The organism is Actinomadura luzonensis (genome assembly GCF_022664455.2).
Taxonomy (GTDB): Bacteria; Actinomycetota; Actinomycetes; order Streptosporangiales; family Streptosporangiaceae; genus Nonomuraea; species Nonomuraea luzonensis.
Genome location: NZ_JAKRKC020000002.1, coordinates 1 through 901,918 on the forward strand (window position 1 = coordinate 1; position 901,918 = coordinate 901,918).

General features: G+C 73.6%; 852 protein-coding genes, 1 tRNA gene and 9 pseudogenes (1 of these 862 cut by a window edge). 449 read left to right on the forward strand and 413 right to left on the reverse strand.

Annotated features, from left to right (window positions below; genetic code table 11):
• The 5 genes from MF672_RS30090 to MF672_RS30110 form a co-directional block, all read right to left on the reverse strand.
• A partial coding sequence (locus MF672_RS30090) for an ATP-binding cassette domain-containing protein (RefSeq protein ID WP_302893308.1) occupies positions 1-297 on the reverse strand: 297 nt, incomplete at its 3' end.
• Positions 294-1,244: an ABC transporter ATP-binding protein gene (locus MF672_RS30095; RefSeq protein ID WP_407654783.1), complete on the reverse strand. Its 951-nt coding sequence runs from the start codon at positions 1,242-1,244 to the stop codon at positions 294-296. The genes MF672_RS30095 and MF672_RS30090, both read right to left, overlap by 4 nt.
• Positions 1,234-2,220 carry a branched-chain amino acid ABC transporter permease gene (locus tag MF672_RS30100; RefSeq protein ID WP_242380854.1) on the reverse strand — a complete coding sequence of 329 codons (987 nt, stop codon included), beginning with the start codon at positions 2,218-2,220 and terminating at the stop codon, positions 1,234-1,236. Before MF672_RS30100 ends, MF672_RS30095 begins: the two co-directional genes overlap by 11 nt.
• A gap of 11 nt (positions 2,221-2,231) precedes the next feature.
• The gene (locus MF672_RS30105) at positions 2,232-3,395 is read right to left on the reverse strand and encodes a branched-chain amino acid ABC transporter permease (protein ID WP_242380855.1); all 1,164 of its coding nucleotides are present in this window, start codon (positions 3,393-3,395) and stop codon (positions 2,232-2,234) included.
• 547 nt (positions 3,396-3,942) lie between these two features.
• Positions 3,943-4,314: a PaaI family thioesterase gene (locus MF672_RS30110; RefSeq protein WP_242380871.1), complete on the reverse strand. Its 372-nt coding sequence runs from the start codon at positions 4,312-4,314 to the stop codon at positions 3,943-3,945.
• Between the two features lie 104 nt (positions 4,315-4,418).
• On the opposite strand from MF672_RS30110, the gene polA reads away from it, so the two are divergent.
• From polA to MF672_RS30135, 5 genes are all read left to right on the forward strand, one after another.
• A complete protein-coding gene (gene polA, locus MF672_RS30115) occupies positions 4,419-7,109 on the forward strand; it encodes a DNA polymerase I (protein WP_242380856.1) in 2,691 nt (896 codons plus the stop codon).
• A gap of 157 nt (positions 7,110-7,266) precedes the next feature.
• Positions 7,267-8,373, forward strand: coding sequence for a polysaccharide deacetylase family protein (locus MF672_RS30120; protein ID WP_242380857.1), 1,107 nt, complete (start codon positions 7,267-7,269; stop codon positions 8,371-8,373).
• 192 nt (positions 8,374-8,565) lie between these two features.
• Positions 8,566-10,047, forward strand: coding sequence for a 30S ribosomal protein S1 (rpsA, locus tag MF672_RS30125; RefSeq protein WP_242380858.1), 1,482 nt, complete (start codon positions 8,566-8,568; stop codon positions 10,045-10,047).
• A gap of 156 nt (positions 10,048-10,203) precedes the next feature.
• Complete coding sequence (locus tag MF672_RS30130; RefSeq protein WP_242380859.1) at positions 10,204-11,403, forward strand: epoxide hydrolase family protein; 1,200 nt, start codon at positions 10,204-10,206, stop codon at positions 11,401-11,403.
• Between the two features lie 4 nt (positions 11,404-11,407).
• On the forward strand, positions 11,408-11,887 hold the full coding sequence (locus MF672_RS30135; protein WP_407654804.1) for a GNAT family N-acetyltransferase: 480 nt from the start codon (positions 11,408-11,410) through the stop codon (positions 11,885-11,887).
• Here the strand turns inward: MF672_RS30135 and MF672_RS30140 are convergent.
• A complete protein-coding gene (locus MF672_RS30140) occupies positions 11,775-12,458 on the reverse strand; it encodes a Clp protease N-terminal domain-containing protein (protein ID WP_242380861.1) in 684 nt (227 codons plus the stop codon). The two genes, MF672_RS30135 and MF672_RS30140, sit on opposite strands and share 113 nt — an antisense overlap.
• 48 nt (positions 12,459-12,506) lie before the next feature.
• Here MF672_RS30140 and coaE point away from each other — a divergent pair, with 48 nt between their 5' ends.
• A complete protein-coding gene (coaE, locus tag MF672_RS30145) occupies positions 12,507-13,109 on the forward strand; it encodes a dephospho-CoA kinase (RefSeq protein WP_242380862.1) in 603 nt (200 codons plus the stop codon).
• A 23-nt stretch (positions 13,110-13,132) separates the two neighbouring features.
• On the opposite strand, the gene MF672_RS30150 is transcribed toward coaE, so the two are convergent.
• The 3 genes from MF672_RS30150 to MF672_RS30160 all read right to left on the reverse strand — a co-directional run bounded on the left by MF672_RS30150 (position 13,133) and on the right by MF672_RS30160 (position 15,359).
• Entirely contained in the window at positions 13,133-13,771 is a 639-nt protein-coding gene (locus tag MF672_RS30150; protein ID WP_242380863.1) for a hypothetical protein, read from the reverse strand.
• A gap of 767 nt (positions 13,772-14,538) precedes the next feature.
• On the reverse strand, positions 14,539-15,171 hold the full coding sequence (locus tag MF672_RS30155) for a Rossmann-fold NAD(P)-binding domain-containing protein (protein WP_242380864.1): 633 nt from the start codon (positions 15,169-15,171) through the stop codon (positions 14,539-14,541).
• Positions 15,172-15,176: 5 nt separating this feature from the next.
• The gene (locus tag MF672_RS30160; protein ID WP_242380865.1) at positions 15,177-15,359 is read right to left on the reverse strand and encodes a hypothetical protein; all 183 of its coding nucleotides are present in this window, start codon (positions 15,357-15,359) and stop codon (positions 15,177-15,179) included.
• A gap of 100 nt (positions 15,360-15,459) precedes the next feature.
• Between MF672_RS30160 and MF672_RS30165 the strand changes: the two genes are divergently transcribed.
• A complete protein-coding gene (locus tag MF672_RS30165; RefSeq protein ID WP_242380866.1) occupies positions 15,460-16,038 on the forward strand; it encodes a TetR/AcrR family transcriptional regulator in 579 nt (192 codons plus the stop codon).
• On the opposite strand, the gene MF672_RS52250 is transcribed toward MF672_RS30165, so the two are convergent.
• Positions 16,027-17,661 carry a WD40 repeat domain-containing protein gene (locus MF672_RS52250; RefSeq protein WP_308210649.1) on the reverse strand — a complete coding sequence of 545 codons (1,635 nt, stop codon included), beginning with the start codon at positions 17,659-17,661 and terminating at the stop codon, positions 16,027-16,029. The two genes, MF672_RS30165 and MF672_RS52250, sit on opposite strands and share 12 nt — an antisense overlap.
• Positions 17,662-17,791: 130 nt before the next feature.
• Positions 17,792-22,336, reverse strand: a pseudogene (locus MF672_RS30185) (TIR domain-containing protein); the annotation flags it as partial.
• A gap of 58 nt (positions 22,337-22,394) precedes the next feature.
• On the opposite strand from MF672_RS30185, the gene MF672_RS30190 reads away from it, so the two are divergent.
• Complete coding sequence (locus MF672_RS30190; RefSeq protein WP_242370796.1) at positions 22,395-23,564, forward strand: ArsB/NhaD family transporter; 1,170 nt, start codon at positions 22,395-22,397, stop codon at positions 23,562-23,564.
• 7 nt (positions 23,565-23,571) lie between these two features.
• On the opposite strand, the gene MF672_RS30195 is transcribed toward MF672_RS30190, so the two are convergent.
• The 7 genes from MF672_RS30195 to MF672_RS30225 form a co-directional block, all read right to left on the reverse strand.
• Positions 23,572-23,814 (reverse strand): hypothetical protein, encoded by a 243-nt coding sequence (locus MF672_RS30195; protein WP_242370797.1) that lies wholly within the window; start codon positions 23,812-23,814, stop codon positions 23,572-23,574.
• A 122-nt stretch (positions 23,815-23,936) separates the two neighbouring features.
• On the reverse strand, positions 23,937-24,737 hold the full coding sequence (locus MF672_RS30200) for an inositol monophosphatase family protein (RefSeq protein ID WP_242370798.1): 801 nt from the start codon (positions 24,735-24,737) through the stop codon (positions 23,937-23,939).
• A gap of 10 nt (positions 24,738-24,747) precedes the next feature.
• Positions 24,748-25,362 (reverse strand): hypothetical protein, encoded by a 615-nt coding sequence (locus MF672_RS30205; protein WP_242370799.1) that lies wholly within the window; start codon positions 25,360-25,362, stop codon positions 24,748-24,750.
• Positions 25,359-26,402 carry a hypothetical protein gene (locus MF672_RS30210; protein WP_242370800.1) on the reverse strand — a complete coding sequence of 348 codons (1,044 nt, stop codon included), beginning with the start codon at positions 26,400-26,402 and terminating at the stop codon, positions 25,359-25,361. Before MF672_RS30210 ends, MF672_RS30205 begins: the two co-directional genes overlap by 4 nt.
• 154 nt (positions 26,403-26,556) lie before the next feature.
• Complete coding sequence (locus tag MF672_RS30215) at positions 26,557-27,330, reverse strand: sporulation protein (RefSeq protein ID WP_242370801.1); 774 nt, start codon at positions 27,328-27,330, stop codon at positions 26,557-26,559.
• Positions 27,331-27,346: 16 nt separating this feature from the next.
• Entirely contained in the window at positions 27,347-28,576 is a 1,230-nt protein-coding gene (locus MF672_RS30220; RefSeq protein ID WP_242370802.1) for an SPFH domain-containing protein, read from the reverse strand.
• Entirely contained in the window at positions 28,573-30,213 is a 1,641-nt protein-coding gene (locus MF672_RS30225) for an SPFH domain-containing protein (RefSeq protein ID WP_242370804.1), read from the reverse strand. Before MF672_RS30225 ends, MF672_RS30220 begins: the two co-directional genes overlap by 4 nt.
• Before the next feature lie 140 nt (positions 30,214-30,353).
• Between MF672_RS30225 and MF672_RS30230 the strand changes: the two genes are divergently transcribed.
• The 5 genes from MF672_RS30230 to MF672_RS30250 all read left to right on the forward strand — a co-directional run bounded on the left by MF672_RS30230 (position 30,354) and on the right by MF672_RS30250 (position 35,271).
• Positions 30,354-31,268, forward strand: coding sequence for an ABC transporter ATP-binding protein (locus MF672_RS30230; protein WP_242370805.1), 915 nt, complete (start codon positions 30,354-30,356; stop codon positions 31,266-31,268).
• Positions 31,265-32,119 carry an ABC transporter permease gene (locus tag MF672_RS30235; protein ID WP_242370807.1) on the forward strand — a complete coding sequence of 285 codons (855 nt, stop codon included), beginning with the start codon at positions 31,265-31,267 and terminating at the stop codon, positions 32,117-32,119. The genes MF672_RS30230 and MF672_RS30235 overlap by 4 nt, the downstream gene beginning before the upstream one ends.
• Positions 32,120-32,133: 14 nt before the next feature.
• Positions 32,134-32,367: a helix-turn-helix transcriptional regulator gene (locus MF672_RS30240; RefSeq protein WP_020543761.1), complete on the forward strand. Its 234-nt coding sequence runs from the start codon at positions 32,134-32,136 to the stop codon at positions 32,365-32,367.
• A 38-nt stretch (positions 32,368-32,405) separates the two neighbouring features.
• On the forward strand, positions 32,406-34,517 hold the full coding sequence (gene uvrB, locus MF672_RS30245; protein ID WP_242370808.1) for an excinuclease ABC subunit UvrB: 2,112 nt from the start codon (positions 32,406-32,408) through the stop codon (positions 34,515-34,517).
• An 85-nt stretch (positions 34,518-34,602) separates the two neighbouring features.
• Positions 34,603-35,271, forward strand: a complete 669-nt coding sequence (locus MF672_RS30250; RefSeq protein ID WP_242370809.1) for a PepSY domain-containing protein — start codon at positions 34,603-34,605, stop codon at positions 35,269-35,271.
• A gap of 122 nt (positions 35,272-35,393) precedes the next feature.
• On the opposite strand, the gene MF672_RS30255 is transcribed toward MF672_RS30250, so the two are convergent.
• On the reverse strand, positions 35,394-36,155 hold the full coding sequence (locus MF672_RS30255) for an alpha/beta fold hydrolase (protein ID WP_242370810.1): 762 nt from the start codon (positions 36,153-36,155) through the stop codon (positions 35,394-35,396).
• Positions 36,156-36,213: 58 nt separating this feature from the next.
• Here MF672_RS30255 and MF672_RS30260 point away from each other — a divergent pair, with 58 nt between their 5' ends.
• Positions 36,214-36,783: a PadR family transcriptional regulator gene (locus MF672_RS30260; RefSeq protein ID WP_242370811.1), complete on the forward strand. Its 570-nt coding sequence runs from the start codon at positions 36,214-36,216 to the stop codon at positions 36,781-36,783.
• 41 nt (positions 36,784-36,824) lie between these two features.
• Positions 36,825-37,385 carry a hypothetical protein gene (locus MF672_RS30265; protein ID WP_242370812.1) on the forward strand — a complete coding sequence of 187 codons (561 nt, stop codon included), beginning with the start codon at positions 36,825-36,827 and terminating at the stop codon, positions 37,383-37,385.
• Here MF672_RS30265 and MF672_RS30270 read toward each other — a convergent pair whose 3' ends face one another.
• A complete protein-coding gene (locus MF672_RS30270; protein ID WP_242370813.1) occupies positions 37,386-37,961 on the reverse strand; it encodes a Uma2 family endonuclease in 576 nt (191 codons plus the stop codon).
• Between the two features lie 55 nt (positions 37,962-38,016).
• Complete coding sequence (locus MF672_RS30275; RefSeq protein ID WP_242370815.1) at positions 38,017-38,622, reverse strand: hypothetical protein; 606 nt, start codon at positions 38,620-38,622, stop codon at positions 38,017-38,019.
• A gap of 154 nt (positions 38,623-38,776) precedes the next feature.
• Between MF672_RS30275 and MF672_RS30280 the strand changes: the two genes are divergently transcribed.
• Complete coding sequence (locus MF672_RS30280) at positions 38,777-39,541, forward strand: glucose 1-dehydrogenase (RefSeq protein WP_302893309.1); 765 nt, start codon at positions 38,777-38,779, stop codon at positions 39,539-39,541.
• 3 nt (positions 39,542-39,544) lie between these two features.
• Entirely contained in the window at positions 39,545-40,387 is an 843-nt protein-coding gene (locus MF672_RS30285; RefSeq protein WP_242370816.1) for an alpha/beta fold hydrolase, read from the forward strand.
• A gap of 146 nt (positions 40,388-40,533) precedes the next feature.
• Here MF672_RS30285 and MF672_RS30290 read toward each other — a convergent pair whose 3' ends face one another.
• Both MF672_RS30290 and MF672_RS30295 read right to left on the reverse strand, forming a co-directional pair.
• Entirely contained in the window at positions 40,534-41,139 is a 606-nt protein-coding gene (locus tag MF672_RS30290; RefSeq protein ID WP_242370818.1) for a DUF4126 domain-containing protein, read from the reverse strand.
• 57 nt (positions 41,140-41,196) lie between these two features.
• Positions 41,197-42,120, reverse strand: coding sequence for a choline/ethanolamine kinase family protein (locus tag MF672_RS30295; RefSeq protein WP_242370821.1), 924 nt, complete (start codon positions 42,118-42,120; stop codon positions 41,197-41,199).
• 70 nt (positions 42,121-42,190) lie between these two features.
• Here MF672_RS30295 and MF672_RS51520 point away from each other — a divergent pair, with 70 nt between their 5' ends.
• Entirely contained in the window at positions 42,191-44,551 is a 2,361-nt protein-coding gene (locus tag MF672_RS51520) for a GcvT family protein (protein WP_302893310.1), read from the forward strand.
• A 12-nt stretch (positions 44,552-44,563) separates the two neighbouring features.
• Here the strand turns inward: MF672_RS51520 and MF672_RS30310 are convergent, their stop codons facing one another.
• Both MF672_RS30310 and MF672_RS30315 read right to left on the reverse strand, forming a co-directional pair.
• A complete protein-coding gene (locus tag MF672_RS30310) occupies positions 44,564-45,685 on the reverse strand; it encodes an NAD(P)H-dependent flavin oxidoreductase (RefSeq protein ID WP_242370823.1) in 1,122 nt (373 codons plus the stop codon).
• A gap of 44 nt (positions 45,686-45,729) precedes the next feature.
• A complete protein-coding gene (locus MF672_RS30315) occupies positions 45,730-46,356 on the reverse strand; it encodes an acyltransferase (RefSeq protein ID WP_308210576.1) in 627 nt (208 codons plus the stop codon).
• A 131-nt stretch (positions 46,357-46,487) separates the two neighbouring features.
• Between MF672_RS30315 and pyrG the strand changes: the two genes are divergently transcribed.
• The 10 genes from pyrG (at position 46,488) to MF672_RS30365 (ending at position 57,206) form a co-directional block, all read left to right on the forward strand.
• The gene (gene pyrG / locus MF672_RS30320; protein WP_242370826.1) at positions 46,488-48,152 is read left to right on the forward strand and encodes a CTP synthase; all 1,665 of its coding nucleotides are present in this window, start codon (positions 46,488-46,490) and stop codon (positions 48,150-48,152) included.
• Positions 48,149-48,760, forward strand: a complete 612-nt coding sequence (locus tag MF672_RS30325) for an NUDIX domain-containing protein (protein ID WP_242370828.1) — start codon at positions 48,149-48,151, stop codon at positions 48,758-48,760. Before pyrG ends, MF672_RS30325 begins: the two co-directional genes overlap by 4 nt.
• A gap of 21 nt (positions 48,761-48,781) precedes the next feature.
• Complete coding sequence (locus MF672_RS30330; protein WP_242370830.1) at positions 48,782-49,687, forward strand: site-specific tyrosine recombinase XerD; 906 nt, start codon at positions 48,782-48,784, stop codon at positions 49,685-49,687.
• Positions 49,688-49,810: 123 nt separating this feature from the next.
• Positions 49,811-50,746, forward strand: a complete 936-nt coding sequence (locus tag MF672_RS30335) for a ParA family protein (protein WP_407654805.1) — start codon at positions 49,811-49,813, stop codon at positions 50,744-50,746.
• Positions 50,743-51,564 carry a segregation and condensation protein A gene (locus MF672_RS30340; protein ID WP_242370835.1) on the forward strand — a complete coding sequence of 274 codons (822 nt, stop codon included), beginning with the start codon at positions 50,743-50,745 and terminating at the stop codon, positions 51,562-51,564. The genes MF672_RS30335 and MF672_RS30340 overlap by 4 nt, the downstream gene beginning before the upstream one ends.
• Positions 51,565-51,850: 286 nt before the next feature.
• Positions 51,851-52,384, forward strand: coding sequence for an SMC-Scp complex subunit ScpB (gene scpB / locus MF672_RS30345; RefSeq protein ID WP_242371197.1), 534 nt, complete (start codon positions 51,851-51,853; stop codon positions 52,382-52,384).
• Positions 52,381-54,348 (forward strand): pseudouridine synthase, encoded by a 1,968-nt coding sequence (locus MF672_RS30350; protein ID WP_247815506.1) that lies wholly within the window; start codon positions 52,381-52,383, stop codon positions 54,346-54,348. The genes scpB and MF672_RS30350 overlap by 4 nt, the downstream gene beginning before the upstream one ends.
• Positions 54,349-54,424: 76 nt before the next feature.
• Positions 54,425-54,784 carry a chorismate mutase gene (gene aroH, locus MF672_RS30355; RefSeq protein WP_242370839.1) on the forward strand — a complete coding sequence of 120 codons (360 nt, stop codon included), beginning with the start codon at positions 54,425-54,427 and terminating at the stop codon, positions 54,782-54,784.
• Between the two features lie 94 nt (positions 54,785-54,878).
• The gene (locus tag MF672_RS30360) at positions 54,879-55,967 is read left to right on the forward strand and encodes a prephenate dehydrogenase (protein ID WP_242370840.1); all 1,089 of its coding nucleotides are present in this window, start codon (positions 54,879-54,881) and stop codon (positions 55,965-55,967) included.
• Between the two features lie 75 nt (positions 55,968-56,042).
• A complete protein-coding gene (locus MF672_RS30365) occupies positions 56,043-57,206 on the forward strand; it encodes an NAD(P)/FAD-dependent oxidoreductase (protein WP_242370842.1) in 1,164 nt (387 codons plus the stop codon).
• Positions 57,207-57,338: 132 nt separating this feature from the next.
• Here MF672_RS30365 and MF672_RS30370 read toward each other — a convergent pair whose 3' ends face one another.
• The 4 genes from MF672_RS30370 to MF672_RS30385 are packed head-to-tail and all read right to left on the reverse strand — an operon-like array spanning position 57,339 to position 59,679.
• Entirely contained in the window at positions 57,339-57,533 is a 195-nt protein-coding gene (locus MF672_RS30370) for a DUF2795 domain-containing protein (protein ID WP_242370844.1), read from the reverse strand.
• Positions 57,534-57,553: 20 nt separating this feature from the next.
• The gene (locus tag MF672_RS30375) at positions 57,554-58,450 is read right to left on the reverse strand and encodes a glycosyltransferase family 2 protein (protein ID WP_242370845.1); all 897 of its coding nucleotides are present in this window, start codon (positions 58,448-58,450) and stop codon (positions 57,554-57,556) included.
• Positions 58,443-58,841, reverse strand: a complete 399-nt coding sequence (locus MF672_RS30380; RefSeq protein ID WP_242370847.1) for a hypothetical protein — start codon at positions 58,839-58,841, stop codon at positions 58,443-58,445. Before MF672_RS30380 ends, MF672_RS30375 begins: the two co-directional genes overlap by 8 nt.
• On the reverse strand, positions 58,834-59,679 hold the full coding sequence (locus tag MF672_RS30385; RefSeq protein ID WP_242370849.1) for a glycosyltransferase family 2 protein: 846 nt from the start codon (positions 59,677-59,679) through the stop codon (positions 58,834-58,836). The genes MF672_RS30380 and MF672_RS30385 overlap by 8 nt, the downstream gene beginning before the upstream one ends.
• A gap of 118 nt (positions 59,680-59,797) precedes the next feature.
• Between MF672_RS30385 and MF672_RS30390 the strand changes: the two genes are divergently transcribed.
• From MF672_RS30390 to aspS, 5 genes are all read left to right on the forward strand, one after another.
• Entirely contained in the window at positions 59,798-60,607 is an 810-nt protein-coding gene (locus tag MF672_RS30390) for a TetR/AcrR family transcriptional regulator (protein ID WP_242370851.1), read from the forward strand.
• Entirely contained in the window at positions 60,604-61,983 is a 1,380-nt protein-coding gene (locus tag MF672_RS30395) for a carotenoid oxygenase family protein (RefSeq protein ID WP_242370853.1), read from the forward strand. Before MF672_RS30390 ends, MF672_RS30395 begins: the two co-directional genes overlap by 4 nt.
• Before the next feature lie 52 nt (positions 61,984-62,035).
• Entirely contained in the window at positions 62,036-62,692 is a 657-nt protein-coding gene (gene cmk, locus MF672_RS30400) for a (d)CMP kinase (RefSeq protein ID WP_242370856.1), read from the forward strand.
• 42 nt (positions 62,693-62,734) lie between these two features.
• Positions 62,735-64,126, forward strand: a complete 1,392-nt coding sequence (gene der / locus MF672_RS30405) for a ribosome biogenesis GTPase Der (protein WP_302893311.1) — start codon at positions 62,735-62,737, stop codon at positions 64,124-64,126.
• Between the two features lie 320 nt (positions 64,127-64,446).
• Positions 64,447-65,730, forward strand: a complete 1,284-nt coding sequence (gene aspS, locus MF672_RS30410) for an aspartate--tRNA(Asn) ligase (protein ID WP_242370858.1) — start codon at positions 64,447-64,449, stop codon at positions 65,728-65,730.
• Positions 65,731-65,884: 154 nt separating this feature from the next.
• On the opposite strand, the gene MF672_RS30415 is transcribed toward aspS, so the two are convergent.
• From MF672_RS30415 to MF672_RS30425, 3 genes are all read right to left on the reverse strand, one after another.
• Positions 65,885-67,531 carry an MFS transporter gene (locus tag MF672_RS30415; protein ID WP_407654806.1) on the reverse strand — a complete coding sequence of 549 codons (1,647 nt, stop codon included), beginning with the start codon at positions 67,529-67,531 and terminating at the stop codon, positions 65,885-65,887.
• Positions 67,528-68,178 carry an LppX_LprAFG lipoprotein gene (locus MF672_RS30420; protein ID WP_242370862.1) on the reverse strand — a complete coding sequence of 217 codons (651 nt, stop codon included), beginning with the start codon at positions 68,176-68,178 and terminating at the stop codon, positions 67,528-67,530. Before MF672_RS30420 ends, MF672_RS30415 begins: the two co-directional genes overlap by 4 nt.
• Positions 68,179-68,274: 96 nt before the next feature.
• Positions 68,275-68,733, reverse strand: coding sequence for a MarR family winged helix-turn-helix transcriptional regulator (locus MF672_RS30425; RefSeq protein ID WP_242370863.1), 459 nt, complete (start codon positions 68,731-68,733; stop codon positions 68,275-68,277).
• A gap of 33 nt (positions 68,734-68,766) precedes the next feature.
• Between MF672_RS30425 and MF672_RS30430 the strand changes: the two genes are divergently transcribed.
• On the forward strand, positions 68,767-69,774 hold the full coding sequence (locus tag MF672_RS30430; RefSeq protein ID WP_242370864.1) for a cation diffusion facilitator family transporter: 1,008 nt from the start codon (positions 68,767-68,769) through the stop codon (positions 69,772-69,774).
• On the opposite strand, the gene MF672_RS30435 is transcribed toward MF672_RS30430, so the two are convergent.
• The 11 genes from MF672_RS30435 to MF672_RS30485 all read right to left on the reverse strand — a co-directional run bounded on the left by MF672_RS30435 (position 69,763) and on the right by MF672_RS30485 (position 80,966).
• Positions 69,763-70,362 carry a 4'-phosphopantetheinyl transferase family protein gene (locus tag MF672_RS30435; protein WP_242371202.1) on the reverse strand — a complete coding sequence of 200 codons (600 nt, stop codon included), beginning with the start codon at positions 70,360-70,362 and terminating at the stop codon, positions 69,763-69,765. The genes MF672_RS30430 and MF672_RS30435 overlap by 12 nt on opposite strands.
• Before the next feature lie 17 nt (positions 70,363-70,379).
• Positions 70,380-70,922, reverse strand: coding sequence for a hypothetical protein (locus MF672_RS30440; RefSeq protein ID WP_242370865.1), 543 nt, complete (start codon positions 70,920-70,922; stop codon positions 70,380-70,382).
• A gap of 380 nt (positions 70,923-71,302) precedes the next feature.
• The gene (locus tag MF672_RS30445; protein WP_242370866.1) at positions 71,303-72,649 is read right to left on the reverse strand and encodes an MCE family protein; all 1,347 of its coding nucleotides are present in this window, start codon (positions 72,647-72,649) and stop codon (positions 71,303-71,305) included.
• On the reverse strand, positions 72,646-73,650 hold the full coding sequence (locus tag MF672_RS30450; protein WP_242370867.1) for an MCE family protein: 1,005 nt from the start codon (positions 73,648-73,650) through the stop codon (positions 72,646-72,648). The genes MF672_RS30445 and MF672_RS30450 overlap by 4 nt, the downstream gene beginning before the upstream one ends.
• Complete coding sequence (locus MF672_RS30455) at positions 73,647-74,672, reverse strand: MCE family protein (RefSeq protein WP_242370868.1); 1,026 nt, start codon at positions 74,670-74,672, stop codon at positions 73,647-73,649. The genes MF672_RS30450 and MF672_RS30455 overlap by 4 nt, the downstream gene beginning before the upstream one ends.
• A complete protein-coding gene (locus MF672_RS30460) occupies positions 74,669-75,706 on the reverse strand; it encodes an MCE family protein (RefSeq protein WP_242370870.1) in 1,038 nt (345 codons plus the stop codon). The genes MF672_RS30455 and MF672_RS30460 overlap by 4 nt, the downstream gene beginning before the upstream one ends.
• Positions 75,706-76,761, reverse strand: a complete 1,056-nt coding sequence (locus MF672_RS30465; RefSeq protein ID WP_242370872.1) for an MCE family protein — start codon at positions 76,759-76,761, stop codon at positions 75,706-75,708. Before MF672_RS30465 ends, MF672_RS30460 begins: the two co-directional genes overlap by 1 nt.
• A gap of 1 nt (position 76,762) precedes the next feature.
• Entirely contained in the window at positions 76,763-77,782 is a 1,020-nt protein-coding gene (locus tag MF672_RS30470) for an MCE family protein (protein WP_242370873.1), read from the reverse strand.
• A gap of 4 nt (positions 77,783-77,786) precedes the next feature.
• On the reverse strand, positions 77,787-78,641 hold the full coding sequence (locus MF672_RS30475; RefSeq protein ID WP_242370875.1) for an MlaE family ABC transporter permease: 855 nt from the start codon (positions 78,639-78,641) through the stop codon (positions 77,787-77,789).
• Positions 78,641-79,432: an MlaE family ABC transporter permease gene (locus MF672_RS30480; RefSeq protein ID WP_407654784.1), complete on the reverse strand. Its 792-nt coding sequence runs from the start codon at positions 79,430-79,432 to the stop codon at positions 78,641-78,643. The genes MF672_RS30475 and MF672_RS30480 overlap by 1 nt, the downstream gene beginning before the upstream one ends.
• A gap of 142 nt (positions 79,433-79,574) precedes the next feature.
• Complete coding sequence (locus tag MF672_RS30485; RefSeq protein ID WP_242370877.1) at positions 79,575-80,966, reverse strand: aminopeptidase P family protein; 1,392 nt, start codon at positions 80,964-80,966, stop codon at positions 79,575-79,577.
• Between the two features lie 146 nt (positions 80,967-81,112).
• Between MF672_RS30485 and MF672_RS30490 the strand changes: the two genes are divergently transcribed.
• From MF672_RS30490 to MF672_RS30520, 7 genes are all read left to right on the forward strand, one after another.
• Positions 81,113-81,541, forward strand: a complete 429-nt coding sequence (locus MF672_RS30490; protein WP_242370879.1) for a CBS domain-containing protein — start codon at positions 81,113-81,115, stop codon at positions 81,539-81,541.
• Between the two features lie 25 nt (positions 81,542-81,566).
• The gene (locus MF672_RS30495; RefSeq protein WP_507161383.1) at positions 81,567-82,160 is read left to right on the forward strand and encodes an Rv1352/Rv1906c domain-containing protein; all 594 of its coding nucleotides are present in this window, start codon (positions 81,567-81,569) and stop codon (positions 82,158-82,160) included.
• A gap of 265 nt (positions 82,161-82,425) precedes the next feature.
• A complete protein-coding gene (locus MF672_RS30500; protein WP_242370883.1) occupies positions 82,426-83,352 on the forward strand; it encodes a carbohydrate kinase family protein in 927 nt (308 codons plus the stop codon).
• Entirely contained in the window at positions 83,349-84,653 is a 1,305-nt protein-coding gene (locus MF672_RS30505) for an alpha-glucosidase/alpha-galactosidase (protein WP_242370885.1), read from the forward strand. The genes MF672_RS30500 and MF672_RS30505 overlap by 4 nt, the downstream gene beginning before the upstream one ends.
• On the forward strand, positions 84,650-85,924 hold the full coding sequence (locus MF672_RS30510) for an ABC transporter substrate-binding protein (protein ID WP_242370887.1): 1,275 nt from the start codon (positions 84,650-84,652) through the stop codon (positions 85,922-85,924). The genes MF672_RS30505 and MF672_RS30510 overlap by 4 nt, the downstream gene beginning before the upstream one ends.
• The gene (locus tag MF672_RS30515; protein ID WP_242370889.1) at positions 85,921-86,820 is read left to right on the forward strand and encodes a carbohydrate ABC transporter permease; all 900 of its coding nucleotides are present in this window, start codon (positions 85,921-85,923) and stop codon (positions 86,818-86,820) included. Before MF672_RS30510 ends, MF672_RS30515 begins: the two co-directional genes overlap by 4 nt.
• Complete coding sequence (locus MF672_RS30520; protein WP_242370891.1) at positions 86,817-87,629, forward strand: carbohydrate ABC transporter permease; 813 nt, start codon at positions 86,817-86,819, stop codon at positions 87,627-87,629. Before MF672_RS30515 ends, MF672_RS30520 begins: the two co-directional genes overlap by 4 nt.
• Here MF672_RS30520 and MF672_RS30525 read toward each other — a convergent pair.
• On the reverse strand, positions 87,619-91,773 hold the full coding sequence (locus MF672_RS30525; RefSeq protein ID WP_242370893.1) for a trypsin-like peptidase domain-containing protein: 4,155 nt from the start codon (positions 91,771-91,773) through the stop codon (positions 87,619-87,621). The two genes, MF672_RS30520 and MF672_RS30525, sit on opposite strands and share 11 nt — an antisense overlap.
• Positions 91,770-92,108 carry a CU044_2847 family protein gene (locus tag MF672_RS30530; protein WP_242370895.1) on the reverse strand — a complete coding sequence of 113 codons (339 nt, stop codon included), beginning with the start codon at positions 92,106-92,108 and terminating at the stop codon, positions 91,770-91,772. The genes MF672_RS30525 and MF672_RS30530 overlap by 4 nt, the downstream gene beginning before the upstream one ends.
• Positions 92,109-92,313: 205 nt before the next feature.
• Between MF672_RS30530 and MF672_RS30535 the strand changes: the two genes are divergently transcribed.
• Positions 92,314-93,087 (forward strand): cyclase family protein, encoded by a 774-nt coding sequence (locus MF672_RS30535; RefSeq protein ID WP_242370896.1) that lies wholly within the window; start codon positions 92,314-92,316, stop codon positions 93,085-93,087.
• The gene (locus tag MF672_RS30540) at positions 93,084-94,724 is read left to right on the forward strand and encodes a thiamine pyrophosphate-binding protein (RefSeq protein ID WP_242370897.1); all 1,641 of its coding nucleotides are present in this window, start codon (positions 93,084-93,086) and stop codon (positions 94,722-94,724) included. Before MF672_RS30535 ends, MF672_RS30540 begins: the two co-directional genes overlap by 4 nt.
• An 11-nt stretch (positions 94,725-94,735) precedes the next feature.
• Here MF672_RS30540 and dhaM read toward each other — a convergent pair whose 3' ends face one another.
• Genes dhaM through dhaK form a run of 3 tightly spaced genes read right to left on the reverse strand, consistent with a single transcriptional unit; the run spans position 94,736 to position 96,874 of the window.
• On the reverse strand, positions 94,736-95,158 hold the full coding sequence (gene dhaM / locus MF672_RS30545; RefSeq protein WP_242370898.1) for a dihydroxyacetone kinase phosphoryl donor subunit DhaM: 423 nt from the start codon (positions 95,156-95,158) through the stop codon (positions 94,736-94,738).
• A 40-nt stretch (positions 95,159-95,198) separates the two neighbouring features.
• Entirely contained in the window at positions 95,199-95,894 is a 696-nt protein-coding gene (dhaL, locus tag MF672_RS30550) for a dihydroxyacetone kinase subunit DhaL (RefSeq protein WP_242370899.1), read from the reverse strand.
• Positions 95,894-96,874 (reverse strand): dihydroxyacetone kinase subunit DhaK, encoded by a 981-nt coding sequence (dhaK, locus tag MF672_RS30555; RefSeq protein ID WP_242370900.1) that lies wholly within the window; start codon positions 96,872-96,874, stop codon positions 95,894-95,896. The genes dhaL and dhaK overlap by 1 nt, the downstream gene beginning before the upstream one ends.
• A 45-nt stretch (positions 96,875-96,919) precedes the next feature.
• Here dhaK and MF672_RS30560 point away from each other — a divergent pair, with 45 nt between their 5' ends.
• Complete coding sequence (locus tag MF672_RS30560) at positions 96,920-98,095, forward strand: cytochrome P450 (protein ID WP_242370901.1); 1,176 nt, start codon at positions 96,920-96,922, stop codon at positions 98,093-98,095.
• 21 nt (positions 98,096-98,116) lie between these two features.
• Positions 98,117-98,881 carry a lysophospholipid acyltransferase family protein gene (locus tag MF672_RS30565; protein WP_242370902.1) on the forward strand — a complete coding sequence of 255 codons (765 nt, stop codon included), beginning with the start codon at positions 98,117-98,119 and terminating at the stop codon, positions 98,879-98,881.
• A gap of 220 nt (positions 98,882-99,101) precedes the next feature.
• On the opposite strand, the gene MF672_RS30570 is transcribed toward MF672_RS30565, so the two are convergent.
• On the reverse strand, positions 99,102-99,908 hold the full coding sequence (locus MF672_RS30570; RefSeq protein ID WP_242370903.1) for a serine/threonine-protein kinase: 807 nt from the start codon (positions 99,906-99,908) through the stop codon (positions 99,102-99,104).
• A 56-nt stretch (positions 99,909-99,964) separates the two neighbouring features.
• Complete coding sequence (locus MF672_RS30575) at positions 99,965-101,221, reverse strand: MFS transporter (protein ID WP_242370905.1); 1,257 nt, start codon at positions 101,219-101,221, stop codon at positions 99,965-99,967.
• A gap of 73 nt (positions 101,222-101,294) precedes the next feature.
• Between MF672_RS30575 and MF672_RS30580 the strand changes: the two genes are divergently transcribed.
• On the forward strand, positions 101,295-101,906 hold the full coding sequence (locus MF672_RS30580; RefSeq protein WP_242370907.1) for an ArsR/SmtB family transcription factor: 612 nt from the start codon (positions 101,295-101,297) through the stop codon (positions 101,904-101,906).
• 638 nt (positions 101,907-102,544) lie between these two features.
• On the opposite strand, the gene MF672_RS30585 is transcribed toward MF672_RS30580, so the two are convergent.
• The 4 genes from MF672_RS30585 to MF672_RS30600 all read right to left on the reverse strand — a co-directional run bounded on the left by MF672_RS30585 (position 102,545) and on the right by MF672_RS30600 (position 106,860).
• Complete coding sequence (locus tag MF672_RS30585) at positions 102,545-103,168, reverse strand: DJ-1/PfpI family protein (RefSeq protein WP_242370910.1); 624 nt, start codon at positions 103,166-103,168, stop codon at positions 102,545-102,547.
• Between the two features lie 2 nt (positions 103,169-103,170).
• On the reverse strand, positions 103,171-104,208 hold the full coding sequence (locus tag MF672_RS30590; RefSeq protein WP_242370912.1) for a GlxA family transcriptional regulator: 1,038 nt from the start codon (positions 104,206-104,208) through the stop codon (positions 103,171-103,173).
• Between the two features lie 108 nt (positions 104,209-104,316).
• Complete coding sequence (pruA, locus tag MF672_RS30595) at positions 104,317-105,942, reverse strand: L-glutamate gamma-semialdehyde dehydrogenase (protein WP_242370914.1); 1,626 nt, start codon at positions 105,940-105,942, stop codon at positions 104,317-104,319.
• Positions 105,943-106,860 carry a proline dehydrogenase family protein gene (locus MF672_RS30600; RefSeq protein WP_242370916.1) on the reverse strand — a complete coding sequence of 306 codons (918 nt, stop codon included), beginning with the start codon at positions 106,858-106,860 and terminating at the stop codon, positions 105,943-105,945. It lies immediately after the preceding gene.
• Between the two features lie 77 nt (positions 106,861-106,937).
• On the opposite strand from MF672_RS30600, the gene MF672_RS30605 reads away from it, so the two are divergent.
• Positions 106,938-108,005 carry a PucR family transcriptional regulator gene (locus MF672_RS30605; RefSeq protein ID WP_242370917.1) on the forward strand — a complete coding sequence of 356 codons (1,068 nt, stop codon included), beginning with the start codon at positions 106,938-106,940 and terminating at the stop codon, positions 108,003-108,005.
• On the opposite strand, the gene MF672_RS30610 is transcribed toward MF672_RS30605, so the two are convergent.
• The 3 genes from MF672_RS30610 to MF672_RS51525 all read right to left on the reverse strand — a co-directional run bounded on the left by MF672_RS30610 (position 107,990) and on the right by MF672_RS51525 (position 112,651).
• Positions 107,990-109,474: an AAA family ATPase gene (locus MF672_RS30610; protein WP_242370919.1), complete on the reverse strand. Its 1,485-nt coding sequence runs from the start codon at positions 109,472-109,474 to the stop codon at positions 107,990-107,992. The two genes, MF672_RS30605 and MF672_RS30610, sit on opposite strands and share 16 nt — an antisense overlap.
• An 88-nt stretch (positions 109,475-109,562) precedes the next feature.
• Positions 109,563-110,666 carry a glycosyltransferase gene (locus MF672_RS30615; RefSeq protein ID WP_242370921.1) on the reverse strand — a complete coding sequence of 368 codons (1,104 nt, stop codon included), beginning with the start codon at positions 110,664-110,666 and terminating at the stop codon, positions 109,563-109,565.
• A gap of 152 nt (positions 110,667-110,818) precedes the next feature.
• A complete protein-coding gene (locus MF672_RS51525; protein ID WP_302893312.1) occupies positions 110,819-112,651 on the reverse strand; it encodes a SpoIIE family protein phosphatase in 1,833 nt (610 codons plus the stop codon).
• A 58-nt stretch (positions 112,652-112,709) separates the two neighbouring features.
• On the opposite strand from MF672_RS51525, the gene MF672_RS30635 reads away from it, so the two are divergent.
• Positions 112,710-113,441: a GAF and ANTAR domain-containing protein gene (locus tag MF672_RS30635; protein WP_242370923.1), complete on the forward strand. Its 732-nt coding sequence runs from the start codon at positions 112,710-112,712 to the stop codon at positions 113,439-113,441.
• Between the two features lie 6 nt (positions 113,442-113,447).
• Here the strand turns inward: MF672_RS30635 and MF672_RS30640 are convergent, their stop codons facing one another.
• The gene (locus MF672_RS30640; RefSeq protein WP_242371207.1) at positions 113,448-113,804 is read right to left on the reverse strand and encodes an STAS domain-containing protein; all 357 of its coding nucleotides are present in this window, start codon (positions 113,802-113,804) and stop codon (positions 113,448-113,450) included.
• A gap of 178 nt (positions 113,805-113,982) precedes the next feature.
• Here MF672_RS30640 and MF672_RS30645 point away from each other — a divergent pair, with 178 nt between their 5' ends.
• Together MF672_RS30645 and MF672_RS30650 are read left to right on the forward strand one after the other, a co-directional pair.
• Positions 113,983-114,753, forward strand: coding sequence for a SigB/SigF/SigG family RNA polymerase sigma factor (locus MF672_RS30645; protein ID WP_242370925.1), 771 nt, complete (start codon positions 113,983-113,985; stop codon positions 114,751-114,753).
• 15 nt (positions 114,754-114,768) lie between these two features.
• Positions 114,769-115,179 (forward strand): ATP-binding protein, encoded by a 411-nt coding sequence (locus tag MF672_RS30650; RefSeq protein WP_242370928.1) that lies wholly within the window; start codon positions 114,769-114,771, stop codon positions 115,177-115,179.
• A 130-nt stretch (positions 115,180-115,309) separates the two neighbouring features.
• Here the strand turns inward: MF672_RS30650 and MF672_RS30655 are convergent, their stop codons facing one another.
• The 4 genes from MF672_RS30655 to MF672_RS30670 all read right to left on the reverse strand — a co-directional run bounded on the left by MF672_RS30655 (position 115,310) and on the right by MF672_RS30670 (position 117,456).
• Positions 115,310-115,507 carry a hypothetical protein gene (locus MF672_RS30655; RefSeq protein ID WP_242370930.1) on the reverse strand — a complete coding sequence of 66 codons (198 nt, stop codon included), beginning with the start codon at positions 115,505-115,507 and terminating at the stop codon, positions 115,310-115,312.
• 11 nt (positions 115,508-115,518) lie between these two features.
• Positions 115,519-116,340 carry a hypothetical protein gene (locus MF672_RS30660; protein ID WP_242370932.1) on the reverse strand — a complete coding sequence of 274 codons (822 nt, stop codon included), beginning with the start codon at positions 116,338-116,340 and terminating at the stop codon, positions 115,519-115,521.
• A 6-nt stretch (positions 116,341-116,346) separates the two neighbouring features.
• Positions 116,347-116,895 carry a hypothetical protein gene (locus MF672_RS30665; RefSeq protein WP_242370934.1) on the reverse strand — a complete coding sequence of 183 codons (549 nt, stop codon included), beginning with the start codon at positions 116,893-116,895 and terminating at the stop codon, positions 116,347-116,349.
• A 123-nt stretch (positions 116,896-117,018) separates the two neighbouring features.
• Positions 117,019-117,456: a helix-turn-helix domain-containing protein gene (locus MF672_RS30670; protein WP_242370936.1), complete on the reverse strand. Its 438-nt coding sequence runs from the start codon at positions 117,454-117,456 to the stop codon at positions 117,019-117,021.
• Positions 117,457-117,551: 95 nt separating this feature from the next.
• Here MF672_RS30670 and MF672_RS30675 point away from each other — a divergent pair.
• The 4 genes from MF672_RS30675 to MF672_RS30690 all read left to right on the forward strand — a co-directional run bounded on the left by MF672_RS30675 (position 117,552) and on the right by MF672_RS30690 (position 119,314).
• A tRNA-Pro gene (locus MF672_RS30675) sits at positions 117,552-117,625 on the forward strand.
• 415 nt (positions 117,626-118,040) lie between these two features.
• Positions 118,041-118,403: a type II toxin-antitoxin system RelE/ParE family toxin gene (locus tag MF672_RS30680; RefSeq protein WP_242370938.1), complete on the forward strand. Its 363-nt coding sequence runs from the start codon at positions 118,041-118,043 to the stop codon at positions 118,401-118,403.
• Between the two features lie 30 nt (positions 118,404-118,433).
• Positions 118,434-118,835, forward strand: coding sequence for a helix-turn-helix domain-containing protein (locus MF672_RS30685; RefSeq protein WP_242371208.1), 402 nt, complete (start codon positions 118,434-118,436; stop codon positions 118,833-118,835).
• Positions 118,832-119,314, forward strand: coding sequence for a DUF6941 family protein (locus MF672_RS30690; RefSeq protein ID WP_242370940.1), 483 nt, complete (start codon positions 118,832-118,834; stop codon positions 119,312-119,314). The genes MF672_RS30685 and MF672_RS30690 overlap by 4 nt, the downstream gene beginning before the upstream one ends.
• A gap of 262 nt (positions 119,315-119,576) precedes the next feature.
• Here MF672_RS30690 and MF672_RS30695 read toward each other — a convergent pair whose 3' ends face one another.
• Complete coding sequence (locus MF672_RS30695; RefSeq protein WP_242370941.1) at positions 119,577-120,020, reverse strand: tyrosine-type recombinase/integrase; 444 nt, start codon at positions 120,018-120,020, stop codon at positions 119,577-119,579.
• Positions 120,021-120,731: 711 nt separating this feature from the next.
• Between MF672_RS30695 and MF672_RS30700 the strand changes: the two genes are divergently transcribed.
• Positions 120,732-121,277: a zinc metalloprotease gene (locus tag MF672_RS30700; RefSeq protein ID WP_242370943.1), complete on the forward strand. Its 546-nt coding sequence runs from the start codon at positions 120,732-120,734 to the stop codon at positions 121,275-121,277.
• A 47-nt stretch (positions 121,278-121,324) separates the two neighbouring features.
• Entirely contained in the window at positions 121,325-121,927 is a 603-nt protein-coding gene (locus MF672_RS30705) for a hypothetical protein (protein WP_242370945.1), read from the forward strand.
• A 587-nt stretch (positions 121,928-122,514) separates the two neighbouring features.
• Here the strand turns inward: MF672_RS30705 and MF672_RS30710 are convergent.
• A complete protein-coding gene (locus MF672_RS30710) occupies positions 122,515-123,093 on the reverse strand; it encodes a TetR/AcrR family transcriptional regulator (RefSeq protein WP_242370947.1) in 579 nt (192 codons plus the stop codon).
• Between the two features lie 86 nt (positions 123,094-123,179).
• On the opposite strand from MF672_RS30710, the gene MF672_RS30715 reads away from it, so the two are divergent.
• A complete protein-coding gene (locus tag MF672_RS30715; RefSeq protein ID WP_242370948.1) occupies positions 123,180-124,061 on the forward strand; it encodes an SDR family oxidoreductase in 882 nt (293 codons plus the stop codon).
• A gap of 234 nt (positions 124,062-124,295) precedes the next feature.
• Here MF672_RS30715 and MF672_RS30720 read toward each other — a convergent pair whose 3' ends face one another.
• From MF672_RS30720 to MF672_RS30735, 4 genes are all read right to left on the reverse strand, one after another.
• The gene (locus MF672_RS30720; RefSeq protein ID WP_242370950.1) at positions 124,296-125,078 is read right to left on the reverse strand and encodes an MFS transporter; all 783 of its coding nucleotides are present in this window, start codon (positions 125,076-125,078) and stop codon (positions 124,296-124,298) included.
• A gap of 336 nt (positions 125,079-125,414) precedes the next feature.
• The gene (locus MF672_RS30725) at positions 125,415-125,597 is read right to left on the reverse strand and encodes a hypothetical protein (protein ID WP_242370953.1); all 183 of its coding nucleotides are present in this window, start codon (positions 125,595-125,597) and stop codon (positions 125,415-125,417) included.
• 436 nt (positions 125,598-126,033) lie between these two features.
• Positions 126,034-126,435, reverse strand: coding sequence for a cupin domain-containing protein (locus MF672_RS30730; RefSeq protein ID WP_242370954.1), 402 nt, complete (start codon positions 126,433-126,435; stop codon positions 126,034-126,036).
• Positions 126,432-126,956, reverse strand: a complete 525-nt coding sequence (locus tag MF672_RS30735) for a YbhB/YbcL family Raf kinase inhibitor-like protein (protein WP_242370956.1) — start codon at positions 126,954-126,956, stop codon at positions 126,432-126,434. Before MF672_RS30735 ends, MF672_RS30730 begins: the two co-directional genes overlap by 4 nt.
• 172 nt (positions 126,957-127,128) lie before the next feature.
• Here MF672_RS30735 and MF672_RS30740 point away from each other — a divergent pair, with 172 nt between their 5' ends.
• A complete protein-coding gene (locus tag MF672_RS30740) occupies positions 127,129-127,788 on the forward strand; it encodes a GntR family transcriptional regulator (protein WP_301311244.1) in 660 nt (219 codons plus the stop codon).
• A 70-nt stretch (positions 127,789-127,858) separates the two neighbouring features.
• Here MF672_RS30740 and MF672_RS30745 read toward each other — a convergent pair whose 3' ends face one another.
• Positions 127,859-128,149: an MDR/zinc-dependent alcohol dehydrogenase-like family protein gene (locus MF672_RS30745; RefSeq protein ID WP_242370960.1), complete on the reverse strand. Its 291-nt coding sequence runs from the start codon at positions 128,147-128,149 to the stop codon at positions 127,859-127,861.
• Between the two features lie 66 nt (positions 128,150-128,215).
• Here MF672_RS30745 and MF672_RS30750 point away from each other — a divergent pair, with 66 nt between their 5' ends.
• The 4 genes from MF672_RS30750 to MF672_RS30765 all read left to right on the forward strand — a co-directional run bounded on the left by MF672_RS30750 (position 128,216) and on the right by MF672_RS30765 (position 131,461).
• On the forward strand, positions 128,216-128,407 hold the full coding sequence (locus tag MF672_RS30750) for a hypothetical protein (RefSeq protein ID WP_242370962.1): 192 nt from the start codon (positions 128,216-128,218) through the stop codon (positions 128,405-128,407).
• Between the two features lie 251 nt (positions 128,408-128,658).
• Positions 128,659-130,575 carry an ISL3 family transposase gene (locus MF672_RS30755; RefSeq protein ID WP_242370965.1) on the forward strand — a complete coding sequence of 639 codons (1,917 nt, stop codon included), beginning with the start codon at positions 128,659-128,661 and terminating at the stop codon, positions 130,573-130,575.
• A gap of 4 nt (positions 130,576-130,579) precedes the next feature.
• Positions 130,580-131,065 carry a hypothetical protein gene (locus MF672_RS30760; protein WP_242370967.1) on the forward strand — a complete coding sequence of 162 codons (486 nt, stop codon included), beginning with the start codon at positions 130,580-130,582 and terminating at the stop codon, positions 131,063-131,065.
• A 147-nt stretch (positions 131,066-131,212) separates the two neighbouring features.
• On the forward strand, positions 131,213-131,461 hold the full coding sequence (locus tag MF672_RS30765) for a tyrosine-type recombinase/integrase (RefSeq protein ID WP_242370968.1): 249 nt from the start codon (positions 131,213-131,215) through the stop codon (positions 131,459-131,461).
• Positions 131,462-131,762: 301 nt separating this feature from the next.
• Here the strand turns inward: MF672_RS30765 and MF672_RS30770 are convergent, their stop codons facing one another.
• Both MF672_RS30770 and MF672_RS30775 read right to left on the reverse strand, forming a co-directional pair.
• Entirely contained in the window at positions 131,763-132,929 is a 1,167-nt protein-coding gene (locus tag MF672_RS30770) for a hypothetical protein (protein ID WP_242370970.1), read from the reverse strand.
• A 180-nt stretch (positions 132,930-133,109) separates the two neighbouring features.
• A complete protein-coding gene (locus tag MF672_RS30775) occupies positions 133,110-133,394 on the reverse strand; it encodes a recombinase family protein (RefSeq protein ID WP_242370972.1) in 285 nt (94 codons plus the stop codon).
• A 311-nt stretch (positions 133,395-133,705) separates the two neighbouring features.
• Between MF672_RS30775 and MF672_RS30780 the strand changes: the two genes are divergently transcribed.
• The 3 genes from MF672_RS30780 to MF672_RS30790 all read left to right on the forward strand — a co-directional run bounded on the left by MF672_RS30780 (position 133,706) and on the right by MF672_RS30790 (position 136,510).
• Positions 133,706-135,187 (forward strand): serine hydrolase domain-containing protein, encoded by a 1,482-nt coding sequence (locus MF672_RS30780; protein ID WP_242370975.1) that lies wholly within the window; start codon positions 133,706-133,708, stop codon positions 135,185-135,187.
• A gap of 165 nt (positions 135,188-135,352) precedes the next feature.
• On the forward strand, positions 135,353-135,829 hold the full coding sequence (locus MF672_RS30785; protein ID WP_242370977.1) for a MerR family DNA-binding transcriptional regulator: 477 nt from the start codon (positions 135,353-135,355) through the stop codon (positions 135,827-135,829).
• A gap of 24 nt (positions 135,830-135,853) precedes the next feature.
• Positions 135,854-136,510, forward strand: coding sequence for a hypothetical protein (locus tag MF672_RS30790; protein WP_242370979.1), 657 nt, complete (start codon positions 135,854-135,856; stop codon positions 136,508-136,510).
• Positions 136,511-136,885: 375 nt separating this feature from the next.
• On the opposite strand, the gene MF672_RS30795 is transcribed toward MF672_RS30790, so the two are convergent.
• Complete coding sequence (locus MF672_RS30795) at positions 136,886-137,962, reverse strand: amidohydrolase family protein (RefSeq protein WP_242370982.1); 1,077 nt, start codon at positions 137,960-137,962, stop codon at positions 136,886-136,888.
• 97 nt (positions 137,963-138,059) lie between these two features.
• Between MF672_RS30795 and MF672_RS30800 the strand changes: the two genes are divergently transcribed.
• Genes MF672_RS30800 through MF672_RS30810 form a run of 3 tightly spaced genes read left to right on the forward strand, consistent with a single transcriptional unit; the run spans position 138,060 to position 139,686 of the window.
• Positions 138,060-138,524, forward strand: coding sequence for a MarR family winged helix-turn-helix transcriptional regulator (locus MF672_RS30800; RefSeq protein WP_242371210.1), 465 nt, complete (start codon positions 138,060-138,062; stop codon positions 138,522-138,524).
• Positions 138,521-139,129 carry a hypothetical protein gene (locus MF672_RS30805; protein ID WP_242370984.1) on the forward strand — a complete coding sequence of 203 codons (609 nt, stop codon included), beginning with the start codon at positions 138,521-138,523 and terminating at the stop codon, positions 139,127-139,129. Before MF672_RS30800 ends, MF672_RS30805 begins: the two co-directional genes overlap by 4 nt.
• On the forward strand, positions 139,126-139,686 hold the full coding sequence (locus MF672_RS30810; protein WP_242370985.1) for a hypothetical protein: 561 nt from the start codon (positions 139,126-139,128) through the stop codon (positions 139,684-139,686). The genes MF672_RS30805 and MF672_RS30810 overlap by 4 nt, the downstream gene beginning before the upstream one ends.
• A gap of 283 nt (positions 139,687-139,969) precedes the next feature.
• Here MF672_RS30810 and MF672_RS30815 read toward each other — a convergent pair whose 3' ends face one another.
• Positions 139,970-140,383 (reverse strand): hypothetical protein, encoded by a 414-nt coding sequence (locus MF672_RS30815; RefSeq protein WP_242370986.1) that lies wholly within the window; start codon positions 140,381-140,383, stop codon positions 139,970-139,972.
• 834 nt (positions 140,384-141,217) lie between these two features.
• On the opposite strand from MF672_RS30815, the gene MF672_RS30820 reads away from it, so the two are divergent.
• The 10 genes from MF672_RS30820 to MF672_RS52255 all read left to right on the forward strand — a co-directional run bounded on the left by MF672_RS30820 (position 141,218) and on the right by MF672_RS52255 (position 153,378).
• Positions 141,218-143,797: a LuxR C-terminal-related transcriptional regulator gene (locus MF672_RS30820; RefSeq protein ID WP_242370987.1), complete on the forward strand. Its 2,580-nt coding sequence runs from the start codon at positions 141,218-141,220 to the stop codon at positions 143,795-143,797.
• 199 nt (positions 143,798-143,996) lie between these two features.
• Positions 143,997-144,488, forward strand: a complete 492-nt coding sequence (locus tag MF672_RS30825; RefSeq protein ID WP_242370988.1) for a YflT domain-containing protein — start codon at positions 143,997-143,999, stop codon at positions 144,486-144,488.
• A 33-nt stretch (positions 144,489-144,521) separates the two neighbouring features.
• Positions 144,522-146,417, forward strand: coding sequence for a molecular chaperone DnaK (dnaK, locus tag MF672_RS30830; RefSeq protein WP_242370989.1), 1,896 nt, complete (start codon positions 144,522-144,524; stop codon positions 146,415-146,417).
• Position 146,418: 1 nt separating this feature from the next.
• Positions 146,419-146,955 carry a nucleotide exchange factor GrpE gene (locus MF672_RS30835; RefSeq protein WP_242370990.1) on the forward strand — a complete coding sequence of 179 codons (537 nt, stop codon included), beginning with the start codon at positions 146,419-146,421 and terminating at the stop codon, positions 146,953-146,955.
• Positions 146,955-147,914, forward strand: coding sequence for a DnaJ C-terminal domain-containing protein (locus MF672_RS30840; RefSeq protein ID WP_242370992.1), 960 nt, complete (start codon positions 146,955-146,957; stop codon positions 147,912-147,914). Before MF672_RS30835 ends, MF672_RS30840 begins: the two co-directional genes overlap by 1 nt.
• On the forward strand, positions 147,911-148,204 hold the full coding sequence (locus MF672_RS30845) for a chaperone modulator CbpM (protein ID WP_242370994.1): 294 nt from the start codon (positions 147,911-147,913) through the stop codon (positions 148,202-148,204). Before MF672_RS30840 ends, MF672_RS30845 begins: the two co-directional genes overlap by 4 nt.
• A gap of 24 nt (positions 148,205-148,228) precedes the next feature.
• The gene (gene clpB / locus MF672_RS30850) at positions 148,229-150,832 is read left to right on the forward strand and encodes an ATP-dependent chaperone ClpB (RefSeq protein ID WP_242371212.1); all 2,604 of its coding nucleotides are present in this window, start codon (positions 148,229-148,231) and stop codon (positions 150,830-150,832) included.
• 1 nt (position 150,833) lies between these two features.
• Positions 150,834-151,262 carry a thioredoxin gene (gene trxA / locus MF672_RS30855; RefSeq protein ID WP_242370995.1) on the forward strand — a complete coding sequence of 143 codons (429 nt, stop codon included), beginning with the start codon at positions 150,834-150,836 and terminating at the stop codon, positions 151,260-151,262.
• Complete coding sequence (locus MF672_RS30860; protein WP_242370997.1) at positions 151,259-152,923, forward strand: FAD-dependent oxidoreductase; 1,665 nt, start codon at positions 151,259-151,261, stop codon at positions 152,921-152,923. Before trxA ends, MF672_RS30860 begins: the two co-directional genes overlap by 4 nt.
• Positions 152,924-152,928: 5 nt before the next feature.
• A complete protein-coding gene (locus MF672_RS52255; RefSeq protein ID WP_407654807.1) occupies positions 152,929-153,378 on the forward strand; it encodes a DUF1931 family protein in 450 nt (149 codons plus the stop codon).
• Positions 153,379-154,130: 752 nt separating this feature from the next.
• Here MF672_RS52255 and MF672_RS52260 read toward each other — a convergent pair.
• Positions 154,131-155,009: pseudogene (locus tag MF672_RS52260) on the reverse strand (sensor histidine kinase); the annotation flags it as partial.
• A gap of 332 nt (positions 155,010-155,341) precedes the next feature.
• Here MF672_RS52260 and MF672_RS30870 point away from each other — a divergent pair.
• The gene (locus MF672_RS30870; RefSeq protein ID WP_242371001.1) at positions 155,342-156,208 is read left to right on the forward strand and encodes an SCO6745 family protein; all 867 of its coding nucleotides are present in this window, start codon (positions 155,342-155,344) and stop codon (positions 156,206-156,208) included.
• A gap of 59 nt (positions 156,209-156,267) precedes the next feature.
• On the opposite strand, the gene MF672_RS52520 is transcribed toward MF672_RS30870, so the two are convergent.
• Complete coding sequence (locus MF672_RS52520) at positions 156,268-156,489, reverse strand: hypothetical protein (RefSeq protein ID WP_242371003.1); 222 nt, start codon at positions 156,487-156,489, stop codon at positions 156,268-156,270.
• Positions 156,490-156,700: 211 nt separating this feature from the next.
• Complete coding sequence (locus MF672_RS30880) at positions 156,701-157,927, reverse strand: PP2C family protein-serine/threonine phosphatase (RefSeq protein WP_242371005.1); 1,227 nt, start codon at positions 157,925-157,927, stop codon at positions 156,701-156,703.
• Between the two features lie 376 nt (positions 157,928-158,303).
• On the opposite strand from MF672_RS30880, the gene MF672_RS30885 reads away from it, so the two are divergent.
• Positions 158,304-159,137: an aldo/keto reductase gene (locus tag MF672_RS30885; protein ID WP_242371006.1), complete on the forward strand. Its 834-nt coding sequence runs from the start codon at positions 158,304-158,306 to the stop codon at positions 159,135-159,137.
• A 6-nt stretch (positions 159,138-159,143) separates the two neighbouring features.
• On the opposite strand, the gene MF672_RS30890 is transcribed toward MF672_RS30885, so the two are convergent.
• Both MF672_RS30890 and pdxR (MF672_RS30895) read right to left on the reverse strand, forming a co-directional pair.
• Positions 159,144-159,827, reverse strand: coding sequence for a TMEM175 family protein (locus MF672_RS30890; RefSeq protein WP_242371008.1), 684 nt, complete (start codon positions 159,825-159,827; stop codon positions 159,144-159,146).
• Positions 159,828-160,684: 857 nt separating this feature from the next.
• Entirely contained in the window at positions 160,685-162,109 is a 1,425-nt protein-coding gene (gene pdxR / locus MF672_RS30895; RefSeq protein WP_242371009.1) for a MocR-like pyridoxine biosynthesis transcription factor PdxR, read from the reverse strand.
• A 122-nt stretch (positions 162,110-162,231) separates the two neighbouring features.
• On the opposite strand from pdxR (MF672_RS30895), the gene MF672_RS30900 reads away from it, so the two are divergent.
• Together MF672_RS30900 and MF672_RS30905 are read left to right on the forward strand one after the other, a co-directional pair.
• Positions 162,232-162,618, forward strand: a complete 387-nt coding sequence (locus MF672_RS30900; RefSeq protein WP_242371010.1) for a carboxymuconolactone decarboxylase family protein — start codon at positions 162,232-162,234, stop codon at positions 162,616-162,618.
• A gap of 87 nt (positions 162,619-162,705) precedes the next feature.
• A complete protein-coding gene (locus MF672_RS30905; RefSeq protein WP_242371011.1) occupies positions 162,706-163,899 on the forward strand; it encodes an MFS transporter in 1,194 nt (397 codons plus the stop codon).
• A gap of 263 nt (positions 163,900-164,162) precedes the next feature.
• Here MF672_RS30905 and MF672_RS30910 read toward each other — a convergent pair whose 3' ends face one another.
• Entirely contained in the window at positions 164,163-164,648 is a 486-nt protein-coding gene (locus MF672_RS30910; protein ID WP_302893386.1) for a P-loop nucleotide/nucleoside kinase family protein, read from the reverse strand.
• Positions 164,649-164,969: 321 nt separating this feature from the next.
• Here MF672_RS30910 and MF672_RS30915 point away from each other — a divergent pair, with 321 nt between their 5' ends.
• A complete protein-coding gene (locus tag MF672_RS30915) occupies positions 164,970-170,471 on the forward strand; it encodes a fibronectin type III domain-containing protein (protein WP_242371012.1) in 5,502 nt (1,833 codons plus the stop codon).
• A 165-nt stretch (positions 170,472-170,636) separates the two neighbouring features.
• On the opposite strand, the gene MF672_RS30920 is transcribed toward MF672_RS30915, so the two are convergent.
• Positions 170,637-171,290, reverse strand: a complete 654-nt coding sequence (locus tag MF672_RS30920) for a response regulator (protein WP_242371013.1) — start codon at positions 171,288-171,290, stop codon at positions 170,637-170,639.
• Positions 171,287-172,453 (reverse strand): sensor histidine kinase, encoded by a 1,167-nt coding sequence (locus MF672_RS30925; RefSeq protein WP_242371014.1) that lies wholly within the window; start codon positions 172,451-172,453, stop codon positions 171,287-171,289. Before MF672_RS30925 ends, MF672_RS30920 begins: the two co-directional genes overlap by 4 nt.
• 346 nt (positions 172,454-172,799) lie before the next feature.
• On the opposite strand from MF672_RS30925, the gene MF672_RS30930 reads away from it, so the two are divergent.
• The gene (locus MF672_RS30930; protein WP_242371015.1) at positions 172,800-173,483 is read left to right on the forward strand and encodes an ABC transporter ATP-binding protein; all 684 of its coding nucleotides are present in this window, start codon (positions 172,800-172,802) and stop codon (positions 173,481-173,483) included.
• On the forward strand, positions 173,480-175,894 hold the full coding sequence (locus MF672_RS30935) for an ABC transporter permease (protein WP_242371017.1): 2,415 nt from the start codon (positions 173,480-173,482) through the stop codon (positions 175,892-175,894). Before MF672_RS30930 ends, MF672_RS30935 begins: the two co-directional genes overlap by 4 nt.
• Positions 175,895-176,007: 113 nt before the next feature.
• Here MF672_RS30935 and MF672_RS30940 read toward each other — a convergent pair whose 3' ends face one another.
• Positions 176,008-176,574 carry a CGNR zinc finger domain-containing protein gene (locus MF672_RS30940; RefSeq protein ID WP_242371019.1) on the reverse strand — a complete coding sequence of 189 codons (567 nt, stop codon included), beginning with the start codon at positions 176,572-176,574 and terminating at the stop codon, positions 176,008-176,010.
• A 64-nt stretch (positions 176,575-176,638) separates the two neighbouring features.
• Between MF672_RS30940 and MF672_RS30945 the strand changes: the two genes are divergently transcribed.
• The 5 genes from MF672_RS30945 to MF672_RS30965 are packed head-to-tail and all read left to right on the forward strand — an operon-like array spanning position 176,639 to position 179,910.
• On the forward strand, positions 176,639-177,862 hold the full coding sequence (locus MF672_RS30945) for an MFS transporter (protein ID WP_242371021.1): 1,224 nt from the start codon (positions 176,639-176,641) through the stop codon (positions 177,860-177,862).
• An 8-nt stretch (positions 177,863-177,870) separates the two neighbouring features.
• Positions 177,871-178,038 carry a hypothetical protein gene (locus MF672_RS30950; protein WP_242371023.1) on the forward strand — a complete coding sequence of 56 codons (168 nt, stop codon included), beginning with the start codon at positions 177,871-177,873 and terminating at the stop codon, positions 178,036-178,038.
• 50 nt (positions 178,039-178,088) lie between these two features.
• Positions 178,089-178,391, forward strand: coding sequence for a RidA family protein (locus tag MF672_RS30955; RefSeq protein WP_242371026.1), 303 nt, complete (start codon positions 178,089-178,091; stop codon positions 178,389-178,391).
• Positions 178,388-178,930, forward strand: coding sequence for a 3-hydroxyanthranilate 3,4-dioxygenase (locus tag MF672_RS30960; RefSeq protein WP_242371028.1), 543 nt, complete (start codon positions 178,388-178,390; stop codon positions 178,928-178,930). The genes MF672_RS30955 and MF672_RS30960 overlap by 4 nt, the downstream gene beginning before the upstream one ends.
• Entirely contained in the window at positions 178,927-179,910 is a 984-nt protein-coding gene (locus MF672_RS30965; protein ID WP_242371031.1) for an amidohydrolase family protein, read from the forward strand. Before MF672_RS30960 ends, MF672_RS30965 begins: the two co-directional genes overlap by 4 nt.
• A 44-nt stretch (positions 179,911-179,954) precedes the next feature.
• Here the strand turns inward: MF672_RS30965 and MF672_RS30970 are convergent, their stop codons facing one another.
• Positions 179,955-180,893, reverse strand: a complete 939-nt coding sequence (locus tag MF672_RS30970; RefSeq protein WP_242371033.1) for an SDR family NAD(P)-dependent oxidoreductase — start codon at positions 180,891-180,893, stop codon at positions 179,955-179,957.
• A 102-nt stretch (positions 180,894-180,995) separates the two neighbouring features.
• Here MF672_RS30970 and MF672_RS30975 point away from each other — a divergent pair, with 102 nt between their 5' ends.
• The gene (locus MF672_RS30975; RefSeq protein WP_242371035.1) at positions 180,996-181,841 is read left to right on the forward strand and encodes a helix-turn-helix transcriptional regulator; all 846 of its coding nucleotides are present in this window, start codon (positions 180,996-180,998) and stop codon (positions 181,839-181,841) included.
• A gap of 24 nt (positions 181,842-181,865) precedes the next feature.
• Here MF672_RS30975 and MF672_RS30980 read toward each other — a convergent pair whose 3' ends face one another.
• The gene (locus tag MF672_RS30980) at positions 181,866-182,474 is read right to left on the reverse strand and encodes a TetR/AcrR family transcriptional regulator (RefSeq protein ID WP_242371037.1); all 609 of its coding nucleotides are present in this window, start codon (positions 182,472-182,474) and stop codon (positions 181,866-181,868) included.
• Between the two features lie 53 nt (positions 182,475-182,527).
• Between MF672_RS30980 and MF672_RS30985 the strand changes: the two genes are divergently transcribed.
• A complete protein-coding gene (locus MF672_RS30985; protein WP_242371039.1) occupies positions 182,528-183,172 on the forward strand; it encodes an O-methyltransferase in 645 nt (214 codons plus the stop codon).
• A gap of 185 nt (positions 183,173-183,357) precedes the next feature.
• Here MF672_RS30985 and MF672_RS30990 read toward each other — a convergent pair whose 3' ends face one another.
• Positions 183,358-184,029, reverse strand: a complete 672-nt coding sequence (locus MF672_RS30990) for a response regulator (protein ID WP_242371041.1) — start codon at positions 184,027-184,029, stop codon at positions 183,358-183,360.
• Positions 184,026-185,201, reverse strand: coding sequence for a sensor histidine kinase (locus MF672_RS30995; RefSeq protein WP_242371043.1), 1,176 nt, complete (start codon positions 185,199-185,201; stop codon positions 184,026-184,028). Before MF672_RS30995 ends, MF672_RS30990 begins: the two co-directional genes overlap by 4 nt.
• A gap of 160 nt (positions 185,202-185,361) precedes the next feature.
• Between MF672_RS30995 and MF672_RS31000 the strand changes: the two genes are divergently transcribed.
• Positions 185,362-186,918 (forward strand): alpha/beta hydrolase, encoded by a 1,557-nt coding sequence (locus MF672_RS31000; RefSeq protein WP_242371046.1) that lies wholly within the window; start codon positions 185,362-185,364, stop codon positions 186,916-186,918.
• A 96-nt stretch (positions 186,919-187,014) separates the two neighbouring features.
• Here MF672_RS31000 and MF672_RS31005 read toward each other — a convergent pair whose 3' ends face one another.
• Entirely contained in the window at positions 187,015-187,305 is a 291-nt protein-coding gene (locus MF672_RS31005; RefSeq protein ID WP_242371048.1) for a hypothetical protein, read from the reverse strand.
• Positions 187,306-187,561: 256 nt separating this feature from the next.
• On the opposite strand from MF672_RS31005, the gene MF672_RS31010 reads away from it, so the two are divergent.
• Positions 187,562-187,957, forward strand: a complete 396-nt coding sequence (locus MF672_RS31010; protein ID WP_242371050.1) for a VOC family protein — start codon at positions 187,562-187,564, stop codon at positions 187,955-187,957.
• Between the two features lie 22 nt (positions 187,958-187,979).
• Here the strand turns inward: MF672_RS31010 and MF672_RS31015 are convergent, their stop codons facing one another.
• Complete coding sequence (locus tag MF672_RS31015; protein WP_242371051.1) at positions 187,980-189,551, reverse strand: MFS transporter; 1,572 nt, start codon at positions 189,549-189,551, stop codon at positions 187,980-187,982.
• Positions 189,552-189,605: 54 nt separating this feature from the next.
• Between MF672_RS31015 and soxR the strand changes: the two genes are divergently transcribed.
• From soxR to MF672_RS31030, 3 genes are all read left to right on the forward strand, one after another.
• Positions 189,606-190,094 carry a redox-sensitive transcriptional activator SoxR gene (soxR, locus tag MF672_RS31020; protein ID WP_242371053.1) on the forward strand — a complete coding sequence of 163 codons (489 nt, stop codon included), beginning with the start codon at positions 189,606-189,608 and terminating at the stop codon, positions 190,092-190,094.
• Between the two features lie 308 nt (positions 190,095-190,402).
• Positions 190,403-191,185, forward strand: a complete 783-nt coding sequence (locus MF672_RS31025) for a class I SAM-dependent methyltransferase (protein WP_242371055.1) — start codon at positions 190,403-190,405, stop codon at positions 191,183-191,185.
• A gap of 2 nt (positions 191,186-191,187) precedes the next feature.
• Positions 191,188-192,012 (forward strand): amidohydrolase family protein, encoded by an 825-nt coding sequence (locus MF672_RS31030; protein WP_242371058.1) that lies wholly within the window; start codon positions 191,188-191,190, stop codon positions 192,010-192,012.
• Between the two features lie 122 nt (positions 192,013-192,134).
• Here MF672_RS31030 and MF672_RS31035 read toward each other — a convergent pair whose 3' ends face one another.
• Positions 192,135-193,079 (reverse strand): alpha/beta fold hydrolase, encoded by a 945-nt coding sequence (locus MF672_RS31035; protein ID WP_242371060.1) that lies wholly within the window; start codon positions 193,077-193,079, stop codon positions 192,135-192,137.
• A 176-nt stretch (positions 193,080-193,255) separates the two neighbouring features.
• Here MF672_RS31035 and MF672_RS31040 point away from each other — a divergent pair, with 176 nt between their 5' ends.
• Complete coding sequence (locus MF672_RS31040; protein ID WP_242371062.1) at positions 193,256-195,292, forward strand: catalase; 2,037 nt, start codon at positions 193,256-193,258, stop codon at positions 195,290-195,292.
• A gap of 27 nt (positions 195,293-195,319) precedes the next feature.
• Here MF672_RS31040 and MF672_RS31045 read toward each other — a convergent pair whose 3' ends face one another.
• The 3 genes from MF672_RS31045 to MF672_RS31055 form a co-directional block, all read right to left on the reverse strand.
• Complete coding sequence (locus tag MF672_RS31045) at positions 195,320-195,865, reverse strand: hypothetical protein (protein ID WP_242371063.1); 546 nt, start codon at positions 195,863-195,865, stop codon at positions 195,320-195,322.
• Between the two features lie 183 nt (positions 195,866-196,048).
• On the reverse strand, positions 196,049-196,591 hold the full coding sequence (locus MF672_RS31050) for a hypothetical protein (protein ID WP_242371065.1): 543 nt from the start codon (positions 196,589-196,591) through the stop codon (positions 196,049-196,051).
• Positions 196,592-196,654: 63 nt separating this feature from the next.
• Entirely contained in the window at positions 196,655-197,206 is a 552-nt protein-coding gene (locus MF672_RS31055; protein WP_242371067.1) for a hypothetical protein, read from the reverse strand.
• A 210-nt stretch (positions 197,207-197,416) separates the two neighbouring features.
• Here MF672_RS31055 and MF672_RS31060 point away from each other — a divergent pair, with 210 nt between their 5' ends.
• Complete coding sequence (locus MF672_RS31060) at positions 197,417-197,596, forward strand: hypothetical protein (RefSeq protein ID WP_242371068.1); 180 nt, start codon at positions 197,417-197,419, stop codon at positions 197,594-197,596.
• A gap of 4 nt (positions 197,597-197,600) precedes the next feature.
• Here the strand turns inward: MF672_RS31060 and MF672_RS31065 are convergent, their stop codons facing one another.
• Genes MF672_RS31065 through MF672_RS31075 form a run of 3 tightly spaced genes read right to left on the reverse strand, consistent with a single transcriptional unit; the run spans position 197,601 to position 201,089 of the window.
• Positions 197,601-198,443: an EamA family transporter gene (locus tag MF672_RS31065; protein ID WP_242371070.1), complete on the reverse strand. Its 843-nt coding sequence runs from the start codon at positions 198,441-198,443 to the stop codon at positions 197,601-197,603.
• Positions 198,444-198,451: 8 nt separating this feature from the next.
• Positions 198,452-199,609, reverse strand: a complete 1,158-nt coding sequence (locus MF672_RS31070) for a M24 family metallopeptidase (RefSeq protein WP_242371072.1) — start codon at positions 199,607-199,609, stop codon at positions 198,452-198,454.
• Complete coding sequence (locus MF672_RS31075; protein WP_242371074.1) at positions 199,602-201,089, reverse strand: pyridoxal phosphate-dependent decarboxylase family protein; 1,488 nt, start codon at positions 201,087-201,089, stop codon at positions 199,602-199,604. The genes MF672_RS31070 and MF672_RS31075 overlap by 8 nt, the downstream gene beginning before the upstream one ends.
• 567 nt (positions 201,090-201,656) lie before the next feature.
• Here MF672_RS31075 and MF672_RS31080 point away from each other — a divergent pair.
• Positions 201,657-202,520, forward strand: a complete 864-nt coding sequence (locus MF672_RS31080; protein WP_242371076.1) for an MFS transporter — start codon at positions 201,657-201,659, stop codon at positions 202,518-202,520.
• 217 nt (positions 202,521-202,737) lie between these two features.
• Here the strand turns inward: MF672_RS31080 and MF672_RS31085 are convergent, their stop codons facing one another.
• The gene (locus tag MF672_RS31085) at positions 202,738-203,274 is read right to left on the reverse strand and encodes a hypothetical protein (RefSeq protein WP_242371077.1); all 537 of its coding nucleotides are present in this window, start codon (positions 203,272-203,274) and stop codon (positions 202,738-202,740) included.
• Positions 203,275-203,283: 9 nt separating this feature from the next.
• Here MF672_RS31085 and MF672_RS52455 point away from each other — a divergent pair.
• A pseudogene (locus tag MF672_RS52455) lies at positions 203,284-203,420 on the forward strand (IS982 family transposase); the annotation flags it as partial.
• Positions 203,421-203,450: 30 nt separating this feature from the next.
• Positions 203,451-203,691 (forward strand): annotated as a pseudogene (locus tag MF672_RS52460) (IS982 family transposase); the annotation flags it as partial.
• 16 nt (positions 203,692-203,707) lie between these two features.
• Here MF672_RS52460 and MF672_RS31095 read toward each other — a convergent pair.
• The gene (locus MF672_RS31095) at positions 203,708-204,235 is read right to left on the reverse strand and encodes a hypothetical protein (RefSeq protein ID WP_242371079.1); all 528 of its coding nucleotides are present in this window, start codon (positions 204,233-204,235) and stop codon (positions 203,708-203,710) included.
• A gap of 31 nt (positions 204,236-204,266) precedes the next feature.
• A complete protein-coding gene (locus tag MF672_RS31100) occupies positions 204,267-204,794 on the reverse strand; it encodes a hypothetical protein (RefSeq protein ID WP_242371081.1) in 528 nt (175 codons plus the stop codon).
• A 266-nt stretch (positions 204,795-205,060) separates the two neighbouring features.
• Between MF672_RS31100 and MF672_RS31105 the strand changes: the two genes are divergently transcribed.
• Positions 205,061-206,500, forward strand: a complete 1,440-nt coding sequence (locus tag MF672_RS31105) for an alpha/beta hydrolase (RefSeq protein ID WP_242371083.1) — start codon at positions 205,061-205,063, stop codon at positions 206,498-206,500.
• A 156-nt stretch (positions 206,501-206,656) separates the two neighbouring features.
• On the opposite strand, the gene MF672_RS31110 is transcribed toward MF672_RS31105, so the two are convergent.
• Positions 206,657-207,703, reverse strand: a complete 1,047-nt coding sequence (locus tag MF672_RS31110; RefSeq protein ID WP_242371085.1) for an amidohydrolase family protein — start codon at positions 207,701-207,703, stop codon at positions 206,657-206,659.
• Positions 207,704-207,832: 129 nt separating this feature from the next.
• Here MF672_RS31110 and MF672_RS31115 point away from each other — a divergent pair, with 129 nt between their 5' ends.
• Positions 207,833-208,555 (forward strand): TetR/AcrR family transcriptional regulator, encoded by a 723-nt coding sequence (locus MF672_RS31115; protein WP_242371086.1) that lies wholly within the window; start codon positions 207,833-207,835, stop codon positions 208,553-208,555.
• 211 nt (positions 208,556-208,766) lie between these two features.
• The gene (locus MF672_RS31120; RefSeq protein WP_242371087.1) at positions 208,767-209,294 is read left to right on the forward strand and encodes a ricin-type beta-trefoil lectin domain protein; all 528 of its coding nucleotides are present in this window, start codon (positions 208,767-208,769) and stop codon (positions 209,292-209,294) included.
• Positions 209,295-209,510: 216 nt separating this feature from the next.
• On the opposite strand, the gene MF672_RS31125 is transcribed toward MF672_RS31120, so the two are convergent.
• Complete coding sequence (locus MF672_RS31125) at positions 209,511-210,818, reverse strand: outer membrane protein assembly factor BamB family protein (RefSeq protein ID WP_242371088.1); 1,308 nt, start codon at positions 210,816-210,818, stop codon at positions 209,511-209,513.
• 591 nt (positions 210,819-211,409) lie between these two features.
• On the opposite strand from MF672_RS31125, the gene MF672_RS31130 reads away from it, so the two are divergent.
• From MF672_RS31130 to MF672_RS31145, 4 genes are all read left to right on the forward strand, one after another.
• The gene (locus MF672_RS31130; protein WP_242371089.1) at positions 211,410-211,985 is read left to right on the forward strand and encodes a GNAT family N-acetyltransferase; all 576 of its coding nucleotides are present in this window, start codon (positions 211,410-211,412) and stop codon (positions 211,983-211,985) included.
• Positions 211,985-212,131, forward strand: a complete 147-nt coding sequence (locus tag MF672_RS31135) for a hypothetical protein (RefSeq protein WP_242371090.1) — start codon at positions 211,985-211,987, stop codon at positions 212,129-212,131. Before MF672_RS31130 ends, MF672_RS31135 begins: the two co-directional genes overlap by 1 nt.
• A gap of 124 nt (positions 212,132-212,255) precedes the next feature.
• On the forward strand, positions 212,256-212,546 hold the full coding sequence (locus MF672_RS31140; RefSeq protein WP_242371091.1) for a hypothetical protein: 291 nt from the start codon (positions 212,256-212,258) through the stop codon (positions 212,544-212,546).
• Positions 212,547-212,726: 180 nt separating this feature from the next.
• Positions 212,727-213,953, forward strand: a complete 1,227-nt coding sequence (locus MF672_RS31145; RefSeq protein ID WP_242371092.1) for a PxKF domain-containing protein — start codon at positions 212,727-212,729, stop codon at positions 213,951-213,953.
• Here MF672_RS31145 and MF672_RS31150 read toward each other — a convergent pair.
• Positions 213,904-214,209: a hypothetical protein gene (locus MF672_RS31150; protein ID WP_308210650.1), complete on the reverse strand. Its 306-nt coding sequence runs from the start codon at positions 214,207-214,209 to the stop codon at positions 213,904-213,906. The genes MF672_RS31145 and MF672_RS31150 overlap by 50 nt on opposite strands.
• 47 nt (positions 214,210-214,256) lie before the next feature.
• Between MF672_RS31150 and MF672_RS31155 the strand changes: the two genes are divergently transcribed.
• Positions 214,257-214,424, forward strand: coding sequence for a hypothetical protein (locus tag MF672_RS31155; protein ID WP_242371093.1), 168 nt, complete (start codon positions 214,257-214,259; stop codon positions 214,422-214,424).
• Between the two features lie 665 nt (positions 214,425-215,089).
• Entirely contained in the window at positions 215,090-215,422 is a 333-nt protein-coding gene (locus MF672_RS31160; RefSeq protein WP_242371219.1) for a helix-turn-helix domain-containing protein, read from the forward strand.
• Between the two features lie 106 nt (positions 215,423-215,528).
• Here the strand turns inward: MF672_RS31160 and MF672_RS31165 are convergent, their stop codons facing one another.
• Positions 215,529-215,909, reverse strand: coding sequence for a tautomerase family protein (locus MF672_RS31165; protein WP_242371094.1), 381 nt, complete (start codon positions 215,907-215,909; stop codon positions 215,529-215,531).
• A gap of 63 nt (positions 215,910-215,972) precedes the next feature.
• On the opposite strand from MF672_RS31165, the gene MF672_RS31170 reads away from it, so the two are divergent.
• The 3 genes from MF672_RS31170 to MF672_RS31180 all read left to right on the forward strand — a co-directional run bounded on the left by MF672_RS31170 (position 215,973) and on the right by MF672_RS31180 (position 217,557).
• Positions 215,973-216,461 carry a MarR family winged helix-turn-helix transcriptional regulator gene (locus tag MF672_RS31170; protein ID WP_242371096.1) on the forward strand — a complete coding sequence of 163 codons (489 nt, stop codon included), beginning with the start codon at positions 215,973-215,975 and terminating at the stop codon, positions 216,459-216,461.
• Positions 216,462-216,602: 141 nt separating this feature from the next.
• A complete protein-coding gene (locus tag MF672_RS31175; RefSeq protein ID WP_242371098.1) occupies positions 216,603-217,043 on the forward strand; it encodes a YybH family protein in 441 nt (146 codons plus the stop codon).
• Between the two features lie 34 nt (positions 217,044-217,077).
• The gene (locus MF672_RS31180; protein ID WP_242371100.1) at positions 217,078-217,557 is read left to right on the forward strand and encodes a YceI family protein; all 480 of its coding nucleotides are present in this window, start codon (positions 217,078-217,080) and stop codon (positions 217,555-217,557) included.
• On the opposite strand, the gene MF672_RS31185 is transcribed toward MF672_RS31180, so the two are convergent.
• Positions 217,448-218,344 carry a LysR family transcriptional regulator gene (locus tag MF672_RS31185; RefSeq protein WP_242371221.1) on the reverse strand — a complete coding sequence of 299 codons (897 nt, stop codon included), beginning with the start codon at positions 218,342-218,344 and terminating at the stop codon, positions 217,448-217,450. The genes MF672_RS31180 and MF672_RS31185 overlap by 110 nt on opposite strands.
• A 207-nt stretch (positions 218,345-218,551) precedes the next feature.
• Here MF672_RS31185 and MF672_RS31190 point away from each other — a divergent pair, with 207 nt between their 5' ends.
• A complete protein-coding gene (locus tag MF672_RS31190; protein WP_242371101.1) occupies positions 218,552-220,825 on the forward strand; it encodes a hypothetical protein in 2,274 nt (757 codons plus the stop codon).
• 66 nt (positions 220,826-220,891) lie between these two features.
• Here the strand turns inward: MF672_RS31190 and MF672_RS31195 are convergent, their stop codons facing one another.
• On the reverse strand, positions 220,892-221,734 hold the full coding sequence (locus MF672_RS31195; RefSeq protein ID WP_242371102.1) for an SDR family NAD(P)-dependent oxidoreductase: 843 nt from the start codon (positions 221,732-221,734) through the stop codon (positions 220,892-220,894).
• Positions 221,735-221,833: 99 nt separating this feature from the next.
• Between MF672_RS31195 and MF672_RS31200 the strand changes: the two genes are divergently transcribed.
• The 5 genes from MF672_RS31200 to MF672_RS31220 all read left to right on the forward strand — a co-directional run bounded on the left by MF672_RS31200 (position 221,834) and on the right by MF672_RS31220 (position 227,656).
• Entirely contained in the window at positions 221,834-222,751 is a 918-nt protein-coding gene (locus tag MF672_RS31200; protein WP_242371103.1) for a LysR family transcriptional regulator, read from the forward strand.
• A 175-nt stretch (positions 222,752-222,926) separates the two neighbouring features.
• The gene (locus MF672_RS31205) at positions 222,927-223,736 is read left to right on the forward strand and encodes a helix-turn-helix transcriptional regulator (protein ID WP_242371104.1); all 810 of its coding nucleotides are present in this window, start codon (positions 222,927-222,929) and stop codon (positions 223,734-223,736) included.
• A gap of 26 nt (positions 223,737-223,762) precedes the next feature.
• Positions 223,763-224,515 (forward strand): SDR family oxidoreductase, encoded by a 753-nt coding sequence (locus MF672_RS31210; protein WP_242371105.1) that lies wholly within the window; start codon positions 223,763-223,765, stop codon positions 224,513-224,515.
• 418 nt (positions 224,516-224,933) lie between these two features.
• Complete coding sequence (locus tag MF672_RS31215) at positions 224,934-225,929, forward strand: SDR family NAD(P)-dependent oxidoreductase (RefSeq protein WP_242371106.1); 996 nt, start codon at positions 224,934-224,936, stop codon at positions 225,927-225,929.
• Between the two features lie 104 nt (positions 225,930-226,033).
• Positions 226,034-227,656, forward strand: a complete 1,623-nt coding sequence (locus MF672_RS31220) for a serine/threonine-protein kinase (protein WP_242371107.1) — start codon at positions 226,034-226,036, stop codon at positions 227,654-227,656.
• 4 nt (positions 227,657-227,660) lie between these two features.
• Here the strand turns inward: MF672_RS31220 and MF672_RS31225 are convergent, their stop codons facing one another.
• From MF672_RS31225 to MF672_RS31235, 3 genes are read right to left on the reverse strand one after another with little or no spacing between them, the layout of a single operon-like run.
• Positions 227,661-229,412, reverse strand: coding sequence for an FAD-binding protein (locus MF672_RS31225; RefSeq protein ID WP_242371109.1), 1,752 nt, complete (start codon positions 229,410-229,412; stop codon positions 227,661-227,663).
• Positions 229,409-230,596: an MFS transporter gene (locus MF672_RS31230; protein ID WP_242371111.1), complete on the reverse strand. Its 1,188-nt coding sequence runs from the start codon at positions 230,594-230,596 to the stop codon at positions 229,409-229,411. The genes MF672_RS31225 and MF672_RS31230 overlap by 4 nt, the downstream gene beginning before the upstream one ends.
• Positions 230,597-230,643: 47 nt before the next feature.
• A complete protein-coding gene (locus MF672_RS31235) occupies positions 230,644-231,279 on the reverse strand; it encodes a mycothiol-dependent nitroreductase Rv2466c family protein (RefSeq protein WP_242371112.1) in 636 nt (211 codons plus the stop codon).
• A gap of 121 nt (positions 231,280-231,400) precedes the next feature.
• On the opposite strand from MF672_RS31235, the gene MF672_RS31240 reads away from it, so the two are divergent.
• Positions 231,401-232,279: a LysR family transcriptional regulator gene (locus MF672_RS31240; protein WP_242371114.1), complete on the forward strand. Its 879-nt coding sequence runs from the start codon at positions 231,401-231,403 to the stop codon at positions 232,277-232,279.
• Positions 232,280-232,295: 16 nt separating this feature from the next.
• Here MF672_RS31240 and MF672_RS31245 read toward each other — a convergent pair whose 3' ends face one another.
• Together MF672_RS31245 and MF672_RS31250 are read right to left on the reverse strand one after the other, a co-directional pair.
• The gene (locus tag MF672_RS31245) at positions 232,296-233,276 is read right to left on the reverse strand and encodes an aldo/keto reductase (protein WP_242371116.1); all 981 of its coding nucleotides are present in this window, start codon (positions 233,274-233,276) and stop codon (positions 232,296-232,298) included.
• A 1-nt stretch (position 233,277) separates the two neighbouring features.
• Positions 233,278-234,372: an NAD(P)/FAD-dependent oxidoreductase gene (locus tag MF672_RS31250; RefSeq protein WP_242371118.1), complete on the reverse strand. Its 1,095-nt coding sequence runs from the start codon at positions 234,370-234,372 to the stop codon at positions 233,278-233,280.
• Positions 234,373-234,628: 256 nt separating this feature from the next.
• On the opposite strand from MF672_RS31250, the gene MF672_RS31255 reads away from it, so the two are divergent.
• Together MF672_RS31255 and MF672_RS31260 are read left to right on the forward strand one after the other, a co-directional pair.
• Positions 234,629-235,057, forward strand: a complete 429-nt coding sequence (locus tag MF672_RS31255; protein WP_242371120.1) for a MarR family winged helix-turn-helix transcriptional regulator — start codon at positions 234,629-234,631, stop codon at positions 235,055-235,057.
• Positions 235,047-235,562: a hypothetical protein gene (locus MF672_RS31260; RefSeq protein WP_242371122.1), complete on the forward strand. Its 516-nt coding sequence runs from the start codon at positions 235,047-235,049 to the stop codon at positions 235,560-235,562. The genes MF672_RS31255 and MF672_RS31260 overlap by 11 nt, the downstream gene beginning before the upstream one ends.
• Before the next feature lie 337 nt (positions 235,563-235,899).
• Here MF672_RS31260 and MF672_RS31265 read toward each other — a convergent pair whose 3' ends face one another.
• The 7 genes from MF672_RS31265 to MF672_RS31300 form a co-directional block, all read right to left on the reverse strand.
• Positions 235,900-236,244 (reverse strand): RICIN domain-containing protein, encoded by a 345-nt coding sequence (locus MF672_RS31265; protein WP_242371123.1) that lies wholly within the window; start codon positions 236,242-236,244, stop codon positions 235,900-235,902.
• A gap of 18 nt (positions 236,245-236,262) precedes the next feature.
• Entirely contained in the window at positions 236,263-237,027 is a 765-nt protein-coding gene (locus tag MF672_RS31270) for a cation efflux transmembrane domain-containing protein (RefSeq protein WP_242371125.1), read from the reverse strand.
• A complete protein-coding gene (locus tag MF672_RS31275) occupies positions 237,024-237,485 on the reverse strand; it encodes an ArsR/SmtB family transcription factor (protein ID WP_242371127.1) in 462 nt (153 codons plus the stop codon). Before MF672_RS31275 ends, MF672_RS31270 begins: the two co-directional genes overlap by 4 nt.
• 181 nt (positions 237,486-237,666) lie before the next feature.
• On the reverse strand, positions 237,667-238,674 hold the full coding sequence (locus MF672_RS31280; RefSeq protein WP_302893313.1) for an arsenic resistance protein: 1,008 nt from the start codon (positions 238,672-238,674) through the stop codon (positions 237,667-237,669).
• A gap of 264 nt (positions 238,675-238,938) precedes the next feature.
• Entirely contained in the window at positions 238,939-239,445 is a 507-nt protein-coding gene (locus tag MF672_RS31290) for a MerR family transcriptional regulator (RefSeq protein WP_242371129.1), read from the reverse strand.
• On the reverse strand, positions 239,442-239,690 hold the full coding sequence (locus MF672_RS31295; protein WP_242371131.1) for a rhodanese-like domain-containing protein: 249 nt from the start codon (positions 239,688-239,690) through the stop codon (positions 239,442-239,444). The genes MF672_RS31290 and MF672_RS31295 overlap by 4 nt, the downstream gene beginning before the upstream one ends.
• Positions 239,691-239,739: 49 nt before the next feature.
• A complete protein-coding gene (locus MF672_RS31300) occupies positions 239,740-240,087 on the reverse strand; it encodes a hypothetical protein (RefSeq protein WP_242371133.1) in 348 nt (115 codons plus the stop codon).
• Between the two features lie 373 nt (positions 240,088-240,460).
• Between MF672_RS31300 and MF672_RS31305 the strand changes: the two genes are divergently transcribed.
• Both MF672_RS31305 and MF672_RS31310 read left to right on the forward strand, forming a co-directional pair.
• Positions 240,461-241,021 (forward strand): integrase catalytic domain-containing protein, encoded by a 561-nt coding sequence (locus tag MF672_RS31305; protein ID WP_242371134.1) that lies wholly within the window; start codon positions 240,461-240,463, stop codon positions 241,019-241,021.
• A complete protein-coding gene (locus MF672_RS31310) occupies positions 241,018-241,371 on the forward strand; it encodes an AAA family ATPase (protein ID WP_242371136.1) in 354 nt (117 codons plus the stop codon). Before MF672_RS31305 ends, MF672_RS31310 begins: the two co-directional genes overlap by 4 nt.
• A gap of 214 nt (positions 241,372-241,585) precedes the next feature.
• Here MF672_RS31310 and MF672_RS31315 read toward each other — a convergent pair whose 3' ends face one another.
• Positions 241,586-242,803: a cation:proton antiporter gene (locus MF672_RS31315; RefSeq protein ID WP_242371224.1), complete on the reverse strand. Its 1,218-nt coding sequence runs from the start codon at positions 242,801-242,803 to the stop codon at positions 241,586-241,588.
• A 225-nt stretch (positions 242,804-243,028) separates the two neighbouring features.
• Here MF672_RS31315 and sigK point away from each other — a divergent pair, with 225 nt between their 5' ends.
• From sigK to MF672_RS31340, 4 genes are all read left to right on the forward strand, one after another.
• Positions 243,029-243,625 (forward strand): ECF RNA polymerase sigma factor SigK, encoded by a 597-nt coding sequence (sigK, locus tag MF672_RS31320; RefSeq protein WP_242371138.1) that lies wholly within the window; start codon positions 243,029-243,031, stop codon positions 243,623-243,625.
• Complete coding sequence (locus tag MF672_RS31330; RefSeq protein WP_302893314.1) at positions 243,622-244,389, forward strand: anti-sigma factor; 768 nt, start codon at positions 243,622-243,624, stop codon at positions 244,387-244,389. Before sigK ends, MF672_RS31330 begins: the two co-directional genes overlap by 4 nt.
• Positions 244,390-244,488: 99 nt before the next feature.
• Positions 244,489-246,111, forward strand: coding sequence for a molybdopterin-dependent oxidoreductase (locus MF672_RS31335; RefSeq protein ID WP_242371140.1), 1,623 nt, complete (start codon positions 244,489-244,491; stop codon positions 246,109-246,111).
• A 40-nt stretch (positions 246,112-246,151) separates the two neighbouring features.
• Positions 246,152-246,787 carry a fasciclin domain-containing protein gene (locus tag MF672_RS31340; protein ID WP_242371142.1) on the forward strand — a complete coding sequence of 212 codons (636 nt, stop codon included), beginning with the start codon at positions 246,152-246,154 and terminating at the stop codon, positions 246,785-246,787.
• A 25-nt stretch (positions 246,788-246,812) separates the two neighbouring features.
• Here MF672_RS31340 and MF672_RS31345 read toward each other — a convergent pair whose 3' ends face one another.
• Positions 246,813-247,412 carry a TetR/AcrR family transcriptional regulator gene (locus tag MF672_RS31345; protein ID WP_242371144.1) on the reverse strand — a complete coding sequence of 200 codons (600 nt, stop codon included), beginning with the start codon at positions 247,410-247,412 and terminating at the stop codon, positions 246,813-246,815.
• 126 nt (positions 247,413-247,538) lie between these two features.
• Between MF672_RS31345 and MF672_RS31350 the strand changes: the two genes are divergently transcribed.
• Positions 247,539-248,279, forward strand: a complete 741-nt coding sequence (locus MF672_RS31350) for an SDR family NAD(P)-dependent oxidoreductase (RefSeq protein WP_242371146.1) — start codon at positions 247,539-247,541, stop codon at positions 248,277-248,279.
• Between the two features lie 166 nt (positions 248,280-248,445).
• Entirely contained in the window at positions 248,446-249,195 is a 750-nt protein-coding gene (locus tag MF672_RS31355) for an SDR family oxidoreductase (protein WP_242371147.1), read from the forward strand.
• A 42-nt stretch (positions 249,196-249,237) separates the two neighbouring features.
• Here MF672_RS31355 and MF672_RS31360 read toward each other — a convergent pair whose 3' ends face one another.
• The 7 genes from MF672_RS31360 to MF672_RS31390 all read right to left on the reverse strand — a co-directional run bounded on the left by MF672_RS31360 (position 249,238) and on the right by MF672_RS31390 (position 256,310).
• Positions 249,238-250,221, reverse strand: a complete 984-nt coding sequence (locus MF672_RS31360) for an alpha/beta fold hydrolase (RefSeq protein WP_242371149.1) — start codon at positions 250,219-250,221, stop codon at positions 249,238-249,240.
• Positions 250,222-250,328: 107 nt separating this feature from the next.
• Positions 250,329-251,123: an IclR family transcriptional regulator gene (locus MF672_RS31365; protein ID WP_242371151.1), complete on the reverse strand. Its 795-nt coding sequence runs from the start codon at positions 251,121-251,123 to the stop codon at positions 250,329-250,331.
• A 2-nt stretch (positions 251,124-251,125) separates the two neighbouring features.
• Positions 251,126-252,085, reverse strand: coding sequence for a PDR/VanB family oxidoreductase (locus MF672_RS31370; protein WP_242371153.1), 960 nt, complete (start codon positions 252,083-252,085; stop codon positions 251,126-251,128).
• Positions 252,082-252,345 (reverse strand): hypothetical protein, encoded by a 264-nt coding sequence (locus tag MF672_RS31375; RefSeq protein ID WP_242371155.1) that lies wholly within the window; start codon positions 252,343-252,345, stop codon positions 252,082-252,084. Before MF672_RS31375 ends, MF672_RS31370 begins: the two co-directional genes overlap by 4 nt.
• Positions 252,342-253,391: a Rieske 2Fe-2S domain-containing protein gene (locus tag MF672_RS31380; RefSeq protein ID WP_242371157.1), complete on the reverse strand. Its 1,050-nt coding sequence runs from the start codon at positions 253,389-253,391 to the stop codon at positions 252,342-252,344. The genes MF672_RS31375 and MF672_RS31380 overlap by 4 nt, the downstream gene beginning before the upstream one ends.
• Positions 253,392-253,480: 89 nt before the next feature.
• The gene (locus tag MF672_RS31385) at positions 253,481-254,986 is read right to left on the reverse strand and encodes an acyl-CoA synthetase (RefSeq protein ID WP_242371158.1); all 1,506 of its coding nucleotides are present in this window, start codon (positions 254,984-254,986) and stop codon (positions 253,481-253,483) included.
• Positions 254,987-255,002: 16 nt separating this feature from the next.
• Complete coding sequence (locus tag MF672_RS31390) at positions 255,003-256,310, reverse strand: MFS transporter (RefSeq protein ID WP_242371161.1); 1,308 nt, start codon at positions 256,308-256,310, stop codon at positions 255,003-255,005.
• A 112-nt stretch (positions 256,311-256,422) separates the two neighbouring features.
• On the opposite strand from MF672_RS31390, the gene MF672_RS31395 reads away from it, so the two are divergent.
• Entirely contained in the window at positions 256,423-257,259 is an 837-nt protein-coding gene (locus tag MF672_RS31395; RefSeq protein ID WP_242371166.1) for a PaaX family transcriptional regulator, read from the forward strand.
• A 10-nt stretch (positions 257,260-257,269) separates the two neighbouring features.
• On the opposite strand, the gene MF672_RS31400 is transcribed toward MF672_RS31395, so the two are convergent.
• Positions 257,270-257,737: a MarR family winged helix-turn-helix transcriptional regulator gene (locus tag MF672_RS31400; RefSeq protein WP_242371167.1), complete on the reverse strand. Its 468-nt coding sequence runs from the start codon at positions 257,735-257,737 to the stop codon at positions 257,270-257,272.
• 102 nt (positions 257,738-257,839) lie between these two features.
• Between MF672_RS31400 and MF672_RS31405 the strand changes: the two genes are divergently transcribed.
• Positions 257,840-259,054 carry an amidohydrolase family protein gene (locus MF672_RS31405; RefSeq protein WP_242371168.1) on the forward strand — a complete coding sequence of 405 codons (1,215 nt, stop codon included), beginning with the start codon at positions 257,840-257,842 and terminating at the stop codon, positions 259,052-259,054.
• Between the two features lie 50 nt (positions 259,055-259,104).
• Here the strand turns inward: MF672_RS31405 and MF672_RS31410 are convergent, their stop codons facing one another.
• The gene (locus MF672_RS31410; RefSeq protein ID WP_242371169.1) at positions 259,105-259,887 is read right to left on the reverse strand and encodes a hypothetical protein; all 783 of its coding nucleotides are present in this window, start codon (positions 259,885-259,887) and stop codon (positions 259,105-259,107) included.
• Positions 259,888-260,090: 203 nt separating this feature from the next.
• Between MF672_RS31410 and MF672_RS31415 the strand changes: the two genes are divergently transcribed.
• Positions 260,091-260,906 (forward strand): endonuclease/exonuclease/phosphatase family protein, encoded by an 816-nt coding sequence (locus MF672_RS31415; protein ID WP_242371170.1) that lies wholly within the window; start codon positions 260,091-260,093, stop codon positions 260,904-260,906.
• Positions 260,907-260,919: 13 nt separating this feature from the next.
• Here the strand turns inward: MF672_RS31415 and MF672_RS31420 are convergent, their stop codons facing one another.
• On the reverse strand, positions 260,920-261,612 hold the full coding sequence (locus tag MF672_RS31420; RefSeq protein ID WP_242371171.1) for a hypothetical protein: 693 nt from the start codon (positions 261,610-261,612) through the stop codon (positions 260,920-260,922).
• An 80-nt stretch (positions 261,613-261,692) separates the two neighbouring features.
• Here MF672_RS31420 and MF672_RS31425 point away from each other — a divergent pair, with 80 nt between their 5' ends.
• A complete protein-coding gene (locus MF672_RS31425; RefSeq protein WP_242371172.1) occupies positions 261,693-262,511 on the forward strand; it encodes a GNAT family N-acetyltransferase in 819 nt (272 codons plus the stop codon).
• A 49-nt stretch (positions 262,512-262,560) separates the two neighbouring features.
• Here the strand turns inward: MF672_RS31425 and MF672_RS31430 are convergent, their stop codons facing one another.
• Positions 262,561-263,736: an MFS transporter gene (locus MF672_RS31430; protein WP_242371174.1), complete on the reverse strand. Its 1,176-nt coding sequence runs from the start codon at positions 263,734-263,736 to the stop codon at positions 262,561-262,563.
• 231 nt (positions 263,737-263,967) lie between these two features.
• Positions 263,968-264,381: a VOC family protein gene (locus MF672_RS31435; protein ID WP_242371176.1), complete on the reverse strand. Its 414-nt coding sequence runs from the start codon at positions 264,379-264,381 to the stop codon at positions 263,968-263,970.
• Positions 264,382-264,502: 121 nt separating this feature from the next.
• On the opposite strand from MF672_RS31435, the gene MF672_RS31440 reads away from it, so the two are divergent.
• The gene (locus MF672_RS31440) at positions 264,503-265,375 is read left to right on the forward strand and encodes a sigma-70 family RNA polymerase sigma factor (RefSeq protein WP_242371178.1); all 873 of its coding nucleotides are present in this window, start codon (positions 264,503-264,505) and stop codon (positions 265,373-265,375) included.
• 74 nt (positions 265,376-265,449) lie between these two features.
• Here the strand turns inward: MF672_RS31440 and MF672_RS31445 are convergent, their stop codons facing one another.
• Together MF672_RS31445 and MF672_RS31450 are read right to left on the reverse strand one after the other, a co-directional pair.
• Entirely contained in the window at positions 265,450-265,770 is a 321-nt protein-coding gene (locus MF672_RS31445) for a hypothetical protein (RefSeq protein ID WP_242371179.1), read from the reverse strand.
• A 145-nt stretch (positions 265,771-265,915) separates the two neighbouring features.
• Entirely contained in the window at positions 265,916-267,319 is a 1,404-nt protein-coding gene (locus MF672_RS31450; RefSeq protein WP_242371181.1) for a M1 family metallopeptidase, read from the reverse strand.
• Positions 267,320-267,509: 190 nt separating this feature from the next.
• Between MF672_RS31450 and MF672_RS31455 the strand changes: the two genes are divergently transcribed.
• Entirely contained in the window at positions 267,510-268,517 is a 1,008-nt protein-coding gene (locus MF672_RS31455; RefSeq protein ID WP_242371184.1) for an aldo/keto reductase, read from the forward strand.
• A gap of 17 nt (positions 268,518-268,534) precedes the next feature.
• On the opposite strand, the gene MF672_RS31460 is transcribed toward MF672_RS31455, so the two are convergent.
• The 3 genes from MF672_RS31460 to MF672_RS31470 all read right to left on the reverse strand — a co-directional run bounded on the left by MF672_RS31460 (position 268,535) and on the right by MF672_RS31470 (position 272,005).
• A complete protein-coding gene (locus MF672_RS31460) occupies positions 268,535-269,716 on the reverse strand; it encodes a lactonase family protein (protein ID WP_242371187.1) in 1,182 nt (393 codons plus the stop codon).
• Between the two features lie 113 nt (positions 269,717-269,829).
• Positions 269,830-270,900: a hypothetical protein gene (locus MF672_RS31465; protein WP_242371189.1), complete on the reverse strand. Its 1,071-nt coding sequence runs from the start codon at positions 270,898-270,900 to the stop codon at positions 269,830-269,832.
• A 118-nt stretch (positions 270,901-271,018) separates the two neighbouring features.
• On the reverse strand, positions 271,019-272,005 hold the full coding sequence (locus tag MF672_RS31470) for an aldo/keto reductase (RefSeq protein ID WP_242371191.1): 987 nt from the start codon (positions 272,003-272,005) through the stop codon (positions 271,019-271,021).
• 141 nt (positions 272,006-272,146) lie between these two features.
• On the opposite strand from MF672_RS31470, the gene MF672_RS31475 reads away from it, so the two are divergent.
• The gene (locus MF672_RS31475; protein ID WP_247815507.1) at positions 272,147-274,948 is read left to right on the forward strand and encodes an ATP-binding protein; all 2,802 of its coding nucleotides are present in this window, start codon (positions 272,147-272,149) and stop codon (positions 274,946-274,948) included.
• Between the two features lie 181 nt (positions 274,949-275,129).
• On the opposite strand, the gene MF672_RS31480 is transcribed toward MF672_RS31475, so the two are convergent.
• The 6 genes from MF672_RS31480 to MF672_RS31505 all read right to left on the reverse strand — a co-directional run bounded on the left by MF672_RS31480 (position 275,130) and on the right by MF672_RS31505 (position 282,907).
• Entirely contained in the window at positions 275,130-275,831 is a 702-nt protein-coding gene (locus MF672_RS31480) for an ABC transporter ATP-binding protein (RefSeq protein WP_242381379.1), read from the reverse strand.
• A complete protein-coding gene (locus MF672_RS31485) occupies positions 275,828-277,633 on the reverse strand; it encodes a branched-chain amino acid ABC transporter ATP-binding protein/permease (protein WP_242381378.1) in 1,806 nt (601 codons plus the stop codon). Before MF672_RS31485 ends, MF672_RS31480 begins: the two co-directional genes overlap by 4 nt.
• The gene (locus MF672_RS31490) at positions 277,630-278,499 is read right to left on the reverse strand and encodes a branched-chain amino acid ABC transporter permease (protein ID WP_242381377.1); all 870 of its coding nucleotides are present in this window, start codon (positions 278,497-278,499) and stop codon (positions 277,630-277,632) included. Before MF672_RS31490 ends, MF672_RS31485 begins: the two co-directional genes overlap by 4 nt.
• 1 nt (position 278,500) lies before the next feature.
• Entirely contained in the window at positions 278,501-279,643 is a 1,143-nt protein-coding gene (locus tag MF672_RS31495) for an ABC transporter substrate-binding protein (RefSeq protein WP_242381376.1), read from the reverse strand.
• 103 nt (positions 279,644-279,746) lie between these two features.
• Positions 279,747-281,462 (reverse strand): thiamine pyrophosphate-binding protein, encoded by a 1,716-nt coding sequence (locus MF672_RS31500; RefSeq protein WP_242381375.1) that lies wholly within the window; start codon positions 281,460-281,462, stop codon positions 279,747-279,749.
• Positions 281,459-282,907, reverse strand: coding sequence for an aldehyde dehydrogenase family protein (locus MF672_RS31505; RefSeq protein WP_242381374.1), 1,449 nt, complete (start codon positions 282,905-282,907; stop codon positions 281,459-281,461). Before MF672_RS31505 ends, MF672_RS31500 begins: the two co-directional genes overlap by 4 nt.
• Positions 282,908-283,158: 251 nt before the next feature.
• On the opposite strand from MF672_RS31505, the gene MF672_RS31510 reads away from it, so the two are divergent.
• Genes MF672_RS31510 through MF672_RS31520 form a run of 3 tightly spaced genes read left to right on the forward strand, consistent with a single transcriptional unit; the run spans position 283,159 to position 285,842 of the window.
• Positions 283,159-283,890 carry an IclR family transcriptional regulator gene (locus MF672_RS31510; protein ID WP_242381373.1) on the forward strand — a complete coding sequence of 244 codons (732 nt, stop codon included), beginning with the start codon at positions 283,159-283,161 and terminating at the stop codon, positions 283,888-283,890.
• Positions 283,891-283,905: 15 nt separating this feature from the next.
• A complete protein-coding gene (locus tag MF672_RS31515; protein WP_242381372.1) occupies positions 283,906-285,069 on the forward strand; it encodes a CaiB/BaiF CoA transferase family protein in 1,164 nt (387 codons plus the stop codon).
• Positions 285,066-285,842 (forward strand): citryl-CoA lyase, encoded by a 777-nt coding sequence (locus tag MF672_RS31520; protein ID WP_242381371.1) that lies wholly within the window; start codon positions 285,066-285,068, stop codon positions 285,840-285,842. The genes MF672_RS31515 and MF672_RS31520 overlap by 4 nt, the downstream gene beginning before the upstream one ends.
• A gap of 53 nt (positions 285,843-285,895) precedes the next feature.
• On the opposite strand, the gene MF672_RS31525 is transcribed toward MF672_RS31520, so the two are convergent.
• Complete coding sequence (locus MF672_RS31525) at positions 285,896-288,025, reverse strand: outer membrane protein assembly factor BamB family protein (protein ID WP_242381370.1); 2,130 nt, start codon at positions 288,023-288,025, stop codon at positions 285,896-285,898.
• A gap of 174 nt (positions 288,026-288,199) precedes the next feature.
• Here MF672_RS31525 and MF672_RS31530 point away from each other — a divergent pair, with 174 nt between their 5' ends.
• Positions 288,200-289,141 (forward strand): ThuA domain-containing protein, encoded by a 942-nt coding sequence (locus MF672_RS31530; RefSeq protein WP_242381369.1) that lies wholly within the window; start codon positions 288,200-288,202, stop codon positions 289,139-289,141.
• 74 nt (positions 289,142-289,215) lie between these two features.
• On the opposite strand, the gene MF672_RS31535 is transcribed toward MF672_RS31530, so the two are convergent.
• A complete protein-coding gene (locus tag MF672_RS31535; protein ID WP_242381368.1) occupies positions 289,216-289,815 on the reverse strand; it encodes a response regulator transcription factor in 600 nt (199 codons plus the stop codon).
• Positions 289,816-290,038: 223 nt separating this feature from the next.
• On the opposite strand from MF672_RS31535, the gene MF672_RS31540 reads away from it, so the two are divergent.
• A complete protein-coding gene (locus MF672_RS31540) occupies positions 290,039-290,266 on the forward strand; it encodes a hypothetical protein (protein WP_242381367.1) in 228 nt (75 codons plus the stop codon).
• Between the two features lie 6 nt (positions 290,267-290,272).
• On the opposite strand, the gene MF672_RS31545 is transcribed toward MF672_RS31540, so the two are convergent.
• The 6 genes from MF672_RS31545 to MF672_RS31570 form a co-directional block, all read right to left on the reverse strand.
• On the reverse strand, positions 290,273-293,314 hold the full coding sequence (locus tag MF672_RS31545; RefSeq protein WP_242381366.1) for a TIR domain-containing protein: 3,042 nt from the start codon (positions 293,312-293,314) through the stop codon (positions 290,273-290,275).
• A gap of 155 nt (positions 293,315-293,469) precedes the next feature.
• Positions 293,470-294,012, reverse strand: a complete 543-nt coding sequence (locus MF672_RS31550; RefSeq protein WP_242381365.1) for a hypothetical protein — start codon at positions 294,010-294,012, stop codon at positions 293,470-293,472.
• Positions 294,009-295,271: a tetratricopeptide repeat-containing protein gene (locus tag MF672_RS31555; RefSeq protein ID WP_242381364.1), complete on the reverse strand. Its 1,263-nt coding sequence runs from the start codon at positions 295,269-295,271 to the stop codon at positions 294,009-294,011. The genes MF672_RS31550 and MF672_RS31555 overlap by 4 nt, the downstream gene beginning before the upstream one ends.
• A 121-nt stretch (positions 295,272-295,392) precedes the next feature.
• Positions 295,393-295,875 carry an SLATT domain-containing protein gene (locus tag MF672_RS31560; protein WP_242381363.1) on the reverse strand — a complete coding sequence of 161 codons (483 nt, stop codon included), beginning with the start codon at positions 295,873-295,875 and terminating at the stop codon, positions 295,393-295,395.
• Complete coding sequence (locus MF672_RS31565) at positions 295,872-296,354, reverse strand: DUF4231 domain-containing protein (protein WP_247815508.1); 483 nt, start codon at positions 296,352-296,354, stop codon at positions 295,872-295,874. The genes MF672_RS31560 and MF672_RS31565 overlap by 4 nt, the downstream gene beginning before the upstream one ends.
• A gap of 380 nt (positions 296,355-296,734) precedes the next feature.
• A complete protein-coding gene (locus MF672_RS31570) occupies positions 296,735-298,018 on the reverse strand; it encodes an MATE family efflux transporter (RefSeq protein WP_242381361.1) in 1,284 nt (427 codons plus the stop codon).
• Positions 298,019-298,328: 310 nt separating this feature from the next.
• On the opposite strand from MF672_RS31570, the gene MF672_RS31575 reads away from it, so the two are divergent.
• From MF672_RS31575 to MF672_RS31585, 3 genes are read left to right on the forward strand one after another with little or no spacing between them, the layout of a single operon-like run.
• Positions 298,329-298,742: a hypothetical protein gene (locus tag MF672_RS31575; RefSeq protein WP_242381360.1), complete on the forward strand. Its 414-nt coding sequence runs from the start codon at positions 298,329-298,331 to the stop codon at positions 298,740-298,742.
• Positions 298,739-299,104 (forward strand): hypothetical protein, encoded by a 366-nt coding sequence (locus tag MF672_RS31580; RefSeq protein WP_242381359.1) that lies wholly within the window; start codon positions 298,739-298,741, stop codon positions 299,102-299,104. Before MF672_RS31575 ends, MF672_RS31580 begins: the two co-directional genes overlap by 4 nt.
• Before the next feature lie 10 nt (positions 299,105-299,114).
• Positions 299,115-299,432, forward strand: coding sequence for a hypothetical protein (locus MF672_RS31585; protein WP_242381358.1), 318 nt, complete (start codon positions 299,115-299,117; stop codon positions 299,430-299,432).
• A gap of 72 nt (positions 299,433-299,504) precedes the next feature.
• Here the strand turns inward: MF672_RS31585 and MF672_RS31590 are convergent, their stop codons facing one another.
• The gene (locus MF672_RS31590) at positions 299,505-300,113 is read right to left on the reverse strand and encodes a dihydrofolate reductase family protein (RefSeq protein WP_242381357.1); all 609 of its coding nucleotides are present in this window, start codon (positions 300,111-300,113) and stop codon (positions 299,505-299,507) included.
• Positions 300,114-300,340: 227 nt separating this feature from the next.
• Here MF672_RS31590 and MF672_RS31595 point away from each other — a divergent pair, with 227 nt between their 5' ends.
• Positions 300,341-301,348 carry a carboxymuconolactone decarboxylase family protein gene (locus tag MF672_RS31595; RefSeq protein WP_247815509.1) on the forward strand — a complete coding sequence of 336 codons (1,008 nt, stop codon included), beginning with the start codon at positions 300,341-300,343 and terminating at the stop codon, positions 301,346-301,348.
• A 113-nt stretch (positions 301,349-301,461) separates the two neighbouring features.
• Here MF672_RS31595 and MF672_RS31600 read toward each other — a convergent pair whose 3' ends face one another.
• The 5 genes from MF672_RS31600 to MF672_RS31610 form a co-directional block, all read right to left on the reverse strand.
• Positions 301,462-302,874, reverse strand: coding sequence for an FG-GAP repeat domain-containing protein (locus tag MF672_RS31600; protein WP_242382097.1), 1,413 nt, complete (start codon positions 302,872-302,874; stop codon positions 301,462-301,464).
• Between the two features lie 175 nt (positions 302,875-303,049).
• On the reverse strand, positions 303,050-304,972 hold the full coding sequence (locus MF672_RS31605; RefSeq protein WP_247815510.1) for an alpha/beta hydrolase: 1,923 nt from the start codon (positions 304,970-304,972) through the stop codon (positions 303,050-303,052).
• A complete protein-coding gene (locus tag MF672_RS52525) occupies positions 304,903-305,181 on the reverse strand; it encodes a DUF8805 domain-containing protein (protein ID WP_507161379.1) in 279 nt (92 codons plus the stop codon). The genes MF672_RS31605 and MF672_RS52525 overlap by 70 nt, the downstream gene beginning before the upstream one ends.
• On the reverse strand, positions 305,163-305,297 hold the full coding sequence (locus MF672_RS51530) for a hypothetical protein (protein WP_302893315.1): 135 nt from the start codon (positions 305,295-305,297) through the stop codon (positions 305,163-305,165). Before MF672_RS51530 ends, MF672_RS52525 begins: the two co-directional genes overlap by 19 nt.
• Positions 305,281-305,856 (reverse strand): TetR/AcrR family transcriptional regulator, encoded by a 576-nt coding sequence (locus tag MF672_RS31610; RefSeq protein WP_242382099.1) that lies wholly within the window; start codon positions 305,854-305,856, stop codon positions 305,281-305,283. The genes MF672_RS51530 and MF672_RS31610 overlap by 17 nt, the downstream gene beginning before the upstream one ends.
• Before the next feature lie 110 nt (positions 305,857-305,966).
• Here MF672_RS31610 and acsA point away from each other — a divergent pair, with 110 nt between their 5' ends.
• Positions 305,967-307,706, forward strand: coding sequence for an acetate--CoA ligase (gene acsA, locus MF672_RS31615; protein ID WP_242382100.1), 1,740 nt, complete (start codon positions 305,967-305,969; stop codon positions 307,704-307,706).
• Between the two features lie 24 nt (positions 307,707-307,730).
• Here acsA and MF672_RS31620 read toward each other — a convergent pair whose 3' ends face one another.
• The 4 genes from MF672_RS31620 to pdhA are packed head-to-tail and all read right to left on the reverse strand — an operon-like array spanning position 307,731 to position 311,272.
• On the reverse strand, positions 307,731-307,979 hold the full coding sequence (locus tag MF672_RS31620; RefSeq protein ID WP_242382101.1) for a phosphopantetheine-binding protein: 249 nt from the start codon (positions 307,977-307,979) through the stop codon (positions 307,731-307,733).
• On the reverse strand, positions 307,976-309,352 hold the full coding sequence (locus tag MF672_RS31625; RefSeq protein WP_242382102.1) for a dihydrolipoamide acetyltransferase family protein: 1,377 nt from the start codon (positions 309,350-309,352) through the stop codon (positions 307,976-307,978). The genes MF672_RS31620 and MF672_RS31625 overlap by 4 nt, the downstream gene beginning before the upstream one ends.
• Positions 309,352-310,317 carry an alpha-ketoacid dehydrogenase subunit beta gene (locus tag MF672_RS31630; RefSeq protein ID WP_242382103.1) on the reverse strand — a complete coding sequence of 322 codons (966 nt, stop codon included), beginning with the start codon at positions 310,315-310,317 and terminating at the stop codon, positions 309,352-309,354. Before MF672_RS31630 ends, MF672_RS31625 begins: the two co-directional genes overlap by 1 nt.
• Position 310,318: 1 nt before the next feature.
• Positions 310,319-311,272 carry a pyruvate dehydrogenase (acetyl-transferring) E1 component subunit alpha gene (gene pdhA, locus MF672_RS31635; protein ID WP_242382104.1) on the reverse strand — a complete coding sequence of 318 codons (954 nt, stop codon included), beginning with the start codon at positions 311,270-311,272 and terminating at the stop codon, positions 310,319-310,321.
• Between the two features lie 182 nt (positions 311,273-311,454).
• Between pdhA and MF672_RS31640 the strand changes: the two genes are divergently transcribed.
• Both MF672_RS31640 and MF672_RS31645 read left to right on the forward strand, forming a co-directional pair.
• Positions 311,455-311,979: a hypothetical protein gene (locus MF672_RS31640; protein ID WP_242382105.1), complete on the forward strand. Its 525-nt coding sequence runs from the start codon at positions 311,455-311,457 to the stop codon at positions 311,977-311,979.
• Entirely contained in the window at positions 311,979-312,794 is an 816-nt protein-coding gene (locus MF672_RS31645; protein WP_242382106.1) for a universal stress protein, read from the forward strand. The genes MF672_RS31640 and MF672_RS31645 overlap by 1 nt, the downstream gene beginning before the upstream one ends.
• Before the next feature lie 10 nt (positions 312,795-312,804).
• Here MF672_RS31645 and MF672_RS31650 read toward each other — a convergent pair whose 3' ends face one another.
• From MF672_RS31650 to MF672_RS31700, 11 genes are all read right to left on the reverse strand, one after another.
• Positions 312,805-313,674 carry an AMIN-like domain-containing (lipo)protein gene (locus MF672_RS31650; protein ID WP_242382107.1) on the reverse strand — a complete coding sequence of 290 codons (870 nt, stop codon included), beginning with the start codon at positions 313,672-313,674 and terminating at the stop codon, positions 312,805-312,807.
• A 134-nt stretch (positions 313,675-313,808) separates the two neighbouring features.
• Positions 313,809-315,236, reverse strand: coding sequence for a nitronate monooxygenase (locus MF672_RS31655; RefSeq protein ID WP_242382108.1), 1,428 nt, complete (start codon positions 315,234-315,236; stop codon positions 313,809-313,811).
• A 215-nt stretch (positions 315,237-315,451) separates the two neighbouring features.
• Entirely contained in the window at positions 315,452-316,093 is a 642-nt protein-coding gene (locus tag MF672_RS31660) for a V-type ATP synthase subunit D (RefSeq protein ID WP_242382109.1), read from the reverse strand.
• Complete coding sequence (locus tag MF672_RS31665; RefSeq protein ID WP_242382110.1) at positions 316,090-317,454, reverse strand: V-type ATP synthase subunit B; 1,365 nt, start codon at positions 317,452-317,454, stop codon at positions 316,090-316,092. The genes MF672_RS31660 and MF672_RS31665 overlap by 4 nt, the downstream gene beginning before the upstream one ends.
• Positions 317,451-319,076 (reverse strand): V-type ATP synthase subunit A, encoded by a 1,626-nt coding sequence (locus MF672_RS31670; protein ID WP_242382111.1) that lies wholly within the window; start codon positions 319,074-319,076, stop codon positions 317,451-317,453. The genes MF672_RS31665 and MF672_RS31670 overlap by 4 nt, the downstream gene beginning before the upstream one ends.
• The gene (locus MF672_RS31675; protein ID WP_247815511.1) at positions 319,064-319,591 is read right to left on the reverse strand and encodes a hypothetical protein; all 528 of its coding nucleotides are present in this window, start codon (positions 319,589-319,591) and stop codon (positions 319,064-319,066) included. Before MF672_RS31675 ends, MF672_RS31670 begins: the two co-directional genes overlap by 13 nt.
• A gap of 88 nt (positions 319,592-319,679) precedes the next feature.
• Positions 319,680-320,021, reverse strand: coding sequence for an ATP synthase subunit C (locus MF672_RS31680; protein WP_242378078.1), 342 nt, complete (start codon positions 320,019-320,021; stop codon positions 319,680-319,682).
• Entirely contained in the window at positions 319,949-321,238 is a 1,290-nt protein-coding gene (locus tag MF672_RS31685; RefSeq protein ID WP_242378080.1) for a V-type ATPase 116kDa subunit family protein, read from the reverse strand. Before MF672_RS31685 ends, MF672_RS31680 begins: the two co-directional genes overlap by 73 nt.
• Positions 321,225-322,124, reverse strand: a complete 900-nt coding sequence (locus MF672_RS31690) for a V-type ATPase subunit (RefSeq protein WP_242378082.1) — start codon at positions 322,122-322,124, stop codon at positions 321,225-321,227. The genes MF672_RS31685 and MF672_RS31690 overlap by 14 nt, the downstream gene beginning before the upstream one ends.
• The gene (locus MF672_RS31695; protein ID WP_242378085.1) at positions 322,121-322,552 is read right to left on the reverse strand and encodes a hypothetical protein; all 432 of its coding nucleotides are present in this window, start codon (positions 322,550-322,552) and stop codon (positions 322,121-322,123) included. Before MF672_RS31695 ends, MF672_RS31690 begins: the two co-directional genes overlap by 4 nt.
• 13 nt (positions 322,553-322,565) lie before the next feature.
• Positions 322,566-323,006 carry a universal stress protein gene (locus MF672_RS31700; RefSeq protein WP_242378087.1) on the reverse strand — a complete coding sequence of 147 codons (441 nt, stop codon included), beginning with the start codon at positions 323,004-323,006 and terminating at the stop codon, positions 322,566-322,568.
• Between the two features lie 204 nt (positions 323,007-323,210).
• Between MF672_RS31700 and MF672_RS31705 the strand changes: the two genes are divergently transcribed.
• Positions 323,211-323,999: a slipin family protein gene (locus tag MF672_RS31705; protein WP_242378090.1), complete on the forward strand. Its 789-nt coding sequence runs from the start codon at positions 323,211-323,213 to the stop codon at positions 323,997-323,999.
• A gap of 18 nt (positions 324,000-324,017) precedes the next feature.
• Here MF672_RS31705 and MF672_RS31710 read toward each other — a convergent pair whose 3' ends face one another.
• Positions 324,018-325,886: an amidohydrolase family protein gene (locus MF672_RS31710; RefSeq protein ID WP_242378092.1), complete on the reverse strand. Its 1,869-nt coding sequence runs from the start codon at positions 325,884-325,886 to the stop codon at positions 324,018-324,020.
• Positions 325,887-326,138: 252 nt separating this feature from the next.
• On the opposite strand from MF672_RS31710, the gene MF672_RS31715 reads away from it, so the two are divergent.
• From MF672_RS31715 to MF672_RS31750, 8 genes are all read left to right on the forward strand, one after another.
• Positions 326,139-327,092, forward strand: coding sequence for an ABC transporter ATP-binding protein (locus MF672_RS31715; protein WP_242378094.1), 954 nt, complete (start codon positions 326,139-326,141; stop codon positions 327,090-327,092).
• Positions 327,089-327,901 carry an ABC transporter permease gene (locus MF672_RS31720; RefSeq protein ID WP_242378097.1) on the forward strand — a complete coding sequence of 271 codons (813 nt, stop codon included), beginning with the start codon at positions 327,089-327,091 and terminating at the stop codon, positions 327,899-327,901. The genes MF672_RS31715 and MF672_RS31720 overlap by 4 nt, the downstream gene beginning before the upstream one ends.
• Before the next feature lie 142 nt (positions 327,902-328,043).
• Entirely contained in the window at positions 328,044-329,234 is a 1,191-nt protein-coding gene (locus tag MF672_RS31725) for a sensor histidine kinase (RefSeq protein ID WP_242378099.1), read from the forward strand.
• 5 nt (positions 329,235-329,239) lie between these two features.
• Positions 329,240-329,926 (forward strand): response regulator, encoded by a 687-nt coding sequence (locus MF672_RS31730; protein ID WP_242378101.1) that lies wholly within the window; start codon positions 329,240-329,242, stop codon positions 329,924-329,926.
• A 36-nt stretch (positions 329,927-329,962) separates the two neighbouring features.
• A complete protein-coding gene (locus MF672_RS31735) occupies positions 329,963-331,360 on the forward strand; it encodes a hypothetical protein (protein WP_242378103.1) in 1,398 nt (465 codons plus the stop codon).
• 55 nt (positions 331,361-331,415) lie between these two features.
• The gene (locus MF672_RS31740; RefSeq protein ID WP_242378106.1) at positions 331,416-331,916 is read left to right on the forward strand and encodes a SigE family RNA polymerase sigma factor; all 501 of its coding nucleotides are present in this window, start codon (positions 331,416-331,418) and stop codon (positions 331,914-331,916) included.
• Between the two features lies 1 nt (position 331,917).
• Complete coding sequence (locus MF672_RS31745; RefSeq protein WP_242378108.1) at positions 331,918-332,778, forward strand: hypothetical protein; 861 nt, start codon at positions 331,918-331,920, stop codon at positions 332,776-332,778.
• 4 nt (positions 332,779-332,782) lie between these two features.
• Positions 332,783-332,950, forward strand: coding sequence for a hypothetical protein (locus tag MF672_RS31750; protein ID WP_242378110.1), 168 nt, complete (start codon positions 332,783-332,785; stop codon positions 332,948-332,950).
• A 6-nt stretch (positions 332,951-332,956) separates the two neighbouring features.
• On the opposite strand, the gene MF672_RS31755 is transcribed toward MF672_RS31750, so the two are convergent.
• The 5 genes from MF672_RS31755 to MF672_RS31775 form a co-directional block, all read right to left on the reverse strand.
• Positions 332,957-333,331, reverse strand: coding sequence for an STAS domain-containing protein (locus MF672_RS31755; RefSeq protein ID WP_507161380.1), 375 nt, complete (start codon positions 333,329-333,331; stop codon positions 332,957-332,959).
• Entirely contained in the window at positions 333,258-334,640 is a 1,383-nt protein-coding gene (locus MF672_RS31760) for an ATPase domain-containing protein (RefSeq protein ID WP_242378114.1), read from the reverse strand. Before MF672_RS31760 ends, MF672_RS31755 begins: the two co-directional genes overlap by 74 nt.
• On the reverse strand, positions 334,633-335,424 hold the full coding sequence (locus MF672_RS31765; protein WP_242378116.1) for an ATP-binding protein: 792 nt from the start codon (positions 335,422-335,424) through the stop codon (positions 334,633-334,635). The genes MF672_RS31760 and MF672_RS31765 overlap by 8 nt, the downstream gene beginning before the upstream one ends.
• A gap of 137 nt (positions 335,425-335,561) precedes the next feature.
• On the reverse strand, positions 335,562-336,587 hold the full coding sequence (locus MF672_RS31770; protein ID WP_308210651.1) for a helix-turn-helix transcriptional regulator: 1,026 nt from the start codon (positions 336,585-336,587) through the stop codon (positions 335,562-335,564).
• A 140-nt stretch (positions 336,588-336,727) separates the two neighbouring features.
• The gene (locus tag MF672_RS31775; RefSeq protein WP_247815512.1) at positions 336,728-338,158 is read right to left on the reverse strand and encodes an AAA family ATPase; all 1,431 of its coding nucleotides are present in this window, start codon (positions 338,156-338,158) and stop codon (positions 336,728-336,730) included.
• 248 nt (positions 338,159-338,406) lie between these two features.
• Here MF672_RS31775 and MF672_RS31780 point away from each other — a divergent pair, with 248 nt between their 5' ends.
• On the forward strand, positions 338,407-339,654 hold the full coding sequence (locus MF672_RS31780; RefSeq protein WP_242378121.1) for an RCC1 domain-containing protein: 1,248 nt from the start codon (positions 338,407-338,409) through the stop codon (positions 339,652-339,654).
• A gap of 150 nt (positions 339,655-339,804) precedes the next feature.
• Positions 339,805-340,641, forward strand: a complete 837-nt coding sequence (locus MF672_RS31785) for a calcium-binding protein (RefSeq protein ID WP_242378123.1) — start codon at positions 339,805-339,807, stop codon at positions 340,639-340,641.
• Between the two features lie 106 nt (positions 340,642-340,747).
• Here the strand turns inward: MF672_RS31785 and MF672_RS31790 are convergent, their stop codons facing one another.
• Together MF672_RS31790 and MF672_RS31795 are read right to left on the reverse strand one after the other, a co-directional pair.
• On the reverse strand, positions 340,748-341,050 hold the full coding sequence (locus MF672_RS31790; RefSeq protein WP_242378125.1) for a hypothetical protein: 303 nt from the start codon (positions 341,048-341,050) through the stop codon (positions 340,748-340,750).
• 162 nt (positions 341,051-341,212) lie between these two features.
• The gene (locus tag MF672_RS31795; RefSeq protein WP_302893316.1) at positions 341,213-342,100 is read right to left on the reverse strand and encodes an aldo/keto reductase family oxidoreductase; all 888 of its coding nucleotides are present in this window, start codon (positions 342,098-342,100) and stop codon (positions 341,213-341,215) included.
• Positions 342,101-342,257: 157 nt separating this feature from the next.
• Between MF672_RS31795 and MF672_RS31800 the strand changes: the two genes are divergently transcribed.
• Positions 342,258-343,142, forward strand: a complete 885-nt coding sequence (locus tag MF672_RS31800; protein WP_242378127.1) for a LysR family transcriptional regulator — start codon at positions 342,258-342,260, stop codon at positions 343,140-343,142.
• A gap of 37 nt (positions 343,143-343,179) precedes the next feature.
• Here MF672_RS31800 and MF672_RS31805 read toward each other — a convergent pair whose 3' ends face one another.
• Positions 343,180-344,613: an MFS transporter gene (locus MF672_RS31805; protein WP_242378129.1), complete on the reverse strand. Its 1,434-nt coding sequence runs from the start codon at positions 344,611-344,613 to the stop codon at positions 343,180-343,182.
• Positions 344,614-344,689: 76 nt separating this feature from the next.
• On the opposite strand from MF672_RS31805, the gene MF672_RS31810 reads away from it, so the two are divergent.
• The 5 genes from MF672_RS31810 (at position 344,690) to MF672_RS31830 (ending at position 348,978) form a co-directional block, all read left to right on the forward strand.
• Positions 344,690-345,259: a TetR/AcrR family transcriptional regulator gene (locus tag MF672_RS31810; RefSeq protein WP_242378130.1), complete on the forward strand. Its 570-nt coding sequence runs from the start codon at positions 344,690-344,692 to the stop codon at positions 345,257-345,259.
• A gap of 126 nt (positions 345,260-345,385) precedes the next feature.
• The gene (locus MF672_RS31815) at positions 345,386-346,408 is read left to right on the forward strand and encodes a helix-turn-helix transcriptional regulator (protein ID WP_242378131.1); all 1,023 of its coding nucleotides are present in this window, start codon (positions 345,386-345,388) and stop codon (positions 346,406-346,408) included.
• A 142-nt stretch (positions 346,409-346,550) separates the two neighbouring features.
• Positions 346,551-346,814 carry a hypothetical protein gene (locus tag MF672_RS31820; RefSeq protein ID WP_242378132.1) on the forward strand — a complete coding sequence of 88 codons (264 nt, stop codon included), beginning with the start codon at positions 346,551-346,553 and terminating at the stop codon, positions 346,812-346,814.
• A 225-nt stretch (positions 346,815-347,039) separates the two neighbouring features.
• Positions 347,040-348,260 (forward strand): sensor histidine kinase, encoded by a 1,221-nt coding sequence (locus tag MF672_RS31825; protein ID WP_242378133.1) that lies wholly within the window; start codon positions 347,040-347,042, stop codon positions 348,258-348,260.
• 22 nt (positions 348,261-348,282) lie between these two features.
• Entirely contained in the window at positions 348,283-348,978 is a 696-nt protein-coding gene (locus MF672_RS31830; protein ID WP_242378134.1) for a response regulator, read from the forward strand.
• Positions 348,979-349,006: 28 nt separating this feature from the next.
• On the opposite strand, the gene MF672_RS31835 is transcribed toward MF672_RS31830, so the two are convergent.
• The 5 genes from MF672_RS31835 to MF672_RS31855 all read right to left on the reverse strand — a co-directional run bounded on the left by MF672_RS31835 (position 349,007) and on the right by MF672_RS31855 (position 351,730).
• On the reverse strand, positions 349,007-349,402 hold the full coding sequence (locus MF672_RS31835) for a VOC family protein (RefSeq protein WP_242378135.1): 396 nt from the start codon (positions 349,400-349,402) through the stop codon (positions 349,007-349,009).
• A 68-nt stretch (positions 349,403-349,470) separates the two neighbouring features.
• The gene (locus MF672_RS31840) at positions 349,471-350,259 is read right to left on the reverse strand and encodes a helix-turn-helix domain-containing protein (protein ID WP_242378136.1); all 789 of its coding nucleotides are present in this window, start codon (positions 350,257-350,259) and stop codon (positions 349,471-349,473) included.
• 23 nt (positions 350,260-350,282) lie between these two features.
• Positions 350,283-350,903: a dihydrofolate reductase family protein gene (locus tag MF672_RS31845; RefSeq protein WP_242378138.1), complete on the reverse strand. Its 621-nt coding sequence runs from the start codon at positions 350,901-350,903 to the stop codon at positions 350,283-350,285.
• Positions 350,903-351,379, reverse strand: coding sequence for an SRPBCC family protein (locus MF672_RS31850; protein ID WP_242378139.1), 477 nt, complete (start codon positions 351,377-351,379; stop codon positions 350,903-350,905). The genes MF672_RS31845 and MF672_RS31850 overlap by 1 nt, the downstream gene beginning before the upstream one ends.
• A 3-nt stretch (positions 351,380-351,382) precedes the next feature.
• The gene (locus tag MF672_RS31855) at positions 351,383-351,730 is read right to left on the reverse strand and encodes an ArsR/SmtB family transcription factor (RefSeq protein WP_242378140.1); all 348 of its coding nucleotides are present in this window, start codon (positions 351,728-351,730) and stop codon (positions 351,383-351,385) included.
• Between the two features lie 91 nt (positions 351,731-351,821).
• On the opposite strand from MF672_RS31855, the gene pdxR (MF672_RS31860) reads away from it, so the two are divergent.
• Positions 351,822-353,258, forward strand: a complete 1,437-nt coding sequence (gene pdxR, locus MF672_RS31860) for a MocR-like pyridoxine biosynthesis transcription factor PdxR (protein ID WP_242378146.1) — start codon at positions 351,822-351,824, stop codon at positions 353,256-353,258.
• Positions 353,259-353,267: 9 nt separating this feature from the next.
• Here the strand turns inward: pdxR (MF672_RS31860) and MF672_RS31865 are convergent, their stop codons facing one another.
• The 3 genes from MF672_RS31865 to MF672_RS31875 all read right to left on the reverse strand — a co-directional run bounded on the left by MF672_RS31865 (position 353,268) and on the right by MF672_RS31875 (position 356,589).
• A complete protein-coding gene (locus MF672_RS31865) occupies positions 353,268-354,623 on the reverse strand; it encodes an FAD-binding oxidoreductase (protein WP_242378148.1) in 1,356 nt (451 codons plus the stop codon).
• Between the two features lie 76 nt (positions 354,624-354,699).
• Complete coding sequence (locus MF672_RS31870; RefSeq protein WP_242378150.1) at positions 354,700-355,152, reverse strand: hypothetical protein; 453 nt, start codon at positions 355,150-355,152, stop codon at positions 354,700-354,702.
• Between the two features lie 264 nt (positions 355,153-355,416).
• The gene (locus MF672_RS31875; RefSeq protein WP_242378152.1) at positions 355,417-356,589 is read right to left on the reverse strand and encodes a CaiB/BaiF CoA transferase family protein; all 1,173 of its coding nucleotides are present in this window, start codon (positions 356,587-356,589) and stop codon (positions 355,417-355,419) included.
• Between the two features lie 182 nt (positions 356,590-356,771).
• Between MF672_RS31875 and MF672_RS31880 the strand changes: the two genes are divergently transcribed.
• Positions 356,772-357,452: a FadR/GntR family transcriptional regulator gene (locus MF672_RS31880; RefSeq protein ID WP_242378155.1), complete on the forward strand. Its 681-nt coding sequence runs from the start codon at positions 356,772-356,774 to the stop codon at positions 357,450-357,452.
• Between the two features lie 37 nt (positions 357,453-357,489).
• Here the strand turns inward: MF672_RS31880 and MF672_RS31885 are convergent, their stop codons facing one another.
• Positions 357,490-358,347, reverse strand: a complete 858-nt coding sequence (locus tag MF672_RS31885; protein ID WP_242378157.1) for an SAM-dependent methyltransferase — start codon at positions 358,345-358,347, stop codon at positions 357,490-357,492.
• Positions 358,348-358,608: 261 nt separating this feature from the next.
• Between MF672_RS31885 and MF672_RS31890 the strand changes: the two genes are divergently transcribed.
• The 7 genes from MF672_RS31890 (at position 358,609) to MF672_RS31920 (ending at position 366,670) form a co-directional block, all read left to right on the forward strand.
• Complete coding sequence (locus tag MF672_RS31890; protein ID WP_242378159.1) at positions 358,609-359,931, forward strand: extracellular catalytic domain type 1 short-chain-length polyhydroxyalkanoate depolymerase; 1,323 nt, start codon at positions 358,609-358,611, stop codon at positions 359,929-359,931.
• 192 nt (positions 359,932-360,123) lie between these two features.
• Complete coding sequence (locus tag MF672_RS31895; RefSeq protein ID WP_242378162.1) at positions 360,124-360,876, forward strand: GntR family transcriptional regulator; 753 nt, start codon at positions 360,124-360,126, stop codon at positions 360,874-360,876.
• Positions 360,867-361,094, forward strand: a complete 228-nt coding sequence (locus tag MF672_RS31900) for a 4Fe-4S dicluster domain-containing protein (protein ID WP_242378164.1) — start codon at positions 360,867-360,869, stop codon at positions 361,092-361,094. The genes MF672_RS31895 and MF672_RS31900 overlap by 10 nt, the downstream gene beginning before the upstream one ends.
• An 11-nt stretch (positions 361,095-361,105) precedes the next feature.
• A complete protein-coding gene (locus MF672_RS31905) occupies positions 361,106-362,500 on the forward strand; it encodes an ABC transporter substrate-binding protein (RefSeq protein WP_242378165.1) in 1,395 nt (464 codons plus the stop codon).
• On the forward strand, positions 362,497-363,270 hold the full coding sequence (locus MF672_RS31910) for an ABC transporter permease (protein WP_242378166.1): 774 nt from the start codon (positions 362,497-362,499) through the stop codon (positions 363,268-363,270). Before MF672_RS31905 ends, MF672_RS31910 begins: the two co-directional genes overlap by 4 nt.
• Complete coding sequence (locus tag MF672_RS31915; protein ID WP_242378167.1) at positions 363,267-364,001, forward strand: ABC transporter ATP-binding protein; 735 nt, start codon at positions 363,267-363,269, stop codon at positions 363,999-364,001. The genes MF672_RS31910 and MF672_RS31915 overlap by 4 nt, the downstream gene beginning before the upstream one ends.
• A complete protein-coding gene (locus MF672_RS31920) occupies positions 364,001-366,670 on the forward strand; it encodes a fumarate reductase/succinate dehydrogenase flavoprotein subunit (protein ID WP_247815513.1) in 2,670 nt (889 codons plus the stop codon). Before MF672_RS31915 ends, MF672_RS31920 begins: the two co-directional genes overlap by 1 nt.
• A 79-nt stretch (positions 366,671-366,749) precedes the next feature.
• Here the strand turns inward: MF672_RS31920 and MF672_RS31925 are convergent, their stop codons facing one another.
• Entirely contained in the window at positions 366,750-367,685 is a 936-nt protein-coding gene (locus MF672_RS31925; RefSeq protein ID WP_242375804.1) for a hypothetical protein, read from the reverse strand.
• Positions 367,686-367,792: 107 nt separating this feature from the next.
• On the opposite strand from MF672_RS31925, the gene MF672_RS31930 reads away from it, so the two are divergent.
• From MF672_RS31930 to MF672_RS31945, 4 genes are read left to right on the forward strand one after another with little or no spacing between them, the layout of a single operon-like run.
• On the forward strand, positions 367,793-368,908 hold the full coding sequence (locus MF672_RS31930) for a nucleotidyltransferase family protein (protein WP_242375803.1): 1,116 nt from the start codon (positions 367,793-367,795) through the stop codon (positions 368,906-368,908).
• Positions 368,898-370,190: a hypothetical protein gene (locus MF672_RS31935; RefSeq protein ID WP_242375802.1), complete on the forward strand. Its 1,293-nt coding sequence runs from the start codon at positions 368,898-368,900 to the stop codon at positions 370,188-370,190. Before MF672_RS31930 ends, MF672_RS31935 begins: the two co-directional genes overlap by 11 nt.
• Complete coding sequence (locus MF672_RS31940; RefSeq protein ID WP_242375801.1) at positions 370,187-373,489, forward strand: WD40 repeat domain-containing protein; 3,303 nt, start codon at positions 370,187-370,189, stop codon at positions 373,487-373,489. Before MF672_RS31935 ends, MF672_RS31940 begins: the two co-directional genes overlap by 4 nt.
• 31 nt (positions 373,490-373,520) lie before the next feature.
• Positions 373,521-375,110: a cutinase family protein gene (locus MF672_RS31945; protein ID WP_242375800.1), complete on the forward strand. Its 1,590-nt coding sequence runs from the start codon at positions 373,521-373,523 to the stop codon at positions 375,108-375,110.
• Between the two features lie 63 nt (positions 375,111-375,173).
• On the opposite strand, the gene MF672_RS31950 is transcribed toward MF672_RS31945, so the two are convergent.
• Together MF672_RS31950 and MF672_RS31955 are read right to left on the reverse strand one after the other, a co-directional pair.
• The gene (locus tag MF672_RS31950; RefSeq protein WP_242375799.1) at positions 375,174-376,133 is read right to left on the reverse strand and encodes a quinone oxidoreductase family protein; all 960 of its coding nucleotides are present in this window, start codon (positions 376,131-376,133) and stop codon (positions 375,174-375,176) included.
• Complete coding sequence (locus tag MF672_RS31955; protein WP_242375798.1) at positions 376,130-376,354, reverse strand: hypothetical protein; 225 nt, start codon at positions 376,352-376,354, stop codon at positions 376,130-376,132. Before MF672_RS31955 ends, MF672_RS31950 begins: the two co-directional genes overlap by 4 nt.
• Before the next feature lie 81 nt (positions 376,355-376,435).
• On the opposite strand from MF672_RS31955, the gene MF672_RS31960 reads away from it, so the two are divergent.
• On the forward strand, positions 376,436-377,041 hold the full coding sequence (locus MF672_RS31960) for a TetR/AcrR family transcriptional regulator C-terminal domain-containing protein (protein ID WP_242375797.1): 606 nt from the start codon (positions 376,436-376,438) through the stop codon (positions 377,039-377,041).
• Positions 377,042-377,043: 2 nt separating this feature from the next.
• Here the strand turns inward: MF672_RS31960 and MF672_RS31965 are convergent, their stop codons facing one another.
• Positions 377,044-377,964: an RNA polymerase sigma-70 factor gene (locus tag MF672_RS31965; RefSeq protein WP_242375796.1), complete on the reverse strand. Its 921-nt coding sequence runs from the start codon at positions 377,962-377,964 to the stop codon at positions 377,044-377,046.
• 172 nt (positions 377,965-378,136) lie between these two features.
• On the opposite strand from MF672_RS31965, the gene MF672_RS31970 reads away from it, so the two are divergent.
• The 4 genes from MF672_RS31970 to MF672_RS31985 all read left to right on the forward strand — a co-directional run bounded on the left by MF672_RS31970 (position 378,137) and on the right by MF672_RS31985 (position 385,191).
• Positions 378,137-378,661, forward strand: coding sequence for a carboxymuconolactone decarboxylase family protein (locus tag MF672_RS31970; RefSeq protein ID WP_242375795.1), 525 nt, complete (start codon positions 378,137-378,139; stop codon positions 378,659-378,661).
• 15 nt (positions 378,662-378,676) lie between these two features.
• Positions 378,677-379,432, forward strand: coding sequence for an SDR family oxidoreductase (locus MF672_RS31975; protein WP_242375794.1), 756 nt, complete (start codon positions 378,677-378,679; stop codon positions 379,430-379,432).
• A 176-nt stretch (positions 379,433-379,608) separates the two neighbouring features.
• Positions 379,609-383,115, forward strand: coding sequence for a serine/threonine-protein kinase (locus MF672_RS31980; RefSeq protein ID WP_242375793.1), 3,507 nt, complete (start codon positions 379,609-379,611; stop codon positions 383,113-383,115).
• A gap of 36 nt (positions 383,116-383,151) precedes the next feature.
• Entirely contained in the window at positions 383,152-385,191 is a 2,040-nt protein-coding gene (locus tag MF672_RS31985; protein WP_242375792.1) for a SpoIIE family protein phosphatase, read from the forward strand.
• A 36-nt stretch (positions 385,192-385,227) separates the two neighbouring features.
• Here the strand turns inward: MF672_RS31985 and MF672_RS31990 are convergent, their stop codons facing one another.
• From MF672_RS31990 to MF672_RS32000, 3 genes are read right to left on the reverse strand one after another with little or no spacing between them, the layout of a single operon-like run.
• Entirely contained in the window at positions 385,228-385,878 is a 651-nt protein-coding gene (locus MF672_RS31990) for a TetR/AcrR family transcriptional regulator C-terminal domain-containing protein (protein ID WP_242375791.1), read from the reverse strand.
• Positions 385,875-386,768, reverse strand: a complete 894-nt coding sequence (locus MF672_RS31995) for an alpha/beta fold hydrolase (protein WP_242375790.1) — start codon at positions 386,766-386,768, stop codon at positions 385,875-385,877. Before MF672_RS31995 ends, MF672_RS31990 begins: the two co-directional genes overlap by 4 nt.
• A 48-nt stretch (positions 386,769-386,816) precedes the next feature.
• Complete coding sequence (locus MF672_RS32000) at positions 386,817-387,530, reverse strand: aspartate/glutamate racemase family protein (RefSeq protein ID WP_242375789.1); 714 nt, start codon at positions 387,528-387,530, stop codon at positions 386,817-386,819.
• Between the two features lie 77 nt (positions 387,531-387,607).
• Here MF672_RS32000 and MF672_RS32005 point away from each other — a divergent pair, with 77 nt between their 5' ends.
• Complete coding sequence (locus MF672_RS32005; protein WP_242375788.1) at positions 387,608-388,504, forward strand: LysR family transcriptional regulator; 897 nt, start codon at positions 387,608-387,610, stop codon at positions 388,502-388,504.
• A 52-nt stretch (positions 388,505-388,556) separates the two neighbouring features.
• Here MF672_RS32005 and MF672_RS32010 read toward each other — a convergent pair whose 3' ends face one another.
• Positions 388,557-389,306: a DeoR/GlpR family DNA-binding transcription regulator gene (locus tag MF672_RS32010; RefSeq protein WP_242375787.1), complete on the reverse strand. Its 750-nt coding sequence runs from the start codon at positions 389,304-389,306 to the stop codon at positions 388,557-388,559.
• A 91-nt stretch (positions 389,307-389,397) separates the two neighbouring features.
• On the opposite strand from MF672_RS32010, the gene MF672_RS32015 reads away from it, so the two are divergent.
• The 3 genes from MF672_RS32015 to MF672_RS32025 all read left to right on the forward strand — a co-directional run bounded on the left by MF672_RS32015 (position 389,398) and on the right by MF672_RS32025 (position 391,498).
• The gene (locus tag MF672_RS32015) at positions 389,398-390,069 is read left to right on the forward strand and encodes an NUDIX domain-containing protein (protein ID WP_242375786.1); all 672 of its coding nucleotides are present in this window, start codon (positions 389,398-389,400) and stop codon (positions 390,067-390,069) included.
• A 44-nt stretch (positions 390,070-390,113) separates the two neighbouring features.
• Positions 390,114-390,317 carry a hypothetical protein gene (locus MF672_RS32020; RefSeq protein WP_242375785.1) on the forward strand — a complete coding sequence of 68 codons (204 nt, stop codon included), beginning with the start codon at positions 390,114-390,116 and terminating at the stop codon, positions 390,315-390,317.
• Positions 390,318-390,397: 80 nt separating this feature from the next.
• Entirely contained in the window at positions 390,398-391,498 is a 1,101-nt protein-coding gene (locus MF672_RS32025) for a hypothetical protein (RefSeq protein WP_242375784.1), read from the forward strand.
• A 39-nt stretch (positions 391,499-391,537) separates the two neighbouring features.
• Here the strand turns inward: MF672_RS32025 and MF672_RS32030 are convergent, their stop codons facing one another.
• Entirely contained in the window at positions 391,538-392,176 is a 639-nt protein-coding gene (locus MF672_RS32030; protein ID WP_242375783.1) for a TetR/AcrR family transcriptional regulator, read from the reverse strand.
• Between the two features lie 76 nt (positions 392,177-392,252).
• Here MF672_RS32030 and MF672_RS32035 point away from each other — a divergent pair, with 76 nt between their 5' ends.
• From MF672_RS32035 to MF672_RS32050, 4 genes are all read left to right on the forward strand, one after another.
• Complete coding sequence (locus MF672_RS32035; protein ID WP_242375782.1) at positions 392,253-392,975, forward strand: SDR family NAD(P)-dependent oxidoreductase; 723 nt, start codon at positions 392,253-392,255, stop codon at positions 392,973-392,975.
• A gap of 125 nt (positions 392,976-393,100) precedes the next feature.
• A complete protein-coding gene (locus MF672_RS32040; protein WP_242375781.1) occupies positions 393,101-393,985 on the forward strand; it encodes a polyphosphate polymerase domain-containing protein in 885 nt (294 codons plus the stop codon).
• Positions 393,982-394,668: a DUF4956 domain-containing protein gene (locus MF672_RS32045; protein WP_242375780.1), complete on the forward strand. Its 687-nt coding sequence runs from the start codon at positions 393,982-393,984 to the stop codon at positions 394,666-394,668. Before MF672_RS32040 ends, MF672_RS32045 begins: the two co-directional genes overlap by 4 nt.
• Before the next feature lie 4 nt (positions 394,669-394,672).
• Positions 394,673-396,142: a CotH kinase family protein gene (locus tag MF672_RS32050; protein ID WP_242375779.1), complete on the forward strand. Its 1,470-nt coding sequence runs from the start codon at positions 394,673-394,675 to the stop codon at positions 396,140-396,142.
• Positions 396,143-396,175: 33 nt separating this feature from the next.
• Here MF672_RS32050 and MF672_RS32055 read toward each other — a convergent pair whose 3' ends face one another.
• On the reverse strand, positions 396,176-397,657 hold the full coding sequence (locus MF672_RS32055) for an aldehyde dehydrogenase family protein (RefSeq protein WP_242375778.1): 1,482 nt from the start codon (positions 397,655-397,657) through the stop codon (positions 396,176-396,178).
• Positions 397,658-397,722: 65 nt separating this feature from the next.
• On the opposite strand from MF672_RS32055, the gene MF672_RS32060 reads away from it, so the two are divergent.
• The 3 genes from MF672_RS32060 (at position 397,723) to MF672_RS32070 (ending at position 401,421) form a co-directional block, all read left to right on the forward strand.
• A complete protein-coding gene (locus MF672_RS32060) occupies positions 397,723-398,556 on the forward strand; it encodes an IclR family transcriptional regulator (protein WP_242375777.1) in 834 nt (277 codons plus the stop codon).
• A 148-nt stretch (positions 398,557-398,704) separates the two neighbouring features.
• The gene (locus MF672_RS32065; protein ID WP_242375776.1) at positions 398,705-400,165 is read left to right on the forward strand and encodes an aldehyde dehydrogenase family protein; all 1,461 of its coding nucleotides are present in this window, start codon (positions 398,705-398,707) and stop codon (positions 400,163-400,165) included.
• A gap of 65 nt (positions 400,166-400,230) precedes the next feature.
• Complete coding sequence (locus MF672_RS32070) at positions 400,231-401,421, forward strand: outer membrane protein assembly factor BamB family protein (RefSeq protein WP_242375775.1); 1,191 nt, start codon at positions 400,231-400,233, stop codon at positions 401,419-401,421.
• A 14-nt stretch (positions 401,422-401,435) separates the two neighbouring features.
• On the opposite strand, the gene MF672_RS32075 is transcribed toward MF672_RS32070, so the two are convergent.
• Positions 401,436-402,326, reverse strand: a complete 891-nt coding sequence (locus MF672_RS32075; protein ID WP_242375774.1) for a beta-propeller domain-containing protein — start codon at positions 402,324-402,326, stop codon at positions 401,436-401,438.
• Between the two features lie 133 nt (positions 402,327-402,459).
• Here MF672_RS32075 and MF672_RS32080 point away from each other — a divergent pair, with 133 nt between their 5' ends.
• Positions 402,460-408,312: a VWD domain-containing protein gene (locus tag MF672_RS32080; protein ID WP_242375773.1), complete on the forward strand. Its 5,853-nt coding sequence runs from the start codon at positions 402,460-402,462 to the stop codon at positions 408,310-408,312.
• 69 nt (positions 408,313-408,381) lie between these two features.
• On the opposite strand, the gene MF672_RS32085 is transcribed toward MF672_RS32080, so the two are convergent.
• From MF672_RS32085 to MF672_RS32100, 4 genes are read right to left on the reverse strand one after another with little or no spacing between them, the layout of a single operon-like run.
• Positions 408,382-409,251: a TauD/TfdA dioxygenase family protein gene (locus MF672_RS32085; RefSeq protein ID WP_242375772.1), complete on the reverse strand. Its 870-nt coding sequence runs from the start codon at positions 409,249-409,251 to the stop codon at positions 408,382-408,384.
• 22 nt (positions 409,252-409,273) lie between these two features.
• Entirely contained in the window at positions 409,274-410,053 is a 780-nt protein-coding gene (locus MF672_RS32090; RefSeq protein ID WP_242375771.1) for an ABC transporter ATP-binding protein, read from the reverse strand.
• Positions 410,037-411,068 carry a taurine ABC transporter substrate-binding protein gene (locus tag MF672_RS32095; RefSeq protein WP_242375770.1) on the reverse strand — a complete coding sequence of 344 codons (1,032 nt, stop codon included), beginning with the start codon at positions 411,066-411,068 and terminating at the stop codon, positions 410,037-410,039. Before MF672_RS32095 ends, MF672_RS32090 begins: the two co-directional genes overlap by 17 nt.
• Positions 411,069-411,100: 32 nt before the next feature.
• A complete protein-coding gene (locus tag MF672_RS32100; protein WP_242375769.1) occupies positions 411,101-411,919 on the reverse strand; it encodes an ABC transporter permease in 819 nt (272 codons plus the stop codon).
• A 101-nt stretch (positions 411,920-412,020) separates the two neighbouring features.
• On the opposite strand from MF672_RS32100, the gene MF672_RS32105 reads away from it, so the two are divergent.
• Together MF672_RS32105 and MF672_RS32110 are read left to right on the forward strand one after the other, a co-directional pair.
• Positions 412,021-413,355, forward strand: a complete 1,335-nt coding sequence (locus MF672_RS32105; protein WP_242375768.1) for a lanthionine synthetase LanC family protein — start codon at positions 412,021-412,023, stop codon at positions 413,353-413,355.
• Positions 413,356-413,437: 82 nt separating this feature from the next.
• Positions 413,438-414,658 (forward strand): FAD/NAD(P)-binding protein, encoded by a 1,221-nt coding sequence (locus tag MF672_RS32110; protein ID WP_242375767.1) that lies wholly within the window; start codon positions 413,438-413,440, stop codon positions 414,656-414,658.
• Here the strand turns inward: MF672_RS32110 and MF672_RS32115 are convergent.
• From MF672_RS32115 to metX, 3 genes are read right to left on the reverse strand one after another with little or no spacing between them, the layout of a single operon-like run.
• Positions 414,630-415,115: a CoA-binding protein gene (locus tag MF672_RS32115; RefSeq protein WP_242375766.1), complete on the reverse strand. Its 486-nt coding sequence runs from the start codon at positions 415,113-415,115 to the stop codon at positions 414,630-414,632. The genes MF672_RS32110 and MF672_RS32115 overlap by 29 nt on opposite strands.
• On the reverse strand, positions 415,112-416,434 hold the full coding sequence (locus MF672_RS32120; RefSeq protein WP_242375765.1) for an O-acetylhomoserine aminocarboxypropyltransferase/cysteine synthase family protein: 1,323 nt from the start codon (positions 416,432-416,434) through the stop codon (positions 415,112-415,114). Before MF672_RS32120 ends, MF672_RS32115 begins: the two co-directional genes overlap by 4 nt.
• Positions 416,431-417,639 carry a homoserine O-acetyltransferase MetX gene (gene metX, locus MF672_RS32125; protein WP_242375764.1) on the reverse strand — a complete coding sequence of 403 codons (1,209 nt, stop codon included), beginning with the start codon at positions 417,637-417,639 and terminating at the stop codon, positions 416,431-416,433. Before metX ends, MF672_RS32120 begins: the two co-directional genes overlap by 4 nt.
• A gap of 66 nt (positions 417,640-417,705) precedes the next feature.
• On the opposite strand from metX, the gene MF672_RS32130 reads away from it, so the two are divergent.
• The 3 genes from MF672_RS32130 (at position 417,706) to MF672_RS32140 (ending at position 420,435) form a co-directional block, all read left to right on the forward strand.
• Entirely contained in the window at positions 417,706-418,254 is a 549-nt protein-coding gene (locus tag MF672_RS32130) for an OsmC family protein (RefSeq protein ID WP_242375763.1), read from the forward strand.
• A gap of 47 nt (positions 418,255-418,301) precedes the next feature.
• Positions 418,302-419,522, forward strand: coding sequence for an NAD(P)-binding domain-containing protein (locus tag MF672_RS32135; RefSeq protein ID WP_302893387.1), 1,221 nt, complete (start codon positions 418,302-418,304; stop codon positions 419,520-419,522).
• 148 nt (positions 419,523-419,670) lie between these two features.
• Complete coding sequence (locus MF672_RS32140) at positions 419,671-420,435, forward strand: GNAT family N-acetyltransferase (RefSeq protein ID WP_242375762.1); 765 nt, start codon at positions 419,671-419,673, stop codon at positions 420,433-420,435.
• A gap of 75 nt (positions 420,436-420,510) precedes the next feature.
• Here MF672_RS32140 and MF672_RS32145 read toward each other — a convergent pair whose 3' ends face one another.
• The gene (locus MF672_RS32145) at positions 420,511-421,101 is read right to left on the reverse strand and encodes a 1,2-dihydroxy-3-keto-5-methylthiopentene dioxygenase (protein WP_242375761.1); all 591 of its coding nucleotides are present in this window, start codon (positions 421,099-421,101) and stop codon (positions 420,511-420,513) included.
• A gap of 50 nt (positions 421,102-421,151) precedes the next feature.
• Between MF672_RS32145 and MF672_RS32150 the strand changes: the two genes are divergently transcribed.
• The 9 genes from MF672_RS32150 to MF672_RS32190 are packed head-to-tail and all read left to right on the forward strand — an operon-like array spanning position 421,152 to position 427,962.
• Positions 421,152-422,258 (forward strand): substrate-binding domain-containing protein, encoded by a 1,107-nt coding sequence (locus MF672_RS32150; RefSeq protein ID WP_242375760.1) that lies wholly within the window; start codon positions 421,152-421,154, stop codon positions 422,256-422,258.
• Entirely contained in the window at positions 422,243-423,913 is a 1,671-nt protein-coding gene (locus tag MF672_RS32155; RefSeq protein WP_242375759.1) for an ATP-binding cassette domain-containing protein, read from the forward strand. Before MF672_RS32150 ends, MF672_RS32155 begins: the two co-directional genes overlap by 16 nt.
• Positions 423,910-424,938, forward strand: coding sequence for an ABC transporter permease (locus tag MF672_RS32160; protein WP_242375758.1), 1,029 nt, complete (start codon positions 423,910-423,912; stop codon positions 424,936-424,938). The genes MF672_RS32155 and MF672_RS32160 overlap by 4 nt, the downstream gene beginning before the upstream one ends.
• The gene (mtnK, locus tag MF672_RS32165; protein WP_242375757.1) at positions 424,935-426,116 is read left to right on the forward strand and encodes an S-methyl-5-thioribose kinase; all 1,182 of its coding nucleotides are present in this window, start codon (positions 424,935-424,937) and stop codon (positions 426,114-426,116) included. The genes MF672_RS32160 and mtnK overlap by 4 nt, the downstream gene beginning before the upstream one ends.
• On the forward strand, positions 426,113-426,556 hold the full coding sequence (locus MF672_RS32170) for a hypothetical protein (RefSeq protein WP_242375756.1): 444 nt from the start codon (positions 426,113-426,115) through the stop codon (positions 426,554-426,556). The genes mtnK and MF672_RS32170 overlap by 4 nt, the downstream gene beginning before the upstream one ends.
• 4 nt (positions 426,557-426,560) lie before the next feature.
• On the forward strand, positions 426,561-426,869 hold the full coding sequence (locus MF672_RS32175) for a hypothetical protein (RefSeq protein ID WP_242375755.1): 309 nt from the start codon (positions 426,561-426,563) through the stop codon (positions 426,867-426,869).
• On the forward strand, positions 426,860-427,351 hold the full coding sequence (locus tag MF672_RS32180) for a WXG100-like domain-containing protein (RefSeq protein ID WP_242375754.1): 492 nt from the start codon (positions 426,860-426,862) through the stop codon (positions 427,349-427,351). Before MF672_RS32175 ends, MF672_RS32180 begins: the two co-directional genes overlap by 10 nt.
• Positions 427,344-427,814, forward strand: coding sequence for a hypothetical protein (locus MF672_RS32185; RefSeq protein ID WP_242375753.1), 471 nt, complete (start codon positions 427,344-427,346; stop codon positions 427,812-427,814). The genes MF672_RS32180 and MF672_RS32185 overlap by 8 nt, the downstream gene beginning before the upstream one ends.
• Positions 427,801-427,962 carry a hypothetical protein gene (locus MF672_RS32190; RefSeq protein ID WP_242375752.1) on the forward strand — a complete coding sequence of 54 codons (162 nt, stop codon included), beginning with the start codon at positions 427,801-427,803 and terminating at the stop codon, positions 427,960-427,962. Before MF672_RS32185 ends, MF672_RS32190 begins: the two co-directional genes overlap by 14 nt.
• 20 nt (positions 427,963-427,982) lie before the next feature.
• On the opposite strand, the gene mtnB is transcribed toward MF672_RS32190, so the two are convergent.
• From mtnB to MF672_RS32230, 8 genes are read right to left on the reverse strand one after another with little or no spacing between them, the layout of a single operon-like run.
• Positions 427,983-428,612, reverse strand: coding sequence for a methylthioribulose 1-phosphate dehydratase (mtnB, locus tag MF672_RS32195; protein ID WP_242375751.1), 630 nt, complete (start codon positions 428,610-428,612; stop codon positions 427,983-427,985).
• Positions 428,609-429,274, reverse strand: a complete 666-nt coding sequence (gene mtnC, locus MF672_RS32200; RefSeq protein WP_242375750.1) for an acireductone synthase — start codon at positions 429,272-429,274, stop codon at positions 428,609-428,611. The genes mtnB and mtnC overlap by 4 nt, the downstream gene beginning before the upstream one ends.
• Positions 429,271-430,218, reverse strand: a complete 948-nt coding sequence (locus MF672_RS32205; protein ID WP_242375749.1) for a nucleoside hydrolase — start codon at positions 430,216-430,218, stop codon at positions 429,271-429,273. Before MF672_RS32205 ends, mtnC begins: the two co-directional genes overlap by 4 nt.
• Positions 430,215-431,225 carry a s-methyl-5-thioribose-1-phosphate isomerase gene (locus MF672_RS32210; protein WP_242375748.1) on the reverse strand — a complete coding sequence of 337 codons (1,011 nt, stop codon included), beginning with the start codon at positions 431,223-431,225 and terminating at the stop codon, positions 430,215-430,217. Before MF672_RS32210 ends, MF672_RS32205 begins: the two co-directional genes overlap by 4 nt.
• On the reverse strand, positions 431,222-432,094 hold the full coding sequence (locus MF672_RS32215) for an ABC transporter permease (RefSeq protein ID WP_242375747.1): 873 nt from the start codon (positions 432,092-432,094) through the stop codon (positions 431,222-431,224). The genes MF672_RS32210 and MF672_RS32215 overlap by 4 nt, the downstream gene beginning before the upstream one ends.
• Positions 432,091-433,167: an ABC transporter permease gene (locus tag MF672_RS32220; RefSeq protein WP_247815514.1), complete on the reverse strand. Its 1,077-nt coding sequence runs from the start codon at positions 433,165-433,167 to the stop codon at positions 432,091-432,093. Before MF672_RS32220 ends, MF672_RS32215 begins: the two co-directional genes overlap by 4 nt.
• Positions 433,164-434,789 (reverse strand): ABC transporter ATP-binding protein, encoded by a 1,626-nt coding sequence (locus MF672_RS32225; protein WP_242380278.1) that lies wholly within the window; start codon positions 434,787-434,789, stop codon positions 433,164-433,166. The genes MF672_RS32220 and MF672_RS32225 overlap by 4 nt, the downstream gene beginning before the upstream one ends.
• Positions 434,786-435,817, reverse strand: a complete 1,032-nt coding sequence (locus MF672_RS32230; RefSeq protein WP_242380279.1) for a BMP family ABC transporter substrate-binding protein — start codon at positions 435,815-435,817, stop codon at positions 434,786-434,788. Before MF672_RS32230 ends, MF672_RS32225 begins: the two co-directional genes overlap by 4 nt.
• A gap of 60 nt (positions 435,818-435,877) precedes the next feature.
• Between MF672_RS32230 and MF672_RS32235 the strand changes: the two genes are divergently transcribed.
• Positions 435,878-436,111 carry a hypothetical protein gene (locus MF672_RS32235; RefSeq protein ID WP_242380281.1) on the forward strand — a complete coding sequence of 78 codons (234 nt, stop codon included), beginning with the start codon at positions 435,878-435,880 and terminating at the stop codon, positions 436,109-436,111.
• A gap of 6 nt (positions 436,112-436,117) precedes the next feature.
• On the opposite strand, the gene MF672_RS32240 is transcribed toward MF672_RS32235, so the two are convergent.
• Both MF672_RS32240 and MF672_RS32245 read right to left on the reverse strand, forming a co-directional pair.
• Entirely contained in the window at positions 436,118-437,224 is a 1,107-nt protein-coding gene (locus tag MF672_RS32240; protein WP_242380282.1) for an LLM class flavin-dependent oxidoreductase, read from the reverse strand.
• A 214-nt stretch (positions 437,225-437,438) separates the two neighbouring features.
• A complete protein-coding gene (locus MF672_RS32245) occupies positions 437,439-438,152 on the reverse strand; it encodes an MBL fold metallo-hydrolase (protein ID WP_242380283.1) in 714 nt (237 codons plus the stop codon).
• A 377-nt stretch (positions 438,153-438,529) separates the two neighbouring features.
• Between MF672_RS32245 and MF672_RS32250 the strand changes: the two genes are divergently transcribed.
• Positions 438,530-438,979 (forward strand): ribosome small subunit-dependent GTPase A, encoded by a 450-nt coding sequence (locus MF672_RS32250; protein ID WP_242380284.1) that lies wholly within the window; start codon positions 438,530-438,532, stop codon positions 438,977-438,979.
• 40 nt (positions 438,980-439,019) lie between these two features.
• The gene (locus MF672_RS32255) at positions 439,020-439,532 is read left to right on the forward strand and encodes a GNAT family N-acetyltransferase (RefSeq protein ID WP_242380327.1); all 513 of its coding nucleotides are present in this window, start codon (positions 439,020-439,022) and stop codon (positions 439,530-439,532) included.
• Here the strand turns inward: MF672_RS32255 and adhE are convergent.
• Positions 439,508-442,213 (reverse strand): bifunctional acetaldehyde-CoA/alcohol dehydrogenase, encoded by a 2,706-nt coding sequence (gene adhE, locus MF672_RS32260; RefSeq protein ID WP_242380285.1) that lies wholly within the window; start codon positions 442,211-442,213, stop codon positions 439,508-439,510. The genes MF672_RS32255 and adhE overlap by 25 nt on opposite strands.
• Positions 442,214-442,440: 227 nt before the next feature.
• Here adhE and MF672_RS32265 point away from each other — a divergent pair, with 227 nt between their 5' ends.
• Positions 442,441-444,084 (forward strand): AMP-binding protein, encoded by a 1,644-nt coding sequence (locus MF672_RS32265; protein WP_242380286.1) that lies wholly within the window; start codon positions 442,441-442,443, stop codon positions 444,082-444,084.
• A gap of 27 nt (positions 444,085-444,111) precedes the next feature.
• Here the strand turns inward: MF672_RS32265 and MF672_RS32270 are convergent, their stop codons facing one another.
• The gene (locus MF672_RS32270; protein ID WP_242380288.1) at positions 444,112-444,867 is read right to left on the reverse strand and encodes a class I SAM-dependent methyltransferase; all 756 of its coding nucleotides are present in this window, start codon (positions 444,865-444,867) and stop codon (positions 444,112-444,114) included.
• A 90-nt stretch (positions 444,868-444,957) separates the two neighbouring features.
• Between MF672_RS32270 and MF672_RS32275 the strand changes: the two genes are divergently transcribed.
• On the forward strand, positions 444,958-446,250 hold the full coding sequence (locus MF672_RS32275; protein WP_242380289.1) for an MFS transporter: 1,293 nt from the start codon (positions 444,958-444,960) through the stop codon (positions 446,248-446,250).
• Between the two features lie 122 nt (positions 446,251-446,372).
• Positions 446,373-446,621: pseudogene (locus MF672_RS32280) on the forward strand (hemin transporter); the annotation flags it as partial.
• Positions 446,622-446,668: 47 nt separating this feature from the next.
• On the opposite strand, the gene MF672_RS32285 reads toward MF672_RS32280, so the two are convergent.
• On the reverse strand, positions 446,669-447,682 hold the full coding sequence (locus MF672_RS32285) for a zinc-dependent alcohol dehydrogenase (protein WP_242380290.1): 1,014 nt from the start codon (positions 447,680-447,682) through the stop codon (positions 446,669-446,671).
• Between the two features lie 176 nt (positions 447,683-447,858).
• Between MF672_RS32285 and MF672_RS32290 the strand changes: the two genes are divergently transcribed.
• Together MF672_RS32290 and MF672_RS32295 are read left to right on the forward strand one after the other, a co-directional pair.
• Positions 447,859-449,568, forward strand: a complete 1,710-nt coding sequence (locus MF672_RS32290; protein WP_242380291.1) for an IlvD/Edd family dehydratase — start codon at positions 447,859-447,861, stop codon at positions 449,566-449,568.
• An 11-nt stretch (positions 449,569-449,579) separates the two neighbouring features.
• Positions 449,580-450,257, forward strand: a complete 678-nt coding sequence (locus MF672_RS32295; RefSeq protein WP_242380293.1) for an SDR family NAD(P)-dependent oxidoreductase — start codon at positions 449,580-449,582, stop codon at positions 450,255-450,257.
• Between the two features lie 81 nt (positions 450,258-450,338).
• Here the strand turns inward: MF672_RS32295 and MF672_RS32300 are convergent, their stop codons facing one another.
• Genes MF672_RS32300 through MF672_RS32310 form a run of 3 tightly spaced genes read right to left on the reverse strand, consistent with a single transcriptional unit; the run spans position 450,339 to position 453,333 of the window.
• Complete coding sequence (locus tag MF672_RS32300) at positions 450,339-451,427, reverse strand: LacI family DNA-binding transcriptional regulator (RefSeq protein ID WP_242380295.1); 1,089 nt, start codon at positions 451,425-451,427, stop codon at positions 450,339-450,341.
• A gap of 30 nt (positions 451,428-451,457) precedes the next feature.
• Positions 451,458-452,327: a PfkB family carbohydrate kinase gene (locus tag MF672_RS32305; RefSeq protein ID WP_242380297.1), complete on the reverse strand. Its 870-nt coding sequence runs from the start codon at positions 452,325-452,327 to the stop codon at positions 451,458-451,460.
• A 4-nt stretch (positions 452,328-452,331) separates the two neighbouring features.
• Entirely contained in the window at positions 452,332-453,333 is a 1,002-nt protein-coding gene (locus MF672_RS32310; protein WP_242380299.1) for an SIS domain-containing protein, read from the reverse strand.
• Positions 453,334-453,598: 265 nt separating this feature from the next.
• Between MF672_RS32310 and MF672_RS32315 the strand changes: the two genes are divergently transcribed.
• Genes MF672_RS32315 through MF672_RS32330 form a run of 4 tightly spaced genes read left to right on the forward strand, consistent with a single transcriptional unit; the run spans position 453,599 to position 457,467 of the window.
• Positions 453,599-454,912 (forward strand): ABC transporter substrate-binding protein, encoded by a 1,314-nt coding sequence (locus MF672_RS32315; protein ID WP_242380301.1) that lies wholly within the window; start codon positions 453,599-453,601, stop codon positions 454,910-454,912.
• A 9-nt stretch (positions 454,913-454,921) separates the two neighbouring features.
• Positions 454,922-455,809 carry a carbohydrate ABC transporter permease gene (locus MF672_RS32320; RefSeq protein ID WP_242380303.1) on the forward strand — a complete coding sequence of 296 codons (888 nt, stop codon included), beginning with the start codon at positions 454,922-454,924 and terminating at the stop codon, positions 455,807-455,809.
• Positions 455,803-456,639 carry a carbohydrate ABC transporter permease gene (locus tag MF672_RS32325; protein ID WP_242380305.1) on the forward strand — a complete coding sequence of 279 codons (837 nt, stop codon included), beginning with the start codon at positions 455,803-455,805 and terminating at the stop codon, positions 456,637-456,639. Before MF672_RS32320 ends, MF672_RS32325 begins: the two co-directional genes overlap by 7 nt.
• 9 nt (positions 456,640-456,648) lie before the next feature.
• Positions 456,649-457,467, forward strand: coding sequence for a sugar phosphate isomerase/epimerase family protein (locus MF672_RS32330; protein ID WP_242380307.1), 819 nt, complete (start codon positions 456,649-456,651; stop codon positions 457,465-457,467).
• Here MF672_RS32330 and MF672_RS32335 read toward each other — a convergent pair whose 3' ends face one another.
• Positions 457,468-458,073: a TetR/AcrR family transcriptional regulator gene (locus tag MF672_RS32335; protein WP_242380309.1), complete on the reverse strand. Its 606-nt coding sequence runs from the start codon at positions 458,071-458,073 to the stop codon at positions 457,468-457,470.
• Positions 458,074-458,186: 113 nt separating this feature from the next.
• Here MF672_RS32335 and MF672_RS32340 point away from each other — a divergent pair, with 113 nt between their 5' ends.
• Both MF672_RS32340 and MF672_RS32345 read left to right on the forward strand, forming a co-directional pair.
• Positions 458,187-458,747, forward strand: a complete 561-nt coding sequence (locus MF672_RS32340; protein WP_242380311.1) for a hypothetical protein — start codon at positions 458,187-458,189, stop codon at positions 458,745-458,747.
• A gap of 72 nt (positions 458,748-458,819) precedes the next feature.
• The gene (locus MF672_RS32345; protein ID WP_242380313.1) at positions 458,820-459,692 is read left to right on the forward strand and encodes an alpha/beta fold hydrolase; all 873 of its coding nucleotides are present in this window, start codon (positions 458,820-458,822) and stop codon (positions 459,690-459,692) included.
• Between the two features lie 39 nt (positions 459,693-459,731).
• Here MF672_RS32345 and MF672_RS32350 read toward each other — a convergent pair whose 3' ends face one another.
• The gene (locus tag MF672_RS32350; protein ID WP_242380315.1) at positions 459,732-460,343 is read right to left on the reverse strand and encodes a sulfotransferase family protein; all 612 of its coding nucleotides are present in this window, start codon (positions 460,341-460,343) and stop codon (positions 459,732-459,734) included.
• 61 nt (positions 460,344-460,404) lie between these two features.
• The gene (locus tag MF672_RS32355; RefSeq protein WP_242380317.1) at positions 460,405-461,784 is read right to left on the reverse strand and encodes a DHA2 family efflux MFS transporter permease subunit; all 1,380 of its coding nucleotides are present in this window, start codon (positions 461,782-461,784) and stop codon (positions 460,405-460,407) included.
• Positions 461,785-461,950: 166 nt separating this feature from the next.
• Between MF672_RS32355 and MF672_RS32360 the strand changes: the two genes are divergently transcribed.
• From MF672_RS32360 to MF672_RS32385, 6 genes are all read left to right on the forward strand, one after another.
• Positions 461,951-462,337: a DoxX family protein gene (locus MF672_RS32360; RefSeq protein WP_242380319.1), complete on the forward strand. Its 387-nt coding sequence runs from the start codon at positions 461,951-461,953 to the stop codon at positions 462,335-462,337.
• A gap of 96 nt (positions 462,338-462,433) precedes the next feature.
• Complete coding sequence (locus tag MF672_RS32365; protein WP_242380328.1) at positions 462,434-464,818, forward strand: phosphoketolase family protein; 2,385 nt, start codon at positions 462,434-462,436, stop codon at positions 464,816-464,818.
• Positions 464,819-464,936: 118 nt separating this feature from the next.
• Positions 464,937-465,278 (forward strand): ArsR/SmtB family transcription factor, encoded by a 342-nt coding sequence (locus tag MF672_RS32370; RefSeq protein ID WP_242380321.1) that lies wholly within the window; start codon positions 464,937-464,939, stop codon positions 465,276-465,278.
• Positions 465,279-465,346: 68 nt separating this feature from the next.
• A complete protein-coding gene (locus MF672_RS32375) occupies positions 465,347-466,984 on the forward strand; it encodes a SulP family inorganic anion transporter (RefSeq protein ID WP_242380330.1) in 1,638 nt (545 codons plus the stop codon).
• A 71-nt stretch (positions 466,985-467,055) separates the two neighbouring features.
• A complete protein-coding gene (locus MF672_RS32380) occupies positions 467,056-467,670 on the forward strand; it encodes an RICIN domain-containing protein (protein ID WP_242380323.1) in 615 nt (204 codons plus the stop codon).
• A gap of 21 nt (positions 467,671-467,691) precedes the next feature.
• The gene (locus MF672_RS32385; protein ID WP_247815515.1) at positions 467,692-471,654 is read left to right on the forward strand and encodes an SGNH/GDSL hydrolase family protein; all 3,963 of its coding nucleotides are present in this window, start codon (positions 467,692-467,694) and stop codon (positions 471,652-471,654) included.
• Positions 471,655-471,659: 5 nt separating this feature from the next.
• Here the strand turns inward: MF672_RS32385 and MF672_RS32390 are convergent, their stop codons facing one another.
• The 3 genes from MF672_RS32390 to MF672_RS32400 form a co-directional block, all read right to left on the reverse strand.
• Positions 471,660-473,180: a PKD domain-containing protein gene (locus tag MF672_RS32390; RefSeq protein WP_242383334.1), complete on the reverse strand. Its 1,521-nt coding sequence runs from the start codon at positions 473,178-473,180 to the stop codon at positions 471,660-471,662.
• Positions 473,181-473,301: 121 nt separating this feature from the next.
• Positions 473,302-473,907 (reverse strand): hypothetical protein, encoded by a 606-nt coding sequence (locus MF672_RS32395; protein WP_242383335.1) that lies wholly within the window; start codon positions 473,905-473,907, stop codon positions 473,302-473,304.
• 116 nt (positions 473,908-474,023) lie between these two features.
• Positions 474,024-474,566, reverse strand: a complete 543-nt coding sequence (locus tag MF672_RS32400) for a cysteine hydrolase family protein (RefSeq protein WP_242383336.1) — start codon at positions 474,564-474,566, stop codon at positions 474,024-474,026.
• A gap of 115 nt (positions 474,567-474,681) precedes the next feature.
• Here MF672_RS32400 and ilvA point away from each other — a divergent pair, with 115 nt between their 5' ends.
• From ilvA to MF672_RS32415, 3 genes are all read left to right on the forward strand, one after another.
• Positions 474,682-475,935 carry a threonine ammonia-lyase IlvA gene (ilvA, locus tag MF672_RS32405; protein ID WP_242383337.1) on the forward strand — a complete coding sequence of 418 codons (1,254 nt, stop codon included), beginning with the start codon at positions 474,682-474,684 and terminating at the stop codon, positions 475,933-475,935.
• A gap of 163 nt (positions 475,936-476,098) precedes the next feature.
• On the forward strand, positions 476,099-476,524 hold the full coding sequence (locus tag MF672_RS32410; RefSeq protein ID WP_242383342.1) for a VOC family protein: 426 nt from the start codon (positions 476,099-476,101) through the stop codon (positions 476,522-476,524).
• Between the two features lie 30 nt (positions 476,525-476,554).
• Positions 476,555-477,055 (forward strand): pyridoxamine 5'-phosphate oxidase family protein, encoded by a 501-nt coding sequence (locus MF672_RS32415; RefSeq protein ID WP_242383338.1) that lies wholly within the window; start codon positions 476,555-476,557, stop codon positions 477,053-477,055.
• Between the two features lie 96 nt (positions 477,056-477,151).
• Here MF672_RS32415 and MF672_RS32420 read toward each other — a convergent pair whose 3' ends face one another.
• The gene (locus tag MF672_RS32420) at positions 477,152-477,631 is read right to left on the reverse strand and encodes a DUF6789 family protein (RefSeq protein ID WP_242383339.1); all 480 of its coding nucleotides are present in this window, start codon (positions 477,629-477,631) and stop codon (positions 477,152-477,154) included.
• A 33-nt stretch (positions 477,632-477,664) separates the two neighbouring features.
• Entirely contained in the window at positions 477,665-477,871 is a 207-nt protein-coding gene (locus tag MF672_RS32425) for a hypothetical protein (RefSeq protein WP_242383340.1), read from the reverse strand.
• Positions 477,872-478,055: 184 nt separating this feature from the next.
• On the opposite strand from MF672_RS32425, the gene MF672_RS32430 reads away from it, so the two are divergent.
• Positions 478,056-478,733, forward strand: coding sequence for a YqjF family protein (locus MF672_RS32430; protein ID WP_247815516.1), 678 nt, complete (start codon positions 478,056-478,058; stop codon positions 478,731-478,733).
• 40 nt (positions 478,734-478,773) lie between these two features.
• On the opposite strand, the gene MF672_RS32435 is transcribed toward MF672_RS32430, so the two are convergent.
• The 5 genes from MF672_RS32435 to MF672_RS32455 all read right to left on the reverse strand — a co-directional run bounded on the left by MF672_RS32435 (position 478,774) and on the right by MF672_RS32455 (position 485,873).
• Positions 478,774-480,393: an IS1634 family transposase gene (locus MF672_RS32435; protein ID WP_444861108.1), complete on the reverse strand. Its 1,620-nt coding sequence runs from the start codon at positions 480,391-480,393 to the stop codon at positions 478,774-478,776.
• A 77-nt stretch (positions 480,394-480,470) separates the two neighbouring features.
• Complete coding sequence (locus MF672_RS32440; RefSeq protein ID WP_242380931.1) at positions 480,471-482,708, reverse strand: alpha/beta hydrolase; 2,238 nt, start codon at positions 482,706-482,708, stop codon at positions 480,471-480,473.
• A 120-nt stretch (positions 482,709-482,828) separates the two neighbouring features.
• Positions 482,829-483,656: a carbohydrate ABC transporter permease gene (locus MF672_RS32445; RefSeq protein WP_242380930.1), complete on the reverse strand. Its 828-nt coding sequence runs from the start codon at positions 483,654-483,656 to the stop codon at positions 482,829-482,831.
• On the reverse strand, positions 483,653-484,600 hold the full coding sequence (locus tag MF672_RS32450) for a carbohydrate ABC transporter permease (protein WP_242380929.1): 948 nt from the start codon (positions 484,598-484,600) through the stop codon (positions 483,653-483,655). The genes MF672_RS32445 and MF672_RS32450 overlap by 4 nt, the downstream gene beginning before the upstream one ends.
• Before the next feature lies 1 nt (position 484,601).
• Complete coding sequence (locus tag MF672_RS32455) at positions 484,602-485,873, reverse strand: extracellular solute-binding protein (RefSeq protein WP_242380928.1); 1,272 nt, start codon at positions 485,871-485,873, stop codon at positions 484,602-484,604.
• Between the two features lie 163 nt (positions 485,874-486,036).
• Here MF672_RS32455 and MF672_RS32460 point away from each other — a divergent pair, with 163 nt between their 5' ends.
• The gene (locus MF672_RS32460) at positions 486,037-487,083 is read left to right on the forward strand and encodes a LacI family DNA-binding transcriptional regulator (RefSeq protein WP_242380927.1); all 1,047 of its coding nucleotides are present in this window, start codon (positions 486,037-486,039) and stop codon (positions 487,081-487,083) included.
• Positions 487,084-487,123: 40 nt separating this feature from the next.
• On the opposite strand, the gene MF672_RS32465 is transcribed toward MF672_RS32460, so the two are convergent.
• From MF672_RS32465 to MF672_RS32480, 4 genes are all read right to left on the reverse strand, one after another.
• Positions 487,124-489,466, reverse strand: a complete 2,343-nt coding sequence (locus MF672_RS32465) for a ricin-type beta-trefoil lectin domain protein (RefSeq protein ID WP_242380926.1) — start codon at positions 489,464-489,466, stop codon at positions 487,124-487,126.
• A gap of 43 nt (positions 489,467-489,509) precedes the next feature.
• Entirely contained in the window at positions 489,510-492,359 is a 2,850-nt protein-coding gene (locus MF672_RS32470; RefSeq protein ID WP_242380925.1) for a glycosyl hydrolase family 95 catalytic domain-containing protein, read from the reverse strand.
• Positions 492,360-492,641: 282 nt separating this feature from the next.
• On the reverse strand, positions 492,642-493,028 hold the full coding sequence (locus tag MF672_RS32475; protein ID WP_242380924.1) for a DoxX family protein: 387 nt from the start codon (positions 493,026-493,028) through the stop codon (positions 492,642-492,644).
• A gap of 85 nt (positions 493,029-493,113) precedes the next feature.
• Complete coding sequence (locus MF672_RS32480) at positions 493,114-494,877, reverse strand: peroxidase family protein (RefSeq protein ID WP_242380923.1); 1,764 nt, start codon at positions 494,875-494,877, stop codon at positions 493,114-493,116.
• 95 nt (positions 494,878-494,972) lie between these two features.
• On the opposite strand from MF672_RS32480, the gene MF672_RS32485 reads away from it, so the two are divergent.
• On the forward strand, positions 494,973-496,289 hold the full coding sequence (locus MF672_RS32485; RefSeq protein ID WP_242380922.1) for a cytochrome P450: 1,317 nt from the start codon (positions 494,973-494,975) through the stop codon (positions 496,287-496,289).
• A 125-nt stretch (positions 496,290-496,414) separates the two neighbouring features.
• Entirely contained in the window at positions 496,415-497,440 is a 1,026-nt protein-coding gene (locus MF672_RS32490) for an MDR family NADP-dependent oxidoreductase (protein ID WP_242380921.1), read from the forward strand.
• A 44-nt stretch (positions 497,441-497,484) separates the two neighbouring features.
• Here the strand turns inward: MF672_RS32490 and MF672_RS51535 are convergent, their stop codons facing one another.
• Positions 497,485-497,613, reverse strand: coding sequence for a hypothetical protein (locus MF672_RS51535; protein ID WP_302893317.1), 129 nt, complete (start codon positions 497,611-497,613; stop codon positions 497,485-497,487).
• Between the two features lie 230 nt (positions 497,614-497,843).
• Here MF672_RS51535 and MF672_RS32495 point away from each other — a divergent pair, with 230 nt between their 5' ends.
• The gene (locus MF672_RS32495) at positions 497,844-498,224 is read left to right on the forward strand and encodes a MerR family transcriptional regulator (protein WP_242380920.1); all 381 of its coding nucleotides are present in this window, start codon (positions 497,844-497,846) and stop codon (positions 498,222-498,224) included.
• Between the two features lie 44 nt (positions 498,225-498,268).
• Positions 498,269-499,927 carry a serine hydrolase domain-containing protein gene (locus MF672_RS32500; protein ID WP_242380919.1) on the forward strand — a complete coding sequence of 553 codons (1,659 nt, stop codon included), beginning with the start codon at positions 498,269-498,271 and terminating at the stop codon, positions 499,925-499,927.
• A 30-nt stretch (positions 499,928-499,957) separates the two neighbouring features.
• Here the strand turns inward: MF672_RS32500 and MF672_RS32505 are convergent, their stop codons facing one another.
• From MF672_RS32505 to MF672_RS32520, 4 genes are all read right to left on the reverse strand, one after another.
• Positions 499,958-501,382 carry an oxygenase MpaB family protein gene (locus tag MF672_RS32505; protein WP_242380918.1) on the reverse strand — a complete coding sequence of 475 codons (1,425 nt, stop codon included), beginning with the start codon at positions 501,380-501,382 and terminating at the stop codon, positions 499,958-499,960.
• Positions 501,379-502,104, reverse strand: coding sequence for a polyprenyl diphosphate synthase (gene uppS / locus MF672_RS32510; protein WP_242380917.1), 726 nt, complete (start codon positions 502,102-502,104; stop codon positions 501,379-501,381). The genes MF672_RS32505 and uppS overlap by 4 nt, the downstream gene beginning before the upstream one ends.
• Positions 502,105-502,182: 78 nt before the next feature.
• Positions 502,183-503,106, reverse strand: a complete 924-nt coding sequence (locus MF672_RS32515) for a VOC family protein (RefSeq protein WP_242380916.1) — start codon at positions 503,104-503,106, stop codon at positions 502,183-502,185.
• A gap of 72 nt (positions 503,107-503,178) precedes the next feature.
• A complete protein-coding gene (locus tag MF672_RS32520) occupies positions 503,179-504,327 on the reverse strand; it encodes an isochorismate synthase (RefSeq protein ID WP_242380915.1) in 1,149 nt (382 codons plus the stop codon).
• A gap of 382 nt (positions 504,328-504,709) precedes the next feature.
• Here MF672_RS32520 and MF672_RS32525 point away from each other — a divergent pair, with 382 nt between their 5' ends.
• Both MF672_RS32525 and MF672_RS32530 read left to right on the forward strand, forming a co-directional pair.
• Positions 504,710-504,934 (forward strand): hypothetical protein, encoded by a 225-nt coding sequence (locus tag MF672_RS32525; protein WP_242380914.1) that lies wholly within the window; start codon positions 504,710-504,712, stop codon positions 504,932-504,934.
• A gap of 98 nt (positions 504,935-505,032) precedes the next feature.
• Complete coding sequence (locus MF672_RS32530; RefSeq protein ID WP_242380913.1) at positions 505,033-505,497, forward strand: cupin domain-containing protein; 465 nt, start codon at positions 505,033-505,035, stop codon at positions 505,495-505,497.
• A gap of 27 nt (positions 505,498-505,524) precedes the next feature.
• Here MF672_RS32530 and MF672_RS32535 read toward each other — a convergent pair whose 3' ends face one another.
• Complete coding sequence (locus tag MF672_RS32535; RefSeq protein WP_242380912.1) at positions 505,525-506,412, reverse strand: SDR family NAD(P)-dependent oxidoreductase; 888 nt, start codon at positions 506,410-506,412, stop codon at positions 505,525-505,527.
• Positions 506,413-506,506: 94 nt separating this feature from the next.
• Between MF672_RS32535 and MF672_RS32540 the strand changes: the two genes are divergently transcribed.
• The gene (locus MF672_RS32540; RefSeq protein WP_242380911.1) at positions 506,507-507,115 is read left to right on the forward strand and encodes a TetR/AcrR family transcriptional regulator; all 609 of its coding nucleotides are present in this window, start codon (positions 506,507-506,509) and stop codon (positions 507,113-507,115) included.
• Positions 507,116-507,131: 16 nt separating this feature from the next.
• On the opposite strand, the gene MF672_RS32545 is transcribed toward MF672_RS32540, so the two are convergent.
• The 4 genes and pseudogenes from MF672_RS32545 to MF672_RS32555 form a co-directional block, all read right to left on the reverse strand.
• The gene (locus MF672_RS32545) at positions 507,132-507,497 is read right to left on the reverse strand and encodes a hypothetical protein (RefSeq protein WP_247815517.1); all 366 of its coding nucleotides are present in this window, start codon (positions 507,495-507,497) and stop codon (positions 507,132-507,134) included.
• Positions 507,498-507,523: 26 nt separating this feature from the next.
• Positions 507,524-507,955 (reverse strand): annotated as a pseudogene (locus tag MF672_RS52270) (2-phosphosulfolactate phosphatase); the annotation flags it as partial.
• A 45-nt stretch (positions 507,956-508,000) separates the two neighbouring features.
• Positions 508,001-508,996 (reverse strand): threonine ammonia-lyase, encoded by a 996-nt coding sequence (locus tag MF672_RS32550; protein WP_242380909.1) that lies wholly within the window; start codon positions 508,994-508,996, stop codon positions 508,001-508,003.
• 51 nt (positions 508,997-509,047) lie between these two features.
• On the reverse strand, positions 509,048-510,118 hold the full coding sequence (locus tag MF672_RS32555) for an aldo/keto reductase (protein WP_242380908.1): 1,071 nt from the start codon (positions 510,116-510,118) through the stop codon (positions 509,048-509,050).
• 86 nt (positions 510,119-510,204) lie between these two features.
• On the opposite strand from MF672_RS32555, the gene MF672_RS32560 reads away from it, so the two are divergent.
• The 3 genes from MF672_RS32560 to MF672_RS32570 all read left to right on the forward strand — a co-directional run bounded on the left by MF672_RS32560 (position 510,205) and on the right by MF672_RS32570 (position 512,434).
• Entirely contained in the window at positions 510,205-511,179 is a 975-nt protein-coding gene (locus MF672_RS32560; RefSeq protein ID WP_242380907.1) for an NADP-dependent oxidoreductase, read from the forward strand.
• A gap of 131 nt (positions 511,180-511,310) precedes the next feature.
• Positions 511,311-511,784 carry a cupin domain-containing protein gene (locus MF672_RS32565; RefSeq protein ID WP_242380906.1) on the forward strand — a complete coding sequence of 158 codons (474 nt, stop codon included), beginning with the start codon at positions 511,311-511,313 and terminating at the stop codon, positions 511,782-511,784.
• Positions 511,785-511,843: 59 nt separating this feature from the next.
• Positions 511,844-512,434 carry an HD domain-containing protein gene (locus MF672_RS32570; RefSeq protein WP_242380905.1) on the forward strand — a complete coding sequence of 197 codons (591 nt, stop codon included), beginning with the start codon at positions 511,844-511,846 and terminating at the stop codon, positions 512,432-512,434.
• 82 nt (positions 512,435-512,516) lie between these two features.
• Here MF672_RS32570 and MF672_RS32575 read toward each other — a convergent pair whose 3' ends face one another.
• Positions 512,517-513,296: a coiled-coil domain-containing protein gene (locus tag MF672_RS32575; RefSeq protein ID WP_247815518.1), complete on the reverse strand. Its 780-nt coding sequence runs from the start codon at positions 513,294-513,296 to the stop codon at positions 512,517-512,519.
• A gap of 284 nt (positions 513,297-513,580) precedes the next feature.
• Between MF672_RS32575 and MF672_RS32580 the strand changes: the two genes are divergently transcribed.
• The 6 genes from MF672_RS32580 to MF672_RS32600 all read left to right on the forward strand — a co-directional run bounded on the left by MF672_RS32580 (position 513,581) and on the right by MF672_RS32600 (position 518,829).
• Positions 513,581-515,248: a GMC oxidoreductase gene (locus MF672_RS32580; protein WP_242383079.1), complete on the forward strand. Its 1,668-nt coding sequence runs from the start codon at positions 513,581-513,583 to the stop codon at positions 515,246-515,248.
• The gene (gene iolE, locus MF672_RS32585) at positions 515,245-516,201 is read left to right on the forward strand and encodes a myo-inosose-2 dehydratase (protein ID WP_242383077.1); all 957 of its coding nucleotides are present in this window, start codon (positions 515,245-515,247) and stop codon (positions 516,199-516,201) included. Before MF672_RS32580 ends, iolE begins: the two co-directional genes overlap by 4 nt.
• Positions 516,195-517,220, forward strand: a complete 1,026-nt coding sequence (locus MF672_RS32590; protein WP_242383075.1) for a hypothetical protein — start codon at positions 516,195-516,197, stop codon at positions 517,218-517,220. The genes iolE and MF672_RS32590 overlap by 7 nt, the downstream gene beginning before the upstream one ends.
• 57 nt (positions 517,221-517,277) lie before the next feature.
• Positions 517,278-517,847, forward strand: coding sequence for a sigma-70 family RNA polymerase sigma factor (locus MF672_RS51860; protein ID WP_308210582.1), 570 nt, complete (start codon positions 517,278-517,280; stop codon positions 517,845-517,847).
• Positions 517,844-518,209, forward strand: a complete 366-nt coding sequence (locus MF672_RS51865) for a nuclear transport factor 2 family protein (RefSeq protein ID WP_308210583.1) — start codon at positions 517,844-517,846, stop codon at positions 518,207-518,209. Before MF672_RS51860 ends, MF672_RS51865 begins: the two co-directional genes overlap by 4 nt.
• A gap of 62 nt (positions 518,210-518,271) precedes the next feature.
• Positions 518,272-518,829 carry a dihydrofolate reductase family protein gene (locus tag MF672_RS32600; RefSeq protein ID WP_242383071.1) on the forward strand — a complete coding sequence of 186 codons (558 nt, stop codon included), beginning with the start codon at positions 518,272-518,274 and terminating at the stop codon, positions 518,827-518,829.
• Between the two features lie 24 nt (positions 518,830-518,853).
• Here the strand turns inward: MF672_RS32600 and MF672_RS32605 are convergent, their stop codons facing one another.
• Positions 518,854-519,435, reverse strand: a complete 582-nt coding sequence (locus tag MF672_RS32605; RefSeq protein ID WP_242383069.1) for a TetR/AcrR family transcriptional regulator — start codon at positions 519,433-519,435, stop codon at positions 518,854-518,856.
• Positions 519,436-519,507: 72 nt separating this feature from the next.
• On the opposite strand from MF672_RS32605, the gene MF672_RS32610 reads away from it, so the two are divergent.
• On the forward strand, positions 519,508-520,071 hold the full coding sequence (locus MF672_RS32610; protein WP_247815519.1) for a DoxX family protein: 564 nt from the start codon (positions 519,508-519,510) through the stop codon (positions 520,069-520,071).
• Between the two features lie 286 nt (positions 520,072-520,357).
• Here MF672_RS32610 and MF672_RS32615 read toward each other — a convergent pair whose 3' ends face one another.
• Positions 520,358-521,137 (reverse strand): NAD(P)H-dependent oxidoreductase, encoded by a 780-nt coding sequence (locus MF672_RS32615; protein WP_242383065.1) that lies wholly within the window; start codon positions 521,135-521,137, stop codon positions 520,358-520,360.
• Between the two features lie 141 nt (positions 521,138-521,278).
• On the opposite strand from MF672_RS32615, the gene MF672_RS32620 reads away from it, so the two are divergent.
• Positions 521,279-522,130: a helix-turn-helix transcriptional regulator gene (locus MF672_RS32620; protein ID WP_242383064.1), complete on the forward strand. Its 852-nt coding sequence runs from the start codon at positions 521,279-521,281 to the stop codon at positions 522,128-522,130.
• A 10-nt stretch (positions 522,131-522,140) separates the two neighbouring features.
• Complete coding sequence (locus MF672_RS32625; RefSeq protein WP_242383062.1) at positions 522,141-523,013, forward strand: intradiol ring-cleavage dioxygenase; 873 nt, start codon at positions 522,141-522,143, stop codon at positions 523,011-523,013.
• Positions 523,014-523,111: 98 nt separating this feature from the next.
• Here the strand turns inward: MF672_RS32625 and MF672_RS32630 are convergent, their stop codons facing one another.
• Genes MF672_RS32630 through MF672_RS32640 form a run of 3 tightly spaced genes read right to left on the reverse strand, consistent with a single transcriptional unit; the run spans position 523,112 to position 529,359 of the window.
• Positions 523,112-524,533: a non-reducing end alpha-L-arabinofuranosidase family hydrolase gene (locus tag MF672_RS32630; RefSeq protein ID WP_407654809.1), complete on the reverse strand. Its 1,422-nt coding sequence runs from the start codon at positions 524,531-524,533 to the stop codon at positions 523,112-523,114.
• Positions 524,534-524,581: 48 nt separating this feature from the next.
• Positions 524,582-526,618 (reverse strand): RICIN domain-containing protein, encoded by a 2,037-nt coding sequence (locus MF672_RS32635; RefSeq protein ID WP_242382967.1) that lies wholly within the window; start codon positions 526,616-526,618, stop codon positions 524,582-524,584.
• Positions 526,615-529,359: a beta-L-arabinofuranosidase domain-containing protein gene (locus tag MF672_RS32640; RefSeq protein WP_242382969.1), complete on the reverse strand. Its 2,745-nt coding sequence runs from the start codon at positions 529,357-529,359 to the stop codon at positions 526,615-526,617. Before MF672_RS32640 ends, MF672_RS32635 begins: the two co-directional genes overlap by 4 nt.
• Before the next feature lie 763 nt (positions 529,360-530,122).
• Between MF672_RS32640 and xynC the strand changes: the two genes are divergently transcribed.
• On the forward strand, positions 530,123-531,847 hold the full coding sequence (xynC, locus tag MF672_RS32645; protein WP_302893318.1) for a glucuronoarabinoxylan endo-1,4-beta-xylanase XynC: 1,725 nt from the start codon (positions 530,123-530,125) through the stop codon (positions 531,845-531,847).
• 81 nt (positions 531,848-531,928) lie between these two features.
• Here xynC and MF672_RS32655 read toward each other — a convergent pair whose 3' ends face one another.
• A complete protein-coding gene (locus MF672_RS32655) occupies positions 531,929-533,368 on the reverse strand; it encodes an endo-1,4-beta-xylanase (RefSeq protein WP_242382970.1) in 1,440 nt (479 codons plus the stop codon).
• A 347-nt stretch (positions 533,369-533,715) separates the two neighbouring features.
• Here MF672_RS32655 and MF672_RS32660 point away from each other — a divergent pair, with 347 nt between their 5' ends.
• Genes MF672_RS32660 through MF672_RS32675 form a run of 4 tightly spaced genes read left to right on the forward strand, consistent with a single transcriptional unit; the run spans position 533,716 to position 539,217 of the window.
• On the forward strand, positions 533,716-535,056 hold the full coding sequence (locus MF672_RS32660) for an extracellular catalytic domain type 1 short-chain-length polyhydroxyalkanoate depolymerase (RefSeq protein WP_242382972.1): 1,341 nt from the start codon (positions 533,716-533,718) through the stop codon (positions 535,054-535,056).
• Positions 535,057-535,098: 42 nt separating this feature from the next.
• Positions 535,099-536,238, forward strand: coding sequence for a lectin (locus MF672_RS32665; protein ID WP_247815521.1), 1,140 nt, complete (start codon positions 535,099-535,101; stop codon positions 536,236-536,238).
• Between the two features lie 24 nt (positions 536,239-536,262).
• Positions 536,263-537,840, forward strand: coding sequence for a lectin (locus MF672_RS32670; protein ID WP_247815522.1), 1,578 nt, complete (start codon positions 536,263-536,265; stop codon positions 537,838-537,840).
• Positions 537,841-537,864: 24 nt separating this feature from the next.
• On the forward strand, positions 537,865-539,217 hold the full coding sequence (locus MF672_RS32675; protein ID WP_242383146.1) for a glycoside hydrolase family 43 protein: 1,353 nt from the start codon (positions 537,865-537,867) through the stop codon (positions 539,215-539,217).
• A gap of 80 nt (positions 539,218-539,297) precedes the next feature.
• On the opposite strand, the gene MF672_RS32680 is transcribed toward MF672_RS32675, so the two are convergent.
• The 3 genes from MF672_RS32680 to MF672_RS32690 all read right to left on the reverse strand — a co-directional run bounded on the left by MF672_RS32680 (position 539,298) and on the right by MF672_RS32690 (position 542,844).
• Positions 539,298-540,182, reverse strand: coding sequence for a phosphotransferase enzyme family protein (locus tag MF672_RS32680; RefSeq protein WP_242383143.1), 885 nt, complete (start codon positions 540,180-540,182; stop codon positions 539,298-539,300).
• A gap of 37 nt (positions 540,183-540,219) precedes the next feature.
• Positions 540,220-541,374, reverse strand: a complete 1,155-nt coding sequence (locus MF672_RS32685; protein ID WP_242383140.1) for an NADH:flavin oxidoreductase — start codon at positions 541,372-541,374, stop codon at positions 540,220-540,222.
• 81 nt (positions 541,375-541,455) lie between these two features.
• Positions 541,456-542,844, reverse strand: coding sequence for an aminotransferase-like domain-containing protein (locus tag MF672_RS32690; protein ID WP_242383139.1), 1,389 nt, complete (start codon positions 542,842-542,844; stop codon positions 541,456-541,458).
• Here MF672_RS32690 and MF672_RS32695 point away from each other — a divergent pair.
• The 6 genes and pseudogenes from MF672_RS32695 to MF672_RS32720 all read left to right on the forward strand — a co-directional run bounded on the left by MF672_RS32695 (position 542,843) and on the right by MF672_RS32720 (position 549,402).
• Positions 542,843-544,072, forward strand: a complete 1,230-nt coding sequence (locus MF672_RS32695; RefSeq protein WP_242383137.1) for an aminotransferase class V-fold PLP-dependent enzyme — start codon at positions 542,843-542,845, stop codon at positions 544,070-544,072. The genes MF672_RS32690 and MF672_RS32695 overlap by 2 nt on opposite strands.
• Before the next feature lie 106 nt (positions 544,073-544,178).
• Entirely contained in the window at positions 544,179-544,847 is a 669-nt protein-coding gene (locus MF672_RS32700) for a sulfotransferase family protein (RefSeq protein WP_242383136.1), read from the forward strand.
• Positions 544,848-545,251: 404 nt separating this feature from the next.
• Positions 545,252-546,316 carry a FecCD family ABC transporter permease gene (locus MF672_RS32705; RefSeq protein ID WP_407654785.1) on the forward strand — a complete coding sequence of 355 codons (1,065 nt, stop codon included), beginning with the start codon at positions 545,252-545,254 and terminating at the stop codon, positions 546,314-546,316.
• Complete coding sequence (locus MF672_RS32710; RefSeq protein ID WP_242383132.1) at positions 546,316-547,119, forward strand: ABC transporter ATP-binding protein; 804 nt, start codon at positions 546,316-546,318, stop codon at positions 547,117-547,119. Before MF672_RS32705 ends, MF672_RS32710 begins: the two co-directional genes overlap by 1 nt.
• Complete coding sequence (locus tag MF672_RS32715; RefSeq protein WP_242383130.1) at positions 547,116-548,096, forward strand: ABC transporter substrate-binding protein; 981 nt, start codon at positions 547,116-547,118, stop codon at positions 548,094-548,096. The genes MF672_RS32710 and MF672_RS32715 overlap by 4 nt, the downstream gene beginning before the upstream one ends.
• A pseudogene (locus MF672_RS32720) lies at positions 548,093-549,402 on the forward strand (MFS transporter). Before MF672_RS32715 ends, MF672_RS32720 begins: the two are co-directional and overlap by 4 nt.
• On the opposite strand, the gene MF672_RS32725 reads toward MF672_RS32720, so the two are convergent.
• The gene (locus MF672_RS32725) at positions 549,390-551,315 is read right to left on the reverse strand and encodes an ABC transporter ATP-binding protein/permease (protein WP_242384056.1); all 1,926 of its coding nucleotides are present in this window, start codon (positions 551,313-551,315) and stop codon (positions 549,390-549,392) included. The pseudogene MF672_RS32720 and the gene MF672_RS32725 overlap by 13 nt on opposite strands.
• A gap of 89 nt (positions 551,316-551,404) precedes the next feature.
• Here MF672_RS32725 and MF672_RS32730 point away from each other — a divergent pair, with 89 nt between their 5' ends.
• A complete protein-coding gene (locus MF672_RS32730) occupies positions 551,405-552,253 on the forward strand; it encodes a helix-turn-helix transcriptional regulator (RefSeq protein ID WP_247815523.1) in 849 nt (282 codons plus the stop codon).
• A gap of 71 nt (positions 552,254-552,324) precedes the next feature.
• A complete protein-coding gene (locus MF672_RS32735; RefSeq protein ID WP_242383489.1) occupies positions 552,325-552,639 on the forward strand; it encodes a hypothetical protein in 315 nt (104 codons plus the stop codon).
• A 38-nt stretch (positions 552,640-552,677) separates the two neighbouring features.
• Here MF672_RS32735 and MF672_RS32740 read toward each other — a convergent pair whose 3' ends face one another.
• The 6 genes from MF672_RS32740 to MF672_RS32765 all read right to left on the reverse strand — a co-directional run bounded on the left by MF672_RS32740 (position 552,678) and on the right by MF672_RS32765 (position 559,520).
• Entirely contained in the window at positions 552,678-553,040 is a 363-nt protein-coding gene (locus MF672_RS32740) for a nuclear transport factor 2 family protein (RefSeq protein ID WP_242383488.1), read from the reverse strand.
• Positions 553,041-553,137: 97 nt separating this feature from the next.
• Positions 553,138-554,112, reverse strand: a complete 975-nt coding sequence (locus MF672_RS32745; protein WP_242383487.1) for a C39 family peptidase — start codon at positions 554,110-554,112, stop codon at positions 553,138-553,140.
• Between the two features lie 25 nt (positions 554,113-554,137).
• Entirely contained in the window at positions 554,138-556,624 is a 2,487-nt protein-coding gene (locus MF672_RS32750; protein ID WP_242383486.1) for an NHL repeat-containing protein, read from the reverse strand.
• Between the two features lie 64 nt (positions 556,625-556,688).
• Positions 556,689-557,693 (reverse strand): MBL fold metallo-hydrolase, encoded by a 1,005-nt coding sequence (locus MF672_RS32755; protein ID WP_242383485.1) that lies wholly within the window; start codon positions 557,691-557,693, stop codon positions 556,689-556,691.
• Positions 557,694-557,706: 13 nt separating this feature from the next.
• Positions 557,707-558,294 carry a hypothetical protein gene (locus MF672_RS32760; RefSeq protein ID WP_242383484.1) on the reverse strand — a complete coding sequence of 196 codons (588 nt, stop codon included), beginning with the start codon at positions 558,292-558,294 and terminating at the stop codon, positions 557,707-557,709.
• Positions 558,294-559,520: a M24 family metallopeptidase gene (locus MF672_RS32765; protein ID WP_242383483.1), complete on the reverse strand. Its 1,227-nt coding sequence runs from the start codon at positions 559,518-559,520 to the stop codon at positions 558,294-558,296. The genes MF672_RS32760 and MF672_RS32765 overlap by 1 nt, the downstream gene beginning before the upstream one ends.
• Before the next feature lie 97 nt (positions 559,521-559,617).
• On the opposite strand from MF672_RS32765, the gene MF672_RS32770 reads away from it, so the two are divergent.
• The 6 genes from MF672_RS32770 to MF672_RS32795 all read left to right on the forward strand — a co-directional run bounded on the left by MF672_RS32770 (position 559,618) and on the right by MF672_RS32795 (position 565,615).
• Complete coding sequence (locus MF672_RS32770) at positions 559,618-560,856, forward strand: ATP-binding protein (RefSeq protein ID WP_247815524.1); 1,239 nt, start codon at positions 559,618-559,620, stop codon at positions 560,854-560,856.
• Between the two features lie 20 nt (positions 560,857-560,876).
• The gene (locus MF672_RS32775) at positions 560,877-562,217 is read left to right on the forward strand and encodes a hypothetical protein (RefSeq protein WP_247815525.1); all 1,341 of its coding nucleotides are present in this window, start codon (positions 560,877-560,879) and stop codon (positions 562,215-562,217) included.
• Positions 562,163-562,405 (forward strand): helix-turn-helix domain-containing protein, encoded by a 243-nt coding sequence (locus MF672_RS32780; protein ID WP_247815526.1) that lies wholly within the window; start codon positions 562,163-562,165, stop codon positions 562,403-562,405. Before MF672_RS32775 ends, MF672_RS32780 begins: the two co-directional genes overlap by 55 nt.
• Before the next feature lie 38 nt (positions 562,406-562,443).
• On the forward strand, positions 562,444-563,328 hold the full coding sequence (locus MF672_RS32785; protein ID WP_242383373.1) for a Gfo/Idh/MocA family protein: 885 nt from the start codon (positions 562,444-562,446) through the stop codon (positions 563,326-563,328).
• An 86-nt stretch (positions 563,329-563,414) separates the two neighbouring features.
• Entirely contained in the window at positions 563,415-564,422 is a 1,008-nt protein-coding gene (locus MF672_RS32790) for an NAD-dependent epimerase/dehydratase family protein (RefSeq protein ID WP_242383374.1), read from the forward strand.
• A 170-nt stretch (positions 564,423-564,592) separates the two neighbouring features.
• A complete protein-coding gene (locus MF672_RS32795) occupies positions 564,593-565,615 on the forward strand; it encodes a dihydrodipicolinate synthase family protein (RefSeq protein WP_242383375.1) in 1,023 nt (340 codons plus the stop codon).
• A gap of 64 nt (positions 565,616-565,679) precedes the next feature.
• Here MF672_RS32795 and MF672_RS32800 read toward each other — a convergent pair whose 3' ends face one another.
• Positions 565,680-566,885, reverse strand: coding sequence for a response regulator (locus tag MF672_RS32800; RefSeq protein ID WP_242383376.1), 1,206 nt, complete (start codon positions 566,883-566,885; stop codon positions 565,680-565,682).
• 65 nt (positions 566,886-566,950) lie between these two features.
• Between MF672_RS32800 and MF672_RS32805 the strand changes: the two genes are divergently transcribed.
• The 5 genes from MF672_RS32805 to MF672_RS32825 all read left to right on the forward strand — a co-directional run bounded on the left by MF672_RS32805 (position 566,951) and on the right by MF672_RS32825 (position 572,257).
• A complete protein-coding gene (locus MF672_RS32805; protein WP_242383377.1) occupies positions 566,951-568,093 on the forward strand; it encodes a DegT/DnrJ/EryC1/StrS family aminotransferase in 1,143 nt (380 codons plus the stop codon).
• Between the two features lie 86 nt (positions 568,094-568,179).
• Complete coding sequence (locus tag MF672_RS32810; RefSeq protein WP_242383378.1) at positions 568,180-569,427, forward strand: ABC transporter substrate-binding protein; 1,248 nt, start codon at positions 568,180-568,182, stop codon at positions 569,425-569,427.
• 56 nt (positions 569,428-569,483) lie between these two features.
• Positions 569,484-570,350, forward strand: a complete 867-nt coding sequence (locus MF672_RS32815; RefSeq protein WP_242383379.1) for a carbohydrate ABC transporter permease — start codon at positions 569,484-569,486, stop codon at positions 570,348-570,350.
• On the forward strand, positions 570,347-571,216 hold the full coding sequence (locus tag MF672_RS32820) for a carbohydrate ABC transporter permease (protein WP_242383380.1): 870 nt from the start codon (positions 570,347-570,349) through the stop codon (positions 571,214-571,216). The genes MF672_RS32815 and MF672_RS32820 overlap by 4 nt, the downstream gene beginning before the upstream one ends.
• 69 nt (positions 571,217-571,285) lie before the next feature.
• Positions 571,286-572,257, forward strand: a complete 972-nt coding sequence (locus MF672_RS32825; protein WP_247815527.1) for a dihydrodipicolinate synthase family protein — start codon at positions 571,286-571,288, stop codon at positions 572,255-572,257.
• Between the two features lie 7 nt (positions 572,258-572,264).
• Here the strand turns inward: MF672_RS32825 and MF672_RS32830 are convergent, their stop codons facing one another.
• Genes MF672_RS32830 through MF672_RS32840 form a run of 3 tightly spaced genes read right to left on the reverse strand, consistent with a single transcriptional unit; the run spans position 572,265 to position 575,718 of the window.
• The gene (locus MF672_RS32830) at positions 572,265-574,223 is read right to left on the reverse strand and encodes a ligand-binding sensor domain-containing protein (RefSeq protein ID WP_242378591.1); all 1,959 of its coding nucleotides are present in this window, start codon (positions 574,221-574,223) and stop codon (positions 572,265-572,267) included.
• A 44-nt stretch (positions 574,224-574,267) separates the two neighbouring features.
• Positions 574,268-574,996, reverse strand: coding sequence for an amidohydrolase family protein (locus MF672_RS32835; RefSeq protein WP_242378592.1), 729 nt, complete (start codon positions 574,994-574,996; stop codon positions 574,268-574,270).
• On the reverse strand, positions 574,993-575,718 hold the full coding sequence (locus MF672_RS32840; protein ID WP_242378593.1) for an amidohydrolase family protein: 726 nt from the start codon (positions 575,716-575,718) through the stop codon (positions 574,993-574,995). Before MF672_RS32840 ends, MF672_RS32835 begins: the two co-directional genes overlap by 4 nt.
• An 80-nt stretch (positions 575,719-575,798) precedes the next feature.
• Here MF672_RS32840 and MF672_RS32845 point away from each other — a divergent pair, with 80 nt between their 5' ends.
• Genes MF672_RS32845 through MF672_RS32860 form a run of 4 tightly spaced genes read left to right on the forward strand, consistent with a single transcriptional unit; the run spans position 575,799 to position 580,538 of the window.
• Positions 575,799-577,793 (forward strand): PQQ-binding-like beta-propeller repeat protein, encoded by a 1,995-nt coding sequence (locus tag MF672_RS32845; RefSeq protein ID WP_242378594.1) that lies wholly within the window; start codon positions 575,799-575,801, stop codon positions 577,791-577,793.
• Positions 577,793-578,536 carry an amidohydrolase family protein gene (locus MF672_RS32850; protein ID WP_242378595.1) on the forward strand — a complete coding sequence of 248 codons (744 nt, stop codon included), beginning with the start codon at positions 577,793-577,795 and terminating at the stop codon, positions 578,534-578,536. The genes MF672_RS32845 and MF672_RS32850 overlap by 1 nt, the downstream gene beginning before the upstream one ends.
• The gene (locus tag MF672_RS32855) at positions 578,533-579,273 is read left to right on the forward strand and encodes an amidohydrolase family protein (protein WP_242378596.1); all 741 of its coding nucleotides are present in this window, start codon (positions 578,533-578,535) and stop codon (positions 579,271-579,273) included. The genes MF672_RS32850 and MF672_RS32855 overlap by 4 nt, the downstream gene beginning before the upstream one ends.
• Positions 579,270-580,538, forward strand: a complete 1,269-nt coding sequence (locus MF672_RS32860; protein ID WP_247815528.1) for a DegT/DnrJ/EryC1/StrS family aminotransferase — start codon at positions 579,270-579,272, stop codon at positions 580,536-580,538. Before MF672_RS32855 ends, MF672_RS32860 begins: the two co-directional genes overlap by 4 nt.
• Positions 580,539-580,588: 50 nt before the next feature.
• On the opposite strand, the gene MF672_RS32865 is transcribed toward MF672_RS32860, so the two are convergent.
• From MF672_RS32865 to MF672_RS32875, 3 genes are read right to left on the reverse strand one after another with little or no spacing between them, the layout of a single operon-like run.
• The gene (locus tag MF672_RS32865) at positions 580,589-582,175 is read right to left on the reverse strand and encodes an ABC transporter permease (RefSeq protein WP_242378598.1); all 1,587 of its coding nucleotides are present in this window, start codon (positions 582,173-582,175) and stop codon (positions 580,589-580,591) included.
• On the reverse strand, positions 582,172-583,086 hold the full coding sequence (locus MF672_RS32870) for an ABC transporter ATP-binding protein (RefSeq protein ID WP_242378600.1): 915 nt from the start codon (positions 583,084-583,086) through the stop codon (positions 582,172-582,174). The genes MF672_RS32865 and MF672_RS32870 overlap by 4 nt, the downstream gene beginning before the upstream one ends.
• Complete coding sequence (locus MF672_RS32875; protein ID WP_242378602.1) at positions 583,083-583,742, reverse strand: TetR/AcrR family transcriptional regulator; 660 nt, start codon at positions 583,740-583,742, stop codon at positions 583,083-583,085. Before MF672_RS32875 ends, MF672_RS32870 begins: the two co-directional genes overlap by 4 nt.
• Positions 583,743-584,107: 365 nt before the next feature.
• Here MF672_RS32875 and rph point away from each other — a divergent pair, with 365 nt between their 5' ends.
• Positions 584,108-586,705, forward strand: a complete 2,598-nt coding sequence (gene rph / locus MF672_RS32880; RefSeq protein ID WP_242378604.1) for a rifamycin-inactivating phosphotransferase — start codon at positions 584,108-584,110, stop codon at positions 586,703-586,705.
• A gap of 19 nt (positions 586,706-586,724) precedes the next feature.
• Here the strand turns inward: rph and MF672_RS32885 are convergent, their stop codons facing one another.
• On the reverse strand, positions 586,725-587,048 hold the full coding sequence (locus tag MF672_RS32885) for a hypothetical protein (RefSeq protein ID WP_242378606.1): 324 nt from the start codon (positions 587,046-587,048) through the stop codon (positions 586,725-586,727).
• On the opposite strand from MF672_RS32885, the gene MF672_RS32890 reads away from it, so the two are divergent.
• Positions 587,047-587,772 (forward strand): alpha/beta hydrolase, encoded by a 726-nt coding sequence (locus tag MF672_RS32890; RefSeq protein ID WP_242378607.1) that lies wholly within the window; start codon positions 587,047-587,049, stop codon positions 587,770-587,772. The two genes, MF672_RS32885 and MF672_RS32890, sit on opposite strands and share 2 nt — an antisense overlap.
• Positions 587,773-587,967: 195 nt before the next feature.
• Positions 587,968-588,516, forward strand: coding sequence for a copper chaperone PCu(A)C (locus MF672_RS32895; protein WP_242378608.1), 549 nt, complete (start codon positions 587,968-587,970; stop codon positions 588,514-588,516).
• 50 nt (positions 588,517-588,566) lie between these two features.
• Here the strand turns inward: MF672_RS32895 and MF672_RS32900 are convergent, their stop codons facing one another.
• A complete protein-coding gene (locus MF672_RS32900) occupies positions 588,567-589,358 on the reverse strand; it encodes a CPBP family intramembrane glutamic endopeptidase (RefSeq protein WP_242378609.1) in 792 nt (263 codons plus the stop codon).
• Here MF672_RS32900 and MF672_RS32905 point away from each other — a divergent pair.
• The gene (locus MF672_RS32905; protein ID WP_242378610.1) at positions 589,357-590,208 is read left to right on the forward strand and encodes a TetR/AcrR family transcriptional regulator; all 852 of its coding nucleotides are present in this window, start codon (positions 589,357-589,359) and stop codon (positions 590,206-590,208) included. The two genes, MF672_RS32900 and MF672_RS32905, sit on opposite strands and share 2 nt — an antisense overlap.
• A gap of 28 nt (positions 590,209-590,236) precedes the next feature.
• Here the strand turns inward: MF672_RS32905 and MF672_RS32910 are convergent, their stop codons facing one another.
• Positions 590,237-591,958: a polysaccharide deacetylase family protein gene (locus MF672_RS32910; RefSeq protein ID WP_242378612.1), complete on the reverse strand. Its 1,722-nt coding sequence runs from the start codon at positions 591,956-591,958 to the stop codon at positions 590,237-590,239.
• Between the two features lie 263 nt (positions 591,959-592,221).
• Between MF672_RS32910 and MF672_RS32915 the strand changes: the two genes are divergently transcribed.
• The 5 genes from MF672_RS32915 (at position 592,222) to MF672_RS32935 (ending at position 595,138) form a co-directional block, all read left to right on the forward strand.
• Positions 592,222-592,854 carry a TetR/AcrR family transcriptional regulator gene (locus tag MF672_RS32915; protein WP_242378613.1) on the forward strand — a complete coding sequence of 211 codons (633 nt, stop codon included), beginning with the start codon at positions 592,222-592,224 and terminating at the stop codon, positions 592,852-592,854.
• A gap of 2 nt (positions 592,855-592,856) precedes the next feature.
• On the forward strand, positions 592,857-593,294 hold the full coding sequence (locus tag MF672_RS32920; RefSeq protein WP_242378614.1) for an acyl-CoA thioesterase: 438 nt from the start codon (positions 592,857-592,859) through the stop codon (positions 593,292-593,294).
• Positions 593,288-593,662, forward strand: a complete 375-nt coding sequence (locus MF672_RS32925) for an antibiotic biosynthesis monooxygenase family protein (RefSeq protein ID WP_242378615.1) — start codon at positions 593,288-593,290, stop codon at positions 593,660-593,662. Before MF672_RS32920 ends, MF672_RS32925 begins: the two co-directional genes overlap by 7 nt.
• Before the next feature lie 42 nt (positions 593,663-593,704).
• A complete protein-coding gene (locus MF672_RS32930; RefSeq protein ID WP_242378616.1) occupies positions 593,705-594,877 on the forward strand; it encodes an alpha-hydroxy-acid oxidizing protein in 1,173 nt (390 codons plus the stop codon).
• A 75-nt stretch (positions 594,878-594,952) separates the two neighbouring features.
• A complete protein-coding gene (locus MF672_RS32935) occupies positions 594,953-595,138 on the forward strand; it encodes a hypothetical protein (RefSeq protein ID WP_242378617.1) in 186 nt (61 codons plus the stop codon).
• A gap of 9 nt (positions 595,139-595,147) precedes the next feature.
• Here the strand turns inward: MF672_RS32935 and MF672_RS32940 are convergent, their stop codons facing one another.
• Positions 595,148-595,399, reverse strand: coding sequence for a hypothetical protein (locus MF672_RS32940; RefSeq protein WP_242378618.1), 252 nt, complete (start codon positions 595,397-595,399; stop codon positions 595,148-595,150).
• A 513-nt stretch (positions 595,400-595,912) separates the two neighbouring features.
• On the opposite strand from MF672_RS32940, the gene MF672_RS32945 reads away from it, so the two are divergent.
• The 4 genes from MF672_RS32945 (at position 595,913) to MF672_RS52530 (ending at position 597,563) form a co-directional block, all read left to right on the forward strand.
• The gene (locus MF672_RS32945) at positions 595,913-596,437 is read left to right on the forward strand and encodes an RNA polymerase sigma factor (protein ID WP_242378619.1); all 525 of its coding nucleotides are present in this window, start codon (positions 595,913-595,915) and stop codon (positions 596,435-596,437) included.
• Complete coding sequence (locus MF672_RS32950) at positions 596,434-596,916, forward strand: hypothetical protein (RefSeq protein ID WP_242378620.1); 483 nt, start codon at positions 596,434-596,436, stop codon at positions 596,914-596,916. Before MF672_RS32945 ends, MF672_RS32950 begins: the two co-directional genes overlap by 4 nt.
• A gap of 99 nt (positions 596,917-597,015) precedes the next feature.
• On the forward strand, positions 597,016-597,393 hold the full coding sequence (locus MF672_RS32955; protein ID WP_247815529.1) for an ATP-binding cassette domain-containing protein: 378 nt from the start codon (positions 597,016-597,018) through the stop codon (positions 597,391-597,393).
• Complete coding sequence (locus MF672_RS52530) at positions 597,288-597,563, forward strand: ABC-2 membrane transporter-related protein (RefSeq protein ID WP_507161384.1); 276 nt, start codon at positions 597,288-597,290, stop codon at positions 597,561-597,563. Before MF672_RS32955 ends, MF672_RS52530 begins: the two co-directional genes overlap by 106 nt.
• Before the next feature lie 12 nt (positions 597,564-597,575).
• Here the strand turns inward: MF672_RS52530 and MF672_RS32960 are convergent, their stop codons facing one another.
• Entirely contained in the window at positions 597,576-598,241 is a 666-nt protein-coding gene (locus tag MF672_RS32960; protein ID WP_242378621.1) for a TetR/AcrR family transcriptional regulator, read from the reverse strand.
• A 116-nt stretch (positions 598,242-598,357) separates the two neighbouring features.
• Between MF672_RS32960 and MF672_RS32965 the strand changes: the two genes are divergently transcribed.
• The 4 genes from MF672_RS32965 (at position 598,358) to MF672_RS32980 (ending at position 608,715) form a co-directional block, all read left to right on the forward strand.
• Positions 598,358-598,969: an SRPBCC family protein gene (locus MF672_RS32965; RefSeq protein WP_242378622.1), complete on the forward strand. Its 612-nt coding sequence runs from the start codon at positions 598,358-598,360 to the stop codon at positions 598,967-598,969.
• Positions 598,970-599,079: 110 nt separating this feature from the next.
• Positions 599,080-599,319: a hypothetical protein gene (locus MF672_RS32970; protein WP_242378623.1), complete on the forward strand. Its 240-nt coding sequence runs from the start codon at positions 599,080-599,082 to the stop codon at positions 599,317-599,319.
• A 614-nt stretch (positions 599,320-599,933) separates the two neighbouring features.
• Positions 599,934-608,312, forward strand: coding sequence for a DNRLRE domain-containing protein (locus MF672_RS32975; protein WP_242378624.1), 8,379 nt, complete (start codon positions 599,934-599,936; stop codon positions 608,310-608,312).
• Positions 608,313-608,358: 46 nt separating this feature from the next.
• Positions 608,359-608,715: a hypothetical protein gene (locus MF672_RS32980; protein ID WP_242378625.1), complete on the forward strand. Its 357-nt coding sequence runs from the start codon at positions 608,359-608,361 to the stop codon at positions 608,713-608,715.
• A 311-nt stretch (positions 608,716-609,026) separates the two neighbouring features.
• Here the strand turns inward: MF672_RS32980 and MF672_RS32985 are convergent, their stop codons facing one another.
• The 5 genes from MF672_RS32985 to MF672_RS33005 all read right to left on the reverse strand — a co-directional run bounded on the left by MF672_RS32985 (position 609,027) and on the right by MF672_RS33005 (position 613,609).
• Complete coding sequence (locus tag MF672_RS32985) at positions 609,027-609,482, reverse strand: tRNA-dependent cyclodipeptide synthase (protein WP_242378626.1); 456 nt, start codon at positions 609,480-609,482, stop codon at positions 609,027-609,029.
• A gap of 54 nt (positions 609,483-609,536) precedes the next feature.
• On the reverse strand, positions 609,537-610,394 hold the full coding sequence (locus MF672_RS32990; protein WP_242378628.1) for a hypothetical protein: 858 nt from the start codon (positions 610,392-610,394) through the stop codon (positions 609,537-609,539).
• Positions 610,395-610,536: 142 nt separating this feature from the next.
• Entirely contained in the window at positions 610,537-611,358 is an 822-nt protein-coding gene (locus MF672_RS32995; protein WP_242378630.1) for a carbohydrate ABC transporter permease, read from the reverse strand.
• Complete coding sequence (locus MF672_RS33000; RefSeq protein ID WP_242378632.1) at positions 611,355-612,326, reverse strand: carbohydrate ABC transporter permease; 972 nt, start codon at positions 612,324-612,326, stop codon at positions 611,355-611,357. Before MF672_RS33000 ends, MF672_RS32995 begins: the two co-directional genes overlap by 4 nt.
• Positions 612,323-613,609 carry an ABC transporter substrate-binding protein gene (locus MF672_RS33005; protein WP_242378634.1) on the reverse strand — a complete coding sequence of 429 codons (1,287 nt, stop codon included), beginning with the start codon at positions 613,607-613,609 and terminating at the stop codon, positions 612,323-612,325. Before MF672_RS33005 ends, MF672_RS33000 begins: the two co-directional genes overlap by 4 nt.
• A 229-nt stretch (positions 613,610-613,838) precedes the next feature.
• Here MF672_RS33005 and MF672_RS33010 point away from each other — a divergent pair, with 229 nt between their 5' ends.
• Positions 613,839-614,975 carry a LacI family DNA-binding transcriptional regulator gene (locus MF672_RS33010; protein WP_242378636.1) on the forward strand — a complete coding sequence of 379 codons (1,137 nt, stop codon included), beginning with the start codon at positions 613,839-613,841 and terminating at the stop codon, positions 614,973-614,975.
• The gene (locus MF672_RS33015; protein ID WP_247815530.1) at positions 614,972-616,699 is read left to right on the forward strand and encodes a heparinase II/III domain-containing protein; all 1,728 of its coding nucleotides are present in this window, start codon (positions 614,972-614,974) and stop codon (positions 616,697-616,699) included. Before MF672_RS33010 ends, MF672_RS33015 begins: the two co-directional genes overlap by 4 nt.
• Here MF672_RS33015 and MF672_RS33020 read toward each other — a convergent pair.
• A complete protein-coding gene (locus tag MF672_RS33020; RefSeq protein WP_242382277.1) occupies positions 616,696-618,558 on the reverse strand; it encodes a DUF2264 domain-containing protein in 1,863 nt (620 codons plus the stop codon). The genes MF672_RS33015 and MF672_RS33020 overlap by 4 nt on opposite strands.
• 129 nt (positions 618,559-618,687) lie before the next feature.
• Positions 618,688-619,848: a carboxylate--amine ligase gene (locus MF672_RS33025; protein ID WP_242382276.1), complete on the reverse strand. Its 1,161-nt coding sequence runs from the start codon at positions 619,846-619,848 to the stop codon at positions 618,688-618,690.
• Positions 619,849-620,070: 222 nt separating this feature from the next.
• Here MF672_RS33025 and MF672_RS33030 point away from each other — a divergent pair, with 222 nt between their 5' ends.
• Positions 620,071-620,475, forward strand: coding sequence for a hypothetical protein (locus MF672_RS33030; protein WP_242382275.1), 405 nt, complete (start codon positions 620,071-620,073; stop codon positions 620,473-620,475).
• A 29-nt stretch (positions 620,476-620,504) separates the two neighbouring features.
• Here the strand turns inward: MF672_RS33030 and MF672_RS33035 are convergent, their stop codons facing one another.
• Both MF672_RS33035 and MF672_RS33040 read right to left on the reverse strand, forming a co-directional pair.
• Entirely contained in the window at positions 620,505-621,167 is a 663-nt protein-coding gene (locus MF672_RS33035; RefSeq protein ID WP_242382274.1) for an SGNH/GDSL hydrolase family protein, read from the reverse strand.
• 41 nt (positions 621,168-621,208) lie between these two features.
• Positions 621,209-622,717, reverse strand: a complete 1,509-nt coding sequence (locus MF672_RS33040) for an FAD-dependent monooxygenase (RefSeq protein ID WP_302893319.1) — start codon at positions 622,715-622,717, stop codon at positions 621,209-621,211.
• Between the two features lie 140 nt (positions 622,718-622,857).
• On the opposite strand from MF672_RS33040, the gene MF672_RS33045 reads away from it, so the two are divergent.
• Positions 622,858-626,265, forward strand: coding sequence for an AfsR/SARP family transcriptional regulator (locus MF672_RS33045; protein WP_242382273.1), 3,408 nt, complete (start codon positions 622,858-622,860; stop codon positions 626,263-626,265).
• Here the strand turns inward: MF672_RS33045 and MF672_RS33050 are convergent.
• Both MF672_RS33050 and MF672_RS33055 read right to left on the reverse strand, forming a co-directional pair.
• Positions 626,252-626,815 carry a hypothetical protein gene (locus MF672_RS33050; RefSeq protein ID WP_242382272.1) on the reverse strand — a complete coding sequence of 188 codons (564 nt, stop codon included), beginning with the start codon at positions 626,813-626,815 and terminating at the stop codon, positions 626,252-626,254. The genes MF672_RS33045 and MF672_RS33050 overlap by 14 nt on opposite strands.
• Positions 626,816-626,880: 65 nt before the next feature.
• Entirely contained in the window at positions 626,881-627,879 is a 999-nt protein-coding gene (locus MF672_RS33055; protein ID WP_242382271.1) for a LacI family DNA-binding transcriptional regulator, read from the reverse strand.
• A 155-nt stretch (positions 627,880-628,034) separates the two neighbouring features.
• Between MF672_RS33055 and MF672_RS33060 the strand changes: the two genes are divergently transcribed.
• The gene (locus MF672_RS33060) at positions 628,035-628,379 is read left to right on the forward strand and encodes a VOC family protein (RefSeq protein ID WP_242382270.1); all 345 of its coding nucleotides are present in this window, start codon (positions 628,035-628,037) and stop codon (positions 628,377-628,379) included.
• Between the two features lie 100 nt (positions 628,380-628,479).
• On the opposite strand, the gene MF672_RS33065 is transcribed toward MF672_RS33060, so the two are convergent.
• The gene (locus MF672_RS33065; protein ID WP_242382269.1) at positions 628,480-629,049 is read right to left on the reverse strand and encodes a dihydrofolate reductase family protein; all 570 of its coding nucleotides are present in this window, start codon (positions 629,047-629,049) and stop codon (positions 628,480-628,482) included.
• Between the two features lie 205 nt (positions 629,050-629,254).
• Positions 629,255-630,169, reverse strand: coding sequence for an alpha/beta hydrolase (locus MF672_RS33070; protein WP_242382268.1), 915 nt, complete (start codon positions 630,167-630,169; stop codon positions 629,255-629,257).
• A 93-nt stretch (positions 630,170-630,262) separates the two neighbouring features.
• Between MF672_RS33070 and MF672_RS33075 the strand changes: the two genes are divergently transcribed.
• The 6 genes from MF672_RS33075 (at position 630,263) to MF672_RS33100 (ending at position 635,258) form a co-directional block, all read left to right on the forward strand.
• On the forward strand, positions 630,263-630,718 hold the full coding sequence (locus tag MF672_RS33075; protein WP_242382267.1) for a MarR family winged helix-turn-helix transcriptional regulator: 456 nt from the start codon (positions 630,263-630,265) through the stop codon (positions 630,716-630,718).
• Positions 630,719-630,805: 87 nt separating this feature from the next.
• The gene (locus tag MF672_RS33080) at positions 630,806-630,997 is read left to right on the forward strand and encodes a hypothetical protein (protein WP_242382266.1); all 192 of its coding nucleotides are present in this window, start codon (positions 630,806-630,808) and stop codon (positions 630,995-630,997) included.
• A 3-nt stretch (positions 630,998-631,000) separates the two neighbouring features.
• Positions 631,001-632,149, forward strand: a complete 1,149-nt coding sequence (locus tag MF672_RS33085; protein ID WP_247815531.1) for a sensor histidine kinase — start codon at positions 631,001-631,003, stop codon at positions 632,147-632,149.
• Complete coding sequence (locus MF672_RS33090; protein ID WP_302893320.1) at positions 632,146-632,781, forward strand: response regulator; 636 nt, start codon at positions 632,146-632,148, stop codon at positions 632,779-632,781. The genes MF672_RS33085 and MF672_RS33090 overlap by 4 nt, the downstream gene beginning before the upstream one ends.
• 311 nt (positions 632,782-633,092) lie before the next feature.
• Positions 633,093-634,328: a hypothetical protein gene (locus MF672_RS33095; RefSeq protein WP_242384108.1), complete on the forward strand. Its 1,236-nt coding sequence runs from the start codon at positions 633,093-633,095 to the stop codon at positions 634,326-634,328.
• A gap of 66 nt (positions 634,329-634,394) precedes the next feature.
• Positions 634,395-635,258: an SGNH/GDSL hydrolase family protein gene (locus MF672_RS33100; RefSeq protein ID WP_247815532.1), complete on the forward strand. Its 864-nt coding sequence runs from the start codon at positions 634,395-634,397 to the stop codon at positions 635,256-635,258.
• A 57-nt stretch (positions 635,259-635,315) separates the two neighbouring features.
• On the opposite strand, the gene MF672_RS33105 is transcribed toward MF672_RS33100, so the two are convergent.
• Positions 635,316-636,200 carry a thiamine pyrophosphate-dependent enzyme gene (locus MF672_RS33105; RefSeq protein ID WP_242383614.1) on the reverse strand — a complete coding sequence of 295 codons (885 nt, stop codon included), beginning with the start codon at positions 636,198-636,200 and terminating at the stop codon, positions 635,316-635,318.
• A 101-nt stretch (positions 636,201-636,301) separates the two neighbouring features.
• The gene (locus MF672_RS33110; protein ID WP_242383613.1) at positions 636,302-637,984 is read right to left on the reverse strand and encodes a SulP family inorganic anion transporter; all 1,683 of its coding nucleotides are present in this window, start codon (positions 637,982-637,984) and stop codon (positions 636,302-636,304) included.
• Between the two features lie 182 nt (positions 637,985-638,166).
• Between MF672_RS33110 and MF672_RS33115 the strand changes: the two genes are divergently transcribed.
• Positions 638,167-638,586 carry an Hsp20/alpha crystallin family protein gene (locus MF672_RS33115; protein ID WP_242383612.1) on the forward strand — a complete coding sequence of 140 codons (420 nt, stop codon included), beginning with the start codon at positions 638,167-638,169 and terminating at the stop codon, positions 638,584-638,586.
• Positions 638,587-638,670: 84 nt separating this feature from the next.
• On the opposite strand, the gene MF672_RS33120 is transcribed toward MF672_RS33115, so the two are convergent.
• Positions 638,671-639,672 (reverse strand): BtrH N-terminal domain-containing protein, encoded by a 1,002-nt coding sequence (locus MF672_RS33120; protein WP_242383611.1) that lies wholly within the window; start codon positions 639,670-639,672, stop codon positions 638,671-638,673.
• 181 nt (positions 639,673-639,853) lie between these two features.
• Between MF672_RS33120 and MF672_RS33125 the strand changes: the two genes are divergently transcribed.
• Together MF672_RS33125 and MF672_RS33130 are read left to right on the forward strand one after the other, a co-directional pair.
• The gene (locus tag MF672_RS33125; protein ID WP_242383610.1) at positions 639,854-641,050 is read left to right on the forward strand and encodes a cytochrome P450; all 1,197 of its coding nucleotides are present in this window, start codon (positions 639,854-639,856) and stop codon (positions 641,048-641,050) included.
• A 34-nt stretch (positions 641,051-641,084) separates the two neighbouring features.
• Positions 641,085-641,732, forward strand: a complete 648-nt coding sequence (locus MF672_RS33130) for a TetR/AcrR family transcriptional regulator (RefSeq protein ID WP_242383609.1) — start codon at positions 641,085-641,087, stop codon at positions 641,730-641,732.
• A gap of 2 nt (positions 641,733-641,734) precedes the next feature.
• Here the strand turns inward: MF672_RS33130 and MF672_RS33135 are convergent, their stop codons facing one another.
• Positions 641,735-642,124, reverse strand: a complete 390-nt coding sequence (locus MF672_RS33135; protein ID WP_242383608.1) for a YybH family protein — start codon at positions 642,122-642,124, stop codon at positions 641,735-641,737.
• Between the two features lie 573 nt (positions 642,125-642,697).
• Here MF672_RS33135 and MF672_RS33145 point away from each other — a divergent pair.
• From MF672_RS33145 to MF672_RS33165, 5 genes are all read left to right on the forward strand, one after another.
• Positions 642,698-644,146, forward strand: coding sequence for an AAA family ATPase (locus MF672_RS33145; protein ID WP_302893321.1), 1,449 nt, complete (start codon positions 642,698-642,700; stop codon positions 644,144-644,146).
• Between the two features lie 16 nt (positions 644,147-644,162).
• On the forward strand, positions 644,163-644,669 hold the full coding sequence (locus MF672_RS33150; RefSeq protein WP_242382307.1) for a PadR family transcriptional regulator: 507 nt from the start codon (positions 644,163-644,165) through the stop codon (positions 644,667-644,669).
• Entirely contained in the window at positions 644,666-645,169 is a 504-nt protein-coding gene (locus tag MF672_RS33155; RefSeq protein WP_242382306.1) for an ATP-binding cassette domain-containing protein, read from the forward strand. The genes MF672_RS33150 and MF672_RS33155 overlap by 4 nt, the downstream gene beginning before the upstream one ends.
• Before the next feature lie 54 nt (positions 645,170-645,223).
• Positions 645,224-646,378: an MFS transporter gene (locus tag MF672_RS33160; protein WP_242382305.1), complete on the forward strand. Its 1,155-nt coding sequence runs from the start codon at positions 645,224-645,226 to the stop codon at positions 646,376-646,378.
• Positions 646,379-646,491: 113 nt separating this feature from the next.
• Positions 646,492-646,968, forward strand: coding sequence for a hypothetical protein (locus MF672_RS33165; RefSeq protein WP_242382304.1), 477 nt, complete (start codon positions 646,492-646,494; stop codon positions 646,966-646,968).
• On the opposite strand, the gene MF672_RS33170 is transcribed toward MF672_RS33165, so the two are convergent.
• Positions 646,943-647,446: a hypothetical protein gene (locus tag MF672_RS33170; RefSeq protein WP_242382303.1), complete on the reverse strand. Its 504-nt coding sequence runs from the start codon at positions 647,444-647,446 to the stop codon at positions 646,943-646,945. The genes MF672_RS33165 and MF672_RS33170 overlap by 26 nt on opposite strands.
• Before the next feature lie 219 nt (positions 647,447-647,665).
• Here MF672_RS33170 and MF672_RS33175 point away from each other — a divergent pair, with 219 nt between their 5' ends.
• Positions 647,666-648,472: a class I SAM-dependent methyltransferase gene (locus tag MF672_RS33175; protein WP_242382302.1), complete on the forward strand. Its 807-nt coding sequence runs from the start codon at positions 647,666-647,668 to the stop codon at positions 648,470-648,472.
• 60 nt (positions 648,473-648,532) lie between these two features.
• On the opposite strand, the gene MF672_RS33180 is transcribed toward MF672_RS33175, so the two are convergent.
• Entirely contained in the window at positions 648,533-649,003 is a 471-nt protein-coding gene (locus tag MF672_RS33180) for a MarR family winged helix-turn-helix transcriptional regulator (RefSeq protein WP_242382301.1), read from the reverse strand.
• 88 nt (positions 649,004-649,091) lie between these two features.
• Between MF672_RS33180 and MF672_RS33185 the strand changes: the two genes are divergently transcribed.
• Both MF672_RS33185 and MF672_RS33190 read left to right on the forward strand, forming a co-directional pair.
• A complete protein-coding gene (locus tag MF672_RS33185) occupies positions 649,092-650,567 on the forward strand; it encodes an FAD-binding oxidoreductase (RefSeq protein ID WP_242382300.1) in 1,476 nt (491 codons plus the stop codon).
• A gap of 635 nt (positions 650,568-651,202) precedes the next feature.
• Entirely contained in the window at positions 651,203-651,784 is a 582-nt protein-coding gene (locus tag MF672_RS33190) for a dihydrofolate reductase family protein (RefSeq protein ID WP_242382299.1), read from the forward strand.
• A gap of 89 nt (positions 651,785-651,873) precedes the next feature.
• Here the strand turns inward: MF672_RS33190 and MF672_RS33195 are convergent, their stop codons facing one another.
• The gene (locus MF672_RS33195; RefSeq protein WP_242382298.1) at positions 651,874-652,014 is read right to left on the reverse strand and encodes a hypothetical protein; all 141 of its coding nucleotides are present in this window, start codon (positions 652,012-652,014) and stop codon (positions 651,874-651,876) included.
• Positions 652,015-652,426: 412 nt separating this feature from the next.
• Between MF672_RS33195 and MF672_RS33200 the strand changes: the two genes are divergently transcribed.
• Together MF672_RS33200 and MF672_RS33205 are read left to right on the forward strand one after the other, a co-directional pair.
• On the forward strand, positions 652,427-653,467 hold the full coding sequence (locus tag MF672_RS33200) for a serine hydrolase domain-containing protein (RefSeq protein WP_242382297.1): 1,041 nt from the start codon (positions 652,427-652,429) through the stop codon (positions 653,465-653,467).
• A gap of 106 nt (positions 653,468-653,573) precedes the next feature.
• On the forward strand, positions 653,574-656,057 hold the full coding sequence (locus MF672_RS33205) for a PEP/pyruvate-binding domain-containing protein (protein ID WP_242382296.1): 2,484 nt from the start codon (positions 653,574-653,576) through the stop codon (positions 656,055-656,057).
• A gap of 141 nt (positions 656,058-656,198) precedes the next feature.
• Here MF672_RS33205 and MF672_RS33210 read toward each other — a convergent pair whose 3' ends face one another.
• Complete coding sequence (locus MF672_RS33210; RefSeq protein ID WP_242382295.1) at positions 656,199-656,840, reverse strand: TetR/AcrR family transcriptional regulator; 642 nt, start codon at positions 656,838-656,840, stop codon at positions 656,199-656,201.
• 5 nt (positions 656,841-656,845) lie between these two features.
• Positions 656,846-658,051 carry a cytochrome P450 gene (locus MF672_RS33215; protein ID WP_242382294.1) on the reverse strand — a complete coding sequence of 402 codons (1,206 nt, stop codon included), beginning with the start codon at positions 658,049-658,051 and terminating at the stop codon, positions 656,846-656,848.
• 170 nt (positions 658,052-658,221) lie between these two features.
• On the opposite strand from MF672_RS33215, the gene MF672_RS33220 reads away from it, so the two are divergent.
• Together MF672_RS33220 and MF672_RS33225 are read left to right on the forward strand one after the other, a co-directional pair.
• The gene (locus tag MF672_RS33220; RefSeq protein ID WP_242382293.1) at positions 658,222-659,010 is read left to right on the forward strand and encodes a VOC family protein; all 789 of its coding nucleotides are present in this window, start codon (positions 658,222-658,224) and stop codon (positions 659,008-659,010) included.
• A gap of 94 nt (positions 659,011-659,104) precedes the next feature.
• Positions 659,105-661,168, forward strand: a complete 2,064-nt coding sequence (locus tag MF672_RS33225) for a serine/threonine-protein kinase (RefSeq protein ID WP_247815534.1) — start codon at positions 659,105-659,107, stop codon at positions 661,166-661,168.
• Positions 661,169-661,209: 41 nt separating this feature from the next.
• Here the strand turns inward: MF672_RS33225 and MF672_RS33230 are convergent, their stop codons facing one another.
• Positions 661,210-661,917: an SDR family oxidoreductase gene (locus tag MF672_RS33230; RefSeq protein WP_242383775.1), complete on the reverse strand. Its 708-nt coding sequence runs from the start codon at positions 661,915-661,917 to the stop codon at positions 661,210-661,212.
• 59 nt (positions 661,918-661,976) lie between these two features.
• Here MF672_RS33230 and MF672_RS33235 point away from each other — a divergent pair, with 59 nt between their 5' ends.
• On the forward strand, positions 661,977-662,384 hold the full coding sequence (locus tag MF672_RS33235; protein ID WP_242383774.1) for a MerR family transcriptional regulator: 408 nt from the start codon (positions 661,977-661,979) through the stop codon (positions 662,382-662,384).
• Between the two features lie 58 nt (positions 662,385-662,442).
• On the opposite strand, the gene MF672_RS33240 is transcribed toward MF672_RS33235, so the two are convergent.
• Positions 662,443-663,039, reverse strand: coding sequence for a TetR/AcrR family transcriptional regulator (locus MF672_RS33240; RefSeq protein WP_242383773.1), 597 nt, complete (start codon positions 663,037-663,039; stop codon positions 662,443-662,445).
• A gap of 95 nt (positions 663,040-663,134) precedes the next feature.
• Between MF672_RS33240 and MF672_RS33245 the strand changes: the two genes are divergently transcribed.
• Positions 663,135-664,094 (forward strand): NADP-dependent oxidoreductase, encoded by a 960-nt coding sequence (locus MF672_RS33245; RefSeq protein WP_242383772.1) that lies wholly within the window; start codon positions 663,135-663,137, stop codon positions 664,092-664,094.
• A gap of 51 nt (positions 664,095-664,145) precedes the next feature.
• Here MF672_RS33245 and MF672_RS33250 read toward each other — a convergent pair whose 3' ends face one another.
• Complete coding sequence (locus tag MF672_RS33250; RefSeq protein ID WP_242383771.1) at positions 664,146-664,577, reverse strand: hypothetical protein; 432 nt, start codon at positions 664,575-664,577, stop codon at positions 664,146-664,148.
• A 265-nt stretch (positions 664,578-664,842) separates the two neighbouring features.
• Positions 664,843-666,066, reverse strand: a complete 1,224-nt coding sequence (locus MF672_RS33255) for an extracellular catalytic domain type 1 short-chain-length polyhydroxyalkanoate depolymerase (protein WP_242383770.1) — start codon at positions 666,064-666,066, stop codon at positions 664,843-664,845.
• A 180-nt stretch (positions 666,067-666,246) separates the two neighbouring features.
• On the opposite strand from MF672_RS33255, the gene MF672_RS33260 reads away from it, so the two are divergent.
• From MF672_RS33260 to MF672_RS33330, 15 genes are all read left to right on the forward strand, one after another.
• Positions 666,247-667,404 (forward strand): hypothetical protein, encoded by a 1,158-nt coding sequence (locus tag MF672_RS33260; RefSeq protein ID WP_247815535.1) that lies wholly within the window; start codon positions 666,247-666,249, stop codon positions 667,402-667,404.
• Positions 667,405-667,413: 9 nt separating this feature from the next.
• Positions 667,414-667,641, forward strand: coding sequence for a hypothetical protein (locus MF672_RS33265; RefSeq protein WP_247815536.1), 228 nt, complete (start codon positions 667,414-667,416; stop codon positions 667,639-667,641).
• Between the two features lie 32 nt (positions 667,642-667,673).
• On the forward strand, positions 667,674-668,624 hold the full coding sequence (locus MF672_RS33270) for a sensor histidine kinase (protein WP_247815537.1): 951 nt from the start codon (positions 667,674-667,676) through the stop codon (positions 668,622-668,624).
• On the forward strand, positions 668,621-669,304 hold the full coding sequence (locus MF672_RS33275; protein ID WP_242383326.1) for a response regulator: 684 nt from the start codon (positions 668,621-668,623) through the stop codon (positions 669,302-669,304). Before MF672_RS33270 ends, MF672_RS33275 begins: the two co-directional genes overlap by 4 nt.
• A 51-nt stretch (positions 669,305-669,355) precedes the next feature.
• Positions 669,356-670,606 carry a bifunctional glycosyltransferase family 2/GtrA family protein gene (locus MF672_RS33280; RefSeq protein ID WP_242383327.1) on the forward strand — a complete coding sequence of 417 codons (1,251 nt, stop codon included), beginning with the start codon at positions 669,356-669,358 and terminating at the stop codon, positions 670,604-670,606.
• Between the two features lie 3 nt (positions 670,607-670,609).
• Positions 670,610-672,676: an ArnT family glycosyltransferase gene (locus MF672_RS33285; protein WP_242383328.1), complete on the forward strand. Its 2,067-nt coding sequence runs from the start codon at positions 670,610-670,612 to the stop codon at positions 672,674-672,676.
• Between the two features lie 55 nt (positions 672,677-672,731).
• A complete protein-coding gene (locus MF672_RS33290; protein WP_242383329.1) occupies positions 672,732-673,433 on the forward strand; it encodes a response regulator transcription factor in 702 nt (233 codons plus the stop codon).
• Positions 673,430-674,893, forward strand: a complete 1,464-nt coding sequence (locus MF672_RS33295) for a sensor histidine kinase (RefSeq protein ID WP_242383330.1) — start codon at positions 673,430-673,432, stop codon at positions 674,891-674,893. The genes MF672_RS33290 and MF672_RS33295 overlap by 4 nt, the downstream gene beginning before the upstream one ends.
• Before the next feature lie 158 nt (positions 674,894-675,051).
• Positions 675,052-675,339, forward strand: coding sequence for an acyl carrier protein (locus tag MF672_RS33300; RefSeq protein WP_242383331.1), 288 nt, complete (start codon positions 675,052-675,054; stop codon positions 675,337-675,339).
• Positions 675,336-677,051, forward strand: a complete 1,716-nt coding sequence (locus MF672_RS33305; RefSeq protein WP_242383332.1) for an AMP-binding protein — start codon at positions 675,336-675,338, stop codon at positions 677,049-677,051. Before MF672_RS33300 ends, MF672_RS33305 begins: the two co-directional genes overlap by 4 nt.
• Entirely contained in the window at positions 677,048-678,751 is a 1,704-nt protein-coding gene (locus tag MF672_RS33310; RefSeq protein WP_247815538.1) for an acyl-CoA dehydrogenase family protein, read from the forward strand. The genes MF672_RS33305 and MF672_RS33310 overlap by 4 nt, the downstream gene beginning before the upstream one ends.
• A 12-nt stretch (positions 678,752-678,763) precedes the next feature.
• Entirely contained in the window at positions 678,764-680,320 is a 1,557-nt protein-coding gene (locus MF672_RS33315; RefSeq protein WP_242381621.1) for an acyl-CoA dehydrogenase family protein, read from the forward strand.
• On the forward strand, positions 680,317-681,213 hold the full coding sequence (locus tag MF672_RS33320) for an alpha/beta fold hydrolase (RefSeq protein WP_242381622.1): 897 nt from the start codon (positions 680,317-680,319) through the stop codon (positions 681,211-681,213). The genes MF672_RS33315 and MF672_RS33320 overlap by 4 nt, the downstream gene beginning before the upstream one ends.
• Complete coding sequence (locus MF672_RS33325; RefSeq protein ID WP_242381623.1) at positions 681,210-682,373, forward strand: class I SAM-dependent methyltransferase; 1,164 nt, start codon at positions 681,210-681,212, stop codon at positions 682,371-682,373. The genes MF672_RS33320 and MF672_RS33325 overlap by 4 nt, the downstream gene beginning before the upstream one ends.
• A 91-nt stretch (positions 682,374-682,464) precedes the next feature.
• Complete coding sequence (locus MF672_RS33330) at positions 682,465-684,768, forward strand: polysaccharide lyase 8 family protein (protein WP_242381624.1); 2,304 nt, start codon at positions 682,465-682,467, stop codon at positions 684,766-684,768.
• A gap of 45 nt (positions 684,769-684,813) precedes the next feature.
• Here the strand turns inward: MF672_RS33330 and MF672_RS33335 are convergent, their stop codons facing one another.
• The 9 genes from MF672_RS33335 to MF672_RS33375 all read right to left on the reverse strand — a co-directional run bounded on the left by MF672_RS33335 (position 684,814) and on the right by MF672_RS33375 (position 695,648).
• Complete coding sequence (locus MF672_RS33335) at positions 684,814-686,520, reverse strand: carbohydrate-binding protein (RefSeq protein WP_242381625.1); 1,707 nt, start codon at positions 686,518-686,520, stop codon at positions 684,814-684,816.
• Positions 686,521-686,522: 2 nt separating this feature from the next.
• The gene (locus MF672_RS33340) at positions 686,523-688,475 is read right to left on the reverse strand and encodes a glycoside hydrolase family 127 protein (protein WP_302893322.1); all 1,953 of its coding nucleotides are present in this window, start codon (positions 688,473-688,475) and stop codon (positions 686,523-686,525) included.
• Positions 688,476-688,494: 19 nt separating this feature from the next.
• Positions 688,495-689,301, reverse strand: a complete 807-nt coding sequence (locus MF672_RS33345) for a carbohydrate ABC transporter permease (RefSeq protein WP_242381626.1) — start codon at positions 689,299-689,301, stop codon at positions 688,495-688,497.
• Positions 689,298-690,227: a carbohydrate ABC transporter permease gene (locus tag MF672_RS33350; RefSeq protein WP_242381627.1), complete on the reverse strand. Its 930-nt coding sequence runs from the start codon at positions 690,225-690,227 to the stop codon at positions 689,298-689,300. Before MF672_RS33350 ends, MF672_RS33345 begins: the two co-directional genes overlap by 4 nt.
• A gap of 13 nt (positions 690,228-690,240) precedes the next feature.
• Positions 690,241-691,494 (reverse strand): sugar ABC transporter substrate-binding protein, encoded by a 1,254-nt coding sequence (locus tag MF672_RS33355; protein WP_242381628.1) that lies wholly within the window; start codon positions 691,492-691,494, stop codon positions 690,241-690,243.
• A gap of 65 nt (positions 691,495-691,559) precedes the next feature.
• Positions 691,560-692,582, reverse strand: a complete 1,023-nt coding sequence (locus MF672_RS33360) for a LacI family DNA-binding transcriptional regulator (protein ID WP_242381629.1) — start codon at positions 692,580-692,582, stop codon at positions 691,560-691,562.
• A 275-nt stretch (positions 692,583-692,857) separates the two neighbouring features.
• Positions 692,858-694,750, reverse strand: a complete 1,893-nt coding sequence (locus MF672_RS33365) for a WD40 repeat domain-containing protein (protein WP_242381630.1) — start codon at positions 694,748-694,750, stop codon at positions 692,858-692,860.
• A 2-nt stretch (positions 694,751-694,752) separates the two neighbouring features.
• Positions 694,753-695,112: an effector-associated constant component EACC1 gene (locus MF672_RS33370; RefSeq protein WP_242381631.1), complete on the reverse strand. Its 360-nt coding sequence runs from the start codon at positions 695,110-695,112 to the stop codon at positions 694,753-694,755.
• 146 nt (positions 695,113-695,258) lie between these two features.
• Positions 695,259-695,648 (reverse strand): PPOX class F420-dependent oxidoreductase, encoded by a 390-nt coding sequence (locus MF672_RS33375; protein WP_242381632.1) that lies wholly within the window; start codon positions 695,646-695,648, stop codon positions 695,259-695,261.
• Between the two features lie 277 nt (positions 695,649-695,925).
• Here MF672_RS33375 and MF672_RS33380 point away from each other — a divergent pair, with 277 nt between their 5' ends.
• Positions 695,926-696,534 carry an RICIN domain-containing protein gene (locus tag MF672_RS33380; protein ID WP_242381633.1) on the forward strand — a complete coding sequence of 203 codons (609 nt, stop codon included), beginning with the start codon at positions 695,926-695,928 and terminating at the stop codon, positions 696,532-696,534.
• A gap of 68 nt (positions 696,535-696,602) precedes the next feature.
• Here the strand turns inward: MF672_RS33380 and MF672_RS33385 are convergent, their stop codons facing one another.
• The 8 genes from MF672_RS33385 to MF672_RS33420 form a co-directional block, all read right to left on the reverse strand.
• The gene (locus tag MF672_RS33385; RefSeq protein WP_242381634.1) at positions 696,603-697,175 is read right to left on the reverse strand and encodes an RICIN domain-containing protein; all 573 of its coding nucleotides are present in this window, start codon (positions 697,173-697,175) and stop codon (positions 696,603-696,605) included.
• A gap of 109 nt (positions 697,176-697,284) precedes the next feature.
• Positions 697,285-698,403 carry an alpha/beta hydrolase family protein gene (locus MF672_RS33390; RefSeq protein WP_242381635.1) on the reverse strand — a complete coding sequence of 373 codons (1,119 nt, stop codon included), beginning with the start codon at positions 698,401-698,403 and terminating at the stop codon, positions 697,285-697,287.
• A 17-nt stretch (positions 698,404-698,420) separates the two neighbouring features.
• Positions 698,421-699,086: a DUF3887 domain-containing protein gene (locus tag MF672_RS33395; RefSeq protein ID WP_328517132.1), complete on the reverse strand. Its 666-nt coding sequence runs from the start codon at positions 699,084-699,086 to the stop codon at positions 698,421-698,423.
• Positions 699,087-699,366: 280 nt separating this feature from the next.
• Complete coding sequence (locus MF672_RS33400) at positions 699,367-699,711, reverse strand: VOC family protein (protein WP_242381637.1); 345 nt, start codon at positions 699,709-699,711, stop codon at positions 699,367-699,369.
• Positions 699,712-699,799: 88 nt separating this feature from the next.
• A complete protein-coding gene (locus tag MF672_RS33405; protein WP_242381638.1) occupies positions 699,800-700,273 on the reverse strand; it encodes a hypothetical protein in 474 nt (157 codons plus the stop codon).
• A 16-nt stretch (positions 700,274-700,289) separates the two neighbouring features.
• Positions 700,290-700,769, reverse strand: coding sequence for a hypothetical protein (locus MF672_RS33410; protein WP_242381639.1), 480 nt, complete (start codon positions 700,767-700,769; stop codon positions 700,290-700,292).
• A gap of 119 nt (positions 700,770-700,888) precedes the next feature.
• Positions 700,889-702,283 carry a cytochrome b gene (locus MF672_RS33415; RefSeq protein ID WP_247815539.1) on the reverse strand — a complete coding sequence of 465 codons (1,395 nt, stop codon included), beginning with the start codon at positions 702,281-702,283 and terminating at the stop codon, positions 700,889-700,891.
• 124 nt (positions 702,284-702,407) lie between these two features.
• Entirely contained in the window at positions 702,408-703,178 is a 771-nt protein-coding gene (locus MF672_RS33420) for an alcohol dehydrogenase catalytic domain-containing protein (RefSeq protein ID WP_242382903.1), read from the reverse strand.
• Between the two features lie 145 nt (positions 703,179-703,323).
• Here MF672_RS33420 and MF672_RS33425 point away from each other — a divergent pair, with 145 nt between their 5' ends.
• Positions 703,324-704,592 (forward strand): cryptochrome/photolyase family protein, encoded by a 1,269-nt coding sequence (locus MF672_RS33425; protein ID WP_242382902.1) that lies wholly within the window; start codon positions 703,324-703,326, stop codon positions 704,590-704,592.
• On the opposite strand, the gene MF672_RS33430 is transcribed toward MF672_RS33425, so the two are convergent.
• Positions 704,589-705,605, reverse strand: a complete 1,017-nt coding sequence (locus tag MF672_RS33430; protein ID WP_242382901.1) for an ABC transporter permease — start codon at positions 705,603-705,605, stop codon at positions 704,589-704,591. The genes MF672_RS33425 and MF672_RS33430 overlap by 4 nt on opposite strands.
• A 131-nt stretch (positions 705,606-705,736) precedes the next feature.
• On the opposite strand from MF672_RS33430, the gene MF672_RS33435 reads away from it, so the two are divergent.
• The 3 genes from MF672_RS33435 (at position 705,737) to MF672_RS33440 (ending at position 708,510) form a co-directional block, all read left to right on the forward strand.
• Positions 705,737-707,152, forward strand: coding sequence for a serine/threonine protein kinase (locus MF672_RS33435; RefSeq protein WP_242382899.1), 1,416 nt, complete (start codon positions 705,737-705,739; stop codon positions 707,150-707,152).
• A gap of 96 nt (positions 707,153-707,248) precedes the next feature.
• Positions 707,249-707,665 carry a low temperature requirement protein A gene (locus MF672_RS51140; RefSeq protein WP_254723824.1) on the forward strand — a complete coding sequence of 139 codons (417 nt, stop codon included), beginning with the start codon at positions 707,249-707,251 and terminating at the stop codon, positions 707,663-707,665.
• Positions 707,662-708,510, forward strand: a complete 849-nt coding sequence (locus tag MF672_RS33440) for a low temperature requirement protein A (protein WP_254723825.1) — start codon at positions 707,662-707,664, stop codon at positions 708,508-708,510. The genes MF672_RS51140 and MF672_RS33440 overlap by 4 nt, the downstream gene beginning before the upstream one ends.
• Here MF672_RS33440 and MF672_RS33445 read toward each other — a convergent pair.
• Positions 708,458-709,375 carry an RNA polymerase sigma-70 factor gene (locus tag MF672_RS33445; protein ID WP_242382898.1) on the reverse strand — a complete coding sequence of 306 codons (918 nt, stop codon included), beginning with the start codon at positions 709,373-709,375 and terminating at the stop codon, positions 708,458-708,460. The two genes, MF672_RS33440 and MF672_RS33445, sit on opposite strands and share 53 nt — an antisense overlap.
• 141 nt (positions 709,376-709,516) lie before the next feature.
• Here MF672_RS33445 and MF672_RS33450 point away from each other — a divergent pair, with 141 nt between their 5' ends.
• Together MF672_RS33450 and MF672_RS33455 are read left to right on the forward strand one after the other, a co-directional pair.
• Positions 709,517-710,266, forward strand: a complete 750-nt coding sequence (locus tag MF672_RS33450) for an SDR family oxidoreductase (protein WP_242382897.1) — start codon at positions 709,517-709,519, stop codon at positions 710,264-710,266.
• A 17-nt stretch (positions 710,267-710,283) separates the two neighbouring features.
• On the forward strand, positions 710,284-710,496 hold the full coding sequence (locus MF672_RS33455) for a hypothetical protein (protein WP_242382895.1): 213 nt from the start codon (positions 710,284-710,286) through the stop codon (positions 710,494-710,496).
• A 294-nt stretch (positions 710,497-710,790) separates the two neighbouring features.
• On the opposite strand, the gene MF672_RS33460 is transcribed toward MF672_RS33455, so the two are convergent.
• From MF672_RS33460 to MF672_RS33475, 4 genes are all read right to left on the reverse strand, one after another.
• A complete protein-coding gene (locus MF672_RS33460) occupies positions 710,791-711,678 on the reverse strand; it encodes a hypothetical protein (RefSeq protein ID WP_242382894.1) in 888 nt (295 codons plus the stop codon).
• A gap of 2 nt (positions 711,679-711,680) precedes the next feature.
• Complete coding sequence (locus tag MF672_RS33465) at positions 711,681-714,260, reverse strand: DUF7824 domain-containing protein (protein ID WP_247815540.1); 2,580 nt, start codon at positions 714,258-714,260, stop codon at positions 711,681-711,683.
• A 93-nt stretch (positions 714,261-714,353) separates the two neighbouring features.
• A complete protein-coding gene (locus MF672_RS33470) occupies positions 714,354-714,500 on the reverse strand; it encodes a hypothetical protein (RefSeq protein WP_242382153.1) in 147 nt (48 codons plus the stop codon).
• A 385-nt stretch (positions 714,501-714,885) separates the two neighbouring features.
• On the reverse strand, positions 714,886-715,290 hold the full coding sequence (locus tag MF672_RS33475) for a DeoR/GlpR family DNA-binding transcription regulator (protein WP_308210652.1): 405 nt from the start codon (positions 715,288-715,290) through the stop codon (positions 714,886-714,888).
• Positions 715,291-715,378: 88 nt separating this feature from the next.
• Between MF672_RS33475 and MF672_RS33480 the strand changes: the two genes are divergently transcribed.
• Complete coding sequence (locus tag MF672_RS33480; RefSeq protein ID WP_242382155.1) at positions 715,379-716,338, forward strand: carbohydrate ABC transporter permease; 960 nt, start codon at positions 715,379-715,381, stop codon at positions 716,336-716,338.
• A gap of 12 nt (positions 716,339-716,350) precedes the next feature.
• Positions 716,351-717,232, forward strand: a complete 882-nt coding sequence (locus MF672_RS33485; RefSeq protein WP_242382156.1) for a carbohydrate ABC transporter permease — start codon at positions 716,351-716,353, stop codon at positions 717,230-717,232.
• Positions 717,233-717,265: 33 nt separating this feature from the next.
• Here the strand turns inward: MF672_RS33485 and MF672_RS33490 are convergent, their stop codons facing one another.
• Positions 717,266-718,654, reverse strand: a complete 1,389-nt coding sequence (locus tag MF672_RS33490; RefSeq protein ID WP_242382157.1) for a hypothetical protein — start codon at positions 718,652-718,654, stop codon at positions 717,266-717,268.
• Positions 718,655-718,800: 146 nt separating this feature from the next.
• Between MF672_RS33490 and MF672_RS33495 the strand changes: the two genes are divergently transcribed.
• The 4 genes from MF672_RS33495 (at position 718,801) to MF672_RS33510 (ending at position 723,572) form a co-directional block, all read left to right on the forward strand.
• Complete coding sequence (locus tag MF672_RS33495) at positions 718,801-720,171, forward strand: ABC transporter substrate-binding protein (RefSeq protein ID WP_242382158.1); 1,371 nt, start codon at positions 718,801-718,803, stop codon at positions 720,169-720,171.
• 75 nt (positions 720,172-720,246) lie between these two features.
• Positions 720,247-721,740 carry a glycoside hydrolase family 36 protein gene (locus MF672_RS33500; RefSeq protein ID WP_242382159.1) on the forward strand — a complete coding sequence of 498 codons (1,494 nt, stop codon included), beginning with the start codon at positions 720,247-720,249 and terminating at the stop codon, positions 721,738-721,740.
• A 56-nt stretch (positions 721,741-721,796) separates the two neighbouring features.
• Positions 721,797-722,945, forward strand: a complete 1,149-nt coding sequence (locus MF672_RS33505; RefSeq protein ID WP_242382160.1) for an ROK family transcriptional regulator — start codon at positions 721,797-721,799, stop codon at positions 722,943-722,945.
• Positions 722,946-722,984: 39 nt separating this feature from the next.
• The gene (locus MF672_RS33510) at positions 722,985-723,572 is read left to right on the forward strand and encodes a dienelactone hydrolase family protein (RefSeq protein ID WP_242382161.1); all 588 of its coding nucleotides are present in this window, start codon (positions 722,985-722,987) and stop codon (positions 723,570-723,572) included.
• 7 nt (positions 723,573-723,579) lie between these two features.
• Here MF672_RS33510 and glpK read toward each other — a convergent pair whose 3' ends face one another.
• Both glpK and MF672_RS33520 read right to left on the reverse strand, forming a co-directional pair.
• Positions 723,580-725,088, reverse strand: a complete 1,509-nt coding sequence (gene glpK / locus MF672_RS33515) for a glycerol kinase GlpK (RefSeq protein WP_242382162.1) — start codon at positions 725,086-725,088, stop codon at positions 723,580-723,582.
• A 33-nt stretch (positions 725,089-725,121) separates the two neighbouring features.
• Positions 725,122-725,922 (reverse strand): MIP/aquaporin family protein, encoded by an 801-nt coding sequence (locus MF672_RS33520; RefSeq protein ID WP_302893323.1) that lies wholly within the window; start codon positions 725,920-725,922, stop codon positions 725,122-725,124.
• A gap of 92 nt (positions 725,923-726,014) precedes the next feature.
• Between MF672_RS33520 and MF672_RS33525 the strand changes: the two genes are divergently transcribed.
• Positions 726,015-727,697 carry a glycerol-3-phosphate dehydrogenase/oxidase gene (locus MF672_RS33525; RefSeq protein WP_242382163.1) on the forward strand — a complete coding sequence of 561 codons (1,683 nt, stop codon included), beginning with the start codon at positions 726,015-726,017 and terminating at the stop codon, positions 727,695-727,697.
• 48 nt (positions 727,698-727,745) lie between these two features.
• Here the strand turns inward: MF672_RS33525 and MF672_RS33530 are convergent, their stop codons facing one another.
• The 5 genes and pseudogenes from MF672_RS33530 to MF672_RS51875 form a co-directional block, all read right to left on the reverse strand.
• On the reverse strand, positions 727,746-728,507 hold the full coding sequence (locus MF672_RS33530; protein WP_242382164.1) for an ABC transporter ATP-binding protein: 762 nt from the start codon (positions 728,505-728,507) through the stop codon (positions 727,746-727,748).
• Positions 728,504-729,340 (reverse strand): FecCD family ABC transporter permease, encoded by an 837-nt coding sequence (locus MF672_RS33535; protein ID WP_242382165.1) that lies wholly within the window; start codon positions 729,338-729,340, stop codon positions 728,504-728,506. Before MF672_RS33535 ends, MF672_RS33530 begins: the two co-directional genes overlap by 4 nt.
• Complete coding sequence (locus MF672_RS33540; protein WP_242382166.1) at positions 729,337-730,380, reverse strand: ABC transporter substrate-binding protein; 1,044 nt, start codon at positions 730,378-730,380, stop codon at positions 729,337-729,339. Before MF672_RS33540 ends, MF672_RS33535 begins: the two co-directional genes overlap by 4 nt.
• Positions 730,381-730,475: 95 nt before the next feature.
• Positions 730,476-731,168: a response regulator transcription factor gene (locus MF672_RS33545; RefSeq protein ID WP_242382167.1), complete on the reverse strand. Its 693-nt coding sequence runs from the start codon at positions 731,166-731,168 to the stop codon at positions 730,476-730,478.
• Between the two features lie 501 nt (positions 731,169-731,669).
• A pseudogene (locus MF672_RS51875) lies at positions 731,670-732,383 on the reverse strand (histidine kinase dimerization/phosphoacceptor domain-containing protein); the annotation flags it as partial.
• Positions 732,384-732,547: 164 nt separating this feature from the next.
• On the opposite strand from MF672_RS51875, the gene MF672_RS33555 reads away from it, so the two are divergent.
• Complete coding sequence (locus MF672_RS33555; protein WP_242381232.1) at positions 732,548-733,411, forward strand: carotenoid biosynthesis protein; 864 nt, start codon at positions 732,548-732,550, stop codon at positions 733,409-733,411.
• A gap of 9 nt (positions 733,412-733,420) precedes the next feature.
• Here MF672_RS33555 and MF672_RS33560 read toward each other — a convergent pair whose 3' ends face one another.
• From MF672_RS33560 to MF672_RS33585, 6 genes are all read right to left on the reverse strand, one after another.
• A complete protein-coding gene (locus MF672_RS33560) occupies positions 733,421-734,212 on the reverse strand; it encodes an MEDS domain-containing protein (RefSeq protein WP_242381233.1) in 792 nt (263 codons plus the stop codon).
• Between the two features lie 109 nt (positions 734,213-734,321).
• Entirely contained in the window at positions 734,322-734,615 is a 294-nt protein-coding gene (locus MF672_RS33565) for a hypothetical protein (RefSeq protein ID WP_247815541.1), read from the reverse strand.
• A gap of 68 nt (positions 734,616-734,683) precedes the next feature.
• Positions 734,684-735,337: a hypothetical protein gene (locus MF672_RS33570; protein WP_247815542.1), complete on the reverse strand. Its 654-nt coding sequence runs from the start codon at positions 735,335-735,337 to the stop codon at positions 734,684-734,686.
• A 114-nt stretch (positions 735,338-735,451) separates the two neighbouring features.
• The gene (locus tag MF672_RS33575; protein WP_242381235.1) at positions 735,452-735,628 is read right to left on the reverse strand and encodes a hypothetical protein; all 177 of its coding nucleotides are present in this window, start codon (positions 735,626-735,628) and stop codon (positions 735,452-735,454) included.
• Between the two features lie 182 nt (positions 735,629-735,810).
• On the reverse strand, positions 735,811-737,856 hold the full coding sequence (locus tag MF672_RS33580) for a hypothetical protein (RefSeq protein WP_242381236.1): 2,046 nt from the start codon (positions 737,854-737,856) through the stop codon (positions 735,811-735,813).
• Positions 737,857-738,088: 232 nt separating this feature from the next.
• On the reverse strand, positions 738,089-738,880 hold the full coding sequence (locus tag MF672_RS33585; protein ID WP_242381237.1) for a LacI family DNA-binding transcriptional regulator: 792 nt from the start codon (positions 738,878-738,880) through the stop codon (positions 738,089-738,091).
• Between the two features lie 207 nt (positions 738,881-739,087).
• Between MF672_RS33585 and MF672_RS33590 the strand changes: the two genes are divergently transcribed.
• A complete protein-coding gene (locus MF672_RS33590; protein WP_242381257.1) occupies positions 739,088-740,002 on the forward strand; it encodes a M23 family metallopeptidase in 915 nt (304 codons plus the stop codon).
• Positions 740,003-740,105: 103 nt separating this feature from the next.
• Here MF672_RS33590 and MF672_RS33595 read toward each other — a convergent pair whose 3' ends face one another.
• The gene (locus tag MF672_RS33595) at positions 740,106-741,902 is read right to left on the reverse strand and encodes a DUF2264 domain-containing protein (RefSeq protein ID WP_242381238.1); all 1,797 of its coding nucleotides are present in this window, start codon (positions 741,900-741,902) and stop codon (positions 740,106-740,108) included.
• A gap of 439 nt (positions 741,903-742,341) precedes the next feature.
• On the opposite strand from MF672_RS33595, the gene MF672_RS33600 reads away from it, so the two are divergent.
• The 4 genes from MF672_RS33600 (at position 742,342) to MF672_RS33615 (ending at position 745,543) form a co-directional block, all read left to right on the forward strand.
• On the forward strand, positions 742,342-743,343 hold the full coding sequence (locus MF672_RS33600; RefSeq protein WP_242381239.1) for a hypothetical protein: 1,002 nt from the start codon (positions 742,342-742,344) through the stop codon (positions 743,341-743,343).
• Positions 743,340-744,671, forward strand: a complete 1,332-nt coding sequence (locus MF672_RS33605; protein WP_242381240.1) for a sensor histidine kinase — start codon at positions 743,340-743,342, stop codon at positions 744,669-744,671. Before MF672_RS33600 ends, MF672_RS33605 begins: the two co-directional genes overlap by 4 nt.
• Positions 744,668-745,273, forward strand: a complete 606-nt coding sequence (locus tag MF672_RS33610; protein ID WP_242381241.1) for a response regulator transcription factor — start codon at positions 744,668-744,670, stop codon at positions 745,271-745,273. The genes MF672_RS33605 and MF672_RS33610 overlap by 4 nt, the downstream gene beginning before the upstream one ends.
• Before the next feature lie 117 nt (positions 745,274-745,390).
• Positions 745,391-745,543 carry a hypothetical protein gene (locus MF672_RS33615; protein ID WP_242381242.1) on the forward strand — a complete coding sequence of 51 codons (153 nt, stop codon included), beginning with the start codon at positions 745,391-745,393 and terminating at the stop codon, positions 745,541-745,543.
• 8 nt (positions 745,544-745,551) lie between these two features.
• Here MF672_RS33615 and MF672_RS33620 read toward each other — a convergent pair whose 3' ends face one another.
• Positions 745,552-746,202 (reverse strand): MBL fold metallo-hydrolase, encoded by a 651-nt coding sequence (locus MF672_RS33620; RefSeq protein WP_242381243.1) that lies wholly within the window; start codon positions 746,200-746,202, stop codon positions 745,552-745,554.
• Positions 746,203-746,278: 76 nt separating this feature from the next.
• Between MF672_RS33620 and MF672_RS33625 the strand changes: the two genes are divergently transcribed.
• Positions 746,279-746,704, forward strand: a complete 426-nt coding sequence (locus MF672_RS33625) for a MarR family winged helix-turn-helix transcriptional regulator (protein ID WP_242381244.1) — start codon at positions 746,279-746,281, stop codon at positions 746,702-746,704.
• A gap of 233 nt (positions 746,705-746,937) precedes the next feature.
• Entirely contained in the window at positions 746,938-748,134 is a 1,197-nt protein-coding gene (locus tag MF672_RS33630; protein WP_242381245.1) for a serine hydrolase domain-containing protein, read from the forward strand.
• A gap of 211 nt (positions 748,135-748,345) precedes the next feature.
• Here the strand turns inward: MF672_RS33630 and fxsT are convergent, their stop codons facing one another.
• Positions 748,346-751,090, reverse strand: a complete 2,745-nt coding sequence (gene fxsT, locus MF672_RS33635; protein ID WP_242381246.1) for an FxSxx-COOH system tetratricopeptide repeat protein — start codon at positions 751,088-751,090, stop codon at positions 748,346-748,348.
• Positions 751,091-751,239: 149 nt separating this feature from the next.
• Here fxsT and MF672_RS33640 point away from each other — a divergent pair, with 149 nt between their 5' ends.
• Complete coding sequence (locus MF672_RS33640) at positions 751,240-751,413, forward strand: hypothetical protein (RefSeq protein ID WP_242381247.1); 174 nt, start codon at positions 751,240-751,242, stop codon at positions 751,411-751,413.
• Positions 751,414-751,429: 16 nt separating this feature from the next.
• On the opposite strand, the gene MF672_RS33645 is transcribed toward MF672_RS33640, so the two are convergent.
• Entirely contained in the window at positions 751,430-751,951 is a 522-nt protein-coding gene (locus MF672_RS33645; RefSeq protein ID WP_242381248.1) for a PadR family transcriptional regulator, read from the reverse strand.
• A 55-nt stretch (positions 751,952-752,006) separates the two neighbouring features.
• Between MF672_RS33645 and MF672_RS33650 the strand changes: the two genes are divergently transcribed.
• A complete protein-coding gene (locus tag MF672_RS33650) occupies positions 752,007-752,702 on the forward strand; it encodes a cysteine hydrolase family protein (RefSeq protein ID WP_242381249.1) in 696 nt (231 codons plus the stop codon).
• A gap of 40 nt (positions 752,703-752,742) precedes the next feature.
• Here MF672_RS33650 and MF672_RS33655 read toward each other — a convergent pair whose 3' ends face one another.
• Both MF672_RS33655 and MF672_RS33660 read right to left on the reverse strand, forming a co-directional pair.
• On the reverse strand, positions 752,743-753,882 hold the full coding sequence (locus MF672_RS33655; RefSeq protein ID WP_247815543.1) for an ROK family protein: 1,140 nt from the start codon (positions 753,880-753,882) through the stop codon (positions 752,743-752,745).
• Positions 753,879-754,532 carry an N-acetylmannosamine-6-phosphate 2-epimerase gene (locus MF672_RS33660; RefSeq protein WP_242381251.1) on the reverse strand — a complete coding sequence of 218 codons (654 nt, stop codon included), beginning with the start codon at positions 754,530-754,532 and terminating at the stop codon, positions 753,879-753,881. The genes MF672_RS33655 and MF672_RS33660 overlap by 4 nt, the downstream gene beginning before the upstream one ends.
• Before the next feature lie 160 nt (positions 754,533-754,692).
• Here MF672_RS33660 and MF672_RS33665 point away from each other — a divergent pair, with 160 nt between their 5' ends.
• A complete protein-coding gene (locus tag MF672_RS33665) occupies positions 754,693-755,391 on the forward strand; it encodes a GntR family transcriptional regulator (protein ID WP_242381252.1) in 699 nt (232 codons plus the stop codon).
• 163 nt (positions 755,392-755,554) lie between these two features.
• Here MF672_RS33665 and MF672_RS33670 read toward each other — a convergent pair whose 3' ends face one another.
• Positions 755,555-756,331 carry an LLM class flavin-dependent oxidoreductase gene (locus MF672_RS33670; protein WP_242381253.1) on the reverse strand — a complete coding sequence of 259 codons (777 nt, stop codon included), beginning with the start codon at positions 756,329-756,331 and terminating at the stop codon, positions 755,555-755,557.
• A 32-nt stretch (positions 756,332-756,363) separates the two neighbouring features.
• On the reverse strand, positions 756,364-757,293 hold the full coding sequence (sigJ, locus tag MF672_RS33675; protein WP_242381254.1) for an RNA polymerase sigma factor SigJ: 930 nt from the start codon (positions 757,291-757,293) through the stop codon (positions 756,364-756,366).
• A gap of 145 nt (positions 757,294-757,438) precedes the next feature.
• Here sigJ and MF672_RS33680 point away from each other — a divergent pair, with 145 nt between their 5' ends.
• Entirely contained in the window at positions 757,439-757,831 is a 393-nt protein-coding gene (locus MF672_RS33680; RefSeq protein ID WP_242381255.1) for a hypothetical protein, read from the forward strand.
• A 76-nt stretch (positions 757,832-757,907) separates the two neighbouring features.
• Here the strand turns inward: MF672_RS33680 and MF672_RS33685 are convergent, their stop codons facing one another.
• On the reverse strand, positions 757,908-758,804 hold the full coding sequence (locus tag MF672_RS33685; RefSeq protein WP_247815544.1) for an MEDS domain-containing protein: 897 nt from the start codon (positions 758,802-758,804) through the stop codon (positions 757,908-757,910).
• Positions 758,805-759,002: 198 nt separating this feature from the next.
• Between MF672_RS33685 and MF672_RS33690 the strand changes: the two genes are divergently transcribed.
• Together MF672_RS33690 and MF672_RS33695 are read left to right on the forward strand one after the other, a co-directional pair.
• On the forward strand, positions 759,003-759,416 hold the full coding sequence (locus MF672_RS33690; protein WP_302893324.1) for an ATP-binding protein: 414 nt from the start codon (positions 759,003-759,005) through the stop codon (positions 759,414-759,416).
• A gap of 11 nt (positions 759,417-759,427) precedes the next feature.
• Positions 759,428-759,790 (forward strand): STAS domain-containing protein, encoded by a 363-nt coding sequence (locus tag MF672_RS33695; RefSeq protein ID WP_242382845.1) that lies wholly within the window; start codon positions 759,428-759,430, stop codon positions 759,788-759,790.
• 6 nt (positions 759,791-759,796) lie between these two features.
• Here the strand turns inward: MF672_RS33695 and MF672_RS33700 are convergent, their stop codons facing one another.
• The gene (locus MF672_RS33700; RefSeq protein ID WP_242382844.1) at positions 759,797-760,231 is read right to left on the reverse strand and encodes an SgcJ/EcaC family oxidoreductase; all 435 of its coding nucleotides are present in this window, start codon (positions 760,229-760,231) and stop codon (positions 759,797-759,799) included.
• A gap of 93 nt (positions 760,232-760,324) precedes the next feature.
• Between MF672_RS33700 and MF672_RS33705 the strand changes: the two genes are divergently transcribed.
• On the forward strand, positions 760,325-760,780 hold the full coding sequence (locus tag MF672_RS33705; RefSeq protein ID WP_242382843.1) for a MarR family winged helix-turn-helix transcriptional regulator: 456 nt from the start codon (positions 760,325-760,327) through the stop codon (positions 760,778-760,780).
• Positions 760,781-760,893: 113 nt separating this feature from the next.
• A complete protein-coding gene (locus MF672_RS33710) occupies positions 760,894-761,706 on the forward strand; it encodes an MBL fold metallo-hydrolase (protein ID WP_242382841.1) in 813 nt (270 codons plus the stop codon).
• A 66-nt stretch (positions 761,707-761,772) separates the two neighbouring features.
• Here MF672_RS33710 and MF672_RS33715 read toward each other — a convergent pair whose 3' ends face one another.
• On the reverse strand, positions 761,773-762,504 hold the full coding sequence (locus MF672_RS33715) for an SDR family NAD(P)-dependent oxidoreductase (protein WP_242382840.1): 732 nt from the start codon (positions 762,502-762,504) through the stop codon (positions 761,773-761,775).
• Between the two features lie 55 nt (positions 762,505-762,559).
• Here MF672_RS33715 and MF672_RS33720 point away from each other — a divergent pair, with 55 nt between their 5' ends.
• Positions 762,560-763,099: a MarR family winged helix-turn-helix transcriptional regulator gene (locus MF672_RS33720; protein WP_242382839.1), complete on the forward strand. Its 540-nt coding sequence runs from the start codon at positions 762,560-762,562 to the stop codon at positions 763,097-763,099.
• Here MF672_RS33720 and MF672_RS33725 read toward each other — a convergent pair.
• Positions 763,092-764,618: an alpha-N-arabinofuranosidase gene (locus MF672_RS33725; RefSeq protein WP_242382838.1), complete on the reverse strand. Its 1,527-nt coding sequence runs from the start codon at positions 764,616-764,618 to the stop codon at positions 763,092-763,094. The two genes, MF672_RS33720 and MF672_RS33725, sit on opposite strands and share 8 nt — an antisense overlap.
• 151 nt (positions 764,619-764,769) lie before the next feature.
• Entirely contained in the window at positions 764,770-765,147 is a 378-nt protein-coding gene (locus MF672_RS33730; protein WP_302893325.1) for a winged helix-turn-helix transcriptional regulator, read from the reverse strand.
• Positions 765,148-765,257: 110 nt separating this feature from the next.
• Here MF672_RS33730 and MF672_RS33735 point away from each other — a divergent pair, with 110 nt between their 5' ends.
• Positions 765,258-765,626 carry a DoxX family protein gene (locus MF672_RS33735; protein ID WP_242382836.1) on the forward strand — a complete coding sequence of 123 codons (369 nt, stop codon included), beginning with the start codon at positions 765,258-765,260 and terminating at the stop codon, positions 765,624-765,626.
• A gap of 9 nt (positions 765,627-765,635) precedes the next feature.
• On the opposite strand, the gene MF672_RS33740 is transcribed toward MF672_RS33735, so the two are convergent.
• Positions 765,636-767,450: an MFS transporter gene (locus MF672_RS33740; protein ID WP_308210589.1), complete on the reverse strand. Its 1,815-nt coding sequence runs from the start codon at positions 767,448-767,450 to the stop codon at positions 765,636-765,638.
• A 146-nt stretch (positions 767,451-767,596) separates the two neighbouring features.
• Here MF672_RS33740 and MF672_RS33745 point away from each other — a divergent pair, with 146 nt between their 5' ends.
• From MF672_RS33745 to MF672_RS33780, 8 genes are all read left to right on the forward strand, one after another.
• Positions 767,597-769,687, forward strand: coding sequence for a SpoIIE family protein phosphatase (locus tag MF672_RS33745; protein ID WP_242382835.1), 2,091 nt, complete (start codon positions 767,597-767,599; stop codon positions 769,685-769,687).
• Between the two features lie 377 nt (positions 769,688-770,064).
• Positions 770,065-771,009: an alcohol dehydrogenase catalytic domain-containing protein gene (locus MF672_RS33750; RefSeq protein ID WP_247815545.1), complete on the forward strand. Its 945-nt coding sequence runs from the start codon at positions 770,065-770,067 to the stop codon at positions 771,007-771,009.
• A gap of 2 nt (positions 771,010-771,011) precedes the next feature.
• Positions 771,012-772,307 carry an alpha-galactosidase gene (gene melA, locus MF672_RS33755; RefSeq protein WP_242381757.1) on the forward strand — a complete coding sequence of 432 codons (1,296 nt, stop codon included), beginning with the start codon at positions 771,012-771,014 and terminating at the stop codon, positions 772,305-772,307.
• Positions 772,300-773,352, forward strand: a complete 1,053-nt coding sequence (locus MF672_RS33760) for an amidohydrolase family protein (protein WP_242381756.1) — start codon at positions 772,300-772,302, stop codon at positions 773,350-773,352. The genes melA and MF672_RS33760 overlap by 8 nt, the downstream gene beginning before the upstream one ends.
• Entirely contained in the window at positions 773,349-774,281 is a 933-nt protein-coding gene (locus MF672_RS33765; protein ID WP_247815546.1) for a carbohydrate ABC transporter permease, read from the forward strand. The genes MF672_RS33760 and MF672_RS33765 overlap by 4 nt, the downstream gene beginning before the upstream one ends.
• An 11-nt stretch (positions 774,282-774,292) precedes the next feature.
• Positions 774,293-775,162 (forward strand): carbohydrate ABC transporter permease, encoded by an 870-nt coding sequence (locus tag MF672_RS33770; RefSeq protein WP_242381754.1) that lies wholly within the window; start codon positions 774,293-774,295, stop codon positions 775,160-775,162.
• 13 nt (positions 775,163-775,175) lie between these two features.
• Entirely contained in the window at positions 775,176-776,516 is a 1,341-nt protein-coding gene (locus MF672_RS33775) for an ABC transporter substrate-binding protein (protein ID WP_302893326.1), read from the forward strand.
• A gap of 12 nt (positions 776,517-776,528) precedes the next feature.
• Complete coding sequence (locus tag MF672_RS33780) at positions 776,529-778,751, forward strand: spherulation-specific family 4 protein (protein ID WP_242381753.1); 2,223 nt, start codon at positions 776,529-776,531, stop codon at positions 778,749-778,751.
• A 59-nt stretch (positions 778,752-778,810) separates the two neighbouring features.
• Here the strand turns inward: MF672_RS33780 and MF672_RS33785 are convergent, their stop codons facing one another.
• The 7 genes from MF672_RS33785 to MF672_RS33815 all read right to left on the reverse strand — a co-directional run bounded on the left by MF672_RS33785 (position 778,811) and on the right by MF672_RS33815 (position 786,907).
• Complete coding sequence (locus MF672_RS33785; protein ID WP_242381752.1) at positions 778,811-779,575, reverse strand: SDR family NAD(P)-dependent oxidoreductase; 765 nt, start codon at positions 779,573-779,575, stop codon at positions 778,811-778,813.
• A gap of 18 nt (positions 779,576-779,593) precedes the next feature.
• Positions 779,594-780,676: an alanine racemase gene (locus MF672_RS33790; protein WP_242381751.1), complete on the reverse strand. Its 1,083-nt coding sequence runs from the start codon at positions 780,674-780,676 to the stop codon at positions 779,594-779,596.
• Between the two features lie 94 nt (positions 780,677-780,770).
• Positions 780,771-781,529: an IclR family transcriptional regulator gene (locus MF672_RS33795; RefSeq protein ID WP_242381750.1), complete on the reverse strand. Its 759-nt coding sequence runs from the start codon at positions 781,527-781,529 to the stop codon at positions 780,771-780,773.
• On the reverse strand, positions 781,522-784,362 hold the full coding sequence (locus MF672_RS33800; RefSeq protein ID WP_247815547.1) for an FAD-binding and (Fe-S)-binding domain-containing protein: 2,841 nt from the start codon (positions 784,360-784,362) through the stop codon (positions 781,522-781,524). Before MF672_RS33800 ends, MF672_RS33795 begins: the two co-directional genes overlap by 8 nt.
• Before the next feature lie 39 nt (positions 784,363-784,401).
• Entirely contained in the window at positions 784,402-785,250 is an 849-nt protein-coding gene (locus MF672_RS33805) for a fumarylacetoacetate hydrolase family protein (RefSeq protein ID WP_242381748.1), read from the reverse strand.
• Positions 785,251-785,261: 11 nt separating this feature from the next.
• The gene (locus MF672_RS33810; protein ID WP_242381747.1) at positions 785,262-786,125 is read right to left on the reverse strand and encodes an SMP-30/gluconolactonase/LRE family protein; all 864 of its coding nucleotides are present in this window, start codon (positions 786,123-786,125) and stop codon (positions 785,262-785,264) included.
• On the reverse strand, positions 786,122-786,907 hold the full coding sequence (locus MF672_RS33815) for an IclR family transcriptional regulator (protein WP_242381746.1): 786 nt from the start codon (positions 786,905-786,907) through the stop codon (positions 786,122-786,124). Before MF672_RS33815 ends, MF672_RS33810 begins: the two co-directional genes overlap by 4 nt.
• Positions 786,908-787,023: 116 nt before the next feature.
• Here MF672_RS33815 and MF672_RS33820 point away from each other — a divergent pair, with 116 nt between their 5' ends.
• The 3 genes from MF672_RS33820 to MF672_RS33830 are packed head-to-tail and all read left to right on the forward strand — an operon-like array spanning position 787,024 to position 788,973.
• On the forward strand, positions 787,024-787,404 hold the full coding sequence (locus MF672_RS33820) for an ArsR/SmtB family transcription factor (protein ID WP_242381745.1): 381 nt from the start codon (positions 787,024-787,026) through the stop codon (positions 787,402-787,404).
• The gene (locus MF672_RS33825) at positions 787,404-788,303 is read left to right on the forward strand and encodes a cation diffusion facilitator family transporter (RefSeq protein WP_242381744.1); all 900 of its coding nucleotides are present in this window, start codon (positions 787,404-787,406) and stop codon (positions 788,301-788,303) included. The genes MF672_RS33820 and MF672_RS33825 overlap by 1 nt, the downstream gene beginning before the upstream one ends.
• Before the next feature lie 22 nt (positions 788,304-788,325).
• Entirely contained in the window at positions 788,326-788,973 is a 648-nt protein-coding gene (locus MF672_RS33830) for a TetR/AcrR family transcriptional regulator (protein ID WP_242381743.1), read from the forward strand.
• A 61-nt stretch (positions 788,974-789,034) separates the two neighbouring features.
• Here MF672_RS33830 and MF672_RS33835 read toward each other — a convergent pair whose 3' ends face one another.
• Entirely contained in the window at positions 789,035-790,318 is a 1,284-nt protein-coding gene (locus MF672_RS33835; RefSeq protein WP_242381742.1) for a cytochrome P450, read from the reverse strand.
• Positions 790,319-790,519: 201 nt separating this feature from the next.
• A complete protein-coding gene (locus MF672_RS33840) occupies positions 790,520-791,422 on the reverse strand; it encodes a hypothetical protein (protein ID WP_242381741.1) in 903 nt (300 codons plus the stop codon).
• Positions 791,423-791,536: 114 nt separating this feature from the next.
• On the opposite strand from MF672_RS33840, the gene MF672_RS33845 reads away from it, so the two are divergent.
• From MF672_RS33845 to MF672_RS33855, 3 genes are read left to right on the forward strand one after another with little or no spacing between them, the layout of a single operon-like run.
• Positions 791,537-792,046, forward strand: a complete 510-nt coding sequence (locus tag MF672_RS33845; protein WP_242381740.1) for a SigE family RNA polymerase sigma factor — start codon at positions 791,537-791,539, stop codon at positions 792,044-792,046.
• Positions 792,033-792,269, forward strand: a complete 237-nt coding sequence (locus MF672_RS33850; protein ID WP_247815548.1) for a hypothetical protein — start codon at positions 792,033-792,035, stop codon at positions 792,267-792,269. Before MF672_RS33845 ends, MF672_RS33850 begins: the two co-directional genes overlap by 14 nt.
• The gene (locus MF672_RS33855; protein WP_247815549.1) at positions 792,266-792,808 is read left to right on the forward strand and encodes a hypothetical protein; all 543 of its coding nucleotides are present in this window, start codon (positions 792,266-792,268) and stop codon (positions 792,806-792,808) included. The genes MF672_RS33850 and MF672_RS33855 overlap by 4 nt, the downstream gene beginning before the upstream one ends.
• Here MF672_RS33855 and MF672_RS33860 read toward each other — a convergent pair.
• A complete protein-coding gene (locus tag MF672_RS33860) occupies positions 792,771-793,268 on the reverse strand; it encodes a hypothetical protein (RefSeq protein ID WP_247815550.1) in 498 nt (165 codons plus the stop codon). The two genes, MF672_RS33855 and MF672_RS33860, sit on opposite strands and share 38 nt — an antisense overlap.
• A 147-nt stretch (positions 793,269-793,415) precedes the next feature.
• Here MF672_RS33860 and qcrB point away from each other — a divergent pair, with 147 nt between their 5' ends.
• Positions 793,416-795,038 (forward strand): cytochrome bc1 complex cytochrome b subunit, encoded by a 1,623-nt coding sequence (gene qcrB / locus MF672_RS33865; protein WP_242383698.1) that lies wholly within the window; start codon positions 793,416-793,418, stop codon positions 795,036-795,038.
• Positions 795,039-795,052: 14 nt separating this feature from the next.
• Here qcrB and MF672_RS33870 read toward each other — a convergent pair whose 3' ends face one another.
• Positions 795,053-795,763, reverse strand: a complete 711-nt coding sequence (locus MF672_RS33870; protein WP_242383699.1) for an SDR family oxidoreductase — start codon at positions 795,761-795,763, stop codon at positions 795,053-795,055.
• Between the two features lie 85 nt (positions 795,764-795,848).
• On the opposite strand from MF672_RS33870, the gene MF672_RS33875 reads away from it, so the two are divergent.
• Genes MF672_RS33875 through MF672_RS33885 form a run of 3 tightly spaced genes read left to right on the forward strand, consistent with a single transcriptional unit; the run spans position 795,849 to position 797,541 of the window.
• Positions 795,849-796,277 (forward strand): YbaB/EbfC family nucleoid-associated protein, encoded by a 429-nt coding sequence (locus MF672_RS33875; RefSeq protein WP_242383700.1) that lies wholly within the window; start codon positions 795,849-795,851, stop codon positions 796,275-796,277.
• Positions 796,274-797,179: a WXG100-like domain-containing protein gene (locus tag MF672_RS33880; protein ID WP_242383701.1), complete on the forward strand. Its 906-nt coding sequence runs from the start codon at positions 796,274-796,276 to the stop codon at positions 797,177-797,179. The genes MF672_RS33875 and MF672_RS33880 overlap by 4 nt, the downstream gene beginning before the upstream one ends.
• Positions 797,180-797,181: 2 nt before the next feature.
• Positions 797,182-797,541 carry a hypothetical protein gene (locus MF672_RS33885; RefSeq protein WP_242383702.1) on the forward strand — a complete coding sequence of 120 codons (360 nt, stop codon included), beginning with the start codon at positions 797,182-797,184 and terminating at the stop codon, positions 797,539-797,541.
• Here the strand turns inward: MF672_RS33885 and MF672_RS33890 are convergent.
• Complete coding sequence (locus tag MF672_RS33890) at positions 797,538-797,996, reverse strand: Lrp/AsnC family transcriptional regulator (protein ID WP_242383703.1); 459 nt, start codon at positions 797,994-797,996, stop codon at positions 797,538-797,540. The two genes, MF672_RS33885 and MF672_RS33890, sit on opposite strands and share 4 nt — an antisense overlap.
• Positions 797,997-798,089: 93 nt before the next feature.
• Between MF672_RS33890 and MF672_RS33895 the strand changes: the two genes are divergently transcribed.
• Positions 798,090-798,944: an LLM class flavin-dependent oxidoreductase gene (locus MF672_RS33895; protein WP_242383704.1), complete on the forward strand. Its 855-nt coding sequence runs from the start codon at positions 798,090-798,092 to the stop codon at positions 798,942-798,944.
• The gene (locus MF672_RS33900) at positions 798,941-799,366 is read left to right on the forward strand and encodes a nucleoside deaminase (protein WP_242383705.1); all 426 of its coding nucleotides are present in this window, start codon (positions 798,941-798,943) and stop codon (positions 799,364-799,366) included. Before MF672_RS33895 ends, MF672_RS33900 begins: the two co-directional genes overlap by 4 nt.
• 12 nt (positions 799,367-799,378) lie before the next feature.
• Here MF672_RS33900 and MF672_RS33905 read toward each other — a convergent pair whose 3' ends face one another.
• The 3 genes from MF672_RS33905 to MF672_RS33915 all read right to left on the reverse strand — a co-directional run bounded on the left by MF672_RS33905 (position 799,379) and on the right by MF672_RS33915 (position 803,403).
• The gene (locus MF672_RS33905) at positions 799,379-800,428 is read right to left on the reverse strand and encodes a C45 family autoproteolytic acyltransferase/hydrolase (RefSeq protein ID WP_247815551.1); all 1,050 of its coding nucleotides are present in this window, start codon (positions 800,426-800,428) and stop codon (positions 799,379-799,381) included.
• A 138-nt stretch (positions 800,429-800,566) separates the two neighbouring features.
• A complete protein-coding gene (locus MF672_RS33910) occupies positions 800,567-801,688 on the reverse strand; it encodes a cobalamin B12-binding domain-containing protein (RefSeq protein WP_247815552.1) in 1,122 nt (373 codons plus the stop codon).
• Positions 801,689-801,828: 140 nt separating this feature from the next.
• A complete protein-coding gene (locus MF672_RS33915) occupies positions 801,829-803,403 on the reverse strand; it encodes a PP2C family protein-serine/threonine phosphatase (RefSeq protein WP_242382382.1) in 1,575 nt (524 codons plus the stop codon).
• Between the two features lie 278 nt (positions 803,404-803,681).
• Here MF672_RS33915 and MF672_RS33920 point away from each other — a divergent pair, with 278 nt between their 5' ends.
• Genes MF672_RS33920 through MF672_RS33930 form a run of 3 tightly spaced genes read left to right on the forward strand, consistent with a single transcriptional unit; the run spans position 803,682 to position 805,449 of the window.
• Positions 803,682-803,909 (forward strand): hypothetical protein, encoded by a 228-nt coding sequence (locus MF672_RS33920; protein ID WP_242382383.1) that lies wholly within the window; start codon positions 803,682-803,684, stop codon positions 803,907-803,909.
• A 32-nt stretch (positions 803,910-803,941) separates the two neighbouring features.
• A complete protein-coding gene (locus tag MF672_RS33925) occupies positions 803,942-804,946 on the forward strand; it encodes an EamA family transporter (protein ID WP_242382384.1) in 1,005 nt (334 codons plus the stop codon).
• 5 nt (positions 804,947-804,951) lie between these two features.
• Complete coding sequence (locus tag MF672_RS33930; RefSeq protein ID WP_242382385.1) at positions 804,952-805,449, forward strand: DUF4232 domain-containing protein; 498 nt, start codon at positions 804,952-804,954, stop codon at positions 805,447-805,449.
• 29 nt (positions 805,450-805,478) lie between these two features.
• On the opposite strand, the gene MF672_RS33935 is transcribed toward MF672_RS33930, so the two are convergent.
• Positions 805,479-806,117 carry a TetR/AcrR family transcriptional regulator gene (locus MF672_RS33935; RefSeq protein WP_242382386.1) on the reverse strand — a complete coding sequence of 213 codons (639 nt, stop codon included), beginning with the start codon at positions 806,115-806,117 and terminating at the stop codon, positions 805,479-805,481.
• A 120-nt stretch (positions 806,118-806,237) separates the two neighbouring features.
• Between MF672_RS33935 and MF672_RS33940 the strand changes: the two genes are divergently transcribed.
• The gene (locus MF672_RS33940; protein ID WP_242382387.1) at positions 806,238-807,140 is read left to right on the forward strand and encodes an NmrA family NAD(P)-binding protein; all 903 of its coding nucleotides are present in this window, start codon (positions 806,238-806,240) and stop codon (positions 807,138-807,140) included.
• Between the two features lie 66 nt (positions 807,141-807,206).
• Here the strand turns inward: MF672_RS33940 and MF672_RS33945 are convergent, their stop codons facing one another.
• The gene (locus MF672_RS33945) at positions 807,207-807,698 is read right to left on the reverse strand and encodes a CHAP domain-containing protein (RefSeq protein ID WP_247815553.1); all 492 of its coding nucleotides are present in this window, start codon (positions 807,696-807,698) and stop codon (positions 807,207-807,209) included.
• 479 nt (positions 807,699-808,177) lie between these two features.
• On the opposite strand from MF672_RS33945, the gene MF672_RS33950 reads away from it, so the two are divergent.
• From MF672_RS33950 to MF672_RS33965, 4 genes are read left to right on the forward strand one after another with little or no spacing between them, the layout of a single operon-like run.
• Positions 808,178-809,083, forward strand: a complete 906-nt coding sequence (locus MF672_RS33950) for an ABC transporter ATP-binding protein (RefSeq protein WP_242382389.1) — start codon at positions 808,178-808,180, stop codon at positions 809,081-809,083.
• A complete protein-coding gene (locus MF672_RS33955; protein WP_242382390.1) occupies positions 809,080-809,784 on the forward strand; it encodes an ABC transporter permease in 705 nt (234 codons plus the stop codon). Before MF672_RS33950 ends, MF672_RS33955 begins: the two co-directional genes overlap by 4 nt.
• Complete coding sequence (locus MF672_RS33960; RefSeq protein WP_242382391.1) at positions 809,781-811,001, forward strand: sensor histidine kinase; 1,221 nt, start codon at positions 809,781-809,783, stop codon at positions 810,999-811,001. Before MF672_RS33955 ends, MF672_RS33960 begins: the two co-directional genes overlap by 4 nt.
• A complete protein-coding gene (locus MF672_RS33965; protein ID WP_242382392.1) occupies positions 810,998-811,591 on the forward strand; it encodes a response regulator transcription factor in 594 nt (197 codons plus the stop codon). Before MF672_RS33960 ends, MF672_RS33965 begins: the two co-directional genes overlap by 4 nt.
• Before the next feature lie 22 nt (positions 811,592-811,613).
• Here MF672_RS33965 and MF672_RS33970 read toward each other — a convergent pair whose 3' ends face one another.
• Positions 811,614-811,964: an ArsR/SmtB family transcription factor gene (locus MF672_RS33970; protein ID WP_242382393.1), complete on the reverse strand. Its 351-nt coding sequence runs from the start codon at positions 811,962-811,964 to the stop codon at positions 811,614-811,616.
• Positions 811,965-812,072: 108 nt separating this feature from the next.
• Between MF672_RS33970 and MF672_RS33975 the strand changes: the two genes are divergently transcribed.
• A complete protein-coding gene (locus MF672_RS33975) occupies positions 812,073-813,176 on the forward strand; it encodes an ABC transporter substrate-binding protein (RefSeq protein ID WP_242382394.1) in 1,104 nt (367 codons plus the stop codon).
• Positions 813,177-813,194: 18 nt separating this feature from the next.
• Here the strand turns inward: MF672_RS33975 and MF672_RS33980 are convergent, their stop codons facing one another.
• Both MF672_RS33980 and MF672_RS33985 read right to left on the reverse strand, forming a co-directional pair.
• Positions 813,195-813,704, reverse strand: coding sequence for a MarR family winged helix-turn-helix transcriptional regulator (locus MF672_RS33980; protein WP_242382395.1), 510 nt, complete (start codon positions 813,702-813,704; stop codon positions 813,195-813,197).
• An 83-nt stretch (positions 813,705-813,787) separates the two neighbouring features.
• Positions 813,788-814,429 carry a DUF4142 domain-containing protein gene (locus MF672_RS33985; protein ID WP_247815554.1) on the reverse strand — a complete coding sequence of 214 codons (642 nt, stop codon included), beginning with the start codon at positions 814,427-814,429 and terminating at the stop codon, positions 813,788-813,790.
• A 160-nt stretch (positions 814,430-814,589) separates the two neighbouring features.
• Between MF672_RS33985 and MF672_RS33990 the strand changes: the two genes are divergently transcribed.
• Both MF672_RS33990 and MF672_RS33995 read left to right on the forward strand, forming a co-directional pair.
• A complete protein-coding gene (locus tag MF672_RS33990; RefSeq protein ID WP_308210591.1) occupies positions 814,590-815,045 on the forward strand; it encodes a DUF1622 domain-containing protein in 456 nt (151 codons plus the stop codon).
• A gap of 11 nt (positions 815,046-815,056) precedes the next feature.
• Positions 815,057-815,494 carry a glutaredoxin domain-containing protein gene (locus tag MF672_RS33995; protein WP_242382397.1) on the forward strand — a complete coding sequence of 146 codons (438 nt, stop codon included), beginning with the start codon at positions 815,057-815,059 and terminating at the stop codon, positions 815,492-815,494.
• Positions 815,495-815,614: 120 nt separating this feature from the next.
• On the opposite strand, the gene boxC is transcribed toward MF672_RS33995, so the two are convergent.
• The gene (boxC, locus tag MF672_RS34000) at positions 815,615-817,273 is read right to left on the reverse strand and encodes a 2,3-epoxybenzoyl-CoA dihydrolase (RefSeq protein WP_247815555.1); all 1,659 of its coding nucleotides are present in this window, start codon (positions 817,271-817,273) and stop codon (positions 815,615-815,617) included.
• A 96-nt stretch (positions 817,274-817,369) separates the two neighbouring features.
• Between boxC and MF672_RS34005 the strand changes: the two genes are divergently transcribed.
• On the forward strand, positions 817,370-818,242 hold the full coding sequence (locus tag MF672_RS34005) for a PaaX family transcriptional regulator (protein WP_242382764.1): 873 nt from the start codon (positions 817,370-817,372) through the stop codon (positions 818,240-818,242).
• 22 nt (positions 818,243-818,264) lie between these two features.
• Here the strand turns inward: MF672_RS34005 and boxB are convergent, their stop codons facing one another.
• Both boxB and MF672_RS34015 read right to left on the reverse strand, forming a co-directional pair.
• The gene (boxB, locus tag MF672_RS34010) at positions 818,265-819,743 is read right to left on the reverse strand and encodes a benzoyl-CoA 2,3-epoxidase subunit BoxB (RefSeq protein WP_242382746.1); all 1,479 of its coding nucleotides are present in this window, start codon (positions 819,741-819,743) and stop codon (positions 818,265-818,267) included.
• A gap of 124 nt (positions 819,744-819,867) precedes the next feature.
• The gene (locus MF672_RS34015) at positions 819,868-820,812 is read right to left on the reverse strand and encodes an AraC family transcriptional regulator (RefSeq protein WP_242382748.1); all 945 of its coding nucleotides are present in this window, start codon (positions 820,810-820,812) and stop codon (positions 819,868-819,870) included.
• Positions 820,813-820,894: 82 nt separating this feature from the next.
• Between MF672_RS34015 and MF672_RS34020 the strand changes: the two genes are divergently transcribed.
• From MF672_RS34020 to MF672_RS34030, 3 genes are all read left to right on the forward strand, one after another.
• Positions 820,895-821,602: an SDR family NAD(P)-dependent oxidoreductase gene (locus MF672_RS34020; RefSeq protein WP_242382749.1), complete on the forward strand. Its 708-nt coding sequence runs from the start codon at positions 820,895-820,897 to the stop codon at positions 821,600-821,602.
• A 41-nt stretch (positions 821,603-821,643) separates the two neighbouring features.
• On the forward strand, positions 821,644-822,174 hold the full coding sequence (locus MF672_RS34025) for a GNAT family N-acetyltransferase (protein WP_242382751.1): 531 nt from the start codon (positions 821,644-821,646) through the stop codon (positions 822,172-822,174).
• A gap of 264 nt (positions 822,175-822,438) precedes the next feature.
• On the forward strand, positions 822,439-823,857 hold the full coding sequence (locus MF672_RS34030) for an amidase (protein ID WP_242382753.1): 1,419 nt from the start codon (positions 822,439-822,441) through the stop codon (positions 823,855-823,857).
• A gap of 99 nt (positions 823,858-823,956) precedes the next feature.
• On the opposite strand, the gene MF672_RS34035 is transcribed toward MF672_RS34030, so the two are convergent.
• The 3 genes from MF672_RS34035 to MF672_RS34045 form a co-directional block, all read right to left on the reverse strand.
• Positions 823,957-824,373, reverse strand: coding sequence for a CBS domain-containing protein (locus MF672_RS34035; protein ID WP_242382755.1), 417 nt, complete (start codon positions 824,371-824,373; stop codon positions 823,957-823,959).
• Between the two features lie 107 nt (positions 824,374-824,480).
• On the reverse strand, positions 824,481-826,058 hold the full coding sequence (locus MF672_RS34040) for a methyltransferase (RefSeq protein WP_242382757.1): 1,578 nt from the start codon (positions 826,056-826,058) through the stop codon (positions 824,481-824,483).
• Positions 826,059-826,109: 51 nt separating this feature from the next.
• Complete coding sequence (locus MF672_RS34045) at positions 826,110-826,904, reverse strand: hypothetical protein (protein ID WP_242382758.1); 795 nt, start codon at positions 826,902-826,904, stop codon at positions 826,110-826,112.
• A gap of 346 nt (positions 826,905-827,250) precedes the next feature.
• On the opposite strand from MF672_RS34045, the gene MF672_RS34050 reads away from it, so the two are divergent.
• Both MF672_RS34050 and MF672_RS34055 read left to right on the forward strand, forming a co-directional pair.
• Positions 827,251-827,442: a hypothetical protein gene (locus MF672_RS34050; RefSeq protein ID WP_242382761.1), complete on the forward strand. Its 192-nt coding sequence runs from the start codon at positions 827,251-827,253 to the stop codon at positions 827,440-827,442.
• A gap of 20 nt (positions 827,443-827,462) precedes the next feature.
• Positions 827,463-827,645: a hypothetical protein gene (locus tag MF672_RS34055; protein ID WP_242382762.1), complete on the forward strand. Its 183-nt coding sequence runs from the start codon at positions 827,463-827,465 to the stop codon at positions 827,643-827,645.
• A gap of 14 nt (positions 827,646-827,659) precedes the next feature.
• On the opposite strand, the gene MF672_RS34060 is transcribed toward MF672_RS34055, so the two are convergent.
• From MF672_RS34060 to MF672_RS34075, 4 genes are all read right to left on the reverse strand, one after another.
• Positions 827,660-829,510, reverse strand: coding sequence for an ABC transporter ATP-binding protein (locus MF672_RS34060; protein ID WP_247815556.1), 1,851 nt, complete (start codon positions 829,508-829,510; stop codon positions 827,660-827,662).
• The gene (locus tag MF672_RS34065; RefSeq protein WP_242383224.1) at positions 829,507-832,470 is read right to left on the reverse strand and encodes a type 2 lanthipeptide synthetase LanM family protein; all 2,964 of its coding nucleotides are present in this window, start codon (positions 832,468-832,470) and stop codon (positions 829,507-829,509) included. The genes MF672_RS34060 and MF672_RS34065 overlap by 4 nt, the downstream gene beginning before the upstream one ends.
• Positions 832,471-832,474: 4 nt before the next feature.
• Complete coding sequence (locus MF672_RS34070) at positions 832,475-832,723, reverse strand: DUF6229 family protein (protein WP_242383226.1); 249 nt, start codon at positions 832,721-832,723, stop codon at positions 832,475-832,477.
• Between the two features lie 97 nt (positions 832,724-832,820).
• The gene (locus MF672_RS34075) at positions 832,821-834,473 is read right to left on the reverse strand and encodes a RecQ family ATP-dependent DNA helicase (protein WP_242383228.1); all 1,653 of its coding nucleotides are present in this window, start codon (positions 834,471-834,473) and stop codon (positions 832,821-832,823) included.
• A 167-nt stretch (positions 834,474-834,640) separates the two neighbouring features.
• Here MF672_RS34075 and MF672_RS34080 point away from each other — a divergent pair, with 167 nt between their 5' ends.
• The gene (locus MF672_RS34080; RefSeq protein ID WP_242383230.1) at positions 834,641-835,516 is read left to right on the forward strand and encodes a phenylalanine 4-monooxygenase; all 876 of its coding nucleotides are present in this window, start codon (positions 834,641-834,643) and stop codon (positions 835,514-835,516) included.
• An 85-nt stretch (positions 835,517-835,601) separates the two neighbouring features.
• Here MF672_RS34080 and MF672_RS34085 read toward each other — a convergent pair whose 3' ends face one another.
• Positions 835,602-835,958 carry a peptidase inhibitor family I36 protein gene (locus MF672_RS34085; RefSeq protein WP_242383232.1) on the reverse strand — a complete coding sequence of 119 codons (357 nt, stop codon included), beginning with the start codon at positions 835,956-835,958 and terminating at the stop codon, positions 835,602-835,604.
• A 223-nt stretch (positions 835,959-836,181) separates the two neighbouring features.
• Here MF672_RS34085 and MF672_RS34090 point away from each other — a divergent pair, with 223 nt between their 5' ends.
• The 5 genes from MF672_RS34090 (at position 836,182) to MF672_RS34115 (ending at position 841,266) form a co-directional block, all read left to right on the forward strand.
• Entirely contained in the window at positions 836,182-836,730 is a 549-nt protein-coding gene (locus MF672_RS34090; RefSeq protein WP_242383234.1) for a helix-turn-helix domain-containing protein, read from the forward strand.
• A 109-nt stretch (positions 836,731-836,839) separates the two neighbouring features.
• Positions 836,840-837,238 (forward strand): VOC family protein, encoded by a 399-nt coding sequence (locus MF672_RS34095; RefSeq protein ID WP_242383236.1) that lies wholly within the window; start codon positions 836,840-836,842, stop codon positions 837,236-837,238.
• 61 nt (positions 837,239-837,299) lie between these two features.
• The gene (locus tag MF672_RS51540) at positions 837,300-838,289 is read left to right on the forward strand and encodes a slipin family protein (RefSeq protein ID WP_302893327.1); all 990 of its coding nucleotides are present in this window, start codon (positions 837,300-837,302) and stop codon (positions 838,287-838,289) included.
• Positions 838,290-838,316: 27 nt separating this feature from the next.
• Positions 838,317-839,318 carry a magnesium and cobalt transport protein CorA gene (locus tag MF672_RS34110; RefSeq protein WP_242383239.1) on the forward strand — a complete coding sequence of 334 codons (1,002 nt, stop codon included), beginning with the start codon at positions 838,317-838,319 and terminating at the stop codon, positions 839,316-839,318.
• 253 nt (positions 839,319-839,571) lie between these two features.
• On the forward strand, positions 839,572-841,266 hold the full coding sequence (locus MF672_RS34115) for an RICIN domain-containing protein (protein WP_247815557.1): 1,695 nt from the start codon (positions 839,572-839,574) through the stop codon (positions 841,264-841,266).
• A gap of 409 nt (positions 841,267-841,675) precedes the next feature.
• Here MF672_RS34115 and MF672_RS34120 read toward each other — a convergent pair whose 3' ends face one another.
• On the reverse strand, positions 841,676-842,266 hold the full coding sequence (locus MF672_RS34120; protein WP_242381104.1) for a TetR/AcrR family transcriptional regulator: 591 nt from the start codon (positions 842,264-842,266) through the stop codon (positions 841,676-841,678).
• An 89-nt stretch (positions 842,267-842,355) separates the two neighbouring features.
• Here MF672_RS34120 and MF672_RS34125 point away from each other — a divergent pair, with 89 nt between their 5' ends.
• From MF672_RS34125 to MF672_RS34185, 14 genes are all read left to right on the forward strand, one after another.
• Positions 842,356-843,288 (forward strand): SDR family oxidoreductase, encoded by a 933-nt coding sequence (locus MF672_RS34125; RefSeq protein WP_242381103.1) that lies wholly within the window; start codon positions 842,356-842,358, stop codon positions 843,286-843,288.
• Positions 843,289-843,472: 184 nt separating this feature from the next.
• A complete protein-coding gene (locus MF672_RS34130; protein WP_242381102.1) occupies positions 843,473-845,428 on the forward strand; it encodes a glycoside hydrolase family 127 protein in 1,956 nt (651 codons plus the stop codon).
• A 27-nt stretch (positions 845,429-845,455) separates the two neighbouring features.
• Positions 845,456-847,144, forward strand: coding sequence for an ABC transporter substrate-binding protein (locus MF672_RS34135; protein WP_242381101.1), 1,689 nt, complete (start codon positions 845,456-845,458; stop codon positions 847,142-847,144).
• 7 nt (positions 847,145-847,151) lie between these two features.
• The gene (locus MF672_RS34140) at positions 847,152-848,090 is read left to right on the forward strand and encodes an ABC transporter permease (RefSeq protein ID WP_242381100.1); all 939 of its coding nucleotides are present in this window, start codon (positions 847,152-847,154) and stop codon (positions 848,088-848,090) included.
• Complete coding sequence (locus MF672_RS34145) at positions 848,090-849,079, forward strand: ABC transporter permease (RefSeq protein WP_242381099.1); 990 nt, start codon at positions 848,090-848,092, stop codon at positions 849,077-849,079. The genes MF672_RS34140 and MF672_RS34145 overlap by 1 nt, the downstream gene beginning before the upstream one ends.
• A complete protein-coding gene (locus tag MF672_RS51880) occupies positions 849,076-849,876 on the forward strand; it encodes an ABC transporter ATP-binding protein (RefSeq protein ID WP_308210592.1) in 801 nt (266 codons plus the stop codon). The genes MF672_RS34145 and MF672_RS51880 overlap by 4 nt, the downstream gene beginning before the upstream one ends.
• A complete protein-coding gene (locus tag MF672_RS51885; protein WP_308210593.1) occupies positions 849,873-850,694 on the forward strand; it encodes an ABC transporter ATP-binding protein in 822 nt (273 codons plus the stop codon). Before MF672_RS51880 ends, MF672_RS51885 begins: the two co-directional genes overlap by 4 nt.
• On the forward strand, positions 850,691-851,974 hold the full coding sequence (locus MF672_RS34155) for an alpha/beta fold hydrolase (protein ID WP_242381098.1): 1,284 nt from the start codon (positions 850,691-850,693) through the stop codon (positions 851,972-851,974). The genes MF672_RS51885 and MF672_RS34155 overlap by 4 nt, the downstream gene beginning before the upstream one ends.
• A complete protein-coding gene (locus tag MF672_RS34160; protein WP_242381097.1) occupies positions 851,967-853,286 on the forward strand; it encodes an aminopeptidase P family protein in 1,320 nt (439 codons plus the stop codon). Before MF672_RS34155 ends, MF672_RS34160 begins: the two co-directional genes overlap by 8 nt.
• A gap of 52 nt (positions 853,287-853,338) precedes the next feature.
• The gene (locus tag MF672_RS34165) at positions 853,339-854,244 is read left to right on the forward strand and encodes a dihydrodipicolinate synthase family protein (RefSeq protein ID WP_242381096.1); all 906 of its coding nucleotides are present in this window, start codon (positions 853,339-853,341) and stop codon (positions 854,242-854,244) included.
• Positions 854,245-854,379: 135 nt separating this feature from the next.
• The gene (locus MF672_RS34170) at positions 854,380-855,063 is read left to right on the forward strand and encodes a GntR family transcriptional regulator (protein WP_242381095.1); all 684 of its coding nucleotides are present in this window, start codon (positions 854,380-854,382) and stop codon (positions 855,061-855,063) included.
• Complete coding sequence (locus MF672_RS34175; RefSeq protein WP_242381094.1) at positions 855,060-856,235, forward strand: NAD(P)/FAD-dependent oxidoreductase; 1,176 nt, start codon at positions 855,060-855,062, stop codon at positions 856,233-856,235. The genes MF672_RS34170 and MF672_RS34175 overlap by 4 nt, the downstream gene beginning before the upstream one ends.
• The gene (locus MF672_RS34180) at positions 856,232-856,609 is read left to right on the forward strand and encodes a (2Fe-2S)-binding protein (protein WP_242381093.1); all 378 of its coding nucleotides are present in this window, start codon (positions 856,232-856,234) and stop codon (positions 856,607-856,609) included. The genes MF672_RS34175 and MF672_RS34180 overlap by 4 nt, the downstream gene beginning before the upstream one ends.
• A complete protein-coding gene (locus MF672_RS34185) occupies positions 856,593-858,119 on the forward strand; it encodes an NAD(P)/FAD-dependent oxidoreductase (RefSeq protein WP_242381092.1) in 1,527 nt (508 codons plus the stop codon). Before MF672_RS34180 ends, MF672_RS34185 begins: the two co-directional genes overlap by 17 nt.
• A 68-nt stretch (positions 858,120-858,187) precedes the next feature.
• Here MF672_RS34185 and MF672_RS34190 read toward each other — a convergent pair whose 3' ends face one another.
• The 5 genes from MF672_RS34190 to MF672_RS34210 form a co-directional block, all read right to left on the reverse strand.
• The gene (locus MF672_RS34190; RefSeq protein ID WP_242381091.1) at positions 858,188-859,021 is read right to left on the reverse strand and encodes an SAM-dependent methyltransferase; all 834 of its coding nucleotides are present in this window, start codon (positions 859,019-859,021) and stop codon (positions 858,188-858,190) included.
• A gap of 99 nt (positions 859,022-859,120) precedes the next feature.
• Positions 859,121-859,900, reverse strand: coding sequence for an ATP-binding cassette domain-containing protein (locus MF672_RS34195; protein WP_242381090.1), 780 nt, complete (start codon positions 859,898-859,900; stop codon positions 859,121-859,123).
• A complete protein-coding gene (locus MF672_RS34200) occupies positions 859,897-860,973 on the reverse strand; it encodes an ABC transporter permease (protein WP_242381089.1) in 1,077 nt (358 codons plus the stop codon). The genes MF672_RS34195 and MF672_RS34200 overlap by 4 nt, the downstream gene beginning before the upstream one ends.
• 79 nt (positions 860,974-861,052) lie before the next feature.
• The gene (locus tag MF672_RS34205; protein WP_242381088.1) at positions 861,053-862,216 is read right to left on the reverse strand and encodes a sugar ABC transporter substrate-binding protein; all 1,164 of its coding nucleotides are present in this window, start codon (positions 862,214-862,216) and stop codon (positions 861,053-861,055) included.
• A gap of 28 nt (positions 862,217-862,244) precedes the next feature.
• Positions 862,245-863,447 carry an aldose epimerase family protein gene (locus MF672_RS34210; protein ID WP_242381087.1) on the reverse strand — a complete coding sequence of 401 codons (1,203 nt, stop codon included), beginning with the start codon at positions 863,445-863,447 and terminating at the stop codon, positions 862,245-862,247.
• A gap of 713 nt (positions 863,448-864,160) precedes the next feature.
• Between MF672_RS34210 and MF672_RS34215 the strand changes: the two genes are divergently transcribed.
• Positions 864,161-865,726, forward strand: coding sequence for an alpha-L-arabinofuranosidase B (locus tag MF672_RS34215; protein ID WP_242381086.1), 1,566 nt, complete (start codon positions 864,161-864,163; stop codon positions 865,724-865,726).
• 57 nt (positions 865,727-865,783) lie between these two features.
• On the opposite strand, the gene MF672_RS34220 is transcribed toward MF672_RS34215, so the two are convergent.
• Positions 865,784-866,410: a TetR/AcrR family transcriptional regulator gene (locus tag MF672_RS34220; RefSeq protein WP_242381085.1), complete on the reverse strand. Its 627-nt coding sequence runs from the start codon at positions 866,408-866,410 to the stop codon at positions 865,784-865,786.
• Between the two features lie 171 nt (positions 866,411-866,581).
• Between MF672_RS34220 and MF672_RS34225 the strand changes: the two genes are divergently transcribed.
• Positions 866,582-869,014 (forward strand): acetyl-CoA acetyltransferase, encoded by a 2,433-nt coding sequence (locus tag MF672_RS34225; protein WP_242381084.1) that lies wholly within the window; start codon positions 866,582-866,584, stop codon positions 869,012-869,014.
• Here MF672_RS34225 and MF672_RS34230 read toward each other — a convergent pair.
• Positions 868,968-869,363 (reverse strand): helix-turn-helix domain-containing protein, encoded by a 396-nt coding sequence (locus tag MF672_RS34230; RefSeq protein ID WP_242381083.1) that lies wholly within the window; start codon positions 869,361-869,363, stop codon positions 868,968-868,970. The two genes, MF672_RS34225 and MF672_RS34230, sit on opposite strands and share 47 nt — an antisense overlap.
• A 194-nt stretch (positions 869,364-869,557) precedes the next feature.
• On the opposite strand from MF672_RS34230, the gene MF672_RS34235 reads away from it, so the two are divergent.
• Together MF672_RS34235 and MF672_RS34240 are read left to right on the forward strand one after the other, a co-directional pair.
• Entirely contained in the window at positions 869,558-870,919 is a 1,362-nt protein-coding gene (locus MF672_RS34235) for an FAD-binding oxidoreductase (protein WP_247815558.1), read from the forward strand.
• A gap of 760 nt (positions 870,920-871,679) precedes the next feature.
• Complete coding sequence (locus MF672_RS34240) at positions 871,680-872,792, forward strand: pectate lyase (RefSeq protein WP_247815559.1); 1,113 nt, start codon at positions 871,680-871,682, stop codon at positions 872,790-872,792.
• Positions 872,793-872,872: 80 nt separating this feature from the next.
• Here the strand turns inward: MF672_RS34240 and MF672_RS34245 are convergent, their stop codons facing one another.
• The gene (locus MF672_RS34245; protein WP_247815560.1) at positions 872,873-873,460 is read right to left on the reverse strand and encodes a TetR/AcrR family transcriptional regulator; all 588 of its coding nucleotides are present in this window, start codon (positions 873,458-873,460) and stop codon (positions 872,873-872,875) included.
• An 87-nt stretch (positions 873,461-873,547) separates the two neighbouring features.
• On the opposite strand from MF672_RS34245, the gene MF672_RS34250 reads away from it, so the two are divergent.
• Both MF672_RS34250 and MF672_RS34255 read left to right on the forward strand, forming a co-directional pair.
• Positions 873,548-874,783, forward strand: coding sequence for an MFS transporter (locus MF672_RS34250; RefSeq protein WP_242384017.1), 1,236 nt, complete (start codon positions 873,548-873,550; stop codon positions 874,781-874,783).
• 72 nt (positions 874,784-874,855) lie between these two features.
• A pseudogene (locus tag MF672_RS34255) lies at positions 874,856-875,344 on the forward strand (RNA ligase family protein); the annotation flags it as partial.
• 193 nt (positions 875,345-875,537) lie between these two features.
• Here MF672_RS34255 and MF672_RS34260 read toward each other — a convergent pair.
• Positions 875,538-875,966 carry a hypothetical protein gene (locus tag MF672_RS34260; RefSeq protein WP_247815776.1) on the reverse strand — a complete coding sequence of 143 codons (429 nt, stop codon included), beginning with the start codon at positions 875,964-875,966 and terminating at the stop codon, positions 875,538-875,540.
• On the opposite strand from MF672_RS34260, the gene MF672_RS34265 reads away from it, so the two are divergent.
• The 3 genes from MF672_RS34265 to MF672_RS34275 all read left to right on the forward strand — a co-directional run bounded on the left by MF672_RS34265 (position 875,958) and on the right by MF672_RS34275 (position 881,692).
• Positions 875,958-876,731: an AAA family ATPase gene (locus MF672_RS34265; protein WP_247815764.1), complete on the forward strand. Its 774-nt coding sequence runs from the start codon at positions 875,958-875,960 to the stop codon at positions 876,729-876,731. The two genes, MF672_RS34260 and MF672_RS34265, sit on opposite strands and share 9 nt — an antisense overlap.
• On the forward strand, positions 876,731-879,715 hold the full coding sequence (locus MF672_RS34270; protein WP_242377345.1) for a poly(A) polymerase: 2,985 nt from the start codon (positions 876,731-876,733) through the stop codon (positions 879,713-879,715). The genes MF672_RS34265 and MF672_RS34270 overlap by 1 nt, the downstream gene beginning before the upstream one ends.
• Positions 879,716-879,829: 114 nt before the next feature.
• Positions 879,830-881,692 (forward strand): ABC transporter ATP-binding protein, encoded by a 1,863-nt coding sequence (locus MF672_RS34275; protein WP_242377348.1) that lies wholly within the window; start codon positions 879,830-879,832, stop codon positions 881,690-881,692.
• 11 nt (positions 881,693-881,703) lie between these two features.
• On the opposite strand, the gene MF672_RS34280 is transcribed toward MF672_RS34275, so the two are convergent.
• The 10 genes from MF672_RS34280 to MF672_RS34325 all read right to left on the reverse strand — a co-directional run bounded on the left by MF672_RS34280 (position 881,704) and on the right by MF672_RS34325 (position 888,708).
• Positions 881,704-882,468, reverse strand: a complete 765-nt coding sequence (locus tag MF672_RS34280) for an alpha/beta fold hydrolase (RefSeq protein ID WP_242377350.1) — start codon at positions 882,466-882,468, stop codon at positions 881,704-881,706.
• Positions 882,469-882,544: 76 nt separating this feature from the next.
• Positions 882,545-882,898 carry a hypothetical protein gene (locus tag MF672_RS34285; protein WP_242377352.1) on the reverse strand — a complete coding sequence of 118 codons (354 nt, stop codon included), beginning with the start codon at positions 882,896-882,898 and terminating at the stop codon, positions 882,545-882,547.
• Positions 882,885-883,265: a hypothetical protein gene (locus MF672_RS34290; RefSeq protein WP_242377354.1), complete on the reverse strand. Its 381-nt coding sequence runs from the start codon at positions 883,263-883,265 to the stop codon at positions 882,885-882,887. Before MF672_RS34290 ends, MF672_RS34285 begins: the two co-directional genes overlap by 14 nt.
• Complete coding sequence (locus MF672_RS34295) at positions 883,262-884,491, reverse strand: Nramp family divalent metal transporter (RefSeq protein ID WP_242377356.1); 1,230 nt, start codon at positions 884,489-884,491, stop codon at positions 883,262-883,264. The genes MF672_RS34290 and MF672_RS34295 overlap by 4 nt, the downstream gene beginning before the upstream one ends.
• A complete protein-coding gene (locus tag MF672_RS34300) occupies positions 884,488-884,925 on the reverse strand; it encodes a hypothetical protein (protein WP_242377358.1) in 438 nt (145 codons plus the stop codon). The genes MF672_RS34295 and MF672_RS34300 overlap by 4 nt, the downstream gene beginning before the upstream one ends.
• Positions 884,926-885,078: 153 nt before the next feature.
• Positions 885,079-886,083 carry a TerC/Alx family metal homeostasis membrane protein gene (locus MF672_RS34305; RefSeq protein WP_242377360.1) on the reverse strand — a complete coding sequence of 335 codons (1,005 nt, stop codon included), beginning with the start codon at positions 886,081-886,083 and terminating at the stop codon, positions 885,079-885,081.
• A 169-nt stretch (positions 886,084-886,252) separates the two neighbouring features.
• Positions 886,253-886,705 carry an SPW repeat protein gene (locus MF672_RS34310; RefSeq protein ID WP_242377362.1) on the reverse strand — a complete coding sequence of 151 codons (453 nt, stop codon included), beginning with the start codon at positions 886,703-886,705 and terminating at the stop codon, positions 886,253-886,255.
• A 91-nt stretch (positions 886,706-886,796) separates the two neighbouring features.
• Positions 886,797-887,201, reverse strand: coding sequence for an STAS domain-containing protein (locus MF672_RS34315; protein WP_242377364.1), 405 nt, complete (start codon positions 887,199-887,201; stop codon positions 886,797-886,799).
• Positions 887,198-887,860 carry a DUF1345 domain-containing protein gene (locus MF672_RS34320; RefSeq protein ID WP_247815561.1) on the reverse strand — a complete coding sequence of 221 codons (663 nt, stop codon included), beginning with the start codon at positions 887,858-887,860 and terminating at the stop codon, positions 887,198-887,200. The genes MF672_RS34315 and MF672_RS34320 overlap by 4 nt, the downstream gene beginning before the upstream one ends.
• Positions 887,861-887,919: 59 nt before the next feature.
• On the reverse strand, positions 887,920-888,708 hold the full coding sequence (locus tag MF672_RS34325; protein ID WP_242377438.1) for a hypothetical protein: 789 nt from the start codon (positions 888,706-888,708) through the stop codon (positions 887,920-887,922).
• A 208-nt stretch (positions 888,709-888,916) separates the two neighbouring features.
• Here MF672_RS34325 and MF672_RS34330 point away from each other — a divergent pair, with 208 nt between their 5' ends.
• The gene (locus tag MF672_RS34330; protein WP_242377368.1) at positions 888,917-889,774 is read left to right on the forward strand and encodes a glycerophosphodiester phosphodiesterase; all 858 of its coding nucleotides are present in this window, start codon (positions 888,917-888,919) and stop codon (positions 889,772-889,774) included.
• A gap of 9 nt (positions 889,775-889,783) precedes the next feature.
• Here the strand turns inward: MF672_RS34330 and MF672_RS34335 are convergent, their stop codons facing one another.
• Positions 889,784-890,251, reverse strand: coding sequence for an adenylyltransferase/cytidyltransferase family protein (locus tag MF672_RS34335; RefSeq protein WP_242377370.1), 468 nt, complete (start codon positions 890,249-890,251; stop codon positions 889,784-889,786).
• 309 nt (positions 890,252-890,560) lie between these two features.
• Between MF672_RS34335 and MF672_RS34340 the strand changes: the two genes are divergently transcribed.
• Positions 890,561-890,962, forward strand: a complete 402-nt coding sequence (locus MF672_RS34340) for an ATP-binding protein (RefSeq protein WP_242377372.1) — start codon at positions 890,561-890,563, stop codon at positions 890,960-890,962.
• Positions 890,963-890,968: 6 nt separating this feature from the next.
• On the opposite strand, the gene MF672_RS34345 is transcribed toward MF672_RS34340, so the two are convergent.
• A complete protein-coding gene (locus MF672_RS34345; protein ID WP_242377374.1) occupies positions 890,969-891,313 on the reverse strand; it encodes a winged helix-turn-helix transcriptional regulator in 345 nt (114 codons plus the stop codon).
• A gap of 85 nt (positions 891,314-891,398) precedes the next feature.
• Between MF672_RS34345 and MF672_RS34350 the strand changes: the two genes are divergently transcribed.
• Positions 891,399-891,974, forward strand: coding sequence for an NADPH-dependent FMN reductase (locus MF672_RS34350; protein ID WP_242377376.1), 576 nt, complete (start codon positions 891,399-891,401; stop codon positions 891,972-891,974).
• 27 nt (positions 891,975-892,001) lie between these two features.
• Here MF672_RS34350 and MF672_RS34355 read toward each other — a convergent pair whose 3' ends face one another.
• Positions 892,002-892,973 (reverse strand): helix-turn-helix transcriptional regulator, encoded by a 972-nt coding sequence (locus tag MF672_RS34355; RefSeq protein ID WP_242377379.1) that lies wholly within the window; start codon positions 892,971-892,973, stop codon positions 892,002-892,004.
• 202 nt (positions 892,974-893,175) lie between these two features.
• Between MF672_RS34355 and thrS the strand changes: the two genes are divergently transcribed.
• The 4 genes from thrS to MF672_RS34375 all read left to right on the forward strand — a co-directional run bounded on the left by thrS (position 893,176) and on the right by MF672_RS34375 (position 898,091).
• Positions 893,176-894,366, forward strand: coding sequence for a threonine--tRNA ligase (thrS, locus tag MF672_RS34360; protein ID WP_302893389.1), 1,191 nt, complete (start codon positions 893,176-893,178; stop codon positions 894,364-894,366).
• Positions 894,367-894,490: 124 nt separating this feature from the next.
• Positions 894,491-896,560, forward strand: a complete 2,070-nt coding sequence (locus MF672_RS34365; RefSeq protein ID WP_242377383.1) for a TRAP transporter permease — start codon at positions 894,491-894,493, stop codon at positions 896,558-896,560.
• The gene (locus MF672_RS34370) at positions 896,557-897,522 is read left to right on the forward strand and encodes a TAXI family TRAP transporter solute-binding subunit (protein WP_242377385.1); all 966 of its coding nucleotides are present in this window, start codon (positions 896,557-896,559) and stop codon (positions 897,520-897,522) included. The genes MF672_RS34365 and MF672_RS34370 overlap by 4 nt, the downstream gene beginning before the upstream one ends.
• Positions 897,523-897,593: 71 nt before the next feature.
• A complete protein-coding gene (locus MF672_RS34375) occupies positions 897,594-898,091 on the forward strand; it encodes a DUF1850 domain-containing protein (RefSeq protein WP_242377386.1) in 498 nt (165 codons plus the stop codon).
• Here the strand turns inward: MF672_RS34375 and MF672_RS34380 are convergent.
• Together MF672_RS34380 and MF672_RS34385 are read right to left on the reverse strand one after the other, a co-directional pair.
• A complete protein-coding gene (locus MF672_RS34380) occupies positions 897,986-898,954 on the reverse strand; it encodes a magnesium transporter CorA family protein (RefSeq protein WP_242377388.1) in 969 nt (322 codons plus the stop codon). The genes MF672_RS34375 and MF672_RS34380 overlap by 106 nt on opposite strands.
• A complete protein-coding gene (locus MF672_RS34385; RefSeq protein WP_242377389.1) occupies positions 898,954-899,661 on the reverse strand; it encodes a DUF72 domain-containing protein in 708 nt (235 codons plus the stop codon). The genes MF672_RS34380 and MF672_RS34385 overlap by 1 nt, the downstream gene beginning before the upstream one ends.
• Before the next feature lie 73 nt (positions 899,662-899,734).
• On the opposite strand from MF672_RS34385, the gene MF672_RS34390 reads away from it, so the two are divergent.
• The gene (locus MF672_RS34390) at positions 899,735-901,315 is read left to right on the forward strand and encodes a YibE/F family protein (RefSeq protein ID WP_242377391.1); all 1,581 of its coding nucleotides are present in this window, start codon (positions 899,735-899,737) and stop codon (positions 901,313-901,315) included.
• An 11-nt stretch (positions 901,316-901,326) separates the two neighbouring features.
• Here MF672_RS34390 and MF672_RS34395 read toward each other — a convergent pair whose 3' ends face one another.
• On the reverse strand, positions 901,327-901,918 hold the 3' portion of the coding sequence (locus MF672_RS34395; protein WP_242377394.1) for an NAD(+)/NADH kinase. 266 nt of this gene lie beyond the right edge of the window; the window shows 592 of its 858 coding nt (coding positions 267-858); its start codon lies beyond the right edge, outside the window; it ends in the stop codon at positions 901,327-901,329.

Genomic DNA, 901,918 nt, shown 5'->3' on the forward strand with positions numbered 1-901,918 from the left:
GTGCGCCTTCATGTTCGTGATGTCCTCGCCCTTCAGCAGCACCGTGCCGCTGCGGATGTTGACCAGCCCGAACATGGCCTTCAGCAGCGTCGACTTGCCGGCGCCGTTGGGGCCGATGATGCCGATCAGCTCGCCTTCCTGCACGTACAGGTCGGCGCCGTTGAGGATGTTGACGCCCGGCAGGTAGCCGGCGATCAGCTCGTCGCAGCGCAGGACGGCGCCCTCGGCGCCCTCCACGTGGGCGCCGCGGTCGGTGACCGCCGCCTTCGACTCGGCGGGTTCCGGCACGGCGTTCACTTCTGCGTCTCCTCCTCGATCTCGGACTCCAGCTCCGCCTCGGCCTCGTGGAGCTGGGCCTGCAGCTCGGTGTCCGACAGCGGGGCGTCGTGGTGGGCGCCGAGGTAGGCGTCGATCACCCGCTCGTCCGACATGATCGTCGAGGGCGGGCCCTCGGCGATCACCGCGCCCTGGGCCATGACGATCACCCAGTCGCTGATGTCGCGGACCATGTCCATGTCGTGCTCGACGAACAGCACCGTCATGCCCTGCTCGCGCAGGTCCTTGACGTGGCCGAGCAGCGACTGCGTCAGCGCCGGGTTGACGCCCGCCATGGGCTCGTCCAGCATGACCAGCTCGGGGCCGACCATGAGCGCGCGGGCCATCTCCAGCAGCTTGCGCTGGCCGCCGGACAGCGAGCCGGCGAAGTCGTCGCGCTTGGCGTCCAGCTTGAAGCGGACCAGCAGCTCCTCGGCCCGCTCGGTGATCTCGTCCTCCTGCCCGCGCCAGAAGCCCGGCACGAGGGCGCGCCAGAAGCTCTCGCCCTTCTGCTGCTGGGCGCCGAGGCGCATGTTCTCCATCACGGTCAGGCGGGACAGCGCCTTGGTGAGCTGGAAGGTGCGCACCATGCCGGCCCGGGCCACCTTGTGCGCGGGCACGCCGTTCATCGTGCGCCCGTTGAACGTCCAGTTCCCGGAGTCGGCGGTGTCGAAGCCGGTGAGCTGGTTGAAGAAGGTGGTCTTGCCCGCGCCGTTGGGGCCGATCAGCGCGGTGATGGAGCCGCGCTGGATCTCCACGTGCTCGACCTCGACGGCCGTGAGGCCGCCGAAGCGGCGCACGACGTTGTCGACGACGAGGATCGGGTCCGGCTTGGGCACGCCGGGCTCGCGGGCCATGTCCTTGAACGCCGCCAGGGCCGCGGCCTTGCGGTCGGCGGTCACTGCGGTGTCGATCGTGTCATCGCGCATCGATGGCGATCTCCCTCTTGTCACCGAAGATGCCCTGCGGCCGGACGATCAGCAACAGGATGAAGCCCAGGCCGACCAGGGCGTAGCGGATCGGGCCCACCTGGATGCTGGTCATGAAGGGGATGTAGCCGTGGGCCACCAGCTCGGCCAGCAGGTTGCCGGTGAACACGAACAGGACCCAGAAGATCATCGCGCCGACGACGGGGCCGAAGACGCGGGCCGCGCCGCCGAGGATGACGATGGTGTAGGCGAAGAACGTCATCTCGGTGCCGAACACGTCGGGCTGCACGGCGCCGTTGTAGAGGCCGTAGAAGAAGCCGCCGAAGCAGCCGATGACGCCGCCGAGGACCAGCGACTGCATCTTGTAGGCGAAGACGTTCTTGCCGAGCGCGCGCACGGCGTCCTCGTCCTCGCGGATGGCCTTCAGCACCCGGCCCCACGGGCTCTTCATGAGCAGGTAGACCAGCAGGCAGGCGAGCAGCACGACGATCCAGCCGACGGTCAGCAGCCACAGGGTGCGCTCGTCGAAGAGGATCGGGCCGATGCCGTAGCGGCCGGTCGGGTAGGGGTTCATGGCGTAGAAGTCGCCGTTGAAGCCGCGCCGGCCGTCGGAGCCGCCGAAGACGTCCTTGAACTGCACCGAGCGGAAGACCAGCCGGATGATCTCGGCGGCCGCGATCGTGACGATCGCCAGGTAGTCGGCGCGGAGCTGCAGCGTGGGGATGCCCATGAGCAGCGCCAGCACCACCGCGGCCGCCAGGCCCGCGGCGATGCCGATCCAGAACGGCAGGTTCAGCACGGTGACGGTGACCGCCAGGCCGTAGCCGGCCACGGCCATGAACGCCGCCTGGCCGAAGTTGAGCAGGCCGGTGTAGCCGAAGTGGATGTTGACGCCGATCGCGGCCAGGCCGTAGACGATGGTCTCCCAGCCGATGGCGGCGTGGACGGTGGTGGTGAAAATCGTGAGCCAGTCCATCGTTACCCCCGTCACCCGATCCGCTCGCGCCGGCCGAGGATGCCCTGCGGCCGGAAGAGAAGCACGATGATGAGCACCACCAGCGCGCCGACGGACTTCAGCTCCGGCGGCACCCACAGCGTGGACACCTGGATGAACACGCCCACCACGAGCGAGCCGACCAGGGCGCCGAAGGCCGTGCCGAGCCCGCCGAGCGTGACGCCCGCGAAGATCAGCAGCAGGATGTCCTGGCCCATCGTGAACTTCAGCGACTGCGACAGGCCCAGCATGATGCCGGCCAGGGCGGCGATGGCGCCGCCGACAGTCCAGATGATGCGGATGACGCGGTCGACGTTGATGCCGGAGGAGGCGGCGAGCGCCGGGTTGTCGGCCACGGCGCGCGCGGCCTTGCCGGTGCGGGTCTTCATCAGCGCCAGGCCCACGACGACGAGGACGGCCAGCTCGATGCCCATCGCCCAGAGGTTCTTCGGCGCGGCGCTGATCGGGCCGATCGAGATGCCGGCCTGCGTGTTGTAGTCCGCGAAGGACTCGGTCTGCGGGCCGAAGAAGAACTGGATGAGGTTGCGCAGCAGGATGGCCACGCCGATCGAGATGATCATCATGGCGATGGTGCCGGTGCCGCGCTTGCGGAGCTGGCCCCAGAAGAGGCGGTCCTGGCCGTAGCCGAGGGCGCCCGCGGCCACCACGGCGAGGACCGCCGCGGGGATGAGCTGGATCCCGAAGCCGACGTTGAACGCGTAGGCGAGGACCGCGCCCAGGGTGATCAGCTCGCCGTGGGCGAAGTTGGTCAGGCCGGTCGTGCCGTAGATGAGCGAGAGCCCGAGCGCGCCCAGCGCGATGATGAGGCCGAGGTTCAGGCCCTCGAAGGTGAGCTGCGCGGCCTGGTCGAAGAAGGGGCTCTCCTCACCGCCCTCGCTCTGCTGCTGGTTGTTCGCGGCGCCCTTGGCCTCCAGCGCGAACAGCACGGTGGAGCAGTTGCCCTCGTAGACCGTCGGCGTGCGGACGTTGTTGCCGCCCCGGACCTGGGCGTTCTGCGGAAGCGAGCCGGCGTCCAGGGTCACCTTGTACTTGCCTGGTTTGTCGACCTGGACGTCCCAGGCGCCCTGAGCGTTCGAGGTGACCTCCTTGACGGGTTGTCCGCCCTCGGTGGCCACCGAGATTTTGGCGCCGTTCACTGGCTGGCCTTGGAGTTTGAGTGTCCCCTTCAGTCCCTGGCAGTCGGCGGGGCCCGCGTGTGCGGGTCCGGCCAGCAGGAAGACGAGTCCACCCAGGAAGGCCGTGAACGCGATCACGGCTCTGCGCAATGGTGCTCCCTCAAGTAGGTCAAGGCGGGGTTGTGCCCCTCCATCTCGACACGCGCGCATCGCAGGCACAACTGGGATGCAATGGCGGGAGCTTATTGCGGCTACGCCCGTTTCAGTATCGTTCGTCACCAATTAGTGACATGTTGGTGTCACTCATGTGAGGAACCAACGCGGCAGGTCAGGGGCTAAATGAGGGAAGACGCCTGGCGGCTGCCGGAAACGAGAAGGTAACAATTCCACGCTGTCGGTGGACGAGCCCGCGGGGCCGGCCTTTGGGGCCATGTAGGGCTTCCCCGGCCGTACACGTTATCTACCGGGCCTCCCCCGCGGGCTCGCGTTCGGACCACCGTAGCGACCCGCGGGGGCGGTGCGCAAAGAATCGGACGAAGTGCCTTATGAGCAAAATGAGCAGAATGCGTCAGCGGTCGCGCAGCACGCAGGTGAGGCGGGAGGTGCACACGCGCCGCCCCTCCTCGTCGCTGATCTCGATCTCGTACGTCGCCAGCGTCCGCCCGCCGTGCAGCCGCGTCGCCACGCCCGTGACGTGACCCGAGCGGGCCGAGCGGTGGTGCGTGGCGTTGATCTCGACGCCCAGCGCGATCCGCTCAGGGCCGGCGTGGATGGCCGCCGCCACCGATCCCAGCGTCTCGGCCAGCACCGCGGACGCGCCGCCGTGCAGCAGCCCGTACGGCTGCGTGTTGCCCTCGACCGGCATCCGGCCCACCACGCGGTCGGGCCCGGCCTCAAGGAACTCGATGCCCATCCGGCTCGCCAGCGTGCCGTCGTGCATGCCGCGCAGGACCGGGAGATCCAGCGGATTGGTCTGCGTCAAGGGGACGTCTCCACTCTTCCGAGCTCAGGTTTTCTGTCGCAGGGGCAGACTAGGCTGCGTACGTGCCGAAGAGTGAAGTGACCCCCAGCCGTCCGTGCCTGCTGCTGCTTGACGGGCATTCCCTGGCTTATCGCGCCTTCTACGCGCTCAAGGACGCCAACCTCATGACCACCGACGGTCAGCACACCGAGGCGGTCTACGGGTTCACCTCGATGCTGACCAACGTCCTGCGCGACGAGCAGCCGAGCCACGTGGCGGTGGCCTTCGACCGGTCGGAGCCGACGTTCCGGCACGAGGAGTACGCCGACTACAAGGCCAACCGCAGCGAGACGCCGGAGGACTTCCGCGGCCAGATGCAGCTCATCTACGAGCTGCTCGACACGCTGCGCATCCCGCGCCTGTCCAGGGCGGGCTTCGAGGCCGACGACATCATCGCCACGCTCGCCACCCGGGCCGCCGCCGAGGGCATGAGCGTCCTCATCGTCACCGGCGACCGCGACGCGCTGCAGCTCGTCAACGAGCACATCACGGTCCTGATGACCCGGCGCGGCATCAGCGACATGACCCGCTTCACCCCCGACGCCGTCGAGGAGAAGTACGGCCTCACCCCCGCCCAGTACCCCGACTTCGCGGCCCTGCGCGGCGACCCCAGCGACAACCTCCTCAGCATCCCCGGCGTGGGCGAGAAGACCGCGGCCAAGTGGGTGCGCGAGTTCGGCTCCCTCACCGCGCTGGTCGACCGGGTCGACGAGGTCAAGGGCAAGGTCGGCGACAAGCTGCGCGACCACGTCGCCCAGGTGCTGATGAACCGCCGCCTCACCGAGCTGCTGCGCGACGTCCCGGTCGAGGCCGAGCTCGGCGAGCTGCGGCAGGGCGAGTGGGAGCGCGAGGAGGTCAACAAGCTCTTCGACACCCTGCAGATCCGCGGCGAGCTGCGCGAGCGGGTGTTCAAGGTGCTCGGCACCGGCGAGCGCGAGCCCGACCAGGGCTTCGAGGTCGAGACCGTGATCCTCGGCCCCGGCCGGGTGGCCGGCTGGCTGGAGGCCATGCCCGCGGGCCGGGCCGGCCTCGCGTTCAGGGGCGTCCACGGCAGCGGCACCGGCCGCGTCGACGCCATCGCCGTGGCCTCGCCCGACGGCACCGCGGCCCACCTCGACCCGGTCAAGCTCACCGAGGCCGACGAGGCCGCCCTGCGGGCCTGGCTGGCCGACGAGGCGCGGCCCAAGGCCGTCCACGACGCCAAGGGCCCGATGCTGGCCCTGTGGGCCCAGGGCATGGAGCTGCGCGGCCTGAGCTGCGACACCGCGCTCGCCGCCTACCTCGCGATGCCCGGCCAGCGAACGTTCACCCTCGAAGACCTCGCCCGCCGCTACCTCAACCGCGACCTGCGCGCCGAGGAGGAGCCCGACGGGCAGGCCGCGCTGTTCGGCGACGACGAGGACGCCCCCGCCAAGGACCTCGCGCTGCGCGCCCACGTGGTGCGCGAGCTGGCCGAGGCGCTGGAGGGCTTCCTGGCCGGGCGCGGCGGCACCCAGCTCCTCGACGACGTGGAGCTGCCGCTGCTCACCGTGCTGGCCGAGATGGAGCGGGCCGGCATCGCCGTCGACAGCGAATACCTCGCCGGGCTGGAGGCCGAGTTCGGCGCGGCCGTCAAGCACGCCGTGGAGGAGGCCCACCGCTCGGTCGGCGAGCAGTTCAACCTGGGCTCGCCCAAGCAGCTCCAGGAGATCCTGTTCACCCGGCTCAACCTGCCGAAGACGAAGAAGATCAAGACCGGCTACAGCACCGACGCCGACCAGCTCGCCTGGCTCGCCACCCAGACCGAGCACGAGCTGCCGACGATCATGCTGCGCCACCGCGACCAGCAGAAGCTGCGCACCACGGTCGAGGGCCTGATCAAGGAGATCGCCGACGACGGGCGCATCCACACCACCTTCAACCAGATCATCGCCGCCACCGGCCGGCTCTCCTCCGAAAAGCCCAATCTCCAGAACATCCCGATCCGCACCGCCGAGGGCCGCCGCATCCGGCAGGGCTTCACGGTCGGCGACGGCTACGAGACGCTGCTGACGGCCGACTACAGCCAGATCGAGCTGCGGATCATGGCCCACCTGTCGGGCGACGAGTCGCTGATCGCCGCCTTCGAGTCCGGCCACGACTTCCACCAGGCCACCGCGGCCCGGGTGTTCGACCTGCCGCCCGAGCAGATCGACGGCGAGCTGCGGGCCCGCATCAAGGCCATGAACTACGGCCTGGCCTACGGGCTGTCCGACTTCGGGCTGTCCGGGCAGCTCAACATCCCGGTCGCCGAGGCGCGGGCGCTGAAGGAGGAGTACTTCCAGGAGTTCGGCGGCGTGCGCGACTTCCTGCACGCCATCGTCGCCCAGGCGCGCACCGACGGCTACACCGAGACCATCATGGGCCGCCGCCGCTACCTGCCCGACCTCACCAGCGACAACCGGCAGCGGCGCGAGATGGCCGAGCGCATGGCGCTCAACGCGCCGATCCAGGGCTCGGCGGCCGACATCATCAAGGTCGCCATGCTCCACGTCCACCAGGCGATCCGCGAGGAGGGGCTGGCCTCGCGGATGTTGCTGCAGGTGCACGACGAGCTGGTGTTCGAGGTGGCGCCGGGCGAGCTGGAGGCGCTGCGGCAGCTCGTGTGCGACCAGATGAACGCCGCCTACCACCTGCGGGTCCCCCTGGAGGTCTCGGTGGGCGTCGGCCGCACCTGGGAGGACGCCGGCCACTGACCCGCCCGCCCCGCCTCCCGGCCCTTGGCGCGGGGCGGCTCCAGCCCCGTGTCGAGCCGGCCCTGGGCGGGGTGGTCCCGAGGGGCGGGATGCCCTGTCCGCGGGACGATCTGGACTAGGCTGGAGTAACGGTTTCCCCGAGGGGCACGGGAGTTCTGTGCGGTTACCAGCCTCCAGTACGCGGATCGTCGGCGTCGCGAACGTCGTGGTCATCACCACGGCGATCATCGGGCTCAGCCTCATGCCGTCGCCGCCGGGCCCCCACGCGGGCGCGGCGGCGGCCGTGCGCGTCGCGCAGAGCCCGGCGGCGTCCCCCGGAGCCTCGCCGGCCACCCCGGTCGGGCTGCCGCCGGGGGTGGAGGCGACGCCCGAGTTCGCCCGGCAGGTGCGCGCGAACGAGGCGGGCCTGGTGCCCGTCCTCATGTATCACCGCATCCTGCGCAAACCGGTCGCCTCCATCGACCGTACGCCGGCCGAGCTGCGCAAGGAGCTGGAGCGGCTGGCCCGCGACGGCTACGTGCCCGTGACCGCGGCCGAGTTCGCCACCGGCGAGATCCACGTGCCCGCGGGCCGTTTCCCGGTCGTGCTGACCTTTGACGACGGGCATCCGAGCCACTTCGCCCTGGACGAGGCCGGCAACCCGGCCCCCGACACCGCGGTCGCGATCATCCAGGAGGTGGCCGCCCGTTACCCGTCGTTCCGGCCGACCGCCACGTTCTGGGTCAACAAGGAGCCGTTCGGGCTGCGCGACGAGGCGTCCCAGGCCGCCGCCGTGCGCTGGCTGACCGAGCATGGCTACGAGGTGGCCAACCACACCTGGAGCCACCCCAACCTGCGGGCGCTGCGCAAGGGCAAGGTGCGCGAGCAGATCGGCCGGGTCGAGCGGCTGCTGGAGAAGCTCGGCGCGCCCCCGTCCAGGACCATGGCGCTCCCGTACGGGTCGATGCCGCGCCCGAGGTCCGCCGCCCGGGCCGGATCATGGGAGGGCGCGCGCTATGATTTCGCCGGCGTGTTCCTCGCCGGCGCCGAGCCGTCGCTTTCGCCCTACGCGAAAAAATTCGACAGGGGAGCGATCCAGCGCATCCAGAGCAACGGCAAGAAGGGCGAGTGCCGCAAGTGGTGCTCGCAGTACTGGCTGGAGTGGCTGGACAAGCATCCTGGTGAGCGCTACGTCTCCGACGGGGACCCGGGACGGATCTCCATCCCCCGGGCGCTACGGGGTAATATCGTGGCAAAGCGAGGGCTCCAGGTCATCGCCTACTGACCTCACCCCGGATTGACCCCGTGGCCTTGGTCTCATATGCTGATCGCTGCGCTGTGGGCTCGCGCGCGCCTCAGACGGAGCGGGCTCGCGCTCGGTCACGTCGATGTCGTAATTCCTCGGCTTGATGCGGAAGAGGGCCTGCCGCGCATCCGCCACATCGACATCCTGTCCGCGTTCGGAGCAATTCCACACATGACGTCCAGCACTGAGGCCACCTCGAGCACCCCGCAGGTAGCGGTCAACGACATCGGGTCCGAGGAAGCCTTCCTCGCCGCGATCGACGAGACCATCAAGTACTTCAACGACGGCGACATCGTCGAGGGCACCGTCGTCAAGGTCGATCGAGACGAGGTCCTTCTCGATATCGGCTACAAGACCGAGGGTGTCATCCCCTCGCGCGAGCTTTCGATCAAGCACGATGTCGACCCTGCTGACGTCGTGGAGGTCGGCGAACACGTCGAGGCCCTGGTTCTCCAGAAGGAGGACAAGGAGGGCCGCCTGATCCTGTCCAAGAAGCGCGCCCAGTACGAGCGCGCCTGGGGCACGATCGAGAAGATCAAGGACGAGGACGGCATCGTCACCGGCACCGTCATCGAGGTCGTCAAGGGTGGTCTCATCCTCGACATCGGCCTCCGTGGCTTCCTCCCGGCGTCCCTGGTCGAGATGCGCCGTGTCCGCGACCTGCAGCCGTACGTCGGCCGGGAGCTCGAGGCGAAGATCATCGAGCTCGACAAGAACCGCAACAACGTGGTCCTGTCGCGCCGCGCCTGGCTCGAGCAGACGCAGTCCGAGGTTCGCCAGACGTTCCTCAACACCCTTCAGAAGGGTCAGGTCCGCAAGGGCGTCGTCTCCTCGATCGTCAACTTCGGCGCGTTCGTGGACCTCGGCGGAGTCGACGGCCTGGTCCACGTGTCCGAGCTGTCCTGGAAGCACATCGACCACCCGTCCGAGGTGGTCGAGGTCGGCCAGGAGGTCACGGTCGAGGTCCTCGACGTCGACATGGAGCGCGAGCGCGTCTCCCTGTCGCTCAAGGCCACCCAGGAAGACCCGTGGCAGCAGTTCGCCCGCACCCACCAGATCGGCCAGGTCGTGCCGGGCCGCGTCACCAAGCTGGTGCCGTTCGGCGCGTTCGTCCGGGTCGAGGAGGGCATCGAGGGCCTGGTCCACATCTCCGAGCTGGCCGAGCGCCACGTGGAGATCCCGGAGCAGGTCGTCCAGGTCGGCGACGAGATCTTCGTGAAGATCATCGACATCGACCTCGACCGTCGCCGCATCAGCCTGTCGCTGAAGCAGGCCAACGAGGGCGTGGGCGCCGAGGTCGAGTTCGACCCGACGCTCTACGGCATGGCCGCGACGTACGACGACCAGGGCAACTACATCTACCCCGAGGGCTTCGACCCGGAGACGGGCGAGTGGCTCGAGGGCTTCGACAAGCAGCGTGAGGAGTGGGAGCGGCAGTACGCCGAGGCCCAGCAGCGCTTCGAGGCCCACCGGAAGCAGATCGAGGAGGCCCGCAAGGCCGAGGCCGAGGCCGGCGAGGGCGCTCCGACGTCCTACGGCAGCGAGGCCCCGGCTCAGCAGAGCAGCTCCTCGTCCGCTCCGGCCAGCGGCGCGCTCGCCTCGGACGAGGCGCTCGCGGCGCTGCGCGAGAAGCTCGCGGGCGGCCAGAGCTGAGGCTCTGCTCCTGGAGCAAGGCAGTAGAAGCAAGGCAGTAGAACGGAAGGCCCCGCACGGATCCGTGCGGGGCCTTCCGCCTGTCCTGCGGCTTTTCCGGCCGCCGGCGCGGAACGCGGAACGAATCCTGCCGCATCGCTTCCTAAGGTCATCCGCATGACCGAGACCATCACGCCGTTCCGCATCGACATCCCTCAGGCCGACCTCGACGACCTGCGCGACCGGCTGCGCCGCACCCGCTGGGCCCGTCAGCTCCCCGGCGGCTGGCGGCGCGGCGTCCCCGTGGCCTACCTGCGGGAGCTGGCCACGTACTGGGCCGAGGAGTTCGACTGGCGCGCCCAGGAGGCCAGGCTCAACGCCTTCCCGCAGTTCACCACCACCGTGGACGGGCAGAGCGTGCACTTCCTGCACGTCCGCTCGCCCGAGCCGCACGCCCTGCCGCTGATCGTCACGCACAGCTGGCCGAGCTCGGTCGCCGAGCTGCTCGACGTGCTCGGCCCGCTCACCGACCCGCGCTCCCACGGGCTCGACCCGGGCCTCGCCTTCCATGTCGTCGCGCCCTCCCTGCCCGGCTTCGCCTTCTCACCCTTCCCTGGGCCCGCCACTGAGCCCGCCACTGGGCCCGCCTCTGGGCCCGCCTCCGAAACGGCTGACGAGCGGCCCTGGAGCGTCGAGCGCGTGGCCCGTACCTGGGCCGAGCTGATGCGCCGGCTCGGCCACGACCGCTACGGGGCCCACGGCAACGACGCGGGGGCGCTGGTCACGGCGCGGCTCGCCGCCCTCGACCCCGAGCACGTCACCGGCGCGGTGATCACCTCCGGCCTCGGCATCCCCACCGGCGACCCCGCCGAGCTGGCGGGGGCGAGCGAGGACGAGCTGGCCTGGCTGAAGATGCTGGGCGAGCGCATGGCCGGCGGCAGCGGGTACGGCCCCTACCTGGCCGGCCGGCCGCAGACCCTCGCCCACGGGTTCGCCGACTCGCCGGTGGCGCAGCTGGCGTACCTGGTGGAGCGGTTCAAGGAGTTCGACGGCTGGCCGGAGGACGGGACGCCGGTGGCCGAGCCCGTGGACCGCGACCTGGTGCTGACCAACGCCAGCCTGTACTGGTTCACCGGCACTGGCGGGTCGTCGTCCTGGACGTACTACGACGGCGCCGCCGGGATGCCCGCCGACCAGCGCGCCGTCCCCACCGGAGCCACGCACGGCGGGCCCGCGCTGCTGCGCCGCATCGCCGAGCGCGGCAACGACATCGTGTACTGGGGCGACGGGCAGAGCCCCAGCCACATGGTGGCCATGGCCGCGCCCGAATCGGTGGTGACCGGCGTACGGGAGTTCTTCGGCGTCCTGCTCCGCTAGGGTGCTGTCCGTGACGATCGAGCGGGCGGTGCCGGCGGACGCGGGAGAGATCCTCACCCTTCAGCGGGCGGCCTACGTGAGCGAGGCCCAGCTCTACGGAGACCCCTACATCCCGCCGCTCGTGGAGTCGCTGGAGCAGCTGCGCAAGGTCATCGAGGGCGCCCTCGTGCTCAAGGCGCTCGACGGCGCCCGCATCGTCGGCGCGGTGCGCGGGCAGCTCTCCGGCACCACCTGCCTGGTCGGCCGCCTGGTCGTCGCCCCCGACCGGCAGGGGCAGGGGCTCGGCACGGCGCTGCTGGCCGCGCTGCACGAGCAGGTGCCGGAGGCCACGGCGTTCGACCTGTTCACCGGCCACCTGTCGGCCGGCAACCTCAAGCTCTACCGCCGCCTGGGCTACCGGGAGACCCACCGGGAGCGGATGGACGACCACCTGACGATGGTCCACCTGCGGCGGGAGCCAGATCGATCCCCTCCTCGGCCGTGACCACCGCGCGGCCCATGTCGTCGTCCACCCAGTTCCAGCCCCACCGCCACTCCGAGCCCGCCGGGTGCTCGGCGTTCAGCCGGTCGAGCAGCGGACGCAGCTCGGCGGCCGGCACCACCACCTGGTGGCGGCCGCGCCAGGGCACGTGCGCGGGCGGGTCCAGCGGCGGCGTCGCGACGCCGTGGGCGCGCAGGGCCGCCACGACGCCCGCCGGGTCCACGCCGAACACGTGCAACGTCGTCGCCTCCCGGTCCCAGGCGTCGTAGGCCAGCGCCAGCAGCCAGTGCTCGGGGCCGGGCGCCCGGTGACCGGCGGCCAGCGCCAGGCCCCTGGCGACCCCGTACAGGGTGTGGAAGGCGGGGTTGGCGAAGCCGCCCGCGCCGTGGCCCGGCCGCTCCCCGTGGCGCAGCACCTTGAGCGCCCGCGCCCGGTCCAGCCCCGCCTCGCGCAGGACGCGCGCGGCGAGGGAGTCCTCGGCCAGCAGGGCGAGCACGACGTGCAGCGGGCTCACCCAGTCGTCCCCGGCCGCGGCGGCCTGGTCGTGGGCGGCCCGTACGATCGGGGTCGTCATGCCTACGATGATGGCCCCGTACCCGCCGAACGTGGATAGGCTTTCACGGTGCTGAAGATTGGGCTCACCGGCGGCATCGGCTCCGGCAAGAGCGAGGTGTCCAAGCGGCTGGCGGCACACGGGGCCGTCGTGATCGACGCCGACAAGATCGCCCGTGAGGTCGTCGAGCCCGGCACGGTCGGGCTGGCGCGGGTCGTCGCCGTCTTCGGCGACGAGGTGCTGCGCCCGGACGGGACGCTCGACCGGGAGAAGCTCGGCTCCATCGTCTTCGCCGACAGCGAGAAGCTGGCGGCGCTCAACGGCATCGTGCACCCGCTGGTGGGGGAGCGGGTGGCGGCGCTGCAGGCCGAGGCGCCCGACGACGCGGTCGTCGTGTACGACGTGCCGCTGCTGGCCGAGAACAAGCTCGCCCCCATGTACGACGTGGTCATCGTGGTGGACGCGGCCGACGAGGTGCGCATCCGGCGGCTGGCCGAGTTCCGGGGGATGGCGGAGGCCGACGCCAAGGCCCGCATCGCGGCCCAGGCGAGCCGGGAGGACCGGCTGGCGGTGGCCGACGTCGTCATCCCCAACGAAGGGACGCTGGAGGAGCTGGACGGGCGGGTCAGGGACGTCTGGGACCAGCTCCGGCGTCGCGCCGCCCGCGGCTGACCCACCACCGGCCGGGGCGGGGGTCACTCACCCGACTGGGACGTGCCGCCGCCGGTGGAGCCCTGGCCCGCGACCTGGCCCGGGATCTGCGGCACCGGGGTGAGCGTGGTGGCGCCCGGCGTCGTGGGGGCGGCCGTCGCCTCGCCGCTCCCGACCCCCGCGACCAGCGCCTTCCTCCTGGGACGTACCGGCTGCGGGCGAATGGCGCGCGGGCGGGCGGAGCGGTTGCGCGCGTTGGCCGCCCCCTGCGGCTGCACCGTGCCCGGGGTCGTGGGGATGGGAGTGGCCGACGCCGTCCGAGACGGTGAGCGGGACGCCCCGGAGGTGGCCGCCGGGGACGGCACGGGACCGTTGACCGGGGCGGTGACCGGCGCTGTGGCCGGGGTGCGCGGGGTGGCGGGGGCCTGGGTGGCGGCGGGGCTGCGGCGCATGGCCGCGGCGGGAGGCGTGGGGGGCACGGAGCCCGGGTCCGGGACGGGATCCAGCGTGGTGCGGAACGCGGGAACGCCGATCAGCAGCCCGGCCAGGGCCAGCAGGACCACGCCCGCCGCCAGGGCCGCCGTCCTGGCCGCCCGGGACCGTCCCCCGCCCTCGGGTGCGGCGCCGTCGCCGGCGTCCGGCGTGGACGACCACGGCGACACCCCGGCCGCCCGCTTCGGCATGACCTCCCGCCTGTCACCCTCCGACGAGGCGAGGCCGTCCACGCTCGTGTGGGGTGAGGTGCGGTCGTCCGGGTCCGGGTCCGTGTGGGGTGAGGGGTCGTTCGAGGGCGTTTCGGGGGAGGGAGGGCCCTCCAGGAGCGCCTGGGGTGTGGTGCGGCGCCGGGGGCCTGCGCCGGTCGAGGGGGAAGCGCCCATGCCCGTCTCGGCCGCCTTCCGCCTGTCGGACGGCGAGAAGAGGTCGGCCGGGCCGCCGGATGGTGATGAGACGTGGGCCGGGTGAGCGGACGGACTGGCCGCCGGCGTGGGAAGGCCGCCCGCCGGCGCGGGCAGGCCGCTCGACGGCGTGGGCAGGCCGTCCGACAAGGCGCGGAGGCCGTCCGACGAGGTGGGAAGGCCGTCCGACGAGGTGGGCAGGCCGTCCGAGAGGGCGGGGGAGCCGTCCGAGGGGGTGGGGAGGCTGGCCGTGGGGGTGGGGAGGCCGTCCGATGAGGCGTGGCGATCGTTCGGCGCGGTGGGTGGCGTGGACGGTTCCGGGGTGTGGAAGGCGGCGGTGCGGGGGGCGGTGGCTCGGGAGGCGCGGTCCGCCGGGCCGCGCGGTGCCCGCCGGGCGTCGCGTCCGCCGGTCACGAGCCCAGCCCCCGGCAGGTACCCATGCGTCATCCCTCCGCGATGCTCCGCGCCGCCTCCGAAACGATCTAGCCAAGGATCCTCCCACAGTCCGGTGATCGGGAGCGGCAAACGACGCAAATGGCGCAGGCCCGCACGGGTCACCGCAGGACGTGACGAGTCAGCTCGTACAACCGCCGGGCCGCGTCCGGGTCGAGGGTGGGCAGCGACAGGTCCACCGGGGTGCGGCGGTCGTAGGCGAGCAGCCGCCCCTCCGGCGGGTCCGCCATCAGCTCGACGATCGGCTGCACGGCCTGCTCGACGGGCTGGGCGGCGACCCGGGCCAGGAGCCGGACGACCGCCCTGGCGGGCTGGGCCAGGCTGGCGGTCCCGCTGCGGGTGAAGCCCGGGTGGTGCAGCAGGAAGCGGGTCCGGCCGCCGGGGTGCACGGCCGGGTAGGCGACGCCGAGCAGGTCCGTGGCGCGCCCGCCCTGGAGGATCGCCTTGATGCCGCCGTAGCCGTGGCGCAGCGACAGGTCGTCCCAGTGGACGGCGCCCTTGGTGATGCCGACGCCGCACACGTTCACGATCATCGGCTCGCCGCCCTTCTCCAGCAGGCCGGTCAGGCCGTGGCTGAGCACGAGGCGGCTGACGTAGTAGAGGGCGAAGGTGGCCTCGAAGCCGTCCGGCGTCTCGACGCGGCGCGGGAAGTGCCGCATGGCGGTGAGGATCAGCCCGTCGAGCGCGTCGTGCCGGGCCTCGACCTCCTCGATCACCCGCCGGTTCTCCGCCACCGAGGTCAGGTCGGCCCGGACGAACGCCGCCCGTTCCCCGGCCCCAGCCGGGCCGCCTCGGCGAGGAGGTCGCGTCCTCTGCCGGGGTCGCTGCCGACGACCGTCACCCGGTCGCCGGCCCGCAGGTGGTGCAGCGCCAGCGCCCGTCCCATGCCGGTGGTGCCGCCGGCCACGACGTAGGTCCGCATGCTCGCTCCTCGGTCGAAGTAAAGTCATCGATCGATGACTTGCGTGACCGTAGCACGGCAGGGGCCTAAGATGTCAACGATCGATGACCAGGAGGGGCCGATGGGGAAGAGAGACCGGGAGGCCACGCGGGCCAGGCTGCTGGAGGCCGCGCGGCTGCGCTTCGCCCGCGACGGCTACGACGCCACCAGCGTCCGCGACGTCGCCGCCGACGCCGGCGTGGACGCCACCCTGATCTTCCGCTACTTCGGCTCGAAGAAGGCCCTGTTCGACGAGGTCACCGCCGACCTCCCGGCCGGCCTCCTGGACGGCCCGCAGGAGGAGCTGGTCGCCCGCATGATCGCCGCGGTCGTCTTCCACGACTGGACCCGGTACGGCGGCGAGCACCCCCTGGTCGCCATGCTGCGCTCCTCGGCCCACGAGGACGCCCGCCGCCGCATCCGCGAGGAGGTCTGCGCCACCTACGTCGAGGCCCTCGCGGGTCTGGCCGGCGGCGGCGAGGACGCCGGGCTGCGCGCCGAGCTGCTCAGCGCCTGGCTGGTCGGCATCGGCATCCTGCGCTCGGTCGTCGCCACCCCGGCCCTGGCCGGGGCCACCGCCGCCGACCTGGCCCCGCACGTCGAGAGCGTGGCGACCGCCCTGCTCGGCCGCCCGATGAGCGGCGCCGCCTCAGATGGGTGAGTCGAGCGGCACCTGACGCACCCCCGGCAGGTACGGATCCAGCTCGCCCAGCTCGAACCGCGCCATCCCGAGCACGTGCCAGAACTGCCCGCCCGGCTCCCCGTGCACCTTGTACCGGCCGTCCGGCGCCAGCGCCGCCCACCCCTCGGGCAGCCCGAGCAGCGTCGCCCGCCGCGCGCCGCCCGCCCAGAGGATCACCGCCCCGTCGTCGCCGGCGCTGGCCAGCAGGTCGCCGGCGGGGCTGAAGGCGACCGACCAGACCCGCCTGGCGTGCCCGGCCAGCGCGTGGAGCTGCCGCCCGCGCACGGCGTCCCAGACCCGGACGAGCTTGTCGTCGCCCCCGGTCGCGAGCCGCTCGCCCGAGGCGTCGAAGGCCACGCTCCACCACCGCCCGCCGCCCGCCGTCAGGGTGTGCGCCAGCCGCGGCTGCCAGGGCTGCCCGGGACGCAGCTCCCACACCAGCGCCCGCCCGTCGTTGCCGGCGCTGGCCAGGCGCCGCCCGTCGGGGGAGAAGGCGACGGAGTAGACGCGGTCGGTGTGCCCCTCCAGGGTGGCCACCCGGCCGCCGGAGGCGACGTGCCAGATGCGGACGAGCTTGTCGTCGCAGCCCGTGGCCACGTACGAGCCGTCGGGGCTGAACGCGATCGAGCGCACCCGCCCGCGGTGGTCCAGCAGGTTGGCCGCCAGCCGGCCGGTGGGCCGGTACCAGATGCGCACGCTGTCGTCGTCGTTGGCCGTGGCCAGCAGGTCGCCGCCGGGGCTGAACGCCTCGGCCCACACGTGGTCGGTCTCGGCGTGCAGCTCGCGCTCGTAGTCGCCGGTGACGGCGTTCCAGAAGTGCACGCCGCCGTCGTTGCTGGAGGTGGCCAGGACCGGCCCGGCGGGGGAGAACAGCGCCGAGATGAGCCGGTCGGCGGTGCCGCGGAACTCGCGCAGCCGGCGCCCGGTGCGCGGCTCCCACACCCGCACGACGCCGTCGTTGCCGCTGGTGGCCAGCATGGAGCCGTCGGCGCTGAAGCGCACCGACGAGATGCGCCGCCCGTGGCCGCGCAGCACCCGCTGGCACTTGCCGGTGGCCGGGTCCCACAGCCGTACGGTGCCGTCGTTGCTGCTGGTGGCGAGCTGCTGCCCGTCGGGACGGAACGCGAACGGCCACACCGAGCTGCGGTGCCCGGTCAGCTCCACGCGCGGCCCGCCGCCCACCGGCTGCAGCCGCACCACGCCGCCGGAGTCGCCGGAGGCCAGGACGTGCCCGTCGGGGCTGAAGGTCACCTGGTAGACGGCCGCCGCGTGCGTGGTGTGGGTGCCGAGCGCGTGCCCGGACGGGTCCCACAGCCGCACGCCGCCCGCGGTGTCGCCGCTGGCCAGCAGCGAGCCGTCGGGCGCGAACGCCAGGCAGTAGACGCTGCCCGCGTGCCCGGTGAGGGTGTGCAGGAGCCGCCAGGAGGCGGTGTCCCAGAGCCGGATCGTGCCGGCCTCGTCGCCGGTGGCCAGCAGCCGGCCGTCGGGGCTCGGCACGGCGCGGTACACGCTGCCGCGGTGGCCGTCGAGGGTGCGCCGCACCTGCCCCGTGCCGAGGTCCCAGACCCGCACGGCGCCCGCCGCGTCGCCCGTCACCAGCACCGAACGGCCGAACGCCGTGGTGTAGACGGGCGCCTGGTGCCCGGCCAGCTCGTGGGCGAGGCGGCCGGTCGCGCTCCCACACCCGCACGACGCCGTCGTTGCCGCTGGTGGCCAGCATGGAGCCGTCGGCGCTGAAGCGCACCGACGAGATGCGCCGCCCGTGGCCGCGCAGCACCCGCTGGCACTTGCCGGTGGCCGGGTCCCACAGCCGTACGGTGCCGTCGTTGCTGCTGGTGGCGAGCTGCTGCCCGTCGGGACGGAACGCGAACGGCCACACCGAGCTGCGGTGCCCGGTCAGCTCCACGCGCGGCCCGCCGCCCACCGGCTGCAGCCGCACCACGCCGCCGGAGTCGCCGGAGGCCAGGACGTGCCCGTCGGGGCTGAAGGTCACCTGGTAGACGGCCGCCGCGTGCGTGGTGTGGGTGCCGAGCGCGTGCCCGGACGGGTCCCACAGCCGCACGCCGCCCGCGGTGTCGCCGCTGGCCAGCAGCGAGCCGTCGGGCGCGAACGCCAGGCAGTAGACGCTGCCCGCGTGCCCGGTGAGGGTGTGCAGGAGCCGCCAGGAGGCGGTGTCCCAGAGCCGGATCGTGCCGGCCTCGTCGCCGGTGGCCAGCAGCCGGCCGTCGGGGCTCGGCACGGCGCGGTACACGCTGCCGCGGTGGCCGTCGAGGGTGCGCCGCACCTGCCCCGTGCCGAGGTCCCAGACCCGCACGGCGCCCGCCGCGTCGCCCGTCACCAGCACCGAACGGCCGAACGCCGTGGTGTAGACGGGCGCCTGGTGCCCGGCCAGCTCGTGGGCGAGGCGGCCGGTCGCGCTCTCCCACACCCGCACCACGCCGTCGCCGCCCCCGGCCGCCACCAGCTCGCCGCCGGCGCTGAGGCGCACCGGCCAGACGCCGTCGGGATGGCCGGTCAGGGTGCGCAGCCGCTCGCCGGTGAGCGCGTCCCACAGGATGACGTCGCCGTCGCTCGCGCCGGTGGCCAGCAGGTCGCCGGCGAAGGTGACGGCGTAGACGCGGCCCCGGTGGCCCTGGAGGGTGCGCACGGGGGCGCCGCCCGCGCACAGCAGCACGCCGCCGTCCTCGTTGCCGATGGCGACGGTGGCGCCGTCGGGGCTGTAGGCGATCGGCTCGGGCAGGCGGCTGGTCTGGAAGTGGTAGCCGTACGGGACGCCGATCCCGGCGGGGGCGAACTCCACCTCGACCGGCTGGCCGGGCGCCACGGCCGCGCCGGGCAGCCGCGGCAGCGTGCCGGTGACGTCGATGAGCGCGGCCCGGTGCCAGCGGGCGTCCGTCAGCACCGCGTCGCTGAGGTCGGCGCGCGCCAGCCGCGCCCCCGACAGGTCGGCGCCGGTGAGGTCGGCGCCGGTCAGCACCGCGCCGTCCAGCCGCGCGCCCACCAGCCGGGCCTCGCGCAGCACGGCCCGCGACAGATCGGTGCCGGCCAGCGTCGCCTCCGACAGGTCGGCGCCGGTGAGGTCGACCTCGCGCAGGTCGCGGGCCGAGAGGTCCTCGCCCTTGAGGTTGGCGCCGCGGAGGTCGGCGCGGGCCGGGGTGCGCAGCCGGGCGGAGATCTTGACGGCGTTGGCCCGGGACACGTCGTCGGCGGGCGGGCCGGCCACCCAGGCGCGCAGCGCCCGCACGTCGGCGAGGTCGCACAGGAACTCGACGGTGAGCGCCGACAGCGGCCGGCGGGCCAGCAGGGCGAGGTTGTCCATGGCGAGATGGCGGGCGATCAGCCACTCCATGACCGAGGCGTGGATGAACCCGAACATGCCCTCCTCGGTGCGCACCAGCAGGCTGCCCGAGCCCATCGCGTGCGCCGCGTGCGCGGCCGACAGCTGGCCGCTGGCGAGGTCGGTCAGGGTCTCGCCGACCTCGGTCAGCTCGTCGACGCCGAGCAGCGACTCGCCGGTCTCCCACAGCCGCAGCGCCAGCGCCGTCACCGCCCGCCACAGCTCGTCGGTGGTCAGCGCCTCGGCCGAGCCGGGCACCCGGGCCCGCCGCTCCTCGAAGGCCAGCCAGGAGCCGAGGATCTCCTCGTACAGCAGGGCCGGGCTGATCGTGTGGCGGGCCCCGGCCACGGTGCGCAGCCGGTCGGCGTCGAGGTCGGCGATGAAGGAGAGCATGCGCGGGTTCTGCGCGAGCGCCAGGAGGTCCTTGATCTCCCCCATGAGCGACATGCGGGCGCGCGCCTCGTCGCCGTCGTCGAAGCGGTTGGCGAGGTAGGAGCGGATCTGGTCGTGGGTGAAGTCCTCGACGCCGAGCACCCGCCGCTGCGGCAGCACGCCGACCATCTCGCCGAGCGAGGTGAGCACCTGGCTGTGCGACTTGAAGTGCTGGGTGCGGCTGGCCACCACGATCTTGGCCTTGTCCTCGGCGGCCGCCAGCAGGGTCGCCAGGTGGTCGGCGGCGCGGTCGTAGGTCAGCCGGGTCACCAGCTCGTCGAAGCCGTCGAACAGCAGCACGATGCGCCCCTGCCGCAGCAGGTAGCGGAACGCCTTGAGGTCGATGAACTCCTCGCCGTGCGAGGCCAGGTGGGCGGCCACCAGCGCGTCCACCGAGTGCGCCTTGTCCAGGGCGCGCAGCTCGATGAGGATCGGCGTCAGGTGCGGCAGCTCGGCCGGGATGCGCCGGGCCAGCTCGCGCAGCGCGAACGTCTTGCCGTGGCCGAAGTCGCCCAGCAGCAGCAGGAAACGGCCGTGGTCGGCGGCCAGCAGCCGCATCAGCTCGTCCGTCAGGCCCTGCCTGATCTGGCCGCCGGGGCGGTCCAGCTCGCGGTAGCGCTGCGGGACGTACAGCTCTGGCGGGTAGCGGCGGTCGGTGGTGAGCCTGGCGGTCTGCTCGCTGACGTAGCCGGTCAGGTCGAGCAGGCCCTGGAACTCGGTGAAGCTGCGCAGCCGGACCCCCTGCCGCATGAGGTCGTCGCGGATCCAGCGGGGCGCGGGCGGGCCCTGGCAGACCAGCTCGGCGGGCAGGCCGGCGGCGTGCGCCTGGCGGGCGAAGGCGTCGGCGGCCTCCTCGGTGACCTCGCCGACGTGCGCGCCGATCATCGTCTGCCGGACGAACCCGTCCTCGGGATGGGTGACCACGAGGTGGGCGGCGAACCTGCGGATCCTGGCCCGCTCGTGGCGCGCCTCGCACACCTCGGCGATGCGGTCGAGCAGCAGCTCGACCGGGCTCGGCGCGCGCTCCTCCGGCTTGGGCCGCGGCGGCGGCACGGCGGGGGCGCGGCCGGTGAACGTCGCCTGCGCGCCCTGCCACTTGCCCGCCTCCCGCTCCGGCGCGCCCGCGTCCGGCAGCCACCGGCGCAGCCCGGCGGCGGTGATCTCGATGACCTGGTGCCGGCCCGGGCGCGGCGCGGCGATGCGGCCCGCGCCGCCCGCGCCCTGGCCGCCGTGGAAGAGCAGGTTGATCCGGTGCGCGAGCAGCCGCTCGTACGTCGGCGCGTCCCGCAGCTCGTGCGGCGGATGCCCCATGGCGCCCAGCCGCAGCCACCCGCCCTCCTCGTACGGCCGCAGCCGCTCGGCGAACCAGGCCGCCTGCGCCTCGCCCAGCAGCGCGTACGCGTCGCGCTCCAGATGGCTCATCGCCATCGTCGAGTTGAGCCCCGCCACGACCACCTTCAGGTCGGGCACCTCGAACAGCGTCCACGGCTGCCCGCCGTCGAACACCCGGTCGTCGAGCCCCTGGTAGACCTCGCCGAACAGGCCGGCGAAGTGCCGCCACTTCGGCCAGTACGGCGGCTGCGGGCTCACGTCGTCGGCCTCGCACGTCATGAAGTACGCGCTGGCCGCCGCCTTGGTCACGTCGCGCGGGCCCGGCAGCAGCACCAGCCGGTGCGGCTCCAGCCCGAGCAGCAGCCGCAGGTCGGTGACGAACCGGGTGGCCTGCCCGAACTGCCGCAGGCTGCCCGACTCCGTCAGGTCGCCGCTGACGACCATGAGGTCGGGGCGCGGCATGCCCCGGTCGTACATCGCGGTGAGGTCGGCCCAGATGCGCGCCTGCATGTCCTCCGGCGTGAACGGGTCGCCGGGCTCGGGCAGCGCCCGCCCGAACCGCGGCCCGCCGATGTGCAGCACGCTGACCGACTCGCGCCCCCCGCCGGTGCGCGCCGCGGGCGGGAAGGCGGGCGCGGTGACCGGCGTGCGCCTGGCCCTGGCCCGCTCGGCGGCCGGCGGCGGCAGCGTCGGCACGGGCGGCGGCGCGCCTGCGCCGTCGGGGAAGGCGGGGGCGGACTCCGGCTTGGCCCGGCCCGCCAGCGCCTCGCCGACCCGGCCGAGCAGCAGCGCCCTGGCCTGCCCCGGGTCGGTGACGCCGAGCAGGTCGACCCAGGTGATCGTGGACAGCAGCCCTTCGAGCTGGACGTCCTCCAGCCGGATCGTGACGAGCTTGTTGGAGGGGTTGTCGGGGTCGGCCCGCAGCGCCGCCTGCCACTCCATGCGGCCGTAGCGCGAGGTCAGGTAGTTGCGCGAGAGCACGGCGACGACGAGCTGAGCCTCGCTGACGCCGCGGTCCATGAAGTCGATGAAGTTGGTGCCCGGGACGAAATCCCACGCCTGGATCATCGTCCGGTAGCCCGCGGCCTCCAGCTCCCAGGCGATCCACGTCGCCCACGCGGTGTCGGCGGGGGAGTAGCTGACGAAGATGTCGGTGGGCCTGCGCTCACGTGCCATGCCGCCCAGTATCCCCTGCCTGGTCGGGGTTTTGGAGCACGTGTGCGATCATCGGACGGTGCTGCGTCTCGGTGTGCTCGACTGGATCAGGATCGGGCTGCTCGTGCTCGGCCTGGTCTTCCTGGTGAGCGGGCTCCTGCCGTGGGAGGCCGCGGCCGAGAGCCTGCGCGAGATCTGGCCGCTGCTGATCTTCCTGGTGGCGATCATCGTGCTGGCCGAGCTGACCAAGGAGGCCCAGGTCTTCGACGCGATCGCGGCGCGGATGGCGGTGCTGGGCCGCGGTAACTACGCGGCGCTGTTCCTGCTCTGCACGGTCTTCGCGGCGCTGGTCACGATCTTCCTGAACCTCGACACCACGGCGGTCCTGCTCACCCCCGTCATGCTCGCCCTGGCGCCGAAGGCCCGCATCGCCCCGCTGCCGCTGGCCATGACCACGATCTGGCTGGCCAACACCGCGAGCCTGCTGCTGCCGGTCTCCAACCTCACCAACCTCCTCGCCATGGGCAAGCTCGGCCTCGACGCGCAGGGGTTCGCGGCCCGCATGTGGGCGCCCCAGATCGTCGCCGTCCTGGTGACGATGGCGTTCCTGTGGGTGTTCTTCTGGCGCCGGGGGGAGCGGCGCGACCTGCGCTACAGCCCGCCGGTGCTGGAGCCGGTCGGCGACCGGGCGCTGTTCGCCGCCGCGTCGGCCGGGTGCCTGCTGTTCATCGCGCTGCTGCTGCTCAAGGCGCACGTCGCGGTGGCCGCGGGGGCCGCGGCGGCGCTCGTCGTGGCGGCGTTCCTGCTGCGCGCCCGCGAGCGGCTGACCTGGCGGCTCTTCCCCTGGCAGCTCGTGGTCTTCGTGACGGGGCTGTTCCTGGTGGTGCCGACGCTCAGCCGGCACGGCCTGTCCGACCTGATGTCGTGGATGATCGGCGCCGAGGGCGATCCCTACCGCACCGCGGCCGTCGGCGCGGGCCTGTCCAACGCGATCAACAACCTGCCCGCCTACAAGGCGGTGGAGATCGTCATCCCGGCCGCCGACCAGGACCGCCTGCTGGCGCTGCTGGCCGGCACCAACGTCGGCCCGGTGGTCACGCCGTGGGCGTCGCTCGCCACGCTGCTGTGGTTCGAGTCGTGCCGCCGCCACGACGTGCAGGTGCCGATGCGCCGCTTCCTGCTCACCGGGGCCGGGCTGGCGGCCGTCGGGCTGGTCGCCACCGTGTGGGCCCTGGAGGCGACGATCTGACCGCGGCTCACGCCGCCGCGAGCTGGTAGGCGTCCGCGACCGCGCCGAGCGCCCAGCGCATGCGGCGCACGTACGTCTCGGGGTGGTCGCCGGCCTCCTGCGCCACCAGGGCCGCGCACAGCGCCGGCTCGCCGCCGCAGGCGCACAGCCGCTCGGTGACGGCCTCCCTGACGGCGTACGGCGACAGGTCGTCGCTGGGCTGCAGAGCGGTCGTGAAGAGCACCTGCGCCAGCTCGGTCGTGGTCATCATGTCGGGCTCCTCTTCCCCGTGTTTCCGTCACCCAATAAGACGACGAACGGCAGCGGAACTCATCGACATTCGACACACTTCTTCCGCGTATTTCTCCGCATTGGGGTCACGGGAGATCGAGGTCAGGGGAGGAGCGCGAGCAGCCCCGGGATGGCCCGCGGGTGCGCCGCGACGAAGCTGCGCCGCTCGGCCGGCGCGTCGATGCACGCCTCGAACGGGCCGCCGTCGAGCGCCCTGATGTCGATGCCCGCCTCCCTCGCCAGCAGCGCGCCCGCCGGCAGGTCGACCGCCTCGGCCCGGTAACCGACGATGCCGTCGATGTCGCCCCTGGCCAGCATCGCCCACGACAGCAGCGGCGCCCAGAGCTGCAGGACCCGGCGGGCGGCCAGCTCGATGGCCTGCTTCAGCGCGTTCACCCGGTCGTCGTCCCTGCGCACGCCGTAGCCCTGCGTCCAGGCCAGCAGCGGGCCGTGCGGGCTCGGCGCGTACGGCGGCGCGAGCCGCGCCCCCGTGGAGGCCCTGGCCCCGCGCCCGCGCAGCGCCGACCACGTCTGCCCGGACACCGGGTCGTGCACGACGCCCAGCACCGGCCGCCCGTCCCGGCACAGCGCCACGCCCACCACGAACGCCGGCAGCCCGATCGCGACGTTGTTGGTGCCGTCGAGCGGGTCGACCAGCCACGTCCACTCGCCGCCCGCCGCGCCCACCAGCCCCGACTCCTCGGCGATCACGCTGTGCGAGGGGAAGGCCGTCAGGATGCGCTCCAGCAGCAGCTTCTCCGAGGCCAGGTCCAGATCGGTGACCACGTCGCCGGCCGCGCCCTTGGCCCGGACCCCGACCGCGCCCCGCGTGCCCTCCCTGAGCAGCGCCCCGGCGGCCTCGGCGGCCTCGACGGCGACCGTGCGAGCGTGGTCAAGGTCCATCGGGTACCCCTCAGGTCAGGTGCGCGGTGATCAGGCGGACGGCGAGCGCGGTCTCGCCGGGGCCGAGCGGCTGCCTGGAGACGCGGTGCGGCCCGGCGTCGAGCGGCCCGAGCGACAGGTCGTGGCTGCCCGGCCGGCCCCGGCCGAGCGCGATCGTGGCGGCCTCGCCGCCCTCGGGCACCACGCTGCTGTGGAACCGGCCGGCCGCGAGGGTGTAGGTGTCGCCGGCGCCGAAGACCTCCACCAGGCCGGTGGCGTGCCGCACGGTGCGGCCGGTGGGCGAGATGCGGTCGCCCCCGGCGTCGCTGAGCACCTCGAACACCCGGTGGGTGGCCTCCGCCGCGGCGTCGGCGACCAGCACGTGCACGTTGCGCACCTGGCCGTACAGGACGTGGCTGACGAGGTCCCAGCTGTGGCAGTGGATCTGCGACGTGGTGCTCTCGGCGTGCGCGAGCGAGTCGGACCACAGGTGGACGCAGACGCCCTCGCCGCCCTCGCGCTCCAGCGGCAGGCAGACGAAGCCCAGCGGGTGGCGCACCGCGCTCACCGGCCCGCTCAGCGCCTCCAGGGCCCACTCCCTGGCCCGCCCCGCCAGCACCCTGCGGTGGACGTCGCGGTAGCTCATGAGTACGGGTCCACGGCGCGCAGGGCCTTGCGGGCGATGTCCACCACGTCGCGGCCGTCGTAGGACTTGGGCAGGGCCATCCCGATCTGCTCGAACAACTCCTGCACCTCCTCGATCGTCGGCTCGTCGCTGAGCGGCGCCTTCTTGTACATCTCCAGCGGCACCCGGCGCGCCTGCTCGAAGCTGAGCCGCAGCTCGGTGTCGCAGTTCTCGTAGTAGAAGGTGCCCGCCAGCGCCGTCATCGCCATGTTCGGGTCCTCGACCGTCATGATCAGGCGGGTGCTGGACAGGTCCCAGCGGAAGGTCGTCATCGTGCGCGACAGGCCCACGGCGATGTCGAGCAGGCCGTAGCGCTGGCGGTGCCAGAACGCGGCCAGGATCGTCGCGTACGACTCCTTCCTGACCCGGTCGGTCGTCCACGTCTCGCCGGTGGCGTCGGGCGAGTCGGCCAGCGAGCGGCGGTAGTGGGCGTAGGCCTCGCACACCTCGGCGTCGGTGGGGTCGATCACCTCGACCCGCACGGTGAGGTGGCGCTTGTCGCGGCGCGCCGCGGCCACGCACGCCGGCAGCGTGACGGCCCGCAGGTAGGTGCCGGTGCCGCCCTTGAAGCTCCAGCGGGCGGTGTCCTTGCGGGCCTCGGCGTGCGACTGCGCGATCTCCTGCCGGCTGGCCAGCACCCGGACGAGCTGCAGGGAGTCGAGGGCGCGGCGGGTGCTGTGGGCCAGGGTCTCGATCTGCTCCATGCGGGCCAGGCGCACCGGCAGCTCGGCGAGCGCGCCCGAGGTGATCGTCCGCTCGACCGGGGCCTGGCGCAGCCGGTCGCGCAGCAGCGCGGTGGCCACCAGCGCGAGGATGACCAGCGTCGCGGCGCTGACGAGCTGGTCCTGGATCTCCTGGCCGCGCGGGCGCGGCCCGAAGACGTCGTCGGGCATGATGCCGAGCACGCCCACGACGATGGCCAGGACGAGCGCGATGGCGCCGTCGGCGTTGCGCGCCGCCCACGGGGCGGCCCGCTTCATCGCCCCCACGAACCGTGCCATCGCTCGCCCCGCCGTCCGACGATCAGTCAGTACCCGAGGTCATGGTAACGACCCGGCCAGGCGACCACCAGAGAACGATCACCTGGCGAAAGATGCCGGAACCTTCGCCCCGGGCGGCATCCCGCCCGGGGCGTCCGGGGTGCGTCCGGGGCGGTCAGAACCAGCCGCGGTGGCGGGCCATCTGCTCCAGGCCGTGCTGCAGCGCCTGCTCGGCGGCCTGCGGCGGGCCGTCGTAGTGGACGGTGAAGCGGTTGTAGGCGTCGTGGCTGGAGGTCAGGAAGCCGCCGCGCTTGTCGGCCTCCAGGATGACGTCCATCTGCCGCGGCCCGGCGATGAACGTCAGCTCCAGCTCGTTGAAGTGGCGTCGCCACTGCCCGCCGGCGTAGTACTCGATCTCCTGGAAGAACGGCATCGTGGAGCCGTACAGCGTGCCGCGCTCCAGGTCGGCCTTCTTGAAGTGGAAGCCCATCCGGTCGAGCGCGGCGATGACGTACTCCTGCGCCGGCAGCGGGCTGACGAACAGCGGGTCGAGGTCGCCCTTGTCGAGCGCGCCGGCGAGGGCCAGCTCCGTCTGCACGCCCAGCTTCATCCCGTGCAGCGGGTGGCCGCCGATCGCGCTGATCGGGGTCTCCCACGGCATCGCGATCTCGAACGGCTGCTGGTGCTGCGCCCCGGCGGCGAGCTGGAACGTGCCCGCCACCTGCTGGCGCAGGAAGCTGTAGGTGGTCTTGTACTCGTTGTCGCCGGACTCCACCTCGACCACGGCGGTCAGGTCGATGTAGATGCCCTCGACCTTGTAGTCCGAGTTGCCGCCGCGGAAGTTCACGACGCCGCGCAGGATCTCGCCGGGCCGGACGCCCGTGTTCGTCAACACCGTGTCGACCTCGACGCCCGCGCCGAACGCGGCCATCAGCTTGCGGAACACCATGGGGTTCTTCTCCTGGTTACTGAGCGGTAGGGGTGTGGCCGTTCTGACCCGAGAGGCGGGGGAGCAACTGGGCCAGCAGGAGGGTGGACAGCGCGGAGTCGCCCTGGCCCTGCTGCGTCCGCACGACCAGCGGCTGGGGGGCGTTCTCCGCGAGCCGAGCGCCCACGTCGAGGCGCCTGCGGGCCAGCTCGTACTGCAGCACGGCCCGGTTGTCACGATAGGACTCGGCCAGCCGGCGCAGCGCCTTGGCCTCGTTCTCGGCGGCGGTCAGCTCGGCCCTGCCGCGCGCCTCGATCTCCCACGTCACGCGCTGGGCCTCGGTCTCCTGCTCCTCCAGCATGCGCGCCACGTCCTTGCGCGCCTTGTTGTGGGCGGCCTTGACCTCGACCACGCGGGCGTCGCGGGTCTTCTTCGAGCGTTCGATCTCCATGAGCAGCGTGTCGATGCGGCGCTTGCGGGTCAGCTCCCACTCGCGCTCGTACGCCGACAGCTCCTTGGCCACCTTCTCCCGGGTGGCCAGGTGCTGCTGGTACTGGTCGGGGAGCTGGACGTCGGGGATGTTGGCGCCGGTGATGCGCACGCCGTAGCGGCCGAGCTGCCGGTTGAGCGCGTCCTGCATGTCGCCGACGTCGGAGCCGCGCAGGTCGTAGGCCCGCTCGGTGTTGACCCGGCGGCTGCGCTGGCGGATCGCGTCCTGGACGGCGCTGGACAGCACCAGGTCGAAGTTGCCCGCGCCGATCGTGCGGTGGAAGGCCACCGGGTCCACGATCCGGAACTTCAGGAAGAACTCGATCGACTTCAGCGGCACGTTCTCGGCGGTGGGGCAGGCCACGATGGGCGCCGAGTACGGGATCTCGGTGGAGGTGTCCACGACGGCGTCCACGCGGTCCCACGGCAGCCACAGGTAGTGGCGGCCCGGCGGGAGCGTGCCGGTGATGGCGCCCCAGCGGCTGCGCACGCCGGTGGTGCCCTCCTCGATCTCGATGATCGCCTTGCGCCACATCGTGACCAGCGCCAGCAGCAGGAGCACCAGCGCCGCGAGCGCGGCGAGGATCGTCAGGTCGGTCAGCGCGGCCATGCCGGCGAAGTAGACCGCCAGGAAGACCAGCGTCATCCAGGCGAAGCCCCGCCGGTCCTTCGGGATGACGACGGGCACGAGCTGGCCCTGCTCGCCGCCGCGCAGGAGCTGGCGGATCTCGCTCCAGGACGCCAGCGACTCCTTGATCTTGGAGAACTCGCGGCTCATCGGGCCTCCTCCTTGCCGGGCAGCAGGCGTTCCACCGTGCGCTCCAGGTCCTGGTCGGGCTCGGGCGGCTCGGGCGCCCCGGCGACGTCGGCGGCCGCCTTCTTCAGCAGCGCCGCGATCTCGTCCTCGCGGTCGCGGACGCGGGCGCCGATCTCGGCGAGGCGGGCCCGGATGGCGGCCATGTCCTCGGCGGAGAAGAGCTGCGCGCCCTTGCCGCCCACGAGCTGCTGGGCGAGGGCCAGGAAGTCGATGTCGCTCTGCTCGCCGACCTGCACCACCTGCGGCAGGCGGGTGGCGACGGACTCCAGCTTGGCGAGCAGGTCCTGCTGGAAGCGGTAGTCGAGGATCTCGGGCGCCTCGGCGGCCGACAGCGCCCTGATGTCCAGCGCCTGGGCCTCCAGCAGGGCGGCGTTGGCGTTGGCGGTGGACTCGGCCTCGACCAGGCGCTGCCTGGCCTGCGCCTTGGCCTGGTGGGTGGCGCGCTCCAGCGCCGTGTCCATGCGGGCCTGGTAGCCGGCGATCTCGGCCTGGATGGCGCTCAGCGTCTCCTGGAGGCCGGCCAGCTCCTTGATCAGGTCGCCCTCGTTCTGCTCCTTGCGGAGCTGGAGCTCGTACTCGTAGGTGTAGGCCTCCTTGGCGACGCGGACCATCTCGGGCGCGGCCAGGTCCATGCGGTACTCCTGGCTGGACGGCTCGGCGTGCGTGATGTTGACGTCGGTGAGCCGGACCGCCGGGAGGAACTGCTGGTTCAGGCTCTCCAACATGCCGAGCGTGCTCTCGCCCACCAGGTCGTAGATCTCCTCGGCGCGCTGGGCGTAGATGAGGGAGCGGGTGACCTCGCTGATGGCGTTCTGCAGCTTGGACTGGAAGCCGCTGACCGAGCCGAGCACGAAGATGAACTCCGCCGGGTTCTCGATCCTGAACTGCAGGAACAGGTCCACGCTGGCCTTGACGCCCTGCTGGGTCGGCGCCTCGCGGATGGGGGCGTTGAACGGGTACTCGCGGGTGGTGTTGACGATGTAGCTGACCCGCTTCCACGGATTGAACAGCGTCACCCGGCCCGGGTCGGCGATGTGCACCAGCTTGCCGAACTTGGTGATGAGCGCCTTGCAGCCCTCCGGCACCATCACCACGCTGCGCCGCCACCACAGGAACCCGGCCGCGAGGACCAGCGTCACCCAGTAGTGCGGCCCGAAGAACAGGTCGGTGTTCGGGATGACGTTGCCGAGCGCGCCGATGAGGCCGAGCACCACCAGGACGCCCAGCGGCACCACCACCTTCGCGGTGCTGCCCTTCGGGATCACCACCGGCGAGATGACGTGCATGCCGTTCTCGGCGAAGCTGCGGTTGACGATCTCGCCGGCCTCGTTCAGCGAGGCCGAGCGGGCCTCGATGAGCGTGCCGACGGAGGCGCCGCCGTCGCGCGCGGCGGCGAAGTCGTGCGGGTTCAGCGTGAACCCGGGCGCCTGGCCCTGGCCCCCGAGCTGGCCCCCGAACTGGCCCCCGAGCTGGCCGCCCACCTGCCCGGCGAACTGGCCCGCCGCCTGCCCGACCGCCCCGCGTACGTCACCCCCTTGGGCCACCGCCTGGGCTATGCCCTGACCTGCCTGGATCAGTGCCTCTCTGGGTCGTGACATCGAACCTCTCTTTTCCGCTACCGGCGAATCAGACCGTATCGGGTGCCACTTACTAAACGCTTGCAAAACGTCGCCGCAGATGTGTTGTGGTCTGTAGTAGGTGTGCTATTTATGTAGTAGTCCTACTACTTGGAGGGTCGATGGGGGCGTTAAGGGAGCTCACGTTCCGCCCTGGCGAGGTGGACACGGGGGCCGCGATCGAGGTGCGCGGGCTGCGGATGACGTACGGGACGAAGGAGGTCCTGCGCGGCGTCGACCTCACCGTCCGGCCGGGCGAGGTCGTCGTCCTGCTCGGCCCCAACGGCGCGGGCAAGACCACGACGATCGAGATCCTGGAGGGCTTCCGCGCGCCCTCCGCCGGGCACGTCCGGGTGCTCGGCGCCGAGCCGGTCCGCGGCGACGAGCGCTGGCGGGCCCGGCTCGGCGTGGTGCTGCAGTCGTGGCGCGACCACGGGCGCTGGCCGGTGCGCCGGCTCCTCGCGCACCTGGCCCGCTACTACGAGCCGTACGCCGACCCGGCGCGGCCGCCCTTCGACCCCGACGAGCTGATCGCCGCGGTCGGCCTGGCCGAGCAGGCCGGCCAGCGCGTCAGCCGGCTCTCCGGCGGCCAGCGGCGCCGCCTCGACGTCGCCATCGGCATCGTCGGCCGGCCCGAGGTGCTCTTCCTCGACGAGCCCACCGCCGGCTTCGACCCCAAGGCGCGGCGCGACTTCCACGACCTGGTCCACCGGCTGTCCGACCTCGACGACACCACGATCCTGCTCACCACGCACGACCTCGACGAGGCGGAGAAGCTGGCCGACCGCATCCTCATCCTGGCCGGCGGCCGCATCGTCGCCGACGGCAGCCCCGACCGGCTCACCCGCGCGTTCTCCCGCGAGGCCCAGGTGCGCTGGAGCCGCGACGGCGAGCACTTCGTCCACGCCACCGACGACGCCACCGGCTTCGTGCGCGAGCTGTTCGCGCAGCACGGCACGGCCGTCGGCGACCTGGAGGTGCGCCGCGCCGGCCTGGAGGACGCCTACATGGCCATCGTGCAGCGGGAGGAGTCGTGAACCCCGTCGCGCACGCGGTCCGGCTGGGCGCCGCCCGCGGCTGGATCGAGTTCAAGCAGCACATCGGCAACCCGCAGGAGCTGTGGTTCGACGTCGTCACCACAGCGGCCGTCGTCGTGGTGATCTTCCTCCAGCGCGGCTCCGTCGTGCCCGGCACCACGTTCTCGCTGGCCGCGGCCACGCTGCCGAGCGTGATCGGCATGTCCGTGGCCCTGCACGGCGTCACCGGCGGGGTCGCGGCGCTCGCCGTCGAGCGCGAGGACGGCACCCTGCTGCGGGTCAAGGCCCTGCCGCAGGGCATGGTCGGCTACCTTGTGGCCCGGGTCGTGTCGGTGTCGGCCAACACCGCCGCCGGCGTCCTCGTCATGCTCGTCGCGGGGCTCCTCCTCGTGCCGGGGCTGACCTCGGCCGGGCCGGGCGGATGGCTCGCCGTCGCCTGGACGACCCTGCTCGGGCTGCTGTTCGCGCTGCCGCTCGGCGCGATCGTCGGCTCGCTGGCCACCAGCCCCCAGACCGCCGCCGGGCTGTCCATGCTCACCGTCGGCGGGCTCACCGCCGTCTCCGGCGTCTTCTACCCGATCGCGGCGCTGCCCGCCTGGCTGCAGGGGCTCGCGCAGGTCTTCCCCGTCTACTGGCTCGGCCTCGGCATGCGCTCCGCGCTGCTGCCGGACGCGGCCGCCGCCGCCGAGATCGGCGGCTCCTGGCGCCCCGCGCAGACCACGCTCGTGCTCGCCGCCTGGGCCGTGGCCGCGCTGCTCGCCGCCCCGCCGATCCTGCGCCGCATGGCCAGGCGCGAGTCGGGGTCGATGATGGAGGAGCGCCGCCACCGCGCGATGCAGCGGGTCGGCTGAGAAGATACGCGGTGATGAGCGAGACCGTCTACAACCGCATCGCCCTGCTGCGCGCCGAGCGGAACGTGACCAGGAGGCAGCTCGCCGACGCGCTCGGCGTGCACTACCAGACCGTCGGCTACCTGGAGCGCGGCGAGTACAGCCCCAGCCTCTACCTGGCCCTGAGGATCGCCGGGTACTTCGAGGTGCCGGTGGAGGTGGTGTTCTCGACCACGCCCTTCCCGCGCATCGGCGAGCGCTCCGCCTGACGTCCGTTTCTGTCGGTCGCGCCGCCTACAGTGGCAGCATGCGTCCGGTCACAGATTTGCAGCGGAAGGTGGCGCCCTTCGAGGTCGTCACCGAGATGACTCCCTCCGGCGACCAGCCGACGGCCATCGCCGAGCTGGAGCGCCGCGTCAAGGCCGGGGAGAAGGACAGCGTCCTGCTCGGCGCCACCGGCACCGGCAAGACCGCCACGATCGCCTGGCTGATCGAGCGGCTGCAGCGGCCCACGCTGGTCATGCAGCCCAACAAGACGCTCGCCGCGCAGTTCGCCAACGAGCTGCGCGAGATGCTGCCCAACAACGCCGTCGAGTACTTCGTCTCCTACTACGACTACTACCAGCCCGAGGCGTACGTCCCGCAGAGCGACACCTACATCGAGAAGGACTCCTCGATCAACGACGAGGTCGAGCGGCTGCGCCACTCGGCCACCAACTCGCTGCTCACCCGGCGCGACACCATCGTGGTCGCCTCGGTCTCGTGCATCTACGGCCTCGGCACCCCGCAGGAGTACGTCGACCGCATGGCCCGGCTGCGCGTCGGCATGGACGTCGACCGCGACCAGCTCCTGCGCCGCCTGGTCGACATGCAGTACACGCGCAACGACCTCGCCTTCACCCGCGGCACCTTCCGGGTGCGCGGCGACACCATCGAGATCATCCCGAAGTACGAGGAGCTCGCCGTCCGCATCGAGATGTTCGGCGACGAGATCGAGAAGCTGTCCACGATGCACCCGCTGACCGGCGAGGTCATCACCGAGGACGACGAGCTCTACATCTTCCCCGCCTCCCACTACGTCGCCGGCGAGCAGCGCATGGCCGCCGCCGTCGCGGGCATCGAGGCGGAGCTGGCCGAGCGGCTGTCGGAGCTGGAGCGGCAGGGCAAGCTGCTGGAGGCGCAGCGGCTGCGGATGCGCACGACGTACGACATCGAGATGATGCGCCAGATCGGCACCTGCTCCGGCATCGAGAACTACTCGCGCCACATGGACGGCCGCGCCCCCGGCAGCGCCCCCAACACCCTGCTCGACTACTTCCCCGAAGACTTCCTGCTGGTCCTCGACGAGTCCCACCAGACCGTGCCGCAGATCGGCGCCATGTACGAGGGCGACGCCTCGCGCAAGCGCACCCTGGTCGACCACGGCTTCCGGCTGCCGTCGGCGCTCGACAACCGGCCGCTGAAGTGGGAGGAGTTCCTGGAGCGCATCGGGCAGACGGTCTACCTGTCGGCCACGCCGGGGCCGTACGAGCTGGGGCGGGTCAAGGGCGACGTCGTCGAGCAGGTCATCCGCCCGACCGGCCTGGTCGACCCCGAGATCGTCGTCAAGCCCACCAAGGGGCAGATCGACGACCTGGTCCACGAGATCCGCGAGCGGGCCGAGCGCGACGAGCGCACCCTCGTCACCACGCTCACCAAGAAGATGGCCGAAGACCTCACCGACTACCTCCTGGAGCTCGGCATCCGGGTCCGCTACCTGCACAGCGAGGTCGACACGCTGCGCCGCATCGAGCTGCTGCGCGAGCTGCGCAGCGGCGAGTTCGACGTGCTCGTCGGCATCAACCTGCTGCGCGAGGGCCTCGACCTGCCCGAGGTGTCGCTGGTGGCCATCCTCGACGCCGACAAGGAGGGCTTCCTGCGCTCCGAGACGTCCCTCATCCAGACGATCGGCCGGGCCGCCCGTAACGTGTCCGGACAGGTCCATATGTACGCCGACAAGGTCACCCCGTCCATGGAGCGGGCGATCGACGAGACCAACCGGCGCCGCGCCAAGCAGATCGCCTACAACGAGGCCAACGGCATCGACCCGCAGCCGCTGCGCAAGAAGATCGCCGACATCCTCGACTCGCTGCAGCGCGAGGACGCCGACACCGACAAGCTCCTCGGCGGGGGCGGCCGGCAGCAGTCGCGCGGCAAGGCCCCGGTGCCCGGCTTCGCCGCCAGAGCCGCCGGCCAGCACGCCAAGGCGATCGCCGGCGAGATGCCGCGGGCCCAGATGGAGTCGCTCATCGAGTCGCTGACCGAGCAGATGCACCAGGCGGCGGCCGACCTGCAGTTCGAGGTGGCGGCCCGGCTGCGCGACGAGATCAAGGAGCTCAAGCGGGAGCTCCGCGACATGCGCGAGGCCGGCGTCCACTGACCCCCGTCCACCGCCCCGCCCACGAGCCTGCGGCGGGGCGGCTGCCTGCGGGAATGGAGCCTTCCGGCGCGGGCAGCGGAACGGCATGAACAAGACGCTCACGGGGGTCCTGGCCGGTGCCGCGATGCTGGCCGGTGGTTGCGGCGGGCACGCGGCGCACGAGGCGCACGAGGCGCACGAGGCGCACGGCATGGAACGGCTGGCCGCCCAGCCACCGTCCCCGACGGGAGGCGTCCCTTCGGGGGCTCCCGCCGGCACGTCTCCCGGCACGTCCTCCCCCTCGCCAGGCGTGGGGGCGGGCGACCTGAAGCGGGCCGCCCAGGCCGCGCTCGCCGCCGTGCCCGGCTCCACCCTGGTCTCGATCGAGCTGGAGGAGAACGGCACCCGCTGGGAGGCTCACGTCATCGACCGCGACGGCACCGAGCACCAGATGGACATCTCAGGCAGCAAGATCGTCGCCGGCCCCAGCCTGGAGGACGACGACGCCGAGGACAAGGCCGAGCACCGCAAACTGGCCGACGCGGTGAAGGTCGACTACGCACAGGCACTCGACAAGGTCGCCGCCACCGTCCCGGAGGGCCGCATCACCGAGCTCAACCTGGACACCGAGCACGGCAAGCCCGTCTGGGAGGCCGACGTGGTCGTCCCGAACGGCACCAAGCACGAGGTCGCCGTCGACGCCGTCACCGGCGCCGCGACCACGACCAGCGCCACGAGCGCGGCCTCCAGCCCGAGCCCGGCCACGCCGAGCTGAGCTCGCTTTCGCCGTCGAGAGCTGCCGCCCGCCCCGGGCGGGCAGCGGGCCTCCGGCACCACCGCGCCGGCTGGGCTCGGGCCGCTGCGTCGCGGAGGGGCGTCGCCGGCCGGCGGGTGTGCTCAGGGGAGGAACTCGGCGAGGGTGTGGGCGAAGGCGTCCGGGTTGTCGAGCATGATGTTGTGTCCCGATTCCGGGATGGCCAGGGTCCGGACGCCCGCCGCCCGCAGCCCCTCGAGGTCGCGCGGCGGGTCACCGTCCGGGTACAGGAACGTCCGGGGGACGGGCAGTGACGTGAGCAGGTCGCGCATGGTGGGGTCGGTGCCCCGCGCCAGGCTGACGGCGGTGCGGTGCAGGCCGCGCAGGTCGGCCAGGCGCATGGTGGACCACCAGTGCGGCCCCACGCGGTCGCGCACCTCCTTCCAACCGGACGTGACGAACTCCTCCTCGCCGTAGCTCGCGATGCCGCTGCCGCCCGGCGGCACCGGGAGCGGGGGATAGGGGTCGAGGTTGGCGTCCACGAGGACGAGGCCGGCGACGAGCCCCGGATGGCGGGCGGCCAGGACGATCGCCACGGCCCCGCCCATGCTGTGGGCGATGAGCGACGCCCCGGAGACGCCCGCCTTGCCCAGGGCCTCGGCGAGGGCGTCGGCGTGCGCCTCCAGCGTGTACGGGAACTCGAGCGGCCGGTCGCTGATGCCGAAGCCGAGCAGGTCGATCAGGAGGGAGCGGCGGCGCGCCAGCAGCGGGTGGGCGGCGACCTCCGCGTAGTAGGGGGCCGAGGTGGCCCCGAGGCCGTGGACGTAGACCCGGACCGGGTCCGGCCCGGGCAGCTCGACCCAGCGCATGCGGGCACCGCTGGGGTGGACGATGGCATCGTGCATGACGGTCTCCTCATGTATCGGGGCCAATATACATCGGCTCCGAGGTATGATCGTCGTCATGTTGGAGCTGGCGATACTCGGGTTCCTCAGGGACCAGCCGCTGCACGGCTACGAGCTGCGTAAACGGGTGGCGGCCCTGACGGGACACGTCCGCCCGGTGGCCGACGGCACGCTCTACCCGGCGATCAAGCGCATGGCGGCGGCCGGCTGGGTGACCAGGAAGGACGAGCCGGGCGCCGCCGCCGCGCCCCGCCGCGTCCTCTACCTGACCGAGGACGGGCGGCAGGAGCTGGAGCGGCGGCTGCGCGAGCCGGCCGAGCTGGACCTCAGCGACGAGAACCGGTGGTTCACGCTGCTGGCCTTCCTGCGGCACCTGGACGACCCGTGCGCGCAGGCCGCCGTGCTGCGGAGACGGCTGGCGTTCCTGGAGGAGCCGACCAGCTTCTTCTACGACGGCGAGCGGCCGATGGCGGCCGAGGAGTTCGCGGACCCGTTCCGGCAGGGCCTGCTCGTCATCGCGCACGCCACGAGCCAGGCCGAGCTGGCCTGGCTCCGCGACACGATCGCTGAGCTGGAGCGCCGGCCCGCGCGCCAGACGGGCGGGCGGGGGCTTCACGAGGGCGGATAACCGGGTGCGGCGGGCGCGGGCGGGCTTGTAGCGTGCCGCCCATGCGGCGATGCGGGGCGTGCGAGCACTGGGAGCCCGCCGGGGCGCCCGCCTGCGAGCGGTGCGCCGGCCTGGTGGACGCGATCGTCGAGGAGGGTTGGCGGGCCTACCTGGAGCGCGAGTTCGGCACGCCGGCGCCGCCCGACGAGCGGCTGATCGCCGAGATGGTCGCGGAGGAGCCCGACAAGCACCCGTGGCGGGTCGTGGACGCCGCCTACGACCGGCTCACCTGCCCCGAGTGCGGCGGACGGCTGAGCCGGGGCCCGGCCACCTGCGCCTCCTGCAACCTGGCGGACGGCTTCCGCTACTCCGCCGTCGAGATCGACCGGCCGGGCGTGCCGCCGGGCAACGAGCACGCCCTGCGGGTCAACGTCGCGGTCACGCGCCGGCCGGACGGCGTGTCGGCCCCGGAGGTCCTGCTGCGCCGCCTGTCCCTGCCGGTGCTGCTGGACGGCCTGCTGCCGACCAGGGCTCAGGCCCAGGCCACCAAGGCGGCGGCCAACGACGGCGCGTCGGAGGCCGAGCTGGCGGCGCTGGTGTACGGCGCGTGGGGGCGCGGCTGACTAGTCGGCGGCCTTGCTCAGGTCGAGGTCGATGTCGACGGGGAAGCCTATGTCGATCTGCAGGCGCCTCCGGTGGATGCCGGTCGGGACATAGGCCTTCACTGCGGGTTCGAGCTCGAACGTGTAGACGACGGGCAGTGCGTGCTCCTGCTCGATGCGCCAGAAGTGCTTGATACCCGCATCGGAGTACTTGATGGGCTTGGTGGTCCTGTCGCGCTCTCTGGACTCGTCGGATACGACTTCGACGACCAGGTGGACGTCCTCGGGCTTGAACGAGGTGACCTGAGTGGTGAAGGCCGCTCTCTTCACCACGAGGATGTCCGGCTCGGGGCGTTGGCGGAGCCCGAGCGTAACGGTCATCTCGCGGACCGTCATGAACTCCTGCGGCGGGCGGAGGGACCGCTCGAACAGCCGTAGTGCCAGCATGTGGAAGCCCGTCTGGGGCGACATCATGATGAGTGACCCATCGATCAGCTCGACGTGCGAGGGCGCGCCGGGGGGAAGGTGATCGAGCATGTCGGCGGTCCAGCCGCCGGGTGGGCCGGGGTAGAACCATTCGGGCAGGGCTGTGGTCATCTCCGCCTCCTCCTGATTCTCGCGCGGCGTATTCATGATGTCACAGTCCGTGCTGTCAGGGGTGTTCTCGGCGTTCCTCGAAGGAGCGGCGGTAGAGCTCGTCGATCTCGTCGAGCGGGTCCGGCGGGCGGCGGCGGGCCTCGATCTCCAGGTCCGTGCGCGAGGTCAGGTCGGCGATGCCCGTGGACGTGTGCCGCACCTGGTCGCCGAGGAGGTCGGCGCGGATGCGGGCGCACATGGCGGTCAGCTTGGCCTGGTGCTCGCGCAGCCGCCCCAGCGTGGCGTGGTCGACGTACGGCGACATGCGGCGCTGCTGGGCGTACATGCCGAGCTGGTCGTCGTGCACGCGCGCCTGGGCCTCCAGGTCGGCGAGGAGGCGGGGCAGGTCGCCGAGGCCCCAGCCCTGGCGCTCTGCCTGCTCGACGGCCTGGCGGGTGAGGGCGACCTCGCGGCGCAGGTCGAGCCGGAGGCGTTCGACCTCGGCGGCGTCGCCGGTGCCCATGGCGTTGACGTGCGTGCTCAGCCGGGTGGCCGCCTGCCTGGCCTTGCCGGCGGCCTTGCGGCCCAGCTTGACCAGCAGGTAGACGCCGACGCCCCCGAGCAGCAGGAGGAACGCCAGGATCACCAGCACGACGACCAGGATCTCGCTGATCTCCGTCACCCCCTGTCGGTGTTGATGTCTAGAGGATAGTCGGCCGGGCCGGTGCCAAGGCGCCGCCGAGGGACCCGGCCGCCAAGCAAGCACTTGATCTGGTCCGGGAGTCGTGTTTCAGTGCACAGGGTCAGTGCTGGAACGCGGCGGAAGGGCGGCGGGCGTGCTGGACGGCAAGGTTGTGATCATCACCGGGGGAGCGCGGGGCATGGGCGCGGCGACCGCCCGCCGTTGCGTCGCGGGCGGCGCGCGGGTCGTGCTCACCGACGTGCTGGAGGAGGAGGGCGCCGCCACCGCCAAGGAGCTCGGCGGCCGCTTCCTGGCGCACGACGTCACCGACGAGGAGCAGTGGGCGGCGGTCGTCGCGCGCACGGTGGAGGAGTTCGGCCGGCTGGACGGGCTGGTCAACAACGCCGGCATCGCGACCGCGCAGACCATCGAGCAGCAGTCCCTGGAGGAGTTCGAACGCGTCCTGCGGGTCAACCTGGCGGGCGTCTTCCTCGGGCTGAAGGCCGTGGCCGGGGCCATGCGGGCCGGGGGCGGCGGGGCGATCGTGAACCTGTCGTCGGTGGCGGGGCTGTTCGCACTGCCCGGGACCGGCGGGTACGGCGCCTCCAAGTGGGGCGTGCGCGGGCTGACGAAGATCGCCGCCCTGGAGTTCGGGCGGGACCGGATCCGCGTCAACTCGGTGCATCCCGGGATGATCGTCACCCCGATGACGCTGCCGCTCGGCGCGGTCTCCGGCGACGGCACCTTTCCCCTGGCCCCGGCCGGGCGGTGGGGCGAGCCGGAGGAGGTGGCGGAGGCGATCGCGTTCCTGCTGTCGGACGCGGCGTCGTACGTGACCGGCGCCGAGCTGGCCGTGGACGGCGGCTGGACGGCGGGCGAGTCCGCCCTCCTGGCCCGGGCGCAGGGCGGGGCGGGCTGAGCGATGCCGTACGCCGACGTGACCGACGACGTCCGCCTCTTCTACACCGACGACTTCTCCACCGACGACCACCCGGGCGAGGACGGGCGCCGCCCGCCGCTCCTGCTCGTGCACGGCTGGGGCACCGACTCCCACCAGTGGAGCTGGCACCTCGACGCCCTCACCGCCGCCGGCCACCGCGTCATCGCCCCCGACCTGCGTGGCCACGGCTACTCCTCCGTCCCGGACGCCGGCAACACCCCGCGCGCGATGGCCGCCGACCTGAGGGCGCTGCTCGACCGCCTCGGCGTCGGGCAGGTGGTCGCGGTCGGGCACTCCATGGGCGCCCAGGTGGTCTCCATCCTCGCCGTCGAGCACCCGGAGCGCGTCCGCGCGCTGGTGACCGTGGACCCCGGCTACGGCATGTCCGACGACGTCGCGCGGGGCTTCCCGCAGATGATCGCCGCCCTGCACGGCCCGCGTCCGCACGAGGCCGCCGAGGCCATCGACGAGTGGTGCACGAACGCCGCCACCCCCGCCGTCATCCGCCGCTGGCACAAGCGCCGCCTGTACGGCATGGCCCCGCACGTGCTGGCCGAGGCGTTCGAGGCGCTGTTCACCGGCCCGGACGCCATCGGCGTGCGCCCGGCCAGCGACGCCTACCTGGCGCGCAGGCAGTGCCCGGTGCTGTCGATCTGGTCCGACCCGGGGCGGGCGGCGTGGGAGGCGGGGCTGCTGAAGGACCCCGCGTCCAAGGTCGTGTGCTGGGAGGGCTCCAGCCATCGGCTGCACGAGGAGCGGCACGCCGAGTTCACCCACCTGGTGACGGGCTGGATCAGGCGCCTGCCCGGCGGCCCGGCAGTGTGACGGGCCCGGCGGGGGGCCGGGCCCGTCACCGGTGCGGGCGTGCCAGGGTCGGGGGCCACGTGACGCCCGCACGCTGCGTTCGCTACCGGGAAGGACTGTAGGGGGCGCGCGGCGGGCGGCGGATCAGCCCGCAGGGTGACCCGGGATCATCCCGGCGGCTGACTCCGGGCGGCCCGCCGGCGGGCCCGGAAGCGGCGGACCCGGCGGATCGACCACCAGGCCAGCGCGGCGAACGCCACCAGGGCGACGATCACCAGCACCGGGACGAAGATCGCGATCAGGCTCATGCCGAGCGACCCCGCGTCCTCCACGGTGCTCACGACGGGGGCGCCCACCCCGGCCGTGCCGGCGTTGACGACGGGACGCGCGGCGGCCTTCATCGCGTGCACGGCCAGCGCCACGCCGATGCCGAGCAGCCAGCCGACCCATGGGTGCGCGGTCATCCAGGACGACTTCTCCAGCTGGGCGGCGGCGCTGGTGGCCGAGAAGACCACGCCGCCCGACGCCGGGCGCACCACGGTCTGGAGGGCGTCGTTGACGCTGTCGACGGCGGGCACCTTGTCGAGCACCATCTCGGCCGCCAGCAGCACCGCGATGATGGCGAGCACGCCCCAGTTCGACAGCCAGGCGTAGCCGTCGGGCAGCCGCACGGCGTCGGTCAGGTTCGACAGCACGCCAACGACCAGGAGCGGGATGTAGGCGTTGAGTCCGGCGGCCGTGGACAGGCCCAGGCCGGTCAGTGCGGCGAGCATCCCTCCAGTCTGCCCGGCCCCCCGGCCGGTACGCGCGCTCCCGGCGGCACCCGAGCCTCAATCGTCACGCGCGGCCTCGTCGAGCAGGCCGGCGAGCCCGCGCGAGGTGAACTCCGCGACGGCCCGCTCGTACTTCTCCATGCCCCAGGACCAGAAGTCGAAGGCGATGCGGTCGTTGGCGCCGTCCTGGATGGCGGCCCAGAGCGTCCAGCCGTACTTGGACATGAGGCCGAGCAGCCGGGCGCGGGCGATCTTGTGGCGCAGCCGGCGGCCGTGGTACGCGGTGACCAGCTCCTCCAGGTGGCCGGGCGGCAGGGCGGACTCGCTCCAGATGTTGCCCAGCTCGAAGCAGGGGTCGTTGTTGCCGGCGTACTCGTAGTCGATCAGCCACAGGCGCTCGCCGTCGTCGAGGATGTTGCCCGGCAGCAGGTCGTTGTTGCACGGCACGGTGCCCTCGGCGCGCACCGCCAGACATTTCCGGATCCGTTCCACGTCGGGCAGGAAGTCCAGGTACCGCGCGGGCAGCCGGAACCCCCGCTCCCGCACGATCTCCAGATACCGCCGCTGCACCTCGAACATGTCGAAGTCGCGCACGAAGCGCGGCCCCGCGTGCAGCCGCCGGCACGCCTCCGCCACCCGCGCCAGGTTGGCCGCGTCCAGCAGGTCGGCCTCGGTGAACGCGCGCGCCGGCAGGTACCCGACCACCAGCACCCCCAGCTCCGGCAGGTAGGCGTGCACCGGCGCCCCCACCCCGGCGGCCGCCGCCGCGAGCGAGCTGGCGTGCTCGGCGTCCCGGTCGATGGCCAGCAGCGCGCCGTCGCTCGCCTGCACGCGCACCACGTACGCGCCGCCGGGCACGACGACCTTGTAGTTGCGGTTGGTGAGCCCGCCGGGCAGCTCCTCGACAGTGCGCGGCCCGCCCGCCAGCAAGGGGACGCGATCCAGCAACGCCGACAGCTCGGACCCCTCGGACACGGCCATGGTCGATGCTAGGCCGCCCGCCGCCGGACGGTCTAGATTGCCCGGCCGTCCGGCGGTTAGCCTCCGGATCATGAGCGACTCGGCCCGCATCGTGATCATCGGCGGGGGCGTCGGCGGCGCGTCCGTCGCCTACCACCTCACCCGGCTCGGCGAGCGCGACGTCCTCGTGCTGGAACGCGACGAGCTGACCAGCGGCTCCACCTTCCACTCCGCCGGCCTGGTCGGCCAGCTCCGCGCCGACCCCGCCCTGACCCGCATGAACCAGTACTCCGTCGAGCTCTACCGCACCCTCGACGCCGGCTGGACCGAGTGCGGCGGCCTCCGGCTGGCCTCCAGCCCGGAGCGGCTGGCGGAGATCCGCCGCCAGGCCGGCTGGGCCCGCGCGCACGGGCTGCCGCTGGAGGAGATCTCGGCGGCCGAGGCGGCGGAGCTGTTCCCGCTCATGGACCCGGCGGGCGTGCTCGGCGCGGCGTACCTGCCGACCGACGGCCGGATCGACCCCTCCCAGCTCTGCTACGCCCTGGCCGCCGGCGCCCGCGAGGGCGGCGCGACGATCCGCACCGGCGTCCGCGTCCTCGGCGTCAGGACCGCGCGCGGCCGGGTCGCCGGCGTCGTCACCGACCACGGGGACGTGGACTGCGAGATCGTGGTCAACTGCGGCGGCATGTTCGCCGCCGAGATCGGCCGCATGGCCGGGGTGCGCGTCCCGGTCGTCCCGATGTCGCACCAGTACGTCGTCACCGAAGCCTGCCACGACCACCCGCGCCTGCCCACGCTGCGCGACCCCGACCTGCTCGTCTACTACCGGCAGGAGGTGCGCGGCCTGGTCATGGGCGGCTACGAGCGCACCTGCGCCCCCTGGACGGCCGCCCCGGACGCCTACGACGCGATCCCCGCCGGCTTCAACGGCCGCCTGCTGCCCGAGGACTGGCCGCGCTTCGAGGAGATCTCCGCCAACTCCCGCGTCCGCGTCCCCGCGATGGCCGACGTCGGCATCCGCAAGCTGGTCAACGGGCCCGAGGCGTTCACCCCGGACAACGAGTTCTGCCTGGGCGAGAGCGAGGTCGCCGGGTTCTTCGTGGCCGCCGGGTTCTGCGCGCACGGCATCGCGGGCGCGGGCGGCGTCGGCAAGGTGACGGCCGAGTGGATCGTCGCCGGCGAGCCGCCGATGGACCTGGCGCACATGGACGTGCGCCGCTTCGGCCCCCACTACCGCTCGCCGTCGTACACGCTGAAGCGGGCCGCCGAGAACTACGAGACCTACTACGACATCCGCCACCCCGGCCAGGAGCGGCGCGCCGGCCGCCCGCTGCGCACCTCGCCCGCCTACGCCTGGCACGCCGCCCACGGCGCGGTGTTCGGCGAGAAGGCCGGCTGGGAACGCGTCGACTTCTACGCCGGCAACGCCACCGGCGACGAGCGGGAGCGCCCCCGGGGCTGGGCCGGGCGCGGCTGGTCCTCCGCCGTGGGGGCCGAGCACCGCGCCACCCGCACGGCCGCCGGGCTGTTCGACGAGAGCTCGTTCGCCAAGATCGAGGTCACCGGCCCGGACGCCGCCGAGCTGCTGGAGCACGTGTGCGCCAACCGCGTCGCCCGCGAGGCCGGCGCGGTCACCTACACGCAGGCGCTGAACCGGCGCGGCGGCATCGCGTGCGACTTCACCGTCACCAGGCGCGGCGAGGACGACTTCCTCGTCGTCACCGGCACCGCCTTCGGCGGGCACGACCTCGGCTGGCTGCGCGGGCAGGCCGCGCGCACCGGGGCCACGGCCAGGATCGCCGACGTGACCGGCCAGTACGCCTGCTTCGCCCTGTGGGGCCCGCGCGCCGGCGACGTCCTGGCCGGGCTCACCCCCGGCCCCCTGGACGTGCCGTCCATGACCTCCCGCGAGACCTCCGTCGGGGACGTGCCGGTGCTGGCGCTGGCGGTGTCGTTCGTCGGCGAGCCCGGCTGGGAGCTGTACTGCTCCAGCGAGTACGGCCGCGTCCTGTGGGAGACCCTGTGGCGGGCCGGCCGGCCGCACGGCCTGGTCGCGGGCGGCTACCGGGCCATCGACAGCCTCCGGCTGGAGAAGGGCTACCGGGTGCGGGGCGCCGACGTCGGGCCGGAGACCACCCCGTACGAGGCGGGCCTCGGCTTCTGCGTCAAGCCCGGCAAGGACTTCGTCGGCCGCGACGCCCTGGACCCGGACCCGCCGCGCCGGCTGCGGTGCCTCGTCCTCGCCGACCCGCGCGCCGTGGCGCTCGGCCACGAGCCGGTCCGCCTGGACGGGCGGGTGGCGTCCCGGGTCACCTCCGGCGGCTACGGCTACACGGCCCGCGCCTCCATCGCCTACGCCTACCTGCCGGCCGGGGCGGGCCCCGGGACGCCGGTCGAGGTGGAGGTCGAGGGCGCGTGGGTGCCCGGCACCGTGGTCGAGAGCCCCCTGTGACGCGGGCGGGCCTCACTCCGACAGGCGGGCCAGCCGCTCCACCGCCTCGCCGAACTCGGCGATCATCTCGTAGACCACCTGCCGGGCCGGCTTGACCTGGCCGAGCTGGCCCACGACCTGCCCGACGAAGTAGTTGGCCAGCTCCAGCGCGCCCGGCTCGCCCTTCTCGGCCGCCGCGCCGATGCGCGCCATCGCGCCTTCGGCCAGCAACATCTGCAGCGGCATGCCGAGCGGGCCCGGGCTCTCCTGCGCGGCGTCCCACTCCTGCGTCCAGGCGGACTTGAGCTGGCGGGCCGGCTTGCCGGTGCGCGAGCGGGAGCGGACGGTGTCCAGGGACGAGGCGGCCAGCAGCTTGCGCTTGACCGCCGGCGCCGTCTCGGCCTCCTCCGTGGTCAGCCACACCGAGCCGCACCACACGCCCTGCGCGCCGAGCGCCATCGCCGCGGCCATCTGCCGCCCCGACGCGATGCCGCCCGCGGCCAGCACCGGCACCGGCGCGACCGCGTCCACGACCTGCGGCACCAGCACCATCGTGGAGATCTCGCCGGTGTGGCCGCCCGCCTCGGTGCCCTGCGCGACGATGAGGTCCGCGCCCGCGGCGACCTGCCGCCGCGCGTGCTCGACGGTGCCGACCAGCGCCGCCACCGGCACGCCCGCCTCCCTGGCCTTGGCCACCATCTCCGGCGGGGGCGGGCCGAGGGCGCTGGCGATCAGCCCGATCGGGTGCTTCAGCGCCACGTCCACCAGGCCCGTCGCGCCCGACGCCGTCACGCGGCGGCCGAAGGAGTCGGCGGTCACCGGCATCGGCTGCGCCGCCCCGCTCACCCGGTACTTCGCCATCAGGTGCGTGACGAAGTCGCGGTGCCGCTCGGGGACGGCGTCCATGAGGTGGCCGCCGCCGAGCGCGGCGTCGTCCACCTTGCCCGGCACGAGCACGTCCACCCCGTACGGCCTGCCGCCGACCTGCTCGTCGAGCCAGGTCAGCTCGGTGTCGAGCTGCTCGGGGGAGTACGCGACCGCGCCCAGCACCCCGAACCCGCCCGCGTTCGTGACCGCGGCCACGACGTCCCGGCAGTGGCTGAAGGCGAACAGGGGGAACTCGACGCCCAGACGCTCACAGACAGCGGTCCTCATGGGCAGACGCTAACCGACCGAAGGAAGTTCGGTCCATCCCCTGTTCAGGAGGCCGCCGCGTCCAGCCGCACGGGATCGTGCCAGCCCAGCTCCGGCGTGTACCCGCGCACCCGCCGCGCCGGGACGCCCGCCACCACGCTGTGGTCGGGGAAGGTGCCCCGCACCACCGCGCCGCCCGCCACCACGCACTGCCGGCCGAGCGTCGTGCCCGGCAGGATGATCGCGCCGGTGCCCAGCCACGAGCCCGCGCCGATGGAGACCGGGCTGTTGCGCGGCCACTGCCTGCCGATCGGCACGTCGGGGTCGTCGTAGACGTGGTTCTGGTCGGTGATGTAGACGTACGGCCCGGTGAAGACGTCGTCGCCGACGTCGATCGACTGGTGGGCCACGATGTGCGTGCCCCGGCCGATCGAGCAGCCGCGGCCGATCCGCAGGATGGAGCCGGCGCCGAGGTCGAGGCCCGGGTTCATGCCGCACGACAGTGACACGCGCTCGCCGATCAGGGTGTGGTCGCCGATCTCGATGTACGTCTCGCCGAAGATCGCGCCAGGGGGGAACGCGATGCTCACCCCGTCGCCGAGCCGGCGGAAACGGTAGCCGGCCGGGGTCGCCGGGGTGATCGCGCCGGCGTGGCGGATCGCCGTGTACGCGCGGTGAATCACCGCGTTCACGGCCCGCCGAACTAGTGACATAGCGACCAAAGTTACCGCTAGGTCATGCCGTTCGGGCATGTGAGGGGCGTTGTTTGATATCCTGAGAGCCCGTGGACACTTCGACCACACCTCGAGCCACGGGAGCCCCTTTGCGCAGCGCATCGCAAACCAAGCATCTGTTCGTCACCGGCGGTGTCGCCTCCAGTCTCGGCAAGGGGCTCACGGCCTCCAGCCTCGGTCGCCTGCTCAAGGCACGCGGTCTCCGGGTCACCATGCAGAAGCTCGACCCGTACCTCAACGTGGACCCGGGGACGATGAACCCGTTCCAGCACGGCGAGGTGTTCGTCACCGACGACGGCGCCGAGACCGACCTCGACGTCGGCCACTACGAGCGCTTCCTCGACACCGACCTGCACGGCTCGGCCAACGTGACCACCGGCCAGGTCTACTCCAACGTCATCGCCAAGGAGCGGCGGGGCGAGTACCTCGGCGACACGGTCCAGGTCATCCCGCACATCACCAACGAGATCAAGGACCGCATCCGGGGCATGGCCGGTCCTGAGGTCGACGTGGTCATCACCGAGGTCGGCGGCACCGTGGGCGACATCGAGTCGCTGCCGTTCCTGGAGGCCGTGCGGCAGATCCGGCACGAGGTGGGCCGCGACAACGTCTTCTTCCTGCACGTCTCGCTGCTGCCCTACATCGGGCCCTCCGGCGAGCTGAAGACCAAGCCCACCCAGCACAGCGTGGCCGCGCTGCGCAGCATCGGCATCCAGCCGGACGCCATCGTGCTGCGCTCCGACCGGCCCGTGCAGACGGCGATCAAGCGCAAGATCAGCCTGATGTGCGACGTGGACGAGGACGCCGTGGTCTCCGCCGTAGACGCCTCCTCCATCTACGACATCCCGAAGGTCCTGCACTCCGAGGGCCTCGACGCGTACGTCGTGCGCCGCCTCGGCCTGCCCTTCCGCGACGTCGACTGGAAGGAGTGGGAGGAACTGCTGCGCCGCGTGCACCGGCCGGCCAAGGAGGTCACGATCGCGCTGGTCGGCAAGTACATCGACCTGCCCGACGCGTACCTGTCGGTCACCGAGGCGCTGCGCGCCGGCGGCTTCGCCAACGACGCCCGGGTCAACATCCGCTGGGTCAAGAGCGACGACTGCGAGACCCCCGAGGGCGCCGAGCGCGAGCTCGACGGCGTCGACGGCGTGCTCATCCCCGGCGGGTTCGGCGTGCGCGGCATCGAGGGCAAGATCGGCGCGATCCGGCACGCCAGGGAGAACAAGGTGCCGCTGCTCGGCATCTGCCTCGGCATGCAGGGCATGGTGATCGAGGCCGCCCGCAACCTGGCGGGCATCGCCGACGCCAACTCCACCGAGTTCGACCCCGACACCAAGCACCCGGTCATCTCCACCATGGCCGACCAGGAGGACGTCGTCGCCGGCGAGCGCGACATGGGCGGCACCATGCGGCTCGGCAGCTACACCGCCAAGCTCGCCGAGGGCACGCTGGCCCGGCAGCTCTACGGCGGCAAGGCCAAGGCCGACGAGCGCCACCGGCACCGCTACGAGGTCAACAACGCCTACCGCGAGCAGCTGGAGAACGTCGGCCTGGTCTTCTCCGGCCTGTCGCCCGACGGCCGCCTGGTCGAGTACACCGAGCTGCCGGTGGACGTGCACCCGTTCTTCGTCGGCACGCAGGCGCACCCGGAGTTCCGCTCCCGGCCCACCCGCGCCAACCCGATGTTCAAGGGCCTGATCGGCGCCGCTCTCGCCTACGCCGACAGCCGCGTCGGCGCCAGGGTCGCCCAGTGAACGTCCAGGACACGCCCGAGGCGTGGGACGTCGTCGAGACGAAGGAACGCTTCTCCGGATACGTCATCCGCGTGGTCACCGACACCGTGAAGATGCCCCGCGACGAGGTCGCCGACCGCGACTACGTGGTGCATCCCGGCTCCGTCGCGGTGCTCGCCCTCGACGAGCGCGACCGCGTCCTGATGATCAGGCAGTACCGCCACCCGACCCGGCGGCTCATGTGGGAGCTGCCGGCCGGCATCCGCGACGTCGAAGGCGAATCGCTGGTCGAGGGGGCCGCGCGCGAGCTGGCCGAGGAGGCCGGCTACCGCGCCGCCACCTGGTACACCCTCCTCGACCTGCGCTCCTCGCCGGGCATGACCGACGAGCGCATCCGGGTCTTCCTCGCCCGCGACCTGACGCCGATCCCTGAGGAGGAGAACGGCTTCGTCCACCGGCACGAGGAGGTGGACATGCCGGTCGAATGGGTCCCCCTGCCCGACGCGGTCGAGAAGGCGCTCATGGGAATGATCCACAATTCCCCGGCCGTGGCCGGTATCCTCGCCGCATATGCGGCTTCGGTCGAGGGGTTCGCTTCGTTGCGCCCGGCCGACGCCCCGGAGGCGTGACGTTTCGGGAAGGACCGGTCCGTGGAGGCAGTGCTCTCCAGCTACCTCGCCCATCTGGCGGTGGAGCGGGGCCTGGCCGCCAACACGCTCGCGTCCTACCGCCGTGACCTGCGCCGCTACGTCGAGCACCTGCGGGCGCGCGGCCGTGCCGAGCTCCGCGAGGTGGGGGAGGCCGACGTCCAGGCCTTCCTCGCCGCCCTGCGCGAGGGCGACGGCGAGCATCCCGCGCTCGTCGCCAGCTCGGCCGCGCGCGCGGTCTCGGCCGTGCGCGGGCTGCACCGCTTCGCCCTGCGCGAAGGCGTGACCGCGCACGACCCCGCCCACCAGGTGCGCCCGCCGCGCCAGCTCCGCAAGCTGCCCAAGCCCATCTCGGTGGACGAGGTCGAACGGCTCATCGCCGCCTCCGGCCCCGACGGCGCGCCGCTGACGCTGCGCAACCGGGCCCTGCTGGAGGTCCTGTACGGCACCGGCGCCCGCATCTCCGAGGCCGTCGGCCTGGCCGTGGACGACCTGGAGGACGACCAGGTGCGGCTGCGCGGCAAGGGCGGCCGCACCCGCGTCGTCCCGCTCGGCCGCTACGCCCGGGCCGCCCTCGACGCCTACCTCGTGCGCGCCCGGCCCGGCCTGCTGGCCCACGGGCGCGGCACCCCCGCCGTCTTCCTCAACGCCCGCGGTGGGCGGCTGACCAGGCAGGGAGCCTGGGAAGTGCTCCAGGCCGCCGCCGAACGGGCCGGACTGCACGGGATAAGCCCGCACGTCCTCCGCCACTCGTTCGCGACGCACCTCATCGACGGCGGCGCCGACGTCAGGGTGGTGCAGGAGCTGCTCGGCCACGCCTCGGTGACGACCACCCAGGTCTACACCCTGGTCACCGTCGACAAACTCCGCGAGGTCTACGCCGCGGCGCACCCGCGCGCCCGGACGTGATCTATAGTCTTTTGCGACGTGCGGCCGAGACGGCGTGCCGCCTTGCCGCGTTAAGTGGTGACGCCATAGTGTCCGTCCGGACGGTCCGGTTCGGGACCGTCAGGGAGGTTCGAGCTGGTGACTGTGGAGACCAAGGGTTCGACCCCGGGGACCCCCGACAACCCCTGGGGCGACACCAAGACCAACGCGCCTTCCAACGGCGTCAACCTAGGGCCCACGCAGCGGCCCCGCCCGGTGTTCCCCGAGCCGGTGCCGCCCGCCGTGCACGGCCCGGCGCGCGTGGTCGCGATGGTCAATCAGAAGGGCGGGGTCGGCAAGACCACGACCACCATCAACCTGGGCGCCGCGCTCGTCGAGTACGGCCTCAAGGTGCTGCTGGTCGACTTCGACCCCCAGGGCGCGCTCTCCGTCGGCCTCGGCATCAACCCGCTGCAGCTCGACCTGACCGTCTACAACCTCCTCATGGAACGCGGCGTCACCGCCGAGGAGGTGCTGCTGCAGACCGGCGTCGAGGGCCTCGACCTGCTGCCCAGCAACATCGACCTGTCGGCCGCCGAGGTCCAGCTCGTCACCGAGGTGGCCCGCGAGCAGGTGCTCGGCCGCGTCATCAAGCCGCTGCTGCCGCACTACGACGTCTGCCTCATCGACTGCCAGCCGTCGCTCGGCCTGCTCACCATCAACGCCCTGACCTGCGCGCACGGCGTGATGGTGCCGCTGGAGTGCGAGTTCTTCGCGCTGCGCGGCGTCGCGCTGCTCATGGACACCATCTCCAAGGTCCAGGAGCGCCTCAACGAGGACCTGGAGATCGAGGGCCTGCTCGCCACCATGTACGACGCCCGCACCCTGCACGGCCGCGAGGTGCTGGCCCGCGTGGTCGAGGCGTTCGGCGACAAGGTCTTCCACACCGTCATCAACCGCACGGTGCGCTTCCCCGACGCGACCGTCGCCGGTGAGCCGATCACCACGTTCGACCCGTCGTCGCTGGGCGCCAACGCCTATCGCGAGCTGGCCCGCGAAGTGCTCTCGCGCTGGCCGGCACCTGCCACAATGGCCAGGTGACCACCGACGGGCAGAGCGATCCCCAGGGCTTCCAGGTCCACCTGGACGTCTTCGAAGGGCCCTTCGATCTGCTCCTCGGCCTCATCGCCAAGCACAAGCTCGACATCACCGAGGTCTCGCTCTCCAAGGTCACCGACGAGTTCATCGCCTACATCCGCTCGCGCGGCCCCGAGTGGGACCTCGACCAGACCAGCCACTTCCTGCTGGTCGCCGCCACGCTGCTCGACCTGAAGGCGGCCCGGCTGCTGCCGTCCGGCGAGGTCGAGGACGAGGAGGACCTCGCCCTGCTGGAGGCCAGAGACCTGCTGTTCGCCCGGCTGCTGCAGTACAAGGCGTACAAGGAGGTCGCGAAGATCTTCTCCGGGCTCATGGCGGAGGAGTCGCTGCGCTTCCCCCGTACCGTGCAGCTGGAGCCCCAGTTCGCGAACCTGCTGCCCGAGCTGGTGCTCGGCATCGGGCCCGACCAGCTCGCCAGGATCGCGGCGCGGGCCTTCACGCCCAAGGCGCCGCCCACCGTCAGCATCGGGCACATCTACCAGCCGCTGGCCAGCGTCAAGGAGCAGGCCGCGATCCTCGTCATGCACCTGCGGCGGCTGCGCCGGGCCACCTTCCGCGCGCTCGTGGCCGACTGCTCGGGCACCTTCGAGGTTATCGCCCGCTTCCTCGCCGTGCTGGAGCTGTTCCGGGAGTCGGCGGTGACGTTCGAGCAGATCGAGCCGCTGGGGGAGCTGCACGTCACCTGGACGGGCGCCGACCAGGGCGACGTGGCGGTGGGCGACGACTACGAGGAATCCGCGGAGAAACTACGCAATGACTGACAACGCCGACTCGCCCGTGCCGCCCGCGGAGCCTGACTCCCGGCACCCGCTGCCCGCCTGGATGACCCTCCCCGGCGCCCTGGCCGAGCCCGTGCCTCCGGCGGCGGACGAACCGGCCGCTCCGCCCGCCCCTTCCGGATCCGCCACGCTGGAGTTCGCCCCCGAGCCCGAGCCCGAGCCTGAGTCCGAGCCCGCCCCTGAGCCCGCCTCCGAGGCCGAGCCCGCCTCCGAGCTTGAGCCCACCTCCGAGGCTGAGCCGTCGGGCGGGGACGAGGAGGCGCCGACCCTGCAGGCGGCCCTGGAAGCCGTCCTGCTGGTCGTGGACGAGCCGGTCGCCGAGGTGACCCTGGCCCAGGTGCTGGAGCGCCCCACCCACGAGGTCGCCGCGGCACTGCGCGGGCTCGCCGCGGAATACACTGCCTCCGGGCGGGGTTTCGACTTGAGACAGGTCGCGGGCGGCTGGCGGTTCTACACGCGCGCCGCGTGCGCCCCGCTGGTCGAGCGGTTCGTCCGCGACGGCCAGCAGACGCGGCTGACCCAGGCCGCGCTGGAAACACTCGCGGTCGTGGCCTACCGGCAACCGGTGAGCCGGGCCCGCGTCGCCGCCGTGCGCGGCGTCAACAGCGACGGCGTCATGCGGACGCTCGTCGCCAGGGGGCTGGTCGAGGAGGCCGGCACCGACCCGGAGAGCCAGGCAGTGCTCTACCGGACAAGCTCATACTTCCTTGAACGTCTGGGACTGCGGGACCTGAGCGAGCTCCCCGAGCTCGCGCCCTTCCTCCCCGACGACGTGGAAAACCTCGAGGAGACGACAAAGTGATCAACAGGCGAAGCACCCCGTCCGGTGATGGACGCGGTCGTGGACGCACCGGCGGCTCGGACCGTAGTGCCGGCCGCGGCGGGCGTCCCGCCTTCCGCTCGGACCGCGACGACCGCGGGTCCGGCGGCGGAAACAGCACCTACGGCGGCGGCCGCCCGTACGGCGACCGCGACCGGTCCTACGGCGACCGCGACCGCGGCGGGTACGGCGACCGCGACCGGAGCGGGTACGGGCGCGACTCCGGCAGCCGCCCCTTCCGCCCTTCCAATGACTCCCGCGACTCCCTGCGCGCCGACCGGGGCGGCTCCCGCGCCCGTTACGGCACCCGCGACGGCGACCGCCCGGCCCGTGGCGACCGCTTCGACCGCCCCGCCCGCCCCGACCGCCGCGACGACCGCCGTGACGACCGCCGTGACGACCGGGGCGGGTACCGTTCCGACCGTCGTGACGACCGGGCGGGTTACCGTCCCGAGCGCCGCGACGACCGCGGCGGCTACCGCTCCGACCGCCGCGACGACCGCCGTGACGACCGCCGTGACGACCGGGGCGGGTACCGTTCCGACCGTCGTGACGACCGGGCGGGTTACCGTCCCGAGCGCCGCGACGACCGCGGCGGCTACGGCTCGGACCGCCGCGACGACCGCCGCGACGACCGCGCGAGCTACCGTCCTGAGCGTCGTGACGACCGCGCGGGTTACCGTCCCGATCGTCGTGACGACCGGGCCGGTTACCGTCCCGATCGTCGTGACGACCGGGCCGGTTACCGTCCCGAGCGCCGCGACGACCGCGGCGGTTACCGCTCCGACCGCCGTGACGACCGCGGCGCCTTCCGCTCCGACCGTCGTGACGACCGTCGTGACGACCGTCGTGACGACCGCCGTGACGACCGCGCCGGCTACCGTCCCGAGCGTCGTGACGACCGTGGCGGCTACCGCCCGGACCGTGCCGAGCGCCGCGAGGAGGCCGCCCCCAGGGGGGAGTCCTCGACCCGCTCGCGTTACGGCCGGCGCGACGGCGACGCCCCCCGGGCCGCCGTACGCGCGACGAGCCGCGGCGCCACCAGGCGCGACGACGTCCAGACGATCGGCCGGCCGAGCAGGACGGGCGGCAGGCCCGGCACCGGGAGCAGCGCCCCCGGCAGCCCGCAGCAGGCCCGCATCAAGGCGGCCCGCCAGCCCATCCGCGACCGTGACCTCTACCCCGAGGGCTACACCGACGAGCGCGACACCACCGAGGTCCCGGACGGCGTCCGGCTCCAGAAGGTGCTGGCGCAGGCGGGCGTGGCCAGCCGCAGGGCGTGCGAGGAGATGATCGGCGAGGGCCGTGTCACCGTGAACGGCCAGGTCGTCCGGCGTTTCGGCGCCAAGGTCGACCCGGTCAAGCAGGTCATCCACGTGGACGGCAAGCGCATTCCGACCGCCCCCGACCTGGTCTACTACGCGCTGAACAAGCCCATCGGCGTCGTGTCCACCATGGACGACCCGCAGGGCCGTCCGTGCCTGGCCGACTACGTCCAGGAGCTGGCGCCGAGGCTGTTCCACGTGGGCCGGCTCGACACCGAGACTGAGGGCCTGCTGCTGCTCACCAACGACGGCGAGCTGGCCAACCGCCTCACCCACCCCAGCTACGGCGTGCAGAAGAAGTACTGGGCGAAGGTGCCCGGCCCGATCCCGAAGGACCTGGGACGCCGGCTCAAGCAGGGCATCGAGCTGGAGGACGGCCTCGCCAGGGCCGACAGCTTCACCGTCGTGCAGGAGCACGGCCAGCAGGCGCTGGTCGAGGTCGTCCTGCACGAGGGCCGCAAGCACGTGGTGCGGCGGATGCTGGAGGAGGCCGGGCACCGGGTCATCGACCTGGCCAGGATCGAGTTCGGCCCGGTCAAGCTGGGCCGCACCAAGCCCGGCACGGTCCGCGCGCTGAGCCTCAAAGAGGTCGGCGAGCTGTACGCGGCCGTGAAGCTGTAATCTGTCCGGACGCAGGAGCCCGTGCGTGGTTCGTCCCGCACGGGCTCTCCCGCTCATCGGAAGGGAAGAGAGCCACATGGTGCGGGCGGTCCGCGGGGCGATCCAGGTGGACGCCAACGATCGTGACTCGATCGTCGAGGCCACGACCGAGCTGGTCAGCACGCTCATGGAGCGCAACCGGCTGACCACGGACGACGTGATCAGCGTGTTGTTCACGGCCACGCCCGACCTGACGGCGGAGTTCCCCGCGCTCGCGGCGCGCAAGCTGGGCTTCCACGAGGTGCCGCTGATCTGCTGCACCGAGATCGACGTGCCGGGTGCGCTGCCGCGCGTGGTGCGCCTGATGGCCCACATCGAGACCGACCGTCCCCGCGCGGAGATCCACCACGTCTATCTGCGCGGCGCCGTGGCCCTGCGCCAGGACATCGCGCAGTAAGGGCCGTTCAAGGCTCTCGCGAGCGGACGGCAGGCGCCACCTGCCACACTCATCGGCACCAGCAACCAGCGGCCCGACTCACCAGGACATCGACATGGAACTACGCACCGTGCTCGTCGTCGGCACCGGTCTCATCGGCACCAGTGCGGCGCTGGCGCTGCGCAAGCACGGCGTGCGGGTCCTGCTCGCCGACCGCGAGCCGGGCGCCGTCCGGCTGGCGCGCGAGCTGGGCGCGGGCGAGGAGTGGACGCCGGACGCCCCGCCCGCCGAGGGCGTGGACCTGGCGGTGATCGCGGTGCCCCCGGCGTTCGTGGCGAGCGAGCTGCTGGAGCTGCAGCGGCACGGCGTGGCCCGGTTCTACACGGACGTGGCCAGCGTCAAGGCCGAGCCCATCGACCGGGCCCGGCAGCTCGGCTGCGACCTGGCGTCCTACGTCGCCTCCCACCCGCTGGCCGGGCGGGAGAAGTCCGGCCCCGGCGCGGCCCGCGAGGACCTGTTCCTGGGCCGCCCGTGGGCGCTGTGCCCCACCGAGCAGGCCGACCCCGAGGCGAAGGCCGCCGTGCTGCGGCTGGTCGAGCTGTGCGGGGCCAACCCGGTCGAGGTGGACGCCGTCGAGCACGACCGCGCCGTGGCCGTCGTCTCGCACGCGCCGCACGTCACCGCCTCCGCCGTGGCCGCCCGCCTGGCCGACACCACCGACGTGGCGCTCGGCCTGGCCGGTCAGGGGGTCCGCGACGTCACCAGGATCGCCGGCAGCGACCCCGGCCTGTGGCTGGGCATCCTGTCCGGCAACGCGGCCCCGGTCGCCGAGGTGCTGGAGGCCGTCGCAAGGGACCTCACCGAGGCCGCCGGCGCGCTGCGCGCCCTGGCCGAGGGCGACGGCGCCGCCCTCCAGGACATCACCCAGCTCCTGAAGCGGGGCGTGGCCGGCCACGACCGCATCCCGGGCAAGCACGGCGGGCCCGCCTCCGCGTACGCCGTCGTCCAGGTGGTCATCGGCGACCGTCCCGGCCAGCTCGCGCGGCTGTTCCAGGTGTGCGACGAGGTCGGCGTCAACGTCGAGGACGTCCGGCTGGAGCACGCGCCCGGGCTGCCGCTGGGCATCGCCGAGCTGTCCGTGCAGCCCGACGCCGCGTCCTCGCTGGCCGCCGCGCTGCGCGAGCGGGGCTGGCAGCTTCCCTGACGTCCGCCTGCGGCGGGCGTGTCACGTCCCGGCCCGCTCGATGCGTCCTTGGGTGCGCAACGAGGAGGTAGGACAATGACTGACATTCTCGTCCTGGGCGGCGGTTACACCGGTCTCGCGGCGGCCATCAGGGTCGCGGCCAGGACCCGCCGCTCCGGCGTCAGGGTGACGCTGGTGAACGCCTCGGCCCGGTTCACCGAGCGGCTCCGGCTGCACCAGACGGCGGCCGGCGAGCGGCTGGCCGACCACTCCCTGACGGACGTCCTCGCGGGCAGCGGGGTCACGTTCGCGCAGGGCCGGGTGGCGGGGCTGGACGTCGAGGGGCACGAGGCCCGTCTCGACGACGGGCGGACGCTCCGCTACGACAGGCTGATCTACGCGCTGGGCACCGTCACCGACCTCTCGACGCCGGGCGCGGCCGAGCACGCCTGCACCTTCGACGACCACGGCGGCGCCGTACGGCTGTCGCGGCGACTCGACGAACTGCCGGGAGGCCCTGTGGGGGCCGGCACTGTCGCCGTGGTCGGCAGCGGGCTGACCGGGGTGGAGGCGGCGACCGAGATTGCCGAGGCCCGCCCGCACCTGCGCGTCGTCCTCGTGGGCAAGGGACGGCCCGGCGCGATGATGGGGGAGCGGGCGCGCGCCTACCTGGACGCGGCCCTGGCCCGGCTCGGCGTCGAGGTGCGCTCCGGCGCGGACGTCACCAAGGTCCTGCCCGGCGCGGTCGAGCTGGCCGGCGGCGAGCTGATCGACGCCGACGCCACGCTCTGGACCGCCGGCACCCGTGGCCTGCCGCTGGCGGCCGCGTCGGGCCTGACCGTGGACGAGCGCGGCAGGATCGTCGTGGACGGCGCGCTGCGCTCGCTCTCGCACCCCGACGTCCAGGCCGTGGGCGACGCCGCCGCCGTCCGCCTGCCGTTCGGGGTGCTGCACGGCACCTGCCAGAGCGGCATCCCGACGGCGCTGCACGCCGCCGACGCGCTGGTGTCCGTCCTGCGCGGCCGCGCGCCCAGGGACTTCCGGTTCGGGTACGTGCACCAGCCCGTGAGCCTGGGGCGCGGGGACGCGGTCATCCAGTTCACCCGGCCGGACGACAGCCCGCGCAGGTGGTACCTGACGGGGCGGGCGGCCGTCGCGTACAAGGAGGCGGTGTCGCGGAGCCCGCTGCCGACGTACCGGCTGCTCAAGCGCGGCCTGGTGCCGGTACGGGCGTTCGCGCTCAGCGCCTGGCCCGGCTGAGCCGCGCGTCGTGCATGTGCGGTGCGATGTGTACGGGTGGTGCGGCGTGCGCGGCGGGTGTCGGCGGACCCACCGCGCACGCGGGCCGTCACGCGGCGGCCGCACGGCGGCGCCGGGCGACGGCGGCTTGGATCACCGCTTGGTGACCGCCTGGCTGACGGCGTTGGGGCCGTCGTACTCGCGGTCCGGCATGCTCTCCAGGGCCTTGACGATGTCCTGGTCAGCGCCGTGGTCCTTGGCGGCCTTGACCAGGTCGTCCTTGCTGGCGGGGTAGTCCACGCCGCTCAGGTGCTTCTGAAGCTGGATCGGGTTCGGTGCATTGCTCATGACGGCCTGCTGCCCGTCGTTCAGGAGACGTAACGGCGGGCCCGGGAGGACGCCTGCGCCGCTTCGAGGCTGGCGAGCCGCGCCTCCACGCGGGGCGGGACCCGCCGCCGCTCGGCCAGCACCCAGGGCAGGCCGCGCAGCGCGTCCAGGGCGGCGAGGGCCGAGATCCGGTCGCGCGGCACCGTCCTGGCCAGGTGCGCGGTCCGGCGCAGCGCGGCGCGCACCGGGCGGCGCAGCCAGGTGAACCACAACGTGTTGCGGATGCCGACGCGGCGCCGGTGGTGGGCGTCCCGGTTGCGGGAGGCCTGATGGTGCACGGTCAGCTTCTCCAGGTAGCACAGCTCCCACCCGGCGGTGGCCAGGTCCACGGCCAGCAGCTCCTCCTCGCCGCCGAGCCACAACCAGCTGCTGAAGCCGCCGCACTCCAGGAACGCCTCCCGGCGCAGCACCGACGCGCCGGCCAGGAAACTGCCCAGCGCGGGCCCGGGCAGCCAGGCGGGGCCCGGGACGGGGGAGTCGCGCAGCTCCGCCACGATCGGGTCCTCGCGGGCGCCGGGCTCGGCCAGGATGCGGGCCGTGACGACGGCCAGGCGGGGGTGCGCGTCGAGCACGTCGGCGGCCCGCGCCAGCGAGCCGGGCTCCCACCAGGTGTCGTCGTCGGCGAAGGCCACGTAGGGGGTGCTCAGGCGTGCCACGCCCACGTTGCGGCCCACCGCGCCGAGGTTCTCCCGCAGCGCCACGACCTCCGCCTCCGGGTACGCCGCCGCGACCGCCTCCGCGGTGCCGTCGGTGGAGCCGTTGTCCACGAGGACCACGTGCGGGCGTTCGGGCAGGCTCAGCAGCCGGCCGACGGACTCCAGGGCCTCCTCCCGGCGGTTCCACGTGATCACGACCGCGCCGATGCGCGGGTCAGCCATCGCCCCACCTCCACGTCCCGACGCCGCCGGCCACCGGGCGGGGGCCGGGGGCGTCGGCCCGCCACGCCAGACCGGTCGCGTCGGCCTGCCACGCGGGGCCGTGCGCCTGCCCCTGCCAGGTCGGACCGGTCGCCCGTACCTGCCGCTTCAGACAGGCCGCCGGCCCCCGCCGCCCCGGATCAGCGGCCCGGGCCTGCCGCCCACGACAAGCCCCGCCCGGACGAGGGGTGACCTGCCCGATCCGGGTCTCTCCCGGCAGGGTCGCGGCCCGAGCTGTCCCGTCCGGCGGCACGGCGGCCGGTGCGTCGGCGGCCGGTGCGTCGGCGGCCGGTGCGTCGGCGGGCGGTGCGTCGGCGGGCGGCTCGGGGTGCGGGGTCCGGGGGTCAGCCATCGGTGCGCTCCAGGAGCCGGCGGTCGCGTTCCACGGCGGGCGGGAGGGCGCGCCGGTCGGCCAGGGCACGGGGCAGGCGGGGGACGGCCGTGCGCAACCCCTCCCAGCCGGCGGGCCCCCGCCGCAGAGCGTCGAGCGAGCGGCGGGCCACCACCCGCCACGGCCGCCGCAGCACGGCGGTCAGGACGGCGTTCCGGGCGGCCAGCACCTGCCGCCCCCGCGGGTCCCTGGACGGTGACGGGTGGTGGTGGGCCACGACGTCGTCCACGTACGCCAGCCCCCACCCCCGCGCCGCCAGGTCCACCGCCAGCCGTTCCTCCTCACCGAAGAAGAAGATCACGTCGTCGAACCCCCCTGCCTCAAGGAACGCCTCCCGCCGCACCACGACCCCGCACGCGAGGAACCCGAGCACGCTCGGCCCCGGCAGGTCCGGCTCGACGCCGAGCGGCGAGCGGGACATCATCTCCGAGACCGGGTCCAGCCGCTCCTCCGGCCCCACCAGCACCCGGGCCCCCAGCACGGCCAGCCGGGGGTGGGCGTCGAGGACGTCGGCCGCCCGTTCCAGCGCCCCGGGGGCCCACCAGGAGTCGTCGTCGGCGAAGGCCACGTACGGCGTCTCCGCCAGGCGCACGCCGACGTTGCGCGCGGGCGCGCCCAGGTTCTCGCCCGCCTCCACCACCCGAACGTCCGGGAAGTGCTTGCGGACGAACGGCACGGTCCCGTCGCCGGAGCCGTTGTCGACGAGGATCACCGGACGCGGGTGCAGGGGAAGCGAGCGGGCCAGTGCCCGCAGCCTGTCCTTGCTGGCCACGACGACCGTGACCCGGGGCTCGCTCACATCAGAGCACTTACCGCCCGTGACGTCCTTAGTCCTGATACGGCGGGTTGAAGCGCGGGCGGAGGAGGTGTAGAAAGGTCGGTAACAACGTTACCGACAAGAAACGGCGTTACCCGACATGGCGGCGACCGCGTACCAGCAAGCACAGAGGGAAGGGCAGGACGTCGTGCGGACGGCGATCCTCGACGCCGCCACGCACCTGCTCGTGAGCGAGGGCCCGGGCGCGCTCACCGTACGGCGCATCGCCGGCGAGGTCGGCTGCTCGACCAAGGTCATCTACACGCTGTTCGGCGGCAAGGACGGGCTGACCGAGGCGTTGTGGCTGGAGGGGTTCGCCCGCTTCGAGCGCCGGCTGCGGGAGACCCCGGCGGGCGACGACCCCCTCGCGAACCTGCGCGCCGGCCTCGACGCCTACCGCGACTACGCGCTCACCGAGCCCGACTACTACCGCGTCATGTTCCAGAGCGCGATGCCCGGCTTCCGCCCGGGTCCCGACGCGGTGTCGGCCGCCCGGCGGGCGTTCGGGCTGCTCGTGTCGGCCGTCCAGGCCTGCCTGGAGCCGGGCCTGCTGCGCGGCGGCACCGCCGAGGAGATCGCCGACCTGCTGTGGATGGCCGTCCACGGCGCGGTCAGCCTGGAGATCACCGGCTTCTTCCGGGAGCCCGAGTCCGCCCAGCGCTACCGCGCCCTGTACGCCGCCGTGCTCGCCCCCTACCTGCTGCCCCCCGACCTGCCCGACGACGACGACCCGTACCTGCCCGACGACCCGCTCGGATCCGACGACCCGCTCGGATCCGGCGGCCCGCTCGGATCCGGAGACCCGGCCGCCGGCCGAGGTGGCCGTGCGGCTTCCGGCGGAGCGGCCGGGGCAGGGGGCGGGGTGGGTGGAGGGCCCGCCGAAGAGTCCGAGGAGAGGACCGCACCATGACCACCACCACCCCCTACCGCGGTGGCTTCGCGCCCGTCACCGAGGAGATCACCGCCTTCGACCTGGAGGTGACCGGCCGCATCCCGGCCGGCCTCACCGGCCGTTTCCTGCGCAACGGCCCGAACCCGCTCAGCCTGGACGACCCGGCCGCGACCCACCTGTTCACCGGCGAGGGCATGGTGCACGGCGTCCGGCTGCGCGACGGCCGCGCCGAGTGGTACCGCAACCGGTGGGTCCGCAACGACGAGGTCGCCCGCCGGCTCGGCGAGCCGCCCAGGCCCGGCCCCAAGCACGGCGGCATGGACTTCTCCGCCAACACCCACGTGATCGGGCTGGCCGGCCGCACGTTCGCGACCGTCGAGGCGGGCGCGCTGCCGTACGAGCTGAGCTACGAGCTCGACACGCTCGGCCGCTGCGACTTCGGCGGCGGCCTGCCCGGCGGGTTCACCGCGCACGTCCACACCGATCCGGTCTCGGCCGAGGTGCACGCCGTGGCGTACTTCTTCGGCTGGGACCACCACCAGCACGTCGTCCTCGGCCCGGACGGCACGGTGCGGCAGGTGCGCGACATCCCGATCGCCGACGCGCCGATGCTGCACGACTTCGCCCTCACCGAGCGGTACGTCGTCCTGTACGACCTGCCCGTCACCTTCAGCATGGAGCACGCCGAGAAGGGCGTGACGGTCCCGTACGCGTGGAACGAGGCCCACGGCGCCCGGCTCGGCCTGCTGCCCCGCGCCGGCGGCGAGACGCGCTGGTTCGACGTGGAGCCGTGCTGGGTCTTCCACACGCTCAACGCCTACGACGACGGCGACGAGGTGGTGGTGGACGTGGTCCGCTACCCCAAGCGGTTCGTGGACGCCCGGCTGGACCTGGGCGGCGCGCCCACCCTCGACCGCTGGCGCGTCGACCCGGCCACCGGCAAGGTCTCCTCGCTCAGGCTGGACGACCGCGCCCAGGAGTTCCCGCGCATGGACGAGCGGCGCACCGGCCGCGCCTACCGCTACGGCTACACCGCCGCCGCCCGCGACCTCAACGACGTCGTGGGCCGGGCGGAGAACGAGCTGGAGGACCTGCCCGACCAGGCGTTCGACAACACGCTGATCAAGCACGACCTGCTGCGCGGCACCCAGGAGGCGCGGCAGTTCGGGCGGGAGGCGTACGTCGGCGAGCCGGTCTTCGTCGCGGGGAGCCCCGCCGACCTCGACGGCGCCGAGGACGACGGCTATGTGATGACGTTCGTCAACAACCCGGACAGGGGAGCGGCCGACCTGGTGATCCTCTCGGCGCAGGACTTCACCGGCGAGCCGGTCGCCACCGTGCACCTGCCCGCCCGCGTCCCGCTGGGCTTCCACGGGAGCTGGATCGCCGACTGAGCCGGAGGCGGTAGCCTCTTCACGTTGGAACACACGTGAAGAGGGAGAGGCCGTGACCGGTCTGGTCGTCGCCATGGACGGCCCTTCGGGGTCGGGTAAGTCGAGCGTGTCGCGCGGGGCCGCCCGGGCGCTGGGCCTGCGTTACCTCGACACCGGGGCGATGTACCGGGCGATGACGTGGTGGATGCTCCAGCAGGGCGTCGACCTCGCCGATCCGGCCGCGGTCGCGGCGCGCTGCGGCGAGCCGGGCATCGTCTCCGGCACCGACCCCGACGGCCCCGCCATCCACGTCGACGGCGTGGACGTCGCCGGGCCGATCAGGGAGGCCGAGGTGACCGGCGCGGTCTCCGTCGTGGCCGCCGTTCCCGAGGTGCGGGCGCGGCTGGTCGCGCTCCAGCGGGAGATCATCGGCTCCGGTGACATCGTCGTCGAGGGCCGCGACATCGGCTCGGTCGTCTGGCCGGACGCGCCCGTCAAGATCTACCTGACGGCCAGCCCGGAGGCCCGTGCCCGCCGCCGCTCCGCGGAGCTGGCGGGCACCACGGTGGAGGCGCAGCAGGAGGCGCTGGCCAGGCGTGACACCCTGGACTCAACACGGAAGACGGACCCACTCTCGATGGCGGCTGGCGCCGTCGAGCTCGACACCACCGCGCTGACCCTCGACGAGGTGATCGCGGAGGTGCTGAGGCTGGTCAAGGAGCGCACCTGATGACCGCATCAGGCGCGGTACTCACGCAAAGGACGAAATATCGTGTCAACGGGGGACTGGGTCGAGGCCGAGCTCGACGAGCTTGAGATCACCGAGCACGGCGACAGCACGCCGCTGCCCGTCGTGGCCATCGTAGGACGCCCGAACGTCGGCAAGTCCACGCTGGTCAACCGCATCATCGGCCGCCGCGAGGCGGTCGTCGAGGACGTGCCGGGCGTCACCCGCGACCGCGTCACGTACGAGGCCAACTGGCGCGGCAAGCGCTTCACCGTCGTCGACACCGGCGGCTGGGACCCTGACGCCACCGGCATGGGCCTGCGCATCGCCGAGCAGGCGCAGGTCGCCGTCGAGCTGGCCGACGTGATCGTGTTCGTGGTCGACGCGACCGTCGGCGCGACCGACGCCGACGAGATCGTCGGGGCGGTGCTGCGCCAGTCGGGCAAGCCCGTCGTCCTGGCCGCCAACAAGGTCGACAACCAGCAGCTCGAACTGGAGGCCGCCGCGCTGTGGTCGCTCGGCCTCGGCGAGCCGTACCCGGTCTCGGCCCTGCACGGCCGCTCCAGCGGCGACCTGCTCGACGTGGTGCTCGACGCGCTGCCCGACACGCCGCGCGTCACGTTCGAGACCGAGCGCGGCCCGGCCAGGGTCGCGCTGCTCGGCAAGCCCAACGTCGGCAAGTCCTCGCTGCTCAACAAGCTGGCCGGCGAGGAGCGGGTGCTGGTCGACCCGATGGCGGGCACCACCCGCGACCCCGTCGACGAGCTGGTCGAGCTGGGCGGGCGCACCTGGCGCTTCATCGACACCGCCGGCATCCGCAGGCGCGACCGCGAGCTGCAGGGCGCCGACTTCTACGCCGCCATGCGCACCCGCGCGGCCCTGGAGCGCTCGGAGGTGGCGATCGTGCTCATCGACGCCAGCGAGCCGCTCACCGAGCAGGACCTCCGCATCATCGGCCTGGTCATCGAGTCCGGCCGGGCCATGGTGGTCGCCTTCAACAAGTGGGACCTCGTCGACGAGGACCGCCGCTACTACCTGGAGAAGGAGATCGACCGGCAGCTCGTCCGCACGCCGTGGGCGCTGCGGGTCAACATCTCGGCCAAGACCGGGCGGCACGTCGACCGGCTGGTGCCGGCGCTGGAGAAGGCGCTCGACTCGTGGTCCACGCGGGTGCCGACGGCGCGGCTCAACGCGTTCCTGACCGAGCTGGTGCAGCAGACGCCGCCGCCGGTGCGAGGCGGCAAGCAGCCGAAGATCCTGTTCGCCACGCAGGCGTCCACCGAGCCGCCGAAGTTCGTGCTGTTCACCTCGGGCTGGCTCGAGGACACCTACCGGCGCTTCATCGAGCGGCGCATCCGCGAGGAGTTCGGCTTCGCGGGCTCGCCCATCGAGGTCACCATGAAGATCAGAGAGAAGCGTCCCAAGAAGGACAAGTGACGAACGCGTCCGGGGCCCGCGGGCAATCGCTTTGCCCGCGGGCCGGGCGCGGTCGTAAGATCGGCGGCAACGCGTCGAGGGAGCCGAGTAGCCGCGGACCCGCGCGGGCGCAGAGAGCCGCCGGCAGCTGAGAAGGCGGCCCCGGGCCCCGCGGCGAAGACACTCCTGAGTGCGGGGAGGAAATGCCCCGCCGGCCTGACCCCCGTCATCGGGTCGTCCGAGGCCGCCCTGGCAAGGGGCGGCGAAAGTGCGGTGGCACCGGGAGCTCCCTTCTCCCCCGCACTCCCAAGGGATCACGCACGTCCTGCAGAGGAGCTGTGATGATCTCTCGTGTCCTGTCCGCGGAGCTGTCCGAGCACGCGGGACGACGAGTGACGATCGCCGGCTGGGTCCATCGCCGGCGGCACCTGAAAACCGTTTCCTTCCTGGTGGTACGCGACCGCGCCGGCCTCGCGCAGGTGGTGGCGGGGGAGACACATGACGGGGCCGGGGGCGGCCTGCCGGGGGAGGAGAGCGTGGTGCGGGTCACCGGCACGGTGATCCGGCGGCCGCAGGCGCCCGGGGGCGTCGAGCTGGCCGAGCCGGAGATCGAGGTGCTGGCCGAACCCGGCACGCCGCCCCCGTTCGACCTCTACCGGCCGGTGGTGACGGCCTCGCTGCCGACGGTCCTCGACCACGCGCCGGTCGCGCTGCGGCACCCGCGGCTGCGCGCGGCGCTGGAGATCTCGGCCGCGAGCGTCGCCGGGTTCCGCGCGGCACTCGACCGGCTCGGCTTCACCGAGATCCACACCCCGAAGATCGTCGCCTCGGCCACCGAGTCGGGCGCGAACGTCTTCGGCATCGACTACTTCGGCCGCCCCGCCTACCTCGCCCAGTCGCCGCAGTTCTACAAGCAGGCCATGGTCGGGGTGTTCGAGCGGGTGTACGAGGTCGGACCGGTCTTCCGGGCCGAGCCGCACGACACCGTCCGCCACCTGGCCCAGTACACCAGCCTCGACGCCGAGCTCGGCTTCGTCACCGACCACCGGGACGTCATGGCCGTGCTGCGGGAGGCCGTCGCGGGCATGGTCGAGTCGGTGCGCCACCGGGCCGCGGCCGCCGCCGGCCTGCTCGGGGTCGCGCTGCCCGAGGTGCCGGCCGAGATCCCGGCCGTGCACTTCACCGAGGCGCAGCGGCTCACCTCCTCCTCCGAGCCGGACCTCGCGCCGGCGCAGGAGCGGTGGCTGTCGGAGTGGGCGCTGCGGGAGCACGGGTCGGAGTTCCTGTTCGTCACCGGCTACCCCATGTCCAAGCGGCCGTTCTACACCCACCCCGACCCGGCCAGGCCCGGCAGCTCCAACGGCTTCGACCTGCTGTTCCGGGGGCTGGAGCTGGTGACGGGCGGACAGCGGCTGCACCGGTACGAGGACTACACCTCGGCGCTGGCCGCGCTCGGCGAGCCGATCGGGCCGTACGAGGGGTACCTCCAGGCGTTCCGGTACGGGATGCCGCCGCACGGCGGGTTCGCGCTGGGCCTGGAACGGTGGACCGCCCGGCTGACGGGCGCGGCCAACATCCGCGAGACCACCGCCTTCCCGCGCGACCTCCACCGCCTCTCGCCCTGACCGCGGCCACGGTCCCCGCCCCTCCTCCGTGAGGGAGGGCGCGGGGCCCGCCGGCCGGATGGCGGCGGGGCCGCCAAGGGTCGTCGGGCGGCCGTCCGCCAGGGTGTCGTGCGGTCCGGGGGTGTCGTGCGGTCCGGCCCGCTGCTGCCCGGTGTTAGTGGGCTTCGGCCGCCGGGTCGGGGCTCGGGGCGGCCGGTCGTTCGGGGACGCGGGGCGGGCGGCGCGGCATGAGGAAGGCCGCGGCGGCGCCCGCCAGGCAGACGAACGCCGTGACGAGGAACATCTCGGTGTACTCCACGTGCAGTGCCGCCTGCACCCGCCCCGTGTACTCGGCGAGCTGCCGCTGGTACGTGGCGGCGTCCACGCCGAACGGCAGCGGCGTGTCCAGCTCGGCCGTCAGCGACTGGAACCGGTGGAACCCCCACGCCGACACCGCCGCGATGCCGACCAGCATGCCCATCATCCGGGCCACCACGACCGCCGCCGAGGCCACCCCGTGCTGGGCCGCCCGGCTCGCCCGCAGCACGGCCGACGACACCGGGGCGATCACCACGCCGAGGCCCAGCCCGGCCACCACCAGGGCGGCGTCCACGACCAGGCCCGCCTCGGCCAGCCGCAGCGGCCAGCGGCTCATCAGCCAGTAGCCGGCCGCCGCCACCGCCATGCCCGCCACCGCGACGCGCCGCTCGCCCAGCCGGCGGGCCAGCAGGCCGCCGAGCAGCGCCCCCGCGGTCAGCGCGACGAGGAAGCGGGCCAGCACGAACGCCGCGCCCAGCTCGTCGCGGCCGAGCAGCGTCTGCGCGGTGAACGGCACGAACACCATCGTCACCAGCAGTGCCGCCCCCGCGAGGAAGCTCACCCCGAGCGTCGCCAGCAGCGGCCCCTTGCGGACGCCGGACAGGTCGAGGATGCGGACGGGGGAGCGGATCTCCCACCAGACGAAGACCCCGGCCGCCACGGCGCCCGCCGCGATCAGCGGGGCGCCCCACGGCGGCAGGAACGCCTCGGCCGGGTCGGGGTTGTACAGGCCGACGACGAGCAGCGCCAGCGCCAGCGCCAGCAGGGCGCCGCCGGCGGCGTCCACCCGCCGCGGCACCCCCGAGGACGCCCCCGAGGACGCCCCCGAGGACGGGCCCGAGGACGCCCCCGAGGACGGGCCCGAGGACGCCCCCGAGGACGGGCCCGAGGACGGGCTCGCCGGCGGGCGGCCGGGGACCGTGCGGTGCACGGCCACCGCCGCGAGCGCCGCCAGCGGCACGTTGATCCAGAAGATGGCGTGCCAGCCGCCCAGCTCCACCCCGGCCACCGCGAGCGCCGGGATCTGCGCCAGCAGCCCGCCGTACAGGGGCCCGAGCGCCGACCCCAGCTCCTGCGCCGCCCCCACCGCGCCCAGCGCCACGGGCCGCTCCCGCTCGTCCCACAGGTCGCCGATGAGCGCCATCGTGATCGGCAGCAGCGCCCCGCCCGCGATCCCCTGCACGGTACGCCCGGCCACCACCATCACCTCGCCGGCCGCCAGCGCCGTCAGCACCGAGCCGAGCGCGAACGCCGCCAGGCACGCGTGGATGAGCGGCCGCCGCCCGTACCGGTCGGAGAGCTGCCCGAGCAGCGGCATCGCCGCGATGTAGCCCAGCAGGAACCCGGTGACGATCGGCGTGGCCCGCTCCAGGTGGTTGAGCGGCACCCCGACGTCCCTGGCGATCTCGATGAGGACGGTCACCACCACGTACGCGTCGAGCGCGGCCAGCAGCACCACCGCGCCCCCGGCGCCGAGCGCGACCCGGCGGGCGGCGCCCATCAGCCGGCGGGCGGCGTGATCGTGACCGGCGCGTCGTAGTCGCTGAACGACACCGTCACGGTGCCGCCCTGCAACGGCAGGCTGGCCCGGGTCAGCCTGCCGGTGGCCTGGTCGATCCAGACCTTGCCGTTCACGTCCTGGGTGACGCCGGGCACGATGTCCTTGACCACCGTCGCCGGGAACGTCGTCGCGACCCGGTAGGCGCCGTCCTCGACGCCCTCCACCTTCGGGTTCGTCGCGGAGGACAGCAGCTTCGCGATGCCCTTGGTCGGCTCCAGGATCACCGACGGGTCGTAGAACTGCGCGAGCTGCTGCCGGGTCATCTTCTGGAAGCCGCCCGTCGGGCCCTTGAAGTGCACGGTGTCGCCGACGAGGGCGAAGGTGACCTCCTGCAGGTTGCCCAGGATCGCGATCGTGAGCGTGCCGTCGGCGTTGCCGTCGGCGGTGAGCCGGCCGTCGGCCTTCTGCAGCGGCACGTTGGGCTTGCCCTCGGTGGCGATGGAGAAGGACGCCGACTTGACGGTCTTCATGGCTTCGGCGGCCTTCTTCATCAGGTCGGGGCCGGACGGCAGCTCGGGCCCGCTCCCGCCCGCCGACGAGCAGGCCGACGTGAGCGCGAGAACCACCACGATCAGAAGTCTTCTGAGCATGTGCGGATCGTAGCGACCGGCCGGGAAGGGCGCGCGCCGTCGCGGATATCGGTTGGATGTCGGCGCCGGTTGCGTCCACGGAAGAGCCGGTGGGGCTCAGCGCAGCTTCTTCAGGTGCTCCACGAGCGGCGCGTACGCCGCCTCGATCGCTTCAAGCTGCTCGTCGGTGAGCCGGTCCACGAAGTGCTCGCGCACGCTCGCCACGTGGTACGGCGCCACCCGCTGGATGGTCTCCCAGCCCTCGTCGGTCAGCACCGCGAACGTGCCCCGGCGGTCGTCGCGGCAGTCCTCCCGCTTGACCAGGCCCTTGGCCTCCATGCGGGAGATCTGGTGGGACAGGCGGCTGCGCGACTGGATCGTGGCGTCGGCGAGGTCGCTCATGCGCATGCGGCGGCCCTGGCTCTCCGACAGGTTGACCAGGATCTCGTAGTCGTTCAGCGACAGGGAGTGCTCCTGCAGCTCGCGGTCGAGCCGGTGCATGAGCAGCTTGTGCAGCGCCAGATGCGTGCGCCAGGCACGCTGTTCGGCGGAGGATAGCCAGCGAGGCGCGCTCATGATCCCCAATGTAGCGCACGTAGAGTGAACGACATGTCGGAGAGGTCGCCGGAACGGAACGAGGACAAGTCACAACACATCGGACCCCAGAACGAGCGGCAGCAGAACGGGCAGCAGAACGGCGACAGCCTGAGCACCGTGCTCGTGGCGGGCGCCGCGAACCTCGCCATCGCGCTCGCCAAGCTCGTCGCCGGCCTGCTCAGCGGCTCGGCGGCCATGCTGTCGGAGGCGGCGCACTCGGCCGCCGACACCGTCACCGAGCTGCTGCTGCTGGTCGCGGTGCGGCGCTCCGGGCGGCCCGCGGACCGGCGGCACCCGTTCGGGCACGGCAAGGCCGGGTTCGTGTGGGCGATGATGGCGGCCGTCGCGACGCTCGTCGGCGGCGCGGGCTTCTCCATCACCCACGGCGTGCACGAGATCAGCCACGGCGAGGAGCTGGGCGGCCTCGTCCCGTCCTACGTCGTGCTGGCCGTGTCCTTCGTCATCGAGGCGGCCTCGTTCGCCAAGGCCTACTCGCAGCTCCGCGCCGAGGCCGCCCGCTACCGGGTCAACCCGCTGCGGCTGGTGCGGATCACCTCCGACACCGCGCTCAAGGCCGTCGTGTTCGAGGACGCCGCCGCGCTGGTCGGCCTGCTGATCGCGGCCGGCGGGCTGCTCGGCTCCCAGCTCACCGGCTCCTCCCTGTGGGACGGCCTGGCCTCCGTCGCGATCGGCCTGCTCCTGCTGCTCGTCGCGCTCACCCTCATCCAGTCGAACCTGTCGCTGCTCATCGGCCGGGCCGCGCCGCCCAGCCTGGAGACCGGCATCCGGGCGGTGCTGCTGGCCCAGCCCGAGGTGGAGGACGTCGTCGAGCTGCTGACCATGATGATCGGGCCCGGCGAGGTGCTGGTCGCCGCCAAGATCGACTTCCGGGACGAGGCCAGCGCGGCAGGCGTCGAGATCGCCTGCGACGAGGTGGACCGGCGGCTGCGCGCCCAGTTCCCCGCGGTCAGCCTGGTCTTCCTCGACCCGACCCCGACCCGCCGCACCTCAGCCCAGTAGCGGGATCGGCACCCGGCGGGCGGGGGAGTCGGTGACGACCGCCACCCTGATGTCGGGCGCGGCGGTCCACTCCAGCAGGTGGCGGCCGGACAGGTCGTCGCCGCCGGAGCCGAGCCGGTCCAGCGACAGCTCGCCCCGCTTGATCAGCGCCTCCTTGCGCGTCCAGTGCCGCATCAGCTCGTCGTTGCCGGTGACCAGGGCCCGCTCGCGCGGCGTGAGCACCCGGTCGGCCAGCGCCTCGTCCAGCGGGCCCGGCGGCACGTGCTCGGCGTCCGCGCCGACCCGGCCGGGGCCGGCCGCGGCGCAGACGTACCCGCGGGTGTGGCTGAGACTCACCCCCAGCTCGGGCGCCTGCTCCAGGTACGGCCTGCCGTGGCCCGGGCCGTGCACCTCGCAGACCTGCAGCAGCGTGAGACCGGCCGGGTCCGTGCCGTCGCCGAGCGCGGCGGCGGCGCAGAGCCGGACCAGCAGGTGCGCGGCGACGAACGTGGCCCGGTCCGCCTCGAACCGGAACCGCGCGGCGCGCTCGCGCTCCACCTCCGTGAGCCAGTGTTCGGGCGCGCGCACCTCGTCCGGGTGGCCGCCCATCGCCAAGGGGCCGATCGTCAGTCCTTCTTGCCGGTGTTCTTGTCGGTGTTCTTGCCGGTCGCGTCGTCGAGGGCGTACTGGTCGTCCGAGGCGGCGCCGAGCACGGTGACGTCCCGGACCTTCCAGACGCCCTTCTCCTTCACAAGAGCGATCTTAAGGTGCGAATCGCGTACCGAGCGGATCGCTTCGGCGGAGTTCACCTGCTGGTCGACGACGACGATCGCGTGCGCGGTGGCCTCGTCCACGTCGGACAGGTACACCTCGCGGACCGTGGCCTGGGCGACGGCCTTCAGCTTGACGATGACCTGCGCCATCGCGCCGCCGAACGCCTGGTCGTAGGTGGCCAGGAAGTCGCCGGTGGCCTGGGCGCTCAAGGTGGAGCGGGTGGTCTGGAGGTCGCGGTAGTCGTAGCTGAGCAGGGACTTGCTGAAGGCGCTCGCGGTGCCCGAGACCTCCAGGCGGAGGGCGCGTTCGGTCTCCAGGGCGTTGCGGGCCTCCTCGGCGCGGGTCGCGGCCAGCCACTGCAGGACGGTGGTGGCGGCCAGGGCGGCTATGAGCATGGTGGTGGTGGCGGCCAGGACCCTGGCTCTGAGGACCCGGCTGCGCTTCCCGCCGCCCGACTGCTTCCCGCCGTCGTGGGCTGGCGTCTCTTGGGAGGAGGGGGAGGGGGCGGGCGTCTCTCGGGGGGAGGGGCTCGGCGTTCCTGCGGCGGAGGAGTCGGGCGTTCCTTCGGAAGGTGAGGAGTCGGGCGTTTCTCCGGAGGGGGAGGGCTCGGGCGCTTCTCCGGAGGGGGAGGCGGGCGAGTCTCCGGAGGGGGAGGGCGGCTTCTTGGAGGGTGGGGCCGTCGGCTGGTCGGAGGGGCGGGGCTCGTCCTCCGCTGGGCCTGGGGCGGTGCCGGAGGGGGGTGTGGTGGGGGTGGGGGCGAGGTCTTGTCCGGGGGTCATTCCGACTCCTCACGGCGGCGGGCCGCCCGGCCCGCCGCGGTCCAGCCCACGATGCCACCACTTGCCACTACGGCGAGGAATATCGCGACAATCAGCGGGACGATGTTCGTTGGGGTGCGGGACGCCGGGGCGGCCACCCCGGTGGGGGACGTCCCGGGTCCGGGTTCGCCGTCGCCCGCGGAGGGCGAGGGCGACGCGGAGGTGGTGCCGGACCCGGAATCCGAGGGGTCCGAAGGGTCCGAGGGGCCGGGGGAGGCGGGGTGCCGGTCGCCGGTGTGGCGGACGTCCGGGGCGACCGCCTGCTTGGGGCAGGCCCGGAGCTGCGGCACGCCCGGCGGCCCGATGGGCCCCGCGTACTCCTCCGCCGGCGTGGGCCCGCCCGGCACGCTGAAGATGAACGTCGCCTTCCCGTACACGGTGTCGCCCTGCCGCTCGCTGATGTCGCCGGCGAGGCTGAGCGCCGTCGGCACGATGCTGAGCAGGTGGTGGGTGTTCCGCTCGGTCGCGGCCGAGAACGCCGGCCGGTGCGGCAGCCCCAGCGCGGTCAGCAGGCACGAGAAGCCCGGCCGTGACCGCTTGATGGCCGCGTCGAGCTGCGCGAACACGCCGGGCCCCTGGTCCAGGAAGGCGTTCAGGTCGGTACGCGAGGCCCGCAGCGCCGCCGTCACCGTGGCGAGGTCGCCGATCCCCGAGGCGAGCGCGTCCTTGCGCCCGGCCAGCGTGTGCGTGAGCCGCGTGAGCTGCACCGACAGGTCGTCCAGCAGGTCGGCGTTGTCGGCGAGGGTGCCGGTGAGGGAGTGGGCGTCGTCGATGAGGTTGCGGATCGTGGGCGCCCGCCCGTCGAGCGCGACCGCCAGCTCGTGGGTGATGGTCCTGGCGTCCCGGGGCGGCACCGCGTTGAGGAGCTTGCCGACGCCTTCGAACAGCCGCTTGTAGTCGAGCGGCACCGTCGTCCGCGTCAGCGGGATCGTGTCGCCGGCGGCCAGGGACGGCCCCCGCACGCCGCTCACGGGCGGCGACAGCTCCACGTACGGCTCGCCGACCGCCGACTTGCGCCGCACCTCGGCCGTCACGCCCTTCGGCAGCCGTACCCCCCGGTCGAGGTCCAGGCCGACCACGATGCGGCCGGGCGCGAGCCGCACGTCGCCGATCTTCCCGACCCGCACCCCCAGGTACGCCACGTCGAACCCGCGCACCAGCCCGGGGGAGGAGACGAACTCGGCCGACACCCGGTACGGCCGCTCGACGGCGTCCAGCCGGATGATGGTGCTGAACGCCCAGACCGTCATGACGATGCCCAGCAGCACGAAGAAGCCCAGGTTGAGATAGATGCGGTTCCTCATCGCGGCGGCTCCAGCAGCAGGCGGAAGTCCCCGCGCCGGTCGGCGGCGGGCGGGTCGCCGGCGGGGGCGGGCAGCAGCAGGCCCTTGAGCCAGATGTAGGTGAGCATCTGCCCGTTGACCACGATCGGCGGCGCGTCGATGAACGCCTGGATCTCGGCCACCAGCCGCTTCAGGTCCTCCTTGCCGCGCTGCATGGACGACGAGATCGCCTCCAGCTCGCGCAGCAGCGTGCGCAGCCGGGCCGCGTGGCGCGGGTACACGGTGAGGTTGACCTCCTTGGCGAGCTTCGTCAGCGCGATCACCGCCGTCTTGATGTGGTGCCGGCCGTGCGCGAGCCGCGAGGTGGCGGCGGCGAGCGTGCCGGGCAGCCGGTCCAGCTCGTCGCTGCCCTTGGCGAGGTCGTCGCCCAGCCGGGCGAGCGCGTCGATGGTGGTGCCGAGGTCGGCGCGGGCGGCGGCGTAGGCGTCGGTGACCTCGGCGGTCTGCTTGATGAGCCGGTTGACCTCGTCGCCCTGCCCGGCGAACGCGGTGGAGGCGGCGTCCAGGATGGCGTTGACGTCCTGCGCGCCGAGCGCCTCGATGAGCGGCCCGGCCTTGGCGGTGACCTGCTCGATGTCCGGTTCGACGGAGGTGTCGGCGATGGTGGCGCCGTCGGCCAGGTACGGCCCCGTGGACAGGTCCTTGCCCTTCGGCGGGGTGAGCAGCACGTAGTTCTCGCCCAGCACCGACGTCTTCGCGACCGTGGCCGTGCTGCCCTGCGGCACCCGGTGCGCGGCCTCGATCGACATCGCGACCCGCGCCCGGTAGCCCTGCAGGCTGACGCCGGTCACCGTGCCGACCCGCACGTCCGCGATCTGCACGCTGTGCCCGCTGACCAGGCTCTGCGCGTCGTCGAAGACCGCGTACAGGGTCAGCTCGCCGGTGGTGGCGCCGAGCGTCCGCAGCGAGCAGGACGCGGTCACCGCCAGCGCGAGCAGCGCGGCCAGCAGGCGGGCCCTCATCGCCGCCCCGCCCGGCGCTCGAAGGGGCAGTTGCTGAGCCCGGCGGGCAGGCACGGCACCCGTCCCAGGTTCAGCGCGTCGAACAGCGGCTGCAGCCAGGCCCGGGTCATCGCGTTGAGCACGACCCGGATCTTCAGCACGTGCTGCTTCCTGTCCCAGGAGTCGACGAGCACGTCGGCGAAGTCGGCCGCGCCCTTGACCGCCTGCGCGACGGAGGCGCTGTTGGCCCGCAGCGTCAGCACCAGCTCCGCCAGCGTGCCCGCGGCCTGCGGCAGCCGCGCCGAGTACTGCTCGATGAGCACGTCGCCGCGCCGCACGAAGTCGGCCATGCCGGAGACGAAGCCGCGCAGCCGCCGCCGCTCCTCGGCGAGGATCGCGCTGGCCTCGGAGAAGGAGTCGATGGCGCCGGTCACCTGGCTCTCGCGCTCGTTGAGCCGGGTGGCGATCCTGTTCAGGCCCTTGGCCAGGTCGATGAGCTGCTGGTCCTGCTTGGCCAGGGTGTCGGTCAGCTCGGCGGTGTCGGCGATCGCGTTGTTGATCGTCTTGCCGCGGCCGCGGACGCCGGTGGCCAGGTTCCCGGCCACCTCGCCCAGCTTGTCGGAGTCGAGCGCGTCGGTCAGGCGGGTGAACGCGTCGAGCGCGTCGTCGATCTCCACCGGCAGCTCGGTGCGCTCCAGCGGGATCGTCGTCCCGGCCGCGAGCCGCCGGTCGCCGGGTTTCCACGGCGGGTAGAGCACGACGTTGCGCTCGCCCAGCGTGTTCTGCGGCGCGACCACGGCCCGGACGTCCGCCGGGAGCGGCACGTCGCGGTCCACCAGCAGGCCGACGCGCACGTGGTCGCCCTCGATGCGGATGGTGTCGACGTACCCGGCGTCCAGGCCCATGACCTTGACGCGGGCCTGCTCGTACAGGGAGGGCGCGGCGCTGAAGATCGCGGTCAGCCGGTACGGCCGCGCCCCCAGCACCGAGCACCCGGACGCGAGCAGCGCCCACGCCGCCAGGACCGCCGCCAGCCGCCTCACCGGTCGTCCTTCCTGTCCTTGGCCCGGTCGTCCGCCACCGCCGCCAGCACCTCGGGGTTGATCGGGCCGAGGCCGGTGGCGATGGCCTCCAGCCAGGGGCCCTGCCCGCCCATCGTGGACAGGCCGGTGAAGGTCGGCCCGGCCCACGCCAGCAGCGCGTTGAACTGCTTGTTGCTGCCGCTGAGCCGGGTGGTGATGGCCGCGTTGTCGTCCAGCACCCGTACGAGGGAGCGCTCGTGCTCGGCGATGAGCCGCGTGGTGCTCTGCACGAGGTCGCTGCCGTCGCCGAGCAGGGTGCGCAGCTCGGCCCGCCGTTCGCGCAGCTCCGACAGCATGACCTCGATCGCGTCGATGAGCCGGACGAGCTGCTTGTCCTTCTTCTCCAGGACGTCCATGACCTTGTTGCCGTTGTCCAGCAGCCGCTGGAGCTGCGGCTCGCTCCTGCTGATCGTGTCCGACAGGTCGCCGATGTTGCGCAGCAGCCGGGTGAGCCGGCCGCGCTTGGCCAGGTCCACCTTGTTCAGCTCGCTGAGCAGGTCGTCCACGGCGCGGGTGTCGAGGCGGTTGACCAGCCGGGTGGCGTCGTTGATGGCGTCGTTGACCAGCGTGGGCACGCCGGTCCTGGCGAGGGGGATGCGCCGCTGCGCCTCGGGGAGCTGGTCCAGGTACGGGGCCGCGACGGCGCCGGTGAGCTTGACGTACCGGCCGCCGAGCAGGTTCGACAGGGCGATGTCGGCGCGGGTGGCGCGGCCGAGCCGCACGCCGTCGTCCACCTTCCAGGTGACGATCACCTGGCCGTGCGCGTAGTCGGGGCGGACCTCGGTCACCTTGCCGACCCGCACCCCGGCCACCCGCACGTCGTTGCCGGTGCGGAGCCCGCCGGAGTCGGTGAACACGCCGGAGACGGTGTAGCCGCCCTCCAGCAGCCCGAGGTTGCCGATCAGGAACGTGACGAGGAGGATCACGGCGAGCGTGGCCAGCGACACCAGGCCGACGGCGTGCTTGTTGCGGTCCCTGAACGAGGTGAGCGGCATCAGCGGCCCACCATCAGCTTGCGCAGGTCGTCGGCGCTCTGCACCCGCGTGTTGCGCAGCGGCGGCGGCGTCCGCATCCCGTACGGGCACGGCGAGGGCCCGAGCGCCAGGCACGGCACCGCGGTGATGAAGTAGTGGCCGCGGTCCACCGTCGAGTAGGCCCGCGCGAACAGCGGCTGCAACGTGCTCACCGTCCGGTCGATCTCGCCCACGTGCCGCCGCACGCCGCCGGTCAGGCCCTTCAGGTTCTCCACGAACGCCCCCAGCTCCCCGGCGTTCCTGCCCAGCACCTCGTCGGAGGTGTGGACGGTGGCGGACAGCTGCACCAGCGCGTCGTCCACGAGCCGCCGGTTGTCGGCGAACGCCTCGGTCAGCGTCACGAGGTTGTCCACGAGCTGCTCGATCTGCTTGTCGCGGCGGGCCAGCACGCCGCTGACCGTGGCGTAGTCCTCCAGCAGCCGCTCGATCGTCTGCCGGCGTTCGGCGACGGTGGTGGTGATGGCGTCGACGTTGTCCAGCAGCCGCGGCAGGTTGCGCTCGTTGCCCTTGAGCGCGGTCGCGGCGGCGGTGAGGAGCTGGTTGATCTGGTCGGCGTCGAGGCTGCGGGTGAGCGGGCCGAGGTCGCTGACGAGCTGCCCGATGTCGACGACGGAGGAGGTGCGGGCGATGCGGCCGCCGGGCGGCAGCCGGCCGGGCGCGGTGCCGGGCAGCAGGTAGACCACGCGCTGGCCGATCGCGTTGCGCCAGCGGATCGCGGCCTCGGAGTCGGCCGGCACCCGGACGGCGTCCTGCACCTCCATGGTGACCTCGGCGCGGCCGTCCACGACCCTGATGCCGTCCACCCGGCCGACCGGCGCGCCGGCGATCTTCACCTGGTCGCCCTCGGTGAGGCCGGACACGTCGTCGAAGGTGGCGACGATCCGGTAGCCGCCGCCCCCGCCGACCTTCGCGATCTGCACGCCGATCAGCACGATCAGCGCCACGGTCAGCCCGATGAACAGCACGAAACGGGCGAAGGTCCAGCGGCGGCGCCTGCGCTCGGCGGAGACGGCCATGTCAGCGCCTCCCGTCGGTGGGGCCGCAGGCGCCGACGATCAGCTCGCAGACGTCGGTGGCGACGAACGCCTCCACCTGGAGCTGGTTCCTGCCGTTCGGGCCGGGCGCCTCGATCAGCTCGTTGAGCAGGGCGAGCAGCCGGTTCAGGCCGCGTACGCCGTCGCCGGCCAGGCCGAGCTGGGCGTAGATGAGCGCGGCCACCCGCTCGGCCGAGTGCACCCCGGCCCGCAGGTCCTGGCGGTGCGCGCGCAGGCCGTGCGCGCCGAGGTCGCTGATCGAGGTGACCTCCTCCAGCAGGGCGCGCACCTTGTCCGCGCGGGCCAGCAGGCCGGGGGTGATGACGTTGACGTCGGAGGAGATCGACACCAGCTCGTCGCCCTTGTCGGACAGGGCGGTGCCGAGCGCGGCCGTGTCGCGCAGGAAGCGGCGGGCGCGCTCCCGCTGCCGGTGCGCGACGCCGACGACGGTGCCGGCGTCGCCGATCAGCTCGCGGAGCTGCCCGCCCTCGCCGTCCAGGCCCTGGGCGAGGGTGTGGACGATGACGGTGACCTCGCGCGGGTCGATCGCGTCCAGGCCGCGGTAGGCGTCGCCGAGCGTGTCGGACAGGTCGAGCGGGCCCGAGGTGTCGGTGATGACCGCGCCGGAGGCGAGGAAGGGGCCGGTGCTCTCGCCCGTGCCGGGGACGAGGGAGACGTACTTGGGGCCGAACACCGAGCTCGGCTCGATGGAGGCGGAGGCGGAGGCGGGCACCCGCACGCCGGGCTGGACGTGCATGGTGACCACGGCCCGGCCCCTGGCGTCCAGCGAGACGCCGGTCACGTCGCCGACCGTGATGCCGCGGATCTTGACCGGCGAGTTGGTGTCCAGGCCCTGCCCGGCGCGCGTGAAGACCGCGTCGATCCGCGTCCCGCGCAGCTCGGTGGCCGTGCGCACGACGAAGACCGTCGCCCCGGCCAGGACCGCGAGCGTCGCGAAGGCGATGCCCACGCGGGCGGCGAGAGGGAACTCGAATCGGGCCACCGGCTCACCCCGTCAGCGGTATGTTGCCGCCGCCGCCCCAGAACAGGTACGACAGCAGCAGGTTGAGCAGCACGATCGTGACGATCGACTGCCGGATGGCGCGGCCCGCCGCGACGCCCACCCCCACCGGCCCGCCGGTGGCGTGGAAGCCGTGGTAGCAGTGGATCACGATGACCGCGAAGGCGAACACGCCGACCTTGGCGACGCTGAACAGGATGTCGCTGACCGGCAGGTAGAGGTAGAAGTAGTAGTCGTAGACGCCGGGCGCGAGGCCGAACAGCGCCGTGCACATCAGCCGGGTGGCGAAGAAGCTGGCGAACAGCGCGATCAGGTAGATCGGCATGAGCGCCAGCAGCGCCGCCACCACCCGGGTGCAGATGAGGTAGGTGAAGGCGTTGATGCCCATCACCTCCAGCGCGTCGATCTCCTCCGAGATCCGCATCGCGCCCAGCTCCGCCGTGAACGACGAGCCGACCTGCGCCGCGAGGGCCGTGGCCGCGATGATCGGGGTGATCTCGCGGACGTTGGCGAAGCTGCCGACCAGCCCCATGAACGACTCCGCGCCGATCGCCTGCAACCCCTGGTAGCCCTGCAGGCCCACGGTCGCGCCCACGACGAAGGCCATGGTGAACACCACGAACACCATGCCGCCGCCGATGACGGTCGCGCCGACGCCCACCACGACGTCGCTGACCTGCCGGATGACGACCTTGAAGTACCGCAGCCGCAGGATCACGTCGCGGACGCAGTAGAAGAGCACCTTCCAGACGAACAGCGGCCAGTCGGCCAGCCCGGCGAACCGCTCGGCGAGCTCCCGCCCCCGGTGGGCGAGCCGCAGGCCGGCCGTCCGCGTCACCATCAGAGCGACCTTGGGGGATAGGCGAGGAAGTACACCGCCGAGATCACGTAGTTGAACGTGAACACCAGCATGAACGTCACCACGGTCGCCTGGTTGACCGCCCGCCCCACGCCGACCGGGCTGGTGGCGCAGGTCATGCCCTTGTAGCAGGCCACGGCGGCGGCGATGAAGCCGAAGATCCACGCCTTGAACAGGGTGACGTACAGGTCGGAGGAGACCACCAGCGACAGCGCCCCGTCGAAGTACGCGCCCGGCGTCACGCCCTGCACGACGACGTTGAAGAAGTAGCCGCCGCTCGCGCCCGCCAGGATGACCAGCGGGCACAGGCACACCGCGATCGTGCTGGCCGCCCACATGCGCGGCGTGACCAGGCGGTGGATCGGGTTGACCGACATGACCTCCATGGCCGACAGTTCGTCGCGGATGTGCCGCGCGCCGATGTCGGAGGTCATGGCGCTGCCGCCCGCGCCGGCGATGAGCAGCGCGCTGGCCAGCGGCGCCACCTCGCGGATGAGGCCGACGAACACCGCGCTGCCGGTGGCCGAGCCCGCGCCGAGCTGCCAGGCCAGCTCGCCCACCTGCAGCGCCACGGTCGCGCCCAGCGGCAGCGAGACCAGCAGCACCGGGACGCTGGTCACGCGGGCCAGGAACCAGCACTGGTCGACGAACTCCCACCACCAGCTCTTGACGTCCCAGCTGCGCCGCAGCCCCTCCAGGGCGATGACGAACAGGTCACCGACCTGCCCGAGCATCGACCGGGCCTTGCGTCCGACGAATCCGGACCCGGCCATTGGCCGACCACCTCCGCCCGCCTACGGATCAGTCACCCTACTGACGGGGTGTCCAGTAGTCGACGCTTTCCTCGGAATTTGAGGAAAAGGTATGAGGGGCGGGCCGCGCCTTATCAGGCATGCACGAAACGTGACCGCTTCGTTACAGCAGGGCGCTCATCCAGGACTCGATCTCGTCCGGGTGGCGGGGCAGCCCGGCCGACATCAGCGTGGCCCCGTCCGCGGTGACGACGAGGTCGTCCTCGATGCGGATGCCGAAGCCGCGCAGCTCCTCGGGCAGCGTCAGGTCGTCGGGCTGGAAGTACAGGCCCGGCTCGACGGTCAGCACGTGACCCTCCGCGAGCACGCCGTCCAGGTAGACCTCGGCGCGCGAGCGCGCGCAGTCGTGCACGTCCAGGCCGAGCATGTGGCCGCTGCTGCACAGGGTGTAGCGGCGGTGCAGGCCGGTCTCCATCAGCTCGTCGAGCGAGCCCTTCAGCAGGCCCCAGTCGCGCAGGCCCTCGGTGATGACCCGCATGGCGGCCTGGTGGAAGTCGCGGAAGCGGGCGCCGGGCCGCAGCGTGGCGATGGCCGCGTCCTGGGCCTCGTGCACCAGCTCGTACGCCTGCCGCTGCGCCGGCGTGAACCGGCCGGACAGCGGCAGGGTGCGGGTCACGTCGGCGGTGTAGAGGGTGTCGGCCTCGACGCCCGCGTCCAGCAGCAGCAGGTCGCCGTCGCGCAGCGGGCCGTCGTTGCGGATCCAGTGCAGCACGCAGGCGTGCGCGCCGGCCGCCACGATGCTCTCGTAGCCGGTCGCGTTGCCCTCCAGCCGGGCCCGCAGCCCGAACACGCCCTCCAGGTACCGCTCGCCGCGCGGGTGGGCGAGCGCCCGCGGCAGGGCGCGCACGACGTCCTCGAAGCCGCGCGCGGTCGCGTCCACGGCGAACTGCAGCTCGCCGACCTCCCACTCGTCCTTGACCAGCCGCATCTCCGACAGGAACGTCTCCAGCTCGGCGTCCCCCTCGCCGCGCGGCACGCGGGCGTCGACGGACGGGTCCACGCCGCGCAGCACCCGGGCCGGGCGGTCCAGGTCGAGCGTGCGGATGTGGGCGCACTCGACCTGGTACAGCTCGGCCGCCTCGGCCAGGTCGGGGCGGCGGCCGGCCCAGAACTCGCCGTAGCGGCGGTCGCGGTAGAACTCCTGGCCCTCCTCGCGCGGCGAGCGGGGCCGCAGGTAGAGCACGCTCTCCCCGGACGGCTCGACCACCAGCACGTCGTCGGGCTCGCCCGCGCCCGTCAGGTACGCGTACGCGCTGTGCGGCCGGAAGCGGAAGTCGCAGTCGTTGCTGCGCGCCTTGAGCGTGCCCGCCGGGATCACCAGCCGCTCGCCGGGGAACCGCGCGGCCAGGGCGGCGCGGCGCTTGGCGGCCCAGGGCGCGACCGGCAGCGCCGTCACGTCGGTGCGCCGCGTGTCGGCCCAGCCCGTCCGCATGAACGCGGCCAGCTCGTCGGTGACGGGCAGGTCATGGCTTCCGATGTTCAGCGGCTCGGTCATCTCACTGTGTCCCTGGTCAGGTGATGTTTCGGCATATGAAGTGGAGTACGTCCGGCAAGCAGCCTACGGGACGGGTTGACGGGCTCCCCACCGGCTTGTTTGCCTGGTGCCTACACAGCGGAAGACCGAGGCAGAGGTGGTACCACATGCTCATCGGGACGATCCTGCGCGCCAAGGGCAGCCAAGTGACGACCGTGCCGCCGTCGGCGTCGGTCCGTGAGCTGCTCGCCCGGCTCGCCGAGCACAACATCGGGGCCGTGGTGGTCTCCACCGACGGCGTCGCCATCGAGGGCATCGTCTCCGAGCGCGACGTGGTGCGCCGGCTCAACGACCGCGGCGCGGGCGTGCTGGACGAGCCCGTCTCCGCGATCATGACCACCGACGTGCGCACGGCCGGCCCCGGCGAGAACGTGGACGAGCTGCGGCGCATCATGACCAACGAGCGCTTCCGGCACATGCCGGTCGTCGAGAACGGCCGCCTGGCGGGCATCGTCAGCATCGGCGACGTGGTCAAGAGCGCCATCGAGGAGCTGGAGACGGAGAAGGCGTCGCTCGTGGACTACCTGCACCGTTGACAGGGGTGGGACGCTTGGGTCCGTGATGTACGGGCCGCCGCCTCCTCCCGGATACCCACCCGAATACCCGCGGGCGACCAGCAGCCCGCCGATCATCGTGCTCGTGGCCGGGCTCGCCGCGCTGCTGGGGTTCCTGCTGGGCGTCTTCGTGGGCTACGGCGCCACGGGCACCGACGACGCGACCGGAGCCGACGGCGACCCGGAGCCCCAGCTGACGGTGACCGTCGAGGACACCGGCCCGCCCCCCGACGACCCGCAGGCCACCACCAGCGCCCCCGCCGCGACCCCGCCCTCGGACACCCCGCCCGCTCCGGACGCCACCCCACCGGGGGCCACCGCCCCGGGGGCCACCGCGCCCGGGGCCACACAGCCCGCGGGGATCAACCCCGCCTCCCTCCGCACCCTGGTCGTCGGCAAGGACATCCAGCCCGGCACCTACCGCACCGCCGGCCCGACGGCGGGCTTCTCCATGTGCTTCTGGGCCCGCATGAGGAACGTCTCCGCCGCCCCCGCCGACGTCATCACCTCGGGCATGCCGACCGGCCCCGCGACCGTCACCATCGAGCCCGCGGACAAGGCGTTCGCGACCGGCGGCTGCGCGGAGTGGACCCGGTCATGATTCTTTCGTGCCCCGAAGTCTGGACAAAGGAGCAAGAACGCGCAATTCTATCCGCACACAGGAGGGAGGCACGTCCCAGCGTGCTGGCGTGACGTCCTACGGTTATGGGCCACGCCACTCCGGCGCCCCCCGGCACGGGCGCGACGCGGAGAGTGCGGAACAGCGCGCATCGCCACTTGTCCCGAACAACCACGTTCGCGAGGAGTGTCCGTGCGCCTCACCGCACCCGTACCCCCATCAGCCCTCCCGGCTCGGACGCCCCGTCATGGCGCCTGAGTTCGACCTGCTCGTCGTCGGCGACGCCAACCCCGACGTCGTGCTCTCCGGCGCGCCCCGCCGCCTCGGCTACGGCCAGCGCGAGCAGCTCGTCTCCGGCGGCGACCTCGTCCTCGGCGGCTCCGGCGCGATCACCGCCTGCGGGGCCGCCCGGCTGGGTCTGCGGGTGGCGTTCGCCGGGCGGGTGGGCGACGACGCCGCCGGCCGGTTCGTGCTGGACGCCCTGTCCGCGCGCGGCGTGGACGTCACGCACTGCGTCGCCGGCCCCCGTCCCACGGCCATGACCGTGGTCCTGGCCGACGGCGCGGACCGGGCCATCCTCACCTCGCCCGGCTGCCTGCCCGACCTGACCGCGGCCGACGTGCCGCGCGGCCTGGCCCGGCACGTGCACGTCTCCTCCTACTTCCTGCAGCCGGCGCTCGCGGCCGGGCTGCCGGAGCTGCTGGCGGGGGAGCGGGAGCGGGGCGCGAGCACGTCCCTCGACACCAACGACGACCCCGCCGGCGCCTGGCAGGGCCTCGCCGGGGTGCTGCCCGAGGTGGACGTCTTCCTCCCCAACGCCGCCGAGGCCGTCGCCGTCGCCGCCCGCCTGCCGTCCCGCGCGCCGAACCCCCTGCCCCTGTCGGTCGAGGAGGCCGCGGCCCGGATCGGCGCCCTCGGCCCCGCCGTCGTCGTCAAGGACGGCGCCGCCGGCGCGCTCGCCTGGCGGGACGGCACGCTGACCCGGGTGCCGGCCGTCCCCCTGGAGCCGGTCGACACCGTCGGGGCCGGCGACAGCTTCAACGCGGGCCTGATCGCCGCCCGGCTGCGCGGGCTCGGCCTGCGCGAGTGCCTGCGCGTGGCGGTCGCCTGCGGATCACTGTCGACCCGGGCCGCCGGCGGCACCGCCGCCCAGCCCACCTGGAAGGAGCTATGAAGATCGCCTTCATCGGCGCGGGCAGCGTCGAGTTCACCCAGGGCCTGCTGGCCGACCTGGTCGCCTTCCCCGATCTCGGGGAGTTCGAGGTCGCGCTGCACGACATCCACCCCGAGCGGCTGGAGACCGCCGAGGCCGCCGCCCGCGTCATCGCCGCCGGCCGCCCCGTCAAGATCTCCGCCTGCCCCGACCTGCGCCGCGCGCTGGAGGGCGCCGACTTCGCGATCAACATGATCCAGGTCGGCATGATCGACGCCACCCGCGTCGACTTCGAGCTGCCCGCGCGCCACGGCCTGCGCCAGACCATCGCCGACACCATCGGCGTCGGCGGGATCTTCCGCGCCCTGCGGACGTTCCCCGCCCTCGACCGCATCGGGCACGCCATGGCCGAGCTGTGCCCCGACGCCTGGCTGCTCAACTACACCAACCCCATGGCCATGAACGTCTGGTACCTGGCCGCCGCCACCCCCGTCCGCAACGTGGTGGGCCTGTGCCACTCGATCCACTGGACCGCGCACGACCTGGCCGAGCTGGTCGGGGTGCCGTACGAGGAGGTGTCCTACCTGGCGGCGGGGGTCAACCACCAGTCGTGGATGCTGCGCTTCGAGCACCGCGGCGAGAACCTCTACCCCCGCCTGGACGAGGCCGTCGCCCGCGACCCCGGCCTGGCCCGCCGGGTGCGCGTCGACATGTACCGCAGGCTCGGCTACTACCCGACCGAGACCAGCGAGCACTCCTCCGAGTACGTCCCCTGGTACCTGCACCACGACTCCGAGATCGAGCGCCTGCGCATCCCCGTCGGCGCCTACCTCGGCATCAGCGAGGAGAACGTCCGCCAGTACGAGGCCACCCGCGACGCGCTCCGCGCGGGCCGGCCGATCACCGTGGAGGGCACGATGGAGTACGCCCCGCAGATCATCCACAGCATCGCCACCGGCGCGCCCCGCGTCGTCTACGGCAACCTCCCCAACACCGGCCTGATCACCAACCTGCCGGCCGGCGCCGTCGTCGAGGTGCCGTGCGCCGTGGACGCGCTCGGCGTGCGCCCGATGGCCGTCGGCGACCTGCCCCCGCAGTGCGCGGCGCTCAACCGCGCCTACGTCGGCGTCAACGAGCTGACCGTGCGCGCCGCGACCGAGGGCCGCCGCGACCACGTCAGGCACGCCATGATGGCCGACCCCAACACCGCCGCCACCCTCACCGTCGAGCGGATCGACGCCCTGTGCGAGGACCTGCTCGCCGCCCACGCCGGCCTGCTGCCGGAGTCGCTGCGGGAGTCACCGCGGAAGTCACCGCGATGAGGGCGCGCGCCGGGACGGCGGCGCTCCTGCTCGCCGCCGGGCTGCTCACCGCCTGCGGCGGGGGCGGCGGGGAGGCGGGCGGCCCGGTCGAGATCACCTGGTGGCACGGCCAGGTCGAGAACCAGGCCAAGGTCATCGAGGAGCTGGCCGCCGAGTACAACAAGGCCCATCCGGACGTGCGGATCGTCCCCGCCGTCGGCACCACCAACGTGGACGAGATGCTGCAGAAGGTGCAGGCCGTGCTGGCCGGCGGCAAGGCGCCCGACATCGCCTACATGTACGGCACGTGGTCGCCGGTCCTGGCCAAGACGCCCAAGGTCTACGACCTGACCGCCACGGTCAAGGCGCCCGGCTTCGGCTGGGACGACTTCTGGCCGTCCGAGCGGGCCGTCGCCGAGGTGAACGGCAAGGTCGTCGGCATCCCCGCCGTCGTGGACAACCTGGCCGTCATCTACAACAAGAAGCTGTTCGACGCGGTCGGCCTGTCCTACCCGGACAAGGACTGGACCTGGGACGACTTCCGCGCCGCGGCCAGGAGGCTCACCCGCGACGGCGTGTACGGCACCGCCTACCCCGTCACCGGCACCGAGGACACCGTCTGGCGCTTCTGGCCGCAGCTCTGGCAGCAGGGCGGCGACATCCTCTCCGCCGACGGCAGGAAGTCCGCCTTCAACACCCCGCAGGCGGTGCAGGCGCTCGACCTGTGGAGCGCCATGGCCCGCCAGGACAAGTCGGTCTACCTCGACCAGAACGGCGAGAAGTTCCTGCCCCTGTTCCAGAGCGGCAAGATCGGCATGGTCATCGCGGGCCCGTGGGCGCTGCTCGACATCATCGACCACAAGATCGACTACGGCGTGCAGATCCTGCCCGGCCACAACGGCGACCACCAGACCATCGCCGGGCCGGACAACTGGGTCGTCCTCGACAACGGCGCCCGCCGCGCCCAGGCCGCCGCCGCCTTCCTGACCTGGCTCACCCGCCCCGAGCAGGACGCCCGCTGGACGCTCGGCCTCGGCAACCTGCCGATCCGCAAGGCCACCACCGCGCTGCCCGCCTACCGCGAGTTCACCGAGGACTTCCCCGAGATCGACGTCTTCACCGCCAACCTGGACAACGCCACCAAGGCCAGGCCGCAGCTCCCGGCGTACCCGGAGCTGTCGGAGAAGGTCGGCAACGCCATCGCCCAGGCCCTGGTCGGCGGCACCCCCGCGCAGCAGGTGCTCACCAAGGCCGCCGCCGAGGCCGACAAGGTGCTGGAGCGCTCGCGATGACCGCCGTCGCGGCGGGAGCCGGGGCCCACCGGGCGCGCCGCGCCCGGTGGCTCCCCCAGCTCACCGGATGGGGCTTCGTCCTGCCCGCCACGCTCGTCGTCGTCGGGCTCAGCGTCTTCCCCGCCGTCTGGGCGCTGCTGCTGTCGCTCCAGGACGGCGACCTGCTCACCGGCGGCTCCTACGTCGGCCTGCGCAACTACGCCGACCTGCTGGGCGACGCCGAACTGGCGGCCGCCGCCGGGCACACCCTGCTCTACACCGTGCTGTTCGTGCCCGGCTCGGTCGCGCTCGGGCTGCTCCTGGCCCTCGCGCTCAACCTGCGCATCCGGCTCATCGGCTTCTACCGCACCTGCTTCTTCGTCCCGTACGTCGTCTCGGCCGCGGCCACCGGCATCCTCGCCAACTTCGTCTTCGACCCCGACTTCGGCATCGTCAACGCCGCGCTCAAGACCCTCGGCCTGGCCCCGATGGGCTTCCTCCAGGACCCCGGCCAGGCCATGATCACCCTGGTCGCGATCTCGATCTGGGGCGGCGTCGGCATGCCCGCCGTCGTCTACCTCGCCGCGCTCCAGGACATCCCGCGCGAGCTGGTCGAGGCCGCCCGGGTGGACGGCGGCGCCGGCCGGCACGTGCTGCGCCACGTCGTGCTGCCCCAGCTCAGGCCCGCCACCGTCTTCCTGGTGATCTGGCAGACGATCACCGCGCTGCAACTGTTCGACCTCGTCTACACCACGACCAAGGGCCAGCCGCTCGACTCCACCACGACCGTCGTGTTCTACCTCTACCGGCAGGCGTTCCAGCTCTTCCACTCCGGCTACGGCACCGCCATCGCCTACGTCCTGTTCCTCGCCACCCTCGCGGTGTCGGGCGCCGTCCTGTGGAGGAGCGCGCGATGAGATACCGGCACCTGGCCCACCTCGTCCTCATGCCCGCCGCGCTGCTGTTCGTGGCGCCGCTGGTGTGGATGGTGCTCACCGCGTTCATGCCGGACGCCGACATCAACAGCTACCCGCCGAAGCTCTGGCCCGAGCACCCCACCCTGGACGGCTTCCGGCGCATCTTCGCCGAGGACGACTACCCGCGCTGGCTGGCCAACACCGTGCTCGTCGCCGCCGCGGCCGTGCTCGGCCACGTCGTGCTGTGCTCCCTGGCCGGCTACGGCTTCGCCCGGCTGCGCTTCCGCGGGCGGGCGCTCGCCTTCGGCGCGGTCATGGCCACCATCATGGTGCCCACCCAGGTGCTGATGATCCCGACGTTCCTGCTGTTCAAGAACCTCGGCCTCATCGACACGCTGGGCGCGGCCATCGTCCCGTGGCTGGCCTCCGCGTTCGGCGTGTTCCTCATGCGGCAGTTCTTCCTGTCGCTGCCGCGCGAGCTGGAGGAGGCCGCCACCATCGACGGCTGCTCCCGGGTCGGGGTGTTCGTCCGGGTGGTGCTGCCGCTGGCCCGGCCGGCGCTGGCCACGCTCGTCGTCTTCACGCTGCTCGGCGCCTGGAACGACCTCATCTGGCCGCTGATCGCCATCTCCTCCGAGGACAGCTACACCCTCCAGCTCGGCCTGGCCACCTTCGCCGGGGCCCGGCACACCGAGTGGTCGGCCCTCATGGCCGGCAACGTCGTGGCCGTGCTGCCGCTGGTGGCGGCGTTCGTGCTGGCCCAGCGGCACTTCGTGGCCACGATGAGCTTCAGCGGGCTCAAGGGCTGAGCAGGGCCGGCCGGATCGCCAGGATCCCGGTGTGCAGGCCGACGAGCAGGCGTCCCGTCTGCCACAGGCAGTTCGTCGCGGGCGCGTGCACCGGGACGGTGGTCACGCACGACCGCCTGGCCGGGTCCCAGACCCGGACCGTGTGGTCCTGCCCGGCCGTCGCCAGACGGGGCCGCCCGTCCTGCTGGAAGGCGCACATGGCGTTGACCCGGCCGGTGTGCCCGGTGAGCGTGACCCCGCTCTCGCGGCCGGCCGTGAGGTCCCACACCTGGACCGTGTGGTCGTCGCCGGCCGTGGCCAGGTGCAGCCGGCCCTCCATGGTGAAGGCGCACATCGCGCTCACCCCGCCGGTGTGACCGGTGCGCAGCGTGCGGATCCCCCGGCAGGTCAGCGGGTTCCAGACGATGATGAGCTGGTCGTCGCCCGCGGTGGCCAGGCGCAGCCGGCCGCCCTGCTCGAAGGCGCACATGGTGCGCACGGCGCCGGTGTGCCCGTCGAGCGAAGCGCCGACCTGGTAGCCGAAGACGGGGTCCCAGATCCGCACCGCGCGGTCCTCGCCCGACGTGGCGAGGAGCGGCTGCCCGCCGGAGGTGAAGGCGTACACGCCGCTGGCCCCGCCGGTGCTGCCGGTGCGGATCGTCAGCAGCTCGCCCTCCTCGCGCCCGGTCGCCGCGTCCCACACCCGCACCAGGTGGTCCTCGCCGACGGTGGCCAGGTAGGGCCGCTCCTCGTGGACGAACGCGCACACGGCCCGCGCCTTGTACGACGGGTGCGTGAGCGGCGCGCCGATCTGGTTGCCGCTGAGGGAGTCCCAGACCCGCAGCCGGCGGTCCTCGCCGACCGTGGCCAGGCGCGGCAGCCCGTCCTGGACGAACGCGCTCATCACGCCGGTCCGCCCGCCCAGGCCGGCCGAGGCGCGGTGCACCTGGTAGCCGCTGCCCGGGTCCCAGATCCGCACCGTCCCGTCCTCGCCGGCGCTCGCCAGGCGCGGCAGCCCGCCCTGGCCGAAGGCGCAGACCGCGTGCACCGGGCCGGTGTGGCCGGTGAGCACGCCGCTGAGCTGCCGGCCCACGCTCGCGCCGGCCGCCAGGTGGCCGAGGGACAGGTCCCACGTCTTCACCCGGTGGTCGTCGCCCGCGGCCGCCAGGCGCACGTTCCCGTCCTGCTCGAAGGCGCAGACGGCGAGCACCGGGCCGGTGTGGCCGGTCAGGGGGAGACCGATCTGCCCGCCGCCGGCGGCGTCCCAGACGCGGACGGTCCAGTCGTCGCCCGCGGTCGCCAGGCAGGCGCGGCCGTCGAGGGTGACGGCGCAGACGGCGTTCACCCGCCCGGCGTGGCCGGTCAGGGGCGGCAGGAGCGGCCGGCCGGTGACCGGGTCCCAGACGCGCACGGCGTGGTCCTCGCCCGCGGTCGCCAGGCGGGGCCGGCCCTCGTGGACGAAGGCGCACATGGCGCTCACCCGCCCGGTGCGGACGGCGATCGGCTCGCCGGCCCGGCGGCCGGTGACCGGGTCCCACACCCGGATCGTCTGGTCCGCGCCCGCGGTGGCCAGGCGGGGCCGGCCCTCGTCGGTGAAGGCGCACATCGCACTGACCCGCCCGGTGTGGCCGGCCAGGGGGCCGCCCGCCTGCCCGCCGGTGGCGGGATCCCACAGCCACACCATCCAGTCGCCGCCGGCCGTGGCCAGGACGGGCCGCCCCCCGGCGGTGCACACGCAGATCGCGCCGACCCGTCCCGGATGGTTGACCGGGTGGCCGACCTGGCGGCCGGTCGCCGGGTCGAAGATCCGCACGGTGCGGTCGTCGCCGGTGGTGGCCAGGCGCGGCAGGCCGTCCTGGCCGAAGGCGCACACCGCGTGCACCGCGCCCACGTGGCCGGTGAGCAGGGCCTGGTCCGAGCGCGGCGTGACCGCCGCCCAGCTCGTCCGGTACGGCATGCGGTCGTGCGCCAGCGACGGGTTGTGCCGCAGGGCGAGACCGGCCAGGGCGTCGGTGGCGCCGAACCGGGCGGCCCGCTCGGCCGGGGAGGCCGTGGCGGCGCCCGGCGTTAGCTGGATCAGCCGGACGACCCTGGACAGCACCGGGGACAGCACCGGGGACAGCACCGGCGAGAGCCGGGCCGTGGCGGCGTGCGACAGCACCCGGTGCAGGTCCGCGTGCAGCAGGTACGGCGTCCGGGTCAGCAGGTGCTCCAGCAGCCCGCCCCGGGCCGCGTGGCCGGCCAGCGAGCGGCGCAGGTAGGGATGCAGGTCGCACCAGGAGCCGCGCTCGGCGAGCGCGGCGAACCGTTCGGTGAGCGCGCGCTCGTCGGCCGCCCGCCCTTCCGCGTCCGGCAGCAGGGCGTCGTCGAGCGCCTGGTGGAAGAGCCGGAAGGTGGCGCCGCCGGTCTCCAGCAGGAAGTTGGCCGCCGAGGAGCGGGCGAAGGCGGCCAGGCGGCCCTCGTCCACCTCGACGCCGCTGAGCACGGCGATCGCCGTCCGCCACAGGGCGAGGTCGAAGCCGGGCGCCTCGGCGTAGGCGAGGGCCCGCAGGGCCACGGCGGCGGGGACCGCGCCGACGGCCGCCAGCGGCTCGACGTAGGCCCGCAGCGCGTCACCCACCTCGGCGGGGAAGGCCAGCGTGTCCGGCGCGACCGGCCGCTCGTCCTGCTCGCCGTGCCGCCGCGCCTGCAGCCCCGCGATCAGGAAGTTGCGCTCGGCCTGGCGGGCGACCGCGCGGGCCACCGGCAGGGCCACGGCGTCGTCGGCGTACGGGTTGCCGGGCCGCTCCGCGCCCACGAGCTGCAGGCTGGCCAGCGCGTAGGCGACCAGGTCGTCCAGGGCGAAGTAGGCCGGCCGGTCCAGGTCGACCAGCTCGGCGTCGGGCCCGAACCGGGCCGGCAGGTCCTCGGCGTCGTCGCGCCGCCGGCAGGCGACGACGACCTGGGCGCCCAGCTCGGCGCACTCCTCCAGCAGCGGCAGCACGATCCGCGACGCGACGAGCCGGGCCTCCGCCGGCGAGCTGGCCTCGTCGAGCGCGTCGATGACGAGGTTGAACCGCGACGGCCGGGCGGCGAAACCCGACCGGGCGGCGCGCTGCCGGCGGCGGCGTAACGCGACCCGCAGCGCGGGGACGACGTCCTCCACGCCGGTGGGCAGCGTGGCCGCCGCGGCGCGGGCGATCTCGGTGCCCACCTCCAGGGCGCTCTTGCCCTTGGCGTGCACCGCGCACGACACCGAGCCGATCGAGGCGCGCACCGCGTCGTCGCCGGCGGGCAGGGCGTCGCGGATGCGCTCGTCGGCGGTGGTCACGATGCGGCCCAGCACCGCGGACTTGCCCACCCCGGGCGAACCGGTCACCACCAGCACCCGCTTGTCCGGCACCGGCCGGTCCAGCCAGTCGCGGACGGCGCTCAGCGCGGCCCGGCGGCCCCGGAACCGGTAGCCGCGCTCGCTGTCGTGGGCGACGCCGCGCGCCCGGGGCCGCCAGTGCCGGCCGCTCTCCGGGTCGCTGGCCAGCCGCCAGCCCCACGAGGCCAGCGCGAGCTGCCCCGCCCGCTCCGGCGACCAGGACTCGGCGAGCACGTTCAGCTTGTGCTCGGGCAGCAGCAGGTCCGCCTGGTACGCGGTGACCGCCAGCGCCCGGGAGGCGCCGGTGCAGCCGCTGACGACGGCGACCACGGCCTCGTAGGAGCTGTCCCACACGCCGCCGCCGCTGAAGCCGGGCGCCACGGGATCGGCCTGGTGCGTGGACAGCCGGACGGTCCCGTAGCCCAGCACCTCGTCCACGACGCCGCCGGTCGCGTCGCCCCAGATCTGCGCGTTCGGGAAGCCGAACGCCCACCAGGAGTGGCCCTTGAGGTCGGCGGGGTCGGGACAGGCCAGCCGGGCCGGCCACACGCCCGCGGGCACCTCCTCCTCCAGCTCCAGCAGCGCCACGTCGTGCGGCGCCGGCGCCAGATGGACCCGGGCGACCCGGCAGCGGGCCGCCGACGCGGTGCCGGCCTTCGGGAAGGCCAGCCACAGCGACCCGTCGCCGGCGGCCACGTGCGCGGCGGTCAGCGCCCGCCGCTGGTCGATCACCACCGCCGCGCCCAGCGGCGCGTGGTCGTCCGGGCCGCGGTGGACCGCCGCCACCCAGGAGTCGTCGGGCGGCCCGTCGCTCATGGCTTCCCGAGCGGCGGCGTGCCGGCAGCCGGTGGCGATCCGGGACGCCAGGTGAGCGTGACCTCGAAGTTGCCCTCCGTGGCCGCCTTCGCCACCAGCCAGGTCATCGTGCCGGTCACCTTGATGCCGAACTTGACCTGGATCTCCGCCGGCGCGGCGGCCCGGGCGCGCTCCAGCACCGCCTGCGCGGCCTCGACCGCCGGGCCGATCGCGTCACGGACCCGCCCGACGATCTGCTCGGGCCCGGCCGCGGGCCGGTAGCCGGGCGGCGGCTCGATCTCGAACTGCACCGTCGCTCCGCCGTCGACCTGGTAGGTGACCAGTTGAGAAGTCATGCAGCACCGTTCCCGTCCCACGTGCGCGGCCGCCGGCAGCGCGATCGGGATCGCGCTGGGCGGAGCTTATCCCGGCGCCGGGAAGCGGCACCGGGATATGCGCGAGCGGGTCTGGCCCGGCGCGGCCGGGCGCGGCGGCGCGGCGCTTTTGCGCGGGCGGGGCGGCGCGTAGGAGGATGCGCTCAGCCACATCAAGGAGGATGACATGTCGGTCTTGAGAAGCTTCGTGGACAGCGTACGCAGCGGCGCCATCGAGGTGATCGACCTCACCGCGCCCCTCTCGGCCGACACGCCGATCCTCCGGCTCCCCGAGCCGTTCGCCAACACCATCCCGTTCCGGCTGGAGGAGATCAGCCGCTACGACGACCGCGGCCCCGCCTGGTACTGGAACGACATCCACACCGGCGAGCACACCGGCACCCACTTCGACGCCCCCGTCCACTGGGCCACCGGCCGTGACGGCGAGGACGTCTCCCAGGTGCCCGCCGGCCGCCTGATCGCGCCCGCCGTCGTGCTCGACCTCGCCGCCGAGGCGTCCAAGGACCCCGACTTCCTCCTCCAGATCGACCACGTCAAGGAGTGGGAGCGCGCCAACGGGCCGCTGCCCGAGGGCGGCTGGCTGCTCTACCGCACCGGCTGGGACGCCCGCTCCGGCGACCAGGCCGCCTTCCTCAACGCCGACGACAGCGGCCCGCACACGCCCGGCATCTCCGCCGAGTGCGCCGCCTGGCTCGCCGCCGAGACGCCCGTCATCGGGCTCGGCGTCGAGACCGTCGGCACCGACGCCGGCGCCGCCCACTCCTTCGACCCGCCCTTCCCCTGCCACTCCTTCCTCCTCGGCGCCGGCAAGTACGGCCTGACCCAGCTCCGCAACCTCGACCGCCTGCCGGTGACCGGCGCCGTCGTCGTCGCCCCGCCGCTGCCGATCGTCGGCGGCTCGGGCAGCCCCGTCCGCGTCCTGGCCCTGGTGGAACGGTGATCGTCGCCGAGGCCGTGGGCCACGCCCTCGCCGGGTGCGGCGTGCGCACGGTCTTCGGCGTCGTCGGCAGCGGCAACTTCCACGTCACCAACGCCCTGGTCGCGGGCGGGGCGCGGTTCGTCGCGGCCCGGCACGAGGGCGGCGCGGCCACCATGGCCGACGCCTACGCCCGGATGAGCGGCGAGGTCGGCGTCCTGTCCGTGCACCAGGGGCCGGGCCTCACCAACGCCGTGACCGGGCTCGCCGAGGCCGCCAAGAGCCGCACGCCGCTCGTCGTCCTCGCGGGCGAGGCCGCCGAGCGCCGCTCCAACTTCCACATCGACCAGGACGCGCTGGTGCGGGCCGTGGGCGTGGTGCCGATGCGGGTGACGTCGGGGGAGGAGGCCGGGCAGCGGGCGGTCGAGGCGTACCGGACGGCGGCCACGGAACGCCGCACGGTCCTGCTGAACCTGCCCCTCGACGTGCAGGCCCAGCCCTGCCCCGGCACTGTCGCCGCTGACGCGCGGACCCCGCCCCTCTCCGCCGGGACGGACGAGAGCCTGCCCCTCGCCGCCGAGCTGGACGCGCTGGCGGGCCTGCTCGCCGGGTCGTCGCGGCCGGTGTTCGTCGCCGGCCGGGGCGCCCGCCACGCGCGGCGGGAGCTGGAGGCGCTCGCCGAGCGGACCGGGGCGCTCCTCGCCACCTCGGCCGTCGCCCGCGGCCTGTTCCGGGGCAGCCCGTGGGACCTCGACGTGTCCGGCGGCTTCGCCACGCCGCTGGCCGCCGAGCTGATCACCGGGGCCGACCTCGTCATCGGCTGGGGCTGCGCGCTCACCATGTGGACCACCAGGCACGGCTCGCTCGTCCCCGCCGACGGCCAGGTCGCCCAGGTCGACCTCGATCCCGCCGCCCTCGGCGCGCACATGCCCGTGGACCTGGGCGTCACCGGCGACGTGGCCGCCGTCGCCACCGCCCTGGCCGCCCGCGTCCCGGCCGCCGCCGGCTACCGCACGCCCGGCCTCGCCGGGCGGGTCCGCGCCGAGGGCCGCTGGCGCGACGTCCCGTACGAGGACCGCGGCGCCGGCGGCCGCATCGACCCGCGCACGCTCACCATCGGCCTGGACGACCTCCTGCCCGCCGAGCGGATCCTGGCCGTCGACAGCGGCAACTTCATGGGCTACCCGTCGATGTTCCTCGACGTGCCCGACGAGAACGGGTTCTGCTTCACCCAGGCGTTCCAGTCCATCGGCCTCGGCCTGGCCAGCGCGATCGGCGCCGCCGTGGCCCGGCCCGACCGGCTGCCGGTCGCCGCGCTCGGCGACGGCGGGGCGCTCATGAGCGCCGCCGAGCTGGAGACCGTCGTCCGGCTCGGGCTGCCGATGGTGGTCGTGATCTACGACGACGAGGCGTACGGGGCGGAGGTCCACCACTTCGGGCCGCACGGCCACCCGCTGGACACCGTCACCTTCCCGCCCGCCGACCTGGCCGCCATCGCCCGCGGGCACGGCTTCGCCGCCGTGACCGTCACCCAGGAGGCGGACCTCGCGGGCGTGGCCGACTGGCTCAAGGGGCCGCGCGACCGGCCGCTGCTCGTGCACGCCAAGGTCACGCGGGACCGGGGGGCGTGGTGGCTGGAGGAGGCGTTCAAGGGCCACTAGGCCGCGTCCGGCTAGAGCTTGCGGAAGGTGCGGGCCTCCTCGGCGGCGGCCAGGACGTCCGGCAGCGGCAGGCCGGCGTCCGCCGCGACCGCCGCCGCCACCGCGCCCTCCACGAACGGCACGTCCGCCAGCACGATCCGGCCCGGCTCCGCCAGCAGCCGGGCGGTCAGCACCGAGCTGCCGAGGTCGGGCACGATCAGCACGCCGTCGCCCTGCTCCACGCCGCGCACGGCGGCCTCGATCAGGTCGAGGCTGGTCCCCAGCCCGCCGTCCTCCGTGCCGCCGGCCGCCGCGACCGGCACCTCGGGGCCCGCGATGCCCCGCACCAGCGCCACGACCTCCCGCGCCAGCCCCGCGCTGTGCGACACCAGCACCAGCCCCACCATCACACCACCCCCGCCCCGCCCGGCCCCGTCCTCATGGACGCCCGCCATCGGCCATGCCTTGCCGACTTCTCATGCCTTGCCTGACATTTCATGCCTTGGCCGTCACCGTCGCCAGGGCCGCCATGAACAGGGCCGACGACGCCGCCCCCGGATCCTCGTGCCCGACGCTGCGCTCGCCCAGGTAACTGGCCCGCCCCTTGCGCGCCTGCATCGGGATCGTGCCCTCCGCCCCTTCGGCGGCCGCCCGCGCCGCCAGCTCGAACGCCTCCCGCGCCCCCACTCCGTCCCGCAGCGCCAGCGCCAGCGCCCGTGCGGCCGGGACCAGCGCGTCCACCATGGTCTTGTCCCCGAGGGCGGCCTTGCCGAGCCGTTCCAGCGCCACCACCCCCGCCTCGAACGCCCCCGCGAACCCCGCCAGCGTCACCGGCTCCTCGATCATCCGCCCCATCTGCCGGAACACCGACCCGTACAGCGGCCCCGCCGCGCCGCCCACCTTGCGGATCAGCGTCGCCCCGGCCACCGCGAACACCTGCGCCGCCGACTCCGGAGGCGTCTCGCCGAGCGCCTTGACGACCTCGGTGAGGCCGCGGTCCAGGTTCGTGCCGTGGTCGGCGTCGCCGATCGCGGCGTCCAGCGCGGTCAGCCGGTCCCGGTCGCGCCGCACCAGCCTCGCCGCCTCCTCGAACCACGCCACGAACAGCCCGGCCGCCAGACCGCCCACCGCGCCCTGCCCGCTCTCCGCGCCCGATCCGCTCCCCGCGCTCTCGCCGCTCGTCGTGCCCATCAACGCCCCCAGCGCAGCCCCGGCGTCTCGACCGGCGCGTCCCACAGGCGGGTCAGCGCGTCGTCGAGCCGGCACACCGAGACGGAGAAGCCCTGCATGTCGAGGCTCGTCACGTAGTTCCCGACCAGCGAGCGCGCCACCCGCGCGCCCTTCCCCTCGATGAACGAGGCGACCTCGGCGAACACCACGTACAGCTCCATCAGCGGCGTCCCGCCCATGCCGTTGACCAGGACGAGCAGGTCGCCGCTCAGCGGCAGGTCCCCGTGGACGGCCTCCATCGCGATGCCGGCCAGCTCGCGCGCGGTGCCCATCGGCGCGCGGGCGCGTCCCGGCTCGCCGTGGATGCCGATGCCCAGCTCCACCTGGTCGTCCGGCAGGTCGAAGGTGGGCTTGCCGGCGTGCGGGGTCGTACAGGAGGTCAGCGCGATCCCGAACGAACGGCTGCGCTCGTCCACCTCCCGGGCCACCGCCGCCACCTCGGCCAGCGGCGCGCCCTCCTCGGCCAGCGCGCCCGCGATCTTCTCCACGAACAGGGTCGCGCCCGTGCCGCGCCGCCCGGCCGTGTAGAGGGAGTCCTGGACGGCGACGTCGTCGTCCACCAGCACGCTCGCCACCTCGACGCCCTCGACCAGCTCGGCGGCCATCTCGAAGTTGAGCACGTCGCCGGTGTAGTTCTTCACGATGTGCAGCACGCCCGCGCCGCCGTCCACGGCCTTCGTCGCGTCGATGATCTGGTCGGGCACCGGCGAGGTGAAGACCTCACCCGGGCAGGCCGCGTCCAGCATGCCGTGGCCGACGAACCCCGCGTGCAGCGGCTCGTGCCCGGAGCCGCCGCCCGACACCAGCCCGACCTTGCCGGGCCGCGGCCCCTCCGCGCGGTAGACCACCTGGTCGCGGACCCGCAGCGACGGGTGAGCCGCGGCCATGCCGTTCAGCGCGTCCTCAACGACGGATCCTGCCGTGTTGATGAGCTTCTTCATGGTCACAAAATCTGCCCTTTCTCAGCAGGGCGCAAGCGTCGTAGCGTGGAACGGGTGGATGTCGTCTACAGCCCGTACGATCCGTCGACCAACGACGATCCGTACCCCGTCTACACCCGGTTACGCCGCGAAGCGCCGCTCTACCACAACTCTGAGCTCGGCTTCTACGCCCTGTCCCGGCACGCCGACGTCGCCGCCGCCCTGGTCGACAGCGCCCGCTACTCCAGCGACCACGGCCCCATGATCGACGCCGGCGCCTGGACGCCGCAGGCCCGCGCCTACCTGTCGTTCGTGGCGATGGACCCGCCCGACCACACCCGCATGCGGGGGGTCGTGTCCAGGGCGTTCACGCCGCGCCGCGTCGCCGCCCTCGAACCCATGATCCGTGACATCGCCCGCGCCTACATCGAGGACGGCCTGGCCAAGGGGACGTTCGACTTCGCCGCCGACCTCGCCGCCAAGCTGCCGCTCGACGTGATCAGCGAGCTGATGGGCGTGCCGTCGTCGCGGCGGGTCAAGGTGCGGCGCACCGAGAGCGTCCTGCTCAAGCACGACCTCGCCGCGACCCTCACCGAGGCCGGGCTGCGGGGCCTGCTGATGCTCGGCGACCACTACGCCTCCATCGTCGCGCAACGCCGCGCCGAGCCGCGCGACGACCTCGTCTCCGCGCTCGCCGCCGACGGCGACCTGACCGACGAGGAGATCGTGGCGTTCCTGTTCCTGCTGATCGGCGCGGGCTCGGAGACCACGACCCACCTGCTGTGCGCCGCCTGGTACTGGGCCTGGCGCAACCCCGAGCAGCGCGCGACCGCCTTCGACGGCGGCGTGCCGCAGTGGGTGGAGGAGTCGCTGCGCTACGACACTCCCGCGCACGGCACCGCCCGCCGGCTGACCGAGCCCACCGAGCTGTACGGGACGCTCGTGCCGGCGAACGCCAAGATGTGGCTCCTCGTCGGCTCCGCGAACCGGGACGAAGAGGTCTTCCCGGACCCTGACGTCTACGACCTCGGCCGCGACACCTCCCGCGGCATCAGCTTCGGCGTCGGCCGCCACTTCTGCCTCGGCGCCGCCCTGGCCCGGCTGGAGGGCCGCGTGACGCTGGAGGAGCTCACCAAGGCCGTCGCGCCCGGCTACCACGTCCACGAGGAGGGCATCCGCCGCACCACCCACGGCAACGTCCGGGGCATGGTCAGCCTCCCGACCACCGTCAGACCAGCCTGAATCGACTGCTACCTTCTGCACATGGCTGAGATCGTGTACCCGCCGGTGATCGCCGCCGCGCGGACCTTCTTTCGCGCGCTCGACATCCGCTTCCACCTGGAGGGCACCGAGAACGTGCCGCGGAGCGGCGGAGCGGTGCTGGTGAGCAACCACATCAGCTACCTCGACTTCATCTTCGCCGGATGGGCCGCCCACCCGTCGCGGCGGCTGGTGCGCTTCATGGCCAAGCAGGCCGTCTTCGAGCACCCCGTCTCGGGGCCGCTCATGCGTGGCATGCACCACATCCCGGTCGATCGGGAGGCGGGGGCGGGCTCGTACGCGACCGCGCTGCGCATGCTCAAGGCCGGCGAGGTGGTGGGCGTCTTCGCTGAGGCGACGATCAGCCGCTCGTTCACCGTCAAGGAGATCAAGAACGGCGCCATCCGGATGGCCCAGGCCACGAACGTGCCGGTCATCCCGGTGGCGCTGTGGGGCAGCCAGCGCTTCTGGACCAAGGGCCGGCCCCGCAAGCTGCTCCAGCGGCACATCCCGCTGACCGTGCTGGTGGGGGAGCCCATGCACCCCAAGCGCGGCGAGGACGTCAACAAGCACACGACGGTGCTGCACGAGCGCATCTCGGAGCTGGTGGACCGGGCGCAGCGGACGTACCCGGAGATCCCGCCGGGGGTGTGGTGGCAGCCCGCCCACCTCGGCGGCACCGCTCCGACCCCGGAGGAGGCCGCCGCCCTGGACGCCGCCGAGGCCGCCGCCCGCTCCACGAAGGACCGCCCCGACTCCCCGTCCTGACCCGCCTGCCCCACCGCCGCCCGAGCCGTCCGGCCACAGCCACAGGTACGACGACGCCTGGACGGACGCGCTCGCACCCCCTGGCGACGCCCGGCCCCCCGGCAGCCCGCGTGGGTACGCCGGTGGGTGGCTCTCGCTGTGCCCGCCGACGCTGTGCCCGCCGAGCCCCCGCCATCGTCAGCGTGGGCCCTCGCGCAGGGCTACGAGTCGCGCGAGGGCGTCAGATGGCCGCCTGGTAGGCGCTGGCCCGCATGCCCGCCAGCAACCCCGCCGTCTGCTCGGGCGTGTACCGGCGCACCGGGTCGTGGTGCAGCAGCCCTTCGAGCAGGGGACGCATCACGCCCGCCCGGCGCGGCGGCGGGTAGGGCCCGCTGCGCGCCATGCCGAGGACCGTCGCCGCGTCCTGGCCCGGGTAGGGAGGCTGCCCCTCGACCGCGCTGTAGAGCGTGGCGCCGAAGGACCACATGTCGGCCTCCTTGCTGGCCGGCCCGCCGTGCAGGCGCTCGGGCGCCATGAAGGCGGGCGTGCCGCGCAGCCGCCGCGACGTCGTCATGCGGATGTCGCCCTCGGCCGTGGCGATGCCGAAGTCGGTCAGCACCACCCGGTCGCCGGTCAGCATGACGTTGGCGGGTTTGACGTCGCGATGCAGCACCCCGGCCTGGTGGGCCGTGCGCAGCGCGGCGAGCAGGTGCTGCCCGATGGCCGCGACCGACTGCGCCGGGAGTGTGCCGACCTGCGACAGCAGCTGGTGCAAGGAGAGCCCGTCGAGGTACTCCATCACGATCCAGAGCTTGCCGCCCTCCTCGATGAGGTCGTGAACCGTGACGATGTTGGGATGCGTCAGCCCAGCAGCCATCCTGGCCTCACGCAGCACCCGGCGGCGTACCATCTCGACCTCACCGGCCAAGGTCAGCTCCTTGAGCGCCACCGTACGGTGGAGGAGCTGATCGAACGCACGCCAGACGACTCCCATACCCCCACGACCGGCCTCCTCGTGCAGGAGGTACCGTCCGCCGATCTTCCGCATACCATCCCCTCAGACTCGGGGATAATCATGTCACTTCAGCACAGCCCATAGGGTGCCTAAAGTGATCTGGATATGTCAGAAAGTGCGGCTTGGCTGGTCAAGGGCCGAGAAATTCGATCCGACAAGGCGCGCCGCACCAGTCCGACACCGGCCAAACATACTCCGGTAGCGCCCAGCAGCACGGCGGGAAGCCCGGCGAACTCGGCCGCGACGCCGCCCAGCGCCGCGCCCAGGGGCATGCCGCCCATTCCGACGAGGCGGTATGCCGAATTGACCCGGCCCAGCAGCTCCGGCGGGATGAGCCGCTGCCGGGCCGAGATCACCAGCACGTTGGCGGCCGCCCCGACGAGGCCCCAGAGCACGGCGGTGGGGTAGAGCGCCCACGGCGACGGCACGGCGATCGGCACCACGAGCAGCAGGCTGCTGACCAGCCAGCAGCCGGTCAGCGCGCGGAACTCCCCGAAGATCCCGGCGGCCCGCTCGGCCAGCAGCGACCCGAGCACCGCCCCGCCGGCGAAGGCCGTCATCATCAGGCCGTACCCCTCCGGCCGCAGGCCGATCGCCGACCCGTCGCCCACGGCCCACAGGACGAAGACGGCGAAGTAGGCGGAGTTGGCGAGGTTGAGCAGGCCCGCCGTGATCGCCAGGCTGCGCAGCACCCGGTGCCGGGCCAGGTAGCGCAGCGCCTCGCCGATCTCGCGCCGCAGCGGCCCGCGCGGCTGCCCGTCGCCCACCGGCCGGTAGGTGCCCCGCATGCCGCCCAGCAGCAGCGCCGCGGCGGCGTACAGCAGGGCGGGAACCCCGAAGACGGCCGCGGGCAGCAGGCCGACCAGGAGCCCGGCGACGGGCGCGCCGGCGAACTCGTTGCCGATCATCTGGGCGCTGGAGACCCTGCCGTTGGCCCGGGTGAGCCGGTCGGCGGGCACGGTCATGGGCAGGACGGACTGCGCCGAGGTGTCGGCGAAGACCTCGGCCACCCCGGCGGCCAGCACGGCGGCGAGCAGCACCCACAGGTCGAGCAACCCGTACGCGCCCGCCAGGGCCGCCGCGGCCAGCAGCGCCGCCCGGGCGCCGCCGGCCCAGGCCATGACGCGGCGGCGGTCGGCCCGGTCGGCGACCGCGCCGGCCGGCAGCGCCAGCAGCAGCCAGGGCAGCGTGGCCGCCGCGCCCACCAGGGAGACCAGGGTGGGGGAGCGGGTCATCGACACCGCCAGCAGGGGGGCGCCGATCTTGAGCACGCCGTCGGCGAGGTTGGACAGCGCGGTGGAGGTCAACAGGTAGGCGAAGGATCTCCCGAGGCCGTGGCCCGGCATGGCTAACTCCAAGTAGTGTGAAGGCGTACAAGGAAAAGTGTGCACGTATTTCTTTGCAAAGATAGGCTTGCACGTGACGAAGAGCAAGAGCTTCTCCGCCCGTACGCTTGACGCGAACGCCCTGAAGTCCTTCGCGCACCCGCTGCGGCTGCGCATCTACGAGCTGCTCGACCAGCGCGGCCCGTCCACCGCCACCGGCCTGGCCGCGATCCTCGGGCAGAACACCGGCGCGACCAGCTACCACCTGCGCGAGCTGGCGCGGCACGGCATGATCGAGATCGCGGAGGGGATGGGGCGGGGCAAGGAGAAGTACTGGCGGATCGTGCCGGGCGGCTTCACCTACGGCGACACGCCGCCGGACGCCGAGGCGGCCAGCGCCCTGGAGTTCCTGCTGGACGACCTCGTGCGCCAGCGCGGGGCGGAGCTGGCCAAGTGGCGCGAGGCCGCGACGCGGGCGCCTGCCGAGTGGGTGGCCGCGAGCGGCTTCGGGCGGCGCTCGCTGCGGCTCACCACGCAGGAGACGGCCGAGCTGCGGGACGAGGTGCTGGAGGTGCTGGAGAGGTACCGCTCGATCTCCGACCGCAGGGACGGCGAGGCGGCGGCCGGGCACGAGCTGCCCATGGGGCACGTGGTGATCCACTTCGACGTCCTCCCGCTGGGCGCCGTCCCCGACGAGCCGTCCTGACGCCGGCGAGGCCCAGGGGCGGCGGGCGAGGGGCGCGAAAGAGGCGCACCGGGAGGCCCGTGAGGCCGCATCCTAGGGATTTCCCTAGGTCCCGCCCTGAAGTCAGGGGCCGGGCCGAGCCCATAGTCTCCAACGTCACACCGGCCCTTTTCCGGCACGCACCGCACCGGCGAGGGAGCGCTCATGACACGCGGCGGCAGTGACACGGCGACCGGTCCGTGAACGCGTGGGCGCCGGACACTTCCGGCGTGGTGGAACGCTCCATCCGGTTCGGACGGGGAAGCCCCCGCGCCCGGGGACGGGAAGAGCCGGGCGCGGTGTCGCCGGCTGAGCGGGCATTGCCCGGCGGCGCCGCGCCCTCCCGCCCAGAGCCGCGCCCTCCCAGCCTGAGCCCGCGCCCTGAGAGCCGCGCCCAGCCCGCGCTCTCAGTCAGCCCTCACCCGCCGTCCTCACCCGCCGCCCTCGGCACACCGCCCGCCCAAGCTCCCGGCGGTTACGCGCACAGGGGACGCGCGCCCCTCAGAGCTTCCGGGCCCGCCGGACACGGGGCCGGAAGGGCAGCGCCCTCGTCTCGGGCTGGAGAGACGGGGGCGCTCGCCGCACCTCCCAGCCCGGCCCCGGGTAAGGAGCGGTGGCGGTCAGACGATGAGGTGGAGGGCGCGGTCGGTGAGACCGGGCGGGGCGGTGCGGGGCGAGCCGGCGTCGAACGGCGGCTGCGGGTCGTACTCGATGGCGAGCTGCACCGTCTGCGCCGTCTCCTCGTCCCTGGCCTGGGCTAGCAGCGTCAGCGCCATGTCGATCCCCGCCGACACCCCGGCGGCCGTCACCACCTTGCCCTGGACGACGCTCCGCTCGCTCACCGGCTCGGCCCCGTACTGCCGCAGCAGGTCGAGGACGGCCCAGTGGGTGGTGGCGCGCAGGCCGCCGAGCAGCCCGGCCGCGCCCAGCAGCAGGGAGCCGCTGCACACGGACGTGGTCCAGCTCGTGTGCTCGTGGGCGCGGCGGATCCAGCCGAGCAGGGCCTCGTCGGCGAGGACGTCGAAGGTGCCGATCCCGCCGGGCACGACGACCACGTCGGGTGCGGGCAGGTCGGCGTAGGAGGCGGTGGCGGTGAGGGCGAGGCTGCCCCGGTCGTCGGTGACCGGGCCCGGCTCGGCGGCCACGAACGTGACCGTGCAGCCGGGCGCGAAGGCCAGCACCGTGTACGGCCCGACCGCGTCCAGCGCGGTGAAGCGGGGATAGAGGGGGATGGCCACGTGCATGCTCAACGCTCCTGTTCGGGCAGGGGAAGGGCGGGGACGGGGGCCGCGGAGGGCAGGGCGGCAGGAAGGGCGGAGGGCAGGGCGGCAGGAAGGGTGGAGAAGCGGCGGCGGTGCTCGCCGGGCGCGACCCGCCAGTGCCGCCGGAAGACGCGGTAGAGCGTCTCGGCGGTGCCGAGCCCCGACTCCCTGGCCACCGTCTCCAGCGGCTGGTCCGTGGCCTCCAGGAGGCGCCGGGCGGCGTCGGCGCGGCTGCGCTCGACGTACCGGCCGGGGGAGAGCCCGGTCTGGCGGGTGAAGACGCGCGAGAAGTGCCGCTCGCTCATGCCCGCCCGCGCCGCGAGCGCGGGCACGCTGAGGTCGGCGCGGGGGTGGGCGTCGATGTACGCCTGCAGCTCGCGCAACGGCTCGCTGCGCGGCGTCAGCGCCCGCATGGGCAGGCTGAACTGGCTCTGCCCGCCGGGCCGGTGCAGGTACACCACGAGCCCCCGCGCGACCCGCCCGGCCAGCTCGTGCCCGAGGTCCCTGGCCACCAGCGCCAGCGCCAGGTCCACCCCGGACAGCACCCCGGCCGAGGTCCACACGTCGCCGTCCTCGATGTAGAGCGGGTCGGCGTCCACCTCGACGCAGGGGTAGCGCTCGCGCAGCTCCTGGGCCGCCAGCCAGTGCGTGGTGGCCCGCCGGTGCTTGAGCAGCCCGGCCTCGGCCAGCAGCAGCGCTCCGTTGCACACGGACGCGGTGCGCCGGGCGTCGGCGGCCAGCGCCGCGATGCCGCCGACCAGTCCGGCGTCCGACAGCAGCCCGGGCACCGACAGCCCGCCGGCCACCATGAGGGTGTCGATCGGCTCCCGCACCTCGTCGAGCGCGCCGGCCGCGACCACGACGCCGTTGCCGGCGGGCACGAGCCCCGCGCGCGGTGCCACCGTCTCGACCCGGTAGGAGCCGGGCGCCAGCAGCTCCGCCGTCCCGAACACGTCGGCCGGCCCGGCCAGGTCGAGAAGCTGAAACCCCGGGAAGACGACGACCACGATCCGCCGCTGCATGCCTTCATGCTGGTGGCGCCCCCGGTGAGGCGTCAACGACACGACCCTTGCACATTACGCCAAAGCCCCCGGACGGGCCGGGGGCCGGCGAACGGCGGGCGGTGGCGGTCAGCCCATGTGCGGGTAACGGTGGTCGGTCGGCGGCACGAACAGCTCCTTGATCGTGCGGGCGTTCACCCAGCGGATCAGGTTGAAGATCGAGCCGGCCTTGTCGTTGGTGCCCGAGGCCCGCGCGCCGCCGAACGGCTGCTGCCCCACGACCGCGCCCGTCGGCTTGTCGTTGACGTAGAAGTTGCCCGCCGCGAAGCGCAGCCGCTCGGAGGCGGCGGCGATGGCGTAGCGGTCCTGGGCGATGAGCGAGCCGGTCAGCGCGTACGGCGCCACGCCCTCCATCTGGTCGAGCACCTGGTCGAAGTCGCGGTCCTCGTAGACGTGCACGCCGAGGATCGGCCCGAAGTACTCCTTGACGAAGATCTCGTCCGTCGGGTCGGCGCACTCCAGCACCGTCGGCCGCACGAACCAGCCCACGCTGTCGTCGTAGGAGCCGGTGAGCACGTCGATGTTCGCGGCCTCCCGCGCCCGGTCGATGGCCGCCTTGTGCTTGGCGAAGGCCCGCCCGTCGATGACGGCCCCCATGAACGTGGACAGGTCACCCGTCACGTCGCCGACGGTCAGCGACTCGGCGGTGGCGACGAAGTCGTCGCGCATGCGGTTCCAGACCGAGCGCGGCACGTACGCCCGCGACGCCGCCGAGCACTTCTGCCCCTGGTACTCGAAGGCGCCCCTGATCAGCGCCGTCGACAGCACGGCCGGGTCGGCGGAGGGGTGGGCGAGCACGAAGTCCTTGCCGCCGGTCTCGCCGACCAGGCGCGGGTAGGAGTGGTAGGAGGCGATGTTCTGCCCGACGGTGCCCCAGAGGTGCTGGAACGTCGCGGTCGAGCCGGTGAAGTGGATGCCGGCCAGCGCCGGGTGGGTGAGCGCGGCCTCCGAGACGCCCTGGCCGTTGCCGGTGACCAGGTTGATGACGCCGGGCGGCAGCCCGGCCTCCTCCAGCAGCCGCATCGTGAAGTGCGCGGCGAACTGCTGCGTCGGCGACGGCTTCCACACCACGACGTTGCCCATCAGCGCGGCCGAGGCCGGCAGGTTGCCGGCGATCGCGGTGAAGTTGAACGGCGTGATCGCCAGCACGAACCCCTCGAGCGGCCGGTACTCCATCCGGTTCCACACGCCGGGCGAGGAGATCGGCTGGTCGGCGTACAGCTGGCGGGCGTAGGAGACGTTGAAGCGCAGGAAGTCGATCAGCTCGCAGGCCGAGTCGATCTCCGCCTGCTGCACCGACTTCGACTGGCCGAGCATGGTGGCGGCGTTGAGGGTGGCCCGCCACGGCCCGGCCAGCAGGTCGGCCGCCTTGAGGAAGATCGCCGCCCGCTCGTCGAAGGACAGCGACCGCCAGGCGTGCGCCGCCTGCAGCGCGCTGTCGATCGCGTCCCGCACGTCCTGGGCCGTAGCGTCGTTGGTACGGCCCAGGACGGAGGCATGGTTGTGCGGCTGCACCACGTCGATGGGCGCGCCGCCGCCGAGCCGCTGCTCGCCGCCGATGGTCATGGTCAGGTCGAGCGAGGCGCCGGCCAGCTCCTTGATGCGGTCCTCCAGCGCGGCCCGCTCGGCGCTGCCGGGCGCGTAGCCGAGGATCGGCTCGTTCGCGGGCACCGGGACGTTGCTGATGGCATCCATTTACTTACCCCCAAGGGCGCGAAGGAAGAAGGCGACGTTGGCCGGGCGCTCCGCCAGGCGGCGCATGAAGTAGCCGTACCAGTCGTCGCCGTACGGGACGTAGACGCGGACCGTGTGACCGGCGCCCGCCAGGGACTCCTGCCGGTCGGTCCTGATTCCGTAGAGCATCTGGAACTCGTGGTCGCCGATCGTCCGCCCGTAACGGTCGGCGAGCAGCTCCGTGATCGCGATCAGGCGATCGTCGTGCGTCGCCACCATGGGGTATCCCTTCCCCGCCATGAGGATGCGCAGGCATCGCACGTACGCCTTGTCCACCTCGGCCTTGCCCTGGTGGGCGACCGAGGCGGGCTCGCGGTAGGCGCCCTTGACCAGCCGCACCCGGGAGCCCTCGGCGGCCAGGTCGCGGCAGTCGTCCTCGCTGCGGAACAGGTACGCCTGGATGGCCACGCCCGTCGCCGGGTGGTCCTCGCGGAGCGCGCGCAGGATGGACAGGGTGGAGTCGACCGTGGTGTGGTCCTCCATGTCGAGGGTGACGGTCGAGCCGTTCGCCGCGGCGGCCGCGCAGATCTCGCGGGCGTGCTCCAGCGCCATGCCCTCGTCGAGCCGCTGGCCGACGGCCGACAGCTTCACCGACACCTCGCCGCGCGCGCCCAGCCCGAGCGGCCGCAGCGCCTCCAGCAGCGTGAGGTACGCCTGCGCGGTGGCCTCGGCGGCGCGCTTGTCCAGCGTCTCCTCGCCGAGGTGGTCGATGGTGACGGCCAGGTTGGCGTCCTGGAGGCGCTGCACGGCGGCGCGGGCCTCCTCGACGCTCTCGCCCGCGACGAACCGCTGAACCACCTTGGCGGTGAGCGGGAAGCCTGACACGGAGCGGCGCACGAGGCCACTCCTGGAAGCGGCGAGCAACAGTTGACCGAGCATGCCTCCGAGTCTAGAAACCGCAGCTCAGAGGGGGCCATCGACGGGCGTAACGCCGGGTGTGGCAGGCTGTCGTACACATGTATGACGCCGCCGACCTCCAAGAGACCGTCGACGAGATCGCCGCCCGGCTGGGCGCGTCCGCGACGCTGGAGGACCGCTCGTTCCGCCTGCTGGCCTACGGCGCCCAGCACGGCGACATCGACACGGTCCGCCAGGAGTCCATCCTGCGCCGGCGCGCCACCGGCGAGGTGCGCGACTACTTCGAGCGCTACGGCATCGCCAGGGCCGACGGGCCGGTGCGCATCCCCGCCGACGCCGCGCTGAAGGTGCTGGCCCGGGTGTGCTGGCCGCTGCGGCACGGCGAGGTGACCTACGGCTACCTGTGGCTGCTCGACTCGGGGGCGCTCACCGACGAGCGGCTGGCCTCGGCCGCGCCGCTGGTGGCGCGGGCCGCCGCCGCGCTCGCGCAGGAGGCCAGGAGCCGCAGCGACCTCGGGCGGGGGCTGCTCGCGCTGTTCTCGCCCGACCCGGAGGAACGCGCGGGGGCCGCCATCGAGACGGCCGGGCCGGTCGCGGCCGTCGCCGTGCGCGAGTCGCCGGAGCGGGTGGCCGCCCTGTGGACGCTGCCCCGCGGCGTCCTGGCCCGTCCGGGCTCGCCGGTGGCCCTGCTCGCCCCCGCGCACCTGGCGGCGGAGGTGGCGCAGACCGTGCAGGGCGCGTACGGCACCGCCGCCGGCGTCGGCGCGCCCCGCCCCGACCCGGCCGACGCCTGGCTGAGCTGGCGCGAGGCCCGCCAGGCGCTGCGCATCGCCGAGCACTTCCCGCGCTACGCCCCCGTCGCGCGCTGGGCCGACCTCGGCGTGCACCGCCTGCTGGCCCGGCTCGGCCTGCCCGACCTGCGCGAGCTGGCCGCCGAGGTCGCGGCCCTGGACGCCGAGCTGGCCCACACCGTCGAGGTCTACCTCGACCTCGGCGGCCACGCCCAGAAGACCGCCGCCGAGCTGGGCATCCACCGCCAGACGCTCTACTACCGGCTGGGCAAGGCCGAGCGGCTGACCCGCCGCGACCTGTCCGACGGCGACGACCGCCTGACCGTCCACCTGGGGCTGAAGGCCGCGCGGCTGTGCCGTCAGGAGGCGCCGTAGCCGCCGGGGTCCAGGTCCGCTTCCCCGTCGTTCAGGCGGTCGTCGGTGGGGCGGCCGGCGGGGCGCGGGGCGCCGAGCAGGGCGCGGGTCAGCGCCTGCCGGGCGTGCAGCATCTCCTCCAGCGCCGTCGCCAGGTGCGCCGGCGACGGCCGCTCGGCCCGCTCGTCGGCGGTCAGCGCGGTCAGCACGGCCCTTCGCAGCAGCTCCTTGAAGAACGAGGCCGTCATGCCCTCGGTCCTGGTCACCAGCGGCTCCAGGTCGCCCTCCGGCAGCAGGTCGCCGCCGTACAGGCGCAGCAGCGCGGCCCGGCATCGGGCGTCCGGCCGCGGCACCTCCACGGCCAGGTCCACCCGTCCCGGCCGGTCGGCGAGGGCCTGCTCCAGCACCTCCGCCCGGTTCGTGGTCAGCACGAACGTCACGTCGGCGTCCGCGCCGATGCCGTCCATCGCGTCGAAGAGCGTGAACAGCAGCGGGCTGCCCTCCTCCGAGAAGCGCCGGTCGTGCGCCACCAGGTCGACGTCCTCGACGACCACGACGGCCGGCTGCAGCCGCCTGGCGAGGGCCGCCGCCTCCTCGATGAAACGCATCGCGGTGCCGGCCAGCACCACCACGGTCGCCTCCGGCATGCGGCCCATCAGGTAGCGCACGGTGTGCGTCTTGCCGGTGCCGGGCGGGCCGTGCAGCAGCAGGCCGCGCTTGAGGTGCTGCCCGCGGGCGACCAGCGCCGCGGCGTGCCGGCCGATGCCCACCACGTGCCGCTCGACGGTGTCCAGCACCCCCTCAGGCAGGATCACCTGCTCGGGGTCGAGCGAGGGACGCGGCAGGAACGTCACCAGGCTGTTGCCGCGGTGCTCGGAGACGCCGAAGGTGAGGATCTGGCCGCGCAGCACGTCCTCGCGGCGGGTGAGCCGCTCGACCTCCTCCCTGACGGCGGTGGCGGCGGGGCGGGCGGCGGCGATCACCTCGATCCTGCAGTCCTCCCTGCCGTACATCTCGGCGGGCCCGCGCACCCCCAGCACCACGGGGGAGCCGTCCGGCGCGCTGGTCAGCACCAGCCCGAACGAGACCACCTCCACCGTCTCCTCCGGCCCGGCCGCGACCGTCGCGTAGTCCACCGCGCCCAGCGCGAAGTGCTCGGCGCCGGAGGACAGGATGTCGATGAGGTCGTTGTGCTCGCGGCCCTGGCCCGAGACGCCGAACCAGCCGGTGTCGCCGCGGGCGGCCACGTACGCGTCCACGCCCCGCTGCAGGCTCGCCTGCTCCCAGCTCGGGTAGCCCTGCGTGACGCAGACCAGGTCCCTGAGCGGGCACCCCAGGTGGGCGGTGACGCGCGCGGCCAGCTCGGGCGGCGGCCTGGACTCGTCGACCAGCGTCTGCGCCCGCTGGACCAGCGTCAGCAGCGCACGGGCCAGCGACCGGGCCTCGTCGGCCTCCATGCCGGCCTCCATGCGGGCCTTGTCGGCCTTCATGGGCGCCACCCTCGCACACCGGGCGGCCCGGGGCCAGGAAGCGGACGGCTCCGGCAGGAAGTTCCTGCCGGAGCCGATGAGGTCTACGTCAGGCGCAGGCCGCCTCGTACACGCGGACGAGCTCCTGGCTCACCCGCTCCCACGAGTAGCGCGAGCGCGCCCGGTCGGCGCCCGCGTAGCCGAGCGCGGTGCGCAGCGTCGGGTCCTGCAGCAGCTCGCGGGCCAGCCGCGCGGTGCGGGCGGGCCGGTCCGGCGGCACCAGCAGGCCGGTGACGCCGTCGATGACGGAGTCGAGGTGGGCGCCGACGGCCGAGGCGATGACCGGCACGCCGCAGGCCATGGCCTCCAGGGCCACGATCCCGGTCGTGGCCTCGCGCGGCACCGACACCACGGCGTCCGCGCTGCGCATGAGCTTCGGCACCGCCGCGCGCTTGACCTGGCCCACCAGCGTCACCCGGTCGGCGACGCCGAGCTGATCGGCCAGCACCCGCAGGCGGCGGGCGTCGCGGTCGCCGTCCAGGTCCTCGGGCTCGGGGCCGCCGGCGATGACCAGCTCCACGTCCTGCAGGCCCTGCAGCGCCCGCACGATGGTGTGCGCGCCGCGGTCGGGGGTGAGCGGGCCGAGGTGCAGCAGCCGCTTGCGGGAGCCGCGCGTGGCGACCGGGCCGCGCCGCTGGAAGCGCTCGGTGTCGACGCCGTGGGGGACGATCGCGATGTTGTTGCGCGGCACGCCGAGCCTGATCAGCGCGGACTCCTCGTCGCCGGAGCCGGCGATGACGGCGCGGGCCCGGCGGCCGAGCGCCCGTTCGACGTCCTTGTGCGCGGTGTCCACGGTGTGGAAGGTCTGCGTCACGGGGACCGACAGCCCCTGCGCCCCGGCCACGGCGGCCAGGCCCCAGGTCCAGGAGTGCGCGTGGATCACGTCGGGACGGTCCTGGTTCCACCGCTTCGACAGGTGGTCGCCGAGGTCGTTCAGGTACGGCAGCACGTCGTCGGCGGGCAGGTCCTTCGCCGGTCCCACGTCCAGGTGCTCCACCGTGACGCCCGGGGCCACCCGCGTCTTGGGCTTGCTCTCGGTGTTGTCACGGCGGGAGTAGATGGTGACGTGGTGCTCGCGGCCCAGCTCACGGGCGACGGCGAGAAGGCGGTGGCGCTGGCTACCCCCGGCGGAAGCGACGATCGCGATATTCATGGCACACCTCAGCAGCGTGAAAAAGCGTCAGAAGGTGTGCCTGCGTCTTAGGCACGGAAGGTCTGTGTCCCTGAGAATACCCAGGTTTCCCGCAATCGCAAACCCCCACAGATCAGACACTCCATGAGGCGCCCCGGGTCAGACGCCCCGGGTCAGACGCCTCGGAGGGCGAACACCACGATCTCGTCCCAGACCTGCCCGCCGGAGAACAGGTTGCGGTCCTCCTCCACGGCCTTGACCACCGCGGACGGCGCCTGGCCCGCGCACCGGCCCAGCACGTCGGCCAGCCGCTCCTCGCCGTACGGCTCGCCCCGCTCGTTCCTGGAGGAGATCAGGCCCTCCGAGTAGAGCACCAGCGTCTCCCCGGGCGCCACCGTCAGCGTCTCCTGGCCGGTCTCCGCCTCCGCCGCGATGCCCAGCGGCACCCCGCCGCCGGCCGCGTACCGCACGCCGCCGTCGGGCTGCAGCAGCACCGCCGGATGGTGCCCGGCCGACGACATGCGGATCGTGCGCCCCTTGACGAAGCCCGCCGCGGCCATCACGAACATGCCCGTGCCCTGCGCCACCAGCGCCTCGTTCACCTTGCGCATCACCAGGTCGGGATCGGACTCCCAGACGCTCAGCACGCGCAGGCCGCCGCGCACCATGGCGCTGACCGAGGCCGCCTCCTCGCCCTTGCCCGCCGCGCCGCCGAGCGCGAACCCCCAGCCGCCCGCCACGGGGAAGACGTCGTAGAACTCCGCGCCCACGGACGAGCCCGGATGGTAGACGGCCGCCGCCTCGTAGCCGGGCACGGAGGGCAGGTTGCGCGGCGCCACGCTCGCCGACAGCGCCTCGGCCGCCTGCGAGCGGCTCTGGTAGCTGGTCTGGGCCCGTACGGCGAGGCCGAGCTGCAGCCCCACCTCCTGCAGCACCGCGAGGTCGGCCAGCGAGAACGGCGGCCGGTCGTGCCCGCGCACCAGTGTCAGCGCCCCGTCGCCGTTGCCGATCGGCACGCACACCAGCGAGCCCGCGCCCATCGCGGTCAGCAGCGGGCCGTCGGCGCAGAAGCCCAGCACGCTCTCGTCGTCGACCATCTCGTGCACGACGCCGGTGCGCCGCTCCAGCACCTGCAGCACCACCTGGCTGCCGGCCGGGTCGGCCGCCTCCACCTGGCGCACCAGCCCCGCCACCGGCAGGTTCTTCGGCCCCATCACGATCGAGCGGCGCGGCAGCCCGTCACGCAGGATGTCGGCGATGACCCAGTCGGCCCACTCGGCCGCCAGCAGGCGGGTGGCCCGCGCCACCGCCACCGGGCGCAGCAACGCCTGCTCGTCCAGCAGCAGCTTGCCCATCTTGACCAGCAGGTCCTGCCGCTTGGCCGCGGCGATGAGCAGCGCGCCGTCGGACTGCTCCGGCCGCCGCGTGCCCGGCTCGGGAAGCTGCACCTCGGTCGGCAGCGCCACGGCCGCCACCATCTGCTGCGGCTCGCCCGGCATCGTCAGCCGGGTCAGCGCCACCTGCACGGTGTGGGTGCGTCCCTGGTGCGCCAGCCGGGTCTCGAACGCCGACGGCTGCCCCGTCTGCAGCACCGACGTCAGGTGCGAGCGGAACGCCGCCCGCCGCGACACGTCCACCAGCAGCGGGAACGAGCGGCCCACCAGGTAGCCGTCGGGGCTGCCCAGCATCCGCGAGGTCTCGGGGTTGATCCGCCTGACCACGCCGCCGCCGTCGAGCACGATCACCGGCACCGGGAACGCCCGGAACACCTGCCGCAGCAGCTTCAGCTCACGCTGGGCGCCGTCCTTCCTGCCCGCGGTGCGCTTGGGAGCCTTGCGCAGCTGCTCGCGCGCCTCGGCCAGCAGCTCGACGGCGGTGTCGAGCTCGGCGAGGGAGGCGTCGAGCGTGGGCGCCAGGTCGCTGGGGTAGGCGGTCCTCGCCTCACGCAGTGACGAGACGCGCCCGGCCAGCGCGTCCAGCGCATGTTCGAGGTCCGGCATGGTCATCCTCTGACGCTACGCTACTCGGGATATTGGTTGCCATATGGGGTAGAGCCTTATCGCTATGGAATCGACCGCGCTGATCACCCCTGGCCTGGCCCGCGATCTCGCCGCGCTCGGCCGCCTGGGCGAGGACACTTCGATGGAGAGCGTGCTGCGGGGTCTCACCACGGCCCTCGCGGCCGGCGTGCCGGGCTGCTCGGGAGCCTCCGCCGAGCACTGGCGCGACCAGCGGGTGCTGGTCTCCGGCTCGCACAGCGAGCTCATCATGCTCGTCGAGGGCGAGCGGGAGGTGGGGGAGGGCCCGTCCGTCGAGGCCAGGAAGAGCGGCGCCCGCGCCTCGGTGTCCGACGTGCTCACCGACAGCCGCTGGCCCCGCTACGACGCCCTGGCCACCCGGCTCGGCGTGCGCGCCGCGCTGGCCGTGCCCATCGACGTGGCCCAGGCCCAGCTCGTCGTCTGCCTCTACTCCGTGCGCCCCGGGGCGTTCTCGCCGCAGGGCGCCCACTCCCTCACCGACATGCTCACCGAGCAGCTCGGCGTGGCCATGGCCAACATGTGGGACTTCGAGGAGGTGCGCACCGACGCCGCCCAGCTCCAGGAGGCGCTGGCCGGCCGGTCCCTCATCGACCAGGCCAAGGGCATCATCATGCAGACCAGCGGGGTCAGCTCCGAGGCCGCCTTCGAGGAGCTGCGCCGCATCTCCCAGCACCACCAGGTCAAGGTGGCCGACCTGGCCAGGCTCCTGGTGGAGGAGCACCAGCGCAAGTCGCGCCGCTCACCCGGCGGCTCCTGAGCGGCCTCACCCGATGGCGGCCAGGGCGTCGTCCAGCGTGTCGTAGAGCGGCAGGCGCTGCGCCAGCCCTGTGATCCACATCACCTTCGACTTGGAGTACTCCACTCCCACCAGGGCGAACCTCGACCCGGAGGACAGGCTCGTCTGCCAGTGATGCACGATCAGGCCGAGCGCGCGCGAGTCCATGAACGTCACTCCGGCGAGATCGAGGATCACGTCGGAGCCCGCCATCGACAGGTAATCGGCGAATTGCTCGCGCGTGGTCGCGTCGAGCACGCCGTCGACGCGGATCACGGTGATCCCGTCGACGGTCGACGACGTAAGGCTCAGGGCCGCCGCGGTCCCGTCGCCGTTTTCCGGCATTGTCACGCAGCAACCCTACTGTCACCGCGCGAGGGAGGAATACTTCCGGCGCCATGGGGGACACTGGAGCCGAAGTCCAGCAGCGGGCTTTCGTCTCGAGAGTAGAGCGAGGCGTGCCTCTGCATGGGCTTTTTCTCTTGCACCGCGGAGGCCGCCTGCGTCCATAGAGGAGCAGCGCATGGCTGTGCAGGAATACGTCCTCGAGGAGATGTCAGCAGAAGAGCTCCTGGCCGAGATGGCCCGGGAGGACACCCCCGACAGCCTGAGGGAGCGGCTCCGCGAACGCATCGTGGAGATGCACCGGCCGCTCGCCATGGAGATCGCCCGGCGCTACCGCTACCGGGGCGAGCCTTTGGAGGATCTCCTCCAGGCCGCGTATGTTGGCCTGATGAAGGCCGTCAACGGCTTCGACGCGAGCCTCGGACACGCGTTCAGGGGCTACGCGGTCGTCACCATGACCGGGGAGGTCAAGCGGCACTTCCGCGACCGCACCTGGGCCATCAGGGTGCCGCGCCTGTACCAGGAGCGCCGCTCCGAGCTCAACAGGCTCGTCGCCGACCTCAGCCAGGACCTCGGCAGGTCGCCCACCGTCGCGGAGCTCGCCGCGAAGATGAACATCACCGAGGAGGACGTCCTGCTCACGCTCGACGCCTCCGCCGCCTACAGCACGCTCTCGCTCGACGCGCCGCTCGGCACGGACGACGACGCCGCCTCGCTCGGCGACGTCATCCCCGAGGACGACGACACGTTGAGCACGATGGTCGACAGGGAAGCCGTCAAACCGCTCATCGACGCGCTCCCGTCGCGCGAGAAGCACATCTTGCTGCTACGGTTCTTCGGCAACATGACGCAGGCGGAGATAGCCGCCGAGTTCGGGATCTCGCAGATGCACGTCTCGCGCATCCTCAGGAAAGTGCTGGACCAGCTACGCACCGAGCTGGTGGGTTGAGAAGAAGGACGCCGGGTGAACGAGGACGTCGAGCCTCAGTCGGGCTACACGAGCCCGCCACCCGGCGCGCCCGTGAAAAGGCTGCGGTTCAGGCTGCCTGACCTGCCGCGGGTCCGCCAGTTCGCCGAGGACGGCGCGCGCGACGCCGGCATGCCCGAGGAGTCCATCGGCGACTTCGTCATCGCCGTCAACGAGGTCGCCACCAACGCCGTCACCCACGGCGCCGACCAGGCCGTCCTGCGCACCTGGACGGTCGCCGGCGACCTGGTGGTCGAGGTGCACGACGAGGGGTCGTGGAAGCCGGGGCCGATGCCCGGCGCGGTGGGCGGCATGGGGCTGTGGGTGGCCAGGCTGCTGTCCAGCGACCTGACCCTGCGGGTGGGCAGCGGCGGCAGCACCGTCATCATGCGCTTCCCCGGCAAGTAGCGGCCACCCGGGATCCGCCGTCACAGATCGCTATATGCGGCTAGCTATATGCGGATCGCTATATACGGAACGGCCCCCCGCACGGAGATCGTGCCGGGGACCGTTCTTCGTCGGGCTCGGGCCGGCCTGGTCAGCGCCGGGCACGCCCTCGCCAGTTGCTGTACCCGCCTCGGATGCTGGCCGTGCCGACGCCTGCCTGGTGCAGCGCCAGCAGGCACAGCCCCAGCAGCGCGAAGGTCATGCCGGAGAACCCGCCGGGGATCCTCACGCCGACCAGGTCGAGCAGGAATCCCAGCCCGAATATGATGGCTGCGACTACCGCGAGCATGTCATCTCACCTCATCCCTGATTCTGCGAGCCGTACGCGGCCGTCTGGGAGCCGGTGGTCCCGGGGGCCGAGGAGAGCGCCAGAAGACGCTCCAGGACGTTCCTGTACTCGCGCAGCGCCAGCCGGAGCTGCTCGGTGTCCGGGGACTCGACGTCCTTCCAGCGCTCCCGCAGCGCGGACGTGCGGCTGGTGAGGCTGCTGGTCAGCGACTCCACCACCTCGCCCAGCAGGCCGTCGGCGCGCTGCACGGCGTCACCCGGGTCGTCGACGAAGGCGGCCTGCAGATCGCGCCAGCGCGACTGCACCTCGGCCGGGTCCTGGTCGAACAGGGCGACGTCGGCGGGGGCGGCATGCGCCGGCGCCTCGACCGGCACACCCGCCGCCACGTCGCTGTCGCCGTGGTTGTCGTCGTTGTCGTCGTCGTTGTCGTCGTCGTTGTCGTGCGGATCGCGGTAGGGCGACCTGTCGTCGTCAGCCGTGCCCACCTCGTCCACTGCGTCCGTGGCGCCTGGACGCGGGGGCGGCGACGGCATGGTCGTCTGCTCACTGCGGACGAACTCGTCGTCATCGTCCGCCGCGACCCCGCCCCGCGGCCCGTCATCCACCGCCTGCCGCTCGCCCTCGACCGGGTAGACCCGCTCATCGGCGTCAGCGGCGGGCGGGCGGCCGTGAAGGTCCTGCCGCCTCTCCTCCACGAACCCCTGCTCGTACCCGCGCTCATAGGCTTCGCGCGTGGTGGCGTCGTCGGCCTCACGGGTGGTGATGTCGTCCTCGCCCGGCCCGCCGTCGGCGCGCTGCGACGGCGGCACCCGCAGCTCGTCACTGCCGCTCATGTCTTCTCACCGTCCTCGGGTGGTTTCCTGGAGCAGCTCCTCGAACAGCGCGCGGTAGTGCACCATGGCCTGGCGGAGCTCCTCCGTGGAGGCCTCCTTCCTGGCCGCGCGCCCGCTGATCTCATGGGCGGCCCGGTAGTGGTCGAGCGTCGACGCGTGGCGCACCGACAGGTCGGACAGCCGCTGCTCGAAGTCGTCCGTGGGGTAACCCCGCTCGGCCATGACGGACGTGACCAGCTGGTCGGCCTCCGTCACCGCGAACATCGGGGCGTCCACGAAGCGCTCCTGCACCTCGGTCCACCGGTTCGCGTACGAGTCGCGCGCCTCCGGGGGCAGCGGACGGATGTCGAGCTCCCTCAGCCGCTCCTCGCGGGCGTGCAGCTCCTGCTCGGCCTCGCGCCGGTTGTCGTGCTCGGCGACCACGCGCTCGTACTCAGGGCCGAAACGTTCGCGGAGATGGTTGCGGCGCTTCTGCCGCTGGCTCACGAAATATCCCACGGCGCCGAGCACCACCACCGCGACCACGACGACGGCCACCCACGCAAAGGTGGTCATGATATTCGCCTCCGGTCTCTTTTCTTGAGACCAGCGACTTCCCTCGAACGGGTAGGTAAAACTCGCCCAACCCCACTAAAACCCCCGGATCGACCCCTCCGGCCGCCGCCTCACGCCCCCTTGTCAACCCCCGCCGCGCCCCTCCTCCAGGCCCCGCCGCGCCTCCGCCAGTACCGCCGCGACATGCGACCCGGCCCCCTCCGCCGGAACCTCACTGAACCCCTCGACCGCGTCGTACCGGACATCCAGCCCGGTCGCCACCAGCCGCTCCGCCCACCGCAGCGCCGTGTTGAGCCTCTCGGCCGCCGGCGGCCTGCCCTGCGCCGCCGCCGACAGGTTCCGCAGGTTGGTCGCCGGCCCCGACTGCACGTGCGCCCGCGCCAGCTTCCACGGCAGCGCCCGGCTGTGGTCCATCATCGGCTTGGCCAGCCCCGCGGCCCGCTTGGCCTGCAGCACCCCCGACTCACTGACCCCGAAATGCCCCGCCAACTCCTGCACGCTCATCCCGCGGCCGACCAGCCGCGCCAGCTCCTCCCGATCGATGGCCGGCTTACGCCCCACCTGACCGCCTCCGCTCCCGCCTCACGTGTGCGCGCGCACCTTCGATGTGCGCTAAGGTTATGACGTCCCGCCCCGCAGGGGGCGGCCGACACAACCGGGACGTAGCGCAGCTTGGTAGCGCACTTGACTGGGGGTCAAGGGGTCGCAGGTTCAAATCCTGTCGTCCCGACTGGTTGTAGCAGGTCAGGGCCTTGATTCACTCCGTGAGTCGGGGCCCTTTCTGTTTCCCGTCTCACAATTTCTCACATTCGGTGATCGGTCAGCCGAGCAGTGCGTCGAGCTGTTCCGATGCGACCTTGAGGTGCGTCACATCGGGGTGGATGTAGACCCGCTTGGCGAGTGTTCCGCCGTCCGCGTGCCACACCAACATGACTACGTAAAGTAGCTACTCGTTGACAAATTGTCACCCTAAGTGTGTGACTGCCGAGCTTCAGAGTCGGCGCGACCCCTATCTGAGTCACACTCGTGCGGCAGCGGAACACCTGTTGTGACCATTTCGCAGCTCGCAAGCACGAGCCAAGCTCTGGTAGGTCGGTAGATTCGTAGCTTCCTGCTGGCCACCTGGCGATCTCGGATGGTGCAACGTGGCGGAGACGCCTGATGCTGTGTGGGAGTTCTACTGCACCGAGGCCGGGCGTCGAGTCGTCAGCGAAGAGATACAGGACGTTCTAGGAGACGACCCCCCGAAGAGGGAGCTGGGATCCCTCATGTGGAGGATTCAGCACAACCGCGCCTTGCCTCGCGACACCAGGGCACTCGGACAAGGGCTGTTCGAGGCTCGGCTGACGTACGTCGGTAACGAGTACCGGTTGTACTTCGCGCGCGGTCCAAGGGGTGAGCATCTCCTACTGGGGCTGGCCTTCCACATGAAGGGGAGTCAGGGCGCCCAGAACAGAGTCATTACCCTGGCGCGGGATCGTCTAGCCGACTGGCTGCGCAGAATATAAGGTGAAGCCGATAAGAGGAGGTGGGCTGTGATGGACCCTCACGTTGCAGCACTGCTAGGGATTGACCTGGATGATCCGGAAGTGCAGCGCGAGAACGCCGCCATCGACCGCGACATGCGGTTGATCGAGACACTCGTCAGGATCAGGAAGGAACGCGGGCTCACTCAGGCCGATGTCGCCGAACGGATGGGGCGGAGTCAGCCGGCCGTCTCAGACTTCGAACGGCTTGGCGGCGATCCCCACCTCTCGACTATCCGTCGATACGCGCTCGCCATCGGAGTGGAGGTCGTCCACGCGGTGAGCGTGTCCGATGCCCCGTCCACAACAAGCTCAGTTCCCGTGCAGCTGCGGCTGAAGCCGGCAGGGTTCTCGGGAAGCCGAGGGGCAACGACGGGGACGTTCAGCCTTGACCTGAAGCAGGCGGTACTGTGATCGACGGTTTTCTCGTGCTGGCGGACTCCGCCTCGACAGACAAAGGGTCCGGCAAGGTGCACATGTTGGGCGCTGGATGGTCTCTTACAGGTCCGAAGGTTCCGCCTTCTGCTGTCGCTGGCTTCCTGCGTATCCCATGGGACGAGGTGGGAGACCAGATCAAGTTTCGTCTCCGTCTTCTAACTAGAGATCGCGAAGAAGTTCGGGTTCTCGATGAAACCGGACAGAACCGAGCTCCCCAGTTCGAAGGCATCCTCGCGTTGCAGCAGGTGCAACCAGCAGATGAATTGAGCAGACAGATCCCCCTCAACCTCAGTTTTGCTCTCTCGATACCGCCCTTGCCCCTGCTGGCTGGCCGTGTCTACCAGTGGGCCCTTGATGTTGGGGGCATCGAGGTCGCCACGGTGGACTTTGCGGTTAGACCGGAGAGTCTTGCATCCGACGAATCGCCGGACAATGAGGCCCGTGCGGCAGAGTGAGGCGCTGAGGCTCGCATGCCGTCTCACGCTCGTCTCACAGACTGTCCCGGACGGGGCCGGAATCGGCGGACGCACAAGATTGATCAAGGTCCTGACCTGGACCGGGCGGACGCACCAGACGCGGCGGACGCCGGTTACACCACTGGGGGTCATGGGGTCGCAGGTACAAATCCTGTCGTCCCGACCAGATCGACGCTGGTCGAGCAGGGTGTCACTCTTTCGAGTGGCACCCTTTCGCATTGCCGGGTGACCAACTGAGTGACTACTGGCCGAAGAGGACGTCCATCGCCGCAGTGCCCTGCAGGAGGACGGGCCGGATCTGCTGGCGATAGACCGCTTCGGTGACCGCCGTCCCACTGTGACCGACGAGCCGGGCGATGTCCTCAAGGGGCACGCCTGAGTCGGATAGCAGCGAGACGAAGCTGTGCCGCATCTCTCGGGGCGTCCAGTAGTTCGCCGGCATCCCTGTGCTCTTGACGATGGCCCGGAAAGCGCGACGCACGTTGTGCGCATCGAGCGGCGTGCCGACGAGCGAGGCGAGACGAGCCCGTGATCCTGCCACTTGCCGCCTTCTGCCTGCTTGTCCCTCCGTTGCTGCTCCTTGTGCGCCTTGAGCGCTTCCACGCACCGCTTGGGCAGTGAATCGCCCCGGTTTCGGACCAAGCTGCGCCGCCGGCAGCTTCGCCTCTCCGTTCTCGATCCTCATGATGTCCAGGTACCTGAGGACCGTGGCTGTGAGGTGCTGGTAAGAAACGTGTCATGGGCCCTGAACGAGCGTTGCTTCGGGAGCAACGACCACTTGGACCTGTGCTTCCCGCCGGTCAGTGATGCCAAGACCCCCGGATGCCGGAGGGTAGTGCCCCCCTTCGGCGCCCCCGATCGTGACGGTCAGGCGGCGGGAGGGTCAGCAAGGCGCAGCAGGTGAAGGGCGCCCGCTCGCGGACCAGGCCGGCCGGTGCCGGGATGGCGCCGCAGCACCGGCAGTTTCTTGCGCCGCCCCGCTACCCTGGCGGCCGTCCGTGCCTGATCGGACGGCTCCTGCCGGGGTTTCAGCTTCTCCATCTCGGCGGCGATATCTTCATCATTCTGGCACGTTGGGCGGCGATCTCGCGCAGCTCCGCGAGCACCGCCCTCTCCTCGGGACCGACCTTGGTTCCTCGATGTCCGGGCAGGTTCCGCGCACCTGGGAGGACTGGCCGATATGACGGAGACGATGGTTTACGGAACTCTGCGTTGATCTTGTGCGTAAACTGCGCGTCGAGTAGCGTCGCAGCGTGCAAACGGTTTCCGCTGACGTGAACCGCCCATAGGAAGAACGCCTCGGCGAAACCGCGTCGGCCGCCCGTCCGGGCGCGACCGGTGGCCGCGCAATTCCTCCATCCGTCACGTTGTTCCGCCCTGCCCGAGAAGAATCGAAGTGATCGTGGCATTGTCAGACCTCCGCGCCCGGAACGCGAAAAGAAAAGCCTCGCGGCTGCTGGCCGCGATTCTCGCCGGCATCGTCTGCGTGAGCATCGGCGCGACCCCCGCGTCCGCACACTGGAACGGGACGGGCCAGCTCATCGCCAGCATCGGCATCTACCCCTACAACTACAACGACACGTGGCAGAAGCCGATGAACAAGGCGCTGGCCAACTGGAACGCCACGTCCTCCCCCGCCAACATCTACAAGAACCGGAACTCCGGCTCGACGATCACCGTGAAGTCGTACCGGAACACCTGGTACGGGCACTACACCCGATGCGGCGACAGCTGCCTGTACATCAAGCTGAACAGCCGCACCATCAACCGGGACGCGAGCAATTTCTCCAACTACGTGACCGGCGTCTTCGTGCACGAATTGGGGCATGCGCTGAATCTCGCGCACAACAGCACCACCTCCATCATGAACAGCAGCAGGAATCGCGACACGATGACCAAACCGCAGTCGCATGACGTCTCGGACGTCAACGCCTATTACTGACCGGCCCCGCCCGACGACATTCACGAGGAGAACGGAGGTCGAAGTCGATGAAGGCTCGAATGCGGCGGCTCGGGGTGGCCGCCCTGGCTGTGCTGTTGCTGTCCGCCTGCGCGGCGCAGGAGAAGAACGTCATCTACGCGGCCGACTATCCGGCCTACGACAGCGTGGACGCGCTGTTCGCCGGGGCCAAGCTGGTGATCGAGGGCCGGCTGACCGGGACCAAACGGGTCATGACGGAGGTCGAACCGGTGGACGACGGCACCGAGACCGATCTGCAGCTGAATCCGAACGCCGGGGCCACGCCCGACGCGGAGGCTCCGCCCGCCGGGCCGCCCACGGTCATGACGGTCAGTTCCGTCGAGGTGGTCAAGGTGCGCAAGGGGCTGGCCCGGGTCGGGCAGGTCATCCAGGTGAAGGAGCTCGGCGGCACGCTGGACGGCGTGACGTACGAGGAGGAGGACGCGACGCCGTTGAGGACGGGCGTCACGTACATGCTGTTCCTGGAGACCTATCCCGACTCGCCGGCCTCGCTCCTTAACCCGGAGCAGGCGAAGTACGTCGTCACCTCGGCGGGCACGTATTCGGCGATGCCGGACAACCCGGTCAAGCTTGAGGGCGCCGACGTCCAGCGGTTGTCGATGACGGAGTGAGACCGTGGGGCCCCCGGCCCTGGAGCGGGACGGCGTCAAGGTCGGGGGCGGTCAGGTCGTAGACGCGGCGGGCGTTCCCCGCGCCCACCATGGCCGCCACCCGTGCCGCCCGGCTTCCCCTCCAGGTGAGCCCCCGGCTCACGCGGGGCGGGCGTCGGCCTGGCCGGTCGTCGTGGCGGTCAGGCCTTCGCTTCCACGGCCGCGCGCGACGGGCGCTCACCGCCGGCGGCCCGCCATAGCCGGGCGCCTGGCGCCTGGCTCTTGGTTCCTGTCAGCGGCGGGTGGCGCGCACGACGACGTCGTCCAGAGGGGCCGCGCGGCCGGGCACGATGCGCTGGTGCTCCGCCGCGGTGACGATCTCCCGCTGCGTGCCGTCCGGACGTGCGGTGATCGCGGCGCTGGTGGCCGACGCATCCTCCGGAGGCTGGTGACCCTGCCCATGCCTCTGACCCTGCCCGTGACGCGGCGGCACTGAAGGCGCGGCGGCACGGCACGCTGAGGGCGGGCCGCCGCACTCGTTCACTCGCTCACGCGCCCGCACGCGACGCGCTCGGGCGCTCGATCATGCGCAGGCGGAGCCGGGTCGGTCAGCCCAGTGCCGCCGTTGCCGTGCGCAGCTCGCGCAGGGCGGCCAGTACGTGGTGCGCGAGCCCGCGCCCATCGTCGCGATCGCCCTCGGACCACTGCGCGTAGCCCCGTTTGAAGGCGAGGACCCCCAGCTCGGCCGCCAGCTCCGCCGTAGGGTCGGGGACGCCGCGGGCCAGGAGCGCGGCGGTCATGGCGGCGGCCAGGCCGACGCTCTTGAGCGCGTCGCGTTCCTGCAGCTCGGTGCTGGCCGCGATGGCGGCCCGCAGCCGGGGGCCGAGCTCCCGGTTGGCCGGCCCCATGGTGGCGCTGGCGCGCTCCAGCCCGGCCGCGACCGCCTCGAGGGGGCCGGCGCCTGCGGGCGCCTCGGCGATGCCTTCGGCGAGCAGCCGGCTGAGGGTTTCCTGGCCGGCGACCAGCAGCTCGCGCTTGTCGGAGAAGTGCCGGAAGAAGGTGCTCTTGGTGACGCCGGCGCGTTCGGCGATCTGCGCGACCGTGGTGGCGTCGTAGCCCTGCTCGGTGAACAGGTCGACGGCGGCGATGACGAGTCGCTGGGTCGTCTCGGGTTGCCATCGGGCCATGGCCCCCATCATAGGTGATGGGACAAGTGTCCCGTCGGCTGTGTATGGTGATGGGACAAAGGTCTCATCACTTGAGGAGTTGTCCCATGCACGTCTTCGTCACCGGCGGCACCGGCACCATCGGCTCCGCCGTCGTCGCCGAGCTGCTCGCCCACGGTCACACCGTTTCGGCGCTGGCCCGTTCGGACGACTCAGCGCGAGCCCTCACCGGCGCCGGCGCTCAGGTGCTGCGCGGGCAACTGGCCGACCTCGACGTCCTGCGCGACGGCGCCGCGCGGTCCGACGGCGTGATCAGCCTGGCCTTCGGCAGCGACTACAGCACCGGCGAGGCCCTGGCGCGCTCGATCGCCGAGGAGGGCGCCGCGCTGGCCGCCCTGGGCGAGGCGCTGCTCGGCAGCGGCCGCCCGATCGTCACGGTCTCGGGTACGCCCTGGGTGCCGGGCCGTCCCTCCACCGAGGCCGACCCCGCGCCGACCGACGGGCCGGTGGGCGGCCGCGGCCGCTCAGTGAACGCGCTGCTGGAGCTGGCCTCGCGCGGGGTGCGCGCCACGGCGGTCCGCATGCCGCGCACGGTGCACAACCACGGCAAGGGCGGGTTCGCCGGTCTGCTGACCGACCAGGCGCGCCGCACCGGCGTGGCCGGCTACCCCGGCGACGGCACCCAGCGCTGGCCGGCCGTGCACGCCCTGGACGCGGCGGTCGTGTTCCGGCTGGCACTGGAGTCGGCGCCCGCCGGGACGGTCTGGCACGCCGTGGCCGACGAGGGCGACGCGGTACGCGACATCGCGGCCGTCATCGGGCGGCGGCTCGGGCTGCCGGTCGAGCAGGCGCCGCAGGAGAGCTTCGGCCCGTTCGGCCCGATCTTCGCCATGGACCAGCCGGCCTCCAGCGCCCACACCCGCCAGGCCCTCGGCTGGCGGCCCGCGCACCCCGGCCTCCTGGAGGACCTGGAGAACATCCAGCCCTGAGCAGAGGTGTCCTGCACCGGCGGGCCTCCTGGTGGCCACATGAGGGGCCGTCGCGCCCGGGCGCAGGTGCGGCCGGCTCGGGGGTTTTGCGCCGGCTCTCCCGGGCTTCGCGGGCTGACTCCCGGGCTTCGCGGGTTGGAGCGGGGATCCCGGGCGCAGGACTGCGGTCCTCCGGGTTCGGAGCGGTCGCGCTGAGGTGAGACCCCTGGGCGCAGGGCCGGGATCTTCTCCGGTTCAGAGCGGCTGCGCCGTGGCGTGTGAGCGTCGGGCGACGGCGGGCATCAGGGTGACGGCGAGCACCGCGCACACGACGCCGGTCGCGGCGCACGCCCACCACAACATCCCCGCCTGGAACAGCACGGCGCCGACGGCGGGGCCGGCGAAGCGGGCGATGGCGGTGGTCCAGTCGTACAGCGCCTGGTACGTGCCGTGCGCGCCCTCAGGGGGAGGGCGGCGACCGTGGCCACGTAGTGCCAAAGCCGGGTGGCCACGCCGGTCAGGGCCAGGCCGAGGCCCACCACGGTCATGGAGACGCCGAGGACGGGCAGCTGGGGCAGGCGCGACAGCCAGGAGATGAACAGCGGCTGGAAGACCACCACGATGGCGCCGTTGACGGTGATGAGCAGCCCGTACAGGGAGGGATGAAGCCCGCCGGCGGCCAGGGCCAGGGGCAGGGCGTAGGAGGCCTGGGCGGTACAGGATCAGGCCGAGAAGCAGGAAGGCCAGCGCGGCCATCAGGACCCGGTCGCGGGCCGCGATCGCGTAGCCGTTGCGCGCGGACCTGGCGGCGGCCGCGTCGTGGCCGCGCGGGATGCCGACGGCCACGATGACGGCGAAGGCGAGGCTGGTGGTGACGTCCAGGACGACCAGGAGCCCGGCGACGACGCCGGCGGCGGCGGTGCCGACGTTGACCGCCCAGTGCATGAGCCCGAATGCCTTGGCGCGCAGGTGCGGCGGGGTGGTCTCGGCGACCAGCGCCGAGGCGGCGGGCCGGTAGACGTCGCCGGCCAGCCCCATGGCAGGTGGCGGTGGCGAGCAGGCCGCCGATCAGGGTGGCGCGGCGGCCGAACCGGTCGGCCAGGTAGGGGCTCCGGGACTCTACTGGCGGGTAGCTACGCTGAGGGCGGTGTCGCTATCAGAAGTCGGCTGCGCGGATGGCAGAACTCCCCTGCACGTCAGGCCTGGAGGATGCAGGAGGCTCTGCAGAGGGGGTCCGAGCCGCCTTCGGCGCGCGAGCGCCCGCCCGTCCCGGCCGATGCCGACCTCGAGCACGCCACTGCTCCGGTGAGCATCGCCATTTCGGGGGTCGGCGGGCTTTGTGAGAAGTAGCCGCCGCACAGGTCCTGCGGATCGTCACCTGAAGGGTGCCGACGCGCGGGGCTGGCCCGCGACCTTGGCCCTGGCCGAGCGCTGTTTGTCGTCCGTGCAGGGGCCGTAGCGTTCGGGCTGGCTTACGTCACGCTGCCCCTGGCCGATGCCGCCGAAGCCATGCGACGCAGCGAAACCGGCGATGGTGATCCGCAGGGTGCCGTCCACGATCTGTTCGGCCAGGTCGGCGAGGATGTGAGCGGCGTCGGGCGGGACGCTCGCCGACCGGGGGATGCCCAGGCTTCCGGCCCGGCGGGATCGGCGATGGTGAGGATGCGGTCGGTGGTGCCGCCGCGCAGCGTGATGGAGTCGGGCAGCGCGCCTTGGCCGGCGATGTCGTAGACCGCGTCGATGCCTTGAGGTGCGAGGCTGCGGACGCGGTCGACGAGCCCGTCGCCGTAGGAGACCGGGTTATCTGGGGTGCGTTCGAAGCGCCAGGCATGTGTGGCATGGGCAGCCTTTCCGGGCCCTGGTCGTACTCGGAGCATCGCGCGGTGGCCGTTTCCGTCGGGGCTCCCTGCTCGGCCGGGTGAGCGAAGCTAGGAGCGGGTGCCGTTGGAGGGCGTCGGTCACCAGAAGGTGCGCCTTCGGAGAGCAGGCGCCGTCAGAGGGGGTCGGCGCGGCTCTCCAAACGGCCGCCACATGACGCAGTGATGGTCATGATGGTGCTGGGGATGTCGAGCTGGATCCGGTGCCACCGCCCGCGCGGGACGATGGCGGCGGTGCCGGCCGTCAGTCTGATCTCCTCCTCACCACCCCCTTGCCGTCCCGGCCGTTGTGGACGCAGGTAGAGGCGGATCTTGCCGATGACGCAGGACACGATCTCGTCGGCCTCGGTGTTCACGTGCCAGTGGTCGGCGTGGACGTCGGAGCCGGTCCTGGCGTGGAACGCCTTCAGGTGCCAGCCGTCGCGCCCGGCGTCCGCCGGCCGGGCACCGGCGTGGATCCTGCCGCCCCGGGACAGGTGGATGCCGGACGCGGAGAGCTCGATCGGGGTCACGGTCATGGGGTCTCGGCGGTGGCGGTCAGGACCGCGCGGCCGAGGAGGTGGCCGGTGATGGTGAAGCCGAGGTAGGCGGGCGTGGCAGTGGCCGGGACGCCGATGGTCTCGGTGTCGAGGGCGTGCACCACGACGAAGTAGCGGTGCGGGCCGTGCCCCGCCGGCGGGGCCGCGCCGAGGTAACGGGCCACTCGGGCGTCGTTGGGCAGTTGGTAGGCGCCGTCGGGGAGGCCGGTGCCGGTGTCGTCGCCCGCGCCTTCGGGTAGCTCGGTGACGGTGGCGGGGATGTCGGCCACGGCCCAGTGCCAGAACCCGGAGCCGGTCGGCGCGTCCGGGTCGTACACCGTGACGGCGTAGCTCTTCGTCCCTTCGGGGGCGCCGCTCCACGACAGCTGTGGCGAGATGTCCTTGCCTCCCGGGAGGCTTGCGGACATCTGTTCGGCGGGCCAGGGGGCGCCGTCGGCCAGCGTGGTGCTGGTGAGGGTGAAGGAGGGCACCTGGGGCAGGCGGGCAAAGGGGTTGTTCATGTCTGGTCCTTCGAACAGGTGGTGAGGGTGTCGGCCGATGGGTCGGCAGACGTGGGCAGCGCCATCGGGGGCGCCGTCCACACATCATCGACTGTAACACGAATAATCGATTATTTGGCAGATGGTCTATCCTGAGGGCATGATGCGGACGGCCGACCCCTCGACGAAACAGATGCTCTCCGAGCGTGTTCACACCCGGCTTCAGGAATCGATCATGAGGGGCGAGTACGCTCCGGGTGAGGCGCTCAAGCCGCAGCAACTGGCCCAGCAGCACCAGGTCAGCCTGGCCGTCGTCCGCGAAGCCCTGGTGCGGCTGGTGGGCGAGGGCATCGCGGTGCGGCTGCCCAACCGCGGCTTCGCCGTCCCCGACTTCTCCGACCGGCGGTGGCAACAGATCGCCGAGGCCCGCCGTACGATCGAGCCGGTCATGCTGCGCCTGGCGATCGAGCGCGGCGACCTCGACTGGGAGGCACGGGTGCGCGCGGCCCACCACCGCCTGACCCGCACACCGCCGTACGAGCCGGAGGAAGGCGAGTACTACACCAGCGCGTGGTCGGAGGCACACCGCGTCTTCCACCGGACCCTGCTGGACGGGTGCGGCAACCCCGTGCTGCTGGACACCTTCGACCGGCTATGGACGGCCGGCGAGCTGGCCCGCCGCTGGTCGGCGCAGCGCACACCCGACCGCGACGGCGCCGCGGAACACCGCCGCCTGGAGGAAGCGGCCCTGGCCCGCGACGCCGACACCGCCACCGAGGTACTGACCCAGCACCTGACGCTCACCGTCGCCGCCCTCACATCCGCACCTGATCAGGTCAAGCTGCAGTCGTAACTTTCGACAGGCAGCGAGATCAACGCTGATCGATCGCTCTCCACACGTTCGAATGCCTTCACGCCGGAGCTCACCATGCTGGGCATGCTGAGCTCCACTTGCCTGACGTGCCTGACAGACCTTCACACGGCTGACCAGCCAGGTCGCTTGACAACCCCAGCAGGTAGTCGTGGTTGGCGCTGGAGGCGGTGCCGATGACGGTGGCGCCGTGGACGATGGCCAGCTGGACCGCGACGGTGCCGACCGCGCCCGCCGCGCCGTGGATGAGCAGGGTGTCGGTGTCGCCGACGCGCAGCAGGTCGAGGTCCCGGCGGGCGGTGAAGCCGGCGACGGGCAGCGCGGCGGCGGTGGCCCAGTCCATCGCGGCGGGTTTGACGGCGAAGATGCTGCCGGTGGCGTACTGGGCGTAGGAGCCGGCTGTCCGGCAGTGCTGGGCGGCGCGTTCGCGGTGGTAACCGATGTCGCCGACGTGGCGGTCGGCGCACTCGTCGTGGGTGTGAGCGACGTGTTTGTGGAGCTCGGCGGGTACCGGCCGCTTGCCTATGTCACCAAGCGCTTCTGGACTGCCGGTTCGTCGGAGGTGGGTTTCTTGTTGGGTGATCGCCCGCTTGGCCGTTAAGCGGGTAGGCATTCGTAACCCTGCGGTAGAGATCATGAGCATCCTCACCGAGTTGCACGGTGATCGCTGCGAGCCGGGTATATACGGCCAGGACGGCTTGTGGGCAGCCTTCGATTCTCATGAGAACCGCAGACGGCCCCCTGCGCCAACAGGAGGCCGTCAGTGCTGCGTGAACTGCCCTTCTACCGGAAGAGAGTCCAGCAATGGAGAGGATACCCGGGGCGTCGAAGATCACCCCGATCCTAAAGGGCATGGTTGCCGTGCCCACTGCCCCTCATGACTACCCCTCCGGTGAACCGCGAGGCCCGGCCCGCCCGGTCAGGCGAGGCGGCCATCCGCACCGCTCTGGCTCGGCAAGGTCACTCTCGCCAGCGTGGGGACAGGCGACAGTTCGGGTCGAGTTGGAGGTCCGCCGGTTCATCTGCGATAACCCTGCCTGCTCGGTGGCGACGTTCGCGGAGCAGGTGGGCGGGCTGACTGCCCATCGGCAGCGGCGTGCCGCGGGGCTGCATGGTCTCCTGGAACGCGTCGCGCTGGCGCTGGCCGGACGTGCCGGAGCCCGGCTGGCGGCCGTTGTCGGCGCGGCGATTTCCCGCTGCTCGCTGATCCGGCTGATCAGGGCGTTACCCGACCCCGAGATCGGCCAGGTCGGCGTGCTCGGTGTCGACGACTTCGCCAAGCGGCGTGGCCGTTCCTACGCCACCGTCCTGGTGGACATGGACGGCCACCGGATCATCGACATCCTGCCCGATCGGGAGTCGGTCACCTTCGCCGGCTGGCTGCGTGAGCACCCCGGTGTCCAGGTGATCTGCAGGGATCGGGCCGGCGGCTACGCGACAGGCGCTCGTGAGGGGGCGCCCGACGCCCAGCAGGTCGCTGACAGGTGGCACATGTGGGACGACCTGGGCGAATACGTGAAGAAGATTGTCGGCGCCCATCACGGCTGCGTCACCACGCATTACGCCGCCCTCAAGCAGAACGCCGCCGAGCAGGCGCCCGACCCGGATCAGGTGGCCGAGCAAGCGACGGCTGATCATGCTGAGAGCCGGGCCCGGGTGGTCCGGACCCGGCAGCGTTATGTGCAGGTCCAGGCGCTGAAAGCCGAGGGCAAGCACCTGGCCGCGATCCAGCGGGAGCTGAATCTGGCCCCCGGGACAGTCCGCCGCTACTTTCACGCGAGCAGCGTCGAGGAGGTCGCATCGGCCTTGACGGCAGGCTGGCCGAGCAAGCTCGACGACTACAAGCCCCACCTGCACCAGCGGTGGAACTCCGGCTGCACCAACATCACCCAGCTGCACCGGGAGATCCAGCAGCAAGGGTTTCGCGGTGGCTACTCCACGGTCTACGCCTACCTGGCCCCCTACAAGGGCAAGGCGGCGCCACCGGCCGTTCCCGCTCCGCCCAAGGTCCGCCACATCACCAGCTGGATCCGGCGCCGCCCCGACAACCTCGACGCCGGCGAGCAGCTCAAGCTCAAAGAGGTCCGCGCGGCCTGCTCCCATGCCTGGCTGGGAGCCGTCCGCGCCGACGACCTGCCCCACCTGCACACCTTCGCCAACGGCATCCAACGCGACTACGACGCCGTCCTCGCTGGACTCAGCCTGCCTTACTCCTCCGGCCTGCTTGGCCACCGCTCCCCGCAGTCCACCCAGTTCTACGCCAAGATCACCCCGACCACGCTGACGAAGGGCTACAACGACGCGGGCTACTTCCAACGCAACGTCCGCACCATCGAGGTCCTCATCGACCGGGCCGCAGTCGAGAGCGGAGCCGCGGCCGCCGGCGAGCCGTGGCAGTACTACGACCTGGGACACGGATTCTGCAACTACACCTTCTTCAGAACAGTGCCCGCACCGCATGGCCTGCGCCAAATGCGACTTCTACACCCCCAGGACTCCTCCAAAGCGCTGCTGCTGGAAGCCAAGGACAACCTCTGCAGCGCATGCTCGCCGACGTCCCACTCACCGACTACGAGCGCGCCGCGGTCGACGACGGCCAGGCCGCCCTTGACCAGCTTCTGGAACGTCTCGCCGACATCCCCACGCCGTCCGGCGCGACCCCACGGCAGATCGGTGTTCCGCTCCAGGCGACGCTGCTTCCGATCATCGCTGTCAACCAGAAGCCGACGTAATCAAGCTGCGGCAGGCCCCCGCGACCAGGCAGCATGACGGCATGACGGATCTCCGATGGGACGAGGTCAGGGAATTCTTCGATCCCGACTTGATGGGCGCCTTGCCGGACCTCTTCGTCCCGGACGCCACCGTCGAGGACTGGCAGACCGTCCTGGACTTGGTCAGAACGCGTGGATGGCAGTGGCAGTACTCGCAAGGTGACACGGTGCTGCCGCTGCCCACCGCCGCCGAAGTGCTCGCGCGTCCACCTGAGGCTGAGACGGTCTCGCTGCGAGTCTGGCCTGCTCCGGGCGTGCTCGCGATCTTCCGGCTCATGTCGGAGACTGAGATCGACTTCGATGTCGACCTTCGTGAACTGCAAGGTCAAGAAGGAGTCGACACACTCTGCGACTTCCTGCGGGCGATCGGGAGCGAACTCGGCAAGCCAGTGCTGATGACTCCGGAAGGTGGAAGCCAAGACCCGGTCCTCGGCTTCGATCCCGTTGTCAGCAAGGTCATCCTGCTCGGGGATCCGGCACCCGACTGATCGCGACAGATCGGCATGGCTTGACAAGACAGATTCCACATAAAGATCAAATTCCTGAAGAGGCTCATGTTCGGCCGGGCCAACTACGACCTCCTCAGAAAGATAGCCCTGCTGAACTGATCACTCGACGTGATCGCTCCCCAACAAGTGCGCCAGACCCACCGAGCGCTCAAGGTCACAACCTACGCCGGCCTCGACCTGCACCAGTTGCGCCACAGTGCCGCCACCCACCTCGGCGAGGCCGAAGTCCCGCTGCAGCTCATCACGGGCAAGACCCGGCACAAGAACCCCCGCACCGCCATGCGCTACGTCAAACTCGGCGCCGAGGCCATCGCCAAGGTCACCGAGGTCCTGGCACCCCGTCGCCGTACTCACTGGTCCATCAGGTGCCCGTGAGGCAGGCTGCCATGGCCATGAGCTAGCGAACTCCGTAAACACAGTCCGTGAGCATGATTACTGAGCGCTACTTTGGGGCTGGTTGCACCGACCCGAGTGGGGCCACAACATTGTTGATGTTGCATTGCGGCTTTTGGGCCTTGGGGGCGGCACCTGCAACGGAACCGGACCGTACGGCAAACGCCTTCCCGCAGGTCGGATGGGGGTCAAGTGGGTTCGGTACGGGGGTCGTTGGCGTACGGTCCGGTCCGGTTGCAGCGCGCGTGTGATCGTGGGGCTCCCGGGGTGGGGCCGCTATTGGTCAGGAGCCGCTGCGGCGTTGCCGGCGTGACTGGCGTTTGCGCTGTTGACGCCTCATAGTCGGCTGGGTCGCAGGGGCGGGGCGTTCGGGCCGTTCCGTCCAGGGCCGCCCGCGACTCGTTTCTGCCGGTGCGGCACCTCCTTGAAGGCCGGACGGGTCGTCAGGCCCGTCCACGGCGTCGGCCTTTCCAGGTGAAACGGTCGTCGCTTTCGCTGCCTCTTCTCGGACCGTCCTAGCTTCTTGCCTGTCGGCTGCTTCTCCGCTCACCTCGGCTCGGATCTCCAGAGCGGTGCTGAGATTGGACAGATGCTTATCGCGGTCGGGGTGGCCGGCCGGAACGGCCTGCACCGCTTGCCGATAGACGGCGATGGCCTCGTCAAGGTCAGCCTCCGTCTCGGTTTCGTCGCGCGCGAACCGCATGAGCAACGCTGCACCGAATCGGCTGAGTATCCTCAGCCGCTCGGCAGAGTCTCCGGGAAGGGCTCGCAGCACCTCCCGCCACACCTCGACGATCTCATCGACATCCGAAGCTCCCTCGGCCCGCTTGATCCGCATCTGCAGCGTGTCACCGAGATAGATCAGATATCTGACCCGATCGGGATCATCGGCGGCGGCCGCATCCACTGCCTGCCTGCCGGCGATGATGGCCTCGTCCAGATCGGCCATGTCTCCGGTCGTCCCGAACCGCATCAGGAGTGCGACCCTCAGGTTGGCCAGCACCATTGCCCGCTCGGGGTACTCATCGGAGGTGACGCTCTCAAGTCGTCGCCATGCGTCGACGACTTGATCGACGGGGGGTGCTTTTCGCGCGTTGGCAGACCGCTGCAGCAAATCGACGGCGAGATCAAAGGATATGGGGACGATGTCGGGCAGGATTCCCTTCGGCAGTGGCTTGTCACCCTGGATCAGGCAACGGGCGAATAACTGGATCGCGATATCCCGCTCACCACGGCCCTTCGGGCCGAGCGCGGCGAAGCGGTGCCACATGAACTGCGCCACGATGAAACAGGACTCGACGTCAGGCCATCCGTCCGTCAGGGTGCCGGCGAGGCGGCGGGCGCGTTCGGCCAGCTCCGGATCCCGAACGAGCGAGTAGTCCCGCTCGGCGAGAACACGCTCTACAGCGCCGGCCAGTATGTTGAGCGATTTCTTTCCGAATATGGTCATCGTCCCGCCGGGTCGTGTCCTGGTGCCTCCACGCGCGTAAACCTAGCTGACCGCGACTACGCCCCTGCGCTGCGGGGCACCGCTGTCGTGAGGTGAGCGGATGTTCCCGAAGACTTCCGGATACGGAGATCGCCGTCGCCGGGCACCATCTCACCGGTCGCTCCAGCATCCACAGCGCGATCACGGCCGGGCTGCATCCGTGCCCGTGTGGTTCGCAGGGAGGCCGCGCCGGAAGGACCCGCGGGCGAACCGGTCGAACTCGGCCACGGTGAACACCGACCCGTTCCAGATGGCGGCCAGCGCCTGGTCCAGGCCGGCGCGGTTGCGGCGGGTGGTGCCGGAGAAACCGCGGTCGATGTAGATGCGGTCTTCGGGGACGCCGAGGGTCAGGAGCCGCTCGGTCTGGATCATGAGGTCTTGCTCGTCGGTGGAGCAGCGGGCGTAGCCGACGCGGGCTCCGTTCACGCGCTCCAGCGTTCCGGATAGGGGGCCTTCACCGGACCAGTTCGCGGAACACCTACACGGAACGCCCTGACCTGGGGCGCTCTCCCGGGCGACGGGTGTTCCGGTGGGGGATCGTCTTGCGGAACACCACCGGAACGCGCGAGATGCGACTGCCGCCCGGTGGAGACTGTGTCCTGTTTCCGGAGCTGTCTCAAGTCGCCGAAGTGGCTGTGAGCTAGATCACGGTTGAGGTTGACCTGAGGTCGGGGTGGAAGCTCAGCGCAGCGGGTCGACACCGACCCGGACATAACGGATGCGAAGGACAGGCCACCATGACGATCATCCTTTCCGACCAGGACAAGAGGACTCTGCGGATTGCCGCGTACGGCGCCGTGTCGCTGATGGCCGCCGCCGATGCCGCCGGCAGCCCTCACAAGATCGCCACCAACGGCAGCATCGCGCTGGCCACGGCCACCGGCCTGATTGGGCACGTGCTCGCCGGCTACCCCAAGGGCAAGGACCTGCCCGGCAAGTCCGTGGCCGAGATCGCCGACCGCGTGCTGCCGGCCCTGACCGCGGCCATGAACCTCCTGAAGCAGCAGGATCCCGCCGAGGCCGGCAACTTCCGCCGCGCCGTCCTCGTCGCTGTCGAAACCGCCCAGACGCACCAGGGCCGGCCGAGCCCCGCCGCGGCCGGGCAGGATCGCCCGGAGCTGCAGAAGGCGATCGAGGAGGTGGTCGAGTCCGGTTTCGTCGGGGTGTCGCTGCGCGTGCACGATCAGCGGGGCGAGTGGGCCGGCAGCGCCGGGGCGGCCGAGCTGGGCGGGACCGCCAAGCCGCCGATCAACGGGTATGTCCGCATCGGCAGCAACACCAAGACCTTCACCGCGGCCCTGGTGCTGCGACTGGTGGCCGAGGGCAGGATCGGGCTGGACACCTCGGCGGCGGACTATCTGCCCGAGTTCGGGCTGGACTCGCGGATCACGGTACGGATGCTGTTGCAGCACACCAGCGGGCTGTTCAACTTCAGCGGCGAGGTCTACGACGACGGGACGGTCGTACCGGGGGTCGCCATCCCCTACGGCACCACAGGCAAAGAGTGGGTGAACAACCGGCTCAAGACCTACCGCCCGCAGGAGCTGGTGGAGCTGGCGCTGTCCAAGCCGGCGCGGTTCGAGCCGGGGGCGGGCTGGAGCTACTCCAACACCAACTACGTGCTGGCCAGGCTGCTGATTGAGAAGGTCACCGGCCGCACCTACGCCGAGGAGATGCAGCGGCTGATTCTCGGGCCTCTCAAGCTGTCGCACACCATAGTGCCGGACGCCTCACCGGAGATCCCCGCCCCGCACGCCCACGCCTACTACCGGTACGCCGACGCCGGCGAGCAGAAGACCATCGACATCACCTGCCAGAACCCCTCCTGGATCTCCACCGGCGGTGACATGATCTCGACCACCCAGGACCTGCACACGTTCATCTCCGCGCTGCTGGGCGGCAAGCTTCTCCCCGCCGAGCTGCTGGCCGAGATGTGCACCCCGCGCCCGACCGGCATCCCGAACATGGACTACGGCCTGGGAGTGTTCGTGCTGACCACGGCCGACGGCGGCACCGTCATCTCCCACAATGGCGCCGCAGTGGGCCACGCGGCGCTGATGTACAGCAGCCCCGACGGCTGCAAGACGCTGAGCGCCGCGCTGAACTGCGTGGACGACGCCGACCTGTCCATCGCAGCAGTGTTCCAGCAGGCCCAGCAGAGGCTCCTCAACGAGGTGTTCGGCGGTGGGCAGGCCGATCCCGCTCAGCCGACGGGCTGAGCACCTCTGACCCGCACGCCTCAAGAGGCGCCCTCTTCCGGCCGTGCATCAGGCAGAACGCGAACCGGAGCCACACCGAGCCCGACCAGCTCGGCGAGGCCCGTCCACATGCTCGGCGGTGGTCTGCTCGGTCGCCGAACTCGAGCACAAGGCAGGATTGTGCAGATGAACGGAGTCACGATCGGGCAGGCGGCGGCATTCGTCGGCATCACGGTGAAGACGGTGCGGCACTACCACAAGCTTGGTCTGGTGACGGAGCCGGAGGCTACCGCAGGTACGGATCGGCCGAGTTGCTGCGGCTGGTGCAGGTGCGGACGCTGGCCGCCGCCGGGGTGCCGCTGGCCGCTTGACCAGCGTCTCAACCTGATTACGGCCACCAACCAGAACTCTCGCTGGCTCTTCCCCGGCCGCCGCGGCGGACAGCCCATGACGCCCGACGCCATCGAACGACGCCTTCGCGATCACCAGATCCCCATATTCAGCGACAGGACCGCCGCACTTCGCCAACTCGTCCTCCAGGCGCCGGCTGCGGTGATCGCCCGGATGCTCGGCTACAGCGACGAACAGACCAGCCGCGTCGCGACCGAAGCCGGAAGTCCCTGGAGCCGATACGCCCCAGTCGACGAACACCCCCACGCCTGACCACCGCGACATGGAATGAGCATCATGACGACCCTTCCCGGGCCACGCTCGGCGGCCGAGATTCGCACCTACCTCAAAGACCATCTCAACCAGGCGCTTCGCCGGCCCGGCATGTTCGGAGGCGAGACAGCCCTGCGCCTCCTGTTCGATCACCTGGCCTACGCCGAACACCAAGAGACGAAGTGGGCACAGGCATTGCAGTCCCTGGAAGCGCGGGGCGCCTTCAACTCCCTCGGCGTGACCGGAGCGCTCGCCACCGTCCTGCCCCATCCCTGCGACGACGGCGTCGCCTCGATCTACGCCGAGCTCGCCCACGATGCCGGGTGGCTACAGGCCGACAGAACCCTGACAAGCGAAGATCATGCGTCCCTGCGCCGGAAACTCATCGCTTGGGCTGCTCGCGACCGGACACTCACCGAAGTGCGAGAGGAGTTCGGCCCGCCTTCCGTTCTTCTCGGCGGCACCAACCCCCTATATGGCAAGACACTCGCCTACATGACCGCACAGGCAAGGGAACCGATCATCTTCTTACATCTCTGGAACGGGACCTCCCGGCCAACCGAAACGACCTGGCACCCCATCTACGACGAACCCGTCCTCTTGGCCGTCCGCTCCGGGACAGGAGCGTTCGAGGACACCTTCACGTTCACACCAGAAGGAAGCAGACGCCGCCCGGCCTGATGTCCAGCGGCACCACCCATCCGCTGGCCACTACGCCCCGTGACTTTGACAGCTTCACAGCGCGCGAACACGCGACACTTGATTACGCGAGGTCGCCAGTTCTGGAACCGTGGCTGGCCCGAGTGGTATGACTCGTTCGAGGCGATGGCGCCAGGCTCCCCGCCAGGCCGCGGCGCACAGCCTGCAACCCCATCGCCCTCCTGATCTTTGAGCCGATCAAGCTCCGCTGGTCCACGCGGAGTTCCTCGAACCTGGGCGCGCTGATCTACCCCCACAGCAGGTTGCCCCGGCCGGGGCCGTGGCACTACGTGATCCTCGTGCTGAACTTCCTGTTCTTCGGGTTCTTCTTCGTCAACTTCATCGGGGACCCGCTGGTCACGTTCTGACGCGGACGCCGCGCCGCCACACGCCGGCCAGGTCGCGGGTGGCGGCGATGGCGGCCGTGGGGTCGCCGTCGACCAGGAGGAGGTCGGCGCGGGCGCCCGGGGCGATCCGGCCGCGGTCGCGCAGCCCGAAGTGCCGGGCGGGCAGGGAGGTGGCGGCGGCCAGCGCCTGCGTCTCCGTCAGCCCGGCCTCGACCAGCAGGGCCAGTTCGTCGTGCATGGCCTCGCCGAACGGCACGAGCGCGGGGCCGCCGCCCTCGTTGGCGTCGGTGCCGGCCAGGATCGGCACGCCCGCCTGGTGCAGGGCCCCGACGCTGTCCCGGGCGGCCTCGTACGACAGCCCGTACGTGTCGGCCATGCGCCGCATCATGGTCAGCGTCGGGACCGCCGTGCGCCCCGCGCCGGCCATCGTGCGGGCGAACGCGGGCGTGAGCGGCGTGTCGAGGGGGGCGTGCGTGATCATGTCCACGCCCGCGTCGAGGGCGACCTGGGCGGCGGCGTGCCTCGGGGCGTGCGCCACGGTCAGCAGGCCGCGCCGGGCGGCGGCCGTGACCAGGGCGCGCACGGTCTCCGGGGCGAGCGCGGGCGTGGCCGGGTCCGCCAGGACGATCTTGATGTAGTCGGAGCCCTCCGCGGCGCGGGCGGCGACGAACGCCTCGGCCTCCTCCGGGCCGCTCACCTTGGGCAGCCCCGGCACGTCGGGAGGCCCGCCGGGGACGCTGGCCAGGATGCCGGAGCTGCGCAGGCCGGCCACGTCGTCCCGGCTCGCGGCGGCCTCGCGCAGCGCGGCGAGTTCGGCGAGCGGGTAGGAGAACATGTTCAGGCAGGTCGTCGTGCCCTGGACGAGGGCCTTGCGCAGATGCTCGGCGGTCGCGGCGTGGGTGTGGGCGTCGATCAGGCCGGGCAGCAGGGTGCGCCCGTCGCCAGGCACGATCTCCCAGCCGGGACGCCTGGGGATGCGGGGAGCGACATGGGTGATCTCGGCCCCGTCGATGAGGACGCCGCCCGTGCCGGTGACGCGCTCCCCGTCGAAGATGCGCACGTCCTCGATGAGCGTCTGCTTCGTCATGGTTCTCCTCTAGATAGACAAGCAACTTGTCTTTCTCGGGAACGGTAGACTCCTGAGCCGGAAATGGTCAAGCCACTTGTCCAAAGGGGACGCCGTGATGGCCGAAGAGGCGACCGAGCTGCCGTTGCTGCTGGCCATGGCGTTCCGGGTGCTGTCGACCCGCCTGCGGGAACGGCTCGCCGACGAGGGGCACGACGGGCTGCGCCCGGCGCACGGGTTCGCGCTGGCGTACCTGAGGCGGCGCGGCGGCTCCACGGCCGGGGAGCTGGCGCGGCTGGTCGGGATGACCAAGCAGGCCTCGGCCCAGCTCCTCGCCGAGCTGGAGTCCGGCGGTTATGTCGAACGCCGGCCCAACCCCGATGACCGCCGCAGCCAGATCGTGATGCCGACCGAGCGGGGCGCGGGCGTGGAGCGGCTGTTCTCGGCGTTGTGGCGCGAGGTCGAGGACGACTGGGCCCGCCAGGTGGGGGCGGAGACCCTCGACCACACGCGGCAGGCGCTCCAGGCGCTGGTCCGCGGTTCGGTTCCCCAGGGCCCGGCCCCGGTACGCCCCGACTGGTGAGGACGCTTGCGCGTTGGTCGAAGAATCGTGAGCCCGCCGCCCCCGTCGCCACCCAGGCCGGCGCCGCCGCCGCCGGGCACGCGGCCACCAGCGTCGCCGAGCACCGGGTGCGGCTCTATGAGCTGGTGACGAAGGAGGGCGGCTTCTTCTGCACCGCCGGCGAGACGGAGCAGGCCGCGATCGGTCACCACGGCTGGTCCACCACGCAGACACCGCTGTACTACCTGTCGGCCGCGCCGTTCCCCGGCGGCAAGCCGCTGTTCCGGCTGCGCCGGCCGAAGAAGCAGTCCTCCATCGTGACCGCGTCCGTGGCCGAGCGGGAGCGCCTGGTGGCCTCGGGCGACTTCCGCTACGACGGCATCCTGGGCTACGCGCCCGGCTCGGCCGGTGCGGGCGGCGACGTGAAGGTGTTCCGCCTGTCGAACAACAACAACATCATCCTGATCACCTCTGTGAATCGCTTTCATCCATCCTCGGCACGTGACGGCTTCCGCAGAAGAGTCAGTGCCGGTGCCGGTGCCGGCGCCCGCGGCGAGGTGGCGCCCCTTCTCTGGCTGGCCGGCCCCGTGTCGCGAGCCGATCACCGCCAGGGTGGTACGGCATGACGACGCGGATGCTGGCCGATGCGGTGGCTGCGCTGCCGCAGGTGCTGGAGGCTCTGGGCTGGGAGGGGTGGCGTGTGGTCCAGGCCAGGGCCTTGAGCAGCCGGCGATGGGTGGTTTGTGAACTGGACGAGGCCGAGCACGAGGCCCGGTTGCGCGACCGGCTGCCGCCCGCGGCTGACGCCTTGCTGTTGCGCTGCCTCGCCCACAGTCACCCGGGCTTCCTGTCACGCCCGGCGCCGGTGCGCATCCAAGGTGCGATCGCAGCGCGTAGGACCTGGGTGGCCGCGAGGAACAATCTCGGTGGATTCGTGTCGTTCGGCGAGCGGGTGGCCCTGATGCCGACCGTGGTGGCGCGAGGGTTGCCGGCCGCGGTGGATGCCGCCTGCTACGGCTTCGGCGTGGTGGCGTTGGAAGAACCCGGCCGGTTGGTCCATCCACCTGAACCCGTTCCCGCCCAGGAACGCACGTGGGTGAGACGACTGGTTGAGGAGGTGGTCTATGACGCCGTGCTTCGTCAAGCAGGTCAGTCTCTTCCCGTCGCGCTGGGCGTGGGGTAGGACTTCACCCACGCCTGCAAGTACTTGGGCACCCCCCACGACAGCCGGCGCTGGGCGATCTTCTCCACCGTCATCAGCGCCAGGAGTGGCAGGACGAGCGAGTGCCGCCGGCGCGTCCCAAGGTCCGGGGGAGGGGGAGGCGAAAGGTCGGCCGGATAGAGACGACGCAGCGAAGAGGTGGCGCCCAAGGCCGCCCGGAGCGCGCCGTGGGCGACGGCTCCCAGCCCGGAGACGTCCGTGCTCAGCAGGCCCACCGGAACTGTGGCACGTTCCAGCACGTGTTTCAGACCCGCGACTGTCCGGACAGAGCCCAGGGGATCGCCCGATGCTCCAGCACGAGCGCCACCGGCGTCTCGTGCGAGCAGATCTCATCGACGAGATGGTCCACCCAAGGCGCCAGCAGCCAGTCGCTGTGCAGGGGCAGTACGGCGGTGACGTCGGCGCCCGCTCCTTTGGCTTGGCTGAGCACGCTCTGTAGCGCGGCCTTGTCCTCCTTGCCCACGTATCCGGAGTCGGTCAACACGCTCGCGACGCCCGACGCGCGCTGGGCTTGGAGCCAGGCGCGACTGATCGGCTCCGCGTCGGCCTTCCGGCGGGACTTGCCGCCTGCGTAGCGGCGCCGGTCGATGAGCAGGGGCCCGCAGAGGCGCTCCCGCAAGGACGGATGCAGCGTGGTGGCCTTCTCGCCGGTGAGCACGATTCCGCCGGCGGACGACGGGATGGTTCGGACTCTGCCTGGCTCTGCATCCACGGCCGTGTCCCCAATCCCTAGCCGGATCATCGAAGGAAACATGCCGACGACCTTGACGGCGACCGCCTGCCGAGACGGCGTCAAGGTAAGGACCGCGGCCGATTCGGCCTCTCTGCTTGGGGCCAATGCCGTTCAGATAGATCATTTGGGCCTGGTGGCGCGGGTGGTGGTCAGGAGTTGGACGGTGGGTGGCCCAGCGTGGCGGATGCCTTTGTCGCTTGGGCGTCGTTCGCGGTAGCTGCTGCGTCGGGTGCGTTCGATGGAGCGAGGGTAGGTGCGGTGGCGGCGGTGCAGTAACAGGCGGCGAGCTGCTGCGCGGTCGCGACGGAGCACCGCCCTGACCCGGCGGTACCGTGCGGACCGGCTGTTCCGGCTGGCCGTGGCGGGCCTGAGCCCGCAAGGCTGAGAAGCCTGCTCTCCGAAAGACCGTCCCTCGTCCTGCCTGCTCGATGCGAGCCGTCAGGCGGCGAAGCGGCGGCGGGCGAACTCGAGTGGCCGATGGCCTCCTCCGCCGGCCCACGGCATGGCTCCCTATGGCTGCCAGAGGCCGACGTGACCGCGGCGACGCTGACGTACGACCTGGGGGAGAGCGTTGTCAAGACAGGGAGGTTCCACAGGGACCAACGTGGGACGTTCACCCACCTGGGCCTGGGCGGCCTCGGTGAGGCGGGCGCGAGTCGCATCCTCGGCCGGGCAGTCGTTCCCCGTCAGGAGCGAAAAAAGTTCCCTGGCTTGGGATTTCCCGCTCCCTGTCGTGGCAGGCGCTCCGCTGGAGGAATGATGCGGGGACGCGATCGGGAATGGCGTCACGTCGAGGGCCTGCTGCGGAAGTTGCGGCGAGGTGGCGGCGGGACGCTGCTGGTGGACGGCGAGCCGGGGTCGGGGAAGAGCCTGCTGCTCGCCGAAGCCGTCGCGGAGGCGTCCGGGCGTGGGATCGGGGTCGTGCACGGCAGGGTGGAGGAGCTGGGCGAGCTCGCTCCGTGCGGCATGTTGCTGGAGGCCCTCGGCCTGCGGCCCGAGCCGGGAGGCGGCGACGGCTCCGCCCGCTCCGGTCCGCCGGTCCTGGAGCGGTTGCGGTCGGGTTTCGAGCGGCTGGCCACGGTGCCGGTGCTGGCCGCGTTCGACGACCTGCAACGGGCGGACCCGGCGACGCTGAGGATGGTGCACGTACTGCACGACCTCCTGGCCGGCCGGCCCATCAGCTGGCTGATGTTCCGCTCGACCGCGCCGAACACGTGCCAGGCCGTGTCGCTGTTCGACATCCTGGAGCGGGAGGGGGCCGACAGGGTGACGCTCGCGCCACTGTCACCGGCCGCGGTCGTGGCGCTGACCGAGGACACCCTCGGGAGGGCGTCCGATCCGGCGACGCGGGCGCTGGCGGTGAGGACCGGCGGCAATCCGCTGCTGATCACCGAGCTGTTCGCGGGACTGCGCGACGAAGGGCTGCTGCGGGACGCGGCGCGAGCCGGCGCGCCCGGCCGGCTGCGGATCGTGGTGCGGGGCTGGATCGACACCCTGAGCACGGAGGCCAGGAGCCTGGTGGTGACGATCGCCGTGCTCGGCCGCTCGTTGTCGCTGGAGCACGCCGCGTCGCTGCTCGACACCACGCCGGCCGCGCTGCTCCCGGTCACGGAGGAGGCCACGGCCGCGGGCATCCTGATCGTGACCGAGCACGGCCTGGTCTTCCGTCACGAACTGGTCGCGGACATCGTCGTCGCGGGCACCCCTCCGTCGGTGCGGCAGGCCCTGCTCGACCAGTCCGGCGTTCTCATGGGCTCCGAGAGGGTGGGGCCGGCTCGCGTGCTCACCGGCCCGGCCTCTGTCGCCATTGACGCGGCGATCGCCAGCGGGCGGCTTCACGAGGCCGAGAAGATGGTGCGGAGCGGCCTGGCCCAGCACGGCTCCGTGTACGGCTCGGCGGAGCTCCGCTGCCTGCTGGCGGACACGATGTACCTGACGGGCAGGGGAGACGAGGCGATCCACGAGGCCGAGACGGTGCTGGCGGTCCGGGGTCTGCCTGGTCACGTACGCGAGCGGGCGACCCTGGTCCGGCTGTACGCCACGGCGCTCCTGAGGGACGACGGCACCGCGCGGGCGTACGCGCAGGAGATCATCGACGGGAAGGACCGCTACGGACACGCGGCCAGGAGCGCCGCGCTGGTCGCCCTGGCCACCGCGGAGCGGCACGAGGGCAGGCTCTCCGGCGCGCTTGCCCTGGCGGAGAGCGCCGGCCGGCCGGCCGGGGCCGGCTCTCCGGAGGAACACCGGTACGAGGCCTGCCTGATCGCGGCCGGCGTGCTCGTCGACGTCCACCGGCTGGACGAGGCGCGGGCGATGCTGCGCCAGGCGCGTAAGGACATGTTCGGCCACGGTCATCTGGCCTGGGCCGCGGACGCCTCGGCGCTGGAGGCCCGCCTGGAGCTGCTCGCGGGCCGTTTCGACGAGGCGGTCACCGAGGCGCGGCGCGCCCTGGACCTGGCCGGCGCACTCAACACGCCGCTGTCGGCCGCGGCGGCCTGCGCGGTGCTCGCCGCCGTCGCGCTGCGGCGCGGCGACCTGCGGGGAGCAGCGCATCATCTCGGGGAACAGCCCGGGGGAGCGGCCGAGGCCCGCTTGCGGCACGCCCTGCTGGCCGCGCAGGTCACGGAGGCCCGCGACGGGCCGCGCAGTGCGATGAGCCTGCTCGCCGGCCTGCCCCGCCCGCTGCTGCTCACCCTCGAACCCGCGGCCGGCCCGTGGATGGCCCGGGTCGCCCTGGGCGCGGGCGACCGGGCGGCGGCCGGGTCCGTGGTCGCCGCCGCGGAGGCGCTCGGCGGGGCCAACCAGGAGTTTCCTGCGCTGGGCGCCGCCGCGGCGCATGCCAGGGGCCTGCTCGACAGGGACGGCGACGCCCTCGCCCTGGCCGCCGGGCGGGCCGAGGACGTGTGGGCGCGGGCCTCCGCCGAGGAGGACCTCGGCAAGGTGCTCGCCGGGGCAGGCCGGCGCGTGGAGGCCGCGGAGAGCCTGGAGCGCGCCCTGCACACGTACGACGAGATCGGCTCAGTGAGGGACGCCGCGCGTATCCGCCGGACCTTGCGCGGCATGGGGGTACGCCACCGGCACTGGAGCTACGCCGAACGCCCGGTCTCCGGCTGGGACAGCCTGACCGAGACCGAGCACGCTGTCTCGTTGCTCGCGGCGGACGGCCGGACCAATCCCCAGATCGCCGAACAGATGTTCATCAGCGTGCATACGGTCGCGTTCCACCTGAAACAGGTTTTCCGCAAGCTGAGCATCAGGTCCCGGGTCGAGCTCGCGCGGCTCGCGGCGGAGCGGACACGGGAGGGCTTCGATCCGCCGCGCGGTGGAGGCCACGCCTGAGCCACGGGGCCACGGGGCCACGGGGCCACGGGGCCACGGGGCCATGGGGGCCACGGCGATGACTACCCACTTGGGGGATGTGGCCGCGAAAAGCGTGCGCAAGGCTCGAATGTGGACGTTCGCGACATGTCGAAGGCGCAGGCCACCGAGTCCGCATCGAGGTCTCGAGGGTCTCAGCCCGAGGAGCAGAGGAGGAGCCGTGTCCATCGCGCCGTCTGGCCCCATCATGACCAACCGCGAGCTCATCGGAAGTTACGGCAGCTACGAGGAGGCGCAGAAGGTCGTTGACTACCTGTCCGATCACGGGTTCACCGTGGGCGGGACGCTCATCGTCGGCACCGGCCTGCACTCGCTGGAGCGGGTCATCGCGCGCATGACCCATCTGCGGGCGGCCGCCTGGGGCGCGGCGAGCGGAGCCTGGTTCGGGTTCCTCATCGGCCTGTTCCTGGCGATCTTCACCACCACTGTCGCGGCCGGGCTGCCCCTGCTGTTGTGGGGGCTGCTGTGGGGTGCGGTGGCAGGAGCGGTCTTCGGCCTGATCTCGCACGTGATGCTGCGCGGTCAGCGGGACTTCATCTCAGAAACCGCCCTCGTCGCCGACAAGTACGAGGTCCTCGTCGAGTCGGGGCATGCGGCCAAGGCGCATGAACTGCTCCGAGGGATGACCGGATTCCGAGGAATGACCGGTTAGAGCCAGAAAAGCCAGCACGAGGAGAAGCGAGAAATGGCGAAGGCAGTCGGCATCGATCTCGGTACCACCAACTCGGTGATCGCCGCCACGGTGGACGGCCACCCCACGGTGATACCCAACGCCGAAGGCTCCCGGACGACGCCGTCCGTGGTGGCTTTCACCGATCAGGGCGAACGGCTGGTCGGCCAGCTGGCCCGCCGCCAGGCCATACTCAACCCGAAAGGAACGATCTACTCCGCCAAACGCTTCATCGGCCGCCGCTACGACGAGGTCCGGAGCGAGCAGCACGCCGTCTCCTTCGACGTCGTGGAGGGGCCCCAGGGAGCCGTGCGCTTCCAGGTCGGTGACAAGCAGTACGCGCCGGAGGAGGTCTCGGCGCTCGTCCTGCGCAAGCTGGTCGCGGACGCGGCGAAGTACCTCGGCGAGAAGGTGACCGAGGCGGTCATCACCGTTCCCGCGTACTTCAACGACGCCCAGCGCCAGGCGACCAAGGACGCGGGGCGCATCGCGGGGCTCGAGGTCCTGCGGATCATCAACGAGCCGACGGCGGCGGCGCTCGCGTACGGGCTGGACAAGAAGTCCAATGAGACCGTGCTGGTCTTCGACCTGGGCGGCGGCACCTTCGACGTCAGCATCCTGGACATCGGCGAAGGCGTGGTCGAGGTCCGCGCCACCTCCGGGGACGGGCATCTCGGCGGTGACGACTTCGACCGCCGGATCGTCGACCACCTGGCCGACGAGTTCCAGCGGGACCAGGGCATCGACCTGCGCAACGACCCGCAGGCTCTGCAGCGCCTGTTCGAGGCGGCGGAGAAGGCCAAGGTCGAGCTCTCCGAGGTCACCCAGACCACGATCAGCCTGCCGTTCGTCACGGCGGACGCCTCGGGGCCCAAGCACCTCAACACCACGCTCATGCGGTCCACGTTCGAGCAGATCACGGCCGACCTGGTCGAGCGCTGCGTCACTCCCGTTCAGCAGGCGATGCAGGACGCCAAGCTCAGGCCCGCGGACATCGACGAGGTGATTCTCGTCGGGGGGTCGACCAGGATCCCCGCCGTGCAGAATCTCGTGCGCCGCCTGACCGACGGCAAGGACCCCAACATGACGGTGAACCCGGACGAGGTCGTCGCCATCGGCGCGGCGGTGCAGGCCGGGATCATCAAGGGCGAGGTGCAGGACGTCGTCCTGCTCGACGTCACGCCGCTGTCGCTGGGCGTGGAGACCCTCGGCGGCCTGATGACCAAGGTCATCGAGCGCAACACGACGATCCCGGCGCGCCGTACCGAGGTCTTCAGCACGGCCGAGGACAACCAGAACGCCGTCGACATCGTCATCCTGCAAGGGGAGCGGGAGCGCGCCGCCGACAACCGGGTGCTCGGACGCTTCCGGCTGGAGAACATCCGGCCCGCGCCGCGGGGGGTGCCGCAGATCGAGGTCACCTTCGACATCGACGCCAACGGGATACTCAACGTCTCGGCCCGGGACAAGGACACCGGTGCCGAGCAGCGGATCACCATCAGCGAGAGCGCCAACCTGGACAAGTCGGAGATCGAGCGGATGGTCGCCGACGCCGAGCAGCACCGTACGGAGGACCTCAGGCTCCGCGAGGCCGTCGACGCGCGCAACGAGCTGGACTCGGTCGCCTACCAGGTAGAGCGCCGTCTGGAGGAGCTCGGCGACGCCGTGCCCGTGCACGAGAAGGCGCGTGGGGAGCAGCTCGTCCAGGAGGCCAGGCAGGCGATCAAGGAAGAGGTGCCGGTGGAGCGGCTGCGCGAGCTCAGCGGAGAGCTGCAGCAGGTCTATCACGGGCTCGGGGCCGCCGCGGGCGGCGGGCCGAGCGTGCCGCCGCAGAGCAGGACGGAGAACGCCCCCGGCGGCAGCGACGAGGACGTGATCGACGCCGAGTTCACGACCTCGGAGCCCAAGTGACATGAACGAGCACAGATCCGAGACCCAGGACCAGGCCGGCCCGCCCACCACGCGGAGCGGACAGGCGCCCGCGGAGAACGCCGCGCCCGCGGAGACCGACGCGAAGCTGGCCGAGCTGGAGGACCGGTGGCTGCGGGCGGTCGCGGAGCTGGACAACCTGCGCAAGCGCATCGCACGCGACGCCGAGCGGATCAGGGCCGAGGAGCGGTCCAAGGTGGCGGCCGGGTGGTTGCCCGTCCTGGACAACCTGGAGCTCGCGCTGAGCCACGCGGTCGGTGGCGACGGTGGCGGGGACCCGGTGCTTGAAGGGGTGCGAGCGGTACGGGACCAGGCGGTCACCCTGCTCGGCAAGCTCGGCTATCCCCGTCACGACGAGACCGGCGTGCCCTTCGACCCCGCCCGCCACGAGGCGGTGACGACGGTCGGACGGGAAGACGTCGATCCCGGCACCGTGGTGGAGGTCCTCAGACCCGGCTACGGCGACGGCGAGCGGCAGCTCAGGCCGGCCGTCGTGGCCGTCGCGAAGAAGGTGGAGTGATGGCCGAACGCCGGGACTTCTACGAAGTGCTCGGCGTCGACCGGAACGCCGACGCCGACGAGATCCAGCGGGCCTACCGCAAGCTGGTGCGCGCCTACCACCCCGACGTCAACAAGGATCCCGGCGCCGAGGACAGGTTCAAGGAGATCTCGGAGGCCTACAGCGTGCTCTCCGATCCCGGGACGCGTCGCCGCTACGACGCGTTCGGGCACGATTTCCGCCAGGTGCCGCCCGACGTCGATCCCGCGGACTGGGCCCGCGCGCGCAGCCGCGCGGGGGCGGGTGCGCGGGCCGGCGCGGGGGCCGGTGCCGGGGGCGGCCGGTGGCGCTCGGCCGGCGCCGAGGGCTTCGGCGCGGACGAGGGCATCGACCTGGAGGACCTGCTCGGCGGCATGTTCGGGGGCCGGGGCCGACGGCAGTGGGGGCCGGTGCCCGGCGCCGACCAGGAGGCGGAGCTGACGCTGACGGTGGAGGAGGCGTACCACGGCGGACGCCGCAGCATCACGCTGCCCGGAGGCAGGCGGCTGGACGTCACGATCCCGCCCGGTGTCACGAACGGGCAGCGGATCAGGCTCGCGGGCCAGGGCGGGCACGGCAGTGAGGGAGCCCAGCCGGGCGACCTCCACCTGATCGTGCGGATCGCCGACCATCCCCGCTACCGCGTGGAGGGCCGCGACATCTACGCGCCGCTGCCCCTGACTCCCTGGGAGGCGGCCCTCGGCGCCACGGTCGCCGTCGACACGCCGGGCGGCGAGGCGAAGGTGAAGGTGCCGCCGGGCACATCCACGGGCCGCCGCCTGCGACTGAAAGGCCGGGGCATGCCCCGGCCGCGCGGGGCCGCGGGCGACTTCTACGCCGAGTCCCGGATCATGGTGCCGCCCAGGCTCTCCGACGAGGAGCGGCGCCTGTTCGAGCAGCTCGCCGCCGTCTCGCACTTCGACCCCAGGAGGCGCCCATGAGCTACGCGCTCGTTCGCGAGGTCCGGCTCGACCTGGACGCCTACGCGCGGGTCACGGGCCTGCACCCGCAGGTCGTGCGCCGGCTGGTGGCGCTCGGCCTGCTGGAGCCGGCCAGGAACGCCAGGGGAGAGCTGTGCTTCATGCCCGCCCAGGTGGCGGCGGCGGCCCGCATCCAGCGGTTGCACGAAGGACTGTCCATCAACTACGCCGCGATCGGCGTGGTGATCGACCTCCTCGACCGGATCGGGGAGCTGGAGGCCGCCCTGCACGACCTCCCACGACCACGCTAGGGGGCTGGAGTGGACCCGAACAGGATGACGCAGAAGTCGCAGGAAGCCCTGCACGACGCGCAGACCAAAGCCTTGCGCTTCGGCCATACCGAGGTCGACGGCGAACACCTCCTGCTGGCCCTGCTCGACCAGCCAGAAGGGCTGGCGCCCAGGCTGCTGGAGCAGGCCGGCGCCGATCCGCCGCGCCTGCGCGCCGACCTGGAGGACGAGCTGTCGCGGCGGCCCAAGGTCAGCGGCCCGGGCGCCGCGCCCGGCCAGGTGTTCCTCACCCAGCGCCTGTCGCGGCTGCTCGACGCGGCCGACCGGGAGGCACGCCGGCTCAAGGACGAGTACGTCTCCGTCGAGCACCTGCTGCTGGCCCTCATCGAGGAGGGACCCACGACGGCGTCCGGACGTCTCCTGCACGGCCATGGCCTGACCAGGGATCGGTTCCTGGAGGCCCTCACCGCCGTGCGGGGCAATCAGCGCGTCACCTCGGCCATGCCGGAGGTGGCCTACGAGGCGCTGGAGAAGTACGGGCGCGACTTGGTCGCCGACGCCCGGGCGGACAAGCTCGATCCGGTGATCGGCCGGGACGGGGAGATCCGGCGGGTGATCCAGATCCTCTCCCGCAAGACCAAGAACAACCCGGTGCTGATCGGCGATCCCGGAGTCGGCAAGACGGCGGTCGTCGAGGGGCTGGCCCAGCGCATCGTCCGCGGCGACGTCCCGGAGGGACTGCGCGACAAGACCGTCTTCAGCCTGGACATGGGCGCGCTCGTGGCCGGCGCCAAGTACCGCGGGGAGTTCGAGGAACGTCTCAAGGCCGTGCTGAACGAGGTGAAGGCGGCGGAGGGACGCATCCTGCTGTTCGTGGACGAGCTCCACACGGTGGTCGGAGCCGGGGCGACCGAGGGCGCCATGGACGCCGGCAACATGCTCAAGCCGATGCTGGCCCGCGGCGAGCTGCACATGATCGGCGCGACCACCGTGGAGGAATACCGCAAGCACATCGAGAAGGACGCCGCCCTGGAGCGCAGGTTCCAGCCGGTGCTGATCGAGGAGCCCTCGATCGAGGACACCATCTCGATCCTGCGCGGCCTGCGGGAACGCCTGGAGGTCTTCCACGGCGTGAAGATCCAGGACAGCGCGCTCGTCGCCGCCGTCACGCTGAGCCACCGCTACATCGCCGACCGGTTCCTGCCGGACAAGGCGATCGACCTGGTGGACGAGGCGTGCGCGATGATCCGGACGGAGATCGACTCCATGCCGGCCGAGCTGGACGCCCTGACCAGGCGGGTACGGCGGCTGGAGATCGAGGAGGCCGCGCTGGACAAGGAGGACGACCCGGCCGGCCGGGAGCGTCTCGCCGAGCTGCGCGAGGAACTGGCGGCCACGCGGGCCGAAGCCGAAGCGATGCGGGCTCAGTGGGAGGCCGAGCGCTCGGCCCTGCGCAAGGTCCAGAGCCTGCGACAGGAGATTGAGGCCGTGCGGCGTGAAGCCGAGCAGGCCGAACGCGACTACGACCTCAACCGGGCCGCCGAGCTGCGCCACGGCAAGCTGCCCGAGCTGGAGCGCCGGCTGCACGCCGAGGAGGAGCGGCTGGGCTCCCGGCAGAGCGGTCACCGGCTGCTGCGCGAGGTGGTGACCGAGAGGGAGATCGCGGACATCGTCTCCCGCTGGACCGGCATCCCGGTGGCCCGGCTGCAGGAGGCCGAACGGGACAAGCTGCTCAAGCTCGACCAGATCCTGCACGAGCGCGTCGTCGGACAGGAGGAGGCCGTGCGGCTGGTGGCCGACGCCATCATCCGCGCCCGCTCGGGCATCAAGGACCCCAGACGCCCCATCGGGTCGTTCCTCTTCCTCGGGCCGACCGGCGTCGGCAAGACCGAGCTGGCCAGGTCCCTCGCGGAGGCCCTGTTCGACACCGAGGACAACATGGTCCGCATCGACATGAGCGAGTACCAGGAACGCCACACGGTCAGCCGCCTCGTCGGCGCCCCTCCCGGCTACGTCGGCTACGAGGAGGGCGGGCAGCTCACGGAGGCGGTGCGGCGCAAGCCGTACTCGGTGGTGCTCTTCGACGAGATCGAGAAGGCCCACGCGGACGTCTTCAACACGCTGCTGCAGGTCCTGGACGACGGCCGGCTGACCGACGCGCAGGGCCGCACCGTCGACTTCCGCAACACCGTGATCATCATGACCTCGAACATCGGCTCCCAGCACCTGCTCGACGGGATCACCACCGACGGCGAGATCAAGCCCGAGGCCCACGACGGCGTGATGGCGGAGCTGCGCCGGCACTTCCGGCCCGAGTTCCTCAACAGGATCGACGACGTCGTGCTGTTCAAGCCGCTGACCGAGGCGGAGATCGAGCGGATCGTCGACCTGATGTTCACCGACATCCGGCAGCGGCTGGCCGACCGGCGGCTCACCCTGGAGGTCACCGAGGAGGCCCGCAAGCTCATCGCCAACCAGGGATACGACCCGGTCTACGGCGCCCGGCCGCTGCGCCGGTTCATCGCTCGCGAGGTCGAGACCAGGATCGGCCGGGCCCTGCTCGCCGGAGACGTCCCCGACGGCTCGACCGTCGTCGTCGGCGCCGACAAGGGCGAGCTGAACGTCACCTTCTACCCCCCGGGGGGCTGAGATGCGCACCGTGCGCTGCGCCCACTGCGGAAGACCGAACCGGGTTCCTGACGCCGCCTCGGGGACGCCCCGCTGCGGCAACTGCCACCAGCCGCTGCCGTGGATCACCGACGCCGGCGACGACACCTTCGCGGAGGTCGCCGAACGGGCCGGCCTGCCGGTGCTCGTCGACTTCTGGGCGGAATGGTGTGGACCGTGCCGGATGGTCACGCCCGCGCTCGAACAAGTCGCCCAGGAGATGGCGGGACGGGTGAAACTCGTGAAGGTCGACGTGGACCGGTCCCCGGCCCTCTCGCAGCGCTTCACGATCACCGGCATTCCGGCGCTCATGATGCTCAACGAGGGCCGCGTCGTGGCGCAACGCGTCGGCGCGGCCCCGGCGCCCCAGCTACGCGAATGGGTCGAGGACACGCTGAGGACGCCGTCATGACGCGGTCGCCGGCCACCCTGCCCGAGACGCCGGACCTGTACGGGGCCTACCCCCGGCTGGACGAGCGGCGCATCGCGGACCTGTCGCGGCACGGCGAGCGCAGGTCCGTGTCCCCCGGCGAGATCCTCTACCGGGAGGGCGAGCCCGCCGGCGAGTTCATCGTGATCCTGCGCGGCAAGGCGGCCACGGTCGAGGGATACGGCAGCGCGGAGGAGCGCACGATCGCCGTCCACGGCCCCGGACGTTTCCTCGGCGAGCTGGGCCTGCTCACCCGCCAGGTCGGGTTCCTGACCGCGGTCGTGCGGGAGGCCGGTGAGATCCTGGCCGTCGGGGCCGATCAGGTGTGCACGCTGGTGGCCGGTGACCCGGAGTTCGGGGACCTCGTCCTGCGGGCCTACCTGACCCGCCGTACCCTGCTGATCGGCATGGACGCCGGTTTCCGTATCATCGGCTCCCGCTACTCGCCCGACGCCCGCCGGCTGCGCGAGTTCGCCGCCCGTAACAGGCTTCCGCACCGGTGGATCGACCTGGAGGAGGACGAGGAGGCGGAGGCGCTGCTGCGCCGGCTCGGCATCCCCCCGTGGGAGACGCCGGTCGTGATCTGGCACGGGGACCAGGTGCTGCGCAACCCGACCACCGCCACGCTGGCCAAGGCCATCGGCCTGCCCGCGCCGCGGTCCGGCGACGACGTGTGCGATCTGATCGTCGTGGGCGCGGGGCCCGCCGGCCTGGCCGCGAGCGTGTACGGGGCCTCGGAGGGCCTGGCCACGGTCGTGCTCGACGCCGTCGCCGCGGGCGGCCAGGCGAGCACCTCCTCCCGCATCGAGAACTATCTCGGCTTCCCGTCGGGCATCTCCGGCGCCGAGCTCGCCGAACGCGCTGTCATCCAGGCGGACAAGTTCGGCGCCCGGCTGACCGTACCGGCCGAGGCGAGCGGGCTGGAGTCCGACGACGGCCACTACCGCGTGCTCATCGAGGGCGGGCCCAGCGTGCGGGGCCACGCCGTGCTCATCGCCACCGGCGCTCGCTACCGCAAGCTCGACGTTCCCGGCCTGGAGAAGTACGAAGGCTGCGGCGTCTACTACGCGGCGACGCCGTTCGAGCTGCGCATGTGCCGGCAGGCGCCGGTGGTGATCGTCGGCGGCGGCAACTCCGCGGGCCAGGCGGCACTCTACCTGTCGAGGAACGCCTCGTCAGTGCGCATGCTCGTCCGCGGCGGCGATCTCGGCGAGAGCATGTCCCGCTACCTCATCGACGCGATCGGCCGTACGCCCGGCATCGAGATCATGTTCCACACCGAGGTCCGCGAACTGCTCGGGGACGGCTCCCTGCGGGCCGTCCGCGCCCAGAACAACCAGACGAAGGAGCCCATCGAGATCGAGACCGACGCGCTGTTCGTGTTCATCGGCGCGGATCCGCACACCGGCTGGCTGGCGGGCGCCGTCGCGCTGGACGACCGGGGCTTCGTCACCACGGGCACCGGCTCGTCGCACGGGGAGGCCCTTCCCCTGGAGACCGGGCGGCCGGGCGTGTTCGCCGTGGGGGACGTCCGCAGCGGGTCGGTCAAACGGGTCGCGTCCGCGGTCGGGGAGGGCGCCATGGCCATACGCCTGCTGTACGAAAGATTTTCCAGGACAGGGCATCGACAGCAAGGAAGGTGATCCACATGTCAGTGATCGCGATTTCCAGGTTCGAGCACTTCTTCCGCACCGTCGCCGGACTGGACGTGGACAAGTCCGACCTCAGGCGATACAGCGACTTCATCAACCGGAAGCTCCACGACATGCTCGTCGTCGCCGAGGCCGCCGCGAAGTCGAACGGGCGCGACATCATCCAGCCCTGGGACCTGCCCATCACCAAGGGGCTGCAGGAGAGCATGCACGACTTCCAGGACCTGGATGAGGAACTGGACCTGGCATCGATCCTGGCGGACCTCACGGCACTGCCTCCGCTGGACCTGTCGCTCAGCGACGAGGCCGAGGCCCGGCTTCCGGTCGTGGCGGGCGGGCTCTCCGTGGCGCTCGCCAGGACGATGAGAGCCGTCGAGCCTGACCACAGGAATCCGGCGAGCAGGGAGTGGACCCGCACGATCCGGGTCTTCGACCTGCTGCTGTGATCAGGTCCGGCGTCGCTGGTGCCGGCTGTGTCCGAGGAAGGAGGACGCCATGCGTCACGGCACCGGGATCCAGACCGCCGTCCTGGTCGCGCTGTCGGCGATGCACGCGCAGCCGGCCGCCCCCGGTGACTGGCCCGAGCTGCACCAGATGGTCCGCGAACTGGCGGAAGAAGCGCGCCGGCCCATGCCCCGGCTGTACGTTTCGCCGGTCCTGCATGGTCACCTGTTTGGCCTACATGGCCGGGTTCTTCGGCGGGGGAGACGGTTCCGCGGCGGAGGCATCGGGAGGCTCTTCTCCACCCACCCACCCGCCGATCGCCGACCGCATCGCACGGCTGGAGGCCATGGCCGGGTACCGCCGCTGATCCGGGCTCACGGCCAGGTGCCGCGTCCTCGCGCTGCCCGGGGGGGCGATCAGGCAGGCTCCCGCGGCGTGCCGGACGCTTCATGAGCGGCGATGGTGGCCAGGAAGCAGGCGCCGGTGGCGGAGTCGCAGATGACCACACCATGAGCTGCGCGTGCTCGTCCTGGCGGTTGAGGATGACGGTCACGGTGGATGCGGCGTGCCGTTCGGCGTTGTCGAGCAGGTTGTTCAGCAGCCGCACCAGGGACATGCGGTCGCCGGTGACCATGATGCCGTCCTGCACATCGGACTCCAGGCGCTTGACGCGGCCGCGGCCGGCGCGTTCGCCGGACACCAGCCGGCTCAGCTCGACGGGTTCGGCGGGCACCTGCGCGCCCATGTCCAGGCGTGACAGCACCAGCAGGTCGGCGACGATGGCCTGCAGCCGTTGCAGACCGCCCATGAGGGTGCGGGCAGTGGCGGGCCAGTCGGTCCCGCCCCCGTCCATCATGGCTTCCTCCAGTTGCACCTGCATGCCGGTGATCGGGTTGCGCAGGTCGTGGGAGGCGTCGGAGGTGAACCGCCGCTCGCGCTGGAAGGCGGTCTCGAGCAGGTGCAGGGTCTGGTTGACGATCGTGGCCAGGCCCCACGTCTGGTCGTGGCAGGCGGGGACCGGCACGCGGCGGCTCAGGTCGGTCGCGGTGATCTCCGTCAGCTCCCGGCAGACGCCCTCGACGGGCAGCAGCGCCCGGTACACCACCAGATAGGCGCCGCCCGCCACGAACGAGACCCAGGCCAGCGAGATCGCCGCGACCAGCACGGCCAGAGCCTGGCTGACGTACCAGGCGGGGGCGGGCCGGAACCCATAGGCGAGCAGGTCGCCGCCGCCCGCGGGCACCCACAACGCTGCGACGACCATGCAGCCCTTCGCGTCCGCGATGTCGCAGACGACGTGATCCTCGCCGTCGGAGCGGGCCGGCGGGACGAAGGAGGCCATCCGCGGCCGGCCGGCCAGCGACCGGGTCGAGGCCACCACGTGTCCCGCGGGGTCGACCACCTGCACGCCGGTGTCCCCGATGGAGGTGACGACGGCGGGTACCGGTTCGTGGGCGTAGGCGTGCACCAGGTGCAGGACCGCGGTGTAGGCGTCGCGGACCTGACGTTCGGCCGCGACGGCGTAGGAGTAGCGCGGGAAGATGCCGACCGTGACCGCGCACAGGACGGCGCCGATCAGCGCGGCCAGCGCGGCCATCCTGGCCTGGATCGGCCAGTCGCGTCCGACGGCCATCAGGGGAATCCACGGTTACTGCCGGCCGATGACGCAGGGCCGGCGGACCCGCCGGGTGCGTGGGCCCCGTGCTGTCGGGTCGTCTTCCTCGCCACCCGGACCTGCGCCGTGCGCCCGCCCATACCCTCTCCTCACGCGTCGATCCATGCCCCCTCGGCGCATTTCCCCAGGTCAAGGCGTGATCACTCACGTGCCGGCCGGATTCGCGGTGCGGTCTCGCAGGGCCTCGCGCAGCGTGTCGGCGCCCGCGGTCACGTCGGGGGCAGTGACGGCATCGCCGCCCGCTGCCGCACCAGTAGACGCGCTACCAACCGGTCGGTATCTTCGCCCGCATGACGTGGGAACGCCGCACTTGGCGGACGCTGGAGCCCCTGCACGGCATGATCTACTTCTCGCCGCAGGCGGAGGCCGCCTACCGCAAGCTCGGGCTGACGGGACGGATGGGGTACTTCGCATCCCGGGCGGCCGCGTTCGGCCCGGTTCCGGCTGAGGCGGTGGTCGCCACCTTCTACAACTTCAATCCGCGACTGGTACGTCAGGCGCTACCGGCCGCATGGCACATCGCCGCCCCGGCCGACATCCTGGACGCCCGGCTGAACGCGGCCGACACGACCTTGCGCCAGGTGCTCGGCGACGTGGTCGACTCGCCGCAGATGTCCCGAGCGGCGGGGCTGGCGCGGGAGGCGGCCGAAGCGGTCTCGGGCGAGCTGGGCGGCCGGCCGCTGTACGCCGCGCACACCGCACTGCCCTGGCCCGCCGAGCCGCACCTGGTGCTCTGGCATGCCGCGACCCTGCTGCGCGAGTATCGCGGCGACGGCCACCTGGCCGCCCTGCTGACCGCCGGGCTCAGCGGGATCGAAGCCCTCGTCTCCCACGCCGCCACCGGCGCCGTCCCGGCCGAGACGCTCCGGGTCACCCGCGGCTGGACCAAGACCGACTGGGCGGCCGCCGTGAGCAGGCTGCGGGAGCGCGGCTGGCTCAGCGACGGTTCGTTGACCGAGCGGGGCCGCGGGGAACGCGAGGCGATCGAACAGGCGACCGACCGGATGAGCACGGCCCCCTATGCCGCGCTCGGCGACGACCGCTGTCAGGAGCTGTGCTCTCTGGTACGCCCCTGGAGCAAACGACTGGGAGCCGAGCTGATGTCCTGGGCCGCGGCCCGCACCCCCGAGGGTCTCCGAACGCCGCGAACGGGCTGATCGTCCCGCCGGGCCGGAGGGCCGCCTGGTCCATGCCCGCCACGCCGAACGCGAGGTCGTCACGGCCGTCGCCGTCGAAGTCCCCGAACGCCGCCGACGACCCCCGTGGCCTGCTCGCCATCGTCCGCCTGGTGGACGAGCACGTCGGTCCGGATGAAGGGGCGGTACAGCACCGGCAGCTTCGCCTCCTCGACGCGCGACAGCACCACGCCGGCGCCGAGCGTGGACGCCCCCGCCCCACTCGTGTCCGGCAGGCCGCGCAGCTCCTGTAGGGTGCTCACCCGGCGCCTCCAGCATCGGCGTCCTCATGGCATCAGGGGACGACACCGCACGCATCACCGGCCCCCTTCCGGCGAGCACGAGCGGCCCCGGAATCGACTCCTGCAACGCCGAAACCGAGTCGTTCTGCGAGAACTGGCCTGTTCCCCCGGCCGGGCCGCGCGTGCGGTCCGGGCTTCGAGGCCGCACTGCCCTGACCTCCCGGGGGCCGTGTCAAAGGACAGGGGTGGCGGCCGGGTGCTCGTGGCTCGGTTGCCATTCCAGCAGCACGATCGAGGCGTCGTCGGTGAGCCGCTGGTCGTGGTGGGCGAGGATGGCGTGGATCAGGCGGCGCAACGCCTCGTAGGCGGGCTCGCCTGCGGCGGTGGCGCGAATGAGGAAGTCGGCGAAGTTGTCCAGGCCGAACCGCTGGCCGGAGGCGGAGCGGGCGTCGGTGACGCCGTCGGTGTAAAGCAGGATGCGGTCGCCGGGTTCGAGCCGGTGGCTGTGCACGGGCGGGCCGTCGCCGCCGCTCAGCTCGCCCAGGCCCAGGGGCGGCATGGTGGGCCGCTCCAGGGCGTCCGGCATCAGGCGCTGGTCGCGGATCAGCAGCGGGGCGGGATGCCCGCAGTTGGTCCAGGTCAGCTCGCCGCTACGCAGCTCGATGCGGGCGAAGACGGCCGTGCAGTAGCGGTCGGGGAAAGTGTCGGCGATGGTGCGGTCCACCAGCTTGGTCAGCTCGGACAGGTCGGCGTCGGCCCTGCGGGAGTTGCGGCAGCCCGCCATCGCCACCGACGAGATCAGCCCGGCCAGCAGGTCGTGGCCCATGGCGTCCAGGATGGTGGCGTGCAGGACGCCGTCGATGAGGGTGTGGTCGAAGGCATCGCCGCCGACGTCGTAGGCGGGCTCCAGCACGGCGCAGGAGGTGGTGTACGGCGCTTTGAGCGTGCGCGGCGGCAGGAACGCCCACACCATCTCGGCGGCCAGGCTCATCGGCTGGATGCGCTGGAGGCGTTCGAAGCTGTCGCTGCGGGCGTTCTTGGTCAGCACGATCAGGGTGAGCAGCGCCGCCAGCGAGCGGCCGAAGCGCAGGGTCGGCGCGTCGAGCGCGCCGCATTCCAGGCGCAGGACGCCGATGCGCTCGACGCCGTCGTGAAGGGGCAGCCAGACCAACAGTCCCTGGCCTTCGCACTCCGACACGCGGATGGAGGTGCTGCGGTAGGCCCAGCCGGGCAGGCTGTCGTCGATCGCGTAGCGCCGCTGCTCGTGGGTCTTGGCGTCGGACACCGCGATCAGCACGTCCTGCTGCAGGTCGGTGAGGAAGATCGTGGCGTCGCGGATGCCCATCGAGGCGGCGGCCCGCCGGACCAGCTCCGTGAGCTCCGCGGGCCCCGCCCGCTCGGCCAGGTGCATGAGCGCGTCCAGCGCGCGCCGCCCGTCCAAGCCGATCTCGTCGGTCATCACGGCATCATCCCCCCGTCGTGCCGTTCCCCGGGCTGGATGTACCCGCGCCGGTGACCGGCTACCTACCGCCCCTCGCCGGATACACGTTGCGTACACAAGCGCCGATGGTTGCTCGGTCGCAGCGGGACGGCCTTCCCTGTTGCCTCGTGCCCGGCCTGTTTTCGCGTCGAGCTCTCTTCGAATCGGCGTGCCTCGGACGAGCCGGGCACATCGATGGCGACATTTGACCAGAGACGGGACCTATGCCCTGAATTCGAGGGAATGCCTTGAGCTGGGCCCGCCTCACCCGCGGGCGCCTGGCGAACTCATCAGGGAGCAGCATGAGAACACTGGTCCGCAACGGTGTCAGGAGCCGGCGAGGAGGAGAAGTCGCATGACGGCCATCCGCACCGTCGCGCTGCCGTCGGGCGTCCTGGTCCCGGCACTCGGCCAGGGGACCTGGTACATGGGCGAGGATCCCGCACGCCGTGGCGAGGAGATGGACGCGCTGCGAACCGGCCTGGACCTCGGCCTGACCCTGATCGACACCGCCGAGATGTACGGCGGCGGCAGCGCCGAAAGCCTGGTCGGCGCGGCGATCTCGGGCCGCCGGGACGAGGTCTTCCTGGTCAGCAAGGTTCTGCCGAGCCACGCCGACCATGACGGGGTGCGGGCCGCCTGCCATGCGAGCCTGCGCCGGCTCGGCACCGACCGCATCGACCTCTACCTGCTGCACTGGCCGGGACGTGTGCCGCTGGCGGAGACCGTAGCGGGATTCGACTCCCTCGTGGGCGACGGGGCGATCGGCTCGTGGGGGGTCAGCAACTTCGACGTCGACGACCTGGCCGCGCTTCCCGCCGGGACGACCCCCCAGACCGATCAGATCCTCTACAACCTCAGCCGCCGCGGGCCCGAGGTGGATCTGCTGCCCGAGTGCCGGCGGCGCTCGATGCCCGTCATGGCGTACTCGCCCATCGAGCAGGGACGCCTGCTCGGCTCCGCCGCGCTGCGCGAGGTCGCGGCCGCCCACCGCGCGACGCCTGCGCAGGTGGCGCTCGCCTGGGTCCTGCGCGACGACTCGGTGATCGCCATCCCCAAAGCCGCCACCCGTGACCACGTCCAGGAGAACGCGGCGGCCCTGGACCTGCGGCTGACGGCCGACGACCTCGCGGCGCTGGACCGCGCCTTCCCCGCGCCCGACCACAAGGTGCCGCTCGAGATGCTGTGATCACCCTCATCTCCCCGATGTCGGGGGGCGATGCGCGGCCCGGTGGATGAGGGGCACCTGGTGCAGACCGGCGCTGGTGAGGGCGTAGAACACCGGCAGCACCACGAAGATCACCAGGCCGGCGAGCGGTGCGACCAGGTACCCGATGAGGCCTGCGGCGGCATAGAGGATGACTCCGACGAGTGCCCGCATCCGCTCGGCGGGGAAGTGCCGTTCACTCACCTCCTCCGAGAGCAGGTCTGCGCGCCGAGCCAGGTAGTGGAAGAACGCCAGCCAGCTCGCGCACAGCAGTGCGCCGATCAGCGCGTAGAAGGCGACGGCCACGCGTTGGTCCTGCAGGTCGTGCTCCTGCAGCGCGTGCGAGACGACCGCGGTCGGGAACGGCAGCAGCGCGGTGGTGAACAGGACGTACAGGTTCACCCAGTGCAGGCCCCGATCACTCTCCCTGATGCGATTGAACGCGCCCTTGTGGTTCAGCCAGACGATGGCCACGTAGGTGTAGGAGGCGAGATAGGCGGCGTAACTCGGCCACTGCTCCAGTAGCCCCGACAGCAGGCGACCGGGCGGTACGTCCGGCACCCGGAGGTCCAGCACGAGCAGCGTGATGACGATGGCGAAGACCGCGTCGCTGAACGCTACGGCTCGGGTGGTGTCCGACCGGGTGCCGATATCGTCGGATGGCCTGCTCATGGCCGGTCGCTACCCGCCGACGCCCACGATAACCGGCCCCGCACATCCGAACCGGCCGTCTTCTCCCGAACGTGACCCCACCCACGAAGCCGAGGACGGCACCAACACCCAACCCTGTCGGCCCGTTTCCGGCACGCCTCCGTGCGCTCCCTGGAGCGCTACGTCCGGCTTGGCGTCGATGCCGTGGCGGCCAACGTCGCCGACGGCGACTCGCCGCGCCGCCGGAAGCGGGGCACCACCGCATGAGCTCCGGCGCGTTCCGCTACCGCTAGTTTCTGCGGATTTCCTCCTCGACCGTCCTCCAGGGCCTACCCGGAGGTCTCTCTGCCGTTCAAGTCCGGTTCGGGCAGAAAGGACTCCCCAGTGCGCCAAGCGAACGCGCCCGTCGTCTCCGCTCCCCCGGATGGAGGCGCGGGTATCACCGCGGACCTGGTGGGCCGGCCGGTCGCGGCCCAGTTCCCCCAGTGGGGGACCTTCCGATCGCCCCCGGGCCCGTGGACGGTCCGTCTGCCGACGGCCGAGGGCTACGTGCCCGCCGTGGAGAAGGAAGCCTCTGGCTACCACGGTTGGCGCCGCATCTGCCGGTCGCCGTCCCGCCGATCCGGCCACCGGCGAGCCCGGCGAAGGCTACCCCTGCCCCTGGTCGGTACGCGGCTGGCTGCGGGGCGAGACCGCCCAAGGTCATGATGCGACGCCTCCACCGCGCCGCCCGACCGCGACGGCCGGGCCAGGCCGGGGCGAGCGTCTTCTCCACGGTACGCAAGCCCAAAGAAGCGCGACGGATCGCCGCGTGCACCTCGACCTCGGCCTTGGCTGCGCATGATCTGACCGGGGAAGACCGCGCTACGACCGGGGCGTCATCTGGGGCGGGCCTCATCGACCCCGGTGTCACCGGGGGCCGGCAGGGCCAGGCATAGGGCGTCCAGCGCGGCGGCGAACGCGTGCTCGGCTGGTGTGCCGTACCCGACGACCAGGCCGTCGCGGGCCGGCATGGCGCTGTCGGGATGCCGGTAGGGACTCAGGCCGTCCAGCGCGAGGCCGAGGCGGCGGGCGGCGCGCAGGGCGGCCTCCTCCGTACCGGGAGGAAGGTCGAGCACGGCGTGCAGGCCCGCGGCGATGCCGCTGACGGTGATGTGCGGGGCGCGCTCGGCCAGCGTGGCCGTGAGCAGGCTCCGGCGGCGCCGGTAGATCGCGCGCATCCGGCGCAGCTGGCGGTCGTAGGCGCCGCAGCCGATGAAGTCGGCCAGGGTGAGCTGGTCGGTGACGCCCGACCAGAACTCGCGCGAACCTTTGGCGGCGAGCACGTCGTCCACCAGCCGGGTGGGCAGCGCCATCCAGCCGAGCCGCAGCGACGGTGACAGGCTCTTGCTGGTGGAGCCGAAGTAGACGACGCGGTCCGGGTCGAGGCCCTGCACGGCGCCGACCGGTTCGCGGTCGTAGCGGAACTCGCCGTCGTAGTCGTCCTCCAGCACCAGGCCGCCCGTGGCGCGGGCCCAGTCGATGACCGCGGCCCGCCGCCGGGGGTGCAGGGCGCCTCCGGTCGGATACTGGTGCGCCGGCGTCAGCAGGACCGCCCGCGCGTCCGTGGCGGGCAGGTCCTCGATCCGGGCGCCGTGGGCGTCCACGGTGAGCGGGACGGTCCTCAGCCCTGCTTCGGCCAGCACAGAGCGGTGGAAGGCGAGCCCGTAGGCCTCGACGGCGACCGGGCCGCGCAGGACCTGGCACAGCAACCGCAGCCCGTGCGCGTACCCCGAGCAGATCACGAGATGCTCCGCCGTGGTGCGTACGCCTCTGGTGCGCGCCAGGTAGTCCACCAGCGCCTGACGCACCTCGGGCCGGCCGCGGGGGTCGCCGACGCCGAAGGCGTCGCTGGGCGCGGCGACCAGCGCCCGCCGGGCCGAGGTGGCCCAGGCGGAGCGGGGGAAGGCGGCGGCGTCGGGTGAACTGGGCATCAGATCGTGGGCGATCCGCGGGCGGGACGGACGCGCGGGAGCTCGCCGCGGGTCCGGCTCCACCGGCGCGGCGCGGTGCGCGACCTCGGTACCCGAGCCCTGACGTGCGGTGAGCCAGCCTTCCTCGACGAGCTCGGCGTAGGCGGCGGCCACCGTGTTGCGGGCGACGCCCAGGTCCAGGGCGAGGGCGCGGTAGGGCGGCAGCCGGGTGCCGGGCGCCAGCCGTCCCGACCGGATGGCCTCGCGCAGAGCCCGCATCAGCCGTACGCGGGCGCCGCCACTGCCGGTGAGCTCCAGATGCAGGTCGCTGCCGCTCACGAATTGGCCCAAGAAAGAGTCATTGGAATGCACCATATCGTGGGCCGATCACGCTCCTAGCGTGGTGGCATGACGAACGTTGCCGTTGCCGAACGGATGAACCTGTCGCGTGTCGCTCCCAAGGTCTTAAAGCCGTGCTGGCCCTGGACGCCGTGGCCCGCGAGGGGCTGGACCCGGTGCTGATCGAGCTGGTGCAGATCCGCGCCTCGCAGATCAACCGGTGCGCGTACTGCATCGACTACCACACCGGCGACGCCCGCCGGGCGGGTGAGAGCGAGGCGCGTATCTACCAGCTCAGCGCCTGGCCGGAGTCCAGCCTCTACACCGCGAAGGAGCGCGCCGCTCTGGCGTTGACGGAGGCGGTGACCCTGCTGCCGCAAGGAGTCGAGGACGAGGTGTACGACGAGGCCGCGCGGCACTTCGACGACAAGGAACTGGCCCAGCTCATCGCGCTGATCTTCACGGTCAACGCCTGGAACCGCATGAACGTGACCACACGCAAGACCCCCGGCACCGAGTAGGCCCGCCGATTCCCCCGTCCCTGAGCGGTGGCCGCCTGCGCGCGGCCACCGCCGGCGCCTTGACCACCTCCGGAAAGGCCCCCACCCATGACCGCCATCGACGCCGGGTCGCCGGACGCGGCCCAGGACCCCGCGCCGGTCCGGGGCTGGCTCGCGATCCTCGCCGTCACGCTGGGCATCTTCGCCCTGATGACGTCCGAACTGCTGCCCGTCGGACTGCTCACCCCCATCGGCACCGCCCTCGACCTGACCGAGGGCACCACCGCGCTCATGGTCACCGTGCCCGGACTGGTCGCCGCCGTCGCGGCGCCGCTGGTCACCGTGGCCACCACCCGCATCGACCGCCGCCTGGTGCTGGCCCTGCTGATCGGCATCGTGGGCGCGGCCAACCTCGCCTCCGCCCTCGCCACCAGCTTCGCCGTCGTCCTGCTGGCCCGCTTCTTGATCGGCATCAGCGTCGGCGGCTTCTGGTCCCTGGCCGGCGGCATCGCCCTGCGCCTGGTGCCCGAACGTCACGTGGCCCGCGCCACCGCGGTCGTCTTCGGCGGCGTCGAAACCGCCTCCGTGCTCGGCGTGCCCGCCGGCACCCTGACCGGTGACCTGGCCGGCTGGCGCACCGCGTTCGCCGCCGTCGGCGTGCTCGGCCTGATCTCGCTGGCCTGCATGGTCATCGTGATGCCGAAGGTGGCGCCGCAGCGCACCCTGACGTTCGCGGACCTGCCGCGCGTGCTGCGCACCGGCCGCGCCGTACGCGCCGGCATCGCCATGACCTTCCTGGCCATCACCGGGCACTTCACCGCCTACACCTTCCTGCGGCCCATCCTCCACGACGACGGCGTCGCCGACGGCATGATCAGCGTGCTGCTGCTCGTCTTCGGCGTCGCCGGCGTCTGCGGCAACTTCCTCGCCGGCGCCCTGGTCGCCACACGCCTGCGGCAGACCGTGTGCGGCATCGGACTGCTGCTCGCCGCCGCCATGGCCGCCGTCGCGACCGTCGGCCACGACGTGCCGTCCGCGGCCGCGATCCTGGTCGTCTGGGGGCTGGCGTACGGCGCCGTCCCGGTCACCTTCCAGACCTGGATGCTCAACGCCGCCCCTGCCGCCACCGAGGCCGCGTCCTCCCTGTACGTCTCGACGTTCAACCTGTCGATCGCCCTCGGCGCCTTCGCCGGCGGCCTGGCGGTCGATGCCGCCGGCCCGGTGAGCGTGTTGTGGATCGGCGGCGCCCTGGCCGTTCTGGTGGCGCCGCTCGTCACCGTCGCGGGGCGCCGGCAGCCTTGATCTCGCTGAGCTCATGGCCGTGTGCGAGAACCGCTTCCGGGTGTCCACCGAGCACAATGACCGGGAGAAGCTTCCGCCGCGCCCGGCTCAGGACAGATCGAGCACGGCCTTGCCGTGCAGCCGTCCCTCCACCAAGGCGGACACGACCTCGCCGGCTCGCGTCCAGTCGTCGCGCCACGAGATGCCGGGACCCGAACGGGAACGTCTCCGGCTCGCCCGTGCCGTGGCCGACGGCGACGAGGGTGCCGTGCGGGGCCAGCCGGTCACGTGAAGGACGGCCATCGATCGGCGGCCCACTCCGGCCAGCCCGGCCAGCCAGGAGGCGGACTTCCGATCTCCTGCCCGCCGAGCTCCGCGGCGTCGGGCTCCTCGAACAGGGTCCTCCAGCGCAAGAGGTCCGCCTCGCTCATCGGGAAGGTCTGATCCGGAGCGGCCGACCGGCGATGGGCGATCCGGGCGCGCTGGGTCTCCAGGTCCACCGGCACGTACACGAGGACGCAGGACGCGCCCACGGACTCCGCCAGCCAGCGGACGGCGGACCTCTCGTCACGGGACCAGCATCCGAAATCCAAGGTCACGTCGGTCCCGAGCCTGAGCGTCTCCAGGGCGAGCGAGAGCAGCCGTCCTTCCAGGACATCGCGCTTCCCATCCGCCTCCGGCTCACCGAACAGCGGGATCATCCACTCATCAGGCGTCAGTCGAAGCGCTTTGTGCTCCTTGGCCAGCTGCCGAGCCCTTGTGGTGCTCAGCGCGCCGGGTCACCGGTCGCGGTGGCGCCTTCCTGCCCGGCGACTGGTCCGCCGACCTCGGCGGTCATGAGGTCCCCGGCTGTGCCGAAGTCGTGCCGCCCGCACCCCGCTCACCTCGGCCCGGGCCGGCCGGGCGCGAGAGGCCGACGGCCCTGGCGGTCGCTGGGACGGCTACCGCCGCGGTTGTAGACGCACGCCCTTCATACCGCCGCTGGTGGACGACCTTTTTCTGCTTTTCGCCGTATTTCACGACTTCAGGGCGGTTGGTAGCGTCAGGCGCGCAACGCGGAATGATCCCGAGCCCAGGAGGCCGGCGTGGTCATGCGATGGTTGACAGCGCTCGCTCTGATCTTCTCCGGGGTCCTGGTGGTGACGGGGGCGACCGCGGCCTCGGCCGCGTCGGCCCAGCCTGGGCCGGGCCAGTTCTACGGCGCCCGGGTGCGGGTGCTGACCAACGCCTCGATCGCCGCCGGCGCCACCACGACCCTCAGCGTGGCGGGCGTCGGCGCGGTGCCCGCCAGCGGCGTCGCGAGTGTGGCGCTGAATCTCGCGGCCAAGGGCGCGAGCGCGGCGGGCGGCCTCATCGTCTTCCCCTCCGACCTGACCGCCGCGCCGGCCGTGACCGGCGCCCGCTACCGGTCCGGGGTATGGGACGACCAGCTCGTCACGGTCAAGCTCGGCGCGGACGGCGCGCTGAAGGTCAAGAACACCGGCACGGCCGCCGTCAACGTCTACGCCGACGTGCACGGCTACTTCACCGCGACGGCCGCCACGACGCCCGGCGCCCGCTACGTGCCGCTCAACACGGCGCGGATCATCGGCAACCAGAGCGTCGCCGCCAACTCGACCGCCACGTTCGCGGTGGCGGGGCTGGGCGGCGTGCCGGCGTCCGGGGTGGCGTACGTGGCGCTGACCTTCGCGGTCAAGAGCACCGGATCGGGCAAGATGATCGCCTATCCGTCGGGCGGCACCCTGCCCGTCGGGTCGAACATCGACTACCGGCCCTCCTACTTCCAGTCCAACCTGGTCATCGCCGCGCTCGGCACGGACGGCAAGATCGCCGTCAACAACAACGGGGCCGCCGCGCTCACGGTGTACGCGGACGTGGCGGGCTACTTCGCGACGCCCGCCGCCGCCGTCGCCGCCTCGGCCCTCGTGCCCGTCGCCCCGTCGCGGACCCTCGCCTCGGTGACGGTGGCGGCGGGCGCCTCGTACACGGTGGCCCCGCTCGGCAAGGGCGGCGTGCCGGCGGCGGGGGTGAGCGCGGTCGGGGTGAACATCACCGCCAAGGGCACGGTGAACGGCCTGCTGCGCGTGTACCCGGCGGGCCAGACCGGCATCCCGGGCGGCGGCTCGATCGCCTACCAGCCCAACGACTTCTGGTCGAGCCTGGTGCCGGTCAAGGTGGGCACCGGCGGCACGTTCGTCATCCTCAACACCGGCACCGCGAGCGTCAGCGTCACCGTCGACACCTTCGACTACTACCGGTCACCGGCGGTGCCGGCCGCGCCCACCGGCATCGGCGCGACGGCGGGCGACGCGGCCGCCACCGTCACCTGGCAGCGTCCCGCCGACGGCGGCGCGCCGATCACCGGCTACACCGTGACCTCCAGCCCCGGCGACCGGACCGCGACCGTGTCCGGCGACCAGCTCCAGGCCACCGTCACCGGCCTGGCCAACGGCACCGCGTACACCTTCACCGTGACGGCCGCCAACGCGGTGGGCACCTCGGCCCGCTCGGCCTCCTCCGCGCCGGTGACCCCGGCCGGAGCACCCGGCCGGCCGTCGCCGCCGCTCGGCGTGTCCGCGACGCCGGGCGACCGCTCAGCGAGGATCACCTGGCGCGCGCCCGCCACCGACGGCGGCTCGACGATCACCAGGTACGCGGTGACGGCCTCCCCGGGCGGCGCCGTCGTGACCACGGCAGGCACCGAGGCCACCGTCACCGGCCTGGCCAACGGCACCGCCTACACCTTCACCGTGACCGCCGCCAACGCCGTCGGCGTCTCCGACGCCTCCGCGCCGAGCGACCCGGTGACGCCCGGCCCGCCGAACCGGCCGGGCCGGCCGTTCATCACCGGCGTGTACGGCCGGGACAGCGCGGTGCGCGTCACCTGGGCGCCGCCCGAGACCGGCGCCGCGGACGTGACCGGGTACACGGTGACGGCCTCCCCGGGCGGCGCCGTCGTGTCCACGGCGGACACCGAGGCCACCGTCACCGGCCTGGTCAACGGCACGGCCTACACCTTCACCGTGACCGCCACCGGCGCGGCGGGCGCGGGGGAGCCGTCGCCGCCGTCCGACGCGGTGCGCCCGCAGCCCGCCGAGGTGCCGATGTCCCCGCCCGCGCTGCTGGTGACCCCGCTCGACCAGCGCGTGGACGTGCAGTGGGCGCCCGCGGTGGACGGCGGATCGGCGATCACGGGGTACACGGTCAGCGTGCAGCCCGGCGGCCTGAGCATGGACATCGCGCCCGACACGACGGTCGCCACGGTCACGGGGCTGGCCAACGGCACCGCGTACACGGTGACGGTGGTCGCGAGGAACGCGGTGGGCGCGAGCGCGCCGAGCACCGCGGCGGCGGTCACCCCGTCGGCCAGCCGGCCGCCCGGCGCGCCGACGCACCTGCGCGCCGCGCTGCCGGCCTCCGGCAGTGTCCAGGTCGACTGGGACGCGCCCGCCGACACCGGCACCGCCCCGGTGACCGGCTACACGCTGACGGCCAGCCCGGGCGGCAGGACCGCGACGGTCACCGCCACCACCGCCACCCTGGCCGGGCTGGACCCGGCCACGGCCTACACCTTCACCGTGCGCGCCACCAGCGCGGCCGGCACGGGCGCGGCCAGTGCGCCGACCGAGGCGATCACGCCGAAGCTCACCGTCAAGACCGAGCCGCGGGTGTTGTCGCCGCAGGCCGCGCTCACCCTGCGCGCCGTGCGGGACGGCGCGCTGGAGTTCGAGGACCCGCCCGCGGAGGTCACCGGGCTCACCGCGGGCACGCTGCTCGTCATCGGCCAGAGCGACCGCACCCCGCAGGGGTTCTTCGGCAAGGTGTCCGGCCTGGCGCGGCAGAACGGGCGGGTCGTCGTCTCCACCACGCCCGCCTCGCTGAGCGACGCCTTCACCGACGCCGGCTTCGCCACCGACGGGCGGGTGGACAGCGGCGACCAGGTACGGTTCGTGCCGTCGGCGCCGGGAGCGCGGCTGGTGCGCCCCGTCCAGAGCGCCCGCGACCGGGCGGCAGGGCCGCGCGTCGGCATCCGCGACGGCAACCTCGTCGTCGAGTTCGAGGAGGTGTTCGAGCACAAGGGCCGCTCCGTCACCAAGGTCGAGGGCTGGGCGGTGGTCGACCAGGACACCAGGATGGGCGCCAGCACCGACGCCTCGGGCCGGGGCGTGGACGTCAGCAACACCACGAAGATCAGCTCCGAGGTGCGGGTGAAGCAGGGCTTCGGGTTCGCCTTCAGCAAGCGGATGCACCTGGGGCACGTCAACGGGCCCTGCCGGACGTTCTGGCTGGGCAGGGTGCCGGTCGTGGTGTGCGTGCGCCTGTCGGTCGCGCTGTCGCTCGAGGCGTCCACCTCGGTCGGGCTGAGCTTCGCCGTGCACTGGGACAAGCAGCTCGGCACGCGCTGCCACACCAGCAAGACCGGCACGTCCTGCACCCCCGACGACGGCGGCCCCGGCTTCTACGCCGACGGCGGGGTGGGCGTCTACGGCGACGGCGCGGTCACCACCGCCATCTCCACCGACATCCAGCTCCTGCTGTACGGTCTGGTCGGCCCCGCCCTGGTGGTGGACGTGCCGGGCGTGCAGCTCAAGGCCGACACCACCCAGAACCCGTGGTGGGAGCTGCGGGCGCTGGCCCGGCTCGGGGCGGCCATCGACCTGGGGGCGATCGGCAAGGACTACTCGGTCTGGCGCAAGGACGACATCATCAGCACGTTCTGGACGATCGCCCACGCCGGCGGCGCGTTCCAGGGCATCAAGGTCACGCCCCAGGTCGGCGGGATCGGCCCGGGCCAGAACTACCAGTTCAAGGTCACCGTGACCGGCTACCCCGACGACGTCGCCACGCAGTGGAAGCTGCTCGAAGGCCCCGGCACGCTCACCGCGGACGGCCTGTTCAACTTTCCGCAGGAAGGCCTCGCCGTGGTCGAGGTGACCAGCCCCGCCACCGGCGGCCATCCCCAGTTGCAGGCGCGCGGCGCGGTCCAGGTCGGCGCGAACTTCGGCGCTCCCGGGCCGCCCACGCTCAACACCTGGACCGCGCCGACGCTGCGCGGGGCCACCGTGAGCTGGTCGCCGCCCACGGACGTGGGCGTCGGGACCATCTCCGGCTACGTCGTCACCGCGACGGCCGAGGACGGCAGCCAGACCGCGCGTGCCTACGCCTACGGCGGCGACGCGACGCACCAGCTCGTCCAAGGGCTCACGCCCGGGGTGAGGTACAGCGTCACCGTGATCGCGCAGAACGCGGCGGGCACCGGCGAGCCGGCCGCGCCGCTGAAGCTGACGCCGACGGACGTGATCTTCTTCGGTCCGCCCTCCACCCTCGGCGCGGACCTGGCGCGCAGCACCGAGACGCAGGGCCGGCCCGACTCCACCGGGCAGGCGGGCGGCGCCACCGGCGCCGCGGCCTCCGGTGACGGCCGCTACGTCTTCTTCCTGACCCAGGAACGCAGCAACCTCATGCCGGACGACCTGCGGGTCCCCTCCAGCACGAAGCCGCGCATCCTGCGCAAGGACACCCAGGGCGGCGGCACGCAGGTCGTGTCGCTGGGCCCCGACGGCGTCACCCCGGTCTACGGCTTCGTCGGCGGCCCGCTGGCCAGCCGCGACGGCAACGTGGTCGCCTTCGTCTCGCTGGAGTGGACCGGCGTGCTGACGCCGAGGGCGGTCATGCACGACATCGCCGCCGGGACGTCCTGGACGCTGGAGGAGTACGGCTACGTCCAGGCGATCAGCGACGACGGGCACGCCGTCGTCTACTCGAAGAAGCTGGACGTGCACTCGGCCACCTCCCGGTGGAACCTCTACCGGCAGGTGAAGGGCGGCACGCCGCAGAAGCTGACCGCCTGCGACTCCCAGACCGACGGCGACTGCCCCACCTCCGCGGGCGAGGCCGCGCTGTCCGGCGACGGCAACCGGGTCACCTGGTCCACCTACGACGTCAGCATTGGGAAGGACCGCACCTGGCTCTACGACGCCGCCACGGGCGGCACGACGGAGATCTTCCCCGGGACCGACGTCGGCGACCCGATCATCTCCGGCGACGGTCAGGTGGTGGCCCTGCGCTACACCGCCCACCCGGCCCAGACCTCATGCCTGATGGTCGCCAGGATCAGCGGCGCCACGCCGGGCGCGGGCAACTGCCTGGTGCAGGAGGACGCCAACGGCTACGGCCGGGCGATGTTCCTGGGCAAGAACGGCACCGCGCTGGCGTACGAGTACACCGACGACGACTCGGTGCGCAGCCTGCGCAGCTACACGGCGGGCGTCACCCACCTGGCGGGCGGCGCGCCGGGCCAGTCGTGGCCGGTGACGGCGTTCATCACCGACGACGACCAGCGCCTGATCTACACCCTGCAGTACGAGGGCGGCACGTCCACGGCCGACACGGTCGTCGCGCACGAGGTGCCGGGCGTGTGGTGGGACTTCACCACGGGCGCGATGGCCGGCGGCGCCCCCGCGCCCGCGGCGGGCCGGGCACCGGCCCGCGACCTGCGGGTGCGCCTGCCCGACGAGCCGGTCACGCTGGCCGGGGAAGCCGCCCAGCCACCACGGCAGCCGGCCCGGGCGGCCAGGAGCAGCCCCAGGTAGCGGCGCGGCAGCTCCGGCGACCAGGACGCCACGACCGGCATGCCGGACACCGCGCCCGCGGCCACCGCCGTCGTTCCGGCGCTGGTCACGGTGGGCTTCCGGCTGGTGTGCCGGCCGGCTGGCCGGAGACCGGGCTGCGCCGGCCGCGGCCCGCCTCACATGGAACTACCGTGGGCGGTTGATGCCGGTCTCGTAGGCGAAGATCACGGCCTGGACGCGGTCACGCAGGCCGAGCTTCATCAGGATGCGCTTGACATGGCTCCTGATCGTCGACTCCTCGACGACCAGCGAGGCGGCGATCTCCCGGTTGGACAGGCCCTTGGCGATGAGTTCGAGCGTCTCGCGCTCCCGCGCGGTCAGCGTGGCGAGCCGGGACTGTTCGGCGAGGTCGGGCACCGGCTGCTGAGCCAGACGGTCGATCACCCGCCGCGTGACCGAGGGGGACAGGAGCGAATCTCCCGCGGCGACGGTGTGCACCGCGGCGATCAGCTCCTCCGGGCGGGCGCGCTTGAGCAGGAAACCCGATGCGCCGGCGCGCAGCGCGCCGAAGATGTAGTCGTCCTGCTCGAACGTGGTGAGCATGAGGATCTTCACCTCCGGCGCCGTCCGCGCGAGCTGCCGGGTGGCGGCGATGCCGTCCAGATCGGGCATCCGGACATCCATGAGCACGACGTCGGGCGCGAGCCGGCCGGCCCGCTCGACGGCCTCCCGGCCCGTGGCGGCCTGGCCGGCGATCTCGATGCCGGGATCGGCGGTGAGCAGCTCGATCAGCCCGGCCCGCATCAGGTGGTCGTCGTCGGCGATGAGCACGCGCGTCATGGCGCAGAACCTCCGTAGGGCAGCCGGGCATGCAGGCGGTAGGCGCCCTGCGGTCTCGTGACGTCGAGGCTGCCGCCGGCCAGTGAGGCTCGCTCGCGCATGCCGACCAGTCCGTGCCCATGGACCCGGCGGGGCGTGCCGCGGACGGGGTTGGTGACGGTGAGCGCGAAGCCCGCGCCGGTGAAGTCGAGCTCGACGCGGGCATCGCCGGTGCCGTGGCGGGCGGCGTTGGCCAGGGCCTGCTGGAGGATGCGGTAGGCGGCCTGGTCGGCGGTCGCGCCGAGTGGCCGGGCCGCGCCGGCGACGTCGAGTTCCACCTGGAGTCCCGCGGCGCGGTGGTGGGCGATCAGCGTGTCGAGCGAGGCCAGCCCCAGGGGAGCGGGCGGCTCAGCGTCGTCCTCACGTAGGGAGCCGACGAGGTGGTCGATCTCCGCCGCCGTCTGCCGGGCCAGCTCCTCGATCGCCTGGAGGGTGCGCGCGTCGCCGTCCTGACGCAGCCGGGCCGCGCCCGCTCGCACGGCGATCAGGCTGATCGCGTGCCCGGCCGAGTCGTGCAGGTCGCGGGCGATCCGGGCGCGCTCCTCGGCGACGGCGAGGCGCCGCTCCCGCTCGGCCTCCCGTACGGTGCGAAGGCGTTCGGCCTCCGCCGCGCGCTCGGCGTCCACGGCGCGTCGCCGCAGCTCGCTGACCTGCTGGCGGCGTAGCCGGGTGCGTTCCCCGGCGAACCAGGCCGCCGCCCAGGGCAGGGCGGTGTGCACCAGGCCGACCACCGGAAAGGCGCCGCCCGCCGAAGCAGCCAGGTACGCCAGCAGCAGCCCGGCGGCGACGGCGGCACTGCGCACCGTCCACGCGGCGCCCGCGGCGAGCAGGTAGAGGGCGGCGACGGGCGCCGGCAGCAGGCCGGTCGGATAGCCCATCCCGGCCAGCACCACGCTGCCCCCGGCCGCCACCGCGAAGACGGCCAGCGGGAAGCGCCGCCAGGCCGCCAGCGGCACGGCGGTGCCGGCGGCCAGCGCGACGCCGGTCAGGTCGAGCCCGCGGGTGCTCACGCGTACCGCCATGGGGCCGTCGTGGGCGAGCAGCACCAGCGAGACGGCGAACACGGCAGCCGCCAGGGCGAGGTCGAGAAGCGCCCGCGAGCGGGCCGTGGCCGTCGATGACATGGCACGGCCAGGGTAACGCCGGACCTGCCCGGCGGACGTCCCCCCGTGGGGGGATCCGTCTGCACGCGGCGGGGACGGGCAAGACCCGCTCGCGGGGTGTTTCGGCGGGCCGGGCGGCGCTCCTAGCGTGGCCGCCCGTAACGACACCACCGCAACGAAAAGGGGGCGAGGGTATGGCCCGCTGGGTGAAGGTGGCGGGGATCGCCGTCGCGATCGTCGTCCTGCTCGTCATCGCCATGATGCTCATCGGCGGGGGCGGTCTGGGCCATCGGATTCCCAGCCACGGGGGCGGGGCGAGCAGCGCGCCACCCGCCGGTGGCCACACTCCGCCGAAGGGAGTTCACGGATGATCGAGGTCACCGATGTGGTGAAGACCTACCCGCTGGGTGAGGGCGAGGTGGTCGCGGTCGACCGGCTCAGCCTGTCGGTCGCGGCGGGGGAGTTCGTCGCGGTGGTCGGGCGCTCAGGAAGCGGCAAGACGACCCTGCTCAACCTGCTCGCCGGGATCGACCGGCCCACGGCGGGCACGGTACGGGTGGCGGGGGCCGAGCTCGACGGGCTGTCGGAGTCCGCCCTGGCCGGATGGCGCGGCGGCAACGTGGGGCTGGTGTTCCAGTTCTTCCAGCTGCTGCCCACGCTGACGGTGGCCGAGAACGTCATGCTGCCGATGGACTTCGCCGCCAAGATCCCCGCCGTGCGGCGCCGCGACCGGGCGATGGAGCTGCTGGAGCGGGTCGGCATCGGCGACCAGGCCGGCAAGCTGCCCGCCACGCTGTCCGGCGGCCAGCAGCAGCGGACGGCGATCGCCCGGGCACTGGCCAACGACCCGCCGCTGCTGCTGGCCGACGAACCCACCGGCAACCTCGACTCGCACACCGCGCAGGCCGTCCTGGACGTGTTCGCCGACCTGAACGCCGAGGGCCGCACCATCGTGGTCGTCTCCCACGAACGCGACATCAGGACCCTCGTCAACCGGGAGATCACCCTGGTCGACGGCCGCGTGGTGGCCGACGAGGGGGTACGGGCGTGAGCGGGCCGCTGCGTGTGAAGCTTCGCCGCGACCTGCGGGCGAGCCGGTCCAGGTTCGTGCTGATGGTGATCGCGATCACGGTCAGCCTGACGGTGTTCGGGGGCATGCTGAGTGCCTGGGCCGCCATCGGCAGGGAGACCAGCGGCGCGTACATGAGCACCGAGCCGGCCTCGGCCACCATCGTGCTCGACCGGGGCGTATCGCCTGAGCGGATGGCGGCGGTGACCGCCGCGGCCCGCGACAGGCCGGGCGTGCTGGAGGCGACCGGCCGGGCGCAGTTCGAGGGCGCGGTCGAGGTCGGCGGGAAGGCTCTGGACATTCCGCTGCAGGTGTTCGTGGCGGCGGACGACGATCCGATGCGGATGGCGAAGTTCGACCTCGGGCAGCAGGGCCGCTGGCCGCCGCCGGAAGGGGGGATCCTGCTCGGCGGGGACTCCCTCGCCCTGCTCGGCGTAGCCGTCGGCGACCCGATCACCGTCCAGGGGCCGGACGGCCGGCCGATGCGGCTGCGGGTGGCGGGCACGGTGTACGACCCGAGCCTCAGTCCCTCACCCCAGGAACAGCGGGGACGCGGTTACCTCTCGACGGATACCCTTGCCGTCCCGCTGGACCAGGTCAAGGTGCAGATCGCCGACGCGGGCGGACGGGAGCCGAACCGGGACCGCGACGCGGTGGTGGCCGCCGCGACGAAGGTGGCCGACTGGCTGCAACGCGAGCAGGGGCTGACGGTGGCCGAGATCCAGGTGCCCGAGCCGTACGCGCACCCGCACCAGTGGCAGTCCGACGTGCTGCTGACGTCGCTGATGGCGGGCGGGGCGGCGGCGCTGCTGCTCAGCACGATCCTGGTGGCGACCATGCTCAACACGCTGTTCACCCAGCAGATCCCGCAGATCGGCATCATGAAGGCGATCGGCGCCCGGTCCGGCGCCATCGCCCGGTACTACCTCGCGATGACAGCGCTGGTAGCGGCCGTCGCCACGGTGATCGCCGTGGTACCGGCCGTCGTGATCGGCCGGATGTTCCTCGGGTCGCTCCTGGCCACACTGGGCATCCGACCCGCGAGCCTCGCCGCGCCCTGGTGGGCATATGCGGTGATCCTGGCCGCCGGGCTCGGCCTGCCGCCGCTGATGGCGCTGCCTCCGCTGGCCCGGGCGAGCCGGACAACCGTACGGGCGGCGATCGACCACCGTGGCGCCGCCTCCAGGCCGGGCGCTCTCCTGGCCCGGCTCAGCCGGCTGCCCCGGCTGGACCGCGGGCTGCTCATGGCGCTTCGCAACACCGCGCGGCGGCCTGCCCGGTTCTGGCTGTCAGCGGGGCTGCTGGCCACCGCGGGCGCGGTCTTCGTCGCCGGGCTGTCCCTCGAAGCCGGCGCGGATGCCATCACCCAGGAGCAGGCGGCGCGGCGCACCTGGGACGTCGACGTGAGACTGAGCGGCCCCGCCGCGCCGGACGCGGTGATCGCGGCGGTACGGCGGGTGCCGGGCGTCACCCGCGTCGAGGCGCTCAACGCCCAGCCCGTCGGGGTGGCCGGGCCGTCAGGGGCTCCCGTCACCCGGACCTACCCCGACCAGGGACACGGCCGGATCACGCTGACCGCCGGCGCCGCCACCTATCCGAAACTCCTGGAGGGGCGCCGGCTCGCCCCTGGGGAGACCGGCGCGGTCCTGATCAGCCAGACCATCAGGAAGAACACCGTACAGAGCCTCGCCGCCGGCGACAGTGTGCGGCTGTTCGTCGGCGGCCGGCCGACGACCTGGCGTGTCGCCGGGATCGTGGAGGAGCGAGGCGGCACCAGCGTGTACGTGACCCGGGAGGGACTGGCCGCCGCCACGGGACGGCCACAGGAGGTCAACCAGTTGAGGGTCTTCACCTCCGGCCACGACGAGGCGACCCGGGACGCCGTCGCCGCCGCTGCGAGCAGGGCCGTCACCGCCGCCGGGTCGGCCGTGACATCGGCGGCTTCGATCAGCCGCGGCCAGGCCGCCGAGGCGGGGCACATGGGGCCGCTGCTGCTGGTGCTCCTCGGCATCGCCGTGCCCTTGGGCGTGCTCGGCGTCATCGGCCTGGCCTCGACGATGAGCGCCAACGTACTGGACCGCACCCGGGAGTTCGGGATCATGCACGCCATCGGAGCCAGGCCCCGCGCCGTACGCCGCATCGTCGTCGCCGAGGGGGTGTTCCTGGCGCTGGCCGGATGCGTGGCCGCGGTGGGACCGGCCCTCGTGCTCACCTGGCTGCTGGGGGCAGGGCTGGGCAACCTGTTCATGAGCGCACCGCTGCCGTACCGGGTCTCCGTCCCCGCGGCCGGGATCTGGCTCCTGCTCGCTCTGCTGGGCGCGTGGCTGGCCACGGACGCGGCCGCCACCCGCGCCTCGCGCGTCACCGTCCGGGAGGCCCTCGCCTGTCTGTGAGCTCACCGGCGCACGTGCAGGGCGGCGGACGGCTCGTGACCCGGGTGGCCGAACGATGCTGACGGCGGATCTTCGGGCGCACGCTCGACCCTGCGGTCACCTTGGCCATGACGTCATCCGGTGTGACGACGGCTGCGGTAGGCGGCGGTCTTGGCACGCGCCGTGCACGCGGCGCCGCAGTAGCGGCGCGAGCCGTTGCGGGTCAGGTCGATGTAGACGGCCTCGCACTGGTGCGCCTCGCACCGCCCGAACCGGCCGGCGCCGTAGCCGTCCACGATGAGGGCCAGCGCGGTGGCGAACTCGCCGCCCAGCGCCTCGACCTCGGTGCCGCCCGAGCCGTGGAAGTGCAGGTGGAACGGCTGGCCGACGTCCTCGGCCAGGTAGGGCTGCGCCCCGTACTTACGGATCATGGCGTTGATGCGCCCGGCCTGGTCGGCGGGATGCTCGGCCAGCAGCGCCTGCCGCAGCTCGGCGGCCAGCTCGCCCAGGCGCCGGCCCGCGTCCGGGACGTCGCGCAGGGCGGCGCCGGTGCGCTCGCCGAGCTGGGCGGCGAACGTGGCCGTCAGGTCCTCGCCGGTCAGGGGCCGCACCGAGGCGCCGCCCCGCTGGTGTGCCGTGGCGAGGTTGACCAGCTCGGCGATCAGCGGGGCCTGCCGAGTTACGTTACAGGCTATTTCCACTTGACTAGTAACACTCCTTCGGCGTGTCATAGGCGTAATCCAGTTAGATAGTAACGGAGCCGTCATGTTCGCGCCCTATCGCCGCCTGCTCACCCACGCGGGCGTCCCCCGCCTGCTCGTCGCCGCCCTTCTCGTCAAGCTCGGCACACCCGTGCTCAGCCTCGCCCTCCTGCTGGCCGCCGTCGACCGGCTCGGCTCCTACGCCACCGCCGGGCTCGTGCTCACCGGCCACGCGCTGGCCCTGGCCCTCAGCGCGCCGCTCGGCGGACGCCTCGCCGACAGGTACGGCCCGCGCCCCGCCCTGACCGGCTACCTGGCCGCCCACACCTTCGCCTACGCCCTGCTGCTGCTCGCCCCGCCCGCCCTGATGATCGGCGCCGCGGTGCTCCTCGGCGCCACCACGCCGCCCGCCGGGTCCGTCGCCAGAAGCGCCTGGCCACGCCTCGTCCCGGCCGCCCTCCTGTCTGCCGCCTACGCCCTGGACAACGCCGTCAACGAGCTGATGTTCATCGCCGGGCCGCTGCTCGTGCCGGTCCTGGTCTGGGTCGTCCCCGCCCAGGGCGCGGTGGCTGTGGCGGGCGCCGCGGTCCTGGCCGGCGCCGCCCTGTTACTGGCCTGCCCGGCGGTCCGCCAGGCCGAGCAGGCCCCGCCCGGCAGGCTGAGACTGGCCGGGCCGCTCACCCACCGACCCACCCTCCTGCTGCTGACCCTAGCCGCTTTCGGCACGTTCACCTTCGGCTGCCTGCGCATCGCCACCGTCGCCTCGGCCACCGCCTCCGGCTCGGCCGCCTCCGCCGGCCTGCTGATGGGCCTGCTGTCGGCCGGCGCCCTCCTGGGCACCCTCGGCTACGGCGCGCGAGCCTGGCCCCTCAGCGATGGACGCCTGCTCGTCCTGCTCTCGCTCGCCGAAGCCGCCGTCCTGCTCGGCGCGGCCTGGGCGCCCGGCTTCGTAACGCTCGCCGTACTGATCGCTCTCGCCGGCCTGGTGACCGGCCCCCGTGACGCCGCCGTGCCCGCCCTGCTCGCCGACCACGCCCCCGCCCGCTACCGTACGGAGGTCTTCGCCTGGCTCAACACGTTCATGTGGGCCGGCTACGGCCTCGGCACCGCGGTCGCCGGCCACCTCACCGGCCCCCACGACACCGGCGCCACCGCCCTCGCCGTGGCCGCGGCGGCGGCCGGCGCGGGCGCGATCCTGGCGGCACTCGCCGGCAGACTCGCCCCGCCCTCGCCGACGCCCGTCGCTTCTCCACCAGCACAAACCCCTACCTCAACGGCGTTGGAGTAGATGGCAGAATGAAGCGCGACGATGCGGCCCAGAAAAGCGGACACGTGACATTGCTCTATCCCACAGCTTCGGATTTCTGCACGGTGTTCACCACCCACGACGACATCGGGGCTGCCGCAACACTGATCGGCGCAGTGGTCGCGTCCAAGATGCGGTGTAAAAGTGAGCGAGCGTAGGTTGCCGTGCTGAACCGTCCAAAGTTCGCACTACGCAAGGATCCACGCTCGTGGCACGCACACTACCGCCCGTCCAGGCCATCCGCGCCGAGATCGACGCTCTGTTCGCCTCCGACCGCGACCTGGTCGAGGTGATCGAGGACGTCGCCCGGCTCGGCGCCCGCCTGATCAGCGTGACCACGTACCTGGTCAACATGAACGACTTCGGCGGCTACAACGAGGTCTACGGCGAGTTCTTCGACGAGAGCGGCCCCGCCCGCACCACCGTCGCCGTCCACCAGCTCCCGCACCCGCACCTGCTCATCGAGATCTCCTGCATCGCCCACCTGCCGCAGCAAAGGAGCCGGCCATGATGCCTCCCTTCAACCTCCACAAGTGGATCGACGAGCACCAGGATCTGCTCAAGCCGCCGGTCGGCAACGCGCAGATCTGGACGGACGCCGACCTCATGGTCACCGTCGTGGGCGGGCCCAACCAGCGCACCGACTTCCACGACGACCCCATCGAGGAGTTCTTCTACCAGCTCAAGGGCGGCATGGTGCTGCGGGTGATGGAGGAGGAGGGCAAGCCGCCCGTCGACATCCAGATCAGGGAGGGCGACGTCTTCCTGCTGCCGCCGCACGTCCGGCACTCGCCGCAGCGTCCGGTGCCCGGCTCGATCGGCCTGGTCGTCGAGTTCGCCAGGCCGCAGGGCGACCTGGACGCCTTCGAGTGGTACTGCGTGAGCTGCCACCGGCTCGTCCACCGGGCCGAGGTGCAGCTCCAGTCGATCGTGGACGACCTGCCGCCCGTCTTCCGCGGCTTCTATGACAGCGACCGCGTCTGCCCGCACTGCGGCGCCGAGCACCCCGGCAAGGACTGGCCCGACGAGCTGCGGCCGGTGGTCCGGTGACGGTGATCGACGTCCACACGCACGTCTTTCCGCGGATCTCCCGCGAGGAGGCCAGGACGCTCGCCGGAGCGGGCGAGCCCTGGCTGCGCGACGGCATGATGATGAGCGGTGAGGACGACTACCGCCCCGTCACGCCGGAGCTGTGGGACGCCGGGGCCCGCGTGGCCGCCATGGACAGGACCGGCGTGGACGTGCAGGCGGTCTCCTCGACGCCGCTGCTGTTCGGCTACGCCGCCGACGCGTCGCGCGCGGCCGAGTGGTGCGCCATGGTCAACGACCGCATCCTGGCCTTCTGCGCGCAGGCCCCCGACCGGCTGCTGCCGCTGTGCCAGGTGCCGTTGCAGGACGCGGACCTGGCCGCCAGGACCGTCACCGAGGCCAGGGCCGCCGGGCACCGCGGCGTGCACATCGGCAACCACGTCGGCCCGCGCAACCTGGACGACCCGGACATCGTGGCGTTCCTCACGCACTGCGCCGAGCAGGACATGCCGGTGCTCGTGCACCCCTGGGACATGCTGGGCGCCGACCGCATGGCGGGCCACATGCTGCCGTGGTTGGTCGGCATGGCGGCCGAGACGCAGCTGGGCATCCTGTCGCTGATGCTCTCCGGCGCGTTCGAGCGGCTGCCGCGCTCGTTGCGGCTGTGCTTCTGCCACGGCGGGGGCAGCTTCGCCTTCCTGCTCGGACGGGCCGACAACGCCTGGCACAACCGCGACCTCGTCCGCGCGCACTCGCCCCGGCCGCCGTCGGCGTACACCGACCGGTTCTTCGTCGACTCGGCCGTGTTCGACCCGCGCGCCCTGCGGCTGCTGGTGGAGGTGATGGGGGCCGAGCGGGTGATGCTGGGCACCGACTTCCCGTTCCCGCTGGGCGAGCTGGAGCCGGGCGCGGTCGTCAGGGCCTGCCCCGAGCTGGACGACGCCGCCCGCGCGGCCGTCCTCGGCGGCAACGCCACGGCCTTCCTCGGGCTCGCCCGATGACGCTCGCCCGATGACGCTCGCCCGGGGCGGGACGCGGGCACCTCTCAACGTGACGTCCCTGCGCGTTCCAGCAGTTCGGCGGTCGCCTCCCACAGGCGCCGCTCCCGGTCCCGGTCGTGGGCGACCGGCCGCACCTCGGCCAGTCTGGTCTTCACCACGAACGCGCCCTCGCGCAGGTGCGCCCACGTGTCGTCCAGGGCCATCGCGGCCAGCAGCGGCCCCGAACGTTGCGGCTTCGACACTCCCGGCACCCGGCCCAAGGCGCGGCTCATCGCCTGAAGCGCCTTGGGAGCGCCGCGGCCCAGTGCGGTGCCGGGCATCCAGCCCGGTTCGAACACCGACACGTTGATCCCGGCGCCGGCGCGACGCTGCAGCTCATGGGCGTAGTACAGGATCGCCAGCTTGGCGTTGGAGTAGGCGACACCGGACGCGGCCATCCCCGGGGCCCGGTCGCCGGTGGCCGGGCGGGCGAGTTCGACGGGATCGGCCCACTTGGCCTCGGGCACGCCCAGCAGCCTGCGCCAGACATTGGCGTGATAGGTGTTCGAGCCGACCAGGACGACACGCGCGGGGGCGGTGAACGAATTAAGCAGATCGCCGATGAGCTGGGCATGGGCGAGGTAGTTGACAGCGAAGGTCATCTCGTGGCCGTCGGGCGAGGCCAGCCTGGTGTCGGCCGACATGGCGCCGGCGTTGGCGATCAGCGCGCGCAGCGGCCGTACGGCGCCGGCGGCGAGCAGGTCCCGCACGGTGGCCGCGGCGGCACGGACGTCGGCCAGCCGCGACAGGTCGCAGCCGATCTCGCGAACGCCGGCGCCGTGCGCGCGGGCCTCGTCGGCGACCGCCGTCAGGTCGGGCCCGGCGCGGCCGACCAGCAGCAGGTCGGGGCGCTGCCCGTCCGGGCGGCCGGCCATGGCCAGCACGGCGTGACGGCCCAGGTTGCGGGTCGGGCCAGTGATCAGGACAGTTCCGGGTTCGGTCATGTGCCCATCCTCCGGCGGCGGCCGGGCCGCAGGCAGTCGTCCGGTTTTCGTAGGACTGCCAGGGCCAGGACAACCCGCACGGATACCCGCAGAATGGAGAGCGTGGAAACGTGGGAGTTCGGCCGGACGTTGCGCCGCTGGCGCGACCGGGTAGCGCCCGAGGCCGTCGGCGTGCAGGCGGGCCGCCGGCGCCGGGCCACCGGGTTGCGCCGTGAGGAGCTGGCCGGGCTCGCCGGCATCTCGGCCGACTACCTGACCCGCCTCGAACAGGGGCGCGCCACCGCGCCGTCGGCGCAGGTCGTGGAGTCGCTGGCCCGGGCGCTGCGCTTGTCCGACACCGAACGCGACCTGCTCCACCGGCTGGCGGGGCACGCCGCGCCCGGCCCGGACCTCGTGCCGTCGCGAGTCGCCCCGAGTGTGCAACGCCTGCTCGACCGGCTGTCGCACACACCGGTCGTGGTGTACGACGCCAGCTGGACCCTCGTCCTGGCCAACGAGCCTTACAACGCGCTCATGGGCGAGACCACCGCCTGGCGCGGACTGGAACGCAACGCCGTGTGGCGCAACGTCGCCCGCCTGCCCTCCCGGGTCGTGCACACCCCGCAGGAGCAGGCCGAACACGAAGCCCGGCTCGTGGCCGACCTGCGCCTGACGGCCTCGCGCTACCCCGCCGATCGCACCCTGCGGCGCTTGATCGCCGACCTGACCGCCAGCAGCCCGCGCTTCGCCGAACTCTGGGACGCCGGAACGCCGCCGCCCTCGACCGACACGTCCCGGCAGAAGACCGTCGCCCACCCGGCGGTCGGCCCGATCACCCTCGACTGCGACACGCTGTTCGTCGCCCTGGACGACCTCCGCATCACCGTCTACACCGCCGAGCCAGGCACGGAGGACGCCGACCGCCTGGCCCTCGCCATCGTCCTGGGCACCCAGTCGCTCCAGCTCTGACCACCGTCGACGGAGCGGGACGACTCACCACCCGCGCTGGTTGAGCACGCGGTCCAGGAAGTCGTGCGCGAGCCGGTCGGTGTAGTCGCGCCCGACCGGCTCGTCCGTGACCAGGACCCGGTAGTAGAGCGGCCCCACGAGGCGGTCGCTCTCGGCCGCCACGTCGATCCCGGCGGGCAGTTCCCCCCGCGCCACCGCCCGCTCCAGCGGCAGCCGGTCGCGCCGCCGCTGCTCGTCGAGGTAGCGGGCGCGGAAGCCCGCCCCGAAGGCGGGGTCGTGCTGGGCCTGGGCGATGAGCGCCTTGAACACGGCCCCGGTGTCGGTGGCGCTCAGCACGTGGGCGAGCTGGGCGAGGTAGGCGGGCAGGTCGAGGGCGAGCCGGCCGTGGTCGGGCGGCGTCAGCTCCTCGGCCAGGTCTTCGACGAACGCGTCGACGAGCACCGCCGTCTTGCCGCTCCACCACCGGTAGACGGTCTGCTTGGCGACGCCGGCGCGGGCCGCGATGCCCTCCATGGTGACGCCCGCGAACCCCTTCTCGGCCAGCAGGTCGTCGGCCGCCTGAAGCACCGCCCGCCGGGCCGCCTCGCTGCGCCCGTGCCGGTTGCCGTGATGCCGCCGCTCCGTGTCCGCCATGTCGTGAAGAATAGCGTTAGCGTAGACGCCACGTTGCGTCTACTCTAGACGGCATGACACAGACCAGCACACTCGCCGACCCGCGCGTGGCGGCGGCGCTCGACCGCATGTTCGCCGAGGCCGAGCGCGACGACTCCCGGCCGTACCGGGGCGCCGGCGGCACGATGACGGCCCAGGAGCAGGCCGACGCCGCCGCCGAGATCTACATGCCGATCTCCCCTGAAGGCGGCCGGCTGCTCTACACGCTGGTGCGGGCCGCCCGCCCCGCGACGGTGGTCGAGTTCGGCACCTCGTTCGGCATCTCGACCCTCTACCTGGCCTCCGCCGTGCGCGACAACGGCACGGGCCGCGTCCTCACCACCGAGCTGAGCAAGGACAAGATCGCCGCCGCGCGCCGCACGTTCGCCGAGACCGGCCTGGACGACGTGGTCACCGTCCTGGAGGGCGACGCCCGCGAAACGCTCGCCGGGCTGTCGGAGCCGGCCGGGTTCGTGCTGCTCGACGGCTGGAAGGACCTCTACCTGCCCGTGCTCCGCCTGCTGGAGCCCCGCCTCGCCCCCGGCACGCTCGTCGCCGCCGACGACACCACCTTCGACAGCGTCCGGCCCTACCTCGACTACGTCCGCGACCCGGCGAACGGCTACGAGAGCGTCCCGTTCCCGGTGGAGGACGGCATCGAGATCAGCTGCCGCCTCTAGCCGCAGTCCGGCGGAGCCCGGCGACGAGGCCGGGCTGGGCGGTGCGCCGCCCCGACCGGCCTGGTCCGTCCTGAGGCCGTTCGGCAGCAGCTCCACCATGCGCCGGCACGGTCCGGGAGCGCAGAGATGCGCCACGGCGCGGAGCAGGGCGCGGGCCGAGACGTCGGAGCGGATCTCCCCGAAGCTCAGCGGTCGTCGTCGGCGAAGCCTGTGCGGTAGGCGAGGACCACGGCCTGGACGCGGTCGCGCAGGTCCAGTTTCGTGAGGATCCGGGAGACGTAGGTCCGGACGGTCTCGAAGCTGATGACCAGTTCCGCGGCTATCTCGGCGTTGGAGAGGCCACGGGCGATCAGCCGCAGCACCTCGCGTTCGCGGGGAGCCAGGACGGCCAGCGGATCCTCGCCGGGAGCGGGGACGGCCGGGCGGAGGCGGTCGGCGAAGCGGCCTATCAGGGTACGGGTCACGGCGGGGGACAGCAGGGACTCTCCCCGGGCGACGGTGCGGACGCCGTTCACCAGCTCCAGCAGAGGGGCGTCCTTCAGCAGGAAGCCGCTGGCTCCGGCCCGCAGGGCTTCGTAGACGTACTTGTCCACGTTGAACGTGGTCACCACCAGCACCTTCGGCGGCGCCACGACACCGGGACCGGCGACGCGCCTGGTCACCTCGATGCCGTCCATCAGCGGCAGGTGGATGTCCATGACCACCACGTCGGGCTTCAGGCCGGTGACCGCCTCGACCGCGGCCGGGCCGTCGGCGGCCACGCCGGCCACCTCCATGTCCGGCTGCGCGTCGAACGCCGTCACGTAGCCGGCGCGGACGACCTCCTGGTCCTCGCAGATCACGACACGGATGGTCATTCGGCACCGCCTACGGGGATCGACGCGGAGACCCGGAAACCGCCGTCCGGTTGCTCGCCCGCGGCCAGCTCGCCGCCCAGCGCGCCGATCCGGTCGCGCAGCCCGGTCAGGCCGCGGCCGCCGGAGAGGCCGCTTCCGGCGCCGACGCGGACCGCGGCGGCGGCGTTCGTCACCTCGACCTCCACGCGGTCGTCCCGGTAGCCGACGCGGACGGTGGTGGGGCGGCCTTCCGCGTACTTGACGGCGTTCGTCAGGCCCTCCTGCACCACCCGGTACACGGCCAGCCCCACGCCGACCGGGAGCGAGGGCTGGTCGCCGTCCTCCACCAGTTCGATCGGCTGGCCGCCGCTCCGGGTCTGTTCGACCAGGTCCCGCACGCTGCCCACGACGGGCGTGGCCGACTCCCCGGTGGCCTCCAGCACGTCCAGCAGATACCGCAGCTCGGCCAGGGCCCGGCGGCCGGCGCCGCCGATCGTGGACAGTGCCGTGACCACGCGCTCCGGCGACGTGGCCACGAACTGCGTGGCGTCGGCCTGCACGACGATGGCGGTGACGTGGTGGGTCACCACGTCGTGCAGCTCCCGCGCGATGCGCGCCCGCTCCGCGGCGGCCGCGGCCTCGGTGGCGAGCCGCCGCCGCTCGGTCTCCTGGAGCCGCTGCCCGCGCACGAAGGCGCCGACCAGCCAGCACGCGGCGAAAAGCAGATAGAACACCACGAAGTCGCTCTGCAGGACCGGTGAGCCGCGCAGGATCACGGCCGCGCACAGCACGACGTACGCGGCCGATGCCGCGACGGCGGTGACGCGCCGGAACCGCTCCTGGTGCGCGCCCACCGAGTACAGCGCGAGGTACACCGTCACGGTGCCGAACTGCATCGGGTACCCGAGCGTCTCGTGGATCACGAAAGCCGTGCCGTTGACCGCCAGACACGCGGTGGGCCATCGGGTGCGCACGGCCAGCGGCACCGTCTGGGCCAGGATCAGGACGAGCTGGAACGCGTCGGCCGGGCGTCCTGACAGGTTGCCGAACTCGACGCCCATGGCCGACAGCGCCGGCACGAACGCCAGCCCGGTGAACACGACGGCCAGCCACCGGTCCCACACCGTGGCGTCGTAGACGCGCCACACCCTCCGTAACCTCCGCACGCGGTCGCTGGCCCAGGTCCCCGACATGGCTCAGAGCCTAGCGATCTCTGATCCCCGATGTCGCCGCGCTTGTCCCTCATGTGAGCTACACGGAATGTCCGCCACGCAGTGATTCGGGACAGGGCCCTCCGCTCCTACCTTTCTCAGAGTCAGCTCGCGGCACATCGGTCATTCGGAGGACAACACCATGGGAAACACGATCCGCGTACGCGTCGTCGTCGCCGGCGCCCTGACCGCGGTCGCGGCAGCGGGGGCAGTGGTCGGCGGGCAGCCGGCCGATGCCAGGGCCGAGGCGACCACCGGTCACGTACAGACGTCGATCAAGTGGGGTGCGTGCCCGGAACCCGCGCCGGGCGCCGAACGGGACCCCAGGCAAACCTGCGGCACGGTCAGGGTGCCTCTGGACTACCGCCGCCCCGACGGGGAGGCCATCACCGTCGCGGTCTCCAGGCTCGCCACCGCCAAGCCCGGCAAGAAGCGCGGCGACCTGCTGTTCAACCCGGGCGGACCGGGACTGCAGGGCCTGGACATGCCCAGCCAGATGGCAGCCACGCTCCCCAGGAAGGTGCTGGACTCCTACGACCTGATCGGGTTCGACGCGCGCGGCATCGGCCACAGCACCCCGATGAGCTGCGGCCTGTCCGGGCCCGCCCTGCTCACGATCTTCCCCTACCCCGGCGCCGGCGGCTCGATCGAGGGCAACGTCACCACCGCGCGCACCGTCGCCCGGCAGTGCGCCACGATCGGTGCCAAGCTCCGCTTCTTCACCAGCGCGAACACAGCGCGCGACATGGACCGCATCCGCCAGGTGCTCGGGGCGCCGAAGATCTCCTACTGGGGCCAGTCCTTCGGCACCTACCTCGGCGCGGTCTACGCCTCGCTGTTCCCCCGCAACACCGACCGGATGGTGCTGGAGGGCAACGTCGACCCGGGCAAGGTGTGGGCGAAGATGCTGCACACCTGGAACCAGGGCATGAACGACCGGTTCCCGGACGCCGCCCGCGTGGCCGCGGCCGACAACGCCGGCCTCGGGCTGGGCGGCACCGTCGACGAGGTCACCGACACCTTCCTCGCGCTGGCCGACCGCCTCGACAGGAAGCCGGCCACGGTGCCGGACACACAGGTGACCATCAGCGGCGCGCTGCTGCGCGGCGTCACGTACCAGATGTTGCTGCACAACGAGACGCTCGCCCCGCTCACCCGATTCTGGAAGGCGGCGTCCGACCTGTCCGCCGGCAGGACCCCGGCGGACGCGGACGTCGCCGTGCTCCGGCAGGTCCTCGCCGACACCCCGGCCGCCAAGGGCGTGCCGGCGGACAACCAGGCCACCATGGCCCTGGCCATGATCTGCGGGGACACCACCTGGCCGCGGAAGGTGGACTCCTATGCCAAGGCCACCGCGGCCGCCCGCGCGAAGTACCCGCTGAGCGCGGGCATGCCCGACAACATCACGGCGTGCGCGTTCTGGTCGCAGCGGCCGATCGAGCCGGTGGTCAAGGTCACCTCGCACGGTCCGCGTAACATCCTGATCCTGCAGAACCGCCGCGACAACGCCACACCGTGGGCCGCGGGCCGGGGCATGCGCGAGGCCCTGGGCGAGCGCGCCGGCTTCCTCGGCGTCGACAACGGCGGCCACTACGTCTACAACACCGGCTCGGCCTGCGCCGACAAGGCCACCGTCGCGTTCCTGAGCAAGGGGACCCTGCCGGCCGAGGACGTCTCCTGCGCCGGCCCCCGGCCCTGACCGTCATGCCGCGACGGCGAGTCGGCATCGCCGCTCAAGCACTCGTGCGCGGAGGACGGGCGGCGGCGGCCCGGCGGCGGGTGCGTGCCGTGGACGTCAGCAGCCCCACCCATCGTGATAGACGCCGTAGACATTCAGGTAGTAGCCGAGCTCCACCTGCTTCTGCGCCGGGACACAGAAATGCTGGTTGTCGGAGGACCTCCTGTAGGTCACCCAGATCCTTTCGCTGACGTCGGCACAGTTGCGGTAGTACTCCGTTGAGCCCTTGGTGTAGTGGCCGCACGTGTCGTCCGTGAGTGCAGTGGGCCGCAGGCCGGTTGACTGCGCGACGGCCGGCGAGGTGAGGGCGGTGAAACTGAGGCCGAGGGCGAGGGCGGCCGTCTTCATCCGAGCATGCATGTTGATTCCTGTTCTGCGGAAGACCTGAGGTCCGGATGACCGTCGGTCGTCTTGAGAATCAGCAAAGCCACGTGGTGATGCTGTCCAACAGGGCCCCGGACGGACTCGGCCAGACGCGTCCATCCGGCGGCCAAGCTCGGACAGAAGGAACGTGGGAGTGATGTCCGGCGAAGGATGCGCCGCCTGAGGAATCGGCCGCGAGCTCGGTGGCGACAGGCTCGCAGCCGCCGAATAATCTTGTGGGATGCGTGTTTCTGGTGTGGCACCGCTCATCGCGGTCCGCGATGTGGCGCGTAGCGTGGCCTTCTACGAGCGGCTCGGCTTCGTACCCGAGGTGCGGTGGCCGACGTACGCGCGGTTGGCCGCCGGCGAGAACATGGTTCTGCACATCGCCGAACAGGGCGGCGCACCGCCGGACCGGCCTTCGGTCGCGCTTACCGCTCCCTCTTCCGATGGCAGCGCGGTAAGCGCGATCGTGGTTGTACAGGTGCCCGACTGCCGGCGCGCTTGCGCCGAACTCACCACGTCAGGGGTGGAACTGCTTACGGAGCCGGCAACGCCCGCATGGGGCGGCGAAATACGCGCGTTCGTCCGCGACCCCGACGGCCACCTGATCGAGCTCAACGAACGACTGGACTGAACAGGGTCATCTTCCCTGGGGATCAGGACAGAGCGCCCGATCCACGGCTCGCTCGGCCACGCCTCAGCATGACCGCGACCGTGACGGCCATGCCTGCCACGCTCGCGGCGCTGGCCACAGTGGTCAGCTGAAACCCTGTGGTGAACGCCGCACGGGCGGTGCCGAGCAGCATGGCCGCGGGCAGGCCGGCGGGAAGATCGTGGCTCGCCGTCACAGCGCCACCCAGGCTCTCCCTCGCGGCGGACACGGCCTCTGACGGGAGACCCGCCACGTCAGCGGAGCTCATCTCGCTTCGGTACACCGCGGTGATGGCGCTGCCGAGGAGCGCGATGCCGAGCGCACCGCCGAGTTGCGGCGCGGTCGAGGAGATCGCCGAGGCGGCGCCGGCCTGCTCGGGGGGCGCGTTACCGACGATCATGTCGGTGGCCAGCGCCATCATCGGGCCGAGTCCCGCGGACACGACGACGGCCCCGGTGACCGGGAGGGCCAGGGCCTGCGTCCCGGCGGTCGTGCCCGCCTGGGCGACCACGACGAAGCCGGCGGCAGCCAGGGCCAGTCCGGCCGCGATGACCGGTCCCGGGGCTGTCCAGCGCACGATTCTGGAGGCCAGCGTCGATCCGGCGATCACCCCGACAGCCGAAGGCGCCGTCCACAGACCGGCCTCCAGCGGCGAGAGCCCGCGCACCAACTGCAGATATTGCGCGAAGGCGTAGTTGAACCCCCACAACACGAAGATGCCGAGCGCCAGCGTGGCCACGGCGGTGCTGAACGCCCGGTTCGCGAACAGTCGCAGGTCGATCAGCGGGTGCCGCAACGCGCGCTGCCTGCGCAGGAAGACGACGGCGAACAGCAGCCCGGCCGCGACGGAGAGCACGGGCAGCCCGCCGGGGCCGTCGGCGGCGATCTGCTTGAGACCGTAGACCGCCGGCAGCACCGCGGCCAGCGACAGCGCGGCGCTGACCGGGTCCAGCCGCCCTGCCGCCGCGTCGCGGCGCTCGGGCAGCAGGGCCGGCCCCAGCGCCAAAAGCGGCGCCATCAACGGCACGCCGAGCAGGAACACCGACCCCCACCAGAAACGCTCCAGCAACCACCCGCCCACGAGAGGGCCGATCGCGGTCCCCGCGGACACGCTGGCGATGACGATCGCGACGGCGACGGTGCGTTGCCGCGGATCCCGGAACATGGCGACGGTGAGGGAGAGCACGGACGGCATCAACGTAGCGCCGGAGATTCCGAGTAACGCGCGGATCGCGATGAGCGCGCCCGCGCTGGGAGCGTAGGCCGCGAGCACGGATGCGACGCCGTACGCGGCCGCGCCGATCAGCAGGAGGCGCCGGCGGCCGATCCGATCGCCCAGCGTGCCCATGGTGATCAGCGATCCGGCGAGCAGAAAGGCATAGACATCCACGATCCACAGCAGCTCAGCGCTGTCGGCCGCCAGCGCTCTGCCGATGGCGGGCAGCGCCAGGTGGGTCACGGTCAGTTCGAGGGAGGCGAGGAGGGCGGGCAGGGCCAGGACGGCAAGCCCGATCCACTCCCGACGCCCCGCGCGGCCGGTGGTGGGCGGGGCGGTGTCCGCAGGAGATCTTGTCACCCGTCCAGCATGAAACCTCGACTATAGACGAGGTCAAGCGCTAGCCTGAGCGGCGTGACGAAACCCCCTTTCGACGCCAAGGAGCTCACTGTCGGGCAGCTCGCTGCCCGTGCCGGTGTCGCGGTGACCGCCTTGCACTTCTACGAGGAGAAAGGCCTGATCCGCAGCCGCAGGACTGCGGGGAACCAGCGACGCTACCCCCGCGACACCCTGCGCAGGGTGGCCTTCATCCGGGTGGCGCAGCGGGTCGGCATCCCGCTGCGCATGGTGGGCGAGGCGCTGGCGGGCCTTCCGGAGGAGCGCACGCCGAACAGGGAGGACTGGGCCCGCCTGTCCGCCTCCTGGCGAGCCGAGCTCGACACCCGCATCGAGCAGCTCACCCGCCTGCGCGACAGGCTGTCCGACTGCATCGGCTGCGGATGCCTCTCCATCGATCGGTGCGTGCTGCGCAACCCCGACGATCGCCTCGGCGACGAGGGCGCCGGGCCACGTCGCCTCTTGAGCCGCCGGCTGGCAGATGAGAGCCGCTTCCCGGCTCTCTGACCGCGCGGTCGTCGGATCCGGCGACACGTTGATCTTGACGGCTGGTGGATGATATAGGTGGATTGGTGCGATTCCAAGGTGCGGCGGTGACAGCCCGCCGGTTCCGCTGTCCGCGGCGGGACGACTCGGTGTGACTCCGGGGCCACGCGGTGACACCCCGCCACCTCTCGGGCCTTGCCAGCGGCCCCAGATTCTTCGCGCGGTGAGGACCGTCCTCCCGCTGTCGAGAGGTGGTGCCGGATGTTCACCGGGCACATCCATGAGGTCGGCACGCCGACGGCCGCCCCGTCGTCCTGCGAGGGAAGTTCATGAACGGCAACCCGTACGAGACGATCGGCCTCGGCTACTCCCAGCACCGCCGCCCTGACCCCCGCATCGCCGGCCAGATCGAGCAAGCCCTGGGCTCCGCCACCACGGTGGTCAACGTAGGTGCCGGAACCGGCTCCTACGAGCCCCGCGATCGACGGGTCACCGCCGTGGAGCCTTCCACGGTGATGATGCGTCAGCGTCCTCCCGGTTCGGCGCCGGTCGTCCAGGGATACGCCGAGTCCCTTCCGTTCCCTGACCGGTCGTTCGACGCCGCGATGGCCATCCTCACCGTCCACCACTGGACCGACCCGGCCGCCGGACTCGCCGAGCTGCGCCGGGTGTCCGCCCGGCAGGTCGTCCTCACCTGGGACCCGGCCGTCACCGCACGATTCTGGCTGGTCGAGGAGTACCTCCCGCAGATATCCGAAGCCGAGGCCGGACTCGCCTCCCTCGACCTTGTCCAGTCCTGGTTGCGGCGCGAGGGCGCACAGGTGAGCGTCGTCCCCGTGCCGGTCGCCGCCGACTGCACCGATGGATTCCTGGGCGCGTACTGGCGACGCCCGCACCGCTACCTCGACCCGCGGGCTCGGGCCGCCGTCTCCGCCCTGGCGAACCTCGACCAGCACCTCGTCGAGCGCGCGATGCGACGCCTCGAGATCGACCTCGCCACCGGCCACTGGCACGAACGCCACCGCGACCTCCTCGACAGCCACACCCTCGACCTCGGCTACCGCCTCGTCACGGCCGCCCCTCCCGCCGGCGCCGACCAGACCGGGGCCTGACCATGCCGATCATCGACGCCTGGGCACAACATCCGACCCAGCGCTTCCTCCAGGACGACATGTTCGACTCGCTGCGCCGCTGGGGCGGCACGTCCATCCCGGCCGAGCCGCCGCCGGTCTCCGCCACGCTCGCCGCCATGGACGCGGCCGGCGTCGACCTCGCCCTGATCAGCGCCTGGTACGGCCCGCAAGGTGTGCTGATCTCCAACGACGAGGTGGCCGCCTTCGTCGCCGAGGCCCCGCACCGCCTGGCCGGCGTGGCCTCCGTCGACCTGCGCAAGCCCATGGCCGCCCTCCGCGAGCTCCGGCGCGCGGTCACCGACCTGGGGTTCAAGGCGCTGCGCGTCCTGCCCTGGCTATGGGAGCTGCCGCCCGACGACCGCCGCTACTACCCCCTGTACGCCGAGTGCGTCGAACTCGGCATCCCCTTTTGCACCCAAGCCGGTCACACCGGCCCGCTACGTCCCTCCGAACCGGGCCGGCCCATCCCCTACCTCGACCGGGTCGCCCTCGACTTCCCCGAGCTGACCATCGTCGCCGGGCACATCGGCTATCCCTGGACCACCGAGATGATCGCCGTGGCCACCAAACACCGCAACGTCCACATCGACACCTCCGCCTACACCGTCCGCCGCTATCCCGCCGAACTGATCGCCTACCTCAAGCATCACGGCCGGGCCAAGGTGCTGTTCGGCACCAACCACCCGATGATCACACCCGCCAAGGCCCTCGACGGGCTGGACCATCTCCACCTGGAGGACGAGGTGCGCGAACTGTTCCTGCACGGCAACGCCGAGCGGGTCTTCGGCCTGGAGCGCCGACGATGACGCCCGGCCCGCCGCCGGCGGAGCAGCTGATCGGAAAGGGCCGACCCGCGCCACCTGGCGCGTCCGCGGCCCGGGTGCGGCGGCGCCGCGGTGCTCGTGATCGCGCCGGCCGGCGGGTGCGGTCAGCTGCGCAGGAACTCCAGCAGGTCAGCGTTGAACTTCTCCTTGTCGCCCGGGACCAGAGCGATGCCGTGTGAGCCGCCCTGGTACACCTTGTAGGTGGAGTTCTGAATGATCTTGGCGGATTTGTCGCCGGATGCCGCGATCGGCACCACCTGATCGTCGTCGCCGTGCACGATCAGAGTGGGGATGTCGAACTTCTTCAGGTCCTCGGTGAAGTCGGTGGCGGAGAAGGCGTCCACGCAGGCCACCCCTGCCTGGATGTTCTCGGCCATGGCCATCAGCCAGAAGGCGTCCTTGTTGCCCTGCGTCACCTTGTTGCCCGGACGGTTGGCGCCGAAGAAGCCGTCGGCGGTGTCCTTCCAGAACTGCGACCGCTCGGTCAGGATCCCCTTCTTGATCTTGTCGAACACCTCCTGCGGGGTGCCCTCGGGGTTGTCGGCGGTCTTCAGCATCAGCGGCGGCACCGCCGACAGCAGCACGGCCTTGGACAGGCGGCCGGTGCCGTGGCGGCCGATGTAGCGGGCCAGCTCCCCGCCGCCCATCGAGTGCGCCACCAGCGTCACGTCGCGCAGGTCCAGAGCGGTCAGGAGGTCGTCGAGGTCGTCGGCGAAGGTGTCGAAGTCGTAGCCGTCCCACGGCTGGCTGGAGCGGCCGTGACCGCGCCGGTCGTGCGCGATGGCCCGGAATCCATTGTCGGTGACCGCCTTCATCTGGTCGTGCCAGGCGTCGGCGTTCAGCGGCCAGCCGTGGATGAACACGACCGGCGGGCCGCTGCCCCAGTCGTAGAAGAAGATCTGCTCGTCGTCGCGCGTGGTGATGTACGGCACGGTGAACCCCCCAGGGTCGATGGTCAGGTCGATGGACGCCGTGGGAGCGTCCCGGCCGCCTTTGCCGCAGCAGCCCTCGCCGAGGGCCGGACGGCGCACCAGCAGAACCGGGCACATCGCTCCCGGACAGGCAATACCGCGCTTCACGGTCGCCCTAAGGCCAAGGCCGGGTGCGGAGGTCTTTGCCTGCCCGCCCCGCCGGTGCCGCCACGAGCGGGTTGGCGGCGGGACAGGTGCGGGTAAGAGAGCCGTGGCCCCCCGGCCTGAGCCGTCGTCCAACACCGGGGGACCCTGTGACCGACCACAACAGCGACAAACAGCGCCAGCTCGACCAGTACCGGGTCGATGACACCAACAGCCGCTACACCACCGATCAAGGCGTGCGCGTCGAGGACACCGACAACTCGCTGTCGATCGGCGAGCGCGGCCCGACGATCCTGGAGGACTTCCACTTCCGGGAGAAGGTGACGCGTTTCGACCACGAGCGCATCCCGGAGCGGGTGGTGCACGCGCGCGGCTCCGGCGCGCACGGCGTGTTCCAGGTCTATGAGTCGCTGGCCGAGTTCACCTGCGCCGACTTCCTGTGCGACCCCTCCCAGCAGACGCCGGTGTTCGTGCGGTTCTCCACCGTGGGCGGCTCGCGTGGCTCGGCCGACACGGTCCGCGACGTACGCGGGTTCGCCACCAAGTTCTATACCCGGCAGGGCAACTACGACCTGGTCGGCAACAACTTCCCGGTGTTCTTCGTCCAGGACGCGATCAAGTTCGCCGATTTCGTGCACTCGGTCAAGCCCGAGCCGCACAACGAGATCCCGCAGGCGCAGTCCGCACACGACACGCTGTGGGACTTCGTGCAGCTGCAGCCGGAGACCATGCACACGATCATGTGGCTGATGTCGGACCGGTCCATCCCGCGCAGCTACCGCATGATGGACGGCTTCGGCGTGCACACCTACCGCCTGGTCAACGCCGACGGCAAGGGCACGTTCGTCAAGTTCCACTGGCGGCCCGCCCTCGGCGCCCACTCGCTGGTGTGGGACGAGGTGCTGCGCGTGCAGGGCAACGACCCCGACTTCAACCGGCGCGACCTGTGGGAGGCGATCGAGGCCGGCTCCTACCCGGAGTGGGAGCTGGGCCTGCAACTGGTGCCCGAGGAGGACGAGCACAAGTTCGACTTCGACCTGCTCGACCCCACCAAGCTCATCCCGGAGGAGGAAGTGCCGCTGCGGATGGTCGGCAGGATGACCCTCAACCGCAACCCCGACAACTTCTTCGCCGAGACCGAGCAGGTCGCCTTCTGCACCGCCAACGTGGTGCCCGGCATCGACTTCACCAACGACCCGCTGCTGCAGGGCCGCAACTTCTCCTACCTCGACACCCAGCTGCTCAGGTTGGGCGGCCCGAACTTCCAGCAGATCCCGATCAACCGCCCCCTCGCGCCGGTGCACAACGACAACCGCGACGGCTTCCACCAACACATGATCCACACCAGCCACACCAACTACAGCAAGAACTCCATCAGCGGCGGGTGCCCGGCCACCGGCGTCCTGGCCGGCGACATGAACGGCGTGTTCAAGCACTACACCGAACGCATCGACGGCGAGAAGATCCGCAAGCGCAGCCCCAGCTTCGCCGACCACTACAGCCAGGCCACCCTGTTCTGGAACAGCATGGCCCCCTGGGAGAAGGACCACATCATCAAGGCCTTCCTGTTCGAGCTCGGCCACGTGCAGCGCCGCTACATCAAGGAACAGGTCGTCGACCGGCTCGCCAACGTCGATGCCGGGCTGGCCGCGCACGTCGCCGCCGGGATCGGCCTGCCCGCCCCGGCGGCCCGCGGCAGCAATCACGGCAAGAGCTCACCGGCGCTCAGCCAGGACAACCAGCCGGCCGGCCTGGCCACCCGCAAGATCGCGATCCTGGCGGCCGACTCCACCGACGCCGGCGCCCTGTACCCGGTGCTGCAGGAGCTGGAGAGCGGCAAGGCGGTCTGCCACGTGATCGCCCCGCACGAGGGAATGGCCGGCACCCTGGCCGTCGACAGACAGGTCAGCGCCGCCGCCTCGGTGCTGTACGACGCGGTGCTGTGCACCGGCGGCGAGGAACTGTGCGGCAACGGCTACGCCGTGCAGTTCGTGCGCGAGGCGTTCAAGCACGGCAAGGCCATCGGCGCGCTGCCGGACGGGGAGGCGCTGCTGCGGGCCGCCGCCCTGCCCGGCCGCCAAGGCGTGATCGACTCCGCCGCGGGCGACGGCTTCACCGGCCAGTTCATCGCCGCCATCGTCAAGCACCGCCACCACGACCGGGAGGTGACCGCCTTCCCCGCCTGAGACGCGCGCCTCCGAGCCACCCCCAGGTCAGACGGACGTGATCTCCAGGGTGACCAGGCCGTAGTGGCTGGAGACGGTGCCCTGGCCGAGGGTGCACAGCGTGAGGTCGGTGGCGGCGCCGACCTGCTGCTGGACCACGGTGTCACCGGCGAACAGCCCGGAGGTGACGGTGCCGGTGACGGTGACGGTGAGCACGCCGCCCGAGAGGTTGGCGACCAGGTTGCCGGAGATGGTCGAGGTCTGTCCGGTGTTCCAGGTGATGGTGAACCCGAAGGGCCTGGCGGCCAGCAGTTCCAGGCAGGACAGGCCGGAGGAGGTGACGACGGTGAAGCGGCTGCCGGAGGTGAGGCCGGGGACGCTGGCCGACACGCACGGTCCGTACTGCTGGTTCGTGGTCGAGGTGACGGTCTGCGGGGATGCCGTCAGGGGTGGGTCGTAGGTGACGGCGACGCTGCTGGGCGGGGTGCAGGTGACGTCCAATGTGCCGGCCGAGGCCGGGGTGGCGCTTCCCAGCAGGGCGAGGATCAGGATGATTGCTCCGGCGGCGGCGGTGCGGATGCGATGCCTTGACATGAGGACTCCTTGAGGCCAGTACGGGGGATCTTCCGCCGTTGGTTGTGACGGAGGGGTCCCTCCCGTGCGACGAGGGTTGATGGGTGAGGAGGGTGCCGGACGGACTCGGCCAGGTCGCTCTGAGCCGGCTGCGGCAGAGTCGTCCCTTGCGGACTGGTGCGCGGGCGGGGTTGCCTGGGTGGGTCACGCGGAGGTGATCTCCAGGGTGACCGTCGAGTAGACGCTGCTGACGGTGCCCAGTCCTGCGGTGCACAGGGTGATGTCGGTGGCCGGAGCGGTGGCGTTCTGGACTACCGTGTCGCCGACGAACAGCCCAGAGGTGACCGTGCCGGTGAAGGTGCTGTTGATCACCGCTCCGGCGATGCTGCTGGTGCGGTTGCCGGACATGGTGGAGGTCTGGCCGGTGTTCCAGGTGATGGTGAGGGACTGAGCGCGGGAGCCGAGCAGGTCCAGGCAGGAGTATGAGGGGGATGTGCCGGAGGCGGTGTAGGACCCGGAGGTCAAAGCCGGAGTGCTGAGCGAGACGCACGGCCCGAGTTGAACGGAGGCGATGAAGCTGATCGGTTGTGCGGCCAGGGTCAACGGCGGGGAGTAGCTGGTGGTGTTACTGCTGGGTGGCGTGCAGGCGACGTCCAGCACCCCTGCGGAGGCGGGGGTGGAAGCCAGCAGGACGGCGCCCAGGACGGCGGCCAGCGGAAGGGCAAGCGCGCGCGAGAGCCAGGACATGTATGGTCTCCGTTCGGTAGTGTCCGTCGCGTTCCGCCTGCCATGAGCTCTCGTTGCCGGGGTTCAGAGCGGCAGGACGGTGAGGTTGGCCGGGCCTGCGACGTTCTGGAGTCCGTTCGCGGTGGCGCAGGCGGCCAGGTCGGTGTTGAGCAGGGCGATCTCGTACACGAGTTTGCGGCCGGTGAACGGGCCCGAGGTGATGTCGGCCTCGACGATGACCACGTTCTGGCCGGTGGGCCGCTCGGTCAGGGAGATGCCGCCGCTGAAGTGCGAGGTGCCGGTGTTGTTGCCGCTGGTGCTCTTCCAGGCGACGGTGCCGGTCACGCCGGACACGGGGAGGCTGACCAGGCAGCTCAGGGTGCCGCTGCCGCCGGCTTGGTAGCTGGCGAAGGCGTGGTCGGGGTCGAGGGTGGCGGTCAGGCAGGGGCCGAAGTCGCCTTCGGCGTGGAAGGTGATGTTCTGGGGCAGCAGTGTCATGCCGGGGTTGAAGTTCTGCTGGGCGTAGCCGGGGCAGTCGGCCAGGGGCGAGTCGGCGTGGGCTGATCCGCCGCTCAGGGCGGTGAGACCGGCCAGGGCCATCAGGCCGGCCATCAGCAGCCGGGTGAGAACGTGCATGGATGCCCCTCCCTTGACGCACTGTTACTCGGTGCGCCTTTGAAGTTACTTAGAGTCCTTTACTATGCGCCGGTCAGACCGATTCCGACCCGTCCGGCTGGACATAGTTTTGTCACTCTAAGCAGTTGATTCATCGCAAAGAGTGCAAACAGGGCGAGCCGGCCACCTGGCCCTTCCGCTTCTGGCGCAGCCGAGGGGGTCGAGGCCGGGGTGACGTCCGGCCGGGTGCCGGCCGGGCAGCTCCGCACGGTGAGCTGGACGGTGACCGTCCCGCCGACGACGCCGTCCGGGGCCGACCTCACTGCCACCCCCGTCGTGTCCGCCGACGTGCCGCTGGCGGGTCTGCCGAACCTGTACTCCGTCCCGCCGCTGACCGTCGAGGTGAACTGACGGATCACCTGCTCCCGGCCAGGGACATCGCGCACAGCGCGGCGAGGGCCGCGGCCAGCCCGGCGAGCTGGCCGCGGCTGAACCGTTCCCGCAGCACCAGCCGGGCCAGCAGCACGGTGGCGGCCGGGTAGAGGGAGGCGAGCACCGCCACGATGCTGAGCAGGCCGCCCCTGGCCGCCAGCAGGTAGCACACGTGCGCCATCGCCTCCAGCGCGCCGGCGGTGAGCGGCAACCGCACCCCACCGCCCGCGACGCGGGCCGGCCGCAGCACCGACAGCGCAGCCGTCATGATCACCGCGGAGGTGAGGTAGCACACCAGCAGCGGCACGAACCCGGACCGCGGGTGAGCCAGCGGCAGCACCACGAAGAACAGGCCGAACGCGGTGCCCGCCGCGACCGCCATGGCGAGGGCCCGTCCCGTACCGGCCGTCGCCGCGCCGGCTCCGCCCGGCCTGGACACCAGGACGATGGCCACCAGCGCGAGCAGCGCGCCGGCCAGTGCGAGAGTGCCCGGGCGCTCGCCGCGCAGCAGCCCGGCTGCCAGCGGCACCCCGGCCACGAACAAGGCGCTGACCGGGGCGGCGACCTTCATGGGGCCGCGGGCCAGCCCGGCCCACAGCAGCAGCCCGCCCGCAGTCGCCAGCGCTCCCGCCGCCGCTCCGGCCACCACGTCCCCCGTCTCCGGGCTGCCGGGCGACACCAGGACGAGCGCACCCAGCAGGGCGGCGGCGGCGAGCTGAGCGAGCAGCAGGACCCGCACCGGGTGCGAGCCGCGGCTTGCCAGTCCGCCCGCGAAATCGCACAGCCCGTAGGCGATCGCGGCTGCCAGGGCGAGTAACGCGCTCACCGCGGCTGTCAGCTCAGAGCGGGCGCGGTGGCGCTGAGCGGCCGCAGCCCGCTGGGTTCGACGAGGAAGTTGTCCTCCACCTTCAGCACCAAGGGCAGGCCGTTCACCTCCACCGTGGTCTCCGGCTCGATGGCCAGCACCTGACCGGCGCGGATCACGGCGTCCTCGTCCATCCGGTCGCGCCGGTAGATGGTGGGCAGCTCGCAGATGCGCAACCCCACGCCGTGGCCGGTGGCGTAGGGGGTGTGTGGCAGGCGATGACCGTGCAGGCACGCGTTGATCGCCTCGTGCACGGCAGAGGCCCGCACGCCCGGCCGGGCGCTGTCCTGCCCGGCCAGGTGGGCTTCGAGCAGGCAGGCGTACGCGTGGCGCACCGCGTCCGGCACATCGCCGACGAAGCCGGTCCTGCACAGGTCGGAGGCGTAGCCGCCGCGTCCGTAACAGCCGATGTCGAGGAAGAACGGCTCCCCTTCCCGAAGCCGAGCTCCGTCGGCGAACCAGCCGCCGCTGCTCTTGCGCACGTTGCAGACCCCGTGGGTGAGGAACTCCACCCCGGCGGCATGCTGATCATGGGCCGCGACGGCGAGCAGGTCGTGATCGCTCATCCCGGCCCCGGCCGTCTCGACCGCCCGTCGCAGCGCGGCTTCGTTGGCCCGGCAGGTGGCGGCCAGCAGTTCGACCTCGATCTCGTCCTTGATCTCCCGCATCTGGAACAGTTCCCGGCCCACCGGCCGCAGCAGCAGCCCGCGCTCCGCCAGCCCGTCGCGCAGCACCACGTCCAGGCCCTCGTAGCCGACGCGCCGCGCGCCCCGCCGCGCCAGCACGCCACCGACGGCCGTCAGCCATTGCCGGGGGTGGCAGGCCGCCGGCGCCCAGGACGGCAGCGGGTGCACCGCACGCACGTGCGGCAGCCCCTCGTCGGGACGCGGCAGTTCGTCCTCCACGTACGGGACGAACACCTCCGCCTCGCCGTCCGCATCCACGATCGCGGCATACCAGTCGAACGCCTCGCTGACCAGCTGGGTGCGGTAGTCGGTGGCGTACCTGATGTGGTCGGCCCCGGACAGCAGCACGTGATCCAGATCGAGCTCGCGCAAGAGCGTGGCGAGCCGGTCGCCGCGACGAGCCCGCAGCGCGACGAGATCGGCGTGCGGCCGGTCAGGCATCGCGCTCCTCCTCCCGCCCTGCGGCGAGGACGGCGTCGAGGAGCTCGTCCACGTCGCTCTCCGTCGCCAGCGGATTGATCATCGTGAGCTTCAGGTAGACCGCCTCGCCCTCCTCCGATCGGCGGACGGTGCGGCCCAGCACCGCACGGCCCCGCGCCAGCAGCCTCCTGCGCAGAGCCGCGTTGACGTCATCACGGCGAGCGGGGTGGCGCGGCAGATACCGGAACACCACCCGGGTGAGCGTGACCGGGGCCGCGAGCTGCAGCCGGTCGTCGGCCTCGATTCGCTCGGCCGCGTAGCAGGCCAGCTCGTGGCAACGGTCCACGAGGTCGCTCAGGCCGTCCCGGCCCAGCGCCCGGAACGCGGCGGCGATCTTCAGCACGTCGGCCCTGCGCGTCGTCTCCAGCGTGCGGCCGAGCCGGTGGGGCAATCCGGCCTCGGCGTCGTCGGCCGGGTTGAGATAGGGCGCCTCCCGGTGCAGCGGCGCGAAGTCGGCCTGCCTGCGCAGCATCAAGACGCTCGCCGAGGCCGGCTGCCAGGCCATCTTGTGCAGGTCGACGGTGACCGAGTCGGCCAGCTCGATGCCGGCGAACAACGGACGCAGCCGCCGCGACATCAGCATGCCCCCTCCGTAGGCCGCGTCCACGTGAAACCACATGCCGCGGGCGGCAGCCAGCCGGGCCAGCCGCGGCAGCTCGTCGATCGCGCCCACGTCGGTGGTGCCGGCGTTGGCAATCAGCAGGAACGCCGCATCGCCGGTCAGTCCGGCCAGCTTGCGCTCCACCGCCTCGGCGCGCATCACCCCGCGGGCGTCAGCGGGTACCACGATCGTGCTCCGGTCGCCCAGGCCCGCGGCCGCCACCGCCCGGCGTACGCTGACGTGCGACTCGCCAGAGCACACGACGCGCAATCTTCCCGGCACGCCGGCGAGCCCGCCGTCCACGATGTCGGCCCCGGCCAGCCGCGCTCCCGCCACGTCGCGGGCGACGATCACGGCCAGCAGGTTGGCGAGCGAACCGCCGGGAGTGGTCACCCCCGCCGCGCCCTCGGGCAGGCCGAGCAGGTCGCGGATCTCGGCCATGACCGCCTCTTCCAGCTCCATCGCGAACGGGCCGCTGTCCCACACGTCCACCGACTGGTTCAGGGCGCTGACCACCAGGTCGGCGGCGGCGGCCACGGTCAGGGCGGGACACTGCAGGAAGGCCGCGGTGGACGGATGCGTCAGATCCACGCTGCCCGCAGCGAACGCGCGGGCCAGCGGCTCCAGAGCGGCCGCATCACCCATGCCGCGGTCCGGCAGGATCGACTCGCTGAACGGTCGGCTCCGCCGCCGCACCTCGCGAGGGCCTCCCGCCGGCAGCGGACCGTCATGGTCGGCCAGCCCCGCCCGCACGGTCGCGAGCACCAGATCGACGAGGCTGTCCAGGGCGCGAAGCCCATCCGCGCTGCCGGCGAACCACGCCGGGGCAGGACGATCCATGAGACCTCCAGCAGGCCCGGATCCCGTGACACCCCGCAGCGCATCCTCAACGCCTCACCACCGGCACCCTCTCCTCTGCCCCCGTTGCGGCCGGTAAACCGGCGACGCGCAACGAGAGCACGTCCATCCCTTCGCCGGTCCGCACCCGCTGGACAGCAGCAGCCCGCCCGCCGCCGCCCAGGCCACCGCGTCCCCCTCTCCGGCCGGCCGGGCAACACCAGGACAAGGACGCCCAGCAGGGGGCCAGGGGCTGAACGGCGTAGCGCCCGAAGGCAAGACGTGACGTCGGGTACGGCGCGCGCCAACTCATCTCCGTGAAGCGGAAAATCCGAGATGCACTCACTTCAAGGAGTTGGACGGATACAAAAGCGAGAGAACGCGCCAGGGTGAGCACGGCTGTGCTGCCCAGGACTACAGCGGCGAGATGAGCACGATGAGATTCGGCGAGCCGGCCATCGGCAGCCGTTCGCCCCGTTCGTCCGAAGCCTGACCTCCGAGGCTCACCGTCCCCATCCCCACGAGGCCGTCCCTCCTGGCTCAAAAGCGATCCGAGGATGATCCCCAACCATGCGCAGAAAGGAACTCCCGCCATCTGCCCGCAGAGTCCTCGCCGCACTCGCCGCACTGTTCGCCCTGGTCTGCGCGAGTCTGATCACCGCCCCGGCTGCCTCCGCAGCCGCCCTGGCCGACATCAGCTGCCCGGTCGGCTCCCACCACGACAGCTACGACCCGCCGCTGACCAACCCCCCCGAAACCGCGGTGCTGGCGGGGCTGGCGCTGGCCGTGACCGGGGTGCTCGCCGCCGTCCTGCCCCGGCAGGAGGCGCCGGTCACGAGCGTGCGGGACGAGGTCGCCACCGTGCTGGGGCGGCGGGTTCTGGTGGTCATCGCGACGACGGCCGTCGGGCTGGCGGCGACCTCGACCGTCTTCACCTACCTGGCGCCGACGCTGACCAGGATCACCGGCTTCGGAGCCACGGCGGTGTCGACACTGCTGCTCGTGTACGGTGCGGGCAGCCTGGCCGGAGGGCTGGTCGCGGGGCGGCTGGCGGATCGGTCGCTGGGTGCTACCGTGCGGGGCACGTTCGCCGGGCTGGCCGTGGTGCTGGCCGTCTTTTCGTTCGCGGTGCCGTGGGCCGGGCCCGCCGTGGCGGCGGTGCTGGTGCTGGGAGTGCTGACCTCGGCCGCCACCCCCGTGCTGCAGAGCCTGGTACTGCGGCACGCCGGGCGGGCGCCCACCCTGGCGGTGTCGGTGAACGTGTGCGCGTTCAACATCGGGATCGCGGCCGGATCGGCGCTGGGAGGCGGCCTGGTGGCGGCGGACGGGCTGCGATGGCTCGGCCTGGCCGGCGCGGTCCTGAGCCTGGCTGCCCTGGCGATCGGCTACGCCGCGGTTCCCAGGCGGGAAGCGCTGGTGAGCTCGCCGGCTTGAAGCGTCCCGTCGGGGCCCGTGCAGGAGTCCAGGACGGGACGAGCGACGCCCCCGAGACGATACGAGACGTCAGCCGACCTGCGTCGGTCGTGCTCAGGGACGCACGGCCGCACGAAGCCCTCGATCACCTCCGCCTCGAGCGGCGACATGAAAGGGCCCGTCCGGGTTCTCGGTGACCTCCAGCAGCACCGTCTGTACAGGCACCCGGCGGGGGCGCTCAGGAGTGGACGGCGCGGATCTCCGTCACAGTGAACGCGTCGACGATGTGCCGGTTCTGCACCAGGAACCCCACCACTCCCGCCACCGCCTCCACGCCCAGGGCGGCTCTCACGCGCGCGCTCAGGAGGTAGACCAGGGGTGTCGAGGGTTGGGTCAGTGTGAGGCCGCGGTCGTGGCGGTGCGCGTCCTGCAGTGCCCTGATGGGGATCGGCCGCTCGGTGGTGAACCACGCCGCGACCTCCCATTGCGGATGCGCCGGATCGGTGCCGGCGCAGGCGTGGTAGCAGGCGACGCAGCCATGGCCGGCATGCCGCCCGTGCGGGCAGGTCCATCGGGCGATGTCGGCCGGGCTCTGATGGTGGGCGCCCAGGACGGCCGCTTCGGTGACGCGGCGGCGCGTCGGGCGTGACCGCTGCTCCGGCGGAGAGGCGAAGTCGCTGCTGATGATCGGATCCCTTCCGGCTGCGTCCCACATGTCAGCGCCTGGATGGATGAGCCCAAGGCGCAGCTGCGGGGACAGGGCGAGGGTGCCCATGCTCGATGTGTGACGAAAGAGTTCGACACCTTCGCACCCGCACTCTATGTGAGGGTCGATGATCTGCTGAAGAGTGCGCCGGAATGGCGCCGTGGCGGCTGCGGGCGGGGATCGCGCCCCGGATCAGTGGCGCCGGGTTGGTGACGCCGGGTTGGAGACGCCGGCGGTGCTGAGGGTGCGGACGCTCGCTGGAAACCGCGCGGCGCAGCCGGTTGGCCGGGTGGGCCGAGTACGGCTACTGCGCCTCCCGTCCTCGATGTTTCTGGGGACTGCGCCTGCATCTGGTGTGCGCAGTGATACGGTCGCGCGTTCGAACGCGAGCCGGCGCGCATTTCTCAAGCCGCTGCGGCAGAGCACCGAGACGATCAATCAGACCTTCAAGGGCAGTTTGACCTGGAACGACACGGCGGCCGCACCCCTTGGACTCATCCGTCTAGAGAGTGACGGTGAGGCTCAGGGCTCCGCTGTCGGAGGTCAGGCCCTGGGGGGTGAGGCAGGCCAGCAGGTCCAGGGCGGGAAGGACCTTGGTCTGGACGACGGTGGCACCTTCGAACAGGCCGCCGACCACGGTGCCGACGCGTACCAGGACGGTCTGGCCGTCGGGCTTGATGTTGATGGCCAGGGTGCCCTCCACCACGCTCTGCTGCCCGGTGTTCCAGGTGTAGACGCTGCGGTCCGCGAACGAGGCAGTGGTGCAGCTGGCCGTGCCCGTGCCCGCCGCGGTGAAGGTGGCCCCCACGATCTGCGGATGGCTGGAGGAGACGCAGGGGGCCAGTGATCCCTGCGCGGTGAACGTCGTCGTGCGGGCGGTGTAGGTCAGGCCCGGGTCGTAGGTGCTGTACTGCGTCCCCGTAGGACACGTGACATCCACGACGGCGGCGTGCGCGGACGGGGCCGCGGTGACTGGGGCGAGCAGGCCGGCGACGAGCAGGGCCGCGGCGGCGATCGACCGAGATCTCATGGCGTTCCTTCGCGCATTGCCGACCGGGCCGTCAGCCCGTGACGGTGAGTGAGGTGGGTCCGGACGAGCTGTTGAGGCCGGTGGTGAGGCACGCGGCGAGGTCAAGCGTCACCTCGGCGGTGGTGCGGACGACGTCGCCACCGGCGAACTGGCCGCTGTCGACCTGGCCCACCGAGACGAACACGGTTTCTCCGGCGGGCTTGATGTTGACCGTCAGGTCGTAGGTGATGACGCTGTCGGGCCCGTCGTTCCAGTCGACCACCATGGTGGCGTTGGGGAAGCTGGAGGTCAGGCAGCTGCCGGTGCCGCTGCCGTTGATGACGAAGGTGGCGTTGTTGAGGGCGGGGTCGGTGGCGGAGACGCAACTGGCCAAGATCCCCTCGATGTGCAAACTGGTGGGCTGGGGAACGTAGGTCAGGCCGGGCGACCAGGTGACGGTCTGCGTGCCCAGCGGGCAGGCCACGAGCGTGGCCAGGCCGTGTGCAGGTAGGGCGGTCGTGGCGGAGGCGGCCACCAGGGTGATCGCGGCGGCCAGCGCGGCGAGCGAACGATGGATCATGAACGTGTTCCTCTCGTCTCCCCCCGAAACCGGGCGCCGGCGCCGCCCCTGGCTGGTCGGAAGACCCACACTCCACCTACTGAGGGAGGGCGGGTAGAGCTTGCGCCGTCACACCAGTGTCACTTTTTGTGCTCATCCAATAACTTGACGTGGCTTCGCGTGCCCGGGCGACGGTTATGCCAGGGTTAGGCGGGTGGTCGCATGATCTTGAAGTCACCGGATCGCGTCTCATCCCGACCACGAAGGATCGTATGAAGAGTCACATCTTGCTCGCAGTCGTCTCGTCCCTGACCATCAGCTTGCTCCCGGGAGGCGTCGCCAGTGCCGGCACTGCTCCGCAGACGATCGTCTGGGCGGCATGCCCCGGGGACACGACCGCCGAATGCGGCACGCTGAAGGTGCCCGTCGACTGGGACACCCCCGGCGGCGCCACCGTCGACGTGGCGGTGGCCCGCCGCAAGGCCGCCGACCCGGCCGCCCGGGTCGGCTCCCTGGTCGTCAACCCCGGCGGGCCGGGCGGCTCCGGTGTCGACTTCGTGGTGCACGGCAGCGACTACTTCAGCGTCGAGCTGCGCGGCCGCTTCGACCTCGTCGGGTTCGACCCACGTGGGGTAGGACGCAGCCACCCGGTGATCTGCTCGGCGGCACTGCTGCGGGAACGTCCACACCCCCTCATCGACAACCAGACGGACATGGACGCCTGGGTGTCGTTCAACCAGCGGCTGCGACAGGACTGCCGGGCCCGCACCGGACCGCTGTACGACCACGTGAGCTCGCTCGACGTCGCGCGTGACGTGGAAGCTCTCCGGGCGGCGCTGGGCGACGACCAGCTCACCTACTACGGCGTCTCACACGGCACCCTGATCGGCCAGGCCTACGCCGAGCGTTTTCCCGGCAAGGTCAGGGCGATCGCGCTCGACTCGAACTTCGACCACAGCGTGAACACCGCGAGCTACCTGAACACCACGGCCGCCCAGACGGCAGGGGCCTTCGACCGGTTCGTCGCCTGGTGTGCGGCGACAGCGTCGTGCGCGTTGCACGGCAGGGACATCCGGGCGTTCTGGAAGGGGCTTCTCGATCGGGCCGACCGCGGGGAGCTTCACCAGCCGGGCCTGCCGGACGTGGCGCTGGACGCCTACGAGCTGGTGGACACGGCGTTCGCCGGACTCTACAACCCCAACTGGGCGGAACTCGCCGAGACGCTGGCGGCCATCGACGCGGGAGGCCCGGGCCCGGCGGCGAGCGCCGCTAACGACGAGGAGGTGAAGGTCAGCACGCCGGTGTTCTGCCAGGACTTCCACCTGCCGGTCGCCGACTACGCGGAGTACGCCTCGCTCCTGCGCCGGCAGGAGCCGCTCGCCAGGGACATGAGGTACAGCCCGCCCGCGCTGGGCCGGATCGCCGGTTGCCTGGGCCGGCCCGCGCCTGTTCCCAACCCGCAGCACCGCCTGCGGGTGGACGCCACCCCGCCCATCCTGCTGGCCTCCTCGCTGCACGACCCCGCCACCGGCTACCTGTGGACGCTCAGCACGGCCGAGCAGATCGGTGCCGAGGCGCGCGTGCTCACGTACGAGGGCTCGGGGCACGGCGTGTACGGCCGGAGCGCGTGCACCGCCGGCGCGATCTACCGGTACCTGATCTCGCAGTCGGTTCCGGCCGACGGGGTCCGCTGCCCGGAGGCGCCGCCCTCGGCCACGGTTCGATGAGCGGGCGCCTGCCTACATGGCTCGCCGGCCTTCAAGGCAAGTGGCTGACCAGCTCGCTCGCTTGGGAACCCCAGATGACGGGATGTGCTGGGCGGTCAGGCGGACCTGGCGTTCCTCGTGCGGGTCGCGTCGTGCGTGGTTGTGCGCGGCGGACCGTTACCCGGGGGAGGACGCCGGGCGGCGGGGCGTGCGGGCGGTGAGGCGTTCCCAGTTGCGGTGGGCGATGTCGGCCTTCTGCCCGTCGGTGAAGGGCGCGTCCTCCAGGAAGGAGCGGGCGGCACCGTTGCTGGTGTCGACATAGGGGAAACCGCCGGGCCGGAAACCGTAGGTGAAGGGGTAGTCGGTGGAGTACAGCATCCGGTCGGTGCCCATGACCTCGGCGGTCCAGCGCAGGTAGCGTGGGCTGTTGGTGCCGCTGCCGGCGACCCAGAAGTTCTGCCTGAAGTAGTCGGCGAGCGGCCGCTGCAGGCCGCCGGCCTGGGCGAAGAATCCGGCGTGGTCGAGGTAGAACATGACGACCTCGCCCCAGTGCCCGGCGATCACCTGGAGGTCGGGGAACCGGTCGAAGACGCCTGAGAAGATCATCCGCAGGTACTGGATGCCCAGGTCGTAGTACCAGCCGATCGCCGCCCCGGCCAGCGCCGTGCCGATCGGGCCGATGCCGGAGTAGTAGGCGTCGATCACCGGCTTGACCGGCATCTGCGGGTGGAAGTGCAGTGGCACACCGAGCCGCTCGGCGGTGGCGTACAGCTCGTCGTTGTCGGGGTGGTCGGCCAGTTTGTCCCCGGTGCGGCCGTACAGCATGGCGCCGGGGAAGCCCAGCTCGCGCACCGCCCGCTCCAGCTCGGCGGCGGCCGCGGCCGGCGACTGGGTGGGGATCGCGGCGAACGCCTGGAAACGGTCGGGGCGCGAGGCGACGATCTCCGCGAGCTGGTCGTTGGCCTCGCGGGCCACCGTGATCGCCTCGGCCTCGGGCAGGTCCTGCACGCCGGGTGAGGACAGGGACAGTACGGCGACGTCGATGCCCTGGTCGTCCATGTGGGCCAGCCGCTGCTCACCGGTCTCGCGCAGGCTCTTGGCGATCGGGCTGTCGCCGAAGCCGCGGGCGGGGATCCGCGGTGATCCGGCTCGCTGGTACGCCTCGTGGACGGCAGGTACGACGACGGTCTCTTCGACTCCGATGATCCGCAGACGGTCGGACATGCTGACGCTCCCTCAGATAGCTGTTTCCGATGACAACGCCCGAACGTTATCACCGATATTATCGATGTCAATAGAACGATGTTTACGGTGATACGATCAGCGCTATGCGGTAGGCGTTATCATCGATAGGTGGCTGACCCGAACCCTGCAGGCATTGCTGCGGAGCCCAGCGTCACAGCGCGCGAGCAGACCCGCCGCCGGATCATCGACGTCGCGATCGACCTGCTGGAGCGCGGCGGCCGCGACGCGGTCACCACCCGCGCGGTCGCCGACGCCGCCGGGCTGCAACCACCGGCCCTGTACCGGCTGTTCAGCGACAAGGAGGGACTGCTCGACGCGGTGGCCGAACACGGCTTCGTCCGGTTCCTGGCCGCCAAGAACCTTGACCCGGACCCGCAGGACCCGATCAAGGAACTACGCGTCAGCTGGGATGCCGCGGTCGAGTTCGGACTCGCCAACCCCGCGCTGTACGCGCTGATGTACGCCGAGCCCGCCAGGTCCGCCGTCGCTTTCCGAGCCGGCCTCGCACACCTCATGGAGCGCATCCGCCGCCTGGCCCTCGCCGGCTTGCTGCGCGTCGAGGAGCACCTCGCGGCCCAGATCGTCCACGCCACCGCACGCGGCGCCGTCCTGACGTGGCTGTCCCTGCCCGAGCCCCAACGTGACCGCGCCCTCCTCCTCGCGCTGCGCGAAGCGATGGTCACCGCAGTCACCACCCAGGAAGCGGCCGTGCAGGAGCCAGGCCCGGCCGGCGCCGCCCGAGCCCTGCGCGCCGCCCTGCCCGACCAGAACGTGCTCAGCCACGCCGAACAGCAGCTACTGACGGAATGGCTGGATCGCCTGTCCGCATAGCGGCCCCTGCCGCGCGGGCCAACGGCGTGCGCGCCACCGGCCGGTACGTCGTTCGAGCGGGTGATCCGCGGGTCCACCCGCTGAGCCGCGTGTGCCCGGCGTTACCGGGGGAGCGCGTACTCGGACGCGGAAGCGGGCGCCCGCCCCGGTGTGTACTGCTCGAGGTCCACCGGCCGGTGGACCCCGGTCATCTCATCGGGGGGAACCTGACATGTCCGCATCACGAAAACTGCGGTACGCCGCCGCACTCGCCGCGACGGTAGCCGGGATCGGCGCCGCTGTCGCCTCGCCTGCCCATGCCGACGTCGTCTACAAGGAGCTGGAGTACCGGGGCAACAGCGCCCATCTCGTCATGACCGCGTTCGGGAACGTCAACGGCGCCAGCGTGGCGCTGCGGCCGGACACCAACAGCAAGTTCGGCCAGTGGGCGCAGACGGCCACGGTGTCGTCGGGCGGCGGCCAGCCGGCCTTCATCTACACCCTGCGGGCCAGCCTGGAGAACGGCGGGCCCGCGCTCTGCCTGAACGCGAAGAACACGGTGGAGGTCACGGTCGCCGTCTGCGACAACTCCGACAACCAGAAGTGGTTCCACCCGACCGCGGTGGCCGGGCCCGGCGGCACGCTGCCCACCAAGAACGTCGCGACGCTCCGCCACCTGGGACAGAGCGCCTCCTCGCAGGCGCCGCTGTCGTTGTTCCAGCAGATCGGCGTGCACTTCTGGGCCAAGCGCACCGCCTGATCCCCAAGGTCTCGGCCGTCCCGCCCGCGCGGGGCGGCCGTTCTTCTGTTTGGCAGCTCCAGCTCGTACTCCGCGGCCGCGGAGCTCGTTGACGGTGGTCAGCGCGTATCCCGCTGAGCGGCCGGAGCTCCCGCGCCGAGATCGCCGTCTCAGCGGAAGGGCCGGGCCAGTGAGGACGTTCGCCGTCACCCGCCGGCGGGTGGGCGTGCCGAGCGCTCATCGCAGCGCGGTGATGCCGGTGCGGGTGCGCACGTAGATCATTCCGTTGGCGGGGAGGACGGGGAGGCCTTCCTCCGCGTAGTCCGCCCCCAGGTACTCGGTGAGCTCGTATTGACCGCCGACGATCTCCTCGCCGAGGTGCGACTCCCAGCCGAGCCGGCCGGTGAGCGCCTGGTAAGTGGCTAGGGTGCCGTCTCGTGCCGCCAGGTAGATCAGCCCGTCGGCCAGCACCGGCGAGCCCACCGGGAGCGCCGGCAGCTGGATCTTCCATGCCGGTGCGGCGGTGGCGATGTCCACGGCATACAGCATGGCGTCGAAGGTCGGCTCCGCCTCTGTTCGGACGGGGCCGCCCTGCACGGCGATGAAGAAGATGCGGCCGTCGGCGACCGCGATGGCCCCGCTGATCTCTGACCGCCGGTGGGGATCGAGCTGAAACAACCAGCGCTGCTGACCTGTGGCCGGGTCGAGGCCGACCACCTCGGCGCTGGTCCACGGCTCGGGATGAAAGCCATCGTCGGAGTGCTCCCTGCGCACCGGCATCCAGACCAGGCCTTCGGCCACCGCGGGGTGTGCCTGGCCGAACAACACCCAATCGCTTGGCCCCTCGTCGTCCTCGTCGTCCTCGTCGTTCCTGGCGGAGAGGATCTCTGTTCTCAGCGGACACTGACCGTCCTGGTCGTCGCCGACCTCGAAGATCCCCGTTCCGGATCGCACGTCGAAGGCGACGACACCGCTGTGCGTGTGATGACCTTCGAAACCCAGAGCCGCGTACGCCGAGCCGGCGGCGGAAACGGCAGGATCAGCCTCGATCAGCCCGGTCCAACGTGTGCTGTGCCAGCGCGGCGTGAGCTCCGGCAGATCCAGCGCACGGACGCCGCCGTTCAGGTCGGCGAGCAACACAACGTCGCCCGCGATCGTGCAGCACCCGGCACCGCCCTTGATACGGCGCAGCAACGCGCCGGTCAACCGGTCACGGACGAAGACGCAGCCCTCGTAGTCGCGATCGGGAAGGAACAGCAGGTCGCCCCAGACCGCGGGCGCCGAGGTGAACACCGGGCCGAGGTAGTCCCACTCCTCGTCGAGCCCGTCGGCCCGCCAGCGGGGGGTGCCGTCCATGGCGTCGAAGGCGTGCAGGGCTCCCCGGACATCGACGGCGTAGAGCATGTCGTCCGCCAGCACCGGCGCGGCCAGGACCGCCGCCCCGGTTACCGCGCGCCACGCGACCGAAGGCCGGCCGGTCACGCCGCCGCCCGGATAGACACCGCTACGCCCCTCATCGCCGAACCCGGGCACCACAACGGTCACCGTCGTCGCCTCCGCATCTCCGTCCCGCGGGCCCGATCGAGGGCTCTCCGGTGGTGTCTTCAGGCCACGTGAACGGCACCAGAAGGCATGTGCCGTCAGTGGATCTTAGAGGGTCCCGGCGGCGTCCCGCTCCCGCAGTCCGCGGCACGCCCCAACGCTGCCGCTCATCGAAGACGACCTCTTCCCAGGACAGTCATCAAGGCGGTCCAGGACATGGGAGCGCATCAGGCCGCCGCGCTCCTCGACGGCCGGTTCCCCCGCCCTGGACGTCACCCGGGATACGATCCGCTTCCGGGCCTCGCGACCCCGCCCGCACCCTCAGCGAGAAACAGCGCCGCTGGGGACGAGCCGTGGACCACGCCCCATAGCGTTCCGGCACGTCACACCAGCCCGAAGCGCGCCACATCGAGCCGGCCCAGCACCGATCTCACCAGGATCCGAACCCGGCCAGTGGCGCGGGTTGCGGGACGGACGGCGTCTGCTGGTCCTGCTCGAGCGGTTCCTGCGGGGGAACGCCGCGTCGTTGCCGGAGACGTCGCCCGCAGTAATTTGTTTGGATATCACCACAGCCCGCTGTCAGTATGAGGGCCCATGCGTCACCCTCTTGACACGCTGGACTGGCCGATTCACACCGAGCGGCTGCTGTTGCGCCGGGCCGCCCCCGACGATCTGGACGCCACCTGGGTCTTCCGGCAACTGCCGGAGACTCACGAATGGATCACGGCCGCCACGAAGACCTATGACGACTACCGTGAGCGTTTCCTCCGCGAGGAGCGGCTCGCGGACCTGCTCATCGTCGAACTGGACGGCCGGGTGATCGGCGACCTGACCCTGCGAATCCAGAACGGCTGGGCCCAGGAGGAGGTCGCTGACCAGGCGGAAGGCGTCCAAGGAGAGCTCGGGTGGACGCTCGATCCCTCCTACGGCGGTAAAGGCTACGCCACCGAAGCGGTACGCGCCCTCATCGACATCTCCTTCAGGAGCCTTGGCCTGCGCCGCGTGCACGCGGACTGCTTCTACGACAACGAACCCTCGTGGCGGCTGATGGAGCGGGTCGGGATGCGCCGCGAACAGCACACGGTGAGAGACTCGCTCCACCGCACCAAGGGATGGCTCGACGGTCTCTCATACGCGCTCCTGGCCGAGGAATGGCCCACTCACGAGTGATGACGGCGGAGACGCTCGACAGCCCCCCGCCGGACCAGGACCCGTGGGGTCGTTCGGCGGGGCACGTGCTGCTGACCACGGTCGACGAGCTGCGCGACCGGGCCAGCACGATGGTGGTGCGGCTCGGGCTGACGGCCAGCGGGTGAAGCCGCGGTTCATCCCGGACACCGACCACCTCCCGTAGCCATATCCGGCGACTTTCCGCGAAGCCGGCATGGCCGGTTGCGGCCACATTGTTTCTCGATCCCCAGGCGCGATGGAGACTCCTCAGTGGCGTCCACGACTGCCGCGGAAAAGGAGGTGCACGGCGTGCGGGTTCAGGACAGGCAGCGATTGCCCGTCAAGGACGGCGATGTCCGGGGGTTCGGGATCGGCGTCTCGGCCGTGACCATGTCAGGCACGTTGCGCTCATGCCGGCTCGCCGGCGGCGGTATCGCGAAGTTCTCCGGCCGTAGCGCCGGTGTGGGGAGTGACAACACGTCCGACAGTTTCTCCAGCTGGCGCAACGATCCGGACGGCGGCCCCGTTCACGGAGCCGTGCACGTCTGGACCGACAGGTGACCCGGCGCGAAGATCACCCTCAAGGGCAACACCGGCAGGGACAACGCCGGACATCTCATCTGGGCGGCGCCCGGACAGGTCATCGACGGCGGCGGCGACCCCGGCCCATGCCTGCCCCAGCCGAACCCGGATCTCGCCTTCCATCCCTGCCGCACCGTCAGAGGAGAAAGGGGTTCCATCTTGTCCGGACGAGCATCAGCAACCTGTCCGCGATCCTCGGCCCGTTCAGGAGCGATCATCGCCTGCCTGGTCCTGACGCTGACCGCCGGCCTGACGGCCGCCGTCCTGAACACGGCCCCCGCCCACGCCGCCTACCCGGGCGTCAACGGCAAGATCTACTTCCTCATGGACGGGGACATCCACAGCGTCAACCCCGACGGCACGGGGGCCGCCCCTGTCGTCCAAGGCCCCGAGAACGAGTGCGCGGTGGACGTCTCGGCCGACGGCCGCAAGGTCGTCTTCGGCCGCTGCGACACCCCGTCCGAGCTGTACGCGGCGAACGCCGACGGCACCGGGATCAACCGGCTCACCACGGGCTCCGGGTTCAACGGCCGGGGCCTCGCCCTCTCTCCCGACGGAACCAAGATCGCCTACGCCTCCGCCGACGGGCTCAAGACGGTCAACGCCGACGGCACCGGCCCCGCCACCCTGGTGGCGGGAGACGCCGCACAGCCGGCCTGGTCCCCGGACGGCACCCAGATCGCGTACGTGTCCAAAATGGACATCTACCTCCGCGACGCCGACGGCACCAACCCCCGCAAACTGACCCACCAAGCCGTCACCGGCGCCTCCACCCGCCCGGACTGGTCCCCAGACGGCACGAAGATCCTCTACATCCAGTCGCAGATGGGCCCGCCCCCGGCCGTCCACGTGATGAACGCCGACGGCAGCGGCAAGACGACGCAGAATGTCATCGCCACCTCGGCCGTGTGGTCACCGGACGGCACCAAGATCCTCCTCGACCACATCGGGAGCCTCCTCACCATGGACCCCGACGGCTCCGGCCAAGTCGCCTTGAACCGTCTCGCCAACGCCGTCGGCGACTGGGCGCCCTCGCGCTTCCGCTTCGGCGGCTTCCAGCCGCCTCTGGCCGGCCCGCCCGCTGTCAACCGCCGCAAGGCCGGCGCCGCCGTACCCGTGACCTTCAGCGTCGGCGCCTACCTGGGCCTCGGCATTCTCGCCCCCGGCTCTCCGTCCAGCCAGCCGTACGACGTCCAGACCGGCGAGCCGACCGGCCCGCCCGAGCCGGCCCAGGCCGCCGGGAACTCCGGCCTGAGCTACGACCCGGCCGCCGGCGTCTACACCTACGTGTGGAAGACCGACAAGGCGTGGCAGGACACCGCGAGGAGGCTGATCCTCACTTTCGACGACGGCACCCGCCACACCGCCGACATCCTGTTCCGGTGACCTGCGCGCACACCGGGCAGGCGGAGCCGCCGGCCGGCGCGGCTCGACAGGGAACTGGTGCGTGGTCAGGTGTCGGCCGGTTCGATCTCGCCCCATTGGCCGACCATCCGGCGAACGTGTCCGGCGGGTGCGTGAACGAGCACGACGACGGTGTGCGCGGCCGGGGCAGGAAGGGGGCGCCGGTGTTGCGCGGCTGCGCCAGCCGGTCGAGGCGGAAGCTGCGCCGGTCGTGCCTGGTCAGGTCGTAGAGGATCAGGTACCAGCGGCCGCCGAGCGCGACGAGACGATGAGATCGTCTCGGAGATGAGCGCCGACCTGCGCCACTACACCGGCCCCGACGGCCGGCGCCTGCTCGACCTGCCCGGCGCCCCGCTCCCCGACCCCGGCATCCCCGCCCCGGTGCGACGGGTCGCGCCCGGCCAGGCTACGTCCGCGGCACCTGATCCTTCACCGCGGGCGAGGTACGGCTGACGCCGTTCCAGGCCCTGTCGGCGGACGAACAGCGGGCGATCGACCAGGAGATCAGCCGGCTGCGGCCCTTCCTGTCGCTCCGCTGGACGCAGGGCCGGAAGGCTGCCGCGCCCGGAACCGAAAATCTGTAGTGGCGATGGTAGACATTCGCGAGCGCAGGTACTATGGTTTCTGACATCGCAAGAAACGGATTCACCGGGCAGCGAAGTAGTTCCTGGCATCACGACGAACTGCCCGTAGCAAGACGAAGTGAGAGGTTGCCGGCAGAAGGTCGGACGTGACGGGCCAGCGCAGTGGAACAGGGCCCTGACCGTGGACGCGCTGCCGAAAGTGAAGTTGGAAGTGGTCCGGAAGAGATACAGGAAGGGAGTGTTGACGCCATCGGGATCGCCCGTTGCCGGCTGAAGTCGCGCCGCTCGGGTACCGCAGTTCCACACGATTGGAAGGTGGTCTACGGTCACGCATCCGCGATCCGCGCATCACCGCCGCTCCTGCGGCAGCTGCGCACAACAGTAGGCCGGCCGGATGGCCGGTAGATGGTGTTGAACTCTTTCGGGGCCCCGGCGCAACAGGCGCCGGGGCCCCCTGTGCGCGTGATGAGAAAGGAATGCATGGATCAACGTCGCTCGGCTGCCGAGGGTGACACGCTGGCTCCCGGCAGAACCATGGAAGCAACGGCCGGACGCGCGGCCGAAGAACGGTTCGACGACGAGGACTATCCCGCCTACAGCATGGGCGCGGCCGCCGAGATGCTCGGCGTCACCCCCACGTTCCTGCGGGCCCTGGGCGCCGCCCGCCTGATCGAGCCGAAACGCTCCAGCGGCGGCCACCGCCGCTACTCCCGCTACCAACTGCGCCTGGCCGCGCGGGCCCGAGAGCTCGTCGATCAGGGCACTCCCGTGGAAGCGGCCTGCCGGATCATTATCCTGGAAGACCAGCTCGCCGAGGCGCTGCGCATCAACGCCGCGTACGAGCGCGAGCGCACCGCCGGAAGCTGACGGCCTGCGTCGCGCCCTGGGGCCTGGTCCGCGACTTGTGCTGACCAGGCCACACCGCGTCCCGCCCACCTCCGCTCCTCATGCGTAGCCGTGCCAGGGTGATCGGTCATGCGGAGGGGGCGCCGCCGACGAAGGTTCGTTCCGGCGGGGACGCGACGAGTTCGACCATGGTGCCCGTGCGGAGTTCCTCGCCGAGGACGCGGGTGATCGCGTCGGTGAGGCCGGTGCCGAGGCGCGCGGTGATCTGGTCGGCGTCGGGGCGGTCGAAGACGCCGGCGCGGACGCCCAGGATCACCGAGGCGCTCGTGTCCACGGCCTTGCCGCCCTGCGCGAAGCGACCTGCGGGGACTCCGGTCAGGCGGATGCCGACGTGGTCCCGCGCCCATTCGCCGTAGACGTCGACGATCGCCTCGGTCAGGGCGGTGACGAGTTCGGGTTCCCTGCCCGACAGTCTGTTCTCCGCAAGGTGCACGGTCAGGTGCGGCATAGTGGACCTCGTTCGCTTTGATGACAAATGCTTTGATGGCAAAGGTATCTGGGGGTGTCGCCGATGTCCATGGAGAAGGAGGCGGACGGTCCGGCCGTCGACGAGGCCGTCCGTACCTTGCTGCTGCTCATGCCGCGGCTCGTCGGCCGCGCCAAGCGCCTGCCCATCCCCGCGGCGCTGCAAGGGCTGGAGCTTGCGCCGCGCCATCTCGCGCTGCTGGCCCATCTGGAGTATGACGGCCCCACCAGCGTCAACGAGCTCGCCGCCCGGCTGGAGGTGGCCCCGACGACCGTCAGTCTCATGGTCAGTGAGCTGTCGCGGCCGGGAGTCCTGCAACGCACCACTGATCCCGCCGACCGCCGCCGCCGTATCATCGCCATCGCCCCCGCCTACACGGCGCCGATCAGTGAGTGGCTTTCCGGCAGCGCCTCCGCCTGGGAAAGCGTCATGCGCGAGCTCGACCCCGCCGGGCGCGCCACGGTCATCGGCGCCCTGCGTGCCTTCGAAGCCGCGTTGGAGCAGGTGAGCGAACGGCATCGGAACGCGAAGTGACGTCGGCCGGCGCGGCTCCGTCATGCCACGCAAAGCATAACGCCATAGCGATATTGATCTTAGACAAGATAGCTTCAGAGCCATAGCGTCGGAGGTGTCAGAAGCAAGGCCTCACCGCGAAGGGGAAGGGCTGGGGTAGCGATGCCCACGCAGCGCGAGGTGGATGAAGCCAGGATCCGCCAGGTGGTCGACGAGATCGCCGAAGGGCTCCAAAGCAAGGATCCGGAGGGTCTGAAGCGGCTCTACGCGACGGACATCGTGTCCTTCGACATCGAGCCGCCGCTCCAGCACGTGGGGATCGAGGCGAAGCTCAAGAACTGGGCGCCCGTGTTCACGTTCTTCGAGAGCGTGACTTACGAGGTTCGCGACCTGACGCTCACGGTGGGCGATGACGTGGCGTTCGGGCACGCGTTCGCCCGTCTCAGCGGCACGTTGAAGAACGGGACGGCCACGAGCGGTATGTGGGTCAGGGTCACCTACTGCCTCCGGAAGATCGACGGCAGGTGGCTGATCGTGCATGACCAGGTCTCGGTGCCGCTCGACATCTCCAGCGGCAGAGGCGTCGTCGACCTCGAGCCCTGATCCCGCCATCCCGCTCCGCGCTGTGGAGGAAGCCATGATTCACCTCCCTTCGACCGTCGAGATTCCGGGCTACCTGGCCGGCACCTGGAAAGCCGACCCGGTGCACTCCGAGGTCGCCTTCACAACTGCCCGTCATGGCGTCCGCCAGGCCCGGGACGGCTGGACCGTCGACGGTGAGCTGACGTTGCACGGCGTCACGCGGCAGGTGCCGCTGGCCGTCGAGGTGAACGGGTTCGGCGCGGACCAGTGGGGTGCGCAGCGGGCTGGCTTCTCCGCGATGGTGGAGATCAACCGGCGCGACTTCGGTACCCCGGTGGAGGCCGGTGGCGTCGTGGTCGGCGACAAGGTGTCGATCAGCCTGGAGATCCAGGCCGTCCTCCAGGAGCGAGGGCCCGTTCATGACCTCAACCCTGCTCCTGCGGTTCGCCGGCGGTCCAGTTCCAGTTGGCGATCGTGGTGCGCATCAGGCGGGCGGCGGTGCTCAGGTGGCTGCCTGCGCCCCAGTGCAGGGTGACCGCGCGGCGGCAGTCAGGGTCGTCGACGGGGACCCAGGCGGCGGGGACCCGCGTGGGGTTGGTGCGGGCGAAGGCGGGGACGAGGCCGACGCCGAGCCCCGCGCTGATCAGGGCCGCGATGGCGCTGAGCTCGTCGACCTCGCAGACGATCTTCGGGGTGCGGTCGCGTGCGGTGAAGAGACGGTCCAGGAGGCGGCGTTGCCAGTGCCCTTTGCGGGCGCTGACGAAAGGCTGGCCGGTCAGCTCGTCGATGCTCACCGACGTACGGCCGGCCAGCGGATGGTCGAGCGGCGTGGCCAGGCCGACCGCCTCGTCGAGCAGCTGGACCGCTTCCAGGCCCTCGGCCGGGATCGGCTGGGAGGCGACGCACAGGTCGACGTCCTGGGCCCGCAGGTGACGGCCCATCTCCTCGGCCGCCATCCAGCGGAGGTCGACCTCGATGGCCGGGTGCGCCCGTTTGAAGGCCGCCAGCGGCCCGGTGAGCGTGAGGAAGGTCTCCGAGGCGAGCCGCACCGTGCCCACACCCTGGCTGACGGCCTCGGCGACGGCTCGCCGCCCCGCGTCCAGTTCCCCCAGGGAGCGTTCGACGTGGTCACGGAAGAGCTTGCCCGCGTCATTGAGCCGCAACCGGCCGCTCCGGTCGAACAGCGGTGTGCCCAGCTCGCTCTCCAGCCGGGCGATGGTACGGCTCAGCGACGGCTGGGCGACGCGAAGCTCCTCGGCCGCGCCGCTGAGGTGTTCCAGGCGCGCCACCACCAGGAACTGCCTGAGCGAGTTCAACTCCATCACGCCTCCAGATCCATAGCAGCACAGTAATATCGATCACAGTCAAGATAACTTGTGAGCCATGCCTCCGGGTCGGTCCGCGCGTGGGTGAGGCGGAAGGACCGTCCGGTCCGGCCATGTCGCTACGGCAACCGGTGCTTGATCCACTTGGCCGGGGATCAGTATGGTTGGGCGCTCTCCTCCTCGCCCCCCATCCCGGAGTGCCTCATGCGCCGCCATCGCTTCGGCCGGCTCGCCGCCGGTTTCGCGGCCCTGTACCTGGCCGCCGTGATCGTCCTCGCCGTCGTCGGACTGGTCACCGGCAGCCTCGTCCCCTTGTGGAGAGTGGTGGCGGACCCGAACGGGTTCATGGCGGACGAGATCCGGGCCTGGCCGTGGCTGGCCGCCCTGCTGGTGGCGATCGCGGCGGTGCAGGCGTGGGCGTACCGGGAGGTGTTGCGCGGGCCGCTGCGGGGGGAACCGGCGCGGCACGGCCGTGAGGTGCGGCTGCTGCGGCTCGCTCTCTACGCCATGGTCGTGTACGAGCTGACCTGGGAACTGCCGATCCCGTACCTGTGGTGGACGTCGCTGGTCGCCGATGTCATCCAGCTCGTGGTGATGTGGCTGTTCTTCCGCGTGCTCGCCGGGACCACCCGGCGATGGGTACGGGTGCTCATGCTCGTGACCGGGGCCCTCAGCGTGGTCCGCGACGCCGTCACCACCGTCGCGTACCAGACGGGCCACTACCTCTTCGCCGGGCAGAACTGGACCTGGGCGCTGGAACTCCTGTCGTTGGTGTGGCTGGTGTCGCTGCTGGTGGCGCAGGCGCGGGAGCCGCGCTGGAGCGCCGCGACGGTACGGGCCGGCGTGATCTCGGCTGTGTTCTCGCTCCTCTCGTCCGGCTCGGTGTCGATCGTGGCGTTCGGCGGCGCGGACGAAGGGGCGTTGGAGCTGCTGATGCCCGGGCTGCTGGGCGCGGCTTCGGTCTTCTCGCTGGTCTGGTGGGCGCGGTCCGCCCACGACCTGGGCACGCTCCAGCCCGCCGTGCCCCGGACGGAGCCCGTGCGGGCGCGCGCCGGACGGTGGCCGCTGCCGGTCCTGGCGATCGTGCTCCCGCTGGTCCCCGCGGCCGTCAACCTCGCGCGGGGCGTGCCGTTCTGGCTCGGACCGAAGAACGTGCTGAGCGACGCGGTACGCGAGTACACCGGTACGGAGGCCACGGCGTACTTTGTCGCGCTTGACCTCCTCGTCGGCGTCGGCGCGCCGGCGGTGCTGATCCTGGTCGCCGTGCGGCGGCGGACGCGCACGTTGCTGCGCGCGACGACGCTGAGCCTGTTCCTGCTGGGCGGGGCGGGGGCCGTGAGCGCGTTCGCCCCGGAGCACTCCACCTTCTTCGGGGAGCTGTGGCTCTACCCGGAGAGCCTCTACGTCAAGCAGGGCGCCACCGTCCCCTACGACGGGGACCAGCTCCTGGCCCCGGGCATCTCCCCGCTCTGGTACGCCCTCGCGCTCACCGCCTCCGGCCTCATCCTGCTCTTTCTGTACGCCGCCCCGCCCGCCCACCGCGTCCGCCACCACGTCCTGCTGGCGGGCCTCGCCTCGGCCGTGGCCCTGTGCCTGCTGCCCACGGCGGACATGGCCCGCGGCCCCGTCGCGGACTGCGACCTGCCCGAGCAGTGGCAGATCGACACGGGCGAGGCGCAGCCGCGCGAGCTGACGGCCGAGCAGAAGTTCGTGTGCTCCCTGCGCGACGAGTACGGCGCACAGGGCCTGCACGTGTTCCCCGACACCACGCCCGACCAGGTCGTGCTCGCCTACGGGCGCCACCTGTGCGGCGTCCACACCCGCAACGACCCGCGGGAGCTGGCCCGCCTGAAGATCAACCGGGCGGCCCTCACCTATCCGCTGGCCGGCATCTGTCCCAGCGCGAGCACCATCGTCCAGGCGGCGAAGGCCGAGCAGGACCGGGAGATCGCGGAGATGCAGGCGGACTCCCAGGCCATGTGCGACGCCACGCCGCGCCACCGTCCGCGCATCGAGCCGGCCCGGGCGATCCGGCTCAAGGAGCCGCAGTGGACCGACTACGGGGTGCTGCAGACCTACGAGGGGGAGGAGGAGAGCGACCTGGACGCGGGCCGCGGCAACGGGCTGGTCTACTCCGCGCACGGCATCCTGGCCGTCGTGACCCACCCCGACTTCGACCTCTGCGTCACCCTGGAGACCTACAGCCGCCGGCCGCCCGTCGAGACCAAGGGCTGGGACAAGGTGGTCGAGGTCGGCTACGACAGCCCGGGCGGCAAGATCGTGCTCTACGACAGCCTCAGCGGCACCGAGCTGCCCAACCTCGCCCTCAACGGGCGCAAGGGGCACTACCGCATCCGCGTGCACCATGCCTGGTTCCCCTGGAAGGGCGAGGCGCAGAGCGGGCAACGGCTGCTGATCATGGCGTATCCCGGCAAGGGCGACAAGGAGATCGTTTACCGGAACCGGAACCGGAAGTGACCCTTCATCCTGCCTGGGCCCACAGGGCGGCCCTGGGATGTCACAGACTGCCGGAGGCGCTGGGCGTCACTCCGGACGCCAGGGCAGAACCTTGCCGAAGCGGACCAGCTCGCCGTAGTGGGCCGGATCCACCGGGCCGAGGGCGAGGTCGAGCAGAGGCCGCGCGGCCTGCGCCGGGGACGGGGCGTCGCGCACGTCCCACCAGGCGCCCGACGTCGGAGTGTTGATCATGCCGGGGCAGACGGCGGCCAGCAGTATCCCGCGGCGGGCGTCCTCCTCACGGCGCCGGCCGGCCAGCACCCGGACCGCCGCCACCTGAGCGATCTTGGAGGGGATGTTCACGAATCCCGGCCAGGCGCCGGCCCGCGCGCTCCCGTCCGCGACCGCGTCGCGCCACGCGGCCACCTGGTCGTCCACCTCCTCCAGGGAGGTCAGGGCGTCGAAGCGGTCGTGCAGGACAGGCGCCAGGTGGCGCAGGGTGCCGAGGCTGCTGGCCACCACGATGAGGCGGCCGCCGTCCCGCATCAGCGGGGCGAAGGCGCGCAGCAGGCGGGTGGTGCCGAAGTTGTTGACCTGGGTGTAGGAATCGATGAGCGCGCGCGGGTCGTCATCCGGCCCGATGCGCATCACCGCGTTGCCGAACACCACGTCGACGCCGCCGTGCCGCTGCCGCATCTGCTCGGCCAGCTTGCCGGCGGCGTCGGGGTCGGCGACGTCGAACAGCTCGCCGCGCACGGTGGCGCCGGTGCGCGGCGTCGCGTTCACGGCCTCCGCTATGCGGCCGGCGTCGCGGCCCGTGAGGTAGACCGTGTCCGCGGGCTCCAGGCGGCGCGCGAGCCCCTGGACGAGGGCCAGCCCGAGCCCCTGCGTGGCGCCGGTCACCAGGGCGACCCTGGGCATGGTGGTCATGATGCTCCTGAACGGGGGAGAGGGTTACCCGGCCAGCGTAGGAGTGCGGCCGGTCATGCCACCAGCGCAAGTTCTTCACCTGTGGTATGCGTAATCCTCATGGCCTTCACCGATGCCTCGCTCACCGCGCTGCGCGTCTTCCGCGAGGTGGCCGAGCGGGGCACGCTCACCGCCGCGGCCACCTCGCTCGGCTACACCCAGTCCGCCGTCTCCCGCCAGATCGCCTCGCTCGAACGCGCGGCGGGCGCCGCCCTGCTGGAGCGGCGGCACGACGGCGTCCGCCTGACGCCGGCCGGACGCATCGTGCTGCGGCACGCCGCCGCCGTCGTGGACCGAATCGACGCGGGCGCGCGCGAGCTGGCCGGGCTGCCGGACGAGCCCGCCGTCGTGCGGCTCGGCTGGTTCGCCAGCGCGGGCGCCGTCCTCGTGCCCGAAGCGCTGGCCGCCCTGCGCAGGGCGCACCCGGAGATCACCGTGACCGGACGCGAGGGCAGCACCCGCGCGCTGGCCCGCGCGCTGCGGGCCGGCACGCTGGACCTCGCCGTGCTGGCCGCCGAGCCGCCGTTCCGCCCACCCGACACCGAGACGCCGCCGCTGGAGACCGAGATCCTCGCCGAACGCGACCTGCGCGTCGCCGTCCCCGCCGCCGACCCGCTCGCGCGCGGCAGCTACGTGGACGTCGCCGACCTGCACGGCCGCCGCTGGATCGCCGGCCCCGCCGCCGGGACGGGGGAGAGCGCGACCATGGGCATCTGGCCGGGGCTGGACGAGCGGCCCCAGGTCGTCCACGTCGCCCGGGACTGGCTGACCAAGCTCGCCCTGGTGGCGGCCGGCTGCGGGCTGACCACCGTGCCGCCCTCCCTGGCCCCGGCCGTGCCCGCGGGCGTGCGCGTGCTGCCGGTGCGCGGCGGGCCCCGCGAGCGACGCCGCCTGCTGCTGGCCCGGCCTCCCGGCCCGGCCGCCGAAGCGGTCGCGCGCCTCGCGCAGGCCCTGCGTGCCGCCGTCCTCACCCCATGACCGCCGCCGACGACGCCGGGAATGCGCACCGCTGAGCCGCCGCCGGGGAGCCTGTCCGGCGCGGGCGGGCAACGCCCTGGCAGCGACCCGCTTGAGCGCGTTGATCACGACATAGCATGCCCTGATGGGCAGTTCCCGACTTTCCGCACATGCACGGCAGCGGCGCAGTTCCGAGATGCGCGCGTTCCTCCGGTCGCGGCGAGCCCGGGTGACGCCCGCCGACGTGGGCATGCCGGCAGGCGAGGGCCGCCGTACGCCCGGGCTCCGGCGGGAGGAGGTGGCGGTGCTCGCCGGGGTAGGGGTGTCCTGGTACACCTGGCTCGAGCAGGGACGTGACATCAACGTCTCCGCCGACGTCCTGGACGCCGTCGCCAGGGTGCTGCGCCTGGAGCCCGCCGAGCGCGAGCACCTGTATCTGCTCGCCGGCCTCAACCCGCCGCAGGCGACGCCGTCCGAGAGCCGGGTCCCGGATGCGGTGCGGCGGCTCCTGGAGGGCTGGCTGCCGCGACCCGCGTACGTCATCGACCGGCACTGGAACGTGCTCGCGGTCAACCGCGCGACGGAGATCGTGTTCCAGTGCGACGAGTACGACCACAACTGCCTGGTCAGCTTCTTCACCAACGCCCGCTACCGCGCGGCGGTCGTGGACTGGCGCGACGCGGCGCGGGCGATGATCGGCCTGTTCCGGGCGGACGCCGCCCGCTACCCGGACGACCCCGAGTTCGGCCGCCTGGCCGCGGACCTGTGCGCCGCGAGCCCCGCGTTCGCCGAGATCTGGGCGGAGTTCCCCGTGGGCGGCCCCACGCACGGCGCCAAGGCTCTGGAGGTTCCCGGCCTGGGGACGCTGACGTTCGAGGCCACCACCCTGCCGCTGCCCGGCCACCGGCTGGTGCTGCACACTCCCGCGCCAGGGACGGGAACGCAGGCCCTGCTGGAGCGCTTGGTGGTGGTGTCAGACCCAGGCTCAGCCGGCACTGCCGCGTAGGCTCGCGCCGCCCGAGGATCGTCGGCATGACACGATTCACGAACAGCACAGTCCTGATCACCGGCGGCACCAGTGGCATCGGCTTCGCGACCGCGCGCAGGTTCCTCGACGAGGGCGCGTACGTCGTCATCACCGGCCGTGACCAGACCCGCCTCGGCACCGCGGCGGAACGCCTCGGCTCCGAGCGGGTCCTGCCGGTCCGCGCGGACGTCAGCGTCGACGCCGACCTCGATCTCCTCGTGCGGTGCGTCGGGGCCTGGCGCGGCGCCCTCGACGTGGTCTTCGCCAATGCCGGAATCGCGGACTTCAGGCCGGAGCCCACCCCGGAGGACTTCGACCGCATCGTCGGGATCAACGTCAAAGGGGTGTTCTTCACGATCCAGAGGGCGCTGCCGCTGATGGGCGACGGAGGCGCCGTCGTCATCAACGCGTCCTGGACCCTGCACCGCGGCCTCCCGGCGGCCTCGCTCTACGCCGCCGGCAAGGCCGCCGTGCACAACCTCGCCCGCACGCTCGGCACCGACCTCGCGCCGCGTGGCATCCGCGTCAACTCCGTCAGCCCCGGCTACATCGAGACCGAGATGTACCGCTCCGCCATCGACCCCGGCGCGGAGACCCGCATCACGGCGGAGGTGCCCCTCGGCTCGCTCGGCCACCCGGACCACGTCGCCGCCGCCGTCGCCTTCCTGGCCTCGGACGACGCGTCGTACATCACGGGTCAGGACCTCGTCATCGACGGCGGTCTCGTGGCGGCGGCGCCCCTCGGGTTGCGCCTTTGACCGCTGTCCGACGAGACCTGGGAGGAACCGGGGAAAGGAAGGGCGGCTCGCCGGCCATCGCGCGGCGCAACGTGGTCAGCGCCACGATCCGGCCCGACGGGCGGGCCGCCATGATCCGCTCGGTAGCGGTGATGCGGCTGGTCACGGTGCTGCGCGATCCCGCCCAGGTGGGTGACGGGCCGGTCTTCCCGCTGGTCGATCACGCGGCGCTGCCGCAGCCACTGCGATCACGTCGCCCGCGACGAGCGACGCCGGCAGCGTGGCGGTCGCGGCCAGCGGCACGCACGTCCGCCAAGTGGCCTGTACGGCTCCTCCTTGTGGCCGGGCAGCCGGGACACCCGGCGGAGGCGGCGGCCCCAGCCGGCGCGAGACAGTCGGTCCAGACCGTTTCGGCTGACTCCCTTCGAAGGACGACAAGGTGGAGAACGACAGGGTGGAGAACGACAGGGTGGAAGACGACGAGGTGCCGGAGCGGCCTGCCGGGGCGGGGCGCGGCCGGCGCGCGTTCTTCGGCCTGGCCGCCGCCGCGGCCGGTGCGGCGGGTCTGGCCGGCGCGGTGGTGATCCCGCCGTACCTGACCGACCCGCCGACGAGCGCGCCGGCCCCGGCCTCGCCGCGCGGCCGTTTCGCCGGCAAGGTCGTCCTGATCACCGGAGCCACCTCCGGCATCGGGGAGGCCACGGCCAGGGCGTTCGCCGCCGAGGGCGCGAAGGTGGGCTTCTGCGGGCGGCGCGCCGAACTCGGCCGCCGGGTCGAGCAGGACATCCGCGAGGCGGGCGGCACCGCCCGGTACCAGCAGGCCGACGTCCGCGACCCCGATCAGTTGCGGCGCTTCGTGGACGAGACGGCCGCCGCGTTCGGACGGCTGGACATCGCCTTCAACAACGCCGGCATCACCAGGACGGCGCCCCTGCACGAGATGTCCCTCGACGACTGGACCGACGTCCACCACACCAACACCAGAGGTGTCTTCCTGTCGATCCAGTACGAGGTGCCGCACATGCTGGAGAACGGCGGCGTGATCATCTGCACCGCCTCGGAGTCGCGACGCCCGGGCGGCGCGGCCTACACCTCCAGCAAGCAGGCGATCAAGGGCATCGTGGAGACCGCCGCCATGGACTACGGTCCCAAGGGCATCAGGATCAACGCCATCTCCCCGGGCACGACCGACACGGCGCTGGTGCGCCCGGCGTCCCTGCCGGACGCGATCTGGGAGGCGTTCAAGCGGGCCTGGGGCCCGTTGAACGCTCCCGGCACGCACCGGATGGCCATGCCGGAGGAGATCGCCAGGTCGGTGGTGTCGCTGGCGAGCGCCGAGTTCGCCTACATGGCCGGATCGACCGTCCTGGTCGGCGGCGGCCCGCTCGGCGGCGGTCCGATGCGCATGCCGCCCGGTTTTCCCTCCGGGCGGTGAGCGAGCGGCGTGGGCTCCGCCGGCCAGGCCGGCCGTCCCCCGGTCCGTCGTCCGGTGTGGGAAGGTGCGTGCTGAACGACCCATGGGTCTGAAAGGACGGGCGGGTGTCCAGCGAGAGACTGAAGCCGCTTGAGGCGGGCGACCCGAAGCAGGTCGGTGGGTACCGGCTGCTGGCGCGGCTGGGGGCGGGCGGTATGGGGCGCGTCTACCTGGGCCGCTCGAAGGGCGGCCGGCGGGTCGCGGTCAAGGTGATCCACCCCCATCTGGCGGAGGACGCGCAGTTCCGGCGGCGGTTCAGGGCGGAGGTCGCCGCGGTGCGGCGGGTCGGGGGCATCCACACCGTGCAGGTCGTGGACGCCGGCGCCGACGCCGACCCGCCCTGGCTCGTGACCGAGTACATCGCGGGCCCGTCGCTGCACGATGCCGTCGGCGAGTGCGGCGCGTTCCCGGCGGCGGCGGTCGCGGCACTCGGCGCGGGCCTGGCCGAAGGGCTGATGGCGATCCACGAGCGGGGCGTCGTCCACCGCGACCTCAAGCCCGGCAACGTGCTGCTCGCCCAGGACGGGCCCCGCATCATCGACTTCGGCATCGCACGCGCGCTCGACGCCGCCTCGCAGACCACCCGCACCAGCGTCGCCGGCACGCCCGGGTTCATGTCGCCCGAGCAGCTCCGGGGCCGCGAGGTGGGGCCGGCCGGCGACGTGTTCTGCCTGGCCGCCGTGCTGGCCTTCGCCGCCACCGGCCGGCGGCCCTTCGGCGAGGGCCCGGTCGAGGCCCTCGGCTACCGCGTCGTCAATGAGGAACCCGACCTGACCGGCGTGCCGGAGCCGCTGCTCCCGCTGATCGCGTCCGGCTTGGAGAAGCGTCCGGAGGACCGGCCCGGTCTCGGCGCGTTCCTCGAACGCTGCTCCGCGCTCGCCGAGGGCGGGGACGCGCCGCTGCCGGCGCCCGTCAGCACGATGATCGACACGTGGGTGGCGGAGACCGAGGTGCTGGCGCCTCCGCCGCCGGACGAGCCGGGGAGCGGCCGGCGGTTCCCGCCGCTCGGACGGTTGGGGCTCCCGGTGGCCGCGGCCGTGGGCGTCCTGCTGGTCGCCTTGGCCGTCTGGGCGGTCGGGGACGACGGGAGCACACCGGCCACCTCCGAGGCCGTCACCACCGCCCAGCAGACCTCCGTTTCCCCGGCGCCCGTGCCGGGGAAGCGGTCCGAGACCCCCACCCCCACGCCGACCCCGACCCCCACGTCTGATCCCGTCCGCAAGGCGTTCGAGAAGATCTCGGCGGGCGACTGCCTGGACGCCTACGAGCGTCCGACCGGCGGGTGGAGCAGGAGCAAGCCCCGCGCCGTCGGCTGCGGCCGGTCCGACGCCCACCTGAAGGTGCTCAAGGTGACCCGCGACTCCTCCGGGTGCTTGAGGCACGGCGCCGATCTGGACGGGGAACTGTGGTGGAGCTACGGCGAGGACGCGGACGAGATCGCCCTCTGCGTGCAGCGGCAGTTCCACACGGGGGAGTGTTTCCTGGCCACCAAGGGCGAGAAGAAGAACACGGTCGCCATCAGCAACAGGGATCTGATGACGTCGTGGCCGTGCCGGGACGGCTCCGCGCCGGAGGAGTACGACTTCGTCCTGCGTATCACCGCGTTCACCGACGGTCCCTGCCCGCCGGGCGGCCGGAGGGTCGACTGGGAGATCCGGGGACGCACCCTCTGCACCCGCATAGTCTGACCGCTCACCCGTCCCCCCTCGGGAACACCTCGTAGCCGGGGGTGAGGACGTGGCCGGGATCGTACGCCCGCTTGGCGGCGGCGAAGCGGTCCCACACCGGGCCGAAGTGGGCCTGCCAGTCGCGGGCGGACATGGGCAGGGCACTGGCCGGGTTGAGCGTGCCGCCCGCCGCGGCGACCCGCTCGTACACGGCACGGTTGCCGGCCACCATGGCGGCGACCGTGCTCGCGGGGCCCGGCGCCGGGATGCGCATGAGGTTCATCGCGAACGCCACCGGCTCCGCGGGGAGCCGGAACAGCGGGCTGCGCACGGCGTCCGTCCGCAGCGGCAGGACCGAGACGACGCCGTGGTCGCCGAGGTCGCCGGCGGTGAGCCCGGCGAGCGTCCCGGCCAGGACCGCACCCGCGCGGGACGCGCCGACGAAGGTGAACAGCCAGGGGTGCGGGGAGTCCCAGCGCCCGCCGCCGCGCAGCGTGTTCTCCAGAGGCGTGAACCGGTCGGTGTAGGTGCGGTAGTCGTGGGTGTCGATGGTCGCCTTCGCGCGGTCGTCGGCGAGTCCGGCGAGCAGGGCGGCGTCGTCGGGCGCCGCGCCGGGGAGCAGCGCCGCCCCGTCGACGAGGTAGGTCCAGCCGCCTTCCGGGCCGGGGGCGGCGCGGCCGTGGAGGTAGTCCCATCTGCGCTCGTCGAGGAGCCGTCGCTGGTCGGCGAGCATGGTGTCGAGGTCGGAGTAGACGAGCCGGTACCTGCGGACGGCGCCGGGCGCCGCCGTCAGCCGCAGGGTCGCCCGCGTGATGACGCCCACCTGGCCGAGTCCGGCGCGGACGGCGTCGAACAGGTCCGGGCGCTCGCCGGGTGAGCAGGTGCGGACCTGCCCGTCGCCGGTGACGACCTCGAGCGCGAGCACGGTGTCGCTCATGACGCCGTGCCGCCAGCTGGTCCCGCCGACGCCGCCGACGGCGATGGTGCCGCCGATCGTCAGGTCGAGGTACTCGGGGAGGACCGGCGGGGTGCGGCCGTGGCGGAGCGCGGCCGTGAGGACGTCGCGCCAGGTCGCGCCCGCGCCGGCGACGATCCGGTCCGCGCCCACGTGGTGGATCGCGTTGTGCCCCGACATGTCGACGACCACGCCGCGCCCGACCTGGGACCGGCCGTACACCGAGTGCCGCGTGCCCTGGGCGGCGACCTGCCGGCCGGTGCCGGCCGCCCACCGCACGACGGCGGCGATGTCCGCGGCCGAGCCGGGGCGGAGCACGGCCTCGGGGACGGTCCGCACGACGTGGCCGAAGTCGGCCGCGGCCCGCTCGCGGGCGGCCGGGTCGCGCACGAGTTCGCCGTCGAGCGGGGGCGGGTCGAGGTCCTGCGGGTACCAGCGGAGCTCGACGGTGTTGCCGTCGGGGTCGCGGACGTAGACCGACCGGCCGTCGCCGCGGGCGCCTGAGCGGACGACCGGGCCCTCGACCACGTCCAGGATCCCGGCGTCGATGACCGCTGCCCAGTCGAGCGGCGCCACGACCAGGCAGATGTGGTCCACGTTGGACTCCCCGCGCGTACGTTGCACGAGGTCGATGATCGTGGCTGCGTCGACCCGGACCGAGGGGAAGGAGACCTGGCCGCGGCGCCACTCGTTCACCCGCTCCGCCGCCAGGCCCAGGACGTCGCGGTAGAACCGCAGCGAACGGTCCACGTCGGCGACGTTCAGGACGAGGTGGTCCAGCGCCGTCACGCGGATCGCCCGGCCGCGCGCGCCGGCGTTCACGGGTGTGCCTCCTTCCCGGCGTGCGCGGCGAAGGCGGTCAGCAGCGCGATCACCGTCAGCGCGACGCCGAACCACACGGCGCCGGCGGTCCCGAATCCGCCCGCGAACAGTCCGCCGAGCAGCGCGCCGAGCGCGATCGAGATGTTGTAGCCCATGGTGTTGAGCGACATGGCGGCCTCGAAGGTGTCGGGGGCCGCGGCGAGCATCATGTTGACCTGGCAGAGGTTGGCGGCGCCGAAGGACACCCCCCACAGCACCACGGCGACCGCCAGGCCCGCCGGGCTGCCGCCGATGGCCAGGAGCAGCAGCAGCGAGGCGACGAGCCCGCTGCAGGCGACGACGAACGTCGCGCGCATGTTCTTGCCGGCCGTGTGCCCGGCGACGAAGTTGCCGACCGCGCCGCCGACCCCGAAGACGATCAGCAGCCCGGTCACCCACGCGGCCGACGCCCCGGCCCGCTGTTCCATGAAGGGGCGGATGAACGTGTACGCGCCGAAGTGCCCGAGCACGTAGAGCGCGACGGTGATCATCACGACCCGCAGCCGCCCGTTCCTGACCGGCAGCGCGAACACCTCCCGCACCGGGATGGCGCTCTGGGACGGCAGCGACGGGAGCGTGAGCACGACGGCGAGCAGCACCACCAGGCTCAGGCCGCTCCAGATGAGGAACGTGGTGCGCCAGTCGGTGAGGCTCTCGATGAACGTGCCCAGCGGCATGCCGACGACGGTGGCGATCGACATGCCGGACAGCACGACCGCGGCGGCCTTGCTGGCCTTCTCCCCGGGGACCAGCCGCATCGCCATGGCGACGCCGATCGCCCAGAACACGCCGTGCGCGAACCCGGTGACGAGCCGGGCGGCCAGGACGATCGGGAAGTTCGGCGACACGGCCGTGACGAGGTTGCCGGCCGCCATGATCGCCAGCAGCGTGGCGAGGAGCGCGCGGCGGTTCACCGTACGGCTCCACGCGACCAGGAACGGCACCCCGACGCCCGCGGAGACGCCGTACAGCGTCACCATCATGCCCGCGAGGCCGACGGAGACGGACAGTCCCGCGCTGACCGGGGTGAGCAGCCCGACGGGCATCAGCTCGGTGGTGACGAAGACGAACAGGCTCGCGGTGATGGCCGCGACGCCCAGCCACGCCCGGACCTGCGAGCGCGGTTCAGTAATGACAGTGGTCATGTGTGTCCTTGCGAACGTCCCCGCGCGAGCGGGGGAAGACAGTGCGGTCAGGAGAAGCTGGGTTCGCGGTCACGGCCGCGCTTCAGCTCGAAGAAGCCGTCCGTCCCGGCGACGGCGACGACGCCGTCCCACAGCGCGCCCGCGGCCTCGCCGCGCGGCGCCGGGGTGACGACGGGACCGAAGAACGCGATCCGGTCACCGGCGGGACCGGGGACGTGGATGACGGGGGTGCCCACCTCGCCGCCGACCGGGGCCATCCCCGCGTGGTGGCGGGCGCGCAGTGCCGCGTCGTGGCCGGGGTCCTCCGCCGCGTCGGCGAGCGTGTCCGGCAGGCCGACGGCGCGCAGCGCGGCGAGCGTCATGTCCCGGCCCAGCCCGGCGCGCTCGAGGTGGATCCGCGTTCCCATCGCCTCGTACAGCGGGCGCAGCACGGCTTCCCCGTGGTGCTCGGCCGCGGCGACGCACACCCGCACCGGGCCCCAGCCCTCGCGCTGCGCCTGCCGGTACTTCTCCGGCACCTCCCGGTTCTCGTTGAGCACCGAGAGGCTCATGATGTGGAACCGGGCCCGCACCGGCCGGACCCGCTCGACCTCCAGCAGCCACCGCGACGTGATCCACGCCCACGGGCAGCGCGGATCGACCCACACGTCGATCGCGGTCACGTTCCCTGGCGCATCACTCATGACGATCCGTTCACCTCCGAAGTCCCGATGTGGCCTTGCCACGCATCGAGTCTCGCGGCGGCGCCAGCGATGAGTCCAACGCAATGTTGTCACTTCAGCGATGCCGGACCATCATTGATCCATGGAACTCCAGCAGATGCGTTACGTCCTCGCCGTCGCCGAGACGAACAGCTTCACCCGCGCCGCGGAGCAGTGCCTGGTCGTCCAGTCGGCGCTGAGCCGCCAGATCGCCAGCCTCGAACGGGAGCTGGGCGCGCGGCTGTTCGACCGCACCAGCCGCCACGTCCGCATCACCCCGGCGGGGAAGGCGTTCGTGGCCGCGGCCCGCGAGAGCCTCAACGCCGCGGAGCGGGCGGCCGCCGACGTCGCCGCGGTGACCGGCGAGGTGCGCGGCAGGCTCGCCCTCGGCCTGATCCCCACCGTGGCCGCCGTCGACATCCCGGACGCGCTGAGCCGGTTCCGCGCCAGCTATCCCCAGGTCCAGCTGAACATCCGGGTCGGCGGCAGCGAAGAGCTCACCGAGCAGGTCAGGCAGGGCAGGATCGAGGTGGCCTTCCTCGGGCTGCCCACCAGCGCGCGGCCGGTGGGCGTCAACGCCCGTGAGCTCGCCCGGGACCGGCTGGTCGCCGTCGTCGCCCCCGACCACCCGCTGGCGGGCGAACCCGCCGTCGATCTCGCCCGGCTCTCCAGCGAGACCTTCATCGACCTGCCGCCGCACTCGGCCGCACGGGCGCAGTCGGACGAGGCGTTCGCGGCCGCCGGATTGAGCCGTGAGGTGGCGTTCGAGGTCACCACCGCGGACTTCATGATGGCCCGGCTCGTGCGCAAGGGGCTGGCGATCGCGCTGCTGCCCTCGGCCTACGTGCCCCACCTGACCGGCCTGGCCACCGTCGAGATCACCGACGCGCCCATGCGCGTCGAGTACCTCATCTGGAGCGGCGTCGGACGCACCCCGGCGGCGACCGCGTTCCTCGGCCTGCTGGACCTGCCGGACCGCTGACCACCGGGGAGCGCGCTCACCAGGCGTACGCCTCGGGCGCGGGCTTGGCGCCGTTCGGGGCGGGCGGCGGGAACAGCTCGTCCAGCCTGGCCAAGGTGTCCTTGCCGAGGGTGATCGACAGGGCCCGGAGCGATCCGTCGAGCTGCTCGGCCGTACGCGGGCCGATGATCGGGCCGGTCACGCCCTCCTGCGCGAGCAGCCAGGCCAGCCCGACGTCCGCCGGGTCCTCGCCGAGGTCGGCGCAGAGCTTCTCGTACGCCTCGATCGTCGCGCGATGCGCGGCGAGGGTGGCGGCCGACCGCCCGGAGACGCCGCGGGCGGCGGCGTCGCGCCGCTGCTTGCGCAGGACGCCGCCGAGCACGCCGCCGTTGAGCGGTGACCAGGGGATCAGGCCCAGCCCGTAGTGCCGCGCCGCGGGCAGCACCTCCAGCTCGGCCCAGCGGTTCATCAGGTTGTAGACGGACTGCTCGGCGACCAGGCCGAGCCGGTGCCGCGCGCGTGCCGTCTCCTGCGCCTGGGCCAGGTGCCAGCCGGCGAAGTTGGAGGAGCCGAAGTAGAGCACCTTGCCCTGCTGCCGGAGAACGTCGAAGGCCTCCCAGATCTCCTCCCACGGCGTGTTCCTGTCGATGTGGTGCATCTGGTAGACGTCGATGTGGTCGGTCCCCAGCCGCTTGAGCGAGGCGTCGCAGGCGCGCCGGATGTGCAGCGCGGACAGGCGGCCGTCGTTCGGCCACGAGCTGGTCGTCAGGTAGAGCTTGGTGGCCAGGACGGTCCTGTCGCGCCTGCCGCCCCCGGTGCCGAACCACCGGCCGATGATCTGCTCGGTCCGGCCGTCGGCGTAGACGTCGGCGGTGTCGAAGAAGTTGACGCCGTGCTCGTGCGCACGGTCCATGATCGCGTGACTGTCCTGTTCCGGGGTCTGGGTGCCGAAGTTCATCGTGCCCAGGACCAGCCGGGACACCGCCAGGCCACTGCGGCCGAGCTGGATGTAGTCCATCTCAGGCGGCTCCGAACTGCTCGGCGAAGCGGCCGGTGAACAGGTCGGCCCCCTTGTACGCCGACACCGTCCCGGCCGGGACGACGACCGGCCCGTCGGGCGTGGGGAGCTGGCCGACGCCGCCGCGCGGGCCGAGCGGGAGCAGGATCATGGGGTGGGGCAGCGGCCGGTACGTGGCCTCGGGCCGCTCGCCGCGCAACTGGGCGAGGATGTTCCTGGCCACCACCTCGCCGTGCTGCATCGCGTACCCGGCCATCTTGGCCTCGGCGACGTCGGTGAGGTCGCCGACGGCGTAGACGTGCTCGTAGCCGCGGACGTTGAGGGTCTCGGTGACCGGGACCTGGCCCTGCGGGTTGCGGGTGGTGAGCCGTCCGTCGGCGAGATAGTCACTGTTGGTCCGTACGCCGTGCGCGCGGAACCAGAGGTCGGCGATGATCTCCTCGCCGGCGGTCGTGGTGACGGTGAACGTGCCCGCCTGCCCGGGCCCGGTCGCCGGCAGGGCGCTCAGGCCGGCACCCAGCCGCAGGTCGACGCCCAGCTCGTCGAGCTGACGGCGCAGCTCGCCGCGCATCTCGGCGGGGAAGGCGGGCAGCAGGTCCTCGGCCGGATCGACGATCGTCACGTGCTTGTGCGGCCATACCTCCTTGATCTCCCCGGACAGTTCCAGGCCGACCGGTCCGGCGCCGAGGATCAGCACCCGCTCGGAGCCGGCCAGCTCCTTGTGGGTGCGCAGCAGGTCGTCCAGCACGTCAGGGGTGGCGTCGGAGGCGGGCTTGGCGGGGTAGGCGTAGCTGGAGCCGGTGGCCAGGACCAGGAAGTCGGCCTCGACGCGCCGGCCGGAGGCCAGGGTGACGCCGCCGGGATCCACCGAGACCGCGCGCTCGCGCACCACGGTGCCGCGCCTGAGCCACTGGTCGTAGGGGAAGAACATGTTGGGCGCCCAGTCGGGCTGGGCCAGCGCCCGCAGCGAGCCGGCGGAGTTGATGAACGCGTCACGCGGGTCGATGAGCACGACGTCCGCCTCCGCGTCCAACGCCTTGGCGACCGTGGAACCACCGTAACCCCCGCCGACGATCACGACTGTACGACTCATCATTCACGCTCCCGGTAGAGAAGGAGTTGTAGTTCGCGCTACGAACCATAATGGTTCGTAGTACGAACTGCAACTTAGTTCGCGGGACGAATTGCGGCCGTTCCTGCCGTCGCGCCAAGCGACACGAGAACGTCAGCGGCCTACGACATGAAAATGTCAGTAGCTGCCTCGCATGTCGTTGCGTGAGGGTCCTGCGGCTCTCCAGGGGTCGGATCCGATCTGGTTGCAAGCCACAACTATCTGGTTGTACGGTCGAACCATGGCGGATGATCGCGAACTCCAGGAAGCCGTGGCACGCTTCGTGCGGGCCTTCGGCCTCCACCGGCCGGACCAGACCCCCTGCGGGCAGCCCATCCCGGTATCGGAGGCTCACGCGCTGGGCGAGCTGGCCAGGGACGGAGCTTTGCGGCAGATCGATCTGGCGCACCGGCTCCGGCTGGAGAAGAGCACCACCAGCCGGCTGGTCAACCAGCTCATCAACCGCGGCTGGGCCGAACGCACCCCGGCGCCCGACGACGGGCGCGGCGTGTTGGTCCAGCTCACCCCGCAAGGGATGAAGGCCGCGGCCCGGCTGGCCGAGGCCAGAGCCGAACGGTTCTCCGCCGTATTGGAGCGTGTCCCCGAGGGCGAACGCGCCGATGTGCTGCGCGCCCTGACCATCCTCACGGAGGCCATGGATGAACCTTGAGAATCGACGCGCCCAAGCGCTCATCGCGGCGCTCGCGCTCATCGTCGTCGCCTCGACGGCGTACGTGCTCACCAGCCGGGGCGAGCAGCAGGCGCTGGCGACCCGGCAGGCCGAGATCGCGGCCAAAAGCCGGCAGGTGATGCCGTTCGACCTGGAACGCACCACGCACCAGTTCGCCAAGGCCGCCACCGGCGGCGTGCAGACGGTCACCTCCGACGACCCCGCCGACGCCCAGCAGGTACGGCTGATCCGCGAGCACCTGACCGCCGAGGCGGCCGGCTTCAGCCGGGGCGACTACGGCGACCCCGCCTCCATTCACGGTGGCGAGATGCCGGGGCTGCGCGAGCTCGAACAAGGCCACAGCCGCATCGACATCCGTTACACCGAGCTTCCCGCCGGCGCCCGGATCGCCTACACCACCGCTGATGCGGCGCTGGTCAAGGCGCTGCACGCCTGGTTCGACGCCCAGGTCACCGACCACGGCCGGCACGCCGAACACGGCTGACCCCACCCCCCGGACATCCTCTTTTCGGCCGGACCCGTGCATCCGCTTCATACCTAGCCGGGGTACCGTGTCTCCGTTCCACGACGATACCTAGCCCCGGTACCGTTTCGATCTGGTTCGTGGAGCCTCCATGCGGCCAGGCCATCCCCTGTCAACGCCGGTGGGGCGGCGTACGCCTCCCTGGACCGGCGATCGAAAGGACACCTCTCGTGACGACCACGGATATCGGCTCCGGCCGACGCGCCGGCTTGAATGAGTGGCTCGGCCTCGGTCGCCGACTGCTCGACGGTGCCCCGCAGCGGGCCGCGCGGGAGCGCGCGGCCTCGGCGGGAACAGGTCACTCGCCGGCCGTAGGGAGTGTCCAGGTCTGGCCGGGTTGCCGGCACGGGCGCAGCGTTGTCGCGGTGTCCTGGCCGGTGGCGGTCAGGCACAGGCCGCTGGCCAGGTTGTGCAGAGTGCGGGTGGCGGGGTCGTAGCGCCAGCGCCTGGTCACATCGGTGACGCGGCCGTCGGGGGGCAGGCCGTGGCAGTCGCGCAGGCTCACCGCCGAGCCGGGGAGGGTGCCGTCGGCAGTCAGGCAGTAGGAGTCCTTCAGCCGCAGACTGGCGTCGGCGGCGTGGACCCAGCCCTGGTTGAGGCGGCCGGTGCAGGCGTTGACGGTGGCAGTAGGCGGCGCGGACACGTGCGGGCATCCGACCGATCAGCGTGTCTCCTTGCTCGTCGTGTTGGTTGTGGCGCCGGTCACGTTCGTGGGGGTGCTGATGTTGACGGTGGCGTCGGCCGGGCAGCAGCCGTCGGCGCAACCCGCATCGGTCGTGGCGGCATCGCCTGCGGCGCCGATCGGGGGCGGGCAGCAGGTGTCTCCGCGCCAGGCTTCGCGGCCTTCCTTGACCGCGACGGCGGCGATGACCAGGGCGGCGATCGGGTCGGCCCAGGACCAGCCGAACAGGCTGTTGAGCGCCAGGCCGACCAGCAGCACGCCAGACAGGTAGGTGCACAGCAGGGTCTGCTTGGAGTCGGCCACCGCGCTCGCGGAGCCGAGCGCGCCGCCCGCGCGACGCTGGGCGGCCGACAGGAACGGCATGACGACCAGGCTCAGGGCGGCCAGGATCAAGCCGGGGGCGGAGTGTTCGGCCTCGCCGGCGCCGAGCAGCGCGCGGACGGCGTCGAAGGTGACGTAGGCGGCCAGCGCGAAGAACGAGATCGCGATGACGCGCAGTGCCGCCTTCTCCCGCTTCTCATGGTCGGCGCTGGAGAACTGCCAGGCCACCGCAGCGGCCGAGGCGACCTCCACGATGGAGTCCAGCCCGAACCCGACCAGCGCCGCGGAAGAGGCGAGGGTGCCGGCGGTGATGGCGACGGCGGCTTCGATCACGTTGTAGGTGATGGTCGCCGCGACCAGCAGTCTGATGCGGCGCTGAAGTGCAGTTCGCCGGGCCGGGGCGGGCAGGTTCAGCGTGGTCATGACACCGCCTCCCCCGCGGCCTGGCCCTTCTGCTCGCCGAGGCGCTTGAGGTCGTCGTCGAGCTCGGCTTGAAGGCCGCCCTGGGCGGCGGCCGTCGGCTGGGTGTCGTGCACCGGGCAGAGCACCACGGCGTGGCCGGTGGCGGCCAGCAGCTGCTCGGCGGAGGCCAGCAGGTCCATCAGCTCCGGCCGGGTCAGGGAGTAGAAGGACTGGCGTCCTTCGGCGCGGTAGTCGATCAGGCCGCAGTCGCGCAGGCAGGCCAAATGCTTGGACACCGTGGACTGGGCCAGCCCGAGCTGGGTGGTCAGGTCCACCACGCGGGCCTCGCCTCGGGCCAGCCGCTGCACGATGCGCAGCCGGGTCTCATCGGCCAGGGAGTGGAACAGCGCCGCCGCCGGGGAGATGCCGGCGGCGATGTCGGCACTGACACACCGGCCACCATCAGGATCAATCGTCATATGGCGATGATAGCCCGATTTGGTTATGTATCGGCAAGGGGTGTGCGAGGCGGAACGTCGTTGTTCCAGGTCAGGCCCGGGACGCTGCCGGTTCGGTCAAGCCAACCCCCGAGTGAACGCCTCCGAGCATGGCGCGATCGATCGCGCTTCCCCGTCACGCCGGTGTACGTACGCAGGCAGGTCAGCGCAGCGGGAGCAGCCGGGGCACCAGGCGGACGTAGACGACCATGCCCACCACCTCCACCAGGGTCTGGGTGACCACGACCGCCGCAGCGACGGCCATGCTGTCGGGCAGCGCCAGCGCGAGCGGCAGCACGACCAGGGAGTTGCGGGTGGCGCCGGTGAACACGATCGCCCGCCCGCCCGGCACGTCCAGCCGGAACAGACGAACGACGGCCAGGCCGACGACGGCCATCACGACCAGGAACAGCACGTAGAACGGCACCACGGCGGCCACCGCGGCCAGGTTGCCGTCCAGCTTAGGCACCTGGGAGGCGACCACCGTGATCAGCGTGACCGCCATCAGCGGCACCATTGCCGCACCTGTCGCGCCGGCGACCGCGCGCCCGGCCGGGCGGCGGGCCGCCCACGCCTGGAGGAGCCAGGCCAGCACCAGCGGGATGACGATCAACACGGTGAACGCCTCGACGAACGGCCCCGGCTCGACGACGCGGGTCAGTGAGGCGCCCATGAACGCCACCAGCAGCACCGGCAACGCGGCCATCTGAGCGAGCAGCAGCAGCGGCGTGGCGGCCAGGAGCCGCCGGCTGTCGCCCCCCGCCAGCCCGGAGAAGACGATCACGTAGTCGACGCACGGGGTCAGCAGCACCAGCAGCACGCCGAGGCGCACCGCCTGGTCGGCGGGCAGGAACGCGAACATCGCCGCGACCACCAGCGGCACTGCGGCGAAGTTCACCACGAGTGCGGCCGCCAGGAACCGGCCCGCGCGCAGCGAGCGCACCAGTTCGGCCGCGGGCACCTGCAGGAACGTCACATACAGCAAGACCGCCAGCACGGGGTTGATCGCATGCTCCAGCACCGGCCCCAGCCCAGGGGCGGCCCACCCCGTCACAGCGCCGGAGGCGATCGCCCCCACGTAGATGGCGACCTGGTGCCGCTCCATCCCCGCCACCGCTCCCGCCACGACCCCCGTCGCCGGGCCCGGCACCTGTTGTGCCTGTTGCGTCACCGCTCATCTCCCGGTCGTGCCGTCCTATCGCCCGAGGTGACGGTAGCGGCACAGCCTGACCGGTTCAGAGCAGGGGGCGCGGAGCGTGCCGAGGTTGAGGTCAGCACCCGCAGCTGCTCCCGCCACAGCCGCAGCCGGCTCTGCGCATCGGCGGCCCGGCGCCGTCGGTGATGCGTTCGCCCGGCTCGCTGCCGCGTGCGGTGATGGGCACGGTGACGGGCCTGCTGGTCGCGCTGGTGGATTCGCGGTGGTCGTGGTGAGTGCTCACAGGAGTCGGCTCTCCCTGCTTTGTTGTGCGGGGGTGTGGGGGGCACGGTTGCCTTCGGCCAGGTCGGCGAACGGCAGGGGACAGTCGGGGCAGGTGCAGTGGGTCAGGCTGTCGCAGCCCGCGCTGACCACCTGTTTCAGCGCGGTCCGGATGGTGGTCAGGTCGGCGATCTTCGCTTCCACTTCGGCGATCTTGGCTTGGGCGCGCTCGCGCAAGTCCGGGGTGGGGTGGCCGCGCCGGCCGGTGTCGAGGAGCTCGGCCACCTCCTCCAGGGTGAAGCCGAGCCGCTGCGCGGCCTTGATCACCGTCAGCAGGGTGACGGTCTCGGGCGGGTAGGCGCGATGCCCGCCGGGGCTGCGCGCCGGTTCGGCGATCAGCCCGCGGCGCTCGTAGTAGCGCAGCGTCTGCGGGTTGACCCCGGCCTGCTCGGCCACCTGCCCGCTGCGCAGGTACGGCCCGCCCGGCTCACCTGGGCCGCTCTGCAGCACGATGTCCTGTCTCACGACGGCCGCCCCACCGCGGCGGCGCTCTTCGAGCGGTTGCGGTACGGGCCCGAGCAGTAGACCACCACCGGGGCGGCCCGACCGGGCGCCACCTGCCCTGCCAGCTCGGCCGACACCTGATCCGGCACGTTGCGCGCACCGGGCAGGTGCTCGGCGGCGAACGCGTCGGCCGGCAGGGCCTCCACCAGCTGTACGCCCCCGCCCTCCGGCAGCGCGAGCAGTTCCTCACGCGTGATGCGCTCCATCACCGGCCTCCTCCCGCGGCCGCGAACCGCGGCCGTCTCACGCTGTACCTCACGCGGATGCCGCCGCGCCGGCGCGCTCGGCCAGCGCGTCCAGCACCTCGACGTGCTCGGCCGGGACCGCCACCTCCAGCGCCAGGCTGCCCTCGGCGACGGTCAGGGTGAAGGTGAAGAAGGAGCAGCAGCCGTTCTCCCGAGCGGCCAGCTCGGCGGCCCGAGCGGCGTTCTCCGGGCTGAAGACGAGCTCCAGCCGCAGCCGCGTCTGCTCGGGGTGCTGCACCGCCTGGACCGCATCGGCGAACAAGGCGTCGAACTCGGCCACCCGCAGCGGCTGCTCGGCGGTGGGCAGGGTGCACGCTGAGGGAGCCCATCCCAGGTCAAGGGCGACGTTCTGTGTCATACCCCGACGGTAAACCTGTACCTAGGTACTGGATGCAAGTCCTAACGGCCCAACGCCACAATCGGGTCCGTTCCTCCCCCGAGAGCCGTTCTGCCAGGACATCGGCATTGCCGGAGCTGGAGCCGGAACGGAAGGCCACGCCAAGCGCCTCCCGTCCCCGTTCACTAGCGCAACTTTTCGTTCGCCAGTCCCAACCCCATGGCACACCGCCGATCTTCAGGAATGGAGCGGACCTGCGCCGCGCGCCGGGACTCTACCCGTTGTCCCTCCCGTCTCCCGGCCGGGAGAGGAGGATGGCGCTCATGGGCCGGCCAACCCGGGAGCAGTGGGCGGCGGCTCTGCAGCGGCTGGGACGGCTGGCCGAGCGTACGGTATGGCGCCGGATGGGTACTCCTGCGAAGCCGCGGCCGCGGTGCACCGGGCCCGATCAGCGGCGATCGCCGGGCAGCACGCCGCGGCGGGCGTACCGATCGACCCGGTGCTGGCCCAGGGCTGGGCGGGCGCTCCGCAGGTGGATCTGCGGACGCTGCAGCGCGCCTTCCAACGCCAGCTGACGCCCGCGTTCGTGGCCGGAGTAACCGCCGGACAGCGGGCCCGGCGGGCCAACCTGGTGTATCTGGAGCGCCCGGCGACCTTCCGCAACCAGGTGTGGGAAGGCGATCACAAGTGCCTGCCGATCCTGGTGCTGCCGCCCCGCGGCCGGGCGGTAGCGCCGTGGGTGACGATGTTCCTCGACGACGCGACCCGCCTCATCACCGGGTGGGCGCTCGCCCTGTCCCCGCACGCGCGCACGGTGCTGACCGCGTTACGGATGGGCATGCTGGACGATCCGGCGTACGGGGTCGCGCACGGGGTGCCCCGGCTGCTGCGGCTGGACCGGGGCCTGGAGTTCGCGGCGGCCGCGGTCACCACGGCGACCGGGGCGCTGGGGTGACGGTGTCCTTCACCCCCAGGCCGACGATGCGCCAGGTCGTCGACGGGCTGTATCTGGTGCTGACCGGAAGCCAGGGCTCCAACAGCCGCTTCCACATCACCCGGGATCTGATCACCGAGCTGGCCCGGCTCCCGCGGCTGGTCGTGGTGGATGAGGCGCAGCGGCTGAGCAGCGACGGCATCGAGACGCTGCGGCACCTGCACGATGATGACAACACACCCAGTTCGGGCTGCTGTACGTCGGCGGGAACGGCTGCTGGGAGGTCCTGTCGCGCGAGCCGATGCTGGCCTCGCGGGTCTGGCGGCGCCTGGCCATGGCACCGCTGGAGCGCGCGATCGTCCCGCAGGTGATCCGCGGCTGCCACCCGATGTACGAGGGCGCCGACGACCTGCTGCACTACGTCGACGAGCGGCTGGCCCACGGCATCTGGCGCAACTGGGCCTCCTTCTCCTCCACCGTCCACGTGCTCGCCCAGCGCACCGGCCGCACAGCCCTCGATGAGGAGATCGTCACCAACGCCTTCGCCCTGCACGCGGGAGGCGGCAAGAGTGCTCAACGTCCGGGTCACTGCCGGCGGCGGATCCTGCGGGCGAGGCCGCCGTACCAGGCGGGGACCTCGCGCTCCTCGTCGAACCAGCGGGCCACCACGATGTCGGTGGAGGAGTGCAGCAGGATCGACAGCACGATCGTCACGGCGACGAGCTGGAACACCGGCACGGCGGCGGCGATGCCGGAGCCCAGCACCAGCAGCCCGTACACGACCGAGGCGAAGCCCTTCGGCCCGAACCAGGCCACCGCCGCCTGCTCGCGCACGCTCAGCCCGGAGCGCAGGAACGACACCCAGATCGCGACCGGCCGCGCCACCACCAGGGCCAGCAGCGCGAACAGCCAGCCGGTCCAGCCGACCGAGGCGAGCAGGGACGGGGTGATGAGCGCGCCGAACACCAGCAGCGCGGCCAGCTTGAACACCTCGGCGATCAGCTCGCCGAAGTGCTCGAACGACTCCCGCTGCCGCGGCCCGAAGGTGGCCACGGTGATGCCGGCCGAGAACGCGGCCAGGAACAGGTTGCCGTGCGTGGCCTTGCCGGCGGCGAGCACGAGCAGGCCGATGGCCAGGGCGTTGAGCGGCTCGTAGGCGGTGGAGGCGGCGAACCAGCGGGTGCGCTCCAGCTTGATCGCGGCCCACGGGACGGCGACGCCGATGACGACGCCGAGCCCCAGCTCCAGGCCCAGCTCTCCGAGGTGCAGATCGTCGGATCCGGCCGCGACGGCGAGGAAGAGGATGACGAACGGCAGCGCCAGGCCGTCGTTGACGCCGGACTCGACGTTGAGGAGCTGCCGCAGCCGGGGCGGCACCTTCTCGTTGCCGACCAGCGCGGCGGCGAAGACCGGGTCGGTGGGCGCGAGGATCGCGCCGATCAGCAGTGCCTCGATCCAGCCCAGGCCGAGCAGGTAGTGCGCGCCGACGGCGGTGATGGCCAGGGTGAGCGGCAGGCCCCAGCCGAGTGCCCGGCCGGGCAGCCGCCAGGCGCCGCGCAGCTCCGGCCAGCCCACCCGCATGCCGTCGGTGAACAGCACGGTGAACAGCGCCAGCTCGGCCAGCGTGGCCACCAGGTCGTCGCCGGGCCTGAGCGCGAGCACCCCGAGCACGCCGTCGCCCAGCACGAACCCGGCCACCAGGAACAGCGCGGCGGTGGACAGGATGGTGCGGTGAGCCAGGCTGGACAGCAGCACCGCCAGCAGCAGCACGGCCGCGAACGCGATCAGCAGCGTGCCGCCCATCAGGGGCACCGCGTGAGGGTCATGGGATGAGACGCCTTCCGGTCGGATCCGCTTGCACGAACTTGCCGACCAGACTTCCCGGCGCACCGCGCCCAACCCTAACAGCGCGCGCAGGAGCGGCCAACACAGTGCGTCGCGGGCAAGAGTGTGGTGACCCATCCGTTGCGTGGACGGCTCCGAAGCCACGGTGGCTGGTGCTGTGCCGGTCGGGGCAGGAGGGGCTGTATGGGAGCGCGGGACCGGTCGCCGGTGGGCCAGGACGGTCCGGGTGGTGATCCGCCGGGGCCGGAGGAGCTGCTGCAGGCGGTCGGCAGGGGTGATCGCGCGGCGTTCGAGCGGTTGTACGAGATGCTGGCGCCGCGGGTGTACGGGCTGGTGCTGCGGGTGTTGCGGGACCGGGCGCAGACCGAGGAGGTGGCGCAGGAGGTGCTGGTGGAGGTATGGCGCGGCGCCGCCCGCTACGAGCCGGGCAAGGGGTCGGGGCTGGCGTGGGCGCTGACCATCGCGCACCGGCGGGCGATCGACCGGGTGCGGTCGGCGCAGGCGGGCACCGACCGGGAGGAGCGGGCCGCGCGGCTGGAGCCGCACCGAGCCTTCGACGAGGTGTCGGAGCTGGTGGTGGGGCGGTTGGAAGGTGAGCGGCTGCGCCGCTGCCTGGACAACCTCACCGAGCTGCAGCGGGAGTCGGTGACCTTCGCCTACTACGGCGGCTACTCCTACCGGGAGGTCGCCGAGCTGGTCAAGGCGCCGCTCGGGACGGTCAAGACACGGATGCGCGATGGGCTGATCCGGTTGCGCGACTGCCTGGGAGTGGAGCGATGAAGGCGGCGGAGGACGGGTTCGACCCGCACACCCTGGCGGGCGCCTACGCACTGGACGCCATCGACGACGAGGGCGAGCGGCGCCGTTTCGAGCGGCACCTGGCCGCGTGCGCCGAGTGCGCGCAGGAGATCGCCGGGTTCGCCGAGACGGCCGCCCGCCTAGGGGCGGCGGTGGCCGCCGAGCCGCCGCCCGGCCTGCGGACGCGGGTGCTGGCCGAGATCGAGCAGGTGCGTCAGCTGCCGCCGGCGCTGCCGCCCGCGGCGCCTTCCCGGCGGAGGCGGAAGGTCGGGTGGCGGCCGTGGCCGGCGGCGGTGGGCGTGGCCGCGGCGTTGGCCGCGGTGGCCGGGCTCGGCGTCGCGACGATGCAGGCGCGCCAGGAGCTGGCGCAGGTCCGGCGGGCCGAGCAGCGGATCGCCGCGGTGCTGGGCGCGGACGACGCCCGCACGATCACCGCCCCGGCCGGCCGGGCGGGACGAGGCGGCCGGGGGACGGTGGTGCTGTCGCGTTCGCAGGGCGCGCTGGTGTTCTGGGCCGCCGGGCTGGGCGAGCCGCCCGAGGGCCGGGTCTACCAGCTGTGGCAGCTCGCACCGGGACGGATCACCTCGGCCGGGCTGCTGGCCTCCAGCGGCTCCGGGGGCACGGTGCCGGTGCTCAGCGCCCTCAGCGCCGGTGCGGGCCGGGTAGGGGTGACGGTGGAGCCGGCCGGCGGGTCGCGGCAGCCGACCGGCACGCCGTTGCTGCTGGTGGACCTGCCCGCCGCCTGACCTTTCCGCCGGCACTCGCGGTCCGGGGAAACCGGCGCCCATCCGTTCCGGAAGTGACTCCGAAGCCCTGGTGTGACTGCAGAGGAGACATCCAGCGACGTGGCGGCCCCGAGACCGGCGGGCCGGACATCGGGGGTCCTCGGTGTGCTGGCGGCGGCGCTGGCCCTGGGGGTGGCGGAGCTGACCGCCGCGCTGGTGGGCCGGCCCGAGGCCGGTCCGCTGCTCGCGGTGGGGTCGGCGGTCATCGACCTGAGCCCGGCGTGGCTGAAGGACTTCGCCGTCCGCACCTTCGGCACCGCCGACAAGCCGGTCCTGCTCCTGACCCTGGCGGCCGCGACGGTGGCCGGGTCGGCGGCCGTCGGAACGGCCGCGTCCCGGCGGCCGCGCTCGGCCATCGCGGCCTTGGCAGGGCTCGCCGCGCTCGCCGGGGCCGCGGCGCTGTCCCGGCCGCGAGCAGGACCGATCCACGTGCTGCCCGCCGCGGTGGGGGCGGCGGGCAGCACCTTCGCCCTGCTGTACGGCCGGCGCCCGCCACGGCTCCGCCGGGAGGGCCGTATCACGCTGGGCGACCTGGCGCGCCACGGTCGCCGAGAGGGCTGTAGCACACTGGGCGACCTGGCGCGCCACGGCCGTCCCGTGCCACGCACGGCGCCGGCCGCCGATCGGCGGACGCTGCTCACCCGCGGCGCCGTCCTGCTCGGGGCGGCCGTCCTGACCGGCGGCACCGGGCGGGCGATCACCTCGGCCCGGCAGGCGTCCGCCGACGGCCGCGCCCTGGTGCTGCCCCCTCCCGCCGACCCGGCCCGGCCGCTCCCCCCGGGCGTGGGGGCGCGGGTGCCGGGGCTCGGCCCGTTCACCACCCCCAACGACTCCTTCTACCGGGTCGACACCGCGCTGATCGTGCCGCGGGTGCCGCACCAGGAGTGGACGCTGCGCATCCACGGCCTGGTCGACCGCCCGGTCGAACTGGACCTCGCCGACGTGCTGGCCCGGCCGCTGACCGAACGCGACATCACCCTGACCTGCGTGTCCAACGAGGTCGGCGGCCCTTACGCCGGAAACGCCCGCTGGCTCGGCGTCGACCTGGCCGCGCTGCTGCGCGAGGCCGGCATCCAGGCTGGAGCGGATCAGGTCCTGTCCCGCTCCGCGGACGGCTGGAGCGCCTCCACCGCCCTGGACGCGGTGCTGGACGGCCGCGACGCGCTGCTGGCCGTCGCGATGAACGGCGCCCCGCTGCCGCCCGCGCACGGCTTCCCGGCGCGGATGATCGTGCCCGGCCTGTACGGCTACGTCTCGGCCACCAAATGGGTCACCGACCTCAAGCTCACCCGCTTCGCCGACGAGCGGGCGTACTGGACCCGGCGCGGCTGGGCCGAACGCGCGCCGATCAAGACCGCCTCCCGCATCGAGGTGCCCAAGCCCTTCGCCGAGGTGCCCGCCGGTCCGGTCGCCGTCGCCGGCACCGCGTGGGCCCAGCACCGCGGCATCGCCGCCGTCGAGGTCCGCGTCGACGACGGGCCCTGGCTGCGGGCCGGCCTGGCGGCGTCCGGCGGGCCGGACACCTGGCGGCAATGGCGCATGACCTGGCAGGCCACCCCCGGCCGGCACCGCCTGCAGGTCCGCGCCACCGACGCGGGCGGCGACGTCCAGACCGCCGAACGCGTACCGCCGATCCCGGCTGGCGCCACCGGCCGGCACACGGTCCTGGTGACCGTCACCTGAACTCCCCTCAGCACGTCCATCCATCGAACACAGGAGCATCATGAAGATTCGTCATGCCGCCGGACTGCCGATCCTGGCCATGGCCGGCGCGATGACCGTCTCGCTGACCGGCACCGGCCCGGCCGCGCTCGCCTCCGCCCGACCCGCCGGCACCGCTGCGGGCGGCGGGTCCTGGTCCGCCGCCGCGCAGCCGATGACCGTCCGGCGCCCCTTCGGCCCGGGCTGCTCGGCGGTGCCCCGCACCGGCAAGGGCAGCTTCACCGGCATGGCCGCCGACCCGGTTGCCACCGCCGCCTCGCACAACCCCGTCCTGTCCACCCTCGTCGCGGCGGTGAAGAAGGCCGGCCTGGTCGACACCCTCAACGGCGCCGACGGCATCACCGTCTTCGCGCCGACCGACCAGGCGTTCGCCAAGATCCCCAAGGCGACCCTGGCGAAGGTCCTGGCCGACAGGAAGACGCTGACGGCGATCCTCACCTACCACGTCGTCAAGGGCCGCAAGACCCCGGCCGACCTGCGGCGCGGCCGCTTCACCACGCTGCAGGGCGGCGCGGTCGCCACCCGCGGCTCCGGCGCCACGTACATGATCAACAACGCGCGGGTGGTCTGCGGCGACGTGCCCACCCGCAACGCCACCGTCTACCTCATCGACACCGTCCTCATGCCCAAGAGCTGACCCGCTGGCCCTCCGCGCCTCGGGGTCAGGCGCGGAGGGCGTCGATCAGGGCATCGACGGCGGCGAGTGCGGCGGAGGTGTCGAGCCCCGCGCGGGAGACCAGGGAGAGACCCTGGACGGTGAACAGCAGGAGCTGCGCCTGGGCCTCGGGCGCGGCGGCCCGGGTGACCTCGCCGTCGGCCTGCGCGCGCCGCAGGGCGTCGGCGACGATCCGGATGAAGCGGGCGTGCGAGCGGGCCACGATCTCGCGGGCCTCGGCATCGTGCGGGACCAGTTCTGCGGTGGTGTTGCCGATCATGCACCCTTGGGGGACGCCGACGTCGGAGGCGTACTCCTGGGCCCGGGCCGGATGGGTGAGCACCTCGCGCAGCGCCGGCAGCACCGGCCCGGACTCCAGCGCCGTGACCAGCTCGCGCTCGTAGGTGTCCCAGTACAGCCGGACCGCCGTCAGGTAGAACTGCCGCTTGTCGCCGAAGGCGCCGTACAGGCTGCCCCGTTCCAGGGCCAGCGCGTCGACCAGGTCCTGGATGGAGGTGTCGGCGTAGCCGCGGGACCAGAACAGCAGGAGCGCGCGCTCCAGTGCCTGGTCCTTGTCGAACGCTCGGGGGCGTCCCGTCCGTGCCATGTCCCCAGGTTACGACTTTTTGACCGCCCACACAAAAGTCTGTACGTTGATGGCCGGGCGACTTATTGAACGGTCGCACAGAAGTCGTCGGCGTGCTCCGCCGGCGACGGAGAGAGGCGGGACCCCATGGACTTCAACGGCAGAACGGCCCTGGTCACCGGATCGGGCGCCATCGGCGGGCTCGGGCACGCGACGGCGAGGATCCTCGCCGCCGGCGGGGCCGACGTGATCATCACCGGCACCGACCCCGGCCGCGGCGCCCAGGTCGTCGCCGACGTGCGGGCCGGCGCGACCGGCAGCGTGCGCTTCGTCCCCGCCGACCTGGCCGACCCGGAGGCCGTGCGGCGGCTGGCCGAGGACGCCGGGACGGTGGACATCCTCGTCAACAACGCGGGCGTCGTCCCGTTCGGCGCGACCGCCGAGCAGGACCTCGACGCCTACGACGCCGCCTTCGCGGTCAACGTGCGCGCGCCGTTCCTCCTGGTCGCCCGGCTCGCGCCGCGGATGGCCGCCGGCCGGGGCGGCAGCATCGTCAACGTCAGCTCCACCGCGGCCGCCCTGGGCCTGCCGCAGATGGCGGTCTACGGCGCCACCAAGGCGGCGCTCGAATCGCTGACCCGTACCTGGGCGGCCGAGTTCGCCGCCTCGAACGTGCGCGTCAACGCCGTGGCCCCCGGCCCGATGACCACCTCCAAGGTGGTGGCGGTCATGGGCCCGGACGTCGGCGGCATGGGGCTGACGACGGCGCTGCGGCGCGCCGCCGACCCGGCCGAGGTCGCCCAGGTGATCGCCTTCCTGGCCGGCGACCAGGCGGGCTACGTGACCGGCGCCGTCGTGGCCGCCGACGGTGGCCGCACCGCCATCTGACGCGGGGCGCGCTCCGGTCCCTCCGCACCACCGCCGTCACGAGCAACCGCGCGCTCCGGTCCCTCCGCACCACCACCGTCACGAGAAACCACGCGCTCCGGTCCCTCCGCACCACCACCGTCACGAGAAACCACGCGCTCCGGCGCGGGCAAGGAGATTGAGGTCAATGCGTCGTCTAGCGGGCAAGTACGCCCTGATCACGGGAGGAACGGGCGGCATCGGGTTCGCGACCGCCCGCGAGTTCCTGGCCGAGGGAGCGGCCGTCGCGATCACCGGCCGGTCGCGCGAACGTCTGGACGAGGCCGCCCGGCGGCTCGGCGGCCAGGTGCTGCCCGTGTTGTCCGACGCCGGCGACGTGCCCGGCCAGGCGGCGCTCGCGGCGCGGCTGCGGCAGGAGTGGCCGCGGCTCGACGTCGTGATGAGCAACGCCGCCGACGTCACCCACCTGCCGATCGAGGAATGGACCGAGGAGGCGTTCGACCGGCTCGTCGCCACCAACCTCAAGGGGCCGTTCTTCCTGATCAGGGCCCTGCTGCCGCTGTTGTCCCGGCAGGCGTCCGTCATCCTGGTCGGCTCCGTCTCCGCCTTCGTCGGGCACGAGAACGCGGCGGTCTACGGCGCGGCCAAGGCCGGCCTGCTGTCCCTGTCGCGCGGGCTGACCTACGAGCTGAGGGAGCGGGGCGTCCGCGTCAACGGGCTGAGCCCGGGGCCCACCCGCACGGACACCTTCGCCGCACTCGGCCCCGAGCGGCAGGCCGCCCTGTACGACGAGCTGCGGCGGACCGTGCCCCTGCACCGCATCGGCACCGCCACCGAGCTGGCGAAGGCGGCCGTCTACCTGGCCTCCGACGAGTCCGCCTACACCGCCGGCACCGTGCTGCGCGTCGACGGCGGCGTCGGCGAGCTCGCCTACTGACCGCGACACGGGCAGCGGTCCTGTCCGGCGCGCCGCTTCCGGTCACCGGAGGGTGGCGAGCCAGTCGGTCAGCAGGCGGTTGACCTCGTCGGGGCACTCCTGCTGGACCCAGTGGCCGCAGCCGTCCAGGAGGTGGGCGGCCGACAGGCCGGGAAGGGTGACGGGGTAGGCGTCGATGGCGTCGGACATCCAGGTGGTGGAGGCGTCCAGGGCGCCGCCGATGAACAGGGACGGCTGCTTGATCGGGGCCGCGTGGTGCGGGGCGAGGTCCGCCCAGTCCCGGTCCAGGTTGCGGTAGCGGTTGAGCGCGCCGGTCATCCCTGTGCGCTCGAACTCCCCGGCGTAGACGTCGAGGTCGTCCTCGCTCAGCCAGGCCGGGAGGACGCCCGTGGGGAAGCGGTCGCGCAGCCGGCCGCCGCGGGTGACGAAGTGCGGGTCGGGCTCGTCCGGGGCGGGCATGGTGTCGGCGGACAGGGCCGCGTAGAAGCCCGCGAGCCAGCCCCGGACGTCGGGCTCGATCTCCGCCTCGGCGCGGCCGGGCTCCTGGAAATAGGAGACGTAGAACTCCTGCTCGGGGCCTCCCAACCGGCTGAAGACCGCGCTGGGACGGGGGCCGCCGGGCGGCGCGTAGGGGACGCTCAGCAGGCCCACGGCGCGGAAGACCTCGGGGTGGAGCAGGGCGGAGGTGGCGGCGACGGGGGAGCCCCAGTCGTGGCCGACGACCACCGCGCTCTCCTCGCCGAGGGCGCGCACGACGGCCAGGTTGTCCTCCACCAGGTCGAGCATCCGGTACGCGTCGACCGCCGCCGGCTTGGAGGAGCGGCCGTAACCGCGCACGTCGATCGCCACCGCCCGGTGCCCGGCCGCGGCCAGGGCCGGGAGCTGGCGGCGCCAGGAGTACCAGGACTCGGGGAAGCCGTGCACGAGCAGCACCAGCGGGCCGCTGCCCTGCTCCACCAGGTGCAGGCGCCCGGCCGGGGCCTCGACGGCGCGGTGGCGGAGCTGGGCGGTCGGCTCGGGCTGCATGAGCTTCTCCTCGGTTTCACTGCGGAACGGGGCTACCCGTCGAGCATGCGACGCGGCGGCCGCGCGCCGCGAACCGCCTTGCCGTTCCGGCAAACCCCGGCCGCTCGTCAGCGTCCGGACGGGGACGGCGGGAGGGCGCGGGAGATGGCGCGGGCGCTGGTGCGTACGAGGTGGGCGAGCGCCCGGGTCGAGGCGGTGCCGTGGTGGACGACCAGGGACACCGCGGCGACGACCTGGCCGTCCTGGTCGTGGATGGGGGCGGCGACGGACAGGGCGTCCATGGTGACCTGCCGGTCGCTGACGGCGTAGCCGCGGGCGCGGGTGTCGGCGAGGGCCGCGCGGATCTGGCGGGCGGTGGTGAGCGTGCGCGGGGTGTACCGCTCGACCGGGCGGGCCAGGACCTGTTCCCGCACGTCGGCGGGGGCGTACGCGAGCAGGACCAGGCCGACGCCGGTGGCCGTGAGCGCGAAGCGGCCGCCGACCCTGGTGAGCACCGGCACCGCGCCGCTGCCCGCGATGCGTTCGACGAACACGACCTCGGTGCCCTCCCGCACGGCCAGCTGCACGTTCTCGCGGGTGACCTGCGACAGGTCCTCCAGGTACGGCAACGCGGCCTCGCGCAGGCCCAGCCCGCGCGGCGCGAGCGAGCCGATCTCCCACAGGCGCAGGCCGACGTGGTAGCGGCCGGCCGGGCCTCGTTCGAGGGCGCCCCAGGCCACGAGCTCGGCCACCAGCCGGTGCACGGTGGAGACCGGCAGCCCGGCGTGCCGGGACAGATCGCTGAGCGTCAGCGACCGCCGGTCGGGAGTGAACGCGCCGAGGATCTGCAGGGCGCGCGCCACGACCGGCCCGGTCCGCGCGGCGGCCGGCGGCATCGGAGGTTGCGGCGGTCCGGGCTTCATGGTCAGAGGTCGAGGACCAGCTTGGGGCCGGCGGCGCGGGAGACGCAGACGAACATCACGTCGTTCGCCGCCCGTTCCTCGGCGGTGAGGAGCGAGTCGCGGTGGTCCACGACGCCGGCGAGGACGGGGGTCTCGCAGGTGCCGCAGGTGCCCTCCCGGCACGAGGTCAGGACGGGGACGCCCGCCTCCTCCACGACCTCCAGGATCGACCGGTTCGGCGGCACCGGCAGAGTCAGGCCGGAGGCGGCCAGCTCGACCTCGAACGCGCCGGTCACGGCCGGGCCCGCCGGGTCCTTGGGGGCGAAGCGCTCCACGTGCAGGGGCCGGTTCGCGCACCGCGCCTCGACGGCCTCCAGGAGCGGGGCGGGGCCGCAGCAGTAGACGAGGGTGTCCATGGGCTCCTCCGCCAGGAGGGCGTCGAGGTCGAGCAGGCCGTGCTCGTCCTGCGGCCGCAGGAGCACGCGGTCGCCGTGGGCGGCGCGCAGCTCGCCGGCGAACGCCATCGACGCCGCCGTGCGGCCGCCGTAGACCAGCCGCCAGCGCGCGCCCCCGACGGCGGTGATCATGGGCAGGATGGGGGTGATCCCGATCCCGCCGGCGATGAACAGGTAGCGGGCGGCGGGGCGGAGCGGGAAGTTGTTGCGCGGGCCGCGGGTCAGGACCGTGGCGCCCGGGTGGAGCTCGTCGTGCGCGTACGCCGAGCCGCCCCGGCCGCCGGGCTCGCGCAGCACGGCGATCCGCCACGTCGTCCGGTCGGCCGGGTCGCCGCACAGCGAGTACTGGCGGACCCGGCTCTCGTCGCCGAGCACCAGGTCGATGTGCGCGCCGGGCGTCCAGCCGGGCAGCGCCCCGCCGGCCGGATCACGCAGCTCGAACCTGACGACCCCGTCGGCCACCTGCTCGCGCGCGTGCACGACGACCGGGCGGCCGGCCGCGTCACCCACGCTCGCCATCGCGCTCATCGCCGCTCCCGCGCCCCGCCGGGGACGGCCGTAGGCCGGTCAAGCGCCCCGCCGGGGACGGCGCCGGGCCGGTCAGGAGCCGGGCCGGGGGAGTGGCCGGCCGGGTGGGAGAGGAGCCACTCCCACACCTCGACCGGCCCTTCGGCGAGGTGGGCGGCGCCGCAGTGGCACAGGCCCCGCAGCACGTCGCTGCCCGGCAGCCACTCCACCCGGAGCACCTCACGCCCGGCGGGCCCGCGGGCCGGTCCCATGCCGCTCACGCCCCGCTGCCCGCGCCGCGGCGGGCGAGGCCGGCCAGCATGCGCCGCGCCGCCAGGCCGCCGGTGTCGATGTTGATCGACAGCTCCTGGTAGCCCTCGGGCTCGGCCGCGATCACCTGCTCCAGCACGTTCAGCGCGGCCACGTCCTGGAGCACCACGGTCCGGTTGTTCTCGGCCAGGAAGTCCGACACGCCCTGGTCGTCCAGGGCGAAGTCCCGCGCCACGGCCCAGAAGTCGTGCGTGGTGTGCTCGGTCTCAGGCGTGATCGCGTACACCACCTCGACGTGGAAGGCGTCCGGGTCGGTGCCGTCGGCGTTCGGCAGCACCCCGGGCGGCGCGATCCGCGAGTGCAGCTTGTACAGGCAGGGCGGCGTGTACTCGATGTCCTGCCAGCGCATGATCCGCCCGGTCAGCCCGGTGGACTTGGCGTAGAACGGCGGGCACTCGGCGTCGTCCATGTGCCGGCTGACGTACACGATGCCCGCCTCCTCGTCCACCTCCGTGGTGATCGGGGTGGCGGCCACCTCGGGGGTGCCGATGTACCCGCCGTGCAGGTACGTCTCGTGCGACAGGTCCAGCAGGTTGTCGACCAGCAGCCCGAACCGGGCCTTGAGCGGCTCCATCCCGGACACGGTGGTCCAGCCGGGCGCGGCCAGCCAGGGCGCGCGCGGGATGCGGGCGGCGTCGGCGCGGGCCGGGTCGCCGATCCAGACCCACACGAACGAGTCCTGCTCGACGACCGGGTAGCTCTTCAGCCGGGCGGTCCGCGGCACCCGGGTCTGGCCGGGGACGGCCACGCAGCCGCCGTCGGCGCCGTAGGTGAAGCCGTGGTAGCCGCACACCACCTGGTCGCCGACCAGTCGGCTGGGCGGCTCGGACAGTGGGAACCGGCGGTGCACGCAGCGGTCCGACAGGGCGGTGACGGTCCCGGCGCGGGTGCGCCAGAACAGGATGGACTCGCCGCAGACGGTGCGGCTGAACAGCTCGTGGCCGATCTCGCGGCCGTACGCGGCGACGTACCACTGATCGCGAGGAATGACTGACATGGGCGGCTCCTTCGACAATGGGACGATGGTGACCTGTGTCACCACGGCTGCGGAACGCCGGTTTCCGGATGCCGGGAAACGAATGCGGGTCAGCCGCCGACGCCCGGCAGGTCCCGCAGCTTGAGCTTCTGGATCTTGCCGGAGCCGGTCTTCGGCAGGTCGTCGACGAAGGTGACGTACCGGGGGATCTTGTATTTGGCCAGCCGGGGGAGCAGGAACGCGCGCAGCTCCTCGCCCGTGACGGCGTGCCCGGGACGGACCACCACGAACGCGCGGCCGCTCTCGCCCCATGTCTCGTCCGCGACGCCGACCACCGCCGCCTCGCCCACCGCGGGGTGCTCGTAGAGCGCCGCCTCCACCTCCGCCGGATAGACGTTCTCGCCGCCGGAGATGTACATGTCCTTCACCCGGTCCACGATGTACAGGTGTCCCTCGGCGTCGCGGTACGCCACGTCGCCGGAGCGGAACCAGCCGTCCTCGGCGAAGGCGGCGGCGGTGGCCCCCGGGTCCTCCCAGTAGCCGGGGGTGACGTTCGGGCCCTGGATCAGGACCTCGCCGGTCTCGCCGGGCGCGGCGTCGCTCAGGTCCGCCCGGACGACCCGGACGTCGGCGAAGAAGACGGGCACGCCCGCCGAGCCGGCCTTGCGCGTGCTCTGGCTGGCCTCCAGGAACGTCGCGCCCGGCGCGGTCTCGGTCATGCCGTACCCCTGGCAGAACACCAGCCCGCGCTCCTGGTAGGCGCGGATCAGGGCGGGCGGGACCGCCGCCCCGCCGGACATCAGCGTGCGCAGCGACGACAGGTCCGCCCCGGCCCAGCGCGGGGAGGCGGCGAGCGCGGCGAACATCGTGGTGACCCCGAACATCCAGGTCACCCGGTGCTTCTCGATCAGGTCGTAGCAGGCGTCCACGTCCCACGACGGCATGATCACCGACCGGCCGCCCTTGGCGAAGGTCGGCAGCAACGTCTGGTTCAGCGCCGCGACGTGGAACAGCGGGGCGCTGACCAGCGTCGTCTCGTCGCCGGCCACGTCGACCCCGATGAGCATGTTGAAGGTGTTCCAGATCAGGTTGGCGTGACTGAGCGTGGCGCCCTTGGGCCGCCCGGTGGTGCCGGAGGTGTACAGGATGAGCGCGAGGTCGTCCCGCGCCACCGGCACGTCGGCGGGGGTGGGGTCGCCCGCCGCGAGCCAGCTCTCGTAGGCGCCGAGCGGGACGATCAGGTCCAGATCCGGCGTGCCGGTCAGCGCCTCCACCACGCCGGCGCACTGCGGGGCGTGCACCAGCGCCTTCGCGCCGCAGTGCGCCAGCATGTAGCCGACCTCGGGCGCGGCGAGCCGGAAGTTCAGCGGCACGAAGATCCCGCCGAGGGCGTGCGTGGCGAACATGGTCTCCGCGAACGCGGGGTGGTTCGGGCCGAGGTAGGCGACCCGGTCCCCGGGCCGCACGCCGGCGTCCCGCAGCCGCGCCGCCAGCCTCGTCACCCGTTCGTGCACCTCGGCGTACGTCAGTGAGCGGTCCTCGAAGACGAAGGCCGTGCGGTCCGGCGTCATCATGGCCCGCCGCGCCGGCCAGCCGCCGATCCCGGAGTTCTGCATGAGCGTGCCTCTCCCGTCAGGAGGTGAGGGTCTTTCCCGCGACGGCGGACGGCTCCGCCAGGTCGCCGCGGCTGGTCTCCTTCAGCGCCAGCGTGCAGACCACGGCCAGCAGGCACGACGCGGCGATGACGGCCGAGATCACGAGGGTGCCGTCGCCGCCGGTCGAGGCCTGGATCTGGGCGAACAGCACGGGCGCCAGCCCGGCGCCGAGCCCGGCCAGCTGGTAGCCGAGCGACGCGCCGGTGTAGCGGGTACGGGTGCTGAACAGCTCGGTGTACAGCGCGGCCAGCGGGCCGTACATCATCGGGTGCACCACGGACTGGCCGAGGACGAGCGCGGCGGTGAGCAGCCCGGCGCTGCCCGTCTGCACCAGCGGGAACAGCGCGAACGCGAACACCGCCATGATCAGCGCGCCGGCCACGACGACCGGCCGCCGCCCGATCCGGTCGGACAGGGCCGACCAGCCGAGGATGCCGATCACGGCCAGCGCCGACGACAGGGTGAGGCCGTTCAGCACGGTCTGCCGCTCGAAGCCGGCCGCGACGCCGTAGGCGATGAGGAACGTCGTCAGCGTGCCCTGCGCCACGAACGCCGCCAGCCCCACGCCGGCCCCGAGCAACAGCGTCCTGGGGTGGTCGCGCAGCACGTCCAGCAGCGGCATCCTGGAGGCGCTCTCCTTGACGGCGGCGCTGAACACCGGGGTCTCCGCCACCCGCGTCCGGACGAACAGGCCGATCGCGAGCAGCACGACGCTGATCAGGAACGGCACCCGCCAGCCCCAGGACAGGAACGCCTCGTTGCCGAGCACGGCGGCCGTGCCGCTCAGCGCGGCCGTGGACAACACCATGCCGAACGGCGCGCCGGCGTTGGTGAAGCTCGCCCACAGGCCGCGGCGGGCGGTGGCGTGCTCGGCGGACATGAGCACCGCGCCGCCCCACTCGCCGCCGACCGCGACCCCCTGCACGATCCTGAGCAGGACGAGCGCGATCGGCGCGAGCACCCCGGCCTGCGCGTACGTGGGCAGCAGCCCGATGAGGAAGCTGGCCGCGCCCATCAGCACCATGGTGAGCACCAGCATGCGCTTGCGGCCCAGCCGGTCGCCGTAGTGGCCGAAGATCACGCCGCCGATCGGCCGGGCCAGGTAGCCGGTGGCGAACGTGCCGAGGCTGGCCACCGTGGCGATCAGGGGGTCGAGGCTGGAGAAGAAGACCTTGTTGAACACGACGGCCGACGCCGTGGCGTACAGGAGGAAGTCGTAGTACTCGATGACGCTGCCGAGGAAGCTCGAGGCCACCGCGCGGCGCAGCTGGACGGGATCGGACATGAGAGGGGGGCTCCTCACATCGGGGGAGAGGGCGTCGGGCACTACGTTGGGCACAATTGCGACCTAAGTCAAGACTTTGCCCGACATCTCCGTCCGGTCTACCCTCGTGCCTGTGAAGCACGACGACGAGCAGGACCGGCTGCCCTCGGCGCGCCCCCAGTCGCTGATGTTCAGCTTCCTCGGCATCTACGTGCTGGGGCGCGACACCGCGGTCTACTCGGGCAGCGTCATCGACGTCTTCGCCCGCCTCGGCGTCTCGGAGGAGGCGGTGCGCTCGACCCTCACCCGCATGGTCAAGCGCAACCTGCTGGCCCGGCACCGCCACGGCAAGAAGGTCTACTTCGGGCTCACGCCGCACGCCACGAGCGTGCTCGACGACGGGCGCCGGCAGGTCTGGGAGAGGGGCGCGGTCAACCGCGACTGGGACGGCACCTGGACGCTGGTCGGCTTCTCACTGCCGGGCAGCGAGCGCAGCACCCGCCACGACCTGCGCTCCCAGCTCGTCTGGGCCGGGTTCGGGCTGCTGCAGGGCGGCCTGTGGATCGCGCCCGGGACGAAGGACGTCGAGGCGACGCTGGCCCCGCTGGGCCTGGGCGACAACGTGACCGTGCTGCAGGCGCGGGCGCTCAAGCCGACGGAGTCGGCCGACCTGGTGCGCAAGGCGTTCGACGCCGACCAGATCGCCGAACGCTACCGGGCCTTCCTCGACCGCTGGGACACCGCGCACCCGCTGCCGTCGGCCGCCGACGACCTGGCCAGGCAGCTGTTCCTGCACACCGACTGGCTGCAGCTGGTCCGCCAGGACCCCCGGCTGCCCGCCGAGCACCTGCCCGCCGACTGGCCGGGGATCCGCGCCGAGACGGTCTTCCACACCCTGGCCCACCGGTACCAGCCCAGCGCCGCGACGCTCGCGGCGTCCGTGCTCGACGAGCTTGCCTTGTCCCCTTGACGGCGCTCGTTCAGTCGCGGCCGGCGGCCTGTCTCCTGGACCACGCGGTGGCGTCGGCGCCGTAACGGGCCAGCAGGCGCGCGAACTGGACCCGCTCCTCCGGCGACCAGGCCGCGGTGATCTCCAGGAACGCCTTGCGCTGTTCGGCGGCGAAGCGGGTGCGTTCGGCCTCGCCGCGCTCGGTGAGCTCGAGCACGGTGCGGCGGCCGTCGGCCTGGGACGCCGCCCGCCGCAGCAGCCCCTCCTCGATGCAGGCGGCGACGGTCCGGCTGGCCACCGGCTGGGCGACGCCCATCTCGGCGGCCAGGCCGCCGACGGTCGTCTCGCCCGGCGCGTCGGCGATCACGTTGAGCACGAGGTTGCGGGAGAGGTCCTTGCCCGACGCCGGCGCGCGGCGCCGCAGCCGTGACAGCGCCGGGCCGATCTGGTCCAGCGCCGGGTCGTCGGAGGGCTGCTCGGAGAAGGACGCGCCGGTCATGCGCCCGATTCTAGGCCGCGCCCGGGCATTTGCATAGCAACCGGTAAACGCATAGCTTTAGGTATGTAATTTGAGCGAGCGAGAGAAACGAGGCGGACCGCCATGGCGCTCACCGCGATCACCAACGCGCAGATCTTCGACGGGGAGAAGGCGGTCGGCGTGCGGACCGTGGTCATCGACGGCGGAAGGATCGCCCGCGTCGGCGGCGACGCTCCCGAAGGCAGCGAGATCGTCGACGGCGGCGGCGCCACCCTGCTGCCGGGGCTCATCGACGCCCACGTCCACTCCGCCCCGGGCTCCCTGGCGCTCGCGCTGCGGTTCGGGGTGACGACCGAGCTGGAGATGCAGGGCATGAACACCCGGGAGAACCGGGGGCTCATCACCGACGACGACACTCTGGCCGACGTGCGCTCCTCCGGCTTCGCCATCACGCCGCCCGGCGGCCACCCGAGCGAGCTGATGCCCGAAGGCTTCCGGCCCACGTGGGACCTCCCCCCGGTGATGCCCCTGATGCCGTTCTCCACCACTCCGGAGGAGGCGGCCGCCTTCGTCCCCCAGCTCCTCGCGCGGGGCTCCGACTACATCAAGCTCATGATCGACGACGGCACCGTGGAGGGACACCCCGGCCTGCCCACGCTCGACCAGGCCACCGTGAACGCCGCCGCCGCCGAGGCCAGGAAGTACGGCGCCCTCACCGTCGCCCACGCACTGACCGCCGAGGCCACCAGGATGGCCGCCGAAGCCGGCGTCGACGGCGTCACCCACGTGTTCATGGACCAGCCGCACACCGACGAGATCATCGGCCTCGTCAAGGACGCGGGCATGTTCGTCATCCCCTGCATCACGCTCAACGCCTCGATGATGGGGATCACCGCCGGCGACCTCGCCGACGACCCCCGCGTCGCCGCCCGCCTGGACGACAGGTGGGACCGGACCCTGCGCTCCAGCTACGACCGCTACCCGCAGGGCAAGCTCGACGACGTGTACGACACCGTGCGCGCCCTGGACGCCGCCGGCGTCGACCTGCTGGCCGGCACCGACGTCTCCGTGCCCGAGCCGTTCTTCGGGGGCCTCGCGCACGGCGCCAGCCTGCACCACGAACTGCGACACCTGGTGGCCGCCGGCCTCACGCCCGCCCGGGCCCTGCGCGCCGCCACGGCGACCACCGCCCGCCGCTTCCGCCTCAGCGACCGGGGCCGCATCGCCGAAGGACTCCGCGCCGACCTGCTGCTGGTCGACGGCGACCCGCTCAGCGACATCAGCGACACCCTCAACACCCGCGCCGTCTGGCGCCGCGGCACCCGCCTGGCGGCATGACCGCGCACCCGGAACGCCGCCGCCCGCCCGCGCGGGTGCCGGCCAGGCGGTCAGAAGCTGAACCACTGTTGGGTGAGAAGTTGCAGGACCGTGCCCAGGACGGCGCCCACCGCCAGGAAGATCACTTGAGAGCGGCGTGAGCGCCGCTCGATGGCGTCGACGATCGGCTCGGCGCGAGCCGCGACCAGGCGTTCCACCGCCTCCAGCGCCGCCCGCTGATCATCGGCATAGGTGCGGCTCTGCTCAGCATGGCGCCGATTCTCCTCCGCCTCGCGAGCGAGCTCCCGAGCCGCGTGCGCCCGCGCCGTCATCTCCGCCTGGAGCAGGGCGAACGTGGCCGCGGACGCGGAGAGCTGCTGCGCCATCGCGGTGAACTTCTCCTCCAGGTCGTCGGCCGCGTGCAGCCGCGTCCGGGGCGGCGCGGCTCGCTCGTTGCGGGCTTGGACGCGGAAGACGGCGAAGGTGATGAGGGCCGCCACGCAGACGGCGAGAAAGGATCGAAGCGCGTCCAGGAAATCCTCACCTCGGGAGCCGAGGAGTTCGCTGGGGAGTGCGCCCACGACGACCGTGACCAGCGCGACCGCCGCAGCCGCGTACGCTTCGGGGTTGCGCCGGGGGCGTGCGCGTGACGCGTCGGCCTGGACGAGGCACCGCGGCACGGACAGGGCCGCAACGATGAACACCAGGAACTCGGCGGCACGGTTGACCTGCGCCCGTATCTCGTCGAGCTGCACGACATCGACGACGTACGTCACGGCGAACGACAGGACAACCGCAGCGCCCACGATCAGCGCGGGCCAGTGACGCCTCAACAGGGCAGCGAATCCGCTCACGGCCGTTCATCGCGCCCGGCCCGGCCACCGTTGCGTGATCCTCGGCGCGGCTCGGACGCTGCGGCGGGCGCGGGGCATACTCGACGGGTGAGCAGGAAAAGCGATCTGCGGTCGCCCAGGGGCCGGGTCTCTCCCAGGCGGCCGGCTTGCCCGTCACCACCGGGCGGCGCCGAACCGGCGGGTCGCGGCGCGAGGAGGCGGCGATGCTCGCAGGCGTGAGCATCGCGTACTGCATGCTGATCAGGCAGCTCGTGCTCGCCGTGCTGTTGTCCCCGAACGTGTCCGTACAGGCTCAGCCCCCTGTCGTCCACGTGATGACGTGGAACGTCTGCGCGGGCACGAACGCGGGGTGCGCGCTCTTCCGCCGCCCGGCCGCCGAGCTGGCCTGGCACGTCGCGGTGCTGGCGACCGACGCGGACGTGGTCTTCCTCCAGGAGTTCTGCACGGGCGCGGAGGCCGACCTGGAACGCGAGCTCGAACGCCGTACCGGCCGGGCCTGGAGCGTCAGGTCGGCCGGGCTCTCGTACGCCGACGGCTCCCCGTACCGGTGCTATCCCGACATGAGCGGCAGGCCGCGCGGCGTGCTGAGCGTCACCCTGGCCGTGGCGGGAGCGGACGCCGGCCTGGTCGTGCGTCCGCTGACCTCGCCGCCGTGGGGAGCCCGCAGGTACGCCGTCTGCACGGCCGACCGGGCGTTCTGCACCGCGCACTTCTCGTCCGGCTCGGTCTACGACGACAGGCAGAAGGGCAGGCCCTACCGGCGCGTCCAGCTTCGCGAGCTGTTCACGCTGGGCCGGGGCGTGATCGGCGGCGACCTCAACCTGGTGCCGCGCGACGCCGCCGCGGCCTACCGGGGCCGCGACGAATGCGACCCGCGCCGGCGCTGGACCTACGTCACCGGCAAACGGAAGATCGATTACGTGTTCGCCGGCGACGGGCGCGTCCGCCGATGCTTCGTCGACTACGCCAGGAGCACGTGGTCCGACCACGTCCCGCTGCACGCGTGGGTGACGCGGTAGGGACGGCCCGGGGTCAGCGGTACCGGGTGGTCACCGTGCCCGGGTCCGGCGCCTTGATCGACACCTTGCTGCCCCATCCGGTGTAGCGGCTGTCGACGGTGACCTCGCTGAGCTTGCCGTCCTCCGTCACCGTGTACGACGTCCGCAGCCGGTTCACCAGGCCCGACGAGCCCAGCGTGAGGGTGTAGGACATCTTGATCCCGTCGTACTGCTTGCGGACGCCGGCGGCGGCGACCCAGGCCGAGACCGCCTTGAGCTCCTTGAGGGTGATGGAGCCGGTGACCGAGCCGCCGGTCCGCACGCCCTTCTTCATGAGCGCGGCCAGGGTCGCGGGCTCGGCCGGGTTGAGCCACTGGGCCCAGGAGTCGGGGATGGCGCCGCCGACGTCCTTGAGCCAGGTCTTGCCCTTGGGGAGCCGGCCCTCCAGGACGCCGCCCGAGTAGTAGCCGGTCTTGCCGATGGAGATGACGCGCTCCTGCTCATCGCCGTAGTCCATGGTGAGCTCGAAGGCGGCCACGCCCTTCTTGCCGAACTGGAAGGCGCCCTTGGCGTCGCGGGCCCCCATCTCGTCGAGGCCGTCGCCCCACGTGACGGTGTCGGTGAAGCGTACGCCGTGGCCGGGCGCCATCGTGGCCTTGAGCGCGCTGACGGGGTCCTTCTGCGCCGCCTGCGCCGGGACGGCGACGAGCGCCAGCACGCCGCTCACAACCGTCCCGGGAGACGATCGTTATCCCAATGTTGGACGCGGCCGCGGCGCCGGCGCTCCCGCCCAGTAGGTTCTCGCCTGTGAACGACATCCGGCTTCTCGGCCCCGAGGACCTGCCCCTGTGCCGGCGGCTCGAGAGCGACCGCGAATGGTCCACCGACGAGGCCAAATGGCGGCTGATGTTCGAGGCGGGCGAGGTCTACGCCGTCGACGCGCCCGACGGCGACGGCCTGGCCGGGTGCGTCGTGGTGACCCGCTACGGCGACTCGCTGGCCGACGTCGGCATGATGCTGGTCGCCGGCCGGTACGGCAGGCAGGGGCTCGGCACCCGGCTGATGCGGCACGCCTTGGAGGTCGCCGGCGGCCGCGTCGTGGAGCTGACCGCGACCCGCTTCGGGCGTCCCGTCTACGAGCGGCTGGGCTTCCGGCCCGCGGGCAGCCTGACGATCACCATGGGCCCGCTGCGGACGTCCGCGCCGACGCCCGCGGTGCGCGTGGCCACCCCGGACGACCACGCCGCGCTGCTCGGCCTGGACGCCGAGGTCACCGGCGCCGACCGGAGCAAGGCGCTGGCCGCCCTGCTGGCCAGGGCCGAGCGCACGGTCGTCACCGACGGCGGCTTCGCCGTCGCCTGGAACGCCGGCCCGCACCGAGTCATCGGCCCCGTGGCCGCGCCTTCGGAGGAGGCCGCCCGCGAGCTCATCCTGGCCGCCGCCCACGGCGCCGACCGCGATGTGCGGATCGACCTGCTGGACGCCTACCCGGGCCTGCGTCCGTGGCTCACCGGGCTGGGGCCCGTCCAGGGGCCCGCGGCCCTGCCGACGATGGTCCACGGGGCCGACCGGCACCCGGGCGACCGCGGGCGCTACGTCGCGCCCATCCTCATCTCGATGGGCTGAGCGGACCGCAGGCCGCCCGAGCGGCACGCCCGTCGTGCCGGCGGCGGGCTCAGCGGGGGCCGCCGAGCGACCACAGGGACGCCGCCATGAGCAGGGCGGCCACCCCGCCGCAGACCATCACCGCCGAGACACCGAAGGCGTCGACGATCCGGCCGCCGAGGAAGGCGCCGAGGGCGAAGGTCGCCTGGAAGGAGGAGGTGAACACGACCGTGGCGGCCTCGGGCGCGTGCGGGGCGGCGGCGCTGAACGACGCCTGCGAGCAGACCGGCACCCCTCCGTAGGCCAGGCCCCAGACGACGAGCGACACCACGGCTCCGGCGGCCGTGCCGCCGGCCGACGGCAGCAGCAGGGTGGTGGCCGCGATCAGGCAGCCGGAGACCGCGAAGGCGGCCCGCAGCCGGGTGGCGGCGGCCTTGCCGGCCAGGAAGTTGCCGGCGATCCCGGCGACCCCGTACGCCAGCAGGACGGCGCTGACCGCCGCGGGAGGCAGGCCGGTGACGTCCTGGAGGAACGGCGTGACGTAGGTGTAGGTGCCGAAGTGGGCCAGGACGATGAGGAAGGTGGCCAGCAGCGCGACGCCGGCGCGCCGGGTGCGCAGCAGGCCGAGCAGGACGCGCGGGCTGGTGACCTGGCGGGCGGGCAGGGGCGGCAGCAGCACCAGCAGGGCGGCCAGGACCAGGACGGCCAGCAGGGCCAGCACCAGGAAGGCGGTCCGCCAGCCGGCGAGGTCGCCGATGAGGGTGCCGGCCGGCACGCCGAGCACGGAGCCCAGCGGCACGGCGGAGAAGATCACCGCGGTGGCGGCGCCGACGGCGTGCGGCGGCATCAGGCGGCCGGCCAGCCCGGCCCCGATCGACCAGAAGCCGCCGATGGTGAGGCCGACCAGCACCCTGGAGATCAGCATCACCCAGTAGGACGTCGCCGCCGCGGCCAGCACATCGGCCACGGCCAGCACCGCCATGAGGACGCACAGCATCACGCGGCGGTCCAGGCGCGCGGTGGTCAGGGTGACGGCGGGGGCGGCGACCGCGGCGACGACGCCGGGCAGGGTCATGGTCAGCCCTGTGGTGCCGTCGGAGACGCCGAAATCGGCGCCGATGGCGGTCAGCAGGCCGATGGGCAGGATCTCGCTGGTGACGATGGCGAAGATGCCCAGCATGAGCGAGGTGATCGCGAGCCATGCGACGAGGGGCGTGCGGGGCCGGGCGAGCGTGGTGGTGGACATGACTTCCGTTCGGGCGAGGGCGCGTGACGTGCGGGCATCCAGCCAAGCAGTGCCGGAGGAGCGCGCACTGGCACGTTTCGGACGCGACCGTCGCCCTGACCCCCGCGCCCCCGTCCCCCTCGCCGGCCTGACCGCCCGTACCCTGCCGTGGCCGCCGACGCCGATGCGGGGGAGGACGGCCGCGGCAAGCGCCGCGGCCGTCCCGGGCGGCTGTGAGGCAGGAGATCGCGGCTACTCGGCGTACGGCTGGTCGGTTCCCCTGGAGCTGTAGCCGAGACTCCAGATGTAGCCCTCCGGGTCGGCGAACGTGCCGCCGTACCCGCCCCACGGCAGCGCGCCGGCGGGCTTGAGGATCGTGGCGCCCGCCTTCTCGGCCTCCGCCATGACCTCCTCGACCCGCGCCTCGCTGCGGACGACGTAGGTCAGGACCAGCCCGCTGAAGCCGCTGCCCGCCGGCTCCGTGCCCACCTGGTCGGCCAGGCCCTCGCGGCCGTAGAAGCCGACCGGCGAGGCGCCGTCCGACTCGAAGAACACCGAGATGCCGTAGTCGTTCTTGATCTTCCAGCCGAGTCCGTCGGTGTAGAACCGCTTGGCCCGGTCCAGGTCCCGGACACCGAGCAGGATCGAGCTGACGTGTGCTTTCATGCCTGGCTCCTTGCACTTCAGGTGGATACATTCCGGACCTCTGGGTCAGGGCCCGGCTGTCACATCGGCGGGTGTTCGCCGGTCAACCGGTATGACAGACCCGGACGGAGGAATGTGACCGATGATGGAGCAGGACTGGCTGAGCGAACGGTTCGCCGAGCACCAGAGCCGCTTGCGCGCGGTGGCCTACCGGATGCTCGGCTCGCCCGGCGAGGCCGAGGACGCGGTGCAGGAGGCCTGGCTGCGGGTCAGCCGCGCCGACACCGGCCAGGTGGACAACCTGGCCGGGTGGCTGACCACCGTCGTCGCCAGGGTGTGCCTGAACATGCTCGAGGCGCGCCGGGCCCGGCGCGAGAGCTCGGCCGGGGTGCTGCCGCCCGAGCCGGCCGCGCCGCGACCCGACGCCCGCCCGGCCGGCCAGGCCACCCCCGAGGACGAGACGCTGCTGGCCGACGCGGTCGGTGTCGCGCTGATGGTGGTGCTGGACACGCTGACTCCCGCCGAACGGCTCGCGTTCGTCCTGCACGACGTCTTCGCCGTGTCGTTCGCCGAGATCGGCGCCATCATCGACCGCTCCCCGGCGGCGGCCCGGCAGCTCGCCAGCCGCGCCCGGCGCCGGGTGCAGGGAACCGCCGACGCGTCCGATGCCGCGCGTTCGGCGAAGCGGGAGATCGTCGAGGCGTTCCTCGCCGCCGCCCGGGGCGGAGACTTCACCGCCCTGGTCGAGCTGCTCGACCCGGACGCGGTGGCCATCGAGATCCGCGGCGCCGAGGCGGTGGCGGCCTTCTTCGCCGGACGGGCTCAGGCCGCCAGGCTCGCCCTGGTCGACGGCGTTCCGGCGGCCGTCTGGTCACACCGCGGCCGGCCGAGAGCCGTCATCACCTTCGCCGTCCACGGCGGCAGGATCACCCGCATCGCCATCGACACCGACCCGGACCGGCTCCACGACCTCGACATCGTGCACCTCTCCGCCGCCGACGAGGAGCGGCGTTGACCGGCCCGGACCTCGAACCCTCCCTCCGCGCTCTCGCCGTCCACGACCGCGACGAGGCGCACGCGGCTGCCGGCCTACCGGACCTGCCACCAGGCCTGGACGACGTGGCAGCCCTGGGGGTCGCCGGAGACGAGGGAGTACGGTCCCACGTGGCCGGAGACCTTGGTCTTCCACGGGCCGACGACCGTTCTCGTGTAGGGGTAGTGCGCCGAGTTGCACTTGGCCGCCACCCGGTAGGTGCCGAAGCCGCCGGCGCACCTGGCCCCCGCCACGTTGGTCGTCGTGTTCACGAAACTCGTGCAGGACCACACCTCGGCCTGCGCCGGGGCGGCGAGCCCGGCCACCGCCATCGCGCCGCCCGCGACCGCGGCCAGCACCTTCGCGAACCTTCGCATTGCGTCTCCTCTGCGTCTTCCCGTTCGGCTTGCACGCCTCATGGTCAAGCACGCGCGGGACCCGCTGCCAGGACGCGAGGAGGACATCCACGGGACATTCGGCAGGCGGCCCGGGCATGCGCGCCCCGGGCCGCCGGCCAGGGCGTCACCACGTCGCCGGCTTGCCCGGGGTGAACAGCCAGACGTCGAAGAACCCGGTCAGGTCCTGGCCGGAGATCTTCTCCGCGAGCCTGACGAACTCGTCGGTGTCGGCCACGCCGTAGCGGTGGTCGGCCGCCCACGTGCGCAGCAGCCGGAAGAAGGGCTCATCGCCGATCTTGACGCGCAGCGCCTGGAGCGTCATGCCGCCACGGTTGTAGACGGCCGTGTCGAACATGGTGTCGCGCTGCGGATCGCCCACCTTGACCTGCCAGAACGCGTCCGGCCTGGTCGCGTACTGCCGGTCGAACCACGCCTGGACGGTCTCCCCGCCGGTGTGCTCGGTCCAGTAGCGCTGCGCGAAGGTGGCGAAGCCCTCGTTGAGCCAGATGTGCTGCCAAGTCCGCACCGAGACGCTGTCGCCGAACCACTGGTGGGACAGCTCGTGCGCGACCGTGGTCACGCTGCGGACGGCGGAGTACAGCGGCTTGGTCTGGTTCTCCAGCGAGAACCCGACGACGGGGGCGTTGTCCACGATCGCGCCCGTCTCCTCGAACGGGTAGCGCCCGAACAGCTCGCTCCAGTAGTCGGTGATGTCGGCGGTCTGCTGGAAGACGGCCTCGGTGCCGGGCACGGTCGGATCGGTGGCGACCCATTCGCGCAGGCCGCCCGGCGTCGTGCCCTTCCGCACGTCGAACCGCCCGATCGTGGCCGTCGCCAGGTACGACGCCATCGGGCGCAGCTCGTTCCACAGGAAGGTCGTGGTGTCGCCGTGCGTGACCTGCGCCGCCAGCACCCCGTTGGAGGCGACGGTGAGGCCCTTCGGGACGGTCATCGAGATGGAGTAGGTCGCCTTGTCGCTCGGGTGGTCGTTGGACGGGAACCAGGTGCTGGCCGCGTTCGGCTCGCAGGCCACCAGCGCGCCGTCCTCCGTGGCGATCCACCCGTACGGCGAGCCGAACACGATCGGGCCGCCGAGCGGCTGCGGGACGCCGTTGTAGGTGACGGCCACGTCGAACACGCTCTGGTTCCGCAGCCCCGCGCCGGGCGTGACGATCAGCTCCTGCCCGTCGCGGACGTAGGCCGCCGGACGGCCGTTGACCGTGACCGAGGTGACGGTGAGCTGCTGGAAGTCCAGGTCGAAGCGGGACAGGTCCTGGGTGGCGCGCGCCAGCATGTGCACCGTGCCCTTGAGCACCTTGGTGGCGGGGTCGTAGGCGAGGTTGAGCACGTAGTGCTGGGCGTCGTACCCGCCGTTGCCCTCCAGGGGGAAGTAGGGGTCGCCGACGCCGGGGGCGCCCGGCCGGAAGTCGGGCGGCGCGGCCCCGGCGGAGGCCGGGGCTGCTGCCAAGGTCGTGGCCGCGGCCATGCTGAGAGCGGCGGTCCAGCGAGCGATCCGGGCGAGCACCATCGCGAGCCTCCGTGGGGGGTAGGCCATCAGCCATCAGCCCGAGAGTGAAGGAAACATCCGGCTTTGTCTGGACCCAAATCCGGCGACCGCGCCGCCGACGACGCCCGGCGTCCCGATTGACCTGGAGCACGCTCCAGCTCCTAGCCTTGATCGCACCGGGCCGGAATCCCCGAGGCACAGGAGAAATCGCATGAGGACCGTACAACTCGGCCGTACCGGCGAGCAGGTCAGCAAGCTCGCCCTGGGCTGCATGATCATGGGCACCGTCACGCCGGAGGACGAGGCCGTCACGATGCTCGACCGGTACGTGGAGGCCGGCGGCAACTTCCTCGACACCGCCGACTGCTACTGCTGGTGGGAACGCCGGGGCAGCCACGGCGGGCACAGCGAGGAACTGCTCGGCCGCTGGCTGGCCAGGTCCGGCCGGCGCGACGAGGTGTTCCTGGCCACCAAGGGCAGCGCCGTCGTACGGGACCTGGACGCGGTCTGGGCCGGCGGCCGGCCGGACTGGGCCGCCGCGTACCGCACGTTCGTCGGGGCCGGGGCGAAGACGTTGCGCGAGGCGATCGACGGCAGCCTGCGCCGGCTCGGCACCGACCACGTCGATCTCTACTACGTGCACGTCGACGACCGGGCCACCCCTTTGGAGGAGACGCTGGAGGCGCTCGCCGGCATCGTCCAGGCCGGCAAGGCCCGCTACATCGGCTGGTCCAACGTCCGGACCTGGCGGCTGGAGCGCATCCGGCAGCTGTGCGCCCAGCACGGCTGGCCGGCGCCCGTCGCGCTCCAGCAGCAGCACTCCTACCTGCGGCGCCGTGCCGGGCTCCGGCACGCCTCCATCGTGGACGACGAGCAGCTCGACTACCTGGAGACGCACGACGACCTGACCCTCGTGGCGTACTCGCCGATCCTCAAGGGCATCTACGACGACCCGGCCAAGCGGCAGGGCCATCCGGCGATGGACCCGTACCGGGGGCCGGACGCCGAGGCCCGGCTGGCCGCGGTCGCCGAGGTGGCCGCCGAGGCGGGCGTGACCCCGAACGCGCTGGTCCTCGCGTGGCTGATGCACCAGACGGCGCCGGCGATCGTGCCGCTGATCGGGCCGCGCACCCTCCAGCAGTACGAGGCCGCGCTGCCGGCGCTCGACGTCAAGCTCACCGACGAGCAGCTCGGCCGGCTCGACACCGCCGGCGCCTGACGCGGCCCGCCGGCCGGCTACCGGGCCGGCCGGCCCGCCGGCCCCACCGACACGGACTGGAAGAGCGGCCGCAGCCCGCCGGTCTTGACCGGGCCGTGGATCCGCGTCAGGTCGCCGTTCGTCCCGACGGCGAACGTGAAAAGCTCCGAGCGCAGCGTGCTGACGTAGGCCCGCCGCCCGTCGGCGCTCAGCGCGACGCCGACCGGCCCGTGCCCCGCCTCGAACGGGGCGTTCGGGGTGGGCCGCAGCGACCCGTCGGCGGCGATGGCGAAGCCCCATACCTTGGTGGCGATGTCGGGGTTGACGTTCAGGCCGCCGCTGGTGACGTAGAGGTGCCTCCCGTCCGGGGTGACGGCCGTGCCGATCGGCACGTCCGGCGCGCTGTACGGCGAGCCGGGGACGGGCGTGAGCGAGCCGTCCGCGCCGATCGAGAAACCGAAGAGCTGGCGGTCCGACACGCTGGTCAGCGCCTCGCAGGCCACGTAGAGGTGGCGGCCGTCGGGGGTGACCGACATGCCGTTCCCGCCGCGCTCGACGGATACGGGCTTGCCGATCCTGCTCAGCGTGCCCTGCGGGCCGACCGCGAAGACGACGACGAAGCCGGGCGGCCCGGTGTCCTCCGGCGTGATCGCCGGCCGGCCGTGGCTGACGAACAGGAAGCGCCCGTCGGGCGTCATGGCGAGGCCGCGCGGAGCGGCCTGCCCGGTGGGGACCGGCCGGGCGGGTTCGCGCAGCCGGCCGTCGGAGCCGACGGAGAACACCGACACGGTGCCGTCCTCCGTGTCGGCCGTGTAGAAGGTCCTGCCCGACGGCGCGAGGAGACTGCCGAACGGGAAGTCACCCGCCCGGACGGCGGGCGGCGTGAGCGGGGTGAGCCTGCCGTCGTCGCCGACGCGGTACTGGTGGACGCTGTCGTCCAGGGCGGTGGCGACGTAGGCGGTGCGGCCGTCGCCGGAGAACTGGAGCTGCCGCGGCTGCGGGCCCGTGGGGATGAGCGGCGGCTCGAGCGCCGGTTCCCCCGCGGGGCCGAGCCGGAACAGCGAGATGTCGCCCGAGTCGCCGTTGGTGACGTAGAGGGTGCCGTCGCCGGCGGCGGCGCCGGCCGGCGTGCCGGTGAGCAGCACGCTCGCGGCCGCCGCGGCCAACGCCAGGCGGGGCCCGCGTGCGGCGGGCAGTCGTGGGGGACGCGTGGAGCGCATGATGCCTCTTCCCCGTGCCGGAGCTTTGTCCGCCTCAGGGTGTCACCCCGCCTGGTCCGGCCCCAGGACATTGCCCGGACATGTACCGGGCACCCGGCGCCGGGGGCTTTCGATCACACCGTCTGCTCGGGTGGCCGGCAGTCGCCGCAGTCGACGTCCGGGAAGAGCCGGCTGCGCAGCACCTGGTTCAGGACGGCCAGGCGGGACAGCAGGCCGACGAACGTCCCGCACCGGGTCACCGCCACGTACTCCGACTCGGAACACAGAACCGTCCTGATCCACTCCTGTGACGGCTGCTTCTCGTCCACCGCCTCGCGGTGCAGGAAGGCGCCGAACAGGTCGCGCAGTTTGATGACGCTGATGCCCTGCGGCCGCTGCTCTTCCAGCTTGGCCAGCTCGTGCAGGAGGAACTGCTCGGGCGCGTCGAGCCTGCGCGTCGATCCGGCGAAGGCCAGGGCGCCCAGGTGGCCCGCGACCGGATCGGCCAAGGGCGGCAGCATGCCTTGGACGGGGTCGCCGCCGGGCGGGTAGGCGAGCGCCCAGCGTGCCGTGGCGGCCGCGGCCGCGTCGGCGGCATGCTGAAGCTCCGGTCTCGCCCGGTACAGCGCGCGCAGCAGCCGTTCGGGCTCGCCCCAGCCGACGAAGCGGTGCCGCTTCTCGTTCTCCGTCGCCGTGAAGGCGATGGCCTTCGGCCTCCTCAGCCGAGCGGCGCCCGAGCAGACGACCGCCAGCCGGGTCTCCCACCACGCGCTGCCGTCCTCCAGGTCGATGACGGCCACGTCGCTCCTGGGGAACTGCTCCAGCGCCTGGATGACCTGCGGCCCCCGGCTGTCGGCGATGGGGAGACTCTCCGGGACGCCGAAGTTCGGCGGCAGGTCCTGCGAGGACATGCTGTCGGCGGCGGGCGCGCCGAAGCTGAAGCCGAAGCCGAGCGCCTCGACGGACCCGTTGCTCTGCGCGGCCACCTCGATCACCATGAAGAGCAGGGGAATGCCGGTGATCACCGCCGCCGCCACCAGGATGACCGGCAGCAGCGCGTCGCCGGGCCATCCGGCGAACATTCTGAGCAGGACGAGCGCGAGCAGCAGAGCGGCGAGGAGCAGGAGCGAGGTCAGCAGGCTCCACTTCGGGCTCAGCGGCCAGACGCGCCATCGCCTGGCGCTCTTCTCCTCTGCCAGGATCATGACCGCTCCCAACGGGCGGGGCTCAGCGGCACGGACGAGCACCAGATACTGCCATGTGAGCCCGCCGGTGCGCTCCCGGGACCGACCTAGGGATATCCCCAGTGCCGGGGCGGGCCGTTCAGCCGCCGGACCGCGGCACGCGCCCGTCCAGGAGCCCGGCCGCCACCAGGTCGTCCCACAGGCCGTCGGGCACCTGCTCGCCGAACGCGGCCAGGTTGCGCCGCACCTCCTCGGCGGAGCGCATGCCGACCACGATGCCGGCGACCGCCGGATGCCGGAGGGGGAAGGCCATGGCGGCCGCCGGCAGGGACACGCCGTGGGCCTCGCAGACGTCGGCGAGGCGGTGGGCGCGCCGGATCTCCTCCTCGGCGGCGGGCCGGTACTCGAAGTGGGCGCCGGGCGCGGGGCGCGGCGTGGCGAGCAGGCCGGAGTTGAAGACGGACGCCGCCAGGATCGAGGTCCCGCGGGCGGCGCAGGCCGGCAGCAGCTCGTCCAGGGCGGAGTGCTGCAGCAGCGTGTAGTGACCGGACAGCATGACGACGTCCACGTCACTGTCGCGGACGAGGCGGGTGAGCAGGCCGGTGTCGTACATGCCCGCCCCGATGGCGCCGACCAGGCCCTCCGCGCGCAGTTCGGCCAGGGCGGGGTAGCCGTCGCGCAGGGCCGCCTCGAAGTGCTGCTCGGCGTCGTGCAGGAAGAGCACGTCGAAACGGTCGACGCCCATGCGGGTCAGGGAGTCCTCGACGCTGCGCCGGACGCCGTCGCGGGAGAAGTCCCACACGCGACGGTGCGTGGCGGGCACCTGGAAACCCTCGTCCATGCGGCCGGCCGGGTCCTGCGGCAGCAGCAGGCGGCCCACCTTGGTGGACAGGACGTACTCCGCGCGGGGCAGCTCGCGCAGGAACGCGCCGATCCGCCGCTCGGAGTGCCCGATGCCGTAGTGCGGGGAGGTGTCGAAGTAGCGGATCCCTCCCTCCCACGCCGCGCTCAGCGCCGCTGCGGCGTCGTCGTCGGTCAGCGGCGTGAACAGCCCGCCGAGCGGCCCGCCGCCGAACCCCAGCTCCGTGACCTCCACCGCGCTGCGCCCAAGCCGCCTGGTCTTCATGCGTCACTCCTTGTCCGGTTGCTGCGTACAGCTCACAGCCCGGGACGGGAGGCGGCCAACTGATTCAGCGCCCGGCTTAATGGTCCAGGAGGCGGTCGCCCAGGCGAGAGCGCGAAGCGGGGCGTGCGGCAGACTGGGGCGGTGGTGACGGGAGTGCAGGTCTCGCCTCGGGAAGCCGAGGTGCTGGAACTGGTCGGGGCCCATCTCAGCAACGCCGAGATCGCGGCCCGCCTGGTCATCTCGGTGCGCACGGTGGAGAGTCACGTCTCCTCGCTGCTGCGCAAGCTGGAGGCGCCGGACCGGCGGGCGCTCGCCCGGCGCGCGCGCACGGCGGCCGGCGCCGGCCCGGCCCGCCCGGCGCCGGTCCTGCCGAGCCCGCTGACCTCGTTCGTCGGGCGGGTGCGGGAGCGGGCCGAGCTGGCCGAGCTGGTCAAGGCGCACCGGCAGGTGACCGCGGTCGGCCCGGGCGGCGTGGGCAAGACCCGGCTGGCGTCCACCGTGGCGGCGGAGGTGAGCGGCGAGTACGCCGACGGGGTGTGGTTCGTCGACCTGGTGCCGGTCACCGACCCCGGCCTGATCGCCACCGCCGTGGCCGGCGCGCTCGGCCTCGGCGAGCAGCCCGGCCGCGACCTCGCCGGGTCCGTGCTCGCCGCGCTGGCCGACCGTCACGCGCTGGTCGTCCTGGACAACTGCGAGCACGTGCTGGACGGGGTGGCGCTGTTCCTGGAGCGGCTGCTGGCGTCCTGCCCGCGGGTGACGGTGCTGGCGACCAGCCGGGCCCGGCTGATGGTGCCGTTCGAACGGGTCTACCCGGTGCCGCCGCTGTCGCTGGCCGCCGGCGGCGACTCGGACGCGGTCGCGCTGTTCGTGGAACGGGCGACGGCGGCCGGCAGCCCGCCGGACCCGGCGCTGCGCGGCCAGGTGGCCGCGATCTGCGCGCGGCTGGACGGCATGGCGCTGGCCATCGAGCTGGCCGCCGCCCGCTGCCCCACGCTCGGGCTGGACGGCATCACCGCCGCCCTGTCCCACCCGCTGCGGATGCTCACCGGCGGGTCCCGCGCCGACGAGCGGCACCGCTCGGTGCGGGCGGCGCTCGACTGGAGCCACGCCCTGCTGGAGCCGGCCGACCGGGAGCTGCTGCGCCGGGTGTCGGTGTTCGCGGCGCCGTTCACCGCCGCCGCCGCGGCGGAGGTGACCGGGGCCGAGGAGTGGCTGGTCGCCGACGGGCTGGCCCGGCTCGCCGGACAGAGCCTGCTGACGGTGACGGCGGGCCTGGGCCGCACCGAGTACCGGGCGCCGGAGACCATCCGCCAGTACGGGACGGAGCGGCTGTCGGAGGCCGGTGAGCTGGCCGACGCCCGGTCCCGGCACCTGCGCTGGTGCCTGGCCGGGGCCGCCGCCCTGGCGGTGGACGGCCAGGACTGGCGGGCCCGGTTCGACCTGGTGGCCGACGACCTCCGCGCCGCCCTGGCGTGGGCGGCCGACCGCCCGGAACTACGCGCCGACGCGTTCGAGCTGGCCCGGCGCCTGGCGGAGCTGACCTTCACCCGGCACCTGACCGGCGAGTCCCAGCGGCGCTACGAGCAGGCCGCCGCGCTCGCGACCGACCCGGCCGCCGCCGCGTCGATGCTGCGGCAGGCCGCGGCCGTGGCCGGGTGCCGGACGGTCGGCGACGACATGTACCGCCTGCGCCGCGCGGCCGCCGACGCCGCCCGCACGGCCGGGGACGCGGCCGGCGCCGCCGCCGACCTGGCGGCCGCCGCCACCATCGCGTTCCGGTTCTCGACGACGTTCGTGCGGCGCCCGTCCCAGGAGGAAACGCTCCGGCTGGTCGCCGAGGCGCGGGAGCGGGCCGGCGACGACCCGGCGGCGCGGGCGGCGGTGGCGCTGGCCGAGGCCGGGGTGCTCACCGACGCGTTCGGCGCCGTTCAGGGGCCGCCCGGCAACGCCGTGCCGGAGACGCGCGAGCGCGCCGAGCGGGCGGTCGAGCTCGCCCGCCGGACCGGCGACCCGCTCGCCGAGTCGGCCGCGCTCGACGCGCTCACCGGCGCGCAGAGCTGGGCCGGCGACCCGTTCGCCGCCGCGGCCACGGCCCGGCGCCGGATCACGCTCCTGTCGTCGCTGCCGGTCTCGCCGGCCGGCACCCACGAGCTGATCGACGCGCTCGGCATCGCCGCCGAGGCCGGCCTCGGCGCGGGGGACGTGCCGGGCGCCCGCCGATGGGCACGGCGGCTGGCCGGCCATCCGTCGCTGGCGGAGGTGGGGCACCGCGCCACGTGCCGGCTGCTGATGGTGGCCGCGCTGGCGGGCGACGTCGAGGAGGTGCTGACCGGCAGCGTCCGGTTCCTCGACTCCTGGCAGCGCGCGGGGAGCCCCGCCCGGTCCATCCTCGCCCCGGCGGCGGCCGGCGTGGCGATGATCCACGGCCTGCGCGACGACGACGCCGCCAGGCGGGCGTGGCAGGAGGTCCTGGGGCGGCTCGGCAGCTCGCCGGAGCACGCCTACGGCTACGGGGCGGTGTTCGACGCGATGCTCCTGCTGCACCGCGGGCAGGCGGCGGAGGCGCTGGAGCGGATGGCCCCCGGGCCCCGGCAGGTATGGAAGTGGATCACCTGGATCTGGCACCACTGGTACGTCGCGCTGCGCAGCGAGGCCGCCGTGCTCGCCGGCGGCCGCGACGCCCGCGCCGTCGTGGCCGAGGCCCGCGCCGTCGTGGCCGGCAACCCGGTCGCGGCCGCCGTCGTGGACCGGGCCGCGGCCCTGCTCGACGGCGACCAGGAGGCGCTGCTCGCCACGGCGTCCGCGTTCGGCGCCGCGGGGTGCCGCTACCAGGCCGCGCGGACCCTCGTGCTCGCCGGCGGCGGCCACGCCGAGCGGGGCGCCGCCGCCCTCGCCGCCCTCGGCCTCGCGCCCGCACCGGAAGCCCTCCCTCGGCGCCCGTGAAAGCGGGAGCCCAGCCCGGGGCCCGCCACGCGAGGGGTTCCGCCTGCCCCACGTCTGCGTACGGGCCCCACCACGGCGGCCCAGGCCGGTCGAGGGGCGGGTCAGGAGGCGTCGCAGGCGCGAAGGCGGGCAACTCCCCGCGCCGGACCATGACCGTCCCTCCACAGGGGCTGTTCGGGGATCACAGGCCGAGGTAGATGCGGCGGACTCGGGGGTCGTCGCTCAGCTCGGCCGAGGTGCCGCCGGCGGCGATCTCGCCGTTCTCCATGACCAGGCAGGTGGTGGTGACGTCGAAGGTGAGCTTGGCGTTCTGCTCGACGAGCAGGATGGCCAGGCCGTCGGCGTTGAGCTTCTTCAGCGCGGCGGCGATGTCGCCGACGAGCTTGGGCGACAGCCCCATGGAGGGCTCGTCCAGCAGCATCACCTTGGGCCGGCACATCATGGCCCGGCCGACGGCCAGCATCTGCTGCTGCCCGCCGGACAACGCGCCGGCCAGCCGGCCGCGCATGTCCCTCAGCACCGGGAACAGCTCGTACACCTCGTCGATCGGGGTCTGCTTCCAGCTCCTGGTGTACGCGCCGAGCAGCAGGTTCTTCTCCACGCTGAGCCCGGGGAAGACGTGCCGGCCCTCGGGGACGTAGCCGATGCCGTGCCGCACCAGGGTGTGGGCGGGGGCGCGGAGCAGGTCGTGCTCGCCGAAGCGGATGGCGGTGGCCCGCCGCGGCGCCAGGCCCATGACGGCCTTGAGGGTGGAGGTCTTGCCGGCCCCGTTGGCGCCGATGATGCCGAGCGACTGGCCCGGCTCGACGGTGAAGGACACCTCGTGGGCGGCCCGGACCCCGCCGTAGTGCACCGACAGTCCTTCGACGGTGAGCGTGCTCATCGGCTCGCCTCCTCGACCGCGGCCTCGGCGGTCTCCTCGGTCGGTGCGGTCATCGAGTCGCCGAGGTAGGCGGCGACCACGTCGGGGTGGACGGCGACCTCGGCCGGCGCGCCGTCGGCGATCACCTTGCCGCTGGACAGGACGGTGACGTGGTCGCACAGCGACATGACGAGCCCCATGTTGTGCTCGATGATGACGACGGTGACCCCGGAGTCCCTGATCGAGCGGACGATCTCGGCGAGCCGGCGCACCTCCTCGCCGTTCAGCCCGGCCGCGGGCTCGTCGAGCAGCAGCAGGGCGGGGGACATGGCCATGGCGCGGGCCAGCTCGATGCGGCGCTGGATGCCGTACGGGAGCGAGCGCGGCTCGGCGTCGGCGACCTCGTCGAGCCCGAAGCGGCCGATGAGCTCCGCGGCGCGCCGGTGCAGCGCCCGGTCGTGCGCGACCACCTTCCAGGGCAGCAGCGGGTAGCGCCAGATCCAGGTGGTGCGGGTGCGGTCGAGGGCGAGCAGCAGGTTCTCGCGCACGCTGAGGTCCTCGAACAGGCGCAGGTTCTGGAAGGTGCGGGCCACGCCCAGCTGCGAGAGCCGGTACGGCGCCATCCCGGTCACGTCCCGCCCGCCCAGCAGCACCGACCCCGCCGTGGCGTCGTAGAAGCCGCTGACCACGTTGAACAGGGTGGTCTTGCCCGAGCCGTTGGGGCCGACGATGCCGCGGATCTGCCCGGCGGGCACGCTGAGCGTCACTTCGTCGAGCGCCACCAGGCCCTTGAACCGCTTGGTCACCTCCCGCACCTCCAGCGCGACGCCCGCCGCGGCGGCGGGCGCCGGCTCGAACGGCCGGAACGCGCCGAGCTGGGCCCGCGAGCCGCCCTTGCGCCCGCGCAGCAGGGACCGGAGCTGCTCCGGCAGGCCCGCCAGCCCCTTGGGCGCGAACACCACCACGAGCACGACCACCAGGCCGTAGCCGAGCTGGGCGTAGCCGGAGGCGTCCAGCAGCGCCTCCCTGACCAGCGACAGCGCGACCGCGCCGACCACGCAGCCCAGGATGCTGGCCCGGCCGCCGATGATCACCATGGCGAGCAGCAGGAACATGTTGGCGATGTTGAACGACTCGGGCGCGACGAAGCGGATCAGGCCCGCGTACAGGACGCCGGCGAGGCCGCCGTACAGGCCGGACAGCACGAACGCGGTCATGCGCAGCAGCGGGATCTCCGCCCCGAGCGCGCCCGCGGCGAGGTCGTCGTCGCGCATGGCGCGGAGCCGGCGGCCGAGCGGGGAGTGCGTGACGAACAGGGCGAAGGCCAGCGCGATCGCGAGGACGACCAGCTCGACGTAGTAGAACAGGTAGCCGCTGGACAGGTCGAGGCCGAACAGGGGCGGCACCGGCAGGTCGCTGATGCCCTCGGCGCGGCCGGCGATCGCGGAGTTGGTGACCCAGTTGGTGAAGGCCAGCGCCAGGCCGAGCGTGACGATGCCGAGGTAGTGCGACTGCATGCGCAGCGCCGGGATGCCGGTCAGCACGCCGGAGACCACCGCCGCGACGACGGCCAGCGCCGCGGCGGTCCAGAACCCGAGCCCGGCCCCGGTGGTCAGGATGGCCACCGTGTACGCGCCCACGCCGAAGAACGCGACCTGGGCCAGGTTGATCTGCCCCGCCACGCCCATCGTCAGGCCCAGCCCGACGGCCAGGATCGCGAAGATGATCGCGACGTCGGCGACGTGCATGGCGTAGCCGCCCAGGGCGTAGGGCAGGAACCACGCCGCCACGGCCGGCGGCACGATCCGGATGAGACGTCTCATGCCCGGTTCACCGTCGCCTCCCCGAAGATGCCGGTCGGCCTGATCATGACCACCGCGGCGAACACCAGGAACGTGACCAGCTCGCTGTACTCCTGGAAGTTGCCGGCGGCGAAGGAGTCGAGCAGCCCGAAGGCCAGGCCGCCGACGATCGCGCCGGGCATGCTGCCGAACCCGCCGAGCATGGCGGCGGCGAAGCCCTTGATGCCGAGGGTGCCGCCCATGGTGGGGTTGACGTACAGCATGGGCCCGATGAGGCTGCCGGCCAGCGCCGCGAGGCCCGCGCCGATGGCGAAGGCCAGGGCGTTGCTGCGGCCGACGTGGATGCCGACCGCGGTGGCGGCCTGGTGGTCCATGGCGACCGCCTGCATGGCCGCGCCCCGCTTGGTGTGCTGCAGGAACAGCGCCAGCAGCCCGGTGGCGGCCGCGGCGACGGCGATCACCAGCAGGCTGTAGGTGGGGACGCGGATGCCGGCCACGTCGAGCGGCCCGGTCGCCACCGGGGACGGCACGGCGTGCCCGGTCGCGCCCCAGATCAGCACCGCGCCCGCCTCCAGGACCGCGCCGAAGCCGATCGTGCCGATCAGCATCAGCGTGAAGTCCTTGTTCTCCAGCGGGCGCAGGAACCGCTCGATCACCAGGCCGATCAGCCCGGTCACCGCGATGGCGACCACGATGGCGACGGCGAAGGGGAGGCGGGTGGTCATGTAGAAGGTGGAGGCGGCGTACGCGCCGATCATCACGACGCTGCCGTGCGCGAAGTTGACCAGCCCCATCGTCCGGTAGACGATCGAGAAGCCCATGGCCACCAGCGCGTACACCGCTCCGAACGTGACCCCGCCGATCAGGGTCTGAAGGAAGACCTGCACGTCAGCTCGCGGCCTCGGGCACGACCTTGCCGTCCTTGACCAGGCCGATCTTGGTCTCGTGAATGCCGACGCCGTTGGCGTCGTAGGCGTAGTCGCCCAGCAGGCCCGCGCGCTTGACGCCGCGGATGGCGTCGGCCAGCTTCTGCCCGCCCGCGCCGTTGGTCTGCTTGAGCGCCTCGATGAGGATGGACGCGCCGTCGTAGGCCTTGGCGACGTGCATGCGGGCCTCCTCGTGGTAGGCGGCCTTGTACTTCTCGGCGAACGCCTTGATCTCGGGGGTGGCGTCGTTGCTGAGGTACGGGGAGCTGACGACGGTGCCCTCGGCGTTCTTCAGCCCGGCGGTGGTGGCGTAGACGTCGGTGCCCACCGGCGCGCCGCCGGCGAAGACCGCCTTGATGCCGAGCTCGCGGGCCTGCTTGGCGATCAGCCCGGACTGCACCTCCTCGGCGCCGATGAACAGCACCTCCGGGTCCTGCTCGCGGATCTTGGCGAGGTTGGCGTTGAAGTCCTTCTGGTCGGGGGTGACGACCTCGTCGGCCAGGGGGGTGACGTTCCTGGTCCGGAGTGAGCTCAGGAAGGCGTCGTGCTCGCCGGCGCCGTAGGCGCCGTTGTTGCTGATCAGCGCGATCTTCTTGTGGCCCTTGTCGTCCACGAGGTACTTGGCGAGCGTCTCGTCGAAGGTGACGCTGGTGGGGGCGTTGAGGAAGAGGAAGGGGCTCTTCAGCTCGGCGAGCTTGGGCGACTGGCCGGAGGTGATGTTCGGGATCCTGGCGTCCTTCAGGATGGGCGCCATGGCGAGCGTGACGGCGCTCTCGGCGGTGCCGAGCATCGCGACGTAGCCCTCGGCGGCGATCTTCCTGGCCACGTTGGTGCCGACGGTGGGGTCGCCCTGGCTGTCGAACAGGTCGAGCTGGATCTGCCGGCCGTTGATCCCGCCGGCCTTGTTGGCCTCGTCGATGGCGAGCTTGACGCCTTTGTGCTCCCACTGGCCGAGCGAGCTGAGCTGGCCGCTCTGCGCGTTGGCGTTGGCGATCTTGATGGGGCCGGTGGCGGTGGCGCCCTGCTCGGCCTGTTGTCCCGGAGGGGCGCAGGCGGCGAGCGCCACCAGGGCCGCGGCCGCGATGGAGAATCTCGTGAAGTGCACGGTTCACCTCTGGCAAGGGGGGTGGGTGAGATCTAATTCACGGACTAGTACGTTCGTTATAAGCGACGGGAAACGCCGAGGGAATCTCGAACGTGCAACGGTTTCAGTCGCCGAAGCGGCCCTGGTAGATGTCCTTGATGTTCCAGTGCCCCGGGGTCGGCACCGGCTCGTTGACCATCGGGACGTCGATCACCGCGGGGCGCCGGTTCGCGACGGCCGCGCGCAGGGCGGCGCCGAGGCCGGCGGGAGTGGTGACGGTGTGGCCGTCGGCGCCGCACGCCCGCGCGAGCGCGGCGAAGTCGGGGCTGTACGGCCGCCCCTGCGGATCGGTGAAGTCGCAGCCGTGGCTGCGGCCGAAGTGCGCCGCCTGCAGGTCGGAGATCGTGCCGTGCGAGCGGTTGTTCATCACCACGAACACCACGGGCGCGCCCTGCTCGACCGCGAGCGGCACGGCGGGCAGCTGGGCGCTCATCCCGCCGTCGCCGATGAGCGCGATGACCGTCCTGTCCGGCCGGGCGAGCTGCACGCCGACGGCGGCGGCCGGCCCGAAGCCCATGGTGGAGGCGCCGCCCGGGGTGATGAAGCGGCCCTCGGCGGGCAGCTCGTAGCACTGGGCCACGCCGTTCTTGTTCCAGCCGACGTCGGTGACCAGGATCGCGTCCGGCGGCAGCGTGTCCCGCAGATCCCTCAGGATGCGCTCGGGGCGGAGCGGGAAGTCCTCGCTCCTGCCGCGCTCCCGGCTGGCCGCGTACAGCTCCGACCGCGCTTCGAGGATCTGCTTGCGCAGCTCGTGACGGGTGCGGGCCGGGTGGGACGCGACCGCGCCGGCGATCGCCTCGACCGCGAGCCGGACGTCGGCGACGGCGCCGATCTCCGCCGGGTAGTTGCGGCCGATCTCGGCCGGGTCGATGTCGACCTGGATCAGTGTGCTGCCGGAGAAGTCCCAGGTGAAACGGGGATCCCACGAGCTGGCGTCGGTCTCGGCGAAGCGGGTGGCGAGGGCCAGCACCACGTCCGCCTCGCGGGCGTAGGCGTTGGTGAGCTCCAGCCCCCAGAAGCCCGGCATCCCGAGGACGAGCGGGTGGGCGTCGGGCAGCGTGCCCTTGGCCATGAGCGAGTGCGCGACGGGGATGTCCAGGTGCTCGGCCAGGCGGGTCAGGGCCGCGGCGCCCTCGCGCAGGCCGCCGCCCACGTAGATCAGCGGCCGCTCGGCGGCGGCCAGCCGGGCGGCGATCAGCCGCGCGGTGTCCTCCGGCAGGCCGGGCGGCGCGGCGTGGCTGCTCGGCGGGTGCGGCGCGGCCGGCCGGGAGAAGACGTCCATCGGCACGTTGACCAGCACCGCGCCGGGCCGGCCCGAGGTGGCGGTCCAGAACGCGCGCTCGACCGAGCGGCCGAGGTCCTGGGCGCGGTGCACGTTCCAGGCCCGCTTGACGAACGGCCGGAAGACGCTCGCCTGGTCGGCGTCGGCGTGCAGGTTGATCTCCTGGTGGGGGTGGCGGCCGTGGTAGTAGGACGGGATGTCGCCGGAGATCACCACCAGCGGCACCGAGTCCAGCGCGGCCGTCATGACACCGGTGGCGGCGTTCGTCAGGCCGGGGCCGACGTGCACGAGCAGCACGCCGGGCTTGCCGGAGGCGCGGGCGTAGCCGTCGGCGGCGTGCGCGGCGGCCTGCTCGTGGCGGGCGATGACGAAGCGGATCGGGCTGTCGGCGAGCGCGGCGAGCACGGCGATGTTGGTGTGCCCGCAGGTGCCGAAGACGTACTCGACGCCCAGCTCCTCCAGGTGGGCGACAAGGGCGTGGGCGGCGGTGCTGGTCACTGGTCTCCCCAGATGGTCAGGCCCCTGAGCAGGAGGGTCTTGGTCACGGTGAAATCCTCGATCATCCAGCGCGGCGACTCCCGGCCGATGCCGGAGTCCTTCACCCCGCCGAACGGGACGTGGTCGAGCCGGAAGTTGGACGAGCCGTTCACGACCAGGCCGCCGACCTCCAGCTCGCGCCAGGCGGTGACGATCCGGCGCACGTCGTGGGTGAACAGCCCGGCCTGCAGCCCGTACGAGCTGCGGTTGCACTCCTCGACGACCGCGTCGAAGTCGTCGTAGGGGAGCACCGCCACCAGCGCGCCGAACACCTCCTCGCGCACCACCCTGGCCTCGGCCGGCGGGGCGACGACGACGGTCGGCGCCATCACCGCGCCCTCGCGGGTGCCGCCGGTCGTGACCCGCGCGCCCTGGCCGGCCGCCTCGGCGGTCCAGCGGACCACCCGCTCGGCCGCGTCGTCGTCCACCATCGATCCGACGTCGGTCGCCGGGTCCAGCGGGTCGCCGACGGTCAGGCCCTTGACCTGCGCGGTCAGCTCGTCGGCGAACTCCTCGAAGCGGCTGCGGTGCACGTAGACCCGCTGCACGGAGATGCAGCTCTGCCCGGAGTTGCTGTAGCCGGTGCGGGCGCACACGAGCGCCGCCTCCGCGACGTCGGCGTCCTCGCAGACGATGGTCGCGGCGTTCCCGCCGAGTTCGAGCATGACCCGTTTCGGGCCGGCGGCGTGCGCGACCGCGTGCCCGGCCGCGACGCCGCCGGTGAAGCTGACCACGGCGATCTCCGGCGCGGCGCACAGCGCCGCGCCGACGTCCGCGCCTCCGTGCAGCACCTGCACCGCCTCCACCGGCATCCCGGCCTCCAGCAGCACCTCCACCAGGGCGGTGGAGGCGGCGGGCGCCTGCGGCGGCGGCTTGACGATCGTGGTGTTGCCGGCCGCGAAGGAGGCGGCCAGCTTGTGCGCGAGCAGGTTCGCCGGCGCGTTGAACGGCGTGATCGCGAGCACCGGGCCGGCCGGGGCGCGCTGCGTGATCGCGGTGTTGCCGACCCCGCGGCCCCAGCCCGCCACGGGCAGCACCTCGCCGCCGATCATCCGCGCCTCGGCGGCGGCGACGGACAGCGTGTCGACGACGCGAGCGATCTCGCCGCGCCCGTCCTTGAGGGGTTTGCCCAGCTCAAGGGCGAGCAGGCGGGCCAGCCGCTCGCTCTGCGCGGTGACCGACGCGGCGGCGCGTTCCAGGATCCCGGCCCGGGTGGCGGGTGCCAGCCGCGCCACCCGCCTGGCCGCCTGCCGGGCGTAGGCCAGGGCCGCGGCGAGATCGGCGGGCTGGGCGGACCGGGCCCGGCTGACGACGTCCCGCAGGTACGGGCCGACGCGTTCGGCCCGCTCGCCGCCGGTCAACCATTCTCCGGCGACCAAGCACCCGGCGTCGTTGATGGTGTTCATGGCTGAGGTCTCCCATGTGATCCGCGCAGTGGTTCTCGCAATCCGCACTGTGGATTGCCTCACGGTATGAGTGCCGCGAAGGTTCTGGCAAGGGGGCCGCGTATTCCGCTTGATGGAGCGTATGGACCGCCAAGCGGACTGAGTGTTAGCGTACGGACGACGTGAGAGGGTGAGCAGCGGGTTCACCTTCAAGCCACTAGTGAGGATTCGTGTCTTCGAACGTTCCTGCGGATTCGGGGGAGGGCGGGGGTGTGCGCAGCGTGCAGCGCGCGTTCGACATCCTCTCGCTGCTCACCGAGGACCGCCGCACGCTGACCATCCGCGAGGTCGTCGACGAGACGGGGCTGGCCAAGACCACGGCGCTGCGCCTGCTCCAGACCCTGGAGCACATGGGCCTGCTGTGGGCCACCCCGAAGGGCTACGCGGCCGGCCCCGCCCTGTGGCGCTGGGCGCACCTGGCCCGCTCGGCGTGGGAACTGCCGCCGGAGACCGTGCAGCTCATGCGCGAGCTGGGCGCCCGGCACCGGGAGACCGTCAACCTGTACGTGCTGCGCGACACCCACCGCGTCTGCATCGCCCAGCAGGAGAGCCCGCAGCCGCTGCGCCACGTGGTGCGGGTGGGCGACGAGCTGCCGCTGTGGGCCGGAGCCTCCTCGAAGGTCCTGCTCAGGGACGCGCCGGAGCGGCTGCTCGCCCGGGTGGCCCGCTCCTCCCCGCACGGGGAGGCCCACCTGGCGACGTTGCGCGAGTGGATCGGCCGGGCCGCCCACGACGGGTACGCGGTCAGCCACGGCGAGCGCGAGCCCGGCCTGTCGGCCGTCGCCGTCCCGGTCGTGGGCGGCTCGGGCCGGACGGTGGCGGCGCTGACGCTGAGCGGCCCCACGGTCCGCTTCACCGACGACCGGGTCGAGGAGTTCACCGCGGACCTGCGCGAGGCGGCCAAGCGAATGTCGGAGCGCGGCTTCGACCACCCTCTGACCTGACTCCATGGAGCGTGAATGCACCGTCAGCAGTTGCCACTGGACGGCGTCAAGGTCGTGGACCTGACCAACGTCCTGGCCGGGCCCTACTGCAGTTACCAGTTGATGCTGTTCGGCGCCGAGGTGGTCAAGGTGGAGCTGCCCGGCGCCGGTGACCTCGCCCGGCGGCTCGGGCCCGACCCCGGGCTCAACCGTGAGCGCATGGGCGCCTCCTTCCTGGCCCAGAACGCCGGCAAGAAGTCGGTCGAGCTCGACCTGAAGAGCCCGGCCGGGCGCACCGCCTTCGAGACGCTGGTCGCCGAGGCCGACGTCCTGCTGGAGAACTTCAGGGCCGGCGTGATGACCAGGCTCGGCTACGGCTGGGAGCGCCTGCGCGAGCTCAACCCCGCCCTGGTGTACTGCGCCATCTCCGGCTTCGGGCAGAGCGGCCCCATGAGCGCGGCCCCCGCCTACGACCAGATCATCCAGGGGCTGTCCGGCATGATGAGCGTCACCGGCACCCCCGACACGGCCCCGCTGCGGGTCGGCTTCCCCATCTGCGACACCGTCGGCGGGCTGATGGCGGCCCTCGGCATCTGCGCCGCGCTGGCGGGGCGCCGCACCAGCGGGCGCGGCTGCTTCCTCGACCTGTCCATGCTGGAGGCGTCGATCTCCGCGATGGGCTGGACCGTCTCCAACTACCTGGTCAGCGGCGTCGAACCGGAGCCGATGGGCGACCAGAACGCCACCGCCGCCCCGTCCGGCACGTTCGAGACCGCCGACGGGCCGCTCAACATCGCCGCCAACCAGCAGGCCCAGTTCGAGACGCTGTGCCGGCTCATCGGCCGGCCCGACCTGCCCGCCGACCCCCGCTTCGCCGAACGGGAGGCCCGCAAGACCCACCGGCAGACCCTCAACCAGGAGCTCAACCAGGCGCTCCGCGCCAAGACCGCCCTGGAGTGGGAGGAGCTGCTGTCCCGCGAGGGCGTGCCGGCCGCCCGCATCCTCACCGTCCCCCAGGCGCTCGCCCTCGACCAGGTACGCCACCGCGGCTTCCTGACCGAGGTGCCGTTCGCCGGAGCCGGCGAGCGGCCGGTCACCGTCACCGGCAACGGCGTGCTCATCGACGGTGTCGCGCTGCGCCCCCGCGGGCCCGCCCCGCTGCTCGGGCAGCACAACGACGAGTTCGAGGCCGTGTCATGACCGGGCGGGCGGCCCCCGCGGCGGGCGACGGCCCGGCGTCCGCGGCGGCCGACTGGTGGGCCACCGCCGTGTCGCGGATCGAGCCCGGCCTCATCGAGCTGCGCGGACACCCGGTCCAGGACCTCATCGGGCGGATCGGCTTCGCCGAGATGATCTGGCTCATGCTGCGCGGCGAACGGCCCGGCGCGCACCAGGCGGCGCTGCTGGAGGCGGCGCTGGTGGCCTCGGTCGACCACGGGCCGCACGCGCCCTCCATCGCCGTCGCCAGGATGGCCGCCACCTGCGGCGTGGGGCTCAACAACGCCGTCGCGACCGGCGTCAACCTGCTCGGCGACGTGCACGGCGGCGCGGGCGAGCAGTGCGTCGGGCTGCTGGAGGAGGTCGTCGCCGACGGCGACGCGGCCGCCGTCGTCGCCCGCCGCCGCGCCGCGGACAAGTACCTGCCCGGCTTCGGCCACCGCTTCCACCGCCGCGACCCGCGCCGCGACCCGCTGCTCGGCCTGGTCGCGGAGGCGGTCGCCGCGGGGGTGGTGGCGGGCGCGCACCTGCGGGCCGCGCTGGAGGTCGAACGGCTGATCGCGCCGGTGCCCATGAACATCGACGGGGCGACCGCCGTGATCTACGCCGAGCTGGGCTTCCCCGCGCCGCTCGCGCGCGGGCTGTTCGTGCTCGGCAGGTCCGTCGGGATCCTCGCCCACGCCTGGGAGGAGAGCGGGCAGGGGCGGCGCAACAAGGGGCCGATCCCGCCGTCCATCCTGCCGACCTGGCTCTGAACGCCGAAAGAGGGAGCCCCGCCGGCCGCGGGGCTCCCTCTTTGTCGCGTGGCTCAGTAGACGACGATCTTGCCGGTGTTCTGCGGGAAGATCGCGTCGTTGTAGAAGTACTCGCCGGGCGTGTCGAAGGTGTGGGTGAAGGACTGGCCAGGCATCAGGACGCCGGTGTCGAACTCGTACTCGAAGAACGAGACGGCTGCGTGGGCGAAGGCGTTGCCGGCCGGGTTGACGAAGGTGACCGTGGTGCCCTTGGGCACCCGCAGGTGCTGGGGTGACATGGCGTTCTGGGCGACGGTGTTCTCGGTCGCGCCGGGCCGCCCGCCGGCCGCGTCCCAGACCCGGCCGAGGGTCACCGTGGTGCCGGTGACGGCCGCCGCCCTGATGTCGTTGCGCTTCTTCGGCGGCGTCGGCGCGGGGGCGGGCGGCACCTTGCCGCCGAGCTTGAAGGCCCACAGGTGGTCGCCCCTGGGGATGTCCGGGTACGGCAGGCCGTTGCCGCCGGCCAGCACCGCGATGTACTGCTCGCCGTCGATCTCGTAGCTGATCGGGCTGGTGTGCACCCCGGCGCCGCACTGGAAGCTCCACAGCACCGTGCCGTCGGTGTCGTCCATGGCGTGCAGCACCCCGTCCGGGCCGCCCTGGAACATCACCCGGCCCGCCGTCGTCAGGATGCCGTTGCCGTGCGCGAGCGACCACTCCCGGTCCAGCGTCCACACGGGCGTGTTGGTGCGCGGATCGACCGCCGCGATGCCGCCCGCGAAGTACTCGCCGAGCGGGCGGGAGGTGTTGACCCGGCCGTCGCGGCTGTTGGAGAAGCCGGAGTTGATCAGCCCGTAGCCGACGTAGATCCAGCCCGTGTGCGGGTTGTACGACAGATGCGCCCAGTCGGCGCCGCCGCCCGCGCCGGGGAAGATGATCGTCGCCCGGTCCCAGTGCGGCGTGTAGAGCCCGCCCCAGGCGTAGAACGGCACCGGCCGGGTGGCCTTGCCGAACTCCGGAGCCTGCGTGATGAACGGCTTCCCGCCGGGGAACGGCTGCGTGGCCGCCGTCTTCTGCCGGGCGTCCTGCGGGACGGGACGCTCCTCCATGCCGTGCAGCGGCTCGCCGGTGGCCCGGTCGAGGACGTAGAACATGCCGACCTTGCTGCCGTACACGACGGCCTTGCGCAGCCGGCCCTTGACCTTGATGTCCACCAGCACCGGAGCCATGACGTTGTCGAGGTCCCAGATGTCGTGGTGCACCGACTGGAAGTGCCACTTGCGGGCGCCGGTCTTGGCGTCGATGGCCACGATCGAGTTGGCGAACAGGTTGTCGCCGCCCCTGGTGGCGCCGTCCAGGCGCGGGTAGGAGCCGCCGAACGTCCAGTACACCAGCCCCAGGTCCGGGTCCACGGCCGGGTGGATCCACGGCACCGCGCCGCCGGTCCGCCAGGACTCGCCCTCCCAGGTGTCGTTGCCGAACTGGCCCTCGCCGGGGCACGACCAGAACGTCCAGGCGACCTCGCCGGTGGCCGCCTTCAGCGCGTACGCCCGGCCGCGCGCCCCGCCGGTGCTGCCCTGCATGCCGACGTAGACGAGCCCGTCCCAATGGACGACGGCGCCGGCGAGGGTGCCGGTCAGGCCGCCGCACTGGCCGTTCTGCGGGTCGCAGCCGCCGGTGTCGCCGCCGCCCTCGTCCTCGGTGATGAGCTGCCGCTGCCAGGCGATCTCGCCGGTGTCCTGCTTCAGCGCGTACACGATGTTGGCGCCCGAGGTGGAGAAGACCAGGCCCTCGCCCAGCGCGACGCCGCGCATGTTCGTCTGCTTGCTGCCCAGGTTCGTCTTCCACTTGATCGCGCCGGTCCTGCCGTCCACGGCGAAGACGTTCTGCTGCGTGGTCTGGACGTACAGGACGCCGTTCGCCACGACGCAGGTGCTCTGCTGGGCGGCCGACGTGCTGCCGCCCTCCAGGTTGACGTGCCAGGCCCCGCCGAGCCGGCGCACCGTGCGCGCGGTGATCTGCTTGAGCGGGGAGTAGTTGTGGTTGCCCAGGTTGCCGCAGACCTTGGGGAAGTCCTTGCCCGTCACGCCCAGGGAGGCGGGCTGCCGCTCCAGCGGCTCCGCGACGGCCTGGGCGGGCTCTGTCACGGCGGCGGACGCGGTCAGCGTGGCCGCGGCCCCGAGGAGGAAGTTTCGTCGTTCCACTGGCACCACACCTTCGATGGTCCATGTGATGGACCACTAGAACCGTACGACGGACGCACCATAAATCCCGTCCGCGGGTGAAGGCAAGAGCTTGTGGTGGTGAAGATCCGCAGTTACGCTCAAGCCTCCGAGTGGACCGATCGATCCACCTAGTGGTTCCCCTGTGAGGTGCCCATGCGCAGCAAACTCTCCGTAGCCGCCGCCGCCGGAGCCGCGGCGCTCCTGCTCACCGCCACCGCGCCCAGCTCCGCCGCCTCCCCGGAACCGGCGCAGAACCTCGGCGACCCCGACTACGGCGTCTGCCGCGGCACCGACCCCCGCTGCTACCACGACTGGGGCAACTTCGACCCCGCCAAGGGCTACCGGCTGCTCGTCTACAGCCGCACCGCCGGCCCCCGCCACGCCCACCTCGGCACCCCGCTCGGCCCCGGCCTCAACCCGCCGCTCAACGCCGACAACGTCGCCGTCAAGGCGATGCTCAAGCTCGGGCAGGAGAACGGCTTCGCCGTCGACTACACCGAGGACGTCACCCAGCTCTCCTCGGCCGGGCGGCTCCTGCCGTACAACGCGGTGATGTTCCTCAGCACCACCCGCGACGCGCTCGACGACGCCGCCCAGACCGCGCTGCGCCAGTACGTCCGCGCCGGCGGCGGCTTCATCGGCGTGCACAACGCCTTCGGCACCGAGTACAACTGGCCCTGGTACGAGGGCCTGCTCGGCAACGCCAACTTCTACGACCACGGCGCCAACCAGCCCGGCACCGTCGTCACCGCCGACCGCCGCGACGCCTCCACCCAGGGCCTGCCCCGCACCTGGGCCTTCTCCGACGAGTGGTACAACCTCGTCCCCGCCCCGACCCGCGTCCGCGTCCTCGCCGAGGTGGACGAGAGAACCCTGCCCCAGGGCGTGCGCGGCAACCTCGGACACCCCGGCCACGGCGAGCACCACCCGGTGAGCTGGTGCCAGTACTACGACGGCGGCAAGGCCTGGCTGACCACCCTCGGCCACGACGTCAAGGCGTGGACCGACGAGCCCATGGAGGGCGACCAGTACTTCGTCCAGCACCTGCTGGGCGGCGTCAGGTCCGTGCTCGGCATGACCCCCTTCTGCCGCTGAGCCGGGAACGGCTCCCCCCGTCGCCCACGGATCCCTGACCGTTGCCGGCCACACCTGGCTCAGTTGCCGGGGGGTCAGAGCCAGCCGCGCTCACGGCCGTACATGAGAGCCTCCGTGCGGTTCTTGACGTGCAACTTCGTGTACAGCTCACTGAGCTGCCTGAACATCGCGCGCTCCGAATAACCCACCTGGTCGGCCAGCCGGCCCACGGTGACGCCCTGGGCGAGCTGGCGCAGCCACTCGATCTCGTGCGCGGCGGGGATGCCCGGGGCTCGGGACCGGGACCCGGCACGCGCGGCCATGGCGCGCACCACCTCCACGGGCAGCAGACTCGCGCCGCGCGTGGCCGCTCGCAGCACGTCCCGCACGGCCTCTGACGGTGCGTCGCGGGGCAGGGCGCCGCTCGCGCCGTTCCTGATCGCGCTCAGGTACGTCTCCTCGGTCGGCTCGTCCAGCAGCGCGATCACGACGGCATCGGGAGCACCGTCATGCAACCGGGACAGCAGGGTCCAGTCGCCGGCCGTGCTGAGCGTCAGCAGGATCGCCGAGGGCTGCCCGCCTTCGGCCCATGCCATCAGGTCGTCCGGCTCCTCCACGACGTAGCCGTCCAGAATCGCCATGATGCCGCGCCGGAAGACGGGCAGCGGATCCGAGACGGCTATCCGGACCGACATGACCGCGAACGCCTCCTGGCCTGTGCACGGGACCGATATCAGGGTCGTCGAGTCTGCCAGACCAGACCTTCGATACCCCGCATACTGGGGCCGCGTTCGCGGGGAATATGCCGCGTCCTGTCAGGGCCCTGCCGAAATTGACGTCATGGACCTGCTGTGCAGCGAGTTTTACCGTTCCAACGGGGAGTTTCGCTCGGAGACCGGGTGAAGGGGGGAACGCGAAATGGTGGATGGTCATGCCCAGGAGCCATGGGTCCGGAAACCGGCGCCGGATGAAGTGCCGAAGGGCCAGCAGCGGGGGCGGCTGCCTGGTCAACCGCACGTACCCGGGCCGCAGGAGCAGGAAGAGTCATCGCGTGATGAGGGTTGCGGGAAAAGCGTCGCGGTCGCCGCGATCGCATTTGTTGTGATCTTGGTGCTGGCCGTCATCGTCTGGTGGAATGTCCGCTGATCCGGATCACCTTCCTGATGCGGCGCGGCAGATCTCCTGCCATCCTTCGGGGTGACCGTCCATACAGAGCTGCTCCAGGAGCAGGCGGGCCCGCCGGGCGGCACCCCGAGCGGGGGCCAGGTGCCTGGCCTTCCGGTATGCGGCGACGGCGCGGTCGAACTGCTCGGGCCCGCCGCACAGGTTGAGCCCGTAGAGCACGAGCCCTTTGGTGTCGAGGACCTGGTAATTGTCGGCGGCCCGCTCATGCAGGGTCCGGGCCCGCAAATAGGCCTCAAGAAAGGCCTCCCGCGCCGCAGCGTCGCGCCCGTGGCGGAAGGCGGCGATTCCCTTCACCGCGAACGCGCTCATGGACCACAGGTCGTCCCCGTTGTGGACGGCGGTGTTTGCCGCGTGCCATGCTTCATCGATCTGCTTTCCGCACAGCAATGCGACGGCGAGCGTTCTGTTCGCCTCGCACGACAAGCGAGAATCGCGCGTCCTCGCTGCGATCTTGGTTGCCTCTCTGGCAGGTGCGAGGGCCTGCTGCCACTGCCCTTCCGCTATGAGGATCTCGGCCTCCTCGGCGAAGAGATGGCCCTCCAGCAACCAGTCGTCGCGTTTCCGGAGGTCATGCCCTCGCCGTAGTGCTTCCTTGGCCTCGTCCGTGCGGTCGAGCTGGCCGAGCACCCACGCCAGGCTCAGTAGCCGCTCCGCGTCCAGCAGACCGCGGGCCGCTCCCGCGCCGACGTCGTTGAGCAGCCGCAGCGCCTCCTCCAGCCGTCCCATCCTGGCGAGGCACAGGGCGAGACCATGGCGGGCCTGCGCCTCCAGATCCGCGTCCCTCAGCTCCCGCGCACCCTGCTCGGCTCGGACGTAGCTCTCGTGCGCCTGGTCGTACAGCCCGCAGCGCAGGCGCGCGCTGCCGACGTCTATGTCGAGCCCCACCAGTGTCTCCAGGTGGCCCGTGGGCTCGGCCACCTTCACCGCGTCCTCGAGAAAGGCGAGTTGCTGCTGGAGATCACCTTGCTGACCTCGGGCATCGGCCAGGGTGACCAGGTTGTTGACCTCCCTGCCCCAGAAGTCCAGCTTGCCGATCAGCTCTCTCCGCCAGGAGTCGAGTGCGTCGCTGTGACCCCACCCGCTGAGATGGTCCTCGTCGACCTTGTCGATGAGCTTGTACGCGGCCACGTGATCGTGAGCCCGCATGAGCAGGTCGATCTCCGCGAAGTACGCGTCAAGATCGTCGACTGACCGCGGATCCCTTTTCCGCGCGTCCCTGTAGAAAGTCGCAGCCAGCCGGCACAGGGAGAGCTTGGTGAACTCGGGAGAGCCGGGGTCGTCGTCGGGGCTGCCGGATCGGACCTGGCTGAAGACGAATTCACCGTCCGGCAACGGTGGCAGGTAGTAACGGTCTCCGAATCGCCTGATGAGCCGTTTGTTCGTCAGATGGCGCAGAGTCGGCTCGCTCTGGCAGCCGGGCAGGTACTGGCGCAGTACGGAGTCCACCGCGCCGTGGGGCACGGGCCGCCGGTACACGGCCAGGACCTGGAGCACCCGCCACTCTTCCCGGTCCACCCGGTCGAAGACCCGTCCGATGAGGTAGTTCAGCACGGCCTGCCCCGATTCCAGGCCGTCCAACGTCCGCAGCAACTCGGGCAACGACGTGTCGCGGTTCTGCCGCAGGACCACGGACAGCGCCTGGAGCGCTCGAGGGCTGCCGTCGGTCAGCTTGCAAGCCCACGCCAGGTCCTCCTGGTGAGCGTTCCGCAGGCCGCAGGCGTCGTCCTCATCGAGGGCGCGCAGGAAGAAGTCGGCCACAGGCGCGGGAAGACCCTCCTCCAGATTGAGCGGGGCGACGGTGGCCGGGTTGCCGTTGATCAGCAGGTTCGGCGGTTTGTCGGTGATGAGGACGATCTTCACAGGATGGTCGCTCCTGCGCATGAGCCGTGCCACGATGTCGCCGAGCGCCGGGTCACTGATACGGCCGTAGGAGTCGAGAAGAGCCTCGGCGTCGTCGATGACGACGACAGTGGGCTCGGTGAGCACACGAAGGACCTCGTCGAGTTTGTCGGCGAGGGCAAGGGACCTGTCGTTCAGCCGCTGCCCGAGCCGGTCGCGGACGGCCGGGTCGCGCACGGTCTTCCTGAGGTCCTCCAGGAGTACCGCCGGACGCAAGGGGTGGGTGCTGTACGGCGTCAGATAGACGAAGGCGCCGATCGGCGCGGGCTTCTCCTCCAGGAGCCCCTCGCGCCACTGGGAGATCATCGCCGTCTTCCCGATGCCGGGCCGCCCGAAGAGGGCCAGGAGGCGGATCCTCGGCTCGTGCAGGCACCTCTTCAGGACGTCGATCGGGTCCTCGCGGTCGAGGAACAGGTTCCTCGCCATGGGCGGTGGGTCGTTCACCAGGATGATGCCCGACGACTCGACGGCCCGGCTGGTCCGCTGCTTCTCCCGTTCCTGGCTGAGCCTGGTCTGCTCCTCCTGCATCCGCATGGCGTCCCGTGGGCGGGCCATGCGTGCTTCGAGCTCGCTGATGCGCGCGTCGAGCAGGCTGAGCTCGTCGGCCAGGGCCGGACGACGCTCGTCGCCGGCCCGTTCCAGCTCCCACTTCACCGTGTCCCGCTCCTGCTTCAGCCTGGCGAGCGTGCCCTTGGACGTGGCGAGGTCTTCAAGCTCGCGCCGGAGCTGGTCCCATTGCCGTGCCAGCCCGCCCGTGCAGTCAAGGGGAGAGTAGCCCTGGTAAAAGACGTCGTCCGGGGCGTCAGGATGGACGAGCAGCGGGATCACCGACTTGCCGTGCCTCTGGGCATAGATGATCTCTTGTGTGCACTTCTGGCTGCCCCGCAGCTGCCTGGTCACGACGGCGATGAGCACGTTCGCCTCGTCTATGCCCTCTCGCATCCCATCCGGGAAGAAGAGTCCGAGCGGGCGATCGGTGTAGATCCATGGGATGACGAACGGCAGGCCGTCAAGGCGCTTATGCAGGTCCACGGCGAACTCCGCGCCGTCGCCCGTGAAGCAGATGAAGACCTTCAGGTAGTTCCTGATCTCGTCATTCGGGTGGCGCATCGCAACCTGCCGCGTCGCACGTCCAACGGTTCGCCGGTCATGTTCCGGACGGAACAGTCACGGTCCTGCCAGCCGAGCTGTCAGAGTTCTCCGGGAACCGCGAGCATAGGCATCGGCGACACGACCGCGTACCAGGGTGTGACTCAGGGATTCCCCTAGGAACAGGGGTCGATGATGTGCAGGCGCTCGTCGCCGGCGTCGTAACCGAGCAGCCGGACCAGGTCCGACGTACCGCCGGCGCCGTCACCCGCTTTGCCGTCCCAGACGACGACCGCGCGCGGCTCGAGGGCGAGATGGTGCGCCAGCCGTACCATCCACTCGTTGGTACGCGCGAACACCTCGTCCCCGGAGCCCGCCTCCTCCGGTAGCACGGCCACGTCGGCGCGCCGGCACAGCCGCTCGAACCGCTCGTGCCAGTCGGTGCCCGGCAGGTCCACCGAGCGGCGCGCGAACTGCTGGGGAGGCAGCGCCAGGCACAGGCGTACCGCGGCGCCGCGGAGCAGGCCCTGCTCGGCGCCGATGATGTCCGCGCCGCGCGCGCCGCCGCAGATCACGGTCGTGCCCGGGCCGACGCCCCATGCGTCGAAGACCGCGCTCATGGCGGCGGTCACCGCGCCGACCAGCTTCTGGGGGAAGCGTGGCGGGGTCCTGCCGGGGACGTCGACCAGGTGGCCGCTCACGATGAGCGCGTCTGTCACTCCCTTTTCGGGGTGCTCAGCCTGCCGAGCACCCTGCGCAGCCGCGATCTGGTCCGCCACCCTCTGGTCACCGCCAAGCTGATCTTGAGGTCCTGAATCGTCGTGTCCAGCGCATGCTGACTTATGCCCCTGGCTTCGATGTCCTTCACCAACTGCCGTGCCAGTTTCACGTCACCGCGGTCGAAGGCGTCGCCGAGCTTGGCGGGCAGCACCCACGGGTCGCCGGTGTTGCGCCGCTCGCTGGCCTGCCAGGCCACTCTGGCGATCTTGCAGATCTCGTCGGCCTGCCGCATGTCGTTCCTGCCACCGCGCAGCCGGTAGAGCCTGGGCAGGTTGGAGGAGGGGTAGTAGTCGTTGAGGTCCATCGTCATGCCCTGTTCGTAGGCGTCGATCGCCTGGGACAGATACTCGCGCCGGACCGCCGCCTTGCGCGCTTCGAACATGAGCTGCTTGTACCTGCCGCCGAGCAGGCCCAGGCGTTCGGAGGTGGGGCCGTGCCGGTCGATGAGCTGGCGCAGCGCCGCTGCGGAGTCCGCGACCTTGCCCGTCTTGGCAAGGGCGAGCTGCTCGCGCTCCATGACCGGCGGGTACTGCTGGAACTCGGGCGGCAGGCTGTGGATGTAGTCCAGGACGTCTGTCCAGTCGAGGTTGTCCTGGATGAGCTTGAGCAGTTCGAGCATGACCGACTGCCGAACGACCGGCTGGGCGCCGTACTCCTCGACCAGCGCGCGGGTGCGTTTCGCGCGCTCCTGGTCGTTCCTGGTCAGCTGGATGGCGGCGGCCTCGATCTCGAAGTCGTACAGCGGGCGTACGATCGCGCTGAACGGCTGCAGCTGGGCGGTGTCGAGGTCGGGGTAGCCGGGGATGGCCTCGTACACCGGCGACGATCCCCGCAACAGCGGGCCCAGTTGGCCGCGCAGGCTGGCCTTGGCCGCCTCGGCTGCCGCGGCGCCGCACCTGCCGTCCGTCAGCGGGTACGCGAGCCGCCGCATCTGGCGCAGGTCGAAGAGCGGATCGGCCCACGACGCGGCGATGAGCACGCAGCCGTCGCGCTTGGCGGCGTGGCGGACGCCCACCTCGTAGTACACATTGGAGTTGTCCAGCGACACGTCGGCGATCACGGCGTCGGCCAGCGCCAGCCGCTGGATCATCTCCACGATCACCAGTGCGCCGAGGTCTCCGTCGGCCCTGACGGCCTTGAATCCCAGCTCCTCCAGCAGGGGTTGGTGCACGTTGCGCCACAGCAGGTCGAAATCCACTTCCGACGGGATGCCCGGACCTGCCTTCCCGGTGGGCTTCCTGTCGAACGGCATGACCATGAATGCCACAGGCTGATTTCTCATCGCCTCTACCTCCATGCCGGCCGCGCCGGCACCCGGTTCAGGGCGCGTCTTCAGGGACGGGCTCGGCGCTCAGCGGGAGCGTTCCTTCCTTCTGGAGCATGAGCTGGCCCCATTGACCGTTCTCCGTACGGAGAATCTGCTCGACGCGCTCGATCTGCTCACTCACGTCGGCGTCGGAGGCCGCGGCGTCCCAGTCGATGGCCGCGGCCCGCAGGCTGTGCGCCGCGTCGGCATACAGCTTGTGCAATTGCGCGAAGCCGATCAGCGCCTCGAACGCCGTGACCGCGCCGGCCAGCGCCGCCAGGACGGCGGCCGCGACCCCGCAGGCCGCTCTGCCGGTGCCCGAGGTGAACTGTCCCGCTGCGCCGACCAGGGCCGACAGGAGCAACAGCACGTTGCGCACCATGACGGCCTGGCGGTGCGCGCCTTCGTATTCCTCGCTCCGCCGCTCGTAGAAGCGGCTCTGCTCCTGAATGCGCAGCTCCCGGTAAAGCGCACGGAACTGCGCATCTCGCTTCATTCTGGCTCCGTGTTGGACTCGATGGCGAGCACGGCGCGGCGGAGCGCGATCTCCCTGTCCTCTCCGGCGAAGGAGCCGGTTCTGGACAGGTAACGGAAATACTGCGCCCGGAGCCGCTCGGCCTTCACCCGGCGGGAAAGGTAGGAGTCCAGAGTTTCGCTCTCATGCGCGTATCTGCTGCTGGCGGCCAGCGCCACCCCGACGACCACGACCAGGATCGAGGGCCAGCGCTGCTCGGGCAGCACCGCCTGCAGCCCGCCCAGACCGGCGATGAGCGTTGACCCGAGCAGGATGAGGACCTGCTGGCGGCGGTAGCGGTTCTGGTCGCGCAGGGCCTTGCCGTCGTACGCGGTGAAGGCCGGGGTGAGCTCGCGATCCAGCACCTCGAAGTCGTCGACCAGTTCCGGATATGCCGCCCGTGTCTCGGAGGGGATCACCGGCCAGGAGGTGACCGATGCGCGGAAGGCGGGAAATCGCATCAACAACCGTGGCCTCACGTCTGCCTCCTGCGGCGGGGGAGTGCCGGCCTCGTGGCAGACGAAATGTATGAGAATTCCGGGGAGGCGGCAATGAAGGGCGGGTTTCGGAAAGGCGGGGTAAGGGCATCGTCCACGCCGTTACCGTGCGTGCCCCGCCGCTCGTGTGAGGCTCCGCCATGTGAGGTGAGCAGGACCATGAACTTCCGGGCGGCAGCTCAGACATGGTGCGGTGCGGACGGTGACGGTGAGCGCGGCCGGCACGAACGCCGAGGCCGAGGTAGTCCGCACAGTCGCCTGGCTCCGCGCTGCGCGCTGCACCAGACGGAAGGACGCGTCGGTGGAAGCGTACGACTGGCCAGACCAGGCGCCCCGGTCGTGCCTCAGCCGGTCGTGGTGGCTGCCTGGGCGGTGCCGCCCCTGGCCGACAGTCTCCGTATGTGCCGTACGGCGACGAGCGGCACCGTCACGCCGATCAGGTTGCAGTACGCCACCGCGGCGTAGAAGCCGTCCGCGCTGCCGGCGGCGTGTGCCGCCGCCGCGCCGACCGCGACGATCAGGCCGAAGTAGACGGCGTTGAGCGCGATGGCCCGGAAGCCGCCGCCGGTCTCCTCCATGACAGTCAGCGAGGCGAGCACGGGCCCCTGGACGGCGTACGTGAGCGCCACCGCTCCCAAGTATGCGGCCGTGGCCGCGGCCACCCCGGCGTCGCCGCCCATCAGCCGCGCCAGCGGGTCGTGCAGCGACCACACCAGTGCCGCGATCACCACGTACGTCATGACGGTGACCTCGATGCCGCCGCGCATGGTTTCCCGGATGCGCCGCCATTCGCCCGCGCCGCGTTGCTGGTTGACGATGATCGCGGTGGCCGTGCCCAGGACCATGCCGGGCAGCAGCACGACGTTCTGCAGGGTGGAGACGACCGTGAACCCGGCCACGGCGTCCTGCCCGTAGCTCCCGAGGACGCCGATGACCGCGAGGTTGTACGCGGAGAGCACGAGGAAGGACAGGGCGATGGGCACGCCGATGCGGCGCAGGCCGGTGACCACCTCGCGCCGCCAGATCCGGGCCGCCGGCGGATGCCACAGCTCGGTGCGGCGCAGCAGCGCCAGGCCCATGGCCAGGCCGGTCAGGCCGGCTGCCGCCTCGGCGACGGGCACCGCCGCGATCCCTAGCCCGGCGCCGAGCCCGAGGCCGGCCACGAGGCCGATCCGCACGCCCGCCGTGCAGATGACCAGGACGGTGGCCCGCCGCACGTGCCCGTAGCCGCGCAGGCTGGACGCGCACAGCTCCCCTCCGGCGGTCAGCAGGGCGGCGGCGGCGGTCCAGCGCAGGAAGGAGGCGAACGGGTCGCGCAGCTCCGCGTCCACGTGGAGGAGCCCGGTCAGGGAGGGGGCGGCGACCGCGAGGACCAGGTACAGGGCCGCGCCGAGCCCGAGCCATACCCGGGCCAGGCCGGCGGCGGTCGCCATGACGTTCTGGGGGCGTCCGGCGCCCTTGCTGATCGCGGCGGCGACCTGGTTGCAGGCCGAGAAGCCCACGCTCAGGGCGAGAACGACGAGACCGACAGGCTGATACAGGGAACGCACATAAACGGCCTCTCCTCCCATGCGCCCCAGAATGGCGACGATTCCGAGCTGGGCGGCGAAATTAAGGAAGCCGGCCACGAAAAGGGGGAGAGCGAGAGCGGAGATGGTTCGCCGGACTCCCCGCCTTTCTGCTGAAGAAAGCAGGTGGGCCTCCTCGGGGGTGCGTCGACCTGTGCGACGGTAGCGACATTCGTTGAGGAATGTCCACAGCGGGGCTCATTCATTCAGGTCCGGTCCCGGAGCGATTTGGCGCGCGCATTTGTCCCATGCGGACGGCATTCGTCGTGCTGCCGCGCCCGGCAACCCCCGAAACCTGGGGATGTCCGCGAGCGGGGCCCCGATCCTACGGTTGGAGCGTTCCAGTCAAGAGCTCCCCGAGGGGACGATCATGAGTTTCCTGTCACGCGCCCGCGGCCGCGTCCTGGCCCTCACCCTCGCCCTGCCGGCAGCCGTCCTGCCCGGCGTGGCACCGCCCGCGCTGGCGGCGGCGGCCAGGGCCGACCAGAACTACGTCGTGGAGGTGCAGAACTACTCCAGCCAGGGCTTCGACGAGATGGTCCTGGCCGTCAGCCGCTTCAGCAACCCCGCCCCCGAACTGATGAGCCGGCCGGGCGTCCCGCCGTTCACCGTCGTCTCCTTCGACCTCGGCCCCTGCGGCGACGTCCGGCAGTACGCGGTCAGCGGCCTCGTCGGCGGCGAGCGCCTGTTCACCACCGGCGACGTGGACGGCGACCCGATCGGCTGCAACGACGTCATCACCATCGGCGACCGCACCGGCGCCCTGGCCGGGAACGCCCGGTGAGGCGGGCCACGGCCGGGCTCGCCCTGGCCGCCACCGCCGTCGTCGGCGCCGTCTGCCCGCCCGCCGCCCCCACCCCCGCGCACGCGGCGGACCGGCCCTACCGGATCGAGGTGATCAACCATTCCGGGTTCGGGCTCGACGAGGTCCGGGTCGCCTACACCACCCGCTCCGACCCCGCCGTGCGGATGCTCGGCCAGCGCCGGGTGGGTCCCGGCGCGACCGCCGCGTTCGAGCCCGCCGGCTGCGCCGACCTGGCCCGCTTCGCGGCCAGCGCGTTCATCGGCACCCGCGAGGTGCTGCACACCTCCGACCTCACCCCCGACGCCGACTGCCTGACGCAGATCGAGCTCACCCGTACCTGAAGGAGACCTCATGCGCCACCTGCTCGCCGCCCTCGCGGCCCTGCCCCTCGCCCTGCCCCTGACGCTGCTGCCCGCGCCCGCCGCCCACGCCGCCACCGGCGAGTTCTTCTTCGAGACGGGGGCCGGGCGGATGCTGCGGCTGTTCAACCCGCCTTCCGGCCGGTGCATCCGGCTGCCCGACGCCTCGCCCGCGGTCGCCAACCACACCGACCGGACGGTCTCGCTGTGGATGTCCGACCACTGCACCGACCCGCTGTTCAACCTCCCCGCCGGTGAGAGCTGGCGCCGCACCGAACGCGTCTACGTCCGCTCGGTGACCTTCGCCTGACCGCCGGCGGACCGGCGGGCCCCGGCGCCCCCTCCGCGCCGGGGCCCGCTGCCGCGCAGCGTGCCCGCGCCGTCAGGCGACCGAGCCGTAGGACGGCTTGCCCGCCCAGGAGTAGCTCACGTACACCACGCCCGCGCCGGTGGTGCGCGAACCGGTCAGCCTCAGCCCCGCCGGCGTCGTGCCCGGCGCGAACAGCCGCTTGCCCTCGCCCAGCACCACCGGGAAGATCAGCAGCCGGTACTCGTCCACCAGCTCCGCCTCCTGCAACGATCCGATCAGGTCGCTGCTGCCCTGCACCAGCAGCTCGCCCTCGGTCTCGCGCTTGAGGTCGGCGACCGTCCGGGCCGCCTCGCCGACCAGGACCCGCGTGTTGCGCCAGGTGGCCGTCATGGGCGTGCGGGTCGTCACGTACTTCGGCATGCTGTTGATCTTCGCGCCGCCCTCCTCGTCCGGCACGTCCGGCCAGTGGGAGGAGAGGATGTCGTACGACCGGCGGCCCAGCAGCAGCCCGTCGGCGCGCTCGAACACCTCGCCCATGATCTCGTTGAACCCCTCGTCCACGAACGGCGGCAGCCATCCGCTGTGCCTGAAGCCGTTGGAGTCGTCCTCGCCCGGACCGCCCGGGGCCTGCATCACGCCGTCCAGCGACACGAAAGCCCCCACGACCAGCTTGCTCGCCATCTCGCCACTCCTTGCTGCTGTCTGCGTCGTTCCTGACGTGCTCGCAGCCTGCCGCAGGGCGTTTAAGAAGTCCTTACGACATTCCTACGCCCGCCGTCGTAGCCGGGACCGGCCGTACCACGGCGGGCGCACGACGCACTGCCTCCGGCCGGACGACGACGCCACCGCCGCCCGCCCGCCACGATCGAGGTCCCGTCACCTCCAGCGCCGTGGAAAGGCGAACTCCCATGCCGACCCTGGTCCGTCACGTCACCCCCGTTCCCCGCGCCGCCGCCTCCGGCCTGGTCGCCGAGGTCTACGCGCAGGTCGAGGCCGAGTTCAGCAGCATCGGCCCGGCCGTGCTGATGACCTCGCCCGCGCCGGAGCTGATGGCGGCCGGCTGGTCGCTGATGCGTGAGGCGCAGCTCGCCGGTGACGTCCCCGTCCTGGACAAGGCCCTGGTCGCGCTCGGCGTGGCCCAGGCCAACGAGCTGGACTACGACGTGCAGGCGTTCCTCGCCATCCTGCGGCTGCTGGGCGAGGACGAGCTCGCCGACGCGGCCGGGCACGGCCGCCCGCCCGCCGATCCGCGCCACGCGGCGCTGCTGACCTGGGCCAGGGCCACCGCGACGGGGCCGGTGGCGGCGCCGTTCCCGGCCGCGCAGGCCGCCGAACACCTCGGCACCGCCCTGTTCGGGCACTTCGTCAACCGGATGGCCGCGGCCATGCTGCCCGCCGGGCTCACTCCCGGCTCGATGGACCCCGGCGACGAGCCCGCCTTCGACGGCGCGCCCGTGCTGCGGGGCATGCGCGAGCCGCTGGCACCCGGGGCCACGTTGCCGCTGCTGAAGGGGCTGCCCGCCGGGCAGGAGCCGGCCTGGGCCGCCGGCCGGCCGATCGGGGCCGCCTACGCCGCGCTGGCCGCCGGCGCGGCGCAGGGCGCGGGGCTGCTGAGCCCCGCCGCGGCCGCGACCGTCACCACGGCCGTCGCCGCGCACCGGGGCCGCCGCCGGGCCCGCGGCCCCTGGCTGGAGCAGGCCCTGGACGGGCTGCCCGAGCAGGACCGCGCCGGGGCCCGGGCCGCGATCCTGACGGCGCTGGCGCCGCAGGACCTGACCGACGCCGACGTGGCCGCCTGGCGGGCCACCGACCGCCGCTTCAGCGACCACTGCACCGTCTACCTGCTGGCCTTCGGCGCGATGGCCGCGGTCGGCCACCTCGCCGACGACACCGCCGCCGCCCTGTACGGCACCTGACCCGGGCGAACGCCGCCCCCGGCGCGCAACGGCCGCCGAGCCACGACCAACCGAGAGTCAGGGCCCGGAGCGGCTTCAGGAGAGCCCGAGGCGCCGGCCGCGGGCGCGGCCTGTCAGTGCAGGATGACGGCGCCGAGGCGGGTGGAGGCCGCGGTCAGCCCGATGTCCTCGGCACGGACGAGCTGGGCGGTGGACGGGACGCCGCCGGCCGTGCCCTTCATGATCGCGAGCATGCCCCGGCCCTCGTTCTTCCCGGGTACGCCGGCGATGAGCTCGCCCTTGCCGTCGCCGTCGAGGTCGAGGATCGACACCCCGTAGCCCATGAGGTCCTCCGCCACGGACTGCTCGCCGATCGGGTCGGCGGCGGGCGCGCCGCCCGGGGACGCGACACCGTCCTGGCTGATGATCCGCGTCGCCGAGACGACCGGGCCGGACGGGGAGCCGGGGACCAGCGCGACCGCCCCGGCCAGGAACCGGCCCGACACCTCCGCGCCCGGCATGCCGACGGCGAGCTCGGCCGCGCCGTCGCCGTCGAAGTCGCCGGTGGCGAGGGTCGTCAGGGTCGCGGCGGTGGTCTGGAGCCAGGTGAGGTTGCGGGCGCTGAAGCCGGGCCGGTACATGCCTCCGCCGTACTTGTCGCCGTACCAGGCGTTGATCGTGCCGGTGCTGGGCGTGACCATGATCAGGTCGCGGTGCCCGTCGCCGTTGACGTCGCCGAGCGCCAGCTTGGAGTCGTTGCGCGGGCAGGCCAGGGTGCTGGTCTCGGGGAAGGCGCAGGCTTGCGGGCCGCCCATCACGAAGGGGTTGGCGGACGGGTTGCGGAGGTCGTCGAGGTACCACAGGTACGGGTTGTCGGCGGCGGCGCGGTCGGTGCCGATCACCATGGCCTCGGCGATGCCGTCGTTGTGGATGTCGCCGAAGACCGCCGACGAGACCGTCAGATCCCGGGTCGGGCTGGTCCTGTACAGCTCGAAGGCGTTGCCGTTGTGACGGCCGCCCAGACTCGGCCAGCCGTTGCTGGGGTCGCGGTAGATGCCCAGGACGTCGGGCTTCGGGTCGGCGTCCTCCTGGACCACGCTCAGCGAGGAGCGGTACGTCTCGCTCTGGTAATGCTGACGGGTGATGCCGTACGTCTGCGACCAGGAGTAGGTCTGCAGGTCCGCGCTGCCGGTGGAGACCAGGTCCGGCCGGCCGTTGCCGTCGAGGTCTCCCGCGGCCAGCGCCGTGCCCCATTGCCGGCACTCGCCGGACGGCGGGATGTAGCAGGCGCTCTCGGGACGCAGGCGCTCCACGCCGGTGAACCCGCCGGGGCCGCCGTACAGGACGGCGATCAGGCCGCTGTGGCGGCTGGTCCACGGCCCGGGGTAGCCGGGGCTGCCCACGGCCAGGTCGTTGTAGCCGTCGCCGTTGAAGTCGGTGTTCAGCGCGAGCGGCGCCGCCGCCCGCGCCGGGGCGGTCGCGGCGGTGAGGGCGGTGAGCGTGACGGCCAGCGCCGCCGCCGACCGGCTGATCTTGTCGATGCGCATGCGGGCAGGATGCGGATCACCTCTTGCGGCCTGGTTGGGCCTGACTGGTATGTACGGGCACGCGGCTTCGTGTCCGGGGCCCGCGGGAGCTCTGGAGTCGCAGGGGGCTGCCGGGACGGCGCGTACGGCCCGGATCCTCGCAGGGTCGCGGGAAAACGGCACACCTCCTGGTGTGTCACTCGGGCGGGGCCAGCAGGCGGACGTCCGGTTCGCCGCTGATGGTGAGCAGCGATCCGCCGTCCGCCGTCCGCCGTTCGGTGAGTCCGGCGTTCTTGACGCCGACGACGAGGCGCCGGCCGCCCGCGGAGAACACGAACGTGGGAATGCGCCCGATCGTGAGGGGCTGCCGCTTGGACAGGACCGCCGAGAGCGCGTCGGAGAGCATCGTCGGGAAGGCGCCGACGAACTCGCTGAGGCTCCGGTCGAGCCAGCGTGGCGTGTTCCCGAAGTCCAGTTTCGCGCTGAAGCCTTCGACGCCGGTAAGGCGTGCCCGCAGTTCGTTCGCCGCGGAGACCTCCGCCCGGCCCCGGACGGTCCCGGTGAGCGAGCCGGAGGCCGACCACGATCCCAGGTTCTTCGCGCGGAGGCGGGCGCGGACCTCCGTGGTGATCGTGCCGCGGATCTCGCCGGTGTGCCCGGGCACGAGACCGAGGGTGATGCCGGTGACCTTCCCCTCGTACGCGGCCTTGAGGGTGATCTGACCGATCAGGAGCCGGACGGTCCTGGACCAGGTGCCGCTGACCGGGTCGATCAGGGGGACGAGCTCGTCCACCAGCTTGCCGAGCAGCTCCAGGTCGGCTCCGGCGAACAGGCGTCCTTCCGGCCATTCCTCGTCGAGCGGGGCCGGGCCGGCGGACTTCGGCGCGACCGCTGTCGTGACCAGCAACCTTCCCATGCCCGAGGCCAGGGCAGGGGGAGAGATCCAGAAGTGGCCGTGGCCGACCGGAGGTATCTTGATGGGCTTGAGGACCGAGGTCCGGATGAGGTCGGCGAGGTACGGCGCGAGGGCCTTGTCGAGGATCTCCGAGAGAGCCGGCTCGTCGCTGACGCCGATGGTCAGCCTCTCCAGACGGGGGCTGACGATGCCGTCCGGGTCGACGGCGAGCGCGAGGCCGGCCCTGAACGCCGCCTTGAGGGCGGTCGGATCCCGGCCGCCGGAGTAGTGGAGGGCCACGGCGACCTGATCCGCGCGGATCTGCAGCACGGCCCCCAATGTCGCCTCGCTGAACGACACGCTGGGGGGCTCGGCGAACTCGTACGCGATGTCCGTCAGAAAGCCCAGGTGCAGGTCCTCGACGTGGAATTTCCCATGGAACAGCTGGTCGTGCGCACAGCGGTCGGCGAGCTCGATGTACCGGACCAAGGCGGGCTCATCGATGCCGATGACGCCGTTGGGAACCGCCATCTCCTGACCTCCCTGCTTGCGGGGCTCGCCGGAGGCGGGCGCAGCGCTTTCATTGCACGGAGCAGCGGACAGGTCAGGTAGAGGCGAAAGTCGCGACAATGCCGCCGGAGGCCTCGTCAGGGGGCGTCCTGCGACAGGAAGCGGCTGACGAGCCGGTCGTAGCGCGGGCGGTCCACGTTCCACGCCTCCGTGTGCTCGCCCTGCGCGAACGGCTCGAACTGGATCCGCCACCCCAGACGCCTGCCCGCGCCGGCCAGACCCCGCGCCTCCTGGATCGGATGCTCGGCGTCGGGGACGGTGTGGATCAGCAGAAGGGGCGGCCGGACGCGGGGCGGCGGTCGTCCGTACGTCGATCATGGGCGCGTCCATGATCACCTGGCCGACCAGGCCGGCCGGCGACCTGCCCAGGAACTGCCCGATGACCTGACCGCCCATCGAGGTGCCGTACAGGACGAACCGCCGCGCCCCCATGCTCTGCGCCTGGCGCAGGGCGGCCTCCAGGTCGCGCCATTCCAAGTCGCCCAGGTGCAGCAGTCCGTCGGGTGAGGGCGGCGCGCCTTCGTCGTTGCGGTAGCTGATGTCGAGGAAGGGCAGCGCGAGCCGGTGCACGACGGGCAGGATCTTCAGCTCGGCCTTGCGCCGCCCGTTCCGGCCGTGGACGGCGACGACCCAGGTGGCGCCCTTGCCGGGCACGTACCAGGCGGGGGCGGGCCCCAGCTCGGTGGGCACCCGGTGTAGCCGATTCCCCACGCCACCTCGGGATCGCCGGCAGGCGTCACCCGGCCGGGAGCGCTGGACACGACGTCGCCGAGCATCGCGTACGAGCCGCTCCATTCGAGCCAGTACGTGCCCGGCTTGGCGGTCTCGGGCGTTCGCGCGAGCGTCACCAGGTCGCCCCGCACGGCGAGTACCGTGGCGTTGCCGCCGCCATGACCAGGACGACGACCAGGACGACGACCAGGGCCAGGCCCGCCGTCCACGCCCGTCTCGTCCAGCGCCGTTCACATCCGGACGCCATCGAAGATCCTCCTCACCGTGCGCTCGCACAACCGGCGGAAGCCGTCCTCGTCCAGGCCGACGCGGCCGCCGAGGTGGAGCTGCACGAGCCCCTGGACGGGCGAGGTCAGCGCCAGGGTGACCTCCAGGGGGTCGTCCTCGCGCAGGAGCCCGTCGCGCATCCCCTCCTCGACCAGCGTGACGAGCTTGCCGAACGGCGACCCACCGCCTTCGAAGCCGTCAGGGAAGCGCCGGGCCCGCTCGCGTCGATCGGTCATGAGGAACGTGTACAGATGCGGCTGTCCCAGGGCGAAGTCCAGGAAGTCCGTCAGGAGGCCGAGCACCCGTGCCTCCCAGGGGCCGTCCGGCGCCCGGTTGCCCCAGCCCTCGCTGAGGGCGCGGAACGCCCGTTCGGCCACCCCGTCGAGCAGCGCCTGGCGGTTCGGGTAGTGCTTGTAGGCCGCCATGGGGGACACGCCGGCCAGGCCGGCCACCCGCCGCATGGTCACGGCCGCGGCGCCCTCGCTCACCAGGACGGCCTGCGCGGCGTCCGCGATCTTCTCCGCGGTGTTCGACGTCATCACGGTGTACGCGGCGCGGGCGGATCAGCGGCGGGAAGGGGCCTTTGGCCTCTACGGCGGCGTGGGGCGCGGGGTGTGCGCTGAGGATGCTCCGATCGGACGGTGACATCATGATCATTCACAAGCCCCGCCATCCGGCCGTGCCGCCGGAGTTGCCGGACTACGAGACCGCGCGCCGCACGTTCACCTGGCCCCCGGCCACCGGCGTCAACATCGCCTGGCAGGCGGTCGACCGGCACCTCGGCACCCCGGCCCGGGACCGGGTGGCCCTGCGCTGCATCGGCAGGGACGACACCCTCACCGAGCTGACCTACCTCGACCTGCACCGGCGGACCGCCCGCTTCGCCAACGTGCTGCGCGCGCTCGGCGTGGGCCGGGGCGAGCGGGTCTTCACCCTGCTCGGCCGGGTCCCCGAGCTGTACGTCACCGTGCTCGGCACGCTGAAGAACCTCAGCGTGCTGGCCCCGCTGTTCTCCGCCTTCGGCCCCGAGCCGATCCGCGAGCGGCTGCACCTGGGCGACGGCCGGGTCCTGGTCACCACGCCGGCTCTGTACGCCCGCAAGATCGCGCCGATCAGGGACGCGCTGCCCGGCCTGAAACACGTGCTGGTCACCGGCGACGGCCCGGCGCCCGAGGGCACGCTGCCGCTGGCCGGGCTGATGGCGGCGGCGAGCACCGCGTTCACGATCCCGGCAACCCAGGCCGAGGACATGGCGCTGCTGCACTTCACCAGCGGCACCACCGGCAAGCCGAAGGGCGCGGTGCACGTGCACGGCGCGGTGACCGCCCACCTGACGACCGCCCGCTACGCGCTCGACCTGCGGCCCGGCGACGTCTACTGGTGCACCGCGGACCCGGGCTGGGTGACCGGCATGTCCTACGGGGTCATCGCCCCGCTGGCGCTCGGCGTCACCATGGTCACCGACGCGGGCGAGTTCGACGCCCGCCGCTGGTACCGGACGCTCCAGGAGCAGCACGTCACGGTCTGGTACACCGCCCCCACCGCGCTGCGCATGCTCATGCGGCACGGCAAGGAACTCGCCGCCGGGTACGACCTGTCGCACCTGCGCTTCATCGCCAGCGTCGGCGAGCCGCTCAACCCCGAGGTCGTCCTCTGGGGCCAGGACGCGCTGGGGCTGCCCGTGCACGACAACTGGTGGCAGACCGAGACCGGCGCCATCATGATCAGCAACTACGCTTCCATGGACATCAAGCCCGGCAGCATGGGCCGCCCGATGCCCGGCATCACGGCGGCGCTGCTGGAGCGGGGGGAGGACGGCCGTGCCCGGGTGACGGACGGCCGGGTGACGGTCGTGACGGAGCCCGGCGCGGAGGGCGAGCTGGCGCTGCGGCCGGGCTGGCCGTCGATGTTCCGCGGCTACCTGGGCGATCCCGGCCGGTACGCGAAGGCGTTCGCCGGCGGCTGGTACCTGTCGGGCGACGTGGCCCGCCGCGACGAGGACGGCTACTTCTGGTTCGTCGCCCGCGCCGACGACGTCATCAAGTCCGCCGGCCACCTGATCGGGCCGTTCGAGGTCGAGTCGGTGCTGATGGAGCACCCGGCGGTGGCCGAGGTGGGCGTGATCGGCACGCCGGACCCGGTGGCGGGCGAGCTGGTCAAGGCGTTCGTCACGCTCAAACCCGGCTACCAGCCGGGTGAGATCCTGCGCAGGGACCTCGTCGCGTTCGCTCGCACACGGCTCGGCGCGGTCGCGCCGAAGCAGATCGCCTTCGACCAGCACCTGCCGCACACCCGCAGCGGCAAAGTCATGCGCCGCCTGCTCAAGGCGCGCGAGCTGGGGCTGCCGGAAGGGGACACCTCCACGCTGGAGGACGGCGGATCCAGGTGACCGCGACGGCCGGTGGCCGCGCGCTCACCTCGGCCCGGCGGCGGCGATGAAGGCGGCCGCGCCGGCGATGGTGCTCACCTTCGGGTAGTCGTCCTCGTCGACGCGCACGCCGCCGGTCTCGCTGAGCACCTCGACGTAGCTGAGGAAGTCCAGCGAGTCCAGCTCCAGCGCGTCGCGGAAGTCCGTGTCCGGGGCGAGGGCGGCGAGGTCGGCCTCGGGCGCGATCTGCAGGAGGGCGTCCTGGACGATCTCCGTCGCTTGCTGCGGGGTCATAGCTCCTCCGGGTGGTTGAGCAGCCGGTCGACGGCGGTCAGGAACCGGCCGCCGGTGTAGCCGTCGCTGGCGCGGTGGTCGGCCGCGAGCGTGACGGTGACCAGCGGGCGGACGCCGAGCAGGCCGCCGACCGCCCACGGCCGCTCGGAGATCCGGCCGAACCCGACCAGGGCGACCTGCGGCGGGTAGATCACGCCGTGCACCGACTCGACGCCCTGGTCGCCGAGGTTGGTGACGGTGATCGTGGCCTCGGTCATCTCCGAGCCGCGCAGCCGGCCCGTACGGGCGCGGCCGACCAGGTCCTTCATCGCGGCCATGAGGTCGGCGAGGTCGCGGTTCGCGGCGTCGTGCAGGGCGGGCGCGATCAGGCCGCCGTCCCTGAGCGAGATGGCCACGCCCAGGTGCACCGCCTCGCCGGGGACGAAGGCGTCGTCCCGCCAGAAGCCGTTGAGCTGCGGCACCTCAGCCACGGCCCGGGCGGCGGCCTTGAGCAGCAGCGCGGCGGGCAGGATGCGCCGGGGCACGGGGAGCTGCCGGTTGCGTTCGCGCAGCCAGGTCAGGGCGGCGCTCAGGTCGGTCGTGGCGGTGAGGTAGTAGTGCGGGATCTCGCGCTTGGAACGGCTCATCGCGCGGGCGATGGCTTGGCGCATCCCCGGTCGGGGCCGCGCCCGGGCGGCCGCGGTGGGCGCGGGGGGCGCGGCCGCGGTTCTGCGGACGTCGTCGGCGCGGATCGCGCCGGTGCGGCCGGTCGCGGTGACGGTCCTCAGGTCGACGCCCAGCTCGGCGGCGAGGCGGCGGGCGAGGGGCGAGGCCTTGATCCGGGCCGGGGCAGGGACCTGGGCCCGGGTTTTCTGGATCCGGGTCTTCTGAATCCGGGTCTGGGGCGCGGCCGAGGGTGCGGCGGGCTTTCCGGCGGGCTCTCCCGCGGTGGCGCGTTCGAGGTCGGCGCGGGTCACCCGGCCGCCCGGCCCGGTCCCGTGCACGGCGGCCGGGTCGAGACCGCGTTCGGCGGCCAGGCGGCGGATGAGCGGCGTCATGGCGGGGACGTGTTCGGGCGACGGCCCGGGAACGGGTGCCGCCCCGGCCGGGGGAGCCTGTGCCGGGGGAGCCGGTGCCCGGTGGCGGGCGGCCGGCGCGACCTTCTCGCTGATCACGGCCAGCGGGGTGCCGACCGGCACGCGCTCGTCCAGGCCGACCAGCAGCCTCTCCACCACGCCCGTGTGGAACGACTCGACCTCGATGGTGGCCTTGTCGGTGTCGATCACCGCGATGGGCTCGCCCCTGACGATCGTGTCCCCGGGCTTGACCAGCCACTCGGTGACCGTGCCGGTCTCCATGTCGGCGCCCAGCGAGGGCATCAGGAACTCGGCCATCACGAGCTCACCGCCCGCCGCGCGGCCTCGACGACGGCGGGCACCTGAGGCAGCGCCGCCTCCTCCATGTGCCTGGCGTACGGGATCGGCACCTCGGCCGTGCAGACCCGCTCCACGGGGGCGTCCAGCTCGTAGAAGGCGCGGTCGGCGAGCCGGGCGGCGATCTCGGCGGACAGGCTGCCCGACCGCCAGCCCTCGTCCACGATGACCGCCCGGTGGGTCTTGGCGACCGAGGCCACGATGCTCGCCTCGTCCAGCGGGCGCAGCACCCGCAGGTCCACGACCTCCGCCTCGATGCCGCCGCCGGCCAGCTCCTCGGCGGCCGACAGCGCCTTGTGCAGGGTGCCGCCGTAGGCGAGGAGCGTGACGTCCCGGCCGGGACGGCGGACGGCGGCGCTGACGATGTCCACCTTCTCCGTGCCCGGCTCGCCCGGGACGTTGTAGAGCGAGCCGTGCTCGAAGATCAGCACCGGGTCCGGGTCGGCCAGGGCGGGCGCGAGCATCCAGCGGGCGTCGGCGACGGTGGCGGGCGCCAGGATGCGCAGGCCGGGGATGTGGGCGTACCAGCCTTCGAGGCTGTGGGAGTGCTGGGCGGCGAGCTGGCGTCCCGCCCCGGTGGTCATCCTGATCACCAGCGGGACGTTGAACTGGCCGCCGGACATGTGCAGGATCGTCGCGGCGTTGTTGAGGATCTGGTCGAGCGCGAGCAGGCTGAAGTTCACCGTCATGATCTCGACGATGGGCCGCATGCCGCCCATGGCCGCGCCGATGCCGGCCCCGACGAACGCCGACTCCGACAGCGGCGTGTCCCGGACGCGCTCCGGCCCGAACTTCTCCAGCAGGCCGAGGCTGACCGCGAAGCAGCCGCCGTACATGCCGACGTCCTCGCCCATGAGGAAGACCCGCTCGTCGGCGAGCAGGGCCTCACTGATGGCCTCGCGCATCGCCTCCCGGTAGGTGGTCATGTCAGACCTCGCTGTAGACGAAGCGGGTGAGCTCCTCGACCGGCTCCAGCGGCGCCCGCTCGGCGAAGTCGATCGCCTCGTCCAGCTCCTGGGCGATCTCCTTCTCCAGCTCGGCCGTCTCCGGCCCGGGCAGCTCGATCACGTCGAGCGGGTCGCGGTGCTTCCACTGCTCGATCTCGGCCTTGTCGCGGTAGCGGTCGGGGTCGTACATGGAGTGGGCGCGGAAGCGGTAGGTGCGCAGCTCCAGGAAGTGCGGCCCGGCCCCGGCGCGGACGGCCTCGCACGCCTTGCCGGCCGCGTCGGCGACCGCGCGCGCGTCCATGCCGTCCACCGGCCAGGCGGCCACGTCGTAGGCGGCGGCGCGCAGCGCCAGGTCGGTCTCGGCCTGGGAGCGGGCCAGCGCGGTGCCCATGGCGTACTGGTTGTTCTCGCAGGCGAACAGCACCGGCAGCCGCCACAGCGAGGCCAGGTTGAGGCATTCGTGGAACTCGCCCTCGGCCATCGCGCCCTCGCCGAAGAAGCAGGCCGTCACGCGCGGGCGCTCGAGCAGCTTGTCGGCCAGGGCCAGCCCGACCGCCAGGGGCAGGCCGCCTCCGACGATCGCGTTGCCGCCGTAGAAGCGGCGGGCGGCGTCGAAGATGTGCATGGAGCCGCCACGGCCCCGGCTGGTGCCGGACACCCTGCCGTACATCTCCGCCATGATCGTCTTGGCGGGGACGCCGCGGGCCAGGGCGTGGCCGTGCTCACGGTAGGTGGACACGACCGTGTCCTCCGGGGTCAGCGCGTGGCAGACGCCCGCCGCCACGGCCTCCTCGCCGATGTAGAGGTGCATGAAGCCGCGGATCTTCTCGCCGCTGTACAGCTCGACGCAGCGTTCCTCGAAGCGGCGGATGCGCAGCATCTGACGCAGCAGTTCCCGGTCGCGGGACGGCTGCGTACGGGATTTGCGTGCCATGCCTCGACGGTGCGCTCGCGAATTCCCGCCCGACAGGGGCCAAAGTCCTCCGGACGGAGGAAGTGGACCTGAGCGGGCGCGGGCCCGCCGCCCGGCGGGGACTTTCAGCCCTACCCTCCCCTTGCCTCGTGCGCCGATCGTGGAAGCGGCCCCATCGCGGAGGCTCGTGCCATGGAGGCGAGATGACACACGAGGACGAGGGAGCGGGCTGCCGCGCCCGCTACGCGAACGGCCGGATCATCCTGGACGCCTGGGCGCCCGGCAGGGCCGAGTGCATGGCGCAGGCGGTGCGCGGCCTGGTACGGGACGCGGTGCGGCCCGGCGGCGCGCCGCCCTGCGAGCAGGACGTCGAACGGGTCGAGGCGCTCCCGGACCGTGAGCTGCTCGCGCACGTCCTGGGCCGGGCCGTCGCCCAACTGGCCCGGCGCGGCCTGGTCCCCGCCGACGTGCTGATGAAGGAGGACGACGAGGGCGGCGTCACCACGACCCTGCTCCTCGTCCCGGGCACGCAGCTGCGGCGCATGCCCGCCGCCGGTCCCCGCGCCGACGACGTGCTGATCGAGCGGTCGGACGCGGGCTGGCGGTGCCACGTCGTGGTGGAGGCCCGGCCGGTGGCCGCGCTGCACGAGGGTTTCCCGCCGGCGACGCCGCGAGGATCCGCCGGGACGGCAGGGAGAGACGCGGGGACGAGCGGAGGAGGCGCGTGATGACGCGACACGTCGTCGTCGGCGTGGACGGATCCGGGCCCGCGATGGCGGCGGTGGAGTGGGCCGCCGCCGACGCGGGCCGCAGAGGACTGGAGCTGCGCGTCGTGCACGTGTGCGAGCAGTGGCCCTACGGGGGCGCGGGCACACCGTGCTGCGCCGAGGCGCTGGAGACGGCCGCGGCGCGGGCCCGTGAGCTGGCGCCCGGCATCGAGGTGGCCACCCGGCGCCTGCCCGGCAACGCAGTGGAGGCACTGATCGGCGAGTCGGCGTCCGCCGACAGCGTGGTGCTCGGCAGCCGGGGGCTGGGCGGGTTCGCCGGGATGGTGCTGGGCTCGGTCGGCCTGGCCGTGGCCGGGCACGCCGCCGGGCCCGTCGTGATCGTGCGCGGGCCGTCCGCGGTGCGGCACGGCCGGGTGGTCGTCGGCCACGACGGCTCCGGCCACGCCGAGGCCGCGATGGGGTACGGCGTCGAGCAGGCCCGGGCGCGGCGGGTGCCGCTGCTCGTCGTCCACGTGCCGTGGACGCCGGCCTTCTCCCGGTACGGGTACTCGCCGCAGCAGGACGTCCGCGAGGCGGCCGAGCGGCTGGAGCCGTGGCGGGCCAGGCATCCCGACGTGGACATCGTCGACGTGCGGCAGGCCGGGCATCCGGTCGCCGTGCTGGCGGCGGCCGGTGCCGCGGCGGACCTGCTGGTGGTGGGCTCGCGCGGGCTGGGCGGGTTCGCCTCGGCCGTGCTCGGCTCGGTCAGTCACGGCGTCCTGCACCACGCGACCTGCCCCGTCGCGGTCGTCCGGCCGCGGACCGGCGGTGCCTGAGCAGCCGCGGTCACGGCTCCAGGCTGTTCGGGACGGAGTCGGACGGGCCGTACGGGTACTGCGTGTGCCCGCCCGCGTCGTAGATCTTCACCCACGTGACGGACGGGAACTGCTTGAGCGTCGGCATGATCTCGTCGGCGATCGTGAAGGTGGAGCCGGCGCCGGTGACGGGGCCGGTCAGGTAGACCCTGGCGATCCCCTTCTGCACGGTCAGCCTGCTGAAGCCGGTCGCCTTGGAGCTGACGAAGCGCAGCCCCTGCGCCTTCTCGGCCGGTGTGGGGCCGGCGAACAGGCGCTGCAGCGCGCCGTAGGCGGTGGCCGGCGGGACGGCCGGCCGTTGCACGGCCGTGGTGTACGGCAGGCGGCCGGCGTTGTAGTTGGCCGTGTTGAGGAAGTGGTCGCGCACCGGGACGGTCCGGTAGGGCGTGGTGATGTCGACCACGACCCGGCTGGGCCGGGTCAGCTTGTGGACCCGGTACGGTGTCCGCCTGGCCAGCCCGACGCCGTAGGTGAGCGTCGAGTTGTACGGCGTGGCGCCGGCGACCTGGATGAGGCCCGGCAGCGGGTACGTGGTGCGGGCCGTGCCGGCGCCGGCGTCGGCCGCCTCGAACCGGACCCGCAGCAGCGCGTCGCCGACGAGGCCGACGGTTCGGCCGGTCGCCTGGTCGACGACCCGGTCGACGTAGCTGGTCTGCGTCCACCGCGGGAGGCCGCCGCGGAACTCGAACACGAGCCGGTCGAAGCCCGGCTGGTGCGCGGCGCGCACGCCGATCAGCGTGGGCACCCGGGCCAGCTGGGCGGCCTGCGCGGGCAGGGCCACCGGGACGGTCACCGCCGCGGCCAGGGCCGCGCCGGCGATGAGGGGACGGATCGGGAGCATGGCGCATCATCTTCTTCCCCGATTGTGCTCCTGAGCCCAGCGTCGGACACGGCGGGCGGCGGCGGCAGAGGCGAAGGTCACGGACCGGCCGCCGATCAGCCGGGCCGCCCGGTGATGTGGTCACGGCGCGAGGCTCAGCCCAGGAGGTAGGCCACGACGTCGGCGGCGGTGTAGCCGGCGGGGTGAGCGGCGGACAGGTGGCGGACGGCGGTCAGGTCGGTGCCGCAGGTCACGATCGCGGGCTCGGCGTAGCCGCCGGGGCGTTCCTGGGCGTAGCCGGCGGTGGCCAGCAGCGCGTTGCACAGGCAGCGGCGGCCCTCGGTGTTCTGGACGCGGCCGCCGCGCCGCTGCTGGTAGACCTCGACCGGCTCGGCCGGGCAGCGGTAGCCGACCGTGCCGTCCGGCTTGCGGTACGGCGAGCGCAGCACGCCCAGGTCGCACAGCCGGGGCCGGTCGGCGTACACGTCCTCGCGCGACACGGTGCCCTCCAGGTCGACCACCTTGAACGGGAACCCGGTCGGCGAGACCCGTGCGTCGGTGCGCACCCGCGCGCCCTCGCGCGCCACCCGGCCCAGCACGGCCTGCTTGAGCGGCGCCGCCATGCCGGACTCGGCGCAGAACGCGAACGCGGTGCCCGCCTGGATCCCGGCCGCGCCCCCGGCGAGCGCCGCGGCCAGCCCGTCCGGGCCGCCGTACCCGCCGGCCATCCAGAACGGCAGCCCGATCGCCGCCATCTCCGCCGGCTCGACCACGTCCCGTTCGCCGTAGACGGGCTGGCCGGAGGCGTCCAGGTGGCGCGGGCCGCGCGGGGGCGCGTTGTGCCCGCCCGCCGGCGGCCCCTCCACCACGAAGCCGTCCGGCCGGGACGCGGGGTCGGCGGCCAGCGCGGCGGCCAGATCGACCGAGGCCACGATCGCCTCGAACCGGGGCCGGCGCAGCGCCGGCGGCCGGTCCCACAGGGCCGCCGGGTCGAACTCGACGCACGTGTCGCCGTCGGCGGAGGTCGCCCCCTGCACGCGGACCGGCAGCGCCACCGGCCGGTGCGCGGCGAGCCGGTCGAGCAGGGCGGGCAGCTCGGCCGGGTTGCCCGCGCCCATCAGGATGTGGTCGGCCCCGGCCAGCAGCGCGCCGTAGCAGGCGAACGGGATCGGCAGCTCGATCTTGCGCAGGTAGTTGACGCCGACGCGCCCGTCGTGTCCCTCCTTGGCCAGGTACACCTCGGCGAAGTTGGCCACGATGGTCAGCGCGACCAGGGCGCGGCCCGGCCGCAGCGAGTAGCGCGGCACCGGCCGGAACGGCGTGCCCGGCCGCTTGCCGCCGGGCACGTAGAAGGTGCGGACGACCTGATCCGCCATCTCGGGGATGGGGAAGCGCGCCAGCGCGCGCCGCAGGTGGCCGCCCGGGTCGCCGAGCTGCAGCCGGCGGGCGCAGACCAGGTCGACGGCCGTGCCCGAGACCGTGCCGAGCTGGCCCAGGCGGGAGACGGTCCGGGCGAGGCGCCAGTCGGAGACGGCCACGCCCATGCCGCCCTGGATGATGCGGGGCAGGCGTTCCTCGTTCACGGTGCCCCTCCCTTACAGCTCGACGTGCGGCGGATCTTGCTGTCCCGGCCCGCAGCGCGTGTCCTCGCCGTCGTGCCGGTGCGTCCACCACATCAGGGCCGCGCACGGGAGCCGCAGGGCCGTTCGGCCTGACGCCCGGCGCCGAAGGGCCCCCGATTCCAGGCGGGGCGGGCCGGCCCCGCCGTCGCCACGCCCGTGCTCCTGTGCCCGGCCGATCACGACACGGGGGGACGCAGCCCGTCCGCCGTGGGCTTCGCGGCCCTGGCGGACGTGGTCGCGACGCGGCGCCGGGCCTGCACCGCCGCCGCCCGCTCGCCTTCGTCGAGCGCCAGGTCGAGGTCGGTGAGGGCGCGCCGCAGCGCGGGCGTCCACCGTTCCCGGAGCGCTCTGATCCGGGTGGTCGTGGTGGCGGTCTCGGCGGTCACGACGCGGAGCGCCTCACGTGCCGCGGCGTGCCTGGCCCCCGCCTCGACGGCGGCGCGGCAGGCGAGCCGCGCGGGGGTGACCGCGGCGCTGAGCGGCAGCAGGCCGGACGGGTCGGGGAAGCGGCAGTGCACGCGTTCGGGGAAGGCGGCGCCCATCACCTCGGCCCACTCCACGGTGATCTCGGCCGGTGGGGCGTGCGGGAGCGCGCGCTCCCCGGCGAGGGCGGCCGCTCTGAGGGCCCAGGTCTCGGCTTCGGCGAGGGCGGCGTTCCACTCGCGTCCGGTCCGCTCGTTGAGCAGCCGCAGCCGCTGCTGCTCCTGGCGCAGGATCCGGAGCTTGCGGTCCAGCAGGTCGATGCCGCGTGCGGCGGTGGCCAGGCGGTGCCGCAGCCACAGCCGTCCGGCGCGGCCGGAGGGCACGTGCAGCTTCATGCGGCCTCCCTGTAGCGGGCCTCCAGGACGCCGGGGTCCAGCATGGACAGCTCGCGCCGCGGCAGCACGGACAGGACGCGCCAGGCCCGCTCGAACGTCTGCTCCAGTGTTCTCGCCTCGTCGCCGGGCTGGCGGAGCAGGTCCTCGGTGAAGGCGCGGGCGAGGTCGAGGTAGCAGCGGTCGGTGGCGCTGAGCGCGCCGGCACCCACCAGCTCGGCCAGTTCGCCGGCCTGCCGGGCGCGGGCCAGCGCGGCGAGCGTCTGCGCGGCGAGGTCCATGTGCTCGGGCTCGGTGCGGCCCGCGCCCACTCCGCCGCGCATGAGCCGGGAGAGCGAGGCCAGCGGATCGATCGGGGGGTAGACCGGGATGGCGGGGGACAGCACGATCTGCCCTTCGGTGATGTAGCCGCTGAGGTCGGGGACCGGATGGGTGATGTCCCCGGCCGGCATGGTCAGCACCGGCAGCAGCGTCAGCGATCCGGGCCGGCCCCGTACCCGGCCGCACCGCTCGTACAGGGAGGCGAGGTCGCTGTAGAGGTAGCCGGGGTAGGCGCGGCGGGCGGGGATCTCGCCGCGGGCGGCAGACACCTCGCGCAGCGCCTCGCAGTAGCTGGTCATGTCGGCCATCACGACCAGGACGTGCCGGCCCAGCTCGAAGGCGAGATGCTCGGCCACGGTCAGCGCGATCCGGGGCGTCAGCACCCGTTCGATGACCGGGTCGTCGGCGAGGTTGAGCAGCAGCACCAGCTCGCCGGCGGCCGAGCGCAGCTCCAGCGCGTCCCGCACCGCGGCGGCGTCGGCGTGGGTGAGCCCCATCGCGGCGAACACGACGCTGAACGGCTCGCCGCCGACGTGTGACTGCGCGGCGATCTGCGCCGCCAGCTCCAGGTGCGGCAGGCCCGGCGCCGAGAACAGCGCGATCTTCTGGCCGCGGACGAGCGTGGTCAGCAGGTCGACGGCCGACACCCCGGTCAGCACGGGCTCGGCGGGCGGTACCCGCCAGGTCGGGTTGAGCGGGAAGCCGCCCGCGGGAGCGGCGGCGGTGCCGAAGACGGGCGGGCCGCCGTCCAGCGGCGCGCCGCGGCCGTCGCAGACCCGGCCCAGCCAGCCCGCGCCGACCGGCACGCGCAGGGGAGAGCCGGCGAAGCCGACCCGGGTACCGTCCCTGGACATGCCCGAGGTGCCCTCCAGCACCTGCACCAGCGCGAGATCGCGGTCCACCTCCAACACCAGGCCGTGCCGGGTCTCGCCGGACGGCAGCCGGATCGTCGCGGACTCGTCCCAGCCGACGCCGGAGACGCCGCTGACCACGGCCAGCGGGCCGCGCAGCTCGCTGATCGCGGTGTACTCGAGCTCGATCATGGCCGCTCCTTGGCGCGCAGGACGTCGGAGAAGTCGCGGGTCTCGACCTCGCCGGCGGGCGTGCCCCGCTCGGTCAGCCGGAGACAGTCGTCGACGGCGCCGAGGATGAGACCGGCCAGGCGGCTCGTGCGCTCCGGCGCGCAGTAGGCGTCGGCCGCGCTGAGCGCGCTCTGCTGGAGAAGACCCTCACGCAGCAGCCGCCCGGCCAGCAGCACGACGCGCTCGCGGGCGGGGAAGGTGGCGGTGCCGACCAGCTCGGCCAGCGCGGAGAGCCGGTCCGCCTCCGCGAGCAGGCCCGCCACCCTGGTCCGCGCCACCACCCAGTCCCGCCTGCCGTTCCTGGCGTGCCAGGCGGCCAGCGCGGCGGCGTCCCGTGAGAACGAGCCGCTCCACGACACGGCCGGGTAGTGGCGGGCGTAGGCGAGGTCGCGGTCGAGGCTCCACACCGCCCGCACGAAGCGCTGGGTGTGCGTGGTGACCGGCTCGGTCAGGTCGCCGCCCGGTGGTGAGACCGCGCCGATGATCGTCACGGAGCCGGGCCTGCCGCCGAGCGTGGTGACCAGGCCGGCCCGTTCGTAGAAGGCGGCGATGGCCGACGCCAGGTCGGCCGGGTACCCCTCCTCGGCCGGTAGCGCGCCGCCGCGGGAGGCGAACTCGCGGCGCGCCTCGGCCCAGCGGGAGGTCGAGTCGGCGATCACGACGGCGTCGTAGCCCATGTCGCGGAAGTGCTCGGCCACGGTCACCCCGGTGTAGACGCTCGCCTCGCGGGCCATCATCGGCATGTTGGAGGTGTTGGCGATCACGACGGTGCGGTCCAGCAGCCGCCCCCCGGTACGCGGGTCGGCCAGCTCACGCAGCTCGGCTAGCACGTCGGCCATCTCGTTGCCGCGCTCGCCGCAGCCGATGTAGACCACCACGTCGGCGTCGCACCACTTGGCGATCTGCTGCAGCAGCACGGTCTTGCCGGTGCCGAACCCGCCGGGCACCGCCACGGTCCCGCCCCGCCGCACCGGGAGCAGCAGGTCGATGACCCGTTGCCCGGTGATGAGCGGAACCTGCTCGTCCAGCCTGTCCCGGTACGGCAGCCCGCGGCGCACCGGCCAGAGCCATTCCATGGTGACGTCCCGGCCGCCCACGGTCGCCACGGGCGCGTCCGCCGCGTAGCGGCCCTCGGGGCGGACGGCCGTGACCGTGCCGCCCGGAGACCGGACGAGGTAGGGGAGCGTGCCCGCGCCCGACACGGCGCCGATCGGCGTGCCCGGGGCGACGGGCGTGCCCTCCGGCACCGACGGCCGGAAGGGCCACAGCCGCCGCTCGGACGTCCGCAGAAGCGACGGCTCCAGCCACATGCCTGTCCCGTCGAGCGGGCGCAGCAGGCCGTCGAAGATCCCGCCCAGCAGGTGCGGGCCCAGCCTGGCCGACAACGGGGCGCCCAACGACGCGACGCGGGCGCCGGGCCGGAGCCCGCCGGTGTACTCGTAGGCCTGGACGGTCGCGTGCTCGCCGGCCAGTGCCACGATCTCGCCGGGAACACCGCCGACGTCCACCAGTTCGAACATGGCGGCCCCGTCGAGGCCGTCCACCTCGACCAGCGGCCCGTTGACCCGCGTCACTGCCGCCACAGCCGTTCCACCTCCGCCCCCAGCTCGTCGATCGCCTGGCCGGCCAGCGTGGGCAGGCCGGCGTCGACGCGGCGGCCCGGCGCCTGCCCGACGAACCCGCCGTCGGGGTGCTCGCGCACGGTCCCGTCCTCGCCGAGCCGGTCGCGCACCAGGCGGCGGAGCCGCTGCAGCAGCGCCTGATCGTCGCGCAGGACGCGTGCCGCCGCGGCGGCACGCGACCGCAGCTCCTCCAGCGCGTCCCCTTGCGCGGCCAGCACCAGCCGGCGCGCCTCGCGTTCGGCCTTGACGCGCTCCGCCTTGTCCTCGGCGGCGGCCTGCGCCAGGCCCTCCGCGCGGGCGGCCGCCAGGAGCTCGCCGGCCTCCCGCCGGGCGGCGGCGACGCGCCCGGCGGCCTGCTCCTCCGTCCGCGACCGCACCTGCGCCGCCTCCTGGCGGGCCGCGCGCAGGAGCTCCGCCCGCAGCGGCGCGATCGCCTCGGTCACGCCCCCGGCTCCGCCGTCGCGTCCGGCGTTCATCCGCCCGCCCCCGCCCTCGCGTCCGGCCTTCGTCCGCCTGCCCCCGCCCCCGCTCCGGTCCACGCGTCGGGCGGCGCGATCCGGCGCATCACGCCCTGCCGATCAGGATGATCCCGATGACCAGCCCGTAGATGGCGATGCCCTCGGCCAGGCCGACGATGACGATGGCGCGGCCGAACAGCTCCGGCCGCTCGCTCAGCGCCGCCAGCGCGGCGGCGCCGGTGTAGGCGACCGCCACGCCGGCCCCGACGCACGAGCCCGCCACCGCGATGGCGGCGCCCAGCAGCGCGGCCCAGTTCGCCCCGGCGGGCTGCGCGGCGGCATCGGCGCCGGCCGCCGTGCCGGTCAGCGCCATGATCAGGAGCGTGACGGCGAGCAGGACGAGGACAGAGGAGACGGCGAGGACGCCTCGCCTGAACCAGACGGACATGCCGATCCCTCCAACGGGACGTGCCAGGGACGGAACGGCCGCCCCTCGGCTCGGAAGACGCGCGAGAACAGCTCGTAGTACTCCAGGCGCAGCGCCTGGATGGCGACGACCAGGCCCTCCAGGGCGAAGGCGACCGTGTTGCCCAGCAGGAACACCACGACGGCAGCCGGGGAGGGCCACAGCCCGGCGGTGCCCTCCCACACGATCGCGCCGATGGCGGCGTGCGTGAGCCCGAAGGCGGCCAGCCGGGCGAACGACGCCACGTTCGAGCCGAGGCTGACGATCACGTCGAACAGCTCCATCACCGCCTGCGTGACCCCGCCGCCCTCGGCCAGGAACCCCGCGAAAGCCAGCCCGAGCCCGGCCACCGCCAGCACGGCCCCGGTGGTCAGCAGCGGTGCCACGCCGAGGAACCAGCCGCCCGCGGCCAGGCCGAGGCCGAGGAACGCGGCCGCGCCCGCGATGCCCGAGCGGGCGTACAGCGCCAGCGGCCAGCCGCCCTCGCGCCACCGGTTGACGCTGCCCAGCAGGTACGCTCCGCCGAGCAGCACGCCGCCGGCGCCGAGCGCGGCCAGCAGCAGCGGGATCGGCTCGGCCAGCGGCTCCAGCCAGAGCACCGGCACCAGCCCGGTGGGGCCGAAGAACTCGCCGTACAGCAGCCCGAACACCACACTGGTCAACCCCGCCCCCGCCGCGAACGGCCACATCCGGCGCAGACGCGGCCACCGGCCCGACAGCAGCAGCCCCGCCAGAGCGAGCAGCAGCAGCCCGTGCCCGGCGTCGCCGAACATCATGCCGAACATCAGCACGTACACGGCCATGGCCGAGGGAGCGGGATCGACGTCCGCGTACGGCACCGCCCCGTACGTCTCCACCAGCGGATTGATCGACCCGCGCAGCCCGCCGGAGCGCAGCAGCGACGGCGGCTCCACGCCGCGCGGGCGCGGCAGCGGCACCACCACGCCGCCCAGCGGGGCCAGCCGCTCCGCCAGCACGGCCACGGCCGGCTGCGGCGTCCAACCGGGCAGCGCCGCCACCCCGTCACGGACCACCGCCGCCTCCGCGTACCCGTCCAGATCCAGGCCGCCCTCGAACTCCACGCATCCGGCGTCGCCCACCTGGGCGAGCACCTGCCGCATGCGGGAGCGCGGCGCCGCCACGGCCACCCGCGACATCCGCACCGGACGCCACCCGGCCCTCGCCTCATGCCGGCGCATCGTCATCATCCGCTCCGCGCGCGAGACGGGCCAGCGCGGCCCGCGTCCGCCAGGCGTCGGCGGCCAGCACGGCCAGCGCGCCGACGACCGGTTCGAGCCGGAACCCCGATCCGGCCAGCAGGGCCCGGCCGTCGCGATCGATGCGCTGCCAGCAGCGGACCTCGCCGCGCCAGAGCTCATCCGGCCCGTCCAGCCCTTCGAGCGCCCAGGACGCCGCCACGGGCAGGCCGGCGGCCAGGTCCTGAAGCGACGGCGCAGCCGCTGCCCCGGCTCCGAGCAGCCCCGCGGCACGGGCTGACGCCTGCGGGTTCAGCTCACGCCGCTCCAGGAAGCGTTCCCTGGCCACGAGCAGCGCCGCCGCCCCGGCCGCCCACGGCGCCGCCGGGTCGAGCGTGTCCGCCACCCGCGCCGCCCAGGACAGGCGCATGCCGAGCTGGACGTCCCGCGGACCGTCCCCGCCGGGATCGCCCCAGGCGGAGGAGGCGAGCGCCGCGCGGAGCGCCTGCGGAGTGGCGGCACGGCTCAACCGGGACCACGACGTGCCGAGCGCCCCCAGGTCGAACGGCGCTTCCGCGCCGCCGAGCAGGGCGTCGACGTTGGCGATCTCGAACCAGCGGGCCAGCAGCCGCAGCACGTCCGCCCCCTGACGGGGCACCCATCCGGCCAGCACCCGCGTGTGCCACAGCAGCGTGGCCGCCACGGCGTGCTGGGCCTGCGCGGGGTCCAGGCCGGGCCGGACGTCGTGACCGTAGGGACCGGTGGACAAGGTGGCGACGGCGGCCTCGAAGCTCTCGGCCCGCGCGAGCCGCCGGGCCCCGGCCTCGCCCAGCCGGCGCCGCACCAGAGCCCTCGCCCTGGTCGCGCCCGCGACCCAGGCCCCGCTCACGGCCCGGCCCCCAGCGCGCGGATCCGGTCGAGCACCTGCTCGACGAGGTGCGGCAGCCGGGTTCGGGCACGTTCGCGGATGGTCTGGGCGGTATGCCGCGCCTGGTCCAGCAGGGCCTGGTTCTCGGCGATCGTCCGGCCTCGGGCCAGCGCGGAGGCGTCGGCGCGGGCGGCGGCCGTACGGGATCGCGCGTCGGCGAGGATGGACCCGCAGCGCTCGCGCGCCCGCCGTTCCGTCTCGCGAGCGTCCGCGGCCGCCTGCTCACGCAGGTCCGAGCAGGCCCGCACGGTCTCCGCCAGCGCGGCGAAGACGGGCTCGAGCTCGGCTTCCCGATCGGCGCGGAGATCGGCGGGCACGCCCGCCGGTGCCGCGGCGCCCGGCACTCCCGCCGGGCGGAACCGGCCGGCGAACTCCCGCAGTCGTGCCATGACGGACCTCCCCTCACCCGCTCGGGCCGCCCGGCGGCCTACGACCGGGGACCACCAGGACCGGCTGGTCGGCGAACTCGATGACGGCGGCCGCCGCACCGGGGCGCGCGTCGTCCGGGATGCCGACGACCACGAGGTCCGCCTCCCAGGACCGGGCCTCCGCCAGCACGCATTCGACCGGTCCGCCGCCTCTGAGCGTGGTCCGGGCCGTGACGCCCGCGTCGCGGGCGAGCTCGGACACCACCCGCAGCACGTTCTCGGCCGAGACCTCCCTGCGGCGGGCGACGTCGCGAGCGGTGGAGACCCTGCCGACGGCGTCCGTCAGCACGTGGTCCTCGACCGCGTGCAGCACCCGCAGCTCCGCCCGCGTGGCGGCGGCGAGGGCGACGGCCAGCCGGGCCGCCTTCAGCGCCGTCGGCGAGTCGTCGACGGCGAGCAGAATCCTCCTGATCATGGCGCCCCCTTCCCGCCGGCCTGACTCCAGCTTCACGCGCCGGGTGGTACGGGAGGAGGGCAGAAAGTCTTCGCGGGCGGGCCGAAAGGCCCCCGTGCGCACGCGCGCGGGGCATCCGCCCTGGGCGGGCGGGACGTTCGCCTCTGGTCCGGGACGGGGCGTGGGCCGAGGATGAAGGGAAGCCCAACGAAGGGGGCGACGGTCGTGCCCAATCTCGGAATCGCCATCGTGCGGCAGTACGAGCGTGGCGTCGTGTTCCGGCTCGGCCAGGTGCGTGACGTGCGCGAGCCAGGGCTGCGGTTCATGATCCCGCTGGTCGACCGGATGCGGAAGATCAGCATGCGCACGGTCACCCTGCCGGTGCCGTCCCAGCAGGTCATCACCCGCGACAACGTGTCCATCGGAGTGGCGGCGGTGGCCTACTTCCGGCGGGTGGACCCGGTGAAGTCGATCGTCGAGATCGAGAACGTGGTCGCCGCGGTCAGCCAGATCGCCCAGACGACGGTCAGGAACGTCGTCGGCCGTTCGCTGCTGGACACCGTGCTCACCGACACCGAGACGCTGAACGAGTCCATCAAGGACATCCTTGACAAGATCACCCAGCAGTGGGGTGTCTTCGTGCACCTGGTGGAGCTGAAGGACATCGAGCTGCCTCAGTCGATGCAGCGGGCGATGGCCCGCCAGGCCGAGGCCGAGCGGGAGAAGCGCGCGAAGATCATCGCGGCGGAGGGGGAGGCGCTGTCGGCCGGGCGGCTGGCCGAGGCCGCCGACGTGATCGCGGCCCACCCGATCGCCCTGCAACTGCGCAACCTGCAGGTGCTGGGCGAGATCGCCGTCGAGCGCAACTCCACGATCGTGTTCCCCGCGCAGTTCCTGACCAGCGTGGAGGCGCTGGCCCGGTTCGCCGAGCAGCAGCACGCCCAGGCCGGGCGGCGACCGGACGAGGCCGCGCAGGTGCAGGTCGCCCGGGCCGCGTCGCCCGCCCGCAACTGAACTCGCCCGTGCCCAACCTCATGGGACAGAACAGCCACGCGGCGGGCGCAGCCGCATCGCCGCTGCCTCCTGGCCTTCCACGTGGTGCAGGACCAGGGTGCCGTCGGTGACGTCGTACCAGCTCAAGGCCGCCCAGAAGCGACGGAACTGGGGTATGACCAGCCGTGTCCCGGCACACGGCCGGCCGCCGGCTTCGTCGAGCGCCTGCCTGCCGGTCCTGGTCAGCTCGAACTCCGTCATCGCGAGCGCGCCAGGTCCCGCGGTGCCGATGGACAGGAAGCACAACCGGCTCGCGGCGGTGGTGACGAACGTGGCGGGATCGAAGAGGAACGACTGCATCCACGGCCGGCCGCGCAGCGGGTAACTCCTGGACACCTCGGCGCCGCCGAACCGGCCGGACAGGGTGACATGCCGTCCCTTGCGTTCGGCGGTCAGCCGGGTGGCCTCATCGGGGACGTCGCAGGTCCAGGCCGTGGTCGTGAGGTCGGGCTCGGAGACGACGGTCTCGGTGCGCAGCACCCGGCCGGTGGCGGGGTCGGCGTAGGTGATGCGCCGGAGCCCCAGGGAGGAGAAGCACGTGGTGTCGTAGGTGACGACGGCAGGTCCGGCGGTGGTGGTCCCCGTGTCGTCGGCATAGGTGAGGATCGCCGGTCCGGCCGGCCGGTACGCGTTCAGCCGGGGAGGAGCGGGAGGCACGTAGTGGTGCGCCAGACGCCCTCCGGAGAACACGCGGTCGATGTCGCCGACGTTCTCGATGCGGTCCAGGGGGTCGGAGCCGAGCAGCACGACGTCGGCGATGTTGCCTTCGGCGACGACACCGCGGCCGGCCGACCGGAGGCACTGGGCCGCGTTCCTGGTGACCATGGGAAGGAGGTCGGCGGGAGGGATCCCGGCGGCGGCCATGAGACGCAGTTCCTCGTGCAGCGTGCTCGCCGGCAGCGCCCCGACCATGCTGTCGGTCCCCGCGGCGACGCGGACGCCGGCCTGCTGCGCGAGGCGGAGGTTCCGGCTCGCGTGACCGGTGTGGAGGCGTCCCGCCCAGTCGCGCATCAGGGTGGTGATGTACAGGGTCGGGATCAGCCAGGCACCGGACTCCGCCCACCTCCGGAGCACGTCCTGGCCCACGAGGTCTTCCTCGAGCACCCCGTGTTCCAGGGCGTCGACGCCGGCCGCGAGCAGCTCCTCGACATCGCCCTGGTGATGGGTGTGAGCGCTGACGGGCAGGCCGAGGCGGTGCGCCTCGTCGATGACGGCCCGCATGACCTCCGGCCGTAGCTTGGCGAGCACGATCCCGTCCGGGCCGTACCTGCCTCCCTGGTAGACGAGCTTGACGACATCGACGCCGGCGGCGTGCAGCTCCCGGACGGCGTCACGTGCCTGGTCGCCGCTGTCGAGCTGGATCACCATGCGCCGGCGCAGCCAGGGATTGTCCTTGCCCACGGTGACCGCCGGATGACCGCCAGGAGCGGTGAGCACCGGCCCGGCCACCACCAGGTGCGGGCCGGAGATCTCGCCGGCGGCGATCCGGTCGCGCAGCTCCACGACGAGGCCGAGCGGATCGCCCATGCAGCGGATCGAGGTGATCCCGTGGCGCAGGAGCTCGCGCAGCGCGGGACGCAGCACGAGCTGGAGCTGCGATTCCGCCTGCGGGTTGTTGCGCGCCTGGAGGAAGTCGAGGTGCAGGTGCGCGTCGATCAGTCCCGGGATCAGCGTCTCGCCGCCGCCGTCGATCACCTGGGCGCCCCGCAGGCGGGCGCGTCCGGCCGTGACAGCCGTGATCCGGCCGCCGGCCAGCGCCACGTCGGCGTCGTGCAGCTCGGTGCCGTCGCCGGCCACGACGTGGACGTGAGTGATCAGGTAACGGGGAACCTCGGTGGCTCGTGGCATGACGACTCCTCAGGCCGCTGTGCCGTACGCGGTACAGCCCGCTTCGCATGCTCGCCGTCCGCCCCGCCTCCCGTAAGGGCCGAACGTCACGCTCATCACGTCCTAAGCCCCTGATCGGCTGCCCGCGACGGCGCGGGAAGGGACTTTCAGCCCTACCGTCCCGGGCCGCGCCCGGCTGATCGTGGAAGACGGCCCGATCATGCGGTCCGGCGGCCCGCCGGGGCGGGTGACGGACAAGGGGGAGGTACGGGGATGACCGGTGACGCGGCGATCGAGGCGGCCGGGCTGACGAAACGGTTCGGCGAGCGGGCCGCCGTCGATGACCTCACGATCGAGATCGGCCAGGGCGAGGTGTTCGGCGTCCTCGGGCCGAACGGCGCGGGCAAGACGACCACCGTCAGGATGCTCGCCACCCTGCTCCGGCCGACGGCGGGACGCGCCCGCGTGGCGGGCGTCGAACTGCGGCCGGAGAACGCCGTGGCGATCCGCGAGCGGATCAGCGTCATGCCGGAGTCGCCCGGCCTGTACACGCGCCTGTCGGTGGAGGAGAACCTGCGCTTCCACGCCCGCCTGTACGCCCGCCTGTACGGCCGGCGGGGCCGTGACGGCCTGCGGCGCGTCGAGGCGGCGCTGGAGGCGGTCCGGCTGCTCGACCGGCGGCACGAGCTGGTGGGCGCGCTGTCCAAAGGGCTGCGGCAGCGGGCCGCGCTGGCCCGGGCGCTGCTGCCCGGCGCGCCTGTGCTGTTCCTGGACGAACCCACCCAGGGCCTGGACCCCGCGGCGACCCACGAGGTACGCGAGCTGATCGCCGGGCTGCGTTCCCGGGGGACGACGATCCTGCTGACGACGCACCGGCTGGAGGAGGCCGAGCGGCTGTGCGACCGGGTGGCGTTCCTGCGCTCGCGCCTGATCGCCGTCGGCCGGCCCGCCGAGCTGCGCCGCAGGCTGTTCACCCCGTCGATCGACGTCGAGCTGCTGGACCCGGTGCGGGCGCCGGACACGCTGTTCGGCCAGGTGGCGGGCGTCACCGGCTGGACCGGCGGCGGCGACCGCTACCAGGTCGCCGTCACCAACCCGCGGCGGGTGGCGCCGCTGCTGGCCGGCGCCCTGGTGAGCGCGCACGCCGGCATCGTCCGGCTGGCCGAGTCCGAGCACACCCTGGAGGACGTGTACCTGGAGCTGGTGGGGGAGGAGGAGCCGGCGTGAGTAGCGTGCTGAACGCCCGGGTGCGGGCGGTGGCGAGCAAGGAGCTCGCCGAGTACCGGCGCAACCGGCTGGTGGTGGTGAGCATGGCGCTGCTGCCGGCGCTGCTGTTCGCGCTGGCGCTGGCCGCCCTGATCCCGCTGCCGGACGGCGTCGCCGAGCGGAACCTCCGCACCGCCGGGGGAGCGGCGCTGGAGCTGTTCCTCCTCGTTCCCTTGATCATCCCGACGGTCGTGTCGGTCCACTCGGTGCTGGGCGAGCGCGAGCAGGGCACGCTGGAGCCGCTGCTGACGACCCCCGTGACCGACGGCGAGCTGCTGCGCGGCAAGGCGATCGCGGCGTGCGCGCCGGCCGTGCTGCTGTCCTGGCTGCTGTTCGGCCTCTTCGCCGGCGCCGGCGCGCTGTGGATGCGGCCGTCCGTGCTGCGGTGGGTGTTCACCGGCGAGTCGGTCCTCGCGGCCCTGGCGTTCGCGCCGCTCATGGCGGCGTTCGCGGTGATCGCCACGATGCTGGTCTCGGCGGGCACGCGCGACCTGCGGGTGGCCCAGCAACTGGCCGGCCTCGCCGTCCTGCCGATGTTCCTGGGCGCCATGGCGCTCAGCTTCCGGCTCGTGCCGATGAGCTACCTCGTGTACGCGCTGTGCGCGGCCGGCGTCGGCCTGCTGGACGGGCTCGGCTGGCTGCTGCTGCGCCGGGTCTTCGACCGCGAGCTGCTGCTCGCCGGCGCGCGCCCGCCCCGGCGTTCGGGACGGGACCGTCGCGTCCCGCCGTGCCGCCCGCGGGACGCCCGGACCGGAGGTGGTCCGCGATGAGACTGCTGACCCCCGCCCACGGGCACGTGGGGGGCCTGGCCCGCTGGCCACGCCGCGGTGGACGACGCCGCCCAGAGCCGCTACCGGCAGCGCGAACTCGCGGTCGCACCCTTCCTTCGGGGCGGCCGGTGATAATGGGCGGATGGTCAACGTCGGGCGGCCGGGCGCCTGGGCCGCCGGGTTCTCCGGACGGCGGGCAGACGGCGCGGTCGCGGCCGCCACCACCGCGGCCACCCTGGGCCCGCTGCTGGCGTCCGGCCCGAAGGCGTGGTGGATCGTCGCGCTGGGCGTGCTCGCCTCCGCGCCCGTGTACTGGCGCAGGCGCGCGCCCATGACGGTCGCGCTGCTGGCCGGCGCCGCGATGACGGTCATGGTCTTCTGGGAGAAGCCGTTCCTGCCCTTCGGGCCCCTGGTCGCCGTCTACACCGTCGCGGACCTCAGCCCCAGGTGGCAGCGGCTGGCCGCGATCCCGGCGATCGCCGCCGTCGTCGGCGCGTCCCTGGTGCTGCCGGGGGAGGACAGCGAGACGTACCGCCTGGTCGGCACCGCGTTCGTGGCCGCGTACGCGCTGGGCACCAGCGCCCGCGCGCACCGGTCGCGCACGGCGGAGCTGGCCGAGCGGGCACGCCGCCGCGAGCAGGAGCACCTCGCCGCCGTGGCCGAGGAACGGGCGCGCATCGCCCGCGACATGCACGACATCATCACGCACGCCGTCGGGCTGATGGTCGTCCAGGCCGAAGCCGGACCCGTCGTGGTGCGGAACGACGCCGCCAGGGCCGAGGCGGTCTTCGACGCGATCGCCGACACCGGCAGGGACGCGCTCACCGAGCTCCGCGGCCTGCTCACGGCGCTGCGCGAACCGGCCGCCCCGCCCCCGGCCGCCCGGGCGGCGGCCGTCCAGGACCAGCCGCGCCTGGACGGGCTCGCCGCGCTGGCCGCGAGGAGCGGGCTGGACGTGACCATGACCGTGGCGGGCGAACGACGCCCGGCTCCCGGCAGCGTCGAGGCTGCCGTCTACCGGATCGTCCAGGAGGCGCTCACCAACGTGCGCAAACACGCCGCGACGCCCGCCGCCCGGCTGCGGCTGCGCTGGCTCCCGGACGCCCTGCACGTCGAGATCACCGACGAGGGCACCGGGCCGAGCGGCGGGCACAACGGCGGGCACAACGGCGGGCACGGCGGCGGGCACGGCGGCGGGCACGGCGGCGGGCACGGCGGGGGGCACGGCCTCACCGGCATGCGCGAACGCGCGGCCGCGTGCGGCGGCACGCTCACCGCCGGTCCAGGACAGCACGGAGGATTCAGGGTCAAGGCCGTCTTTCCGCTTGAATAGCGCACATGCTGCGCGTGCTCATCGCCGACGACCAGGATCTCTTCCGGGCCGGGTTCGGCCTGATCCTCGGCGCCCAGCCGGACCTGCAGGTGGTGGGCGAGGCGGCGGACGGCGACGAGGCGATCGCGCTGGCCCGGCGGCTGCGCCCGGACGTCGTCCTGATGGACGTGCGGATGCCGGGCAAGGACGGCATCGAGGCCACTCGCGAGATCTGCGCGACCACCGACGCCAAGGTGCTCGTCCTGACCATGTTCGACCTGGACGAGTACGTCTACGACGCCGTACGCGCCGGAGCCAGCGGCTTCCTGCTCAAGGACATCCGCCGCGACGAGCTGGCGCACGCCGTGCGGACGGTCGCCGCCGGCGAGGCGTTGCTGGCGCCCGCCGCCACCCGCAGGCTGCTGGAGAGCCTGGTCAGGCGGCCGGCGCACGACCCGATGCCGCGACTGGCGGGCCGGCTGGAGGTGCTCACCGAGCGTGAGCGCGAGACGCTGCGGCTGGTCGCCCGCGGGCTGTCCAACGCCGAGATCGCCGCCGCGCTCGTGGTCACCGAGCACACCGTCAAGACGCACGTCAGCCGCGTCCTGACGAAGCTCGGCCTGCGGGACCGGGTGCAGGCGGCCGTGTTCGCCTACGAGTGCGGCCTGGTGGTCGCCGGTGAGAGTGACATCGGGGATCACACTCACGGCTGACGCGCCGCGGGGGTCACCGCGAGCAGCATCGTCGGCATGAAACGTGTCCTGATCGCGCTCGCCGCGGCTCTCGCCTCGGGCGTGCTGCTGCACCTCGGCGCCGGCCTGCACCCCGTCGCCTGGCTGACGTGGCTCGCCCCCTTGCCCGTGCTGCTCGCCGCGCCCCGGGTGGGGGGCGGGGCGGCCTTCGGCGCGGGCGCGCTCGCCTGGCTCGGCGGCCAGCTCCAGCTGTGGCCGTACTTCACCGGGACGCTGGAGATGCCCGTGCCGGTGGCGGCCGGCCTGGTCGCCGGGCCGGCGCTGCTGTTCGGCTGCGGCGTGCTGCTCCACCGTACGCTGCTGGCGCGGCGGCGGCCGTTGCTCGCCGTGCTGGCCGTGCCGGCGCTGTGGGTGTGCGCCGAGTACCTGATGGCGCTGGCCGGGCCGCACGGCGCGTGGTGGAGCCTCGCCTACACCCAGGCCGGCGTGCTGCCCGTCCTGCAGACGGCCTCCGTCGCCGGGGTCTGGGGGATCACCTTCCTGCTGCTGCTCGTGCCGGCCGCCGCGGCGGCGCTCCTCGCGCCGGACGCGGGACGCCGGCCGCGCGTCGCGCTGACCGCCGGCGCGCTGGCGGGGCTGGCCCTGGCGTACGGCTTCGCCCGCCTCGCCACGGGCCAGGACGGCGAGCCGCGCCGCGAGATCGCCCTCATCTCCACCGACGCCCCGCGCGACACCGCGGACCTCGGCTCCCCGCAGGGACGCGACCTGCTCGCCCGCTACCGCCGGGCCGTCGGCGCGGCCGCCGCGCGCGGCGCCGAGATCGCGGTGCTGCCGGAGAAGACGTTCGGGACGGCGACCGCCCGCCCGCCGCTGGCCGCGCAGGGAACGGCGGTCGTCACCGGCGTCGCCCTCCGCGCCGGCGCGACGTGGACGAACAGCGCGCTGGCCCACCCGTCCGGCGGCCGCTACGACAAGCACCATCTGATCCCCGGCCTGGAGTCCGAGTTCACGCCCGGGCACACGCTGACCTTCCTCGGCCGGACCACGACCGGCCTGATCATCTGCAAGGACCTCGACTTCCCCTGGCTGGTACGGCGGTACCGGCAGGCGGGAGCCACCGCGCTGCTCGCCCCCGCCTGGGACTTCGGCGACGACGCCTGGCTGCACAGCCGCATGGCGGTGGTGCGCGGGGTGGAGAGCGGGCTGTCGGTGGCCCGCGCCGCCCGCCAGGGCCTGCTCACGGTGAGCGACACCCGGGGACGGGTGCTGGCCGAGGGCCGCAGCGGCTCGCCGGGGATGACCACGGTCCTCGCGGCGCTTCCCCAGCGGGGCGCCCCGACCCTCTACACCGTCCTCGGCGACTGGGCCGCCTGGTGCTCGGCCGCGCTGCTGCTCGCCGCCCTGCTCACGCTCGCCCGCCGCCGCGCCGGCGGACGATCGCCCGCCACGCCATAGAAACCCGGCCCCGGACGCGTCTCAACAGGGCGAGACCCCCGCCCCGAGGAGATTCGTGTACCCGGACCAGCAACGCGACTTCGCCGAGTTCGTGGCCGCCCGCTCGGACAGCCTGATCAGGCTCGCGTACGTCCTCACCAACGACCAGCACGCCGCCGAGGACCTCCTGCAGAACGCGTTGACCAAGACGGCCGGCCGCTGGCGGCGGATCCGCGGCAACCCGGAGAGGTACGTGCGCAAGGTGATGTACCACGAGCAGGTCGACCGGTGGCGGAGCCTGGGGTGGGGCAGGGAGCGCGTGGTGGACGCGGTGCCCGAGCGGGCGGCCGGGGACCGGACCGCCGAGGTGGACACCCGCGTCGCTCTCGACCAGGCGTTGCGCGCGCTGCCCGTGCGCAAGCGGGCGGTGCTGGTGCTGCGCTACTACGAGGACCTCCCGGAGTCGGAGGTGGCCAAGATCATGGGGTGCTCGGTCGGCACCGTACGCAGCCAGACGCATCAGGCGATCACCCGGCTCCGCGAGCTGGTCGGCGAACCCCTCACCCTGGAGGCCTGACATGACGACCGTCAACGAGCGCACCATCGCCGAGGAGCTGCGCCGCATGGCCGGCGAGGCCGTTCCGGTGAACGCCGCGGCCTACGCCGCCCGCGCGGCCGCCCGATCGGCGCGCCGCCGCCTGTCGTGGTCCCTCGCCGCCCTCGCCACGCTGGTCGCCGGGCTCGGCTTCGTCCTCCCGCTCGACGAAGCGTCGACGACCGCGAAGGTGGCCGCGCCGCCGGCGCCCGGGCTGCCGGCGAACACTGCCGGGCAGCTGCGGCTGGTGCGCGACTGCATGCCCGCCGGCGGCCCGTCCGTCAACGTCAATCCCGACTGGCGCGACCCGGCGCACGGCACCGTACGAGATTTCCGCGTTCTGGCGGAATATCGGGACAAGAACGGCGTCAGTGCCCTGGTGGGCAGCGTCAAGGGCTTCGTCCTGTGCACGCCGTCCAGCGAGTCGCCCGAGCCCCCGGTGTTCACCTACTGGGGCAACCAGGCGCCGGGGCGCCTGACCGGCTTCCCCGGCCAGCTCAGCGTGGACGTCTACGCGGTGCACTACTGGTACCGGAAGAGCGCGGCGCCGCACGACAACTACGTGCGCGTCGTCGCCGGCCGGGTCGCTCCCGGCGTGCGGCGGGTGACGATCGGCTGGTCCTCGGGCAGGCGCACGGACGCCGTCGTGAACGGCGGCTTCTTCATCGCCAGGACGCTGGCCGCGATCGTCACCAGCAAGAGCCCGAACAGCGGTGAACCCACGCGCCATGTCGACAGCCCCCCTGTCACCGTGACCGCCTACGACGCGGCGGGCCGGGTCGCGGGCCGTCACGAGGGCGTCCGGTTCGGCTGGCGCGGCCCGGGAAGCGCCACGGCACAATGATCACATGACGGCGCAGAACCTCCACCACATGGACGCCGCGACCGGGCTGGCCCGCACGCGGGACCTGCTGCGCCCCGGCACCGCCCACCGCGCCGTGAAGGGCAACTGGAAGCACTCGTCGCCCCACCTCCTGATGCGCTACAGCGTCGTCTGGCGCAAGCCGGCCGGCTGAACCGGGTCACGCGGTGTCCCAGCGCAGGTTGGGCACCGTGGCGCGCAGGTTCAGGAGGTCGAGGAGCTCGGCCAGGCCGGCGCGCACGTTCGTCAGCCGCAGGCGCCCTTGGCCGATCGCCGGCGCGACGCGCACCAGGACGTCGATCCCGGCGGCGTCGATGAAGGCGAGCCGGGCGCAGTCGACGACGAGATCACGGCCGGGGCGGGCCGCCTCGCCGAGCGCGGCCTCCAGGACGTCGCAGCCGGTCACGTCCAGCTCGCCGACGAGGTGCACGGTGTGCGGGTGCTCGGGGTCCCGGCGCGCCTCAAACGGGCTTGAGTGGCGCCTTGATGCTGATGCCATCGTCGGTGATGTCGAATGCGTAAGGTTGCGGGACATGACGGCTCGCCCGGGTCTTCAGTACGGTCAGCGCCCGCCCGACGTGCGCCTCGTCGCGCAGGTACTGGAGCAGGATGACGTTGTCGGACAGGTGGGACACGCCGCGTTCGGACAGCCTCGTGTGGCCGTACAGCTCGGCCGACTCGTAGGTCAGCAGGACGCTGATGGCCGCCCTCGAACAGTGGTTGAGCAGCGCGTAGACGAACTCCCTGAACCGCTTCTCGTCGGGGCAGGCCGCCGCGAGGTCGCCGAGGCTGTCGATCACCAGCCGGTGCGCGCCGGCCGCGTCGATGGTGTCGAGCAGGTCGTAGTACCACTGGTCGATGTAGATGTCGTTCGGTGAGTCGCAGCGCAGCACGGCGGTCCGGGAGCCGATGTCCCAGCCGAAGCCGCTGATCATGCGTTCGAGCTGGACGCGGTTCTCCTGCATCGAGGCGAACACGCCCGGCTCCCCGAGGCCCGCCCCGCCGTAGACGAACTGCAGCCCCATCACCGTCTTGCCGGACCCCGACGGGCCGATCACCAACGTGGCCGAGCCGGGCCAGTAGCCGTCGCCGACCAGCTCGTCCAGCGCCGTGATGCCGGACGTGGCCCGCCGTTCGCTCAGCTCGTACGGCCCGGCGTCGATGTCGCTGAGCCGGGGGAACACCCGGACGCCGGAGCTCTCGATGCGATAGGCGTGCGCGCCGGAGCGGAAGTCGCTGCCGCGCAGCTTCAGCACCCGCAGGGCCCGGTTGTCGCGCTGCCCGGCGTCCTCGGTGGCGAGCAGCACGGCGGCGTCGGCGACGGCGAACTCAGGGCAGCCCTCCAGCTCGTCGCGCCGGTACTCGCCGAGCCACAGCGCCATCGTCCCGGTGGCGGCCAGCCGCCCCGCCAGCTGGTGGACGAACCCTTCGAACTCCCGCTCGCCCACCCCCCGGTAGCGCAGCGCCCGGAAGCTGTCGATGATCAGCAGCGAGCAGGGCCGCCGCTCCACCCGGCCGCTGATGCGGTCGAGCATGCCGGTCAGGCCGTTGTCGTCGAGCTCGCCGCTCAGGTCCTCGAACAGCACCGACCGGCCGATGCGGCCGGGGTCGAAGAACGACAGGGCCTCGCCGAAGTACAGGATCTTGCTCAGGGGCTCGGCGACGGTGCTGAGGTAGATCGCGGGAAGCTGCTCGGTGCCGTTCGCGAACGCGTACTGCTGCGCGAGGACGGTCTTGCCGCTGCCCGGCAGCCCCGCGATGAGGGCGATGGACGGGTCGATGAGACCGCCGCCGAGGATCGTGTCGAGCGGGGCCTGCCCGCTCGCCAGCCGCCGCTCAGGCATGGGGCGCCTCCACGGTGGACGGCTCGGTCAGCAGCCGCACCGCGGCCAGCACCTCGAGAGGGTGCACCGGCTTGCGCAGGAACCGGCTCGACCGCAGATCCCGCGGCGGCGGCAGGATCGACAGGGCCAGGACCGGGACGCCCGCCCGCATGAGGTCGTCGCAGAGCTGGACGGTCAGCCCGTTGGAGGTCATCAGGTCGACGATCGCCACCCGCGGCGGGCTCGCCGCCGCCGCGCGGCCGGCCTGCGCCGAACCCGTCACCACCGTGGGATAGCCTTCGGCGTCCAGGAACGAGGACAGCGAACGACCGGCGAACCGGTCGCCGTCCACGAGCAGCACCCGGGGCGGGGCCGGACGGGCCGTCGCCGCGCCCGCGCGCCCCGCCCGGACGGGCACCCGCAGCCGGACCGTCGTGCCCTGCTCGCCGCGCCGGCCCGGCCGGATCGTCACCTCGTCGGCCAGCGCGAGCACGATCCGCAGGCCGCGCCCGCGATCGCCGGACGTCGTGCCGACCTCGAAGACGCCCTGGTCGGACACGGTGATCCAGACGCCCTGGTCGGTGTCCTCCCACCGCACGCACACCACGTCGGCGGCGCCGTGCTCGACCGCGTTGGCCGACAGCTCGTGCGTGATGAGCACGATCCGGTCCCGCTCCCGCTCCGCGAACCCCGCCTCCTCGGCCAGGCGGCCGACGAAGGCCCGGATATCGGCCAGCACCTCGCGGCTCACCGGAAACAGGTACTCGATCGGCTCACTCGACTCCGAGCCAGGCACTAAGGCCATAACCGGGCCTCCCTCCGGCCCTCCCCGCCGACGGTGACCCCGGGCGGCGCCGTCGCCCATTCCATGCCCGGCCCCGATCCGGCTAAGCAGCCGCGCCCGCCCTGTTTCGCCGCCCGGCACCGGCGGCGCGGGCATCCTCAGCCGTCCGCGCTGAGGATGCCCAGCTCGACGGCCCGGGCCACGGCCTGCCGGCGGGTACGGCTGTGCAGCTTGTGCAGCACGGCCGCGACGTGACTGCCCACGGTGCGGACCGAGACGACGAGCCGGTCGGCGATCTGCGCGTTGGTCAGGCCCTCGGCCAGGAGTCGCAGGACCTCCGCCTGGCGTTCGGTCAGCCCGGCCGGGTTGAGCCGGGTCGCGGGCACGGGGCCGCGCGGGATCCGGGTGACGCCCGCGCGTCGCAGACCGGCCCGCACCAGCCGGGCCAGCGGCTCGGCGCCGAGCGTGTCCAGCAGGGCGAGCGCGGCCAGCCGGTCCGCGGGGTCCGGGCTGTCGGCCTGGGCCAGCGCGTGCTCGTACGGGCAGCCGGCCGCCCGCCAGGTCTCGGCCGCCTCACGCCAGCGGCCGGCGGCCAGCAGCGCGTACGGATGGTCCACCTCCGGAGGGGTGACGCGGTGGCCGGCGCGGCCCAGCCAGTACCCGAGGTCGGCCCGTTCGGCGGGTTTGCCGCAGTCGCGCGTCAGCTCGTAGACCTCGATCAGCTCGTCCGCGGCCACGCCGGTGTCGCGGCCGAGCGCGGCCGCCTCGGCCAGCGCGGCAGCGGCCGCCGCTATGCGCTGGCGCTCCCGCAGCGGCACGGCGACCCGCCAGGCCTCGCGCAGCATCTCCGGAGCGGCTGCCTCGCCGCGACGCGACCGGGCGCGGCCGGCGAGGATCAGCGCGGCGCAACGCACCGGCGGGGCGCCGTCCAGGGCAGGCCGCACGCTCGAGAGCGCGCCGTCGAAATCGGCGATCGCGAGCCGGAGCTGCCCCTGGGAGCACTGCAGGTACGCGGCGAACATCATGAACTCCACGCGTTCGGCGAACGCGATGGCCTGGTCGACGTATCGCCCGGCGATGTCGAGCCGCAGCCGCTCCACCTCACACTGAATGAGGTTCACATACGCTCGGCAGACGTGCTCCGGCTCGTCGGCGGCGAGCGCGACGCGCAGGCTCTCCTGCATGGTGGCGGTGGCACGGGGGTTATTGAGCCGGTACAGGGCGAGGGCGAGGCTGTTGAGCGCGTGGGACAACGTGGCGGGGTCGTCCCCGCCGAGCGCGATGGCCCGCCGCGCCGCCGGGACGGCTTCGGCGTCGCGGCCGTTCAGCGCGTGCAGATGCGCCTGGTTGCCGAGCGCCGCGGCCAGCGGCCCGGCCTCGCCCGCCTGCGACGTGACGGTGACGGCCGCCCCGGCCGCCGCGTCCGCGGCTTCGGGGTCTCCTGCCCACCAGCAGATGCGCGACAGCCACCGCAGGGAGTGCCCGAGGGCGCGCGCATCCCCGCCGCGCCGCAGCTCGACCGCCCGCCGCTGGGCCGCCAGCGTGTCGCCGGGCGGGGCGTCGACGGTGTAGTTCTCGATCGCCAGGGCCTGCCACAGGTCGGCCTCGTCCCGCGGATCGAGCGCCGGGCGCAGGCCGAGCACCCGCCGCAGGTGCGCCGCCGCCTCGCGGTGCGCCCCGGCCGCGATCGCCTCCGCGCCGCGACCGGTCCGTAGGCGAGAACGGCGGCGGTGTCGCCGGCCTGCCAGGCCGCGTGGTGCACCACCCGCGACGCCTCGGCCTCCGGCCGCGCCAGCAGCGCGGCCAGCACGCCGCGGTGCGCCGCCACCTGCTGGGCCACCGGCATCGCCGCCACCACCGCGCGCCGGGCCAGCTCGTGCCGGAAGCTGACCGCGCCCGGCGTGACCGTGATCAGGCCCCGCCGCTCGGCCCTGGCCAGCGCCGTCGAGCCGTCCGGCGCCAGCGCCTCCACCAGCCAGTACGGCACCGGCGACGGCACCACGGCGAGCCGTCGCACCACCTCCAGCGAGGCCGCGTCCAGGCGCTCCACCCGGGCCAGGACGGCATCGGCGATCGTCGGCGGCAGGCCGGCCGCGTCCCCGGCGGCCAGCACTTCGGCCACGAAGTACGGGTTGCCGCCGGTGACCGCGTGCACCTCGCCCGGATCGGCCCGCGTGGCCGCGGCGGCGGCGAGACGGCGTACCGCGGCCACGCTGAGCGGGGCCGGGCGCAGCCGGCGCGCCCGCTCCACCCCGGCGATCAGCCCGAGGAGCCGGCGCAGCGGATGGCCGCCGTCCAGCTCCTCCTCGCGGTAGGTGAGCACCAGCGCCAGCGGCCAGCCCGCGAGGCGGCGCACCAGGTAGCGCAGCGCGTCCACGCTCGCCTCGTCGGCCGCGTGCACGTCCTCCACCACCAGCACCGCCGGCCGCCCGGCCGGGCCGAACTCGGCCCGCAGGCCCTCCAGCACCTCGGCCCGGTCGCCCCGCTCCAGCGCCCGCGACAACTGTCCGCCGACGCTGCCGATCAGGTCGCGGAACGGGCCGAGCACCCGCGGGGTCGCCAGGTCGTCGCAGTAGCCGGCCAGCAGCCGCGTCCCCGCGGGCAGCAGCCCGCCGATGGACTCGACCAGGCTCGACTTGCCGATCCCGGCCTCGCCGCAGATGAGGACCACGGTGCCGGCACCCTCGGCGGCGTCCCTGGCGGCGCCGGCCAGTGCCGCCAGCTCCGCCTCGCGCTCCAGGATGACCGCGTCCATCCCTCGGATTGTGGCCGCGCCTCCGGGTGCTGCCCAGGTCCACTTCCGGGTCGCGCGCACCGGCCGCCGCCCGTCCGGTCTCGGTAGCGCCGCGGCCCGGTCTCGGTATCAGCGACCGATGTCAGGGCGGTGCGGGCGCCCGTACAACGTGAGGAAGCTCCGCGGACGGCGCCGCCGGCTGCGGATCCACGACACGCGGATGCCGGAGAGGCGGGGAATCCCCCTCCGGCACCAGATCGGGAGCGCACATGGTTGTCAACGATCAGACCGGCCACGACGCCCGCCGGAGCCGGGGAGCCCGGGGGGCCGGCCGGCGCGGAGGACGCTGGGCCGGCTACGCGGTGACGACGGTCCTGGCGGCCGTCGTCACCCTGCTGCCGGCGGGCGGACCGGCCTTCGCCGACGATCCTCCGGGAACCGTCCGTGGCTGGGGTGACAACAGCTCAGGGCAGCTGGGAGACGGCACCACGGTCAACCGGTTGACGCCGACGTCCCTGCCGAGGCCGGACGGGAGGCCGATCGACTCGATGGCCGCGGGCGCCGCGCACACGCTGGCGGTCGATGACCTGTTCAGGGTGTGGGCCTGGGGGAACAACGACGCCGGCGCGCTCGGGGACGGCACCAGGACGAGGCGCGCCTCTCCGGTCCTGGTGGCCGGTCTCGGAAACGTGTTCAGCGTCGCGGCCGGCGCGGCGCACAGCCTCGCCCTGGACCGCGACGGCGCGGTGTGGGCGTGGGGCAGCAACGGCAACGGTCAGCTCGGCGACGGGACGACCCAGCTCCGGACCCGGCCGGTCCGGGTCCAGGGGCTGCCGGGGCCGGCGCTGCAGATCAGCGCCGGCGACTTCCACAGCCTGGCCGTGCTGAACGACGGCTCGTTGTGGGCCTGGGGGCTCAACAACCACGGCCAGCTCGGCGACGGCACGATCACCGGCCGGAGCCTGCCGGTGCGCGTGCCGCTGCCGGACACGGCGTCGCGGGCGCTGCGCGTGGACGGCGGCAGCGCCCACACCGTGGCGATCCTCGGCGACGTGGGCGCGTGGACCTGGGGCGACAACAGGCGGGGACAGCTCGGCGACGGCACCACCGTCGAACGGCGCCGTCCCGTCCGGGTGCCGGTGCCCGGCCGGTCCGTGATCGACGTCAGCGCCGGGACGAGCCACACCCTGGCTCTGGTGGAGGGCCGGCCGAACGTGGCGTTCGCCTGGGGGGACAACACCTTCGGCCAGCTCGGCGACGGCACCACGACGCCGCGCACGGCTCCGGTCCGGGTCGGCCTGGTCAACCCCACCGATCTGGAGGCCGGCGCCTTCCACAACCTGGCGATCGAGGCGCTCAGCGTCACCGCGCTGCGGACCTGGGGGCTCAACGACACGGGCCAGCTCGGCGACGGCACCACCGTCAACCGGAACGTGCCCGTGCCGGTCAACCTGCCCGTCCGCGTCTGCCGGATGGCCGCGGGGGCCCGCCACTCCTTCTGCCCGGCCTTCCTCTGAGCGACCCGGCCGGACGACCCATGGCACCGGATGGAACACCCATGAGGCAGGCGCCGGCGGGGCGCCGTCCCACACGAGACAAGGGGGAGTCGCATGTCTGTACATGAACCGCGCCACGGCGGGAGCCGGACGCGCGGACGAAGGCGGCGCGTGCTGGGCGCGCTCGGCGGCGTGGCGGCGCTGGCCGTCCTGCCGGTCGCCCTGGTCGCCCGGCCCGCGACGGCGGCTCCCTGCTACGGCGACTGCCAGCCGGGAGTGGTGCGCGGCGGCGGCGTTCTCAGGTACGACGCGTCCGTGGGGTTCGACGACCAGATCACCGTCAGCCTCGACAACGGATTCCTCGTCCTCACCGACCCCACCGGCCTGATCGCCTCGGGCACCTCGGACTGCACCGTGACCCCGCACCAGGCCCGCTGCCCGGCCGGACCCGCCCCGTCCGTCCGGATCCGCGGCCTGGACGGCGACGACGTGATCACCAACACGACCGGCTTCCCGTCCACCCTGTTCGGCAACGCCGGCAACGACCAGGTCACCGGCGGTTCCGGGGCCGACAGGCTGGTCGGCGGCCGCGGCAGCGACGTGCTGCGCGGCGGTGACGGGTCCGACACCGCCGCCTACGCCGAGTTCGCGAGCACGCTCGGCCTGCACGCCGACCTCGACGGCGCGACGGGCGACGACGGCAACGCCGACGACGGCCCCGAAGGAGCGCGCGACACCATCGCCGCCGACGTGGAGAACCTGGAGGGCAACGGCGGCGACGACGTGCTGATCGGCAACGCGGGCCCGAACGTGATCGACGGCGGGAACGGCAACGACCGGATCCAGGGCCTGGGCGGCGACGACCAGCTCCTGGGCCGGACCGGCACCGGCACCCTCGACGGCGGCGCGGGCACCGACCGCTGCACGTCCGACAACCGCAGCACGAACGCGCCGCCCTACACCTTCGTGGGCTGCGAGATCACGCAGATCATCGGCGCGGGGGGCTGAGCGCGCCCGGGCCGGTGGCGGCGTGCGCGAACCAGCCACCGGCCGGGCCGCTCGCACCGACGCCGCCGGCCTCCGGCACGAGGCTCCTTCTGTCAGTCCTCTTCTGTCAGTCCTCGCGGCGCCAGGCGCGCAGGACGCGGCGGGCCTGGTGACGGCTGCGCCGGCGGTCCTCGCGGCGGATGCGGTAGCCCTCCCGGCCCCCGCTGACGCCGCCGAGGTCGAAGAGGTAGTAGGCGGTGGCGCGCCAGTGGCAGCCGCTGGTGCGGTGGTTCAGGGACGCGCTGTCGGCGGTGATCGCCTCCGGCAGCGTGCAGGGCCCGAACCGGTGGTCGTGCACGGGCACGCAGGTCGCCATCGGCGCGTCGGCCAGCCGCACCCACCAGGGCCGGGTCTTGTCGGTCTTGCTCATACGGTCACCTTTCGGCTCCGTGACACCCCGGGCTGGGGCTGTCACAAGACCGGATGCACCGTGATCACCTCCGACTTCCGCGTACGACACCTCGGCTTCGAGAGCGACGCTACCGCGTGCCCCGCGCGTGCGCGCAAGAGCCCGGCGTCCGTGCGACGCCCGCTACCGCCGCCGGGCCCGGCCGCCGATCGTGTCCAGGTCGGCGAGGTCCTCGTCACTGAGCGGGAGGCCCGCGCCGGCGACGTTCTCCCGCAGGTGCCGCACGGACGAGGTCCCGGGGATCAGCAGGATGTTCGGCGACCGGCGCAGCAGCCACGCCAGCGCCACCGCCATCGGCGTGGCGTCCAGCCGGGCGGCCACCGCCGACAGCGCCTCCGACTGGAGCGGGCTGAACCCGCCGAGCGGGAAGAAGGGGATGTAGGCCACGTTCTCGGCGGCGAGCCGGTCGATGAGCTCGTCGTCGTGCCGGTGGGCGAGGTTGTACAGGTTCTGGACGCTGACGACCGGGGCGATCGCCTGGGCCTCCGTGACCTGCTCCGCTGTGGCGTTGCTGACGCCGAGATGCCGGATGAGGCCCTGCCGCCGCAGCTCGGCGAGCGTTTCGAAGGCCCGCGCCAGCGAGCCGGGCCGCGGGCCCTGGGCGTCGCCGAGGCGCAGGTGGACGAGGTCCAGGGTGTCGAGCCCGAGGGTTTCGAGGTTCTCCTCGACGGCGCGGCGCAGCTGGTCGGGCTCGCGGGCCGGCGGCCAGCCGCCCCGCTCGTCGCGGGTGGCTCCCACCTTCGTGACGACGTGCAGGGTGCCGGGGTAGGGGTGCAGCGCCTCGCGGATGAGCTCGTTGGTGACGCGGGGGCCGTAGGCGGCCGCGGTGTCGATGTGGGTGATGCCGAGGCCGACGGCCTCGCGGAGGACGGCGAGGGCGGCGTCGCGGTCGGCGGGCGGACCCATCACGCCGGGCCCGGCGAGCTGCATGGCGCCGTAGCCGAACCGGGTGACGGTCAGGTCGCCGAGGGTCCAGGTGCCGCCGGGGAGGGGCTGAGAGGTCGTGCTCACGATGGTGCGGCCTTTCGAGGGTCGCCGGCGGCTCCTCGTGGGAGCGCCGCCGGGAACGGTGCGTGCCAGGACATCGTGCAGGCCGGCGGGGGACGCCGTCCAAGACCGGCTCGATCAGTGCTGATACCGCCCCGGTATCACCGGCTATCATGCCCGCGTGGACGGACTGGAGACCCGTGAGCTGCGGTACTTCGTGGCGGTGGCCGAGGAGCTGCACTTCGGCCGGGCCGCCGAGCGGCTGAGCATGGCCCAGCCGCCGTTGTCCCGCGCGATCCAGCAGCTGGAGCGCCGGCTCGGCGTCCGGCTGCTCGACCGGGACCGCCGGGGGGTCGCGCTCACCGCGGCGGGGGAGACGATGCTGGTGCAGGCCCGGCTGGCGCTGGACGCCGTCGACGCGGTCGTCCGCCGCACCCGCCGCGCCGCGTCCGCGCCGTCCGGCCTGGTGCTCACCACGAAGGCGGGCGCCTCCCACGAGCTGCTGAAGGAGCTGCTCGACCGGCATGCCGCCCGGCCCGGGGCCGGCGCGATCGACGTGCTGCTGTGCGAGCTCGGCGAGCAGGGGCGACTGCTGCGCGACGGCAGCGCCGACGTGGCGATCATGCACGCCCCGTTCGACGTGATGACGGGTCTCGACAGCGTCGAGATCCTGACGGAGGGCCAGGTCGCCATCGTGCCGGCGGCGCATCCCCTCGCCGGGCGCGCCGCCCTGACGATGGCCGAGGTGAGCGAGGTGCCCGGCCTGCCGATCGCCCGGTGGCCGCGCCAGGACGGCAGCTACCCGCCGGGCCCGGGCCCCGAGGTCCGCAGCCAGTCCCAGCTCGCCCAGCTCGTCGCCCTGGGGCGGACGCTCCTGGTCATCCCGGCCTCCAGCCGGGCCTGGCAGTGGCCGGAGCACGTCGCGGTCCCCGTCGTCGACGCCCCGGAGGTGACGACGCTGCTCGCCTGGCCCGCCGGTCTGCGTTCGCCGGCCCTGGACGACCTCGTCGACACGGTCGAACGCCTGAGGGAGAGCGGCGTCCGCGACACTCCGCGCCCGGCCTGAGCGCCGTCACCGTGTACCCCCGCGGACGACCGGCGGGTCAGGAGGCGGGCCGGCCGGGGGGAGCCGCGAGCGGCGGCTCGCCGACGGCCTGGCCTCCCGGCTGCCCGGCCCCGACGCCCCCGCGCTCCCGGGACGTGGTCAGCCACAGGCCGGTGAGCACGGCGCAGGCCAGCGTCACCGCACCCGCCACGAGGAAGGCGCCGCCCAGCCCGGACTCGAAGGAGCCGCCGCCGGACTCGCGCGCGTGGACGATCGCCCCGAGCACCGCCACGCCGAGCACCGCGCCGATCTGCCGCGTGGTGCTGCTGACGCCCGAGGCGAGGCCGCCCTCCCGCGGGCTGACCGCCTGGATGGCGGCCCCGGTCAGCGGCGACATGGTGAAGGCGAACCCGATGCCGGCGAGCGCCAGCCGCCACCACACGTTGCCGTAGCCGGTGTCGGCGTGGACGAGGCCCAGCGCCAGCAGCCCCAGCCCGGCCAGCGCCAGGCCGGCGCTGACGACGACGCGGAATTCGTACCTGGCCGCGAGCCGGCCCGCGTACGGGCTGAGGATCACCATGGCGAGCGAGACGGGCAGGGTCCGCAGCCCGGCGACCAGGATCGAGGTGCCCTGGACGTGCACGAAGAACTGGGAGAAGAAGAACGACGACCCCATCAGCGCGAACCCGACCACGACCATCGCCGTGTTGGACACCGTGAACAGCCGCTGCCGGAACAGCCGCAGCGGCAGCATCGGCGTCGGCGCCCGGCCCTCGACCACGACGAACGCGGCCAGCAGCACCAGCCCGGCGGCGAAGGCGCCGAGGATCACCGGCGAGGCCCAGCCCCGGGAGCCGCCCTCGATCAGGCCGTAGGTCACGGCGCCCACGCCGGCGACGGACAGGACCGTGCCGGGGACGTCGATGGGCGGCGCGCCCGGGTTGCGGGATTCCCCCAGCACGCGCAGCCCGGCCAGCAGCAGGAGCCCCCCGATGGGCACGTTGACCAGGAAGATGGCGGGCCAGCCGAAGCCCTCCGCCAGGATCCCGCCCGCCAGCGGCCCGGCGGCCAGCCCGAGCCCGCTGAACCCGGCCCACAGCCCGATCGCCCGGACGCGCTCCGCCGGGGCGGGATACGCGGCGGTGAGCAGCGCCAGCGAGGCGGGGCTCAGCGCCGCGGCCCCGACGCCCTGCAGCACCCGCCCGGCGATCAGCCAGCCGAGCGAGGGCGCGAGCGCGCACACCACCGACGCGGCCGTGAACACCACCACTCCGGCCAGGAACACCCGCCTGCGGCCGAACCGGTCGGCGAAGACGCCGCCGGACAGCAGCAGCATGGCCACCAGCAGCACGTAGGCGTCGACGATCCACTGCAGGCCGGTCAGCCCGGTGTGGAGCCGCTGCTGCATGTCGGGCAGGGCGGCGCCGACGATCGTGTTGTCGAGCAGCACCATGAACTGACCCACGCAGGTCAGGGTGAGCACCGCTTTCACGCGACTCCCTCCTAAAGCAGTCGATTACTGCGTTAAGGGAGTCTAACGCAGTAATCGACTGCGTTAAGATGGGGTCGTGGACGAGCAGGGGCGAGGCAAACGGCCGGGCGGGCGCAGCGCCCGGGTCCGCGCGGCGGTGCACCAGGCCGTCACCGACCTGGTCGGCGAGCGCGGCTATGGGAACTTCACGGTCGGCGAGGTCGCGGCCCGCGCGGGCGTGGCCGACACCAGCGTCTACCGCCGATGGGGCACCCTCGAAGCCCTGCTCGGCGATGTGCTGCTGACCCGGCTCAACGCGCAGGCGCCGATGCCCGACACCGGCAGCCTGGCCGGCGACCTGCGCGCCTACGCCGCCGTCGTGGCCCGCGAGGTCACCGGGCCCGACGGCCTCGCGCTGGTGCGCCTGACCGTCGCGCTGTCGGGCGCGGGCCGGCAGGGCCTCGACGCGCGCGACACGCTCCTGGCCGACCGCACCAGGCAGCTGCAGGCCATGCTCGACCGCGCCCGCGAGCGCGGCGAGCACCCGCCCGACGTGCTGGAGGTGCTGGACCACCTCCTGGCGCCGATCTACATGCGCGTCCTGTTCGGCGCGGTCCCGCTCACCCCCGCCTACCTCGACGGGCTGGTCGGCCGGCTGCTCGCCTGACCCGATGCGGCGACCGCCGACGAAAAGGGCGCCTTCCGGGTCCCGGCGCGGTATGACAGGCTGGAGGCAGACCGCTACAGGGGCGGCGCCGGTCGCCGGGCTGTGCCGCCCGTGGAGGTGTCAAGCGTGACCAGCGCACCCGCCCGCGCTGCTCGGCGGCCGTCCGCCGCCGGGCCGGCGGCCGCCCGGCCTGACGGCGTGCCGATGAGCACGGTGTTCGACACCACTGATCCCGAGCGCGCCATGGCGTTGCTGGCCGCCGCCTACGGCGCTCCCGTGAGGTTCAGCGGCGGCGGCGAAGGCTACCGGTTCCGGCACACCCGGCTCGCGCAGGGGCCGCTCTCCTTCGACACCATCGACCACACCGCGACCACCGAATACCGCGCCGAGCCCTTCCCCGCCCTCATCGTGGTGCGGGTGCACCGCGGCGTGCGCACCGACCTCGACCGCGACGAACACCTCGGCCCCGGCGGTCTCGCCGTCCACGCCCAGCCAGGCCGGCCCTTCCACGCGCGGCTGGCGTCCATCCGGCACACCGCCGTCCTCATGCCGCCCGAGGCCGTCGCCGAGGCGGCGCGCAACCGGCCCGACGACCCGCTGCCCCCGCTGCGGTTCACCTCCCTGCGTCCCATCGGCCCGGCCGCGGCCCGCGCGTGGCTGCTGGCAGCCGACTACGTCGCCGCCGGCCTGCGGCTCAACCCCGAGGCCATGGCTCAGCCGCTGCTGGCCGGGGCGGCCACCCGGCTGCTGGCCGCGCACCTGCTGGCGACCTTCCCCACCACCTGGCACAGCGAGCCCCACCACCTGGACCGCACCGACGCCACCCCCACCACCCTCGCCCGCGCGACGGCCTTCATCGACGCCAGCGCCGACCTCGACATCACCGCACTCGACATCGCCCGCGCCGCGCACGTCACCGTGCGCGCCGTGCAGCTCGCCTTCCGCCGCCACGCCCGCACCACGCCCATGGCCTATCTGCGCCGCGTGCGGCTCGAACGGGCCCACGAGCAGCTGCGCGCCGCGGCCCCCGGTGACGGCACCACCGTCACCGCGGTGGCGGCCCGCTGGGGTTTCTTCCACCCGGGCCGGTTCGCCGCCCTCTACCAGCAGACCTACGGGCAGCCGCCCAGCCGCACCCTGCGCGCCTGAGCCGATGAGTTTCGCTCACCGGATGACGGCGCCGGGCGATCTTCGTTCTGATGGCTGATCGGCACGGCGCTGCGAGGCGATGATGGCACGCCGGAGGCGGCCCGGAACCGCCGCCTCCGATCGTCCGTCCGAGGAGGCAGTGATGGGGGACGACCTCAGAGCGCAGGAGCCGGCGCCTGACCGCCCGGCCGCCGGCGACGCCGGCTACCCGTCCCGGCTGGCGCAGGTGCGCGCCACGGCCCGCGAGCTGGCGCGCCGCGCGGCCGACATCCGCGCCGACGGCCGGCGCAACGCCGCGATCGCCCAGGAGCTCTGCCACGCCATGGCCGAGCAGCGCGCCCGGCTACGGGCCGGCTTCTCGGCGATCGACGAGCAACGCCAGGCTCGCCGGCGTCCCGCCGGGTGACGGCCGGCCCGGCGGGCCCAGCGAGCGGAGCCGGGCGCGGCCGGCGGGGCCGTACCAGCGCGGGACAACGTCACGCGGCTCACCCCGGCGCCCGCCGCTCGGCCCGCGGCGGCAGCGCGGGGTAAACCTGTGCGGTAGGCCGGTCCGCGCATACCGCGCGAGTTGCAGCCGCGGCCAACCGTGCGAGTGATGAGGGACGCCCTCGCGCGGGGCTACCATGCGCGGATGCGCGCAAAGGTGCTGTCGTCGCTCAGGCGGCTCGCCCGGCTCCACCCCCTCATCGCCGACCTGCTCTTCGCCGTGGTCGTGACCGGCGTCGCCCTGGCGTTCGCCACCGCGTTCGACCACGCCGCGAGCGACCCCGGCTACGCGCACCGGCACCTGGACGCCCTCGGCCTGGCCCTGACGGTCGCGGGCAACCTGGTGCTGGCCGGATGGCGGCGCGCGCCGCTGGCCGTGCTGCTGATCACGTGCGCGGCGGAGGTGGTCTTCCACGCCGCCGGGTACGACGCCAGGCTCAACAGCTGGGGCCCGCTGCTCGCCCTCTACATGCTGGCCTGCCTGCGGCCTCCGGCCGTGTCGGTGCCGTGCGCGCTGCTCGTGGCGGCCTGCTGGTGGCACGCCGCCTTCCTGGCGCCGGGGGACTTCACCTGGCCGAACGTCATCCAGGTGAGCGTCATGACCGCCGGAGCCTGGACGATCGGCAACGGCACCCGCATCCTGCTGGCCCGCAACCAGCGGCTCGCCGAGCTGACCGAGCGGCTGCGCCGCAGCCAGGAGGACCGGGCGCGGCGCGCCGTCACCGAGGAGCGCGTGCGCATCGCCCGCGAGCTGCACGACGTCGTCGCCCACCACATGTCGGTCATCGTCATCCAGGCCGGGCTGGCCCGCTACGTCTTCAGCTCCGACCCCGCCACCGCCCGGGGCGCCCTGGCCACGATCGCCGACACCGGCTCGGAGGCCATGGGGGAGATGCGGCGGCTGCTGGCGGTGCTGCGCATCGACACCAACGGCCACGGCGACGACGACAGCTACGACCCGGCGCCCACCCTGGAACGGCTCGGGCAGCTCGTGGAACGCGTGCGGTCGGCGGGCGTGCCGGTCGAGGTGACGGTCACCGGCTCGGTCCGGCCGCTGCCGCCCGGCATCGACCTGTGCGCGTACCGGATCCTCCAGGAATGCCTCACCAACGTGCTCAAGCACGCCGCGCCCGCCACCGCCAAGGTGCACCTGCACTACGGCGCCGACCTGGAGCTGCGCGTCACCGACGACGGACCTGGCCCGGGCGCGCCCAAGGAGAACGGCGGGCACGGGTTGCCCGGCATGCGCGAACGCGTCAAGCTGTACAAGGGAGTGATCACGGCCGGCCCGGGGCCGTCGGGCGGGTTCGAGGTCGTGGTCTCCCTGCCCCTCACGTCCCCGGGCACGGCCGAGCAGCGCCCATGAGCCGAGGGAGCGAGCCGAACGCGTGACCAGCATTCTTGTGGTGGACGACCAGGTCCTCATCCGCGCGGGCCTGGCGGCGCTGATCCGCGCCGTCCCCGGCCTCGACGTCGTGGGGGAGGCCGCGACCGGCGAGGACGCCGTCGCCCTGGCCGCCCGCACCCGGCCGGACGTCGTCCTCATGGACATCAGGATGCCCGGCATGAACGGCGTCACCGCCACCGAGCGCATCCTGGCCGCCGGCGGCGAGCACGCCCCGCGCGTGCTCATCCTGACCACGTTCGACCTCGACGAGTACGTCTACGACGCGCTGCGCGCCGGCGCCTCGGGCTTCCTGCTCAAGGACACGCCGCCGGAGCGGCTCATCGCCGCGGTGCACACGGTCGCGTCCGGTGACATGCTGTTCGCGCCCAGCGTCACGCGGCGGCTGATCGAGGCGTACATCCGGCCGGCCGGCCCCCGTGACGTGCCCGCGCTGGACGGCCTCACCGCGCGCGAGAGCGAGGTCCTCACGCTGGTGGGGCAGGCGCTGTCCAACGCGGAGATCGCCGAGCGGCTGTCGGTGAGCGAGGCCACCGTCAAGACGCACCTCAACCGGGCGATGACCAAGCTCGGCCTGAGCAGCCGGGCGCAGGCGGTGGCGCTGGCGTACGAGACGGGGCTCGTCACGCCGGGGGAGCGGCCTCCCGGCTGTCCGCCGGAGGTCGCGGCCCGTCCGTGAGCGGCGGGTCCGGGTGGCCGCGGCCGGCTCAGCGCGGTTCGCCGGTGATGATCCACAGGTGGCCGAAGGGGTCGCGGACGCGGCCGGAGCGCTTGCCGTAGGGCCGGTCCTCGATCGGCACGACCACCTCGGCGCCGTGGGCGACCATGCGTTCGCCGGCCGCGTCCGGATCGTCCACCTCGATCTCCAGGAGGACCGCCGGCCCGCCGAGATCATCGGGCGACCGCCACCCCCACGACGGGACGGCGGGCGACACCCGGAAGGACGCCCCGCCGGCGCGCAGGCCGATGACGCTGGGACGGCCGTCATCGCCCCGGGGCGCGCTGAACACCTGCTCGGCGCCGAGGGCGGCCTGGTAGAACGCCGACGCGCGGTCCGGGTCGGGCACGATGAGACGGGGAGAGAGTCGCGGTTCAGACGTCATGCGCCCATCATCGGGGCGGGCGGGGACGGGGTCTTGAAGATTTGGGAACGCCCCTGGTAGGTCCGCCGTCAGCGGGTCTCGGCGCGCAGCCACTCGGTCGGCGTGCACCCGGCCATGACCCGCCATTCCCGGGTGAAGTGCGCCTGGTCGGCGAATCCCGACGCCGCTGCCACCGCCGCCAGGTCGGCCGCCCCTGCACGGCCGGCGGCCGCCAGCGCGCCGCGCGCGGCCTCGAAGCGCAGGAGCCGCTGGTACTCCTTCGGCGTCACCCCCAGCTCCGCCCGGACGACACCGCTGAGGTGACGCCGGGAGCACCCGAGCAGCCGGGCCGCCTCCTGCACCCGAGCGGCCTCGGACAGTGCCGCCAGCGCGGCCCGCAGGTCCCGGCCGCCGCCGTTGTCCTGGTGCCGGGCCCGTCCGGCGATCAGGGCGTCCTCGACGAGCGCCCTCCGTTGCGGCCAGGACCGGCAGGCCGCCAGCCGCTCCGGCAGGTGCGCCAGCGCCGGCGCCACCTCGGCGAGATCGGCGACGTGCCCGCTCAGCGCCGAGGCCGGGATCCCCAGCAGCGCGCCGGCGCCCGGCGGGCTGAGGGTCAGCCACACGCCGCGCGTGCCGCCCCGCTGCCGCAGCTCGGCCGCGTCCAGGTGCAGCCCGGCGACGACGGCCCGGAAGCGTTCCCGCGAGCCGGGCCGCCCGGGCCAGGCGACCTCCAGCGAGTCCGTCTCCGGGATCGTGATCGACAGCGTGGACGAGGGCAGCCCGCGATGCACGCCGGCCGGGCCCAGGTCGTAGGCGCTCAGTGCCGTCACGAACGGCGCCAGGGCCGCGGGCCGGTGTTGAGCGGGCACGATGGTCACCCCTTCACCCTAGAGCGGCCCGGCTACCGCTCCCGGACCGTGTAGGTCAGGTGGGTCACCCGCTCCGTCGGCTCCGCGCCGGTCCGCTCCAGGGCCACGCGGTCCGCGTCCACGCCCTCGAACAGGCGGATCCCGGCGCCGAACAGCACGGGGGACAGCGCGATCGAGAACTCGTCGACCAGGCCGGCGTTCAGGTACTGCAGGATCGTCGCGGCGCCGCCCGCGATGCGGACGTCGCGGTCGCCGGCGGCCGCCCGGGCCTGGTCGAGCGCGGTCCCGACGCCGTCGCCGACGAAGTGGAAGACGGTCCCGCCCGGCCGTTCCCAGGGCTCGCGCCTCTCGTGCGTCACGACGAACACCGGCGTGTGGAACGGCGCCTCCTCCGGCCACATCCGCTCACCGGCGTCGAACATGCGCTTGCCCATCACGCTCGCGCCGGTGCGCTCGAACGTCTCCCGCACGATGTCGTTGTCGCGCCCCTCCTCGCCGCCCCCGCCGAGCTTCAGGTTCTCCCGGAAGAACCGCTGCGGGAAGATCCACCGCTGCAGCTCCATCCACTGCCGCCCCATCAGCTCCCCGGCGGACCCGGGGGCGATGTAACCGTCCAGCGACATCGACACGCTGAAGAACACCTTCCCCGCCATCAGCCCCCGGCCCCCTCGCGGACGAGCTCGGTGACGTAGGCGGCCAGGCTGCCCAGGGTCTGCCGGCCGGCCTCGACCGCGTGGTACTTCTCGACCGCCTCGTCGCGCAGCTCCTTGGTGGGGAACACCGTGCGCATCTCGATCCGGGTGGCCGCCCCGTCGGGCGCGAACGCGAGGACCGTCTCGAAGGCGTCCGGGTCGCCGCGGTGCTCGCCGTGCAGCAGCGTGATCGATTCCGGCGGCACGATCCCGGTCCAGGTGATCCACTCCTGGTAGTCCGTGCCGTCCGGCCCGTGCATCACGAAGTCCCACTCGCCGCCGACGCGGAACTCGAAGGACCGCGTGGTGGTGGTGAACCCCTCCGGCCCCCACCACCGCGACAGGTGGCGCACCTCGGTGAACGCCTCGAACACCAGCTCGCGCGGGGCGTCGATGACTCGGGAGATCACCACCTCCCGGCCGGCCGTCTCGCTCATGCGTCACTCACTTCCTTCCTGACGTTCCTGTTTGAGGCCCTGCACGTACGCGTCCAGCCGGTCGAAGCTCTCGTTCCAGAACCGCTCGAACCCGCCCGTCCACTCATGGACCGGTCGCAGCCCGCGGGCGTCGAGGCCGTACAGGCGCTGTTTGCCCGCCTTGCGGTCCCGCACCAGCCCGACCTCCCTGAGCACCCGCAGGTGCTTGGACGCCCGCGGCTGGGTCATCCCCAGCTCCCGGGCCAGCTCGGTCACCGGCCGCTCGCCCGCCCGCAGCAGGGCCAGGATCTCCCGGCGCTGCGGCTCGGCGATCGCGTTGAAGACGTCCGACGTCGTCGCTGCTCGTGCCATGGCCGCCATCATATGCCCATATGGGCATGCGTCAAGCGCGGTCGCCCCGCGGCTTGGCAGGGACCGGCGCTCGCCCGTAAGGTCCAGTCCTGTGGGGCGATCCAGGACCGGGTCCGGGCCGGCCGAGGACCTGCTCATCGAGCTCGACCGCGACGCCGGGGTGCCGCTGCACCGGCAGATCGAGGCGTCCATCCGGGCTAGCATCCGGGCCGGCCGGCTGCGGGCGGGCGCGTCGCTGCCGCCCACCCGCACCCTCGCGGCCGGGCTCGGCGTCTCGCGCGGGGTGATCGTGGAGGCCTACCAGCAGCTCGTGGCCGAGGGCTATCTCGCCAGCCGGTCCGGCGGCTACACCCAGGTCGCCGCGTCGGCGCCGCCGTCCGCCGGCCCGGGCCCCGCGCCCGCGACGGCGCGGCCCGCCCCCCGCGGCCCCGGCCCGAAGGTCGACTTCGGGTACGGCCGCACCGACGTGTCGCAGTTCCCCCGGGCCGCCTGGCTGCGCTCGGTGCGCGCCGTGCTCACCACCACGCCCAACGACCGGTTCGCCTACCTCGACGGGCGCGGCGTGCCGGAGCTGCACCAGGCCCTGTGCGACTACCTCAACCGGGTGCGCGGCACGCTCGCCGTCCCCGGCGACGTGGTCGTCTGCAACGGCTACGGGCAGGGCATCTCGCTGCTGATCCAGGTGCTCGCGCGGCGCGGCGCCAGGCGGATCGCGCTGGAGGACCCCTCCTCCGTGGACGACGCCCGGGTGCTCGCCGCGGCCGCGGGGCTGGACGTGGTCGCCGTCCCGGTGGGGCCGGACGGCGTCCGGGTCGACGCGCTCGGCCTGGCCGACGCCGACGCGCTGGTCCTCACGCCGTCCCACCAGTGGCCGACCGGCGGCGTGCTGTCGGCGGCGGCGCGGGCCGAGGTGATCCGCTGGGCGAGGCGCCGCGGCGCGATCGTGATCGAGGACGACTACGACGCCGAGTACCGCTACGACCGGTCCCCGGTGGGCGCCATGCAGGGCCTCGCGCCCGACCACGTCGTCTACTGCGGCACGGCCAGCAAGACGCTCGCGCCGGGGCTGCGGCTCGGCTGGATGGTGGTGCCTCCGCACCTGGTCGCCGACGTCACCGCGGCGAAGCTGCTCGCCGACCGGGGCTCGCCGGTCATCGACCAGCTCGCCTTCGCCGACTTCCTCGGCCGCGGCGAGTTCGACCGCCACCTGCGCCGCATGCGCCCGGTGTACCGGCGCCGCCGCGACGCGCTGCTGGACGCGCTGCGCACCCACCTGCCGGAGCTGCGACCGGCCGGGATCGCCGCCGGGCAGCACGTGGTCGCCTGGCTCCCGCCCGGCCTCGACGAGGCGGCGGTGGTGGCGGCGGCCGCCCGGCGCGGGCTCGCCATCCAGGGCGTCGGGCCGTACCGGATCGCCGGCGCCGGCCCCGGCGGTCTGATCTTCGGCTACGCCGTCCTCAGCGAGAGCGCCATCGCCGAAGGGGTCGCGCTGCTGGCGGCGGCCGTCCGGGAGGTACGGGGGTCCTGACGCGGCCCGTCACCGGGCCGGGCGGATGTTCTGGTTCAGGTGGAACACGTTCGCCGGGTCGTAGGCGGTCTTCAGCGCGGTCAGCCGGGCCAGCTTCGCGTCCGGGTACGCCCGCCGCACGCCGCGCTGCCCGTCGGCCAGCTCGTCGGCCGTCAGCGAGTTGACGTAGATCCCGCCGGCGTACGGTTCGAGCGCGGCGCCGGCGGCGCGGGCGGCGTCCATCCTGGCGTCGTCCTCGGCCGGGTCGCTCCAGCGGGAGCCGGCGCCGAACTCGAACATCGTGCCGCGATGGCTGAAGGCCGCGTCCGCGTCCGGGACGTCGGCGATCGCGCCGCCGTGCGCCTGCAGGCCGACGCCCGGCAGGTCCTGGCTCGCGCTCAGGTCGGAGCCGCCGCGCAGCAGGAACGCCTCGATCGCCGCGGTGGGCAGGCCCGGCAGGTAGTGCCCCTTGGCGTAGCGGCGGTAGGCGTGACCGCCGGTGGAGTCCTCGCGCCGCTGCAGTTCGAGGTAGGACGGCGTGGTGACGCGGGAGGCCACGGGACGCCCGAGCGCCCGCATCGCGGGCAGCAGCCGGCGGCCCTCGGCCGGGTCGCCCACCCACACGAAGCCCAGCGTGGCGATCGGGCCGGCGGGGCCGCTGCTGACACTGGCGGTGAACGTCGCCTGCCGGGGCGCGACGGCGTTCAGGTCGCGCCAGCCCTCCATCACCGGGACGGCGTCCTCGGCGCGGTGGTCGAACTCGGCGACCAGCGTCCGCGTGCCGGTGCGGTGCAACCGGAACTCGAACTCGGTCACGATGCCGAAGTTGCCGCCGCCGCCGCGCAGCCCCCAGAACAGGTCGGGGTTCTCGTCGCGACTGGCGGTCACCACGTCCCCGTCGGCGGTGACCACCGTGTAGGAGACGACGTTGTCGCAGGCCAGGCCGTACTGGCGGGCCAGCCAGCCCATGCCGCCGCCGAGCGTGAGCCCGCCGACGCCGGTGTGGGAGACGTTGCCGGCGGTGGTGGCCAGCCCGTACGCCTGGGACGCCCGGTCCAGCGCGCCGAGCAGCGCGCCGCCCTGCACCCTGGCCCGGCGGCGGCCCGGGTCGACCCGGACGCCGCCCATGGGCGTCAGGTCGATCATCAGGCCGCCGTCGGGCACCGCGAAGCCGGCGGCGTTGTGGCCGCCGCAGCGCACGCCGATCTCCAGGCCCAGTTCCCGGCCGGTCCGGACGGCGGCGACCACGTCGGCGACGCCCGCCGCGCGGACGATCATGCGCGGGCGCCGGTCGATCATGGCGTTCCAGACGGTGCGGGCGGTGTCGTAGCCGGCGTCGCCAGGCGTGAGCACCTGGCCGCTGAAGCGGGTCGCTGTCGTTGTCATGCCCCCAGGCTGACAGGAATCGGTACCCTCGATAAGGGCCGATCCTGCGGTCTGACAGAGGACCAATTCCGGCCGGTCAGCCGTAGTTCTGCACCCACACCCGCACCGTGTGGGACTTGGGGCCGAGCTTGACGGTGGCCCGCCACTTCTCGCCGGCCTTCGCGTTGGAGACCCGGGTGTACATCTTCCCGCCCAGGCAGTAGCCCCGGTCGCGCTTCATCTTCATCCACCCGCCTCCTTTGCCGAACGTGGAGGACCCCCACTTGTACAGGGTGGCCGTGGCGGCGGTGCCGTCCCCGCCGTTCCAGCACTGGGTGACGATCTGCAGGACCTTGGCCCGGTTCCTGATCGCCCCGGTGTCGATGCCCCTGGTGTTCCCGCCGCCGTCCCAGATGGTGAACCAGCGGGCCTGGCTCGCCTGCTGGGCGGCCGCGGCGGCCGTCGCCGTCGTGGCCGCCTGCGCGGCGGGGGCGAGAAGCGTGCCGGCCGCGAGGGCGCCGGCGGTCAGGATCAGTGGCAGACGTCGCATCGTGCTTCCTTTCACTGGTCGTCGTGGACACGGGAAAGGTAGGCCGGCGCACGTTGAGCTCCCGTTGAATCCGGGTTGAGGCCCAGCGGCCGCCGCCGCGCGCTCAGCTCCGCGTGGGACGCCACTGGAACATGAGGATGGCGGCGTCGTCCGTCAGGTCGCCCTGCCGGTAGGCGAGTTCTTCGCGTCGGGCACGCCGTCGGTGTACAAAAGGCCGGCCAAGGGCAAGGACACCGCCACCACCCTGGGCCCCCAGGCACGGCCTCAGGGGAGCGGGGCCTCGCCGGAGAGCCAGGCGCGGACGGCGGCGGAGTCGGCGCCGAGGACCGGCGGCGGCAGGTGGCCGGTGTAGGTCTGCTCGGCCCCGTCGGGGTCGAAGAACCGCAGCGGCGGCCCGGGCAGGGTGATCGGCCCCAGCGCGGGGTGCTGGACGTCGAGCAGGAGCCCCTGGCTGCGGGTCTGCTCCCATTCGTAGACCTCGCGCACGTCGCGCACCTTCCCGGCGGGCACGCCCGCCTCGGCGAGCAGGCCGAGCAGCGTCTCGGTGTCGTGCGCCGCGAAGCGCTCCTCGACCAGCTCGATGACGGCGTCGCGGTGCGCGACCCGCTCGGGGTTGGTGGCCATGCCGGGCCGGTCCGCATCCAGGCCGAAGGCCGCGCAGAAGCGCCGCCACAGGCCCTCGCTGCCGACGGCGATCTGCACGGCGCCGTCGCGGGTGCGGAACAGCCCGTACGGGCAGATGGACGGATGGTGGTTGCCCTGGGCGTGCCCGACCTCGCCGGCCACGGTCCACTTGGTGCCCTGGAAGGCGTGCACCCCGACGACGGCCGCCAGCAGCGAGGTGCGCACGACCTGGCCCTTGCCGGTGTGCTGCCGTTCGAGGAGGGCGGCGAGCACGCCGTAGGCGCCGTACATGCCGGCCAGCAGGTCCGCGATCGGCACCCCGACGCGCTGGGGGTCGTCCGGCGCGGAGCCGGTCAGCGACATGAGGCCGGCCTCGCCCTGGGCGATCTGGTCGTAGCCGGGACGGCCGCCCTCGGGCCCGTCGTGGCCGAACCCGCTGATGCTGAGCACCACCAGGCGCGGGTTCAGCTCGGCCAGCCGCTCCGGGCCGAAGCCGAGGCGTTCGAGGACGCCGGTGCGGAAGTTCTCCACGAGCACGTCGGACCTGCGGACCAGCGCTTCGAGGGTCCGCCTGCCGTCGTCGGACTTCAGGTCGAGCTCGATGGAGCGTTTGTTGCGGTTGGCGGACAGGAAGTAGGTGGACTCGCCGTCGCGGAAGGGCGGCCCCCAGCCCCGGGTGTCGTCGCCGGTGCCGGGGGTCTCCACCTTGACGACGGTGGCGCCGAGGTCGCCGAGCATCATGGTGGCGTGCGGCCCGGCCAGGGCCCGCGTGAGGTCCGTGACGACGACCCCGGCGAGTGGCCCGCCGCTCACGCCCGCTCCGCCGGCCCGCCGGCCGGGCGCCGCCCGCCGGCCTCGACGAGTACACAGTTCATCGCGATCTCCTTGGTGCCGGCCGCCGGTCCTTAATCACCCGTACGTTTAGCATGTTATGCCCGCGCGGGCGGCCACCGCCAGGCTGCCGGATCGGCCCGGAATCTGCTAGAACTGTCCGGGTGGTCAACGCGGTACCCCTGACGCGCGCGGAGGCACTGGCCGCGGACATCGAGGCGATGATCGTCGAACGCGGCCTCGGTCCCGGCGCCCTGATCGGCACGATGGACGAGTTCCGCGACCGGTCCGGCTACGGCCGCGCGACCATCAGCGAGGCCGCCCGGCTGCTCCACGACCGCGGCAGCGTCGAGATCCGGCCCGGTCGCGGCGGCGGCCTGTTCGTGGCGCAGCCCGACCCGATCGTGCGGCTCCGGCACACCCTGCTCACCGTACGGAGGATGCCCGCGACCGTGGCCGACGCGATCGCCGTGCGCGAGGCCCTGGAGCCCGTGATCGCGGCGGACGCGGCCCGGCACCGCAGCCGGCAGGACATCTCCGACCTGCGCAAGCACCTCACCCGCCTCAAGCGCGCGACGACCGGCACCGACCGCTTCATGCGGGCCAACTGGGCCCTGCACGAGCGCATCGCCGAGATCGGCCCCAACCACCTGGCCAGAGCCGTCTACCTGAGCATGACGCGCTTCGTCACCGACCTGTCGGAGCACGCGGGCCCCGACCACGGCCGCGACGCCGGCTATCTCCGCCTGCGCCTCGACGTGCACGCCGAGCTGGTGGAGGCGATCATCGCGGGCGACGTCGCGCGGACGCTGACGGCGGTCGAGCGGCATCACGCGTCCTCGTGACGCCCCTCCGCGCGACCGGCGCCGCCGCCGCCCGCTCTCAGGGCTTGATCGCCAGGCCGCCGTACGCCCAGGCGTGGCCGCCGGGGATCTGCTCCTGGTACTCGGCGGGATCCGGCCGCCACGTCACCACCTCGACCAGGCCTGGGTCCACCAGGTCCCAGCCGGCGAAGAAGCGCAGCGTCTCGTCGTGGGTGCGCGGCACCATGGGTGCGGAGCTGTTGTCGTAGGGCTTGGTGAACTCCTCGCGGCTCACCTGGTCGGCGAAGTCGAGCGTGATGTGCGACAGCAGCAGGTGGCTGCCGGCCGGCACGGCGGCCTTGAGCTGCTCGACCAGCTCGTACGGCTGCTCCTCGTCGGTGATGAAGTGCAGGACGCCGGCCAGGATGACGGCCACGGGACGGGTGAAGTCGATCACGCGCCGCACCGTGGGGTCGGTGAGGATCTTCTCCGGCTGCCGCAGGTCCGCCTCGATCATGTCGGTCATGCCCGCCGGGTCGCCGGTCAGCAGGGCACGGCCGTGCACCAGGACGATCGGGTCGTTGTCCACGTAGGCCACGCGGGCCTTCGGGACGATCTCCTGGGCGATCGTGTGGGTGTTGTCCTGGGTGGGGATGCCGGTGCCGATGTCGAGGAACTGGGTGATGCCGGCCTCGGCCGCCAGGTACCGCACCGCCCGGCCCAGGAAGGCGCGGTGGGCGCGGACGCCCTCGCGCGTGCCGGGCGAAACCTTGATCAGCGCCTCGGCGGCCTGGCGGTCGGAGGCGAAGTGGTCCTTGCCGCCCAGGAGGTAGTCGTAGATCCGGGCCGGGTGGGGGATGTGCGGGTTGATCCTCGTGATCGGCGCCTCGGGGTGGGCGAGGGCCGGCGGATCCGTCCCGCTGTCGCTGTCAGTCATTCTCGCTCCCAAAGATCACGTAGGGCACCGAGTGTAGGCAGTGCCCCGATAGTTGCCAAGAAAGGAGTGAAAACTTTCGGACGACGTTGCGGGCAGCGCTGAGCGCGCGTGAAAGTTTCACGGACGTCTCGCCGCAGGCCGACCGCGACCTGCCCAGATGCGTTCCGCAACTTACGGCGCTCTTGACAGTATGTTTCGCCTCAGATGTGCTCCGTCTCACCGACAACCGCCGACCGATGTTAACGCTAACAAGGACATCCCGTGATTCGAGCCTTACGTGACGCACTCGTCGCCCTCCTGCTGGGCGCCGGCCTGCTGACGGCGGCCCAGCCTGCCGGCGCCGCGTCGCTCACCCGGGTCACCGGCTTCGGCAACAACCCGACGAACCTGAACATGTACCTGTACGTCCCGGACCGGGTGGCGGCGAAGCCGGCCCTGCTGGTGATGGTGCACTACTGCACCGGCTCGGCCGCCGGCGTGTTCAACGGCGTCGGCCACGACTACGTCACCGCCGCCGACCAGTACGGGTACCTCATCGTGGTCCCGGAGGCCACCCGCAGCGGTCAGTGCTTCGACGTGTCCACCCCGGCCGCGCTGACACGCAACGGCGGCGGGGACTCCACCGGCATCATGTCGATGGTCGCCTACGTCCGGCAGCGCTACGACGTCGATCCCGCCCGCATCGTGGTCAGCGGCTTCTCCTCGGGCGCGATGATGACCAACGTGCTGGCCGCGCAGTACCCCGACGTGTTCTCGGCCGCCGCCGCGTTCTCCGGCGTCCCCGCCGGGTGCTTCGCCACCACCAACGGGTCGCTCTGGAACAGCCAGTGCTCCGGCGGCCAGCTCATCAAGACCGCCCAGCAGTGGGGCGACCAGGCTCGGGCGATGTACCCCGGCTACACCGGCCGCTACCCGCGGATGCAGCTCTGGCACGGCACCACCGACACCACGCTGGCCTACGCCAACTTCGGCGAGGAGATCAAGCAGTGGACCAACCTGAACGGGGTGAGCCAATCCCCGGCGTTCACCGACAGCCCCCGTTCGGGCGTCACCAGGACCCGCTACGGCGGCACCGGCGACCGTCCCCCCGTCGAGGGGTTCAGCTTCGCCGGCTACGGCCACTCCCTCCCGCTGACGGGCATGTTCCCCTACGCCCTGACCTTCCTCGGGCTCGACACCACCTCGCCGAACCCGACGCCCGCCGGCCTGATCAAGAACGAGGCGTCGGGCAGGTGTCTCGACGTCGCCGGCGCCTCCCAGGCCAACGGCGCCCAGGCGCAGATCTATGACTGCCACGGCCAGGCCAACCAGCAGTGGACCGCCACCGCCTCCGGCGAGCTGCGCGTCTACGGCGGCAAGTGCCTGGACGTCAGCGGACGCGCCACCGCCGACGGCAGCAGCGTGATCATCTGGGACTGCAGCGGCCAGAGCAACCAGCAGTGGCGCTTCAACGGCGACGGCACCATCACCGCGGTGGGCGCGAACAAGTGCCTGGACGTCCCCAGCGGCAACACGGCGAACGGCGCCAGGCTGCAGATCTGGACCTGCCACGGCGGCGCCAACCAGCGCTGGACCCGCACCTGACCCTCCGCGGCACCAGGCGGGCGGGCCGCGGCACGCGGCCCGCCCGAAGTGGCAGATCTTGCTCGGGCCGTCACGGAACCGCTGCTCGGCAGCCGGGTGAGCGCAGCGCCGAGTGGCGCAATCGTACCGTTATCCCTATTTGCCTACCTGATTGCTAGGTTAATCCCCGTCAGGCCAGGCAGGGAGGCGGACGTGGGAGACGGGGCAGCCGCGCGGCGGCGGGCCGACCGGGCGCGGCAGGTGGCCGATCTGCTCAGGCGGCAGATCGTGCACGGGCAGTTCGCCCGCGGCCCGTTGCCGCCGGAAGCGGCGCTGGCGCGCGAGTTCGGCGCCTCGCGCAACACCGTGCGCGAGGCGCTGTGCCTGCTGCGCGAGGAAGGGCTGGTGGAGCGGTGCCCGGGCGTGGGCACCACGGTGGCGGGGGAGAAGTACCCGCACGGCCTGCACCGGCTGCTCGGCCTGGCCGAGACACTGCACGAACACGGCCAGGTGACCAACCAGGTCAGGACGATGACCCTGATCGAGCCGCCCGCCGCCGTCAGCCACCGGCTCGGCCTCGCCCCCGGCGAGCCCGTCGTCTACCTCGAACGGCTGCGCCGCCTCGGCGGCCTGCCGCTCTCGCTGGACCTGACCTACCTGGTCCGCGACGTCGGCGAGCCACTGTTCGACGCCGACCTGGAGCACAACGACATCTTCGTGCTCCTGGAGACGATCGCCGGCCAGCCGCTCGGCGCCGCCGAGCTGACCCTGGAGGCGGTCAACGCCGACCCCCACACCGCCGCCGTGCTCGGAGCGCCGCGCGCCGCCGCGCTGCTCATGGTCGAGCGGCTCACCCACCTGGCCGACGGCAGGCCGGTCGACCTGGAGTTCATCCGCTTCAGAGGCGACCGCCTGACCATGCGCGGCCGGCTGAACCGCACCGCGGAGGAGGACCGATGGCTCTGATCAACCAGCGGGTCGAGGTGCCCGTCACCATCGACGAGGCCCTGTGCATCGAGGGCTGCACGCTCTGCGTCGAGGCCTGCCCGCTCGACTCGCTGGCCATCCACGAGGAGAGCGGCAAGGCCTACATGCACGTGGACGAGTGCTGGTACTGCGGCCCCTGCGCCGCCAGGTGCCCCGTGGACGCCGTCACCATCGACATCCCCTACCTGCTGCGATGAAGGAAAAGAAGATGCGCGTCGCCCTGGCGGCCCTCGCCCTGCTCGCCGCGGCCGGCTGCTCGGTCGCGGGGGCGGCCGGCGGCGAGGAGAAGACCAAGGTCGTCATCGGCTACCAGTCCAAGACGATCAACACGGTGACCGCGGGAACGCTGCTGCGCTCGCTCGGGTACCTGGAGAAGCGGCTCGGCGGCAGGTACACGGTCGAGTGGCAGGACTACGACACCGGCGCCCCCATCACCGCCAAGATGGTCGCCGGCAAGATCGACATCGGCTCGATGGGCGACTACCCGCTGCTCATCAACGCCGCCCGGACCCAGGACATCCCGGCCGCCCGCACCGAGCTGATCTCCATCACCGGCTACAACCTGCGCGGCGGGCTGAACATGGTCCTCGTCCCGCCCGCGTCCGAGGCGCGGACGCTGGCGGACCTGAAGGGGGCCAAGGTCTCGGCCAGCGTGGGCTCGGCCGGGCACGGGACGCTGGTCCAGGCGCTGGAGAAGGCCGGCGTCACCGGGGTCGAGGTGGTCAACCACCAGCCCGCGGTCGGGGCCTCGCAGCTGGAGTCGGGCGGGGTCCAGGCGTACGCGCAGTTCGTCGCCTGGCCGGGTCTGCTGGTCTTCCAGGACAAGGGACGGCTGCTCTACGACGGCTCCGCGCTGGACGTGCCGACCTTCCACGGGGTGGTGGTGCGCCAGGCGTACGCCAAGGAGCATCCCGACGTGGTGGACGCCTTCCTCAAGGCGCAGCTCGACGCCACCCGCTACCTGCACGAGCACCCGCTCGCGGCCGCCGAGTCGGTCGCGCGGGCCACCGGCCTGCCCGCCGAGGTCGTCTACCTCTACAACGGCCCCGGCGGCATCTCCACCTTCGACGTCACGCTGAAGGCGCGGCTCAAGGCGGCGCACGAGCACGACGTGCCCTACCTCAAGCGCATCGGCACCGACTTCCCCGGGGTGGACGTCTCCGCCTTCGTCAACGACTCCTACCTGCGCAAGGCGTACGGCCCCGGCTACGACCAGGACGCGGCCTCCACCGCCAACCCCGCCCCGGTCACCGGCACGGACCCGGTGTGCGGCGGCCGGGTCAGCGACCCGGCGACCGCCTCGGAGCTGTGGCTCGACGGCGAGGACCGCACCCGGCCCGCGGCCACGCCCACCTGCCTGCTGCGGCAGATCGCCGCCGCGGGCAGGCCCGTCCGCGCCGCCTACGTGCCCGACACCGTCACCGGGACCCGCTGGTTCGCCGACCACGCGGTGTGGCTCAGGCAAGGGACCCGGTTCCTGCCGTTCACCACGCAGGACGGCGCCGGCGCCTACCGGGCCGAGCACCCCGGGGCCGAGCCGATCACCTACGAGGCCGCCCTGAAGGCGGCGGCGAAGGCGGCGGCGAAGGACGGTGACCAGTGAGGAGCTGGCCCGTCCGCGTGGGGTCCGTCCTGGCGGCGGCCGGGCTGTGGCAGGCGCTCACCGCCGCCGACGCCCGGCTGTGGCTCAGGTTCGACCGGCTGCCCACGCTCGACGAGATCGCGGCCGAGGCCGCGCGGCAGCTCACGACCCCCGTCTTCGCGCTCGACCTGGCGCAGAGCCTGCTCCGCATCCTCACCGGGTTCGCCCTGGCCACGCTCGCGGGCCTCGCCGCGGGCGTCGCGCTCGGCAGGTCGGCGCGCGCCAGGGACGTGCTGCTGCCGCTGCTGGAGGCGGTGCGCCCGATCCCGGCGATCGCGCTGGTGCCGGTGGCGATCCTGCTGTTCCCGACCGACGAGCAGGGCATCGTGTTCATCACGTTCGCCGCGGCCTTCTTCCCGATCGCGGTCAGCACCCGGCACGCCGTACGGGCCCTGCCGACGTCGTGGGAGGACGCCGTCAGGACGCTCGGCGGCGGCGGCCGGCACGTGCTGTGGCACGTCGTGCTGCCCGGCATCCTGCCCGGCGTGTTCGGCGGGCTGTCGGTCGGCATGGGCGTGGCGTGGATCTGCGTGATCTCGGCGGAGATGATCTCGGGGGAGTTCGGGGTCGGGTACCGGACCTGGCAGGCGTACACGCTCGTGGACTACCCCGGCGTGATCGTCGGGATGGTCACCATCGGCCTGCTCGGCTGGCTCACCTCGGCCGGCGTCGAGCTGGCCGGCCGCAGGATCACCCGCTGGCTGCCCCGCAGCGAGAGGAGCCCGGCATGACCACGCTCGTCCGGCCCGAGCAGGCCCAGGCCGGGCTCGGCCTCACCCTGGAGCGGCTGTCCCTGGGGTACGGCGGGGACCTCGTCGTCCGCGAGATCGACCTGGAGATCGTGGCCGGCGAGGTGCTGGTGATCGTCGGAGCGTCGGGTTCCGGCAAGTCCACGCTGCTCCGCTCCCTGGCCGGGCTGCTCCCGCCCGCCGGCGGGCGGATCCTCGCCGGCGACGCCGAGATCACCGGCACCTCCGCCGAACGCGCCATGGTCTTCCAGGACGACGGCCTGCTGCCGTGGCGCGACGTCCGCCGCAACATCGAGCTGCCCCTGCGCATCCGCAAGGTCGGCAGGCGCGAACGCGCCGCGGCGGCGCGGGCCTGGATCGAGCGCGTGGGCCTGGCGGGCTCCGAGGACAGGCTGCCGCGCGAGCTGTCCGGCGGCATGCGTCAGCGCGTGCAGCTCGCCCGCGCCCTGGTCGCCGCCCCGCGCGCGGTGCTGATGGACGAGCCGTTCGGCGCGCTCGACGCCCAGACCCGCGCCCAGATGCAGCAGGTCCTGCTGGACGTGCTGCGCGACACCCGGGCGACGGTCGTGTTCGTGACCCACGACGTGGACGAGGCGCTGCTGCTGGCCGACCGCGTCGCCGTGCTCGGCGGCCACGGCCTGCGCGCGGTGCTCGACGTGCGGGGCGCCGGCGACCGCGCCGCGCTGCGCGACCGGATACTGAAGGAGCTGTGATGGACATCCCTCCCCTCGGGGACCGCCTGCACCTGGAGTGCGAGGTGCTCGTCGTCGGCGGCGGCACCGCGGGCACGATGGCCGCGATCACCGCCGCCGAGCGCGGCGCGCGTGTGCTGCTCCTGGAGAAGGCGCACGTACGCCACAGCGGCGCGCTGGCCATGGGCATGGACGGCGTCAACAACGCGGTGATCCCCGGCAAGGCGACGCCCGAGGACTACGTCGCCGAGATCACCAGGGCCAACGACGGCGTCGTCAACCAGCGGACCGTCCACCAGACCGCCACCCGCGGCCACGCCATGGTCCAGCGGCTGGAACGCTACGGCGTCAAGTTCGACAAGGACGAGCACGGCGAGTACGCGGTGCGCCGGGTCCACCGCTCGGGCAGCTACGTGCTGCCCATGCCGGAGGGCAAGGACGTCAAGAAGGTCCTGTACCGGGTGCTGCGCCGCCGCGACCTCCGCGAGAAGGTCACCATCGAGAACCGCGTCATGCCGGTCCGGGTGCTCACCTCCGGCGGCCGCGCGGTCGGCGTGGCCGGCTTCGACACCCGGTCCGGGCGGTTCGTCACGGTGTCGGCGGGCGCGGTCGTCCTCGCGACCGGCGCGTGCGGCCGGCTCGGGCTGCCCGCCAGCGGCTACCTGTACGGCACCTACGAGAACCCGGCCAACGCCGGCGACGGCCACGCCATGGCCTACCACGCGGGGGCCGAGCTGAGCGGCATCGAGTGCTTCCAGATCAACCCGCTGATCAAGGACTACAACGGGCCTGCCTGCGCGTACGTGGCCAACCCGTTCGGCGGCTACCAGGTCAACAACCAGGGCGAGCGGTTCGTCGACTCCGACTACTGGTCGGGCCAGATGATGGCCGAGGTCGCCACCGAGATCGCCTCCGCCCGCGGCCCCATCTACCTCAAGCTCACCCACCTGCCCGAGGAGTCGATCTCCGCGCTGGAGACCATCCTGCACACCACCGAACGCCCCACCCGCGGCACCTTCCACGCCGGGCGCGGCCACGACTACCGCACGCACGACGTGGAGATGCACATCTCCGAGATCGGCCTGTGCGGCGGCCACTCGGCGTCGGGCGTGTGGGTGGACGAGCACGGCGCGACCACCGTGCCGGGCCTGTACGCGGCCGGCGACCTGGCCTGCGTGCCGCACAACTACATGATCGGCGCCTTCGTCTTCGGCGACCTGGCCGGCGCCCACGCCGCCGCGCACCACGTCGCGCCGGACAGGCTGCCCGAGGACCAGATCGCCGCCGCCCACGAGCTGGTCTACCGGCCGCTGCGCCACCCGGACGGGCCGCCCCAGCAGCAGGTCGAGTACAAGCTGCGCCGCTTCGTCAACGACTACGTCACCCCGCCCAAGACCGCCGCCAAGCTGGACATCGCGCTGGAGACGTTCGAGCGGATGCGCGAGGAGATCGCCGGGATGGGCGCCCGCACCCCGCACGAGCTGATGCGCTGCGTGGAGGTCGACTTCATCCGCGACTGCGCCGAGATGGCGGCGCGCGCCTCGCTCACCCGTACCGAGAGCCGGTGGGGCCTCTACCACGAGCGCGCCGACCTGCCCGCGCGCGACGACGGCGAGTGGCTGTTCCACCTGAACCTCCGCAAACGGGACGACGGCGTGATGGAGTTCGTCAAGCGGCCCGTGGAGCCGTACCTGGTGCCCGTCCCCGAGTTCGCGCCCGTCGCCGCCGAACCGGTCGTCCTGGCCGCGCGCCCACCGGCGCGGGTACGGCGGGCCGCTGCCGCCCGCGGCGCCGGACGCGTCGCGGTCGGCCGCTCGCCGCGCATCCTCGAACTGCACCGGCTGGCCGAGGAGCAGCCCACCGCCGGGCAGCTCGCCCCCTACCTCGCCGACCCCGACCCCAAGGTCAGGCGGGCCGCCATCGCCACCCTCACCGAGACCGTCCCCGAAGGCGCGGGACCTGCCCTGGCCGCCGCGCTCGGCGACGCCCACGGCACCGTGCGGCACGCCGCCGCCACCGCCCTCAGAGAGCTGGTCGAGGTGCTGCCCGCCACGCCCGGGCTCCGGACCGCGCTCCTCGAACGGCTGGCGGGCGGCGACGCCGTGGTCCGGGCCAGTGTGCTCGACGTGCTGCGCGCGCTGCGGCTCGGCGACCGCGAGCGCTTCGCCGCCGGGCTGCGCGACACCGACCGCCGGGTGCGGATCGAGGCCGTGCGCGCGCTGGTCTCGCTCGACGAGAGCGACCTGGTGGCCACGGCCGCCGCCGACCCGTCCAGGGAGGTGCGGGTCCAGGCGGCCAAGGGGCTGGGCCGCATCGGCAAGCCGTCCGCCGCCCTCGCGACCCTCGCCGCCGACCCCGACCCGCTCGTGCGCGCCGCCGCCCTGGAGGCGTCCGGCGCGGCCGGCGCGCCGCTGGAGCCGCAGGCCGTCGAGGCGATCCGCGACCCCGACTGGCAGGTACGCGTCGGGGCCGCCCGGTGCCTGGCCGCCGCGGACCCGGCTGTCGCGTCGGGGCCGCTCGTCGCCGCGCTCGGGGACGCCAACCTCGACGTGCGCAAGGCGGCCGTGCTGGCGCTGACCCGCTGGGCGGGCGAACCGCGGGTGGCCGCCGCGCTCACCACGGCCCTGGCGGACCCGGACGCCGACGTGCGCGCCCACGCCCGCCAGGCCCTGGAAGCGCCCGCCCGGTGACGCCAGGCCGCGTCCGCTGGACCTGCGCCCGGCCTGCGCACGACCTCCCGGTGCCCGACGGATTCGACGCGGCCGCGGATCACCATGTCCAGCGGAACCCGGCGACGGCATTCTCCATGTACGGAAGAAAGCGGTGCGCGCGGTGCTGGAGGTCGAGCGCCACCGGCATCTGCTCCACCACCTGCCCGCCCTGATAGTCGTCCCAGACCGCCCACCAAACCCGGCGCGGCAGGTGCAGCGAATGGAACTGGACGACGAAATCAATGTTCTGGGTCCGCGCGTTCACCAGTCTCCGGTACTCGGTATCGACGTCCGCGCTGGGATGGAAATTGCGCTGATATTCGAATGAGGTGCTTTCCCCTTCGCTCAGGGAGACGGAAAGGGCGATGGTCGCGACCGACGGGTCGGCCGTGGTGTCCGGCGCTTCCACGAGATGTCCGCCATGGATCACGACGATGTCGGATGCCCGGGAGTACGGGAAACACGGATAGCTGTCGACGCCGTCCTCGCACGCGACGATCGTGTGCGTGGAGTGATGGGTGACGGCGCGCCCGGTCGCGTCGATGACGCGCCGCTCGAAGAGCATGATGGTCCGATGCCGTTGCGGCATGGGCAGCTTCTGCGGCAGTCTCAGCGTGTTCACCAGCGGCACGTTGGCGCTGATCGTCCCTGCGGAGTGCGCCTCGCGCAGCATGTGCTCGTCGTGCGGCGTCATGCAGAAGGCGTCGATGAACCAGCTGAGTGTCTCCGCGCTCAGGATCTTTCCGTCGAGCGCGCGGCCGACGCGATCCTTGAGCTTGCGGTTCAGCCTTGTCTCCGACTCGGAGAAAATTCCCGAATCGACCAGGTGATCGCTGAGGACCATTGCGATGGCGTGCTTGTTCATGACGTCGGCCGCCGGTCTGCGGTGCTGGTGCCGTTGCCACAACGCTCGATAATCCTTGCGATCAAGGAGTAAATGGCGAAGGAGACGGCCCGTTGTTCTCGTGCTGTCCGGAACATGATCGTCAAGCATGGTCGCGCCCCTCCCGGCCGCATGCGACACACCTGCGACAGCGCGCTGCTTAGCTTATCTCCATTCTCGTCTGATAAAGGTCATTTCCCTCGATAAGGTGAATGTCAATGGTGATGTCGCCGACCGGGTCGTCCAAGGTCAATGATCTCCGCGCGTTGTACGAACGTTCCGGCAACGGTCCGCTCGCCCGAGGTGATCGTGTCGACGGGGTGCAGGTCATCGGCTTCGGTTTCGCTCTGGAGCCCCAGCCGTTCAGCAGGGGCAACGACAGGCTTCTGCTCGCAGGGGACGAGAACTGTGAGCAGGCGCCGCCGCGCGGCCTGCCGACACGCTCCGATGAGGAGAACGGCGTCCGGGTCGAGCGGTCCGGTCCGCATGCCGCGCAACGGCTGTCGCCGCAGAGCGTGATCCCGGCCGGCGAGATCGCCCCGCGCCTCGCCGCCGCCGTGGAAGCGGTGATCCCACCATGGACCGAGGTGGGTGACTTCCTCCGGTCGCTCATCGACACGAGCATCGCGAGAGAGCACCCGATCTGGCTTGTCGGCGGTGCGGTACGCGATCTGATCGCCGACGCCGACGGAGCGGTCAACGACCTCGACTTCTGCGGGTCCATGCTGCTCGGCGACCTGTACGAGGTCGTCGACGAGTTGTTGTCGCTGGCCGGGCTCGGGGACCACCGCAGCAGCGTTTCCGTCGCCAGAGTGTTCTCCATTGCTCCCACCGTGCATGGAGAGCGGATATTCGAGTACAAGTCATTGAGCCAGAACGGGTTCCGATTCCCCGCCTCCGGTGGCGACCTGCTCGATGACGCCCGTACCCGGGACCTGACCGTCAACGGCATCTACTACGACCCGTACCACCATGTGGTCATCGACCCCACGGGGCACGGCATCGACCATTTACGTGCGGTCCCGAGAAGAATCGTGCCCCTCTGCAGGGAGGGCAGTGAGGCGGAGCAGGCGCAGATCATACTGCGCGGCCTCAAGTTCAAGGTCCGCTGGCCCGATGCCGATGTGACCGAGCTGGCCAAGTGGGTGGGGTCTCTTCCCGGTGATCTCGTCACGAGGATCCCGGAGGACCGTCGAGCGGCCTTGTCCCGCCTCTGGCAGCGGTACGTCCCGGAAGCGCGTCAGGCCACCGCGACGAACGAGGCCGAGAACCTGGGACCGGCCGCGAGCCGCCTGCTGCAGACCTTGCAGGAAGGGCGCTCCCATGACGCATAGGCCGCTCAGCAACTGGGTCGTCGCCGTGCGTGGGTCAGGCGAGGGCGCCGCCCGGTGGGACCCGTCCGCCGGCGTCAACGATGGGGATGAACGTGCCGACGCACGACACTCGCGGAAATTCTCGACCGGCTGGGAGCGGTCACGCGTCGACCTCGGCCTCGGATACGGCGCCCTCGGCCTGGTGCAGCGGGAGACCGGCCGGACGGTGGTCGAAGTGAGCGAGGCCAGCAAGCCGATCGCGATCACCGAGGCGGGGCTGGCCATCGTCGAACACATCGAGAGGCACTGGCCCGAGGCCGAGCTGAACCCCCGTGAACTGGAGGTGATCAGCGCCGAGGACGCGACGCTGCGGCACCTGCTCCTGTCCCGGCTCGCCGACGAGGGGCAGCCGCGGGCGGAACTTTTCCACACCCTCCCGTGGCACCTGGTCACCCGGCTCGCCGATCAGGTGATCGCCGCCGTCCGGGGGTCCTCCTCGCCGCCGGACGTGCGCCTGCGGCACTGGTTCGTGCCGGTCGGGTCGCGGTTCACGGCGGCGCTGGACCAGCTCGCAGCCGGCCTGCGCGCCGCCGATCCGATCGTGGTCCGGATGGGCGGAACCAGCCTGTGCGCCCGGCTGCTGACGGTGGACGTAGCCAGGATGCCGCGATCGACGCGTCGGGTCCTGGCCCAGCTGTTGGACGAGCTCACCGTGCGGAATCCGTTCCTGGCGTACTGGTCGGCACGAGCGGCCGCGCGACTGGCCGGAGAAGCCGGGCCGAGCGCGGCGGAGGAGAACGCCGTCCGCCTGCCTGCCCGCTTGCCGGCCGCAGCCGACACCCATCGAGGCATCCGCAGGCACGAGCGGCGCCTTGACAGGGGTCTCCTCACGGTCGATCTGGCCGTCACCAGCACGGGCCAGATGGAGGTCAGCGTGGAGGCATCCCCTCCGCCCGGCCGCCCGGGGCTGGCCGGCGAGCTCTACCAGGTGATGATCGTGCCGATGAACGTGCGGGGCGATGACGGCCCTCAGGCCTACTTCGTCCCCCTCGGCGACGTCGCCGGCCGTCTGGCGGGCGCCATGAGCATTCCCGTCCTCGCCACAGAGCTCGAGATCGAGCAGTCGGGCCCGCCGATCGGTGTCGCGGAGGCGAGGTTCCTGGCGGAGGCCGATCTCGACCGCTCCTTGCGCGCGGTCAGGACGCGCGCGGGCCTGCGCCCCTGGCGGAAGCTCGCGGCGGCTCTCCCCGCCGGCCACGTGCTGGGCTCGATGGTGGCCGAGACGCTCAGGGGGAATCGATGAGCACCGCCGGGGACCCTGACCGCCAGGTCGAAGCGCTGCTGCACGGCGACCCGGCGACCACGTCCGGAGAGGTCAACAGGATCACCCGGCACCTGGTCGGGCCCGCTCAACCGCTGATCCATCTGCTCAGGAGATCCGTGGCGGCGGACGATCGGGGGACGTTGCGACACCTCCACGAAGGCGACACCCCGCTCCACGGCTTCTTCAACCAGTTGATGCCCGCGGAATACCCCATTGTCGACGCGGAGATCCTGGAAAGCCTCGGCTACGCCGTCACGGGTGAGGACTCGGCAGCGGTTCCCGCGCTGCGGAGCGCGGCGGGGCTGGCCCGGAGCCTCGTCGAGGAGGACGCGCTCGTTCACCTGCGGACCAGCGTGCAGTGGTGGAGCCTGGCGCACAGTTCGCCCTTGTCATCCGCCTGGGTGGAGCCACCCGAGCGAGCCGGGAACGGCGACGAGCGTCTGCGCAGACGAATGAAGGCCATGTCGGCGATCGTCAAGGACGATCCGTCGCTCGCCGGGGCCGCCATGACCGCTTCCGTCCTGCTCCTGTTCCTCGACGGCCGTTTCTCGTTCAGAGGGCCGAGCGCGAGCCTCAACGTGCTGTTCGACCTCGGCGACCGAGGCATGAAAGCGCGGCTGACGGGCACCTCGATCCGCTCGTGGCCGAGAGCACTGGTGCCGGACCCGAGACGCATGGCGTTGTTCACCGCGGACCAGGATTTCCAGCTGGCCCTGACCCGGGCGTGGACCCAGGCGGGAGGAACGCTGCCGGGGACCGTGGTCTGGTCGATCGAGAACGCGGAAGGGCCCGTCGGCACCATCTCCGGCGAGTCTCTCGGCGCGGCGTTCGCCGTGTTGCTCGACGAATTGCGGTTGCGGGACCGATCAGTCCTGCGCAATCCCGTCGTCTTGCGACTCGTCGGCTCCAACACGGTCGTCGGGAGGATCGACGACCTGGGCAACATGCAATCGGTCGAAGGATACGGGCACAAACTGCGGGCGGCGGGAAAGAACGCCCGTGTGATCGTCCCCGCGCAGGACGAGCAGAAGGCGCACGAGGCGGGCGAGGGCGTCATCATCGTCCCGGCGGCGAATTGGCGGAAGGCCGCCAAGAAGGCGAGGCGTCCGGACTTCGTGCCCCTCGCGCGCTGGTCTCTCGCGCCGCTTCTGGTGATCGTTCTCGTGGCCGGGGCTGCCTTCCTCGTGCAGCGGCACTTCGCGGAGATCCGGCGGAAGGAGACGCTGTCCCGCCGTGTCTCGCAATGGAGCGACATACTGAGAGAGCGGAATCCCGTCCTGTCCGGGCTGCTGGCCGCCACCGCGTGGCATTTCAGCCCCACCGACGAGGCCCGATACGGCATGGTCGCCACGATCGCCACCTCCGCGCAAGCGGTGCTGGAATGGCCTGACTCGATGGTGTGGGCCGTGGCCTACAGCCCGGACGGTTCCACCCTGGCGTCCGCCGGCGGGGACGGGGCCATCCGCCTGTGGGACGCCGCTACCCGCCGCATGACGGGCGCCCCTCTCACCGGGCAGCCGGGCACGCCGTACGAACTGGTTTTCAGCCCTCGGGGTGACGTGCTGGCGACCGCGGACGACCAAGGTTACGTCCGCTTGTGGAACGTTCCGCTCAGAAGGGCGATCGGTGAGTTCAGGCACGGTGACAGCAGGCTGAACGCCGTCGCGTTCAGCCGCGACGGTGACGTCCTGGTCACCACGAGTTCGGACGGAACCGTGCGGAGGTGGGATGTGGCGACCCGTTGTCCCATCGGGGAACCCTTCCTCGCACCTCCGGGCTCCACTGTGCGGGCGCTGAGCTCCGACGGCCGGATGCTGGCGATCTCCGCGGACAACGGCGGGCCCGTTCAGCTGTGGGACCTCGAGAAGCGTCGCCGGCTCGGCACGCCGCTCAAGGGCCCTGTCACCAGCGCGGCATTCAGCAGCGACGGCACGAAGCTCGCCGTCGTGGCCGGGAACGGCGTGCGGGTGTGGGACGTGCGGACCCGCCGCCCTGCCGGCGACGCGTTCAAGGGGCCCGCCGTCGTCACCGCGGCGGCGTTCAGCCCGGACAACGCCACCCTGGGGCTGGCGGGCAAGGACGGGACCATCCAGTTGCGAGACGCCGGCACCGGCAGGCCGTTCGGCAACCCGCTGCGGGGGCATACCGCGAACGTCACCGCACTGGCCTTCCATCCGCTCGGCGGGACTCTCGCCTCCACCGGTGCCGATGGCACCACCCGGCTGTGGAACCTTGACCTGTTCCACCCCGCCGGTAGCCCGTTCGAGCAGCGGAGCGGTGCCGTCACAGGGATGGCTTACCGCCCCGACGGCACTCTGCTGGCGACCGGCAGCCGGCACGGGACCGTCCAGTTGTGGGACACGGCGGCGCATCGCCCGAGCGGCGCCGCGCTCGCCGGCCACGAGGGCCAGGTCAGCGCGGTGGTGTTCAGCCCGGACGGAAGGACCTTGGCCACCGGCGGCAACGACCGGAGCGTCCGGCTGTGGGACGTGGCCACGCACCGCTCCACCGCCCGCCTGCCCAGGGCGCACGAGGGCGAAGTGCTCGGCGCCGACTTCAGCCGCGACGGACGGCTCCTGGCCACAGTGGGTACCGACGGCACGGCACGGCTGTGGGACGCCGGCACCGGAAGGGCGATCGGCGATCCGCTGCGAGCCGAGCGAGAGGTGCCCAAACCCTACGACTACGTCAACTACATCAACGCCGTGGCCTTCAGCCCGGACGGAAGGCACATGGCCACGGGCGCGGTCCTGTCTGTTCGGTTGTGGGATGTCACCGCCCGGCCGCCGTCCGGCGTCTGGCTGAACGTCGACCGCGGTGCCAATGACCTGACCTTCGATCGTCACGGCAGGGTCCTCGCCACCGCCGAGGACTCCGCCGACGACAACGTCCGCCTCTGGGACGTCGCGGGACGCCGGCAGATCGGCGACGCCATCAGCGTCCCGGAGGGCTCGGTGGAGGGAGTCGCGTTCAGCCCGGACGGCCTGACGCTCGCCACGGGGGCGAGCGACGGCACCGTCCGCCTGTGGGATGTCCGCACGCACCGCCCCTTGGGCGGCCCGCTCGGCGGCCACGGCAAGGGCTTCACCTATGTGGCCTTCAGCCCGGACGGCACCGTCCTCGCCTCCGGCGGCGCGGACGGGCGCATCCGCCTGTGGAACGTCGCGATGCCCGCGGACCCCTTCTCCGCTGTGTGCGCCATCGCCGGCCGCTCCCTGACCAAGGAGGAATGGCGCAGGTACGTGCCGGGAGAGCCGTTCACCGAGATATGCCGCTGACAGCCGGCGTCGTGCAGAAAGGAAACCCCCCATGGTGAGAATCGTCCCTCGGACCCTGAGCGCCGCTCTGCTTCTCCTCGGTCTGCTGCCGGCGGCGCCCGCGGCCGCCCGGCCGTCCGCCGCCGCGGGCGCGTGCCCGCAGGTCCATTTCTTCGGCCTGCGCGGCTCCGGCGAGTCGCGGCAGACCATGGGCCCGTCGGTGGCGGACACGTTCAACCGGTTCCGGAACAAGCTGGTCGGAAAGAAGGTGACCGTGGGAGTGCCGGAGCCCATCGAGTACAGCGCGGTCGCCCTTCTCAAGAAGGACGGCTGGCCGTCGGTGCCCGGATGGCTCAAGCTTCCGGGTTCGATGGCCGAGGGCGCGGCCATGCTGCGGCACCAGCTGGAAGTCCAGGTGCGTAAGTGTCCCGAGCAGGAATTCGTGATCGCGGGATACAGCCAGGGAGCCGGAGCCGTGCGGCTGGCGCTCGCCAAGATGACGCTGAAGGACCCGCCGGCCTTCAGGAAGAACATCAAGGCGATCCTGCTCTACGCCGACCCGTTCTACAACCCGGAGGACAGGTTCGCGGTGCACGCGGCGTCCACGACGCAGGACTCCGAAGTTCGCGGCCTGCTGTTCCGACTCGTCAAGCTCGCGCAGAACGGCTCGGTCGCGATCGCGCCTGCGATCTTCCCCGAGACGCTGCTCCTGGTCGGGCAGACGATGCCGTCCTGGATCCCGCATGCGCGGTCCTACTGCCACAGGGGCGACATCGTCTGCGCGGCGACCGTCGAGCAGACGAAGGCCCTCGTCACCGGGTCCCCGGTGAACGGGATCACCATCCATGAGAAGGCGTACCTGTCGACGTACCCGGAAGCGGCGAGCACCTGGCTGGCCGGCCTCTTCAAGGCGAAGCTGCCCGACCTGGTCCCGGCGCGGCCGGTGGTGCAGCCGAAGGGCGCGATCTGCGCGGGCAGCTCACCGGACATCCGCGTCACCGTCGCGAACAAGGGCGGCGTGGACAGCGGTGACTTCGGGATCCGATGGTCGGCCGACGGGCGGACGGTGACCGTCGGGCAGCCGAATGTCGCAGCCGGCAGGAAGGTCACCCGGAAGTACACCTGGGGGAAGATCACCGAGGGCGCGCACGAACTCGTCGTGAACGTCGACCCCAAGAATGCCGTCGCGGAGTCCGCCGAGACCAACAACGCCACCAGGATCAGCCTCACCGCCACGTCGTGCGCGAAGAAGGACTTCACCGTGCGGGTGCAGGCGGCGAAGGGCTGGCAGGACAGCGGCATCGACATCAAGGGCAAGTTCAACATCAGCGACCTGGGGGAGAACACCTGGTCGGTCGACCACGTCAACCATCCGTACGTGGGGCCGAACGGCTATCCGCCGGAGCAGGACCGGCTCATCGCCCCCGGCTACAAGTACGACTCGGGCAAACCCTACGGCTATCTGCTCGGCAAGCTCGTCGCGCCCGATGGCCAGGAGCACTACTTCCCGGTCGGCGCCGGCGGGCTCTGGCAGAACCCGTTCAAGAGTCCCGCGCGCCTGCACCTCCGCATCAACGACGCCGACCGCGCGCTCGGCGACAACGGGGGCAGCGTGCTCGTGGACGTGAACCCTTGGCCGTGAGCCGCTCCCGCCCGTCGCCGCCGAGCTCAGGCCCGACTGGCGATCATCCCTGGTGCGGCGACCTCAGGGCAGGACGACGAGGCGCCTGCCCTTGAGGTCGGTCCGCCGCCAAGCGGTCTCGATGTCGCTCAGCGGGACCCGCTCCACGCCGAAGGTGAGCTCGCCGGACCGGGTCCACGCCACGACCTGCTGGTACGCCTCGTCCATGCGCTGCGGGTCGAGGCCCTTGGCCGCGCCGAAGACCTCCACCCCGGAGGTGCGCAGGCTCGACGCGGCGAGGGTGACCTCGGCGCCGGCCGACTCGCCGATCTGGACCACCCGGGTCGGCTTGCCGAACGCGAACGACCGCGGCACCAGGGCGCGCAGCAGGATCTCGATGGGCCTGCCCCACAGGTAGTCCATGACGACGTCGTAGCCGTCCCCCCTGGCGTCGAGGTACGCCTGCGCCAGCGCCTCGTCGGGGACCGCGGTGTTGATCACGGTGTCGGCCCCGAGGGCCTGCACCTCGCGGAGCTGGTCGTCGTCGCGGCCGGTGGCCACGATCCGGCCGGCGCCCAGCAGCCGGGCCACCTGGACCGCGAGCCGCCCGGCGACCCCGGTGGCGCCCTGCACCAGCACCGTCTCCCCGGCCGCGAACCCCGCGGCCGTCCGCATCGACATCGCGGTGACGGCCGAGGCCATCGCCGCCGCCACGGCCGGGTCGAGGCCGCCGGGGATCGGCACGTAGGAGCCCTGGGGCACGACGGTTCTCTCGGCGAGCGCGCCGTAGGGCGGGCGGACGCCGCCGAACCCGACGAGCGTGCCGTCCGGGAGGGCGCCGATGCCGTCGAAGGCCGGGATCGCCGGGAGCCGGCCGACGTACGTCCGGCCGGCGTAGTGCGTGCCGGCGGCGATCGCCTTGTCGACGTTCTCGACGGCGACCGCCCTGACCTCGATGATCACCTCGTCGTCGCCGGCCACCGGGTCGGGGAAGTCCTCGTAGCGCGGGACGCCGCCGATCTCGTGGAGCACCGCCGCCTTCATCTCGGCTCCTGCCCGAACAGGCGGGCGATCCGCGTCTGCCACGCCACCAGGACGCGAGGAGAGCCGCCCGGCCCGTGGTGCCGCGCGGGCGGGCGCCGCCTCGCGTGGCCGTGCCCGGCCCGGCCCTGGTGCCCGGCCGGCTGATCGAGGTGGGCGGGGACCCCCGGAACGCAGTGGGCCGCCCGGTGCAGCAGGTCGCGGAGCACGTGCTGGTCTCTCATCGTTGCCTCCTCCGGCGGGTGATTCTCTATCACCGATAGAGGACTCTATCACTGATAGACTCCGGGAGGGAGGTGCAGGGATTGGCTCTGGACAAGCAGCGGATCGTCGCCGAGGCCGTCGCACTGCTGGACGCCGAAGGTCTCGACGGCGTGACCACGCGCAAGCTGGCCGCCAGGCTCGGCGTGCGGTCGCCGACCCTCTACTGGCACATCCCGAACAAGGCGGCGCTGGTCACCGCGATCGCCGAGGCGATCCTCGAGCAGCAGTTCCCCGAGCTGACCTCGCCCCCGCCGGAGGAGCGCTGGCAGGACTGGCTGATCGGCCTGGCCGGGCGGCTGCGCCACGCGCTGCTGGCCCACCCGGACGGGGCCCGGATCATCGCGGCCTCCCAGCTGTCACTCAAGATGGCCGCCATCTCCGAGCTGGCGATGAGCACGCTGGTCGGGCGGGACATCCCGCTGCGGCGGGCCCGCCTGATCGTGCTGACGGTGTTGCGCTTCACCGTCGGCTACGTCCTGGAGGAACAGGCCGGCCGCCCCGACGCCGACGCCCTGGACGGCTTCGACCTGGCCGCCTACGCCACGGCGTACCCCACGGTGATGGCCGGCGTGACGGAGTACTTCGAGGCCGGCCGGACCGTCGACGACCTGTTCCGCGACTGCCTGGAACAGATCGTCCACGGCTGAGGTCAGCGGGTCACGGCGGTCTCCCGCCGCACGCGCGACAGCTTCTCGGGGTTGCGCACGTGGTAGGCGCCGGTGACGTAACCGTTGTCCACCCGCACCGCCACCACCCCGTCGATCTCCCCGCCGACGCGCACGAGCAGCCCGGGGCCGCCGTTGATCTGCACCAGCTCGGCCGTCCTTTCCGCGTCGCGTCTCCACCAGCCGACGGCCAGCAGGCGGGCCACGGCGTCGATCCCCACCACGGGCCGCGGCAGCGCGTGCCTGAGGCCGCCGCCGTCGCTCAGCGCGACCACGTCCGGCGCGAGGACGTCGAGCAGGCTCTGCAGCTCGCCGGTCTCGACCGCCCGCTGGAAGGCCCGCAGCACGGCCCGGGTCTGCGCCGGGGAGGCGCCGCCGCGCGGCCGGCGGGCCGCGACGTGCGCCCGGGCCCGGTAGGCGAGCTGGCGGACCGCGTTCGGGCTCTTGCCGACGGCCTCGGCGATCTCGTCGTAGTCGAGGTCGAACACCTCGCGCAGCACGAACACCGCCCGCTCGACCGGCTGCAGCGTCTCCAGCACCAGCAGCATCGCCATCGAGACGCTCTCGGCCAGCTCGACGTCCTCGGCCACGTCGGGCGCGGTCAGCAGCGGCTCCGGCAGCCACGGCCCGACGTAGGACTCCTTGCGCCGGCCGAGCGCGCGCAGCCGGTCCAGCGCCTGCCGGGTGACGATCCGCACCAGGTAGGCGCGCTGCTCCCGCACGGCGGCGAGGTCGGCGTCCGCCCACCGCAGCCAGGTCTCCTGCAGCACGTCCTCGGCGTCGGCCGCCGAGCCGAGCATCTCGTAGGCGACGGTGAACAGCAGGTTGCGGTGCCTGACGAAGATCTCGGTGGCGGGGTCCGCGGGGCCGCCGGGATCGGCGCTTCGTCCGCCGTGCTGGCTCATGTCCGGCTCCTGCCTGTCGGTCGTCGATGCTGCCACACGCACAGGACGCCGGTCCCCGCCGGGCCGTAACAGCCGCGGCAGGTGTCCTTCGTCACAGCGCCCGGCCGTTACGGGGACCGCGGCGCCGCCGTCTCGTGGTCGTCCGACACCCACGAACGAGGAGATCGCCGAAATGGCCACACCCGCCACACCCGCCACACCCGCCACACCCGCCACGACCGCCCGCCGGTCGCGCATGCCCAGCCCCCTCCCCTTCCTGCCCGAGCTGGCGCAGGTCGGCGAGGGCCTGCACCAGGCGCTCCGCAACGGCGTGATCCCGCCGGCCACCGTCCACCTGCTGCAGCTGCGCGCCGGGCAGCTGCTCGGCAGCACGTACTTCACCGTCCGCGAGACCGGCAGCCTCCGCGGCCTCGGCGAGCCGGAGGAGCGCATCACCGCCGTCGCCACCTGGCGGGACGCCACCTGCTTCACCGCCGCCGAACGGATCGCGCTGGAGCTGGTGGAGGCCGTCCTCACCCCGAACCCGGCCGGGGAGCGCGTCCCCGACGAGCTGTACGCCAGGGCGGCCGCGCACTACGACGACCGGGAGATGTGGTCGCTCATCATGGCGATCGCCCACATCGGCTTCTTCACCCCCGCCGCCCTCATCGCCAAGCCCATCCCCGGCATGCCCCCCGGCCAGAACTACAGCGCGTAAGAAAGGCACACCAGCATGAGCAGCATCACCACCTTCGCGGTGGCCGGCGCGACCGGGCGGCTGGGCCGCCACGTCGTGGACGTCCTGACCGAACGAGGGCACCGGGTCGTGCCGATGTCCCGCGCCACCGGCGTGGACGTCGTCACCGGCGAGGGCCTGGCCGAAGCCCTCGCCGGGGCCGACGTCATCATCGACGTCGCCTCCTGGCACTCCTCCGACCAGGACGCGGCGACGGAGTTCTTCCGCGCCTCGGCCCGCAACCTGCACGACCACGGCCGGCGGGCCGGGGTCGCCCGGATCACCGTGGCGTCCATCATCGGCGCCGACCGGGCCACCGCCGGTTTCCTCGCCGCCAAGAAGGTGCACGAGGAGCTGCTGCTGTCCGGGCCGCTGCCGGTCCGCGTCCTGCGGGCCGCGCAGTTCCACGAGCTCGTCGGGCAGCTCCTCGACTGGCGGCAGGGCGACGTCGCGTACCTCCCGGCCCTGCCCACCCAGCTCGTGGCCGCCCGCACCGTGGCCGAGGAACTGGTCGCCGCGGCCACCGCCCCCGCCGGCCCCGGCACGCCGATCCCCGAGATCGCCGGACCCCGCAGGGAGAGCCTGGCCGAGGTGGGCCGGCTGCTCGGCGCCCGCCGGGGCGTCGAGGTCGTCGCCGTCGACGGCGCGGACCTGCCCGACGCCGCCCTCGCCGCCGGCGGCGCCTTCCTGCCCGGCCCGCACGCCAAGCTGGTCGGCCCCACCTTCCGGGAATGGCTCGACAGCCGGCCCTGACCCGGCCGCGCCCCCGTTCCCGGGACTCCAGCACCTGGACCCCGGGAACAGGGGCTCCTGGCGAGAAGGGGATTCCGCCGCCTGACGGATACTCAACACGGCCTCAACAACGGCCCCGTACGATCCCGCAGCGACGCGGCCACCGCCGAGGCGCCGCAGAGAGGCAGGGCACGTCCATGGAACCGCTCACTGCGTCCGACCCGCACCGTCTGGGGCGTTACTGGCTGGCGGGCCGGCTGGGCGCGGGCGGTCAGGGCGTGGTGTACGAGGCCTACGCGGAGCCGGGCGAGCGCGTGGCGATCAAGGTGCCGAGGTTCGACAGCGCCGAGTCGCGGGCCAGGCTGGCCAAGGAGGCCGCGGCCGCGCAGCGGGTGGCCTCGTTCTGCACCGCCAGGGTGATCGAGGCCCAGGTGGAGGAGGCCCCGATGTACATCGTCAGCGAGTACGTCCCCGGACGCAGCCTGCGCCGCACGGTGGCCGAGGCGGGGCCGTACCGGGGCGACGCGCTGCACCGCCTGGCCGTCGGCGTGGCCACCGCGCTGACCGCCATCCACCGGGCCGGCGTCGTGCACCGTGACCTCAAGCCCGACAACATCATCCTGGGCCCCGACGGGCCGCGCGTCATCGACTTCGGCGTGGCCCGTGACGCCGGCCCCACCATGGGCGCCCCCACTACGGGAGGCCCGATGGTGGGCACCCCGAACTACATGGCGCCGGAGGTGTTCGAGGGCCGCGGCGCAGGCCGGGCGGCCGACCTTTGGGCCTGGGGGCTGGTGGTGCTGTTCGCCGCCCGCGGCGCGGACGCCGTCGCGCCCGGCGACCCGATGTCCGTCCTCGCCCGGGTGCTCGGCCACCGGCCGGACGTGACTGGCCTGCCCGAGCCGCTCGCCGGCCTGGTGGCGGCCGCCCTGGCGAGAGACCCCGCCGCCCGGCCCGCCGCCGAGGACGTGCTGCGCCGCCTGCTCGGCGGCGGCGGCCACGGCGAGCAGGACGACCCGCTGGCGCGGGGCGGCACCCTGGCCGGCGCGCTGAAGGGCGCGCCGGAGCCGGACCTCGGCGAGATCGCCGAGGAGCTCTACGGCCAGCTCACCGAGAGCGAACGGGCCGGCGTGCCCGACGTGTTCCTGCGCATGCTCGACGGCGACGCCCTCCGGCGGGCCGAACGCGACGAACTGCCCGCCGGCAAGGACGTGGACACGCTGCTCGACCTGTTCGCCGCGGCCGGCATCGTCACCAGGTCCGGCACCGGCTGGACGCTGGCCGCGCCGGGCGTCCTGCGGGCCTGGCCCCGGCTGCGCGACTGGGTGGACGCCAACCGCGCCGGGCTGCCCGTGCACCGCAGGATCGCCGACGCCGCCGCCGTCTGGCACGTCCACGGCAGGCGGCCCGCCGACCTGCTGCACGGCACCCACCTGGACCACGCCCTGCAGTGGGCGGCCACCGGGCGCGAGGACCTCACCCTGACGCCCAGGGAACGCGACTTCCTCGACGCGGCCGCGCGGCAGGCGCGCCGGCGCGTCAGGCAGCGCGGCGTGCTCGCGGCGACCCTGGCCGTGCTGCTGGTGCTCGCGCTGGGCGGCCTGGGCGCGGCCGAGTACCTGCGCAGGCAGTCCGACGCCCGCCGTACCGAGGCGCAGGCGCGGGAGCTGGCCCTGCGCGCCGCCGACCTGCGCGAGGCCGAGCCGGAGGCGGCCGGGCTCCTCGCCGTGGCGGCCTGGCGGCTCGCGCCCGGCCTGCCCGAGACGCGGGGCGCGCTGTACGAGGCGCGGTCCGCCCACACGACGCACGTGGCCTATCCGCGTTCCCCGGCCGGGCTGAACCGGCTCAGCCTGGACGGCCGCAGGCAGGTCTCGATCGAGCAGGGGCAGGCCACGATCACCGACGTCGCCGCCGGGCGGCCGCTCCAGCGGCTCCGGCTCGCCGGGCTGGGCGACGACGGCCCGGCCCGGGCCGCGCTCAGCCCCGACGGGCGGACGCTGGCCGTCCAGGGCGGCCAGGGGGTGCGCCTGTGGGACATCACCACCGGCCATCCGCGCGGCGGCTGGTTCGCCACGGAGGCGGGCAAGGCGGGCAACCTCGGGCGCCTGGACTTCGACGCCACCGGCCGCCTGCTCAGCGTCCCGTCGGGCCCCGCCGGCGAGGTGGTCTGGAACGTCGCCGCCCGCGAGCAGGTGCGCACGCCCGGCGGGGGCGCGGTGACCGCGGTCAGCCCGGACGGCCGCCTCGGCTTCGTGGCGGACGGCTCGGGCAAGAAGGCCGAGCTGTGGGACCTGCGCCGCGGCGAACGCCTGCCCGCCGGCTGGCTGCCGCGCAGCGGGGCCGTCACCGAGGCCGGGTTCAGCGACGACGGCCGGCGACTCGCGACCGTCGAGGAGGTCCCCGGCGCGCTGAACCCGGTGATCCGCCTCTTCTCCCTGGAGTACGGCAACACCACGATGATCGCGGACGGCGGGCAGGGACAGGCGCTCGCCTTCGTCTTCGGCGGGCGCTACCTCGCGCTGTGGTCCGACGCCCGGCAACTGGAGATCCGGCGGCTGGCCGACGGCGAGCGCATGCTGCGCAAGGCCCTGCCCGAGTTCGCCGAGCAGATCCGCTTCGACACCGGCGGGCAGGTCGTCCGCGTCGTGGACGTGGCCGGCACGGTCACCACGCTCGACGTCTCCTACCTGTTCGACCGGTCGCTGACCGGCTTCGAGGACAGCGACCTGCTCCTCTCCCCGTCGGCGCGGGTCCTGGCGGTGAAGCGGCACGACCGGCTCGAACTGCTCGACCCGGCGACCGGCCGCCCCCTGGTGGCGCCGCTGAGCTCGAAGGGCTCCTCCTCGGCCATGACGTTCAGCCCGGACGGCGCCCGCCTGTTCTTAGCCGACGGCAGGAAGATCCGCGTCGTCGAGGTCGGCACGGGCCGGGTGACGTCGGAGTTCGAGCCGGCCGACAGGCGGGCCGTCGGCGCCGACGGGCTGAGCGTCAGCCCGGACGGCCGCAAGCTGCTCATCCGCCCGTCCTCACCCGAGGGCACGCTGCCGCCGGAGCTGCGCGACCTCGAACGGGGGACGGCCTCGGCCTTGCCCGGCCAGGGAACGCCGGAGTGGGACTTCCTCCCCCGGGGCAGGGCGCTGGCGTGGAACGCGCCCGCGCACGTCATCGACGTGGAGACGGGCGCCGAGGTGCCGGTGTCGCCGGAGGCGAGCCGGATCGGCGGCGTCTTCGCCGTCACCCGCGACGGCCGCCGCATCGTCTTCTCCGGCCTGGACAGCCCCTCCGTCTGGGACGGGACGCTCACCAAGAGGATCGGCTCCTTCCCCTACCTGCCGGACAGCGACCCGCAGATCCTCACCTGGTCGCCCGACGGCAGCCTGATCGCCGGCCTGGAGAGCGGCCCGCGGATCCGGCTGTGGGACCCGCGCAGCATGAAGCCGGTGGGGATCGTCTTCGACGGCCTGACGGACGACACCCACGGCGCCGTCTCGCTGACCTTCTCTCCCGACGGCGAGCGGCTGCTCAGCCTGACGGGGGACGGGGTGCTGCGCACGTTCGACCTCGACGAGCGGCGGGTGGCCGCGGCGGTGTGCGAGCGCGCGGGCCGCCGGCTCACGGCCGGGGAGTGGCGCACGTACCTGCCGGGGGTGGAGCCGTTCGACGTGTGCCGCCCGCCCGGTTCGGGGCTCGCCGTCCCTGGGTAGGGCTGAAGGAGCTTGTGGCCCTCGGGGGAGGTCACGATGGAGGTCGCGGAGCGCGGGAGCAGCGGGCTTTCGCTCGGGATGCTGGACCCGGCGCCGGCCGGGGTGGCGGTGACGCGGGGCCCGGAGCACCGGCTGATCTACAGCAATGCCGTGTACCGGTCCGTGGTGAGCAATCCGCAGAGCGGGATGCCGCTCGAAGAGGCGTTCGCCGCCTTCGTCCTGCCGTACTACCGCCCGCGCTTCGACCGCGTCTACGCCACCCGCGAGCCGGACGTCGGCGTCGCCGAGCCGGCGGTGCCGATACCCGGCGCCTGGGAGGCGGGGGAGCGGTTCTTCACCTTCAGCCTCTCGCGGGTCGCCCTCGGCGGCGGCGAGCACGGCGTGCTCGCGGTGGTGATGGACGTGACCCAGCAGGTCACCGCCGCGCACCGGGTGCGGGACCTGGCCGAGGAACGCCGCCGCGTCCTGCGCCGCTACGAGAGCCTGATGCGGGTCAGCGCGGACATCTTCTGGGTGACCAGCAGGAGGGGCCACGTCTCCGAGCCGAGCCCGAGCTGGGAGCGGGTGACCGGGCAGTCGTGGGAGGAGTACCGCGGGCAGGGCTGGCTGCGGGCGGTCCACCCCGACGACCGCCCGGCCACGGTGCGGTCGTGGGCGCGGGCGGTGGCCAGGGCCGGCGAGATGTGGGAGCACGTCTACCGGCTGCGCACCCGCGACGGCGGTTACCGGCACTTCCAGCTCCGCGCCCTGCCGATCTGCGAGCACGACGAGGTGGTGGAGCTGGTGGGCACCTGCATCGACGTCGAGCAGCAGTGGCAGGAGCAGCGGCGCCGGCGCCTGCTCGACCGCGCCGCCGCCGCCACCGCGCGGCTGCGGAGCCTGGAGGAGATGCTCGCCGCGCTGGCCGGCGTCATCGTGCCGGAGCTCGCCGACGGCTGCGGCGTCTACCTGGTCACCGACCTGCCCGGCGAACGGCCCGGCGGCCCTTCGTTCGTCATCGAACGGCTCGCCACCGCCGCGCGCTCCGGCATCCGGCGGCTGCCTCCCTACAGCGAGGAGCAGCTTCCCGACGACAACGCCTTCGCCGAGGCCGTGCGGAGCAGGCGGCCCCGGCTGGTCACGTTCCCCGCCGGCTCGCCCCCGCCGGAGGCCGCCCCCGCGGGCACGCTGCCGTGGCTGGCGGCGAACGACGCCACCGCCATGCTGGTCCTGCCCGTCGTGGTGGACGGGTCGGTGCCGGCCGTGGTGGGCGTGGTGATGTGCGGCGACCGCCCGGCGACCAGCCGCGACGACATCGACCTGCTGAGCCGCATGTTCGACCACGCGCACGACGCCCTGAGCCGGGCCATCCGCTTCCAGCGCGCGCAGCAGATCGCGCTCGCCCTGCAGTACAGCCTGCTCGCCGAGCCGCCGCGGCTGCCCGGCCCGCGCATCGTGGCCCGCTACCGGGCCAGCCCGTCCGCGGCCGAGGTCGGCGGCGACTGGTACGACTCCTTCGTCCTGCCCGACGGCGTCCCGGCCCTGGTGATCGGGGACGTGTCCGGCCACGACCTGAGCGCCGCCGTCGCGATGAGCCAGCTGCGGAACATGTTGCGGGCGCTGGCGATGGACCGCTGCGAACCGCCGGGCGAGATCCTCACCCGGCTCAACATCGCGATGGGCTCGTTGTCGGACGAGGTCACCGCGACGTGCGTCTACGCCCGCGTGGAGCGGCTCGACGGCCGTCACCGGCTGTGGTTCGCCTCGGCGGGCCACCCGCCGCCGCTGCTGGTCTCGCCCGACGGCCGGGGCCGGTTCCTGGAGGACGCCGTCAGCCCGCTGCTCGGCGTCCCCTATGACGGGCCGCGCGTCTCGCAGACGGAGCCGCTGCCGCCGGGCAGCACGCTCCTGCTGTACACCGACGGCCTGGTCGAGCGGCCGGGCGAGCATCTCGACGCCGGCCTGGCACGGCTGCGCGACCAGGCCGAGGCGGTCGCCGGCGAGCCGGTCGACAGGTTCTGCGACCTGGTGGTCAGCGGCCTCCCGACGAGCGGCCTGGACGACATCGCCGTGCTGGCGCTCCGCCTGCCGCCGTGACGGGGCGCACGCGACCGGCGCGCGTGGCGGGCCCGGTCAGCCGGTGGCCCGGAAGCCGCGCAGCAGGGCGGTGAGCCCCAGCGCGAAGTGGTCGTCGAGCGCGGTGGCGTCGGCGGCCTCGGCCAGCAGGTTGTAGCCGGGGCTGCCGGGTTCGGGCTTGCGGCTGCGCCGTTCCGCGCCGAGCCGGGCCACGGCGATGGACAGGGCGTGCCCGACGGTGAACTCGCGCAGGCAGCGCGCCAGGCGCAGGGCGTCCGCCGGGGGGATGCCGTCGGCGTGCAGCTTGGCGAGCATCCGGACGCCGGTGTCGATGGAGGCGGGGGAGCGGACCGGACGGGTGGCGAACACCTGGACGGCGTGCGGATGGCGCAGGAGGACGTCGCGCAGCCGCGTGCAGTACTCGCGCGCCAGCTCCCGCCAGGGGCCGTCCCAGGGCAGGCTGCCGGCGTCGACCTCGTCGAAGAGCGCCTCGGCGACGCCGTCGAAGAGCGCCTCCTGGTCGTCGTAGTGGCGGTAGACGGCCATCGGGTCGAAGCCGACCGCGGTGCCGAGCTTGCGCATGGAGAACTTGCGCAGGCCGTGCGCGTCGATGAGGGCGAGCGCGGCGAGGGCGAGGTACTCGCGGGTGAGTGCGGGCCGGGTGGGCGGCTCCGGCAGCCCGCTCGGCGGGCCAGGGTCGGCGGTCATGCGGCGAAGCCTTCCAGGATCGTGGTGAGCGTGCCGGTGAACTCCCGCGGGTGGTGCAGGTAGGGGAGGTGGCCGCCGGGGAACTCCGCACAGGGTATGCCGAGGCGCCGCGACAGCACGTGCGCCGGGGCGTAGTAGGGCTTGCCGGCGCTGTCGCGGCCGGTGGCCAGGCACCACGGCGCGGTGGCGGCGGCCAGCGCGGCCAGGTCGGGCCGGTGGTCGAGGCAGACCGCCGGCAGCTCGCGGCGGAAGGCCAGCTCCGCGTTGCGGAGCTGGCGGGTCATCGGGTCCGGCTCGCGCCCGCTGACCTTCCTGGCCAGGTCGCCGGCGGCCAGCATGACGTGGGTCGCGGCGGCGATGACGGCCTGGCCGGCGGGCGACAGGAAGAGCCGCGGCGGGTCCGGCAGGGTCATCGCGCCGAAGGCGGCGTAGGCCCGCATCAGGTGTCCGTCCCGGGCGAGGCGGGCGATGTGGTCGAGCTCGCGCCGCTCGGGGGCGTCCGGGGGGAGGAGCCCGACCAGTGGCGGCTCGTGCGCGACCGCGCCGAGCAGGCGGTGGGAGTGCCTGGCGACCAGCTCCAGGGCGATGATCGCGCCGCCGCTGCTGCCGAAGACGTACGCCTGCCGCGCCCCGTGGTGGTCGAGGACGGCGGCGGCGTCGTCGGCCTGGCGGTCGGGTGCGACCGAGGCGGCGGGGTCGGTGAACGGGCTGCGGGAGTTGCCGCGCCGGTCGTAGGTGATCACCGTGAAGGTCCGCGCCAGTAACGGGACCACCTCCGCGTACATCCCGGCGTCGCCGCCGCCACCGGGGATCAGCAGCAGGGCGGGCCCGTCACCGGCCCATTCGACGTGCAGCAGCGCGCCGGGCACCTCGACCTTGTCGATCGCCATGTCTCTCCTGTCTACGATGTAGCTTGAGTCTACAGTGTAGACAGCATGTCAGGCGGGCGGCCCGGCCGGGGCGCCGAGCGCCAGCTCGACGGCGGTCTCGACATGGATGCGGGTGGAGTCGAACACCGGGACGGGGCTGTCGCCGGGGCCGACCAGCAGGGTGATCTCGGTGCAGCCCAGGATCACCCCCTCCGCGCCCCGCCGGGCGAGGCCCGCGATGATCCGCCGGTACTCCTCGCGGGAGGACTCCTCGATCCGGCCCCGGGTCAGCTCCCGGTAGATGACGTCGTGCACGATCGTGCGGTCGGGCTCCTCCGGGACCACGACCTCCACGCCGTGGCGGCGCATGCGCTCGCGGTAGAAGTCCATCTCCATCGTGAAACGGGTGGCCAGCAGGCCCACCCTGGTGATGCCCGCCGCGGTGACGCTGCGCGCGGTCGCGTCGACGAGGTGCACGAACGGCACGCCGACGGCCGCCTCGATCGCGCCGGCCACCCGGTGCATGGTGTTCGTGCACAGCAGCACCAGGTCGGCCCCCGCCCGCTCCAGGGCGGCGGCCGCCTCGGCGAGGACGTCCGCGGCCTCGTCCCACCTCCCCTCGCGCTGCATCGCCTCGATCTCGGCGAAGTCGACGGTCAGCAGGATGCTCCTGGCGCAATGGTGGCCGCCCAGGCGTTCGCGGGTCTCCTCGTTCAGCAGCCGGTAGTACTCGGCGGAGGATTCCCAGCTCATGCCGCCCAGCAGGCCGATCGTTCGCATCATGGCCCCAGCGTGCCGGACGGCGCCTGCCCATAGGTAGCCCTGTACTTCTTGCCCGACCCCCAAGCCATACTTATGGCATGGACGTGCAGCGGATGCTGATCTTCCGGGAGATCGCCCGTACCGGGTCGATCGCGGCGGCCGCCCGCGCGCTCGGCTGGACGCAGCCGGCCGTCAGCCAGCACCTGCGCCACCTCGAACGGCAGGCGGGCACCCCCCTGGTGCTGCGCCGGCCGCGCGGCGTCCAGCTCACCGAGGCGGGCCGGGCGCTGCTGCGCCACGCCGACGCCATCGCCACCCGTCTCCAGGCCGCGGCCGCCGACCTGGAGGCGATGGTCCAGCTCCGGGCCGGAACCGTGCGCCTGGCCGCGTTCCCCTCGGCGGGCGCCACCCTCGTGCCCGCCGCGATGAGCCTGCTCGCCGACCGTCACCCCGGCCTCGACGTGCGGCTGCGCGCGGCCGAGCCGCCGCAGGCCCTCGCCCTGCTGGCCGCCGGGGAGGTGGACCTGGCCATCACCTTCACCCACGCCGGCCAGAGCCCGCCCGGCAACGGCGAGCTGACCAGGATCCCGGCCGGGCACGACCCGCTCCGGCTGGTCCTGCCTCCCGCCCACCCCCACGCCGGCCCGGCGGACACGCCACTCGACCTGCGCGCGCTGGCGGGCGACACCTGGATCGGCGGCTGCGAACGGTGCACCGCCCACCTGCTGCAGACCTGCGAGCTGGCCGGCTTCACCCCCGACATCCGCCACGGCACCGACGACTACGTCCTGACCCAGGCGCTCATCGCCCGCGGCCTGGCCGTCGGCCTGCTTCCCCAGCTGGCCCTGGACGCCGCCCGCGACCCGCGCGTGGTCGTGCGCCCCGCCCTCGACGTGCGGCCCAGGGCCCTGCACGTCCTGCACCACCGCGAGGCCGAGCAGATCCCCGCCGTCCGCGGCGCTCTGCGCGCCGTCCTGGACATCGCTTCCGCGTGAGGGCCGTCTCGGAAACGTGCAGGACCGTGCAGGACGGCTGCGCCGCGACCGGTCAGGCAGCGTGGATGACCGGCACGCCGAGCGCCCGCACCGTCGCGTCGCCCGCGTCGGCGTCGGTGACGACGCCGGCCACCCGGGTCAGCGGCAGCACGGCGAACCGGGACGCCGCCCCGATCTTCTCCGAGCTGGCCAGCACGTAGGTGTCGGCCGCCTGCCGGGCCAGGGTGCGCTTCATCGCGGCCTCGTCGGCGTCGTCCGTGGTCAGCCCGGCCTCCGGGTGCACGCCGGTCACGCCGAGCAGGAAGACGTCGGCGTTGACCCCGCGGGCCGCCTCCGCCGCCGCCGCGCCGCAGGCCACCATCGAGTGCTTGAACAGCCGCCCGCCGATCAGGTAGACCTCCACGTCGTGGTGGCCGGCCAGGGCGGCGGCCACGGTCGGGCTGTGCGTGACGACCGTGGCGCGCAGGCCGGGCGGGAGGGCGCGGGCCACCGCGAGGGCCGTGGTGCCGCCGTCGAGGATCGCCGTGCTGTCGGGCTCGATCAGCGCGGCCGCGGCGGCGGCCACGCGCTGCTTGCCGGGGACCTCGATGCTCTGCCGGGTGGCGTGGTCGGCGATCGCGGGAGAGGCGGGCAGCGCGCCGCCGTACACGCGCTGGCACAGCCCGGCCGCCGCCAGGTCGCGCAGGTCGCGGCGGATGCTGTCCTCCGACAGGCCGAGCTCGGCGGCGAGGTCCTTGGCGACGATCCGGCCGTCCCTCCGGAGCCGGGCCAGCAGCAGGTCCCTGCGTTGGGCGGCCAGCATGCACGTTCCTCCTTGCTTGTTCCGACTTTTGCCCATTATAGTCGTGCCATGTGATGATCCTTCCTGTCCGCGTCCCGCCGGGCGCGGCGTCATGACCGCGGGGCTCGACGAGCCGGACCGCCGTGGCCGCACCGGCCTGGACCAGGCGGGCCGCGACCTCACCGGCAACCCCCGGGTCCGGGTGCGCGACGTGCGGCTGCTGTCCTGCCACTGGTACGTGCTGCGCACCACCACCTTCGACTACCGGCACGCCGACGGCCGCTGGAGCACCCAGGAACGGGAGACCTACGACCGGGGCAACGGCGCGACGGTCCTGCTGTACGACGCCGCCCGCCGCACCGTCCTGCTGACCCGCCAGTTCCGCTACCCGGCCTACGTCAACGGGCACGCCGACGGCATGCTGCTGGAGACCGCCGCCGGGCTGCTCGACGACGAGACGCCGGAGGCGGCCGTCCGCCGCGAGGCCGAGGAGGAGACCGGCCACGCGATCGGCGACGTCGAGCACGTCTTCACCGTCTACATGAGCCCCGGCTCGATCACCGAACGCCTGCACTTCTACGCCGCCCCCTACGACGCCGCCACCCGCACCTCCCGGGGCGGCGGGATCGCCGCGGAGGGCGAGGACATCGAGGTCGTCGAGCTCGGCTTCGACCACGCCCTCCGCCTCGTCCGCGACGGCGGCATCGCGGACGCCAAGACGATCATGCTGCTGCAATGGGCCGCGCTGCACGGGCCCTTCTCGCGCCCCCCGGACCGGGCATGATCGTTTATCGTGATGAGGCTGGACGCGGAAGGGAGACGGGACACGTGTGGGAGTACAAGCTGAGGCGGCTCGGCGGCAAGGTCACCCGGTCGAAGCTGCAGCGGCAGTTCGACGAGCTCGGCGCGCAGGGATGGGAGTTCGCCGGGTTCACGCCCATGGTCGAGCTGCAGGACGAGACGGTGGAGTTCGACCGGCACGCCCCGGGCTGCCTGATGGTCTTCAAGAGGGCCGTGCCGGCCGGCGGCTGACCGGACGACATCAGGTGCCGACACTTTCCCATTTCTCGAACAGTTCCCGCCGCATCGCCGGATACCGGTTCAATGCCGGCATGAGATCCATCCGACAGGGGGCCGTCCTGGCCGCGGTCACCGTCATGACCGCAGTGGTGACCCCGGCGACGGCCGTCGCCGCCGCCGGCCCGTGCGAGGCGCCGCCGCGCAGCAGCCCGGGCTACGACGACTTCGTGCTCACGTACAAGTCCGCCTGCGCCTCCAAGAAGAACTGGGACCGGACGTTCCAGGACGTCACGGCGTCCGTCCTGGTCGACAAGCGCAACCGGCTGGCGGTCACCACGTCGACGGCGCTGGCCGGCGCGATCGCGTCGGTCAAGGTGAACGACAAGGAGTTCATCTCCAGCGGCGGCCACGGCGCCGCCTTCCAGTACGCCTTCCACGCCTGGCAGAAGGGCGGGGAGGCGAGCGAGTGCTACAACCCCACCCAGGCCGGCAGCCGCCAGGACGACGCCGACCAGCCGCCCCCCTACCACGGCCCGAGCACGAGCGCGCTCTACACGATGGCCGGTTCCGGCGCCTCCATCCGCACCGCGGGGCGTCCCGCCATGTTCGTGACCCTCGCCGACACGAAGCCGGGCTGGGGCGGCTGCCGCAGCGCCGACTTCCAGGACAAGCGGTCGCCGTTCACCATGGGACTGTCACCGTACTGGCTGCAGACCGAGGTCGAGCTGGCCCCCGATCACGACGCGCCCGAGCTGGAGAACGTCTTCCGCGCCGCGGCCACCCTCACCTCCGACGACGAACGCCACGAGCACTTCGACGGCGTCCTCGTCGCCTACCTGCAGCCGGACTTCACGAAGGTCTTCTCCTACGGCCTCACCACCGGCCGCCTGTCGCCCGAGCCCGCGGACTCACGCGCGAGCAAGGACCCGATGGTGCGCTGCACCGGCGACGGCGACTACTGCCTCGGCATGTACGTCAAGCCGGAGGTCCTGGGCGCCAAGGGCTACTACTACACGATGACCCGCCCGCCCATGGACTACAACGGCCACTTCCAGGAGAACACCATCCAGGTCACCAGCCCCGGCGGAGCCGTGGACAAGGGGGACAAGCTCCACTACGAGACGTACGTGGTCGTCGGCAACAAGAGCCGCGTCGAGCGGACCATGACCCAGCTCCACCGAGCCTTCGGATAGCCGGCCCCGGGCCGGTGCCGCCGGCGCCGGCCCGCTCCGCTACCCCCCGCAGCCGCGCATGAGATCGGCCAGTTCGGCGGGCGTCAGCGGCGGCTCGGGCAGCGGGTGCGCGGCCGGGGCGCGCAGGCCGTCGAGCAGGAGGGCGAGGTGGCGGCGCCACGCCTCCGGCCGCACGCCGGCGGTGGCCTCGACGGTGCGGGCGGTGCCCCAGGTGACGAAGGCCAGGTCCTCCAGGGTGACGTCGCCGCGCAGCGCCCCCGACTCGCGCGCCCGGTCGACGACCCGCTTCATCAGCTCGTGGCCGCGCTGGTGGCTCTCGGTGGGCGGGGCCTGCGGGACGCGGCGGGAGACCAGGTCGTTGTAGCCGCGGTCGGCGGCCTGCAGCTCGCAGACGCGCTCCAGGAAGTGCGTCAGGCCCTCCCACGCGTCCTCCAGCGCCAGCGCGTGCTCGGCGATGCGCACGACGGTGGCGGCGCGGTCGGCGAAGACGGCCTCGACCAGGTCGGCGCGGTCCGGGAAATGGTTGTAGAGGGTGCCGCTGCTCACCCCGGCCGTCCGGGCGATCTCGTCGAGGGAGACGTCGAGGCCACGCGCGGCGTACAGCTCCCGCGCCGTCCTGATCAGCAGGTCGCGGTTGCGCTGCGCGTCCTTGCGGAGGGGTTTCGTACGAGGCGGCATGCGGACGATTGTAGCGAAGTTGACTGTGGTCTCAATTTCTGCGAACTTGGGACCACAGTCAACTTAAGGAGTCCGCATGTCCAAGGTTCTCGCGATCTTCGGGGCCGGGCCCGTCCTGGGCCTGTCCCTCGCCCGCCGCTTCGGGCGCGAGGGCTTCCGGGTCGCGCTCGTCGCCCGGACCTCGCGCACCCTCGACCCCCTCGTCGCCGAGCTGGCGGGCGACGGCGTCGAGGCGGCCGGCTTCCGGGCCGACGTCTACGACCGGGCGCAGACCGAGGCCGCCGTCGCCGCCATCACCGAGCGGTACGGCCGCATCGACGCCGTCGCGTTCAACCCGGGCGGCGGCACCATGGGAGAGGGCATCGCGGCCGTGCTCGACGTCGACCCCGGCAACCTGCGGATGATCCTCGACCGCTTCCTGCTCTCGGCGGTCGCGCTGGTCCGGGCCGTGCTGCCGGGCATGCTCGCGCGGGGCGACGGCGCGATCCTGTTCACGGCGGGGCAGTCGGGCGTGCACCCGACGCCGTTCCTCGGCAACGCCGGCATGGCGCAGGCCGCGCTGCGCAACTACTACCACAACCTCAACGCCGTGCTCGCGGATCAGGGCGTCTACGCCGGCGCCGTGAACGTCGGCGCGCTCATCGAGGGCAGCGTGCCGCACCGGGCGCTCATGTCGGCCGAGGGGCCGCTCGCGTTCGAGCCCGAGGTGATCCACCCGGACGTGTTCGCCGAGGGCTTCTGGGACCTGTACGCCAAGCGCGACCGCGTGGAGACCCTGATCGGCTCCTTCGGCCGCTGACCCCGCGGGCGCCCGGACCGGTGCGGTTCGGCGGGACGCTGCGGCCGTTCATCTGAACGTCAGGTGCGGTTCACACGTTGTTCCCAGCTTCCTCCTGTCGGATGTGTGCCGACAGAAGGAGGGACATGCTGGGAAGGTTCCGCGGAGAACAGGCTCCCGCCGACGGCGAGGCGGGCGGCGAGCAGGGGCACCGGCTGCGGGCGCCGGGCACGCTGCACGCCTTCAACCGGTACGAGATCAAGTACCTGGTGGACGTGGCCGAGGCGGCCGCGCTGCGCGAGGAGATCGAGCAGCGGCTGGATCGCGACCGGCACAGCGGCGACCACGGCTACGGCGTCTGGAGCGTCTACTACGACACGCGGCAGCTGCGCTTCTACTGGGAGAAGATCGAAGGGCTGAAGTTCCGCAGGAAGCTGCGGGTGCGCCACTACGGCGACCGGTTCGCCGTCGGCGCGGACACGCCGGTGTACGTCGAGATCAAGCAGCGGGTCAACCGGGTGACGCAGAAGCGGCGGGTGCGGCTGCCGTACGCCGACGCGCTGCGCCTGTGCGACGGGCGGGAACCGGTCGGGCACGACCCGTCCCGGCGGGCCTTCCTGGAAGAGGTGCTCGACCTGGTGCTCCGCCTCGACCTGCGGGCCGTGGCGGTGACCGGCTACCAGCGGCACGCGTACGTGGGCCGCGACGCCGACGTGGGCCTGCGCGTCACCTTCGACCAGCGCATCCGCGGCCGCGACCGGGACTTCCACCTCGGCGCCGACAGCGAGAACCGGCTCATCGTGCCCGCCCGCAAGTCGATCGTGGAGGTCAAGGCGAACGAGCGGGTGCCGTACTGGCTGACCGACCTGACCGCGAAGCGGAACCTGCAGGTGGTGCGGGTCTCCAAGTACTGCCAGAGCGTCGAGGCGCACGGGCTGGCCCCGCGCTCGATCTTCCACATCCCCGGCCACGACGTCAGCCATGACGTGGATCCCGGCCGCCGCCGGCCGGCCGTTCTCTCGGAGGCATGACCCCCATGGACTTCTCCTTCCAGGACCTGTCCGGCACGTTCAGCGTGGCCGACATCGCGATCGCGATGGCGTTGTCGTTCGTGCTCAGCGCGATGATCGGCTGGGTGTACCGGGCGACGCACCGCAACGTGTCCTACAGCCAGTCGTACGTGCAGACGCTGGTCGTCCTCGGCATGCTGATCTCGCTCATCATGCTCGTCGTCGGCTCGAACATCGCCCGCGCGTTCGCCCTGGTCGGCGCGCTGTCGGTGGTGCGCTTCCGCAACGCCATCAAGGAGACCCGCGACGTCGGGTTCATCTTCCTGGTGATGGGCGTCGGCATGGCCGTCGGCACCCGCTTCTACCTGCTGGCGGTCGTGGCCGCCGTGGCGATCTCGCTGATCGTCATGCTGATGAGCCGGTTCAACTGGTTCGCGCTGAACGTGCGCCGCCAGGTCGTCAAGGTGCAGGTGCCCTCCGACGACGACTACACGCCCGCCGTCCAGGACGTGCTGGTGCGCCACACCGACGAGTTCGAGCTGGTCAGCATGGAGTCCATCAGGGCGGGCGCGCTGCTGGAGCTGATGTACACAGTCAAGATCAAGAAGGGCAGCGAGCCCGCCGACGTCATCGCCGCGCTGCGCGAGCGCAACCACGGCCAGTCGGCCACCGTCCTGACCGGGTACGACCAGACCGACCTGTGACGCCATGACGTCTCTCAAGCACCGCATCCCGGTCAGGCTCCGGCAGAACTGGAAACTCGTCGCGTGGTGCGCGGCGTTCCTGGCGGCGTGCTGCGGCGTGTTCGGCAGCGGGACCATCCGCCCGTACGTCACCAGCGCGAAGACCGCCGAGGCCGGGACGGTCGTCACGAACCTGACCGGCACCAAGGACCTGTTCGACCCCGACGTGGCGCACGACGTGAGGATCACCTTCACGGACGCGGCGTACCAGGACATGCTGACCGAGTTCTTCAAGGACGGCGAGAAGAAGTACGTCGAGGCCGACCTGACCGTCGACGGGACCCGCGTCCCCAGCGTGGGCGTCCGCCTCAAGGGCAACTCGACCCTGATGGGGCTGACCTGGAAGGGGCAGGCCAAGCAGCGCCGCGTGCCCGCGGGCGAGCGGCGGCCCGAAGGACTGCCGGAGGGCTTCCGGCCTCCCGACGGGATGCCGCCCCCCGGGCAGCCGCGAGCCGGCCGCGACGGCGGGTTCGGCGGCGGGTTCGGCGGCGGGGGCGGGCCGGGGGGCTTCGGCGCCCAGCTCAAGGGCGAGGAGCCGGAGAACCTGCCGTGGCTGATCAGCTTCGACGAGTTCGTGGCGGGCCGCCGCTACCAGGGCCACAGCCAGGTGGCCGTCCGCCCGGCCTCGACGGGCTCGGCGGCGATGCTGAACGAGGCGCTGGGCATCTCGGTGGTCGGCGCCGCCGGCGAGCCCACCCAGCGCTCCACCTACTCCGCCTTCACCGTCAACGGCCGCGCCGCCGCGCCGCGGCTGCTGGTGGAGTACCTGGACGAGGGCTACGCCGAACGGCTCGGCGACGGCGTGCTGTACAAGTCGCTGGCCTCGGGCTCCTTCACCTACAAGGGCGAGGACCAGACCGAGTACACCGAGGACTTCAAGCAGGTCAACAAGGTCGGCGGCAAGGACCTGCAGCCCGTCATCGACCTGGTCAAGTGGGTGAACGAGGCCTCCGCCGCCGAGTTCGCCGAGGGCCTGGACGAGCGCCTGGACGTGCAGTCGTTCGCCCGGTACCTGGCCCTGCAGAACCTCATGGCGAACTTCGACGACATGGCAGGACCCGGCAAGAACTACTACCTGTGGTACGACCTGGACACCGGGAAGTTCCGGGTCATCACCTGGGACCTCAACCTCGCGTTCAGCGGGAACGCCGAGAGCGGCGCGCGCGACACGACGCGCACGAGCCACCCCTTGAAGGAGAAGTTCCTCGCGAACGCCGCCTTCAAGCAGCTCTACGAGGAGCAGTACCGGGCCCTGTACGCCGGCCTGCTGGCCGACGGCACCGCCGCCGGCCTGCTGGACGGCCTCGTCGCGGCCTACGGGCGCAACGAGGGGGCCGACCCCGCCAAGATCGAGGAGGAGGCGAGGACCCTGCGGGCCTTCCTGGAGACCCGGACCAGGGCCCTGGGCTCGGACCAGGCGATCAGCGGCCCGTGACCTTCCTCAGCGGCCCGTGACCCCCGGGGCCGGTCAGAACGGGTACTCGCGGTCCTGGTCGCGTACCGTGACCCACTGCAGCTCGCTGAACTCCTCGGCGGCGAACCCCAGCCCGAACCGGCCCCACCCGCTGTCCTTGACGCCGCCGAACGGCATGTGCGGCTCGTCGTTGACCGGCTGGTCGTTGACGTGCACGATGCCGGCGTCCAGCCGGGACGCCAGCTTGAGCCCGTGCCGGGGGTCGCCGGTGATGACGGACGCGGCGAGGCCCAGGTCGGAGGCGTTGGCGCGGGCGACCGCCGCGTCGGCCGAGTCGACCGCCTCCACCACCACGACCGGCCCGAACGTCTCGCCCTGGGCGATCTCGGCCTCGTCCGGCACGTCGGCCAGGACGGTGGCCGGGTAGCACGGGGGCCGTGGCACGCCGCCGGCCAGGACGCGGGCGCCGAGCTGGACGGCCTCCCTGACCCGCCGGTCCAGCAGCGCCAGCGCCCACTCGTCGATGACGGGGCCGACGACGGTGGCCGGGTTGCGCGGGTCGCCGGTAGGCAGCGTCGCGGCCCTGGCCGCGAACCGTTCGGTGAACGCGTCGGCCAGCGGCCGCTCGACGTAGATCCGCCGGGCGCACATGCACACCTGGCCCTGGTGGACGAAGGCGCCGTAGGTGGCGGCGTCCACCGCGTGGGCGAGGTCGGCGTCGCGGGTGACGATGAGCGGGTTCTGGCCGCTGAGCTGGAGCACGACGCGCTTGAGGTGACGGCCGGCCTTCTCGGCCAGGCGGCGGCCGGTGGGGGTGGAGCCGGTGAAGTTGATCCGTTTTACCAGGGGGGAGGCCAGCATCGCGTCGGCGAGCCCGCCGGCCTCGCCCGGCGCGTGGGTGACCACGTTGAGCGCGCCGGCCGGCAGCCCGGCCTCGTGCAGCACCTCCGCCCAGAGGGCGCCGCCGGTGTACGGAGCCTCTTCGGAGGGTTTCAGCACCACGGTGTTGCCGAGGGCGAGCGGCCCGGCGATCGCCCGCCCGGACAGGGTGAGCGAGGCGTTCCATGGCGCGATCGCGCCGACTACGCCCACCGGACGGCGTACCGCCATCGCGTGCGTGCCCGCGACGTCGGACGGCAGCAGGCTGCCGGTGGGCTGGTAGGGGAGCTGGGCGGCCTGGCGGAGCAGCTTGACGGCGAAGCCGAGCTGGACCTCGCCGAAGTGGCGGCCGCACCCGGTCTCGGCGGCGAGCGCGTCCAGGACCTCGTCGTGCCGGGCGCTCAGGAGGTCGGCCGCGCGCAGGAAGACCTGCTGGCGCCGCGCGGGCGGCAGCGCGGACCAGCCGGGGAAGGCCGCGTGCGCGGCGGTGATCGCGCGCTCCGCGTCGTCGGCGTCGCCGGCCGCGACCTCGGCGAGCACCTCGCCGGACCACGGGGAGCGGTCGGGGTAGGTGCGGCCGGAGCCGGCGCCGGCCCACGCGCCGCCGATGAAGTGCCCGATGCGCGACCTGCGCCACTCGCTCCCCGCTCGGGCCATGTCCCGTGATCCTCTCGGCCGATGTGTTCCGGTGACTGGAACGGTAAGAGCATATGCTGACCGCTGTGACCGAAGACCGCGCCCCAGCAGGCGTCCCGGCGTCGCACTCGGTGTCCCTGGAGCGGGGGCTGAGCATCCTGGACGCCTTCACCGGCGACCGCTCGGTGCTGGGGATCGCCGACCTGGCCCGGGCGGTGGGCCTCAACAAGAGCACCACGCACCGCTACGTCGCCACCCTGACCGCGCTGCGCTACCTCCAGCAGGACGCCGAGACGAAGAAGTACTTCCTCGGCCCGCGCGCCGTGGACCTGGGGTTCGCCGCGATCGACTCGATGGAGCTCACCCGCGTCACCGGCCCGCTGCTGCAGGCGCTCGCCGACGAGACCGGGTTCACGGTGAGCGCGGCGGTGCGCGACGGGCCCGACGTCGTCTACGTGGACCGGCGGCGCAGCACCCGGCGCAGCTCCCTGGCCATGGACCTCAACCTGCACGCCGGCTCCCGCCTGCCGGCCTACTGCACCTCCATGGGCAAGGTGCTGCTCGCCTTCCAGGACCCGGCGGCGCTGCGGCACGTCCTGGACCACACCGACCTGGCCCGCCGGGGGCCGAGGACGATCACCAACCGGGAGCAGCTGCTGGCCGCGCTGGCCAGGGTCCGCCGGTGCGGGATCGCGGTCAACGACGAGGAGCTGGCCCCGGGGCTGCGCTCGTTCTCCGCGCCGGTGCGCGACCGGTCCGGCGAGGTGGTGGCCGCGATCAACGTCGCGGTGTACCTGACGCTGGCGCCGACCACCGTCGAGGCGCTGGCCGGGCGCCTGGAGGGGCCGCTGCGGCGCACCGCGGCGGAGATCTCCCGGAGGCTCGGCCACCGGCCCGCTCTGGAGCAGGGTTCGAGCTGACGAATTCGCGTTCGAGTCGCCGGAACGACTTGTTGCACGCGTGTTGACGGGGCCGTACGGTCGGGACACCTCTCGCCGGTGCACCGGCGTCGCCCCCGTCGTCCCCGTCGCCCCCGTCGCCCCCTGGCCTCCCCACGAAGGAAAGCCCATGACCGTCACCCGCGAACTGCTCATCGGCGGCAAGTCCGTGCCCGCCCGGTCCGGCCGTACCACCGCCGACCTGAACCCCTACACCGGGCAGGCGTACGCGACCGTGGCCGCCGCCGGGCCCGAGGACGTCACGCTCGCGGTGGACGCCGCGCAGGCCGCCTTCGCCGACTGGGCGGCGCTGAGCCCGTTCGCCCGCCGCGCGATCTTCCTCAAGGCTGCCGACCTGCTGCAGGAGCGCGGCGAGGAGGCGGCGGCGCTGATGGCGGACGAGGTCGGCGGCACCCGGCCGTGGGCGCTGTTCAACGTCGGCCTGGCCGCGAACGTCCTGCGCGAGAGCGCCGCCGCGATCACCGCGCCGCGCGGCGACGTGCTCGCCGCGCAGGAGGAGGGCGCGCTCGGCCTGGCCGTACGCGAGCCCGTCGGCGTGGTCGCCGCGTTCTCCCCGTGGAACGCGCCGCTCATCCTCGGCGTCCGCGCGGTGGCCGCCGCGCTCGCCGCCGGGAACACCGTCGTCATGAAGCCCAGCGAGGACGCGCCGATCGCGTGCGGCCTGTTCGTCGCCGACGTGCTGGCCGCGGCCGGGCTCCCCGACGGCGTGCTCAACGTCGTCACCAACGACCCGGCCGACGCCGCGCAGATCGCCGAGACGCTGATCGCCGACCCCCGGGTGCGCGCGGTCAACTTCACCGGCTCCACCGAGATCGGCCGCATCATCGGCGCCCACGCCGCCCGGCACCTCAAGCCGGCCATGCTGGAGCTCGGCGGCAAGAACGCGATCATCGTGCTCGACGACGCCGACCTCGGCTACGCGGTGGACGCGGCCACGTTCGGGGTGTTCATGAACGCGGGCCAGATCTGCATGTCCGGCGACCGGGTGCTGGTGCACGAGTCGCTGGCGGAGGAGTTCACCGCCAGGTTCGCCGCCAAGGTCGCCGCGCTGCCCGCCGGCGACCCGGCCGACCCCGCCACCGTGATCGGGCCGCTGGTCTCCGCCGCCGCGGCGCGGCGCGTCGCCGCCCTCGTCAGCGACGCCGTCGCCAAGGGCGCCACCGTCGTCACCGGCGGCGGCGAGCCGGAGGGCGCGGTGCACCCGGCGACCGTCCTGACCGGCGTGCCCCGCGACGCCGACCTGTACTACGGCGAAGGCTTCGGCCCGGTCTGCGTGATCGACACCTTCGCCACCGACGAGGAGGCCGTCGCCAAGGCCAACGACACCGACCACGGCCTGACGGCGGGCGTCATCACCGAGAACGGCACCCACGGCCTCCGCGTGGCCCGCCGGCTGCGGACCGGCATCGTGCACGTCAACGACCAGTCGGTCGCCGACGAGCCGCAGGCCCCGTTCGGCGGCTTCAAGTCCTCCGGCTACGGCCGGTTCGGCGGCCGCTGGGGCATCGAGGCCTTCACCAACACCCGCTGGATCACCCTGGCCACCCAGCACGCGCACTACCCCTTCTGAGGACGCCGCCCCGCCCTGCCGCCCTGGCCGTCCCGAGGGGGCCGCACCGGCCACCCGCGTGCGGCATGCTGGGACGTGTGCGGGTGATCCACGTGGTGTCGTGCGCCGTCGTCAGCGTGCTGCTGCTCGGCTTCATCGGCCTGCCGGGCGAGACCATCACGGCGGCGGGGCGCTCCTCCTACCCCTGGCGGCCGGCGGGCTGGGGCACTCCGGCGATCGACGTCGTCGGCAGCGCCTCCTACGCCGCCGAGGTGTACGGCGACGTCGCGGTGCGCTCGCGCTGGGGCCCGCGCGACGCCGGGCTCGTCGGCGAGCGGGTCACGGACGGCGCCACGGCCTGGCGGTACGAGAACGCCTGGGCCGACGACTCCCTGGGGCCCGTCCGGGTGGACGACCGCCGGGTCGCGGCCGTCTGGCGGGACGGCCGGGTCAGCCTGATCGACGTGCCGGACGGCCGCATCGTCTGGCGGGCCGACCTGCCGAGCGGCCCGTACCACGAGGCCAACCGCGCCTACGACGAGGAATGGGCGGCGGCCTGGGAGATCTCCGTGGCCGCGGACGGGCCCGTGCCGCTCGTGGTGGTCCTGCACGACGGCCGGCTCGACGTCCTGGACGGCCGCACGGGGGAGAGCCGCTGGTCCTACCCGCAAGGCCCGCCCGTCTCCTGCCCGGAGAGGAGAGATCTCGTGCCCTCCTCGGTCCGCAGCGCGGGCGGCGTCGTGCTCGTGTTCGGGGAGTGCGCGGGCGGCGAGGCGAACCTCGCGCTCAGCGCCGCGGACGGCGGACGGCTGTGGGAGTTCCGCGGCGGCGAGCTGTGGCACGCGCGCGCGCTCGGCGCCGGCCGGCTGGCGTCGGTGGACGCCGGCGGCGCCCTGAGCGTCCGCGCGGCCCGCGACGGCAAGGTCCTCTGGCGCGTCCCCTCGGCGGGGCTCGAACGCAATCCCTACGGGGAGGCGATGGGCGTGTCGGACGACCTGGTGATCGTGCGTTCACCGGCCGCGGCGACCGCCTACCGGATCGCCGACGGCGGGGTCGCCTGGCGCCGCGCCCTGGACGAGACGGGCGACCACGCCGTGCTGACGGACGGCGCCCGCACCTACGTCGCGGCGGACGCGACGACGCTGCTCAGGCTCGACACCGGCACCGGGCGCGTTGTGGACCGGCGCCGCTTCGCGGACGACATCACCCTGCGCTGGGCGCACGACGGCCTGGCCGGCATCGGCGTGGGCATCGGCGACGACGTGGTCGTCGCCTGACCGGTCGCGCGGGGCTAGGCGACGATGTCGAGGGCCTCGATCGTGACCTGCGGGTCGACGGCCAGGAAGGGCCGCTCGTCGCCGTCGTCGAGGTCGGCGGTGACGAGGCGGCCCGGCGCGGAGCCCGGCCGGACGACGCGGCCGGCGCTGATGGCGAGGTAGCCGTCGTAGCTGCGCCGGGTGAAGCGGCGCTCGGCGCCGGTCGGCACGTCGATCGCGATGAGCGGGCTCTCGTCGTCGGGCTCCGGGTAGACGATCAGCTCCCGCTCGGAGGCCCAGACGGAGTGCGGGCCCGGCAGGGCGACCCGTTCGGGGAAGGAGGCGGTCTCCTTGCCCGACAGGTCGAGGACGACGGTGATGAGGACGTCGTCCAGCGTCAGGTACGTGGCCGCGAGGCGCTGCCCGTCGGGTGACCAGCTGATGGACGCCTCCTCCCAGTAGCCCTCGGCCGCCCAGAGCGTGCGCCGGCCGCCGGTGCCGGTGTCGATCAGGACCACGCCGGCGACCTCGTCGCCGACGCCGGGGATGCCGGGGCCGTCGGACAGGTCGGCGAGCACGGCGAGCCGGTCGCCGTCGGGGGAGAGGGCCGCGCGCAGGTAGTCGTCGGAGACGAACTCCTGGCGCTCGCCGGTGGCGAGCGTGTGCAGCACCACCCGGGGCGGTCCCGCGCCGTCGTCCTGGCGGGCCGTGCACACCAGCCGGGCGCCGTCGTCCGACAGCGACACCGTCTCCGGCGCGAGGTGCGCGGGCAGGCCGGGGACGGTCGCGAACGTGTCGCTGTCGGCGTCCAGCACGATCACGGCGGGCCCGCCGGGCCCCCGGACCGCCAGGACCATCCGGGCCGCGCGTACCGGCCGGGCGGCCGGTACGCCGGATGTGATCTCCCATGACCGGTCGACGACCACGACACCTCCACTTACTGATCCGGTGGGCAGCCTAGTCAAAGATCACAGATACCGGTAATTCCCGGCATCTATCGCAAAACGATCTTATTGGTGTACGGTCCCGCTGCCAGACTTTATGATCTCTTTATTCGGGGTGAGCGTGCGGCGTCTCTGCGTGATCATGGTGGCCGTGCTCGTGGCCGGGTTCCTCGTTCCCGTGCACGAGCTGTTGTTACCCAAGTGGGCGGAGGCGGCCACCGCGTGCTCTCCCAACAGCGACGACTGGTCCAACGGCCGCAGCGGCGAGAAACGCTGCGTCTTCAACCACAAGTACTCCACGCGCCGCCGCATCAACGAGGCGTGCCTGCGCGACCGTCCCGTCTTCGGGACCCACATCTACCAGCAGCCCAGCGAGTGCAGCCCGTCCGGCGGCGTCGAGGCCATCGGGCAGGCCCGCGCCATCAAGTACCTCAGCGACCAGATCGGCGGGGGCGGCGGGCTCATCAACCCCGCGATCCAGTGGGAGCCGAGCCTCAGCGGCGGCAGCGACCGGCCCGACATCATCTACTACGACCGCGTCGGCAACAGCTGGGGCCAGGTGATCGAGGCCAAGGTCAGCGACAACGCCGACTACTCGGGCTGGGGCGGCCAGGTCGCCCGGTACGTCACCGCGCTGTCCAACGACGGCGTCAGGAACGTCACCGCCGGCACGGTGCTCAACCAGTACGGCGCCTACGACGACTGGTTCCAGGTCTACAGCAAGAACCGCAGCTGCAAGGTCGGCGACAAGGACGGCTACCAGCTCTCCACGTACCGGGCCACCGCGCCCGTTCCCGGGCTGCTGCGCATCGACGAGGTGCGCAAGGAGCGCAAGTGCGAGGAGAGCAAGCGCCAGCCGCCGCCCGGCAGCCCGCCCACCGAGATCCCCGAGTGGGACGAGAACGACGACGACCGCGACTGGCCGATCTGGCAGGGGCTCCGGCAGCTCCTCGACCGCCTCACCACCCCCCGCGGCGACTCCAGCTCCGAGAACAACAACGACGTGGCCAGGTACGGCAGCACCGCCGCGGCCGCGGCCGCGCTGACCGCCGCCCTCGTGGCGTTCTTCAAGTCCCCGCGCGGCCTGCTGTTCCTGCGCGCGGCCGGCTTCGCCAGCGCCGAGGCGGCGCTGGCGCTCGGCGCGAGCACGCTGATCGTGCTCATCCTGCTGTGGTACTTCTCCGAGCACGGCGGCCTGGTCAAGGGCGAGCCGCACTTCACCACCCTGGACGGCCTGGGCTACGACCTGCAGTCCGTCGGCGAGTTCGTCCTCGCCGCCTCCGACAGGTACGGCCTGGAGGTCCACGGCCGGCTCAGCCCCGCCAGCGGCGGCCGGGACGTGTCGGTGATGTTCGACGCCGCGATGGAGGCCGGTGACCACAAGGTCGAGTTCCACGAGAACGACCTGTACCTCGACGGCCAGAAGTTCACGCTCGACACCGACAAGATCCTCTACCTCGGCAAGGACGCGTTCGTCCTGCGCAAGGACGGCAAGTGGCTGGTCATGTTCGACGGCCTGGACGGGCCCGTCCTGTCCTGGAGGCGCGGCGCCGCCGGGCTCTACCTGCCGCCGTCCGCCGACAGCGACCTCGTGGGCCTGCTCGGCAACGCCGACGGCGACCCGAAGAACGACCTGAAGCTGCGTGACGGCACCCAGCTCCCCGCCACCGCGACGCCCGCCCAGCTCCACACCGACTACGCCAACTCCTGGCGGCTCGACGACACCGAGTCGTTGTTCACCTACGGCCCGGGCGAGAGCACCGCGACCTTCACCGACCTGCAGTTCCCCTCCCGCGTCGTCACCATCCACGACCTGACGCCCGAGCAGATGCAGCTCGCGAGCGCCCAGTGCGAGGCGAGCGGCGTCCAGCCGGGCGTGCCGTTCAACGACTGCGTCCTGGACATGGCGCTGACCGCGGACACCTCGTTCGCCGCGGCCGCCGCCGAGCAGAAGACGGTCAGCATCGACCCGGCGGCGCAGGTCGTCAACGACAACGGGGACCTGACGGTCGACTTCGAGGGCACGCTCGGCAAGAACGTGCTGCCCTCGCGGGTGTCGGCCGACGCCTCCGCCGGCTCGTTCGCCGGGCCGTTCAGCGGCGACGACTCCTACCGCTTCTTCGTGCAGTCGCTGCCGCCGCACAAGAGCGGGAGCCTCGCCTTCGACCTGCTGGCCGTCGGCGACTGGTCGGCCGACTCCGACACCGAGACGGTGAAGGTCGAGACCGACCGCGACGACCCGCGCACGGTCACCCCCGGCGAGCTGACGCCCGTCGCGTCCGGGACGCTGGCCAACGGCCTGCCCTGGACCAAGTACCGCGTCACCGTGCCCGTCACCCACAGCAACAGCCAGATCGAGGTGAAGGTCTCGGTCACCGGCGCGGCCGGCATCTCCGGCCAGGCGTACGGCCTCGACAACGTCACGCTCGACCTCGACGTCGCCCCGCCGCAGACGTTCGCGGTGCCGCTGCCGTTCACCGCCTCCGACGGCGTGCCCGGCGAGGGCGCGGGCAACCTGGAGGGCGAGGTCGCGGTGGACGAGTACCGGTTCACCCTCGACCGGCCGGCCTCGCTCTTCGTCAACGCGCAGGAGTGCCCCGGGTTCGGGCTGCGGTGGGAGCTGCTCGACGCCGCGGGCGCCAAGGCCGCCACCAACAACCTGTGCGGCGCCAAGCGCGTCGACGGGCTGGCCGCCGGCGCCTACCGGCTGCGCGTCTCCCCGTGGAACGACGCGTTCGGGCCGTACAAGCTGAGCGTCAACACGCTGGGGGCGGACGTCGTCGCGACCGCCGCGATCGACGGGCCCCAGGTGCCGATCCAGGTCGCCGACCCGGGCCAGCGCGGCACCTGGACCTTCACCGGCACCGCCGGGCAGAAGGTCTCCGCCGTCCTCGGCGAGGGCACGCTGTCCTCGCTCGGCGACGCCACCGTGCAGCTCCGCGGGCCCGACGGGCGGATCCTGGCCCAGGAGTCCTGCGGCAAGGAGTGCTTCGTCGACACCGAGACGCTGCCGGCGACCGGCACGTACGCGATGGTGTGGGACCCGAAGGACGCCCAGACCGGCTCGATCGCGCTGCGGCTGCACGCGGTGCCCGCCGCGGTCACCGGCACGGTCGCGATCGGGGCCCCGGCCACGCTGACGACCTCCGTCCCCGGGCAGACCGCGTCCTGGTCGTTCGCCGGCACGCAGGGGCAGCGGGTGGCGTTCGCCGTCAGCGGCCTGGCCGGGGCCGCCAGCGCGTCGATCAGCAACCCGGACGGCACCCGGCTGTTCGGCTCCACCTACTGCCCGAAGTCCTGCGCGTTCGACACCGTCACGCTGCCCGCGACCGGCACGTACACGCTGCTCGTCGACCCCAGCGACCTGCACACCGGGCCGATCACGGCGAGCGTGGCCGAGGGCGACGTCACCGGGACGCTGACCGCCGGCGGCGGGCCGGTGAAGCTGACCACGACCGCGCCGGGGCAGCGCGCCTACTGGACGTTCGCCGGCCAGACCGGGCAGCGCGTCGCCTTCGCCCTGACGGACGGCACGTTCAGCGGCGCGTACGCGTCGGTGCGCAAACCGGACGGCACAGACCTGTTCCGGTCCACCTGGTGCAAGACGTCGTGCGCGTTCGACCCGGTCGCGCTGCCGGCCGACGGCACGTACACGCTCGTCGTGGACCCGTCGCAGACGGCGATCGGCTCCATCACCGCGCAGGTCACCGAGGGCGACGCGACCGGCACGCTGACCGCCGGCGGCGAGCCGGTCAAGCTGACCACGACCGGGCCCGGCCAGGTCGCCGTCTGGTCGTTCGCCGGCACGGCGGGGCAGCGCGTCGCGTTCGGGCTGAGCGAGGGCACGTTCGGCAGCGCGTACGCGCTGGTCCGCAAGCCCGACGGCACCGAGCTGCACGAGTCGGCCTTCTGCAAGACCTCGTGCGCGTTCGACACGGTGACCCTGCCGGCGAACGGCGTCTACACAGTCGTGCTGGACCCGTCCGGCACGTCGGTGGGCTCCATGACCGCGCAGGTCACCGTCGGCGACATCACCGCGGCGCTCACCGCGGACGGCCCCGCCGTCAAGCTGACCACGAAGGGCCCGGGACAGTACCCGGTCTGGACGTACGCGGGCAAGGCCGGGCAGCGCGTCTCGGTCACCTTCTCCGGCGGCACGTTCACCAGCGCGAACGCGTCCATGCGCAAGCCCGACGGCTCGGTCCTGGTGCCGTCGGTGTTCTGCGCCACCTCCTGCTACTTCGACACGACCGTGCTGCCGGCCGACGGCGAGTACCAGGTGGTGGTGGACCCGGCCGGCATCCAGACCGGCTCCGTCTCGGCCGCGCTCAACCTCGTGCCGCCGGACGTCACCGCGCAGATCAGCGTCGGCGGCCCGGCCGCCACGCTGACCACCACCATCCCGGGGCAGCGCGGCCTGTGGACGTTCGCCGGCACGGCCGGGCAGCGGGTGTCGTTCGACCTGACCGGCTCCACCTTCACCTACGCCTCGGACGCCACCGTCAAGGTGCGCAGGCCGGACGGCGCCGACCTGGTCGCCGAGACCAACTGCGGCACCGGCTGCCTGCTGGAGCCGGTCACCCTGCCGGCCACCGGCACGTACACGGTGGACCTGCGGCCCAAGGGGTCGAAGACCGGGGCGCTGACGCTGCGGGCGTACCAGGTGGACGACGTGTCGGCGACGATCGCGATCGACGGCCCGGTCTCCCGGCTGACCACGACCGTCCCCGGCCAGAACGGCAGGTGGACCTTCTCCGGGACGCAGGGCCAGTACGTCAACATCGCGTTCCTGGACGGCACGTTCTCCCTCGCCTCCGACGCGGCGGTCTCGGTGCTCGGCCCGGACGGGGCCGTGCTGCGGCAGGACACCTCCTGCGGCAAGGTCTGCATGCTCGACCCGGTCACGCTGCCGGCGACCGGCACGTACACGATCCTGTTCGACCCGCGCAAGGCGCTGGCCGGCGCGCTGTCCGCGCAGCTCACCGAGGGTGACGTCACCGCGGCGACCTCGATCGGCGGGCCCGCCTCGACGCTCACCACCGTCGGGGCCGGGCAGAAGGCGGTCTGGTCGTTCACCGGCGCGGCGGGCCGGCGGGTGTCGTTCAACTTCACCGCCTCCACGCTCACCAGCCTGTACGACGCGTACGTGGCGGTGCGCAAGCCGGACGGCGGCGTGCTCGTGGACGACACCCCGTGCGGCAAGAACTGCCTGCTGGAGCCGGTGGTCCTGCCCGCCGCCGGCGTCTACACGGTCGAGTTCAGGCCGCAGAACGCCAAGACGGGCGCGATCACCCTGCAGCTCCACGAGGTCACCCACCTGGCCGCGAACGTCACCGTGGGAGGCGCCGCCTCGACGCTGACCACGACGACGCCCGGCCAGAACGGCGTCTGGTCCTTCACCGGGACGGCGGGGCAGCGCGTGTCGTTCAACCTCACCGACGCGAGCTTCACCAGCTCCACCTACGCCCGCGTGTCGGTGAAGCAGCCGGACGGCACCGTGCTCGTGGCGCCGGCGTACTGCGGCAGGAACTGCTTCCTGGAGCCGGTGGCGCTGCCCGTCAGCGGCACCTACACGGTGGAGTTCGACCCGCAGGACGAGAAGACCGGCAAGCTGACCCTGCGGGCCTACCGGGTCACCGACCTGGCCCCGGCCGCCGTCACCGTCGGCGGCGCCGCCTCCACCCTGACCACCACGACCCCGGGCCAGAACGGGAGCTGGACCTTCACCGGGACCGCCGGCCAGAAGGTGGCCGTCGCCTTCACCGGCGCGACCTTCGCCGCCTCGGCCGACGTGCGCGTCTCGCTGGTGAAGCCGGACGGGACGGCGCTCGGCAGCTCGCCCTACTGCGGGCGCAACTGCACGATCGCGGCGACGACGCTGCCCGACGCGGGCACGTACACGATCGTGCTCAACCCGCAGAACGACAAGACCGGGTCGCTGACCGCGAAGGTGACGACGGCGTCCTGACCCGGCAGGGGAGTCGCGCGGGCCCGCCACCTCACCCGGCGGTGGCGGGCCCGCGCGGGTCATCGGGCCTCAGCGGGCGGACGACGGCCCGATCGGGCGGTCGCCGCGCAGCGTGATGCGGTGCATGACGCGGTGGGCGGCGCCGTAGTCGCGGTTGGCGTAGTGGGCGGTGCTGCGGTTGTCCCACATGGCCACGTCGCCGAGGCTCCAGCGGTGGCGGACGATGTGCTCCGGCTTGGTCAGGTGGGCGTAGAACAGGTCGAGGAGGTGCCGGCTCTCGGCGTCCGACACGCCGACGATGTGCGAGGTGAAGCCGGGGTTGACGAACAGGCCCTTGCGCCCGGTCTCGGGGTGCACGCGCACCACCGGGTGCTCCACCGGGTCGAGGCGGGTGACCACCTCGCCGTCCCAGACACTGCCCTTGCCGCCGCGCCGCTGGGCCAGATAGTAGCCGAACTCGCGGTTGCCGTCGTGCACGGCGGTCAGCTGGTCGGCCAGCTCGCGGACGGGCGCGGCCAGGGACTCGTAGGCGAGCTGGCTGTCGGCCCAGCTCGTGTCGCCGCCGGTGGGCGGCAGCACCACGGCGCGCAGGATCGAGCCGAGCGGCGGGCGGGGCATGAACGTGACGTCGGTGTGCCAGACGTCGGCGAAGCCGTTGTCGGCGCTGTCGAGCGCGTAGATCTCGGGGTGCGCCTCGTCCACGCCGCCGACCACCGGATGGGAGGCGGTCAGCTCGCCGAGGCGGCGGCCCAGGGCGACCTGGCCGTCCTCGTCGAGGCTCTGCCCGGAGAAGAACAGCACCTTCCGCTCGACGAGGGCGGCCCGGACGGCGGCCAGCTCCTCGTCGCCGGCGTGCGCCAGGTCGAGCCCTTCGACGCGGGCGCCGAAGTGCGGGCCGAGCGGGCGCAGGGTGAGCTTGGCGGCCAGCGGTGTGGACATGGGGGCTCCTGTTCTGTGGTGGTCATCCGGCGGCGTCGCGGACGGCATGGCTGACGGCGGCCCGCAGGGCCGCGTACTCGGGCAGGGCGCGGAGCTCGTCGGGCTCCAGGCCGGTGCGGGGGAGGGGGATGTCGAGGTCGAGGGCGATCCGGCCGGGCCGGCTGGTGAGCACGACGACGCGGCTGCCGAGGAAGACCGCCTCCTCCACGCTGTGGGTGACGAACACGGAGGTGCGCCCGGTCCGGCCGCTGACCCGGCGCAGGTCCTCCTGCAGCCGCTCGCGGGTGAGCGCGTCCAGGGCCGCGAACGGCTCGTCGAGCAGCAGCAGCGGGTCGTCGCCGGCCAGCGCCCTGGCGATCGCCACGCGCTGCTGCTGCCCGCCGGACAACTGCCAGGTCCGGCGGTGGGTCACGTCGCGCAGGCCGACCCGGTCCAGCAGCTCCGGCACCCGGCGGGCGCGCTGCTCGCGGGGGACGCCGGCGTAGCGCAGCGCCAGCTCGACGTTGCCGCCCACGCTCTTCCAGGGGAACAGCCGGGGCTGCTGGAAGACGATCCCGGCGCCGCTGCCCGGCACCGGCCGGGCGCCGGCGGTCCGCACCTCGCCCTGGGCCGGCCGCTCGAAGCCGGCGATCAGGCGCAGCAGCGTGCTCTTGCCACAGCCGGAGGCGCCGACGATGACCAGGAACGAGCCCCGGGGGACGTCCAGCGAGATCGGGCCGAGCGCGGTCACCGCGCCGGCGCCGGTCCCGTACACGTGCACGACGTCCCGCACCTGGACGGCGCTCTCAGGGGGCGAGGACATCGGGCAGACCCTCGGTGTAGACGGCGGCCCGGACGGTCGCCAGGTCGGGTACGGCGTCGATCTTCTGCTGGTCCTTGAGGAAGCGCGCGGCGCTGACGAGGCTGTCGGCCAGCGCGCCGGGCTTGTCCGGCGTGCCGAGCCATTCGGGGGAGGCCAGGTCGGCGGGCTTGAGGAAGACGCCCTGGCCGAGCTGCTCCTCGGCGTCCTGCTCGGTGAGGTTCAGCTCGGCGGCCACGGCGGCGGCGGCCGCGGCGCGGTCGTCGGCGATGAGCTGCAGGGCCCTGGCCTCGGCCTTGCGCCAGGCGTCCACCGCGTCCGGGTGCGCCTTGAGGAAGGCGGTGGAGACGACGCCGAGGTCCAGCGTGGGCTTGCCGGCCGTGGCCAGCTCGCGGCTGGCGATCAGCACCTTGCCGTTCTTCTTCAGCTCCTTCAGGGTGGGCAGCCAGGTGTAGGCGGCGTCGATGTCGCCGCGCGTCCAGGAGGCCAGGATGTCCTGCGGTTCGAGGTCGACGACGGTCAGCTCCGACTCGCGGACGCCGGCCCGGTCGAGCGCGGCCAGCAGGCTGTAGTGGGCGGTCGAGGCGAACGAGGTGGCGACCTTCTTGCCGCGCAGGCCCTCGATCGACGTCACGCCGCTGCCGTTCCTGGCGACCAGGGCCTCGTTGTCGCCGGCCACGTCCAGCACGAACGCCACCTGGTACGGGATGTTCAGCGGCGCCGACAGGCCGCGCGCGACCGGGCTGGAGCCGATGGCGGCGATGTCCACGCTGCCGGCCACGAAGGCGGTGTTGATGCTGGCGCCCGAGTCGAACTTCGTCCACTCGATCCGGTAGCCGGGCAGGGCCTCCTCCAGCCACTTGTTGTTCTTGACGACGAGGTCGCCGCTGGGGAAGGCCTGGTAGGCGAGGCGGATGCGGTTCGCCGCCGCGCCGCCGCCTCCCCGGGACGCGGTGCCGTCGCCGCAGGCGGCCAGGGCCGCGACCAGCACGAAGGACAGCAGGAATCTCAGACGCATGGCGGTCTTCCTCGGGAGGGACGTGCGGCGGGTCACGAGCGGCCCCGCCAGGGGATGAGCCGTCGCTCGGCGACCCGGAGCAGGCCGTCGATGAGCAGCCCGGACAGGCCGATGGCCAGCAGCCCCAGCACCACGACGTCGGTCTGCAGGTAACGCTGGGCGTCCCGGACCATGCCGCCGATGCCGGGCACGCCGTTGACCGTCTCGGCGGCGACCACGGACGAGTACGCGATGCCGACGGCCAGCCGCACGCCGGTGCAGATCTCCGGCAGCGCGCTGGGCAGCACCACGTCGCGGATGACCTCGCGCCGCCTGGCGCCGAGGGCCCTGGCCGCCTCGACCAGGTCGGCCGGGGCGCCGTGCACGGCGGCGGCGGTGGCCACCGCGACCGGCGGCAGCGCCGCGATCGCCAGCAGCCACAGCTTGGGCGTCTCGTCGATGCCGAACCAGATGATGAGCAGGCTGAAGTAGGCGAGCGGCGGCAGCGCCCGCACGAACGTCACCACCGGCTCGGCCACGACCCTGATCCACGGCACGGTGCCGAGCACGACGCCCACGACCAGCCCGCCGGCCACGCCGATCGCGGAGCCGGCGAGGATGCGCCGCAGGCTGACGCCCAGATGCTCCAGCAGCAGGCTGCCGCTGTAGCCGCGGATGCCGTCGTGCGTCGTGGACAGGCGCAGGAGCTGCTCCCACACGGCGCCGGGGGCGGGGACGAAGGAGGGGTTGGCCGCCGCGGCGGCGGCGAGCTGCCACAGGCCGAGCAGCGCGGCCCCGGCGAGCACGCGCACCACGACCCTGCGGATCGCCGGCCGCCCTCGCCGGCCAGGGAGGGCGGTCGGGGAGTTCATGCCCACGAAGCTACGGCGACACTCACGGATAAGTCAACTTTTCCTACTAGGTTTACGGGAAATAGCCGAAATCGCTCCGGAGATGTGCCATAGTCCCCGCCATGAGCTTGGACGAGATCCGCCCCCAGAGCGCTCGTGCCCACTCCCCGATGACGGCCGCCCTCTCGACCGCGCGCTGGATCAGGTCCGCCGCCGTCGACGACGAGCACGGCAGGCACTGGCGGGCCAACCCCGACCGGCACGGCAGGCCGGCGCTACGGCCGCGGCCCCGGTCCCTGTACTCGGGCGCGGCCGGCGTCGTGCTGTTCTTCCTGGAGCTGGCCGCGGCGACCGGGCGCGAGACGTACCTGGAGGACGCGCGGCAGGGCGCGCGGTGGCTGGCGGCCACCTGGCGGCGGGAGGACGACCTCACCCTGCACCACGGGCTGACCGGCACGATGATCGCGCTGATGGAGGCCGGCTGGGTGCTCGGCGACGACCGGCTCGACGCCGAGGCGGCGGCCATCGCCGACCGGGTCGTGGCGGGCGGGCGGACGCGGGTGGACGGTTTCGGCTGGACGTTCGACCCCGCCCAGCGCGGCGACGGCGGCATCGCGCTCGGCCTGCTGCGCGCCGCCGCCCGGTTCGGCGAGCCGGCCTACGAGGCGGCGGCCGTCAGCGCCGGCCTGCGCATCGCCGGGCTGCCCGTGCCCGGCCGCCGGCACGGCGGCCTCGACGGCCTGCCCTCCGACGCGATCACCCCCGGCTTCCTGGCCGGCTCGGCCGGGATCGCCTTCCTCCTGGCCCGCCTGTACGGCGTCACCGGCGACGCGCGTTTCCTGCGCGCCGCCCGCAGCGGCGCCGCCTTCGTGCGCGAGGTGAGCGTGACGCGCGGCGACCGGGCGCTGGTCCCGCACCACGTGCCGCAGTCGCGGGAGCTGTACTACGCCGGGTTCTGCTCGGGCGCGGCCGGGGTGGCCAGGATGTTCTACGAGCTGCACCGGGTGACCGGCGACCCCGGAGACCTGGACTGGGTGGAGCGGCTGGCCCGGGGCGTGGTCGACAGCTCCGCCCCGCCGCGCCGGACGCCCGGCTACTGGAACTCGGCCTGCCAGTGCTGCGGCACGGCCGGCCTGGTGGAGCTGTTCGTCGGGCTGTGGGCGGTCACCGGGCGGGCCTCGTGCCTGGAGTTCGCCCGTACGCTCGCCGCCGACCTGGTGGCCAGGGCCGACGACCACGACGGGCGCGGCTACCGCTGGTACCAGGCCTACCGCCGGGTGCGGCCCGGCGAGGTGAGCGCGGACACCGGCTACCTGGTGGGCGCGGCCGGCATCGGCGCGGCCCTGCTCCACCTGGACGCGGCCGGGCAGCCCGACCGGGCGCGCCGCGTGCTGCTCCTGCCCGACAACCCGTTCCCCGCGGTCCCAATTCCATGTATACCCAGTAGGGATAGTTGATAATAGGCCGGACGGCGTGTAGCGTCATGATCATGAGCCACCGGTGAGGTGACGACACGGACTCATTCGAGGAGGACGCGCGGTGAGCGCGATCGTGGTGATCGGCGCGGGACCGGCCGGGACGAGCGTGGTGGACAGGATCCGCGCCGACGCCCCCCGGCCGGGCGGCGGGCGCGCGGTGGAGGTCCATTTCGTGGACCCGGACGCGCCCGCGACGGACCTGCCGGGAAGTGCCGCCCCGGCAGGCGAGCGGCCCGGGCCCGAGGAGCGGGCGGAAGCGGCCTTCGCCGCCCGGCACGGGCTGCTCCACCTGCCGGCCGGGCCCGACCAGGAGCGCGGCCTGGAGCGCGTGCCCGCGGGCGAGCCCGTGCTGGTGCGCGGCTCGGGACAGGCGTTCGCCGATCTGCTGCCGCGGCTCACCGCCGGCCGCGGCGGGCGTTTCTCCCGGGGGCGCGAGGGCGAACCGGTCTACCTGCCCAGCGGTCACGAACCCCTCCTGTACGTCGGCTCCCGGCGCGGCGTGCCGCATCACGCCCGTCCCGGCTACGACCTGGCCGGACAGGCCCGGCCGCGGCGGTTCCCGTACGAGGGCGACGAGCGCCGGGCGACGGCCAAGGAGCTCGCCTACGCCTACTACCGGGAGCTGTTCACCGCCCACCCGTCCCGCACCAGGACGACGTGGGCCGAGTTCGAGCCCGCGTTCGCCCGCGCCGAGCAGGGCGGCAAGGAGATGCGCGCCCTGGTGACCAGGTCCGTGCCGCGCTTCGCCGACCGGCTCCACCTGGACCGGCTCGCCCGCCCGCTGCACGGGATGCGCTTCGGCGACCTGGCCGGGCTGCAACGCTGGATGCACGGCTACCTCGCGGCCGACCTGCAGCGCCGGGCCGACCCCGGCTTCAGCCCGGACCTGGCGCTGATCCGCGCGCTGCTGGCGGCCCGCCCCCGCATGGCGGGCGATCCGTGGTTCGACGGGCTGTGCGGCCTGCTGGCCGACGGCCCGCCCCTCGACCGCCAGGCCGAGCTGCTCGCCCTGGCCAGAGCGGGGGTCGTCACGTTCATCGGGGCCACACCGCGCATCGAGCGGGACGAGGACGGCTGGCGGGCGAGCGGCCCCACCGCGCCCGGCTCGACGAGGGCGCGCACGCTCATCGAGGCGCGCCGGCCCCGGTCCGGGCCGGCCGGCGCCGACCCGCTCATCGCCGGCCTGCACGCCCGGGGCGAGTGCCGTGACATCGCCGGCCTCCTGGACGTGCGCCTGCCCGGACCGGGGCAGGCTACTGGAGGCCGGAGCGGACGGAGGTGATGCGGCGGGTGTTGAAGCCGAGCCAGTGCATCCGGCCCACGTAGCGCGCGTGCTCGACCTTGAGGCAGCGGTCCATGACCACGCTGACGCCGCCGTCCTCGGCGATCCGCGCGCCCTCCTCGTTGATCACGCCGAACTGGCACCAGAGGGCCTTGGCGCCGATCGCCACCGTCTCCCGCGCGATGTCGGGCAGGGCGTCCGGGGCGCGGAAGACGTTCACCAGGTCCACCGGGACGGGCACGTCGCGCAGGCTCGGGTAGCTGGTCTCGCCCAGGATCTCCCTCTCGCGCGGGTTCACCGGGACGATCCGGTAGCCGTGCCGCTTGAGGTAGTAGCCGACGAAGTGGCTGGCCCGCAGCTCGTTGCCGGACAGGCCGACGATCGCGACGGTCCTGGTGGCGTGCAGCACGCGCTGGATGGTCAGCGGGTCCTGGTAGCGGTCGAGTCCGGTCGTCATGCCGCGGTCACCTCTCCGACGCGGGCGAAAGCCTGCTCCAGGTCCCAGATCAGGTCGCCGGCGGTCTCGGTGCCGACCGACAGGCGCACCGTGCCCGGCCCGACGCCGGCCGCCCGCAGCTCCTCGTCGCCGAGCTGGCGGTGCGTCGTGCTGGCGGGGTGGATGACCAGGCTCTTGGCGTCGCCGACGTTGGCCAGGTGGGACCAGAGCGTCAGCCCGCCGATGAACGCCTGCCCGCCGGCCCGGCCGCCCGCGCAGTCGAAGGAGAAGACGGCGCCGGCGCCGCGCGGCAGGTACTTGTCCACCAGCGGCCGGTACCCGCTGCCCGGCAGGCCGGGATAGGTCACGTTCGCGGCCAGGTCGTGCCCGTCGAGGAACGCCGCGACGGCCAGCGCGTTCTGCACGTGGCGGTCCATGCGCAGCGACAGCGTCTCCAGCCCCTGCAGGAACAGGAAGGCGTTGAACGGCGACAGCGCCGCGCCGAGGTCGCGCAGGGTCTCGGCGCGCAGTTTCATCAGGTAGCCGTACTCGCCGAACGTCTCGTGGAAGCGCAGCCCGTGGTAGGCCGGCGACGGGTCCGCGACCACCGGGAACCGCCCGTTCGACCAGTCGAACGTGCCCGCCTCCACCACGACGCCGCCGATGCTCGTGCCGTGCCCGCCGATGAACTTGGTCGCCGAGTGGACCACGATGTCGGCGCCCCACTCGATCGGCCGGCACAGGTACGGCGTCGCGAACGTGTTGTCCACGACCAGCGGCAGCCCGTGCTCGTGCGCGACGCCCGCCACGGTCTCGAGGTCGAGCACGTTCCCCGCGGGGTTGCCGATCGTCTCGCCGAAGAACGCCTTCGTGTTCGGCTGGACGGCCTTGCGCCAGGCGTCGGGGTCGTCGGGGTCGACCCAGGTCAGCTCCACGTTCATCTTGCGCAGCAGGTGCTTGAGCTGGTTCACCGTGCCGCCGTACAGGGCCGAGGAGGACACCACGTGGTCGCCCGGCTGCAGCAGCGTGAACAGCGCGGCCGCCTGCGCGGCGATGCCGCTGGCGAACGCCACCGCGCCCGCGCCGCCCTCCAGGTTCGCCACCCGCTCCTCGAACACCGCGACGGTCGGGTTCATGATGCGCGAGTACGTGTTGCCGTACTCCTGGAGGTTGAAGTACGCCGCCGCGGACTCGGGGTCCTCGAAGACGTAGCTGGTCGTCTGGAAGATCGGCACCGCCCGGGCGCCGGTGTTCGGATCGGGCCGTTGCCCGGCGTGCAACTGCCGGGTCTCGAACCCGAACGCGCGGGCCTGTTCGGCACGGGGGATCTGGTCGGTCACGAAGAGCCTCTTTCCAGGAACCGGCGGATGACGGGCGTCTGCCGCGCTTCTTCCAGCAGGAAACAGTCGTGGCCGTACGGCGCCTCGATCACCTGCAGCTCGACCGGCTTGCCGAGGCCGCGCAGCGCCTGCTCGATCTCCCGCGACGCCGACGGCGGGTACAGCCAGTCGGAGCTGAACGCGATCAGCAGCGTACGCGCCTCCACCCCGCCGAGCGCCCGCGCGAGCGACCCGCCGCCGTGCTCGCGGGCGAGGTCGAAGTACGTCAGAGCGCGTGAGGTGTAGAGGTAGGTGTTGGCGTCGAAGCGCCTGACGAACGAGTCGGCCTGGTGGCGCAGGTAGCTCTCCACCTCGAACTCCGGCTCGGTGATCGTGTAGCGCAGGTCGCCGGAGGACTGCAGCCGGCGGCCGAACTTGGCCTCCAGCGCGGGCGCGGACAGGTACGTGATGTGGCCGACCATCCGCCCGATGCCCATGCCGGCGTCGGGCGCGCGGCCGGTGCCGTAGTAGCGGCCGCCCTGCCAGGCAGGGTCGCGCAGGATCGACTCGCGGGCGATCGCGTTCCAGGCCACGCCCTGCGGGTGCAGCGCGTGCGTGCTGGCGATCACCACGACGGCGTCGACCTGGCCGGGGTAGCGGACCGCCCATTCGAGCGCCTGCATCCCGCCGAGCGAGCCGCCGGCCACCGCCGCGAGCCGTTCGACGCCCAGGGCGTCCAGGAACGCGCGCTGCGTCCGCACCATGTCCGCGACCGTGATGACCGGGAAGTCCGGCCCGTACGGCCGGCCCGTCGCCGGATCGGGGGAGGACGGCCCCGTCGTGCCCCGGCAGCCGCCCAGCAGGTTCGTGGAGACGACGAAGAAGCGGTCGGTGTCGAACGCCTTGCCGGGGCCGATCATCCCGTCCCACCAGCCGAGGCCCTTGCCGTGCCCTTCGGCCCCGAAGCCGTCGCGGGCGCTCTCCTCCGGCGGCGCCTTGGCCAGGCCCGCCGCGTGGGCGTCGCCGCTGAGCGCGTGGCACACCAGGATCACGTTGTCGCGCCGCGGGGAGAGGGCGCCGTAGGTCTCGTACGCCACCCGGACCGGGTGCAGCTCGCGGCCGCAGTCGAGGCGCACGGGCTCCGGCAGGTCGAGGTAGCGGGTCTCCACGACGCCGACACTGCTGCCCGCGCCGCCGGCCGCGAGCGTTGTGGCTGGCTGCGACATGGGACTTATGGTAACCGCCACGGGCAGTGTATGGTCAAATACCTACCGGAAATACAGGGAGTGAGTATGACCACGGTCGCCAACGGAGTGAACGTACAGGCGCTGCTCGAGGCGCGCGAGGCGCTGAAGGCCGCGCCCGAGGCCGCGCGGTTCGTCTGGCGGGCCTCCTCGACCTGGCGCGAGGGCGTGCACAGCACCACGACCGTCAAGGAGTTCTTCGGCCTCGGCGAGGAGCGCAGCCACAAGCGCGAGGCGGTCTTCGACGCCGACCACCCCGAGGTCTTCGCGGCCGAGGACAACGGGATCACGCCGATCGAGTACCTGCTCGTCGGCCTGGCGAGCTGCCTGACGGCCGGCGTCGCGTCCGTCGCGCAGAACCGCGGCATCCAGCTCCGCTCGGTCGAGGCGACCCTGGAGGGCAAGCACGACATCCGCGGCATCCTCGGCGCGGACCCCGACGTGCGCAACGGCTTCGACGACATCAAGGTCACCTTCCACATCGACGCCGACGCCTCCAGGCAGGACATCGAGGCGCTGGTGGCCCAGTCGCAGAAGCGCTCGGCCGTCTTCGACGCCCTGACGAACCCGACGAACGTCACCGTCGACGTCGCCTGAACCTCTGACCTGGAGCCCGGGAAGCGGGCACGGAAGGCCGAGTCATCATCGAGCACGTCACGACCGTCGTCGTCGGGGCCGGGCACGCCGGTCTGGCCGCCAGTCACTTCCTGCGGGAACGGTCCATCGACCACGTCGTGCTGGAGCGCGGCGAGGTGGCGAACTCCTGGCGGCGCGAGCGCTGGGACTCCTTCCGGCTGCTCACCCCCAACTGGCAGAGCCGCCTGCCCGGCCACGCCTACGACGGCCCGGACCCGGACGGCTACATGACCGCGAAGGAGGTGACGCAGTTCATCGAGGGCTTCGCCGCGCGGGCTCCCGTCAGGACCGGCACGGCGGTCACGTCCGTACGACCGGCCGGCGACGGCTACCGCGTGACGACGGACGGCGGCGAGCTCGCCTGCCGGACGGTGGTGATCGCCGCCGGCGCCTGCAACCTGCCGGTGCTGCCGCCGTTCGCCGGGGAGGTGCCGCCGTCCGTGACGCAGCTCACGCCGTTCGACTACCGCGAGCCCGGCCGGCTGCCCGACGGCGGCGTGCTGGTGGTGGGCGCGTCGGCGACCGGCGTGCAGCTCGCCGCCGAGCTGCGGCGCTCGGGGCGGCCGGTGGTCCTGTCGGTCGGGGAGCACGTGCGGCTGCCCCGCACCTACCGCGGGCGCGACGTGCTGTGGTGGATGGACGCCTCCGGCGTGTGGGACCAGCGTCACGACGAGGTGGACGACCTCGCGCGGGCCCGGCGGCTGCCCTCGCCCCAGCTCGCCGGCACCCCTGAACGGGCGACGCTGGACCTCAACGCGCTCACCGCGATGGGCGTCGAGCCGGTGGGCCGCCTCGCGGCGGTGCGTGACGGGCGGGCGCTGTTCTCGGGCGGGCTGCGGAACGTGTCCTCGCTCGCCGACCTCAAGCTGGAGCGCCTGCTGGACACGTTCGACGCCTGGGCCGCAGGGCGGGAGCTGCCGGTCGGCCCCGCCGAGCGTTTCGCGCCGACCCGGGTGCCCGCGTCGGCGCGGCTGCGGCTCGACCTGCGGAGCGGTGAGATCCGCACGATCGTGTGGGCGACCGGCTTCCGTCCCGACTACGGATGGCTGCACGTCCCCGTGCTCGACGGGAAGGGGCGGCTGCGCCACGAGGGCGGCGTCGTGGACGGCCCCGGGCTGTACGCGCTGGGGCTGCCCCTGCTGCGGCGACGCCGGTCCACCTTCATCCACGGCATCGAGGCCGACGCCCGCGAGGTGATCGGCCACCTCGCGAATTACCTACTAAACTAGTAGGTCTTGACGGTTTCTAGCGGGTGTGCTGAGCTGGGAGCGGCTGACGGCGGAAGGAAGAACGAAAGGCGCGGCTCATGCTCGTGAAGGTGTTCGGAGGGACCGGCGGGCGCGGTGGCGGTCCGGCCTCGCCGGTCGGGGTCGCGGCATGACCGCGCCCGCCTTCCCCGCCGCCTCCGGCGGGCGCCTCCCCTGTCCGGCCGCGGACGCCGGCTCCGAGGTGCTGGACGACCCGGTGCGGGCCTCGCTGCTCGGGGCGCACGCGCACCTGGCCGAGCGGCGTGGCCGGGTGCTGCGCTATCCCCTCGACGTCTCCCCGTTCGCGTCCATGCCCCCTGACCCGGGGCCCGCCGACTGGGCGGACGCGGCGGCGCTGGCGGGCGAGGGCGGCGACGTGCTGCTGACCGGCCCGGCGGCGGTGCCCCCGCCCGGCTGGCGGGAGGTGGGGAACATCCCCGGGGTGCAGCTCACCGGCGAGCACGTCGCCGGCGCGCACGACGCCGCCGTGGTGCGGCTGGGGCCGGCCGACGTGCCGGAGATGCTCGACCTCGTCGCGCGGACCAGGCCCGGGCCGTTCCTGCCGCGCACCGTCGAGCTCGGCGGCTACCTCGGGATCCGGCGCGGCGGCGCGCTGGTGGCCATGGCCGGGCAACGCCTGCGCCCGCCGGGCTGGACCGAGATCAGCGCCGTCTGCACCGACCCCGCGCACCGCGGCCGCGGGCTGGCGACCCGGCTGGTGCTCGCGGTCGCCGCCGGCATCCGGGAGCGCGGCGAGACGCCCTTCCTGCACGCGGCCGCCACCAACACCCACGCGATCGCCCTGTACGAGCGGCTCGGCTTCCGCCTGCGCCGCGTCACCGGGTTCCGCACGGTCCGGGTCCCGGCGCGCGACCTGGTCGTGGGCGGGCCGTGACGCCCCGCCCGCCGTCCTGGACGCGGGGATGATCGGTGCCGGGGGGAGCTCCGCGCGGGCTCCCCCCGGCAGGTCTCACCGGGCCCGGGCGGCGCGGGCGGCCGTGATGGTGTCGAAGTCCGGGATGCGGGAGGCGATGGTGTCGCCGGTGAAGTCGCCGATCCAGCCGTCGTCGTCGTGGAAGAAGCGGATGGCGGTGAAGTCGGGCCTGGTGCCCATGTCGAACCAGTGCGTGGTGTTCCTCGGGACGCTGAGCAGGTCGCCCGCCTCGCACAGCACCGCGTGCACCTTGCCGCCGGCGTGCAGGTAGAAGATGCCCGAGCCGGAGACGAAGTAGCGGACCTCGTCGTCGTCGTGCGTGTGCTCGCTGAGGAACTTCTGCCGGGCCGCGGCGGCCCGCTCCGGCCAGTCAGGGGAGTCGTCGGGGTGGAGCTGGGCGACGTCGACGAAGGTGTAGCCCTCCTCGGCGATGACGCGCTCCACCTCGGCGGCGTAGGCGGCCAGGATGTCCTCCTGGCCCGCGTTCTCCGGCAGGCCCTCGGCGACCTGCCAGTGGCGCAGCACCACGTCGATCTCCTTGAGCGCCGCCGCGATCTCCGCCGCGTCCTCGGTCTCCAGCAGAGTCTCGGGGCGCTCGCCGTCGGTGTAAACGGTCAGGTAGGTCATGGCACAAAAGCCTACAATACTTGCATGAAATGTGGGATATAGTCCGCGGTGTGAACCTCGCACGACTCGTGGGCGTGGTGTCCCTCCTCGCCCTGGCCGGCTGCTCGCAGGGCACGCCGGCCGCCCCGCCCGCCCCGTCCCTTCCCACGGCCGCCTCGCCGTCCGCCACTGCACCCGCCACTGCGCCCGCCACTGTGTCCGCCACTGTCCCCGCCCGCATCGCGGCGGGCGACGTCCGCATCGCCCTGGTGCGGCAGCTGTCCTCCGGCGACTACTTCGAGCAGTGGCTGGCCGGCGCGCAGGCCGAGGCCAGAACGCTCGGCGTACGGCTGGAGGTCTCCAGCGGCGACGGCAACAACGACAAGCAGGCGCTCAACCTGGAGCAGGCGGTCACCGCCAAGGCCGACGCGATCATCGTCGACCACGGCTTCGCCCAGACCGTGCAGCCGGCGATCAAGAAGGCGGTGTCCGCCGGGATCCCGCTGGTCGCCTTCGACGTCGACCCCGGCTCGCCCGAGGCCGTCGCCCTCACCCAGGACGACCACCGCATCGCCGAGCAGGCACTCGGCGCGCTGAAGGCCGGCACGGGCGGCAACGGCGAGATCGTCTACGTGTACGTCGCCGGGTTCGCGCCGCTGGACCGGCGCAACGAGACCTGGGAGCGGTTCAAGAAGGACAACCCCGGCATCAAGCAGGTGGCGCAGATCGGCGTCGTCAACAGCTCCACCGCCGCCGCGGTCGCCGACCAGGCCAAGGCCGCCCTCCAGGCCAACCCGGGCGTCAAGGCGATCTTCGCGCCCTACGACGAGTTCGCCAAGGGCGCCGCGCTCGCCGTCAAGGAGCTCGGCCTCGCCGACCGGGTGAAGATCTACGGCGCGGACGTCTCGACCGCCGACATCGCCGTCATGACCGAGACCGGCAGCCCGTGGGCCGCCACCTCGGCCACCGACCCGGCCAACGTCGGCCGCGTCGCGGTGCGCGCGGCCACCCTGCTGGTAGCGGGCTCCCCGGTGGAGCACGCGCTCACCGTGCCGCCGGCCCTGATCACCCAGAAGGGCCTGCGCGACGCCGGGATCACCAGCGTCGAGCAGCTCACCCGCGCCTTCCCGGAGCTGACCACGCCCGAGGTGGCGCGCGTGCCGTGGGCGTCGTCGTGACCTTCGCGGCCACGTCCCTCAGCAAGGTGTACGGCGCCACCGAAGCCCTGTCCTCGGTCAGTCTCAGCCTGCGGCCGGGCGAGATCACGGGGCTCATCGGCACCAACGGCGCGGGCAAGTCCACGCTCATCAAGATCCTGTCCGGCGCGACCGCGCCGACCTCCGGCACCCTGTCCTGGGACGGCCGCCCGCTGACGTTCGGCGGGCCGCTGGAGGCGCAGGCGGCGGGCGTCCAGACCGTCCACCAGAACATCGACGACGGCGTGGTCCTCGGCGCCAGCGTGGCCGAGAACCTGACGCTCGACGCGCTCGCCGGATCATCGGCCCGGCGGAGCTGGTTCGAGACCCGCGGGCGCGTCCGGGCCGCCGCGGCGGCCGTCGCGCCGGGGCTCGGCCTGCCCCTGGACGCGCCGGTCGAGAGCCTGCCCGCCAGCGCCAGGCAGCAGCTCGTCATCGCCCGCGCCCTGGCCCGCCGCGCCCGCCTGCTGATCCTGGACGAGCCCACTTCCACGCTGTCGCCCGTCGAGGCCGCCGCGCTGGCGGGGCGGCTGCGGGCGGCGGCGGCCGCCGGCGTCGCGGTCCTGTACGTGTCGCACCGGCTGGCCGAGATCGAGGAGCTGTGCGACCGGGTGCTGGTGCTCCGGGACGGGGCGCTGGCCGCCGCGCCCGTGGAACGCACGGCGATCGTCGCCGCCATGCTCGGCCCCGGCCCGGCGCCCGCCGGCCCGTCCCCGTCCCCGGGCGCGTCCCCGTCCCCGGGCGCGTCCCCGTCCCCGGGCGCGTCCCCGTCCCCGGGCGCGGTGCCGGGCGCGGACGTGCTGGTCGCCGAGGAGGTCCGGGCCGTGCCCGGTGGCCGCGCGTTCGAGTTCCGGGTGCGCGCGGGCGAGGTGCTGGGGGTGACCGGGCTGGTCGGGGCCGGCAAGACGGAGCTGCTCGAACAGCTCGGCGGGGTCCGGCCGCTGGTGTCCGGGCGGCTCACGCTCGACGGCGCCGCCTACCGGCCGAAGGACCCCCGGGACGCGATCGGGCGGGGCGTCGCCTTCGCCCCGGAGGAGCGCGCGGCCCAGGCGATCGTGCCGGGCTGGCCGGTGCGGGCGCACGTCACGCTGCCGTGGCTGCGTCGGCACAGCCGCGCCGGGCTGCTGGCGCGCCGCTCGGAGACGGCCGCCGCGCGGCGCGTCGCCGGCCGGTTCGGGGTGCGGGGCCCCGGGGAGGAGGCGCCGATCGAGGCGCTGTCCGGCGGCAACCAGCAGAAGGTGGTGGTCGGCCGCTGGCTGGAGGGGGAGCCGCGGCTGCTGGTGCTCGACGAGCCGTTCCGCGGCGTGGACGTCTCCGCCCGCGCCGACATCGCCCGCGTCGTGCGTGAACGCGCCCGCACGGCCGCCGCCCCGGCTCCCGGCGACCGTGCCCGCACGGCCGTCGCCCCGGCTCCCGGCGAGCCCGCGCACGGCGCCGCGGGTTCCGCCCTCGGGGCCGCCGTCGTGGTGGCGACCTCCGACCCGCAGGAGCTGTACGGCCTGGCCGACCGGGTCCTCGTCCTGCACGAGGGCGCCCCGGCGGGCGAGCTGCCGATCGCCGAGGCCACGCAGGAACGGCTGGCCGCCCTGATGGCCGGCCCCGCCACCCGCGCGGCCGGCGGGGAGGAGGGCCGATGACCGCCACCGCGAGGACCGGCGGCCGGCCGGTGACGGCGGGCGGGACCACCGCCTCCCGGGCCGCCGCGCTCGCCTACCGCTACGGCCTGCTGGTCGTGCTGGCCGCGATGGCCGTGCTGTTCTCCGTGCTGCGGCCCGCCTTCGCCACCTACCCCAACGCCCTGGTCGTCCTGCAGTCCGTCGCCGTGGTCGGGATCGTCGCGCTCGGCGTCACCGTCTCCATGACGACCGGGGGCTTCGACCTGTCGGCGGGCGCCTGCGTCGGGGCCGTGGTCATGGTCACCGCCCTGGCCATGGTCCGGTTCAACCTGACCGGCGGCACCGCGATCGTTGCCGGCCTGCTCACCGGCCTGCTCGTCGCCGCCGTGAACGTGCTGCTCACGGTGGTCGCCAAGGTTCCCGACCTGGTGGCGACGCTGGGCACGCTGTTCCTGTTCCAGGGCCTGGCGCTGATCGTCACCGGCGGCCAGTCGGTCGCGGCCGGCATGACGGTGGACGGCGCGCCCGCCCAGGGCCGCTACACCGAGGGCTTCGCCTGGCTCGGCAGCGGCCGGATCGGGTCCGTGCCGGTCCCGGTCGTGGTGTTCGCGCTGCTCGCCGCCGCCGTGTACGTGCTGCTCAACCACACCCGCTGGGGCCGCGCCCTGTACGCGATCGGCGGCAACGCGGAGGCGGCGCGGCTGGCCGGCATCCGGGTGGCCCGCTACCGGGCGCTGGCGTACGCGGTGTCCGGGGTGTGCGCCGCGGTCGCCGGGATCCTGCTGTCGGCCCGGCTCGGCAGGGGCGACGTCGGCGCGGGGGACCCCTACCTGCTGCAGTCGGTGGCGGCGGCGCTGATCGGGTTCGCGGTGCTGGGCGCCAACCGGCCCAACGCTCTCGGGACCGTGGTGGGCGCGCTGTTCATCGGCGTCATGATCAACGGCCTGACCATGCTGAACGCCCCGTACTACGCCCAGACCTTCGTCCAGGGCGCGCTGCTCGTCGGCGCGCTGGTGACCAGCTACACCCTCAGGAGGATCCGGTGAGCTACGAGCTCCTCACCGTGGACACGGTGCCCGGCTACGTCGCCGCCCGCCCCGCGCTGGCCCGCTTCGGCGCGGTGTCGCGGGTGCGGGAGGTGGGCGACGGCAACCTCAACCTGGTGTTCGTCGCCGCGGCCGAGCACGGCGGGCTGGTGCTCAAGCAGGCGCTGCCCTACGTGCGGGTGGACCCCACCTGGCCCGTCACGCCCGAGCGCAACGGCGTCGAGGCCCGGGCGCTGCGCGTGCACAACCGGGTCGCCCCCGGCCTGGTGCCCGAGATCCACGACGCCGACCCCGAGCGGCACGTCATCGCCATCGAGGACCTGTCGGACCACCGGGTGTGGCGGGGCGCGCTCAACGAGGGCCTGCGCCACGAGGGCGCCGCCGCCGACCTCGGCCGGTATGTCGCCAAGGTGGCCTTCGGCACGTCGGTGTTCGGCCTCGGCGCGAAGGGCCACAAGGCGGCGCTGGCCGGCGCGGCCAACCCCGAGCTGTGCGAGATCACCGAGGACCTGGTCTTCACCGAGCCGTACATCCGCCACGAGCACAACCGCATCCTGCCGGCCAACGAGGCCGACGTGGCCGCCTACGCGGGCGACCCCGCCGTGCGGGCCGCCGTCGGCGCGGCCAAGCTCGCCTTCATGACGCACGCCGAGGCGCTGATCCACGGCGACCTGCACACCGGCTCCGTGCTGGTGCGCGACGAGCCCCGCTCCGCCAAGGCGTTCGACGTCGAGTTCGCCTTCTACGGCCCGGTCGGGTTCGACGTCGGGGCGCTCTGGGGCAACTACGTGCTGGCCGCCGCCCGCGCGCTCGTCCTCGGCGACGACGGCCACGCCGCGTGGGTGCTTGCGCAGGCGGCCGAGACCTGGCGGGGCTTCGCCGACGAGTTCACGGCGCTGTGGCCGGACCGCGCCGACCCGCGCGTCATCGACCTCGACCGCTACCTCGCCCAGGTGTACGCCGACGCGGCGCCGTTCGCCGCCGCCAAGGCGGCCCGCCGGGTGATCGGGTTCTCCCGGGTCAGCGACATCGAGAGCCTGCCCGAGGACCTGCGGGCGCGGGCCGTCCGCGCCGTCCTGGCCGGGGCGCGGCTCCTGCTGGCCGGCGAGCCCCGCGGCGGCGAGCCGAAACGGCTGTTCGACCGGGTGGGGCAGGCGCTGGCGGAGGCGGGCCGATGACCGGCGGGCTAGGAGCGGAGGACCTGGGGGCGGCGGACCTCGACCGGCTCATCGAGACGACGGCGCGCGCCGCCGAGCAGGCGGCCCGGGCGGCCGAGCCGGCCGAGCCGCCCGAGGTCCGGCACGAGGCCGCCGACCGCGACGGGCTGGTCCGCGCGGCGGCCGTCCTGACGCCCGAAGGGGTCCGCCTGCGGTCGCTGACGCTGAACCCGCGGGTCCGCCGCCTGGAGTCCGAGCAGCTGGCCGCGCTGCTCCAGCGCACGGTGAACGAGGCCCTGGACGGCGTGGCCGCCGCGGCGGGCGACAGGGCCGCCCCCGGCCTGGCGGCCCTGTCGGCGGAGTTACGCGAGCTGCAGGCGTACGCGGCCGACCGGTTCGGCGTCTTCGCCGGCACCGTCGGCGACGTGCTGCGGCAGCTCGACCGGCGCATCGAGGAGTGAGGGCATGGAGTTCAGGAGGACCGTCCTGCACAGCGCGGGCACCGAGCTGGGCGAGGTCGCGACCGAGGTGCGGGCCGCCTTCGACGAGCTGCTCGCCGCCGTCCGCACGGACGGCGTCATCCCGCGGAACGACGACATCAGTGCCATGATCGCGGCGGCCTGCGCGGCGATCCAGGAGATCGCCACCGGCTCGGTCGAGAGCGCGGTGCGCGCCCTGGGCGGCAACGGCGCGGGCCTGACCTCGATGGCCGCCACGTACGAGGGCGCCGAGACGGACACCCGGACGGTGATCGGGAGCCTGCCGTGGGCCTGAGACTGCCCGCCGAGCTGGCGTTCCTGCTCAACGAGCTCGGCCACCACTGGCCCGAGGCGGACGAGGACGCGCTGTACCGGCTGGCGCTGTCCTGGCTCGGCTTCGGCGCCCGGCTCTCCGGCGTCACCGGCCGCGCGGACGAGGCCGCCGACGCGGTCCGCCGCGGCAACGCGGGCGAGGCGGTGGAGGCGTTCCTGCGCGGGTGGCGCGGCGGCGACGCCCCGCGCACGGTGGTCGCCGAGGGCGTCACCGGCTCCCGGGTCGTCGCGTTCTGCCTGGTGCTCTGCGCCGCGCTGGTGCTCGCACTCAAGATCCACATGATCGTGCAGCTCGTCACGCTGCTCGCCAGGATCCGGGTGGCCGCCGCCACGGCCGCGGCCACCTCGGGCGGCTCGCTGCTGACCCTGCCGGCCGCCGAGCGGCTGACCCGCCTGCTGCTGGACCTCGCCCGCCACCGGACCGCGCGGGTGCTGGTTGCCTAGGCTCCCGTCCGGCGCGGCCGGCTTCATCGCCCGCCGCGCCGCCCGGTTCTTCCGCGGCGCGCGACCGGTCCCGCTCGGCAACCTGATCAGGGACGCCCGCCGCAGCGGCGGCTTCTCCTGGTCGCCGGTCACCGGCCGCCCGCCGGCCAGGGGCTACATGGTGGCCACGACCGGCCGCACCGCCCAGTTCCCCGAGAGCGTCCTCGACGACCCGGACGCCGCCGCCCGGGCCATCGACCGCTACCTGCGCGACAACCGGGACGTCTTCGACAAGCGCCGCGACATCTACCTCGGCTGCTGGATCGAGGACGGCAAGGTGTGGCTCGAACCGTCCAGGAACATCCCGCGGAGGAGGACGGCGATCAAGCTGGCCAGGGAGACCGACCAGATCGCCGTCTACGATGTGAGGACCCGCGGCTATATCGACACGGGAGGAACCGGTGGCTTTCTTGAGGAGGCGTAAGACCTACGCCGCGTTGCCGGAAGGCTACTTCGACCTGCCCGAGGAGGAGCGGCTGGCCTGGGCCAGGCAGCTCGCCGAGGAGCTGAGGGACGAACGCGACACCCGCCGCCGCGACGGCGACGACGACGGGCGCGACGGCGAGGAGTGACGGCGAGGAGTGACGGCGGCTCAGGAGACGGCCAGCTTGTAGGACAGCAGCCACTCCACGCACTCGGTGACGTGCCGGGCGTGCTTGAGGTCCGTCCCCCACGCGTACAGGCCGTGCCCGGCGACGATCACCGCCGGCGTGCGCGGGTCGAAGGCGGCCTCGAAACGGTCGCCCAGCTCGTCCATGTCCTGGCTGTTGCCGATGACCGGGATCGTGACCTCGTCGTCGTGGGCCAGCCGGCCGATGCCCTTCAACGTCTCCACGTCCCGCAGCAGCACGCCGCCCGGCCAGCGGTGCCCGGCCACGACCGCGTTCAGGGCGTGCACGTGCACCACCGCGTCCGCCCCGGTCAGCGCGGCCACCCGGGCGTGCAGCCCGGCCTCGGCCGACGGCCGCAGCGGCGCAACCCCCGCCACCGCGACCGCCTCGCCGCGCGGCCCCACGACGGCCACGTCCGTGGGCAGCAGCTCGCCCTTGTCCAGGCCGCTGGCGGTGACGGCGAGCCGCAGCGGCTCGCGGGAGACCACCTCGGAGATGTTGCCGGAGGTGCCGCGCATCCAGCCGATGGAGGTGAAGCGGGTCGCCTCCACGGCCAGCCGCGCGCCGGCCGCGTGCACCTGCTCGGCGGCCGGGGTCGTGTCCACGCTCATAGGTCGATCTCCTCGAAGGTCGCGATGACGGGGTGGGGCCCGAACGGGGCGGTCGCGTTCGGCTCGCCCGGCCTGCGCACGCCGGCGGTGCGCCAGCCGGCCGCCGCGGCGGCGTCCAGCTCGGCCGGGACGTCGGACAGGAACAGCGGCGCGCCGGGCCCGCCGAGCGCCGCCGCGATCCGCGCGTACGAGCCCGCCTCCCGCTTCGGCCCGGCGTTGACCGTGTCGAACCAGTCGCCGACCAGCGCCGACAGGTCCCCGTACGGGGAGTGGGCGAACCACGGCCGCTGGCTGGCCACCGAGCCGGAGGAGAACACCGCCAGCCGGTGCCCCGCCGCGTGCCAGGCGCGCAGCGCGGGCGGCACGTCGGGGAAGAAGTGCGAGGTCAGCTCCCCGGCCGCGAACCCCTCCGCCCAGATGCGGCCCTGCAAGGTCTTCAGCGGCGTGGCCTTGACGTCGCCGTCCATCCAGGCGTGCAGCGCCTTGACCGCCTCCTCCGTGGTGGCGGCGCCGATCTCGGCCAGCACCGCCCGCACGGCCGGTTCTTCGCGGTGCGCCTCCAGGTACGGGCCGAGCCGGGGCCGGGCGTAGGCGTACAGCCCGACGTGCACGGACTCGGTCGAGCTGGTCGTCCCCTCGATGTCGAGCACGATGGCCGTCACCGGGTCAGCACCTCCACGAAGTCGGCCACGAACCGGCGGGCGGCCACCGCGGTCACCACGCGGGTGCCGGGGGCGGGCTCGTACGGGAAGGCCGGGGGCAGCCCGTCGTGCGTGCGCATGAGCCGGGCCCGGTGCAGGAAGCCGTCGCCGCGCACGTTGACCGGCCCCTCCGCCCACGCCGTCGCGAACGAGGGGTCCAGCAGGATGCCGGCGGCGAGCGGGTCGTGCAGCGGGATGATCCTGCGGCCCCACTCGTTCTGGTAGAAGTCGAGGTAGGCGTCCAGGATGCCGGTTGCGAAGCGGGCCACCGGCGTGGCGCGGGCGCGCAGGGCGGCGATGGCGTGCTCGTCCAGGATGGTGCCCGCCGTCACGTTCACGCCCACCATGACCAGCTCGCGGCGCGGCGCGGCGAAGACCGCCCGCGCGGCCTCCGGGTCGTTGTTGACGTTCGCGTCGATCATCAGGAGGGTGCCGGGCGGGGCGTAGGGGCCGGACCCGCCCATCACCACCACCGAGCGGTACTTCGTGAACAGCTCAGGGTCCAGGCGCAGGGCCAGCGCCAGGTTGGTGAGCGGGCCCAGCGCCAGCAGGTCCAGCTCGCCCGGCTGCTCGGCGGCCAGCCGCACCAGCAGCTCGGCCCCGGACTCCGCGCTCACCCGCGGCAGCGGCCGGTCGCGGCCGAGGTCGCCCAGGCCGTCCTTGCCGTGCACGTACCCCGCGATGTGGGCGGGGCCGCGGAGCGGCGCGGCGGCGCCCCTGGCGACGGGCACGTCCAGGCCGAGCAGGCCGGTGACGACGCCGATGTTGCGGGTGGCGTCCTCCTCGGTGCAGTTGCCGTACACCGAGGAGATCGCGACGATCTCGGCGTCCGGGCGGCCGGCCAGGTACAGCAGGGTGTGGGCGTCGTCGATGCCGGTGTCGGTGTCGACCACGACGCGTCTCACAGGCTCTCCTTCACGTCGTTCGGCAGGTGGATCCCGCGTTCGGTCACGATGCGGGTCACCAGGTGGGGCGGGGTCACGTCGAAAGCGGGGTAGTAGCCGGTCACGCCCTCGGCGGCGGTGCGGACGCCGAGCGCGTGCAGCACGTCGTCGCCGTCGCGCCGCTCGATGACCACGTCGGCGGCCGTCGGCGCCTGCGGGTCCGGGGCGTCCACGAGCGCGTGGAACGGCACGCCGAAGGCCCGGGCGGCCAATGCCACGCCGAGCGTGCCGACCTTGTTGATCACGTGGCCGTCCAGGGTCACCCGGTCGGCGGCGGTCAGCGCCACGTCCGCCAGCCCGTCCGCCAGGACCGCGGCCACCATGCCGTCGGTGATGAGCGTGGGCCGGTAGCCCATCTCCACCAGCGTCGCCGCGGTCAGCCGGGCGCCCTGCAGGTACGGGCGGGTCTCGGTGCAGACGAACTCCAGGCGCTTGCCCGCCGCCTCGGCCGCGCGCACGGTCGCGATCAGGTACGCGTCCGCCCAGCAGTGCGTGAGCACGCGCGAGCCGTCGTCCAGCAGCGTCGCGGCGTGCGCGCCGAGCGCGGCGCTGCGGGCGAGGTAGCCGTCCTCGTGCGCCCGGGCCGCCGCCTCGACCGCCGCGACCAGCGCGTCCCCGGCGAGCGGGTCGCCGCCCAGCGCCGCCGACAGGACGGCGTGCACGGCGTCCCTGATGTGGTTGTTCGTCGGCCGGGTGGCCACCAGCCGCGCCCCGGCCGAGCGCAGCCGCGCCGCCGCCTGCTCCGGCCCGTCGCGGCGGGCCTGGCGCGCGGCCAGCACCAGCCCGGCCGTGGCCGCGAACAGCGGGCCCGAGCTCTGCGTCACCATCCGCTCGATGGCCACCGCCACGTCCTCGCTGGTCGCGCAGCGCACCCAGCTCACCTCGAACGGGTAGACGCGGCGGTCCAGGATCTCCACCGCGCCGTCGGCCGCGTACCGCACCGACGCCGCGAGCAGCGGATCGCTCATGCCGTCCTCTCCTTCCGGCGTGCCGCCGCGGCCACCACCAGGGCCAGCAGCGTGATCAGATACGGGGCCGCGTCCGCGGCCTGCTGCGGCAGCCCGAGCCCCTGCAACCGGAAGCCGAGCGCCTCGGCCGCGCCGAACAGCAGGCAGGCGCCCAGCCCGAGCCACGGCCGGGCGCCGGCCAGCATCACCGCCACCACGGCCACCCACCCCCGCCCGGCGCTCATGCCCTCGCTGAACAGGGTCACGTTGCCCAGGGCGAGCTGCGCCCCGCCGAGCCCGCACAGCGCCCCCGCGCCCAGCACGGCGGCGTGCCGGTAGCGCCGCACCCGCAGCCCGATCGCGCCGGCCGCCTCCGCGTGCTCGCCGATGCCGCGCAGCCGCAGCCCGGACCGGGTGCGGCCGAGCCACCACCCCGCCCACGCCACCAGCGCGAACGCGCCGGGAACCAGCGGGGACTGCGGCCCCAGCACCGGCGCCCCCAGCCCCAGCGCGGCCAGCGTCGGCAGCCCGGCCAGCTCGGGCGAGCTGAACGTGCCGCCGCTGCCGAACACCTGCCGCATGAGGAAGGCCGTCAGGCCGAGCGCGAGCAGGTTCGTGCCGACCGCGACCACCACCGGGTCGGCCCGGAAGGTCACCACGGGCACCGACAGCAGCAGGGCGTACAGGGCGGTGGCGAGCACCGCGCCCGCCACCCCCGCCCACGCGCTCCCCGTCACGTGGCTGGTCAGCACCGCCGTGAAGGCGCCCCAGAGGAGCTGGCCCTCCAGCGCCATGTTGAAGACGCCGGCCGCCGCGCACAGCAGCCCGCCCAGGGCCGCCAGCACGACCGGCGCGGTGGCGGTCAGCACCGCCGCGAGGAACGCGCTCATCCGCGCCTCCTCGCCGCCCGCACCACGGCGGCCACCGCGACGATCACGATGATCAGGCCCTGGACGATCTGGGTGAGCTGGCTCGGCACGCCCGCCTCCCGCTCCATGCCCTGCCCGCCCGCCTGCAGGATCGTCAGCAGCGCCACCGACCCCGGGACCGCGAGCGGCCGGCCGGCGGCCAGCAGCACCGCGGCGACGGCGGTGAAGGTGTAGCCGGGCGCGGTCAGCGCGCCGTCCACGAACCGGTACGGCGGGCCCAGCACGATCAGGCCGCCGACCAGCCCGGCGAACGCGCCGCCCGCGGCCATCGTCACCGTCGCCAGCCGGTCCACGCGGACGCCGCCGTAGCGGGCGAACTCGCGGTTCGCGCCGAGCGCGCGGATCTCGTAGCCCGGGACCGTGCGCGTGTCGGCCGGCAGCCACAGCGCGGTCAGGACGGCGACCAGCGGGAGGGCGAGCGTCACGTACGAGCTGCCGCCGAGCGCGGGCAGCCGCGCCGCCTCCGGCAGCAGCGGGGTCTGCGCGAGGCCCGTGCCCGGCTCGGCCAGCGGGAACCTGGCCAGGTAGGAGGCCAGCGACACCGCCGGGGCGCTCAGCAGCAGGGTGCTGACGATCGCCGGCACGCCGAGCCGGGTCCGCAGCGGCGCGGACAGCCCCGCCAGCAGCGCCCCCGCCAGCGCGGCGCCCGCGAGCGGCAGCGCGTACGAGCCGCCGGCGTGCAGGGCGAGCGCGGCCGCCGTGATGCCGCCCAGCGAGAGCTGGCCGTCGCCGCCCAGGTTGAACTCGCCGGCGCGCAGCGGGACGGCGAAGGCCACCGCCATGCCCAGCGTCGGCACGTACGCGGCGAGGGTGTACTCCAGGTTGCCGTCCAGCAGCGCGCCGCGCACCAGCGCCGGGTAGGCGAGCGACGGGTCCGCCCCGGCCGCGGCCATGACGAGCGTGGTCAGCGCCAGCGCGCCCGCCACGGACAGCAGCGCGGGGGACAGGACCGCCCGCCGCGCCGCCGCCCACCCGGGCCGGCGGGCGGCCCCGCCGGCGGACGGGGCGCGGGGCGCGGTCGCGGCCCGGCTCATCGGGGACTCCTCTCGTCGCCCCCGCCACCAGGGGGATCGGCGTCGGGGGACGCGGTGGCGGGGGACGCGGTGTCAGGGGGTGCGGTGTCAGGGGGTGCGGTGGCGGTCATGGCGGTGCCGGTCATCGCGGTGCCGAGACGTTCGTCCGTGGCCTCGGCCGCCGGCAGCTCGGCGACCACGCGGCCCCCGAACAGGACCAGCACCCGGTCGGCCAGGGCCCGCAGCTCCGACAGCTCGCTCGACTGCACCAGCACGGCCCGTCCCGCGTCGCGCGCCCCGGCCAGCAGCGCGTGGATCTGCTCCTGGGCTCCCACGTCCACGCCCTGCGTCGGCTCCTCCACGACCAGCACCGGCGTGTCCCTGGACAGCTCCCTGGCCAGCACCGCCTTCTGCGCGTTGCCGCCGGACAGGTGCGCGATGGGCGTCCGCACCGAGGCGGCGCGGATCCCGAACCGCGCGGCCAGGTCCGCGGCCCGCCGCCGCACCTCCGCCGGCCGCAGGAGGAAGCCGCGCTGGCCGCCCATCAGCAGGTTCTCGGCCAGCGACAGCTCGGGGGCGGTCGCCCGGCCCGCCCGGTCGGCGGGCACGTAGGCCACGCGCCGGTCCCGCCCGCCGCCGGCTCGCCGTCCCTCCAGGAGCACCTCGCCGGCGTCGATCCTGCCGAGCCCGGTGACGGCGTCGACCAGCTCGCGCTGCCCGCTGCCCGCCACGCCCGCCAGGCCGACGATCTCCCCGGCCCGCACCTCGAACGACACCCGGTCCAGGACGGGCACGCCGTCGTGGTCGCGGACGCTCAGCTCCCGCACCTCCAGCAGCGTCGCCCCGGTCTCGCGCCCGCCGGCGCGGGAGGGGGACGGCCCGTCCGCGGGCGCGCCGAGCGAGCGGCCGAGCATCGCGCGGACCAGCTCGTCCGCCGTCGTGGCGGCGGTGTCGAAACGGCCGGTCACCCGGCCGCCGCGCAGCACCGTCACCCGGTCGCTCGCGGCCAGGACCTCCTCCAGCTTGTGCGTGACCAGCAGCACCGACACGCCCTCGCCCGCCAGCCTGCGCACCATCAGGAACAGGCTCTCGGCCTCGCCCGGCGTGAGCACGGCCGTCGGCTCGTCGAGGATCAGCACCTCGGCCCGGCGGTGGAGGGCCTTGAGGATCTCCACCCGCTGCCGCACCCCGACCGGCAGGTCGCCGACGCGGGCCGCCGGGTCCACGCCGAGGCCGTGGCGCGCGGCCAGCTCGGCCACGGCCCGGCGCGCGGCCGTCCGGTCGAGCAGGCCGCGCCGCAGCGGCTCCGCGCCGATGACCACGTTCTCCGCCACGCTCAGGCCGGGGAAGAGCTGGAGACGCTGGTGGACCATGCCGAGCCCGTGCGCGATGGCGTCGGCGGGGGAACGCAGCCGCACCGGCGTCCCGGCCCGCAGCACCTGGCCGGCGTCGGGGCGGTGCAGGCCGTACAGGATGGACATGAGCGTGGACTTGCCGGCGCCGTTCTCGCCGACGACGGCGTGCACCTCGCCGGGCCGCACGGCGAGGTCGACGCCGTCGTTGGCCCGTACCTCGCCGAAGTGCTTGGTGACGCCCCGCAGCTCGACCGCCGCGACGCCGCCGGCCGCCTGAGCGCCGCTCATCCGCCCAGCGGGTCGGCGACGACGGTCTTGCCGGCCACGATGTCGTCGCGGACCTGCTTGATTTTGGCGACCACGTCGGGGCTGGCGGCCACCGCGCAGCCGGAGGAGGCGAGGTCGTCGCCGAGGGCGTTCACGCCGACGCCGCCCTCCTTGAGCCCGTACACCTTGACGCCGCCGCCCCGGCCGGCCGCGATGTCGGCGATGGCCGCGCGCTCGGCGACGTCGACGTGCTTGAGCACGTTGTCGATGATCGTGCCGGGGCGCTGCGCGCACTGGTTGACGTCCACGCCGAACGCCTTGGCGCCGGCGGCCGCGGCGGCCTCGAAGACGCCCTGGTTGCCGGCGGACGCGGCGGCCGCCACGATGTCGGCGCCCTGACCGGTGAGCGTCTGGGCCTGGGACTTCGCGCGGGCCGGGTCGCTGAACGGGTTGCTGCCGCCGACGTAGAGCGGCGTCCCGGTGACGGAGCTCCTGACGGCCTTCGCGCCGGCGAAGAACGGGTCGATCCAGCGGTGCACGAACGGCGAGTCGAGCGCGGCCACCACGCCCAGCCTGCCGCTCCGGGTCAGCAGGCCCGCCTCCACCCCGGCCAGGTACGCCGCCTCGTGCTCGCGGAAGGACACGCAGGTCAGGTTGGGGGCCTGGTTCTCGGCGCACGAGTCGACCTGGAGGAACTGCTGGCCGGGATGCTGCTTCGGCACGGTGGCGAACAGGTCGTCGAAGGAGAAGCTGACGCCGACGACGACGGTGGGCCTGGCCCGGACGGCGGCGTCGAGGTTCTGCGCGATGCTCGCCGGGTCCTTGCTCTCGTACAGCTTGAACGAGGCGCCGATCTCCTTCGCCGCGGCCTTCGCGCCTTCGACGCTGAGCTGCAGGAAGCTGTTGGTCCCCACCGGGTTGGGCGTGATCAGGATGACGGACTTGCCGGAGGCGGCGGAAGGGGCGGCGGCCGGCCGGGCGGCGCCGCACGCCGTCAGGGCGAGCGCGGCGGCGGCCAGGGCGGCCAGAGGGGAGAAGGCGCGGTCCATGGCGGCCAGCATAACATGCAAAGCCAGTAGGAAATGTTGACTTTATGGGGGCCCACGACGGTGCCCGGAGCGCAGGCCCCCGCCCGGGAAGTGGGAGGCGGCGGGCGGTACCTGTTCGCGCTGTCGGTGGTGCGCTCGGTGCTGCTCACGCCGCTGGTGTCCCCGGCCACCGACGACACCGCCCTCATCGGCGGCGAGACCGATGGCGTCGGGCACCTGCCGGGCGAGCCGGTCGACGCGGTACGCGGCGAAGTCGCCTGCTCGACCTGGTCCGGCCGCTCCACGAGGCCCTGAACACGGTCACCGAGAACGACACGTACCGGCAGGTGCTGGAGCGGTGGGGCCTGGCCGAGGCCGCAGCAGCGGAAGGAGCAGGTCGCCCTGGCGGGCCAGCTCCGGCAGGTAGGGAGTGTCCGACAGGATGAAATGGGTGATGCCGAGAGCCTGATAGTCGCGCAGGGACGCGGCCACGTCCGCGGCCGAGCCGACCAGCCAGGTGGTGGCCGCGCCGGCGCCGCCGTACCGGCCGGGGGCGGTGTAGAGGTTGCGGTCGAGCACCTCGCCCCGCGCGGCCAGGCCCAGCAGGCGCTGCTGGCCGGCGGCGGCGGTCCAGTTCACGTCGCGGGCGACGCGGCCCTGCGCCATGGCGGCGACCCTGGCCTCGGCGTCGGCCCACGCCTGCGCGGCGGTGTCGCGGACGACGGTGGTGACGCGCAGGCCGAACTCCAGCGGAGGGAGCTCGCGGCCGAGCCGGTCGGCGAGCCGCCTCAGCCGCTCGATGCGCTCGGCGACGTCGCCGAGCGGCTCGCCCCAGAAGAGCTGCACGTCGGCCTCGGTGGCGGCGACCCGCTCCGCGGCGGTGGAGGCGCCGCCGAAGTAGAGCGGCGGATGCCGGCGGGCCGCTCGGGCGGCGGGCCGCGGCTGCACGGTGGAGCCGGTGACGTGGAAGTGCTCGCCGCAGTAGGTGACGTCCTCCTCGGTCCACAGCCGGCGGACGATCCGCATGAACTCCGCGGTACGGGCGTAGCGGGCCTCCCGGCCGGCCGGGACGTCGCCGTAGGCCGCCGGGTGGTCCTCGCCGGAGACGACGTTGACCAGCACCCGGCCGTCGGTGAGGTGGTCCAGGGTGGCGGCGGCGGAGGCGAAGTGGGCCGGACTCCAGTAGCCGGGCCGGATCGCGATCAGCGGCTGGAACGTCGTCGTGCGCGCCGCCAGCGCGGCGGCCACCGTGAACGTGTCGGGCCGGCCCCAGCCGGTGCCGAGGAGCGCGCCGTCCCAGCCGTGCTCCTCCAGGGCCCTGGCCTGGGCGGTGAGGTTCTCCAGGCTGTTGTGGCCGGCGACGACGTCGTCGCCGCGGTGGCCGGGCCTGGCCTGGTTGGGGATGTACCAGAGCAGCTGGGAGCTCATCAGCCGTCCCTCCTCTAACCCTTCATTTCAGGTAGAGTTTAAGGGTAGAAAGGCGGCCGTGCAGTTCCTCGCCGGCACCCTGTTGCCCGGTGCCCCGGCGTCGGGCGTTGCCGGGGAAAGCGCGCACGACGTCTGTCCGGCTGTCAACGCCGGGGATCCCGGTGCGCCCCGAGCCGCCACGACGCGGGCGGGCCGCCTCATCGGGCGGGCCGCCTCATCGGGCGAGGCGCTGGAGCTGGCCCTCGTGCACGTGGCGCACCCACTCCCAGCCGGGCCTGGCCGACGGGCCGACGCGCGGGTCGTCGGGGGCGCGGCCGTCGCGCAACGCGAGCACGTACGCCCGGTCCAGGTCGATCCGGGCCCGCAGCGCGCCGGGCCCGCCCACGGAGCCGTGGCCGGGGACGACGGTCCCGACGCCGCCCGCGACGTCCTCGATCAGGCGCAGCGCGGCGAGGTAGTCCTCGATCGGGTCCGTGGCCGCGTCGAGGTCGAGCATCGGGACCAGGACGTCGGACACCAGGTCGCCCGCGACGAGGACGCCGCGCTCCTCGATCAGCAGCGCCGCGTGGCCCGGCGCGTGCGCCTGGTGCTCGATGATCCGGACCCGGAGGCCGTCCCAGGGGATGTGCGTGGTTCCGGCGGGCAAGCCGGTGATGAGGCCGAGCAGGTCCAGCGGCACCTGCCCGGCGATCTCCGTCTCGCGCAGGTGCTCGGCGATGCGGGCCTTCGCGGCCGCGTCCGGCCTGGAGAACCCCGCCACGACGGGCCGGCCCAGCTCGCGAAGGTCGTCGGCGAGGCAGCCGAGCTCGGACTCGGTCACCCCGGGGTCGATGAGCAGCACACCGGCCGGGCCCTGCACCACGACGGCGTTGCTCTGCACGAACCCGCTCTCGTGGACCAGCACGCCCTCCGCGACCTGCTTCAGCACGAGCCCGCCTCCCTTCCGTCCCGCCCGGTGATGGCGATTCGCAACTACTGAAGGGAAGGGAGGGCCGGATCGCTGTCAAGGAGGGAAAGCGTGCCGCTGCGCCCTCGGCGACCGGGGCCTCGACCGGCGGCCCCTCGCCGCCGCCGTGCCCGGCTGACTGCCCGGTCGCGGTGCTAAGCTTTCCAGCGTTCGTAGTGAGACCGGTGTGGAAGGGGGGTGAGGTTCGATGACCGCGGTGAAGGCCGCTGCCGTACGCAGCACCCGGATCAACCTCACGTCCCGGGTCCCGGTCTGACCTTTCTCCTCTCCCGGCCTTCCGCGCCGGGCGGAGCGATGCCCGCGTCTCGTCGAGGCCCCTTCATCGCAAGGGTCTCACGTTGTCACACACGTTCACCGATCCATCCGGCCTGTCCCGGTACGGGTGGACCGACGCACTCGATCACACCTTCGCCGCACACTACGAAGCGGGCCTCGTGCCGGCCCGCGTCTCCCGGGTCGACCGCGGCCTGTGCACCGCGATCACCGCGTCGGGCCCGGTCCGGGCCACGTTCGCCGCGCCGTACCCGCCCGATCCGCTCCTGACGCCCTGCACCGGCGACTGGGCCGCGCTGCGTCCCGGCGCCGAGCCGCACCTGGTGGCGCTGCTGCCCCGGCACAGCGCGATCGTGCGCTCGTCGGCGTCCAGGTCCTCCCACGGACAGGTGCTCGCGGCCAACGTCGACACGGTCGCCGTCGTCGCGCCGACCGGCAGAAGGCCATCACCGGCCACCTGCGCGCCACCTACAGGTTCCGGGACCGGCAGCCATGACCGGCCCGCACCGCACTGACCCGCACGAGGACCACCCCCACGAGGAGACGAACCCCGCCATGACCTCCACCTACCTCACCCGTCCCGAGAGCCCCGCCGACGTCGCGGCGATCCGCGAGATCAACCTGGCCGCCTTCCCGAGCCCGCACGAGGCGGACCTCGTCGAGGCGCTGCGGGCCGACCCGCGGGCGTGGCTGCCCGGCCTGTCCTGGCTGGCCGCGGCCCCCGGCGGCGAGCTCGCCGGATACGCGCTGCTCACCCGCTGCCACGTCGGCGACGCACCCGCCCTCGCCCTCGGCCCGTGCGCCGTCCGGCCCGAGCACCAGCGGCGGGGCGCGGGCTCGGCCGCCATCCGGGCCGCGCTGCGCGCCGCCCGCGAGCAGGGCGAGAACCTGGTGGTCGTGCTCGGCCACGCCGAGTACTACCCGCGTTTCGGTTTCACCCCGGCCTCCGGGTACGGCATCCGCCCGCCCTTCGACGTCGAGGACAAGTACATGATGGCGCTCGCCCTCGACCCCGCGAAGCCGGTGCCGAGCGGCGTCATCCGCTACGCGGCGGCGTTCGGCGTCTGATCTCCTGCCGCCGGCCGGGCGTCCGGCTGCTCAGCAGCCGGGCGACCGGCCGGCCGGCCGCCGGCGCCGTAGTACGCGGCCCGCATCAGCGCCCGCATGTCGTCGAGCATCGGCATCCTCGGGTTGGCCGGCGCGCACTGGTCCTCGTAGGCGTTGCGCGCCTGCTGGGGGAGCGCGGCCAGGAAGGCTTCCTCGTCGACGCCGAGGGCCTGGAACGACGGCTCGATCGAGACGGCGTCCCGCAGCCGCTCGACCGCGGCGGCCAGCGACTCGACGCCCTGCGCCGGGGTGGCGGCGGGGAGCCCGAGCGCCTGCGCGATCTCCTGGAACCGTTCGGGGGCCCGGTAGTGCTCGTACTTGGGCCAGCCGGACAGCTTGGCCGGGGTCGTGCCGTTGTAGCGGATCACGTGGGGCAGCAGGACCGCGTTCGTCCGGCCGTGGGCGATGTGGAACGTCGAGCCGAGCGTGTGCGACATGGCGTGGACGATGCCGAGGAAGGCGTTGCCGAACGCCATGCCGGCGATGGTGCCCGCGTTGTGCATCCGCTCGCGCGCCCGGGGGGCCGCGGCGCCGTGCCGCACGGCGTCCGCCAGGTTGGCGAAGATCAGCTTGATCGCGTGCAGGGCCAGGCCGTCGGTGTAGTCGCTGGCGTAGACCGACACGTACGCCTCGACGGCGTGGGTGAGGGCGTCGAACCCGCTGTCGGCGGTGACGACCGGCGGCAGGTCGGCGGCCAGGTGCGGGTCCACGATGGCGACGCTCGGCGTCATCGCGTAGTCGGCGAGGGGGTACTTCTTGCCCGTCGCGGTGTCGGTGATCACCGCGAACGGCGTCACCTCCGCGCCGGTGCCCGAGGTGGTCGGCACGCAGACCAGCCGGGCCAGGTCGCCGAGCGGCGGGAACTTGAAGGCGCGCTTGCGGATGTCGAAGAACTTCTGCCGCAGGTCGGCGAAGACGACCTCGGGGTGCTCGTAGCGCAGCCACATCACCTTGGCCGCGTCCATGGCCGAGCCGCCGCCGAGCGCGATGATCGTGTCGGGGCGGAACTGCCGCATCAGCTCGGCGCCCCGGTCCACGGTCGCGACGCTCGGCTCGGGCTCCACGTCGTCGATGATCTGCAACGCCACCCGCTGCGGACGGCGGCCGAGCACCGTGATGATCCGGTCGACGTAGCCGAGCCTGGTCATGGTCGCGTCGGTGACGATGCTCACCCGGTGCACGCCGGGCATGTCGGCCAGGTAGCGGATCGCGTGCGGCTCGAAGTAGATCTTGGAGGGGATCTTGAACCACTGGAGGTTGTTGGTCCGCCGGCCGATCCGCTTGACGTTGAGCAAGTCGACCGCCGAGATGTTGTGGGAGACCGAGTTGCGGCCGTAGCTGCCGCAGCCGAGGGTCAGCGACGGGATGAAGGCGTTGTACATGTCGCCGATGCCGCCCTGCGACGACGGGGCGTTCCAGATGATCCGCACCGCCTTGACGCGCCGCCCGAACTCCTCGGCCAGCCGCTCGTCCCGGGTGTGGATCGCGGCGCTGTGCCCGAGGCCGCCGAACTCCACCATGCGCTCGGCCAGCCCGATGCCCTCCTCGTGGCCGCCGGCGCGCAGCACCGCCAGCACCGGGCACAGCTTCTCCCTGGTCAGCGGCTCGGCCGGGCCGACCTGGCCGACCTCGACGAGGATCACCGAGGTGTCGTCAGGCACCTGAAACCCGGCCTGCTCGGCGATCCAGGTCACCGGCCGGCCGACGACGTCGGGGTTGAGCCTGGCCTCCGCGCACGACTCGCCGGACGCGCCGGCGCCGAACAGCAGCTCCTCCAGCTTCCGCTTCTCCTCGGCGCCGGCGCGGTAGGCGTGCAGCGCGCCGAACCCGGCCAGCGTCTCGTCGTACACCTCCGCGTCGATGATCACCGCCTGCTCGGAGGCGCAGATCATGCCGTTGTCGAACGTCTTGGACAGCACGATGTCGTTGACGGCCCGCCGCAGGTCGGCGGAGCGCTCGACGTACGCGGGCACGTTCCCCGCGCCGACGCCGAGCGCCGGCTTGCCCGCCGAGTACGCCGCCCGCACCATGCCGTTGCCGCCCGTCGCCAGGATCGTGGACACCCCGTCGTGCCGCATCAGCGCCCCCGTGGCGGCGAGGGACGGCTCCTCGATCCATTGCACGCAGTGCTCGGGGGCGCCCGCCGCGACGGCGGCGTCCCGGACGATCCTCGCCGCCTCGGCGCTGCTGCGCTGCGCCGAGGGGTGGAAGGCGAAGACGATGGGGTTGCGGGTCTTCAGGGCGATCAGCGCCTTGAAGACCGTGGTGGAGGTCGGGTTCGTCACCGGGGTGATCCCGCAGACCACGCCGACGGGCTCGGCGATCTCGACGATCCCGCTGATGTCGTCCCGCGAGATCACGCCGACGGTCTTGAGCGCGGCCATGCTGTTGGTGACGTGCTCGCAGGCGAAGATGTTCTTCACCGCCTTGTCCTCGAACAGCCCGCGCCCGGTCTCCCGCACGGCGAGGTCGGCGAGCGCCGCGTGCTCGTCGAGCGCGGCGACGGACGCCTTCTTGACGATGTGGTCGATCTGCTCCTGGCTGAACGCCGCGTACTCGTCCAGCGCCTTGAGCGCGTTGCCCACCAGGGTGTCGATCATCTCGTTGACGGCAGCCGGCACATCCACGACCGTGTCGGTCATCTGGGTCACCTCAGGACTCGTCTCGGGCGGTCGGGTCCAGCATCTCGCCGTACGGGCGGGCGCGCCGGAGCGCTTGGACTCCGATCATGAGGCCGAAGGGCACCGCGAGACGGGGACTTTCGGTGGTGGCGCGCCCCGCGCCGACTGCGTAACCAAACGTTACCTGATGATTACTTTGGGTAGTATCTCCTTGTCAGCGCCAGACAAAGGAGAGGAAGTGCCGGGCCGTGAACGCCGAACTGCGCGAGCTGGCCACCACCGTCCACCCCGATCCGGTCACCGCGGCGCGTCACCGCGCCGTCGGCCACTGGCGCGACGAGACCGTCGTCGACGACCTCGCCCGCGCCCGTGCCGCCGTCCCCGGCCAGGTCGCGCTCATCGCCTCGTCGGCGCACCGCAGGGAGCGGGCGCGCACGCTGACGTACGGCGAACTGGGCGAGCGGGCCGACCGGTTCGCCGCCGGCCTGCACGCGCTGGGCGTGCGGCGCGGCCAGGTCGTCGCCTTCCAGCTGCCCAACTGGTGGGAGACCGTCGCGCTCGCGCTGGCCTGCGCCCACCTCGGCGCGGTCGTGCTGCCGCTCAAGCTCGGCATGGGCGCGCACGAGCTGCGCCGCAGGCTGCGCGTCTGCGGCGCGGCCGTGTGCGTCACCGTGGACCGCTGGGACGGCGTCGAGCACGCCGGAGTCCTGGCCGAGGCGGCCACCGGGCTGCCCGGGCTGCGCCATCGCGTGGTCCTGGGCGACGCGGCGGCCACCGCCGCCGTCGACTTCGACGCCCGGCTGCGCGGCGCGCGCGGCCCGCTCCCGCCGCCGACTCCGCTGAGCGCCGACGAGGTGGCGCTGGTGGCCTTCACCTCGGGCACGACCGGCGACGCCCTCGGCGTCCTGCACAGCTCCAACACCATGTACGCGGCCATCTCCCGCACCGACGGCCCCGTCCAGGACCCGGTCGCGGTCGCCAGCGTGATCGGCGTCCCCGCGGGCTACCGGAAGATCGTGCTGGAGACCGTCCTGCGCCGCCGCCGCGTGCTGATCAGCGACAGCCCCGACCCGGGACGCTGGCTCGCCCTGCTGGCCGAGCACCGGGCCACGTCCATGACCGCCATCCCGCGCCTGCTCCGCGACCTGGCCGCCGAGCAGCGGCTGCGCCCGCGGCCGCTCACCGAGCTGCGGAGGCTGAACAGCATCGCCGCGCCGCTGACGGTCGCGGACGCGCTGCTGATCCGCGAGCACCTGGGCGCCGAGCTGGTCAACGGCTGGGGGATGACCGAGACCGGCGGCGGCCTCGGCACCAGCGCGGCCGACCCGCCCGGCTGGCCCGGCCGCAGCATCGGCACGCCCCGCCGCGGCGTCGAGGTGCGGTTGCGGGACGAGCCCGGCGCCGGGCCCGGCGTGCGGCGGCTCGCCGTCCGCAGCCCCTCCGTCTGCCTCGGCACCTTCCGGCGCGACACCGGCCGCCCGGTCTGGCTGCCGCGCGAGCACGACGGCTGGTACGACACCGGCGACCTCGTCCGCGACGACGGGCGCGGCGGCCTGCAGTACCTCGGCCGCGCCGCCGACCGCATCTCCGGCCCCGGCGCGAGCATGATCCCCGTCCACGACGTCGAGGAGGGCCTGCGCAAGCACGCGGGCGTCGCCGACGTGGCCCTGGTGGGCTACCCCAGCGCCGAACACGGCGAGCTGCCGTGCGCCGTCGTCGTCCCCGCCGCCGACCCGCCCCCGTCCCTGAAGGAGCTGCGCGACCACCTGACCGGGCGCGGCATGTCCCGCTGGCAGCTGCCCACCCGCCTGCTCCTCGCCCCGGCCCTGCCCCGCAACGACCTCGGCAAGGTGCGCAAGGACCAGCTCAGGCAGCGCTGCACCACCTCCTGACGCGTCGCGCGCGGGCCGGGGGTGCCGTCAGGCGGCTTCGAGGACGAAGAACAGGAAGCTCAGGAACCGGGTGCCGGTGCGCCCGCGCAACTCCTCGGGGAACAGCTCGCGCGCCTCCGGCACGAACGGCGGTTCGCTGATGACGCCGATGCGGAAGCCGGCCGCGGTGAAGGCCTCCGTCATCGCGTGCAGCGGACGGTCCCAGAAGCTCAACCGGGCGGTCTGCCCGCCCATGGTCCACTCCTCGACCCGGTTGCGGATCTCGAAGTACTGGGGCTTCTCGCCGGCCATGCACTGCGTGAGGGTGATGACGAAGGGGTGGTCGACCGAGACGAGGAGCCGGCCGCCGGGCCTCAGCACGCGCCGCAGCTCGGCCAGCGCCGGCCCCCAGTCCTTCAGGTAGTGCAGCACCAGCGACGCGACGACGTCGTCGAACGCGTCGTCGGGGAAGGGCAGGGGAGCGCCCAGGTCGGCGACCCGCAGGTCGGCGTCGGCGCCGAGCCGCCGCCGGGCCTGCTCCAGCATGCCGGCGCTCGCGTCGATGCCGGTGACGATCGCGCCGCGATCGCGCAGCGCGGCGAACAGGGGGCCGGAGCCGCAGCCGGCGTCGAGGACGCGCCGGCCGGCCACGTCGCCGGCGAGGTCCAGCATCGCGGGCCGCTCGTAGTAGGCGTTCACGAGACTGGTGTCGTTCTCGGCCGTGTACCCTTCGGCGATCTGGTCGTAGTCGTTGAGACGGGGCGAGAAGGCGGTCTCGGGCGGCTTCTCCGGCATGGCGGACATGACGGCTATTGTGGACCATCGCCACCCCGGGCCCCGCCCGCCACGGAGCCGCCACGGAGCCGCCACGGAGCCGCCACGGAGAAGAAGCTCGTGACCGACCTCGTCCCGCTGCGCAGGAACGCGCGTTTCCAGCTGTTGTGGGCCGGCAGCGCGGTCTCCGCGCTGGGGTCGGAGCTCACCAGGCTCGCCATGCCGCTGCTGGTGCTGGCGCTCACCGGCTCGCCCGGGTCGGCGGGCCTGGTCGCCGGGGCCCGGACCGTCGGCTTCCTCGCCGTGCAACTGCCGGCCGGCGTGTGGGTGGACCGCTGGGACCGCCGCCGCACCCTGATCACCGCGCAGGGCCTCCAGACGGTCGTCTCCGCGCTGCTGACCGTGCTCGTCGTCACCGGCCGGGCGCAGGTCTGGCAGTTCGTGACGCTCGCGGTGCTGGACGGGCTGTGCGCCGCGTTCACCGGACCCGCCCGGGACACGGCGATCCGCGGCGTCGTCCCCCCGGAGCAGCTGCACAGCGCGTACGCGCAGGAGGAGGCCCGTACCCACGCGGCCGGGCTGCTCGGCCCGCCGCTCGGCGGCCTGCTGTACGGCCTCGGGCGGGCGGTGCCCTTCGTCGCCGACACCGTCACGTTCCTCGCCGCCACGCTCTGCTACGTCGGCGCGAAGGTGCCGCGCCGCCCGGCGGACGAGCCGCGGGCCCCCGTACCGGAGGACGGCGGGAAGCGGCCGCGCGGCATGCGCCGGGAAGCGACCGAGGCCGTCGCCTGGCTGTGGCGCCGGCCCGGCCTGCGGGAGGTCACCGCGGCGGTGATGGTCCTCAACCTGCTGGGCGGGGCGTTCCTCATCCCGCTGATCGTGCTCGTCGGCGAGCGCGGCGGCGACGCGCGCGTCACCGGCACGGTCCTGGCCGGTCTCGGTGCCGGCGGGCTGGCCGGTGCGCTGCTGTCGGGCCGCGTCAGCAGGCTCCTGCCGCCCGGCAGGCTGCTGCCGGCCGTCGTGGCGGTCTTCGGCGCGGCGCTGGCGGCCACGGCGCTGCCCTGGGGGACGTGGTGGCCGATGATCCCGCTGGTGCTCGTCACCCTGTCGACGCCCGCGCTGAACGTGGTGATGAACGTGGTCGTCGCGCGGCTGGTGCCGGAGGCGATGCTCGGCCGGATGGGCGCGGTCCTGAGCATGGGCGGGACGGCGCTCAAGCCTCTGGGGCCGGTGCTCGGCGGGGCGCTGGCGGCGGCGCTGGGCGGCGCGGGGGCGCTCGTCGCGCTGGGCGGGCTGCTCGGCCTGACCGCCGCGGTGGCCGGGCTCAGCCCGGAGCTGCGCCGTTTCACCGGAGAGGCCCCCGCGGCCGGAGACGACGAAGCAGGCTCCCGTCCCGTGCCGGAACCCGGATGACCGGGCCGTCCGCCCGCTGATCATCAGGACTTCGACCCCCGCCGCCACGGACCTTCGGCCTCATGATCGGCCGCCCTTGGGCTCCTACCCTGGTGCCTGGCCCGAACTCGCGGGCCACCATGGCCGTCACCCCGGAAGTGGCCGCTGCCTGGGACGAGGTGTACTGGCTGATGGCCGGCGCGCTCATCGCGCTGGAGGCGCGCATCTACGCGGCCGCCGGCGTGCGGGGCGGCGACACCCTGCGCCGCTGGCGGGTGGTCGAGCGCCGGGAGGAAACGGCGGAGACGGTCTCGTTCCTGCTGCGCCCGGCCGACGACGCCCCGGTCCCGCCCGCCCGGCCCGGCCAGTACGTCAGCGTCCGCGTCCGCATGGCTGGGCACCGGCTGACGGCGGCAGGCCGCCGGCCGCGGCCTGCGCCTCAGCGGCGGGGGTCGATGTGGATCTTCGGGCCGGGCCCGGCGCCGGGCGGGCGGCGGCCGGCCAGGACGCCGGCGGTCCCGGCGAGGCCGACCGTCGCGGCGACGAGGGGACGGGCGTCCACCGAGCCCGAGGCGTAGGCGGCGATCGCTCCGGCGAGGCCGGCCGAGCCGCCGAGGACGCCGACGACGGTGACGTCCTTGAGCACCAGGTCGCGGGTGTCGATCGTGGACGGGGTCCCGGCCAGGCCGATGCAGACCACCCGCCGGCCGGGCTCGACGAGGGCGGCCGCGAGCGCGGGCAGCTCGGGCGCGTTGGAGGCGTCGATGACGGCGTCCCACGGCAGGGCCGGCAGCGACCCCCGGGTCCAGGCGCCGGCGAAGCCGAGGCTCGCGGCCAGGCGGAGACCGTGCTCGTCGCGCCCCATCAGGTGCACCTCGGCTCCGGCGGCCCGGGCGAACAGCGCCGTGAGCAGGCCGATCGTGCCGGTGCCCAGGACCAGCAGCCGATCGCCCGCCTCCAGTCCCGCGGCGCGCACGGCCCGCAACGCGTTGCCGCCGGGTTCGACGAGCGCCCCGAGCGTGGCGTCCACGGCGTCCGGCAGGGGGTGCAGGGCGGTGGCGGGCACCGCGAGCCGTTCGGCCAGCGCGCCCGGGCGGCCCCGGCTGATGCCGAGCTCGGCGAGCTCGGCGCACACGTGGTGGCGGCCGGCCCGGCAGCGGCCGCAACGGCCGCAGCCGAGCATGGTGTCGCCGGTGACGCGCCGCCCGAGCCAGGAGGGGTCCACGCCCTCGCCGGCCGCGCTGACCCGCCCGCACCACTCGTGGCCGGGGCGCAGCGGGTACCAGGAGCGGCCGGTGCGCAGGTAGCTCATGCCGCCGGTGAACAGCTCGACGTCGGTGCCGCACACGCCGGCCCGCTCGACGTCCACGACTACCTCGCCCGGCGCGGCGGCGGGCGGCTCGACCTCGTGGACCTCGGCCTTTCCCGGGCCGGTCAGGACCAGGGCGCGCATCTAGCGGGGTCCGACGACGGGGATCTGGTGGGGGCGCGCGCCGGGCGCGCCGATGCGCATCACGTTCCGCAGATTAGATCACCATTCCATGAAACGGAAGTTTTTCCCACGGTGTATTCTCCGTCTGGGTTTCACGCACCGGAGCGAAATTCCAATTAACGGAAAGGGTGATGGCCATGCCGGGAAGCCGGAGCGCCCAGTGGTACGCCGGCGGCGACCGCAACGCCTACATCCACCGGGCGTGGATGCGGCGCGGGCTGCCGTCCGACGCCTTCGACGGCCGGCCGCACATCGCGATCGCCAACACCGCCTCCGACCTCACCCCCTGCAACATGCACCTCGACGAGGTCGCCGAGCACGTCAAGCACGGCGTGTGGGAGGCGGGCGGCGTCCCGCTGAACCTGCCGGTGGTGTCCCTCGGCGAGACGAACGTGCGCCCCACCGCGATGCTCTGGCGCAACATGGCGGCGATGGCCGTCGAGGAGATGCTGCGGGCCAACCCGATCGACGGCGTCGTGCTGCTCGGCGGCTGCGACAAGACCATCCCCGCGCTGCTCATGGCCGCCTCCTCGGTCGACCTGCCCGCGGTCGTCGTCCCCGGCGGGCCGATGCTCACCGGCACCTTCCGGGGCGCGCCGCTCGGCTGCGGCACCGACGTGTGGAAGCTCAGCGAGGAGGTCCGCGCCGGCACCCTCAGCCAGGCCGACTTCCTGCGCTCGGAGTCGTCCATGATCCGCAGCAAGGGCCACTGCAACACGATGGGCACCGCCTCCACCATGGGCCTGCTCGCCGAGGTGCTCGGCATGACCCTGCCCGGCCTGGCCGGCACCCCCGCCGCCGACAGCCGCCTGCTCGAAGGCGCTCACGAGACCGGCCGCCTCATCGTCGGCATGATCGCCGACGGCCGCCGCCCGTCCGACGTCATGACGCGCGGCTCGTTCCTGAACGCGATCGTCGCGCTGGCCGCGCTCGGCGGCTCCACCAACGCCGTCGTGCACCTGCTGGCCATCGCCGGGCGGCTCGGCGTCGAGCTGACCCAGGACGACTTCGACCGCACCGGCTCCGGCGTCCCCCTGCTCGTGGACCTGCAGCCCGCCGGCCGGCACCTGATGGAGGACCTGTACCGGGCCGGCGGCCTGCACGCGGTGCTGGCCGAGGTGCGCGACCTGCTCGACCCGGCGGCGATCACCGTCACCGGCCGCCCGCTCGTCGAGGCCCTGGACGGGGCGGCGGTCCACGACCGCGACGTGATCCGCTCCCGGCGGCAGCCGCTCCAGCAGGACGCCGGCATCGCCGTCCTGTACGGCAACCTCGCCCCCGACGGCGCCGTGATCAAGCCCGCCGCCGCCTCGCCGCACCTGCTCCGGCACCGCGGCCCCGCCGTCGTCTTCGACTCGATCGAGGACTTCCACGCCCGCATCGACGACCTCGACGTCACCCCGGACTCGGTGCTGGTGCTGCGCGGCTGCGGCCCCAAGGGCTACCCCGGCATGCCCGAGGTGTCCAACATGCCGCTGCCGCCCAAGCTGCTCGCCCAGGGCGTGCGCGACATGGTGCGCATCTGCGACGGCCGGATGAGCGGCACCGCGTACGGCACCGTCGTCCTGCACGTCGCGCCCGAGGCCGCCGCCGGCGGGCCGCTCGGCCTGGTCCGCACCGGCGACATGATCATTCTCGACGTTCCCGGGAGACGGCTCGACATCGACATCCCCGCCGAGGAACTGGCCGCCCGCGAGCCGTCCCCGGAGATGACCGCCGCGTTCGCCCGCCCGTCCCGTGGCTGGCAGCGCCTCTACGTCGAGACCGTCCGGCAGGCCGACACCGGCGCCGACCTCGACTTCCTCGTCGGCTCCAGCGGCGACGCCGTCCCCCGCGAATCCCACTGAAAGGACCGCCCATGTCCCGCACCGCCCTCATCACCGGCGGCGTCAGCGGCCTCGGCGCGGCCGCCGCCGTCCGCCTCGCGGCCGACGGCGTCAAGGTGGTCACCCTGGACGTGGCCGGCGGCGCCGACCTGGTCGTGGACGTCACCGACCCGGCCGCCGTCCAGGCCGCCGCCGACGAGGTGGGCCCGGTCGACATCCTGGTCAACTCCGCCGGCGTCATCGGGCCCAACGCACCCCTGTGGGAGCTGCCGCTGGACGGCTGGCGGCGCACGTTCGCGGTGAACGTGGACGGCACCTTCCACACCTGCCGCGCGTTCGTGCCCGGCATGCGCGAGCGCGGCTGGGGCCGCGTCGTCAACCTCGCCAGCATGGCCGGCAAGGACGGCAACCCGAACATGGCCCCTTACTCCGCCTCCAAGGCCGCCGTCATCGCGCTGACCAAGTCGCTCGGCAAGGAGCTGGCCACCAGCGGCGTCCTGGTCAACGCCGTCGCGCCCGCCGTCATCGAGACCCCGATGAACGCCGCCACCGCCCCCGAGGCGCTGGCCCACATCACGAGCCTCATCCCCATGCGCCGCGTCGGCAGGCCCGAGGAGGTCGCTGAGCTGATCGCCTGGCTGGCCTCGGACAAGGTCAGCTTCTCCACCGGCGCCGTCTACGACATCAGCGGCGGCCGCGCCACCTACTGACGGCCGGCCCGGGCCGGGCGGTCCACTCACGCCGGCAGCTCCAGGCGCCGCCGGCGGAACGCCGACGCGCTCGGGGCCGCCTCACGGGCGGGGCGGCGCGACCGAGGAGCGCTGGACCAGGCGGGCGCGGAGCGTGTGCCGCTCGCGCGCGGGCTCGGCCCCGCCGAGGACGTCGAGCAGCACCCGCGCCGCCCGCGCCCCCAGCTCGTGCACCGGCTGCGCGATCATGGTGAGCGGCGGGTCCATCACCGCCGCCCACGCGCTGTCGTCGAACCCGATCAGCGCCACGTCCTCCGGGTAGGACAGCCCCGCCTGGCGCAGCGCCCGCAGCGAGCCGGTCATGCCGTCGGTCTCGGTGCAGAACACTGCGGTGACCCGGTCGGGCAGCGCGAGCATCCGGCCGACCTCGGTGACGACCCGCTCCTCGGTCTTCGGCCCGACCATCACCAGCCGCGGGTCGAACGGGATGTGCGCGTCGTCCAGGGCGTCGAGGTAGCCGCGCAGCCGCTCGCCGTCGGTCCACAGGTTGCGGGCGGCCGCCGCCACCATCTCCCGCCGGGTGGCGGGCGCCTCGGCCACCGGCGGCCCCCAGACGAAGCCGATGCGCCGGTGCCCGGCGGCGATGAGCACCTCCACCGCCTCGCGGGCGGCATCGCGGTTGTCGATGACGACGGCGTCGAGGTCGAGCGCCGACACCGCGCGGTCGACCAGCACGACCGGGATGCCCCGGTCGATGGCCGCCATGAGGTGGGCGCTCTGCTCGCGGTCGAGCGCGGCCGAGGCGACGATGACGCCGTCCACGCGCTTGTCGATGAGCACGTTGACGGCCGCCACCTCCTCCTCCAGCTTCTCGTACGTGCTCAGCACGATCACGTCGAAGCCGCGCGCCCGCGCGGTGTCGGAGACGCCCCGCAGCAGCCCGGCGAAGAACGGGTTGCCGATGTCGGCCACGATGACGCCCAGGGTGTGGGAGACCCCGGTGGACATGCTGCGGGCCAGCGCGTTGGCGCGGTAGCCGAGCTTCTCGGCCGCCGCGAGCACCCGGGCCCGCAGCTCGGGGCTGACGTAGCCGTAGCCGCCGAGCGTGCGGGCCGCCGTGGCCCTGCCCACGCCCGCCTCCGCCGCCACCTCGGAGATCGTCGGCCCCGCCTGGCCGCGGTCAGTCGGCATGCATCCCGTCCCTCGTCGCTGACAAGCCCATCACATGCTAGTGACAGGGCTGCGCCGGCCGTGCCCGAAGGCGCCCTCGACGGAGCACTGCGCGCGCGCCGACTCCGCGCCGCCGCGCAGCGCGCGCTCGATCATGGCGGACCCGGCGCGGGCGCCCGCCCGCCAGCCGTCGCCCAGCAGCGACACCGCGAACCCGGCGAGGAAGGCGTCGCCGCAGCCCATGGTGTCCACGACGGCCGTGGCGAGCCGGGCGGGCGCCGCGACCGTGTCCCGGCCGTCGTGGGCGAGCGCGCCCGCCACGCCGCGGGTGCCGAGCGCGATCCCGGCGCCGCGCCGCACCGCCTCGGCGAGCAGGTCCGCCGTGGCGTCCTCGTCGAGGTGGGAGCAGGACAGCAGCACCAGGTCCGCGTACGGGCACACCCGGTCGAGGTAGGCCGGGCCGCGGTACTCCTCCTCGCTGGACAGGTCGAAGCTGACCAGCGGGCCGAGCCCGGCCAGCTTGGGCAGCTCCGGCTCGCTGCGCGAGTACACGCTGGAGTGCACCAGGTCGAAGCCGGCCGCGTAGGCGAGCAGGCCGTCGTCGAGCGCCAGCGGCTCGCGCACGGTGACGCCGCCGCCGTTCCAGCCCAGGAAGACCCGCTCGCCGTCGTCCACCCGCAGGCGGGAGACCCCGCTCTCGCCTGCGCGGACGACGCAGCGCTCCAGCGCCACGCCCTCGGCGGCGATCGCCTCGCGCAGGAAGCCGCCGAGGGCGTCGTCGCCGAAGACCCCGAGGTAGGCGGCCTCGGCGCCGAGCCTGCGGGCGTAGACGGCGACGTTGACGCTGTTGCCGCCGGGGTAGTCGACGCCCCGGTCGACGAACCGGTCGACGATGTTGTCGCCGAAGCCGAGCACTCTCATCGGCTCAGTAGTCCATCACCCGGTAGTAGCGGCGCAGGTCGAGGGAGTGGCCGCGGACGCGCTCCAGGTGCTTGCTGACCCGGCTCATGACGGTGTCGAGGACGAGCGGCGCGAGCAGGCCGCGGAACTCGGGGCTGATGCCGGTGAGCGGGTAGTCGCGGGTGTCGAAGACCGTGACGTCCTTGGAGACGCGCCTGGCGAAGGACTCGGCGCGGTCGGTGAGGGCGCGGGTCTCGTCCTCGCCCTGGAAGACGAGCACGCTGGTGTCCTCCTCCAGCAGTTCGAGCGAGCCGTGGAAGAACTCGGCGCTGTGCACCCGGGTGGTGCGCAGCCACTGCATCTCCTCGAGGATGCACATCGAGTAGAGATAGGTGAACCCCCACAGGTTGCCGCCGCCGATGAGGAAGTAGTAGTCGCTGTCCTTGTGCGCGTCGGCGAAGGCGGCGGCCACCGGCTCGGCCTGCCTGGCCACCTCGACCAGGATCTCCGGGATCCCGGCCAGCTCGCCGGCGAGCCTGTCGTAGCCGTCGAACTCGCCGCGGCGCGCCAGCAGCCGGCCCACGAACAGCAGGAGCTGGAAGTCGAACGGCCAGGTCTTGGGCTTCGAGATCAGCGCCGTGTCCGCCTTCTCGGCGACCGGGGAGTCGGGGTGGCCGGTGAAGGAGACCGTGTAGGCGCCCTTCGACCTGCAGAACTCCATCGCCCGCACGCAGTCCTCGGTGGTGCCGGAGACCGAGGTGAACAGCGCCACGGTGCGCTCGTTGAGCCGGGCGTCGCCCGAGGCGACCAGCTCGGCGGCGATCACGGCGCGCACGTCGAGGGCAGAGCTGCGCCGGGCGAGGTGCTCGTACGGCCACATCTGCGCGTACGTGCCGCCGGCCCCGACGAGGAGCAGGGTGTCGAACCCCTCGTCCACGAGCCGGTCGACCAGCTCCTCGATCCTGGGGCGCAGGGCCACCGCGCTGGCCACCTGGGAGAGAAATTCCGGCTCGTCGAATCCGAGCATCTTCGCATCCTTTCCGGGATTCCCGGCGTCCTCAGAACGGGACCTGATACCGGTATCACGTCGGGGTCACGTTGGCACAGCGCTCCGTCCCGCGTCAACATCCGCCCTTCTCGCACTGGGCTTGAGCTGCTCTTTCAAGGCAGCCGTCAGGTCACGCAAGGCTAACGAACGAAAGATCTTGGCTGATGGGTCTGGTACCGGTATCAGGGTGGCTGTATGGTCGGCCAACATCACGCACGGCTTGCCGGCAGAAGAAAGGAAGCCCATGCGCCCTCGCGCCCTGCCGACGTTCGCGGCACTCCTCGGGACACTCACCCTGGCCGCCTGCGGCGGTGGCGGAGCCGCCCAGGCCCCCAAAGCCGACGCGGCCGCCACGCCGGAGTTCTCCGGCACGCTGAGCATCCTCACCAAGTTCGCCGGCGACCCGACGGGCCCCTATTTCGAGAAGCTCACCGCCGCCTATGCCAAGCAGCACCCGCAGGTGAAGTTCGAGCTGATCCAGGAGACCGACCAGAGCGTCAAGGACAAGCTCAAGACGCTCACCGCCTCCGACGCGCTGCCCGACATCTACTTCACCTGGACCGGCAACTGGGCCGACAACTACATCCGCGGCGGCCGCGCGGCCGACCTCAGCGCGGTCATCGGCCCGGACACCGCGTGGGGCAAGACCTTCAGCCCCGGCTCGCTGGCCGCCTTCGCCCGCGACGGCAAGTACTACGGCATCCCGCTCTACGGCAACGGCAAGTTCATGGGCTACAGCAAGAGCGCCTTCGCCAAGGCGGGCGTCGAGGTGCCCAGGACGTTCGAGGAGCTCGTCGCCGCCTGCGGGCCGCTGCGCAAGGCCGGCTACGAGCCCGTCGCCTTCGGCAACAAGGACGGCTGGCCCGCCCTGCACTACCTCCAGCAGCTCTTCGCCTACAACGTGCCCGACGCCACGCTGCAGGCCGACTTCGACCCGGCCACCGCCAAGCTCGACGACCCCGGCTACGTCACCGCGCTCAACCAGTTCAAGACCCTGGTCGACCAGTGCACCGACACCCGCGAGGGCACCAACGGCGTGCTCTACAGCTCCGCCCAGGAGGCGTTCGCGGGCGGCAAGGCCGCCATGTACTACCAGGAGATCCTGGAGTTCGACAACGCCACGTCGGACAAGGTCAAGCCGGACGACTTCGGCATCTTCCAGCTTCCCGTCCCGCGGAACGCCCCGGGCGACGGCGCGGTGCTGGAGGGCTCGCCCGAGGGCTACCTGGTCAACGCCAGGTCGCCCAGGGTCGCGCTCGCGGTGGACTTCATGAAGTTCGTCACCTCCCAGGAGAACGCCAGGACGTTGTCGGCGCCGCCGTACGGGCAGCCCAGCACCGTCGTCGGCGCGGTCACGCCGGAGACCTCCAGCAAGGCCGTCTACGAGGGCGTCCAGCTCGTCAACAAGGCGCCCAAGCTGGCGATCTGGCTCGACACCGTCACCGTCCCCGAGGTGGCGGACGCCTGGCTGGCCGGCGGCGAGGCGCTCATCAGCGGCGGCACCACGGCCGAGAAGGTGCTCGAGAGCGTGCGCCAGGCCTCGGAATCGGCCAAGTAGGGAGCTCGCGTGCGCGCCACCCTGCGAAGGACGCTCGGGCTCGCCTGGGTCCTGCCCGCCCTCGTGCTGGTCGGGGTCTTCGTCTACCTGCCCCTCGTGCAGAACCTGCAGTTCAGCACGGCGAAGTGGGACATCTACAGCGGCGGCCAGGAGTTCGTCGGCCTCGGCAACTACACCAAGCTCGCCGAGGACCCGGTCTTCTGGTCGTCGCTGGGCAACAACGTGCTGTACGCGGCGGTCTCCATCGTCTTCCAGGTGTTCGGCGCGCTGCTGCTCGCCGCGCTCATCGAGAGCGTGCGGAGCGAGCGGTGGCAGCGCGCGCTGCGGGCGATCTACTTCATCCCCTCGGCGATCTCGCTGACCGTCGCGGGCCTGCTGTTCTACTTCCTGTACGAGCCCAACCTCGGCCCGCTCAACCACGCGCTGCGCGCGGCCGGGCTCGGCGAGCTCGCCCAGGCGTGGCTGGGCCAGGAGAGCACCGCCATGTCCGCGATCATCGCGATGAGCCAGTGGCAGGGCTTCGGCTACTCGACGCTGCTGTTCGCGGTCGCGATCCAGCGCATCCCGGGCGAGATCTACGGTGCCGCCGCCATCGACGGCGTCGGCCCGGTCGGCCGGTTCTTCCACGTGACGGTGCCGCTCGTGCGGGAGATGACCGGCCTCATGGCGATCGTCACGCTGTCGGGCGCGTTCCAGGTGTTCAACGAGGTCATGGTGATGACGGCCGGCGGGCCCAACAACTCGACCCAGGTGCTCGGCACCTGGCTGTACCGCAGCGGGTTCGTGCGCAACAACTTCGGCTACGCGGCGGCGATCGCGACCGTGCTGTTCGCGATCACTCTGGCGGTCGCGGTGGCGCAGCTCTGGGTCACCCGCAGGAGAAGGGTGGAATGGTGACGCGCCTGAGCTTCCTCGGGGTGATCGCCCGCGTCTTCATGTGGGCGTTCCTGCTGGCCCTGGCCGTGGTCGTGCTCTACCCGCTGCTGTGGATGACGCTCAACGGGTTCAAGACCAACGCCGAGCTGTTCGGCGACCCGTTCGCGCTGCCGCTCGACTGGAGCTTCGACAACTACGCCAAGGCGTGGAACCGCGGCGTCAGCGGCTACCTCGGCACCAGCGTGCTGGTCACGCTGACCTCGACCGTGGCGACCGTCTTCATCAGCGCGTGGGCCGCGTACGGGCTGACCCGCGTGGACATCCCGCTGAACCGGACGCTCACCGCGGCCGTACTCGGCGGGCTCATGCTCGCCCCTACCGTGGCGCTCGTGCCGCTGGTGCGGCTGTTCCAGTCGCTGGGCCTGTACAACACGTTCTGGGCGCTGCTCATCCTCTACACCGCCTTCCGCATCCCGTTCACCACGTTCCTCATCCGGGCGTACATGATCGACCTGCCCCGCGAGGTGGACGAGGCGGCCGAGATGGACGGCGCGGGCCGGTGGACCGCGTTCTGGCGGATCATCCTGCCGATGTGCAAGCCCATCCTCACCTCGACGGTGCTGCTGCACATCCTGTTCACCTGGAACGAGTACCTGTTCGCGATGATCTTCACCAGCGGCTCGGGGGTGCAGACCCTGCCGGTCGGGCTGACGAGCCTGATGAGCAAGCACGGCACCGACTACCCCGTCGTCTTCGCCGGGATGGTGATCGCCGCGCTGCCGGTGGTGCTGCTGTTCTTCCTCGGCCAGCGCTACATCGTCAAGGGCCTCGCCGACGGCATCGGCAAGTAAGGAGTCACGATGGACCGCTTCACCGGGTCGAACTTCGCCTACCAGCACCTGCCGTTCGACCGGTTCCTCGACGACATGGCCGGGCTCGGCCGCGAGCGGCTGGAGCTGTGGGGCATCGCGCCGCACCTGCACGTGCCCGAGGTGAGCGACGCCGAGGCGCGGGCCGTGCGCCGCCGCGCGGAGTCGCGCGGCCTGACCGTCGCCTGCCTGACGCCCGAGCAGGTGATGTACCCGGTCAACCTGGCCTCGCCCGACACCCGCCTGCGGGCGCGCAGCGTGGCGATGTTCCGGCGCGCCGCCGAGCTCTGCGCCGAGCTGGGGGCGGAGCTGCTGCTGCTCACGCCGGGGCGCGGCTTCGAGGACGAGCCGGTGGCGCACGCCTGGCGGCGCTCGGCCGACGCGCTCGGCGAGATCACCGCGTACGCGGCCACGCTCGGCGTCACCTGCGTGCTGGAGGCGTTGCAGCGGGTGGAGTCCAACCTGGTCAACGACGCGCGGACGCTGGCCCGCCTGATCGGCGAGATCGGCGCGCCGAACCTGGGCGCCGTCCTCGACACCGTCGCCATGGCGGTGGCGGGGGAGGGCGTGGACGACTACTTCGACGCGCTCGGCGGCCTCGTCCGCCACGTGCACCTCATCGACGGCCGGCCCGCCGGGCACCTGGCCTGGGGCGACGGCGAGCTGCCGCTGGCGGGCTACCTCGAGGCGCTGGAGCGGCGAGGGTACGCCGGGCTCATGACGTTCGAGCTGTTCGGCGACGGCACCTACGCCATGGCGCCGAGGGCCGCGGTGGAGCGCTGCCTCGCCGCCGTCCGCGCCCTCGCTTAGCTAGCCGGCCTCCTGCGCGCGGCCGGTGGCGGCGTGGGCCTGCAGGAGGCCGTCGACCCCGCGCAGGAAGGTCTCGCCGACCAGCGCCGGGTCGAACAGGCAGCCGGCGGCCATGGCGCCGTCGCGCAACATCACGAAGTGGCGGGCGGCGGGCTCGGCGCCGGTCCGCCGCACCTGGGCCAGCAGGTCCGTGACGGTGTCCAGGAACCACTGGCGGTGGGCGAGCACGGCCTGGCGCACGGGGGACGCCGGGTCGGGGTACTCGGCGGCGGCGTTGAGGAAGGCGCAGCCACGGAAGCCGGGGGAGCGGATGCCCTGGGCGATGGCCTCCGCGAGGGCCCGGACGGTGCCGGCGGCCGGCAGCGCGGCGGCGACGGCCCCCGCCGCCTGGCCGCGCATGGCCCGGTCGACCTCGTCGAGGTAGGCGAGGACCAGGTCCTCCTTGCCGGGGAAGTGCCGGTAGAGGGTGGCCCGGGTCACCTGGGCCTCGGCGACGATGCGGTCGATGCCGACGGCGTGGATGCCCTCCGTGTAGAAGAGCCGGGTGGCCGTGGCGAGCAGCCGGGACCGCGCTTGCGACGGCCGGGCTCCGGTGGGGCTGGGCATGCCGCCCATCTTAGTAGGGAGAACGTTCGGTCTTGACAGAGCCGATGCCGCGTCGCCATGCTGAGGCAAGACAGAACGTTCGGTCTACCTCGCCATCCCGACAAAGGATCTCCATGAGCGCCATCGCCGCTTCACCCGGCATCTCCAGGACCGCGTCCGCCCTGCGCCGGCTGTACTTCGTCCGGTTCGCCTTCGCCGTCGCCTGGGCCCTCGCGCTGTTCACGACCGCCGCGCACCTGGGCCCCCTCGCGGTCACCCTGCTCGTGCTCTACACGCTGTTCGACGTGGCCGCCGCCGTCGTCGACGCCCGCGCCTCGCGCGCCGCCGGGTCACCCGCCCTGCTGTACGCGAACATCGCCATCAGCCTGGTCGCCGCCGCCGGCGTGGCCGTCGCCTGCGCGTCCGGCATCCCGGCCGTGCTGCGCGTGTGGGGCGTCTGGGCGATCGTGGCCGGGCTGGTCCAGCTCGTCGTGGGCGTCACCCGCCGCGCGATGGGCGGCCAGTGGCCGATGATCGTCAGCGGCGGGATCTCCGTGCTCGCCGGCGCGTTCTTCGTCGCCGGCGCCTCCGCGGCGGCCCCCACGCTGGCCAACGCGGCCGGTTACGCCATCCCCGGCGGCGTCTTCTTCCTCATCTCGGCCCTGCGGCTCGGCCGCGCCGCCAAGGGAGCCTGAGCGTCGCCCGCCGGGGAAGGCCCTCCCGGCCAGGCGCGGGAACTGTCGTGGCCGGGTGGCAGACTGCGTGGCGTGCTGGAAGGGTTCGAGGAATTCGACGTCGCCACGTCCGACACGACGATCCACGGCGTCCGCGCCGGGGCGGGGCCGCCCGTCCTCCTGCTGCACGGCATGCCCGAGACGCACCTCATGTGGCACCGGGTGGCGCCCCGGCTGGCCGAGCGGTTCACCGTGGTCGCCACCGACCTGCGCGGCTTCGGCGCGAGCGGCACCCCGCCGAGCACGCTCGACCACGCCCCCTACGCCATGCGCGCCCTCGCCCGCGACCAGGTGGAGGTCATGCGCGCGCTGGGTTTCGCCCGCTTCGCCGTGGCCGGGCACGACCGGGGCGCGCGGTGCGCGTACCGGATGGCGCTCGACCATCCCGAGGCGGTCGCCCGGCTGGCCGTGCTCGACATCGTGCCCACGGCGGAGGCCTTCGCCCGCGCGGACCGGCGCTTCGCCCTCGGCTACTGGGTGTGGTCCTTCCTCGCGGCCCCCGAGCCGGTGCCGGAGCGGCTGATCGCGGCGGCGCCCGGCGTGTTCGTGGACCACATGCTCGACACCTGGTCGCGGGCGCCGGACGTCTTCCCGCCGCACGTGCGGGCGGCGTACGCGGCGCAGTTCGCCGACCCCGCCAGGGTGCACGCGGTGTGCGAGGAGTACCGCGCCGCCGCGACGCTCGACCGCGAGCACGACGAAGCCGACCGCGGCAGACGGCGCGTCGCCTGCCCGACGCTGGTGCTGTGGAGCGCGGCCGGGCCGGTCGCCGAGTGGTACGAGCCGCTGGAGATCTGGCGGGCCTGGGCCGGCGACGTGCGCGGGGCGGCCGTCGACTGCGGTCACTTCCTGCCCGAGGAGGCTCCCGCCGAGACGGCGCGGCGGCTCCTCGGCTTTCTCGGCTGACGTTCTCCAGGCGGGTCACCAGGCGGGTCACCAGGCGGGTCACCAGGCGGGGAAGCCGGCGGAGCCCGGGGGCGGGTAGCTGGTCCGGTCGTTGAGGTGCGGGAAGGGCTCGGCCGGGACCGGCACGCCGAGGAAGGCGCACAGCGGCTCCCAGCCCTGCCCCACCTCGTACGTCAGCAGCCGGCCGGCCGGCACGGCCCCCTGGACGGCCGCGGTGTGCGCCCGGAACCCGGCGATCACCCGGTCGGCGTCCCGCGGCTCGCAGCCGAAGTCGTGCCGGAAGCGCAGCCGCCACACCTGGTCGATCGGGCCGGGCTCGGGCGCGTTGGCCGGGTTGTAGATCGTGGCCATGGCGCTGTCGTACCACTGCCGCGGGTCGCGGACCGTCAGCACCACCTTGGCCTGCGGGTAGTGCGCGGTCAGCTCGCGCCAGAAGGAACGGCCGGGGAAGTCCACGGTGGCCCGGTAGCCGTGGAAGACCCGCTCCCAGTCGACCGGTTCGCCGCGCGTGGCGTCCAGCCAGGCCGAGCCCCGTTCGGGCTCCCGCTGGATCTCGACCATGTGGTAGCAGGGGGCGAAGCCCAATCGTTCGAGCGCGTGTTTCAGGGAGAGCGTCCCCGTGCGGCCCATGCCCACCCCGATGACCTCCATGGCCTGCCCCCTCCTCGGCGTGTCGTGTCGCCTCCCATTGTCACCACCTGCCCCGACAACGTTAAGTAGTGGGACGGCTACAGTTCGTCCTGAGTGCGACCAGGGCGAGGGCCGCGGCGGACAGGAAGGCGAGGCCGCCCACCACCGCCTGCCCGTGCAGGCCCGCCACCAGCCCCCCGTCCGCGACGAACGTGCCGACCAGGGCCACGCCGATCGCGCTGCCGGTCTGGCGGGCGGCGTTGAGCACCGCGGAGGCCGCCCCGCCGAGCGCGGCCGGCGCCGCCTCCATGACGGCCGCGGTCGCCGCCGGCATGGTGAACCCGGTGCCGAACCCGGTCAGCACCAGCGGCGCCACCAGCGCCCAGTAGCCGGTCCCCGGGCCGGCCGCCAGCCAGCCGAGCAGCCCGGCCCCGCCGATGACCAGCCCGTACGCCATCGGCGCCCGCACCCCGGCCCGCGCCGCGAGCCGCCCCCCGAGCGGTGAGGAGATCATCGGCATCAGCGCCATCGGCAACATCGCCGCCCCCGTCGCCGCCGCGCCCAGCCCCACGACCCGCTGGAAGTACAGCGGCACGACGAACAGCAGCCCGTAGAAGCCCAGGTTGAGCAGCAGGCCGACGGCCACCGGCGCGGACAGGCGCCGCTCGCGGAACAGCGCCGGCGGCACCATCGGCGCCCGCGCCCGCCGCTCCAGCAGCACGAAGGCGGGCGCGGCCACCGCGAACCCGGCCAGGCCGGCCAGCACCGGGGGAGCGCCCCAGCCGCGCCCGCCGGCCTCGATCAGCGCCCACGTCAGCCCGCCGAGCGCGGCCGCCCCGGTGAGCTGGGCCACGACGTCGAGCCCGCCGCGCCGGCCCGCCCCGGCGGGCGCGGGCACGCAGCGGGCCGTCAGGACCAGGCCGAGCAGCCCGAACGGGACGTTGACGAAGAACACCGACCGCCACCCGGCCGCCGCGACCAGCACCCCGCCCAGCACCGGCCCCGCCCCGGCCGCCAGCCCGGCGACCATCCCCCACACGCCGAACGCGCGCGCCCGCGCCCCGCTGTCGGGGTAGGCGTGCCGCAGCAGCGCGAGCGACGCCGGCACCATGAGCGCCGCGCCCGCGCCCTGCGCCAGCCGGGCCGCGATCAGCACGCCCGCCGACGGAGCCAGCCCGCACCCGGCCGACGCGGCGGTGAACACCGCCAGCCCAGCCAGGAACACCCGCCGGCCGCCGAGCCGGTCACCGAGCCCGCCGCCCACGAGCAGCAGCCCGGCGAACACGAGCGTGTAGCCGTCCACGATCCACTGCAGGACCGGCAGGGCGGCGCGCAGCTCGCCGCCGATCACCGGGATCGCCACGGTGACCACGGTGACGTCCAGGATGACCAGGAAGTAGCCGAGGCAGAGCGCGATCAGCGGGGCCCTGCCGGTCGCCGGTGCGGAGGCGGTGACAGTCATGTCCCCACCCTGCCCGCCGGTTGTTACGGCCGTCGCCGAAGTGTCGCCGCCGGGCCGGCGCCCCCGGTGATGACCAAGGTCCTTCCGCGCCGGGTCGTACGGCACTGATCGCGAACATCCCCGCACGGTGGGATGGGAGACGTCGAACAGGAAAGGAAGGCCCGCCATGGCCACCACCGTCAACAGGCCCGTGACGCACGCCGGTGTGCGCAAGGCGGAGCGGAACCCCGTCGATCACGTCTGGGCGATCGCCCGGATCGCGATCGGCTGGGTCTTCCTGTGGGCCTTCCTGGACAAGACCTTCGGCTGGGGCTTCGCCACCCCGGCGGCCAAGGCCTGGATCAACGGCGGCAGCCCGACGACCGGCTTCCTCAAGGGCACCGGCGAGCACGCGCTCGGCGTCGGCACCCGGATCGCGGCCGGCGCGGGCACCGCGATGCTGCTCCTGATGTGGGCGGCCGAGCTGCCCCTGACCACCAACCCGTTCCTGGACGAGCACATCGTCTACGCGATCGTCCTCATCGGCCTGGCCCTGGCCGGCGCCGGGACTTGACCGCTTTTGTCGTTGTCGCACCAGAACCACTGAGAGAGGAACACGGCCGTGACCGCAGTTACGGATGAGCAGGTTCGCAAGGTCGTCGGTGAGGAGATGCTGCGGAGACTGGCCGCCCCGGACGCCGCCGAGGTCGAGCAGCTGGACGCCTGGTGGCGGGCGAACAACTACCTCACCGTCGGGCAGATCTACCTCCAGGGCAATCCGCTGCTGCGCGAGCCGCTGGCGCCTGAGCACATCAAGCCGCGGCTGCTGGGCCACTGGGGCACCAGCCCGGGCCTGTCGTTGATCTACGCGCACGTGTCGCGGCTGATCCGGCACACCGGCCAGCAGACGATCTACCTCGCCGGGCCCGGGCACGGCGGGCCGGCGCTGGTGGCCGCCGGGTACCTGGAGGGGACCTACAGCGAGATCTACCCGCGCGTCGGCCAGGACGAGGCCGGCCTGCTGCGGTTGTTCCGGCAGTTCTCCAGCCCGGGCGGCATCCCCAGTCACGTCTCGGTGACCACGCCGGGCTCGATCCACGAGGGCGGCGAGCTGGGATACGTGCTGGTGCACGCCTTCGGCGCCGTCATGGACAACCCCGACCTGCTGGCGGTCGCCGTGGTGGGCGACGGCGAGGCCGAGACGGGCCCGCTGGAGGGGTCGTGGAAGGGCGTGTCGTTCCTCAACCCGGAGCGTGACGGCGCCGTCCTGCCGATCCTGCACCTCAACGGCGCGAAGATCGCCGGCCCCACCGTCCTGTCCCGCAAGGACCCCGCCGAGGTGCGCCGGCTGCTGGAGGGCCACGGCTACGACGTGCTGGAGGTGGAGGGCGCGGACCTGCCGGGCATGCACCACCGCTTCGCCGCCACGCTCACCGAGGCGTGGAGCAGGATCCGGGCGATCCAGCAGGCCGCCCGTACCGGCGAGTGGGACGGCACCCGTCCGCGCTGGCCGCTGATCGTGCTGCGCTCGCCCAAGGGCTGGACCGGCCCCGAGCAGGTGGACGGCGTGCAGATGGCGGGCACGTGGCGCTCGCACCAGGTGCCGCTGTCGGGGGTGCGCGACAACCCGGAGCACCTGGCGATCCTGGAGAGCTGGCTGCGCTCGTACCGGCCGGAGGAGCTGTTCGACGCCGAGGGCGCGCCGAGCGACCTGGTGCGCGGCCTCCCGCCGCGAGGCGACCTGCGGATGAGCGCCAGCCCGCACGCCAACGGCGGCCTGCTCACGCGCGACCTCGCGCTGCCGGACTACCGCGACTACGCCGTGGAGGTGCCGAGCCCGGCGCGGGTCCGGGCCGAGTCGACCCGCCGGCTGGGCGAGCTGCTGCGGGACGTGTACCGCGACAACCCCGACACCTTCCGGCTGTTCTGCCCGGACGAGACCAACAGCAACCGGCTGGGCGCCGTGTTCGAGGTCTCCGGCCGCGCCTTCGCCGAGCGCGTCACCGCCGACGACGTGGCGATCGGCCGCGACGGGCGGGTCATGGAGGTGCTGTCGGAGCACAACTGCCACGGCTGGCTGGAGGGTTACACGCTGACCGGCCGGCACGGCATGTTCGCCACCTACGAGGCGTTCGCGATGGTCAGCGCGTCGCAGACGGTGCAGCACGGCAAGTGGCTGCAGGAGGCGAGCCGGCTGCCGTGGCGGGCCAAGGTGCCCAGCCTCAACGTGCTGCTGACCTCGACCGCCTGGCGCAACGACCACAACGGCTTCTCCCACCAGGGGCCCGGCCTGATCCAGGTCGTGCTGACCCAGCGCGGCGACGTCGCCCGCGTCTACCTGCCGCCGGACGCCAACTGCCTGCTGTCGGTGGCCGACCACTGCCTGCGCTCGCGCTCGTACATCAACCTCATCGTCATCGACAAGCAGCCGCAGCTCCAGTGGCTCAGCATGGACCAGGCGGTCGAGCACTGCGCCCGCGGCGCCGGGATCTGGGACTGGGCCGGCACCGACGACGGCGCCACCGACCCCGACATCGTGCTGGCCTGCGCCGGCGACGTGGTGACCATGGAGACGGTCGCGGCGGCGCAGATCCTCAAGGAGCGGCTGCCCGGCTTCAAGGTGCGCGTGGTCAACGTCGTGGACCTGATGACGCTGATGCGGCCGAAGGACCACCCGCACGGCATGAGCGGCACCCTGTTCACCGAGCTGTTCACCGACACCGTCGATGTCGTGTTCGCCTTCCACGGCTACCCGGGGGCCATCCACCAGCTGGTGCACGGCCGTCCGGACGCCGACCGGTTCCGGGTGCGCGGCTTCATCGAGGAGGGCACCACCACCACGCCCTTCGACATGACCGTGCGCAACCGCGCCTCCCGCTACCACCTGGTCATGGACGCCATCAACAACGCCCGGCGGCTGCCGCGCGGCGCCAGCGACCTGATGGCCTGGTGCGAGCGCAAGCTCGCCGAGCACGAGGCGTACGTGGTCGAGCACCTGGAGGACATGCCGGAGGTCCGTGACTGGTCGCTGGGCGACTGGGCGAAGAAGGGCTGACGCCGGCACCCGGCGGTCTGGGCGGCCTGGTCGGCCTGGTCAGCAAATTGCGAAATTTCGCAATTTCGCCTTTAATGGGGCCGCCAGGTCGCAGGACGAACGAGAAGGACGCGCACGGATGTCGGTGCCGTTGTACGAGGCCAAGGCCGAGCTGTTCCGGCTGCTGGGGCACCCGGTGCGCATCCGGGTGCTGGAGCTGCTCCAGGACGGACCGATGCCGGTGCGGGACCTGCTGGCCGCGATCGAGGTCGAGCCGGCGGGACTGTCGCAGCACCTGGCCGTGCTGCGCCGCTCGGAGCTGGTCACCGCGCGCCGCGACGGCTCGACCGTGGTGTACGCGCTGTCCGGCGGCGACGTGGCCGAGCTGCTGCGCGCGGCCCGCCAGCTGCTGACCGCCAAGCTGTCGGGCCGGCACGCGCTGCTCAACGAGCTGCTGGAGACCGAGGCCGGCGACCGGTGAACTCCCTTGTCACGGCGGGCTGGGCCCGCCTGCGCGCGCTGCTGCCCGCCCGCGCCGACCTCGCGGCCATGGGCCGGCACCCGCGCAGGGACCTGCTGGCGGGCCTGACGGTGGCGATCGTCGCGCTGCCCCTGGCGCTCGGCTTCGGCATCTCCTCCGGCCTCGGCGCGCAGGCCGGGCTGGCCACGGCGGTGGTGGCCGGGGCGCTGGCCGCCTTCTTCGGCGGCTCGGCGCTGCAGGTGTCCGGGCCGACCGGGGCGATGACCGTGGTGCTGGTGCCGATCATGCACGCCCACGGCGTCCCCGGCGTCCTGACCGTCGGCGTGCTGGCCGGGCTGCTGCTGGTGGCGCTGGCGCTGGCCAGGGCGGGCCGCTACATGGCGCTGGTGCCCGCGCCGGTCGTCGAGGGCTTCACCCTCGGCATCGCCTGCGTGATCGGGCTGCAGCAGGTGCCCGCCGCGCTCGGCGTCCCGGCGCCCGAAGGCGACAAGGTGCTCGCCGTCGCCTGGCAGGCGGTCCTCGACTTCGCCGCCCGCCCGAACTGGACCGCCCTCGCCATGGCCGTGGCGGTCGCGGCGGTCATGCTGGCCGGGGCCCGCCGGTGGCCCGCCGTGCCGTTCTCGCTGCTGGCCGTGGCCGCCGCCACCCTCGTCGCCGAGCTGGCCGGCCTGCCCGTCGCGCGCATCGACGCCCTGCCCGCCGGGCTGCCCGCCCCTTCCCTCGCCTTCCTCGACCCGGCCGAGCTGGGCTCGCTGATCGCTCCCGCCGTCGCGGTGGCGGCGCTGGCCGCGCTGGAGTCGCTGCTGTCGGCCGCCGTCGCCGACGGCATGAGCGTCAGCCACCGCCACGACCCGGACCGGGAGCTGCTGGGCCAGGGGCTGGCCAACCTGGTGGCGCCGCTGTTCGGCGGCGTTCCCGCGACCGGGGCGATCGCGCGCACCGCGGTCAACGTCCGCTCCGGCGCCTCCTCCCGGCTCGCCTCGCTCGCCCACGCCGCGATCCTGGCGGTGATCGTCTACGCCGCCGCCGGCCTCGTGGCCCGCATCCCGCTCGCCGCCCTGGCGGGCGTGCTGCTGGCCACCGCGGTGCGCATGGTGGAGGCCGGCTCGCTGAGGGCGATGGCCCGCGCCACCCGCGCCGACGCCGTCGTCCTGGCGCTGACCGCGCTCGCCACCCTCGCCCTCGACCTGGTCGCCGCCGTGATCCTGGGCCTGGTCACGGCCGGCGCCCTGGCGCTGCGGGCGATCGCCGGGAACGTCCGGCTGGACGCGGTGCCGCTGCGCCCGGACCTGCCCGGCGATCACAGCGACGAGGAGCACGCGCTGCTGGCCGAGCACATCGTCGCCTACCGGCTCGACGGGCCGCTGTTCTTCGCGGCGGCGCACCGCTTCCTGCTGGAGCTGTCCGGCATCGCCGACGTCTCGGTGGTCATCCTGCGCATGTCCCGCATCACCACCATCGACGCCAGCGGCGCCCTGGTCCTCGGCGACGCGATCACCCGGCTGGAACGGCGCGGCATCACCGTGTACGTCTCCGGCATCCGCGACGGACACCACCGGCCGCTGCACGCCCTGGGCGTCATCGCCCGCCTGGACGAGGCCGGACAGGTGTTCGCCACCACCCCCGAGGCCATCTCCGCCGCCCGCGCCAGGCTCCGCAGCGAAGGCGTCCTCCCGCCCGGGAATGACCGGCAGATGTCCGGCTGACGGCCTGTCCGGCCGATCCCCGCGATGCGACCGTTCGTCTGAACGTTCCCAGCGTGAGAGGAAGGCCTGTGATGCGGGTCAGAAGAGCGGCGATGCTCATCGCGGCGGTCGCCCTGTTCGTCGGCGGCCTGTCCGGCACGGCGAACGCGGCGCCGCCGGACGCCCAGATGCAAGCGGTGCTGGCCACCACCGGTGCGGCGCCGGCGCCGCCGCCTCCGCCGGTCACCACCGACGGAGTGCAGCTCCAGGGCTCGTGGATCGGCCCGTACACGTACCGGAACCTCAACAGCGGCAGGTGCCTGGACATCCTCGGCGCCTCGAAGGACCTCGGCGCGCCGGCCGTGCAGTACCGGTGCGTCGCCGGTGGCGTGTCGCAGATGTGGTACCTCTGGCACACCGAGGGTGACGGATCCATCGACTTCCACCTCATCGGCAACGCCTACAGCGGCAAGTGCCTGATGGCCTGGAACCACGACCTCAAGGCGCCGATCAAGCAGATCGGCTGCTACACGGGCACGCCCGAGCAGGTGTGGATCACCAAGAGCACCGAGCTGAACATCCACCTCAACGACGGCACGAACCTCTGCATGGAGGTCATCGGCGGGTCGCTCGCCGACTTCGCGGCCATCGTCCAGTGGACCTGCCACCACCGGGCCCACCAGGTCTGGCTCCGTTACAACGCCTGATCCTTCGTCCGAGGAGTGAGCATGCGCGCCCGAGCGTCCCTCGCAGCCGTCCTGTCGGTCTCGGTGGTGTTGTCCACGCCGCTCGCGGCACGCGCCGCGCCGACCCCGCCGCCGTCGTCGTCGTCCCCTGACCAGGATCTCACGGTGCCGCCCACCCGGCCCGCCGCGCCGGAGAGCGTCGCCCCCGCCGAACGGGCCGCGCTCCTGGGCGGCGGCTGGGCGAAGTCGTCCGACCGGGCGGTGACCACCGCGGGTGACGCCACCGGGTTCCACGTGCTGGTGGCGGACGCCAAGGACGGCTACCGGTGGCGGACGGCGGCCTCCCTGTCGGAGCCGGGCTTCGACACCGACACCTGGATCGGCAACGTCTGCGTGACGGCGTCCGGCGAGCGGGCCGTGGTGGTGTACGGGCCGCGCACGTTCACCAACAAGGCCGAGCTGGCCGACCGCGGCGGGTTCACCGCGATCGTGGACCTCGACGGCGGCCCGGTGCGCAAGCTCAACGTGCAGACCAGCCTGGCCTACTTCAACCCGGGCTGCGGCCCCTCGGAGTCGGCGGTGCTCACCCAGGGCGGCGGGGAGGACCTGGCCGCGACGCGGCTGCTGGAGCTGGACACGGTCAAGGGGAAGGTGAAGCCGGCGATCGAGGTGCCCGGGCAGCTCACGTCGGCGGTGCCCACCGGGGACGGCATCGTGGCCGCCGACTCCGGCGCGCTGGTGCGGGTGCGGCCCGACGGCGAGCGGGAGGTGCTGGCCCGTACGAGGGGCGTGCCGTACCGGCTGGCGCCCGACGCCGCGGGCGGCGTGGTGTACGCCCAGGTGGAGGACGCGCGGACGGCCTCGGTGCGGCGCGTCGACCTCGCCGGGGGGAACGCCGTCACCGTGCTCGCCACCGGCGGCGTCACCGGCGTGAGCGTGCGCTCCGCCCGCGGCGGGCAGGTGTACGTGACCGGTGCCAAGGCCACGAAGGCCCGCGCGGCGGCGCCGCCGGGCGTGACGCTCGCCGACGTGCCGGACGACGCCGGCGTGTCGCTGTCCGGCGAGGTCGCGGTGACCTCGGTGACGCGCACGCACACCAAGGACCCGCGGGTGCCGCCCGCCGACCCCGGCGCGCCGCAGCGGGTGGACATCACCGCCACGTCGCTGGCCACGGGCAAGCCGTTCACCCTGGCGGTGACGCCGGCCGGCGGCGCGGGCGGCGGCGCGCTGCCCAGCCCGGCGCTGGGCCGGGTCGCGCCCGCCGCGCCCGCCGCGGCCGGCGACCCGCACGACCCCGCCGACGGCGACCAGCGCTACTGCTCGGTGGCGCGCAACGATCCGCGCAGCCAGGCCATGCAGCCCAAGCCGCGCCAGGTGGAGTGGGCCGTCGACCAGGCCGTGTACGGCCGGCTCACCGTGCAGCGGCCGGCCAACTGGAAGAACCTGGGCATGCCCGCCTACACGCCGCAGGGCCTGTTCCCGCCGCGGACGCTCGACGGCGGCGGGCGGGTGCCCGCGCAGGTGCTCCTCGGCGTGGCCACCCAGGAGTCGAACACCTGGCAGGCGGCCCGCTTCGCCATCCCGGGCACGACCGCGAACCCGCTGATCGGCAACTACTTCGGCATCGACTACTACAACGACGACGAAGGCGACGACTGGACGATCGACTGGGCCGAGGCCGACTGCGGGTACGGCATCATGCAGGTCACCGACGGCATGCGCGTGGCCGGCAAGGAGAAGCCGGGGGAGACCGCGCTGCCCCTCGACCAGCAGCGGGCGATCGCCCTGGACTTCGCGGCCAACATCGCCAAGGGCATGCAGATGCTCCAGGACAAGTGGAACGAGACCCGCCGCGCCGGGCTGAAGCTCAACAACGGCAGCGCCGACCGGATCGAGAACTGGTTCTTCGCCGCCTGGGCGTACAACTCCGGCTTCCACCCCGACCCCGGCGGCGGCAAGCCGTGGGGCGTCGGCTGGCTCAACAACCCGGTCAACCCGCGCTATCCCGCCGACCGCACCCCCTTCATGGAGGAGTCGTACGCCGACGCCGCGCACCCCCAGGACTGGCCGTACCCGGAGAAGGTGATGGGCTTCGCCGGTCACCCGATCGAGCTCATCGAGACGCCCGGCAACCTGGTGCACAACTTCGTGCCCGCCTGGTGGCTGACGAACTCGGACCGCTACCTCGTGCAGCCGCCCGTCACGTTGTTCTGCGACGCGAGCAACGACTGCCGGCCCGGCGCGAGCTACCCGCCCGACGCGCCGGAGGTGATCGGCGAGCCGGCCGGCCCGTGCGCGCACAGGAACAGCGCCGGCCAGTACGACCTGCAGTGCTGGTACCACGCCGCGGCCACCTGGAAGGACGACTGCCCGAGCGACTGCGGTCACGAGTTCATCCGCTTCGACCCCGGCTACGCCTACCAGGAGGACGGGACCAACTACCCGCCGAACTGCGGACTGACCGGCCTGCCGTCCGGCGCGCTGGTCGTCGACAACCTGGCGAAGAGAATCCCCTCCGTCCGGCCGAACTGCGCCCCCGACTACAACGAGGCCGGCTCCTTCCAGTTCACCTTCCGCCCGAACGCGGCCGGCAACTACCCGGGCAAGATCGACGTGCATCAGATAGGCAGCGGTTTCGCCGGCCAGTTCTGGATGAGCGACACCATCCCCGAGGGCGAGTCCGCGCGCAGCGCGGTCGGCACCTGGACGCTGAACCAGAGCGCCGGATGGGCCCGCGTGTTCGTGCACCTCCCGGTCGTCGGAGCGCGCACCCAGCAGGCCCGCTACGAGATCGACGTGGACGGCAGCCGCTCCTACCGCAAGCACCGCTACCTGCCGCAGGCGCTCGGCCGCAACGGCTGGGTGTCGCTCGGGGTGTACGACTTCAACGGCACCGTGCCCAGCGTGCGCCTCGGCAACATCACCGAGGACGGCAAGGGCACCGTGCGGGTGGCCTGGGACGCGATCGCCGTCCAGAAGCTCGCCGCCAAGCCCCGGCACATCGTCGCCGCCCTCGGCGACTCCTACAGCTCCGGCGAGGGCGCGGGCAACTACTTCTCCGCCTCCGACACCGACCACGGCACGCCCTCCTGGAACGCCTGCCGGCGCAGCAACGACGCCTACCCGCGCAAGGTCGTGCTGCCGGGCGACAGCGAGAACCTGGGCACCCTGGTCGACCGGTTCGACCCCGGCCACGAGCTCGGCTTCGTGGCCTGCTCCGGCGCGCAGACCTGGAACGTCACCGGGGACGGGGTGCCCTGGTCGTGGCAGTACCCCGACAGGTACGGGGAGGGCGAGGGCCAGTTCCACGAGATCGCGCAGCTCGACTCAGGCGTGCTGGACGAGAACACCACCCTGGTCACGCTCACCCTCGGCGGCAACGACGAGGGCGCCTTCACCAACGCGCTCAGCTCCTGCATCATCCCGTTCGTGGAGTGCGGAGGCGACTCGTTCATGCCCACGTACAAGGCGATCATCGACCGGACGGCGGAGAAGCTGAAGCAGGTCCTCAGGGAGATCCACGCCCCGGACCGGGCGCCCAACGCGAAGATCGTCCTGCTGGGCTATCCGAAACTGATCGCCGCGGGCGGCTGCAGCGTCTCCGGCACCTCCCTGATCACCTCGGGGGAGGCCGATCTGCTCGGCCAGCTCGCCCGGTACATGGAGGGCAAGCAGTGGGAGCTGGTGTCGCAGCTGCAGTCCGAGGGGGATCCCGGCGACCCGCCCTTCGAGGTGTACGCGGCCAGCCCGATCAGCTACTTCGCCGGCCACGAGGCGTGCGGGGACGGGGCCTGGATCAACCCCGTCATGCTCACCCCGAACGGCGAGGGCGACTACCACGAGGGGGACGCCCGGGCGAAGTGCATCCCCAACCCGCTCGACGTGTCCGAGCCGGTGTGCCTGAGCCGGGAGTCGTTCCACCCGAACGACCAAGGGACGTCGGCCTACGCGAGCACGCTGGCCCAGACCCTGTCGCTCATCGGCTACCGGGGCGCACAGCCTTGACAGCGTCACCCCCGGACGGTGACGTCGTGGGCGGCGGAGCCGGCCGGGGTGCCGTTGCACAGCACGGCCTGGCCGGTGGCGACCAGGGCGGTGGAGCAGCCCTCGCCGTCGGTGACGGTGAGGGCGGCCGTGAAGGTCCCCGCGCGCGGGTACCGGTGCGTGATCCGGGGGCCGGTGGTGGCGGCGGTGGTGCCGTCGCCGAAGTCCCAGACGTAACGGGCGACGCGGCCGTCGGGGTCGGCCGAGGCCGAGGCGTCGAAGGTCACCGAACGGCCGCCGGGCCGGGCGTCGGGACCGGCGGCGGGGCCGGCGGTGAAGGCGGCGACCGGCCCCTGGTCGGGCAGGACCGCGGCCGAGCCGTACGCGGGCTCGCTGCCGCCGGTGGGGAAGGGCGTGCCGGGCGGCAGAGGCCGCATCGCCCCGGCGGGGCCGAGGCCGAACGCGCTCAGGCCGCCGTTGGGGCCCTCGGTGACGCCGGGCAGGTCGGTGGAGGCGTACAGGAACCGCCCGTCCGGCAGGGTCGTGATCCCGACCGGGCCGAAGCCGGCCGGCACCGGCGAGCCCTTCACCGGCGTCAGCGCCCCGTCGGCGCCGACGGAGAAGCCCGACACCGCGCCGTCGCCGGGCGTGGTGCCGCCGGCTCCCGGGGCCGGGCTGGCGACGTAGACGAAACGCCCGTCAGGTGAGGACGTGATGCCCTCGGGGAAGGTCGACACGTCGTACGGCGAGCGCGGCAGCGCGCTCAGCGTGCCGTCGGAACCGATCGCGAAACCGTAGACCTGGGAGGTGTCGCTGCAGGTCAGGTAGAGGCGGCGGCCGTCAGGAGTGATGGTCATGGCCCCGCAGAACCGGCCGAGCCTGATCGGCGCGGCGACCTCGGCGAGCGTGCCGTCGGCCCTGACGGCGAAGGCGCTGACCGCGCCGACGGAGCTGAGCCGGTCCGGACCCGGATCGCCGTGGCCGACGTACAGGAAACGGCCGTCGGGCGTCACGGCCAGCCCGCGCGGATTGGCCACGCTCGTCGGCGTGGGGGAGCCGGGCAGCGGGCTGAGCCGGCCGTCGGGCCCGATCGCGAAGCCGGCCACCGACCTGCTGAAGACGTGGGCGACGTACAGGAAGCGCCCGCCCGGCGTGACGACGATGCCCAACGGCGTGTCGCCGCCGGTGCTGACGGTTCCGGCGTCGCCCGGCAGCGGGTCGAGCCGTCCCCGTGGCCCGACCGCGTAGGCCGAGATCGCCCCGGGTCCGTCCTCGCCGGCGTCGGCCGCGTACGCCAGCCGGCCGTCCGGCGTGAACGCCATCTGGCGGACCCCCGGGCCCGCGGCCACCGGGTCGCCGGTCAGGACCGGGCGCCCGGTGGCCACGTCCACGACGAACCTGGAGATGCTGGGGGACTCGCTGTTGGTGACATAGACGGGGCGCTCGCCCAGGGGCCCCGGCTGCGCCGCGGCGCCGGCGGTCCCGGACGGGGCCAGCGCCGCGGCGAGCAGCAGGACGGCGAGCGAGGAAAGACGGCCAGTACCCACGAAGCCCTCCGGAACACGACAAAGCCAGTCACCCGGAGAGGCGTGCCACCGCGTTCCACCGGCGTTCCACCGGCGTTCTGTCGTCCGTCCACGTGGCCGCCCTGGCCGGCGCGCTCGCGGTTCACGGGTGCAGCGTGACGACCCCGCCGGCCGCGTCCCTCCCGGCCGCGCCCGGTCCCGCTTCCGTGCTCCAGAACCGTACCGACATCCACACGACCCCGGCCGCCGCCACGACCAGCCCGCCCAGGTACACCGGCTCCGGCACCAGGTTCCGCAACGACCCGGGCAGCATCCCCGCCACGTACAACCCGGCCGCCACGACCGGCATCCGCCCGCTCCGCGCGGCGGCCACCCCGAAGACCACCACCCCGGTCACCAGCACGGCCGACGTGACCAGGAACGCCGTCCCCGTCGCCCCGGCCAGCAGCGCGGCCACCGTGCCCCCGCCCAGGTACGGGAACACGTAGTGCAGGATGTACTCGACCGCGAACGCCCCGGCCAGCCCGGCCGAGTTGAGCACGTACCCGACCAGCCCCAGCGTGCCGGCCCGGTGCCGGACGGCCAGGTAGATCCCGGTGACGGCGAGCAGCCCCGTCAGCGCCCCGAACGGCGCGACGGCGTGCGTGAAGGCGGTCTCCGGCACCAGCCCGCCCCGCCGTGCCGCGTTCACGACGAGCAGCAGCCCGCAGCCGACCCCCGCAACCGCGGCGACCCGATGAAGTCCCATCGCAGTGAGCCCTTCTCTTGGTGATGACGATCGCCATGATGCGCCGGATCACCGCCCGGGCGGAGAGCGCGCCGCAAGCCGTAAGCAGCCCGAAAGAACCGCTCCGCCGCTCGGCCTCACCCGGTGAAGAAGTCCCGCGACGGGGCCAGGCGCGCGGACATGTTGCGCTCCATCATGCGCATCGCCGCCCGGCCCAGCTCCTCGTCGATGCAGGCCACGCAGTCCGACGGCACGGCCAGGTCGTAGTGGCGCACGTACGCGTCCAGCGCGCTGTACAGCACGCACTGCTCCGTCACCTGCCCGGCCAGCACCACCGTCCCGATCTCCAGATGGGACAGCAGGTACTCGAGGGACGTGCCGAAGAAGGCGCTGTGCCGGACCTTCGGCAGGAAGGCGCAGTCGGCGGGCGGCAGGATCGGCTTCACCAGGTCCGGGCGCCGGCCCCGCAGCGCCCGCTTCTCGATCTCGTGCCGGTCCGCGGAGAAGTCCCCGTAGTTGTCGTTGACGTACACCAGCTCCACGTCGTCCCGCTCGCGGGCGCGCGCGACCAGCTTCGCCAGCGGCTCGACCACCGCCTCCACCTGCGGGGTGAGCCGCTCGGCGTCCTGATGATCGTACGGGTTGAGCATGTCGATGACGACCAGCGCAGATCTTGCCATAGACCTTGTCTATCCAGAGCGGCGCCGCTTATCCCCGCCCGTCCGCGCGGGCGGCCACCACCGCCTCCGGGCCTTGCTACCATCCGTTCTTTCACCACTACGTGCAGGAGAACGCATGACCGACCGCCTCACCGCCGCCATGATCGGCCAGGCGGCCGAACGGCTGCGGCCGGTGGTGCGCCGTACCGCGCTGGAGCCGAACGAGCGGCTGTCCGGGCTGCTCGGCGGCCAGGTGCTGCTCAAGCGCGAGGACGCGCAGGTCTGCCGCTCGTACAAGGTGCGGGGGGCGTTCAACCTGATCGCCTCGCTCACCGACGAGGAGCGGCGGCGCGGCGTGGTCTGCGCGAGCGCCGGCAACCACGGGCAGGGCGTCGCGTTCGCGTGCGCCCGCCTCGGCATCAGCGGCCGCGTGTACGTCCCGTCCACCACGCCCCGGCAGAAGCGCGGGCGCATCGCCGCGCTCGGCGGCGACCGGGTCGAGATCGTCGTCGCCGGCGGCACCTACGACGAGGCGAGCCACGCCGCGCACGCCGACAGCGAGCGCACCGGCGCGGTCTACGTGCACCCGTTCGACGACGCCCGGACGATGGCCGGGCAGGGCACCGTCGGCCTGGAGATCCTGGCGCAGTGCGGGCAGGCGCCGCACACCGTGGTCGTCCCGGTCGGCGGCGGCGGCCTGATCAGCGGCGTCGCCGTCTGGCTGCGCGAGCACGCGCCCGCCACCCGCATCGTCGGGGCCGAGCCCGCCGGGGCGGCCAGCATGCGCGCCGCCCTCGACCACGGCGGCCCGACCGCGCTGCCCGAGCTCGACACCTTCGTGGACGGCGCCGCCGTCGGACGCGTCGGCGAGGCCACCTTCCCCCTGGTCAGAGACCTGGTCGACGAGGTCGTCGCGGTCGACGAGGGCGCCGTGTGCACCGAGATGCTCGACCTCTACCAGAGCGACGGCATCATCGCCGAACCCGCCGGAGCCCTCGCCGGCGCGGCGGCCCGCGAGCTGCTGTCCGGCGCCTCCGGCGGCGGGCCGGTGGTGTGCGTGGTGTCGGGCGGCAACAACGACGTCAGCCGCTACAACGAGGTGCTGGAGCGTTCGCTCGTGCACATCGGGCTGCGGCACTACTTCCTGGTGACCTTCCCGCAGCGCCCCGGCGCGCTGCGGCACTTCCTGGACGAGGTCCTGGGCGAGGGCGAGGACATCATCGCCTTCGAGTACGTCAAGAAGAACAACCGCGAGACCGGCCCGGCGCTCGTCGGCATCGAGCTGGAGCAGGCCGGCGACCTGGACGACCTGCTGTTCCGGATGAAGGCCGGCCCGCTCACGGTGGAGCGCATCCCCCCGGGCTCGCCGCTGTTCACCTTCATCCTCTGACCGTCGTCCTCCGACCGCCGCCGCCCCCGGCGGGCGGTGAAATTCACCGCCCGCATGATGACATTCGCATCTGCCGGGCGGCCCGCTCCCGGGCCAAGGTGGATCCGGCGGCGCGCAGGGCGCCGCGGGCAACGCGGGAGGTAACCGGGTGAGCGTGCAGCGGATGGACAACGTCCTCATCGTCGTCGAGGACCTTGACGCCGTCATCGCGTTCTTCGTCGAGCTCGGCCTGAAGCTGGAGGGCCGGTCGCCGATCGAGGGGCGCTGGGCGGAACGCGTCATCGGGCTCGACGGGGTCCGCCAGGAGGTCGCCATGTTACGCGTCCCGGGCGGCGACGGCGGGATCGAGCTGACGAAGTTCCACACGCCGAAGGCCGTCAGGGCCGTGCCGGAGGACGCGCCGGTGAACACGCTGGGCATCCGCCGCGTCATGTTCGCCGTCGACGACATCGACGACGTCGTCGTCCGCCTGCGCCGCCACGGCGCCGAGCTCGTCGGCACGCTGGAGCGGTACGAGGACAGCTACCTGCTCTGCTACGTCCGCGGCCCGGAGGGCATCATCGTCGGCCTCGCCCAGCAGCTCGGCTGACACCCGGACCGATTCTAGGAAGGAAAGACCATGAAACCGGACGAGGTGGCCGACGTCCTGAGCCGGCCGCTCAGCCGCGAGCTGCTCGCCCGCGACGTGATCCGCCTGGCCTACGTCGCCAAGGACGGCACGCCGCGCAACATCCCGATCATCTTCGCCTGGAACGGCGCCGAGATCGTCATGTGCACCCCCAAGAACGCCCCGAAGCTTCCGGCCCTGCGCGCCAACCCGGTGGTCGCCCTGACCATCGACACCGAGACGCACCCGCCCAAGATCCTGCTCATCCGCGGCCGGGCCGAGCTGGACCCGGTGGACGGCATCCCGGACGAGTTCCTCCAGGCCACCAGCACCTACGAGATGACGCCCGAACAGCGGGTGGAGTGGGAGGCGGGGGTGCGCTCCCTCTACCACGAGGGCATGGTCCGGGTCGTGGTGACGCCCACGTGGGCGAAGCTGATCGACTTCGAGACGACGCTGCCCAGCGCGGTTGAGGAACTGGTCCGGCAGCAGCAGGACCGCCGGCCCGCCTGACCCCCGCCCCGCCACGGCCCCGGGCCCATCGGCCGATCCGCCCCGCCGCGCGGGGCGCGGGGAGGCGGCCGAGCGCAGGCTCGCGTTGCCTTGGGCTCAGGCGGAGGTGGTGTCCTCGTGCCCTGTGCGCTTGGCGGCTCGGGTGCTGAGGCGGTTCAGGACCGTGGCCAGGGTCAGGCCGTACGCGAGGTGTCCCGCGACCATGACGGCCTGGCGTCCGGGCCGGTCCTCGGCGGCGGGTGGCAGGATGCCGAGCTTCGGCACCCAGCCCTGATAGCTGGAGACCCAGATCGCCAGCGCGTAGCCGACTCCGACGGGGGCCGGGATGCGCCGTCCCCGGGTCAGCAGCCCGTACAGGGAGCCGGCGGTCATGCCGAACCCGAAGTGGGCCAGCGCGCCCGCCACCCCTTCCCCTGGCTTGGGCCGATGCCGGTGTCCCGGGAGTGCCGCGCGTGCGATGCGCTTGGGCGGCTGGTCGGGCATGAGCCCCGTACGGCTGCCGGCGACCATGACCAGGCTCATGACCGCCGTCGCGACCGCGCCGCCCGCCGCGCCTCTGAGTAGATTACGGACCATGCGCTGACGGTTGCCCGCCAGGAAGGCTTTCAGTCACTCCGCCCGCTCGCCGTCCTCGTCCCCGGCCGAGGTGAGATCCTCGGCCGTGCGGCCCGACTCCCTCAGTGCCTGCTCCATCGCGACCTGGCCCGCGTGCCGCGGCTCGCCCGCGGCCTGGCGGTTCTCCTTCTCGTCCTCCTGGGCCGCGTCCAGCAGCGGCCTGGTGTCGGTCTTGGCGTCGTTCTCGTCGGGAGTGCTCATGCGCTACGGGCTACCCCGGCCGTCGGCGTCCATGCAGGCAGGCGGCCCTCCGGGACGGCGGCGGCCGCCGCGCCGCGAGAGAGCCCGGCATCGAGGGCGGGCCGGCGAGGGGAGTGCGGGCGGCGGCCGGGGGCAGGGGCCTCGGGTGGAAGCGCCGCCGTCGCCCCGGGTCAGCCTGCCCGTCATGTACCACCAGTGGACCCGGATGACCTTCATCCACTGGCGTTACCCGGCCGAGCGCGTGCAGGCGCTGCTGCCGGAGCAGCTCACGGCCGAGACCTTCGACGGCGCGGCGTGGGTGGGGCTGACGCCGTTCCTCATGCGCGGGGTGCGGCCGCCGGGCGTCCCGGCCCTGCCGTGGTTGTCGGCGTTCCCGGAGACGAACCTGCGGACCTACGCCCGGGACGCCCGGGGACGCACCGGCATCTGGTTCCTGTCCCTGGACGCCGCCCGCCTGCCCGCGGTCCTCGGCGGCCGGGCCGCGTACGCGCTGCCGTACTTCTGGTCCGGCATGTCGGTGGAGGCCGGCGACGGCCGGGTCCGCTACCGGTGCGGCCGGCGCTTCCCGGGCAAGGAGGGGGCGCGGTGCGACGCGGACGTGGAGCTCGGCCCGCCGCTGGCCGAGGACGAACGGGACCCGCTGGCGCACTTCCTGACCGCCCGGTACCGGCTGTTCACGCTCGTGGCCGGGCGGCTGGCCGCGGCGGAGGTCGAGCACCCGCCGTGGCCGCTGCGCCACGCCCGCCTCGGCCGCCTGGACCAGGATGTGGTCCAGGCGGCCGGGCTGCCGGCCCCCACCGGTCCGGCGCTGCTCCACGCCTCGCCGGGGGTGCCGGTCCGCGTGGGCATGTGGAAGTGGTGAGCGGGTGCGGCTAGCCCCGTTTTCCGCACGTGCGTGATCTTCAGCGGAGGTCTCGTGGATCGATGTCGAGGAGGTCCAGGAGATGGAGTTGGAGGTCGGTGGGTTGCGGGATGGTCGGGGGTGACTGGCCGGTGCCCGGGATCAGCCGGATACCGGCCAGCGCGTCGAGGATGAGCCTGCCGGTGGGGATCGCGGGCCGTCCGGCGTACAGGCCGTTGACCTTGGTCTGGCCGCGGGCGGTGAGGGCCTGGCGGGCCTGGCGTTCGATCAGGCAGAAGATGAGCAGGGCCAGGCAGATGACGGTGATCAGTGCGTGGATGCGGCGGTTGTTCTTCAGATACAGCTGGGTGACGGCCAGCGGGCCTTTGAAGGCCTGGTAGCGGCGTTCGACGGCTTCTTGGCCTTTGTAGTGGCGCAGCACCTGTTCGGCGTCGGCGGCCTCGGGGGGCAGGTTGGTGAGCAGGGCGTACCAGCCGTCGGTGGCGGCGTCGGCGTCGATCGCGCTCTGGTCGAAGTGCCAGACCAGGGTGGGTTTGCCGGTGTCGGGGTCGGTGCCGGCCTGGGCGGTCAGGTAGGGGCTGACCCGGCGGTCGCGGCCGATCGCGGCGAGGCGGTCGGCGACGGCCTGCTCGGTGGGGTAGTGGCGGCTGCCCAGGCCGCGTTCCAGCCGGGCCAGGTCGTCGCGGGCGCGATCGAGTTTCTTGGCCCGGGCGGTGGCGGCGGCCTGGGCGCGGGCGGAGGAGTGCACGAAGATGCGCCGCAGCGTCAGGATCGGGTCCTTCTTGCGCGGCCCGGCCAGCGTCATGGCGTCGTCCTCGTGCACGTGCCAGAGGCCGCGCCGGTCGGCGCTCTTGCGCTCGTCCCGGGCGGCGACGTAGTCCACCCGGGTCGCGTCGGCGAGCTTCTGACCGGCCAGGGCCGCGGCGCTGACGTACTGCTTGGAGGCCGGCGCGATGAAGGACACCCCCGCCCTGTCCATGGCGGCCAGGTTGGCATACGAGATCAGCTTGGAATCGCCGATCATGAGCATGCGGTGCGGGCCGGCCAGCTTCTGCAGGCCCTGCATGGCGCCGATGACCTGCCCGACCTCACCGGCCGCGCCGTCGTAGGCGCGGTGGAAGACCGGGATCGCGCCATCAGCGGCCACCGCGATCCCGGCCTGGACCTGCTTCAGGTCCGGCCGCCGGTCCTTGGGGTGACCAAAACGCGGCGTCGCGTATCCGGGCTCGGGCTGGGGGTAGTCGCCGTGCAGCGAGATCGAGGTCATGTCCCAGTGCAGGCGGGTCACCTCGATGCCGAACGCCTCGATCGCGGCCAGCCCGACCGACCCGGCCAGCTGGTCCAGATGCGGGGCGATGGCATCCAGCGCGCGGCCGATCCGGTCATCGTTGAGCAGTTCGGCATCGGTCCCGAACGCCTCACCCACCGCCCAGGCGCGCGCCCAGTCCTGCACGTGCACCAGCGGCGCGGGCGAGGTCAGCCGGTTGGCCACCAGCACCTCGATCACCTGACCATGAGTCAGCTGCGCGACATCACGCACCGGGCAGGCCGCATCCACCAGCTCCCGAATCCGCAGCCGCGAGCAGAACCCCGCGATCACCGGTAATGCTCCGAGCATCTTCTCGACACTGGCCTGGCCCCACTGCGCATGCTGTCTCACCCGCCACGTCCTACCGTGATGACGATCACCACAGCAACCCCGCGATCTTCAAACACCCGCACGTGCGGAAAACGGGGCTAGCGCTTGAACAGGCGCGGCGTCAGGTCGATGAGGTTCTTCTGCCACACGTCCCAGCCGTGCGGCCCGGGGGTGGGGCCGTCGAACTCGTACCGGATCCCGAGGCTGTCCAGGGTGGTCAGGGAGGCCATGAACGACGGGTAGACGAAGTCGGTCCGGTCGCCGACGTACAGGCGCAGCAGCTTGGTCCCGTTGTTGATCGCCGCCGCGTCGACGCCGGCGCCGCTGCCGAACCCGGCGGAGAACACCGCCACGTAGCCGAACCGGCCCGGATGCGCCTTGAGCATCGAGAACGTCTGCCCGCCGCCCATGGAGAGCCCGGCGAGGGCCTGCTGGGCCGGGTCGTCGGAGATGTGGTAGCGGGCCTGGACCGCCGGCACGATGTTCTCCAGCAGCTCCTTGTTGAAGTCGGGGACGTTGCCGTTGCCCATGACGACCACCATCGGCACCAGGTCGCCGTCGAGGAAGCGGTGGTCGAGGATCTGCTTGGCGCGGCCCATCTCGACCCAGTCCGTGTAGTTCTGGCCGCCGCCGTGCTGGAGGTAGAAGACGGGGTACGGCTGCGCGCGGCCGGGGTCGTAGCCCGGCGGGGTCCACACGAGCGCCGTCCGGTCGGCGCCGGCCACGTTGCTGTGGTACGTCAGGCTCTCCACCTTGCCGCCCTTGCCGGCGGGGACGTCCGAGAGCAGGCGCGAGCGCTCACCGGCGACGAAGAAGCTGCTCCAGTTCGGCTCGGAGGTCACCTTCGTCGGGTTCGACACGTCCTTGGCGGAGACGCCGTCCACGATCCACTGGTAGTAGTAGAACCACGGGTCGAGGGGTCCTGCGGTGAGCCGCCACCGGTCGCCGGCGCGGGTCATCGGGATGCGCAGCCAGCTGCCGTTGGGAGCCCAGTTCGCCCACACCTTGACGTGCTGGGCGTCCTTGAGGTCGGTGGTGGTCTCGAAGGTGACGAAGCCGTCCTCGGTCACGAACGGCGTCGGCGTGGTGCCGGGGGCCGGCGGCTTGAACTCGCCCTTCAGCCGCCCGTGGCCGGCGCTCGGGCCGTGCTCCCGCACCTCGCGGAACAGCCGGGGCGCGAAGTCGATGAGGTTCTCCCGCCAGGCGTTCCAGTTCGCGCCGGCGTCGGGGTTGACCCCGTCGAACTCGTAGGGGACGCGGGCGCGGTCCAGCGCCTTCGTCAGCCGGACGGTGGCGTTGTACGCGGGGTCCGTCACGTTGCCCGTGTACAGCCGCAGCAGCTTGAGGTGCCGGCCGGCGGCGGCGTCCGGCCGGGCGCCGGCGTCCGTCAGGAGACCGGAGAACGAGCCCGCGTAGGCGAAGTCGTGCGGGCGGCTCAGCGCGGCGCGCAGCGCCTGCGTCCCGCCTTCGGCGACGCCGGCGATGGCCTGGTGCGCCGGGTCGCGGTGGACGCGGTAGCGGTCCGCGACCGCCTTGCGCAGCTCGGGCAGCTCCTGGTCGCCGCCGGCTCCGCTGCCTGCCCCGCCGGCGGCGGCGTCGGCGGCTGCGTCACCGGTCCCGTCCCCCATCACGACGACCATCGGCTTGACGGCTTTGCGCAGCGACAGGTTGTCGAGGATCTGCTTGGCCCGGCCGAGGTCGAGCCAGTCGGTGGCGCTCACGCCGGCGCCGGACCGCAGGTACAGCACGGGGTAGCGCTCGGGGCCCTGGGCCCGGTACCCCGGCGGCGTCCACACCCGGGCCGTGCGCTGCTCGTTCCCGCTGCGGTAGGTCAGCGTCTCGACCTTGCCGCCCTGCCCCTCCGGCGCGTCGGCCAGCAGTTGCGTCGCCTCGCCGGGCACGAGGAAGGTGCTCCACAGCGGCTTGGACGCCACGCCGGTGCTGTTCGTGGGGTCCTTGAGGCCCTTGGTGTCGTCGCCGGTGACCTGGTACGAGTACAGCCCGGGCTTGAGCGGCCCGATGGCGCCCGTCCAGACGTCGCCGCGGCGGGTCAGGCCGTAGTCGGCCCAGGCGGCGGAGGGGCCGAAGTTGCCCTCGACGTTGAGCTGCGACACCTGGCCCACGCCGGCTTCGACGGCGGCGGCCGGCACGCTGAACGACACGAAACCCTCGGCGGAGACGGTCAGCCACGGCGCGTCCGCCGCCGCTCGCGCCGTCGCGGCCGGCAGCGGCGCCGTCGCCGTGATGGCCAGGACCCCGGCGGTGATCGCCGTGAGGAGCCGGCGTCTGCCGTCACGGTAGGGGCGCGAACCGGGCTGATCCGATAAGAAGGACATGCGGGAACTCCTTTGACGTGCCGGCCCCGGCGGCCTCGTCCGGCCCGCCGGATCGATCGGATGGTTCGTGGGTCCCTGGGTCCCTGGGTGGTGGTACCTCCGTCCCTGGTGGTCCGCGGCTCAGCCCTTGAAGGCGCCGTCCATGATCCCGGCGACCATGCGCCTGCCGACGAAGACGAACAGCACCAGCAGCGGCAACGTGGCCAGGAACGACCCCGACATCGCCAGCCCGAGATCCACCACGTAGTTGTTCTGCAACGCCTTGATCGCGATCTGCGCGGTGTACATCTCCGGCGACTTCAGCACGATGAACGGCCACAGGAAGTCGTTCCACGCGGTGACGAACCCGAGCAGCCCGAGCACGAACGCGGCGGGCCGCACCAGCGGGAACGCCACCCGCCAGAAGATCTGCCAGGTGCCCGCCCCGTCGATCCGGGCGGCCTGGAGGATCTCGTCGCTGAGCGTGGTGGCCAGGTGCTGGCGCATCCAGAAGATGCCGAACGCGCTGGCCAGCCCCGGCACGATGAGCGCCTGCAAGGTGTCCACCCACCCCAGCCACGAGATGATCATGTATTGGGGGATCACCGCGAGCTGTGTCGGCACCGTCATGGTCAGCACCACCACCAGGAACAGCGCGTTCCGGCCGGGGAAGCGCAGCTTGGCGAAGGCGAACCCGGCCAGCGAGCACAGCACCGCGTGCCCGATCCCGATCGAGCCGGCCACCAGCAGGCTGTTGCCGATCGCGCGGATGAACGGCACGGTCGAGACCACGAGCCCGGCCAGGTGCATGAAGTTCCCGCCGGGCACGATCTCCGGCGGCATCCGGGTGGCCGTCGCGGTGTCGGTGCTGGCCACCACGAACATCCAGTACAGCGGGAACACGCACGCCAGCGCCGCCACGGCCAGCAGCAGGTAGGTCCACCAGCGGACCCGATTGGCCTTGTTCATCCTCGCTCCGGGCGGATCCGGGTGGACAGCACGTAGTTCAGCGACGCGATCGCGATGATCAGCACGAACAGCGCCACGCCGATCGCGGCGCCGTAGCCGAACTGGAACCGGCCGAACCCCTGCTCGTACAGGAACAACGTGAGCGTCTGGCACTGCCGCACCGCGCCGCAGGTCAGCGGCGAGGTGGTGGTGACCAGCAGCGGCTCGGTGAAGACCTGCAGACCTCCGATGGTGGAGGTGACGATGGTGAAGACGATGACCGGCCGCAGTGAGGGGATGGAGATGTGCCGGAACTGCTTCCAGGCGCCCGCGCCGTCCACGGCCGCGGCCTCGTAGACGGTGCGCGGCACGGCCTGCAGCGAGGCCAGGTACAGCAGGGTGGTGTAGCCGAACCAGCGCCAGGTCACCATCACCGCGATCATCAGGTGGCTGGTCCAGCCGGACTGCAGGAAGTCGATCGGGCCCGCCCCGACCAGCCCGAGCAGCCAGTTGAGCAGGCCGTAGTCACGGTCGAACATCTGCGCGAAGACGATCGTGGTGGCCGCCACCGAGGTGATGTAGGGCACCAGCATCGACATCCGCCACCACACCGCCAGCCGCAGCCGGGCGTGGTTGAGCAGGTGCGCCAGCCCCAGCGCCAGCACCAGCTGCGGCACCGTGGACAGCAGCCAGATGCTGATGGTGTTCCAGGCCGCGTTCCAGAACCGGGTGTCGGCCAGCAGCCGGTTGAAGTTGCCCGCGCCGACGAAGACGTGCTCGCCGATCGGGTTCCAGTCGAACAGCGCCACGTAGAACGTGAACAGCAGCGGCACCAGCCCGAACACGGCGAAGATGAGGAAGAACGGGGCGATGTAGGCGTAGGGGGCCAGCCGTTCGGGCAGGCTGTGGCGCACCCGCGCCGTGGCCGCGGGCAGCGACCGCGGCCTGCTCAGCGTCGCCGACACCTCACGAGCCGATCGCGGTCTTGATGTTGGCCAGCGCGGTGTCCCACGCCTTGGCCGGATCGCCCTTGCCCTGCTCGACGTCGGTGATCGCGTTCAGGAACTCCTGGCCGATGGCGGCGCTGTCCGGCCCGATCAGGAACGGCTTGAGGCCGAGCAGCGAGTCGGTGTAGATCTTCCCGACCGGCGCGTCGGAGAAGAACGGATCCTTGCGGCCGAGCAGTTTCGCGTCCTGGTACACCGACGGGGTGGTGGGCAGCGCGCCGGACTTGAGGAAGTGCTCCAGCTGGCCCTGCGGCGACTGCATCGCGGCGATGTAGTCCCAGGCCGCCTTCGGGTTGGCCGCGCCCTTGGGGATGGCCAGGTAGCTGCCGCCCCAGTTGCCCGACCCGCCGGGGATCTTGGCCACGTCCCACTTGCCCTTGGTGGCCGGGGCGTTGTTGCGGATCTGCTCCAGCAGCCACGACGGCGCGGAGATGACCGCGTAGTCGCCCTTGCCCATCGCCGCGCTCCAGCCGTCCTCGAACGAGCTCAGCCGGGCGGTGATGCCCGCCTGCGCGGTCTTGATCGCGAGGTCGAAGGCCGTCTTGACCTGCGGGCTGGTGGTGTAGACGAGGTTGCCGGCCGGGTCGTAGTACTTCTGCGGCCCCTGGTTGACGGCCTGGTAGAAGACGCTGGTGGCGGCGTTGTCGACGAACGCCTTGCCGGTCGCGGCGGTGTACTTCTTGCCGGTCTCGATGAAGGCGTCCCAGGTCGGCCACAGCTTGCTCACCTCCTCGCGGTCGGTGGGCAGCCCGGCCTGCTTGAACAGGTCGGTGCGGTAGGCCACCGCCATGCCGCCGACGTCGGTGGGGATGCCGATGATCTCGCCGGACTTGGCGGTGGACTGGCTGATCACCCAGTCCAGGTAGTCGCCCTTGATCTTGTCGGCGCCGTACTGGCGCAGGTCCTGGAAGTTCTGCGGCTGCTGCACGAACTTGGGCAGGTCGTCGCCCTGGATCAGCACCAGGTCGGGCACCTTGCCGCCGGCCAGCGCGGTGGTCAGCGCCTGCGCGGTCTCGGTCGAGCCGCCCACCTCGGTCAGCTTGACCTGGACGTCCGGCTTGACCTTCTTGTAGTCCTCCACGGCCTGTTTCTGGTTGATGCCGCTGAACGACCAGAACTCGAACGACTTGCCGTCCCCGGCCGGCTGGGCCGAACCGCCGCCACCGCAGGCGGCCGCCGTCAGGGCCAGAGCCGCGACCAGTGCGGCGGAGGTGGCTGTACGAAGCTTCACGGGCGATCTCTTTCTAACATTGGCTCCGAAACTTTCGGCCAAAGTTCCGATCGTTAATGCCGGACCATATGTGCGATCTCTGAAACTCGTCAAGAACTTGACTGGAAGCTTGTCGAAACGCGGAGGACACCGGCCCGGGTGAGCCGCTGGTTAGACTGCCGCCATGAGCACGGCCGAAGGCCCCTCCGACGACGACGGCGGCGGCACGCCCCAGCCGTTGACCATCGCCCAGCTCGCCGAACTGGCCCAGGTCTCCATCGCCACCGTGTCGAAGGTCGTCAACGGCCGGGCCCAGGTGGGAGCCGGCACCCGCGCCCTGATCGAAGGGCTCATCCGCGAGCACGGCTACCGGCCGCGCCGCCGCCGCGCCGCCGCCGCGCCCCTGGTGGAGCTGGCCTTCCACGCGATGGACGGCGAATACCTCACCGAGATCGCCAAAGGGGTCGAGCGGGTGGCCCGCGAGCACCGCCTGGCCGTGGTGCTGTCGCAGCCGCCGCATCCGGGCACCGCGGGCGAGGGCTGGATCGAAGGGGTGCTCGGCCGCCGTCCCACCGGCGTGATCGCGGTGTTCTCCAGCCTGACCGAGGCGCAGCGCGACCAGCTCGCGACCCGCCGCATCCCGCTCGTCCTGCTCGACCCCGAGGACGACCCGTCGCCGCGGGTGCCCTCGGTGGGCGCGAACAACTGGAACGGCGGGCTCATGGCCACCCGCCACCTGCTCGGCCTCGGCCACCGGCGCATCGCCGCCATCGCCGGGCCCGACCGCGCCCTGCCCAGCCGGGCCCGCCTCGACGGCTACCGCAGCGCCCTCGACCTGGCCGGCGTCCCCGCCGACCCCGCGCTGATCGGCCGGGGCGACTTCCTCGTCGCGGGCGGGCTGGCCGAGGCCGAGCGCCTGCTGCGGCTGCCCGACCCGCCGACGGCCATCTTCACCTGCAACGACGGCCAGGCCGCCGGCGTCTACCGGGCCGCCTACCGGCTCGGCCTGCGCATCCCGGACGAGCTCAGCGTGGTGGGCTTCGACGACCTGCCCGTCGTGCGCTGGATGAACCCGCCGCTGACCACGGTCCGCCAGCCGCTCACCGACATGGCCGCCACCGCCACGGAGCTGCTGCTCGGCCTGGCACGGGGCGAGCTCCCGGCCCGGCACCGGATCGAGCTGGGCACCGAGCTGATCGTCCGCGAGAGCACCGCCCCCGTGCCAGGCTGACCGAAACTTACTGCCGACCCTGGCGAAAACTACCCAGGAGTCAGGTGCGGCTCCACTTCTGGTTGCTGCCGCCGTTGCACGACCACAGGATGATGAGCGTGCCGTTGGCGGTGCCGGCGCCGTTGGCGTCCAGGCACTGCCCGGACTGGGCGACGGTGACGGTGCCGTCGGCGTTGAGGCTCCACCGCTGGGCCGCCCCGCCCGTGCAGTCCCCGATGACGGCGCGGCCCTGCCCGTCCACGCCGAGGCACTTGCTGCCGTAGACGCGCAGCTCGCCCGCGCTGGTGGCGGCCCACTGCTGGTTCGCGCCGCCGTTGCAGTCCCACAGCACCACCTGGGTGCCGTTGGCCTGCGACTGGTTCGGCACGTCCACGCACCGGCCGCTGGCCTGGCCGCGGAGCACGTTGCCGGTGCCGCCGCCCTGGCCCGGGGTGATCGTCAGGTTGTCGAACTGGGCGGTCTCGGTCATGCTCGTGCCCACGCCGACCTGGCCCGCGCCCCAGGTGCCGTCGGTGGCCGTGGCCACCTGGGCGCCGTCGATGCTCGCCGTGATGCCGCTGCCGGAGAAGGCGAGGGTCAGGGTGTGCCAGCGGCCGGTGCCGAGCGCGGCGACCGTGCCGCTGCGCAGCGTCGTCATCGCGTTGTCGATGTTGTTGCGCAGGAGCTGCCAGCCGCCGGTGTCGCTGACCCGCAGGTAGTAGGCGTTCAGCCCCTCCGGGCCGAAGGCGTGCTGGGCGCCGGCCCGGCCGATCAGCTCGGCGTAGCCGCTCTGCTCCAGCAGCACGTCGGTGGAGACGGTGTAGTTGCTCCACCCCGTGTCGCCGAGCAGCGCGTAGGGGTGGGAGCCGCCGGTCCACAGGATCGGCTGGCGCGGGGCCATCTGGCGCACGCACCGGCCCTGCCGCCCGCCGCCGCAGCCGACGACCTCGAAGGAGCCCTGCATGTCCATCAGGTACTTCGCCTCGCGCCCCACCGCGTAGGAGTCGAAGTCGTCCGCGTACGGCAGGGCCATCGAGCCGCGCGCCGGGCTGGTGGCGGCGCCCTTGCCCTGGCCCGTGGTGGTGGTGATCGAGTACACGTACCCCGGCTGCGCCGTCAGGGAGAAGGTCCCGTTCGAGGGCGTGAGGTCGGCGGTGTGGACGAAGTGGTCGGCGGCGTTGCCGGAGTTGAGGTTGGTCGCCCACACGTGCACCTGCCCGGTGGACAGCCCGCCCGTCACGGTGAAGTTCAGCGTCTGGGCGGCAGTGGCGTCCATCGTCTCGATGATCGTGCTGTAGTCGGAGCCGGTCGGCGAGCGCAGCGACACGTAGCTGCCGTTGGCGCGGTTGCCGCCGAGGTAGCCGCTGGAGGCGTCCAGGTACCTCCAGCCCGGCGCGGTGACCTGCGTGGTCTGGGCCATCACCCAGGCGCTCTTGCCGACGGCGTAGTACCCCGACCAGGGCTGCGGCGCGACGGCCACGCCCATGGTGGCGAACGGCAGGTTCGGGGTGATCGCGGCGATGAGCGGCCAGTTGATGTAGGCGGTCATCCGGCCGTCGATGTAGTCGCGGTTGATGCCCCTGGCCAGGGCCTTGGCGCCGTCGTTGTAGTCGTCGGAGCCGTTCTCGCTGGCCCACAGGACCTTGCCGGAGTTGATCGCGGTGGTCGAGCTGGGGCAGTTCGTCTGGGGGCCGCGGTAGCCGCAGACGTAGTGGGAGCCGAACACGTCCACGGCGTCGCGGAAGGCGGCGTTGGCCGCCGCGTCGTCGGCGACGCCGAAGCCCCAGTCGTCCGAGGCGACGATCTTGACGTTGGCGAAGCCGCGGGAGTCCAGCGCCTTGTTGAGGTTGACGTACCAGGTGAGGTCGCGGCCCTTCTCGTTCCAGCCGCCCAGGTAGTCGATGGTCAGCCCGTGGCTGTTCTTCGCGCAGCCGAGCCAGTCGACCAGGTAGTTGATCGTGTCCTGGGACCAGAAGTTGCCGCCGCCCAGCCAGCCGGGCGCGCCCCAGGCCAGGCCGACCAGCTTGATGTTCGGGTTGCGGGCCTTGGCCTGCTCCATCAGCCACCACTCGTAGCCGCGGTCGCAGTCGAGGTCGGCGGAGGTGTGCCGGTGGCTCGGCTCGGCGCCGTCGGTGGAGTTGGTGTCGCCGCCGATCTCCACCTTCAGGATCTGCATCGCCGCGCCGTACCCCGGCTTGAACAGGTAGTCGAGGATCTGCGACCGCTGCGGCTCCGGGTAGTCGACCAGCAGGCGGCTGTTGCCGCCGCCGCCGCTGATCGCGCCCACGCCGTCGAAGGTGCGGCCGCCGGAGCCGCCGTTGATCGTGATCCCGACGGCCGCCCGGGCCGCGGGCCCGGCCACCAGGGACATCGCGACCGCGAGGAGCGCCACGACGACGCTCATGGCTTTCTGTCTGCGCCGGCTGTTCATGGGGGGTCCTTTCGGGTCAGACGGCGGTGATCGTGTACTGGTTGTTGGGGCTGGAGTTCGGCGTCCACAGGAGCGTGGCCGAGCCGGCCGTGGTGCTGCCGGCGCCGTCCAGCGCCGTGCCGGTGCCGCGGTTGATGATCTGGTAGCGGCCGTTGCCCAGGTTGTTGAGCCGCCACTGCTGGTTGGCGCCGCCGTTCCAGGCCGCCTGCCGGGCGTTGGCGCCGTTGGCGGCGTTGCCCCAGCTGTCGGCCACCATGCCGTTGGCGCGGTTCTCGATGCGGTACCAGCCGCCGCCCGCGTCCACCAGCCGCCACTGCAGGTTCACGCTGCCATTCCAGCCCCACTGCTTGAGGTTCGAGCCGGAGGCGACGCTCCCGCCGCTGTCCAGGACGAGGCCGGTCGCGGCGTTCGCGATCCGCACGTACGCGGGCGGCACCGCGCCGCCCGACCCGGTCATCCGGTACGCGCGCCCGGCCCGGCCCGGCAGCGCGACGACGTCGGCCTCGGGCCTGGTGACCTCGACGGCGGCGCCGGTCGCGGCGTCGGTCACCTGGAAGGTGCCGGCGAAGATCCGGTTGCGCACGTTGACCGTGCCGTCGCGGTCGAAGGTGACCTGGATCTCGACGGACCCGTCGGCGGTCCAGGCGGCGTCCACGGTGTAGCCGCCGCGCCCCCGCAGGCCCTGGACCCTGCCGCCCGGCCAGGCCGGGGGCAGCGCGGGCAGCACGTGCAGCTCGCCGTTGTGGCTGTGCAGCAACATCTCGGCGATGCCGGACGTGGCGCCGAAGTTGCCGTCGATCTGGAACGGCGGGTGCAGGTCGAACATGTTCGGCGCGAGCCGGGCCGTCGTCACCAGGAGGCGCAGCAGGGTGTGCGCCCGGCCGCCCTCCTCCATCCGCGCCCAGTAGTTGATCTTCCAGGCGAGCGACCAGCCCGTCCCGTCGTCACCGCGCAGTTCGAGCGTGCGCCGGGCGGCCGAGTAGAGGGCGGGGGTGCCCCGCCTGGTGATCTGGTTGCTGGGGTGCAGGCCGTACAGGTGCGAGATGTGCCGGTGGTTCTGCTCGGTCTCGACCCAGTCGTAGAGCCATTCCTGGATGTTGCCGCGCGAGCCGACCTTCATCGGCGCGAGCCGGTCCCGGGCGGCCAGGACGCGGGTGCGGAAGTCGGCGTCCACGCCGAGCGCCTGGGCCGCCTGGGCGCAGCCGTTGAACAGGTCGCGCAGGATCTGGTTGTCCATCGTCGGCCCGGCGCACACGCTGACGCCCGAGTGGTGGTTGAGCTCGGGGGAGTTCGACGGGTTCGTGACCAGGTAGCCCAGGCTCGGCTCCGGCACCAGCGTCTCCAGGAAGAACTGCGCCGCCCCCTTCATCGCCGGGTAGTACTGCCGCAGGAAGGCGAGGTCGCCGGTGAACAGGTAGTGGTCCCAGATCATCGTCGACAACCACGCGCCGCCGGTCTGCCACATGCCCGCCGCGGCGAAGTCGACGACCGCCGAGGCCCGCCAGCCGTCGGTGTTGTGGTGGGTCACCCAGCCGCCGGCGTTGTACTCCGCCCGGGCCGTGCGGGCGCCGGTGACCGTGAGGTCGCCGATCATCCGGAACACGGGCTCGTAGCACTCCGCCAGGTTCGTCGTGTCGGCCGGCCAGTAGTTCATCGGCAGGTTGGCGTTGAGCGTGTACTTCGAGTCCCACGACGGGGTCAGCGAGTCGTTCCAGATGCCCTGGAGGTTGGCCGGCTGCGTGCCCGGACGCGAGGAGGAGATCAGCAGGTAGCGGCCGTACTGGAACAGCAGCGCGGCGAACTGCGGGTCGTCGGTGCTCGCGTGCTGCGCGATCCGCACGTCGGTCGGCTGGTCGGCCGCCGCCGTGCGGCCGAGGTCGAGCGTCGTGCGCCCGAACAGCCGCTGGTGGTCGGCGACGTGCCGGGCGCGCAGGTCGTCGTAGGCCCGGCCGGCGGCCGCGTCGAGGTGACGCCGCGCGATGCCCTGGTGGTCGCCGCTGACGTCCTGGTAGTTGACGTAGCTGGAGCCGATGGAGATCAGCACCGTGACGCTGTCGGCGCCCGTCACCTGCAGCGTACCGCCGGAGCTGCTGACGCTGCCGCCCTGCGCGACGGCCCGGGCCAGCGCCTGGAAGCGCACCTTGCCCGCCAGGCCCCGCTGGTCGCCGGAGATCCCGTCGAGTGCGACGGTCGTGCCGTCCGGACTGGAGCGGGTCGTCCGCTGGGGGCTGCCGAAGGTCGCGGAGAACGTGATCGAGCCGGGCCGGTCGGCGGTCAGGCGCACGGCGATCACCTGGTCGGGCGCGCTGGCGAGCGCCTCGCGCCGGTACCGCACGCCGTTCTGCAGGTACGACACCGTCGTGGTGGCCGTGGTCAGGTCGAGCAGGCGGCTGTACTCCGAGACGCCGGCGCCGCTGCCGAAGGTGAGCCGGAGGTCGCCGACGGGCTGGTAGGCGAGCTGCCCGGCGGGGACGCCGAGCATGTTCTGGTCGATGAGGCTCTGGGCCTGGCTCCACTGGTTCTGGAAGACGAGCTGCCGGATCTGCCCGAGGGCCGCCGCGCCCTTCGGGTTGCTCTGGTCGTACGGGCCGCCGGCCCAGATCGTGTCCTCGTTGAGCTGCAGCCGCTCGGTGTCGGTGTTGCCGAACACCATGGCGCCGAGGCGGCCGTTGCCGATCGGCAGCGCGCGCAGCCATTCGGTGCCGGCGCTCTCGTCGTACCACAGGGCCAGGTCGCCGGCGGCCCGCACCTCCGGGGGCGGCGCCGGGTCGGCCCGCGCGGCGGCCGTCCACTGCGCCGGCAGCAGGACGGCGCCGGCTCCGGCCGCGCTGAGCTTCAGCAGGTGCCTTCGCGATAAGTCGGACATGTGGCGGTCCTCTCCGAGGCGCGGGACTGATGTTAGCGCTAACATCGCCGCCGTGACGGGCCCGCTGTGATCCGGCCGGGCCGGGACGAAGGTGATGGTGCAGCGGAGCAAATATGACCTTGCGGAGGCTGTCAAGAGCAGGCCGCCGGGGCGGTCACCGGCGCGCGTGCCGGGCCCTTCGCCCGTCGCGCCGCTGGCCAGGGCGAGCCGCCCGGGCCGGAGCGGGCGCTCGCGGTGAAACTTTCACGCCACCCGGTCGAATCGGTTCGTCCCGCGCGCCGGTCAGCGGGCCGGGGCCAGCGTCAGGGCGGGGTCGAGCGCGAGCGTCGCCACGGCCAGGCCGAGGAACACGCCCGCCAGCGCGAACGTCGGCGAGTGGTCGCCCACCCGGATGTGCGTGTAGAGGGCGCAGACGAAGTACAGCACCAGCCCGGCCGCGGCGGCGGTGCCGATCAGCGGCACGCCGAGCAGCCCCAGCGCCAGCCCGGCCGCGCCCAGCGCCTTCAGCGCGCCGATCGGCCAGCCGAGCCACGACTCCGGCACGCCCGCGCGGGCGAGCGCGGGCCCGAGCACCCGCATGATCGGCTTGAGCCGGGTCATGGCGGCGAACCCGGAGAAGGCGTTGGCGGCGGCGGTCACCAGGGCGGTGACGGTGTAGGCGACGGACATGCGGGCTCCTCGTTCTCGGCGTGCTCGGTGTCCTGAGAGGCCGCCGGCCGCCGGAGTGTGACGCGTCAGGCGAGTTCGCCCGCCGTCAAGAGGGGCCGCGCCAGGGCGCGAAGGGGCTGGGCGCGGCGGCGAGGGCGGGGGCGAGCTCGGGGTGGTGGCGGAGCAGCACGTCGGTCAGGCCGGTGCGGTCGATCCAGTCCAGCCCCTCCGGGCTGTAGACCTCCGGGGTGTAGAGGTCGGTGAAGAACGGGTCGCTCTTGAGGCGGCGAGAGGCCATGAGCAAGAAGACGCGGAAGGCGGTGTCCGGGAGCGCGAAGCCCGCCGGCTTGGGCTCGGCCAGCAGCCCGACGAGGGTGTCGACGCGGTCGAGGTCGCCGTCGTAGACCTCCTCGACCTCCCGCGCCGCCGCCGGTTCGCCGGTCAGCTCGGCGAACGACGTCACCGGCCGCTTGCGGAGCATCCGGCGGAAGGCGTTGTAGCGGGGCACGCCGCGCTCGCGGTCGCGCAGGAGGTCGAGGGTGCCGACGTCGACGCGCTCGCCGGTGACCCGGGTCAGGTCGCGCAGCGCGCTGGGGTGGTTGTGCAGCGTCAGCGCGCCGGGCGGGGTGACGCCGAAGGAGTGGAGCAGGTCGGACATGCCGTGGCGGGCGACCGCCGCGCGGGTGTGCGGGCCCTGGAGCTCCAGCAGCCCTTCGGTGGTGATCGGGGAGCCGTCGCGGTGGGAGCTGATGGGGTAGTCGTCGCGGATCAGCGGATGGAGGCGGTAGCAGGCGACGAACTCCTCCGTCATCGAGTACGGGGCGCCGTGGTGGTCCGTCGGGGAGCCGAGGATGCCGGAGACGATCTCGCCCTTGCCGATCCGGCCGTGCCGGCGGCGGAAGCGGGGGCCGACCAGGCCCGCCCAGTTCATGTTCATGGCCGTGCGGAGCGCGGGGGTGGCGAGGAGGGCGGGGGTCCACTCCACCGTGTGGATCTTCGCCATGACGGCCGTGTTGACCAGGCGCGCGGTCTGGAAGAGCCGCTCGTCGTCCCACGACGGGTACACCGCCCGCAGCCCCGCGCAGATGGCGTTGTGCTCCTTGGCGAACAGGGTGTGCAGCAGCGACAGGCCCACCCAGTAGTTGTCGTTGAAGCCGGTCAGGTCGATGCCGGCGAGGGCGGGGTCGCTCTCCTCGGGCAGCGTGCCGTCCCGCAGGATCATGGTGCCGTCCTCGCCGGTGCGCAGCGACCGGCACACCTCCTCAGAGCTGCCGTAGAGCTGCGAGCCGTCCCACCAGTGCGTGACGGTGTTCTGGAAGGTGGGCGGCGCGCCGGGCTCGGTGGGCGGCACCGGGTCGGAGCGGGTCCTGCGGACGCGCATGGGCCGTTCGTGCCACGGGTCGCCGTCGGCGACCGGCACCTCGAAGGGCTCGGCGGACGGGTTGTCGCCGTGGCTGAACCAGCCGTGGGTCTGGAACTGCACCCAGGCGGCGGCCAGCAGGTTGAGGCTCGGGGCCGGGACGAGGGCGCGCCTGGTCAGCAGCCGCTCGGCCACCTCGCGGGGGCTGGGGGACAGCAGCCGGTGCGGCGGGTCGGGGTGGGTCAGGGCGAGCGGGGCGTTGCGGTCGAAGCGGGTGCCGGCCCGGCCCATGTCCGCGTCGGCGGGGTCGCAGCCGGAGCCGTCGTAGCTGCGGCGCCGCGGCCGGCCGGGGGAGGGGGTGCGGGGGCGCTCGCCGCCCTCGGGGCGGGTGTCGTGCAGGTTGTGGCGGCGCAGCCTGCGGCGCATCAGCGCCAGTGCCACCAGTTGCAGCGGGGCCGGCAGGCGGTGCCACTCCCACCGCGGGCCGAGCCGGTCGCGGGCCTTCGTCAACGGCTCTCCTAGCACAGAGTAATGAGTCGGCTACGAATGGGTATACCCGCAGGTGAAACCGGTCAAGCCGGGAGAAGCCCAGTCCGGAGGAACCGATGGCTCCCGACGTCCCCCGCGCCACCCTGCTGGAGAGCCTGCGGTTCTCCGCCGTCTACACGCTGCCGCAGCTCGCCCGCGGCGCCTTCATCGCCCGGCCCGCCATGGTGCGGCTGCTCGCCCGGCTCGACACGCACGCCCGGGCGCAACGCCTGTGCCTGCGGCTGCGCACCCGCTACGGCGGGCGGTCCGTGCTCGTGCGGGGGCCGACGGGCACCGTCCTGCTGCTGCTGTCGCAGGGCGACATCAAGCGGGTGCTGACCGGCGCGGACTCGGTGTTCTCCCCGCTCACCAAGGAGAAGCGGACGGGGCTGCGGCTCACCCAGCCCGACAGCCTCCTGCTCTCGCGGGGACGGCTGCGCGAGGACCGCCGCCGGTTCAACGAGGCGGTGCTCCAGACCGGCCGGGTGCCGCACGACCTGGCCCCGCGCCTCCGCGCCGTGCTGGCCGAGGAGCTGGCCGGCGTCTGCGGCGACGCCCCCGCCGAGGTGGACTGGGCCCGGCTGTACGCGGCCTACGACCGGGCGGCCCTGCGGCTGGTGCTCGGCGACGCCGCCCGGGAGGACTTCGAGATCCTGGCGGCGCTGCGCGCGCTGCGCCGGGAGGCCAACTGGCTGGGCCTGCGTCCCTGGCGCGGCCGGCACATCCGCCGGCACCGCCGGACCTACACCGCCGGCATCGGCCGCCATGTCGCGGCGGCGGCCGAGGGCAGCCTGGCGGGCCTGATGGCGGCGGCGCCGCAGACCCGCGGCACCTGCCCGGCCGGCCAGGTCCCGCCCTGGCTGCTGGCCCTCGACGGCATCCAGGCCGCGGTGCTCGGGCCCGCCCTGGCGCTGCTCGCCGGCCATCCCCGGCACGCGGCCGGGGTGCGGGCCGAGGCATACGACGGCGGCCAGGAGCTGACCGCCGCCTGCGTGTGCGACACGCTGCGCCTCTACCCCATGGTCCCGACCACGCTCAGGACCGTGACGGCCCCCGTCGAGTGGCACGGCGCGCTCCTGCCCGCCGGCACCGAGATCATGATCCCGTTCGCCGTCCATCACCGGAACCCGCAGCTCGGCTACGCCGACGCCTTCACCCCCGAGGCCTGGCTGGACGGCCGCGCCCAGGCGGACTGGTGGATCGCCCCCTTCCTGCACGGCCCCGGCCGCTGCCCCGGGGCCGAGCTGGGCATCCAGTTCGCCGCCGCCGCGCTGCACGAGCTGCTGCGCCAGTACGAGTTCCACCCCGCGGGCCCCGCCCTGGGCCCGGACCGCCCGCTGCCCAAGACCCTGCACCCGGCCGCCCTCCGGCTGCGCGCCCGCCCCGCGACCTGACACCGGCCGGCCCGCGCTCCGGCCCGTCGCCGGGGCCGGCTCCTCTCGCGGCTTGCCCTTGACGCGCGGGTCAGGGGTTAGGGTCGCCGCGCTCGTTCGCGGTCGTCCTGATGGGAGAGAGTCACATGTCGTTCTTGCCGCAGGTGTCGAGAGAGGTCCGGCTGGCCGCCCAGCCCGAGGGGCTGCCCGAGGCGCGGCACTTCACGCTCGCCGAGGTCCCGATGCCCGTGCCCGCCGCCGGCGAGGTGCTGGTGCGCAACCGGTTCTTCCACGTCTTCGCGGCGCTGCGCACCCTGGTCGGCGGCGGCGTGCGGGACACGCCGGTGCCGCCGCTGCGTCCCGGCGACCCGCTGCCCGGGCCGGCGGTCGGCGAGGTCGTCGCGGCGCCCGGCGGCGACGGCGGCGGGCCGCGCCCGGGCGACCTGGTCGCCCACTGGCTGGGCTGGCGCGAGTACGCCGTCGTGCCGGCCGCCCAGGTCACGCCGCTAGGCGACGCGCTGCCCGACCCGGTGGCGCACCTCGGCCAGGGCGCGATCGCGTACGCGGCCCTGACCAGGGACGCCGAGGTCAGGCCGGGGGACACGGTGTTCGTCTCGGGAGCCGCCGGCGCGGTCGGCTCGCTGGCCGGGCAGGTCGCCCGGCTGCTCGGCGCGGGCCGGGTGATCGGCAGCACCGGCTCGCCGGACAAGGCCGCCCGGCTGGTCGCCGAGCTGGGCTACGACGCGGCCGTGGTCCGCGGCGCGGGCCCGATCGGCGAGCAGCTCGGCGAGGCCGCGCCGGACGGCGTCGACGTGCTGCTCGACAACGTCGGCGGCGACCAGCTCCGGGCGGCGGTGGCCGCGGCCCGGCCGGGCGCGCGGTTCGTGCTGGTGGGCGCGCTGTCCGGCCAGCTCGCCGCCGAGGGGAGGGGCGGCACGTCGCCGGTCGAGCTGGACACCTACCGGCTCATCCTCCGGCGCGTCACGCTCCGGGCCTTCCAGGGCCTGGACGAGGAGCTGCGCGCCGCCTGGCTGCGGCGCTACGGCGGGTGGCTGCGGGCGGGCGAGATCGCCTTCCCGCACGTCCGGATCGCGGGCATCGAGAACGCGCCGCGCGCCTTCCAGGAGGTGATCGAGGGACGGCACTTCGGGACCGTCGTCGTCGAGCCGTAGGCCGCACCGCCCGGGGTCAACCGCCCGGGGTCAACCGGCCGGGGTCAGGGGAGCGGGGCGGTGAGGAGGGCGAGGGCCGTGGCGCGCAGGTCCGCCACGGCGGCGGCGGCCGCGCGGTCGTCGAAGGCCGGCTCGTCGAGGCGCTGCTCGACGTCGGCCAGCACCATGATCACGTGCAGGACGAAGACGCGCAGCCGCTCCTCCGTCAGCCTGGGCAGGCAGCGCAGGAGCAGGCCGACCAGCTCGTCGAAGCCGGGATGGCCCCGCGCAGCCCGACCCGCTGGCCGGCCTCAGGACCGCCCTGCACGCCGACTGATCGCGCGCCGCCCGTTTCCGGGAGATGATCGGGGGACGGCGGTCCGGGCCGGCACCGCCGGGGCCGCGCGAGCACCGGGAGGACGTCATGCGCATCGGCGACGCGGCGGCAGCGGCGGGCACCACGCCCCGCGCGCTGCGCTTCTACGAGCAGCGGGGGCTGCTGCCGCCGCCCGAGCGCACGGCGGCCGGGCAGCGCGAGTACGGGCCGCGCGAGGTGGCCAGGGTGCGCCTCATCCGCGAGCTGCTGTCGCTCGGGCTCACCGTGGAGGACGTGCGCGGCTGCGCCGACCGGCTGCACCTGCTGGAGGGCGACACGCTGCCGCCGCGCGGCGGGCCCGGCTGCGCCACGTCGAGCGGCGTCGTCGAGCGCCGGCTCGCCGCGCTCGACGACGAGATCGCCCGGCTGTCGCGGCTGCGCCGCCGGCTCGCCTCGAAGGCCGGCGTCGAGGAGGACGCGACCCCCTGAAGCCCCGGCCCCCGGACCGGCCGGTCGGCGAGTGGCGGGCCGACGTGGAGCTGATCGACCGCAACACCCGGCGGCTGCTGCGGCTGGTGGACACGCTGCTCGGCTTCTCCTGGATCGAGGCCGGCCGGATGCGCGCCCGGTTCGCGCCCACCGACCTGGCCGCGCTGACCGGCGAGATCACCGCGGCCGGCGAAGCGCAGCTCGAGCTGCCGGCCGCCACCGGCCGGTACCAGATGGAGTACGTCCTGGCCGACGGCAGCCGCCGCTGGATGTTGTTCGTCGGCCGCGGCCTCGCCGACGGCGGCATCCGCGAGTACTGCATCGACATCACCGACCTCAAGGACCCCGGAACACTCCCCGCCCGCCACGCTGAGCCGGGTCCGCGGGCGGCCGGGTCCCTCGCGGGAGGGAGCCGGTCCCGCTGCGGAGTGAGCCGCGAGATCGCCGTCGTCGGCGATCCGCGGACGGGGGCCCGGCCGCCAGGATCAGTGGTGTCCCACCACACGACCTGGAGTTCCGCCATGACGCGCACCCGTATCGCCGCCGCCCTCGCCCTGGCCGCCCTCGCCCCGGCCCTGGTCCTCACCGCCCCCGCCGAGGCCGCCGTGGCGGAGGTGCCGCCGATCAACGACCAGGCGCTGGCGAGCAGCATCGCCGGGCTGCCCGCCGCCGACGCCACCGCCGCCGAGGTCCGGGTGAGCGGGACGGCCGGCTCGTGGCGGGGGGTCTCCGGCGTGACCGACCTCAAGACCAGGCGGCCGGCCGAGGAGGGGGCCAGGTTCCGCGCGGGCAGCGTGACCAAGGTGTTCACCACGGCGGTCGTGCTGCAGCTCGTCGCCGAAGGACGCCTCTCGCTCGACGACACCGTCCAGGACCGCCTGCCCGGCCTGCTGCCCGCCGCGTACCCGCCCGTCAAGCTGGGCCAGGTGCTGAACCACACCAGCGGCCTGCCCGCCCCCGCCTCCCCGGGCGACTTCGCGGCCGTCTACGCCGCCCGCTTCGACACCATCACCCCCGAGGAGTACGTGCGCCAGGCCGTCCGCAACCCCATCGAGTTCACCCCCGGCACCCAGCAGCACTACCTCAACATCAACACGTTCGTCGCCGGGCTGCTCATCGAGCGGGTCACCGGCCGCTCCTACGAGGACGAGGTCGCCTCCCGCATCCTGCGCCCGCTCGGCCTGCGCCACAGCTACTACCCCGGCACCTCGGTCAAGATCCGCGGCCGGCACAACCAGGGCTACCAGGTCGTCCCCGAGGGCTTCCCCGGCTCCTTCGCCTACGACGGCCGGCGCCTGGTGAACGTCACCGAGATGGAGGTGACCTCCACCTGGGCCTCGGGCGACCTCATCACCACCGCTGCCGACCTGGAGACGTTCACCAAGGCGCTGTTCGGCGGCAAGATCGTGCCCGCCGGGCAGCTGCAGCCGATGTTCACCGTGCCGCGGGTGAAGACGTACGGCACCGGCGAGGACGCCCACTACACCAGCGGCCTGACCGAGCTGCGCCTGCCCGGCGGCATCCTCGCCTACGGCAAGACCGGCGCCAGGTACGGCAGCTCGACGGGCATCGGCGCGACCCGCGACCTGAGCCGCGTGGTCGTCTACTCGGTCAACTCCACCGACGCCAAGGCGCAGGGCCAGAACCAGCGCGGCCTCGGCATCGCCCTGGCGGCCTTCGCCCCCACCGCCACCGACGAGTAGAGCGCCCCGGCCGGCTCGTGGCCTCGCTGCTCACCCGCGGGTGAGCAGCGAGGCGCAGGCGTCGGAGTGCCGCTGCCCGGACATGAAGGAGACGAAGTGCCGGACGAAGGCGCCGCGCGAGCAGCGGCCGCCGTCAGCGGCCAGGTCGCGGTGGAAGGCCGTGCGGAACAGGTCGCGGTACTCCTCGGCGTCGATCTCGCCGTCGTCGTCGGTGTCGGTGGCGTCGAACAGCACGTCGGCGATCCTGATGAGGCCGGAGCCGGGCAGGCGGGCGGCCGCGGCGGCGTACTCGTCGCGGGTGACGCGGCCGTCGCCGTCGCGGTCGAGCGCCGTCTGCAGCTCGCGCCACCAGGCCGCGTACGCCTGGAACAGCCGCTCCTCCTCCTGCTCGCCCAGGTCGAGCCGGGTGGCGATCTCCCTGGCCATGGCCGCCAGGTCGGGCCAGCGCAGGCAGCCGTCGCCGGTCTGGTCGAGCACCTCGGTGAAGAACCGCTCCGCCGAGCTGACCACCGCCTGCCCGTCGTCGTCGCCGGCGGGCACCACCAGCCGGGCCAGGGCCGCGGCCTTGCCGGCCTGGCGGCGCAGCGTCTGCCAGGGGCTCGCGGCCTCGTCGGACGGGTCGAGCAGGCCCATGAAGAACTCCACCCGGGTCCAGCTCCGCGGCAGGCAGCGGGTGGCGAGGGCGGCGCCCAGGTACGCCGACTGCATGAGGGTGCGCGCGCCCGGCAGGTCGGGCAGGGCGAGGCGCCGGCTGAACGCCTCGGGGAGCGAGGCGATGGTGATGGCGGCGGCCACCGGGCCCGCCACGGCCCGGCCCGCGGTCCACAGCGCGGGATGACCGCGCAGCACGGGCGGGGCGGGCACGTTCGCGAACAGCCGGTGGACGATGACGTTGACCGCCTCGTTGTTCTCCAGCTTGTGGGCGATGACGTCGTCGTAGTAGGACCAGAACTCCGGCAGCGTGGCGGGCAGGTGGCCGGCGTCGCCTTCGAGCAGCGCCAGGAACGTGCGGTGCTCGGCGTAGAGCCGCCGCATCGCCTCGGCGTCGAGCGCGTCGCCGCTCAGCCGGCACATCGTCACCGTCGACTCGAACAGGGTCGCCACCACCCAGGCGCGCGCCTCCGGGTCGGTCGCGTCGTAGGGGCGGCCCTGCGCGTCGGTGCCGGACATGCGGCCGTGCAGCCGGTTGAGCCGGGCCGCCTCGCGGTCGCGTACGCGCGGGTCGGGGTCGAGCAGGCGGCGCGAGCTCATCGTGGTGTTGCGCAGGCGCCGCCACGGATGCGTCAGGAACGTGGAGTTGTCCATCAACGCCGCGCCGATCTGCGGGTGGGCGGCCTCCAGCACGGTCGCCCGGGTCACCGCGAGGCCCCAGCGCGCCTCGTTGACCAGGGGGCGGAGCAGGGAGTCGGGCCCGAAGACGTCGGTGTCCTGCTGCGGGGTGGGGTGCGTCGTCATCGCGGACCGTCTCCTGACATGGTGGTGGGCCGGTGGAGGCCGCCGAAGCGGCGCTGGCGCCGCAGGTAGGCGTCGAGGCATTCGGAGAAGTGGGCGGCGCGGAAGTCGGGCCACAGCACCTGGGGGAAGACCCACTCGGCGTAGGCCACCTGCCAGAGCATGAAGTTGGAGATGCGCTGCTCGCCGGAGGTGCGGATGACCAGGTCGACGTCGGGCGTGTCGGGGTAGGGCAGGTGCTCGGCGAAGCTGGCCTCGGTGACCTGGTCGGCCGGGGTCGCCGAGCGGATCAGCGACCGCGCGGCCTGCACGATGTCGCGCCGCCCGCCGTGGTCGAACGCGACGGTGAGCGTCATGCGCCGGTTGTCGCGGGTGAGCGTCATCAGGTCGGTGATGTCCTGGACCAGCGGGGCCGGGATGCGCGGGTCGGTCATGCCGAGGAACCGGCAGCGGACGCCGCGCGCGTGCAGCACCGGCGCGTGCTTGCGGATGGCGCGGCGGACGAGCCGCATGAGGAGGGCGACCTCGCCGGCCGGGCGCCGCCAGTTCTCCGTGGAGAAGGCGTACAGGCTCAGCCAGGTGACGCCGGCGGAGCGCGCCGCCTCGATGACGTCCATCACCGCGGCCTCGGCGGCCTCGTGACCCGCCGTGCGCGGCAGCGAGCGCTGCGCGGCCCAGCGGCCGTTCCCGTCCATCACACAGGCCACGTGACGCGGCACGGCCATGACCACCTCCATAACTGAAAGCAACCATAGCATTACTCTTCGTATGGTCAATGCCCGCCCGCGTGACCCGTCACGGCGTCAGACGGGCGACGGCCGCCACAGGCCCTCGTCGGGGTCGTTGTACATCGCGGGGATCATCGCGTCGGTGAGCAGCCCGGCCGTGCCCCACTGGTCGAGCTCCTCCGGCGTGGTGCCGAAGCGGCGCGGCCGCCACGCCTCGTCGTCCTCGATCCGGGCCAGCTCGGTCGTGTACTCCATGACGTTGCCGGCCGGGTCGGCGAAGTAGGTGAAGGTGTTGTCGCCCGGGCCGTGCCGGCCCGGCCCCCACAGCGGCCGGTGCCCGGCCCGCATGAGACGGCCCGACCCCCTCATGTACTCCTCCAGGCCGCGCAGCTCGAACGAGACGTGGTTCAGCGACGCGTGCGGCCCGCGGCTGATCGCCAGGACGTGGTGCTCCGGGCCGCTGCGCAGGAAGCAGATCTGCTCGGCGAGCCAGTCCGACAGCAGGAAGCCGAGATGCCGCTCGTAGAAGGCCTTGGTGGCCACCACGTCGGTGGAGTTGAGCACCACGTGGCTGAGCCGGCGCGGGATGGACTCGCGCTCCTCCAGCTCGCGGAACGGGCGGCCGGCGACGCCGGCCGACACCTCCACCAGGCGGCCGTCGAGGTCGAAGAAGCGCAGGCCGTGGCCGCCGCCCGGGGTGTCCAGCGGGCCGGGCTCGCGCTCCAGCCTGACGCCGGCGCGGCCCAGCCGCCCGGCCAGCAGGTCCACGTCGGCGGCGGAACGGGCGGCGAACGCGATCAGGTCGAGGCGTTTGCGGTCGTCCTGGCGCAGGCGCAGTACGTACTGCTCGGGATCGGCCGGGGTGCCGAGGAAGGCGACGCCGGAGTCCTCGGCGACCACCTCCAGCCCCCACAGGCCCCGGTAGAACTCCACGGCCCGCCGGTAGCCGGGCACCGCCAGGCCGACGTGCCGCAGATGCGTGATCGGACGGTGCCGCATGCGCGTGTCACTTCCTCGCGAGCCGCCGGGCGCGGGACGCCCCGGACGTCCAGCGTAACAGCGCGTGTCCGGTCAGTGACGGACGAGCACGCCGAGCGCCGTGCTGAGCTTGACGTCCGTCTCGGCCAGCTCGGCCGCCGGGTCCGAGCCCGCGACGATGCCCGCCCCGGCGTAGAAGGTCAGCGCGCGGCCGTCGGCCAGGGCGCAGCGCAGGCAGATCACCCACTCGCCGTCGCCCGCCGGGTCCTGCCAGCCCACCAGGCCCGTGTAGAAGCCGCGGTCGAACGGCTCCAGCTCCCCGACCAGCCGCAACGCCTCCCCCGTGGGGGTGCCGCACACGGCCGGGGTGGGATGCAGGCTGGTCGCCAGCGTCAGCGACGTGGTCGCCGGGTCGGCCAGCCGGCCGCTCACCGCGGTGGCCAGGTGCCACAGGGGACCGGCCGCGACCGGCGTCGGGCACTCCGGCACCGACAGCTCGTCGCAGTACGGGGCCAGCGCCGCCGCGACCGCCTGCACCACCAGCGCGTGCTCGTGGCGGTCCTTCGCCGAGGCCAGCAGCTCGCGCGGGTCGCTGTCGCGCGGCGCGGACCCGGCCATCGGGCGGGCGGCCACCGCCCGGCCCCGGCGCGAGACCAGCAGCTCGGGGCTGACGCCGAACAGCAGACGGCCGCCGGGCAGCCCGACGGCGAAGGTGTAACCATCGGGGTTGCCGGCCGACATGGCGGCCACCAGCGGTTCCGTCCGGCCCGCGTACGGGACCGCGAGCGAGCGGGCCAGCACCACCTTGTCCAGGTCGCCGGCGCGGACGCGGGCCACCGCCCGGCGGACCATCTCGGCGTAGGCGTCGGCGGTGGGCACGTACCGGGCGTCCGGCGGCACGATCGCCCGGCCGGGCCGGGGAGCGGGGGGCGGCGTCGTGGTGCGGCGGATCTCGCGGGGCACGAACAGGCACGGGTCAGCGTCCGCCGCGAACGGGACGGCGCCGGCCACGATGGCGGCCCCCTGCCCGTCGCCGTCCCCGCCGCCGTCCCCGCCGCCCGGCCCGATGCCCGTCCTGTCGCTCGGCCCGTCGCTCTGCTGGTCGCCGGGGCAGGCGCGCAAGGCGTTCGCCGCGCGTTCGGCGAGGGTGCCGCCGTCGCACGCCGGGGGCACGGCGCGGCGGACACCGCGGGCGCGCAGCGTCCCGCGAGGTGAGGCGAAGAGGAAGTCACCGATGCTCATGGCCCTAGAACCTCCGGCTCCGAACCCCGGCCGCCGCACAGCCCGGCCCTGCTCGGCCCGGCCCCTTGATGCCTGGCCCTCTGGCCCGGCCGTTCCGCGCCGGACCCTGCTGGCCTGGCTCTTTCCCGCCCGGCTGCCCCGGGGCGGCCGCCTTATGGTCAAGGGGAGCCCCGGATCCGCCCCCTCCACGGCCAACCTCCGTGCCGGGGCCTCCCCGTCGGATACCGCCGCCTGGGAGCGGACCAGCTCGCCAACGCGATGCTGGCCTTCGCCGCCCACCCGGCGCAGTGGGCGCTGGTGAGCCGGGAGCCGTGGCTGCTGCCGCAGGCGGTCGAGGCGCGACCCGCGGGCCTTCGCGGACGGCGGCCGCTTCGACGTCACGGTGCGCGGGCGGGCGCCGTTGCTGCAGTTCGGCGCGGGCGCGCACTACTGCCTGGGCGCGGCCCTGGCCCGGGTGGAACTGGCCGAGACGCTCGCGGTGCTGACCCGCCGCTTCGGCCCGCCCGCCGTGCACGCCCCCGTCACCTGGACGGCGCCCATCGGCATCCGCGGCCCCGAACGGCTCCTGCTGCCCTTCGCTGAAGCTGAGCCTGAACCCGAACCCTGAAGCTGAGCCCGAACCTGACCCGGGCCGGCGGGTTTGGGGTGCCGGGCCCCGGATAGGCGGGGGCTCCGACCTCGGCTCGCGCCGACACGGGGGGAACCATGAGCACGACGACGCCTGACCCGGCCCGGGCCTGCCGGCTCGTCCGTCCCGACCGGACGTACGACGGCAAGCAGCGCCTGCGGTACTTCACCGGCATCGACGCCGAGACCGTCGGCGCGCGGCGCCTGTGCATGCACCTGCAGACCATCCCGCCAGGCGCGCGCGGCCTGGCGCACCTGCACCAGGACCACGAGTCGGCGATCTACGTGCTCAGCGGCCGGGTCGGCGCCCACTTCGGCGACGGGCTGGAGCACTTCCTTGAGGTCGGCGAGGGCGAGTTCTTCTACATCCCGCCGAACGTGCCGCACCTGCCGGTCAACCTCAGCGACACCGAGCCCGTCCGGGCGCTGCTGGCCCGCAGCGACCCGCGCGAGCAGGAGAGCACGGTCCTGCTGCCGCACCTGGACGCCCTGGTCGAGGCGCACCTGGACGCCCTGGTCGAGGGCGAGCGGGCCGACCGGTAGCGCACGGAGGCGGCACCGGACGCCGTGTCAGGCGTGCGGCGCGGCCGCTCGCGGCTCCGGCCCGGGCAGGCCCAGCAGGCGCGTCACCAGCGCGTCCATCGCGCGGTCCGGCAGCACGCGCCGCAGCCGGGTGAGGAGCTTGGCGTGGCCGCCGACGGGGTAGCGCGTGCGCGGCCGCCGGGCGGTCATCGCCGCGACCACGGCCCCGGCGATCACCTCGGGCGGGCTGCCGGCGCGCCGGTGGATCGCGGCGATCGCCGCGATCACGTGCTCGACGGCGGCCCCGTAGTCGGCGCGGCCCTGCGGGGAGAACCGCTCGGCGACGGCGCGGCGGCCGTTCTCCACCAGCTTGGCCGGGGCGTCGCTGCGTGTGGCGCCCGGCTCCACGATGCTCACGGACACGCCCCATGGGCGCAGCTCCAGGCGCAGCGCGTCGGTCATCGAGACCAGGCCGTGCTTGGCGGCCGTGATGGGGCCAAGGAAGGGCAGCGTGATGCGCCCGCCCTCGGACCCCACGTTGACGATCCGCCCCCTGGCGCGCTTGATGAGCGGCAGGAACGCCTGGGTGACGGCGAGCTGGCCGGTCAGGTTCACCTCCAGATGGCGCCGGAACTCCTCCAGGGGCACCAGCTCCATCGGCCAGGGCGCGCCGATGCCGGCGTTGTTGACGAGCCCGGTCAGCCCGGCGGCTCCGGTGGCCCGCTCCACCCGTTCGGCGGCCGCGGCGATCGAGCCCGCGTCGGTGACGTCCACGCGCACGGGGACGATCTCGTCGGCGGACGCGCGGCGCAGCGCCTCCCCGTCGGACTCCTCGCGGACCCCGGCGAAGACGGTGAAGCCCCGGGCGGCCAGCGCCAGGGCCGAGGCCCGGCCGACGCCCGAGGAGGTTCCGGTGATCATGACCGTTCGTGGCATCGCCGTTCCTTTCGCGACGTAACTCAACGACGTTGAGTTCCACGATAAGCGCAGTGCGGCGGAAAACTCAACACTGATGAGTTACGCTGGCAGGGTGACTGCTGAGACAGGCCGGCGGAGGGCCGGCGGGCGTCGTCCCGGCGCATCGGGGACGCGCGAGGCGATCCTGGCCGCGGCCCAGCGCAGCTTCGCCGAGCACGGCTACACGGCGACCACCGTCCGCGGCGTCGCCTCGGCCGCCGGCGTGGACCCGGCCCTGGTCCTGCAGTTCTACGGCAGCAAGGACCAGCTCTTCGACGCCGCGCTGCGGGCCGACCCGCCCACGCGGCCGCTGGCGGCGCTGGTGCGCGAGGGCGGCGTCGCGGACCTGGGGGAGCGGCTGACCCGTCGCTACCTGGAGCTCTGGGAGGCGCCGGACACCGGGGCGCGGCTCCTCGCGGTGGTGCGCGGCGCGTCGGCGTCGCCGAGCGCGTCGGCGATGGTGGCCGCGTTCATGTCCGACGAGGTGATGCTTCCCCTGGCCCGCGCCATCGGCGCCGACCAGGCCGAGCTGCGGGCCAACCTCACCGGCGCGCACCTGCTGGGCGTCGCCACCGCCAGGTACGTGCTCCGGGTCGAGCCGCTCGCGTCGCTGGAGCGCGAGCGGCTGGTCGCGCTCCTGGCCCCCGTCGTGCAGCGCTTCCTCACCGGCGAGCCGGCCTGACGCGGCCCCCGGCGGCTCAGCCCGGCGGCTCGTCGCCCGGCGCGGGCACGGCGTGCGGGCGCAGGACCATGAGCGGGCCCTCCATGCTCGCCACCATGGCGAAGGGGAACCGGTCGAGCTCGAGACAGAGCGCCACGTCGTCGGGATGGACCCCTTGCCGCACGCCCGTCGCCAGCTCGGCGGCGGCGCGCGACTCGCCGGCCCGGCGCAGGAACGCGGCCGCGTCCACCCCGACGGCGTCCGTCCCGACGGCGTCCGTCCCGGCGGCGTCCGTCCCGGCGGCGTCCGTCCCGGCGGCGTCCGTCCGGCGGCGTCCGTCCCGGCGGCGTCCGTCCCGCCCCCGCCGGTCCCGGCGGCTCTCCGCGCGATGTACTGCGCGCACGCCAGGTCCTCGTCGGCGCGCCCGTCCTCGCCGGTGACCACGAACGTGACCCGGTCGCTCCCGCGCGCCCGCAGGAGCCGGGCCGTCGCCTCCGCCACCACGAAGCTCGCGCACAGCACCAGCGGCGCCTCCTTGACGGCGAGGGCGCCGACCGTCCCGGCCGTGGTCTTGTGCACCACGGTCCGTCCGCCGAGATCGAGGGAGCGCAGCAGGCCGGGCGAGTTGACGGCGTCGAACCCGGGCGCGGGCGGGCCGTCCTTGATCGCGACCCAGTCCGGGTGGCGGGCCTTGAGCGCCAGGGCCTCCTCCAGCGACCCCGCCAGCACGATCCGCTCCGCCCCCCGGGCGAAGGCCCAGGCGGCGGTGGTGAAGGCGCGCATGACGTCGACCACGACCGCCACGGGCGGGGTTCCGGCCAGCTCGGCGATGCTGAGGAAACGGGCCTCCATTCCGGACATGATCCCGCATTCCCGGCTTCCGCGGCGCCGCCGTCCGGACTGTGGTCAGACCTGACCGGCGGGGGCCGCGCCGACCCAGCGGTGGTAGGCGTCCACGTCGACGTTGCTGCCGCACACGATGGTGACCACGTGCCGCCCGGCGAAGCGGTCACGGTCCTCCAGGACCGCCGCGACGCCGAGCGCGGCCGACGGCTCGACGACCAGGCCGGCGTGGTGGAGGAGCAGCCGCATCCCGGCCGTGATCGACTCCTCCCGCACCAGGACGGCGTCGTCGGCGACCACGAGGAGGTCGTCCAGGACGGCCGGGATGGGGCACCGGCCGGCGACGCCGTCGGCGATCGTGTCGGTCGTGTCCGTCGTGACGACCTGCCGCCGGCGCCAGGAGTACGTCATCGCCGGCGCGCCCAGCGGCTGGACGCAGATCACCTCGACGCCCGGCGCCAGGGCCTTCACCACGTGCCCCACCCCGGTCGCCATGGCCCCTCCGCCTAGGGCGACCAGGACGGCGTCGAACGGCGGCGGCGCTCCGCCCGGGCCGTCCACCAGCTCCAGGCCGATGGTCGCCGCGCCCTCGCAGGTCTCGAGGTCGAGGCTGTCCTCCACCAGCCGGACGCCGCCGTGCCGGGCGATGGCCGCCGCCCGCTCGCGGGCCGTGTCGAAGTCGCCGTCCACCAGCTCCAGCCGGGCGCCCAGCGCCCGGATGCGGTCGAGCTTGGCCGCCGGCGCGAAGCGGGACGCCACGACCGTGACGTCGAGCCCCCGGCCGCGGCCGGACCAGGCAAGGGCCTGGCCGAGGTTGCCGGCGCTGGCGCACACCACGGCCCGCGAGCCGCCGCCGGCGAGCCGGCTCGCGATCACCTCGGTGCCGCGCCCCTTGAAGCTGCGCACCGGGTTGGCCGTCTCCAGCTTCACGCTCACCGCGCAGCCGAGGACGGGCTCCAGCGCCGGGCAGCGGTAGAGCGGGGTGTCGAGGAACACCGGGTCGATGACCTCGCGGGCCGCGCGGATCCTGACGGTGTCGAGGCGCGTTCGCTGCCGCATGGCACAGCAGCGTAGTGCCGCCCGCGCCGCTCGCGGACGGCTCCGGGTGATCTACACCCCGGTCTGAGCCTCCGGCGGCAGGTGCGGGCCGAGCAGGGTGAGGTCGGCGGGCGAGAGCCGGTCGGACGCCGTCGCCGCCTGATGCCAGTACGGGTACAGCAGCGGCCGGCGGCTGACCTCGTCCAGCCGGGCGCGCTCCTCGTCCGACAGCTTGAGGTCGGCGGCGGCCAGGTTGTCGGCGAGCTGCTCGGCGGTGCGGGCGCCGATCACCAGGGAGGTGACCGCGGGCCTGCCCAGCAGCCACGCCAGCGCCACCCGCGCCGCCGAGACGCCGTGCCCGGCCGCGATGTCGACCAGCACCTCCACCGTGTCGTAGAGCTGCTCCTGGTCGTGGACCGGCGGCTCGTTCCACTCGGTGAGCTGGCGGCCCTCGGCCGGCCGGGAGTCGCGGCGATAGCGGCCGGACAGCAGCCCGCCCGCCAGCGGGCTCCACACCAGCACGCCGAGGCCCTGGTCGACCGCGGCCGGGATCAGCTCGTACTCGGCGTCGCGGGCCTGCAGCGAGTAGTAGATCTGCTGGCTGACGAAGCGCGGCAGGCCGAGCCGGTCGGCGACGCCGAGGGCCTTCATGAGCTGCCAGCCGGCGTAGTTGGACACGCCCACGTAGCGGACCTTGCCGGAGGTCACCAGGTGGTCCAGCGCGGCCAGGGTCTCCTCCAGCGGGGTGCGGCCGTCCCATTCGTGCACCTGGTAGAGGTCGATGTGGTCGGTGCCGAGCCGGCGCAGGCTCGCTTCGGCGCCGGTGATGACGTGGTGCCGGGACAGCCCGGCGTCGTTGGGGCCGTCGCCCATCGGCATGCGTACCTTGGTGGCCAGCAGCACCTCGTCGCGGCGACCCTCGATCGCCTTGCCGACGATCTCCTCCGACAGGCCGCCGGAGTAGACGTCGGCGGTGTCGATGAGGTTGACCCCGGCGTCCATGCACATGTCGATCTGCCGGCGCGCCTCCTCGACGCCGGTGGAGCCGACGTAGGCGAACTTGCCCTTGCCGCCGAAGCTCATGGTGCCCATGGTGAGCGCCGACACCCGCAGGCCTGACCGTCCCAGCTCGCGATATTCCATCACGTCATTATCGCTAACGCGGGCCGGGAAGGGCGCCCACGTCAGGGGCGGCAGGCGGCGCGTCACGCTCGCCGGGCGGCACGTCCGTGGGTACGTTCGTCCTGTCCGGCCACCCCGACCACGAGCGAGGACCCGTCATGCAGGCCATCACCGTCCGCGACCGCGCCGCGGGCCCGGCCGGGCTCTCCCTGACGGAGGAGCCGTACCCGCACGCCGCCGAGAACGACGTCGTCGTCCGGGTGCACGCCGCCGGGTTCACCCGGGGCGAGCTCGACTGGCCGGCGACGTGGACCGACCGCAACGGCCACGACCGCACGCCCAGCGTGCCCGGCCACGAGGTGTCCGGCGTCGTCGCCGAGCTGGGCTACGGGACGACCGGGCTGAGCGTCGGCCAGCGCGTGTTCGGCCTGACGGACTGGGCCCGCAACGGCTCGCTGGCCGAGTACGTGGCGGTCGAGGCCCGCAACCTCGCGCCGCTGCCGGCCGACGTCGAGCACACCGTGGCCGCCGCGCTGCCGATCTCGGGGCTGACCGCCTGGCAGGGCCTGTTCGACCACGCCCGCCTGGCGGCCGGCCAGACCGTGCTCGTCCACGGCGTCGCGGGCGGCGTCGGCTCGGTCGCGGCGCAGCTCGCGCGCGACGCCGGGGCCCGGGTGATCGGCGCCGGCCGGGCCCGCGACAGGGACACGGCGCTCGGCCTCGGCGTGCACGCCTTCGTGGACCTGGAGACCGGCCCCCCCGACGACGCCGGAGAAGTGGACGTGCTGTTCGACGTGATCGGCGGCGACGTCCTCGAACGCTCGGCCGCGCTGGTGCGGGCCGGCGGCACGCTGGTCACCATCGTCGAGCCGCCCGCGGTCCGGCCCCGCGACGGGCAGGCGGTCTTCTTCGTCGTGGAGCCCGACCGGGCCCGGCTCGCGGACCTGGCGCAGCGGGTGCGGGACGGACGGCTCCGCCCGATCGTCGGGAACGTGTGCCCGCTCGCCGAGGCGCCCGCCGCGTTCGCGCCCGGCCGGCACGGCTCCGGCAGGACGATCGTGCGCGTCGCGGAAGGCGATTAGCCGCCTCCGGGCGGGTTGGGGCACATCGTCCCGAAGCTTGACCGTGCCTGTGGTTAGGCGCCGGCGGCCCCGGACAGCTGGGACGCGAGGACGCTCACGGTACTGGATCCGAGCGGGACAGGAGCCACGTCATGATCCGAGTACGGCTCGCCGGCGGTCTCCTGGCTGCCGGCATGGCGACCACGTCCATGGTGTGCGCGGCGTGCGCGCCCGCGACGCAGCGGGCGACCGGCGGGGCGCCGGCGGCCGTCATGGTGACGCAGCCGCCGTCCGAGACGTTGTCGCCCCTCGTGCAGCAGGCGCTGCCCGGCGTCAAGGGCAAGACGTTCACCTCGGCGATCGTCAGCTTCCCGCCCGCCGCGCGCGCGGCGCCGCACCGGCACGGCACGGCCTTCGTCTACGCCTACGTCCTCGAGGGCACGGTGCGCAGCGAACTGGCCGGCCGGCCGGCACGCACCTACCGCGCCGGCGAGAACTGGGTCGAGCAGCCGGGCGCCCACCACCTGCTGACCGAGAACACCAGCCGGACGGCACCGGCGAAGCTGCTGGTCGTCTTCGTCTCCGACACGGGGGACAAGCTGAAGGTCGACGACCCGCCTGGCTAGGCCGCCGCCCGGCCGCACCGGACACCGAGACCCGACGAGCCGGAAGGAAGGCCGCAACCATGTTCCCGGAGACCCCCGCCGCCGCGGCGGCGCTGACGGTTTCCCGCCGTCACTACTCGCCGGCGCTGCTCAACCACTGCGTCCGCTCCTACCTGTGGGGCGCGATGTACGGCGCCGCGCACCGCATCGCCTTCGACGACGAGCTCTTCTACGTCGCGGCGCTGCTCCACGACATCGGGCTGACGGAGGCCTTCGACAGCCACCGGCTGCCGTTCGAGGAGGCGGGCGGGCAGCTGGGCTGGGTGTTCGGCGTGGCCGCCGGCTGGCCGGCGGAACGGGCCGCCCGGGTCACCGACATCGTCGTCACCCACATGCGCGCCGACGTGCCGCCTGACGCCGACCCGGAGTCCCACCTGCTGCAGGTCGCCACGAGCTGGGAGGTGGTCGGGCGGCATCCGGAGGAGTTCCCGCCGGACGCCCGGGCGGACCTGCTCGCCCGCTACCCGCGGCTGGGGTTCGGCGCCGAGTTCCTGGCGTGCTTCGAGGACCAGGCGAGGCGCAAAGCGGACAGCGCCGCCGCCGCGTCGGTCAGGAACGACGCCGCCGGGCGGATCGCCGCCAACCCCCTCGAAAGCGCCCCGCCCGCCTGACGCCGCCGTGGCGCCGCCCATCTGGCTGGAGGGACCGGGGGTCCAGCCGGTCAGCCGCCCTCGCCGTCGTCGTCCCGGCCGGTCAGCCGCCCTCGCCGCCGTTGTCCCGGTCGGACCAGGGCACGGGGCGCTGCTCGCGCTCGATGAGGTCCTGCTCGCGGTCGGCCTGCGCCGCCTGCCGGTCGCCCTCGGCGTCCGTACGGTCCTGCGCGGCGGCCTGCCGGTCGCGGCGGGCCTGCAGCCGGTCGTGGCGGGCGGCGGCCTCGTCGGCCTGCCCGGCGGTCCGGTCCTGGCGCGCCCGTTGCCACGCCTCGCGCAGCACGGCCCGGTCGGACCGGCTGCGCTCCCGCTCGGCGGCCCTGCCCGCCCGCGCCGCTGCCGCCCGCGCCGCCGACCCGGCCTGGCCCGCGTCGTCGCCCGCGCCGGCGTCGTCGCCCGTGCCTCCGGCCGCCTGCCCGCGCTGCTCGCCCTCCAGGTCGCGCCGCTCGGCATCGAGATCGCGTCGCTCGGCCTCCCACAGCACCTCGTGGACGGAGCGGTCGTCCTCGTCGCCCGCGCTGACCGCCCGCTGCCGTCCCAGGTGGCGGGCGGCCGCGTCGTCGTCGCGCGCCGTGGCCGCCGCATCGCGCCGGCGGGCCGCGCGATCACGCCGCTCGGCCTCAAGGTCGCGGTGCCCGGCGGCGTCCGCGCGGTCCTCGACGGTGACCTGGGGAACGACCCCGCCCCGGGCGGCCTCCGCGGCGCGCTCCCGCAGCACCCTCGCGAGCCGGCGGGCCGGCACGCCGAGCGCGTCGTCCCCGATCCGCCCGGCCAGCGCCTCCAGCAGCGCCGCCGCGGCCAGGGCTTCCTGCTCATCCAGCATGGTGCACCCCCTGCGGGGCCAAGATAGGTTCCCGCACTGGATTGTGCCCCGTGCCCCGGTCACGAATTCGCGCGGCTGGTCCATTATTGCCGCTGTGGCCATTGATACCGGTGATACTTGAGGGAAAAGGCAGGTGCTGGCGACGGGGAAACAAGGCTGATGCGCGCCGCTACGACCGTGTCTCTTTACTGAGAGTAATCAAATGAATTCTCTTGGTGTTCTGTGAGGGGTGCGCGCACTTCCGCACGGGAGCGCGCCCGCGAACCCCCTTCGGAGGACGCTTCATGTTCGACCCGCACCACCCCGACGTCCTGATCATCGGCGCCGGCCCGGTCGGCGCCACGTACGCCCGGGTGCTCCTGACCCTCCACGAGAACATCACCGTCACCATCGTCGACGCCGGCTCCCAGCTGTCCGAGAACCAGGGCATGCACCTCCGCAACCAGCGCGTGTACCAGGACAACTGGAACACCTTCGGCGACGTCGTCACCGGCAACCTGCAGAAGTTCTCCCGCGTCCTGCCCGGCGGCGGCTATCAGGAGACGCTCGACCGCACCGCGTTCACCCAGCCCGGCGCCCGGTTCGACTTCTACAACCCCGAGCAGGACCCGACGAAGAACCTCTCGGCGGCGGCCGGCGCCTACGCGGTCGGCGGCATGTCCACCCTGTGGACCTGCGCGGTGCCTCGCCCGCACCCGACGATGGAACGTTCCAGCCTCATCAAGGACAGCGAGTGGGACAAGCTGTTCGACGTCGGCGAGAAATTCCTCCGCAAGAGCACCACGGAGTTCGACTTCGAGCGCAACCGCGTGGTGAAGGAGGCGATGACGGAGTTCTTCGCGTCGCGGCCCCACGACTACAAATACCCGGTGCCGGGGAATTATCCGGTGCAGAATCTGCCGATGGCGGCCCGCCGGCAGGGCACCGGCGACTTCGGCGACAAGGACGGCTTCGTGAAATGGACCGGGGTCGACGACATCCTCGCCCCGGTGCGGCAGAACTCCCAGATGCACGGCCGCCTCGCGATCCTGCCCGACCATCTCGTCCGCAGGCTGCGCAGCGACGACAAACCCAACCCCACCTCCCGCATCGACTACGCGGAGGTGCAGGACTTCAGGAACCGCAAGACCATCTCCATCAAGGCCAACCACTTCGTCGTCGCCACCGGCCCGATCTTCGGCCCGCAACTGCTGTGGAACTCCAACATCCGGCACCCGGCGCTCGGCCGCTACCTCAACGACCAGACCGTCGCCTCCTGCATGGTGGTGCTCGGCAAGGACCTCGTCGCCCGGTTCAAGGACGACAAGGGCCACACGGGCATCGCCGCGCTGCCGCCGAACGCGGCCGAGCCGCAGGTCTGGGTGCCCGTCTCGGAGAAGCGGCCCTGGCACGTGCAGATCCACCAGGACCCGATCAACTTCAGCACCCCCGGCCCCGAGCTCGTCGACCAGCGGCTGCTGGTGTTCCTGCAGTGGTTCGGGATGACCGAGCCGATGTGGGACAACCGCGTCAGGTTCTCGGAGAAGTACACGGACGTGATGGGCATGCCGCAGCCGATCTTCGAGTACGAGCTGCCGCCCAAGGCGGTCAAGGAGGCGCACGAGATGATCGGCGAGCTGGCCGAGGCCGCGCTGGCGCTCGGCGGCTGGCTGCCCGGCCACCTGCCCGAGTTCGAGCCGCCGGGGGCGTCCCTGCACCTGCAGTCGACCACCCGCATGGGGGACAAGAGCGACGACTCGGTGGTGGACGTCAACTCCAAGCACTGGGGGTTCGACAACCTCCGGGTGGGCGGCATCAACGTCATCCCCACGGCCACCGCCTGCAACCCGACGCCTACCGCCGTGGCGATCGCGGTCAGGGCCGCCGCCCACCTGGCGCTGGGCCGCGTCCCCACCGACGACGACTACGACCGGATCCTCAAGGCCGCCGAGCAGAAGACGGCCGCCTCGTGACCGCGGCGCAGGACAAGCGGGTCAGGGTCGCGGCCTCCCCGATCAACTGGCGCAACGACGACTTCCCCGTCCTCGGCGCGGACACCGCCGTGGACACCATCCTCGGCGACATGCGGCGCGCCGGCTTCGACGGCACCGAGCTGGGGTCGGTGTTCCCGAGCGACCCGGCGCAGCTCGCCGCCGTGCTGCGGCGGCACGACCTCGCGCTGGCCGCCGGCTGGTTCAGCGCGTTCCTGCTCCAGCACGAGCCGCGCCAGGAGTACGAGCGCTTCGAGCGCCACTGCGCGTTCCTGGCCAAGGCGGGCGCCGGGCACGTGACCACGGCCGAGTGCTCGTGGTGCCCGTTCAAGCAGCCCGGCGACGACCCGTACACGCAGCACTGGCCGGCCGTCGGCCGGCCGCTGTTCCCGCGCTCCGTCCCGGCGCTGACCGACCAGCAGTGGGACCGCCTCGCCGACGGCCTGATCGAGCTCATCGCGATCGCGGAACGGCACGAGCTGACGCTCGGCTACCACCCGCACATCCAGACCGTCGTCGAGAACACCGCGGACCTCGACAAGCTCGCCGAGCGCGTGTCCCGCCGCTCGGACGGCGCCAGGCACCTGCCGATCACCCTCGACACCGGCCACCTGGCCCTGGCCGGCGACAACCCGCTCGACACCCTCACCAAGTACGTCAAGCAGGTCACCCACCTGCACCTGAAGAACATCAGGCCCGCCGTGGCCGAGCGGCTGCGCAAGGACGGCACCGGCTTCGAGTTCGCGGTCATCGAGGGCGTGTTCACCGTCCCCGGCGACGGCGGGATCGACTTCCGGCCGATCTTCAAGCTGCTCCGCGAGAACGACTTCCAGGGCTGGGTGGTGGTCGAGGCCGAGCAGAACCCGGCGAGCGCCGACCCCTTCCTGTACGCCAGGCTGGCGCGGGAGTACATCCGGCTGGAGGCGGGATGGTGACCGCCCGCCAGTGGGACCTGCGCCCCTTCACCACCTGGATCGCCGAGGAGTTCCTGCCGGCCGCGAAGGCGGGCCCGGGCGTGGCCGACTACGGCCAGTCGCCCGGCGCCGGCCGGCCCGCCCTGTACGGCACCGCCGACGCGGCCTGCATCCTCTACACGCTCGACCGGCTCGACACCGGGCCCGCCCGCGTCTGGCTCCAGGCGCTCGCCCGCTACCAGGACCACCGCTCCGGCTACTTCGTCGACGACACCCCGATCCTGCCCACCGCGCACAACACCGGCTTCGCCGTCGCGGCGATGCAGCTGTTCGAGCCGCACCTGCACGACGGGGTGACGCCGCTGGGGCGGCTGTCCTTCGCCGAGCCGATGCGCGACACCGCCTGGACCGGGCGGTTCTTCGACACCCTCGACTGGCGCTCGCGCTGCTACGAGGCCGGCGAGATCGTCACCGGCCTGGCCTCGGCCCTGTTCAACGTCGGCGGCGTCGTCGAGCCCCAGTGGTTCGACTGGCTCGTCGGCTACGTCGAGTCGTCCAAGTGGGACGCCGCCACCGGCCTGGCCGGGGTCGGCAAACCGGCGCACGGCGACCTGGACCAGATCGGCGGCACGTTCCACTTCGACTTCCTCTGGGCCGCGCTCGGCCGGGCGCTGCCGCACGCCGAGGCCCGCGCCAGGACCCTCCTGGGCCTGCAGCGGAGCGACGGCCTGTGGGACGAGCACAACCCCTGGTGGCTGACCTTCGACTCCGTCTACATGCTCGGCCGCACCCTGCCGCACCTGCCCGCCGACCAGGCCGGCCGGGTACGGGACGCGATCGCCGGGGCCGTCACCGCCCTCGCGGGCCGGGCCCTCGACAGCGGCCGGCGCAAGCAGGACTTCACCGACCACTGGCAGGGCGTGCACATGCTCACCGGCGCGCTGTCGGCGTTCGCCTACGCCCAGCAGGTGTTCGGCACCGAGACCCTCCGCACCGACCGGCCGCTCCGGCTGGTCCTGGACCGCCGCCCCTACATCTGACCCCGTCCGTGACCCCCGCCCCCGCCCGGGGGCGGGGGTCTGCGCCATGATGGGGCGGTGGATCTCGAGCCCTACCGCGCGGAGCTGGTGGCGTACTGCTACCGCATGCTGGGCTCGTACCACGAGGCCGAGGACCTGGTGCAGGAGACGATGCTGCGGGCGTGGAAGTCCCGCGACCGCTACGACGCCGGCCGCGCGTCGCCGCGCACCTGGCTCTACCGGATCGCGGCCAACGTGTGCCTGACCGCGCTGGAGGGCCGCGCGCGGCGGCCGCTGCCGTCCGGGCTCGGCGCGCCCGGCGACGACCCGGGGGCGCCGCTCACACCGGCCTTCGACGTGCCCTGGCTCCAGCCGTTCCCCGACGCCCGGTTCGACCTGGGGGCCCGGGCCGACCTGCGGCTCGCGCTGGTGGCCGCGATGCAGACGCTGCCGCCGCGGCAGCGGGCCGTGCTCGTCCTCCGCGACGTCTTGAGTTCAGCGCCGCCGAGGTGGCCGGCCAGCTCGGCACCACGGCCGCGGCCGTCAACAGCGCGCTCCAGCGCGCCCGGGCCGCCCTCGCCGAGGCGGGCGGCACCACGGACCTCACGGAGGTCGGCGACCCGGACGACCCGCGGGTCCGCGCGGTGATCGAGCGGTACGCGCGCGCCTTCGAGGCCGCCGACGTGCCCGCGCTCGTGCGGCTCCTCACCGATGACGCCGTCCTGGAGATGCCGCCGGTGCCGCTGTGGTACCGGGGCGCCCGCGACTACGGCCGGTTCCTGCGCCGCGTGTTCGACCTGCGCGGCACCGGCTGGAGCATGCGGCGGCTGACCGCCGGCGGGCAGCCCGCCCTCGCCGCGTACGCGCCCGAGCCCGGCGGCGGGCACCGCCTGCACACGCTCCAGGTGTTCACGGTCACCGGCGGGCGGATCGCGCGCAACGTCGTCTTCGCCGATCCCGCGGTGTTCGAGGCGTTCCTCCTTCCTGAGCGGATTTTTCTCGACAAGTAGCGATGAATCCGGCCGAGGCCGCCGGTACGTACCGGTGAGCATCGAACGGAAGGAACACCATCGTGAGCGTCATCGTCATCGAGTTCATCACCCTGGACGGCATCGTGTCCGACCCGGACGGCTCCGCCGGCACGCCGGCCGGGGGCTGGGCGTTCCGGCACGGGCCGGAGACGGTCGCCGGGGACAAGTTCCGGCTCGGCCGCGTCCTCGACGACGGCGTCCTGCTGCTGGGACGGGCCACCTGGCAGCTGTTCTCGCGGCTCTGGCCGGGCCGCGACGACGACTTCTCGGCGCGCATGAACGCCGTGCCGAAACTGGTCGCCTCCCGCACGCTGACCGACACCTCGGCGTGGGGCAACTCCCGCGTCATCGACGGCGACCTCGCCGGCGCCGTGCGGCGCGAGCGGCGTGACGTGGTCGTCACCGGGAGCCTGAGCGTGGTGCGCGCCCTGATGGCCGACGACCTCGTGGACGAGTACCGGCTGCTGACCTTCCCCACCGTCCTCGGCGCCGGCGAACGGCTCTTCCCGGCCGGCGGCCCGCCCGCCTACCTGGAGTGCCTGTCGGCCGCGCCGGCGGGGGCGGCCGTCCTCACCCGGTACGGCCGGGCGCCGCGATGAGCGCCCGTACCGGGTGAGGACGGGTCACCCGCCGGCGCCCGTGCCGAGGACGCGGGCGACGACCTCGGGCACCAGCTCCGGCGGGATCGGCCGGTGCGCGACGAAGCGGCGGTAGAAGAAGGGGGCGGTGAGCAGGTCGGTGGTCACCTCGGGGTCGAGCCCGGCGGGCAGCTCGCCGCGGTCGCGGGCCCGGGTGAGGACGGCGATCATCGGCTCCCGGCGGCGGCGGGTGAGGTCGGCGTGCAGGGCGGCGAGCTCCGGGTCGCGCTCGGCGGCGTCGATGAAGGCGGCCAGCAGGCGCGGGAAGCGGGTGCGGTCGAGCAGCTCGACGAACGCGGCCAGCAGGTGCGCGACGTCGTCGGCCACCCGCCCGGTGTCGGGCGCGGGGAACGGCTGGAAGGTGGCGTCCATGGCGTCGACGAGCAGCGCGCCGACGGTGGGCCAGCGCCGGTAGAGGGTCGCCTTGCTGGCCCCGGCGCGCCGGGCCACGGCCTCCATGGTGAGGCCGGGCAGGCCGTCGTCGTCGAGGACCTGGAGCGCGGCCTCCAGCATGCGCCGCCGCGCTCCCTCGCCCCGCGAGATCGGCTCCCTCGCCCCGGCCGCCATTGCCTCACCTCCATCGGAACGCTATCGTACTCATAGGCAAGAGTACGCTTCCGTATCGATGCGAGGTGTGCGATGACCCGCCCCGTCACCGCCTACTGGGTCATCACCGCGATCGTCACCGGCGAATGCCTGGTCGGCGGCGCGATGGACCTGTTCAGGCTGGCACCCTTCTACCCGATGCTGCTCCACCTGGGCTATCCCGGCTACCTGGCCACGATCCTGGGCGTCGCGAAGATCGCGGCGGGGGTGGTCCTGCTGCTTCCCGGGCTGCCCCGGCTGAAGGAGTGGGCCTACGCCGGCGTCGTGATCAACATGGCCGGCGCGGTCGCGTCGCACGTCGCCACCCGCGACGCGGCGTCCGACCTGCTGGCCCCGGCCGCCTTCACCGCCCTGGCCGTCGCCTCGTGGGCCCTGCGCCCGCCCGCGCGCCGCCTGGCCGCCCGCCCGCCTGCCCACCCGGACGCCCACCCGGACGCCCATCCGACGCCCACCCGGACGCCCGCCCGGACGCCCGCCGGACGCAGCGCCCGCCAGGCGGCCGTGACCGCGTGCCCCGCCGCCAGGGCCACGGCGTACCCGGCCGCGCCCACCAGCAGGACGCTGCCGAGAGCGCCGGTGCCGAGCCGCGCGCCGTAGGGGGAGCCGTGCCCGCTCAGCACGCTCGCCGCGTCGGCGACCACGTCCACGGCGAACGTCCCCACCGTCCGCGCGACGGTGACGCCGTTGAGGATCAGGTCGTCCACGGCGGTCAGGGAGAGGAGGTACAGCCACAGGGCGGCGTGGAGCGCCACCGCGCCGAGGCGCGCCACCACGAGGACGCCCTCCCGCGGGCGCCGGGGAACTGCCATGGGCACCCCTCCCGCCGGTGACCGCGACGGCCTCACCGAGCGTACGTCCGCCCGCCGGCCCCGCCAACCCCCGGCTAGGGCCGGACGTGCAGCCGGAAACCGGAGCGGCCCGCCGGCTCCAGCCCCTCCTTCAGGTGCAGCGACGGGATCTCGTAGTCGCCGGCGTTCTGCCGCCGGAACGCGATCGGCTCGGTCGAGTCCAGGGTCAGCAGCCGCTCCTGCCACGCCTTGGCGATGTCGGGGAAGTCCTCGCGGGTGAGGCGGTCCGCGCCGTACAGCACGAACGGCGGCAGCACCTCCAGCCCCGGGTAGTACAGGATCCCGTGCTGGATCGGGAACAGCAGGTCGTCGATCGGGCCGTTGATCCCGCGCTCGGCGTAGTGCGACTCGGGGCCGCCCGCGGTCACCGACAGCAGCGCCCGCCGGCCCGCGAGGGTGCCCTCGCCGAAACGCTCCCCGTACTTGACGTCGTTGTGCTCGCCGACGCCGTAGGCGAAGTGGTAGGTGAAGACCCGGTCGAACCAGCCCTTGAGTATCGCCGGCATCGTGTACCACCACAGCGGGAACTGGAAGATCACCAGGTCCGCCCACAGCAGCTTCTCCTGCTCCGCGCGGACGTCCGGGGTGAGGTTCCCCGTGTCGAAGGCCCGCCCCGAGTCCGCGGCGACCCGCAGCGGGCTCGACGCGGACGGCCCGTAGTCCCCGGCGTCCGCGGCCGCCTTCCAGCGCATCGCGTACAGGTCGCTGACCCGCACCTCGTGTCCCGCCTGCCGCAGCGTGGACACGGCCAGGTCCTTCAGCGAGCCGTTGAGCGACCTCGGCTCCGGGTGGGCATAGACGATCAGCGTCTTCATGTGCACTCCTTCGGAGGATCAGGTGCCTCCGATCCTGCACAGCCGGGCGGCCGTCGTTCAGGGGCTCCGTTTCCGCAGGACCCGGCTTCCTGGTATCGGCAGGACCACCCTCACCGCGGCCGTTCCCGGGATAATGGACGGATGGACGATCTCGCGAGCTTCCTGCGCACCCGCCGCTCCCGGGTCGACCCGGCCGGGGCGGGCATCCCCGCCGACCGGCGCCGCCGGGTCCCGGGGCTGCGCCGCGAAGAGGTGGCGCACCTGTCGGGAGTCAGCGTCGACTACTACGTGCGCCTCGAACAGGGCCGCGCCACGCAGCCGTCCGAGCAGGTGCTCGACGCGCTCGCCCGGGTCCTGGAGCTCGACGACACCGAACGCGGGCACCTGTACCGGCTGGCCAGGCAGCGGCGGCGCAGCCCGAAACCGCCCACCGGGCGGCTGCGCCCCGAGCTGACGCGGGTCCTCGACCTGATCACCGACGCGCCCGCGCTCGTCGTCGACCACCGCCTCGACGCCGCCGCCGGCAACCGCCTCGCCGAGCTGCTGTACGGCCGCCCGATGAAGGGCCTGAACACCGCCCGCCACATCTTCCTGGAGGAGACCGGGCGCGGCCTGTACGCCGACTGGGACCAGTGCACCCGCGACGTGGTCGGCCACCTGCGGCTGGCGGCCGGCAAGTACCCCGAGGACCGGCGGCTGGCCTCGCTGATCGGGGAGCTGGCGATGGGCAGCGAACGCTTCCGCCGGCTGTGGGCCCGCGCGGACGTCCGCGCCCGCACCCACGGCCGCAAGGCCTACCGGCATCCCCTGGTGGGGGAGCTGGAGCTGCACCAGGAGAACTTCACGCTGCCGGACGAGTCGGGCCTGGAACTGCTGGTGCTCACGGCCGCCCCCGGCAGCCCCTCGGCGGACGCCCTGCGGCTCCTGGCCGGCCTCGACGCCGCCGCCGTGCCCGCTTGCCGGTCATCCGAGCGCAGGCCGGCACGGACGTGAGGATGAGAACATGGAACTGTTCAGCGAGGAACGATCAGCGCACGTGGTCGCGCGGAGCTTCGCCGCCACCCCCGACCCGCGGCTGCGGGACGTCCTGACCTCCCTGGTGCGTCACCTGCACGCCTTCGTCAAGGAGGTCGAGCTGACCGAGGAGGAGTGGAGCGCGGCCATCGGCTTCCTCACCCGCACCGGGCAGAAGTGCGACGACGTGCGGCAGGAGTTCGTGCTGCTGTCCGACGTGCTGGGCATCTCGATGCTGGTCGAGACCATCAACCACCGCACCGGCGGCGCCGCGACCGAGTCGACCGTGCTGGGCCCCTTCCACCTGGTCGACTCCCCGCCCCGGGAGCTGGGCGACACCATCGCGCTGGACGGCAAGGGCGAGCCGTGCCTGGTCACCGGCCAGGTCACCGGGGCCGGCGGCGAGCCGCTGCCCGGCGCGCTGGTCGACGTGTGGCAGGCCAACGCCGACGGCTTCTACGACGTGCAGCAGCCCGGCGTGCAGCCCGGGCGGAACCTGCGCGGCCTGTTCACCGCCGACCAGGACGGCCGGTTCTGGTTCCGCACCGTCGTGCCCCGCTACTACCCGATCCCCGACGACGGGCCGGTGGGCGAGCTGCTGGCCGCGACCGGCCGCCACCCCAACCGGCCCGCGCACGTGCACTTCATCGTCACCGCCGAGGGCCACCGCCCGGTCACCACGCACCTGTTCGTCGACGACAGCCCCTACCTCGACTCCGATGCCGTCTTCGGCGTCAAGGAGAGCCTGGTGCGGAGCTTCCCGCTGGTCGACGACCCGGCGCGGGCGGCCGGGGCGGGCCTGCCCAACCCGTTCCGCACCGTGCACTTCGACGTCACCCTGCTGCCCGCCGGGCCGCGGTGAACGATCCGGCCCAGCCGCGGTTCGACCAGGCAGGATGCCGGGCCGGGCCCGGCGGGATGCCGGGCCCGGGACACGGGCTGAAAATCAGCGCCTCAGGGTCAGCGCTGCAGGGTGAGCAGGCCGGGACGGTAGGGCAGCAGGCCGTAGTCGCCGCCCGAGCTGGGGCTGCGCCCCTGGTAGAGCAGTTGCAGGTTGCACGGGTCGACGGTGAAGGTCTGGTCGGCGCTGGTGCGGATCAGCTCGCCGTGGCTGATGTCGTTGGTCCAGGTGGCGCCGCTGTTGGCCTTGCCGGCGAAGGGGTTGCTCTCGGAGGCGGCCTGCGGGGTCCACGAGCCGCCCAGGCTGGTGGCGGTGAAGGAGCGGAAGTAGCGGCCCTGCGCGCCGATGGCCTCGACGAGCATGAGGTACTTGTTCTGGTTCTGCAGCTTGTAGACCTGGACGGCCTCGAACAGGTTGTTGGTGGAGTCGCTCATGACCACCGTGGAGCTGCTGCCGAAGCTGCCGGGGAAGTTCCCGATGGGCATGCTGGCCCGGTAGATCTTGCCGTTGTCGCCGGCGAAGAACAGGTACATGTTCGTGCCGTCACCGATGACCGTCTGGTCGATCGGGCCGGTGCCGGAGCCGGAGATGCTGCCGGAGAACAGCGTCTGCTGCGCCGACCAGCCGTTGGGGTTGGCGGGGTCGGTGGAGGTGCGGTACGAGAAGGCGGTGCCGCCCCACTGGTAGGTGAGCACCCAGATGTTCTTCGGCGCGAAGTAGAACAGGGTGGGCGCGACGGTCGCGGACGACATCGTGTTCTGCGTGGCCGAGGCCATCTCCGACCAGTTGGTGAAGGGGCTGAAGTTCATCGAGCCCCAGCGGGTGCCGGTGTCGTGGGTGGTGGCGTAGACGAGGTGCTTGCCGTTGTAGGGGGCGACGGTGAAGTCCTTCAGCGAGACCCATCCCGACTTGGGGGTGGCCAGCGCGCCGGTGGAGCTCCAGCGGTAGGACGACGGCAGGTCGCAGGTGCCGGGGTTCTGCCCGCCGCCGATCTTGACGAACTGCCACTGCTGGTTGTTGCCGCCCCAGTCGTCGTACTGGACGATGTTGGCGCCGTCGGCGGTGGAGGCGCCCTGCACCTCCAGGGCCTTGCCGCTGTTGCGGTTGATCAGCCGCACGTAGCCGTCGCTGGAGTCGGCGAGCCGCCACTGCTGGTTGGTGCCGTTCAGGTCGCTCCACTGGACGATGGAGCCGCCGTTGGCGGTGGAGAAGTTGTAGACGTCCAGGACCTTGCCGGAGTGGCGGGACTTCACGCGGTAGTAGCCGCCGCCGGAGTCGACGAACTGCCACTGCTGCTGGTTGCCGTCGTTGCGGGTCCACTGGGTGATGCGGGCGCCGTCGTTGGTCGCCAGGTTGTAGACGTCCAGGGCCTTGCCGCTGTTGCGGTTGACCAGGACGTACCAGGCGGTGGTGTCCACGGTGGCCGCGTTGGCGGACTGGGCCTGCAGGGCGACGAACAGGCTCGCCAGTAACGTGGCCACCGTCGCGAGGACGGCCAGGTGTCGTTGTCTCACGTCTGTGCCTTTCGGTCAGGGGGTGGTGAGGTCGAAGCGGCGCACGGTCACCGCGCCGCCGAGTGCCTGCGTGGCGTAGTTGAAGATCCCGAAGCGGTAGCCCATGAAGAACTGCCAGGCGTTGTTGAGGGTGAAGGCCGGGCCGAGGCTCACGAAGGTGGTGCCGTCGGTGCTGTAGGAGAAGCGGGCCTGCCGGCCGGAGCCGGGCCGGATGTCGGCGTTGACCCGCAGCCAGATCCGGCCGCCCGAGACGTTCGCGCCGGCCTGTTCGGCGCCGGTGCCGGTGGTCTGCCAGGAGCTGTTCATCGTCAGGCCGTTGGTCATCACGACCCGGTCGACGCCGTTGTCGCGCCGCACGCCGATCCAGGCCGACTGGTCGCGCAGCATGGCGAGGCCGGCGCGGTCGCCGTTGGCCATCTGCGAGTAGTCCAGCTCGATCGTCGCCGTGGACGACGGGCCCTGGATGCGGTGGGTGAGCGTGTTGCGGGCGTTGTAGAGGTCGTTGGTGACGGTCGCGGTCTGCAGGCGCAGGCCGCTGCCGGTGGAGAAGCGGCTGGTGTCGGGGTTGTGGTTCCACTCCCAGCGGGGGCCGAGGGTGCTCGCGCTGAAGGTGTCGGGGCCGGTCATGGACGCCACGGTCTTGCTGGTCTGGATGTTCGGCTTCGGGTAGGTGGCGCCCCAGGCGCCGTTGACGGTCTGCAGCACCGGCCAGTCGCCGCTCCAGGTGATCGGCGCGAGCGCCGGCACCCGGCCGCCGGGGTAGGCGTCGACGAAGGCCATGTAGTACCAGTCGCCGTTCTGCGTCTGGACGAGCCCGCCCTGGTGGGGGACGCCGCCGCCGGAGATCGGGCCGGGCAGGTTGAGCAGCACCTGGCGCATCTCGTACGGGCCCCACGGCGAGGTCGAGCGGAGGACGTACTGGCCGTTGGCGGGACGGGTGAGCCAGATGTAGTAGTAGCCGCCCCGCTTGTAGAAGCGGGAGCCCTCCAGGGTGCCGACGCTGCTCGGCGTCTGGAACACCTGCTGGGAGCGCACCTGGCTGAGCCCGTCGGCCGAGAGCTGGGCGACGCTGATGGTGGTGTTGCCGTAGGCGACGTACATGGTGTCGTCGGTGTCGACCAGCAGGCCGGCGTCGTAGTAGCAGTTGTTGATCTGGGAGCGCTTGGTCCAGGCGCCGTCCACGGCGGAGGCGGTGTAGACGTAGGTCCGGTTGAACTCGACGCAGCCGATCCAGTAGTAGGTGCTGTTGCTGGGCCGGTAGTTGAAGGCGGAGGCCCAGATGCCCTTCACGTACGCCCGCCCGCCGCTGAGGTCGTAGGCGCTGGAGCCGAAGTCGAGCCTCGGCACCGAGTGCCCGGCGTACTCCCAGTCGGTCAGGTTGTAGGAGCGCAGGATCGGCGCTCCCGGCGAGTAGTGCATGGTCGAGGCCGAGTAGTAGTATGCGTCGCCGACGCGGATGATGTCGCCGTCGGCGAAGTCCTGCCAGACGACCGGGTTGGTGTAGGTGCCGCCCGGGTTCTGGCCGCCGCCGACCTGGACGAGCTGCCACTGCTGGTTGTTGCCGCCCCAGTCGTCGTACTGGACGACGGCGGCGTTGTCGGCGGTGGAGGCGTTCTGGACCTCCAGGGCCTTGCCGCTGTTGCGGTTGATCAGCCGCACGTAGCCGCCGCTGGAGTCGGCGAGCCGCCACTGCTGGTTGACGCCGTTGCCGTCGGCCCACTGCACGACGGCGGCGCCGTTGGCGGTGGAGAAGTTGTAGACGTCGAGGACCTTGCCGGAGACGCGGGACTTCAGCCGGTAGTAGCCGCCGCCGGAGTCGACGAACTGCCACTGCTGGTTGTTGCCGTCGTTGCGGGTCCACTGCGTGATGCGGGCCCCGTCGGCGGTCGAGGAGTTGTAGACGTCCAGGGCCTTGCCGCTGTTGCGGTTGACCAGGACGTACCAGGCGTTGGTGTCGACCGTCGCCGCCGACGCCGACGGCGGGAGCGACACGCCCACGAGCGTCACGGACGTCAGGAGCACGGACGCGAGGAGCGCGAGCAGGCGCCTCACAGGAACCTCCAAAGGGTGTTGGCCGAGCCGTTGTCGTCGGCGAGCACGACCTGCGCGCCCTGGGCCGTGCCGCCGAGGCCGAGGACGCGGCCGCCGTTGGCGCACTGGAGGCGGAAGGTGGCGCCCGGCCCGTAGCGCAGCCGCCAGCGGTGGTCGGCGGTGCCGTTGTCGGCCCACTGCACGACGCGGGACCCGGCGGCGGTGCCCATGTTCTCCACGCCCAGCACCTTCTGGCTGGCGGAGTTGCGCAGCCGCAGGTAGCCGCCGGTGTCGGTGATCGCCGTCCACAGGTGGTCGGCGGTGCCGGTGTCGCCCCACTGGATGACGAGCGCGCCGTCGGCCGTGGACATGCCGGTGACGCCGAGCACCAGGCCGGTGCCCGCGTTCTGCAGGCGGCGCGCGCCGTTCGGCAGGAACCGCCACTGGTTGTCCTGGCTGCCGTTGTCGGAGTCCTGCACCACCTGGGCGCCGGCCGCGGTCGAGCCGTTCAGGACGGCGAGCAGCTTGCCGCTGTTGACGTTGCGGATCCTGACCGAGCCGTCCCCGGCGTCGGTGACCGTCCACCGGTGGTCGGCGGTGCCGGTGTCGCCCCACTGCAGCACCCGGGCGTTGTCGGCGGTGGACATGTTCTCCACGCCCAGGACCTTGCCGCTGTTGACGTTGCGCAGGCGCAGGGCGTCGCCGTCCACGACGGGCACCCAGTCGTGGTCGGCGGTGCCGTTGTCGCTCCACTGCACGGCCAGGCCGCCGTCGGCGGTGGACATGTTCTGGACGCCGAGGACCAGCCCGCTGGCCGCGTTGACCAGCCGGAAGCTCGCCGTGCCCGAGCCGCTCTGGCCGCCGGTGCTCCAGTAGACGACGTAGTTGTGGCCGTGCGCGTCGTAGAACGGCTCTAGCCGCACCTGCGCGCCGCCGGCCGTCGCGGTGAAGGCGAGCGAGGAGGTGCTGGTCCGGGTGACGGAGGACGGCGTCAGGGCGGGGGCGGCGGACAGGCTCGTGTCGCCGTAGTCGCCCGACAGCACGACCGGGCCGTAGGTGACGGCCTGCACGGCGGGGTTGTCGTTGGCGGCCTTCATCACCACCCGCATGGGCAGTCGCACGGTCACGGTGTCGCCCGCCGTCCACGAGCGGGTGAGGGCGGCGTAGGCGCCGGGCGTGGCGGTGACGTCCTGCTGGACGCCGTTGACGCTGATCGTCGCGCCCTGGGTCCAGGCCGGGATGCGGACGCGCATCGTCCACGTGCCGCCCACGTCGCCGGTGACCTGCAGCGACGTGGTGTCGCCCGCCGGGTAGGAGGTGGTCTGGGTGACGGTGATGCCGCGCTGGCTCCAGTTGAGGGTGGAGGGCGCGAACAGGTTCACGAACAGCGTGGTGCCGTCGTGGAAGTAGATCGATTCCGCCAGCTTGGTGTTGACCTCGATCCCGGTGCCCTGGCAGCACCAGAAGGAGGCGTAGTCGGTGCTCCACGTGCCGCCGCCCCACGCCGGGCCCACGCCGCGGCGTCCGCCCGGCCTGAGCGGGGTGAAGTAGGTGATGTGGCCGTGCGGGTCGGCGGGGTTCTGCGCGCCGAGGACGTGGTTGAACAGGGCCTGCTCGTAGAAGTCCATGTACCGCGCCTGGTCGGGGTACAGCGTCCACAGCTCGCGGGTCAGCTTGAGCATGTTGTAGCTGTTGCAGTGCTCGCAGGTGTCGTTGGCGAGGTAGCCGGCGATGGCGTTGGGGGCGCGGAAGTGCTCGGCCTGGCTGTTGCCGCCGATGACGTACGTGTGCGCGCCGACCGTGATGGACCAGGCGTTGACGGCGATGTCGCGGTAGCGGGTCGTGCCCGTCGCCTTGTACTCGCGGGCCGCCCCGACCCACTTGGGCACCTGCGTGTTGGCGTGCAGCCCGTTGAGCCGGTCCTGGCCGGCCGCGAGCGGGTCGAACACGGCCGCGTGGTCGAACCGCTGCGCCGTGGCCAGCCAGCGGGAGTCGCCGGTCAGCTGGTAGAGGTCGGTGAGCACGGCGTTCATGCCGCCGAACTCGGTGCCGAGCATGGCCTGCTGCTGGCTCGCGCTGAGCCGCGAGGTGCGGGCGTCCACCCAGCCCGCGAGGGCCAGCAGCACGGTCCTGGCGCGGGTGTCGCCGATCAGCCGCCAGACGTCCAGCAGCCCGGCCATGGTCTTGTGGACGCAGTAGTACGGCACGTTGCCGTTGGACAGGGTGCGGTTCTCCAGGGCGGTGAAGTCCGACTCAGGGAAGCCGGACAGGTATCCGGCGGTGAAGCCGGCCGCGCCGTTGTTCGCCTGGCACTTGGCCAGCTCGGCCACCATGTACGTGGCCTTGTCCCGGCAGGCGGTGTCGCCGAGCAGGGCGTAGGCCTGGGCCCAGGCCGTCAGGAAGTGTCCCTGCACGTGGGAGCGGAACGGGAAGCTCGGCGCGTCCCAGCCGCCGTTGGCCGCCGCGCCGTTCGTGGACAGGCGGTGGTTGGCGCGGAAGACGTACAGGAGCCGGTCGACGTCGACGAAGCGCAGGTAGCTGAGGGTGCGGTTCTGGTTGTCCAGCAGGCGTCCGGAGGTCAGCCGGACCTGGCCGAGGTCGAACTCGTAGGCGGAGACGCCGAGGTCGGGCCGGGCCCAGGGGACGGCGGCCGCCGCGGCGTCGGCGGCCAGCGCGGGGGCGGCGCCGGCCATCTGGCCGGCGACCGAGAACGCGGCGGTCGCGCCCGCGGCCTGGAGGAGCTGACGGCGGCTCAGGGGCATGCGGGGCTCCCTACAGGTGTTAGCGCTAACAACACAGCGGGGCGAGCGGCCCGGGCAACGCAGGGCCGCGCCACCGCGGCTCGGCCGGGCAGCGGGCTGCGGCGGCCGGCGGACTGCCGGTCCTGTGCCGCCGCCGGGGAGGTGGGGGGAGACATCCGGGGCTCCTCGACTCGGTGGGGGCATGCTGTTAGCGCTAACAACGACAGTGCGGAGCGGCGCGGCCTGTTCCGCAGATCGTGTTGCCGCGGAGTACATCCGACAGCCCGCCCCGCCGTCAACGAGGCAACCACCTCGCCGCCCGCGGGCGCCGCCGCCGGAACGCCGTCCGCCAGGAGATTCGCGCTCCCGGAAGATCGCGCCGCACTGCTCGTGGAAGTGAAAGTTTCACAGAAGTGATCCGTTGGCAACCGGCAATTTACAGCGGCATCGAAGTTAAGTTGCGGTTTCGGAGGTGCCCGGCCCCGGCCGAGTCAGGGCCGCAACCCGCACTGCGGGCCAGCTCAGCGCGGGTGCGGCGAGCCGGGCGCGCTGGTCCGGCGGTGGGCTTCCCCGCCCCGGAGAACAGGCGGACCGCGAGATGGATCTTGGTTAGCTTGCTGACCCCGCGGGGTTGACGGTCACCAGTCAGGGTCCTACCTTCCTCCAGAAGCCGGCCCGCCGCGCGGCGCGCCGGCCGTTCCTCCGCTCCCGCTGCGCCTTCCGCCGCGGGCGATCGCGGCGTTTCTGGGAGCGCTCCCACACCATCGGTGGTCAAGGAGAAGACATGATCGACAGAACCGGGCCGAGCCGGAGACGCGTGCTGGCCACCCTGGGGGCCGTGCCGGTCCTCACGGCCCTGACCTCGGCCATGACCGCCACGCCGGCCGCGGCCGCCACCGCCGTCGTGAGCCCGTCGGCACGGCGGCAGACGATCCGGGGGTTCGGCGGCATGAGCCACGCGGCCTGGGCCGGCGACCTGACGGCCGCCCAGCGGGAGACCGCGTTCGGCGTCGGCGACGGGCGGCTGGGCTTCTCCGTGCTGCGGATCCCCGTCCCCGAGAACCAGGCGGACTGGAGCCGGGACCTGGCCACCGCGCGGCGCGCCGCCGAGCTCGGGGTGACCGTCATGGCCTCGCCGTGGAACCCGCCCGCCGCCATGGTCGAGACCTTCGTCCGCGGCAGCCAGACCAACGCCCGCCGGCTGCGCTACGACTCCTACGCGGCCTACGCCCAGCACCTCGACGGCTTCGTCGCCCACCTTCGGAGCAACGGGGTGAACCTGTACGGCATCTCGGTGCAGAACGAGCCCGACTACGCCCACGACTGGACCTGGTGGACCCCCACCGAGATGGTCCGCTTCCTGCGCGAGAACGCCGGCTCGATCAGCACCAGGGTCATCGCGCCCGAGTCCTTCCAGTACCTGAAGAACATGTCGGACCCGATACTCAACGACCCCGTCGCGCTCGCCAACGTCGACATCATCGGCGCCCACCTCTACGGCACGCCGTACGCGAACTTCCCCTACCCGCTGTTCAAGCAGAAGGGCGCGGGCAAGGAGCTGTGGATGACCGAGGTGTACTACCCCAACAGCACCGACTCGGCCGACCTCTGGCCGCAGGCGCTGGACGTGGGCGAGCACATCCACCACGCCATGGTCGACGCCGAGTTCCAGGCCTACGTCTGGTGGTACATCCGGCGCAGCTACGGCCCCATGCGCGAGGACGGCCAGATCAGCAAGCGCGGCGCCGTCATGGCGCAGTTCGCCAGGTTCGTCCGGCCGGGGCACGTGCGGATCGACGCGACGGCGAACCCGGCGTCGAACGTCTACGTCTCGGCGTACCTGGGCGGCGACTCCTCGATCGTGGTCGTCGCGATCAACAAGAACACCTCGGCGGTGACCCAGCAGTTCACCCTGTCCGGCAGCACCGCGACCGGCGTCTCGTCCTGGCTGACCGACGCGAGCAGGAACGTCGCCGCCCAGGGCACGACCGCCGTGTCGAACGGCTCCTTCACCGCGACGCTGCCCGCCCGCAGCATGACCACGTTCGTGACCGGCGCGAGCGCGCCGTCCGGCGGCATCGACACCACCGCCTGGTACGTCCTGGTCAACCGCAACAGCGGCAAGGCCCTGGACGTCTACAACCTGGCGACCAACGACGGCGCCCGCATCACCCAGTGGACCCGCAACGACGGCAACCAGCAGCAGTGGCAGTTCGTCGACTCCGGCGGCGGCTACTACCGGGTGAAGTCCCGCCACTCCGGCAAGGTCCTGGACGTCTACAACTTCTCGACCGCCAACGGCGGCGCGGTCGTGCAGTGGGCCGACGGCAACGGCGTCAACCAGCAGTGGCGGCCGGCCGACAGCGGCGGCTACGTGCGGCTGATCAACCGCAACAGCGGCAAGGCCCTGGAGGTGCAGGGCGCCTCCACCGCCGACGGCGCCAACATCGTCCAGTACGACGACTGGGGCGGCAACAACCAGCAGTGGCAGCTCGTCCGGGTCGGGTGACGACCGGGACGAGCCGCCCAGGCGGTGACGCCTTCCCCCGGCCCCGTCACGCGGGGGAAGGCGTCAGTCAGCGGGTGAGGCTCACGTGGCCGGGGTGTAGGACCACTTCTGGTTGCTGCCGCCCCAGCAGCTGTAGAGCTGGAGCGCCGTGCCGTTGGCGGTGCCGGCGCCGACCGCGTCGAGGCACAGCCCGGACTGCACGCCCACGATCGTGCCGTCGGAGTTGACGCGCCACTGCTGGTTCGCGCCGCCCCAGCAGGAGTAGATCTGGATCCTGGCGCCGTTGCCCGTGCCCCCGGCGTCCAGGCACTTGTTGCCGTAGACCCGCAGCTCGCCCGCCGAGGTCTGCGTCCACTGCTGGTTGCTCTGGCCGTTGCAGTCCCAGAGCTGTACGGCGGTGCCGTCGGCGGTGCCCGCGCCCGGCACGTCCACGCAGCGGCCGGCGGCGGTGCTCTTGATCTGGCCCGCGTTGCCGCCGGTGGGCGGCGGCGAGGTGTTGCCGCCGTTCAGCGCGTTGAGCACCGCCGTGTAGGCGGGCTTCTTGTTGCCGCTGCCGTCGAAGAGCAGCGGCGCGGCGCCGGACCCGAGCCAGGAGTCGGTGTCGCGCACGCCCCAGACCGTGATGCCGGCGCAGCCCGTGACCGCCAGGCAGTCGTTGACGACGTTGGCGTACGTGGTGGCCGAGCCGCCCTGGATGTCCAGCTCGGTGATCTGCACCTCGACGCCCAGCGCGGCGAAGCTCTGGATGGTCGTGCGGTAGTTGCTGTTGTAGGGGCTGTTGCTGTTGAAGTGCGACTGCAGGCCGACGCAGTCGATCGGCACGCCGCGGGACTTGAAGTCGCGGACCATGTTGTAGACGCCCTGCGTCTTGGCCCACGTCCAGTTGTCGATGTTGTAGTCGTTGTAGCAGAGCTTGGCGGCCGGGTCGGCGTTGCGGGCGGTGCGGAAGGCGACCTCGATCCAGTCGTTGCCGGTGCGCTGGAGGTTGGAGTCGCGCCGGCCGCCGCCGCTGTCGGCGTACGCCTCGTTGACCACGTCCCAGGCGTAGATCTTGCCCTTGTAGTGGCTCATCACGCCGTTGATGTGGTCGATCATCGCCTGCCGCAGCGAGCTGCCGGACAGCGACTGCATCCAGCCCGGCTGCTGGTTGTGCCAGGCCAGGGTGTGGCCGCGCACCCGCTTGCCGTTCTGCACGGCCCAGTTGTAGACCCGGTCACCGGCGCTGAAGTTGAACTGGCCGCGGTTCGGCTCGGTGGCGTCGATCTTCATCTCGTTCTCGGCCGTCACCATGTTGAACTCGCGGTTGGCGATCGTGGTGTAGGCGGAGTCGCCGAGCCTGCCCGAGGCGATGGCGGTGCCGAAATAGCGGCCGCTCTGCGCCGCGGCCGCGCCCAGCGTGCTCGCCGCGGCGTCGGCCGGGAGCGCCGTCGTCAGCGCCGTGATCAGGCCGAGTGCGCCGAGCGCGCCGGTGATCAGCGCCCGGCGGCGGGCGGCGGGCGGGGACATGGCGTTGACACGCATGCTTGACCTCCATGGGGTTCGTGCGGGCACTCAGTGTGTGGATCGCGCCCGAAAGTTGTCAAGAATCGGAGAGAAACTTTCGAGGGCGGGTATCCTGACCATGGGCTGGTGTGCTGGCACAAGGCGGATTCCGGCGCTCTGAAATGTTTCAGCAGCAGGTCAGCGTGAAAGTTTCATGGTCGTGATCGTGCTGGTGGATTCGCGTCCTGCGAGGTGAGCGAGCCCGCAGCGGGCTCGCGCCGGTCGGCCGAAAGCTAAGGGGCCCTTGACAGTACCTTTACTGCTCGTATTTGCTCCGTCCCGCCACACAGCAGTGTGTTAGCGCTAACATTCGGAGAGGCGGAGCCATGGAGCGGAAAAGGCACGTGGGCATCGGAGCCGCCCTGGCGGCCGTGATCACGGCCCTCGTCACAGCCCTGGTCACCGTGCTGTCGATGTTCCTCATGGCCGCGCCCGGAGCGTCGGCGGCGGTCCTGACCGAGGTGACGGGCTTCGGCGACAACCCCGGCGGGCTGCGGATGTACCTGTACGTGCCCGACCGGGTGCAGGCCAGACCGGGCGTCCTGGTGGCGATGCACGGCTGCAACGGCTGGGCCCCCGGCTTCCACCAGGGCACCGAGTTCGCCTCGCTGGCCGACCGGTACGGCTTCATCGTCATCTACCCGCAGGCGAACAAGAGCGCCAACGGCATGTCGAACTGCTTCGACGTCTGGTCGAACGAGGCCCTGCGGCACGGCGGCGGCAGCGACCCCGTGTCGATCGTCTCCATGACGAACTACGTGCTGCAACGCTACAACGGCGACCCGCAGCGGGTCTTCGCCACCGGCTTCTCCTCCGGCGCGATGGAGACCAACAACCTGCTGGCCACCTACCCGGACGTGTTCAAGGCCGGCGCCCCGTTCTCCGGCGTCCCGTACGGGTGCCTCGGCCCCGCCGGGTGCGGCGACAAGACGCCGCAGCAGTGGGGCGACCTGGTCAGGAACGCCTACCCCGGCTACACCGGGCCCCGCCCGCGGGTGACCGCCTGGCACGGCACCGCCGACTCCGTCCTGCCGTACTCGATGCTGCAGGAGGAGGTCGACCAGTGGACCAACGTGCACGGGCTGAGCCAGACCCCCACCACCACCGACAGCCCGCAGTCCGGCTGGACCCGCCGCGTCTTCGGCTCCGGGCAGGTCGAGGCGTACACCATCAGCGGCGCCGGCCACGACCTGCCGCACCCCGGCATGGCCGCCTACGCCATCCGCTTCTTCGGCCTGGACAGCGGCTCGTCCACCACGACGCCGACCACGACGCCGACCACGCCGGCCACCGGCCAGATCAAGGGCGTCGGCTCCGGCCGCTGCGTGGACGTGCCGGGCGCGGCCACCGCCGACGGCACCGCCGTCCAGCTCTGGGACTGCAACGGGCGCAGCAACCAGCAGTGGGCGCAGACCTCGGCGAGCGAGCTGCGGGTCTACGGCAACAAGTGCCTGGACGCGGCCGGCACCGGCAACGGCGCCACCGTCCAGATCTACTCCTGCTGGGGCGGCGCCAACCAGCAGTGGCGGCTGAACGCCGACGGCACCATCACCGGCGTGCAGTCCGGCCTGTGCCTGGACGCCGTGGGCCAGGGCACCGCCAACGGCACCCGGCTCCAGCTCTACACCTGCCACGGCGGCGCCAACCAGCGCTGGACCCGTACCTGAGCCCGCGCCGCCACCATCACACACGATCACAGGGAGGTCCTGGTGTCCGCAGCTCAAGAGCCCCGCCCGCGCGGGCGGCGATGGGCCGCCGCGCTCATCGCGGCGGTGTTGCTGGCGGCCGGCACGGTGACGGGGACAGGCGTCGCCGCAGCCGAGTCCAACGGCGGGGTTCGGGTCATGCCGCTCGGCGACTCGATCACCGAGGGCACGCAGGTGCCCGGCGGGTACCGGATCGGCCTGTGGCAGCGCCTGGCCGCCGGCCGCTACACGATCGACTTCGTCGGCTCGCAGTTCAACGGGCCGGGCAGCCTCGGCGACCACGACCACGAGGGCCATCCGGGCTGGCGGATCGACCAGATCGACGCCAGCGTCAGCGGCTGGCTGCGCACGTACACGCCGCGCAGCGTGCTGCTCCACCTCGGCACCAACGACATCCTGCAGAACTACAACGTGGCCGGCGCCCCGCAGCGGCTGTCCACGCTGATCGACCACATCACCGCCGCCGTGCCCGACGCGGACGTGTTCGTCGCGACCATCATCCCGCTGGCCAACTCCGGCCAGGAGTCCGCCGCCCGCACGTTCAACGCGGCCATCCCCGGCATCGTGCAGAACAAGGCGAGCAGCGGCAAGCACGTCCACCTGGTCGACATGCACAGCAAGCTGACCACCTCCGATCTCATCGACGGCGTGCACCCCACCTCCGGCGGCTACGACAAGATGGCCGCCGCCTGGTACGCGGCGCTGCAGTCGGTCTCCGGCAGCATCGGCCAGCCCGGAGGCGGCAGCTCCGGCGGGACCGCGATCAAGGGCGTCGGCTCCGGCCGGTGCCTCGACGTCTCCGGCGCGTCGCAGGCCAACGGCGCGCAGGCGCAGATCTATGACTGCAACGGCCAGCCCAACCAGCAGTGGACGCCCACCGCGAGCGGCGAGCTGCGCGTCTACGGCGGCAAGTGCCTGGACGTGTACAACCGCGGCACCGCCGACGGCACCGGCGTCATCATCTGGGACTGCAACGGCCAGAACAACCAGCAGTGGCGCTTCAACGCCGACGGCACCATCACCGCCGTCGGCGCCAACAAGTGCCTGGACGTGCCCAACTACTCCACGGCCAACGGCGTCAAGCTGCAGATCTGGTCCTGCAGCGGCGCCGACAACCAGCGCTGGACCCGCGCCGGTTCCTGACTCACCCCCTAGGCGGACGATCACATGCGCACAATCCTCGGCCTCGCCATGGCCGCGTTACTGGCGGCCGGCTCCCTCGTCGCGCTCGGCGGCGCCACGTCGCCGGCCCTCGCCCTGGACAACGGGCTGGCCCGCACCCCGCAGATGGGCTGGAACGACTGGAACAGCTTCGGCTGCAACGTCAACGACGGCCTGATCCGCCAGACGGCCGACGCCATGGTCTCCAGCGGCATGGCGGCGGCCGGCTACACCTACGTCAACATCGACGACTGCTGGTCCACCAAGAGCCGCAACGCGAGCGGCGACCTGGTGCCGGACCCGCAGAAGTTCCCCAACGGCATCAAGGCCCTGGCCGACTACGTCCACTCCAAGGGGCTCAAGCTCGGCATCTACTCCTCCGCCGGCACCACGACGTGCGCGGGCTACCCGGCCAGCCTGGGCTACGAGCGGCGGGACGCCGCCCTCTGGGCGTCCTGGGGGATCGACTACCTCAAGTACGACAACTGCGGTGACCACCGGGGCATGAACGGGCAGCAGCGGTACACCGCCATGCGCGACGCGCTCGCCGCCACCGGCCGCCCCATCCTCTACAGCCTGTGCAACTGGGGCCAGGAGAGCGTGTGGACATGGGGGATGCCGGTCGGCAACTCCTGGCGGAACACCGGCGACATCGCGGCCAACTGGAACTCCATCATGGGCATCCTGGACCAGCAGGTCGGCAAGGAGTCGTACGCGGGCCCGGGCGGCTGGAACGACCCGGACATGCTGGAGGTCGGCGTCGGCGGGGTGACCGGCACCGAGGGCCGCGCGCACTTCAGCCTGTGGTCGCTGCTGAACGCCCCGCTCATCGCCGGCAACGACCTCAGGACGATGAGCGCCGACACCCGCACCATCCTCACCAACACCGAGGTCATCGCGGTCAACCAGGACTGGGGCGGCCGGCAGGGCCACAAGATCAGCGACAGCGGCGACCTGGAGGTCTGGCGCAAGCCGATGAAGGACGGCTCGGTCGCGGTCGTCCTGCTCAACCGGGGCACCTCGGCCGCGTCCGTCTCCACCACCACCACGGCTCTCGGGCTCGGCTCGGCGTCCTCCTACTCCGTCCGTGACCTTTGGGCGCACACAACGTCCTCCTCGACGGGCACGATCAGCGCGACGGTCCCCGGGCACGGCGCGGCCATGTACGTCGTGACCGGCGGCGGCATCGTCCAGCCCACCACGGTCGCGATCAAGGGCGTGGGCTCGGGCCGGTGCCTGGACGTCTCGGGCGCCTCGCAGGCCAACGGCGCGCAGGCGCAGATCTATGACTGCAACGGCCAGCCCAACCAGCAGTGGACGCCCACCGCGAGCGGCGAGCTGCGCGTCTACGGCGGCAAGTGCCTGGACGTGTACAACCGCGGCACCGCCGACGGCACCAACGTCATCATCTGGGACTGCAACGGCCAGAGCAACCAGCAGTGGCGCTTCAACGCCGACGGCACCATCACCGCCGTCGGCGCCAACAAGTGCCTGGACGTGCCCGGCAACGCCACCGCCAACGGCACCAAGCTCACCATCTGGTCCTGCAACGGCGGCGCCAACCAGCGCTGGACCCGCGTCTGACCCCGCGACAGCTCAGGAGCGATCATGAAACGTGCATGCGCGTGGGTGCTGGCCCTGCTCACCATGGCCGCGTTGTGGCCCGCCTCGGCGGCCAGGGCGGACAACCCCATCGTCCAGACGATCTACACCGCCGACCCGGCTCCGCTGGTGCACGACGGCCGGGTGTACCTCTACACCGGCCGCGACGAGGACGGCTCGACGTGGTTCACGATGAAGGAGTGGCGGGTCTGGTCCTCCACCGACATGGTCAACTGGACCGACCACGGCTCCCCGCTGAGCCTGTCCACGTTCAGCTGGGCGAAGTCCGACGCCTGGGCCGGGCAGGCCGTCCAGCGGAACGGCAAGTTCTACTGGTACGTGCCCACCACCAACCGGGCGACCGGCCGGATGGCCATCGGGGTGGCCGTCGCCGACAGCCCGACCGGGCCGTTCCGGGACGCGCTCGGCCGGCCGCTGGTCGAGAACGGCGAGATCGACCCCACGGTCTTCATCGACGACGACGGGCAGGCCTACCTGTACTGGGGCAACCCGCACCTGTGGTACGTGAAGCTGAACGCCGACATGACCTCGTACTCGGGGAGCCCGGCGCAGATCCCGCTCACCACGGCCGGGTTCGGCACCCGCACGGGTGACGCCGCGCGCCCGACGCTGTTCGAGGAGGGCCCCTGGGTCTACAAGCGCAACGGCCTGTACTACCTGGTGTTCGCGGCCAAGTGCTGCTCGGAGTTCATCGCCTACTCGACGGCCCCCGGCCCCACCGGCCCCTGGACCTACCGAGGGACGATCATGCCCACCCAGGGCAGCAGCTTCACCAACCACCCGGGCATCATCGACTACCAGGGCGGATCGTACTTCTTCTACCACAACGGCGCCCTGCCGGGCGGCGGCGGCTTCACCCGCTCGGTGGCCGTGGAGAAGTTCACCTACGGCTCCGGCGGCACCATCCCGACGATCAACATGACCACGTCGGGGGCGCCCCAGGTGGGCACCCTCAACCCGTACGTCCGCCAGGAGGCCGAGACCATCGCCTGGGAGTCCGGCGTCGAGACCGAGCCCGCCAGCGAGGGCGGGATGAACGTCGGCTGGATCGAGAACGGCGACTACATCAAGGTCAAGGGCGTCGGCTTCGGCGCGGGGGCCAGGACCTTCACCGCCCGCGTCGCCTCGGCCGCCGCCGGCGGCCGGATCGAGCTGCGCCTCGACAGCGTCAACGGCACGCTGGCCGGGACGTGCACCGCCCCGGGCACGGGCGGCTGGCAGACCTGGACCACCGTGTCCTGCGCGGTCACCGGCGCGACCGGCACCCGTGACCTGTACCTCAGGTTCACCGGCGGGAGCGGCTACCTGTTCAACGTCAACTGGTGGCAGTTCAGCTGACGACCGTGGGGGGGGCGGCGGGCCGGGCGCGAGCCCGGCCCGCCGGCCGCCCGTCGGGCCGCGGCCGGTGCGGGCGCGCGTCAGGGCCGCAGCCGGTGGAACAGCTCGGTTCTGACGCGGTGGTACTCCAGGTCCTCGGCGTCATGCCGGACCCCGGCGCGGGCGGCCTTGTGGAAGTAGGCGTACTCCCTGCGCAGCTTGTGCCGCACGAGCTGGGCCAGCGACTCCTCGTCCAGGGGAGCCGCCGTGCCGCCGGCCTCGTGGTAGGCGGCCAGGAACTCCTCGCTGGGCCCGGCCACGTCGTCGCCCCACTCCAGGGCGGCCGCGGCCAGGTCCAGCTCGGGAGCGCCGACGAAGCACTCGTCCCAGTCGAGGACCGCCACGATCTCGCCGTCCCTGGCCAGGGTGTTGCCGGCGTAGAAGTCGCCGTGCAGCGGCTGGCGGCGCGGGTGCCGGGCGTGGAAGGCGGCCAGCCACCGGTCCAGGCCGGGGTCGTCCAGGCCGGCGGCGTCGCGCGGCGGGTCGCCGTACAGGCCGGACTCCTGGAAGGCGGGCACCGGGCGCGGGCCCGGGTCGTGACCGGCCAGCGCCCGGTGCAGCCTGGCCAGCAGGCGGGCCGCCGCCGTCCGCGTGGCGGGCCGGCCGGCGTCGGGCCAGGAGCCCTCGACGTACGGCCAGCAGGAGATCGGGCGGCCCTCCACCACGACGACGGTCGTGCCCTGCGAGGTGGGCAGCGGCGCGACGGCCTCGGGGAGCGTCGCCGCGGCGTGCCGGGCGACGGCGTGGCACCACTCCGCCTCGGCGGCCGGGCGTCCCGCGGGGCCGATCCTGATCACGTGCCCGTCGAGGCGGTAGGCGGCCGACTCCTCGCCGCCGTGCAGGCGCTCGGCGGCGCCCTCGACGCCCCAGACCGCCGCCGCCCGCTCGCGGACGGCAGCGGTCAGGGGCGTGCTGACGTAGATCATCCCGCCAGTTTAGGCACCGCCCGAGCCCGCCCGGTCCTCAGGCGAGGACGCAGCGGGTGCCGGTGTAGATGGTCGGCATGCACTTGTTGCAGTGGGTGCACAACGAGGGGGTGCCCGGCTCCTGCCGGATGCGGTTGACCAGGTCGGGCTCGCGCAGCAGGGCGCGGGCCATCGCGACGAACTCGAAGCCCTCGGCCATCGCCAGGTCCATCGTGGCGCGCCGGGTGATGCCGCCGAGCAGGACCAGCGGCATCCGCAGCGCGGCCCGGAAACGGCGGGCCGGCTCCAGCAGGAACGCCTCCTCGTACGGGTAGGCGCGGATGAACCGGGTGCCGGCGAGCCTGATCCCCAGGCGTACCGGCTGCTTGAAGGCGGCGGCGAACTCGGCGACCGGGGCGTCGCCGCGGAACAGGTACATGGGGTTGAGCAGGGAGCTGCCCGCGGTCAGCTCCAGCGCGTCGAGGCTGCCGTCGCGCTCCAGCCACCGCGCGACCTGGAGGCTCTCCTCCAGCCCGAGGCCGCCGGGCACGCCGTCGTCCATGTTGAGCTTGGCGAGGACGGCGACGCGGCCGCCGACGGCGTCGCGCACGGCGCGCGCGGCCCCGAGGGCGAGCTTGGCGCGGTTGGCGAGCGAGCCGCCGTACTCGTCCGTCCGCCTGTTGAGCCTGGGGGAGAGGAACGCGCTGGCCAGGTAGTTGTGGCCGAGGTGGATCTCGACCGCGTCGAAGCCCGCCTCGACGGCCAGCTCGGCGGCGCTCGCGTGCGCGGCGACGACCCGCTCGACGTCCGCGGCGGTGGCGCGGCGGATCATCCGCATCGCCTGCGGGTCGAACCGGGCGGACGGCGCCAGCGCGGGCAGCCGGTTCGACCTGCCGTTCGCGACCGGTCCCGCGTGCCCGAGCTGGGCGGAGACGGCGGCCCCCTCGGCGTGCACGGCGTCGGTGAGGCGGCGCAGGCCGGGCAGCGCCTCCGGACGCATCCAGATCTGGTGCCGCGAGGTGCGGCCCTCGGGCGCGACCGCGCAGTAGGCCAGCGTGGTCATGGCGACGCCGCCGGCCGCGTGCGCGCGGTGGAAGGCGATGAGGTCGTCGCTGACCAGGGCGTTCCTCGTCATGCCCTCGAAGGTCGCGGACTTCAGCACGCGGTTGCGCAGGGTGAGCGGGCCCAGCCTGGCCCGGTCGAACACGTCCATGTCGGTCTCCTGGTGCCGGGGACGAGCACCAGCCAGTCAACCACCGTTCCCCCGCCGCCGCCCCTGCCCGCCTCTGTTCCCTCAACGAGCGCTCAGGGCGAGCCGGCGGGCCGCCTCGGCCAGCTCGGCGCGGTCGGCGGTGGCGGCGAAGGCGAGCCGTACGTAGGCGGCCGGGCGTTCGGCGGGGAAGAAGCGGCTGCCGGCGCTCACCGCCACGCCGTGCCGGCGGGCCGTCTCGGCGGCCGCGACGTCGTCACCGTCGTCCGGCAGCCGGACCCACAGGTGCAGCCCGCCCGCGGGCAGGCGGGTGAGGGCCCATCCCGGCAGCTCGTGCGCGACGGCGGCCGCCAGCGCCGCGCACCGCTCCCGCAGCGCGCCGGCCAGGGCCCGCACGTGGCGCTCCCACTTGGGGGAGGTGAGCAGTTCCAGCGCAGCCTCCTGGAGCGGGCGGGTGACGAAGAAGTCGTCGACCAGGCGGGTGGCGCGCAGGCGCTCCATCACCGGGCCGCGCGCCACCAGGGCGCCGATGCGCAGGCTCGGCGCCGCCGGCTTGGTGAGCGAGGTCAGGTGGACCACGGTGCCGTCGCGGTCGTCGGCCAGCAGGGGCGGCGGCACCGGCGCGCCGTGGCCGAGGTGGCGGGCGAAGTCGTCCTCGATCACGAACGCGCCCGCCGCCCGCGCGGCGTCGACGACCTGCCGGCGGCGCTGCGGCGCGAGCACGGCGCCGGTGGGGTTGTGGAAGGCCGGCTGGCAGTACAGCAGCCGCGCGCGGGTCCTGGCGAACGCGTCGGCCAGGAGGTCGGGGCGCAGGCCGTCGGCGTCCATCGGCACCGGCACCGGGCGCAGGCCGGCCGCCCGGGCGGCGGCGATCGCCCCCGGATAGGTGGGCGACTCCATCAGGACCGGGTCGCCCGGCGCCGCGACGGCCCGGAACGCCATGGACAGGGCGCTCTGCCCGCCGGCCGTCACCAGGACGTCGCTCGCGCTCACGCCGTCGCCCGCCATCGCCGCGAACACGCTGCGCAGCGCTTCCAGGCCGGCGGCCGGCGCGCGGTCCCAGGCGTCGGGCCGGCGCGCGGCCCGGGCCAGCGCCGCGCTGAGCAGCTGCGTGGGCTGCAACGACCGGTGCAGGTAGCCGCCGTCCAGCGGGATCGTGCCGGCGGGCGGCGCGGCGCCGGTGAGGAGCCGGGTGTCGACGCTGCGGTCGGCGAGGGTGACGCTCTGCCAGGCGGTGTCGGCCACGTTGGGGCGGCGCCGGGCGCGGGCGGCCACGTACGTGCCGCTGCCCGGACGGGTGACGACCAGCCCCTCGGCGGCGAGCGTGGCGATCGCCTGCGACACCGTCGCGGGGCCGACCTGGTGGCCGCGGACCAGCTCGCGGCTGCTGGGCAGCCGGTCGCCCGGCGACAGCCGCTCGACCAGCGCCCGCAGCCTGGCCGCCAGCTCGGCCGAACTGCTACTGTCGGACATGAGAAATGATAATAGCGCTTCCGTCCTGGCCGCAGAATCGCTTCTGGACGTCGCGGCCCTGCGCGCCGACACCCCCGGCGCCGACGCCGTCGTGCACTTCAACAACGCCGGCTGCGGCCTGCTCGCCGAGCCCGTGCTGACCGCCCTGGTCGAGCACGTCCGGCTGGAGGCGGCCATGGGCGGCTACGAGGCCGCGGCGCTGCGCGCCGAGCAGGTCGGCGCGTTCTACACCGAGGTCGCCGCGCTGATCGGCTGCGCTCCCCGGAACATCGCGTTCGCCGGTAGCGCCACCCACGCGTTCTCCACGGCCCTGTCGGCGATCCCGTTCGAGGCCGGCGACGTCATCCTCACCACCCGCAACGACTTCATCTCCAACCAGATCGCCTTCCTGTCGCTGCGCAAGCGCTTCGGCGTGCGCGTGGTGCACGCCCCCGACGCGCCCGAGGGCGGGGTGGACGTGGCCGCGATGGGCGCCCTCATGCGCGAGCACCGGCCCCGCCTGGTGGCCGCCACCCACATCCCCACCAACTCCGGCCTGGTCCAGCCGGTCGCCGCCATCGGCCGGCTCTGCCGCGAGCTGGACCTGCTGTACCTGGTGGACGCCTGCCAGTCCGCCGGCCAGTACCCGATCGACGTCACCGAGATCGGCTGCGACCTGCTCACCGCGACCTGCCGCAAGTTCCTGCGCGGCCCGCGCGGCTCGGGCTTCCTGTACGTGTCCGACCGCGTCCTGCGCGCCGGGTACGAGCCGCTGTTCATCGACATGCACGGCGCGCGCTGGACCGAGCCGGACCGGTACCGGCCCGTCGACACGGCGGCCAGGTTCGAGGAGTGGGAGTTCCCCTACGCGACCGTCCTCGGCTGCGCCGCCGCCGTCCGCTACGCCCGCCGGGTCGGCATGGACGCCGTCGCCCGCCGCACCCCGGCCCTGGCCGCCGTGCTGCGCGGCAGGCTCGCCGAGCTGCCCGGCGTCCGCGTGCTCGACCACGGCCGGCAGCTCGGCGCGCTGGTCACCTTCGCCGTCGAGGGCTGGGAGCCGGAGCCGTTCAAGGCCGCGCTGGACGCGCGGCGGATCAACTCGGCGCTCAGCTTCCGCCACTTCGCCCAGTTCGACTTCGGCGACAAGGACGTCGACTGGTGCCTGCGCCTGTCGCCGCACTACTACAACACCGAGCAGGAGGTGGACCAGGTCGTCGCGGCGGTCGCCGAGCTCGGCACGGGGGCCTGAGCCGTCGGGAGCCCGCCTCGCCGTACTGGACGGGGGACGCTCACGAGGGCTTTACTCGTCCTTTGCTTACCTGCCGGTCGGCACACCAGAAGAGGAAGGGATCGGCATGGCCTTACGAGTTGTGGGCGCGGGGCTTCCGCGTACGGGCACGACGTCGTTGCAGGCGGCGCTGACGCGGCTGCTCGGGGCGCCCTGCTATCACATGCAGGAGGTGTTCGGGCGGCCGGACGACGCCGCGGTCTGGCGCGACGCCTGCGAAGGAGCCCTGCCCGACTGGGACGGCTTCCTCGGGGGGTACGCGGCCGGGGTGGACTGGCCGGTGTCGTGGTTCTGGCGGGAACTGTCCGCGGCGTACCCGGACGCGCTGGTGCTGCTGTCACGGCGGGAGAGCGCCGAGCGCTGGTACCGGAGCATGGACCGGACGGTGCTGGAAGGCGCCCGCCGCCTCACGCGGGGCGGCGCCTCCGCCGCCCCGCCGCAGATGCTCGCGCACGTCACCCCCGAGCAGGGCCGCGCCCTGCGGGACATGATCCGCGCCCTGTTCGGCGGCGCGTTCGGCGACCCGGACGACCCCGACCAGGTCATCGCCGCCTACGAGCGGCACCTCGACGAGGTCCGCGCCACCGTGCCGGCGCACCGGCTGCTCGAATGGCAGCCGGCCGACGGCTGGGAGCCGCTGTGCGCCGCCCTCGGCGTCCCCGTTCCGGACGAGCCGTTCCCCCACGAGAACACGACGGCCGACATGCAGGCCCGCATGGGCCGCACCGACCCCTGACCTCCCGCCGCACGACCCCGGCCGGCCGGACCGGCGAACCCGCAGCCAGACGCGCCCCCACCCCCCAGCCGCCACACCCGTCTGACTCCCGGCCCCGGCCGGCCCACCGGCCCCTTCACCCGACGCCCTCCCCGCGACCGGCCCACCTCCTTGGCCCGCCCCCTTCGGCCGCCTCCTTGGCGCGGTCGCCCGGCCCGGGCCCTTGGCCGATCTTCGATCCGGGCCCTTGGCCGTCTCCTCGGCTCGCCCCCGGCCTGCGTCCTCGGCCTGCCCTCCCGACTGGTCTCTCTGAGCGGTCCTTCTACGCAGTCGCCTCCCGGGGCGTCCGCACCGTGTCCCCTTTGCCGCCCAACCAGCCCTTCGTGGTGCTTGGGGGCGTTTCGGGGTGATAACGTCTCCTGGAAATGAGAATCGTTTTCAGGAGTGGGCAGTTGAGTTCGTTACGCGCGTCGCTGGTCATCGCCCTGCTGGCCGGCGTGCTCGCGGTGTCGGTGCTGCTGGCGATCGGCCTGGGCGCGGCGGCGGTGCCGCCGCAGGAGACGGTGCGGTTGCTGTGGGCGGCCGTGACCGGCGGCTCGATCAGGGCGGACGAGGTCACCGCGTACCAGATCATCTGGCAGGTCCGCACCCCGCGCGTGCTGCTGGCGGTGCTGGTCGGGGCCGGGTTGAGCGTGGTCGGCGTGGCGATCCAGGCGATGGTCCGCAACGCGCTGGCGGACCCGTTCGTGCTCGGCGTGTCGTCCGGGGCGTCCGCGGGGGCGGTGCTGGTCGCCGCCACGGGCGCGCTCACCGCGTTCGGCGTGTACGCGGTGTCGGCCGGCGCGTTCCTCGGGGCGCTGCTCGTCTCCGCGCTGGTCTACCTGGCCTCGCGCGGCGCCGGCGGGCTGTCGCCGCTGCGGCTGGTGCTCACCGGCGTGGCGATGGCGTTCGGCTTCCAGGCGGTGATGAGCCTGATCGTGTACTTCGTCCCGGACGGCGAGTCGACGAGCACGGTGCTGTTCTGGTCGATGGGCGGCTTCGGCGCGGCGACGTGGGGCGCGCTGCCGGTGGTGGCGGTCGCCGTGACCGGCACCGTCGTGGCGCTGCGCCGCTCCGCCCGCCGCCTGGACGTGCTCGCCCTCGGCGACGAGACGTCCGTGACCCTGGGCGTGGACACGGCCGGGTTCCGCCGGGGCCTGTTCGTGCTGACGTCGCTGGCGACCGGCGCGATGGTCGCGGTCAGCGGCGCGATCGGCTTCGTCGGGCTGGTGATGCCGCACCTGGTACGCCTGTGGACGGGGGCGGCGCACCTGCGGGTGCTCACCGTCGCGCCGTTCGCCGGAGCGATCTTCATGGTGTGGGCCGACCTGGTCGCCCGCACGCTGGTCGCGCCGCGCGAGCTGCCGCTCGGCGTGATCACCGCGCTGGTGGGCGTGCCCGTCTTCGTGGTGCTGCTGCGCCGCCGCGGCTACCTGTTCGGCGGGCGCTGATGGGCCGGCTGCTGCTGGACGGGCTCTCGGTGTCCATCGGCGGCGCCGCCGTCGTCGAGGACCTGGCGCTCGCGGTCGAGGCGGGACAGGTGGTGGGGCTGGTCGGGCCCAACGGCTCGGGGAAGACGACGGCCCTGCGCTGCGTGTACCGGGCGTTGCGGCCGACGGGCGGCGCCGTCTGGATCGACGGGAACGACGTGGCGCGCATGCCGCTGCCCGCCAGCGCCCGCCTGGTCGCCGCGCTCACCCAGGAGGGACGGGCCGACCTCGACTTCACGGTCGAGGAGACCGTCGCCCTCGGCCGCGCCCCCCACCTGCGCGGCAACCAGGCGCTCAGCGCCCGCGAGCGCGAGCTGTGCCGCGCGGCGATGGCGCGGATGGAGGTGCTGCACCTGGCCGGGCGCGGCGTGCTGTCGTTGTCCGGCGGCGAGCGCCAGCGCGTGCTGGTCGCCCGCGCGCTCGTCCAGGAGCCGCGGGTGCTGGTGCTCGACGAGCCGACCAACCACCTCGACCTGCACCACCAGATCAGGCTGCTGGCCATGCTGAAGGGCGCCGGGCTGAGCGTGCTGGTCACCCTGCACGACCTCAATCTCGCCGCCTCCGCCTGCGACCGGCTGGCGGTGTTGTCCCGCGGGCGCCTCGTCGCCGGCGGGCCGCCCGCCGACGTCCTGACCGAGGACCTGCTGCGCGAGGTCTTCGGCGTGCGGGCGAGCGTCGTGCCGCACCCGCTGACCGGCGTCCCGCAGGTGCTCTACGACCTGGCCGCCGCCACCCCCACCGACAAGGAAGGAAGCTCCGGATGAAGACACCCACCGTCGCCGCGCTCCTGGCGGCCACGCTCCTGCTGGCCGGCTGCGGCGCGCAGGTGGCGGGCGGCGGCGACGCCGCCCGCACGGTCACCGTCAAGAGGTGCGGCGAGGACGTCGAGTACACCACGCCGCGCCGCGCGGTCGTCTACGAGGGCGGCAGCGCCGACAAGCTGTTCGCCCTCGGGCTCACGCGGCACGTGCACGGCTACGTGATGCCGCCCGCGAACCCGCCGGTCACCGAGTCCCCGTGGGCCGGCGAGTACGCCAAGGTCAAGTTCCTCAGCGACGACCTGCTCAACCGCGAGCTGGTCGTGGACGCCAAGGCCGACCTCGTCGTCGCCGGCTGGCGCTCCGGCTTCAGCGACCAGCGCGGCATCACCCCCGCCATCCTCGACGGCCTGAGGATCCAGAGCTTCATGCACACCGAGTCGTGCTTCAACTATCCCGGCCACCCCGAACGGGTCACCCCGTTCGAGGCGCTCTACACCGACCTGGAACGCCTCGGCCGGATCTTCGGGGTCGAGGACCGCGCCCGCGACCTGGTCGCCGGCTACCGCGCGCGCGTCGAGGCGGTCCGCGCGCAGGCGCCCGGGGGCGAGCCGACCCCCGTCTTCCTCTACGACTCGGGCACCGACAAGCCGTTCACCGCCGGCAGCCAGGTGCCGCCCAACGACATCATCCGCTTCGCCGGCGGCCGCAACATCTTCGCCGGCCTGGACGCCCGCTGGAGCGAGGTCACCTGGGAAGCGGTCGTGCGCGGCCGGCCGGAGGTCATCATCATCCTCGACTACGGCGACCGGCCGGCCGCCGAGAAGATCAGGTTCCTGAAGGAGTTCCCCGCCACCAGCAAGCTGCCCGCCGTGGTCAACGACCGCTTCTACGTCCTGGACTACAACGAGGGCATCAGCGGGCCGCGCAACATCGACGGCCTGGAGGGGTTCGCGAAGTACGTGCGTGACCGCAAGGCATGACCGGCCGGACGGACACCGGCCGGGACCGGCCGCTCCTCCGCGACAGGCGGTTCGTGCTGCTGTGGTGCGGCGCGACCGCCTCCGGGCTGGGGACCTGGGCGCTGCCGTTCGTGCTCGGGCTCGCCGTGCTGGACGGCACCCTCACCGCCACCGGCCTCGGCGTCGTGCTGGCCGCCCGCACGGCCGGCTTCCTCGCCGCGGTGCCGATCGGCGGCGTCCTGGCCGACCGGTACGCGCGCCGCGCCGTCGTGCTGTGGGCCGGGCTGGCCGCCGCGGCCGCCTCGCCGGTGCTCGCGGCCGGGCTCGGCCGGTCGGCTGCCGCTCATGGCGGTGGCGGCGGCGGTCGCCGGCGCGGGGCAGGGCCTGCCGGCCCGCGTTCCAGGCGCTCACCGCGGAGGTGGTCGAGGACGGGCGGCGCCGGCGGGCCAACGCCGCGATGACGCTGGCGGTGCGGGTCACCACGCTCGTCGCGCCCGCGGGCACGGCGCTGCTGGCGGCCGTCCTGGACACCGGGTGGCTGCTCGCCGGCACCGGCCTGCTGTGGCTGGCCGCCGCCGCCCTGCCGCCCCGCACCCCGCATGCCGCACCGCCCGCCCCGCCACCTGCCCCGCTGCCCGCCGGGCCGGGCGTGCGCTTCTTCCGGGAGCTGGGGGAGGGGGTGCGGGAGGCGCGCCGGCACCCGTGGTTCCTGGCCGGGCTCGGCGCGCTGGCCGCCGTCGTGCTCACCGGCTACTCGGCCACGGGCGTGGCGCTGCCGCTGGTCAGCCGCGAGCGGTACGGCAGCGAGGCGGTGCTCGCGGCGGCGCTCACCGGGTACACGCTCGGCGCGCTGGCCGGGGCGCTGCTCGTGGCCCGGTGGCGGCCCCGCGCGCAGGGCTGGGCGGCCCTGGCCGGCCTTGCCCTGTACGGCTGCGCCCCGCTCGGCCTGCTGCTGGCCGCACACCCGGCCGCGCACCCGGCCGTGCACCCGGCAGTGCATCCGGCGGTGGTGCTCATCGGCTACGCGCTGGCCGGGCTGGGCATCGAGCTGTTCAACGTGCCCTGGTTCACCGCGACGCAGCGCGAGGTGGAGCCGCGGCTGCTGGCCCGCGTCTCCTCCCTCGACTTCCTCGTCTCCTACGGCCTGGCCCCCGCCGGCCTGGCCCTGCTCGCCCCGGCCGCCGGCGCCTTCGGCCTGGGGCCGGTGCTGGCCGGCTGCGCGCTGGTGTGCTTCCTCGCCCCCGCCGCGGCGGCCCTGGCCCCGGGCAGCCGCGGCTGGACGCGGGCGGGACCCGGCGGCGCGGCGGCGCGCGTTCACAGCCGGTAGGTCTCGGGCTCGCCGTCCTTCAGGGGCCGGAGGCGCCAGCCGCCGTCGCCGAGCAGTTCGAGCTCCTGGGTGTGGTGCTGCATCGCGGTCGAGCGGTGGCTGACGCTGACGACGATGGTGCCGGGCAGCTCCGTCCGCACCAGCCGGTACAGCCGGAACTCCAGGTCCTCGTTGAGGGCGGAGGTGGACTCGTCCAGGAACACCACCTTCGGCCTGGTCAGCAGGATCCGGGCGAAGGCGACGCGCTGCTGCTCGCCGGGGGAGAGCACCTTGGCCCAGTCCTGCACCTCGTCGAGCCGGTCCGCCAGGTGCGGCAGCGCGACCTCGCACAGGGTGTCGCGCAGCGTCTTGTCGTCGACCGAGCCCTCCTCGCCGGGGTAGGTGACGACGGCGCGCAGGTCGCCCAGCGGCACGTACGGCAGCTGCGACAGGAACATCGTCTCGTTCGGCCCGCACGGCCGCACCAGGGTGCCGGTGGTGAACGGCCACAGCTCGGCGAGGCTGCGCAGCAGCGTGGTCTTGCCGCTGCCCGACGGCCCGCTGACGACCAGCGTGTCGCCCGTCCCCAGCCGCAGGTCGAGCGGCTGGAGGAGCTGCCGCGCGTCGGGCGTGCGCACCTCGACGCCGTGCAGCCGCACCTCGTCGCCGGCGCTGGGCAGCGTCGTCACCTCCGGCAGCGCCCGCGCCTGCTCGTCGGCGACGACCAGGGCGTGCAGCCGGATGATCGCCGCCCGGTAGCCGGCGAAGGCGTCGTAGGCGTTCCTGAAGAACGACAGACCGCTCTGGATCTCGTTGAACGCCGAGGCCGACTGGTTGAGGTCGCCGAGGCGGATCTCGGCGGCGAACAGCCGGGGCGCCTGCAGCAGGTAGGGCAGCGGCACGATGCTCTGGCTGATCGTGAGGTTCCAGGCGTTGAAGCCGACGGTCCTGTTCAGGTACCGCTTGTAGTTGGCGACGACGGGGGCGAACAACCGTCGCAGCCCCGCGCGCTCGGCGACCTCGCCACGGTAGAACGCGACCGCCTCCGCCGCGTCGCGCAGCCGGACCAGGGCGTAGCGGAAGGCGGCGTTGTACTTCTCGTTGCGGAAGGCCAGCCAGATGATCGGCTTGCCGATCCGGAACGCGACGACGGTGGCGATGAGCACGTAGACCAGCCCGATCCAGAACATCGCCTTCGGAAGGTCGGCCCCGAGGACGGTCAGGGTGCCCGAGAGGTTCCACAGGATCGAGGTGAAGGAGACCATCGAGGTGATCGCGGAGATCGCGCCGAACAGCAGCGTGCCGGACGTGCCCCCGTTGCTCGGCAGGTTGGGCAGCGGCCCGTAGCCGGCGGTGACGACGTCGATGTCGGACTGGATGCGCTGGTCGGGGTTGTCGATGGTGCCGTCGATGAAGCGCGAGCGGTAGTAGGCCCGGCCGTCGAGCCAGTCGCCGGTCAGCCGGTCGGTCAGCCAGGCGCGCCAGGCCAGCGCGAAGCGCTGCAGCAGGGACAGGTCCAGCAGCAGCCGGGCGATGTGCGCCGCCGCCAGCACGCAGAAGATCAGCAGGGACGTCCAGAAGCCGCGCTCGCCGGAGGCGCGCATCGGCGCGTTGCCGACGGCGACGCCCTGGACCGCGACCTGCAGGGCGGACAACATGTCGTTGCCCTGGTAGCTGAACAGCACGCTCAGCCGGACGCCGACGACCACCGACAGCAGGAGCGCGCCGAGCCGGACCCAGACCCTGCCGCGTCCGGGGCCGGTGAAGTACGCGCCGGTGACCCGCCAGAACTGCCTGCCCCAGGTGGTGAGGCGGCCGATCAGCGCGAGGACGCCCACGGTGCAGAGCGCGGCGATCGCCCAGGTGGTGGCGATCCATTCCAGTGACGCCCAGAGCTCGGAGCCCCAGTCGAGCGTAGGGGTGAACAACTCCATTCCGGAAACGTACCGGCACGGAGCGTGACGGGGGTCGGGAAACGCGCAGTCGGTGCCAGCGGCTCGCGGGGTTCGGGTAGCGTCCGTACGTGCGCGAGGAGACGGTGATCGCGGCCGGGGACGGGTTCGCGGTGCGGCGGGTCACGATGCGGGCGACGACCCCCGCGTGGACGGATCCCGACATGTCGCCCGGCTATCACGTGGTGCTGGTCCGGGCCGGCGTCTTCCGCGCCCGCGTCGGCGGCGACGTCCTGCTGGCCGAGCCGGCCACGGCGTACGTGGGGGACCCGGGCAGGGAGCGGAGCATCGCCCACGCCGCCGGGCGGCGGGACGCCTGGACCGCGATCTCGCTCGCCGAGGAGGCCATGCACGAGCTGACCGGCGGGGCGCGGCCGGCCGGGGCGTTCCCGGTCACCGGCCGGCTCGCGGTGCGGCACCGCGCGCTGGTCGCCGGCGCCCGGCGGCCCGCCGACGGTTTCGAGCTGGCCGAGCGCACCGCCCGCCTCGTCGGCGACCTGCTGCGCGAAGCCCCCGGCGGCGGACCGGCGCGGGCGGGCGGCGGAGCGGAACGGCCCGGCGGCCGAGCAGAACGGCCCGGCGGCCGAGCGGAACGGGCGGCGGGGCTGGTGGAGGGGGCGCGGGAGCTGCTGGCGCTGGACCCGCGCGACCTCGGCCTGCGCGAGGTCGCCCGGCGCGTCGGCTGCTCGCCGTACCACCTCAGCCGGGTCTTCCACCGCGAGACCGGGATGACCCTGAGCCGGTACCGCAACCGGATGCGGGTGCTCCTGGCCCTGGACGCCATCGAGGACGGCCACCGCGACCTCGCCGGTCTCGCCGCCGAGCTGGGCTTCGCCGACCACGCGCACCTGACCAGGACGGTGCGGCGGGAGTGCGGGCACCCGCCGCGCGAGCTGCGCCGGCTGCTGGCCCGCGACTGAGCAACGACGTTCAAGCGGGCGGCCGGACGCCGGCGGGAGACTGCGAGCGACCACCGAACGAAGGAGACGACATGATCGCCCGCATCTGGCAGGCCTGGACCGACGGGCCCGCGGCCACCGGCCGTTACCGGCAGGTGTTCGAGACCGACGTGCTGCGGTCCCTGCGCGACCTGCGGGGGTTCCGCGGCGCGTACCTGCTGGCCCGCCCCGGGGACGACGTCACCGAGATCAGGACGATCACCCTCTTCGACGCGCTCGCCACGGTCCGGGGCTTCGCGGGCGAGCGTCCCGGCCTGGAGCACGTGACCGCCCCCGCGCGGGCGGCCCTGCTCGGCAGCAACCCCGCCGTCGCGCACTTCGAGGTGCTCACCGCCGTGCGCGGATGAGAAGGGCCGTTCCGCGCCCGCCCCGGCCCAGCCCCAGGCTAGGCCGCGTAGACGGGCGCGAGGTCGACGAAGATCCGGTAGTCCGTGATCAGGCCGTCGTCGCGGGTCCGCCAGATCGACACGGCGGCGGCGCTGACGTCCTTGCCGTCGAGCCGCCGGTAGGTCACCTCGGTCTCGGCGATGGTGTCGGCGCCGACGTGCCAGGTCCTGACGATCCGGTGCCGCAGGCCGCCGATGGTGGCGAAGAACGCCCGCAACGCGACCGCGACGGCCTCGCGGCCGGTCGTCGGCTCGGCGTTGCCGAACACCAGCGTGGCGTCCTCCGCCAGCAACGCCGTGAACGCGTCCGGATCGGACGAGTCCACCACCTGGAACACACGTCGTACCGCGTCGTCGGGCATGCCGATCATCCTCACGTGGGCCGGACCGCTGCTGGGGACGATACGTGAGCGAGCCCGCCGCGCAACTGACCTGAGGGCGGCAGTGCCGTGGCCGCCGTCAGGTGCGCACGATGGCGACGGTGTCGACCCAGTTCCAGGCCAGGTTGGCGTTGTCCAGCAGCAGCTTGTCCACGTTGATGGAGTGCTCGCTGCCGTCCGCCGGGTCGGCGACCTTGAACGTCGAGGGGCGCACCGACCCGTCGCCGCCGACCACGCCGCCGTAGCCGTGGATGGTCAGGTAGTGCCGGACGAGCGGCGTGGCGGAGTTCCACCAGGGCAGCTTGCCCGGGATCACCAGGATCATCACCGGCCGGCCGCGCGACAGGGACGTGACGATCCTGTCGATGCCCGCCTCGTACGTCTGCCCGTTGGCGACGTAGATCTCCTCCCACTTGTACTGCCAGTCGGAGGCGGGCAGGTAGGAGTTGATCACGCCGGGGATCCGGCCGGGCATGGTCGCGCCGAACAGGGTCTCGTCGGTCTGCAGCCCGTCGGCCAGCTCGGACTGGGGCGGGGCGGAGACCCCGATCGTGGCGAGCGTGGTCTGCACGACGCCGGGCCCGCACCAGTTGGCCTTTTCCTGCTGCTTGGCGGACAGCCGCATGTCCAGGGCCCGGACGGGGAGCTGCCACGAGCCGGCGATGCCGAACTTGGCCTCGGTGACGACGTAGGGGCGCCTGAGGTCGGTGAACGCGGTGTAGCAGGCCCGGCTGGCGTTGGTGGTCATCGTGGGGCACGAGTCGGAGATGTCGGGCCCGTCCCCGCCGAACCAGAGCCGCAGGTTGACCTGGAAGTTCGTGTACGCGCCCGGGTTGACGAAGGCGACGGCGCGGACCTGCGTGCGGGCGTAGTTGAACTCCAGGCAGACCTGGTAGGCGGTGCCGTTGTGGACGCGGGTCTCGCTGCAGGTCCGGTTCGCCGGCGACGGGTACTCGTGCCAGATGCCGGCCGCCGCGGGCAGCGCGGGCCCGGCGACGACGGCGAGCACCGTCCCGGTCAGGACCGCGAGCAGCGCGGTGAGGAGTCTTCGCATGGGTTCGCTTTCTCGGTGGGGGCGCTCAGGGCCGGGCGAGCCGGTAGAGCCGTTCGTTGATCTTGTAGTAGAGGTTGCCGAAGCCGTCGGCCGTCAGCCCTTCCATCCCCTTCACGGTCAGCAGGACGGTGGCCGTCCGCGTCGCCCGGTCGATGCGGAAGATCTGCTCGCCGAGGGTGCCGTACACGTGGCCGGGGTCCTGGGGCACGGTCAGCAGCACCCCGTCCCGCCAGGCGAGGCTGGGCCTGGCGGCGTAGTCGGGGTCGGGGAAGAGCCGTTTGACGGTGATCGTCCCGGGCTGCGCGGGGTCGAGGGTGAACAGCGAACCGCCCGCCAGGCCCCACAGCTCGCCGCCGACCTCCTTGAGGGCGGTGACGGCCTTCGGCTCCGTCAGCGGGAGGGGGTGCAGGCGCACCGCGCCGGTGGCGGGGTCGAAGGAGAAGAGGGTGGCCGACGCCCCCGGCGCGTAGACCGGGTCCACGCCGAGCGCGCCGCGCGTGGACGTGCCGCCGAACAACCTGCCGCCCGCCCAGGCCAGCGAGACGACGGACTGGTCCGGCACCACGCAGAGCGTCCGCCCGGCCGTGCCCGCCTTCCAGACGGTGAGGGCGCCGCTGCGTTTGCCGTACTTCGGCACGGTGCCCAGGTAGACGGCGCCGTCCGGGCCGCCGGCCAGCGCGTACGGCCGGTCCTGCGGCGGCGGCCCGTGCCCCGGCTCGCAGTCGTCGGCCTTGTCGCCTGCCGCGCCGCCGGTGTAGAGCAGCGCGGGCGGCCAGGCGCCGCCCGGGTCGTAGCCGTAGAGCCTGGCCGACGGGTAGACGCCCAGGTAGAGCCGGCCGTCGTGGGCGAGGACGCTGTCGGTCTGGCTGAGCCCGCTCAGCGTCGGCGTGTCGGGCCGGTCGTCGTCGCCGTCGCCGCGCAGCGGGTCGTGCACGCCGGTGCCGCCCGTCAGGTAGCCGCCGGTGTAGACCCGCCCGTCCGGGCCGGCGCCGAGCGCGTTGATCGCGGCCGGCAGCACGGGGGCGCCGGTGACGGGCCGGTTGCTCCAGTCGCCGCTCGCCGGGTCGTAGCTGAAGATCCTGGTGCCGTCCACGGCCGCGCCGAGCCCGACCAGGGTGCCGCCGGACCAGGTGTAGCCGGTGACGTCCAGCCCGGGGCGCACGCCGGTCGCCTGCGCCGTGCGGGCGGCCACGTCGTAGGAGTGCAGCAGCCCCTCCTTGACGAACCAGACCTTGCCGTCGCGGGCCGGCGAATGGTGCAGGTCCACGTCGGTGAAGGTGGCGTCGGTGGTGGCGCTGTAGGAGCCGTCGGCGGCGCGGACGACGCGCAGGACGAGCAGCGTGCGGTCGATCCAGGCGAACAGCCTGCCGCCGGTCCAGGTCAGGCCGCCCACCATGGAGTCGTGCGCGTACGCCGGCGGGAGCAGGTCGTCCACCCGGCCGGTGGCGTTGTCGTACCTGACCAGCCCGGCGTGCGTGCCGGTGCCGAGGTAGGTGGCGTCGGCGGCCGGGTCGTGGGCGAGGCTGCGCACGTTCTGCGCGCCGGGCACGACGGGCACCGCGCCCAGCGTGGTGAAGGCGCCGTCGTACCTGAAGTAGCGGCCCTGGTCGTAGGTGCCGCCGTACACCACGCCGCCCGCGCCCGGCTCCAGGTCCCAGATGAAGGAGTAGCCGCCCTCCGCGCGCCCGAGGTCGGTGACCGCGGACTGGCCGGGGACGTACCTGTAGAGCTTGGAGTTCGGGTAGGTGCCGAGGTAGACGCTGCCGTCGGTGGCCGTGGCCGCCGCCCAGCCGCCCACGGTGGGCGTGGCCGCGCTGTCCGGGATGGTGATCTTCCTGGTCACCTTCGCGGTGGCCAGGTCGATCACCGCGAGCTGCGGGTTGACGTTCGCCGTGCCGGTGTAGAGGGCGTAGGCGCTGCCGCCCGCGAACGTGGTGGCGTTGGGCGCGCTGCTCTCGATCTGCACGCCCAGGTCGGTCACGTCCTTGGTGATCAGCACCTCGTCCCAGTAGGCGGTGCCCACGTCGGCCACGCCCGAGTAGATGAGGGCCGAGACGGTGGCCGCGCCGGCCGGCGCGACTCCCGAGGTCGTCACGCGGTTCCACCGCCGGCCCGTCGCCGGGGCGTTCGCGCCGCCGGCGAGCAGGCGGCCGGCGGCGTCCCGGAACCGCAGGTACAGGTACGCGGTGCCGCTCTCGGCCCAGACCTGGGCGTTCAGGGTGTAGCGGGTGCCCGGCACGGCGGGCAGGCCGGGCATGCTCTCCCGGCCGTAGGCGGCGGCCGGGTCGGCGTCGGTGACGCGCGCGGTCGTGCGCCCGTTCCAGAGCACGGGATCGACGCCGCCCGGGGTGTGCGAGCCGCTCCACCCGGTCAGCCCGTCGTCGAAGCCGTCGTTGAGCAGCCGCAGGTCGGCCGCGGTGGCCGGCGTGAACGGCGCCGCGAGCAGCGCCGCCAGGAGCGCCGCCGCGGCCGTCGCGCGCAGGACGCGTCCCACGGTCAGGGGGATGTGCACAGCACCACCTCCACGATTAACGGTCCTGACCGTAACCTCGCGCGCGGCGCCCGTCAACGGGTGATCATCCGGCGTCCGCCGGCGCGTAGAGCCGGTACGTCGCCAGGACGTTGAGCCGGTGCAGGTCACGGCAGAGGGCGAGCATGCCCCGCCGCGCCGGCTCCTGCGGCACCGGATACCGGGCGAGGGCGGCCGACAGCCGCGGATCGAGGCGCTCGGCCCACGGGTCGGTGCACGCCGCGAACGTCTCCTCCAGGCCGTGCCCCGCCTTGACGCTCGCCGCGACCTCCTCGTGCAGGCGCTCGAGGTAGCCGATGAGGTCGGCCACCGCCGCCGGCCCGTCGCCCGCCGGGCCGTGCCCCGGCACGATGGTCTCCAGCTCGGGCAGGGCCTCGCGCATCGCGCGCAGCGAGGCCAGGTACGGCTCAGGGCCGCCCTGCAGCAGCATGTGCGCGGTGCCCGCGTGGCACAGGAAGTTGCCGGTCCAGGCGGTGCGCGCGTCCGGGACGTACACGATCGTGTCGCCGGGGCCGTTGCCCGGGCCGAAGTGGTGGAGCTCGACGACCCGCCCGCCGAGGTCGATCTCGGCGCGGCCGCCGAACGTGAGGTCCGGCAGCCGCCAGGAGGTGACGGCGTCGAGCAGGGCGGCGTCGCCGTACATGTTGGCCGAGCGGGTCGCCTTCTCGTAGGCCAGGTCGGTCATGTTCGCCTTGTTCGCGGCGGAGGAGACGATCACGACGTCCGCCGGGAACGCGGCGTTGCCGAAGGTGTGGTCGCCGTGGTACGTCGTGTTGACCAGGTAGCGGAGCGGCCGGTCGCTGAGGCCGGCGGCGACCCGCTGGATCATGGCGGAGACGTCCGGTGTGATCCCCGCGTCGATCACCAGCAGGGCGTCCCGTCCGGCGACCAGCCCGTTGTTGTCCTTGGGCGGCAGGTTCGCTATGAGCGCCCACACGCCGGGGGTCAGCTCGTCCGGCACCAGCTCCAGGCCCACGGGCGACAGGTTCGGGCCGCCGTAGCCCGCGGGCCGCTCGGCGATCTCACGCTCGGGGATGTGCGAAGAGGACATGTGATGGTTCCTTTCAGACGGAGGTGGTCAGGCGGGCGGCAGGAGCGGCCGCCGGCTGGGGGAGCGCGGCGGTCCAGAGCCGCCGCACGAGGATCGGGCCGATGACCCAGTAGCCGAGCGAGGTGACGATGCCGGGGAAGGCCAGGTCGCCGGAGACCAGGTCGTAGATCGGGTGCCCGATCGCGTTGCCCATCGCGCCCATGATCGCGAAGAACCAGGCGATCAGCAGCGGCACCCGCCAGCCCCGGTAGATGGCGAGCGCGCCCATGGCGAAGGCCGCGTAGCTGACCATGTTGATCCAGACGAACAGCGGCAGCGACATGGCCTCCGCGCCGAACACCTCGGTCGGCCAGCGCCGGTTGAAGCCGTTCATGAACTCCTCGCCGAAGTGCAGGAACTGCCAGGCCAGGCCGACGAGGTAGACCGGCAGCACCCGCGAGGGGTCGGGCGGCCGGCGGTCGGTGGTGGCGAGGTGGCAGCCGTAGGCGATCACCATGGCCGGGATGAAGGTCAGCCACAGCGCCAGGCCGGGCGACAGGTAGGCGAACAACGCGATCAGGGCGGCGGCCAGGACGCCCGCCGCGACGGTGGACCGGTTCATCAGGTGCTCCTCAGAAGGTGGGTGGTGATGGTGGTGAGCTCGATCGGCTCCCGCTCGCCGACCACGACGGTGCCGCCGACGCCGGCCAGCCGCCGGCCGTAGGCGCAGGTCGGCGTGACGGCGAACGTCATGCCCGGCCGGAGCCGCAGGTCGGCGCCGATCGTGGGCTGCTCGGCGAGCAGCGCGTAGCGCGCGGGGTCGCCCGGCGGGCCGGGCGCGGCGGCGGCCCCGCAGGCCGCCCCGCCGGGGTTGACGGAGAGCACGAGCGGGTGCGGGTGCCGGCCGCCGGTGTCCAGGATCGGCCGCCGCATCGCGGCCACGACCTCGCCGAACGTGCGGCCGGGACGCAGCGCGGCCAGCCCCGCCAGGTAGGAGTCGCGCGCCGTGCGGGCCGCCCGCTCCAGGTCGGGGTGCACGTCCCCCACCGCGACGGCCAGCCGGAGCCGGGCCTCGCGCATGCCGTACGCGGCGGAGACCTCGGCGAGGACCAGGTCCCCGTCCTCGATCACGCGCGGCGCCCCCGGCCGGTACGACCAGGCCGGCGGCCCGCAGGCGGCGAGCTGCCGCCCCGACGCGAGGCCCAGGACGCGCGCCACCGCGCCCTGCTCCAGGCACCCGGCCAGCCCGGCCGCGCACACCGCCGCCTCGGTGACGCCGGGCCGCGCCGCGTCCCGCATGGCCAGCGCCATCGCCTCGCCGGCCGCCGCCGCGTGCCGCACCGCGGCCAGCTCCTCGGCGGACTGCGGCAGGGCGAGCGCCACGAAGGCGCGCTCCACCGGCTTGAAGGTGAGCTGGGGGAGCTGCCCGAGCACCGCGGACCACAACGCGTACGGCATGAGCGGGTCGGCGTGGAACGGCGGGCACGGCTCCAGCCCGAGCACGCCGACCGGCGACCTGCTGAGCCCGTGCGCGCGCAGCGTGTCGGCCACGCCGTGCGCGTGCTTGGCGACCAGCATGTTCTCCGGCTCGATCCACACCCGCTCGCCGCGCGCCCGGGCCGTGGCGTGGCCGGCGAGGTGCGCCGCCGCGCCCACCAGCGCGATGGGCTCGCCGGCGCGCGGGAAGACGACGATCGCGCCGGGGCGGTCGTTGGTGAAGTACACGTCCGGCGCCCATTCGGCGCCGCCGTGCACGACGAGCGCGTCGACGCCCTCGGCGTCCATGAGCGCCCTGGCGAGGTCCCAGCGCCGATCCCGTTCGGCGGTGGAGAAGGCCGGAGGCTGCATGCCGACGACGCTAGGGCGGCGCGGCCCGGCCGGAATCTGTCAGGTGACCGGTCATGCCGCCCAGGGGGCCAGGTCACGGTCTCAGTAGGATCCTCCCGTGTTGTACGGGCGCGCGGCCGAGTGTGAGCGGATGGACGACCTGCTGGCGGCGGCCAAGGACGGCCGGAGCGGCGTCCTGGTGCTGCGCGGCCCGGCGGGCATCGGCAAGTCGGCGCTGCTCGACCACGCCGCGCGCCGGGCCGCCGCCCTCGGGATGCGGACGTTGCGCGGGGTGGGCATCGAGAGCGAGGCCGAGCTGGTGTTCGCCGCGCTGCACCTGCTGCTGCGGAGCGGCCTCGACCGGCTCGACCGGCTGCCGGCCCCGCAGGCGGACGCGCTCAGGGGCGCCTTCGGGCTGGCCCCCTCCAGCGGCGCCGACCGGTTCCTGGTCGGGCTCGGCGCGCTGACCCTGCTGTCCGAGCTGGCCGGCGACGGCCCGCTGCTGTGCCTGGTGGACGACGCCCAGTGGCTGGACCGCTCCTCGGCCGACGCGCTGCTGTTCGCCGCGCGGCGGCTGGAGGCGGAAGGGGTGGCGCTGATCCTCGCCGTCCGGGACGGCAGCCACGCCTTCCGGCCGGCCGGCCTGCCCGAGGTCAGGCTGGACGGCCTTGCGCCGGACGACGCGGCGCGGCTGCTCGGCGAGGCCGCCGGCCCGCTGGCCCCGCACGTCAGGGACCGGGTGCTCGCCGAGAGCGAGGGCAACCCGCTCGCGCTCATCGAGCTGCCCGCCGCGCTCACCCCCGAGCAGCGGGCCGGGCACGCCGCCCCGCCGGCCCCGCACGTGGGCCCGCTCCCGCTGACCGGCCGGATGCAGGAGGCGTTCCAGGCGCAGATCCAGGCGCTGCCCGCGCCGACGCGGACGCTGCTGCTGGTCGCGGCGGCGGAGAGCACCGGCGACCTCACCGTCGTCCTCGCCGCCGCGCGGCGGCTCGGCGTGCCCGACGACGCCGTGGAGGCGGCGGAGCGGGCCGGGCTGGTCCGCCTCGACGGGCAGCTCACCTTCCGCCACCCGCTGGTCAGGGCCGCCGCCTACCAGGGGGCGCCGTTCACCGGGAGGCTGGAGGCGCACCGCGCGCTCGCCGCCGTGCTCGGCGGGGCCGCCGAGGGCAGCGCGCACGCCGACGCCCGCGCCTGGCACCCGCCGCCGCCGCCACCGGCTCCCGACGAGGCCGTGGCCGCGGAGCTGACCGCGCGGCCGAACGCGCCCGCGGCAGGAGCGGGCACGCCGCCACCACCGCCGCCTACCAAAGGGCCGCGCAGCTCACGCCGGAGCCGCGCGACCAGGTGCGGCGGCTGACCAGCGCGGCGGAGGCGGCCATGGACGCCGGCCAGCTGCTGCGCTCCCGCGCGCTGGCCGACCGGGCGGCGACCCTCACCGACGACCCCCGCGAGCACGCCAGGCTCGCCGGGGTGCGGGCCGCGATCGAGTTCGAGCAGGGCTCGCCGCGGGCCGCGCACGGCATCCTGATGGCCGCGGCCGGGCCGCTCTCCGCCACGGACCCGGACCGGTCCGCGTCCATGCTGCTCGAAGCCGTCCGCGACGCCTGGTTCGCGGGCGCGCCCGAGCTGGCCGCGCAGGCGATCGACGGCGTGCGCGCGCTGGGCCTGCCCGCCGGCCACCGGCTGCGGCCGGTCATCGCCGCGCTGACCGGCCTGGCCGACCTGCTGGCCGGCGACCCGGCCCGCGGGCTGCCGCCCATCCACGCGGCGCTCGCCGCCGCCCGCCGCTCCGCGGAGCCGGCCGGGCCCGGCGAACGGCTCATCATGGCCTCGATGGCGTTCATGACCGGCGACGACGAGACCGCGGCCGACCTGTCCGCCCGGCTGGCCGGCGACTGCCGGGCCCAGGGCCTGATCGGCTGGCTGCCGCACGCGTTGCAGAACCTCGCCAGCAGCCTGCTCTACCTCGGCCGCTTCCAGGACGCGCACGCCTCGGCCGCCGAGGCGGTCCGCGTCGCCGAGGACACCGGCCAGCACCACCGCGTCGACCACCTGCAGGGCGTGCTCGCCTGGCTCGCCGCGGTGTGCGGGGAGGAGCACGAGTGCGCGGAGCTGGCCGGCCGGGTGCGGGCCCACGCGGGCGCCCACGGCAACGTCTCCAGCCTGGCCTGGGCGGTCTGGGCGCAGGGGCTGCTGGCGCTGCGGCAGGGCAGGGCGCGGGCGGCGCTGGAGGAGCTGGAGGACGGGCTCACCGGCGCCGTCCGCCACCAGCTCACGACCACCCTGTTCGTGCCGGACCTGGTGGAGGCCGCGGTGCGGTGCGAGCAGCCGGAACGGGCCGGGGGGCCGCTGGCCAGGTTCGAGGAGTGGGCCGCCGCGGCCGGCCGGCCCTGGGCGGGCGCGGTGGCCCTGCGCTGCCGGGCGCTGCTCGCCGGGTCCGCGGACGCGGCCGGGGAGCTGTTCGCCGAGGCCGTCCGGCTGCACCAGGACGGCGGCCGGCCGTTCGAGGAGGCCCGCACCCGGCTCCTGTTCGGCGAGTGGCTGCGCAGGACCCGGCGCAAGTCCGACGCCGGCCTGCAGCTCGGGCGGGCGCTGGACGCCTTCGAGCGGGCCGGCGCGCACCCGTGGGCCGCCCGCGCCCGCGCCGAGCTGCGCGCGGCGGCGTGCGGCGCGGCACGGCCGGCGGCGGGCCGGTGGCGGGCGCGGCCGGGCTGCTGACGGCGCAGGAGCTGCAGATCGTCCGGCTGGCGGCCCGGGGCGCCACGAACCGCGACATCGGGGCCCAGCTCTTCCTGAGCCCGCGCACCGTCGGCTACCACCTGCACAAGGCGTTCCCCAAGCTCGGCGTCGCCTCCAGGACGGAGCTGGCCCGGCTCGACCTGGGCGAGCGCGACCGCGCGGGCTAGGCTGCCGGCAGCCGTTGCCGGACATGGAAGGACAAACCGTGCGCATCGCACTCGCCGGGCTCGCCACCAGTCACCCTTACACCGACGCCCGCACCCTGTCCCGTCACGCCGAGCTCGTGGTGTGGGAGCAGGACCAGGAACGGCTCGCCCGCTTCACCGCCGAGCACCCCCGGGCGAAGGTGGCGGGCAGCCTGGAGGAGGCGCTGTCGGGCCGGCTCGACGGGGTGGTGCTGACCGTGCCCAACCCCCAGGTACCGGAGGCGCTGGGCAAGGTGCTGGAGACCGGGCTGCCCTGCTTCGTGAACAAGCCCGCCGCCGCCGCGCGGGCCCAGCTCGAACAGCTCGACCGGCTGCCGATCCACGACCGCGTCCTGTCCTGCTCCGTGCTGCGGTTCGCCCCCGCCTTCGCGGACGTCCGGGCCGATCGCGGCGAGCTGCTGGCGGTGCGCGCGACCGTGCGGCACGACGTCGGGCTCTGGGCGACCGGCTACAACGCCTGGCAGGACACGCCGGGGGAGGGCGGCGGCACGATGGTCACCATGGGCGTGCACGGCGTGGAGCTGCTGGTGGCGCTGCTCGGCCCGGACGTGCGGCCGGTCGGGGCCGCCGGGGCGCGGCGGCACTACACGACGCTGCGCTCCGAGGACACCGGGGTCATGGCGCTGCGCTGGGACGACGGCGTCACCGGCGTCGTCGAGATCCTCGGCGTGTCGGAGCCGGAGTCCTACAGCGTCACGCTGCACCGGCGGGACGGCAGCGAGACGATCGTGATCGAGCCCGGCGACGACCCGGTCCGCGGCCTCGGCTACGAGGGGACGATCGAGGCGTTCCTCGCGATGGCCGGCGGCGCGCCCAGCCCCGTGCCGTGGGCGGAGACCAGGGCCATCCTCGACGTGCTGGTCCGCGCCCGCGAGGATTTCTGACCCCCGCCGAGCCGGGCGCCCCCGTTGACAGCCGCAGTGTCACCCAGTTACGGTCTGGACCGTAAATAGAGGACGGAGGACACCGCGTGCGGACGACAGCGGAACTCGAGGAGCGGCTGGCCCGGCCCAGCCCGGGGCTCGTCGACGACCTGGGCAAGCTGGACGGCGACATCATGATCCTGGGCGCCGGCGGCAAGCTCGGCCCGAGCCTCGTCCGCCTGGCGCTGAACGCCGCCGGCGGCGGCAGGCGGATCATCGCGGTGTCCCGCTTCTCCGAGCCGGGCCTGGCCCAGGCGCTCCAGGACGAGGGCGCCACCGTGGTCGCCGCCGACGTCGCCGACGAGACGGCGCTCCGCGAACTGCCGGACGCGCCCAACGTGGTGTTCCTGGTGGGCGCCAAGTTCGGCACGAGCGGCCGCGAGCACGCCGCCTGGTTCACCAACGCCTACCTGCCCGGCCGCGTCGCCGAGCGGTTCGCGGGCAGCAGGATCGCCGCGCTGTCCACCGGCAACGTCTACCCCCTCGTCCCCGTCGCCGGCGGCGGCAGCACCGAGGACTCACCCGTCGGGCCCGTCGGCGACTACGCGATGAGCTGCCTCGGCCGGGAGCGCGTGCTGACGCACTTCGCCGAGCGCGACCGCACCCCGATGGCGCTGCTCCGCCTCAACTACGCGGTCGAGCTGCGCTACGGCGTGCTGGTCGACCTCGCCCAGAAGGTGCTCGCCGGCGAGCCCGTCGACCTCGCCACCGGGCAGGTGAACGTGGTCTGGCAGGGCTACGCCAACGAGGTGGCGCTGCGCTCGCTGCTGCTCGCCGACGTGCCGCCGTACGTGCTCAACGTCACCGGGCCCGAGACGATCTCGGTGCGGCAGGCGGCGCGGGCGCTCGGCGCGGCGCTCGGCAAGGAGCCGGTGTTCACCGGCGAGGAGGCGCCGACGGCGCTGCTGTCGGACGCCTCCCGCTGCCACCGGCTGTTCGGCTACCCCGAGCTGACCCCCGCCGAGCTGATCGAGCACACGGCGCGCTGGGTGGCCGAAGGCGGGCCGCTGCTGGGCAAGCCCACCAAGTTCGAACGCCGCGACGGGCGTTTCTGACGCACGTGCTCACATCACACGGCAAAGGGGGACCTCACGTGCTCGGCACGGCTTCAAAGGCACAGGCACCGGAGACACCGGCAGCGGGGACACAGGCAGCGGGGACACAGGCAGCGGGGACACAGGCGGCCGGCGGACAGGCGGCGAGCGCGCAGGCGCCGGAGGCGTCCGTGCGCGACCTGTTCAGGCGCGGCCTGGTGATCCCGGCGCACCCGCTGGCCCTGACCGAGGACAGGAAGCTGGACGAGCGCCGCCAGCGCGCCCTGACCCGCTACTACGTCGAGGCCGGCGCCGGCGGGCTCGCGGTGGGCGTGCACACCACGCAGTTCGCCATCCACGGCACCGGCCTGCTCCCGCCCGTGCTGGAGCTGGCCGCGGGCACCGCGAAGGAGTCCGGCCGCGAGGTGGTGCTGGTGGCCGGCGCGACCGGCCCCACCGGCCAGGCGGTCGCGGAGGCGGAGCTGGCCCGCTCGCTCGGCTACCACATGGTGCTGCTCAGCCCGTACCGGGAGCTGGACGAGGACGGGCTGATCGAGCGGGCCAGGGCCGTCGGCGAGGTGCTGCCGGTGATCGGCTTCTACCTGCAGCCCGCGGTCGGCGGCCGGCCGCTGTCGCGCGACTTCTGGACCCGGCTGGCAAGCGTCGAGTCCGTGGTGGGCGTCAAGGTCGCGCCGTTCGACCGGTACCGCACGCTCGACGTGCTGCACGGCGTCGTGCGGGCCGGCCGGGCCGGGGAGGTGGCGCTCTACACCGGCAACGACGACCACATCCTGGCCGACCTCATCACCTCGCACCGGGTCGTCGTGGACGGCCGGCAGGTGGAGGTGGAGTTCGTGGGCGGGCTGCTCGGCCAGTGGGCGGTCTGGGTGCGGCGCGCGGTGGAGCTGCTGGAGGAGGCCACGCTGGCGCGCGCGGGCGACGACGGCGCGGTGCGCCGCCTGCTCGGGCTCGACGGCCACCTCACCGACGCCAACGCGGCCATCTTCGACTCGGCGAACGGCTTCCGCGGCTGCATCCCCGGCATCCACGAGGTGCTGCGCCGCCAGGGGCTGCTGGCGGGCCGCTGGTGCCTGGACCCCGAGGAGGACCTGTCGCCCGGGCAGCTCGCCGAGATCGACCGCGTCTGGGCCGCCTACCCGTGGCTGCGCGACGACGACTTCGTCGCGCAGGGCCTCGACCGATGGCTGTCCTGAACGGCCGCGGGACGGGCGGTCAGGACCTGCGCGGCGACCGGGCGGGCGGCCGTGGGACGGGCGGTCACAGGGTGAGGCGGTAGAGCGTGAGAGGGCGGCCGCTGGACCCGCTGGTCAGGTTGCCGGTGCGCTCGGCGAGCCCGGCCAGCTCCAGCCGGTGCAGCATGCGCCGGGCGGTGCGCTGCTGCACGGCGAGCCGTTCGGCGATCTCGCGGGTGGTCAGCGCCTCGCCGCCGGCCGCGTCACGGGCCTCCAGCAGCTTCTCCAGCGTCGGCACCGACAGGCCGACGCGGCGCGCGAGCAGCGACAGGTTCTGCTCGCCGGAGGGCGCGCTGATCACCGACTCCAGCACGATGTCGGTGTCGGCGCGCAGCGACAGCACGGCGGCCACGTCGCCGATGCGCCTGGCCCTGGCCAGGGCGCGGCGGGCCAGGCTCTCCGCCTCGGCGGCGCTGCGCCCGAGCCCGAAGCCGACCCGCGCCACGCTGCTGTGAGCGGCCAGCCGCGCCAGCATGGGCAGCCCGGTGAAGCCGCCCGTGGCCTCGTAGAGCGGGCCGCGGGTGGTCACCAGCAGGTGCTTGCCGCCGCGGAACCCGGCGAGCGTGCCCGCGAGCGCCCCGGCCTCGCGCAGCAGGCCCTCCTCGCCGGCCGTCTCGACCAGGCCGAGCGCGATCTGCGCGTCCTCCTGGGCCTGGCCCTCGGCCGTGAGCAGGAGCTGGCGCAGTGCCGAGCGCACCGAGTGGTCCGACGGCGCGAGCCGCAGCACCTTCATCTCGCCGCGCAACGCCTCGTGCACCGAGCTGAGGCAGGTGATCACCGGATGCTCGGGGGCACGCCGGTGGAAGGCGATGATCTTCTTCGAGGTGGTCTCCGGCCGGTAGCCGATCGTGCGGAGGCCGGCGGTGGGGAGCCCGGCCTCCTCGAACGTGGCGGTGACCTCGGCGGGCGCGATGGTGTCGATGGACAGGCGGGTGATGTCCTGGCCCTGGTGCTGCAGCCGTACCAGCGCGCTCAGCAGGGTCGCGCCGGAGTAGTCGACGAACACGGCGGGACGGGTGAGCACGTCGGCGCCGCGGGCCAGCATGTACGGCACGACGCCGGTGAACAGCCAGCCCTCGACCGAGCCGGCGTGGGCCTCGACGATGGCCGGCGCCTGCGACTCGTGGTCGTAGTCGAGCCGGCGCGCGCTCACGCCGGGCTGCTCCTCGCAGGTGGCCGCGACGTCGTCGACCAGATCGTGCGGGCCGACGACTCCGATGACGAAACCCACCCGCGCCTCCTTCCTTTTTACGGTCTAGACCGAAAGGCTATCCGGTGACCTTGCACTTTCCCAACATGGCCGAACCCGCGGGCCGCACCCTCGGCGACGAGGAGGTGGCCGCGCTGGACCGGGTCATCCGCTCCGGCATGCTCAACTCCGTGTGGGGGACCGAGGCGCGGGCGCTGGAACGCGAGGTCGCGGAGCTGTACGGCTCCCGCCACGCGATCGCGTGCGCGTCCGGCACCGCGGCCCTCCACCTGTCGGTCGTGGCGGCGGCGCCGGATCCAGGTGACGAGATCATCACGACGCCGATCACGGACTTCGGGACCGTGGCCCCCATCTTGGCGCAGAACGCCGTTCCTGTCTTCGCCGACGTGGATCCGTCCGACGGCAACCTCGATCCGGACGCCGTGGCCGCGCTCATCGGGCCGCGCACCCGCGCCATCATGGCGGTGCACCTGTTCGGCGCGCCCGCCCGGGTGGCCGAGCTGCGCCGGCTGGCCGACCGGCACGGCCTCACGCTCATCGAGGACTGCGCGCAGGCGTGGCTGACCGAGCTGCCCGGCGGCCGGTACGCGGGCACGGCCGGCCACGTCGGCACCCTCAGCCTGCAGCAGTGGAAGCACATCACCTGCGGTGACGGCGGCCTGGCCGTCACCGACGACGACGAGGCGGCCAGGCGCATGCGGCTGTTCGCGGACAAGGGCTGGGACCGGGCGGCGGGGCGCTCGCACGAGAGCCTCGGCCTGAACTACCGGATGACCGAGCTGCAGGCCGCGGTGGCCCGCGCCCAGCTCGCCAAGCTGCCCGGGGTCGTCGCGGCCAGGCGGCGCACGGCCGCCGAGCTGGTCGCGGCCCTCCGTCCCCTGGCGGGCGACGGCCTGCGGCTGCCGCGGCCGGACGGGCACGCGTGGTGGCTGTTCCCGCTCGTCCTGCCCGGCGGCGGCGCGCCCGCGCTGGCCGCGCACCTCGCCGCGGCCGGCGTCCCGGCCCGGGCCGGTTACCTCAAGGAGCCCCTGAACCGCGCCCCGCTGTGGGGCCGGCCGGTCTACGGCTCCTCCCGCTACCCCCTGGAGGGCTACCGCCCGGCCTCCTGCCCCGAGGCCGAGCGCCTGGTCGAGGCCACGCTGCTGACCGTCGACTGGAACGAGCACTACACGTCGGAGCACGTCAAGGCCATCGCCGAGGCGGTCGCGAGCCACGTGGGCGGGCGGTAGTCACGTTCAGGTATCAGGCATTGACCGGGCCGGGCCCGGTCACTAGGTTTCGGTCAGGACCGGTATTCAGGAAAGGAGCGCTGCCGATGAGGAACATGGCGGCAGCCGGCATCGCGGTCGCCCTCAGCGTCGTGGTCGGCGGGTGCGGAGCCGGTGATCCGGGCTCGGACAAGAGCGCGGTGACGCTCTGGATGTACCCCGTGATCTCCGACCAGGCCAGGAACAAGGCCTTCTGGGACAAGGTCGAGAAGGACTTCGAGGCCAAGAACCCGGCCATCGACGTGACGATCGACCAGCAGCCCTGGGACGGCCGCCAGGAGAAGGTCACCACCGCCCTGGCCTCCAGGAAGGGCTTCGACCTGGTGGTCCTCGGCCCCGACCAGATCCCGCAGTACGCCCAGCAGGGCACGCTCGAAGCCGTCGACGACGTGGTCGCGGCCGACCGGAGCGGCTACCTGCCCAACGCCCTCACCGCGCTGACCGTGAGCGGCAAGCTCTACGGCGTGCCGATCTACCAGACGATCACCGCCCCCATCTACAACAAGAAGCTCTTCGCCGAGGCGGGCGTCACCAAGGTGCCCGAGACGCTGGCCGAGCTGAAGGAGGCCGCCCCCAAGCTGGCCGCCAAGAAGGTCGCGATCCTCGACTACCCGGGCAAGCCGGAGGTCTCGCTCAACCAGAGCTTCTACCCGATCCTGTGGGCCAACGGCGGCTCGGTGTTCTCCCCCGACGGCAAGAAGGTGACCGTCAACAGCCCGCAGGGCATCGACAGCCTGCAGCTCCTGCTCGACCTCAAGGCGCTCGGCGGCCTGCCGGAGAACGCCGCCAGCAAGGGCAACGACATCGAGGGCGGCGCGCTCGCCGCCGGCCGGACCGCGATGTACCACGCGGCCACCGCGCTCAACGCCGACCAGCTCGGCGCCGCCATCGGCGCGGAGAACGTCGGCATCGGCCTGCCGCTGGAGGGCGTCAAGCGGGTCGCGTTCGGCATCCCCGGCGGCCTGGTCCTCGCCAAGCACTCGGAGAACAAGGACGCCGCCAGGAAGCTCGCCGCCTACATCGCCTCGCCCGAGGTCGCCGGGCCGCTGGCCAAGGAGTCCGGCTTCTTCTCCGCGCGCACCGACGTGACGATCCCCGAGCAGTCGGCCACGTCCAAGGAGTTCGCCAAGTCGCTGCAGTACGCCTTCCCCGGCGACGCCCACCCCAAGGCCCGCCAGGTGATGGCGATGGTCGCGGCGCACGTGCAGGCGGCGCTGATCGGCAAGGAGGACGCGAAGACGGCCCTCGACGCCGCCGCCAAGGAGGGCGACGACCTGCTGGCCAGCGGTGGCTGACACGGAACCGGGCCGCTCCTCGGGCGGCCCGCTCTTCGGGAAAGGGGGGAGACGCGGTGCGCCACCGGCTGCGTGATCCGGTCACGGGACTGCTGTTCGTGCTCCCGATGCTCGTGCTGTTCCTGATCTTCAAGATCTTCCCCACGCTCGGCGCGGCGGGCATGAGCCTGACGAACTGGAACATCGGCGGCGACTGGAGCTTCGTCGGCGCCGACAACTACGCGCGGCTCGTCAACGACGCGAACTTCTGGTCCAGCCTGCGGGCCACGCTCGTCTACACCGTCATCTACGTGCCGCTCGTCATGGCCGTCTCGCTCGGCACCGCGCTGCTGCTGAACTCGGTCGTGTTCCTGCGCGGGCTGTTCCGCGGCATGCTGTTCCTGCCGTACGTGACCAGCTTCGTGTTCGCCGGCCTCATCTGGCGCTGGATCTACGAGTTCGACGGCCTGCTCAACGGGCTGCTGGCCAAGCTGGACCTCGGGCCCGTCGGCTTCATGGAACGGGCCGAGCTGGTGCTGCCCGCCCTGGCCGTCGTCTCCTGCTGGAAGGGCTTCGGCTACTCCATGCTGATCCTGCTGGCCGGGCTGAAGGCCATCCCCGGCTCGTACCTGGAGGCGGCGAAGGTCGACGGGGCCGGCCCCTGGCAGCGGTTCCGCGGCATCACCCTGCCGCTGCTCAAGCCCGCGATCTTCTTCGTGCTGGTGATCGAGACCATCGCCTCGTTCCAGGTCTTCGACACGATCTACGTGATGACCGGCGGCGGGCCCGCCAAGGCCAGCTACACCCTCATCTACGGCATCTTCGAACGCGGCTTCAGGTTCTGGGAGTTCGGCTACGCGGCCACGTGGGGGATGGTGCTGTTCGCCATCGTGCTGGCCGTCTCGCTGATCCAGCGCCGGTTCCTCGGCAAGGAGAACACATGACGCTGACGGCCGCCCGCCCCGCCGCCCGGGAGCGGCGGGCCGCCGGCCCCCGGCGCCGGCGCCGGCCCGGCCGGCGCTGGCCGCTGTACGCGCTGCTGGCGGTCCTGTCGGCGCTGACGCTCGGCCCGTTCGCCGCGATGGTCGTCGTGGCGCTGTCGCCGCGCGGCGAGCCGACCGTGCCGGCGCGGTGGCCGGACTCGCTCACCCTGGACAACCTCGCGCAGGTGCTCAGCGCGTCGGGGTTCGCCGAGTGGACGCTGAACTCGCTGGTCTACTCGGGCGTCTCCGTGGTGGTCATCCTGCTCACCGCGTCGATGGCCGGCTACGCGTTCGCCAAGAAGCGCTTCCCCGGGCGCGACACCATGTTGTGGACGTTCCTCGCCACCATGATGGTGCCGTTCCAGGCCACGCTCATCCCGCTGTACGTGCTCGTCTCCGACCTCGACGGCGCCGACACCTTCTGGGGCCTCATCGTCCCGACGCTGGCCAACTCGCAGGCGGTCTTCCTGATGCGCCAGTTCATCCTGGGGCTGCCCGACGAGCTGTTCGACGCCGCCAAGGTGGACGGGGCCTCGGAGCTGCGCGTCTACTGGACGATCGTGGTGCCGCTGACCAAGCCGATCCTCGCCACCCTCGGCGTGTTCGTCTTCCTGTGGCACTGGAACGACTTCCTGTGGCCCCTGGTGATCTCGCAGAGCGACGCCACGCGGACGCTGACCGTCGGGCTGACGGTGCTGAAGACGGAGGAGCTGCAGTGGTCGACGCTGATGTCGTCCGCGGCCGTCTCGGCGGTGCCGTGCCTGGTGGTCTTCTTCGTGCTGCAGCGCTACCTGGTCAACAGCATCGCGATGACGGGGCTGAAGTGACGGGGCTCAAGTGACCGGCTGAGCCGGGACGGCCTACGCTTGTCGCCCGGGATGTCCGGAAGGGGAGCGATGAGCAGCACGCCGATCGACGCGCGGGCCGCCGCGTTGCGCGACCGCCTGCGCGGCGGCCTGGCCGCGGCCGCGCTGACGCCGATGACCCGGGCGGGTGAGGTGGACCTCGACGTCGCGGAGGCGTACTTCCGCCGCCTGGCCGGCTCGGGCGCCGACGTCCTGGCCGTCCTGGCGCACACCGGGCGCGGCCCCTTCCTGGCCGCGGAGACGCGGGCCGGCGTGATCACGCGCGCCCGCCGCGCGGGCGTCCCGGTCATCGTCGGCGTCGGCGGCGCGCAGGACGGCGGGCACGGCGGCGGGCACGGCGGCGGGCAGGGCGGGCAGAACGGCGGGCAGGGCGGCGGGACGGCCCGTGCGGTGGCGGACGCGCGGATGGCCGCCGAGCTGGGGGCCGACGGCGTCCTGGTGTTCCCCGAGCCGGGGGACCGGGTGGCGCTGCACGAGGCGGTGTGGTCGGCCGCCGGGCTGCCGATGATCGCCTTCGACCTGTACACGGACCCGTGCCCGCCCGCCGCCCTGCGCCGGATCCTGGACCTGCCCGGCGTCGCCGGCCTGAAGACGGCGCTGCTGTCGGACGCGATGGGCTGCCAGCGGACGATCGCCCTCACCCGCGAGGCCGGCCGGCTGGCGATCACCGGCGAGGACCGCATGTTCGCTGCCTCGCTGCTGTGGGGCGCGCAGGCCGCGCTGGTGGGCGTCGCGGCCGCGTCCGTGGGCACGACGGCGGCGGTGCTGCGCGCCTATGAGGGCGGCGACCTGCGCGGCTTCGAGAAGGCGGCCGCCCGGCTGGACCGGCTCGCGGCGGCCACCTTCACGGCGCCCGCGGAGGGCCCCATGGAGGGCTACGTCCAGCGCATGGCCTGGCTGGCCGCCGAGGAGGGCCTGATCCCCGAGGAGCACGCCCACGACCCGTACGGCCCCGCCCTCCCGGACGGTGAGCGCGCACGGGTCCTGGCCGCGGCCCGCTGAGCAGGCGTCAGATCGCGATGCGGATGAGGTCGCGTCCCTTGAGCGCGTAGAGCGCCCGGCCGGACGGGTCGATGTTGACGCGGGAGCCGCCGCCGAACCAGTCGCTCGCCAGCCCGGCCACGAGCGGGCGCGAGGTGAGCCGCACCAGGTCGATCTCGTAGACGGCGTCCTCGTCGCTCGTGTACGCGTACCGCCCGGACAGCACCAGGTCGCCGCCCCGGTCGCAGACCTTCAGCGTGCGGGTGACCTCGCGCCGCAGCGGGTCGAACTCGAACAGCACGCCCGTGTCGGTGATCCCGTACAGGGCGAGCGCGGTGTGCTTGAGGCTCGTGACGGCCTTCGCGCCGGGCACCGGCTCGACCTCCCACCGCACCCGGCGGTCTCGCAGGTCGAACGCGGCCAGCCGGGCCGTGGTCGTGACCGGCGGCGCGCCCAGCCCCTCCTGCGTGCTGGTGCCCAGGTAGACGGTGCCCAGCCGGGCGGTCAGCGAGAACACGGTCTGGCGCTCGACGACGGGCCGGTAGGTGTCGAGCCGGCCGGTGCGGGGGTCGTACACGTCGAGCGCGCCGTTCTGGTGCCCCGGCTCCGGCTGGGTGGACATCACGATCAGCCCGGTCAGCCGGTCGTGGACCAGGTCCTTCGGCCGGTCCTGGCTCTGGCCGGTGCGGAAGAGCAGCTTGGCGGCGGGGTCGCCGGCGTGGTGGGAGTAGAGCGCGGCCTGGGTGTAGACGCCGAGGTACGTGGTGTCGCCGACGTTCATGATGGTCTTGGGCTCGCCGGCGATGGTCAGCCGGGTCACCTCGCGGGTGGCGAGGTCGTGGATGTCGCAGCCGCCCTTGCCGCCGACGTAGACGCGCTCGCCGTCGCAGTGCACCGACATCGGCTCCTCGGGCGCGGCCCGGAAGCCCTTCTGGACGTGGCTGACGTAGTCGGTCGCGCCCGTGGAGGGGTCGTAGACGAAGACGCCCAGGTCCTGGATGCCGTAGATCCGCCCGCCGTGCTCCAGGAGGCGGACGGTGGCCGCCTCCGGGAACGGCACCCCGAGCACCTCGTACGCGCCGCTCGCCAGGTGGTGGCGGTAGAAGGTCCCGGAGGGGCGGCCGGCGAAGTACACCCAGCCGTCGTGGATCAGCACCGACACGATGTACTTCTCGCCCGGCGCGGTGGCCTTGACCACCCGGTACGCGGCCGGGTCCGCCTTCGGCAGCACGAGCAGCTCGGCCAGCGAGTTCATGCCGCCCGCGATGTGCGTGCCGCTGACGGACATGCTCGACACCCAGTCGCGGTCGGCCACCTCGGCGGGCAGCAGCTCGCGCTTCTCGCCGGTGCGCCGGTCGATGGCGATCAGGTGGGCGTTGGTGCCGACGCCGGCGTAGACGTGGGTGTCGTCGGCCTGGATGCTGCGGACGTACGCCTCGCCGGGCGCGGGCTGGCCGAGGTCGCGGGTGGCGCCGGTGGCGGGGTCGTACTCCAGCACGCGCCCGGGCTGGGAGGTGCCCATGAAGACCTTGCCGTCGGGCGAGGAGGCCATGGTCCAGATGTAGGGGTCGGGGTACTGGGCCAGCAGGGTCGTCACGCCGGTGAGCGTGTCGATCTTGTAGAGGTCGGAGCGGGTGTGGGTGCCGACGTAGACGTCGGTGCCCACCTTGCACATGGCCCAGATGCCGACCCCGGTCGGGATCTCGTGGTGCGCGGTGACCTTGTCCTGGCTCAGGTCCCAGGCGCCGACGACGTTGGGGGCCAGGCCGCGCGAGCCGAGGTAGAGCACGTCGCCGACGAACTCGGCGTTGCCGAGCGGGCTGGCCACGCTGGCCGGGCCCAGGTCGGTGATCGTGCCTTTCGGCTCGCGGGCGGCGGTCGCGGCCGCCGCCGGGAGGGCGGAGGCGGCCGGGAGGGCGACGGCGCCCGCGGCGACGGCGCCCGTGGTGAAGGAGACGGCCTGGAGGAAACGGCGGCGGGGGATCATTCGCTGGTCACTCCTTGTGAGGGGTCGCCGCACGGTATAACGGCCTAGGCCGTAATGTCCAGATCGAAGAGCCGGACGGCGTTCCGCCACGCGACCAGCTCGGCCGTCTCCGCGTCCAGCCCGGCCGCCGCCACCGCGCCGAACGCCGAGGCCGGGTCGATGAGGGTCGAGTCCGTCCCGAACAGCAGCCGGGCCGGGTCCACCGCCGCCGCCACCCGCGCGACGCGGCCGGCCGGGGCGTGGGAGTAGCAGGGTTCGAGGTAGAGCCGGTCGCAGGCGTTCGCGGCCTCGATGGCGTGGGCGAAGCCGTCGGCGCCCATGTGCCCGGCGATGACCCGCAGGCCGGGCGTGTCCAGGCAGACCTCCGCCAGGTCCAGCACCGTCGTGCCCCACGTGTGGACCAGCGCGGGCACCCCCGCCGCCGCCACCATGGCCAGCGCCTCGCGGGTCTGGGGCGAGGAGACCGGCGACCGCGTGTAGTCGGTGTGGATCTTGACGCCGACGAACCTGCCGGTGGGCAGGTACGCCCGCAGGTCCCGGTCGGCCTCCTCCGGCCTGCGGGGGTTGACGGTGACGTAGCCGAGGTGGCGGTCCTGGCCCTCCAGCCAGGCGGCCAGCGCCCGGTTGCCGGCGGGCGCGTCGTAGATCACCGCCTCGGTGGCCGAGACGACGGACAGGGCGATGCCGTACCGGTCCATGGTGGCCACGTTCGCGCCGGCCACGTCCATGGTGAAGAACCACGGGCCCCAGTGCGCGTGCACGTCGATGATCATCCGAGCAGCCTCCTCGCGTTGCCGCCCGCGACGGCGGCGATCTCCGCCGGCTTCAGCCCGCTGGTCGTCAGGCGCAGCAGGGGGACCAGCGGCTCGTAGTGGGGGGCGCGGGAGCCGTACAGGAGCCGGTCGGGCGGCACGCTCTCCAGCGCGTCGGGCGAGTTCAGCAGGCGGGTCGAGGTGTGGAAGCCGGGCTCGTCGGCCGCGACCACCAGGAAGTCGCCCAGGTGGTAGAAGTGCGTGTCGAGGAAGACCACCGTGGCGCCCAGACCGGAGAACGGCTGCCAGAAGCGCCGCACGTCGCCCCCGGTCAGCACCACGAGGCCGAGCTCCGCGGCCGTCCTGGCGACGTGCCGGACCGACGGGAAGCCCGCCTCCACGCCCTGCTCGTCGGGGAACAGCCGGACCGCCCGGACGCCCAGCCCGGCCAGCCGGTCGAGCTCCCGCCCGGCGCCGACGGGGTCGCGCAGGTCCACCGTCCCGACCGGGACCACGGGCGGCTCCAGCGCCAGGACCTCGTCGTTGCCCGAGCGCACGTCGAACAGGGCGGCGCGCAGCGAGGCGACCGCCGCCGCCCGGACCCGGTGCGCGGCCAGGGTCTGCAGCACCGACTCCGGCGTGCCCGGCGGGCCGTCGCGGTCGGGGTACGCGCCCACCAGGACGTCCACGTCGAGGCTCACCTCAAGGTCACCGATCAGCTTGCTCGCGTCGAACGCCGTCACACCAGCCTCCATTGACTTATCAAGCTCAGCACATTACGGTCTGGGCCAAAATTGGGCAACCTGCTCGTGGAGGTGCGGCCGTGCCGCGTAAAACCCTCGCAGTCCTCGCGGCCCTGGCCGCCGGCCTGCTCCTGCCGGCGCTCCCGGCCCAGGCCGGCGGCCCGCCGACGGCGTCCTCGTGCGCCGCGCCGCGGGTGGAGACGTTCGGACCGGCGTCGATGACCGGCGCCATCGTGGGCGCCGCCGTCCATGACGGCAAGGCCTACGTCGTCACCCGCGGCCAGAAGCCGCCCGTGCTGGCCGAGATCGACCTCGGCACCCGCAAGGTCGTCAGGAGCGTCCGCCTGCCCGACGGCCCGGCCGCCGGCGAGCCCGAAGGCGGCTGGGCCACGGCCGTGTCGGGCGGCAAGGTCTACGTCGGCACCTATCCCGTCCCCGACCTCTACCGCTTCGACCCGGCCACCGGCGAGGTGGAGCGCCTGGCCTCCTTCGGCAAGAACGGCGGCTTCGTCTGGACGCTGACCGCCGCCCCCGACGGCACCCTCTACGCGGGCACCTACCCCGACGGCCGGGTCAAGGAGTACGTCCCCGCCACCGGCGCGGTGCGCGACTTCGGCGTGCTGGCCACCGGCGAGCGCTACGTCAGGGCGGTCGCCGCCGACGCCGGCCACGTCTACGCCGGCCTGCTCGACAAGGGCAAGCTCGTCGCGATCGACCGCGCCACCGGCGCCGTCACCGAGCTGGCCCAGGGCCCGGCCGGCATCGGCGTGGTCGCCGAGCACGGCGACCGCGTCCTGGCGGTGAGCGGTCAGACCCTCATCGACGTGCGCAAGGACGGCACCGACCGCCGCGACGTGCCCCTCGGCGCGGGCAGCTTCGACGCGCTCACCGTGGCCCCCGACGGCACCGTCTACGGCACCTCCCGCCCCGACGGCGCCGTGCACCGCTACCGCACCGGCGACAGCGCGCCCACCAGGATCGCCGACCCGCCGTCCCAGGACGACGAGACCCGGCGGCTCGCCCTCACCGGCGAGCACACCCTCGTCGGCTTCTCCGGCAGCGGCGGCATGTGGTCGCTCGACCTCACCACCGGGCGCTCCCAGTTCACCGACCTGATCGAGGCCGGCCTGCCGGCCGGCCCGGAACGCCCGCAGAGCATGCTGCTGGTGCCCGGCCGCGCCGTCTACGTCGGCGGCCACTTCTTCATGGACGTGCGCGACCTGCGCACCGGCGAGCAGCGCCGCTTCCGCGTCCCCGGCGAGCCGAAGGACCTGGTGCGCCGCGGCGACAAGATCTACGCCGCGATCTACCCCAGCGGCAACATCATCTCCATCGACCTCCGCACCGACGAGGTCCGCAGCCTCGGCTATCTCGGGCACGGCCAGCAGCGCCCCTGGGACCTCGAGTACGACCCGGTGCGCGACAAGCTGCTCGTCGCCTCCGCGCCGCTCGGCGCCGAGCTGGAGGGCGCCCTGTCGATCGTGGACCCCGACACCGGCCGCATCGACGTCCACAAGGGCGTCATCCCCGGCCAGAGCCTCATGAGCCTGTCGCTGGACGCCCGCGCGGGCATCGTCTACCTCGGCGGCGACGTGCTCGGCGGCGGCGGCACCCCGCCGGTGCACGCCTCGGCCTCCGTCGCGGCCTTCGACCTGCGCACCCGCACCGTGCTGTGGCAGGTGGACCCGGTCGCCGGCCACCGCACCTTCCAGGACGTCAAGGTGCACGACGGGCTGCTCTACGGCGTGTACAAGCGCAACTCCGGCGCCTGGATCGCCCTCGATCTCGCCACCAGGACCGTCAAGTACCAGGGCACCCTGTCCGGGTACGGCGAGCTGACCACGCACCGCGGCCGGGTGTTCGCCGCCACGTTCTTCGGCGGCGGCAACGCCTACGAGCTGAGCGACCACGCCACCCAGCTCGCCACCGGCCTCGGCGACGAGTGGTACACCAACCCGCAGCTCCACTTCGAGCCCGGCTCCTGGAAGGCGTGGACGCTCAGCGGCCGGAACCTCGCCAGGATCGACCTCGACCCGCGCTGCCCGCCGCTCACCGTCACCCCGCCGCAGTCCTGATGCCGTACCCCGTCGTGGACGCGCACCGGCTCATCGGCCCGATCCCCTTCGACGACCTGCCGGAGGACCCGCGGCCGGACATGGCGCGGCTGGGCATCGGCCGCGCCTACGTCACCCACAGCCTCAGCCTCCACTCCGACGCCCGCGCCGGCAACGAGGCGCTGCTCGCCCTCGACGACCCCCGGCTCGTCCCGGTCCCGGTGCTGCTGCCCGACCCGCCCGGACCCCGGTGGTCCGGGGCAGGGCCGACCGGGGCCGGGTGGTCCGGGGCAGGGCCGACCGGGGCGGGGCCGTTCGGGTGCGAGGCGGGCCGGGACGTGCCGATGGTGCGGCTCTGCCCGGCCCGGCACCGCTTCGACCTGACCGGGCCGTCGGCCCTGCGGGCGCTGGCGGCGCTCGGCGTCCCGGCGGCCCTCGACCTCGACGAGACCACGCCCGCGCAGCTCCTCGCCCTCGCGCGGGAGCTGCCCGGCCAGCGCGTCCTGCTGCTCAACCCCGGCTACCGGCGGCTGCGCGCGATCGCCGAGCTGATGGCCGCCCTCCCGAACCTGTGGCTGGAGATCGGCACCGTCAACACCCAGCGCGGCGTCGAGTGGCTGGCCCGCCGCTTCGGCGCCGAACGGCTGGTGTTCGGCACCGGCGCGCCCGTCATGGACGACTGCGGCCCCCGCTTCCTGCTCGACCACCTCGACCTGCCGGAGGCCGACATCGCCCTGATCGCGTCCGGAGGCGGCCTGCTGTGATCCTCGACGCGCACGGCCACCTCGGCCCCTGGCCCGACTTCCTCATCCCCGACCAGTCGGCCGAGGGCATGGTCGCCCTCATGGACCGGCTCGGCGTCGACGCCGTCGGCATCAGCCACCTGGTCGCCGTCGGCGCCGGCGCCGAGGAGGGCAACCGGCTCGCGTTCGCCGCCGCCGAGCGCCACCCCGGCAGGTTCGGGGTGTGGCAGGTGTACAACCCGCACCAGCGCAACCCGCTTGCCGCAAGCGGCGTCTGGGGCGTCAAGCTCCACCCGGACGTGCACCGGTGCGCCCTCGACGACCCCCGCTACGACCCCGTCTGGGAGCTGGGCCTGCCGGTGCTCGCCCACGGCCAGACGGACTCGCCGTGGAGCGACCCCGAGCGGTTCGTCACCGTGGCCCGCCGGCACCCGCAGGTCCCGCTGCTGCTCGGGCACGCCGGGCTCTGGCCGCACGGCTTCGCCCGCGCCGCCGCCCTCGTCCGCGACCACCCGAACGTGCACCTGGAGATCTGCGGCTCCAGGATGACCGGCCGCTGGGTCGCCCGGCTGGCCGCCGCGATCGGCGCCGACCGCGTCGTCTACGGCTCCGACGCCTGCTTCCTCGACCTGCGGATCGGCTTCGGCCGGGTCGCGCTCGCCCCGCTCACCGACGCCGACCGCGCCCTCGTGCTGGGCGGCAACCTGGCCCGCGTGCTGCGCGCGGCCGGCGTCCTGCCGGAAGGACACCTGCCGTGACGCTCGCCCTCCACGGCGGCGCCCCCGTCCGCGCCGATCCCTGGCCGTCGTGGCCGCCCCCGCTGGACGCCGCCCAGCGCGCGCTCGTCACCGCCGTGCTCGACAGCGGCCAGTGGGGCGCCACGCAGGACGGCCGGGTCTGCGCGGACCTGGCCGCCGCGCTCGCCCGCCGCTCCGGCGTCGCGCACGGCGTCACCGTCGGCAACGCCACGCTCGGCCTGTTCGCGGCGCTGCGCGGGCTCGGCGTCGGGCCCGGCGACGAGGTGATCGTGCCGGCGTACACGTTCGTCGCCACCGCCACGGCGGTGCTGCTGGCCGGCGCGACCCCGGTGATCGCGGACGTCGACGCCGCCGACCTCCACCTGTCCGCGCCCGCCGTGGAGGCCGCGCTCACGCCCCGCACCGCCGCGATCGTGCCGGTGCACCTGGCGGGCAGCCCCGCCGACATGGACCCGCTCGACGCGGTCGCGGCCCGGCACGGCCTCGCCGTCGTCGAGGACGCCGCCCAGGCGCACGGCGCCGCCTACCGGGGCCGGCCCGTCGGCGGGCTGGGCGACGCCGGGGTCTACAGCTTCCAGTCCAGCAAGGCGATGACGGCGGGGGAGGGCGGCCTGGTCGTCTGCCGGTCCAGCGAGGTGTACGAGGCCGTCTGGTCGGCCTGCAACGTCGGCCGCGCGCCCGGCGGCGCCTGGTACGGCCACCCGCGGGTCGGCTGGAACCTGCGCCTGACCGAGATCCAGGCCGCCCTGCTGCTGCCCTGGCTGGACCGGCTCGACGACGAGATCGACCGCAGGAACGCCTTCGCCGCCGCCGCCGGCCGCGAGCTGGCGGCGCTCCCGTCGTCCGGCCGGGACGGCGGCGCGCCGGTGACGGTGGTCCCGCCGCCGCCCGGCACCACGCGCGACTCGCGGCACCTGCTCATGCTGCGCCTCCACGTGCCCGTGGACCGGGCGTTCCTGCTGGCGGCCATGGCGGCGGAGGGCGTGCCCCTCGACGGCGGCTACCCGCCGCTCGGCACGATGCCCGCGCCGGCCCGGGCGGGCGCCCGCGCGGAGCCCTGCCCGGCGGCCGAGGCCGCGGCCCGCGAGGTGTTCTGGGTCCGCCAGCCCATGCTCATGGCCGGCCCCGACGGCGCCGCCCACGTCGCCGGCCCTGCCCTCCGCCAGCCCGAGGCCCTGGCGAGCTCAGCCCTTGCTCCGCCCGGCCCCGCCCATGAGCGCCGCCGTGAGCCGCCTGTGAGCGCCGCCTGTCAGCGCCGCCCGTGAGCGCCGCCTGTGCGCCCCGCCCGTGAGCGCCGTCCTTGGGGCGCGGGCCGTCAGCCGAAGTCGCGGCGGCGGAGGGCGAGCAGGCCGCCGCCGAGCAGGGCCGCCGTGACGGCGAGCAACGCCAGGAGCGGCCCCGCGGCCAGGGGCGCCGGGCCGAAGGCGTTCGGCACGTAGTGCAGCGGCTCCAGCGGGCTGCCGCCCCACAGCCCGTACAGGGGACCGGCGACCTGCCCGAGCGCGGCGGTGAGCACCCACACCGCCCAGGAGAGGGCCGCGCTCGCCCGCGGCAGCAGCCCGTAGCCGAGCACGCACACCGCCCCCACGCACCACACGGCCGGCACCGCGGCCAGCGCCCCGCCGAGGAAGCGCGGCACGTCGGCGAGGCCGCCCACCAGCGCCGCGTACAGCGCGCCGAACACGAGCCCGGCCACGGCCAGCAGCGCGGCCGTGCCGAGCCCGGTCACGAGCAGGTGCCCGGCCGCCCACCGCAGCCGCGTCACGGTCGTGGCCTGGACGGCTTCGGCGCGGCCCGACGTCTCCTCGGCGCGCAGCCGCAGCACCATGAGCACCGGGTAGAGCGCGACCGCGTAGGCGAGGATCAGGACCAGGTACCAGGAGTAGGCGGCGAGCGTCCCCTCGGGCGGCACGCCGAGGGTGTTCCTGATGTTGTCCGCCACGACGCTCGGCCGCGCCAGCAGGTCCCGCGCCAGAGGGCTCAGCGCGGCCGCCGCCGCCGCGAAGGACGCGACCCCGGCCGCCCACTTCACCAGCAGCCCCCGGTGCAGCCGCCAGGCCAGGCTGACCGGCCCGCGCAGCTCCGGCGCCCGCGCCCGGCCGAGGCGTTCGGGCAGCAGCCCCGCGCCGAGGTCGCGGCGGGCGAGCAGGCGCCGGGCGAGCCCCAGCAGGGCGGCCCCGGCCGCGACCAGCACGCCGAGCATCCACCACCGCTCGTCCTGGTAGGGGCGGACCAGCTCGCTCCAGCCGAGCGGCGAGAGGGCGACCAGCCACCCCTGCCCGGTCGCGTCGCCGGCGTAGCGCATCACGTAGGAGACGCCGAGCACCGACAGGCCGATCGCGGTGGCGGTGCGGGCGTGCCGCGCGAGCTGGGCGGCCACGGCCGCGACGCCGGTGAACACCCAGCCGGCCGCCGCCACGGCGGCCCCGTAGGCGAGCGACCCGCCCGGTTCGAGCCCGGCCCCGATCAGCGCGAGCGCCACGGCCAGCCCGCCGGCCACCCCGGTCCCGGCCGCGGCCAGCACGGCGGCGGCGAGCTGGGCGTGCCGGCCCACCACGGCCGAGCGCACCAGCTCGGCGCGCCCGGCGTCCTCCTCCGCGCGGGTGTGCCGGACCACGGCGAGGACGGCCGCGAACGCGCTCGCCACGTACAGGAACCCGCCGCTGCGCCAGGTGGCCAGCACCTCCAGCCGCGGCTCGACCTCCCGCCCGCCGAGCCCCTGCAGGAACGCGTTGTCGCGGATGATGCCGAGATAGGCGAGCTTCAGCTCGTAGGTGCCCATGTTCCGGTTGATGTAGCCGACCATGGCCAGGCCCAGGGCGACGATCAGCAGGACCCACCACGGGGCGACGGCCCGCTCCCGGCGCGCCGCCAGGCGGGCCAGCCCGGCTAGGCCGGTCATCGCGCCGCCCCCGCGTGCCGCGCGGCGTCCCGCTCGTAGTGCCGCAGGAACAGCTCCTCCAGAGTGGGTGGGCGGCTGACCAGGGCGCGGACCCCGGCGTCGGTGAGGTGCAGCAGCACGGCGTCCAGGGCGCCGGCGTCGACGTCGAGCCACACGCGCTCGCCCTCGGTCCGCAGGTCGTGCACGCCCGGCAGGCCGGCCAGCCCCTCCGGCGGCGCGGCCAGGTCGGCCTGGATGGAGGTGCGGGTGAGGTGGCGCAGGCCGGCGAGGGTGCCGGTCTCGACCGCGCGGCCGTCCCTGATGATGGTGACGCGGTCGCACAGCGCCTCGACCTCGGCCAGGACGTGGCTGGACAGCAGCACGGTGCGCCTGCCCAGGCGCCGCTCCTCGCGTAACGTCTCGCGGAAGACCTCCTCCATCAGCGGGTCGAGGCCGGTGGTGGGCTCGTCCAGGATGAGCAGCTCGGCCTCGGAGGCCAGCGCGGCGACCAGCGCCACCTTCTGCCGGTTGCCCTTGGAGTAGGCGCGGCACTTCTTGCGCGGGTCGAGGTCGAAGCGCTCCAGCAGGTCGGCGCGGCGCCGCTCGTCGAGCCCGCCGCGCAGCCGGCCGAGCAGGTCGATCACCTCGCCGCCGGACAGGTGGGGCCACAGCGTGACGTCGCCGGGCACGTACGCCAGCCGCCGGTGCAGGCGCGTGGCGTCGGCCCACGGGTCGCCGCCGAGCAGCCGCACCTCGCCCGCGTCGGCGCGCAGCAGCCCGAGCAGGATCCGGATCGTGGTGCTCTTGCCCGCGCCGTTGGGCCCGAGGAAGCCGTGCACTTCGCCGGTGCCGACGGCGAGGTCGAGGCCGTCCAGGGCGCGGGTGCCGCCGAACGTCTTGGTCAGGCCGGCGGCCGCTATCGCGTCGTTCATGAGGATGCTCCTCGGTCGGCGGGGGAGGCGCCGCGGCCGGCGTCCAGGGCGTCGCGGTGGGCGGCGGCCTCCTCCGGGCTGAGCCAGGGGTGGGAGTAGAGGTCGAGCAGGGCCAGGGCGAGCAGGTGGGCGCCTTCGGGGCTGGCCACCTCGACGCCGAGCCGCCGGGACACGTGCCGCTGGAGGATCCCCACCGCCAGCGCCATCGCCGTGCCCACCGCCGCCCTGGCCCTCCGTCCGGCGAAGGGGACGTCGGCGCGGCGCTCGTCCAGCTCGGCGAGCCACTGCTCGCTCATGCCCGCCATGGCGTCGAACACCGCCTCGGCCCGGCCCTCCGTCAGGGCCCGCGCCAGGTAGCCCTGGTAGGGGCCGAGGGCCGCCATGGCGGCCGCGACGTGGTTGACGCCGCCGGGGGAGGGGGCGGCGAGGACCTGCTCGTTGATGCCGGTCAGCAGCTTGACCAGGTGCTCGTCGCACGCCTCGCGCAGCTTCTGCTTGGAGCCGAAGTGGTGGCGCAGCAGCCCTTGCGAGACGCCGGCGCTCTCGGCGATCGCCCGGGTCGTCGCCTTCTCGAAGCCGTGCTCGCCGAACTGCCGCAGGGCGGCGTCGCGGATCCGCGCGCGGGCGGTCAGATCCTCGGGATCAGGACTGTTCACGTGAACAGCGTACTACGCGCTTGAACAGTCAGGTGAGAACGATTCAGCCCGGATCGCGCGATCGGCCGCGGCGGCCACGGAGGTGACGCGAGGGGCCGGTGGAATCGGACCACGCTCTACGGCGTCAGCCCGGCCATGAGGGACAAGGTCAGGACGGCCATCGACGAACTGGGCCATCGGCCGTGGCGAGGGGGATGCGCGGCCGCACCTTCACCCTCGGCGGCCGGAGCTGGAGGGGGCTTTCGCGCCTCCCCTCCACTTTCACTGTATAGCAGATCCGCCGGCCTCATGAGGCGCAAAAAATTGCTCCATACTTGCCCGTTGCGAACCAGGCCGACGAGCAATGGAGCAGGAAATTGGGCTATGTGATCGGTTTCGAGCAGATCGATTCCACGAACGTCGCGGCCGTCGGCGGCAAGGGCGTCAACCTGGGTGAGCTCGCCCGTATCGACGGGGTCCGGGTGCCGGACGGGTTCTGCGTCACGACCGACGCCTTCCGGCGGGCCGTCGCGGCGGCTCCGTCGATCGACGCCCGGCTCGACCGGCTGGCCCGGGTGGAGCCGGACGACCACGAGGCGATCCGCACCCTCAGCGAAGAGCTCCGCCGCGTCATCGAGGACGTCGCGGTCCCCGGCGAGGTGGCGGCCGAGATCGGCGAGGCGCTCGCCGCGCGCGGCGAGGGGGAGCCGTACGCGGTGCGCTCCAGCGCGACGGCCGAGGACCTGCCGACCGCGTCCTTCGCCGGCCAGCAGGACTCCTACCTCAACATCGCGGGGCTGCCGGAGGTGCTGCGGCACGTCCGGCGGTGCTGGGCCTCGCTGTTCACCGAGCGGGCGGTCACCTACCGCATCCGCAACGGCATCGACCACCGCAGGGTGCTGATGGCCGTGGTCGTCCAGCGGATGGTGTTCCCGGACGCGGCCGGGATCCTGTTCACCGCCGACCCGGTGTCCTCCAACCGCAAGGTCGCCACCGTCGAGGCCGGCTGGGGGCTCGGCGAGGCGCTGGTCTCCGGCCTGATGACCGGCGACGTCTACACGGTCCGCGACGACCGGGTCGTCTCCCGGTCGGTCGCCGCCAAGCCGCGGCTGGTCCAGGCCTCGCCGGACGGCGGCACCGAGGACGCGCCGGTCGAGCCCGGCCGGCAGGAGCAGCCCGCGCTGACGGACGAGCAGGCGGTGCGCCTGGTACGGCTGGGCCGCCGCGTCGAGGCGCACTTCGGCCGCCCCCAGGACATCGAGTGGTGCCTGGTCGGCGACGAGTTCCACCTCGTCCAGAGCCGGCCCATCACCACCCTGTTCCCCGTCCCCGAGGCCGGCGACCAGGAGAACCACGTCTACGTCTCCGTCGGGCACCAGCAGATGATGACCGACGCCATGAAGCCGCTCGGGCTGTCGGTGTGGCAGCTCACGACCCCGCGGCCGATGTACGAGGCCGGCGGGCGGCTGTTCGTCGACGTGGCCCCCGCCCTGGCGACGGCCGCGGGCCGCGCCACCCTCATCGGCACCCTGGGCAAGTCCGACCCGCTGATCAGGGACGCGCTCCAGACCGTCGTCGACCGCGGCGACTTCGTCCGCCCGCGTCCCGACGAGGCCCCGGCCGGGGTGCCCGCCACCGGCCAGGCCGCCGAGATCGAGACCGACCCGGCCGTCGTCACCGAGCTGATCAGGCGGGGCCAGGAGTCCTTGGCCGCGCTCAGGCGCGACATCGAGGGGCTGTCCGGGCCGGAGCTGCTGGACTTCATCAGGGCCGACATCGGCGAGCTGCGGCGCGTCCTGTTCGACCCGCGGACCCTGCCGATGATCATGGCGGGCATGGAGGCCGCCTGGTGGCTCAACGACCACATCGAGGAGTGGCTGGGCGAGAAGAACGTCGCCGACGTGCTGACGCAGTCCGTCCCGCACAACGTCACCTCCGAGATGGGCCTCGCGCTCCTCGACGTCGCGGACGTGGTCCGGCCGCACCCGGAGGTCGTGGCGCACCTGCAGCGGGTCGCGGACGAGGGCCGGGAGGGCGACGGCTTCCTCGACGAGCTCGCCGCGCTGCCCGGCGGGGCGGAGGCGCGCGACGCGATCCGCGCCTTCCTCGGCACCTACGGCATGCGCTGCACCGGCGAGATCGACATCACCAGGACCCGCTGGAGCGAGCAGCCCGCCACGCTCATGCCCACCCTGCTGACCAATGTCAGGAACTTCGAGCCGGGCGCCGGCAAACGGCACTTCGAACAGGGGCTCCAGGCGGCCCGCCACAAGGAGCAGGACGTGCTGACCCGCCTGCGCGCCCTGCCCGGCGGCGAGCGCAAGGCCGAGGAGACCAAGCGGATGATCGACCGCGTCCGCACCTTCGCAGGCTACCGGGAGTACCCCAAGTACGGCATGGTCAGCCGCTACCTGGTCTACAAGCAGGCGTTGCTGCGCGAGGCCGACCGGCTCGTCGGCGCCGGCGTCCTGAGCCGGCGGGACGACCTGTTCTTCCTCCGCTTCGAGGAGCTGGAGGAGGTCGTGCGCACCGGCCGGGCGGACGCCGCGCTCGTCCGGGAGCGGCGGGAGGCGTTCCGCTCGTACGAGGCGCTCACCCCGCCCCGCGTCCTCACCTCCGACGGCGAGGCGCTCAACGGCCAGTACCGCCGGGACGACTTCCCGCCCGGCGCCCTGGCCGGGCTCGCCGTCTCGGCCGGCACCGTCGAGGGCCGGGCCCGGGTCGTCACGGACATGGCGCAGGCCGATCTGGCGGCGGGCGACATCCTGGTCACCCCGTACACCGACCCGAGCTGGACCCCGCTGTTCGTCACCGTCGCCGGGCTGGTCACCGAGGTGGGCGGCCTGATGACGCACGGCGCGGTGATCGCGCGCGAGTACGGCCTGCCGGCCGTCGTGGGCGTGCAGCAGGCCACCCGCCTGATCCGCGACGGGCAGCGGATCCGCGTCCACGGCACCGACGGCTACGTCGAACTCCTCGACTGAACGCCCCGCGGGCGACGGTTCAGCGGTCGAACCAGCGGGCGGCCGCTTCGACCAGGAACGCGGGCTCGAACGTCGCGGCCGCGCCGCCGGCCGCGACGGCGAGCAGCACGAGACCGAAGGCCACGTCGACGGTCAGGATCATGCGAACGGCGCGCGCGGTCGCCGGCATGGGCCCGGCCAGGTTGACCTCCGTCACACGATCATTGTGCGGCAGGTTCAGCGGCCGCGCACCTCCCGCCGCCGGGCCGGGCGGGACGTGGCCGCCTCCGGAGGAGCTCGCCCGCCGCGTCACGACGCTCGTCCAGGTGCCGGACCCGCCGGCCGGCGCTACGATCCGGCTCATGGACCTCGACGTCGCGGCGCTCCTGACGGCGTACCCCTGCCCCGCCCCCGGTCCGTCCCCCTGCGTCGTCGTCCTGCCCGGCGGCGGCTACACCCACCTGGCCGCGCACGAGGGCGAGCCCGTCGCCAAATGGCTCAACTCCCTCGGCTACGCCTCCTTCGTGCTGCGCTACCCGGTGGGCCCGGACGACCTCCACCCGGTCCCGCTCGACACGGCCCGCGCCGCGCTGCGGCACCTGCGCGCCACCGCCGGCCGGCACGGCATCGACCCGCGGCGCGTCGGCGTGCTGGGCTTCTCCGCGGGCGGGCATCTCGCCGCCCACGTCGCCACCGCTCCGCGGACCCCCGCCGACGCCCGGCCGGACTTCGCGGTCCTGGTCTACGCCGCCCTGTCCTGGGTCACGTTCCGGGCCACCGAGCCGCGCGCGCTCTCGCACGACCCGCTGCTCGGCCCCGACCCGGCCCCGGAGCAGTGCGAGGCGGTGTCGATCGAGCTGATCGCCACCGCGGACACCCCGCCCGTGCTGGCCGTGCACGCCGCCGACGACCGCGTCGTCCCCGTCCGCCACTCGCTGCTGCTGACCGAGACGCTGGCCCGCCTGGGCGTGCCGGTCGAGCTGCACGTCCTGCCGCGCGGCGGCCACGGCTTCGGCCTGGGCGAGCACGACCCGCAGGTCAGCCGCTGGACGGAGCTGTGCGCCGACTGGCTCCGCCGCTACGCCTGACGCCGCAGGTGAGCGCGGCGTAAGTGGGTACACCGTGCATGCGGCCACACCCGCGCGAGGTGGCGCAGCGAACGGCGGGGCGCTGATCCAGCGCCCCGGGACAGCCCGTTCGCGGCGCACGGGTCCATCCCGCGCGGGCCGCGGCTCTCACCACGGCTGACCTGAATACCCCGCGCGGCACACGGGAAGCGCGATATGAGGACATCATCCTGGACGGCCGGCGCCCTGCTCCGGCTCCTCCTGGCCGGCTGCCTGCTGGCGACGGTCTCCGCCTGCAACCCCGGTGAACGGCAGTCGCCCGTTCCCCGGTCCACCCGCAACCGGGAGGGCCTGGTCGACGGGCATGCCGGTCCGGTGCGGCTGCTGCACGTGCAGATCCTGGCCCCGCCCATGGACGAGCAGAAGGCCGGCGACGACCTCGGCCTCTACCTGACGCTGGTCAACGACAGCGATCAGGCGCAGCGGCTCGAAGGGGTCAGCACCGCGCACGCCGCCCGGGTCGTCTACCGCGCGACCCCCTCCGCGCAGCGGCAGGCGGTCGCCGTGCCGATCCCGGCCGGCGCGACGCTGTCGATGCAGCAGGGGCAGAACCGCCCGCACCTGGAGCTGGTCGACATCGTCCGGCCGCTCGGGGCCACGCCCATCGACGTCACCTTCCGCCTGACCACCGGCACGACCACGCTCCGCGTCCCCGTGCTGCCGCTCTCCCGGGGGGCCGAGCCGCCCACGCCGAGCCCGAGCTGACGGGGGAGGAGCCGGCGCGGGCGCGTTCCTGGGCGGCTTCCCGCAGGCGTTCAGCCACCAGGGGGCGCCGCCACAGGGGTGCGCCGGTCCACGACGAGGACGAGCACGGCCACGCCCGCCGTCAGCGCCGACACCAGCGCCACGGGGAAGTGCGACCCGGCCACCGGGAACAACTGCCACGCCAGGTTGGACGTCATGTGGAACAGCGCCATGGCGAACACGCTGCCGCCCATGTGCCCGAACAGCCACACCATGACGACGCGGCTCGCGACGGTGCCCAGCGACCACCAGGCGATCCACGACAGCGGGCGGCCCACCTGGAGCAACGCCGTCCAGTGCCAGACCGCCCAGACCGCCCCCAGGATCAGGCCCGCCCACGCCACGCCGTACCGGGCCCGCAGGGGCTCGGTGGCGTAGCCGGACCAGCCCAGCTCCTCCAGCAGCGCGCCCGCGAGGAACCCGGCGGCCAGCAGCGCGGTCGAGGTCACGGAGACGCGGGCGTCCGGGAGTGTGGCCCCGGACAGGCGCAGCAGCGCGTAGGACACGACCACCACGGCCGGGTACAGCAGCAGCGCCGGCACGAACCACGCCTTCCGGCGCACCCGCCCGGCGTCGAAGGCCCGCCGCGCCAGCGCCCGCACCCCCGCCGCCCCGTCGGTGCGGAAGGCGAGGACGAACGCGGCCAGGGCCGGGCAGACCACGGCGAGCCCCGTCAGCGGCACGCCCGGCACGAGCTCCGCCTCGGCCACGAACCCCGCCACCGCGAACGGGACGGTGAACACGAACACCAGCAGGACGAAGACCCAGACGCGCTGGACGGTACATGAGATATCATGTCTCATGACCCCAAGCTACTCTCCCGGCGACGGCCCGTCGAGGCCCGGCGGCCCCGCCCGGCGCCGCCCCCGGCTCACCGACGAGGAGACGGCGCGCCGGATGCTCGACACCGCCCTGGCGATGGTCCACCGCGACGGCCTGACCGTGGGGCTCGACCACCTCGGCTTCGAGGACGTCATCCGCGACGCCGGCGTGTCCAGGGCCGCCGTCTACCGCCGCTGGCCGTACAAGGACCTGTTCTTCGGCGACCTGCTGCGCGAGCTGGCCGGCGGCGCCGCGCCCGCCGCCGCGCCGGCCCTGGAGACCACCCGTGAGGTGCTGGACGCCGTCCTCGCCGCCCACGCCGGCGACCTGGCCACCCCGGAGGGCCGCCACGACCTGGTCACCGAGCTGCTGCGGGCGACCGCGGTCAGCGACTTCGAGGCGGTGCACGGCTCGCCCGAGTGGCGCACCTACCTGGCGCTGCAGGCCACGTTCCTGAGCCTGCCGGAAGGGGACCTGCGCGCCGACGTGCAGGCCGCGCTGGCCCGCTCCGAGCAGCGGTTCGTGGAGCGCGTGGCGCGCGGCTGGGAGGCGGTGGCGACGGCGCTCGGCTACCGGCCGCGGCCCGGCACCGGCTTCCCCGTGATCGCGACGCTGGCCTGCGCGGCGATGCGCGGCCTGGTGCTCATGACGCTGTCCGACCCCGGCCTGCTCGACCGGCGCGTGCCCGCCAACCCCACCGCGGCGAGCGCCGCCGCCGACTGGTCCCTGCTCGGCCTGGCCGCCGCCGCCCTCGCGGTCGCCTACCTCGAACCCGACCCGGACGTCACCTGGGACGAGGCGCGGCTGGCGGCCCTCACGCGGACCTCGTAGCGGCGGGGGACGGCGCCGGACGGTGCCGTCACCACCGGATGGGCAGCGTCCTGAGGTGACGGCCGAGCGCGTTCGCCAGGAGCCGGTGGTCGTGCAGCGACGGGTGCCAGTCGCAGCCGAGCAGGTCGAGCCCGAGGGCGTCGTTGTCGTAGTGGAGCGCCGACACGCGGGTGTCGCCCTGGCTGTTGCGCTCCCGGACGACCTGCTGGACGGAGTCCGCCAGCGGGGTGCCGGACATCGTCGGGTAGGTCAGCACGAGGAACGTCCCGGGGCCGTACCGGAGGCGGAGCTTGGCCAGGAAGCCCAGGTAGGCGGCCCGGAAGTCGGCGGCGAGCGCCGCGGTGCCGGCCCACGGCTCGCCGGGGTTGAGCGGGGTGGAGAAGTCGTTGATGCCGAGGCCGACCACGACGACCTGCGGCCGCCAGGTTCGCGGTGGCTGCCAGGCCGCGGTGCCGGCCGCCTGGAGGGTGCGGTCGTAGTACGTGCGGAAGTCGGTGCCGGGGCTGCTGCCGTTGTAGTTGCGCACCATGCCCATCCCGGACCAGGCCGTGAGCTGGTGGTCGGCGTTGAGCGCGCGGGCGGTGCGGGCGCCGAAGGTCTGGTCGGCGTCGGAGTTGGGGTTGATCCCGCCGGTCGCGGAGCAGTCGCGGCTGGTCGACATGTTGCCGTAGCCGGCGGTCCAGGAGTCGCCGATGAACTCGATCTGCCGGGCGCGGGCGGCGGGCGGGGCGAGGACGCGGCCACCGGGCGCGGCGACGAACCCGCCGAACTCGCCGGGCGTCCACGGGCTCTCGGTCCGCTTGACGAGGCGCACGGTGTGCACGCCGCCGCCGAGGCCGGTCACCCAGTGCGTGGTCCTGCCGGGGGTCCGCAGCGTGACGGGGGCGCCGCCGTCGATCTGGACGTCGTAGTCGTTGGCGGCGTCGTTCAGCTCGATCCCGACCCCGGTGCCCTGGAAGCGGCCCTCGAACGTGATGCCCGGCCAGGTGTAGCGCACGCTGTCGCCCAGGTCCTCGACCCGGCCGGCGGTGCGGGCGCGGGCCGGCGTGTCGCCGGGGGCGACCGCCCGGCCGGTGACCGGCGAGATCCGTCCGGCGCACAGGCCGCGCCCGCGCAGGTCGGCGGCGATCCGCGGGATGGCCTGGACGGTGTTCGCGGGCCAGTCGTGCATGAGGATCACGTCGCCGGGCCGCAGCTCCCTGGCCTTGGCCGCGATCTGGTCGGCGGTGGCGTTGTTCCAGTCCTGGGAGTCCACGTCGGCGTTGATCTCGGTGAGGCCGTGCCGGAGCTCCACCGCGCGCAGCCCGTCGTCGGTCTCCAGGTAGGGCGGGCGGAAGAGGCGGGGGGCGGCCCCGGTGACCCGCGCGAGGACGTCCTGGGTGCGGGAGATCTGCGCGTCCTGCTGTTCGGCGGTGAGCTGGGTCATGTGGGGGTGGTCCCAGGTGTGGTCGCCGATCCACATGCCGGCCGCGACCTGCTGTCTGGTCAGGTCCGGGTTCGCCGCCACGTTCTGGCCGACGTTGAACATGGTGGCCCGCAGCCCGGCGGTCCTGAGGGCGGCCAGCAGGGCGGGGGTGTTGCCGGGGGTGGGCCCGTCGTCGAAGGTCAGCCCCACGTAGCCGGAGCAGGCGTGGGCGGGGCCGCCGCCGCCCGCCGCCGCAGGCGCCGCCGGCGCGACCAGGCCCGCCGCGACGAGAGCGGCCACGACGAGAGCCGCGCCGCGGGTTCTCCACCACCGTAAGACGTGCACCTGTCCACTCCTTTGCCGATCGGGACGAACGAAGGGGAACGCCTGCCGCCCGGCCCGGTTCGCACCGGATCGCGGCGATGGGGACGTTAAGGTGCCGGACCGCGCTCACGGCCGCGGACGGGCAGGAGTGCGGCGAACGGTCGCCGGCGCTCTGCGAACGGTCGATCCGCGCGCCGCGTCCGTGAAACTTACCCGCGCCCCGCCGCCTCGGCGCCCTGGCCCTCGAATTGAAAAACGACCGGTCGTTCAGATAGATTGCCGGCATGACGAACGACGGCCGGCGGCTGCGCGGCATGCGCAGCCGCGAGGCGATACTGGAGCAGGCGGTCGGCCTGGCCTCGGTCGACGGGCTCGACGGGCTCTCCCTGGGGCGGCTGGCGAGCGCGACCGGCATCAGCAAGTCCGGGTTCTTCGCCCACTGGGCAGGCAAGGAGCAGTTGCAGCTCGACGCCGTCGACTGGGCGGCCCGCCAGTGGCGCGAGCATGTGGTGGCGCCCGCCCTGGAGGCCCCGGCGGGGGTGCGGCGGCTGTTCGCGCTGCACGAGGCGCGGCTGCGGTTCTACGCCGGCGGCGTCCTGCCCGGCGGCTGCTTCTTCTTCACCGTGCAGGCCGAGTTCGACGACCGCCCCGGGCCCGTGCACGACCGCGTCGCCCGTGCCATGACCGAGTGGCAGGCGTTCATCCAGCGGCAGGTGCGCGAGGCGGTCACCCTGGGCGAGCTGGCCCCGGAGACCGACCCGGCGCAGCTCGCGTACGAGATCGACGCGCTCGGCGAGATGGTGATCATCCACTCCCGCCTGCACGACGGCGCGGACTCCCTCGGGCACGCCCGCCGCGCGGTCCTGCAGCGCCTGCGCGCCCTCTGCCCCGACCCCACGCTGCTCCCGGAGGACTGACCATGACGGAAGACGGCGTGTACGAGCCGGTCCAGGTGCACTTCGACGACCTCGACGCCATGGGCCTGCTGCACAACTCCCGCTACGCCTTGCTGGTGGAGCGGGCGATCGGCGCCTACTGGCAGCGGCTCGGCTGGTCGGCCGACCCGGGCCGGTCGGCGTTCAAGGACGTGCTGCTGGCCGTCCGCGAGTTCAAGGTCACCTACCACGCGCCCATCACGGAGGCGGGCGCGCCGGTGGTGCACTTCTGGATGGAGCGGATGGGCCGCACCAGCGGCGTCTACGGCTTCCGGGTCCTGTCCGCCGACCGGGCCGTGGTGCACGCCGACGGCTACCGCGTCAACGTCAACCTGGACCCGGCCACGCTGCGTCCCGAGCCGTTCAGCGCCGAGCTGCGGGCCGCCGCCGGGCCGCTGCTCCGCGCGCCGCTGCCGTGCTGAGGTCCCGCTGGTTCCCCGGCCCGGACGCGGACGCGCCCGGCCCGCTGGTCGCCGCGCTGACCGACTACCGGGCGCACCGGCTCCTCGACCTGCCCGGCATCGCCCGCCACGGGCTGGCGCTGAGCCGCCTGTGGCCGGCCCTGCCGGGCGCGGTCGGCATGTGGCTCTGGGCCGACCTGCGGGGCCGCCGGGCCGGGTCGCTGTCGGTGTGGCGGAGCGAGGACGACCTGCGCGCGTTCGTGCGGTTGCCCGAGCACGTGCGGATCATTGGCGCCTACCGGCACCGCGGCACGCTCCGCTCCCGCAGCTGGGCGGTCGGCGGCCTGACGGACGTGCGCCTCGGGGATGCGTTCCCGCCGCGGCGGTAACATCCGTCCGGGCAGCGGGAAAGCCGGGAAGAAGGAGCGAACGTGCCGAACCACGGTGACTTCCAGTTCGGGATCTACCTGGACGGGCTGTCCGGCACGCGCCCGGAGCTGCCGATGACGTACGCCGAGCTCGCCCGCCGCGCCGAGCGGGTGATGTCCGAGCAGGTGTGGAGCTACGTCGAGGGCGGCGCCGGGTCGGAGGGCACCCAGCGGGGCAACGTCGCGGCGTTCGACCGGTGGGGGCTGGTCCCGCGGATGCTCGCCGGCGCGGCCGAGCGCGACCTGTCGGTCGAGCTGTTCGGCGCCCGGCTGCCCACGCCGCTCCTGCTGGCCCCGGTCGGGGTCATCGGCATCTGCGCCGAGGACGGCCACGGCGACCTGGCGACGGCCCGCGCGGCCGCCGCCACCGGGGTGCCGATGATCGCCTCCACCCTCACCCAGGACCCGATGGAGGACGTCGCCGCCCAGCTCGGCGCCACCCCCGGCTGGTTCCAGCTCTACCCGCCGAACGACCGCGAGCTGACCGAGAGCTTCGTGCGCCGGGCCGAGAAGGCGGGCTTCTCAGCCATCGTGGTCACGCTCGACACGCTGACGCTCGGCTGGCGGCCACGGGACCTGGCGATCGCCAGCTTCCCGCAGCTGCGCGGCCTGTGCCTGGCCAACTACTTCACCGACCCGGTCTTCCGGGCCCGGCTGGCCGCGCCGCCGGAGGAGGACCCGCAGGCCGCGGCCGGGCTGTGGGCGATGCTGTTCGGCAACCAGCGGCTGTCCTGGGACGACCTGCCGTGGCTGCGTTCGCTGACCTCGCTGCCACTGCTGCTGAAGGGCGTCTGCCACCCCGACGACGCGCGCCGCGCCGTCGACGCCGGGGTGGACGGGATCTACTGCTCCAACCACGGCGGCCGGCAGGCCGACGGCGGGCTGCCCGCGCTCGACTGCCTGCCCGGCGTGGCCGACGCCGTCGGCGCGCACGTGCCGGTGATCTTCGACTCCGGCGTGCGCAGCGGCGTGCACGTGCTCAAGGCGCTGGCCCTCGGCGCCTCCGCCGTCGCCGTCGGCCGTCCCTACGCCTACGGCCTGGCGGTCGGCGGCCAGGCGGGCATCGAACACGTCCTCCGGTGCCTGCTCGCCGAGGCCGACCTGACGATGGCCATCGACGGCTACCCCCGGATCGCCGACCTGGGCCGCGACGCCCTGCGGCCGGTCGCCCGCTGACCCGCGGCGGCGGGCGGCGGCGGGGCATGGGACCGGCCGCCTCGGGTAGCGGGCGGGTCGCACGAGAGGAGCACCATGTCCCAGCCTGACGAGACGGCACCCCTGGCGGATCGGCGCGACCCGGCGGAGGACCACGAGGAGCCGGACTTCGCCGAGGAGTTCACCCCCTCGCCGACCGACCCCGCCAACCAGCCGGAGGACGACCCCGACGAGCGGGTGTACGGGCAGGACGAGGGCTACGACAAGCCCACCGACGGCTGAGCCCGGGGGTCACTCCACGTACGCCCACATGTCATAGGTGACGTAGCCCGGGTAGGTCTGCGGGTAGTGCTGGCTGCACCACCACACCCCCCAGCGCCCGGTCTCCTGCCCGGCCCGGCCGAAGGCGATGCAGGTGTCGTAGGGGAGCTGGCTGTAGACGATCTGGAGCGTGGGCGAGGCGTGCGCCGGCGCGCCGACGGCCAGGACGGACGTCAGGGCGGCGACCGTGACGAGTGCTGCGGAGACGATTCTGCGACGCACCGGTTCTCCCTCGTGTGGGGTGGCGTTGTGACGGGCGATCACGGTGGAATTGCACGACGCGGCCCGCCGCGTCCGCAAGATCGGGCGTCGCGCCGCCCCGGCGACCAGGAGCGATGCCGCGGGCGTGATGAAAGGTTCATGGGCGTCGCTCACAGCGGGGTGCGCAGGAACCGCTGGTTCGTGCCGCCGTGGCAGGTGTACTGGATGCCGGCGGCCAGGTTGCCGGTGGAGCGGTCGCGTGCCGGGCCTGGCCGGGCTGCCGGCCGGTGGCGGCGGAGGTCGGTATGAAGTACACGTCGCCGCGCTTGGACAGGGCGGGCGCCTCCCGGTGGTCGCCGGCCCACACCCGCGCCAGCGCCGTCAGTTTTCACAGTCCCCAGATTGCTGATCGGCTCGGCGTCAGCCGCGCCACGATCTCTCGGCACCTGGATCGCAGCTTGCTCCATAAGTGATCCGGGAACGGTGAACCTTCTCGGCCTCTCGCCCGACTGTCCAGGATGACGGGAGGACGAGATGACCGATGAGCTGCTGGTGGTGCGCGCTCAGCTGGGAGAGCGCGCGGCGCTGGCCGAACTGCTGGCTCGGTGGCGGACACCGGTGTGGATCTATGTGTGCCGCATGCTGGATGCCGACCGGGCCGACGACGTGACGCAGGAGATCTGGCTGGCCGTCGTCCGCGGCCTGCCCCGGCTCAGGGAGCCCGGCCGGTTCGCGCCGTGGCTGTTCACGATCGCCCGGCGGTCGGTCACCGACCGGCTGCGCGGCGAGTACGCCCAGGCGGAGAAAACGTCCGGATTCGGCGACACGGTCGTCGAGGACCCGGCTGAGGCCATGGTGGATCGTGCCGCGCTCGTGAGCGTGCTGTCAGCTCTGCCGGTGCTGGAGCGGGAGATCCTCGTCCTGTTCTACCTGGAGGACCTGCCGGTGGAGGAGTGCGCCGACATCTGCCGGATCCCGGCCGGAACGGTCAAGTCCCGGCTCAACCGCGCCCGTCGTCTGCTGCGTGAACACCTGGAGGAGAAGGGATACCGGCCATGACGGACGAACCGCGCCTGTCGGCGCAGGACATGATCGAGCACCTGGGTCCGGTGCTGTCGCGGAGAGTACGGATCCGGGCGGTGACGACACTGCTGACCGGTGGAGCCGGCGCGGTGTTCGTGGGCACGTTGTGGTGGTCGGAGCCAGGGCCGCTGCCCGGGCGCACGCATTTGGCGTTCGCGTTGTGCACCGTGTTCTGCCTGGCCTGGGCAGGCTACGGCGGGTGGTTGCTGACGCGCCGGGTTCCGCTGTTCGCCACTGATCGGGTGATCGCCGCCTGGATCGGCCTGGCCGCCTCGCTGGCCACCACGGCACTCGTGACCGTCGTGGCGGTGCAGCGTGGCACCGGGGCGGGGCTCGCCCTGGCGGTCGGGGGCCTGTTCGTCGCGGTGGCCCTGGCACTGGTGCTGCGCGCCCATGCCCGCCGCGCAGCGCTGTTGCGCCGCATGCGCGAGCTGACCGGCCGGGAAGAGCAGTGAACGCGCTGCGGACCAGCGGCCTGGGCAAGCGTTACCGGCAGCGGCGGGCGCTGCGCGAGACCACCATCACGGGGCCACCATCACGGGGCCACCATCGCGGTGCCCGCCGGGGCCAGGGCCGCGTTGGCCGGGCCGAACGGGGCAGGCAAGTCCACGCTGCTGAACCTGGTCTCCGGCCTGCCGACGCCCACCGCGGGACGGGCGGAGGTCTTCGGCCGTCCGCTGGAGACGGCCGCGGTCGCGTTCGTCGCCCAGGACAAGCCGCTGTGTCTGCTGTACGGTGCCGCCGCCACGGTCGAGCGGCTGGAGCCGGACCTGACCGGGCTCACCTTCCGACTGGCGGGATCTCTGGCCGGCGCGATCTGCCTGATCTGGGCGCTCCCCTCATCGCCCGGGAGTTCGAAGCTGGTCCCTGCAAGCTCGCCTGGACCCAGAGCCTGTCGCGGGGCCGCCGGCCGGCCGCCGTTCTCGCCGTGACGGCGGCCGGCGCCCTGGCCGCCACCGCCGCCCTCGCTGCGGTGCTGACCTGGTCCCTGCCGGACAGCGCGGTTGATCCGATGGCGTGGCCGTACTACGAAAGCCAACGCCCGGCCCCTTATGGCAGGTCGCTGTTCGCACTGGCACTCGGCACGGTCACCAGGGCGTGAAGAGCCTGCCGGTCACCTGGGGCGCGTGACCGCTGGTCCCAGCAGGGCTCGCAACTCGTCGGCGATCAGCAGGTCGGGGTCGATCTTCATGCCGGCGAAGTGGCCCGCGAGTTCCAGTGACAGCACGCCGTGCAGCCGGGTCCAGAACGACAGCGCCCGATGCAGCGTCGTGACCGGCGCCGGGTGCCCGAAGGCCCAGTCGCGGTGCGTGGCCAGATGGGTGTCGAACGGTGTCGCCGGCCCGCTCGCCGGCACCGCCCCGCACACCTCCAGCAGCACCGTCATCACCTCGAACGAGATCCGCACGGTGTCGTCCGGCGCGTGGTAGCCGGGGACGGGCGTGCCGTAGATGAGGAAGTACCGCTGGGGGTCGCTGCGCGCCCACTTGCGGATCGTGCGGGCCAGTCCGATCAGGTCGGCGCCGGAGTCGGCCGCCGCCCGTACCTCGTCGGCGAGGCTGCGGTAGGCGTCGCGGATGAGCGCGGTGATCAGCTCGTCGCGGCTGGCGAAGTACCGGTACAAGGCGGGGCCGCTCATCCCCACCTGCTTGGCGATCGCGTTGAGCGAGAGGGCGGCGACGCCCGCCGTGGCGATCTGCTCCCACGCGTGCCGCTTGATCTCCGCGCGCACCTGAGCCCGGTAGCGCTCGCGCGGGCTCTGCCCACCGCGGTCTGTCATCGGCCAGCTCCTTCCTCGTCGCTGGTTAGAGCTTCTCACGTTTCTTATTGACCTTCACTTCTGCGGCGTTATAGCTTCTAACTATCGCAAATGATACTCACTTCTGGGAGAACTTCATGCCGAAGACCCGCCTCCTCGCCGTCCCCCTGGCCGCGGCACTCCTCGCCGCCGGCGCCGGCGCCGCCGACGCCGTCACCCTCGACCGGACGAGCTCGGTGACCTGCCGCGGCAAGGGCATCGACCCCCGCGCCAAGCTGCACCACCGCACCCAGATCCTCATCAAGGCCCCGCTGCGCACCGTCTGGAACCTGCATGCCGACGTCGAACGCTGGCCGTCCTGGCAGGAGCCCGTCACCAGCGCCAAGCGGCTCGACCGGGGCCCGCTGCGCAAGGGCTCGAAGTTCCGCTGGACCACGCCGGCGCCCGCCACACCCGCGACCCCCGCCACCACCCTGGTCATCACCTCCACCGTCAAGGACCTCAAGCGGGGCGCCTGCATCCGCTGGAGCGGCCCGGCCGTCGGCGAGGGGCTGCGCATCGACCAGGGCGTGCACGTCTGGAACTTCACCGAGGTCAAGGGCGGGGTCCTGGTGCGTACCGAGGAGAGCTGGACCGGCAGCCAGATCGAGGCCGACCCGCAGACCTCCATCAAGTACCTCGCCCCCGGCCTCGACCTCTGGCTGACCGCCCTCAAGTCCGCCGCCGAAGCCCGCTCCGGCCGGAAGTGATCATGAAGCCCGCCATCCGCCCTTCCCTGCCCGCCCTCATCGCCGCCTAGACCGCACCGGTCCTCGTCCTCGGCGGCTTCGCCCTGCTCTCCGGCATCCCCATCGCCATCGTGCTGATCGCCACCCTGCGTGATGCCCGCTTGCGCGCCCTGCGCTGGGGGAGCGGGGCGCTCGTCGCCGCCTACGCCATCCCGGTGGCGTTCTGGCAGCTGGGGCCGAGCGACGCGCCGAGCCTGACCAAGTACATGAACCCCGCCGTCACCGCGATCCTCATCGCCGCCGGCGTGGCCGTCGCCCTCGCCTTCCACGTCCAGCGCAGGCGCGCCGCGGCGCAGCCCACGGCCGACTGACGCCAGCCACACCCCGGAGCGGGCGGGCGGATGCCGAAGGCTCCGTGCGGACCCGTGCGAGTTTCGCGCGACGGGAGGACGGGGGCTGCGCGCAAGGCTAAATACTGAGCGTTGCCGAACGTGCGGCGTCCGCCAGAAGGCGAGAGGTAACTCAGAGCCAGCGCGCCGATCCGTAGCGTGGATTTCTCCTGGTCAGCCCGCTAAGCGGCTTTCTGTGAAGTTGCTGGCAATTGCATCACGGACAGGTAACGAGCGCTCGTGACCACCTGCATCGTTTACGCAGAGCAATGTTGGCGCTCGGTCGGACATCCTTCCTGCTCGGCCGTGATCTTCCCAGTTGGATCCAAGTCCGCGACGCTCGCGCACAGGTGTTCGAGAAAAGTGGTATGCCACCTTCCGTAATCATTGACCGAATATGCCTGTTTGTGGCGAGATACGGGTGTTTTGCTCCGAGGATCTTTAGATCCTCCTTATCCGCGGCCTCCTGGGCTGCGGAGATGTGGAGTGCGCTCGTGTCCTTATCGTCCCTGTCATCGAAACGACCTGCATCAGGCCGACGTGGCCACCACCCGCGCTTACGCAAGCTGACCAGCGCGACCGCGGCCTCCGCGCTGGTGATCTCGCTGGCTGCGGCCCCACCCGCCGCCGCGCAGAGCACCACCCCGGTTCCGGGTGAGCCGAATCTGATCTCCCGGGCGGCCGGCTGGCTGGCCGGCACAGTGTCGGGCTGGTTCGCCGAGGATCCCAAGGGTGAGATGCGGCCGGCGGCCGGCCCGGTCACGCTGCCCGGACGCGACGGTGAGGTGTCCGTGAAGCAGGCCGAGCCTGCGCCGCCGGGCAAGCGCGTCAAGGAGAAGAGCGGTCAGCGGTGGCGGTTCGGCACCGTGTACGAGCTGGAGGACGGCCGCTCGCAGGCGGAGATCTCGACCCGGCCGGTGTATTTCCAGGACCCGTCCGGGGCCTGGCAGCCGATCGACACCAGCATCGGCGCGGCCGAGGGCGACGGGTTCGCGCACGGCAACGACAAGACAGGCTTTCAGAGCCGTTTCGGTGACAAGAGCGACAAGCTGGCGCGGATCGGACTGGGCAAGCAGCAGGTCACCTTCGGCGTTGCAGGCGCGGCGCGGCAGATCACTCCGCAGGTCAACGGCTCGACCGTCACCTATCCGGGCCTGTGGGAGGGTGCCGATCTGGTCTACACGCTCACCGCCTCGGGCGTGAGCGAGCATCTCAAGCTGACCAGGCCGCCCGCGCCGGGGACGAGTTTCGCCTTCACCGTCAAGACCGGCGGCGACCTGCAGGCCACCCAGAACGGCGACGGCTCGATCTCCTTCGCCGGCGCCGATGGCAAGCGGGTCTTTACGATCCCGCGCCCTTTCATGATCGACAGCCAGGCGGATGCCGCCTCCCCGTACGGCAAGCGCACCGGCGCCATCACCCAGGAACTGGTCCAGGGCCAGGGCGGCGAGGTGGCGATCACGCTGAAGCCGGACACGGCCTGGCTGGCCGCGCCGGAGCGCGCCTGGCCGGTGCTGATCGACCCCACCCTGAAGATCAACGACTGGGCGATCGACGTCTACGACACCTACGTCAGCAACGCCGCGGCGACCACCAATTTCGCCGACTCCTGGAAGCTTCCGGTGGGCAAGACCTCGGCGGGGCTGAACCGGGCGCTGCTGTTCTTCGGCGCCCCGGGTGCGAAGATCCTGCCCATCGGCACCCGGATCGACCAGGCCCGTCTGGAGATGTACTTCGACCAGGCGCTGGGTGAGAGCGCGGCGGTGACGCTGGCCGCGCACGAGATCACCGACGATTCCTGGACGTGGGACCCGCTCGGCACCACGTGGAACCACCAGCCGAGTTTCGCCGCCACCGCCGCCTCGACCGTGACCCGGGCGCCGGGTGAGCTGTCACGCTGGCACTCCTTCGACGTGACCGCGATGGTCAACGGCTGGTACTCCAGCATCGAGGCGCCGATGGCCGGCATTTTGGTCAAGGCGGCCAACGAGGCGAAGACCGCCCCGGTGGGCGGGGTCGCCTACCAGGCGATGGACGACTTCGGCCCGGCCGACCCGCTGACCGTCGACCCGGTCGCGCATCCGCGGCTGCTGGTGACGTTCGGCAAGCCGTCGGTGCGGCTGGAGCAGCCGACGCTGGCCACCTCGGTGGGCGCCTCCCTGTCGTGGAGCGCCTACCAAGATCCCACCCCCGGTGACGCCTCTGATGATCTGGTGGAGTACCGGCTGCGCCACGAGTGCCCGTCGGCGTGTGACCGCAGCTCCAACACCAGTGGCGGCGACTACGACAGTCTGGTGGTGACGCTGCCGCCGCAGGTGACCTCCTACGTCGACACCAGCAGCGGCGCCGAGCCCGACGCCGCCGCCGACCCCGCCTACAGCCACCGCGCCGACTACTGGGTGGAGGCGGTGCTGAAGAACGGGCAGGTGGTGCCGTCGCAGAAGGTGCGGGTGTTCCTGCCCAAGCCCGGCTACGTCACCAAGACCCTGTACGCCGGCACCGACACCACCCTGGCCTCGGGCGAGCCGGGCACCGGGCACGACGTGCTGGCCGGCCAGAAGCGGCTGCAGATCGGCAACACCGCCACCGCCCTGGCCAACACCCGCGCGGTGCTCACGTTCGACGACTACGCCGCCCAGATCCCGGCCGACGCGCAGATCAGCCAGGCCCGGCTGTCGCTGTGGCAGGCCACCGCCACCGGCAGCGGCGCCTCCTTCACCGCCCACAAGCTCACCCGCGCCTTCGACGAGAACGCCACCTGGGCCAGCCCGTGGACCACGCCCGGCGGCGACTTCGAGGCCACGGCGCTGGACACCGTCACCGGGCTGACCGACACCGCTGGCTGGCGGCCATGGACGGTCACCGACGCCGCCAAGTCCTGGACCGCCACCCCGGCCGCCAACCACGGCCTGCTGATCAAGGTCGCCAACGAGGCCGGCACGGCCAAGCAGTCGGCCCAGTTCCTGGCCGGCGAGACCAGCGAGCCGCTGCTGCGCCCGAAGCTGGCCGTCACCTACGCCGACACCACCACGCCGTCCTCGTTCTATGCTCCCGGCACCCCCGAGCGGCTGGACGCAGGCGCGAGCGCCGACATCTCGGTCATGGTGCAGAACACCACCACCGAATCCTGGCCCGCGGCCTCGACCAAGCTGTCGTATCACTGGAAGCTGCCCGACGGCACCGACATCTCCACCGCCGACAGCCAGCTCAAGACCGCCCTCCCCTACGACCTGGCGCCGGGTGCCGCCGTCACCGTGACCGCCAAGGTCAGGGCCCCTGCGACCACGAGCAACCTGGCCGAGGGCGCGGTGCTGGTGTGGGACGTGCAGGACACCGTCACCAACAACTGGAAGTCGGCCACCCATCATCTGCCGGAGCTGCCGCAGCAGATCCGCATCGACTCCCCCACCTCGGACCTGCTGGGGCTGGAGAAGTTCTACGCCTACACCGGCAAGAACACCGGCGCCGGCGCGAGCGCGCTGGTCAACCCGTACGCGGGCAACGTGGTGTGGGGCTACAACGCCTTCTCCAACCCCTCCCGCGGCGCGCAGACGTTCGTCCGGATGACCTACAACAGCCTCGACACCTCAACGGCCTCCCTCGGCTACGGCTGGAGCCTGCAGACCTCGACGCTGCCCAAGCTGGGCTCGCAGCTGCAGTTCCACCCGCCCGGCCAAAGATGGCCCACCCAGGTCAGGTTGACCGACGGCGACGGCACCACCCACGTATGGACGCTCGACACCCACGGCAACACCAACTGCCTGCCCAACACCTGCGACTACAAGCACCCCCGCGGCGTGCACCTGTACCTGCAGCGCGTGCCGGAATCCGCGGCCGCACCCGACCGCTACTCACGCGACCCGGCCCGCCAGTGGGTGTTCACCAAGCCCGACCGCACCCAGTTCTTCTTCGACGACGAAGGCTTCCAGTCCGCGATCGTCGACAAGAACGGCAACACCATGTCGTTCACCTACGAACGGCGTAAGTCCAACAACAAGCCGACCAAGTTCCTGCAGTACATCACCGACGCCACCGGCCGTAAGACGCTGAGCCTGGACTACTACGAAAAGGGCCAGGACTACACCTACATCGATGACGAGACCTGGCAGCCGGTTCAGGACACCAAGCTGACCAACCCGCACATCATCGACAACGTCGAGCAGATCACCGACATCGCCGGCCGCAGGCTCACCTTCGCCTACACCGGCAAGGGCCTGATGGCCCGCATGATCGACGGCGCCGGGGACGAGCAGGCCAAAACCTTCGCCTTCCGCTACGACGCCACCCAGGGCAACAAGAACGTCAAACTGGTCAAGGTCACCGACCCGCGCGGCAACGACACCGACCTGAAGTACTACGAGGCACCGGTCGACCCCAAGGACCTGTGGAAGGCCCAGACCCTGACCGACCGGCTCGACGGCGTCACCACCTTCGACTACGTGGACCCCGACGGACCGCAGGGCGGCGTGATCAACGCCACGGTCACCGACCCGCTCACCCACGCCACCAAGTATGAGCTGGACGCCTACGGCCGGCCGCACCTCATCACCAACGCCAAGAACGAGACCACCCGCCTGGAATGGGACCCCGACCACAACGTCACCGACCTGTTCGAGGCCAACCAGGCGCACACCACCTGGACCTACGACGACAAGACCGGCTACCCGCGGACGATCAAGGACGCCGAGGCCAACCAGAACGGCACCAACCCGACCACGCTGACCTACCAGGCCGGCCTGAACGGCTACACCGCCGACCTGACCGAGAAGACCAGCCCCGAAGGCCGCACGTGGCAGTTCACCTACGACGCCAACGGCAACCTCAAGACGGTCACCGACCCGCTCGGCGTCCAAACCGCCACAGCCGGTGACTACACCACGAAGTACGACTACGACGGCAACGGCCTGCTGATCAAGGTCACGGACGCCAACGGCAACCCCACCAGCTACGGCGACTACGACCCCTCCGGCTACCCCAAGACCATCACCGACGCGTACGGCGTCGAGACGCCCACGCAGGGCGACCACACCACCTCATTCGACTACGACGTACGCGGCAACGTCCTGTCGGTCACCGACGCGCTGGGCAAGAAGACCACCCAGACCTACGACATCTTCAAACGCCCCCTGGAGTCCAAGGTCCCCAAGGACCAGGACACAGGCGTCTTCATCACCACCCCGGCCCCCGTCTACGACCGCAACGACAACATCACCAAGTCCACCGCCCCCAACGGCGCGGTGGCCACCGCGGCCTACGACGCGGCCGACCAGCTGATCGAATCGGTGCTGCCCAAGGACTCCGACACCGGCCCGCAGCGCAAGGCCACCTTCGCCTGGGACCTGGCCGGCAACCTGAAGACCCAGACCGAGCCCAAGGGCAACCTGCCCGGCGCGAACCCGGCCGAGTTCACCACCACCTACCTCTACAACCAGATCTACCAGCTCACCGACGTACTCAACGCCGACCAGCACAAGATCACCTACACCTACGACAACGTCGGCAACACCACCACGGTCATCGACCCGCGCAAGAACGCCACCCCGGACACCGGCGACTACACCGCGACCTACACCTACGACCTCAACCACCAGGTCAAGACCACCAAGGACGCGGCCGGACACCAGACCAAGACCGACTACGACCTGGACGGCCTCGTCATCGGCCAGACCGACCAGGAGAACAACAAGACGATCACCACGTACGACAAGCGCGGCGACGTGATCGAGACCAAGGTCCCGCACGCCGACACCGGCGGCACGATCAAGTACGTCACCACCCGCTTCGAGTACGACCAGGCCGGCAACCAGACCAAGACGATCACGCCCCGGGGCGTGGAGACCGCCGACGACGACACCGACTTCCTCGCCGAGACCCGCTACGACAAGCTGAACCGGCCGGTCGAGGAGATCTACCCCTTCGACAAGGACGACCCGGTCTACAACAAGCCGGACAGCGTTCTCTACACCTACGACGCCGTCTCCCAGCTGAAGGAGATCTCCCTTCCGCCCTCGCACGGGCAGACCATCCGCAATGTCTCGAAGATGACCTACTGGGACAACGGCTGGTCCAGGACCACCACCGACCCGTGGGACATCAAGACCACCTACGACTACAACAAGCTGGGCCTGCAGACCAACCGCACCGTCACCAGCGCGGGCGGCTCCTCCCAGCGGGCGATGGACTGGGACTACTACCCCGACGGCAAACTCAAGACCCACTCCGACGACGGCGTCCCGCTCGGCCTGGACGTGGTCCTGGAGGACAACTCCGACACCGGCCAGACAGTGGCGACCGGCACCTGGACGGCCACCTCGGGCGGCACCTCCTCCTCCAGCATCATCGGCCCCCGGCTGGCGACGACGGCAACCGACGGGTTCGTCGGCTACGACTACGCCACCGCCCCCGCCGGCACCGGCCAGTCATCCTTCACCTGGAACCTGGCCACCCCGGCCGCGGGCACCTACAAGGTCGCCGTGCAATACCCGGCCGGCGCCACCGCCACCAACGCCAAATACACCGTCAAGCACGACGGCGGCACCGCCGTGGTGGTCGTGGACCAGACCAAGAACCCCGGCACCTGGGTCGAGCTCGGCAGCTACACCTTCACCGCCGGCACCACCCACAGCGTCACCCTCACCGACGAAGCCAACGGCACCGTCGTGGCGGACGCGGTCAAGCTGGTCCGCGACACCGCCGGCACCAGCGACACCGAGAAGAAGGACTTCGCCTACACCTACGACGCCAACGCCAACCTGACCCGGATCGACGACAACTCACCCACCGCCAAGATCGACCTGTGGGACATCTCCTACACCAACCTCAACCAGATCCAGCAGATCCAGGAAAAGCTCGACGGCGCCCTGAAGAACACCACGACCTACGCCTACAACGAGAACAGCGCCGTCACCGTCCGCACCCACGACAAGACGGTGGCCACCTACGGCTACGACGTACGCGACCTGGTCAACCAGGTCGTCAACAAGAAGTCCGCCACCGACCCGTCGCCCAAGACGACCACCTACACCTACACCCCGCGCGGCGAACGCCTGACCGAGACCAAGGCCAACGGCAACACCGTCACCTACGACTACTTCCTGTCCGGCGTCCTGCGCCACTCGATCGAGAAGAAGCCCAACGCCACGATCGTGGCCGAGCACACCCTCGGCTACCAGAGCAACCTGCATCGCGCCAGCGACCACGCCAAGATCCAGAACGCCGACAACCACGGCGCCTACCTCGAACACGACTACGCCTACACCTACGACCCCCGCGACCGCATCGCCAAGACCGTCAAGACCCCGGTCGCCGGCGGCACCGCGCAGACCGAGACCTACTCCCACGACCCCAACAGCAACGTGTGGGAGGAGGAGGTCCTCGGCAAGAAGACCACCTTCACCTACGACCGCAACCGCCTGATGACCTCGGTCACCGGCGGAGCCACCGCTACCTACACCTACGACCCCTACGGCCGCCTGCGCACCGTCCAGGGCGGCGGCAAGACCTGGGAGAAGTACACCTACGACGGCTTCGACCACGTCATCCAGCACGAGAAACTCGGCGCCGACGGCACCACCAACACCGTCACCAAGTACACCTACGACCCGCTCGACCGCACCACCACCAAGACCGAGAAGGAAGGCACCGCAAACGCCAGGACCACCACCTACTCCTACCTCGGCCTGTCCGGCGAGGTCCTGGACGAGGAGGTGGCCGGCAAACTCACCAAGTCCTTCCAGTACAGCCCGTGGGGCGAGCGCCTGTCCCAGGTGAAGGTCAACGCCGACAGCACGGAAGAGAACTCCTACTACGGCTACAACCCGCACACCGACGTCGAACAGATCACGTCCGACGCGGGCGACACCCGGGCCACCTACGGCTACACCGCCTACGGCAAGAACGACGACAAGCTTTTCACCGGCGTCGACAAGCCCGACCCCGTGGACCCCACCGCCAAGGAGGAGTACAACCCCTACCGCTTCAACGCCAAGCGCTGGGACAACTCCACCGGCATGTACGACATGGGGTTCCGCGACTACAACCCGGGCCTCAACCGCTTCCTCAACCTCGACAGCTACGACGGCGCCCTGGCGGACCTGGCACTCGGCCTCGACCCCTGGACCGCCAACCGATACGCCTTCGCAGGCGGGAACCCGATCACCGGCATCGAGCTCGACGGACACGACCCGTACGGCTGCTCACCCACCTCACCGGACTGCGTGAGCAAGAACAACGCCATCGCCCGTAAGGAGGCCGGGCTTCCGCCCCGGGACCGAAGCGGCAACGGAGGCACCTACGAGGCCAGGCCAAGCCTGCTGCTTTCACCGATGAAGCCGGTCAATCCGCCTACCCGAACGGCCCCGAAGGCGCCGACCCAGACCGCGCCCAAGGGCTTCTGGGGGAGACTCGGCGGCGTACTGGGCCTGTTGCTCATGCTGTGCGGCGACTCCGCACAGACCGACTGCTCGGACGAGCCCGAACGGCAACCCCAGCCCCTGCCCAGCCCGAGCAGCTCCAACAGCACGAGCATCCAGCAGGACGACAGCAAGGAACAGGTGGCGCCGGACACGAACGTGTTGATCGACGCCTACGATCGGCATCTGGAGGCCGCGGTCGACGCCGCCATCGGGGATCGCGGTGTGGTCATCCTCGGTCCCGTCAGGGATGAGTTCCTGGACACCGATGACGCACAGGAACTCGCCGCGCGGAAGAATTGGCTGAAACAGTTCATGGATAAGCACCAGGGAGTTTACGGTGGCGGCGCATCGGTGTCGGCGGTAAAGTCCCTGCAGGCCGAGAACGCGTGGGAGCTGGACAAGTGGAGATCGGCTGCACCTCCTATCCTCAAGGACAAGGACGCACGCGTCCTCGCCGCGGCGATGGCCCACAACCGGATAAAGATCCTCACGAGCGACAAGAAGTTCGCGAACTGGCTGACCTGGATCGCTTATCCGCACGAGCTTCTCTCATTACGTTAGTGCCAGCTGGAAACAGACAGGCGAGACAAGACAGGCCACGAGAAATATGCCGGCATTCAACAGGCTGAGACTCCCTGAGCCGTTCGTCTGCCCGAACTGCCACCAGGGCTACGAGCAGATCCTTCAGTTCACCTACGGCTACGCCTGGCAGTTCGACTACGAAATCGGCGACACGGTCAACTGGCGAAAGGAGCCACGCGCGGACGAAGGCGTTCCGGGAGCTGGGCGGGTATATGTGGAAGCCATCCTCGAAAGGGCATGCCCCCACTGCGGCCACGATGTGCCGTGGCCCCGCTCGGCCTTCGAGATCGAGCTGAGAAAGGATGTGATCGTCGCCGCTCGCCCAGGAATCCACCATGTGACGCACACGAGACAGGATCGATGGGTGGTGGCGGAGCCGTGAGGTGAGCGCATCGCGGTGACGTCCTGGAGGGCCGGGCACCCGTCCGGCCCTCCATGCGCGTCCTCGGCGCGTCAACGCGTACGGCGCGGGCGTTGCCCGGCGCACACCCGCGTACCCGGCACGAACCGGCCGGGCTCCCTGAGCCGGGGCAGGCCGCGCGGCTGACGCCGAGCCGATCAGCAATCTGCTGGACGGTGTAGCGCCGCTCACCGTCCGATCCCTGCATGTGCAGCCGTGGGCCAGGACCATGCCGCTCCTTCGAGGACTCGCCGCGGGCAGCCGTAGCGCCCTCCGCCGGCGTGGACGATCGATCAGCCGGCCCGGTCGGGCGGGCGGACGCGCAGCGCGATGTAGCGGGGGTCGGCGATGGCCTGCCGCGCGTAGGCCAGCGCGTGGCGGTAGGCGGCGTTGCCCGTCCAGTCGGCGACCTCGCTGATCCGCAGGTCAGGCGTGCCGGCCGAGTCGCGGGCCCGCCGGATCCTGGCCGCCATCTGGCGGATGTCGTCGCGGGCCTTGCGGTAGGCGTCCTGCTCCGGCCGGCCCCGGGCCAGGTAGGTCGCCGCGGTCATCTCCGCATCGGAGACCAGCACGTGTACGTCCCCGACGTTTCGGACGGCCCAGGCGAACGTCGCCGCCAGGCGAGCGGCGGAGAAGTAGGAGTTGCCCGGGCTGACCAGCAACACGATGTGCTCACACCTGGCCAGGATCGCGGCGCTCGCGGCGTTGCACGGTCCAACCTCGACCAGCGCCTGTCCTGCGATGTCCACCCTGCCACCCCCTACGAGCACCTACCCACGTGGGTGCTGACCGCGAGCAGGGGGCTACCTCTTCTTCTCGCAGTTGTAGACCTTGGGCGGGTCCTTGGGAACGAAGGTGCACGTGTCGACGCCCTCGCCGCCGTCCACCTCGGAGTGGGCGTCGTTCGACAATCCTGACTGCGTGCCCGTGCCCCTGGCGGCGGTGATGGAGTCATTGCCGTTGCCACCGTGGATCTTGGCGCCGTTCGCGTTGCCCGAGCCTCCCCTGCTGGTGGTGCTGTTGCCGCCGGTGGCCTTGATGGTGTCGGCGCCGTCGCCGCCGAGAAGTCTTCCTCTGGACCAGTTGCCGTCGCCTCCGTAGCCGCTGTGGAGAGGATCGGTGCGACCGGTGGCGGCGTCGCCGCCGATGGCGGTGATCTGATCGGCGCCTGGGCCTCCCTCGACCCTGTTCACGTTTGCCGGCCCGCCTCTTGAGCTGCCACCTGCGGAGCCGCCCTTGCCGCCGGTCAAGGTGATGATGTCGTTGTCGGAACCGCCGGTGATGGTGCCGGCGTTGCCGTACCCGCCGTCGTGGGATCCGCCTTCGCCGCCGGTGGCCTTGATGGTGTCGGCGCCGTCGCCGCCGTTGACGGTGCCGTGATTGCCGGGGGCGCCGTGGGCGGTGATCGTGTCGTTGCCGGCCAGGGCGTTGATGGTGGTGTTCTGGGGGACGCCGCCGGGGCAGGTGATGGTGTCGTCTCCGGCGGTGCCGGTGATGACCTGGCCGGTGACTTTGCTGCCGTTGACGGTGCAGGCGCTGGGGTCGGCCTGTGCCGCGGGCAGCAGGCGGAATGGGATGGTGTCGGTGGCCGGCACCACGGCCAGAGGCAGTGCGAGCAGGCGTGCGGCGCGGCGGTGGGCTCGGGGGACGGTCGGGGGCATGTGCAGCTCCGATGGCTGAAGGCGTTCGCGCCGCAAGCAGCGGGGAGCGGATCGGGACCTGGCTCACGGTGCGGCGCTCACGTGGTCGTCGCCCGGGCCGTTGTCACCGCCGGTGGGGTGACGGCGCCAGGCACGGAGGGGGTCAGCCTTTGACGCCGGTGAGCAGGACGCCCCTGACGATCCAGCGCTGGGCGAGCAGGAAGAGCGCGACCAGCGGCAGGATGGCCACCAGCGCCCCGGCGAACAGCGCCGGCAGGTTCACGGCCTGCTGGTTGAGGTTGGTGGACAGCGCGACCTGGACCGTCCAGTACTCCGGGTCCTGCCCGATGACCAGCGGCCACAGGAACGCGTTCCAGTGCTCGATGAACGACAGGATGCCGAGCGAGGCGAACAGCGCGCCCGAGTTCGGCAGCGCCAGCCGGGCGTACAGGCCGAGGTGGCCGAGGCCGTCCACCCGGCCCGCGTCCTCCAGCTCGCGCGGGAAGCGCAGGTAGAAGCCGCGGAACAGCAGCACGGCGAACGCGCTGAACAGGCCGGGCGCGATCAGCCCCCACAACGTGTTGACCCCGCCCATCGAGCCGACCACGACGAACGTCGGGATGAACGTGGCCGCGCCCGGCACCATCATCGTGGCGATGATGAAGAAGAACACCGGCCGCGCGGCCGCCACCGGGACACGGGCCAGCGCGTAGCCCGCCATCGAGGCCAGCAGCGTGCTCACCGGCGCGGAGATCGACGAGATCAGCGCCGAGTTGCCGAGGGCGTGCGCCAGCGGCACGGCCTCGTTGCCGAAGGCGTCGGCGAACCCCTGGAACGTCACCGTCTCCGGCCACCAGTGCCACTCCAGCGACCCCAGCTCGCGCCGCGTCATGAGCGCGTTGCGCAGCAGCAGGTAGAACGGCAGCAGGAACGGCACCGCGAACACGGCCACCGCCGCGTACGTGCCCAGCCGCAGCCTCCTCATCGCGCCTCCTCCTCGTCGCCGCGGCCGAAGCCGGCGAAGCGGCCCTGCAGCAGCGTGAACGCCACGATCAGCACGGTGACCAGGAACGCCCCCGCCGACCCGGCGCCGTAGTTCTGCTCGCCGAGCGCGGTCTGGAACAGGTAGATCAGCGGCGTGCGGCCGTCCGCGCCGCCGAGCCCGGACAGGTTGGAGGCCAGGATGTTGTAGAACTCGTCGAACGCCTGGAACGCGTTGATGATCAGCAGCAGCGTGACCGCCACCGACGTGTTGCGCAGCATCGGCCAGGTGATGTGCCGGAACAGCGTCCACTCCGAGTGGGCGCCGTCCACCCGCGCGGCCTCGTAGAGCTGGGCGGGCACCTGCTGGATGCCGGCCAGGAACAGGATCATGTAGAAGCCGGTCTGCAGCCACAGTCGTACGGTGACCAGCACCACCCAGTACAGCGGCGGGTCCACGGTGGCCACCCAGCCGATCGCGTCCTCGTGCCCCACCAGGTACGCCAGGCTGTTGGCCACCCCCGACGGCGTGCCGCTGAACAGGCTCATCTTCCACACCAGCGCGCCCACCACGTACGACACGGCCGCCGGCACGAAGAAGGTGGTGCGGAACAGCGCCCGCCCCCGCCGCAGCCGGTTGACCAGCACCGCGAGGCCCAGCGCCAGCCCGAACGTCACCGGCACGATGAACAGCGTGAACAGCAGGATCGTCACCAGCGACCGGGTGAAGGCCGGGTCCGACAGCAGCCGCCGGTAGTTCTCCAGCCCGTTCCAGGCGCCCAGGCTGATCGTGCCGCGGGCGTCGTTGAAGCTGAGCAGCAGCCCCCAGCCGATGGCGACGTACTTGAACAGGAACAGCCCGGCCACCATCGGCAGCGTGAGCAGGATGAACGCGCGCCAGGCGGGCCCGCGGGCGGCGGCCCGCCGCCGGCGGCGGGCGCGGACCGTGGCGGGGGCGGCCGTGCTCGTCATAGCACGGGCACCTGGTCGAGGATGTCCTGCGAGCGCTTGGCGGCCTCGGCCAGCGTCTTCTCCGGGTCGGCGCCCTTCTTGACGATCGCGGTGACGGCGTCGGTGTAGGGCTGGCGCACCTCGGCGGTCCACAACGCCGGCTGTTTGACGCCGTGCGCGGCGACGGCGTCCATGACGGTCTTGGCGGGGCCGCTGGTCAGCTTGTCGGCCTTGGCGGCGGCGCTGGTCCTCGGCGGGACGTGGAAGCCGTAGGCGAGGCTCCAGTCGGTCTGCGCGGCGGTGTTCTCCACCCACAGCCAGCGCACGTACTTCTTGGCCGCGTCCAGGTTGCGGCTCTTGCCGTTGACGACCTGCACCCAGCCGCCCATGTTGACCACGGCGCGCCCGCCGGGGCCGTACGGTGGCAGCGCGAAGGCGTCGAAGTCGTCGCCGAGGGCGTCGGTCAGGCCCGGCACCGCCCACAGGCCCACCCACTGCATGGCCGCCGCGCCGTTGATCAGCGCTCCCGGGTCCCACCAGTCGGTCGAGTAGCCCTGCAGGGTGGTCTTGGCGTCGTAGAGCTGCTTGAGCCCGGCCAGCGCCTCGACCACCTTCGGGTCGTTGTAGATGATCTTGCGGTCGTCGATCAGCAGGTTGCCGTTCGACCAGGGCAGCATCGTGTTGAGCGGGCCGACGCCGTCGTTGCCGGCGAACAGGCCCTTCTGCTTGCCGGCCGTCAGCTTCTTCGCCGCCGCGAGCAGCTCGGGGAAGCTCGCCGGCACCGCCACCCCGGCCTTCTGGAACAGCGACTTGCGGTAGAACAGCAACATCGGGTCGATGATCATGGGCACCGCGTAGGCCCGGCCGCCCCACGTGTACGGGGCCAGCACCTTCGGGTCGAAGTCGGGCTTCTCCGCGCCCAGCACGTCGTCCAGCGGGGTCACCTGGCCGGCCTTCACCATGTTCGGGCTGACGTCGTTGACCTCGTACACGTCGGGGCCGTCGGCGGTCAGCACGGCGGCGGTCCACTTGGTGGCGTAGTCGCCGGGGATCCACGAGACCTTGACCGCGGTGTCGGGGTTGGCCTTGGTGAAGTCGGCCGCGTACCGCATCGCCGCCTGCTGGGTGCCCTGCTCGCCGTACTCGTGGTACCAGTGGCTGAGGGTGATCTTGGGAGCGCCCCCGGAGGCGGACGACGGCCTGGTCCTGGCGAGGGGATCGCCGCCGCAGGCCGAGACGGCGGCGCCGGCGACGAAGAGCACGGATCCCTTGAGCAGTCCGCGGCGCGTGAGTGGTCTGTCCATCGGGGCCACCTCTCTGGGGGGAAGGATCGGGGCCGATGTCAGGTAACCGGTTACTTCAGACGTCGTGAGCCGGACGGTAGACGCGATCGTCCAGAGGAGTCAATGTCTTGTTAACTTTTCGTTACAAACGCGCTCAGAGCAGGGTTGACGGCGAAAACGGGATCTCCTAGCGTCCAGGGCATCGGTCAGGTAACCGGTTACCTGCGAGACCCGCCGACAGGAGGCCCGCATGACCGCGCCCAACCGTGTCACCATCAGGGACGTGGCCAGGCGGGCCGGCGTCTCGGTGGCCACGGTGTCCCGCGTGCTGGGCGGCGAGTACCCGGTGCTCGCGGCCACCCGAAACAAGGTCGTCCGGGCGGTGCGCGAGCTGGACTACGTCCCCAACGCCCACGCCCGCGCCCTGTCGGCGGCCCGGCCCGGCGCCGTCGCCATCGTCGTCAACAGCGTCGCCGTGCCGTACTACGCGCTCATCGCGCAGGGCGTCGAGGAGCAGGCCGCCCAGGAGGGACGGCTGTCGCTCATCTGCACCACCGGCGGCGACACCGGCCGCGAGCTGTCCGTCGTGCAGCTCATGCGCGAGCAGCGCGCCGAGGCCGTCATCCTGGTCGGCAGCGTGGTCGTGGACGAGGAGTACCGCAAGCGCATGACCGAGTACGCCCACGCGCTCGCCGCCGCCGGCTCCCGCCTGGTGCTGTGCGGGCGGCCGCCGCTGGGCGACGGGGTGCCGGCGCTCGTCGTCAACTTCGACAACACCGGCGGCGCGCACGCGGTGACCGCCCACCTGCTGTCGGCCGGCCACCGCCGGATCCTCTACCTGGGGCTGCGGCCCGGCCACTCCACCTCCGACAGCCGCGTCGCCGGCTACCGGGCGGCGCTCGCCGAGTACGGCGTGCCCGCCGACCCCGGGCTGGAGGTGCCGGCCGAGTTCGACCGCGAGTCCGGGTACGCCGCCATGCGCCGCCTGCTGGCCGCCGGGCCGCCCCGCTTCACCGCCGTCTTCGCCGGCAACGACGTGGTCGCCGCGGGCGCCATCCAGGCGCTGCGCGAGCACGGGCTGCGGGTGCCCGAGGACGTCTCCATCGTCGGCTACGACGACGTGCCCCCGGCGCAGGACCTCGGGCTGACCACGGTGCACCTGCCGCACGACGAGCTGGGACGCGCCGCGGTCCGCCTGGCCCTCGGCCGCCGCACCCCCGGCTCGCCCCTTCCCTCCCCCCTTCCCGCGCCTCTTCTCGCGCCCCGGCCCGGCGCGGCGGGGCCGCCTGAGGCGGGCGGGCCGGACGGCGACGGTCCGGCGCGGGTCCTGACGCTCGGGACGCACATCGTCGTGCGCAGCTCCGTCCGGCGGCTCGGCCCCCGGTGACCCCGCCCGCGCTGCCCGCCCGTCCCGCCGGCGCGGCGGGGCGGCTCGGCCGGCTGGCGCGGGAGATCCGCGAGGAGGCCGAACGGGCCCGGGGGACGCCCGCGCCCGCGCTGACCGCCGCCCTGTGGCGGCGCTTCGCCGACACCGGCGACCGGCTCGCCTACGAGTCCGTCTACTTCGAACGCCGCCGCCGCCTGTCCGCCCTCCTCCTGGCCGCCCACCTGACCGACGCCCCCGACGACCGGCCCGACGACCGCCCCGACGACCGCCCCGACGACCGGCCCGACGGCCGCCGCGACGGCCGGTGGGATCCCGCGCTCGATGATCTCCTCTGGTCGGTCTGCGAGGAGCGCACCTGGGCGCTCCCCGCCCACGCCCCGCCCCCCGGCGCACCCGCCGGCCGGCACGTGGTGGACCTGTTCGCCGCCGAGACCGCGCACACCCTGGCCGAGGCGACCGTCCTGCCCGGCGTCCGGCTCGGCCCGCGCGTGCGCGCCCGCGTCCGGGCCGAGGTGGACCGGCGGGTGCTCGCGCCCTTCCAGGCCCGCCGCATGTGGTGGGAGACCTGCGCGCACAACTGGGCCGCCGTCTGCGCGGGCGCGGCCGGGATGGCCGCCCTGGCCCTCGGCTCGGCCCGCCTCCCCGCGCTCCTGCCCCGCGTGGAGGCGGCCCTCGCCGCGTTCCGCTCCGGCGCCGGCCGGGACGGCGCCTGCCTGGAGGGTCCCGACTACTGGGCCTACGGTTTCGGGTACTTCGTCTACTTCGCCGAGGCGCTGCGCGCGCACACCGGCCGCGACCTCCTCGACGACCCGCACGTGCGCGCCATGGCCGGCTATCCGGCCGCGATCGACCTCGGCGGCGGGCACCGCCCCGCCTTCGCCGACTCGGCCGGGCGCGGCGCGTACCCGGCCGGGCTGCTGGACCGCCTGGCCGAGCGGCTGGACGTGCCCGTGCCCGAGCAGCCGGCCGAGCCGTCCTTCCATGACGACCCCTGCTACCGCTGGGCGCACCTGAGCCGCACCCTGTGGTGGAGCACCGGCGCCGCCCGCCGCCCGCCCGCGCCGCAGGCGTTCCTCCCGGACGCCGGGATCGTCGCCGCCCGCGCCCCCGGCAGCGCCTTCGCCGCCAAGGGCGGCCACAACGACGAGCCGCACAACCACCTCGACCTCGGCCACTTCGTCCTGCGCGCGGGCGGCGCGACCGTGCTGGACGACCTGGGCGCGCCCGAGTACACCCGCGGCTACTTCGGCCCGCACCGCTACCGCACCCCGCAGGCGTCCGCCGCCTGGCACTCCGTCCCCCTCATCGACGGCACGCCGCAGCTCCCGGGGCGCGAGCGCGCGGCGAGGGTCGCGGCGCACGTCCCCGGCGAGCCGCTGCTGTTCGCCCTCGACCTCACCGCCGCCTACGGCACGCCGCGCCTGGCCCGGTTCGTCCGCACCTTCACCTGGCGTCCCGGCCGGCTCGACGTCGCCGACGACTTCGCCTTCCACGGCGGTGAGTGCCGGGTGGAGGAGGTGTTCGTCTCGCGCGCGCGTCCCGCGGTCCGGGACGGCGTCGTCCGGTGGGGGCCGGTGGTGCTCGACGTGCCGGAGCCGTGGCGGGCGCGGGCGGAGGAGCTGCGGGTCCGCGGCCACGACGGCGCCCGGGAGACGGTCCACCGGGTACGCCTGACCGCCGCCGTCCCGTCCGGTCCGCACCGTTTCGTCTTCCGCGTCACCTAGGAGGGGAGCTCCAGGACGTCCTCGGTGCCGTCGGACCAGGTCACACACCGCCCCACGACCACGGGGGCGCGCCCGGGGGCGCCCCCGGCCAGCAGGATCGTGGCCGTGTACCACCTGCCGGGCTCGGCGGCGGCCGCCGTCCCGCACCACGGGATCGCCGTGTGGCCGGACAGCGGGGTGGCGTCCCGCGCGACGGCCGTGTCCGCCAGGTCGAGCCCCGGGCCGGGGACGACGGCGGAGGTCCGGCCCGGCGGCGCCGGCCAGCCCCCCACCCGCAGCGGGAACGCGCACTCCGGGTCCACCCGGACCAGCCGCACCTCCCAGGCGCCGCGCAGGGCCGACACGACCGTGATCGACGGCCCGAGCGTGACGTCGCCGCCGCGCCCGTAGCCGTGGTCGGGGACGTCCGGGTCCGGGCGCACCCAGTGGGCCCGCCACCGGGACGCGCCCACGGCGGTGCCGCTCGGCAGGCGCGCGGCGAACAGCGTGCCGAACCCGGTGCGGTGGCTGGGCCGGCCGTCGCCGTCGAGGAGCGTGACCGACTGGTCCAGGGGGTCGGCGGCGTGCGGCCCGGCCAGGACGGGCGAGGTCGCGGTGGAGTAGCCGAGGCGGGCGTACAGCGGCGAGTCGGCGCGGTGGTCCCCGGGCGTGGCGTGGTCGGTGCCGTGGTTGACGACGCGGACCACGCCGTCGTCCCGGGTGCCGGACACCAGCCAGCCGGGCGCCCGGACCACCCGCCGGAAGTCGCCGCGCTCCACCGGCAGCGGCTCCTCCACGGCCGTCCACACCGGGTGATCGGCGGGCAGCGTCAGCCCGTACAGGCCCTTGGCCGCCCAGTAGGGGGAGCCGGGGCCGGAGTACGACTGGGCGATCGGCCGCCATGGCCCGTGCCAGCCGAGCGTGAGCAGGCCGTCGTCGCCCGGCGCGCCGTGCCGGACGAAGTGGCGGGCGATGCCGGAGGCGGCCCGGCGCAGCAGCCCGGGCGCGGGCGCCGCCAGCCCGGCCCGCGCGCCCGTCCAGAAGGGCGCGGCCGCCGCGAACCGGTAGGTGAGGCTGCGCCCCTGGAGCAGCGGCGAGCCGTCCGCGCCGACCAGGTGGACGGCGTCCTCTAGGTAGCGCCGCAGCCGCCCCAGGTAGCCGGCGACGCGGCCGTCGGCGGCCGGGTCGCCGGCGGCCATCTCGGCCCACAGCAGCGGGTAGAAGTGCAGCGCCCAGCCGGCGTAGTGGTCGTAGGCGCGCCGGTCGCCGTCGGAGTACCAGCCGTCCTCGCGGGCGAAGCCGTCGGTGAGCGCGAGCCCGGCCTCGAGGTCCGCGCGGGAGTGCGGGCCGCCGACGGAGGCGAGGAACTGCTCCACGACGATCTGGAACCAGACCCAGTTGATCGGCGGGTACGCGGCCCCGACCGCCGGTGCCAGGTACTCCACCACCCGCTCGCGCACCCGGTCGTCGAGCCGGTCCCACAGCCACGGCCTGGTCAGGTGCAGCACCAGCGCGATGGACGCCGCCTCCACCTTGGCCTGGTCGTGCTCGTCCAGCCGCACCCAGCGGTCGGGGGAGGCGGGGTCGGTGCCCGCCGCCAGGCCGCGCGCGTACCACTCCAGGTGGCCGTGCGGGTCGCGGCCGCCCTCGCCCGCCACCCGGAACCCGGCCGCGAGGAACGTCCGGGCGAAGCCCTCCAGCCCGTCCACGTCCGGCCCGTAGCCGCCCGGCTCGCCGGGGAAGGAGAAACGCGCGTGGGACGGGGAGGCGTGCCGGCGGGCCGACAGCAGCAGGTGGTCGGCCAGCGCCGCCCAGTGGTCCCTGGTCCAGCCGGTGTGGGGGGACAGCCGCCGGTCGTCCAGCTCCCGCAGCCAGCGCATGGGGGCCTCCCGCCGATCGTGGACCCCGGCGATGCTGGCACCACCGCGTCCCGCCCGTCAAGCGCCCGCCGGCGGCGCTCGCGGCTCACCCGCGTCGCCTTCCCGGCTCACCCGCGTCGCCCTCCCGGCTCACCCGTGCCGGGACCGGATCCCTGACACCAGCTCCCTGACCCGGGCCAGCGCCGGCCCCGGGTCGCGGGCCGACAGCACGCTGTGCGTGGCCCCGGCCGCGTGGCGCAGCGTGCCGGCCAGGTCGGCGACGAGACCGCCCCGGCGTTCCGCGGCGGCCCGCCGCAGGTCGCCCTCCAGCCAGTGGTAGCGCACCCCCGGCCGGGCCCGCGCGGGCGGCACGTCCTGGCCGGTGGCCAGGGCCGCCCAGGCGGCCGGCAGGTTCGCGCCGGCCGCGGTGGCGAGCGCCATCGAGCCGTAGAAGCGGCCGTTCAGGTCGATGAGCCGGGGCGCGCCGTCCTCCGGCACTACGAACTGCAGTTGCGCCAGCCCGAACCAGCCGAGGGCGGCGAGCAGCCGGACGGCCGGGCCGGCGATCCTCGGGTCCACCCGCACGGTCTCGGCGCGGCAGCTCGCGCCGGCCTCGGGCGGCCAGATCCGCGAGGCGACCTGCATGCAGTCGGCCACGACCCGCGCCTCGCGGGTGACCACGGCGCAGTAGGCCATCAGGCGGCCCGCGTGGAACTCCTCGACGCGGGGCTCGCCGCCGAGCCCGCGCACCTCGTCCACCCGGCGGCGGGCGGCCGCGCCGTCGTGCACGACCAGGGTGTCGATCCGCGGCGGGGCGCCCGGCCGGTCCGGCTGCGCGTGCAGCCGGGCCTTCACCACGAGCGGCCGGTGCTCGCCGGCGACCGCGTCCGGGTCGAGGGCGCGGGCCGTCGCCAGGCCGATCGACCTGGCGGCGTCGCACAGCGACTGCTTGTCGATCGCGCGCACCACGCTGGGGTGGGCCGCGTGGGGGACGACCGCCTCCACCGTGTCCCGCGCCTTGGACAGCGCCAGGACCTCGGCCTCGCCGGCGCCGAACACGATGTCGTAGCCCCGGTCGCGGACCGCGTCCCGCACGGCGGCGAGGAAGGCGTCGCGGTCCTCGTGCGCCGCCGGCACCCGATGCCTCCAGCGGCGCAGGCGCGACGACGACGCCGGCCCCGAGGCCGCCGGCGCGCCCACGCCGACCTGCCAGCCCGCGCCGGCCAGCGCCCGCACCGCCGCGAGCGCCCCCCGGCTGAAGCCCGTCTCCACGATCAGCGCGCGCAACGCCACCCCGCGTCCCCCCGTCACGGCCGCCCCCACGGCGTCATCCCGTGCCCCCCAGGTACCCGGCGGGGACGGCGGCATGCGCGGGCCGTCCTGCGCCGGCGAGGGCGTCGGCCACGTCTGGGGAGGGCCCACCCGTCGTGTTCCCGCATGCCGGTCAGGCGCTGTTCGACCTTCTCGGCGATGAGTTCCGGCGCCGGCGCGAGTCTGTACAGGCGACCACCCCCCACCGTGAAGGAGACGACGATGACCGACGACAAGGCGCTGCGGGCCCTGGACCGGCTGGTCGGCACGTGGAGGATCAGCGGCGGGCACGGCGGCACCGTCACCTACCGCTGGCTGAACGACTTCTTCCTGCAGCAGGACGTGCACCTGGGCGACGCGAACGGCATCGAGATCATCGGCCGCGAGCGCACCCTGATGGCCGAGCCCAGCGCCGACATCAAGTCCCGCTACTACGGCGATGACGGCAGCACCCTGGACTACACCTACGAGCTCGACGGCGACATGCTCACCATCTGGGCCGGCGAGCGCGGCTCACCCGCCTACTACCAGGGCGTCTTCAGCCCGGACGGGCGGCGGCTCACCGGCGCGTGGGTCTACCCGGACGGCGGCGGCTACGACTCCGTCGCCGAACGCGTCGACCCCTGACCGCCCCTGCCCCCGCCCCTCCGGTCCGGTCAGGCGACCAGGCGCAGCCAGGCGGCCGCGAGCGCCGCGTGCCCGGCCGGCGTCGGGTGCACGCCGTCCGCCGCCCAGTACTCCGGCCCGGTCGTCGCGGCGAGCGCGGCGAACATGCCGTCGGCGGCGAGCAGCCGCGCGCCGTACGCGCCCGCCAGCTCACGCACGACCTGGATCTTCGGGTCCAGGTCGGCGCGCCACTCCCTGCGGACGTCCTCGCCGAGGTGCACGTCCCCCACCTCGACCAGGCCGCGGATCGGCAGCAGGAACGGCTCCACGAGGATCAGCTCGACGCCGGCCGCGGCCAGGGGCGCGAGCAGCCGGTCGTAACCGGCCGCGAACTCCTCGGCGGGGATCACGTGACCGTCCGGGTCGTAGGAGTGCCAGGCCACGTCGTTGCCGCCGACGAGGATCGACACCACGTCCGGACGGGCGTCGAGCACGTCGGCCTGCCACCGCGCTTCGAGATCCCTCACCTTGTCGCCGGCGACGCCGGTGTTGAGCCAGGTCACGGGCCGGTCCGGGTGCCGGAGGCCCCACTCGCCCGCGACGCGCAGCGGGTAGCCGGAGCCGAGGCCGTCCTCGCTCCCGCGCCGCCCGCAGTCGGTGACCGAGTCGCCGGTGAACATCACGGTGCTGCCGGGCCGGAGGGTGATCGTCATTGTGTGTGCTCCTTCGAAAGGGTTGGATGAGGTGTCGTGGATCAGGCGGCCGGACGGCCGAACCAGCGGCCGGCGGCCCGCTCGAACGCCGCGCGGTCCGGCTCCCGCTCGCCGGCCCAGGCGACCACGCCGTCCGGCCGTACGAGCAGGGCGCCGAGGCCGGCCCCGAGCCCGTCCCGCGCCGGGCCGGCCGCGTAGCGCAGCCGATCCGACCAGCGCGCCGCCGGGTCGCGCAGCCGCCGGCCGGGGCTGAGGTCGAGGACGACGCCCCGCCCGTCCCGCAGCAGGTCGGCGAGCCGGACGCCGTCCCCGGGAGCGAGGTCCGGGACGTCCCGGCCGGTCAGCGGATGGCCGCCGCCGAGGTCGAGGCGCAGCGACGCGCCCGACAGCCTGCCGAACACGTACGTCGCCCCGTCGCGGGTCGCGAGCAGGTCGCGCAGCACCGCCTGGATCGCCTGGGCGTGCGGGTCCGGCCGCATGACCGCCGCCTGGGCCCGCGTCCAGTCGAGCACCTGCGCGGCGACCGGGCGGCGCTCGTCCGCGTAGGTGTCGAGCAGCCCGTCGGGAGCGTGCCCGCGCACGGTCGCGGCGAGCTTCCAGCCCAGGTTGACGGCGTCGCCGATGCCGAGGTTCAGTCCCTGCGCGCCGAGAGGGGAGTGGACGTGCGCGGCGTCGCCCGCCAGCAGCACGCGGCCCTGCCGGTACGTCGTCGCCTGCATCGCCCGGTCGGTGAAGGTGGAGACGTGGTGGACGTCGTCCAAGGTCACGTCGGTGCCGGACACCCGGCGCAGCACCGCCTGGAGATGGTCGCGGTCCGGCCGGCGCGAGCGGTCGTACGCGCCGCCGTCGAACTCCAGCATCCCGACGTACCCCGGCGCGGGCGTCCGCAGGTACATGCCCGCCGGCGTCAGCGTGAACCCGGGCCGCAGCTTGCCGGGGTCGGCGATCGCGGCGAGCATCACGTAACCGGTGAACAGCGGCTCGGTGCCGGCGAAGCCGAAGCCCGCGAGCCTCCGCACCGTGCTGCGCCCGCCGTCGCAGCCGACGAGCCAGCGCGCCCGGTGCTCCTGCCCGCCCGCCCGCGCGACCACCGTGTCCCCGTCCTGCGCGACGGCCTCGACCGGGACGCCCCGCCTGACCTCCACGCCCAGCTCGGCCGCCCGCTCCGACAACACCCTCTCGACCGCTTCGAGGTCGGTCATGACGCCCTCCGCCGCCGGTCCGGCCGGCTGGTACGGCAGCGCGGCGAGGTCGATCAGCGCCGGGTCGAGCATCATGCCCGCGAAGTGGCCCCCACCGCGCCGCGGCCCGTCCGCCGCGGGACCGGCCTCCACCCCCGACGCCTCCAGCAGCGGACGCGACAAGCCGCGCCGCCGGAACGCCGCGACCGACGCGGCGGACAGCCCCCGCATGCCGAGCGGCCGCGCCTTCCACGGGGAGCGCGGCTCCGGCTCCCGTTCCAGCACCACGACGGCACAGCCCGCCAGGCCCAGCTCGCAGGCGAGGAACAGGCCGACCGGGCCGGCACCCACGATCACCACGTCATGCACCGGACACACTCCTTTCCGAAGGTCGCCGCCCTGTCCACCAGACCGGCAGGCCCACCCTCCGACCGGCCGCTCACACGGGGCGCACACGGCGCTCACACGATGTGGGACGGTGTGAGAGCACACGCGAAGAGGGGGGAGACGTGGACGTGGACGGAGGCGTGCGGCTGCGCGTCACGCTGCTCGGCGCCTTCCGGCTGTCGCGCGGCGGCGTCGTCCTGCCCGTCCCGGGGGCGCGGCTGCGGAGCCTGCTCGTCCGGCTGGCGCTCGCCGGCGGGCGCGCCGTGGAGCAGGGGGTCCTGGCCGACGCGATCTGGGCCGAGGACCCGCCGGCCGATCCCGCCCACGCCCTGCAGGCCCTCGTCTCCCGCCTGCGCCGGACCCTCGGCTCGGCGCGCGACGTCACGCAGGCCGCCGCCGGCGGCGGCTACCGGCTGGAGATCGACCCGGCCGCCGTGGACGCGCTGCGCTTCGAACAGCTCGCCGCCGCCGGCCGGGACCGGCTGCGCGCCGGCGACCCGGCGGCCGCGGCGGCCGTGCTCGGCGAGGCCGTGACGCTGTGGCGGGAGCCTCCCGGCAGTGAGCCCGCCGCCGTCGCGGCGGTGGCGCCCGCCGTCGCGACCCGGCTGGCCCACCTCTCGGCCGAGGCCGTCGCCGACCTCGCCGACGCCGAGGTGGCGCTGGGCCGTGCCGGCGAGGCCGCCGCCCGCCTGACCGCCCTGCTCGCCGAGCACCCTCTCCACGAACGTGCGGCCGCGCTGCTCATGGACGCGCTCGCCGCCCAGGGCCGCCAGGCCGAAGCCCTCGCCCTGTACGAACGCGTCCGCGAGACCCTGGCCGACGCCCTCGGCGCCGACCCGGGCACCGCCCTGCACGATCGCCACCTACGCCTGCTCCGCGCCACGCCCCCGGCCCCGGCCCCGGACGCCGTGAGACCGAGTGACCGGCCCCCGGCCGCGTCCGCCTGGGGAGGCGAGCTGCCGGTGCCGGTGACCGGGCTCGTCGGGCGTGCGGACGAGCTGGCCCGCATCGGCGCGCTGCTCGCCGCCGGACGGCTGGTCACCGTGCTCGGCCCCGGAGGCGCAGGCAAGACGCGGCTCGCCGTCGAGGCGGCCCGCCGTCACCGCCACGACTACCGTGACGGCGCCTGGATGATCGACCTCGCCGTGGTCACCGAGCCCGCCAAGGTCGCCGCCGCCGTACTCGCCGGGGCCGGGCCGCGCGGCGGCGCGGTGTTCGAGGCGCGGCTGCGCGTCGAGGGCGACGAGCTGGACGTCCTCGCCGACCGGCTCGGCGGCCGGGAGAGCCTGCTGCTGATCGACAACTGCGAGCACCTGATCGACGCGGTGGCCCGCCTGGTGGCGGCGCTGCTGTCCCGGTGCGCCGGGCTGCGGGTGCTGGCCACCAGCCGCGAACCTCTCGCCATCGGCGGCGAGGCGCTGGTGCCGCTCGGCCCGCTCCCGCTGCCCGCACCGGACGACGACGCCGAGCGGGCCCGCCGGGCGGACGCGGTGCGCCTGTTCGCCGAGCGGGCGCAGGCCGTGCGGCCGGGGTTCGACGTCGACGACACGACGCTGCCCGAGGTGTCGCGGGTCGTGCGCGAGCTGGACGGCATGCCGCTGGCGCTGGAGCTGGCCGCGGCCCGGCTGCGGACGATGTCGCTGCCCGAGGTGGCCGACGGGCTGTCCGACCGGTTCCGGCTGCTCACCAACGGCAGCCGCGGCGCGCTGCCCCGGCACCGTACGCTGCGCGCGGTCATCGACTGGAGCTGGGAGCTGCTGACCGAGCCCGAGCGCACGGTCGCCGAACGCGTCTCGGTGCTGCCCGGCGGCGTCACGGCGGACTCGGCCGCCGCCGTCTGCGCCGGCACCGCCGTGCCGCCGGCCGACCTGCCCGGCCTGCTCGCCGCCCTGGTCGACCGGTCGTTGCTGCGGCTCGCGCCGGAGCCGGGCCGCTACCGCATGCTGGAGACGCTGCGCGCGTACGGCGTCGACCGGCTGGCGGCGGCGGGCCGGCTCGGCACGGTGCGCGACCTGGCCGCCGGGCACTTCGCCGAGCTGACGGCCCGGTGCGACGCGCGGCTGCGCGGGCCCGAGCAGGCGGCGGCCCTCCGCGTCATCGGCGCCGAGTACGACAACACCCTGGCCGCCCTGCGCCGGCGGTGCGACACCGGCGACGCCTCCGGGGCGGTCGCCCTCGCGCTCAGCCTGAGCTGGTACTGGCAGATGTTCGGCCGGCACCGCGACGCGGCGTACTGGCTGGGCGAGGCGCTGGCGGTGCCCGGCCGCGAGCCGGATCACGCCGCTGATCGCGGCTCCGACCTCGCCCACGCGATTCACCTGATCAACCGCGTCCTCGCCGGGCCGGGAACGGCGGAGGAGGCCGCGGCCGACCGGGCGCGTCTTCGCGAGCTGGCCGACCGGCTGCTCGCCGCCCCCGAGCCGCCCGCCCGGCACGGCGCGCTCGCCGCGCTTCCGCTCGCGTTCCTGCAGGAGGAGGACGACAAGAGCAGGCCGGCACTCATCGACCGGCTGGCCGGCGGCGGCGACGTGTGGCTGTCCGGGGCGGCGCGGCTGTTCCGGGCGCAGCTCGCCGAGAACGCGGGCGAGCTCGGCGACGTCCGCGCCGACGTGGACGCCGCCCTGGCCTGCTTCCGGCGGACCGGCGACCGCTGGGGCCAGGCCGCCGCGCTGCCGATGCGCGCCCAGCTCCGGCAGTACGACGGCGACCTCGACGGCGCGTCGGCCGACCTGCGCGAGGCCAGGACGCTGGCCGCCGGCTTCGGCCCGCTCGGCCCGGCCGACGAGGTGTTCGGCGACCTGCGCTGGGTCGATCTGCACCTGCGGCGCGGCGACGACGTGCGGGCGGGCGCGATCCTGGACGCGGCGCGGGCGCGGCCCGCGAACCCGCCCGAGCTGGCGGTGCTCGTCGACGCCTGGGAGGCCGCCTTCCGGGTCCGGCTCGGCGAGCTGGACCGGGCGCGGGAGCTGCTGGAGGCCGCCGAACGGGACCTGCCCGGCGACCCGGCCGCCGGCGAGGCGTTCCCCGGCGACCACGCGCGGGCGCTGGTCGGCGGCGTACGGGCGTGGCTCTGCCTGGAGCTGGGCGACCCGGCGGGCGCGGAGCGGGCGCTGGCGAGGGCGTACGCGGCGGCGCGGAGGACGCGGGACCTGCCGATCCTGTCGCAGGTGGCGGTGCACGTGGCCGCGCTCGCCGGCTCGTACGGGCGGCAGCGCGACGCGGCGGTCCTGCTCGGCGTCGCCGCCCGGCTGCGCGGCGCGCACGACCGTAGCGACCGGCAGGTCCGTGAGCTGACCCGCCGAAGCCGGGCCGCGCTGGGCGCCGACGCCTTCGGCGCGGCGTACCGGGAGGGCTGGACGCTGGACGCGCGCACGGCCGCCACCGAGGCCGACCCGGCCCGCCTGCACCGCGACCCGGCCGGGCCGCACCGCGACGCCGCCGGGCCGCGCCCCGATCCGGCTGGGTGGCACCAGGAGGCGGCCGGCTCGGGCACGGCCCCTGATGAGCCGGGGGCGGTCAGTCGCGGGTGAGGCCCGGCGGGAGGGCGTCCTCGTCGGGGCCGACCGGGCGGGCGGCGACGAGCGGGTCACGGCGCAGCGCTTCGATCAGCCCGGCGCCGCCGCCGACGCACGTCCAGGTGTCGTCCCACAGGGCCGAGACCAGCCAGGAGCGGTCGGCGGGGAAGAACAGGTCGGGCAGCGAGCCCTCGCCCCGGATGGTTCCGGCCCGCCAGGTGAGGGCCTGCTCGGGCCCGGCCTCGACCAGGACGTAGGGCCAGTCCCAGTAGAGGAGCCGCCGCGGCGCGCGGGGGAAGACGACGTCGTGGGCGCCGGTGTCGAGGTAGCCCAGCCACCACGGCTGGTCAGGGGTGCGGGCGGCGAGCCGGGCGACCACGGCGCGCTCGTGGTCCTCGACCTCGACGCCGCGAGGCGGGTGGAAGGTGGCGTAGGCGTCGAACAGCGGGGGGATCGCCGTGGTGACCGTCAGGCCGGGCTCGGTGCGCCAGGCGAGCCAGTCGACGTCGGCGGGCGTGGCGATCCGCCAGCTCCGCCCGTCCTTGGTGACGGTCACGGCGTCCATCGGGGCGGGCTCCTCCTCGCACGACGGCACCGTTGCGACGTACCCGCCGGGCCGCGGGGCCACGCTCAGCGGGTCGACTCGCGGACGACGAGCTCGAACGGCGCCACGTACGCGCCGGTCGGCCGGTGCGGAGCCCGGATGCGCTCGACCAGCAGCTCGACCGCCTTCTCCGCCATCCAGCGGTGGTCCGGCGCCACGGACGACAGCGAGGGCACCAGGAACCGCGACTGCGGAACGTCGTCGAAACCGACGAGCCGCACGTCGCCCGGCACCCGCAGCCCGCGGTCGGCCAGGCCGCGCAGCACCCCGGTGGCGACGGTGTCGGTCACCGCGACCAGCCCGTCCACCTCGTGACCGGCGTCCGCCAGGCGGTGCGCGGCGGCGCGGCCGGCCTCCATGGTCATGTCGTTGAGGGGGAGGAGCAGGGGCGGATCGGCGGCCAGGCCGCGCTCGGCGAGCGCGGCGAGGTAGCCGTGGTAGCGGCGGGTGATGACGTTCACGCCGTCGCGCGGGGCGCCGGTGACGATGCCGATGCGGCGGCACCCCTGGTCGGCCAGGTGGAGGGTGGCGGCTCTGACGCCGTCCTCGTTGGGCATCGCGACGTGGTCGAAGCGGCCGCCGAAGTCCTGCTCGCCGAGCATGACGATGGGGTGGCCGGCGTCGGTCAGCCGCTCGTCCAGGCCGTCCAGGGCGACGGCGCTGAGGATCAGGCCGTCGAACTGCAGGAGGCGGGAGTGGGCGAGCGCGCCGGCCTCGCCGGCCGCCACCGCGCCGGTGCGCTCCAGCGTGACGTGGTAGCCGCGCCGCCGTGCCGCCCCGATGACCAGCTCGGCGAGATGGCTGAAGTAGGGCAGGTCGATCTCGGGGACGGCCAGCCCGATGACGCCGGTCCGCCCGGACCTGAGGGTGCGGGCGGAGAGGTTGACGCGGTAGCCGGACCGCTCGATGGCGTCCAGCACCCGCTGCCGGACCAGGTCGCTGACGCCGTCGCGGTTGTTGACCACGTTGGAGACGGTCATCTTCGACACCCCGGCCAGCCGGGCGACGTCTCCCATGGTCACCATGCCGCGCCCCGTGTCCCGCCGCCGAAGGTGCCGCCCTGGTCGGGGCGGCCGTCGCGCCGAGTTTAGCGCGCGGGCGGGCACCGGCCCGCCCGCGATGAGTCCGGCCGGCCGGCGAGGTCTGTACGGACGAACCGTCGCACACACCTGGAGGACGCATGGCCCGGGACCTCTTCGCCGGCATCCCCGTCACCGACTACGCCGCCGCCCTGCCGTGGTACGAACGGCTCTTCGGCGGGCCGCCGTCGTTCCTGCCGAACGACGTTGAGGCGGTGTGGGAGCTGGCCGACAACCGCTACGCCTACATCGTGCAGGACCCGCGGCGGGCGGGGAACGCCCTGATGCTGTCGTTCGTGGACGACCTGGACGGGCGGGTCGCCGCGATCAGCGGGCGGGGCATCGAGCCCGCGCGGCGCGAGACGTACGAGGGCGGCGTCACCAAGGTGACCTACCGGGACGCGGAGGGCAACGAGATCAGCTTCGGCGGCATGCTCGGCCCCTGACCAGGGTGGGTGGCCGGCCCGCGTACGGCCGCGCGCTCCGGCCCTCACGGTCACCTACCGCCACCTGGGCGACGACCTCGCCCCCGTCCGCGGGCCGCGCTCAGCCGGAGGCGAGCCGGTAGTGGGAGACCACGACCTGGCCGTCCAGCACCCGTGACTCGACGAGCCGCAGGTGCCGGCGCTGCTCCGGCGCGCCGAACAGCCGCCGGCCGCCGCCCAGCACCACCGGGTGCACCGCGATGTGGTACTCGTCGATGAGGCCCAGCTCGGTCAGCGCGGCCGCGAGCGTGGCGCCGCCGGTCAGCAGCAGGTCCCCGCTGTCCGGGCGGGCCTTGAGCGCGGCCACCTCCTCGGCCAGGTCGCCGGTGATGACGCGGCTGGTCCAGTCGTCGCCCGGGTACGAGCGCGAGAAGACGATCTTCGGGGTGGCGCGCCAGAACGGCGCGAACGCGGCGACGTGCGGGTCGTCCGTGATCGACTCGGCCTGCGGCCAGAAGCCCACCATCATCTCCCACACCGGCCGTCCGAACAGCAACGTGCCGACGCCCTTGTCCAGCGCCTCCGAGTACGCCGACAGCTCCGGCCCCATCACCGGCCAGTCGAACTCGCCGCCGGGCCCGTCGATGAACCCGTCCGCCGACGCGTGCACCCAGTAAACGATCTTGCCCATGTGAACCCCTCTTGTTCGTGCCGTCATCTTCCGGTCGGAGCCGGCCGCCGGATCTCGACACGCCACGGCGGCCCGGCGCGGAAACACCTTCGGGACGATGCCCGCCGCGCCCGCGCCGGGTCAACCGTGCGGCCCCCGCGACCGCCACGGAGCGGGTACGGACAGGACACGGATCCGCCGCGCGACCACCACCGGCCGCCCGGGCTCAGGACACCAGGTCCTCGGCGGCCGCGGCCGCGTGGGCGCGCGAGAGGAAGGACACGGCGTCGTCGAGGGCCTGCCCCGCCTCCTCCACCGAGCCGTACTGGTGCTGGAAGACGTGCGGCAGGCCGCCCCAGACGCGCAGCGTCACGTCCACGCCGTCCGCCGCGGCGCGGGCGGCGAGCCGGACCGCGTCGTCCAGCAGGAGCTCGTTCGAGCCGGCCTGGACGAGCAGCGGCGGCAGCCCGGTGAGGTCGGCGAGCGCCGGGCTGGCCGTCGGCGCGGACGGGTCCCGCGCGCCCAGGTAGTGCGCGCGGTACCCCTCGATGTCGGAGCGGTCGAAGATGGGGTCGAGGCCCTGCTTGGTCTCCATGCTGTCGCCGGTGAGCGTCAGGTCGGCCCAGGGGGAGAAGAGCACGGCCGCGGCCGGCATGGGCAGCCCCGCCTCGCGCGCCGCGAGCAGGGTGGCGATCGCGAGCCCGCCGCCCGCGGAGTCGCCGGCCAGGGCGATGCCGGCCGGGCGCGCGCCGCGTTCGAGCAGCTCGCGGTAGGCCGCGAGGGCGTCCTCGACGGCCGCGGGGAACGGGTGCTCGGGCGCGAGCCGGTAGTCGAGCGAGACCAGCCGCGTACGGGCGCGGCGGGTCAGCTCGCCGGCGAGGGCGGCGTGCGTGCGCGGCGACCCGACGACGTACCCGCCGCCGTGCAGGTACAGCACCACCGTGTCCCCGGCCCGGTCGCCGGCCTCGATCTCCAGGGCGGGGCGGCCGGCGAGGGCGCCCTCCCGGACGGTGACGCCGTCCGGCGCGGGGGCGTCGAACATCCGGTCGAAGCTCGCCCGCGCCTCCTCCACGGTGGCGTACGCGGTCTTCGGCGCGCTGCGCAGCAGGGCGTCCAGGTCGTGGCGTTGCCGACGGCTCATCGGTGACCTCCAGGTCCGGTCAGTTAGATTACGAGGAATGCACATCGCAACCAGATTCCAAGGAATCTAATTCCGCCCAAGGGGAGAAATTTCGTGACCGACAGCGGGCAACTGTTCGTGGACCTCGTCCGCGTCGAGACGCGCCTGTGGAACGCCGTGGACGCCCGGCTGCAGGCGGAGCACGGCCTGCGGCTGGGCCAGTACGACCTGATGACGGTGATCGCCGGCCGCCCCACCTGCCGGGTGCTCGACCTGGTGCACGAGGTCGCCATCACGGTCGGCGCGGCGAGCAAGGCGGTGGACCGGCTGGTGGCCGCGGGCTGGTGCCGCCGGGTGGCCAACCCCGCCGACGGCCGCTCGTCGTTCCTGGAGCTCACCCCCGACGGCGTCCGCACCCTGGACCGGGCCCGCGCGACCTACGCGACGGAGATCGACCGCTGGACCGCCCGGCTGGTGCCGCCCGCCGCCCTGGAGGAGACGGCCCGCACCCTGCGGACGATCCGCGCCGCCCTGGAGTCGGGCTGGTCCCCGGAGCTTCGCGCGCCCTGACGGCCGGCGGCCGGACACCCGTCTCCACCCTCGCGTCCACCTTCCGGAGGTGCCGCTCCACCCGGCCCGCTCCGTACCGTCGGCGACATGGACAGACGCACTGGACGGCCGAGCCTGTGGCTCGCCCTGCTGCACCGGCTCCTTGACGCCAACGGGGGAAAGATGAACGGCAAGTTCCTGCTCGCGATCGTGGTCGTGGCGCTGCTGGTGGTCGCCGGCTTCGTCGTCTTCCGGGTTATCTTGGTCGACATGATCCTGACCCTGAGGGACTCGCGCTAGACGATGCGGGAGGTGTGGGGGCGGGCCGTACGGCTGCTGGCGGCCGACGACCCGGAGTCGGGCCGGCTGGTCCGGCTGCTCATCGGCCTGGTCCTCGCCTGGTCGCTGGCGACCGCCGCGCCCGACCGCCTCGCCGCGCTGGTGTGGGCGGCGCTCGGCGGGTCGATGGCCTGCTGGCTCGCCTTCGTCGTGCTCGACGGGCGGTTCCCGCGCGTGGCCGCGGCCCTGCTCGCCGCCGCCTCCGCGGTCGCCGCCGCCGTGTCGGGCTCGTCCGACCCGGCGCCCACCGTGTTCCTGTTCGCGACGCTGCTGCTGTTCGCCGCGCACGGCACGCCGGGCATGGGGACGATCGTCGCGGTCACCGCGGCGGACCTCGCCCTCATGACCGGCAGCATGGCGTGGCAGGGGGCGCCGCGCTCCGCGATCGCGGTGCGCGGGGCCGTGATGCTGTGCACCGTGCTGTTCGCGCTGCACCGGCGCCACTACCGGCGGGCCCAGCAGGAGCGGGCCAGGGCCATGGCGCTCGACGAGCGGGCGCGCATCGCGAGGGAGCTGCACGACGTGCTCGCGCACTCCCTCGGCGCCCTGGGCGTGCAGCTGGAGGTCGCCGAGGCGGTGCTCACCGAGCGGGGCGACGTGGCCGGCGCGGTGGCGCGGCTCCGCCGGTCGCGGGCGCTGGCCAGGGAAGGGCTGGTCGAGGCGCGGGCGGCGGTGGCGGCCCTGCGCGAGGACGTGCCGCCGCTGCCCGACGCGCTCGGCCGCATGGTCGCCGAGCACCGCAGGGACCACGACGTGCCGGCCGGGCTGCGCACCACGGGCGCGCGGCGGCCGGTCAGCCCGGCGGCGGAGGTCTGCCTGCTGCGCACCGCCCGCGAGGCGCTGACCAACGCCGCCAGGCACGCGCCGGGCGAGCCGGTGACGGTCGAGCTGGGCTACGGTGAGGGCGCGGTCCGCCTCGTGGTCCGCAACCCGTGCCCCGCCGGGCCCGGGCCCGCGCTCGGGCTCGGGCCCGCGCTCGGGCTCGGGCCCGGCGAGGCTTCCGGCGGGCACGGCCTGCAGGGGATGCGCGAGCGGCTGGCGCTCGCGGGCGGCACGCTGCGCGCCGGCCGGGCGGGCGGTCTGTGGGAGGTGCGGGCGGAGGTGCCGGAGTGAGGGTCCTGGTCGTGGACGACCAGCAGCTCATGCGCGAGGGCCTGGTGGCGCTGCTGGGCCTGGTCGACGGCGTCGAGGTGGTGGGCGACGCGGGCGACGGCGAGCGGGCCCTCGCCCTGGTGGCCGGGCTGCGTCCCGACGTCGTCCTGATGGACCTGCGCATGCCCGTGATGGACGGCGTCGAGGCCACGCGGCGGATCGCCCGCGACCACCCGGGCACCGCCGTCGTGGTGCTGACCACGTACGACGACGACCGGTCGGTGGACTCCGCGCTGCTGGCCGGCGCCCGCGGCTACCTCACCAAGGACGCCGGGCGCGCCGAGATCGCCGCCGCGCTGCGCTCGGCCGCCGCCGGGCAGTCGACGTTCTCGGCCGCGGTGTCGCGGCGGCTGGTCGAGGCGTTGTCGCGCGCCGCGCCCCCGCCGCCGGTCACCGCCTGCCCCGACGGGCTGACCGCCCGGGAGGTCGAGGTGCTGCGGCTGGTCGCCGGCGGGCTGAGCAACGCGGAGATCGGCACGGCCCTGTTCATCGCGGAGACGACGGTCAAGACGCACATCAACAACGCCTTCGCCAAGATCGGCGTCCGCAACCGCACGGAGGCCGCCGCCTACGCGCGCGACCGGCTGCTGTAGGACATTTCGGCGATCGAGTAAATGATCCGCCCGGCGCGGCCCTGGCTCGGCCCGGCTGTCGGACTGGATGGCTGAGAGGGCGCAGCGATGAAACGATTCATGCCCTGCAATACGTAAACCCCTGGTCCGGCACTGCAACGGCGCTGCAACATCGCAGAAACCCGGCCCACCCCTTGACGGGCCCGTGATCGCTCCTTAATGTCCCTGGGCAGGCGGCCTGAAACGTTTTTATGGATGTCACGCACGCTCAACGGCGGAGCGCGGCCACGCGCGCACTTCGCCGCACCCCCTGAGCACCCCACGGAGACCCCATGACGACAGCCACCTCCGCGGCGCCGCGCCCGGCCGCGCCCCAGCGTCACCGGCTCGCCCGCCGTCCCCGGCTCGCCCGCCGTTCCCGGTTCGCCCGGCTCGTCGCCGCGCTCGCCGTCCTGGCCGCCGGCGCCGCGACCGGCGGCACGCTCGCCCCGTCCCCCGCCTCCGCCGCCGCCTGCGGCGACGGCACGTTCCAGGCGCAGGTGACGGTCAGCGGCAGCACCTGGACCGCGCGCGGCAGCGCGGGCGCCGCCGTCTACAGCGGCACCGACTTCCGGGCCGCGGTCCAGGCCGGCATCGGCAGCCTCACGGCCGGGCGCACCTCGATCCAGCGCGTCGTGGTGCGCGGCAACGGCTCGATGAGCGCCGGCAGCCGCATCTCGCTGCCGAGCCACACCTCGCTGTCGGTCTGCGGCACCATCAACGTCACCGGCTCCGGCTCCGGCGACTACGCGCCGGTCTACTCGCGCGGCACCACGAACATCGAGGTGCCCTACCTCAACGTCACCGGCACCCCCGTCTACGGCATCTTCCTCCGCAACGTCACCGACGTCTGGCTCGGCCAGATCGACATGCGGCTCGGCGGCGCGGGCCTCGGCGTGCGCATCGACAACCGCGGCGACACCAGCCAGTGGACCCGCAACGTCCGCGTCGACAACGTGTACGTGCAGGGCGCCGGCTCGCACGCCATGGAGACCTACGGCGTGGACGGCCTCACCGTCGGCACCGTCACGGCCCGCAGCGTCGGCGAGTCCGGGCTGCTGCTCAACCAGACCGTCAACGCGACGGTCGGCACCGTCGACGCCGACAACGCCGGGGCCGGCACCGGCTACGCCGCCTTCCGCATGGCCAACCGCAACGGCCGGATCGGCAGCTCCTACCCGAACAACATCCGCGTCGGCCTCGTCAAGGCGCGCGGCGGCGGGCGGGGCGTCTTCTGCGTCTCCGAGAGCGGCGGCGCCACCATCGACCGGGTCGACATCGCCAACACCGGCAACAACTCGGTGCTGGTCGAGAACTGCTACAACGTCGTGATCGCCGGGGTGTCGGGCACGATCACCGGCGGCGGGGAGGTCCGCATCGCGGCCCGTACGGAGTTCCCGCCGTCGTCCGGCATCAGGTTCCAGAACCTGACGGTCACCAACACGCCGATCAGGTGGAGCCCCTGCACCGGCAGCAACAACACCATCAGCAACGTGACCCGGGTCAACTCCACCCTCACCTGGTGCTGACCCGGCGCCCCTGACCGGCCGCGCCGACGGCCGCCGGCGACCTTCGCCGGCCTGACAGGAGAGACCATGCGCACGATCCGCCTCCTCGTCGTCTCCGCCCTGGCGATGTCCCTGTCCCTGGCGGCCCCCGGCGTCGCCCCGGCCGCCGCGGCCGGCTCAGCGGCGTGCGCCGCCCGGCCCGCCGCCGCGCCGGCGTCCGCGGGCCGGGCCGCGCGGGCCGCCGCCACGACCACCGTCTGGCTGACCGGCGACTCCACCATGGCCAACCCCAGCGGCACCTGCCCCGTGGGCTGGGGCACCGAGTTCGACGGCCTGTTCCACAGCAACATCGTGGTCAGCAACCTCGCCGTCGCCGGGCGCAGCATCCAGACCTGGCTGTACGAGGGGAACGTCACCTCCGCCCTCGGCTCCGACGGCGAGTGCGTCCTCAGCTCCACCGCCTACTCCGCCCGCTGGCAGCAGGTGCTGAACGGCATGAAGGCCGGCGACTACCTGTTCGTCCAGTTCGGCATCAACGACAGCTCGGCCACCTGCCCGCGCCACGTCGGCACCGCCCGCTACCAGCAGCTCATGACGATGATGGCGCAGGCCGCGCTGGCCCGCGGCGCCCACCCGGTGCTGCTCACCGCCGTCGCGGCCATCACCTGCTCGGGCGGCACCGCCGTCAGGAACCGCGGCTTCGTCACCCAGACCTTCGCCGCCGGCGCCGCCACCGGCGCCCCGGTCATCGACCTGCAGGCGCTCAGCGTCGACTACTACAACTCCCTCGGCCTGTGCCCCAACAACGGCGACTACACCTCCGGCCCGCTCGGCCAGTTCTTCTGCAACGACCACACCCACTTCGAGGCGTACGGCGCCCGGCGCATCGCCCGCCTCGTCACCGGCGCCCTGCGGACGCAGAACATCCCCCTCGCCGCCTCCCTCCTCTGAACGAGCCGCGCACATTCGCCGATCGGGCCCGCACCGCTGCGCCGGCACCGGCCGTGGCTAGACCTCGGCCGGCCGGAGCCGGGCCGGTCCGGCGCAGCCGGTGGCCTCGTCGAGCTCCTGGGCGATCTCCTGCTCCAGCTCGGCCGTCTCCCGGCCGGGCAGCGTGATCAGGTCGAGCGGGTCGTACAGCGTGGGGGCGTGGAGGCGGTGGGTGCGCAGGGACAGGAGGTGCGGGCCGCCGCCGGCGCGGATGGCCGCGCACGCTTCGGCGGCCGCGTCGGCGACCGCGCGCACGTCCGTGCCGTCCACGGGCCGAACGACCACGCCGTAGCCGTCCGAGGGCCGGGTGACCGCGTCGTGCGCGGCCGACGGCGACGCGTGCCGGCTGTTCTCGCAGGCGAGCAGCACCGGCAGCCGCCACCGCGCGGCCAGGTCGAGGCAGTCGCGGAGCTCGTCGCGGGCCGTCGCGTCCTCGTCCAGGAAGCAGGCCGTCACGCGCGGGCGGCGCAGCAGCCTGTCGGCCGTGGCCAGCCCGACCGCGAGGGAGAGGCCGCTCCCGTGGAGATCGTCCCCGTGGAGGTCGCCGCCGTAGAAGCGGCGGCCGGGGTCGACGAGGCGCGTCGGGCCCGCGCCCCTCGCCCGGGCGCACGCCTGCGCCATGATCGTGCGCGCGGGCACGCCGCGGGCCAGGGCGGGGCCGTGCTCCCAGCGGACGGACACGACCGCGTCCTCAGGGTCCAGCGCGTGGCAGACGCCGGCGGCCACGGCCTCCTCCCCGAGCTGAGAGCGGGAGCGGGAGCGCGGGCTCGGAAGGGCACGGCTGGGCGCGCCGCCGCCGCACAGCTCGACGCGGCGTTCCTCGAAACGGCGGATGCGCAGCATCTGGCGCAGCAGTTCCCGGTCGCGGTCATGGGAGAGCTGCGCGCGTGTTGTGCGTGCCATGTCCTCACATTCCGCTTGGGAGCGGAGGAGGGACAGGGCCCAAGGTCCCGGGTTCGGCGGGGAGCCCGCCTCTTGCCCGGCCGGGCGGCGGGGCCGGGGGCTCAGCCCGGGAGCGCGTCGCGGCGCCACGCCTCGTAGGCCTGCACCGCGGTGGGCAGCGTGGGGAAGATCCGCTCGGCGCCGACCGCCGCCGTCAGCCCGTACGCGTCCAGGAAGACGCGCAGGTCCTGCTTGACCCTGGCCATGGCGAAGACGATGCCGCGCCGCTCCAGCTCGCCGCGCAGCGAGTCGAGCGCGTCCAGCGCCGTGACGTCCACCTCGACGTTGGCCTCGGCGTTCAGCACGAACCAGCGGACGGGCACGTCCTGGTGGTCCACGGCGGCCAGGGCGCGGCGGTGGAAGTCCTGCGCGTTGGCGAAGAACAGCGGCGAGTCGTAGCGGTAGACCACCAGCCCGGGAATGGTCCGGGCGGCCGGGTAGTCGTCGATGTCGTGCATGCCCGCCAGGTCCGGCACCAGGCCGAGCACGGCGTCGTGCGGGCGGGCCACGCGGGCCAGCATCTCGGCCACCGACAGCGCGACCGCGAGCAGGATCCCGTACAGGATGTCGAAGACCAGCACCCCGGCCAGCGCGCCGAGGGCGAGCAGCAGCTCGGCGCGGCGGAAGCGGGCCAGCCGCCGGAACTCGGCCGGCTCGACCAGCCGGGTGGCGGCGTACACGACGATCGCGCCGAGCGCGGCGGCGGGCAGGCCGGCCAGCAGCGGGCCGGCGGCGAGCAGCACGGCGAGCACGGCGGCCAGGCTGACGAGCGAGGAGAGCTGGGTGCGCGCGCCCGCCGCGTCGGCGAGCGCGGTCCTGCTGCCGCTGCTGCTGACCGGGAAGCCCTGCAGCAGGCCGGCCCCCAGGTTGGCCGCGCCGAGGGCGAGCAGCTCCTGGTCGGCGTCGATCTGCTGGTGGTGGCGGGCGGCGAAGGAGCGGGCGGTGAGCATGTTGTCGCTGTAGCCGACGAGGAAGACGCCGACGGCGGGCAGCAGCAGGCTCTCCAGCGAATCCCGCAGCGGGGGCAGCGACAGGTGCGGCAGCCCGGCCGGGATCTCGCCGACGACCGCGACCCCCCGCGCGTCCAGGCCGAGCAGCGCCACGGCGGCGGTGGCGAGGACCACGGCCAGCAGCGGCGCGGGGACGGCGGGCAGCCGCCACCGCAGCAGGAACAGGAAGGCGAGCACGGCCGCGCCCATGGCCACGGTGAGCGGATGGGCCTGGGGCAGCAGCCGGGCGAAGGAGACGACCTGGCCGGCGAGGGAGTCGCCGGTGACCGGGGTGCCGGTGAGCTTGCCGAGCTGGCTGACGATCATGAGGGTGGCGACGCCGGCGAGGTAGCCGACCAGGATCGGCTTGGACAGCAGGTCGGCGACGAAGCCGAGCCGCAGCATCCGGCAGCCCAGGCCGAGCAGCCCGACGAGCACGGCCAGCGCGGCGGCCTGGGCGGCGTGCCGGCCCGGGTCGCCGGCGGCCAGGGGAGCGATGGCGGCGGCGGTCATCAGCGCGGTGGTCGACTCCGGCCCGACCGACAACTGCCGGGACGAGCCGAGCACCGCGTACAGCGCCGGCGGGGCCAGCGCCGCCCACAGGCCCGCCACCGGCGGCAGCCCGGCGACGGTGGCGTAGGCCATGACCTGGGGCACGAGGTAGGCCGCCACGGTGATCCCGGCGAGCAGGTCGCCCCGCAGCCAGGCACGCCGGTAGCCGGCCGGCGCGGACAGGCCGGGCAGGAATCGGATCATGCCCGAGGATGACCCGCGAGGGCCGCTCCGCGCCAGCCCGAACCGCCGGTGCGTCCCGCCCGGCAGGGGGAGCGCCGGATCGGGGACGAAGGTCCCGCCGGCGAAGGGCTTTTGCGGCCCGCCGGCACGCGCGGGCGGGGGTTGGCTCGAAGTGGTCCATCCGCTCGCGAGAGGAGGACGCGATGGCCGCGATCACACGCCGTGACCTGCCCTTCCAGGTCCTGGAGCTGCCCGAGTGGCTGGAGGGGCCGATGGCGGGATGGCGGGAGTTCGCCCGGCTGATCCGGGTCGAGGAGTACGTCGCCGACCAGCGGTACGTGGTCCGGGCCGAGCTGCCCGGCGTTGACCCCGTCAAGGGCATCGAGGTCATGGTGGACGACGGGATGCTGCGCATCGAGGCCGAGCGGCCGGAGGAGAGCAGGGAGCAGTGCCGTACCGAGTTCCAGTACGGCAAGCTGCACCGCACGGTCCGGCTGCCCAAGGAGGCCCGTGGACAGGAGGCCAAGGCCGCCTACCACGACGGCATCCTGGAGATCACCTTCGCCCTGGCCGAGGAGAGGAAGCCGGCGGCGCGCCGGATCACCGTCACCCCGGCGAAGTAGGGCAATACCGGCGGGTCCGGGCCCCGGTCGTCACGACGCGGCCCGGCCCCCGCCGCGTCCCTGACCCCGGACCCCTGTCCCGGGTCAGGGGCGCGGGCCGAGCTCGCTCAGCGCCTGCATGGCGTCCCGCTCGACGTGCGCCAGGTCGTCGAGGAGCGCGCCCGCCCGCCGGAGGTGCGCCGCCCCGGCCTCGCCGCCCTCGCCCGCCTTCTCGACGAGGGCGGCGACCTCCGTCCACAGCTCGGCGGCCTCGGCGTACAGGCGGTGCCCGGCGCGCAGGCGGTCGTCGTCCACGAACTGCAGGCACTCGCCGAGGAAGTCGCGGTAGAGGGCGCGGAACAGGGCGCCGCCGGTGCCGGCCCGCTCCATGAGGAGCGCGGCCTGCGGCAGGTCGCGCGCCGGGTCGGCGGCGCGCTCCAGCCAGCCGGGCACCAGGCGGGCGGCCTTGGCGATGCCGCGGTGGCCGACGTTCGCGATGGGCGCGGCGAGGAACGCGGCCGCGCACGCCCTGATCGCGGGGACGACCTGCTCCTGCCAGGCCACCGGCCGGCGCGGCGGGGCGAGCCAGAACGAGCGGTTCCTCGCAGTCATCGGGCCGCGCTCGGCGCGCGCCAGGGCCAGGGAGGCCAGGCCGGTCCGCACGGCCCCGCCCTGGGGGGCGGTGTCCACCAGGTACGCGTACTCCTCGTCGTAGCCGTACATGGCGACGACGTGGCCGCCGAAGTGCACCTTCGTGCCGAAGTAGTCCAGGTGGTAGCAGTCGAGCTGGAGGCCGACGGGGCGGCCGGCGTCGATGCGGGCGGCGACGTTCCGCCACGCCTTGCGCGCCGAGCCGGTCTCCTCCACCTCCAGCGTCAGCCCGAGCCTGGCGGCCAGGTTCCTGGTGAGCTCGAAGGGCTTCACCCGCCCGCCGAGGAACGGGAACGGCAGGTTCCTGGCGTCCCAGTAGACGAAGGACAGGCCCGCGCCGAGCCCGAACAGCATGGGCTCGGACAGGTCGATCCCCTCGTGCCGCAGCAGCACGCCGGCCGCCGTCGTCTCGCAGTGCTGCAGCCCGCGAGGCTCGATGCCGGTCAGGACGGTCATGGTCGCTCCCCTCGGTCGCCGGGCTCTCAGCGGGCCCACAGCAAGCATGGGGTCTCCTGTAGGGGGAGAGTCCAACCGGGTCGTCCCGGTCCGCGCGGCCAACGAAATGATGGGTTACTCTCATTTTTGTGACGCGCGGTCAGTCGAGTCCGTCCGAGGCCGAATCCTCTCGGGAGATGACATGAGCGAATCCGTGACACTGCCCCTGCACATGCGGCGCAGCGCGTTCGACCCCGACCCCGAGCTGTCGGCCATGCGTGAGGAGGAGGGCGTCCGCAGGGTGCCCACCATGTTCGGCCTCGACGCGTGGGTCGTCAGCCGCTACGCCGACGTGCGCGAGGTGCTCGGCGACCCCGCCCGCTTCAGCAACGGCCAGGGCATGGCCTTCCGGGCGGCCGGCCGCCCGCAGTACAGCGAGGAGCAGCTCAGGACGATGCGGGCGGGCAACCTGCTCGCCTTCGACCCGCCCGAGCACACCCGGCTGCGCCGCATGCTGACGCCCGAGTTCACCATGCGGCGGATGCGCCGCCTGGAGCCGCGCATCCACGAGATCGTCCAGGACCACCTGGACGCGATGGAGCGCGGCGGCCCGCCCGCCGACCTGGTCTCCGCCTTCGCCCTGCCGATCCCCTCCCTGGTCATCTGCGAGCTGCTGGGCGTGCCGTACGCCGACCGCGGCGACTTCCAGCGCCGCACCGGCACGCTGCTCAACCTGTCGAAGCCGGTCGAGGAGCGGATGGCGGCCAGCCTGGAGCAGCGCTCCTACATGGCCGGGCTGGTCGCCCGCGCCCAGGCCGACCCCGGCGACGACATGCTCGGCATGCTGGTGCGCGAGCACGGCGACGACCTGTCCATCGACGAGCTGGTGGGCATCGCCGGGCTGCTGCTGCTCGCCGGCCACGAGACCACCTCCAACATGCTCGGGCTCGGCACCCTGGCCCTGCTCCGCCACCCCGACCAGCTCGACCTCCTCAGGAAGGAGCCCGAACGCATCGGCGCGACGGTGGAGGAGCTGCTGCGCTGGCTCAGCATCGTGCACGCCGGCACGGGCAAGGTCACCACCACCGAGGTCGAGCTGTCCGGCACCCGCATCCCGGCCGGCGAGCTGGTGATCTGCGCGCTGCCCGCGGCCAACCGCGACCCGGCCTTCATCGCCGACCCCGACCGGCTCGACATCGCCCGCGGCGACCTCGGCCACGTCGCCTTCGGCCACGGCGTGCACCACTGCCTGGGCGCGCCGCTCGCCAGGATGGAGATGCGGATCGCCTTCCCCGCGCTGTTCGAACGCTTCCCCGGGCTGCGCGAGACCGGGGCCACGCCCGAGTTCCGCTCCTTCAACGTCGTCTACGGCCTGACCCGGCTGGAAGTCGCCTGGTAACCGCCGTCACGGTCCGGCTGCTAGCGTTCAGCGTGTGCACGAGCCGCGACAGCGGGCCGACGCGCTGCGCAACGCCGATCGGATCGTCAGGGCCGCGATCGCGATCCTGCGCGACCGCGGCCCCGAAGCCTCACTCGACGAGATCGCCAGGCTCGCCGGCATCGGCAGCGCCACCGTCTACCGGCGCTTCGGCGACCGCGACGGGGTGATCAGGGCCGCCTTCCAGGCGTACTTCGCCGAGGAGGTCGAGCCGCTGGTGCTGGCCGCCCGCGACGCCGCCGACGCCGGGGCCGCGCTCGCCGAGGCGCTGGCCGCGACGGTCGACACCCTCGCCGCGCACCACGGGCTGCTGAAGGCGGCCCGCCGGTCGGGGGCGTTCACCGTCGACATCGTCGCGCGGTTCATGGGGCCGCTCGGCGAGGTGCTGGCCCGGGCGCAGCGGACGGGGCAGGTGCGGGACGACCTGGCCGTCCGGGACCTGGCGGCGATCGTCGTCATGGCGCTGGCGACCGCCAGCTCGCGTGACCCCGCGCACCGCGACCCGCGCCGCTACCTGGCCCTGCTGCTGTCGAGCCTGCGCCCGTCCGGCGGTGACCTGCCCGCGCCGTCCGGCGGTGACCTGCCCGCGCCGTCCGGCGGTGACCTGCCCGCCGACGGCCTGCCCGCGTCCTACCGGGTGTGAGCTCAGGGCTTGATCGCGGTGCCCTGGGCCGAGGCGAGCCGCCAGCCGCCGCGCCCGTCGGCGGCGTACACGTGCGTGTAGCGGCTGCCCGCGCCGAAGCCCGGCCCGCCGTCCTGGGTGAAGCGCATCGCGGTCCGCCCCACGACGACGCCCGCGTCCCCGAAGAACCGCACCACGGCCTCGCCGGGGAAGGCGTCGATCCCGGGGAACCGCAGCGCGCCCGACCCCACCAGCTCCAGCAGCACGTCCTTGCCGGCCACCACGCCGTCCTCGACCCCGACCAGCAGGAAGTCGTCGGTGAGGAGGTCCGCCAGGCGGGCGGCGTCGCCCGCCACCAGGGCGTCGAAGAAGTCCTGGTCGTGCTGGAGCAGGGTGTCGTGCTCGGCGCTCATGGTCATCCGTTTCGTCCGGGCTGTCGGGAGCACGAGCGTAGACGTTGACACCGGCGGCAAGGTCAAGCCGGTGGAACGGCCTGGCACGCCCTCCGGGCAGAGGACGCCGTCAGGGGGGATCCATGAGCGAACCCGCTTCCGGGGTGCTGATCAGGATGGCCGGCCCGTTCGAGGTGGAGCGGGGCGGCGTGCCGTGCGGGAGGGGCGTGATCGGCGGCAAGGCCAGGACGCTGCTCAAGCTGCTCGCCGTGGAGCGCGGCCACGTCGTGCCGATGGACCGCGTCGTCGAGGCGCTGTGGCGCGGACGCGCGCCCAAGCAGCCGGCCGCGAACGTGGCCAGCCTGGTCAGCAGGCTGCGCGGCGTGCTCGGCCCGGACGCGGTGCCCGGCGGCCGGCGCGGCTACCGGCTGGGCGCGCCGCCCGCCGTCCGGGTCGACCTCGACGAGGCGGCGGCGCTGGTCGCCGAGGCGGAGGCTGCCTGGCGGCGGGGAGCCGGCGCTGGCGGGCGCGGCGGCGGCCCGCGCCTCCGCACGCTCGGCGAGGGCCGGGTGCTGGAGGAGGAGGCGCGGGCCTGTGGGCCGCGCCGGCCGGGACGAGGCCGCGAGCCTGCTGCGCCGCGCCAGGCACGCCGCCGCGGCCGGGCTGCTGGCCACCGATCCCGTGCGGGCCGGGCAGGCGGCCGAGGCGGCGGTCCGCGCGGACCCGTTCGACGAGGCGGCCCACCGGCTGCTCATGCGGGCGCAGGTAGCCGCGGGCGAGCCGGCCCGGGCGCTGCTGACGTACGAGCGGCTGCGCCGCAGGCTGGTGGCGGAGCTGGGCGCCGACCCCACCGCCGAGACCCGGCAGGTGCACCTGGCGGTGCTGCGCGAGCAGCCGGGGCGCGCGGCCCGGAGCGGGGACGGCGGCCCGTGCGGGCGCGGTGACCCGGGGTGGGGCGGCTCGGGCTGGGGCGGTTCGGGCTGGGGCGGTTCGGGCGGGCGGGTGCGGGAGGGGGAGCGGGTGGCAAGGGCCTGGGTCCGGGCGCAGGCGGGCCGGACCGGGGTGCTGCTGATCGTCGGCGACCCGGGCATCGGCAAGTCGTGGCTGGCGGAGGAGGTGGCGCGCCTGGCGGGCGCCCGCGGCGGCCTGGTGCTGCGCGCCCGCTGCCACGAGATCGAGCGCCCGCTGTTCCTGCAGCCGTTCGTGGACGCGCTGCGGGTCGCCGGCCTGGCCGGGTACGCCCTGCGCGACCTGGCGGGGGAGTGGGCCGGCGCGCTGGAGCGGCTGTCCCGGGGCGAGAGCCTGGAGCGCCGGCACGCCTACGAGGCGGTGACGGCGTTCCTGCGCGCGCTGGCCGAGCGCGAGACGGTCCTGCTGGTGCTGGAGGACCTGCACGCGGCGGGCGCGCCGACGGTGGAGCTGGTGCACTACCTGGCGCGGCGGGTGCGGGGGGCGCGGCTGCTGGTCCTGGCCACGGCGCGGCCAGCCCCGCCCGGGCCGCCGGCCGCCGCCGCCGCGTCCGGCGGGCCGGCCGAGGTCGAGCGGGTGCTCGGCGAGGCCGCCGAGGTGATCCGCCTGGGCCCGCTGCCGCCGGAGGCGGTGCGGGAGCTGGCGGTGGCCGCCGGGCTCGGCCCCGAGCTGGGCGAGGCGGTGTTCCTGCGCACCCGCGGGCATCCGCGCTGCGCGGTGGAGCTGCTGCGCGGGATGGCGGCGGGCGAGCCGGGCGTGCCCGAGCCGGTGCGCGCCTGGGTGCTGGGCCGGGTGCGGGGGCTGGGGGAGCAGGCCGAGCGACTGCTGCGCGCGGCCTGCCTGCTCGGCCCCGCCTTCGACCCGGTGGCGCTGGGGCGGCTGGCCGGCGTCCCCGCGCGGGTGGCCGCCCGGCACTGCGAGCGGGCGCTCGCCGCCGGGCTGCTGACGGTGTCGGGCGGCAGCTACGAGTTCGCCAGCGACCTGACCAGGGAGGCCCTGGACGCCACCACGCCCGAGCCGACCCGCCTGGTGTACGCGGGCGTCCTGAGATCGGGAACGCCGACTATTCATTAAATGAATAGTCCTGCTCATGTCGATCGGTCACGTGCTGCTGGGCCTGCTCGCCGAGCGCCCCAAGCACGGCTACGAGCTCAAGAAGGAGCACGATCAGCGGCTCGCCGGCGCCAGGCCGCTGCCCTACGGCCAGGTCTACGCCACGCTGCAACGCCTGGAGCGCGACGGCCTGGCCGAGGTCGCCGGCACCTCGCAGGAGGGCGGCCCCGAGCGCACCGTGTACGCCATCACCGACGGTGGCCGGGCCGAGCTGGAGCGCTGGCTCAACGCCGTCGAGCCGCCGGCCCCGTACGTCGCCGGCTCGTTGTTCGCCAGGGTCGCGGTCGCCGGCAAGGCCGCCGACGGCTACCTCGTACGGCAGCGCGAGGCGCACCTCGCCAGGATGCGCGAGCTGACGGCCGAGAAGGCCGCCGGCGCGCCCGCCCAGGTGCTGGCGGCGGACTACGCGCTGCAGCACCTCGACGCCGACCTGCGCTGGATCGAGACCGCGCTCGCGCGGATGAGGGAGGATGACCATGCTTGAGGCCAGGGGCTGAGCAGTCCTTCGGCGGCGCCAGGGCGCTGTCGGACGTCACGGTGGCGGTCGCGGAGGGCGAGATCGTCGCGGTGACGGGCCCGAGCGGCGCGGGCAAGTCGACGCTGCTGCACTGCCTGGCGGGCATCGTGCGCCCGGAGTCCGGCGAGGCCGTCCTCGACGGCCGGCGCCTCGACACGCTGGCCGAGGACGAGCTGACCGGGGTGCGGCGCGCGAGCTTCGGCATCGTGTTCCAGTTCGGCGAGCTGGTGCCCGAGCTGACCGCGGCGGAGAACGTCGCGCTGCCGCTGATGTTCGACGGGCGCGGCCGGCGGAGGCGGCGGACGCGGCGGCGCGGTGGCTGGACCGGCTGGAGGTCGCCGGCTGCGCCGCGCTCCGCCTGGAGACGCTGCGCGAGGGCGGCTGACCGCGGACCGCCACCCGGGGAGGGGGGCGGGAACGGGGGCGGGGGCGTCGTGCGGCCGGAGGCATCTTGTATGGTCTATTAGTCGGCGTGTGCAAATAATGCACACGCTCACTAACGTCGTACGAGGAGATCTTTCATGCCTCTCGCCCTGTTCGCCCTGGCGATCAGCGCCTTCGGGATCGGCACCACCGAGTTCATCATCAACGGCCTGCTCCCCGACCTGGCCGCCGACTTCGGCGTCACGATCCCCGTCGCCGGCCTACTGGTGTCCGGCTACGCGCTGGGCGTGGCCGTCGGCGGGCCGCCGCTGACCCTGCTCGGCGGCCGGTTGCCGCGCAAGACCATGCTGCTGTGGCTGATGGCGTTGTTCATCGCGGGCAACCTGCTGTCGGCGCTCGCGCCCTCGTACGGGGTCCTCATGGCCGGGCGGTTCCTGGCCGCGTTCGCGCACGGGGCGTACTTCGGGGTCGGCTCGGTCGTGGCCGCCGACCTGGTCGAGCCGCGCAGGCGGGCCAGCGCGATCGCGCTGATGTTCACCGGCCTGACCCTGGCGAACGTGCTGGGCGTGCCGCTCGGCACCTGGATCGGGCAGGCGTTCGGCTGGCGGGCCACGTTCTGGGTGGTGGTCGCGATCGGCGTGGCCGGCCTGCTCGGCGTGCTCGCCCTCGTGCCGCGCCGGCCGCGCCCGTCCGGCGGCCTGGTGCGTGAGCTGGGCGCCTTCCGCAGCGGGGGCGTGTGGCTGGCGCTCGCCATGACCGTGTTCGGGTTCGCCCCGGTCTTCGCCGTCATCACGTTCATCGCGCCGATCATGACCGGCGTCGGGCACTTCCCCGCCGGGGCCGTGCCGGTGGTGATGGCCCTGTTCGGCGCCGGCATGGTCGCGGGCAACCTGATCGGCGGGCGGCTCGCCGACCGGGCGGTGATGCCCAGCATCTACGGCTCGGTGGCGCTGCTGACCCTGCTGGCCGTGGTGGTGGCCCTCGTCTCCGGCGAGCAGGTCGCCTTCGTCGTCGCGATCACGCTGTTCGGGGTGGCCGCGTTCGCCACCGTGCCGCCCCTGCAGACCCGCGTCCTGGACGCCGCCACCGGAGCCCCCACGCTGGCCTCGGCCGCCAACATCGGCGCCTTCAACCTCGGCAACGCCATCGGCTCCTTCGCCGCCGGCCTCACCATCGACGCCGGGCTCGGCTACACCGCGCCCGCCTGGACGGCCGCGCTGCTGGGGCTGCTCGGGCTGGCGGTGGCGGGCGCGGCGGGCGTCCAGGCGCGCCGCCCGGTGCCGGCCGCCTGACCAGCCCGGGCCGTGGACGGCCGTCCGACCTGGGCTCTCACGATGCGCTGACGCTCCCCGCGCACCCTGGAGTCGTCCCGCCCATCGACATTCGGACACCCGAGGAGAACGGCATGCGTCCCACCAGGCTGATCCCCGCACTCGCCGCCGCGGCGGCCCTCACGGTACCGGCGGCCACGGCCGCGCCGGCGCTCGCGTCGGCCGCGTCCACGTCGTGCCGCGTGGAGTTCTACGACCTCGACGCCGTCAACGTGGACGAGGCCGACGGCCAGGACGAGCTCCGCCTCCTGGTCGACAGCTACCTGTACCCGAACGGCTGGGTCCCGATGCGGGCCGGCGACGACGCCGACCCCGGCGACTTCGACGACGTCAGCACCACCGTCGGCACCACCGGGCTGGTGTCGTTCGCGCTGCGCGAGGTCACCCCGCCGGTCGTCTCCAGCGGCACCGGCCTCGGCTACATCTACGCCTACGGGGCCACGTGCGCCACCCTCACCCCCGGGCAGACGTACGTGTTCACCAAGCGCATCACCGGCACCGACGAGACCTACTACGCCTACGACATCAAGCTCCGGATGGTGGGCCTGTGAGCGCCGGCTCCGCGCCGCCGTCCTGAGCGGCCGCGAGCGACCGCCACCAGTACGTCGGCCGCCGCAACGTCCCGCCCACCCGCGCGTCGCCCTTGAGGAGGTCCAGCAGCGCCTGCGTGAACGGCGGGCGGGCGTCGCAGCGGCAACCGCGCCCCGCGAGTACGGCCGCCGCCAGGTCGCGGGTCCGCAGCTCCCGGCCGTCGGCGAGAACCGTCAGCACCTCCGGCACGGTGGCGGGGGAGGGCGTGGCGCCTTCGCCGCACTCGTGGAGACCCGGATGCCCGCCGTCCTCGCGGGCGGCGTGGCCGGTGGTCGGGGGCTCGGTGTGCGGGGGCTCGGTGGTCGGGGGCTCGGTGTGCGTGTGCTCCGACAGGCAGGCGTCGAGGCGGGTGAGGAACGTCTCGGGCGAGGCGTTCACGTCGGCCGCCGTCTCCTGAGGAGCCGCGCCTGCTTCGGGCCTCGTCACGGCGCTCGTCACGGCCCTCGTCATGGTCCTCGCCGGCTCGTGCTGCCCGAACTGCCTGCGCTGACGCCGAATGCGGTTACCCTTTCCCATGTTCACGGGACAGTAGTCGCTCGACGGCCGCGGGAGCGGGTGGCAGCGCCCGCCGCGATCGGCAAGTTTGCGTCAAACGGCGGACGCCCCCGGCCGAAATCCGCATGCGGGCGGTGACCCGCCGCCGGTACGGTGTCCGCTGTGCAGGATGAGGTCCACCGTTACAACCTCGAACGCTGGGAAGCCCTCGTGCGGGCGGACGCGCTGTTCACCCGCCCCATGCTGGGCCTGGACGCGGGGCAGGCCCGCGCGTACCTGGGCCTGGAGAGGCTGGGCGTCCCCGGCGACCTGTCGGGAGCCAAGGTGCTCTGCCTGGCGGGCGGCGGCGGGCAGCAGTCCGTGGCCTTCGCCCTGCTCGGGGCCGAGGTGACGGTGTTCGACATCTCCGCGGGGCAGCTCGAGCGGGACCGCCTGGCCGCGGAGCACCACGGCGTCGCCGTCCGCACCGTCCAGGGAGACATGCGCGACCTGTCCGCCCTCGGCGGCTCCTCCTTCGACTGGGTCTGGCATCCGTACTCGCTGACGTTCGTCCCCGACTGCCGGGTGGTCTTCCGCGAGGTCGCGACCGTGGTCCGGCCGGGCGGCCACTACTACCTGATGTGCGCGAACCCGTTCTTCTCCGGCCTCACTCACCACTCCTGGAACGGGGCGGGCTACCTGCTGTCCCAGCCCTACATCGACGAGGCCGTCACCTCCTACGAGGACCAGGACTGGGTGTACGAGCGCGGGCCGGACGCGCCCGCCGTCGCCGCGCCCCGGGAGTACCGGCAGACGCTGGACCGCGTCGTCAACGGCCTGATCGGCGAGGGTTTCCTGCTGAGGCTGCTGACCGAGGTCCGCGGCGACGGCCCCGGCGCGGAGCCGGGAACCTGGGCGCACTTCATGGGGGTGGCCCCGCCGTGGCTGGAGTTCGTCTGGCAGTACCGGCCCGACACCTTCGCCCGGTGAGGACGCCGGCGCCCCTTCGGTAGCGACCGGACGGCCGGCCCGGCGCGGTTGCGGGGCGGCTCAGCCGTTCCTGCCGTCGTGCCGGTTGTCGTGGTGGTCGGCGAGGCGGGTGAGCAGGCCGATCAGGGTGCGCCGGTCGGCTGGGGTGAGCGGGGCGAGGAAGTCGTCCTGGGCGGCGGCGAGCAGCCGGTCGAGGTGGGCGAGCTGCTCGCGGCCGGCCGCGGTGATGGTGATGACGTTGCGCCGCCGGTCCTCGGGGTCGGGTGTGCGCTGGAGCAGGTGGCGTTCGGCGAGGTCGTTGACGGTGGCCACGACGTCGCTGCGGTCGATGCCGGTACGGCGGCCGAGCGCGGCCTGGCTGGCCGGGCCGAACTCCTCCAGGGTGGCGAGCAGGGCGTAGTGGTAGCGCCGGACGCCGCCCTGCGCGAGCGCGTGGTCGACGATCCGGTTGGCGGTCAGCGCCGCGTGGTTGGCCAGCCTGCTCGGCAGCGTGCGCAGCCGTTGCGGCGGCGTTGCCTCTGGGGTGTTCACGAGGGCGAATCTAGCAAATGGTTGGCGCTGCCCACGATTATCTGTATTGTTGGTCTCGCCAACGTTGGTTTGCCCAACGGAATACCACATGCTGGAGACTTCGATGAACGACCTGCCGAACACCCACCCCACGCCTCCCGTCCCGCTGGATGACGGGACCGGCCTGACCCGCCCCGACCTGGCGGACCTGGCCGCGTCCGTCCGCGGGCGCACGCTCCGCCCCGGCGACGAGGGCTTCGACCAGGCGTGCTCCGGCTGGCTGCTGACGGTCGAACACCGGCCCGCGGTGGTCGTGATCGCCGCCGACGCCGCGGACGTCGCCGCTGCCGTCCGCTTCGCGGTGCGCACGGGACGCCCGGTCGCGGTGCAGTCGACCGGGCACGGCAAGTCGGTGCCCGCCGACGGGGCCGTGTTCATCGCCACGCGGGAGCTGCGCGAGCTGTCGGTGGACCCGGACGCCGGCACCGCCAGGATCGGAGCCGGGCTGCGATGGGGCGACGTGCTCGCCGCCACGGCCGAGCACGGCCTGGTGCCGCTGTGCGGCTCGTCCGAGCAGGTCGGCGTGATGGGCTACCTGACCGGCGGCGGCCTGCCGCTGACCGGCCGCACCTACGGCTTCGCCGCCGACCACGTCCGCTCGCTCGACCTCGTCACCGCCGACGGCGTGCTGCGCACCGTCTCGCCCGAGCGGGAGCCCGACCTGTTCTGGGCGGTGCGGGGCGGCAAGAGCAACTTCGGCGTCGTGGTCGCCGCCGAGATCGAGCTGCTGCCGCTTCGCACGATCTACGGCGGGGAGCTGTCCTACCCCGTCCCGGACGCCGGGCGCGCCGCCCACGTGCTCGGCTTCTACCTGGCCTGGGCCAAGGAGCAACCGGAGGAGATGTCCACGTCGGTGTCGCTGCTGCGCTTCCCCGACGTGCCGCAACTGCCAACGGAGTACCGCGGCCGGTCGCTCGTGGTGATCCGCGTGGTGCACATGGGGGACGAGGAGGAGGGCGCGCGGCTGGTGGAGCCGTTGCGCGCGCTCGGCCCGGAGAAGGACACCTGCGCCGCCATGCCGTACACGCGGATCACCGGGATCTACCAGGACCCCAAGAACCCGGTCTCGGTGCACCTGCGCAGCGCGCTGCTGCACGAGCCGGACGAGGAGGCCGTGCGGGAGCTGGTGTCGTTCATTGACCCGTCCGCGCCCGGCACGGGCCCGTTCCCCGGGCTGGAGCTCCGCCACCTCGGCGGGGCGCTGAACCGCGCGCCTGGCCGCCCGCACGCCGTCAGCACCCAGGGCGCGGCCTTCCACCTGTGGCTGCGGGTGCCCGCCCCGGCCGGGCAGGGCGAGACGGCACGCGCCACCGCCGACCAGGCGCTGGAACGGCTGCGCCGGTGGGACACCGGGGCCATGCTGCCGGGGTTCCTGTTCGACCACGACTCGTCGCCCGAACGGGTCAGACGGGCCTACACCGAGGCGGACTACCGGCGGCTGGCGGCAATCAAGGCGGCCTACGACCCGGACCACCTGTTCCGCATCAACCACACCATCCCACCGGCGACCGGCCCCTCATTCTGACGGCGGCGGACAGGAGAGCGCGACGGACGCTGGGCGGTGGACGGCGACCGTGTCCCGTGGGCGTTGATGGTGACGGCGGGCGGTGGCGACGGCCGACGCGTGATGGCCGACGCGTGATGGCCGACGCGTGATGGGCGATGGCGGTGAGCAGCGGGCGGTCAGCAGTGGGCGGTGAGCGGCAGACCGCGAGCGGCGGACGGCGGACGGCGGCGATGGCGTCGGGCGTTGGCGGCGGGCGGCGAGCGCGGACGGCGTTGGGCGAGGCCGTGAAGGCCCGGACTGCGGCGCCACGCCATTCCCGCCAACTGGGCCCGCCCGAACCGGCCCGCCCGAACCGGCCCGCGCGAACCGGCCTCCACCAACCGGGTCCCACCAACCGGGCCCCCACCAGCCGGGCCCCACCAACCCGGCCCCCACTAACCCGGCCCGCGATTTGGGACCGCCGCCCCGGCGCGCCGTCCCGGCCCGTTGGCCTCGCTGGGCTGCTCGCTCGCTCGCCCGCTCGCCCTGCGCCCTCCACCGACCTCGGCGAAAATCACCGCAGCTCTGGTGACATTTGCTTCTGTCGGCCTGCCCGCCCGCCGGGCATCGTGAGTGCCCCGAGCCGATCTCACGGAGCAAAGGAAGCACCCGACATGGCAAAACTCGTCGTCTGCACCATCATGTCCCTTGACGGTTTCTACGCCGCGGCGGACGGCAACCCGCTCGTGCTGCCGATGGACGCCGCCTTCGACGCCTACAACCTGGAACGGATCGAGGCCGCCGACTCGCTGCTGCTCGGCGCCGACTCGTACCGCATGTTCATGGGGTTCTGGCCCGCTCAGGCGGACAATCCGGAGGCGTCGGCGGTGCACCGACGGTTCGGCGAGATCTACGGGCGGATCGAGGTCAGCGTGATCTCCGACTCGCTCACCCCCGAGGACATCGCGCCCTGGGCCGACCGGACGACCGTGGTCGCGCGCGCCGACGCCCAAGGCTGGGTCAAGGAGCTCAAGCAGCGCGACAGCGGCGACATCGTCACTTTCGGCAGCCGCGTCACCTGGAACGCCTTACTCCGCGCCGGGCTCGTGGACGAGCTGCACCTGATCGTCGGGGCCAAGGCGCTCGGTGAGGGCACGCCGATCTTCACCCAGCCGGTCGAAGGGCTCACCGTCGCGGACGTCCGCCGCCTCGACGGCTCCGACAACGTGCTGCTGCGCTACACCACGGCCGGCTGACGCCGCCGGACCCTGCCCGCTGGAGGCCCGGTTGGGTACAGCAGGCGGCGGCGTGGCCGCGGCCGCGGTCCCGGCCTGCGGGGCAGCTTCTACAACTGCTTCCAGACCTCATGGCCGTGCCCGAGGTCGGCTATGGGGTTGGCCATCTCGTTGAACGCCGCGGCCGGGGTGACCTCCCTGCGGCCGCTGGCCGTCCACACGACGACGAGACCGTGGTCGTACCACGACAATGACCTGGTCAGGGGTGACGGTGACGTTGACCATGGCGCTGCGCACGTCCAGGGCGCCGCCCAGTGTGAGCCCCAGGACCACCAGGCCGATCAGCGGCAGGTCGTGCAGTCCCAGCCGAGGCCGGCAGGCCACCTGTCGCGACCTTCGCGGGCAGGCCGGTCCCGAGGCGGGCGGCTCGCCAGAGGGGAAGTGGGGGCGGGTCTGCAAGGGGTGCCGGCGGTGGGTGGTCGGCGGCGGGTCCTGAGGGGGCGTCGAGGGCGGCGGCAGGTGATCGGGATCGGCGTGGACGGCGCTCCGAGGCCTTCTCTGTGCGAACGCTCGCTCGCTGCCACTAAGCAACTTCGGTTGACTGTATCGCTATTAGTCAACTACGGTTGCTTGCGTTCGCATCCCCCTGTTCAAGGAGGTCGTATGTCCACGACTGAGGCGCGCCACGACGAGCTCCGGCAGGCGCTTGACCGCGCCGTGGCCGGTGGTGGTCCCGGCGTCGTCGCCGAGCTGCGGCGTTACGGCGCACCGCCCTGGTACGCCACCGCGGGCGTCGCCGACCTCACGACCGGCGAGGCGCGGCGGCCCGGAGAGCATTTCCGCATCGGCAGTTTCACCAAGGCGTTCGTCGGCGCGGTGGTGCTGCGGGTGACGGGTGACGGCAAGCTGACCCTGGACGACACGGTGGCCGCGTGGCTGCCCGGCCTGGTCGAGGAACATCTGGGCGGCGACGGCACCGCGATCACCGTCCGGCAGCTGCTCAACCACACCAGCGGGCTGCCCGACATCTACCCCGGTCAGGAGCCTCCGCCCCCGGCGGCACCGGGCGAGCGGTTCATCTACTCCAAGGCGAACTACACGATCGCCGGCCTGATCGTCGAGAAGGCGACCGGCGCGCCCCTCGCCGCGGAGATCGAGCGCCGCGTCGCCCGGCCGCTGGGCCTGACCGGCACCCGCCTGCCCAGCGAAGGCAACGGCGGCGGTGGTGGCCCCGGTGGCGGTGGGGCGCTGCCTGTGCCGCATGCGCGGCATTACTCGGCCTTCGACGAGGCCGGCGGCCCCGTTCCCGTCCACGACGTCACCGACGCCGACCTGAGCTGGGCCGGAGCCGCCGGCGGCATGGTCTCCACGACCTCCGACCTGCACCGCTTCCTCGACGCCCTGCTCTCCGGCCGCCTGCTCACCCCCGAGCAGCAGCGCGAGATGTTCACCACCGTCCCGACCGAGGGCTCCGGATGGGTCCCTGACACCGCGTACGGGCTGGGCGTCTACTCCCAGCGGCTGGCCTGCGGCGTCACCCTGTGGGGCGGGGGCGGCTACATCCAGGGCTCGACGACGTACGCGATGGGCGAGCGCCAGGGCGGCCACGCGCTGGTGTGCAACCTCAACGGCGACTGGAACGACTTCCACGCGACCTTCACCGACCTGTACGGCACGGCCTTCTGCCCCGGACCGGCCTCCTGACGGCTGCCCTGGTGCGTGCGCCCGGCCGGTGTTAACGTCAACATCGGTGCGCCGGGAAGGCTGGTCGGCAACGTCGTCGTAGTGCCTGGCCCGAGGAGATCGCACGATGAACCTGATCCCGCTCGCCGAGATCGACGCCACCATGATCGAGCTGGTGGGCGGCAAGGCCGCCGGGCTCGGCGAGATGATCAGGGCGGGCGAGCGCGTCCCCGCCGGCTTCTGCCTCACGGTCGAGCCCTACCGCTCCGGCGAGCTGCCGGAGAAGGAGCTGCTCGACGCCTACGAGCGGCTCGGCGGCGGCCGGGTGGCGGTCCGCTCCAGCGCCACCGCCGAGGACCTGCCGGAGGCCAGCTTCGCCGGGCAGCAGGACACGTACCTGAACGTCGAGGGCGGCGCCGAGCTGGTCGACGCGGTCCGCCGCTGCTGGGCGTCGCTGTTCACCGAGCGCGCCGTCGCCTACCGGGCGGCGGCCGGCGTGGGCGAGGCGGCCATGGCCGTGGTGGTGCAGCGCATGGTGGACCCGGTCGCGGCGGGCGTGCTGTTCACCGCGAACCCGGTCACCGGCTGCCGCACCGAGATGGTCGTCGACGCCGCGCCCGGCCTCGGCACCGCCGTCGTCGAGGGCAGCGTCGTGCCGGACCACCACGTCCTGCGCCAGGGGACGCCGGCCGAGCCCGTCCCCGGGGGATGTCTCGACGCCGAGCAGCTCGAACGGCTGCGCGCGGCAGGGACCCGCCTGCAACGGCACTTCGGCTCGCCCCAGGACGTCGAATGGGCGATCGACGCCGGGGGAGAGCTGTGGCTCCTGCAGTCCCGGCCGGTCACGACGCTCTTCCCGCAGCCGCCCGACACCGGCGATGTGCGGGTCTACCTGGAGTTCGGCCACGTGCAGGGCATGCTGCGCCCGTGCACCCCGATGGGGGTGTCGCTGCTGAAGACGGGGGCGGCCCTGTGGTTCGCCGCCGTCGGCGCGAGGCCCGACCCGCGGGACCCGCTGCCCCGGCTCGTCCCCATCGGCGGCCGGCTCTTCTTCGACCTGACCGACTTCCTGCGCAGCAAGGCCGTGCGCACGCGGCTCGGGCCCTCGCTGGAGATCTACGGGCCGCGGGTGCAGGGGGCGGTGCGGCGGCTGCTGGACGACCCGCGGTTCGCGCCGCGGCCCGGCCTGCCGTTCCGCCTCGGCACGGCGGTCAAGGGCACGATCCGGCTGCTGCCCGTGACGCTCGCCGGGACGGTGTCGAGCCTGGTGGCGCCGGCGCGCGCCCGCGCCCGCGCCTACCGGGGCGTCGCGGTGATCAGGCGGATGAGCACCCCGCCGCCCGGCCCCGCCACCGCCGCCGAACGGCTGCGCTGGGTGGTCGAGGACTCCCACAAGGGCATCATGAGCCCCGGCCTGCACGGCATCCTCGGGCCGCTGAGCGCCGGGATGATCGCCGGCACCGCGCCGGCCGCGCTGCTCGCCGGCGTCGCGACCGACGAGGAGCTCGGCACCGTGCTCGGCGGCATGCCGCACAACGTGACCACCGAGATGGACCTCAGGCTCTGGGACGTGTCCGTGCGGGCCCGCGAGCACCGCGAGCTGTTCCTCGGTACGCCGCCGGAGGAGCTGGCCGCCCGGTACCTCGCCGGCGACCTGCCCGACATCGGGCTGGGCGACTTCCTGTCCAGGTACGGCATGCGCGCCGCGGCCGAGATCGACGTCGGCGTGCCCCGCTGGGCGGAGGACCCGGCCCCGCTGTTCGCCACGATCGCCAACTACCTGCGGGTGGACGACCCCGAGCAGGCTCCCGACGTGCGGTTCGCGGCCGCGGCCCGCCGGGCGGAGCGGATGATCGAGACGTTGTCGCGGCGGGCGCGGCGCGTCCGGCCGGTACGCGGCCGGCTCGCGGCCTTCCTCATGCGCCGCTCGCGGGAGCTGACCGGCCTGCGGGAGATCGGCAAGTTCGCCTGGCTGCCGGCGATCCAGGGGGCCCGGCGGCAACTGCTGCTGGCCGGGGAGGAGCTGGCGGCGGACGGCCGGCTGGAGAACGCCGGCGACATCATGTTCCTGACCCTGGAGGAGGCCCGCGCCGCCGCGTCGGGCGACACCCGGCAGCGCGCGCGGGCCGCCGCGCGGCGCGCCGAGCACCAGCGGGAGCTGCGCCGGGTCAGCGTCCCCGCCGCCCTGCTGTCCGACGGGACGGACGTGGAGGCCCTCGCCCCCGCGCAGCCGCCCCGGGACGGCGTGCTGTCCGGCATGGCCGGGGCCGCCGGGCGGGCGACCGGCCGGGCACGGGTGATCCGCGACCCGGCGGGCGCGCGCCTGGAGCCGGGCGAGATCCTGGTCGCGCCGACCACGGACCCCGGCTGGACGCCGCTGTTCCTGACCGCGGCCGGGCTGGTCACCGAGACCGGCTCCCCGGTCGCGCACGGACCCACCGTCGCCCGCGAGTACGGCATCCCCGCCGTGATCTGCGTCCGCGACGCGACCCGCGAGATCAGGACGGGGCAGCTCATCACGATCGACGGCGCGGCGGGCACCGTCCGCGTGGAGCCGGATGACGCGCCTGCACCGGATGAAGCGCCTGATCGTGCAGCGCCTACCGGATGACAGGCCTGCCGGATGACAGGCCTGCCGGGCCACGCGCCTGCCGGATGAAGCGCCTGATCGTGCAGGGAGCCGCCGCCGTCGATGGACCAGGTCCGGCCGTTGTGACCCACGTGGCGTCGCCGGCCGCTCGGCCGTGGCCGATCAGGTGCCGAGGGGGGTGACGGGGGCCAGCCAGAGGCCCGCGAGCGCGTCGATGAGGCCGATGGCGGCGTACTCCCAGCTCGTGCGCGCCGTGGCGGAGCCCTCGTGCAGGGCGCGTTCGCGCTCGGCCAGGGTGTGCACGACGAGCAGGCGGCTCATGTCGTCGCGCTCGCGGTGCACCTCCCGGGGGAGGCTGGGCAGCAGCCGGTACATGCCTTCCAAGGTGCGCCGCATCGACGGGGTCGCGACGGACTCCTCGACGACGATGCGGCGCAGCGCCGGAACGGTGGTGATCTGCGCCAGGCAGCGGGCCCGCCAGGTGGGCACGCCCAGCGTGTCGAGGTGGTCGGTGGCCGGGCGGACCAGGCACGAGACCCAGTCGCGCAGGCCGGCGGGGTCGGGGAGGGCGTCGAGCATGCGCAGCCGCCGCTGCTCGGTGTCGGCGTTGTAGCGGCGCATGAGCGCCCGTACCAGGTCGGGCTTGGCGCCGAAGTGGTAGCCGACGGCGAAGTGGTTGGCCTGCCCGGCCGCCTCGCTGATCCGGCGGCTGGAGACCTCGGCGACGCCGTGCTCGGCGAACAGCCGCTCGGCGGCGTCCAGGATGGCCTCGCGGGTCCCGGCGGAGCGCCCGGCGTTCCTCACCGTCCTCACCATCGGACCGGGACCTGTTCCAGGCCGCCGACGATCAGGCCCTCGCGGCGCCGCAGCCCGGCCGCCGGGACGGCCAGCTCCAGCGTCGGCAGCCGGTCCAGCAGCACCTTGAGCACGGTCTGCAGCTCGGTGCGGGCCAGCGCCTGGCCGAGGCAGGAGTGCGGCCCGGCGCCGAAGGCCAGGTGGGGGTTGGGGGAGCGGTCGAGCCGCATCCGGTCGGCCTGCTCGAACTGCCGCTCGTCGCGGTTGGCCGAGGCCATGCTGCAGATGACCGTGGTGCCCGCCGGCAGGGCCTCGCCGCCCACCTCGACCTCCTCGCTGAGGTAGCGGGGCATGCCGAAGCCCGGGTTGGCGTCGAAGCGCAGCGCCTCCTCCACGGCCGGGCGGACCAGCGCGCGGTCGGCCAGCAGGGCCTCCCAGCGGGAACGGTCGGCCAGCAGCATCGAGACCATCTTGCCGATCATGTTGGCGGTGGTCTCGTGCCCGGCGACCAGCAGGCCCTTGGCCGTCATCGTGAGCAGCTGCTCGGTGAGCCCGCCGTCCAGGCCCTCGACCATGGCGGCCAGCTCGCTCAGCAGGTCCTCGCCGGGCTGGGCGCGCTTGGCCTCCACGTGGGCCCGCAGGTAGGCGTCGAACTCCGCCTGCGCGGTGTCGATCTCCTCCTGGGCGAACCTGGTCATGCTAAGCATGGTGTCCGACCAGTACGCGAACTTCTCCCGGTCGGAGTCGGGCACCCCGAGCAGGTCGCAGATCGCCCAGACCGGCAGCGGGAAGCCGACCGCGCTCACCAGGTCGGCGGGCTGCCCGGCGGCGGTCATCCCCTCGACGAGCCGGACCGCCATGGCCTCGATCCTGGGCTGCATCGCCAGCACCCGCTTGGCGGTGAACGCCCGGCCGACGAGCTGCCGCCACGCCCTGTGGTCGTCGCCGGTCATGGCGCCGGCCCCGGCGACGCCGCTGCCGAACACGCCGCCCGACTCGTTGGCCGTCACCCGCGCGGCGCCCTCGGCGTCGAGCTGCCGGGTGAAGCGCGGGTCGGACAACGTCTGCTTGACGTCGTCGTAGCGGGTCAGCAGCAGCGCGGTGTCGCCGCTGGCCAGCCGGATCGGCGCGACCGGGCAGCCCGCCCGCAGCTCGGCCCACTCCTGCGGCGGCTCCAGGGCGGTGGGGTTGCGGAAGGGGTAGGCGGGCGTCTCGGTCACCAGGCACTCTCCCTGCGGTCGCGGTTGGGGGTATCTAAGTCATATCGCTTAGTTAAGTCAAGTGACTCGACTTCCGGTGAGCCGCCGTTGACAGGGGTGGTGCCAGGCCCTAGCGTCCCAGTTATGGACGTGTTTCGTCCGATTATGGGTCGCTGTCACAAAGGTGGTTCATGACGGCACACGCGCTCGACCACGTCGCCCTCGCGGTGCGGAGCTGGGCTCAGGCCGGGCCGGTGCTCGCCGGTAGGTACGGTGGCCGCTGGGACAGCGGCTTCGCCCAGCCCGTCTTCAGCCCCGCCCAGCTCCAGTACGCCGACGGCATGCGCGTGGAGCTGCTGGAGCCAGGCGACGAGCCGTCCTCGTTCGTCCGCCGCTACCTTGACGCCACGGGTGCGCCGGCCCGGCCGCACCACATCACCTTCAAGGTCCACGACATCAGGGCCACCCTGGACGCGGCCCGCGCCGGCGGGTTCGAGCCGATCCTGGTCAACCTGGAGTCCGAGTGGTGGCAGGAGGGGTTCCTGCACCCGAAGCAGACCGGGCTGGGGTTCCTGGTGCAGGTGGCGCAGTCGGCGGGGACGCCGAAGGACCTGGCGGGCGACCTGCCCGGCATGCACCTCACGCCGCCCTGGCCCGAGCCGGCGGGCCCGTACGCGTCGTTGCCCGCCGTCGCCGGCCGCGTGGCCGACCAGGACCTCGCCCGGCGGGTGCTGTGCGACGTGCTGGGCGGCATCGAGACGCCGCTGGAGGCCGGCACGTCCTCCTACGCCTGGCCGGGCGGGGCCGACCTCGTGCTCACCGCCACCCGCGAGCACCCGCCGGAGCTGCGCCTGCTGGCCTTCCGCGGCGACGGCGCGACGTCCTGGAAGGCCGGTGACGTGCTGTCCGCCGCCGAGCGCGAGCCCGTCGTCCCCGAACTGGGCATCAGGACCGCCGACCTGGCCGCGTCCGGCGCCTGACCGCGCCCCCCGACCGCGCCCCCGACCACGCCCCGGATGCGTCCCGAATGCGCGGGATCGCCGTCGATTTGCCTGACGTGTATCGTCGGGAACCATGTTCCGCCCCCTGCAGGCCGGCGAACCGACCCGGCTGGGTGACTACCGCGTCGTCGGCGGCCTCGGCGAGGGCGGGCAGGGCGTGGTCTACCTGGGCGAGCACCCCTCGGGCGAGCGGGTGGCGATCAAGGTGCTGCACGCCCGGCTGGCGGGCCGGAGCGAGGCGCGCGAGCGGTTCCTGCGCGAGGTCGACGCGGCCATGAGGGTGGCGGCGTTCTGCACGGCCCGGGTGCTGGACGTGGCGGTCGACGGCGACCGGCCCTTCATCGTCTCGGAGTTCGTCGACGGCCCCTCGCTGGAGGACTCCGTCCGCGAGCACGGGCCGAGATCGGGCGGGGCGCTCGACCGGGTCGCCGTCAGCACCGCCACCGCGCTCGCGGCCATCCACCGGGCCGGCATCGTGCACCGCGACTTCAAGCCGTCGAACGTGCTGCTCGGCCCCGACGGCCCCCGCGTGATCGACTTCGGCATCGCGCGGGCCATCGACATGACCGCCACCGGCGGCTCCGTCGGCACCCCCGCCTACATGGCGCCCGAGGTGATCCGGGGCGAGCCCGCGCGGCCCGCGTCCGACGTGTTCAGCTGGGCGGTGACGGTCGGCTTCGCCGCCACCGGCCGCCCGTCCTTCGGCCGGGACACCTTCCCCGCCGTGCTGTACCGCATCCTCAACGCCCACCCCGACCTCGACGGCGTCCCCGAGCCGCTGCGCGCGCTGCTCGCCCGCTGCCTGGCCAAGGCGCCGCAGGACCGGCCGTCCGCGGCCGAGGTCCTGCACCTGCTGCTCGGCCAGGACCACAGCGTCACCACACCGATCAAGGGCACGACGTCGCCAGGGCCGGGCTGGACGCCCGAGGCCGGGACGCCGCCGGTCCTGCCCGCCGCGCGGCGCCGGCGGTCCCGGCTCCTGGTGGTGGGCTCGGCCGCGTCCGCGGCGGTGCTGGTGAGCGTGATCGTGGTGGCCCTGCGGACCGGTGCTCCCATGACGACCTCCCCTTCGGTCCCCGTGACGTCGCCGGCCGCGGGCGGCGCGACGGCGGGCGGCGCGACGGCGGGTGGCGCGACGGCGGGCGCGGGCCTGCCGAAGAGCGCCGCCGCCCCCCGGCCCTACGGCCGGCGGACGGCGAGGGTCGCGCTCGGCGGTGAGGTGAACAGCCTGGCGGTGAGCAGCTACCAGGGCCGGCGCGTGGTGCTGGCCGGCAGCACCGCCGGCGTGGCCAGGGCGTGGCGGCTCGACGCGGGCCCCTCGCAGGTCGCCGAGCTGCGTGCCGGCGGCGGCGCGGAGGCCGGCGCCGCCGTGGACGTGGGCGAGGTGGACGGGCGGGCGGCCGCGTTCCGGCGGCTGCAAGGGGGCGGGGTCGTCGTCTCCGGCGTGGGGGACGCCGCCCCGCTCGGCCCGGCCTACGCGGGGCACGGGGCGATGGTGTACGCGATCGCCGCCGCGCAGGTGGCGGGCAGGACGGTGCTGGTCAGCGGCGACCAGGCCGGAAAAATCCACGTATGGGACCCGAAGACCGGCAAGGACTCCGGGCCCCAGCCCCGGGCCGCGGGCGGCGACCCCGTGTTCGGCGTCGCGACCGGCACCATGGACGGGCACCCGTTCGCGGTGACCGCCTCCGCCGACGACACCGCGCAGGTGTGGGACCTGGAGGACGGCAGCCGCCGCGCCACGTTCCGCGGCCACACCGGCGACGTCTTCGCCGTGGCGGCCACGGCCCTGGACGGCGCGCCGGTGGCCGTCAGCGGCGGCTCCGACCGGGTGGTCCGCGTCTGGGACCTGCGCAGCGGCCACGAGCTGGCCTCCTTCGCCGGGCACACCGCCGAGATCGCCGCCCTGGCCGTGGGCCGGGTGAAGGGCCGCGCCGTCGTCGCCTCCGGCGCGTTCGACGGGACGGTCCGCGTCTGGGACCTGCGGGACGGCCGGCAGCTCGGCGAGCCGCTGCGCACGCCCGGCGGACGGGTCTACTCCGTGGCCGTCGCCGAGGACGGCGGGGAGAGCTGGCTGGCCGCGGGCGACGTCGGGGGCGACGTCACCGTCTGGAGCCTCGGCCCGGCCTCACCCTGAGCCTCCGCGCGGCCTGGCCGTGGCCTCCCAGGAGGGACGGGTCAGGACGCGAGGGCGGCGGCCGCCTCCCGGTAGACGACGCTCGGGTCCTCCGCCAGCCACGCCTTCACCTGGCGGCTCCAGGCGTCGGCGAGCACCTCGGGCTGATGCGCCTCGATGCCGTCGAGAGCCGCCGCGACGATCACCTCGGGGGCGCTCTTGTCACCCTCGTACCAGGCCATCATGTCGGTGTCCGCGGCGCCCAGGTGCAGTCCCGTCACCAGCGTGCGCTGATGGGCCAGCTCCAGGCGGACGCTGTTGGTGAGCGCCCACTCGGCGGCCTTGGCCGCGTGGTAGGCGCCCGCGCCGTCGACGGCGAGCCACGAGATCGCCGACAGCACGTTCATGACCGCGCCGTCGGCCAGCTGGGACGCGAAGGCGCGGATCACGTTGAGGGTGCCGTAGAAATGGGTGTCCATCTCGCGGCGGATCGTGTCCAGGTCGCCGGCGACCAGGTTCGCGCCGGTGGAGATGCCCGCGTTGTTGATGATGATCTTGACATCGGGTGCCGCGGCCGCGGCGGCGGCGACCGACGCCGGATCGGTGATGTCGAGGCGCAGCGGGACGACCCCCGGCACGTCGATCAGGTCCGGACGGCGGGCGGTGGCGTACACCTTGCCCGCGCCGCGCTCAAGAAGGGAAAGGACGAACTGCCGGCCCAGGCCGCGGTTCGCGCCGGTGACCAGCACATGTGCTCCGTTGATCTGCATGTCGTCTACGCTAAAACCTGACGTTGACGTCAGAGGCAAGTGTTGTGATGGAGGTCACGATGCGTATCGGCGAGTTGGCGGCGCGGACGGGCGTCAGTGTGCGGGCCTTGCGCTACTACGAGGAGCAGGGGCTGCTGACCGCGAACCGGAGCGGCTCCGGGCAGCGCCACTATCCCGAAGCGGTGGTCGACCGGGTGCACCTGATCCAGATGCTCTACGCGGCCGGCCTGTCCAGCCGGACCATCGCCGAGCTGATGCCGTGCGTCGAGGCCAAGGTCAGCACGCCGGAGTCCCGGGCCCGGCTGTTCGCCGAACGCGACCGCATCGACGCCCAGATCGCCGGGCTGACCCGGACCCGCGACCGCCTCGACGCCGTCATCGCCGCCACCGAGAGCCCGGCCGGCGGCTGCGCGTACGTCGCCGGCCGGGACGACGCCACGCGGGAGAGCCACGCCGCGGCGTCGTGATCGCGACAGGCGTCCGGGCGATGGAGGGCCCTCGGGCTCGGGCGCCGCGGATGCTCCTTCACCGGGCCGGCTCGGGCCGGCCGCAGGCGCACGGGCGGAGCCCGTCCAGCAGGAGGTCCAGCAGGCGGGCCGCCAGCGCCTCGTGCCCGGGCGGGCCGGCCACGGTGAAGATGCCGATGAGGGCGGCGGCGATGTCCTCGGCGGTGACGTCGGCGCGGAGGCCCCCGCTCGCGCGGCCGGCCTCGAGGAGCTCGTCGATCGCCCCGAGCAGCTCGGCCCGGGTGTGGGCATGGGCGATCTCCCCGGATTCGACCATCGCGAGCAGCGTGTCGAGCATCCCGTTCTTGGTCGCGATCCACTCCCCGAACAGGTCCATCCAGCGTCGCAGCGCCGCGGGCGGGTCGAGCTGGGCGAGCAGTTCGCCGGCGCCGGCGGTGAGCCGCGAGACCTGGTCCCGGTAGACCGCGTCGACCAGCGCCTCGCGGGTGGGGAAGTGCCGGTAGAGCGTGGCGATGCCGACCCCGGCCGCGTTGGCGATCGCGCGCATGGACGGCTCGGCGCCGGCCGCGGCGAACAAGCGGGTCGCCGCGGCCAGGAGCTGCTCGCGGTTGCGGGTGGCGTCCGCCCGTGCTCGGCGGATCTCTGCGGCGGCCAAAACGGATCACGCTCCACTTGCGCTAGAGTGACTCACGGAAACGGAGCATAGTCCGTTTGTGCTGCCTCACGAGCCGTGACAGGAGACAGGTGAGCATGGGAGAAACGAGGGCCGGCGCGTCGGCGACCACGAGCCGGGCGGTCCGGTTCGAGTCGTTCGGCGGGCCGGACGCGCTGAGCGTCCACGAGGTGCCCGTGCCGCACGCCGGCCCGGGACAGATCCGCGTGCGGGTCACCGCGGCCGGCCTGAACCCGATGGACTGGTTCATGACCTCCGACGCCGAGACCGCCGCGCGGTTCGGCTTGAGCCTGCCGTGCGGGTTCGGCACCGACTACGCCGGGGTGGTGGACGAGGTCGGCGCCGGCGTGCGCGCGTTCGCGGCCGGGGACCGGGTGTTCGGCGGCGCGTTGTCCCGCGCGGTCGCCGACCACGTCGTCGTGGACGAGGCGGGCACGATAGCGGTGGGCGGCCAGGCGCATCACACCCCTGACGGGGTCGACGACCGCACCGCGGCCACCCTTGCCATCGCGGGCTGCACGGCGGCCGCGGCTCTGGCGGTGGTCGGCCCGGGCCCGGGCGACACGGTGCTCATCGGCGGCGCGGGAGGCGGAGTGGGCGTGTTCGCCGTCCAGCTCGCGCGTCTCGCCGGAGCGCGCGTCATCGGGACGGGGTCGGCGGCCTCGGCCGAGGCCCTGCGAGCCCTGGGGGCCGAGCCGGTCGCCTACGGCGACGGCCTGGTCGAGCGGGTCCGTGCGCTCGCTCCCGCCGGCGTCACCGCTGCCCTGGATCTGCACGGGACGGACACGGCGCACGCGGCACGCGAACTCGGCGTACCCGACGAGCGCATCACCACCATCGCCGCCCGGATCGACGGGATCACGCCGGCGAACGGCGCCGACGCGGCCCCGGGCGCCATCGACGAGATCGCCGGCCTGGTCGCGGCCGGCCGGCTCCGGGTGCCGATCGCGGCACGTTTCCCGGTCGAGCGGATCCGTGCCGCGGTCGAGCTGCAGGCGGGACGGCACGTGCACGGCAAGGTCGTCATCGACCTCTAGGGAGGTGGCCGGGGACGACCCTGTCCGTCCGTACGGGCGCCGTGGCGCCGCTCAGGACAGGGCGGTGCCGGCCGCGCGCATCCGGGCCTCGACCAGGGTCCGCAGCCGGGCCCACGCCGGTCGCTCCTGGCCGTGGCGGGCCAGCAGGCCGTAACGGAGCGCGGCGTCGGCGCGGGCCCGCAGCCCGGCGGGGACGGGCCGCAGCGAGGGATGGGCGAGGTAGTCGTCGAAGCCCTCCGGCACCAGGGCCCGGACCAGCACCAGGCCCTCGCGGGCCATCCGCACGTCGTCGTCGGTGCAGCCCAGCTCGGCGGCGGCCCGGTCGAGCTTCGCCAGGACGTGCTCGGGCAGCAGGGCCCGGTCGCCGGTGGCGAGCCTCCGCAGCGTGTCGCGCCGCGCGACCAGGTCGTCGATCCGGGCGTCGAGCCGCCGTTCGACGTCGGCGAGCGCGGCGGCGAACCGGCCGGGGCCGGCGTCGAGCATCGCCCTGACCTCGGCCAGGGGCGCCCCGGTCCAAGCCCCGCGCCGCGAGGACGACGCCGACGTCGCGCACGTGCGTCTCGAACGAGGCGGCCGCGGCCGAGCGCCCCGACCGGCCGCGGGCCCGCATGTCGTAGGTGATGTGCCGGTAGCCGCCGCCGAGTTCGGCGATGACGCGCCGCCAGTACGACCGGGTCGCGAACTGGCCGTTGAGGCAGAGCCGTTCAGCGTGCACCCTGACCCGAGGTCAAGGTCAACCTCGCGCGGCTCAGCACTGGCCGTCGGCGAGCACCCAGTAGCCCGGGCCGGTCTGCTTCAGCGTGTGGCTGGTGAACGTGTTCCACAGGCCCATGGCGTCGTTGGAGCCGTTGGCGTAGGTGTAGCCGCCGGACTGGTGGGCGCGGCCGGCGGTGGTGTGGGCGTAGTTGCTCGCGTACACGCAGGTCGCGGAGGTGGGGGTGACAGTAGGGGTGGGGGTGGGGGTGGACGGGGGCGGGGTGGTGGCACCGCCGTCGAGGCCGAAGAAGCGGGCGTCGTGGTAGGCCGAGCAGATGGTGTCCAGGAAGTACGCCGCCGTCGCGCCGCACTGGTCGGCGGCGCCGCCCGGGTCGATCGGCAGGCCGTGCCCCATCCCGGTGATCTGGTAAAGGCGCACGTCGTCGGCGCCGTACACCTGGAGGGACGTGCCGCCGGGGAGCGACTGCGTGGCGGTGGGGGTCTGCGGGACGCCGCGCACGTTCGTCCACTGGTCCCGGAGCTGGGTGGCGTTGGCCGGGACGACCGTGTAGTCGGACAGCCCCTGCCACACCGCGACGCGCGGGTACCGGCCGGGGCAACCGGAGCAGGCGCCGCGCACCAGGTCGCCCCACTGCTGCGGCGTCCTGGAGGTGGCGCCGTACTGGCAGCTCGACGCCTGGGTGAGGCTGCTCGCGCAGCGGTAGGCGAGGCCGGCGGCGACGGAGCCGGCGGCGAAGACGTCCGGGTAGGTGGCCAGCATGACGGCCGACATGGCGCCGCCCGCCGACAGGCCGCTGACGTAGACGCGGGCCGGGTCGGTGCCGTAGTTCGCCACCGCGTAGGCGACCATCGCGCGGATCGAGGCCGCCTCGCCCTGGCCCCGGGTGGTGTCGCCGGTCTCGAACCAGTTGAAGCAGCTGGAGGCGTTGTTGGCGCTGCTCGTCTGGGGGAGCACGAGCGCGAAGCCCCACTGGTCGGCGTACTTGCGCCAGCCGCTCGCGGTGAAGTAGCCGTTGGCGTTCTGGGTGCAGCCGTGCAGCAGGACCACCAGCGGGCGGCCGCTCGCGAGGCCGTCGGGGCGGTAGGCGTACATGGCGAGACCGCCCGGGTTGGCGCCGAAGGAGGACACCTGCACCAGCGAGGCCGCCCGCGCGGGCGGCGCGGTCAGCGTGGCGACGAGCAGGCCCGCCAGCGCGAGCAGCGCGCCCAGCGCCGTGAGGGGCCATGACCTGCGGAGAGGGAGGGGTGAGATCATCGTACCGCTCCTTTGTGACCTGGCTCACTGAGCCTTTCACCGCAGGTTAGGGCGGCTGTGATGAGGCGGACATAGCGCCGCCGCACACTTTCCGGGCCGCCGTCATGGGCGCGCTCCGGCGGCGAAGATCTGCCGTTCGGCGGATGGGCCGAGGCGCGCGGCGGGCCCGAGGCTTGAGCCATGAGAGAACTCGTGGCGAGATGGCCCGGATGGGCCGGGTACGCGGCGGCCGTCTGGTCCCTGGCGTACGGGGCGCTCGGGCTGTTCTGGGCGCTCGGCGGCGGCGGTTTCCCGTTCGGACGCAGCGACCCCGACTGGGAGCCGGGCCTGTCCGTGCTCGGGGAGGCGACCAGGCAGGCGGCGGCGCCGGTGATCGCGGTGCTCGGCGCGCTGGGCGTGGCCGCCGGGTGGGCGATGGCCCGCGGAGCGCTCCGGGGACGGCCCCTGCTGCTGGGGTTCGCCTGGACGGCGGCGGTCACGCTGACGGTGGTGGTCACCGACAACCGGGTGCTGATGCTGGTGGCCTACGCGCCGCTGCTGGCGGTGTTCGCCTTCACCGGCGTGCCGGGCGGGCAGCCGATGGCGGAGCTGGTGCCCTGGTCGCGGATCAACCTGTTCGTCCTCCTGGCCGGCGGGCTGCTGTGGGCCCTCGCGGCCCTGGCCTACCAGCGGCGCACGGCGGGCAGGTGCCCCGCGTGCGGGCGGGGCGAGCACGGGGCCGCCCGCTGGACCGGGCAGCACGCGGTGCGGCGCTGGGGCCGGTGGGCGGTGGTGGTCGCGGCGGTCGTCCCGGCCCTGTACGACGCCAGCCGCTTCGCCTGGGCGGCGGGCGTCCCGCTCGGCATCACCGAGGAGTTCTGGCGGTGGCTGGACGAGTCGGGGCTGCGCTGGGCCGGGCTGTTCCTCAGCCTGATGGGGCTCGGCGGGGCCGTGCTCACCCTCGGGCTCGTGCAGCGCTGGGGCGAGGTCTACCCGCGGTGGATCTGGTTCAGGGCGGGGCGGCCGGTGCCGCCGATGCTGGCCGTGGTCCCCGCCTCGATCGTGTCGGTGATCGTGTTGTCGGGCGGGCTGACGTACTGGCGGCTGCGCATGGTGCACGGCTTCGGTGACGTGGACATGTGGGCGACCTGGGCGCCGTCGCTGGCGTGGCCGCTGTGGGGGGTCGCGCTGGCCGCCGCCACCCTCGCCTACCACCTCCGCCGCCGCGGCGCCTGCCGCCGGTGCGGGCGCGGCGGGGCGTGGGGGACGGACGGGCCGGGAGAGCGGGGGGCCGGGCCGGCGGCTGAGCGGGCACCGGAGCCCGGGCCGGCGGCCGGGCGGCCGGCGTGGCGTGGTTAGGCTCGCGGCATGAACGCGTACGGCGGGGCGGGGGACGGCGCGACCGGACCGTGGCGGGCGGGGACGCCGGGGCGGGGGACGGCGCGACCGGACCGTGGCGGGCGGGGACGCCGGGGCGGGGACGGCGCGACCGGGCCCTGGCGGGCGGGAGGCGCCGGGGCGCGGTGGCCGTCCGTCGCCTGGTGGGCGGGCGGCGCCGGGGCGGTGTCGCTGGCCGGCACGCTGGCGTACCCCTGACCGGGACGGTCAGCGGCAGCGCGCCGTGGCTGGTGGGCGAGGCGGCGGTGCTGCTGGTGCTCACCGCCGTCACCGTCCGGCGCGCCCCGGCGCGGCGGGCGGCCGTGTCGGCGGGGCTGAGCGGGGCGGCGGTGGCGCTCCTCCTGCTGCGCGCCGTCTGGCAGGGCCCGCCGCACCTGGTGCTCGGCGGCTGCGCGGGCTGGGCGCTCGGCGCGGTCGCGGCGGCGGGGACCGGGCTCTACCTGCGCGGGCTGGACGGCCGTCGGCGGCGCGCGGTCGAGGAGGCCGTCCGGGCGCAGCGGCTCGGGCTCGCCCGCGATCTGCACGACTTCGTCGCCCACGACGTCAGCGGCATGCTGGTGCAGGCGCAGGCCGCCCGGGCGGTCGCCGGTCCGCTGCCGCGGCCGGTCGCCGAGGCGCTGCGACGCATCGAGGACGCCGGGCAGCGGGCGCTGGCCTCGCTCGACCGGGCGGTGCACGCGCTGGACGAGCGGGGGCCGGGCATCGAGGAGCTGGCGCGCCTGGCGGCGGCGTTCTCGCCCGCGGTGCAGGTGGAGCTGGCCGTCGAGCCGGGGCTCGCGGTGCGGCACGAGGTCTCGTCGCTGGCCTACCGGGTGGTGACGGAGGCGCTGACCAACGTGCGGAGGCACGCGCCGCGCGCCACGTCCGTGCGGGTGCGGGTCGGCAGGGAGGGCGTGAACGACGGCAAGGGAGAGGTGCTGCACGTGTGCGTGGAGGACGACGGCGACGGCGGCAAGCCGCCAAGCGGCGGGGCGGGCAGCGGGTCGCCGAGCGGCGGGGCCGGCAGCGGGTCGCCGAGCGGCGGGGCCGGCAGCGGGTCGCCGAGCGGCGGGGCGCGCGGCCGGTGGGCCGGTGGCTCCGGGCTGGCGGGCCTCGCCCACCTGCTGGAGATGCGCGGCGGCACGCTGACGGCCGGCCCCGGCGCGCGCGGCTGGCGGCTCGACGCGCGGATCCCCGCATGACGCCCGCTCCGGGGACGGGGCCGGGGCCGGGAACGGGGCCGGGGACCGGAACGCGGCGGGTGCGGGTGCTCGTCGCCGACGATCAGGAGGACGTGCGGGCCGGGTTCCGGCTGATCCTGGACGCGCAGCCGGACATGACCGTCGTGGGCGAGGCCGCCGACGGCGCGCGGGCCGTCGAGCTGGCCCGCCACCTGCGCCCCGACGTGGTCCTCGCCGACATCCGCATGCCCGTCATGGACGGCCTGGAGGTGACCAGGCGGCTCGCCGCCGAGACCCGGGTGGTCGTCGTGACCACGTTCGACCTGGACGAGTACGTCCACGCCGCGCTGCGCGAGGGCGCCTGCGGCTTCCTGCTCAAACGCTCGGGCCCCGCCCTGCTGACCGAGGCGGTCCGCGCGGCCGTGGCGGGCGACACGCTGATCAGCCCGCAGGTGACCGTCCGGCTGCTGCGGGACGTGATCCGCCCGGCCCCGCCGCAGCCGGCCGAGCCGCTCACCGCGCGCGAGCTGGAGATCGCCCGCCTGGTGGCGTACGGGCACACCAACGCCGGCATCGCCGCCGAGCTGACCATCAGCCCCGGCACCGTCAAGACGCATCTCGCCCACATCCAGGGCAAGGTGGGCGCCGCCAACCGGGTCGGCATCGCCGCCTGGGCCTGGAGCAGCGGCTTGGTGACCTGATCCGCCCGGGCTCACACGTTACTCACACAGTCGCGTGTCATGACTGGTGCCATGACCGACAACGCCGTGACCGTGCGGGACGACGCCCGCCTGCCGCCGGGGCTGACCGCGACGGTGGAGATCGTGGTCCCCGTGCACAACGAGGAGCGGGCCCTGCCCGGCTGCGTCGAGGTGCTGCGCGACCACCTGCTGCGGTGCTTCCCGTTCCGGTGGGTCATCACGGTCGTGGACAACGCCAGCACCGACCGCACCCCGGACGTCGCCGCCGAGCTGGCCGAGCGGTACCGCGGCGACGTGCGGCTGCTGCGGCTGGAGCGCAAGGGGCGGGGCCTGGCGCTGCGCACCGCGTGGGCGCGCAGCGAGGCCGACGTCGTGGCGTACATGGACGTCGACCTGTCGACCGGGCTGGACGCGCTGCTGCCGCTGACGGCGTCGCTGGTCAACGGGCACTCCGACGTGGCGATCGGCTCCCGGCTGGCGCGCGGCGCGCGGACGTTGCGCGGGCCGCGCCGGGAGATCGTCTCGCGGGCGTACAACGCGCTGGTCAGGGTGACGCACGGGGCCGGGTTCACCGACGCGCAGTGCGGGTTCAAGGCCGCCCGCGCCGAGGTGGCCCGCCCGCTGCTGGAGAAGGTCGAGGACGACGGCTGGTTCTTCGACACCGAGCTGCTGCTGCTCGCCGAGCACAACGGGCTGCGGGTGCAGGAGGTGCCGGTGGACTGGGTGGAGGACGTCGACAGCCGGGTGCGGGTCGTCCCCACCGCCCTGGCCGACGTCAAGGGCCTGATCAGGGTCGCCCGGGCCAAGGCGTCGGGCGCGGCCCGCGTCCCCGGCCTGCCGCGGCGGCCCGAGCCGCGCGCCGCGCACCCCGACGCGGTGCTGGCCGAGCGGCGCGGCGGCGGGCTGCTGTGGCAGGCGCTGTCGTTCGGGGCGATCGGGGTGCTGTCCACCGCCGCGCACCTCGGCCTGTACGCGCTGCTGCGGACGTGGCTGCCCGTGCTGCCGGCGAACCTGCTGGCCCTGACGCTCACCACCGTCCTCAACACCGAGGCCAACCGCCGTCTCACCTTCGCCGGCCGGCGCGGCTCCACCGCCCGCGCGCACCTGCTCGGGCTCGTGGTGTTCGCCCTGTACTACGCGGTGACGTCCGGCGCGCTGCTGGTCCTGCACGCCGCCGACCCGGATCCGGGGCGCCCGCTGGAGCTGACGGTGCTGGTCGGCGCCTGCGTGCTCGGCACGGCCGGGCGGTTCCTGCTGCTGCGCGGCTGGGTCTTCCGCCGCGCCACCCCTCACGAGAGCTGACCGATGACCGCCATCTCCCTGCCCGTCGCCGGCGCGTCCCGCCGCCGGTGGCACCGGCTCGCCCTGACCGCGATCTGCCTGCTGGCCGCCCTGTTGTACGGCTGGTCCTGCTGGACCTGGGGCTGGGGCAACACGTACTACAGCGCCGCGGTCAAGTCCATGTCGGCGAGCGGCACCGCGTTCCTGTTCGGCTCCTTCGACCCGGCGGGCGTCGTCACGGTGGACAAACCCCCGATGGCGCTGTGGCCGCAGGTCGTCTCCACCTGGGTTTTCGGCTACCACGGGTGGGCGCTGCTGCTGCCGCAGGTCCTGGAAGGGGTGGCGGCGGTGTTCGTGCTGCACGGCGCGGTACGCCGCTGGGCCGGGCCGGGCGCCGCGCTGATCGCCGCGCTCGTGCTCGCCCTGACGCCGGTCACCGTCGCGATCAACCGCGACAACAACCCGGACCCGCTGCTGGTGCTGTTCCTGGTGGCCGCCGCGTACGCGCTGACCCGCGCGCTGTCGCCCGGCCTCGCGCCGCGCCGGGCCACCGGGTGGCTGCTGCTGGCCGCGTTCCTGATCGGGTGCGGGTTCACCACGAAGATGCTGGCCGCGTGGGTGTGCCTGCCGGCGTTCCTGGTCGCGTACCTGCTCGGGACGGCCGCGCCGTGGCGGCGGCGGATCGGCGACCTCGCCGCGGCGGGCGGGGTGCTGCTGGTCAGCTCGTTGTGGTGGGTGGCGCTGGTGGATCTGTGGCCGGGGGACAAGCCGTACATCGGGGGGAGCACGGACGGCAGCGCGCTCGATCTCGTGGTCGGCTACAACGGGCTGGGCCGCGTCTTCGGGGCGGGCGCCGGCGGGCCGGGAGGCGGTTCCGGCGGAGGCGGCCTGCCCGGTGGCGGGCGGCCGCCGGGCGCGTCCCCGTTCCCCCGGGGGATCGTGCCGGACGGCGGGGCTCCGCCCATGCCGCGCGGCGGCGGGTTCGGCGGCATGTTCGGGGGCTCGCCCGGCGTGGGCCGCCTGTTCAACGACGTCGTGGGCGGCCAGGTGAGCTGGCTGCTGCCGCTCGCCCTGCTGATCGTCGCCGCCGCCGCGTTCCTGGCCCTGCGGCGCAGGCCGGGCCGGGGGACGGGACGGGGGACAGGCCGGGCAGCAGAGCCGTGGGGCGGGAGCGCCGGGCCGGCCGGACGCGGCGGGTGGCTGCTGTGGAGCGGCTGGCTGCTGGTCAACGCCGTCGTCTTCAGCTTCGCCTCCGGCATCTTCCATTCGTACTACACCACGATGCTGGCGCCCGCCATGGCCGCACTGGTCGGCGCGGGCACCGTGTGGCTGGCCCGCCACCGCCTGGGCGCGCCGGCGGCAGCGGCGGCGGTCGCCGTCACCGCGGCCTGGGCGTGGGTGCTGGTCTCGCGGGACCCGTCGTGGCACGGCTGGCTGCGGTACGCCGTCCCGGCCGCCGCCGTCGCGGCGATCGCCTTCCTGCTCACCCGCCGCCGCCACGCGGGGCCGGCCGTGGCGGCGGCCGTGCTGATCCCCTCCCTGCTCGCGCCCGCGACCTGGTCGCTCGCCTACGCCTTCGGCCCGCCCGACACCAACGCCACCAACCCGGCCGCGGGCCCGCGCGGCGGCTTCGGCGGCCCGGCCCGAGGCGGGGGGCCGGGCGGCGGCGCCGAGCTGAGCGCCGAGCAGCGCAGGATCCTCGGCTACGCCGTCGCCCACTCCGGCGGCGCCCGCATCAAGCTCGCGGTCGACGCCCCGGCCACCTCGGCGGCCGCGTACCTCATGAACAGCGACGCGACGGTGATCGGCATGGGCGGCTTCATGGGGTCGGATCCCGCGCCGACCGCCGGGCAGCTCGACCGGTGGGTCAAGGCGGGCGAGCTGCGTTACGTCCTCAGCGGCTCCGGCTCCGGCCCCGGCCGCGGCGGGCCGGGCGGCGGGCAGGGCGCTGGGGCGGAGCGCGCCGCCTGGATCAGCGGCGCCTGCGCGGTCGTGCCCGCCACCGAGTACGGCGGCACGACGCGGAGCGGCACCCCGGACAGGCGGTCGCCCTTCGGCGGCGCCCAGGTGCTCTACAGGTGCGGCCCGTGACCCCGGGCCGCCCGATTCACACCTTTCTTTGATCGTGGGCGCGTAGAACGGGCTCGTGAACCGACACGTTGTGGCGAAGGTACTGGTCGTCGATGACGAGCCGAACATCCGCGAGCTGCTGTCGGAGGCGCTGGAGCTGAACGGCTTCGCCGTGCGGACCGCCTCCGACGGCCGCCGGGCGCTGGAGGCGGTCGCCCGGGAGCGGCCCGACATCATCGTGCTGGACGTGATGATGCCGGGCCTGGACGGCTTCACGGTCGCGCGGCGGCTGCGCGAGGCCGGCGACAGCCCCCTGATGCTGTTCCTGACCGCGAAGGACGCGGTGGCCGACCGGATCGAGGGGCTGACCGCCGGCGGCGACGACTACGTGACCAAGCCGTTCAGCCTGGAGGAGGTGGTGCTGCGGCTCCGCGCCATCATGCGCAGGATGCGCCCGCCGGAGGAGCAGCTCGACGACGGCGTGCTGCGCTACGCCGACCTGGAGCTGGACGAGCAGGCCCACACGGTGCGGCGCGGCGGGCGGCCGATCCACCTGTCGCCCACCGAGTTCAGCCTGCTGCGCTACCTGATGATCAACGCCGAGCGGGTGGTCAGCAAGGCGCAGATCCTCGACCGCGTGTGGGACTACGACTTCGGCGGCGAGAGCCGGATCGTGGAGTCCTACATCAGCTACCTGCGGCGCAAGATCGACGCCGTGGGCCCGCCGCTGATCCACACCCTGCGCGGCGTCGGCTACCGGTTGCAGCAGCCGTCATGAGGCCGGTCGTGAAGCGGGCCTGGCCGCTGCGGCACCGGCTGCTGGCCGCGCTGCTCGGGCTGTGCGCGGCCGGTCTCGCGGCCTTCGCCACGGCGAGCGTGCTGCTCCTGGACCGCTCGCTGCTGGCCAGGGTGGACGCGCAGCTCGCCGAGGCGGCCGCCACGTTCGGCCGCCGCCCGCTGCCGCCCCCGCCGTCGCCCGCCAGGGGCCAGAGCATGGAGCTGCCGACGCAGTTCAGGGTCGCCTTCTACGACTCCTCGGGCGTGCTCCTCCGCACCCTGCCTCCCGGACTGCCCGACGAGCCGGCCGTCCCCGCCGCGGTGGTCGCGGCGCTCCCGCGCACGCCGGTCACCGTGCCCGCCAGGACGGGGACGGGGGAGTGGCGGGTGCTGGTGCGCGGCCTGCCGGACGGCGCCAGGCTGGCGGTGTCGATCTCGCTGAGCGCCAACCAGGCGACCGTCCACCAGATCCTGGTCATCGAGACCGCGGTGGGCGGGCTGGTGCTGCTGCTGCTCGGCGCGCTCGCGCTGTCCGTCGTACGGCTGGGCCTGCGCCCGCTGACCCGCATGGAGCGCACCGCCGAGGCGATCGCGGGCGGCGACCTCGACCGCCGGGTCAGCGACACCGACCCCGGCACCGAGACCGGGCGGCTCGGCGGCGCGCTCAACGTCATGCTGGAGCGCCTGGCGACCGCGTTGCGCGAGTCCGAGCGCTCCGAGCGGCGGCTGCGGCACTTCGTCGCCGACGCCTCCCACGAGCTGCGCACGCCGCTCACCTCGATCCGCGGCTTCGCCGAGCTCTACCACCACGGCCAGGGCGCGCGCGACCCGGCGGCCGAGCGGCTGCTGAGCAGGATCGAGGCCGAGGCCGAGCGGATGGGCGTCCTGGTGGAGGACATGCTGCTGCTGGCCCGGCTGGACCAGGAGCCCGCGCTGGAGACCAGCGTCGTGGACCTGCGCGTGCTGGCCGGGGACGTCGTGCACGCCGCCCAGGCCCGCGACCGGGAGCGGCCGATCCGGCTGCTGGTCTCCGAGGACCCGGTGTTCGTCCTCGGCGACGAGCACCGCCTGCACCAGGTCCTCGCCAACCTGGTCGGCAACGCCGTCGAGCACACCGCCCCGGACGCGGAGGTGCGCGTCACCGTCGCGCCGCGCGTGCCCGCCGGCGAGCCCGCCGCGGGGACGGCGCGCGCCGGCTCCGGGCCCGCCCCGGACGCCGGCGCCGCGCTGGTCGAGGTGCGCGACGAGGGGCAGGGCATCGACCCCGAGCACCTGCCGTACGTGTTCGACCGCTTCTACCGGGCCGACGCGGGCCGCTCCCGCGACAGCGGCGGGACCGGGCTGGGCCTCGCCATCGCCGCCGCGCTCGTGCGGGCGCACGACGGCCGCATCGAGGTGACCGGCGGCCGCGGCGCCACGTTCCGGGTGCTCCTGCCGCTCCACCGGCCGCGGGAGGACTGACGCCGCGGGCGTCCCCTGTCCCGGCCCCCTACGCCGGCCGTCGCCGCAGGTGATCGGCAGCGGGGCGACGAGGGCGGATTTGTAGGGGTTGGGGGCGTTTCGGCCGCTGCTTACGTTGGCCTTGCGTAACCGCCGATCACCGGAAAAAGGGGTTGTCCATGGCAGAGCAGCTCACCCACGAAGCCGTCTCGCACGCCCTGAAGGGCATCGTGGCCCGCGTCCTTCAGGTCCCCGAGGACACCATCACCGACGACGCCCGCATCACCGACCTGAGCCTCGTCGAGTCCATCAAGCTGCTGCGCATCGCGGGCCGCATCGAGCGCACGTTCGGCATCGAGCTGGACAACGAGGTGCTGTTCCGCACCGGCAGCCTGCGCGAGATCGCCGACGAGGTCCACCGCCTGTGCCTGCGGGGACAGCAGCAGGAACAGGAGAAGGTTGCTTGAACGCGCTCACCCCGGCAGACGTCCGGACGCTGGGTGAGATGTTCGTCAGGGCGGCCGAGCTGCATCCCGGCCAGGTCGCCGGCACCTTCTCCCCAGGCGGGCGGCTGACCGCCCGCGACCTGCTCCGCGACGGCCGCGAGGCCGCCGCGCGCCTGCGGTCCTGCGGCGCGGGCCCCGGCACGCCGGTGGCCGTGCTCCTGCAGTCGCCGCTCGACTTCCTCCGGGTCACCGCCGGGGTCGCGCTGGCCGGCGCGGTCCTGGTCCCGCTCGCCGTGTCCGCCGGGTTCACCAAGGCGTTCCTGTCGCGGATGCGGCACGTGCTGGCCGACAGCGGCGCGCGGGTCGCCGTCATCGACGACCTGTACGCCGAGCCGTTCGCCGAGCTGGCGCCCGGCCTGCGGATCGTCCCCCTGTCGCGGCTGGCCGGCCCGTACGCGCGCCTGCTCGGCGAGCCTGAGCCGTACGAGCTGCCCGAGACCGGCGCGGACGACCTGGCGCTCATCCAGTACACCTCCGGCAGCACCTCGGCGCCGCGCGGCGTCGCGCTCACCCACCGCAACGTCCTGGCCGGGCTGCGCGTCCTGCAGCGCGGCGTGGACGCCAGGCCGGGCGACGTGACCTGCCACTGGCTGCCGCTCTCGCACGACATGGGGCTGTTCTCCACGCTGGCGGCGGTCGGCGCGGGCGTGGCGGTGCACGTCTCCGCGCCGCAGGACTTCGTCAAGCGGCCGGAGGAGTGGCTGCGCTGGTTCTGCGACCTGCGCGCCAGCATCTACGTCGGCCCCGCCTTCGGCTACCGCTACCTGCTCGACTCCGTCCCGCCGGAGGAGGCGGCCGGCTACGACCTGTCGGCCGTCCGGGTCATGCTCAACGGCGCCGAGCCGATCGACCCCGACCTGATCGGCGCCTTCCAGGACCGCTTCGGGCCCGCCGGGCTCGACCCCCGCGCCATGACCCCCTGCTACGGCCTGGCCGAGGCCACCCTCGCCGCCACCTTCACCCCGGCGGGCGAGCGGGCCCGGGTGGACTGGGTGGACCGCGACCTGCTCAGCGGCTCCGGGCTGGCCATGCCGCTGAGGAGCGGCGACCCCGGCGCCCGCGGCGTCGTGAGCTGCGGTGTGCCCGCTCCCGGCGTCGAGGTGCGGGTGGTCAGGGACGGCGCCGAGGCCGAGGAGCGGACGGTCGGCGACGTCGAGGTGCGGGGCGAGCCCGTCATGCGCGGCTACCTCGGGCGGGCGCCGATCCCCGACGGCGGCTGGTGCCCGACGGGCGACCTCGGCTACCTGGCCGGCGGCGCGCTGCACGTCACCGGGCGGCGCAAGGAGATGATCATCCTCAACGGGCGCAACCACTACCCGGAGGACGTCGAGGCCCTGGCCCGCCGGGTGCCCGGCGTGTACCGGGGACGGGCGGTGGCGGTCGTGCTGCCCGCCGACCCGGTACGCGGGCGGCCGGAGCGGATCGCCGTGCTGGCCGAGGCCGCGCTCGCCCGGCCGCCGTACGGGCGGCTGGTCGGCGACCTGCGGGCGGCGGCGGCCGAGGAACTGGGCGGCGGCTGCGTGGACGTCGTGCTGCTCGGCCGGGGCGGCCTGCTGCGCACCACCAGCGGCAAGTTCCAGCGGCTGCTCATGCGCGACCACCTGCTGGCCGGCTCGCTCGAACGCGTCCTCGACCACGTCACGGCCGACGAGCGGGTGGAGAGCGCGGCATGACCGGCGCGACCGGCCTCAGCGGCGCGACCGGCGTCAGTGACGCGTCCGTCATGACGGGCCCGGCCGGGGCCTGCGGGTTCCCGCCGGCCTTCCCCGCCGCCGAGGAGCTGGAGCGGGCCCTCGGCGACCCGCACGGGCCCACCGGCCCGCTCACCTTCGCCACCGCCATGGAGGGCGACCGGGCCGAACGCTGGCCGCACAGCTCCCTCGACCGCCTGCGCTCCTGGGGCTACCCCGCCCACCTGGTGCCCGCCTCGCTCGGCGGCCGGCTGACCTCGCTGGAGGAGCTGCTGGCCCTGGGCCGCGTGGTGGCCCGCCGCGACCCGACCGCCGCCGTCATCGCCAACTCGCCGTGGGCGTCCGGCACGCCGGTCTGGCTCGCCGGGACGCCCGCCCAGCGGCGCGACTACGCCGACGCCGTGCTGCGCGGCCAGTGGATGTCGCTGGCGCTCACCGAGTACGACCGCGGCGCCGACCTGCTCGGCGGCGAGCTGACCGCCCGGCGGGTGGCCGGCGGCTACCTGCTGGACGGCGCCAAATGGGTGATCAACAACGTCCGGCTGGCCAGGTTCGTCTGCCTGCTGGTGCGCGAGCCGGCCCTGACCGGGCTGCGCTCGCTCACCCTGCTGCTGGTGGACATGGAACGGCTGCCCGCCGGCAGCTACGAGCTGCTGCCCCGCATCCACACGCACGGCATCCGCGGCGCGGACATCTCCGGCGTGCGCTTCCTGGACGCCTTCGTGCCGGACTCGGCCGTCCTCGGGCGGCCGGGCCGCGGCCTGGACCTCACGATCCGCTCGCTGATCACCATCCGCACGCTGGTGCCCGGGCTCAGCCTGGGCGCGTTCGACACCGGGCTGCGCTGCGCCTTCGACGTGCTGCGGCACCGGCGCGTCCAGCGGCGGCGGGCGAGCGACCTGCCGGACGTCCGGCACGAGCTGGCCGCCGCCGACCTCGACCTGCGCGTGGCCGAGACGGTCGCCACCTGCTGCGTGCGGCTCCTGCACCACCTGCCCGCCCTGGCGCCGGTGTCCTCGGCGGTCGCGAAGTACCTGGTGCCGCACCTGGCCGAGCAGCGGCTGCGGCGGCTGGCCGGCACGCTGGGGGCGCGCTACCTGCTGACCCGGGACCACTGGCACGGCGTCTACGAGAAGCTGGTCCGCGACACGCGGCTGTTCAGCCTGTTCGACGGCAGCGAGCCGGTCGTGCTCAGCTCGCTGGCGGCCCAGGTGTCGTGCCTGACCGAGCCGGGCGCCGACCCGCGCGCGGCCGACCCGGTGTTCCGTCCCGTCTTCGCGCCGCGGCCGTACCCCGAGGGGCTGGCGGCGCTCGGCACGGCGAGCGACCTCGACCCGGTCATCGCCGGGCTCGGCGACGCCTGCGCCGGCCTGGAGCGGCGCGACGGCGGCGCGCGGGCCGCGGCGCTGCTGCGCGCGGCCGGCCGCGACCTGCTGGCCGACGCCCGCCGCGACGTGGACCCGCGCTCCGAGGCCGGCCAGCAGGTCGGCGAGCGGTACGCGCGCACGTTCGCCGCGGTCTGCGTGGCCAGGTCGGCGCCCGCGCACTGGGCGGCGGCCGGCGTGGAGTCGGTGCTGCGCCCCGGCGGCCGGCTGCCCGTCAGCACCGCCGAGAGCCTGTTCCTGGACCTCGCCCTGCGGTACGCCGGCCGCTCGGCGCTCGCCCTGACCCGCACCGCCTGAAGGGACCTGCCCATGGACGCGACCGCCGAGGCCGCCCTCGGCCTGGCCGCCCGGCTCGACCACGCGCTCGGCGACCCGACGGACGGGCGCAACCCGGCCTCCTTCGCCGCCGCCGTCACCGCCGACCGGGAGGGCCGCTTCCCCCAGCACCTCTGCGCGGCCGCGCTGTCGTGGGGGCTCGCCGAGCACCTGATCCCCGCCGCCGAGGGCGGCCGGCTGGCGTCCTTGGACGCCTGCCTCGCGCTGCTGCGCGTGCTGGCCCGCCGCGACCTCACGGCCGCCACGGCGATCGCCGCGGCGTTCCTGGCGGGGGTGCCCGTCTGGCGGCACGGCACGCCGGTGCAGCGCCGCGCGGTCGCCGCCGTCCTGCGCGGGCACCGGCTGCTGGGGCTGCCGCTCGGCGAGGCCGAGCACGGCGTGGACGTCTCCGCCGACCTCCGCCCGGGGACACAGCTGGCGACACAGCCGGCGACACAGCCGGCGACACAGCCGGGGACACAGCCGGGGATGCCGTCCTCCGGGGCGTGGCGGCTCAGCGGCACGACCCTGCTCGCCGGTCACGACGGGCACGCCGCCGGCACCACGCTGCTCGCCCGCACCGGCGCCGGGATCAGCGCGTTCCTGCTGCTGCGCGAGGCCGGCCCCGGCGACGGGTGGCGGTCGGACCCGGCGTACGGGACGCACGGCCTGCGCGGCTCGGCGCTCGGCCGCCTCACCCTGGACGGCTTCCCCGCCGGGCCCGCCGACCTGATCGGCGCGCCCGGCCAGGGGCTGGAGCTGGCCGCGGGCACCCTGCCGGTGGCCCGGCTCGCGGTGGGCGCGCTGGCCCTGGGCGCGCTGGACACCTGCCTGCGCGCGGTCCTCGCCTTCGCCCGGGACCGGCGGCTGTACGGGGCGCCGATCCTGGAGCTCGAACCCGTCGCGGTCCGCCTGGCCGACGTGCAGGCCGACCTGCTGGTCGCCGAGGCCGTCATGCACGAGCTGTGCCGGGTCGCGCGCGCCGAACCCGACCGGTTCCCCGCGGCCGCCTCCCGGGCCGGGGGCCTGGTGGCCGATCTGGCCTGTGACGCCGTCGAGTCGCTGGCGGTCGTGCTGGGCGCGCGGGCGTACTGCGCCACCGAGCACTGGCACGGCATCGTCGAGAAGATGCGCCGCGACATCGCCGTCGTGGCCGCCCTCGCCGACGCCGGCCCGCCGCCCGGCGACCTGCCGCCCGACCCGTTCGTCCCGTCCGGCGGGGAGGGTCCCTGGGCGGAACCCCTCGGTGCGGCGCGCGCGGCCGTCGCCGGCCTGCCCGGCCCGTACGGCCCCCGCCTGCCGGCCCTGCTCGACCTCCTGGACGGCGACCCCGCCGCGTCGGCCTGCGCCGCCGCCTGGCTGCGCACCCGCCACCGGGACGCCTTCCACGCCGGCGGCGCGTGGCTGCTGCTGTGCCTGCGCCGCGTCGCCGCACGCCGGGGCGAGCCCCAGCCTCCCGACCCGGGACTGCGCCGCCTGGCGCTGGACCGCCTCGGCCGCCACCACGACGAGGGACGGCTCTTCCCCGACAGCGAGGTGCCCCAAAGATGAGCACTGAGATGACCGTGACCGACCACCGCCGGGCGCCGGAGCGCCTGCGCGTGAGCTTCACCGACGGCAGCGCCAGCGAGCTCGTCGTCTTCCGCGCCGCCCGCCCGGACGCCCCGGTCGTGCTCTGCCTGCCCGCCATGGGCGTGCGCGCCGCCTACTACACGGCGGTGGCGGCCGCGCTCGCCGCGCGCGGGCACACGGCGGTGCTGGCCGACCTGCGCGGCAACGGCGGCAGCTCGGTCCGCCCGTCCCGCTCGACCACGTTCGGCTACGCCGAGATGCTCGACATCGAGCTGCCCGAGATCGTCGCGGCCCTGCGCGCGGAGCTCGGCGCCGAGCGGGTCACGCTGTTCGGGCACAGCCTCGGCGGCCACCTCAGCGTCCTGCACGCCGCGGTCTCGCCGCACGTGGCGGCCACCGTCCTGGTCGCGACCGGCACGAGCTGGTACGGCCGGGTGCCCGGCCTCCGCAGACCCGCCAGGTTCCTCGGCCTGCAGGTCATCCGTCTGGTCACCGCCCTGTACGGCTACCTGCCCGGCTGGCTGCCGTTCGCCGGCGTGGAGGCCCGCGGCGTGGTGCGCGACTGGCTGCACGACGCCCTGCACGGCGCCTACCTCGTCCACGGCAGCCCGGTGGACTACGAGGCCGCGCTGTCCCGTTCCACCGTCCCCGCGCTGTTCGTGGTGCTGCCCGGGGACCACTACGTGCCGGAGGCCTGCTCACGGCAGCTCGCCGACCGGCTTCCCGCCGCCCGCGTCTCCTGGGCGGAGATCCCGGCGGACCAGGTGGGCCTGGCCCGCACCCACCACTTCCGCTGGGCGCACCGCCCCGGCGCGGTCGTGGAGGCCGCCCTGCGATGGCTCGAACCCCTCAACCCGGAGGTCACGTCATGACGATCCCGACGATGACGCGCGCCGACCTGGCCGCGATCGACATCAGCGACATCTGCACCCCCGAGTACACCGCCAAGCTCGAACGCATCAGGTACGAGGCCGCTCTCGTGCTGTCGCGCATCGCCCTGCGGCACCTGTTCGCCGACGGCGAGGCCGTGCACGACCCGGACGCCCCGCCGCCGTCCACCGGCTCGGAGCGGCAGCCGTTCTTCTTCCGCAAGCGCCTCATCGAGTACCTGGCCGACCGCGGCGACCTCGTCCGCGACGGCTACGTCTACCGTCCCACGCCCGAGCTGGTGCGCCGCGCGCAGACCCCCGAGGACGCCTACCTCGCGGGCGTGTCGTCGCCGGACACCGCCACCATGGTCGCGCTGCGCGCGGTCGAGTCGGTGGCCGGGGAGGTGCTGCGCGGCGTGGACGGGCTGGCCGCGATGGAGCGGCGCATCGGCGTCGCCGAGACCTGGCGCATCTGGCAGTACCTGATGGTGGACGTGGCGCCGAAGCAGACCTGCAACAGCCTCGTGGCGCGCGTCCTGGACCAGCGGCTGCGCGCCGGCGAGCCCATCGTGGTGTTCGAGGGCGGCGCCGGCGTCGGCGCGACCGTCCGCGCGGCGCTGCAGATCGACGGGTTCCGCGAGCGGGCGCGGGCGATCCGGCACTACGGCTTCACCGACATCAGCCGCGAGCTGATGCAGGGCGCGAGGGAGATGCTCCGCGAGGAGGCGCCCGAGCTGCTGGCCGTGACCTCGTTCGACCGGGTCGACCTGGACGACCTGGGCTCCTACGACGACGTCCCCTACCTCCAGGACGGCGCCGCCGACCTGATCATCCTGGAGAACGTGCTGCACGACGTGGAGAACCTGCACGAGGTGCTGCGCGGCTGCCACCGCATACTCAAGCCGGGCGGCTGGCTCGCCTTCACCTCCGGCAACCGCACCCGGCCCGGCATGTTCTTCCCCTGCGAGGTGCTGCAGACCAGCCTGCACAGCTACAACCGCGCGGTGCTGGACCCGCCGCGCCGGGTCAACGTCGGCTACCTCACGCAGCAGGAGTGGGCCAGGTCGCTGACCGACGCCGGGTTCCCGTCGTTCCGGGTGCTGCCGGGCGAGCGGGACCTGGAGTTCTGGCCGTTCGGCGGCTTCGTGGCCGAACGCGCCTGAGCCGCGGCCCGCCTCGGCCGCCGACACACCACCCTGCCTGCCGACATATGATCTTACGTTGGTACTTCGTGTGTTTGTCGGAAAGGCCGCTATGACCCACCCCCTCAGCCGGCGATCCGCCCTGCTGGGCACCGCGGCCGTCACCGGCCTCGCCCTGTGGGACGCGCCGGCCGAGGCGGTGAGCCGGGCGGCAGCGGACACCGCCGCCTTCGACGCCGCCCGCGAGCGGTGGGTCAGCCTGCTGGCCGGGGCTTCGTACGACGCCGCCTACCTGGAGAAGACGCAGGCGGTCGAGGGCTCGGCCAACGCGGTGCTGCGCAAGCTCGCCTTCGCCCCCGGCCGCCCGAGCCTCTGGCCGGACCTGCCCCTGGACGACCCGCGCACCGGCAACTTCAACCGCTCCTACAACCGCATGCGCACGCTGGCGCTGGGCTGGGCCACGCCCGGCACCGCCCTGCACGGCGACCCGCGGGTCGCCGAGACCGCGGTCAGAGCTCTGGACTTCCTGTACGAGCACGCCTACCACGAGAAGCTCGACCGGCGCGGCAGCAACTGGTACTGGTGGGAGATCGGCGTCCCGCGCGCGCTGACCGACACCTGCGCCCTGCTCTACGACGGCCTGCCCAAGGACCACCTCGCCCGCTGGCTGCGCCCCCTGCGCCGCTGGTGCCCCGACCCCGAGCGCCGGATCAGCCACCCCGGCGTCGTCGAGACCGGCGCCAACCGGGCGGGCAAGGCCATGGCGGTCGCGATGCGCGGCCTGCTCACCCACGACGCGCGCCTGGTCAGGCGGGCCTCCCGCGCGGTCGCCGACCTGCTGCGCACCACCAGGGGCCCCGGCGACGGCTTCTACCGCGACGGCTCGTTCATCCAGCACGACGTGTACCCCTACACCGGCAGCTACGGCGTGGACTACCTGGAGAGCGTCGCCAAGCTGATCGCCATGCTCGCCGCGTCGCCCTGGGAGATCCGCGACATCGACGACGTGTACGCCATCGTGGACCGCTCCTTCGTGCCGTTCGTCTTCGACGGGCTGATGATGGACTGCGTGCGCGGCCGGCAGATCACCGTCCAGGGGCACCGCGACCACCACTCCGGGCACAAGACGGTCGAGGCCATGCTCACCCTGCTGGACGCGGCGCCCCGGCGTTACGCCGAGCGCTGGCGGCCCCTGATCAAGGGCTGGCTCACCCGCAACCAGGCCGTCCCCTACCAGGCGTACGCGCCGCTGGCCGGCATCGCCAAGGCCAAGGCCCTGCTGGAGGATCCCTCGGTGCCGGCGGGCCCGCGCACCACCGGCACGTACGTCTTCGCCGACATGGACCGCGTCGTGCACCGCCGCCCCACCTGGGCCTTCGCCATCGCGATGAGCTCGGAGCGGATCGGGGCGGCCGAGGCCATGAACCTGGAGAACCTGCGCGGCTGGTACACCGGCGACGGCATGACCTACCTCTACAGCGAGGACCTCACCCACTGGAACGACGACCTGTGGCCCACCATCGACCCGTACCGGCTGCCGGGCACGACGGTCGACACCCGCAGGCGCGCCGACCTCCGGCACGGCAAGCGGCGCCTGCCGCCCACCCCGTGGGCCGGCGGCGTCGCGCTGGACGGCGAGTACGGCGTGGCGGCCATGAAGCTCGTCGCCGGCGGCTCCTCGCTGCGGGCCAAGAAGGCGTGGTTCCTGCTCGACGACGCGGTGATCGCCCTCGGCGCGGGCATCACCGCCTCCGACGGCCGCCGCGTCGAGACCGTCGTGGAGAACCGCAACACCCACGACGGCCACCCGCCCCTCACCCGGGGCGACGGGTGGCTGCACCTGTCCGGGGTGGCCGGTTACGCGCTGCTCGACGGCGAGGGCGTCAAGGTGATCCGCGAGCGGCGCACCGGCCGCTGGCACGACATCGACCAGGGCGCCACCACCGGCGGCGACCGGACGCCCGTCACCCGGCACTACACGACCGTCGTCATCGACCACGGGCGCGACCCGCGCAAGGCGCGCTACGCCTACGCCGTGCTGCCCGGCGCGTCAGTGGCGCAGACCGCCGCCTACCGGGGGCGGACGGCGGTCCTCGCCAACTCCGGCACGGTGCAGGCCGTCTCCCGGGACGACCTGGTCGCCGCCGTCTTCTGGCGGCCGGGCAGCGTCGAGACCGCCCTCGGGCCGCTCACCGCCGACGGCCCGTGCACGCTGCTCGCCCGCCGCGACGGCCGCCGGGTGCGCCTCGCCGTCGCCGACCCGTCCAGGACCGCGCGCGAGGTGCGGATCACGCTGCCCTGGCCGGTCACCTCGCTCGAACGGCACGACCGCGGCGTGCGCAGGACCAGGAAGGCGATCGAGGTGGAGGTCGCCGGCAGCCGCGGCCACGCCCGCACCGCGGTGCTGCGCGCCTGACCCGGCGGGCCGGGCGCGGGCGGCAGCGGGCGGGCAGCGGGCGGGTCAGGTGAGCTGGATGTAGTCCAGCTCGGCGTAGCCGGTGCCGCCCGCGAAGTACGGCGAGCCCTTGGCCAGCCGGATCACGTTGTAGCCGGCCCTGAGCGTGACGGTGGTGCTGACCGTCGCGCCGAACTGGCCCCAGCCGGCGGTCGGCGGGTAGCTGACCGTGCTCCACGCGCCGCCGTTGTAGGCCAGGCCCTGGGTGGCGGTGGCGCCGGTGCCGTTGGCGTAGCCGATCGTCATCGTGTACGCCCGCGCCGCCGGCACGTTGACCACGAAGTCGACGTAGCTGTCGGTGCGCGGCGTGCCGGAGTTGTCGATGCGGCCGACGTAGCCGCCGGCGGACGCGCTCGCGGCGCTCAGCCGCTGGGCGCGGAAGACCGAGGCGTTCTCCGCCTCGTAGCGCTGCTGGTAGGCCGGCACGCCGGAGGCCGGCTCGACGAGGAGCTGGTAGGCGCTGGTGGCGACCATGCCCGGCACGGAGACGCTCAGCCGGCCGTCGGTGACGGTGCGGGTGGTGGTGGACACGGTGGTGGGGGCGGCCACGGCGGTGAAGCGCCCGCTCGCGGGGGTGGACAGCAACGTCACGCGGACGCTGGAGCCGAGCGCGCCGAGGCCGGTCAGGTTGACCGTGTTGGTGCCCGCCTCGTTGCCGAACACCACGTTGACGATCCTGCGGGTGGGGTCGTAGGCGGCGAAGCCGTCCAGGCCGGTCTGCGTGGACGGGGTGGTGGCGACCATGGTGCCGGCCATGTCGCCGTACCACTTGTACAGCCACCACGTGCCGGTCGGCTGGCTGTTGCCGGTGACCAGGCCGTTCATGGTGCCGTACTCGTACCAGAAGGCGCGGTGCGCGGACTCCACGCCGCCCCGCTCGAACTTGGCGACGTAGCTGGCGACCCGGCCCGGCACGTCCACCTCGGAGGTGGCGGCGTACTCGTTGATCGAGACGCGGCGCGGGCTGATGCCGAGCGAGGACTCCAGGTTGCGGTAGTCGGCGAGGTCGGCGGCGATCCTGGAGGGCTCCACCAGCTCGTGCCAGCAGATGATGTCGGGCAGCGTGCCGGTGTCGCGGGCGTGGGTGAGGAACGTCTGCATCCAGGACCGGTTGTAGGTGGCGGTGCTGGGGCCGACGATCGGGGTCTGCGCGTCGAGGGCGCGGACGGCGCGGTAGGTGCGGGTCCAGCCGTCGGTGAAGGCGCCGGCGGCGGCGGTGTTCCAGGTCCAGTCGGGCTCGTTCCAGAGCTCCCAGCCGATGACGTTGGTCACGGTGGTGGCGTTGAGCCGGGCGCGGACCATCGTGTCCACCTTGGCCAGCCAGTCCGTCCAGCTCACCCACCGGTAGGGGAAGTCGGGGTAGATGTCCGGCATCCGGATGAACTCGCCCGCGCCGACCCTGGTGGCCTGCGGCGCGACCAGCAGCGAGTCGCCGCCGGGCGGCTGGCCGTTCGGCTTCTGGCCGACGCCGGGGGCGGGCTGCGTCAGGGAGTTCACCTTGATCGGCAGCAGGGTGGAGTCGGCGGGGCGGGAGTTCTCGGCCAGGCCGTACAGGCCGCCGGAGGCGACGTGGGTGACCGGGCGGAACGGCTGGGCGACGTTGACGGTGAGCGTGGCGCCCGCCGCGGCGGCGGGCAGGGCGGGCAGGGCGGCCACGGTCGTGGCGGCGGTCGTTGTGAGCGCTAACACCAGCGCTCGGACGCGTGCGCGCATTGTCACTCTCCTTCGGGGGGTCGGGGGGTGGAGACGGGCAGCCACACACGCATGGCCGCCGGGCCCCGCCGGGCCCAGGAGTGGTAGGGCCGCAGCGGGAGGTCGAACCAGCCGGCCCCGCCACCGGAGGCGGGCCGGTGGGCGGGCCGATCGGTGGTCCCGGGCCGGTACGCGGTGTAGGGCCAGGGCCGGTCCTGGAGCGCGGGCAGCAGGGCCCGGACGAGCGCGCCGCCGTCCGGCCCGGCCCGCACGCCGGCGCCCGCGTCGATCACGAGGGCGTCGAGGGCGGCCGGGTCCGGCAGGTCGCCCGACTCCGCGCACAACACCTCGGGGCCGCGCTCGACGGCGACGCAGCCGCGCACCGCGTCCACGCGCGGGTCCGGCCGGGTGAGCCGGGGCCGTACGGGCAGGTCGAGCGTGATCACCTCGCCCGCGCGGAAGGCCCGCCTGACCTCGGCCACGCCGGGCGCGACGGGCCGCACGCCGCCGTCGCCGCCGCCGTCGCTCAGCGTCGCCCCCTCCGCCCAGGCGGGGACGCGCAGCGCGAGCGTCCAGGGCGCGGCGGCGTCGGCCGCGATCCGGACCCGCACCGTCCCGGTCGCCGGGTAGCCGGTCTCGACCTCGACCGCCGCCTCCCGCCCGCCCGGCAGCGTGGCGCGAATCGTGGCGGGCGCGTACTGGTGGATCTGCAGGCCGTCGTCGTCGCTGGTGGCGAGGTAGCCGTGCAGGCCGGCCAGGGTGCGGGCGACATTGGTGGGGCAGCAGGAGACGTCGAACCAGGCCGCCCGGGTGCCGCCCTCGGCGCGCGGGCTCACCTCGTCCGGGTCGGCGGGCCTGCCCGGCACGCGCTGGTGGAGGGGGTTGGCGTAGAAGAACGCCCGGCCGTCGGCGCTCGGCGAGGCGGCGATGACGTTGTACCAGGTCCGCTCGATCAGGTCGGCGTAGCGCACGTCGCCGGTGGCCAGCAGCAGCCGCCAGGACACCATGACCGAGGCGACCCCGGCGCACGTCTCGCAGTAGGCGCGGTCCGGCGGCAGCTCCCAGTCCTCGCCGAAGCCCTCGTCCTGGTGCCGCGAGCCCATGCCGCCGGTGATGTAGGTGCGGCGCGCGACCGAGCGCTCCCACTGCCGCTCGACCGCGCGCAGCAGGTCGTCGTCGCCGCGCTCGACCGCCACGTCCACGGCCCCGGCGGCCAGGTAGAGCGCGCGGACGGCGTGCCCGCGCCACACCTCGGCCTCCCGGACCGGGACGTCGTCCTGGAAGTAGGCGCGGCCGAGCGGGATGTCGCGCAGCGTGCCGTGGCCGCGCCGGTCGAGGAACAGGCGGGCCTGCTCGACGTAGCGGTCCTCGCCCGTGGCCCGGCCGAACTCGGCCAGCCCGACCTCGATCTCCGGGTGGCCGCAGATCCCGGCGCGGCCGTCCGGCCCGAAGACGCGGCAGACGTGGTCGGCGGCCCGGCGCGCGAGGCGCACCAGGTCGTCCTCGCCGTGCGTGCGCAGCCGGGCGACGGCGGCCTGCAGCAGGTGTCCGGTGTTGTAGAGCTCGTGGCCGCCTTCGAGGTCGCTGTAGCGGGGCGGCCGGCCGGGATGGCCGTAGCAAGTGTTCAGGTAGCCGTCGGGGTCCTGGGCGCGGGCGATCCTGGCGGTCAGCCGCTTGATCGCCGCCTCGGCCCCCGGGTCGCCGCTCCGGTACGACTCCCAGGCCAGGGCCTCCAGCAGTTTGTAGACCTCGGAGTCGGAGAACGGCCAGCCGGGCCGGTCGGGGCCGGTGGTCCCGTCGGCGACCCGGTCGAAGTTGGCCAGCCAGCCGAGCCGTTCCATCCACGACTCGCAGTGGGCGAGCGTGGCGGAGGCGTTCACGGCCTGCCGCTCGTGCCAGAAGCCGCCGGTAAGGGAGACCTGGGCGAGCCCGAGCGGGCGTACGCGGCTGTGGGAGGGCAGCACGGGGCTGCTCATAGGGCGAGAACCTTTCTGGTCAGTCCTTCACGGCGCCCGCGGTGACCCCGGCGGCGATGTAGCGCTGCGCGAGGACCAGCAGGAAGGCCGCGGGAACGGACGCGATCACCGCGGTCGCCATGATCGAGTTCCATTGCGTGGTGTTGTTGCCGATGTAGCGGAAGATGCCGAGCGTGATGGGGATGACGTCGCTGTTGCGGTTGAGCGTGGAGGCGAAGATGAAGTCCGACCACGCCCACAGGAACGTGAACAGCGACACGGTGATCACCGAGTTGCGGCTCAGCGGCAGCACGATCGAGCGGAACGTCCGCCAGGTGCTCGCCCCGTCGAGCTGCGCCGCCGCCATCAGCTCGCCGGGGATGCCCGCCATGAACGCGCGGAACAGCAGCACCCCGAACGGCACCGCCAGCGTCGAGTCCGCCACGATCAGCCCCGGCACGGTGTTGAGCAGGCCCAGCCTGATGTAGATCGCGTAGAAGCCCATGGCCATGACGACCGCCGGGATCATCTGCGCGACCAGCAGCAGGAAGTCGACCGCCCGGCCGCCGCGCGGCCGCAGCCTGGCCAGCGCGAACCCGGCCGGCAGCGACACCGCGAGCGTGAGCGCGACCGTGCCGAGGCCGATGAACAGGCTGGTCGCCAGGGCCGGGAGCTGCTGGCCGAGCGCCGCCGCGTACCCCTCGAACGTGGGGTTCCACGGGAACCAGTGCGGCGGGTCGGCCCGCAGGTCGCCGGTCCTGGTGAGCGAGACGTTGACCATCCAGTAGACCGGGAAGAGCATCACCCCGGCCAGGACGACGCCCACGGCCGTCCGCCACCCTCTCATGGGGTCTCCTTCCGCAGGCGTACGTGCACCAGCCCCGCGGCGAAGGCGATGAGGATGAGCAGGTTGCCGACCGCCGCGGCGGGGGAGAAGTCGGGCTGCCCGGTGCCGAACGCCTCCCGGTAGGACCAGATGGCCAGCGTCGTCGAGGCGTCCGCCGGGCCGCCCCTCGTCATGATCCAGATGATGTCGACGACCTTGAGCGTGTAGATGAGGCCGAGCAGCAGCGTGATCGCCGACACCGGGCGCAGCAGCGGGAACGTGATGCGCAGGAAGCGCTGCCAGGCGTTCGCGCCGTCCAGGCCGGCGGCCTCGTACAGCTCGGCCGGGATGTTCTGCAGCCCGGCGTACAGGATGACCAGGTTGAACGGCACGCCGAGCCAGATGTTGGCGACGGTGACCGCGAGCAGCGAGGTGTCCGGCGAGGTCAGCCAGTTGATCTGGCCGATCCCGAACGCCCGCAGGGCCGCGTTGACGACGCCGTTGTCGCTGGCGAGCATCCACGACCACGTCGAGGCCGAGACGATCAGCGGCAGCAGCCACGGCACCAGGAACAACGCGCGAAGCACGGCCGACAGCCGGAAGCGGCGGTGGAAGAAGACCGCGAGCGCCAGGCCGAGGGCGTACTGGACGGCGATGGAGCCGAGCGTGAACAGCGCCGTGTTGCCGAGCGCCCGCAGGAACGCGCCGTCGGTGAGGATCGCGCGGTAGTTCTCCAGGCCGGTGAACTCCGGGTCGCCCTGGATGAAGGCGCGCGGCGTGTAGTCGTGCAGGCTCAGCTCGATGTTGCGGTAGAGCGGGTAGGCGTAGAACAGCAGCAGGTAGACCAGCAGCGGCGCGAGGAAGGCCAGCGCCGTCCACTGGAGCGGCCGCCGCGGCGCCCGGTGCGCGGGGCGGGCGAGCGCGGCGGCGGTGCGCGTGGAGGTCATGGAGCGGGTCCGATCAGTCGCCGATGGCCCGCTGGGCCTGCGCCTGGGCGTCCTTGAGCGCGCCGGCGGGGCTCGCCGCGCCGCTCAGCGCCTTCTGCACGCCGGTCCACAGGGCCTCGGAGATCTTGGGGTACTTGGTGCCGAGGTTGTCGCTGGTGCGGCCCTTGGCGCTGCGCACGGCATCCACCCAGGGCTTCAGGCCCGGCTCCTTGGCCAGGATGGCCTGCTGTCCCTCGGCGGTGGAGGGGATATAGTACGCGAACGTGGTGCCGGTCTCGACCAGGCCCTCGGGGGTGGTCATGCATTCGAGGATCTTCTTGGTGACGTCGTAGCGCTTGGTGTCCTTCTGCACGGGGACGGTGATGAACTCGCCGCCCGTGGGCGTCGGCGCGGTGCCGCCGTCCTTGCCCGGGATCTGCACGACGCCGGTCGGGAAGCCGGCCTTGGCGGCGCTGTCGATCTGCCAGGTGCCGTTCTCGGCGAAGGCGAACTCGCCGGTCAGGAACTCCTCCCAGGTGGTGTTCTGGGAGTTGCTGAGCACGGAGTTGGGCGCGAGGCCGTCCTTCAGCCAGGACGACCACAGCTCCAGAGCCGCGCCCGCCTGCGGGGAGTCGAGCCGGGTGAGCTGCGCGCCGGCGCCCCAGAACCACGGCAGGAACTGGAAGGAGCCCTCCTCGGTGCCGATGGCGGCGAACGTGATCGGCTTCTTGCCGGCGGCCTTGACCTTCTTCAGCGCGGCGGTGAGGGAGGCCCAGTCCTTGATCGAGGCGGGGTCCACGCCGGCGGCGTCGAGGATCTTCTTGTTGTAGTAGAGGGCGAGGGTGTTGGCGCCGATCGGGATGCCGTAGGTCTTGCCGTCCAGCTCGCCGGCCGCGACGAGGTTCTTGTCGAACCGGTTCACATCGAGGCCGAAGTCGGACATCGCGGTCAGCATGCCGGCGTCCGCCAGGGTCGAGACGGCGGGGTTGTCGAGCAGGATGACGTCGGGCGCGTTGCCCTCCTGCCCGGCGAGGAGGGCCTGGTTGGTGAGGGCGGTGGTGTCGTAGGCGGTGCGCTGGATGGTGACGCCGGCCTGCTGCCCGCAGGTGTTCACCCGCTTGGCCCAGGCCGAGTTCGCGTCGTGCTGCGGATAGGGGTCCCACCAGGTGTACGCGCCGCCGCCCCCGGACCCGGTGGGGGCGCCGCCCTGCGGCGGGGTGGAGGCGCAGGCGGCCAGGGCCAGGACGGCGGTCCCGATCACGACGGTGTGCACGGACGTACGGTTCATCCGACTCTCCAGTGTTAGCGCTCACATCGAGCGCCCTCGAACGGTCAGGGCGGTCTCCCCCGCGCTCAGCGGGGGAGCGGGGGTGCGGTGCTCCCGAGCGAGACCAGCTCGGGAGACAGGAAACGCACGACGAACGGCTCCGCGCGCGCCGCCTCGGACTCCACGCGGCGGACGAGCTGGCGCACCGCCATGGCGCCCAGGCGGTCGGGCGCGCTCTCGATGTGCGAGTAGGGCAGGGAGAAGGTCGCGGCGAACTCGGCGGAGTAACGCCCGATGACCGACAGGTCCTCGGGCACCCGCAGCCCCCGCGCGTAGGTGACGGAGGGCAGCGCCGCCGCGGCGGCCTCGTTGTTGACCAGCAGGCCGGTCGCCGCCGGGTAGGCGTCGAGCAGGCCGTTGAGCAGGCGTCCCACGGCGGGTTGCCGGGACTCGCCGTACACGGCGTGCAGGGTCACGCCGCGCTGGCGGGCGCGTTCGAGCGCGGCGTCACGCAGCCGCCACACGTACGCGCCGCCGCGCTCCACCACGTGCTCCGGCTGGGAGACGAGGATGAGCTCGCGGTGGCCGAGCCGGTGCAGGTGGTCCACCATCACCCGGCCCGCCTCCTCGAAGTCGAGGTCGAACACGTCGAGCCCGGAGCAGTCGCCCGGCAGCCCGACCAGCGCGCCGGGCTGCGGCGCGGCGCGCAGGATGGGCAGGCGGGCGTCGTCCTGGGCGATGTTCAGGAGCACGACGCCGTCCACCATGCGGGAGTCGGTGACCCGGCGCAGCGCCCGCACCCCGTCGGCCTCGGTGACCAGCAGCGTGTCGTAGCCGAGGTCGCGGGCGGTGTTGGTGACGCCCAGGATGTACTGCATCATCGCGGGGGCGAACTCGTCCTCGTGGAACTGGGCGAGCAGGCCGAGCACCTTGGTCTGGGCGGTGGCGAGCGCGCGGGCCCCCGCGTTCGGGGTGTACGCCAGCGCCTCGGCCGCCGCGAGCACGCGCCGGCGGACCTCGTCGGAGATGGGACGCTTGCCGGACAGCGCGTACGACGCCGTGCTCCGGCTCACCCCGGCCTCCCGGGCCACGTCCCCGATGGTCGCCACGCGCGCTCCTCGATCTTGTCGAACCGGTTCGATGAACCGGTGGAGAAACCCCTCACCGAAGGCCGGTTCACCCGACGGAGAGGAGCGAGATCGTCCTCGTCCCGGCGAACCGGTTCAACGATGCCCCCGACGATCGCCCCTGAGAGGGCCGACCGTCAAGGCCGCGCGTCCTCGGCGATACCGAATCGTGACCTGCCGGAAACCCGCCACGCCCGATCCGGCAATCCGCCCGAAACCCGCGCGGCTCCGGAGCGTCGCGACCGTGGTACGCGGTCTCAGGCGCCGGTCATGCGCCAGACCTGCACGTCGCCGAGTGCGGTGACCGTGGCGAAGGACCGGCCGGTCGGGCTGAAGGACAGACTTCCCGGGTACTCGGCGACTTTGCGGCGAGCCGTAACGTCGATGACCCGGGTGGTGTCGGGCTCGCCGCAACTGGACAGGAACCGGCCGTCGGCGCTGAAGTCCAGGCCGTAGACCCGCGTGTGGTCGTCGCGGAAGGTGGCCTTCAGCTCCAGTGTCCGGGCGTCCCACAGGGCGATCCTCTTGTCCGCCGCGACGGCCGCCAGCCTCGTGCCGGACGGGTTGAACGCCAGGCCCCATACTCCTTCAGGGGTTGCGGTCAGAGCGCGGATGTAGGTGTGGTTCCTCAGGTTCCACAGGTGGACGTGGCCGTCGGCGCTGCCGGCGGCCAGCAGTTTGCCGTCAGGGCTGATGCCGAGCGACCAGATGCGGCCGTTTCCGTCGCGCCGCAGGGCGGTGATCCGGCGCTGCCTGGCGAGGTCCCACAGGATGACGTCGCCGTCGTCGCCGCCGGTCGCCATCGTCCTGCTGTCCGGGCTGAAGGCCGCCGCCCATACAGGCGCCGGATGAGCCGGGTTGAAGGTGAGCCATCGCCCTGTCGGCCGGTCCCAGAGGCGGATCGCCCGGTCCCCCTGCGCCCAGGCGGCCACCAACCTCCCGTCCGGGCTGAACACGGCTGGACGGAGCGTGGCGGACGCGCTGCCGAGCCTGAGCACCTTGCCGGCGCCGGTGGACATGTCGCGCAAGGTCAACGTCCGGTCCGTGCCGCTCATGGCGAGGATCGTGCCGTCCGGACTGAACCGCGCGGCATCGAAAGGGCCTGGGATCGTGAGGAGACGCCGGCTCCGCCAGGCGGTCGTGGCGGTCGTGGTCACGGTCCTGGCCGTGGCCGGGCTAGCTGACGCAGGCGCGGACGGTGGCGGCGAGGTGACGTGCGCGGACGGGCGGGCCTTCGGAGAGGCGTCCGGGACGAGGCTCCAGGCGGTGACGGCTATGACGAGTGCCCCAAGTGCGGTGAGCGGGACGGGCCGTCGCCACCCTCCCAGGCCGGAAGTCCTGCCGGTGCCCGATCGCCGCATACGCCGGCGAGGCGGATCGGCATGCCGCCGCGGTCGCTCCAGGACGCCCGCCCGGTTGGCCGTCAACGGCATTCGTTCCGCGTCGCCCGTCAGCCGCCGCTCCGGGGTGGAAAGGTGGGCGATGCGCATCCGATGCCGTAACGCCTGATAGAGATCCTCGATGGTGAGAAGGGCCGGGCCGTTGTCGATGCCTTCCCAGAGCAGCCGCAGGAGCCGCCCGCTGAACGCGGTGTGTTCCTCACCGGGAAGAATTTGCGAGACCTGGCTCTGCCCGGCGGAGGTCAGCACATAGGCGCCCTCCACCTCCAACTCCGCCAGCGAAGCACCCGAGGGCCCGCCGTACATGCTGCGTGAGAATGCTCGCCCGGAGAAGCAGCAGTCGAGAATGATGATTTTCACGCGAGCGGGGCTGCGCAGGACGGCGTCGCGCAGTTTTCCGTATTCGAGGGCCGAGAAATCCGGCGAATCCCAGACTGTTCCTGGCAGTGCCAGATAAAGGTCCTGTTTACGTCCACTGACCAGGCCGTGCCCGATGTAGTGAACGAGAAGGAGATCTTCAGCGGCCCGTGCGGAGACGGCGAGGCCGTTACCCACGCTCTCCAGGCCAGGTGCGTCGAGAAGCACGGCGCAATGGCGGCGGGGCACCACGCCCGCGTGGGGATCGGTGTAGAACGCGCTCAGGTCGCGCACGGTCGTGGCGACGGCGGGCAGGTCCGCCAGCTCCGGGTCGGCGTACCTGCTGCTGCCGATCAGCACGATCCGCGATCGCTTCGGGTCGGCCGGGCGCACGTCTACTCCTCGTGCCGAGCGAGCAGCGTGCTGCGTAACGCCTTCTCCACGCGCCTGCCGTCGACGTTCTTGGCGTCGACCTCGATCAGCGTGCCATCCGGCTTGCGTATCTTGACGCGGACGTCCGACCTGTGCGGCTGGGCCAGCCAGGCCCTGAGCGAGGTCATGAGAGCGGTGAGCGCGCCGCCGGAGGAGACGGCCACCAGGGCCGTCTCGCTCATCGCGCCCATCTCGCCGGGAGCGGGCACAGCGCGCCTCAACCGCACTCGGCCGCGCAGTGATTTCTCCTCCGACAGCCAATCAACCAATGATTCGAGTTCCTCGATCCCATTGGCACTGTCGATGGTCAGGGATATGTCCACCGTGGTCCTTCCGAACTGCGAGAGGGGAAATTATCACGGTGGACATCGGGCGGGCGGCTTTACCGCGGAGATGGCTGCATATCGTACGCGTCCGCTGCGGCGTGGCCGCTCGGCGGGACGCTCGGGCGGCCTGCCGCGACGTCGCGTCAGACGGAGCGGGCGGTGCGCGGGCCGCTGAGCCCCCAGGTGACGATCTTGGTGGGGGTGATCCTGATGATCTCGCGGGACAGGCCAGGCAGCGGCGGCTCCTGGTCGGCGAGGGCCACCGCGGTGCCCCGGATCTCGATGCCGCGGGGCGTCCACGGGTCGGCCGAGGCCAGGTCGTCCACGACGAACGCGACCGTGCTGCCCTGCTGGACGTTGCGGAACTTCTTCGTCCCGCCGAGCGCGCCGCCGCCGATGACGATCGTGCCGGTGCCGGCGTCGAGGAAGAAGTTGGTCGGGTTGACCTGCACCTGTCCGGCGGGCGAGACGGTGGCCAGCCGGCCGAGGCGCTGGGTGGCCAGGTAGTCGAGTTCGGCCTGGGTGAAGGTCATGCGGGCGGGTCCTTCCGTCGCTCCTGCCGCGGCGGTCGCCGCGGGCGTGCCTTTCTATCGCATCCGCTCAGCAGGCCGCGCATGAGGGTCGGCTGCCCGCAAGTACGCAGAAGTCGCGGCAAGCGTGCACTTGTACGCGGTGCCGCCCCACCAGGCTCACCTACCTTCGGTCGCGTTGTCCCGACGCGCCCGGCGCCGCCGCCTCCGCCGTCGCGTCACGTTCCAGCGCTCACGCGAAAGGCGCGTGAGCGTACCCGACCCGACTCACGGGGGACCAATGTCCACAATCAGTACGAACCGCCGGATCACCTCCGCGGCGTCCCGGCCGTGGCGGCGCGCGGCCCGCCTGTCGGCGCCGGTCCTGGCGCTGGCGGCCGCCCTGCTGGCGGGGGCCGGCGCGCCCGCGAGCGCGGCCGCCCCTGGCGACGACGCCGATCCGGCGCGGACCGCGGCCACGGCCACCGACCCGGGCCTGTGGTGGATCCAGATGAACGGGTTGTCCCTCCAGGACAACGCGGTCGCCGGGGTGCGCCTGACGCAGGTGCCCTCCACCGCCAACCCGGTGTTCTTCGGCGTGTTGTGGCACTTCACGCCCACGCCCGCGGGGAACGCCTACGTCGTGGAGAGCAACAACGGCGGCTGCCTGGACATCGCGGACGGCATCTCGAAGTCCCCCGGCGCGGGGATCGAGGTCCGGCAGTGCGACGGCACGATCAGCCAGCAGTGGGTGACCCCGTCCCACGGCGGGGCCAAGTACGGCATGACCAACGTCTGGAGCGGCCTGGCCGCCACCGTCAAGGGGCCGGTCGTCGCCGGCGCCAAGCTGCACCAGCGGCCGGTCGGCGAGGCGAACCAGGTGTTCGACATGCCGTTCTTCGGTTTCTGACCGGGGGACGACGGCAAGGAGGGACACGCGCACCCCGTGCGCGTGTCCCTCGTCGTGCGGGGCGGGGCTCAGCCGCCGTAGTAGTCGCGGATGTCCCAGAAGCGGGAGGGGTGGCCGTCGCAGGTGTACTGCACGGCCTCCAGGTTGTTCGCGGTGCTGACGCCGCCCGCGATCGTCAGGCACTTGCCCGTCTGCACGTTGCGGAACTCGACGGACTCGCCGAGCCGGTTGCCGAGCGCCCAGTAGCGCGAGGGGTGGGTGTCGCAGGTGTACTGGAGGGCGACCACGTTGTTCTCGGTGCTGACGCCGCCCGCGATGGTCAGGCACTTGCCCGTCTGGCGGTTCCTGACCTGGAGGTAGGCGCTGGAGTAGCCCCAGATGTCCCAGCGGCGCGAGGGGTGGTCGTCGCAGGTGTACTGGACGGCGTGGACGTTGTTGTCGGTGCTGACGCCGCCCGCGATCGTCAGGCACTTGCCCGTCTGGCGGTTGACGAGCTGCACGTTCGACGCGGCCCAGACCGACGCGGACGACGACGTCGCCGCTGCGGACGCGGAGGCGGCGGCGGGAAGGGCAGCGGCGGTCGCGGCGAGGGCGAGCAGGGCCGTCGTGGCGGCGGCCGCGCGGAGGATGTGTCCGTTCATGTCACCCAGCGTGCGGGCCCGGCGACGGCGGGGCATGAGTAAGGCGTACTCAATGTGGGGTTGCGGCGCCGACCCCGAGCCACCCTTCGCGGTACGGCCGGCAGCCCGCTCAGCGCGGGGGCAGGGCGGTGGCGGTGAAGCGGTGCAGGGCGCGGCGCAGCTCGGCCGAGAACGGCAGCGGCCTGCCGTACCCGTCGGGGGTGCGGCTCGGGTCCTCCTTCAGGACGTGGCTCACCCCGCTCAGCCGGACCAGCCGCGTCGCGGCCCGCGCCTCGGCCAGGCCCGCCGTCAGGCGCGTCACGTCGGCGCAGCTCACCTGGATGTCCGCGTCGCTGCAGCTCACCAGCACGGGGGTGCCCGGCTTGAGCGCGGCGGCCAGCCGCGCGGGGTCGTGGCGGTCGGCCTCGGCCAGGAACCGCGCGGTCCCCGGGTTGAACACCGCCGCCAGCTCGCGGGGCACCTCCGGCGGCAGCGTCCCCGAGGCGCGCAGCGAGCGGACCGCCTCTGCGTACGCCCGCCGCAGCTCGGCCGCCTTCCCTTCGCTGACCGTGCCCCCCTTCAGCCCGGCCGCGACCTGGGCGTCGAACTGGCGGCCGATGACGTCCAGGTAGCGGTCGGCGAGCGGCTCCAGCAGGCCGGCGGCGTGGACGGGCGCCGCCCCCGCGATCCGGCCGGCGGCCAGCAGCAGCGCGAACAGCGCCCCCTCGCTGTGGCCGATCACGCCGAGCCGGGCGCGGTCCACGCCGGGCCGCGCCGCCAGGTGGCCGAGCGCCGCCGCGGCCTGCTGCTCGAACGGGGCCAGGCCGATCGCCTCGGCCCCGGGCCCGCCGTACCGCCCGGCGCCGGTCCTGCCGCTGTCCAGCTTGTCGTAGCGGAGGCTGGCCACGCCGTCCTCGGACAACCACCCGGCCACCGCCTTCAGCGAGTCCAGCCGTCCCTGGACGAGCGGGGTGTTGCCGTCCCGGTCGGTGGGCCCGCTGCCCGCGACGAGCAGGACGGCGGGCAGCCCGCGGCCGGCGGGCGGCCGGGCCGGGCGCCGGTAGGTCCCGTACACCGTCATGCCCGCCGCCTGGAAGCTCACCTCCTCCTCCACCCACTCGCCGGGGGAGGCGGCGGCGGGCGGGGGCGCGACGCCGGCTCCGCAGTCGGCGGACAGCGCGCCCAGCAGCGCGACGGCGCCCAGCAGCCGCCAGGCGGGGACGCGTCCACGAGGTGACGAGGCGAACATGGTTCCCCCCGGTGAGGTCACAGGTCGAGCGGGAGGATGAAGAGGCCCGCGACCCGGCCCGCCTGGTCGTAGCTGACCCGGCCGACGCGCTCGCCCGCCTCGAACGACAGCGGGACGTCCACCGCCGTGTAGTCGCCGGCCGGACGCGCGACCGGCTCGCCCATGCCCTCGTAGCCGCCGTACAGGCCGGTCACCTGCGCCCAGACCGTGGCCAGGCCGGTCGCGTCGAGCCGGGCGGCGACGTCCGGGCCGAACTCGCGGCACACCTCGTCCCATCGGCCTTCGACCAGGTCGGCGAACAGCTCCGCCGCGCGCTCGGCTGCCCCGGGGAGCATGGTCTCGGCCATCGGCCGGCCGGTGCGCGGATCGACGGGACGCCCGAACCGCTGGAAGGCGGCCTGCCGGGTGGTGCCGAGCACGTCGCCGATCTCCTGCCAGGTGTGCCCCGATCCGCGCGCCCGGTCCACCGTCGCGCGCAGGGCCCGGTCGGCCGCGCGGGCGAGGTCCCTGGCGGCGGCCACCGCGTCGAGGGGCGGACGGTCTCCCGCGGCCACCTCGGCGGCCAGCCTCCGCACGGCGTCGGCCACAGCGTCGGCCACAGCGTCGGCCACAGCGTCGGCCACGGCGTCCGCCACCGCGTTCGCCGCGCCGTCGGTCACCCCGGCCGGCGGGGGCCTCTTCATCACGTTGTCAATATGCGCTTGACGGCCCGCCGCCGTCAAGACTTCGTTTACGGCTCTCTCGCGGTCGCGCCGGGCGGCGCTGCGGCAGGTGGCGTCGCAGTACCGTCGTCTGCGCCCGCGTCCCTGCTGGCCTGGCAGTGGGTTGCCGCAGTGCTCGCAGGACAGGGCTCCGGCGGATCCGGGCATGGTCGGCCGTCCTTAAATCGTGCTGGCACGTTATTCTACTCCGTGACAGCACGGAATTCGACCGCCAGCCGGGCCGGCGCATCGGCTGGACCGCTCAGACGGCGGGGGCCTCGGCGAGCGAGAGGCTGTTGCCGTCCGGGTCGAGGATCTCCACGTGGCGCACGCCGTTGCCGTACGTCTCCACGGGCTCGTGCCCGACGCCGTGCGCCGCCAGCCGGTCCAGGAAGTCGTCGAGGCCGGTGACCCCGAACGTGATCATGGTGCCGCCCACCCGCGCCGCCCGGACCGGCCGGTCGTCGAGGACGACGTAGGCGTTCTCGCCCACCTGCCACAGCAGCTCGGCGCCGATCACCTCGTCCGCCGGCCGCCCGAAGAACACCTCGTACCACTTCCGCGCCACCGCCAGGTCGCGCACGCACACCACGCTGTGCAGATCCACCGCGGACCGCTCCTTTCCCGTCGTCCCGTCGTCACGTCGTGACGGGAAAGGAGACCGGCCGCGCGGGCGGAACTCATCGGGGAGCCGCTCAGCAGTCGCCGAACCAGTCGGAGAAGGTGATGCTGTCCCACTGCGCCTGGCTGAGGTCCACCTGCGCCACCGAGTTGCTGTGGTAGATGGTCCCCGGCCACATCTGGCCGAAGTCGAACCGCACGGTGAGGACGTCCTGGCCGAAGGCGTCGCGGAAGACGAACCGCGCGTGCCACACGTCCCCGGACCGGCTGGAGACGGTGTAGAGCGTGCCCTTCCACCGCACGGTCGCCCGGCCGTTCACCGGCGGCTCGACCTGGACGAGCGAGGCGGCCAGGTTCGGGGTCTGGTTCAGCCCCGTCTGGCGGCAGTCGCCCGCCGTGAACGTCACCGGCAGCACCGAGACGCCCTTCACCCCCTGGTAGGAGAACGGGATTCCGGTGCTGGAGCCGCCCGCCGCCTGCGCGGCGGCCGGCAGCAGCGCCGCCACCAGCAGGAACGCCCCGGCGACGGTCAGGATGAGTCTTCTCATGGTCGTCGTCCCCCGCTCAGCAGTCGCCGTGCCAGTCGACGAAGGCGATGCCGTCGAACTGCGCCTGGGTCAGGAAGATCCGCGTCCGTCTGACGTCGTTGTAGAAGCTGCCCTTCCGCATCGACGGCCCGTCGAACGCCACCGAGAACACGGTGTTCCCGGCGCTGTCGCGGAAGTCGAACGAGGCGTGCCAGACGTCGCCGAAGAAGGTCGACACGGTGTAGAGGTCGGGCCGCCACTCCACGTCCGACTGGTCGAACTGCGGCGGCGAGACCTGGATGGCCGAGGCGGCCAGGTTCGGGGTCTGGTTCAGCCCCGTCTGCCGGCAGTCGCCGGCCGTGAACGTGACCGGCAGCACGGACAGTCCCCGCACCCCCTGGTAGGTGAAGGGGACGCCGAGGCTGCGTCCGCTCGCCGCCATCGCCGCGGCCGGGAACAGCCCCGCCGACAGCGCGAACGCGGCGGCGACGGCGGCGATCAGGCGTCTGACTCTCACGGATTCCTCCGCTCGTCATGGGTGATGTGCGCTGGCGCACCTGTCGAACGGCGGGCGTTCCATCCCGTGCCACGCCCGCCGTCCCGCCCGCCCGCTCGCCGTTCCGCTCGCCGTCCCCGCTACCGGGCGGTGATCGCGGGTTCCCGCGGCGGCGCGAGCCGCTCGTGGAAGCCGCCGTCAGGGGAGCGGGTGATGATGCCGGTCTCCACGCCGTGCTCGGCCACCTCGCGCTCGGCCTGCCGCAGCGCCAGGCAGATCCACCGGGTGACGGCGAAGGCCACGACCGGGCCGATGACCACGGCGAACCTGAAGAAGACCGTCACCGCGTCCACCGTCAGGTGGAACTGGTGCGCGATCTGGTCGTTGGCCGCGGCCGCCCACAGCAGCCCGTAGAAGGTGACGCCGGCGACCGCCACGGCCGTCTGGACGGGCCGCTCGCGCGGCCGGTCCAGCAGGTCGCGCCCGGCCCGCTCCCGCGCGGCCCGCGCGGCCCGCGCGGCGTGCTCCGCGGTCCGCGGGCGGCCGAGCGCGTCGCGGCGGGAGCGGCGCGCGGCCAGGAAGCGCTCGGCCGCCGGGTAGGCCGCCAGCGCGGTGAAGAACACCCCGGGGATCACCAGCGTGGGGACGAGGACCGCGAGGCTGAGCGTGTAGTCGCCGAGCGTGAGCTCCCAGGCGGGCATGATGCGCAGCGCGCCGTCCAGGAAGCCCATGTACCAGTCGGGGACCGAGCCCGCCGAGATCTGGGTCGGCCGGGCCGGGCCGTACAGCCAGATCGGGGCGATCTGGAAGCCGTACCCGAGGAAGAACAACATGCCGACCGTGGCGAGCGCCATCGCCGGGCGGGCGCCCCGCCGGGCCGGCAGGGTGGCGGCGAAGCGGCCGTGGCCGTTGCGCCGCACCAGCAGCTCGCGGGCGGCCAGCAGCGCGGCCATGAGGACGGGGATCGCCAGGTGCGCCCCGTACAGGACCGGGATCACCCGCTCGCCGGGGAAACCCGCGCCGAACAGCAGCGACGACGCCCACGTCCCGACCACCGGGACCGACTGCAGGACCGACACCATCAGCCACAGGCTGCCGCCCGACAGCACGTCGTCGGGCAGGGCGTTGCCGGTCTCGCCGGCGGCCATGCCGAGGGCCAGCAGCGTCACCCAGATCAGCCACTGCCGGGTGCGCGGCCGGCGGAACGCGCCGGTCAGGAACATCCGCAGCAGCTGCAGCACGACGGCCGCCACGAAGACGAGCGCCGCCCAGTGGTGCATCTGCCGGATGAGCAGCCCGCCGCGCACCTCCAGGCTCAGGTGCAGGGTCGAGTCGAAGGCCCGGCTCACCAGCAGCCCGCGCAGCGGCCCGTACGAGCCGCCGTAGGTCACCTGCGACATGCCCGGGTCGTAGCGGAACATCAGCATCGCCCCGGTCACCAGCAGGACGGCGAACGACCAGACGGCGATCTCGGCGAACATGAACGACCAGTGGGAGAACTGGAACGAGCGGCGTTTGCCCGACGACGAGCGCATTGTGCGGCCCCCTTACCTTTGCCTGTACACAAGACGGGACGGGGCCCGCGCCCGTGACACCGGCGAGGGCGGCGGGCGGGGTGATTCACCTCACGTGCCGCCTCCCGGTGGACGTACGAGCCGGTCAAGGGGTGAGCAGGACCTTGACGGCGCGGCGCTCGTCCATGGCCCGGTAGCCCTCGGCCGCCTCCTCCAGCGGCAGGGTCAGGTCGAAGACCGGGCCGGGGTCGATCTCGCGCTCGCAGATCAGCCGGATCAGCTCCGGCAGGAACCGGCGGACCGGGGCGGGCCCGCCGTGCAGGTGCACGAGCGAGAAGAACAGCTCCTCGCCGGGCAGCTCGACGCCGTGGGCGACGCCGACGTACCCGACGTGCCCGCCGGGCCGGACCGCCACGGTCCGGCCGGGACCGGCGTCGGCGGCCACCGCGCCGAACCAGCCGGTGCCCAGCACGTCGGAGGCCGCCAGCAGGCCCGGCACGAGGTCCGCGTCCGGCGTGCCGGGGGTGACGACGAGGGTGCCGTCGGCCAGCGGGATCCGCGCGAACTGGGCCTGCGTGCCGATCGGGTTCATCGGCACCCGGCGCACGCAGCCGCTCTGGTAACCGGCGCGGCAGATCTCGCAGGTGTTGTCGGAGGCGAAGAACGAGCCGACCACGAACTGGCCCGGCTCGACCGTGGTGACCTCGCCGCCGACCTCCTCCACGACGCCGACGTACTCGTGGCCCATCGGGGCGGGCCCGGCGACCTCGTCCAGGCCCCGGTAGGGCCACAGGTCGGAGCCGCAGATGCAGGTCGCCGCCAGGCGGATGACCGCGTCGGCCGGCTCCTCGATCGACGGGTCCCGGCGCTCGTCCACGCGGACGTCGCCGGGGGCGTACAGGACTGCTCCACGCATGACGCTCTCCTCGGTCGGCGATCGGGGGACGCCGCGCGTCCCTCCCCTCGCCTGTTTCCCGCGGCGGGCCCGGCGGTCGCCGCCCGAGGGGAAGTTGGCCTTCTCCGGGCCGCCGCTTTGCCCGCCCGCCACCACACTGGTCGCCATGGACACCGCGATCGTGCTCTTCAACCGGGACCTGCGCGTGCACGACCACCCGGCGCTGAGCGCCGCCTGCGCGCGGGCCGCCCACGTGGTGCCGCTGTTCGTGCTGGACCCGGCCGTGCCCGCGGGCGGCCGGCGCGGCTTCCTGCTCCAATGCCTGGCCGGCCTGCGGGACGCGCTCCGCGAGCGCGGCGGCGACCTGGTCGTGCGGCACGGCGACGTCGTCGCCGAGACGATGCGGCTGGCCGCCGAGACCGGCGCCACGGCCGTGCACGCCGGCGCCGACGTCAGCGCGCTGGCCAGGCGGCGCGAGGAGCGCCTCGCCGCCGAACGCGTCGAGTTCGTCCGCCACCCCGGCGTCACCGTCGTGCCGCCCGGCGACCTGCGGCCCTCCGGCGGCGGCGACCACTACCGCGTCTTCACCCCCTACTGGAACGCCTGGCGCCGGCACCGCCGCAGGCCCGTGCTGCCGCCCCCGGACCAGGTCCGGCTGCCCGCCGGCCTGGCCCCGGGCGAGCTGCCCCCGCACCCGGCCGCCGGCGACCTGCCGGGCGGCGAGCGGCCCGCCCGCGAACGCGCCGGGCACTGGCTGCGGCACGGCCTGACCGGCTACGGCGACGGGCACGACGACCTGGCCGGCGACCGCACCTCGCGGCTCAGCCCGTACCTGCGCTTCGGCTGCCTGTCGCCGCTGGAGCTGGCCTGCCGCGCCGCCCACGGCGAGGACTTCGTCCGCCAGCTCTGCTGGCGCGACTTCCACCACCAGGTGACCTACGCCTTCCCCCGCATCAACCGGGAGAACTACCGCCGCAAGGAACGCCGCTGGCGGCACGACCGGGACGCGCTCCAGGCCTGGGAGGCCGGCATGACGGGGCTGCCGATCGTGGACGCGGGCATGCGCCAGCTCCTCGCCGAGGGCTGGATGCACAACCGGGCCCGGCTCATCGTGGCGACGTACCTCATCGGGCGGCTCGGCCTCGACTGGCGCGACGGCGCCCGGCACTTCTTCGAGCACCTGCTCGACGGGGACGTGGCCAACAACTCCGGCAACTGGCAGTGGGTCGCCGGGACCGGCAACGACACCCGTCCCAAGCGCGGCTTCAACCTGCTGCGGCAGGCCAGGCGGTACGACCCCGCCGGCGACTACGTCCGCCGCTACGTCCCCGAGCTGGCCGGCGTCCCCGGGGCGCGGGTCCACGAGCCGTGGCGGCTGCCGTCCCTCCCGGCCGGCTACCCCGCCCGCCTCGACGGCACGGACGACCAGGGTTAAGCGGTCGCGGCGGCCCGCCCCTGAGGGTGGCGGTCCCGCCAGACGAGGAAGACGACGCACGACACCAGCGCCCACGCGGCCAGCACCAGGAACGGCGCGGCGCTCTGGTGCTCGCCGAAGTAGACGGCGGTGTGCTGGGCGTTGATCGAGGCCCCCGGCGGCAGCCAGCGCCCGATGGTCCCCAGCGGCGACGGCAGCAGCGGCCACGACACCGCCCCGCCCGACGACGGGTTGCCCAGCAGCACCATCAGCCCCCACGTGGGCAGCATCGCCCAGCGCCGCACGAGGGTGTTGAACATGGTGAACACCATCCCCGAGGCGAACATGGTCAGCGCCAGGATGAACCAGGACTCCAGCACCGGCAGGTCGAGCGCGCCCAGCCCCCAGTCCACGGCGGCCACGATGGACAGCCCGCCCAGCGCCGCGTACGCCGCGGTGAACGCGATCCGCTCGCCCGCGCCCAGCGCGCCCGCGTTGACGCTGAGCTGGACGGCCCCGATGAACCCGATGACCACGGCCGCCAGCGTGATGTAGAACAGCGCCAGCCCGCGGGGGTCGCCGCGCTGCAGCGGCTTCATGTCCCGCACCGTCAGCCGCACCCCCACCAGCGGCGCGACCTTGGGCGCCGCCTCGGCCAGCAGTTGCGCCACCGACGCGCCGGACGCGGACGACACGTTCATCGTCACGTCGTCCCCGTGCACCTCGATGACGCCGAACACCCGCTGCTCCTCCACCGCCTGCGCCGCCCGCGCGAAGCTCCGCTCGAACAGCAGCGTGAGCGAGGCGTCGAGCTGCCGCTCCAGGCCGGTGGCGAACGCCGCGCCGCGCACCGTCTGATGGCTGACCCCCACCACCGCCACCGGGACGCGGTGCGGGGCCGGGTCGGCCATGGCGAAGGTGTAGGACCCGGCGAACAGCCCCGCCGCGGCGGCCAGGATCAGCACGAGCACGGTCGCGGGGAAGTACGTGGAGTCCTTGACCGCCGCCCACCGGCGGACCGTCCGGTCGCGCATGCGCTCACGCTAGGCGGGCCAGGGCCGCCGCCCGGCCGCTGACACGCCCTCCTGGAGGAGCTTTGGCCCGCGAAGCCCCGCCGGCGCCCCCTTCACCTGATCGCTCCCGCCGCGTTAGGGTCGGGAGCCATATGTACGGGCTGCAGGCGTTGACGGAGGCCGACCCTCCGCACCTCGGGGAGTACGCCCTCGCCGGCGTGCTGAGCCGGACCAGGTGGACGGTCGTCTACCTGGGGCGTTCGGCGGGCGGGCAGGCGGCGGTCACGTTGCTGCCGCCCGGCGACACCGGGACCTGGCGGGAGACGGCCACGGCGGCCGAGCGGGTGACGGAGCCGTCCGTCGCCCGCGTGCTCGGCTCCGGGCTGCACGGCGACCGCGGCTACGTGGTCAGCGAGTACGCCGAGGGCGTGCCGCTGGCGGAGCTGGTCCGGCGCGAGGGCCCGCTGGAGGCCGGCCGCCTGCACCGGCTGGCGGCCGACACGGCGGCGGCGGTGGCGGCGACGCACGAGGCCGGCCTCGCCCACCTGGACCTCGGGCCGGACCACGTGGTGCTCGGGCCCGGCGGGGCCAAGGTGACCGGCCTCGGCGTCCCGCGCTTCCCCGAGCCGGCGGACGTGCCGGTCTTCCGGTCGCCCGAGCAGGTGGCCGGGCATCCGGCGGGGCCCGCCTCCGACGTGTTCTCCTGGGCCGCGACCCTGGCGTACGCGGCGACCGGGCTGCCGCCGTTCGGCGAGGACGGCGCGCCGGCCGTCGCCCACCGGGTGCTGAACGCCCCGGCCGACCTGACGCGGCTGCCGCAGCCGCTCGGGCACATCGCCGGCCTGTGCCTGGCCAAGCGGCCCGAGCAGCGGCTGAGCGCGCGGCAGGTGCTGGCGTACCTGCACGGCGACGCCCCCGCCCCGCCCGCCTACGCCGCGCCCGGTCCCGGCGCGCCTGTCTACGGCCCTGCTCACCGCCCGCCCGCTTACAGCCCGCCTGGGCACCACCCGCCCGGCGGCGGCAAGGCAGGGCTGGTGGCGGGGCTCGTCGCGGGGATCGTGGTGATGCTCGCGCTGGCCGCCGTCGCCGGTTTCCTGCTGCTCCGGCCGTCGGCGGAACCGGCCGCGGTCGCCACGACCGCCCCCACCGCCGCCCCCACCGCCGCCCCCACCGCCGCCCCCAGCACCGAAGCGCCGACCTCCGCCACCGCCACCGCCACCGCCACGAGCGTGTCGGTGGCGGGGGAGTGGACCGGCACGTACCTGTGCAACCAGGGCAAGACCGCCCTCCGGCTCACCATCACCGAGCCGTCCCCCGGCAAGCTGACGGCGGTCTTCGCCTTCGAGGCCGACCCCAGCAACCCGGACGTGCCCTCCGGCTCCTTCGCCATGACCGGCCGCCTCGCCGGACGCAGCCTGGAGCTGGACGGCGAGCGCTGGCTCGACCGGCCCGGCGAGTACCTGATGGTCGGCCTCCGCGCCGACCTGACCGGCGGCGACCGTCCCGCCACCATCGAGGGCACGGTCATCGGCGGGGGCTGCAGCACCTTCACCGTGCGCCGCTCCTGAGGCCGGCGCCGGGCCGGGCGGGTGGTCGGCTGTCACAGATCGGGCCGCCGCCCTGTCCTGCCGGGTGACGCACCCGCGACAGGACAGGAGCCGACCTTGCCGGCCACCAGCACCACCAGCACCCCCACCACCACGACACCCGGCACCGGACCGCTCCGCGTCCGGATGACCGGCCGCCCCGCCGACGAGCCGCACCGCGTCTCGAGCCAGCTCGAGCTGCTGTTCGACCTCACGTTCGTGATCGCGGTCGCGGCCGTCACCGCCCGCTTCGCCCACGACGTCGCGGACGGGCACGGACTGGCCGGGCTGACGCCGTTCCTCCAGGTGTTCTTCGCGATCTGGTGGGCGTGGATGAACTTCACCTGGTTCGCCTCCTCCTACGACACCGACGACGTCGCCTACCGGCTGCTGACGATGGTGCAGATGGGCGGCGTGCTGGTGCTCGCCGTCGGGGTGCCGCCGCGGCCGCGCGGGGCGACCTCGGCGTCGTCACGCTCGGCTACGCGATCATGAGGTCGGCGCTCGTCGCGCAGTGGCTGCGGGCCGGGACGGAGGACCGTGCGGGCCGCCGCACCGCCTTCCGGTACGCCGCCGGCATCGGCCTCGCCCAGGTGGCGTGGGTGGCGCGGCACGTCCTGCTCGCGACGGGCGCGCTGTCGCCGTCCTGGGGGCTGCCGCTCTTCGCCTGCCTGGCGGCCCTGGAGCTGGCCGTGCCGCGCTGGGCCGAACGTGCTCGGCCCACCTCCTGGCACCCGCACCACATCGCCGAACGCTACGGCCTGTTCACGATCATCCTGCTGGGGGAGGGCGTCCTCGCCACGAGCCGGGGCGTGGAGGGGGCGCTGGCGGCCGGCGAGATCGTCAGCCCGTTCGTGGTCGTCGCCGTCTCCGGGCTCGTCCTGCTGTTCGCCTGCTGGTGGCTGTACTTCCTGACGCCGGCAGGGGAGGGGCTGAGCGAGCGCCGGCAGCGCTCCTACCTGTGGGGTTACGGCCATTACGGGGTGTTCGCGGCGCTGGCGGCGCTGGGCGCCGGGCTGGAGGCCGCGGTCGAGCGGGCCGGGCAGGCCGCGACGGCGTCGCCGCTGACCGGGTATGGGGTCGGGTACGCGGTCGCGGTGCCGGCCGCCGCGTACCTCGTCCTGCTCCAGGTGGTGCACGCGCTCGTCGCGGCGCGGCCCGTGCTGCGGCCCCGCGTGGCCCTGGGCTGCGCGGCCGGGGTGCTGGCGCTGCCGCTCGCGGCGCCCCTGATCGGGGTGGCGGGCGTGACCGCCGGGGTCGCCGCCGGCTGCGTCCTGCCGGTCGCGCTCACGCTCGCGGCGCGCTCCCGTTCCCGGGCCCGCCGGCGGGGACGGCGGTGAGCTTGGCCGGGTTCATCATCCACAACACCTGCTCGATGCCCTCCCGCGACGCCTCGACCGTGAGCACCGTGAACACCTCGCCGTCGCGGCTGAGCAACGCCGCGGGCTGCCCGTTGACGCTCGCCCACGCCACCTCGACGCCGGCCCAGAAGTGGCCCGCGAACGCCCTGACGTACTTGGCCACCCGCTCCCTGCCCACCACGGGGAAGCGGGAGGCGCGCACCGCGCCGCCGCCGTCGGAGTAGCTGGTCACGTCCGCCGCGAACAGCTCCTCCAGCGCGCGCAGGTCGCCGGCGCGGGCGGCGGCGACGAACGCGGTCAGCAGCCTGCGCTGCTCGGCACCGGTCACCGGCTTGCGCCGTTCGCCGAGCAGCCGCTTGCGGGCCCTGCTGACGAGCTGGCGCACGGCCGGCTCGTTGAGCTGGACGATGGCGGCGATCTCCCGGTAGGAGTACTCGAACGCCTCCCGCAGCACGTACGCCGCCCGCTCCGTCGGCGACAGCCGCTCCAGCAGGAGCAGGACGGCGAACCCCAGCGCCTCGCCGCGCTCCGCGCCCAGGTAGGGGTCGGCCCCGGTGTCGACCGGCTCGGGCAGCCACGGGCCGGGGTAGGTCTCGCGGCGGGCGCGGGCGGACTGGGCGGCGTTGATGGCCAGCCGGGTGATCGTGGTGGCGAGGAACGCGGGCGGGTGCTCCACCGTGGCGCGGTCGTAGGCCTGCCAGCGCAGCCAGACGTCCTGCACGAGGTCCTCGGCCTCGGCGGCGCTGCCCAGCATCCGGTACGCGATCCCGAACAGCCGCGGCCGCACCTCGGCGAACACCCGCGCGGCCGCGTCCAGGTCGTCCGGGTCGCCCGCCACCGTCATCGCCTCTCCCGTTCCCCCGCCGAGCAGCCACAACAGCCTAGCGGCAGACCCGGTCGCGATAAGTTGTCACAGATCCGGGAGGTGTCCTGTCTGAGCTGGCGACGGGACGCCGGACGGGCGTCCGGGAAAGGAATCAGGGTCATGAGGATCGTGGTCATCGGTGGCACCGGGCTGATCGGCTCGAAGCTGGTGGCGAAGCTGGGCGAGCACGGGCACGAGGCGGTGCCGGCCTCGCCGAACACCGGCGTGAACACGCTCACCGGCGAAGGGCTCGCCGACGCCCTGACCGGGGCGCAGGTGGTGGTGGACGTGTCGAACTCGCCGTCGTTCGAGCGGGAGGCGGTGCTGAGGTTCTTCGACACCTCCACCCGCAACCTGCTGGCAGCCGAGGCGGCGGCGGGGGTGGGCCACCATGTGGCGCTGTCCGTCGTCGGCACGGAGAAGATGCCGGAGAACGGCTACTTCGCTGCGAAGATCGCCCAGGAGCGGCTGATCGAGCGGTCGGGGATCCCGTTCTCGCTGGTGCACGCGACGCAGTTCTTCGAGTTCGCCCGGGCCATCGCCGACGAGGCGACGGCCGAGGGGAAGGTGCGCATCGCGCCGGTCCGGTTCCAGCCGATCGCGGGCGGCGACGTGGCCGAGGCGGTGGGGCGGGCCGCGACCGGGGCGCCGCTGAACGGGCGGGTCGAGGTGGCCGGTCCTGAGCGGTTCCGGATGGACGAGTTCTTCCGGCAGGCCCTGGCCGCGTGGGGCGACCCGCGCGAGGTCGTCACCGACCCGCGGGCGCGCTACTTCGGCAGCGTGCCGGGCGAGGACACCCTCGTCCCCGGCGACGACGACGCCGTCCTCGGCACCGTCCGCTACCTCGACTGGCTCAAGACCGCCGCCTAGACCTGCCCGGAGGACCTGTGAACGACGAGCGTGACTTCCTGGCGGGGCTGAGGGCCGAGGTCGAGATCGAGCTGGCCGAGGCCGGCCGGTCGGAGGAGGAGGCCGGGCTGCCGGCCGCCGACTGGCTGTTCGACCCGGCGGAGACCGAGCGCGAGGAGATCGGCCTGCGCGGCCTGCTCGGCGCGGTCGAGGCCCTGGAGGGCGGCCTCCACCGCCCGGACGGCGCCTGAGACGCCGGGGCGGCCTGCGATCGGTCCCGCCGATCGCCGGCCGTCGCCGCGTTCAGGCCGTTCCTGGCGTGGTGCGGCATCGCCGTCGCGGTCGCCGCCTGCCTGGCCGCGCTGCGGCTTCCCGCGTTGCCGCCCTGGGCGCTCTGCCCCGCCGCGCTGATCACGCGCGCCACCCTGCCCGCCACTCTGACCGCCACCCACCAGTGGCCGCCGAGGGCCGCGAGCTCACCGACGACGACCTGGACGGCGTCCGCAACAGCTGCCGCTACGGCGCCGGGCTCGCCGTCCCGGCGGTCAGAAACCGGTCAGCACCGGGGCCTGCCCGACCGGGCGCAACATGCCCGGCAGGACGGCGCGCAGCGCGGCGTCCCGCCCCGGCGGCAGGTCGAGGCGGACCGTGAAGACCGTCTCGGCGGCCAGCGCGTCGGCGGCCTCCGGCGTCAGCTCCAGCAGCAGCCGGTCGCCGTCCAGCGTCAGCGCCCGCAGCCCCTCGCCGGTGCCGCGCCCGTCCTGCCGCGCGATCCAGTACCTGTCCTCCAAGGTGGACAGGCAGAACTGCGCGCCCTCCTGGTCGCCGGCCCTCTCGGCCAGGAACAGCATCCGGTGGCCGTGCTCCTGCTGGTGATCGAACAGCCTCGCCGTCATCCCGGCGGCCGGCGCGTACGAGAGCTCGCCGTCGATCGGCAGCGGCTCCTCCGGGGTGTCGCGCCAGAAGCCGTAGCGCGCGGCGTAGTCGTCCGCCAGCCCGATGGGCACGGCGGTGGGCAGCGCCGACAGCAGCCAGGCGGGCGGCTCCAGCCGGGCGAAGGCGGTCAGCTCCGCCAGCGCCGCCGCCGGCGGCACCTCCTCGAACGGCTGCTCGGCGTGGCTCACCCGCCCGCGGTAGCCCCGGCTGCCCGGCGCGAACTCCAGCTCGCACGTGCACCACGTGCCGGCCCCGGCCAGGTAGGACAGCTCGCGCAGCCGCCGGAAGGGCCCGTCGAGGCCCAGGCCCGCCGCCGGCAGCTCGCGGCCGTCGCGGGTGATGGCGGTGCGCCCGTGCGCCCCCACCTGGTCATGCCGCATCCCGAGCCGTGACCAGCCCGGCCCGGCCGCGGCGCGCACCCGGTCGCCGATCTCCATCCACAGGGCCTGCGCCTCCTCCTGCCGGGAGGAGTAGTGCACGCGGCGGTCGGACGTCATCGTCATCGTTCCTTTCCGGAGGTCGTCGCGGTGAGGTGGTCGTGCAGGCGGCGGGTCTCGCGCAGCAGGTCGCTGGTCCCCTTGCGGGCGGCCGCCGCGCGCACCTCGGGCAGCTCGCCGCGGGCGCCGCTCCACTCGGCGGCCGACGCGGCGAGCGCCACGAACCTGGCCAGCCCGTTGTGCGGGCGTTCGCCCGGTCGCGGCAGCAGCACCGGCAGCGCCGCGGCGGCGATCCGCCACACCTGCTCGTACGCGCCGCCGCGGGCCGCCGCGTCGAGCACGGCGACGACGTCGACCATCCGCACCTCGCCCGCGCTCACCAGCAGGGCGAGCTGCCGGCCGAGCTCGCGCTCCGGGAGCTCGCCGCGCGCGGCCGTCTCCAGCAGCACCTCCAGCGACTCCGGCATCCTGGGGTCGCCCAGCACCCGTGCCAGCAGCAGCGCGGACGCCGCCCCGGCCGGGCCCTCGGCGCGCGCCACGGCGAGCGCCTGCTCCGGCCCGACGGGCTCCTCGTTCCAGTGACGCCGCAGCACGTACGGGGCCAGGTGCGCCGCCGCGACCTCGCCGTGCGCGGGCAGCATCGACGGCCACCACGCCAGGTGCTCGGGGTCGGCGTGCCGCTCGGCGTCGCCGAGCATCAGGTCGACCAGCGGCAGCCCGGTGCGGACGCCGCCGCAGGACGGGACCAGGGCGATCGTGTGACGGTGGCCCCGGTCGCGCCAGTCGTGCTCGGGCCCCTCGTCGCCGCACCGCCACTCCAGCGTCGTCCCGGGCTCGGGGCAGGTCCAGGCGGCCACGATCCGGCCCGCCGGGGAGGTCAGCCGGGCGGCCCGGGCGGCCGCGCCGGGGTCAGGGATGCGCGGCAGGCGCAGCAGGGCCTGCTGGAGGTCGGCGGCCAGCGGCTTGGCCCCGGCCGCCTCCAGCACCTCCAGCCGCCGTACCAGCTCGGCCGCGGCCACGTGCCCGGTGTCGTGCGTGGGCGTGGCCAGCAGCAGCGGCGGCAGGCCGCCCTCCTCGACGGCCCGCAGGACCTCGGCGCCGCGGTGCAGCAGCAGCCGGTGCGGTGCGGCCAGGCGGTGGACGGGCATCATGCGCAGCCAGGCGCGCTGCTCGGGCGCGTCCCCGAGCAGCGACAGCACGGCGGCGGTCAGCCAGTGGCCGGCCGTCCGCCAGCTCTCCTCGCGGTACTGCCAGTACGTCCACTGGCGGTGCGGCGGCTCCAGCGCCGCGGCCAGGCCGTCGCGGTCGCGCGCGGCCAGCGTGACGAGCCCGGCCAGCGCGCGTTCCCACCGCTGCCAGCCGCGCACGCCGTCGTCCCATAACAGCCGGCGCAGCTCGCCGGGGGTGCCGGGCGGGGGCTCCAGCGGGCGGGCGCGTTCGGCGGCGGGCGGCAGCGGCGGCGGCACGTACGCGGGCGGCGCCTCGGCCACCACGCCGCCGTCGAAGACCGGCGCGACCCGGCGGCCGAGGTCGGGCGGCAGCAACTCCACGGCCTCGCGGACGGCGGCGCGCCCCTCCTCGCCCATGCCGCCCACGTGGGCCAGGGCCAGCTCCACGGCCTGCTCCTGCAGCTCGCGCGAGTCGGCGGCGAACGCCCTGGCCAGCGGCGCGGCCACCACGTCCGCCAGCCGGGGCTCGCGCCGCACCGAGGCGCGCAGCCACGCCAGGCCCGCGCGGACCAGCTTGCGCTCGGCGCGGAACAGCAGCGCCTCCCACGCCTCCGCGAGATCATCGCCGGTCAGGGGCGCGCCCGCGCGCAGCCGGCGGGTGGCCAGCTCGGCGACCGGGCCGGGCGCGGCGGGCAGCAGCCGCAGGTAGTCGCGGGCGTGCGCGGCCACCTCGGCGGGGGAGGGGTCGAGTGCTTCGTGCAGGCGTACGAAGAAGCGCAGGTCGATGCCGGTGCCGCCGCGCAGGAAGCGGCTCAGGCAGCCCCCGGTCAGGGTCTCGCGCTTGACCCGGCCGCTGTCCGCCAGGCCGGGCAGCGCGCGCAGCCAGCCCCGGCGCGGGTCGTTCTCCCACTGCAGCGCCCGGCCCACCCCTTCGGCCTCGAACAGGCGCGGCAGCAGCTGGTCGAGCAGCGGGTCGTCGCGCAGCCCGGCCGCCGGTGGGGTGCTCACCCAGCCGGCCACCAGCACGTCGTGCGGCGGCGGCGTGACGCCGGTCTCGCGCAGCAGGGCCAGCGCGAGCGCCATGCCCCGGTCGTCGGCCCTGCGGAGGCGCAGCACCAGCCGCCCGGCCAGGTCGGCGCGCCAGGCGGCGGGCCGGCCGGCGAGGACGCGCAGCACGAGGTCCACGTCGTTGTCGGCGCCGGCCCAGCGGGGCGCGTACTCGCGCCGGTACAGCCACGACGCCACCGCCGCCGCGCCGCCCAGGGTGGCCGCGCCCGCCACGCGCAGCACGACGGCGTAGTCGACCAGGCCGTCGTCCCACCGGTCGAACCGGCCGCGCAGCTCCTTCAGCAGCTCCGGCAGCCGCGCCGCGACCTCCTTGCGGTCGTCCTCGCCGAGGGTCTCCAGCCGCTCGGTGAGCCGTTCGGCGTGCCGCGCCTCGATCAGCTTCCTGATCTCGCCCCAATGATCCATGGCGGGGACGGTAACGGCCCCCGCCGACAATTCGGCTCGCTCGCGCCCCCCGGCCGAGCCGGTGGCGGGCTCCGGCGGGTACGCGGGCCGGCGTCAGCGGCCGGGCGGGTTGGACTCACACCAGGTGAACAGGTCGCGGACGACGATCTCCTCGCGGGGGCGCGGCGGGACCGGAGGGTCGGCCACGGGCTCGCCCGGGAGCTCGTCGTCGTCGGCGGGGATCAGCGGGTCGCCGTTCATGACTCCACGATGGCGGCCCGCGGAGATCGACCGCAGCCGGACAGGAGGAGTCGGGGGGTGAGTAAGGACACAATGCCGGAAACGACAGCGGCGGCCCCGCTTCGCGAGCGGACGCCGCCACGTGTGCCGGGCCGGATGCGCGACCGGCCGGATCACCACCAATCCCAGTCGTCCCCCCAGGGGCCGCCCCACCAGCGCCGGCGCCAGCGGCAGCGGCGGCGGCGCCAGCGGCGGCGGCCGCAGCCCCCTCCTTGGTGGAAGCCCGATCGTCCGGTCATGATGTCCTCCCCTCTCCACCTCCGACGCTAGTGCGGAAAAGGGGACAGAACGTCCGATATGCGCCTATTTCGCGGTCGTTTGACGGCGATTTCACGACGTAAAGCGCTCAGTCCACGAGGTCCACCGGCGTGCCGCCGGCACGCAGCCCGGCCACCAGCTCCGGGTCGGCCTCCCGGCCCGTCACGAGCAGGTCCACCTCGGCCAGGTCGCACACCGGGGCGAGCCCCGTACGGCCCAGCTTGGAGGAGTCGGCGAGCACGACGTGCCGCCGGGAGGCGCCCAGCATCTTGCGCTTCATCTCGGCTTCGAGCAGGTTGAGCCCGGTGACGCCGGCCGCCGGGTGCACGCCGTGGCAGGTCAGGAAGAGCGTGTCGGCGTGGATGCGTTCGAGCATGGGCGCGCCGAGCGGGTCGACCAGCGCGTGCGTGACGGGGGGTGTGGCTGATGCCGTTGGCGTCGCGAAACCTGGACGTAACGGAATACAAGCATGAGAGTTTCGCTTGCGCCAGATCCAATTTGCGCTTCCGCAAGTGACCCGCTGGAGCCCGGGATATGATGAGACCTTGACAAAATATCGCTAGCTCACATCATTATTACCTATGACACGGCAAGCGCCCACGCACCTGGCCGGGGCACGACCCGAGGCCGGGACCGACCAGCGTCAAGGCACGTCCGCCCCGCCGCGGCGCGCGCGGGACGACCGCCGGGTGGCGTGGCTGTTCCTGCTGCCGGTGCTGGTGGGCTTCGTGGTCTTCTACGCCTACCCGACGATCCGGGGCGTCTGGTACTCCTTCACCGACTACAGCCTGCTCGACGAGCCGGCCTACGTCGGCGGCGACAACTACCGGCAGCTCGTCGGCGACGCGCAGTTCTGGAACGCGCTCAAGGTCACCGGCTACTACGTGGTCGTCAACATCGTCTCGCAGACCGTCGTCGCGCTCGGCCTGGCGGCGCTGATGCACCGGCTGACCCGCTCGGTCCTCCTGCGCGCGACGCTGCTGGTGCCGTGGCTGGTGCCGAACGTGACGATCGGCCTGCTGTGGGCCTGGCTGCTGGACCCCGACCTCGGGTACGTCAACCACCTCATCGGCCTGACCGGGCTCGACACCACGTTGTCGTTCAACTCGCCGGACTGGGCGATGCCCCTGGTCGCGCTGGTCAACAGCTGGACCTTCACCGGCTACACCGCGCTGCTGCTCTACGCGGGGATGCTGCAGATCCCGCCGCACCTGTACGAGGGCGCGGCGATCGACGGCGCGGGCGAGTGGCGCATGTTCCGCTCGATCACGCTGCCGCTGCTGCGGCCGATCCTGGCGCTGGTGCTGGTGGTGTCGCTGATCGGCTCGTTCCAGATCTTCGACACCGTCGCGGTCGTGTACGGCGGCAAAGCGCCCATCCCGGAGACCCGGGTCATCTACTACTACATCTTCCAGCGGGCGTTCACCTACTTCGACATGGGTTACGCCTCCGCCGTGGCGATGGTCCTCGTGGTCATTCTCGGCGTGCTGACGACCCTGCAGCTCCGGATGCTGCGCGCGTCGAGTTCGGACCTGGGTTAAGGAGTCATGCCGATGTTGTCCGGATCGAGGATCGGCAGGAGGGCCGCCTGGCTGGCCCTGACCGTCGCGGTCGTGCTCACCGTCTTCCCCTTCTACTGGATGGTCCGCACGGCCCTCACCCCGGCCGCGGACCTCTGGACCGACGCCACCTCGTTATGGCCGCACCGCCCCACGCTGGTCAACTTCGCCCGGCTGCTGAACCTGGTCGGCCCCGAGGCGGCCAGGGCCGCCGGCGGGTCGGGCGCGCGGATCGACTTCCTGCTGTACACGCTGAACTCGGTGGTCTACAGCGGCCTGATCGCCGTCGTGCAGACCTTCTGCTGCGCCATGGCGGGCTACGCCTTCGCCCGGCTGCGCTTCCCCGGCCGGGACGTGGCCTTCGGCGTCATCATCGCCGCGCTGATGGTGCCGCCGATCTTCACGATCCTGCCCAACTTCGTGCTGGTCAAGCAGCTCGGCCTGCTGAACAGCCTGCCGGGCCTGGTGCTGCCCAGCCTCCTCATGACGCCGTTCGCGGTGTTCTTCCTGCGCCAGTTCTTCCTGTCCATCCCCAGGGACGTGGAGGAGGCCGCGACGCTGGAGGGCGTCGGCCGGTGGGGCATGTTCTGGCGGATCGTGCTGCCCATGAGCCGCGGCCCGCTGATCACCATCGGACTGACCACGGTCGTGTGGAGCTGGAAGGACTACCTGTGGCCGCTGCTGACGGGCAAGGGCGAGGACAGCCGGGTGCTGACCGTCGGGCTCGGCGTGTTCCTCCAGCAGTCGCCGAACACGGCGCCGGACTGGACCGGGCTCATGGCCGGGTCGGTGCTGTCCATCATCCCGGTGCTCCTCCTGCTGATCTTCCTAGGCAGGCGGCTGGTGCAGTCGATGAACTTCTCCGGCATCAAGTGAGGGGGCGCGGCCCGGGGCCACGCCCCCGCACCGCTAGATCCGGCCGAGGGTCAGCCAGCCGGGGACGGTCGCGTCCTGGCCGGCGGTGGCGAAGCGCAGCGGCACGCCGTTCGGCAGCGGGTTGACCGCCCGCAGGAGCAGGGTGTGCTCGCCCTGGGGCAGCCCGCCCGGCACGGTGGTGGCCAGCTCGACGGGCTCGCCCGGCAGGATGCCGGTCAGCTTCCAGGACGTCGTCCAGATGCGGGCGATGCGCCCGTCCCGGCCGGCCAGCGCCACCTGCACCGGCCAGTCGTAGGCGAACGGGGCGACGCCGTCGTCGGCGATCCGGACGGCCACGTCCAGGCCGCGCCGGGTGCGCTCGGCCCGGACCGCGCTCACCCTGAGCTCGTAGCCGAGGGACCTGGCGGCCTTCAGCGCCTCCTCGTAGGCGGCGCCCGTGTAACCGGGGCTGAAGGCATGGTGGTTCAGCAGCCAGGTGGCGTGGGTCTGGGCGACGCTGCCCGCGAAGTCCTTGTCGCCGTCGCCGGGGCAGTCCATCGGGACGTCGAACAGACACCCCTGCAGCTCGGGCCGCAGCTCGCCGGCGACCGTGTCGGTCTTCCACTTGTCGGCCGTGCCGGCCTGCAGCATCAGGTCCATGAAGTGCCAGCCGGGGCCCGGCAGGGTGGAGTAGGCGAAGGAGTCGTCGTGGTAGCCCAGGTCGTGCGCCTTGTTGTCGGCGCCCGGGTAGCGGACCATGAGCCTGGTCCGGTCGAACGCCCTGTCGTAGGCGTCGAGCACCCTGCGCTGCCCGGCGGGGGAGGCGAACCAGTTCTCCGTCCCGGGGTCGCCGTTGTGCGGCCAGGTGTGCCACTCGCCCCAGAAGCCCAGCAGCCCGAGCTGCACGAAGCCCACCCGGGGGTCGCCGTCGTAGCGGCGGCCGAGCGCGGCGATGAACCGGTCGAGCGCGGCCGCGAGGTCCGGGTCGTCGTAGTCGGGCGACACGCTCGCGCCGTCGTTGCCGAAGTCGTCGTACGGGTGCGTCACCAGGCCCTGGTCGAGCAGGAACCGCGGGATGCCGCTGGGCTTGCCCGGATAGTCCAGGTAGAAGCGGAACGCCGCCTGGTGGCCGCGCGCCGCGATGGCGTCGAGCCGCTCCTCCAGCGCCCGCCAGTCGAAGCGGCGCGGGCCCGTCATCACCGCGTTGAGCGGCAGGTAGAACCACTCCATCGAGTGCGGGAACGTCGTGTAGGCGCCGGCGTAGGGGATGAACCCCTTCAGCGGGTTGGCGTCCGGGGCCTCCGCCGCCGCCAGCTCCCGCCAGCCGGGCTGACCGGTGGGGCCGGTCGCGGCCGAGCCGGGGGCGGGCAGCGCCGCGACGGCGGCGGCCAGGAGAGCGGCTGACGCCATCCGCGCGGGGCGGCCGGTCAGGAAGTGGGCCATCGCATCCTCCACGTGACGATCGCCAAGGCACTTATGAGCTGGCCTTGACAAATATTCGATGAGCCACATCATTATTCGAGAGAGCCAACCACGGCAAGAGGGAACTTCTGGGCCCTCGGTCCCGTCCCCCAGGAAGAGGCACCTCGATGATCAACAGGAAGCGGATCGGAGCGGCGCTGCTCGGCGCGCTGCTGGCGGGCACCACGCTCACCGCGTGCGGCGGTTCCGGCAAGGACGAGCCCGGCGACGGTGCGGCGGCCGGTCCGGTCACGCTCGACTACTGGTTGTGGGACGACAAGCAGTTGGCCTCCTACCAGGCCTGCGCCGACGCCTTCCACCAGGCGAACCCGAACATCACCGTCAAGATCACCCAGACGGCCTGGGCGCAGTACTGGCAGAACCTGACCACGCAGCTCGCCGCCGGCGAGGCGCCGGACGTGTGGACCGACCAGGTGTCCTACTATCCGCAGTTCGTCTCCAGCAACCAGATCCTCGACATCCAGCCCTACGTGACCGCCGACAAGATCGACCTCGGCCAGTACCAGGAAGGGCTCGCCGACCTGTGGGTCAAGGACGGCAAGCGGTACGGCCTGCCCAAGGACTGGGACACCGAGGCGATCGTCTACAACAGCGAGATGCTCGGCAAGGCCGGCGTGCGGGCGTCCGAGCTGGCCGACCTCACCTGGAACCCCGCCGACGGCGGAACCTTCGAGCGGGTCATCGCCAAGCTCACCCGGGACGAGCAGGGCCGCGACGGCCTCGACCCCGCCTTCGACAAGGACCACGTCGCGGTCTACGGGTACCTGCCGGAGTGGAACGACGGCTCCCAGGGCCAGAACGGCTGGGGCGAGCTGGCCGCCGCCAACGGCTGGACCTACCTGGACAAGAACCCCTGGGGCACCCGGTTCAAGTACGACGACCCCAAGCTCGTCGAGACCATCGCCTGGTACAAGAAGCTCACCGACAAGGGCTACGCGCCCCGCTTCGACAAGCAGTCGACGCTCGGCATCGACGCCGTGATGAACTCCGGCAAGGCCGCCCTCACGATCGCCGGCTCCTGGACCATCAACACCTACCTCGGTGACGACGCCAAGCAGAAGTTCGCGCTCGCGCCGCTGCCCGTCGGCCCGGCCGGCGCCCGCAAGAGCGCCATCAACGGCCTGTCGGACGCCATCTGGGCGGGCACCGAGAACAAGGACGCCGCCTGGAAGTGGGTGAAGTACCTCGGCTCCACCGCCTGCCAGGACGTGGTCGGCGGCAACGCCGCGGTGTTCCCCGCGATCAAGACCTCGACGGAGAAGGCCCTCGCCGCCCACCAGGCCAAGGGCCGCGACGTGCAGGTGTACGTGGACTACACCAAGACCCCCGGCGGCACCTTCCTGCTGCCGATCACCGAACACGGCACCGAGGTCAGCCAGATCGTCCAGGACGCCATCCAGGCGGTCAGCCTCGGCCGGCTGGAGCCCGCCGAGGCCCTGCAGAAGGCCAACCAGCAGGTCAACGCCCTGTTCGCCTGACCGTTCCGACTGCCCCGTCCGGCGGGAGCCGCGCGAGCCTCCCGCCGGGCGGTCACCGCTGCCCGAAGGAGAACCATGCCCCTGCTCGTCGGCCTGGCCGGCCGTGAATTCGCGGTCGAGCTCACCGGTTCCGAGCCCCCCACGCCCGTCGCCGGCGGCCTCGTCCTGCCGCCCGGCCGGGTCGCGATCCTGCACGGCCTCGACGACGCCCTGTTCTACCGGCACGGCCAGAACTCCTGGAGCCCGTGCGGCTGGCGCCGGCTCAGCGAGCCCCCGCTGCGGATCGCCGACCCGCAGCGGCGCCTGACCGCCGACGACACGGTCTGGGACGACCCGGCCCGCCACCACTCCTCGGCCGTGGCCGCGCTGCAGGGCGCCGACGGGCGGGTGCTGCTGCTGGGCTCCCTCGGGCTGGGCGTGCCCCGCCTGGCCGCCGACCGCGACACGCTGGCCGGCTGGTGCGAGGAGGACGGGGCCCCCTGGTTCCTCGCCTACGGCGAGGAGGAGGAGGTCTTCGCCCGCTACGCCGGCCAGCTCGCCGGGCGCCTGGGCAGCAGCGGCAGGCGGGCGGGCAACGTGTGGTGCACCTGGTACGCCTACTACGAGGGCATCACCGAGCAGGTGCTGCACAAGGACATCGCCGCGCTGGCCGGCCTGCCGTTCGACGTGGCCCAGATCGACGACGGCTGGGAGGCGGCGGTCGGCGACTGGGAGCCCAACGACAAGTTCCCCTCCGGCATGCGGGACCTGACCGAGCGGATCAACGCCGCCGGGATGCGGGCCGGCCTGTGGCTGGCGCCGTTCATCGTGCTGCCCACGTCGGCGACGGCCCGCGAGCACCCCGAGTGGCTGCTGCGCGACGCCGCCGGGCGGCCGGTCGTGGCCGGGCACAACTGGGGCACCCACTACTGGGCGCTGGACCTCACCCACCCCGGCGTGCGGGAGCATCTCACCCGGATGATCCACCGGGTCGTGCACGAGTGGGGCTTCGGCTACCTCAAGCTCGACTTCGTCAACGCGGGCGCCGTCCCCGGCGTCCGGCACTCCGGGGCGCCGCGCGAGCAGGCCTACCGGGACGCGTTCGCCCTGATCCGCGAGGTCGCCGGCCCGGAGGTCTACCTGCTCGGCAGCGGCGCCCTGCTGCTGCCCTCGCTGGGGCTGGCCGACGGGCTGCGCAGCGGCCCGGACGTCGCCCCGCTGTGGACGAACTACGCCAGCGACGACCCCTCCGACGCGATGGCCTACAACGCGATGGTGAACACGCTGCACCGGCTGTGGCAGTCGCCGCTGGCAGAGGTGGACCCGGACGTCGTGTACTTCCGCAGCCGGCTCAACCTGCTCACCGAGACCCAGATGGGCCTGCTGCAGGACCTGGCCGCGATCTGCGGCTTCAAGGCCGTCTCCGACCCGCCGTCGTGGCTGCACCCGGACGAGCTGGACCGGCTCGCCGCCTACCTCGCCGAGCGGCCGGACATCGTCAGGACGGGCCGGTACAGTTTCGCCATCGACGGCCGCGCCGTCGATTTCGGCGCGGCGCTGAACCGGGGGCAGCAGTATCCGATCTCGTGACAGGCGGATAGAATTTCGCTACAACGCAGCATAATTGGGGGGTAGGAGTGCCCGAGATGGCGGGAGCGGACGTCAGCAGGCTCCGTGAGCTCAACTCGCTCAGCATCGTCCGGGCGATGCGGGGCCAGCCGCCCGCCACCGTCACCGAGCTGGCCGCCCGCACCGGCCTGTCCAGGCCGGGTACCGACGTCGTGGTCCGCGGGCTGGTGCACGACGGTTGGGTGCAGGTCGTCGAGCCCGACGGCAGCAGCGTCGGCCGGCCCGCCCGCCGCTACCGCTTCAACGCCGGCGCCGGGCACGTGCTCGGCGTCGACGTCGGCGTCCACAAGATCCTCGTCCTGCTCGCCGACCTCGAAGGGCAGGTGCTGCGCAGCCACCGGCTGCCGGTCGAGCCCGACGCCGACCCGGCCGCGCGCCTGGAGGCCGTCGACGCGGCCATCACCCAGTGCCTGGCCGACGCGGGCATGCGGCCCGACCGGATCTGGGCGGTCACGGTCGGCGTGACCGGCCCGGTCGACACCACGGGCCGCACCACGCTGTTCACGCCGCTGCCCGGCTGGGCTGACGTCTCGCCCGCCGAGCACCTGTCGGCCCGCTTCGGCTGCCCGATCCTGGTCGAGAACGACTGCAAGCTCGCCGCCGTCGCCGAGCGCTGGAAGGGCGCCGCGCAGGACGCCGACGACATCGTCTACCTGCTGGCGGGCATGCGCGTCGGCGCCGGCCTCATCCTCGACGGCACGCTGCGCCGCGGGTACGGGGGAGCGGCCGGCGAGATCGGCGCGCTCAAGGCGGTCCGCTGGCTGTCGGCCCCCTCCCGCTTCGAGAACTGCCCGGGCGTGCCCGACGACATCCACCCCAACGACAAGGCCGCCTGGGTCTTCGAGCGCGCCCGCGAGGGCGACCGGCACGCCCGCGCCGCGCTGCGCCGCTACGTCAAGGACCTGGCCGTGGGCGCGGCGGCGCTCGTGCTGACCCTCGACCCGCAGGTCGTCGTCCTCGGCGGCGGCTACTCCCGCTCGGCCGACCTGCTCATCGACCCGCTGGAGCAGGAGCTGCGCCGGCTGTGCCTGCGCGTGCCCGAGATCCGCGCCTCCGACCTCGGCGCCGACAGCGTCGCCCTCGGCGCGCTGCGCGTGGCCCTGGACCAGGTGGACGCGCGGCTGTTCACCGACGGGATGCCCGCCCCGCTCACCGTTCAGGCCTGACCCGCGACCGCACCCGGGCGGCTTCACTAAGCTGCGGCCATGGCACGGATCCTGCTCCTGCACTCGATGTACGGGCTGCGCCCCGCCGTCCACCAGGCCGCCGAGCGGTTCCGCGCGGCCGGGCACGAGGTGCACGTCCCCGACCTGTACGACGGCCGCGTGGTCGCCGACGCCGAGGAGGCCATCGCGATCAAGGAGGAGATCGGCCGCGACGAGCTGCTGAAGCGCGCCGTGGCCGCCGCCGCGCCGCTCTCCGTCGCCGGCGGCGCGGAGGAGGGCCTGGTGTACGCGGGCTTCTCGCTCGGCGCGGCCATCGCGCAGAACCTCGCGCTCGGTGACGAGCGCTCCCGGGGCCTGCTGCTGATGCACGGCACCTCCGACCTGCCCGACGGCGTCTCCGCCGACGACCTGCCGGTGCAGCTGCACGTGGCCGACCCCGACACCGCCGAGCCCGCCGACTGGCTCAACGCCTGGTACATCCGCATGCGGCGGGCCCGCGCCGACGTCGAGGTGTTCCGCTATCCCGGCGCCGGCCACCTGTTCACCGACCCCGAGCTGCCGGACTACGACGAGCGGGCCGCCGAGCGGGCCTGGGCGGTCGCCCTCGGCTTCGTCGCCGGGCTGTGAGCGCCGGTCACAACCAGTCGAGCGACTTGGTGACCGCCTTCTGCCAGCCGGCGTAGGCCCGCTCCCGCTGCTCCGGGCTCCACTGCGGCTCCCACCGCCGGTCCTCGGCCCAGTGGGAGCGCAGCTCGTCCTGGTCGCGCCAGTAGCCCACCGCCAGCCCGGCCGCGTACGCCGCCCCCAGCGCGGTCGTCTCGGCGACCACCGGCCGGCTGACCGGCACGCCCAGGATGTCGGACTGGAGCTGCATGCACAGGTCGTTCGCGGTCACCCCGCCGTCCACCCGCAGCACGTCGAGCACCACGCCGGAGTCGCGCTGCATGGCCTCGACCACGTCGCGGCTCTGGTAGCAGATCGCCTCCAGCGTGGCCCTGGCCAGGTGCCCGTCGGTGTTGTAGCGGGACAGCCCGACGATCGCGCCGCGCGCGTCGGCCCGCCAGTACGGCGCGAACAGCCCGGAGAAGGCCGGGACGAAGTACACGCCGCCGTTGTCGGCGACCTGCCGCGCCAGCGCCTCGCTCTGCGCCGCCGTGGTGATGAGGCGCAACTGGTCGCGCAGCCACTGCACGGCCGAGCCGGTCACCGCGATCGAGCCCTCCAGCGCGAACACGGCCGGCTCGGCGCCGAACTGGTAGGCGACCGTGGTGAGCAGCCCGCTCTGCGAGCGCACCCGGTCGGTGCCGGTGTTGAGCAGCAGGAAGTTGCCGGTGCCGTAGGTGTTCTTGGCCTCGCCGGGGGAGAAGCACACCTGGCCGACCGTGGCCGCCTGCTGGTCGCCGAGGATCGCGGTGATCGGCACCTCGCCGCCGAGCGGGCCGTAGCGGGACGTCACGCCGTAGGCGCCGGGGTCGGCGGACGGGCGGATCTCCGGCAGCATCGAGCGCGGCACGCCGAAGAACGACAGCAGCTCGTCGTCCCAGTCGAGCGTGTCGAGGTCCATCAGCATGGTGCGGCTGGCGTTGGTCACGTCGGTGATGTGCACGCCGCCGTTGGGGCCGCCGGTCAGGTTCCACAACGTCCAGGTGTCGGTGGTGCCAAAGGCGGCCTCGCCGCGCTCGGCGGCCGCGCGCACGCCGTCGACGTTCTCCAGGATCCACTGGATCTTGCCGCCGGAGAAGTACGCCTCCGGCCGCAGCCCGGTGCGGTCGCGGATGACCTGCCCCCGGCCGTCGCGGTCGAGCGCCGCGGCGATCTCGCCGGTGCGGGTGTCCTGCCAGACGATCGCGTTGCAGTACGGCCGCCCGGTGCGCCGGTTCCACACCACCGTGGTCTCGCGCTGGTTGGTCAGGCCCAGCGCGGCCAGGTCGCTGTCGTGCAGGCCGGAGCGCTGGAGCGTGGTCTCGATGACGGCGGCGGTCCTGGTCCAGATCTCGATCGGGTTGTGCTCCACCCAGCCGGCCCGCGGCAGGATCTGCTCGTGCTCGAGCTGGAACCTGGCGACCTCCGCGCCCTCATGATCGAAGATCATGAAGCGGGTGCTCGTCGTGCCCTGGTCCAGGGCCCCTACGAAGTCCGGCATGTCGTACTCCCTCGCTCTCCCTCTGCCGCCCGCTCAGTCGGAGGGCTTCACGGTGTCGCGGTCCTCGTCGCGGGGGAGGTAGCGGGCGATGCACGCCTGGTAGAGGCCGGCGCCGAGGACGCCGCCGGCCAGCGGGCCCACGATCGGCACCCAGAAGTACAGGTCGCCGTACTGGTCGCGCCAGGCGCCGCCGTAGCCGGTGAGGTAGCTCGCCAGGCGCGGCCCGAAGTCGCGGGCCGGGTTGATCGCGTAGCCCGCGTCGGTGCCGAGCGACATGCCGATGGCGACCACCAGCAGGCCGATGACGACCGGCCCCAGGTTCGCGCCCGGCGCCATGTTCAGCACGTCGGACAGGGCGAAGATCACGAACATCAGCACGGCGGTGCCGATCACCTGGTCGCGCAGCGCGCCGAACTGGCCGACCGGCAGCGTGCCGTTGCCCGGCAGCGTCGAGAACACGCCCTGCGTCTTGATCGTGTGGCCGGGGTCGACGGCCGACAGGACCTCGGTGTAGTTCCAGCGGACCAGCAGCGCTCCGGCGAACGCGCCGGCGGTCTGCGCCAGCGCGTACGGCAGCACCTTGCGCCACTCGAAGCCGCGGAAGACCGCGAAGCCCAGCGTGACCGCCGGGTTGAGGTGCGCGCCCGTGGTGCGGCCGGCGACGTACACGCCGAGCGCGACCCCGATGCCCCACGCCCACGCGATGCTGTCGTGGCCGCCGAGCCCGCCCGCGACCACCTGCGCCACGACGCCCGCGCCGAACACGATGAGCACCATCGTGCCGGCGAACTCGGCGATCAGCTCGCCGGTCAACCCCCTGCCGCGCAGCGCCACCACCGCTCCTCCAATCCCCAGGTGATCCCTTCCCCATCCAGGGAATGCATACGCTCTGGATGTGCACAATAACGGAAAGTGAGACATGGGCGATGGGGATCACCGGCGCGCTCGACGCGCGCGACCGCCAGGGATGCCTGGACCGGCTCCGGGCGCAGACCTTCGACGTGCTGGTGGTCGGCGGCGGGGTGACGGGCGCCGGCGCGGCCCTGGACGCCGCCTCGCGCGGGCTGCGGGTGGCGCTCGTGGAGAGCCGCGACCTCGCCGCCGGCACGTCGAGCCGCTCCAGCAAGCTCATCCACGGCGGGCTGCGCTACCTGGAGCAGTTCGACTTCAAGCTGGTACGCGAGGCGCTGAAGGAACGCGACCTGCTGGTCTCCCGGCTGGCCCCGCACCTGGTGCACCCGGTGACGTTCCTGTACCCGGTGCGCAACCGGGTGATCGAGCAGCCGTACGTGGCGGCGGGCCTGACGTTGTACGACGCGCTGGAGGGCGTGCGCCGCCCGATGCCCCGCCACCGCAACCTGTCGCCGAAGGAGGCCCGCCGCCTGGTGCCCGGCCTGCGCCCCGACGTGCTGAGCGGCGGCGTCATCTACTACGACGCGCAGGTGGACGACGCCCGCTTCACCCTCGCCCTGGCCCGCACGGCCGCCGCGCACGGCGCGGCCATCACCACCAGGACGTCCGTCGTGGCGCTGCTGCGGGACGAGCGCGGCGAGCGCGTCGTCGGCGCCCGCGTCCGCGACGAGGAGAGCGGCGCCGAGCTGGAGGTGTCGGCCGACGCCGTGGTGGTGTGCGCCGGCGTGTGGACCGGCCCGGTGACGGGCCTGCCCGGCGGCGCCGAGCCCGGCTTCCGGGTCAGGATGTCGAAGGGCGTGCACGTCATGGTGCCCGGCGAGGCCATCGACTCGCACACCGGCCTGATCATCCGCACCGAGAAGAGCGTGCTGTTCATCATCCCGTGGACCCGGCGCCGCTGGATCGTCGGCACCACCGACACCGACTGGGAGGGCGACCGCGCCGAGCCGGCCGCCACCGGCGAGGACGTCGACTACATCCTCCAGCACGCCAACGAGGTGCTGGCCAGGCCGCTGACCAAGGACGACGTCGTCGGCCTGTTCGTCGGGCTGCGCCCGCTGGTGGCCGCCGACGAGAGCGCCGCGACGACCAAGCTGTCCCGCGAGCACGTGGTGGACGTGCCGATCCCCGGCCTCGCGGCCATCGCCGGCGGCAAGTACACGACCTACCGCATCATGGCCAGGGACGTGATCGACGCCGCGCTCGAAGGCTACGACGTGCCCGGCTCGGTCACCGACCGGCTGCCGCTGGTCGGCGCGGACGGGCTGCCCGCGCTGGAGCTGTCCGCCGACCGGCTGGCCGAGGACCACGACCTCGAACCGGCCACCGTCCGCTACCTCATCCGCCGCTACGGCACGCTCGCCCTGGAGGTGCTCGACCTGGTCGCCGCCGACCCCTCGCTCGCCGAGCCGCTGATCGAGCCGGGCCCGTGGCTGCGGGCCGAGGTCTGCTACGCCGTCACCCACGAAGGCGCCCTGCACGCCGAGGACATCGTCGCCCGGCGCACCCGGATGCTCATCGAGTCCAGCGAGCTGGCCGAGCGGGCCGCGCCGCTCATCGCCCGGCTGATGGCGGACCGGCTCGGCTGGGACGAGCCGCGGGTGGAGCGGGAGACGGCCGCGTGCCTGCGGCTGGTCGAGGCGGAGCGCACCGCCCTGGCCGAGGCCAGGACGGCCGCGCACGACCTGGCCCAGTGATGAGCCGGGTGATCAGCCCAGTGATCAGCCGGGTGATCAGCCGGGTGATCAGCCGGGCGTCGCGGCCGGCTCCGGCGGGTCCAGTCGTTCGAAGACGAGCTGGGTGCGGCGCACGGCGCGCACCCCGTACACCTCGGCGATCAGCTCGGGGGTGAGGACCCGGCCGGGCGGCCCGCCCGCGACGATCCGGCCGGCGTGCATGACGTAGAGGCGGTCGCAGAAGGCGGCCGCCTGGTTGAGGTCGTGCAGCACGGCCAGGGTCGCGAGACCCAGCTCGCGCACCAGGTGCAGCAGGTCGAGCTGGTGGCGCACGTCCAGGTGCGAGGTGGGCTCGTCCAGCAGGAGCAGGCGGGTGTCCTGGGCCAGGGCGCGGGCGAGCAGCACGCGCTGCTTCTCGCCGCCGGACAGGGTCGCGAAGATCCGCCCGGCGGCGCCCGCCAGGCCGACGCGGTCGAGCGCCGCCGCGCACCGCTCCGCGTCGGCCGCGGCGTCCGGCCGGTACGGCGTCCGTCCCATGGCGACGATCTCGGCCACCGTGAAGTCGAGGTCGGCCGGGGTCTCCTGGGCCATGACGGCGATCCGCCTGGCCGCCTCGCGGGCGGGCAGCCGGTGCACGTCGTCGCCGTCCACCGCGACGAGCCCGGCCGAGGGGCGCAGCGCCCGGTAGACGCCGCGCAGCAGCGTGGACTTGCCGCAGCCGTTCGGCCCGACCAGGCCGACGAACTCGCCGTCGGCCACCCGCAGCCCGGCCCCGTGCACGACCGGGACGCCGTCCGGCGCGACGGACACCCCGCTCAGGCCGAGCCTCACGTGACGCTCACCGCCCGGTCCACCGAGCGGCGGCGCAGCAGCCACAGGAAGAACGGCACGCCGAACAGCGCCGTGACGACGCTGAGCGCCAGCTCCCGCGGCGCGTCGACGGTCCGCGCGGCGATGTCCGCGAGCTGCAGGAACACCGCCCCCAGCAGGGCGCTGACGGGCAGCACCCGGCGGTGGTCGGCGCCGGTGAGCAGCCGGGCGGCGTGCGGCACGATGAGGCCGACGAACGCGATCGCCCCGCTGGTGGCCACCAGCACGCCGACCAGCAGCGAGGTCAGTACGAACAGGGTCAGGCGGAGGCGGCCGACGGGCACGCCGAGGGAGACGGCCGTCTCCTCGCCGGCGGCCAGCGCGTTCAGCTGCCGGTGCTGGAGCAGCAGGTACGTCACCGCCCCCACGACCAGCACCAGCACCGCCCCGAACGAGGCCCCCGAGGAGATCCCGAGCAGGAACGGGTCGGCGAGGGGGTTGCGCACCAGCGCCTGCAGCACCGCCCCGACCACCGACAGCCCGGCCCCCACCAGCAGCGCCAGCAGCGCGCGCGGCAGCCGGAACTCCCACACGATCTGCTCCTGCACCGGCGTCCAGGTGCGCGGCACGACGCCGGGGACGAGGCGGTCGGCCACGATGCCCCACGCCTGGGGCAGGGCGACGTGCACCGCGCCGATGCTCACCGCGAGGCACGTCGCGGCGACGCCGGCGGCGGCGAGCGCGGCGACGAGCAGCACGAAGTGGCCGGAGCGGCCGGGGCGGGCGGGGCGGCCGGAGCGGGCGGAGCGGGCGGGCCGGGCCCTGGCCGGGCTCCGCGACAGGATGCGGGTCATCGCGTGAAGGCGTCCGGGTGCAGGAACCGGGCGAGGTCGGTGACGGCCAGGAGGTTGCGGTAGCCGGGGTGCTGGGCCGCCACGGGAAGGGCCAGGTAGCGCCCGTGCTCGGCGGCCGGGCTGTTCCGCGCGACGGCGAACGCCTCCGCGGCCTTGGCGGGGGCGCTCGGCATGTCCTCGCCGCGCAGCGTGGCGTAGTCGCTGACCAGCAGCGCCTCGGGCCGGGCGGCGCTGATCCGCTCGGCGCTGACCTCGGTGTAGTCGCCCTCGACGTCGGCCAGCACGTTCTCGCCGCCGGCCAGAGTGATCATCTGGTGGGTGACGCCGGAGCCGCCGTAGGCGTTGACCGGGCCCTTGCCGCCGTCCGTGGCCAGCACCTTGACCGGGGCGCGGCCCTCGACGCGCTTCCTGACGTCGGCCAGCCGGGCCCGCAGCTCGGCGGCCAGCCGCTCGGCCCGGTCGGGGACGCCGAAGATGCGGCCGAGGTTGCGCAGGTCGGTGAAGGTGTCGTCGAGGGTGAAGCGGAGCACCTCCTCGGGGCTGCACCAGCCGCCCAGGATGTAGACCGGCGAGCCGGCGGCGTCCAGCTCCTCCACGGTGGCGTAGCCGCCGGCGGCGTCGAAGCTCGCCATCGCGTTGTCCAGGACGAAGTCGGCGCCCTGGGCGAGCATGACCTCCTTCTGCGGCAGCATGATCGTCGGCGAGAGCTGGGGGATGCGGTCGTACTGCTCCTTCTGACCCGGCAGGAACGCGCTCTCGCCGAAGAAGGTGCGGCCCGCGACCCGGTCGCCCAGGCCGAGCGCGAGCAGGGTCTCCAGGGCGGGGTGGTAGCCGGTCACCACCTTGGCCGGCGGGCGGTCGAAGGTCAGCGTGCGCCCGCAGTTCTCGACCGTGACCGGGAACCCGGCCGCCGCCCCCGCCGTCCGGCGCGCGGCGGGGGTGGGGGCGGGGGCCGCCGCCGAGCAGGCGGTCAGCGCCAGGGCCGCCACCAGGGCGAGCGCCTTCCTGAGGACGGGGACGGGACGGGGCGGGCGGCGCATGCGGTGGGTCTCCGGTGGTGAGAGGCGGCACTGATCGCCGCCATTCTGCACATAATTCGCAATTGCCAGCAACTCGCAAGTAAGGGCGGCTCCGCTCAGGGCGAGCCGGGCTCGGCGGGGTCGACCAGGCCCGTGCGGTAGGCGACGACGACCAGCTGCGCCCGGTCGCGCGCCCCCAGCTTCGCCATCGCCCGGCTCACGTGCGTGCGCACCGTGGCCGGGCTGAGGAACAGCGCCGCGCCGATCTCGGCGTTGCTCAGCCCCCGGCCCACCAGCGCCAGGACCTCGCGCTCGCGCCCGGTCAGCGCCGCCAGCCGGTCCCCGGCGGCCCGCGCCACCCGGCGCTGCCGGGCGAAGCGGCCGATGAGGCGGCGGGTGATGCGCGGCGCGAGCAGCGCGTCGCCGCCGGCGATCACCCGGATCGCGTGCAGGAGCTCGCCCGGCCCCGCGTCCTTGAGCAGGAAGCCGCTCGCGCCGGCCTGCAACGCGTCGAAGACGTACTCGTCGGTGTCGTAGGTGGTCAGGATGAGGACCCGGACCCGCTCCAGCTCGGCCGTGCGGGCGATCTCGGTGGTGGCCTGGATGCCGTCCAGGCGCGGCATCCGGATGTCCATGAGGACTACGTCCGGGCGGGCGGCGCGGGCCCGCTCCACGGCCTCGGCGCCGTTCACGGCCTCTCCCACCACCGTGATGTCGTCCTCCAGGTCGAGCAGGACCTTGAAGCCGGAGCGCACCAGCCCCTCGTCGTCGGCGAGCAGCACCCTGATCGGGGACGGCGCCGCGCTCACCGGGGCGACCCCGCCGGCGCGAGGGGCAGCCGCGCCCGGACCTCGAACCCGCCGCCCGGGACCGGCCCGGCGTCGAGCTCGCCGCCCAGCAGCAGGCAGCGCTCGCGCATGCCGGTGATGCCCCGCCCGGGCGGCCCGGCCGCCGGGCGGCCCGCGCGCCCGGCGGCCGGGCGGCCGCCCGCGTCGGTGACGCGCAGCTCCAGCCTCGGCGCCCGGGTGCAGCGCCACCGTCACCCGGGTCGGCCCGGCGTGCCTGAGCACGTTGGTGATCGACTCCTGGAGGATCCGGTAGACGGCGCCGCCCACCGCGCTCGGCAGCGGCACGGCGGCCGGGCTCTGCTCCAGCGTGAGGTCCAGCCCGGCCGCGCGGGCCTTGGCGGCCAGCTCGCCGACCTGCGCCAGCCCCGGGTAGGGCGCGCGGCCGTCGCCGTCGTCCGCCTCGTCGTCGCGCAGCACCCCGAGCACGGCCCGCATCTCGCGCAACGCCCGCGCGCTGGTCTCCTCGATGACCCGCAGCGCCTCGCGCGCCGCCTCGGGCCGCCTGCCGAGCACGTGCGCGCCCACGCCGGACTGCACGTTGATGATCGCGATGGCGTGCGCCACCGTGTCGTGCACCTCGCGGGCGATCCGCAACCGCTCGGCGTCGGCCCGCGCCCGCGCCTCGTCCTCGCGGGTGCGCTCGGCCAGCTCGGCGCGCCGCTCCGCCTCGGCCGCGGCGACCCGCCGCGAGCGCACCGACTCGCCGAGCGCCGCGCTCATCACCGACGCGCCGATCCGGAAGAACACCCAGCCGATGGCGGCGCGCGGCTCCACGCCGGCCGCGGCGGCCAGCCAGGCGACGGCGAGCACCGCGACGCCCGCGCCCGCCGTCACCAGCGACCGGCGCCCGTCGCCGTACGCGGCCAGCGTGTACAGCGCGACGAACAGCCCGAGCCAGCCGGGCCCGTCCGGGAAGCCGAGCCCGTAGTAGACGAGGCTGGTCAGCCCGGCGACCGCGAACACCGCCGCAGGCCACCGCCGGCGGAACGCCACGGCCAGGCCGCTCACCACCAGCAGGACGTACCCGAGGCTCCCCGCGTCGGCGAGCGGCCGCGCCGCGCCCTCGGCGGCGACGCGCGCCACGGTGCCCTGCACCTGCATCACGGTGACGAAGAGCGCGAGCAGCACGTCCTGCGCCGGTGCCGGCAACCGCCACGACAGCACGCGGTGTCCCATGCGGCCGATCCTACGGTCGCGCGCCCCGCCCGCCGTCGGCCGGCAGGCGCGGCCCGCCTACCACGCAGGGCGTACCGGAGCCGCGCCGGCTACGCGCGACGGCGTACCGGACGGCCGCCCCCGGCAGGACGCCGCGCCGCCCGGGCGGCGCGACGATCGGGCCCATGACCTCCCTCCTCCCCACCGGCACCGGCGCCGGTCGCCGGACGGCCGGGACCGGCCTGTGGCTCGTCACCGGCCTCACCCTGATCCTGCTGCTGACCAGGAACCTCCTGCCGGGCGTGCTGTTCCCCGCGCTGCTGCTCGCGCAGACGGCGTTCACGTTCCTGCACGGCGCCCGCCGCTACGGCCCGCGCGCGATCCTGGTGTTCTACGCGGTCACACTGGTGGTCAGCAACGCCCTGGAGAACCTCAGCATCTCCACCGGCTTCCCCTTCGGCCACTACCACTACACGCAGGGGCCGCAGCTCCTCCAGGTGCCGCTGATGATCGGCCCCGCCTACGCGGTCACCGGCTACCTGGCCTGGACGGTCGCCACCCTCCTCGTCGGCGAGGTGCGCCCCGGCGCGGACCGGCTGACCACCGTCGGCACGCCGGTCGTCGCCTCCTTCGCCATGGTCGCCTGGGACCTGTCGATGGACCCCACCCTCGCCACCGTGCGGAAGATGTGGATCTGGGAGAACGGGGGCGGGTTCTTCGGCGTGCCCCTGGTCAACTTCCTCGGCTGGTCGCTGACGACGTACGCCTTCCTGCAGCTGTTCGCGCTGTACCTGCGCCGCCGCGGCCCGCGCGCCGAGCCGGGCCCCGCCTCCCCGGCCCAGCCCCTGGTGCTGTACGCGGGGACCGCGGCGACGTTCCTCCTCACGTACGTGACGGGCGAGCGCACCACCGTGACCGACGCCGCCGGGCACACCTGGCGCAGCGCCGACATCTACGAGACGTCGGCGCTGACCACGATCTACGGGATGCTCTTCATCGCCCTCCTCGCGGCGCTCGCCCTCGCCCGCCGCCGGGCCCGCCGCGAGTAGCCGGGCCGCTCAGCCGGGCGCGGGCCGCTGGAGGAGAAGCTGCTCGCCGAGCGGCACCTCGGCGGCCGGCAGCCCGCCGGGACCGGCCGGCAGGCCCCGCAGGGTGACCGTCACGCCGGCGTCGGCCAGGCGCCGCAGCCGGGTCTGCGGCACGCGGCTGGTGAACCCCGCGGTCGCCAGGTCGATCAGCACGCCGGTGTCCGGCGGCAGGACGTCCAGGGCGAGCTGGAGCTGGCCGATGGCGAAGGAGTCGATCTGGCCCTCGATGCGCAGGTGCCCGGCCTCGGCGAACATGCGGTACTGCGGCGCCGGGCTGCCCGCCGAGGACAGCGGGTGGAACGTGGCCAGGTGCCGGAGCCGGTCCACGTCCGCCTGCTCCCGGTCGAACGCGCACAGGCCGGTCACCGGGTGCTCCGACATGAACCGGTCGGCCACGACCTCCCACCGCAGCCACGCCGCCAGCCGCTCCTCGTCGGCGACGAGCGGCGTGTTGTCGGCCGCCACCCTGATGCCGCTGTAGCCGTCGGCCTGCGCCTGCGCCAGTGCGGTGGCGAAGGTGGCGTGCTGGGCCGCCGCGTCCACCACGCCGGACGGCCCGTACACCTCGGCGATGCTCGCCACCCGCACGACGCCCGGGCCGAGCCGGTCGTCCAGCCGGGCCGCGACGTCCGCGCCGGGGTCGGCGCAGACGTACATCAGCCGCTCGTTCCTGGCCGCCCCCTCGGCCAGGAACGGCTCCGCGAGCGCGGCGAAACCGTCAGGACCGGTGAACACCCACCCGATGTGGTCGTGCGGCTTCATCCGCAGACATTCGAGACGCGGGCCGTGACTACGCATATCAACCTCGCCCTCCGGATCCCTGGATCCAGCATCACATCGGGGGCCGGGCACGCCCAGCCCTGTCGCCCGCCTACTGCTGCCAGACGGTGTAGGAGATGTCGAGCGGCGCGTTCTCGTCGCCGCGCGGCGGGATGGCGGCGATCCGGACGGCCACCACGTTGTGCTCGGCGGTGCGGGCGCAGGCCCACCCGCCGGCCTTCATGTCGGCCATCGCGACCTGCTGGTACTGGCGGGTCCTCAGCTCCGCCGCGCACGAGGCGGCGGTGGGCCGGCGCCGGACGGGCGCGATCGGCTCGGCCCCGCCGCCCGCGGTCCACAGCTCGCGGTACGGGCTGACGTACCACAGGTCGCTGCTCCCGGGCACGATCGTGCCGATCCTGCCGGTCTCGACGTCGAGGTAGTCCTGGTCCTTCAGCGAGGCCGTGCCCTCGTTCAGGACCTCGCCGGCGGCGGGGACGGCCGTCGCCGCGGGGGAGGACTGCGCGGCGGACGGCTGGGCGGAAGGCGTGCTGGACGGGGTGAACGGGGTGGACGGGGTGGGCGACGGGGCGGGGCGGGCGTCGTCGCCGCTGCGGTGCCGGCCGGCGGAGCCGCGCCGGCCGGTTCGGCGGCCTCGCCCCGCCACGGCTGGACGACCAGCGCCACGGCGGCGGCTCCGGCGACCACCACCGTCACCGCGGCGGCCACCAGCAGCGGACGCCGCCCACGCCCGGCCGCCGGGACGGTGCCCGAGGCCCAGGTCGTCTCCGCGGCCGGCTGCCGCGGCCCCGGCGCGGCGGCGCTCTCCAGGTACACGACCCGCGTCCAGGCGTCCTCCCAGGCCCGCAGGCCGGGCCCGGTGACGCCGCAGCCCTCGGCGAAGGTCAGCAGGAACGCCTTGCTCGGCCGCTTCTTGCCGGTCAGCACCTCCGACTGGGAGGCCGGCGCGAGCGGCGGCTTGTGGTGACGCCTGGCCCACCGCTGCAGGTCGCGGGTGGAGGGCCGGTCGGCGGCGGCGTGCAGCATGCGCAGCCGCTGCAGCAGGTCGTCCCAGGTCCGTACGCCGGCCAGGTCCAGGCCGTCCTCGCCGGAGGGCTGCTCGGCCATCGGCCACCACCTCTCGACATCCTTCGATCGCCACGGTGAGCAACCGAAAGCATACGGACCGGTACTTGATCGAACAGGGGAATCTCCTGGGATGGACGCGATGATGCGGATCCGTCACCGGCCGCGCACGGCGCGCACCAGATCCGCGACCGCGCCGATGATCTCGGCGCGGCGCGCGCCCGGCGTGCCCCGGACGGCGAGCAGGACGGTCAGGACGGCGGTGACCCCGGCGATCACGGTCAGGGCGATCACCGTCGCCGCGGCCACGGCGACCGGGTCGAGGGCGTTCACTTCGGCAGCCTCCGAGCGAGGGCGGGGGCGCCGGCCCGTCCGGCGCCCGATGCCTCGATGCAAGCGGCCGGCGCCGCTGTCCGGCCAGGCCGGCGAACGGACCGGAACAGGTCCGGCACGGCGGCGGACGGCGGCGGCACACCGGCGGCACACCGGCGAACGGCCCCGGACGGCGCGGCGGGTCAGTCCGTGCCGTGGTAGACCTTGGGGCCCGTCGCGTTGAACGCCGCCTTGGAGGCGTCCTTCACCCAGGGCCGCACGTTCGAGGAGCCGGCGCGGTTGGTGTAGATCGCCATGGTGTGCAGCAGGTAGCGGTGGGTGTAGCCGGTCCAGCCCCAGGTCTGGGCGCGGTTCCAGGTGGTGGTGTGGCAGAGGCCGGAGCCGGGGCCCTTCTTCGGGCAGACGATGCCCCAGGCGTCGGCGTAGGTGTCGTCGAGCCGGCCGTACGCGGTGGCGGCCCGGTCGTCGCTCTTCAGCGGGACGACCCACACCGACACCATGATCCGCTTGTTCGCCGACTTGGCCGGGTTGACGTACACGCCCTTGACCATCTTGCCGCACTTGGCCTTCCGCAGCGCGGCGCGGACCTCGGCGTCGTGGTAGCGGTCGGGGCACTTCTCCACGCCGCTCGCCTTCAGGTTGTAGCGCACGCCCTTGGCGCTGGTGAAGGAGGCGGGCAGCAGGGCCGACGGCGTGATCGGGGTCGGGTCGGTGTCCTGCCGGTCGAGGTCGGCGGCGTCGAACGGGGTCTCGGTCGGCTCCTCCGTCGTCGGCTCGTCGGAGGGCAGGCTGGGGGAGGGGAGGCCGGGGGAGAACGTCGGCACGGGCAGGGACGGCGGCGCGAACGTGGACGGGAAGGCGGGCGGTGAGACGTCCGCGGTGCTCTCGCCGGCGGCCGTGACCGCGGTCAGCACGGCCCGCCCGGCCAGCACCGCCACCAGCACCACCGCCAGCCCGATCACCCCGGCCCCGACCGCGAGCCCGATCATCGCCTCGCGCGACAGACCGGACCGCGGCGGCGGCGCGGCCGGAACGGGGAAGGGACCCCGCGTCCCTCCGAGCGGGGGCCCGGGGGGACGGGGCGGGGGCCCGGATGGATGGGGCGGGGGCCCGGATGGATGGGGCGGAGGCCCGGCGGGACGGGGTGAGGTCCCGGGACTGCCGGGAGGGTCACCGGGGGCACCCGGAGCTCCGGGTGGGGGTGGGGGTGGTGGCGGTGGAGCGGGGGCGGGGGAGAGCGTCGCTGCAGTCTCCCGCAGCAGCGCGGCCCACTGCTCCAGCCCAGGCCGCCGCTCCGGCGGCTCCTGGAGCGCGGCCGCCGCGAGGCCGGCGAGCGCCGGGCTGACGGCCGTCAGCCGCCCGGCGTCCGTGGCGGACCGGTCACGGGCGAGCACGCGGACGACCAGCAACGCGAACCGGTAGGCGTCGCCGGCCGGCGTGCCCTTCCCCTCCGCGCTCTCCTCCTCGGCGCTCTCCTCCTTCGCGCCGCTCTTCTCCGCGCCGCTCTTCTCCGCGCCGCTCTTCTCCGCGCGGCTCTCCTTCGCGCCGCTTTCCTCGTCCTTCGCGCCGCTTTCCTCGTCCTTCGCGCCGCTTTCCTCGTCCTTCGCGTCGGTGTCCTCGCCGGCGGGAGCCTGCTGATCGGGCGTCTTCACCTCGGGGAACACGTCGGCGCCGGCCAGTCGCATCGCGTCGCAGCCGATGAGGAAGCACTCGGGCGGCCCTTCGGTGGCGAACAGCACGTTCCCGGGCGACAGGTCCCGGGCGACGATGTCCATCGTGTGCAGGCGGGCGAGCGTGTCCGCCAGGTCGGCCAGCAGCAACAGCCGGTCCCGGTCGCCGGCGCCGCCGATGGGAGCGTCGAGCAGGAGCTCCACCGTCGCCGGCCGCCGCTCGGCGCCGGGCGGCTCGCGCGGCTCGAAGGTGAACCGGCGAGGGATCGCCCGCATGAGGAAGCCGGTGACCGCGCCGTCGCTCTCCACCAGCTCGGCGGGCCAGGCGGCCTTGTCGCACAGCCAGGCCGCGTCCCAGCCGGGCAGGCGGCCGACCAGGCCGGCCATCGCGCCGAGGGCGGCGGCGTCGAGGCGGGGCCGGACGGACGGGTCGTACTCCTTGTAAGCGACGTCCCACTGTCCGTTGACGCGCCGGCCGGGCACCTCGTGCACCGTCCCGTGCCGGCCCTGGCCGAGCCGCCGGCCCAGGGTGAGCTCGGCGCGCTCCGCCCGGCTCACCGGGACCCGCTCCCCGGCCGGACGAGCGACGCCCGGTCACCGCCGCCGAGCGCGCCGGACGCGCCGAGCACGTCGAGAGTGTCGAGAGTGTCGCGTAAGCTCGCCTGCCGCTGTGCGCGGTGCACGTCCCGGTCCCTCCGCTCTCCCGTCTCGGCCGCCGTGCGTCGGCCGTCCTCCGGCTCCGTCCCTTCTCCGCCGACCCTAGCGTCCGCGCACGGAAGATCAAAGGCCCTCAGGCGGAGCCGCGCACGACCAGGGACGGCTCGAAGATGACCGAGGTCGGCGGGTGGTCCGGCCGCTCGATGTGGCGCAGCAGCAGCCGGGCCAGCTCGGCGGCCATGTCCTCGACGGGGTGGCGCACGGTGGTGAGCGGGGGGCGGCAGGCGGTGGCGGCGCTGCTGTCGTCGAAGCCGACCACGGCGACGTCGCCGGGCACCGTACGGCCGTGGTGCCGCAGCACGGCGAGCGCGTCCTGGAAGCCGGCCAGCCGCGCCTGCCCGGCCGGCACGTCCAGCGGGCCGGAGATCGTCACGAGGTCGTGCCGGCCCTGCGCGAGGAGGTGGTCGGCGGCGAGCTTGGCCCCGGCCCGGTGGTCGACGTCGACGTAGCTGATGGGGACCGGCCGGGCGGGCCGGGCGAACAGCACGGCGGGCAGCCGCGCCTCGGCGAGCAGCGACGGCAGCGGGTCGTCGGCGTGCGTGGAGACCAGCACGGCCCCGTCGGCGTCGCCCTGCCGCAGGTGGGCGAGCACCTGGGCGCGGGTGTCCGCGGTCTCGGCCAGCATCAGCAGGGGGTGCACGCCGCGCGGCCGCAGGAAGCCGACGATGCCGCCGACGACGCGCCCGAAGAACGGGTCGGTGAGGACCTGGCCAGGGAAGCGGCCCGTCTCGTCCTCGTCGCCCGCGCCGGAGACGACCAGGGCGATGGTGCCGGTGCGGCGGGTGACGAGCGAGCGGGCCGCCCGGTTGGGGACGTAGCCGGTGGCGGCGACGGCCTGCCGCGGGACGAACCTGGCGCGCGGCACGGCGTACGGCTACTCGCTGTGGGAGTTCGGCGTCTACGGTTAGCGCGCAAAATTTCATTCGTCAGTCATTGATGAAGACAACTTTCAGGGATATCTTCATGATCTCGTTACCCGGCGACGCCCCGCCGGGGACGCGATCGGCACCAGCGGAACTGCGCGTCTGACCGTATCTCCCCCCGTACGCACGCACCGTTCAGAGAGGTGAGCATGCCGAGCATCGGCGAGCCGACCTGGCCGAAGACCCTGAAGACCGCGATGACCGCCGTGCTGTTCGCGCTGCCCGCGGCCCTGCTCCCGCAGCAGGCCGCCCTGGCGCGGCAGCAGGACGGCGCGGCCCTCGCCGTGACCCACAAGAGCCCCTTCAACTGCGGCAAGACCTTCTACGCCAACAACTGGTTACCCGACCACAACCCGTCCGGCTCCATCGACTGGCAGGACTACGGCGGCGACGACGTCAACGGCGAGACCGTCCGCGCCACCGCCGCCGGCACCGCCTACTTCTACGACGCGGGCAGCACCAGCTACGGCAAGTGGATCGAGATCCGGCACAGCGACGGCACCCGCACCCGCTACGCCCACCTGGCCAGCATGGTCAGGGCGGCCGGCGGCTCGATGAGCGTCAGCCAGGGCACCACGATCGGCACCGTCGGCTCGACCGGCGGCTCCACCGCCCCCCACCTGCACTACGAGCAGCGCACCTCCACCGGCGCGATGGACACCAGCCCCACCGTGGACGGCGTGACCGTCGCCCTCGGCCAGAAGAAGGCCGTCACCAGCACCAACGGCTGCGGCGGCAGCGGCAACCCCTACACCGCGGAGGAGGTCTGCGGCAGCGGCTACGCGGTCATCGACTCGGCCGCGCTCACCGGCGGGCGCACGTACCTGCTCTACAACTCGGGCAACGGCTACAACTGCGTCGTGACGCTGAAGAGCACGAACCTCGGCTCGGCGTCCGCGGTCTCGGCCTTCCTGGAGCCGCAGGGCGAGAGCAGGACGACCGACTCGGGCAGCTACGCCTACTACGCCGGCCCGGTCCGGCGCGACGCGGCCGGCCAGTGCGTCAGGTGGGGCGGCTCCGTCGGCAGCAGCTCCTACACCAGCGGCTTCGAGCACTGCGGCTGAGCCCGCGCCCGTCCCCCGTCCCGTGCGGCACCGGCGCACGGGACGGGCGGCCGGTCACGACCCCGCCCGCCCTCTCTTGTCCACGCACCTCACCCCTGGCGTCTCACACCCACCCGACGCGCACACCCTCGGCTCCGGGCTCGATCCGGACGCCCGCCGCCTCCGGATCCGCCCAGGTCACACTCACCCCGCCCGCGTCGACCCGCACGTCACCGACCTCCGCCCGCACGTCCTCCAGCGGACGCCCACCGTCGTCGAGTACGGCCACGCACACCGCCCACCCGTCGGCGGCGACCCCCTCAAGCGCGGGCACACTCGCCGGCCCGCCGAAGGCCGTCCCCTCGGGAGCGGCGAGGACGCCGGCCCTGTCGTAACCGTGCAGCCCGCTCAACCAGGAGCGCAGACCGTCGTCAGCGGACACCAGCGTGACCGACCGCTCACCGGCCTCGGCGCCGGCGCGGGGGAGCGCCCACCCCGTCTGCCGCACCGCCGACCCGGCCGCGACCCGATGCACCCGCACCTCCACCGCGCCCCGCACCACGCTCACGCTCTCGGCCCCGCCGGCCGCCGACGCGGCCCAGGCGACGTCGCCCCGCCGCCCCGCGCCGCCCGGCCGCAGCGCGCCACGCTCCACGTCCGGGCCGATGACCTGGAAGCAGTTGTCCGGCACGTCGCCCGCCGCCGTGGGCCCGGTGTGGCTGGAGTAGGCGCACCGGTCGTAGAGCGGATCGCCGCCTTTCGCCTGATAGCCGCGGTCGCCGTTCCTGATGCCGTGGTTGAGGACCCGCGCCACCCCGTCGCCGTTCGTCACCACCAGCGCCGGTCCCGGCAGGGCCGCGATCCCGGCCGGTCCCGGCTCCTCGACGTCCGTCCAGAGCGGATGGCCGGCGGGCGCGAGCAGCCCGGCGAACGCCTTGGCCGCCCAGTACGGCGAGGCCGAGCCCGAGTACGGCTGCAACGTCGCCTCGTGCGGCCCGAACCAGCCGAGCGTCAGCAGGCCGTCCGCCGACAGCGCCCCGCGTCCGAGGAACCGCCGCACCGCCCCGGACGCCAGCCGCCGCGTCGCCCCTGGTGAGAGCGGGGTGTGCCCGGTGACCGCGCCCAGCATCAGGGAGGCGGCCGTGGCGAAGCGATAGGTCATTGAGCGTCCCAGATAGACCGGTTCGCCCTGCGCGCCGAACATCAGCGAGTAGCTCTCCAGGAACGTGCTCAGCCGGCGCTCGTGCTCGGGCATCGCCGTCCCGGACAGCAGGCCGTACAGGATGGGGTAGAAGTGCAGGGCCCACCCGTTGTAGTGGTCGAAGGCCCGGTTGTCGCCGTCGGTGTACCAGCCGTCCCCGGCGTACCAGTCCTCGATGCGGGCGAGCCCGCGCGCGACGGCGGCCCACGCGTCCTCCTCGCGGATGCCGGTCCCGGCCAGGAAGCCGCCGACGGTGACGGGGAACAGCCACCAGTTGTTCGGCGCGGGCTCGTGGTCGAACACCGTGGCCAGGTAGCCGCCGAGCCGCCGCCGTTCGACGTCGGTGAAGGTGTCCCACAGGTGCTCGCGGGTCAGCCAGAGCCCCAGCGCCAGGGACGCCGCCTCCACCATCGGCTGGAACCGGTCGGCCACGGCCGGCCAGCTGTCCGGCCCGCTGGTGAACCCGCGCCGGTACGGCTCCAGCAGCTCGGCGGGCCCGCCCCCGGCCACGCGGAAGGCCGCGATGAGGAACGTCCTGGCGAACCCCTCCATGCCGTCGCAGTCGGACCAGCTCGCCCGGCCGGGCAGCCGGATCGCCGCGCCGTCCGCTGACCGGTACGGCTCGACGGCGGCCAGCAGGCCGTCGGCCAGGGCCTCCCAGTGCGTCCTGGTCCAGCCCGTGTACGGGCTCAGCGATCGATCCTCCGGCGGCAGCTCCAACGCGACTCCTGAATGCTCGGCGGCAGGCGGACGGACGGACGGAAAACGCTTTCCGCACCTCCGACTGTAGTGACCGTCCCGCCGAGGACACAACCGCCGCCCGCGAACCGGCACCTCGCCTCGCCCAAACTCACCCCGGAACCGGTGACATTTGCATCTGTCGGCCCAGGCCCGCCCAGTCCAAGGTGAGTATCCGAAAGCCCGCCTCCCTTCACGCGCACAAACCACGCAACTCCCTCCCACGCCCCGCCCACGAGCTGACCACCCGCCTCCGGAAGCAACAGGAGGCGATGACGCAAGGCGACAGACACAAGGCGAGGTCCGCATGACCCTGCAGATCACGCGCGGCAGGCCCCCGCGCCCGGCCGTCACCGCCACCCGCGCGGCGCCTCTACCCTGGTCTCCGGTCACACGCGAACGGTCGGGGGGTGAGCCCACGGTGTCCCTGAGGTCCGAAAGCCTGGTGCGGCTGGCCCCGGCGGGCCTGGTGACGGGCGCCGCCGCGGTGCTGCCGCTGCTGCAGGTCGTGCTGGGGTTCGGCTACCTGGGCAACGACACCCGCACCGGCCTGGTCAGCCTCGCGGCCACCGCGGCCTACCTGCCGCTGCACCTCCGGCACGTGTGGTACGCCGCCCACGCGGCCCGCCCGCCGGCCGCCTACGCGACCCTCGCGGTGGTGACCGTGATCATCGTCAGCGCCACGCCCTGGGCCGGGACCATGTGGCCGAGGGCCTACGTGGGCCTCATCGTGTCGGCGCTCCTGGTGCTGCCCGCTCCGTGGTCGTACGTCGTGTACGCGACGGTGCCGGTCGCCACCGTGCCGGTGGCCCGGGCGCTCGGGCTGCCGTGGACGTCCGTGCCGTGGCTGCTGTTCTCGGTGGTGGCAGGAAGCACGGCGATGCTGCTGATGATCTGGCTCGCCGCGGCGCTCACCCGGTTGCGGGCGGCCCGCGAGGCGCTGGCGCAGCAGGCGGTTACCCAGGAACGCCGCCGCATCGACGACGACCTGCGCCGCACCCTGGGCGGCGCGCTGGAGGCGATCGCGGCCCGCGGCGAGCGGGCGGGCGGCCGGCTCGCGCGGGGAGAGCAGGCCGGCCTGGCGGACGAGCTCACCGCGCTCGCCGACGACTCCAGGCGCACCCTCGCCGAGGCCAGGCAGCGCGTCCGCGGCTACCGGCAGCCGTCGTTGCGGGCCGAGCTGGAGACCGTCGCCACCCTGCTGTCCGCGGCCGGGATCGAGACCCGCCTCGACCTGCCCACGTCCGGCATGCCGGACACGATCGCGCCGGGGCCGCGAGCCGCCCTGCGCGCCACCGTCACGCGCCTGCTGCGCGACGACACCGTACGCACCTGCGAGATCACGGTGGTCGGCCCGAACGGCCGGGTCCGCCTGGAGCTGCGCAGCGACCTCGTCGACGAGACGATCGAGGTGCCGGCATGAGCCCGTCGATCCCGCCCCCGTGGGTGCTGCGCCACCCGCACTGGCCGCTGATCGCCCTGCACGTCCCGCTGACCCTCCAGGTGCCGGTCTACACGATCCTCGGCATGGACGGCCCGCCCGGCGATCCGCTCGTCGCGATCCTGCTGGCGGCCCTGGCCGGCGCGATCCAGCTCCGGCACAGCCTCGCCGCCGCCCGGGGCGAGCGTCCGGCCGGGTGGCCCCTGACCCTGACCGCGATCATCCTCATCGCGGACGTGCCGATCTGGTGGCTCGGCTCCAACTGGGAGGGCTTCGGCATCTTCGCCCTGGCCTCTTCGGTGGTGCTGCTGCGCGGGCGGCTGATGCCGGCCGTCGCCGTCGTCCAACTGCTGATCAACGCCGCGCGGGAGATGCTCGTGACGGTGCAGGCGGACGACTGGACGGTCCCGCAGCTGTTGCTCATGGGCCTGTACGCCGTCATCGCCACCAGTCTGTACGCGGCCGCTCTGGTCGGGGGCGCCCGGCTCGCCCTGCTGGTGACCGAGCTCGACGCCACCCGCGCCGAGCTCGCCGCCACGGCGGTCGGCGAGGAGCGCATCAGGGTCTCGCGCGACCTGCACGACCTGCTCGGCCAGAGCCTGTCGGCCATCGCGCTCAAAGGCGACCTCGCGCTGCGGCTGCTGATCAACGACACCGAGGCCGCCCGCGCCGAGATCGAGAGCCTCACCGGCGTGGCCCGCGACGCCCTGCGCGACGTACGCGCGATCACCCGCGACGAGCACGCCGTGTCGCTGCGCACCGAGATCGACGGCGCCGCGGCCCTGCTCCACGCCGCCGGGGTCGAGACCCGCCTCGACGTGGCCGACCTGCCGCCGCTGACGGGCCCCGCCCAGGACGCGCTGGCCTGGGCCATCCGCGAGGGCACCACCAACCTGCTGCGCCACAGCGACGCCCGCACCTGCGCCATCATCCTGTCCCGCGACGACGGCAAGGTGCACCTGGAGATCGTCAACGACGGCGTCCGCGCCCTCACGGACGACCCGACCCCGGCCCGCCCGGCCCCTGGACGACCGACCCCAGCTCACTTGAGCTCAGCGCAATTGACCGCTGCGGCGTCGGCTGGATCAACCTCGAACGGGTCGAGCTCGGCCGGCACCGTCGATCCGAGCCCCGGCGGCGGCAACCGCCATGGCACTGCGAGCGACGGCGCAGGGCGAGCCGTCGTCGGCCACGGGTCAGGCCTGTCCGGGGTGGCCGAACGGGTCCGGGCCGTGTCCGGCTCGTCGGCCGCCACCGTCCGCGACGGCCGGTTCCGGCTGTCGGTCGAGGTCCCTGAGGAGGCAGTGTGATCCGCGTGCTGATCGCCGAGGACATGCACATGATCCGGTCCGCACTGGTCGCGCTGCTGTCACTCGAGGACGACATGGAGGTCGTCGCCGAGATCGAGCGCGGCGACGAGGTCCTGGCGACGGCGCTGCGGGTGCGCCCGGACGTCGCCGTCCTCGACATCGACATGCCCGGCCTGGACGGCCTGTCGGCCGCCGAGCTACTGGCCGAGCAGCTACCCGGCTGCCGCGCCCTCGTGCTCACCGGGCTGAGCCAGCCCGGCAATCTCCTGCGCGCGCTGAAGGTCCACGTGCGGGGTTTCATCGTCAAGGACGCACCCGCGCAGACCCTCACCGACGGCATCCGCCGCATCGCCCGCGGCGAACGCGTGATCGACCCCGAACTCGTCGCGGCGGCCCTGGAGACCGGCAGCAGCCCGCTCACCGCCCGGGAGACCGAGGTCCTGCGGGTCGCCGCCAGCGGCGTCCGCACCGCCCAGATCGCCACCCAGCTCTCCCTGTCGCAGGCCACCGTGCGCAACTACCTGTCGAACGCGATCAGCAAGGTGGGCGCCCGCAACCGCATCGACGCCATCCGCATCTCCCGCGACGCCGGCTGGCTCTGACCCGCCCACTCACCCCCGACGCCACCGGATTCGGCCCGCCCCTCAGCCCAACCCGCCCGTCAGCCCCAATGCCGGGAAGTCGCGGGCTTGGGGCACGCCGGGTTCGGCATGGATGGCGTGCAGGAGGTTCTCCACCATGCGCACCGACGGGACGGGCCGGGCGTCGTCGCGCCCTGGCACGCCGTGGCCGGCACCCAGGCCCGGGCGGTGGTCGCGCGGGCGGAGGCCGTCATGGGCCGAGCGTCGCCCTTCCAGGCGGGGCGCGCCTGAGTGGGCGGCTACTCGGAATCGCCGATCTGCGCGCTCGCACCCGGCGTCAGGCGGTGGTAGCGGGCCGTGGTGCCGGGGCCGTGCTCGCCCAGGATGCCGCCGAGCACCGTGGTGCCGACGTCGTTCAGAGCGCCGTCGTGGATGGCGTAGGCGTCCCGCGGGCCGACCTCGCGGACGTAGTCGATCAGCTGGCCGGTGGTGGACCAGGGGGCGTGCACCGGCAGCAGCAGCGTGCCGACGGCGGCGTCGGGGACGGTCAGGGCGTCTCCGGGGTGGAACAGGACGTCGTCGATGAGGAAACCGACGTTGGTGATGCGGGGGATGTCGGGGTGGATGACCGCGTGCCAGGCGCCGTGGACCTTCACGTCGAACCCGGCCGCGCCGAACGCCGCGCCTTCCCCGACCGCCGTGACCCGCGTGCCGAGGCCGTCCAGCTGTCCGGCCACCGAGGAGTCGGCCCAGATGCGCAGGCCCGGGTTGTCCGCGGCGGCCCGGCGCAGCCGCTCCTCGGAGAAGTGGTCGAAGTGCTCATGCGTGACCAGGACCGCGTCGGCGCCGTCCAGCGCCTGCGGCTCGGTCAGGCCGCCGGGGTCGATGACCAGGCGGCGGCCGTCCTTCTCGACGCGGACGCAGGCGTGGCCGAACTTGGTGAGCAGCACAGGGGGCAACCTTTCTGGTAAACAGTACAACCAAACTGTACAACTAGGTCTCACAATATTGGGTAGGATGTCCCGTATGGACGAAGATGCGCTGGCGGAGGAGCTGCGGCAGTCGATCGGGGAGCTGGTCCGGGCGGTGCGGGTCGTGGACACCATGCCTCCGGGGGAGGCGGCCGCCCTCGGCTTCCTCGACCGCCTCGGCCCCATGACCACGGCCGACCTCGCCCACCGCCGCAGGGTCACCCACCAGTCGGCGGCCAAGTCCGTCAAAGAGCTGCTCAACGCCGGTCTGGTGCGTACCGAGCCCCATCCCGGCGACGGCCGCAAACTCCTGCTGCACATCACTGGCGACGGGCGCGCCCGCCTGCAGCGCGAACGCGACCGGCGCGCCGGCACCCTGGACGCCGCCATCCGGGACGTCTTCACCCCTGAAGAGCGGGAGCAACTACGCGCCTGCGTCCCCCTGCTCTCCCGCCTGACCGCGCACCTGACCGGAGACTGACGCGCGGCGAACGGCACGACCCATGGGGCTCTTGCCCGGTTGCGACCGTCGACGTCGCGACCGTCAACCGCGGGTGAACGACCGTTGCGATGCTCGCCGTTGATCCGCGGCACCGCCCGGCGGGAAGCTTGGCCCATCCCGAGAACACCGCCCGCCGGAAGGCTGATCAGCCATGTCCCGCCACACGGCGGCGCGCGTCGTTCACCTGAGCTCCACACCGAAGACGAGGAACCATGAGAACCCAGACCCCACCGGCGGCCAAGGCCATGCGGCGTGCGGCGGTCACGGCGGTGGCCGCCGCGCTACTGGCCGGGACGGCCACCCCCGCGATGGCCGCCAAGGACCACGACCGCCCGGAACTGCGCAAGGCCATGCAGGCGTTCGTCGACGCCGGTTTCACCGGGGTGCAGCTGCGCGTACGCGACGAGCGGGGTGAGTGGACCGGCAGCGCCGGGGTGCGCAAGCTGGGCCAGGCCGCCAAGCCTCCGACGAACGGCTCGTTCTGGGTGGGCAGCAACACCAAGACCTTCGTCTCGACCATGGTGCTGCAGCTGGTGGCCGAGGGCAAGGTCCGCCTGGACGGCCCGGTGGACGACTACCTGCCCGAGTACGGGCTGGACCGGCGCATCACGGTGCGGATGCTGCTGCAGCACACCAGTGGCCTGTTCAACTACACCGGTGACTTCGACCCCGACGGTTCGTGGGTGCCCGGCATCCCCGCGATGAACAAGGACTGGCTGGACAACCGGTTCAAGACCTACCAGCCCGAGGAGCTGGTACGGCTGGCGCTGTCCAAGCCGGCCAGGTTCGATCCGGGCGCGGACCAGCAGTACACCAACACCAACTACACCCTGGCCATGCTGCTGGTCGAGAAGGTCAGCGGCCGCGCGTACGGCGAACAGCTGCGGCAGCGCATCCTGCGCCCGCTCGGACTGAAGGACACCCTGCCGGCGGGCAACCGGACGGAGCTGCCCGGGCCGCACGCCCACGGCTACTACCGCTATGAGGAGGACGGCCGGTCCAAGACCGTCGACATCAGCCGCCAGAACCTGTCCCTGCTGTCCGGCGCCGGTGACCTGATCTCGACCACGAAGGACCTCGCGACGTTCTTCTCCGCGCTGAACGCCGGCAAGCTGCTGCCGCCCGCGCTGCTGACCGAGATGCGCACGCCGAACCCGAAGATGAGCTACGGCCTGGGGATGTACGCGGAGAACCTGGGCTCGGACTGCGGCATGGTCTATCGCCACAACGGCAGCCCGCCGCACGGCTACGGGGCGCTGATGTACAGCTCGCCCGACGGCAGGACGACCCTGACCGGCTCGGTGACCTGGGTGGACGACGCCACCAGGGGCCCGGCGGCGGCGAAGTGGCCGTCTCTGGTGGACGGCCTCGTCAAGCAGGTGTTCTGCGACGGGCAGACCGCAGGCTGACGGCCCAGGAGGCCGGCCACCGTCGTCGTGCTCGCCCGGCGCCCATCGCCGATCTGCGCCATGAGCTCGGCCAGGTCTGCGGGCCGCCTGGGCGGGCATGCCGCTGGCTTGACCCGGCCTGACCCGGTTCGGCCTGGTTCGGGCTACGGCTCGGTTGCAGGTGGGCGCCGGCCGCGGATCCCGTTCGGGTCTGGCCCGATCCGGCCCGCTCCTATTTCTGGCCCGTCGCTTTCTGCCGATACCGCGTCAGGTTGCCGCGGGTGGCCACGGTCAGAGGGTGGTCGGGGCCCAGGAGCCGTTCGCAGTCGGCCAGCAGGTCCTCGAACGCGGCCGCGGCGCCCGCCGCGTCCCCCGCCTCGCCTTGCCATCCCGCCAGGTTGTGGCGGGTGCCCAGGGTGTGCGCGTGGTCGGCGCCCAGCAGCCGCAGGACGTCCGCATGCAGATCCTTCAGCAGGGCGCCCGAGCGTGCCAGCTCGCCTGCCTCAGCCAGCCATTTCGCGAGTTGGCTCCGCAGCGTCAGGGTGTCGGGGTGATCCGGGCCCAGCACCCGCAGACAAGGGGCCTGCAGTTCCTCGAGCGCGGCGATCGCGCCCGCGACGTCCCCCGCCCTGCCCCGGTACGTGGCCAGGTTGGCGCGGGTGATCAGCGTGTGAGGGTGTTCGGGGCCGAGCACGCGCTTCTGGACGGTCAGCAGGTTCTCCAGTGTGGCGGTCGCGCCGGCCGCGTCCGCCTCGCCGCGCCATCGCGCGAGGCCGTGCCGGGTGATCAGGGTGTCGGGGTGTTCGGGGCCGAGCACCCGCTCCTGGACGGCCAGCAGTTCCTCGCACACGGTGACCGCGCCTGCCGCGTCACCTGCCTGGCCCAGCCAGGCGGCCCGGTTGGCGCGGGCGGTGAGTGTCAGGGGGCTCTCGGGGCCCAGCACGCGCGCGAAATCGGTCACCAGTTCCTTGAACTCGGCGGCCGCGCCCGCAGCGTCCCCGATCTCGCCCCTGCAGTACGCCAGGCCGCCGCGGACGATCAAGGTGTGGGGATGGTCGGCGCCCAGCGCTCGCTCGCAGTCGGGCAGCAGCTCCTCGAACGCGGCGACAGCACCTGTCGCGTCCCCCGCCCGCCCCCGCCATCGCGCCACGTTGTAACGGGCGGACAGGGTGTCGGGGTGGTCGGGGCCGAGGCGCCGCAGGCAGATGGCGAGCAGGTCGGCGCTGAAGGCGCCGGCGACCGCGGGCCGGCCGGCCTCACCGAGGCTGTTGACGGCATGGAACAGCAGGTGATGTGCACCGGTGTCCGGTTCGCAGAGGGCGGTGCCGCAGGTCGTGAGCAAGGCGGTCGCGTTGGCGCGCAGGACCGGGCCGAGCTGGTCGCGTTCGATCGGCGGCCAGATGAGCAGCAGGGCGTCGGCGGCGCTGTGGGCCACCTCGGCGAACAGGTGCGGACCGAGCTCGGGCAGGGCGATCAGGTTCTCGCGGGTGGCGCGCTGGATGAGCTGGTGGACGCGGACCTCGCGGTGCATCGCGGTGCGGTCGTGGTCGAGGAGGTTGTGCCGGTGCAACACCCGCAGCACCTCGTCCACCGTGTCCGCGTCCACGGCGTGGCCGTCCTCGGCCGCGGCGCCGGCCGGGGCCCCGGGCAGGTAGCTGGTCAGGTACTCCAGGGCGGGTGGGCTGGTCAGCGCCGCTTGCGGGATGCCCGCCGGGTCCAGGACGCCGGCCAGGTACAGCACCGGGCGGGCCAGCCCGGCGGGCGCGACCCGGTCGGCGTGGCCGACGGACAGCTCCCAGGTGGCGGTGACGATCCGGCGATGCCCGTCCGGCAGGTAGTCCTCACCCGGCACGGCGTGGGCCAGCAACCTCCCGGCCAGCCGTCGCCGGTAGGCGGCGCAGGTGACGTCGGCGTTGCCGATGTAGGCCGCCGCCTGGGCCAGGGCCAGCGGCAGCAACCCCAGGTCGGCGGCGAGGCCGTCCAGCTCGGCGACGGGGTCCCGGTCGCCGAGCTTGGCCCGCAGGTAGGTGCGGGCCTCTGCCTCGGTGAAGGTGCCGATGGCGACCGTACGCCGGTCCGCCCCGGCGAGGGCCGCCTCCCGCAGCCGGGTGGTGACCAGCACCCGGCCGCCCGCCGCCGACGCGACCGCCGGCGGCCACAGCCCGTTCAGATCCTTGGGACGCCGCACGTCGTCCAGCACCACCAGCCAGGGCCGGTCGGTGATCTCGGCCCAGAGCAGGAACTCCTGCGCCGCCCGCTCCGGATCCTCCCGTCCGGCCGGCAGGGACAGCCGCGTCGCGGCGTCGGCGTAGGCGGATACGATGCCGTCGCGGGTGGCGGCGTCCGCCCAGACCAGGACCTCCGTTCCCTGCTGCCAGGCGCGGCGGGCGTAGGAGGCGGCGAGCTGCGTCTTGCCGACCCCGCCCGTTCCGGTCAGGACCTGGGTCGGCACCACGGCCCCGGCCGGGTCGGTCGCCGTTCGGACGTGTTCGGCGACCTGCCGGTCCTGGAAGCAGTCGGCCGGTTGCGGGATCACCCCGACCCGGATCCGGTCCCGGGCCTGGACCTGGTCTCGGTCTCCATCCCGGTCCCGGTTCGTCGTGTCGGCCCGCCCGGAGGGGCCGATGTCGGTCGGGGTGGTAGGGGCGGGCACATGTGCAGGGGGAGGTGCTGGGAGGGGGCGTGGGGTGGGGCGGGTGCGGTCGGCGGTCATCAGGTGGTCCCATTCCCGTGGTGACAGGGCGGGTTCGTCCGCCCACCCGGCCAGGGTCTGGCCGATCTGCACCAGCTGGTCCAGGTTCCGGGGCTCGGCGGCTCCGGTCGCCCAGCCGTTCACGGTCGAGTACGGCACGTCCGAGACCGCCGCGAGTCTCTTCTGCGTCACCTGGCCAGGGCTGTGCGCGCGGGCCTGGTCCCACAGCCGGGCCAGCTCCGCCAGTACGCGGGAAGTGGACCCTTCCGGCCGGAACTCCCCCACGGCGCCCCGCCTCCTCACCTGCCGCAGACCGTCCTCCGCGATCCGGCCCGGACCGGCCCGGATCCCCGCTCACCGGCAGCGTAGCCGTGCGGATCCGGATTGATCCGGCATATCTTCACGTTCGCCGGCGGGCCGGGTGGGATGCGGGCATGACGAACACCGACACCCCGGCGCGGGCCGGGACCGCGTCCGCACCGCAACGCCGATCCGCCGCCCGGCGGCGGCTCCGTCGCGCCATCGGGACGGCCTTCGCCAGAGGCGCCGCGCACGCCGCCGGCACCGGCGTCGTCGGCCTGCTGTTCTGGTGGTTCACGCACCGGTGACCGGCCGCCCGGCCGGTCAGGACGACGACGACAGGGTCTCGTGCAGCCAGGCGCGTTCGGCGCGGCTCGTGGCCCGGGCGATGACCAGCATGCCGCGCCGGTACGGGTCATCCACGTCCGCCGCCCGCAGGGGCCGGTCGCCGTCGTAGAAGAAGCCGGCGGGCTGCTCCAGGAACGCCAGCCGCCGGCGCAGGACGGCGTGCTGCTCGGCGACGTCGGGCAGCAACGACAGGAACGCCAGCACGGTGAAGAAGCGCGTGCTGTCGGTGATGTCGTGCTCGGCCGGGGAGCGGAGGCGGCGCAGCAGCTCGGCGCGGCCGTCGCCGGTGAGGCTGAGCGTCTGGCGCTGGGCGGCGGCGCTGCCCGGCTCGGCACGCCTCTCCAGCAGGCCGGCTCGCACCAGGCGGTTGATCGCCGGGTAGAGGCTGCCGTCGCTGACGGGACGGCTGTGCCCGGACAGCGCCGCGACCCGCCGCCGCAGCTCGTAGCCGTGCAACGGTCCTTCGGCGAGGAACCCCAGGATGGCCAGCTCCAGCATGCTGCTATCCTGCCACATCGAAACGATGTACCTCGAATCGATGTATGGAGGCCTCGTGACGTACACGGAGGAGTGGGTGGCGGCGCGGGCGCGGGCCGCCTACGAAGGCGGGCGGGCCTCGTTCCCGGTCCGCGCCGGACGTTCGGCGCTGCTGGTCATCGACATGCAGGACGAGTTCGTCCGGCCGGAGTGGAGCCCGTACTGGGTGCCGGCCGCCACGCGCATGGCGCCCCGGCTGCGCCGGCTCGTCCGGCACTGCCGGGACGCGGGCGTGCCGGTGATCTGGACGATCTTCGACGACACCCACCTCGGGCTGGACCGTCCGCACGCCCTGCGGTACCTGCCGCACGACGACACCGGCTGGCGGCGGCCCGGGCCGGCGGACGTCTGGGCGGAGATGGGACGCCGCGACGACGAGGTCCTGATCCGCAAGCCCTCCTACGGAGCCTTCTACGACACCCCGCTCGACACCATCCTGCGCAACCTCGGCCGGGACACCGTCATCGTCACTGGCACGCTGACCAACTACTGCTGCGGCACGACCGCGCGGCAGGCGTACGAGCGCGGGTACCGGGTGGTGTTCGGGGCGGACGTCACGGCCACCGACGACGAGTCCCGGCAGGAGCCCGAGCTGGCGGTCCTGCGCAAGGGGTTCGCGCTGGTGTTGACGGCCGAGGAGATCGCGGCCCGGCTGACGCCTGACCGCACGGCCCCGGCCGGCGCCCCGGTGGAGGCGCGGCGGGCCGGGTGAGCGGATGACCCCGTCGCACGGTCATGACCGCGCCGCACGGTCATGACCCCGCCGGGCAGGACTGGGCCTCCCGACGGGACTGGGCCTCCAGGCGGGTCAGGGCCTCCAGGCCCGCGCCCACCAGCCCGGCGTCCTCGCCGAGCGCGGCCCGTGACAGCGGTACGGCGGCCGGGCCGGGCAGCGCCTCGGCGCGGTAGGCGGCCTCCAAGGGCTCCAGCAGGACGGCCCCCAGCATCGAGACCCCGCCCGCGATCACGACGGCGTCCGGGTCGATCAGGTTGGCGGCGCCGGCGAGGACCCGGCCCAGGAGCGCCGCCGCATCGGCGATCACCGGGGAGCCGAGCCGGCCGATCTCGGCCAGCGGCAGCGCCCGCCCGGTCTCCCGGAGGTAGGCGCGCTCGATCGCGGGCCCGGACGCGTACGCCTCGACGTGGTCGAGCGCGCCGCAGGAGCAGCGCAGCCGCGCGGCGGCCGGGGCGGGCAGGTGGCCGAGGCTGCCGGCGGTCCCGGTGCGGCCCGTCCGCACCCGGCCCTCGACGCAGACCGCGCCGCCGATGCCCGTCCCGACGGCGACGACCAGCGCCGTCCTGGCGCCCCGGGCCGCGCCGATCCGCGCCTCGGCGACGCCGGCGGCGTGGCAGTCGTTCAGCACGGTCACCGGCAGCCGCAACGCCCGCTCGGCCGCGCCTCTGACGTCGGTGCCCGCCCAGCCGGTGAGCAGATCGGTCGAGGAGGCGATGCGGCCCCGCGGGTCGACGGTCCCGGCCGTGGCGATCCCGCAGGCCGCGGCCCGTTCCCGCAGCGGCCGGGCGAGGTCGAGGACGGCCCCCAGGATCGACGGGCCGGCGGGGGTGGCGGTCCTGCGGCGTTCGAGCAGCGTGCCGTCCGCCGCCACCAGCCCGACGGCGATCTTCGTGCCGCCGATGTCGACGGCCAGCGCGAGCGGGGGACGCGGGCCCGGCGAGGAGCACGGTCCAGGGGAGGGGAGTGCTGGTGAGGGGGGTTCGGGTGGGGCGAGCTGGGTCGGGGGAGGGACGCGGGTGGGCGGGGAGGGCAGGGTGTGCGGCGGCGGGGATGAGGGCGAGGTGTGCGGCGGCGGGGATGAGGGCGGGGATGAGGGCGGGGATGAGGGCGGGGAGCCGGCGGGGTCGTCCAGCGGGTCCCGTGCGGGCGGTCTCATCGCGGTGTGGCGGCGGCCAGCCGCCGGGTGACGGCGATCGGGTCGGTGATCGCGCCGCCGACCACCACGGCCCACGCGCCCGCCCCGAACGCCCGCCGCACCTGCTCCTCGGTCCGGTACCGGCCTTCGGCGGCCACCCGCACGCCGCGCGCGGCGAGCGCCTCCACCAGGCCCAGGTCGGGGTCGGGCGGGGTGGGGAGCTGGCGCGCGGTGTAGCCGGACAGGGTGGTCCCGACGACGTCCGCGCCCGCGTCCCAGGCGGCCAGGCCCTCCTCCAGCGTCGAGACGTCCGCCATGACCGGCAGCCCCAGGCCGTGGACGTGCTCGATCAGCGCCGGCCCCGGCCCGGGCGACTCCGGCGTGAGGTCCACGGCGATCATGTCGGCCCCGGCCGCGGCGAGCTCCGTCGCCAGCTCCGCGGTGGGCGTGATCACGTCGCGGTGCCCGTGCCTGACCTTGTGCAGGCCGATCACCGGCGCGCCGGTGCGGCGGCGCACGGCGGTGATGTCGGCGGCCGAGTTGACCCGCAGCCCGGCCGCGCCGCCGAGCACGGCGCACTCGGCCAGCCGGGCGATCACCTCCGGGTCCCGCAACGGGTGCCCGGCCGGCGCCTGGCAGGAGACGACGAGCCCGCCGCGCAGCCGCCCCATCCGCGCGCCGCCGCGCGAGAGAGACGATGGGCATGCCCAATTGGGTGACGTGTGCATGGATCCCCTCGGGAGACGTGGAGTCTTTCCTGATCGGTATAGGTCAGGCTGTGGGTGGCGGTCAAGCTTTTGGTGTACACCAATTCGAGGCTAGACTCCGGGCATGAGCAAGTCCGATGGGCTGCGCCGGCACCTGACCGGCCTTCTGGTGAGCGAGCTGGCCCCGCACGAGCGGCTGCCGCCGGAGCGCGTCCTCGCCGAGGAGTTCGCCGTCAGCAGGCTCACCGTGCGGCGCGTCATCGACGAGCTCGAACGGGAAGGACGGGTCTACCGCGTCCAGGGGTCGGGCACGTTCGTCAGCGAGCCGCGCATCCGCAAGTCGGTCGAGCTGACCTCCTTCAGCGAGGACATGCGCTCGCGCGGCCTGCGTCCCGGCTCGCTGGAGGTGAGCTGCGAGCGGGTCCCGGCCGGCGCCGGCGTCGGCTACGCCCTGGGCCTCAGCCCGTCGGCCGAGGTCCTGCACATCCGGCGGGTGCGCACCGCCGACGACGAGCCCATGTGCCTGGAGCACAGCTACCTGCCCGCCGAGCTGCTGCCCGGCGGCCTGGAGCCGGAGGAGCTGCACGGCTCGCTGTACGAGGTGCTGGCGGCCCGCCACGGGCTGACCCTGCACCGGGCGGAGCAGACGATCAAGGCGACCGTCCTCGACCCGGACGACGCGCGGGCCCTCGGCGCGCCGCCGTTCTCCCCGGCCTTCCTCGTGCAGCGCACCGGGTACGACGTCCGCGGGCGGGCCGTCGAGCGCGCCGACTCGCTCTACCGGGGAGACCGCTACTCCTACCGGCTGACGATCTACCGCTAGCCGGGACAGGACGGCCCGGGACAGGACGGCCCGGGGGAGCGCGGCGTCCGCGGCGGGCGGCCCGCCGCCACACCTTGACCAGCCTCCCGACCGACCCGGTGACCGCCTCGTACAGGACCCTGCGCGGGACCGGCTTCGCGCAGATCCGCCTCCCGTACGGCGGTCAGCGGGGCGGGCCGGCGGCGATGGTGGCGCGGGCGTCGGCCACCCCGCCCCGCCACCAGCCCATCGCCTCGACCCACCACGTCATGCCCGCCCGCGCGTACCCCTCCACCAGGCCGTCGGCGGCCCGCCCCTCCAGCGCCACGTCGAACCCGTCGAGCGACCCCCGCTGCCCGGCCAGGAAGTCCACCACCCGGGCGAACTCCGCCACCGGCACCGGCCGCTCGCGCCCGTAGTCGTGGAAGGTGGGCATCGCCCCGTCCCACCGGGCCGCCCGCCGGAACCCGGCGCGGACCGGCCACCGCCCCGGGCACCAGACGGGGATGCGCGGGCGTTGCACGGGCGGCGGCGGCAGCTCCGCCCACAGCCGGGTCAGCTCGGCCAGGCCGTCGTCGAGGCGGGCGGCGCGCGCCTTCAGGTCGGGGTCCTCGCCGAACTCGGCGTACTCGGCGTCCATCGAGCCGAGCCCGGCGCCGACGACCAGCCGCCCGCCCGAGAGCCGGTCCAGGGTCGCGGTCTCCTTCGCCACCGTCTGCACGCGGCGTCGCGGCAGGGCCGTCATCAGCACGCCGATCCGGATCCGGCGGGTGCGGGCCGCGATCGCCGACAGCACGACCGTCGGGCTCACGACCGGCCAGTCGCGGCGGTGGTAGAGCAGGTGGTCCCACAGGTACACGCCGTCCCAGCCGTGCTCCTCGGCGGCGACGGCCAGCTCGGTCAGCACCTGGGGGTCGCCGAACTCGCCGACGTTCGGCAGCCCGACCGCGTATCGCACCATGGGGCCAGGCTATGCGGCCGGGGCGCGGCCGGTCATCCGGCCGCCGGCCGCCACGCCTCCAGCTTGTCCGGGTTGCGCACCGCCCAGATGCGGGTGATCCGGTCGCCGGCCACCTCGAAAGCCGCCACCGTCACGGTGACCCCGTCGTGCTGGGCCACCAGGCCGGGCCGCCCGTTGACCGTGCGCTCCAGCAGCGTCAGGCCCGGCGCCTTGGCCGCCAGGGCGAGGAGGTAGCGGGCGATCCGCTCGCCGCCGTCCAGCGGGCGCGGCGCCGCGCCCACCAGGCCGCCGCCGTCCACGACGGCCGTGGCGCCGGGGTCGAGCAGGCGCACCAGCGCGTCGATGTCCTTGGCCTCCCACGCCTGCCTGAAGTCCCTGACCAGGCCCGCCTGCCCGGCGTCCGGCGCGGCCGGGGGACGTGCCGCGCGGAGCCGGCGCCGGGCCGAGGCGGCGAGCTGGCGGCAGGCCGCCGGGCTGCGGCCGACGATCCGGGCCACGTCGGCGAAGGGGTAGCCGAAGACGTCGTGCAGGACGAACGCGACCCGCTCGGCCGGGGTCATCGCGTCGAGCACGACGAGGAAGGCCATGCTGACCGACTCGTCGAGGGTGACCCGCTCGGCCGGGTCGCCGGGGTCGGCCGTGGTGCCGCGCGCCCGCCCGCTCACCCACTCCGCGCGGTCGGGCAGCGGCTCGGGGATCCACTCGCCCACGTACCGCTCCCGCCGCGCCCGCGCCGAGCCGAGCAGGTCGAGGCAGATCCGGCCGGCCACCGTCATCAGCCAGCCGCCGGGCGAGCCGATGGCCTCCCGCTGCTCGGACGGCAGGGCGTACCAGCGGGTGTAGGTCTCCTGCACGACGTCCTCGGCCTCGGACAGCGAGCCGAGGAGGCGGTAGGCGAGGCCGAGCAGCTGACGCCGCTCGCTCATGATCGCGCTGAGCGCGGGGTCGGGTGGGGTGGCCATGTCGTCGCCGGCTCCTTCGTTCGCGGTCGCCCTCACCGGGTCCGACGGACGGCGTCCACGATGGTGCGGCCGGCGCCTCACATTCCGCGCCGCCGCGTCGTCGTACTCGCGGGACACCGGAACACCAGGAAAGGGGAGCACCATCATGTCCGCGCTTCCGAAGGCCAGGCAAGGCGGCTTCGTCACGTTCGTCCGCGCCGCGATCATCCTGCAGACCGCGACGATCCTCGTCCAGGCGATCAGCGCCGGCCTGCTGCTGACCACGCCCGCGGGGGAGACGCTGCACGGCATCGGGGCGCGGGTGGTGTTCGCGGCGGCGCTGCTGCACCTGGCCGCCGCGGTCCTGGTGTGGCGGCCCGGCGGCGGCTCGCCCCGGCCCGCCTGGTACGCGCTCGGCTTCCTGCTGCTCACCTCGGCGCAGGTCGCGCTCGGCATCGCGCGCGTGCCGGCCCTGCACGTCCCGCTGGGCGTGCTGATGTTCGGCGTGAGCCTGGCGCAGCTCGTGACGGCGCGCACGGCCCAGCCCCAGCACCGCTGAGGCGAAGGAGAGCAACCACCATGACCGTCGCCACCGCTGCCGGGCCGGGCGACGGGCTCCGGCCGCCCGGCGGAAACTACCGCACCTGCCCCCCGGCCCGCAGGACCTCGATGGTGGCGACCTGGTCGAGCCTGAGCAGGGACAGCCGGGTGGCCTGCCGGAAGGTCACCCGGATGGTGAGCGGCCGGGGCCGCGCGCAGGCGGCCGCCCCCAGGTCGGCCAGCGCCTGGATGCTGAGGAACGACATGGCGCTGATGTCGACGACGTCGTGGCCGGGGGCGAGGGAGGCGAGCAGCGCGTTCCAGGCCAGCGCGTTGGACCGGTCGGTCTCGCCGGAGAAGGCCAGCCCGCCGCCGCAGGGCAGGGCGCGGTGGGCGAAGCCGGCCGTGTCGTCGCTCGACGGGTGCGCCTGGCAGGCGCGGAAGATCTGCCCGGCGGTGAAGACGCGCGTGTCGTAGGCGCACAGGGCGGTCAGCGTGCCCGGGGTGAACAGGGTGTTGGCGGCGGCCTCGAACGCCACGAGCGCGCCGGGGTCGGCCACGCCCGGCCGGGCCCAGTCCATGTCGACGGCCGTCCACACGCCCGTGCGGCCCGCCGCGAGCGCGTCGCGCACGGCGTCGAGGTAGGCGGCGCGCAGGCGGGCCGGGTCGAAGGCGCCGCCGGCGAGCTGGACCTGGCGCGGGTCGAGGACCAGCAGCCGCCCGTCGCGGGCGGCGGCCCCGAGCGCGGCGTCGCCGCCGCCGCTGAGCCGTCCGCGCAGCGCCTCGCGCAGCCGCGGCGACGGGAAGAGCAGCACCTGGGCGCCTTCGCCGACGCCGGCCCGGGCGAACCCGGCGGCGGCGGACAGGAACGCCCCGTCGGAGCCGAAACGCGCGGCCACGTGCGCGCCCGCGCGCACCGGCGCCCCCGGCGGCGGTGCTGGTGGCGGTATGGGCGGCGGTGTCGGCGGCGGTGTGGGAGGCGGTGCCGTCATCGTGCTGCCTCCCCACGCCGGATGCCCTCATCCTAGGCAGGTGAACCGCGTTCGCCCCGGCTTCCCGTGATTTCCCGGTCGAATGCCGTACCGCCGTGCGTAGGATTTGCTCACTGCACGGGATGAGAACCCCCGTTTACACTCCGCTCATAACGGCAAGGTTTCGGGACCGACCACGGGATGGATCAGGCGGTGGTTATGGGCGAGTCGTTCGGGCTCCACGTTCCGATCGGTGACAATCTCGCCCGGCTACGCGCGTTGGTGGGCGCTTTCGCCCAGGACGCCGGGCTGGACCGGCAACGCGTCGAGTCGCTGGTGCTGGCCGTCAGCGAGGCGGCCAGCAACGTGCTGGAGCACGCCGGGGCGGGCGGCACCGTCAGCGCCCGCACCGACGCCGCCGGCGTCACCGTGCACGTCGTGGACGAGGGCGGCGCCCTGACCCACGAGCACCTCAAGACCGAGCCCCGGTGGCCGCCGCAGCGCGGCATGGGCCTGTGGGTGATCCAGCGCGTCTGCGACCGGGTGGTGCTCGACCATCCGGGCGGCCGGTCGCGGCTGGAGCTGTTCATGAGCCGGTCCACCCCGGGTCACGACCGGCGGCCGGGGGGCTGAAAGGGGAGGACATGTCGCCGTCCTTGACGCTGACCTGCCGGAGCGCGGCCCAGGTCACGGTCATCCACGTGAGCGGTGCCGTCGACTCCACCACGGCGCCCGAGCTGGACGACTACATCACCGCCCACTACCCGGGCGAGTGCGGCCCCGAACTGGTCGTGGACATGGGGGAGGTGCCGTTCCTCGACAGCAGCGGGCTGGTCGTGCTCATCAGGGCGCACGGGCTGGCCCGGGAGCGGGGCGGCGACCTGCACCTGGCGGCGGTCCAGTCCTCCCCGGCGTTCCTGCTGGCGCTCACCGGGGCGCGGGAGGCGATCCGCGTCCACGACGACGTCGAGGCCGCGCTGGAGGCGATCACCGCCTCCCGCACCTGACCTCCATCAAGGGCGCGCGGCCGGGCGGGTGCCCGGCTGCATCCTGAAGGAGAACGCCTCCATGAGCGCCTTGTGCCTGGTCTTCTGGACGGCGGCGATGCGCCATTCGCCGTCCGCCTCCCGGACCAGGGTGTAGGTGGCGAGCTTGCCGAGCCGCCTGGGCTCGCCCTTGGCGACCTCGCCCCGGGTGACCACGACGGCGGCGTCGTCGCCGTAGCGGCGGATCTCCAGGACGTCCATGACCAGGCGGGTGCCCTTGAGGAAGCTGTCGAACAGCGCCTGGTGGGCGCGGCCGATCTCGGGGCCGCCGTGGTAGACGGTGCCGGCGAAGGTGACGTCGGTGGCGTCGGCGGTGAAGCAGGCGCCGTAGGCGGCGCCGTCGCCCCGGTTCCAGGCGTCCTGGCTGCGCTCCAGGACGGCGGTGATGGCGGCGGTGGTCATGGCGTTGCCCCTATCATGATGACTGCCGGACGGAAGTTACTTCCTCAGAGATTTATCTTCTCTTGGGAAGAGATTAGAGAGCGGGAGGATCGCGTGTCAACCACACGAGGGCAGGCGGCGGCGAACCAGGTCTACCGCCGCTACCTCAGCGCGGTGATGCTGCACGGCCACGCCGCCGCCAAGGCGTGCGGCCTCGGCGCCACCGACCTGTACGCGCTGAACATCCTCGAACTGGCCGGCGCGATGACCCCCGGCGAGCTGGGCGCCCGCACGGGGCTGACCACCGGGCCCACCACCCGGCTCATCGACCGCCTGGAGGAGGCCGGCTACGTGCGCCGCGTCCCCGCCGCGGACGACCGCCGCAAGGTCATCGTCGAGCCGGTCGGCCGGCCCGCCGGGCTCGACGAGGTCATGGCCCCCGTCCGGCGGAAGGTCGCCGAGATCCTGGCCGGCTACCCGCCGGAGCACCTGGAGGTCCTGTTCGACTACTTCGACCGCGCCGCAGGCGCCTACCAGGAGGCCGCCGAGCAGCTGCGCGCCGGCTCCTGAGGCCAGGGCCGGCGTCCTGGGCCCGGCGCGGTGTGTCGCCCGTCCCCGGGTGCGGCGGGCAGGCAGCATGGATGCGGCGGGATCACCTACGGCGGCGAGGGGGAACGGACGGCATGCAGGCGGAGGACGCGGAACTGCCCCGGCGCGAGGGCGAGGCCACGGTGCTCGGCGGCCCGACGGCCGTCATCGACCTCGGCGGCCTGCGCCTCGTCGTGGACCCGACCTTCGACGACCCCGGCCCGCACGGCTACCTCACCAAGACGCTCGGCCCGGCCGTCCCCGAGCATCGGCTGGGGCCGGTGGACGTGGTGCTGGTCAGCCACGACGCCCACCCCGACAACCTGGACGAGCGCGGCCGCGCCTTCGCGACGGCCGCGCCGCTGACGCTCACCGTGCCCGGCGCGGCCGGCCGGCTGGGCGGGCGGGCGGTCGGCCTGGCCCCCTGGACGGCCCTCCCGGTGCCGCGCCAGGACGGCGGCGGCGACCTCACCGTGCTCGCGGTCCCGGCCGTGCACGGGCCCGAGGACGGCGAACGGGACCCGGAGGGCCACGTCAACTGCGAGGTCACCGGGTTCGTGCTGTCCGGCGAGGGGCTGCCCGCCGTCTACGTCAGCGGCGACAACGCCTCGATGCGGGCCGTGGCCGAGATCGCCCGCCGCGTCCCGCGCCTCGACGCGGCGGTGCTCAACGCCGGGGCGGCCCGCGTGCCGGGCAAGTTCCGGCAGCGGCCGGTGTCGATGGACGCCCGCCGGGTCGCGGCCGCCGCCGCCGTGCTCGGCGTCGCCGTCGTCGTCCCGGCCCACTACGACGGCTGGACGCACTTCTCCGAGGGGCGGGCCGAGCTGGAGACCGCCTTCGACGAGGCCGGCCTGTCCGCCCTGCTGCGGGCGCCCGAGCACGGGGCCTGGTCGCCGCTCCGCCCATGAGCCGCGCGCACCGGCCGGGCGAACCGGCCGGGCGCACCGGCCGCGAGGACGGGTCGCGCGGGCGGGTCAGCGGGTGGTGAACGCGCCGCCGTTGACGTGGATGGTCTGGCCGGTGATGTGGCGGGCGCCCGGCGAGGCGAGGAAGAACACCGTCTCGGCGAGGTCGCCGGGGGTGCCCGGCCGTTTGAGCAGCGTCTCCTCCACCAGGGCCCGGTGGCGTTCCGCCGTCATGCCGTCGCCGAAGAAGGCGGTGCCGGCGACGTAGCCGGAGGAGATGACGTTGCAGGTGACGTCGCGCGGGCCGAGGTCGGCGGCGAGGGTGGCGTTCCAGGCGGCCAGCGCCGCCTTGGCGGCGCCGTAGGAGCCGCCGCGGCGCTCGGCGCCGATCGAGCCGATGCTGACGACCGTGCCGCCGCGCGCGAGCCGGTCGCGGAAGGCGGCCGTGGTGAGGACGGCGGTGAGCACGTTCGCCGACACGCTGGCCAGCCACTCCCGCGCGACCGCCTCCAGCGGCGGCGTCCCGGTGTCCGGCGCCGGCGGCAGGCCGCCCGCCGCGTTGACGAGCACGTCGAGCGAGCCGGCCAGCTCCGTGGCCAGCTCCGCGGCCAGTGCCGCGACCTGGCCGGGCTGCGAGGCGTCGCAGGCCACGCCGCGCACGCCCAGCTCGGCGGCGGCGGGGGCGACGGTGTCCGGGCGGCGGCCGGTGATGACGACCTCCGCGCCGTCGGCGGCGAAGCGGGCGGCGACGGCCCGGCCGATGCCGCTGGTGCCGCCGGTGACGAGGACGGTCCTGCCCATGATCCCTCCGATCGTCCGGTAACGTTTAGCCCTAAACATAGCGGAGGATCACGAGATGGCGGAAACCGCCCCCACCAGTCCCGCGGAGATCGCGGCCGCCTGGCAGCGCGAGCGCCCCGGCACGCCGACCGGCTCCATCGAGGTCGTGACGCCCATCTGGCGGCTGGCCAAGATGTTCGCCGACGACCGCGCCCGGGTGCTGCGCGCCGCCGGGATCGACGCGGCCACGCTCGACCTGCTGTCGGTGATCCGCCGGTCCGGGCCGCCGTACCGGCTGAGCACCCGCGAGCTGGCCCGCCGCACGCTGGTCACGGCCGGCGCGATCTCGCAGCGGGTGGCCAGGGCCGAGAGCGCGGGGCTGATCAGGCGCGCCCCCGGCGGCGACGGGCGCAGGAGCGTCCTGGTGTCGCTGACCGAGGAGGGGCACGCGCTCATCGAGCGCTCGGTGGACCAGGTGCTCGGACGGGAGGCGTCCCTGGTCGCGGGGCTGAGCGAGGAGGAGCGGGCGACGCTCGCCGGGCTGCTGGAGAAGCTGACCGCGGACGTGCGCCGCAGGATGGCGGCGCCGCCCGGCGGCGAGGGACGGGTCAGCTGAGCGCGCCCTCGACGGTGATGAAGGAGTGGGCGGGCAGGCGCACCCGCAGGCCCTTGGCGGTCGGGGTGACCTCGTGCGGGCGGGGGGCGACGGCGTCCGGCGCGTCGGGGGTGTTGTGGTCCTGGAGCCTGGCGGCGGTCAGGACGCGCGCCCGCACATCGGTCAGCGTGCCGCCCCGCAGGTCCAGCTCGACGTCGGCGGGCTCGTCGGCGTCCAGGTTGGACAGGGAGAACAGGGCGCGGCCGGCCTTGCGGCTGGCCGACAGCGAGACGGTGGCCAGCGTGTCCGTCCCGACCGCGCGCGTGGGCAGGCCGTCGGGCAGGTCCACGCGCAGCGAGGCGGCGTCCTGGTGGCCCTTGTTCATCTCGAACACGTGGTAGGTGGGGGTCAGGACGAGCGCCTTCGTGTCCGGGTCGGTGAGGATCATGGCCTGGAGCACGTTGACGGTCTGCGCGATGTTGGCCATGACCAGGCGGGCCGCGTGGCGGTGGAAGACGTCGAGGTGCAGGCTCGCGACGAGGGCGTCGCGCAGCGTGTTCTGCTGGTGCAGGAAGCCGGGCTCGGTGCCGGGCTCGACGTTCCACCAGGTGCCCCACTCGTCCAGCACCAGGCCGACGCTCCTGCCGGGGTCGTAGCAGTCCATGACGTTGGAGTGGCCGATGATCAGCTCCTCCACGCGGGCGGCCTGGACCATCGTGCGGTAGTGGTCGCCGGCGTCGAAGACGGTGGCGTTGCCCTTGTCCTGCCAGGTGCCGGGGATCGTGTAGTAGTGGAAGGAGACCGCCTGCATGAACGGCTGCGGGCGGTAGGCGCAGCCCGGCTCGCCGAGCTGCTTCATCAGCGTCTCGGTCCAGGCGTAGTCGGCGCCGTTGGCGCCGGCCGCGATGCGGTAGAGCCGGTTGTCGCCGTGGTCGCGGCAGTAGGTGCCGAAGCGGCGGGCCTCGGCGGCGTACTGCTCGGCGCGCATGTGGCCGCCGCAGCCCCACGCCTCGTTGCCGAGCCCCCAGAAGCGGACCCGCCACGGCTGCTCGCGGCCGTTCTGCTTGCGCAGCCGCACCATCGGCGAGTCGCCGTCGCGGGTCAGGTACTCGACCCAGTCGCTCATCTCCCTGACCGTGCCGGAGCCGACGTTGCCGCTGATGTACGGCTCCGCCCCCAGCAGCTCGCACAGCGCCATGAACTCGTGGGTGCCGAAGTGGTTGTTCTCCTCGACGTTGCCCCAGTGGGTGTTGACCATGGAGGGGCGGCGGTCCTTGGGGCCGATGCCGTCCGTCCAGTGGTACTCGTCGGCGAAGCAGCCGCCCGGCCAGCGCAGGTTGGGGATGTCCAGGGCGCGCAGGGCCTCCACCACGTCGAGGCGGATGCCGCCCTCGTTGGGCAGCTCGCTGTCCTCGCCGACGTAGAAGCCGCCGTAGATGCAGCGGCCCAGGTGCTCGGCGAAGTGGCCGTACAGGTGGCGGCTGATCACGGGGCCGGGGACGTCGAGGTTGACGACGGCGGGCACGACGGTAACGGTCATCGGTGCGGGACCTCGCTGGTAGAAGGGGGTGAGAGGGGTACTTTATCGATAAACGTGCCGGTGAAACGGGATCACTCTACAGGCCGGCTGGACCGATCACCGGAGGCGGCCCCACGCTGTGGGACGGGCGGCCGGAGGCGCTGAGCGCCGGTCAGGGGGCGCCGGTGCGGTACGCCTGGCGGCTGGCCTCGATGTGCGGGACGTGCTCGACGGCCCAGCCGGCGAGGGCCAGCGCGGGCGGGATGAGGCTCTTTCCGGTGGGCGTCAGGGCGTACTCGACGCGGGGCGGCACCTCGGCGTGCACCGTGCGCGAGACGAGGCCGTCGCGTTCGAGGTTGCGCAGCGTCAGGGTCAGCATGCGCTGGGAGATGCCGGGGATCTGCTGGTGCAGGTCGGTGAAGCGGAGGGTGCCCTGGTCGAGGGTGGCCACGACCAGCAGGGTCCACTTGTTGCAGATGCGGTCGAGGATGGCGCGGATCGTCCGGCCGCCGTCGCCCCGGATCATGCAGGTGTGCTCGTAGTCGGACATGACAGCTCCCTGTGCGTTACGCACATCTATGTGCCTTTTGTAAGCCCTTCGATAGTGACGCATCATGGGGTCACTTACGACCGGTAACCATGCTTTCGAGGTGCTGTTTCATGGAGATCGCCTACTGGATCGTCGCCGGCCTCCTGGCCGTGTTCTACCTCTACGCGGGCGGCAAGAAGGTCGCGCAGAGCCAGGAGCGGCTGCGGCCGATGATGGGCTGGGTGGACACCGTGCCGATGCCGTTCGTGCGGGTGATCGGGGCGCTGGAGGTGCTCGGCGCGGCCGGGCTGGTCCTGCCGCCGCTCACCGGCGTCGCGCCCTGGCTCGCCGTCGCGGCGGCGATCGGGTACGTGCTGATCCAGGTCGGCGGCATCGCGGTGCACCTGAGCCGCGGCGAGGCCCGGGTGATCTGGCTCAACGTCGTGCTGCTGGCGGCCGCGGCGGTGGCCGCCTGGCTCGGCGGCGCTTCGTGGGCGTGACCGGAGCCGTCACTCGCTCCGGCCGGCCAGGTTGCGCACCCAGGCCGAGACGCCCTGCATGAGGACGTCCAGCTCCCGGCGCAGCTCGGCGTTCTCCCGTTGCAGGTCGGCGTTGCGCCTGAGCAGGTCGGCGTGCTCGGCGCGCAGCCGGGCGGTGTCGTCGGCAGGGCCGGCCGGCCAGGCGGACGCGGGCTCGGCGTGCCTGCCGTGCCCACCGTGGACCGGCGCGGGGGAGCGGAAGGCGTCCGGCCACGGGCCCAGCTCCTCGTGGCCGATGCGGGCGGACGGCCGGAACATCGGCGCGACGGGCTCCGGCCCGGGCTCGGGTTCCGGCGAGTGAAGGGCGGCGGGCACAGCGGCGGGCACAGCGGCGGGCACAGCGGCGGGCACAGCGGGCGGGGCGGCGGGGGCCGCGGGCGCGGTGGCGGGACGGTGCTTCGGCAGGGTCAGCGTCACCAGCGCGGCCACCAGCGCCACGCCGCACCCCACCAGCAACGTCGTGCGGAACCCGGCCTCCGACGGCAGCACCCGCCCGCCCGCCGTCACCGTGAGCTGCGACAGGATGACGCCGACCACCGCCGCGGACACCGAGGTGCCGATGGAGCGCATCAGGGTGTTGAAGCCGTTGGCGGAGGCGGTCTCGCGCTGCGGGACGGCGCCCATGATCAGCGCGGGCATCGCGCCGTAGGCCAGGCCGACGCCCACGGTGCCGACGCTGCTGGCGATCATCAGTCCCCACGTCCAGCCCATCAGCCCGTACGAGGCCCCGTACCCGAGCGCGATGACCAGCGCGCCGGCGAACAGGGTCGTCCTCGGCCCGCGCGCCGCCGACAGCTTGGCGCCCAGCCCGGAGACCGCCATCATCATCAGCCCGGACGGCGCCAGCCAGAGCCCGGCGGCCAGCATCGACTGCCCGAGGCCGTACCCGGTGGCCTCGGGAAGCTGGAGGATCTGGATGACCACCAGCGACTGGGCGTACATGGCGAAGCCGACCAGGACTGAGGCGACGTTGGTGAGCAGGACCTGGGGGCGGGCGGTGGTCCGCAGGTCCACCAGCGGGTCGCGGGCGCGCAGCTCCCACACGCCCCACAGCAGCAGCACGACGACGGCCGCGGCGAACAGCCCGAGCGTGGTGCCGCTGGTCCAGCCCCAGCCGGCGCCCTTGGAGACGCCGAGCAGCAGGCAGACCAGCGCGGTCCCGAGGCCGAGCGCGCCGGCGAGGTCGAGGCGGCCGCGCTCGTCGCGGCGGCGGCCGGGCGTGGCCGGGACGAGCAGCCAGATCAGCCCGGCGACCAGCAGGCTCAGCGCGGCCGAGCCCCAGAACAGCACCCGCCAGTCGGCGTACTCGGCGACGGCGGCGGAGATCGGCAGCCCGAGCGCGCCGCCGATGCCCATCGACGAGCTCATGAGCGCGATCGCCGGGCCGACCCGCTTGGGCGGCAGCAGGTCGCGCAGCGCGCTCACGCCGAGCGGGATCATGCCGACGCCGAGCCCCTGGAGGCCGCGTCCGACGATCATCGGGATCAGCGAGCCGGCCAGCGCGCACACCGCCGAGCCGGCGATCAGCGGGACCGAGCAGGCGAGCATCAGGCGGCGCTTGCCGTAGAGGTCGCCGAGCTTGCCCACGACGGGGGTGGCGACCGCGCCCACCAGCAGCGTCACGGTGATCACCCAGGACGTGTCGGCCGCGTCGGCGTGGAGCAGCCGGGGCAGCTCGCCGACCAGCGGCACCACCAGCGTCTGCATGAGCGAGCCGACGACGCCGGCCACGGCGAGCACGCTGACGATGCCGCCGCCGGAGCGCGAGGTAGGCGCGGAGTGCACTGAACGTCCCCTTTTTACCTTAAAGTCCGAATGCACTATACACACGGCATGCAGGGTGCACAGTCGGCCCCTGGGCGCCGGAACGCATCGCGGCGGCCCTGGCCGGGTAGGGCTTCCGATGGTTGTGGCCATCGGGGGAGGTCACCATGGGTGCTGTTGGCGAGCCGGAAGAACCGGAGGAAAGCGGGGGTGGGCACGGGGACAGCGGGCTGACGTTCGAGATGCTCGACCCCGCGCCGGTCGGGGTGGCGGTGACGCGGGGCCCCGACCACCGGCTGATCTACACCAACGCCCTCTACCGGTCGCTGTTCAGCGACCCGGCGGGCGAGGTCTCGCTGGAGGAGGCGCTGGCGGAGTTCCTGCGCCGCTTCTACCGGCCGCGCTTCGACCACGTCTACACCACGGGCGAGCCCCTGGTGATCACGACCGAGCCGGAGCTGCCCATGAAGGGCCGCCCGGAGAACGCCGGGCGCTTCTTCACCTCCAGCCTGTCGCGCGTCGTCTTCGGGCCCGGCGACCACGGCGTGCTGGCCATGGTCATGGACGTCACCGAGCAGGTCACCGCCGCCCGCCGGCTCGCCGACCTCGCCGAGGAGCGCCGCCGCGTGGTGCGCCGGCTGGCGAGCCTGATGCGGGTCAGCGCCGAGATCGTCTGGGTGACCAGCAGGGAGGGCTTCGTGCACGAGCCGAGCCCGAGCTGGGAACGGGTCACCGGCCAGTCGTGGGAGGACTACCGCGGCCAGGGCTGGCTCGACTCGGTCCACCCCGACGACCGGCGGGCCACGATCAAGTCGTGGTCGAAGGCGGTCGGCGACGTCACCGGCACGTGGGAGCACGTCTACCGGCTGCGCACCGCCGGCGGCGGCTACCGGCACTTCCAGCTCCGCGCCGTCCCGATCTGCGAGGACGGCCAGGTCGTGGAGTGGGTGGGGTCCAGCACCGACATCGAGGAGCAGTGGCAGGAACGGCGGCGGCAGGACCTGCTGGACCGGGCGGCGGCGGCCACGTCGGGGCTGCGCAGCCTGGAGGAGATGCTGGGCGCGCTGGCCGACGTGATCGTGCCCGAGCTGGCCGACGGCTGCGGCGTCTACCTGGTGACCGACCTCACCGACGAGCGGCGCGGCGGCGCGCCGCTCGTCGTCGAGCGGATGGCCACCGCCGCCCGGCCGGGCCTGGCGCGGCTGCCGCCCTACAGCGAGGAGCGCCTGCCCGAGCGGAACGCGTTCGTCAAGGCCATCCGGCGGCGCAAGCCCCTGCTGAAGTCGTTCCCCGCGGGCTCGACGCCGAAGGACCTCGTGCCCGAGGGCACCTACCCGTGGCTGGCCGACAACGACGCCAACGGCCTGCTGATCCTGCCCGTCGTGGTCGACGGCGCGGTGCCCGCGGTGGTCTGCGCGGTGACCTGCGGCGACCGGCCCGCGCTCAGCCGGTCCGACGCCCAGCTCATCAGCCAGCTCTTCGACCACGCGCACGACGCGCTGAGCCGGGCCATCCGCTTCCAGCGCGCCCAGCAGGTCGCGCTGGCCCTGCAGTACAGCCTGCTCGCCGAGCCGCCGCGGCTGCCCGGCCTGCGCATCGTGGCCCGCTACCGGGCCAGCCCGAGCGCGGCCGAGGTGGGCGGCGACTGGTACGACTCGTTCGTGTTGCCCGACGGCGTCCCGGTGCTGGTCATCGGCGACGTGGCCGGGCACGACCTGACCGCCGCCGTCGCGATGAGCCAGCTCCGCAACATGTTGCGCGCCCTGGCGATGGACCGCTGCGAGCCGCCGGGCGACATCCTCGCCCGGCTCAACACGGCGATGGGCTCGCTGTCCGGCGAGGTCACCGCCACCTGCGTGTACGCCCGCGTGGAGGAGGACGACGGAACCCACCGGCTGCACTACGCGGTGGCCGGTCACCCGCCGCCGCTGCTGGTCACGCCGGGCCGCCCGGGCCGCTTCCTGGACGAGGCGGTCAGCCCGCTGCTCGGCATCCCCGGCGGCGTGCCGCGCGGGTCGTGGACGGAGCCGCTGCCGCCGGGCGGCACGCTGCTGCTCTACACCGACGGGCTGGTGGAGCGGCCGGGCGAGCATCTCGACCGCGGGCTGGAGCGGCTGCGGCTGGCGGCGGAGCGGCTGGCGGACCGGCCGCTGGACAAGTTCTGCGACCAGTTGCTGAGCGGGCTTCCGACGAGCGGCCTGGACGACATCGCGGTGATAGCCCTGCGGTTGCCGCCCTCGCCGTCCGACAACCACTGAATTAGCGGAAATTTCGTACGAAGAGCGGCCCCGCCCGCCGCCTCCGGCCCCCGGCACGGCCTCCGAGCACGCGCGGAACGCGCGCGCCCCTCGGCCCGCCCGCGCATTCCCGCCATTCCGCCCGCCGCCTCCCCCGGCAATCGTGAAGACCCGGATTCCATAAAGCAGCGCGCAATTCCGTCTCACGGAATATGCGTTCTCCTCCCCGTTCACCGCGCCTCCGGCGGCCGGGTGCGGCCGGAACCTCTTGACAGTGCCTCCTCCCCGGTGGTCTCCTATCGCCAGTTCGGAACGTCGTTCTGCAATACGGAACGGCGTCGGTCACCTGAGGAACGGAGCCCCATGGAACGCGCGCATTCGACGGCCGGAGGACCCCGATGAAGGCCCTGGTCTTCACCGCGCCGGGCGTCGTGGAACCGCAGGAGGTGCCGGAGCCCGAGGTCGGCCCCGGCGAGGTGCTCGTGCACGTGGTCACGTCCGGCATCTGCGGCAGCGAGCTGCACGGCGTCAGGACCCCCGGGTTCCGGGTGCCGCCGCTGGTGATGGGGCACGAGTTCGCCGGCCGCACCGACGACGGGCGGGCCGTCACCGTCAACCCGATCCTGTCCTGCGGCGCCTGCGACGTGTGCGCCCGCGGCCTGCGCAACGTGTGCCGGGACCGGCGCATCATCGGCGTGCACCGGCCCGGCGCGTTCGCCGAGCGGGTCGCGGTGCCGGCCGCCGCCGTGGTGCCGGTGGCCGACGGGCTCGGCTGGACCGCCGCCGGCGTCACCGAGCCGGCCGCGAACGCCGTGCACGCCTGGCGCCTGGCCGGCCGGCCCACCGGGGCCAGGGTCGGCGTCATCGGCGCCGGCGCCATCGGCCTGACCTGCCTGCAGGTCGCGCTGTCCGGCGGCGCCGCCTCGGTCGAGATCGCCGACCGCGCGCCCGGGCGGCTGGAGATCGCCGCCCGGCTCGGCGCGAGCGCCGCCGGCCCGGAGCTGACCGGCGAGTACGACGTCGTCTTCGACGCGGTCGGCGCCGCCGCCACGCACGAGCAGTCGCTGGCCCGCCTGCGCCCCGGCGGCGCCGCCGTCTGGCTGGGCCTGGCCGACCACGTGGCCGGCTTCGACGCCGCCGATCTGGTCCGCGGCGAGAAGCGGGTGCTCGGCTCCTTCGCCTACGACGAGGCCGACTTCGCCGACGCCCTCACCCTGGTCGCCGGCTGGGACCTGAGCTGGGTCGAGACCTTCCCCCTGGCCGAGGGCGCGGCCGTGTTCACCGCGCTGATGAACGGGCGCGCCACGCCCGTCAAGGCGCTGCTCACCCCGGAAGAGAGGTAGCCATGGCCCGCATCGTCCTCGTGGGCGCCGGCAGCATCACCTTCGCCAAGAACCTGCTCTCCGACCTCATGACCTTCCCTGAGCTGTCGGACGCGACGATCGTGCTGCACGACATCGACGCCGCCCGGCTCGCCACCGCCGAGGCCATGGCCCGGTGGATGGCCGCCGAGCTCGGCATCGGCGCGAAGATCGAGGCGCACGCCGACCGGCGGGCGGCCGTCGAGGGCGCCGACCACGTCATCAACGAGATCGCCGTGGGCGGCCTGGAGGCGGTCAGGCGCGACTTCGAGATCCCGGCCTCCTACGGCGTGCGCCAGACCATCGCCGACACCCTCGGCATCGGCGGGATCTTCCGGGCGCTGCGCACGATCCCGGTCATGGTCGGCATCGGCGACGACCTGGCCGAGCTGGCCCCGGACGCCACCCTGTTCACCTACACCAACCCGATGTCGATGATCCCGTGGTCGGTGTACGCGGGCACCGCGTTCACGAACGTCGTCGGCGTCTGCCACGCCGCCCGCGACACCCAGAAGACCCTGGCCAGGATGGTCGGCGTGCCGGAGGAGGAGATCTCCTTCCTCACCGCGGGCGTCAACCACCAGGCGTTCGTGCTGCGCTTCGAGCGCGACGGCGAGAACCTCTACGACCGCCTCGACGCGCTCATCGAGCGGGACCCCGAGCTGGCCCGCCGGGTCCGCGTCGAGGTCTACCGCAACTTCGGCTACTTCCCGACCGAGTCCAGCGAGCACGGCGCCGAGTACCTGCCGTGGTTCCTGCCGCACGAGGAGGAGGTGGCCCGCTACCGCGTCCCGGTCGGCGTCTACCTGGAGTGGCTGGCCGACGGCTTCGAGGAGTACGAGGCGTACAAGCGGTCGCTGGAGGAGGGCCGGGGCGTGCCGATCAGGCGCGGCGAGGAGCTGGCCTCCCTCGCGATCCACTCCATGGAGACCGGCACCCCCCGCATGATCCACGGCAACGTGCGCAACGCCGGCCTCATCTCCAACCTGCCGCAGGAGGCCACCGTCGAGGTGCCCTGCCACGTGGACCGGGCCGGGGTGCAGCCGGTGCGGGTCGGCGAGCTGCCCGCCCAGGTCGCCGCACTCAACCGCACGTTCCTCAACGTCAGCGAGCTGACCGTGAAGGCGGCGCTGGAGGGCCGCCGCGACCACGTCTACCAGGCCGCCATGCTCGACCCCAACACCGCCGCGACGCTCCCGGTCCGCAGGATCCGCGAGCTGGTGGACGACCTGATCGCGGCCCACGGCGACCTGCTGCCCGAGGGGGTCAGGAATGTGTGACGCCGACCTGCCCCTGTCCAGGTACCGGCCGGTCTCCCAGCTCCGGGTGCCGGTCCACGAGGTGGACCGGGCCCGGGTGCCCGCCGTGGACGCCCACATCCACCTCGGCCGCTGGCTCACCGACGACGGCGGCTGGATGGTCAAGGACGTCCCGGCCCTGATCGGCCTCATGGACGAGCTGAACCTGCGCGGCATGGTCAACCTCGACGGCCGCTGGGGCCGGGAGCTGGCCGAGAACATCGAGCGCTACGACGCCGCCCACCCGGGCAGGTTCGCCACGTTCTGCCACGTCGACTGGTCGCAGGCCGGCGAGCCGGGCTTCGGCGAGCGGCTGGCCGGCCAGCTCCGGCGCAACGTCGCCGAGGGCGCGGCCGGGCTGAAGGTCTGGAAGGACGTCGGCCTGCGGGTCCGCGACCACCGCGGCGAGCTGGTGATGCTCGACGACGAGCGGCTGGACCCGCTGTGGCAGGCGGTGGCCGAGGCCGGGATCCCGATCGCGCTGCACACCGCCGACCCGGTCGCCTTCTTCGAGCCGGCCGACGAGCGCAACGAGCGGCTGGAGCTGCTGGCGGCCCGGCCCGACTGGAACTTCTCCGGGCCGGAGTTCCCGCCGTTCGAGCGGCTGATGGAGGCCATGGAGGCGATGATCGCCCGGCACCCGGCGACCACGGTGATCGGCGTGCACGCCGGCTGCTGGCCGGAGAACCTGGGCTTCGCCGGCCGGCTGCTGGACGCCTACCCGAACTTCCACATCGACATCGCCGCCCGCCTCGCCGAGCTGGGCCGCCAGCCGCGCGCCACCCGCGCGCTCATGCTGCGCCACCCCGGCCGGGTGCTGTTCGGCACCGACGAGATCCCGCCGGAGCGCGAGGTCTACCGCATCCACTTCCGCTTCATGGAGACCGACGACGAGGCGTTCGCGCACTCGCTGGACGACCCGCCGCTGATGGGCCGCTGGACGATCTCCGGCCTCGGCCTGCCGGACGACGTGCTGCGCCAGGTGTACGCGGACAACGCGCTCAAGCTGGTGCCGAGGCTGGCATGACCGCGACGATCACCCGGGGGAAGCCGGCGTTCAAGCCCGCCTTCAAGCCGGCGCACAGCGCGGAGGGCGGCCAGGGCCGGCACGCGCTGCTGTTCCTGCTGCCGGCGCTGGTGGGCTTCGCCGCGTTCTACCTGTACCCGAGCGTACGCGGCCTGTGGCTGTCGCTGACCGACTGGAACCTGCTGTCGGACCCCGAGTTCGTCGCGCTGGACAACTACGCCGAGCTGGCGACGGACCCGCTGTTCTGGAAGGCGCTGCTGCTCACCGGCTACAACACGGTGCTCAACCTGGTCGGCCAGATCACGCTGGCGCTGCTGCTGGCCGCGCTCATGCACCGGCTGACCAAGTCGGTGGTGCTGCGGGCCACGCTGCTGCTGCCCTGGCTGGTGCCGAACGTGGCCACCGCGCTGCTGTGGCTGTGGCTGCTGGACGCCAACCTCGGCTTCGTCAACCAGCTCCTGGACGCCGCGGGTCTGGACACGCACGGCTTCTTCAACGCCCCGGCCGAGGCCATGCCCAGCGTGGCCGCGGTGACCACCTGGGCCTCGGTCGGGTACGTGGCGCTGCTGCTGTACGCGGGCATGCTGCAGATCCCGTCGTCGGTGTACGAGGCGGCCGCGATGGACGGCGCGGGCGAGGTGCGCACCTTCTTCCGCATCACCCTGCCGCTGCTGCGCCCGGTGCTGGCGCTGGTGCTGGTGGTCTCGGTGATCGGCTGCTTCCAGATCTTCGACACGATCGCGGTCGCCACCAAGGGCGGCCCGGTCAACGCCACCAAGGTCATCTACTACTACATCTACCAGGAGGCGTTCACCCACTTCCGGATGGGCTACGCGGCGGCCATGGCGCTCAGCCTGGTGCTGATCCTCGGCGTGCTCACCTGGGTGCAGATGCGCCTGATGCGCGCCTCCGACTCGGACCTCGGATAGGAGGGGCCGTCATGCGCGCAGGCCGGATCGCCGCCTGGGCGGTGCTGGGGCTGGCCGTCCTGGTGACCGTGTTCCCGTTCTGGTGGATGGTGCGCACGGCGCTGACCGACGCCCACCACCTGTTCTCCGACAACTTCTCGCTGTGGCCGCAGCACTTCACCTGGGCGAACTTCAAGCGGGTGCTGGGCCTTTCCTCCCTGGCCGAGGCGCAGGCCGCCGGCGGCTCGGGCGCCTCCCTCGACTTCGTGCTGTACCTGCGCAACTCGGTCGTCTACACGGCGGTCGTGGTCGCGGTGCAGACGCTGTCGTGCGCGATGGCCGCCTACGCCCTGGCCCGGCTGCGCTTCCGCGGCAGGGAGGCGCTGTTCTCCGCGTTCGTGGCCGCGCTGATGGTCCCGCCGATCTTCACGCTGCTGCCGAACTTCGCCCTCGTCCGCAACCTGGGCCTGCTCAACACCTTCGCCGGGCTGGTCGCGCCGATCCTGCTGATGACCCCGTTCACGGTCTTCTTCCTGCGGCAGTTCTTCCTGTCGCTGCCGCGCGAGGTGGAGGAGGCCGCCGTCATCGACGGCGCGGGCGTGTGGGGCGTCTTCTGGCGGGTCGCGCTGCCCATGTCGCGGGGCCCGCTCATCACCATCGCCCTCATCAACGGCGTCCACGCCTGGAAGGACTACCTCTGGCCGCTGCTCGTCGGCCAGGAGGAGGGCAGCCGGGTGCTCACCGTCGCGCTCGGCGTCTTCCTGCAGCAGTCGCCCAACGCCCGCCCCGACTGGACGGGCCTGATGGCCGGCTCGACCCTCTCCGTCATCCCCGTCCTGCTGCTCCTGCTGGTCTTCGGCAAGCGGCTGGCCAACTCGCTCAACTTCACCGGCATCAAGTAAGTAAGGACTCCCGATGTCCCGCAAGAAGACTCGCGCCCTCCTGGCCCTGGCCGGCCTCCTCACCGCCACCGCGGCGTGCGGCGGCGGCGGCGAAGGCGGCGACGGGCCCGTCACGCTCGACTACGTGATGTGGGTCGACAGCCAGGTGCCCGCCTACAAGCAGTGCGCCGACGCCTTCACCAGGAAGAACCCCGGCATCACGATCAAGCTCAGCTCGGTGGCGTGGGCGCAGTACTGGCAGAACCTGACCACCCAGGTCGTCTCGGGCACCGCCCCCGACGTCTTCCGCGACTCGGTGGCCTACTATCCGCAGTTCGCCAGGAACAACCAGCTCCTCGACCTCACCGAGTACGTCGAGCGCGACAAGGTGGACCTCGGCCAGTACCAGAAGGGCCTGGCCGACGTGTGGGTGCGCGACGGCAAGCGGTACGGCCTGCCGCTCGACTGGGACACCATCGGGGTCTTCTACAACAAGGACCAGGTGAAGGCGGCCGGCCTCGACCCGGCCGGCTTCGCCGAGTGGACGTGGAACCCGCAGGACGGCGGCACGTTCGAGAAGGCGATCGCCGCGCTCAGCGTGGACGACAAGGGCCGCAGGGGCACCGACCCGGACTTCGACAAGGAGCACGTCAAGGTCTACGGCATCGCGCCCGACTACAACACCGGCGCGCTCGGCCAGACCGGCTGGGCGGCGTTCGCGGCCAGCAACGGCTTCACGTACCTCGACAAGAACCCGTTCGGCACCAAGTACTTCTACGACGACCCCAAGCTGGCCGAGACCATCGACTGGTTCGCCGGGCTGATCAAGAAGGGGTACGCGCCGCCGTACGACAAGCAGTCGGCGCTCGGCGGCGACGCGGTGCTGCAGGGCGGCAAGACCGCGATGGTCATGGCCGGGTCGTGGATGGCCAAGCCGTACCTCGACAACAAGACGCTCAACCTGGACGTCGCGCCGCTGCCGGCCGGGCCGCAGGGCCGCAGGACGCCGATCAACGGCGTCTCCGACGCGATCTACGCCGGCACCGAGCACAAGGAGGAGGCGTGGCAGTGGGTCAAGTTCACCGCCTCCGCCGAGTGCCAGGACCTGATCGCCGCCACCACCGAGGTGCTGCCCGCCATCACCACCTCCTCCGAGAAGGCCCTGGCCGCGCACGAGGCCGCCGGGCGGAACGTCAAGCCGTTCGTGGACGAGGCCAAGGCGGCGGGCGGCACGTTCCTGCTGCCCGTCACCGACAACGCCGACAAGATCAACGAAATCATGGACGCCGCCATCTCGTCGGTGCTGCTCGGCAGCGCCGACGCGAGGACGGCGCTCCCCAAGGCCAACACCGAAGTCAACGCACTGTTCCAGTAAGAAAGGGAGTTCATGCTCAACCCCCGCTGGCGCGCGCTGCTCGGCGCCACGCTCTTGGCCGCCCCGCTGCTGGCCGCCACCCCGGCCCAGGCCGCGGACGCGGTCCTCGACCAGCAGGTCGCGGTGCCCGCCTACTTCCTGCCCGGCAACACTCCCGACTACTGGAACCAGCTCAACACGATGACCGGCAAGCCGGGCGTCGTGGTCGCCAACGTCGCCAACGGCCCGGGCAACCTGGCCAAGCCGGCCTACACCTCCGCCCTGTCGGCCGCGCACGCCGCCGGGATGAAGGTCATCGGCTACGTGGACACCGGCTACTTCGGCACCACCGGCCTGGCCGCGAACCGGACCCGGCTCGGCTCGCCGGCCGTCGAGGACTGGCGGGCGCAGATCCAGTCCGACATCAACAAGTGGTACGAGTTCTACGGCTCCTCCATCGACGGCATCTTCTTCGACCAGGCGCAGAACGCGTGCGGGCCGGCCACGGGCAGCGAGACCTGGGTGAGCCTGTACCGCGAGGCCACCGCGTACGTGAAGGCGTACCACCCGGGCGCGACCACCATCGCCAACCCCGGTGTCTCGCCCGCCGCCTGCTACCAGGACGCCGCCGACATCCTGGTCACCTTCGAGGGCTCCTACAGCTCCTACCAGAACCGGCAGGCCCCCTACCTGCCGTCGGCCTGGGAGGCCACCGCCGACCCGAAGCGGATCTGGCACCTGGTCTACGACGTGCCCGACGCGGCGGCCATGGCCACGGTCATCGCCACGTCCAAGGCCGACAACGCCGGCTACGTGTACGTGACCGACGACAAGCTGGACAACCCGTGGGACACGCTGCCCTCGTACCTGTCGTCGCAGGTGACGGCGGCGAAGGGCAGCGGCGGCGCGGCTCCGGCGAAGCCCGCCACGCCGGCCGCGAGCCTGGTCAAGGCCACGAGCGCGCGCCTGAGCTGGGCCTCCGCCGCCTACCCCGGCGTGGTCGGCTACGACGTCTACCAGGGCAGCGTGAAGATCGGCGGCACGGCCAACCTCACGCCGTCGGCGACCGCCTTCGACGTGGGCGGGCTCACGGCCGCCACCGCGTACTCCTTCACCGTCAAGGCGCGCGACCGGGCGGGCAACGTCTCCGCCGCCAGCACGGCCCTGGCGGTGACCACCGCGGCGGCCAGCGCGAGCGCCCCCACCGTGCCCGGCAAGCCGGTGGCCTCGAACGTCGGCCCGACCAGCGTCAAGCTGACCTGGACCGCCTCGGCGGACAGCGACTCCGGCGACAGCGTGGCCTTCTACGACGTGTTCAGGAACGGCGTGCGCGAGCTGTCCCTGCCCGGCGGCCTGACCAGCGTCAACCTCGGCGGCCTGGCGCTCAACACGTCCTACGGCTTCACCGTGCGGGCCCGTGACACGACCGGCCGCGCCTCGGCGCAGACGGCCGCGACGACCATCACCACCACCGACCCGGTGCCCGTCACCGGCGCGGCGGCGGCGATGGACGAGAACAACGCGACCTACCAGGCGCAGTTCAACCTGCCCTACAGCGGCCACCACGTCTTCATCGACACCGACGCCGACTACCAGACCGGCTGGTCGGTGAACACGATCGGCGCCGAGTACATGATCGAGAACAACGCGCTGTTCCAGAAGACCGGGGACCCGGGCCAGTGGACCTGGACCGCGGTGCCCGGCGTGACCCCGCTGGTCTCCGACGCCGGCGGCCTCTACAAGTGGTCCGTGCCCTCCTGGCTGCTGACCGGCGCGGGTCTCACCCACAAGATCGTCTTCCATGGCACGGACGGCGACCGGAACGACTACGCCGCGAACGTCCTCACCGTCACCGCCCCCTCCACCCCGGTCGCCCCCATCGCCGGCGCGGTGGCGGCGGTCAGCGCGGACTCGGCGACCTACACGGCCAAGTTCAACCTGCCGTACACCACCTACCACGTCTTCATCGACACCGACGCCAACTACCAGACCGGCTGGTCGGTGAACACGATCGGCGCCGAGTACATGATCGAGAACAACCTCCTGTTCAAGAAGACCGGAGCCTCGGCCGACTGGGCGTGGAGCCAGGTGGCCGGCGTCAGCCCGCTGGTCTCCAGCACGGACGGCCTCTACAAGTGGTCGGTGCCGCTGTCGCAGCTGACCGGCACGGGCAACGTCCAGAAGATCGTCTTCCATGCCACGGACGGCACGCGCAACGACTACGCGCCGAGCGTGATCAGCCTCACCACGAGCTGACCCCCGGCACGGCGACGGCCACCACGCTCCGCGCGTGGTGGCCGTTCCCGTGCCCGCCGCTACATGACGGCGAGCTGGCCGCCGTCGATGACCAGCTCGGTGCCGTGCACGAAGGCCGCGTCGTCGGAGGCCAGGAAGGCGTACCCGGCCGCGACCTCCTCCGCCAACCCGGCCCGGCCCAGCGGGATGTGGTCGCGCTCGTAGCCGGAGACGAAGCCGTCGTCCAGGCCGGCCGCGATCGAGGCGTTGAGCGGCGTCCTGATGTAGCCGGGGCACAGCGCGTTGACCCGGATGCCGTGCCTGCCCAGCTCGACCGCCATCGTCCTGGTCAGCAGCAGCACGCCGCCCTTGGAGGCGTTGTAGTGGGCGTAGTCGGCCTCGCCGCCGAGGCCGTTGGTGGAGGACATGTTGAGGATCACCCCGCCGGTGCCCTGCTCCACCAGGCGCCGCGCGACGGCCTGGGCGACGAGGAACATGCCGCGCAGGTTCACCGCCATGATGGTGTCCCAGTGCGCCGGGGTGATCTCCAGGAACGGCTCCCGCCACGCCGTGCCGGCGTTGTTGACCAGCACGTCGAGGCCGCCCAGCGCGGCGACGGCCCCCTCGACCAGCCGGGTCGCGCCGGCCTCCGCGCTGACGTCGCCGGGGATGCCGCTCACCTCGCCGAGCGGGGCCAGCTCGGCCACCGTCGCCGCCACCTCGGCCGGGTCGAGCCCGCCGAGCACGACGCGCGAGCCCTCCTCCAGGAACCTGCGGGCCGTGGCGGCGCCGATGCCGCTGCTCCCGCCGCTGACCAGTACCCGCTTGCCCGCGAGTCCCCGCATGACGTCCCCTCTTCCCTTTCAGCGCACCGCGCCGCGGGCGGCGACGCGGAGCTCGGTGGTGACCCGCCCGGCCTCGACGCCGTAGGCGACGTCGAACATGTTGACGGTGGAGCAGGCGTGGCTCGGGATGAGCTGCGCCCGCGTGCCGACCGGCAGCTCGCCGTGGTGCCCGGCCTCCAGCCGGGCCACGCCGTGCTCCTCGTTGAGGAAGTCCATGTGCAGGTACGGCAACCCGGCGGCCCTGATCCAGCCCGGCGAGCCGAGGCCGTCGGAGGTGAGGCACTTGGTGCCGGCGTCGAAGACGACCCGCTCCGGCGTGGAGCGGGCGATCACGGTGGACAGCACGCGGGCCGCCGCCGTCGCCTCGGTCGCCACGCCGAGGCGCATCATCGCGGTGTCGTTGAAGATGTAGGTGCCCGGCCGGATCTCGGTCACCCCGGCGACGCCGGCCGCGTGGCGGGCGGTGGGGGTGGAGCCGACGCTGATCTCGCGCAGCTCGATGCCGTCCTTGGCGCACAGCTCGGCCGTGTCCACCAGGTCCTGGCCCTCGCGGCGGGCGGTCTCGGCCAGCTCCTCCTGGGTGCGGGAGTGGTAGGCGTGCCCCGCGAGCGTCAGCAGGCCCACGACCTCCACGCCGGGCACGGCGGCGATCTCGGCGACCAGGTCGGCGGTGGGGCGGCCCGGCGGGCGGCCCAGCCGGTGCTGGCCGGTGTCCACCTCCACCAGCACCTCGACCGGCGGGCCGCCCAGCCTGCCGAGCCCGGCGGCGACCTCGGGGGAGTCGAGGCTCACCCGCACCCGGGCGCGCTCGCGCAGCGCGGCCAGGCGGCGCAGCTTCGGCTCGCCCCAGATCGGGAAGGCCAGCAGGATGTCGTCGATCCCGGCGTCGGCCATGATCTCGGCCTCGCCGAGCTTGGCGCAGGTGATGCCGGCCGCGCCGGCGTCGAGCTGCAGGCGCGCCAGCTCGGGCATCTTGTGGGTCTTGACGTGCGGGCGCAGCCGGACGCCGTTCCTGGCGGCCGCCCCGGCCATCTCGGCGACGTTGGCCCTGACCGCGTCGAGGTCGATGACGAGCGACGGGGTGTCGAGCTCGGGAAACATGGATGCACGGCTCCTCGGGAGGAAGTTCCTCCCGAAGATAGCATTCATTCCGTATTGCGCACTAGCGTTCCGTATGCCGGAATCGCCGTGTTTGTCAGGCCTGCTCGGTGACCGCGCGGCGCAGGCCGTTGCCGATCTCCTCCATGCGGGCCGGCGACATGCGGTCCTTCAGCGCGGTCACGCTCACCGCGGCCACCGGTGTGCTGCGGCCCATGAACACCGGCACCGCCACGCAGCGCACGCCCGGCTCGTTCTCCTCCAGGTCGAGGGCATAGCCGCGGCGGCGCACCTGGTCGAGGTGGGTGGCCAGCTTGGCGGGCTGGGTGATGGTGGCGCGGGTGCGGCCCGACAGCGGGCCGTACCGCTCCGCCCAGCCCTTGATCGCCTCGTCGGTCGGGTACGTCCAGGCCAGCAGCGCCTTGCCGACGCCCGTGCAGTGGGCGGCGTTGCGGCCCCCGATCACCGACGTCATCGTGATCGACCGGACCGCCTCCACCTTGTCGAGGTAGACGACCTCGGCGCCGTCGAGCGCGGCCATGTGCACGGTCTCGGCGAACTCCTCGCTCACCCGCAGCAGCAGCGGGCGCACGACGGTGCGCAGGTCCATCGACTCGTAGAAGCGGAAGGCCGTGGCCAGCAGCTCGGTGCCGAGGAAGTAGGGCCCGCTCGGCTCGGGCTGGGCGGCGAACCCCCGGTGCTTCAGCGCGCCGAGCAGCCGGTGTAGCGAGCTCTTCGGCAGCCCGAGCCGGGTGGCGAGCTCGTCGAGCGTAACGCCCCTGCTGTGCCTGCCGATCTCCTGGAGGATCACCAGGGCGCGGTCGACGCTCCCCACCGGGGACTGCACCTCAGCCACTGTTCTCTCCGTTCTGTTCCGCTTCATGGAATGCTAGCGCGTCATGCGGAACAGTGCACTGGTCCAGGAGTTCGAGCAGGTGGTGGTAGGGCTTGCCGGTCGCGCGGGTCAGGCCCAGCTCGCAGGTGCGGTTGACCGAGGCGTGCGCCGCGTACTTCCCGGCCACGACGGCGGCGGCCTCGGCCCGGGTGGCGGAGGCGGTCAGCTCGGGGTGCAGCAGGCCGCGGTCGCCGGCGAAGGCGCAGCACTGCCAGCCCCGCGGGATCACCACCTCCTCGGCCACCGCCCCCGCGACCGCGGCGATGGCGGCGTCCAGCCCGAGCTGGGTGGAGGAGCAGGTGGGGTGCAGGGCCAGGGACGGCAGGCGGCGCTCCACCGTCAGCCGGGGCAGCAGGTGCTCGGCGGTGTAGGCGACCGCGTCCACCACCTCCAGGCCGAGGCGGCGGAAGCCCTCGGTGCAGGAGGCGGCGTCGGTGACCACCGGGACGCGGCCGCCGCCGGTCGCCGCGCGCACGGCGTCGCGGACCCGGCCGGCCATGGCCTGGTGGCCGCCGGCGTGACCCTTGGACGACCAGGGCGTGCCGCAGCACAACGAGCCGATCCCCTCGGGCACGTGCAGCCGCACGCCCGCGCGCCGGGCCAGCCGGGCGAACGCGATCATCACGCCCGGCCCGCCGTCGGCGGGGGCGAACATGGTGTTCAGGCAGGACGGCAGGTAGACCACGTCGGCGCCGGCGTTCGGGGCCGGGCGGCGGCGCATCCGCCGCGCGGCAGGTCGCGGCTCCTGCGGGACGGCCTCGGCGCCGGCCAGGGCGCGGGCGGCGCCGGCGGCGGCCTCGGGCAGCGCGGGCGGGACGGCGGCCGCGGCGTCCAGGGCGAGGCTCATCGCCCGGGTGACGCCGTCCCAGTGCCTGGCGGCGCTCTTCCACGCCGCGCGGGCGGCGGGGCCGTGCCGCTCGGCGCGCAGGCGCTTGGTCAGGTCGCCGGTGTTGATGCCGACCGGGCAGGCGGTGGCGCACATGCCGTCCACGGCGCAGGTGTCCACGGCGTCGTAGCCGTACTCGGCCGCCAGCTCCTGGGCGAGGGCGTGGTCGCCGGCCTCGCGGGCGGCGGCCAGCTCGCGGCGCAGCACGATGCGCTGGCGGGGTGTGGTGGTCAGGTCGCGGCTGGGACAGACCGGCTCGCAGTAGCCGCACTCCACGCAGCGGTCCACCTCGGGCTCGACGGTGACGACGGTCTTGAGGTCGCGCAGGTGGGCGTCGGGCGCGTCGGTCAGCACGACGCCGGGGTTGAGCGTGCCGGCCGGGTCGCACAGCCGCTTGACCTCGCGCATCACCTCGTACAGCTCGTCGCCGTACTGGCGGCGGACGAACGGCGCCATGACCCGGCCGGTGCCGTGCTCGGCCTTGAGCGTGCCGTCCCTCGACAGGACGGCCTCCACCAGGTCCTCGGTGAAGGCGGCGTAGCGGTCGAGGTCGGTGGAGAAGCGCTCGTTGAGCATGAAGTGCAGGTTGCCGTCCTTGGCGTGGCCGAAGACGACGCTGCGCTCGTAGCGGTGCGCGGCGAACAGGGCGGTGAGGTCGTCGCACAGCTCCGCCAGGGCGTGGACGGGGACGGCGACGTCCTCCAGCAGGGCGGTGGTGCCGCTCGGCCGGGCCCCGGCGACGGAGGCGTACAGGCCCTTGCGGATGTGCCACAGCGCGGCCCGGCCGGCCGCGTCCCTGCTCAGCCGGGCCGGGGCGGCCAGCTCCAGCTCCGCGAGGACGGCCCCGGCGGCCCGCTCGCGGCCCTCCAGCGCGCCGGGGTCGGACTCCTGCCACTCGACGAGCAGCGCCGCGTGCGCGTCCACGGCGAGCGCGCGCAGCAGGTCGCCGGCCTGCGGGTCGGCCTGCGCGACCCGCAGCGACTCGGCGTCCAGCAGCTCGACGGCGGCGGGCCCGGCCGCGACCAGCTCCGGCATGGCGGCCATCGCCTGGTGCAGGGTGGGGAAGACGAGCAGGCCGGTGGCGGCCAGCGGATGGGCGGGGACGGTGCGCAGCACCGCCTCGGCGACGAAGGCGAGCGTGCCCTCGCTGCCGATGACCAGGTGGGCGAGGATCTGCTCGGGAGAGTCGTGGTCGAGGAAGCTGTTGAGGCCGTAGCCCATGGTGTTCTTCAGCGAGAACTGCGCCGCGATCCGCCGCACCGAGTCCGGATTTTTCCGGACTCGGTCGCGCAGCCGTTCCAGCCCGGCCGCCAGCTCCGGCTCCAGCGCCCGCAACCGCTCGCCGGCGTCCGGCGCGCCGGTGTCGAGGACGGTGCCGCTCGGCAGCACCAGCGTCATCGACTCCAGCGTCCGGTAGGTGTTGGCGTGCGTGCCGCAGGTCATGCCGCTGGAGTTGTTGGCGATCACGCCGCCGATCGTGCAGGCCGACTCGCTCGCCGGGTCCGGGCCGAGCTTGCGGCCGTAGGGCGCGAGGCGGGCGTTGACCTGGCGCAGCACCGCGCCGGGCTGCACCCGCACCCGCTCGCCGCCGTCCAGCACCTCGACGTCCCTGAAGTGCCGGCGGGTGTCCACCAGCAGGTGCTCGGTGACGCCCTGCCCGCTCAGGCTGGTGCCGCCGGAGCGGAACGTCAGCGGCAGGCCGGTCCGCAGCAGCGCCGCCACCTGCCCGGCGCTCTGCGGCACCAGCACGGCCTGCGGCGTGAGCAGGTAGTGCGAGGCGTCGTGCGCCATGCCGAGCCGGTCGCTCGCCCGGGTACGGGCGATGCCCGGCACCGCCGCCTCCACCCGGGCCAGGACGGCGGGGTCGGGCGCGGGCGCGGCGGAACGGCGGGCTTCTGGGCGGGTCACGCTCATGCTCTTCCGGGACTTTCTTCGAGAGTGCGGGTGCTAGCGGGGTCCGACGACGTGCTGGCGCTGGGTGCCGAGGCGGTCGATGCCGAGCTCCATGACGTCGCCTGGCTGGAGCCAGACGGGCGGGCGGTGGCCCATGCCGACGCCGGGCGGGGTGCCGGTGTTGATGAGGTCGCCGGGTTCGAGGACCATGAACTGGCTGAGGTGGTGCACGATGACGTACGGGTCGAAGATCATGGTCTTGGTGGTGCCGGTCTGGCGGCGCACGCCGTTGACGTCGAGCCACAGGGCGAGGTCGGTGATGTCGGGGATCTCGTCGGGGGTGACCAGCCAGGGGCCGGCGGGGTTGAAGGTCTCGGCGGACTTGCCCTTGCTCCATTGGCCGCCGCGTTCCATCTGGAAGGCGCGTTCGCTGACGTCGTTGACCACGCAGTAGCCGGCGATGTGGTCGCGGGCCTGTTCCGGGGTGTCGAGGTAGGAGGTGCGGCGGCCGATGACGATGCCGAGCTCGACCTCCCAGTCGGTCTTGGTCGCGCCTCGGGGGATGCGCACGTCGTCGTGGGGGCCGATGAGGGTGTTGGGGGACTTGGTGAACAGGATGGGCTCGGCGGGGACGGGCTGGCCGGTCTCGGCGGCGTGGTCGCGGTAGTTCAGGCCGATGCACAGGATCTGGTGGGGGCGGGCGATGGGGGCGCCGACGCGTTCGCCGGCGAAGGTGCGGCGGGGGCGGGCGGCGATGGCGTCGGTGAGCAGGGCGGGGCCGCCGGCGGCGAAGAAGCGCTCGTCGAAGTCGGGGGTGAGGTCGGAGACGTCGACGTAGTGGGTGTCGTCGAGGCGGACGACGGGCTTCTCGGCGCCGGGCGCGCCGATGCGCATGAGGTGCATGGGTGTCTCTTTCAGAAGGGGTTCCAGTAGGGCGTGGGCAGGCCGCGCACGCCGACCTCGGCGGTGAACAGGCGGCCGTCGCCGGGGCCCGGATCGGGCAGATCCTGGGTGGCGGTGGTGATGACGAGCACGTCGAGGTCCGGCCCGGCGAAGACCGGGCAGGAGGTGTGCGCCGCGCCGGTCTCGACGACGGCCAGCAGCTCGCCGCGCGGGGTGCGGCACTCGACCCGGCCGAGCCCCCAGTTGGCGATCCACAGGTTGCCCTCGGCGTCGGCGCACATGCCGTCGGGCAGGCCCTCGGTGATCCGGAACGCCTCCCGGCGCGGGCCGGTCCGCCCGGTCTCCGCGTCGTAGTCGCGCACCCAGACGACGCCGGGCATCGTGTCGACGCTGTAGAGGCGGTCGCCGATCCAGGCCAGGCCGTTGGACAGGACCAGGTCGGTGTCGAGGTAGGTGACGCCGCCCGCGTCCAGGCGGGCCAGCACCTCCTGGCCGTGCCGGCCGTCCTGGGCGAGGCTGCCGACCAGGAACCGGCCGGCCGGGTCCACGGCGCCGTCGTTGAGCCGGCTGCGCGCGTCCAGCGGCAGCACCCGGGCCAGCTCGGCGCGGGCGCCGTCCGGGTCGAGGCGGGTGAGGGTGTGCCGCTCGGCCACGATCAGCGTGCCGTCGGCGGCGACGGCGACCGCGCCCACGGTGGAGCCGAAGTCGTGCCGCGCGGTGGGGGTGACCTGGCCGGTGCCCGGGTCGAGCCGGCCCTCGTGCACGGCGCCGGCGGTGATGTCCACCCACAGCAGGCGTTCGCGGGCGGCGTCCCACACCGGGCCCTCGCCGAGGGCGTGCACGCCGGCCGAGGCCGGGACGGCGGTGAAGGTCACGAAGGGTCCTCTCCTGAGACGATGGCCAGGATGGCGGGCAGGTCGTCGACGAGCGCGCGCAGCGGCGTGCGGTAGGCCAGGCCGCTGATGCTGATCGCGCCGCTCGGGCTCGTCGGCGAGGTCAGGTACGCCGGCACGGCCAGGCAGTTGACGCCCGGCTCGTTCTCCTGGTCGTCCACGGCGTAGCCCCGCTCGCGGACCCGGGCCAGCTCGGCGTGCAGCTCCCCGGCGGTGCCGATGGAGCGCTCGGTGGGCCGCTCCAGCGTCCGGCCGGCCGCCCAGGCGGCGACGGCGTCCTCGTCGGGCAGCGCGTGGGCCAGCAGCACCTTGCCGACGGCGGTGCAGTGCGCCGGGTTGCGCCCGCCCACCACGGACGTCAGCCGCACCGCCCCCATCGGCGGGTCCAGCTTGGACCGGTAAACGACCGAGGCGCCCTCCAGCACAGCGTAGTGCACGGTCTCGCCGTGCCGCTCGCACAGGGCCTTGAGCATCGGCGTCACGCGGACGTGGTCCGGCCGCGCCTCGTGGTGCGCGAAGGCCATCCGCAGGAACTCGTCGCCCAGCACGTAGCGGCCGTGGCCGTGCTGCGCGGCGAAGCCGGCCCGGCGCAGCGAGGCCAGCGCACGGTGCACGGTCGGTTTCGGGCTGGCCACGGCGCGCGCCATCTCCTCCAGTCCGATGCCGTCAGGGTGGCGGGCCAGCTCGGCCAGGACCGCGAGCACGCGGTCGGAGCCGACGAGCCGGGGCTCGGCGGCCGGGTCGAAGGGGGTCTGTGCCGACACGTTCCGAAGATTAGACCATCGTTCCGCCTAACGAAAGTTCGCCACGCCTTTGACAACCTCCGGCGGGCCGACACAATAGATATATGAACAGTTCTTCAGATGGGAGTGTGTTGGCCGTGGACGGGTGCGCCGTCAGGGTCGTGGACGCCGACCGGGTGGCCGCCGTCACCGACCGCATGCCCGCCGTCCAGGACCTCGCCGACACGGCCGACGTCTTCGGCCTGCTCTCGGACACCAACCGGCTGAAGCTGCTGGTCGCCCTGCTGGACGGCGAGCTGTGCGTGTGCGACCTCGCGGCGGTGACCGGGCAGAGCGAGTCCGCCGTCTCGCACGCCCTGCGGCTGCTGCGCGCGCACCGCATCGTCGCGGCCCGCCGCGCCGGCCGGATGGCGTACTACCGGCTGGAGGACCCGCACGTGCGGATGCTGCTGGACCTGGCGCTCGCCCACACCGAGCACACCGACGCCATCCACCCCGAGCGCGAGGGCGACGGCTGATGGGCGCCGGGCACGGGCACGGGCACGCGGCGGGGCGGCACCGCTGGCGGCTGGCGCTGTCCTTCGCGCTGATCGGCTGCTTCTTCGTGGTCGAGCTGGTCTACGGCCTGGTCTCCGGCTCGCTGGCGCTGATGTCGGACGCCGGGCACATGGCCGCCGACGTCGTCACGCTCGGCGCGGCGCTGGTCGCCACCCGCATCGCCACCCGCCCCGACACCACCGGGCGGCGCAGCTACGGCTCCTACCGGGCCGAGGTGTTCGCCTCCCTGCTGGCCGTCGTGCTCATGCTGGGCGTCGCGCTCTACGTGGCCGCCGGGGCGATCGGTCGGATCGGCGGGCCCGCCGAGGTCTCCTCCGGGCCGATGCTCGTCGTCGGCGCCCTCGGCCTCGTCGTCAACCTCGTCGCGCTGGCGCTGCTGCGCGCCGGCGCGCGCGAGAGCCTCAACGTCAAGGGCGCCTACCTGGAGGTGGTCGCCGACACCGCCGGGTCCGTGGGCGTCATCGTCGCGGGCTGGCTCGTCGCGGCGACCGGCCAGGCGCTCTGGGACACCGTGATCGCCCTCGCCATCGGCGTGTTCGTCGCCGTGCGGGCCGTCGCGCTCGGCCGGGAGGTCTTCGCCGTGCTCGGCCAGCACGTCCCGCAGGGGCTCGACGCCTCCGCCGTCGCCGCCGACCTGGCCGCCATCGAGGGCGTGCGCGACGTGCACGACCTGCACCTGTGGACGCTGACCTCCGGCATGAACGTCGCCACCGCCCACCTCGTCACCGCCGACCAGAAGGACCACCACGCCGTGCTGGACCAGGCCCGCGACCTGCTGCGCCGCCGCCACGGCGTCGCCCATGCCACCCTCCAGGTCGAGCCGCACGACCACACCGGCTGCGACGAGGTCGGCTGGTGACCGCCAGTGCGGTGAACCACGCATGAGCGGCAGGACGAGGCGGCGCGACGAGCAAGTCAGCGCGACGCGGGAGGCGCTGCTGACCGCCGCCGAGCGGCTGTTCGCCGAGCGCGGCATGCACGCCGTCGGCAACCGGCAGATCAGCGAGGCCGCCGGGCAGGGCAACAACGCCGCCGTCAGCTACCACTTCGGCGCCAAGACCGACCTCGTCCGCGCCATCGCCCGCAGGCACGCCGAGCAGATCGAGGTCATCCGGGCGCGCATGACGGCCCGCATCGCCGGCTCCACCGACCTGCGCGACTGGGTGGCGTGCCTGGTCCGCCCGTTCACCGGGCACCTCGACGCGCTCGGCGGCCCCACCTGGTACGCCCGCTTCACCGCGCAGGTCATGGCCGACCCCGCGCTCAGGGCGATCATGGTGGACGAGGCCCTGGTCGCCGCCCCCGTTCTCCGCTCGTTCCGCGACGGGCTGGCCGGGGCCCTGGCCGGCCTGCCGCCGCGGGTGCGGCGGGAACGCGTCCTCATGGCCAGGCACCTCGTCACGCAGATGTGCGCCGAGCGCGAGCGCGCCCTCGCCGCGCACGCCCCCACCTTCCACCCCACCTGGGACGCCACCGCCGACAGCCTCGTCGAGGTGATCGTGGCGTTGTGCGAGGCGCCCGTCCGCTGACCTGCGCGCCCGCCCGGCGGGCCGAGGACGGGTTCACCCACTGGTACGGGGACGGCTGACCTCAGCGCGGGTGGAACGCGGCCCGCAGGCCCGCCGGGGCCAGCCGCCCGGAGAACGCGGGCGCCGCCGCGGCCGCGCCCGGCGCTTCCACGCGGAACCGCTGGGCCAGGCGGGAGGCGGCGAGCGTGAGCTGGCGCAGCGCCGGCGCCGAGCCGAGGCAGTAGCGGGGCCCGGCTCCGAAGGGCAGGTACGTCCCGGGCGCCGGGCGGGCGTCGCGCCAGCGCGACGGGTCGAACTCCTCGGCCCGCGGCCACCAGCGCGGGTCCCGGTGGATCAGGTACGGCGTGCACAGCACCTCGTCGCCGGGGCGCAGCCGCCACGGGCCGAGGCCGGCCGGGACGCGGGCGATCCTGCTCATGGTCCACGCCGGGGGCGTCAGGCGCAGCGTCTCCCGGACGACCGCCTCGGCGAGCGGCAGCATCGCCCGCGGGGCCTGCTCCGGCGGCCCGGCCTCGGCGGCGAGGGCGGCGGCCAGCTCGGGACGGAGGGCCAGCTCGCGTACCAGGGAGGTCAGCGCCGCGGCCGGCACCCCGTGCCCGCCGACCAGCACCGACCACAGGGCGGCGGCCACCTCGCCGTCACTCAGGGCGGGCCGCGCGCCGAGCAACACCCCGAGCAGGTCCCGCGGCTGCGGGCCGGGGAGCGGGAAGTGCCCGGGTGCGGTGGCGCGGCGGGCGGTGATCAGCGCGGTCAGCGTCCCGGTGAGGCGGCGGTGGGCGCGCAGGAAGCGGCGGGTGCGCGGCAGCGGCAGCCAGGCGGGCAGCCGGAGCGCGGCCTCCTCGAACGGCAGCAGCGCAGCGTGCACCTCGGCGAGCAGCTCCGGGACGCCCGCCGCGTCCGGGCCGAGGCACAGCCCGGCGACGGCCCGCCCGGTGACGTCGAGCATCAGCGGCAGCACGTCGCTCTCCCGGCCCGCCGTCCGGCCGAGGACGTCGTCCAGGATCGCGACCGTCCGGGCGTCCGGCGCGGCGGCGGCGGCGCCGGTCAGCGCGGGCCGCAGGACGCGGCGCGCCCGCATCCACGACCGGACCGTCTCGTCCGCCTCGCGCGGCGCCACCCCTCCGGCGAACGGCGGCGGCTCCGTGACGTAGTCGCGGTTGGTCGCCGTCAGGACCTGGTGGGCGAGGCGCGGGTCGGCGGTGAGGACGGTCCGGCCGTCGAAGGAGAACACGTCGCCGTGCTCACGGTGGTTCCGGCGCAGGAACGCGATCCGGTCCCGGTCGTAGTCGGCGACGTTGCCCAGCAGCCAGTGGCCGCGCGGGCCCGGCGGCCGTGCCGCGTCCACGGGCGGGGCCGGTTACTTGTCGTAGTGGTAGGGCCAGTAGGGGTACTTGCCGCCGACGCGGGACCTGCCGAACAGGCGGGCGGTCACCTGGCGCAACACTCGCACGTCCTCACCATCCTCGTTGATCGAGCCGGATGACGTGACTATCGCTCACGTCCGCCGCCCGGTCAATCGACGCCGGCGGGCGGTCCCGGGCGGAGGTCAGGGGAGGGCCGGCACGACGGGCGGGGTGTTCGTCCAGCCTGCCTCGGCCATCGTCGCGACGTACGTCTTCGGCCACAGCACCTCGCCGCCGTGCGTGAGCTTCTGCTCCCGGGCCAGCAGCGTCATCCGCCCGGTGTCGACGACCAGCCGCAGCCGGACCACGGTCGCGCCGGCGCCCTTCCCGTCCGTGCGGCTGGTCACCACGGCCGTGCCCGGCCTGCCGAGCCCGTCCTCGGCGGCGCCGTCCGCGCGCACGCCCGGCAGCGTCAGCAGCGCCCGGTACGCCGCCGCGCGGACCTCCTGCGGCGCGGGCAGGGAGTGCAGGAGCTCCGGCAGGACGCCGGCGAGCCATGCGCCGACGGACTCGTCCGGCACCCGGGACGTCCGCGCCGCCTCGGTGAGCCACGCCTTCAGCCGGTCCGGGTCGGCGGGCAGGCGCTGCACCTCGTCGTAGGTCAGCCGCTGCCCGCCCAGCAGGTACTCGTCCCGGGCGGGCTGCTCGCGCAGCGTGCCCCGCGCGGGCCGCGCGGACAGCTTCACGCTCCTGCCGTCCGTCGTCTCCCGCCACGTGCCGGGGGAGCCGTCGCGCTGCCACGCCTTCCGGTCGGCGGCGGTCCGCGGCGCGACCCCGAGGTCCCGCACGCCGTACCACCACCGGCCGCCGGGCGCGTGCCACTCCTCGAAGACCCGCCGCTGCACCAGCAGGTACGTGTCGCTCTTCGGGCCGAACGTCCAGGGCAGGACGGTCTCCGTCAGCTCCCTGGTGTGCCAGTAGGCGCCCTGCGGGGGCGTGGCGGCGGCCGGCCCGCTCAGGGCGGCGGCGCCGACGGCCAGGGCGGCGGCGAGCGCGGCCGGCGCGGTCGCGCGCTTGCGGATGCGTGTCGAAGGATTGAGGTTCACGACCGTCCATACGCCCGGCGGGCCCGCGAGGTTGCCCGCGCGCGATGATCCGTGCGCGGGCAACCCCGGCGCGGGCCCGGGCGTATGAGGAGGTGTGAAATCGGACGGACACCCGTGAACGGCGGGGAACACGACTTCGGCGCCTTCGTGGCCGCGCGCGCCACGAGCCTGCTACGGACCGCCTACCTGGCCTGCGGCGACGAGACGGAGGCCGAGGACCTGCTGCAGACGGCCCTGGAGCGCACCTACCGCAACTGGGACCGGATCCGGCACGACAGCCCGGAGCCGTACGTGCGGCGCGTGATCGTCAACGCCGCCATCAGCCGCGCCCGCCGCCGCGCGATCCTCAGCATCGTCCCGACGCACAGCCCGCCTGAGACGCCCGCCGGCGCGGTCGACGCCGACCTGCGGCACGTGCTGATGGAGGCGTTGCGCGCCCTGCCGCCCCGGCAGCGCGCCGTGGTCGTGCTGCGGTACTGGGAGGACCTGAGCGAGACACAGACCGCCGAGGTGCTGGGCTGCTCGACCGGCACGGTCAAGAGCCAGGCGTCCAAGGCCATGGCCAAGCTCCGCGCGGCGCTCGGCCGGAAGACGGAAGGAGTGATCGGCAATGCCCGCGCTTGAGGACGAGATCCGGCGGCTCATGACGGAGGAGACCGCCCGGCTGCACGCCGCGCCCGACCTGGTGGAGCGGGTGACCCGCCGCTCGCGGGCCGCGCGGCGGGGCAGGATCGCGGCGCTGGCCGCGGCGGCGGCGGTCGTGACGGCCGCCGGGCCCGCCGCCTGGCTCGCCACCGCCCCGGCGGCACGGTCGCCGGCCCGCCCGCCGCCACCCGGTCCGCCGTGACGGGGCCTGCCGCGACGGCGGAACCGCCCGCCGTCGACGACGTCCCGCTCACGCCGTCCGAACCGGCGAGCCTCGGGGACCTCGGCGACGGGCGCGCGTTCGGCCACGTCAGGGTCGGCTACCTGCCCGAGCGCCTGCGCTGGTCGCGCTGGTCCCTCGACGGCGGCGACCGGTACTCGGTCTCCTACGACTACGCGGGCGACCCGGGCGGCTTCTACTGCGTGCAGATCTTCGTCTACGAGGACGCCGCCGTCCAGGAACTGGACGACCGCGTCCGCTCCTACCGGGACGAGAACGACGGCGAGGACGTCACCGTCGGCGGCCGGCCCGGCTACCTCGTCGTGCAGAACGTCGGCGAGGACGGCACGAAGGGCACGCCGACGCTCTTCCTCACGATGGGCGACGGCCAGCGGGCCGAGATCATGTTCAGTCCCGCGTACGCCGCCGGGTTCTCCGGCGACCGGGCCGTCACCGCCGAGCTGAGGAGGGTCGGCGAAGGGCTCACCTCCACGCTGCCGTCGCCGGGCGGATCTCACTGAACAGCCGGAGCGTCACCGGCCGCGGCCGGAGCCATCCGGCCGTGGCCGGCAGCCGCAGGTCCGCCGAGGAGAAGACCGTCTCCAGGACGATCTTCACGTACGGCCGCCCGCCGGGCACCGCCGCGCACACCGCCGAGACCGGCGCGCGCAGCTCCCGGCCGCCGAACCGCAGCCGGCCGTGCCCGTCGCGGTCGAGCTCCGCCGCCTCCCAGAGCAGCGCGGGCGGCTCGCCCCGGCGCGGCGCGGCGAGCGGCAGCCGCAGGTCGAAGCCCGCGAGCCCGCCCCCGGGCCGCGGGTCCGCGTCCGCCGGTCCGCCCGGCCGCAGGTAGAAGGAGCCGTCGAGGCGCGGCGGCGCGTACAGCAGCCGCAGCCCCTTGCGCCCGCTCGTGGTCAGCCGCACCTCGGTCGCCTCCAGGACGATCCGCCATGAACCGGGCTCGATGTGTGAGGACGTCGCCATGGGTCACCTCGCCGTGCGTTGCAGGTTGTGCGCCGGTCACCCGTAAAGACGGGAGCCGTGCCGCCGCTGTGACACGCCGTGGCCGATGTCACAGTCCCGCGTCCCCGTTCGTCTTGTTCTCGAACGCGGACAGAAGGGATATCACCCATGCAGACCGGACCGCGGACGGTCCCTGGCGCCGTCGCCCGGACCTCGTCCTTCCTGGACGAGCGCCTGGGCGCGGCCCCCCTGGTCAACCGCAACCTGCGCAAGATCTTCCCCGACCACTGGTCGTTCCTGCTGGGCGAGATCGCCCTGTACTCCTTCGTCATCCTCCTGCTCACCGGCACGTTCCTGACGTTCTGGTTCAAGCCGAGCATGGGGGAGGTCGTCTACGACGGGGTCTACGCCCCGCTGCGCGGCGTGGCGATGTCGCAGGCGTACGCCTCGACGCTGGAGCTCAGCTTCGAGGTGCGCGGCGGGCTGCTGCTCAGGCAGATGCACCACTGGTCGGCCCTGCTGTTCATCGGCGGCATGATGATCCACGCGCTGCGGGTGTTCTTCACCGGCGCCTACCGCAAGCCGCGCGAGCTGACCTGGCTCATCGGGGTCACCATGCTCGCGATCGCCCTGCTGGAGGGCCTGACCGGCTACTCGCTGCCGGACGACCTGCTGTCGGGCGCCGGCCTGCGGGTCACCGAGGGCGTGCTGATCTCGCTGCCGCTGGTCGGCACGTACCTGACGTTCCTGCTGTTCGGCGGGGAGTATCCCGGCGAGGACGTCGTCTCCCGGTTCTACTCGCTGCACATCCTGCTGATCCCCGGGGTGCTGCTGGCGCTGGTGTCGGTGCACCTGGTGCTGATGTGGGTGCAGAAGCACACGCAGATGCCCGGCCGGTCCCGTACCGACGCGAACGTGGTGGGCGCGCCGCTGTTCCCGTCGTTCGCCGCCAAGACGGCCGCGTTCTTCCTCTTCACGCTGGGCACGGTCACGGGGCTGGCGAGCCTCACCCAGATCAACCCCGTCTGGCTGTACGGCCCCTACAGCCCGGCCGACATCTCGGCCGGCTCCCAGCCCGACTTCTACCTGGGCTTCCTGGAGGGCGCGCTGCGGCTGATGCCCGCCTGGGAGCTCAACCTCCTCGGCTCCGCCCACGCGGGCACGATCCCGCTGAGCGTGGTCGTCCCGGCGCTGGTGCCGCTGGGGCTGGTCCTCACCGGGATGGCGCTCTACCCGTTCCTCGAACGGTGGCTGACCGGCGACCATCGCGAGCACCACGTGCTGGAGCGCCCGCGCGACCACCCGCACCGCACCGCGATCGGCATGTCCGTCGTCGTCTTCTACGGCGTGTTGTGGCTGCTCGGCGCGAACGACGAGCTGGCCTCGACCTTCCACGTCAGCCTGAACGCCATCACCTACGCCGGGCGGGTCCTGGTGTTCGCCGGGCCCGCGCTCGCCTACGTCGTCACCTACCGGATCTGCCTCGGGCTGCAGCGCGCCGACGCCGAGCTGGCCGGGCACGGCGTGCCGACCGGGGTGATCAGGCGGCTGCCGCACGGGGCGTTCACCGAGGCGCACGCCCCGCTCGACGAGGAGGCCGCGGCCCGCCTGCGCGCCAAGCGGCCGGTGCCGGCGCTCCCCGCGGCGCGGGCGGCCGGCGGGGGAGCGGTCCCGCCGGACGGGCTGCGCCGCCCGCTCGGCAGGCTGCGGGCCCGGATGTCGGCCGCGTACGGGGGCGAGAAGGTGCCCTTGGACGGCGACGCCGGCCACGACCGTTCGCTCACCCGCTGACCGGGAGGGGCTGGTCAGAGCGGCGTCCGCCGCCGGGTGAACGGGGCCAGGGCGAAGCGGGCGAGGATCTTGCGGCGGGTCAGCCAGCGCACGTGCGCCCCGTTGCGGGCCCGCGCGAGCGCCTGCTCGGCCAGCCACGGCGTCACCGTCTCCACCGGGTCGGCCAGCAGCGCGAACACCCGGCTCGCCCCGGGCCGGGCGTCGCGCAGGAGCAGGTCGGTGCGCACCATGCCGGGGCTGAGCAGCCCGACCGAGACCCCGGCGGGCACCTCCTTGGCCAGCGCCCCGGTGAGGTAGGTGACCGCCCGCTTGCTCGCGCCGTACAGGGCCAGCCCCGGCACGGTGCGGCCGTCGCTGCCCAGCCCCTCCATGTTCCAGACGTGGCCGTGGCCCTGCGCGGCCATGCCGGGGATCGCCACCGCGCAGCCGTTGACGACGCCGTGCAGGTTGACGTCGAGCACGTGGCGGGTCTCGGCGGGGGACAGCTCCCACAGCGGCAGGCGGGGCTGGGTGACGCCGGCGTTGTTGATCCACAGGTCCACCCGGCCGTGCCGGTCGACGGCGGTGTCCCATACCCGGCGCACCTGCTCGCGGTCGGACACGTCGGCGACCACGTCGCCGCCCGTGGTGCCGCAGGTGACGACCTGGTGGCCGCGGGCGGCGAACTGGGCGGCGAGGCCCTGGCCGATGCCGCGGGTGGCGCCGGTCACGACGATGACCTTCATGCCCCGCACCCTCTCACACCGGATATAACCTGTATTTCCTACTGGCTTGCCGGTATATGGTGGGGATCATGAGAAAGGGGACGGGATGACATCACCGGCAGGGCCGTTCGACGCCGCGGGCGATCCCGAGCTCGCCAGGCTCATGGACGGCTACCAGCGGGACGTCGCGGCCATCGAGGCGCTGCGCGACGGGTTCGGCGAGGTCAGAGGGCGGGGCGAGGCCGCGGACGGGCGGATCGTCGCCGAGGCGTCGCAGACCGGGGCGCTGACCGGGCTGGTGATCGACCCGCGCGCCATGCGCCTCGGCTCCGGCGAGCTCGCCGCGGAGATCCTGCGGGCCGCCGCCCGGGCGGCCCGCGCCGCCGGGGACCAGGCCGCCGAGCTGGCCGCCCCGTTCCTGTCCGGCACGCCGCTGACCGCGCCGTCCCCGGGCGCGACCCGCTCCCCGGGCACGCCGTACCGGGGCGCGCCCCCGGCGGATCGGCCCGGTGGCCGGGCGCGGCGGGCGACGTGATCAGCGCCGGCCGGGCGAGCGTCTACGGTCTCGGCACCGTCGGCATCGCCGCGTTCGTCCTGCAGATGCTCGCCGTCGACTACCCCGAGGGCGACCCGGACAAGGCCCGCCGCGCCGCCGCCGTCTGGACGCGGCTGGCCGACCGCGTCGAGGCCGGCCCCGGCCGCACGTACGAGGCCGCCGCGTCGGTGTGGCGCGGCACCGAGGACCCCGGCGCGCACGCCTTCCGCAAGGCCGTCACGCCCGGCCTCTACCCCGAGCCGCCCGAGAGCGGCTACGCCGCCCGGCTCGCCCGCCGCTGCCGCGACAACGGCGCGGCCTGCGCCGCGTTCGCCGACGCGATCGAGACCGCCAGGCACGCCTACTGGACGCTGGCCCTGGCCAACTTCGCCAGCTTCGTCTTCATCACCACCTTCCCGTGGCAGGCGGGCGCGGCGTACCAGATCACCCAGTTCCTCATGCGCCGCGCCCAGGCCGGGCTGCTGGCCAGGCTGCTGGAGCACAACATCGCGAGGATCGTGGCGGCCAAGCTGACCGAGTACACGATCGGCAGCGCCTTCTTCGCCGTCGGCGACGTGGCCGTGGTGGCGGGGGTCAAGGCGGCGCGCGGCGACGACCCGGGCTCGCTCGCGGACAACGCCGAGCAGGCGCTGAAGGAGTTCGCCGCCTCGGTCGCCTTCTACGGGGTGTTCGACGCCGCCGCGCCGCTGGCCAGGCGGGCGAGCGGCAACGCCGACGTGCAGTACTTCCTCAGCCGGCTCGCGGGCGGCTCGCTCGGCTACGGCCCCTCCTACGACGCGATGAACGGGCAGTCCGGCGAGGAGCTGGTGCCCACCTGGAAGGAGACCCTGGGCCGGATCCTGCTGTACTTCACGATGGCCCACAAACCGGCGGGAGGCTGAGCATGGAGGTGCACAAGCGCCGGCTCCGCTCCGTGGCCGACGTCTTCGACCAGGAGCGGGAGGAGCTGGCCCGGTTCGTCGCGGGCGCCGCCCGCGAGCTGGAGGCCATCGGCGACTTCCGGGGCGACGGCAAGGAGGGCGCGGCCTTCTTCAAAGGCCAGGGCGGCGCGGGCGGCTACGAGGCGGTCACCGGCCAGATCATGGCCGGCACGGAGGCGTGGCTCGGCGCGCACCGCGAGATCGCCGCGCGGCTGCGCCTCATGGCGGCCAGCGTGGACGTGGCCGACTGGGAGAGCATCGCCGCGATCCTGGAACGGCTGCCGCCGGCCGACCCCGGCCGGCCCGTGTGGGGCACGGGCTAGCAGGCGCCGGGCGGCCGCCGCGGGCCGCGGTAGGGGAGCGGCCGGCTGTAGACGACGCTGGTCGTCGTGCTGCCGAACTCGGCCAGCTCGCCCATCAGCCGCTCCAGATGCCCCATGGACGCCGCCGCCACCTTCAGCGTGTAGCAGTCGTCGCCGGTGGTGCGCAGGCACTCCAGGATCTCCGTCCGCTCGCCGAGCAGCCGGCGCAGCGGCTCGTGCCGGTTGCCCGGGTACTTCAGCCGCACCACGGCGAGCACCGCGTACCCGACCTTCTCCAGGTCGACCTCGGCGTGGTAGCCGGTGACGACGCCCAGCGACTCCAGCCGCCGCACGCGCTCGGTGACGGCCGACGAGCTGAGGCTCACCCGCCGGCCGAGCTCGGTGAACGGGACACGGCCGTCCTGCTGCAGCTCGGCCAGGATCGCCCAGTCGGTCGCGTCGAGATTCTCGGCCATGCGGCCAAGATACCGGCGGATCCCCGGCCGATCGCGGCCTGCGCCGGGAGAAACCCCTTACCTCGGGCATGATCACCTGGATAGCCTGGAGCGGTGCGACTAGGCGTGAACGTCCCCAACTTCGGCCCCGGCACCGACCCGGGCGCGCTGCGCGCGTGGGCGCAGACCGTCGAGGGCCTGGGCTTCGACCTGCTCATGGTCTCCGACCACGTCGTGGTGACGCCCGACGTGGCCGAGCAGTACCCGGCGCCGTTCTACGAGCCGTTCACCACGTTGTCGTGGCTGGCCGGCGTCACCGAACGGCTCCGGCTCGGCACGACCGTGCTCATCGCCCCGTACCGGCACCCGCTCCTGACCGCCCGCATGGCCGCCAACCTCAACCGGCTCAGCGACGGCCGGCTGGTCCTCGGCATCGCCTCCGGCTGGGCGCGGCAGGAGTTCGCGGCACTCGGGGTGCCGTTCGAGCGGCGCGGCGAGCTGACCGACGACGTGCTCCGCGCGCTGCGGGCCGCCCGCGAGGACACCGAGGACTACCGGGCCGGGCCGCTGCCGCTGTGGATCGGCGGCAACAGCGACGCCGGCATCCGCCGGGCCGTCCGCCTCGGCGACGCCTGGCACCCGCTGCGCAACACGCTGCCGTGGCTGCGCGCCGCCGTGGAGCGCATGGCGGCGATCGCGGGCGAGCGGCCGGTGCCCGGCTTCGCCCCGCGCGTCGTCCTGCGGATCACCGACGCGCCCGTCACCGGCCCGGACCGCCTGGCCGGCGAGGGCACGATCGACCAGGTGGCCGCCGACCTCGACGAGCTGCGCCTGCTCGGCGCCGACACGGTCGTCCTCGACCCGTTCGACGGCGACCCCGGCGAGACCCTGCACCCGGCGGCCAAGTGGCGGATGCTCGCCGCCGTCGCCGACCGGATGAACCTCCACCCCCGAAGGGAGCACCCATGACACCGGACGAGGAACGCCTGCTGCGCCGCGCGATCGAGCTGGCCGGCGAGGCGCGGGCGGCGGGCGACCCGCCGTTCGGCTCGCTGCTGGCGGACGCGGCGGGCAACGTGCTCGCCGAGGAGCGCAACACCACGATCACCGGCGGCGACATCAGCGCCCACCCCGAGCTCAAGCTGGCCCGCTGGGCGGCTCGCGAGCTCGACCCGGCCACCGCCGCCGCCACCACCATGTTCACCAGCTGCCAGCCCTGCGGCATGTGCACGGGCGCGATCCGGCGCAGCGGCCTCGGCCGCGTCGTCTACGCCCTCGCCGAGGAGCAGCTCGACGCGCTCAAGCCGGGCGGCGGCTGGCCGGAGGTGCCGCAGGAGGGCCCGGCCCTGTACGACGAGGCCCGCGCCGCCGTCGAGGGCTACTACACCTGACCCGCCCGGGGCTCAGGCGGCCGTCCAGCCGGGTTCGAGCCACTGCGCCCGTCCCGGCAGGCCGGGCCTGACGCGGACGCGCGGCTCCGGGCCGCCCAGCTCGTACGAGACCGACCCGAACGTCCTGGTCGGCCAGTCCGGCACGCCCGGGACGCAGATCGGCACCGTGTCGTCGGCGAGCATCGCCTCGGCCTCGTCCCGCGTGCCGTCCGGGCGCAGCGTGCCCTCCAGGAACCGCAGCCGGTTCTCCGAGTCGCGCACCCGGCCCGTGTCGCGCAGCTTGCGCAGCGCGTCCGGGTCGAGGTCGGCGCTGGCCAGCGGGTGGTTGGTGTGCACGAGGCGGCCCTCGCGCAGCGGCACCGGCACCGCCCCGGCCGCCGAGCACTCCAGGCTGTCGAGGCCCGTGGCGTCGCCGACGGCGTAGTGCTGGCCGCTGGCGTGCCCGGCCGCGCGCAGGAACCCGACGGCGGCGGCGCGGTCGCGGCGGGCCAGGACGCCGCGGATCATCGCGGCCACCGGCAGCCCGTACGGGTCGCCGGTCAGCATGCCGAGCGTGTTGACGCAGACCGCGACGCCCGCCGCGTTGACGCCGGTCAGCGCGAGCAGCCCGGCCGAGGTCAGCACGAGCTGCTCGGGCCCGCCCGCCGGGCGCAGCCGCAGCACGAGCTGGGAGCCGTCCATGAACGCCGGCAGGTCCATGTTCTGCGCCAGGTAGGGGCCGCCGGGGGCGCGCTCGGCGCCCACCACGCTGCAGCCGTGCTCCCGCAGGTGCCGGCGGCGCATCCACCAGCCCTCGTCCATCCAGTTGTAGGCCGCGACGTCCGCGAAGGGCACGCCCGCGCCCTCGGCGATGCCGCGCAGCTCCTCGGCGAGGTCCGGCATGAGCCGCTGGACGGTGCCGAGCAGCGGCGACCCGCCCACCAGCTCGGCCACGCCGGAGCCGGCCGTGGCCTCGCGCCACGCCTCCCGCGCCCGCCGTACGGCGGCGCGCGCCTGCTCGCCGTGCGCCCGCCCCAGCTCGCGCGGGCCGCCCGCGCACTCGACGATCGTCATCTCGGTCATCTCGTCGATGCTAGGCGACCCGCCGGAGCGCCGGCCGTGGTGTCGGCGAGCCGCGGCCACCCAGCGCAGCCGGCGAAGCCGTTGTCCCGCGGCTCGGGTGCACGAGGAACCCGGGCATCGCGGCCGCCGACGGGGCGATCAGCGCCCAGGGCGTCCACGGCCCGCTCGGCGGACCCCGGCGGGCGCAGCTCCGCGGGCGCGGGCGAGCGCGGCGCGGGCGTGCGGCAGGTCCGCCAGGCGGGCCGCCATCGCGTCCAGGGCGGCGGGCAGGGCCGGCTCGGGCACGCCGCGGGCGGTCAGCATCCGGGCCATCCAGCCGGCGAACGAGGTGAACAGGGTGGGGTCCTCGACGTACGCGGCGGCGCGCAGGAAGTCGACGATCGACGCCACGTCCTCGGCCGTGTAGCCAGGCAGCCGGCGGTCGCGGGGCCCGGCGGCCGGCCCGCCATCGGGTGCGCCGTCGGGCCCGTCGGCGGGCGTGTGGCGGCGCAGCTCGTCCATGACGCCTCTGACCAGGTCGGGGGTGCGTTCGCCGAGCACGACGTACTCGCGGCCGGCCACCGTGCCCGCCCCCGCCCCCGTCCCCGCCCCTGTCCCCGCCTCCGTTCCGGCGCGGCGCGGGAGCGGGCCGCGGTCCAGCAATTCGGCGGCGGCGCGGGCGTCCGGCGCCCAGGCGTCCGCGCCGAGCAGGCGGGCGTAGCGGCCGTCCGGGCCGAACGCCGCGCCGCCGACCAGCACCGGCGTGCTCGCCGCCTGGCACGCGGTGATCGCCCCGTGCGCCGCCGGCAGCCGGGTCGCGATCGAGCTGGACAGCGCCACCGTGTCCGGCCCGGTCCTGTGCAGGTGCACGACGAGATGCGGGGTGGGCACGTGCGCGCCCAGGTAGTCCACCCGCCAGCCGCGCAGCCGCAGCACCTCGGCCAGCAGCCGGACGGGGAACGTGTGCCACTCGCCGTCCACGCACGCCACGCAGATCCGGCCCTTGTCCGGCGCCGGCAGGTGCTCCCGCGCGGCCGGATGGGCGGCGACGACGACCAGCACGCTCTCGTTGACGGCGGTCGCCGTGTGCTCCTGCGCGACCGTGATCACGTTGTCCGCCCACGCCTGGCCCACCCGCGCCTGCACGGCGGCCACCACGTCCAGGATCATGGTCTCGACGGGCACGCCCGCCTCCACCGCGGCGATGGCCGCGTCGACCGCCGCGTACTCGTCGCCGGCGATCGCCGCCTCCCACAAAGCCCCCGCGCACCGCTCCACCACGCGCCGCCCCTCCGCACGCCCCTCCTCCGGGGGCCGCCCCTCCGGGGGCCCCTCCTCCGGGGGCCGCCCCTCCGGGGGCCCCTCCTCCGGGGGCCGCCCCTCCGGGGGCCGCCCCTCCGCGCGCCCCTCCTCCGGGCCCGTCACGGCGGGCCGTCCGCGGCGGCCACGTCCAGCAGCACCTCGCGGGGCGCCGCGACGGCGACGATCGCCACGTCGTCGTGCTCGCCCCCGCCCGCCCACTGCGCGGCCAGCATCTGCACCCGCTCGGCCAGGGCGTCGGCCGGCATGCCCGCGCAGTGCCGCAGCTCCGCCTGCAGCCGCTCGTCGCCGAACAGCTCGTCGCCGAGCGGCCCGCCCCGCGCCTCGATGACGCCGTCGCTGTAGAGCAGGCAGCTCTCCCCGGGCTCCAGCAGCACCTCCTGGGTGACGCTGGTGACCTGCTCCAGCAGCCCGATCAGGGTGCCCTGGGTGCGGGCCTCCTCCACCCGGCCGTCCCGGCGCACGATCATCGGCGGCGGGTGCCCCGCGCTGGTCAGCCGCAGCGCGACCCGCGTGCCGCGGCGCTCCACCCCGGCCAGCACGAGCGTGACGTACCGCGGGCTGTCGCCGGCGAGCAGCACCTCGTTCAGGCGCTCCAGCACCCGCTGGTGGTCGTCGGCGAGCGGCAGCAGGGCGCGCAGCGTGTTGCGGATCTTGCCGGTGAGCACCGCGGCCTCCAGTCCCTTGCCGGACACGTCGCCGAGCACCACCAGCGACTCCCGGCCCACGCCGGCGGCCGCGTGCACGTCGTAGAAGTCGCCGCCGACCTGCGCGCTGTCGCCCGCCGCCCGGTAGCGGGCCGCCACCTCCACGCCGTCCAGCCGCGACATCACCGGCGGCAGCAGGTCGGCCATCAGCGTCTCGGTGATCGCCGACTGCTCGGCGTACAGGCGGGCGATGGACAGCGCGGTGCCGGCGCGGGCGGTGAACAGCGGGACGAACAGCTCCTCGGCGGGGGAGAACCCGGGCTCCTCCGCGCGGCGCAGCAGGATCAGCGCGCCCGCCGACAGCCCGTGGCCGGGCAGCCCGAGCACCGCTATGGAGCCGATCCCGGCGGGCGCGCCGCGCGTCACCCATCCCGGCGCCTCCGCCGGATCGACCCAGCGGGCCGGCACCGGCGGGAAGCCCCGCAACGCCTCGGCCAGGCCCGGCATCGTGCCGGGATCGACGGTCAGGTCCCGGCGGACCGGCTCGCCGCCCGCCTCGCAGCAGGCCACCTCGTAGCGGTGGCCGCAGCGCGGCACGACCACCCGGGCGGCGTCGGCCAGGTGCCGCGCCGCCAGCCGCGCCGCCACCTCCACGCAGCGGTCCAGGTTCAGCGAGGACAGCAGCTCGCTGGAGGTCTCCACCACGGCCGCCAGCGAGTCCCGTTCGGCCCGCAGCGCCTCGGCGGCCCGCTCCCGGGCGGTGACGTCCACCAGCCACCAGGTGACGTGCCCGGCGTCGCCGACCTCGACGGGATGCGCCTCGAACACCCGCTCGCCGACCGGCCCGAGCACCGGCCGCGCGGGCCCGCCCGCGACGAGGCCGCGATGCGCCCGCACGAGCCATACCGGGGCGATCCGCGCGTCCGGGGGCACGCCGCCCAGCAGCGACCGGGCCGCCGCGTTCGCGCGCTCGACGACGCCGGAGGCGCCGACGACCACCATCGGGTACGGCGTGTCCCCCTCTGCCATGCCGAACCTGCCCCGTCCGCGACCATCTGCGAGATCTTCACTCTAGTGACGGGAGGTACATGGCTTTCTCGATGGCGAATCGGCTTTTCGCCATTTTTGTGCCATCCCGGCCGGCGGGCCGTGGAGCGCGGCAGGCACGCCACCAACCATCGATCCTGTCTCGTGTGCGTCACATGGTGGATTCCGGGACGATTCGTCCGCGCGGGGCTCCGTGAGGACAGGAGGCGAAGCTGGGCGAGCACGGGCACGAGGCGGTGGCGGCCTCGCCGAACACCGGCGTGAACACGCTCACCGGCGAAGGACTGACCGGGGCGCGGGTGGTGGTGGACGGGTCGAACTCGCCGTCGTTCGAGCGGGAGGCGATGCTGGAGTTCTTCGGCACCTCCACCCGCAATCTGCTGGCGGCCGAGGCGACGGGCGAGGACACCCTCATCCCGCCCGCATCGCCTGACGCGGATAACGCGTTGCGCCCGCGACACCCGGCATGTCAGTCTCCAACCTCCTGAACGCTGCTGACAGGGAGAGGTGGCACGGAGAGGTGACCGGCGCGACGAGGCACGCGGGACTCGCGCTCGCCCTGGGCTCCTCGGGCTGCTTCGCGTTCTCGGGGCCGATGGCGAAATACCTCGTCGCGGCCGGGCTCACGCCGTTCGAGACGGTGTGGGCCCGCATGGCGGGCGCGGGGCTGCTGCTGGTGGCGGTGCTGGCGGTGGTCCGGCCGGCCGCGCTGCGGATCCGGCGAGCCCGGCTGCCGTTCTTCGCGCTGTACGCGGTCATGGCCGTGGCCGGGGTGCAGTCGCTGTACTTCGCCGCGATCACCCGGCTGCCGGTGGGGATCGCGCTGCTGCTGGTCTACCTGGCGCCGGTGCTGGTGGTGGCCTGGGTGCGGCTGGTCAGGCGGGGCCGGCCGGGGCGGGGCGCGTACGCCGGGGCGGTCGTCGCGATCGCGGGGCTCGCGGTCGTCGCCGAGGTGTGGCAGGAGGTGCGGCTGGACGCGCTCGGCCTGCTGCTGGGGCTGCTCGCCGCCGCGTGCTCCGCCGGATATTTCCTGATGAACGATGGCTTCGGCGACGACGTGCACCCGCTCGGGCTCGTCGCCTGGGGCATGACCGGCGCGGCCGTCGTGCTGATCCCGTTCGCCCGGCCCTGGGACATCCCGTGGACCGCCTTCACCACCTCCGCCGCCCCCGCCCCCCTGGTGCCGGGCGCCGGTGGGCACCCGCTGCCGGTGCTGGCGGCGTACCTGTGGATGGTGCTGGTCGCCACGGTGATCGGGTACGTGCTGGGCGTGCACGCGGTGCGCCGCCTCTCGGCCGCCGTGGGCGCCACGGTGGCGTCGCTGGAGGTCATCGCGGGCGCGCTGGCCGCCTGGGCCCTGGCCGGCGAGACGCTCGGCGCGTTCCAGATCGTGGGCGGCCTGGTCGTGCTCTCCGGCGCCCTGCTCGCCCGCACCGCCACCGCCGCCCGCACCGCCACCACTGCCCGGGCCGCCGCACCAGCCCGCCCGTCCGCGCCCGCCGGGTCGGAGGCGGGCTTACCGTGAAAGGCATGAAGGCATTAATCGTGACAGGAGCGATGCTCGGCACGATCGCCGCCGCGACCGTCCCCGCCCAGGCCGCCGGGGCTCAAGCCGAGGCGCAGCCGGTCCAGTGCACGGCGGGCCGGCTGAAGGCCCAGGTGGGCAGGATCGACCCGGCCGCGGGCAACCGCTTCGCCCCGCTCGTGCTGACCAACGTCTCGGGCCGGAGCTGCTGGACGCGCGGCTTCGTCGGCCTCATCATGATCGACGCGCACCGCGACGCGCTGACCACCCGCGTCCGCAGGGACGGCCCGGCCGGGCCCCGCGTCGTCCTGGCCCCGGGCGGCAGGGCCGTCGCGCGGCTGCACTGGGGCGCGGTCGAGACCGGCGCCGAGACGAGCTGCCCCGCCCCCAGCGGGCTCCTGGTGATCCCGCCGGACGAGCGGGCCTTCCTCGACATCCCGTTCAAGGCCGACCGCGTCTGCGACCACGGCCTCATCCGCGTCGGTCCGCTGAAGAAGGGCTGAGCGGACCGCCCGCACCGGCCGCGGCGCCCTCACCGCCCGGGACTGTCGCCGGGCGGGCGCACGCCGTCCAGCGCGAGGGTGAGCAGGCGCTCGGCCTGGGCCGCGCCGTCCGGCTCGCCCTCGGCGGCCAGGGCGATGGCGTTGACCAGCTTCAGCAGGTCCGTCACCCCGACCTCGGGGCGGACGGCGCCGGCCCGGCGGGCGCGGGCCAGCAGGTCCGCGCCCGTCTCGGTGATCATGGTGTGGCAGGTGGCGCCCAGCGTGGGATCGCCGTCCTGGCCGCCGCGCAGCAGGGCGGCGGCCAGCCCCCGGTTGGACACGGCGTGCGCGGCCACCGCGCGTAGCCAGGCGTCCAGCGCCGGACCGGGGGCGAGCCGCGCGGCCAGCTCGCCGGCGGCGGCGCACAGGGCCTCGACCTTGCCGCGGAAGAGCGCCTCCAGGAGCCGCTGCCGGGACGGGAAGTGCCGGTGCAGCGTGGCCGAGCCGACGCCCGCCCGGCGGGCGATCTCCTCCAGTGACGCCTCCGCCCCTTGCTCGGCGACGGCCTCCGCGGCGGCGGCCAGGAGGCGGTCGTGGTTCCGCCGCGCGTCGGCCCGCATCGGCCGGGCGGCCCCGGCCGTCGTGGCGCGGCCTGCGGGCGGGGCCGGGCGGGGGTCGGGTGTCGGCATGGGGTCTCCGGCGGCTTGCTAAACGGGGTGGCCCTCCATATCGTAGCGGAACGAAACCGGAGGGCCACCCCGTTTAGCCGGGCGCCCCGCCGCATGCCTACCGACTGGAGTGCGTGAGCAGTGAAGACCATCGTGGTGACCGGAGCGACCGGGGCGCAGGGCGGGGCCGTGGCGAGGCACCTGCTCGCCGCCGGCTGGCGGGTGCGCGCCCTGACGCGCGACCCGGCCGGCCCGGCGGCCCGGGCGCTGGCCAGGGCCGGCGCGGAACCCGTACGGGCGGAGCTGGACGACGCCGCCTCGCTCGCCGCCGCGACCGAGGGCGCGTACGGCCTGTTCAGCGTGCAGCCCACCGTCGGCTCGCCCGGCACCCCGCCGGGCTTCACCGCCGAGGACGAGGTGCGCTGGGGCCGCAACGTCGCCGACGCGGCGCACGCCGCCGGCGTGGAGCACCTGGTCTACGCCTCGCTCGCCGGCGCGGGCCGGCACGACACCGAGGTGCTGCCGCAGAACACGGTCAGCAAGTGGCGCGTCGAGCGGCATCTCGCGCGGCTCGGGCTGCCCGCGACCGTGCTGCGCCCGGTGTCGTTCATGGAGAACTACACCGGCGCCTACCACCTGAGCGGCGGCACGGTGTCGGCCGCGTTCGCCGCCGACGTGCCGCAGCAGATCATGGCGGTCGACGACGTCGGCGCGATCGCCGCGCTGGCCTTCGCCCGGCCGGGCGAGTGGATCGGGCGGACGGTGGACCTGGCCGGCGACGAGCTGACCCCGCGCGCCATCGCCGCCGCCGTCTCGGCGGCCGTCGGCCGGCCGCTGCCGTACGTGCAGATCCCGATCGAGGTGATCGCCCGGGCCGGTGAGGAGTTCGCGCGCGCCTATGTCTGGCTGAACGAGCGCGGTTACCGGGCCGACGTGGCCTTCACCCGCGCCCTGCACCCTGGCCTGATGGACCTGCGCACCTGGCTGGCCCGGACGGGGGCCGCCCGGATCGCCCGGTTCCTGGCCGCCTCGCCGGGCGCCTGAGCCCTCGCAACGCGCGAGCGCGCACCCCGTACGGGATGCGCGCTCGCGGGAGAGGGGGCGGGGCGGTCAGGCGGCGTAGTGCGGGTAGCCGTAGCCGACGACCTGCGAGGCCGGGCGGGTGCGCTGCTCGACCTTGCCGTTGCCGGTGTTGCCCTCGATCGTGGAGATCGTGCCGTCGCCGTTGTCCTTGACGACGAACCCGACGTGGTTGATGGCGTCGAGGTCCTTGCTGCCGCTCCAGGAGAAGAACACCACGGCGCCGGGCTTGGCGGCGGTGCCGAAGCGGTGGTTGGCCTCGAACCACTTGGCGTGCGCGACGGTGTAGGCGTCCCAGCCGACCTGCGTGCGGGCGCCGGTCTGCTCGCCCACCCAGGAGACGAACATCGAGCACCACGGCGCGTCCACGTAGGAGGCCGTGTCGCCGCCGTCGCGGGCGGCGGTCTCGGTGGCGCGCGGCGAGGAGGCGTACCACCGCTGGAACTTGGTGCCGCCGCCGTGGGCGTCCTCGCTGGTGCCGACCTGGGCGCGGGCGGTGGCGAGCACCTGTGCGGCGGTCACCTTGACGGCGCCCTGGGAGTCGTTCCCCGAGGGCCCTTGGCGTCGCCGGCGACGTGCGTGACGGGGCGGGCCGGGCGGCGGCGTCGGCGTGGGCGACGGCGCCGGCGCCGAGGCCGATCGCGCCGGCGGCGAGGGCGGCGCCGAGCGCGGCGCGGGCGGCGGTGGACGTGCGGGCATGCGTGAGGAACTGCTTGGCCATGAGGAAATCGCTCCTAGGCGGTGTGTCGTGCGTGGGCATGTGACAGCGGCGTTGCGGCTGTCATGGGAGGCGGTCGCACGGCTCCTGGCTAAGGGCCTGTGAAAGGTAAAGACTGCGACGCCAGGTACGCGGAGTTATGTCATCTCGCGTCCGTTATGTACAACCATCGTACCATATGGGTAATTCCCAGGTAACGACCTCATCTCATGACGTTTGTCACGGCGGCCTGGCTGACACGTCGCACTACCCCGGCGCCGCCGCGTTCCCGCAGGCTGAAGCCATGCCGAACGCGCTGGAACTGACCGACGTCCGCAAACGCCACGGCCCCGTCACCGCGCTGGACGGGATCGACCTCACCGTGACCGAAGGGGAGACCGTGGCGCTGCTCGGCCCCAACGGAGCCGGCAAGAGCACGCTGCTGTCCATCGCCGTCGGCCTGCTGCCGCCCACCTCCGGGCGGGCCGCGGTCCTCGGCCGCCCGCCCGCCGACGCCCGCCGCGCCGGCCTGCTCGGCGTGCTGCCGCAGGAGGCCGGGCTGCTCGACGACGTGCGCGTGCGCGAGCTGGTCGCCGCCGTCGCCGGCCTGTACGACCGACCGCCGCCCCTGGCCGCCACCCTGCGCGCCGCCCGCGCCGAGGACCTCGCCGACCGGCGCGTGGGCCGGCTGTCCGGCGGGCAGAAGCAGCGGGTCAGGTTCGCGCTCGCGCTGGCCGGCGACCCCCGGCTGCTGGTGCTCGACGAGCCCACCGCCGGCCTGGACGTGGACGGCCGCCGCGCCCTCTGGCAGGAGGTGCGGCGCCGCACCGGCACCACCGTCTTCGCCACCCACTACCTGGCCGAGGCCGACGCCTACGCCGACCGCGTGGTGCTGCTGGCCCGCGGCCGGGTCATCGCAGACGGGCCGGTGGAGGCGATCAAGGACCTGGTGGGCGGCGGCGAGGTGCGCTTCGCCGCGGGCGGCGCCGCCGACCCGGCCCGGCTGCGGGCCCTGCCGGGCGTGCGCGGCGTACGCGTGCAGGACGGCACCGTGGCGCTGCGCACCGGCGACTCCGACGCGACGCTGCGGGCGCTGTTCGCCGCGTTCGACGACCTCAGGGACGTGCGCACCGAGCGCGTGGACCTGGAGGACGCCTTCGTGAGCCTCACCTCAGGGGCGCCCGCGGACCTGACGGGAGGGGCCCGATGACAGGCTCGTACGTGCGGCTGGAGCTGGCGCGGGCGCTGCGCAACCCGGTCGGGATGACCATGATGACGGTGTTCCCGCTGCTGCTCTTCCTGCTGTGGGCGGAGGTGCTGGAGGTCGCCCCGCCCGGCCGGGCGATGGTGTCCATGGCGACGTACGGGGCGATGGGCGGGGCCATGTTCGTCGGCGGCGCCATCGCCATGGAACGGGCCGGCGGCTGGCTGCGGCAGCTCGCCGTCACCCCGCTGCCCGCCCACGGCTACGTGACGGCCAAGCTGCTCGGGGCCGCCGCCGGGGTGCTGCCCAGCGTCCTGGTCGTGCTGGCGGCCGGGGCGCTGCTGGCCGGGGTGCGGCTGCCGGCGGGCACCTGGGCGGCGCTGGTGCCGCTGATCTGGGCGGGGGCGCTGCCGTTCGCCGCGCTCGGCGTGGCCTTCGGCTACACCTTCCGCGGGCAGCTCGCCACCCTGGCCATGACGATCGTCTACTTCGCGCTGTCCGTGGTCGGCGGGCTGTGGGTGCCGGTGGAGCGGATGCCGTCCGCCATGCGCGCGCTCGCCGAGTACAGCCCCACCTACCAGGTCGGCTCGCTCGGCTGGCGGGCGCTGGAGGGCCGCGCGCCGACCGGGACCTCGCTCGCCGTGCTGGCCGCCTGGACGCTGGGGTTCGTCGCGCTCGCGCTGTGGCGTTACCGTCGGGCCCTATGAGCGTTGAGCCCTTCGACTTCAGCCGCGGGCGCCGGATGGCCCGGGCCGGGTCGTGCGCGTGGCTGGCGTTGCCGGTCTGGCCGCTGTGGACGTTCGCCGCGGCCCGGCCGCCGCTCTGGCAGGCGGCGTTCGTGGCCGTGGCGATCGCGGTCTTCGTCACCTGCTGGGTGCGGACGATGTGGGCCCTGCTGCCGCCGGCGGCCCGGCCGTCGCCGTGGTGGCCCGCCGGGGTGGCCGCCACGGCGCTGGCGCTGCTGCCGGTGCTGGGCCCGCCGTGGGCGTACGTGGGCTTCGTGTTCGTGGTCAGCGCCGTGGTGTCCGTGCTGCGCGGGGCCGCGCTCGGGGCGGCGCTGGCCGGGACGGTGGCCGGGTCCGTGGGGGCGCTGCTGGCGTACGGGGTGCCGTTCTCGCAGGTCTGGTGGGTGGCGGCGGTGATCCTGGCCGAGGCGATGGCGGCGTCGGCGATGCTGCGCATGGGCGGGCTGCTGGCCCGGCTCGACGCCGCCCGCGCCGAGGTGGCGCAGCTCGCCGTGGACAACGAGCGGCTGCGCTTCGCCCGCGACCTGCACGACACGCTCGGCCACACCCTGACCTCCATCACCATCAGCAGCCAGCTCGCGGCCCGGCTGGCGCACGCCGACCCGGACCGGGCCGCCCGGCAGATGACCGACGTGGAGCGCGCCGCCCGGCGGGCCCTCGACGAGGTGCGCCACGCCGTCGCCGGGTACCGCGCGCCGGCCCTGTCCGGCGAGCTGCGGCGCGCGGCGGACAGCCTCGCGCTGGCCGGGATCCGGCTGGAGGTCTCGCCCGCCGGCGGGCCCATCCCGGCCGCCGCCGAGACGCTGCTGGCCTGGACGGTGCGCGAGGCCGCCACGAACGTCGTCCGGCACAGCGGGGCCGGGCGCTGCTGGATCGACCTCGCGGTGGACGGCGACGCGGCCGTGGTGGAGGTCCGCGACGACGGCACCGGCCCGCCCGGCGGCCCGGGCGCGGGCGGCGGGACCGGAGGCGACGGCGGGGGCGGCCCTGGACGTGGCGCGGGCGGCGGGAACGGAGGCGACGGCGGGGGCGGCCCTGGATGTGGCGCGGGCGGCGGGAACGGGCTCGCCGGGCTGGCGGAGCGGCTGGGCGCGGCCGGCGGGCGGCTGGAGACCGGCCCGGGCCCCGGCGGCTCCGGCCACCTGCTGCGGGCCCGCGTCCCGATGGAGCCGTCGTGATCCGCGTCCTCGTCGCCGACGACCAGGAGCTCGTCCGGGGCGGGCTGGCCGCGCTGCTGTCGCTGGAGGACGGCATCGAGGTGGTGGCCGAGGTCGGGCGCGGCGACCAGGTCGAGGCCGCGGTGGCCGAGCACCGGCCCGACGTGGTCCTGCTCGACATCGAGATGCCCGGCATGTCCGGCCTGGAGGTGGCCGAGCGGCTGCGCGGGCAGCGGGTGGTGATCGTGACGACGTTCGGCAGGCCCGGCTACCTCGGGCGGGCGCTGGAGGCGGGCGTGGCGGGGTTCGTCGTCAAGGACGCGCCCGTGGCGGAGCTGACGGCGGCCGTGCGGCGGGTCATGGCGGGGGAGCGGGTGATCGACCCGAAGCTGGCGGTGTCCGCGCTGACCGTCGGGCCGAGCCCGCTCACGCAGCGCGAGGCCGAGGTGCTGCGGGCCGCGTCCGGCGGGGCGACCGTCGCCGACCTCGCCCGCCGCCTGTTCCTGACCGAGGGCACCGTGCGCAACTACCTGTCGGCCGCCATCGGCAAGACCGGCGCCCGCAACCGGGCCGAGGCCGTGCGGGTGGCCGAGTCGCGCGGCTGGCTCTGACGGCGACCCCGCCGGGCCCGCGTCACCCGGCGGCGGCGGGCGCGGCCAGCGGCGTGAACAGCTCGCCCAGCCGGGCGACCTGCTGCGGGACGATCCAGTAGTAGACCCACGTGCCGCGCCGCTCGCCGTCGATCAGCCCGGCGGTGCGCAGGACCTTCAGGTGGTGGGAGATGGTGGGCGCGGTCACGTCGAAGGCGTCGGTGAGGTCGCACACGCACGCCTCGCCGTCCGGATGCGAGCCGATCATGGACAGCAGGCGCAGGCGCACGGGGTCGGCGACCGCCTTGAGCAGCGCCGCCAGGTCGGCCGCCGCGTCCTCGGCGAGCGGCTGACGCGCGATCGGGGCACAGCACGATCCCGTACGGGCGGCCACCACGGGGCACCTCCTGCTTCGACTGGTGCCTGAATGATAGGCGACGTCCGCCGGCGCTCGGCGGCCCCGGCATACTGCGACCCACCATCACCCAGGAGAGGCCGCCTCATGAACACGCCATCCACGCCACCCGGACCCGGCGCAGCGCCCGTCCGGATCGGCGCGCTCGTCCCGCTGACCCGGCCCGGCTGGGCCGAGGCGGGCCGGCACCTGCTCGCCGGGCTGGAGCTCGCCGCCCGCGAGGCCGACGAGGCCGGCGGGATCGGCGGCCGGCCCGTCGGCCTCGTGGTGCGGGACACCGCGGCCGACCCGGCACGGGCCGAGGCCGCGGTGGACGAGCTGGCGGGCCTCGGCGTGGCCGCCCTCGCGGGGGAGTACCACAGCGTCGTCGCGCGCGCCGCGGCCGCCCGGGCCGAGGCCGCCGGCCTGCCGTTCCTCTGCTCGTCGGCGGTCCTCGACGCGCTCACCGACCGGCCGGCGGACCGGGTGGCGCGGCTCGCCCCCGCGCAGTCGCACGGCTGGCGGATCTACGCGGACTTCCTCCTCGCCGCGGGCCACACGCGGGTCGCCGTGGCGGCCGAGCCGAGCCTCTACTGGGCGTCGGGGAGCCGCCTCCTGCGGGAGCGCTTCGCCGCGCGCGGCGGCGCCGTCGCCGAGCTCGACCTGCGCGCGCTCGGCCCCGAGGCGTTGTGCGACGCGCTCGCCGCGGACGGCGCGACCGCCCTCCTCCTGCTGGCCGGGTACCCCGAGCCGATCGTGCCGCTGGTCAGGGCCGTGCGCCGCGACCGGCGGCTGGCCGGCGTCCTGATCGGCGCGCCGGCCGGGCAGCCGGAGTTCGCCGGCTGGGCGGCGGCGCTGGGCGGGGACGGCGCGGCGGTGCCGTTCCTCCGTTACCTGCCCGCGCGGTTCGGACCGCTCGGCGCGCGGGTGGCGGCGGCCCTGCGCGAGCGGCTGGGCGAGGAGCCGTCGTTCGTCGCCTACGAGGGCTACGACACGGTCGCCGTGCTGGCCGAGGTGCTGCGCGCGCACGGGACGGACCGGGCGCGCGCCGCCGCGGCCTGGCCGGACGTCACGGTCGAGGGCACCCGCGGCACGATCCGGTTCTCCCGCGCTTCCGGCGTCAGCGTGTGGCAGTGGGCCTGGGCGCCGGTCCAGGTGGCCGACCGGGACCCGGCGGCGCCCGGCCGGTTCCGCGTCCTGCGCGCCGGCTGACCGGGCGCGGACCGTACGTCAGGCCTCGGGCCAGCCCAGGGGGTGCCGCTGGCCCGCCGGCGCCTCGCCCCCGGCCTGGTTGAACGCGGCCATCGCGTCGATCAGGGCGTGGGCCTGCGCCGGCGTCATCCGGGAGATGATCGCGGCGATCTCGGCGCGGCGGCGGGCGGTGACGTCGTCGACCAGGCGGCGGCCCTCCGGGGTCAGGCGCATCAGGCTCTCGCGGCGGTTGTGCGGGTTGACCTTCCTGACGATGAGGCCGGCGGCGGCGAGCCGGTCGGCCATGCGCATGGCGGTGGAGCTGTTGACGTCGAGCAGCTCGGCCATGGTGACGAGCTTGGTCTCGCCGTGCGCGGACAGCACGACCAGCATGCGGAACTGGGGGAGGGTGACCTGGTCCTGGGCCGCGGCGAGGGAGCGGGCGGCGACCGCCACCAGCAGCCGCGAGCCGGTGAGGACGGCCGAGATGACGGCGTCGAGATCCTCGGCGTCCACCCGGCCGGCCGGGCCCGGGGAGGGCTCTTCCATGCTGACTGTTGTACACGTTCCCGGGACGCGCGAGGCACGCCGGGTTCGCGGGGCCCGGGGGGACGGGCCGGCCGCCGCGGCGCTCACGCGGGCGGCGTGGGGAAGCTGTCCGGGGTGGTCAGCCCGGTGCTCTCCAGCAGCCGCTGGTGGTTGAGCACGGCGGCGTTGGCCTGCTCGGCGAACCGGCGCACGAGGGTGTTCTGGGTGCTGCCGCGCACGGTGCCGATGAGGGCGAAGATCTGGCCGTGGGCCAGGCGCAGCCACTTGACGTAGGTGGCGTCGTAGGCCCGCCCGGTCCGGCCGGAGATGTCGGTCATCCACGCCTGCTGCTGGTCGGTGGGCTTGACCGGCAGCGTGATCCTGAGCTTGGCGGCCACGTCGCGGACCTGGCGGTCGAGGGCGTGGTGCTGGGCGGCGATCTCCTCGCTGATCTCGCGGACGCGGGCGGTGCCCGCGCGCTGGATCGCGTCCTGGGCCATGGGCATCTCCCACAGGCCGGCCAGGCGCACCTTGCGGACCAGCTCCCGGTCGGCCGCCGACAGCGGCCCCCACCGGGTCTGCACGGTGCCGGTGTCGGCCTCGGCGGCAGGGGACGGCGCGTCCGTGACCGCGGGGGTGGCCGGGTCGAGGGCGGCGGTGCCGGGGAGTGGCGTGGGGGTGTAGCCGGCGCAGGCGGTGAGGGAGCAGCAGAGGGCGGCGAGGCCGGCGGCGGAGGCGTGGCGCATGATGGTCATCCCGTCCGCGGCGCCTGGGCGGTGGGCGCCGCTCGTCCTGAGATACGCGGGACGGGACCCCACCTGTTCATGGCATTGTGCAAGCTTTGCAGGACGCAAGATGGCCGCCGCGTGGGCGTGGCCCGGGCGGCGCCCGGGCAGGTGGCCTGCCGTGAGCGTGCACTCCGCCGCCGTGAGCCCGGTCGTCGCCGTCCCCATGGACTTCGCCGCCCTGGTCGAGGGCGTCGGCCGGGCGGTCGACCTGGCCGGCGTCGTCATGATCGCGCTGGGGGCGCTGGCCGCCACCGTGCGCTTCGGCCTCGACGCGCGGCGGCGCCCGCACTTCCACGACGCCTACCGCGCCTACCGGCAGGGGCTCGGCCGGGCCATCCTCCTGGGCCTGGAGTTCCTGGTGGCCGGGGACATCATCCGCACGGTCGCGGTCGCGCCGACGTTCGCGGGCGTCGGCGTGCTCGCGCTGATCGTCCTGATCCGCACCTTCCTCAGCTTCTCGCTGGAGGTCGAGCTGGACAACCGGCTGCCCTGGCGGCCGGGCCCCGCGCCGGGCGCGCGGCCGGCGGCGGACGGCGGGACCCCGCCGGGGGAGCGCCGGCCCGGCCCCCGATAACGTGCCGGACCATGACACGCGCATGGATGCTGCCAGGGCTGCTGGCGCTGTGCGGCCTGGCGGCGGCGGCCACGCGGCTCGCCGCGGGCGAGCCCGTCCCCGCGGCCGTGCTGTTCGCTGTGTTCGCCCTGGCCGCCGTCTGGTTGTCGCCGCTGATGTTCCCGCGGCCGGTCGGCGCGGCGCGGGCGCGCGAGCTGAGCGCGGCCGACGGCCGGCCGGTCGTCTACTGGCGGGCGGGGTGCCGCTACTGCCTGCGGCTGCGGCTCCGGCTGGGCCGCGACGCCCGGCGGGCGCACTGGGTGGACATCTGGCGCGACCCGGAGGGCGCGGCGGCGGTGCGCGCCGTCGCCGGCGGCTCGGAGACCGTGCCGACGGTCGTCGTGGACGGCGAGGCGCACGTCAACCCCGACCCCGGCTGGGTGCGGAGCCGTCTGCGCCCGCCTCGGTGAGCGCCCGGGAGCGGGCCCGGGAGTGGGCGCCGGCGCGCCCAGCCCAGGCGGGCGGGCTTGAGCGTGCCGAGCAGGGGACGTGCGCGTGCGCGTCGATGAGCGGCGTCCCGCCGAGCATGCTCACACCCTCGTCAGGTCGTAGTCGCCCTTGCGGCCGGTGCCGTAGCGGCGCAGCGCGCCGTCGGGGCCGGCGGCGTTGGGCCGGGAGAAGATCCAGTTCTGCCAGGCGGACAACCGCCCGAAGATCTTGGTCTCCATCGTCTCGGGCCCGGCGAAGCGGTGGCTGGCCTCCATGCCGGTCAGCGCGTCGGGGGAGAGCGAGGCGCGTTCCTCCAGCGCGAGGCGCAGCTCCTCGGCGAAGTCGAGGTCGTCGAGCGCGAGGGTGACCAGGCCGAGCCGCGCCGACGCGGCGGCCTCCAGCGGCTCGCCGAACCGGGCGCGGACGGCCGCCAGCTCGCCGTCACGGCCCCAGAACCGGGAGCCCAGGCGCGACAGGCCGTTGCCCATCGGGTAGAGGCCGTCGTTGGACGGGGTGAGCCACAGCGCGGCCGGGCCGTCGTCGCGGTCCTCGCGCACGCCCTCCAGCATGTACTGCCGGTCGGCGGCCAGGGCCAGCTCGGCCAGCAGCCCGGCGAAGGCGGTGCCGGGGTCGAGCACGGCGACGAGGCTGCGGCTGGTCACGTCGAGCCGTTTCAGCGTGCGCTTGTAGTAGTGGCGCACCTCGCTCGCGAACCAGTCGTCCGCCTCGCGCAGCCGGGCGTCGTGGGCCAGGACGAGCGCCGGGTCGCCGGTGGCGCGCAGCACCCAGATGCCGAGGGCGGGCTCGTTGGCGCGCAGGTGCAGGATCAGGTCGTCGAGCGCGCGGGTCACGGCGAGCGGCCAGTACGCGGCGCCCTCCGTGACGGGGTCGGCGGGCGGGGGCCCCGGCGGGCCGGTGACCGTGATGTCGGCGCGGCGGCCGGCCCGGTCCAGCCGGGCGCTCACGTACGGGTAGCGGATCACGTCGCCGCCGTCGCCGTCGCCGTCGCCGTCCTCGCGCTCCAGCGGCGTCAGCGGCACGCCGGCCGCGCCGGAGGGCCGGGCGGAGCGGGCCGCCGCCCCGGCCGCCCGCCGGGCCACCTCCGCCGCGAACGCGTGCCGCGGCACGGCGGCGTCCACCAGGCCCCACGCGACGGCGGCAGGCCCGCGCAGCCCCTCGGGCCTGGTGGCGAACACGTCGGCGAGGTCCCTGCGCACGTGCCGCTTGTCGGTCAGCCGGGTCAGGCCGCCGGTGCCCGGCAGCACGCCGAGCAGCGACACCTCCGGCAGCGACACCGCCGAGGAGCCGTCGTCCACCAGGACGATCTCGTCGCAGGCGAGCGCCAGCTCGTAGCCGCCGCCCGCGGCGGTGCCGTTGAGCGCGGCGATCCAGGTCTGGCCGGAGTGCTCGCCGGCGTCCTCGATGCCGTTGCGCGTCTCGTTGGTGAACTTGCAGAAGTTCACCTTCCAGGCGTGCGAGGACTGGGCCAGCATGCGGATGTTGGCCCCGGCGCAGAACATCCGCTCCAGGCCGCCGGTCAGCACCACCGCCTTCACCCCGGGGTGCTCGAAGCGCAGCCGCTGCGTCAGGTCGTACAGCTCGATGTCCACGCCGAGGTCGTAGGAGTTCATCTTCAGCTCGTAGCCGGGGACCAGGCCGCCCTGCTCGTCCACGCGCAGGGTGACGGTGGCCACCGGCCCGTCCACCCGCAGCGTCCAGTGGCGGTAGCGGTCGGGGGAGGTCGCGAAGCTGACGGTCATGGTCCTTCATCCTCGACGCCCGTGTAAGACAGCGTCAAGGGTTTGTAGTATGTGACGGGCGCGGCCCGCCGTCCTGGCAGAATGCGCGTGGTGACGATGCCGGACTCCTGGGAGGGGCGCGAGGTGGCCCCGCGCGACGAACGCCCGCGCGAGCGGACCTCCGCCAGCGCGCGCTCGCTGCTGCTGACGATCCTCGGCGAGTTCGTGATGCCGCGCGGCGGCCAGGCGTGGACGGGCAGCCTGGTCGGCGCCCTCGGCGAGCTCGGCGTGGAGGAGAAGTCCGCCCGCCAGGCCCTGTCGCGCACCGCCGCCGAGGGCCTGCTGGAGTCCGAGCGGCACGGCCGCAAGGCGCGCTGGCGGCTCACCCCGGCCGGCGACCGGCTGCTGCGCGAGGGCACCGAGCGCATCTACGGCTTCATGCGCCGCCCCCACGAGTGGGACGGCCGCTGGCTGGTCCTCGTCGCCGGCGTGCCCGAGACGCAGCGCCGGCTCCGCCACCGGCTGCGCACCCGGCTCACCTGGCTCGGCCTCGGCTCCCCCTCGCCCGCGCTCTGGGTCGTCCCCGACGCAGGCAAGGAGGCCGCGGTGCGCGAGGTGATCGGCGAGCTCGGCCTGACCGGCCGCGCCCACGCCTGGACCGGGCCGGCCGCCGAGATCGGCGACACCGCCGCGCTGATCGCCGCCGCGTGGGACCTCGGCGACGTGGAGAAGCGCTACCTGCGCTTCATCGAGCGCTTCGCGGACCTCGCCCCGGGCTCGGCCGCGGCGGCGTTCGTCCATCAGGTGCATCTCGTGCAGGAGTGGCGCCGCTTCCCCTTCCTCGACCCCGACCTGCCCGCCGAGCTGCTCGACCACGCCTGGCCGGGGCCGCGCGCCGCGGCCGTCTTCCACGACCTGCGCAACCGGTGGCACCGCCGCGCGCAGGCCGAGTGGGACCGCATGGAGGACGACGCCGCCACCCGCCACTGAGGGCGCGAGGGATCCCCACCGATCAGAGCAGGCCCTCCTCGGCCAGGTGCACGTAGTCGAACTCGACCGGCTGGTCGTTGATGCCCGTCCGCGGCGGGGCGATCCAGCTCGCGAACGCGCCGTACTCGTACTCGGGGACCATGAGGGAGGCGACCAGCTCGCGGTCGGCGGGCGTGGGCAGCCACGCGGCGGCGCGGGCCCGCCACTCCTGCTCGCCCACGACCTCGCCGTACGGGGTGACGTGGTGGCCGGCGTACACCCCGACGCGGCGGTTGAAGCCCTCGTGCGGCAGGTACAGGCGCTCGCCGAGGCCCGCGCCGGCGAGGACCTGGTTCCAGCGGCGCACGCCGTGGGAGCAGTCGGCCACGTACTCGTCGCGCAGGTCGAGGTTGAGCGCGCCGAGCAGCGGCACGGTCCGCGAGGCGATCCGGCCGCCCGCGACGAAGCGCAGCTCGCGGGTGGCGTCGAGCAGCACGTGGTCGTCGTCGCGGCGGCCCTCCATCCAGCGTCCCTTCAGCCCCGAGCTGTAGTACGTGCCCGCGTTGGCCGACTGCTCGGAGCCGAACAGGTCCATCGAGACCGAGAACTGCAGGTTGAGGTAACGCTGGACGACGTCGAGGGGGATGCCGCCGTACGGCAGCACGTCGGCGGTGCCGTGCCGCCGCATCAGCTCCGCCGTCCGCTCCAGCACCCGCTGCACGCCGGTGGTGCCCACGAACATGTGGTGGGCCTCCTCCTTCAGCATGAACTGGCAGGTGCGGGCGAGCGGGTCGAAGGCCGACTCCTTGAGCGTGCCGAGCTGGTACTTGCCGTCGCGGTCGGTGAAGCAGGTGAACATGAAGAACTGCAGCCAGTCGGTGGTCTCCTCGTTGAACGCGCCGAGGATGCGGGGCGCGTCGAGGTCGCCGGAGCTGCGCCTGAGCAGCTGCTCGGCCTCCTCCCTGCCCTCCCTGCCGAAGTAGGCGTGCAGCAGGTAGACCATCGCCCACAGGTGCCGTCCCTCCTCCACGTTGACCTGGAAGAGGTTGCGCAGGTCGTAGATGCTGGGCGCGGTGCCGCCGAGGGCGCGCTGCTGCTCGACGCTGGCGGGCTCGGTGTCGCCCTGCACGACGATCAGGCGCATGAGGGCGGCGCGGTGCTCGCCGGGCACCTCCTGCCAGGCGGGCTCGCCCTTGTGCCGGCCGAAGCCGACCCTGCGGTCCGGGTCGCGCTCGGCGAGGAAGATGCCCCAGCGGTACTCGTCCATGGGGACGTGGGCGAAGTGCGCCCAGCCGTCGCGGCCCACGGCGACGGCGGTGCGCAGGTAGACGTCCCTGGTCGGCAGGGCCGGGCCGAGCTGCTTCCACCAGTCGAGGAACCTGGGCTGCCAGCCCTCCAGCGCGCGCTGCAGGCGGCGGTCGCCGGCCAGGTTCACGTTGTTGGGGATGCGTGCGCCGTAGTCCACGCGGCTGAGCGGGCCCGCGGGGGAGGGGGCCGCGCCGGTGCGGGGGTCGGTGCTCATCGCTGGCTCTCCTCGCGACGTCGGGTGCGGGCCGGGCCTCCCCTCAACATGCCACAGTCCGCTCGTGTGCCGGAAGAGCTGTGTAGCGCTTCTCCGCGCTGCCGGGGCCTGTCCCGGGCGCCCGTCAGCGGGCGGCGCGCCACGCCGACGGGGTGGCGCCGCGCGCCCGCTTGAACGCCACGCTGAACGCGAACGCGTCCTGGTAGCCGACCCGGCGGGCCACCTCGGCCACCGTCTCCCGGCCGTCGCGCAGCAGGTCGGCGGCAAGGGTCATGCGCCAGTCGGTGAGATAGCCGAGCGGCGGCCGGCCCACCAGGCCGGTGAAGCGCTGGGCGAACGCGGCGCGCGACAGGCCGACCTCGCCGGCCAGCGCGGCGACCGTCCACCGGCGGGCCGGGTGCTCGTGGAGGAGACGCAGCGCCTCGCCGATCGCCGGGTCGGACAACGCCCGGTACCAGGCGGGCGGCGCCGCCTCCGGCCGGGTGCACCAGGCCCGCAGCGCGATCACCAGGATCAGGTCCAGCAGCCGCGCGAGGACCGCGTCCTGGCCGGGCTCGTCGCTGGCGGCCTCGGCGGACAGCAGCCCGAGCAGCGCCCTGGTGCGCGGCCCCGCCGGCACCACCGCCAGCGGCGGGAGCAGGCCCAGCAGCCGGGCGGCCACGTCGCCGCGCAGGTCGTACACGCCGCGCAGCATGACCGTGGCACCCGCTGGGCCGCCCGCTGTGCCGGCGCCGTACGTGCGCGGGACCGGCTCCGGGCCCGTCCACTCCACCGGCGCGCCGCCCGGCAGGAACTTGCGCCCGCCGCGGATCACGTACTGCGGGGCCGTCGCCGGATCGTCGGTGATCGTGTACCCGCCCGGCGCGGTGACCAGGGCGATGTCACCGGCCGCGAGCGCCGTGGGCGGCCCGTCGCCGGCCCGGATCGCGGCCCGCCCGCCCAGCGCGGCCGCGACCGTCAGCGGCGGCGCGTCGGCGTAGGTGATGCCCCAGGGCGGCGGCTGCACGAGCCGGCGGACCAGGGCGTTGCGCGCGCGGGCCCGGTTCAGCAGGTCGGTCAGGACGTCCACCCCGCCACCTTAGACGCTCACAAAGGCATCGCGGACTTTCTCCCATGGATCGTCCACGCGCCGATGGGGTTGGCTGGTCGGCATGACGAGATCCATCGCAGTGTTCGGCACCGGACCGGGCGTCGGCCAGGCCGTCGCCCGGCGTTACGGCAAGGAGGGGTACGAGGTCGTCCTCGTCGCGCGCCGCCGGGAGCCTCTGGACCGGCTCGCCCGCGACCTGGCCGCCGAGGGCGTCACCGCCCACGTGATCACCGGCGACCTCGGCCGCAGCGGCGACGTCCCGGCGCTCGCCGCCCAGGTCCGCGCCGCCGTGGGCGACCCCACCGCGTTCTACTACGGCCCCGTGCCGTCGGGCCTGACGTTCGTGCCCGCCGTCGAGCTCACGCCCGGGCACCTGGCGGAGCGGCTGGAGATCACCCTGCACACCCTGCTGGCCCTGGTCGGGGAGTTCCTGCCGGCGATGGCGGAGCGGGGCGACGGCGCGATACTCACCGCCCAGGGGGCCGCCGCGGCCCACGGCCGGCCGTACATGAGCGGCTGGCCGCCCGTCCTCGCCGCCCAGCGCAACTACCTGCAGTCGCTCGCGGCCGAGGTCGCCGGGCAGGGCGTGTACGTCGGCATGCTCTACATCGGCTCGCGCATCCTCGGCACCTCCTTCGACGACGACTACCGGCGCCGCCAGGCCCGCGGCGAGCCCGTGCCCGACCTGCCCGCCGCCGACCCCGCCGACCTGGCCGACCTCCTGTGGTCGATGCACGCGCGGCGCGACCGGCACGAGACGATCGTCTGACCGGCGGCCCCCGCCGCCCGGCGGCCTGGCAGGATCTCCTCGTGACGCGACCCACGGTGACCTTGCGCAGGATCGAGCTCGCGGACTGGCCCGCCGTGCACGCCTGGGCCCGCCTCCCCGAGTCCTGCCGCTACCAGACGTGGGGGCCGAACGACGAGGAGCAGACGCGCGCGTACGTGGCGGCCGCCGCAGGGGAGTGGTCCCGCACGCCGCGACGCGCCCTCCCCTACGCGGCCCACGTCGACGGCGAGGTGCTGGGCATGGGCACCCTGCACCTCCGCGACGCGGCGCACCGCCAGGGCGAGATCACCTACATCGTGCACCCGCGCGCGTGGGGCCGGGGCGTGGCGACCGCCATCGGCGCCGGCCTGCTCGGCACCGCCTTCGCGGAGCTCGGCCTGCACCGGGTCTACGCCACCTGCGACCCCCGCAACGCCGGCTCGGCCCGGGTGCTCGCCAAGCTCGGCATGACCTGCGAGGGCCGGCTCCGCCACACCACCCTGATCAGGGACGGCTGGCGGGACTCCGAGCTGTTCAGCATCCTCGAACACGAGTGGCGCCCGCCCGCGTGACACCGAAAACCGGTGGACCGCGGGGCAGGCGGCTGTCAGCATGGGGGCGATGTACCGAGCGTAGGAACACTCCGATCACGACAGGGGCGGGTCCCGTCACGAGGACCCCGGCCCCTGGTCCGGGCCGCCCGTCGACGCTCGCCCGTCCACGGGCCGCCCGCCAACGGCGCCGCCCCGAGCCGGCCGTACGGGCCGCGGGGCCGCGCCGGCCGCCGCCGCTTCCAGCGGACGCAGCCGTGATCGTGAGCCACCGAAGGACATCCCATGCAACTCCACGAGTACGCGAAATACGACGCCGTCGGCCTCCGCACCCTGATCGAGGCCGGCGAGGTGACCGCCGGCGAGGTCGAGGCCGCCGCCCGCCAGGCCCTCGACCAGGTGAACCCGCACGTCAACGGCCTGGCCCTGCCGCCGTTCCAGCCGGCGCTCGGCCACGCAGGGGACGGCCCGCTCACCGGCGTGCCGTTCCTGATCAAGGATCACGGGCCGGTCGCCGAGGGCGTCCCGTTCTCGCTCGGCAGCCGCGCCCTGCCCGGCATCCCCGCCTGGCGCGACACCGACCTGATGACTCGCTTCCGCGCCGCCGGCCTGGTCACCCTGGGCCTGACCACGGTGCCGGAGCTGTGCGTCAGCTTCTCCACCGAACCCCTCCGCCACGGCCCCGCCCGCAACCCCTGGAACCCCGGCAGGGGCGTCGGCGGGTCGAGCGGCGGCGCGGCCGCCCTGGTGGCGGCCGGCGCGGTGCCGGTCGCGCACGCCAGCGACGGCGCCGGCTCCATCCGGATCCCGGCGTCCTGCTGCGGGCTGGTCGGGCTCAAGCCGAGCCGGGGCCGGGTCCCGTGCGGGCCGGACGCGGGCGAGCCGATGCTCGGGATGGCGTACGAGTTCGCGCTGACCCGCACCGTCCGCGACGCCGCCCGCCTCCTGGACGCCGTGCACGGGCCGGGCGTCGGCGACAAGTACACCGCGCCGCCGCCGCGCGGCCCGTACGCCGCCGAGGTCGGCCGCGACCCCGGCCGGCTGCGGGTCGCGGTGACCACGGAGAGCTGGGCCGGCACGGCGGTCGACGCCGAGGTCGCGGCGGCGGCCGTCCGCGCCGGGCAGGCGCTGGAGCGGGCGGGACACCTCGTCACCACCGCCGGGCCGGCCGTCGTCTGGGACGACGTCGTCCGCGCCTGGGTGTGCGAGAGCGTCGCGATCGCCTCGACGCTGCTGCTGGCCCCCCGCCGGCCCGACGAGGGGCTGATGGAGGCCGTCTCGCGGCAGTTCCTCAAGACGGCCGAGGAGTACAGCGCGCTCGACATGCTGGCCGCCTTCGACGCCCAGAACCGGGTGTCCCGCGCGGTCGGCGCCTTCTTCACCGGCTACGACCTGCTCGTCACCCCCACGCTGGGACGGCTGCCGGCGCCGCACGGCGTCCTGCGCTACGACGACCCGGAGCAGACGCTGACCGGCTGGCTGGCCGCGCTCACCGAGTACGGGCCGTTCACGCAGGTGTTCAACGTGACGGGCGGCCCGGCGATCAGCCTGCCGCTCGGGCACAGCGAGGACGGGCTGCCGATCGGCGTGCAGCTCGCCGCCGGCTACGGCCGGGAGGACCTGCTCCTCCAGGTGGCCGCCCACCTGGAGGAGGCCCTGCCGTGGCGGGACCGCGTCCCGCCGATCCACGCCGGCGGCCGCTGACCCGCCAGAGCCCGGGGACACGAACGCCCGGGCCCCTCCGGGGACACGAACGCCCGGGCCCCCGCCGGGGGCCCGGGCGCCGCGCGGCCCCGGCGACGGTCAGTCGCTGGTGACGGCGTCGAGCAGGTCGCTGACGGTGGCGTCGGGCAGCGCCCGGGCCACCTCGGCCAGCGCGACCATGCCGACGAGGCTGTGCCCGTCGATGACGGGCAGCCGGCGCACCTTGTGGCCGGCCATGGTGCGCAGGATCTCCCGCGCGTCGTCGTCGGCGCCGATCGTGACCGCCTCGCCCTGGGCGAGCTCGCCCGCCACGGTCTTGGCCGGGTCCTTGCCCGCGGCCAGGACCTTCACGACGATGTCGCGGTCGGTGAGCATGCCCTTGAGCCGGTTGTCGGTGCCGCAGATCGGCAGCGAGCCGACGTCCAGGCGGGCCATCTTCTCGGCGGCGACGAGCACGGGCTCGTCGGCGTTCACGCACTCGGCGTCCGGGGTCATGATCTCTCGTGCGGTCGGCATGACGCTCCTCATCGAATGTCGGGGTCAGTGCCGACTGCCCCCCTGAGGCGCGGTGAAACGGGGCCCCGCGGCCGGGCCCCGCGGCGGGGCGCCGCCCGGCGGGCCGGTCAGCGGGCGACGGCCTCCAGCAGGTGCACGTCGAGCGGCAGGCCGGCGCGGGAGGTGAGCGCGAACCCGGCGGCGGCCAGCAGCTCGCGGTACTCCTCCAGGGTGCGCTCGCGCCCGCCGGCGTTGTTGACCATCATGTGGACGTCCCACGCGGCGGCCAGCGACGGCTCCCCGGCCCGCTCGGGCAGCAGCCGCTCGACGACCGCGAGCCGCCCGCCCGGCCGGGTCGCCTCCCGGCAGCGGGCGAGGATGCGGGCGCAGGCGGCGTCGTCCCAGTCGTGCAGGACGCGCGAGAGCACGAGCAGGTCACCGCCCGGCACCCGGGAGAACAGGTCGCCGCCCACCGCGCTGACCCGGCCGCCGTGCCGGGCCACCAGGGCGGGCCGCGCGGCCGCGACCGTCGCGGGCGTGTCGAACAGCACCCCCGTCACGTGGGGCGCGGCGTCCAGGAGGCGGCCGAGCAGCGCGCCGGTGCCGCCGCCGAGGTCGGTGACGGTGCCGACGCCGTCGAGGTCGAGCCGGTCGGCGACCGCGTCGAAGACGTCGCGGCACTGGTCGGACATGGCGAGCTGGAAGACCGCCGCGTCGCCGGGGCAGGCGTCGAGGTGCGCGAAGGGCGCGAGCCCGTAGGCCAGCTCGAACCCGCTCGGCGCGGCGCCGCGCACCGCGCCGGGCAGCTCGCCGAAGCTGCGGTAGAACAGCCCGCCGTACAGCAGTGCGACGCCGTGCAGCGAGGAGGGGGAGTCGCGGGCCAGCGTCGTGCCCAGCGGGGTCAGCGCGTACGCCTCGCCGGCGCGGCGCACGACGCCGAGCTGTTCGAGGTAGCGCAGCAGCCGGCCGAGCCGGTCGGCCGGGCAGGCGGTGGCGCGGGCCAGCTCGCCGAGGGTGCGGTCGCGGGCGTGCAGCAGGTCGGCGACGCCGAGCTCGGCGGCGGTCCGCAGCGCCTGGGTGGTCCACGCGCCGGTGAGCAGGCCGAGCATGTGCCGCCGCTCCTCGGGGGCGCCGAGGTGGCGGGCCAGCTCGGCGCGGGCCTGCCCGGCCGCGACGATCTCCAGCCGGTCGCCGCCCCGCCGCCGGAAGTAGAACACGCTGCGCCCGGAGGGGCCCTCGCCGGGGTTGAAGCCGCCGCCGTCGGGCAGGCAGCCGTCGGCGCGCAGCGCCTCCAGCACGCCGAGGGACGCGGCGGGCGCCTCGTACGCCAGGTGCGTCTCGCGTTCGTGCAGCCGCTCGTCGCCGGCCACCTCCGGCGGGCAGCCGGTCGCGAGGAACAGCTCCAGCGTCCGCCCGCCGCCGGCGTCGAGGTGGGCGATGGTGACCTCGGGGCCGGCGAGGCCGTAGCGCCGGGCCAGCCGCTCCTTGACGATCACGCTGGGCAGCCTCCTGACCACGGGCAGCCCGGCCAGCGCCGCCTCGGCCGAGCGCGGGAACACCAGCAGCCCCGCGTGGTCGAAGCGCAGCCCGTACGGCCCGTCGCCGCCGTCGCGCGCCACCTGGGCCATCCTGCCGAGCCGCGCGGCGTCGGCCTCATCCAGCGCGCCGGACGCGATCTCCGGCGACAGCACGTTCCCCTGATCCACCGGCACAGGCTAACAGCACTGCCCGTAGTCGATGGACCGCTCTGCGTAACGTCAGGGGCGGTGGACCCCGGGACGCGTCCCGGCCGGGGCGGGGGAGAAGAGAGGGGCGGGCAGCAGCTTGCCGAAGGGGACCGCGCGCAGGACGCGCAGCCGCTCCCCGGCGGCCGGATGGCCGTGCTCGGCGGCCAGCCGGTAGTAGAAGCGGGCGATGACCAGCTTGGCCGGGCCCTCCTCCTCGTACGCCTGCCCGAGGGCGAAGGCCAGCTCCGCCGCCAGCTCGGCCGGGCGCGGGTGGGCCGCCAGCGCCTCGGCGTGCGGGTGGCGGTGACGGGCCGCGACGTGCAGCCAGTAGCCGGCGGCCGAGCGGTCGCCGGTGAGCAGGGCGATGATCGCCAGCCGGCAGGCGGCGTCAGGGTCGCCGTCGCCCGCCAGCCGCATCAGCCGGTCGACGGTCCTGGTGGTGCGCCGCTCGGCCTCGTCGGCGGGCGTCCTGAACAGGTCGTGTGAGCCGGTGACCCGCGGCCGGGCCGGCTGCTCGCTGCGGGCGGCGCGCCAGCGGGCCTGCCACTGCTCCACCGTGCCGAGGGCGTCCGTGGGCAGGCCGGTCAGCTCGGCGTGGCGGTGGCAGACCTTCACGAAGGAGGCGACCAGCCCCCAGTCGGGCAGGCGCTCCCGCTTGCCGGTGAGGATGTCGTTGACCGTGCTCGCCGGCAGCTCCTTGGGCACGCCCGGCGCGCGCGACAACTGGTGCATCGTCGAGTAGCTCGGCTGGCCGGCGGCTTCCCGCAGCCCCACGAGCGCGGCTATGAAGGCGGGATGGGATCCGGCCCGGTAGGTGTCAGTCATCGTCCTTGGTTGGATCGAATGGTCATGATGGCGGCCATATTTTCAGAGAATGTCTCGCGGTCGATGACACTTCGCGGATTCCATCTCGTCCGGTCGCCGTGGTCACGGGGCCTGTCAGACGTCGCAGGAGTCCCAGAGGCGTGCGACGCGCTTCCGCCCGGACGGATCCGGACGGAAGCGGAGGAAACCGGAGGAGACCGGAGGAGACCGGAGGCCCACCCGCCGGGCGCGGGCGCTCCGGTGTCGTCCGGCCTCCTCCGAGCCCGGGCGGACCGGTGGCCGGCGGCCCGCGCGCGGCGGCAGCGTGGGGCGCGATCCACCGCCCCTCCCGGAAGGCCGCCGCCCCATGCCGCTGCTCACGGCCCGCCCGTCCAGCATGGCCTACCGCTCTGACGCGCCCTGCCCGGCCGACGAGCACCTGCTGGTCACGCTCGTGACGACGTGGGTGCTGGCGACGGGACGCCGGCCGCCCGCCGCCCGCCCGGGCGACCTCACGGCCGAGGAGCTGATCGAGTTCTGGGCGGACGACCGTCTGTGAAGCATCGAGAAAGAGGACCCATGTTCACCACCCGGCAGTTGCTCACGCTCACCATGGCGCTCACCGTCGCCGCCATCACCTGCGCGCTCGTGCTGGCCGGCGGCGTCGCGTGGCCGGGCGCCCTGCTCAGCGGCGGGGGCGCGGGCGGGGCGACGCTCGCCGCCCTGCCGAGGCTGCTGACCAGGCGCGACCCCCACCCCTGACCGGCCGGCGAGGGTCAGGCGGGGGCGTACATGCGGGCCTGGAGCCCGTACAGCTCGGCGTACCGGCCGCCGGCGGCGATCAGCTCGTCGTGGCTGCCGTGCTCGGCCACCACGCCCTCGTGCAGCAGGTAGATGTGGTCGGCGTTCCTGGCGCTGGCCAGCCGGTGCGTGATCAGCACGACGACGCGGCCGGCGGCGAGCCCGCGCAGCGACTCGTACAGGGCGAACTCGGCGCGCGGGTCCAGCGGCGCGGCCGGCTCGTCCCAGACGATCAGAGGGGTGTCGCGGAACAGGCCGCGGGCGATGGCCAGGCGCTGCCACTGCCCGCCCGACAGCTCGTGCCCGCCGTGGAACGCCTTCGACAGCAGCGTCTCCCAGCCCGACGGCAGCCCGGCCACCACCGCGTCCGCCCCCGACAGCCGGGCGGCGGCCTCGAGCGCCAGGTCGCCGGGGTCGGGCCGGTCGTGCCGCCCGGCCCGCACGTTGACCCGGGCGGTGTGCGGCCAGCGGACCGGGGCCTGCGGCACGAGGGTGATCCGGTCGGCGACGTCGCGCGGGTCCAGCTCGGCGAGGTCCACGCCGTCCCAGCGGACCGAGCCCCGGCCGGGCGCGTACAGCCCGGCGAGGATCTTGGCGAGGGTGGACTTGCCCGAGCCGTTCTCGCCGACCAGCGCGACCGTCCGGCCCGCCCGCGCCGTCAGCGACACCCCGCGCAGCGCGGGCCGGTCGCCGCCCGGGTAGCGGAAGCACACGTCCCGCACCTCGACCAGCTCCGGCCGGGCGGGCGCCGGACGGGTGCCGCCGGCGGCCGTCCTGGTCCGGGACTCGGCCACGAACCGCTGGTAGTCGCGGACGTACAGGCCCTGCTCCAGGAGCTGGTTGGCGGCGAGGACGAGCCTGCTCAGCGACGCCGAGCCGGTGCGCACGGCCATCACCGCCGCCCCGGCCACCGCCAGCGGGATCCAGCCCGCCTGCAGCAGCCCGCCGAGCGCGGCGAACGTCAGGCCGGTGCCGAGGCCGCTCAGCGCCCGGCCGGCCGCCCGCACCCGCACCTGCGCGACCGCCACCCCCACCTCCTGGTCGCGCAGCGCGTCGGCCACCGCCCCGTACTCGCGCAGCAGGAACCCCTCCGCCTGGCAGGCCCGGATCTCGGCGGCCGGCTCGCGCCCCATCGCCAGGTCCGTCAGCATGCGCACCCGCCGGTTCAGCGTGACGGTCCTGGTCATGAACCGGTACGCCAGCCGCGTGGAGCGCTGCACCGACCAGCCGCTCGGCAGCACCACGACCAGCAGCACCGCCAGCAGCGCCGGATGCAGCACGGCCACGGCGACCAGCGCCGCCCCGACCGCGAGCGCCGCGCTGACCAGCTCGACCGCGTTGTCCACGGCCCGGCCCAGGTGGAACAGGGCGCGGTCGCGGGCCCGCTGCATCCGGTCGAAGAAGTCGGGGTCGTCGAAGGCGGCCAGCTCCACCCGCAGGGCCGCGGCGAACAGCTCGCCCTCCGCGACCCGCCGCACCGCGGGCGGCACCCGGGCGTGCGCCGCGGCGGTGGCCGCCCCCACCGCGCCGCGCAGCGCGTACGCGCCCGCCACCAGCCCCATCGCGGGCAGCGCCGTCACCAGGTCGGCGCTCAGCAGCCGCTCCAGCGCGCCCGCCGTGGCCAGCAGCCCGCACGCGGTGGCGGCGGCCGAGACGACCTCCAGCGCGAGCACCAGCGCGGCGTGCCGGGGCGAGGCGCGCGCGACGACCGCGAGCACCGCCCCGGCCGTCGCGGGCAGGCGGCCGATCATCCGCCGCAGCCCGAGGTCGGTCTCGGGCTCGTCGAGCCGCCAGTACGGCCGGACCAGCTCCCCGTCCGCCGTCACCGCCGCCCCCCGCCCACCCGCTCACCCGGGACCGGCCGGGCGCCGTCCAGCAGGGAGCCGGACGGCAGGTCCGGGTCCGGGAGCAGCACCGACGGCAGGGGGCAGCCCGGGTGCATGCGCAGGAGCTGGTAGGCCACCCCGCCGAGCCCGGGCAGCAGCCCCGGGCAGAACGCCTCCCTGGCGAACCCGCTGACCGGCCCGTGCTCCTCCAGGCTGCCGAGCGTGTGCGCGTCCAGGATGTCGCGGGTCATGCCCGGCTCGGCGACGCCCGCCGCGAGCGCCAGGTCGATCACCTCCCACGCGCCGAGGTCGCCGTGGCACAACGTGTGGTTCCAGCCCATGCCGCCCGCCTTGGCGGCGGCCGCCGCGCGGCGCAGCACGTCGAGCCACCGCTCCGGGTCGCCGCCGTGCCGCAGCCGGTCGGCCGCGACGACGCCGATCCCGGCCGCGCCGTGGCACCACGCCGCCGCCGTGATGTCCGGCTGGCGCAGGTCGCGCCAGCTCCCGGCGGAGGGCACGTACAGGGTCTCCTCGTAGGCGAAGGCGGCCTCGGCGACCTCGGTGAAGTCGCGGTCGCCGGTGGCCGCGCCGAGCCGGGCGAGCGCCCAGCCGATGCCGGTCGCGCCGTGCGCCACGCCGCCCAGCCCGCTGGGGAAGAACTCGCTGTCCCACCAGGCGGTGCCGTCCCGCAGCCGGGCCGCCGCCACGAGCCGCCGCCCGATCCGCACCGCCAGGCCGGCGGCCGCCGGGTCGTCCAGCGCGAGCAGCGGCACCACCATCCCGGACAGGCCGCTCACCAGGTCGAGCGCCTGCTCGTCCGGGACGAGCTCGTCCGGGACGAGCTTGGCGGCGCGCTCGCGGGCCTCCTCGTCGCCGACGACGCCGAGCCGCCGCAGCAGCCGCCAGCCCCACACGCGCGAGCCCAGCCCCAGGTAGCCGCCGGCGGGCGGGGGCCGCCGCCGCGTGGTCAGCTCGACGGTCGCCTGGTCCTCGGCCTTCCTCATCGTCCGCAGCACGTCGGCCAGCAGCGACGGCACGCCCGGCACCGGGTCGGCGCGGCCGTGCCCGGTCTCGTGCTCGTACGCCGCCAGCAGCACCGCCACGCCGGTGAGCCCGCCGTACAGGTCGGGCCCGAGCGGCAGCACGGCCCAGCCGGTCGGGTTGAGCACCGGCGCGATCCACGTCGCCGTGCCGTCCTCGGCCCGGATCGCGGACGCCACCAGGTCGCCGACGATCTTCGCGGCGACCGCGCGGCGGCGCCGGTCCAGCCGGGTCAGGTCGCGGCCGGAGGGCAGCAGCGCGCGGTGGTCGGGCAGCCAGCCCTCGTTCAGGTACGCGCTGACCAGCGTCGACTGGATCACCCGCCGGTCCAGCCCCAGGTCGGCGCTCCGCCAGCGGCCCAGCGCCGCCGCGACGAGGTCCTGCTCCGGCCCCCAGGAGGTGCCGCGCGGCCCGGTCAGCCGCCCCACCCGCGGCGTCGTGCTGAAGAACGGCACGTCGCTGTCGAGCAGCTCGGCGACCTCGGCCTCGATGACGGCGGGGTCGTCGGGGCGGCCGGGCAGGTTCCGCGACTGCCGGGTCAGCAGGCTCACGGCCTTGGCGCGGGCGGCCGGCTCGTCGTGCAGCGCGTGCGGGTGCCACAACATGCGGGCCAGCTCCGCGTACGTCTCGGTGGACCTGGCCACCACCCGGACGGGCAGGCCGGCGAACCCGGCCAGCAGCGGCTCCAGCTCGCCCCGCCGGTCCAGGTCGCGCAGCCGGTCGCTCAGCTCGGTGAACCCGGCCACGATCCGGTCCCAGTACGCGCCCAGCACCGGATCAGGGCTCGGATGGTTGACCGCGGCCCGGATCGGCGTCTCGGCCTGGCCGATGCGCGCCTCGTCGGTGCCGGCGTCCAGGATGACGGGCAGCTTCGGCGCCGGCTGCTGGCCGGGCAGCGCGCCGATGGCCGACATGTCCACGCCGCGCCAGCCGAGCGCCAGCCCGCGGCCCGGCAGCAGGCCGGTGCCCAGCACCGAGCCGCCCACCAGCCGCGACGCGCGGTCCACCGCCAGCCCGTACGCCGAGTCGGGCATGGGCGGCTGCGGGGTGAACAACGTCTCGCAGTCCACCACCGTCGGGACGGGGCCGCACGCGATGACGTTCTCGGCGTGCAGGTCGCTGCCGCCGATCAGGCGCATGACCGCCAGCCAGTGGCCGAGGTTGCGGTAGAAGGCGCGCAGCTCCTCCTCGCCGGCGCAGTAGCGGTGGGCGACGTGCTCGGCCCAGCCGTACCCGTCGCCGGTCACCACCCGGGGCACGCTGATCCGCCAGGGGTCGTCCCCGAGCACGGCGGCGAGGAACCGGGACAGGGCCACGTCCACGGCCATCGAGCGCGGCTTGTAGACCAGCAGCCCGCCGGAGAGGCGCAGCACGGCGACGGTCCGCCCGCCGCGGTGGCTGTCGCCCGCCCCGAACGCGACACCCCGCAGCTCACCGGCCCGCAGCTCACCGGCCCGCAGCTCGCCGCCCTGCTCACCGCCCTGCTCGCCGACCCGCTCGCCGCTCGTCAGGGCGCCGAGCTTGTCGCGGTCGGCGGCGAAGCGCCTGGCCAGCTCCAGCGCCGCCGCGCACCGGTTGCCGACCACCCGGTCCAGCCGGGGGCGCAGCGTCGGGTAGTGCCCGGCCAGCCCGTCCCAGAACTCGGGCGTGGCCGCGCCCTCCTCCCATTCCCGCCACCGGGCCCGCGCGTCGGCGCCGGTGAGCCTGCCGCTGATCCGGGCCGCGTTCAGCTCCAGGAGCAGGACGCGGTTGGTGCGCAGGCGGGCCGCGTGCAGCGCGGACGCCTCCGCCGCGGAGCGCAGCACCAGCCGCTCCGCCTCCGTCAGGCCGTCGACGGCGTCGAGCTGGGCCGCGAGCCCGGCCAGGGCCGGTTCGAGCAGGCAGCCCAGCACGACGTCGCTCACCGCGTTGGCGTGCATCTGGTCAGCAGCACTCGAGCCCGGCCGACCAGGTGCAGGCTGTGCCGCAGTGCCCCGACTCCGGGGGCGGCGGGCAGCCGACCCCGGTGCAGCCGGAGGCGGCGAAGATGGACTCCATCGTGATGTCGGCCTCGGCGTACTCGCCGCCGGCGAACAGCGGGCCGGCCGGGTTGTCCCAGCCGTCCACGGTGTCGGCGCCGCTGCGCCAGCCGGCCACGATGCGTTCGGCGAGTTCGGCGGTCATCCTGGACATGACGTCATCCCCTCCTCGAAAGGGTTTGGGTTGGACGTCCGGATTGTGGCAACCGCCGTTGCGCAATCCGTTGCAGCCGGGACGGCCGCCCGCGCCCTCAGGAGCCGGTCCCGGCCGGCTCCAGCACCCGGTCCACGGCGCTCAGCGCCAGCGTCTTGTAGCCGACCGAGTCGAACAGCACGGTGATCCGGTCGGGCTCGCGGCTCATGACCGTGCCCTCGCCCCACGTCTTGTGCCGCACCTTCGCCTGGACGGCGAACGGCCCCTCCTCGGCCGGGGCGGCGGCCGGCTCGGGCCGCGCGGCCGCGCCGTCGCGGCAGGAGTCGCACGCGCCGCACGCCGGGGCGGCGTACGGCTCCCCGAAGTAGGCCAGCAGGTACCGGCGGCGGCAGCCCCTGGTCTCGGCGTAGCCGCGCATCATGTCGAGCCGCGACCGGTCCAGGTGGTGGCGGGCCTCGTCCAGCCCGGCCGCGCGCTCGGCGGCGCGCTCCGGCGGCAGCGCCGGGTCGGCGTAACGGAGGGCGCCCGCGTCGGTGACGGCCAGCGCCCCCGCCCGCTCCAGCAGGTTGACGAGCCTGGTGAGCTGGGACGCGCTCAGCTCCAGCAGCCCGGCCAGCTCGCGCGCCGGCACCTCCCCGGCGTGCCCGCGCACCAGCGTCGCCACCCGCAGCAGCGTCGCGGCGTCGGCCCGGCCGCCGGTGAAGAAGCGGCGCAGCCCCAGGTCCTCCGGCCGGTAGAACAGCACGGCCGTGGCGGGCGCGCCGTCGCGGCCGGCCCGGCCGATCTCCTGGTAGTAGGCGTCGGGCGACTCCGGCGGGGCGGCGTGCAGCACCCAGCGCACGTCGGGCCGGTCGATGCCCATCCCGAACGCCGACGTCGCGACCACCACGTCCAGGTCGCCCGAGGTGAACAGCTCCTGGACGCGGGCGCGTTCGGCGGCCCGCATCCCGCCGTGGTACGCCTCGGCCCGGCGGCCCCGCTCCGCCAGCGCGGCCGCGTACCGCTCGGTGTCCTTGCGGGTGGCGACGTACACCAGGCCGAGGCCGTCCCGGGCGGCGGCGTCCTCGGCCAGCGCCCGGCTCTTGTCCTCCTCGCGGACGAAGCGGCGCACCTCCAGCGCGATGTTCGGCCGGTCGAAGCCCCTGACGATCTCCACGGGGTCGCGCAGGCCGAGCGCCCGGACGATCTCCTCGCGCACGTTCGGCGCGGCGGTGGCCGTCATCGCCACCACCGGCGGGTGCCCGAGCCGCGCGATGACCTTGCCGAGCCGCTGGTAGTCGGGGCGGAAGTCGTGCCCCCAGGCCGCGACGCAGTGCGCCTCGTCGACGGCGACCAGCGACGGCCGGGCCGCCGCCAGCCGCTCGACCACCTCGGGCTTGGCCAGCTGCTCGGGAGAGAGGAACACGAACTCCGCCGCCCCCGCCGTCACCTGCTCCAGGCCGCTGTCCACGGACGTGGTCGAGTTCACCGCCACCGCGCCGCCCGCGTCCGCCCTGAGCAGCCCCGCCACCTGGTCGCGCTGGAGCGCGATGAGCGGCGAGACGACGACCGTGGGCCCGTCGAGGAGCTGCGCGGGGATCTGGTAGACCGCCGACTTCCCGGCGCCGGTCGGCATGACGAGCAGCACGTCACGCCCGGCGAGCAGGTGCTCCATCGCCTCCTGCTGGCCCGGCCGCAGCCGCTGCCAGCCGAACCGCCGGCGCGCCGTGGCCCGCAGCCGCCGGCCGCGCCACCCGAACCGGTGCCTCAACGCCGTCCCTAACCCCACCTGCCGCCCGCCCTTCGTCCGTCTCCCTGTCGAAGTGGCCGGGCCAGTACCCAGCCGGGCCCCGCCCATGCGCCACTTCTTCCGATCATGAGGGGATACCTTGACCCGCGTCCCGTTGGCGGGGCGCCGGGGCAGGCAAGGAACCGTTCATGGACGAGCATCCGCCGCGCACCCCGACCACCGCCGACGGCCGGCTCGGCCGCGCCGCCGACCATCCCGGGATGCGCGACCCGCGCTACCTGGCGCGGCGGCGCTGGTTCGCGCAGCTGGCGCGCGGGCACCGGGTGGGCGACCCGGCGCCGCGCGTGGAGTACCGGCCGGGCGAGCACGCGGTCTGGCGGGCGGTCCGGCGGGCCCTGGAGGACGCGCACCGCGCGCACGCCTGCCGCGAGGTGCTGTCCGCCCGCGAGGCCGTGCGCTTCCCCGCCGACCGCCTCCCGCAGCACGCCGAGGTGGGGGCGCAGCTGCGGCGGCTGACCGGCTTCGACTTCACGCTGGCCGGCGGCGTGGTGGCCAACGAGCGCTTCCTCGGCTCGATGGCCCGCGGGTACTTCCACGCGGTGCAGTTCGTCCGGCATCCGGCGGTGCCGATGTACACGCCGGAGCCGGACCTCATCCACGACGTCTTCGGCCACGGCATCCACCTGGCCGCGCCGGTCTTCGCCGCCGTCTACCGGCTGATCGGCGAGGCCGCGGCGCGGCTGCGCACCGGGCACGCGCTGCAGATCGTCAGCGACCTGTACTGGTACACGCTGGAGTACGGCGTGGTGGAGGACGGCGGCGCGACCAAGGCGTACGGGGCGGCGCTGCTGTCCTCCTACGGCGAGCTCGGCCGCTTCCGCGCCGCCGACGTGCGCGAGCTGGACGTGCCGGCGGTGCTCGCGACGCCCTACGACATCGCGGGCTACCAGCCGGTGCTGTTCCGCGCCCGCAGCCTGGCGCACGTCGCCGACACGCTCGCGGCCTTCCTCGGCGGGCTGGACGACGACACCGCGCTCGCCGCGCGCCCGCCCGCCGCGCCGTGACCCGCCGTGACGGGGCGGCGGGGGCTCCGCCGGCCCCCAAGACCGGCGAGTCCGCGCCGCCCGCCGCAGCAGGGGAGCGGGCAGATCAGCAGGTCGGCGCGACGGCGTCGATCTTGCCGCCGAAGTCGTTGTCGTACACGCTGCGGTAGTCGCCGTCGCGGACGACGCGGGTCTCCTTGCGGTTGGGCACCTGGATCCAGTTGATGAAGCAGCCGTTGGCGCCCGCGCGGAAGGAGGCCACGTTGTCGTGCAGGGCGGGCGGCACGTCCACGTACCCGTTGCCCGGATTCCAGCACCAGGACGCCCCCGTGTAGTTCCGCCCGCTGTAGAGGCAGATGTCGCCCGCCCGCGCGGCCGCGGCGGCGGGGGCCGAGCACAGGGTCAGCGCGGCGAGCGCGGCGGCGGAGGCGGCGGCGATCCGGGTGACGTGCGTCGTCCTCATGGCGGTTCTCCTCGTCATCGATGCCCGGGCGGCGGACGCCGTCCGGCTCGGTCACATCCTGTAGCAGATCGTGCACGCTTCGAATCCGCCGCAGTGGAAGAGATCAGGCACCCGCGGTGGCACAGGAGTGGCCGCCGGGACATAGCGAGCCCCGGACGCCTTCCGCTACGCCACTGACCGTTCCCGTTTTGGACAACGGTATCGCTCGTGAAATCGTCGCCGTATGGACCCTGTCGAGCAGTTGCTGCACCCGGTGCGGCTGCGCATCGTGCACGCCCTGGCCGCGGGCCGCGTCCTGACCACCACGCAGCTCTGCGCCCGCCTGCCCGACGTGCCCAAGGTGACGCTCTACCGCCAGGTCGCGCTGCTCGCCGAAGGCGGCTTCCTGGAGGTGGCGGGCGAGCGGCGGGTACGCGGCGCCGTCGAGCGCAGCTACCGCCTGCGCCGGGACCGGCCCGTCATCGACGCCCGCGCCGCCGCCGGCATGTCGCTCGACGACCACCGCCGGGGCTTCGCCGCCGCCATGGCCGTGCTCATCGCCGAGTTCGGCGCCTACCTCGACCGCGAGGGCGCCGACCCGGTCGCCGACTCGGTGTCCTACCGGCAGGGCACCGTCTGGCTCAGCCCCGCCGAGCTCAAGGACCTGCTCGGCGAACTGCTCACGGTCCTCGCGCCCCGCCTCCGTCAGGGCCCCGGCCCGGAACGGGCGCCGTACCTGCTCAGCGCGATCCTGTTCCCCGGCGCGCCGCCACCGGAGGACACCGGCGGCTGACCCGCGCCGCCCCCTCGTTGCCCTCGCCCCGTCCTGCCCGTACGGTACGGCGCGGGGCGGTCCCGCGTGCTCGCCCCCGTACCCGCCCGGACAGCAGGAGAGGACACCCGTGCCGCACCACAGCAGGCTCTGCCGGATCGTGATCGACGTCGAGGAGCGCCACCACGCCGACGAGCTGGCCTTCTGGCAGGCCGCGACCGGCACCGCGCTGACGCACTACGCCGAGTTCCCCGAGTTCCACGGCGCCCTGCTGGGCAGCGGCGAGTTCGGGCTGCTGCTCCAGCGCTCAGGCGAAGGGCCGGCCCGGGTGCACCTCGACATCCACACCGACGACCTCGACGCCGAGGTGGCCAGGCTGGAGCGGCTGGGCGCCACCCGGGTCCGCCACGTGGAGGACCGCTGGTGGATCATGCGGGACCCGGCGGGCCTGCCGTTCTGCGTCGTCCCCGAGCCGCCGGGCGCCCTCCACGAGGGCAACGCCCAGCGCTGGGACGACCAGGACGCCTGACGCGCGCACCGGGACGGCGGGCGGCGGCGGGCCTATGCTCGGGGGCGGAAGGGAAACGCCCATGGACATCAGCCTCGTGCTCGCAGTCGCCGCCTTCCTCCTCTTCCTGGCCGCGGTCAGCGGGGTCCGGGTGGTCAACCAGGTCGAACGCGGCATCGTCTTCCGCTTCGGCCGGGCACAGCCGCAGGTCCGGCAGCCGGGCCTGCGCTTCCTCATCCCCGTCGCCGACCGCATGCGGAAGGTCAACGTCCAGATCGTCACGATGCCCATCCCGACCCAGGAGGGCATCACCCGCGACAACGTCTCGGTACGGGTGGACGCGGTCGTCTACTTCAAGGTCCAGGACCCGATGCGGGCCGCGATCGAGGTGCAGAACTACCTGTTCGCCGTCGAACAGGTCGCGCAGACGTCGCTGCGCTCCATCATCGGCAAGAGCGAGCTGGACGACCTGCTCACCAACCGCGAGGAGCTGCACAAGGGCCTCGCCCTCATGATCGACAGCCCGGCGCTCGGCTGGGGCATCCACATCGACCGGGTCGAGATCAAGGACGTCCAGCTGCCCGAGCCGATGAAGCGGTCGATGTCCCGGCAGGCCGAGGCCGAGCGCGAGCGCCGCGCCCGGGTGATCGTCGCCGACGGCGAGCTGCAGGCCGCCCGCAAGCTCGCCGACGCCTCGGCCATCATGTCGCGGACCTCGGGGGCGCTGCAGCTCCGCCTGCTGCAGACGGTGGTGGAGGTGGCCGCCGAGAAGAACTCGACGCTGATCATGCCGCTGCCGGTCGAGCTCCTCCGCTTCTTCGACCGCGCCACCCCCGAACCCGCCCCCGCCACCGCGTCCGCCGCTGAGCCCACTACCGAGCCCACTACCGAGCCCACCACCGGGCCTGTCACCGGAGCCGAGTCGGCCGCTCAGGTCCCGCCCGCCCCTGACCGGCTCGCGCTGGGGGAGCCGGGAGCGGGCGAGCGGCCCGCCCTCGCCGAGCCCCGTACCGCCGAACCCCGTACCGCCGAGCCCCGTACCGCCGAGCCCGCTGGGCCGCCGGGTCCGTGACCCTCGCGGGGGCGCGGCTGCGCGACAATGCGTGCTGTGATTGTGGACAAGGCGGTCTACTGCGACGGCGTGCGCGAGACCATCACCGGCGACATCAGCGAAGCCTGGACGGCGGCGCGCGCCAAGGGCGGCGGCTTCCTGTGGATCGGCCTGCACGAGCCCACCCAGGAGGAGTTCGACCTGATCACCAGCGAGGTGGAGCTGCACCCGCTGGCGGTCGAGGACGCCATCAAGGCCCACCAGCGGCCCAAGCTCGAACGCTACGACCACACCCTGTTCGTGGTGCTCAAACCCCTCCTGTACGTCGAGCGGACCTCCGACATCGAGGTCGGCGAGATCAACCTGTTCCTCGGTCGCGACTTCGTCATCAGCGTCCGGCACGGCCAGGCCGACCCGCTGGCGGGGGTGCGGAGGCGCGTCGAGTCCGACCCCGAGCTGCTGGCCGCCGGCCCGGCGGGCGTGCTGTACGCCATCTGCGACCAGGTCGTCGACACCTACTCCGTGGTCTCGCACGAGGTCGAGCACGACCTCATCGCGCTGGAGCGCCGGGTGTTCAGCGGCGAGCACTTCGACGTCACCGCCGACATCTACTCGCTCAAGCGGGAGGTGCTGGAGTTCCGCACCGCGCAGGACCCGCTCATCCCGGTGCTCGAGGAGATCGTCAAGGGCCGGGTGGAGCTGTGCGCGAGCACGCGGGAGCTGTTCCGTGACGTGCTGGACCACCTGCTGCGGGTGGACGGCCAGGTCGACGAGCACAACGAGCTGCTCACCAGCGCGCTGAGCGCCCACCTGGCCCTGGTCGGCAGCGAGCAGAACAAGGTCGCGATGCAGCAGAACGCCGACATGCGCAAGATCTCCTCCTGGGCGGCCCTCATCGCCGTCCCCACCATGATCGCCGGCGTGTACGGCATGAACTTCGACCACATGCCCGAGCTGCACTGGACGTTCGGTTACCCCCTCTGCCTGGCGGTGATGGCCGTCGCCGTGGTCGTCGTGTACCGGCTGCTGCGGAGGAGCGGCTGGCTCTGAGCGGGCCGCGCCCGCCCGGCACCAGGGCGGTGCCCTGCGACTGCAAATCCTGCAATCGGTTGTTGCAGAAATAGTGATGCCACCAGCCAGAACGTCCACCGTCGTTTGCAGTTTTACCGGGACGTATTGACGTTTCGTCCAGGTAACGTCACTGTGCTTGCAACCGGTTGGCGTCCGGTCCGGCCCTTCCCCCCTTCCTGAGCCCCTGGCTCGGCAGCGCCATGCCCGGACAACGCAACGAACGAAGTTCGACGTGCCCAGAACAGCTCCACCCTTCCGGCTCGCGGTCGTGCTGGCCGGTGGTGTGCTGGCCGCGGGCGGCCTGGTCGCCGTGCTCGGCAGCCCCGCCGCCGCCGCACCCGCCGACGGCGCCTACACCCTGGTCAACGCCGGCAGCGGCCTGTGCGCGAGCGTGCCCGGCGCCAGCACCGCCGACGGCGTGCAACTGGCCCAGAACACCTGCACCGGCACCGCCGGCCAGATCTTCACCCTCACCACCACCGGCGCCGGCTACCGCCTCACCGCCGCCCACAGCGGCAAATGCGCCGGCGTCCGCGACGCCTCCACCAGCGCCGGCAAACCCGTCCAGCAGGAAACCTGCACCGGCGCCACCTCCCAGACCTGGCAACTGACCGCCTCCGGCAACGCCTACCGCCTCGTCAACGCCAACGGCGGCAAATGCCTCAACGTCAAGGACAACGCCACCACCACCGGAGCCCCGCTCCAGCAGAACTCCTGCGACTCCGTCGCCACCAAGCAATGGACCCTGCGCCCCGCCGGCGGCACCCCCACCACCACCCCGACCTCGACCCCGACCTCGACCCCGACCGCCACCCCCACCGTCACCCCGACCGGCCCGGCGAGCGGCACCCTGTACGTCGCCCCCAACGGCACCGACGCCGCCGCCGGCACGCAGTCGGACCCGACGACGCTCACCTCGGCGATCACCCGGATCGCCGCCGGCGGCACCATCTACCTGCGCGGCGGCACGTACGCCTTCGCGCAGACGGTCACCATCGCCCCCGGCAACAACGGCACCGCCGCCGCCCGCAAGAAGCTGTCCGCCTACCCCGGCGAGACCCCCGTTCTGAACTTCTCCGCGCAGAGCGAGGACCCGGCCAACCGGGGCCTGGCGGTGAACGGCTCGTACTGGCACGTGTACGGCATCGTCGTCGAGCGCGCCGGCGACAACGGCATCTTCGTCGGCGGCAGCAACAACATCATCGAGCGCACCGTCACCCGCTACAACCGGGACACGGGCCTGCAGCTCTCACGCATCGCCTCCGACACCCCGAACAGCCAGTGGCCGGCCAACAACCTCATGCTGAGCGTGCTCTCGCACGACAACGCCGACTCCGACGGGGAGGACGCCGACGGCTTCGCCGCCAAGCTCACCGTCGGCTCCGGCAACGTCTTCCGCTACGCCGTCTCCCGCAACAACATCGACGACGGCTGGGACCTCTACACCAAGACCGACACCGGCCCCATCGGCCCGGTGACGATCGAGGACTCGCTGTCGTACAACAACGGCACGCTGAGCGACGGCAGCCAGGCCGGCAACGGCGACCGCAACGGCTTCAAGCTCGGCGGCGAGGACATCCCGGTCAACCACGTCATCCGGCGCAACATCGCCTACCACAACGGCAAGCACGGCTTCACCTACAACCGCAACCTCGGCACGATGACGATCAGCGGCAACGTCTCGATCGACAACACCGAGCGCAACTTCTCCTTCGACGGCGGCACCTCGGTGTTCCGCGACAACGTCTCCTGCCGCAGCGGCAGCGGCAGCAACGACAAGATCGTCGGTGACGCCGACAGCTCGAACCAGTTCTGGACCGGCACCAACGGCTCCCGGTGCGCCTCCTACAAGGGCGCGCTGAGCTGGTCGTTCGCCTCCGACGGCCGCCTGGTCGTGACCTTCGGCGGCACCCCGGTAACGCCGTGACCCCTGCCCGCCGCCCGCACTGACCCCCACCACCGCCCGACCACACCGATCGGGCGGTGGTGGTCGTTCGGGCGGTGTCGGTCGTTCGGGCGGTGTCGGTCGTTCGGGCGGGTCGCCCGTTCGGGCGGCTCGGCCGGTCGGGGGGTGTGGGTCCCGTCGGGCGGTGTGGATCGGCCCGCGTGGATCGGTCGGGCGGCGTCCATCGGCCGCAAAACCGGGCCGCATCGAGCGGTGGGGCGGCGTCCACCGGTCGGGCGATGTGGGCCGGTCGGGCGGGGTGGGTCGGCCTGCGTCGGTTGGCCCGCGTCGGTCGGTCGGAGGGCGTCCGTCGGGTCGCGTGCGTCGGGGCGGGCCTTCGGGTCGCGTCGATTGGTCGGAGTGATCGGCCTGGGCCATGGCGCGGGGCTGGTCAGGGTGGGTCAGCAGGGGTGGGGGAGCCGGCGGTGACCGAGCGCAGTTCGGTCATGGTCGCGCGCATGACCTCCCGCAGGTCGGCGTCGCAGGCGGGGTCGTCGGCCCAGCGTTCGAAGGCGACGCGGAAGACCGCCATGCCCGCCTCGGCGGCCAGGCTCGCGGCCGGCTCGGGGACGCCGCGCTCGCGCAAGGCGCCGGCCAGGGCGGCCGACAGCGACGCCAGCTTGATCAGCTCGCGCTCGCGCAGCTCGGCGTGGGCGAGCACGACGGCCTGCCGCCGCCGGGCCCGCTCCCGGCGCTCCTGCAGGATGACCCCAGCCACGTCCAGGGCGGCCGCGATCGCCGCCATGGGCGCGACTGGCTCGGGCGCGGCGGCGACCGCCTCCGTCAGGCGTTCGTGGAGCAGCGTCGACCCGCCGAACAACACCTCGCGCTTGTCGGCGAAGTGGCGGAAGAACGTGCGCTCGGTCAGCCCGGCCCGCCGGGCGATCTCGGCAACTGTCGTCTGCTCGTAGCCGCGCTCGCCGAACAGCTCCAGCGCCGCCTCCTCCAGCCGGCCGCGCGCGTTCGGCTCCCATCGCCCCATGCCTCCCGATCATAGTCGATGTCAGTCGCTGACATCAGACGCGCTATGCTGATGACAGCAACTGACATCACCATCGTCGGAGGTCTCTCATGCGTGTCTTCGTCACCGGCGCGTCCGGCTGGATCGGATCCGCCGTCGTCCCCGAGCTCATCGCGGCGGGGCACCAGGTCACCGGGCTCGCCCGGTCCGAGGCCACGGCGCGCGCCCTCGCCGCCGCCGGGGCCGAGGTCCGCCGCGGCACCCTCGACGACCTCGCCGTGTTGCGCGAGGCGTCCGCCGCCGCCGACGGCGTCATCCACCTGGCCTTCAAGCACGACGTCGCCTTCAGCGGCGACTTCGCGGCGGCCGTCGCCGCGGACCGCCGCGCCGTCGAGGCGATGGGGGAGGGGCTCGCGGGCTCGGGCAAGCCGTTCGTGCTCGCCTCGGGGCTCCTCGGGGTCGCGCCGGGCCGGGTCGCGACCGAGCGGGACCAGCCGGCCGGGGCGCCGGGGTCCGGCCCGTCGGCCCGGATGGAGACGGCGCGGCTGACGCTCTCGCTCGCCGGGAGCGGCGTGCGTACGTCCGTGCTGCGGCTGCCGCCGACCGTGCACGGCGAGGGGGACCCGGGGTTCGTGGCCGCGCTGGTCGGCCTCGCCCGCGACCGGGGCGTCTCCGGATACGCCGGCGACGGCGCGAACCGGTGGCCGGCCGTGCACCGGCTGGACGCCGCGGCCCTGTTCCGGCTGGCGCTGGAGAAGGCCCCGGCGGGCTCGGTGCTGCACGCGGTCGGCGACGAGGGGGTGCCGTTCCGCGCGATCGCCGAGCTGATCGGCCGGCACCTGGGCGTGCCCGCCGCGCCGATCCCGGCGGAGGAGGCCGGTGCGCACTTCACCTGGCTGGCTCCCATGGTCGCCCTCGACAGCCCCGCCTCGGCCGAGGCGACCCGCGAGCTGCTGGGCTGGCGGCCCGTCCGCCCGGGCCTGCTCGACGACCTCGGCGAAGGGCACTACTTCGCGAACGCGAGCAGTGCAATGTCACAGTAGACAGCGAGGCGCCGACGCTCCGGGGGTCCTCCCCGTGGTCCCCGGAGGTGGGCGTCGGCAGGCTTGTTAACCTGGTATTTCACCGTTTATAACGAATTAGGCATCTTGTTGGCTCGCTCTTGGCAGTCGTCCCACCCGCCTCTAGGGTTCAGTGCAATGCCACACAGCACTAGGAGCCCGATAGATGCCCAGCCAGCCCCACCAGGTCGCCGGCGCCGTCCGGACCACGGCGGGAGCGGTCGTCCCGGTGACCGGGGAGCTCGTCACCGGCGGCCTGCTCCGCCAGTGGCAGGAGCGCAACCGCCGGGCCACGATCCCGCACACGATCGACCGGCTGCGCGCCGCGGGCAACCTCGACAACCTGCGCCGCCTGCTCCCCGGTGACGGGGACGCCCCGCCCTACCGCGGCCGGTACCCCTTCCTCGACACCGACCTGTACAAGACCCTCGAAGGGCTCGCCTACGAGCCCGGCGAGCCGGGCGGGCCCGCCGACGAGTTCTTCGACGAGGTCGTCACCCTCCTGGAGCAGGTGCAGGCCCCCGACGGCTACCTCAACTCCTTCTTCCAGGACCCCGCCGCGGGCAAGAAGCCGTGGGAGGACCTGGCCTGGGGCCACGAGCTCTACAACCTCGGCCACCTCGTCCAGGCCGCCGTCGCCGCCGCCCGCCGCAGGGGCGACGAGCGGCTGCTGGCCGTCGCGGTCAGGTTCGCCGACCTGGTCGTCCGGCGCTTCGGCGAGGACGGCGAGGCGGCGGTGTGCGGGCACCCCGAGGTCGAGATGGCGCTGGTCGAGCTGTACCGGCAGACCGGCGAGCGCGCCTACCTGACGCAGGCCCGGCTGTTCGTGGACCGGCGCGGCACGGGAACGCTCCAGCACCGCGTCTTCCCGCCCGACTACTTCCAGGACCACGTCCCGCTGCGCGAGATGCCGACGGTCACCGGCCACGCCGTGCGGATGGCGTACCTGGCCGCCGGCGCGGCCGACGTCGCGATCGAGACCGGCGACCGCGGCCTGCTCGCCGCGCTGGAGCGGCTGTGGGACGACATGGCCGCGACCAAGCTGTACCTCACCGGCGGGCTCGGCAGCCGGCACTCCGACGAGGCCATCGGCGACCGCTACGAGCTGCCCTCCGAGCGCTCCTACAGCGAGACCTGCGCCGCCGTCGCCGTCATGCAGTGGGCCTGGCGGATGTTCGTGGCCACCGGCGGCGCGAAGTACCTCGACGTCTTCGAGCGGGTGCTCTACAACGCCTACGCCGTGGGCCTGTCGGCCGAGGGCACCGCGTTCTTCTACGACAACCCGCTGCAGCGCCGCCCCGACCACGAGCAGCGCAGCGGCGCGGAGACCGGCGGCGAGCCGCTGCGCCGGGCCTGGTTCGGCTGCCCCTGCTGCCCGCCGAACATCGTCCGCTGGACGGCCCAGCTCGGCGACCACCTGGCCGCCGAGCGCGGCGACGCCCTGCTCATCGGCCAGTACACGCGCAGCCGCCTCGGCACCGCCGAGCTCGGCGTCGCCGTCGAGACGGCCTACCCGTGGGACGGCGACGTGCGGGTGCGGGTCGAACGCGCCCCGGACCGCCCGTACGCGATCGTGCTGCGGGTGCCCGGCTGGGCCCGCGAGGTCACGCTGGACGGCGAGCCGGTGACGGCCGTGGACGGCTGGCTCACCGTGGAGCGCCGGTGGACGCCGGGCGACGTGCTGCGCCTGCGCCTGGCCATGCCGGTGCGCGCGCACGTGCCGCACCCGTACGTGGACGCCGCCCGCGGCTCGGTGGCCCTGGCCCGCGGCCCGCTCGTGTACTGCGTCGAGCAGCAGGACGCCCCGGTCCCGGTGGACGACCTGGTGCTCGACCCGGCCCGCGCCACCGGCGCGGCCCTGACCACGGCGGACGAGCCACCGGGAGCGGCCGACCGACCGCCAGGAGCGGCCGGCGACGTGTTGCGGGGCGCGGTCCTGCTGTCCGTCCCGGCGTACGCGGCGCCCCCGCCGCCCGCCGAGCTCTACCCCGAGTTCCCGGCAGAGCTCACCCAGGGGCCCACTCAGGAGCCGGCGGCCGAGGTCGCCGCCACCTTCGTCCCCTACTTCCTGTGGGGCAACCGCAGGCCCGAGGCCATGCGCGTGTGGGTCAGGGCCCAGTAGTCGAATGACCAACCGAAAGAAGGCGAAATGAGGAGATCGGCCGCTCTCGCCGGCGTCGCCGTGCTCACCACGCTGGCGGTCGCCGCGTGCGGCGGCGGCTCGTCGGGCACCCCCACCTCCGGCGCGCCGGGTTCCGGCGCCCCGGCCGCCGCCGCCACCGGCGGCACCGTGCGGGTCCTGCAGGCCGCGGACTACTCCCACCTGGACCCGGTCCGGGGCTGGGACGGCGGCGTCAACAACTTCTACCGGCTCATCTACCGCGGCCTGACCACGTTCGGCGCGGGCCCGGGCAGCGAGGGCACGAAGGTCGTCCCCGACCTCGCCACCGACACCGGCACGTCCTCCGACGGCGACAAGACCTGGACGTTCACCCTCAAGGACGACATCTTCTTCGAGGACGGCACGCCGATCACCAGCGAGGCCGTGAAGTTCGGCTTCTCGCGCGCCTTCGACCCGGAGGCCGGCATCGGCTCGCCGTACGCCAAGCTGCTCCTCGACGCCCCGAAGGACTACAAGGGCCCCTACGTCTCCGGCGACCTCGACACGATCGAGACCCCCGACGCCAAGACGGTCGTCTTCCACCTGAAGAAGCCGTTCGCCGACTTCGCCAGCGCGCTCACGCAGCCGAACTTCACGCCGTTCCCGAAGGGCACCGGCGCGGCCGACGCCTTCGACAGCAAGCCGATCGCCTCCGGGCCGTACAAGGTGGACAGCTACCGGCGCGGCGCCTCGCTCAAGCTGGTGCGCAACCCGCAGTGGAAGGCCGCGACCGACCAGGTGCGCGCCGCCAGGCCGGACGCGTTCGAGTTCACCTTCGGCCTCGACGGCGCCACCATCGACGAGCGCATGCTCGCCGGGCAGGGCGCCGACGCGAACGCGATCGCGGGCGCCATCCAGCCCGCCACCGTCTCGCGCATCCAGGACCCGCGCTACAAGGCGCGCACGCTGTCGGGCTACATGGGCTGCACCACGTACATGAGCCTGAACACCACCAAGAAGCCGCTGGACGACGTGCGGGTGCGCCAGGCGATCAACTACGCCGTCAACAAGGACAACGTGGTCGCCGGCGACGGCGGCACCGCCCTCGCCACCAAGGCCACCGCGATCCAGCCGCCCACGATCACCGGCCGCGCCGACTACGACCTGTATCCCGCCGACGCCGGCAAGGCGCGGCAGCTCCTCACCGAGGCCGGCGTGGGCGGCGGCTTCGAGCTGACGCTCGACGTGCGGCCGGTGGCCCGCCAGCAGGGCATGGCGGTGGCCATCCAGGAGTCGCTGAAGCCGCTCGGCGTCAACGTCAAGATCAACAACATCGACACCTCCACCTTCTACGAGGTCATCGGCACCCCCGCCCGCCAGCACGACGCCGCGCTCACCGGCTGGTGCCCCGACTGGGCGTCCGGCGCGACGTTCCTGCCGCCGCTGTTCGACGGCCGCAACATCTTCGACAAGGGCAACTCCAACCTGGCCCAGCTCGACGACGACGCGATCAACAAGCGCATCGACGAGATCGCCGCCATGACCGACGTGGCCGCCGCCAACGCCGCCTACGGCGAGCTGGACAAGCAGATCATGGAGCTGGCCCCGATCGTGCCCCTGCTGTACGAGAAGAACGTGACCGTGATCGGCGAGAACGTCGCCGGCGCCTACCTCAACGACTCCTACTCCGGCGGCATCGACCTGGTCAGCGTCGGGCTCAAGGACGCGAGCAAGTAGGCACGCCGTGAGCACCGCCACACTCGATGCCAGGACGGGCGCGGACGGCGCGCCCGTCACGGAGGGCCGCAGGATCGCCCGCGCGCTGCTGCGCGACCGGGGCGCCGTCCTCAGCACGGCCTTCCTCGCCCTGGTCGTCCTCATGGCGCTCGGCGCGCCGCTGATCAGCGCGATCACCGGGCACGGCCCGAACGACTTCGACCCGGCCGCGATCGACACCGACCTCGGCGGCCTGCCGCGCGGCGCGTGGGGCGGGGTCTCCGCCGACCACCTGCTCGGCGTGGAGCCGCAGAACGGCCGCGACATCCTGGCCCGCGTCGCCTACGGGGCGCGGGTGTCGTTCCTGATCGCGATCTCGGCGACCGTGCTGACGACGCTGCTCGGCGTGGTGTTCGGCATGCTGGCCGGGTTCTACCAGGGCTGGGTGGACCAGGTGATCTCCCGGGTCATGGACTTCCTCATGGCCTTCCCGTCGCTGATCTTCATGATCGCGATCCTGTCGTCGCTGCCGGCGGGCAACCGGTCGGTGCTGCTCGTGGTGGTGATCACCGTGTTCGGCTGGCCGTACCTGGCGCGGGTGGTGCGCGGGCAGACGCTCACGCTGGTCAACCGGGAGTTCGTGGAGGCCGCGCGGGCCTCCGGGGCGTCCACGGCGAAGATCGTGTTCAGGGAGATCCTGCCCAACCTGCGCAACTCGCTCATCGTCCTGACGACGCTCGCCGTGCCCGGCTACATCGGCACCGAGGCGGGGCTGTCCTTCCTCGGCGTGGGCGTCACCCCGCCCACGCCGTCCTGGGGGCAGATGATCTCCAGCGCGGTCGGCTGGTACGCCACCGATCCCATGTACTTCGCGGTGCCCGGCCTGTTCCTGTTCCTCACCGTGTTGTCGCTGACCGTGCTGGGCGACCGGGTCAGGGCCGCCGCCGACGCGGGGGAGGCGTCCTGATGGCCCGTTACGTCGCCGCGCGGCTCGCCGGGCTGGCCGGGCTGCTCTTCCTGGTCTGCCTGTTCACGTACCTGATCTTCTTCAAGCTGTCGCCCGACCCGGCGCTGATGATCTGCGGCAAGACCTGCACGCCCGACCGCATCGCGCAGATCCGCACCTCGCTCGGGCTCGACCAGCCGTTCGTCACGCAGTTCCTCGACTACCTCGGCGGCCTGTTCGCCGGGCGGGACTACGGCAGCGGCGCGAACCTGGTGCACTGCCCGGCCCCCTGCCTCGGCTACTCCTTCCAGACCAACCAGTCGGTGACCCAGATGATCCTGGACCGGCTGCCGGTCAGCGCCACCGTCGCGGTCGGCGCGGCCGTGCTGTGGCTGCTCGTCGGCATCGCCGCCGGGCTGCTCAGCGCGGTCAAGGAGGGCTCGTGGTGGGACCGGGCCGCGATGGGCCTCGCGCTCGGCGGCTCCAGCGTCCCCAACTACGTGCTCGCGCTCACCCTGCAGTACGTGCTCGTGGTCCGGCTCCAGGTGCTGCCGTTCCCGTCGGCGGTGCCGTTCTCCGACGACCCGCTGCTGTGGTTCCAGTCGTACCTGATGCCGTGGCTGGTGCTGGCCACCGGCTACGCCTGCCTGTACGCCCGCCTCACCCGGGCCAACGTCATCGACACCCTCGCGCAGAACTTCATGCGCACCGCCCGCGCCAAGGGCCTCGCCCCCGCGCTGATCCTGCGCCGGCACGCGCTGCGGCCCGCGCTCACCCCCATCATGACGATCTTCGGCATGGACTTCGCGGCGCTGCTCGGCGGCGCGCTGATCACCGAGACCGTCTTCGGGCTCAACGGCGTCGGCAAGATGGCCGCCGACTCGATCGCCAAGAACGACCAGCCAGTGATCATGGCGGTCACGCTGCTCGCCGCGTTCTTCGTGATGGCCGGCAACGTCGTGGTCGACCTGCTCTACACCGGCCTCGACCCGAGAGTGAGGGTGTCATGAGCGACCTGCTCGTCGTGGAGGACCTCACGGTCACCTTCCCCACCTCGCGCGGCCCCGTGGACGTGGTCAAGAACGTCTCGTTCACCGTCGGCCGCAACGAGACCGTCGGCATCGTCGGCGAGTCCGGCTCCGGCAAGTCCATGACCAGCCTCGCCGTCATGGGCCTGCTGCCGCGCGGGGCCGCCACCCGGGGCAGCGTCCGGCTGGACGGCGCCGAGCTGCTCGGCCGTCCCGACCGGGAGCTGCGCCGCGTCCGGGGCGAGCAGGCCGCGATGATCTTCCAGGACCCGCTGTCCTGCCTCAACCCCTACTACACCGTCGGGCTGCAGATCGAGGAGATGTACCGGGCCCACCGCAGGTGCTCGGCCCGCGAGGCCCGCCGGGTCGCCGTGGACGCCCTGGCGCAGGTCGGCATCCCCGACCCCGAGCGCCGGGCGGGTCACTACCCGCACCAGTTCTCCGGCGGCCAGCGCCAGCGCGTCATGATCGCGATGGCGCTGGTGTGCTCGCCCGCGCTGCTCATCGCCGACGAGCCGACCACCGCCCTCGACGTCACCGTCCAGGCGCAGATCCTGCGCCTGCTGGCCCGGCTGCAGGGGGAGAGCGGCACCGGCATGGTCTTCGTCACCCACGACCTGGCGGTGATCAGCTCGATCGCCACCCGCGTGCTCGTCATGCGGCGCGGCGAGCAGGTCGAGTACGGCACCGCGGAGCAGATCTTCGCCGCGCCCCGCCACGACTACACGCGGATGCTGCTGGAGAGCATCCCCCGCATCGACGACGAGGTGATGTCGTGAGCGACGACGCGCTGCTGCGCGCCCGCGGCCTGACCAAGCGCTTCACCACGCGCCGCCCGTTCGGCCGCGCGAGCGAGTTCACCGCCGTGGACGACGTCTCCTTCGACGTGCGGCCCGGCGAGACCCTGGCGATCGTCGGCGAGTCCGGCAGCGGCAAGTCCACCACCGCCCGCATGGTGGCCAAGCTGCTGGAGCCGACCGCCGGCACGCTGGAGTTCGACGGCGAGGACGTCACCCGCGCCACCGGCGCGGCCCTCGCCCGCTACCGGGCGAACGTCCAGGTCGTCTTCCAGGACCCGTTCTCCTCGCTCAACCCCCGCCACACGGTCGAGCGCATCCTCATGGCGCCGCTCGACTACCAGGGCATCGCGCCGAAGGGGGGCCGCCGCGCCCGCACCGCCGAGCTGATGGAACGGGTCGGGCTCGACCCCGCCCACGCCCAGCGCTACCCGGCCCAGTTCTCCGGCGGCCAGGCGCAGCGCATCGGCATCGCCCGCGCGCTCGCCGTGGACCCCCGGCTGGTCATCTGCGACGAGGCCGTCTCCGCGCTGGACGTCTCCGTCCAGGCCCAGGTCATCGAGCTGCTGCGGCGGCTGCAGCGGGAGAGCGGGTTCAGCTACGTCTTCATCGCCCACGACCTGGCCGTGGTCCGGCAGCTCGCCCAGCGGGTGGCCGTCATGAACCAGGGCAGGATCGTCGAGCAGGGACCGTGCGCCGAGGTCTTCGCGGCGCCCCGGGACGACTACACCCGGGCCCTGCTGGCCGCGATCCCGCGCATCGACCCAGAATGGGACCGCAGGAGGAGGGCCGCCCGGTGAACACCTACATCATGCCCGGCGCGCTGGTGCGCGAGCACGTCACCGCCGTCCCGCTCGACTGGTCCGACCCGTCGCGGGGCGAGATCGAGGTCTTCTTCCGCGAGCTGGCCGACCCCGCGCGGGCCCGCGAGGACCTGCCGTGCCTGGTCTACCTCCAGGGCGGCCCCGGCGGGAAGGGCCCGCGCCCGCTCACCGCCGAGGGCTGGCTCGGCGAGGCGCTGAAGACCCACCGGGTGATCCTCATGGACCAGCGCGGCACCGGTCGCAGCACCCGCATCGACGGCCGCCGGATGAGCGCCTTCGCCACCGCCGAGGAGGGGGCCCGCTTCCTGGCCTGCTTCCGGGCCGACTCGATCGTGGCCGACCACGAGCACGTGCGCCGCACGTTCTTCGGGGGGCGGCGGTGGAGCACGCTCGGCCAGTCCTACGGCGGCTTCCTCACGCTGACGTACCTGTCGGCCGCGCCCGAGGGGCTGAGCGCCTGCCACGTCACCGGCGGGCTGCCCGGCCTGGAGCCGTCGGCGGCCGAGGTCTACCGGCGCACGTACCCGCGGGTCGAGGCCAAGAACCGGGAGTTCTACCGCCGCTACCCCCAGCACGTCACGACCGCCGCCGCGCTCGCCGACCGGCTCGCCGAGGGCGACGTGCGGCTGCCCGACGGCGACGTGCTGACCGTGCGGCGGCTCCAGACGCTCGGCATCGACTTCGGCATGAAACCCGGCTACGAGCGCATGCACTACCTGCTCGACGAGGCGTTCGACGGCGGCGAGCCGTCGGCGTCGTTCCTGCACCAGGTGCTGGCCCGCACCTCCTACAGCGACAACCCGCTGTTCGCCGCCATGCAGGAGAGCATCTACGGGCACGGCCCCGGCGCGACCGCGTGGGCCGCGCAGGCCGAGCGCGCCCGGCACCCGCGGTTCGCGGAGGAGGCCAGGCCGCTGCTGTTCACCGGCGAGATGATCTACCCCTGGATGTTCGAGGAGATCGCCGGGCTGCGCCCCTTCCGCCCGGCGGTCGAGCTGATGGCCGCCCGCGCCGAGTGGCCGCCGCTCTACGACCTCGACCGGCTGGCCGCCAACGAGGTGCCGCTCGCCGCCGCCGTCTACTACGACGACATGTACGTGGACGCGCACCTGCAGCTCGACACCGCCGCCCGGGTCGGCAACGCCCGCGCCTGGGTCACCAACGAGTACGAGCACGACGGCGTCGGCGACCCCAGGGTGCTCGGCCGCCTGAAGGAGCTGGTCCGCGACATGGGAGGAGAGATCGCCGATGCGTGAGGGCAGGCCCCCGAGGCTTTCCGGGATCCCGGCGTTCACCGCGTACATGAACACCGGCTGGGACGTCCCCGACCGCACCCCGCCCGTCGTCCCCGGCGCCGCCGAGGCCGCCGCCGCCCACCGGGCCAGGCTCGCCGCGGCGCTGCCCGGCAGGACCGTCGTCCTCGCCGCCGGCCGCGCCCCCACCCGCAGCAACGACACGACCTACGGCTTCCGCGCCGACAGCGACTTCGTCTGGGCCACCGGCTGCGCGATCGAGGACGCCGTCGTCGTGCTGCGCGACGGCGAGGCCACCCTCTACCTGCCGCCGCCCGCCTACCCCGGCGACCCGCGCTTCTGGAGCGACGCCCGGCACGGCGAGCTGTGGGTCGGCGCCGCCCCCGGCCTGGAGGAGTGGGCGCGGGCGCTCGGCGTCCCGGTCCGGCCGATCGAGGACCTGGAGCAGGAGCCGGGCGACGACCCCGAGGCCCGCCGCGTGCTGGCCGAGCTGCGCATGTTCAAGGACGACTGGGAGCAGGACCAGCTCCGCCAGGCCGTGGACCGCACCGTCGAGGGCTTCGCCGCCGTCGTCCGCGAGATCCCCGCCGCTGTCGCCGGCCCCGGCGAGCGGTGGCTCCAGGGCACCTTCGACCGCCACGCCCGCGCGTACGGCAACGGCCCCGGCTACGCCTCCATCGTCGGCAGCGGCCCGCACGCCGCCACCCTGCACTGGGAGCGCTGCGACGGCCCCGTCCTGCCGGACGAGCTGCTGCTGCTCGACCTCGGCGTCGAGGTCGCGAGCCACTACACCGCCGACGTCACCCGCACCTTCCCCGCCTCCGGCCGCTTCAGCGCCGCCCAGCGGCAGGTCCACGACCTGGTCGAACGCGCCCACCGGGCCGGGCTCGCCGCCGTCGGGCCGGGCCGCCCCTTCACCGCCTTCCACCACGCCGCGATGGAGGTCATCGCGCACGGCCTGGCCGGGTGGGGGCTGCTGCCCGTCTCCGTGGACGAGGCGCTGTCCGACGCCGGGCAGCACCACCGCCGCTACCTGGTGTGCGGCATCGGCCACCACCTCGGCCTGGACGTGCACGACTGCGCCCGCGCCCGCGAGGAGACCTACCACGGGGCCGTGCTGGCGCCCGGCATGGTCCTCACCGTCGAGCCCGGCCTCTACTTCCACGCCCACGACCTGACCGTGCCGCCCGAGCTGCGCGGCATCGGCGTCCGCATCGAGGACGACCTGCTGGTCACGCCCGGCGGCGCGCGGGTGCTGTCCGACGCGCTGCCCCTGGACGCCGCCGGGCTGGAGAAATGGATGGCGACCGTGTGACAGCCGCGCCCCCGCACCCGACCGAGACCTTGCACCGAGGAGAGACCCCAGCATGACCACCGCCGCCACGCCCTGGCGCGGCATCCACGTCGCCACCGCCCTGCCCTTCCACGACGACCTGTCGGTCGATCACGACGCCTACGCCGAGCACGTGCGCTTCCTCGCCGCGGGCGGCTGCGACGGCGTCACGCCCAACGGCTCGCTCGGCGAGTACCAGACGCTCACGCCGCAGGAGCGGGCCCGCGTCGTCGAGACCGCCGTCCGCGCCGCGCCCGCCGGGTTCGGCGTCATGCCGGGCGTGGCCGCCTACGGGGCGATCGAGGCGCGCGGCTGGGCCGAGCAGGCCGCCGCGGCCGGCGCCACGTGCGTGCTGCTGCTGCCGCCCAACGCCTACCGGGCCGGCCGGGAGGCCGTCGTGGCCCACTACCGCGAGGTCGCCAAGGCCGGGCTGCCCGTCGTCGCCTACAACAACCCGATCGACACCAAGGTGGACCTGACGCCCGGCCTGCTGGCCGAGCTGTACCACGAGGGGCTGATCGTGGCGGTCAAGGAGTTCAGCGGGGACGTGCGGCGGGCGTACGAGATCGCCGAGCAGGCCCCCGGCCTCGACCTGCTCATCGGCGCCGACGACGTGCTGCTCGAACTCGGCCTCGCCGGCGCGGTCGGCTGGATCGCCGGCTACCCGAACGCGATCCCCGAGTCCACCGTCCGGCTCTACCGGCTGGCCACCTCGGGCGACCCGGCCGGCCTCGCCGAGGCGCTGCGCGTCTACCGTGACCTGCACCCGCTGCTGCGCTGGGACTCCAGGACCGAGTTCGTGCAGGCGATCAAGCTGTCCATGGACGTGGCCGGGCGCAAGGGCGGCGCCTGCCGGCCGCCGCGGCTGCCGCTCGCGCCGGAGGTCGCCGCCCGCATCGCCGCCGACACCGAGGCCGTCCTCGCCAAGGGCTACAAGTGAGCATCGAGCACAGGCACGGGCACGGGCACAGGCACGGGCACGGGCGCGGGCGCGGGTGGGGCTGGCGATAATGGACGCCGTGAATGCCCAGTTCCGTCGTGACCCGTCCGGTGCGCGCCTGCGGGGGCTGCCGCGGTGAGCCTGCCGTCCGTCCCCGAGCTGCCCGGCATCGGCCGGCGGGAGAACCTGCGCGACCGCATCAGGGACGCCGTGCGCGCCGCGATCATCTCCGGCGAGCTGCGGCCCGGCGTGGTCTACAGCGCGCCCGCGCTCGGCGCGCAGTTCGGCGTCTCGCCGACCCCCGTCCGTGAGGCCATGCTGGACCTGGTCAAGGAGGGCCTGGTCGTCCCGCACCCGAACAAGGGCTTCCGGGTCACCGAGGTCTCCGACGAGGACCTCGACCACCTCGCCGCCGTGCGGCTGCTCATCGAGCCGCCCGCGGTGCGCGAGACCGTCGCGGTGATCCCCGACGACGACTTCCCGGCGCTGCGCCGGCTCGCCCAGGACATCGTGGACGCCGCCGAGCGCGGCGACCTCGTCGGCTACGTCGAGGCCGACCACGTCTTCCACCTGACCCTGCTCGGCTACACCGGCAACCCGTTCCTGGTGGAGGTGGTCTCCGGCCTGCGCTCCAGGACGCGGCTGCTCGGCCTCACCCCGCTGCTGCACAGCGGCCGGCTGGTGCGCTCGGCGGCCGAGCACCACGAGCTGCTCGACTTCGTCGAGGCCCGCGACCCGGTCGGCGCCGAGCTGATGACGCACCGGCACATCGGCCACGTCCGCGGGCTGTGGGCGGGCGGCGGCCGGGGCCCGCGATGAGGGCGGGCACGACGGCCGACCTCGTCGTGATCGGCGCGGGCGTGGTCGGCGCCGCCGCCGCCTACTTCGCGTCGCTGGCCGGGCTGCGGGTGGTCGTCGCCGAGCGCGGCGCGATCGCCGGCGGCACCTCCAGCGCCGGAGAGGGCAACCTGCTCGTCTCCGACAAGGAGGCCGGGCCCGAGCTCGACCTCGCCCTGTACTCGCAGCGGGTGTGGCGCGAGGACCTCGCCGAGCACGCCGGCCTCTGGGAGTTCGACTCCAAGGGCGGCCTCGTCGTCGCCGCCTCGGAGCCGGGCCTCGCGGCGCTGCGCGAGCTCGCCACGCAGCAGCGGCGCGACGGCGTCGAGGTGCTGGACGTCGCCCCCGGCGAGCTGCCCGGCCACGAGCCGCACCTGTCGCGCGGGCTGCGCGGCGGCGCCTTCTACCCGCAGGACGCCCAGGTCCAGCCGGTGCTGGTGGTCGCCCACCTGCTGCGCCTGGCCAGGGGGCTCGGCGCGCGGGTGCGCACCGGCGCCGCGGTGACCGGGTTCCTGCGCGACGGCGAGCGGGTGACGGGCGTGCGCACGACCGCCGGCGACATCGCCGCCGGGGCCGTGCTCAACGCCGCCGGCACGTGGGCCGGGCAGGTGGCCGCGCTGGCCGGGGTGCGCGTCCCGGTGCTGCCGCGGCGCGGGTTCGTGCTGGTGACGCAGCCCATGCCGGCCCGGACGATCCGGCACAAGGTGTACGCCGCCGAGTACGTCGGCGACGTGGCCAGCTCCGACGCGGCCCTGCAGACCTCGCCCGTGGTCGAGGGCACCGACAGCGGCACGATCCTGATCGGCGCCTCGCGCGAGCGGGTCGGCTTCGACCGCACGCCGTCCACGGCGGCGATCGCCGCGCTGGCGGCCAAGGCGATCGCGCTGTTCCCCCTGTTGCGCGACGTCCGCGCGATGCGCACGTACCTGGGGTTCCGGCCGTACTGCCCGGACCACCTGCCGGTCATCGGGCCGGACCCGCGCGCGCCGGGCCTGTGGCACGCCTGCGGGCACGAGGGGGCGGGCATCGGGCTGTCCGCGGGCACCGGCAAGCTGATCGCGCAGGCCCTCACCGGCGGGCGGCCCGACCTCGGGCTCAAGCCGTTCGCGCCCGACCGTTTTCCCGGCCAGGACACCGAGGAGGTGCCCCAGTGACCCACCGCGAGCCCCGCCCCGACACCTATCGCATGGTTTTCCGTGGCGCGGTCGTGCCCGCTGAGCCCGGCCAGAGCGTCGGCGCCGCGCTGACCGCGGCGGGGATCCGCGACTGGCGCGTGACCCGCAAGGGTGGGCGGCCGCGCGGGCTGTTCTGCGGCATCGGGATCTGCTTCGACTGCCTCATCACCGTGGACGGGGTCCCGGACCGCCGGGCCTGCCTCGTCCCGGCCGCCGACGGGCTCCGCCTCGGCGACGACGAGCCCGGGGAACAGGCCGGGGAACAGGCCGGGGAACAGGCCGGGGAACAGGCCGGGGAACAGGCCGGGGAACAGGCCGGGGAACAGGAGGGTGGGCATGTCCCGTCCGTATGACGTCGCCGTGGTCGGCGCGGGGCCGGCCGGGCTGTCGGCCGCCGTGCAGGCCGCCGCGTCCGGGCTGCGCGTCGCCCTGATCGACGCCGCGGCCCAGCCCGGCGGCCAGTACTGGCGCCACTATGACGAGCGCCGCGCCCGCTCCTCAGCCGGTGGCGCCGCGGCCGGTCGGAGGGCGCGGGCGGACGGTGCGGGGCATCACGGGTGGGGCGTCTTCACCGCCCTGCGCGGGCGCCTGCGCTCCCTGCGCGCCGCCGGCCTGGTCGACTACCTCCCCGGCCTCCAGGTCTACCTGGCCACCGGCCCCGGCCCGGCCACCGGCCCCAGCGCCCGTGCCCGTTCCGGTGCCGGCCCTGGCACGGGGGTGTTCACCCTGCGGACCACGCCCTCGGCGGGGACGCCGGGCGCGGGCGGGCCCGCGGTCACGGCCGCCGCGCTGATCCTGTGCCCCGGCGGCTACGACCGGCAGTTGCCCGTCCCCGGCTGGGACCTGCCGGGCGTGCTGACCGCCGGCGGCGCGCAGGCCCTGCTCAAGGGGCACCGCACCGCGGCGGGCCGGCGGGCCGTCGTCGGCGGCACCGGCCCGTTCCTGCTGCCGGTCGCCACCGGCCTGGCCCGCGCGGGCACCGACGTGGCCGCCGTCGTCGAGGCCAACGCCACGCTCGGCTGGCTCCGCGACCCGGCGGGCGCCCTCTCGGCCCCGGCCAAGGGCGTCGAGGCGCTGCAGTACGCGGCCCTGCTGGCCCGGCACCGCATCCCGTACCGGACCAGGACCGTGATCAGCGAGATCGTCGGCGAGGACCGGGTCGAGGCGGTCCGGATCACCCGCGTGGACCGCGACGGCCGCCCGCACGGCCCGGCCGAGGAGATCCGCGCCGACCTGGTCGCCCTCGGCTGGGGCTTCACCCCGTCGATCGAGCTGCCGCTCATGCTCGGCGCGGCCACCCGCGAGGACGTGGACGGCTCCCTGGTGGTGTCCGTGGACGCCGCGCAGCGCAGCAGCGTCCCGGGCGTGTGGGTGGCGGGGGAGGCGACCGGCGTGGGCGGCGCGGCCCTGGCCGTGCAGGAGGGGCGGCTGAGCGCGCTCGGCGTGGCCCGCGCGCTGGGCCGCCCGGCCGACCCGGCGCACGTCGTCCGGCTGCGGGCGGCGATCGTGCGGGGACGGCGCTTCGCCGCCGCGATGCACCGCACGTACCCCGTGCCGCGCGCCTGGACCGGCTGGCTGCGCGACTCCACCCTGGTCTGCCGCTGCGAGGAGGTCTCCTACGGCGAGCTGCGCGCCGCGCACGACGAGCTCGGCGCCGCGGACCCCCGCACGCTGAAGATGCTGGCCAGGCCCGGCATGGGCTGGTGCCAGGGCCGGGTGTGCGGCTTCGCGACCGCCGGGATCGCGGCCTGCCTGGCCGGCCGCGACGCCACCGCGGACGACCTGCGGCCGATGGCCACCCGCCCGCTCGCCGCGCCGGTGACGCTGGGCGAGCTGGCCGCCCTCGCCGACGAGGAGGAGTAGGGGACCGGGGCTTCCCGCGGGACGCGGGCGGCCGTCCGCCGTCCGGACCGTGGAGCGCGCGCCGGAGGTCAGGGCTTGCGGGCCACCCCGCCCGCCACGCACACCCCGCCCAGGTCCAGCGGGTGGCGCACCGGCCGGTCCGGCCGCCACTCGGGGACGTGCACCACGCCCGGCTCGACCAGCTCGAGCCCGTCGAAGAAGCGCTCGATCTCCGCGAGGTCCCTGGCCCGGCCGGTGCCGAGCATGGTGCGCAGCACCTTCTCCAGCGCCCGCACCTCGGGCGCGCACGAGCAGAAGTGCGTGAGCTGCAGGAAGCTGCCCGGCGCCAGGCGCTTCTTGTAGGCGTCGACCAGCTCCTCCGGGTGCTCGTCGTCGCCCAGGTGGTGGACGACCGCCACCAGCAGCAGGCCGATCGGCCGGGAGAGGTCCAGGAAGCCCTCGACCTCAGGACGGCCGAAGACCGCCTCGGGCTCGCGCAGGTCGGCGGTGATCACCCGGGTGTTGTCGTCGGTGGCCAGCAGCGCCCTGGCGTGGGCGAGCACGATGGGATCGTTGTCGACGTAGACGACCCGCGCGTCCGGGTTGATCCGCTGGGCGACGGAGTGCGTGTTGTCCATGGTCGGCAGGCCGGAGCCGACGTCGAGGAACTGGTCGATGCCCTGCTCCGTCATGAACCGCACGCCGCGGAACAACATCGCGCGGTTGTTGCGCGCGCCCGCGCCGCCGTCGGGGAAGTGCTTCATCCCCTCCAGCGCGACCGCCCGGTCGACCGCGAAGTTGTCCTTGCCGCCCAGGAACGCGTCGTAGACGCGGGCGATGCTGGGCCTGCTGGTGTCGATCTCCGGCGGCAGGTAGTCCGGATCCTGGTGCGTCCAGTGCATGCCCGGCAGCCCCTCGCCCATGGCCTCGTCCTCCGCGAGTCGTCGAGTCGTCGATCGGCAGGAAACGCGTCCGCGAGCATAACGAGCACCCCCGCGGAACGCGCAAACGCCGTGGAACTTTCACGGCCCGCGGCGGGCGCGGGCCGTCCGGTACTCCGCCACGACCAGGTCGGTCAGCTCCTTCACGGACGTCTGCGCGGTCGGCTTGTCGAAGGTGATGCTGCCGTGCTGGAGGAGGTTGACCCGGTCGCACACCTCCAGAACCTGCGCGTAGTTGTGCGCGATGATCACGATGGACACCTCGCCCCTGGCCTTGAGGTCGCGGACCAGGTCGAGGATCTGCACGCCCTCCTTCGCGCCCATCGCGGCCAGCGGCTCGTCCAGCAGCAGGATCTTCGAGCGGGAGTAGACCGAGCGGGCCACCGCGATGGCCTGGCGCTGGCCGCCCGACAGCTTGGCCACCTCCACGTCCACCGACGGGATGTTCACCCCCATGTCGTCCAGGTACGAGCGGGCCAGCGCGCGCATCCGCCGGTTGTTCAGCAGGCAGCCGAGCAGCACCGGCTCCCGGTTGAGGAACATGTTGTGGTAGACGCTCAGCTCGTTGATCAGCGCCAGGTCCTGGTAGACGGTGTCGATGCCGAGCGAGCGGGCGTGCTCGACGGACCTGAGCGTGACCTCCGCGCCGTCGAGCAGGATGCGGCCCCCGTCCGGCTGGTGGAAGCCGCAGATGATCTTCATGAGGGTGGACTTGCCGGCGCCGTTGTCGCCGATCAGGCCGAGCACCTCGCCCCGCGCCAGGCGGAGGCTGACGTCGCGGAGCGCGGTCACGGTGCCGAAGGTCTTGGAGATGTGCTCCACGCGCAGGACGTCGGGAGCGCCGGGGTCTGTCGAGGTCACCGCGTCTTGCCCGCCCTTCTCAGCCGGCTCAGGTACACGTTGGCGATCATGGCCAGCAGGATCGCGCCGCCCAGGATCACGAAGTACGGGTTGGCGGAGATGCCGATGAGGTTGAAGCCGTTCTGCAGCTCGGCCAGCACCAGGGCGCCGAGCGCGCCGCCGACGATCGTGCCGGAGCCGCCGGCCAGCGCCGTGCCGCCGATGACCGCCGCCGAGACCGCGGTGAACATCAGCCCGGTGCCCCCGCCGAGGTTGGGGTCGATCGTGTGGACCCGGAACGCCTCCAGCAGCCCCGCGAAAGCGCCCAGAGTGCCCGCGATCATGAAATTTCCTATCTTGATGCGGCCGGCCCGCACGCCCGCCTCCTGCGCCCCCAGCAGGTTCCCGCCCACGGCGATCGTGTGCAGCCCCCACCGCGTCCGCGTGAACAACACGTGGAAGAACGCCACGATCACCAGCGCCCACGCCAGGTGCGCCCAGTCGGCCGCCCCCAGCCACCGCCCGATCGCGTTGTCCACCGGCCCGGGCACCTCCGCCGGGTACGCCCCCGACGTCGTCAGCACGATCCCCGTCACCAGGTAGAAACTGCCCAGCGTGGTGACGAACGAGGGCACCTTCAGCACCACCGTGACGAACCCGTTCCCCAGCCCCACCAGCGTGCCGGTCAGCAGCGCGAGCAGGATGCCCGCGAGCGCCGGGAACCCCCAGTAGTCGATCGCGTAGTGCATCATGAACGGCGCCAGCGCCGCCACCACCCCGACCGACAGGTCGATCTCGCCGCTGACCAGCAGCAGCACGATGCCGCACGCGACGATGGCGCCCGGCGCGGCCGCCTGGCTGATGTTGACCATGTTGTCGCGGGTCAGGAACGCCTCCGACGCCGAGGCGAAGTACGCCCCGAGCGCCAGCGCCACGACCAGCACGCTCGCCTCGCGCCGCCGCAGGAACTCGTCCCTGATCCGGCGCAGCGGCCCGTTCCCGCCGCGCGCCGCCCCCTCCGGCGTCGCGGCCGGCCGCGCGGCCGGGTCCGCGTCCGCCGGCTGCTCCCGGAGGTCATCGCCGATGTCGGGCACGTCCTTCCTCCTGTCTCTCGGGGCCGCGGCCCGCGCCCACCGCGACGGCGGCCGGGCGGGCGCGGGCCGCGCCCGCCGGCTACGTCGCGTGCGCGATGGGCCCGGACCGCTCGATCAGCTTCTGGGCGGTGTCGGAGCCCTCGAACCGGGTCTTGGTCGACTGGTACGGCCCCACGTTGTCCTTCGTCACGAAGAGCAGCCCGGTGTTGGTCTCCGGCGGAGACAGCAGCCCGCCGGAGAGCTTGTACAGGTACAGGTAGACGACCGGCAGGAAGCCCTGGAGGTAGGGCTGCTGGTCGATGGTGTAGTCGAGGTCGCCGTTCTTGATGCCGGCCAGCGTCTCCGGCACCAGGTCGAAGCCGCCCGCGACCTTCAGCCCCTTCGAACGCATGCCGTACTTCTTGACCACCTGCCCGATGGCCTGCGTCGAGCCGGCGTCCACGGCGAGCATCCCGGCCAGGCCGGAGTGGCCCTGGGCGTACGCGTCGATGATCGACAGGCCCTTGGTGACGTCGGCGTTCGTGCCGACCGAGGCGAACCTGATCGGCTTGCCGGAGTCCTTGAACGCCTGCGCCGCCCCGTCGATGCGCGGCTGGATGTTCAGCGCGCCGGGCGTGGCGATGAACCCCACGACGTCGCCGGAGTCCACCTGCTGCAGGGCCCGCTGGCCGAGGGCGTACCCGGACTCGTACAGCCCCTGCCCGATGTAGGCGAGCCGGGCCGAGCCGGGGTCGCCGCGGGCCCCGTCGGCGTTGTACGACACCACCGGGATGCCCGCGTCCAGCGCCTTGCTGACCGGCTCCTTGAAGGCCGACTTGTCCACGACCGCGATCGCCAGCCCGTCGGCCTTGCCGGAGACGGCGCTGTTGGTGGCGTTGACCATCTCGGCCACGATCGAGTCCTTGGACCCGGTCCACTGGAAGGTGAGGCCGAGCAGCGCGCACGCGTCCTGGGCGCCGTACTGGGTGGGGGTGAAGAACGGGTTGGTGGTGACGTGGCAGACGAAGACGAACTTCCACTTCGGCGTGGCGGGGAAGTCGCCGGCGCCGCCGCCCGCCGCCGCGCTGCCGGCCGAGGCGGCCGGTTTGTTCCCGCCCTGCTCGCCGCTGCACGCGCTGAGCAGCGCGGACGCGGCCGCCGAAGCGCTGACCAGGCCCGCCCCGGACAGGAGGCGGCGACGCGCGAGGCGGTTCAGGTGGAGTGTGTCGAGGGCCTCCTCGACCTTCGGATGGATGTCTTTCATGGTCCTCCCTCGTCGGGATCCGCGGGTGTCACCGGGTGGAGAAGGCGTAGATCGTGGTGGTCCGGTAGACGTCCCCCGGCCGCAGGACGGTCGAGGGGAAGTTGCCGTGGTTGGGGGAGTCCGGGTAATGCTGGGACTCCAGGGTGAAGCCGGAGCGCTTGGGGTAGAGCCGGCCGCCGGTGCCGCGCAGCGTGCCGTCGAGGAAGTTGCCCGAGTAGAACTGCACGCCCGGCTGGTCGGTGACGACCTCCAGCACGCGCCCGCTGGACGGCTCGACGACCTTGGCCGCCAGGGTGAGCCCGTGGCCGCCGCGGTCGAGGACGTAGTTGTGGTCGTACCCGCCGCCGAACGTGATCTGCTGGTTCTTGCTGCCGATGCGGGCGCCGATGGCGGTGGGACGGCGGAAGTCGAGCGGCGTCCCGGCCAGGCGGGCGATCTTCCCGGTCGGGATGAGCGTCTTGCCGACCGGCGTGTAGCGGGAGGCGTTGATCTGCATCCGGTGGCCGAGGATCGTGCCGTTGCCCTCGCCGCGCAGGTTGAAGTAGGCGTGGTTGGTGAGGTTGACGATCGTCGGCCGGGTGGTGGTGGCGCGGTAGTCCATGCGGATCTCGTTGCCCGGGGTCAGCGTGTAGACGACCCGGACGCGCAGCGTGCCGGGGTAGTGCTCCTCGCCGTTGCGGCTGGTGTAGGTGAGCGCCAGGCCCGCGCTGCCGCCGCGCTCGAAGGGGCTCGCCGCCCACACCCGCTTGTCGAAGCCCTTGACGCCGCCGTGCAGGTGGTTCGGCCCGTCGTTGGTGGCGAGCCGGTACGTGCGGCCGTCCAGGGTGAAGCGGCCCTTGGCGATGCGGTTGGCGTAGCGGCCGACGATCGCGCCGAAGTAGGGGCTCTTCTTGACGTAGTCGGACAGGTTGTCGAAGCCGAGGGTGACGTTGGCGTACCGGCCGGCGGCGTCGGGCACCTCGATCGACTGGATGATGCCGCCGTAGGTGAGGATGCGCACCCGCATGCCGCGGGCGTTGCGCAGCGTGTAGACGTCCACCTTCGTGCCGTCGGACAGGGTGCCGAAGTGTTTCCTGGTGACGCTCGGCCCGCCGCCCCCGGAAGCGGCTGTGGCGCCGGCGGCCGCCGGGGGCGCCGCGACCAGGCTCGCCGCGAGGGCGAGCACGGCCACGAGCGCGACCCTCACGGCGAGGACGAGGCGGGCAGGGGTGCTGCGGGTGCTGCTGGACATGGACGAACTCCCTCCGGGTGCGCCGGTCTGCGGATTGTTAGCGCTAACCACCGAGCGCAGGGCGGAAGGACGCCGGGCTCGGGGAGCGGGGCTCGCGAAGGTCAGGAAGCGACGCGGGCGCGCGCGGCCCGGTCACCCGGCCCGCGCCGTCCCGCCGTTCCTGAGCGCCTGCCGGGGGCGCGCACCACGAGGATCCGTCGCACTCTCATGGGCGACCTCCCGTTGGCATCGTCGGGTCTGCGGATCGGGCGTCGGCGGGGACCGGACGACGCCGGCCGGGAACGGGGGAGCCCGCCGCGGCGGGCGGAACGGGCGCGGCCGCCGGGGCGGACGACGCCACGGGGCCGGGCCCCGCGTCACGCGAGACTCTCCTTCTCCTGGCCCCGATGGGGGAAACGCTAGGCGCAGGCACCTCCCGAGTCAATCGCCCCCGGGCGACCGGAACCGGCCCGCGGAACGGCGCCGAAAATGCGGAGAAATTCGCACGACGCATCGGACGCCTTGACGCGGCAGTTCCGCCGGACTCATAGTGAAGCCCGTCAACCCAGCGGTCAGCATCCTCACGGAGGTTGAAAAGGCAAATAAATGTTAGCGCTAACATAATAACTTCTCATTCCTTCCTGCCGCGAAGGCACAGGTGGGCCGCGAGATGAGCGGTCCGTCTTAATCAGCCGTGCCCGCCTTTCCGGCATCCCCCAGAAAGGAAAAGCGCCATGCTCCCCCGATCCGTCCCACGGCCATTCAGAAAAGCGGCGCTCGCCGCGGGCGCGGCCGTCGCGCTCGCCGCCGGGCTGCTGGCCGGATTCACCGCGCCGTCGCAGGCCGCCGCCTCGCAGCCGTGCGACATCTACGCCGCGGGCGGCACCCCCTGCGTGGCCGCGCACAGCACCACCCGCGCCCTCTACGGCGCCTACAACGGCCCGCTGTACCAGGTGCGCCGCGCCTCCGACAACACCACCAGGGACATCGGGGTGCTCAGCGCGGGCGGCGTCGCCAACGCCGCCGCCCAGGACTCCTTCTGCGCCGGCACGACCTGCCTGATCACGATCATCTACGACCAGTCCGGCCGCAACAACCGCCTGACCCAGGCGCCTCCCGGCGGCTTCGCCGGGCCCGCCCCCGGCGGCTACGACAACCTCGCCGACGCCACGCTCGCCCCCGCCACGCTGGGCGGCCAGAAGGTGTACGGCGTGTTCGTCGCCCCCGGCACCGGCTACCGCAACAACGCCACCAACGGCGTCGCCAAGGGCGACCAGCCCGAGGGCATGTACGCGGTCTTCGACGGCACCCACTACAACGGCGGCTGCTGCTTCGACTACGGCAACGCCGAGACCAACAGCCGCGACAACGGCAACGGCACCATGGAGGCCATCTACTTCGGCAACATCAAGGTCTGGGGCTACGGCACCGGCAACGGCCCCTGGGTGATGGCCGACCTGGAGAACGGCCTGTTCTCCGGCGTCAACGCCGGCTACAACGCCAACGACCCGAGCGTGAGCCACCGCTTCCTGACCGCCATCATCAAGGGCGAGCCGAACCACTGGGCCATCCGGGCCGGCAACGCCCAGTCGGGCGGCCTGTCCACCTACTACAACGGCCCCCGCCCCAACGTCGCCGGCTACAACCCGATGAAGAAGGAGGGCGCCATCATCCTCGGCATCGGCGGCGACAACAGCCACGGCTCGGCGGGCACCTTCTACGAGGGCGTGATGACCACCGGCTACCCGACCGACGCCACCGAGAACGCCGTGCAGGCCAACCTCGTCGCCGCGGGCTACGCCCCGTACAGCGGCGGGCCGTCCGGCACGCTCACCCCGGGCGCGTCGATCTCGCTGCGCGCCACCACGGCCTGCTGCACCACCCGCTACATCCGGCACCAGAACGACAACGTGATCACCTCGGTGATCACCTCCGCCAGCTCCGCCCTGGACAAGAGCGACGCCACCTGGGTCGTGCGCAGCGGCCTGGCCAGCAGCTCGTGCGTGTCGTTCGAGTCGAAGAACTACCCGGGCAGCTTCCTGCGGCACCGCAACTACCAGCTCTACCGCAACGCCGACGACGGCAGCGCGCTGTTCAGGTCCGACGCCACGTTCTGCCCGCAGACCGGCAGGAACGGCCAGGGCACCTCGCTCGCCTCGTACAACTACCCGACCCGCTTCATCCGCCACTACAGCAACACCGTCTACATCGCGAGCAACGGCGGCTCGAACGCCTTCGACAGCGCCACCTCGTGGAACGACGACGTGAGCTGGGTCGTCAGCCCGCCCTGGGCCCAGTGACGGCTCGCACCGCGCCGAGCCTGGCCGGCCGGGGGACCGTCGCGGGCTGAGCCCGCGTCAGGGCGCCGGGTGGACGGCCTTGGCCGCCGTCAGCACGAACGCGGTGATCTCGTCCACGTAGCGGGGGCTGCGCGCCGCCATCTCGGCGCGCAGCTCCTCCGGCGTGGCCAGGACGTGGTTGAGTATGCCGCCGAGCAGCGTGTCCAGGATGAGCGTGGGGGAGGCGTGCTCGCCCAGCTCGCCCCGCGCGATGGCGCGCCGGATGATCGCCCGGGCCTCCAGCACGCGGCTGTGCCGCAGCCGGGCGGCCAGCTCCGCGAACAGCTCGGGATAGGCGTGCGCCTCGACGTGCAGCCGCAGCCCGGCCAGCCCGTACGGGCCCAGGTGGTGGTCCATCGTGGAGCGGGCCAGCTCGCGCAGGTCCGCCTCCAGGCTGCCGGTGTCGATGGTGATGGCGGGCAGCACCAGCGCCTGCTCCAGGGCGTCGGTGATCAGCCGTTCGCGGGTGGGCCAGCGGCGGTAGACGGCGGCCTTGCCGATGCCGGCCCGCCGCACCACCGCGTCGACGGTGAACTTGGCCCAGCCCAGCTCGGCGTAGAGCTGGACGGCCGCCCGCAGCGCCTTGCGGTCGACCTCCGCGTCGCGCGGGCGTCCGGGCCCGACGGCGGCCGCGGGTTTGGACACGAGGGACACCTCCTCGGGGAGAAACCCTAGCGAGGCCGCGGGGCGGCCGCCGCCGCGTGCGCGGACGCCGTGCCGTTGCTTGCCCCGCCTGTCGCGGAAGACTAATGTCGCCTTGTTTGGGACTATATACGTCTATAAATAAGGCCAGGCAGTGCGCTCGGGAGGGCGAGGATGATCGAGGAGGACATCGATCCCCGCACACCGGTGCTGGTCGGGGCGGGGCAGGCGGCCGAACGCATCGGCGAGCCCGGCTACCGGCGCCTGTCGCCCGTCGAGCTGGCCGCCGAGGCGGCCCGCCGGGCCGTCGCCGACGCCGCCGGGAAGGCCGGGGACGGCGGAAAAGCCGAGGACGGCGAGGACGCCGCAGAGGCCGCCGCAGAGATCGTCGCGGGGATCGTCGCGGCCGTCGACACGGTGGCCGGGGTGCGCCAGTTCGAAATCTCCGCGCCCGGCGCGCGGGCCCCGCTCGGCAGGTCGTCCAACTTCCCCCGTTCGGTCGCCGCCCGGCTCGGCGCGGCGCCCCGGCGGGCGATCCTGGAGGTCGTCGGCGGCCAGTCCCCGCAGCACCTGGTCAACGAGCTGGCCGGGACGATCGCCGCCGGCGGGGCGGACGTGGCGCTGCTGTTCGGCGCCGAGGCCATCTCCACCGTGCGGCACCTGGCGAGGGCCGAGGACCGGCCCGACTTCAGCGAGGAGGTCGAGGGCGACCTGGAGGACCGCGGCTACGGGCTGAAGGGCCTGGCCTCGCGGTACCAGGCCGCGCACGGGCTGACCGACGCGCCCAGCCAGTACGCCCTGTTCGACAACGCCCGCCGGGCTCGGCTCGGCCGCACCCGGGAGGAGTACGCGGCCGCCATGGGCGCGCTGTTCGCCCCCTTCACCAAGGTCGCCGCCGCCAACCCGTACGCCGCCGCCCCGGTCGAGCGCACCGCCGAGGAGCTGATCACGCCGACCCCGGCCAACCGGTACATCGCCGAGCCCTACACCCGCTACCTGGTCGCCCGCGAGAAGGTCAACCAGGGCGCCGCGGTGCTGCTGATGTCCGTGGCCGAGGCGCGGCGGCTCGGCGTCCCCAGGGACCGGTGGGTGTTCCTGCACGGCCACGCCGACCTGCGCGAGCGCGACCTGCTGGAGCGGGCCGACCTCAGCGCCAGCCCGGCCGCGGTGCTGGCCGCCCGGCACGCGCTGGAGCAGGCCGGCGTGCGCGCCGGCGACCTGGCCGCGATCGACCTCTACAGCTGCTTCCCGATCGCGGTCCTCAACGTCTGCGACGGGCTCGGCCTGCCCGCGGACGGCTCCCGCGAGCTGACCGTGACCGGTGGCCTGCCGTTCTTCGGCGGCGCGGGCAACAACTACTCGATGCACGCCATCGCCGAGCTGGCGCACCGGCTGCGGGCCGAGCCGGGCGCGTACGGGATGGTCGGCGCCAACGGCGGCTCGCTGAGCAAGTACTCCGTCGGCGTCTACTCCACCGCGCCCGCCCCCTGGCGGCCGGACGGCGGCGCGCGGCTCCAGGCCGAGCTCGACTCCTGGCCCGGCGTCGAGCACGTGCTGCACGCCGACGGCTGGGCGACGATCGAGACCTACACCGTCAAGCACGCCCGCGACGGCCGCCGCACCGGCATCGTCGTCGGCCGCCTGGAGGCCGGCGGGCGCCGCTTCCTGGCCACCACCGCCGACGGCGACGACGACACGCTCGGCCTGCTGAGCACCGGCGAGCCGATCGGGCGGCGGGTCTACGCCCGGTCCTTCGGCTCCGGCAACCGGGTCGCGGTGACCAGGGAGCGGATGGACGAGCTGTTCCCGCCCCGGCCGGCCGTGCTCCGCGAGGACTACGAGCACGTGCTGACGCGCCGCGACGGCCACGTGCTGGAGGTCGTCATCAACCGGCCGGAGCGCCGCAACAGCCTGCACCCGGCCGCCAACGACGAGCTCGACCAGGTCTTCGACGCCTTCTTCGCCGACCCCGAGCTGTGGGTGGCGATCCTCACCGGCGCGGGCGAGCAGGCGTTCTCCGCCGGCGACGACCTGCTCCACCAGGCCTCGGGGCAGCCGGTGTGGGTGCCGAAGAACGGCTTCGCCGGGCTGACCGCCCGCCGCGACCTGCCCAAGCCGGTCATCGCGGCGGTCAACGGCTACGCCATGGGCGGCGGGTTCGAGATCGCCCTCGCCTGCCACCTGGTCGTGGCCGACGCCACGGCCCGCTTCGCGCTGAGCGAGGCCAGGATCGGCCTGGTCGCGGCCGCGGGCGGCCTGGTGCGGCTGCCGCGCGCGCTGCCGGAGAAGCTGGCCACCGAGCTGATCCTCACCGGCCGCCGGCTCACCGCGGCGGAAGCGCTCGGCCACGGGCTGGTCAACCGGGTGACCGAGCCGGGCAAGGCGCTGGAGGGCGCCCGCGAGCTGGCCGCGGAGATCCTGGAGAGCTCGCCCACCTCGGTCCGGGCGTCCCTGCAGATCATGGCCGAGACCAGGGGAGTGCCCGACGTGGTCGACGCCGTCACCCGGCCCTCCGCCGCGCTGGATGAGCTGATGGTCAGCGACGACGCGGCCGAGGGCGTCACCGCGTTCGCGCAGAAGCGCAGGCCGCGCTGGCGCAACCGCTGACCTCTTCGGAATCTACAACGTAAAGGAGCGTGACCGTGAGCGCGACCGGCCGCCGGGCGGCGGCCTCCGCCAACACGGCCAGCTCCGCCTCCTCCAGCTCCAGCGCCCGCGCGAGCAGCCGCACCGACGTGCTGCGCGGACGCCGCAGCTCGCCCGACTCCAGCCGCCTGATCGTGCGCGAGGCCAGCCCCGACCGCTCCGCCAGCTCCTCCTGCGTCAGCAGTGACCGCTCCCGCCAGGCGCGCAGCAGCGTGCCGAGTGCCGGTTCCGCTCCCGTGGGAACCGGCTCCGCGCCGGGGATGGCCACGGGGATGGCCACGGGGGTGGCCACGGTGATGGTCGCGAGCATCCGCACAGGCTCTCTCTCCTCCCAGCCGGTCGCCGGCGCCGTGCCTTCGGTGCGCCGGCCGGACCCCACTTTTCGCCGGGGACGGGGGACGCGGCAACGGCGCCGACCTCGCGTGTCCTGATTTTTGCGAACGTCGGCCGATTTGGCGGGCGGTCCGCGCCGCAGCGGGAGGGGCGGTTGTTACGGTGGCGTCCGTGCACTTCATCGAGGCCCTGGCGGCGGCCGTGCCGCCCGAGCGGATCGTCCAGGACGCGGACGTCCTCGCCGCCTACGCCCGTGACCAGGCCGCCTGGGCGCCCGTGGGCCGGCCGCTCGCGCTGGTCCGGCCGGCCGACGCCGAGCAGGTGCGCGCGGTGGTGGCGGCCTGCGCCGCGCACGGCGTCCCGGTCGTGCCGCGCGGCGCGGGCACCGGCCTGTCCGGCGGCGCGAACGCCGTGGACGGGTGCGTGCTGCTGGCCCTCGACGGCCTGGACCGCATCCTGGAGATCGACCCCGGCGAGCAGCTCGCCGTCGTCCAGCCCGGCGTCGTCAACGACCGCCTGCGGGCCGCCGCCGCCGAGCACGGCCTGTGGTACCCGCCCGACCCGGCCAGCTCGCCGTGGTCCACCATCGGCGGCAACACCGCCACCAACGCGGGCGGCGTCTGCTGCGTCAAGTACGGCGTGACCCGCGACTACGTGCTCGGCCTTCAGGTGGTGACCGGCACGGGCAAGCTCGTCCGGCTGGGCCGGCGCACCAGGAAGGGCGTGGCCGGCTACGACCTGGCCGCGCTGTTCGTCGGGTCGGAGGGCACGCTGGGCGTGATCACCGAGATCACCGTGCGGCTGCTGCGGCTGCCGGGCGGCGCGCCGAGGACGGTGGTCGGCGCGTTCGGCTCGCTCGTGGCGGCCGGGCGGGCGGTCGCCGCCGTGGCCGCGTCGGGGATCGTCCCGGCCGCGCTGGAGCTGGTCGACCGCTACTGCCTGCGGGCCGTCGACGAGTGGCGGAACATGGGGCTGGCCGACCTCGGGGACGTGCTGCTGCTCGGCCGCGTCGACACCGGCGACGACGGCGAGGCCGCGGCGCTCCAGGGCTGCTTCGACCGGGCCGGCGCGACGTGGAGCACCCGCTCGACGGACGCCGAGGAGGCCGAGGCGCTGTTCGCCGCGCGCCGGCTCGCCTATCCCGCGCTCGAACGGCTCGGGCCGGTGCTGACCGAGGACGTCTGCGTGCCGCGCGGGCTGGTGCCCGACATGCTGGGCCGCATCGAGGAGCACGCCCACGCGCACGACGTGCACATCGCCAACATCGCGCACGCCGGCGACGGCAACCTGCACCCGCTGATCGTCGTCCCGGCGGGCGACGAGGCGGCCAGGGAACGGGCGCAGCGGGCCTTCGAGGCGATCCTCGACGACGCCGTCGCGCTCGGCGGCACGGTCACCGGCGAGCACGGCGTCGGCCTGCTGAAGAAGCGCGGCATGCGGGCCGAGCTGGGCGAGGACGTGCTGGAGCTGCATCGCGCGGTGAAGGCGGCCCTGGACCCGGCCGGGATACTCAACCCCGGCAAGATCCTCTGAGCCGGGGGCCCGCGGACGCCCGGCCCACATGACCTCGCACCGCTCCTGCCCGGGCGCGGCGCGCTCGACGTGCTTCGTGATGTCGTGGCGGTGCTTCGGCCCGCGCGGGATGACGGTGTCGGCGCACGCGCGTTCCTCTCGTCCGCGCGCGCCTGGCGCAGTGCCGCGGCGAACGCCTGCGCGTGCGTGCCGAACCCGCCGTGGCCGCCGGGGAACGGCGCCGCCGCCGTCCCGAGCCGATCGGCCGCGATGACCGTGGCGCGCGCCGCGCGAGACCGGAGCCACCCCCCGGCACCTTGGCGCGAGGTGGAGCGAGGGACTGCGCTTCCCCGCGCGGGACGCTGATCCGCTGCGCGGGTGAAACTTTCATCGCCGGGACGGCGTCGCGGCCACCACGACGCAGCGTCCTGACCAGGGCCGGCATCAGGGCCGCTGCCGGCAGTTGCAGCGGGTGGCGCGTCGCTTGCAGGGGTTGCAGGGCGGGATCTTCACCGCCGGGCCGGGCCGTGCTTGACTGAGCCGCACTTGGGAAAGCGCTTACCCGCGCCCGGCCGATCACCGGGTTCCTGGTCCCTCCATGCTCGGACGGAGTTCGACGTGCGTAGAACACCCTCACCCCGCCGCAGGTTCGCGGCCGTAATGGCCGGTGGTGTGCTGGCCGCGGGCGGCCTGGTCGCCGTGCTCGGCAGCCCCGCCGCCGCCGCACCCGCCGACGGCGCCTACACCCTGGTCAACGCCTGGCAGCGGCCTGTGCGCGAGCGTGCCCGGCGCCAGCACCGCCGACGGCGTGCAACTGGCCCAGAACACCTGCACCGGCACCGCCGGCCAGATCTTCACCCTCACCACCACCGGCGCCGGCTACCGGCTCACCGCCGCCCACAGCGGCAAATGCGCCGGCGTCCGCGACGCCTCCACCAGCGCCGGCAAACCCGTCCAGCAGGAAACCTGCACCGGCGCCACCTCCCAGACCTGGCAACTGACCGCCTCCGGCAACGCCTACCGCCTCGTCAACGCCAACGGCGGCAAATGCCTCAACGTCAAGGACAACGCCACCACCGCCGGCGCCCCGCTCCAGCAGAACTCCTGCGACTCCGTCGCCACCAAGCAATGGACCCTGCGCCCCGCCGGCGGCACCCCCACCACCACCCCGACCTCGACCCCGACCGCCACCCCCACCGTCACCCCGACGAGCGGCGGCGGTGACGGCAGCGGGCCGTGGCCGACCGCCACCGGCAGCGTCAAGCTCTCCGACACGCAGCAGGTCACCAACTTCGACGGCGGCATGAAGAGCTACTACGGCATCGGCGACGGCGGCCAGAGCGAGAGTCAGGACCCGATGTTCGAGGTGGCCAACGGCGGCACCATCCAGAACGTCATCATCGACGCCCCGGCCGGCGACGGCATCCACTGCCTCGGCTCGTGCACCATCCGCAACGTGTGGTGGAACGACGTCGGCGAGGACGCCGCCACGTTCCTGAGCTCCAGTTCCTCGGCCACGTACCTGGTGGACGGGGGCGGCGCCAAGTCGGCCTCCGACAAGGTCTTCCAGCACAACGGCGCCGGCACCGTCACGATCAGGAACTTCCAGGTGCACAGCTCCGGCAAGCTGTACCGGGCGTGCGGCAACTGCTCGACCTCCTACCAGCGGCACGTGGTCATGAACGGCGTCACCGCCCGCTCGACCAAGGTGCTGGCCGGCATCAACACCAACTGGGGCGACACCGCGCGCTTCAGCCGCATCACCGTCTACGGCAGCGCCGTGATCTGCGAGAAGTACAAGGGCGTGCCCAAGGGCAGCGAACCCACCAAGATCGGGGAGGGCGCGGACGGCGTGAACTGCATCTACTCCGCCTCCGACATCACCTACCGGTAACCCGTTGCAGCAGGGCCGGGGCGGCGCCGCCCCGGCCCTCGCCGCGCGTCAGGGCGGGAACGCGTCAGGGCGGGAACGCGTCAGGGCTTCGCGGGCCGCAGCGCGGCGGCGACGAAGGCGGCGATCTGCTCGCGCAGCGCCTCGTGGTCGTCGGCCGCGGACCCCAGGACGATGCGGCCGAGCTGCGGCATCATCGACGGGAACAACGCCAGCCCGGTCAGCGTGAACAGCAGCCGGGCCGTCGCCGCCGACGGCTCCACGCCCAGGCCCTCCGCCAGCGACGCCGACTTGCGCGCGCACCGCTCCACGCGCGCCTCCTGCCCGGCCAGCAGCTCCTGCCCCCGGTAGTTGAGCGCCTCCCACATCAGCAGCCGCACCAGGTCGGGGTGCGTGTGGTAGTAGTCGGTCAGCTTGGCGACGTAGTCGACCGGGTCGTCGCCGGGCAGCGCCATCTGGGCGGTCAGGTCGTCCAGCGCCTCCTTGACGACCTCGTCGAACAGCTTCTCCTTGTTGCCGAAGTGGCCGTAGATGCGCTCCTTGTTGACGCCCGCGCGCTCGGCGATGCGGTCGACGCGCGCGCCGGCGACGCCGTACGCGGAGAACTCCTCCCGCGCGGCCTCCAGCAGGGCGGCGCGGGTGGCGGCGGTGGAGACCTTCGAAGCTGCCATGCCGCCATCCTAGCCCACCCAACGGGTTGGTTGGATTCCAACTGGACGGTTGACGTCCAACTGGTTGGTTGGCTAGCGTCCTGGGACATGACACTGATCGTGAACCGGCCGCCCAGGCCCGAGCCCGCCCCGGCCACTCCCGCGCACACCCCCGCGTACGCCCCTTTCGGCCGCACCCTCGCCGCCTTCGTCGCGACGGCCGTGCTGGTCAGCGGCCAGCTCTACATCGTGATCCCGCTCCTGCACGACATGGCGGCCGGCTGGCACGCCTCGGCGGGCGCGCTGACCTGGCTGGTGACGGCGTTCGGCGCCGGGTACGCCGCCGGGTTCCTGGTGTTCGGCCCGTTGTCCGACCGCTACGGACGCCGCCGCCTGCTGATGATCGGCCTGCCGCTCGCCGCCGTGACGACCGCGCTGGTGGCGGTGAGCCCCAACCCTGAGACGGCGTTGGCCCTGCGCGCGGTGCAAGGGGTGGCGGTGGCCATGTTCCCGCCGGCCGGGCTCGCCTATGTGGCCGAACGGCTGGACCCGCGCCGGCGGGTGGCCGCGATCGCCGCCGTGACCGCCGCGTTCCTCGCCTCGGCGGTGGTGTTGCAGGTGGCCGCCCAGCTCCTGGTGGGCGTGACCGGGTGGCGGGGGCTGTTCCTGCTGTCGGGGGCCGGGCTCCTGCTGGCGGCGCTGGGGGTGCGCGCGGTCATGCTGCCCGACCTGCCGCGCGGGCACGGCGGCTCGCTGCTGTCGGCCTACCGCGCCGTCCCCGGCCTGCTGCTCGACCCCGTCCTGGCGCTGCGCTACCTCGCCACCGTCGTGCTGATGGCGGGCTTCGTCGCCGTCTACACCGGGCTGCAGATCCACGGCGGCGCCTCGGCCGCCGGGCTGCTCGCGCTGCGCGCCTCCGGGCTGCCGGCGATCGTCCTGATGCCGGTGCTCATGCCGTGGCTGGCCCGCCTCGCGGGGCCGGTCCGGGCGGCGGCGTTCCTCGCCGTCGCCGCCGCGTCCCTGGCCGTCATGGGCGTCACCGCCGCGGCCGGCGCCGGGCTGGTGCTCCTGCTCACCCTGTACGTCGCCGCCATCACCGGCGGCCTGCCCAGCATGAACGAGGCCGTCTCCGCCCGCGCGGGACAGGCCCGCGGCACGGCGCTGGCGCTGTTCTCCTTCGCCCTCGCGGTCGGCGGCAGCGTCGGCCCGCAGCTCGCCGCCGTCTTCGACGGCTTCACCCCGCTCACGTACGGGCTGGCGGCCGGCATGGCGGCGGCGGCCCTGGCCGTCCTCGCCTCCGCCCGCCCCGGCCGCGCCCCGATCGCCGCGCCGCGCGGCGCGTGAGCCGCGGTTATTCGATGGAGCCGGCCCGCCGGCCGCTTGTACAGTGACGCCGGGCGTCAGGGGGAGGGGATCATGCGCGTGCACTACCCGCGGACCCCGCACCTGCCCTGGTCGCCCGGCGCGACGTCCGACGACGTGCGCGCCGGCGACCTGTCCGGGCTGCGCGGGCGCGAGGTCGTCGTCACCGAGAAGCTCGACGGGGAGAACACCACCCTGTACGCCGACGGCCTGCACGCGCGGTCACCCGACTCCGGGCACCACCCGTCCCGGGCCTGGCTCAAGGGACTGCACGGGCGGCTCGCGGCACGCATCCCGGCCGGCTGGCGGGTGTGCGGGGAGAACACCTACGCCCGGCACTCGATCGCGTACGAGGAGCTGGAGAGCTGGTTCTACGGCTTCTCCGTCTGGGACGGCGACCGGTGCCTGGACTGGGACCGCACGGTGGCGTTCCTGCGGCGGCGGCTCGGCGTGCCGGCGCCGCCGGTGCTGTGGCGCGGGATCTTCGACGAGCGGGCGCTGCGCGGGCTGCGGCTGGACACCGCGCGGCAGGAGGGGTACGTCGTCAGGACCGCCGACGGGTTCGGGCGGGAGGAGTTCGCGGGGCGGGTGGCCAAGTGGGTGCGGCCCGCGCACGTACGGACCGGCACGCACTGGATGCACGCCCCCGTCGTGCCCAACGGGCTCGGCCCGGCCGCGGCCCTCTGGGCGGTCCGCGCGGGCGCCGACCCCGACCTGCCCGCCCTCCTCACGGCCCTCACCCCGCCCCCGGAAACCGGAACCGCCGGGACCGCCGCTGGAACCCTGGCCACCGGGACCCTGGCCGCCGGGACAGCGGGCGGCGCGCCGACCGACGCCGAGGCCGCGCCCGCCGCGCCCGCCGCGCCCGCCGGGGCGCGGGCGGCGCTGGAGGCCGCCGGTCGCGGCAGCCGAGGCGGCCGCGCGGCTCGACGCCCTCGGCAGGTACGGCGACGCCCGCCTGGCCGGCGTCCTGGCCGCCGCCCTGCACACCACGCCCCGCCCCCGCCTGGCCACCCTCCTCGCCGGGCCGCTCGGCCTGCCGGCGGCCCGCCGGACGGCCGACCTGGCCGGCCTGCAGGCCGTCCTGCACCGCCCGTACCCCGACGAGGAGCGCCGCGCCGGCCTGGCCCGCCTGGCGGTCGCCGCCGACCTCGGAGTGCTGCACGCGGTCGCCGCGGCCGTGCTCGCCGCCCGCCCCGCCGGCCCGGAGACGGACGAAGCGCGCGAACAGCTCGAATGGTCGGCCCTGTACGCCGAGGACGCCGGGCTGCTGGAGCCGTCCCCGCTGGAGCCGCTGCGGGCCGCGCTGCGCGAGGCGTTCGCCGCGCTCGACCCCGGCGCGGCCGACCGCTGCTGGGCCGAGGCCCGCGAGAGCTGGGCGCGGGGCCGCGTCGCCACGCCCGGGGAGGCCGTGGCCGCGACCTGGCGGTGGCGGTCCGGGCGTTTCCCGCGGCTGGTGCACCTGATCGGGCCGTCCGGCAGCGGCAAGAGCACGTTCGCGGCCGGTCTGCCCGGCGTGGCCGCGTACCTGTCGCTGGACGACCTGCGCCAGGCCCGCGGCTCCCGCTCCGACCAGCGCGCCAACGCGCAGGTGCTCGGCGACGGCCTGGCCGGGCTCGACGCCGCGCTCGCCGCCGGCGGCACGGTCGTGTGGGACGCCACGTCGCTCACCCCGCAGCAGCGCTCGATGGTCGGCGCCGTGGCGTCGCGCCGCGACGCGCTGGTCACGCACGCCGTCGCGCTCGTCGCCGAGGACGAGCTGCACCGCCGCAACGCCCGCCGGCCGCACCCCGTGCCGCCGCACGTGCTGGCCGCGCAGGCGCGCTGGTTCGTCCCGCCGTACCCCGGCCAGGCCCACCGCACCTGGTACGTCGGCGCGTCCGGCGGCGTCGAGGACGTGGCCGGCTCCCTGGACGCCGAGGAGGCGTGATGCGCACCAGCGAGGAGATCTACCACCGGGTCCGCTGGGACCCGCGCTTCGACCCGTCGCGCTTCGTGCTCGGCGTCGGCCAGCGCGACGCCGCGCCCAAGCGGGTGCCGCTGCCCGCGTTCACGCCCGGCGGCGACGTCCCGTGGCACCGGGTGCTGTTCGTCGAGGCGGACGGCGAGCTGGTCTGGGACCGCGCCACCGGCCTGGACCGGCTCGACGACGCCGACGCCGGCCGCGCCCGTGACCCGCGCCTGCTGCGCGCCCCGTTCTTCACCGCCGCGACCCCGCACGCCTTCGACCCGGCCACGGGGTGGCGGCCGGTCCCGGCGGGGGAGGGGCGGCGGCCCGCGCCGACCTCCCCGACCACCTCCCCGGCGACCTCCCCGGCGACCTCCGGGGCGACCTCCGCGGCGACGCCCGCGCGGACGTCCGTGCGCGTCCTGACCTGGAACACCCTGTGGGACCGCTACGACGGCGACCGCATCGACACCGCCCGCCGCCGCCCCCTGCTGCTGGCCGCGCTGGAGGCGGCCGACGCGGACGTCATCGCGCTCCAGGAGGCCGAGCCCGGCCTGCTGGAGCTGCTGCTGGCGGCCCCGTGGGTGCGGGCCCGCTACACGATCGGCACCGGCCCCGGCGGCGAGGACGTCGCCGACACCGGCCTGCTGCTGCTCAGCCGCCTGCCGGTGCGCGAGGCCGGTTCCCATGCGCTCGGCCCGCACAAGGCGCTCGCCGCGCTCGCCGTCGAGACCGCCGCCGGGCCGCTCGTCGTCGCCGCCACCCACCTGACCAGCGACCACACCGCCGGCGGCGCGGCGCGGCGGCGGGCCGAGCTGGCCAGGATCGCCGAGGCGCTGGCCGGCGTGGACGGCGACCTGGTGCTCGTGGGCGACTTCAACGACGGCACCGACGTCCCCACCACGGCGCTCGGGCTCCGCGACGCCTGGACGGAGGCGCGCGGGCCCGGCGACGACACTCCCACCTTCGACCCGGGCGCCAACCCGCTCGCCGCACTGTCCTCGTTGTCCGGGCGGGCCGCCCGGCTGGACCGTGTGCTGCTGCGCGGCCGGCTCCGCACCCTGGGGACGGCCCTGCTCGGCGACGCCCCCGGCCCGGGCGGCCTGTACGTCTCCGACCACTACGGGGTGGCGGCCGTCCTGGACGTGACGGGCGGCGAACCCGGCGGCGTGCTGGACGTGCCGCCGACCGCGCGCACCGCCGTGGCGTGGCTGCCGCCGGAGGAGCTGTGGCCGGCTCTCCAGGAGGTCCGCCGGGCCCATGACCCGCAGGTGGACAGGTGGCCGCCGCACGTGAACCTGCTGTTCGGGTTCGTGCCCGAGCACGCGTTCGAGGCGGCGGCGCCGCTGCTGTCGGCCGCCGCCGCCGAGGTCGAGCCCTTCCCGGCGCGGCTGGAGGGCGTGCGGGCCTTCCGGCACCGCGGCGAGGCCACCGTCTGGCTCGACCCGGCCGCCGCCGGGGCCGCGCCCTGGGCCCGGCTCCGCCAGGCGCTGCTGCGGCGCTTCCCCCGCTGCGCCGGCCGCCCGGACGCCTTCACCCCGCACCTCACCCTGGGCCGCGCGCCCGGCCCGCACGCGCTGGACGTCCGGCTGGAGGCGATGACGGCCCGTGTCGGCCACCTCGTGCTGCTGTCCCGCCGCGCCGACGAGCCGATGCGGCCCCGCGCCCTGCTCACCCTGGGCACCGGCGACCTCCACTGGCTCCCCGGCCCTCCGGCGACGGCCCTTCCGGCGGCCGGCTCCTCTGCGCCGGGCCCTTCCGCGCCCGCTCTCGACCGCGTGGCGGACGAGGTCGCCCGGCGGGTGACGGAGGCGCTGCGCCCCGGGGTGGTGCACATCGCGGGCTCCCGCCGGATGGGCTGCGCGCTCCCCGGCGCCGACCTGGATCTCGTCGCGGCCCTCCCCGGCGCCGGCGAGCCCGCGGACGCCCCCTCCCCGTGGCCCGGCGCCGACGCGGGGCCCGCCACCGGCGTGGCGGCGCGGATACGGGAGGCGCTGCCGGAGGCGGTCCGGTTGCGGCGGGTGACGGGCGCGCGGGTGCCCGGCCTGCGCCTGCACGTGTCCGGCCTGGACGTCGACCTCACCCTGGTCCCCACCGCCCGGATCCCTCCGGAGCAGGCCCTGGACCGGCGAGCCGAGCTGGGCGAGGCGGCGGCCGTCGCGCTGAGCGCGGTCAGCGACGCGGACGCCGTGCGCGCCGCCACCGGCCCCGCGTACCCGCGCTTCACCCGCCTCGCCCGCCAGGTGAAGGCGTGGGCCCGGGCCAAGGGCCTGGACTCCGCCCCGTTCGGCGGCCTGCCCGGCCTGGCCTGGGCGGTGCTCTGCGCCCGCACGATCATGGACGCCGGGACCACCGCCGCCACAGGCGAGCAGGATCTCCTGGCCCGCTTCTTCAGCACGTGGGCCGCCTGGGACTGGCGCGACCCCGTCGCCCTCACCCCGGCCGTCCCGTCGCCGCCGTCCCCGATGACGGTGCTGACCCCCAGCGCCCCTGCCCGCAACTGCGCCCGCCAGGTCTCCTCGGGCACCCTCGACCTGCTCACCCACGAGCTCTACCAGGCATGGGAGCTCATCGACGGAGACGGAGGCGAAGGCGGCGGCGAGGGCGAAGGCGGCGGCGACCGCGACGGCCTGTGCGCGCCCCCGCCCCTGCACCGCCGCCACGCCGCCTGGGCCGTGATCGCCGTCGAGGCCGACCGCCCCGAGACGTTCGCGCCGGCGCTCGGCCGCGCCCGCGGCCGCCTGCTGGACCTGCTCACCGCCCTCCACGAGTCCGGCGTCCCCGACGCGCACGCCTGGCCCCGCCCCTTCGAGGCGGGCCCCCGCTCGGCCCGCTACGCCGTCGGCCTGGGCCGCACGCCCCCGGACGCCGCCCGGCTCGCCGCGCTCGCCACCCCCTGGGCCAGGGGCCTGCCGGGCGTCACGGTCACCCGCCTCGACGGCGCCGCCGTGCCCACCCTGACCTGAGGGTCGTGACACGCGCGTCACCGTGGGGCCAGCCGCTCCCCGCCGGAAAATCACTCGCCCCCGCAGGGCCACTGGGGCAGCATGGCAGGGCGGCGTCGGCATTCGGGAGGGCGGATGAGCGTGCTCGGGACACTCGCAGGCTCCGAAGGGCGATCATCCACCAGGAAAGCGGCGGTCCTGCTCGCGCTGCGCCACTACTGCGGCGAGCTGCGCCGGCAGTGGCGGGTGGCGCTGCCCGCCCTGACGCTGCCCGCGCTCGGCAACATCTGCCTGTTCTACCTGGCGCCGCTGGCGGTGGCCGGGCTCGTCGGGCACCTGGCCGGCGGCGCGGACGGCGACCTCGGGGCGCTGCTGCCCTACGTCCTCGGCTTCGCCGGGCTGCTGCTGGCGGGTGAGGCGCTGTGGCGTCTCGGCCTGCACTTCCTCAACCGCACCGACGCCCGCGGCATCGAACGCCTCGGCGTCGTCGGCATGGACGAGCTGCTGGCCAAGGACGCCGCGTTCTTCCACAACAACTTCGCCGGGTCGCTGACCAAGCGGGTGCTGGGGTTCTCCTCCAGGTTCGAGGAGTTCGCCGACACGCTCACCTTCTCGATCATGGCGAAGGTGGTGCCGCTGGGCTTCGCCTCGGTGGTGCTGTGGCGCTACCACCCGCTGCTCGTCCTGGTGCTGCTGGGCCTCATCGTCGTCACCGGTCTCCTCGTCGCGCCGCTCATCCGCCGCCGCCAGGCGCTGGTGGACGCCCGCGAGGCCGCCAAGGTGCTGGTGTCGGGCCATGTCGCCGACGTGCTGACCAACATGGACACCGTCCGGGCGTTCGCCGCCGAGGACCGCGAGGCGGCCGAGCACCGGGCGCGGGTCGCCGAGCAGGGCCGGCTGTCGCTGCGCTCCTGGGACTACGGCAACCTGCGGGTCGACACCGTCGTCGCGCCCCTGTCGGTGCTGACCAGCGCAGTGGGCCTGCTGCTGGCGGTGGCGCTGCGCGGCGGGCTCGGCGTGGAGGCGATCGTGGTGACGTTCACGTACTACACCAACACGATCAGCATCATGTTCGAGTTCAACCAGATCTACCGGCGCATCGAGAGCGTGCTCACCGAGGCCGCCCAGTTCACCAAGCTGCTGCTGGAGCCGCCGACCGTGGTCGACCCGGCCGAGCCGCAGCCGTTGCGCCCGGCCGACGCGGGCGTGCGCTTCGAGCACGTGCGCTTCGGCTACTCCGACGGCGAGCCGCTCTTCCGCGACCTGGACCTCGACATCCCCAGCGGCACCAAGATCGGCCTGGTCGGGCAGTCCGGCGGCGGCAAGACCACGCTCACCCGGCTGCTGCTGCGTCTCATGGACGTCGACGGCGGCCGCATCCTGGTCGGCGGCCAGGACATCGCCCGGCTGCGCCAGGCCGACCTGCGCGGCCTGATCGCCTACGTCCCGCAGGAGCCGGCCATGTTCCACCGGTCGGTGCGCGACAACATCGCCTTCGCCCGGCCGGGCGCGAGCGAGGCCGAGATCCTGCGGGCGGCCCGGGCGGCGCACGTCACGGAGTTCGTCGAGGCCCTGCCGGAGGGGTTCGACACGCTGGTGGGGGAGCGCGGGGTCAAGCTGTCCGGCGGGCAGCGGCAGCGCGTCGCGCTCGCCCGCGCCATCCTGCGCGACGCGCCGATCCTGCTGCTGGACGAGGCCACCAGCGCCCTCGACTCCGAGAGCGAGATCCTCGTCCAGGAGGCGCTGTGGCGGCTGATGCAGGACCGCACGGCGATCGTGGTGGCGCACCGGCTGAGCACGGTGGTCCGGATGGACCGGCTCGTCGTGCTCAACCGCGGCCGGATCGTGGAGCAGGGCACCCACAGCGAGCTGCTGCGGGCGCAGGGCCCCTACGCCCGGCTCTGGAGCCACCAGTCGGGCGGCTTCCTCGCCGAGGACGACCTGTCGGACCTGCCGGAGGACGCCGACGCCCTCGGCCGCCGCGAGATGACCGCCTGAGCCCGGCCCCGTCACCCGTTGAGGAAGGCGACCAGCTCCTTGACGAAGGCGGGGTCGCGGAGCGCGCCGCCGTGGTCGCCGGGCACGAGCCGCAGCCGCGCGCCCGGGATCGCCCCGGCGAGCACCTCCGGCCGGGCGGCCAGCTCGTCCCGGTCGCCGGCCAGGACGAGCGCCGGCGCCGTGACGGCGTCGAGCGGGATCGGCCGGTCGTGCACGGCGGCGGCCTGGGCGGCGAGCGCGGCCCGGTCGCCGCCGACGGCGTCCACGAACGCCCGGAACGCGGCCGCCGCCGGATGGGTGACGGCGGCCGGGTCGTCGGCGCGCAGGGCGTCGCGGAGGGTGTGCGGGCCGAGCACCCGGGTGTCCACGCCGCCCAGCTCGACCACCGCCGCGCCGACGCCGCCCACCACGAGCCGCCGCACCCGCCGGTCGTGCGCGGCGGTCAGCAGGGCGACGACGGCGCCCATCGAGTAGCCGGCCAGGTCGTAGGCGGGCTCGCCGAGCAGGTCGGCCAGCGCCCGCACGTCGCGGGACATGCGGGCCTCGCCGTAGCGGGCGGGGTCGCGGGGCTTGCCGGAACGGCCGTGGCCGCGCGCGTCGATCGTGGCGACCCGGCGGCCGGCGGCGGTCAGCGTGTCCACGGTGCCGGGGGCCTCCCAGTCCACCCGCCCGTCGGCGGCGAAGCCGTGGTGGAGCAGCACCAGAGGCAGGGCGGAGTCCCGCTCCCACAGCTCGTAGGCGATGGGGACGCCGTCGTCGGCGGTGAAGGTCGGCATGGCGCGGCGTCCTTTCGCGGGGGTTCCTCCCGCGATGGTAACCGCGAGGCGATCACGCCGAGGGCCCGCGCCGCGCTCACTTCTCGCGGTACAGCTCGCCCACCGGCATCAGGTCGGCCCGGCCGACGCGCAGCACGACGGCCTCGCCGTCGAGCCGGTCCACCTGCTCCCACGGCACGTAACAGGTGTCGCGGTGCAGCCGTCCCAGCAGCGCCCGCACCAGCCACGGGCCCTTGATCGCCGGGCCGCGCTCGTAGCCGAACAGCCGGCCGGTGTGCCGGGCGGCGACGATCAGCCCCGCCACCCGGAAGGCGTGCTGCACCTGCCGCAGCATCGGCCCGTCCTGCACCAGCCGCAGGTCGGCGACCTGGCCGAGGGTCCGGCCGGCGCTGTCGCGCACCGGCCGGGCGATGAGGTCACTCACTCTCATGGCGCGCTCCCGGGATGGGGCGGACGACGTGCTCGCGCACCCAGCGTTCGAGCGCGGCGGGCTCCAGGTCGCCGGCGACGTGCACGGCGCTCGCGACGCGGCTGACGTCCGCCATCGGGACGCGCGGCGGCGCCTGCGCGCCGAGCAGCCGGGCCGCGCCGGCCATGAGCCGGCCGAGCACGCCGCCGACGCGCGGCCCGAGCGCGAGCGGCCCCATGAGGATCGCCGTCACGTACGGCCGCCCCTGCTCGTCGAAGTCCAGCTCCAGGTCGTCCACCTTGCCCACCAGCCGGCCGTCGCCGTCGTGCACGAGCTGCCGGTCCAGCAGGTGGAGCTGGGCGTGCAGCACCCGGGCCGGCCCGCTCACTGCCCCGCCTTCGTGGCCAGCATGAGCGGCACGGCCGCGGCCGACACCACCACGAGAAGGATCATGAAAGCCGTCCCCAGAACGTTCGAGAGCCTGCCGTTGACCTTGTCGCCCAGGTAGTCGCGATCGTTGGCGATCATCAGCACCGGCAGGTACGTCAGCGGCAGCGCCGCCGCCGAGAAGATCAGCGAGTACTCCGTCACCATGATCGGGTCGACGGTGGTGAGGATGAGCGCGGTCGCCACCACCATCACCACGAGGACGGTGGCGTGGAACCTGGCCGCCTCCCTGGGCCGCACGAACTTGCCCCACTGCCACCCGAAGTACTGGCTCAGGCAGTACCCCGACGACAGCGCCACCTCCAGCGTCGCGCCGAACGTGGCGGCGAACACGCCGAGGATCACCAGCGCCAGCCCGATCTGCCCGGCGCCGAGCGCGACCGGCAGCACCATCTGGTCCAGTGTGTCCACCTGCACGCCCGACGGCAGGAACACCGTGGCCGCGCAGGCGGCGATGGCCAGCGACAGCAGCCCGCCGAGCGGGAAGCCGACGAACACGTTGGCCCGCGAGATCGCCAGGTCGCCCGGCCGCCATTTCTCCTCCACGCCGCCGGAGGAGAAGAAGAACACCTCGTACGGCGTCATCGCCCCGCCGAGCAGCGCGATCGCGTAGTAGAAGTAGGTCGGCACGCCCTCGTCGGGCGGTGGCGCGGGCCGCGCGGCCTGGTGCCAGAGCTGCCCCCAGTCGGGCCCGAGCCGCCACAGCGCGACCACGAAGACCACCAGCGCCAGCCCGCACAGCCCGAAGACGCGCTCCAGCGTCTCGAACCTCACCCGCCACATCACCAACCAGGCGACGAACGCCACGCCCGGCACCCACAGCAGGTAGTTGACGCCGGTGGCCAGCTCCAGGGCCAGCGCCGCGCCGCCGATCTCGGCCGCCACCGTCAGCCCCAGGATGACGAACGAGGCCGCCAGGTTGACCAGCCCCGCCTTCGGCCCGAGCCGTTCGCGCACCAGGTCGAACACCGCCCGCCCGGACACCGCCGCGATCCGCCCGGACATTTCGGCGAAGACGCAGATGCCGAGCACGCCCAGCACCACGACCCACGCCAGCGACATCCCGAAGCGGGAGCCGACCAGGGCGTTGGCGACCAGGTCGCCGATGTCCACGAACCCGCCGATCGCGGTCAGGATGCCGAGGGTGATGCCGAGCAGCTTCCTCATCCGTGCTCGTCCTCGAAGCGCCGCAGGCTCTCGCCGATCGCGGCGAGGTCGCGCACCGCCGCGCCGGGGTCGCGCACGCGGTCGCGCCTGACCTGCACGAGCAGGCCGGAGACGGTCTTCTCGGCCCGCTCGGTCACCCGCAGCAGGGCCTCGCCCAGCTCCTGGGCCCGCTCGGAGGGCGGCTGCACCCCGCCGAACTGGTCGTTGACGCCCTGCACCTGCTCGGCCGCCCCGGTCAGCACCACCTTCAGGTACGGCCGGGTGAGCCGGTCGCCGCCGGCCACGGCCAGCCGGGCGGCGCCGACGGCCGAGGCCGCCGTCCCCGCCGAGGCGGCGGCCTTCAGCTCGTAGTCGCGGTCGTTCCAGGCCGGGCTCGAACAGCCCGCCACGGCCAGCGCCAGCGCGACCGCGAGAGTGCCTCCGGCCGCCTTCACGTGCGCCGCCGCAGCAGCAGGTAGGCCAGCACGCCCAGCAGCGCCAGGAACTGCCCCCACGCCGCCAGCAGGACCAGCCCTTCGTCCATCATGACCGTCAACTGCCCGGAGCGTGACCGTTCAGTCACCCGGAACGGGCGTCGGCGGGGCCGTTCAGGCGTCGGCGGCCGGCGGGCGCGGGACGCGCTCGGCCCGCAGGCTGGTGATCGTCACGGTGAACAGCACCGTGACGATGACGCCGAGCGAGGCCAGGGTCGGGATCTCCGGCATCCAGGCCCACACGCCGTGCGCCCAGTGCAGCACCAGCTTGACGCCGATGAAGGCCAGGATGACGGCCAGCCCGTAGTTGAGGTGCCGCAGCCGGGCCAGCGCGCCGCGCAGCACGAAGTACAGGGCCCGCAGGCCGAGCAGCGCGAACGCGTTCGTGGCGAAGACGATGAACGGGTCGTCGGTCACCCCGTACACGGCGGGCACCGAGTCGACGGCGAAGACGATGTCGGTGGCGAACACCGCCACGGTGGTCAGCGCCAGCGGCGTGACCGCGAGCCGGCCGCCGTCGCGCACCACGAGCTTGAAGCCCTGGTAGCGGGGGGAGACCGGGACGAGCCGGCGCAGCAGCCGGACGCTGCGCATGGCGTCGATGTCCACCTCGTGCGCCTCGCCCCTGCGGGCCTCCCTGAGCACCTTCCCGGCGGTCAGGATCAGCACCGCGCCGAACAGCAGGAACGCCCACGTGCCGCTCTGCAGCGCCGCCGCGCCCAGCGCGATGAAGGCCGCGCGCAGCACCAGCGCCCCGACGATCCCGTACAGCAGCACCCGCTGGGTCAGCTCGGCCGGCACCGCGAAGGCGGCCAGCAGCAGCATGAACACGAACAGGTTGTCCACCGACAGCGACTTCTCCACCACCCACCCGGTGAAGAACTCGACCGCGACGCCGCCGTCGAAGGCGGCCCACAGGTAGAAGCCGAACAGCACCGGCAGCACCAGGTAGAACACCGACCAGCCGACGGCCTCGCGCATGCGGACCTCGTGCGGGCGGCGGGTCAGGAAGATGTCGATCGCGAGCAGCAGGAGCAGGGCGGCGACGGTGACCGTCCAGAGCGTGACGGACGCGATGCTGCCCGGCGCGGGCGCAGCCGACAATGTCCCCAGGGGCATAGAACCTCCTCGAACGTGACTCAGCCGTTCGAGGTCTCCTTCGCCCGGGGGTGACGGGCGGCCGTCCGGGGACGCTCAGGTACGTCCGTACTGACCGGATCGGCGCTTGTGAAGTACTCCCCTCGCCACGCTGAGCCTAGACCAGATCCGGACATACCTGAACCTCCGGTCAAGGGGACGATCGGGTAGCCCTCTCCCGGAGCCCGCTCACCCTGGGCCGGGGCGCGCTGCGGGCGCTCGCCGTGATCCCCGCCGCGGCCAGCCCCATCAGGACGATCCACAGGCCCACGACGACGTTGCTCCAGACCGCCGTGGCCGGGGCGGCGCCGCCGTACATGACCCAGGGCGAGACGATCGTCCACACGCCGATCACCGGCGCCACCCAGCTCAGCCCGTGCGTGCGCCCGTAGGCCGCGGCGAAGCCGAAGGCCAGGGCGGCCAGCGCGAGCCCCGTGACGAGGTTGCTGAACGACAGCCTGGCCAGGACGGCGAACTGCGCCACCCAGGGCGAGATCGCCAGGTAGAGCCCGGCGAGCAGCGTGAGCCCGTCGAGCGCCTGGAAGCCGGCCCGGCAGGCCGCCTCGTCGTAGTGCTGCCGCGTCTCCGCCGTGTCGGGACGCATCCGCGTCCCCGCTGAACGGACCATCGTGCACCGCCTTCCCGAAAGTGCGCGGATCGTGGTGCCTAACGGGCCCATACCCCAGGTGAGGGGCCTATTCAAAGGAGCGGTCGCGGCCTGCCCGCTCCAGCCGCCGCACGGCCTCGGCCGGGGTCGGCTGGATGTCCAGGACCCGGTCCAGGCCGCGGTCGCGGAAGATCCGGCGGGGGAGCGGGCCGACGCCGAAGACGACGAGCCCGCCGCCCGCCGTGCGCGCGTGCCGCTCGGCCGCGAGCAGCACGGCCAGCCCGTGGGAGTCGGCGGACGTGAGCCCGCTCAGGTCGATCGCGACCAGCGGCGGCCGGCGCGCCGCCAGCGCCCGCGCCAGCCCGGCCTGCAGGACGGGGCAGGTGTCCAGGTCGAGCGGCCCGCTGACGGTCACCACGATCACCTGGTCGCCGGCCGGTCGGTCGCCGACCTCCAGCCGGCCGCCGGGCGGGGGCTCGCCGGGCGGCCTCACCGGCCCAGGCCCGCGACCAGGTTGATGGTCAGCGCCACGATGACGGTGCCGAACAGGTACGACAGCAGCGCCTGGCGCAGCACCGTCGCCCGGAAGCCCGGCGTGTTCAGCTCGGTATCGGAGACCTGGAACGTCATCCCGACGGTGAAGGCCAGGTAGGCGAAGTCGGTGAAGCGGGGCCGCGCCCCCGGCTCGTCGTCGTGGAAGTCCACCCCGCCGCCCGCGCCCTCGGAGTAGTACAGGCGCGCGTAGCGCAGCGTGAAGACGGTGTGCACGACCGCCCACGAGGCGACCACGCTGGCCACGCCGAGCCCGACGTGCAGCACCAGTTCCTCCGGGTTGTCCACCTGCACCAGCAGGTAGCCGACGGCGGCCAGGCTGGCCACCGCGGCGACCAGCACCACGAGGTCCGCGCCGGCCCGCGAGGGGTCCTCGCGGACGACGTCGGCGGCGGTCGCGGGGCCGTCGAGCCGGCCGATCCGCCACCAGGTGACCGCGAGGAACGCCAGGGCGGCGCCGTCCCAGCCGATCAGCGGCACGAACGGCAGCGGCACCAGCGCCGCGGACCCGGCCATGAGGACCGCCCCGGTCACGAGGGCGATCTCCGCGGTCCGCCGCGCGGCCGCCCCCATCAGCCCGGACATCTGCTTCGGCCGCACCACAGGGAAACCCTCCGCTCGCCCACCGCGTCCGGTCCAGGCTAGCGCCGCCCGCCCGCTCAGGTGATCTCCCACGGGGCCGCGTCGCAGACGCAGCAGCGTACGAAGTCGAACGGGCGCCGGCCCGCCTCCCGCCAGATCGCCGCGCCGCACGGGTCGGCGGCGGCGGGCTCGACCAGCCGCGCGACCACCAGCGCCACCACGGCCGCCGCCCCCGCCGCGAGCAGCGCGGAGGCCGCGTGCTGCACCCGCGCCCCGGACACGAACAGGTCGTCCACCAGCAGCGTCCGCGCCCCCTCCAGCCCGCCGCCGCGCACCCGGAAGGCGTCGCCGGCGGCAGCGCCCGGCTCGCTGTCCACCCGCTCCAGCAGCAGCGGCCGGTGGCGGCCGGCCAGGGCGGCGACCCTGGCCACCACCGCCGCCATCGGGTCGAACGCCTCGATCGGCCGCTCGGCGCGGGTGCTGGGGACGGTGGCCACCAGCGTGAACGGGCCGCCGGCCGCCCGCTCCAGGCAGGCGGCGTGCCGCTGGTGGAAGCGGGCGACGGTGGCGGCGAGCAGGTCGAGACGCCCGCGCCGGCCGCCGGGCGGCTCCCTGCGCTGGGTCACCACGTCGTACAGGCGGGTGTTCCTGGCGGTCAGCGTGATCGGCACGACGTGCTCGGTGTGGCCGCGCAGGCCGCCGATCGTGCGTCGGCAGCCCGCGCAGGCGCCCGCGCCGGTGACCCGCGGGCCGGAACTCCCGGCGCCGGACGCCTCGGGCCCGGCGGCGTGGCAGATGCGGCACACCCCCGGCCGCGCCGGGGGGACCGGCCGGAACTCGCGGGCGAACGCCTCGGCGTCACCCATGGCCGGCCCGCCTCCGGTGCCGTGCCGCCTGCCTCATGTCCACGAGCTTGACCGGCCGCCGGGCCGGACCGGCAGTGGCGGGAACGGCAGTCCTGCCTGGCCGCGGAGCCCGCCACGCCACGAAAACTCCGACGATCAGGTATGAGTGCTCCCAATACGGGCACTGTCTGCATATCCGGCATAACTCTCCGTAGCTAGAGGGAGACGCATGTATCGCCTCTGTGGCGTTGCCGCCGGCGCGGCCTGGACGGCTCTCCTCGCGGGAGCCGTCCAGGCAGCTCTCCTAGCGGGGACCGCCCTGGCCGCCCCCGCCGAGCGGCCGCGGGCGGACAACATCGCGCACCGCGGCGGCTCCGGGGGCGCGCCGGAGAACACCATCGCCGCCTGCGCCCGGGCCCGCGCCGCCGGCGCCGACCTGTGCGAGTTCGACGTCCAGCAGACCAAGGACCAGCAGCTCGTCCTCATCCACGACGAGACGCTGGCCCGCACCACCGACGCCGAGCAGGTCTTCCCCGGCCGCGCGCCGTGGCAGGTCGCCGACTTCACGCTGGCCGAGATCCGCCGCCTCGACGCCGGCTCGTGGTTCTCCCCGCGCTTCGGCAACGAGGGCGTGCCCACGCTGCGGCAGGCACTGGAGCTGCTGGGCGCGGGCGGGGCCGGGCTGCTGCTGGAGATCAAGCACTCGCCCCGCAGCCCGGGCATCGACCGGCGGGTGGCCGCCGAGCTGCAGGACAACCGGGCGCTGTGGCAAGGGCGGCGGCTGTCGCTGCAGGCCTTCGACTGGCAGGCGATGCGGCTGCTGCACCGCATGGTGCCCGGCGTGCCCATCCTCCTGCTCGGCACGAGCGGCGCGCGGCTGCCCGCCGACACCGGCTACGCCAGCGCGCTCGTGCTGCCGCACGCCGGGCTCACCGAGCGGCAGGTGCGCGGCGCGCACGGGCGCGGCCTGCGCGTCTACGCCGGCACCACCGACCGGCCGCGCGTGCTGCGCCGCCTGGTCTCCTACGGCGTGGACGGCATCATGACCGACCGCCCCGCCCGCCTGCGCGGCATCCTGGCCAGGTGAGCGGCCCGCTCAGCCCTTGCCCGCCGCGTTGACGATGCGGGTGGTCGAGCGGCCGGGGATGGCCTCCAGCTCCCAGCACTCCGCGCCGAGGATCGCCGCCGCCGCCGCGCGGGCCCCCGCGTGCGGGTCGCCCGCCGTGTGGGCCAGCGCGCCGGGGCTCATCGGCGCGAGCAGGTCGATGTAGTCCTCGGGGCCGTGCGCCTCCGGCGGGCCCGTCACGATGAAGACGCCCGCGACGAAGCGGAGCGCGGCCAGCACCTCGGCCCGCTCGGCAGCCGGGTTGAGCGGGCGGGTGGGGCCCTTCCAGGCGCGGACGCGGGGATCGTCCTCGACGCCGACGACCAGCGGCAGCCCGCGTGCCGCCACGGAGCCCAGGTACCGCACGTGTCCCACGTGCAGGATGTCGAAGACCCCGGTCACGACCGCCGCCCCCGGACGGTCGTACGGCTGCACCCAGACGGCCTCCAGGCTGCTCACGCGACCTCCTACGCTGCCCTGCCGGCCTCGACGGCTCTCCTCTGGGCCTAGACGACTCGTCGATCGCAGCGTACTCGGTCGCCGGGGCGGACCGCGCAGGCGGCCACGCCCTGAGGCGATTCGCGGCCCGGTTCCCGCCGATCGGGCGCCGATTAGGGCTTTACTACCTTTTGGCGATGCTCCTAAAGGCCCCCGCGGCGCGTCTCATAACGCCGCCCGAGTTCGGGCCCGACTATGGGGGAGGTCGCCGTGGTGATGCCCGACTCTCGCCGCGTCAACGGGGGTGACGCGCCAGGCGCGGGAGATCTCGTGGTCCAGCTCCCGGGGGCGCCCTCCCAGGTGGCCAAGGCCAGGGGGATCGTCACGGAGGCGCTGGGCCGCGACCATCCGCTCTACGACGACGTGGTGCTGCTCACCAGCGAGCTGGCCACCAACGCGGTGCTCCACACCCGGTCCGGCGCCGGCGGCTCGTTCACGGTGACCGTGACCAGCTCGCAGTCGGTGGTGCGGGTGTGCGTGGAGGACGCCGGGTCCGACGGGCCGCCGTGCGTGTGCCGTACGGGGACGCAGTCCACCAGCGGGCGCGGCCTGCCGCTCATCGAGGCGCTCAGCCACCGCTGGGGCTTCACCCGCGAGAACGGCTCGACGACGGTCTGGTTCGAGCTACTGCAGGCGGGCGTCCAGGCGGGGGTGCCGGCCGTCGCGGTGTGAGCGCGCTCAACCGGCCGCCCGGCCGTGGCCCTCCTCGGGCAGCGGGATCCACTTGTGCGCCCAGGTGACCAGCTCGTCGAGGACGGGCCGCAGCTCCTCGCCCATCGGGGTCAGGTGGTACTCGACGCGCACCGGCGACGTGGCGAGGACGCGGCGCTCGACGAGGCCGGCCGACTCGAGCTCGCGCAGCCGGCGGGCGAGCATCGTGTCGTTGATGCCGGGAATGGCGGCCTTGATGTCGCCGTAGCGGTGGGCGCCCTTGAAGATCATGTGGATCACCGCGCCGGACCACCGGGCGCCGATCAGCTCTAAGGCGATGTGGAAACGCGTGCAGACGGAGTGTGGGCTCACGACTCGATCCTATAGTTGCTAAGGAATGTTGAGCTACTCAATAATGTTGAGCGAGTCGTTCCGCCCGCACCGCCTGAGGAGAGTCATGGACAAGCCCGTCCTGCAGATCATCGTCGCCAGCAGCCGCCCCGGCCGGACCGGGCCCGCCGTGGCCGAGTGGTTCCGGGCGCGGGCCGCCGCCTCCGGCCTGTTCGAGGTGGAGCTGGTGGACCTGGCCGAGGTGAACCTGCCCTTCCTCGACGAGCCGAACCACCCCCGCCTGCGCCAGTACGTCAACGCCCACACCAAGGAGTGGAGCGCCACCGTCGAGCGCGGCGACGCCTACGTGTTCGTGACCCCCGAGTACAACCACAGCTTCACCGCCGTGCTCAAGAACGCCCTGGACTACCTGCACCACGAGTGGCAGCACAAGGCGGCCGGCTTCGTCAGCTACGGCGGGATCTCCGGCGGCACCCGCGCCGTCAACGGCCTGCGCCAGGTGGTCAGCACGCTGAAGATGGTCCCCGTGCTGGAGGCGGTCAACATCCCGTTCGTGCAGCAGTTCATGGCCGAGGACGGCACGCTGCGCCCCAACGAGGTGAGCGAGGCCGCCGCCGACGCCCTGCTGGCCGAGCTGGCCAAGCTCACCGGCGCGCTGCGGCCGATGCGCCTGGCCTCCTGACGCCGCTGCCTGATCGGGCTGCCCCGCTCACACCTCCAGGCGGCACAGACCCTCGGCGAGGGCCTTGGTGGTCAGCCGGGTGCGGCTGTCGCAGCCGAGCTTGGCGAAGATGTGCTCCAGGTGCGTCGTCACCGTGCGCACGCTGAGCACCAGCGCGGCGGCGATCTGCGGGTTGGAGTCGCCGGCCGCCACCCGGGTCAGCACGTCCACCTCGCGGCCGGTCAGCTCGTACGGCAGCGCGCACGGCCGCTCCCCGGCCACCGCCCCCTGCAGCGACCCCTGGAACCCCACGCCGGCGCGCAGCAGCCGCAGCTCGTGCCAGCGCCCGGCCCCGTCCAGCCAGAGGCCGTGGCGGCCCAGCTCCCGCGAGTCGATGAACGCCCGCGCGTAGGCCGCCACCGCCGGGTCGTCCCAGAGCGCCGCCGACGGCTCGCGCCCCGGCACCTCGCGCCGGGTGCCGAGCCGGTCGAAGGCCACCGCCCGGAAGCCGGCCGGCAGCCCCACGGGGTCGATCACGCACCGGCTGAGGTCGGTGACGTGCGCCAGCAGCGGGCTGACCGCCGCCACCACCGCGCCCGTCCGGCCGGGGAACGCCTCGCGCGAGGCCAGGTGCAGCAGGCCCGTGTAGCGGCCCTCGGGCAGGAACAGCGGCGCGGTCAGGCCCGCCCGCCACCCGTAGGGCGCCAGGTGGCGGCGGAAGTAGCGCTCGGTGCAGGGCTCGGGCATCGGCACGGGGGAGCGGGTGGCCAGCGCCCGCCGGTAGGCCTCCAGCCCGGCGTACTCCTCGGCCGCGTCGCGGTCGATCTGCCGGTGGCCGTCGGAGACCACGCTGTGGTGGCGGCCCGTCGCGGGGTCGAACGCGACGAACTCGTAGGCGTCCAGCGGCACCACCCGGCGCAGCGCGGACATCGCCCCGTGGGCGTCGCCGCCGCCCGCCACCTGGTAGCCGACCTCGGCGAACGCCCGCAGATGGCGGACGTCCAGGGTGATCTCGGCCACCGCCCCTTTATATCATTTGCCATTCCTTGAGGTCTTGTTGAAGATTTTTTTCACCTTGACCGGGGGTGCTACCGTGGGCCTCATGCAGCGCGCCCACGTCCTCGCCACGACGACGCCGGACCTCGTCCCGGCGCGCTGACTCCACGCATCCCGGGCGGACGCCCGGGACCGCTGGTCGTTCGCCCTTCCTGTCGAAAGGAAGATCATGAACGACCACCGCAGGCTCGGCCGCGACCTCGGCATCTTCGGCACCGACCCGCTCATCGGCGCCGGCCTGCCCTACCTGCCGCCCGCCGGCGCCGCCCTGCGCAAGGCGGTCGAGGACTACGTGCACGAGCTCGAACGCCGCAACGGCTACCAGCACGTCAGCTCACCCGTCCTCGGCAAGCGCGAGCTCTACGAGAGATCCGGGCACTGGGCCCACTACGCCGAGGACATGTTCCCGCCCATGACCGTGGGCGGCGAGGAGTTCGTGCTGCGTCCCAGCCTGTGCCCGCACCACGCGATCATCTACCGCTCCCGGCAGCGCAGCCACCGCGACCTGCCGCTGCGCCTGGCCGAGCTGGGCGGCATGTACCGCGCCGAACTGTCCGGCGTGCTCGGCGGCCTCAACCGGGTGCGCGCCATCCAGCTCAACGACGGCCACGTCTTCTGCCCGCCCGAGCAGGCCGCCGCCGAGGTGTCGGCCGCGCTCGACCTCATCGAGACCGCCCACGCCCGGCTCGGCGTCGGCCAGGTCCGCTACCGCCTGTCGCTGCGCGGCGAGGGCGGCAAGTACGTCGACGACCCCGCCCTGTGGGCCCGCTCCGAGGCCGTGCTGCGCGAGGTGCTGCGCGAACGCGGCCGCGACCACGACGAGGCGCCCGGCGAGGGCGCCTTCTACGGCCCCAAGATCGACATCCAGATCACCGACCCGGCCGGCCGCGAGAGCACCCTGTCCACCGTCCAGGTCGACCTCTACCAGCCCGGCCGCTTCGAGCTGGACTACACCGGCCCGTCCGGCGGGCCGCTGCGCCCCGTCATGGTGCACCGCAGCGTCGTCGGCGGCCTCGAACGCCTCCTCGCCCACCTCGTCGAGGTGCACGGGGGCGCGTTCCCCGCCTGGCTGGCGCCCGTCCAGGCCGTGGTGCTGCCGCTGTCGGACGCCGAGCGGCCCGCCGCCGAGGCGCTGCTGCGCCGCTGCCTGGCCGCCGGGCTGCGGGCCGAGCTGGCCCCCGCCGACCGGGGCAGCCTCGGCGCCCGCATCAGGGCGCACCGGCTGGTGCCGTACCAGCTCGTGGTCGGGCCGCGCGAGGCCGCCTCCGGAGGCGCGTCGGTGCGGCTGCGCGACGGCGGGCAGGCGGGGGAGGTGCCGGTCGAACAGCTCGCCGCACGATCGCGACCGTTCGCCTGACACCCGGCGATCAGTTGGGTGACGGACCCTTCCCCGATCACCGCGCGGCTCGTACAGTCCGTGCAACGCCGCGTGTCGCCGCGTGTCATGTCGTGGCCCGTCATGCCGTGCTGGGGAGGACGCCTTGACCGAGCCGAGCCACCGCGAGGCCGAGCTGCTCGCCGCGCACGAGCAGGAGCGGCCGGCGCGGCGGCTCGGCGGGCGGCTCGGGCTCGGCGTGCGGGTCGTGGCCGGGCTGCTGTCGGCGTACTCGCTCGTGGTGGTGTTCCGGCCGGTCGAGGCGCTGCAGAACCGGATGACGTTCCTGGCGGTGGCGCTGCCGCTGGTCTTCCTCTGCTACCGCTCGGGGGCCCGCTTGCCCTGGCGCCGTCGCTCCGGCCCCCGTCCGGACGAGGCGGGGCCGGTGGCGGGCGTCACCACGGCCCCTGAGCCGGCCCCCGAACCGGCCCCCGAACCGGCCCCCGAGCCAGCGCCCGAACCGGCCCCGGACGGCGTGGCGAGCGGCGCGCCGGACCGGCCGACCGTCGCCGACTGGCTGCTCGCCGCCGCCGCGCTGGCCGTGCTCGTCCTCCCCCTCGCCGACCTCGACGCCTTCCGCGAACGCGGCTCCGGCGCCGCCCTGACCGCCCTCGACGTCACCGCCGGCCTCGTGCTCACCCTGCTGCTGCTGGAGGCGGTGCGCCGCACCGTCGGCCGGTCGCTGGCCGTCATCTGCGTCGTCTTCCTCCTGTACGCCTACTACGGCGGCTACCTGCCGATCGGCTGGACCATCGGCCACCGCGGCTTCGACCTCGCCCAGATCGTCTCCCAGCTCTACACCGGCACCGAGGGCTTCTTCGGCGTGCCCATGCAGGTCGCCGCCAGCTACATCATCCTGTTCACGGTCTACGGCGCCGTCCTCGACCTGTCCGGCGCGAGCCGCTTCTTCATCGACCTCAGCTTCGCCGCCTTCCGCAACTCCCGCTCCGCCCCCGGCCGCACCGTCACCACCGCCGGGTTCCTGCTCGGCACCGTCTCCGGCTCCGGCGTGGCCACCACCGTCAGCCTCGGCAGCGTCGCCTGGCCGGTGCTGCGCCGCGCCGGCTACCCGAGGGAGCCCGCCGGCGGCATCCTCGCGGCCGGCGGCATCGGCGCCATCCTCTCGCCGCCCACCCTCGGCGCGGCCGCGTTCATCATCGCCGAGTACCTGCGCGTCAGCTACCTCGACGTGCTGCTCTACGCGACGGTCCCGACGCTGCTGTACTACCTCGGCATCTTCCTGGCCATCGAGATCGACTCGCGCCGCTTCGGCACCCGCGCCGTCCAGGTGGACGCGCCCCGCGCGGGCCGCCTGCTGCTGCGCTTCGGCTACCACTTCAGCTCGCTGATCCTCATCATCGTGCTGATGGCGCTCGACCGGTCGGCGTTCCAGGCCGTGGTGATCGCCACCGCCGTCGCGCTGGCGCTGTCGTTCCTCGACCCGCGCCACCGCATGGGGCCGCGGCGCGTCGGGCGGGCGCTGGCCAAGGGCGCGCTGGAGGTGCTGCCCGTCACCGCCGTGTGCGCGGCGGCCGGCATCATCGTCGGCGTCATCACCCAGACCGGCCTCGGCCTGAACCTCAGCGCGATCATCGTGGACGTCGCCGCCGGCAACCTCGTCCTCACCACCGTCATGTCCGGCCTGGCCGTCATGCTGCTGGGCCTGGCCGTGCCGGTGACCGCCAGCTTCATCATCGCCGCCGTCATCATCGGCCCCGCGCTCACCGCGCTCGGCGTCAGCCAGGCCGAGGCGTACATGTTCGTCTTCTACTACGCGGTGCTGTCGGAGGTCAGCCCGCCCACCGCCCTGTCGGCGGTCGCGGCGGCGGCCATCACCGGCGGCAACACGTACCGGACGATGATGATGACCTGGCGGTACACGCTGCCGGCGTTCCTGGTGCCGTTCGCGTTCGTGCTGACCCCCAACGGCCAGGCGCTGCTCGGGCAGGGCCCGATCGGCACCGTGCTGCTCATGGCCGCGGTCTCGGCCGTCGCCGTGGCCGCGCTCGCCCTGGCCACCGGCGGGATCACCGGCACGACGGAGCGGCTGCTCGCCGCGGCCGCCGCGGTGCTGCTGCTGTTCCTGGAGCCCGTCCCCATCGTCGCGGGCCTGGCCGTGCTGGCCGCGGCCGTCGCCGTGCACCTCGTCAGAAGCAGGAGAAGGGACCCAGCGTGAAGCGGACAACAGTCCTGGCCGCCACCGTCCTGGCCACCGTCGCGGCCGTCGTCCTGGCCGTGGCGGGCTGCGGCGGCGGCGGCGCGGGCTCGGGCAACCGCCTGTCCATCGCCACCGGCGGCACCACCGGCGTCTACTACGTCTACGGCGGCGGCCTGGCCAAGCAGCTCTCGGCCGGCATCGCCGACACGCAGGCCACGGCCTCGGTCACCTCGGCCTCCGTGGAGAACATCAAGCTCCTCGCGAGCGGCAAGGCCGACATCGGCTTCTCGCAGATGGACACCGCCGCCGACGCCGTCAACGGCAAGGACACCTTCACCGCCAAGCAGCCGATCAAGGCCATCGCCCGCATCTACGACAACTACGCCCACGTCGTCGTCGCGCCCGGCGTCCGGGCGGCCAAGGTCGCCGACCTCAAGGGCAAGCGCGTCTCGCTCGGCCCCGCCAACTCCGGCACCCAGGTCGTCGCCCGCCGCATGCTCCAGGCCGCGGGGCTCGACCCCGACACCGACGTCAGCAAGCAGCAGCTGTCCATCAACGAGGCCGTCCAGGCGGTCAAGGACGGCACCATCGACGCGTTCGTCTGGGTCGGCGGCCTGCCCACCGCCGGCATCACCGACCTGGCCACCAGCCGCCCCGACATCAGGCTGCTCGACACCTCCGACGTCCTCGCCGAGATGCGGCGGACGCACGGCCCGCAGTACGTCGGCCTCGACATCGACCTGTCCGTCTACAAGCTGAGCGGCACGATCAGGACCGTCGGCATCGCGAACGTGCTCCTCGTCCCGGACCGGATGAGCGAGCAGCTCGCCCACGACATCACCAAGGTCCTGTTCGAGCGGAAGGCCGAGCTGTCGGCCGTGCACCCCGAGGCCAGGAAGCTCGATCTCAGGCTCGGCCGGCAGACCGCCCCCGTCGAGCTGCACCCGGGCGCGGCCCGCTACTACCAGGAGAAAGGCTGACCAGGCGGGCGCTCGTCGCGGCGCTCGCGCTGCTGGCGGCCGGCGGCGGGTCCGCCGCCGGCCGGCCCGCCGTGGCCGGGCTGCCCGTCACCGGCGGCTTCCTGCTCGCCTACGTGCACTCGGTCCACCACGCGCCCGCGGCCGAGGTGTTCACCGTCGAGGGCCGCCGCTTCACCATGCGGGCCGTCGTGTCCGCGAGCGGGGGAGTGCTCGACTACTACGCGCTGCCCGGCACGCGCGGCCGCACCCGCGACGGCGGGTACGTGCTGTGGCTCGACCGGCCCGCCACCTACACCGAGCTGTCGCTGCTGGCCACCCCGATCGGCCGCCGCACCCTCGTCGCGGGCCGGCGCTGCCTGCCGCTCGCCCCGCCCGCCGGGGCCGTCCAGATGTGGCTGCGGGTCGAGGCCGCGCCCCCGGCCCGCACGCCCGGCGCCGCCCGCGGCGGGCCGTGCCCGCCGCCCTACAACCAGTCCTTCTTCTTGAACACCGAGTACAGCGCCACCGACGTGAACGCCACCAGCAACGTCGAGAACCAGAACCCCCACGACTGGCCCGCCCCCGGATAGGGCACGTTCTGCCCGTAGAAGCCGGTGATCATCGTGGGGACGGCGATGATGGCCGCCCAGCTCGTGATCCGCTTCATGATCTCGTTGAGCCGGAAACCCTGCTGCGCCAGGCGCGTCTCGCGGGCGTTGCCCAGCATGTCGCGGACCTCGGCCACCCACTCCGTCGTGCGCAGCACGTGGTCGTAGACGTCCTCGTAGTAGGGAGCCATCACCGGGTCGGCGACGAGGTCCTGGTCGCGGCGCAGCAGCGTGCCCAGCACCTCGCGCATCGGCATCGCGATCTTCCGCAGCCGGGTGGTGTTCTTGCGCAGCTCGTACATGCCGCGCTGCAGCTCCCGGCCGTCGCGCACGTTCTCCTCGAACAGCGACTCCTCCAGCGCCTCCGCCCGCGCGTCGAGGTCCTGCACCAGGTCGAGCTGGCTGTCCACCACGTAGTCGAGCAGGCCGTGCAGCAGGAACGTCACCCCGTGCCCGGCCAGGCGGGAGGCGGCGTCCCAGCGCCGGGTCACCTCGCCGATGTCGAAATGGGCGCTCTCGCGGACCGTCACCATGGCGTTGGCCGTGACGAACACGTCCACCTCGACCGGGTCCAGGCGGGCCTGGTGGAGATGCACCCCGTACACGGTGATGAACAGGTGGTTGTCGTAGACGTCCACCTTCGGGCGCTGGTGGCCGGTGAAGACGTCCTCGACGGCCAGCTCGTGCAGCCCCAGCTCCCGCCCGATCACCGCCAGGTCCTCGGGAGCGGGCGAGCACAGGTCGAACCAGACCGTGTTGTCCGGATCGGCCACATGATCGGAGACCTCCTCGATGGGGAAGCCTTCCTTCTCCAGGACACCATTCCGGTACAGACGCGTATGCACTAGGCGAGTGTGGCAAACCGCCGCGCGTTGCGCACCGCGGCGCCGCCCGGGTCATTGTTGAAATACACGTACGCCTCCGGCCAGCCCGCCTCGCGCAGCCGCGCCGCCCACCCCAGCAGCGCCGCCTCGCCGTACTCCCACCCGTCCGCCGCCTGGTGCAGCCGCAGGTAACCCCACTCCGCCGTGCGCCAGAGCGGCGCCACCGGCCGGTCCAGCCGGTCCGCCCAGCACAGCGCCGCCCCGCGCGCCTCCAGCACCCGCCTGACCTCGTCGCACCACCAGGACTCGTGCCGCGGCTCCACCGCCACCCGCACCCCGCCGGGGAAGCAGGCCAGGCACCGGTCCAGCCGCTCCGGCTCGGCCCGCAACGTCGGCGGCAGCTGCAACAGCACCGGGCCCAGCTTCTCCTTCAGCGCCGAGGCCGCCGTCATCAGCCGCTGAACCGGCTCCTCCGGCTCCTCCAGCCGCTTGATGTGCGTCAGGAACCGGCTCGCCTTCACCGCCATCACGAACCCGTCCGGCGTGCGCTCCCGCCAGGCGGCGAACGTCTCCGGCCTGGGCAGCCGGTAGAAGGCGTTGTTGCTCTCGACGGTGGGGAACCCGGCGGCGTACGTCTCCAGCCAGAGCCGCTGCGGCACCCCCTCCGGGTACAACACCCCCCGCCAGTCCTTGTACTGCCACCCCGAGGTGCCCACCCACCAAGTCATGGCTTTACGCCTACCCTGACCCGGCTCTTGCAGTACTGTCACTGTTCGTCAGGCGAGGAGGACCAACACGTCGATGGGCGCTGATCACGCGCACGGCCCCGCCGCGCCCCTGTCGCGGCGCACGCTGATGGCCGGGCTGGCGGTGCTGGTGCCGCTGGCGATCGTCACGCTGGCGGCCCTGATCTGGCTGTGGCCGGACGGGGGACAGGCCGCCCCGACGCCGGAGGGCGGCAGCAGCCGCGTCACCGGCACCGTCACGAGCGTCACGCTCACCCCCTGCGCGAAGGCCAGCGAGGGCGCGCCGCAGCCCGACCCGGCCACCTGCGGCGAGGCCACGGTCAGGATCGGCGAAGGGGCCGACGCGGGCCGGCAGGCCGAGCTGCGGCTGCCCAGCGGGCCCGGCGCGCAGCGCTTCGCCGCGGGCGACGAGGTGATCCTGCTGCGCGGCGCGGACGGCGCCTACCAGCTGTCCGACCACGACCGGGGGACGCCGCTGCTGCTGTTCGGGCTGGCGTTCGCGCTGGCGGTGATCGCCTTCGGGCGCTGGCGCGGGCTGACCGCGCTGGCGGGGCTGGCGGTGACGTTCGTGCTGCTGCTGACGTTCGTCATCCCCGGCATCGTCGAGGGGCGGCCGCCGATCCTGGTGGCCGTCGTCGGCTCGGCCGCGATCATGCTGGCCGTGCTCTACCTCACGCACGGCTTCTCACCGGCCACGTCCATGGCCGTGCTCGGCACGCTGGCCGCGCTGGCGCTGACCGCCGGGCTGTCGTACGCGGCGCTGGGGTTCACCGAACTCAACGGCGTCACCGACGACGTCGCGGTCACCGTCGGCATGAGCCTGCCCATCGACACGCGCGGCCTGCTGCTGGCCGGGATCATCATCGGCGCGCTCGGCGTGCTCGACGACGTCACGGTCACCCAGGCGGTCACCGTGGGCGAGCTGGCCCGGGCCGACCCCGCGGCCGGCTTCACCCGCCTCTACCGGTCGGCGATGCGGGTCGGGCGGGCGCACATCGCCTCGGTCATCAACACCATCATCCTGGCGTACGCGGGGGCGTCGCTGCCGCTGCTGCTGCTGTTCAGCCTCGGCTCGCAGCCGCTCGGCGAGGTGCTGACGACGCCGGTCGTGGCCCAGGAGATCGTGCGGAGCATCGCGGGCACGCTCGGGCTCATCTCGGCCGTGCCCGTCACCACGGCGCTGGCCGCCCTGACCGCGTCCCGGCAGGCCCGGCGCGCCCCGGAGCGGGCCGCGGACGAGCCGGGCGACGAGGGCTTCTTCGGCCGGACGGACGAGCACGACCACGACGACGACTTCTTCGCCCGCCTGGACGCCCCGCCGGCGCGCCCGGCCGCCCGCCCCGATGCCCGCCCTGATCCTCGCCCCGCCGCCCGCCCGGACGTCCGCACGGAGGCCCACGTGGACGTCCCGCCGGTCCGCCCGGTCGGCCCGAGGGATCTTCCGCCGGTGCGGCCGGCCGCCCACGCGGACGTCCCGGCGGGCCGCCCGGGCGGCGGGGCCGCCGAGCGGCGGGACTCTCCCGTCCCGGAAGGCGGCTTCTTCACCCCGGCCACACAGCGCCCCGCCGACGGGCAACCCAACCACGGGCAGCCGCTCGACGGGCGCCGCGCGTCGCGGCACCGGCGCCGCACCTGACGCCGGTCCGGTCAGTACGCCTCCTGGCTGCCGTCCACCCGCAGCTTGCGCCGGGCCCGCTCGTAGAAGGTGGTGCCGAGCCGCACCACCTTGGCGGCCCCCGGCCAGGCGCTCACCGTGACGGTGTCGCCCGGGCACAGGTGCCCGACGACGGCCCCGTCCACCTCGACGGCCAGCCGCCCGCTGGTGGGCAGCACCTCCAGCGTCACCTCCTCGTCGGCGGGCAGCACCAGCGCCCGGTTGAACGACGAGTGCGCCGCCGCGGGCACCACCAGCACGGCCTCCACACGAGGCGAGACGATCGGCCCGCCGGCGGAGAAGCTGTAGGCGGTGGACCCGGTGGAGGTCGCCACGATCACGGCATCGGCCGCGAACCGCACGAAGTCGCTCCCCGCCGGGGTGACCGACACCGCGGCCAGCCCGTCGCCGGGGATGCGCACCAGCGCGATGTCGTTGAAAGCGGTCACCTGCACGCCCGACACCCGGCTCTGGATGGCCATGCGCGGCTCGATGGTGTACCGGTGCTCGTCGATGGCCGACAGGGTGCCGGCCAGCTCGTCCACGTCGATCTCGGCGAGGAACCCCAGCCGCCCGAGGTTGACC

Bases quoted from the DNA above. Each gene is read 5' to 3' on its own strand.
- MF672_RS32055 (WP_242375778.1), bottom strand. From the start codon at position 397,657: ATGGCCCGAGCGGGGAGCGAGTGGCGCAGGTCGCGCATCGGGCACTTC.
- MF672_RS30985 (WP_242371039.1), top strand. From the start codon at position 182,528: ATGACACAGACCAGCACACTCGCCGACCCGCGCGTGGCGGCGGCGCTC.
- MF672_RS32370 (WP_242380321.1), top strand. From the start codon at position 464,937: ATGTCGGTGCCGTTGTACGAGGCCAAGGCCGAGCTGTTCCGGCTGCTG.
- MF672_RS33850 (WP_247815548.1), top strand. From the start codon at position 792,033: ATGCCCGCGCTTGAGGACGAGATCCGGCGGCTCATGACGGAGGAGACC.
- MF672_RS33560 (WP_242381233.1), bottom strand. From the start codon at position 734,212: ATGAAGCCGCACGACCACATCGGGTGGGTGTTCACCGGTCCTGACGGT.
- MF672_RS33655 (WP_247815543.1), bottom strand. From the start codon at position 753,882: ATGAGACCGCCCGCACGGGACCCGCTGGACGACCCCGCCGGCTCCCCG.
- MF672_RS31715 (WP_242378094.1), top strand. From the start codon at position 326,139: ATGACCGGTGACGCGGCGATCGAGGCGGCCGGGCTGACGAAACGGTTC.
- MF672_RS31885 (WP_242378157.1), bottom strand. From the start codon at position 358,347: ATGACTGACAGCGACAGCGGGACGGATCCGCCGGCCCTCGCCCACCCC.
- MF672_RS32550 (WP_242380909.1), bottom strand. From the start codon at position 508,996: ATGCGGCAGCGAACGCGCCTCGACACCGTCAGGATCCGCGCGGCCCGC.
- MF672_RS31095 (WP_242371079.1), bottom strand. From the start codon at position 204,235: ATGAGATCTCGGTCGATCGCCGCCGCGGCCCTGCTCGTCGCCGGCCTG.
- MF672_RS33185 (WP_242382300.1), top strand. From the start codon at position 649,092: ATGCTGGAGACTTCGATGAACGACCTGCCGAACACCCACCCCACGCCT.
- MF672_RS30210 (WP_242370800.1), bottom strand. From the start codon at position 26,402: ATGGCACGGTTCGTGGGGGCGATGAAGCGGGCCGCCCCGTGGGCGGCG.
- MF672_RS33375 (WP_242381632.1), bottom strand. From the start codon at position 695,648: ATGACCTTCACCCAGGCCGAACTCGACTACCTGGCCACCCAGCGCCTC.
- MF672_RS31450 (WP_242371181.1), bottom strand. From the start codon at position 267,319: ATGGTGCTCGCCCGGATCGCTCGCTGGACCGCCGCTCTCAGCATGGCC.
- MF672_RS31110 (WP_242371085.1), bottom strand. From the start codon at position 207,703: ATGTCCGACCGTCTGCGGATCATCGGAGTCGAAGAGACCGTCGTCGTA.
- MF672_RS30810 (WP_242370985.1), top strand. From the start codon at position 139,126: ATGACGACGCGGATGCTGGCCGATGCGGTGGCTGCGCTGCCGCAGGTG.
- MF672_RS33245 (WP_242383772.1), top strand. From the start codon at position 663,135: ATGGGAGAAACGAGGGCCGGCGCGTCGGCGACCACGAGCCGGGCGGTC.
- MF672_RS33980 (WP_242382395.1), bottom strand. From the start codon at position 813,704: ATGGAAGAGCCCTCCCCGGGCCCGGCCGGCCGGGTGGACGCCGAGGAT.
- MF672_RS30615 (WP_242370921.1), bottom strand. From the start codon at position 110,666: ATGAATATCGCGATCGTCGCTTCCGCCGGGGGTAGCCAGCGCCACCGC.
- MF672_RS33280 (WP_242383327.1), top strand. From the start codon at position 669,356: ATGACCGACAACGCCGTGACCGTGCGGGACGACGCCCGCCTGCCGCCG.
- MF672_RS31935 (WP_242375802.1), top strand. From the start codon at position 368,898: ATGACGCATAGGCCGCTCAGCAACTGGGTCGTCGCCGTGCGTGGGTCA.
- MF672_RS30505 (WP_242370885.1), top strand. From the start codon at position 83,349: ATGAAGATCGCCTTCATCGGCGCGGGCAGCGTCGAGTTCACCCAGGGC.
- MF672_RS34295 (WP_242377356.1), bottom strand. From the start codon at position 884,491: ATGAGGAAGCTGCTCGGCATCACCCTCGGCATCCTGACCGCGATCGGC.
- MF672_RS33035 (WP_242382274.1), bottom strand. From the start codon at position 621,167: ATGACGATCACCCTCCGGCCCGGCAGCACCGTGATGTTCACCGGCGAC.
- MF672_RS30295 (WP_242370821.1), bottom strand. From the start codon at position 42,120: ATGGCCGTGTCCGAGGGGTCCGAGCTGTCGGCGTTGCTGGATCGCGTC.
- MF672_RS31485 (WP_242381378.1), bottom strand. From the start codon at position 277,633: ATGAGACGTCTCATCCGGATCGTGCCGCCGGCCGTGGCGGCGTGGTTC.
- MF672_RS33085 (WP_247815531.1), top strand. From the start codon at position 631,001: ATGCGGGAGGTGTGGGGGCGGGCCGTACGGCTGCTGGCGGCCGACGAC.
- MF672_RS30520 (WP_242370891.1), top strand. From the start codon at position 86,817: ATGAGATACCGGCACCTGGCCCACCTCGTCCTCATGCCCGCCGCGCTG.
- MF672_RS31905 (WP_242378165.1), top strand. From the start codon at position 361,106: ATGCGCGTCGCCCTGGCGGCCCTCGCCCTGCTCGCCGCGGCCGGCTGC.
- MF672_RS30500 (WP_242370883.1), top strand. From the start codon at position 82,426: ATGGCGCCTGAGTTCGACCTGCTCGTCGTCGGCGACGCCAACCCCGAC.
- MF672_RS31630 (WP_242382103.1), bottom strand. From the start codon at position 310,317: ATGACCACCTACCGGGAGGCGATGCGCGAGGCCATCAGTGAGGCCCTG.
- MF672_RS32495 (WP_242380920.1), top strand. From the start codon at position 497,844: ATGCGCATCGGCGACGCGGCGGCAGCGGCGGGCACCACGCCCCGCGCG.
- MF672_RS32210 (WP_242375748.1), bottom strand. From the start codon at position 431,225: ATGAGCGATCCGCTGCTCGCGGCGTCGGTGCGGTACGCGGCCGACGGC.
- MF672_RS32045 (WP_242375780.1), top strand. From the start codon at position 393,982: ATGACCCCCATGGACTTCTCCTTCCAGGACCTGTCCGGCACGTTCAGC.
- MF672_RS32680 (WP_242383143.1), bottom strand. From the start codon at position 540,182: ATGATCTACGTCAGCACGCCCCTGACCGCTGCCGTCCGCGAGCGGGCG.
- MF672_RS31405 (WP_242371168.1), top strand. From the start codon at position 257,840: ATGGCGCTCACCGCGATCACCAACGCGCAGATCTTCGACGGGGAGAAG.
- MF672_RS33730 (WP_302893325.1), bottom strand. From the start codon at position 765,147: ATGTCCGACTACGAGCACACCTGCATGATCCGGGGCGACGGCGGCCGG.
- MF672_RS30770 (WP_242370970.1), bottom strand. From the start codon at position 132,929: ATGACCATATTCGGAAAGAAATCGCTCAACATACTGGCCGGCGCTGTA.
- MF672_RS32710 (WP_242383132.1), top strand. From the start codon at position 546,316: ATGGGCCGGCTGCTGCTGGACGGGCTCTCGGTGTCCATCGGCGGCGCC.
- MF672_RS32530 (WP_242380913.1), top strand. From the start codon at position 505,033: ATGAGCACGACGACGCCTGACCCGGCCCGGGCCTGCCGGCTCGTCCGT.
- MF672_RS33905 (WP_247815551.1), bottom strand. From the start codon at position 800,428: ATGACCGAGATGACGATCGTCGAGTGCGCGGGCGGCCCGCGCGAGCTG.
- MF672_RS33255 (WP_242383770.1), bottom strand. From the start codon at position 666,066: ATGATCTCACCCCTCCCTCTCCGCAGGTCATGGCCCCTCACGGCGCTG.
- MF672_RS30165 (WP_242380866.1), top strand. From the start codon at position 15,460: ATGGGGAAGAGAGACCGGGAGGCCACGCGGGCCAGGCTGCTGGAGGCC.
- MF672_RS33765 (WP_247815546.1), top strand. From the start codon at position 773,349: ATGACCGCGACGATCACCCGGGGGAAGCCGGCGTTCAAGCCCGCCTTC.
- MF672_RS34350 (WP_242377376.1), top strand. From the start codon at position 891,399: ATGGACAAGCCCGTCCTGCAGATCATCGTCGCCAGCAGCCGCCCCGGC.
- MF672_RS32605 (WP_242383069.1), bottom strand. From the start codon at position 519,435: ATGGCGGCCGGGGCGAGGGAGCCGATCTCGCGGGGCGAGGGAGCGCGG.
- MF672_RS30490 (WP_242370879.1), top strand. From the start codon at position 81,113: ATGCTCATCGGGACGATCCTGCGCGCCAAGGGCAGCCAAGTGACGACC.
- MF672_RS51880 (WP_308210592.1), top strand. From the start codon at position 849,076: ATGAGCGACCTGCTCGTCGTGGAGGACCTCACGGTCACCTTCCCCACC.
- MF672_RS33890 (WP_242383703.1), bottom strand. From the start codon at position 797,996: ATGGCCGAGAATCTCGACGCGACCGACTGGGCGATCCTGGCCGAGCTG.
- MF672_RS33135 (WP_242383608.1), bottom strand. From the start codon at position 642,124: ATGAGCGCCGAGCACGACACCCTGCTCCAGCACGACCAGGACTTCTTC.
- MF672_RS32380 (WP_242380323.1), top strand. From the start codon at position 467,056: ATGCGGGTCAGAAGAGCGGCGATGCTCATCGCGGCGGTCGCCCTGTTC.
- MF672_RS31155 (WP_242371093.1), top strand. From the start codon at position 214,257: ATGAGCGCCGACCTGCGCCACTACACCGGCCCCGACGGCCGGCGCCTG.
- MF672_RS33500 (WP_242382159.1), top strand. From the start codon at position 720,247: ATGCCCCTGCTCGTCGGCCTGGCCGGCCGTGAATTCGCGGTCGAGCTC.
- MF672_RS32015 (WP_242375786.1), top strand. From the start codon at position 389,398: ATGACCGCGGGGCTCGACGAGCCGGACCGCCGTGGCCGCACCGGCCTG.
- MF672_RS33495 (WP_242382158.1), top strand. From the start codon at position 718,801: ATGATCAACAGGAAGCGGATCGGAGCGGCGCTGCTCGGCGCGCTGCTG.
- MF672_RS30360 (WP_242370840.1), top strand. From the start codon at position 54,879: ATGGAACTACGCACCGTGCTCGTCGTCGGCACCGGTCTCATCGGCACC.
- MF672_RS32835 (WP_242378592.1), bottom strand. From the start codon at position 574,996: ATGATCATCGACGTGCACGCGCACTGGGGCCCGTGGTTCTTCACCATG.
- MF672_RS33775 (WP_302893326.1), top strand. From the start codon at position 775,176: ATGTCCCGCAAGAAGACTCGCGCCCTCCTGGCCCTGGCCGGCCTCCTC.
- MF672_RS30160 (WP_242380865.1), bottom strand. From the start codon at position 15,359: ATGCGGACCTACGTCGTGGCCGGCGGCACCACCGGCATGGGACGGGCG.
- MF672_RS31255 (WP_242371120.1), top strand. From the start codon at position 234,629: ATGGCGGATGATCGCGAACTCCAGGAAGCCGTGGCACGCTTCGTGCGG.
- MF672_RS31305 (WP_242371134.1), top strand. From the start codon at position 240,461: ATGGCGCCGGATGGGTACTCCTGCGAAGCCGCGGCCGCGGTGCACCGG.
- MF672_RS33690 (WP_302893324.1), top strand. From the start codon at position 759,003: ATGGGCGAGTCGTTCGGGCTCCACGTTCCGATCGGTGACAATCTCGCC.
- MF672_RS30450 (WP_242370867.1), bottom strand. From the start codon at position 73,650: ATGAGGGCCCGCCTGCTGGCCGCGCTGCTCGCGCTGGCGGTGACCGCG.
- MF672_RS30230 (WP_242370805.1), top strand. From the start codon at position 30,354: ATGGGGGCGTTAAGGGAGCTCACGTTCCGCCCTGGCGAGGTGGACACG.
- MF672_RS32395 (WP_242383335.1), bottom strand. From the start codon at position 473,907: ATGGGACTTCATCGGGTCGCCGCGGTTGCGGGGGTCGGCTGCGGGCTG.
- MF672_RS30665 (WP_242370934.1), bottom strand. From the start codon at position 116,895: ATGACCACCTTTGCGTGGGTGGCCGTCGTCGTGGTCGCGGTGGTGGTG.
- MF672_RS34030 (WP_242382753.1), top strand. From the start codon at position 822,439: ATGCAACTCCACGAGTACGCGAAATACGACGCCGTCGGCCTCCGCACC.
- boxB (WP_242382746.1), bottom strand. From the start codon at position 819,743: ATGAGCACCGACCCCCGCACCGGCGCGGCCCCCTCCCCCGCGGGCCCG.
- MF672_RS30835 (WP_242370990.1), top strand. From the start codon at position 146,419: ATGAACGAGCACAGATCCGAGACCCAGGACCAGGCCGGCCCGCCCACC.
- MF672_RS30575 (WP_242370905.1), bottom strand. From the start codon at position 101,221: ATGCCGGGCCACGGCCTCGGGAGATCCTTCGCCTACCTGTTGACCTCC.
- MF672_RS32695 (WP_242383137.1), top strand. From the start codon at position 542,843: ATGAGAAATGATAATAGCGCTTCCGTCCTGGCCGCAGAATCGCTTCTG.
- MF672_RS33440 (WP_254723825.1), top strand. From the start codon at position 707,662: ATGAGGTCGGCGCTCGTCGCGCAGTGGCTGCGGGCCGGGACGGAGGAC.
- MF672_RS34175 (WP_242381094.1), top strand. From the start codon at position 855,060: ATGAGGGCGGGCACGACGGCCGACCTCGTCGTGATCGGCGCGGGCGTG.
- MF672_RS32905 (WP_242378610.1), top strand. From the start codon at position 589,357: ATGACCCCAAGCTACTCTCCCGGCGACGGCCCGTCGAGGCCCGGCGGC.
- MF672_RS30310 (WP_242370823.1), bottom strand. From the start codon at position 45,685: ATGAGGACCGCTGTCTGTGAGCGTCTGGGCGTCGAGTTCCCCCTGTTC.
- MF672_RS31210 (WP_242371105.1), top strand. From the start codon at position 223,763: ATGACACGATTCACGAACAGCACAGTCCTGATCACCGGCGGCACCAGT.
- MF672_RS31965 (WP_242375796.1), bottom strand. From the start codon at position 377,964: ATGAGCCAGCACGGCGGACGAAGCGCCGATCCCGGCGGCCCCGCGGAC.
- MF672_RS33325 (WP_242381623.1), top strand. From the start codon at position 681,210: ATGACGATCCCGACGATGACGCGCGCCGACCTGGCCGCGATCGACATC.
- pruA (WP_242370914.1), bottom strand. From the start codon at position 105,942: ATGGATGCCATCAGCAACGTCCCGGTGCCCGCGAACGAGCCGATCCTC.
- pdhA (WP_242382104.1), bottom strand. From the start codon at position 311,272: ATGGCACGCAAATCCCGTACGCAGCCGTCCCGCGACCGGGAACTGCTG.
- MF672_RS31790 (WP_242378125.1), bottom strand. From the start codon at position 341,050: ATGAGCAAGACCGACAAGACCCGGCCCTGGTGGGTGCGGCTGGCCGAC.
- MF672_RS32375 (WP_242380330.1), top strand. From the start codon at position 465,347: ATGGGCCGGCACCCGCGCAGGGACCTGCTGGCGGGCCTGACGGTGGCG.
- MF672_RS32225 (WP_242380278.1), bottom strand. From the start codon at position 434,789: ATGAGCGGCGCTCAGGCGGCCGGCGGCGTCGCGGCGGTCGAGCTGCGG.
- MF672_RS32440 (WP_242380931.1), bottom strand. From the start codon at position 482,708: ATGTCCTTCTTATCGGATCAGCCCGGTTCGCGCCCCTACCGTGACGGC.
- sigJ (WP_242381254.1), bottom strand. From the start codon at position 757,293: ATGGCCACCCCACCCGACCCCGCGCTCAGCGCGATCATGAGCGAGCGG.
- MF672_RS33225 (WP_247815534.1), top strand. From the start codon at position 659,105: ATGTTCCGCCCCCTGCAGGCCGGCGAACCGACCCGGCTGGGTGACTAC.
- MF672_RS30870 (WP_242371001.1), top strand. From the start codon at position 155,342: ATGACGTGGGAACGCCGCACTTGGCGGACGCTGGAGCCCCTGCACGGC.
- MF672_RS33380 (WP_242381633.1), top strand. From the start codon at position 695,926: ATGTCCACAATCAGTACGAACCGCCGGATCACCTCCGCGGCGTCCCGG.
- MF672_RS33275 (WP_242383326.1), top strand. From the start codon at position 668,621: ATGACGCCCGCTCCGGGGACGGGGCCGGGGCCGGGAACGGGGCCGGGG.
- MF672_RS30515 (WP_242370889.1), top strand. From the start codon at position 85,921: ATGACCGCCGTCGCGGCGGGAGCCGGGGCCCACCGGGCGCGCCGCGCC.
- MF672_RS30495 (WP_507161383.1), top strand. From the start codon at position 81,567: ATGTACGGGCCGCCGCCTCCTCCCGGATACCCACCCGAATACCCGCGG.
- MF672_RS31585 (WP_242381358.1), top strand. From the start codon at position 299,115: ATGCGCCACCTGCTCGCCGCCCTCGCGGCCCTGCCCCTCGCCCTGCCC.
- MF672_RS34035 (WP_242382755.1), bottom strand. From the start codon at position 824,373: ATGCCGACCGCACGAGAGATCATGACCCCGGACGCCGAGTGCGTGAAC.
- MF672_RS30990 (WP_242371041.1), bottom strand. From the start codon at position 184,029: ATGACCATCCGTGTCGTGATCTGCGAGGACCAGGAGGTCGTCCGCGCC.
- MF672_RS31130 (WP_242371089.1), top strand. From the start codon at position 211,410: ATGCGTCACCCTCTTGACACGCTGGACTGGCCGATTCACACCGAGCGG.
- MF672_RS32335 (WP_242380309.1), bottom strand. From the start codon at position 458,073: ATGCCCAGCCCCACCGGAGCCCGGCCGTCGCAAGCGCGGTCCCGGCTG.
- MF672_RS32360 (WP_242380319.1), top strand. From the start codon at position 461,951: ATGGCCACCACCGTCAACAGGCCCGTGACGCACGCCGGTGTGCGCAAG.
- MF672_RS33310 (WP_247815538.1), top strand. From the start codon at position 677,048: ATGACCGGCGCGACCGGCCTCAGCGGCGCGACCGGCGTCAGTGACGCG.
- MF672_RS34160 (WP_242381097.1), top strand. From the start codon at position 851,967: ATGCGTGAGGGCAGGCCCCCGAGGCTTTCCGGGATCCCGGCGTTCACC.
- MF672_RS32465 (WP_242380926.1), bottom strand. From the start codon at position 489,466: ATGAGCGTCGTCGTGGCGCTCCTCGCGGTCGCGATGTCCCTGGTGGCC.
- MF672_RS34285 (WP_242377352.1), bottom strand. From the start codon at position 882,898: ATGAGAGTGAGTGACCTCATCGCCCGGCCGGTGCGCGACAGCGCCGGC.
- MF672_RS30195 (WP_242370797.1), bottom strand. From the start codon at position 23,814: ATGATGACCACGACCGAGCTGGCGCAGGTGCTCTTCACGACCGCTCTG.
- MF672_RS33430 (WP_242382901.1), bottom strand. From the start codon at position 705,605: ATGCGCGACCGGACGGTCCGCCGGTGGGCGGCGGTCAAGGACTCCACG.
- MF672_RS33000 (WP_242378632.1), bottom strand. From the start codon at position 612,326: ATGACGAGCACGGCCGCCCCCGCCACGGTCCGCGCCCGCCGCCGGCGG.
- MF672_RS32535 (WP_242380912.1), bottom strand. From the start codon at position 506,412: ATGCCACGAACGGTCATGATCACCGGAACCTCCTCGGGCGTCGGCCGG.
- MF672_RS32175 (WP_242375755.1), top strand. From the start codon at position 426,561: ATGGAGTTCAGGAGGACCGTCCTGCACAGCGCGGGCACCGAGCTGGGC.
- MF672_RS31725 (WP_242378099.1), top strand. From the start codon at position 328,044: ATGGTCAACGTCGGGCGGCCGGGCGCCTGGGCCGCCGGGTTCTCCGGA.
- MF672_RS31695 (WP_242378085.1), bottom strand. From the start codon at position 322,552: ATGGCACGACTGCGGGAGTTCGCCGGCCGGTTCCGCCCGGCGGGAGTG.
- MF672_RS31330 (WP_302893314.1), top strand. From the start codon at position 243,622: ATGAAGGCGGCGGAGGACGGGTTCGACCCGCACACCCTGGCGGGCGCC.
- MF672_RS32885 (WP_242378606.1), bottom strand. From the start codon at position 587,048: ATGAGCCGGATCGTAGCGCCGGCCGGCGGGTCCGGCACCTGGACGAGC.
- MF672_RS33080 (WP_242382266.1), top strand. From the start codon at position 630,806: ATGGACAGACGCACTGGACGGCCGAGCCTGTGGCTCGCCCTGCTGCAC.
- MF672_RS32420 (WP_242383339.1), bottom strand. From the start codon at position 477,631: ATGGTCCGTAATCTACTCAGAGGCGCGGCGGGCGGCGCGGTCGCGACG.
- MF672_RS33975 (WP_242382394.1), top strand. From the start codon at position 812,073: ATGAACACGCCATCCACGCCACCCGGACCCGGCGCAGCGCCCGTCCGG.
- MF672_RS31590 (WP_242381357.1), bottom strand. From the start codon at position 300,113: ATGGCGAGCAAGCTGGTCGTGGGGGCTTTCGTGTCGCTGGACGGCGTG.
- MF672_RS33235 (WP_242383774.1), top strand. From the start codon at position 661,977: ATGCGTATCGGCGAGTTGGCGGCGCGGACGGGCGTCAGTGTGCGGGCC.
- MF672_RS30660 (WP_242370932.1), bottom strand. From the start codon at position 116,340: ATGAGCGGCAGTGACGAGCTGCGGGTGCCGCCGTCGCAGCGCGCCGAC.
- MF672_RS31135 (WP_242371090.1), top strand. From the start codon at position 211,985: ATGACGGCGGAGACGCTCGACAGCCCCCCGCCGGACCAGGACCCGTGG.
- MF672_RS34230 (WP_242381083.1), bottom strand. From the start codon at position 869,363: ATGCTCGCGACCATCACCGTGGCCACCCCCGTGGCCATCCCCGTGGCC.
- MF672_RS30260 (WP_242370811.1), top strand. From the start codon at position 36,214: ATGTTGGAGCTGGCGATACTCGGGTTCCTCAGGGACCAGCCGCTGCAC.
- trxA (WP_242370995.1), top strand. From the start codon at position 150,834: ATGCGCACCGTGCGCTGCGCCCACTGCGGAAGACCGAACCGGGTTCCT.
- MF672_RS30710 (WP_242370947.1), bottom strand. From the start codon at position 123,093: ATGGCCCGATGGCAACCCGAGACGACCCAGCGACTCGTCATCGCCGCC.
- MF672_RS32965 (WP_242378622.1), top strand. From the start codon at position 598,358: ATGCCGAAGACCCGCCTCCTCGCCGTCCCCCTGGCCGCGGCACTCCTC.
- MF672_RS31850 (WP_242378139.1), bottom strand. From the start codon at position 351,379: ATGAGCGAGACGGCCGGCCGGGAGGTGGTGATCTCCCGAGTCATCGAC.
- MF672_RS33405 (WP_242381638.1), bottom strand. From the start codon at position 700,273: ATGAGAAGACTCATCCTGACCGTCGCCGGGGCGTTCCTGCTGGTGGCG.
- MF672_RS32000 (WP_242375789.1), bottom strand. From the start codon at position 387,530: ATGATGCGAACGATCGGCCTGCTGGGCGGCATGAGCTGGGAATCCTCC.
- MF672_RS32915 (WP_242378613.1), top strand. From the start codon at position 592,222: ATGACGAACGACGGCCGGCGGCTGCGCGGCATGCGCAGCCGCGAGGCG.
- MF672_RS31120 (WP_242371087.1), top strand. From the start codon at position 208,767: ATGTCCGCATCACGAAAACTGCGGTACGCCGCCGCACTCGCCGCGACG.
- MF672_RS32870 (WP_242378600.1), bottom strand. From the start codon at position 583,086: ATGAACGACGCGATAGCGGCCGCCGGCCTGACCAAGACGTTCGGCGGC.
- dhaL (WP_242370899.1), bottom strand. From the start codon at position 95,894: ATGGGCACGACGAGCGGCGAGAGCGCGGGGAGCGGATCGGGCGCGGAG.
- MF672_RS32950 (WP_242378620.1), top strand. From the start codon at position 596,434: ATGACGGACGAACCGCGCCTGTCGGCGCAGGACATGATCGAGCACCTG.
- MF672_RS30920 (WP_242371013.1), bottom strand. From the start codon at position 171,290: ATGACGCGCGTGCTCATCGCCGACGACGACCACCTGATGCGGGCCGGG.
- MF672_RS31075 (WP_242371074.1), bottom strand. From the start codon at position 201,089: ATGGATCGTCCTGCCCCGGCGTGGTTCGCCGGCAGCGCGGATGGGCTT.
- MF672_RS31745 (WP_242378108.1), top strand. From the start codon at position 331,918: ATGACGACCGTCAACGAGCGCACCATCGCCGAGGAGCTGCGCCGCATG.
- MF672_RS32160 (WP_242375758.1), top strand. From the start codon at position 423,910: ATGACCGCCACCGCGAGGACCGGCGGCCGGCCGGTGACGGCGGGCGGG.
- MF672_RS32765 (WP_242383483.1), bottom strand. From the start codon at position 559,520: ATGCAGCCTCCGGCCTTCTCCACCGCCGAACGGGATCGGCGCTGGGAC.
- MF672_RS32745 (WP_242383487.1), bottom strand. From the start codon at position 554,112: ATGCGAAGACTCCTCACCGCGCTGCTCGCGGTCCTGACCGGGACGGTG.
- MF672_RS34305 (WP_242377360.1), bottom strand. From the start codon at position 886,083: ATGCCCCTGGGGACATTGTCGGCTGCGCCCGCGCCGGGCAGCATCGCG.
- MF672_RS34190 (WP_242381091.1), bottom strand. From the start codon at position 859,021: ATGGGCGAGGGGCTGCCGGGCATGCACTGGACGCACCAGGATCCGGAC.
- MF672_RS30685 (WP_242371208.1), top strand. From the start codon at position 118,434: ATGGACCCTCACGTTGCAGCACTGCTAGGGATTGACCTGGATGATCCG.
- MF672_RS30095 (WP_407654783.1), bottom strand. From the start codon at position 1,244: ATGCGCGATGACACGATCGACACCGCAGTGACCGCCGACCGCAAGGCC.
- MF672_RS31345 (WP_242371144.1), bottom strand. From the start codon at position 247,412: ATGGCACGGACGGGACGCCCCCGAGCGTTCGACAAGGACCAGGCACTG.
- MF672_RS34250 (WP_242384017.1), top strand. From the start codon at position 873,548: ATGACACTGATCGTGAACCGGCCGCCCAGGCCCGAGCCCGCCCCGGCC.
- MF672_RS31300 (WP_242371133.1), bottom strand. From the start codon at position 240,087: ATGACACAGAACGTCGCCCTTGACCTGGGATGGGCTCCCTCAGCGTGC.
- MF672_RS32580 (WP_242383079.1), top strand. From the start codon at position 513,581: ATGTTCGACCCGCACCACCCCGACGTCCTGATCATCGGCGCCGGCCCG.
- MF672_RS33900 (WP_242383705.1), top strand. From the start codon at position 798,941: ATGACACCGGACGAGGAACGCCTGCTGCGCCGCGCGATCGAGCTGGCC.
- MF672_RS33885 (WP_242383702.1), top strand. From the start codon at position 797,182: ATGGAGGTGCACAAGCGCCGGCTCCGCTCCGTGGCCGACGTCTTCGAC.
- MF672_RS31730 (WP_242378101.1), top strand. From the start codon at position 329,240: ATGCTGCGCGTGCTCATCGCCGACGACCAGGATCTCTTCCGGGCCGGG.
- MF672_RS30820 (WP_242370987.1), top strand. From the start codon at position 141,218: ATGCGGGGACGCGATCGGGAATGGCGTCACGTCGAGGGCCTGCTGCGG.
- MF672_RS32010 (WP_242375787.1), bottom strand. From the start codon at position 389,306: ATGCTGGCCGCCCAACGCAGGGACCTGCTGCTGGCCCGGCTCCGGAGG.
- MF672_RS33295 (WP_242383330.1), top strand. From the start codon at position 673,430: ATGAGGCCGGTCGTGAAGCGGGCCTGGCCGCTGCGGCACCGGCTGCTG.
- MF672_RS32675 (WP_242383146.1), top strand. From the start codon at position 537,865: ATGAAACGTGCATGCGCGTGGGTGCTGGCCCTGCTCACCATGGCCGCG.
- MF672_RS34005 (WP_242382764.1), top strand. From the start codon at position 817,370: ATGCCGGACTCCTGGGAGGGGCGCGAGGTGGCCCCGCGCGACGAACGC.
- MF672_RS31685 (WP_242378080.1), bottom strand. From the start codon at position 321,238: ATGCGCCGGCATGAGGCGAGGGCCGGGTGGCGTCCGGTGCGGATGTCG.
- MF672_RS34165 (WP_242381096.1), top strand. From the start codon at position 853,339: ATGACCACCGCCGCCACGCCCTGGCGCGGCATCCACGTCGCCACCGCC.
- MF672_RS33630 (WP_242381245.1), top strand. From the start codon at position 746,938: ATGAGAACCCAGACCCCACCGGCGGCCAAGGCCATGCGGCGTGCGGCG.
- MF672_RS31750 (WP_242378110.1), top strand. From the start codon at position 332,783: ATGACGGCGCAGAACCTCCACCACATGGACGCCGCGACCGGGCTGGCC.
- MF672_RS31205 (WP_242371104.1), top strand. From the start codon at position 222,927: ATGCGCGCGTTCCTCCGGTCGCGGCGAGCCCGGGTGACGCCCGCCGAC.
- MF672_RS33745 (WP_242382835.1), top strand. From the start codon at position 767,597: ATGGGTGCTGTTGGCGAGCCGGAAGAACCGGAGGAAAGCGGGGGTGGG.
- MF672_RS31925 (WP_242375804.1), bottom strand. From the start codon at position 367,685: ATGCTTGACGATCATGTTCCGGACAGCACGAGAACAACGGGCCGTCTC.
- MF672_RS31050 (WP_242371065.1), bottom strand. From the start codon at position 196,591: ATGTCCTGGCTCTCGCGCGCGCTTGCCCTTCCGCTGGCCGCCGTCCTG.
- MF672_RS33555 (WP_242381232.1), top strand. From the start codon at position 732,548: ATGACCTCCCTCCTCCCCACCGGCACCGGCGCCGGTCGCCGGACGGCC.
- rpsA (WP_242380858.1), top strand. From the start codon at position 8,566: ATGACGTCCAGCACTGAGGCCACCTCGAGCACCCCGCAGGTAGCGGTC.
- MF672_RS31465 (WP_242371189.1), bottom strand. From the start codon at position 270,900: ATGATCCTGGCAGAGGAGAAGAGCGCCAGGCGATGGCGCGTCTGGCCG.
- MF672_RS31440 (WP_242371178.1), top strand. From the start codon at position 264,503: ATGATGGAGCAGGACTGGCTGAGCGAACGGTTCGCCGAGCACCAGAGC.
- xynC (WP_302893318.1), top strand. From the start codon at position 530,123: ATGATCGACAGAACCGGGCCGAGCCGGAGACGCGTGCTGGCCACCCTG.
- MF672_RS31025 (WP_242371055.1), top strand. From the start codon at position 190,403: ATGAACGGCAACCCGTACGAGACGATCGGCCTCGGCTACTCCCAGCAC.
- MF672_RS51520 (WP_302893310.1), top strand. From the start codon at position 42,191: ATGAGCGACTCGGCCCGCATCGTGATCATCGGCGGGGGCGTCGGCGGC.
- MF672_RS33260 (WP_247815535.1), top strand. From the start codon at position 666,247: ATGAGAGAACTCGTGGCGAGATGGCCCGGATGGGCCGGGTACGCGGCG.
- MF672_RS30570 (WP_242370903.1), bottom strand. From the start codon at position 99,908: ATGCGGAAGATCGGCGGACGGTACCTCCTGCACGAGGAGGCCGGTCGT.
- ilvA (WP_242383337.1), top strand. From the start codon at position 474,682: ATGACCGACCGCCTCACCGCCGCCATGATCGGCCAGGCGGCCGAACGG.
- MF672_RS33150 (WP_242382307.1), top strand. From the start codon at position 644,163: ATGTCGATCGGTCACGTGCTGCTGGGCCTGCTCGCCGAGCGCCCCAAG.
- MF672_RS31045 (WP_242371063.1), bottom strand. From the start codon at position 195,865: ATGTCAAGGCATCGCATCCGCACCGCCGCCGCCGGAGCAATCATCCTG.
- MF672_RS32995 (WP_242378630.1), bottom strand. From the start codon at position 611,358: ATGAGGAGGCTGCGGCTGGGCACGTACGCGGCGGTGGCCGTGTTCGCG.
- MF672_RS51530 (WP_302893315.1), bottom strand. From the start codon at position 305,297: ATGGCGTCCGGATGTGAACGGCGCTGGACGAGACGGGCGTGGACGGCG.
- MF672_RS33350 (WP_242381627.1), bottom strand. From the start codon at position 690,227: ATGACCTCCACGCGCACCGCCGCCGCGCTCGCCCGCCCCGCGCACCGG.
- MF672_RS31865 (WP_242378148.1), bottom strand. From the start codon at position 354,623: ATGACAACGACAGCGACCCGCTTCAGCGGCCAGGTGCTCACGCCTGGC.
- MF672_RS31185 (WP_242371221.1), bottom strand. From the start codon at position 218,344: ATGGAGTTGAACTCGCTCAGGCAGTTCCTGGTGGTGGCGCGCCTGGAA.
- MF672_RS33300 (WP_242383331.1), top strand. From the start codon at position 675,052: ATGGCAGAGCAGCTCACCCACGAAGCCGTCTCGCACGCCCTGAAGGGC.
- MF672_RS31055 (WP_242371067.1), bottom strand. From the start codon at position 197,206: ATGCACGTTCTCACCCGGCTGCTGATGGCCGGCCTGATGGCCCTGGCC.
- MF672_RS32170 (WP_242375756.1), top strand. From the start codon at position 426,113: ATGACCGGCGGGCTAGGAGCGGAGGACCTGGGGGCGGCGGACCTCGAC.
- MF672_RS31100 (WP_242371081.1), bottom strand. From the start codon at position 204,794: ATGATCCATCGTTCGCTCGCCGCGCTGGCCGCCGCGATCACCCTGGTG.
- MF672_RS31010 (WP_242371050.1), top strand. From the start codon at position 187,562: ATGCGTGTTTCTGGTGTGGCACCGCTCATCGCGGTCCGCGATGTGGCG.
- MF672_RS33125 (WP_242383610.1), top strand. From the start codon at position 639,854: ATGAGCGAATCCGTGACACTGCCCCTGCACATGCGGCGCAGCGCGTTC.
- MF672_RS33250 (WP_242383771.1), bottom strand. From the start codon at position 664,577: ATGCTCGACGCCGGCCCCGGCCGGTTCGCCGCCGCGCTCGCCGACGTC.
- MF672_RS30915 (WP_242371012.1), top strand. From the start codon at position 164,970: ATGCGATGGTTGACAGCGCTCGCTCTGATCTTCTCCGGGGTCCTGGTG.
- sigK (WP_242371138.1), top strand. From the start codon at position 243,029: ATGGGAGCGCGGGACCGGTCGCCGGTGGGCCAGGACGGTCCGGGTGGT.
- MF672_RS31900 (WP_242378164.1), top strand. From the start codon at position 360,867: ATGGCTCTGATCAACCAGCGGGTCGAGGTGCCCGTCACCATCGACGAG.
- MF672_RS32590 (WP_242383075.1), top strand. From the start codon at position 516,195: ATGGTGACCGCCCGCCAGTGGGACCTGCGCCCCTTCACCACCTGGATC.
- MF672_RS33165 (WP_242382304.1), top strand. From the start codon at position 646,492: ATGCGTCCCACCAGGCTGATCCCCGCACTCGCCGCCGCGGCGGCCCTC.
- MF672_RS30525 (WP_242370893.1), bottom strand. From the start codon at position 91,773: ATGAGCGACGGGCCGCCCGACGACTCCTGGGTGGCGGCGGTCCACCGC.
- MF672_RS30250 (WP_242370809.1), top strand. From the start codon at position 34,603: ATGAACAAGACGCTCACGGGGGTCCTGGCCGGTGCCGCGATGCTGGCC.
- clpB (WP_242371212.1), top strand. From the start codon at position 148,229: ATGACGCAGAAGTCGCAGGAAGCCCTGCACGACGCGCAGACCAAAGCC.
- MF672_RS30600 (WP_242370916.1), bottom strand. From the start codon at position 106,860: ATGCTCGGTCAACTGTTGCTCGCCGCTTCCAGGAGTGGCCTCGTGCGC.
- MF672_RS32340 (WP_242380311.1), top strand. From the start codon at position 458,187: ATGAGCGCCATCGCCGCTTCACCCGGCATCTCCAGGACCGCGTCCGCC.
- acsA (WP_242382100.1), top strand. From the start codon at position 305,967: ATGATCATTCACAAGCCCCGCCATCCGGCCGTGCCGCCGGAGTTGCCG.
- MF672_RS31940 (WP_242375801.1), top strand. From the start codon at position 370,187: ATGAGCACCGCCGGGGACCCTGACCGCCAGGTCGAAGCGCTGCTGCAC.
- MF672_RS33960 (WP_242382391.1), top strand. From the start codon at position 809,781: ATGAGCGTTGAGCCCTTCGACTTCAGCCGCGGGCGCCGGATGGCCCGG.
- MF672_RS30150 (WP_242380863.1), bottom strand. From the start codon at position 13,771: ATGCCGAAGCGGGCGGCCGGGGTGTCGCCGTGGTCGTCCACGCCGGAC.
- MF672_RS33230 (WP_242383775.1), bottom strand. From the start codon at position 661,917: ATGCAGATCAACGGAGCACATGTGCTGGTCACCGGCGCGAACCGCGGC.
- MF672_RS34080 (WP_242383230.1), top strand. From the start codon at position 834,641: ATGGACGAGCATCCGCCGCGCACCCCGACCACCGCCGACGGCCGGCTC.
- MF672_RS32385 (WP_247815515.1), top strand. From the start codon at position 467,692: ATGCGCGCCCGAGCGTCCCTCGCAGCCGTCCTGTCGGTCTCGGTGGTG.
- MF672_RS31665 (WP_242382110.1), bottom strand. From the start codon at position 317,454: ATGATCGAGCTCGAGTACACCGCGATCAGCGAGCTGCGCGGCCCGCTG.
- MF672_RS30740 (WP_301311244.1), top strand. From the start codon at position 127,129: ATGCTCTCCGAGCGTGTTCACACCCGGCTTCAGGAATCGATCATGAGG.
- MF672_RS31085 (WP_242371077.1), bottom strand. From the start codon at position 203,274: ATGGGCACCCTCGCCCTGTCCCCGCAGCTGCGCCTTGGGCTCATCCAT.
- aspS (WP_242370858.1), top strand. From the start codon at position 64,447: ATGATCTCTCGTGTCCTGTCCGCGGAGCTGTCCGAGCACGCGGGACGA.
- MF672_RS32920 (WP_242378614.1), top strand. From the start codon at position 592,857: ATGACGGAAGACGGCGTGTACGAGCCGGTCCAGGTGCACTTCGACGAC.
- MF672_RS30285 (WP_242370816.1), top strand. From the start codon at position 39,545: ATGCCGTACGCCGACGTGACCGACGACGTCCGCCTCTTCTACACCGAC.
- MF672_RS30200 (WP_242370798.1), bottom strand. From the start codon at position 24,737: ATGGACCTTGACCACGCTCGCACGGTCGCCGTCGAGGCCGCCGAGGCC.
- MF672_RS34085 (WP_242383232.1), bottom strand. From the start codon at position 835,958: ATGAGGACGACGCACGTCACCCGGATCGCCGCCGCCTCCGCCGCCGCG.
- MF672_RS34130 (WP_242381102.1), top strand. From the start codon at position 843,473: ATGCCCAGCCAGCCCCACCAGGTCGCCGGCGCCGTCCGGACCACGGCG.
- MF672_RS32145 (WP_242375761.1), bottom strand. From the start codon at position 421,101: ATGACCTACCTGACCGTTTACACCGACGGCGAGCGCCCCGAGACTCTG.
- MF672_RS31975 (WP_242375794.1), top strand. From the start codon at position 378,677: ATGAGCAGCATCACCACCTTCGCGGTGGCCGGCGCGACCGGGCGGCTG.
- MF672_RS34245 (WP_247815560.1), bottom strand. From the start codon at position 873,460: ATGGCAGCTTCGAAGGTCTCCACCGCCGCCACCCGCGCCGCCCTGCTG.
- MF672_RS33725 (WP_242382838.1), bottom strand. From the start codon at position 764,618: ATGACCGTTACCGTCGTGCCCGCCGTCGTCAACCTCGACGTCCCCGGC.
- MF672_RS31825 (WP_242378133.1), top strand. From the start codon at position 347,040: ATGCGCGCAAAGGTGCTGTCGTCGCTCAGGCGGCTCGCCCGGCTCCAC.
- MF672_RS31870 (WP_242378150.1), bottom strand. From the start codon at position 355,152: ATGCGACGTCTGCCACTGATCCTGACCGCCGGCGCCCTCGCGGCCGGC.
- MF672_RS30890 (WP_242371008.1), bottom strand. From the start codon at position 159,827: ATGAGCAGGCCATCCGACGATATCGGCACCCGGTCGGACACCACCCGA.
- MF672_RS32625 (WP_242383062.1), top strand. From the start codon at position 522,141: ATGGAACTGTTCAGCGAGGAACGATCAGCGCACGTGGTCGCGCGGAGC.
- MF672_RS31035 (WP_242371060.1), bottom strand. From the start codon at position 193,079: ATGTGCCCGGTTCTGCTGGTGCGCCGTCCGGCCCTCGGCGAGGGCTGC.
- MF672_RS33070 (WP_242382268.1), bottom strand. From the start codon at position 630,169: ATGAGCCGTCGGCAACGCCACGACCTGGACGCCCTGCTGCGCAGCGCG.
- MF672_RS33460 (WP_242382894.1), bottom strand. From the start codon at position 711,678: ATGACGTCCGACCGCCGCGTGCACTACTCCTCCCGGCAGGAGGAGGCG.
- MF672_RS31990 (WP_242375791.1), bottom strand. From the start codon at position 385,878: ATGACCGCCGACCCTGGCCCGCCGAGCGGGCTGCCGGAGCCGCCCACC.
- MF672_RS31370 (WP_242371153.1), bottom strand. From the start codon at position 252,085: ATGAGCGCGATGGCGAGCGTGGGTGACGCGGCCGGCCGCCCGGTCGTC.
- MF672_RS31600 (WP_242382097.1), bottom strand. From the start codon at position 302,874: ATGCGCATCGACAAGATCAGCCGGTCGGCGGCGGCGCTGGCCGTCACG.
- MF672_RS34070 (WP_242383226.1), bottom strand. From the start codon at position 832,723: ATGTCCAGGATGACCGCCGAACTCGCCGAACGCATCGTGGCCGGCTGG.
- MF672_RS34330 (WP_242377368.1), top strand. From the start codon at position 888,917: ATGTATCGCCTCTGTGGCGTTGCCGCCGGCGCGGCCTGGACGGCTCTC.
- MF672_RS31970 (WP_242375795.1), top strand. From the start codon at position 378,137: ATGGCCACACCCGCCACACCCGCCACACCCGCCACACCCGCCACGACC.
- MF672_RS31610 (WP_242382099.1), bottom strand. From the start codon at position 305,856: ATGACGTCGAACACCGCGGAGAAGATCGCGGACGCCGCGCAGGCCGTC.
- MF672_RS31080 (WP_242371076.1), top strand. From the start codon at position 201,657: ATGCGCAGAAAGGAACTCCCGCCATCTGCCCGCAGAGTCCTCGCCGCA.
- MF672_RS33030 (WP_242382275.1), top strand. From the start codon at position 620,071: ATGACCGACGACAAGGCGCTGCGGGCCCTGGACCGGCTGGTCGGCACG.
- MF672_RS31245 (WP_242371116.1), bottom strand. From the start codon at position 233,276: ATGGACTACATCCAGCTCGGCCGCAGTGGCCTGGCGGTGTCCCGGCTG.
- MF672_RS30530 (WP_242370895.1), bottom strand. From the start codon at position 92,108: ATGACTTCTCAACTGGTCACCTACCAGGTCGACGGCGGAGCGACGGTG.
- MF672_RS30100 (WP_242380854.1), bottom strand. From the start codon at position 2,220: ATGGACTGGCTCACGATTTTCACCACCACCGTCCACGCCGCCATCGGC.
- MF672_RS32890 (WP_242378607.1), top strand. From the start codon at position 587,047: ATGGACCTCGACGTCGCGGCGCTCCTGACGGCGTACCCCTGCCCCGCC.
- MF672_RS32755 (WP_242383485.1), bottom strand. From the start codon at position 557,693: ATGTCCTCTTCGCACATCCCCGAGCGTGAGATCGCCGAGCGGCCCGCG.
- MF672_RS31355 (WP_242371147.1), top strand. From the start codon at position 248,446: ATGCGTCGTCTAGCGGGCAAGTACGCCCTGATCACGGGAGGAACGGGC.
- MF672_RS31545 (WP_242381366.1), bottom strand. From the start codon at position 293,314: ATGCGCCACCCGAATGACGAGATCAGGAACTACCTGAAGGTCTTCATC.
- MF672_RS30535 (WP_242370896.1), top strand. From the start codon at position 92,314: ATGTCGGTCTTGAGAAGCTTCGTGGACAGCGTACGCAGCGGCGCCATC.
- MF672_RS30255 (WP_242370810.1), bottom strand. From the start codon at position 36,155: ATGCACGATGCCATCGTCCACCCCAGCGGTGCCCGCATGCGCTGGGTC.
- MF672_RS33700 (WP_242382844.1), bottom strand. From the start codon at position 760,231: ATGACCACCGCCGCCATCACCGCCGTCCTGGAGCGCAGCCAGGACGCC.
- MF672_RS32005 (WP_242375788.1), top strand. From the start codon at position 387,608: ATGGACGTGCAGCGGATGCTGATCTTCCGGGAGATCGCCCGTACCGGG.
- MF672_RS30610 (WP_242370919.1), bottom strand. From the start codon at position 109,474: ATGAAGGCCGACAAGGCCCGCATGGAGGCCGGCATGGAGGCCGACGAG.
- MF672_RS33685 (WP_247815544.1), bottom strand. From the start codon at position 758,804: ATGACGGCACCGCCTCCCACACCGCCGCCGACACCGCCGCCCATACCG.
- MF672_RS30365 (WP_242370842.1), top strand. From the start codon at position 56,043: ATGACTGACATTCTCGTCCTGGGCGGCGGTTACACCGGTCTCGCGGCG.
- MF672_RS30640 (WP_242371207.1), bottom strand. From the start codon at position 113,804: ATGCCGGAAAACGGCGACGGGACCGCGGCGGCCCTGAGCCTTACGTCG.
- MF672_RS31190 (WP_242371101.1), top strand. From the start codon at position 218,552: ATGCGCCGCCATCGCTTCGGCCGGCTCGCCGCCGGTTTCGCGGCCCTG.
- MF672_RS31505 (WP_242381374.1), bottom strand. From the start codon at position 282,907: ATGAACACCATCAACGACGCCGGGTGCTTGGTCGCCGGAGAATGGTTG.
- MF672_RS30840 (WP_242370992.1), top strand. From the start codon at position 146,955: ATGGCCGAACGCCGGGACTTCTACGAAGTGCTCGGCGTCGACCGGAAC.
- MF672_RS30390 (WP_242370851.1), top strand. From the start codon at position 59,798: ATGGCGGCGACCGCGTACCAGCAAGCACAGAGGGAAGGGCAGGACGTC.
- MF672_RS32700 (WP_242383136.1), top strand. From the start codon at position 544,179: ATGGCCTTACGAGTTGTGGGCGCGGGGCTTCCGCGTACGGGCACGACG.
- MF672_RS31270 (WP_242371125.1), bottom strand. From the start codon at position 237,027: ATGACCACGCTGAACCTGCCCGCCCCGGCCCGGCGAACTGCACTTCAG.
- MF672_RS33395 (WP_328517132.1), bottom strand. From the start codon at position 699,086: ATGAAGAGGCCCCCGCCGGCCGGGGTGACCGACGGCGCGGCGAACGCG.
- MF672_RS32220 (WP_247815514.1), bottom strand. From the start codon at position 433,167: ATGAGCCGGGCCGCGACCGCGCCCCGCGCCCCGTCCGCCGGCGGGGCC.
- MF672_RS32775 (WP_247815525.1), top strand. From the start codon at position 560,877: ATGGACGCCGGCCAGCTGCTGCGCTCCCGCGCGCTGGCCGACCGGGCG.
- MF672_RS32095 (WP_242375770.1), bottom strand. From the start codon at position 411,068: ATGCGTCTGAGATTCCTGCTGTCCTTCGTGCTGGTCGCGGCCCTGGCC.
- MF672_RS32575 (WP_247815518.1), bottom strand. From the start codon at position 513,296: ATGCTGGATGAGCAGGAAGCCCTGGCCGCGGCGGCGCTGCTGGAGGCG.
- MF672_RS30745 (WP_242370960.1), bottom strand. From the start codon at position 128,149: ATGGACTGGGCCACCGCCGCCGCGCTGCCCGTCGCCGGCTTCACCGCC.
- MF672_RS34120 (WP_242381104.1), bottom strand. From the start codon at position 842,266: ATGGGGCGATGGGAGCCGAACGCGCGCGGCCGGCTGGAGGAGGCGGCG.
- MF672_RS30510 (WP_242370887.1), top strand. From the start codon at position 84,650: ATGAGGGCGCGCGCCGGGACGGCGGCGCTCCTGCTCGCCGCCGGGCTG.
- MF672_RS31540 (WP_242381367.1), top strand. From the start codon at position 290,039: ATGGTGGATGGTCATGCCCAGGAGCCATGGGTCCGGAAACCGGCGCCG.
- MF672_RS33695 (WP_242382845.1), top strand. From the start codon at position 759,428: ATGTCGCCGTCCTTGACGCTGACCTGCCGGAGCGCGGCCCAGGTCACG.
- MF672_RS34280 (WP_242377350.1), bottom strand. From the start codon at position 882,468: ATGCCGACCTTCACCGCCGACGACGGCGTCCCCATCGCCTACGAGCTG.
- MF672_RS32655 (WP_242382970.1), bottom strand. From the start codon at position 533,368: ATGCGTGTCAACGCCATGTCCCCGCCCGCCGCCCGCCGCCGGGCGCTG.
- mtnB (WP_242375751.1), bottom strand. From the start codon at position 428,612: ATGAGCGTGGACACGACCCCGGCCGCCGAGCAGGTGCACGCGGCCGGC.
- MF672_RS30720 (WP_242370950.1), bottom strand. From the start codon at position 125,078: ATGGGGCTGGCCGGCGACGTCTACCGGCCCGCCGCCTCGGCGCTGGTC.
- MF672_RS30880 (WP_242371005.1), bottom strand. From the start codon at position 157,927: ATGACCGACGAGATCGGCTTGGACGGGCGGCGCGCGCTGGACGCGCTC.
- MF672_RS34050 (WP_242382761.1), top strand. From the start codon at position 827,251: ATGCCGCTGCTCACGGCCCGCCCGTCCAGCATGGCCTACCGCTCTGAC.
- MF672_RS31945 (WP_242375800.1), top strand. From the start codon at position 373,521: ATGGTGAGAATCGTCCCTCGGACCCTGAGCGCCGCTCTGCTTCTCCTC.
- MF672_RS32240 (WP_242380282.1), bottom strand. From the start codon at position 437,224: ATGAGCTCCCAGCTGCTCTGGTACATCCCCAACCAGGCCAGGCCCGGC.
- MF672_RS33525 (WP_242382163.1), top strand. From the start codon at position 726,015: ATGGGGATCACCGGCGCGCTCGACGCGCGCGACCGCCAGGGATGCCTG.
- MF672_RS30905 (WP_242371011.1), top strand. From the start codon at position 162,706: ATGACCGCCATCGACGCCGGGTCGCCGGACGCGGCCCAGGACCCCGCG.
- MF672_RS32900 (WP_242378609.1), bottom strand. From the start codon at position 589,358: ATGAGACATGATATCTCATGTACCGTCCAGCGCGTCTGGGTCTTCGTC.
- MF672_RS33355 (WP_242381628.1), bottom strand. From the start codon at position 691,494: ATGAACCGTACGTCCGTGCACACCGTCGTGATCGGGACCGCCGTCCTG.
- MF672_RS31315 (WP_242371224.1), bottom strand. From the start codon at position 242,803: ATGGGCGGCACGCTGCTGATCGCGTTCGCGGCCGTGCTGCTGCTGGCG.
- MF672_RS32810 (WP_242383378.1), top strand. From the start codon at position 568,180: ATGAGGAACATGGCGGCAGCCGGCATCGCGGTCGCCCTCAGCGTCGTG.
- MF672_RS32445 (WP_242380930.1), bottom strand. From the start codon at position 483,656: ATGAACAAGGCCAATCGGGTCCGCTGGTGGACCTACCTGCTGCTGGCC.
- MF672_RS33420 (WP_242382903.1), bottom strand. From the start codon at position 703,178: ATGCGTGGAGCAGTCCTGTACGCCCCCGGCGACGTCCGCGTGGACGAG.
- MF672_RS32620 (WP_242383064.1), top strand. From the start codon at position 521,279: ATGGACGATCTCGCGAGCTTCCTGCGCACCCGCCGCTCCCGGGTCGAC.
- MF672_RS30370 (WP_242370844.1), bottom strand. From the start codon at position 57,533: ATGAGCAATGCACCGAACCCGATCCAGCTTCAGAAGCACCTGAGCGGC.
- MF672_RS31275 (WP_242371127.1), bottom strand. From the start codon at position 237,485: ATGACGATTGATCCTGATGGTGGCCGGTGTGTCAGTGCCGACATCGCC.
- MF672_RS31005 (WP_242371048.1), bottom strand. From the start codon at position 187,305: ATGAAGACGGCCGCCCTCGCCCTCGGCCTCAGTTTCACCGCCCTCACC.
- MF672_RS33450 (WP_242382897.1), top strand. From the start codon at position 709,517: ATGAGGATCGTGGTCATCGGTGGCACCGGGCTGATCGGCTCGAAGCTG.
- MF672_RS32490 (WP_242380921.1), top strand. From the start codon at position 496,415: ATGTCGTTCTTGCCGCAGGTGTCGAGAGAGGTCCGGCTGGCCGCCCAG.
- MF672_RS33095 (WP_242384108.1), top strand. From the start codon at position 633,093: ATGACGACAGCCACCTCCGCGGCGCCGCGCCCGGCCGCGCCCCAGCGT.
- MF672_RS33770 (WP_242381754.1), top strand. From the start codon at position 774,293: ATGCGCGCAGGCCGGATCGCCGCCTGGGCGGTGCTGGGGCTGGCCGTC.
- MF672_RS33425 (WP_242382902.1), top strand. From the start codon at position 703,324: ATGGACACCGCGATCGTGCTCTTCAACCGGGACCTGCGCGTGCACGAC.
- MF672_RS34045 (WP_242382758.1), bottom strand. From the start codon at position 826,904: ATGACTGACACCTACCGGGCCGGATCCCATCCCGCCTTCATAGCCGCG.
- MF672_RS34210 (WP_242381087.1), bottom strand. From the start codon at position 863,447: ATGTCCAGCAGCACCCGCAGCACCCCTGCCCGCCTCGTCCTCGCCGTG.
- MF672_RS32515 (WP_242380916.1), bottom strand. From the start codon at position 503,106: ATGCGGCACCGTCCGATCACGCATCTGCGGCACGTCGGCCTGGCGGTG.
- MF672_RS32410 (WP_242383342.1), top strand. From the start codon at position 476,099: ATGGACAACGTCCTCATCGTCGTCGAGGACCTTGACGCCGTCATCGCG.
- MF672_RS30130 (WP_242380859.1), top strand. From the start codon at position 10,204: ATGACCGAGACCATCACGCCGTTCCGCATCGACATCCCTCAGGCCGAC.
- MF672_RS32035 (WP_242375782.1), top strand. From the start codon at position 392,253: ATGTCCAAGGTTCTCGCGATCTTCGGGGCCGGGCCCGTCCTGGGCCTG.
- MF672_RS33320 (WP_242381622.1), top strand. From the start codon at position 680,317: ATGAGCACTGAGATGACCGTGACCGACCACCGCCGGGCGCCGGAGCGC.
- aroH (WP_242370839.1), top strand. From the start codon at position 54,425: ATGGTGCGGGCGGTCCGCGGGGCGATCCAGGTGGACGCCAACGATCGT.
- MF672_RS32430 (WP_247815516.1), top strand. From the start codon at position 478,056: ATGTACCACCAGTGGACCCGGATGACCTTCATCCACTGGCGTTACCCG.
- MF672_RS33590 (WP_242381257.1), top strand. From the start codon at position 739,088: ATGCCGAGCATCGGCGAGCCGACCTGGCCGAAGACCCTGAAGACCGCG.
- MF672_RS30960 (WP_242371028.1), top strand. From the start codon at position 178,388: ATGATGCCTCCCTTCAACCTCCACAAGTGGATCGACGAGCACCAGGAT.
- MF672_RS31460 (WP_242371187.1), bottom strand. From the start codon at position 269,716: ATGCGCTCCACGCGTCCCCCACGACTGCCCGCCGCACGCGGGCCCCGC.
- MF672_RS34325 (WP_242377438.1), bottom strand. From the start codon at position 888,708: ATGGGTGACGCCGAGGCGTTCGCCCGCGAGTTCCGGCCGGTCCCCCCG.
- MF672_RS32935 (WP_242378617.1), top strand. From the start codon at position 594,953: ATGTCCCAGCCTGACGAGACGGCACCCCTGGCGGATCGGCGCGACCCG.
- MF672_RS31920 (WP_247815513.1), top strand. From the start codon at position 364,001: ATGGACATCCCTCCCCTCGGGGACCGCCTGCACCTGGAGTGCGAGGTG.
- MF672_RS31565 (WP_247815508.1), bottom strand. From the start codon at position 296,354: ATGCGATTTCCCGCCTTCCGCGCATCGGTCACCTCCTGGCCGGTGATC.
- MF672_RS32255 (WP_242380327.1), top strand. From the start codon at position 439,020: ATGACCTCCACCTACCTCACCCGTCCCGAGAGCCCCGCCGACGTCGCG.
- MF672_RS33115 (WP_242383612.1), top strand. From the start codon at position 638,167: ATGGCCGCGATCACACGCCGTGACCTGCCCTTCCAGGTCCTGGAGCTG.
- MF672_RS31385 (WP_242371158.1), bottom strand. From the start codon at position 254,986: ATGCAGAACTCCGGGATCGGCGGCTGGCCGGCGCGGCGGGCCATGATG.
- MF672_RS33020 (WP_242382277.1), bottom strand. From the start codon at position 618,558: ATGCGCTGGCTGCGGGAGCTGGACGACCGGCGGCTGTCCCCCCACACC.
- MF672_RS32295 (WP_242380293.1), top strand. From the start codon at position 449,580: ATGTCCCGCACCGCCCTCATCACCGGCGGCGTCAGCGGCCTCGGCGCG.
- MF672_RS31535 (WP_242381368.1), bottom strand. From the start codon at position 289,815: ATGTCGGTCCGGATAGCCGTCTCGGATCCGCTGCCCGTCTTCCGGCGC.
- MF672_RS32090 (WP_242375771.1), bottom strand. From the start codon at position 410,053: ATGTCCTCGCCCCCTGAGAGCGCCGTCCAGGTGCGGGACGTCGTGCAC.
- MF672_RS33200 (WP_242382297.1), top strand. From the start codon at position 652,427: ATGTCCACGACTGAGGCGCGCCACGACGAGCTCCGGCAGGCGCTTGAC.
- MF672_RS31480 (WP_242381379.1), bottom strand. From the start codon at position 275,831: ATGAGCACGCTCACCGTCGAAGGACTGTCGGTGCACTACGGCGGGGTC.
- MF672_RS30420 (WP_242370862.1), bottom strand. From the start codon at position 68,178: ATGCTCAGAAGACTTCTGATCGTGGTGGTTCTCGCGCTCACGTCGGCC.
- MF672_RS30930 (WP_242371015.1), top strand. From the start codon at position 172,800: ATGATCGAGGTCACCGATGTGGTGAAGACCTACCCGCTGGGTGAGGGC.
- MF672_RS30425 (WP_242370863.1), bottom strand. From the start codon at position 68,733: ATGAGCGCGCCTCGCTGGCTATCCTCCGCCGAACAGCGTGCCTGGCGC.
- MF672_RS32285 (WP_242380290.1), bottom strand. From the start codon at position 447,682: ATGCGCGCCCTGGTCCTGACCGGCCCGGGAAAGGCCGAGGTCCACGAG.
- MF672_RS32825 (WP_247815527.1), top strand. From the start codon at position 571,286: ATGAGCAGCACGCCGATCGACGCGCGGGCCGCCGCGTTGCGCGACCGC.
- MF672_RS32100 (WP_242375769.1), bottom strand. From the start codon at position 411,919: ATGAACTCCCCGACCGCCCTCCCTGGCCGGCGAGGGCGGCCGGCGATC.
- MF672_RS32740 (WP_242383488.1), bottom strand. From the start codon at position 553,040: ATGCCCGACGACGCGGTACGACGTGTGTTCCAGGTGGTGGACTCGTCC.
- MF672_RS31640 (WP_242382105.1), top strand. From the start codon at position 311,455: ATGACACACGAGGACGAGGGAGCGGGCTGCCGCGCCCGCTACGCGAAC.
- MF672_RS32115 (WP_242375766.1), bottom strand. From the start codon at position 415,115: ATGACGACCGGACTCGACCGCTACCAGGACCCGCTGACCATCCAGCGC.
- MF672_RS31820 (WP_242378132.1), top strand. From the start codon at position 346,551: ATGGGGGACGACCTCAGAGCGCAGGAGCCGGCGCCTGACCGCCCGGCC.
- MF672_RS32425 (WP_242383340.1), bottom strand. From the start codon at position 477,871: ATGAGCACTCCCGACGAGAACGACGCCAAGACCGACACCAGGCCGCTG.
- MF672_RS33485 (WP_242382156.1), top strand. From the start codon at position 716,351: ATGTTGTCCGGATCGAGGATCGGCAGGAGGGCCGCCTGGCTGGCCCTG.
- MF672_RS32300 (WP_242380295.1), bottom strand. From the start codon at position 451,427: ATGCCGACTGACCGCGGCCAGGCGGGGCCGACGATCTCCGAGGTGGCG.
- MF672_RS32610 (WP_247815519.1), top strand. From the start codon at position 519,508: ATGACCCGCCCCGTCACCGCCTACTGGGTCATCACCGCGATCGTCACC.
- MF672_RS32485 (WP_242380922.1), top strand. From the start codon at position 494,973: ATGGCTCCCGACGTCCCCCGCGCCACCCTGCTGGAGAGCCTGCGGTTC.
- MF672_RS31160 (WP_242371219.1), top strand. From the start codon at position 215,090: ATGGAAGCAACGGCCGGACGCGCGGCCGAAGAACGGTTCGACGACGAG.
- MF672_RS31595 (WP_247815509.1), top strand. From the start codon at position 300,341: ATGCCGACCCTGGTCCGTCACGTCACCCCCGTTCCCCGCGCCGCCGCC.
- MF672_RS34055 (WP_242382762.1), top strand. From the start codon at position 827,463: ATGTTCACCACCCGGCAGTTGCTCACGCTCACCATGGCGCTCACCGTC.
- MF672_RS33160 (WP_242382305.1), top strand. From the start codon at position 645,224: ATGCCTCTCGCCCTGTTCGCCCTGGCGATCAGCGCCTTCGGGATCGGC.
- MF672_RS31995 (WP_242375790.1), bottom strand. From the start codon at position 386,768: ATGGCGATCGACAAGGTCGAGGTGCCCGGCGCGCTGCTGCACGTCGAA.
- MF672_RS30715 (WP_242370948.1), top strand. From the start codon at position 123,180: ATGCACGTCTTCGTCACCGGCGGCACCGGCACCATCGGCTCCGCCGTC.
- MF672_RS30790 (WP_242370979.1), top strand. From the start codon at position 135,854: ATGACGACCCTTCCCGGGCCACGCTCGGCGGCCGAGATTCGCACCTAC.
- MF672_RS32040 (WP_242375781.1), top strand. From the start codon at position 393,101: ATGCTGGGAAGGTTCCGCGGAGAACAGGCTCCCGCCGACGGCGAGGCG.
- MF672_RS31070 (WP_242371072.1), bottom strand. From the start codon at position 199,609: ATGCCTGACCGGCCGCACGCCGATCTCGTCGCGCTGCGGGCTCGTCGC.
- MF672_RS31980 (WP_242375793.1), top strand. From the start codon at position 379,609: ATGGAACCGCTCACTGCGTCCGACCCGCACCGTCTGGGGCGTTACTGG.
- MF672_RS33750 (WP_247815545.1), top strand. From the start codon at position 770,065: ATGAAGGCCCTGGTCTTCACCGCGCCGGGCGTCGTGGAACCGCAGGAG.
- MF672_RS31000 (WP_242371046.1), top strand. From the start codon at position 185,362: ATGGGAAACACGATCCGCGTACGCGTCGTCGTCGCCGGCGCCCTGACC.
- MF672_RS33120 (WP_242383611.1), bottom strand. From the start codon at position 639,672: ATGACCGTCCTGACCGGCATCGAGCCTCGCGGGCTGCAGCACTGCGAG.
- MF672_RS31295 (WP_242371131.1), bottom strand. From the start codon at position 239,690: ATGGAGCGCATCACGCGTGAGGAACTGCTCGCGCTGCCGGAGGGCGGG.
- MF672_RS32325 (WP_242380305.1), top strand. From the start codon at position 455,803: ATGGTGACGCGCCTGAGCTTCCTCGGGGTGATCGCCCGCGTCTTCATG.
- MF672_RS31430 (WP_242371174.1), bottom strand. From the start codon at position 263,736: ATGTCCACCACCACGCTCGCCCGGCCCCGCACGCCCCTCGTCGCATGG.
- MF672_RS34215 (WP_242381086.1), top strand. From the start codon at position 864,161: ATGCTCCCCCGATCCGTCCCACGGCCATTCAGAAAAGCGGCGCTCGCC.
- MF672_RS31520 (WP_242381371.1), top strand. From the start codon at position 285,066: ATGACCGGGCGGGCGGCCCCCGCGGCGGGCGACGGCCCGGCGTCCGCG.
- MF672_RS33640 (WP_242381247.1), top strand. From the start codon at position 751,240: ATGACGAACACCGACACCCCGGCGCGGGCCGGGACCGCGTCCGCACCG.
- MF672_RS33670 (WP_242381253.1), bottom strand. From the start codon at position 756,331: ATGGTGCGATACGCGGTCGGGCTGCCGAACGTCGGCGAGTTCGGCGAC.
- MF672_RS33760 (WP_242381756.1), top strand. From the start codon at position 772,300: ATGTGTGACGCCGACCTGCCCCTGTCCAGGTACCGGCCGGTCTCCCAG.
- MF672_RS31340 (WP_242371142.1), top strand. From the start codon at position 246,152: ATGAAGATTCGTCATGCCGCCGGACTGCCGATCCTGGCCATGGCCGGC.
- MF672_RS30755 (WP_242370965.1), top strand. From the start codon at position 128,659: ATGGTTGCCGTGCCCACTGCCCCTCATGACTACCCCTCCGGTGAACCG.
- MF672_RS32070 (WP_242375775.1), top strand. From the start codon at position 400,231: ATGCTGGGACGTGTGCGGGTGATCCACGTGGTGTCGTGCGCCGTCGTC.
- MF672_RS33985 (WP_247815554.1), bottom strand. From the start codon at position 814,429: ATGCGCCACGCCTCCGCCGCCGGCCTCGCCGCCCTCTGCTGCTCCCTC.
- MF672_RS33100 (WP_247815532.1), top strand. From the start codon at position 634,395: ATGCGCACGATCCGCCTCCTCGTCGTCTCCGCCCTGGCGATGTCCCTG.
- MF672_RS33005 (WP_242378634.1), bottom strand. From the start codon at position 613,609: ATGGACAGACCACTCACGCGCCGCGGACTGCTCAAGGGATCCGTGCTC.
- MF672_RS31780 (WP_242378121.1), top strand. From the start codon at position 338,407: ATGGTTGTCAACGATCAGACCGGCCACGACGCCCGCCGGAGCCGGGGA.
- MF672_RS31170 (WP_242371096.1), top strand. From the start codon at position 215,973: ATGTCCATGGAGAAGGAGGCGGACGGTCCGGCCGTCGACGAGGCCGTC.
- MF672_RS32105 (WP_242375768.1), top strand. From the start codon at position 412,021: ATGAGCTTGGACGAGATCCGCCCCCAGAGCGCTCGTGCCCACTCCCCG.
- MF672_RS31530 (WP_242381369.1), top strand. From the start codon at position 288,200: ATGCGCAGCAAACTCTCCGTAGCCGCCGCCGCCGGAGCCGCGGCGCTC.
- MF672_RS32830 (WP_242378591.1), bottom strand. From the start codon at position 574,223: ATGATCCCCCGCCGCCGTTTCCTCCAGGCCGTCTCCTTCACCACGGGC.
- boxC (WP_247815555.1), bottom strand. From the start codon at position 817,273: ATGACCGTCAGCTTCGCGACCTCCCCCGACCGCTACCGCCACTGGACG.
- MF672_RS33570 (WP_247815542.1), bottom strand. From the start codon at position 735,337: ATGGCCGAGCAGCCCTCCGGCGAGGACGGCCTGGACCTGGCCGGCGTA.
- glpK (WP_242382162.1), bottom strand. From the start codon at position 725,088: ATGCCGGACTTCGTAGGGGCCCTGGACCAGGGCACGACGAGCACCCGC.
- MF672_RS33505 (WP_242382160.1), top strand. From the start codon at position 721,797: ATGGCGGGAGCGGACGTCAGCAGGCTCCGTGAGCTCAACTCGCTCAGC.
- MF672_RS32895 (WP_242378608.1), top strand. From the start codon at position 587,968: ATGAGGACATCATCCTGGACGGCCGGCGCCCTGCTCCGGCTCCTCCTG.
- MF672_RS32820 (WP_242383380.1), top strand. From the start codon at position 570,347: ATGACGCTGACGGCCGCCCGCCCCGCCGCCCGGGAGCGGCGGGCCGCC.
- MF672_RS30465 (WP_242370872.1), bottom strand. From the start codon at position 76,761: ATGGCCGTCTCCGCCGAGCGCAGGCGCCGCCGCTGGACCTTCGCCCGT.
- MF672_RS30980 (WP_242371037.1), bottom strand. From the start codon at position 182,474: ATGGCGGACACGGAGCGGCGGCATCACGGCAACCGGCACGGGCGCAGC.
- MF672_RS33995 (WP_242382397.1), top strand. From the start codon at position 815,057: ATGACACGCGCATGGATGCTGCCAGGGCTGCTGGCGCTGTGCGGCCTG.
- MF672_RS33540 (WP_242382166.1), bottom strand. From the start codon at position 730,380: ATGCGCCGCCCGCCCCGTCCCGTCCCCGTCCTCAGGAAGGCGCTCGCC.
- MF672_RS33715 (WP_242382840.1), bottom strand. From the start codon at position 762,504: ATGGGCAGGACCGTCCTCGTCACCGGCGGCACCAGCGGCATCGGCCGG.
- MF672_RS30440 (WP_242370865.1), bottom strand. From the start codon at position 70,922: ATGCTCATAGCCGCCCTGGCCGCCACCACCGTCCTGCAGTGGCTGGCC.
- MF672_RS30735 (WP_242370956.1), bottom strand. From the start codon at position 126,956: ATGAACAACCCCTTTGCCCGCCTGCCCCAGGTGCCCTCCTTCACCCTC.
- MF672_RS31240 (WP_242371114.1), top strand. From the start codon at position 231,401: ATGGAACTCCAGCAGATGCGTTACGTCCTCGCCGTCGCCGAGACGAAC.
- MF672_RS33830 (WP_242381743.1), top strand. From the start codon at position 788,326: ATGAGCGGCAGGACGAGGCGGCGCGACGAGCAAGTCAGCGCGACGCGG.
- MF672_RS31680 (WP_242378078.1), bottom strand. From the start codon at position 320,021: ATGTCCGTCTGGTTCAGGCGAGGCGTCCTCGCCGTCTCCTCTGTCCTC.
- MF672_RS34135 (WP_242381101.1), top strand. From the start codon at position 845,456: ATGAGGAGATCGGCCGCTCTCGCCGGCGTCGCCGTGCTCACCACGCTG.
- MF672_RS30475 (WP_242370875.1), bottom strand. From the start codon at position 78,641: ATGGTGACGCGGACGGCCGGCCTGCGGCTCGCCCACCGGGGGCGGGAG.
- MF672_RS32565 (WP_242380906.1), top strand. From the start codon at position 511,311: ATGATCCGAGTACGGCTCGCCGGCGGTCTCCTGGCTGCCGGCATGGCG.
- MF672_RS33860 (WP_247815550.1), bottom strand. From the start codon at position 793,268: ATGGCGACGTCCTCACACATCGAGCCCGGTTCATGGCGGATCGTCCTG.
- MF672_RS33720 (WP_242382839.1), top strand. From the start codon at position 762,560: ATGGCGGAAACCGCCCCCACCAGTCCCGCGGAGATCGCGGCCGCCTGG.
- MF672_RS33480 (WP_242382155.1), top strand. From the start codon at position 715,379: ATGACACGGCAAGCGCCCACGCACCTGGCCGGGGCACGACCCGAGGCC.
- MF672_RS33935 (WP_242382386.1), bottom strand. From the start codon at position 806,117: ATGCCGACACCCGACCCCCGCCCGGCCCCGCCCGCAGGCCGCGCCACG.
- MF672_RS32945 (WP_242378619.1), top strand. From the start codon at position 595,913: ATGACCGATGAGCTGCTGGTGGTGCGCGCTCAGCTGGGAGAGCGCGCG.
- MF672_RS30970 (WP_242371033.1), bottom strand. From the start codon at position 180,893: ATGACCGAACCCGGAACTGTCCTGATCACTGGCCCGACCCGCAACCTG.
- MF672_RS30290 (WP_242370818.1), bottom strand. From the start codon at position 41,139: ATGCTCGCCGCACTGACCGGCCTGGGCCTGTCCACGGCCGCCGGACTC.
- MF672_RS30605 (WP_242370917.1), top strand. From the start codon at position 106,938: ATGTATGACGCCGCCGACCTCCAAGAGACCGTCGACGAGATCGCCGCC.
- MF672_RS31230 (WP_242371111.1), bottom strand. From the start codon at position 230,596: ATGACCACTGTCATTACTGAACCGCGCTCGCAGGTCCGGGCGTGGCTG.
- MF672_RS32960 (WP_242378621.1), bottom strand. From the start codon at position 598,241: ATGACAGACCGCGGTGGGCAGAGCCCGCGCGAGCGCTACCGGGCTCAG.
- MF672_RS31435 (WP_242371176.1), bottom strand. From the start codon at position 264,381: ATGAAAGCACACGTCAGCTCGATCCTGCTCGGTGTCCGGGACCTGGAC.
- MF672_RS32660 (WP_242382972.1), top strand. From the start codon at position 533,716: ATGGAGCGGAAAAGGCACGTGGGCATCGGAGCCGCCCTGGCGGCCGTG.
- MF672_RS31710 (WP_242378092.1), bottom strand. From the start codon at position 325,886: ATGCCACGAGCCACCGAGGTTCCCCGTTACCTGATCACTCACGTCCAC.
- MF672_RS34225 (WP_242381084.1), top strand. From the start codon at position 866,582: ATGATCGAGGAGGACATCGATCCCCGCACACCGGTGCTGGTCGGGGCG.
- MF672_RS32140 (WP_242375762.1), top strand. From the start codon at position 419,671: ATGACCGCGCCCGCCTTCCCCGCCGCCTCCGGCGGGCGCCTCCCCTGT.
- MF672_RS33465 (WP_247815540.1), bottom strand. From the start codon at position 714,260: ATGGATCATTGGGGCGAGATCAGGAAGCTGATCGAGGCGCGGCACGCC.
- MF672_RS31755 (WP_507161380.1), bottom strand. From the start codon at position 333,331: ATGTCCCGCAACCTTACGCATTCGACATCACCGACGATGGCATCAGCA.
- MF672_RS32050 (WP_242375779.1), top strand. From the start codon at position 394,673: ATGACGTCTCTCAAGCACCGCATCCCGGTCAGGCTCCGGCAGAACTGG.
- MF672_RS33870 (WP_242383699.1), bottom strand. From the start codon at position 795,763: ATGAAGGTCATCGTCGTGACCGGCGCCACCCGCGGCATCGGCCAGGGC.
- MF672_RS30205 (WP_242370799.1), bottom strand. From the start codon at position 25,362: ATGAGCTACCGCGACGTCCACCGCAGGGTGCTGGCGGGGCGGGCCAGG.
- MF672_RS31735 (WP_242378103.1), top strand. From the start codon at position 329,963: ATGAAACGTGTCCTGATCGCGCTCGCCGCGGCTCTCGCCTCGGGCGTG.
- MF672_RS33825 (WP_242381744.1), top strand. From the start codon at position 787,404: ATGGGCGCCGGGCACGGGCACGGGCACGCGGCGGGGCGGCACCGCTGG.
- MF672_RS32690 (WP_242383139.1), bottom strand. From the start codon at position 542,844: ATGTCCGACAGTAGCAGTTCGGCCGAGCTGGCGGCCAGGCTGCGGGCG.
- MF672_RS32315 (WP_242380301.1), top strand. From the start codon at position 453,599: ATGCGCCCTCGCGCCCTGCCGACGTTCGCGGCACTCCTCGGGACACTC.
- MF672_RS31620 (WP_242382101.1), bottom strand. From the start codon at position 307,979: ATGACCCCGCAGCAAGCGACGGAGATCGTCCAGGACGCCCTCCTGCAG.
- MF672_RS33805 (WP_242381748.1), bottom strand. From the start codon at position 785,250: ATGCACCTCATGCGCATCGGCGCGCCCGGCGCCGAGAAGCCCGTCGTC.
- MF672_RS32310 (WP_242380299.1), bottom strand. From the start codon at position 453,333: ATGCTCGGATTCGACGAGCCGGAATTTCTCTCCCAGGTGGCCAGCGCG.
- MF672_RS33665 (WP_242381252.1), top strand. From the start codon at position 754,693: ATGAGCAAGTCCGATGGGCTGCGCCGGCACCTGACCGGCCTTCTGGTG.
- MF672_RS33660 (WP_242381251.1), bottom strand. From the start codon at position 754,532: ATGGGGCGGCTGCGCGGCGGGCTCGTCGTCTCCTGCCAGGCGCCGGCC.
- MF672_RS32355 (WP_242380317.1), bottom strand. From the start codon at position 461,784: ATGACTGTCACCGCCTCCGCACCGGCGACCGGCAGGGCCCCGCTGATC.
- MF672_RS32290 (WP_242380291.1), top strand. From the start codon at position 447,859: ATGCCGGGAAGCCGGAGCGCCCAGTGGTACGCCGGCGGCGACCGCAAC.
- MF672_RS30220 (WP_242370802.1), bottom strand. From the start codon at position 28,576: ATGAGCCGCGAGTTCTCCAAGATCAAGGAGTCGCTGGCGTCCTGGAGC.
- MF672_RS32215 (WP_242375747.1), bottom strand. From the start codon at position 432,094: ATGAGCGCGTTCCTCGCGGCGGTGCTGACCGCCACCGCGCCGGTCGTG.
- MF672_RS31200 (WP_242371103.1), top strand. From the start codon at position 221,834: ATGGCCTTCACCGATGCCTCGCTCACCGCGCTGCGCGTCTTCCGCGAG.
- MF672_RS31855 (WP_242378140.1), bottom strand. From the start codon at position 351,730: ATGGCACGAGCAGCGACGACGTCGGACGTCTTCAACGCGATCGCCGAG.
- MF672_RS33315 (WP_242381621.1), top strand. From the start codon at position 678,764: ATGGACGCGACCGCCGAGGCCGCCCTCGGCCTGGCCGCCCGGCTCGAC.
- MF672_RS31560 (WP_242381363.1), bottom strand. From the start codon at position 295,875: ATGAAGCGAGATGCGCAGTTCCGTGCGCTTTACCGGGAGCTGCGCATT.
- MF672_RS32400 (WP_242383336.1), bottom strand. From the start codon at position 474,566: ATGGCAAGATCTGCGCTGGTCGTCATCGACATGCTCAACCCGTACGAT.
- MF672_RS33415 (WP_247815539.1), bottom strand. From the start codon at position 702,283: ATGCGCTCGTCGTCGGGCAAACGCCGCTCGTTCCAGTTCTCCCACTGG.
- MF672_RS31765 (WP_242378116.1), bottom strand. From the start codon at position 335,424: ATGGCCTTAGTGCCTGGCTCGGAGTCGAGTGAGCCGATCGAGTACCTG.
- MF672_RS31445 (WP_242371179.1), bottom strand. From the start codon at position 265,770: ATGCGAAGGTTCGCGAAGGTGCTGGCCGCGGTCGCGGGCGGCGCGATG.
- MF672_RS33335 (WP_242381625.1), bottom strand. From the start codon at position 686,520: ATGCGCGCACGCGTCCGAGCGCTGGTGTTAGCGCTCACAACGACCGCC.
- MF672_RS31700 (WP_242378087.1), bottom strand. From the start codon at position 323,006: ATGATCAGGAGGATTCTGCTCGCCGTCGACGACTCGCCGACGGCGCTG.
- MF672_RS32980 (WP_242378625.1), top strand. From the start codon at position 608,359: ATGCCGGCATTCAACAGGCTGAGACTCCCTGAGCCGTTCGTCTGCCCG.
- MF672_RS33645 (WP_242381248.1), bottom strand. From the start codon at position 751,951: ATGCTGGAGCTGGCCATCCTGGGGTTCCTCGCCGAAGGACCGTTGCAC.
- MF672_RS32350 (WP_242380315.1), bottom strand. From the start codon at position 460,343: ATGGAGGTCATCGGGGTGGGCATGGGCCGCACGGGGACGCTCTCCCTG.
- MF672_RS31675 (WP_247815511.1), bottom strand. From the start codon at position 319,591: ATGAACGCCGGACGCGACGGCGGAGCCGGGGGCGTGACCGAGGCGATC.
- MF672_RS34270 (WP_242377345.1), top strand. From the start codon at position 876,731: ATGCGCACCAGCGAGGAGATCTACCACCGGGTCCGCTGGGACCCGCGC.
- MF672_RS31950 (WP_242375799.1), bottom strand. From the start codon at position 376,133: ATGAAGGCGGCGGTGCTCCACGAGATCGGCGGCGTCCCGCGCTACGAG.
- MF672_RS32685 (WP_242383140.1), bottom strand. From the start codon at position 541,374: ATGGACGTGTTCGACCGGGCCAGGCTGGGCCCGCTCACCCTGCGCAAC.
- MF672_RS30945 (WP_242371021.1), top strand. From the start codon at position 176,639: ATGTTCGCGCCCTATCGCCGCCTGCTCACCCACGCGGGCGTCCCCCGC.
- MF672_RS32470 (WP_242380925.1), bottom strand. From the start codon at position 492,359: ATGTCCGACTTATCGCGAAGGCACCTGCTGAAGCTCAGCGCGGCCGGA.
- MF672_RS33950 (WP_242382389.1), top strand. From the start codon at position 808,178: ATGCCGAACGCGCTGGAACTGACCGACGTCCGCAAACGCCACGGCCCC.
- MF672_RS32305 (WP_242380297.1), bottom strand. From the start codon at position 452,327: ATGAGAGTGCTCGGCTTCGGCGACAACATCGTCGACCGGTTCGTCGAC.
- MF672_RS30565 (WP_242370902.1), top strand. From the start codon at position 98,117: ATGGCTGAGATCGTGTACCCGCCGGTGATCGCCGCCGCGCGGACCTTC.
- MF672_RS31930 (WP_242375803.1), top strand. From the start codon at position 367,793: ATGGTGATGTCGCCGACCGGGTCGTCCAAGGTCAATGATCTCCGCGCG.
- MF672_RS30780 (WP_242370975.1), top strand. From the start codon at position 133,706: ATGACGATCATCCTTTCCGACCAGGACAAGAGGACTCTGCGGATTGCC.
- MF672_RS33680 (WP_242381255.1), top strand. From the start codon at position 757,439: ATGTCCGCGCTTCCGAAGGCCAGGCAAGGCGGCTTCGTCACGTTCGTC.
- MF672_RS34390 (WP_242377391.1), top strand. From the start codon at position 899,735: ATGGGCGCTGATCACGCGCACGGCCCCGCCGCGCCCCTGTCGCGGCGC.
- MF672_RS30645 (WP_242370925.1), top strand. From the start codon at position 113,983: ATGGCTGTGCAGGAATACGTCCTCGAGGAGATGTCAGCAGAAGAGCTC.
- MF672_RS30860 (WP_242370997.1), top strand. From the start codon at position 151,259: ATGACGCGGTCGCCGGCCACCCTGCCCGAGACGCCGGACCTGTACGGG.
- MF672_RS30140 (WP_242380861.1), bottom strand. From the start codon at position 12,458: ATGACGACCCCGATCGTACGGGCCGCCCACGACCAGGCCGCCGCGGCC.
- MF672_RS30590 (WP_242370912.1), bottom strand. From the start codon at position 104,208: ATGCAGCGGCGGATCGTGGTCGTCGTCTTCCCGGGGTTTCAGCTTCTC.
- MF672_RS30485 (WP_242370877.1), bottom strand. From the start codon at position 80,966: ATGACCGAGCCGCTGAACATCGGAAGCCATGACCTGCCCGTCACCGAC.
- MF672_RS30110 (WP_242380871.1), bottom strand. From the start codon at position 4,314: ATGCACGACGGCACGCTGGCGAGCCGGATGGGCATCGAGTTCCTTGAG.
- MF672_RS31985 (WP_242375792.1), top strand. From the start codon at position 383,152: ATGGAGGTCGCGGAGCGCGGGAGCAGCGGGCTTTCGCTCGGGATGCTG.
- MF672_RS30395 (WP_242370853.1), top strand. From the start codon at position 60,604: ATGACCACCACCACCCCCTACCGCGGTGGCTTCGCGCCCGTCACCGAG.
- MF672_RS32505 (WP_242380918.1), bottom strand. From the start codon at position 501,382: ATGACGACGCACCCCACCCCGCAGCAGGACACCGACGTCTTCGGGCCC.
- MF672_RS31195 (WP_242371102.1), bottom strand. From the start codon at position 221,734: ATGACCACCATGCCCAGGGTCGCCCTGGTGACCGGCGCCACGCAGGGG.
- MF672_RS31650 (WP_242382107.1), bottom strand. From the start codon at position 313,674: ATGCTCCCGATCCGTCCCCTCATCGCCGGCGCGGCCCTGGCCGCGGCG.
- MF672_RS30375 (WP_242370845.1), bottom strand. From the start codon at position 58,450: ATGGCTGACCCGCGCATCGGCGCGGTCGTGATCACGTGGAACCGCCGG.
- MF672_RS34110 (WP_242383239.1), top strand. From the start codon at position 838,317: ATGCGTGCTGTGATTGTGGACAAGGCGGTCTACTGCGACGGCGTGCGC.
- MF672_RS31350 (WP_242371146.1), top strand. From the start codon at position 247,539: ATGGACTTCAACGGCAGAACGGCCCTGGTCACCGGATCGGGCGCCATC.
- MF672_RS33535 (WP_242382165.1), bottom strand. From the start codon at position 729,340: ATGACCCGCATCCTGTCGCGGAGCCCGGCCAGGGCCCGGCCCGCCCGC.
- MF672_RS33285 (WP_242383328.1), top strand. From the start codon at position 670,610: ATGACCGCCATCTCCCTGCCCGTCGCCGGCGCGTCCCGCCGCCGGTGG.
- MF672_RS31775 (WP_247815512.1), bottom strand. From the start codon at position 338,158: ATGGACGCGGTCATCCTGGAGCGCGAGGCGGAGCTGGCGGCACTGGCC.
- MF672_RS33190 (WP_242382299.1), top strand. From the start codon at position 651,203: ATGGCAAAACTCGTCGTCTGCACCATCATGTCCCTTGACGGTTTCTAC.
- adhE (WP_242380285.1), bottom strand. From the start codon at position 442,213: ATGACCGACACGGTCGTGGATGTGCCGGCTGCCGTCAACGAGATGATC.
- MF672_RS33050 (WP_242382272.1), bottom strand. From the start codon at position 626,815: ATGGACGCCGTGACCGTCACCAAGGACGGGCGGAGCTGGCGGATCGCC.
- MF672_RS31250 (WP_242371118.1), bottom strand. From the start codon at position 234,372: ATGATGAGTCGTACAGTCGTGATCGTCGGCGGGGGTTACGGTGGTTCC.
- MF672_RS32865 (WP_242378598.1), bottom strand. From the start codon at position 582,175: ATGACCGGCCTAGCCGGGCTGGCCCGCCTGGCGGCGCGCCGGGAGCGG.
- MF672_RS30240 (WP_020543761.1), top strand. From the start codon at position 32,134: ATGAGCGAGACCGTCTACAACCGCATCGCCCTGCTGCGCGCCGAGCGG.
- MF672_RS34185 (WP_242381092.1), top strand. From the start codon at position 856,593: ATGTCCCGTCCGTATGACGTCGCCGTGGTCGGCGCGGGGCCGGCCGGG.
- MF672_RS30585 (WP_242370910.1), bottom strand. From the start codon at position 103,168: ATGCACGTGGCCATCCCCCTCTATCCCCGCTTCACCGCGCTGGACGCG.
- MF672_RS31400 (WP_242371167.1), bottom strand. From the start codon at position 257,737: ATGACCGGCGCGTCCTTCTCCGAGCAGCCCTCCGACGACCCGGCGCTG.
- MF672_RS33110 (WP_242383613.1), bottom strand. From the start codon at position 637,984: ATGATCCGATTCCTGCCCGGCCTGTCCGCGCCGGCCGGCTACCGGCGT.
- MF672_RS32555 (WP_242380908.1), bottom strand. From the start codon at position 510,118: ATGGAATATCGCGAGCTGGGACGGTCAGGCCTGCGGGTGTCGGCGCTC.
- MF672_RS32475 (WP_242380924.1), bottom strand. From the start codon at position 493,028: ATGTCCGTCGCCTACACCGTCACCGCCCTGGTGACCGCCGCCGCCAAC.
- MF672_RS32085 (WP_242375772.1), bottom strand. From the start codon at position 409,251: ATGTCCACACCGCTGGCCGCCAAGCTCACCCTGCGCCCGCTCGGCCCG.
- MF672_RS31380 (WP_242371157.1), bottom strand. From the start codon at position 253,391: ATGTCAGTCATTCCTCGCGATCAGTGGTACGTCGCCGCGTACGGCCGC.
- MF672_RS33790 (WP_242381751.1), bottom strand. From the start codon at position 780,676: ATGTTTCCCGAGCTCGACACCCCGTCGCTCGTCATCGACCTCGACGCG.
- MF672_RS31770 (WP_308210651.1), bottom strand. From the start codon at position 336,587: ATGCAGGAGAGCCTGCGCGTCGCGCTCGCCGCCGACGAGCCGGAGCAC.
- MF672_RS32760 (WP_242383484.1), bottom strand. From the start codon at position 558,294: ATGAACCGGTCCACCGTCGCGGCGGGCGTCCTGGCCGCCGCCCTGATC.
- MF672_RS33785 (WP_242381752.1), bottom strand. From the start codon at position 779,575: ATGCGGGGACTCGCGGGCAAGCGGGTACTGGTCAGCGGCGGGAGCAGC.
- MF672_RS32705 (WP_407654785.1), top strand. From the start codon at position 545,252: ATGAGAATCGTTTTCAGGAGTGGGCAGTTGAGTTCGTTACGCGCGTCG.
- MF672_RS32670 (WP_247815522.1), top strand. From the start codon at position 536,263: ATGCGCACAATCCTCGGCCTCGCCATGGCCGCGTTACTGGCGGCCGGC.
- MF672_RS30730 (WP_242370954.1), bottom strand. From the start codon at position 126,435: ATGACCGTGACCCCGATCGAGCTCTCCGCGTCCGGCATCCACCTGTCC.
- MF672_RS33930 (WP_242382385.1), top strand. From the start codon at position 804,952: ATGAAGGCATTAATCGTGACAGGAGCGATGCTCGGCACGATCGCCGCC.
- MF672_RS33385 (WP_242381634.1), bottom strand. From the start codon at position 697,175: ATGAACGGACACATCCTCCGCGCGGCCGCCGCCACGACGGCCCTGCTC.
- MF672_RS33490 (WP_242382157.1), bottom strand. From the start codon at position 718,654: ATGGCCCACTTCCTGACCGGCCGCCCCGCGCGGATGGCGTCAGCCGCT.
- melA (WP_242381757.1), top strand. From the start codon at position 771,012: ATGGCCCGCATCGTCCTCGTGGGCGCCGGCAGCATCACCTTCGCCAAG.
- MF672_RS31180 (WP_242371100.1), top strand. From the start codon at position 217,078: ATGATTCACCTCCCTTCGACCGTCGAGATTCCGGGCTACCTGGCCGGC.
- MF672_RS30705 (WP_242370945.1), top strand. From the start codon at position 121,325: ATGAAGGCTCGAATGCGGCGGCTCGGGGTGGCCGCCCTGGCTGTGCTG.
- MF672_RS33390 (WP_242381635.1), bottom strand. From the start codon at position 698,403: ATGTTCGCCTCGTCACCTCGTGGACGCGTCCCCGCCTGGCGGCTGCTG.
- MF672_RS33205 (WP_242382296.1), top strand. From the start codon at position 653,574: ATGAACCTGATCCCGCTCGCCGAGATCGACGCCACCATGATCGAGCTG.
- MF672_RS34385 (WP_242377389.1), bottom strand. From the start codon at position 899,661: ATGACTTGGTGGGTGGGCACCTCGGGGTGGCAGTACAAGGACTGGCGG.
- MF672_RS33330 (WP_242381624.1), top strand. From the start codon at position 682,465: ATGACCCACCCCCTCAGCCGGCGATCCGCCCTGCTGGGCACCGCGGCC.
- MF672_RS32025 (WP_242375784.1), top strand. From the start codon at position 390,398: ATGAGATCCATCCGACAGGGGGCCGTCCTGGCCGCGGTCACCGTCATG.
- MF672_RS34205 (WP_242381088.1), bottom strand. From the start codon at position 862,216: ATGAAAGACATCCATCCGAAGGTCGAGGAGGCCCTCGACACACTCCAC.
- MF672_RS32230 (WP_242380279.1), bottom strand. From the start codon at position 435,817: ATGGACCGCGCCTTCTCCCCTCTGGCCGCCCTGGCCGCCGCCGCGCTC.
- MF672_RS32365 (WP_242380328.1), top strand. From the start codon at position 462,434: ATGCTGCGGAGACTGGCCGCCCCGGACGCCGCCGAGGTCGAGCAGCTG.
- MF672_RS33340 (WP_302893322.1), bottom strand. From the start codon at position 688,475: ATGAGCAGCCCCGTGCTGCCCTCCCACAGCCGCGTACGCCCGCTCGGG.
- MF672_RS33605 (WP_242381240.1), top strand. From the start codon at position 743,340: ATGAGCCCGTCGATCCCGCCCCCGTGGGTGCTGCGCCACCCGCACTGG.
- MF672_RS33955 (WP_242382390.1), top strand. From the start codon at position 809,080: ATGACAGGCTCGTACGTGCGGCTGGAGCTGGCGCGGGCGCTGCGCAAC.
- MF672_RS34020 (WP_242382749.1), top strand. From the start codon at position 820,895: ATGACGAGATCCATCGCAGTGTTCGGCACCGGACCGGGCGTCGGCCAG.
- MF672_RS30265 (WP_242370812.1), top strand. From the start codon at position 36,825: ATGCGGCGATGCGGGGCGTGCGAGCACTGGGAGCCCGCCGGGGCGCCC.
- MF672_RS32520 (WP_242380915.1), bottom strand. From the start codon at position 504,327: ATGAGCATCGGTGACTTCCTCTTCGCCTCACCTCGCGGGACGCTGCGC.
- MF672_RS30795 (WP_242370982.1), bottom strand. From the start codon at position 137,962: ATGACGAAGCAGACGCTCATCGAGGACGTGCGCATCTTCGACGGGGAG.
- MF672_RS51540 (WP_302893327.1), top strand. From the start codon at position 837,300: ATGGACATCAGCCTCGTGCTCGCAGTCGCCGCCTTCCTCCTCTTCCTG.
- MF672_RS30760 (WP_242370967.1), top strand. From the start codon at position 130,580: ATGACGGATCTCCGATGGGACGAGGTCAGGGAATTCTTCGATCCCGAC.
- MF672_RS31235 (WP_242371112.1), bottom strand. From the start codon at position 231,279: ATGAGTGATGCGCCAGGGAACGTGACCGCGATCGACGTGTGGGTCGAT.
- MF672_RS30885 (WP_242371006.1), top strand. From the start codon at position 158,304: ATGACGGCCATCCGCACCGTCGCGCTGCCGTCGGGCGTCCTGGTCCCG.
- MF672_RS30445 (WP_242370866.1), bottom strand. From the start codon at position 72,649: ATGAGGAACCGCATCTATCTCAACCTGGGCTTCTTCGTGCTGCTGGGC.
- MF672_RS31175 (WP_242371098.1), top strand. From the start codon at position 216,603: ATGCCCACGCAGCGCGAGGTGGATGAAGCCAGGATCCGCCAGGTGGTC.
- MF672_RS32130 (WP_242375763.1), top strand. From the start codon at position 417,706: ATGACCACGGTCGCCAACGGAGTGAACGTACAGGCGCTGCTCGAGGCG.
- MF672_RS34125 (WP_242381103.1), top strand. From the start codon at position 842,356: ATGCGTGTCTTCGTCACCGGCGCGTCCGGCTGGATCGGATCCGCCGTC.
- MF672_RS33055 (WP_242382271.1), bottom strand. From the start codon at position 627,879: ATGGTGACCATGGGAGACGTCGCCCGGCTGGCCGGGGTGTCGAAGATG.
- MF672_RS32990 (WP_242378628.1), bottom strand. From the start codon at position 610,394: ATGCCCCCGACCGTCCCCCGAGCCCACCGCCGCGCCGCACGCCTGCTC.
- MF672_RS31955 (WP_242375798.1), bottom strand. From the start codon at position 376,354: ATGAGAGACCAGCACGTGCTCCGCGACCTGCTGCACCGGGCGGCCCAC.
- MF672_RS32065 (WP_242375776.1), top strand. From the start codon at position 398,705: ATGACCGTCACCCGCGAACTGCTCATCGGCGGCAAGTCCGTGCCCGCC.
- MF672_RS34310 (WP_242377362.1), bottom strand. From the start codon at position 886,705: ATGCGTCCCGACACGGCGGAGACGCGGCAGCACTACGACGAGGCGGCC.
- MF672_RS30995 (WP_242371043.1), bottom strand. From the start codon at position 185,201: ATGTCGGGGACCTGGGCCAGCGACCGCGTGCGGAGGTTACGGAGGGTG.
- MF672_RS33345 (WP_242381626.1), bottom strand. From the start codon at position 689,301: ATGAGAGGGTGGCGGACGGCCGTGGGCGTCGTCCTGGCCGGGGTGATG.
- MF672_RS32640 (WP_242382969.1), bottom strand. From the start codon at position 529,359: ATGCCCCTGAGCCGCCGTCAGCTCCTCCAGGCCGCGGGCGCGACCGCC.
- MF672_RS30655 (WP_242370930.1), bottom strand. From the start codon at position 115,507: ATGCTCGCGGTAGTCGCAGCCATCATATTCGGGCTGGGATTCCTGCTC.
- MF672_RS32330 (WP_242380307.1), top strand. From the start codon at position 456,649: ATGGACCGCTTCACCGGGTCGAACTTCGCCTACCAGCACCTGCCGTTC.
- MF672_RS31260 (WP_242371122.1), top strand. From the start codon at position 235,047: ATGAACCTTGAGAATCGACGCGCCCAAGCGCTCATCGCGGCGCTCGCG.
- MF672_RS33510 (WP_242382161.1), top strand. From the start codon at position 722,985: ATGGCACGGATCCTGCTCCTGCACTCGATGTACGGGCTGCGCCCCGCC.
- MF672_RS33470 (WP_242382153.1), bottom strand. From the start codon at position 714,500: ATGAACGGCGACCCGCTGATCCCCGCCGACGACGACGAGCTCCCGGGC.
- MF672_RS31360 (WP_242371149.1), bottom strand. From the start codon at position 250,221: ATGCAGCCCGAGCCGACCGCCCAGCTCCGCCACCGCGCCGTCGAGGCC.
- MF672_RS30225 (WP_242370804.1), bottom strand. From the start codon at position 30,213: ATGTCACGACCCAGAGAGGCACTGATCCAGGCAGGTCAGGGCATAGCC.
- MF672_RS32805 (WP_242383377.1), top strand. From the start codon at position 566,951: ATGGCCGAACCCGCGGGCCGCACCCTCGGCGACGAGGAGGTGGCCGCG.
- MF672_RS33780 (WP_242381753.1), top strand. From the start codon at position 776,529: ATGCTCAACCCCCGCTGGCGCGCGCTGCTCGGCGCCACGCTCTTGGCC.
- MF672_RS33435 (WP_242382899.1), top strand. From the start codon at position 705,737: ATGTACGGGCTGCAGGCGTTGACGGAGGCCGACCCTCCGCACCTCGGG.
- MF672_RS31515 (WP_242381372.1), top strand. From the start codon at position 283,906: ATGCACCGTCAGCAGTTGCCACTGGACGGCGTCAAGGTCGTGGACCTG.
- MF672_RS33710 (WP_242382841.1), top strand. From the start codon at position 760,894: ATGCAGGCGGAGGACGCGGAACTGCCCCGGCGCGAGGGCGAGGCCACG.
- MF672_RS31915 (WP_242378167.1), top strand. From the start codon at position 363,267: ATGACCACGCTCGTCCGGCCCGAGCAGGCCCAGGCCGGGCTCGGCCTC.
- MF672_RS31645 (WP_242382106.1), top strand. From the start codon at position 311,979: ATGACGCGACACGTCGTCGTCGGCGTGGACGGATCCGGGCCCGCGATG.
- MF672_RS52255 (WP_407654807.1), top strand. From the start codon at position 152,929: ATGTCAGTGATCGCGATTTCCAGGTTCGAGCACTTCTTCCGCACCGTC.
- MF672_RS32460 (WP_242380927.1), top strand. From the start codon at position 486,037: ATGAGCACGGCCGAAGGCCCCTCCGACGACGACGGCGGCGGCACGCCC.
- MF672_RS33105 (WP_242383614.1), bottom strand. From the start codon at position 636,200: ATGGCACGCACAACACGCGCGCAGCTCTCCCATGACCGCGACCGGGAA.
- MF672_RS30800 (WP_242371210.1), top strand. From the start codon at position 138,060: ATGGCCGAAGAGGCGACCGAGCTGCCGTTGCTGCTGGCCATGGCGTTC.
- MF672_RS33915 (WP_242382382.1), bottom strand. From the start codon at position 803,403: ATGGCAGAGGGGGACACGCCGTACCCGATGGTGGTCGTCGGCGCCTCC.
- MF672_RS30430 (WP_242370864.1), top strand. From the start codon at position 68,767: ATGTCGGAGAGGTCGCCGGAACGGAACGAGGACAAGTCACAACACATC.
- MF672_RS33265 (WP_247815536.1), top strand. From the start codon at position 667,414: ATGAACGCGTACGGCGGGGCGGGGGACGGCGCGACCGGACCGTGGCGG.
- dhaM (WP_242370898.1), bottom strand. From the start codon at position 95,158: ATGGCGGGCGTCCATGAGGACGGGGCCGGGCGGGGCGGGGGTGGTGTG.
- MF672_RS33625 (WP_242381244.1), top strand. From the start codon at position 746,279: ATGGACGAAGATGCGCTGGCGGAGGAGCTGCGGCAGTCGATCGGGGAG.
- MF672_RS33060 (WP_242382270.1), top strand. From the start codon at position 628,035: ATGGCCCGGGACCTCTTCGCCGGCATCCCCGTCACCGACTACGCCGCC.
- MF672_RS32725 (WP_242384056.1), bottom strand. From the start codon at position 551,315: ATGGAGTTGTTCACCCCTACGCTCGACTGGGGCTCCGAGCTCTGGGCG.
- MF672_RS33220 (WP_242382293.1), top strand. From the start codon at position 658,222: ATGACGGCACACGCGCTCGACCACGTCGCCCTCGCGGTGCGGAGCTGG.
- dnaK (WP_242370989.1), top strand. From the start codon at position 144,522: ATGGCGAAGGCAGTCGGCATCGATCTCGGTACCACCAACTCGGTGATC.
- MF672_RS30270 (WP_242370813.1), bottom strand. From the start codon at position 37,961: ATGACCACAGCCCTGCCCGAATGGTTCTACCCCGGCCCACCCGGCGGC.
- MF672_RS33875 (WP_242383700.1), top strand. From the start codon at position 795,849: ATGACATCACCGGCAGGGCCGTTCGACGCCGCGGGCGATCCCGAGCTC.
- MF672_RS51525 (WP_302893312.1), bottom strand. From the start codon at position 112,651: ATGACCATGCCGGACCTCGAACATGCGCTGGACGCGCTGGCCGGGCGC.
- MF672_RS34065 (WP_242383224.1), bottom strand. From the start codon at position 832,470: ATGCACGCCAACGCGGTGAGCGACGTCGTGCTGGGCTGCCTGCTCGAA.
- uppS (WP_242380917.1), bottom strand. From the start codon at position 502,104: ATGGCCGTGCCGCGTCACGTGGCCTGTGTGATGGACGGGAACGGCCGC.
- MF672_RS31760 (WP_242378114.1), bottom strand. From the start codon at position 334,640: ATGCCTGAGCGGCGGCTGGCGAGCGGGCAGGCCCCGCTCGACACGATC.
- MF672_RS32030 (WP_242375783.1), bottom strand. From the start codon at position 392,176: ATGCCGCCTCGTACGAAACCCCTCCGCAAGGACGCGCAGCGCAACCGC.
- MF672_RS34275 (WP_242377348.1), top strand. From the start codon at position 879,830: ATGAGCGTGCTCGGGACACTCGCAGGCTCCGAAGGGCGATCATCCACC.
- MF672_RS30635 (WP_242370923.1), top strand. From the start codon at position 112,710: ATGGAATCGACCGCGCTGATCACCCCTGGCCTGGCCCGCGATCTCGCC.
- MF672_RS33445 (WP_242382898.1), bottom strand. From the start codon at position 709,375: ATGACGGTGGCGGGCGACCCGGACGACCTGGACGCGGCCGCGCGGGTG.
- MF672_RS34145 (WP_242381099.1), top strand. From the start codon at position 848,090: ATGGCCCGTTACGTCGCCGCGCGGCTCGCCGGGCTGGCCGGGCTGCTC.
- MF672_RS31390 (WP_242371161.1), bottom strand. From the start codon at position 256,310: ATGTCCGATCCCGTCCAGCTGCGCCGCGCGGTGGCCTCGAGCTTCCTC.
- MF672_RS31835 (WP_242378135.1), bottom strand. From the start codon at position 349,402: ATGACGTCTGAACCGCGACTCTCTCCCCGTCTCATCGTGCCCGACCCG.
- MF672_RS30785 (WP_242370977.1), top strand. From the start codon at position 135,353: ATGAACGGAGTCACGATCGGGCAGGCGGCGGCATTCGTCGGCATCACG.
- MF672_RS30435 (WP_242371202.1), bottom strand. From the start codon at position 70,362: ATGGGCGGCCACCCGGACGAGGTGCGCGCGCCCGAACACTGGCTCACG.
- MF672_RS32415 (WP_242383338.1), top strand. From the start codon at position 476,555: ATGAAACCGGACGAGGTGGCCGACGTCCTGAGCCGGCCGCTCAGCCGC.
- MF672_RS31415 (WP_242371170.1), top strand. From the start codon at position 260,091: ATGCTCGCAGGCGTGAGCATCGCGTACTGCATGCTGATCAGGCAGCTC.
- MF672_RS30695 (WP_242370941.1), bottom strand. From the start codon at position 120,020: ATGAGGATCGAGAACGGAGAGGCGAAGCTGCCGGCGGCGCAGCTTGGT.
- MF672_RS30480 (WP_407654784.1), bottom strand. From the start codon at position 79,432: ATGGCCGGGTCCGGATTCGTCGGACGCAAGGCCCGGTCGATGCTCGGG.
- MF672_RS33010 (WP_242378636.1), top strand. From the start codon at position 613,839: ATGACCGCGCCCAACCGTGTCACCATCAGGGACGTGGCCAGGCGGGCC.
- MF672_RS31625 (WP_242382102.1), bottom strand. From the start codon at position 309,352: ATGGCCGAGTTCCTGATGCCCTCGCTGGGCGCCGACATGGAGACCGGC.
- MF672_RS32570 (WP_242380905.1), top strand. From the start codon at position 511,844: ATGTTCCCGGAGACCCCCGCCGCCGCGGCGGCGCTGACGGTTTCCCGC.
- MF672_RS32270 (WP_242380288.1), bottom strand. From the start codon at position 444,867: ATGTCCGCCATGCCGGAGAAGCCGCCCGAGACCGCCTTCTCGCCCCGT.
- MF672_RS32715 (WP_242383130.1), top strand. From the start codon at position 547,116: ATGAAGACACCCACCGTCGCCGCGCTCCTGGCGGCCACGCTCCTGCTG.
- MF672_RS32615 (WP_242383065.1), bottom strand. From the start codon at position 521,137: ATGAAGACGCTGATCGTCTATGCCCACCCGGAGCCGAGGTCGCTCAAC.
- MF672_RS32735 (WP_242383489.1), top strand. From the start codon at position 552,325: ATGATCGCCCGCATCTGGCAGGCCTGGACCGACGGGCCCGCGGCCACC.
- MF672_RS31030 (WP_242371058.1), top strand. From the start codon at position 191,188: ATGCCGATCATCGACGCCTGGGCACAACATCCGACCCAGCGCTTCCTC.
- MF672_RS31365 (WP_242371151.1), bottom strand. From the start codon at position 251,123: ATGAAGCCCGGACCGCCGCAACCTCCGATGCCGCCGGCCGCCGCGCGG.
- MF672_RS30380 (WP_242370847.1), bottom strand. From the start codon at position 58,841: ATGGCTGACCCCCGGACCCCGCACCCCGAGCCGCCCGCCGACGCACCG.
- MF672_RS31575 (WP_242381360.1), top strand. From the start codon at position 298,329: ATGAGTTTCCTGTCACGCGCCCGCGGCCGCGTCCTGGCCCTCACCCTC.
- MF672_RS31455 (WP_242371184.1), top strand. From the start codon at position 267,510: ATGAGGACCGTACAACTCGGCCGTACCGGCGAGCAGGTCAGCAAGCTC.
- MF672_RS30460 (WP_242370870.1), bottom strand. From the start codon at position 75,706: ATGCCGCTCACCTCGTTCAGGGACCGCAACAAGCACGCCGTCGGCCTG.
- dhaK (WP_242370900.1), bottom strand. From the start codon at position 96,874: ATGAAGAAGCTCATCAACACGGCAGGATCCGTCGTTGAGGACGCGCTG.
- MF672_RS33065 (WP_242382269.1), bottom strand. From the start codon at position 629,049: ATGGGCAAGATCGTTTACTGGGTGCACGCGTCGGCGGACGGGTTCATC.
- MF672_RS30215 (WP_242370801.1), bottom strand. From the start codon at position 27,330: ATGGTGTTCCGCAAGCTGATGGCCGCGTTCGGCGCGGGCGTCGAGGTC.
- uvrB (WP_242370808.1), top strand. From the start codon at position 32,406: ATGCGTCCGGTCACAGATTTGCAGCGGAAGGTGGCGCCCTTCGAGGTC.
- MF672_RS31660 (WP_242382109.1), bottom strand. From the start codon at position 316,093: ATGAAGCTGCACGTGCCCTCCGGCCGCGCCGGACGGCTGTGGCTGCGG.
- qcrB (WP_242383698.1), top strand. From the start codon at position 793,416: ATGCAGACCGGACCGCGGACGGTCCCTGGCGCCGTCGCCCGGACCTCG.
- MF672_RS30950 (WP_242371023.1), top strand. From the start codon at position 177,871: ATGAAGCGCGACGATGCGGCCCAGAAAAGCGGACACGTGACATTGCTC.
- MF672_RS32850 (WP_242378595.1), top strand. From the start codon at position 577,793: ATGCCGTACCCCGTCGTGGACGCGCACCGGCTCATCGGCCCGATCCCC.
- MF672_RS31470 (WP_242371191.1), bottom strand. From the start codon at position 272,005: ATGAAGACCAGGCGGCTTGGGCGCAGCGCGGTGGAGGTCACGGAGCTG.
- MF672_RS33735 (WP_242382836.1), top strand. From the start codon at position 765,258: ATGGAGATCGCCTACTGGATCGTCGCCGGCCTCCTGGCCGTGTTCTAC.
- MF672_RS30845 (WP_242370994.1), top strand. From the start codon at position 147,911: ATGAGCTACGCGCTCGTTCGCGAGGTCCGGCTCGACCTGGACGCCTAC.
- MF672_RS31845 (WP_242378138.1), bottom strand. From the start codon at position 350,903: ATGGCGGGGAAGGTGTTCTTCAGCGTGTCGATGTCGCTGGACGGTTAC.
- metX (WP_242375764.1), bottom strand. From the start codon at position 417,639: ATGTCGCAGCCAGCCACAACGCTCGCGGCCGGCGGCGCGGGCAGCAGT.
- MF672_RS31165 (WP_242371094.1), bottom strand. From the start codon at position 215,909: ATGCCGCACCTGACCGTGCACCTTGCGGAGAACAGACTGTCGGGCAGG.
- MF672_RS34090 (WP_242383234.1), top strand. From the start codon at position 836,182: ATGGACCCTGTCGAGCAGTTGCTGCACCCGGTGCGGCTGCGCATCGTG.
- MF672_RS30925 (WP_242371014.1), bottom strand. From the start codon at position 172,453: ATGTCATCGACGGCCACGGCCCGCTCGCGGGCGCTTCTCGACCTCGCC.